The 903922-nt window shown below is 63.6% G+C and carries 826 protein-coding genes, 8 tRNA genes, 2 pseudogenes and 1 riboswitch (2 of these 837 running past the window's edge); of the genes and pseudogenes, 395 read left to right on the forward strand and 441 right to left on the reverse strand.

Translation table 11 applies throughout. From position 1 onward, the window contains the following. The 3 genes in view from AC3RCG_RS14920 to AC3RCG_RS14930 are tightly spaced (at most 2 nt apart) and all read right to left on the reverse strand, a layout consistent with a single transcriptional unit that may run on beyond the window. Positions 1 to 1449: the 5' portion of a SpoVR family protein gene (locus tag AC3RCG_RS14920; RefSeq protein ID WP_492401448.1), read on the reverse strand. 63 nt of this gene lie to the left of the window's left edge; only the first 1449 of its 1512 coding nucleotides appear in the window; it begins with the start codon at positions 1447 to 1449; its stop codon lies beyond the left edge, outside the window. Next, positions 1446 to 2663, reverse strand: a complete 1218-nt coding sequence (locus AC3RCG_RS14925) for a DUF444 family protein (protein ID WP_492401447.1) — start codon at positions 2661 to 2663, stop codon at positions 1446 to 1448. Before AC3RCG_RS14925 ends, AC3RCG_RS14920 begins: the two co-directional genes overlap by 4 nt. A 2-nt stretch (positions 2664 to 2665) precedes the next feature. After that, positions 2666 to 4648 carry a serine protein kinase gene (locus AC3RCG_RS14930; protein WP_492401446.1) on the reverse strand — a complete coding sequence of 661 codons (1983 nt, stop codon included), beginning with the start codon at positions 4646 to 4648 and terminating at the stop codon, positions 2666 to 2668. A 241-nt stretch (positions 4649 to 4889) separates the two neighbouring features. On the opposite strand from AC3RCG_RS14930, the gene AC3RCG_RS14935 reads away from it, so the two are divergent. Further along, a complete protein-coding gene (locus AC3RCG_RS14935) occupies positions 4890 to 6068 on the forward strand; it encodes a S1 family peptidase (RefSeq protein WP_230503316.1) in 1179 nt (392 codons plus the stop codon). A 149-nt stretch (positions 6069 to 6217) separates the two neighbouring features. Further along, positions 6218 to 6550: a hypothetical protein gene (locus tag AC3RCG_RS14940; protein WP_141749910.1), complete on the forward strand. Its 333-nt coding sequence runs from the start codon at positions 6218 to 6220 to the stop codon at positions 6548 to 6550. 78 nt (positions 6551 to 6628) lie between these two features. Here AC3RCG_RS14940 and AC3RCG_RS14945 read toward each other — a convergent pair whose 3' ends face one another. From AC3RCG_RS14945 to AC3RCG_RS14960, 4 genes are all read right to left on the reverse strand, one after another. Further along, positions 6629 to 8065 carry a catalase gene (locus tag AC3RCG_RS14945; RefSeq protein ID WP_070310789.1) on the reverse strand — a complete coding sequence of 479 codons (1437 nt, stop codon included), beginning with the start codon at positions 8063 to 8065 and terminating at the stop codon, positions 6629 to 6631. Positions 8066 to 8347: 282 nt separating this feature from the next. Beyond that, positions 8348 to 9040 carry a tetratricopeptide repeat protein gene (locus AC3RCG_RS14950; protein ID WP_083293487.1) on the reverse strand — a complete coding sequence of 231 codons (693 nt, stop codon included), beginning with the start codon at positions 9038 to 9040 and terminating at the stop codon, positions 8348 to 8350. A gap of 56 nt (positions 9041 to 9096) precedes the next feature. Next, positions 9097 to 11193, reverse strand: coding sequence for a bifunctional 2',3'-cyclic-nucleotide 2'-phosphodiesterase/3'-nucleotidase (locus tag AC3RCG_RS14955; RefSeq protein WP_492401443.1), 2097 nt, complete (start codon positions 11191 to 11193; stop codon positions 9097 to 9099). A 114-nt stretch (positions 11194 to 11307) separates the two neighbouring features. Continuing rightward, entirely contained in the window at positions 11308 to 12360 is a 1053-nt protein-coding gene (locus AC3RCG_RS14960; protein ID WP_492401442.1) for a hypothetical protein, read from the reverse strand. A gap of 241 nt (positions 12361 to 12601) precedes the next feature. On the opposite strand from AC3RCG_RS14960, the gene zigA reads away from it, so the two are divergent. The 4 genes from zigA to AC3RCG_RS14980 are packed head-to-tail and all read left to right on the forward strand — an operon-like array spanning position 12602 to position 16199. Continuing rightward, on the forward strand, positions 12602 to 13828 hold the full coding sequence (gene zigA, locus AC3RCG_RS14965; protein WP_492401441.1) for a zinc metallochaperone GTPase ZigA: 1227 nt from the start codon (positions 12602 to 12604) through the stop codon (positions 13826 to 13828). Between the two features lie 18 nt (positions 13829 to 13846). After that, positions 13847 to 14851 carry a CobW family GTP-binding protein gene (locus AC3RCG_RS14970; protein WP_492401440.1) on the forward strand — a complete coding sequence of 335 codons (1005 nt, stop codon included), beginning with the start codon at positions 13847 to 13849 and terminating at the stop codon, positions 14849 to 14851. After that, the gene (locus tag AC3RCG_RS14975; protein ID WP_492401439.1) at positions 14848 to 15636 is read left to right on the forward strand and encodes a HoxN/HupN/NixA family nickel/cobalt transporter; all 789 of its coding nucleotides are present in this window, start codon (positions 14848 to 14850) and stop codon (positions 15634 to 15636) included. Before AC3RCG_RS14970 ends, AC3RCG_RS14975 begins: the two co-directional genes overlap by 4 nt. A gap of 44 nt (positions 15637 to 15680) precedes the next feature. Continuing rightward, positions 15681 to 16199: a GNAT family N-acetyltransferase gene (locus tag AC3RCG_RS14980; RefSeq protein ID WP_492401438.1), complete on the forward strand. Its 519-nt coding sequence runs from the start codon at positions 15681 to 15683 to the stop codon at positions 16197 to 16199. A gap of 13 nt (positions 16200 to 16212) precedes the next feature. On the opposite strand, the gene AC3RCG_RS14985 is transcribed toward AC3RCG_RS14980, so the two are convergent. The 9 genes from AC3RCG_RS14985 to AC3RCG_RS15025 all read right to left on the reverse strand — a co-directional run bounded on the left by AC3RCG_RS14985 (position 16213) and on the right by AC3RCG_RS15025 (position 26932). Next, complete coding sequence (locus AC3RCG_RS14985; RefSeq protein ID WP_070218730.1) at positions 16213 to 16638, reverse strand: Fur family transcriptional regulator; 426 nt, start codon at positions 16636 to 16638, stop codon at positions 16213 to 16215. 103 nt (positions 16639 to 16741) lie between these two features. Beyond that, positions 16742 to 18091 (reverse strand): alpha/beta hydrolase, encoded by a 1350-nt coding sequence (locus AC3RCG_RS14990; protein WP_492401437.1) that lies wholly within the window; start codon positions 18089 to 18091, stop codon positions 16742 to 16744. Positions 18092 to 18199: 108 nt separating this feature from the next. Beyond that, positions 18200 to 19078, reverse strand: coding sequence for a proteasome-type protease (locus AC3RCG_RS14995; protein WP_492401436.1), 879 nt, complete (start codon positions 19076 to 19078; stop codon positions 18200 to 18202). Between the two features lie 91 nt (positions 19079 to 19169). Beyond that, positions 19170 to 19979, reverse strand: coding sequence for a transglutaminase family protein (locus AC3RCG_RS15000; protein WP_492401435.1), 810 nt, complete (start codon positions 19977 to 19979; stop codon positions 19170 to 19172). Then, positions 19979 to 20923, reverse strand: coding sequence for an alpha-E domain-containing protein (locus tag AC3RCG_RS15005; protein WP_492401434.1), 945 nt, complete (start codon positions 20921 to 20923; stop codon positions 19979 to 19981). Before AC3RCG_RS15005 ends, AC3RCG_RS15000 begins: the two co-directional genes overlap by 1 nt. Further along, positions 20917 to 22371: a circularly permuted type 2 ATP-grasp protein gene (locus AC3RCG_RS15010; protein ID WP_492401432.1), complete on the reverse strand. Its 1455-nt coding sequence runs from the start codon at positions 22369 to 22371 to the stop codon at positions 20917 to 20919. Before AC3RCG_RS15010 ends, AC3RCG_RS15005 begins: the two co-directional genes overlap by 7 nt. Positions 22372 to 22546: 175 nt before the next feature. Continuing rightward, a complete protein-coding gene (locus AC3RCG_RS15015) occupies positions 22547 to 23674 on the reverse strand; it encodes a sensor histidine kinase (protein WP_492401431.1) in 1128 nt (375 codons plus the stop codon). Positions 23675 to 23757: 83 nt separating this feature from the next. Next, entirely contained in the window at positions 23758 to 24630 is an 873-nt protein-coding gene (locus tag AC3RCG_RS15020; RefSeq protein WP_492401430.1) for a hypothetical protein, read from the reverse strand. A gap of 85 nt (positions 24631 to 24715) precedes the next feature. Beyond that, on the reverse strand, positions 24716 to 26932 hold the full coding sequence (locus AC3RCG_RS15025; RefSeq protein WP_492401428.1) for a TonB-dependent receptor: 2217 nt from the start codon (positions 26930 to 26932) through the stop codon (positions 24716 to 24718). A 233-nt stretch (positions 26933 to 27165) separates the two neighbouring features. Between AC3RCG_RS15025 and AC3RCG_RS15030 the strand changes: the two genes are divergently transcribed. The 3 genes from AC3RCG_RS15030 to AC3RCG_RS15040 all read left to right on the forward strand — a co-directional run bounded on the left by AC3RCG_RS15030 (position 27166) and on the right by AC3RCG_RS15040 (position 30523). Then, entirely contained in the window at positions 27166 to 27837 is a 672-nt protein-coding gene (locus AC3RCG_RS15030; protein ID WP_492401426.1) for a hypothetical protein, read from the forward strand. Positions 27838 to 28333: 496 nt separating this feature from the next. Continuing rightward, positions 28334 to 29287, forward strand: a complete 954-nt coding sequence (locus AC3RCG_RS15035) for a 2-hydroxyacid dehydrogenase (protein WP_492401425.1) — start codon at positions 28334 to 28336, stop codon at positions 29285 to 29287. A 45-nt stretch (positions 29288 to 29332) separates the two neighbouring features. After that, positions 29333 to 30523, forward strand: coding sequence for a low temperature requirement protein A (locus tag AC3RCG_RS15040; RefSeq protein WP_070288342.1), 1191 nt, complete (start codon positions 29333 to 29335; stop codon positions 30521 to 30523). 13 nt (positions 30524 to 30536) lie between these two features. Here AC3RCG_RS15040 and AC3RCG_RS15045 read toward each other — a convergent pair whose 3' ends face one another. Continuing rightward, positions 30537 to 31067 carry a GNAT family N-acetyltransferase gene (locus tag AC3RCG_RS15045; RefSeq protein ID WP_070288344.1) on the reverse strand — a complete coding sequence of 177 codons (531 nt, stop codon included), beginning with the start codon at positions 31065 to 31067 and terminating at the stop codon, positions 30537 to 30539. A 91-nt stretch (positions 31068 to 31158) separates the two neighbouring features. On the opposite strand from AC3RCG_RS15045, the gene AC3RCG_RS15050 reads away from it, so the two are divergent. Beyond that, positions 31159 to 31725 carry a helix-turn-helix domain-containing protein gene (locus tag AC3RCG_RS15050; RefSeq protein ID WP_492401423.1) on the forward strand — a complete coding sequence of 189 codons (567 nt, stop codon included), beginning with the start codon at positions 31159 to 31161 and terminating at the stop codon, positions 31723 to 31725. Between the two features lie 2 nt (positions 31726 to 31727). On the opposite strand, the gene AC3RCG_RS15055 is transcribed toward AC3RCG_RS15050, so the two are convergent. Next, the gene (locus AC3RCG_RS15055) at positions 31728 to 32624 is read right to left on the reverse strand and encodes a LysR family transcriptional regulator (protein WP_492401421.1); all 897 of its coding nucleotides are present in this window, start codon (positions 32622 to 32624) and stop codon (positions 31728 to 31730) included. 63 nt (positions 32625 to 32687) lie between these two features. On the opposite strand from AC3RCG_RS15055, the gene AC3RCG_RS15060 reads away from it, so the two are divergent. The 3 genes from AC3RCG_RS15060 to AC3RCG_RS15070 all read left to right on the forward strand — a co-directional run bounded on the left by AC3RCG_RS15060 (position 32688) and on the right by AC3RCG_RS15070 (position 36180). Further along, positions 32688 to 34184, forward strand: a complete 1497-nt coding sequence (locus tag AC3RCG_RS15060; protein WP_492401420.1) for an MFS transporter — start codon at positions 32688 to 32690, stop codon at positions 34182 to 34184. Between the two features lie 92 nt (positions 34185 to 34276). Continuing rightward, a complete protein-coding gene (locus AC3RCG_RS15065) occupies positions 34277 to 35830 on the forward strand; it encodes an EAL domain-containing protein (protein ID WP_070288355.1) in 1554 nt (517 codons plus the stop codon). Next, positions 35827 to 36180, forward strand: a complete 354-nt coding sequence (locus tag AC3RCG_RS15070; protein ID WP_139142912.1) for a hypothetical protein — start codon at positions 35827 to 35829, stop codon at positions 36178 to 36180. The genes AC3RCG_RS15065 and AC3RCG_RS15070 overlap by 4 nt, the downstream gene beginning before the upstream one ends. A 3-nt stretch (positions 36181 to 36183) precedes the next feature. On the opposite strand, the gene AC3RCG_RS15075 is transcribed toward AC3RCG_RS15070, so the two are convergent. From AC3RCG_RS15075 to AC3RCG_RS15085, 3 genes are all read right to left on the reverse strand, one after another. Beyond that, positions 36184 to 37536, reverse strand: a complete 1353-nt coding sequence (locus tag AC3RCG_RS15075; protein ID WP_070288358.1) for a serine hydrolase domain-containing protein — start codon at positions 37534 to 37536, stop codon at positions 36184 to 36186. A gap of 124 nt (positions 37537 to 37660) precedes the next feature. Then, positions 37661 to 39034 (reverse strand): serine hydrolase, encoded by a 1374-nt coding sequence (locus tag AC3RCG_RS15080; RefSeq protein WP_492401419.1) that lies wholly within the window; start codon positions 39032 to 39034, stop codon positions 37661 to 37663. Between the two features lie 11 nt (positions 39035 to 39045). Continuing rightward, positions 39046 to 40032 (reverse strand): VirK/YbjX family protein, encoded by a 987-nt coding sequence (locus AC3RCG_RS15085; protein WP_492401418.1) that lies wholly within the window; start codon positions 40030 to 40032, stop codon positions 39046 to 39048. Between the two features lie 191 nt (positions 40033 to 40223). Between AC3RCG_RS15085 and AC3RCG_RS15090 the strand changes: the two genes are divergently transcribed. The 4 genes from AC3RCG_RS15090 to AC3RCG_RS15105 are packed head-to-tail and all read left to right on the forward strand — an operon-like array spanning position 40224 to position 42135. Further along, positions 40224 to 40832 carry a hypothetical protein gene (locus AC3RCG_RS15090; RefSeq protein WP_492401417.1) on the forward strand — a complete coding sequence of 203 codons (609 nt, stop codon included), beginning with the start codon at positions 40224 to 40226 and terminating at the stop codon, positions 40830 to 40832. Positions 40833 to 40861: 29 nt separating this feature from the next. Beyond that, a complete protein-coding gene (locus tag AC3RCG_RS15095; protein ID WP_070288362.1) occupies positions 40862 to 41296 on the forward strand; it encodes a DUF1801 domain-containing protein in 435 nt (144 codons plus the stop codon). Beyond that, positions 41293 to 41844 carry a hypothetical protein gene (locus AC3RCG_RS15100; RefSeq protein WP_070310769.1) on the forward strand — a complete coding sequence of 184 codons (552 nt, stop codon included), beginning with the start codon at positions 41293 to 41295 and terminating at the stop codon, positions 41842 to 41844. Before AC3RCG_RS15095 ends, AC3RCG_RS15100 begins: the two co-directional genes overlap by 4 nt. A gap of 3 nt (positions 41845 to 41847) precedes the next feature. Continuing rightward, on the forward strand, positions 41848 to 42135 hold the full coding sequence (locus AC3RCG_RS15105; protein WP_070310768.1) for a hypothetical protein: 288 nt from the start codon (positions 41848 to 41850) through the stop codon (positions 42133 to 42135). 384 nt (positions 42136 to 42519) lie between these two features. On the opposite strand, the gene AC3RCG_RS15110 is transcribed toward AC3RCG_RS15105, so the two are convergent. Continuing rightward, on the reverse strand, positions 42520 to 43542 hold the full coding sequence (locus AC3RCG_RS15110; RefSeq protein WP_492401416.1) for a DNA-binding protein: 1023 nt from the start codon (positions 43540 to 43542) through the stop codon (positions 42520 to 42522). A 221-nt stretch (positions 43543 to 43763) separates the two neighbouring features. On the opposite strand from AC3RCG_RS15110, the gene AC3RCG_RS15115 reads away from it, so the two are divergent. Next, on the forward strand, positions 43764 to 44780 hold the full coding sequence (locus AC3RCG_RS15115) for a site-specific integrase (RefSeq protein WP_083293485.1): 1017 nt from the start codon (positions 43764 to 43766) through the stop codon (positions 44778 to 44780). Positions 44781 to 44978: 198 nt separating this feature from the next. On the opposite strand, the gene AC3RCG_RS15120 is transcribed toward AC3RCG_RS15115, so the two are convergent. From AC3RCG_RS15120 to AC3RCG_RS15140, 5 genes are all read right to left on the reverse strand, one after another. After that, positions 44979 to 47351: a nuclease-related domain-containing DEAD/DEAH box helicase gene (locus AC3RCG_RS15120; protein WP_492401415.1), complete on the reverse strand. Its 2373-nt coding sequence runs from the start codon at positions 47349 to 47351 to the stop codon at positions 44979 to 44981. 350 nt (positions 47352 to 47701) lie between these two features. Then, complete coding sequence (locus AC3RCG_RS15125) at positions 47702 to 47833, reverse strand: hypothetical protein (RefSeq protein ID WP_275528093.1); 132 nt, start codon at positions 47831 to 47833, stop codon at positions 47702 to 47704. A 1-nt stretch (position 47834) separates the two neighbouring features. Beyond that, the gene (locus AC3RCG_RS15130) at positions 47835 to 48287 is read right to left on the reverse strand and encodes a PaaI family thioesterase (protein ID WP_070288367.1); all 453 of its coding nucleotides are present in this window, start codon (positions 48285 to 48287) and stop codon (positions 47835 to 47837) included. A gap of 33 nt (positions 48288 to 48320) precedes the next feature. After that, entirely contained in the window at positions 48321 to 48812 is a 492-nt protein-coding gene (locus AC3RCG_RS15135) for a MarR family winged helix-turn-helix transcriptional regulator (RefSeq protein WP_492401414.1), read from the reverse strand. A 45-nt stretch (positions 48813 to 48857) separates the two neighbouring features. Next, positions 48858 to 50039: a citrate synthase family protein gene (locus AC3RCG_RS15140; RefSeq protein ID WP_492401413.1), complete on the reverse strand. Its 1182-nt coding sequence runs from the start codon at positions 50037 to 50039 to the stop codon at positions 48858 to 48860. Positions 50040 to 50139: 100 nt separating this feature from the next. Between AC3RCG_RS15140 and AC3RCG_RS15145 the strand changes: the two genes are divergently transcribed. Further along, entirely contained in the window at positions 50140 to 50682 is a 543-nt protein-coding gene (locus tag AC3RCG_RS15145; protein WP_492401412.1) for a GNAT family N-acetyltransferase, read from the forward strand. Between the two features lie 310 nt (positions 50683 to 50992). Here the strand turns inward: AC3RCG_RS15145 and AC3RCG_RS15150 are convergent, their stop codons facing one another. The 6 genes from AC3RCG_RS15150 to vioA form a co-directional block, all read right to left on the reverse strand. After that, the gene (locus AC3RCG_RS15150; protein ID WP_492401411.1) at positions 50993 to 52156 is read right to left on the reverse strand and encodes an MFS transporter; all 1164 of its coding nucleotides are present in this window, start codon (positions 52154 to 52156) and stop codon (positions 50993 to 50995) included. Positions 52157 to 52246: 90 nt separating this feature from the next. Continuing rightward, the gene (vioE, locus tag AC3RCG_RS15155; RefSeq protein ID WP_099409466.1) at positions 52247 to 52828 is read right to left on the reverse strand and encodes a violacein biosynthesis enzyme VioE; all 582 of its coding nucleotides are present in this window, start codon (positions 52826 to 52828) and stop codon (positions 52247 to 52249) included. Between the two features lie 9 nt (positions 52829 to 52837). Further along, complete coding sequence (gene vioD / locus AC3RCG_RS15160; protein ID WP_492401410.1) at positions 52838 to 53956, reverse strand: flavin-dependent violacein biosynthesis monooxygenase VioD; 1119 nt, start codon at positions 53954 to 53956, stop codon at positions 52838 to 52840. Beyond that, the gene (vioC, locus tag AC3RCG_RS15165) at positions 53956 to 55245 is read right to left on the reverse strand and encodes an NADP-dependent violacein biosynthesis oxygenase VioC (protein WP_070218766.1); all 1290 of its coding nucleotides are present in this window, start codon (positions 55243 to 55245) and stop codon (positions 53956 to 53958) included. The genes vioD and vioC overlap by 1 nt, the downstream gene beginning before the upstream one ends. 1 nt (position 55246) lies before the next feature. After that, positions 55247 to 58261, reverse strand: coding sequence for an iminophenyl-pyruvate dimer synthase VioB (vioB, locus tag AC3RCG_RS15170; RefSeq protein WP_492401409.1), 3015 nt, complete (start codon positions 58259 to 58261; stop codon positions 55247 to 55249). Continuing rightward, positions 58258 to 59565, reverse strand: a complete 1308-nt coding sequence (gene vioA, locus AC3RCG_RS15175; protein WP_230503134.1) for a flavin-dependent violacein biosynthesis tryptophan-2 monooxygenase VioA — start codon at positions 59563 to 59565, stop codon at positions 58258 to 58260. Before vioA ends, vioB begins: the two co-directional genes overlap by 4 nt. Here vioA and AC3RCG_RS15180 point away from each other — a divergent pair. Both AC3RCG_RS15180 and AC3RCG_RS15185 read left to right on the forward strand, forming a co-directional pair. Beyond that, positions 59546 to 59812, forward strand: coding sequence for a hypothetical protein (locus AC3RCG_RS15180; protein WP_409026335.1), 267 nt, complete (start codon positions 59546 to 59548; stop codon positions 59810 to 59812). The two genes, vioA and AC3RCG_RS15180, sit on opposite strands and share 20 nt — an antisense overlap. Positions 59813 to 60110: 298 nt before the next feature. Next, a complete protein-coding gene (locus tag AC3RCG_RS15185) occupies positions 60111 to 61166 on the forward strand; it encodes an NAD(P)/FAD-dependent oxidoreductase (protein ID WP_492401407.1) in 1056 nt (351 codons plus the stop codon). A 3-nt stretch (positions 61167 to 61169) separates the two neighbouring features. Here the strand turns inward: AC3RCG_RS15185 and AC3RCG_RS15190 are convergent, their stop codons facing one another. The 3 genes from AC3RCG_RS15190 to AC3RCG_RS15200 form a co-directional block, all read right to left on the reverse strand. Continuing rightward, on the reverse strand, positions 61170 to 61640 hold the full coding sequence (locus AC3RCG_RS15190) for a hypothetical protein (RefSeq protein ID WP_492401406.1): 471 nt from the start codon (positions 61638 to 61640) through the stop codon (positions 61170 to 61172). Continuing rightward, positions 61633 to 62250: a hypothetical protein gene (locus AC3RCG_RS15195; protein ID WP_492401405.1), complete on the reverse strand. Its 618-nt coding sequence runs from the start codon at positions 62248 to 62250 to the stop codon at positions 61633 to 61635. The genes AC3RCG_RS15190 and AC3RCG_RS15195 overlap by 8 nt, the downstream gene beginning before the upstream one ends. 165 nt (positions 62251 to 62415) lie before the next feature. Beyond that, positions 62416 to 63297 carry a LysR family transcriptional regulator gene (locus AC3RCG_RS15200; protein WP_492401404.1) on the reverse strand — a complete coding sequence of 294 codons (882 nt, stop codon included), beginning with the start codon at positions 63295 to 63297 and terminating at the stop codon, positions 62416 to 62418. Positions 63298 to 63394: 97 nt separating this feature from the next. Between AC3RCG_RS15200 and AC3RCG_RS15205 the strand changes: the two genes are divergently transcribed. After that, positions 63395 to 63979 (forward strand): GNAT family N-acetyltransferase, encoded by a 585-nt coding sequence (locus AC3RCG_RS15205; RefSeq protein ID WP_492401403.1) that lies wholly within the window; start codon positions 63395 to 63397, stop codon positions 63977 to 63979. Between the two features lie 128 nt (positions 63980 to 64107). Beyond that, a complete protein-coding gene (locus tag AC3RCG_RS15210) occupies positions 64108 to 65586 on the forward strand; it encodes an MFS transporter (RefSeq protein ID WP_492401698.1) in 1479 nt (492 codons plus the stop codon). Between the two features lie 39 nt (positions 65587 to 65625). On the opposite strand, the gene AC3RCG_RS15215 is transcribed toward AC3RCG_RS15210, so the two are convergent. The 3 genes from AC3RCG_RS15215 to AC3RCG_RS15225 form a co-directional block, all read right to left on the reverse strand. Next, positions 65626 to 66447 carry an alpha/beta fold hydrolase gene (locus AC3RCG_RS15215; protein WP_070288380.1) on the reverse strand — a complete coding sequence of 274 codons (822 nt, stop codon included), beginning with the start codon at positions 66445 to 66447 and terminating at the stop codon, positions 65626 to 65628. Positions 66448 to 66556: 109 nt separating this feature from the next. Next, complete coding sequence (locus tag AC3RCG_RS15220) at positions 66557 to 67309, reverse strand: LytR/AlgR family response regulator transcription factor (protein WP_492401402.1); 753 nt, start codon at positions 67307 to 67309, stop codon at positions 66557 to 66559. Further along, the gene (locus tag AC3RCG_RS15225; protein WP_492401401.1) at positions 67306 to 68457 is read right to left on the reverse strand and encodes a sensor histidine kinase; all 1152 of its coding nucleotides are present in this window, start codon (positions 68455 to 68457) and stop codon (positions 67306 to 67308) included. The genes AC3RCG_RS15220 and AC3RCG_RS15225 overlap by 4 nt, the downstream gene beginning before the upstream one ends. 145 nt (positions 68458 to 68602) lie before the next feature. Here AC3RCG_RS15225 and AC3RCG_RS15230 point away from each other — a divergent pair, with 145 nt between their 5' ends. Beyond that, positions 68603 to 69586, forward strand: coding sequence for a formylglycine-generating enzyme family protein (locus AC3RCG_RS15230; protein WP_492401400.1), 984 nt, complete (start codon positions 68603 to 68605; stop codon positions 69584 to 69586). A 32-nt stretch (positions 69587 to 69618) separates the two neighbouring features. On the opposite strand, the gene AC3RCG_RS15235 is transcribed toward AC3RCG_RS15230, so the two are convergent. Both AC3RCG_RS15235 and AC3RCG_RS15240 read right to left on the reverse strand, forming a co-directional pair. Beyond that, on the reverse strand, positions 69619 to 71067 hold the full coding sequence (locus AC3RCG_RS15235) for an alpha/beta fold hydrolase (protein ID WP_492401398.1): 1449 nt from the start codon (positions 71065 to 71067) through the stop codon (positions 69619 to 69621). An 84-nt stretch (positions 71068 to 71151) separates the two neighbouring features. After that, entirely contained in the window at positions 71152 to 73431 is a 2280-nt protein-coding gene (locus AC3RCG_RS15240; RefSeq protein WP_492401396.1) for a heavy metal translocating P-type ATPase, read from the reverse strand. Between the two features lie 99 nt (positions 73432 to 73530). Here AC3RCG_RS15240 and cadR point away from each other — a divergent pair, with 99 nt between their 5' ends. Both cadR and AC3RCG_RS15250 read left to right on the forward strand, forming a co-directional pair. Then, a complete protein-coding gene (gene cadR / locus AC3RCG_RS15245; protein WP_070218780.1) occupies positions 73531 to 73971 on the forward strand; it encodes a Cd(II)/Pb(II)-responsive transcriptional regulator in 441 nt (146 codons plus the stop codon). A 3-nt stretch (positions 73972 to 73974) separates the two neighbouring features. Further along, positions 73975 to 75018 (forward strand): hypothetical protein, encoded by a 1044-nt coding sequence (locus tag AC3RCG_RS15250; RefSeq protein ID WP_492401395.1) that lies wholly within the window; start codon positions 73975 to 73977, stop codon positions 75016 to 75018. On the opposite strand, the gene AC3RCG_RS15255 is transcribed toward AC3RCG_RS15250, so the two are convergent. The 7 genes from AC3RCG_RS15255 to AC3RCG_RS15285 all read right to left on the reverse strand — a co-directional run bounded on the left by AC3RCG_RS15255 (position 75015) and on the right by AC3RCG_RS15285 (position 79997). Then, positions 75015 to 76547, reverse strand: a complete 1533-nt coding sequence (locus AC3RCG_RS15255; protein ID WP_070218782.1) for a methyl-accepting chemotaxis protein — start codon at positions 76545 to 76547, stop codon at positions 75015 to 75017. The genes AC3RCG_RS15250 and AC3RCG_RS15255 overlap by 4 nt on opposite strands. A 90-nt stretch (positions 76548 to 76637) precedes the next feature. Then, on the reverse strand, positions 76638 to 77105 hold the full coding sequence (locus tag AC3RCG_RS15260; protein WP_492401393.1) for a cache domain-containing protein: 468 nt from the start codon (positions 77103 to 77105) through the stop codon (positions 76638 to 76640). Between the two features lie 239 nt (positions 77106 to 77344). Further along, a complete protein-coding gene (locus AC3RCG_RS15265) occupies positions 77345 to 77761 on the reverse strand; it encodes a hypothetical protein (RefSeq protein WP_070218783.1) in 417 nt (138 codons plus the stop codon). A gap of 28 nt (positions 77762 to 77789) precedes the next feature. Next, on the reverse strand, positions 77790 to 78176 hold the full coding sequence (locus tag AC3RCG_RS15270; protein WP_070310750.1) for a hypothetical protein: 387 nt from the start codon (positions 78174 to 78176) through the stop codon (positions 77790 to 77792). 123 nt (positions 78177 to 78299) lie between these two features. Further along, positions 78300 to 78851, reverse strand: a complete 552-nt coding sequence (locus AC3RCG_RS15275) for a DUF4142 domain-containing protein (protein ID WP_492401392.1) — start codon at positions 78849 to 78851, stop codon at positions 78300 to 78302. A 100-nt stretch (positions 78852 to 78951) separates the two neighbouring features. After that, on the reverse strand, positions 78952 to 79602 hold the full coding sequence (locus AC3RCG_RS15280) for an SMI1/KNR4 family protein (RefSeq protein WP_492401391.1): 651 nt from the start codon (positions 79600 to 79602) through the stop codon (positions 78952 to 78954). Then, positions 79599 to 79997, reverse strand: coding sequence for a MerR family transcriptional regulator (locus tag AC3RCG_RS15285; protein ID WP_230503122.1), 399 nt, complete (start codon positions 79995 to 79997; stop codon positions 79599 to 79601). The genes AC3RCG_RS15280 and AC3RCG_RS15285 overlap by 4 nt, the downstream gene beginning before the upstream one ends. A 70-nt stretch (positions 79998 to 80067) precedes the next feature. Here AC3RCG_RS15285 and AC3RCG_RS15290 point away from each other — a divergent pair, with 70 nt between their 5' ends. Then, positions 80068 to 80862 carry an SDR family NAD(P)-dependent oxidoreductase gene (locus AC3RCG_RS15290; RefSeq protein ID WP_492401389.1) on the forward strand — a complete coding sequence of 265 codons (795 nt, stop codon included), beginning with the start codon at positions 80068 to 80070 and terminating at the stop codon, positions 80860 to 80862. 3 nt (positions 80863 to 80865) lie between these two features. Here the strand turns inward: AC3RCG_RS15290 and AC3RCG_RS15295 are convergent, their stop codons facing one another. The 3 genes from AC3RCG_RS15295 to AC3RCG_RS15305 all read right to left on the reverse strand — a co-directional run bounded on the left by AC3RCG_RS15295 (position 80866) and on the right by AC3RCG_RS15305 (position 85357). After that, on the reverse strand, positions 80866 to 82146 hold the full coding sequence (locus AC3RCG_RS15295) for an NRAMP family divalent metal transporter (RefSeq protein ID WP_492401388.1): 1281 nt from the start codon (positions 82144 to 82146) through the stop codon (positions 80866 to 80868). A gap of 82 nt (positions 82147 to 82228) precedes the next feature. After that, the gene (locus AC3RCG_RS15300) at positions 82229 to 84256 is read right to left on the reverse strand and encodes a c-type cytochrome (protein ID WP_492401697.1); all 2028 of its coding nucleotides are present in this window, start codon (positions 84254 to 84256) and stop codon (positions 82229 to 82231) included. Positions 84257 to 84433: 177 nt separating this feature from the next. Then, complete coding sequence (locus AC3RCG_RS15305) at positions 84434 to 85357, reverse strand: LysR family transcriptional regulator (protein WP_492401387.1); 924 nt, start codon at positions 85355 to 85357, stop codon at positions 84434 to 84436. 101 nt (positions 85358 to 85458) lie between these two features. On the opposite strand from AC3RCG_RS15305, the gene AC3RCG_RS15310 reads away from it, so the two are divergent. Next, positions 85459 to 86919, forward strand: a complete 1461-nt coding sequence (locus AC3RCG_RS15310; RefSeq protein ID WP_492401385.1) for an amidase — start codon at positions 85459 to 85461, stop codon at positions 86917 to 86919. A gap of 91 nt (positions 86920 to 87010) precedes the next feature. Here AC3RCG_RS15310 and AC3RCG_RS15315 read toward each other — a convergent pair whose 3' ends face one another. Beyond that, positions 87011 to 87439, reverse strand: coding sequence for a DUF2061 domain-containing protein (locus tag AC3RCG_RS15315; protein ID WP_071650152.1), 429 nt, complete (start codon positions 87437 to 87439; stop codon positions 87011 to 87013). Between the two features lie 164 nt (positions 87440 to 87603). Next, positions 87604 to 88005 carry a nuclear transport factor 2 family protein gene (locus AC3RCG_RS15320; protein ID WP_492401384.1) on the reverse strand — a complete coding sequence of 134 codons (402 nt, stop codon included), beginning with the start codon at positions 88003 to 88005 and terminating at the stop codon, positions 87604 to 87606. Between the two features lie 92 nt (positions 88006 to 88097). Here AC3RCG_RS15320 and AC3RCG_RS15325 point away from each other — a divergent pair, with 92 nt between their 5' ends. After that, on the forward strand, positions 88098 to 88682 hold the full coding sequence (locus tag AC3RCG_RS15325) for a TetR family transcriptional regulator (RefSeq protein WP_492401383.1): 585 nt from the start codon (positions 88098 to 88100) through the stop codon (positions 88680 to 88682). Between the two features lie 36 nt (positions 88683 to 88718). Here the strand turns inward: AC3RCG_RS15325 and AC3RCG_RS15330 are convergent, their stop codons facing one another. Continuing rightward, a complete protein-coding gene (locus AC3RCG_RS15330; RefSeq protein WP_492401381.1) occupies positions 88719 to 90068 on the reverse strand; it encodes a chitinase in 1350 nt (449 codons plus the stop codon). A gap of 584 nt (positions 90069 to 90652) precedes the next feature. Here AC3RCG_RS15330 and AC3RCG_RS15335 point away from each other — a divergent pair. Then, positions 90653 to 91309, forward strand: coding sequence for an SDR family oxidoreductase (locus AC3RCG_RS15335; RefSeq protein ID WP_492401380.1), 657 nt, complete (start codon positions 90653 to 90655; stop codon positions 91307 to 91309). A 216-nt stretch (positions 91310 to 91525) separates the two neighbouring features. Here the strand turns inward: AC3RCG_RS15335 and AC3RCG_RS15340 are convergent, their stop codons facing one another. Continuing rightward, the gene (locus tag AC3RCG_RS15340) at positions 91526 to 92833 is read right to left on the reverse strand and encodes a hypothetical protein (protein WP_492401379.1); all 1308 of its coding nucleotides are present in this window, start codon (positions 92831 to 92833) and stop codon (positions 91526 to 91528) included. 77 nt (positions 92834 to 92910) lie between these two features. Next, a complete protein-coding gene (locus tag AC3RCG_RS15345) occupies positions 92911 to 93504 on the reverse strand; it encodes a hypothetical protein (RefSeq protein ID WP_492401378.1) in 594 nt (197 codons plus the stop codon). 202 nt (positions 93505 to 93706) lie between these two features. Between AC3RCG_RS15345 and AC3RCG_RS15350 the strand changes: the two genes are divergently transcribed. Further along, positions 93707 to 95038 (forward strand): S41 family peptidase, encoded by a 1332-nt coding sequence (locus AC3RCG_RS15350; RefSeq protein WP_492401377.1) that lies wholly within the window; start codon positions 93707 to 93709, stop codon positions 95036 to 95038. Beyond that, entirely contained in the window at positions 95031 to 95525 is a 495-nt protein-coding gene (locus AC3RCG_RS15355; protein WP_492401376.1) for a MarR family winged helix-turn-helix transcriptional regulator, read from the forward strand. The genes AC3RCG_RS15350 and AC3RCG_RS15355 overlap by 8 nt, the downstream gene beginning before the upstream one ends. Positions 95526 to 95544: 19 nt before the next feature. Here AC3RCG_RS15355 and AC3RCG_RS15360 read toward each other — a convergent pair whose 3' ends face one another. Then, positions 95545 to 95958, reverse strand: coding sequence for a MerR family transcriptional regulator (locus tag AC3RCG_RS15360; protein WP_492401375.1), 414 nt, complete (start codon positions 95956 to 95958; stop codon positions 95545 to 95547). Between the two features lie 16 nt (positions 95959 to 95974). Next, entirely contained in the window at positions 95975 to 96730 is a 756-nt protein-coding gene (locus AC3RCG_RS15365; protein WP_492490364.1) for a type 1 glutamine amidotransferase domain-containing protein, read from the reverse strand. 268 nt (positions 96731 to 96998) lie between these two features. Between AC3RCG_RS15365 and AC3RCG_RS15370 the strand changes: the two genes are divergently transcribed. Further along, positions 96999 to 98228, forward strand: coding sequence for an NADH:flavin oxidoreductase/NADH oxidase family protein (locus AC3RCG_RS15370; protein ID WP_492401373.1), 1230 nt, complete (start codon positions 96999 to 97001; stop codon positions 98226 to 98228). Positions 98229 to 98271: 43 nt separating this feature from the next. Then, on the forward strand, positions 98272 to 99255 hold the full coding sequence (locus AC3RCG_RS15375) for an acetoacetate decarboxylase (ADC) (protein ID WP_492401372.1): 984 nt from the start codon (positions 98272 to 98274) through the stop codon (positions 99253 to 99255). A 4-nt stretch (positions 99256 to 99259) separates the two neighbouring features. Here the strand turns inward: AC3RCG_RS15375 and arsH are convergent, their stop codons facing one another. Next, positions 99260 to 99994: an arsenical resistance protein ArsH gene (gene arsH / locus AC3RCG_RS15380; RefSeq protein ID WP_492401696.1), complete on the reverse strand. Its 735-nt coding sequence runs from the start codon at positions 99992 to 99994 to the stop codon at positions 99260 to 99262. A 220-nt stretch (positions 99995 to 100214) separates the two neighbouring features. Between arsH and AC3RCG_RS15385 the strand changes: the two genes are divergently transcribed. The 3 genes from AC3RCG_RS15385 (at position 100215) to AC3RCG_RS15395 (ending at position 104167) form a co-directional block, all read left to right on the forward strand. Next, entirely contained in the window at positions 100215 to 101252 is a 1038-nt protein-coding gene (locus AC3RCG_RS15385; RefSeq protein WP_492401371.1) for a zinc-dependent alcohol dehydrogenase, read from the forward strand. Positions 101253 to 101352: 100 nt separating this feature from the next. Beyond that, positions 101353 to 102057 (forward strand): hypothetical protein, encoded by a 705-nt coding sequence (locus AC3RCG_RS15390; RefSeq protein WP_492401370.1) that lies wholly within the window; start codon positions 101353 to 101355, stop codon positions 102055 to 102057. A gap of 160 nt (positions 102058 to 102217) precedes the next feature. After that, complete coding sequence (locus AC3RCG_RS15395) at positions 102218 to 104167, forward strand: FTR1 family protein (RefSeq protein ID WP_492401368.1); 1950 nt, start codon at positions 102218 to 102220, stop codon at positions 104165 to 104167. Between the two features lie 79 nt (positions 104168 to 104246). On the opposite strand, the gene AC3RCG_RS15400 is transcribed toward AC3RCG_RS15395, so the two are convergent. Next, on the reverse strand, positions 104247 to 104615 hold the full coding sequence (locus AC3RCG_RS15400; protein WP_492401367.1) for a gamma-glutamylcyclotransferase family protein: 369 nt from the start codon (positions 104613 to 104615) through the stop codon (positions 104247 to 104249). Between the two features lie 83 nt (positions 104616 to 104698). On the opposite strand from AC3RCG_RS15400, the gene AC3RCG_RS15405 reads away from it, so the two are divergent. The 7 genes from AC3RCG_RS15405 to AC3RCG_RS15435 all read left to right on the forward strand — a co-directional run bounded on the left by AC3RCG_RS15405 (position 104699) and on the right by AC3RCG_RS15435 (position 115196). Further along, on the forward strand, positions 104699 to 105325 hold the full coding sequence (locus AC3RCG_RS15405; protein ID WP_492401366.1) for a TetR/AcrR family transcriptional regulator: 627 nt from the start codon (positions 104699 to 104701) through the stop codon (positions 105323 to 105325). Between the two features lie 90 nt (positions 105326 to 105415). Beyond that, complete coding sequence (locus AC3RCG_RS15410; RefSeq protein WP_492401365.1) at positions 105416 to 106225, forward strand: oxidoreductase; 810 nt, start codon at positions 105416 to 105418, stop codon at positions 106223 to 106225. 38 nt (positions 106226 to 106263) lie between these two features. After that, a complete protein-coding gene (locus AC3RCG_RS15415; RefSeq protein WP_492401364.1) occupies positions 106264 to 107271 on the forward strand; it encodes an NADP-dependent oxidoreductase in 1008 nt (335 codons plus the stop codon). Between the two features lie 124 nt (positions 107272 to 107395). Then, positions 107396 to 108553 carry an ABC transporter substrate-binding protein gene (locus AC3RCG_RS15420; RefSeq protein ID WP_070310716.1) on the forward strand — a complete coding sequence of 386 codons (1158 nt, stop codon included), beginning with the start codon at positions 107396 to 107398 and terminating at the stop codon, positions 108551 to 108553. A gap of 37 nt (positions 108554 to 108590) precedes the next feature. Beyond that, positions 108591 to 112259 (forward strand): response regulator, encoded by a 3669-nt coding sequence (locus AC3RCG_RS15425; protein ID WP_492401362.1) that lies wholly within the window; start codon positions 108591 to 108593, stop codon positions 112257 to 112259. Next, positions 112256 to 114796, forward strand: a complete 2541-nt coding sequence (locus AC3RCG_RS15430) for an EAL domain-containing protein (RefSeq protein WP_492401361.1) — start codon at positions 112256 to 112258, stop codon at positions 114794 to 114796. Before AC3RCG_RS15425 ends, AC3RCG_RS15430 begins: the two co-directional genes overlap by 4 nt. A 19-nt stretch (positions 114797 to 114815) precedes the next feature. Next, complete coding sequence (locus AC3RCG_RS15435) at positions 114816 to 115196, forward strand: hypothetical protein (protein ID WP_492401359.1); 381 nt, start codon at positions 114816 to 114818, stop codon at positions 115194 to 115196. Here AC3RCG_RS15435 and AC3RCG_RS15440 read toward each other — a convergent pair. After that, positions 115187 to 116692 carry an anion permease gene (locus AC3RCG_RS15440; RefSeq protein ID WP_070218812.1) on the reverse strand — a complete coding sequence of 502 codons (1506 nt, stop codon included), beginning with the start codon at positions 116690 to 116692 and terminating at the stop codon, positions 115187 to 115189. The two genes, AC3RCG_RS15435 and AC3RCG_RS15440, sit on opposite strands and share 10 nt — an antisense overlap. A gap of 288 nt (positions 116693 to 116980) precedes the next feature. Between AC3RCG_RS15440 and lodA the strand changes: the two genes are divergently transcribed. The 3 genes from lodA (at position 116981) to AC3RCG_RS15455 (ending at position 121310) form a co-directional block, all read left to right on the forward strand. Further along, positions 116981 to 119191, forward strand: a complete 2211-nt coding sequence (gene lodA / locus AC3RCG_RS15445; RefSeq protein ID WP_492401358.1) for a CTQ-dependent lysine 6-oxidase LodA — start codon at positions 116981 to 116983, stop codon at positions 119189 to 119191. A 2-nt stretch (positions 119192 to 119193) separates the two neighbouring features. Further along, positions 119194 to 120291 carry a tryptophan 7-halogenase gene (locus AC3RCG_RS15450; RefSeq protein ID WP_492401357.1) on the forward strand — a complete coding sequence of 366 codons (1098 nt, stop codon included), beginning with the start codon at positions 119194 to 119196 and terminating at the stop codon, positions 120289 to 120291. 245 nt (positions 120292 to 120536) lie between these two features. Continuing rightward, complete coding sequence (locus AC3RCG_RS15455) at positions 120537 to 121310, forward strand: ferredoxin--NADP reductase (RefSeq protein ID WP_070218815.1); 774 nt, start codon at positions 120537 to 120539, stop codon at positions 121308 to 121310. Positions 121311 to 121378: 68 nt separating this feature from the next. Here AC3RCG_RS15455 and AC3RCG_RS15460 read toward each other — a convergent pair whose 3' ends face one another. After that, positions 121379 to 123025 carry a phosphoethanolamine transferase gene (locus AC3RCG_RS15460; protein ID WP_492401356.1) on the reverse strand — a complete coding sequence of 549 codons (1647 nt, stop codon included), beginning with the start codon at positions 123023 to 123025 and terminating at the stop codon, positions 121379 to 121381. A gap of 216 nt (positions 123026 to 123241) precedes the next feature. On the opposite strand from AC3RCG_RS15460, the gene AC3RCG_RS15465 reads away from it, so the two are divergent. Then, a complete protein-coding gene (locus tag AC3RCG_RS15465; protein ID WP_492401355.1) occupies positions 123242 to 123823 on the forward strand; it encodes a type 1 glutamine amidotransferase family protein in 582 nt (193 codons plus the stop codon). Here AC3RCG_RS15465 and AC3RCG_RS15470 read toward each other — a convergent pair. The 3 genes from AC3RCG_RS15470 to AC3RCG_RS15480 form a co-directional block, all read right to left on the reverse strand. Beyond that, entirely contained in the window at positions 123820 to 125298 is a 1479-nt protein-coding gene (locus AC3RCG_RS15470; RefSeq protein ID WP_492401354.1) for a serine hydrolase domain-containing protein, read from the reverse strand. The two genes, AC3RCG_RS15465 and AC3RCG_RS15470, sit on opposite strands and share 4 nt — an antisense overlap. An 85-nt stretch (positions 125299 to 125383) precedes the next feature. Then, the gene (locus tag AC3RCG_RS15475; protein ID WP_099408510.1) at positions 125384 to 125713 is read right to left on the reverse strand and encodes an immunity protein Imm33 domain-containing protein; all 330 of its coding nucleotides are present in this window, start codon (positions 125711 to 125713) and stop codon (positions 125384 to 125386) included. A 7-nt stretch (positions 125714 to 125720) separates the two neighbouring features. After that, complete coding sequence (locus AC3RCG_RS15480) at positions 125721 to 126101, reverse strand: hypothetical protein (protein ID WP_492401353.1); 381 nt, start codon at positions 126099 to 126101, stop codon at positions 125721 to 125723. 302 nt (positions 126102 to 126403) lie between these two features. Between AC3RCG_RS15480 and AC3RCG_RS15485 the strand changes: the two genes are divergently transcribed. The 11 genes from AC3RCG_RS15485 to AC3RCG_RS15535 all read left to right on the forward strand — a co-directional run bounded on the left by AC3RCG_RS15485 (position 126404) and on the right by AC3RCG_RS15535 (position 133828). Next, positions 126404 to 126592: a hypothetical protein gene (locus tag AC3RCG_RS15485; protein WP_070288439.1), complete on the forward strand. Its 189-nt coding sequence runs from the start codon at positions 126404 to 126406 to the stop codon at positions 126590 to 126592. A gap of 181 nt (positions 126593 to 126773) precedes the next feature. Continuing rightward, positions 126774 to 126959 carry a hypothetical protein gene (locus AC3RCG_RS15490; protein ID WP_070288440.1) on the forward strand — a complete coding sequence of 62 codons (186 nt, stop codon included), beginning with the start codon at positions 126774 to 126776 and terminating at the stop codon, positions 126957 to 126959. Between the two features lie 78 nt (positions 126960 to 127037). Next, positions 127038 to 128051 (forward strand): ATP-grasp domain-containing protein, encoded by a 1014-nt coding sequence (locus tag AC3RCG_RS15495; RefSeq protein WP_492401352.1) that lies wholly within the window; start codon positions 127038 to 127040, stop codon positions 128049 to 128051. Next, positions 128033 to 128911 carry an SDH family Clp fold serine proteinase gene (locus tag AC3RCG_RS15500; RefSeq protein WP_492401351.1) on the forward strand — a complete coding sequence of 293 codons (879 nt, stop codon included), beginning with the start codon at positions 128033 to 128035 and terminating at the stop codon, positions 128909 to 128911. Before AC3RCG_RS15495 ends, AC3RCG_RS15500 begins: the two co-directional genes overlap by 19 nt. Next, positions 128905 to 129414, forward strand: coding sequence for a MauE/DoxX family redox-associated membrane protein (locus AC3RCG_RS15505; RefSeq protein ID WP_492401350.1), 510 nt, complete (start codon positions 128905 to 128907; stop codon positions 129412 to 129414). The genes AC3RCG_RS15500 and AC3RCG_RS15505 overlap by 7 nt, the downstream gene beginning before the upstream one ends. After that, positions 129411 to 129968 carry a hypothetical protein gene (locus AC3RCG_RS15510; protein WP_070310402.1) on the forward strand — a complete coding sequence of 186 codons (558 nt, stop codon included), beginning with the start codon at positions 129411 to 129413 and terminating at the stop codon, positions 129966 to 129968. Before AC3RCG_RS15505 ends, AC3RCG_RS15510 begins: the two co-directional genes overlap by 4 nt. Beyond that, a complete protein-coding gene (locus AC3RCG_RS15515) occupies positions 129965 to 131737 on the forward strand; it encodes an ABC transporter ATP-binding protein (RefSeq protein WP_070288444.1) in 1773 nt (590 codons plus the stop codon). Before AC3RCG_RS15510 ends, AC3RCG_RS15515 begins: the two co-directional genes overlap by 4 nt. A gap of 10 nt (positions 131738 to 131747) precedes the next feature. Further along, the gene (locus AC3RCG_RS15520; protein WP_070288445.1) at positions 131748 to 132149 is read left to right on the forward strand and encodes a GFA family protein; all 402 of its coding nucleotides are present in this window, start codon (positions 131748 to 131750) and stop codon (positions 132147 to 132149) included. A gap of 197 nt (positions 132150 to 132346) precedes the next feature. Beyond that, entirely contained in the window at positions 132347 to 132685 is a 339-nt protein-coding gene (locus AC3RCG_RS15525) for a hypothetical protein (RefSeq protein WP_230503083.1), read from the forward strand. Positions 132686 to 132718: 33 nt separating this feature from the next. After that, positions 132719 to 133525, forward strand: a complete 807-nt coding sequence (locus tag AC3RCG_RS15530) for an OBAP family protein (protein ID WP_492401349.1) — start codon at positions 132719 to 132721, stop codon at positions 133523 to 133525. A gap of 54 nt (positions 133526 to 133579) precedes the next feature. Continuing rightward, the gene (locus tag AC3RCG_RS15535) at positions 133580 to 133828 is read left to right on the forward strand and encodes a DUF3297 family protein (RefSeq protein ID WP_010398340.1); all 249 of its coding nucleotides are present in this window, start codon (positions 133580 to 133582) and stop codon (positions 133826 to 133828) included. 65 nt (positions 133829 to 133893) lie between these two features. On the opposite strand, the gene AC3RCG_RS15540 is transcribed toward AC3RCG_RS15535, so the two are convergent. The 7 genes from AC3RCG_RS15540 to AC3RCG_RS15570 form a co-directional block, all read right to left on the reverse strand. Next, the gene (locus tag AC3RCG_RS15540) at positions 133894 to 134766 is read right to left on the reverse strand and encodes an HvfC/BufC family peptide modification chaperone (RefSeq protein WP_492401348.1); all 873 of its coding nucleotides are present in this window, start codon (positions 134764 to 134766) and stop codon (positions 133894 to 133896) included. Continuing rightward, positions 134756 to 135694: an MNIO family bufferin maturase gene (bufB, locus tag AC3RCG_RS15545; RefSeq protein WP_492401347.1), complete on the reverse strand. Its 939-nt coding sequence runs from the start codon at positions 135692 to 135694 to the stop codon at positions 134756 to 134758. Before bufB ends, AC3RCG_RS15540 begins: the two co-directional genes overlap by 11 nt. After that, a complete protein-coding gene (locus AC3RCG_RS15550; RefSeq protein WP_492401346.1) occupies positions 135694 to 137718 on the reverse strand; it encodes a ferritin-like domain-containing protein in 2025 nt (674 codons plus the stop codon). Before AC3RCG_RS15550 ends, bufB begins: the two co-directional genes overlap by 1 nt. A gap of 281 nt (positions 137719 to 137999) precedes the next feature. Next, a complete protein-coding gene (locus AC3RCG_RS15555; protein WP_492401345.1) occupies positions 138000 to 138647 on the reverse strand; it encodes a hypothetical protein in 648 nt (215 codons plus the stop codon). Further along, complete coding sequence (locus AC3RCG_RS15560) at positions 138644 to 139498, reverse strand: hypothetical protein (protein ID WP_492401344.1); 855 nt, start codon at positions 139496 to 139498, stop codon at positions 138644 to 138646. Before AC3RCG_RS15560 ends, AC3RCG_RS15555 begins: the two co-directional genes overlap by 4 nt. A gap of 81 nt (positions 139499 to 139579) precedes the next feature. Then, a complete protein-coding gene (locus tag AC3RCG_RS15565; protein ID WP_230503076.1) occupies positions 139580 to 140398 on the reverse strand; it encodes a glutaminyl-peptide cyclotransferase in 819 nt (272 codons plus the stop codon). A 26-nt stretch (positions 140399 to 140424) separates the two neighbouring features. Continuing rightward, positions 140425 to 141333, reverse strand: coding sequence for a LysR family transcriptional regulator (locus AC3RCG_RS15570; RefSeq protein WP_492401343.1), 909 nt, complete (start codon positions 141331 to 141333; stop codon positions 140425 to 140427). Between the two features lie 103 nt (positions 141334 to 141436). On the opposite strand from AC3RCG_RS15570, the gene AC3RCG_RS15575 reads away from it, so the two are divergent. Beyond that, entirely contained in the window at positions 141437 to 141895 is a 459-nt protein-coding gene (locus AC3RCG_RS15575; protein WP_083287199.1) for a CidA/LrgA family protein, read from the forward strand. Further along, positions 141892 to 142581, forward strand: coding sequence for an LrgB family protein (locus AC3RCG_RS15580; RefSeq protein WP_070288450.1), 690 nt, complete (start codon positions 141892 to 141894; stop codon positions 142579 to 142581). Before AC3RCG_RS15575 ends, AC3RCG_RS15580 begins: the two co-directional genes overlap by 4 nt. Here the strand turns inward: AC3RCG_RS15580 and AC3RCG_RS15585 are convergent. Further along, positions 142578 to 143261: a TetR/AcrR family transcriptional regulator gene (locus AC3RCG_RS15585; protein WP_492401342.1), complete on the reverse strand. Its 684-nt coding sequence runs from the start codon at positions 143259 to 143261 to the stop codon at positions 142578 to 142580. The genes AC3RCG_RS15580 and AC3RCG_RS15585 overlap by 4 nt on opposite strands. A gap of 89 nt (positions 143262 to 143350) precedes the next feature. Here AC3RCG_RS15585 and AC3RCG_RS15590 point away from each other — a divergent pair, with 89 nt between their 5' ends. From AC3RCG_RS15590 to AC3RCG_RS15650, 13 genes are all read left to right on the forward strand, one after another. Further along, entirely contained in the window at positions 143351 to 144493 is a 1143-nt protein-coding gene (locus AC3RCG_RS15590; RefSeq protein WP_492401340.1) for an FAD-dependent oxidoreductase, read from the forward strand. 79 nt (positions 144494 to 144572) lie between these two features. Continuing rightward, entirely contained in the window at positions 144573 to 145652 is a 1080-nt protein-coding gene (mnmH, locus tag AC3RCG_RS15595; RefSeq protein WP_492401339.1) for a tRNA 2-selenouridine(34) synthase MnmH, read from the forward strand. A gap of 98 nt (positions 145653 to 145750) precedes the next feature. Continuing rightward, positions 145751 to 146815, forward strand: a complete 1065-nt coding sequence (selD, locus tag AC3RCG_RS15600) for a selenide, water dikinase SelD (protein ID WP_492401337.1) — start codon at positions 145751 to 145753, stop codon at positions 146813 to 146815. Between the two features lie 25 nt (positions 146816 to 146840). After that, on the forward strand, positions 146841 to 147710 hold the full coding sequence (locus AC3RCG_RS15605) for a putative selenate ABC transporter substrate-binding protein (RefSeq protein ID WP_070218836.1): 870 nt from the start codon (positions 146841 to 146843) through the stop codon (positions 147708 to 147710). A gap of 169 nt (positions 147711 to 147879) precedes the next feature. Then, positions 147880 to 148692 carry a phosphonate ABC transporter ATP-binding protein gene (locus AC3RCG_RS15610; protein ID WP_492401336.1) on the forward strand — a complete coding sequence of 271 codons (813 nt, stop codon included), beginning with the start codon at positions 147880 to 147882 and terminating at the stop codon, positions 148690 to 148692. Between the two features lie 17 nt (positions 148693 to 148709). Next, positions 148710 to 149522 (forward strand): PhnE/PtxC family ABC transporter permease, encoded by an 813-nt coding sequence (locus AC3RCG_RS15615; RefSeq protein WP_492401695.1) that lies wholly within the window; start codon positions 148710 to 148712, stop codon positions 149520 to 149522. After that, positions 149519 to 150316 (forward strand): phosphonate ABC transporter, permease protein PhnE, encoded by a 798-nt coding sequence (gene phnE, locus AC3RCG_RS15620; RefSeq protein ID WP_492401334.1) that lies wholly within the window; start codon positions 149519 to 149521, stop codon positions 150314 to 150316. The genes AC3RCG_RS15615 and phnE overlap by 4 nt, the downstream gene beginning before the upstream one ends. Positions 150317 to 150341: 25 nt before the next feature. Further along, complete coding sequence (locus tag AC3RCG_RS15625) at positions 150342 to 150707, forward strand: hypothetical protein (protein WP_492401333.1); 366 nt, start codon at positions 150342 to 150344, stop codon at positions 150705 to 150707. Between the two features lie 57 nt (positions 150708 to 150764). Further along, on the forward strand, positions 150765 to 151406 hold the full coding sequence (locus tag AC3RCG_RS15630; RefSeq protein ID WP_492401331.1) for a putative DNA-mimic protein: 642 nt from the start codon (positions 150765 to 150767) through the stop codon (positions 151404 to 151406). Between the two features lie 2 nt (positions 151407 to 151408). After that, positions 151409 to 151897: a GNAT family N-acetyltransferase gene (locus AC3RCG_RS15635; protein WP_492401330.1), complete on the forward strand. Its 489-nt coding sequence runs from the start codon at positions 151409 to 151411 to the stop codon at positions 151895 to 151897. Between the two features lie 219 nt (positions 151898 to 152116). Then, entirely contained in the window at positions 152117 to 152467 is a 351-nt protein-coding gene (locus tag AC3RCG_RS15640) for a hypothetical protein (protein ID WP_492401329.1), read from the forward strand. 114 nt (positions 152468 to 152581) lie between these two features. Continuing rightward, positions 152582 to 152809 (forward strand): hypothetical protein, encoded by a 228-nt coding sequence (locus tag AC3RCG_RS15645; RefSeq protein ID WP_217494516.1) that lies wholly within the window; start codon positions 152582 to 152584, stop codon positions 152807 to 152809. After that, complete coding sequence (locus AC3RCG_RS15650; protein WP_492401328.1) at positions 152810 to 153121, forward strand: hypothetical protein; 312 nt, start codon at positions 152810 to 152812, stop codon at positions 153119 to 153121. Between the two features lie 13 nt (positions 153122 to 153134). Here the strand turns inward: AC3RCG_RS15650 and AC3RCG_RS15655 are convergent, their stop codons facing one another. From AC3RCG_RS15655 to cyoA, 7 genes are all read right to left on the reverse strand, one after another. Further along, complete coding sequence (locus AC3RCG_RS15655) at positions 153135 to 153671, reverse strand: response regulator transcription factor (RefSeq protein WP_034788474.1); 537 nt, start codon at positions 153669 to 153671, stop codon at positions 153135 to 153137. Further along, positions 153661 to 155010 (reverse strand): ATP-binding protein, encoded by a 1350-nt coding sequence (locus AC3RCG_RS15660; RefSeq protein ID WP_492401326.1) that lies wholly within the window; start codon positions 155008 to 155010, stop codon positions 153661 to 153663. The genes AC3RCG_RS15655 and AC3RCG_RS15660 overlap by 11 nt, the downstream gene beginning before the upstream one ends. Then, on the reverse strand, positions 154994 to 155836 hold the full coding sequence (locus AC3RCG_RS15665) for an SURF1 family protein (RefSeq protein WP_492401324.1): 843 nt from the start codon (positions 155834 to 155836) through the stop codon (positions 154994 to 154996). The genes AC3RCG_RS15660 and AC3RCG_RS15665 overlap by 17 nt, the downstream gene beginning before the upstream one ends. After that, complete coding sequence (gene cyoD, locus AC3RCG_RS15670; RefSeq protein ID WP_034788483.1) at positions 155833 to 156219, reverse strand: cytochrome o ubiquinol oxidase subunit IV; 387 nt, start codon at positions 156217 to 156219, stop codon at positions 155833 to 155835. The genes AC3RCG_RS15665 and cyoD overlap by 4 nt, the downstream gene beginning before the upstream one ends. After that, a complete protein-coding gene (gene cyoC, locus AC3RCG_RS15675; RefSeq protein ID WP_034788486.1) occupies positions 156216 to 156854 on the reverse strand; it encodes a cytochrome o ubiquinol oxidase subunit III in 639 nt (212 codons plus the stop codon). Before cyoC ends, cyoD begins: the two co-directional genes overlap by 4 nt. Then, positions 156847 to 158850: a cytochrome o ubiquinol oxidase subunit I gene (cyoB, locus tag AC3RCG_RS15680; RefSeq protein WP_070288466.1), complete on the reverse strand. Its 2004-nt coding sequence runs from the start codon at positions 158848 to 158850 to the stop codon at positions 156847 to 156849. Before cyoB ends, cyoC begins: the two co-directional genes overlap by 8 nt. 90 nt (positions 158851 to 158940) lie before the next feature. Continuing rightward, a complete protein-coding gene (gene cyoA, locus AC3RCG_RS15685) occupies positions 158941 to 159924 on the reverse strand; it encodes a ubiquinol oxidase subunit II (protein ID WP_175444764.1) in 984 nt (327 codons plus the stop codon). Between the two features lie 217 nt (positions 159925 to 160141). Here cyoA and AC3RCG_RS15690 point away from each other — a divergent pair, with 217 nt between their 5' ends. Next, complete coding sequence (locus AC3RCG_RS15690) at positions 160142 to 161488, forward strand: MFS transporter (RefSeq protein ID WP_070288561.1); 1347 nt, start codon at positions 160142 to 160144, stop codon at positions 161486 to 161488. Positions 161489 to 161601: 113 nt separating this feature from the next. On the opposite strand, the gene AC3RCG_RS15695 is transcribed toward AC3RCG_RS15690, so the two are convergent. Next, positions 161602 to 162054, reverse strand: a complete 453-nt coding sequence (locus AC3RCG_RS15695) for an Hsp20/alpha crystallin family protein (RefSeq protein ID WP_492401320.1) — start codon at positions 162052 to 162054, stop codon at positions 161602 to 161604. A 281-nt stretch (positions 162055 to 162335) separates the two neighbouring features. On the opposite strand from AC3RCG_RS15695, the gene AC3RCG_RS15700 reads away from it, so the two are divergent. The 4 genes from AC3RCG_RS15700 to AC3RCG_RS15715 are packed head-to-tail and all read left to right on the forward strand — an operon-like array spanning position 162336 to position 170801. Continuing rightward, entirely contained in the window at positions 162336 to 165818 is a 3483-nt protein-coding gene (locus tag AC3RCG_RS15700) for a response regulator (protein WP_492401693.1), read from the forward strand. Positions 165819 to 165846: 28 nt separating this feature from the next. Continuing rightward, a complete protein-coding gene (locus AC3RCG_RS15705; protein WP_492401318.1) occupies positions 165847 to 166728 on the forward strand; it encodes a CheR family methyltransferase in 882 nt (293 codons plus the stop codon). Next, positions 166718 to 167908 (forward strand): hybrid sensor histidine kinase/response regulator, encoded by a 1191-nt coding sequence (locus tag AC3RCG_RS15710; RefSeq protein WP_492401316.1) that lies wholly within the window; start codon positions 166718 to 166720, stop codon positions 167906 to 167908. Before AC3RCG_RS15705 ends, AC3RCG_RS15710 begins: the two co-directional genes overlap by 11 nt. Positions 167909 to 167915: 7 nt before the next feature. After that, complete coding sequence (locus AC3RCG_RS15715) at positions 167916 to 170801, forward strand: hybrid sensor histidine kinase/response regulator (protein ID WP_492401314.1); 2886 nt, start codon at positions 167916 to 167918, stop codon at positions 170799 to 170801. Here AC3RCG_RS15715 and AC3RCG_RS15720 read toward each other — a convergent pair. Continuing rightward, the gene (locus AC3RCG_RS15720; RefSeq protein ID WP_492401313.1) at positions 170795 to 174067 is read right to left on the reverse strand and encodes a PAS domain-containing protein; all 3273 of its coding nucleotides are present in this window, start codon (positions 174065 to 174067) and stop codon (positions 170795 to 170797) included. The genes AC3RCG_RS15715 and AC3RCG_RS15720 overlap by 7 nt on opposite strands. Before the next feature lie 68 nt (positions 174068 to 174135). On the opposite strand from AC3RCG_RS15720, the gene AC3RCG_RS15725 reads away from it, so the two are divergent. From AC3RCG_RS15725 to AC3RCG_RS15750, 6 genes are all read left to right on the forward strand, one after another. Then, positions 174136 to 175041: an alpha/beta hydrolase gene (locus AC3RCG_RS15725; RefSeq protein ID WP_492401311.1), complete on the forward strand. Its 906-nt coding sequence runs from the start codon at positions 174136 to 174138 to the stop codon at positions 175039 to 175041. Next, on the forward strand, positions 175038 to 175475 hold the full coding sequence (locus tag AC3RCG_RS15730; RefSeq protein ID WP_492401309.1) for a hypothetical protein: 438 nt from the start codon (positions 175038 to 175040) through the stop codon (positions 175473 to 175475). Before AC3RCG_RS15725 ends, AC3RCG_RS15730 begins: the two co-directional genes overlap by 4 nt. Then, a complete protein-coding gene (locus AC3RCG_RS15735; RefSeq protein ID WP_492401307.1) occupies positions 175457 to 175798 on the forward strand; it encodes a hypothetical protein in 342 nt (113 codons plus the stop codon). The genes AC3RCG_RS15730 and AC3RCG_RS15735 overlap by 19 nt, the downstream gene beginning before the upstream one ends. A 44-nt stretch (positions 175799 to 175842) precedes the next feature. Then, positions 175843 to 176370 carry a hypothetical protein gene (locus AC3RCG_RS15740; RefSeq protein WP_492401305.1) on the forward strand — a complete coding sequence of 176 codons (528 nt, stop codon included), beginning with the start codon at positions 175843 to 175845 and terminating at the stop codon, positions 176368 to 176370. A 131-nt stretch (positions 176371 to 176501) separates the two neighbouring features. Next, positions 176502 to 176837 carry a hypothetical protein gene (locus AC3RCG_RS15745; protein WP_492401303.1) on the forward strand — a complete coding sequence of 112 codons (336 nt, stop codon included), beginning with the start codon at positions 176502 to 176504 and terminating at the stop codon, positions 176835 to 176837. A gap of 95 nt (positions 176838 to 176932) precedes the next feature. Then, positions 176933 to 177787, forward strand: coding sequence for a hypothetical protein (locus AC3RCG_RS15750; RefSeq protein ID WP_492401302.1), 855 nt, complete (start codon positions 176933 to 176935; stop codon positions 177785 to 177787). 391 nt (positions 177788 to 178178) lie between these two features. Here AC3RCG_RS15750 and AC3RCG_RS15755 read toward each other — a convergent pair whose 3' ends face one another. Then, positions 178179 to 178709: an SRPBCC family protein gene (locus AC3RCG_RS15755; RefSeq protein WP_492401300.1), complete on the reverse strand. Its 531-nt coding sequence runs from the start codon at positions 178707 to 178709 to the stop codon at positions 178179 to 178181. A 130-nt stretch (positions 178710 to 178839) separates the two neighbouring features. Between AC3RCG_RS15755 and AC3RCG_RS15760 the strand changes: the two genes are divergently transcribed. Genes AC3RCG_RS15760 through AC3RCG_RS15775 form a run of 4 tightly spaced genes read left to right on the forward strand, consistent with a single transcriptional unit; the run spans position 178840 to position 183481 of the window. Beyond that, on the forward strand, positions 178840 to 179274 hold the full coding sequence (locus tag AC3RCG_RS15760; protein ID WP_070218336.1) for a MarR family winged helix-turn-helix transcriptional regulator: 435 nt from the start codon (positions 178840 to 178842) through the stop codon (positions 179272 to 179274). Beyond that, entirely contained in the window at positions 179271 to 180845 is a 1575-nt protein-coding gene (locus tag AC3RCG_RS15765; protein WP_070311853.1) for a DHA2 family efflux MFS transporter permease subunit, read from the forward strand. Before AC3RCG_RS15760 ends, AC3RCG_RS15765 begins: the two co-directional genes overlap by 4 nt. 5 nt (positions 180846 to 180850) lie before the next feature. Next, positions 180851 to 182296 carry an efflux transporter outer membrane subunit gene (locus tag AC3RCG_RS15770; protein ID WP_492401298.1) on the forward strand — a complete coding sequence of 482 codons (1446 nt, stop codon included), beginning with the start codon at positions 180851 to 180853 and terminating at the stop codon, positions 182294 to 182296. A 21-nt stretch (positions 182297 to 182317) separates the two neighbouring features. Next, positions 182318 to 183481: an HlyD family secretion protein gene (locus AC3RCG_RS15775; RefSeq protein ID WP_492401296.1), complete on the forward strand. Its 1164-nt coding sequence runs from the start codon at positions 182318 to 182320 to the stop codon at positions 183479 to 183481. A gap of 100 nt (positions 183482 to 183581) precedes the next feature. Here the strand turns inward: AC3RCG_RS15775 and fusA are convergent, their stop codons facing one another. Beyond that, the gene (fusA, locus tag AC3RCG_RS15780) at positions 183582 to 185690 is read right to left on the reverse strand and encodes an elongation factor G (protein WP_492401294.1); all 2109 of its coding nucleotides are present in this window, start codon (positions 185688 to 185690) and stop codon (positions 183582 to 183584) included. Positions 185691 to 185976: 286 nt separating this feature from the next. Between fusA and AC3RCG_RS15785 the strand changes: the two genes are divergently transcribed. Continuing rightward, on the forward strand, positions 185977 to 187095 hold the full coding sequence (locus AC3RCG_RS15785) for a phospholipase A (protein ID WP_070311856.1): 1119 nt from the start codon (positions 185977 to 185979) through the stop codon (positions 187093 to 187095). 57 nt (positions 187096 to 187152) lie between these two features. On the opposite strand, the gene AC3RCG_RS15790 is transcribed toward AC3RCG_RS15785, so the two are convergent. The 10 genes from AC3RCG_RS15790 to mltG form a co-directional block, all read right to left on the reverse strand. Next, entirely contained in the window at positions 187153 to 187350 is a 198-nt protein-coding gene (locus AC3RCG_RS15790) for a hypothetical protein (protein ID WP_101481368.1), read from the reverse strand. Positions 187351 to 187501: 151 nt separating this feature from the next. Continuing rightward, on the reverse strand, positions 187502 to 187750 hold the full coding sequence (locus tag AC3RCG_RS15795; RefSeq protein ID WP_070218342.1) for a hypothetical protein: 249 nt from the start codon (positions 187748 to 187750) through the stop codon (positions 187502 to 187504). A 216-nt stretch (positions 187751 to 187966) separates the two neighbouring features. Further along, entirely contained in the window at positions 187967 to 188890 is a 924-nt protein-coding gene (locus AC3RCG_RS15800; RefSeq protein WP_070218343.1) for a class I SAM-dependent methyltransferase, read from the reverse strand. Between the two features lie 254 nt (positions 188891 to 189144). Further along, positions 189145 to 189795 carry an ankyrin repeat domain-containing protein gene (locus AC3RCG_RS15805; protein ID WP_492401291.1) on the reverse strand — a complete coding sequence of 217 codons (651 nt, stop codon included), beginning with the start codon at positions 189793 to 189795 and terminating at the stop codon, positions 189145 to 189147. A gap of 16 nt (positions 189796 to 189811) precedes the next feature. Further along, positions 189812 to 190591 carry a TatD family hydrolase gene (locus AC3RCG_RS15810; protein WP_070288475.1) on the reverse strand — a complete coding sequence of 260 codons (780 nt, stop codon included), beginning with the start codon at positions 190589 to 190591 and terminating at the stop codon, positions 189812 to 189814. Positions 190592 to 190683: 92 nt separating this feature from the next. Next, on the reverse strand, positions 190684 to 191316 hold the full coding sequence (locus AC3RCG_RS15815) for a carbonic anhydrase (RefSeq protein ID WP_492401288.1): 633 nt from the start codon (positions 191314 to 191316) through the stop codon (positions 190684 to 190686). Positions 191317 to 191384: 68 nt separating this feature from the next. After that, a complete protein-coding gene (locus AC3RCG_RS15820) occupies positions 191385 to 191771 on the reverse strand; it encodes a VOC family protein (RefSeq protein WP_070311860.1) in 387 nt (128 codons plus the stop codon). Between the two features lie 104 nt (positions 191772 to 191875). Beyond that, positions 191876 to 192904: a DNA polymerase III subunit delta' gene (locus AC3RCG_RS15825; protein WP_492401286.1), complete on the reverse strand. Its 1029-nt coding sequence runs from the start codon at positions 192902 to 192904 to the stop codon at positions 191876 to 191878. 16 nt (positions 192905 to 192920) lie between these two features. After that, complete coding sequence (tmk, locus tag AC3RCG_RS15830) at positions 192921 to 193562, reverse strand: dTMP kinase (protein ID WP_070311861.1); 642 nt, start codon at positions 193560 to 193562, stop codon at positions 192921 to 192923. A 24-nt stretch (positions 193563 to 193586) separates the two neighbouring features. Further along, a complete protein-coding gene (gene mltG / locus AC3RCG_RS15835; RefSeq protein ID WP_070288479.1) occupies positions 193587 to 194573 on the reverse strand; it encodes an endolytic transglycosylase MltG in 987 nt (328 codons plus the stop codon). Positions 194574 to 194749: 176 nt separating this feature from the next. Between mltG and ygfZ the strand changes: the two genes are divergently transcribed. The 9 genes from ygfZ (at position 194750) to AC3RCG_RS15880 (ending at position 204750) form a co-directional block, all read left to right on the forward strand. Beyond that, complete coding sequence (gene ygfZ / locus AC3RCG_RS15840) at positions 194750 to 195865, forward strand: CAF17-like 4Fe-4S cluster assembly/insertion protein YgfZ (protein WP_492401284.1); 1116 nt, start codon at positions 194750 to 194752, stop codon at positions 195863 to 195865. 7 nt (positions 195866 to 195872) lie between these two features. After that, positions 195873 to 196163, forward strand: a complete 291-nt coding sequence (locus AC3RCG_RS15845) for a DUF4936 family protein (RefSeq protein WP_492401282.1) — start codon at positions 195873 to 195875, stop codon at positions 196161 to 196163. Beyond that, positions 196154 to 196891 carry an NRDE family protein gene (locus AC3RCG_RS15850; protein ID WP_492401280.1) on the forward strand — a complete coding sequence of 246 codons (738 nt, stop codon included), beginning with the start codon at positions 196154 to 196156 and terminating at the stop codon, positions 196889 to 196891. Before AC3RCG_RS15845 ends, AC3RCG_RS15850 begins: the two co-directional genes overlap by 10 nt. A gap of 620 nt (positions 196892 to 197511) precedes the next feature. After that, positions 197512 to 198519 carry a LacI family DNA-binding transcriptional regulator gene (locus tag AC3RCG_RS15855; RefSeq protein ID WP_492401279.1) on the forward strand — a complete coding sequence of 336 codons (1008 nt, stop codon included), beginning with the start codon at positions 197512 to 197514 and terminating at the stop codon, positions 198517 to 198519. A gap of 31 nt (positions 198520 to 198550) precedes the next feature. Then, positions 198551 to 200035: a xylulokinase gene (xylB, locus tag AC3RCG_RS15860; protein WP_492401692.1), complete on the forward strand. Its 1485-nt coding sequence runs from the start codon at positions 198551 to 198553 to the stop codon at positions 200033 to 200035. 2 nt (positions 200036 to 200037) lie between these two features. Continuing rightward, positions 200038 to 200988 (forward strand): transaldolase, encoded by a 951-nt coding sequence (gene tal / locus AC3RCG_RS15865; protein WP_492401277.1) that lies wholly within the window; start codon positions 200038 to 200040, stop codon positions 200986 to 200988. 65 nt (positions 200989 to 201053) lie between these two features. Then, on the forward strand, positions 201054 to 201989 hold the full coding sequence (locus AC3RCG_RS15870; RefSeq protein ID WP_121669532.1) for an ABC transporter substrate-binding protein: 936 nt from the start codon (positions 201054 to 201056) through the stop codon (positions 201987 to 201989). A 77-nt stretch (positions 201990 to 202066) separates the two neighbouring features. Further along, a complete protein-coding gene (locus AC3RCG_RS15875) occupies positions 202067 to 203566 on the forward strand; it encodes a sugar ABC transporter ATP-binding protein (protein ID WP_492401275.1) in 1500 nt (499 codons plus the stop codon). Positions 203567 to 203739: 173 nt separating this feature from the next. Then, a complete protein-coding gene (locus AC3RCG_RS15880) occupies positions 203740 to 204750 on the forward strand; it encodes an ABC transporter permease subunit (protein ID WP_070218357.1) in 1011 nt (336 codons plus the stop codon). A 342-nt stretch (positions 204751 to 205092) separates the two neighbouring features. Here AC3RCG_RS15880 and AC3RCG_RS15885 read toward each other — a convergent pair whose 3' ends face one another. The 4 genes from AC3RCG_RS15885 to AC3RCG_RS15900 all read right to left on the reverse strand — a co-directional run bounded on the left by AC3RCG_RS15885 (position 205093) and on the right by AC3RCG_RS15900 (position 208348). Further along, positions 205093 to 205518: a GNAT family N-acetyltransferase gene (locus AC3RCG_RS15885; RefSeq protein ID WP_492401273.1), complete on the reverse strand. Its 426-nt coding sequence runs from the start codon at positions 205516 to 205518 to the stop codon at positions 205093 to 205095. Positions 205519 to 205578: 60 nt separating this feature from the next. After that, the gene (locus AC3RCG_RS15890; RefSeq protein ID WP_492401271.1) at positions 205579 to 206574 is read right to left on the reverse strand and encodes an NADP-dependent oxidoreductase; all 996 of its coding nucleotides are present in this window, start codon (positions 206572 to 206574) and stop codon (positions 205579 to 205581) included. A gap of 165 nt (positions 206575 to 206739) precedes the next feature. Next, entirely contained in the window at positions 206740 to 207042 is a 303-nt protein-coding gene (locus AC3RCG_RS15895; RefSeq protein WP_070218360.1) for a Dabb family protein, read from the reverse strand. Positions 207043 to 207169: 127 nt separating this feature from the next. After that, a complete protein-coding gene (locus AC3RCG_RS15900) occupies positions 207170 to 208348 on the reverse strand; it encodes an acetyl-CoA C-acyltransferase (RefSeq protein WP_492401269.1) in 1179 nt (392 codons plus the stop codon). Between the two features lie 228 nt (positions 208349 to 208576). On the opposite strand from AC3RCG_RS15900, the gene AC3RCG_RS15905 reads away from it, so the two are divergent. Next, positions 208577 to 210277, forward strand: a complete 1701-nt coding sequence (locus AC3RCG_RS15905) for an MFS transporter (RefSeq protein ID WP_070218362.1) — start codon at positions 208577 to 208579, stop codon at positions 210275 to 210277. 110 nt (positions 210278 to 210387) lie between these two features. On the opposite strand, the gene AC3RCG_RS15910 is transcribed toward AC3RCG_RS15905, so the two are convergent. Further along, on the reverse strand, positions 210388 to 210591 hold the full coding sequence (locus AC3RCG_RS15910; RefSeq protein ID WP_070218363.1) for a hypothetical protein: 204 nt from the start codon (positions 210589 to 210591) through the stop codon (positions 210388 to 210390). Between the two features lie 115 nt (positions 210592 to 210706). Next, complete coding sequence (locus tag AC3RCG_RS15915; protein WP_121669539.1) at positions 210707 to 211660, reverse strand: LysR family transcriptional regulator; 954 nt, start codon at positions 211658 to 211660, stop codon at positions 210707 to 210709. Between the two features lie 110 nt (positions 211661 to 211770). Here AC3RCG_RS15915 and AC3RCG_RS15920 point away from each other — a divergent pair, with 110 nt between their 5' ends. From AC3RCG_RS15920 to AC3RCG_RS15930, 3 genes are all read left to right on the forward strand, one after another. Next, positions 211771 to 212010, forward strand: a complete 240-nt coding sequence (locus AC3RCG_RS15920) for a DUF2798 domain-containing protein (RefSeq protein ID WP_070288493.1) — start codon at positions 211771 to 211773, stop codon at positions 212008 to 212010. 101 nt (positions 212011 to 212111) lie between these two features. Then, complete coding sequence (locus AC3RCG_RS15925) at positions 212112 to 212510, forward strand: VOC family protein (protein WP_070288494.1); 399 nt, start codon at positions 212112 to 212114, stop codon at positions 212508 to 212510. Positions 212511 to 212610: 100 nt separating this feature from the next. Next, on the forward strand, positions 212611 to 213459 hold the full coding sequence (locus tag AC3RCG_RS15930) for an alpha/beta fold hydrolase (protein WP_121669540.1): 849 nt from the start codon (positions 212611 to 212613) through the stop codon (positions 213457 to 213459). A gap of 146 nt (positions 213460 to 213605) precedes the next feature. Here the strand turns inward: AC3RCG_RS15930 and AC3RCG_RS15935 are convergent, their stop codons facing one another. Then, positions 213606 to 215693, reverse strand: coding sequence for a 3-hydroxyacyl-CoA dehydrogenase NAD-binding domain-containing protein (locus AC3RCG_RS15935; RefSeq protein WP_492401265.1), 2088 nt, complete (start codon positions 215691 to 215693; stop codon positions 213606 to 213608). Positions 215694 to 216310: 617 nt separating this feature from the next. Here AC3RCG_RS15935 and AC3RCG_RS15940 point away from each other — a divergent pair. From AC3RCG_RS15940 to AC3RCG_RS15955, 4 genes are read left to right on the forward strand one after another with little or no spacing between them, the layout of a single operon-like run. Beyond that, positions 216311 to 218311: a methyl-accepting chemotaxis protein gene (locus tag AC3RCG_RS15940; protein WP_492401263.1), complete on the forward strand. Its 2001-nt coding sequence runs from the start codon at positions 216311 to 216313 to the stop codon at positions 218309 to 218311. A gap of 3 nt (positions 218312 to 218314) precedes the next feature. After that, positions 218315 to 219139 carry a CheR family methyltransferase gene (locus AC3RCG_RS15945; RefSeq protein ID WP_492401261.1) on the forward strand — a complete coding sequence of 275 codons (825 nt, stop codon included), beginning with the start codon at positions 218315 to 218317 and terminating at the stop codon, positions 219137 to 219139. Then, the gene (locus AC3RCG_RS15950) at positions 219136 to 219666 is read left to right on the forward strand and encodes a chemotaxis protein CheD (RefSeq protein WP_492401259.1); all 531 of its coding nucleotides are present in this window, start codon (positions 219136 to 219138) and stop codon (positions 219664 to 219666) included. The genes AC3RCG_RS15945 and AC3RCG_RS15950 overlap by 4 nt, the downstream gene beginning before the upstream one ends. Further along, positions 219653 to 221185, forward strand: a complete 1533-nt coding sequence (locus tag AC3RCG_RS15955) for a chemotaxis protein CheW (protein ID WP_240453636.1) — start codon at positions 219653 to 219655, stop codon at positions 221183 to 221185. Before AC3RCG_RS15950 ends, AC3RCG_RS15955 begins: the two co-directional genes overlap by 14 nt. Before the next feature lie 6 nt (positions 221186 to 221191). Here AC3RCG_RS15955 and AC3RCG_RS15960 read toward each other — a convergent pair whose 3' ends face one another. Then, positions 221192 to 222844 (reverse strand): 3-(methylthio)propionyl-CoA ligase, encoded by a 1653-nt coding sequence (locus AC3RCG_RS15960; protein WP_492401257.1) that lies wholly within the window; start codon positions 222842 to 222844, stop codon positions 221192 to 221194. Positions 222845 to 222980: 136 nt separating this feature from the next. Between AC3RCG_RS15960 and AC3RCG_RS15965 the strand changes: the two genes are divergently transcribed. The 7 genes from AC3RCG_RS15965 to AC3RCG_RS15995 all read left to right on the forward strand — a co-directional run bounded on the left by AC3RCG_RS15965 (position 222981) and on the right by AC3RCG_RS15995 (position 228481). Next, a complete protein-coding gene (locus AC3RCG_RS15965; RefSeq protein WP_492401255.1) occupies positions 222981 to 224537 on the forward strand; it encodes a protein adenylyltransferase SelO in 1557 nt (518 codons plus the stop codon). A 9-nt stretch (positions 224538 to 224546) separates the two neighbouring features. After that, complete coding sequence (msrB, locus tag AC3RCG_RS15970; RefSeq protein ID WP_070311881.1) at positions 224547 to 224948, forward strand: peptide-methionine (R)-S-oxide reductase MsrB; 402 nt, start codon at positions 224547 to 224549, stop codon at positions 224946 to 224948. A 74-nt stretch (positions 224949 to 225022) separates the two neighbouring features. After that, complete coding sequence (locus tag AC3RCG_RS15975) at positions 225023 to 225652, forward strand: septation protein A (RefSeq protein ID WP_230503023.1); 630 nt, start codon at positions 225023 to 225025, stop codon at positions 225650 to 225652. Beyond that, positions 225649 to 225951, forward strand: coding sequence for a BolA family protein (locus AC3RCG_RS15980; RefSeq protein WP_225317325.1), 303 nt, complete (start codon positions 225649 to 225651; stop codon positions 225949 to 225951). Before AC3RCG_RS15975 ends, AC3RCG_RS15980 begins: the two co-directional genes overlap by 4 nt. A 113-nt stretch (positions 225952 to 226064) precedes the next feature. After that, positions 226065 to 226844 (forward strand): peptidylprolyl isomerase, encoded by a 780-nt coding sequence (locus AC3RCG_RS15985; RefSeq protein ID WP_070218374.1) that lies wholly within the window; start codon positions 226065 to 226067, stop codon positions 226842 to 226844. A gap of 111 nt (positions 226845 to 226955) precedes the next feature. After that, positions 226956 to 227732 carry a peptidylprolyl isomerase gene (locus tag AC3RCG_RS15990; protein WP_034756072.1) on the forward strand — a complete coding sequence of 259 codons (777 nt, stop codon included), beginning with the start codon at positions 226956 to 226958 and terminating at the stop codon, positions 227730 to 227732. A gap of 68 nt (positions 227733 to 227800) precedes the next feature. Further along, complete coding sequence (locus AC3RCG_RS15995; protein WP_492401252.1) at positions 227801 to 228481, forward strand: DNA alkylation repair protein; 681 nt, start codon at positions 227801 to 227803, stop codon at positions 228479 to 228481. On the opposite strand, the gene AC3RCG_RS16000 is transcribed toward AC3RCG_RS15995, so the two are convergent. Then, positions 228444 to 229139: a TetR/AcrR family transcriptional regulator gene (locus AC3RCG_RS16000; RefSeq protein ID WP_492401250.1), complete on the reverse strand. Its 696-nt coding sequence runs from the start codon at positions 229137 to 229139 to the stop codon at positions 228444 to 228446. The two genes, AC3RCG_RS15995 and AC3RCG_RS16000, sit on opposite strands and share 38 nt — an antisense overlap. Positions 229140 to 229246: 107 nt before the next feature. Here AC3RCG_RS16000 and AC3RCG_RS16005 point away from each other — a divergent pair, with 107 nt between their 5' ends. Beyond that, positions 229247 to 229945 (forward strand): DAPG hydrolase family protein, encoded by a 699-nt coding sequence (locus tag AC3RCG_RS16005; RefSeq protein ID WP_492401249.1) that lies wholly within the window; start codon positions 229247 to 229249, stop codon positions 229943 to 229945. A gap of 6 nt (positions 229946 to 229951) precedes the next feature. Here AC3RCG_RS16005 and AC3RCG_RS16010 read toward each other — a convergent pair whose 3' ends face one another. Further along, positions 229952 to 230845 (reverse strand): GNAT family N-acetyltransferase, encoded by an 894-nt coding sequence (locus AC3RCG_RS16010; protein WP_492401248.1) that lies wholly within the window; start codon positions 230843 to 230845, stop codon positions 229952 to 229954. Positions 230846 to 231012: 167 nt separating this feature from the next. Between AC3RCG_RS16010 and ypfJ the strand changes: the two genes are divergently transcribed. Beyond that, complete coding sequence (ypfJ, locus tag AC3RCG_RS16015; RefSeq protein WP_121669549.1) at positions 231013 to 231906, forward strand: KPN_02809 family neutral zinc metallopeptidase; 894 nt, start codon at positions 231013 to 231015, stop codon at positions 231904 to 231906. A 44-nt stretch (positions 231907 to 231950) separates the two neighbouring features. Here ypfJ and AC3RCG_RS16020 read toward each other — a convergent pair whose 3' ends face one another. The 5 genes from AC3RCG_RS16020 to AC3RCG_RS16040 form a co-directional block, all read right to left on the reverse strand. Further along, the gene (locus AC3RCG_RS16020; RefSeq protein WP_492401247.1) at positions 231951 to 233030 is read right to left on the reverse strand and encodes a TIGR03118 family protein; all 1080 of its coding nucleotides are present in this window, start codon (positions 233028 to 233030) and stop codon (positions 231951 to 231953) included. 107 nt (positions 233031 to 233137) lie between these two features. Beyond that, positions 233138 to 233902, reverse strand: a complete 765-nt coding sequence (locus AC3RCG_RS16025; protein WP_492401246.1) for a substrate-binding periplasmic protein — start codon at positions 233900 to 233902, stop codon at positions 233138 to 233140. Beyond that, positions 233902 to 234768 carry a carboxylating nicotinate-nucleotide diphosphorylase gene (gene nadC / locus AC3RCG_RS16030; RefSeq protein ID WP_070218382.1) on the reverse strand — a complete coding sequence of 289 codons (867 nt, stop codon included), beginning with the start codon at positions 234766 to 234768 and terminating at the stop codon, positions 233902 to 233904. The genes AC3RCG_RS16025 and nadC overlap by 1 nt, the downstream gene beginning before the upstream one ends. After that, on the reverse strand, positions 234765 to 235898 hold the full coding sequence (nadA, locus tag AC3RCG_RS16035) for a quinolinate synthase NadA (protein ID WP_070218383.1): 1134 nt from the start codon (positions 235896 to 235898) through the stop codon (positions 234765 to 234767). The genes nadC and nadA overlap by 4 nt, the downstream gene beginning before the upstream one ends. Before the next feature lie 221 nt (positions 235899 to 236119). Continuing rightward, the gene (locus AC3RCG_RS16040) at positions 236120 to 237718 is read right to left on the reverse strand and encodes an ABC-F family ATPase (RefSeq protein ID WP_034756044.1); all 1599 of its coding nucleotides are present in this window, start codon (positions 237716 to 237718) and stop codon (positions 236120 to 236122) included. Positions 237719 to 237928: 210 nt separating this feature from the next. On the opposite strand from AC3RCG_RS16040, the gene AC3RCG_RS16045 reads away from it, so the two are divergent. The 3 genes from AC3RCG_RS16045 to AC3RCG_RS16055 all read left to right on the forward strand — a co-directional run bounded on the left by AC3RCG_RS16045 (position 237929) and on the right by AC3RCG_RS16055 (position 239718). Then, positions 237929 to 238477: a DUF2939 domain-containing protein gene (locus AC3RCG_RS16045; protein ID WP_492401244.1), complete on the forward strand. Its 549-nt coding sequence runs from the start codon at positions 237929 to 237931 to the stop codon at positions 238475 to 238477. 74 nt (positions 238478 to 238551) lie between these two features. Beyond that, on the forward strand, positions 238552 to 239223 hold the full coding sequence (locus AC3RCG_RS16050) for a hypothetical protein (protein WP_492401243.1): 672 nt from the start codon (positions 238552 to 238554) through the stop codon (positions 239221 to 239223). A gap of 48 nt (positions 239224 to 239271) precedes the next feature. Further along, the gene (locus tag AC3RCG_RS16055; protein ID WP_492401242.1) at positions 239272 to 239718 is read left to right on the forward strand and encodes a GNAT family N-acetyltransferase; all 447 of its coding nucleotides are present in this window, start codon (positions 239272 to 239274) and stop codon (positions 239716 to 239718) included. A gap of 59 nt (positions 239719 to 239777) precedes the next feature. On the opposite strand, the gene AC3RCG_RS16060 is transcribed toward AC3RCG_RS16055, so the two are convergent. Next, the gene (locus AC3RCG_RS16060) at positions 239778 to 240470 is read right to left on the reverse strand and encodes a DUF3334 family protein (RefSeq protein ID WP_070218387.1); all 693 of its coding nucleotides are present in this window, start codon (positions 240468 to 240470) and stop codon (positions 239778 to 239780) included. A 306-nt stretch (positions 240471 to 240776) separates the two neighbouring features. Beyond that, the gene (locus AC3RCG_RS16065; RefSeq protein WP_070218388.1) at positions 240777 to 241034 is read right to left on the reverse strand and encodes a DUF1488 family protein; all 258 of its coding nucleotides are present in this window, start codon (positions 241032 to 241034) and stop codon (positions 240777 to 240779) included. A gap of 294 nt (positions 241035 to 241328) precedes the next feature. On the opposite strand from AC3RCG_RS16065, the gene AC3RCG_RS16070 reads away from it, so the two are divergent. The 11 genes from AC3RCG_RS16070 to AC3RCG_RS16120 all read left to right on the forward strand — a co-directional run bounded on the left by AC3RCG_RS16070 (position 241329) and on the right by AC3RCG_RS16120 (position 249036). After that, on the forward strand, positions 241329 to 241646 hold the full coding sequence (locus AC3RCG_RS16070) for a hypothetical protein (RefSeq protein WP_409028661.1): 318 nt from the start codon (positions 241329 to 241331) through the stop codon (positions 241644 to 241646). A gap of 122 nt (positions 241647 to 241768) precedes the next feature. Further along, positions 241769 to 243439, forward strand: a complete 1671-nt coding sequence (locus AC3RCG_RS16075; protein WP_492401241.1) for a DUF6138 family protein — start codon at positions 241769 to 241771, stop codon at positions 243437 to 243439. Between the two features lie 111 nt (positions 243440 to 243550). Then, the gene (locus AC3RCG_RS16080) at positions 243551 to 244240 is read left to right on the forward strand and encodes a hypothetical protein (protein ID WP_409028659.1); all 690 of its coding nucleotides are present in this window, start codon (positions 243551 to 243553) and stop codon (positions 244238 to 244240) included. 25 nt (positions 244241 to 244265) lie between these two features. Next, positions 244266 to 244592 (forward strand): hypothetical protein, encoded by a 327-nt coding sequence (locus AC3RCG_RS16085; protein WP_409028658.1) that lies wholly within the window; start codon positions 244266 to 244268, stop codon positions 244590 to 244592. 106 nt (positions 244593 to 244698) lie between these two features. Continuing rightward, positions 244699 to 245340, forward strand: coding sequence for a hypothetical protein (locus AC3RCG_RS16090; protein ID WP_409028657.1), 642 nt, complete (start codon positions 244699 to 244701; stop codon positions 245338 to 245340). A gap of 172 nt (positions 245341 to 245512) precedes the next feature. Beyond that, a complete protein-coding gene (locus AC3RCG_RS16095; RefSeq protein ID WP_492401240.1) occupies positions 245513 to 246298 on the forward strand; it encodes an alpha/beta hydrolase in 786 nt (261 codons plus the stop codon). Between the two features lie 95 nt (positions 246299 to 246393). Continuing rightward, positions 246394 to 247248, forward strand: coding sequence for an undecaprenyl-diphosphate phosphatase (locus AC3RCG_RS16100; protein ID WP_492401239.1), 855 nt, complete (start codon positions 246394 to 246396; stop codon positions 247246 to 247248). Between the two features lie 59 nt (positions 247249 to 247307). Then, on the forward strand, positions 247308 to 247877 hold the full coding sequence (mntP, locus tag AC3RCG_RS16105; RefSeq protein ID WP_492401238.1) for a manganese efflux pump MntP: 570 nt from the start codon (positions 247308 to 247310) through the stop codon (positions 247875 to 247877). 95 nt (positions 247878 to 247972) lie between these two features. Next, positions 247973 to 248179, forward strand: a complete 207-nt coding sequence (locus tag AC3RCG_RS16110; protein WP_070292290.1) for a hypothetical protein — start codon at positions 247973 to 247975, stop codon at positions 248177 to 248179. Between the two features lie 233 nt (positions 248180 to 248412). Beyond that, the gene (locus tag AC3RCG_RS16115; RefSeq protein ID WP_070218397.1) at positions 248413 to 248718 is read left to right on the forward strand and encodes a hypothetical protein; all 306 of its coding nucleotides are present in this window, start codon (positions 248413 to 248415) and stop codon (positions 248716 to 248718) included. A gap of 72 nt (positions 248719 to 248790) precedes the next feature. Next, on the forward strand, positions 248791 to 249036 hold the full coding sequence (locus AC3RCG_RS16120; RefSeq protein ID WP_070310580.1) for a hypothetical protein: 246 nt from the start codon (positions 248791 to 248793) through the stop codon (positions 249034 to 249036). A 7-nt stretch (positions 249037 to 249043) separates the two neighbouring features. On the opposite strand, the gene AC3RCG_RS16125 is transcribed toward AC3RCG_RS16120, so the two are convergent. Continuing rightward, positions 249044 to 249265 (reverse strand): hypothetical protein, encoded by a 222-nt coding sequence (locus tag AC3RCG_RS16125; RefSeq protein ID WP_070310581.1) that lies wholly within the window; start codon positions 249263 to 249265, stop codon positions 249044 to 249046. A gap of 146 nt (positions 249266 to 249411) precedes the next feature. Here AC3RCG_RS16125 and AC3RCG_RS16130 point away from each other — a divergent pair, with 146 nt between their 5' ends. Next, complete coding sequence (locus AC3RCG_RS16130) at positions 249412 to 250128, forward strand: SOS response-associated peptidase (protein ID WP_070310582.1); 717 nt, start codon at positions 249412 to 249414, stop codon at positions 250126 to 250128. A gap of 1 nt (position 250129) precedes the next feature. On the opposite strand, the gene AC3RCG_RS16135 is transcribed toward AC3RCG_RS16130, so the two are convergent. From AC3RCG_RS16135 to queE, 8 genes are all read right to left on the reverse strand, one after another. Beyond that, the gene (locus AC3RCG_RS16135) at positions 250130 to 251290 is read right to left on the reverse strand and encodes a DUF418 domain-containing protein (RefSeq protein WP_256267166.1); all 1161 of its coding nucleotides are present in this window, start codon (positions 251288 to 251290) and stop codon (positions 250130 to 250132) included. A gap of 35 nt (positions 251291 to 251325) precedes the next feature. Next, entirely contained in the window at positions 251326 to 252243 is a 918-nt protein-coding gene (ldcA, locus tag AC3RCG_RS16140) for a muramoyltetrapeptide carboxypeptidase (protein WP_070310584.1), read from the reverse strand. Positions 252244 to 252275: 32 nt separating this feature from the next. Further along, positions 252276 to 253193 (reverse strand): alpha/beta fold hydrolase, encoded by a 918-nt coding sequence (locus tag AC3RCG_RS16145; protein ID WP_070310585.1) that lies wholly within the window; start codon positions 253191 to 253193, stop codon positions 252276 to 252278. A 195-nt stretch (positions 253194 to 253388) separates the two neighbouring features. Continuing rightward, positions 253389 to 254543 carry a hemin-degrading factor gene (locus AC3RCG_RS16150; protein ID WP_070292284.1) on the reverse strand — a complete coding sequence of 385 codons (1155 nt, stop codon included), beginning with the start codon at positions 254541 to 254543 and terminating at the stop codon, positions 253389 to 253391. A gap of 62 nt (positions 254544 to 254605) precedes the next feature. Next, on the reverse strand, positions 254606 to 256969 hold the full coding sequence (locus AC3RCG_RS16155; RefSeq protein WP_070292283.1) for a TonB-dependent hemoglobin/transferrin/lactoferrin family receptor: 2364 nt from the start codon (positions 256967 to 256969) through the stop codon (positions 254606 to 254608). A gap of 241 nt (positions 256970 to 257210) precedes the next feature. Then, positions 257211 to 257720: a tRNA adenosine(34) deaminase TadA gene (gene tadA, locus AC3RCG_RS16160; protein ID WP_492401236.1), complete on the reverse strand. Its 510-nt coding sequence runs from the start codon at positions 257718 to 257720 to the stop codon at positions 257211 to 257213. Beyond that, positions 257713 to 258159, reverse strand: coding sequence for a 6-carboxytetrahydropterin synthase QueD (queD, locus tag AC3RCG_RS16165; RefSeq protein ID WP_035819191.1), 447 nt, complete (start codon positions 258157 to 258159; stop codon positions 257713 to 257715). Before queD ends, tadA begins: the two co-directional genes overlap by 8 nt. A 9-nt stretch (positions 258160 to 258168) precedes the next feature. Beyond that, on the reverse strand, positions 258169 to 258804 hold the full coding sequence (gene queE, locus AC3RCG_RS16170) for a 7-carboxy-7-deazaguanine synthase (RefSeq protein WP_492401235.1): 636 nt from the start codon (positions 258802 to 258804) through the stop codon (positions 258169 to 258171). 290 nt (positions 258805 to 259094) lie between these two features. On the opposite strand from queE, the gene AC3RCG_RS16175 reads away from it, so the two are divergent. The 5 genes from AC3RCG_RS16175 (at position 259095) to AC3RCG_RS16195 (ending at position 265621) form a co-directional block, all read left to right on the forward strand. After that, positions 259095 to 259994 (forward strand): sensor histidine kinase, encoded by a 900-nt coding sequence (locus AC3RCG_RS16175; protein ID WP_492401233.1) that lies wholly within the window; start codon positions 259095 to 259097, stop codon positions 259992 to 259994. Between the two features lie 90 nt (positions 259995 to 260084). Further along, positions 260085 to 261071: a sensor domain-containing diguanylate cyclase gene (locus AC3RCG_RS16180; RefSeq protein ID WP_070218408.1), complete on the forward strand. Its 987-nt coding sequence runs from the start codon at positions 260085 to 260087 to the stop codon at positions 261069 to 261071. A gap of 150 nt (positions 261072 to 261221) precedes the next feature. Next, positions 261222 to 264086, forward strand: coding sequence for a M16 family metallopeptidase (locus tag AC3RCG_RS16185; RefSeq protein ID WP_492490365.1), 2865 nt, complete (start codon positions 261222 to 261224; stop codon positions 264084 to 264086). Positions 264087 to 264251: 165 nt separating this feature from the next. Continuing rightward, complete coding sequence (locus tag AC3RCG_RS16190) at positions 264252 to 265025, forward strand: hypothetical protein (RefSeq protein WP_141749887.1); 774 nt, start codon at positions 264252 to 264254, stop codon at positions 265023 to 265025. A 71-nt stretch (positions 265026 to 265096) separates the two neighbouring features. Further along, the gene (locus AC3RCG_RS16195; protein WP_070310591.1) at positions 265097 to 265621 is read left to right on the forward strand and encodes a hypothetical protein; all 525 of its coding nucleotides are present in this window, start codon (positions 265097 to 265099) and stop codon (positions 265619 to 265621) included. A 30-nt stretch (positions 265622 to 265651) separates the two neighbouring features. Here AC3RCG_RS16195 and AC3RCG_RS16200 read toward each other — a convergent pair whose 3' ends face one another. Next, the gene (locus AC3RCG_RS16200; protein ID WP_121669572.1) at positions 265652 to 265906 is read right to left on the reverse strand and encodes a nucleotidyltransferase family protein; all 255 of its coding nucleotides are present in this window, start codon (positions 265904 to 265906) and stop codon (positions 265652 to 265654) included. Positions 265907 to 265926: 20 nt separating this feature from the next. Further along, complete coding sequence (locus AC3RCG_RS16205; RefSeq protein WP_121671080.1) at positions 265927 to 266712, reverse strand: DNA/RNA non-specific endonuclease; 786 nt, start codon at positions 266710 to 266712, stop codon at positions 265927 to 265929. A 237-nt stretch (positions 266713 to 266949) separates the two neighbouring features. Between AC3RCG_RS16205 and AC3RCG_RS16210 the strand changes: the two genes are divergently transcribed. After that, positions 266950 to 267477 carry an SRPBCC family protein gene (locus tag AC3RCG_RS16210; protein ID WP_034755971.1) on the forward strand — a complete coding sequence of 176 codons (528 nt, stop codon included), beginning with the start codon at positions 266950 to 266952 and terminating at the stop codon, positions 267475 to 267477. Positions 267478 to 267549: 72 nt separating this feature from the next. Here the strand turns inward: AC3RCG_RS16210 and AC3RCG_RS16215 are convergent, their stop codons facing one another. From AC3RCG_RS16215 to AC3RCG_RS16240, 6 genes are all read right to left on the reverse strand, one after another. Further along, the gene (locus AC3RCG_RS16215; protein ID WP_070218412.1) at positions 267550 to 268563 is read right to left on the reverse strand and encodes a response regulator; all 1014 of its coding nucleotides are present in this window, start codon (positions 268561 to 268563) and stop codon (positions 267550 to 267552) included. Then, positions 268556 to 269653 (reverse strand): hybrid sensor histidine kinase/response regulator, encoded by a 1098-nt coding sequence (locus AC3RCG_RS16220; protein ID WP_492401229.1) that lies wholly within the window; start codon positions 269651 to 269653, stop codon positions 268556 to 268558. The genes AC3RCG_RS16215 and AC3RCG_RS16220 overlap by 8 nt, the downstream gene beginning before the upstream one ends. Before the next feature lies 1 nt (position 269654). Next, positions 269655 to 270998, reverse strand: a complete 1344-nt coding sequence (locus AC3RCG_RS16225; protein ID WP_070310594.1) for a sensor histidine kinase — start codon at positions 270996 to 270998, stop codon at positions 269655 to 269657. 2 nt (positions 270999 to 271000) lie between these two features. After that, positions 271001 to 272395, reverse strand: a complete 1395-nt coding sequence (locus AC3RCG_RS16230) for a class I SAM-dependent methyltransferase (RefSeq protein WP_121669576.1) — start codon at positions 272393 to 272395, stop codon at positions 271001 to 271003. A 263-nt stretch (positions 272396 to 272658) separates the two neighbouring features. Then, positions 272659 to 273684 (reverse strand): AraC family transcriptional regulator, encoded by a 1026-nt coding sequence (locus AC3RCG_RS16235; protein WP_492401228.1) that lies wholly within the window; start codon positions 273682 to 273684, stop codon positions 272659 to 272661. Continuing rightward, on the reverse strand, positions 273684 to 274592 hold the full coding sequence (locus tag AC3RCG_RS16240; protein ID WP_492401226.1) for a GGDEF domain-containing protein: 909 nt from the start codon (positions 274590 to 274592) through the stop codon (positions 273684 to 273686). The genes AC3RCG_RS16235 and AC3RCG_RS16240 overlap by 1 nt, the downstream gene beginning before the upstream one ends. Before the next feature lie 308 nt (positions 274593 to 274900). Here AC3RCG_RS16240 and AC3RCG_RS16245 point away from each other — a divergent pair, with 308 nt between their 5' ends. Both AC3RCG_RS16245 and AC3RCG_RS16250 read left to right on the forward strand, forming a co-directional pair. Continuing rightward, positions 274901 to 277438: a TonB-dependent receptor gene (locus AC3RCG_RS16245; RefSeq protein WP_492401225.1), complete on the forward strand. Its 2538-nt coding sequence runs from the start codon at positions 274901 to 274903 to the stop codon at positions 277436 to 277438. Between the two features lie 14 nt (positions 277439 to 277452). Further along, positions 277453 to 279312 carry a phytase gene (locus AC3RCG_RS16250; protein WP_492401223.1) on the forward strand — a complete coding sequence of 620 codons (1860 nt, stop codon included), beginning with the start codon at positions 277453 to 277455 and terminating at the stop codon, positions 279310 to 279312. 219 nt (positions 279313 to 279531) lie between these two features. On the opposite strand, the gene AC3RCG_RS16255 is transcribed toward AC3RCG_RS16250, so the two are convergent. Then, the gene (locus AC3RCG_RS16255) at positions 279532 to 279942 is read right to left on the reverse strand and encodes a hypothetical protein (protein ID WP_492401221.1); all 411 of its coding nucleotides are present in this window, start codon (positions 279940 to 279942) and stop codon (positions 279532 to 279534) included. Positions 279943 to 280033: 91 nt separating this feature from the next. After that, a complete protein-coding gene (locus AC3RCG_RS16260) occupies positions 280034 to 280525 on the reverse strand; it encodes a hypothetical protein (RefSeq protein WP_492401220.1) in 492 nt (163 codons plus the stop codon). 214 nt (positions 280526 to 280739) lie between these two features. Between AC3RCG_RS16260 and AC3RCG_RS16265 the strand changes: the two genes are divergently transcribed. Then, the gene (locus tag AC3RCG_RS16265) at positions 280740 to 281618 is read left to right on the forward strand and encodes an EamA family transporter (RefSeq protein ID WP_492401219.1); all 879 of its coding nucleotides are present in this window, start codon (positions 280740 to 280742) and stop codon (positions 281616 to 281618) included. A 103-nt stretch (positions 281619 to 281721) separates the two neighbouring features. Continuing rightward, the gene (locus AC3RCG_RS16270; protein WP_492401218.1) at positions 281722 to 282156 is read left to right on the forward strand and encodes a c-type cytochrome; all 435 of its coding nucleotides are present in this window, start codon (positions 281722 to 281724) and stop codon (positions 282154 to 282156) included. Positions 282157 to 282202: 46 nt separating this feature from the next. On the opposite strand, the gene AC3RCG_RS16275 is transcribed toward AC3RCG_RS16270, so the two are convergent. The 5 genes from AC3RCG_RS16275 to AC3RCG_RS16295 form a co-directional block, all read right to left on the reverse strand. Beyond that, the gene (locus AC3RCG_RS16275; RefSeq protein WP_492401216.1) at positions 282203 to 282553 is read right to left on the reverse strand and encodes a hypothetical protein; all 351 of its coding nucleotides are present in this window, start codon (positions 282551 to 282553) and stop codon (positions 282203 to 282205) included. 12 nt (positions 282554 to 282565) lie between these two features. Continuing rightward, positions 282566 to 282829 carry a DUF378 domain-containing protein gene (locus AC3RCG_RS16280; protein ID WP_083287945.1) on the reverse strand — a complete coding sequence of 88 codons (264 nt, stop codon included), beginning with the start codon at positions 282827 to 282829 and terminating at the stop codon, positions 282566 to 282568. Between the two features lie 212 nt (positions 282830 to 283041). After that, on the reverse strand, positions 283042 to 283572 hold the full coding sequence (locus tag AC3RCG_RS16285) for a GNAT family N-acetyltransferase (protein WP_492401215.1): 531 nt from the start codon (positions 283570 to 283572) through the stop codon (positions 283042 to 283044). Positions 283573 to 283579: 7 nt separating this feature from the next. After that, positions 283580 to 284152 (reverse strand): helix-turn-helix domain-containing protein, encoded by a 573-nt coding sequence (locus tag AC3RCG_RS16290; RefSeq protein WP_070218423.1) that lies wholly within the window; start codon positions 284150 to 284152, stop codon positions 283580 to 283582. A 32-nt stretch (positions 284153 to 284184) separates the two neighbouring features. Next, a complete protein-coding gene (locus tag AC3RCG_RS16295) occupies positions 284185 to 285084 on the reverse strand; it encodes a LysR family transcriptional regulator (protein ID WP_070218424.1) in 900 nt (299 codons plus the stop codon). A gap of 107 nt (positions 285085 to 285191) precedes the next feature. On the opposite strand from AC3RCG_RS16295, the gene AC3RCG_RS16300 reads away from it, so the two are divergent. Both AC3RCG_RS16300 and AC3RCG_RS16305 read left to right on the forward strand, forming a co-directional pair. Next, complete coding sequence (locus tag AC3RCG_RS16300; protein WP_492401213.1) at positions 285192 to 286268, forward strand: YeiH family protein; 1077 nt, start codon at positions 285192 to 285194, stop codon at positions 286266 to 286268. A gap of 107 nt (positions 286269 to 286375) precedes the next feature. Then, positions 286376 to 287017: a LysE family translocator gene (locus AC3RCG_RS16305; RefSeq protein ID WP_070218425.1), complete on the forward strand. Its 642-nt coding sequence runs from the start codon at positions 286376 to 286378 to the stop codon at positions 287015 to 287017. 2 nt (positions 287018 to 287019) lie between these two features. Here AC3RCG_RS16305 and AC3RCG_RS16310 read toward each other — a convergent pair whose 3' ends face one another. Continuing rightward, on the reverse strand, positions 287020 to 287784 hold the full coding sequence (locus tag AC3RCG_RS16310; protein ID WP_492401212.1) for an alpha/beta fold hydrolase: 765 nt from the start codon (positions 287782 to 287784) through the stop codon (positions 287020 to 287022). 88 nt (positions 287785 to 287872) lie between these two features. On the opposite strand from AC3RCG_RS16310, the gene AC3RCG_RS16315 reads away from it, so the two are divergent. Continuing rightward, positions 287873 to 288631: an AraC family transcriptional regulator gene (locus AC3RCG_RS16315; protein WP_492401211.1), complete on the forward strand. Its 759-nt coding sequence runs from the start codon at positions 287873 to 287875 to the stop codon at positions 288629 to 288631. Here the strand turns inward: AC3RCG_RS16315 and AC3RCG_RS16320 are convergent. The 7 genes from AC3RCG_RS16320 to AC3RCG_RS16350 form a co-directional block, all read right to left on the reverse strand. Continuing rightward, positions 288628 to 289269, reverse strand: a complete 642-nt coding sequence (locus AC3RCG_RS16320; protein ID WP_070310660.1) for a CatA-like O-acetyltransferase — start codon at positions 289267 to 289269, stop codon at positions 288628 to 288630. The two genes, AC3RCG_RS16315 and AC3RCG_RS16320, sit on opposite strands and share 4 nt — an antisense overlap. 37 nt (positions 289270 to 289306) lie before the next feature. Continuing rightward, the gene (locus AC3RCG_RS16325; protein ID WP_492401209.1) at positions 289307 to 289696 is read right to left on the reverse strand and encodes a DUF5071 domain-containing protein; all 390 of its coding nucleotides are present in this window, start codon (positions 289694 to 289696) and stop codon (positions 289307 to 289309) included. A gap of 13 nt (positions 289697 to 289709) precedes the next feature. Continuing rightward, complete coding sequence (locus AC3RCG_RS16330; protein WP_492401207.1) at positions 289710 to 290930, reverse strand: MFS transporter; 1221 nt, start codon at positions 290928 to 290930, stop codon at positions 289710 to 289712. A 134-nt stretch (positions 290931 to 291064) separates the two neighbouring features. After that, the gene (locus tag AC3RCG_RS16335; RefSeq protein ID WP_492401206.1) at positions 291065 to 291376 is read right to left on the reverse strand and encodes a pentapeptide MXKDX repeat protein; all 312 of its coding nucleotides are present in this window, start codon (positions 291374 to 291376) and stop codon (positions 291065 to 291067) included. A gap of 190 nt (positions 291377 to 291566) precedes the next feature. Further along, complete coding sequence (locus AC3RCG_RS16340) at positions 291567 to 292343, reverse strand: molybdopterin-dependent oxidoreductase (protein ID WP_492401205.1); 777 nt, start codon at positions 292341 to 292343, stop codon at positions 291567 to 291569. A 4-nt stretch (positions 292344 to 292347) separates the two neighbouring features. After that, on the reverse strand, positions 292348 to 292944 hold the full coding sequence (locus tag AC3RCG_RS16345; protein WP_492401204.1) for a cytochrome b/b6 domain-containing protein: 597 nt from the start codon (positions 292942 to 292944) through the stop codon (positions 292348 to 292350). Continuing rightward, on the reverse strand, positions 292944 to 293750 hold the full coding sequence (locus AC3RCG_RS16350) for a DUF1223 domain-containing protein (protein ID WP_492401203.1): 807 nt from the start codon (positions 293748 to 293750) through the stop codon (positions 292944 to 292946). The genes AC3RCG_RS16345 and AC3RCG_RS16350 overlap by 1 nt, the downstream gene beginning before the upstream one ends. A gap of 131 nt (positions 293751 to 293881) precedes the next feature. Here AC3RCG_RS16350 and AC3RCG_RS16355 point away from each other — a divergent pair, with 131 nt between their 5' ends. The 10 genes from AC3RCG_RS16355 (at position 293882) to AC3RCG_RS16400 (ending at position 304839) form a co-directional block, all read left to right on the forward strand. Next, positions 293882 to 294472, forward strand: coding sequence for a sigma-70 family RNA polymerase sigma factor (locus AC3RCG_RS16355; protein ID WP_070292257.1), 591 nt, complete (start codon positions 293882 to 293884; stop codon positions 294470 to 294472). Continuing rightward, the gene (locus tag AC3RCG_RS16360; protein ID WP_070292256.1) at positions 294469 to 295116 is read left to right on the forward strand and encodes an NrsF family protein; all 648 of its coding nucleotides are present in this window, start codon (positions 294469 to 294471) and stop codon (positions 295114 to 295116) included. The genes AC3RCG_RS16355 and AC3RCG_RS16360 overlap by 4 nt, the downstream gene beginning before the upstream one ends. Positions 295117 to 295247: 131 nt before the next feature. Next, positions 295248 to 296756, forward strand: coding sequence for a DUF4331 domain-containing protein (locus AC3RCG_RS16365; protein WP_492401202.1), 1509 nt, complete (start codon positions 295248 to 295250; stop codon positions 296754 to 296756). A gap of 13 nt (positions 296757 to 296769) precedes the next feature. Continuing rightward, a complete protein-coding gene (locus AC3RCG_RS16370; protein ID WP_492401201.1) occupies positions 296770 to 297018 on the forward strand; it encodes a hypothetical protein in 249 nt (82 codons plus the stop codon). 64 nt (positions 297019 to 297082) lie between these two features. Beyond that, a complete protein-coding gene (locus AC3RCG_RS16375; protein WP_492401200.1) occupies positions 297083 to 298297 on the forward strand; it encodes a tetratricopeptide repeat protein in 1215 nt (404 codons plus the stop codon). Continuing rightward, a complete protein-coding gene (locus tag AC3RCG_RS16380) occupies positions 298294 to 299424 on the forward strand; it encodes a HupE/UreJ family protein (RefSeq protein WP_492401199.1) in 1131 nt (376 codons plus the stop codon). Before AC3RCG_RS16375 ends, AC3RCG_RS16380 begins: the two co-directional genes overlap by 4 nt. Before the next feature lie 129 nt (positions 299425 to 299553). Then, positions 299554 to 300063 (forward strand): sigma-70 family RNA polymerase sigma factor, encoded by a 510-nt coding sequence (locus tag AC3RCG_RS16385; RefSeq protein ID WP_492401198.1) that lies wholly within the window; start codon positions 299554 to 299556, stop codon positions 300061 to 300063. Further along, on the forward strand, positions 300060 to 301052 hold the full coding sequence (locus tag AC3RCG_RS16390) for a FecR domain-containing protein (protein ID WP_070292253.1): 993 nt from the start codon (positions 300060 to 300062) through the stop codon (positions 301050 to 301052). The genes AC3RCG_RS16385 and AC3RCG_RS16390 overlap by 4 nt, the downstream gene beginning before the upstream one ends. Before the next feature lie 104 nt (positions 301053 to 301156). Continuing rightward, positions 301157 to 303625, forward strand: coding sequence for a TonB-dependent siderophore receptor (locus AC3RCG_RS16395; protein WP_492401196.1), 2469 nt, complete (start codon positions 301157 to 301159; stop codon positions 303623 to 303625). A 35-nt stretch (positions 303626 to 303660) separates the two neighbouring features. Then, positions 303661 to 304839 (forward strand): PepSY-associated TM helix domain-containing protein, encoded by a 1179-nt coding sequence (locus AC3RCG_RS16400; protein ID WP_492401194.1) that lies wholly within the window; start codon positions 303661 to 303663, stop codon positions 304837 to 304839. Here the strand turns inward: AC3RCG_RS16400 and AC3RCG_RS16405 are convergent, their stop codons facing one another. Together AC3RCG_RS16405 and AC3RCG_RS16410 are read right to left on the reverse strand one after the other, a co-directional pair. Next, positions 304840 to 305385, reverse strand: coding sequence for an RNA 2'-phosphotransferase (locus AC3RCG_RS16405; RefSeq protein ID WP_409028622.1), 546 nt, complete (start codon positions 305383 to 305385; stop codon positions 304840 to 304842). Between the two features lie 17 nt (positions 305386 to 305402). Then, on the reverse strand, positions 305403 to 307472 hold the full coding sequence (locus AC3RCG_RS16410) for a TonB-dependent receptor (protein WP_070292250.1): 2070 nt from the start codon (positions 307470 to 307472) through the stop codon (positions 305403 to 305405). Positions 307473 to 307567: 95 nt separating this feature from the next. Between AC3RCG_RS16410 and AC3RCG_RS16415 the strand changes: the two genes are divergently transcribed. Next, positions 307568 to 308797 (forward strand): response regulator, encoded by a 1230-nt coding sequence (locus AC3RCG_RS16415; protein WP_492401193.1) that lies wholly within the window; start codon positions 307568 to 307570, stop codon positions 308795 to 308797. On the opposite strand, the gene AC3RCG_RS16420 is transcribed toward AC3RCG_RS16415, so the two are convergent. Both AC3RCG_RS16420 and AC3RCG_RS16425 read right to left on the reverse strand, forming a co-directional pair. Continuing rightward, positions 308776 to 309150 (reverse strand): immunity 22 family protein, encoded by a 375-nt coding sequence (locus AC3RCG_RS16420; RefSeq protein WP_492401192.1) that lies wholly within the window; start codon positions 309148 to 309150, stop codon positions 308776 to 308778. The genes AC3RCG_RS16415 and AC3RCG_RS16420 overlap by 22 nt on opposite strands. A 1-nt stretch (position 309151) precedes the next feature. After that, positions 309152 to 311845 carry a polysaccharide deacetylase family protein gene (locus AC3RCG_RS16425; RefSeq protein WP_492401191.1) on the reverse strand — a complete coding sequence of 898 codons (2694 nt, stop codon included), beginning with the start codon at positions 311843 to 311845 and terminating at the stop codon, positions 309152 to 309154. A gap of 161 nt (positions 311846 to 312006) precedes the next feature. Between AC3RCG_RS16425 and AC3RCG_RS16430 the strand changes: the two genes are divergently transcribed. Further along, positions 312007 to 312129: a hypothetical protein gene (locus tag AC3RCG_RS16430; RefSeq protein WP_256267169.1), complete on the forward strand. Its 123-nt coding sequence runs from the start codon at positions 312007 to 312009 to the stop codon at positions 312127 to 312129. A gap of 29 nt (positions 312130 to 312158) precedes the next feature. Here AC3RCG_RS16430 and hmgA read toward each other — a convergent pair whose 3' ends face one another. From hmgA to AC3RCG_RS16490, 12 genes are all read right to left on the reverse strand, one after another. After that, a complete protein-coding gene (hmgA, locus tag AC3RCG_RS16435) occupies positions 312159 to 313460 on the reverse strand; it encodes a homogentisate 1,2-dioxygenase (protein WP_492401188.1) in 1302 nt (433 codons plus the stop codon). Next, positions 313457 to 313642 (reverse strand): DUF2783 domain-containing protein, encoded by a 186-nt coding sequence (locus tag AC3RCG_RS16440; RefSeq protein ID WP_070218444.1) that lies wholly within the window; start codon positions 313640 to 313642, stop codon positions 313457 to 313459. The genes hmgA and AC3RCG_RS16440 overlap by 4 nt, the downstream gene beginning before the upstream one ends. A gap of 12 nt (positions 313643 to 313654) precedes the next feature. Further along, entirely contained in the window at positions 313655 to 315334 is a 1680-nt protein-coding gene (locus tag AC3RCG_RS16445; protein ID WP_492401186.1) for an FAD-dependent oxidoreductase, read from the reverse strand. 12 nt (positions 315335 to 315346) lie between these two features. After that, positions 315347 to 316699: an MFS transporter gene (locus AC3RCG_RS16450; RefSeq protein ID WP_492401185.1), complete on the reverse strand. Its 1353-nt coding sequence runs from the start codon at positions 316697 to 316699 to the stop codon at positions 315347 to 315349. A gap of 175 nt (positions 316700 to 316874) precedes the next feature. Next, positions 316875 to 317693, reverse strand: a complete 819-nt coding sequence (locus AC3RCG_RS16455; RefSeq protein WP_492401184.1) for a helix-turn-helix domain-containing protein — start codon at positions 317691 to 317693, stop codon at positions 316875 to 316877. A gap of 18 nt (positions 317694 to 317711) precedes the next feature. Next, a complete protein-coding gene (gene msrA / locus AC3RCG_RS16460; RefSeq protein WP_070218447.1) occupies positions 317712 to 318221 on the reverse strand; it encodes a peptide-methionine (S)-S-oxide reductase MsrA in 510 nt (169 codons plus the stop codon). 56 nt (positions 318222 to 318277) lie between these two features. Continuing rightward, complete coding sequence (locus AC3RCG_RS16465; protein ID WP_492401183.1) at positions 318278 to 319621, reverse strand: MBL fold metallo-hydrolase; 1344 nt, start codon at positions 319619 to 319621, stop codon at positions 318278 to 318280. 111 nt (positions 319622 to 319732) lie between these two features. After that, entirely contained in the window at positions 319733 to 320707 is a 975-nt protein-coding gene (gene hemB / locus AC3RCG_RS16470) for a porphobilinogen synthase (protein WP_070218449.1), read from the reverse strand. A gap of 112 nt (positions 320708 to 320819) precedes the next feature. Continuing rightward, positions 320820 to 321716, reverse strand: coding sequence for a VirK/YbjX family protein (locus AC3RCG_RS16475; protein WP_492401181.1), 897 nt, complete (start codon positions 321714 to 321716; stop codon positions 320820 to 320822). Positions 321717 to 321881: 165 nt separating this feature from the next. Then, the gene (locus AC3RCG_RS16480; protein ID WP_492401179.1) at positions 321882 to 323234 is read right to left on the reverse strand and encodes a sensor histidine kinase; all 1353 of its coding nucleotides are present in this window, start codon (positions 323232 to 323234) and stop codon (positions 321882 to 321884) included. Next, on the reverse strand, positions 323227 to 323913 hold the full coding sequence (locus AC3RCG_RS16485; protein ID WP_070291437.1) for a winged helix-turn-helix domain-containing protein: 687 nt from the start codon (positions 323911 to 323913) through the stop codon (positions 323227 to 323229). Before AC3RCG_RS16485 ends, AC3RCG_RS16480 begins: the two co-directional genes overlap by 8 nt. A 97-nt stretch (positions 323914 to 324010) precedes the next feature. Then, on the reverse strand, positions 324011 to 324394 hold the full coding sequence (locus tag AC3RCG_RS16490; protein WP_162995679.1) for a nucleoside/nucleotide kinase family protein: 384 nt from the start codon (positions 324392 to 324394) through the stop codon (positions 324011 to 324013). Positions 324395 to 324632: 238 nt separating this feature from the next. On the opposite strand from AC3RCG_RS16490, the gene AC3RCG_RS16495 reads away from it, so the two are divergent. The 4 genes from AC3RCG_RS16495 (at position 324633) to AC3RCG_RS16510 (ending at position 328722) form a co-directional block, all read left to right on the forward strand. Continuing rightward, complete coding sequence (locus tag AC3RCG_RS16495; RefSeq protein WP_070218454.1) at positions 324633 to 325409, forward strand: DUF481 domain-containing protein; 777 nt, start codon at positions 324633 to 324635, stop codon at positions 325407 to 325409. Position 325410: 1 nt separating this feature from the next. Further along, complete coding sequence (locus AC3RCG_RS16500) at positions 325411 to 327288, forward strand: esterase/lipase family protein (protein ID WP_492401177.1); 1878 nt, start codon at positions 325411 to 325413, stop codon at positions 327286 to 327288. 108 nt (positions 327289 to 327396) lie between these two features. Continuing rightward, on the forward strand, positions 327397 to 328041 hold the full coding sequence (locus AC3RCG_RS16505) for a hypothetical protein (RefSeq protein WP_492401175.1): 645 nt from the start codon (positions 327397 to 327399) through the stop codon (positions 328039 to 328041). Between the two features lie 39 nt (positions 328042 to 328080). After that, positions 328081 to 328722, forward strand: coding sequence for an RES family NAD+ phosphorylase (locus AC3RCG_RS16510; protein WP_492401173.1), 642 nt, complete (start codon positions 328081 to 328083; stop codon positions 328720 to 328722). An 11-nt stretch (positions 328723 to 328733) separates the two neighbouring features. Here AC3RCG_RS16510 and AC3RCG_RS16515 read toward each other — a convergent pair whose 3' ends face one another. The 11 genes from AC3RCG_RS16515 to ppc all read right to left on the reverse strand — a co-directional run bounded on the left by AC3RCG_RS16515 (position 328734) and on the right by ppc (position 345674). After that, positions 328734 to 329729, reverse strand: a complete 996-nt coding sequence (locus AC3RCG_RS16515; RefSeq protein WP_492401172.1) for an HD domain-containing phosphohydrolase — start codon at positions 329727 to 329729, stop codon at positions 328734 to 328736. Positions 329730 to 329742: 13 nt separating this feature from the next. Further along, on the reverse strand, positions 329743 to 333450 hold the full coding sequence (locus AC3RCG_RS16520; RefSeq protein ID WP_492401171.1) for a PAS domain S-box protein: 3708 nt from the start codon (positions 333448 to 333450) through the stop codon (positions 329743 to 329745). Positions 333451 to 333814: 364 nt separating this feature from the next. Then, positions 333815 to 334471: a hypothetical protein gene (locus tag AC3RCG_RS16525; protein ID WP_492401170.1), complete on the reverse strand. Its 657-nt coding sequence runs from the start codon at positions 334469 to 334471 to the stop codon at positions 333815 to 333817. Next, complete coding sequence (locus AC3RCG_RS16530; protein ID WP_070291444.1) at positions 334468 to 334836, reverse strand: hypothetical protein; 369 nt, start codon at positions 334834 to 334836, stop codon at positions 334468 to 334470. Before AC3RCG_RS16530 ends, AC3RCG_RS16525 begins: the two co-directional genes overlap by 4 nt. Positions 334837 to 334911: 75 nt before the next feature. Beyond that, positions 334912 to 337371, reverse strand: coding sequence for a TonB-dependent siderophore receptor (locus AC3RCG_RS16535; RefSeq protein WP_492401169.1), 2460 nt, complete (start codon positions 337369 to 337371; stop codon positions 334912 to 334914). A gap of 221 nt (positions 337372 to 337592) precedes the next feature. Then, entirely contained in the window at positions 337593 to 338570 is a 978-nt protein-coding gene (locus tag AC3RCG_RS16540) for a FecR domain-containing protein (RefSeq protein WP_492401168.1), read from the reverse strand. After that, positions 338567 to 339073, reverse strand: a complete 507-nt coding sequence (locus tag AC3RCG_RS16545) for a sigma-70 family RNA polymerase sigma factor (RefSeq protein WP_409028596.1) — start codon at positions 339071 to 339073, stop codon at positions 338567 to 338569. The genes AC3RCG_RS16540 and AC3RCG_RS16545 overlap by 4 nt, the downstream gene beginning before the upstream one ends. 308 nt (positions 339074 to 339381) lie before the next feature. Continuing rightward, on the reverse strand, positions 339382 to 339858 hold the full coding sequence (locus AC3RCG_RS16550; RefSeq protein WP_492401167.1) for a DUF3617 domain-containing protein: 477 nt from the start codon (positions 339856 to 339858) through the stop codon (positions 339382 to 339384). Positions 339859 to 340249: 391 nt separating this feature from the next. Then, positions 340250 to 341710, reverse strand: a complete 1461-nt coding sequence (gene pyk, locus AC3RCG_RS16555; protein ID WP_175444767.1) for a pyruvate kinase — start codon at positions 341708 to 341710, stop codon at positions 340250 to 340252. A 90-nt stretch (positions 341711 to 341800) separates the two neighbouring features. Further along, complete coding sequence (gene gap, locus AC3RCG_RS16560; RefSeq protein WP_492401166.1) at positions 341801 to 342811, reverse strand: type I glyceraldehyde-3-phosphate dehydrogenase; 1011 nt, start codon at positions 342809 to 342811, stop codon at positions 341801 to 341803. A gap of 109 nt (positions 342812 to 342920) precedes the next feature. Continuing rightward, positions 342921 to 345674: a phosphoenolpyruvate carboxylase gene (gene ppc, locus AC3RCG_RS16565; RefSeq protein WP_409028593.1), complete on the reverse strand. Its 2754-nt coding sequence runs from the start codon at positions 345672 to 345674 to the stop codon at positions 342921 to 342923. A 341-nt stretch (positions 345675 to 346015) separates the two neighbouring features. Between ppc and AC3RCG_RS16570 the strand changes: the two genes are divergently transcribed. Continuing rightward, positions 346016 to 346471 (forward strand): RrF2 family transcriptional regulator, encoded by a 456-nt coding sequence (locus AC3RCG_RS16570; RefSeq protein ID WP_492401164.1) that lies wholly within the window; start codon positions 346016 to 346018, stop codon positions 346469 to 346471. Positions 346472 to 346539: 68 nt separating this feature from the next. Here the strand turns inward: AC3RCG_RS16570 and AC3RCG_RS16575 are convergent, their stop codons facing one another. The 4 genes from AC3RCG_RS16575 to AC3RCG_RS16590 form a co-directional block, all read right to left on the reverse strand. After that, positions 346540 to 348222 (reverse strand): cation acetate symporter, encoded by a 1683-nt coding sequence (locus AC3RCG_RS16575; RefSeq protein ID WP_492401163.1) that lies wholly within the window; start codon positions 348220 to 348222, stop codon positions 346540 to 346542. Beyond that, positions 348219 to 348527, reverse strand: coding sequence for a DUF485 domain-containing protein (locus AC3RCG_RS16580; RefSeq protein WP_070291452.1), 309 nt, complete (start codon positions 348525 to 348527; stop codon positions 348219 to 348221). The genes AC3RCG_RS16575 and AC3RCG_RS16580 overlap by 4 nt, the downstream gene beginning before the upstream one ends. Positions 348528 to 348655: 128 nt before the next feature. Then, a complete protein-coding gene (hmpA, locus tag AC3RCG_RS16585) occupies positions 348656 to 349837 on the reverse strand; it encodes an NO-inducible flavohemoprotein (RefSeq protein WP_492401162.1) in 1182 nt (393 codons plus the stop codon). Between the two features lie 34 nt (positions 349838 to 349871). Continuing rightward, positions 349872 to 350285, reverse strand: coding sequence for a hemerythrin domain-containing protein (locus tag AC3RCG_RS16590; protein ID WP_070310643.1), 414 nt, complete (start codon positions 350283 to 350285; stop codon positions 349872 to 349874). A gap of 227 nt (positions 350286 to 350512) precedes the next feature. Here AC3RCG_RS16590 and AC3RCG_RS16595 point away from each other — a divergent pair, with 227 nt between their 5' ends. The 7 genes from AC3RCG_RS16595 to AC3RCG_RS16625 all read left to right on the forward strand — a co-directional run bounded on the left by AC3RCG_RS16595 (position 350513) and on the right by AC3RCG_RS16625 (position 357855). Then, complete coding sequence (locus tag AC3RCG_RS16595) at positions 350513 to 351391, forward strand: STAS domain-containing protein (protein WP_070291455.1); 879 nt, start codon at positions 350513 to 350515, stop codon at positions 351389 to 351391. 7 nt (positions 351392 to 351398) lie between these two features. After that, positions 351399 to 351761 carry an STAS domain-containing protein gene (locus tag AC3RCG_RS16600; protein WP_034785745.1) on the forward strand — a complete coding sequence of 121 codons (363 nt, stop codon included), beginning with the start codon at positions 351399 to 351401 and terminating at the stop codon, positions 351759 to 351761. Positions 351762 to 351771: 10 nt separating this feature from the next. Further along, a complete protein-coding gene (locus AC3RCG_RS16605) occupies positions 351772 to 352209 on the forward strand; it encodes an ATP-binding protein (RefSeq protein ID WP_070291456.1) in 438 nt (145 codons plus the stop codon). Next, positions 352206 to 353291 carry an ATP-binding SpoIIE family protein phosphatase gene (locus AC3RCG_RS16610; protein ID WP_240453641.1) on the forward strand — a complete coding sequence of 362 codons (1086 nt, stop codon included), beginning with the start codon at positions 352206 to 352208 and terminating at the stop codon, positions 353289 to 353291. Before AC3RCG_RS16605 ends, AC3RCG_RS16610 begins: the two co-directional genes overlap by 4 nt. Next, positions 353288 to 355111 carry an ATP-binding protein gene (locus AC3RCG_RS16615; protein WP_492401160.1) on the forward strand — a complete coding sequence of 608 codons (1824 nt, stop codon included), beginning with the start codon at positions 353288 to 353290 and terminating at the stop codon, positions 355109 to 355111. Before AC3RCG_RS16610 ends, AC3RCG_RS16615 begins: the two co-directional genes overlap by 4 nt. Continuing rightward, a complete protein-coding gene (locus tag AC3RCG_RS16620) occupies positions 355098 to 356615 on the forward strand; it encodes an ATP-binding response regulator (protein ID WP_492401159.1) in 1518 nt (505 codons plus the stop codon). The genes AC3RCG_RS16615 and AC3RCG_RS16620 overlap by 14 nt, the downstream gene beginning before the upstream one ends. Positions 356616 to 356733: 118 nt before the next feature. Next, the gene (locus AC3RCG_RS16625; protein WP_492401157.1) at positions 356734 to 357855 is read left to right on the forward strand and encodes a metallophosphoesterase; all 1122 of its coding nucleotides are present in this window, start codon (positions 356734 to 356736) and stop codon (positions 357853 to 357855) included. A gap of 3 nt (positions 357856 to 357858) precedes the next feature. Here the strand turns inward: AC3RCG_RS16625 and AC3RCG_RS16630 are convergent, their stop codons facing one another. Both AC3RCG_RS16630 and AC3RCG_RS16635 read right to left on the reverse strand, forming a co-directional pair. Continuing rightward, entirely contained in the window at positions 357859 to 358611 is a 753-nt protein-coding gene (locus tag AC3RCG_RS16630; RefSeq protein WP_492401156.1) for a DUF4303 domain-containing protein, read from the reverse strand. Positions 358612 to 358627: 16 nt separating this feature from the next. Further along, positions 358628 to 359551 (reverse strand): LysR family transcriptional regulator, encoded by a 924-nt coding sequence (locus tag AC3RCG_RS16635; RefSeq protein ID WP_492401155.1) that lies wholly within the window; start codon positions 359549 to 359551, stop codon positions 358628 to 358630. Between the two features lie 123 nt (positions 359552 to 359674). Between AC3RCG_RS16635 and AC3RCG_RS16640 the strand changes: the two genes are divergently transcribed. After that, on the forward strand, positions 359675 to 360436 hold the full coding sequence (locus AC3RCG_RS16640; RefSeq protein WP_070291461.1) for an SDR family oxidoreductase: 762 nt from the start codon (positions 359675 to 359677) through the stop codon (positions 360434 to 360436). On the opposite strand, the gene AC3RCG_RS16645 is transcribed toward AC3RCG_RS16640, so the two are convergent. From AC3RCG_RS16645 to AC3RCG_RS16690, 10 genes are all read right to left on the reverse strand, one after another. Then, positions 360364 to 361332, reverse strand: a complete 969-nt coding sequence (locus AC3RCG_RS16645) for an NAD(P)/FAD-dependent oxidoreductase (protein WP_492401154.1) — start codon at positions 361330 to 361332, stop codon at positions 360364 to 360366. The genes AC3RCG_RS16640 and AC3RCG_RS16645 overlap by 73 nt on opposite strands. Beyond that, positions 361319 to 361771, reverse strand: coding sequence for an Rrf2 family transcriptional regulator (locus AC3RCG_RS16650; protein WP_070310650.1), 453 nt, complete (start codon positions 361769 to 361771; stop codon positions 361319 to 361321). Before AC3RCG_RS16650 ends, AC3RCG_RS16645 begins: the two co-directional genes overlap by 14 nt. Positions 361772 to 361888: 117 nt before the next feature. After that, on the reverse strand, positions 361889 to 363298 hold the full coding sequence (locus AC3RCG_RS16655) for a c-type cytochrome (protein ID WP_492401153.1): 1410 nt from the start codon (positions 363296 to 363298) through the stop codon (positions 361889 to 361891). Beyond that, positions 363295 to 364905 (reverse strand): GMC family oxidoreductase, encoded by a 1611-nt coding sequence (locus AC3RCG_RS16660; RefSeq protein ID WP_492401152.1) that lies wholly within the window; start codon positions 364903 to 364905, stop codon positions 363295 to 363297. Before AC3RCG_RS16660 ends, AC3RCG_RS16655 begins: the two co-directional genes overlap by 4 nt. A gap of 9 nt (positions 364906 to 364914) precedes the next feature. Further along, positions 364915 to 365439 (reverse strand): sorbitol dehydrogenase family protein, encoded by a 525-nt coding sequence (locus AC3RCG_RS16665; RefSeq protein WP_230502843.1) that lies wholly within the window; start codon positions 365437 to 365439, stop codon positions 364915 to 364917. Positions 365440 to 365467: 28 nt separating this feature from the next. Beyond that, complete coding sequence (locus AC3RCG_RS16670) at positions 365468 to 366634, reverse strand: porin (RefSeq protein WP_492401151.1); 1167 nt, start codon at positions 366632 to 366634, stop codon at positions 365468 to 365470. Positions 366635 to 366959: 325 nt separating this feature from the next. Continuing rightward, positions 366960 to 367415 carry a homoprotocatechuate degradation operon regulator HpaR gene (hpaR, locus tag AC3RCG_RS16675; RefSeq protein ID WP_230492117.1) on the reverse strand — a complete coding sequence of 152 codons (456 nt, stop codon included), beginning with the start codon at positions 367413 to 367415 and terminating at the stop codon, positions 366960 to 366962. 86 nt (positions 367416 to 367501) lie between these two features. After that, positions 367502 to 368479, reverse strand: a complete 978-nt coding sequence (locus AC3RCG_RS16680; protein ID WP_492401150.1) for a DMT family transporter — start codon at positions 368477 to 368479, stop codon at positions 367502 to 367504. A 65-nt stretch (positions 368480 to 368544) separates the two neighbouring features. Next, on the reverse strand, positions 368545 to 370350 hold the full coding sequence (locus AC3RCG_RS16685; protein ID WP_492401149.1) for a DUF885 domain-containing protein: 1806 nt from the start codon (positions 370348 to 370350) through the stop codon (positions 368545 to 368547). Between the two features lie 65 nt (positions 370351 to 370415). After that, a complete protein-coding gene (locus tag AC3RCG_RS16690; protein WP_492401147.1) occupies positions 370416 to 371456 on the reverse strand; it encodes a LacI family DNA-binding transcriptional regulator in 1041 nt (346 codons plus the stop codon). A 104-nt stretch (positions 371457 to 371560) separates the two neighbouring features. On the opposite strand from AC3RCG_RS16690, the gene AC3RCG_RS16695 reads away from it, so the two are divergent. Together AC3RCG_RS16695 and AC3RCG_RS16700 are read left to right on the forward strand one after the other, a co-directional pair. Continuing rightward, entirely contained in the window at positions 371561 to 372754 is a 1194-nt protein-coding gene (locus AC3RCG_RS16695) for a phytanoyl-CoA dioxygenase family protein (RefSeq protein ID WP_492401146.1), read from the forward strand. Positions 372755 to 372788: 34 nt separating this feature from the next. Then, positions 372789 to 373907: a Gfo/Idh/MocA family protein gene (locus AC3RCG_RS16700; RefSeq protein ID WP_492401144.1), complete on the forward strand. Its 1119-nt coding sequence runs from the start codon at positions 372789 to 372791 to the stop codon at positions 373905 to 373907. 13 nt (positions 373908 to 373920) lie between these two features. Here AC3RCG_RS16700 and AC3RCG_RS16705 read toward each other — a convergent pair whose 3' ends face one another. Further along, on the reverse strand, positions 373921 to 375933 hold the full coding sequence (locus AC3RCG_RS16705) for a glycoside hydrolase family 3 protein (RefSeq protein ID WP_492401143.1): 2013 nt from the start codon (positions 375931 to 375933) through the stop codon (positions 373921 to 373923). A gap of 226 nt (positions 375934 to 376159) precedes the next feature. Between AC3RCG_RS16705 and AC3RCG_RS16710 the strand changes: the two genes are divergently transcribed. Continuing rightward, positions 376160 to 377197, forward strand: coding sequence for a helix-turn-helix transcriptional regulator (locus tag AC3RCG_RS16710; protein WP_492401142.1), 1038 nt, complete (start codon positions 376160 to 376162; stop codon positions 377195 to 377197). Positions 377198 to 377416: 219 nt separating this feature from the next. On the opposite strand, the gene AC3RCG_RS16715 is transcribed toward AC3RCG_RS16710, so the two are convergent. From AC3RCG_RS16715 to AC3RCG_RS16725, 3 genes are all read right to left on the reverse strand, one after another. Next, positions 377417 to 380479: an efflux RND transporter permease subunit gene (locus AC3RCG_RS16715; RefSeq protein WP_492401140.1), complete on the reverse strand. Its 3063-nt coding sequence runs from the start codon at positions 380477 to 380479 to the stop codon at positions 377417 to 377419. Further along, the gene (locus AC3RCG_RS16720) at positions 380476 to 381582 is read right to left on the reverse strand and encodes an efflux RND transporter periplasmic adaptor subunit (RefSeq protein WP_492401138.1); all 1107 of its coding nucleotides are present in this window, start codon (positions 381580 to 381582) and stop codon (positions 380476 to 380478) included. Before AC3RCG_RS16720 ends, AC3RCG_RS16715 begins: the two co-directional genes overlap by 4 nt. 82 nt (positions 381583 to 381664) lie before the next feature. Next, entirely contained in the window at positions 381665 to 382285 is a 621-nt protein-coding gene (locus AC3RCG_RS16725; RefSeq protein ID WP_492401137.1) for a TetR/AcrR family transcriptional regulator, read from the reverse strand. Between the two features lie 94 nt (positions 382286 to 382379). Here AC3RCG_RS16725 and AC3RCG_RS16730 point away from each other — a divergent pair, with 94 nt between their 5' ends. Next, positions 382380 to 383855: an efflux transporter outer membrane subunit gene (locus AC3RCG_RS16730; RefSeq protein WP_492401135.1), complete on the forward strand. Its 1476-nt coding sequence runs from the start codon at positions 382380 to 382382 to the stop codon at positions 383853 to 383855. Positions 383856 to 383947: 92 nt separating this feature from the next. Then, positions 383948 to 384079 carry a hypothetical protein gene (locus AC3RCG_RS16735; protein WP_409028570.1) on the forward strand — a complete coding sequence of 44 codons (132 nt, stop codon included), beginning with the start codon at positions 383948 to 383950 and terminating at the stop codon, positions 384077 to 384079. Here the strand turns inward: AC3RCG_RS16735 and AC3RCG_RS16740 are convergent. Beyond that, entirely contained in the window at positions 384076 to 384471 is a 396-nt protein-coding gene (locus tag AC3RCG_RS16740; RefSeq protein WP_070218572.1) for a winged helix-turn-helix transcriptional regulator, read from the reverse strand. The two genes, AC3RCG_RS16735 and AC3RCG_RS16740, sit on opposite strands and share 4 nt — an antisense overlap. A 162-nt stretch (positions 384472 to 384633) precedes the next feature. Between AC3RCG_RS16740 and AC3RCG_RS16745 the strand changes: the two genes are divergently transcribed. The 4 genes from AC3RCG_RS16745 to AC3RCG_RS16760 all read left to right on the forward strand — a co-directional run bounded on the left by AC3RCG_RS16745 (position 384634) and on the right by AC3RCG_RS16760 (position 386602). After that, complete coding sequence (locus tag AC3RCG_RS16745; protein ID WP_492401133.1) at positions 384634 to 385206, forward strand: FMN-dependent NADH-azoreductase; 573 nt, start codon at positions 384634 to 384636, stop codon at positions 385204 to 385206. Positions 385207 to 385327: 121 nt separating this feature from the next. Further along, positions 385328 to 385615: a putative quinol monooxygenase gene (locus AC3RCG_RS16750; protein ID WP_492401132.1), complete on the forward strand. Its 288-nt coding sequence runs from the start codon at positions 385328 to 385330 to the stop codon at positions 385613 to 385615. A gap of 124 nt (positions 385616 to 385739) precedes the next feature. After that, the gene (locus AC3RCG_RS16755; RefSeq protein ID WP_492401130.1) at positions 385740 to 386267 is read left to right on the forward strand and encodes a hypothetical protein; all 528 of its coding nucleotides are present in this window, start codon (positions 385740 to 385742) and stop codon (positions 386265 to 386267) included. Further along, a complete protein-coding gene (locus AC3RCG_RS16760) occupies positions 386267 to 386602 on the forward strand; it encodes a hypothetical protein (RefSeq protein WP_492401129.1) in 336 nt (111 codons plus the stop codon). Before AC3RCG_RS16755 ends, AC3RCG_RS16760 begins: the two co-directional genes overlap by 1 nt. On the opposite strand, the gene AC3RCG_RS16765 is transcribed toward AC3RCG_RS16760, so the two are convergent. Both AC3RCG_RS16765 and AC3RCG_RS16770 read right to left on the reverse strand, forming a co-directional pair. Further along, positions 386557 to 386853 carry a hypothetical protein gene (locus tag AC3RCG_RS16765; RefSeq protein ID WP_070218501.1) on the reverse strand — a complete coding sequence of 99 codons (297 nt, stop codon included), beginning with the start codon at positions 386851 to 386853 and terminating at the stop codon, positions 386557 to 386559. The genes AC3RCG_RS16760 and AC3RCG_RS16765 overlap by 46 nt on opposite strands. Positions 386854 to 386927: 74 nt before the next feature. After that, positions 386928 to 387275 carry a hypothetical protein gene (locus AC3RCG_RS16770; protein WP_492401127.1) on the reverse strand — a complete coding sequence of 116 codons (348 nt, stop codon included), beginning with the start codon at positions 387273 to 387275 and terminating at the stop codon, positions 386928 to 386930. 588 nt (positions 387276 to 387863) lie between these two features. On the opposite strand from AC3RCG_RS16770, the gene AC3RCG_RS16775 reads away from it, so the two are divergent. Next, positions 387864 to 388034: a hypothetical protein gene (locus AC3RCG_RS16775; RefSeq protein WP_492490366.1), complete on the forward strand. Its 171-nt coding sequence runs from the start codon at positions 387864 to 387866 to the stop codon at positions 388032 to 388034. Positions 388035 to 388169: 135 nt separating this feature from the next. On the opposite strand, the gene AC3RCG_RS16780 is transcribed toward AC3RCG_RS16775, so the two are convergent. The 6 genes from AC3RCG_RS16780 to folE2 all read right to left on the reverse strand — a co-directional run bounded on the left by AC3RCG_RS16780 (position 388170) and on the right by folE2 (position 394674). Next, positions 388170 to 389708, reverse strand: coding sequence for a cryptochrome/photolyase family protein (locus AC3RCG_RS16780; RefSeq protein ID WP_492401126.1), 1539 nt, complete (start codon positions 389706 to 389708; stop codon positions 388170 to 388172). Between the two features lie 31 nt (positions 389709 to 389739). Continuing rightward, positions 389740 to 392190 (reverse strand): penicillin-binding protein 1A, encoded by a 2451-nt coding sequence (locus tag AC3RCG_RS16785; protein ID WP_492401125.1) that lies wholly within the window; start codon positions 392188 to 392190, stop codon positions 389740 to 389742. A gap of 74 nt (positions 392191 to 392264) precedes the next feature. Next, complete coding sequence (locus tag AC3RCG_RS16790) at positions 392265 to 392660, reverse strand: hypothetical protein (protein ID WP_492401124.1); 396 nt, start codon at positions 392658 to 392660, stop codon at positions 392265 to 392267. Continuing rightward, a complete protein-coding gene (gene blaOXA, locus AC3RCG_RS16795) occupies positions 392657 to 393475 on the reverse strand; it encodes a class D beta-lactamase (RefSeq protein ID WP_070218506.1) in 819 nt (272 codons plus the stop codon). The genes AC3RCG_RS16790 and blaOXA overlap by 4 nt, the downstream gene beginning before the upstream one ends. Positions 393476 to 393561: 86 nt before the next feature. Next, positions 393562 to 393729 carry a hypothetical protein gene (locus AC3RCG_RS16800; protein WP_230502801.1) on the reverse strand — a complete coding sequence of 56 codons (168 nt, stop codon included), beginning with the start codon at positions 393727 to 393729 and terminating at the stop codon, positions 393562 to 393564. 33 nt (positions 393730 to 393762) lie between these two features. Next, positions 393763 to 394674 carry a GTP cyclohydrolase FolE2 gene (gene folE2 / locus AC3RCG_RS16805; RefSeq protein ID WP_492401123.1) on the reverse strand — a complete coding sequence of 304 codons (912 nt, stop codon included), beginning with the start codon at positions 394672 to 394674 and terminating at the stop codon, positions 393763 to 393765. Positions 394675 to 394801: 127 nt separating this feature from the next. On the opposite strand from folE2, the gene AC3RCG_RS16810 reads away from it, so the two are divergent. Genes AC3RCG_RS16810 through AC3RCG_RS16820 form a run of 3 tightly spaced genes read left to right on the forward strand, consistent with a single transcriptional unit; the run spans position 394802 to position 395882 of the window. After that, on the forward strand, positions 394802 to 395140 hold the full coding sequence (locus AC3RCG_RS16810) for an ArsR/SmtB family transcription factor (RefSeq protein ID WP_492401122.1): 339 nt from the start codon (positions 394802 to 394804) through the stop codon (positions 395138 to 395140). A 15-nt stretch (positions 395141 to 395155) separates the two neighbouring features. After that, complete coding sequence (locus AC3RCG_RS16815; RefSeq protein WP_492401121.1) at positions 395156 to 395413, forward strand: hypothetical protein; 258 nt, start codon at positions 395156 to 395158, stop codon at positions 395411 to 395413. 37 nt (positions 395414 to 395450) lie between these two features. Then, complete coding sequence (locus AC3RCG_RS16820; protein ID WP_492401120.1) at positions 395451 to 395882, forward strand: hypothetical protein; 432 nt, start codon at positions 395451 to 395453, stop codon at positions 395880 to 395882. Here AC3RCG_RS16820 and alkB read toward each other — a convergent pair. Beyond that, complete coding sequence (gene alkB / locus AC3RCG_RS16825; RefSeq protein WP_492401118.1) at positions 395854 to 396516, reverse strand: DNA oxidative demethylase AlkB; 663 nt, start codon at positions 396514 to 396516, stop codon at positions 395854 to 395856. The two genes, AC3RCG_RS16820 and alkB, sit on opposite strands and share 29 nt — an antisense overlap. Positions 396517 to 396599: 83 nt before the next feature. On the opposite strand from alkB, the gene AC3RCG_RS16830 reads away from it, so the two are divergent. Continuing rightward, positions 396600 to 397070: a heme-degrading domain-containing protein gene (locus AC3RCG_RS16830; RefSeq protein WP_070218512.1), complete on the forward strand. Its 471-nt coding sequence runs from the start codon at positions 396600 to 396602 to the stop codon at positions 397068 to 397070. A gap of 279 nt (positions 397071 to 397349) precedes the next feature. Here the strand turns inward: AC3RCG_RS16830 and AC3RCG_RS16835 are convergent, their stop codons facing one another. After that, positions 397350 to 398117, reverse strand: a complete 768-nt coding sequence (locus AC3RCG_RS16835) for an SDR family NAD(P)-dependent oxidoreductase (RefSeq protein WP_492401117.1) — start codon at positions 398115 to 398117, stop codon at positions 397350 to 397352. Next, entirely contained in the window at positions 398092 to 398820 is a 729-nt protein-coding gene (locus AC3RCG_RS16840; RefSeq protein ID WP_492401115.1) for a GntR family transcriptional regulator, read from the reverse strand. The genes AC3RCG_RS16835 and AC3RCG_RS16840 overlap by 26 nt, the downstream gene beginning before the upstream one ends. Positions 398821 to 398956: 136 nt before the next feature. On the opposite strand from AC3RCG_RS16840, the gene AC3RCG_RS16845 reads away from it, so the two are divergent. Together AC3RCG_RS16845 and AC3RCG_RS16850 are read left to right on the forward strand one after the other, a co-directional pair. After that, a complete protein-coding gene (locus tag AC3RCG_RS16845) occupies positions 398957 to 399397 on the forward strand; it encodes an acyl-CoA thioesterase (protein ID WP_121669666.1) in 441 nt (146 codons plus the stop codon). Between the two features lie 151 nt (positions 399398 to 399548). After that, the gene (locus AC3RCG_RS16850) at positions 399549 to 400913 is read left to right on the forward strand and encodes an amino acid permease (protein WP_070218516.1); all 1365 of its coding nucleotides are present in this window, start codon (positions 399549 to 399551) and stop codon (positions 400911 to 400913) included. An 88-nt stretch (positions 400914 to 401001) separates the two neighbouring features. Here AC3RCG_RS16850 and AC3RCG_RS16855 read toward each other — a convergent pair whose 3' ends face one another. After that, a complete protein-coding gene (locus AC3RCG_RS16855) occupies positions 401002 to 402609 on the reverse strand; it encodes a hypothetical protein (RefSeq protein WP_492401114.1) in 1608 nt (535 codons plus the stop codon). A gap of 423 nt (positions 402610 to 403032) precedes the next feature. Here AC3RCG_RS16855 and AC3RCG_RS16860 point away from each other — a divergent pair, with 423 nt between their 5' ends. From AC3RCG_RS16860 to AC3RCG_RS16885, 6 genes are all read left to right on the forward strand, one after another. Further along, positions 403033 to 404742, forward strand: a complete 1710-nt coding sequence (locus AC3RCG_RS16860; RefSeq protein ID WP_175444826.1) for a methyl-accepting chemotaxis protein — start codon at positions 403033 to 403035, stop codon at positions 404740 to 404742. Positions 404743 to 404766: 24 nt separating this feature from the next. Continuing rightward, the gene (gene cysC, locus AC3RCG_RS16865) at positions 404767 to 405396 is read left to right on the forward strand and encodes an adenylyl-sulfate kinase (RefSeq protein ID WP_070218576.1); all 630 of its coding nucleotides are present in this window, start codon (positions 404767 to 404769) and stop codon (positions 405394 to 405396) included. A gap of 33 nt (positions 405397 to 405429) precedes the next feature. Further along, positions 405430 to 406548 (forward strand): sulfotransferase family protein, encoded by a 1119-nt coding sequence (locus AC3RCG_RS16870; RefSeq protein ID WP_070218520.1) that lies wholly within the window; start codon positions 405430 to 405432, stop codon positions 406546 to 406548. Between the two features lie 123 nt (positions 406549 to 406671). Continuing rightward, positions 406672 to 408012 (forward strand): sensor domain-containing protein, encoded by a 1341-nt coding sequence (locus AC3RCG_RS16875; protein WP_492401113.1) that lies wholly within the window; start codon positions 406672 to 406674, stop codon positions 408010 to 408012. Between the two features lie 40 nt (positions 408013 to 408052). After that, complete coding sequence (locus AC3RCG_RS16880; protein ID WP_230502781.1) at positions 408053 to 408439, forward strand: hypothetical protein; 387 nt, start codon at positions 408053 to 408055, stop codon at positions 408437 to 408439. 68 nt (positions 408440 to 408507) lie between these two features. Next, entirely contained in the window at positions 408508 to 408951 is a 444-nt protein-coding gene (locus tag AC3RCG_RS16885) for a DUF411 domain-containing protein (protein WP_070218523.1), read from the forward strand. Between the two features lie 107 nt (positions 408952 to 409058). On the opposite strand, the gene AC3RCG_RS16890 is transcribed toward AC3RCG_RS16885, so the two are convergent. Together AC3RCG_RS16890 and AC3RCG_RS16895 are read right to left on the reverse strand one after the other, a co-directional pair. Further along, positions 409059 to 411290 (reverse strand): NADP-dependent isocitrate dehydrogenase, encoded by a 2232-nt coding sequence (locus tag AC3RCG_RS16890; RefSeq protein WP_070218577.1) that lies wholly within the window; start codon positions 411288 to 411290, stop codon positions 409059 to 409061. Between the two features lie 308 nt (positions 411291 to 411598). Then, on the reverse strand, positions 411599 to 411835 hold the full coding sequence (locus tag AC3RCG_RS16895; RefSeq protein ID WP_070218524.1) for a hypothetical protein: 237 nt from the start codon (positions 411833 to 411835) through the stop codon (positions 411599 to 411601). Positions 411836 to 412091: 256 nt separating this feature from the next. Between AC3RCG_RS16895 and AC3RCG_RS16900 the strand changes: the two genes are divergently transcribed. The 19 genes from AC3RCG_RS16900 (at position 412092) to AC3RCG_RS16990 (ending at position 433070) form a co-directional block, all read left to right on the forward strand. After that, complete coding sequence (locus AC3RCG_RS16900) at positions 412092 to 412337, forward strand: Flp family type IVb pilin (RefSeq protein ID WP_070218525.1); 246 nt, start codon at positions 412092 to 412094, stop codon at positions 412335 to 412337. A 52-nt stretch (positions 412338 to 412389) separates the two neighbouring features. Beyond that, complete coding sequence (locus tag AC3RCG_RS16905) at positions 412390 to 413805, forward strand: pilus assembly protein TadG-related protein (protein ID WP_492401112.1); 1416 nt, start codon at positions 412390 to 412392, stop codon at positions 413803 to 413805. Next, positions 413802 to 414704: a hypothetical protein gene (locus AC3RCG_RS16910; RefSeq protein WP_070291497.1), complete on the forward strand. Its 903-nt coding sequence runs from the start codon at positions 413802 to 413804 to the stop codon at positions 414702 to 414704. Before AC3RCG_RS16905 ends, AC3RCG_RS16910 begins: the two co-directional genes overlap by 4 nt. Continuing rightward, complete coding sequence (locus tag AC3RCG_RS16915; RefSeq protein WP_070218528.1) at positions 414701 to 415522, forward strand: hypothetical protein; 822 nt, start codon at positions 414701 to 414703, stop codon at positions 415520 to 415522. The genes AC3RCG_RS16910 and AC3RCG_RS16915 overlap by 4 nt, the downstream gene beginning before the upstream one ends. A 116-nt stretch (positions 415523 to 415638) precedes the next feature. Beyond that, positions 415639 to 416286 carry a hypothetical protein gene (locus tag AC3RCG_RS16920; RefSeq protein ID WP_492401111.1) on the forward strand — a complete coding sequence of 216 codons (648 nt, stop codon included), beginning with the start codon at positions 415639 to 415641 and terminating at the stop codon, positions 416284 to 416286. Then, positions 416283 to 416471 (forward strand): Flp family type IVb pilin, encoded by a 189-nt coding sequence (locus AC3RCG_RS16925; RefSeq protein WP_070291499.1) that lies wholly within the window; start codon positions 416283 to 416285, stop codon positions 416469 to 416471. The genes AC3RCG_RS16920 and AC3RCG_RS16925 overlap by 4 nt, the downstream gene beginning before the upstream one ends. 5 nt (positions 416472 to 416476) lie before the next feature. Further along, on the forward strand, positions 416477 to 417412 hold the full coding sequence (gene cpaB, locus AC3RCG_RS16930; RefSeq protein ID WP_492401110.1) for a Flp pilus assembly protein CpaB: 936 nt from the start codon (positions 416477 to 416479) through the stop codon (positions 417410 to 417412). 71 nt (positions 417413 to 417483) lie between these two features. Then, complete coding sequence (locus tag AC3RCG_RS16935) at positions 417484 to 419013, forward strand: type II and III secretion system protein family protein (protein WP_492401109.1); 1530 nt, start codon at positions 417484 to 417486, stop codon at positions 419011 to 419013. An 8-nt stretch (positions 419014 to 419021) separates the two neighbouring features. Further along, entirely contained in the window at positions 419022 to 420818 is a 1797-nt protein-coding gene (locus AC3RCG_RS16940) for a TadA family conjugal transfer-associated ATPase (protein ID WP_492401691.1), read from the forward strand. Next, positions 420815 to 421687: a type II secretion system F family protein gene (locus tag AC3RCG_RS16945; protein WP_070312487.1), complete on the forward strand. Its 873-nt coding sequence runs from the start codon at positions 420815 to 420817 to the stop codon at positions 421685 to 421687. Before AC3RCG_RS16940 ends, AC3RCG_RS16945 begins: the two co-directional genes overlap by 4 nt. 8 nt (positions 421688 to 421695) lie before the next feature. Continuing rightward, positions 421696 to 422613 (forward strand): type II secretion system F family protein, encoded by a 918-nt coding sequence (locus AC3RCG_RS16950; protein WP_070218534.1) that lies wholly within the window; start codon positions 421696 to 421698, stop codon positions 422611 to 422613. A 9-nt stretch (positions 422614 to 422622) separates the two neighbouring features. Then, on the forward strand, positions 422623 to 423888 hold the full coding sequence (locus AC3RCG_RS16955; RefSeq protein ID WP_070312488.1) for a DUF192 domain-containing protein: 1266 nt from the start codon (positions 422623 to 422625) through the stop codon (positions 423886 to 423888). Positions 423889 to 423971: 83 nt separating this feature from the next. Next, positions 423972 to 429086 (forward strand): phospholipase effector Tle1 domain-containing protein, encoded by a 5115-nt coding sequence (locus AC3RCG_RS16960; RefSeq protein WP_492401107.1) that lies wholly within the window; start codon positions 423972 to 423974, stop codon positions 429084 to 429086. Further along, positions 429083 to 429676 (forward strand): hypothetical protein, encoded by a 594-nt coding sequence (locus tag AC3RCG_RS16965; RefSeq protein WP_070218537.1) that lies wholly within the window; start codon positions 429083 to 429085, stop codon positions 429674 to 429676. The genes AC3RCG_RS16960 and AC3RCG_RS16965 overlap by 4 nt, the downstream gene beginning before the upstream one ends. 85 nt (positions 429677 to 429761) lie before the next feature. Continuing rightward, positions 429762 to 430355, forward strand: coding sequence for a hypothetical protein (locus AC3RCG_RS16970; protein ID WP_070218538.1), 594 nt, complete (start codon positions 429762 to 429764; stop codon positions 430353 to 430355). A gap of 84 nt (positions 430356 to 430439) precedes the next feature. Next, a complete protein-coding gene (locus tag AC3RCG_RS16975) occupies positions 430440 to 431033 on the forward strand; it encodes a hypothetical protein (protein ID WP_492402972.1) in 594 nt (197 codons plus the stop codon). Between the two features lie 84 nt (positions 431034 to 431117). Further along, positions 431118 to 431711 (forward strand): hypothetical protein, encoded by a 594-nt coding sequence (locus AC3RCG_RS16980; protein WP_139143841.1) that lies wholly within the window; start codon positions 431118 to 431120, stop codon positions 431709 to 431711. Between the two features lie 84 nt (positions 431712 to 431795). Beyond that, the gene (locus tag AC3RCG_RS16985) at positions 431796 to 432392 is read left to right on the forward strand and encodes a hypothetical protein (protein ID WP_492402970.1); all 597 of its coding nucleotides are present in this window, start codon (positions 431796 to 431798) and stop codon (positions 432390 to 432392) included. An 84-nt stretch (positions 432393 to 432476) separates the two neighbouring features. After that, positions 432477 to 433070: a hypothetical protein gene (locus AC3RCG_RS16990; protein ID WP_492402968.1), complete on the forward strand. Its 594-nt coding sequence runs from the start codon at positions 432477 to 432479 to the stop codon at positions 433068 to 433070. A gap of 613 nt (positions 433071 to 433683) precedes the next feature. Here the strand turns inward: AC3RCG_RS16990 and AC3RCG_RS16995 are convergent. Beyond that, positions 433684 to 434250, reverse strand: a complete 567-nt coding sequence (locus AC3RCG_RS16995; protein ID WP_492490450.1) for an MFS transporter — start codon at positions 434248 to 434250, stop codon at positions 433684 to 433686. A gap of 138 nt (positions 434251 to 434388) precedes the next feature. On the opposite strand from AC3RCG_RS16995, the gene AC3RCG_RS17000 reads away from it, so the two are divergent. Both AC3RCG_RS17000 and AC3RCG_RS17005 read left to right on the forward strand, forming a co-directional pair. Then, positions 434389 to 435303 (forward strand): hypothetical protein, encoded by a 915-nt coding sequence (locus AC3RCG_RS17000; RefSeq protein ID WP_139143842.1) that lies wholly within the window; start codon positions 434389 to 434391, stop codon positions 435301 to 435303. A gap of 314 nt (positions 435304 to 435617) precedes the next feature. Further along, a complete protein-coding gene (locus tag AC3RCG_RS17005; RefSeq protein ID WP_162995692.1) occupies positions 435618 to 436109 on the forward strand; it encodes a hypothetical protein in 492 nt (163 codons plus the stop codon). Positions 436110 to 436342: 233 nt separating this feature from the next. Here the strand turns inward: AC3RCG_RS17005 and AC3RCG_RS17010 are convergent, their stop codons facing one another. After that, positions 436343 to 436996 carry a TetR/AcrR family transcriptional regulator gene (locus AC3RCG_RS17010; RefSeq protein ID WP_121669684.1) on the reverse strand — a complete coding sequence of 218 codons (654 nt, stop codon included), beginning with the start codon at positions 436994 to 436996 and terminating at the stop codon, positions 436343 to 436345. Between the two features lie 135 nt (positions 436997 to 437131). On the opposite strand from AC3RCG_RS17010, the gene AC3RCG_RS17015 reads away from it, so the two are divergent. After that, positions 437132 to 438025 carry an NAD(P)/FAD-dependent oxidoreductase gene (locus tag AC3RCG_RS17015; RefSeq protein ID WP_121669685.1) on the forward strand — a complete coding sequence of 298 codons (894 nt, stop codon included), beginning with the start codon at positions 437132 to 437134 and terminating at the stop codon, positions 438023 to 438025. Positions 438026 to 438388: 363 nt separating this feature from the next. Next, positions 438389 to 439252, forward strand: a complete 864-nt coding sequence (locus AC3RCG_RS17020; RefSeq protein WP_492402966.1) for a class I SAM-dependent methyltransferase — start codon at positions 438389 to 438391, stop codon at positions 439250 to 439252. Between the two features lie 418 nt (positions 439253 to 439670). On the opposite strand, the gene AC3RCG_RS17025 is transcribed toward AC3RCG_RS17020, so the two are convergent. The 4 genes from AC3RCG_RS17025 to AC3RCG_RS17040 all read right to left on the reverse strand — a co-directional run bounded on the left by AC3RCG_RS17025 (position 439671) and on the right by AC3RCG_RS17040 (position 441955). After that, a tRNA-Val gene (locus AC3RCG_RS17025) sits at positions 439671 to 439745 on the reverse strand. 81 nt (positions 439746 to 439826) lie between these two features. Continuing rightward, positions 439827 to 440543, reverse strand: a complete 717-nt coding sequence (gene dnaQ / locus AC3RCG_RS17030) for a DNA polymerase III subunit epsilon (protein ID WP_070288822.1) — start codon at positions 440541 to 440543, stop codon at positions 439827 to 439829. A gap of 205 nt (positions 440544 to 440748) precedes the next feature. Further along, positions 440749 to 441186: a ribonuclease HI gene (gene rnhA / locus AC3RCG_RS17035; RefSeq protein ID WP_034784447.1), complete on the reverse strand. Its 438-nt coding sequence runs from the start codon at positions 441184 to 441186 to the stop codon at positions 440749 to 440751. Then, positions 441179 to 441955 (reverse strand): class I SAM-dependent methyltransferase, encoded by a 777-nt coding sequence (locus AC3RCG_RS17040; RefSeq protein WP_121669758.1) that lies wholly within the window; start codon positions 441953 to 441955, stop codon positions 441179 to 441181. Before AC3RCG_RS17040 ends, rnhA begins: the two co-directional genes overlap by 8 nt. A 19-nt stretch (positions 441956 to 441974) precedes the next feature. Between AC3RCG_RS17040 and gloB the strand changes: the two genes are divergently transcribed. Next, complete coding sequence (gloB, locus tag AC3RCG_RS17045; RefSeq protein WP_121669759.1) at positions 441975 to 442784, forward strand: hydroxyacylglutathione hydrolase; 810 nt, start codon at positions 441975 to 441977, stop codon at positions 442782 to 442784. Positions 442785 to 442864: 80 nt separating this feature from the next. Here the strand turns inward: gloB and aceB are convergent, their stop codons facing one another. Then, a complete protein-coding gene (gene aceB, locus AC3RCG_RS17050) occupies positions 442865 to 444463 on the reverse strand; it encodes a malate synthase A (RefSeq protein WP_070223472.1) in 1599 nt (532 codons plus the stop codon). Between the two features lie 216 nt (positions 444464 to 444679). Between aceB and AC3RCG_RS17055 the strand changes: the two genes are divergently transcribed. Next, complete coding sequence (locus tag AC3RCG_RS17055) at positions 444680 to 445591, forward strand: LysR family transcriptional regulator (RefSeq protein WP_070288820.1); 912 nt, start codon at positions 444680 to 444682, stop codon at positions 445589 to 445591. 541 nt (positions 445592 to 446132) lie between these two features. On the opposite strand, the gene AC3RCG_RS17060 is transcribed toward AC3RCG_RS17055, so the two are convergent. From AC3RCG_RS17060 to AC3RCG_RS17075, 4 genes are all read right to left on the reverse strand, one after another. Next, positions 446133 to 446336, reverse strand: coding sequence for a cold-shock protein (locus AC3RCG_RS17060; RefSeq protein ID WP_010398811.1), 204 nt, complete (start codon positions 446334 to 446336; stop codon positions 446133 to 446135). 298 nt (positions 446337 to 446634) lie between these two features. After that, complete coding sequence (locus AC3RCG_RS17065; protein WP_492402961.1) at positions 446635 to 446997, reverse strand: Hpt domain-containing protein; 363 nt, start codon at positions 446995 to 446997, stop codon at positions 446635 to 446637. A gap of 21 nt (positions 446998 to 447018) precedes the next feature. Next, entirely contained in the window at positions 447019 to 447669 is a 651-nt protein-coding gene (gene upp, locus AC3RCG_RS17070) for a uracil phosphoribosyltransferase (RefSeq protein WP_046682928.1), read from the reverse strand. Between the two features lie 137 nt (positions 447670 to 447806). Continuing rightward, entirely contained in the window at positions 447807 to 449489 is a 1683-nt protein-coding gene (locus tag AC3RCG_RS17075) for an isovaleryl-CoA dehydrogenase (protein WP_492402958.1), read from the reverse strand. Positions 449490 to 449886: 397 nt separating this feature from the next. On the opposite strand from AC3RCG_RS17075, the gene AC3RCG_RS17080 reads away from it, so the two are divergent. Together AC3RCG_RS17080 and AC3RCG_RS17085 are read left to right on the forward strand one after the other, a co-directional pair. Next, the gene (locus AC3RCG_RS17080) at positions 449887 to 451626 is read left to right on the forward strand and encodes a putative bifunctional diguanylate cyclase/phosphodiesterase (RefSeq protein WP_070224478.1); all 1740 of its coding nucleotides are present in this window, start codon (positions 449887 to 449889) and stop codon (positions 451624 to 451626) included. After that, entirely contained in the window at positions 451623 to 453119 is a 1497-nt protein-coding gene (locus tag AC3RCG_RS17085) for an HDOD domain-containing protein (protein WP_070224427.1), read from the forward strand. Before AC3RCG_RS17080 ends, AC3RCG_RS17085 begins: the two co-directional genes overlap by 4 nt. Before the next feature lie 207 nt (positions 453120 to 453326). Here the strand turns inward: AC3RCG_RS17085 and aroC are convergent, their stop codons facing one another. Beyond that, positions 453327 to 454421 (reverse strand): chorismate synthase, encoded by a 1095-nt coding sequence (gene aroC, locus AC3RCG_RS17090; protein WP_070224428.1) that lies wholly within the window; start codon positions 454419 to 454421, stop codon positions 453327 to 453329. A gap of 559 nt (positions 454422 to 454980) precedes the next feature. Between aroC and AC3RCG_RS17095 the strand changes: the two genes are divergently transcribed. After that, positions 454981 to 457242, forward strand: coding sequence for a putative bifunctional diguanylate cyclase/phosphodiesterase (locus AC3RCG_RS17095; protein ID WP_099410229.1), 2262 nt, complete (start codon positions 454981 to 454983; stop codon positions 457240 to 457242). Positions 457243 to 457310: 68 nt separating this feature from the next. On the opposite strand, the gene AC3RCG_RS17100 is transcribed toward AC3RCG_RS17095, so the two are convergent. Both AC3RCG_RS17100 and AC3RCG_RS17105 read right to left on the reverse strand, forming a co-directional pair. Further along, on the reverse strand, positions 457311 to 457757 hold the full coding sequence (locus tag AC3RCG_RS17100) for a CBS domain-containing protein (RefSeq protein WP_010398828.1): 447 nt from the start codon (positions 457755 to 457757) through the stop codon (positions 457311 to 457313). A 129-nt stretch (positions 457758 to 457886) separates the two neighbouring features. Then, on the reverse strand, positions 457887 to 458510 hold the full coding sequence (locus AC3RCG_RS17105; protein WP_070291630.1) for a 2OG-Fe(II) oxygenase: 624 nt from the start codon (positions 458508 to 458510) through the stop codon (positions 457887 to 457889). A gap of 294 nt (positions 458511 to 458804) precedes the next feature. Here AC3RCG_RS17105 and AC3RCG_RS17110 point away from each other — a divergent pair, with 294 nt between their 5' ends. Genes AC3RCG_RS17110 through AC3RCG_RS17125 form a run of 4 tightly spaced genes read left to right on the forward strand, consistent with a single transcriptional unit; the run spans position 458805 to position 464384 of the window. Next, on the forward strand, positions 458805 to 460115 hold the full coding sequence (locus tag AC3RCG_RS17110; RefSeq protein ID WP_492402954.1) for an O-acetylhomoserine aminocarboxypropyltransferase: 1311 nt from the start codon (positions 458805 to 458807) through the stop codon (positions 460113 to 460115). A 1-nt stretch (position 460116) separates the two neighbouring features. Continuing rightward, positions 460117 to 460935, forward strand: a complete 819-nt coding sequence (locus AC3RCG_RS17115) for an alpha/beta fold hydrolase (RefSeq protein ID WP_492402952.1) — start codon at positions 460117 to 460119, stop codon at positions 460933 to 460935. 24 nt (positions 460936 to 460959) lie between these two features. After that, on the forward strand, positions 460960 to 462363 hold the full coding sequence (locus AC3RCG_RS17120; RefSeq protein WP_492402950.1) for a PoNe immunity protein domain-containing protein: 1404 nt from the start codon (positions 460960 to 460962) through the stop codon (positions 462361 to 462363). Positions 462364 to 462392: 29 nt separating this feature from the next. Next, complete coding sequence (locus AC3RCG_RS17125; protein ID WP_121669767.1) at positions 462393 to 464384, forward strand: DUF6630 family protein; 1992 nt, start codon at positions 462393 to 462395, stop codon at positions 464382 to 464384. Between the two features lie 73 nt (positions 464385 to 464457). Here the strand turns inward: AC3RCG_RS17125 and AC3RCG_RS17130 are convergent, their stop codons facing one another. Further along, on the reverse strand, positions 464458 to 465807 hold the full coding sequence (locus AC3RCG_RS17130) for an esterase-like activity of phytase family protein (protein WP_492403001.1): 1350 nt from the start codon (positions 465805 to 465807) through the stop codon (positions 464458 to 464460). Between the two features lie 167 nt (positions 465808 to 465974). Beyond that, positions 465975 to 467351: a YihY family inner membrane protein gene (locus tag AC3RCG_RS17135; protein WP_227741983.1), complete on the reverse strand. Its 1377-nt coding sequence runs from the start codon at positions 467349 to 467351 to the stop codon at positions 465975 to 465977. Positions 467352 to 467418: 67 nt separating this feature from the next. On the opposite strand from AC3RCG_RS17135, the gene wrbA reads away from it, so the two are divergent. The 9 genes from wrbA to AC3RCG_RS17180 all read left to right on the forward strand — a co-directional run bounded on the left by wrbA (position 467419) and on the right by AC3RCG_RS17180 (position 477688). Further along, a complete protein-coding gene (wrbA, locus tag AC3RCG_RS17140) occupies positions 467419 to 468027 on the forward strand; it encodes an NAD(P)H:quinone oxidoreductase (protein ID WP_492402999.1) in 609 nt (202 codons plus the stop codon). After that, positions 468027 to 468437: a DUF2069 domain-containing protein gene (locus AC3RCG_RS17145; protein ID WP_070224481.1), complete on the forward strand. Its 411-nt coding sequence runs from the start codon at positions 468027 to 468029 to the stop codon at positions 468435 to 468437. The genes wrbA and AC3RCG_RS17145 overlap by 1 nt, the downstream gene beginning before the upstream one ends. Further along, the gene (locus AC3RCG_RS17150) at positions 468434 to 469861 is read left to right on the forward strand and encodes an FAD-binding oxidoreductase (RefSeq protein ID WP_492402948.1); all 1428 of its coding nucleotides are present in this window, start codon (positions 468434 to 468436) and stop codon (positions 469859 to 469861) included. Before AC3RCG_RS17145 ends, AC3RCG_RS17150 begins: the two co-directional genes overlap by 4 nt. Next, positions 469858 to 470286: a DUF4124 domain-containing protein gene (locus AC3RCG_RS17155; protein ID WP_083293704.1), complete on the forward strand. Its 429-nt coding sequence runs from the start codon at positions 469858 to 469860 to the stop codon at positions 470284 to 470286. Before AC3RCG_RS17150 ends, AC3RCG_RS17155 begins: the two co-directional genes overlap by 4 nt. Next, a complete protein-coding gene (locus AC3RCG_RS17160) occupies positions 470274 to 472865 on the forward strand; it encodes an FtsX-like permease family protein (protein WP_070313247.1) in 2592 nt (863 codons plus the stop codon). The genes AC3RCG_RS17155 and AC3RCG_RS17160 overlap by 13 nt, the downstream gene beginning before the upstream one ends. Then, positions 472865 to 473941 carry a lipocalin-like domain-containing protein gene (locus AC3RCG_RS17165; protein WP_121669770.1) on the forward strand — a complete coding sequence of 359 codons (1077 nt, stop codon included), beginning with the start codon at positions 472865 to 472867 and terminating at the stop codon, positions 473939 to 473941. Before AC3RCG_RS17160 ends, AC3RCG_RS17165 begins: the two co-directional genes overlap by 1 nt. 78 nt (positions 473942 to 474019) lie before the next feature. Further along, positions 474020 to 475891: an ABC transporter transmembrane domain-containing protein gene (locus AC3RCG_RS17170; RefSeq protein ID WP_492402946.1), complete on the forward strand. Its 1872-nt coding sequence runs from the start codon at positions 474020 to 474022 to the stop codon at positions 475889 to 475891. Between the two features lie 2 nt (positions 475892 to 475893). Further along, positions 475894 to 476568, forward strand: a complete 675-nt coding sequence (gene leuE / locus AC3RCG_RS17175) for a leucine efflux protein LeuE (protein ID WP_070224441.1) — start codon at positions 475894 to 475896, stop codon at positions 476566 to 476568. Positions 476569 to 476578: 10 nt separating this feature from the next. Next, positions 476579 to 477688: a threonine aldolase family protein gene (locus AC3RCG_RS17180; protein ID WP_492402944.1), complete on the forward strand. Its 1110-nt coding sequence runs from the start codon at positions 476579 to 476581 to the stop codon at positions 477686 to 477688. Positions 477689 to 477909: 221 nt separating this feature from the next. On the opposite strand, the gene AC3RCG_RS17185 is transcribed toward AC3RCG_RS17180, so the two are convergent. Further along, positions 477910 to 479352 (reverse strand): OmpP1/FadL family transporter, encoded by a 1443-nt coding sequence (locus AC3RCG_RS17185; RefSeq protein ID WP_492402942.1) that lies wholly within the window; start codon positions 479350 to 479352, stop codon positions 477910 to 477912. 198 nt (positions 479353 to 479550) lie between these two features. Then, positions 479551 to 482259, reverse strand: coding sequence for a bifunctional diguanylate cyclase/phosphodiesterase (locus AC3RCG_RS17190; protein WP_070224482.1), 2709 nt, complete (start codon positions 482257 to 482259; stop codon positions 479551 to 479553). A 205-nt stretch (positions 482260 to 482464) separates the two neighbouring features. Here AC3RCG_RS17190 and AC3RCG_RS17195 point away from each other — a divergent pair, with 205 nt between their 5' ends. Both AC3RCG_RS17195 and AC3RCG_RS17200 read left to right on the forward strand, forming a co-directional pair. Continuing rightward, positions 482465 to 483439 (forward strand): thymidylate synthase, encoded by a 975-nt coding sequence (locus AC3RCG_RS17195; protein WP_070224444.1) that lies wholly within the window; start codon positions 482465 to 482467, stop codon positions 483437 to 483439. Further along, positions 483439 to 484479, forward strand: coding sequence for an SMI1/KNR4 family protein (locus AC3RCG_RS17200; protein WP_070224445.1), 1041 nt, complete (start codon positions 483439 to 483441; stop codon positions 484477 to 484479). Before AC3RCG_RS17195 ends, AC3RCG_RS17200 begins: the two co-directional genes overlap by 1 nt. On the opposite strand, the gene AC3RCG_RS17205 is transcribed toward AC3RCG_RS17200, so the two are convergent. The 4 genes from AC3RCG_RS17205 to AC3RCG_RS17220 all read right to left on the reverse strand — a co-directional run bounded on the left by AC3RCG_RS17205 (position 484476) and on the right by AC3RCG_RS17220 (position 490370). Then, the gene (locus AC3RCG_RS17205) at positions 484476 to 486746 is read right to left on the reverse strand and encodes an outer membrane beta-barrel family protein (protein ID WP_070224446.1); all 2271 of its coding nucleotides are present in this window, start codon (positions 486744 to 486746) and stop codon (positions 484476 to 484478) included. The genes AC3RCG_RS17200 and AC3RCG_RS17205 overlap by 4 nt on opposite strands. 197 nt (positions 486747 to 486943) lie before the next feature. Further along, the gene (locus tag AC3RCG_RS17210; protein WP_070313239.1) at positions 486944 to 488287 is read right to left on the reverse strand and encodes a VWA domain-containing protein; all 1344 of its coding nucleotides are present in this window, start codon (positions 488285 to 488287) and stop codon (positions 486944 to 486946) included. A 9-nt stretch (positions 488288 to 488296) separates the two neighbouring features. After that, the gene (locus AC3RCG_RS17215; RefSeq protein ID WP_492402938.1) at positions 488297 to 489550 is read right to left on the reverse strand and encodes a TerD family protein; all 1254 of its coding nucleotides are present in this window, start codon (positions 489548 to 489550) and stop codon (positions 488297 to 488299) included. A gap of 244 nt (positions 489551 to 489794) precedes the next feature. Further along, complete coding sequence (locus AC3RCG_RS17220) at positions 489795 to 490370, reverse strand: TerD family protein (protein ID WP_070291613.1); 576 nt, start codon at positions 490368 to 490370, stop codon at positions 489795 to 489797. A gap of 204 nt (positions 490371 to 490574) precedes the next feature. Between AC3RCG_RS17220 and AC3RCG_RS17225 the strand changes: the two genes are divergently transcribed. The 4 genes from AC3RCG_RS17225 to AC3RCG_RS17240 all read left to right on the forward strand — a co-directional run bounded on the left by AC3RCG_RS17225 (position 490575) and on the right by AC3RCG_RS17240 (position 496031). Further along, on the forward strand, positions 490575 to 491360 hold the full coding sequence (locus AC3RCG_RS17225) for an alpha/beta fold hydrolase (protein ID WP_070224450.1): 786 nt from the start codon (positions 490575 to 490577) through the stop codon (positions 491358 to 491360). Between the two features lie 8 nt (positions 491361 to 491368). Beyond that, on the forward strand, positions 491369 to 491854 hold the full coding sequence (locus AC3RCG_RS17230) for a dihydrofolate reductase (RefSeq protein ID WP_070224451.1): 486 nt from the start codon (positions 491369 to 491371) through the stop codon (positions 491852 to 491854). A 238-nt stretch (positions 491855 to 492092) separates the two neighbouring features. After that, complete coding sequence (locus AC3RCG_RS17235) at positions 492093 to 494345, forward strand: arginine/lysine/ornithine decarboxylase (RefSeq protein WP_070224452.1); 2253 nt, start codon at positions 492093 to 492095, stop codon at positions 494343 to 494345. A 297-nt stretch (positions 494346 to 494642) separates the two neighbouring features. After that, complete coding sequence (locus AC3RCG_RS17240; protein ID WP_070224453.1) at positions 494643 to 496031, forward strand: sigma-54-dependent transcriptional regulator; 1389 nt, start codon at positions 494643 to 494645, stop codon at positions 496029 to 496031. Between the two features lie 6 nt (positions 496032 to 496037). Here the strand turns inward: AC3RCG_RS17240 and AC3RCG_RS17245 are convergent, their stop codons facing one another. The 8 genes from AC3RCG_RS17245 to AC3RCG_RS17280 all read right to left on the reverse strand — a co-directional run bounded on the left by AC3RCG_RS17245 (position 496038) and on the right by AC3RCG_RS17280 (position 504249). After that, positions 496038 to 496772 carry an amidohydrolase family protein gene (locus tag AC3RCG_RS17245; protein ID WP_240453383.1) on the reverse strand — a complete coding sequence of 245 codons (735 nt, stop codon included), beginning with the start codon at positions 496770 to 496772 and terminating at the stop codon, positions 496038 to 496040. 16 nt (positions 496773 to 496788) lie between these two features. Further along, positions 496789 to 497439: a hypothetical protein gene (locus AC3RCG_RS17250; protein ID WP_139143845.1), complete on the reverse strand. Its 651-nt coding sequence runs from the start codon at positions 497437 to 497439 to the stop codon at positions 496789 to 496791. A gap of 46 nt (positions 497440 to 497485) precedes the next feature. Then, positions 497486 to 498316 (reverse strand): GIY-YIG nuclease family protein, encoded by an 831-nt coding sequence (locus AC3RCG_RS17255; protein WP_070224455.1) that lies wholly within the window; start codon positions 498314 to 498316, stop codon positions 497486 to 497488. Next, on the reverse strand, positions 498300 to 499346 hold the full coding sequence (locus tag AC3RCG_RS17260; protein ID WP_492402934.1) for an aminotransferase class I/II-fold pyridoxal phosphate-dependent enzyme: 1047 nt from the start codon (positions 499344 to 499346) through the stop codon (positions 498300 to 498302). Before AC3RCG_RS17260 ends, AC3RCG_RS17255 begins: the two co-directional genes overlap by 17 nt. Before the next feature lie 20 nt (positions 499347 to 499366). Then, the gene (locus AC3RCG_RS17265; RefSeq protein WP_070224457.1) at positions 499367 to 501517 is read right to left on the reverse strand and encodes a hypothetical protein; all 2151 of its coding nucleotides are present in this window, start codon (positions 501515 to 501517) and stop codon (positions 499367 to 499369) included. 10 nt (positions 501518 to 501527) lie between these two features. Next, on the reverse strand, positions 501528 to 502832 hold the full coding sequence (locus AC3RCG_RS17270) for a hypothetical protein (protein WP_492490451.1): 1305 nt from the start codon (positions 502830 to 502832) through the stop codon (positions 501528 to 501530). A gap of 55 nt (positions 502833 to 502887) precedes the next feature. Beyond that, positions 502888 to 503619 (reverse strand): hypothetical protein, encoded by a 732-nt coding sequence (locus tag AC3RCG_RS17275; RefSeq protein WP_071650285.1) that lies wholly within the window; start codon positions 503617 to 503619, stop codon positions 502888 to 502890. A gap of 63 nt (positions 503620 to 503682) precedes the next feature. Then, on the reverse strand, positions 503683 to 504249 hold the full coding sequence (locus tag AC3RCG_RS17280; protein WP_070224459.1) for a hypothetical protein: 567 nt from the start codon (positions 504247 to 504249) through the stop codon (positions 503683 to 503685). Positions 504250 to 504275: 26 nt separating this feature from the next. Between AC3RCG_RS17280 and AC3RCG_RS17285 the strand changes: the two genes are divergently transcribed. The 3 genes from AC3RCG_RS17285 (at position 504276) to AC3RCG_RS17295 (ending at position 507897) form a co-directional block, all read left to right on the forward strand. Next, complete coding sequence (locus AC3RCG_RS17285; RefSeq protein WP_139143846.1) at positions 504276 to 504596, forward strand: hypothetical protein; 321 nt, start codon at positions 504276 to 504278, stop codon at positions 504594 to 504596. A 67-nt stretch (positions 504597 to 504663) separates the two neighbouring features. Then, a complete protein-coding gene (locus AC3RCG_RS17290) occupies positions 504664 to 506439 on the forward strand; it encodes a DUF1800 domain-containing protein (protein ID WP_070224460.1) in 1776 nt (591 codons plus the stop codon). 9 nt (positions 506440 to 506448) lie between these two features. Then, complete coding sequence (locus AC3RCG_RS17295) at positions 506449 to 507897, forward strand: DUF1501 domain-containing protein (RefSeq protein ID WP_492402930.1); 1449 nt, start codon at positions 506449 to 506451, stop codon at positions 507895 to 507897. On the opposite strand, the gene AC3RCG_RS17300 is transcribed toward AC3RCG_RS17295, so the two are convergent. The 3 genes from AC3RCG_RS17300 to AC3RCG_RS17310 are packed head-to-tail and all read right to left on the reverse strand — an operon-like array spanning position 507894 to position 509347. Next, positions 507894 to 508736: a dioxygenase family protein gene (locus AC3RCG_RS17300; protein ID WP_492402928.1), complete on the reverse strand. Its 843-nt coding sequence runs from the start codon at positions 508734 to 508736 to the stop codon at positions 507894 to 507896. The two genes, AC3RCG_RS17295 and AC3RCG_RS17300, sit on opposite strands and share 4 nt — an antisense overlap. Continuing rightward, positions 508694 to 508864, reverse strand: coding sequence for a hypothetical protein (locus AC3RCG_RS17305; RefSeq protein WP_162995707.1), 171 nt, complete (start codon positions 508862 to 508864; stop codon positions 508694 to 508696). The genes AC3RCG_RS17300 and AC3RCG_RS17305 overlap by 43 nt, the downstream gene beginning before the upstream one ends. 30 nt (positions 508865 to 508894) lie before the next feature. Then, positions 508895 to 509347, reverse strand: coding sequence for a Spy/CpxP family protein refolding chaperone (locus tag AC3RCG_RS17310; protein ID WP_492402926.1), 453 nt, complete (start codon positions 509345 to 509347; stop codon positions 508895 to 508897). A 193-nt stretch (positions 509348 to 509540) separates the two neighbouring features. Between AC3RCG_RS17310 and AC3RCG_RS17315 the strand changes: the two genes are divergently transcribed. After that, entirely contained in the window at positions 509541 to 510230 is a 690-nt protein-coding gene (locus AC3RCG_RS17315; RefSeq protein ID WP_070291600.1) for a response regulator transcription factor, read from the forward strand. Between the two features lie 2 nt (positions 510231 to 510232). Next, positions 510233 to 511720: a sensor histidine kinase gene (locus AC3RCG_RS17320; protein WP_121669788.1), complete on the forward strand. Its 1488-nt coding sequence runs from the start codon at positions 510233 to 510235 to the stop codon at positions 511718 to 511720. Between the two features lie 32 nt (positions 511721 to 511752). Here AC3RCG_RS17320 and AC3RCG_RS17325 read toward each other — a convergent pair whose 3' ends face one another. Then, positions 511753 to 512094, reverse strand: a complete 342-nt coding sequence (locus tag AC3RCG_RS17325; protein WP_492402924.1) for a FlxA-like family protein — start codon at positions 512092 to 512094, stop codon at positions 511753 to 511755. 168 nt (positions 512095 to 512262) lie between these two features. Between AC3RCG_RS17325 and AC3RCG_RS17330 the strand changes: the two genes are divergently transcribed. After that, positions 512263 to 513501 carry a PrpF domain-containing protein gene (locus AC3RCG_RS17330; protein WP_492402922.1) on the forward strand — a complete coding sequence of 413 codons (1239 nt, stop codon included), beginning with the start codon at positions 512263 to 512265 and terminating at the stop codon, positions 513499 to 513501. A gap of 35 nt (positions 513502 to 513536) precedes the next feature. Here AC3RCG_RS17330 and dcd read toward each other — a convergent pair whose 3' ends face one another. The 4 genes from dcd to AC3RCG_RS17350 form a co-directional block, all read right to left on the reverse strand. Next, complete coding sequence (gene dcd, locus AC3RCG_RS17335; protein ID WP_034755486.1) at positions 513537 to 514106, reverse strand: dCTP deaminase; 570 nt, start codon at positions 514104 to 514106, stop codon at positions 513537 to 513539. A 132-nt stretch (positions 514107 to 514238) separates the two neighbouring features. Then, entirely contained in the window at positions 514239 to 515039 is an 801-nt protein-coding gene (locus AC3RCG_RS17340) for an alpha/beta fold hydrolase (RefSeq protein WP_070224467.1), read from the reverse strand. A gap of 58 nt (positions 515040 to 515097) precedes the next feature. After that, positions 515098 to 515805, reverse strand: a complete 708-nt coding sequence (locus AC3RCG_RS17345) for an HAD family hydrolase (RefSeq protein ID WP_492402919.1) — start codon at positions 515803 to 515805, stop codon at positions 515098 to 515100. Positions 515806 to 515826: 21 nt separating this feature from the next. Next, positions 515827 to 516588, reverse strand: a complete 762-nt coding sequence (locus AC3RCG_RS17350) for a sulfite exporter TauE/SafE family protein (protein WP_034756294.1) — start codon at positions 516586 to 516588, stop codon at positions 515827 to 515829. 151 nt (positions 516589 to 516739) lie between these two features. On the opposite strand from AC3RCG_RS17350, the gene AC3RCG_RS17355 reads away from it, so the two are divergent. Beyond that, positions 516740 to 517663 (forward strand): LysR family transcriptional regulator, encoded by a 924-nt coding sequence (locus AC3RCG_RS17355; protein WP_492402916.1) that lies wholly within the window; start codon positions 516740 to 516742, stop codon positions 517661 to 517663. A 3-nt stretch (positions 517664 to 517666) separates the two neighbouring features. Here the strand turns inward: AC3RCG_RS17355 and AC3RCG_RS17360 are convergent, their stop codons facing one another. The 3 genes from AC3RCG_RS17360 to AC3RCG_RS17370 are packed head-to-tail and all read right to left on the reverse strand — an operon-like array spanning position 517667 to position 521487. Beyond that, entirely contained in the window at positions 517667 to 518188 is a 522-nt protein-coding gene (locus AC3RCG_RS17360; protein WP_099410195.1) for a GNAT family N-acetyltransferase, read from the reverse strand. Between the two features lie 59 nt (positions 518189 to 518247). Then, positions 518248 to 519012 (reverse strand): hypothetical protein, encoded by a 765-nt coding sequence (locus AC3RCG_RS17365; protein ID WP_492402914.1) that lies wholly within the window; start codon positions 519010 to 519012, stop codon positions 518248 to 518250. Positions 519013 to 519051: 39 nt separating this feature from the next. Continuing rightward, the gene (locus tag AC3RCG_RS17370) at positions 519052 to 521487 is read right to left on the reverse strand and encodes a DNA internalization-related competence protein ComEC/Rec2 (RefSeq protein WP_492402912.1); all 2436 of its coding nucleotides are present in this window, start codon (positions 521485 to 521487) and stop codon (positions 519052 to 519054) included. Between the two features lie 140 nt (positions 521488 to 521627). Here AC3RCG_RS17370 and AC3RCG_RS17375 point away from each other — a divergent pair, with 140 nt between their 5' ends. Further along, a complete protein-coding gene (locus AC3RCG_RS17375; RefSeq protein ID WP_492402910.1) occupies positions 521628 to 521804 on the forward strand; it encodes a hypothetical protein in 177 nt (58 codons plus the stop codon). Between the two features lie 82 nt (positions 521805 to 521886). On the opposite strand, the gene AC3RCG_RS17380 is transcribed toward AC3RCG_RS17375, so the two are convergent. Then, positions 521887 to 522069: a hypothetical protein gene (locus AC3RCG_RS17380; protein ID WP_141749921.1), complete on the reverse strand. Its 183-nt coding sequence runs from the start codon at positions 522067 to 522069 to the stop codon at positions 521887 to 521889. A gap of 106 nt (positions 522070 to 522175) precedes the next feature. Next, the gene (locus tag AC3RCG_RS17385; RefSeq protein ID WP_492402908.1) at positions 522176 to 522388 is read right to left on the reverse strand and encodes a hypothetical protein; all 213 of its coding nucleotides are present in this window, start codon (positions 522386 to 522388) and stop codon (positions 522176 to 522178) included. A 447-nt stretch (positions 522389 to 522835) separates the two neighbouring features. Between AC3RCG_RS17385 and AC3RCG_RS17390 the strand changes: the two genes are divergently transcribed. Further along, positions 522836 to 524821, forward strand: a complete 1986-nt coding sequence (locus AC3RCG_RS17390) for a helicase-related protein (protein WP_492402906.1) — start codon at positions 522836 to 522838, stop codon at positions 524819 to 524821. Between the two features lie 3 nt (positions 524822 to 524824). On the opposite strand, the gene AC3RCG_RS17395 is transcribed toward AC3RCG_RS17390, so the two are convergent. From AC3RCG_RS17395 to AC3RCG_RS17445, 11 genes are all read right to left on the reverse strand, one after another. After that, entirely contained in the window at positions 524825 to 525298 is a 474-nt protein-coding gene (locus tag AC3RCG_RS17395; protein ID WP_070220009.1) for a T6SS effector amidase Tae4 family protein, read from the reverse strand. Between the two features lie 241 nt (positions 525299 to 525539). After that, positions 525540 to 526778: a PQQ-dependent sugar dehydrogenase gene (locus AC3RCG_RS17400; protein ID WP_492402903.1), complete on the reverse strand. Its 1239-nt coding sequence runs from the start codon at positions 526776 to 526778 to the stop codon at positions 525540 to 525542. Positions 526779 to 526782: 4 nt separating this feature from the next. Further along, entirely contained in the window at positions 526783 to 527577 is a 795-nt protein-coding gene (locus tag AC3RCG_RS17405; RefSeq protein WP_492402995.1) for a TatD family hydrolase, read from the reverse strand. 12 nt (positions 527578 to 527589) lie between these two features. Beyond that, the gene (gene lolD / locus AC3RCG_RS17410; RefSeq protein WP_070220003.1) at positions 527590 to 528315 is read right to left on the reverse strand and encodes a lipoprotein-releasing ABC transporter ATP-binding protein LolD; all 726 of its coding nucleotides are present in this window, start codon (positions 528313 to 528315) and stop codon (positions 527590 to 527592) included. Between the two features lie 16 nt (positions 528316 to 528331). Continuing rightward, the gene (locus tag AC3RCG_RS17415; RefSeq protein ID WP_492402901.1) at positions 528332 to 529597 is read right to left on the reverse strand and encodes a lipoprotein-releasing ABC transporter permease subunit; all 1266 of its coding nucleotides are present in this window, start codon (positions 529595 to 529597) and stop codon (positions 528332 to 528334) included. A gap of 102 nt (positions 529598 to 529699) precedes the next feature. Next, the gene (locus AC3RCG_RS17420; protein ID WP_121669795.1) at positions 529700 to 530977 is read right to left on the reverse strand and encodes a lipoprotein-releasing ABC transporter permease subunit; all 1278 of its coding nucleotides are present in this window, start codon (positions 530975 to 530977) and stop codon (positions 529700 to 529702) included. A 105-nt stretch (positions 530978 to 531082) separates the two neighbouring features. Then, positions 531083 to 532375, reverse strand: coding sequence for a TolC family protein (locus tag AC3RCG_RS17425; RefSeq protein WP_492402899.1), 1293 nt, complete (start codon positions 532373 to 532375; stop codon positions 531083 to 531085). Further along, positions 532375 to 533697, reverse strand: a complete 1323-nt coding sequence (locus tag AC3RCG_RS17430) for an HlyD family type I secretion periplasmic adaptor subunit (protein ID WP_492402897.1) — start codon at positions 533695 to 533697, stop codon at positions 532375 to 532377. Before AC3RCG_RS17430 ends, AC3RCG_RS17425 begins: the two co-directional genes overlap by 1 nt. Next, positions 533694 to 535847 (reverse strand): type I secretion system permease/ATPase, encoded by a 2154-nt coding sequence (locus tag AC3RCG_RS17435; protein WP_492402895.1) that lies wholly within the window; start codon positions 535845 to 535847, stop codon positions 533694 to 533696. The genes AC3RCG_RS17430 and AC3RCG_RS17435 overlap by 4 nt, the downstream gene beginning before the upstream one ends. Positions 535848 to 535943: 96 nt before the next feature. Continuing rightward, positions 535944 to 536615, reverse strand: a complete 672-nt coding sequence (locus AC3RCG_RS17440) for a PEP-CTERM sorting domain-containing protein (RefSeq protein ID WP_492402893.1) — start codon at positions 536613 to 536615, stop codon at positions 535944 to 535946. 115 nt (positions 536616 to 536730) lie between these two features. Continuing rightward, positions 536731 to 540243, reverse strand: coding sequence for an SdrD B-like domain-containing protein (locus AC3RCG_RS17445; RefSeq protein WP_492402891.1), 3513 nt, complete (start codon positions 540241 to 540243; stop codon positions 536731 to 536733). A 423-nt stretch (positions 540244 to 540666) separates the two neighbouring features. Between AC3RCG_RS17445 and AC3RCG_RS17450 the strand changes: the two genes are divergently transcribed. After that, positions 540667 to 541719: a hypothetical protein gene (locus AC3RCG_RS17450; protein ID WP_492402890.1), complete on the forward strand. Its 1053-nt coding sequence runs from the start codon at positions 540667 to 540669 to the stop codon at positions 541717 to 541719. Beyond that, complete coding sequence (gene recJ / locus AC3RCG_RS17455; RefSeq protein WP_492402888.1) at positions 541716 to 543416, forward strand: single-stranded-DNA-specific exonuclease RecJ; 1701 nt, start codon at positions 541716 to 541718, stop codon at positions 543414 to 543416. Before AC3RCG_RS17450 ends, recJ begins: the two co-directional genes overlap by 4 nt. Positions 543417 to 543647: 231 nt before the next feature. On the opposite strand, the gene AC3RCG_RS17460 is transcribed toward recJ, so the two are convergent. Continuing rightward, positions 543648 to 544526, reverse strand: coding sequence for a phage exclusion protein Lit family protein (locus AC3RCG_RS17460; RefSeq protein WP_070313576.1), 879 nt, complete (start codon positions 544524 to 544526; stop codon positions 543648 to 543650). Between the two features lie 32 nt (positions 544527 to 544558). After that, positions 544559 to 545188 carry a hypothetical protein gene (locus AC3RCG_RS17465; RefSeq protein ID WP_141750090.1) on the reverse strand — a complete coding sequence of 210 codons (630 nt, stop codon included), beginning with the start codon at positions 545186 to 545188 and terminating at the stop codon, positions 544559 to 544561. Between the two features lie 494 nt (positions 545189 to 545682). After that, positions 545683 to 545769, forward strand: a riboswitch (cyclic di-GMP riboswitch). A gap of 83 nt (positions 545770 to 545852) precedes the next feature. Here AC3RCG_RS17465 and AC3RCG_RS17470 point away from each other — a divergent pair. From AC3RCG_RS17470 to AC3RCG_RS17495, 6 genes are all read left to right on the forward strand, one after another. Beyond that, positions 545853 to 548471: a S53 family peptidase gene (locus AC3RCG_RS17470; RefSeq protein WP_492402885.1), complete on the forward strand. Its 2619-nt coding sequence runs from the start codon at positions 545853 to 545855 to the stop codon at positions 548469 to 548471. Positions 548472 to 548607: 136 nt separating this feature from the next. Next, complete coding sequence (locus AC3RCG_RS17475; RefSeq protein WP_070219985.1) at positions 548608 to 549045, forward strand: MbcA/ParS/Xre antitoxin family protein; 438 nt, start codon at positions 548608 to 548610, stop codon at positions 549043 to 549045. After that, complete coding sequence (locus AC3RCG_RS17480; protein WP_492402883.1) at positions 549042 to 549755, forward strand: RES family NAD+ phosphorylase; 714 nt, start codon at positions 549042 to 549044, stop codon at positions 549753 to 549755. The genes AC3RCG_RS17475 and AC3RCG_RS17480 overlap by 4 nt, the downstream gene beginning before the upstream one ends. A 44-nt stretch (positions 549756 to 549799) precedes the next feature. Continuing rightward, a complete protein-coding gene (locus AC3RCG_RS17485) occupies positions 549800 to 550120 on the forward strand; it encodes a DUF2288 domain-containing protein (protein ID WP_070219983.1) in 321 nt (106 codons plus the stop codon). A gap of 106 nt (positions 550121 to 550226) precedes the next feature. Beyond that, positions 550227 to 550499, forward strand: a complete 273-nt coding sequence (locus AC3RCG_RS17490; protein ID WP_070313584.1) for a type II toxin-antitoxin system Phd/YefM family antitoxin — start codon at positions 550227 to 550229, stop codon at positions 550497 to 550499. Positions 550500 to 550507: 8 nt separating this feature from the next. Continuing rightward, on the forward strand, positions 550508 to 550831 hold the full coding sequence (locus tag AC3RCG_RS17495; protein WP_070313574.1) for a type II toxin-antitoxin system RelE/ParE family toxin: 324 nt from the start codon (positions 550508 to 550510) through the stop codon (positions 550829 to 550831). A gap of 46 nt (positions 550832 to 550877) precedes the next feature. Here AC3RCG_RS17495 and AC3RCG_RS17500 read toward each other — a convergent pair whose 3' ends face one another. From AC3RCG_RS17500 to AC3RCG_RS17515, 4 genes are all read right to left on the reverse strand, one after another. Next, positions 550878 to 551600, reverse strand: coding sequence for an ABC transporter ATP-binding protein (locus AC3RCG_RS17500; protein ID WP_353656792.1), 723 nt, complete (start codon positions 551598 to 551600; stop codon positions 550878 to 550880). Between the two features lie 10 nt (positions 551601 to 551610). Next, on the reverse strand, positions 551611 to 553554 hold the full coding sequence (locus AC3RCG_RS17505) for a branched-chain amino acid ABC transporter ATP-binding protein/permease (RefSeq protein ID WP_492402880.1): 1944 nt from the start codon (positions 553552 to 553554) through the stop codon (positions 551611 to 551613). A gap of 7 nt (positions 553555 to 553561) precedes the next feature. Beyond that, complete coding sequence (locus tag AC3RCG_RS17510; RefSeq protein ID WP_010398938.1) at positions 553562 to 554452, reverse strand: branched-chain amino acid ABC transporter permease; 891 nt, start codon at positions 554450 to 554452, stop codon at positions 553562 to 553564. Positions 554453 to 554537: 85 nt separating this feature from the next. Then, positions 554538 to 555695, reverse strand: a complete 1158-nt coding sequence (locus AC3RCG_RS17515; protein WP_070219975.1) for an ABC transporter substrate-binding protein — start codon at positions 555693 to 555695, stop codon at positions 554538 to 554540. Positions 555696 to 556061: 366 nt separating this feature from the next. Between AC3RCG_RS17515 and AC3RCG_RS17520 the strand changes: the two genes are divergently transcribed. Both AC3RCG_RS17520 and AC3RCG_RS17525 read left to right on the forward strand, forming a co-directional pair. Then, positions 556062 to 556970 (forward strand): hypothetical protein, encoded by a 909-nt coding sequence (locus tag AC3RCG_RS17520; protein ID WP_409028456.1) that lies wholly within the window; start codon positions 556062 to 556064, stop codon positions 556968 to 556970. A gap of 24 nt (positions 556971 to 556994) precedes the next feature. Then, complete coding sequence (locus tag AC3RCG_RS17525; protein ID WP_121669799.1) at positions 556995 to 557417, forward strand: hypothetical protein; 423 nt, start codon at positions 556995 to 556997, stop codon at positions 557415 to 557417. A 21-nt stretch (positions 557418 to 557438) separates the two neighbouring features. Here AC3RCG_RS17525 and AC3RCG_RS17530 read toward each other — a convergent pair whose 3' ends face one another. The 3 genes from AC3RCG_RS17530 to AC3RCG_RS17540 all read right to left on the reverse strand — a co-directional run bounded on the left by AC3RCG_RS17530 (position 557439) and on the right by AC3RCG_RS17540 (position 563331). Beyond that, positions 557439 to 560489: a heparinase II/III domain-containing protein gene (locus tag AC3RCG_RS17530; protein ID WP_492402877.1), complete on the reverse strand. Its 3051-nt coding sequence runs from the start codon at positions 560487 to 560489 to the stop codon at positions 557439 to 557441. Between the two features lie 311 nt (positions 560490 to 560800). Continuing rightward, a complete protein-coding gene (locus tag AC3RCG_RS17535; RefSeq protein ID WP_492402875.1) occupies positions 560801 to 561289 on the reverse strand; it encodes a tetratricopeptide repeat protein in 489 nt (162 codons plus the stop codon). Further along, a complete protein-coding gene (locus AC3RCG_RS17540) occupies positions 561286 to 563331 on the reverse strand; it encodes a bifunctional 2',3'-cyclic-nucleotide 2'-phosphodiesterase/3'-nucleotidase (RefSeq protein ID WP_492402873.1) in 2046 nt (681 codons plus the stop codon). The genes AC3RCG_RS17535 and AC3RCG_RS17540 overlap by 4 nt, the downstream gene beginning before the upstream one ends. Before the next feature lie 202 nt (positions 563332 to 563533). On the opposite strand from AC3RCG_RS17540, the gene prfB reads away from it, so the two are divergent. The 3 genes and pseudogenes from prfB to lysS all read left to right on the forward strand — a co-directional run bounded on the left by prfB (position 563534) and on the right by lysS (position 566890). Continuing rightward, positions 563534 to 564638, forward strand: a protein-coding gene (gene prfB / locus AC3RCG_RS17545) for a peptide chain release factor 2 (RefSeq protein ID WP_121669803.1) whose coding sequence is annotated in 2 segments (ribosomal slippage) — positions 563534 to 563614 and positions 563616 to 564638 — 1104 coding nt in all. Because the reading frame shifts where the segments join, the coding sequence is not laid out codon by codon here. A gap of 2 nt (positions 564639 to 564640) precedes the next feature. After that, positions 564641 to 565195, forward strand: a pseudogene (locus tag AC3RCG_RS17550) (HAD family hydrolase); the annotation flags it as partial. 165 nt (positions 565196 to 565360) lie between these two features. Next, positions 565361 to 566890 (forward strand): lysine--tRNA ligase, encoded by a 1530-nt coding sequence (gene lysS / locus AC3RCG_RS17555; protein ID WP_070219960.1) that lies wholly within the window; start codon positions 565361 to 565363, stop codon positions 566888 to 566890. A 205-nt stretch (positions 566891 to 567095) separates the two neighbouring features. Here the strand turns inward: lysS and AC3RCG_RS17560 are convergent, their stop codons facing one another. The 11 genes from AC3RCG_RS17560 to ppnN form a co-directional block, all read right to left on the reverse strand. Further along, positions 567096 to 568097: a Gfo/Idh/MocA family protein gene (locus tag AC3RCG_RS17560; RefSeq protein WP_492402871.1), complete on the reverse strand. Its 1002-nt coding sequence runs from the start codon at positions 568095 to 568097 to the stop codon at positions 567096 to 567098. A 12-nt stretch (positions 568098 to 568109) separates the two neighbouring features. Further along, positions 568110 to 569132: a porin gene (locus AC3RCG_RS17565; protein ID WP_492402869.1), complete on the reverse strand. Its 1023-nt coding sequence runs from the start codon at positions 569130 to 569132 to the stop codon at positions 568110 to 568112. Between the two features lie 35 nt (positions 569133 to 569167). Beyond that, a complete protein-coding gene (locus AC3RCG_RS17570) occupies positions 569168 to 570127 on the reverse strand; it encodes a 2-hydroxyacid dehydrogenase (protein WP_070291569.1) in 960 nt (319 codons plus the stop codon). A gap of 19 nt (positions 570128 to 570146) precedes the next feature. Then, a complete protein-coding gene (locus tag AC3RCG_RS17575; protein WP_492402993.1) occupies positions 570147 to 571106 on the reverse strand; it encodes a sugar kinase in 960 nt (319 codons plus the stop codon). An 11-nt stretch (positions 571107 to 571117) separates the two neighbouring features. Then, positions 571118 to 571864, reverse strand: a complete 747-nt coding sequence (locus tag AC3RCG_RS17580; protein WP_492402867.1) for a sugar phosphate isomerase/epimerase family protein — start codon at positions 571862 to 571864, stop codon at positions 571118 to 571120. Next, positions 571861 to 572595 (reverse strand): amino acid ABC transporter ATP-binding protein, encoded by a 735-nt coding sequence (locus tag AC3RCG_RS17585; RefSeq protein ID WP_492402866.1) that lies wholly within the window; start codon positions 572593 to 572595, stop codon positions 571861 to 571863. Before AC3RCG_RS17585 ends, AC3RCG_RS17580 begins: the two co-directional genes overlap by 4 nt. Next, complete coding sequence (locus AC3RCG_RS17590; protein ID WP_492402864.1) at positions 572582 to 573232, reverse strand: amino acid ABC transporter permease; 651 nt, start codon at positions 573230 to 573232, stop codon at positions 572582 to 572584. Before AC3RCG_RS17590 ends, AC3RCG_RS17585 begins: the two co-directional genes overlap by 14 nt. A 1-nt stretch (position 573233) precedes the next feature. Then, on the reverse strand, positions 573234 to 573926 hold the full coding sequence (locus AC3RCG_RS17595) for an amino acid ABC transporter permease (protein ID WP_070291565.1): 693 nt from the start codon (positions 573924 to 573926) through the stop codon (positions 573234 to 573236). A 90-nt stretch (positions 573927 to 574016) separates the two neighbouring features. Continuing rightward, complete coding sequence (locus tag AC3RCG_RS17600; RefSeq protein ID WP_070219948.1) at positions 574017 to 574823, reverse strand: transporter substrate-binding domain-containing protein; 807 nt, start codon at positions 574821 to 574823, stop codon at positions 574017 to 574019. A gap of 215 nt (positions 574824 to 575038) precedes the next feature. Beyond that, positions 575039 to 576109: a LacI family DNA-binding transcriptional regulator gene (locus tag AC3RCG_RS17605; RefSeq protein WP_492402861.1), complete on the reverse strand. Its 1071-nt coding sequence runs from the start codon at positions 576107 to 576109 to the stop codon at positions 575039 to 575041. A gap of 206 nt (positions 576110 to 576315) precedes the next feature. Beyond that, the gene (gene ppnN / locus AC3RCG_RS17610; protein WP_070219944.1) at positions 576316 to 577686 is read right to left on the reverse strand and encodes a nucleotide 5'-monophosphate nucleosidase PpnN; all 1371 of its coding nucleotides are present in this window, start codon (positions 577684 to 577686) and stop codon (positions 576316 to 576318) included. Between the two features lie 367 nt (positions 577687 to 578053). On the opposite strand from ppnN, the gene AC3RCG_RS17615 reads away from it, so the two are divergent. The 4 genes from AC3RCG_RS17615 (at position 578054) to AC3RCG_RS17630 (ending at position 582424) form a co-directional block, all read left to right on the forward strand. After that, positions 578054 to 579502, forward strand: coding sequence for a peptide MFS transporter (locus AC3RCG_RS17615; RefSeq protein ID WP_492490453.1), 1449 nt, complete (start codon positions 578054 to 578056; stop codon positions 579500 to 579502). Positions 579503 to 579633: 131 nt separating this feature from the next. After that, the gene (locus tag AC3RCG_RS17620; RefSeq protein WP_492402858.1) at positions 579634 to 580320 is read left to right on the forward strand and encodes a UPF0149 family protein; all 687 of its coding nucleotides are present in this window, start codon (positions 579634 to 579636) and stop codon (positions 580318 to 580320) included. Between the two features lie 12 nt (positions 580321 to 580332). Next, positions 580333 to 582027, forward strand: a complete 1695-nt coding sequence (locus AC3RCG_RS17625; protein ID WP_492402856.1) for a hypothetical protein — start codon at positions 580333 to 580335, stop codon at positions 582025 to 582027. A gap of 13 nt (positions 582028 to 582040) precedes the next feature. Beyond that, positions 582041 to 582424, forward strand: a complete 384-nt coding sequence (locus AC3RCG_RS17630; protein ID WP_492402854.1) for a hypothetical protein — start codon at positions 582041 to 582043, stop codon at positions 582422 to 582424. A 9-nt stretch (positions 582425 to 582433) separates the two neighbouring features. Here AC3RCG_RS17630 and AC3RCG_RS17635 read toward each other — a convergent pair whose 3' ends face one another. Further along, positions 582434 to 582661: a hypothetical protein gene (locus AC3RCG_RS17635; protein ID WP_070291560.1), complete on the reverse strand. Its 228-nt coding sequence runs from the start codon at positions 582659 to 582661 to the stop codon at positions 582434 to 582436. Between the two features lie 144 nt (positions 582662 to 582805). On the opposite strand from AC3RCG_RS17635, the gene AC3RCG_RS17640 reads away from it, so the two are divergent. Together AC3RCG_RS17640 and AC3RCG_RS17645 are read left to right on the forward strand one after the other, a co-directional pair. Next, on the forward strand, positions 582806 to 583999 hold the full coding sequence (locus AC3RCG_RS17640; RefSeq protein ID WP_083287877.1) for a prenyltransferase/squalene oxidase repeat-containing protein: 1194 nt from the start codon (positions 582806 to 582808) through the stop codon (positions 583997 to 583999). Beyond that, complete coding sequence (locus AC3RCG_RS17645) at positions 583992 to 584912, forward strand: AAC(3) family N-acetyltransferase (RefSeq protein ID WP_492402852.1); 921 nt, start codon at positions 583992 to 583994, stop codon at positions 584910 to 584912. The genes AC3RCG_RS17640 and AC3RCG_RS17645 overlap by 8 nt, the downstream gene beginning before the upstream one ends. A gap of 9 nt (positions 584913 to 584921) precedes the next feature. On the opposite strand, the gene hepB is transcribed toward AC3RCG_RS17645, so the two are convergent. Continuing rightward, positions 584922 to 587798, reverse strand: coding sequence for a heparin/heparin-sulfate lyase HepB (hepB, locus tag AC3RCG_RS17650; RefSeq protein WP_492402850.1), 2877 nt, complete (start codon positions 587796 to 587798; stop codon positions 584922 to 584924). Between the two features lie 170 nt (positions 587799 to 587968). Next, positions 587969 to 590230, reverse strand: coding sequence for an OPT family oligopeptide transporter (locus tag AC3RCG_RS17655; RefSeq protein WP_492402848.1), 2262 nt, complete (start codon positions 590228 to 590230; stop codon positions 587969 to 587971). A 199-nt stretch (positions 590231 to 590429) separates the two neighbouring features. Here AC3RCG_RS17655 and AC3RCG_RS17660 point away from each other — a divergent pair, with 199 nt between their 5' ends. Beyond that, positions 590430 to 592757, forward strand: coding sequence for a penicillin-binding protein 1A (locus tag AC3RCG_RS17660; RefSeq protein WP_492402846.1), 2328 nt, complete (start codon positions 590430 to 590432; stop codon positions 592755 to 592757). 115 nt (positions 592758 to 592872) lie between these two features. Here AC3RCG_RS17660 and AC3RCG_RS17665 read toward each other — a convergent pair whose 3' ends face one another. Continuing rightward, on the reverse strand, positions 592873 to 593526 hold the full coding sequence (locus AC3RCG_RS17665) for a TetR/AcrR family transcriptional regulator (protein ID WP_070220014.1): 654 nt from the start codon (positions 593524 to 593526) through the stop codon (positions 592873 to 592875). 357 nt (positions 593527 to 593883) lie between these two features. On the opposite strand from AC3RCG_RS17665, the gene AC3RCG_RS17670 reads away from it, so the two are divergent. Together AC3RCG_RS17670 and AC3RCG_RS17675 are read left to right on the forward strand one after the other, a co-directional pair. Further along, positions 593884 to 594798 carry a lipase family alpha/beta hydrolase gene (locus AC3RCG_RS17670; protein ID WP_492402844.1) on the forward strand — a complete coding sequence of 305 codons (915 nt, stop codon included), beginning with the start codon at positions 593884 to 593886 and terminating at the stop codon, positions 594796 to 594798. A 10-nt stretch (positions 594799 to 594808) separates the two neighbouring features. Continuing rightward, a complete protein-coding gene (locus tag AC3RCG_RS17675; RefSeq protein ID WP_492402842.1) occupies positions 594809 to 595756 on the forward strand; it encodes a lipase secretion chaperone in 948 nt (315 codons plus the stop codon). Positions 595757 to 595812: 56 nt separating this feature from the next. Here the strand turns inward: AC3RCG_RS17675 and AC3RCG_RS17680 are convergent, their stop codons facing one another. After that, entirely contained in the window at positions 595813 to 597579 is a 1767-nt protein-coding gene (locus tag AC3RCG_RS17680; RefSeq protein WP_070312040.1) for a methyl-accepting chemotaxis protein, read from the reverse strand. A gap of 340 nt (positions 597580 to 597919) precedes the next feature. Between AC3RCG_RS17680 and AC3RCG_RS17685 the strand changes: the two genes are divergently transcribed. The 7 genes from AC3RCG_RS17685 to AC3RCG_RS17715 all read left to right on the forward strand — a co-directional run bounded on the left by AC3RCG_RS17685 (position 597920) and on the right by AC3RCG_RS17715 (position 606270). Continuing rightward, positions 597920 to 598855, forward strand: a complete 936-nt coding sequence (locus tag AC3RCG_RS17685; RefSeq protein WP_121669819.1) for a 5'-nucleotidase — start codon at positions 597920 to 597922, stop codon at positions 598853 to 598855. A gap of 218 nt (positions 598856 to 599073) precedes the next feature. Continuing rightward, positions 599074 to 602517 (forward strand): transcription-repair coupling factor, encoded by a 3444-nt coding sequence (mfd, locus tag AC3RCG_RS17690; RefSeq protein WP_492402839.1) that lies wholly within the window; start codon positions 599074 to 599076, stop codon positions 602515 to 602517. Positions 602518 to 602572: 55 nt separating this feature from the next. Further along, positions 602573 to 603415: a phosphoserine phosphatase SerB gene (gene serB / locus AC3RCG_RS17695; protein ID WP_492402991.1), complete on the forward strand. Its 843-nt coding sequence runs from the start codon at positions 602573 to 602575 to the stop codon at positions 603413 to 603415. 105 nt (positions 603416 to 603520) lie between these two features. Next, on the forward strand, positions 603521 to 604249 hold the full coding sequence (locus AC3RCG_RS17700; protein ID WP_139143150.1) for a nucleotidyltransferase domain-containing protein: 729 nt from the start codon (positions 603521 to 603523) through the stop codon (positions 604247 to 604249). Next, positions 604246 to 605172 (forward strand): TIGR04222 domain-containing membrane protein, encoded by a 927-nt coding sequence (locus AC3RCG_RS17705; RefSeq protein WP_492402837.1) that lies wholly within the window; start codon positions 604246 to 604248, stop codon positions 605170 to 605172. The genes AC3RCG_RS17700 and AC3RCG_RS17705 overlap by 4 nt, the downstream gene beginning before the upstream one ends. After that, positions 605162 to 606016 (forward strand): MbnB/TglH/ChrH family RiPP precursor modification enzyme, encoded by an 855-nt coding sequence (locus AC3RCG_RS17710; protein ID WP_492402835.1) that lies wholly within the window; start codon positions 605162 to 605164, stop codon positions 606014 to 606016. Before AC3RCG_RS17705 ends, AC3RCG_RS17710 begins: the two co-directional genes overlap by 11 nt. Next, positions 606013 to 606270: a hypothetical protein gene (locus AC3RCG_RS17715; protein WP_492402833.1), complete on the forward strand. Its 258-nt coding sequence runs from the start codon at positions 606013 to 606015 to the stop codon at positions 606268 to 606270. The genes AC3RCG_RS17710 and AC3RCG_RS17715 overlap by 4 nt, the downstream gene beginning before the upstream one ends. A gap of 4 nt (positions 606271 to 606274) precedes the next feature. Here the strand turns inward: AC3RCG_RS17715 and AC3RCG_RS17720 are convergent, their stop codons facing one another. After that, positions 606275 to 608140 carry a serine hydrolase domain-containing protein gene (locus tag AC3RCG_RS17720; protein ID WP_492402831.1) on the reverse strand — a complete coding sequence of 622 codons (1866 nt, stop codon included), beginning with the start codon at positions 608138 to 608140 and terminating at the stop codon, positions 606275 to 606277. A gap of 86 nt (positions 608141 to 608226) precedes the next feature. Here AC3RCG_RS17720 and AC3RCG_RS17725 point away from each other — a divergent pair, with 86 nt between their 5' ends. After that, positions 608227 to 608589, forward strand: coding sequence for a DUF4870 family protein (locus AC3RCG_RS17725; protein WP_492402829.1), 363 nt, complete (start codon positions 608227 to 608229; stop codon positions 608587 to 608589). Between the two features lie 92 nt (positions 608590 to 608681). On the opposite strand, the gene AC3RCG_RS17730 is transcribed toward AC3RCG_RS17725, so the two are convergent. From AC3RCG_RS17730 to rimO, 4 genes are all read right to left on the reverse strand, one after another. Continuing rightward, the gene (locus AC3RCG_RS17730; protein WP_492402827.1) at positions 608682 to 609278 is read right to left on the reverse strand and encodes a Swt1 family HEPN domain-containing protein; all 597 of its coding nucleotides are present in this window, start codon (positions 609276 to 609278) and stop codon (positions 608682 to 608684) included. Position 609279: 1 nt separating this feature from the next. After that, positions 609280 to 609927: a DUF5343 domain-containing protein gene (locus tag AC3RCG_RS17735; protein ID WP_492402825.1), complete on the reverse strand. Its 648-nt coding sequence runs from the start codon at positions 609925 to 609927 to the stop codon at positions 609280 to 609282. Between the two features lie 305 nt (positions 609928 to 610232). Then, positions 610233 to 611399, reverse strand: coding sequence for a cystathionine beta-lyase (locus AC3RCG_RS17740; RefSeq protein ID WP_492402823.1), 1167 nt, complete (start codon positions 611397 to 611399; stop codon positions 610233 to 610235). Between the two features lie 188 nt (positions 611400 to 611587). Continuing rightward, on the reverse strand, positions 611588 to 612943 hold the full coding sequence (gene rimO / locus AC3RCG_RS17745; RefSeq protein WP_170846336.1) for a 30S ribosomal protein S12 methylthiotransferase RimO: 1356 nt from the start codon (positions 612941 to 612943) through the stop codon (positions 611588 to 611590). A gap of 307 nt (positions 612944 to 613250) precedes the next feature. On the opposite strand from rimO, the gene AC3RCG_RS17750 reads away from it, so the two are divergent. Next, a complete protein-coding gene (locus tag AC3RCG_RS17750) occupies positions 613251 to 614846 on the forward strand; it encodes a hypothetical protein (protein ID WP_492402821.1) in 1596 nt (531 codons plus the stop codon). Positions 614847 to 614937: 91 nt separating this feature from the next. On the opposite strand, the gene phaR is transcribed toward AC3RCG_RS17750, so the two are convergent. Both phaR and phaC read right to left on the reverse strand, forming a co-directional pair. Continuing rightward, positions 614938 to 615501 (reverse strand): polyhydroxyalkanoate synthesis repressor PhaR, encoded by a 564-nt coding sequence (phaR, locus tag AC3RCG_RS17755; protein ID WP_010399000.1) that lies wholly within the window; start codon positions 615499 to 615501, stop codon positions 614938 to 614940. A gap of 224 nt (positions 615502 to 615725) precedes the next feature. After that, a complete protein-coding gene (gene phaC, locus AC3RCG_RS17760) occupies positions 615726 to 617471 on the reverse strand; it encodes a class I poly(R)-hydroxyalkanoic acid synthase (protein ID WP_492402819.1) in 1746 nt (581 codons plus the stop codon). A 217-nt stretch (positions 617472 to 617688) separates the two neighbouring features. Between phaC and AC3RCG_RS17765 the strand changes: the two genes are divergently transcribed. Next, positions 617689 to 617922, forward strand: a complete 234-nt coding sequence (locus AC3RCG_RS17765) for a hypothetical protein (RefSeq protein ID WP_227741988.1) — start codon at positions 617689 to 617691, stop codon at positions 617920 to 617922. 16 nt (positions 617923 to 617938) lie between these two features. Here AC3RCG_RS17765 and pgeF read toward each other — a convergent pair whose 3' ends face one another. Both pgeF and AC3RCG_RS17775 read right to left on the reverse strand, forming a co-directional pair. Next, a complete protein-coding gene (gene pgeF / locus AC3RCG_RS17770; protein ID WP_492402817.1) occupies positions 617939 to 618721 on the reverse strand; it encodes a peptidoglycan editing factor PgeF in 783 nt (260 codons plus the stop codon). Then, on the reverse strand, positions 618721 to 619746 hold the full coding sequence (locus AC3RCG_RS17775) for an RluA family pseudouridine synthase (RefSeq protein WP_492402815.1): 1026 nt from the start codon (positions 619744 to 619746) through the stop codon (positions 618721 to 618723). Before AC3RCG_RS17775 ends, pgeF begins: the two co-directional genes overlap by 1 nt. 89 nt (positions 619747 to 619835) lie before the next feature. Here AC3RCG_RS17775 and AC3RCG_RS17780 point away from each other — a divergent pair, with 89 nt between their 5' ends. Further along, positions 619836 to 620639, forward strand: a complete 804-nt coding sequence (locus AC3RCG_RS17780) for an outer membrane protein assembly factor BamD (RefSeq protein WP_070220227.1) — start codon at positions 619836 to 619838, stop codon at positions 620637 to 620639. Between the two features lie 35 nt (positions 620640 to 620674). On the opposite strand, the gene yaaA is transcribed toward AC3RCG_RS17780, so the two are convergent. Continuing rightward, a complete protein-coding gene (gene yaaA / locus AC3RCG_RS17785) occupies positions 620675 to 621445 on the reverse strand; it encodes a peroxide stress protein YaaA (RefSeq protein WP_070220229.1) in 771 nt (256 codons plus the stop codon). Between the two features lie 30 nt (positions 621446 to 621475). Here yaaA and AC3RCG_RS17790 point away from each other — a divergent pair, with 30 nt between their 5' ends. The 3 genes from AC3RCG_RS17790 (at position 621476) to AC3RCG_RS17800 (ending at position 624317) form a co-directional block, all read left to right on the forward strand. Further along, positions 621476 to 621910 carry a putative toxin-antitoxin system toxin component, PIN family gene (locus AC3RCG_RS17790; RefSeq protein ID WP_492402812.1) on the forward strand — a complete coding sequence of 145 codons (435 nt, stop codon included), beginning with the start codon at positions 621476 to 621478 and terminating at the stop codon, positions 621908 to 621910. An 83-nt stretch (positions 621911 to 621993) separates the two neighbouring features. Then, a complete protein-coding gene (locus AC3RCG_RS17795; protein WP_492402810.1) occupies positions 621994 to 623172 on the forward strand; it encodes a pyridoxal phosphate-dependent aminotransferase in 1179 nt (392 codons plus the stop codon). Between the two features lie 41 nt (positions 623173 to 623213). Then, the gene (locus AC3RCG_RS17800) at positions 623214 to 624317 is read left to right on the forward strand and encodes an HD-GYP domain-containing protein (protein ID WP_070220233.1); all 1104 of its coding nucleotides are present in this window, start codon (positions 623214 to 623216) and stop codon (positions 624315 to 624317) included. 38 nt (positions 624318 to 624355) lie between these two features. On the opposite strand, the gene AC3RCG_RS17805 is transcribed toward AC3RCG_RS17800, so the two are convergent. The 18 genes from AC3RCG_RS17805 to AC3RCG_RS17890 form a co-directional block, all read right to left on the reverse strand. Next, positions 624356 to 624820, reverse strand: a complete 465-nt coding sequence (locus AC3RCG_RS17805) for a nuclear transport factor 2 family protein (RefSeq protein ID WP_492402808.1) — start codon at positions 624818 to 624820, stop codon at positions 624356 to 624358. Positions 624821 to 625056: 236 nt separating this feature from the next. Further along, positions 625057 to 625716: a DUF2625 family protein gene (locus tag AC3RCG_RS17810; protein ID WP_492402806.1), complete on the reverse strand. Its 660-nt coding sequence runs from the start codon at positions 625714 to 625716 to the stop codon at positions 625057 to 625059. A gap of 88 nt (positions 625717 to 625804) precedes the next feature. Next, a complete protein-coding gene (locus AC3RCG_RS17815) occupies positions 625805 to 626707 on the reverse strand; it encodes an alpha/beta hydrolase (protein ID WP_492402804.1) in 903 nt (300 codons plus the stop codon). 30 nt (positions 626708 to 626737) lie between these two features. After that, on the reverse strand, positions 626738 to 627808 hold the full coding sequence (locus tag AC3RCG_RS17820; RefSeq protein ID WP_492402802.1) for a tetratricopeptide repeat protein: 1071 nt from the start codon (positions 627806 to 627808) through the stop codon (positions 626738 to 626740). Between the two features lie 17 nt (positions 627809 to 627825). Beyond that, positions 627826 to 628728 carry an ExeA family protein gene (locus tag AC3RCG_RS17825; protein ID WP_492402800.1) on the reverse strand — a complete coding sequence of 301 codons (903 nt, stop codon included), beginning with the start codon at positions 628726 to 628728 and terminating at the stop codon, positions 627826 to 627828. Then, positions 628729 to 630507 (reverse strand): pilus (MSHA type) biogenesis protein MshL, encoded by a 1779-nt coding sequence (gene mshL / locus AC3RCG_RS17830; protein ID WP_099410233.1) that lies wholly within the window; start codon positions 630505 to 630507, stop codon positions 628729 to 628731. 38 nt (positions 630508 to 630545) lie between these two features. Beyond that, positions 630546 to 630941, reverse strand: a complete 396-nt coding sequence (locus tag AC3RCG_RS17835; RefSeq protein ID WP_492402798.1) for an MSHA biogenesis protein MshK — start codon at positions 630939 to 630941, stop codon at positions 630546 to 630548. Beyond that, positions 630926 to 631609, reverse strand: a complete 684-nt coding sequence (locus tag AC3RCG_RS17840) for a hypothetical protein (protein ID WP_492402796.1) — start codon at positions 631607 to 631609, stop codon at positions 630926 to 630928. The genes AC3RCG_RS17835 and AC3RCG_RS17840 overlap by 16 nt, the downstream gene beginning before the upstream one ends. After that, on the reverse strand, positions 631609 to 632268 hold the full coding sequence (locus AC3RCG_RS17845; RefSeq protein WP_492402795.1) for a PilN domain-containing protein: 660 nt from the start codon (positions 632266 to 632268) through the stop codon (positions 631609 to 631611). Before AC3RCG_RS17845 ends, AC3RCG_RS17840 begins: the two co-directional genes overlap by 1 nt. After that, complete coding sequence (locus AC3RCG_RS17850) at positions 632265 to 633224, reverse strand: type IV pilus biogenesis protein PilM (protein ID WP_070312058.1); 960 nt, start codon at positions 633222 to 633224, stop codon at positions 632265 to 632267. The genes AC3RCG_RS17845 and AC3RCG_RS17850 overlap by 4 nt, the downstream gene beginning before the upstream one ends. 130 nt (positions 633225 to 633354) lie before the next feature. Beyond that, positions 633355 to 633789, reverse strand: coding sequence for an agglutinin biogenesis protein MshP (locus tag AC3RCG_RS17855; RefSeq protein WP_227741989.1), 435 nt, complete (start codon positions 633787 to 633789; stop codon positions 633355 to 633357). A 5-nt stretch (positions 633790 to 633794) separates the two neighbouring features. Further along, entirely contained in the window at positions 633795 to 634715 is a 921-nt protein-coding gene (locus tag AC3RCG_RS17860; protein WP_121669837.1) for a prepilin-type N-terminal cleavage/methylation domain-containing protein, read from the reverse strand. Continuing rightward, positions 634712 to 635278 carry a type IV pilus modification PilV family protein gene (locus AC3RCG_RS17865; RefSeq protein WP_121669838.1) on the reverse strand — a complete coding sequence of 189 codons (567 nt, stop codon included), beginning with the start codon at positions 635276 to 635278 and terminating at the stop codon, positions 634712 to 634714. The genes AC3RCG_RS17860 and AC3RCG_RS17865 overlap by 4 nt, the downstream gene beginning before the upstream one ends. Next, positions 635265 to 635801 (reverse strand): pilus assembly FimT family protein, encoded by a 537-nt coding sequence (locus AC3RCG_RS17870; RefSeq protein WP_492402792.1) that lies wholly within the window; start codon positions 635799 to 635801, stop codon positions 635265 to 635267. The genes AC3RCG_RS17865 and AC3RCG_RS17870 overlap by 14 nt, the downstream gene beginning before the upstream one ends. Positions 635802 to 635939: 138 nt before the next feature. After that, on the reverse strand, positions 635940 to 636443 hold the full coding sequence (locus AC3RCG_RS17875) for a type II secretion system protein (RefSeq protein WP_492402790.1): 504 nt from the start codon (positions 636441 to 636443) through the stop codon (positions 635940 to 635942). Positions 636444 to 636528: 85 nt separating this feature from the next. Next, positions 636529 to 637014: a type II secretion system protein gene (locus tag AC3RCG_RS17880; RefSeq protein ID WP_070291526.1), complete on the reverse strand. Its 486-nt coding sequence runs from the start codon at positions 637012 to 637014 to the stop codon at positions 636529 to 636531. Further along, positions 637014 to 638249 (reverse strand): type II secretion system F family protein, encoded by a 1236-nt coding sequence (locus AC3RCG_RS17885; protein ID WP_492402789.1) that lies wholly within the window; start codon positions 638247 to 638249, stop codon positions 637014 to 637016. Before AC3RCG_RS17885 ends, AC3RCG_RS17880 begins: the two co-directional genes overlap by 1 nt. Position 638250: 1 nt before the next feature. Next, positions 638251 to 639954: a GspE/PulE family protein gene (locus AC3RCG_RS17890; RefSeq protein ID WP_070291524.1), complete on the reverse strand. Its 1704-nt coding sequence runs from the start codon at positions 639952 to 639954 to the stop codon at positions 638251 to 638253. A gap of 213 nt (positions 639955 to 640167) precedes the next feature. Here AC3RCG_RS17890 and AC3RCG_RS17895 point away from each other — a divergent pair, with 213 nt between their 5' ends. The 18 genes from AC3RCG_RS17895 (at position 640168) to AC3RCG_RS17980 (ending at position 661022) form a co-directional block, all read left to right on the forward strand. Continuing rightward, a complete protein-coding gene (locus AC3RCG_RS17895; protein WP_070312061.1) occupies positions 640168 to 640896 on the forward strand; it encodes an ABC transporter ATP-binding protein in 729 nt (242 codons plus the stop codon). Further along, positions 640893 to 642278: an ExeA family protein gene (locus tag AC3RCG_RS17900; RefSeq protein WP_492402786.1), complete on the forward strand. Its 1386-nt coding sequence runs from the start codon at positions 640893 to 640895 to the stop codon at positions 642276 to 642278. Before AC3RCG_RS17895 ends, AC3RCG_RS17900 begins: the two co-directional genes overlap by 4 nt. 107 nt (positions 642279 to 642385) lie before the next feature. Beyond that, the gene (locus AC3RCG_RS17905) at positions 642386 to 644338 is read left to right on the forward strand and encodes a pilus (MSHA type) biogenesis protein MshL (protein WP_070220286.1); all 1953 of its coding nucleotides are present in this window, start codon (positions 642386 to 642388) and stop codon (positions 644336 to 644338) included. Beyond that, positions 644335 to 645096, forward strand: coding sequence for a hypothetical protein (locus tag AC3RCG_RS17910; protein ID WP_492490367.1), 762 nt, complete (start codon positions 644335 to 644337; stop codon positions 645094 to 645096). Before AC3RCG_RS17905 ends, AC3RCG_RS17910 begins: the two co-directional genes overlap by 4 nt. Further along, a complete protein-coding gene (locus tag AC3RCG_RS17915) occupies positions 644996 to 645751 on the forward strand; it encodes a tetratricopeptide repeat protein (RefSeq protein WP_492490455.1) in 756 nt (251 codons plus the stop codon). The genes AC3RCG_RS17910 and AC3RCG_RS17915 overlap by 101 nt, the downstream gene beginning before the upstream one ends. 7 nt (positions 645752 to 645758) lie before the next feature. Then, positions 645759 to 647462, forward strand: coding sequence for a GspE/PulE family protein (locus AC3RCG_RS17920; RefSeq protein WP_070224563.1), 1704 nt, complete (start codon positions 645759 to 645761; stop codon positions 647460 to 647462). After that, a complete protein-coding gene (locus tag AC3RCG_RS17925; protein ID WP_070224564.1) occupies positions 647462 to 648667 on the forward strand; it encodes a type II secretion system F family protein in 1206 nt (401 codons plus the stop codon). The genes AC3RCG_RS17920 and AC3RCG_RS17925 overlap by 1 nt, the downstream gene beginning before the upstream one ends. A gap of 21 nt (positions 648668 to 648688) precedes the next feature. Then, positions 648689 to 650257: a hypothetical protein gene (locus AC3RCG_RS17930; RefSeq protein ID WP_492402781.1), complete on the forward strand. Its 1569-nt coding sequence runs from the start codon at positions 648689 to 648691 to the stop codon at positions 650255 to 650257. Beyond that, on the forward strand, positions 650254 to 650937 hold the full coding sequence (locus AC3RCG_RS17935; RefSeq protein WP_409028422.1) for a hypothetical protein: 684 nt from the start codon (positions 650254 to 650256) through the stop codon (positions 650935 to 650937). Before AC3RCG_RS17930 ends, AC3RCG_RS17935 begins: the two co-directional genes overlap by 4 nt. Next, on the forward strand, positions 650934 to 651395 hold the full coding sequence (locus AC3RCG_RS17940) for a hypothetical protein (RefSeq protein WP_492402779.1): 462 nt from the start codon (positions 650934 to 650936) through the stop codon (positions 651393 to 651395). Before AC3RCG_RS17935 ends, AC3RCG_RS17940 begins: the two co-directional genes overlap by 4 nt. Beyond that, complete coding sequence (locus tag AC3RCG_RS17945; protein ID WP_492402777.1) at positions 651392 to 652126, forward strand: hypothetical protein; 735 nt, start codon at positions 651392 to 651394, stop codon at positions 652124 to 652126. Before AC3RCG_RS17940 ends, AC3RCG_RS17945 begins: the two co-directional genes overlap by 4 nt. Next, positions 652123 to 652833: a prepilin-type N-terminal cleavage/methylation domain-containing protein gene (locus tag AC3RCG_RS17950; RefSeq protein WP_492402775.1), complete on the forward strand. Its 711-nt coding sequence runs from the start codon at positions 652123 to 652125 to the stop codon at positions 652831 to 652833. The genes AC3RCG_RS17945 and AC3RCG_RS17950 overlap by 4 nt, the downstream gene beginning before the upstream one ends. After that, the gene (locus AC3RCG_RS17955; protein WP_492402773.1) at positions 652833 to 653612 is read left to right on the forward strand and encodes an ABC transporter permease subunit; all 780 of its coding nucleotides are present in this window, start codon (positions 652833 to 652835) and stop codon (positions 653610 to 653612) included. Before AC3RCG_RS17950 ends, AC3RCG_RS17955 begins: the two co-directional genes overlap by 1 nt. Beyond that, complete coding sequence (locus AC3RCG_RS17960) at positions 653612 to 654331, forward strand: hypothetical protein (RefSeq protein WP_492402771.1); 720 nt, start codon at positions 653612 to 653614, stop codon at positions 654329 to 654331. The genes AC3RCG_RS17955 and AC3RCG_RS17960 overlap by 1 nt, the downstream gene beginning before the upstream one ends. An 87-nt stretch (positions 654332 to 654418) precedes the next feature. After that, positions 654419 to 654991 (forward strand): prepilin-type N-terminal cleavage/methylation domain-containing protein, encoded by a 573-nt coding sequence (locus tag AC3RCG_RS17965; RefSeq protein WP_070291219.1) that lies wholly within the window; start codon positions 654419 to 654421, stop codon positions 654989 to 654991. Between the two features lie 27 nt (positions 654992 to 655018). Beyond that, positions 655019 to 655384 carry a YgiW/YdeI family stress tolerance OB fold protein gene (locus AC3RCG_RS17970; RefSeq protein WP_492402769.1) on the forward strand — a complete coding sequence of 122 codons (366 nt, stop codon included), beginning with the start codon at positions 655019 to 655021 and terminating at the stop codon, positions 655382 to 655384. A gap of 233 nt (positions 655385 to 655617) precedes the next feature. Continuing rightward, a complete protein-coding gene (locus tag AC3RCG_RS17975; protein ID WP_492402767.1) occupies positions 655618 to 660102 on the forward strand; it encodes a PAS domain-containing protein in 4485 nt (1494 codons plus the stop codon). Then, complete coding sequence (locus AC3RCG_RS17980; RefSeq protein ID WP_492402765.1) at positions 660099 to 661022, forward strand: diguanylate cyclase domain-containing protein; 924 nt, start codon at positions 660099 to 660101, stop codon at positions 661020 to 661022. The genes AC3RCG_RS17975 and AC3RCG_RS17980 overlap by 4 nt, the downstream gene beginning before the upstream one ends. Positions 661023 to 661382: 360 nt before the next feature. On the opposite strand, the gene AC3RCG_RS17985 is transcribed toward AC3RCG_RS17980, so the two are convergent. The 6 genes from AC3RCG_RS17985 to AC3RCG_RS18010 form a co-directional block, all read right to left on the reverse strand. After that, entirely contained in the window at positions 661383 to 661838 is a 456-nt protein-coding gene (locus AC3RCG_RS17985) for a MaoC family dehydratase (RefSeq protein ID WP_121669851.1), read from the reverse strand. Next, the gene (locus AC3RCG_RS17990) at positions 661831 to 662319 is read right to left on the reverse strand and encodes a MaoC family dehydratase (protein ID WP_230504839.1); all 489 of its coding nucleotides are present in this window, start codon (positions 662317 to 662319) and stop codon (positions 661831 to 661833) included. The genes AC3RCG_RS17985 and AC3RCG_RS17990 overlap by 8 nt, the downstream gene beginning before the upstream one ends. Continuing rightward, entirely contained in the window at positions 662316 to 663461 is a 1146-nt protein-coding gene (locus tag AC3RCG_RS17995) for an acyl-CoA dehydrogenase family protein (protein ID WP_492402762.1), read from the reverse strand. The genes AC3RCG_RS17990 and AC3RCG_RS17995 overlap by 4 nt, the downstream gene beginning before the upstream one ends. A 16-nt stretch (positions 663462 to 663477) precedes the next feature. Then, positions 663478 to 664668, reverse strand: coding sequence for an acyl-CoA dehydrogenase family protein (locus AC3RCG_RS18000; protein ID WP_121669853.1), 1191 nt, complete (start codon positions 664666 to 664668; stop codon positions 663478 to 663480). 183 nt (positions 664669 to 664851) lie between these two features. Next, a complete protein-coding gene (locus AC3RCG_RS18005) occupies positions 664852 to 665202 on the reverse strand; it encodes a VOC family protein (RefSeq protein WP_492402760.1) in 351 nt (116 codons plus the stop codon). A 424-nt stretch (positions 665203 to 665626) separates the two neighbouring features. Beyond that, positions 665627 to 666220: a TetR/AcrR family transcriptional regulator gene (locus AC3RCG_RS18010; protein WP_492402758.1), complete on the reverse strand. Its 594-nt coding sequence runs from the start codon at positions 666218 to 666220 to the stop codon at positions 665627 to 665629. A 231-nt stretch (positions 666221 to 666451) separates the two neighbouring features. Here AC3RCG_RS18010 and AC3RCG_RS18015 point away from each other — a divergent pair, with 231 nt between their 5' ends. Beyond that, on the forward strand, positions 666452 to 667660 hold the full coding sequence (locus AC3RCG_RS18015) for an MFS transporter (RefSeq protein ID WP_492402756.1): 1209 nt from the start codon (positions 666452 to 666454) through the stop codon (positions 667658 to 667660). Between the two features lie 12 nt (positions 667661 to 667672). Here AC3RCG_RS18015 and AC3RCG_RS18020 read toward each other — a convergent pair whose 3' ends face one another. The 4 genes from AC3RCG_RS18020 to alaC form a co-directional block, all read right to left on the reverse strand. Further along, positions 667673 to 669262 carry an aspartate:alanine exchanger family transporter gene (locus AC3RCG_RS18020; protein WP_070313515.1) on the reverse strand — a complete coding sequence of 530 codons (1590 nt, stop codon included), beginning with the start codon at positions 669260 to 669262 and terminating at the stop codon, positions 667673 to 667675. 245 nt (positions 669263 to 669507) lie between these two features. Continuing rightward, positions 669508 to 670005, reverse strand: coding sequence for a hypothetical protein (locus tag AC3RCG_RS18025; RefSeq protein ID WP_070222921.1), 498 nt, complete (start codon positions 670003 to 670005; stop codon positions 669508 to 669510). Positions 670006 to 670243: 238 nt separating this feature from the next. After that, positions 670244 to 672532, reverse strand: coding sequence for a 5-methyltetrahydropteroyltriglutamate--homocysteine S-methyltransferase (metE, locus tag AC3RCG_RS18030; protein WP_492402753.1), 2289 nt, complete (start codon positions 672530 to 672532; stop codon positions 670244 to 670246). 362 nt (positions 672533 to 672894) lie between these two features. Beyond that, positions 672895 to 674112 (reverse strand): alanine transaminase, encoded by a 1218-nt coding sequence (gene alaC, locus AC3RCG_RS18035; RefSeq protein ID WP_083293730.1) that lies wholly within the window; start codon positions 674110 to 674112, stop codon positions 672895 to 672897. Between the two features lie 309 nt (positions 674113 to 674421). Between alaC and AC3RCG_RS18040 the strand changes: the two genes are divergently transcribed. Both AC3RCG_RS18040 and AC3RCG_RS18045 read left to right on the forward strand, forming a co-directional pair. Further along, positions 674422 to 675105, forward strand: coding sequence for a pentapeptide repeat-containing protein (locus AC3RCG_RS18040; protein WP_070313511.1), 684 nt, complete (start codon positions 674422 to 674424; stop codon positions 675103 to 675105). A 3-nt stretch (positions 675106 to 675108) separates the two neighbouring features. Beyond that, positions 675109 to 676395, forward strand: a complete 1287-nt coding sequence (locus AC3RCG_RS18045; protein ID WP_409028411.1) for a hypothetical protein — start codon at positions 675109 to 675111, stop codon at positions 676393 to 676395. Positions 676396 to 676553: 158 nt separating this feature from the next. Here AC3RCG_RS18045 and AC3RCG_RS18050 read toward each other — a convergent pair whose 3' ends face one another. Next, a complete protein-coding gene (locus tag AC3RCG_RS18050; RefSeq protein WP_409028410.1) occupies positions 676554 to 677768 on the reverse strand; it encodes an MFS transporter in 1215 nt (404 codons plus the stop codon). 120 nt (positions 677769 to 677888) lie between these two features. Between AC3RCG_RS18050 and AC3RCG_RS18055 the strand changes: the two genes are divergently transcribed. Continuing rightward, the gene (locus AC3RCG_RS18055; RefSeq protein WP_492402750.1) at positions 677889 to 678815 is read left to right on the forward strand and encodes a LysR family transcriptional regulator; all 927 of its coding nucleotides are present in this window, start codon (positions 677889 to 677891) and stop codon (positions 678813 to 678815) included. 198 nt (positions 678816 to 679013) lie between these two features. Here the strand turns inward: AC3RCG_RS18055 and AC3RCG_RS18060 are convergent, their stop codons facing one another. After that, a complete protein-coding gene (locus AC3RCG_RS18060; protein ID WP_409028408.1) occupies positions 679014 to 681281 on the reverse strand; it encodes a carboxy terminal-processing peptidase in 2268 nt (755 codons plus the stop codon). A 519-nt stretch (positions 681282 to 681800) separates the two neighbouring features. Between AC3RCG_RS18060 and AC3RCG_RS18065 the strand changes: the two genes are divergently transcribed. After that, positions 681801 to 683771 (forward strand): methyl-accepting chemotaxis protein, encoded by a 1971-nt coding sequence (locus AC3RCG_RS18065; protein WP_492402748.1) that lies wholly within the window; start codon positions 681801 to 681803, stop codon positions 683769 to 683771. Between the two features lie 51 nt (positions 683772 to 683822). Beyond that, on the forward strand, positions 683823 to 684095 hold the full coding sequence (locus AC3RCG_RS18070) for a putative signal transducing protein (protein ID WP_070222941.1): 273 nt from the start codon (positions 683823 to 683825) through the stop codon (positions 684093 to 684095). Positions 684096 to 684104: 9 nt separating this feature from the next. Here the strand turns inward: AC3RCG_RS18070 and AC3RCG_RS18075 are convergent, their stop codons facing one another. Then, on the reverse strand, positions 684105 to 684653 hold the full coding sequence (locus tag AC3RCG_RS18075; RefSeq protein ID WP_070313504.1) for a thymidine kinase: 549 nt from the start codon (positions 684651 to 684653) through the stop codon (positions 684105 to 684107). Positions 684654 to 684944: 291 nt separating this feature from the next. Here AC3RCG_RS18075 and AC3RCG_RS18080 point away from each other — a divergent pair, with 291 nt between their 5' ends. Both AC3RCG_RS18080 and AC3RCG_RS18085 read left to right on the forward strand, forming a co-directional pair. Then, positions 684945 to 686336, forward strand: coding sequence for a pyridoxal-phosphate dependent enzyme (locus AC3RCG_RS18080; RefSeq protein ID WP_492402745.1), 1392 nt, complete (start codon positions 684945 to 684947; stop codon positions 686334 to 686336). Further along, positions 686333 to 687514 (forward strand): trans-sulfuration enzyme family protein, encoded by a 1182-nt coding sequence (locus tag AC3RCG_RS18085; RefSeq protein WP_492402743.1) that lies wholly within the window; start codon positions 686333 to 686335, stop codon positions 687512 to 687514. The genes AC3RCG_RS18080 and AC3RCG_RS18085 overlap by 4 nt, the downstream gene beginning before the upstream one ends. Positions 687515 to 687621: 107 nt before the next feature. Here the strand turns inward: AC3RCG_RS18085 and AC3RCG_RS18090 are convergent, their stop codons facing one another. Both AC3RCG_RS18090 and AC3RCG_RS18095 read right to left on the reverse strand, forming a co-directional pair. Beyond that, positions 687622 to 689841, reverse strand: coding sequence for an acylase (locus tag AC3RCG_RS18090; protein WP_492402741.1), 2220 nt, complete (start codon positions 689839 to 689841; stop codon positions 687622 to 687624). A gap of 14 nt (positions 689842 to 689855) precedes the next feature. Further along, positions 689856 to 690695, reverse strand: a complete 840-nt coding sequence (locus AC3RCG_RS18095) for a hypothetical protein (RefSeq protein ID WP_070291240.1) — start codon at positions 690693 to 690695, stop codon at positions 689856 to 689858. Positions 690696 to 690921: 226 nt separating this feature from the next. On the opposite strand from AC3RCG_RS18095, the gene AC3RCG_RS18100 reads away from it, so the two are divergent. The 12 genes from AC3RCG_RS18100 (at position 690922) to AC3RCG_RS18155 (ending at position 705827) form a co-directional block, all read left to right on the forward strand. Further along, a complete protein-coding gene (locus AC3RCG_RS18100; protein ID WP_070291241.1) occupies positions 690922 to 691614 on the forward strand; it encodes a hypothetical protein in 693 nt (230 codons plus the stop codon). 36 nt (positions 691615 to 691650) lie between these two features. Further along, positions 691651 to 692097 carry a DUF2939 domain-containing protein gene (locus AC3RCG_RS18105; RefSeq protein WP_070222953.1) on the forward strand — a complete coding sequence of 149 codons (447 nt, stop codon included), beginning with the start codon at positions 691651 to 691653 and terminating at the stop codon, positions 692095 to 692097. A gap of 125 nt (positions 692098 to 692222) precedes the next feature. Continuing rightward, positions 692223 to 692726 (forward strand): DUF2939 domain-containing protein, encoded by a 504-nt coding sequence (locus AC3RCG_RS18110; protein WP_070222954.1) that lies wholly within the window; start codon positions 692223 to 692225, stop codon positions 692724 to 692726. A gap of 86 nt (positions 692727 to 692812) precedes the next feature. Beyond that, the gene (locus AC3RCG_RS18115) at positions 692813 to 693025 is read left to right on the forward strand and encodes a hypothetical protein (protein ID WP_070222955.1); all 213 of its coding nucleotides are present in this window, start codon (positions 692813 to 692815) and stop codon (positions 693023 to 693025) included. Between the two features lie 11 nt (positions 693026 to 693036). Further along, positions 693037 to 693426: a nuclear transport factor 2 family protein gene (locus AC3RCG_RS18120; RefSeq protein ID WP_070313500.1), complete on the forward strand. Its 390-nt coding sequence runs from the start codon at positions 693037 to 693039 to the stop codon at positions 693424 to 693426. A gap of 312 nt (positions 693427 to 693738) precedes the next feature. Continuing rightward, positions 693739 to 695469 (forward strand): methyl-accepting chemotaxis protein, encoded by a 1731-nt coding sequence (locus AC3RCG_RS18125; protein WP_492402737.1) that lies wholly within the window; start codon positions 693739 to 693741, stop codon positions 695467 to 695469. A 435-nt stretch (positions 695470 to 695904) separates the two neighbouring features. Next, positions 695905 to 698190: a TonB-dependent receptor gene (locus AC3RCG_RS18130; RefSeq protein WP_492402988.1), complete on the forward strand. Its 2286-nt coding sequence runs from the start codon at positions 695905 to 695907 to the stop codon at positions 698188 to 698190. A gap of 95 nt (positions 698191 to 698285) precedes the next feature. Further along, positions 698286 to 698372, forward strand: a tRNA-Leu gene (locus tag AC3RCG_RS18135). Between the two features lie 218 nt (positions 698373 to 698590). After that, positions 698591 to 698752, forward strand: a complete 162-nt coding sequence (locus AC3RCG_RS18140) for a phage tail protein (RefSeq protein ID WP_275528109.1) — start codon at positions 698591 to 698593, stop codon at positions 698750 to 698752. A gap of 467 nt (positions 698753 to 699219) precedes the next feature. Then, positions 699220 to 699549 (forward strand): hypothetical protein, encoded by a 330-nt coding sequence (locus tag AC3RCG_RS18145; RefSeq protein ID WP_492402735.1) that lies wholly within the window; start codon positions 699220 to 699222, stop codon positions 699547 to 699549. Positions 699550 to 699582: 33 nt separating this feature from the next. Continuing rightward, complete coding sequence (locus AC3RCG_RS18150; protein WP_205602260.1) at positions 699583 to 700446, forward strand: SGNH/GDSL hydrolase family protein; 864 nt, start codon at positions 699583 to 699585, stop codon at positions 700444 to 700446. A 338-nt stretch (positions 700447 to 700784) separates the two neighbouring features. Further along, positions 700785 to 705827, forward strand: coding sequence for a diguanylate cyclase domain-containing protein (locus AC3RCG_RS18155; protein ID WP_492402733.1), 5043 nt, complete (start codon positions 700785 to 700787; stop codon positions 705825 to 705827). 41 nt (positions 705828 to 705868) lie between these two features. Here the strand turns inward: AC3RCG_RS18155 and AC3RCG_RS18160 are convergent, their stop codons facing one another. The 16 genes from AC3RCG_RS18160 to AC3RCG_RS18235 all read right to left on the reverse strand — a co-directional run bounded on the left by AC3RCG_RS18160 (position 705869) and on the right by AC3RCG_RS18235 (position 722171). Continuing rightward, positions 705869 to 707368 (reverse strand): nucleobase:cation symporter-2 family protein, encoded by a 1500-nt coding sequence (locus AC3RCG_RS18160; RefSeq protein ID WP_227741997.1) that lies wholly within the window; start codon positions 707366 to 707368, stop codon positions 705869 to 705871. Positions 707369 to 707847: 479 nt separating this feature from the next. Then, a complete protein-coding gene (locus tag AC3RCG_RS18165) occupies positions 707848 to 708012 on the reverse strand; it encodes a hypothetical protein (protein ID WP_162995725.1) in 165 nt (54 codons plus the stop codon). Positions 708013 to 708140: 128 nt separating this feature from the next. Continuing rightward, positions 708141 to 708467, reverse strand: coding sequence for a hypothetical protein (locus AC3RCG_RS18170; RefSeq protein ID WP_070220917.1), 327 nt, complete (start codon positions 708465 to 708467; stop codon positions 708141 to 708143). After that, positions 708464 to 708961, reverse strand: coding sequence for a glycoside hydrolase family 19 protein (locus tag AC3RCG_RS18175; protein ID WP_409028405.1), 498 nt, complete (start codon positions 708959 to 708961; stop codon positions 708464 to 708466). Before AC3RCG_RS18175 ends, AC3RCG_RS18170 begins: the two co-directional genes overlap by 4 nt. A gap of 14 nt (positions 708962 to 708975) precedes the next feature. Further along, complete coding sequence (locus AC3RCG_RS18180) at positions 708976 to 709404, reverse strand: hypothetical protein (protein ID WP_070313495.1); 429 nt, start codon at positions 709402 to 709404, stop codon at positions 708976 to 708978. Between the two features lie 71 nt (positions 709405 to 709475). Beyond that, complete coding sequence (locus tag AC3RCG_RS18185; RefSeq protein ID WP_070220924.1) at positions 709476 to 711212, reverse strand: tail fiber domain-containing protein; 1737 nt, start codon at positions 711210 to 711212, stop codon at positions 709476 to 709478. Beyond that, positions 711212 to 712042, reverse strand: a complete 831-nt coding sequence (locus AC3RCG_RS18190; protein WP_070313494.1) for a hypothetical protein — start codon at positions 712040 to 712042, stop codon at positions 711212 to 711214. The genes AC3RCG_RS18185 and AC3RCG_RS18190 overlap by 1 nt, the downstream gene beginning before the upstream one ends. Further along, positions 712039 to 712527 carry a DUF4376 domain-containing protein gene (locus AC3RCG_RS18195; protein WP_070220928.1) on the reverse strand — a complete coding sequence of 163 codons (489 nt, stop codon included), beginning with the start codon at positions 712525 to 712527 and terminating at the stop codon, positions 712039 to 712041. Before AC3RCG_RS18195 ends, AC3RCG_RS18190 begins: the two co-directional genes overlap by 4 nt. Continuing rightward, a complete protein-coding gene (locus AC3RCG_RS18200) occupies positions 712527 to 714008 on the reverse strand; it encodes a hypothetical protein (protein WP_492402729.1) in 1482 nt (493 codons plus the stop codon). The genes AC3RCG_RS18195 and AC3RCG_RS18200 overlap by 1 nt, the downstream gene beginning before the upstream one ends. Beyond that, complete coding sequence (locus tag AC3RCG_RS18205) at positions 714005 to 715474, reverse strand: hypothetical protein (protein WP_492402727.1); 1470 nt, start codon at positions 715472 to 715474, stop codon at positions 714005 to 714007. The genes AC3RCG_RS18200 and AC3RCG_RS18205 overlap by 4 nt, the downstream gene beginning before the upstream one ends. Next, the gene (locus AC3RCG_RS18210) at positions 715471 to 718737 is read right to left on the reverse strand and encodes a hypothetical protein (protein WP_492402725.1); all 3267 of its coding nucleotides are present in this window, start codon (positions 718735 to 718737) and stop codon (positions 715471 to 715473) included. The genes AC3RCG_RS18205 and AC3RCG_RS18210 overlap by 4 nt, the downstream gene beginning before the upstream one ends. A gap of 51 nt (positions 718738 to 718788) precedes the next feature. Beyond that, a complete protein-coding gene (locus AC3RCG_RS18215; RefSeq protein WP_070313491.1) occupies positions 718789 to 719028 on the reverse strand; it encodes a phage tail assembly chaperone in 240 nt (79 codons plus the stop codon). Positions 719029 to 719132: 104 nt separating this feature from the next. Continuing rightward, positions 719133 to 719576, reverse strand: a complete 444-nt coding sequence (locus AC3RCG_RS18220) for a hypothetical protein (RefSeq protein WP_070220938.1) — start codon at positions 719574 to 719576, stop codon at positions 719133 to 719135. Positions 719577 to 719649: 73 nt separating this feature from the next. Continuing rightward, complete coding sequence (locus AC3RCG_RS18225; RefSeq protein ID WP_070220940.1) at positions 719650 to 720855, reverse strand: phage tail tube protein; 1206 nt, start codon at positions 720853 to 720855, stop codon at positions 719650 to 719652. Between the two features lie 334 nt (positions 720856 to 721189). After that, positions 721190 to 721732, reverse strand: coding sequence for a hypothetical protein (locus AC3RCG_RS18230; protein WP_492402722.1), 543 nt, complete (start codon positions 721730 to 721732; stop codon positions 721190 to 721192). A 25-nt stretch (positions 721733 to 721757) separates the two neighbouring features. Further along, positions 721758 to 722171 carry a FeoC-like transcriptional regulator gene (locus AC3RCG_RS18235; protein WP_070289663.1) on the reverse strand — a complete coding sequence of 138 codons (414 nt, stop codon included), beginning with the start codon at positions 722169 to 722171 and terminating at the stop codon, positions 721758 to 721760. Between the two features lie 149 nt (positions 722172 to 722320). On the opposite strand from AC3RCG_RS18235, the gene AC3RCG_RS18240 reads away from it, so the two are divergent. Further along, on the forward strand, positions 722321 to 723034 hold the full coding sequence (locus AC3RCG_RS18240; RefSeq protein ID WP_070220944.1) for a S24 family peptidase: 714 nt from the start codon (positions 722321 to 722323) through the stop codon (positions 723032 to 723034). A gap of 44 nt (positions 723035 to 723078) precedes the next feature. On the opposite strand, the gene AC3RCG_RS18245 is transcribed toward AC3RCG_RS18240, so the two are convergent. From AC3RCG_RS18245 to AC3RCG_RS18285, 9 genes are all read right to left on the reverse strand, one after another. Beyond that, entirely contained in the window at positions 723079 to 724965 is a 1887-nt protein-coding gene (locus AC3RCG_RS18245; protein WP_492402719.1) for a propionate--CoA ligase, read from the reverse strand. A gap of 60 nt (positions 724966 to 725025) precedes the next feature. Next, the gene (locus AC3RCG_RS18250; protein ID WP_099411388.1) at positions 725026 to 726252 is read right to left on the reverse strand and encodes a hypothetical protein; all 1227 of its coding nucleotides are present in this window, start codon (positions 726250 to 726252) and stop codon (positions 725026 to 725028) included. Between the two features lie 12 nt (positions 726253 to 726264). Beyond that, positions 726265 to 727800, reverse strand: coding sequence for an MBOAT family O-acyltransferase (locus tag AC3RCG_RS18255; protein ID WP_099411387.1), 1536 nt, complete (start codon positions 727798 to 727800; stop codon positions 726265 to 726267). 144 nt (positions 727801 to 727944) lie between these two features. Continuing rightward, a complete protein-coding gene (gene prpF / locus AC3RCG_RS18260; protein WP_492402716.1) occupies positions 727945 to 729144 on the reverse strand; it encodes a 2-methylaconitate cis-trans isomerase PrpF in 1200 nt (399 codons plus the stop codon). Positions 729145 to 729264: 120 nt separating this feature from the next. Beyond that, complete coding sequence (gene acnD, locus AC3RCG_RS18265; protein ID WP_492402985.1) at positions 729265 to 731859, reverse strand: Fe/S-dependent 2-methylisocitrate dehydratase AcnD; 2595 nt, start codon at positions 731857 to 731859, stop codon at positions 729265 to 729267. 23 nt (positions 731860 to 731882) lie between these two features. Then, positions 731883 to 733037 (reverse strand): bifunctional 2-methylcitrate synthase/citrate synthase, encoded by a 1155-nt coding sequence (gene prpC / locus AC3RCG_RS18270; RefSeq protein ID WP_121669879.1) that lies wholly within the window; start codon positions 733035 to 733037, stop codon positions 731883 to 731885. A gap of 79 nt (positions 733038 to 733116) precedes the next feature. Then, complete coding sequence (prpB, locus tag AC3RCG_RS18275; RefSeq protein ID WP_086136626.1) at positions 733117 to 734004, reverse strand: methylisocitrate lyase; 888 nt, start codon at positions 734002 to 734004, stop codon at positions 733117 to 733119. A 329-nt stretch (positions 734005 to 734333) separates the two neighbouring features. Continuing rightward, positions 734334 to 734582 (reverse strand): hypothetical protein, encoded by a 249-nt coding sequence (locus AC3RCG_RS18280; protein ID WP_034751890.1) that lies wholly within the window; start codon positions 734580 to 734582, stop codon positions 734334 to 734336. A 122-nt stretch (positions 734583 to 734704) separates the two neighbouring features. Continuing rightward, entirely contained in the window at positions 734705 to 734941 is a 237-nt protein-coding gene (locus AC3RCG_RS18285) for a hypothetical protein (RefSeq protein WP_070220955.1), read from the reverse strand. A gap of 178 nt (positions 734942 to 735119) precedes the next feature. Between AC3RCG_RS18285 and AC3RCG_RS18290 the strand changes: the two genes are divergently transcribed. From AC3RCG_RS18290 to AC3RCG_RS18325, 8 genes are all read left to right on the forward strand, one after another. Further along, positions 735120 to 735977 (forward strand): MBL fold metallo-hydrolase, encoded by an 858-nt coding sequence (locus tag AC3RCG_RS18290; RefSeq protein ID WP_070313485.1) that lies wholly within the window; start codon positions 735120 to 735122, stop codon positions 735975 to 735977. Between the two features lie 141 nt (positions 735978 to 736118). Next, positions 736119 to 738248: a T6SS effector phospholipase Tle3 domain-containing protein gene (locus tag AC3RCG_RS18295; protein WP_492402713.1), complete on the forward strand. Its 2130-nt coding sequence runs from the start codon at positions 736119 to 736121 to the stop codon at positions 738246 to 738248. Positions 738249 to 738378: 130 nt separating this feature from the next. Next, complete coding sequence (locus AC3RCG_RS18300; RefSeq protein ID WP_121669881.1) at positions 738379 to 739707, forward strand: hypothetical protein; 1329 nt, start codon at positions 738379 to 738381, stop codon at positions 739705 to 739707. 121 nt (positions 739708 to 739828) lie between these two features. Next, complete coding sequence (locus AC3RCG_RS18305; protein WP_492402711.1) at positions 739829 to 741286, forward strand: MFS transporter; 1458 nt, start codon at positions 739829 to 739831, stop codon at positions 741284 to 741286. Then, positions 741283 to 742419 (forward strand): efflux RND transporter periplasmic adaptor subunit, encoded by a 1137-nt coding sequence (locus tag AC3RCG_RS18310; RefSeq protein ID WP_492402709.1) that lies wholly within the window; start codon positions 741283 to 741285, stop codon positions 742417 to 742419. Before AC3RCG_RS18305 ends, AC3RCG_RS18310 begins: the two co-directional genes overlap by 4 nt. A 9-nt stretch (positions 742420 to 742428) precedes the next feature. Then, the gene (locus AC3RCG_RS18315) at positions 742429 to 745569 is read left to right on the forward strand and encodes an efflux RND transporter permease subunit (protein WP_492402707.1); all 3141 of its coding nucleotides are present in this window, start codon (positions 742429 to 742431) and stop codon (positions 745567 to 745569) included. Next, complete coding sequence (locus tag AC3RCG_RS18320) at positions 745566 to 746420, forward strand: TolC family protein (RefSeq protein WP_492402705.1); 855 nt, start codon at positions 745566 to 745568, stop codon at positions 746418 to 746420. The genes AC3RCG_RS18315 and AC3RCG_RS18320 overlap by 4 nt, the downstream gene beginning before the upstream one ends. Further along, the gene (locus AC3RCG_RS18325) at positions 746383 to 747024 is read left to right on the forward strand and encodes a TolC family protein (RefSeq protein WP_492402983.1); all 642 of its coding nucleotides are present in this window, start codon (positions 746383 to 746385) and stop codon (positions 747022 to 747024) included. The genes AC3RCG_RS18320 and AC3RCG_RS18325 overlap by 38 nt, the downstream gene beginning before the upstream one ends. Here AC3RCG_RS18325 and AC3RCG_RS18330 read toward each other — a convergent pair. Next, positions 747011 to 747916, reverse strand: coding sequence for a LysR family transcriptional regulator (locus AC3RCG_RS18330; RefSeq protein ID WP_492402703.1), 906 nt, complete (start codon positions 747914 to 747916; stop codon positions 747011 to 747013). The genes AC3RCG_RS18325 and AC3RCG_RS18330 overlap by 14 nt on opposite strands. Positions 747917 to 747922: 6 nt before the next feature. Next, a complete protein-coding gene (locus AC3RCG_RS18335) occupies positions 747923 to 749371 on the reverse strand; it encodes a M20/M25/M40 family metallo-hydrolase (protein WP_492402702.1) in 1449 nt (482 codons plus the stop codon). A gap of 175 nt (positions 749372 to 749546) precedes the next feature. Between AC3RCG_RS18335 and AC3RCG_RS18340 the strand changes: the two genes are divergently transcribed. From AC3RCG_RS18340 to AC3RCG_RS18350, 3 genes are all read left to right on the forward strand, one after another. Then, positions 749547 to 750077 (forward strand): GNAT family N-acetyltransferase, encoded by a 531-nt coding sequence (locus AC3RCG_RS18340; protein ID WP_070224661.1) that lies wholly within the window; start codon positions 749547 to 749549, stop codon positions 750075 to 750077. A 120-nt stretch (positions 750078 to 750197) separates the two neighbouring features. Beyond that, positions 750198 to 750644: a glycine zipper 2TM domain-containing protein gene (locus tag AC3RCG_RS18345; protein ID WP_070289651.1), complete on the forward strand. Its 447-nt coding sequence runs from the start codon at positions 750198 to 750200 to the stop codon at positions 750642 to 750644. Between the two features lie 143 nt (positions 750645 to 750787). Continuing rightward, entirely contained in the window at positions 750788 to 751738 is a 951-nt protein-coding gene (locus AC3RCG_RS18350) for a PP2C family protein-serine/threonine phosphatase (protein ID WP_492402699.1), read from the forward strand. Here the strand turns inward: AC3RCG_RS18350 and AC3RCG_RS18355 are convergent. Then, entirely contained in the window at positions 751719 to 752138 is a 420-nt protein-coding gene (locus AC3RCG_RS18355; protein WP_492402697.1) for a DUF2177 family protein, read from the reverse strand. The two genes, AC3RCG_RS18350 and AC3RCG_RS18355, sit on opposite strands and share 20 nt — an antisense overlap. Positions 752139 to 752290: 152 nt before the next feature. Here AC3RCG_RS18355 and AC3RCG_RS18360 point away from each other — a divergent pair, with 152 nt between their 5' ends. The 6 genes from AC3RCG_RS18360 (at position 752291) to AC3RCG_RS18385 (ending at position 760175) form a co-directional block, all read left to right on the forward strand. Beyond that, positions 752291 to 753142: a class I SAM-dependent methyltransferase gene (locus tag AC3RCG_RS18360; protein WP_492402695.1), complete on the forward strand. Its 852-nt coding sequence runs from the start codon at positions 752291 to 752293 to the stop codon at positions 753140 to 753142. Between the two features lie 227 nt (positions 753143 to 753369). Continuing rightward, a complete protein-coding gene (locus tag AC3RCG_RS18365) occupies positions 753370 to 754983 on the forward strand; it encodes an FHA domain-containing protein (protein ID WP_492402693.1) in 1614 nt (537 codons plus the stop codon). Positions 754984 to 755381: 398 nt separating this feature from the next. Continuing rightward, complete coding sequence (locus AC3RCG_RS18370; RefSeq protein ID WP_086144795.1) at positions 755382 to 755981, forward strand: metal-dependent hydrolase; 600 nt, start codon at positions 755382 to 755384, stop codon at positions 755979 to 755981. Between the two features lie 109 nt (positions 755982 to 756090). Continuing rightward, a complete protein-coding gene (locus tag AC3RCG_RS18375) occupies positions 756091 to 756609 on the forward strand; it encodes a sigma-70 family RNA polymerase sigma factor (protein ID WP_492402690.1) in 519 nt (172 codons plus the stop codon). Continuing rightward, the gene (locus AC3RCG_RS18380) at positions 756609 to 757577 is read left to right on the forward strand and encodes a FecR domain-containing protein (protein WP_492402688.1); all 969 of its coding nucleotides are present in this window, start codon (positions 756609 to 756611) and stop codon (positions 757575 to 757577) included. Before AC3RCG_RS18375 ends, AC3RCG_RS18380 begins: the two co-directional genes overlap by 1 nt. Positions 757578 to 757691: 114 nt before the next feature. Then, positions 757692 to 760175, forward strand: coding sequence for a TonB-dependent siderophore receptor (locus AC3RCG_RS18385; RefSeq protein ID WP_492402686.1), 2484 nt, complete (start codon positions 757692 to 757694; stop codon positions 760173 to 760175). A 6-nt stretch (positions 760176 to 760181) separates the two neighbouring features. Here the strand turns inward: AC3RCG_RS18385 and AC3RCG_RS18390 are convergent, their stop codons facing one another. The 4 genes from AC3RCG_RS18390 to AC3RCG_RS18405 all read right to left on the reverse strand — a co-directional run bounded on the left by AC3RCG_RS18390 (position 760182) and on the right by AC3RCG_RS18405 (position 766295). Continuing rightward, the gene (locus AC3RCG_RS18390) at positions 760182 to 761069 is read right to left on the reverse strand and encodes a pirin family protein (protein ID WP_492402684.1); all 888 of its coding nucleotides are present in this window, start codon (positions 761067 to 761069) and stop codon (positions 760182 to 760184) included. Continuing rightward, complete coding sequence (locus tag AC3RCG_RS18395) at positions 761066 to 761464, reverse strand: OsmC family protein (RefSeq protein ID WP_099411573.1); 399 nt, start codon at positions 761462 to 761464, stop codon at positions 761066 to 761068. Before AC3RCG_RS18395 ends, AC3RCG_RS18390 begins: the two co-directional genes overlap by 4 nt. A 159-nt stretch (positions 761465 to 761623) precedes the next feature. After that, positions 761624 to 763936, reverse strand: coding sequence for an SUMF1/EgtB/PvdO family nonheme iron enzyme (locus AC3RCG_RS18400; protein ID WP_492402682.1), 2313 nt, complete (start codon positions 763934 to 763936; stop codon positions 761624 to 761626). Between the two features lie 19 nt (positions 763937 to 763955). Then, entirely contained in the window at positions 763956 to 766295 is a 2340-nt protein-coding gene (locus AC3RCG_RS18405) for a coiled-coil domain-containing protein (RefSeq protein ID WP_492402680.1), read from the reverse strand. A 310-nt stretch (positions 766296 to 766605) separates the two neighbouring features. Here AC3RCG_RS18405 and AC3RCG_RS18410 point away from each other — a divergent pair, with 310 nt between their 5' ends. The 3 genes from AC3RCG_RS18410 (at position 766606) to AC3RCG_RS18420 (ending at position 768930) form a co-directional block, all read left to right on the forward strand. Then, a complete protein-coding gene (locus AC3RCG_RS18410) occupies positions 766606 to 766842 on the forward strand; it encodes a hypothetical protein (RefSeq protein WP_070313469.1) in 237 nt (78 codons plus the stop codon). A 188-nt stretch (positions 766843 to 767030) separates the two neighbouring features. Next, positions 767031 to 767786, forward strand: a complete 756-nt coding sequence (locus AC3RCG_RS18415) for a YXWGXW repeat-containing protein (protein WP_343216318.1) — start codon at positions 767031 to 767033, stop codon at positions 767784 to 767786. A gap of 115 nt (positions 767787 to 767901) precedes the next feature. Further along, complete coding sequence (locus tag AC3RCG_RS18420; protein ID WP_492402677.1) at positions 767902 to 768930, forward strand: transporter; 1029 nt, start codon at positions 767902 to 767904, stop codon at positions 768928 to 768930. Positions 768931 to 768986: 56 nt separating this feature from the next. Here the strand turns inward: AC3RCG_RS18420 and rnk are convergent, their stop codons facing one another. Then, positions 768987 to 769394 (reverse strand): nucleoside diphosphate kinase regulator, encoded by a 408-nt coding sequence (gene rnk, locus AC3RCG_RS18425; protein WP_162835757.1) that lies wholly within the window; start codon positions 769392 to 769394, stop codon positions 768987 to 768989. A gap of 184 nt (positions 769395 to 769578) precedes the next feature. On the opposite strand from rnk, the gene AC3RCG_RS18430 reads away from it, so the two are divergent. Beyond that, positions 769579 to 769707 (forward strand): hypothetical protein, encoded by a 129-nt coding sequence (locus AC3RCG_RS18430; RefSeq protein WP_256267358.1) that lies wholly within the window; start codon positions 769579 to 769581, stop codon positions 769705 to 769707. A 273-nt stretch (positions 769708 to 769980) separates the two neighbouring features. Further along, a complete protein-coding gene (locus AC3RCG_RS18435; RefSeq protein ID WP_492402675.1) occupies positions 769981 to 771873 on the forward strand; it encodes a putative bifunctional diguanylate cyclase/phosphodiesterase in 1893 nt (630 codons plus the stop codon). A gap of 120 nt (positions 771874 to 771993) precedes the next feature. Here the strand turns inward: AC3RCG_RS18435 and AC3RCG_RS18440 are convergent, their stop codons facing one another. Then, complete coding sequence (locus AC3RCG_RS18440) at positions 771994 to 773682, reverse strand: peptide chain release factor 3 (RefSeq protein ID WP_373633058.1); 1689 nt, start codon at positions 773680 to 773682, stop codon at positions 771994 to 771996. Between the two features lie 162 nt (positions 773683 to 773844). Between AC3RCG_RS18440 and AC3RCG_RS18445 the strand changes: the two genes are divergently transcribed. Beyond that, entirely contained in the window at positions 773845 to 775902 is a 2058-nt protein-coding gene (locus tag AC3RCG_RS18445; RefSeq protein WP_492402672.1) for a methyl-accepting chemotaxis protein, read from the forward strand. Between the two features lie 226 nt (positions 775903 to 776128). Next, the gene (locus AC3RCG_RS18450; RefSeq protein ID WP_099411578.1) at positions 776129 to 776938 is read left to right on the forward strand and encodes a Crp/Fnr family transcriptional regulator; all 810 of its coding nucleotides are present in this window, start codon (positions 776129 to 776131) and stop codon (positions 776936 to 776938) included. Between the two features lie 65 nt (positions 776939 to 777003). Here the strand turns inward: AC3RCG_RS18450 and AC3RCG_RS18455 are convergent, their stop codons facing one another. The 12 genes from AC3RCG_RS18455 to AC3RCG_RS18510 form a co-directional block, all read right to left on the reverse strand. Continuing rightward, positions 777004 to 778419 (reverse strand): sensor histidine kinase, encoded by a 1416-nt coding sequence (locus tag AC3RCG_RS18455; RefSeq protein ID WP_070289321.1) that lies wholly within the window; start codon positions 778417 to 778419, stop codon positions 777004 to 777006. 151 nt (positions 778420 to 778570) lie between these two features. Further along, positions 778571 to 779203, reverse strand: a complete 633-nt coding sequence (locus tag AC3RCG_RS18460) for a response regulator (protein ID WP_034783185.1) — start codon at positions 779201 to 779203, stop codon at positions 778571 to 778573. A 210-nt stretch (positions 779204 to 779413) separates the two neighbouring features. Further along, positions 779414 to 779821, reverse strand: a complete 408-nt coding sequence (locus tag AC3RCG_RS18465; protein WP_492402669.1) for a MerR family transcriptional regulator — start codon at positions 779819 to 779821, stop codon at positions 779414 to 779416. A gap of 10 nt (positions 779822 to 779831) precedes the next feature. Beyond that, positions 779832 to 780179: an integration host factor subunit alpha gene (locus AC3RCG_RS18470; RefSeq protein WP_010399205.1), complete on the reverse strand. Its 348-nt coding sequence runs from the start codon at positions 780177 to 780179 to the stop codon at positions 779832 to 779834. A gap of 172 nt (positions 780180 to 780351) precedes the next feature. After that, a complete protein-coding gene (gene pheT / locus AC3RCG_RS18475) occupies positions 780352 to 782778 on the reverse strand; it encodes a phenylalanine--tRNA ligase subunit beta (protein ID WP_492402667.1) in 2427 nt (808 codons plus the stop codon). Between the two features lie 78 nt (positions 782779 to 782856). Then, a complete protein-coding gene (gene pheS / locus AC3RCG_RS18480) occupies positions 782857 to 783873 on the reverse strand; it encodes a phenylalanine--tRNA ligase subunit alpha (RefSeq protein WP_492402665.1) in 1017 nt (338 codons plus the stop codon). Between the two features lie 145 nt (positions 783874 to 784018). Continuing rightward, positions 784019 to 784378, reverse strand: coding sequence for a 50S ribosomal protein L20 (rplT, locus tag AC3RCG_RS18485; RefSeq protein ID WP_010399214.1), 360 nt, complete (start codon positions 784376 to 784378; stop codon positions 784019 to 784021). Between the two features lie 26 nt (positions 784379 to 784404). Beyond that, positions 784405 to 784602, reverse strand: a complete 198-nt coding sequence (gene rpmI / locus AC3RCG_RS18490) for a 50S ribosomal protein L35 (protein WP_038493025.1) — start codon at positions 784600 to 784602, stop codon at positions 784405 to 784407. A gap of 227 nt (positions 784603 to 784829) precedes the next feature. After that, the gene (gene infC, locus AC3RCG_RS18495; RefSeq protein WP_205711303.1) at positions 784830 to 785390 is read right to left on the reverse strand and encodes a translation initiation factor IF-3; all 561 of its coding nucleotides are present in this window, start codon (positions 785388 to 785390) and stop codon (positions 784830 to 784832) included. A gap of 12 nt (positions 785391 to 785402) precedes the next feature. Next, complete coding sequence (thrS, locus tag AC3RCG_RS18500; RefSeq protein WP_070218007.1) at positions 785403 to 787310, reverse strand: threonine--tRNA ligase; 1908 nt, start codon at positions 787308 to 787310, stop codon at positions 785403 to 785405. Positions 787311 to 787525: 215 nt separating this feature from the next. Next, positions 787526 to 787602, reverse strand: a tRNA-Val gene (locus AC3RCG_RS18505). A gap of 89 nt (positions 787603 to 787691) precedes the next feature. After that, a tRNA-Val gene (locus tag AC3RCG_RS18510) sits at positions 787692 to 787768 on the reverse strand. 148 nt (positions 787769 to 787916) lie between these two features. Between AC3RCG_RS18510 and AC3RCG_RS18515 the strand changes: the two genes are divergently transcribed. Beyond that, on the forward strand, positions 787917 to 788381 hold the full coding sequence (locus AC3RCG_RS18515; protein WP_070217970.1) for a hypothetical protein: 465 nt from the start codon (positions 787917 to 787919) through the stop codon (positions 788379 to 788381). Between the two features lie 3 nt (positions 788382 to 788384). Here AC3RCG_RS18515 and AC3RCG_RS18520 read toward each other — a convergent pair whose 3' ends face one another. Next, on the reverse strand, positions 788385 to 789497 hold the full coding sequence (locus AC3RCG_RS18520; protein ID WP_492402660.1) for an acyltransferase family protein: 1113 nt from the start codon (positions 789495 to 789497) through the stop codon (positions 788385 to 788387). 138 nt (positions 789498 to 789635) lie between these two features. Here AC3RCG_RS18520 and AC3RCG_RS18525 point away from each other — a divergent pair, with 138 nt between their 5' ends. Continuing rightward, positions 789636 to 790598: a M14 family metallopeptidase gene (locus tag AC3RCG_RS18525; RefSeq protein WP_492402658.1), complete on the forward strand. Its 963-nt coding sequence runs from the start codon at positions 789636 to 789638 to the stop codon at positions 790596 to 790598. Here the strand turns inward: AC3RCG_RS18525 and AC3RCG_RS18530 are convergent, their stop codons facing one another. Together AC3RCG_RS18530 and sugE are read right to left on the reverse strand one after the other, a co-directional pair. Next, complete coding sequence (locus tag AC3RCG_RS18530; RefSeq protein WP_070217979.1) at positions 790599 to 790928, reverse strand: SMR family transporter; 330 nt, start codon at positions 790926 to 790928, stop codon at positions 790599 to 790601. 23 nt (positions 790929 to 790951) lie between these two features. Continuing rightward, positions 790952 to 791272: a quaternary ammonium compound efflux SMR transporter SugE gene (gene sugE, locus AC3RCG_RS18535; RefSeq protein ID WP_070217981.1), complete on the reverse strand. Its 321-nt coding sequence runs from the start codon at positions 791270 to 791272 to the stop codon at positions 790952 to 790954. A 209-nt stretch (positions 791273 to 791481) separates the two neighbouring features. Between sugE and AC3RCG_RS18540 the strand changes: the two genes are divergently transcribed. The 5 genes from AC3RCG_RS18540 (at position 791482) to AC3RCG_RS18560 (ending at position 794585) form a co-directional block, all read left to right on the forward strand. After that, positions 791482 to 791844 carry a DUF1304 domain-containing protein gene (locus AC3RCG_RS18540; protein ID WP_070217982.1) on the forward strand — a complete coding sequence of 121 codons (363 nt, stop codon included), beginning with the start codon at positions 791482 to 791484 and terminating at the stop codon, positions 791842 to 791844. Positions 791845 to 791967: 123 nt separating this feature from the next. Beyond that, positions 791968 to 792264, forward strand: coding sequence for an ArsR/SmtB family transcription factor (locus AC3RCG_RS18545; protein ID WP_070217983.1), 297 nt, complete (start codon positions 791968 to 791970; stop codon positions 792262 to 792264). A gap of 57 nt (positions 792265 to 792321) precedes the next feature. Then, positions 792322 to 793386 (forward strand): alkene reductase, encoded by a 1065-nt coding sequence (locus tag AC3RCG_RS18550; RefSeq protein WP_409028371.1) that lies wholly within the window; start codon positions 792322 to 792324, stop codon positions 793384 to 793386. An 83-nt stretch (positions 793387 to 793469) separates the two neighbouring features. Then, positions 793470 to 793769 (forward strand): hypothetical protein, encoded by a 300-nt coding sequence (locus tag AC3RCG_RS18555; RefSeq protein ID WP_230504712.1) that lies wholly within the window; start codon positions 793470 to 793472, stop codon positions 793767 to 793769. Positions 793770 to 793973: 204 nt separating this feature from the next. After that, the gene (locus AC3RCG_RS18560; RefSeq protein WP_070289317.1) at positions 793974 to 794585 is read left to right on the forward strand and encodes a 1-acyl-sn-glycerol-3-phosphate acyltransferase; all 612 of its coding nucleotides are present in this window, start codon (positions 793974 to 793976) and stop codon (positions 794583 to 794585) included. 5 nt (positions 794586 to 794590) lie between these two features. Here AC3RCG_RS18560 and AC3RCG_RS18565 read toward each other — a convergent pair whose 3' ends face one another. The 12 genes from AC3RCG_RS18565 to tssK form a co-directional block, all read right to left on the reverse strand. Continuing rightward, positions 794591 to 795151 carry a HupE/UreJ family protein gene (locus AC3RCG_RS18565; RefSeq protein WP_492402654.1) on the reverse strand — a complete coding sequence of 187 codons (561 nt, stop codon included), beginning with the start codon at positions 795149 to 795151 and terminating at the stop codon, positions 794591 to 794593. Beyond that, positions 795148 to 795786, reverse strand: coding sequence for an urease accessory protein UreG (ureG, locus tag AC3RCG_RS18570; RefSeq protein WP_100873508.1), 639 nt, complete (start codon positions 795784 to 795786; stop codon positions 795148 to 795150). The genes AC3RCG_RS18565 and ureG overlap by 4 nt, the downstream gene beginning before the upstream one ends. Positions 795787 to 795808: 22 nt before the next feature. After that, entirely contained in the window at positions 795809 to 796489 is a 681-nt protein-coding gene (locus tag AC3RCG_RS18575) for an urease accessory protein UreF (RefSeq protein ID WP_492402651.1), read from the reverse strand. After that, positions 796489 to 797013, reverse strand: a complete 525-nt coding sequence (gene ureE / locus AC3RCG_RS18580; RefSeq protein ID WP_492402649.1) for an urease accessory protein UreE — start codon at positions 797011 to 797013, stop codon at positions 796489 to 796491. The genes AC3RCG_RS18575 and ureE overlap by 1 nt, the downstream gene beginning before the upstream one ends. Before the next feature lie 12 nt (positions 797014 to 797025). Then, entirely contained in the window at positions 797026 to 798726 is a 1701-nt protein-coding gene (gene ureC, locus AC3RCG_RS18585) for an urease subunit alpha (RefSeq protein WP_492402647.1), read from the reverse strand. A 1-nt stretch (position 798727) separates the two neighbouring features. After that, positions 798728 to 799057, reverse strand: coding sequence for an urease subunit beta (locus AC3RCG_RS18590; protein WP_034751935.1), 330 nt, complete (start codon positions 799055 to 799057; stop codon positions 798728 to 798730). A 30-nt stretch (positions 799058 to 799087) separates the two neighbouring features. Beyond that, positions 799088 to 799390, reverse strand: a complete 303-nt coding sequence (locus tag AC3RCG_RS18595) for an urease subunit gamma (protein WP_070313463.1) — start codon at positions 799388 to 799390, stop codon at positions 799088 to 799090. A 41-nt stretch (positions 799391 to 799431) separates the two neighbouring features. After that, on the reverse strand, positions 799432 to 800274 hold the full coding sequence (locus AC3RCG_RS18600) for an urease accessory protein UreD (RefSeq protein WP_492402644.1): 843 nt from the start codon (positions 800272 to 800274) through the stop codon (positions 799432 to 799434). Positions 800275 to 800428: 154 nt separating this feature from the next. After that, positions 800429 to 802639 (reverse strand): EAL domain-containing response regulator, encoded by a 2211-nt coding sequence (locus AC3RCG_RS18605; RefSeq protein ID WP_492402642.1) that lies wholly within the window; start codon positions 802637 to 802639, stop codon positions 800429 to 800431. Between the two features lie 175 nt (positions 802640 to 802814). Further along, positions 802815 to 804980 (reverse strand): sensor histidine kinase, encoded by a 2166-nt coding sequence (locus AC3RCG_RS18610; protein ID WP_492402640.1) that lies wholly within the window; start codon positions 804978 to 804980, stop codon positions 802815 to 802817. After that, positions 804977 to 808042, reverse strand: coding sequence for a sensor histidine kinase (locus tag AC3RCG_RS18615; RefSeq protein ID WP_492402638.1), 3066 nt, complete (start codon positions 808040 to 808042; stop codon positions 804977 to 804979). Before AC3RCG_RS18615 ends, AC3RCG_RS18610 begins: the two co-directional genes overlap by 4 nt. A gap of 162 nt (positions 808043 to 808204) precedes the next feature. Continuing rightward, the gene (gene tssK / locus AC3RCG_RS18620; RefSeq protein ID WP_492402636.1) at positions 808205 to 809551 is read right to left on the reverse strand and encodes a type VI secretion system baseplate subunit TssK; all 1347 of its coding nucleotides are present in this window, start codon (positions 809549 to 809551) and stop codon (positions 808205 to 808207) included. 175 nt (positions 809552 to 809726) lie between these two features. On the opposite strand from tssK, the gene tssF reads away from it, so the two are divergent. The 7 genes from tssF to AC3RCG_RS18655 all read left to right on the forward strand — a co-directional run bounded on the left by tssF (position 809727) and on the right by AC3RCG_RS18655 (position 818944). Next, positions 809727 to 811532, forward strand: a complete 1806-nt coding sequence (gene tssF / locus AC3RCG_RS18625; protein ID WP_492402634.1) for a type VI secretion system baseplate subunit TssF — start codon at positions 809727 to 809729, stop codon at positions 811530 to 811532. Next, positions 811532 to 812521, forward strand: a complete 990-nt coding sequence (gene tssG / locus AC3RCG_RS18630) for a type VI secretion system baseplate subunit TssG (RefSeq protein WP_492402632.1) — start codon at positions 811532 to 811534, stop codon at positions 812519 to 812521. The genes tssF and tssG overlap by 1 nt, the downstream gene beginning before the upstream one ends. 29 nt (positions 812522 to 812550) lie before the next feature. Continuing rightward, complete coding sequence (locus AC3RCG_RS18635; protein WP_492402980.1) at positions 812551 to 812805, forward strand: PAAR domain-containing protein; 255 nt, start codon at positions 812551 to 812553, stop codon at positions 812803 to 812805. A gap of 12 nt (positions 812806 to 812817) precedes the next feature. Continuing rightward, positions 812818 to 815412 (forward strand): type VI secretion system Vgr family protein, encoded by a 2595-nt coding sequence (locus AC3RCG_RS18640; RefSeq protein ID WP_492402630.1) that lies wholly within the window; start codon positions 812818 to 812820, stop codon positions 815410 to 815412. Then, positions 815409 to 817262, forward strand: coding sequence for an esterase/lipase family protein (locus AC3RCG_RS18645; RefSeq protein ID WP_492402628.1), 1854 nt, complete (start codon positions 815409 to 815411; stop codon positions 817260 to 817262). The genes AC3RCG_RS18640 and AC3RCG_RS18645 overlap by 4 nt, the downstream gene beginning before the upstream one ends. A gap of 3 nt (positions 817263 to 817265) precedes the next feature. After that, a complete protein-coding gene (locus tag AC3RCG_RS18650; protein WP_492402626.1) occupies positions 817266 to 818393 on the forward strand; it encodes a T6SS immunity protein Tli4 family protein in 1128 nt (375 codons plus the stop codon). A 71-nt stretch (positions 818394 to 818464) separates the two neighbouring features. Beyond that, positions 818465 to 818944, forward strand: coding sequence for a GNAT family N-acetyltransferase (locus AC3RCG_RS18655; RefSeq protein WP_492402624.1), 480 nt, complete (start codon positions 818465 to 818467; stop codon positions 818942 to 818944). 4 nt (positions 818945 to 818948) lie between these two features. Here the strand turns inward: AC3RCG_RS18655 and AC3RCG_RS18660 are convergent, their stop codons facing one another. The 6 genes from AC3RCG_RS18660 to AC3RCG_RS18685 all read right to left on the reverse strand — a co-directional run bounded on the left by AC3RCG_RS18660 (position 818949) and on the right by AC3RCG_RS18685 (position 822446). Continuing rightward, a complete protein-coding gene (locus AC3RCG_RS18660; protein ID WP_492402623.1) occupies positions 818949 to 819125 on the reverse strand; it encodes a hypothetical protein in 177 nt (58 codons plus the stop codon). Then, positions 819118 to 819495 carry a DUF2750 domain-containing protein gene (locus AC3RCG_RS18665; RefSeq protein WP_492402621.1) on the reverse strand — a complete coding sequence of 126 codons (378 nt, stop codon included), beginning with the start codon at positions 819493 to 819495 and terminating at the stop codon, positions 819118 to 819120. The genes AC3RCG_RS18660 and AC3RCG_RS18665 overlap by 8 nt, the downstream gene beginning before the upstream one ends. Continuing rightward, complete coding sequence (locus AC3RCG_RS18670) at positions 819485 to 819769, reverse strand: hypothetical protein (RefSeq protein WP_492402619.1); 285 nt, start codon at positions 819767 to 819769, stop codon at positions 819485 to 819487. The genes AC3RCG_RS18665 and AC3RCG_RS18670 overlap by 11 nt, the downstream gene beginning before the upstream one ends. Before the next feature lies 1 nt (position 819770). Continuing rightward, positions 819771 to 820160, reverse strand: coding sequence for an Imm1 family immunity protein (locus tag AC3RCG_RS18675; protein ID WP_492402617.1), 390 nt, complete (start codon positions 820158 to 820160; stop codon positions 819771 to 819773). Then, positions 820157 to 821797 (reverse strand): SulP family inorganic anion transporter, encoded by a 1641-nt coding sequence (locus AC3RCG_RS18680; protein WP_492402615.1) that lies wholly within the window; start codon positions 821795 to 821797, stop codon positions 820157 to 820159. Before AC3RCG_RS18680 ends, AC3RCG_RS18675 begins: the two co-directional genes overlap by 4 nt. A 67-nt stretch (positions 821798 to 821864) precedes the next feature. Continuing rightward, a complete protein-coding gene (locus AC3RCG_RS18685; RefSeq protein ID WP_492402613.1) occupies positions 821865 to 822446 on the reverse strand; it encodes a TetR/AcrR family transcriptional regulator in 582 nt (193 codons plus the stop codon). Between the two features lie 127 nt (positions 822447 to 822573). Between AC3RCG_RS18685 and AC3RCG_RS18690 the strand changes: the two genes are divergently transcribed. The 3 genes from AC3RCG_RS18690 (at position 822574) to AC3RCG_RS18700 (ending at position 826864) form a co-directional block, all read left to right on the forward strand. Further along, positions 822574 to 823551: an SDR family oxidoreductase gene (locus AC3RCG_RS18690; RefSeq protein ID WP_409028350.1), complete on the forward strand. Its 978-nt coding sequence runs from the start codon at positions 822574 to 822576 to the stop codon at positions 823549 to 823551. 3 nt (positions 823552 to 823554) lie between these two features. Then, positions 823555 to 824430 carry a non-homologous end joining protein Ku gene (gene ku, locus AC3RCG_RS18695; protein ID WP_409028349.1) on the forward strand — a complete coding sequence of 292 codons (876 nt, stop codon included), beginning with the start codon at positions 823555 to 823557 and terminating at the stop codon, positions 824428 to 824430. A gap of 121 nt (positions 824431 to 824551) precedes the next feature. Then, complete coding sequence (locus tag AC3RCG_RS18700; protein WP_492402611.1) at positions 824552 to 826864, forward strand: PAS domain S-box protein; 2313 nt, start codon at positions 824552 to 824554, stop codon at positions 826862 to 826864. Here the strand turns inward: AC3RCG_RS18700 and ligD are convergent. After that, positions 826848 to 829334, reverse strand: a complete 2487-nt coding sequence (gene ligD / locus AC3RCG_RS18705; RefSeq protein ID WP_492402609.1) for a DNA ligase D — start codon at positions 829332 to 829334, stop codon at positions 826848 to 826850. The genes AC3RCG_RS18700 and ligD overlap by 17 nt on opposite strands. Before the next feature lie 212 nt (positions 829335 to 829546). Here ligD and AC3RCG_RS18710 point away from each other — a divergent pair, with 212 nt between their 5' ends. From AC3RCG_RS18710 to AC3RCG_RS18745, 8 genes are all read left to right on the forward strand, one after another. Beyond that, positions 829547 to 829876: a hypothetical protein gene (locus AC3RCG_RS18710; RefSeq protein WP_070289293.1), complete on the forward strand. Its 330-nt coding sequence runs from the start codon at positions 829547 to 829549 to the stop codon at positions 829874 to 829876. A gap of 222 nt (positions 829877 to 830098) precedes the next feature. Continuing rightward, positions 830099 to 830440 (forward strand): hypothetical protein, encoded by a 342-nt coding sequence (locus AC3RCG_RS18715; protein ID WP_070219505.1) that lies wholly within the window; start codon positions 830099 to 830101, stop codon positions 830438 to 830440. A gap of 39 nt (positions 830441 to 830479) precedes the next feature. Further along, entirely contained in the window at positions 830480 to 830818 is a 339-nt protein-coding gene (locus tag AC3RCG_RS18720) for a hypothetical protein (RefSeq protein ID WP_492402606.1), read from the forward strand. Between the two features lie 279 nt (positions 830819 to 831097). Further along, positions 831098 to 833266 carry a TonB-dependent siderophore receptor gene (locus tag AC3RCG_RS18725; protein ID WP_492402604.1) on the forward strand — a complete coding sequence of 723 codons (2169 nt, stop codon included), beginning with the start codon at positions 831098 to 831100 and terminating at the stop codon, positions 833264 to 833266. A 15-nt stretch (positions 833267 to 833281) separates the two neighbouring features. Further along, positions 833282 to 834514: a PepSY-associated TM helix domain-containing protein gene (locus AC3RCG_RS18730; protein ID WP_492402978.1), complete on the forward strand. Its 1233-nt coding sequence runs from the start codon at positions 833282 to 833284 to the stop codon at positions 834512 to 834514. 63 nt (positions 834515 to 834577) lie between these two features. After that, entirely contained in the window at positions 834578 to 835600 is a 1023-nt protein-coding gene (locus AC3RCG_RS18735) for a serine hydrolase domain-containing protein (protein WP_492402602.1), read from the forward strand. Between the two features lie 114 nt (positions 835601 to 835714). Then, positions 835715 to 836059, forward strand: a complete 345-nt coding sequence (locus AC3RCG_RS18740) for a hypothetical protein (protein ID WP_070219501.1) — start codon at positions 835715 to 835717, stop codon at positions 836057 to 836059. A 45-nt stretch (positions 836060 to 836104) separates the two neighbouring features. Then, entirely contained in the window at positions 836105 to 836377 is a 273-nt protein-coding gene (locus AC3RCG_RS18745; protein ID WP_071650178.1) for a hypothetical protein, read from the forward strand. 55 nt (positions 836378 to 836432) lie between these two features. On the opposite strand, the pseudogene AC3RCG_RS18750 reads toward AC3RCG_RS18745, so the two are convergent. The 6 genes and pseudogenes from AC3RCG_RS18750 to AC3RCG_RS18775 form a co-directional block, all read right to left on the reverse strand. Further along, positions 836433 to 836836: pseudogene (locus AC3RCG_RS18750) on the reverse strand (fasciclin domain-containing protein). Positions 836837 to 837008: 172 nt separating this feature from the next. Continuing rightward, entirely contained in the window at positions 837009 to 838454 is a 1446-nt protein-coding gene (locus AC3RCG_RS18755; protein ID WP_492402976.1) for an efflux transporter outer membrane subunit, read from the reverse strand. 44 nt (positions 838455 to 838498) lie between these two features. Continuing rightward, positions 838499 to 841699 (reverse strand): efflux RND transporter permease subunit, encoded by a 3201-nt coding sequence (locus tag AC3RCG_RS18760; protein WP_070219500.1) that lies wholly within the window; start codon positions 841697 to 841699, stop codon positions 838499 to 838501. 2 nt (positions 841700 to 841701) lie between these two features. Beyond that, complete coding sequence (locus AC3RCG_RS18765) at positions 841702 to 842955, reverse strand: efflux RND transporter periplasmic adaptor subunit (RefSeq protein ID WP_121669927.1); 1254 nt, start codon at positions 842953 to 842955, stop codon at positions 841702 to 841704. Positions 842956 to 843226: 271 nt separating this feature from the next. Beyond that, positions 843227 to 844087, reverse strand: a complete 861-nt coding sequence (locus AC3RCG_RS18770; RefSeq protein WP_230504654.1) for an alpha/beta hydrolase — start codon at positions 844085 to 844087, stop codon at positions 843227 to 843229. Next, positions 844084 to 844296, reverse strand: coding sequence for a hypothetical protein (locus AC3RCG_RS18775; protein ID WP_162995731.1), 213 nt, complete (start codon positions 844294 to 844296; stop codon positions 844084 to 844086). Before AC3RCG_RS18775 ends, AC3RCG_RS18770 begins: the two co-directional genes overlap by 4 nt. A 148-nt stretch (positions 844297 to 844444) precedes the next feature. On the opposite strand from AC3RCG_RS18775, the gene AC3RCG_RS18780 reads away from it, so the two are divergent. Genes AC3RCG_RS18780 through AC3RCG_RS18790 form a run of 3 tightly spaced genes read left to right on the forward strand, consistent with a single transcriptional unit; the run spans position 844445 to position 846842 of the window. Beyond that, the gene (locus AC3RCG_RS18780; RefSeq protein ID WP_492402598.1) at positions 844445 to 845404 is read left to right on the forward strand and encodes a LysR family transcriptional regulator; all 960 of its coding nucleotides are present in this window, start codon (positions 844445 to 844447) and stop codon (positions 845402 to 845404) included. Continuing rightward, complete coding sequence (locus AC3RCG_RS18785) at positions 845401 to 846390, forward strand: D-2-hydroxyacid dehydrogenase (protein WP_492402596.1); 990 nt, start codon at positions 845401 to 845403, stop codon at positions 846388 to 846390. The genes AC3RCG_RS18780 and AC3RCG_RS18785 overlap by 4 nt, the downstream gene beginning before the upstream one ends. Then, positions 846387 to 846842 (forward strand): hypothetical protein, encoded by a 456-nt coding sequence (locus AC3RCG_RS18790; protein ID WP_492402594.1) that lies wholly within the window; start codon positions 846387 to 846389, stop codon positions 846840 to 846842. Before AC3RCG_RS18785 ends, AC3RCG_RS18790 begins: the two co-directional genes overlap by 4 nt. Positions 846843 to 846845: 3 nt before the next feature. Here AC3RCG_RS18790 and AC3RCG_RS18795 read toward each other — a convergent pair whose 3' ends face one another. The 7 genes from AC3RCG_RS18795 to AC3RCG_RS18825 form a co-directional block, all read right to left on the reverse strand. After that, a complete protein-coding gene (locus AC3RCG_RS18795; RefSeq protein ID WP_492402592.1) occupies positions 846846 to 847349 on the reverse strand; it encodes a DUF1993 family protein in 504 nt (167 codons plus the stop codon). Between the two features lie 60 nt (positions 847350 to 847409). After that, positions 847410 to 848291, reverse strand: coding sequence for a CE1 family esterase (locus AC3RCG_RS18800; RefSeq protein ID WP_492402590.1), 882 nt, complete (start codon positions 848289 to 848291; stop codon positions 847410 to 847412). A gap of 75 nt (positions 848292 to 848366) precedes the next feature. After that, positions 848367 to 849590 (reverse strand): sensor histidine kinase, encoded by a 1224-nt coding sequence (locus AC3RCG_RS18805; RefSeq protein WP_492402588.1) that lies wholly within the window; start codon positions 849588 to 849590, stop codon positions 848367 to 848369. Beyond that, positions 849583 to 850287 carry a response regulator transcription factor gene (locus tag AC3RCG_RS18810; protein WP_492402586.1) on the reverse strand — a complete coding sequence of 235 codons (705 nt, stop codon included), beginning with the start codon at positions 850285 to 850287 and terminating at the stop codon, positions 849583 to 849585. Before AC3RCG_RS18810 ends, AC3RCG_RS18805 begins: the two co-directional genes overlap by 8 nt. After that, a complete protein-coding gene (locus AC3RCG_RS18815) occupies positions 850284 to 850823 on the reverse strand; it encodes a GNAT family N-acetyltransferase (RefSeq protein ID WP_492402584.1) in 540 nt (179 codons plus the stop codon). Before AC3RCG_RS18815 ends, AC3RCG_RS18810 begins: the two co-directional genes overlap by 4 nt. Before the next feature lie 18 nt (positions 850824 to 850841). Further along, positions 850842 to 851189: an SMI1/KNR4 family protein gene (locus AC3RCG_RS18820; protein WP_175444700.1), complete on the reverse strand. Its 348-nt coding sequence runs from the start codon at positions 851187 to 851189 to the stop codon at positions 850842 to 850844. Continuing rightward, positions 851186 to 851749 (reverse strand): GNAT family N-acetyltransferase, encoded by a 564-nt coding sequence (locus AC3RCG_RS18825; protein WP_070219489.1) that lies wholly within the window; start codon positions 851747 to 851749, stop codon positions 851186 to 851188. The genes AC3RCG_RS18820 and AC3RCG_RS18825 overlap by 4 nt, the downstream gene beginning before the upstream one ends. A 179-nt stretch (positions 851750 to 851928) precedes the next feature. On the opposite strand from AC3RCG_RS18825, the gene AC3RCG_RS18830 reads away from it, so the two are divergent. The 4 genes from AC3RCG_RS18830 to AC3RCG_RS18845 all read left to right on the forward strand — a co-directional run bounded on the left by AC3RCG_RS18830 (position 851929) and on the right by AC3RCG_RS18845 (position 854888). Then, positions 851929 to 852696: a CPBP family intramembrane glutamic endopeptidase gene (locus AC3RCG_RS18830; RefSeq protein ID WP_492402582.1), complete on the forward strand. Its 768-nt coding sequence runs from the start codon at positions 851929 to 851931 to the stop codon at positions 852694 to 852696. Between the two features lie 8 nt (positions 852697 to 852704). Further along, a complete protein-coding gene (locus tag AC3RCG_RS18835; RefSeq protein ID WP_492402580.1) occupies positions 852705 to 853370 on the forward strand; it encodes a hypothetical protein in 666 nt (221 codons plus the stop codon). A gap of 10 nt (positions 853371 to 853380) precedes the next feature. Continuing rightward, a complete protein-coding gene (locus AC3RCG_RS18840; protein WP_492402578.1) occupies positions 853381 to 854187 on the forward strand; it encodes a DUF6624 domain-containing protein in 807 nt (268 codons plus the stop codon). A gap of 194 nt (positions 854188 to 854381) precedes the next feature. Next, positions 854382 to 854888: a P-loop nucleotide/nucleoside kinase family protein gene (locus tag AC3RCG_RS18845; RefSeq protein ID WP_492402576.1), complete on the forward strand. Its 507-nt coding sequence runs from the start codon at positions 854382 to 854384 to the stop codon at positions 854886 to 854888. Here the strand turns inward: AC3RCG_RS18845 and AC3RCG_RS18850 are convergent. Together AC3RCG_RS18850 and AC3RCG_RS18855 are read right to left on the reverse strand one after the other, a co-directional pair. Further along, positions 854885 to 856030 carry an alpha-hydroxy acid oxidase gene (locus AC3RCG_RS18850; RefSeq protein ID WP_492402574.1) on the reverse strand — a complete coding sequence of 382 codons (1146 nt, stop codon included), beginning with the start codon at positions 856028 to 856030 and terminating at the stop codon, positions 854885 to 854887. The two genes, AC3RCG_RS18845 and AC3RCG_RS18850, sit on opposite strands and share 4 nt — an antisense overlap. 92 nt (positions 856031 to 856122) lie before the next feature. Then, a complete protein-coding gene (locus AC3RCG_RS18855) occupies positions 856123 to 857079 on the reverse strand; it encodes a phytanoyl-CoA dioxygenase family protein (protein WP_492402572.1) in 957 nt (318 codons plus the stop codon). A 115-nt stretch (positions 857080 to 857194) separates the two neighbouring features. Here AC3RCG_RS18855 and AC3RCG_RS18860 point away from each other — a divergent pair, with 115 nt between their 5' ends. Beyond that, entirely contained in the window at positions 857195 to 858067 is an 873-nt protein-coding gene (locus AC3RCG_RS18860; protein WP_070313427.1) for a helix-turn-helix domain-containing protein, read from the forward strand. A gap of 55 nt (positions 858068 to 858122) precedes the next feature. On the opposite strand, the gene AC3RCG_RS18865 is transcribed toward AC3RCG_RS18860, so the two are convergent. After that, a tRNA-Arg gene (locus tag AC3RCG_RS18865) sits at positions 858123 to 858199 on the reverse strand. 277 nt (positions 858200 to 858476) lie between these two features. Here AC3RCG_RS18865 and AC3RCG_RS18870 point away from each other — a divergent pair. Beyond that, a complete protein-coding gene (locus AC3RCG_RS18870; RefSeq protein ID WP_492402570.1) occupies positions 858477 to 860606 on the forward strand; it encodes a hypothetical protein in 2130 nt (709 codons plus the stop codon). 119 nt (positions 860607 to 860725) lie between these two features. Here the strand turns inward: AC3RCG_RS18870 and AC3RCG_RS18875 are convergent. The 3 genes from AC3RCG_RS18875 to AC3RCG_RS18885 all read right to left on the reverse strand — a co-directional run bounded on the left by AC3RCG_RS18875 (position 860726) and on the right by AC3RCG_RS18885 (position 861129). Beyond that, positions 860726 to 860802: transfer RNA gene (locus tag AC3RCG_RS18875), tRNA-Arg, on the reverse strand. A 91-nt stretch (positions 860803 to 860893) separates the two neighbouring features. Continuing rightward, positions 860894 to 860970 (reverse strand) — tRNA-Arg (locus AC3RCG_RS18880). 82 nt (positions 860971 to 861052) lie between these two features. After that, positions 861053 to 861129, reverse strand: a tRNA-Arg gene (locus tag AC3RCG_RS18885). A gap of 428 nt (positions 861130 to 861557) precedes the next feature. Here AC3RCG_RS18885 and AC3RCG_RS18890 point away from each other — a divergent pair. Next, positions 861558 to 864059: a hybrid sensor histidine kinase/response regulator gene (locus tag AC3RCG_RS18890; RefSeq protein ID WP_492405443.1), complete on the forward strand. Its 2502-nt coding sequence runs from the start codon at positions 861558 to 861560 to the stop codon at positions 864057 to 864059. A 306-nt stretch (positions 864060 to 864365) separates the two neighbouring features. Further along, positions 864366 to 865349 (forward strand): GGDEF domain-containing response regulator, encoded by a 984-nt coding sequence (locus tag AC3RCG_RS18895; RefSeq protein ID WP_070219228.1) that lies wholly within the window; start codon positions 864366 to 864368, stop codon positions 865347 to 865349. 79 nt (positions 865350 to 865428) lie between these two features. Here AC3RCG_RS18895 and AC3RCG_RS18900 read toward each other — a convergent pair whose 3' ends face one another. Continuing rightward, complete coding sequence (locus tag AC3RCG_RS18900; protein ID WP_070219229.1) at positions 865429 to 865824, reverse strand: hypothetical protein; 396 nt, start codon at positions 865822 to 865824, stop codon at positions 865429 to 865431. A 311-nt stretch (positions 865825 to 866135) separates the two neighbouring features. Between AC3RCG_RS18900 and AC3RCG_RS18905 the strand changes: the two genes are divergently transcribed. Together AC3RCG_RS18905 and AC3RCG_RS18910 are read left to right on the forward strand one after the other, a co-directional pair. Continuing rightward, positions 866136 to 866849, forward strand: a complete 714-nt coding sequence (locus AC3RCG_RS18905; protein ID WP_070219230.1) for a sensor histidine kinase — start codon at positions 866136 to 866138, stop codon at positions 866847 to 866849. A gap of 74 nt (positions 866850 to 866923) precedes the next feature. Further along, positions 866924 to 867439 (forward strand): DUF6265 family protein, encoded by a 516-nt coding sequence (locus tag AC3RCG_RS18910; protein WP_409028327.1) that lies wholly within the window; start codon positions 866924 to 866926, stop codon positions 867437 to 867439. Positions 867440 to 867482: 43 nt separating this feature from the next. On the opposite strand, the gene AC3RCG_RS18915 is transcribed toward AC3RCG_RS18910, so the two are convergent. From AC3RCG_RS18915 to AC3RCG_RS18975, 13 genes are all read right to left on the reverse strand, one after another. Then, positions 867483 to 868781 carry an NAD(P)/FAD-dependent oxidoreductase gene (locus AC3RCG_RS18915; protein WP_070290682.1) on the reverse strand — a complete coding sequence of 433 codons (1299 nt, stop codon included), beginning with the start codon at positions 868779 to 868781 and terminating at the stop codon, positions 867483 to 867485. A 15-nt stretch (positions 868782 to 868796) separates the two neighbouring features. Beyond that, positions 868797 to 869282: a hypothetical protein gene (locus tag AC3RCG_RS18920; RefSeq protein ID WP_070219233.1), complete on the reverse strand. Its 486-nt coding sequence runs from the start codon at positions 869280 to 869282 to the stop codon at positions 868797 to 868799. Between the two features lie 93 nt (positions 869283 to 869375). Next, the gene (locus AC3RCG_RS18925; protein ID WP_492405439.1) at positions 869376 to 870149 is read right to left on the reverse strand and encodes a transporter; all 774 of its coding nucleotides are present in this window, start codon (positions 870147 to 870149) and stop codon (positions 869376 to 869378) included. Positions 870150 to 870227: 78 nt separating this feature from the next. Next, positions 870228 to 871883, reverse strand: a complete 1656-nt coding sequence (locus AC3RCG_RS18930) for a methyl-accepting chemotaxis protein (protein ID WP_492405437.1) — start codon at positions 871881 to 871883, stop codon at positions 870228 to 870230. A 319-nt stretch (positions 871884 to 872202) separates the two neighbouring features. After that, positions 872203 to 873585, reverse strand: coding sequence for a multicopper oxidase family protein (locus AC3RCG_RS18935; RefSeq protein WP_492405435.1), 1383 nt, complete (start codon positions 873583 to 873585; stop codon positions 872203 to 872205). Between the two features lie 2 nt (positions 873586 to 873587). Continuing rightward, positions 873588 to 874946, reverse strand: a complete 1359-nt coding sequence (locus AC3RCG_RS18940) for a TolC family protein (RefSeq protein ID WP_492405433.1) — start codon at positions 874944 to 874946, stop codon at positions 873588 to 873590. Between the two features lies 1 nt (position 874947). Beyond that, positions 874948 to 875325 (reverse strand): hypothetical protein, encoded by a 378-nt coding sequence (locus AC3RCG_RS18945; RefSeq protein WP_492405431.1) that lies wholly within the window; start codon positions 875323 to 875325, stop codon positions 874948 to 874950. Positions 875326 to 875438: 113 nt separating this feature from the next. Beyond that, positions 875439 to 875867 (reverse strand): hypothetical protein, encoded by a 429-nt coding sequence (locus AC3RCG_RS18950; RefSeq protein WP_409028322.1) that lies wholly within the window; start codon positions 875865 to 875867, stop codon positions 875439 to 875441. Positions 875868 to 875900: 33 nt separating this feature from the next. Further along, entirely contained in the window at positions 875901 to 876446 is a 546-nt protein-coding gene (locus AC3RCG_RS18955) for a hypothetical protein (RefSeq protein ID WP_121669947.1), read from the reverse strand. A gap of 134 nt (positions 876447 to 876580) precedes the next feature. Next, positions 876581 to 878155 (reverse strand): sensor domain-containing diguanylate cyclase, encoded by a 1575-nt coding sequence (locus AC3RCG_RS18960; RefSeq protein ID WP_070313368.1) that lies wholly within the window; start codon positions 878153 to 878155, stop codon positions 876581 to 876583. 155 nt (positions 878156 to 878310) lie between these two features. Then, complete coding sequence (locus tag AC3RCG_RS18965) at positions 878311 to 878868, reverse strand: NADPH-dependent FMN reductase (RefSeq protein WP_099411491.1); 558 nt, start codon at positions 878866 to 878868, stop codon at positions 878311 to 878313. A gap of 203 nt (positions 878869 to 879071) precedes the next feature. Continuing rightward, positions 879072 to 880181: an alanine racemase gene (alr, locus tag AC3RCG_RS18970; RefSeq protein ID WP_492405428.1), complete on the reverse strand. Its 1110-nt coding sequence runs from the start codon at positions 880179 to 880181 to the stop codon at positions 879072 to 879074. Between the two features lie 13 nt (positions 880182 to 880194). Beyond that, positions 880195 to 881484 (reverse strand): D-amino acid dehydrogenase, encoded by a 1290-nt coding sequence (locus tag AC3RCG_RS18975; protein ID WP_070222191.1) that lies wholly within the window; start codon positions 881482 to 881484, stop codon positions 880195 to 880197. A 106-nt stretch (positions 881485 to 881590) separates the two neighbouring features. Between AC3RCG_RS18975 and AC3RCG_RS18980 the strand changes: the two genes are divergently transcribed. The 4 genes from AC3RCG_RS18980 to AC3RCG_RS18995 all read left to right on the forward strand — a co-directional run bounded on the left by AC3RCG_RS18980 (position 881591) and on the right by AC3RCG_RS18995 (position 884200). Continuing rightward, positions 881591 to 882091, forward strand: a complete 501-nt coding sequence (locus tag AC3RCG_RS18980) for an Lrp/AsnC ligand binding domain-containing protein (protein ID WP_070222192.1) — start codon at positions 881591 to 881593, stop codon at positions 882089 to 882091. A gap of 148 nt (positions 882092 to 882239) precedes the next feature. Beyond that, positions 882240 to 882587 (forward strand): hypothetical protein, encoded by a 348-nt coding sequence (locus AC3RCG_RS18985; protein WP_070222194.1) that lies wholly within the window; start codon positions 882240 to 882242, stop codon positions 882585 to 882587. Between the two features lie 95 nt (positions 882588 to 882682). Further along, a complete protein-coding gene (locus tag AC3RCG_RS18990) occupies positions 882683 to 883249 on the forward strand; it encodes a carboxymuconolactone decarboxylase family protein (RefSeq protein WP_409028320.1) in 567 nt (188 codons plus the stop codon). A 90-nt stretch (positions 883250 to 883339) separates the two neighbouring features. After that, complete coding sequence (locus AC3RCG_RS18995) at positions 883340 to 884200, forward strand: tetratricopeptide repeat protein (RefSeq protein ID WP_492405425.1); 861 nt, start codon at positions 883340 to 883342, stop codon at positions 884198 to 884200. Here the strand turns inward: AC3RCG_RS18995 and AC3RCG_RS19000 are convergent. After that, complete coding sequence (locus AC3RCG_RS19000; protein WP_492405445.1) at positions 884177 to 885145, reverse strand: GlxA family transcriptional regulator; 969 nt, start codon at positions 885143 to 885145, stop codon at positions 884177 to 884179. The genes AC3RCG_RS18995 and AC3RCG_RS19000 overlap by 24 nt on opposite strands. Positions 885146 to 885284: 139 nt before the next feature. Here AC3RCG_RS19000 and AC3RCG_RS19005 point away from each other — a divergent pair, with 139 nt between their 5' ends. Genes AC3RCG_RS19005 through AC3RCG_RS19015 form a run of 3 tightly spaced genes read left to right on the forward strand, consistent with a single transcriptional unit; the run spans position 885285 to position 886921 of the window. Beyond that, positions 885285 to 885923, forward strand: coding sequence for a cysteine hydrolase family protein (locus AC3RCG_RS19005; protein WP_492405423.1), 639 nt, complete (start codon positions 885285 to 885287; stop codon positions 885921 to 885923). A 54-nt stretch (positions 885924 to 885977) separates the two neighbouring features. Then, positions 885978 to 886538 (forward strand): YdcF family protein, encoded by a 561-nt coding sequence (locus AC3RCG_RS19010; protein WP_492405421.1) that lies wholly within the window; start codon positions 885978 to 885980, stop codon positions 886536 to 886538. A 2-nt stretch (positions 886539 to 886540) separates the two neighbouring features. Continuing rightward, positions 886541 to 886921 (forward strand): hypothetical protein, encoded by a 381-nt coding sequence (locus AC3RCG_RS19015; protein WP_492405419.1) that lies wholly within the window; start codon positions 886541 to 886543, stop codon positions 886919 to 886921. Between the two features lie 4 nt (positions 886922 to 886925). Here AC3RCG_RS19015 and glpK read toward each other — a convergent pair whose 3' ends face one another. The 8 genes from glpK to glpD all read right to left on the reverse strand — a co-directional run bounded on the left by glpK (position 886926) and on the right by glpD (position 896102). After that, entirely contained in the window at positions 886926 to 888419 is a 1494-nt protein-coding gene (glpK, locus tag AC3RCG_RS19020) for a glycerol kinase GlpK (RefSeq protein ID WP_492405417.1), read from the reverse strand. A gap of 83 nt (positions 888420 to 888502) precedes the next feature. Then, entirely contained in the window at positions 888503 to 890230 is a 1728-nt protein-coding gene (locus AC3RCG_RS19025; protein WP_034779106.1) for an ABC transporter substrate-binding protein, read from the reverse strand. 71 nt (positions 890231 to 890301) lie between these two features. Then, positions 890302 to 890577, reverse strand: a complete 276-nt coding sequence (locus tag AC3RCG_RS19030; protein WP_070222334.1) for a DUF2160 domain-containing protein — start codon at positions 890575 to 890577, stop codon at positions 890302 to 890304. Between the two features lie 28 nt (positions 890578 to 890605). Continuing rightward, entirely contained in the window at positions 890606 to 891412 is an 807-nt protein-coding gene (locus AC3RCG_RS19035; RefSeq protein WP_070313375.1) for a carbohydrate ABC transporter permease, read from the reverse strand. Next, entirely contained in the window at positions 891409 to 892293 is an 885-nt protein-coding gene (locus AC3RCG_RS19040; RefSeq protein ID WP_034754965.1) for a carbohydrate ABC transporter permease, read from the reverse strand. The genes AC3RCG_RS19035 and AC3RCG_RS19040 overlap by 4 nt, the downstream gene beginning before the upstream one ends. Continuing rightward, complete coding sequence (locus AC3RCG_RS19045; protein ID WP_492405414.1) at positions 892293 to 893393, reverse strand: ABC transporter ATP-binding protein; 1101 nt, start codon at positions 893391 to 893393, stop codon at positions 892293 to 892295. Before AC3RCG_RS19045 ends, AC3RCG_RS19040 begins: the two co-directional genes overlap by 1 nt. Position 893394: 1 nt before the next feature. Further along, on the reverse strand, positions 893395 to 894489 hold the full coding sequence (locus AC3RCG_RS19050; RefSeq protein ID WP_492405412.1) for an ABC transporter ATP-binding protein: 1095 nt from the start codon (positions 894487 to 894489) through the stop codon (positions 893395 to 893397). A gap of 74 nt (positions 894490 to 894563) precedes the next feature. Then, on the reverse strand, positions 894564 to 896102 hold the full coding sequence (gene glpD, locus AC3RCG_RS19055; protein ID WP_492405410.1) for a glycerol-3-phosphate dehydrogenase: 1539 nt from the start codon (positions 896100 to 896102) through the stop codon (positions 894564 to 894566). A 226-nt stretch (positions 896103 to 896328) separates the two neighbouring features. On the opposite strand from glpD, the gene AC3RCG_RS19060 reads away from it, so the two are divergent. Beyond that, entirely contained in the window at positions 896329 to 897090 is a 762-nt protein-coding gene (locus AC3RCG_RS19060) for a DeoR/GlpR family DNA-binding transcription regulator (RefSeq protein ID WP_175445210.1), read from the forward strand. Positions 897091 to 897112: 22 nt separating this feature from the next. Here AC3RCG_RS19060 and AC3RCG_RS19065 read toward each other — a convergent pair whose 3' ends face one another. Continuing rightward, a complete protein-coding gene (locus tag AC3RCG_RS19065; protein WP_070290699.1) occupies positions 897113 to 898117 on the reverse strand; it encodes a zinc-dependent alcohol dehydrogenase family protein in 1005 nt (334 codons plus the stop codon). Between the two features lie 122 nt (positions 898118 to 898239). Here AC3RCG_RS19065 and AC3RCG_RS19070 point away from each other — a divergent pair, with 122 nt between their 5' ends. The 3 genes from AC3RCG_RS19070 (at position 898240) to AC3RCG_RS19080 (ending at position 901093) form a co-directional block, all read left to right on the forward strand. Continuing rightward, positions 898240 to 899118: a LysR family transcriptional regulator gene (locus AC3RCG_RS19070; protein WP_070290700.1), complete on the forward strand. Its 879-nt coding sequence runs from the start codon at positions 898240 to 898242 to the stop codon at positions 899116 to 899118. A 471-nt stretch (positions 899119 to 899589) separates the two neighbouring features. Further along, positions 899590 to 900090 (forward strand): MarR family winged helix-turn-helix transcriptional regulator, encoded by a 501-nt coding sequence (locus AC3RCG_RS19075; RefSeq protein WP_070290701.1) that lies wholly within the window; start codon positions 899590 to 899592, stop codon positions 900088 to 900090. Positions 900091 to 900175: 85 nt separating this feature from the next. Next, positions 900176 to 901093, forward strand: a complete 918-nt coding sequence (locus AC3RCG_RS19080; RefSeq protein ID WP_492405407.1) for a pyridoxal-phosphate dependent enzyme — start codon at positions 900176 to 900178, stop codon at positions 901091 to 901093. Positions 901094 to 901096: 3 nt separating this feature from the next. Here AC3RCG_RS19080 and AC3RCG_RS19085 read toward each other — a convergent pair whose 3' ends face one another. The 3 genes in view from AC3RCG_RS19085 to AC3RCG_RS19095 are tightly spaced (at most 24 nt apart) and all read right to left on the reverse strand, a layout consistent with a single transcriptional unit that may run on beyond the window. Continuing rightward, positions 901097 to 903100, reverse strand: coding sequence for a diguanylate cyclase domain-containing protein (locus tag AC3RCG_RS19085; protein ID WP_162995735.1), 2004 nt, complete (start codon positions 903098 to 903100; stop codon positions 901097 to 901099). Next, on the reverse strand, positions 903097 to 903666 hold the full coding sequence (gene cysC / locus AC3RCG_RS19090) for an adenylyl-sulfate kinase (RefSeq protein WP_492405405.1): 570 nt from the start codon (positions 903664 to 903666) through the stop codon (positions 903097 to 903099). The genes AC3RCG_RS19085 and cysC (AC3RCG_RS19090) overlap by 4 nt, the downstream gene beginning before the upstream one ends. A 24-nt stretch (positions 903667 to 903690) precedes the next feature. Continuing rightward, positions 903691 to 903922, reverse strand: the end of a protein-coding gene (locus tag AC3RCG_RS19095; protein WP_492405403.1) for a molybdopterin-dependent oxidoreductase. 2438 nt of this gene lie beyond the right edge of the window; only the last 232 of its 2670 coding nucleotides appear in the window; its start codon lies beyond the right edge, outside the window; its stop codon occupies positions 903691 to 903693.

Below are 903922 nucleotides of genomic sequence, written 5' to 3' on the forward strand. Positions count from 1 at the left end.
CACGCCATCGGCCTTGCTGCGCAAAACCCGGGGCGTGCCGCGGAAATCGGCCGTATGCAGGGTCACGGGGCGGCGCCAGATGCGGGCGATGTACGCCAGCACCTGTTCCGCCCGCTCTAGGTCGAGGCCGCGCCCGTCGCGCTGGTGATCGTGGCGCAGCACCAGGCTGCCGTCGTCGTTGAGCAGCGTGACGGCGATGCACGGCGCGCCATAGTTGTATTTGGGCGCCAGGATGGCTTCGCGGATGGCCGCCAAGTCGCGGCTGGCCAGACGCGTTTCGCCATCGCGGTGGCTTTCATGCACGAACAGGCCCAGGCGGTCAGCCAGTTCGCCGTCCAGATAATTGCGTATGAAACTGCAGTCGTCGTCGTCACGGCAAATCTGGCGCGCCCGTGCCAGTCCTTCACGCTCGATGATGTGTTCCCACATGCAAAATCCCAAATGATAGGGATTGACGGCCAGCGCCTGCTGGTGCTCGCCCGCGTAAGGACGCACGACGTCCGAATGGGACTTGATGGCGGACAGGTACAAGGCCGGCGGCAGGAAGTCGGCTTCGCGCAGCAGCCGCGCATGCCAGTACGAGGCCCAGCCTTCGTTCATGATCTGGCAGGCGTACACGGGATAAAAGTAAAACGACTCTTCGCGCACGGCCAGGAAAATGTCGCGTTCCCAGTCCGCCAGTTCCGGCCCATGTTGTGCGATAAACCAGAGTAAATCGTATTCGGGCTGCGGCGGCAGGAGCGGGCGCTGCGCCAGCCTTGCCCGGGCCGCCTCGTGCGCCGCCAGCGCCGCCGCTTCGCCGGGCAAGCGCCGGTAGCGTTGTGCAAAAGGATCTTCCGCGCCGGCCCTGTCTTGCGTGCCGGCCACGCCGGCTGGCGCCGCTGCCGCCGCATACGGCGGCCGGTGCAGTTCGGCGTGCACGTCCACGTGCTGCTCGAGCGCCAGTGCCGCGTCGAGCACGGCTTCCACCTGCTCTTGCCCATGGCGTTGCAGCGCCAGTTCGAGACGCTGCGCCCGCGCCGCGCTTTGTTCCAGGATGTGCTGGCCCGCCATGGCGCCGAAACGCAGGAACAGGGCATTGCGGCTGGCAAAGTCGGCGTGGCCCAGCACGTGCGCCGTGACGAGGGTGTTTTCCGCCACGGAATTGTGTTCGGCCATGTAGGCATGGCAAGGGTCGCCGGGAAACATGACTTCGAACATATGCGAGTTGCCCATCTTTTGATGCACGAGCTGGTGGATGTAGCGCACGCCGAACGACCAGTGGCGCATGCGTACGGGCAAGCCATAGATGGCGATCTCGGCCATGAAGCTGTCCGGCACCAGCTCGAACTCGACGGGGGCAAATTCCAGCCCCAGTTTCCGCGCCAGCGCTTCGATGCGCGGCGCGTAGGCGTCCAGGCCGGCTATGTTTGCCGTGCCACCATGGTGCTGAGCGTCATGCCGCGTCATGCCGCGTCCTCCGTCTCGGCCGCTTCGTGCTGGAAAAAGGTGCGGATGGCCGCCCAGACATCGTCATTCCTGCTCAGGATGCTGCTGTGCAAGGGCAATCCCCGGCGTTCCTGTTCGGCGCACAGGCTGTGCATTTCCGTTTCCAGGCTGCGCGGTACGCCGGGCACGGTTTCCACATAGCCCATGTAGTTGAGCAGGCCGGCCAGTTCACCGAGGGCCAGGCTGGCCGCCGCCCGGTCTTCGCTGAAATTCTCGCCATCGGAGGCATAGAACAGGTAGGCGTTGTAGCGGCCCGGCGCATAGTGTTGCTGCAGCAGTTCGCGGCTCAGGCGAAAGGCGGTGGACGCCATGGTGCCGCCCATGCCGTTGACCTGGAAGAACTCGGCTTCGGAAAACTCCCAGGCCCGCGTCGTATGGGCAATAAAACGTGTTTCCACGCGCGCATACCTGCGGCGCAAGCCCTGCAAGGCAAAGAAAAAGAAGGATTTGGCCAGTTTGCGTTCGGCCTGCGCCATACTGGCCGACACGTCCAGCACGAAAAACACGACGGCGTTCGTGCTGGGCCGGGGCTGTGGCAGGACCTGGCGGTAACGCAAGTCCTCATTGGTGAAGGGCACGGGCTGCGTTTGCAGCGCGCGCCGCTTGATCGCTTCCTTGACGGTGCGCCGGCGGTCCAGGCGCGACCGGGCGCCATGACGGTCCAGCCCGCTACGCACGAGCTGTACCTCGTCCATCGGCCCTACGTGGCGGGGCTTCAGGTGCGGCAGCTCGAAGGCGTCCCACAGCCAGTCGAGAATGTCGTCGATGGGAAACTCCAGCAGCAGGCGCACGGCTCCCTCGCCATTGCCGCCATCGCCTTGCGTTCCAGCCCCGCCCGTGGCGGCAGGGTCGGCCGCGCGCAGGATATCGCCGGGCTGGCCGTCGCCCTGGCCCGCGCCCATGCTGTTGCGCGCGGGCGCCAGACGGAAACGCGCATGTTCGAGCAGACGCATGGGTACTTGTACCGTGCGCTGCTGCGGCCCGCCGATCAGGTCAGGCGTGGCGATCAGCTCGGGCAAGTGTGCCTGCACGGCGTCGCGCACTTTCTGGTTGTGGCGCAGCCAGTCGCGCGCGCCGCGCGAGAACAGCCCGTACCAGGGCTGGGCCAGGTCGGGCGCGGCGACTGCCGCAGGACCATCCTGCTTGCCTTTGCCTGGCGAGGTCGTGGCGGACATGGCTATTCCTGCGCCAGCAAGGTGGTCACATAGTTGAGCGCTTCGCGCGCGCTGTGGGCGTCGTAGCCGTATTCGTCGACCAGGCGCTGTTCGACGGCGGAAATCCTGGCCCGCACGTCGTCATCGGGGCGCTTGGCTGAACCCACCAGACGCAGCACGTCGCGCCGCTGCTCGAACAGATATTGCTGGATGGCGTCGTGCAATTGCGCATGGCTGCCCAGGCCGAACGCCTCGCCCCGCTTGAAGGCGCTCATGGCCTTGCGCACCACTTCTTGGCGGAACGACTGCTTGCCCGAGTCGCTGATGTGGATTTTTTCTTCCACGGCGCGCAGGAAGCGTTCGTCGGGACGGCGTTCTTCGCTGGTGATGGGGTCGCGGATCTGGCGGTTGTCGAGCATGGCTTCGACTTCATCGAGATATTTGTTCAGCAAGTCTTGCGCCTCTTGCTCGAACGACACGAACAGGGCCTTGTGCACGTCGGCCTTGACCCAGCGGTTATAAAAATCCTTGCGCGTGAGCACCAGGTAATCGACCCACTTGCGCTTGCGCCGCGGTTCGATGCGCGCATCGCTTTCGATGCCGTCTTTCAGGGCCAGCAGCACGTCCATGGTGGACAGGCTGTTGCGCTGGGCGGAAATGATGGCGTGCGACAGGGCATTGATGACGAAACGGGGCGACACGCCCGCCAAGCCTTCGTCGGGCGCCTTGTCGCGTTCGCGCAGGCGGCGGATATCGGCATGCTGCAAGTCGTCGACGTCTTCGTCGGCGTACACGCGCAGTTTCTTGACCAGTTCCGCTTCCTTGTCGTCGCCTTCGGGCAAGCGGCTCAGGATGGCGAACACGGCCGCCGCATGCAGCACGTGCGGATCGAGGTGCACGTCGCGGAAGGCGGGCGCTGCCGCCTGGATCAACTTGCGGTAAATGCGCGCTTCTTCGCGGTAATTGAGCGTGTACGGCACTTGCACGATGACCATGCGGTCGAGCAGCGCCTCGTTTTCGCTTTCTTGCATGAACTTGCGAAATTCCGCCAGATTCGTGTGCGCGACGATGGTTTCATCGAGGTAGATCAGGGGGAAGCGCGACACCTTGACATTCTTTTCCTGCGTCAGGGTCAGCAGCAGGTAGAGAAATTCGCGCTTGACCTTGAGGATTTCGATCATTTCCAGCATGCCGCGGCTGGCCGCATACACGGCGCCCGACCAGGACCAGGCGCGCGGATCGCCTTCATCGCCGTACTGCGCCACTTTCGACAGGTCGACGGAGCCCACGAGGTCGGCCAGGTCGGCCGTGGTGGGATCGTGCGGCGCATATGTGCCGATGCCGCAGCGGCCCGCCTCGGACAGGTGGATGCGTTCGACGGGCATGCGCAGGAAGTCGCCGCCGTACTGTTCTTCCAGGCGGGCGCGGCAATGGGGACACAGTTCGCCGTGCAGTTCGGCATCATAGCTGGCGCGAAAGTCGGCGCACATGCTATGCGGCACCAGATGCAGCGGCGATTCGTGCACGGGACAGCCGGCGATGCCATATAGCGCGCCTTCACTGCTGTGGCTGTATTCTTCCAGCCCCCGCTTGAGCAAGATCACCATGGTGGACTTGCCGCCCGATGGCGGGCCCAGCAGCAACAGCATGCGCCGGCCCACTTCGGAGCCGGCGGCGGCGGCCTTGAAGTAGGCGGCGACCCGGTCGATCGCCTCGTCGATGCCGAACAGCTCGTCGTCGAACAGGCGGCAGCGGAAGCGCCCGCTGTCGTCGGTCTGGCCGTTCCAGCGCATCATGTCCCACAGATACTGGTGCGCGCTGCGCGTCAGCAGGCCCGCGCGGCCGGGCAGGATTTGCTCGATGAAGTCGGCAAAACTGCCACGCCACGGACTGATGCGGTGTTTTTCCGCCCAGGCCGCCATGCCGTGCACAAAACCCGCATGCTGGCCTTGCTCGCCCGCAGGCGCGTCGTCATCGGATTGGTGTGGCCTACCAGGAATCGTCATTATTTCCCCATCCATACCGTTGCTGCCGTGTGCAGGCCCAGTTCCAGCCTGCCAGTCAAGTATACGACGCTGCCTCTGCCCGCACGACTGATCTCGCTCAACCTTGACGAGGGAACTATTTTTATCCTCGCTGCGCCCATTGAGACAAGGCAGCCATGCGTCAGCGCGGTTCAATCCAGATCAATACTGGCCTGCGCGGCACGTCCACACTGGTCTTGCGACGACCCACGAGGAGAACATAATGATAGGTAACGAGAATGGTTTCAGCGCCCCGCCTGGCGGCAGCGGCAGGGGACAAAGCGCGGACGATGAAGAGGCCGTCGGCCAGTTTGCCGCCCCCGGCGAAGACGACCATACGATCGAGAGCGCGTCCGTCTCGGAGGTACCCGACGCCCTGAGCGGCGTCAGCATGGAATTGCTGGAAATCAAGCGCAGCATCGAAGACGGCATGCGCCAAAGCATTTCGCAGGCGGGCGGCGTGCGCGCGGCCGATGCCTTCAGCGACGGCGGCAATATCCAGGGCGTGTCCATCGGCCTGGGCGAGGGCGCCAGCGACAGCTCGTCCGGCGAGCCGGGCTTGCCGGCCCTGACCCTGTACGTGGCCGAACCCACCTCCGTCGACCGCGCCAAGGCCGCCATCGTGGGGGCCATGGGCGTGCGCGCCGTGGCCAGCGACAAGGTGCCCGTCAACATCGTCGTCACGGGCGTGATCGATGCGCAACCGCACCGTTTCCGCTTGCGTCCGGCGCCGGGCGGCGTGTCGGTCGGGCATTTCCGCATCACGGCCGGCACCATCGGCTGCCTGGCCGTGGGCCGCAGCGCGCCGCGCAGCGGCCGCTTGATGATCCTGAGCAATAATCACGTGCTGGCCAATTCCAACGGCGGCGTGTTCAACGATTGCATCGTGCAGCCTGGTCCCATCGACGGGGGACGTTGTCCGCAAGACCAGGTGGCCGTGCTCGAGCGTTTCGTGCCCATCAATTTCAGCGGCGGCGTCAATTACGTCGATTGCGCCACCGGCTGGGCCTGGCCTGACCGCGTGCGGCCCGAACTGGTCTATCTGAGCGGCGGCGTGCCCGCCTACTTCCGTATCAGCAATGCGCTGGTGGCCCCCGCGTTGGGCATGATGGTCGGCAAGTCCGGCCGCACGACGCAATTGACGCAGGGGCGCATCACGGGCCTGGGCGCCACCATCAACGTCAATTACGGCGGCGGCAGGATCGCGCTGTTCCAGGACCAGATCGCCATCACTGGCGTGAGCGGGGCGTTCAGCGCGGGCGGCGATTCGGGTTCGTCCATCTGGACCTGGAACCAGCAGCGCAATCCCGTCGGCCTGCTGTTTGCGGGCGGCAACAACATCACGTTTGCCAACCAGATGCGGCGCGTGGTGGCGGCGCTCGACATCAATTTGTACACCTGAGCACGCTGCCAAGTGCCGCCTTGCATAACGCTGCTTTTTGCACGATGATGATTGTATGAGAGGCCGCAGCCATGCATGGTTGTGCCCGGCGAACGGCGCTGCAGCGCCGGATGGCCGGGTGTATCATGGAATGCCTCAGGAGGGTTGTCATGTCAAACAGTAAATTCGTACCATCGCCATATGCCGTCTTCGAAGACGCTGCCATGCCGTACTTACCGGATGAAATTCCTGGACAGGGCATGGGGCAGTACACCCCGGCCGCGCCCCACGGCCGCCTGGAAGCGGCAAAGCGGCGCAACGAGCGGGCGCTGATGGCCATCGACGGCGTGGAAGGCGTCAGCGTGGGACACACGGCCGTGGGCAAGGACGCGCTCGTCGTGTATTTGCGCGACTCGTCCGTCAAGCGGCGCGTGCCGTCGCAGGTCGAGGGCTATCCGGTGGAAACGAGCGTCACTGGCCAGATCGATATCCAGCGCTGGTAGGCAGGCCTGGCCGCCTGGCCGCGGATCGTTGCGGCGGAAGGCCTGTTGCCAGGCCTTCCGGGTTCCTTTCAGCCGGCCTTACTTGCTCAGGCGGCTGATCGCTTCGGCCACGCCCGCGCCATAGGCGGGGTCGCACAGCGTGCAATTACCGATGTGGCGTTGCTTGACTTGCTCCGAAGCGCCCGAGATGGCGCGCGCCGTGTTGTCGAACAGCGCCTGCTGTTGTGCCGGCGTCATCAGCTGGAACAGGGCGCGCGGCTGCGAATAGTAATCCTCGTCGACCCTGTGGTTCCAGTGGTCGGCCGCCCCTTCGATGCTCAATGGCGGTTCGCGGAAATCGGGCTGCTCGGCCCATTCCTGCTCGCTGTTCGGTTCATAGCCCAACGTTCCTCCCTGGTTGCCGTCGACGCGCATCTGGCCGTCGCGGTGGTAGCTGTGGAACGGGCATTTCGGCGCGTTGACAGGGATATGGCTGTGGTTGACGCCGAGGCGGTAGCGCTGCGCGTCGCCATACGAAAACAGCCGGCCTTGCAGCATCTTGTCCGGCGAAAAGCTGATACCGGGCACCACGTTGGCCGGGTTGAAGGCCGCCTGTTCCACTTCCGCGAAATGGTTGTCCGCATTGCGGTTCAGTTCCAGCACACCCACCTCGATCAGCGGATAGTCGCCGTGCGGCCACACTTTCGACAGGTCGAACGGGTTCAGGTGATACGTGCCCGCCTCTTTCTCCGGCATGATCTGCACGTACAGGGTCCAGCGGGGGAAATCCTTGTTTTCGATGCTTTCATACAGGTCGCGGTGCGAGCTTTCGCGGTCCTTGCCGACCAGTTCCTCGGCTTGCGCGTCGGTCAGGTTTTGTATCCCTTGCTGGGTTTTGAACGTGAACTTGACCCAGAATCGCTCGTTTTGCGCATTCAGGAAGCTGAAGGTATGGCTGCCGAAGCCATGCATGTGGCGGAAACTGCGCGGCAAGCCCCGGTCGCTCATCACCACCGTGACCTGGTGCAGCGCTTCGGGCAGCGAAGTCCAGAAATCCCAGTTGCTGTTGGGGCTGCGCAAGCCCGTGCGCGGGTCGCGTTTGATGGCGTGGTTCAGATCGGGAAATTTCAATGGGTCGCGCATGAAAAACACGGGCGTGTTGTTGCCGACCAGGTCCCAGTTACCTTCTTCCGTATAAAACTTCAGGGCGAAGCCGCGGATATCGCGTTCCGCATCGGCCGCACCCCGTTCGCCGGCCACCGTGGAAAAGCGCGCAAACATCGGCGTTTGCTTGCCCACTGCGCCAAAAATCTTGGCCCGCGTGTAGCGCGTGATGTCGTGCGTGACGGTAAACGTGCCGTGCGCGCCCGATCCCTTGGCATGCATGCGGCGCTCGGGAATCACTTCACGGTCGAAGTGGGCCAGCTTTTCCAGGAACCAGACATCTTGCAACAGGGCGGGGCCGCGTGGGCCGGCCGTCTGGATGTTCTGGTTGTCGACGACAGGCGCGCCAAAGGCGGTGGTCAGCTTTTTCATTGGACTCTTTCTTTCATGGCTAGGCAGAGCAATGGACGCACCGGCGCTACTCAAACACTGGCTGGGCTGAATGCACACTCACCGGGGCTGGTCCAGAGTAAAATTTCTAAAATGCAAACCAGTGTAAACTTTTTGGTACGGGATGGCTTGCCACGCCGTCCGAGCAAGCTCAGCCGGCGTACTTGCATCATAAGCGCTCCATCGCTGCCGCTCCCGCACGCTTGCAAGTTGCCAGTATATAAAGGCAGGCGACGATCACGCCACTGGCCTTTTGCCCAGTTCTTAAAACTTGTTCCAGTTGTTATGCCGGTGCTCCGTCGCTTCCTTCATCAGGTGGCCCGCGCGCAGGGCGTCGTCCGCCTGCAGCGTCATGGCCAGTTCCTGGAGGGCGGGCGGGTATTCGTGGTGGGCGGCTTCTTCCAGCAATTCACGGCCCTTGGCCAGGTCGCGCGGCACGCCGCGGCCTTCGCGGTAGGCGTTGTACAGCAGGAACATGGCGTGTGGATTGCCCAATTCGCTGGACTTGGCCAGCCAGTGCGCCGCTATGACGGGATCTTGCGGCACGCCTTCGCCATTCGCCGCCAGCAGGCCCAGCATCAGAGCCGCCTTCGCATGGCCTTGCTGCGCCGCTTGCCGGTACCACAGCCAGGCTTGGGCCGGCGTGGCCGCGCGCAACATCTGGCCCAGCTCGAACGCCGCTTCCGTGTCGCCGGCGCGGGCCGCCTGTTCGAACAGACTCAGCGCCTCGGCGCGGCGCTCGGGGCGTGGCTGGTAAATCAGCGCCAGTTCGCGCTCGGCGACGGGCATGTCCTTGCCGGCCCAGCTGCGTACCTTGCGTTCGGCCTGGTGGTCGCCCGCCTGGCGCGCGAGCATGGCCACGGCTTCGATTTCCGCCGCCGTGGGTGGTGGCGACGACTGGCAGGCGGCCAGGACGGTAGCCAGCACGACGGCGGGAAGGGAGAGGGCGTGTTTCATCTGGATGAACTTTCATCAAAACAGGCCGGAACTGACGCAGTCCCGGCCCATGGACCTTATTTGCTCAGGTCGATGCGGTACTTGGCGAAACCGCTGGCATCGAGCCCGCCTTCGGCCGCCACGCTGGCGATGCCGCTGCCTTGCGCCAGCGCCAGGTGGCCCGGCGCCGAGCGCAGGATCACGGGGCCGGCCGTGGCCGTCTTGACGAAGCTCCAGCTGCGCGCGCTGCCATTGGCCGCCAGGGTCACCTTGCCGCCCTTGGTACTGAGCGACGCCAGGTAGTTGCTGACCACGGCCTGGTTCGCATCGGGCGACTTGATGATGGTCTTGCTGCCGTCGATGCCCGGCACGGCGCCGCCGCCACCGGCGCGGTAATCGTTGGTGGCGACGATGAAATCATCGCCATCGGCGACCGGCGCGCCCTTGTACGTGAGGTTGACGATACGGCTGCCGACCTTTTTCGTCACGTCGATCTGGTACGTGAGGGCATTGTTTTCCGCGTAGAACACGTCATAGTTGTAAATCGTGCCATACGACGGCACCAGGTCCTGCTCCGTCGTGGCGCTCGGATCGATCTGCGCGAATTGCTTGGCCGACGTTTCCAGCCACGCCTTCAAGTCCGCGCCCTTGATCTTCACGGCTTGCAAGTTGTTATTGCTATATAAATACAGGTCGCCCGGATTGCGCACCTGCAAACCGATTGGCGCGGCCGGCGTCGCGCCCGCGGCCACGTCCGTGAAGTCCGACGGCCCGTTGCGGCCCGCCTTGAATGGCGCGCTGCACGAGATGACGGGGATGTTCTTGTAGCTGGACAAGGTCGCATCCGTGCTGGTGGCGATGAAGTTCTTCACGTAATCGAGCTGTGCCTGGTTCACCAGCTGGATGGCGCTGACGTCGCCCACCAGCGCGAAATAGGCGGACATCTCGAAATCCGTGCTGATTCCCAGCGGCTGCTTGGCGTAGGCGATTGTGGCCGCATGCTCCGTGGCTACCAGCGGCGCGATGGCCGGGTCGGCTTTCACGAGGGTCGTGCCGTCCGTGTACTTGAAGCCGCGCGATTCCACCGTCGTCCTGGCCGGCTGCACCACCCACTTGCCGCCCTGGTACACCATCGTCAGCTTGATGATGCCCAAACGGCGGCCCCAGCTTTGCGCCATGACGGTGGGCACGCCGTTCACAAAACCGTTGACGGCGTCGATCTTCGCGCTGGCGGGGAAGGCGGCAAACGAGGCGTCCAGCGCGGCCGCGCCTACTTCCTTGCCTTTCGGGAAGATCAAATGCGAGTGGCCGATCATCAGGGCGTCGATGCCCGTGCTGGTCAGGTGATAACTGCCGTTTTCCATCTTCGGGCTGTAGGCGCTGGTGTCCAGGCCGCCATGGGACAGGGCCACGACGAGGTCGGCGCCCTTGTTGCGCAATTCCGGCACATACTGTTTCGCCGCTTCCTGCACGCCCGTCACGCTGACTTTGCCGGCGAGCACTTTCTGGTCCCATTCGAGGATTTGCGGCGGCACAAAGCTCAGCACGCCCACATTGATTTTCACGGTCAGCTTGCTGCCGTCGGGCGCCGTGGCGGCGAAATCGCGGGGCAGCAGGGCGTAGGGCTGGAAGATGGGCTTGCCGCTGCTCACGCCGACGACATTGCTTAGCACGGAAGGGAAGGCCGGCGCGCCGCAGGTGCCCGTGGGCTTGGCCACGCCCGGTATGCCGAAATCCGTGTTGGTGATCTGGCTCAGGTAGGGCAAGCCATAGTTGAATTCATGGTTGCCCATGCCGCCCGCGTCGTATTTCAGCGCGTTCATGGCCTTGTGCACGGCTAGCGTGCCGCTGCAAGGAACGGGTGCGGCCACGGCTTGCAGGTCGGCCAGCAAGGTGCCCTGGATGACGTCGCCATCGTCGAGCAGCACATTGTTCGGGTTTTCCGCGCGCGCCGCCTGGATCAGGGTCGACGTGCGCTCCAGGCCCAGGCTCGTGTCTTCGGCCAGCGCATAATAGTTGTAGCTCAAGACGTTCGAGTGGATATCGGTCGTTTCCAGCAATGCCACGGTGACCGTCGTGCCCTCGGGAATGGCTGGCGCCGTATTCGAACTGCCGTTGCAACCGACGAGACCCGCACTTGCCAGCGCCGCCAGCATGACCCAATTTGTTTTCATTACCGCCCTCGGAAAGATTCAAAGGACGCGACTGTAACGCCGCCATATGACGCGGCGATGACAGCCGTGCAAGGCGCATGGAGACAGGGTCGCGCGCGATGGCGCGGCCGCCTGTCAATGTGCCGGCAGTTTTTTCAGCACTTCATTGCTAAAGTAAGGCTCGTCTTCCACCCAGAAAATATAGTCGAGGCCCAGGTAGTTGCGGGCAAAGTCGAGCAAGTCTTCGACTGAATTCTTTTTCCCGGTACGGGGATTGATTTGGCGCAGGTTGCCGTCCTGTACGGCCATGCCCTTGACCAGGTTCGCCGGATAGTCCTTGATAAAACCGTAACTCTGGCCCATATGGCTTTTCCGATACGGCATCAGGTCAGGACCGCCGACGCCCATCCGCAGCGCTTGCGCTTGCGCTTGCGCAAACAGGCCGCGCATATAGCCCTTGTCGGTCCACGGCAGCCATTCACCGGGCAGGAAATTCAGATACACCATGGTGGTGGTGTGGGGAAAAGCCGCGGCCAGTACCTGCATATTGTCCTTGATGGCATCGACATAGTGTTGCGGCTTGAAATCATCGGGGAACGTCGTATTTCCCTTGCCGTCTTCCACGCCAATGTCGATCGAGCTTTCGCTGAAATTGATGCCCTCGATTTTCCCGTCAAATTCCTTGCCCAGCGCCTGGATCAAGCGTTGATAACGCTCGCGTACCGGCGCTTCCCACATTTTTGGCGACCAGCCATATTCATCATCGGTGACCGCTTTATGCGGGTCGCGTTCCGGTGCGGAAAGCATGCTCTGCTTGATGATGCCGCCCCGGTAGCGAAGATCGCTGAGCAAATACGCCGGCACATTATGGCGCGGCGTGAAGGATTTTTCCTGCAATTGTATCCAAAGCTTTTTCCCGATCGAGTCGAGATAGGCGATGTCGTGGCGGATCGCCGCAAAATCGTAACGGTCCTGTTCCGGCTCCAGGCTGCGCCAGGTGTACACGATTTGAGCACCGCTGAAGCGCGGATCGTTTAAGGCCTTATCCGCGCGGATGTTTTCCCCGTTCGGCTCACGGTGATTGAAGTAAATATAGTGCTTGATCGGGTGTTTTATTTCCGCGGCAATCGCACTGCCCATCATCAAAATAACTAATGCAAAAAACGTTGTATGGCTGCGTAAGATCATCGATTCCTTGGACACTGTGAGAATTTAGCCGTTCAGTCGCCAGGCGCTTGCTTCGATAGCAGAGCCGGTGCGATTCCACTATAGCACCTTGAGGAGCGTGGCCTGGACTGCGCGGCGTGTTCAGGATGGCAGGTGATGACGATTATCATCTCAACGCAAGTGACTTGCATTATAATTCGCAAATGCAATTGAGCTGCATTTGCTTCCGCGATCACGCACCCACCAATTCGAAGGATTCCCCATGCCCCAGCGCAAACTCCCCGTCACCGTCCTGTCCGGCTTTCTCGGCGCCGGCAAGACCACCTTGCTCAACCACATACTGCGCAATCGCGAAGGCAAGCGCGTGGCCGTCATCGTCAACGACATGAGCGAAGTCAATATCGACGCGTCGCTCGTCAAGGACAGTGCCGAGGCGGCCGGCGCGGCACTGTCGCGCACGGAAGAAAAACTCGTGGAAATGTCGAATGGCTGCATCTGCTGCACCCTGCGTGACGATCTGTTGCTGGAAGTGCGGCGCCTGGCTGCCGAAGACCGCTTCGATTACCTGTTGATCGAATCGACGGGCGTGGGCGAACCGATGCCCGTGGCCGCCACCTTCGACTTCGAGGACGAGCACGGCGACAGCCTGAACGACGTGGCGCGCATCGACTGCATGGTCACCGTCGTCGACTGCGCCAACCTGCTGGCGGATTTTCATAGCGAAGACAGCCTGGAGCAGCGCGGCGAGATCGCGGGCGAGGGCGACGACCGCCAGCTGGCCAACCTGCTCACGGAACAGATCGAGTTTGCCAATGTCATCGTCCTCAACAAGGTCGACATGGTGGCAGCCGATGAGCGCCTGCGCGTGCTGGCCATTTTAAAAGCCCTCAATCCCGGCGCGCGCGTCATCGAAACCAACCAGTCCATCGTGCCGCTCGACGCCATCCTGGGCACGCACTTGTTCGACCTGGAGCAGGCGGCCGCCATGCCGGGCTGGGCGCAGGAGTTGGCGGGCAGCCACACGCCGGAGACGGAAACCTACGGCATCGGCAGCTTCGTCTACCGGGCGAAGGAACCGTTCCACGCACAGCGCTTGCACGATTTCATCTCGCAGCCGATACCGGGCGTGGTGCGCAGCAAGGGATATTTCTGGCTGGCCAGCCGCCCCGAATGGGTGGCCAGCCTGTCCGGCGCGGGCAAGCTGATGAATATCGAGCCCGTGGGCCTGTGGTGGGCGTCCGTACCGAAGGAGCGCTGGCCCACGGATGCTGCATCGCTGGCGGAAGTCAAGGCGGGCTGGAGCGAAACGTACGGCGACCGCTACCAGGAGCTCGTCTTCATCGGCCAGGACATGGACCAGGCCGCCATCGAGGCGAACTTGAGGGAATGTCAACTCAACACCACGGAAACGCGCCAGGGCATGGCCGCCTGGCGCCAGCTGCCCGACCCGTTTCCCCAATGGCAACGGATGGAAGAACTCGAAGACTAACTTGAACAGGAACACACTATGACAGAACTGATCCCCGTCACCATCATCACGGGTTTTCTCGGCAGCGGGAAAACCACCTTGCTCAAGCGCATATTGCAGGGCGATCACGGCGTGCGCATCGCCGTGATCGAAAATGAATTCGCCGCCGAAAGCATCGACCACGGCTTGCTGGTGCAGGACAGCGACGAGCAGATCGTGGAAATGAACAATGGCTGCATCTGCTGCAGCGTGCGGGGCGACCTGATCCGCATCCTGGGCGAGCTGCACGCCAGGCGCGTGGCCGGGACGATCGATTTCGACCACGTCATCATCGAAACGACGGGCCTGGCCGCGCCGGGTCCCGTGGCGCAAACCTTCTTTGCAGAGCCAACCGTCAGCGAGTGCTATATGCTGGACGCCATTTTGACGGTGGTCGATGCGCGCCATGCGCAGCAGCAATTGACGGCGCACAAGGAAGCGCAGGAGCAAGTGGGCTTTGCCGACCGCATCCTGCTGTCGAAGACGGACCTGGTCGGCAAGGATGAACTGGCCGGGCTGCGCCAGCGCCTGGCCGCCATCAATGGCCGCGCCAGCATACAGAAAGTGCGCTTTGGCAATGTGCCCTTGCGCGACATCCTGAATATCCGCGGTTTCAATCTGAACGCCATCGTCGAACTGGAGCCGGATTTCCTCGGCGAACTGGGCCACCGCCATGGGGACGGCGTGCAATCGTTCGTCTACCACCAGTCCCAGCCCCTCGATCTGCTCCAGGTGGAAAACTTTCTCGATGCGGTGGTGCAGCTGTTCGGCGCCCAGCTGATGCGCTACAAGGGCATTTTGTATGTTGCCGACTTGCCATGCCGCGCCGTGTTCCAGGGCGTGCACATGCTGATGGGCTCGGAATTGGGCGCACCGTGGCGCGACGATGAGCCGCGCGCCAGCAAGATCATTTTTATCGGCCGCGACTTGCCGCAGGAGATGCTGATCCGGGGCCTGGACCGCTGCGTGGTCAAGGCGGGTAGTCCCGTCGGGGTGGCCGCATGAGCGTGGAAGCGGGCTTGCCCGCCCTGGCGCTGATCTTTCTGCTTGGCATGCGGCATGGCCTGGAACCGGACCACCTGGCCGCCGTCGATGGCCTCACCTTGCGTAGCCAGGCGGCCCACCCGCGCTGGACGCCGTGGATGGGGGCGCTGTTTGCCCTCGGGCATGGCGTCTGCGTGCTGGCCATCGTGGCCGTTGCCGCCCTGGCATCCAGGCAATTCACTCCTTCGGAAAGCGTGTTCGGCTGGCTGGAATGGCTGCCCATCGTCTTGCTGCTGGTGATAGCCGCGCTGAATGCGCGCAGCTTGCTGGCTGGCGCGCAACTGGCCGAGGTGCGCGGCCGGCTGCTGCCAGGCTGGCTGCGGCGCGCGTCCGGGCCGCTGGGCGCCATCCTCGTCGGCATGCTGTTCGCGCTCGTGTTCGATACGGCCTTGCAGGCGGCGGCCTGGGGCTACGCGGCCGTGGCGCTGGGCGGCATGGGGCCGGCCTTGCTGACGGGGACGGTGTTTGCCGTCGGCATGGGCGTGACGGATACCTTCGATGGCTGGGTCACGGCAAAGGTCATGCGCACCGGCAAGCTTGATGTCGTGCGGGCGTTCCGGCGCCGCCTGGGCTGGCCCATCGTCGCCATCTGCGTGGCGATGGCAGCTTACATGGCCGCCGGCAAGCTTGATCCGGCCTGGTCGCTGCCGGAAAGCTGGACGGCGGCGCTGGGCGCGGCCATGGTCTTGCTGACGGCGGCCCTGTACGGCTGGACCTTGCTGGGCTTGCGCCGCGTGCGTGCGTAAGGGAAGGGCGTGGGTATAATGGGAAAAAACTGCCGAGTCCTCCCATGCCCGCACCCGATATCGTCATCCGCCTGCTGACGCCAGCCGACACCACCGCCTTTTGCGCGCTGCGCCTGCGCGCCATCCTCGATTCGCCCAGCTCGTTTTCGGCGTCACGCGAGGATGAACTGGCGCGCACGCCGGAGGAACACGTGCAGCGCATCGCCGGCGGCACCCTGCAGCGCGGCTTTGGCGCCTTCGATGGCGATCGTCTCGTGGGTTTTGCCGGCTTGCGGCGCGAATCGCTGCGCCAGTTGTCGCACAAGGCCGTGCTATGGGGCGTGTTTGTCGATGTGACGCAGCGCGGCAAGGGCGTGGCGCGGCGTCTGGTGAACGCCTGCATCGAACAGGCCGAGACGGACCCTGCCATCATGCAAGTGCACTTGAGCGTGAATGCGGAAAACAATGCCGCCCTGCGCCTGTATGAATCCCTGGGATTTATCGCGTATGGCACGGAGCCGCGCTCGATGCGCGTGGGCGACCTGTTTTATGACGAGCATCACCTGGCCTTGCTGCTCAAGTGATGTCAGAAGAGTCTTACTTGCAGCGCGGGCACAGGCCCTTGATCAGGTAATCGACTTCGCCGCCGCTGAAGCCTTCCGGCAAGAGCACGGGCGGCGGCAGCTTGACTTCGTTGAAGCAGGTGACGTTCGCGCATTTGGTGCACTGAAAGTGCGCGTGCTCGTGCGCCTGGTGGCCGGCACCGGCGCTGAAGCGCCACACCTGGTCGGCGCCCGCGATGCGGTGCACCAGTTCATTTTCCGTCAGCCATTCCAGCACCCTGTACAGGGTGACGGAATCGATATCGCTGTCCTGCGACAGCGCTTGCTGGATTTCATGGTGGGTCAGCGAACGGCTTTGCGCCATTAAAAAGTCGAGTACCTTCACGCGCGTCTTGGTGACGCGGGCGTTGGTGTTGCGGATCAGCGATTCGGCGTGCGGTGTAGAAGATGATGTCAACATGATAAGCCTGCTTGCGGGGGATCGGCTGACGGCGTCATCGCCGTGCCCGTTGCCACCCTATGGGCCGTATCTTAGCATGCGTGCCGCACCGGATGGAACGGCGTCATGGTTTGAACGTCCAATAGCGGCCGGCGGCCGTATCGACGGGCTCGAGAAAGCGCTGGTCGGCGCGCGCATGGTTGCGTATCAGATAAAACATGTCGGACAGGGCCGAGCGCTTTTCCGCAAAGTAGGAGTGCTTCATGAAGCTCGTGTCGACCCCGGTGGCGTCGATGGTTTCCACGCCCGCCACGATCAGCATGCCGGCGCCGCTGTCGCCTGCGCGCGCGTAGCCGTGCACGGCTTTCGAGGCGGCCAGCGCCAGGTCTTGCGAAGAGGCATATAAAGTGACGGGGTTGCGCGCGCCGGCCAGTTTGGGCGCGATATCCTGTTTGAAGATGGCGGCGTCGATGTCGGGCGCGGACAGGATGATTTCCGTGATCTTTTGCGCCAGCTGCGGTTGCGCGGCCAGCAAGTCGGCCACGGCGCGCGCCAGGCCCCGGTTGCCCATGCTGTGGCCCACCAGATAGACTTGCGCCGCCTCCGTGCTGGCGAGAAAGTCGGCCAGGAAGGCCGTGATGTGGGGCGTGCTCCATTCGATATTGTTTTCATCGATGGTGTAGCTGGCCACTTCACCGCGCGACGGCCAGCTGTAGAACACGGGCGCGCCGTCGAAACCGAGGTCGTAGGCCATTTGTCCCGTGCGCCGCGCCGCATCCTCGAAACTCACGTTGTAGCCGTGCACGAAGATAAAGGCGCTCTTGCCGGCCGACGCGCGGATCTGGGTTTTCAGTGCGGCAAAGAAGTTGTCGTGGTCCTGCACGTCGGCCGACAGCACCACCACGTGCTTGGCCGGGTCGTCGCGAAATTCCAGGCGCCACAGCGACGGCGATTCCAGCTGGCCCATGCGGTGGTCGCGCGGGATGCTGATGTCGCAGCTGCCATAGCTGAGCGGGCCATTGCCTCCCATGACGTTGCGTTCGCCGCTGAAGCGCTGGGCCGGCGGCTTGCCCACGTCGCGCTGGCGGTCCGTGGCGAAATACACTTTGACCACCGCGTAGTTCGACACGACGGCGCTTTTGTCGGCGGGGGCGGGCGCCGTTTGCGCCGCAGGCGCTGCCGGCGGCAGGGCTACGGGCGGACGCAGCGCATCGAGCAAGCCTTGCGCGGCGAACAGGGTTTCCATGTCATCGGGTACTTTCGCCGCGGAGAGGGCGGCAGACAGGGCCAGTTGCAGCTGGGTATTGGCGGCTTCGGCCTCCAGCGCGGCGATGGCGGCCAGGATGGCGGCGGCGCTGTCGAACTTGGCGATGGCCAGCTTCAGGCGCTGATAGTGGCTGGCGACGGCTTCCGGCGCGTGGCCGGGCGCGCCATGTTCGATGGCCGCCACGACGGCGGAAGTAATCAAGTCCATGCGCTACCTGCCTCTCTGATCAATATGAATTAAATATCAACTCATATTGCCATAAAAGCACGCGGAAAGCGACTTGTCCAGCACCGCGCGCACACGGTGCGCGGCAGGTCAATGCTGCTTGTCGTCGCTGAACTGCTGCGCCAAGGATTGCAGAGGGGCCACCGTCAGGCCGCCGCGGCTCACATGCTCGGGGATGGCCACGCGCACGGGCTTGCTGTGCATGTTGGCGGACGACAGCACGTTCGTCGTAGTCTCGGGCGCCGCGTTCCACACGGGATCGACAATGCCTTCGAACACATGTTTCAATTGCTCGCCCCAGGTGTCGCGGATCATGCGGAAATACTGGTTCTTTTCATCGATGGTGACGAAGCGCGTGACGGCCAGGCTGCCCGTCTCGTAGACGAGCAGATCGAGCGGCAAGCCGACGGAAATGTTCGAGCGCAGGGTGGAATCCATGGAGATCAGCGCGCACTTGGCCGCTTCGTCCAGGCGCGTGAACGGGTTGATGACCCGGTCGATGATGGGCTTGCCGTATTTGGCTTCGCCGATCTGGAAATACGTGTTTTCATCGTGCGATTCGATGAAATTGCCGGCCGAATACACCTGGAACAATCGGCAGCGCTCGGCGCCTATCTGGCCGCCCACAATGATGCTGACGTTGAAATCGATGCCGCAGTCGGCCAGGGCCTTCGCTTCGCGCAGGTGCACGGTGCGCACGGCTTCGCCCACGATGCGCGCCGCGTCGTACATGCTGGCCACGTTCCAGATGCTGCGTCCGTCCGCATCGACGTGTTCGGAGACGATCTGGCGGATCGCCTGCGAGATCGACAAATTACCCGCCGTCATCAGGACCAGCATGCGGTCGCCCGGGTTCTCGAACACGCTCATCTTGCGGAAGGTGCCCACCTGGTCCACGCCGGCGTTGGTGCGGGAGTCGGACAGGAAGACCAGGCCTTCGTTCAGGCGCATGCCTATGCAATAAGTCATCGTCGTAAATCAAATCTAAAGGGGGAGCATTCTACACCAGCCGGGGCTTGAGTCTCCGCCGCAAGCCCCGGCCAGCCTCATTACTGCCTATTTACACGGGCACGATCTGTACATCCACGTGCAGCGTTTCCGTGCCGCCGCCCTGGCGCACGCCGCGCACGGGCGCCGCCGAATCGTAGTCGCGCCCGATGGCCAGGCGGCAATACGCATCCGTCATCAGCCGCGCGTGGGTCACGTCGATGCTGACCCAGCCTGCGAAATCCGTGTCTTCCGTCCAGGCGTCGACCCAGGCGTGGCTGGCCGCGTGGCCCGTCGTGCCCGGGTCGATGTAGCCGGACACATAGCGGGCCGGGATGCCCCAGGCGTGGCAGCAGGCGAGGAACAGGTGCGCGTGGTCCTGGCACACGCCGCGCCCCAGTGCCAGGGCGTCGCCGGCCGTGGTGGTGACCATGGTGGCGCCGCTTTCATAGGCCACCTTGCCGACGATGTGCTCGGCCAGGCGCAGCAAATGGCCCGTGCCGGCCGTCACGCGGCGGTCCGGCAGGCTGGCGGCCGTCAGTTCCACGATGGCGGGGTTGGCCTGCGTCAGCGGCGTCGGCATGGTAAACAACAGCGGCGACAGGGTATCGACCAGGTTCAGCCGCCCCTTGTGCGGGTAGATGGTTTCCACCACGCCCTGGGCGACCAGGCTCAGCGATTGATGGCTGCCGTTAATGGTCAGCATGTGCGACAGATTGCCGTAGGCATCCGTATAGGCGTGGCACTGGCCCGGCGTCGTGATTTGCCAGGACAGGGCCCGCTGCTGCGGCTCGATACGCGGCGTCAGGTGCAGCTGCTGGATGGTATAGGCCAGCGGTGCACTGTAGGCGTAGCGGGTTTCGTGGCGGATGGTGAGCTGCATCAGGCCGCCAGGGGAACGAGGAAGTCGCGGCTGACCCGGTTGCCCAGCTCATAGATGTTTTCCAGAAACTCAGTCAGGGTATGGTGCAAGCCCGCCTTCATGATGTCGTCGATATGGCCGAATTTCAGTTCCGCATGCAGCTTGCCGGCGAACCGCTCCGTATCGGCCGACACGTCGTTGCGGATATGTTTCAGATTTTCCACCACGTCATCCATGCAGGCAAGGAGCGACCTGGGCATGTCGCCGCGCAGCATCAGCAATTCCGCCACGCGCGCCGGCGTGATCACGTCGCGGTAGACCTTGCGGTAGATCTCGAAGCCGGACACGGAGCGCAGCAGGGCGGCCCAGTAGTAAAAGTCGCGCTGGGTGATGTCTTTCGAGGTGTCGCGCGCGCCATGGAACTTCACGTCGAGGATGCGCGCCGTGTTGTCGGCCCGCTCGAGGAAGGTGCCCAGGCGAATGAAGTGGATGGCTTCGTCCTTGAGCATGGTGCCCAGGGTCACGCCGCGCGACAGGTGCGAGCGGTATTTGACCCATTCGAAGAAGGCGCTGGGGTCCGTTTCCAGCAGATTGCTTTTCAGGCGCTTCTGCATGTCGAGCCAGGTGGCGTTCTGGATTTCCCACACTTCCGTCGTCAACGTCCCCCGCACGGCGCGGGCGTTTTCGCGCGCGCCCGTCAGGCAGGCCAGGATGGACGAGGGGTTGTTCGGGTCGCGCACCATGAAGTCGAGCACGTCGCGCGTGTGGAAGCGGCCATATTGTTGGTCGTACGCGCTTTGCAGCTCGGAAATGCCCAGGGTGGCGCGCCAGCCTTGCTCCGCGTCCTGCTCGGACTGGGGCAGCATGGACGTCTGCATGTTGACGTCGAGCATGCGCGCCGTGTTTTCCGCCCGCTCCGTGTAGCGGGCCATCCAGAACAAATGATCGGCAGTGCGGCTCAGCATGTTTTCTCTCCTGCAAAGGCGGATGTGGCTTCCAGTACCCAGGTATCCTTGGTGCCGCCTCCCTGCGAGGAATTGACCACCAGCGAGCCTTCGCCCAGCGCCACGCGGGTCAGGCCGCCCGGTACCATGGAAATCGTCTTGCCGGACAGCACGAACGGGCGCAGGTCGATGTGGCGCGGCGCGATGCCAGCGTCCACGTACGTGGGGCAGGCGGACAGGGCCAGGGTCGGCTGGGCGATGTAGCCGTCCGGATTGGCCAGCAGGCGCTGGCGGAAATCCTCGATCTGCGCCAGGCTCGACGCCGGCCCCACCAGCATGCCGTAGCCGCCCGCGCCATGCACTTCCTTGACGACGAGTTTCGCCAGATTCGCCAGCACGTAGGACAGGTCGGCCGCCTTGCGGCACTGGTAGGTGGGCACGTTGTTGAGTATCGGTTCCTGCGACAGGTAAAACTTGATCATGTCCGGCACGAAGGGGTAGATCGACTTGTCGTCGGCCACGCCCGTGCCGATGGCGTTGGCCAAGGTGACTCTTCCCGCGCGGTACACGGACAGCAGGCCCGGCACGCCCAGCGAGGAATCGGAGCGGAAGGCCAGCGGGTCGAGGAAATCGTCGTCGACCCTGCGGTAGATGACGTCGACGCGCTTGGGCCCGCGCGTGGTGCGCATGTAGACGGAATTGTCGTTGACAAACAAATCCTTGCCTTCGACCAGTTCCACGCCCATCTGCTGGGCCAGGAAAGCGTGCTCGAAGTAGGCGGAGTTGTACATGCCGGGCGTCATGACGACGACCGTCGGGTCATCGACGCCCATGGGCGCGACGGAGCGCAGGTTGTCGAGCAGCATGTCCGGGTAATGGTCGACGGGCGCGATGCGGTTGCGCGCGAACAGTTCCGGGAACAGCCGCATCATCATCTTGCGGTCTTCCAGCATGTAGGATACGCCGGACGGCACCCGCAGATTGTCTTCCAGTACATAGAATTCGCCCTGGCCCGCGCGCACGATGTCGACGCCGGCGATGTGCGCATAGATGTCGGAAGCGACGGCAATGCCCTGCATTTCCGGGCGGTACTGGGCATTCTTGTAGATTTGCTCGGCGGGAATGATGCCCGCCTTGATGATGTTTTGCTCATGATAGATATCATGGATGAACATGTTCAAGGCTTGCACGCGCTGCACCAGGCCCGTCTGCATCTGCGCCCATTCGGCGGCGGGGATGATGCGGGGGATGGTATCGAACGGAATCAGGCGTTCCGTGCCGGCATCGTCGCCGTAGACGGCAAACGTGATGCCGACGCGGCGGAACGTCAGGTCGGCTTCGGCCCGCTTGCGGGCGATGGTCTCGGGCGATTGCTGTTCCAGCCAGTTGCTGAATTCACGATAGTGTTCACGTACCTTGCTGTCCGTACCCACGTCATCTGCAGTCATTTCATTGAAAAAATTTGCCATGTTGTGATTTCCCTTGAGCCGTGTCTGACTATAGCTCAGCAGGAAGCGTGCCAATGGCGCACACCCGAAAGTATGTAAAAAATGACCACTTTTGTGGCGTAAAACCGTCATCCGCACCGCTTTGGTGCGCTACGGCAGCGATTTTGCCGGCAGATGGGGCGCAGGGCAGGTGAGGTCAGGCGCCTGGCGTGACGAAGGGCCGGCAATCGATCGGCAGGTCGATGGTAAACGTGGTGCCCGTTTCCGGCGCACTGTCGACCAGCGCGCTGCCGCCGTGGCTTTCCGCCACGTTTTGCACGAAGGGCAGGCCGATGCCCCAGCCGGGCGCGTTGCCTTCGTGCTCGCGGCGCAGGTATTCGAAGATGCGCTGCGTCTGGTCTTGCGCGATATTGCTGCCCGTGTTGTGCACGCTCAAGATCATGCGTTCGCGCAAACTGTCGATATGAATATGGATGGGACCGCCGTCGCCATACTTGACGGCATTGACGACGAGGTTTTCCAGAGCACGGCGCAGCGAATTTTCGCACCACCAGCCCGTCACGGAGGTGCCGCTGACCACGCATTTGCCCGGATGGCCGATATTGACGCTGTCGGCAACCTGCCGTGCCAGCGGCAGTACGTCGAGGCGCCGCAGGACGAGGGGCAGCTTTTGTCCCCGGTGGTAGCTGAGCGTATCGAGCAATTCCTGGATCATGTCGTCGAGGCGCTTGCCGTGCTCGATAATTTTCAGCGCCAGCGCCGCCACGTCAGGCTGTTGCGCGCGCCGCTGCAGCAGCTGTGCACTGTTGAGCATGACGGACAGGGGATTGCGCATGTCGTGCGACAGCCCGGCGGCGATGCGGCGCTGAAAACTTTCGTGCATGGCGGTAAATTCCAGGATGGCTTCGCGGATGCCCGTATCGATCGATGCATTGATCACCTTCCAGTCCTTTCGCCGCAGCGGCACGCCCGCCTCCAGCGCGGCGGCGGCGAAGCAGTCGCGGAAAATCTGGTATTCCTGAATTACCTGTTCCGGGCCATAGCTGGTCATGCGCGCCCGTTCGTTGCCATGCACGGCAGGCGCGTTGGTGTTGCTGGTGGCGTCGTCGCGCGGGTAGCCTGGCGTGAGCGCTTCGGCCAGGTTGTCGAAGAAGGCGGGCAAGGTGTTGATGAGGATGGGCGTGAGCAAGGCATCGGCGCCGCGTACCTTGGCGCGCACCTCGTGCTCCCACTGCGTCAGCACGGCATCGCGCATGCTGAAGATGCGCCGCGTGCGGGCGGGCATGTCCAGCGCAAGCATTTTCTGGTCAGAGGCATAGGTCATCGCGGCTCCCCATCGACATCCCGGCATCCGCGCGATGCAAGGCGGGAGCTAAAGTATCCTCCAAATCGGCGCGCAGGTGGCGTTCAATTTGACGCGTGGGCGCCCGTCATGACGGCGCTCAAATGGCTGAGGGCCGCATCCCATTGCTCCAGCGAAAAGTTTTGCGGGTCGTCATGACCGTTCGCAAAGCCCGTATCGAGCACGGCGTGGAAGGCGGGAATCAGCCACGTGCCCTTGCGCACGCTGGCGGCGATATACAGCAGGGCCAGGCGGTCGTATTGGGCCGGCGTAAAGCCGGGATCGGGCGCCAGGCCGTCGTTGCCCTTGCCGCCGCCGGGCACGGAGTTGCGCGGCTGCACCAGTTCCACGTGCAGGAACAGACCCGTCAGCGACGGCTTGTCCTTTTCCAGCTTGCTGGCATAGCCGGCCGTGCCAAAGTCGCGCACGGCCAGGGAATCGCCGAGGCGGTTCACGTAGACATGGCCCTTCGGACCGCCGCCGAGCGCCGGATTGCGCAAGTTGAAATCGTTGAAATCCCAGCTGGCGTCGTTGATGTGATCGGGAATGGTTTCGTTGAGAAAATTCGGGTAGCTGGTGTCGTGGATGACGAAATAGCGGGCCATGGGCGCGGCCAGCCGGCCCACGGCGCGCGACAGCGGTGCATCGACGGCGCCGCCCGCGTCCGCTTCGCTGATCGATTGCTGCGCCAGCCAGGCGCGCAGGGCGACGGGGGCGATGCCCGTGCGCTGGCCGACGTGGGCGGCAAGAAAGGCCGGCACCGGCGCGCTGTCGCCCAGGCGCGCATACAGTTTCACGGGGCGCAGCAGACACGTGGCTTGCGCCCGCGCATCGCCCTTGAAACCGCTTTTCCAGGCGGCGTAAGGGCAGGCGGCCTGCTTTTGGGCAGCGGCGGGCAGGGACAGGCAGAGCAATAACAGGAGGGCAGGGAGTTTCATGCGGGCATTGTCGCCCAAATCCGGCCGTTGGCACAGGCGCGCACGCGAAGCGGCCCGGGGAAGGGGCAGCTTCGCGTCGGTCCGGTTAAAACGCCACGCTGCCCGATACGACGAAGGTGCGCGGCGCGGCCAGCACGAGGCTGCCCGCATCGAACGAGGAGACGGCCGAGGCCCAGTAGCTGCGGTCGGCCACGTTGTCGATGCGCGCGCGCAAGGTCACGTCATGGCCCGCCACCTGCGTCAGGTAGCGCGCGCCGATGTCGACGCGGGTCCAGGACGGCAACTGTTTGCTGTTGGCCAGATCCGCATACTGCGTCGAGGTGTAGACGGTGCGGGCATTCAGGCTCAAGCCTGGCGCGCCGGGCACGTCCCATTCGCCGCCCACGCTGAGCTGTGTTTTTGGCGCGCCGATGGCGTTCTTGCCATTGTTGGCCGGCTTGTCCGTCTTGCGCTGTTCCGTATCGAGCCAGGTCAGGCCGCCCAGCAGGCGCACGCCCGCCATCGGCGTGCCGAAGACGGACAGTTCCAGGCCCTGGTTGCGCTGTTCGCCCGACAAGGTGGCGCGCGAGCCGACCACGGCCGGCAAGGGCTTGGCGGTCGAGAACAGCGCGGCGCTCATGCCCAGCCTGCCGCCGTCGTACTTGATGCCGATTTCCTTCTGCTTCGACTTGTAGGGCGCGAAGACTTCGCCATGGTTGCTGACCAGCTGGTTCTCCTTGCCATCGAAGTAGGTGCCGCTGGCAACGGGACCCTTGACCAGCGCTTCGATGTAGTTGGCGTAGACCGACACGTTCTTGCCGGCCTTGTAGACGATGCCGGCCACGGGCGTCGTGGCGCTCTTGTCATAGCTGGAATATTGCACGGCCGTGCCGTAGGCATATGCCGCATCGCGGATCTGCTGGCGGCGCAGGCCCACGGTCAGCAGCAGCCGGTCGTCGAGGAAGGCCATGGTATCGGCCACGGCGTAGCTGTTGAGGATAGTTTTTTGTGTCAGCCGTGGGTCGCTCATCACGCCGCCCGAGTTCGCGGGCAGGGTGGGCGGCATGGCCACGTCCAGCGGATGGTAGATATTCGTCGGCAAGCCCGCATAATCGCTGATCGCATACGCATTTTTCGCCTCGTTCCAGTGACCGGACCAGCTGGCCACCAGGGTGTGGCGGACGGCGCCGGTATGGAGCTTGCCGCGCACGCCCAGTTCGCCCGTGCGGATTTCCTGCTTGCGGGCATTGTCGAAGCGGTACACGCTGGCATCGCCATTGAGCGCGCTCAACGTCGGCTGGGCCAGGCTGTTCGCTTCCTTCGTCGAGCGGCTGCCGAACGCGGCCCAGGCTACGACATCCTTGGCGAGGTCGACTTCGGCGCGCGCCGTGCCGAACACGTCATGCTCCTTCGAATAGCTCCACGGCTGGGCAAAGTTCTTCGACGCATCGGGTGCGCCTGGCAAGGCCGTCAGGCTGCCCGTGTTGATGGAAGGGCGCGGCGCCGTCAAATCGAAATTCTGGTAGCCAGCGTCGGCCGACAGCCGGTAGCCGCGGCCCCGGTAGTCGAGGCCCACCGAGAACATGCCCACGTCGTGGTCTTCGCGCTGGATGCCGGTTTCGCCCTGGCGCTTGGCGGCATTCACGCGCACGCCGAATTCCTGCTGCTCGCCGAAGCGGCGCGCCACGTCGATGGTCGCGTAGGCATGGCCGCCCGATTCCACGCCCACGGTCAATTCCGTCAGCGGCGTGTTGCCGGCGCGCTTGGGCATCAGGTTGATGGCGCCGCCGATGCCGCTGCCGCCCGGCGCCGCGCCGTTGAGGAAGGCGCTGGCGCCGCGGAACACTTCCACGCGCTCGAGTAATTCCGGCGAGACATATTGGCGGGGCAGAACGCCGTACAGACCGTTGTAAGCCACGTCGTCCGAATCGAGGGCGAAGCCGCGGATCACATACACTTCCTGGAAGTTGCCGTAACCGCGAGACATGCGCACCGCGCCATCGCTTTGCAGCAAGTCGCCCACGCTGCGCGCTTGCTGGTCGGCAATGAATTGCTGTGTATAACTGGTGCTGCCGAATGGCGAGTCCATCATGTCCACGGCACCGAGGATGCCCATGCGCCCGCCGCGCGCCACCTGGCCACCCGCATACGCTTTCGACAGTCCTTGCGCCGACGCGTCGGCCGAGGCATTCACGACCACGGTCGGCATGGTTGGCGCGTCGCCGGCCGCTGCTGCGGTGCTGGTTTGCGCGTGGGCGGCGGCGCTGGCCAGCAGGAAGGCGGCCAGGGCGAACGGGGTAGGGACGAGGTGGAAGGTGCGCATGGAGTTATCTGGATATTAATGAGAATGATTATCATTATATTCCAGCATGGCGTGGCGCGTGGGAAAGTGTGAGCAAGCGATGAAAAAGTCGTTATTTGTGCAACATCCGATACCCCAGGGTGCCGGAATCTGGCGAGAAAAGGCGCGCCAGGCGATACCTTGTGGATTTATTAATGCCTATGGTCAAGTTTCGCTAAAATAAGCCATCGCGCCCGGCGCCCACAGGAAACCGCATGCCATTGCACCGCCATCTACAGTCCGCTTCCATGCGCCTACGGGGCGGCTTGAGCTTCAAAGGCGCGGCCGTCGCGCTGATCCTGGCCATGCATGCGCTGGGCCTGTATTTCCTCCTGCTGCCGGCGCGGCAGCTCAAGCAATATACGGAAGTGGCCTTCATGACCTTGCTGCCGCCCCGGCCCACGCCGCCGGCGCCGCCGATGGCCATGCCGCCACCCATGCCGATTCCCGTGCCGCGCGCGCGGGCTCAGGTTCCGTCCGTCGTGCCTGACATGCCGCCCGTGACAGCAGAAGCCATCACCATGCCCGCCGAGGAATTGTCCGCCGCGCCCCCGAACGCGCCAGCTGGCCCCGATTTGCGCACGCGCGCCCGGCTGGCTGCGGGCGCGGCCGACAAGGCCTTGCGCGGCGAACTCAAACAACAACAGCCTTGGCTGGCCGCGGCCGACCTCAAAGGCGACAGCGCGTTCCAGAAACAGGTCGCCTCCGCCTGGCGCGGCGGCCCCGTCATCCGCGTAGAGGAATACCTGACGGCCGATGGGCGTCCCGCCACGCGCGTCGTCAACCCCGGTGGCGCCACGTGCTTTGGCATGGATGCGAACCCGGGCGCGGGCGCCGATCCGTTCAAGACGGGCGGCAAGATCAAACGCGTGCCTTGCCCTGGTTGAGCCGGATTGAATGCTATGTAGGTCAGATTAGCGCAGCGTAATCTGACAGTCTGCGTGGCGGCGCTTGTCGGCTTACGCCCTGCGGGCTAAGCCGACCTACGGCGGAATCGGGCAGCCCGACGCAGGAAAAGACCGCGCGGCATGCAGTTGTAGGTCAGATTAGCGTAGCGTAATCTGACAGGCTGCGTGGCGGCGCTTGTCGGCTTACGCCCTGCGGGCTAAGCCGACCTACGGCGGAATCGGACAGCCCGACGCAGGCAAAGACCAGTTGTAGGTCAGATTAGCGCAGCGTAATCTGACAGGTTGCGTGGCAGCGCTTGTCGGCTTGCGCCCTGCGGGCTAAGCCGACCTACGGCGGAATCGGGCAGCCTGACGCAGGCAAAGACCGCGCGGCGTGCAGGGTTTTAGGGGGCGTATTAGGGTATGCCATCCCCGGCTGGGTCTCAAATATGCTAAGTTGCGTCTGCAAATCTTGTCGACACGACCCAGGACGCCCATGCCACCCGAACTCCTCATCCTCGCCCCCAGTCCCTCGGCTGCCGTCAACGCGCAGCTGGAACAGCAATATACCTGCCACCATGCCTGGCAAGTGCCGGCGGATGAACGCCACGCCTGGCTGGCCGAGCGGGCGCCGGCCATCCGCGCCGTCGTCACGACGGGCGCGCTGGGCTTGAACGCCGCCGACATGGGCCTGCTGCCCGCATTGGAAATCGTCGCCGTCAATGGCGTGGGCCTCGATGGCGTGGCGCTCGACGTGGCGCGCGAGCGCGGCATTGCCGTTACCACCACGCCGAACGTGCTGACGGACGACGTGGCCGACATGGCGCTGGCCTTGCTGCTGGCCAGCGCGCGGCATGTCGTGGCACTCGACCGTTTCGTGCGCGATGGGGGCTGGGAACGCCGTGAGGCCATCGCCCCCGCATCTACCTTGCGCGGCAAGACGGCCGGCATCTTCGGTTTCGGCCAGATCGGGCAAGCCATCGCGCTGCGCCTGGCCGCCTTCGGCATCCATGTGCGCTACTTCCAGCCGCGCGCCATTGCCGGCACCAGCGTGCCGCGCGCGGAGTCCTTGCTGGCCCTGGCGCAGGAAAGCGATTATTTGATCGTCTGCGCGCCTGGCACGCCGGCCACGCGCAAGATCGTCGACCGCACCGTGCTGGACGCGCTGGGGCCGCAAGGCACCCTGATCAATATCGCCCGTGGCGCCCTGATCGACGAAGACGCCCTGATCGCCGCCTTGCAGGATGACCACCTGGGCGCGGCCGGCCTCGACGTGTTTGCGGACGAACCGCGCGTGCCAGACGTCTTGTGCGCCTTGCCCAACGTCGTGCTCACGCCGCACGTGGGCAGCCTGACCGTGGAAACACGCCATGCGATGGGTCAACTGGTCGTCGATAACCTGGCCGCCCACTTCGCCGGTTTGCCCTTGTTGACACCAGTAAGCGCATAAGCCCGGAATGCACCGTTTTAATCAAGCATGAATGAAAGAGTCGCTATGGAATTAAGTAAATCGCTGTTGCGCACGCGCGGCGGGCTGGACAGCGGCAAGGTGGGCATGATCGAGCTGTTCTTCGATCTCGTGTTCGTGTTTGCCGTGACGCAACTGTCGCACGGCTTGCTGGCGCACCTGAGCGCCATGGGCTGGCTGCAGACGGGCTTGCTGCTGATGGCCGTCTGGTGGGTGTGGATCTTCACCTCGTGGATCACCAACTGGCTCGATCCCGAGCGCATTCCCGTGCGCATCAGCCTGTTTGCGCTGATGCTGGGCGGACTCATCATGTCAGCCTCGATTCCCGAAGCGTTCGGCACGCGGGGCCTGGGCTTTGCGGGCGCCTACGTCGCCATGCAGGTGGGCCGGCCCCTGTTCGCCTGGTGGGCCGTGCGCCATGAAGCGCTGGCGCGCCGCCGCAATTTCCAGCGCATCGCCCTGTGGGCCGTGCTCTCCGGCATCTTCTGGATCGCCGGCGGCATCGCCTCGCCCGAGCAGCGCATCTTCTGGTGGGCCGCGGCCCTGCTGATCGACCTGGCCGGACCATGGATGCTGTTCGGCATGCCGGGCCTGGGCCGCTCGACGACGGCCGACTGGGACGTCGATGGCAGCCACATGGCCGAACGCTGCGGCCTGTTCGTCATCATCGCCCTGGGCGAATCCTTGCTGGTGACGGGCGCCACGTTCGCGGGCCTGGAATGGACGGCCGGCAACTGGCTGAGCTTCTTGTCTGCTCTGGTCGGCAGCATCGCCATGTGGTGGATTTATTTCGACACGGGCGCCGAAGCGGGCCACCACCGCATCGCCCACTCGAAGGACCCGGGCCGCATCGCCCGCAAGGCTTACACGTATATCCACGTGCTGATCGTGGGCGGCGTGATCGTCAGTGCCGTGGCCGATGAACTGGCCCTCGTGCATCCGGATGAAGCAAGCTTCGCCGGCATCAGCGCCTTGCTGGGCGGCCCGATCCTGTATCTGCTGGGCAATGCGCTGTTCAAATGGGTCAGCAGCGACCGCACCGCGCCGCCGCTGTCGCATCTGCTGGGCATTTTGATCATCCTGGCGCTGATCCCGATGGCCTACGGCCGCCTGTATTCGCCCTTGATCCTGGCCTGCATCACGAGCTGCGTGCTGGTACTGGTGGCCGTGTGGGAACATATGGCGCTGCGCCGCCCGCCGCCGGAAATCGATCCCTGACGTTTTCTTGACCTCAACCGGCCGGCGCGATGTCGTCCGGATCGCTGCGCGCATCGAGTTGCAGCTGCAAGAACGCCAGGTCCAGCCAGGCGCCGAACTTGGTGCCCACCTGGCGCATCAAACCCACTTCCTCGAAGCCCAGCTGCTTGTGCAGGGCGATCGAGCCGGCATTGCCCGCCTCGATGCCCGCCACCATCACATGCTTGCCCAGGCCGCGCGCCCGCATAATCAGTTCCCCCATCAAGGCCTTGCCGACCCCGGCGCCGCGGCGATCGGCGCGCACATACACGGAATGCTCGACCGTATGGCGGAAACCCTCGAACGGGCGCCAGTCGCCGAACGAGGCGTAGCCAGCCACCTTTTCCTCTGCATCGATGGCGACGAGCACGGGATAGCCGGCCCGCTCGCGATCGGCCAGCCAGGCGGCGCGGTTGGCCGCATCGACTGTCCGTTCATTCCAGATGGCCAGGGTATGGCTGACGGCATCGTTGTAGATGGCCGTGATGGCCTCGATATCGCCCGCGTGGGCATCGCGTATGTGCATGTTGCTCTCCTTGCTGGTAGTCTACTATAATGGACAAATAATAGTGTGCCGCCCACGCCTTGTCCAATAAAATCCGAATGGAACCCGATATATGTCCACTAAACCAGACGAATTGAACCAGCGCATCGGGGCCCGGGTGCGCCTCGAGCGGGAAAGCCTGGGCTGGTCGCTGACGGACCTGGCGGCCCGCTCGGGCGTGTCGCGCGCGATGGTGCACAAGGTGGAGCGCGGCGATTGCAGCCCCACGGCCACCTTGCTGGCGCGCCTGTCGGGCGCCTTCGGCCTCAGCATGTCCGAACTAATCGCCCGCGCCGAGATGCGCGAGGGACGCTTGCTGCGCAAGCTTGAGCAGCCCGTGTGGGTCGACCCGCAGAGCGGCTATGTGCGGCGCCACGTGTCGCCCGCGTCCGACATGCCGCTCGACCTCGTGCACATTACCTTGCCGCCGGGCGCCGTGGTGGCCATGCCGGCCGCCGCCTACGTGGCGCGGCGCCAGCTGATCTGGTCACTCAGCGGCAGGCTCGTCTTCATCGAGGGCGAGACCCGCCACGTGCTGGACGAGGGCGACTGCCTGGAACTGGGGCCGCCGGCCGACTGCGTATTCCGCAATGAAACGGCCAGCGCTTGCACCTACGCCGTGGCCGTCCTGAAGGCCTGAGGCTAAGCCAGCGCGGCCGAGCGCAGCTGGGCGATGAAGGCGCGCGCGGCGGGCGCCTGTTCGTGACGGCGAAACGCCACGGCGATTTCCGAGCTGATCTGCGGCGCTGCCAGTTCGCGGAACACCACGCCGGGCAATTGCACGCTGGCCATCACGGAGTGGGGCACGATGGCGCAGCCCACGCCCAGCGACACTTCCGTCAGCACGGCCACCAGGCTGCCCGGGCGCGACACCACCTGCGCCGCAAAGCCGCCGCGCCGGCTTACCTCCAATGTTCCCAATTCCTGTTCTGGCACGATGAACGCCTGCTGCGCCAGCGCGGCGGGTGAAGCCGCGTTGACCCCGGCGAGCGGGCTGTCGGCCTGCACGGCCAGCACGAAGCGGTCGCGCAGCAAGACCACGCTGTCGATTCCTTCCGGCAAGTGCAGGGGCGGGCGCACAAAGGCCAGGTCGACTCTGCCCTGGTCCAGCAAGCCGGGCAGGGCATCCATCGCGTATTCGCGCGCGCCGATGTGGATGCCGGGGTGGCTGGCGCGAAACTGCGCAAACTGTCCCTGCAGCACGCCGGCATAGGCGGCCGAAGCCACGTAGCCGATTTCCAGCCGTCCCAGTTCGCCCCGTCCCGCCCGCCGCGCCACGTCCTGCGCCTGCGCCACCTGCTCCAGCGCGCGCGCCGCTTCCAGCACGAACAGTTCGCCGGCCGCCGTCAGGGACACGGCGCGCTTGCTGCGCTGGAACAGGCGCGTGCCCAGCAGCTGCTCCGTTTCCTGCACCTGCTTGGTCAGCGCGGGCGGCGAAATGCCGAGTTCCGCCGCCGCCCGCGCGAAGTGCAGGCTGTGCGCCACGGCCAGCACGCAGCGGAAATGCCGCAATTCCATGTCTTTGTCTGTATTCACCATAGGTAAATTATAAGGCGCTTGTCTTATAACAGGAAATAACAGCAGCCTGCTTAAAATACAGGCATGAAGAATACCAACTGGACCCTCTATACCTGCTCGGGCGTGTGCGCGCTGATCATGCTCGACACCAACGTCGTCGCCGTTTCGCTGCCGTCGATCGCCCGCTCGCTCAACGCCAGCTTCGTCGACGTGGAATGGGTGGTCAGCGCCTACATGCTGGCGTTTGCCTCGTTCCTGTTGCCGGCCGGCAGCATCGCCGACCGCCTGGGACGGCGCAAGGTCATGCTGTATGGCCTGGCCGTGTTCGCGCTGGCGTCCTTGCTGTGCGGCCTGGCGTGGACGCCGTTCGTGCTCAACGTGGCGCGCGCCGTCAAGGGACTCGGTGCCGCGCTGCTGCTCACGTCCGCGCTGGCCGTCATCGGCCACACGTTTCATGCGGAAAAGGAGAGGGCGCGCGCCTGGTCCGTGTGGGGCGCGGCCATGGGCGTGGCAATGACGGTGGCGCCGCTCTTGGGCGGCCTCGTCACGAGCGTCATCAACTGGCGCTGGATTTTCTACCTGAACCTGCCCGTCGTCGCCATCCTGATGTGGCTGGTAGGCAGGCACGTGGACGAGTCGAAGGACGCTTCCAACGCCAGTTTTGATCCATTGGGCGCGCTGCTGTTTTCCGCCGGCCTGTTCTGCATCATCTGGGGCTTGATCGACGCCAGCGTGGCGGGCTGGTCCAGCCATGCCACCATGCTGCGCTTTGCGGCCGGCGCCGCGCTGCTGCTGGTGTTCGTGCTGGTGGAACGGCGCCAGCGCGCGCCCATGGTCGATTTGAGCCTGTTTGGCCGGCGCGTGTTCGTCGGCGCCGTGCTGGGCATGTTCGGCTACGCCATCGCCGCGCAAGTGATGATGACCTTCTTGCCGCTGTACCTGCAGAACGGCTTCGGCTTTTCCGCCGTGCTGGCCGGCTGCGCCATGCTGCCGTTCGCCGTCGCCATGGTGGTGTTGTCAAGGCTGGCGCCGCGCGCCATGCGGGTGCTGGACGACCGCGGCATATTGGTGACGGGCTTGCTGATCGTCGCCGTGGGCAACGTCGCCACGGCGCTGGCCGCCGCCAGCCTGCAGTACGGCTGGGTGGCAGCCGGCATGGTCGTCACGGGCGCGGGGGCGGGCTTGCTCAACGGCACGACCCAGAAGGCCATCCTCGCCTGCATCCCCCGCGAACGCACGGGCATGGGCTCGGGCATCAGCACCACCACGCGCTTCGTCGGCATCGTGCTGGCCGTGGGCGCGCTGGGCGCCGTGCTGGCCATGCGCACGGCCGCCTCGTTCGAGAAACTGGCGTGGCTGCACGGCTTGAAAGCCTCGCCCGAGATGATCGGGCGCATCGTCGCCGGCAACGCGGCCGACGCCTTCGGCCAGCTGCCGCCCGCGCTGCAAGCCGTGGCGCAGGAAGCGGCGCGCCACGCCTTCATCGACGGCTTTGCCAGCGTGCTGTATCTGGCTGGCGGGCTGGCGGCCGTGGTGGCGGCGCTGGTGTTCGTGCTGGCCAGGCCGCTGGAAAAAGTGTAACTCTTCAGCAAGATGCGCGTGCGCCGCCCGCACTTGTAATATGATGCCATCGAGAAATACATGGCAATCATATAACTATCGCAGGGAGTAGCATGCGCAGAAAACGCATTATCGTGACCAGCGTGCTGGTCGCCGTCATCGGCGTGGCCGCCCCCCTGAGCCTGGCCTTCTATTTGTCGTCCGTGCGCGCCGAGCAGGGCGAGCAGGAACGCCTGCGCCTGCTGGCCGGCTACGCGCTCGAGCGCGCCCACCGCTCCATCGCGTCGGCCGGGCTCGCCTTGCGCAGCGCCGATGCGCTGGACCTGGCGCCGTGCTCGGAGGCGCATATCCTGCAGTTGCGCCGCATCACCATCACCACGCGCAGCATCGACGATATCGGCTACGTGGAAAATGGCTTGCTCAAATGCACGTCCACGGGCATCGAAGAAGCACGCATCGCCGTCACGCCTGCCGGTTTCACCCTGGCCAACGGCATGGGCATCGATTTCAACCTGCGGCCCGTCGTCAGCGGCGGCAAGCGCATGGTGGGGCTGTCCCACCGCGCCTACAAGGTGCTGATCGATCCCGTACGCTTTTCCGACGTCATCGTCGACAGCGATATCCAGATGGCCGTGGCCATCGGCAAGCAGGGCGTGCTCGACACCCTCCATCATCCCGACCCGGCCGTGGTGCAGGCCCTGCTCGCCGGCCAGCCAGCGGCGGACGGCCACATCCACGCGACGCTGTACCGCGACGGCTTGACGGCCGTCATGATCGAGCCCCGCAGCAAGCTGAACGACAGGCTGCGCCGCGAACAGCTGCTGCTCCTGCCGCTGGGCCTGCTGATGGCGGCCTTCATCGTCGGCATTGTCATCTGGCTGTCGCGCCGCCGGCTGTCCTTGCGCGGCGAACTGGAAACGGCGGTCGAGCGGCGCGAATTCTTTGTTCATTATCAACCGATCATCGCGCTCGACACGGGCGTGTGCGTGGGCGCCGAGGCGCTGATACGCTGGCGCCGTCCCGACGGCAGCATGATACGGCCCGACCTGTTCATCCCCGTGGCCGAGGAAAGCGACCTGATTCTGCCCATCACGGACCAGGTGATCGCCTGCGTCATCGCCGACATGCGCGCCGCGCTGCTGGCCGACCGCGAACTGCACATCGCCATCAACCTGTGCGCCAGCGATATCGAGACGGGCAGGGTGCTCGACGTGCTCGAACGGGCGCTGGCCGGCACGGGCATCGAGGCGCAGCAGATCTGGCTGGAAGCGACGGAACGGGGCTTCATCAACGTGGAAGCGGCCCGCGCCACCATCGAAAAGGCCCGCGCACGCGGTCATGCCGTGGCCATCGACGACTTCGGCACCGGTTATTCCAGCCTGTCGAGCCTGCAAAACCTGCCGCTCGACGCCTTGAAAATCGACAAGTCCTTTGTCGACACCATCGGCACGGATGCGGCCACCAGCAGCGTCACGCCGCACATCATCGACATGGCGCGCACTTTGAACATGCTGATCGTGGCCGAAGGCATCGAAACGCAGCAGCAAGCCGATTATTTGCTGGAACGCAAGGTCGAATTCGGCCAGGGCTGGCTGTTTGCCAAAGCGCTGCCGGCCTTGGACTTCCTCGCCTTTTACGCAAGCCGCCGCCTGCCATCGCCCACATGAAACAGCCACGCTTTCCCTATCCATTGCAGCCGCTGCGCGTGCCGGGCGGCTGGCACATCACCGTCAACACCCTGTTCGAGGTGGAGCCTGGCCCGGATACCATGCAATGGTTCAGCAGCGCATTGCTGCTGTGGGGCAGTTGCCGCGACAGCGGTTACTGCTTCAACTCGCACTTCGAACCGGAAGACGATCCCGCCGGCGAATTCGTGCTGGAGATGGGCAAGGTGGCATACGACCGCCACGGCAAGATCGTCCAGGGCAGCGACGCCTTCCTCGGCGAATTTCGCACGCGCAGCAAGGCGCAATTCGTCGCCCGGGTCGAGCAATTCATGCAGGACCCGGCAGCCTGAGCGCTACGGCTTGCGCGGCAACACCACCTCCTGCCCGCCTTGCGTGAGCACGGCGCCGGCGATCTTGCCCGCGGCATCGCGCGTAAAGGCCAGGTCCGCCTCGATGGCGCGGAAGAAAAATTGATCTTTCGCGCTGGCAAACAAGGGGGCTGAGCCGACGCCCGTGCCTGCCGCTTCCAGGCCATGCTTGCCCAAGGTCACCGTCAACGTGAAATCTTTGTCCAATGGATACTCGCCCACGTATTCGGCCAGCGCGGCGCGCGGCAATTCGATGGCGGCCGGCGGCTTTTTCAGCGGCGGCAAGGGCGTGCCGGGCAGCAGGGCGGACAAGCCCAGCGCGTCGATATCGCGCGCCGCGTTCGTCAACACCACCACGCCCCGCTTGCCATCCGTCGTGAACGCCGCATAGCTGGTGTAGCCGCCCGTCTGGCCGCTGTGCCAGGCGTAGCTTTGACCCTGCCGCTGCTCCAGCAGCCATGCCAGGCCGATTTTCGTCTCGCTGTCCGGTGCCAGCTGCCGCTGCGGCTTGAGCGCCAGCGCATACGGGCGCAGCGGCTTGAACATGTACGCTTGCAGGTAGGCAACCATGTCGCGCGCGCTCGAATATACGCCGCCGGCCGGCGCCACCACGTTCAAATCCCAGGCGGGTGTCGGCTCGCCCGACAGCAAACGGCCGGGCGCCAGGCGCGCCAGCATGCCATGCGTGGGCGTGTTCGACGTCGAGCGCATGCCCAGCGGTACCGCGATGCGCTTTTGCAGCAGCGCTTCATAGCTGGTACCGGCCTGTGCGGCCAGGGCCGTGCCCAGCACGGCATAGCCGATGTTCGAGTAGTCAAATTTGGTGCCCGGCGCGCGGGGCAGATGGTAGGCGGCGAGAAATTGCCGCTGCTTCGCTTCCGTGTAGTCCGCATACGGATTGGCGGGGTCCTTGGGCGCGAAATTGTCGGGCAGGCGCGGCAGCGAGGAATAATGCGTGGCCAGGTCCAGCAGGCTGATCTGCTTGCCGTCGAAGGCCGGCATGGTGTACTCAGGCAATACTGCCGCCACCGGTTCGTCGAGTTTGACCTTGCCTTCGACGACGGCGTCGGCCAGCAGCAAGGCCGTCATGGTCTTGGTGACGGAACCGATCTGGTAGACGGTGTCGGCGCCCGGCTTGGTATTCTTGCCTGCATGCACGCTGCCAAAGCCGTAGACGGCGCTGGTCTTGCCGTCGATCACGGCGATGACGATGCTGGGGAGCATGCCCGTGCGCGTGAGTTCCTCGGCGCGCTGGCGCACGGCGTCGTCCAGGACGGGCGCGGCCAGGGCGGCGCTGCCGAGCAGGCAAAGGGGGAGAAGGGCGAAAGTGGGTGTCATGGGAACCTTGTCCAGGGTGGGCTGTATGCACGCCGGCAACTGGATAAGATGGCTGGCATGCCCTGGGAAGCATACGGCGCCAACATGAAGGGCGCCTGAGTTTTATGCTACTTTTACCGCTTTGCTAAGGTTTGCGCTTGCCCGGCATGGCCTGGCCGTTCTGGTGCAGAACGACGCCCGTGATGGCGCCCTGGGCGTCGCGCTGGAATACCAGTTGCGCTTCGACCACCTTGTAAAAGAAGGTGTCCTTCGCGCTCGCGTACACGGGCGCTTCGGGCTGGCCCGTGGCGCCCACCAGCAAGCCGTCGGGACCCTGGCGCACGCTGAGGACAAACGTGGGCGCCAGCGCATACTGGCCCGCATATTGGGCCAGCTCGGCCGGGGCGATGGCGATTTCCTTCGGCGCCGGGGCATTCGGCGGCGGCAGGCTGCCGGGCAGCAGCACGCCCACGCCCAGGGCGTCGACGTCGCGCGCCGTGCTGCTCAGCACCACCACGCCCCGCTTGCCGTCCAGCGTGTAACCGGCAAAGCTGGCATAGCCGCCCGTCTGCCCGTTATGCCAGGCAAAGGGCTGGCCCTTGACCTGGTCGAGCATCCACGCCAGGCCGATCTTTTTCACGCCGTCGCCATCGCCTTCGCCCGCCAATACCCGGCGCGGCTGCACGGCCAGTTGCTGCGCGGGACTGCTCGCCCGCATGTACGATTGCATGTAGGCAATCATGTCGCGCGCACTGGAACGCACGGCACCGGCCCCCGCGATGGCCTGGAAATCCCAGTTCGCGGCCGGCTTGCCATCGGCCAGGTGGCCCGGCGCCAGGCGCGCGCGCAGGGCCGGCGTCGTCACTGCCGAGCTGCTGGCCATGCCCAGCGGACGGAAAATGCGTGCTTGCAGCAGTTCTTCGTAAGACATATTGGCTTGCGTGGCCAGAGCCGTGCCCAGCAAGCCATACGCGAGGTTCGAGTATTCATACGCGGCGCCCGGCGCGCGCGCCAGCGCATGGCCGGCCAAAAAGGTGCGCAGCTGCGCCTCGCCATAGCCGGCGTAGGGATTGCGCATGTCCGCCGGCGCCAGGTTGGCGGGCAGGCGGGGCAAGCCGGAAAAGTGCGTGGCCAGTTGGCCCACGGTAATTTTCTGGCCCGCCAGCGCGGGGATGGCGTAGGCGGGCAGCAGTTCGGCCACCGGCTGATCCAGTTGCGCCTTGCCTGCCACGATGGCGTCGGCCAGCAGCAGACCCGTCATGGTTTTCGTCACGGAGCCGATTTCATACACGGTGTCGGCATCGGGCACGCCCTGGTCGCCGGGCCGCGCGCGGCCGAAGCCGTACACGGCGCTGTCCTTGCCGTCGATCACGGCGATGACCAGGCTCGCATGCTTGCCGTCACGCACCAATGTTTCCGCCCGTTCCCGCATGGCCGCGTCGAGGGTGGGCGCGGCCAAGGCGGCACCGCCGGACAGGGACAGGAGGGGCAGCAGCAGGGTGCGTAAGCGTGGAGGCATCGTCGATTCCGTCAGGAAAGTGATTGGTGGGAATACAGCATAACAGCATCACTGGCAAGATAGCCGTTTTGGCAAGATGGTGCGGCGATCATGGCCGCCAGCTGCGCGCGCATGCCGGCGGCCATACCGAGCAGCAATTCGCCGCGCCGGCGTGCATCGGCGCGTTTCTTCGATGGCACCCCGGCCAGATCCGGCACGCGGTAAGCCGCGCAGGGCAAGTGATAATTGCCGTCGCGCATGCGCAAGGCATGCAATTCCTGCCACGCCTGGTCGTAATCGGCGGCGATATGGCGCCGCCGGCGTGCATTCAGGGCGATGCGGTTGTCGTTGCTGATCAAGAACAGGTTGGTGCAGGCAAAAAAATCGCCAAAGTCGCGCAAGGCCGTCACCATCAGGTTTTTCGGACGACAACCGTGCAGCGCCCGCGTGGCGTCCTTGACGGCCAGCTTGCCCGCTTCCGAGCGCAAGCCTTGCAGCGCGCCCAGCTGCAGCGAGACCCCATCGGCGCGCGGCACGAACAAAAAGCTGGCCAGGTACAGGGGCAGGCCGTCGCGCGTCAGGCGCAGGCACAGTTCGCCCTCGCGGTAGCTGTCGTGGATGGCCGTCAGCTGCAAACGGTATTGCGCCCCATCCTTGCCGTCGAACGCGGCCAGCACCACGGGTTCGCGCGCGGCCCGTTCGACCAGCGCACGCGCACCCGCCTGCCACAGGAAGCGGTAATGTCCTTCCAGCAAGGCCAGGCGATCCGCGCAACCGAGCCGGCGCGAGGCGTATGGGCGGTAAATCTTGAAGCGCAGGCAGGGATGCAGCTGCGCCAGCGAGTTCAAGCCCGGCATGCTGCCCAGGAAGGCGTGCCAACGCGTGCGCTGGCGGGGAAAGAAGAGGGCGCCCAGCGCCGCTTTCAGGCGGTGGCCGCTGGCGGAATATAGTGGCACTGCGGGTGGCGTGGCGGGCGGCACGGCGGCGCCGTGGTGCAAGGTCAAAGCGATGTCATTCATGGTTCTGCCGGAAAATGGCAGGCGCTGCACAATGAGAGCCTTGCCAATTTGAATGCTACGCGGGCCAGGTGAATTTCATATTAAGAAGCTATTCCCACGGGTATTTAGAGGATGGAAACTAAACATTTGCCTTTTGGCAACGTGGCCGGTTATGCTCGCGGCACTGTGACCCGATGAAATGATTGCACCCCATGAAACTCCGCCATTTGCTTGCCATCCCCGTGCTGCTCGCCGCGCAGGCCGCCCACGCCCAGGACCGCACGGCCGATACTCTGGCGCCGCTGGCACAATGCATCAACCGCAGCCAGTTCCAGTTCAAAACGCAGGACCGCTTGCCGGCCAGCGCGACCACGCGCGTCGTCAAGATGGCAGCGGGGGAGCGCCGGGTCTCGACGGCCGATGGCTACCGGCTGATGCTGTTCCGCAAGAGCAGCTTGCCCCTCGCGAATCTGAAGATCGAACGCAGCGCCGCAGGCCAGTTTGCCGCCGACCGCGAGACCATCGTGGCGCAAATGCAGGAGATGTCGGCCAGCAGCAAGCCGCCGCATCAGGTGCCGCTGAAAACGGACGCGCGCCAGGGCGTGGAAGTGCTAGGATTGAATAACGCCAGCATCGCGGAGACACCGGGCATTATCAGTTTCTATACGCTGCTGCATGCCGCCAGCGGCACGGTCGCCAGCGCCTACGTGTTGAACCAGCCGGCCGACCCGCGCGACTTTGCCACGGACGCCCAATACCAGGCCTTGCGCGACCAATTCATTGCTTCGCTTGCCAACTGCATGGCCGATCCTGCGCAGTAAGACAAGCGCACAGGAAGGAGACGTGAACCATGAAAAAAGCCGCAACAAGTACGCCGCCCGCCGGGGAAGCGGCAGGCACCGAACCGGCAGCCAGCCAGATCGACGCGAAAATCGCCTCGCTGGCGGACTGGCGCGGCAAGACCCTGGCCGCCGTGCGCGCGCTGATCCACCAGGCGGACCCGGAGGTGGTCGAGGAAGTCAAATGGCGCGGCGTGCCCGTCTGGTCGCATGCGGGCATGATTTGCACAGGCGAAACGTATAAACTGGCCGTGAAACTCACCTTCGCCAAGGGCGCCGCCTTGCCCGATCCGGCCGGCCTGTTCAATTCCAGCCTGGACGGCAACACGCGCCGGGCCATCGACATCCACGAAGGCGAGCATCTCGATGCCGCGGCGTTCAAGGCGTTGATACGCGCCGCCGTGGCCGCAAATACGGCGCCAAAACCAAAGCGAACGAACACTTGAGACATTATCTGTATATCTGGCACGACCCGGCCGCGCGCATGCTGGTCGCCTCCGGCATCGAATTCAACGATGTCATCCCCGCGCTCCTGGACGCGGACGGCATCGTGCTGCGCAAGGGCAGCGCCGGGACGCCCAGGAAACCTGCCGGCTACCAGACCCTGGCGCGGCAGCAATTCCCAGCGCTGGCGCATGAAGATATCCATGCCTGGGGTAGCCACGCCTGGGCCGATTGGCAGGGCGCGCCGCCGGCCCCCGGCGATGCGGACGTGGCCGCGATGCTTGACCATCGTGGCGCGCTCACGCCGCCTGCCGCCTTGCGCAGCCGCTTTCTCGCCTTTGCGCACGACGACGGCTGGTACCTGAAACTGTTGTATGCGGCATGGGACGACGCGGCGGCCTTGCTTGCCGGCGCCATCGCGCCAACCTTGGGCGCGCTCGACATGGACGCGCTGCAACAGGGAAGCGAAGGCTACTGGCTGCAGGATGGCGCGGTCCAGGCCGAGCTGAAAACCCACGATATCGACAGCGTGCTGAACCGCCGTTTGTAGCCCATGAAAACGCCACAAGAAAAGAAACACCTCAGTTACGCCAAAGACCGCCGCAATACTTATGGCGAAAACAGTAAATCCTCGCGCAAGGCGATTCACGCCGCCAAGGCACGGGCGAATCGCATGGAGAGACATACGCAAGAGCAACTATTGGCGTCCACTCTGAAAGCGGAAGACGCCGAGCAGTTGGCAGCGGTCGAGAATCGCGTGCGTGCCACGCCGCCCAGGCGATGGCGCAAGTTTCCCGATACGGCGCTCGGCCTGGTGCTGGCGCGCCGCCGGCCTGTTTGATACTCTCGGCACGGCTTGGTCTCGGCGGCATCCAGGAAAAGATGTGAAAAGTGGCGCGCAGCGCGGCTTTGCCGCAGCAGCGGCACCAGGGCAGCCTGGATGGCGTCCTCGAGCGCATCCTGGCGGACGTCGACGCCACGGTGTCCGCGATGGCTGTCCAGTGCGACGGTGCCCGTTTGAAATTGCAGCTCCCAGCGGCGGAAGATGTCTCATTGCTCAGTTGCCAGCGCCAGCAGCGTCGCATTGATCGGTGTCAAGGTGAAATGCTGTGCGTACTCGTCCCCGCCGGCCGTCATCTGGCAGGCGAAATACTGGGGCAAGCCTCAAACGCTGGCCAGGCCCGTTCCGCGACCGTCATAGAGATCCCATACCATGTAGGCAAGCTCAAACAGCGCGTTTCTCCTGGCTATCCATGAGCAGGGCCAGCCTTGCCGCCATGCCGGCATTGTCGCGCAGCAAGGTATCGCGTTCCAGCGTCAGCGCTTCGGCGCGCTGCTGCGCTGCCTGGGTATTTTCCGCCAGCATGTCGAGCTGTCTGTCCTGTGCAGCCAGCGCCACCTTGGCGTCGTTCAGCGCCAGCAAGGCCGTGTCCAGCTTGGCCAGCAGGGCGTCGGCCGAGGCGGCCGCCTGCAAATATTGAAATTCAAACTGGTCGCGCTCGGGACGCACGGTGGCCAGCGCCTCGCGGTCGGCGGCCGCTTCATCAGCCAGGCGCGTGTGTTCGGCCTGCAGCTGCGCCAACCGCATGTCCTGCTGCACCAGGGTCGCCTGCTGGCCTTGCAGGCGCTGCTGCAGCTGCGCGTTATCCTGCTCCAGACGGCTGATCCGTTGCTGCGCCTGCGCCCGTTCCTCGCTGCGCTGGGTCGCGGCCGCTTCCTGGTAATGGTCGAACTGCGAGCGCACCTGCGCCAGCTGGCGGTTCAGGGCCGCGATTTCCTCGCCCCGGTCGGCCAGGCGCTGCGTCAGGCCCGCATTGTCGCTGTGCAAGGTCGCCAGCGTGACGGCGCGGAAATGGTGTTCTTCCTTCAGTTGCGCCAGCGCATGCTGGGTGGCGCGCAATTCCTGGGTGAGGGCGGCGCGCGCCTCCGTCAGTTTTAATCGTTCGCTTTCCGTCTTCTTGAGTTTTTCCAGCGCCGCGTCCAGTTCGGCGCGGTTCTGCTGCATGCCCTTTTCCAGTTGCTGCGCCACGTCGCGCTGCTGCTTTTCATAGACGCCGCGCATCGCTTCCATCAGTTCGGCCGGCAAGCCTGACTCCGTTTTCACGGCGCCCGCGCCCTGAAACTCTTCCTTCCAGCGCTTGAGCAAGGGTGCGATGGTGCTCTTGCTACCCGTGCTACCCAGCGCTTCGCGCACATTGTCGACCGTGGGATTGCGCCCATCGGCAGTGACGATTTGGGCTGCTTTCATAACATCAGAGTACAGAATGCCGGTGCGGGCCATGAAATCACCTATGAGCGAAATTTAGTAACGTATTACATGATACGTAATATCGCATAATATTACGATATAAATTTTCATCGTTTTTGAAAAATATAAAGCACGATAAGATCGCTTATCGCGTGTTATAGGGGTGCTTTGCATGCTATTCTGTGTGTCTACCAGTACAAAACCCCGATTTCGCCGCCGCCATGCCCGATTTGCCTGTCCCGAAACGCCGTATCGCCGTGCCCAAAAACGCCGCCTTGGCTCCCGTGCCGTTACACGGCGCCCTCGTCGATGCCGAGCTGGCCGCGCGCCACCAGGCGTTTCTCGCTGCCGCCACGTCCGACAACACGCGCCGCACCTACCGTTCCGCCATCCGTCACTTCCAGGCCTGGGGCGGGGCGCTGCCTGCCGACGAGTCCACCGTCATTCGCTACCTGATGGCCTATGCGGACAGCCTGAACGCGCGCACCCTGGCCCTGCGCCTGACGGCGCTGTCGCAATGGCATATGTACCAGGGCTTTGCCGATCCCGCGTCCACGCCCACCGTGCGCAAGACCCTGGCCGGCATCGCGCGCCTGCATGGCAAGCCGAAAAAGAAGGCGAGGGCGCTGCCCCTGGAAGATCTGGAACTGATCGTCGCCAGGCTGGCCGCCCTGGGCACCAACAAGGCCTTGCGCGACAGCGCCTTGCTGCAGCTGGGCTTTTTTGGCGCTTTCCGCCGCAGCGAACTGGTGAGTTTGAAGCTGGAAGACATCCGCTGGGAGCCGCAAGGCCTGGTGATCACCTTGCCCCGTTCGAAAACGGATCAACTGGGGGAAGGCATCGTCAAGGCGATCCCGTTCGGCGACGGCATCTGCTGCCCGGCCACGGCCCTGCGCGCCTGGCTGGGCGTGGCGGGCATCGCCGCCGGGCCGCTCTTGCGCACCGTCAACCAGTGGGGCCATGTGGGAGGAAAAGGATTGCACGCGAGCAGCATCAACACGATATTGGAAGGCTGCGCCCGGCTGGCCGGGCTCGATTACGTGCCGGAACTATCGAGCCACAGCCTGCGCCGCGGCATGGCCACCAGCGCCCACCGCGCCGGCGCCGATTTCCAGGCTATCAAGCGCCAGGGCGGCTGGCGCCACGACGGCACCGTGCATGGCTATATAGAAGAGGCGGGCCGCTTCGAGGAAAATGCGGCGGGGAGTTTGTTGAAGGGGAAGAAGGCGGCGGGATGAGGCGAGCGACAACACCTCGCGGCAGGCCTTCAGCGGATGGCATGAATACGTATAGAGGCTCCCTTTGAAGTAGTCGGTTGCCCGCTTCACATACTGTTAATCACACTCAAAGAACTATATCCAGTCAACGACATTGCTGGCCTTCAATCGCAGCCAGAGACTTGAGCACCCAGCAGCTGTAGCTGGCCGGCGCAAGACTCAACTGGTGAGCGCATACGTCTTGTCCGCGATCTTCTTGAATATCTTCCGCGCGCACAAGCTGGTGATGACGCGCCCAACAATATCGTCGATAGACGTACCGAAATCCTGAGGCACGATGCATTCCTCGATCCAGCCAGCAATACTCTGCCGTGTGATCTCGCTGCCCTCACGTCGACCATTGAATATCACGAGGATCGAACCTAGGAGTAGTTCAAGCTCACGCCCATTGTTTTCAACGCTCGCGCGAGGGTCGAACAACTGGTTCGTGCCAGCAATCTTTGCTGCGACATTCCGAATTGAGGTCAAAGGGGCGGAAAGGGTAACCTCCTTGCCCTCGAGTAGGTCGTAAGCCTGACGGATGGCATCCGCGTTCAACGCTACCGAGGAACAGGGAATACAGGATTGAAGGAACGGATGTGGTGTCATACGCGCGCATGCGTTGCAGTACTTGGGCCTGACTGCATATGCCAAGCGATTCTGCGCCTGCTCAATACTATAGAAACGCGTGTTCGTCAGAATTTTGAGCAAAATGCCCCAAAGTTGTGCTTCTGAGTTTGGCCAGCTCTGCGTATCCGTCAACCATCCTCGCCAAGCTTCTGAAAACGAAAAAGTACATCCCGCAACATCATAGGACTGACTCTTGTCGGCATATTTCTTAATGATGTTCGCGATATAGACGGGCTCGCGCTCGTTGAAATCTTTTTCGATGAGTTTGGGCCGGCAATGCTCAAGCTCGTCCTTCAAATAATCGAGCCGGATATGCGCAGGATCGGTAAAACACTGGGCTTGGTGCCACAGGACAATAGCACGTGTCGTGCATCGACCAAGTGCACAGGCGAGGGTGTTTCCATCCATGTCGACATCGCCGAGGATAATCACGATGGGAGCCTCCATGCCACGGAAGGCTGCAATTGTCGTGACTTCGACGCCGGGGATTATGAAGTCGACACTGAATTGTGATAAGACGACGATATCTTGCGCCTTCGCCCCCGCGCTTTTCAGGTTCTTAATTTGGTTTTTGAGGCTTACTTCGACGTTTTTGACGAAATACTGGTTGAGCGCCATATTCCTGTCGGTGCGCTGATTGATGATTTCATGATTCACCGGCAATATTTCCAGGATTTTTTCGGTTACCGACCAGGGATTCCGGTACACGGCATGCAAATAATAAGCCTCGACGCCATACGTCGCTTCCAAGTAGCTGTAGTCTACGCCTTTTTCCATAGGCGAAAATACTTGGTAGCGATCCGCAAAGATATATTTCTTTGCATGTTGAAAGTGACGCACGAGCGCAGCGTGGTCGGTTTCGCTCAACCCTTGAGCCTCATCAACGATCAAACAGTCATAAATTGTATCGACGCTCGACATCAAGTATTTGTGATAGTCGTCAAATGCGTGCCGTTCCGTCAGGTCATCCCGGGAATACTTATCGCAATAAGCATGAAATGTCGATACCATGATTCTGTCACCATTCGGCGCGGTGTTAACTTGTTCTGCAATATGGGAAGCGATTTTCTTATTCTTGAACAGGAAAGCAACACGCTTTCCAGCAGCCGCATATGCCGTCGCGACGGCATATGCGATGACGGTCTTACCTGTCCCTGCAAAGCCGGCGGTTATCCAGGAATTGTTCTTTAGGCATCTCTTTGCGATATGATGCTGATTCTGATCGAGTTTTAGCCAGACTTCGTTGTCGAAGGAAATCTTGCGGGCTAATTCGTTATCGATGATTTCCTTCGGCCAAACGGTAGCGATGAATCGCTCTATCACATCTGCAAAATCCTGTTTGGCAGGAGACAATGCCGTGCGCCAAAATTCAAATAATTCGAGAATACGTTCCTGGATGCGTTGCTCGTGCTTGGGCAGAAGAATGATGCCTTCCTGTAGTTGGGTCTCACCGATAGGGAAATATGCTGAAGCGAAATCCGGAGTGTCGAGCTGACTGTTGCAGATATAAACTGCATAACCGACCGGGCAGGAAATCTGCTTTTGTTCAAGTAAATCAATGGTTGTGAACGCATTGTTCTTGACCTGATCCAGCGGATCAATGATGTGACGATCCTTCGCATGTACGAAACGGGCTCCGAGTGGGTGGTAATCGCCGGTCTTGACCTCGATGCAGAGTATCCCGTACTTGGGATGCGTAATAACGAAATCTGTTTCCCCTGTTAAGTTTTTTTTATTGTTCCGGAAAAGGTTTATATAGCGGTGCTTTGTTTGTGAGAAAATGCGATTTACACTCGGCCTCAGCCAGGGGCAGGAATGGACGACAGTAAATTCGTCGTCTAGCGCAGCCAGCGTATTGAACAGCTTGTATTCACCTTCGCTCTTGAAACATGCATCTTTCAGTTCAGGTAAGAAAACTGCCATATTCATTCGACTTTACAAAGGTAGATGGACGTATGCGGTGCTAGCGATATATGTCTCAGTGTATGGTGTTGTTACTCCCATGACAAGGAAGAACCAAACCAGTGGCTGCGTGAGCCGTTCGAAGGCAAGGGCTTGATGAAGTGTATGCGCTCCCGGGTCGGGTCTCCAAAGTGCTCCACTGCGCGTATCCGATACCCTTTGCGGACCAGCAAGCGCAGCATGGCCGGGTAGCGGTTCATCGATTTCACGGTGACGGCCGCAAAGCCTTGTGCACCGGCCCCGGCTTCCTGGCGTTCCAGCGGGCGCTGCGTCAGGCCTGTCTTGCGGTGCGCGGGCAGCACACCGCCCAGTCAGCTATACAAGGAGCCATCGTCGGTGCCATAGCCCAGCTTGCGGCCCATGGGCTGGCCGCCCGCTTCCGCGATCAGCGCCAGCGCGCTGGCGGACAGCCGGCCCTGCAACTGCGCCAGGTACCGGGCCATATCACGCGGCCGCTTGCTCCCGCGGCCGGATGATCATGCAGGTGGCCGTCGCGTGCGCGTAGACTTTGCCGGCTTCGTCGCGGATCGTGCCTTCGGAAATGACCAGGTTGCGGCCTGCATTGATGACCTTTCCTTCCGCAAAGACCGTCACGTTGAAGGGCAGGGGGCGGCACATCTTGATGTTCAGGTCCGTCGTGCCGTAGCTTTCGCCGGCCGGCAAGACCGTGTGCGTGGCGCAGCCCGTGACCGTGTCGAGCACGGTGGCGGCGAAACCGCCGTGCACGCCGCCCATGGGATTCGTATGGTTTTCATTCGCCGTGGCCGTGAAGATCACGCGACCGTGCTCGATCGTGTGCGCATCCATGGGCATGGTCTTGGAAATGCCGGGCCGGGGGAACAGGCCTTGCGCGAATGCTTGCATCAGTTGCAAGCCGGTCATGTCGTTGGGGTGCATGGGTAACTCCTGTGGTGGTGATGGGGGAATGAATCAGACGTCCTGCGTAAAACGCAGGCGCGAGGCGTGCAGCAGGAAGCGGGCGACGATGGCCAGCTCTTCCTCGCTGAAACCGGCTTTCAGTTGTTCGTCCAGGCTGTCGAGCAGGGGCAGGGCATGGGCCAGCACCTCGCCGCCCTTGGCCGACATGTGCAGGGTGCCGGCGCGCGCGTCGAGCGCCGACTGGCCCCGCACGATCAGGCCGTTTTCTTCCATGCGCGCCACCAGGCCCGTTACGGCCGAGTTTTTCAGCTGCAATGCCCGCCCCAGATCCTTCAATTGGCAGCCTTCTTCGCCCTTCAGGGCAAACAGGGCGACCACTTGCGTGCCGGAAAAGCCCAGTTCGCTGGTGAAAACGGCATCAGCCGAGCGGAACAGGTTCTGGCGCGCCAGGTTGAGCAGATTGAACAGGCGCGGCGAACGCTCGCCCAGCGGGCAGGCGGCGGCATCGGGAAGGTCTGGCTGGGGGGAGGTATTGGTACGCATGCGAAGTATACTACTACGTATGCGTAATAAATCAAGCGACTATTTTCAGTCGCGCTGGTGGCGCCCCACGTAGCGGGCGCGGGGCCGTATCAGTGCCGCGCTGGCGGCTTGCTCGGCGGCATGCGCGATCCAGCCGGCCGAGCGGGCCAGCGCAAATACGCTCATGCCCGCGCCTTCGGGCCAGCCGAACGCCAGTTCCATGGCGGCCAGCGCCAGGTCGGCATTCGGGCGGGCATCGAGCAGCTGGCCCGCTGACGTGCAAACGGCCAGGATGGCGGCCAGATGGGGGTACCCGGGCGACAGCGCCGACAAGCTTCCCAGCAGATACGCGGCACGCGGGTCGCCGTCTGGATACAGCGGATGGCCAAAGCCGGCGAATTCCGGTGCGACGGTCTGGTAATACTGGCCGATGGCGGCCCTGGCGTCCGGTGCGGCCAGCGCCTGCGTCAACATGCACCGGGCCGCCGCGCTGCCGCCGCCGTGCTTGTCTCCGGACAAGGCACCCAACCCGGCCATCAGCGCGGCGGGCAGGCTGGCGCCCGTCGAAGCGACGCAGCGCACGGCAAAGGTCGACGCATTCAATTCGTGGTCGGCCAGCAGCACGAGGGCCGCGCGCAGCAGTTCCGTTTGCGCCGCATCGGCTTGCCACGCCCGGGCCAGCTGCCGGTGCAGCGGCAAGGCGGACGGCGCCGTCTGCAGCAGGGCGGCTGCCAGCAGGCGCATCAGGGCGGGGCCGGATGACAGTATGCTTGCAGGCAGATGCGCGGACGTGGACGCCAGCATGGCCAGGGCGAGCATGGCGCGCGCCAGCGGCGGCGCGTCCGGCGCGCTGGCCAGTCCTGGCGGCAGGGCCGGGGCGTCCTGCTGAAAATAGTCGCTCGCGTTATCGTCCCACAGCAGGCCGGCAGTCGCTTCCAGTGTCGCGGACTCGGCCAATGCCGTCGCATCGCAGCCCCGGTACAGCAATCGTCCATCGAGAATGTGGGAAATGCGCGTCTCCAGCACGGGCAAGCCCCAGTGCATGGCGGCCACGGCCGTCTGGCCGCCGCGCTTGGCGTCGTTCTTGCGGGCCGCCAGGCGCAGCACGTCTTCCTGCGGATAGCGCTTGCGGCGCGATGCACCGTTGCTGACGGAGGCCAGCAAGCCCCGGCTCACATAGGAATACAGGGTGGGCAGGCTGACGTTCAAGAGGCGCGCGGCCTCGGCAGCGGACAGATCGTTGTTCATGGCGGCCATTGTAGCGGCTGTCACTTTATATTGATTGGTGGAATCAAGATTGACGGGCCGGGCGGCGCGTCACTAGACTCATGCCTTTCCAGGAGTCTCCATGAGCACACACACCATTCGCACCCTGCGCCCCGATGACGCCGCGCCCTTGCTGGCCTTCGAGCAAGCCAACCGGGCCTGGTTCGAGCGCCATATCGACCGGCGCCCCGATGATTTTTACAGCCTCGACGGCATTCATGCCCACGTCGCGCAATTCCTGGACGAGCACGCACAGCGCCGCATGCACCCCTGCATCATCGTCGATGAACACGGACAATTGATCGGCCGCGCCAACCTCAAGGACATTGACCAACAGCAATGCGTAGCCGAAGTCGGCTACCGCATCGGGGAATTACATGCTGGCAAGGGCCTGGCCACGGCCGCGCTGCGCCATCTGATTGATCTGGCGCAAAACGAATGGCAGCTGGCCAGCCTGTGCGCCTACGCCATCGACGGTAATGCGGCATCGATCCGCGTGCTGGAACGCTGCGGTTTCATACAGGGAATGGCCGTGCCCGATATCGCCATCGTGGAAGGCAATGTTGTCGATGGCCATGCCTATGCACTGGATTTGCGGGCGGCTGGGGTAGACTCTGTCCTGTGATAAATAAGCAAAGTTGGCAGAGATGAATCGCGAAAGGCCTCAACATATTATCGTCATCGGTGCCGGCATCGTCGGCGCGTCGCTCGCCTACCACCGGGCCAGCAAGGGCCACAAGTCACCGTGGTCGAGGCAGGCGGCATCGCGTCCGGCGTGACGGGGACCTGATTTGCCTGCCTAGAACCGCAGTTGAGGCAAACGCCGGAACAGGCTGTCCACGAGCCGGAGCAGGGCGCCATCAACGCCGTTGCCGCAACCCACGCCTTGCTGGCAGCGGCCGGGGCGCTCGGCGCCACGGTCCGCACGCATACCGTTAATGCGACAGCACCGAATCGCGCGACCTGTGCCCGAGGTAAGGCAGCAAGCTGATTAGTCCAAGCACTGCCAGCGCGACGCCGACCCACAGTGGGGAGCGCAAGCCGTAGCCGGCGGCAATGCCGAGGCCTCCGAGCCATGAGCCGGCGCCCAGGCCGATGTTGATGACGGAGGTATGGACGGTGTTGACCAGGGGCCCGGGATGGGCGGTTTTCATCACGCGGGCGATGATGGCGGGATTCATCGACATGCCCACGAGGCCTGTGATGACCAGCAAGGCGACGCTGATGGCCTTGTCGTGCGCAAAGACCGCGAACAGTGCCAGGCTGATGCTCAGGATGGCCATGCCCCAGACCATGATGGGCGTGGTGTAGCGGTCCGCATAACGGCCGACCACGCCATTGCCCACCACGTTCGCGATGCCGTAGACGCCCAGCAGCCAGGGGATCGAAGACGCTGGAAAGCCGGTAATTTCCGTCAGGATGGCCGCGAAGTAGCTGAACGCCGCGAAAATTGCGCCGATGATGAGGCCGCTGCTGGCATACGCTGCCCACAGATGGCGGTTGCGAAACTCCCCCAGTTCCTTGCCGAGGCTGACGATTTCGGACGGCTTGGCGCGCGGCACCAGCACGGTGATCAGCGCCAGGCACAAGAGCGCCAGCAGTACCACCAGCCAGAAGCTGGCGCGCCATCCCAGGTGCTGGTCGATGAGCGTGGCGACCGGCACGCCGACCACCGAAGCGAGCATGAGGCCGCCGATCACGACGGCGGCGGCGCGTCCGCGCGCGTTGGGGTTGACGATGTCGGCACAAATGGCCAGGGACAAGCCAAAGCAGGTGGAGGCCGCCACGCCCGTGACCACGCGTGCGATGGCCAGGATGTCATAGCTGGTGGCCGACGCGGCGACGGATTGGGCAAGGATATAAAAGCCCAGCAGCCACAGCAGTCCCTTCTTGTTCGGCACGCGCAGTTTGAGCAAGGCAATGGTGCTCAGCGGCCCGCCGATGACCATGCCCATGGCATAGAGCGAGATCAGGTAGCCGATCCGTGTCACCGGTTCGTCCATGGCCAGGGCCAGCGACGGCATCATGCCCGCCACCATGAATTCGGATGTCGTTAACGAAAAGATCGTCAACCCCAGAATGTAAACAACCAGCGGCATAGCAATATCCTTCGAGATTAATAACTAAAACACTCGCCAGGCGGGCGCGCGCCCGGGCCGCATGGGGCTCGGGCGCGCGCCACATCCTGGTCAGGTGTTGCAAGACGTAAAGACGCTATCCGGAATGTCGCCGACTAGCAGGTTGGGGAAGTCGCGTACCGAAAGGTGCTGCGGATCATTGCCGGTGACCATGCGCAGCAGGCGGTTGCCGCCGGCCTCCAGGTAAAAGACCGATGGCGGCTTGCCCGCACGCTCGACTACCCAGGCGTCCGCCTCCTGGCCCAGCACGGTGTGGCGGCCGTCGTGACGCGCGCCGCCGTCCAGCAGCACGGCTTGCGGCAGGAACAAGTCATGGAATGGCGTGACCTCGTCGGCCAGCGCCGTGCCCTGCAGCTGCTCGCCAGTTGCCTCCGCCTGCCTTGCGTAGGCCACTTTCTGCTTGCGGCTTTGTTCGCGCCTGGCATCGCCGATTTCCGACATCCACAGCAGGTGCCCATGTTCCTTTTCCGACCAGGGATTGAACAGGCCATCGATACGGCAGATGTTGCGCGCATAGTCGAACCAGCAATAGCCGGACGTGACCTGATCGTCCTCCTGCATCGGTGTCCAGTAGGAGATATAGGCGCTGCTCCATTGCAGCGGCAGCAGCGGCGGGGCGAGGTGTGTCGGCATGGCAGCTCCCTAGCGACCCAGCGCGTAGCCGAGGCTGGCCATCAGCGCTTCCTGCAGCGATGGCAAGTCCTTGCGGCGCGCGTCGAAGCTGGCGGTCAGCTCTTCATTGCTCAGTCCGATACGCTCGCCCACGCTTTCAAACCACAGGCGGCTGCTGTTGGCGTGGTCCTTGAACAATTGCATCAGGGGCACGGCGCGCGCGTTGAAGCTGTCCAGGGCGGCCGCCGTGCCGGCTTCGGTATGGAGGATCTTGACCAGCAGCAGGGCTGCCACCACCGCCATGGTGGTGCCATGGCCGATGGAAAAATGCCCCGATTGCAGCGCATCGCCGAGCAGCACGAACTTGCCGTCGCAGGCCCGGTCGCGGCTGAGAGTCATGAAGTTGCGCCAGCCCTGGCCCGGTTGGCTCTGCAACCCGTGCTCACCGAGTTCGGCCTTGAAGGTTTGGGCGATATACGCGGCGGCGTCGCGTTCGGACAGCGCCTCCAGCCCCGCCTTGGCGTACGTTTCTTCGCTGCATTCGACGATAAAGGTGCTCATCGTGTCCGAGTATTTATAGGCATGGCCGATGAAAATCCCTTGGTCATTGCTGCGGAACACCAGGTTCATCTGGTCGAACAGCTGGGTGGTGCCATACCATATGTATTTGTTGCGGCCGAAATCGATGTGCGGCGCCAGCGCGGGCGGCAAGTCCAGCGATTTGTAGTTGACGCCATTCGACACCACCACCAGGTCGTACTCGGCTTCCAGCTGCGCCTTGTCCGCCGGCGGCGTTTCATAGCGGATGGCGATGCCGGCCGCCACGCACTTGGCGCGCAAGGCCTGCACCAGGGCCTGGCGTCCCACGCCGCACAGGGTCACGCCGGTGCTCATCAGGTTGGGCTGGTCGTGATGCACGAGCTTGAATTCTTCCAGGAACTGCGGATTGAGCCGTTCCGGCTGCTCCAGGTAGGAGAGCGGATTGGCAGGATGGCGCGGCGGCCGTCCCGGCAGCACCACGCCCCAGCCCAGCACTTCTTCCGGGGTATTTTTTTCCGTAATGCTGATATTCCAGCCGGGTTGGGCTTGTTTCATCTGACTGGCAAAGATCAGTCCTGCGGGTCCTGCGCCGATAACGAGAATGTTCATTAATTTACCCTTCCAAGTTTGTACCAAACGTTTTGTTTCTTCTGGATTTGCTGCAGTTCATCGTAGGGAACCGATGTGAAGTACAGTTTCTCCGCCATGTCTGGCGGATAAACACGGGGGAATTTCTTGTGCATGTAGCGCGTGTAGCGCGTCTGCAGGAAGAAAATCAGATTCGGATTGCTCAGCGCTTCATAGTTGGCGATCGCCATGTCCTGCATGGCGTCGGCCTGCACCTTGCGCTGCTGCGTGAATTCGGACAGGGCGGGGCCCAGGGCATTGCCGTGCTTTTCCAGCAGGGAAACGAAGACGTGGACGTCTTCCAGCGCCATGTTCATGCCCTGCCCGAGGAAGGGGGCGGTGGCATGCGCCGCATCACCGATCAGCAGGATATTGGCCTTGTAGTGGAAGGTGCTGGAGCGGACATTGATGAGGTCGTTACTGGGCAGCGTCATGAACTGCTCCAGCATCTCCTTGCGATGCTCCGGCGGCAGGCTGCCGAAGTAGCGGCTGAAGAAGTCGGCCATGGCTTCGCGGTTCAGCGTGCCCAGGCTCGGTGTGCCGGTGTAGGGCAGGCACAGGGCGAAGCTGATGCTGCCGTCCGGAATGGTGGCCGCGCGACCGGCAAACAGCCCCTTGGAATCCATGCCGAAGAAGTACAGCAAATCCTTCCTGAAACCCAAGTCCGCCGCGTTCGGCAACACCAAGGTTTTGTAGCCATGGCGGAAGTAACTCTGCCTGAATTCGAAGCGGCGCACGCCGCTTTGCATGGCGCGCCGTACCGCGGAGTGGGCGCCGTCTGCGCCAATGATCAGGTCGCCATCCAGCTGCCGTACGGCGCCGTCCGGGGCCTGAATCAGTACGCTCTTTCTTTCCAGGTCGACATCCAGGCATTTATGCTCAAAGTAATACTTCACCTCATGCTTGACGGCATGCCGGTTCAGCAGGCGCTGGAAGGCCGTGCGGTCCAGCGACAGGGGAAACAGGCCTTCGAGCGGGGTCAGCTCGCGTATGCGGTGCCGGCCGCCCACGCTGAACGCCATGCCGACGATGGGCTCGCCGCACTGGTCGAGCTCCTGTTTATTGATGCCGGCTCCCAGGACGGCCTTGATGCCGCGTACCGTCATGCTCACGCCGATGGCGCGCGAGTTCACCGGGTCGGCGTTTGCGGCATTCTCCAGCAGCGGATCGCCGCGTTTTTCGACAACGTGGACATCGTGTCCCCGTTGCGCCAGATAAATGGCGCTGAGGCTACCTGCCAGGCCTCCGCCGACGATAATGATTTTATGCATTTCAGGCCTCTCTTGACATCTTTCCCCGAGATAAATCGGTAAGTTGCTGATTGAAAAACTCCAACATTTCTATCGGTGCCATGCCGATGACATCGCTCTCAAGGCTGCGCGCGTACTGCGCCAGCGCCAGGCATTTCTGCGCCAGCATGTCGCAGCCCAGGCTGTAGTCGCTGCTGACCCGGCTGCCGACCGGCTCGGGTACGGGCGGTCCCGCATGGCGGCCGGGCAAGCCGGACGGCATGTTCATCAGGGCCGCCGACAGGGGACGCAACAGGCCGGTCATGATGTCGATCGAGGCGTTCATCAGGCGCGAGCGGCGCAGGCTGCCCAGCGGCTGCTGCGCGAAATGGTGCGTCATCAGCAGGAAGGTCAGTTCGTAGCAACCCTGATACAGCCGCATCAGCGCGCGCGCCTTCGGGTCGGTCACCACGCTGCAGTCCGCGCGCGCTTCCAGCACGGGATTCTTCAGCGCCGGCAGGGCCGGCTCGAACGGCTTGTCGCAGGCGGAAAACCTGCCGGCGACGGCACGCAGGCGGTGGAAATGGGACGAGGCGAAATGCGGCGAATCGACAGCCACACCTTCTCCCTGCTCGGTGACGAAGTCGATGGCGAACAGCGCGCTGTCGCGGTCGGACACCTCCAGCTGGTAGCCGGGATAGGCGCGGTTGGTCAGTTCTTTCAGGAACAGGTGGTGTTCGCCGCCGCGCTTGCCGCCGCCGCTCTCGAACAGGCCGGGCAGCTCGGCCACGGCCTGGCGGATCGCCGTATAGAAGGTCGCGATGGATTTGCCCGGCGTGGGAATATAGTCGGGCCATTCGAAACGCACGAAGCGGGCCAGCACGTGTTCGGAAAATGGCTCGAAAGCAAATTCCGTGTCCAGGCCGAAACGCTGGCGCGCCTGCTGGCCCAGCACCGGGGTGCCGCTATAAAACGCTTCGCCCAGCGCCATCAACACATTGTTGACTAATAAGTAGTGAATCATTTCTTCATGGGCGATTTCCAGCAGCGCGCCGCGCGTACCGCTGTTGCGGCGCCGGTCTTCGCCGCCGCAGGCCAGTTCCAGCTCGGCCGGCAGCCAGCGGCCGGCCCGCACCAGCGCCGCCCCCTGCGCGTAATTGGGAATCGAATACGCGGCATACAGGTATTGCAGCATCAGCGACAATTCCAGGTCGATGGCCTTCTTCAGCTCGTCGATCAGCTCCGCCTTGCCGCCGATGACATGCTGTGCCGCCGGTTGCGGCAGCGCCGCCTTGGCCTTTGCCTCGACCTGCGTCAGGTATTTGAGGAACAGGCGCGACTTCGGCAGCGACAGTTCGCGGGTGCTGGGCATGTAATAGCTCTTGTCGCGGTTCTGCGGATCGCACATCTGCCACATCAGGCGCGAATACGTTTCGCACTTGCACTGGTCCGCCAGGCTGAAGACCTTGTCCGACATGAAGGGGTACACGAGCTCGTAGTAGCTCATCACATGCCGGTAGAGGAAGGCGTAGTCGACCTGTTCGGCCGGTACATCGTCGAGGTCCCAGTCGTCGGGCAGCACGCGCACGCCGAGGTACTGTTTGTCGTTGCCGGTCCCCAGCACGATCCTGGTCGCGCCCGGCTGGCGGCCCGTCAGGGTCAGCGCCGTGTAGCCATGCCCGAGCGGCGACGGCTGCTGCTGCACGGCCAGCAGCGCACCGTCCTCGGCCTGCGCCGAGAGGTCTGCGGGTGCCGCCAGCGCGCCGCGGAAGCGGCTTTGTACGGTGATCGTCTGCGGAAATTGCTCGTGCTTTTTCCGGTTCGGCGCTTCCAGGTACAGCTGGTTGCTGTCCGATTGCAGCACCCAGTCGGCTTCTTCCCACTGCGCCTGCGCGCTGCCCAGGCTGAGCGAACCCGAGGCGGCGGCATGTTGCAGCGGCACATCGAAGACGCCGTGATGGCGCCAATAGTCGCGGTACAGCTGCTCGGGAATCCGGGCCAGCAAGGTGCCGGCGCCGTCATGCAGCAACAGCTCGCCCAGCGCCTGCTTGCCGCCCAGGGCATGCGTCGGATGCTGTTCCGAGACGGCGCCCGTGCCGCGCGTGGTGAACGGAATGGCGGTCGGCATGTTGAACGAGACGCGGTCCGCATGTACTTTTACCAGCACCGGCCCCAGGCTGCCCTGGCGCGGCTGCAGCAGGCGGCCGGCCGGATAGGTGGCCAGCTCGTCGCGCCGCCACAGGCCGATGCTGCCAGCCAGATCGTAGAACACGGGCGAGTCGGGTTTTTGCGGCGTGGACATATTGAACAGGCAATACTGCACCGTCAGTCCCAGCACCTCGTCGTCGGCCAGGGCTTGCTGCAAGGCATGCATGCTGGCCGGCAGCGGCAGGTCCGCATTGAACAGGAAATGCGGGTCCCCCTTTGCCACGGAAAACTGGAACAGCCTGGAGCGGCTGAATTCATCATCCAGGAAATGCCCGCTGCGTTCCGTGATATGGCCGCTGCCGAGCCAGCGCACCGAATGCGCCTGCGCGATGTCGGCGGTGAACAAGGTGGGCGTGTTTGGCGTGGCCAGTTTGTCGCTCAAGGTGAACTGGCCGGCGTAGATCAGCGTGGTGTCCGGCTGGGCCGGGTTGTTGTCGATCCACCTGGCGCGGTTGAACGTCGTACGCAGATACTCGTTGTAGTGGCCCCACAGCGCCAGCTTGGCGCCCACCAGCGCGTCTTGCGTATCGACCTCGCCATCGCGCAGCTGGACGCCCGTGATCCGCGCGTTCTCCCACGAGAAATGATTGTTGCCGCAAAAGTTATAGCCCGCCGCCTGGCTGAAGATACCGTCCGGATCGGGCTTGCCCTCCGCATTGAAACGGGGGGCAAGCTGTTTCAGGTGCGCATGGAATTCGGCCGGCGGCCGGCTCAGGTCGACAGCTTCGCCCGCCATCGATACCGCATTCGTGGCGATATCGATGTTGCCATGCGTATTGCGATTCCCGGTCGGCACATTGGCGCGGGCAAAACCCCGAAAATGCAGGCGGGGGAAGTCAAGTAGGCTCATGCGCGCTCGGTCGAGGTAGTGATGAAGGTATCGTTGGCGGCGGCGACGTCTTCCAGCTGATCTAGCCGTTGCAGCAACAGGCCGCTGGCTTGCTGGGCACTGATCAGGCTGCCTTCCATCCAGCCGCAATGCGCGGTATACGCATCCGAACAGGAAATGATGCCGTCCCGGTGCAGCAGGACGGCCGGGTGCTCGGCTTCCGGCTCCACGCAAAACTCGACGCCATGGGGCCAGAACTTGTGAAAGTGCGCCTTGATCTGCGGCAGCGGCTGACCGTCGAGCGGCAGCACTTCTTCCAGGTGGCTGCGGACACGCTCCAGGTACACGTCTTCACCGAGCTCGAGGCTGTCCCGCCAGTAGGCGGCGCTTTTGCTGTCGGTATAGAACAGCACATATTTGTCGCTCTTGAAGTAGATCTTGCGCAGGGGATTTGCCGCCATCAGCACCTTGTCGGTCAGCCCGAGCGCGTCCCACCAGGCCGTGTCGAACGTCAGGAAGCCCTTGAACAGGGGCAGCGAGTCGTACTGGAATGGACTCCAGGCGTGCGGGAAATCCAGGTTCAGGCGCGGCATGGCGGACGGCGGGATGGCCATCACCAGATGGCGTGTGCGGTGCATCTGCGTGTCGCCGTGGTGGCTGAAGGCGAGCACATGCTCGGCGCCGGATTTTTCAACGGACAGCAGGCGGTGTTCGAGCCGGAATTCCACCCCGGCGGCCTGGGCCTGGTGCTGCAACTGGCACAGCAACGCGTGGTAGCCGTCGGTCGCATAGTGCCACTGGTTGGCGGCGTTTTCCGTAAAATGCTGCGTTTCCGGGTGCTTCTTGATGATGTCGTAGGCCATGGCCGCCGACACCATCGGCAGCAGCAATGCGTCATAGCCGGTCGCCTTGATGATGTGGGTGGCCTTGGCGGCGCCCAGGTAATGGCTGACGAACGCGAGGAAGGAGTCATTCGGATGCTCTTTCAGCATCGGGCTCAGGTCATCCAGTGTTGCCTTCAGCTCTTCCAGCACGCTATCGTGGGAGATGACTTCGGTGAACGGGTAGACCGCATGCGGCAATCCGCTACCCTGCATGAGTTGCTGGAAATGCGGATGCAGCTGCGGCGAGTAGCGGGCGGCGCCGAGTTCGGCGATTTCCTCGCCATCTATTTTCCGCGACTGGATGCGGCCGCCGACGGTGGCGTTCAGGTCGAAGACCCGGATGCGCAGCTTCCTGCCGGCGGCGCCGTCGATCAGCCGATTGGCGCAAGTCAGGCCGCCTATGCCGGCGCCGATGATGCAAATGTCAGAATACGTGCTCATACGAAATTCCTTTTTAACGTTCATTAAAAAAGCTGCAAAATCGTTAGCAAAAGTTTCCCCCGCCCGTGCAGGCAAGAGAGGGGGAACGCTGGGTGTTACCGCACTTGGCGAGCGTTATCGGCTGGGAAATGAAGAGCCTGGCGAGAACTGGCGTTGCGTCTGGTATGGTCGATTCTTGGCAGCAGAGTTTCTGTTTCAAATCAAAGATGGCACCGACAATAGCCCGGGTATCGGGCTGTCAGTTTGATAAATATCAATGTAGTTGTCGTCTGCAAGGCGCGCGCTGATCAAGCGCGAATGTTGCTACGCTCATCGAAAACAGGAGGCGCCATGTCCGAATTCATCGACTTATTGCAATGCTCCGCCCTGGCCGCTTCGCTGCTGGTGGCGTGGCTGGTGGGTTCGCGCACGGCTGCGCGGCGCCTTGCCGGGTTCTAGATATCGCCATCGTGGAAGGCAAGGTTGTCGATGGCCATGCCTATGCACTGGAGTTGCGGCGCCCGTGGTAGACTCGGTCTTGTGATAAATAAGCAAAGTTGTCAACTATGAATCAAAGTGCTCCAGAACGCGTCGTCGTCATCGGCGCCGGCATCGTCGGCGCGTCGCTCGCCTACCACCTGGCCAGCAAGGGCGCACAAGTCACCGTGGTCGAGGCGGGCGCCATCGCGTCCGGCGTGACGGGCACCTCGTTTGCGTGGATTAACACCTCCTGCGCGGGGATTGATCCCATCGCGGCCCTGCGCGGCGGCGCCATCGCAGCCTACCGGAAGCTGGAATCGCAGGTGCCGGGCTTGACGATGCGCTGGCACGGCGCCTTGTCGTATGGCACGCAGGATGGGCGTGTGTCGCCCGAATCCATCTTGATTGATCGCTCGCGCATCGCCCAGCTTGAACCTCAGCTGCGGCAGCCGCCGGAACAGGCCGTCCACGAGCCGGAGGAGGGCGCGCTCGACGCCGTTGCCGCCACGCACGCCTTGCTGGCGGCGGCCGAGGCGCTCGGTGCGACCGTCCGCACGCATACGCCCGTGCTGGGTTTTACCGTTCAGGACGCGCAGGTGACGGGCGTGGAAACGGCCGCGGGCCTCATCGGGGCTGATATGGTCGTGCTGGCGGCGGGCACAAGCACTGCTTCGCTGGCGGAAAAGCTGGGCGCCAGCCTGCCGATCCACGCCTCGCCCGCCATCTTCCTGCGCTACCAGGCGCCGCCGGGCCTCGTGCGTGGCATCATTTCCAGCCATGCAATGGAAGTGCGGCAAGCCGAGGACGGGACCCTGCTGGCAGCGGAAGATTATCTGGACGACGCGCCGGAAAACCAGCCGGCCGCCATCGCGCTACGCACGGCCAGCGCGATCCGGGAAGAACTGGAGGGAGCGGAGGCCATCGTGCCGGCATTCGCCTGCGTCGGCCTGCGCCCCATGCCCGCAGACGGCGTACCCGTCATCGGCTACTTGCCGCAAGTGAGCGGCGTGTACGTGTGCGCCATGCATCCGGGCGTGGTGCTGGCCGCCATCGTGGGCCAGCTGGCCAGCGGGGAGATTGTCACTGGCGAGCCAGCGCCGGCCCTGGAGGCTTGCCGGCCCGCGCGTTTTCAGGCGCGCTGATTCCTAGGGCACGGGCGCCACGAACACAGGCAGCACGAACGGCGCCGGCTCCTGCGCATCGCCTTCCTCCGACGGGGCCTGCATGAAATCCTCATTGCGCCAGTCGCCGTTGACCACGCGCTCGGCGATCAGCGCCATATCCTGCGTTTCGCGCAGTTCGCGGCGAAACGGCAGCCGCCCATGCGAGCGCGACACCAGGCTGAAGCGCAACTGGCGGCATTGCGCGTCGTGCCAGCAATAGAACAGCATATCCTCGCCAGCGAGGGCACTGCGCCGCGCCGCGATCACCTCGCCGATGAAGGCGACGATATCGGCCGCATGGATCTGCGGCGTTTCCTCGTCCGTGGGCGAAAAGCTCCACATATTGGTCCTGGCTTCGTGGTTGATGTCGTCGGGATCGACAAGCACCTCATCGTCTTGCGCCATTTCCAGCCATGCATTGACGGTCTTGCCATTCATCATGTCATTATGCATCCCATGTTTCAAAAGCTGTCCATACCGACCGCCATGCGCCATGCGGAAGTTTGGCCTGCATGGAAATGGAAAGCCCGCCCGTGCCCAAACAATCACCTGGCTGCCATAGCGCATTTTCCAGACTCAGTGCCCGTGCTCTTCCCACGTCGACATTTGTCATTGCATTTATGTCATAGCCGACTTCCAATATGGGATGCAGCACTTTTCCATTGGCGGTCAAATATAAAGTATTGACATGCACCTTGGGTTTGTCGAAACGTTCGTAAAACCTTGTTGCTGCGGATTTGAAGCCCTGGTCAATGGCGATGCTGATGGTCGCAGGACCATTGCACCCCAGAAGCGAAGCAAGCGCCCAATAGTCATGATCGGCAGTGACAAGCCTGGCCAAACAGCGCTCTATCCATGCCGCTTCATCAGTTCTGAATTCCTTCCAGTATGGAGACAATGAATTCTGAAGGTAGCCGACTTCATGCAATGCCCCGACCAGGTTAATTTGCTTGTCCACGCAATCGATATCTTGCAACAAATGGGTGGTGGCGGCGGCGACTGCATATTCGCCCTTGTCCGTGGCTTTATCTGCGAGTTTTTTCAGTTTGGTGCTAATACTCATTATTTTCCTGGCGCGGGCGATGCCGCGCGCGTTGTGCATTTAAGTTCAGATTGTGCCATAGCTCAGCCTGTAAACTCCCGCTCCTGGCGTGCCGGACCAGCTCTCAGGAACGGGCGACTATCGAGTATTCACAACCTCAACAATTCCGCATCGCTATGCATGCACTCACCCCCTAGGCCCATCCGCCAACAACTCCGCCAGCCTGTTCGTCAGCCACAAACTCGTCTCGCTCAGCTTCTTCCCATGTATCGACAGCCGCCGCACCGGCAGCCTGGATAAAGCCAGCGCAGGGCAGGGCACTTCCTGCAAATAGCCCTTGTAATTGTCGTAATTGGCGATGTTCAGGGGCAAAATCGCCCAGCCCAGCTCGTCCGCGACCATTTCCGCTATGCTGTAAAAACTGTCGGAAAACCAGACGGCGGGGCTGAAGGCCTGTTCTCGGTTGAGCTCGGAATCCATGATCAGCTGGCGGTAGCGGGTCAGCTCGTTGCGGCTCACTTCGTGGCCGTGCGCCATCGGGTGGCCCTTGGCCACGAACACGCCTTGCGCCACGCTGCCGATGTGCTGCTGTTCCAGCACGGGAGAAATCGGGCCGCGGTCGAAGTGGAAGGCCACGTCGGCTTGCTGCTGCTCCACGTATTGCGCCACTTCCGACGCCGTGGCGTTGAGCATCACCAGTTCCAGCGCCGGGTAGCGCGCCGCCAGTTCCTTGACCAGGGTGCCGATGGCCAGATAGGGCAGGGCTTCGTCCAGGGCCAGGGTCAGCTGCGCTTCCGGCGCCTCGCTCAGCAGCTGGGCGCGCAGCTGCAAGCGCTCGGCCTGGCGCAGCAGTTCGCACGCTTCCAGGTGCATCACCTTGCCCGCCTCCGTCAGCACGGCGCTGCGGCGCGAACGGTCGAACAGTTCCACGCCGAATTCCGCTTCCAGCAAGCCGATCGAGGTGCTGACCACTGATTGCGCGCGGCCCAGCCGACGCGCCGCGCCCGAGAAAGAACCGGCCGCGACGGCCGCTTCGAAGTAACGCATTTGTTCCAAAGTCCATTGCATGGCATCCACCTATCTGTTTTACAGATGGATTTTAACTTGAATGCCATTCAGGGGCGACATAAAATGCTTTTACTAATTCAATAACACGAGATCCGCCATGAAAAACGCCCAAGCCCATACCCCCGCCATCAGCTTCAGCTGGTGTCACGACGCCACCGCCGAAGACGCGCTGTGCAAGCTCTATCTTGACAACGTCAGCGCCGACTATATCTCCCATTCGGAGCTGCAGGGCGAACGGGCCGATGCGCCCGGCAACTGGCGCGCGGACTTGCCTGAAGTCATACGCGGCGAAATCCGCGCCGCCCTGTCGCACGATTGGGCGCATGGCGATTCGACCCTGCTGGCCGTCGCCACCTTGAGTGACGCCATCGTCGGCATGGCCTTGGTGTCCATCGACACGCGCCAGCGCGCCTCGAAATCGTTCGCGGCGCTGGATGACCTGGTCTTGCTGCCTGCCGTGCGCGGCAGCGGCATCGGCAGCTTGCTGGTGGAGTGGGTGGCCGACGAGCTGCGCAGCCACGGCATCGCCCGTTTGTTCCTCGAATGCGGCGCGCACAACCTGACGGCACAGCAATTCTTCCAGGGCCGCGGTTTCAAGCAAGTATCCGTCGTCATGCTGCGCGAACTCCACGCAACTACAGCGAGTGCCGCCGTGGATGACAAGGATGGCGACCGTGGCTGACGCCCGCCGCCCCCGACAAGGCCAGGCCCGTGGCAGCCTGGAACGTAAATATTTGCGCAGCACCAGATTCATCCAAAGCGACAGTTGTTAAAAGTTACACTAAAATCCATGAGTTGTTTATGCATCCAATGAAAAAATGGCTGACGCTGGCCATCGTCTCCAGCGCCCTGTTCCTGATCGTAGTCGACATGACCGTGCTCTACACCGCCTTGCCCGCGCTGACGCGCGACTTGCAAGCCACTTCCTCGCAAAAACTGTGGATCATCAACGTCTACGCGCTGGTCGTCTCCGGTCTGTTGCCCGGCCTCGGCACCCTCGGTGACCGCTTGAGCCACAAACCCGTTTTCCTCGCCGGCCTGGCCGTGTTCGGCATCGCCTCGCTGTGCGCCGCGTTTTCGCCTGCGCCGGAATGGCTGATCTTTGCCCGCGTATTGCTGGCTATCGGCGCCGCCTTGATGATGCCGGCGACCTTGTCCATCATCCGCCTGACCTTTACGGACCACCGCGAGCGCTCGTTCGCCATCGGCGTGTGGGCGGCGATTGCCTCGGGTGGCGCCGCGTTCGGCCCGGTGCTCGGTGGTTTCTTGATGGAACATTACTGGTGGGGTTCCGTCTTCCTGATCAACGTGCCCATCGTGCTGCTGACCTTGGTATTGGCCACTGTCATCCTGCCGAAACGGGCCGGTAACCGCGACAAGCCATGGGACTTGAAAGGTTCCCTGCAAGTCATGATGGGTCTGCTTGGTGGCGTGTATGCGATCAAGGAATTGGGCAAGTCGCAGCCCTCGTATGCGCTGGCCGCCGCCTCGTTCGCCGTGGGTGCCTTCTTCATGCTGAAATTCGTCCGTCGCCAGAAGCGGCAAGCCAAGCCGCTGATCGACTTCGCCCTGTTCCGCGAACTGCCGTTTTCCAGCGCCGTGGCCGCCGCCATGGTGGCGTCCGCCGCGCTGATCGGCATGGAACTGGCGCTGAGCCAGCACATGCAGTTGGTGCGGGAATTGTCGCCGCTGGAAGCGGGTCTGCTGCTGTTGCCGCTGCCGCTGGCATCCGTGTTTGCCGGTCCGTTGACGGGTTTCATGCTGCCGCGTGCCGACAAGGCCAAGGTCTTGTGGGGTTCGCTGTTGCTGTCCGGTATAGGTATGGCATCGTATCTGGTGCTGCATGACGCCGCCGTCTCGGCGCAAGTGGCAAGCCTGGTGATCCTGGGCCTGGGCCTGGGCGCCGTCATGACGGCCGCATCGAGCGCCGTGATGCTCAACGTGGCTCCCCAGCAAGCCGGCATGGCCGCCTCGATCGAGGAAGTGTCGTACGAGCTGGGCGCCGTGATCGGCGTGACGGTTCTGGGCACCATCATGTCGGCCGTCTACAGCGCCACCCTGGTGATCCCGGAAAGCGCGGGCCTGCTGCCGAACGCCCATGACACCTTGGACGCGGCGCTGCTGGCCGCCGAGCAATTGCCGGCCGAACTGGGCTTGCAAGTGTCGGAACTGGCCCGTTCGGCCTTCGACAAGGCATTTATTGTCGTGCTGGCAACGGCTTCCGCCATCCTGATGGCGGCCGCCGCCACCATCCGCCACCTGCATCTGCGGGCACGCCGCGCGGCCTGATCGCAAGCAACTGACCGCAAAGACCGGCACCAGCCGGCCTCATTGCCCGGCGACCGTCTTCCCGCCGGGGCCGGGCAACACCTGCCGGATCGCTGCCTCGACGATGTCGGGCGTCGTCAATGCCATCTGGTGGCTGGAATCGGCCACCATCCTGACCGCCTGCGGGTACAGCGCGTTGACGCCGTCGCGGGTGGTTTTATCCATCCTGAACGCGCCAAAGTCGACGGCGATCGCCGTGCTGGAGACGGGCCGGTTTTCCAGGCGTACCACGGGCTTGTCGATGTCAGGCAGGCTCAACACCATCTTGCCCGTCGCATCGATCTGTTCGATTTCGCGCCAGACGGCGCGTGAAAAGGCCAACTGGCCCACGATGCGCGTCAGCAATGGGAAATCCTGTACCGGCGTCACCATGCGCGGATACAGCGCATCGACCAGCACCAGGGCCTTGACTTCCTCAGGGTAAGTGCGGGCAAACAGCTGCAGGTACAGGCCGCCCAGCGAATGGCCGACCAGCACATAGGGCGGATGCAAGCCCTTGAAGCGCAGCACGGCGCGCAGCTCCTCGACGATGGTGCGGCCGTCGCGCGGCGCGGCGGCCGCTTCGCTGTTGCCATAGCCGGGCCGGTGATACGCGAACACGGAGGTGTCCAATGCCAGCCGCTCGGGCACCACGCCCCATTTGTCCAGCGTTGCGCGCGAACCATTCTCGAACACCACCACGTCCCGCGAGGTGGGATGGCGCAGGATCAGCGATTCCACCAGGCGCCCGTCGACCTTGTCGATGACGGGGGCGGGCAGGGTGGCAAGGGCGGGCTGGGCGGTGGCGGCACACAGTAAACATATCGGCAATAGCTTGAACATGGGCGTCTCCGGCAATAAAAATGCCAGCATGGCCAACGGCGACGCCCGCCGCACGGGCCTTGTGACGAATCGACAGCCAGGGCGACGGAAGGCAAGCGGGCAGGACGCGCTACATGGCCCGGAACAGGTGGACGAAGGCGCGGCTCACGGGCAGCTCGCCCGCGTGGCCGCGCATGCGCACGAATAAACGGCTGGCGTCGTCGCGGCGCGTGCCGTCCAGCCAGGCCAGATTGATCAGGGTAGAGCGGTGCACTTGCCAGAACTGTTCCGGATCAAGCTGGGCGGCCAGCTCCATGATGGGCGTGCGGATCAGGAATTCGCCATCCACGCTGGCGACGACCGTGTACTTGTCGTCGGCATGGAAAAAGCGCACCTTGGCCACGTCGAGGTGGTGCGTGCGCTCGCCCCTGGACGCGAGGATGTAGCGCAGCCGGGGGCGGGCAGGTCCGGGCGCGGCCGTCAGTTGCTGCAGCGCCAGTGCCATGGCCGCACTGGCGGGCGGCAAGGGCGCCACCGACCGCAAGCGCGCCACGGTACGGGCCAGCCTTTCGGTGGTAACGGGTTTCAATACGTAATCGAGCGCCGCCTGCTCGAAGGCTTGCAGGGCAAACTCGTCGAAGGCGGTGACGAACACCACGCGGGTAGGGCCTTCGATGCCTTGCGCCACCTCAAGGCCGGACAGCCCCGGCATCTGGATATCGAGAAAGGCGATATCGGGTTCCAGCTCGGCGATCCAGGCGGCGGCCTCGACGCCATTGCGCGCCATATGAATGATCTGCAAGTCCGGCCACAGGGCCAGCAGCTGGTCGCGCAGGTAGAGCGCCAGGTGCGGTTCATCGTCCGCGATCAGGGCGCGCGTCATGCGGCCTCCACTGGGCATGCGCTGGCGGCGCGCTGGTACGGCAGCTCCAGCACGGCTTCGGTGCCATGCTCGCGCCCGCGCAGGAGCAGGCTGGCCTGCGCGCCGAACTGGGCCTGCAGGCGCGAGCGCAGATTGGCCAGCGCCATGCCGCTGCCCGGACGCGGTGGCTTGCCTGGGGCCGTCAAGCCCATGCCGTCGTCAAGCACGCGGATTTCAAGACGGCCCGCGCGCACCTCGGCATGCACGACGACGCTGCCGCCGTCCAACATGGGCGCCAGTCCGTGCACGATGGCATTTTCCACCAGCGGCTGCAGCATCAGCGTGGGCATGCTGGCCAGGCGCGCTTGCGCGCTGGCGTCGATGCGGAAACGCAGGCGCTCGTCCATGCGGATCTGCAGCAGGCACAAATACTGGCTGGCCATGTCGAGTTCCGCTTCCAGCGTGCTGTCGCCCTGGCGCAGCTGCGACAGGCTGGCGCGCAGGTAGCCGGAAAACGTTTCCAGCATGCGTTTCGCGCGCGGCGGATCGTAGTCCATCAGGCTCTGGATGTTGGCCAGGGTGTTGAACAGCAGGTGCGGCTCGATCTGCCCCTGCAGCAGGCGCAGGCGCGCCTCCGTCACCTCGCTTTGCAGCTGCTGCTGGCGCAGGCGCGAGCGCCACCAGGCCCAGTTGGCGCCCATGACAAACAGGATGAAGACGGCAAACTTGGTCAGCGCGGCAGGCAGGGAGACGAACATGCCCCACAGCTTGAAACCCACCAGTATCGGGACGATGGTGAAGCCGATGCTCATGCCGAGGATGATGGCGGCCAGGGACAGCGCGCCCAGGCCCATGCCGGCGCGGATGTCGCGCACATGCGACATGCGCTCGACGAGCGGCGTCGGCAGCCAGCGCCCGGCCAGGCGCAGCACGCCGAACAGGGTATGCACGATGCACAGGCAGATGCCGATATTCGGCAGCAGCGAGGCCCACCACCAGTGCGGCCGGTCGACCCGGCCGAAGATGGCGACGACGGCCATCAGGCCCAATGCCAGGGCGATGCCGATCAGGGAGATGAGCAGCAGGCGGGTGAGGGTGGGCACTTCGTGCCGGGGGCGCAGTTCCCATAGGGAGCGCCAGCCCTGCAGCAGGGTCGTTTGTCTGGTCATGGGCGTAGTGTAGCGGCCGCTTGTCTTGTTGACCAGAACATGGCTTGCCGTTCGTCGGCCCCATTGTCGATTCGTCGCATGCGCCCGGCCATCCGCTGGCCCGGCTGTCAATCTGTGTTCTCACCCACCGATTACCAGGAGCCACATGAAGCACAGCATTATTTCCCTTGCCTGCGCCATCTTTTGCAGCGCCCAGGCAGCCGCCGCGGCCATCCTCCCTCCCATGGCCGGCATTCCCGCCGGTGTGTTTACCATGGGCAGCACGGAGCCGCGTATCGGCGATGGCAGCCATAATCCGGCCGAGGGGCCGCCCCACGAAGTGCGCGTGGCCGCATTCCGACTGGCAAAATACGAGACGACGGTGGCGCAGTTCCGGCAATTTGTTGCCGCCACCGGCTATCGGGCGGCTGGCGAATGCTGGGATTTCGACCGCACTGACGGCATCGCGCTCAAGGAGTCGGGCTGGGACGCCACCGCGCATGCGCCAACGGACTACCACCCCGTCATGTGCGTGAGCTGGAACGATGCGACGGCCTATGTGCAATGGCTGGCGCGGGAAACGGGCCGCCCATTCCGCCTGCCCAGCGAGGCGGAATGGGAATACGCGGCGCGCGCCGGCACCAGCACGAAATACGCGTCCGGCGATGTTCCTGAACAATTGTGTAGCTACGCCAACATGAAAGACCGGCGTTTCAAGGCCGCGGCCTGGCGCGATCACGGCCTCGACATGCTCGTCACTGATTGCGACGATGGCGCCGAGTACACGGCTGTCGTGGGCAGCTATGCGCCCAACGGCTACGGCTTGCACGACATGATGGGCAACGTGGCGGAATGGGTGGCCGATTGCCAGCATCCCGACTACCGGGGTGCGCCCGCCGATGGATCGGCCTGGCGCAGCGGCTGCGAGGTGGAAGGCGACTATTTTATGACACGCGGCGGCAGCTATTCGTCCTCGCGCCAGGTGCTGCGCAGCGCCGCGCGCGGACATGGCGGACGCGGCAATGCCAGCAGCCTGGGCGAAGGCTTCCGCATCGCCGAAGACCTGGGTAGCTGCACGGCCAGCCAGTGCGTCGATGGCGACGCCACTTTTGTCGCGGCGCTGGCAGCGGCGCGGCAAGCACGAGACTGATGGCTTGCTCAGCGCAGCAACGGCCGTGGGAACTACAGCGTGCAATCCTGTGCCTGCTTGCCGGCAATAAAGCGGGTAGTGGCTTGCTCGAAACAGGCGGGCGCCGTCCACAGGATGAAATGCGGGGCGTTGTGCACGGTGGCCAGGGCCACCTTGCCCGCCTTGCGCTGCGTCAAGGCCTGCACTTGCGCCTGCGCGCCCGCGTACGGCGTCTTCGGGTCCAGCGTTCCCTGCAGTACCAGTGTAGTCGGCACCTTGGCCGGCAAGGCGCCGAAATAGGCGTCGCGCGGGTAGGCGGGCAAGCCGCCGCCCAGCAGGATGCGGGGCAGGGGACTGGTCAACAGCAAGTCCGCCTCTTCGCGCTCGAGGTCGGCGGCTGTCCAGTCGGGGCGCAAGGAAGGCTGCAGATTGTTTTCCGAATTGCTGATGATGCTGACCAGCGGAATCGACAGCGGCGACTGGGGATAGCTGCCCAGGCTGGCCGCCGCGTCCGCCAATGTGGCACGCACGGCAGCCAGTTCCGTCTCGCCGCCCCGGTCCAGGTCGTGCAGCAGGTAGGGGATGCGGGCGCGGGCGGCCGGCACGTCGAGCATGCCGCCCAGGAAGTTTTTCAGGTTCTTGCCGGGAATCTTCGCCAGCAGGGCGAGATCGGCTTGCGCCTTGTCCAGCACGCGGCGGTACAAGGCTGCGGCCGGCTCGCCCAATGCCGCATGGCAAGCCGCATCCGCATCGCAACGGGCCAGCACCTGCATGCCGACCTGGTTGACCACCTGCGAACGCTGGCTCAAGTCCCAACGCGCATCCGTTTGCGGCGGCACCAAGGAGTCGAAAATCACGCCTTTGACTGGCAGCGGCCCCAGCTGCAAGGTGCGCAAGACCAGCTGCGTGCCGTACGACACACTGTACACATACACGGGCGGCTGCTTGCGCTTGCTCTTGCCCCGTTCGCCCTCGATCAGCGCCTTCAAGTCGCGTGCGGCCGTGGTGATGGAAAACTGGCCCGCGTATTCCGGCATCAAGTTGATGCCCTTGAAGCAGCTGGCCCATTCCGCGCCGGTCAGGGCGCGGCCGCCGGGACTTTGTTCGGACTCTTCCACCTTGCACAGGCGCGACGAATGGCCCGTGCCACGATGGTCGGGGATCAGGAATTCAAAGCCGGGAAAGCTGCGGCGCAGGGTGGGCAACAGGCTGTAGAACGCGGCGCCCGATTCGCCGGGGCCGCCCGCCACCAGCCACAGCGTACCCTTGACAGGCTTGCCGACAGGCACATCGGCGGCAAACTTGCGCACGAAGACGTGCATGGCATCCGCGTCGCCGACGGCGCGGCCCTGGGCATCGTAGCTGCCGGGCACGTTCAAGCCCGAGCACAGGCTGCCGGGGGCGGCCGTATCTGAGCAGGGCGTGAAGAACATCGGTTCGGCATGCAGGGAGGTGCCAGCCAGCAGAGCGGCCAGCAGGGACAGGCGGGGCAGCAAGGTCATCGGCTACTTTGGCGAAGGTGGAATCAGCCGCCAAAGTAGCGTTTTTTACAGCAATTGTCCAGATGGAAATATTTCTGTCCGGGACTATGTTTGCTTGTTATTGCGCAACAGGCGCAAGCCATTGGCCACCACCAGCAGGCTGGCGCCCACGTCGGCAAACACGGCCATCCACAGGGTCGCCATGCCGACCAGGGCCAGGCCGAAGAACACGGCCTTGATGCCGATGGCGAAGCTGATGTTTTGCACGAGGATGCTGCGCGTGCGCTGGCTCAGGCTGATGAATTCAGGCAACTTGCCCAGTTCATCATCCATCAGGGCCACGTCCGCCGTTTCGATGGCCGTGTCGCTGCCGGCCGCGCCCATGGCAAAGCCGATGTCCGCCTGCGCCAGGGCCGGGGCGTCGTTGACGCCGTCGCCCAGCATGGCCACCACGCCAAACTCTTGCTGCAAGGCCTTGATTTCATCGAGCTTGTTTTCCGGCAGCAATTCCGCCTTGACCAGGCTCACGCCGACGTCAAACGCGATGCGCTGCGCCGTCAGCAGATTGTCTCCCGTCAGCATGACGGTCGTCACGCCCAGCGCATTTAGGCGGGCAATGGCGGACGCCGCCGTCGGACGCAGCACGTCGGCCACGGCGATCACGCCCAGCGCAACGGCCGGGGTAGCCAGCACCATGGCCGTGTAGGCTTGCTGTTCCAGCCGTGCCAGGATGGCTTGCAGTGCCGGCGTCAAGACTTTCAATTCCGTCATCAGGCGTGCGTTGCCCAGATAATAGGTCTGGCCATCGATATTGCCTTGCACGCCGCGTCCATGCAGGGCGGCAAACTGGGTAACGGGCAAGTGGCTGCCGGCGGGCGGACCCGCCTTGACGATGGCGGCGGCCAGCGGGTGGGCCGAGTTGGCGTCCAGGCTGGCGGCCAGCAGCAGGATGGCGTCGCGGTCGCTGCCCTCCAGGGCCACCACGTCCGTGACGGCCGGTTTGCCCATGGTCAAGGTGCCCGTCTTGTCGACGGCGATGGCCTTGATCCGATAACCCGTTTCCAGGAATTGCCCGCCTTTCACTAAAATGCCGCGCCGCGCGGCCGCCGTCAGGCCGCTGACCACCGTGACCGGCGTGGAAATGACGAGCGCGCAAGGGCAGGCGATCACCAGCATCACCAAGGCCTTGTAGACCCAGGCCATGAAGGGCTGGCCCAGCAGCAAAGGCGGCAGCACGGCCACGAGGATGGCGAACACGACCACGGCAGGCGTGTAGTAGCGGGCAAAATTGTCGATAAAGCGCTGCGTGGGCGCCTGTTTTCCCTGGGTTTCCTCGATCACCTTGACGATCTTGGCCAGGGTGCTGTTGCCGCTGTTGGCCGTCACCGTGACGTCGAGCAAGCCCCGTTCATTGATGGTGCCCGCATACACGACGTCGCCCACGGTCTTGTCCACCGGCATGCTTTCACCGGTGATCGGTGCCTGGTTGACGGACGACTCGCCACTGGCCACGACGCCATCGAGCGCGATGCGCTCGCCCGGTTTCACGCGCATGGTCGCGCCGATGGCCACGGTGGCGACGGATACTTGCTGCCAGGCGCCGCTGGCGTCGGCGACGGTCGCCGTGTCCGGCGCCAGCTGCATCAGGCTGTGCACGGCGTTGCGCGCGCGGTTCAGGGACAGGCCCTCGATCAGCTCGGCGATGGCGAACAGGAAGATGACCATGGCCGCTTCCGGCCACTGGCCGATGGCGATGGCGCCAAACACTGCCAGGCTCATCAGGAAATTGATGTTCAGGGTGAACGTCTTCAGGGCAATCCAGCCCTTCTTCAGGGTCGGCCAGCCGCCCGTGGCGATCGACAGCAGGGCCAGGGCGATGACGAGGGGCGAACTGTCTGCGTGCGTGGTCCACGCCAGCGCTTCGGCGCCGGCAGCAGCCAGGCCGGAAACCACCAGCAAGCCTTTTTGCAGGCTGGACAGATTGCCTTCGTCCGGGTCGCGCGCGACGGCAGCGTCCGCCTCCATGGGAATCGCCTGCATGCCGATGCCGTGCAGGGCCGCTTCCACCGTGGCCAGCGAGGGCAGGGTGTGGTGCACGTCGAGCACGCGGTTCATCAGGTTGAAATCGAGGCCCACGACGCCCGCCATATTCGCCAGCTTGTTGCGGATCAAGCGTTCTTCCGTGGGGCAATCCATGTTGGCGATGCGGTATTTGGCCGTGCTCGCGCCCGCGATAGCCGCGCTGGGCAGCGCGGGACCAGACGGAGCGGCAGGCGTGGACGAGCACGCATGCTGGCTGGCACAGCAACTGGCCGCCTTGGATGCATGCTGATGCTCATGGTCGTGCTTGTGCTCGTGGGTATGATCGTGGCTATCGTGCGGCATCGCATTCGTCCTTCCGGTTTCGTGTATGCTTCCATTAGAAACCCTGTAGCGGCTACAGGGTCAAGCGGAATTTGCACGAAAGAATGAAAAGGGGATGCCATGCGTATCGGAGAACTGGCCAAACGGACAGATTGTGACGTGGAAACCGTGCGTTACTATGAAAAAGCGGGCTTGCTGCAGGAACCGGGGCGCAACAGCGCCGGCTACCGCGAATACCGCGAAGAACACCAGGAACGGCTGCAATTCATCCGCCATTGCCGCTCCTTGCAGATCGGCCTGACCGATATCCGCGCTTTGCTGGAATTTAAGAACAATCCGGCCGAAGGCTGCCAGAGCGTCAACGAATTGCTCGACCACCATATCCTGCGCATCGCCGAGCAGATGGCAAATTTGCAAACCCTGCAGCAGCAACTGGTGACCTTGCGCCACCAGTGCGACCAGCCGCAGCCGTCGCAAGACTGCGCGATTCTGCAAAACCTGTCCGAGGCCGCCAGCGGCCACGACTGCGCCTGCCATACCGAACTCCCACAATCCCATTGATTCATGTTGAAACTGTTACCTGCAAGAACTTTATTCACCTTGTCCCTGCTGTCGCCGCTGAGCCATGCGGCAGATGTTCCTGCCGCCGCCGGCCACTACCTGACCCTGTACGCCGCCCCCGGCGTGCCGCAAGACGATGATCCGTACACCTGGAGCACGGTGGGCGGCAAGCAACTGACAAAGGGCGTGACCAAGGCGGACGGCCGAGCCTATCTCAAGGCAGAAGAGGGCGAAGAGACGTATGTCCTGGAAACGGTCAGCATGCGCTGGACGTTCACGGTGCCGGCTCGCTGCTGGCAAGAAGCGCCTGCGGCCTTCCAGTCATGCCTGAAACTCAAGCAAAGCGCCAGCCAATACGATATCAGACAGGATGCGGAAAAACTGGCCAGAGAGAAAGATCAACAGGCCAAGGCGGTAGCCTACGAGCTGGCGGTGCGGGCCAACGACGATGCGCTGGCCTGGCTGGGCAAATTGCCGCCGCAGTGGTCCGTACAGGAACACGCCAGGCGCCTGCAGGCCATCGGCGACAAGATCGAGCGGCATATCGCCAGCGGCTTGCGGCTAGGCGGCCCCGATGCGCGCCAGTTTGTCTGCAAGGCGCCCACGGCCTACGGCGCGTTGCCGCAGCAGCAAGCCGTGCTGGCCTATCAGCTGCAGCCGCGGCCCGTGCCGCACGCCGGTGCCGCCTGGGACCAGCTGCTTGCGGCTGCCGCGCAGGGCAACTGGATGGCGCGCCTGGAAGTGTATGAGGCGCTGGCGGAGCGGAAGGTGAGCGAACTGAGCTATGTGGAGCAGGCGCGCCTGGTGCAATTGATGGAATGGCTGCAGCAACGCGAAATCGCCGGCCTGTACAGCTTTTTCAGCGCCCGTACCCTTGGCGATGGTGCCACGCAAGACCGCGTGGCACGCCTGGCCGCCATGCAGGGCAGCGTTGCCGACCAGAGCGTCGTCGGGACGCTGCTGCAGGACGAGGACGATCCGGCACTGGCGGCGGCAGGCAAGCGCATGCTCGCCTGCGCGGCAGCGGCCATGCGGTCGCCGCGCTAACGCGGCAGCAGCGGCGGGCCACCGTCGCCCAGGCGGAAGGCGTCGACCACGCGCAATAAATCATGCGCCTGGTCCTGCATGCTTTGCGCGGCGGCGGCCGATTGCTCGACCAGGGCGGCATTGCGCTGGGTCAATTCGTCCATTTCCGTGATGGCATTGTTGACTTCCTCGATGCCCTTGCTCTGGCGCTGGCTGGCCGCCGTGATGTCGTTCATGATCTCCGTCACCTGCTGAACGGAGGCGACGATATCGCCCATGGTGCGGCCGGCGCTGTCGGCCAGCTCGCTGCCCGTTTCTATTCTGGCAACGGAATCCTCGATCAGCTGTTTGATTTCGCGCGCCGCCGTGGCCGAGCGCTGCGCCAGGCCCCGCACTTCCGTGGCGACGACGGCAAAACCGCGCCCCTGTTCGCCCGCGCGCGCCGCTTCCACGGCCGCGTTCAAGGCGAGGATATTGGTCTGGAAGGCAATGCCGTCGATGACGGCGATGATATCGACGATGCGCCCGGAACTGGCTTTGATCGAGCCCATCGTCTCAACCACCTGGCCCACGACGCGGCCGCCTTCCAGCGCCACGTTCGAGGTCGACAGCACCATCTGGTTGGCCTGGTGCGCATGGCTGGCGTTTTCCTTCACGGTATCGGTCAGCGCATGCATGGACGAGGCTGTTTCCTGCAAAGAATGCGCTTGCGACTCCGTACGGGCCGACAAGTCCGCATTGCCGAGGGCGATTTCGCTCGCTTCCACCGTGATGGTGGAGCCTGCCTGGCGTATCTCGCCCAATAAAGTGTTCCAGTTTTTCAAGACGGTAGCCAGCGCCCGCGACAGCTTGCCCACCTCATCGTCGCTCCGGGCGTCGATGTGCGTGGTCAGGTCGCCGGCCGCCAGGCTTTCAGCGGCGCGGCACGCCTCGTCGATGGGGCGCACGACGGAGCGCGCCACCCAGGTGGCAATCAGGGCCAGCAGGGCAAAGCCAACAGCCATGGTGCCCAGCGACAGCCAGCCGGCGCGCTGGCCCGCATTTTTTGTCTCTTGCAGCGCGTCGACCGTGCGGTGGTCGAGGTTGAGCAGCACCTGGCGCAGTTGCCCGCTCACTTGCTGGTAGTGCCCGGCGGCATTTTGCATCGCCGCCACGCCCGTATTCGGGTCCATCGAGGCCAGGTCCAGCGCCTGCGCCACGCTGGCACGGTAGCGCTCGACACCGGGCAGCGCCTGGCCCGCTTCCGTGGCGGCGCCCGAGAATTGCTTGAGTTCCTTCAAGCCTTGCGCGATGGCATTGAGCTGGCGATCCGTTTGCGCGCCGAACTGCTTGAACTGTTCGTCCGACAGGCTGGCGGCGATGGCGATCTTCGCATACACGTCGGCGTGTACCTGACCCAGGGCAATGGCTTGCTGGTTGGCAAGCCGCTCGGCCGTCAAGGTCACGTCTTTCAAGTCGCGCATGCGGCTTTCGTTTTGCTGCATGGCGAAATAGGACAAGGCCCCCATGGCCAGCAGGCAAGCCAGCGCGACCACCGGGACGATCAACATCTTCTGTGCGATTTTCACATGAGGCCCATATCGTTGAGAAATTCGTTGAGAGATCGGTGTGCCATCCCGGCGCTGGCGGCGCGGCGGCGGCTACAGGTAGATGCCGCCGCAGACGACGGTCTCGGCGAGTTTCTCGCAATACATTACCTTCGGCTCGATCTTCTTGGTTTCCGGATTCGTGAATTTGTATTCCTGCCAGAACGTGCCCTTGCTCTTGGCCAGGTCGACTCGTTCCTTCACAAAAGCCTTGCCATCAATATCCTTCAGCTCGATCAAGTTCTTGCCGACCATTTTCGGATTGGCGCCATGCGCAACCACCGTCCCGTCGAGTTTATAGACGACCAGGTACAGGTCGTGCAGGATGAATTGCGGCGACTTGGCCGTGATGTCGCCATACGCCTTGGCGTCGCCGGCGCTCTTGATGTAGGACACGCCTTTCTTGACCATGGCTTCCGCGTCGGCGCGCGTGGCGCCGCCTTCGGCAGCGCTGGCGATACAGGGCAGCATGCCGGCGGCAAGCATGACCGACAGGCAAATGTCAGGGGCGAACTTGGGCATGAGAATCTCCTTCACATTGCGGCAGGGGAAAGCCGGCGGGGAACCGGTGCGGTGAGGCGGCGCCTATCGAAGTGCCGACGTTTCATAGTAGCGCGATGCCAGCAGACATGCGCTGGTGCAACAGATTTTTTTTGAATGGGGCGTTTTTGCAACGATGCGTGCAGACGGCCGTAATCGCGTCCACAGAGGGAAAGTGAGAGCGCAGACTAGCGTATCGATAGTGTGGTGCGGGCGCCGCGTTACCAGCTGGCCGGGTCTTCCGCCGCCGCGCGCGCCAGGTCGTCGTGCCAATCTTGCTGCACCAGGCGGTAGATATCGGCAAAGAAGGCGCGCGGATCGGCCATCTCATCCCACAAGGCAGGCAGGGCATTCGTGCTTTCCGGGTCATGTTCGAGGATGGCCTGGAAATCATAGCCGGGGTCTTGCAGCGCCTGCGCCAGCACGGCCACCAGCGCATGGCGGTGGCGATAGCTGAGTTCCTTGTATTGCGACGTGATGTCGCGCCGTATCAGGGCAGCGCGCTGCGCCGGGTCGTTCATGTCCCAGCGGTCCAGTTCCACGCCCAAGGTTTCTTCACGATCATACACGTCGAAGGGGCCGAGAAAATGGTGGAGCGTAGGTATGTAGGGAGCATCGCTCCAGGGGCCGCGCAGCATGGGACTCTTTCGTTTGATTGCTAAATGATCACGCGCATTCGGGCAAGGTCCAGCTTTCGTCGCCCATGTCCGTAGGGTAGATGGCGCGGGTCTGGTTCTGGCCCCAGCGCGCATGGTCGAGGATACCGTCTTCATGCATGTCCAGTACCCATTCCGTGCTTTCCAGCAAGGTGCCATCCTTATGGTAGACTCGGAAAAAGGTGGACGTGCTCAGCGCGCGCACGATGTTCTGCGGCACGCCGTTGCCGTAGTGGGGTACATAGGTATTGATCACACACGTGCGCTGATCATTCCATTCCTGGGCATACACGCTGGCATTGCGCGCCGCGCTCACTTTGATGAAGAGCCAGCCTGCCAGCACGAGGATGAGCAGGAAGGCGGCGGCGATCAGGCCGGTTTTCTTGAGTAGCTGCATGAGGTCATGGCATGGCCAAAAACGAAGTTGCCGCATTGTATGTCAAGAGCAGATATGCTTGCCGTACGGCACGTACAGCAAGCATATCCCCGCTAATTGCCGGTAACTTGGCTATTGACTTGGCTATTTCCCCACCGCCGTGTGCAGGGTATTGGCCATGTCCAGATGATGTTGCAACGCTGGCAAGGTCTTCGCGGCAAAGGCCTTGATGTCGGGATCGGTCGCCTTCTGGCTGGCATCCGTAAACAGTTTCACCGCCTCCTTGTGCGCCGCTACGCCGATGGTGGCCGCATATTCCTTGTCAAACTGCGCGCCTTCCAGGCGGCTCAGCTTGTCGATCTGCGCCTGATGCTTCTTGCCGGGCTGGTCGCTGACCTCGATCTGCTTGCTGCTGGCCAGCTGTTTCAGCTCGTCCGCCACTTTCGTGTGATCGGTGACCATGGCATCGGCGAATTTCTTCACTTCCGCATTGCTGCTCTTGCTTTGCGCGACTTTGCTGGCGGCAATTTCCGTGCTGCCAGCGTCGGCGGCCTTGCTGAGGAATTGCTTGTCGTACGCGCCCGGCGCCGCGGCGGCGATGCTGTTGATGGCGATGCCGCTCAATAAGGCAACGGCGGCGCCGATGGCCACGCTTTTGAAGGACGGGGCACGGGAGCTGGTGGTCGGGATAGGCATGGGAAATCCTTTCGAGTGTGGTTTTTTCTGCAAGCTGATGACAATGTTAAGCCAGCAGCCTGCGCACACCCATAGGACAGTCGCGATCATGCCCGTAGGATTAGTCCTGTTCGCTAGCGCACAGTTCGACTTGCTTCAGGGCAAATAAGGCGGCAATGCCGGCATCGCGGCGCCACGCAGGCATGCCGATATCGAGCCATTCCGCCATCGCGTCCAGGTGCGACGGTTCCGAGACGCTGTGTTCGAGTTCGTCAAGCACCGTGTCGCGGTCGATATACAGGCTATCCAGCCACGCGTCGAATGAAGGCGCCAGTTCCATCAGGCCATGGGCGCGCTTGCCCGTCCAGTCCGGTAACTCCTGCACATACGCCAGCACGCGGCCGCCGCCTTCCTCCGTCAGATCCAGATAAACCATGGAATTGCCGCCATCGCGGGCGAACGGCAGGATTTTCACGGGCATGCCCGCATGCTGGCGCGCGGCGCGGATTTCGCCGACCAAGGTTTCATCGCAGAAATCGCCTTCGTCGGCGCTGAAAAAGGTATTGAAGCCCATTTTTTCCACGCCGCCATTGCCGTCCGGCACATCAGTGGTGTAGTCGAACCAGGCGCCGTTGGCCACTTGCAAGAAAGCCAGGAAGGCGGGCGGCAACGGCGCTTCCAGCAGGGCTTCGATGGCGGCGATCTGCTGTGCCGTGGGGGCGGGCTTGGCGCCCTCGAGCGCCAGGTGGCGGTATTGCGTGTAATAAGTCATTGATTATCCTTGTAGTTTCCTGCGGCCGCCACGCCATCCTTGCAGCCCGTCTCCACCTTGGCCAGCGCATCGACGAGTCCGGCCCGCAGCACGGCCATCGAGCGGGCCTTGTCGTCGATCTGCGCGATTTTCGTTTCCAGCATGGCCCGCTTGGTTTGCGCATCGAGCGCATTTTCCTGCCATACGGCAATGACCTCGGCGATTTCCTTCAAGGTAAAGCCCAGCGCCTTGGCGTGGCCGATCAGCTCGATGCGGCGCAAGGCTTGCGCCGAATATTCCTTGTAGTTATTCGTCAGGCCCGGCTGCGGCGCTTCGTCCAGCAGCCCCTGGCGCTCGTAAAAGCGCACCGTATCCTTGCTGACGCCCGTCAGGCGGGTGATTTCTCCGATACGCATCGATTCCCCTTGACCGTGGACTAAAGTCTACAGTTTACAGTAGAAACACTTTCAACTACACACCGCTGCCATGACCGCCTTCAACTACACCAACCAGACCGTGCTGATCACGGGCGCCTCGTCCGGCATCGGCCGCGTCTTTGCGGAAACCCTGGCCGCGCGCGGCGCGCATTTGCTGCTGCTGGCCCGCTCCGGCGCCGTGCTCGAAACGCTGGCCGCCGACCTTGCCAAGCGCCACGGCATCCGCGCGCACGCGCTGGTGGCGGACCTGAGCCTGCCTGGCGCCGCCGCACAAGCCCATGCGCAGGTCTGCGCGCTGGGCATGCCGCCCGACGTGCTGATCAATAACGCGGGTTTCGCCACGCATGGCCGCTTCGAAAGCATCGATCTTGCACGGCAAGTCGGCGAAGTGACCGTCAATTGCACGTCCCTGATGGAAATGACGCACTGCGCCTTGCCGCACATGCTGGCGCAAGGACGGGGCGCCATCATCAACGTGGCGTCCACGGCGGCCCTGCAGCCCGATCCCTACATGGCGGTCTACGGCGCCAGCAAGGCTTTCGTGCTGTCGTTCTCGGAAGCGCTGTGGGCGGAAAACCGCAGCCGCGGCGTGCGCGTGCTGGGCTTGTGCCCGGGCGCCACGGAAACGGCTTTCTTTGACGTCGTGGCCGCGCCCGAAGCGGCCGTGGGCAAGCGCATGGATCCTCAAACGGTCGTCGACGAAGCGCTGCGCGCGCTGGACCGGGGCCGCAGCAGCCACGTGGCGGGCCGCCCGAACCGGCTGCTGGCCTGGCTGCCGCGCTTGCTGCCGCGCCAGACCGTGCTGGGCATCGTGGAAGGCATGCTCAAGCCGAAGGCGGCCTAGGCATCAGAACGCCATGGTGGCGAACATGGCCAGCACGGCCGTCGCCATGACGATGGTCGACAGCCAGCCCAGCGCCCGCAGGCGGCGCGAAATGGTCAAGGTGCCCATGATGGCGGGGCGCGAGGCCATCACCATCATCAGGGCCATGATGGGCACGGAAATGACACCGTTGATGACGGCGCTCCAGTACAGGGCCTTGATGGGGTCGAGTGGCGAAAAGCACAGGGCGGCGCCGATCACGGTGGCCATGACGATGATGCCGTAAAACTTCTTGGCGGCCCGGGGCGCCAGTTCCAGGCTGTTTTTCCAGTGAAAGGCGCCGGCCATGGCGTAGGCGGCCGAGCCGGCCAGCACGGGAATGGCCAGCAAGCCCGTGCCGATGATGCCCAGGCTGAACAGGGCGAAGGCGAAGTCGCCCGCGATGGGGCGCAGGGCAGAAGCGGCCTGGGCGGACGTATCGATGTGCGTGATGCCTTGCGCGCCCAGGGTCACGGCCGTCGTCAGCATGATGAAGAAGGCCACCAGGTTGGAAAAGCCCATGCCGATGGCCGTGTCCATCTTGATGCGCTGGAATTGCCGTGGCGCCTGTTCCGGCGCGCGGCGCAAGGCTTGCGCGCTGGCATCGGCCTGCAAGTCTTCCACTTCCTGCGAGGCTTGCCAAAAGAATAAATAGGGGCTGATCGTCGTGCCGAACACGGCCACGATCATGGTCACCGAGGCGGCCGACCAGGCGAACTGTGGCCAGACCGTGCGCAGCGCCACTTCGCCCCACGGAATATGCACGGTCAGCACGGTGGCCACATAGGCCAGCAAACCCAGGGTCAGCCATTTCAGGATGCGCACGTACTGTTGATATGGAATAAAGACTTGCAGCAGCAGCGACAGCAGGCCGAAGCCCACGGCGTACAAATGGGTGGGGCCGCCGATGATCAGGGTCAGGGCATCGCCCATGGCGGCCACGTCGGCGGCGATATTGATGACATTGGCCAGCAGCAGCAAGCTGACGATGGCGTACAGCAAGGATTTCGGATAGTGGCGGCGGATGTTCGTTGCCAGCCCATGCCCGCTGACCCGCCCGATCTTGGCGCTGATGACCTGGATACCGAGCATCAGGGGGAACGTCAGGCAGACGGTCCACAGCATGCCGAAACCGAACTGCGCGCCCGCCTGCGAATACGTGGCGATGCCGCTGGGGTCGTCATCGGCCGCGCCCGTGATCAGGCCGGGGCCCAGCTTGCCCAGCCAGGTGTCGGATGGGTCGGCCCGGCCGCTGTCGGTCTGCATGCGTCGCTCCTGCGTGATGGAGCGAGCAGCGTATCACAGGCGGGCGGCGTGCAGAAGGGGCGCCGCCCGGGAAACTCGCGTCTCAGTAGCGCGCATCCTTGGGCTTGCCGCCCTTGGGCCAATCCTTGACCTTGTCGGGGAAGTCCGGACGGGGCATGTGCGTAAAGTATTCGGCCACGTCGACGGCGTCCTGGTCGGACAGGTTGCCTTGTCCCAGCGGGAATTTCTGGCCATGGCCCATCACCATATTGGCCTTGACGAAGCCGGCCGCCGTGTAGGTGCGGGCCATGCCGGCGCCAATGTTGAAGGAACGCTCGCCCCACAGCGGCGGGAAGGCGACGACGCCATTGGCGCCACGGATGCCTTCGCCATTCGCGCCATGGCAGACGGCGCATTGCTCGGCATACACTTTTTTGCCATGCACGGGATCGGGCAGCAGAGCCCGGTCAATCTTCGCCACGCCGCGTCCCGCCACCTTGTCGCCCGCTTGCGTGGCGCCCTTCATCCAGTCGATGTAGGCGACCATCGCCTGCAGGTCGGGGCCGTCCACGGGCAGCGGCTTGCCGTGCATGGAGCGGCGGAAGCAGCCGTTGATGCGCTCTCCCAGGCTGATGACCTTGCCGGCACGCGGCGCTTCCGACGGGAAGAAGGCGGAAATGCCGAGGAAGGGCGAACCGTTGGCCACGGTGCCGCCATTCAGGTGGCAGCTGCTGCAATTGAGGTCGTTGCCCACGTTTTGCGGCAGGCGGGCCCGCGTTTCCGTCATCAGCTGCATGCCGTGGATCAATTGATTGGCGTTCGGGTCGGCCGTCAGGGCGGCGAAGCGGGGCGTGACGAAGCCGCCCGCGTCCGGCGCCTTGAGCTTGAGATCCTTGCGCACTGTGGCGATCTGTGCGGGCGTCACCGGTGCGCCCTGGTTGCCCCACTTGCCGCGCACGAAGGTGAGGATTTCCGCCAGTTCCGTGTCCGACAGGCGGTCATACGCGGGCATGCCGAACGAGCGGGGCGAGTGCTGCGTGACGGCCGACTGCCAGCCCGTCAGCGCGATATGGATGACGGTGGTGGCGTCCTTCGACTGCACCGAGTCGTTCTGCGCCAGCGGCGGGAAGATGTTGTCCACGCCACGGCCGTCGCGGCGGTGGCAGGTGGCGCAAAACTGCAGGTAGCCCAGGCCGCCCCGCGTGTTGTACAGCGCATCGTTGCTGGCCGCCACGACGGGCGCCGTTTTCTTCGGCGGCGCGGCCGCCCCGTCCTTGGCCGGCAAGCCGTGCAGGTAGTGCGCCAGCGCGTCGAGGTCGGCATCCGTGAAGTATTGCGTGCTGTGCGTGATGACTTCCGTCATGCTGCCGGCCGCCGTGCCGAAGCTGTTGCGGCCCGTTTTCAGCAATTGCACGATGTCGCCCGGCGTCCACAGATTGCGCAGGTTCACCGCATGCCAGCCGTCGAAGGTAAAACCGGACAGGTAATGCTTGCCGCTGCCGCCATCCTGGCCCATGGTTTTTTCCTGGAAAGCCACGCCGCGCGGCGTGTGGCAGGAGCCGCAATGGCCCAACCCTTGGGCCAGGTAGCTGCCCCGGTTCCACTGGGCCGACTTGGCGCTGTCGGGCTTGAACGGTGCGTCGTCGAGGAAGACGGCGTTCCACAGCGACAAGCCCCAGCGCATGCTGAACGGCCATTTCATGTCCGTTTCGCGGTTTTGCTGCGCCACGGGCGCCACGCCCCGCTGCAGATAGGCGTACAGCGCCTGCATGTCGTCGGGCGTGATCTTCGCGTAGGAAGGGTAGGGCATGGCCGGGTACAGATTGTGGCCGTCCGCCGCCACGCCCTTGCGCATGGCGCGGTCGAACTGGGCAAACGTGTACGTGCCCAGGCCCGTCTTCGCGTCGGGCGTGATATTCGTGCTGTAGATGGTGCCGAACGGCGTTTTGAGCTCCAGGCCGCCGGCCATGGCGGCGCCGTTCGGGCTCGTGTGGCAGGCCACGCAGTCGCCCAGGCGGGCGACATATTCGCCGCGCTTGATCAGCTCGGCCGAGGCCGCGGGCATCCGGGCGGGCGCGGCGGCGGGTGCCGCCCAGGCGTTGGCGCAGAAGCCCAGCATGCCCAGGAGCATTGCCGCCAGCCAGGCAGCGATCGAAAAGGAAAATACGGGAGGGCGGCGCGAACCGCGGTGCAGGATGGAAATGGCGTTCATGGTGACCCTTTATTATTACGCGCAAGCTTACGCAGTCGTCACCACGGCGAACATTGGGAATTTCTTTCGAGCAACTAGGTAATCTTCCCTAGTGTTTTATAGCGGGAAATCGTGTAGCGGCGTCTGCAAGCTGGCCAGGATGCGTTCGCGCAGCCAGCGGTGCGCCGGGTCCAGGTGCATGCGTTCGTGCCAGACCATGGCCATCTCGTAATCGGGCAGGGTCACGGGCGGTTCCCATGTGCGCAGCGCGCCCAGCGCATTCTTCAGCAGGCGCGACGGCAGCAGGGCCACCATGTCGGACGCTGTCAGCAAGGGCGGCACGATCAGGAAATGCGGCACGGACAGCACCACCTTGCGCGTGCGCCCCAGCTTTTCCAGGGCCATATCGACGTTGCTGCGGAAACCGCCGCCGTTGGGCGAGACGACGATGAATTCCAGCGCGCAGAACTGGTCGAGGTTGGGCGGCGATTGCAGCAGCGGGTGGTCGTGGCGGCCCGCCAGCACGTAGTGCTCGGTAAACAAGGTGCGGTGGCGCAAGCCGGGCGGCGCTTCTTCCTGCGCCAGGAAACCCAGGTCGACCTGGCCCGTTTCCAGGTCCTGCGCCATGCGCGCCGGCACGGCTTCGAACACGGCCATGCGCGACAACGGCGCCTGCGCGCGCAGGGCGGGCAGCATGGGCAGCAGGATCGCATATTCAGCGGCGTCGGCCGCCGCCAGGTTCCAGCGCACCTGGGCCGTGGCCGGATCGAAGGCCGCTTCGGGCTGCAAGACTTGCTCCAGCTGGGCCAGCACGGCTTGCAAGGGAGCCAGCAGGGACAGCGCCCGCGCCGTGGGCAGCATGCCGCGCGGACCGGGCAAGAGCAGCGGATCGTCGAAGGCCGCGCGCAACTTGCCCAGCTGCACGCTGACGGACGGCTGGCTCAGGTGCAGCCGCGCCGCCGCCCGCGTCACGTTGCGCTCGATCAATAGGGCGTTGAGGGTCAGCAGCAGATTCAGGTCCAGCTTGCGTAAATTGTCCATGACTATACCTTGTATATCAACTATTCATTTCCGCTATGATAGCGCAAGCCCTACAGTTGTTCCTGTGACTTCTATTCTTCACCTTTTACAGGAACTAACTGATGCAACTCCATGAATATACAAGCTTTGATGGGTTGGGATTGGCCCAGCTGCTGCGCGAGGGCAGCGCATCGGCCGCCGAATTGCAGGACGCAGCCCAGCGCGCCTGCGCCGCCGTCAATCCGCAGATCAATGCCGTGGTCGAGCTGTGGCCGGCCGATGTATCGCAGGTGGACGGCACCGCGCCATTCGCCGGCGTGCCATTCCTGATCAAGGATGTGGCCGTCACCATGGCGGGCCAGCGCAGCGAAGCGGGCAGCCGCCTGGGCGCCGGCCATGTCGCGTCCGCCGATTCCCATCTGATGACGCAGTTCCGCGCCGTGGGCCTGGCGACGTTCGGCCGCACCAGCACGCCGGAAATGGCGTTTGCCACCACCACGGAACCCGTTCTATATGGCGCCACGCGCAACCCGTGGAACGTCCACCTGAGCGCGGGCGGCTCCAGCGGCGGCGCGGCGGCGGCCGTGGCGGCAGGCATCGTGCCGCTGGCGCATGCGACGGACGCGGCCGGGTCCATCCGCGTGCCGGCCGCCTCGACGGGCCTGTTCGGCTTCAAGCCCAGCCGGGGACGGGTGTCGAATGGCCCCGCCATGGACGAAATCTTCTGCGGCCTGGGCGTGCAGCTGGGCGTGAGCCGCAGCGTGCGCGACAGCGCCGCCTTGCTCGACTGCGTGCAGGGCGTGCTGCCGGGCGAGCCGTATGTGACGAATCCTCCCGGCCACAGCTGGCTGTCGCAGGTGAGCGTGGCGCCGGGCAAGCTGCGCATCGCCGTGCAGCGGACCGCCAGCAATGGCGCCCGGCCCGTGCCTGCCATCGATGCCGCGCTGCAAGACACCGTGCGCCTGCTGGAAAGCCTGGGCCACCACGTGGAAGAAGTGTCGCCCGCGCTGGGCGTGTCGTGGCAAGCCTTCGTGCAAGCCAATGCCGGCATCTGGTGCGCCAACCTGGTGCCGTGGATAGCCGGCCTGGCGCACGAGAGCGGGCGGACCGTGTCGCTCGATACGCTGGAACCGGCGACCCTGGCCTGCTACCGCTACGGGCAGACGGTGTCGGCCGTCGATTTCGTGGCCGCCCTCGACGTGCGCAACACCGTCACGCGTCAGGCCGGCGCCTTGTTTGAGCAGTACGACGTGCTGCTCACGCCTACCATGCCGGATATGCCGTGGCAACTGGGGCGCTATGGAGAAAAGGAGGAACAGCTCGATGGGCTGGGCTGGACGGCGCGTCTGTTCGAGCATTCGCCGTACACGCCGCTGGCCAACGTGGCGGGCTTGCCGGCCATGTCCGTGCCGCTGGGCATGTCCAATGATGGCTTGCCAATCGGCATGCAGTTCATGGCCGGGTATGGAAACGATGGAACCTTGCTGCGCCTGGCGGGCCAGCTGGAGCGGGCGGCGCCATGGCTTCCAAGGCGGCCGCCTGTGTGGGCGGGCAAGGTGCAGGCACGCCTTGCGGACGGCTGAAACCGGCCACCATAGCGGCTTGGCCAGCGACAAGAAGCCGGGGTCGGACCCGCCGGGTCCCACCCCGGTCCTTGTTCTTGGGTGAAAGGTATCAGGTGGGCATCGTAGTCAGCTGCGCCGCGCCCCGGCCTTCCATACGGAAACGAAATCGTTCCCACAGCCGGTCGTGGAAGGGCAGCACGATCACGTTGCAGATGGGCTCGACCACGGCCAGCAAGCCGCCGAAGGCCATGGAACCCGTGGCCCAGTACATGACGCTGAAAGCGACGCCCATGTGCATGGCCGTCTGGCTCAGCTTTTCACCGGCCAGGGCGGCAAAGCCCAGGCGGCTGGCCGCATAGCGGCGGCGGATCGCGTGCCAGGCTTTTTCATGCCACGGCAGCAGGCCCACATTGATGATCGGTTCGATGATTGCGGCCAGGCCACCGAGTGCCAGCGAGCCCGTCAGCAAATAGGCAAGGCCGAAGGCGATCGACATGTGCGTGCACACCTGGCTGAATGTTTTGATGGCTGTGAACAAGGGACGCTCCTTTCTGTTGAATTCGCTTATCCTTGATTTGGATAGTAACGATTCTCATTTACAAAAGGAAGTGAAATATTTCAACCGGATCGATAGATTTCATCTATTGATTTGGAAATATCAATTACCCATGCTGCGGGAGTATCCCGCTGCAGGCATCGCCGTCAGCGTATAGCCGTCGCCTGCGACCAGACGGCTTGCCAGCGCCCATCGCGCCACTCATAGCTATCCATATGCCAGTAGCGGGCGCGCGGTACGGCGTGGCCGCCAAAGACGATTTCCAGTTGCGCCGAGTAACGCAGGATGGCAGCCGTGCCGTACAGGCGCACGCTGATCGCTTCCGGTTCCCAGCTCAGATAGCGCATGTGGCCGGAGGCGATGGCGCCCAGGTAGTGTTCCCGTGACAGCATGCTGCCGATGGGCGTGATCAGCTGGAAGTCATCGGCATGCAGGGCGCGCGCCGCCTGCGTATCGGCGGCCACGAGGGCGCGCAAGCGGCTGCGTTCCGTATGGCGCAGCAGGTCCATCTGCTGTTCTTCAGTCGGTGCGGCATTGAAATCGTGCATGGCAGTCCTGTTCGGGTAGGTAATTGACATTTTGACGGTTTTTGTCCAAAAGTCATGTTGACACTATATGCTCAAAGTGTCAACATGACTGGATGACGATCTATACCCTGAAAAGCCAGCTCATCCTCGATGCGGCCCTGGCCGTGTTTTGCCGCTACGGCTACCGCAAGACGTCCATGCTCGACATCGCGCAGGCGGCCGGCATATCACGCGCGGCGCTGTATTTGCACTTCAAGAACAAGGAAGACGTGTTCCGCGCCGGCTCCGAACGGGCCCATGCCACCGTCATGGCGCAGGTAACAGCGGCACTGGCCATAGCCGGCCCCGTCTTTGTGCGCATCGAAACGGCCTTGCTGGCATTCCAGCAAGGCTTGATGGCGGAAATTTCCGCCAGCGCCCACGGACAGGAATTGTTCGACGCCAACATGACCCTGGCCGCCGACATCACCTTGACGGCGCGGGCAACCTTGGTGGCGGCGCTGGCCGGCGCGCTGGAACAGGCCGAAGCGGCGGGCGACATCGCGCTGCGCCGGGTGGACGCGACTGCCGCGCAAGTGGCCGCCTTGCTGGTGGCCACCATGGATGGCATCAAGCACACGCAGGGGGGAGGGGAGGCGTTTCGCCACGGCATTGCGCTGCAGATGCGCGTGCTGGGCGCGGCGCTGCTGCGCATGTGAGCGGCAAAGCCCGCATGCGCAGTCGGGCAATGCCGCTTACGGCAAGGTTTTCAGGACATTCTTCGTCGGCACGGAGAAGTTATAGCCGTCGTGGCGGTCCCAGTTGATTGACCACGTCATCACGCCGCGGAAGTCCGGATACGCCTGCAGAGGCTTGATGGTGCCGCAGTTGAGCAGGCGCGTCAGGCAATTCAGGGCGTTGCTGACGTCGGCATTCGTCGTGAAACCGGAACCGGCCGAGCTGCGGCCCGATGGCACGCCGAAGCCCACCTGGTCCGGGCGCAAGCCGGCGAAGGTATTGCCGCCATAGTTAAAACCCTCGATCAGCATGCGCGCCGTAGCCACCAGCTGGTCGGCCGAGCCCGCCTTGATGGCACCCGTGGCGTACGGCGTGTAGATGTCGCCGTTGTTGTAGTACTGCGGGTGCAGCACCGTCAGCTCGCTGCGCAAGGCATTGATGATGGGAATGTAGGCGCCCCAGATGCTGCCGTAGCTCGTGTAGCCCCCTTCCACGTACACCCATTCCGGCGCCATCGACAAATAAAAGCTGCTGCCGACCTTGGCTTTCAGATTTTTCACGGCGATCGGCAGATAGGTCTGGATGGCCGCGCCCTGCGCCACGCCGTTTTCCAGGTCCAGGTCGATGCCATCGAAACCATATTTGGTGATGATGGCGTACAGGCTGTTGGTGAAATTCGTCGCTTCGGCCGTGTTGCCGACGGAAACGGAACCGTTTTGCCCGCCCAGCGACAGGATGACTTTCTTGCCTTTCGCCCGCTTGGCGGCCACGTCGGCGATGAACTGCGCTTCCGTGCCCGCGCCCGGATCGATGGTCAGGCTGACATTGCCGCCGCCCGCGTTGTCGCCGAACGAGACGACGATCACGTCCCAGTCGTCGCTGACCTGGCTGATCGGATACGTGGCGCCGCTGGGGTTGGTGAAGTTGTGCCAGTAGCCAATCAGCGCGTGCTTCGCCAGGCCGGTAGGCGTAGGTGTAGGTGTAGGTGTCGGCGTTGGAGTCGGGGTGGGTGTTGGTGTAGGCGTAGGCGTCGGTGTCGGGGTGGGTGTAGGCGTAGGCGTCGGGGTAGGAGTCGGTGTCGGCGTACCGCAGTCTCCCACCACCGTCCAGGGCTGGCCGCTGCCGGCGCCGCCGCTGCTGGTCGACGGGTTATTGCCTTGCGTCCACCAGTTGGCCGTGTAGTTGACGTTGTTATAACTGGCCTTGCCGCCGCCGTTGTAGGCGGTGCCGCTGTTCCATGGCGTGTAGCAGGCGACCGCTTCGGTGGCGCCGGCCAGCAGCTGGCTCGCGCCTGCGCTGGAGCCGTCGCTGCCGCCGCCGCAAGCGGCCAACGTCCCGCCGAAGAGGGTGAGGATGAGGGTATTCATGACTGTCCGGTTCATTGCGTCTCCTTGTGTATTTTTTTCATGGCCGATCCGGTTTATCACCGTCCGATTTTTGAGAGTGCAAGCATTGCAGGTGGTAGTCAACTGGTTTTATTCTTTGCGCAAGATCACAATACCAGTTGCGGACTTTCCCCTTCGGATGGGCGATGCGGGCCATACCAGTGCCGGTTTTCCGGTGCGCTGGTATGGTGTACGCAAGAGCGCCGGGAGCAGGGCGGGGAAGGGAGGATGACTCTCTCAGCGGCTGCGGTATTGTTTCTTGGCGCAAATCGGCATGCGGCACGCGGCACATCCAGCAGCGACAGAAAGCGGCAGCAATGCACTAAAAGAAGCACCGGGCGTGGATGCGAGCGGGTCATGCGGGTTTCCTGATTGCTTATCCAATGTTGAGACTTCTCATTCAACATAGTCGGCAAGCACCTGATTTCATTGAAATTACAAGGCCAGCAATCTACCGCTGGACAAGGCGATGGGCAGGCACTCATGGAGCGTTTTTGTCTTTTTTTCAAGCGCGCCGTGTTCCTTTCGTCGAAGAAAGCCTGTAACTTCCTGCATGGCAGCGTGCCATGACGAAAGCGATAACGATGAAAAAGATATTGATGCTGGGTGCAGGCGGACAGGTAGCCCAGTGGGTCATCCGCGCCTTCGCGGGCCGTAAAGACTTCGCCTTGACGCTGTTGCTGCGCAATCCCGGCAAGCTGCCAACGCCAGTCCCGGCCAACGGCAGCGTGCTGGCCGGTGACGTGCTGGACCAGGCTTTGCTGCGGCAAACGATGCCCGGTCACGACGTGGTCTACGCCAATCTGGTGGGCGACGACATGGAACAGCAGGCCAACAGCATCATTGCCGCCATGCGGGCCTCGGGCGTCGAACGCCTGATTTTCGTCCTGTCGATGGGCATCTACGATGAAGTTCCCGGCAAATTCGGCGAGTGGAACAACGCCATGCTGGCCGAAGACCTGAAACCATTCCGCCGCGCCGCCGACGCCATCGAAGCATCGGGCCTGGCATACACCATCGTGCGCCCAGCCTGGATGACGAACGAAGACGAAGTCGACTACGAACTGACGACACGCCACGCGCCATTCAAAGGCACCGTGGTCTCGCGCCGGAGCGTGGCAGACCTGATCGCCAGCATCATCGAAACGCCAGACTTGCACCGGTACGCCAACCTCGGCGTGAACAAACCGAACACGGACGGGGACAAGCCGTATTTCATGTAGCTGGTGCGCCGCCGGCGACAGCGGCGCGCAAAGGGCCAAAATCGCATTTGCGATTGTATAAGTTGCAAAATGTGGGATTTGACAAATTCATCCATAACTTCGCATAATTTATATTATGTAAAATATAAAGTGGAGGTGGACGATACTTTTTAGTATCAAAATACATCGTTCACATAACGCTGCTTGATGCCCAAGGTTGTTGGGCTGCCCACAGAACTAGTCCTCTATCTCATTGTGCTCGGTAATATCAAAAATTGACCAGTCGGGGATCGATCTACGCAAAATTATGATCCTGATCACTTGCACACAAAGAACGATCACTTCTTTCATTAATGCAGTGGTGGTTATCCTTTTGCCGCAAACAGATATCATTTCGGAGGGGTTGGCCTGCCCCGTATGAACAAGTTTGCTGCGGACCTCGTAGGACCTCTTTATCAAAGCGGCATTTCTTTTTCGAACATCAACTGTTCCACCGATCAACCGAACTGACCTCACGGTAATTTTATGCATCATTTCATTGTTAGCTTTGTCACCGAGCAGTGCCTCAAACGCCGTCGCAACCTCAACCGCGCAGTCACCAACGCTATGACGGCGTTGAGCTTGATTGAGCCGTTGGAGCGCTACCCGGACAGGAGCGCGCATAGGCTCAGAAAGCGACAGATATGCTTGAACTATTTTTTGCGCATCGTGCTCATTTAAAATACTGAAATCTCCTAAAGAACTAGGCAAAATCTCATGCATGTGTCCACCCCGTCCACCACCTAAACTAGCCCGTTCTAAATCTGGATCATCAAAGGTAAACCAATATGCCGAGGACATTGATATCCTTGGCCCAACAATCGTTAGTACAGTGATTATCTCATTGAACAATTCGTGATTTTTAAAATAATCATCATTTTCTGAAGCATCTGATTGTTTAGGATCACAAATATAGGGATCAATTAATTTTTCAAGAACCAGTGCAGATTGCGGCGGGATAAAATCTAGCATACTTGTAACTGTACTGGTATTGAAATTTCTCATTATAAATTGTTTTTGCCGACTATCTGGAATGTCCTCAATCGGTACAATTTTCACTTCCGCTGTAAGTTGAATTTGTCTATCAACAGGCACTCCCCAAATGGCACATATGAATTTTCCAGTTGCAGCTTTAGTTCCAAGTACCTTCAATGCCCATTCTATGGCTGCCTCAGCTGAGTTATATTCTAGCGCTAGCTTTAGAAGCGACGTTCCAATGCTATATGGATAAAAACCAGTAGCTCCATTTCCTGTACGAACCATTCTAGTTTCCTCACCTGGGAAACGATGATCTCGAGTGATAATTTCATTTAGTTTTTTTCCCAGCTCATCCATCTTTAAAATAGCAGAATATCTAACATTGTCATCTCGGCATTCTAGAGAGGAAGGCAAATTAAATTCTCGCCCAGAGAAACTTAAACCTTGACTATCTTTGCATAAGTCCGTCAATTCCTGCAGTAAAGTATTTATTTTTTTATTCAATATCAGTGTCATTGATTCAGACATTTTTTAAGCCCTAATGAATTTTCGCATTTGACAAAACAAAAATAATTTCCCGCGCTGACTGCACCCGGATAACAGAATTATGTATCAAAATCACCGCGTCTGGCACGTCCGCAAATCCCGTGACAACGAATTTCATCTTTGAAGCACCGCTTGCAGACCTTTAAACGCAGGCAATATCGTGCTTGCTGAACTGCCCATTTTGGAACCCCAAGCATATACATGAAGTCACCGAGCATTCTAGTGCGGTTGACTGCCCGCCAGTTTGTTCGCCTGGAGTTACGAATAATCCAGTACTGATTGCGAAACTCATCCTCAATTTGCTCAAGTATCCGCAGTGAATCAGCCTCAAAATTTGCCATATCACTTCCCTCCTCCCCGTCTATCAAGGTGGAGTAACTTTCAGAACGGACAATCGCCCAGCGCTTGGGCAATCCGGGTGCAGTCGCCAGGTACACGACGCCGAGATTGTTGTTGCACCAGGTCTGCAGGCCGTCCATGCAATGACCTGATAGCGCCTGGAATGCGACTTGCGCAGCGCGCAGCATGTTTGTACAAGACGGCACCCGCCATACATCCACTTCAGGCACCACGATGCCCCTGGAGCGGAAGTAGCGTTTCTGGTCGAGCGCCCTGCACTGCGTTTCCTTGTCGCAATACTTTGTCGCGCTCATTGAAGAACAGGCTCTTGGCGCTTTGCATTTTCATGTGGCCGTCAAGTTCGCAGCGCAGCATGTTTTCTCTGTAGGTGACTGTGGAGTGTGGCCATGCGATCAGTACCGGCTGGAAACCGCCCGCCCGATGTTGCTCAATTTTTTATACAACATATTGCGCAATATATTGTATTCTTGAGTCTCATCGGGGAGAAACATCAGAATGCGCTATCACTCATGTCTGCTTCAAGCGCTGTCGGCGCTGTCCGTCATTTGCGCATCGGGCGCTTTTGCCGAGGTGCCGGGCATCTCGCGAGACGAAAAAGGCGCGATCATCGCCTCCCTCGACAGCACCTTGAATACGAACTATGCGTTTCCGGACATCGCGCGAAAAATTGCGCCCGTGCTTCAGGAGCGTCTGAAAAAGGGAGATTATGACTCGGCGGCGACGAAGGCAGAGTTTGCGGGCAAGCTGACCGACGATCTCATCAAAGTCAGCGGCGACCTGCATTTCCTCGTGGGTGCCGACTCCCAATGGATCGCGGAATTCAAGGCGAAGGCCAACCCGGCGCTCAAGCCCAAGATACGAAAAGAAGAATTGAGCAGGTTGGAAGAGACCAATTTCGGTTTCGACGAGGTCGCTCGCCTGAAGGGCAATATCGGTTATATACGGTTCAGCTATTTTGCCGATCCCGAGCTTGCCTATGATACGGCCGCGTCCGTTATGCGCTTCGTCGGCAATACGGATGCCGTCATCATCGATTTGCGATATAACAATGGCGGACATCTGGAAATGGCGCAATTCCTGGCCAGCTATTTCTTCTCCAGCGAGAAAGACCAGCTGCTCTTCGACTATTATTACAATGAGGATGGCAAGCGTATCCAGCGAGGGCAATGGGTGCTGCCGGGCCTGCCGGGCAAGCGCATGGTGGACAAGCCCGTCTATATCCTGACCGGCTCCACGTCGTTTTCCTCCGCAGAATGGTTTTCCTATGCGATGAAAAAGCTCGGGCGGGCGACGCTGATCGGGGAGCGGACCGCCGGCGGTGCGCATCCGGTTGCGCGCAAGCCGCTCAACGACGATTTTTTCGTGCAAGTGCCAATCGGCCAGATCCAGGACCCCGTGGACCATGGCGATTTCGAAGGTGTTGGCGTGCAACCCGATATCCCTAGCCCCTCTATTCGCGCCCTTCCTCTGGCGCACAAGCTGGCGCTTGAACATCTGTCCAAGACCGATGACGCCAGGCGAACCGAACTTGCCTGGCTGCTCCCGAGCCTGACGGCAGCGATCGAGCGCCCGCACGTCGATGCCGCGGTGTTGGCGAAAGCCGCCGGAAAATACGAAGGCCGCCAGATCATCCTGGACAATGGCACGCTTTACTATCTCTGGCGCGAACGGTTCCGGGTCGCGCTTGAGCCGATCGGTCCCAACCTGTTTGCGGTGGAAGGCGTGTCGGATTTTCGATACCGCCTGACTACCTTGCGCGGAAAAGTGACGGAGCTGGAACGCGTGAACAAGGATGGCAGCATCCAGAGGTACAAGCGCCTTGACTAAAAAAACCCATCAACCGGCCCCGATCGATGACGCCGTGTTTCTCGGCCGCGCTGTCGAACGGCTGAGCGTCCTGATCGCCGAGCAATCCAAGACTGTCTTCGATACGATGGGGATCGTCATCCCGGTTCGTTCGTGTTCGCTGATGACTGTCCTGGCAACGCTCGGCACGGCCTCCGTCGCGGATCTGGCGCGTGAACTCGGACATTCGCACCAGCTGGTCATGCAAAAGATACCAAAGCTGCTCCGCCTGGGCCTCGTACGGTATCGGAACGATGACAATGATGCCCGCCGACGGCTATTGGTGCCCACGGAGGAAGGCATGTCGCAGCTCGCGAAATTCGAGCAGTGCACGGTGCTGATCCGGGCAGCCTATGCCGGCCTGTTTGCCGAGGTGGGAGACGTCAGGCAATTCGTGGACCGGGCCGCCGATGCGCTCAACGAGAGGCCGCTGGACAAGCGCATCCATTCCCCGGCGCGTTTGACCTGACGCACAAGCAGTTTTGTCTTCAGTTTTTGCTGACTATCCCCATGCTTTCCATGATCCTGGCCGTATTATCCTTGCAGTCGATATCCTCGGGTTTGGCCTCGATCAGCTGAATCAGCGACAAAAGGTGGGCCTTGTTCTGCGCCAGCCGCACCTCCAGCGACTCGATATCGGCGATCTTCTTCTTGAGCGCCACCATCAGCTCATCATGTTTCCATGATGAAATATCCTCCGGCAAGACTTGCCTGATTTCGTCCAGGGAAAAGCCCGCCTGCTGGGCGTCGGTGATGATGGACAGTACCGCCACCGCTTCCAGCGGATAGTCGCGGTAGCCGTTCGATTGCCGGTCCACGGTTTTCAGCAAGCCCTTGGCTTCATAGAAGCGTATCGTGGACGCCGCCAGGCCGCTGCGCTTGGCCAGTTCACCGATTTTCATCGTTTTTCCTGCTCCCTTATTGTGGTGTGTTATTCCGCAGGGCCGTGAGCAGCGCTTGCGCCACTTCCTTGCTCGATCCGGGGTTCTGGCCCGTGACGAGCCGGCCATCGGTCATGACGAAGCTGCCGAACGGGATGAAGCCTTTATCATATAGCGCTCCCCTGCCCTCGAGCTCGCTTTGCAGCAGATAGGGTACCTGATCCTTGATGCCGGCCAGCGATTCCTCCGTATTCGAAAAGCCCGTCACACGGCGCCCTTGTATCAGCGGCTTGCCGTTTTCGTCCTGCAGGTCGAGCAGGCCGGCGGCGCCGTGGCAGACGGAAGAAACGATACCGCCGTTGCGGTAGATCGCCTCGGCAATGCGCTTAAGGTCCTGGTTGCCCTTGAAATCCCACATCGTGCCATGGCCGCCCGTGTAGAAAATAGCCCGGTAGCCAGCAGGGTCGATGTCGGCCGCCGCTCGTGTCGACGCCAGCGCCGCCATGAAAGCGCGATCTTTCAAGTGGTTTTTTGCGGCGGCATCCATATACAGCCATCCCAGGCTGCGCTCATCGAGCGGCACGGCGCCACCGTTCGGGCTGACGAAGTCGACGCCAAAGCCGGCTTCCTTCAGCGCGTCATACACATGCGTCAGCTCCGTGAGCCAGAGCCCGGTATGGTCGTTTCTGCTCGGATACTGGGAATGATTGGTCATGACCACGAGTACCGTACCTGGTTCCCGTTTTGGCGCCGCCGGTTCCGCAGCAACGATCTGCATGAACAGCATGGGCATGAACGCGAGGAAAAGCTGCTTGAAAACTGACATGGGGTCGTCCTCCTGATGGTTGAGTGGCCTGCGCCATGTGATCCACTATAAGCTTAAAGCCAACTTGAATGTCAAGCGGTAGATGGGCGGTGACAGGAGTTTGTTGTCTCAGGCTGCTGCGTTTCTTCCAGCCCGTGTTGCGAACGGGACACAGGCAAAAAAAGTGCGTTTTAGAGCTTGACCTTCAAGTTAGCTTAAAGCTTATCGTGAGGTCATCGCAACCCTGGAGATAAGCATGAAGCCTTTTACCCCACTGACGCTGCCCAATGGAAGCGTCATTCCGAACCGCCTCGCCAAAGCCGCCATGGAAGAGAACATGGCTGACGGCGATCACGCGCCCTCACAGGAGCTGATCCGCCTGTACCAGTCGTGGGCCGACGGCGGCGTTGGCCTGATGATCACAGGAAACGTGATGATCGACCGCCGCGCCATGACGGGACCGGGCGGCGTGGTACTCGATTCTGCGCAATTTGGCGTGCGCTTCGAGCAATGGTCGCGCACTGCCCGTTCACGCGGGGCGCAGATCTGGATGCAGATTAACCATCCCGGACGCCAGATGCCGGCCGCCATGGGACAGGAAACCATCGCGCCATCGGCCGTGGCCATGGATATGGGCAACTTCTCCAAGCAGTTTTCCGCGCCGCGTGCAATGACGGAAGCCGACATTGCCGACGTGAAGCAGCGCTTTGTCAACAGCGCCAAGCTGGCGGAACAGTTCGGCTTTACGGGCGTGCAAATCCATGCGGCGCACGGCTACCTGCTCAGCCAGTTCCTCTCCCCTATTACAAATAAACGCACGGACCGCTGGGGCGGCTCGCTCGAGAACCGGGCGCGGCTGCTGGTGGACGTCGTCAACGGGGTGCGGCAAGCCGTCGGCAAAGGCTTTGCCGTCGCCGTCAAACTCAACTCGGCGGATTTCCAGAAAGGCGGCTTCAGCTCGGAGGACGCCAGGCAGGTGGTTTCCATGCTCAACAGCCTGGGCGTGGATCTGATCGAATTGTCCGGCGGCAGTTACGAAGCCCCTGCCATGCATGGCCAGACCCGCGACGGCCGCACCTTGGCCCGCGAAGCGTATTTCCTGGAGTTTGCCAAGGACATCGCCACCGTGGCCACGATGCCCATCATGGTGACGGGCGGCATACGCCGCTACCCGGTGGTCGAGCAGGTGCTGGGCAGCGGCATTGCCATGGCCGGCATGGGAACGGCGCTGGCCATCAACCCGCACTTGCCGAAAGCATGGCGTGCCGATCAATCGGCCAGCCCCTTGCTCAGGGCCATTACCTGGAAAAACAAGGTGCTGTCGTCGATCGGCTACATGGCGATGGTCAAGTATCAGCTGCGGCGCCTGAGCCAGGGCAAGCCAACGCGGCCCAATGTGACGCCGGCCCTGGCGCTGGCGATGCAGCAATGGGAAACCGCCATCAGGAACCGGCAGTATCGCCGCCGCATGAATAGCGGCGTGTGAATTGAATTTTTTAAATCCAACATAAAAGGTGCAAGCAATGAACATGAAAATTGCCGCGGCGGTATCCGCATTGGTATTGAGTATTGCCGCAGCCCCGTCGCGGGCTGACAGTCCTGTTGACAACAAGCAGGTCATCATCAATATCGCCGGCCATGACGTGCCGGTGGCGGCCGGCGGCCTGTACGACCGCTATCGCTCGAATCCGCCCTTGTCGGTGATCGCGGCGGAAGCGCCAGACGTGGACTTGAGCTGGTTCAAGGGAATCAAAAAAGAAAAGGTCGCCATCGGCTTTGACTCGTATTCACCGAATTTCTATTATAAAAACAATAAAATCACGGCCGTCTTTACGGCCGACCTGGCAAGGCTGAAGGAACTGATGCCGGAAGACATACTGAAGCAGGTGCAGCCATTGCAAGTGTGGCCGGGCCGGGGCGCGGTGGCGTTGACGGCCTACGCCTATGAATACTGCGACAACGACAGCTACAATGAAATTTCCCTGGCGATCGTGACGAACAAGCCCGGCACGTCCAGTTTCGGCCCTTTCACCTTGCTGGAGCAATCGCTGTCTAAGGATTTCTGGGGCTATGTGCTCAAGCTGCCCGTGAACACGGAACTGGCCAGGGTGCGCGGTGTCGTAGGCTACAACCTGCCCAAGTGGCTGACCGGCATCGAGCGCAAGGAAACGGACGCCGCCGTCTCCTTTGAAGTCATGGATAGCGCAACGGGCAAGCTCGATTTTGTCTTCGCGGGGAAAAAGCTGGACGGCCTGTCGCACCAGGCCGAGCTGGTGACGAACAGCTTCACCAACCAGGATGGCCCCGGCCAGCTCACTTATGGCTATGCCGTTTCGCGCCAGCTCAGCCATGCAACGAGCACGAGCGCCGATGCGGTCGGCCTGACACTGGGCGACGGCAGCTTCTCCAGCTATCTCAAGTCATTGAAGCTGGGGAAGATGATGAAATATGAATATGTGCCGGAATTTCAAAATGCGCTGTATGCGCCGAAACCCTTATTAATAGACAATTAATAAGCTACTTGCCCGGCGTCTCGTGTTCCATGGCCGCCGCGGCAAGGGCGCGCGCATCGAGCGGCATGGATTCCTTGCGCTCGCTGTAGCGGCTGGTCAGGTAATCGGAGCGGTCGCGCACGACCAGGGTGAATTTATACAATTCTTCCATGACGTCGACCAGGCGGTCGTAGTACGGCGACGGTTTCATGCGGTCGTTGTCGTCGAACTCCTGGTAGGCCTTGGCGACGGACGACTGGTTCGGGATCGTCACCATGCGCATCCAGCGGCCCAGCACGCGCAAGCCGTTGACGGCATTGAACGATTGCGAGCCGCCCGACACCTGCATCACCGCCAGGGTGCGCCCCTGCGTGGGACGCACGCTGCCCATTTCCAGCGGCAGCCAGTCGATCTGCGACTTGAACACGCCCGTCACGGCGCCATGGCGTTCCGGGCTGCACCAGACCTGGCCCTCCGACCACATCGACAAGGCGCGCAATTCCTGCACCTTCGGATGGTCGGGGCCGACGCTGTCGACCATGGGCAAGCCATGCGGGTCGAAGACGCGTGTCTCGGCGCCGAAATGCTGGAGCAGCCGCTCCGCCTCCAGGGTCAGCAAGCGGCTGAATGAACGTTCACGCAGCGAACCGTACAGCAGCAGGATGCGGGGCGGATGTGTGGCCACCGCCGGCGGCGCCAGTTTATCAAGGGTCGGCGTGTCGAGGTGGGCTGCGCTGATGTTGGGCAAGTCATGCATGATGGTTTCCTTATTCAATAATTCCATGATAGTCGAATTATGGAATTAATGTAAACCTGTTTTGTTCCTGAAGCACCTGCCCTCCCTCCCGGCATATGTTGATGTAGATCAATCAATTTTTGAATCGTGTGCAGCAGAATATGATCATGCGCAAGCCGCTATTCAAGCGACGATGGTTCGGCCTGCACCCTGCACTACACGTACCCACTTCATAAGGAATACCATGATCCCCACTACCATGAAAGCCGCCGTTGTCGAGCAACTGGGCCAGCCGCTGGTGCTGCGCGACGTACCCGTGCCTGTGCCCGGTCCCGGCCAGATCCTCGTCAGGACGGAAGCATGCGGCGTCTGCCACACGGACTTGCATGCGGCGCGCGGCGACTGGCCCGTCAAGCCGACGCCGCCATTCATTCCCGGCCACGAAGGCATCGGTGTGGTGGTGGAGTTGGGCACGGGCGTGACCGAGGTGCGGCTGGGCGACCGGGTCGGCGTGCCCTGGCTCTATTCCGCTTGCGGCCATTGCGAACATTGCCTGGCAGCCTGGGAAACCGTGTGCGCCGAGGCGCAGTTCGGCGGTTACACGAAGAACGGCGGCTTTGCCGAATACATCCTGGCCGACCCGCGCTACGTCGCGCATATTCCGGCCGGTCTTTCTGCCGTGCAGGCCGCGCCCATCATCTGCGCGGGCGTAACGAGCTACAAGGGCATCAAGGAAACGGGCGCGCGGCCGGGCCAGTGGCTGGCCGTGTCCGGCATCGGCGGACTGGGCCACCTGGCCATCGAATATGCGGTGGCGATGGGCTTGCGCGTGGCGGCCGTCGACATCGATGAAGGCAAGCTCGAGCACGCCCGCGCCCTCGGCGCCGAAGTGACGATCAATGCGCGCCAAGGCGACCCCGTGGCAGCCTTGCGCGAAGCGACGGGCGGCGGCGCCCACGGCGTACTCATCACGGCGCCGTCGATCGATGCCTTCCAGCAAGGCGTGGCGATGACGCGCAAGCGCGGCACCTGCGTGCTGGTCGGCTTGCCGCCGGGCGACTTCCCTACGCCGCTGTTCGACGTCGTCGCCAATTGCGTGACGATACGCGGCTCTTTCGTGGGCACGCGCCAGGACATGGCCGAGGCGCTGGCGTTTGCCGCCACAGGCAAGGTCACGGCCGGCATCGAATTGCAGCCGCTGTCGGCCATCAATGACATCTTCAGCCGGCTGGAACATGGCAAGGTCGCCTCGCGCGTGGTGCTCGATTTCAGCGGCAGCTGAGCGCGACGCCGCCGCGCGGCCGCTGTGTCCTATGGTGCGACGGCAAGCAATTGCCGTTGTTATGATGGCATTTCATAAAAGACACAACAAGGACACCGCGATGAAAAAAACCCTCTCCGGCCTGCTGGCCTGCGCCGCCCTCGGCTGGCCGCTTGCCGCCGGCGCGGCCGAGCAGGCTCCATCCGCGCTGCCCGGGCACTATTACCTGCAGGGCGTGATGGAAACGGGTTCCGCGCTGCTGCTGAAAAAGGACGGCACCTTCGAATGGGTGCTCAGCTACGGCAATACCGACCAGCAAGCCAGCGGCGAATGGCGCGTTGCCGGCGACACGGTGACCCTGGTGACGGGAAACGGCGGCAAGGAGCCGCAGTTCCGCGTGTTCGAGGAAGCGGAAATGCGCATCCAGAAGCCTGCCGAAGCGGGCCTGTGGGTGGCCATCGTCGGCTTCCCCAAAGTGGGGCCGATGGCCGGCGTGGAGGTAAAATTCGAGGCGCAAAGCGGCAAGACGGCCACGGCGGTGAGCGTGGCGAACGGCGACGCCATCGTCCGCATGCCGGCGTCGGAACGCTGGGTGCGCGCCGGCTTGCGCCGCCAGGGTTCAACAGCCGACTATCAATGGCTGGCCGTGCCGGCGGCGCGCGCGCAGGAACGCATCGCCGCGTTCGCCGTCACCGACGCCCAGTGGCTGCGGGGCCAGGCATTCCAGAAGCTGGCCTTGCGCGTCGTCGACGGCGGCCTGAAAGTCGACGATGCGGACAATGGCCTGTCCAGGGGCTTGTACGCCAAACCGGCATCGAAGCAGTAGCCCTCAATCTACCTCATTCCATTGCGAAAACGCCTTGCACCTGGCCAGCAATATCGGCCAGGGCAGCGCTGTTTTGCGCCCACGCACGCCCGTGCGCCGTTGACACCCTGCGCCGTCTGTCCTATAGTCGCCGGGTTAACGACAAATGAGAATGAGAATCATGTTCACTTCTATCAAGAGATGGCTGGTCTGCTATCCGCTCGTGGCTGCCAGCCTCAGCCTGTTACTTGCCGGAGGCGCGCAGGCGCAGGCGGCCGATCCTGGCGCCGGCGCCAAGCAATTGTGGCAATTGATTGACTACGTTGCCGTCGATTACAGCGGCGCCGTCGAGCACGGCAAGGTGGTCAGCGAGGCGGAATACGCGGAAATGCTCGACTTTACCGATAATGCGACGACGCAGATCGCCGCCCTGCCCGCCCACGCATCGCAGGCGGCCATCGCTGCCGCTATCGCCGACCTGCGCAAAGCCGTCGTGGCCAAGGCCGATGGCGTGGAAGTCAAGCGCCTGGCGCACCACGCGAACGGCTTGCTGATTGCCGCCTACCCGATCCCCGTGGCGCCGAAAGTGCTGCCGAACCTGGCGCGCGGCGCGGCCCTGTATGCGGCCCAGTGCGCTTCTTGCCACGGCGTGGCCGGCGGCGGCGATGGTCCGCTGGCGGCCAGCCTGGAACCGAAACCGATCGCCTTCACGGATGGCGAGCGGGCGCAGTCGCGCAGCCTGATGGCCCTGTACCAGGTCATTTCGCAAGGCGTGGCGGGCACCTCGATGGCCAGTTTCGGCCAGCTGTCCGAAAACGAGCGCTGGGACCTGGCTTTCTATATCGGCGGCATGTCGCACGATGCGGCGGCAAGCGCGCGCGGCGAAAAACTGTGGCAGGACGATCCGCGCAGCAAAAAACTGTACGCGGACCTGGCCGCCGTGACGACCGTGACGCAGGAAGCGGCGGCCGCCAAGCTGGGCGCGGACGAAGCGCAAGCCTTGACGGCATACTTGCGCAGCCATCCGGACAAGGCCGAGGCGCACAAGCCTGCCGGCCTGGCCCTGTCGCGTATGCGCCTGGCCGAAAGCCTTGCCGCCATGCACGCGGGCGACCGCGCAGGCGCCACGCGCCTGGGCCTGTCCGCCTACCTGGACGGTTTCGAGCCAATCGAGCCGATGGTCGGCGCGCGCAACAAATCCCTGCTGCTGGCCGTGGAAAACGCCATGCTGGCCTACCGCTCCGCCGTTGCCAAGGGCACGGTGGCCGACGCCGAGGCGGCCGGTGAAAAGCTGCAGCAACTGTTTACCCACGTGGAAGCGGAACTGGGCGACGCCAAGGCCGACCCGATGACAACCTTTATCGGCGCCCTGACGATCCTGCTGCGCGAAGGCGTGGAAGCGCTGCTGATCGTCATCGGCATCATCGCCTTCCTGCGCAAGGCCAAGCGCAACGACGTGCTGCCCTACGTGCATGCGGGCTGGGCCAGCGCGCTGGTGGCGGGCGGCCTGACGTGGGTGGCGGCGACGTATCTGGTGACCATCAGCGGCGCCAGCCGTGAAGTGAGCGAGGGTCTCGGTTCCGTCTTCGCGGCCCTGGTCCTGCTCAGCGTGGGCCTGTGGATGCACCAGAAGAGCAGCGCCGGGCGCTGGCAGGAATATTTGCACGAGAAACTCACGGCGGCGATGACGCGGCGCTCGGCCTGGGGCCTGTTCGCCTTGGCCTTCATCGCCGTCTACCGCGAAGTGTTTGAAACCGTGCTGTTCTATTCCGCCCTGGCGGCGGACGGCAACGGCGGCGCCCTGCTGGGCGGCTTCCTGGTGGCCATCGTGCTGCTGGTCGTCATCGCCTGGGCCTTGCTGCGCACCAGCGCCCGCATGCCGATTGGCAAGTTCTTCTCGTGGACGTCCGCCTTCGTGGCCGTGCTGGCCGTGATTTTGATGGGCAAAGGCGTGGCCGCGCTGCAGGAAGCGGGCTGGGTCGGCGTCACCCCCGTCGACTTCATGCGCATCGACCTGCTGGGCATCCTGCCGACGGCGGAAACCCTGCTGGCGCAGGCGGCCATCGTGGCCATCATCATCGCCGGCTACGGCTGGAACCGCGTCTCCGCAGGCAAGCGCAAGCTGGCTTGACCATGCAATAGCCGGCATGGGCAAGCCGCCCGTGCCGGCACTTCCGCACTTTTCCCCCATTCACCTGTTGCCATGCCGCTCAAGGAGCGGCATCGCGCGCATCCACGTAGGCCCAGGCTTGCAGGCCCGACGCCAGGGTCACGCGTTCGCGCCGGTAGTCGGCCACCTCGTAGCCGTCCGCCTGCCGCAATTCCCCGGGCGAGACGGCCAGCACGGCGCCCGGCACGCTATCGGTCGCAGCGCCACGCGAGGCGATCGGATGATGCGTCTTGCCGCTGGTCGCCACCACTTGCGCATCGTCAATGGCCAGCAACGCCAGGCGATAGCCGGGCAAGCGGTCGGGCCGGCTGTCGAGCAGGCGCCCGAAGGTGGCCAGTTGCACCTCGGGCTGCTGCAAGGTGCCGTAGGAAAACAGCTGTTCTGTCGTTGCCGCTGGAATAGTTGCCATCTGTTTCTCCTGGTCGCATGTCGATAGCGTGCATCGTAACGCCTTTGCCGGCACAGGTCCTGCACGGTTTTGAAAACTGCGATATGATGATCATCATGCAGAATTCATCCAACAAATCATCTGACAAGCAACCTTCGGCGCAAAGCCGCAAGGAAGCCACCCATGAACGCATCGTCGAGGTGGCCACGCGCGCCATCCGCCGCAGCGGCTATGCGGGCACGGGCGTGGCCGACATCATGAAGGAAGCGGGCCTGACGCACGGCGGCTTTTATGCGCACTTCGCCTCGCGCGACGCGCTGCTGGCCGAAGCGGGCGACCGCGCGGGCGCCGAAGCGGTGGCGCTGGCGGCCAGGGTGGCGGCCGCCGCCCCGCCCGGCCAGGCGCTGCAGGCGATGCTGGCCGCCTACTTGTCGCCCGAACACATCGCCGCCATCGAGGTGGGCTGCCCCGTGTCGGCGCTGGGTTCGGAAATGCCGCGCCAGGCGCCCGAGGTGCGGCGCGCCGCCACCATCCACATCAAGGAAATGATCGACCTGTTCGCGCGCCAGCTGCCGAACTGGGGCCAGCCCGAAGCGCACGCGCAAGCGATGGCGACGGTGTGCGCCATGATCGGCACCACCATCCTGGCGCGCGCCGTCGACGAACCGGCCCTGTCGGACGCCTTGTGCGCGGCCACCCTGGCGCAGTTTCAAGAGACAAACCAGCCGTAACGCCCATGGCCCGGGTCCGTCCCGGGCTTTTTTCAAACAACAATATGACGATCATCATATTCAGCACTATCCACCACTGAAGGAACTGCCATGAACGATAACAAGATTGCCCTGGTCACCGGCGCCTCGTCCGGCATCGGCGCGGCCACGGCCCAACGCCTGGCGCAGGCGGGCTACACGGTGTACGGCACCAGCCGCCGCGGCGCGCAAGCCGATGCGGTCGGCTACACGATGCTGGCGCTCGACGTCACCAGCGACGCATCCGTCGCTGCCGCCGTGGCCGAGCTGATGCGGCGCGAAGGCCGCATCGACCTGCTGGTCAATAACGCCGGTTTCGGCGTGGCCCCGGCGGGCGCAGAGGAAAGCAGCGTGGCGCAGGCGCAAGCCATCTTCGACACGAATTTTTACGGCGTCGTGCGCATGACCCTGGCCGTGCTGCCGCACATGCGGGCCCAGGGCGGCGGGCGCATCCTCAACATCGGTTCCGTCCTGGGCTTTTTGCCCATGCCCTACGGCGCGCTGTATTCGGCCACCAAGCACGCGATCGAGGGCTACACGGAATCGCTCGACCATGAAGTGCGCGGCTGGGGCATCCGCGCCAGCGTCATCGAACCGGCCTATACGAAAACCACGTTCGAAGCCAATCTGCTGGCGCCCGATACGCCGCTGTCCGCCTACCGGCAAGTCAGCGCGGCCGTCACAAGCCGGCTGCAAGCGCTGATGGCCGGCGCCGATGACCCTGGCGTCGTGGCCGACACCGTCCTGGCGGCGGCCCAGGCAAGCCAGCCGACATTGCGCTACACGGCCGGGCCGCTGGCGGCGCGCTTGCGCCTGATGCGCCGTTTCCTGCCCGCCGCGCTGATGGACGCCGGCTTGCGCAAGGACTTGCGCCTGGCCTGAACGCCACGCTTTTTCAGCACTCACTCAGAGAGAACATCATGCAAGCATTGCAACTTAAAAAATACGGCGGCCTCGATCACGTGGCGTTTGCCGAACTGCCCCGCCCCACGCCCGGCCCCGGCGAACTGCTGGTGCGGGTGCACGCCGTCGGCCTGAACCCCATCGATAACCTGATTCCCAGGGGCGACTTCAAGCCGATATTAAAACTGCGCTTGCCGGCCACCCTGGGCAGCGACCTGGCCGGCGTGGTGATGGAAGTCGGCAGCGGGGTCACGCGCTTCAAGGTCGGCGACGCCGTGTATGCGAGCATTTTCGACACGCCGCACGGCAGCCTGGCCGAATTTGCCGTCGTGCCAGAACAGGCGGCCGCGCTGAAACCGGCCAGCCTCGATTTCGTGCAGGCGGCGTCGATACCGATGGTGGGCTTGACGGCGTGGCAAGCGATGCACGAGCGCATGCAGCTGCGGCCGGGTCAGAAAGTGTTCATCCCGGCCGGTTCCGGCGGCATCGGCACGTTCGCCATCCAGCTGGCCAGGCACCTGGGCGCCCGCGTGGGCACGACCACCAGCACGGCGAACGTGGAACTGGTGCGCAGCCTGGGGGCCGATGAGGTGGTCGACTATAAACAACAGCCGTTCGAGGACGTGCTGCGCGATTACGACGCCGTGCTGGGCACGGTGCGCGGCGACGGGCTGGAAAAAACCTTGCGCATCGTCAAGCCCGGCAGCCGCGTCGTCTCGCTGGTCGGCCCGCCGGACGCCGCTTTCGCCCGCGCGCGCGGCATGCACGCGGTGCTGAAACTGGTGTTCGGTTTACTCAGCCGCAAGATCATCAGCCTGGCACGGCGGCGCGGCGCCAGCTATGCCTTTCACTTCGTGCGTCCCGACGGCGGCCAGCTGGCGCAGATCGCCGCCCTGCTCGAAGCGGGCACCATCCGCCCCGTCATCGACCAGGTGTTTCCTTTTCTGGAGGCAAAACAGGCACTGGCCTACCTGGCGCAGGGCCGCGCGCGCGGCAAGGTGGTGGTGCAGCTGACCATGCCTTGAACGAGCTGCGCCGCAACGGCTTCGGGCGCCGTGACTATGTGTGAGTTTTTTGTTGGCAATTTCCTCCATACTCGTTGTCAACCCCATGCCTATTGATACCGGTCAACCTCCATAAAGGTAGCTCATGCGCTTTTCCCCGGAATGCTGCTGGCTCGCTATCGCTCTCGTGGCCGGCATAGTCCATGCCGCCGAACCGGGCGTCACCGATACGCACATCCGGCTGGGCATGGTCAATGCGCAAACGGGGGCGGCCTCGGGGCTGGGGCGGGCCATGCTCGATGGCGCGACGGCCGTGTTCCAGGAAGCGAACCGCAGCGGCGGCATCCACGGCCGCAGCATCGAGCTGGTGGTGGCCGACGATGGCTACGATCCGGACCGCGCCATCAGCGAAACGCTCAGGCTGGTCGAGGAAAAACAGGTATTCGCCCTGTTCGGCAACGTGGGCACGCCCACCACCAACGCCGTCATACCGATTGTGCAGGAAATGAAGGTGCCGCTGGTGGGCGCGTTTACGGGCGCGATGACCTTGCGCCGCCCCGTGGTGCATGAAATCATCAACTTTCGCGCCAGTTACGACGATGAGTCCGATGCCCTGGTGCAGTACTTCGCCAGCCGGGGCATCAAGCGCTTTGGCGTGCTGTACCAGGACGACGGTTTCGGCAATGCCGTGCTCGACGGCACCGTGCGCGCGCTGCAGCGGCGCGGCATGGAACTCGTTGCCAAGGGATCGTTCCAGCGCGGCACGACGGCCGTCAAGGCGGGGCTGGCGGCCCTGATCGGCCACGACCTGCAAGCGGTGATCATGGCCGGCCCCTACACGCCGGTGGCCGCATTCGTGCGCGAGGCGGGCCAGGCCGGGCTGAAGGCGGCCTTGGCCACGGTATCGTTTGTCGGTACCGACAGCCTGCTGCAGCTGCTGGGCACGGAAGGCAACAACATTGTGATTTCGCAAGTGGTGCCCCTGCCGGAAGACCGCCAGTTGCCGATCGCCGCCGACTGCGCCGCCCTGCTGGCCCGGCACGTGCCGTCGGCCAGGCTGTCTTTCGTCAGTTTCGAAGGCTGCATCTCGGCCACCCTGATGGTGGCGGCGCTGCGCCGCACAGGCGCCGACCTCACGCGCGAGCGCCTGATCCGCAGTTTCGAAACGTTCGACCGGCTCGATCTGGGCGGCATGCTGGTAACGCTGCGGCCGGACAATCACCAGGCGTCGACGGCCGTTTTCCTGACCCGCATCGCCGACGGCAGGATCGTTCCGGCGGATATGGCGCCTGGCGCGAAGTGATGCGCGCCCATTTTTGCGGCCCGCCCTGGAGCCTGGCATGAAAATCAGGACCAAGCTGATCATCAGTACCACCGTCCTGCTGGCCGGCGTGGCGGCCATGGCGGCGGCCGGCCTGCTGCTGGTGAAAGGCATCGAAACCCATGTCCACGGCTTGACCGACGAGACGGTGCCGCTGTACACGGACGTGTTGCGCCTGCGTTATACCGTGCAGGACATGGCGTCGGACTTTTTCGAGCTGGGCAAGGCGGAAGACCTGGCGCAGCTGGAGCAGGTATCGAACAAGATCGGCGCCAATATCGAGGCCGCCGAGAGCATCAGCGACGATTTGCGGCGCCATGGCGAATCGCAGGCGCCCCGCTACCACGCGGCCTTCGAACGGGAATTCCAGCGCATGCGCGTCGCCGTGCGCAAGCGCCTGGAAAACGAGGCCTATTACAAGGCTCAGGCAACGGAGATGCGGCAAGTGCTGGCGCAGATCAAGGCCGCCGCCAAGGGCGCGCGCAGCAAGATCCGCGTCGTCGACAGCCAGGCCCAGGCCACGGCCGCCGAAGTGCAGCTGCAAAGCCAGCGCCTGAACCAGAATGCCCGCTACCTGACCGACCTGCGCAAGAGCATCCACGACATGCAGATTGCGCTGGCCGAAACGGAAGCCGTGAAGAACCGTTTCCGCATCGCTCCTCTGCGCGAGCGGCTGACGGCGGCCGTCGCGCACCTGGCGGGAACCAGCGAGCGCGACATCAGCCCCGCCCAGCAGACGCTACGGGCGACCCTGCTGGCCACGGCGCGCCAGATGCTCGATCCCGCCGCCGGCTTGCTGGCCCTGCGCGCCGGCCTGCTGGCCGAGGGCGGCGCCAGCGCGGCGCAGCAGGCGCAATATGCGGCGCTCAAGGAACAGACCAGCACCGCCCTGGCCGCTGCCCACCTGCGCCTGGCCGAGGAGCTCGATCCCATCGAACTGCAGCTGGCCATCGGACGCGCCCGGATGGCCGAGGCCGGCCGCTACATGCGCACCTCGGCCCGCATCGAGGATGCCAGCGGTGAAATCAACCTTGCCGTCGACGCCATCAGCATCGACGTGGGCGAAGTCATGCTCGCCACGGCCGCCGCCGACGTCACCCGGCTGGGCCAGGATATCGCCCGGCGCATCAGCGCCCTGCACCGCGACATGGCCACCATGCAGGCCCTACAGCAAAGCATAGGCCAGCTGGGCTTGCTGGCCGAAACGAGGGTCGTCAACACCTACCTGGACGCCGTGGAGCGCTCGGGACAGCGGCTGGTGCAGGCCAAGGGCAGCGTGCTGGACAGCCAGACGGCGCTCGACGAGGTCATCGACCATGTGCGCGCCTTCGAGCGCGAACAGGCCGCCTATTCCGCGCAGCAAGTGGCGCGCATCACGGGGCAGCAGCAGGATGCGGTGGCCAAGGTGCGCGACGGCGTGCGGCATGCCTTCGTGCTGATCCTCGGCATCGCGCTGGTCCTGCTGCTGGCCTGCGTGGCCATCACGGGCCTGATCAGCGCATCGATCGCCAGGCCGCTGGCGCGTTTGTCCTACGCCATCGCGCATATCCGCGACGGCAAGGCCCTGTCGGTGCGCGTCGCGCAGCACGGCAGCGACGAACTGGGGCAGCTGATCACGGGCTTCAACGGCATGCTCGAGCACGTCGAACAGCGCGACCTGGCGCTGACGCAGGCCAAGGCCGAGGCCGATGCCGCCAACCGCGCCAAATCGGAATTCCTGGCCAAGATGAGCCACGAGATCCGCACGCCGATGAATGGCGTGCTGGGCATGACGGAATTGCTGCAACGCACGGAACTGAGTCCCAAGCAGCAGCGTTTCGTGCACACGGTGCACCGTTCGGGTGAAAGCCTGCTCAGCATCATCGACGACATCCTCGATTTTTCCAAGATCGAGGCGGGCAAGCTGGTACTCGAACACATCCCTTTCGACCTGCGCCAGGTGATCGACGACGTGGTGGCGCTGTTTGCCAACGGCATCCAGCGCAAGGCCATCGAATTTACCTGCCGCATCGCCTCCGACGTGCCGCAGCACGTGCGCGGCGACCCCGTGCGCCTGCGCCAGATCCTCACCAACCTGCTCAATAACGCCACCAAGTTCACGGAACGGGGCGAAATTTCCGTCGATGTCAGCTGCCCCGCTGCCGGCCGGATCCGCCTGGAAGTGCGCGACACGGGCATCGGCATGGCGCCGGAAGCGGCCGCAGCCGTCTTCCAGCCGTTCCGCCAGGCCGACAGCACCACCTCGCGCAAGTACGGCGGCACGGGACTGGGCCTGGCCATCATCAAGCAGCTGGCGGAAATGATGGGCGGCAACATTGTGCTCCAGTCCGTGGCGGGACAGGGTTCCAGCTTTGCCGTGACCGTCGTCGTCGGCGAGGTGGCGCCCGAGGACGCGCCGGCGGCGCCGCCACCGCGCGTGTCGCTCAATGCCTTGAACGTGCTGATCGTGGACGACAACGCCACCAACCGCAGTATCCTGCTGCAGCACGCGATCGAGTGGCAGATGGCCGCCGCCAGCGCCGCCGACGGCGCCGAGGCGCTGGACCGGCTGCAAGGCGCGCTGCGCAGCGGGCGCCCGTTCGACCTGGCGATCATCGACATGCGCATGCCAGTCATGGATGGCGCCGAGCTGGTGCGGGCAATCAAAGGCGACGCGCGCATGGCGGCGCTGAAAATCATCATGCTCAGTTCGCTCGACGCCTCGGCCGATCTACGCCAGGTGACGGCGCTGGGCGTGGAATACTGCCTGACCAAGCCCGTGCGGGCGCTGGAATTGCGCCACTGCATCGAGGCCGTCGGCGGCTTCGGCACCCTGGCGCCAGCGACGGCTGCGATACCTGCCACGTCGGCCCCGCCCGCCGCGCCGGATACGGCTGGCGCAGCCCCGGGCCAGGCCCCGCTGCGCATGCTGCTGGTGGAAGACAACGCGATCAACCAGGAAATCGCCCTGGCCATGCTGGAAGACACGGGCTACGAGGCCACGCCGGCCGACAACGGGCGGCGCGCGCTGGCCCTGTGGGAGCGCTACCCGTTCGATGTGATCCTGATGGATTGCCAGATGCCGGAAATGGACGGCTTCGAAGCGACGCGGCGCCTGCGCCGCATGGAAGCCCAGCAAGGCCGCAGCCGCACGCCCATCATTGCCCTGACGGCCAACGCCATCCTGGGCGACCGCGAACTGTGCCTGGAGGCGGGCATGGACGACTACCTCGCCAAGCCGTATACGCGCGCCGCCCTGCTGGCCATGCTGGCCCGCTGGTGCCCGTCGGCGGCAGCGGAGGCGGTGGCGGAAGCCGCTCCGGCGCAGCCCGCCCCGGCGGCGCCGGCTGAAACAAGCTCCATCCTCGACGCGGCCGCCCTGCAAAACCTGCGCGCCATGCGGCGTCCCGGCCGTCCCGACGTGCTCGGCCGCATCATCGATTTGTTTTACAGCGATGCCCCGCGCCTGCTGGGCCAGCTGGAAGTGGCGGCCGGGGCCAGCGACGCCGCGGCGCTGCAGCTGGCGGCGCACACGCTCAAGTCCAGCTGCGCCAACGTGGGCGCGCTGGGCTTGTCGGCCACCTGCCGTGAAATCGAACAATATGCGCGCGGCAATGACGTCGGCAGCGCGCTGCAGCATATCCGCGGCATCCAGCAAGAACTCGACCGTGTCCTCGCCGCCCTGGCCATTGAGAAGGAAACCCCATGAATACAGCACAGCCCCCGCAAGCACTGGTCCTGGTGGTCGATGACGACACCATGACGCGCATCCTCGTGACGGAAGCGCTGGAGCCGGAAGGCTTCCGCATCGAGGAAGCGGCCAGCGGCCTGGAAGCGCTGGCCGCCTTCCAGCGCGGCGTGCCCGACCTGATCCTGCTCGACGTCGCCATGCCCGGCATGAGCGGCTTCGAATGCTGCGCCCAGCTGCGCCGGCTGCCCGGCGGCGCGCATGTGCCCATCGTCGTGCTGACAGGCAATGACGACGATGACTCCATCAAGCAGGCGCTGGAAGCGGGCGCCAGCGATTTCATTTCCAAGCCGATGCAATGGCGGCTGCTGGCGCACCGCCTGCGCTACCTGCTGCGGGCCAGCAGCGCATTAACCGAGCTGAGCCGTATCCAGGATAGCCTCAGCCACGCGCAGGCGCTGGCCCGCCTCGGCAACTGGGAATACCGGGGCACCGGCGGCGATGGCTACTGGTCGCCGGAACTGTTGCGCATCCTGGGCCTGGACGCCGATTCCGGCCCCACCAGCTTTGACCGTCTGCTGCAATGCCTGCCCGAAGACCAGCGGCCCCTGCTGCTCGAAGCCTTCATGGAACTGCATGCCAACGGCACCAGCTACAGCCTGGAGCACAAGGTGCTGCAACCCGATGGCGGCGAGTGCATCGTCTTTCACCAGGCCGAGGCCGTGCGCGAAGGTCATCAGGTGCTGCTGATGCGCGGTACCGTGCAGGACATCACGGAACGCAAGCTGCAGCAAAGGCGCATCGAATACCTGGCCAACCACGATGCGCTGACGGACTTGCCCAACCGCCAGTTGCTGAACGACCGCATCGGCCAGGCCATCGCCCACGCGCGCCGCACCCGTTTGCACCTGGCGACCCTGATGCTGGACCTCGACCGTTTCAAGTTCGTCAACGACAGCTATGGCCACCCCGTGGGCGATGCGCTGCTGCAGGAAGTGGCCCGCCGGCTCAAGCTGGCCGTGCGCGAAGGCGACACCGTGGCCCGCCAGGGCGGCGACGAATTCGTCGTCCTGCTGACGGACCTGCCCGACATCGGGACGGCCGAAGAGATCGTGAAAAAAGTGCTCGAGCTGTTCGCCGATCCGGTCGTGCTGGGCGAACATACCTTGCACGTCAGCACCAGTATCGGCGCCAGCGTCTTTCCCTCCGACGGCGACAGCGCCGACATGCTGCTCAAGACGGCCGACGCGGCCCTGTACAGCGCCAAGGACAAGGGCCGCAATGGCTGCCAGTTCTACAACCACAAGATGGGCGTGCTGGTGGAAGAGCGGGCCGAAATCGAACACGCGCTGCACCAGGCGCTGGCGCTGGGCGAGCTGGAATTGCATTACCAGCCCAAGGTCGACCTCACCAGCGGCAAGATTTATGGCATGGAAGCCCTGCTGCGCTGGCGCCGCGACGGCATCGGGCTGGTGCCGCCGGACCGCTTCATTCCCCTCGCCGAGGAAACGGGCATGATCGTGCCCATCGGCGAATGGGTGCTGCGCACGGCCTGCGCGCAGCTGGGCGTCTGGCATGCCTACGGCTTTACGCACCTGACGATGGCCGTCAACGTGTCGGCACGCCAGTTCCGCCAGGTCGACATGCCGGAACTGGTGCGCGCAGTGCTGGATGACAGCGGCCTGCCGGCGCATTGCCTGGAACTGGAGCTGACGGAGAGCGTGCTGATGCAGAACCGCGACCTGGTGGTGCGGGCGCTGGAGCAGCTGAAGGAAATCGGCGTCACCCTGTCGCTGGACGACTTCGGCACCGGCTATTCCAGCCTGTCCTATCTGAAGCAATTCCCCATCGACGTGGTCAAGATCGACCAATCGTTCATCCGCGACGTGACCGACAGCGTGGATGGCGCTTCGTTGACCCGCTCCATCATCGCCATGGCCAAGTCCCTGCACCTGACCACGGTGGCCGAAGGCGTGGAAACGGAGGGTCAATTGGGTTTTCTCAATACTAACCGCTGCGACGCGATGCAAGGCTATTACTTCAGCCGCCCCCTGCCCGGCGCCGAGATGGATCTGATGCTGCATGCAGGCACCCATTTGCCGCCCGAGAGCTGCCATGCCGTGGCGCCCCAGCGCGTGCTGCTGCTGGTCGATGATGAGGAGCATATCCTGTCCGCCCTGCGCCGCTCGCTGCGCAAGGAAGGCTACCAGATACTCAGCACCACCAATCCGCAGGAAGCGCTGGAACTGGTCGCCTCGCACGCGGTGGGCGTGATCCTCACGGATGCGCGCATGCCGGGCATGTCGGGCAACGAACTATTGCGCCGCATCAAGGGCGTCTATCCCGAGATCGTGCGCGTGATGCTGTCCGGCTACCCTGAGCTGCATTCGGTCACGGCGGCCATCAACGAAGGCTCGGTGTACAAATTCATCACCAAGCCGTGGGACGAAACCCTGCTGAAAGACCACTTGCTGGAAGCCTTCCAGCGTTTCGAATCGGGCGTGCAGCGGCCGCCGCGGGGGCCCCATGGCATCGAGATCAGCAACCGCGCCGCCTAGCGCGCCGCCAGGAGCCATCATGCAGGAGCAGCTGTTCTTCGAAGGCTTGCGCGCCCTGGCCGAAGCGGCCTTTCCCAAGCATTGCGCCTGCTGCGGGCGCGTCTTCGCCACGGCGCACGAGTTCATCGGGCAGACACGGGCGATGCGCCAGAATGTCTCGGGGCTCAAGCAAAGTTTCGATGACAACAACGTGGCAATCGTCGAGGTCTACCGCAATTGCCTGTGCGGCTCGACCCTGATGGATTTCTTTTCGGACCGGCGCGACAGGTCCGAACCATCGCTGCGGCGGCGCCAGCTGTTTGAGCGCCTGCTACCGCTGCTGCAGGAAAAAGGCATGGAACGGGCCGCGGCGCGCGACTATCTGCTGCAAGTCGTGCGCGGCCAGTTGCCTTACCAGTAGCCGAGCACCTTCCACCACGTCGTGCCGACGACGGCAAAGATCAGCAGTTCCACCACGCACATGATGAAGCCGACCCGCCACCAGTTGCCCATCGTCACGAAGCCGCTGCCGAAGATGATGGGCGAGGTACCCGTCGCGTAGTGGGTCAGGGTCATCATGATGGCCGAGCCGGCCGTCATCATCAGCATGAACGGCACGTGGTATTCGGCGGGAATCAGGTGCAGGCCCACCGTCAGGAAGGCCAGCAGCATGGCGCTGATGTGGGCCGTCGTGCTGGCAAAGAAGTAATGCGAAAAGACAAACACCAGCACGAGGACGCCGGCGATCGGCAGCCAGTCCATGCCGCTGGCGACGATGGCCGCCTTCATGCCGGCCGAGAACCAGGCGATCACGCCCGTCTTGTTCAGCTGCTCGGCCATCATGACCAGGGCGCCAAACCACACCAGAGTGTCCCAGGCGCTCTTTTCCGACAGCACGTCGTCCCAGTCGATGGTGCCGGTAATGATCAGCACGAACAAGCCGACAAAGGCAACGACCGTCGCATCGAGCGAAAAGGCGGGGCCGAACAGCATGGCGGGCACGTTGGCCCACAGCAGTAGCAACAGGGCGAAGGTGCCCAGCATGACTTTTTCCGGCGGCGACAGCGGGCCCATGCCTTTCAATTGCGCCTTGGCGTAGGTGACGGCGTCGGGCGTGGCTTTCAGTTCCGGCGGCGACAGCCAATAGATGATCAAAGGCATCACCAGCAGGCAGACCAGGCCCGGCAGCAGCATGCACAGGGCCCAGGTGGTCCACGTCAGGTGGAAACTCTGGCCGCTGGCCTTGGCCACGAAATCGACCACCAGCGGGTTCGGCGCCGTGGCCGTCAGGAACATGGCCGAGGTGATCGGGTTGGCATGGTAGTTGACGAGGGCCAGATACGTGCCCACCTTCTTTTCCGTGCCCTTGGCCGGGTCCGAATCGAAGGCGTTGGCGATCGATTTCATGACGGGGTGGACGATGCCGCCGCCGCGTGCCGTGTTACTGGGCGTAAATGGCGCCAGCACCAGTTCGCAAATCGCCAGGCCATAGCCGATGCCCATGGTGCGTTTGCCCAGCAGCGAGATGAACAGCAGGCCGATGCGGCTGCCCAGCCCCGTCTTTTTCAGGCCGCGCGATATCAGAATCGCCACGACGATCAGCCAGATCAATGGATTCGAGAAACTGCTGAGCGCATCCGTGATGGCGCCCTTGGACGAGGTCGAAGTCACCTGCGACAAGGATACGATGACGATGGCCATCATCGCCATCACGCCGATCGGCATGACTTTTAATATGATCGCCAGTATCGTGGTGAGGAAGATCGCCACCAGGCCCCAGGCCTTGGGCGTCAAGCCTTCGGGCGCCGGCAGCAATAGCATGCCGACAAGCAAGGCGGTGCAGATCAGGGCGGGGACGAGGCGGAATGGGACGGCTTCCTTGAAATGCAGGAACAGGTCGCGCACTGTTTTATACATCATGATTTCCTTTACTGGACAGGCATCCGGACAGGCAGTGGCGCCCGCTCGGCTTGTGATAATTCTTTTTAGCAACATCATACAAGCTCATACGCAACCGCCCCGCTCCATTACGCGTGCGCGTGCCAGGAAATTCCCGAATCGTTGACTTGAGCGCTATCACAGGAGCGGAATATATTGACGGCCAGTGACAATGGGTGACTTTTTTGGCAATTTTTCTCTGTATCTTTCCCCGTAGCTGCCGCCAGATATGCCACCAGGATTGCCAACCTTTCAGGGGAAAACTTGATGAATAGCACGGAACAGTACTCGATCCACCCATCCATCGGCATTGCCCGCGTGGGCAACAGCCATGATTCGTTCTATCTGGCGCCGGAAACCATCGGCGGGTTGCCGATCGAAGCGGACGGCAATAACGATCCGTTGCTGTCCGGCGGCAAGCCGGTCCACGTTGCCCAGTTCAAGGATGCGGCCGGCCGCGTGCGGCGCCAGGCGGCCAGTTTCCGCATCTACAAGTCCGTGGCGGGACGTCCCGGGGAAAAAGTCCTGGTCGACCTGCAAGACCCGAGCATTGCCAAAATCGAGTGGACAGTGCACGTGGCTAACAAGAAGGCGGCCTGGTGGAACTTCATTCCCCTGCTGGGCGACCTGATGTTTGGCCCGTACAACAGCTATGAAACCTGGGAAAATACGCCGCCCGCCTGGAACCTCACGCCCACGTCCTGGACCAATTTGCGCAACAGCGACGTCACGGGAGAGGCGGCACGGCAAAAACTGATCGTCGATCCGGGACCGCGCACCCTCGACGCGCCGCTGGGCAAGGCCCAGTTCGACAAGGACGGCGCCGGCGCGTACAAGCACGTGTCCTTCCCCGATCCGCAAGCCATCACGCAAGGCTATCCGGTGCGCACCCTGGGCGAAATGCGCACGGATTCGCGCGGCAACTTGCTGGTGATCGGCGCCTATGGCCGCGCCGGCGGCTCGGAAAGCATCACGGGCTTCGGCGGCGGCGATACGTGGAATGACGACGTGGCCGACGGCCCCGTCAGCGCAACCATCCATTTCAAGGATGGCAGCCCCTCCGTGGAACTGAAAGCCTGGGTGGTCATCGGTTCGCCGAAGTTCGCGCCAGAACTGGTGAATATTTCCACTTGGGATGACGTGGTGGCCGACATGGCCATCAAATACAAGAACGCGCTGCCCGAGGCCTACGATGCGGCCCGCTGGAGCGGCAGCGATGGCTGGAACCCCGACTATGTCGTCAATTACGCGCAGGACATTCAGCCATTCCTCGCCAGGATAGGCGATTACCAGTGGGTGGCGACGGTGCCGTCGATGACGGCCTTCATCCGCCCCAACTTCGATGTGGCCGATGCCTCGGAAGCGAACCGGCCGCAGCGGGAGAAATTCCTCAGTTATTTCCGCAAGCCATCGGCCATCCGGCCCGGGACCAAGGAACAGGTGCCGGGTTTTACCGGCGGCCAGGGCGGGCAATTGTTCAGCGCCGCCACCACGGACAATCGCGGCGCGGGCATCCCCCTCGTGCCGTTGAATTCAGGCAGCAATTCCGTGCGCAACAACGTCATCAGCAAGTTTTCGGTACTGACGGATACGCAATACTTTGCCTTGCAGCAATGGGCGGCCGGCAAATTCGCCCCCGACGCGCCGGGCCTGGCCTTGCCGGGCATCGACCCGCTCGACCACGCGACCATCGGCAATTGCGTCGGCGAACCCATGTGTCCCGGCATCGAAGTGACGTGGAGCGTGCGCAATCCCGTCATCTACGAGAAACCGTACGCCATCCTGCACCGCGTGGATGCCGACTACGCCAAAAACGGCCTGTCGCCGGGCCGCGACGAGTGCGAACCGCTGGACTGGAACGATCCGACCGTCGGCACCGGCTGCGAACCGGGCGACCTGACCAAACGCATGGCGATTCCATGGCAAGCCGATTTCTATGACTGCTCCGTGCAGATGATCAACTTCGACAATCCGGATATCGTCAAGAATCCCGATTCGCTCATTCCCGTGCCGCCCACCTACTACGCCTACTGGTGGCCGCCGCAAAGCCCGTGGAACGTCATCAATGGCGCCACCACCAAGGAAGAACAGGCGCTCGCCGGCGTGCCGGCCGGCATGCAGGTGATGTACAGCCGCGGCATGAACAGTTTTTCGCAGATGATCAGCTCCTGGCACTACCTGGGTTTCATCGTGAACCAGAACGAGGATGCAGAATCGGGCCGCCAGTATCCGTACTTTGTCGAAAAGGAGCGCAATCACGCGAAATTCGTGGCTGCCAGCGTGGGGGTCGGCAATGCCAGCAGTTTCATCACGGGCGACGATGCCAACTACCTGCCCGCGTGGTTCCTCAAGGACGAGGATCCGCAGACGGCGCCCGAGAAGGCCTCGCAGCTGTTTGCCAGCGGCGGCGCGCAAGTGGCCCTGCATGACACGCCGAAGAAAATCATGCCGGCCAACCGGCGCCGGTTTTCCCATTGAGCATGTCTTCATCGCCCGACTACGATGTCGTCATTGTCGGCGGCGGTGCCGCCGGCACGGCCGCCGCCCTGACCCTGGCCCGCTACACGGGCTTGCGCATCGCCTTGCTGGAAAAGCAGCTGTTCGACGATTACCGGGCCGGCGAAACGGTCTCGTCGTCCATTTTCTCGATGCTGGACTTTCTGGGCGTGGGCCGCGACCTGCTGGACGGCGCCCAGCTGCCCGCGTTTTCCCACGCGGCCGCCTGGGGCAGCGCGGAACTGATGTCGCGCGACGCCGTCTTCAGCAGCCATGGCCACGGCCTGCACCTGGACCGCCGGCATTACGACGCCATCCTGCTGGAGCAGGCGCGCCAGGCCGGCGTGGAGCTGTGGCGTCCCGCACAACTGGTGCAGCTGGAACACGGCGACCCATGGCGCTTGCGCGTGGCGGCCGGCGGGCAGGAAGTGGACCTGACGGCCCGTTACCTGATCGATTGCAGCGGCAAGCAGGCGGCCATCGTGCGCCAGCGCAAGCGCCCCATCCACACGCAAGACGCGCTGGTGGCGCTGTACGCCTATTATCAGTTGCAAGAACCGCAATTCCTGCCGCACCGCACCCTGGTGGAAACGACGCAGCACGGCTGGTATTATGCGGCGCCCCTGCCCGGCGACCGCGTGGCGCTGGCCTTCATCACGGATGCCGACATCCTCAAGCGCCTGCGGCTGAAGGAGGAAGCGCCCTGGCGCGAGGCCGCCATGGGCACGCGGCATGTGCGCGATATCATGCCGCGCCTGCCCGCGCCGAACGCCCTGCGCCACTATGCGATTCACAGCCGCGTGGCCTCGCTGCCGGCGGACGACAACTGGACGGCGGCGGGCGACGCGGCCGCCTGCTTCGACCCCATCTCCTCACTGGGCATCGGCCAGGCCATGGCGTCGGGCATCCATGCGGCGCGGGTGGCGGAAGCCTGCCTGGCGGGCGACCGGGGCATGGCGGCGGGCTACCGGCGCAGCGTCTTCGCCTCGTTTGAAACCTATCTGCAGATGCGGCGCGGCTTCTACGGCGCCGAACAGCGCTGGCCGGAGGCGCCATTCTGGCAACGCCGGGCCGCATCCTGATGCCGCCGGCGAAAAACTGAGCCAGGTCAAGAGACCGCATGCCCACCGCCCGTTTCCGGGCGAATTTCAGCCCCGCCTTGCCATTCGCACTATAATGTCGGCACCGCGTGCGGCAGCATTGGCGGCGATAGACGGTAACAATTTCGTGTGGAGGCCAGTACAATAGCGTCTGGGCCTACACAGGGTTTCACTTTTGCCAGCAGTTGCCAGCAACTAACCATTTTTTTGACCAGCCAACAAATACTATGAGTTCGATGAATGAAGAGCGCGTTTTAAGCGTGCACCACTGGACGGATACCCTGTTCTCCTTTACCACCACGCGCGACCCGTCGCTGCGTTTCTCGAATGGCCACTTCACCATGATCGGCCTGCGCGTTGACGGCAAGCCATTGCTGCGCGCCTACAGTATCGCCAGCGCCAATTACGAAGACCACCTGGAATTTTTCAGCATCAAGGTGCCGGGCGGCCCATTGACGTCGCGTCTGCAGCACTTGCAAGTGGGCGACACCGTCATCGTCGGCCGCAAGCCGACGGGCACCCTGGTGTCCGACTACCTGCTGCCGGGCAAGCGCCTGTACATGCTGTCGACGGGCACGGGCCTGGCGCCTTTCCTCAGCATCGTGCGCGATCCGGACATCTACGAACGCTTCGACGAATTGATCCTCGTGCACGGCGTGCGCCAGGTCGACGAACTGGCTTACCACGACTTGCTGGAAGAACATCTGCCGAAGCATGAGTTCCTGGGCGAAATGGTCAGCGACAAGCTGCGCTACTACCCGACCGTGACGCGCGAAGACTTCCGCAACATGGGCCGCATCACGGAACTGATCGAGAACGGCAAGCTGGCCAAAGACCTGGGCGTGCCGGAACTCAATCCTGCCGAAGACCGCGTGATGATTTGCGGCAGCTCCGAGATGCTGCGCGACCTGAAAGACATGCTGGAAGCGCGTGGCTTCAAGGAAGGCAATACCTCGACGCCTGGCGACTTCGTTGTCGAGCGCGCATTCGCCGAGAAGTAATCGAGAGCAAATCCGCAGCAAACTCAGGGGCCCGGCCCCGCCGCTTCCCGCGGCGGCGCCGGGCCTTTTCATTGCCGGCTCAGCGGCGCAGCCCCGCGCTGGTACTGCAAGCCATTCATGAAGCGCTGCACGGGCGTAAAGGCACTGCTGAGGATATCGTCATGCGCGGCGTAATAGCGCGTCTCGATCTTCAGCAGGCCCAGCACGGTCGCATCAAGCTTGTCCGTCTGATACGGCCGGCTTTCCAGCGCGGCGCGCACGGCCGTCGACTGCGGCGCTTGCTGGTTATCCCAGATCAACATGGGGATTTCATAGCCGCTCTTGTCCGACGCGGAATGGCCCGCGTGATTGCGGCTGTAGCCCACTTCCTGCCCATGGTCGGAGACGAACAGCAAGGAGGCGGCCCGGCCGGTCTTGGCCGTTTCCGCCATGCCGATCAGGGTGCCCAGCACGTAATCGCCATAGCGGATGGCGTTATCGTATTCGTCGCGCTGGTTGCGTATCCAGCTGGACCTGCCCTGGCTGGCCATCTGCGCGCTGACGGCGTCCTGTGCCCGGTCGAAATGGGCGAAGCGGCTGGGATAGCGCATGTCATAGCTGGGATGCGCGCCCAGCAAGTGCACGACGATGAGCTTTTTCGGCGCCGCGTCGCGCAGCGCGTGGGCGAATGGCTGGAACAGGTTGCCGTCAAAATTGTTTTCTCCACGACCGGTGCCGTAGTTGATGAAGTCGCTTTCATCGGCCTCGCCCGCCAGCAGCCCGATCCAGCCATCGTTACGCGTCTGGTTCGAAACCCAGAACGTCTTGTAGCCGGCCGCCTCGGCCAGCATCAGCAGATTCGGCTTGGCCATCCACGCATCGGGGTTGCCGATATCGGCCGGCGTGAGCATGGTCATCATCGATTCCACCGTGCTGGACGCGGGCGAAATCACATCGTTAAAAACCAGCAGCTTCGCACGCATGGCGTCGAGCTGGGGCGTGGTCGCGCGCGGATAGCCGTACAGCGACATCGAGGCGCGGTTGGTGCTCTCGCCGATCACCAGGATGACGGTGCGCGCCTCCTCGCCCGCATAGCGCACATTCCAGTCGCGCGGCGCGGCCATGGCCGCCGTCAGCGCATGCTGCATCGATTTCATCGCGTCCAGCTGCGCGCTGTACTGCTGGTAGCGCAGCGGCCAGAACAGGGCCGGATTTTCGCGCCGCATGGTGGTATTGACGTGCAGCAGCACGAGAAACACGGACATACCGGCGGCAAAGGCTTTGTGCGGCCAGCCCGGCGCGGTACCGGCGCGCGACGCCTGCCAGCGCTGCAGCTGGTGGTCGGCCAGCAGCACGGCCGCCGTCACGAGCACAAACCAGCCAGCCGCTTGCGCCAGGGCGACGCTGTTGTGCAGGAAAAATTCTCCCGTTTCCGCTTGATCTGTCGCAAACATGGCCTGCAAAACCGCATTCGGGTTCGGGCGCATGCCAAAATAGCCACGCAAGAAGCCTTTTACGGCGGCGTCCAGGTAAAACACGGGCACGACGACGCGCACCAGCACGGTGATCGCGCCGCAACTGCCACGCCATGCGTGCAGCACGCCGCCCACACCCAGCAGGAAGGCCGCCAGCAAGACGCTCAATTTCAGGCATTCGTTCGCGCTTAACTGATCGAAGAGGAAGAACAGCAACAGGCCAGCAATGCTGAACAGGACACGGCAAAACAGAATCAGCATGGAGGCGATGGAGAGTAAGCATTGAACAAGGACAAGCCCGCGCGGACGGGCCAGCGATTGTAGCGCAGTCTGTTGCAACTTGTACCATCGTTTCCTGCGCCCTGCTGATTCACGCATGCTACTGACAGAAATTGTCAGTGCTTTTTATTATGATTTCGGCACCAGCTGGCCAGCTAGCCAGTACTATTGATATCTCCACCTGCGACAGGACTTTTCATGACACGTGCCATTACCATACTGACCGAAAACTTTGCCGATTGGGAAACCGCCCTGCTCAATTCCACGGCGCGCCTGTACTACGGTTTTTACACGCAGTTCGCCACGCCGGGCGGCTTGCCCGTCACCTCGTCCGGCGGCATGCTGGTCACGCCGCAGCTGGCGCTGGAAGATATCGTGCTCGAGGAACTCGATTTGCTGATGGTGTGCGGCGGCAGCCATTGGCAAAGCGGCAAGGCGCCCGACCTGGGCCCGTTGCTGCGCGCCGCGCGCGACAAGGGCGTCGTGCTGGCCGGCATTTGCGACGGCACGCGCGTGCTGGCGCAGGCGGGCGTGCTTGACACCGTGCACCATACGTCCAACAGCGCGGGCAACTTGCTGGAAACGGGCTATGCGGGCGCCGCCCTGTACCAGGATGTGCCGTGGGCCGTGGCCGACCAGCGCATCATCACGGCGCCCGGCACGGCGCCCGTCACCTTCACCAAGGAAGTCTTGCGTGCCCTGGGCATCGCCGACGACAACCTGACGGCCTACCTGGCCATGCACGGGTCCGAGCACGGCCAGGCCGCGGCGGCGCGCTAGTCCGGGGAAAGCACGCGCAAACGCGCCACGGCGTGCGTGTTGCCCGGGTCCAGCTCCAGCGAACGGCGGTAATGCGTGACGGCCAGCGCCGTGGCGCCATCGGCCTCGTACGCTTCGGCCAGGCTGTCGTGGCCATTCGCCCCTTGCGGGTACAGTTGCACGCCCAGCTGGAAAACGGCGGCCGCCTGTTTCGGCTGCTGCCGGCCCAGCAGGCGGTAGCCCCAGGCATTCAGGTCGTCGTCAGCGGGTGCGGGCAGCCCATGCTGGCGCCGGATGGCGGCCAGTTTCTGCTCCAGCCCTTCAAAGCCCGTGCCGGCCGCCTTGTTGCGCAATAGATGCGCGGCATACGCGCCGCCCCGCTGCTGGCGCAGGGCGGGAAGGTAAAAGCCGGCAATGGTATCGATCAGCTGTTCCGGCTGGCCGCCGGCCAGGTTGCTCAGGATAATGACGGCCAGGCCGTCGTCCGGATACACATAGAAGGCCGAGCGGCCGCCGCCGATGCCGGCCACGGCGCGGTGGCCATCACGGCCGATGGTGGGCCAGCCCAGCGCCCAAGGCGCCGGCTTGCCGTCATTCAAGCTAGTCGGCTGCCACAGCCGTTCCACACTGGCGGGCGCCAGCAAGCGCCCCGACTGCAGGGCGATGAGCCAGTTGGCCAGTTCGCCCGCATTGCTGTTGATGCCGGCCCCGGCGCGCATGAACACGGGAAAGTCCTCGATCACGTTGCGGTAGCCGTTGCCGCCCCGGTCCAGCACGTAGGAACTGGCCTTGCCCACGACCACGTCCTTCGCATCGCCAAAGCCGCTGTGCCGCATGCCCGCCACGTCGAACTGCCGGTGCCGGATGAAGTCGGTAAAGGGCTGGCCGCTCTGGCGCTCGATCAATTGCGCCAGCAACACGTAATTGGTCTGGTTGTAGCGGTAGCGCTGGCCTGGCGGGGCTTCCACGGGCAGCGCCTGCACGGCGCTCCACGCCGCAGCGGCGTCGTCCGGTTGCGGCCCCACCAGCTTGCCGCTGCGCTGGTCGAGCACGTCGGGCAAGCCAGAGGTATGGTTGAGCAATTGCGTCACCGTCACGGCTTGCCAGGCTGCAGGCAGCCCCGTCAGGTATTGGCCGATGGGCGCGGCCAGGTCGATCTTGCCCTCGTGCACCAGCTGCATCACGGCCACGCCCGCAAACGCCTTGGTGGCCGAGTTGATGGAAAACAGGCTGGCGTCCGTCACGGGCACCTGATATTGCAGGCTGGCCAGGCCGAAATTGCGCTTCAGCAGGACCTTGCCATGCTGGATCACGGCCAGTTGCAGCCCGGGAATCTGGCGCTCCCGCATTTCGCTGCGCACAAAGGAGGCAATTTCCTGTTCCGCGCGCGATGCCTGCGATGAGTTGGCGGGGGCGGCAGTGGCGATCGAGGTGACGGGAGCTGCCACGGCGGCAAGCGCCATGACGAGCAGGACGGATGGGAGGCGTGGCTTCAAGATACGGCTTTCGACAGTTGAAAACGGAACCGCAGCATCCCATACCTATTTGTCAACGTCAACGACAATCTTGCCGATTAGAAAGTTACTCTTCCAGCCACACATCTTCATACCCTTGCCGGTCGAGAATGAACTTGGCGCCGCTGGGCAAGGCCAGGTAATCGACCACCTGCGGCAGCATCTCGTGCAGGTGCTCCGCATGCAGGGCCTGGTAAAAGCCGCTGGCGTCGTCGTGTTCGCCGCAGTGGATGAACCAGCTGATGGTGCCGTTTTCCGGCAGCGCGATGCGGGTGCCATAGATGGGCGACTGCGCCAGGCTGCCGATGGCCAGGGCCACCATGGGTTCGGGCGCCTGCGCCGGCAAGCCGAATTTGTCGCAGATGCGTTGCTGTGTTTCGCTGATCAGTTCAGTCATGGTGCTCTCAGGATCCGATGTAGCGGTAATGGAGGCGCAGCGCGCCATCGTGGCCGGACATTTCCAGGTGCAAAATCGCTTCACCGGGCTTGCCGTCGGCCAGCAACAGGCATTCCAGGCCCAACGGGCCGTCGCCGGTGGCGTACACATCGACGCCGGGCCGGCCGCCCTTGCCCGGCACAAAGGCGTGCGCCAGCGGCGTCAGGGACAGCGCCTCGTTGGCCGCAAAGTAGCTGTCGAGCATGTCGACGATCTCCGTGGCCACGGCCGGCGACAGGCCCCAGTCGCGTTGCAGCGCAACAGGATCGCGCCCGTTCAGCGTCTGCACGAACGCTGCGGCCTGCGCGTACGCCAGCTCTCGCAGGCTGTCAGTAACTGTCATTTCCATATAGCGACTCCTGCCTTCTCCATTCAACAGGCGCCATTATAGTGCGTGGCCGGGCGCATAGGCGATCCGTTTGCCATCCATAATCAAACGGCTTGCAGCTCATTTAAAACACCGCCCTTATTATTTATCGCACTGCAATAACATAAATGGCCGGCGTGATATTTGGTGAGTATCTCGGACATAGAATCGCGAATACGATTGATTTTCAATTGACGCTTATTTATTCCGGCGCTAATATCGAATGGCCATATACCATGGCACACAGCGCAAGCCGTACTTAACCATCACAAGAGGATAGTACAATGCAAAACCAATCCAAATTGTTCGCATTCAAACTGGCTGAAAAACAAGTTCAAAAACAGGCGGCGCCCGCCACCGTCTGGAAAGTGCGCGACGGCGTCGCCGTGGCCGGCTGCACCGCCGTCGGCACCAATGATCAATATCGCGACTCTTCGCGTCTCAAGCCGAACGACAGCGGCCAGTATTGCTGATTTCCGGCACGCCATAACCCCGCCCGGCGCGGGGTTGCATATATTCCCCATATTCAAACCGGCGCCGTGCGGCGCGGATTTTCCGCGCGCAATGAATATATGAACCCCTCTCAATTGGAGATTCCATTCTTTAAAGAAGTTATCGGTAAAAATCGAAACATAACCATTAACAGAGGATCTCATGCACGATAAAACCAAGCTGTTCGCATTCAAACTGGCGGAAAAAAAGGAAGAGGAAAAACCGGCGCGTCCTGCGCCCTGGAAAGTGCGCGACGGTGTCGCCGTGGCCGGCTGCACGGCGGTCGACAGCGAGGAACAATACCGCTATTCGCGCGTCGGCTCGAGTGACGGCGGAGAATTCTGCTGATCGTTGCGCCAACTGAAAGCCTTGCCGCGGCAAGGCTTTTTCATCTTCCCGATTTTCCGCTACTGCAGGCTCCCCGACATGCATAAAAAGGTTTTGATTATCAGCCATAGCGGCGACCTGCACGCCGACCTGGTGGCATCGATTCTCGCCGACCGCGGTCATGCCCCCTTCCGTATCGATCTCGACGCCTTTCCCCGCGATTACCAGCTGTGCCAGCGCATGCTGGGCGGCCAGGCCAGTGCGCGCCTGCGCCGCCTGCCCGACGGCGACTGGCTGGACCTGCGCCAGGTGGGCGCCGTCTGGCTGCGCAAGGCGGCCGACTACGCCTATGCCAGCGCCGACCTGACGCCGCAGGAACGCGCCTATGCCCGGCTGGAAACGGAACAAGCCATCTTCAGCGTGCTGTACAGCCTCGATTGCTACTGGCTCAGCCACCCGCTGGCCCTGCGCGGCGCCCAATGGAAGGGCGAGCAGCTGGCACGGGCCGCGCGCATGGGCTTTCGCGTGCCCGCCACCGTGATCAGCAACGTGCCCGACGACGTGCGCGCTTTCCGCGCCGCCGTCGGCGGACCCATCATTTTCAAGAGCATGTCCACGCCCACCCTGGCGGCCGAAACGGTCGAGGATGCAGACAGGGTCAGCGGCGGCATAGGCACCACCGTCGTCGACGATGCCATGCTCGACAGCCTGGACGCCGTCAGCGAACTGAGCTGCCAGTTCCAGGAATATATCGCCAAGCAATATGAACTACGGATCACCGTGATCGGCAAGCAGCTGTTTGCCGCCCGCCTGTATTCGCAGGACGATGCGCGCACGGCCATCGATTCGCGCGACATGTCGGCCCCCATCCGCTACGAAGCGGCGACCTTGCCGGACGACATACACGAGCGCTGCCTCGCTTTCGTGCACAGCTATGGTCTCGAGTACGGCGCGCTGGACCTGATCGTCACGCCCGAGGGCGAGTATGTTTTCCTGGAAAACAATCCTGTTGGTCAATTTTTATATGTGCAACAACTGGTGCCCGCCTTGCCCCTGCTGGAAAGCGTCGCCGATATCCTGATCGAAGGAGCGTTATGCCACAGCCAGACCTGACCCTGCTGCCTTCGCAGCTGCGCGCACTGGAGCAGGCGCGCGACAGCCGCGCCATCGTCCTGGCCGCCTCACACCTGGACATGGAACTGCTGCCCGCCCTCTACGAACTGTGCCAGGGCATCGGCCCCGCAGCGCGCCTCGACGTGGTGCTGCACGGACGGGGCGGCATCGTCAACGCGGCGCGCCGCATCGCCCTGCTGCTGCGCCAGCATGCGCGCCACCTGAGCTTTATCGTGCCCTTCCACTGCCAGTCGGCCGCTACCCTGCTGGCCCTGGGCGCCGATGAAATCATCGCCGGCGACCTGGCCCTGTTCTCGCCCATCGACCCGCAGCTCGACGGCGTGGACGGCGGCGCCATTTCCAGCCTCGACATCAAGGTCTTCGGCGACATGGCGCAGCAGTGGTTCGGCGTCGATGCCGGCGAAGCGCGCCAGCAATCCTTGTCCCTGCTGTGCGGCAGCATCTTTCCCCCGTCCCTGACGGCCTTTTACCGCACCACGCTGGAACTGGCGCAAATCGGCGAGGAATTGCTGGCCTGGCAATTGCCCGATGCCACGCAAGAGGCGCGGCGTGCCATCGTCGCGCAATTGGTGACTGGATACCACTCGCATAACTATGCCTTGACGCGCGAAGAGCTGGCCCGGCTGGGCTTGAACATGGCGCGCGATGCCCAGGCTGAACGGCTGGGCTGGGCCATCTCGACCCAGTTGCAGGCGCACATAGGCGGCGCCCTGCGCAGCGCCCCCGACGAACCGTGGAACGATGCGCTGCTGGCCTCGCGCGACGGCGTGCAGCTGCGGCGCCAGCGTCCGGGCGGCTTCGCACCGCTGTGGACCACGCAAACGGGGGCAGCATGCTGACGGCATTGCTGTCTGATATCGCGCGCTGCTGCATCGCCTTGCTGCTGCTGGCGGCCAGCGTGGGCAAGCTGCGCAGCTACGGGGAATTTCGCGGCAACCTGACCACCTCGTTCGGCCTGCCGCCCGCCGCAGCCACAGGCGCCGCGCCGGCCCTGGTGGCGGCAGAACTGCTGCTGGCCGGCTGGCTGCTGGCCGGCGGCACCCGGCTGCCGATGCTGCTGTCGTTATTGCTATTGAGCACCCTCACTGCCGTGCTGGCCTGGCGCTACTTCACGCACAGCGTGGTGCGCTGCAGCTGCTTCGGCGAAGCGGCGCGGCCCGTCTCGCAGTACGACTTGCTGCGCAACGCGCTGGCGGTGGGCATCAACGGCAGCTACTTTGCGCTGGCGCAAGATGCGGCCTTGCCCGTCGCCACCACTGTATTGGCGGCCGGCTTGGCGGCCATCGCCTGCGTGGCCATCATTTCCCTGCACGACATCGCCACCCTGGCAAAGGCCGGATGATGGATGCCGCGACCTTGCAACTGGTGCTGGCGGCACTGGCGTTCGCCATCGCCGGCAATCTCTGGCTGACCCTGGCCGTGCTGCGCGCCAGCCGCCGCGAAAGGCTGGCGCCCACGGCGCTGGCGCCGGGCGAGCCCCTGCCCGCCGTGCCAGCCCGCCCGCTGACTGGCGGCGCGCGTTTCCAGCCGGGCGCCCCCGGCCAGGCGGCCGTGCTGCTGTTCCTCGCCAGCCGCTGCCCGAAATGCGCGGATAAGCTGGCCGGCATCGAACGGCTGCTGCCGTTGGCGCGCAATGCGGGCCTGGCCGTGTGGCTGCTCAGCGAAGAACCGGCCCGCCGGCTGCGCGCCTTCCTGCCCGGCGACGCCTTGCGTGCGGCGGCGGCGCGCGTCAGCCTGCGCGACTACCGGCGCGTCAATCCCCAAATGAGCTCGCCGTCCTATGTCTTTGTCAATCACCAGGGACGCGTGGAAGCGGCCGGCCTGATCGGCGACGCAGACTGGCTGGCCCTCGTCGGACAATTGAACGCCGAACCGTCACAGGAGCGCGCCGCATGAGCAATATCAACTTCGGCCCGCATTTTGAACGCCTGCGCCTGCTGTACCCCGTGCGCTGGCGCATTGCCGCCGGCCTGCTGTGCATGGCCCTTACCGTGGGCGCGCAGCTGGCCTTTCCGCAAGCCATCGCGTATTTCATCGACAACGTGACCGCCCTCACCCGGCACGGCGTCACGCCGGGCATGGTCGCCGCCATGCTGGCCTTCAGCGTGCTGTATGCGCTGGCCTCGGCCGCGCGCTTCTACCTGCTGCAATCGAGCGGCCACATGGTTGTCATGGGCGTGCGCCGGCGCCTGTTCGACGTGGTGATCAACCAGCCCATCGCCTTCTTCGACAAGCACCATGGCGGCGAGCTGAACAGCCGGCTCACGTCCGACGTGTCGGCCCTGCATGAAAGCCTGACCATCGGCGCGGCCAACGCCCTGCGTTCGCTGTGCGTGTTTTTGGGCGGCATCGCCATGCTGCTGCAGCTGTCGCCCATGCTGAGCCTGCCGCTGGCCTTGTTCATTCCCATCAGCCTGTATCTCGGCAAGTTATCCGGCAGCAATTACCGGCAGCGCGCGCGGGCCATTTCGGCCACCCTGGCCGCCAGCGGCAAGGTGGCGCAGGAATATTTTGCCCATGCGCGCCTGGTGCAGGCGTTCAACCAGCAAGGCGGCGCCATGGCCCGTTACGCGCAAGCCATGCGGGAGCTGCTGGGAGTGTCCCTGGCCGGTACGCGGCTGCTGGCCGTGTTTCAGGGCGCGCAGGGGCTGCTCGCGTTTGTTGCCCTGCTGACCACCCTGTGCTTCGGCGCCCACCTGATCGGCCAGGGCCGCCTGAGCGTGGGCGAGCTGACGGCCTTTGTCATCTATGCCAGCATGGTGACGGACACGGCCGGCTCCATCAGCGAGTTCTGGAACACCTGGATGCGCACCATGGGCTCGACCGACCGCATCTTCGAGATCCTGCGCAGCCACCGTGCCGTGCCCGAAGCGCCGCCGCAGCCGCCGCTGGCCGGCCACATCGCGCTGCGCGACGTGCGTTTTGCGTATCCCGAGCGCGTACAGGTCGCGGCCCTCGACGGTGTCAGCCTGTCCATCCGCGCAGGCGAAAAGATCGCCCTCGTCGGCGCCTCGGGCGCGGGCAAGTCCACCATCGCCAGCCTGGTACTGGGCCACTACAAGATGGACGCGGGCAGCCTGCAATTCGACGGCATCGACGCGCAGGTGCTGGGCGTGACGCAATTGCGGCGCCAGATGGCCGTGGTGGAGCAGGAGCCGGCCCTGTTTTCCGGCAGCATCGCCGACAATATCGCCTTTGCCGTGCCGGACCGGGTCGTGGCGCGCGAAGCGATGGTGGCGGCGGCGCGCCTGGCCCATGCCCACGATTTTATCGCGGCCTTTCCGGACGGCTACGACACCCTCGTGGGCGAACGGGGCGTGCAATTATCGGGCGGACAGAAGCAGCGCATCGCGATTGCCCGCGCCATCCTGCGCGCGCCGAAAATCCTGATTCTGGACGAGGCCACCAGCGCGCTCGACGCGGCCAGCGAACAGCTGGTGCAGCGCGCCCTCGACGCGCTGATGCAAGGGCGCACCACCATCATCATCGCCCACCGCTTTTCCACCATCGTCAAGGCCGATCGCATCATCGTCATGGACAAGGGCCGGATTTGCCAGCAAGGCACGCACGCCGAGCTGCTGCGCGCGGGCGGCCAGTATGCGCGGCTGATGCAGCAGCAGCTGTCGCAATTCCAGCAGTTGCATGACAGTACGGCCACCCTGTAGAGTGGGCCAGATGAAAAAAACCTACCATGGCAGCTGCCACTGCGGCGCCGTGCGCTTCGCGGCCGAGATCGACCTGGCGGCCCCCAGCCTGCGCTGCAACTGTTCCTATTGCCTGAAGATCCGCTGCTGGGCCAGCCAGGTGCCGCCCGCCGACTTCCAGTTGCTGGCCGGCGAAGGCGACTTGAGCGCATACCGCTTCGGCGCCGGGCGCGAGCGCCACTATTTTTGCCGCCACTGCGGCGTACACCCGTTTGGCTACGGCGATTCGCCCCGCAGCGGCCCATTTGTCGGCATTGGCGTGAACTGCCTCGACGATGCGGCGGCGGCCGAGCTGGCCCGGGTGCCCGTCACCTTTGTCGATGGCTGGCATGACGACTGGGACAGGCCGCCGCAGGAAACAGGGCACTTGTAAACAATGCAAATGTAGAAATGGTTGTCAGCTACGCCGGAGTTTTCCTACGTGGCGACAAGGAGTGTCCCTATGGTTAAGCCCGACGCTTGCAACGAGAATGGTCTCAACGGTGCTGCACGGCGCCGGAGCTCAGGCAGGAACATCCAACCCAATATTGGAGCGGATGACGACGCAGACTAACCTTAGGGGACATGATCATGACTTCGAACAGCAACGACAAATCCGGCAGCCAATCGGACAAACAGCAATCGGGCAGCCAACAGTCGGACAAACAGTCCGGCAGCCGCCAATCGTCGGGCGGTACCCAGGGCGGCACGCACGAGCAGCACGTCGAGGCGGGCCGCCAAAGCCACAAGAATGACGCCGACAAGCAATCAGGCTCACAAGGTTCGCAGCAGTCGGGCCAGCAATCGGGCCAGGGCAAGAGCGGCGGCGGCAGCCAGCAATCGGGTTCCGGCTCCGGCACGCGCGGCGGCACGCATGAGCAGCACGTGGAAGCGGGACGTCAAAGCCACAAGAATGACGACAAATCCTGATTTCGCAGGCACGGCCCGATGCTGCTGGTCGACATGAAAGCGCTGAGGGCCATGCTGTGCGCCGGGCTGGGCATGGGCCTGGCCGCCTGCGGCGCCAGGAATACGGCATCGAACGTGGAGGCCCCGGGCGCGCCAGCCGGGGTCTCCACGCGCGTGCTCGATGCTGGCGCCGACGCCCTGCAAGCCCGGCCGCCCATTGCGGCCCTCAATGCCTATCTCGACGGTTTTCATTTCTACAACGGCAATCTGCGCGGTCAGATGGAGGCGCACCACTATTGCGCCATCGTCAATGAAGAGTTGATTCAATGCGTGATTTACGACGGCAACGTCAAGGATGCCAAGCTGATGGGCGTCGAATACATCGTCAGCGCCAGGCTGTACCAAGGTTTGCCCGCGGCGGAAAAAGCGCTGTGGCACAGCCATGTGCATGAAGTGAAGTCGGGCCAGCTGATCGCGCCCGGCATACCGGCCGTGGCGGAAAAGGCGCTGATGCAAAAGCTGGTCGGCACCTACGGCAAGACCTGGCATACCTGGCACACGGATCTGCACAAGACCTTGCCGCTGGGCGTGCCGCAACTGATGATGGGCTTTACAGCCGACGGTCAGGCCGACGCCGCCATGGTCGCCGCGCGCGACCACCGCTTCGGCATCGATTCGGCCGAAAAACGCCGCCAGCGGACCGACATCGCCGCGCCCGCCATCGTTGCCGGTGCCGACGCCTGGCAGCACGGCACGGTCATCCAGCTGGCCGACCCGACGGGAATGCCGCACAGTTCATCATCACCGCCGCCGCCATCCACGCACACGGCCGCGCCCGCCATTTCGCGTCCAGCCAGATAGACGGCGTGCGAAAGGCCGTTGTCTGGATCGGCATTCTGGGAGATAATTACGCCCATGAACGATACCACTACCTTACCCCCATTGCCCGATCGCCTGTCGATCGACCCGAGCAGCCCTTACCACGTTGCAGCCGTGTTCGAGAACGACGTCGGCATCCGCTTCAACGACAAGGAACGTCTTGACGTGGAAGAATATTGCATCAGCGAACGCTGGATCAAGGTCGCTTCCACCAAGTCCCTCGACCGCCGCGGCCGTCCGCTGCAGATCAAGCTGAAGGGCAAAGTCGAAGCGTTTTACCGCTAAGCAACACCTGCAGTTGTCATCGAGGCCGATTTTCATCGGCCTTTTTTGCGTCCGCCGCCTTCCGCTCAGGCAGCGCTGGTGACCAGCCCGGCCGCGGCCGCCATGGGCAGCCACAGCATGGCGTCGGCCAGCACCTCGTCCGGCGCCCTGCCGCTGGACCGTGCCGCCTGCTGCGCGCACTGCGCCAGCGGCGCGCCCCCGGCCAGCGCCTGCAGGCAGTCAAATTGCCACGGCTGCAGCTCCTGCATAACGATCCGGTAATGCATGCGCGAAATGGCCACAAAGGCGGGACTGGCCTGCGGTTGGGCCGGATTGGCGTCGTCCGGCGCGGCCTGTGCCTGTTGCCAGAATGCACACAAGGGAAATGACAGGGCCAGCAGCCGCGTGCACGGCGTCAGGCGCCAGGCCGGCGCATTTCCCAAAAGCAAGTCCAGACCGGAAGGCAGGACGGGCTGCGCCAGTTTTTCCAGCCCCGGCGCCCTGCCCGCCTCGCTGCGCGCCCGCTCCAGCCGCGCCAGTTCGACGGGAAAGCGCAAGACGTCCCCCTGCGCGCCGGCGGCACCCTGGCTGGCGGCGAGAAAATCGGCAAAGCCGCCGCCCAGGTCGTACAAGGTCGGGGAAGCGGACGGGTGGCGCCAGACATAGGCGCGGGCAAAGAAGGCGAACAGCTCGTCGCCCATGACCTTGCGCAAGACAGGATAGTCGGCCTGCAGGCATTCGAGCAGACGCTGCACGTAGCCGTCCGCATGGATGTGCAGCGGCGCCGGCCCGCCCCGCGCCCGCTTCAACACTTGCTCCTGCGTCAAACCGTGGCGCTCGCTGGCCAGCTGCGCGCCGCGCGCCGCACCGCCCGGCGCCGTCATGGCCGTCAGGAACCACGCCTGCAATTGCGCCAGCGGTGCGTCCGCGCGCGCGTCGCCGTCGGCGCTACGGGGCATGGGCCGCCTCCAGGTGAAAGCCCAGCGGCGCCGAGACGCCGGCCAGGCTCGCCGTGGCCGTGGCTGGTACGGCATCGGAAAACTCTCCCCGCCCGGCCGCGCGCGCCTTGTCGAGTTCGGCCAGCAGCTGCGGGTAAGCCGGAATGTCCGCATCCCATTCCAGCAGGGCCGACACGCCCCCCGTCAGCTGCTGCGCCAGCGCGTACAGGCGCCAGACGGCCGCCGGCACGGGGGCGTCGTGCGTGTCGATCAGCATGGCGCCGCAGACGGTGGGCCCGGCCAGGTGGATTTGCACGATGTGCTCATGCGGCAACTGGCGGATGTAGGCTGCCGCGTCATAGCCATGGTTATGCGCGCTGACGTGGACATTATTAACGTCGAGCAAGAGTCCGCAGCCCGTGTCCTCGGCCAGGCGGCCCAGGAATTCCCATTCCGGCATGCTGGACTGGGCAAACTCCACGTAGGTGCTGGGGTTTTCCAGGACCAGGGGCCGGCCCAGGAATTCCTGTACCTGGCGCACGCGCGCGCCCACATGGCGCAGGCTGGCCTCGTCCAGCGGCAAGGGCAGCAAGTCATGGCTGTTGAGCGAGGCGGCGCCCGTCCAGCACAGGTGGTCGGAAATCCACGCGGGGCGGATCTCGGCGGCCAGCTGGCGCAGCTTGCGCAGGTAAGCCAGGCTCAGGGGATCGCTGCTGCCGATCGACAGCGACACGCCATGCATGACGATGGGCACCTGCGCCGCCACCTGCTCGAGCACATGGCGCGCATAGCCGTGGTTGTCGATGAAATTCTCGCTGATGATCTCGAACCAGTCCACCTGCGGCCCGTGTTCCAGAATGTGCGCGTAATGGGGCGGGCGCAGCCCCACGCCCAGGCCCAGGTTCGGCAGGCCCAGGCGCGGCCGCGCCTCGTGCAGGATGCCCCGCATCAGGTCGACGGCGGCAAGGCCAGGCGCAGGTCGGTGGGCGCCGGCGGCGCGCCCACCGGCGTGCCGCGCGCGGCCATCACCTTGCCGTAGGCTTCCCATGCCTTGTCGTAGACATTGTCGCCGAGCGCAAAACTCATGCTCTGGCCCAGCGGAATGCTGCGGTGCTCGGGCGCGGGACCGAAATCGTACAGGGTCATGGTGGCGGGTTCGGGCGGGTCCTTCTTCGTGGTGTTCGGATACAGCTGCGAGGCCGAAATCGGCACGGCGCAGCCGCCGAAGCCGCCGCATTTGTTGTCGCTGGGCGCGCTGTAGACTTTATCGTCCTGCGGCGGCGGTGGCGGCACGTAGCACTCGCTGCCAGGCGCCGCGGCAGCCTTGACCGAATGGCCGCAGGACGAGCCGCCCGTGTCGGCCTGGGCAAAGCCGCAGCCGCCCTGGGCATGGCAGCCGTTGGAGCCGCGGCACGTATGGTAGACGGCCAGCGCGGCGCAGGTGGACGACGCTTCGCCCTCCAGATGCATGCCCTGGCAGGCGTGGTACAGCACGCCTTTCTCGGCCAGCGGCACGCCCGTCGCCAGGTTCGGCGCCTGGCCTAGCACGGCCCAGCAGATGGCCATGCGGTCGCCCGCGCCCACCATCGACGGATACGGAAACTCCAGTTGCTGGTTCAGCCAGTACTTGTCCAGCACGGAAGTGATGCCATAGATGGCGCCCGTGGCCACCGTGCTCAGCATCCCCAATGTGCCGCTGGTATCCTTCAGGCGGTTCAGGGCGCCCGCCACGGCAGCGGGCGCGGGGATGTTCTTCGGCGCGGTGGCCGGATTGTAGCGCTCGTTGGTCAGCATGGCTTCGCTCCAGCGCCCGCCTTCCTTGTGCCAGCCGGCCCAGGTCTGCACGGGCAGCATGGCCTTGACCTGACCGAAGCGCTCATAGTGATCGAACGGGGCGCTGTCGTGGCGTGCCTGTGCGTCGCGCGATTCGGCGTCCTTGCCATTGTTCGCGTAGGACGGGTAATCGCACTTCAACGCGGCCAGGTCTTCGCGGTAGTCGGGCTGCACGGCCATCAGGCGCTGCCCTGCGTCACGGCGGTAGCGCTGGATGGCCGTGTCGCTGCCCTCGCCCTGGTCCGTGATGGCCGCCATCATGTCGATGGCCTTGTTGAACGAGCCCGTCTGGCCGCCATCCTGGTCCTGCGGGCCGAAGCAGGTGTCGAACTTGGGAAACTCCGCCTTGGCGTGGCCCGGCACCTGGCTGTTGAACATGTCCTGCTGCACCGAGCCGTTGACGAACAGCTTGTGCCACAAGGTCTGGCCATCCGTGTATTCGATGCTGATATAGCGCGCGTAGCACTCATACATGTAGCCGATGGTACCGAACAGGGGCAGGTCATGCACGTGCTTGCCCGGCGTCCAGCCCACGAACGGCACCTCGGGGAAATATTTGGTGTGGTTGTGCTCGTCAAACTTCGCCAGCTGGGCGCGCGCCTGCTGTTCCGGCTGCTCGATGGCGAGGAACAGGTCACACTGGTTATCGTTCAGCTCTTCCAGGTTGACGCGCACGTGGCGGTAGCCAGCCGTGTCCTGCAAGTCGACGATGTGCGGGATCACCGTGCAATCCTTGCCGTAGCAGGTCCAGCCGTGGTCCTGCGACTGCAGCTCCGAGCCCGTGAAGCATGGCGCCGTGCCGATGGCCGTGGCCAGGTTGGCCGCCATCTGCAGGTGCAGCATTTCCTGGATGAAGACGCTGAAGATGATATTGAAGGCCTTCTGCTCATTCAGTTCGGGGCGCGCCGTGGTACCCATGCCCGGCCACTGGCGGCCTTCGTAGTAGGTGATGCCTTTCGAGTTGATCTGGTGCGTGCCCTGGATCGAATACATGGTGGCCATGTACAGGGGAATCGTGAACAGTTCCACGCTGACGGCCGCCTGGGCGATGGCGCGCACTGCCGCCGTATCGGTGGCCAGCATATCGAGCGGACGGTTGCTGATGGCGGCCTGGGTGCTTCCTAAAACGGGCATTTTCATTCTGTCTCTCCACAGGAACGATGCGTTTCGGATATCGGGCCGGGCCGCACCATCTGCGTGCGCTGCTCACGGCACGGAAATCATACGCCTGAGAAAGATATTTTTGCGGCAAGATTTATGTGCTGGCCGCGGTATTGATCTGCGTCAATTCAGCCGGGTTTTCAGCGCATAAATAAGCGTTTTACGCCGCCATTCGATGACAATTGAATAGAATCGGCGAAACGCGCGCGTGTATAAGCGCCGCACCGTCCAAGGCCGACGCGTCGCTTGCATGATGATAGTCAGGCACTTGGCGGCGGCTGGAAGGCGCAAAAGCCGGGCCACTGGTCGCGGCTGTCGCACACTTTCAGGCAGCCTTGATTGCCCTTGAACGTGGCGACGACCTTGATGGGAAAGCCATACAGTGGCGTGGTGGCCAGGAAGGCGGACGGGCAGCTTTGCTCATTGCTGAAGCGGAAAGTGATTTCTTCGCGGCGGCCCTTGCGCGCAAAGCTCAGCATGAAGGTTTCATTGCTGTTCCACTGCGCCTTGCCCGGCACGCGGAAACGATAGCGCGGACTGCCCGGCTGCTGCCCGTCAAGTTTCTGGCCGAAGACGCGGCTGCTGGCCGTGGCCGTTTCCACCTTGGCGATCGGATACGGCACGGCAAACATATAGGTGCCGGCAAAACCCTGGTCGAAGCCGAGACCCTTCTGGTAAAACGGCACGACGATGTGCGGCGCGCCCGCGTATTCCACGCTATTGCGGGCCGTCACGCGCGACGTCAGCTTGTCATCGGGCGCTTGCCCGAAGACCACGTCCACTTCCACCAGCGCCTGGCTCTTGTCGATGTCTTGCGCCAGATAATCCCTGGGGGCGATTTCGCCATGCACGCAGCCGGCCAGCAGGGCTGCGGCGAGGCAGCCGGCGATCAGTTGAGGATTGCTCATGGCTGTTTTCCTTCCGGCGGCGCGGAAGCGAGGCCCAGGCCCGTCACTTGCCAGCCGCCCTTGCCTTGTTTCCATTGAAATTGCTGGCCGAACCAGGCCAGTTCCAGCTCGCGCCGGATGCGGTTCGAATCCGTGCGGCCCTGGCGCGCCTTGATGGCGGCGCGCGCCTGCGCGGAAGCCGTTTCCGAGATCGGTTTCAGCCAGCGCTGATACGTGTCTGGCGGCAAGGCCAGCACGCCGGCCACGCCGTCGTCGCGCGTGGCGACGATGATCCCCACCTTCGTCAGCGCATTCGTCAGATAGGCGCCGCGCCTCCCGTCGGGCGAGACGGAGACCAGCATGGCGGGCGCGTAATCGCCCGTGACGCCGCCCGGCACGTCAAACCACAGCAGCTCGCCCGTGCCCGTGTCGAGCGCGCGGCCGTCGCGGGCAAACAGCAGCATCTCGGGACGGCCCGGCTGCGGCACGCCCCATTCGGGGTCGCGCTCCGTGCGCACCATGCTGTCGCGCTGCAGGGGACTGATGGGGCGCATCAGCGGTTCACCATTCTGCACGCCGATCAGTATCGTGCCCTGGCCCGTATAGCCCTTGGTGAATGCCAGCAGCATGGGCTGGCCCTCGCGCGTCGCTTTCAGCGGACGCACCTCCACCACTTCGCGCGCGCCGCCGGGCCAGTAGCCGTGCTTGCGGAAAGTCAAGGTAACGAGCGGGGCGTGGCGGTCGCGCGTGACGACAAAGTCGCCGTATTGCTGCATCACCGGCACGTATGATGTTTGCGCCTGCGCGGCGGGTACGATGGCGGCGGCCAGGATGGCTGCGGCCGCCAGGCGGTGTAAAGAAAAGAACAGCATGGCATCCTGTAAAGGTCGCACTGGGCGAAGGGTCGCCATCATAAACGATTCATCGCCAGCAACACTGTCCGATAGCCAACATCAACGGCGCTGGATTTCGATCAGCTCGATTTCGAACAGCTTGGGCCACAGTTTGCCCGTGACAAACAAACGCTTGCCGCGCCCATCCCAGGCGATGCCGTTGAGCACGGCATCGGGATTGGCCGTGCCCCGCTGCTCGGGCGGCAGCAAGCCCGTCAGGTCGATCCAGCCCACGACCTTGCCGCTGGCGGGATCGATGCGGGCGATCACGTCCGCGCCCCACACATTGGCGAACAGTTGCCCGTCGACCATTTCCAGCTCGTTCAGCCGGTCGATGGGCCGCCCTTCGGCTTTCACTTCGAAGCGGCGCACTTCCTTCAGGGTTTTCGGATTGAGCACGCGGATGGCGGACGTGCCGTCGCTCATGTAGACGAATTGATTGTCGCTGGCCAGGCCCCAGCCTTCGCCCGGGTAGCTGAATTTGCGTTTCAATTTGAAGGTCTTCACGTCGAAGACATAGCCGGTCTGCGAAATCCACGTCAGGCCCAGGAGCTCATCGCCCACGTCCGTGATGCCTTCGCCAAACACATTCTTGTCGAGCATGCTTTTTTGCAGCACCTTGCCCGTCGTCAATTCCACCTTGCGCAAGGAGGACTGGCCGTTCTGGCCCGTGCTTTCATACAGATGGCCATCCTTGAACAGCAAGCCTTGCGTGAACGCCTGGGGGTCGTGCGGATAGGTGTTCTTGACGAAATAGCCATACACGGGCAAGGCGGCCTGGGCGTAGCCCATTTCACTCATCAGGCCTACGGTGCATAACAATCCCAGCAGCAATGAGCCGGCCGTGCGTTTGAGTCTGGTATTGACGTTGATGTTCATCGGGTCGGGCGGAAGTTGGCGAACGCCTATTGTAAACGTGCCGCGTCCGCCATGCGCGCCCTGACGAGCTCCAGCCAGGCGCGCGCCGCGAACGACAGCCGCCCGCCCCGGCGCCAGGCCAGCATCAAATTCCACTCCACGGGCGGACCGGCCAGGGGGATGACGTCAAATTGCGCGGCATCAAGCGTGTCGCAATACATCTTCGGCAGCAGGCAGATGCCCACGCCCAGCCGCACCAGCGAGGCAATGAAATCCCACTGGCCGCTGCGGCCCGTGATGCGCGGCGCGAAACCGGCCCGCTGGCAGGCGTCCAGCACGATGTCGTTCAGGGCGAACGCGGCGCCGTAGAAAATGAAGGGGCTGTCAGCCAGCTCGGCCAGCGCGACCGAGGCGCGGCCCTGCCACGGCGAGCCGGGCGCGGCCAGCAGGCACAGCGGCGAGCGCACGAGGGGCAAGGCTTCGAAATCCTGCCAGGTGGCCGCATTGCCCGGATAGTCGAGCATGGTGCCCAGTTCCACTGTGCCGGTGCGCAAGTCGCGCTCGATCGCCTGCGTGCCGCTTTCATACATCTTCAGTTCGATGCCCGGATAGCGCTGGTGGTATTCGGCCAGCCATGGCGCCAGGGTCGAGTGCGTCTGCGGCGACACGCCGACCCGCAGTTCTCCCCGCTCAAGGTGTTGCAGGTCACGCAATTCCACCTTCAGTTCCGCGTGCAGGGCCAGCAGCTCATGCGCGCGCGACAGCACCACCTTGCCCGCGTCCGTCAAGGTAAAACGCTTGCCCGCGCGGTCCAGCAGGGCCAGGTCCAGCGACTGTTCCAGCTGTTGCACCATCTTGCTGACGGTGGGCTGCGTCACGTGCAGCCTGGCGGCCGCGCGCGTAAAACTGGCTTGCTCGACCACTTCGACGAAGTAGCGCAGGGAGCGGATATCCATGATGCATTCCAATATCGAATGATAATCATGAGTTTAAGTCATTTTATCTTTTGATGTGGGCTCACTACAATGAAAACCTCCCCCATCCGTTTGAAAGCCCGCCGTGAAAGCCGCCCCTTGTTCCACCACTGCCCCACTCTCCATCCCCGTCTGGCGCCAGCCTGCACAGACTGCGTGGCAAGTGGGCATTTTGATTGCCGCCTGGTGGCTGGCCGACGCGGCCGCCTCCGCCCTGCACTTGCCGTTCTCCGGCGGAGTCGTGGGCCTGTTCGTGCTGGTGGCCCTGCTGCTGGCGGGCTGGGTGCGCCCCGCCGCCATCGAACTGGGCGCGAACTGGCTGCTGGCCAATATGCTGCTGTTCTTCATACCGCTGGTCGTATCCGTGGTGCAATTTACGCAACTATTGAAGTCGCAAGGTCTGATGCTGTTCGTAAATATTGGCCTGGGCTTTGCCTGCGTGATGCTGGCCACGGCGCTGACGGTGGAAGGGGTGTGCCGCTATGAACGCAAGTTGCGTCTGAATAAGCTGCTGCGCCAGCGCGCCGCGAGGGCGCCAGCATGAGCACCCTGCTGCTGTCGCTGCTGTTCCTGCTGCTGACCCTGGTGCTGTTCTACGCCAACCAGGCCGTGCACCGCCGCCACCCGCACTTCTTGCTGACGCCCGCCATCTGCACCTCGGCGATATTGATCGTCATCGTGCAGGCGACGTCGACCCCTTTCGCCACGTATTTCGGCGAGACGCGCTGGCTGCCGTGGTTGCTGGGCCCGGCCACCATCGCGTTTGCGCTGCCCATATTTCAGGAGCGCAAGCTGATCCGCAAGCATTGGCTGGCCTTGTCGCTGGGCAGCTGCGCTGGCATCGTGGCATCGGTCGCCGCCACCTTGCTGCTGGACCGGGTATTTGGCGTGCACGGCGACATGGCGCGCAGCCTGCTGGCGCGTTCCGTGTCGACGCCGTTCGCGCTGGAAGCGTCGCGCCACATGGGCGGCTCGGCCCAGCTGACGGGCATCTTCGTGGTGATGACGGGCTTGTTCGGCTTGATGCTGGGCAAGCCGCTGCTCAAACTGCTGCCCTTGCGCATGCGCATCGCCCGTGGCGCCCCGTATGGCGCGGCCGCGCACGGCTTCGGCTTGTCCGTGGCGCGCAGGGTCGGCACGGAAGAAGGCGCCGTGGCCAGCCTGACGATGATCTTTTCCGGTGTCGTGACGGTGCTGCTGGCGCCGCTGCTGGGGCATTTGCTGGGCTAGCGGCCCGCTTGCAGCGCCTGCATGCCATGCACGATCAGATCGATGCCCGCCAAAAAATCCTCGCGGTCGTCGTGCGCGCGCAACTGACCCGCCACCTTGCTGGCAAACGGAAACGCCTGCGCATCGAGGCGTGACCAGGCGCCCGCCAGGGTGTCGAGGAAATGCGCGCGTTCCAGGCCCTGTTCCCGGGCGATGACGGCATTGGCCGCATTCTGCCCGCTCACGCCCAGCAGATAATTGAGCAAGGCGCATGCCGCCATCCACTGCCGGTCCTGCGGCACGCCCAGCGCATCGACCTGCCGTCCCAGGCGTTCCAGGATGCGCACGGTGGGCAGCTGGCCCGGCGCGCGCGACAGGGCCGAGCCCAGCCACGGATGCGCATCCATCGCCTCGAACATGGCCAGCGCCACGGCGCGGATGCCCGCCTGCGGCGTATCGCCAGGCGGGGCGGCCTGCATGGCGCGGGCGACGATGGCGTCGCTGGCGGCCGTGAACAGGTCGTCCTTGTCGGCCACGTGCCAGTAGATGGCGCCCGCCCCTGTGGCCAGGCGCGCGGCCAGGGCGCGGAAGGTCAGGCCGCCCTCGCCCGCTGTGTCGAGCAGGGCGATGGCGGCGTCGATGATGGTGTCGCGCGTCAGCGAGTCGGCGCGTCGTGGTGGGTTCGCTACGGTATGGGGCATCGCTTATCTTGACACAGATGATGGCTTGCCGCAAAATTCTTCTGGAACGTCGTTCCATTGTTATTTTGAACACCACCTGAAGGGTCACCATGCATATCGCCATCATCGGCGCAGGGCTGGGCGGGCTGATGCTCGCCCGCGTGCTGCACGTCCACGGCATCGCCGCCACCGTGTATGAAGCGGACGCGTCGCCCCAAGCGCGCCGCCAGGGCGGCATGCTCGATATCCACGAGGAAAGCGGCCAGCAAGCGCTGCGGGCGGCCGGCTTGCACGACGCCTTCCGCGCCCTCATCCATGCGGGCGGCGAAGCGAGCCGCGTGCTCGACCAGCATGGCACGGTCCTGCACGACGAGGGCGACGATGGCACGGGCGGGCGTCCCGAAGTGCCGCGCGGCGAACTGCGCCGCATCTTGCTCGATGCCTTGCCTGACGGCTGCGTGCGCTGGGGCCACAAATTGACCAGCGTCGCGACGCTGGACGGCGGCAGGCACATGCTGAACTTTGCGCATGGCGCCTCGGCGGCCAGCGATCTGCTGGTGGGCGCGGACGGCGCCTGGTCCCGGGTGCGGCCGCTGCTCTCCAGCGCGCAGCCCGCCTACAGCGGCATTGCCTTCATTGAAACGTATCTGTTCGACAGCGACCGCCGCCACGGGGCCACTGCGCAAGCCGTGGGCGCCGGCGCCCTGTTCGCGCTGGCGCCGGGCAAGGGCATCCAGGCTCACCGCGAAGCCGATGGCGTGCTGCATGCGTATGTGGCCCTGAGTAAACCCGAAGAGTGGCTGGCAGGCATCGATTTTGCCGATCCCGCCGCCGCGCGGGCAGCCATCGCCGCCCAGTTTGCCGGCTGGGCGCCGGCGCTCACGGCCCTGATCACGGACGCGGACACGCCGCCCGTGCCCCGTCCCGTGCACCTGCTGCCCGCCGGCCACCGCTGGCAACGCGTGGCAGGCGTGACCTTACTGGGCGACGCGGCCCATTTGATGGCGCCGGCCGGCGAAGGCGCCAACCTGGCCATGCTGGACGGCGCCGAGCTGGCGCAGGCGCTTGCCGCGCACCCAAGCGACGTGGAAGCGGCCTTGCTGGCATATGAAACGGCGCTGTTTGCGCGCAGCAGCGCGGCCGCGGTGGAGTCGGAACGCATCCTGCGCCTGTGCTTTGACGACGACGCGCCGCATAGCCTGGTGCGGTTCTTCACAGGCATGCGGGACGCCGGCCCGGCACGCACAGTGTGAACGGCGGCGCCAAAGCCCCACGCCAGCGGCCTTTATCGGGGATAATACGTCTTTCCCCATTCCAAGCAGCCGCGCCACGATGAAATACCCCGCAGTCCTTCCCTTCAGCGACATCCTGCCACGCCTGCATGAATTCGACGCCATCATCGACGTGCGCAGCCCGTCCGAGTTCGCGGAAGACCACTTGCCGGGCGCCATCAACCTGCCCGTGCTCGACGACGAGCAGCGCGTTCGCGTCGGCACGCTATATAAGCAGACCAGCGCCTTCGAAGCGAAGAAGCTGGGCGCGGCGCTGGTGGCGAAGAATATCGCGCGGCATATCGAAGACGGTTTCCTCGGTCACCCGCACGAATGGAAGCCGCTCGTCTACTGCTGGCGCGGCGGCAACCGCAGCGGCGCCATGGCGCACATCCTGGCGCGCATCGGCTGGCCCGTCACGCAACTCGATGGCGGCTACAAGGATTACCGGCGCCACGTGAATGCCGAACTGGCCACCCTGCCCGAGCGCTTCGACTTCATCAATGTGCTGTGCGGCCCCACGGGCAGCGGCAAGAGCCGCTTGCTGCAAGTGCTGGACCGCCAAGGCGCGCAGGTGATCGACCTGGAGCGATTGGCAGCGCACCGCGGCTCCGTGCTGGGCGGCTTGCCCGAGGAAGACCAGCCCTCGCAAAAGGCGTTCGAGAGCGCGCTGTGGCAGCAGTTGCGCCAGTTCGACCCGGCATTGCCCGTCTTCATCGAATCGGAAAGCAAGAAAGTGGGCCGCGTGCGCGTGCCCGACGCGCTGATGGCAAAGATGCGCGCGGCCGCCTGCACGGACGTGCGGCTGGCCACGGAGCAGCGCGTGCAATTGCTGATGCAGGACTATGAACATTTCGTCGGCGACCCGGAGCGCCTGAACGTGCAGCTGGCCCTGTTGACGCAACTGCATGGCAAGGAGAGAATTGCACACTGGCAGCAGCTGGCCACGGCGGGCCAGATGGCCGAGCTGGTGGAGGAACTGCTGGTCCAGCACTACGACCCCGTCTACCGGCAATCGATCGCCCGCAACTTCAGCCGCTACGCCCAGGCGACGCCGCTGGTCTTGCCCGATATTTCAGAACATGCCTTTGAGCAAGCCGCGCGCGCGTTGTGTGGTATTGTCGGCACTAATTCCCCCTAAAGACGCAGTGCCGGGGTCGGACCCTGAGGGTCCGACCCCAGACCTTGCGTTTGGGGTAAAAATGATCATCGTTGTACACAACATCAGCAGGAATTTCCATGTCAGATAGCGCAGCAACATCCAATACCCCCATCCGATTGACCGAATTTGCCCATGGCGGCGGCTGCGGCTGCAAGATCGCGCCCGGCGTGCTGGCCGACATCTTAAAGGGCAGCGGCGGCTTTCCCCTGCCGAAAGAATTGCTGGTCGGCATAGAAACCTCCGATGACGCGGCCGTCTACCAGCTCAACGACGAGCAGGCGCTGATCGCCACGACGGATTTCTTCATGCCCATCGTCGACGACCCGTTCGACTTCGGCCGCATCGCCGCCACCAACGCCATTTCCGACGTGTACGCCATGGGCGGCACGCCCATCATGGCGCTGGCCCTGGTCGGCATGCCGATCAACAAGCTGCCCGTGGAAACCATCGGCCTCATCTTGAAAGGCGGCGAAACCATCTGCGCCCAGGCCGGCATCCCCATCGCGGGCGGCCACACCATCGATTCCGTCGAGCCGATCTACGGCCTCGTCGTGCTGGGTCTCGTGCGCCCGTCGCAAGTGAAGCGCAACGCGGGCGCGCGCGCCGGCGATAAACTGGTATTGGGCAAGCCCATCGGCGTGGGCATCCTGTCGGCCGCCCTGAAGAAAAACGCGCTCGACGCGGACGGCTACGCTTCGTTGATCGACAACACCACCAAATTGAATACCCCGGGCAAGAAACTGGCCCTGCTCGACGGCGTGCATGCGCTGACGGACGTGACGGGCTTCGGCTTGCTGGGCCACACGCTGGAACTGGCGCGCGGTGCCAAGTTGCAGGCGCGCATCGCCATGGCTGACGTGCCGCTGCTGCCGCAAGTGCAGCAACTGGCGCAGAATGGCAACATCACGGGCGCCTCGGGCCGCAACTGGCAGGGCTACGGCGCGCAAGTGGCGCTGGATGACAGTCTAACTGCCATCGACAAGGCGATCCTGACGGACCCGCAAACGGCCGGCCCCCTGCTGGTGGCGTGCGCGCCGGAAGCCGTCGAGCACGTGCTGGCGATTTTCCGCGCCGAAGGCTTTGGCGACGCCGTCGTCATCGGCGAGATGCAGGATGGCACGACCGGTGTTTCCGTATATTAATGAACAATCTTTCAAAGGCAGTCCCATGACCACATTCTCCAACAAGTTCCCCGCCATCCTGGCCACCGTCGCCGCCACCCTGGCCATCCACAGCGGCCTGGCGCAGGCGCAGCAAGTATTGCGCGTGTCCGCCATCCCCGACGAAGCGCCGACGGAATTGCAGCGCAAGTTCAAGCCGCTGGGCAGCTATCTGGAGAAAAAGCTGGGCATGAAGGTGGAATTTACGCCCGTCACCGATTACGCGGCCTCCGTGGAAGGCTTGATCAATCACAAGCTCGACATGGTCTGGTTCGGCGGTTTCACGTTTGTACAAGCCAACGTGCGCAGCGGCGGCAAGATCGTGCCGCTGGTGCAGCGCGAGGAAGACACGAAGTTCCGCTCCGTGTTCGTGACCACCAGCAAGGACATCAACCAATTGTCTGACCTGAAAGGCAAGAACTTCACGTTCGGCTCGGAATCGTCGACCTCGGGCCACTTGATGCCCCGTTACTACTTGCTGGCCGCCAAGATCAATCCGGATACGGACATGAAGCGCATCGCATTCTCGGGCGCGCATGACGCCACCGTGGCGGCCGTGGCCGGCGGCAAGGTCGATGCGGGCACCTTAAACATTTCCGTATGGGAAAAGCTGGTCGAAGCGAAAAAGGTCGATCCAAGCAAGGTGCGCGTGTTCTACACGACACCGGGCTACTACGATTACAACTGGAGCGTGCGCGCCGACATGAACCCCGTCGTGCGCAAGAAGCTGACGGACGCCTTCCTGGCGCTGGACCCATCGACGGCCGAAGGCAAGGAAATCCTCGAGCTGCAGCGCGCGACCAAATTCATCCCGACCAAGGCCGAGAACTACAAGGATATCGAAGCGGCCGCGCGCGATGCGAAGCTGTTGAAGTAAACTACGTCGTCGCGTTTTATCGTAGGTCGGATTAGCGGCAAAGCCGCATAATCCGACACAAGCGATAATGTCAACAATGTTGTCGGATTACGGCCTCCGGCCTAATCCGACCTACGCTGCCGTCGCATGGCGTAATCCGACACACCAACGCCCCCATACCGAACATCGCATGACATTCCAACTTCACAAGGTCAGCGTCCACCACGCGGGTGCCGTCGGCAATGCGCTGGCCCTGCGCGACGTGGACCTGGACGTGGCCCAGGGTGAACAGATCGCCCTGATCGGCCCTTCCGGCGCCGGCAAGACCAGCCTGCTGCACACCTTGGCCTGCGCGCTGCGCCCGGCATCGGGCACCTTGCACATCCTGGGCACGTCGCCCTGGCAAGTCGGCAGCGGCGAACGCCACGCCTTGCGCGCTCGATTATTCCTGGCGCCGCAAACGCCGCCCTTGCCGCCGCGCCAGCGCGTCGTCAACGCCGTGCTGGCAGGACGCTTGCCGCAATGGAGCTTGTGGACGGCCATCCGTTCGCTGGTCGCGCCCGTCGATCCGCGCGCCGCGTGGGAAGCGCTGGGCAAATTCAACCTGCAGGATAAACTGTACGCCAGGGTCGACCGCCTGTCCGGCGGCGAACGCCAGCGCTGCGGCATGGCGCGCGCGCTCGTGTCGGATGCCCAAGTCTTCCTCGTCGACGAACCGCTGTCCGCGCTCGACCCCACCCTGGCTTTGCAGACGATCCATGTGCTGCAGGCGGAAGCGACGGCGCGCAACGCCACCCTGATCTGCAGCCTGCACCAGGTGGAGATCGCGCGCGCCTGCTTTACGCGCATCGTCGCCCTGCGCGACGGCCAGATCGTCTTCGACTTGCCTGCCAGCGAGGTGAGCGACGCCATGATCGCCGAGCTGTACCGCAACAAGGTCGACGCCGCGCCCCAGTTCGAATCGGTGGAAGCGAATCTGGACGCCGCGAGGCCCCTTTGCTGAAGAGCGCCGACGCCGCCATGCCGCGCGACCCCGCCTGGCGCGGCCGCCTGACCGGGGCTGCCATCGTGCTGCTCGTGCTGTGGCCGATGCTGGTGCAGGCCGAATTCAAGCCGTGGATACTCTGGGATACGCAAAGCCTGGCAGCCACCTGGCAATTCATCGCCAGCTTCGTGCCGCCCGCCCACTCGCCGGAATTTTTGCAGCTGGTGGCCATTTCCAGCTGGGAAACCATCGCCATGGCCACGGCCGGCATGGCCTTGGCCATGCTGGGCGCCATTCCCCTGACCTTGCTGGTGACGGAGCGCTTGTCGATCTCGCGCATCGGTTCCGGCCAGGTGTCGCCGCTGGCCGCCGCCGTGCGCCACGCCGTCCGTGCGCTGCTGGTGCTGCTGCGCAGCGTGCCGGAACTGGTCTGGGCCTTGCTATTGGTACGCATCGTGGGACTGGGGCCGACGGCGGGCGTGATCGCCATCGCCCTCACGTATTGCGGCATGCTGGGCAAGGTGTATGCGGAAATCCTCGAATCGTCGGACGCCGCCGCCTGCAACGCGCTATTGAACAACGGCAGCGGCAGATTAAAAGCCTTGCTGTACGGCGCCCTGCCCGAATCGGCCGCCGAACTGGTGTCGTACACGATCTACCGGTGGGAATGCGCGATCCGCGGCTCCGTCGTCATGGGATTTGTCGGCGCGGGCGGCCTGGGCCAGCGCATGGATGAATCGATGAAGATGATGGCAGGCAATGAACTGGCCACCATGCTGATGGTGTTCGTGCTGCTGGTGGCGGGCGCCGACGCCGTCTCCGCCATGCTGCGCCGGAGGCTGGCATGAAGACTGAACCGATGTTGCCCGCCCCTGCCCCCGTGCGCTGGTCGACCTGGGCCTTGCTGGCCGGTCTGCTGCTGCTGGTCATCGCCAGCTTCGCCACCCTGCCCCTGAAATGGGGAGAGTTCTTCAGTGCCGACGCCGTGCGCACGACGGCCGATTTCCTGCACGGCTTCGCCCCGCCCGAGCTGGCCAGCCCTTTCCTGATGAAAGTGGGCATTGCCACGTTCGAGACCCTGGCCATGTCGGCCATCGGCACGGTGATCGCCGCTCTTCTGGGGGCGCTGCTGGCCCTGCCCGCCAGCGGCCGTTTCGGCAGCCTGGCGCGCAACGCGACGCGCGGCGTGTTGAATGTGCTGCGCTCGATCCCGGAACTGGTGTGGGCCTCGATCCTGCTGATCGCCGCCGGCCTGGGCCCGTTCGCGGGCACCCTGGCGCTGGCCCTGCACACGGTGGGCGTGCTGGGCCGCTTGTTTGCCGACGCCTTCGAAAATTGCCCGCCCTTGCCGGCCGCCACCCTGCGCATCAATGGCGCCCGGCCTGCGGTGGCCTTTTTGTACGCGACCTTGCCGCAGTGCGGGCCGCAGATGATGTCCTACACCCTGTACCGCTGGGAGAACAATATCCGCGCCGCCGCCATCCTCGGCGTCGTCGGTGCGGGCGGCCTGGGGCAGATGCTGAAATACCATCTGTCGCTGTTCCAGATGCAGAACGCCGCCACCGTCATCGTCGCCATGCTGCTGATGGTGGCCGCCGTCGATGGCCTCAGCTACCTGCTGCGCCGCGCCATGACCCGCTAATTTTCACTTTTCACAAGGAATGCCCATGTCAGGCTGGTGGACGATTATCTCGACAGAAACGCCGGAACAAATGGCCGATATGACGAAGGTCAACAAGGAAGCGTTTCTCGCCACGTGGGAAGCGGGCCTGTTCGGCGCCGACTGGATCGCGCAATTGTGTGAGCAAGGCAAGGCGACCCAGCTGGCCTTCAATGGTTTCCCCAACCGCTACACGGCCTCGGCGGACGTCATCGCGCCCCTGCTGCTGGCGGGCATCGCCGAAGCGCAGGATGGCGAGTTTCCGCAGGACCAGCTCACAGGCTGGCCCGGCAGCATTACCGTGTATCCAGAGCGCATCACCGCCTGCAGACCTGGACAGTTGCTGACGATCGAAGTGTGGGACCAATCGTAAATGATGACCAGAGGCAAATGATTTACACTGGCAGCTGAACAATAAAGGAGTCCATGCATGGGATTGGCAATAACAGTCGGCGCTCTGGCCGACCTGCACGAAGAAGACCCGGAAGGCGCGCAATGGTTGGCCGATTCCCTGGCGCAAGCGAACGCCCTGCTGCAAAAAGCGGGCTTGCCGCAGCATGGCGAACCGCTGGTCTTGCCGCAACTGCAGTCGCGCGCAGCGCTTGATTCCTTTCCATACAGCTACCTGCATTATTTGCGCCGCGCCTATGCGCATGCGGTCCAGGATGGGCAATGGCGGGCCACGCCGCTGGCCGAAGGCGAGGATCCAAGCGAAGATCCGGTGCTGGAAGCGGCGCAGGATGACCTGGACAGCCACCTGCTCTGCCATTCCGATTGCGAGGGCTTTTATTTCCCCCTCGTCTTCGACGACGTCATTTTTGCCGATGATGAACATCCGCTGCTGGGCGGCATGCTCGGTTCCTCGTACAGCCTGCGCGCAGAACTCGTCACGGTGGCGCCCGCGCTGGGCCTTTTCCTGCTCGGCGACGAGCTGAGCGATGAAGAAGCGGCGCGCATCAATGCGCGTATCGACGCCGAAGACGGCCTCGAGCGCGAACTGATCGCCTGGCTGGCCGCGTATGAGGCATGCAGGCTCAGCATCGAACACAAGACGGCGATCGTCTTCAATTGAGCATGCTGATACGGCCCACCACCGCCAGCGACTGGCCGGCGCTGAAAGCCACGCGCCTGGCCGCGCTGCTCGACGCCCCAACGGCCTTTGGCGCCAGCCACGCCAGCGCGGCCGCTTTTTCCGATGCCGACTGGCAGCAGCGCGTCACCAGCACGCCGCAGCGCACGTTTTTCCTCGCCTTTGACGGAGAACAAGCCATCGGCCTGGCCGCGCAAGTGGTGGCCAGCAATGGCGAGTGCCACCTGATCGCCATGTGGGTGCAACAGCAATACCGCGGCCAGGCTGTGGCGCAAGGCCTGGTTGACGCCGTGAAACAATGCGCGGTGGACAATGGCCATTCCCGGCTGGTACTCGACGTGGCGCCCGAGAATGTGCGCGCGGCCACCTTCTATCAGAAACAGGGTTTTGTCTTTTTGCCGGAGTGGGAAGCGCTGGAAAGCCATCCGCATATCCGCGTGCAGAAGATGGAGTGGCTGGCGCCGGCTAGCTGATAGTGGCCCAGGCCCTGGCGCCGCTGGAACTGTCGGGGCGCGCACACAACACGATGTGAGCAAAATTGTGGGGACGGCAGCAAACGACGCAATGATCCTGTTAATATTGCCAAATACTTAAATGACTGGCGCCATCCGACGGACAAGCGCCACGCCATTCAAGCATGACGGATGTATTTTCCTGCCCCGCAGGCCACTCTTGCATAGACTGTCAACACCATGAAAAAACTGCTCCTGGGCGCCGTCGCCGCCTGCTGCGCGCTGCATGCCGGCGCCGCCCCTGTCGAAGACTTCATCGGCACTTGGAAACTGGAACGCACCACCGTCCCGAACTATGTCGTCATCAAACAGGAAGGCGAGCGGCTCGTAGCGCTGCGCTACTCGCGCAATGTGCTGACCAACAAGATCACCGAGCGGCGCTTTCCCGCCAGCTATGCGAACGGCGACGTCACCATCGCTGCGGGCGAGACCATCATCGAAGCGCGCAGCGTGAACGACGTGGCGACCGTCACGACGCTGGCGGAAGCGTACAAAAAGATTTCGTCCTCCACGGCCGCACCGACTAGTTAAGGAATGGCGCAGATTTGAGTCACATCATCATCCGCCAGCGCTATCCGGGTGCAGAAGATGGAGTCGATAGCGCCGGCATGAGCGCAATCAGTTGGTACACCCCGAGGATGAAGCGTGTTTGACTGGATTTTCGACGCCATCGTCTGGGTCGTTCGCCTGCTGGTCTATAACGTAGTAGGAACGGTCATCGAAAAACTGTTCTATTGGCCGGGCTGGGCAATGCTACGGCTGCTCACCCTGGGCCATTACCCTCCGGCAAGAGGGCTTCCTCACCATCATTTTGCCGTCGCCCTGTTTGCTGCAATAGTCATTGCTTCCGGCTTGCTGATGGCATGGGCGTAATTGCGGACGCGCCGCCTGGGCGACCTGCGGCTGGCGTGCGAAGTCCACTGGGCCATCGACAAGGAGACCTTGCCTTTCGCCATGCGCACCATGATGAGCGCAATGGGCGGGCCCTGCAATTTCGTGTCGCAAAAAGGTACCTACAGCTTTGCCGAAGGGCGGCGCATCACGGCTGCGACGATCAGTTTCAACGGCAAAAGCGCGTCCGTGCCCTTCAGCGGCCATGCTTTCACGCCGCCGTTGCGGGAGCAGGACTGGAGCGATGACAGTATGATCGAACTGGCATTCGACAACGATCAGGCTGCGCAGTGACCAGCGCAGTACCCTACTTCACCCGCTGCTTTTCCAGCTTGCGCGCCAAGGTGCGCCGGTGCATGCCCAGCCTTCTCGCCGTTTCCGAGATATTGAAATCCGTCTCGGCCAGCATTTCGTGGATGCGCTCCCATTCCAGGGTCTTGATGTTGGTGGCGCGGTTCGTCAGTTCGATGTCGGCGTTGCCGGCCACGTGGCCGAAGGCCGCTTCGATGTCGTCCGTGTTCGACGGTTTCGCCAAATACTGGCAGGCGCCCAGCTTGATCGCTTCGACTGCCGTGCCGATGCTGGCGTAGCCCGTCAGCACGACGATCAGCATTTCCGGGTCGTGCTGGTGCAGCATCTGCACGCAGGCCAGGCCGGACGTATTGCCATTGAGTTTCAAATCGACGACGGCGTAGTCGGGGCAATGCTGTTCCAGCAAGGCGCTCGCCTCATCGAAATTGGTGGCCAGGATGACCTGATAGCCGCGCCGTTCGAACGAGCGGCCCAGGGTGCGGGCAAACGCGGCATCGTCTTCCACGATCAGTAACAGACGGTCATCCTGCATGGTGGTCGCTTTCTCTTTCCAGTTTGATGGCCGCCAGCGGCAAGGCCAGGTGCACCACCGCCCCGCCCTGCACCCGGTTGCGCGCCGTCACCGTACCACCTAAAGTACGCGCAACATTCACCACCAGGAACAGGCCCAGGCCGCCGCCGGGCTTGCCCTTGCTGCTTTGATATGGTTTGCCCAGGTGCGTCAGCATCGACGGCTCGAAGCCGGGGCCCGCATCGGTAACGACCAGGTGCAAGGCGTCCGCTTCGCGCGTCGCTTCAAAACGCAGCCATTCGGGCGACGCTTCCAGCGCATTGTCGAGCACATTGCAGATGGTTTGTTTCAAGGTCGAATCGAAGACGACGGGCACATCGTGCTCGATGCGGTTATCGTACTCGAAATCCTGGATCGGGCGGCTCGTGCGCCACTCGTCGACCAGCTCGTTGAGGAAGGTATTGATCGTCGTCTTGACGGAAGATTCCCCGCGCGCCTCGCCCGCCGACAATAAAATGCCGCTGACGATGCTCTTGCAGCGCTGCAATTGCGCCTGCATTTCCGTGATTTCTTCCAGCAATTCGCTGTTCTTGCTCAATTCCGGCATGCGGCGCCAGTCGCCGAGGATGACGGACAAGGTTGCCAGCGGCGTGCCCAGCTCGTGCGCGGCGCCCGAGGCCAGCAAGCCCATGCGGATGATGTGCTCCTCTTCCGCCGCGCGCTGGCGCAAGTCGGCCACCTTGGCGTCGCCGGCCCGCTGGTTGCGGTTGATGCGCGTGATGAACACCACCAGCAAGGCGGCGTTCAAAATAAAACAGATCAGCAGGCCTTGCACGTACAGGCTGGAAAAACCGCGCTCGGGGTCGATCGGCAGGATCAAGGGGCCGGGCAGCAAGGCCAGGCCCGCCAGGCACAGGCTGGTAATGGCCACCATGATCCACGTCGACCACACTTCCAGCAGCACGGCGCTGAGGATGACTTGCAATAAATACAGGAAGGCAAACGGGTTGCTGATGCCGCCGCTCAGGTAGAGCTGGGCCGTCAGCACGGTGACGTCGACCAGCAGGGCCAGAAACAGGGCCGTGTTGGAAACGGGCTGGCGCTCGTGCCAGCGCAGCAGGCTGGCCAGGTTGAAGGCGATCAGGCAGGACAGCACTTCCAGCATGTAGGGCACGGGCAAGGCGATGCCCAGTCCCACGCCCACGCCGAAGATCGTGCTGATCTGGCCGATCACGGCCAGCCAGCGCAGCTGGATCAGCAGCTTCATGTTCTGGTGGCCGGCCGGATGTTCCATCTCGGCCGCCACGGCGCCGCGTTCTAGTACCTCGCGGTTGGGCAGGATTTCAATCCTGCCCGGCATGGTCGCTTTCCTGGCGATCGGCATTGCCCGCCTTGCGCGCGCGGCGGCGCTTGTCTTCGCGCACGATCCACCATGTGATGCCGGCCGCCATCAGGGCCAGCGCGAACCACGTCAAGGCGTACACGAGGTGGTTGTTGTGGAACGAGATCACGGTCAGGCCGCCGACGGGGGCGTCACTGGCCGTTTCCGATTTCTCTTTCGCATCGACGAAATATGGCGCCACGTTGCTCAGCATGTGCGAGGCGGCGATGGCGGCCACGTCGCGCGAATACCAGTGCTGCGTGGCAGGACTGTTTTCACGCAAGAAACCGCCGCCCGTCTCGCTGATGCGCAGCAAGCCGTCGACCTCGACGATGCCGGCCGGCGTGCTGGCGGCGATGCCGGCGCGTTTCGGCACGAAGCCGCGGTTGATGAGCACGGTGCTGCCGTCGGCCAGGCGCAAGGGCGTCACCAGCCAGTAACCGCTGCCCAGTGCCGTCGTTGCTTGCACCAGGGTATTGAAAATGGGGAGATAAGTACCGGAGAGTCGCACATGGCGGTATTCATCCGTTTGCTGCGTGATGCCGGCCCAGGCTGCGGGTCCAGGCGCGTCCGTTGCGGGCGCATGTACGCGTTGTTCGACGCGCTCGATCAGGTCAAGCTTCCAGAACAGGCGCTTGACTTGCCAGGTTCCCAGGATACAGAAACCGGCAAACAAGATCCCCGCCAGCAAGGCCAGTGCAATTTTTGAATAATGCACAGCCATGCCGCGTGGGCCTGGCGCGGCATCTTGCGATGCGGCGCCAGGGGCGCGCCCGGTGTTGCTTGGGCGCGGTTGACTCATCATGGAGCCGTTTTCGTATGCATGTACTCAGGCATCAGATCCGGCATCATGTTGTGGTTCATGTGGTACATGACCCACAGGGAACCGGCCATGGCAATGCCCACGATCATGATCGTGAAGATCAGCGCCATCATGTTCCAGCCGCCTTCGGACTTGGTGTTCATGTGCAGGAAGTACACCATGTGTACCACCACTTGAACGGCCGCGAACGCCAGCAGGACCAGACCCATGGTGCCCGAGTTGGTGATGGCTTTCGTCATCACCAGCCAGAACGGAATGGCCGTCAGGATCACCGACAGGATGAAACCGATGGCGTAGCTTTTCAGGCTGCCATGATCGTGGTTGTCATGGTGGTGGCTATCGCCGTGTGTGTGGTGGTCGCTCATGGCAGCACTCCCATCAGGTAGACAAAGGTGAAGACGCCGATCCAGATGACGTCCAGGAAGTGCCAGAACAGCGACAGGCACATCATGCGGCGGCCGTTTTCCGGGGTCAGGCCATGCTTGTTCAACTGGAACATCAAGGTCACGAGCCAGATCACGCCGAACGTCACGTGCAAGCCGTGGGTACCGACCAGGGCAAAGAACGACGACAGGAACGCGCTGCGCTGCGGACCGGCGCCTTCGTGGATCAGATGAATGAATTCATACATTTCCAGCGACAGGAAGGCCAGGCCGAACAGGCCCGTGATGCCCAGCCAGACCAGGGTGCTGCGCAATTGCTTGCGCTGCATGGCCAGCATGGCGAAGCCGTAGGTGATCGACGACAGCAGCAGCATGGCCGTGTTGACGGCCACCAGCGGCAGGTCGAACAGCGCGGCGCCCGTCGGGCCGTCCGCATAGCTGCGGCCGACCACGGCGTACGTGGCGAACAGACAGGCGAAGATCAGGCAATCGCTCATCAGGTAGAGCCAGAAACCGAGCAAGCTGCCGTTTTCCGGATGATGCTCGCGCACAAAGTAGCTGCGCGTGCTTGGTGCGGCGCCAGCGGCGCCGGTGTTATGGGCGATGGTATCAGACATGGCTGCTCAGCAATTTAGTATAAGCGTCTTCGGTACGGACCACTTCTTCCGCAGGAATGTAGTAATCGCGCTTGTAGTTAAAGGTATGGACGATGATCGTAATCATCATGACCACGAAGCCAACGCTGGCGACGAGCCACATTTGCCAGATCAGGCCAAAACCGACCAGTGCGGACAGTGCGGCGATCACGAAACCAGCCCAGGTGTTCTTCGGCATGTGGATCTTCGTGAAACCGGACGTCGGACGCTGGTAACCGTGTTTCTTCATGTCAGTCCATGCATCGAGTTCGTGCACTTGTGGCGTGAAGGCGAAATTATAGTCTGGCGGTGGCGACGACGTCGACCATTCCAGCGTACGGCCGCCCCATGGGTCGCCGGTGACGTCGCGCAGGGCGTGACGGTTGCGGAAACTCACATAGAACTGCATCAGCAGGGAACCGATGCCCAGCGCGATCGAGACGGCGCCAAACCAGGCGATGATGGTCCAGATTTGCAAGGATGGATCTTCAAAGTGGTTGACACGACGGGTCACGCCCATCAGGCCCAGCACGTACAGCGGCATGAAGGCCAGGTAGAAGCCGACGAACCAGAACCAGAACGAGCACTTGCCCCAGAACGCGTCGAGCTTGTAGCCGAAGGCTTTCGGGTACCAGTAGTTGATCGCAGCAAATACACCGAACACCACGCCGCCGATAATCACATTATGGAAGTGGGCGATCAGGAACAGGCTGTTATGCAGCACGAAGTCCGCTGGAGGTACGGCCAGCAGCACGCCGGTCATGCCGCCGATGGTGAAGGTGACCATGAAGCCGATCGTCCACAGCATAGGCAGTTCGAAGCGGATACGGCCGCGGTACATGGTAAACAGCCAGTTGAAGATCTTCGCGCCCGTCGGGATCGAAATGATCATCGTCGTGATGCCGAAGAAGGAGTTGACGCTGGCGCCCGAACCCATGGTGAAGAAGTGATGCAGCCATACCAGGTACGACAGGATCATGATGACGCAGGTGGCGTACACCATCGAGGCGTAGCCGAACAGACGCTTGCTGCTGAACGTGGCGACCACTTCCGAGAACACGCCGAACAGCGGCAGGATCAGAATGTAGACTTCCGGGTGACCCCAGATCCAGATCAGGTTGACGTACATCATGGCGTTGCCGCCCAGTTCCGTCGTGAAGAAGTTAAAGCCGGCAACGCGGTCCAGCGACAACATGGCCAGAACAGCCGTCAGCACCGGGAAGGCGGCGACGATCAGGATGTTGGTGCACAGTGCGGTCCAGGTGAAGACGGGCATTTTCATCCAGGTCATGCCAGGCGCGCGCATCTTGACGATGGTGGCGATCAGGTTGACACCGGACAATAGCGTCCCGACCCCGGCAATCTGCAAGGACCAGATGTAATAGTCTACCCCCACGTCCGGACTGCCGACGATGCCCGACAGCGGTGGATACGCCAGCCAGCCCGTGCGGGCGAATTCGCCGACGAACAGCGAAGCCATGACCAGGGCGGCGCCCATGGTGGTCATCCAGAAGCTGAAGTTGTTGAGGAATGGGAAAGCCACGTCGCGCGCGCCGATCTGCAGCGGCACCACGTAGTTCATCAGACCCGTCACGAAAGGCATCGCGACGAAGAAGATCATGATCACGCCGTGGGCGGTGAAGATCTGGTCGTAGTGATGCGGCGGCAGGAAGCCGGCATTGTCGCCAAAGGCGATCGCCTGCTGGGTACGCATCATCAGCGCGTCGGCAAAGCCGCGCAGCAGCATGACCAGGCCCAGGATCATGTACATGATACCGATTTTTTTATGGTCGATACTGGTGATCCAGTCGCGCCACAGGGTACCCCAGACGCGGAAATACGTCAGTGCCGCAACGAGTGCGATACCGCCCAGGGCGACCATTGCAAAGGTCGCCAGCAGGATAGGTTCGTGAAATGGAATTGCATCCCAAGTCAGACGGCCGAATATAAGCTTCGTCAGATCAATATGGTCTAGCATTGTTACTCTCAGAGAAAAAAGGGAGGCGCCAGGCAAGCGGCGCCAGTATCTGCAGCGCCACTACGATGCGCTGCGGGATTCATGCAGTGGTTACTTGGCTTGAACGCCCTTTTCCACGACTGCATCGCTAGCGACTACTGCCGTTACGGCCGCTACCGGGCTTTTTGCCATCGTCAATTTGTATGGCTCGACCGGCGTCACGCACAGGGCGTCGGAAACGATGGTGCGGTTCAGAATTGCCTTGTACAGATCGTTAGGCACGGCGCTGTAGCGGCGTACCGGGTCGCGTTCGCTAGGCTGGGCCAGCGACAGGTAGTCGTCGCGGTTCAGCGCGCCGCCACCGGCACGTGCCGATTCCACCCATTTGTCGAAGTCCGCATCATTGACACCGTGGAACTTGAAGCGCATGCCCGAGAAACCGGCACCGCTGTAGTTCGCGGAGAAGCCTTTATAGACACCCGGCTTGTTGATGACGGCATTCAACTGCGTTTCCATGCCCGGCATGGCGTAGATCTGACCTGCCAGCGCGGGGATGAAGAACGAGTTCATGACGGACGACGCGGTGATCTTGAAGCGGATCGGACGATCGACGGGCGCGTACAGTTCATTCACGGAAGCGATGCCTTGCTCCGGGTAGATGAACAGCCATTTCCAGTCCATGGCCACGACTTCGACGATCATCGGCTTGTGGCTGGCGGGAATGGGGCGGTTGGCGTCGATACGGCTCAATGGGCGGTATGGATCGAGGGTGTGGGTGCTGATCCAGGTCAGCAGGCCCAGCACGATGATGATCAACAGGGGCGCGCCCCAGATAATCAGCTCGAGGCGAGTCGAGTGGTCCCAGTCCGGCTCGTATTTGGCCGCGGTGTTGTTTTTTCTATAGCGCCATGCGAACAGCAGGGTCAGGGCGATTACCGGAACGATAATCAACAGCATCAGCAATGTCGAGATGACAATCAGATTGCCTTGCTGAACTGCGATGTCGCCAGACGGATTCAATACCACCGTATTGCAACCAGCCAACAATGCGAGAGGTAAAAGAAGCAGTCCGCGACGAACTTTTAATGAAAACATACAGGAAAGTCCAGTACAGGGGATGAAGATATGGTACTGTATTCTCACTGGAGCGCACTGGCAATTGGACGTTTTGTCCTACCCCTTGCTCGGACTTTCACTTGGTAGACGAGGACTTCTCCTACAACTATCTAATGAATAGTCCTGCTCCGGGCGTGAGACACCCGGGGTAAGTTACGCGTTGGCCGAACTCGAAACGATATTGGAGACGATCATCATGTCCAGCACGCGCACACACAGCGGCGATGTACCCGCCGACTTTTCCCCCCACTCCCTGCGCGACGCACGCGGGGCCGGCACGGTCGAATCGCATATCGACCCCGGTGAGATCGCCGTCGGCGTGATCATCGGCCGCGCTTCCGAATACTTTGACTTCTTTGTTTACGCCATCGCCTCGGTGCTGGTGTTTCCGCGCGTCTTCTTCCCGTTCGAAGAACGCCTGGAAGGGACGTTATATGCGTTCCTGATTTTCTCGTTCGCCTTCATCGCCCGTCCGTTCGGCACCGTGATCTTCATGGAAATCCAGCGCCGCATGGGACGCAGCGCCAAGCTGACGTTCGCCCTCTTCCTCCTGGGCGTGTCGACGGCCGGCATCGCCTTCCTGCCGACCTACTCCCACCTGGGCTTTGCCGCCATCATCTGGCTGTCCGTGCTGCGCATCGGCCAGGGAGTCGCCCTGGGCGGCTCCTGGGATGGCTTGCCATCGCTGCTGGCCCTGAACGCGCCGGAAAACAAGCGCGGCTGGTACGCCATGCTGGGCCAGCTGGGCGCGCCCGCCGGTTTCCTGATCGCCGCCGGCCTGTTCTGGTTCATGCTGACCAGCCTGACGGATGAAGACTTCCTCGACTGGGGCTGGCGCTATCCGTTCTATGTGGCCTTCGCCATCAACGTCGTGGCCCTGTTTGCCCGTTTGCGCCTGGTGTCGACGAATGAATATGCGCGCCTGCTCGACGAACGCGAACTGCAGCCCGTGAGCGTGTTTGAAATGAGCCGCGGCCAGGGCCGCAACGTGCTGATCGGCGCCCTCGCCGCGCTGGCCAGCTACGCCCTGTTCCACCTGGTCACCGTGTTCCCGCTGTCGTGGATTTCCGTCTATCAGACGCGTTCGGCGCCGGACTTCCTGCAAATCCAGATGCTCGGCGCCGTGCTGGCCGCCATCGGCGTGGTGATTTCCGGCTTGCTGGCCGATAAAGTGGGCCGCCGCACCACCCTGGGCGTGCTGGCCGTGCTGATCGCCATCTTCAGCGCCTTCGTGCCGACCCTGATGGGCGGCGGCAATACCGGCCAGAATGTGTTCATCCTCGTGGGCTTCAGCCTGCTGGGACTGTCCTACGGCCAGGCTGCCGGCGCCGTGACGGCCAACTTCCCTGCCCGCTTCCGCTATACGGGCGCGGCCCTGACGTCCGACCTGGCCTGGCTGGTCGGCGCCGGCTTCGCCCCGCTGGTGGCGCTGGGCCTGTCGGCCAACTTCGGCCTCGCCTATGTCAGCTTCTACCTGCTGTCGGGCGCCGTCGCCTCGCTGGCCGCGCTGAGCCTGAACCGGGCGCTGGAAATCCGCGACTGACATATATATAGAGGAAAATCATATAGAGGCAAATCGGGTGGCAGCGCGCTGCCACCCGACAATACCCAAGAAACGCCGGCACCGTCCGGCGTTTTTTTATGCCACGGACCGGCTTACTGTATCGCCAGCTGCCGCCCGCCCGTGCCCTCTTTCTTCGGCAAGTCCAGCAGCAGCACGCCATTTTCATAGCGCGCCTGGGCGCCGGCCTCGTCCACCTCGTGCGGCAGCACGAAGCTGCGGTATTGCTGGCCATACTCGCGTTCGCTGCGCACGGTCTTGCCGCCGTCGTCGCGCGTCACTCTTTCATCTTTGAGTTCGGCACTGATGGAGACGCGGCTCCCGTCGATGGAGACCTTGATATCGTCCTTGTTGACGCCCGGAATGTCTGCCTGCACCTGATAGGCTTGCTCGGTTTCGGAAATGTCGACGCGCATGCGTGACGAACCCGCATCGCGCAAGCGCAAGGCGGGCGCGAAAAAGTCATGCATGAAATCTTCCATGTCGCTGAACGGGTCGAAACGTGCCAGCGGGTTTTGCGGATCGCGACGCATCAATTGATTAGCCATGATGTCCTCCTGCATGGGATGGTTTGCACACGGCGGTCGTCGCAGGGACGCCGCCACCTCCTGCATCTTAGGATGCGAACCGCTTGTCTCTTTGATCTGCCTCAATCGCGGCCAGCTTGATTTTTCCCCGACGATCATCTGTGCGCTGGCGCGCTTTGCACCGCCTTACGCGTCGGCAATTTAGCGCAAGACTGTTATGCTAGCGCACGCTATGCTTGACCACCAGAAACCTTGCATTTCAATTAAAATTGACTTTTTCGCGACAGCCTTACACGGACATGATGAATACCAAGACCCCGATCGACTCCTTCAGCTTTCGCCGCATCCTCGCCCGCAACGTTACCTTGCCGCTGCTTATCGGGATCGTCACGGCCCTCGTCTTTGTCGGCTTGATCGCCTACCTGCTCTCGGCCCTGCGCTCGGTCGAGCATTCCGAACGGGTGATCGGCAACGCCAACGAGGTCATGAAGCTGTCCGTCGACCTGGAAACAGGCATGCGCGGCTATCTGCTGACGGGCGATGAAACGTTTTTGGCGCCGTATAAATCGGGCAAGGCAAAGATCGCCGTGGAAATGAACACGCTGCTTGAGCTGGTGTCGGACAACTCCATCCAGGTGGACCGGCTGCGCCGCATCCGCGCGCTGCAAGGGCAGTGGATGGAGTACGCGGAAGCCGTGATCGCCCAGCGCCGCAACAACCAGGAATTCCTCGCGCGCGTGCGCCAGGGCGAAGGCAAGCTGGAATTCGACGAAATCCGCCGCGAATTCCTCACCTTCCTGTCCATGGAACAGCGCTTGCGCCAGGAGCGGGCCGACTCGGCCGAGGGTCGCACCATGCTGGCCGTGGTGGTGTTCCTGATCCTCAGCCTGGGCATGTCCGGCTTGCTCGCCTACCTGGGACGGCGCGAACTGCTGCGCCTGTCCGATATCTATAACGATGCGCTGGAGCAGCGCGGCAAGGACAACGACGTGCTGCAGGAGCAAGCATGGCTGCGCACGGGACAGACGGAACTGGCCGCCCACACGAGCGGTCAGCTGGGCCTGCCGCAGCTGGGACGGCACGTGCTGGACTTCCTGGCGCACCGCCTCGACGTGGCCGTCGCCACCCTGTACGTGGTCGACGAGGATGGCAGCCTGCGCCGTACGGCCGTGTACGGTTTCAACGAACAGGGCGTGAAGGAAAAACAGGTGTTCAAGCTGGGCGAAGGCCTGGTGGGCGAGACGGCGCGCGAAAAGCGCCTCAAGCACGTGCAGCAAGTGCCCGAGAATTATCTGACCGTGACGTCGAGCCTGGGCAGCGGCGCGCCGCTGGAACTGGTGTTGGTGCCCGTCAACAATGAAGGCCTCGTCAACGGCGTCATCGAGCTGGGCTTTACACATCCCGTCAGCGCCCGCGCCAAGGAATGGCTGAACCTGATTGGCACCAATATCGGCACGTCGCTGGAAGCGGCCCTGTACCGCCAGCGCCTGCAAAATGTACTGGAAGAAACGCAGCAATTGAATGAAGAACTGGAAGTGCAGCAGGAAGAACTGCGCACGGCCAATGAAGAGCTGGGCGAGCAATCGCGCGTGCTGGAACAGTCGCAAGCCCACCTGGAAGAGCAAAAAGCGGCGCTGGAGCAGTCGAACGAGCAGCTGGCCGTGCAGGCGCTGTCGCTGGACCAGAAAAACATGGCCATCGTCCAGGCGCACGCCCAGCTGGAAGCGCGCGCCGAAGAGCTGCAGCGGGCCAGCCGCTACAAGTCCGAGTTCCTGGCGAACATGTCGCATGAGCTGCGCACGCCGCTGAACAGCTCGCTGATCCTGTCGAAGCTGTTGTCCGACAACAGCAGCGGCAACCTGACGCCGGAACAAGTGACGTTTGCGCAAACCATTTATTCGGCCGGCAATGACCTGCTGACCCTCATCAACGACATCCTCGACATTTCCAAAGTCGAGGCGGGCAAGCTGGAGTTGACGCCGGACGCCGTGCCTTTCGACGAGCTGCTCAGCAGCATGAAGATGCTGTTCGGCGCCCAGGCGCAGCAAAAGAAACTGGTATTTGACGTCAAGGTGGCGCCGGACACGCCGCCGTCCTTCGTCAGCGACCGCCAGCGCCTGGAGCAGATCCTGAAAAACCTGCTGTCGAACGCCATCAAGTTTACCGATGCGGGCACGGTGTCCCTGCACGTGAGCGCCGATGCGGCGGGCCAGGTGCGCTTCCAGGTGCAGGATTCGGGCATCGGCATCGCCGACGACCAGCAGCACAAGATTTTCGACGCCTTCCACCAGGCCGACGGCACCACCAGCCGCCGCTATGGCGGCACGGGCCTGGGCCTGTCGATTTCGCGCGACCTGGCTGCCTTGCTGGGCGGAGGCATCGAGCTGGCCAGCACGCCGGGCCAGGGCAGCACGTTTACCTTGGTGCTGCCGGCCGTCATGCCGGAACGGGCGGTGGAGGCGGCGGCAGCGCCCCACGCCGCGCCGCAAGCGCCCGCAAAAACCGCGGCCGCCGCACCAAAGGCGGCCCCCGCCGCCAAGCCCGTGCCGCTGCCCACGTTCCAGGATGACCGCGATAGCGTGCCCCCCGCCAAGACGGGCCAGCGTTCCGTGCTGGTGATCGAGGATGAGCCGTCGTTTGCCGGCATCCTGTTCGACCTCGCGCATGAAATGCAATACCGCTGCCTGGTGGCGCACGGCGCCGACGAAGGCTTGCGCCTGGCGGAAGAATTCCTGCCCGACGCCATCCTGCTCGACATGGGCTTGCCGGACCGCCCGGGCTTGCTGGTCTTGCAGCAATTGAAGGAAAACCCGCTGACGCGCCACATTCCCGTGCACATCGTCTCCGGCAACGACCAGATCCAGGAAGCCATGCAGCTGGGCGCCATCGGCTACGCCACCAAGCCGCGCACGCGCGAACAATTGAAGGAAGTGTTCCACAAGCTCGAATCAAAATTCACGCAGCAGATGAAGCGCATCCTGCTGGTCGAGGATGACGAACGCCAGCGCGAAAGCGTGGTGCACCTGATCAGCGACAACGACGTGGAAATCACTGCCGTGGCGCTGGGTGAACAGGCGCTGGAACTGCTGAAGACGCAAATTTTCGACTGCATGATCATCGACTTGAAGCTGCCCGACATCCAGGGCAACGAATTGCTCGAACGTATGGAACATGAAGAATTGTGCTCGTTCCCGCCCGTCATCGTCTACACGGGCCGCAACCTGAGCCGCGAGGAAGAAGCGGATTTAATGAAATATTCGCGCTCGATCATCATCAAGGGCGCCCGTTCGCCCGAGCGCCTGCTCGACGAAGTGACCCTCTTCCTGCACAAGGTGGAGTCGGAACTGTCGAGCGAGCGCCAGGGCATGCTGCAACAGGTGCGCAGCCGCGAGCGCGTGTTTGAAGGACGCAAGATTTTGCTGGTGGACGACGACGTGCGCAACATCTTTGCCCTGACGAATGCGCTGGAACAGAAAGGCGTGGTGGTGGAAATCGGCCGCAACGGCTTCGAAGCCATCAGCAAGCTCAACAGCGTGGACGATATCGACCTGGTGTTGATGGACGTCATGATGCCGGGCATGGATGGACTGGAAGCGACGCGTCTCATTCGCGCCGATGGCCGCTACAACAAGCTGCCCATCATCGCCATTACGGCCAAGGCCATGAAGAATGACCAGGAAGAATGCCTGCAGGCCGGCGCTTCCGATTACCTGGCCAAGCCGATCGACCTGGACCGTCTGTATTCCTTGCTGCGCGTGTGGATGCCGAAGATGGAACGCATCTGATGCCACGCCACGCGATGGAAAGCCGCTGATGTCCCCGCGCTACACGGACGAGCAACTGCACGCGTTGATGGAAGCCATCTATCAGCGCTACAGCTACGACTTTCGCGACTATTCCCTGCCCTCGCAGCGCCGCCGCCTGAACCAGGCGCTCGAGCGCTTCCATTGCGCCGATTTGCCTGCCTTGCAGCAACTGGTGCTGGATGACGCAGCCAGCTTTGGCAAGCTGCTGCAGATTTTGACCGTGCCCGTCACGCAAATGTTCCGCGATCCGGCCTTTTTCCTCGCCTTGCGCGAACACGTGGTGCCCGTGCTGAAAACCTACCCGTCGCCGACCATCTGGGTGGCCGGCTGCTGCACGGGCGAAGAAGCACTGTCGCTGGCCATCGTGCTGCACGAGGAAGGCTTGCTCGAACGCAGCACGATCTACGCCACCGACATCAATCCGCAGGCGCTGGCCACGGCCGCGCGCGGCGTGTATCCGCTGCACCGGCTCGAGGAGTATGGCGCCAACTACCTGGCAGCGGGCGGCCTGGGCCGGCTGGCCGACTACTACACGGTCGAGCATGCCACGGCGCGTTTCCAGCAGCGTCTGCTCGACAGTATCAACTTTGCCGACCACAGCTTGTCGACGGACAGCGTTTTTATCGAAACGCAATTGATTTTGTGCCGTAACGTGCTGATTTACTTCAACAAAACCTTGCAGGAGCGGGCCCTGGGCCTGTTCCACGACTCGCTGTGCCACCGGGGTTTCCTGGGCCTGGGCAGCAAGGAAAGCACGCATTTCACGCGCTTTGCCGCCGACTTCGAGCCATTGCCGGGTCCCGAAAAGCTCTACCGCAAGCGTGCGCCGTCGCACGCCGCTTCCCATTACGCTGGGCGGCACATGCCAGGATTGAAACATGATGAATGAAACAAGCACCAAACTGCTGATCGTCGATGACTTGCCGGAAAACCTGCGCGCGCTCAATGCGCTGATCCGCGAGAGCGACCGCAGCGTCTACCAGGCCTCGTCGGGCGAAGAAGCGCTGGCCCTGCTGCTCGAACACGATTTCGCGCTGGCCATCCTCGACGTGCAAATGCCGGAAATGGATGGCTTTGAGCTGGCGCAACTGATGCGCGGCACGGAAAAGACGCGCCACATCCCCATCGTCTTCGTCACGGCGGCCGGCAAGGAAATGAATTTCGCCTTCCAGGGCTATGAAAGCGGCGCCGTCGACTTCCTGCACAAGCCGCTCGACATCAATGCCGTGCAAAGCAAGGTCAACGTTTTTGTTGCCCTGCACCAGCAGCGCAGCGAGACGCGGCGCCAGGTGCAGGCGCTCGAGCACAGCCGCCAGCAGCAGGAAGCGTTATTGAAGGAATTGCGCGCCACCCAGGCCGAGCTGCAGCGCTCGCTGCGCCTGCGCGACGAATTCATGTCCATGGTGGCGCACGAGCTGCGCACGCCCCTGAACACGCTGTTCCTCGAGACGCAGATGCGCACCGTGAACCTGGAGCGGGGCAATCTGGCCGCCTTCGAGCCTGAAAAGCTGGGCAAGATGGTGGCGCGCGACGGGCGGCAAATCCGCAGCATGGTGCGCCTGATCGACGACATGCTCGACGTGTCGCGCATTACCAGCGGCAAGCTGTCGATCCGCCGCGAATCGGTCGATCTGACCAGCCTGGTGCGCCGGGTGGCCGACGACCTGTCGCCGCATGCCGCCGCGGCCGGCAGCATGCTGGAAGTGCTGGCCTTCGAACCCATCCACGGTTACTGGGATGCCTTCCGCGTCGAGCAAATCGTTGTCAACCTGATCAGCAATGCCGTGCGCTACGGCCAGGGCCAGCCCGTGGAAATCAGCCTGGCGCACACGCAGAACAGCGCCGTCATCGAAGTGCGCGACCATGGCATCGGCATCAACGCGCGCGACCAGGAGCGCATCTTCGACGCCTTCGAGCGCGTCATGCACCAGGACCGCACCGGCGGCCTGGGCCTGGGCCTGTTCATCACCAAGCAGCTGGTCGACGCGCATGGCGGCGCCATCACCCTGCAAAGCCAGCCCGGCAATGGCGCCCTGTTCAGCGTCACCCTGCCGCTGGCCGGCAGCTGAGGCCGGCATGAGCATCACACCCGCCCCCCGCGGCCAGGCCGGCGCCAGCGGCGTCGCCTTCTTGCTGCAGCTGGAACGCCGGCTGCGGCTGCTGCAAGACACGGGCGAGATCCTGTCCCTGTCGGCGCAGCTGCTGGGACAGCGCCTGGGCGCCCAGCAGGTGGCCTGTTTCGATATCGATCAGAGCCTGCAATGCCCTACCCTGCAGCATGCGTGGAGCGACGGCCTGGCGCCCGGCGCCGCCGGCGAGTATTTCCTCGGCGATTATGCCGCACGCCTGGCCGATGCGCTGGCCGCCGGCCAGGCGCTGGCCGTCAGCGATGTAGCGAGCGACCCGCGCACGGCCATGCCGGCCGCGCTGGCCACGTTTGCGCGCCTGGGCATCCGTGCCTTCCTGAACATTCCCATTGCCAAGGAGGGCCGGCTGGCGGCCCTGTTCGTCGTGCACAGCAGCGCGGCACGCCTGTGGCATGCGGACGAAATCGAACTGGCCGTGCAAGTGTCGGAACGGGTCTGGTCGACCATTTTGCGGGCCCGGGCGGAATCGCGCCTGCGCGCCCTCAGCGCCACCATGGAAACACAGGTGGCCGAGCGCACGCGCGAGTTCGGCCGCACCTGGAACGTCAGCCCCGACTTGCTGGGCGTGCTCAACCTCGACGGCTATTTCGAACACTCGAACCCGGCCTGGCAAGCCACCCTGGGCTGGTCGGTCGAGGAAATCCGCACGACGAAATTTTTTGAACTGATCCATCCCGAAGACTTGCCGCGCACCCATGCGGCCTGGGAGGCGGCCAACCAGGGCCAGCCGGCGCTACGCTTCGAAAACCGCTACCGCCACAAGCTCGGCGGCTGGCACTGGCTGTCGTGGGTGGCCGTGCCCGAGGGCGAGAAAGTGTATTGCAGCGCGCGCGACATCACCGTGGAAAAGAAGCTGGAAGCGGACCTGGCCGCGCGCAACAGCGAGCGCGAGCGGCTGTGGCGCAGCGCGCAAGACCTGATGGTGGCCATCGATGCCGACGGCTGCTTTACCGCAGTCAACCCGGCCGCCAGCGCCATCCTGGGCTGGCTGCCCGAGGAAATGCTGGGCCGCAGCCTGTTCGACTTCGTGCTGCCCGAGGATGCGGCCGCCACGCGCCAGGCGCTGGCGCAAGTGTCGCGGGAAGCCATGCCCAGCTTTGAAAACCGCTACCGGCACCGCGATGGCGGCCACCGCTGGCTGTCGTGGGTGGCAGCGACCGAAGGCGACCTGGTGTTTGCCACCGGGCGCCACGTCACCCTGGAAAAGGAAGCGCAAAGCACCTTGCTCAGCATGCAGGAATCGTTGCGCCACAGCGAAATGGCGCTGCTGCAATCGCAAAAACTCGAAGCGCTGGGCAAGCTGACGGGCGGCGTGGCCCATGATTTCAATAACGTCCTGCAAATTATTTCGGGCAATCTGCAGCTGCTGCAGATGACCCTGGACGGCGACCCGCTGGCCGCCAAGCGCATTGCCAGCGCCTCGGCCGCCGTGGAACGGGGCGCCAAGCTGTCGGCCCAGCTGCTGGCCTTTGCGCGGCGTCAACCGTTGAAACCGCTTGTGACGGACCTGGCGCAACTGCTGCGTTCGACGGAAGAGCTGCTGCGGCGCGCCACGGGCGAAACCATCGAAACGCGTTTGCTGCTGGCCGACGACTGCTGGCGCGCGCTGGTCGACCCGCACCAGCTGGAAAACGTCATCCTCAACCTGGCCATCAACGCGCGCGACGCCATGAATGGCCAGGGCCAGCTGACCATCGAACTGAGCAACAGCGTGCTGGACAGCGGCTACGCGGCGCGCCATGCGGACGTGGCGCCCGGCGACTACGTGCAGCTGGCCGTCTCGGATACGGGCACGGGCATTCCCGCCGAGCTGCTGGACAAGATTTTCGAACCGTTCTTCACGACGAAAAGCGAGGGCGAAGGCACGGGACTGGGCCTGTCCATGGCCTATGGCTTCCTGCGCCAGAGCGGCGGCCACCTGACGGTGGACAGTTTGCCAGGCCACGGCAGCACCTTCCGCATCTACCTGCCGCGCTCGCTCGAAGCGGAAACGGAACTGCCGCTGCAACTGGGCGGTCCCGTGCTGGGCGGCAAGGAAACCATCCTCGTCGTGGAAGACGACGTGCAGGTGCAGACGACGGTGGTGGACATGCTGCGCGGCCTCGGCTACGTCGTGCTGCGCGCCAGCGACGGCGAAAGCGCGCTGGCCATCGTCGGCAGCGGCGTGCCCATCGACCTGCTGTTTACGGACGTGGTAATGCCGGGCAAGGTAGCCAGCACGGAACTGGCGCGCCAGGCCCGCTTGCTGCTGCCGCAGCTGGCCGTGTTGTTTACCTCGGGCTACACGCAGGACGCCATCATGCAGGGCGGCCGGCTGGAGCCGGGCGTCGAGCTGTTGAGCAAGCCCTACCGGCGCGAAGACCTGGCGCGGCGCATCCGCCACCTGCTGGCCAACGGCCGCCATGTGACGGCCCTGCACCAGTACCGTGCGCAGCTGGCGCCGCAGCCTGCGCCGGCGCTGCCGGAGGGAAGGCATATCCTGCTGGTGGAAGACAATGCCGACGCGCGCGCGATGACGAGCGAACTGCTGGCCATGCTCGGTCACACGGTGCTGGCCGTGGGCACGGCCGAGGAAGCCCTGCCGCTGCTGGGCACGCCGGGACTGGATCTGCTGCTGACCGATATCAGCCTGCCGCAGATGTCGGGCGTCCAGCTGGCCGAGCTGGCGGCGCGCGACTATCCACAGCTGGAAGTGGTGTTTTCCACCGGCCACGCGCCGGCCAATTCCGGCGTGCTCGACCCGCAGGCGCGCTTTCTGGTGAAACCATTTACGGTCAAGCAATTACAGCGGGCCTTGCTGCCGCCAGGTCAGTAGACGTCGAGCCGGCGAGCCTTCAGTGCGCTGGCCAGCTCTTCCAGGCCAAACGGCTTGCGCAGGAAGCGCGCGCTGGCGTCCTGCATCAGGCTGGCGCCCCAGTCGTGCCCGGAAGCAAACACCACGTCCAGCTGCGGCCAGTGCGCGCGCGCATGGCGCGCCAGTTCCAGACCCGACATGGTGGGCAGGCTGATGTCCGTCACCAACACGTCCAGGCCCGGCATGGCCAACAGCGGCATGGCCGCTTCCGCGCTCGCCACGCCGTGCACGGTGTGCCCCAGCATATTGAGCATCTCGGTGGTCATTTCACGCGCATCGTCATTGTCTTCCACCAGCAGGATGCGCCGCCCGGACGGATCGGGCGCGCCCACCAGGCGGCGGTCGGCCAGCAAATGGCGGATGCGCCGTGCCAGGTCTTCGCGCCGGTAGGGTTTGCTCAACAGCTCGACGCCAGCGTCCAGCCGCCCGCCGCGCATGATGGCGTTATGCGTATAGCCCGAGGTAAACAGCACGGCCAGGTCCGGCAGCAGCAATCTCGCCTGCTGCGCCAGCTCCTTGCTGCTGACGGGACCGGGCATGACGACGTCCGTAAACAGCAGGTCGATGGCCACGCCCGTGCCCAGCAGGGCCAGCGCCGAGGCGCCGTCGTCCGCATGCAGCACGTCGTAGCCGAGGCCGCGCAGCATGTCGACCACCGTGTGCTGCACGGGCGCGTCGTCTTCCACCACGAGGATGGTCTCGCCGCCGCCCAGCACGGGGCCCGTCAGGCCAGGCGGCGGTTCGGCCAGCTTTTCCAGTGAGCGCGGCAAATATATCTTGAACGTCGTGCCGGCGCCCGGCGCGCTGTGCACCTTGATGTGGCCCGCGCTTTGGCGGATGAAGCCGTACGCCATGGACAGGCCCAGGCCCGTGCCCTCGCCTTCCTTTTTCGTCGTGAAGAACGGTTCGAATATCTGCTCGATCACGTCGCGCTCCATGCCGTGGCCCGTATCCGTGATGGTCAGCAGCACGTATTGCCCCTCCAGCACATCGGCATGCAGGCTGGCATAGGCGGCGTCGAGCGTGACGTTACTCAAGGTAAACGTGAGGCGCCCGCCCTTGTCCATCGCGTCGCGCGCATTGATGGCCATATTCAGCAGCACGTTTTCCATCTGGTTCGGGTCGACCAGGGTATGCCACAAGCCTTCGCTGATGAAGGTTTCCTCGGTAATCGCCTCACCCAGGGCGCGGCGGATCAGCTCGTGCATGCGGCGCAGCAGCCGGCCCAGGTCCGTCACCAGCGGTTTTAATGGCTGGCGCCGTGCAAAGGCCAGCAGTTGCGACGACAGCTTGGCGCCCCGCTCGACGGCCGAGGCGGCTGAATCGAGGCGCCTGGCCGCCTGCGGATTATCGGCCACGGTCAGCTTCAGCAACTGCAAATTACCGGAGATGATTTGCAGCACGTTATTGAAATCATGGGCCACGCCGCCAGTCAGCTTGCCGATCGATTCCAGCTTTTGCGCCTGCAACAAGGCTTGCTCGCTGCGCACGAGCGCCAGACGCGCCTCTTTTTCATCGGTGACGTCGCGGCCGATGGCGTGAATCAGCTTTTGCGCCGGCACGGCCGTCCAGGAAATCCAGCGGTAGCCGCCATCGCGGCGGCGGTAGCGGTTTTCCATGCGCAAGGTGGGCGCGCCGTGGGCCAGGCGCGACAAATCCTGCAGGGCCGCCATGCGGTCGTCGGGATGCACGAGGCTGATGAAGTCCATGCCCAGCGATTCGATTTCCGGGCGCTCGAGGATCTTGCTCCATGCGGGGTTGACGGCAATGATCATGCCGGACAGGTCCGCCACCAGCATAATGTCGGTGGACAGCCGCCACATGCGGTCGCGGTCTGCCGTGCGGTTGGCCATTTCCACTTCCAGCGAGGAATTCAGGTAGGCCATCTTTTCCAGCACGTTCTTCTGTTCCTGCACGTCCGTATTCGTGCCCACCCAGCGCAGTACCTTGCCCGCCTCGTCGAACAGGGGCAAGGCGCGCGCCAGGAACCAGCGGTAGGCGCCGTCGCTGGCGCGGCGCATGCGGAACTCCTGCTCATAGGCGCTGGCGGTGGCGACGGCCCGGTCCCAGCTTTTCTGCGTGATCTGCACGTCGTCCGGATGCACGCAGTGGCGAAAGCCGCTCGATACAAGCGACTTCATCGATTGCCCTGTGTATTCGCACACCTGTTCGTTGACCCAGTAGGTGGCGCCGCTGCCATGCGCCAGCCAGGCCTGGTTGGGCATGGTCGAGGCAAGCGAACGGAACTGCGCCTCGCTGTCGAGCAAGGCGTTGCGCGCCTGCCAGTGTTCGTCGATATCTTCGCAGGAGCCATACCATTTCACGGCTTGGCCGCGTTCGTCTCGCCGGCAATACGCGCGCGAATGCACCCAGCGGTATTGGCCATCCTGCCGGCGCACGCGCATTTCCTGGTCCAGGGGCTGGCCGCTGCCCACCGCTTCGCTCCACGCCGCCAGTGTGCGGGGCACGTCCTCGGGATGGATGGCGTCCAGCCAGCTGGTACCGAGGCCGCTGCCGCCCGTCCAGTCGCGCCAGCGCTGCGCTACATAGTCGAGCTTGCCGTCGAGGTCGGCCGTCCACAGCACTTGTGTGTTGAGCTCGATGGCGTAATGAAAGTGTTCGCGGCTGTCGTGCAGCGCCTGTTCCAGCTGGCCCCGCTCGATGACATGCGCGGCCACGCGCGCAGCCAGCGCCAGCAGTTCGATTTCCGGTTGCGTGGGATGGCATGTCGTCTGGAAAAACAGGCCCAGCACGCCCAGGATATGCCCCTTCGCGCCAAAGACGGGGGCGACCCAGCAGGCACGGTAGCCGTGCAGCATGGCTTCCTTGCGTCCGGCGCTCCAGTGCACGTCGCGCGTCATATCGCCGCAATATACGGGCGCGCCGGAAAAGGCCGCCGTGCCGAATGGAGAAGGCTGTTCGCCGCCGTGGCGCAGGGCCAGGCACAGGTCTTGCGGCAGGCTGGGCGCGGACAAGCCGCAAAAGCGGTCGGCCTCGTCGATAAGCACGAGGCAGGCATGCGCGCCGCCCTCGGCCAGGTCTTGCAGCGCCAGCAACAAATGCTCCAATGCATGGGCCAGGTCGGCGCCTGCCGCGATGCTGCCCAGCGCACTATGCTCGGCGTCCAGCAAGGAAAGAATGTTGTTTGCGTGCACCGTGTCGATAAGGGGAAAACTGATGCCCGAAATATACCATGGGGCAACGCTCTTGCAGGAGGAAAACAGCATGCCCCTTGATCTCTCCCCCCACGCGACCCTATGCTAAAGTGTTGCTCTCTTCTCAAGCGAATCCCAGCATGCCTACCACCTTGCCGTCCTCCCTGATCGCCACCGCCCTGCTCGCCTCCGTCCAAGGCGCCGTCGCCGCCCCCATGAGCCTCGACGATTACCTGGCCCTGAGCGGCCCCGCCCCCACGGCGCAGATCGCGTATGGCCCCGCGCCGTCGCAATACGCGCAGCTGTTCCGGCCCGAAGGCAGCGGCCCGTTCCCCGTCGTCGTGCTCGTCCATGGCGGCTGCTGGACGGTGGCCTTCGGCGGCATCAAACAGATGCGCAACGTGGCCGGCGCCCTCGTCGCGCAAGGCATCGCCGTGTGGAACGTCGAGTACCGCCGGGTCGACGAGCCGGGTGGCGGCTATCCGGGCACCTACGAAGACATGCACGCGGCGCTCGACAGCCTGCAGCAGCACGCGCCCCAGTACCAGATCGACACGAGCCGCATCGTCGCCATGGGCCACTCGGCCGGCGGCCAGCTGGTGCAGTGGATCGCCGGCCGCGAAAAGCTGCCCAGGACCAGCCCCCTGTACCGCGACACCTACCTGCCGGTAAAAAACATCGTCAGCCTGGGCGGCCTGGCCGACCTGCGCCATGAAAAGGAGTTGATCAAGACCAGCTGCGAGCGCGACATCGCGCAACTGGCAGGCAGCGCCAGCACTGAGCGTCCCGACATCTACAGCGACACCAACGCCGCCGACCTGATCCCCAACGGCAGCCGCACTGTGCTTGCCACGGGCGAGCTAGACACCATCTCCCCGCCCAGAGTCGCGCACGACTACGCGGCCAGGGCACTCAAGGCCGGCGACCATGCGGAAGTGCTAATCTTGCCCGGCGCCAGCCATTACGATGAGATTGCGGCGACGTCGAATGCTTGGGGGATGATTTTGCCGGTGATTCGGCAGATGCTGGGGATGGCGACGAAATGATGAAAGTAGTGCCTGAAGCGGGCGATATGGCAAAAGTGGCGTTCAAGGCGCGCGCATATCTGCCATCAAACGGGGTGCAGCCCAACTCCGATATTGCATCCGTCAACTATGCCGACGGCACACTCATCGTGCTGATCGCCTGTTCGCGTAAGCAAAATGACGTCAGCGGCCTGAAAATCACCTTCCCCGACGTGGACGGATTTCGCTTGCTTGAGGAATTCGACCTGGTGCGATACTGGAATTCCAGTGACTTCCCATGCGGCAGCCACCTCCTGGAAGTGCTGGCAGGCGGCTGGAGTGCGGAAGAGAACATGCTCCAGGGTGTTGAAGGCACGCGACGCGAATGGCTGGTCGTCACCGGAAACGCCTGCCTCAGCGCATTTTGCCTTGCAGAGCCTGTGTTAGAGGAGGCAACATGGAAGTTTCAAGTCTAAACAGAGATACAAGAAAAATGTCCGTACAGATCGAACGCTACGTTGACGACACCTTTCCAGGCGTGGTCGCGTGCGTGCTGAGCGATGCCGATGGCGGCAGGCATGAATTCATTGAGAAAGTGCCAGTGATCAGTAGCAACGATCTGCGTGCGGACAGCAGCTATCCGCAGCCGGGATACATTGCTTGCGTTGTCGAACACGAATGGATGGACACAGCTGGGCGCAAGCTGGTGCGCATCAATACACAAGCCCCTTGGAACATTGCGTCTGTTTCAGGGATAACGGTGTTTCACGTACTGGAAGTGCAACTCATCGGCAAGTGATGACGGACAGTTAGCACCTGCGACGTTAGCTAAACGACGTGACAATGCGTGACTTTTTTCGTTGGGTAATTCGTTATGCTGATGGGCCGCTATCGGCCAGAAGCGGACAGTCGGCAATTGACCAATTAAGCTTTACTCAGAAAGTCAGCATGTCTCACCGTGATCCTTTTGATGTTATTTCATCCACCGTTGATCTGGATGATCCGGTAGCGCACGGTGATGCTCAACGCTTTATGGTTAACGCCCTGGCTCGGGTGATCGAATGTCTACCCGTTACCGCGCAGTCTTCTGTTTTGGCTGCTAAACGATATCTTGAGGGCTCGGCAACGGATAGCGAGGCCTTAGCTGTCCGGGTGAGGCTTTGGGAGACCATCCGAGGACGCGATATGTTGGATGACCCTGAGGTGTTGCGTATCAGAACCACGATTTGTGCGCTGCACGGCATGGACGCTGAAGCACCTTACGACAAGTTGGAATACTTTCTGTTTTTTTGGGAGCGCAGCGGCTTAAGCATGGTCGAGCTAGCTGGAGCTATGTTCGACACATACGGCGTTGTTTATCACGACGCTTAATCGGCTGCGGTGGCATATGTCGAATGCGTCAGATCTATGTCTGCTTCGGGGCGGAACCTGCAGATGACTGCAATCGGCCAGTAGCAGACATTCGGCAGAACTAAGCTTCAGCCACTATAAGATAAAGCAGAATGCGATTAGCAGCACATTACTATGTAGAGTTCGAGACCTTAGGGAAAAAGCCAACTCAATTGGAGTTCAGGTCCCTTAGCGAGGATGATGTTCTGACGTTCTCGATTGTCAATCTGAAGCCTGAATCGGACCTTTTTGTCGCGTGCCTCGGCGACGGCATCGACTATGGCAATTTTACAATTAACGTAGATGCACAAGGTCGAGCCACGGTACAAGCACACGAGCATCGAGGGTTTTTTGTGGATGGATTGACCGTCGAGACTGCAATAAATGCACTGAAGTACTGGTTGCCGCTGCAGGTGAGAACACCTGAAATCCAGTGGATGGGCCAATGATTCATCACTAAATTTAGGCGGCATTCGGCCATAAGCGGACATAGCCTAAGCCCGTATAAAAGTCCAAGCTTGTTAAATTTAGGATTCAGCAAAACATGTCTATACTTCACTTCACATCCGGCCCCGCGACCGTGGTCGACCCATCTCAGATTGACTATCTAAACCAACCACCTGGCATGATGAATGGGGTAACGGCCATTCGTACAAGCGAAGATCATCGTTTGTTATTGCAGGGAGAGTTTGGTAGCTTTCGAATCTACACTTTGGTTACGCATTCAAGAGCCGAGGTTATCCCAGAGTCCGTGCGCCGGATTTCTGCGACACACTTTGGTTCGGTTGTAAAACTCGAACTTAAACCGGGCTCAATTACTGAACACGAGATCGTGTTTCGTGCGCCGATTCCCTATACTGATGTGCAGGCAACTCGCTATGGACTATTTCCTGATAGCTTCCAGTTTCGCGGTGATGGTCCGGGTACAGAAAGCTTCCCATGCAACCTATCATTTCTCCTCCATTACGCAGAAAACTGTCCACTAATTCCCCTGCGCGTTAACTATATCGGTATAGCGAAGGCTGAAAAACGTGAAGCCCAGGATCGCCTCGGCGAAGGGCATGAGAAGCTACAGAAGTTACTTGCCGAGCAAAACCGACGGCCAAGCATGCAAAGTACTTCTATTGTCCTTTACCGGCCGACAGAGTTGGATCCGCCGGTTTTGCAATTCGCCGATGTCATCGAGACTATAGAAGCCACAATGATCCAGTTCTTCAAACCTAAACCGCTCAACGTTGAGCGCCTCAATTTCCCGCATGATTCCCCAGCGCTAGTTGCCAAAATCAAAGGAATTGGCGTAAGCGCAATTTTTACAGAAGTTACTGCACCCAAGGGAGCCAAGCTGTTCTCGGACTCAGTACCCGGTGCAAACCAACACAATATTCAGATTTTTCTTTAGTGGTGCCAATCTGCGATCTAACCATCGGAAGCAGAACGTCACATCACCGACATTACAAAAGCCAGGGCAGCTCGATGCGGTAGCCAGAAGACTCAACGAGCGTCCCAGGAAGACGCTACGCTACCAAACACCGGCTCAACGATTTGAACAGTGTGTTGCGTTGACCGATTGAATCCGCAGGCGTCAGCAGACGTCCCTCAACCGCCAACCGGCAACGATAGCAAGAACCCGCCCGCCCCCTCAACCCAGGCGCCCCGGGCCCAGCGGGCCTGAAAAATGGCCAGGGCAAGGCGCGCGGGCGAAGACAGTACGATGAGTACGGCGAGCCCAAGCAACGCAGCCATGGCCGTTTTCTCAGGCCCGCGGCTCTGGCCCGCCATTCAATACAAACTTACTGAACACGCGCCAGGTATTGTGCCAGCTGTGCAAACGTCGCCTTGAACCCCTCCTTCATCGACTCAAACCCCTGCTTGAACGTCTCATGCTGCTCATCCGTGGCCTTGTGCGGCGTCGACCGCAAGGTCATCGTCGTCTTGCCGTTTTCCTCGGTAAGCGTCATGACATTGAACGATTCCAAAGGCCAGGTGGCGCTGACCGGATGCTGCACGGCATTGCCCTGCTTGTCGGCGAAGGACAAAATCGAGACGATCTTTTCCGGCGCTTCGATGGCCTGGTAGGTGAACTTGCCCCACATCTCGTAGCCATTGTCGGCGCGCATGCCGTAGTGGAAGACGCCGCCCGGCCGCAAGTCCAGCGCCAGCACGCTCAATTCGAAGCCGACGGGGCCCCACCACTGGGCCAGGCGTTCCGGCTCCACCCACGACTGGAACACCAGTTCGCGCGGCGCGTCGAAGGTTTGCGTGATGACAAAGTCGCTGCTGTCGCGGTGCTGTCCGTCCTGCTTCTGTTTTTCCGTCGTCATGCTGTCTCCTGATGGTGGTGGGCTGACTGTTAATGTACCAGCGGCGCCGGCAAACGGAAAGGCCTGTACGCCTGTCAAACCAGCATGCTAAAATATTAGTTAGACACCTAACCATTAGACGACTCACCTTATGATTTCTATCGAAGAGCGCTTTTCCGCCGCGCTCCACAAGACGGCGCGCGGCTGGCGCCATGCGATCGACCGGCGCCTGAAAGACCTGGACCTGGGGCAAGCGAGCTGGATGTGCATCGCCATGATCGCCAAATCGCCGCAGCCGCCCTCGCAAAGCGAACTGGCCCATCAGCTAGGCGTGGAAAACCCCACCATGGTGTCGATGCTGGACCGGCTCGTGAAATCGGGCTTCGTGCAGCGCCAGCCGTCGGAAACGGACCGCCGCGTGAAACTCGTCGTGCTGACGGAAGCTGGCCTGCAGGTGTATGACACGGTGCGCAAGGAAGCGGACGGTTTCCGCAAGGAACTGCTGCAGGGCATTGATCCCGGTCAGCTGCAGGCCGCCACCGAACTGCTGGAAGCGCTACAGGCGGCCACGGAGAAATCCGCATGAGTTCGGCCACAGCCAGTGCCACGCCGGCGCTGCCCGCTTCACAGGACCCTACCTTGAACCGGCGCATGATCACGATTTCGATCATGCTCGCCACCATCATCCAGGCGCTCGACGGCACCATCGCCAACGTCGCCCTGCCCCACATGCAGGGCAGCCTTTCCGCATCGCAAGACCAGATCACCTGGGTGCTGACCTCGTTCATCGTCGCCGCCGCCATCGCCACGCCCCTGACGGGCTGGCTGTGCGACCGTTTCGGCCAGAAAAACACCTTTCTCGTGTCGGTCGCCGGTTTCACGCTCGCCTCCGTGCTGTGCGGCCTGTCCGGCACCCTGTCCGAGATCGTCGCCGCCCGCTTGCTGCAGGGCGTGTTCGGCGCGGCCCTCGTGCCGCTGTCGCAGGCGGTCTTGCTTGACATCAATCCGCGCGAAAAGCACGGCTCGGCCATGGCCATCTGGGGCATGGGCGTGATGATCGGTCCCATCCTGGGACCGACCTTGGGCGGCTGGCTGACGGACAGCTACAGCTGGCGCTGGGTCTTCTTCATCAACATCCCCATCGGCGCCATGGCCTTCTATGGCATCTGGCGCTACATCCGCAAGGACCCGCCCAACCGCCGCATGAACTTTGACATGTTCGGCTTTGCGACGCTCAGCCTGTCCATCGGCGCGCTGCAGATGCTGCTGGACCGGGGCGAGCAGAACGACTGGTTTTCCTCAACGGAAACGTGGATCGAAGCCATCGTGCTGGCCATGAGCCTCTGTTACTTCATCGCCCACACGGCGCTGCGCCCGGCCGGCAAGTCCTTCCTCGATTACCGCCTGCTGAAGAATTCGAACTATGTGAGCGGCTTGCTGTTCATCTTCATCGTCGGCATGGTGCTGTTCGCCACCCGCGCGCTGACGCCGTCCATGCTGCAGGGCTTGATGAATTACCCGGCGGCCATTGCCGGCCTGGTGACGGCGCCCAGCGGCCTTGGCACGATGCTGGCCATGCTGATCGTCGGCAGGCTGACGGGCAAGATCGATACGCGCATCCTGCTGGGCGTAGGCTTTTCGATTACCGCGTTTTCGCTGTGGCAGATGGCCAATTTCACCCTGGACCTCGTGCCGAAGACGGTCGTGTGGAACGGCATCATCCAGGGCATCGGCCTGGGCCTCGTCTTCGTGCCCCTGAGCGCGGCCACGTTTGCCACCCTGTCGCCGCAGATGCGGGCGGAAGGCACGGCCATCTACAGTCTGGTGCGCAATATCGGCAGCAGCATCGGCATCGCCCTCGTGCAGACCTTGTTGGTGCGCAATACGCAGATCGCCCATGCGTCCCTGACGGAACACATCACGATCGCCAATCCGGCCCTGCATGACCCCGGCATCGCCCAGGTGTTCGACCTGGGCACGAGCACGGGCATGGCGGCGCTGAATGGCGAAATCACGCGGCAGGCGTCGATGATCGCCTACCTCGACGACTTCTGGCTGATGATGTGGCTGACCATCCTCGTGCTGCCGCTCTTGCTCCTGATCAAACCACCGAAGAAAAATGCGCCTGTCGTGGTCGACCACGCGGCCATGGAATAACCCTCATGCACACACCGATGAAACTCTCCCTGAGCGTCCTGGCGCTAAGCTTATCCCTGGCCGGCTGCGCCAGCATTGCGCCCGACACGCAACAGCTGCCGCAGCAAGACTTGGCCACCGTGCAATTGGCGGCCGACATCCACCTGGCCAGCGAGGGCTGGCCCGCCGCCCAGTGGTGGCGCCAGTTCCAGGACGATCAGCTGGACCAGCTGATTGAACAGGCGCTGGCCGCCAGCCCGAACCTGGCGGTGGCAAATGCCCGCATCGGCTCGGCCCTGTCCGCGTTTGACGCGCAACACGCGCAGCGCGGCCCCAGGCTGGACCTGGGCGCGAACGCCAGCCGCCAGCGCTATTCGGGCAACGGCCTGATGCCCGCCCCCATCGGCGGCAATTACTACAACGAGGTCACGGTGGGCGTGCAAGCCCATTACGACCTGGACTGGTGGGGCAGGCACAAGGCGCAGATCGCGGCCAGCCTCGGTGAAGTCAATGCCCGCCGCGCCGAATACGCGATGGCGGAACAGATGCTGGCCGCCGAGATCGCACGCCACTACTTCAGCATGCAAAACAACTGGGCCCGCATGGACAACCTGCATGCGCTGGTGGCACTGCAGCAGCAACTGGTGCTGGACAAGGAAAAACGCATCGCCAACGGCCTCGGCGTCAGCGACGACCATCTGTCCGCGCAAACACGCTTGAGCTTGCTGCAGCAGCAGATCGCCCTGCTGGAAACGCAGGTCGTCACGGAACGGGAAGCCTTGCGCGCCCTGCTCGGCGGCGACAGCTCGGCGCTGGCCAGCCTGCAGCCAAAAGTTGCCCAGGCCCTGCCACACGCCCTGCCCGGCAAGCTGGGCATGGAATTGCTGGCGCGCCGGCCCGACTTGCAGGCGGCCCGCTGGCGGGTACAGGCTTCGATGAGCAAGATCGAAGCGGCGCAGGCATCGTTCTACCCCGATATCGACCTGGGGGCCTCGTTCGGCCTCGATGCGATCAAACTGGGCAAGCTGCTGCAATCGGGCAGCCGCACCCTGTTCATCGGCCCGGCCCTGTCCTTGCCCCTGTTCGACAGCGGCCGCCTGCAGGCCCAGCTTGCCGGCGCGCGCAGCGAACGCAACGAACTGATCGCCGACTACAACCAGAACGTCTTCAATGTCGTGCGCGACGTGGCGCAGGCCGGTGCCAGGGTACAAGGCGTGGAAAACCAGCTGCGGCTGCAGCAGGAAAACCTGCGCGCCAGCGAAGCGCAGCTGCGCAACGCGAATGCGCGGCTCAAGCAAGGCCTGGCCGACCGCGCCACGCAACTGAATGCGGAAATGACCGTGCGCGGCCAGGTGGACCTGGGCATGCAGCTGCAAAACCAGCGCCAGAACGCGGAAATCAGCCTGACCGTGGCCCTGGGCGGCGGCTACCGGGGCAGCAGCGACTTTGCCGCCACGACGACTAAACAATAACGATCGATTACGGAACACATCATGAGCAGCGAAACCACAACCACCTCCACCGAACAGCCGGGCAAGCGCAAGGCCGTCCTGATCGCCATCACGGCCGCCTTTCTCGTGGCCGGCGCCGCCTGGACCGCCTACTATCAACTGGTGCTGTCCAGGGAAGAAGTGACGGACAATGCCTACGTGGGCGGTAACCTCGTCACCCTGTCCGCGCAAGTGACGGGCAATGTCGACGCCATCCGCGCCGACGAAACGCAAATGGTCAAGGCGGGCGCCCCGCTGATCACGCTGAACGCCATCGATGCGGACCTGGCCCTGAGCCAGGCCGAGGCGCGCCTGGGCAACGTCGTGCGCCAGGAGCGCGAACGCTATGCCAGCGTGGCGCAGTACGACGCCATCATCGAGCAGCGCCGCCTGGCCTTGGCCACGGCGCAGGGCAACCTGGCCCGCCGCGCGCCGCTGGCGGCGGACCACACGATCTCGGGCGAAGATCTTGTTCATGCGAAACAGGCCGTCGATGACGCCAAAGCAGCCTTGATCGTGGCGCAGCGCCAGGCCGAGTCCGCCAAAGCGGGCGTGACCGGCGTCAACCTGGCCAGCCATCCGGCCGTGCTGTCGGCCAAGGGCGACGTGCTGCAGGCGTGGCTGGCCGTGCGCCGCAACGCCGTGGTCGCGCCCGTTTCAGGCTATGTCGCCAAGCGCAGCGTGCAACTGGGCACGCACGTGACGCCGGGCACGCCCCTGATGTCCATCGTGCCGCTCGACCAGTTATGGGTCGACGCGAACTTCAAGGAGTCCGAATTGCGCAATATCCGCGTGGGACAGGCGGCGACCATCGAAACGGATTTGTATGGCAGCAAAGTCGTCTACCACGGCAAGGTGCTGGGCATGTCGGCCGGCACGGGCAGCGCGTTTTCGCTGTTGCCGGCGCAAAACGCCACGGGCAACTGGATCAAGGTGGTGCAGCGCGTGCCCGTGCGCATCACGCTGGACCCGAAAGAGCTGGCCGCCCACCCGCTGCGCATCGGCCTGTCGACCACGGTGACGGTCGACACCAGCCATGGCGAAGGGGCGACGCTGGACCAGCCGATGGCGGCATCCACCGTCTACACGACCCAGGCGCTGAGCCAGCCCGTGGACGAGGCGGAGAAGATGGCCGATGCCATCATTGCGCAGAATCTTCTGAATTGATGCGTAGGTCGGCTTAGCGCAAGGCGCGTAAGCCGACAACATTGTTGGCATGGCCGGTGGTGGTGTCGGATTACGCGGGGCGTTGCCCCGCTAATCCGACCTACCTGGCCTTGCCAGCCGATGCCACCTGGTCCAGGATATGCTTGGGCACGGCCGCATAATGCTTGAATTCCATCGTGTACGTGGCGCGGCCCTGGGTCAGCGAGCGCAGGGTGGTGGAATAGCCGAACATTTCCGCCAGCGGCACCAGGGCCTTGACGATGCGCCCCGCGCCGCCGGGAATGTCTTCGACGCCCTGCACCATGCCGCGCCGGGCCGTCAAGTCGCCCATGACGTTGCCCATGAATTCTTCCGGCGTTTCCGCCTCCACCTGCATCATCGGTTCCAGCAGCACGGGCGATGCCTTGCGCATGCCATCCTTGAAGGCGATGGAGCCGGCCATGCGAAACGCGTTTTCATTCGAATCGACGTCGTGGTAGGAGCCGAACGTCAACGTGGCCTTGACGTCCACGACCGGATAGCCGGCCAGCACGCCCGATTTGAGGGTTTCGATGATGCCCTTGTCGACGGCGGGAATGAATTCGCGCGGCACGACGCCGCCCTTGATGGCGTCGACGAACTGGTATCCCGTGCCCGGCTCCAGCGGTTCGAGTTTCAGCACCACGTGGCCGTACTGGCCCCGTCCGCCAGATTGCTTGACGAACTTGCCCTCGATATCTTCCACCGCGCGCGTGATGGTTTCGCGGTACGCCACCTGCGGCTTGCCCACGTTCGCTTCCACGCCGAATTCGCGCCGCATGCGGTCGACCAGAATTTCCAGGTGCAGTTCGCCCATGCCCGACATGATGGTCTGGCCCGATTCCTCATCCGTATGCACCCTGAACGACGGGTCTTCCTGCGCCAGACGGTTCAGGGCGATGCCCATCTTTTCCTGGTCCGGCTTGGTCTTCGGTTCGACGGCCTGGGAAATCACGGGTTCCGGGAAGATCATCTTTTCCAACACGATGGTGTGGTCGATGGCGCACAGGGTGTCGCCCGTGGTGACGGCTTTCAGGCCCACGGCGGCGGCGATGTCGCCCGCATACACTTCCTTGATTTCCTTGCGCTCGTTCGCATGCATCTGCAGGATGCGCCCCAGCCGTTCCCGCGCGCTCTTGGTGGGGTTGTAGACCATGTCGCCCGAGTTCACCACGCCCGAATACACGCGGAAGAAGGTCAGCTGCCCCACGAACGGGTCCGTCATGATCTTGAAGGCCAGCGCCGAGAAATGCTCGTCGTCGGCCGGATGGCGCTCCACCTCGTTGTCGTGCTCGTCGTGGCCCATGATGGGCGGCACTTCCATGGGTGACGGCAGGTATTCGATGACGGCGTCGAGCATGGCCTGCACACCCTTGTTTTTAAAAGCGCTGCCGCACAGCATGGGCACGATCTCGTTGCGGATGGTGCGCGCGCGCAAGGCCTGCTTGAGCTCCGCTTCGGTGAACGTGTCGCCATTCAGGTAGCGTTCCGTCATCTCGGTGGTGGCCTCGGCAGCGTGCTCGACCAGGTGCTCGTGCCACTCCCGCGCCTGCGCCAGCAGCTCGGCGGGAATTTCGCCATAGCTGAACTGCACTCCCTGGCTGGCGTCGTCCCAGGTGATGGCGCGCATTTTCAGCAAGTCGATGACGCCCGTGAAATGCTCTTCGGCGCCGATGGGCAGCTGGATGGGCACGGCCACGCCCTTCAGGCGCTCGCCGATCTGCTTGCGCACGCGCAGGAAATCCGCGCCCACCCGGTCCATCTTGTTGATGAAGGCGATGCGCGGCACGTGGTATTTATTGGCTTGCCGCCAGACGGTTTCCGATTGCGGCTGCACGCCGCCGACGGCGTCGTAGACCATCACGGCGCCGTCGAGCACGCGCATCGAGCGCTCCACCTCGATCGTGAAATCAACGTGGCCGGGCGTATCGATGATGTTGATGCGGTGTTCGGGGAAGTTGCCGGCCATGCCTTTCCAGAACGCGGTGGTGGCGGCCGAGGTGATGGTGATGCCCCGTTCCTGCTCCTGCTCCATCCAGTCCATGGTGGCGGCACCGTTGTGCACTTCACCGATCTTGTGATTGACCCCCGTATAAAACAGGATGCGCTCGGTGGTGGTGGTCTTGCCGGCATCGATATGGGCGCTGATGCCGATGTTGCGGTAGCGCTCGATAGGTGTTTTGCGGGTCATCACAATCTCCATGGCTAGCCCCGGCACGACTGTGTTTGCGCCGGTTTTCCAGTGTAGCAGACATCGATTTTGGCGGTAGCGGGTAACCGGTTTTTACCATGCGCGCAACACTGACATTAACGCGCACGCGCGTTGCACAGGACAAATAAGAGTTTCGGCTATACTTTCAACTTTATTAATCCAGCAAAGATTAATCAAAATCAATACGCACGGTGAATTACCGTGCAAGGCGACGCCGCCGGCATGCAGCCCAGGTGCGCACCGAATGACATGCCCCACTCAGCCTATGACCATCCAACTAAGAAAAATAATCCTCTCCTCCCTGCTGGCGTCGCCGGCGCTGGCCATGGCCGGCGAACTGGAACAGCAAATGCAGCGTTGCGCCGTGCTTGGCGACGCCAGCGCCCGCCTGGGCTGCTTCGACACCCTGGCCAAGGCGGCGGAAAAAGCCACCATCGCCGCCGGCGGCGATCCTGCCACCGCTGCCGTGGCCCTGGCAGCGGCTGCCGAGGTTGCTCCCATCACGCCCGTCAGCCCGCCGGGCGTGGCCACGCCGGACGCCGTCAACGCCGCCATCCCCGCCATCGCGCAGGCTGGCGCGGCGCCGCCGGAAGCACCGATTTCGCGCACCCAGCAATCGTGGGAACTGAACGACGCCTCGAAGCGGGGCCTGTTCAACTTCCGCCCGCACCGCGACACCTATCTGTTGCTGGCCAATTACAGCGACGCCTCGAACGACGAACCGTTCCAGGATTTCACGCCAGCCGGCATCAAGAGCCAGCACGTGGAATTGACCTTCCAGCTGAGTTTCAAGATGAAACTGCTGGAGGACATCGCCGGCACGCCCATCGACATGTGGTTCGGCTACACGCAGCAAAGTTTCTGGCAGGCGTATAACCGCAAGGCTTCGAGCCCCTTCCGCGAGACCAATTACCAGCCGGAGCTGATGCTGATCTTGCCGATCAACAAGAATTTCGCGGGCCTGGAATTCAATTACCTGAACCTGGGCCTCGTGCACCAGTCGAATGGCCAGACCTCGACCCTGTCGCGCAGCTGGAACCGCGTGTATGCCGAGCTGGGCGTGGAAAAAGACAACCTGGCCGTCACGGGCCGCATCTGGCACCGCCTCGACAACAGCGCGACGGACAACGACAATATCGACATCACCGATTACATGGGACATGGCGACTTGCGCGTGAGCTACCGCAACAAGGGCCATGAATACGCCGTGACGGCGCGCCGCAATTTCAGCAAGAAGCATGGCTCGATGCAGGCCAGCTGGGCTTTCCCATTGAAGGCCAACCTGAAAGGCTATCTGCAGCTGTTCTCCGGCTATGGCCAGAGCCTGATCGACTATAACTATTCGCAGAAATCGATCGGCGCCGGTTTCATGGTCGACCTGTAAACAGCACACGCATAAAAAATGGCGCCGACGGCGCCATTTTTTTATGGAGAATTCAGTTTAGTGCCGCCCGCCACCGAGCACGCGTGCCGGCAGCATGACGATGGCGCGCAGCAATTCGAACACGCCTTCCACGCCGATGCCGATCAGGCGCAATGGCAGCAACAGCAGCCAGGCCAGCGGATACAGCACGAGAGCCAGCAAGGCCAGGGGCCAGCACACCAGCAAGAGCAGCAGCCACAGCACGAATCCCAGCATCGCGTTCCCCTCGAATGAAATGTGCGGAGCAAGCCGTGCTTGCCCCGCTACCGTGACGGCACTATAGTCAAGCACCGCCGCAGCGGCAACGGCCGTGCGACGAACTGCGTGCTACGGGGATGAACGGTGCAAAAACGGGAATAAACGGGGCTTACTGGCCGACGCAAATCACTTTCGTGATGTACTCGTGCGCGTTCGGCTTCTTGCTGGCGGCCCATTTGATGGCCTGGTTGGCCTCTTCGATGGTCAGGATGGAGGCCTTGTCCTTCGACTTGATGAAGGACACGCCTTCAAACACGCCTTCCTTGCTGCGCATTACCTTGGCAAACACGGGCGGTTTGGTCTCGCCGTCGCTGATTTTGTTCTGTTGCACGAGGTAACGCTGATCGATCTGTTCCATGATAATAAAGCTGTCCAGTGGTAAAGGACGGAATATACCCTGAATGGACAAACGCCGCAGGATGAAATCGCTGCGGCGTTGCCCAAATTTGATTTCGAACGGCTGACAAAACCGTAGCGAGCGGCAGTGAGTTGTGGCTAAGAAGCGCAACCGTACTTTAGTACGGTGAGCATCGCAGGCCGCAAATCGCGACGCGCAGCAGGTTTGGTCAGCTGATCAGGCGTAGACAGGATTCTGCGTGACTGGCTGCAGATTCACGTCATAGATCACCTGCGCGCGGATCGACGTTTCCAGCGAGGGGATCGAGCCGCCCGCGCGGTACTGGAAGCTCACCTGCAGCACGTCGCCCGCCTTCACGGCCACCGGCGCGGCCAGCGGCAGGCACATGTAGTGGTTCAGCCAGTCGATGGTGGTCGAGCGCTCGGGCACGACGGCCAGGATGTTCTTGGTGACGAAACGCAAGGCGTTCAAGGTGCCGCTGCGCTCGACGACGAACTTGCCGTCGAAGCCGAACACGCTGTCCGTCGGCTGGCTGAAGTCGATGATGCTGTAGACGGACGGCGGCGCCAGTTCCAGCACGCCCGGGTGGATGGCCGTGGTTTCCTGGAATTGCACGATGGGCGCATAAAACCCCTCGAAATCGTATTCCTGCTGCATCGGCTGCACGGCCATGATGACGGCCTCGGGCAGGAAGATGGGCAGCGGGCCGCCGAAGCGGGCCAGGTAGCGGCGCTTGAACGATTCGATCACTTCCACCTGCTTTTCGCGCAGCATGCCTACATGGATCATTTCGCAGATGACCACGTCAACGGGCTCGGGCGGCAGGTATTCGAAGGCGTCCGCATGGACGACTTCGACTTTTTCACCGTTCGGGTTGAGCGCCAGCATCTTGCGCGCTTCCTTGACCATGTCCGGATTGAACTCCACGCACCAGACCTTGTCGGCGCGCGCTGCCGCAAACCACGACAGCACGCCCGTGCCGCCGCCCAGCTCCAGCACCTTCATGCCGGGTTTCACCGCGTAATCGATCGCCGACTTGAACCCGTGCATGCGGTTCTGGTCCATCAACATATTGTGATGGTAATGGACGGGGATAAATTGCCCCAGGTAACAACTCTCGATTTCTCGTTCATTCAGCATGTCTGTCCTCTTGGAGTCTGGCTCCGATGGCCGATCGGTTTTGTCATTCCAGAAAGCAGTGATATCGCACGGGCTGCGCGAGGGGCGGCGACAATACAGCCGGCGCCTGACGGTGGTGTGATGGCCCATGCGAACAATCTCCTGATTAATGCGACACGATCATTATCGTTAATCGCCAGGGAGAACAAAGGGCTGAGGTGAGAGGCAATTCCATGCCAGTTTCAGCGCTGGCATGGAAAATATTATCAGAACGACTATTTACGGGCAGCGCGCGCCTTCTGGGCCGCTTCGATGATGGCGACCACGCCCGGCTTGTCGCCGGCCTGGGCGAACTGCACGGCCGTCCAGCCATGGTCGCTTTTCAGGCTGGCGTCCGCGCCCCAGGACAACAGCAGCTTGACGGCGCCCTCCTGTCCTTCGCGGGCGGCAAACATCAGCGGCGTGATATTGGCAGGCGCGCGCGCATCAACGACGGCGTCGCGGTCGAGCAATATCTTCATGATGGGCAAGTCGCCCGCCGAGGCCGCATAGTGGAGCGCCGTCCAGCCGCTCTGGTTGACCTTGGCACCCTTGGCCAGCAAGGCGTTCACCGCGTCCAGCTTGTGCTTGTAGGCGGCCATCATCAGCGCCGTGTTGCCGTTGGCCGAACGGGCCTCGATGTCGATGCCGGGTGCGTCGAGCAGCAGCTTGAACACCTTGTCCGCATCGTCGCGCAGGGCCAGCACGAGCGGTATGTCGCCGCGCTGCGCGTCAGGCTGGTTCGGATTCATGCCGTCAGCCAGCATGCCGCGCACGCCGCTGTCGTTGTTGACGGAGACGGCGCGGAAGAAGGCATCCGGTTCCGGCGCCGCCTGGCCGGCCGCCGTCCAGCACAGCAGCATCGCCGCAGCGAGTTTTTTCATCATGTCGGACCTTAAGAAGTTACGGCAACTGATTGAATAGCTTGAAGAAATTGTCCGTCGTCTGTTTCGCCACCTGGTCCAGGGGAATGCCTTTCAGGGTCGACAGGTACTCGGCCACGTGGGCCACGTAGCCCGGTTCGTTCATGCGGCCGCGGAACGGCACGGGCGCCAGGTACGGCGAATCGGTCTCGATCAGGATACGCTCGAGCGGCACTTCCAGCGCCACGGCCTGCAAATCCTTGGCGCTCTTGAACGTGACGATGCCGGAAAACGAGATATAGAAACCCATATCGATGGCGGCGCGCGCCACTTCCAGCGATTCCGTAAAGCAATGCATGACGCCGGCCACGCCGCCGTCGGCCACGCCCGCACCCTCTTCGCGCATGATGCGTATCGTGTCTTCGCTGGCCGCTCTTGTGTGGATAATCAAGGGCTTGCGCGTGATTCTTGAAGCTTTGATGTGAGTGCGGAAACGCTCGCGCTGCCACTCGAGGTCGCCCGTCAGGCGGAAATAATCGAGGCCCGTCTCGCCGATGGCGATGATCTTCGGGTGGTCGGCCAGGCGCACTAGGTCTTCCACCGACGGTTCAGGCGTGTCCTCGTAATCGGGATGCACGCCAACGGAGGCAAAGATATGCGGATACTGCTCGGCCAGGGCCAGCACCTGCGGGAAGTCCGGCAAGTCGACGGACACGCACAGCGCGTGCGTCACCTTGTTCTCGGCCATCTTGGCGAGGATCTCGGGCATGCGAGCGGCCAGCTCGGGGAAATTGATATGGCAATGGGAATCGATATACATAAGGCGGGATTGTACCGGAGGGAGCAAAAACTGGCAGGGGAACGGCGGCGGCGCGCATCCCCTGCCGGGGCGGTTCGGATGCTGGCAGCCGATTACATCTGCGAGGCTGGGTGTTCGGCCAGTGGAACGAAGTTGCCGGTCGATTCGTCGAGCGCGTCGAGCGAACCGTTCTCGATGTCGTACACCCAGCCATGCAGGGTCAGGCGATGCTGCGCCATGGCCAGCGCCACCGAGGGATGCGTGCGCAGGTTATTCAGTTGCGCGACCACGTTGGCGCGCACCATGCCGTCGATGCGCGACTGTTCCGTCGGATGGTCGACCGATTCGTTGATCATGCGCGCCGCATCGGCGTGGTGCAGCCAGCTGCGCACGGCCGGCATGTGATCGAGGCAGGCGCAGGTGGCGATCGCCTTCATCGCGCCGCAATCGGAATGGCCGCAAATGACGATGTCGCTCACGTTCAGGGCGGACACGGCAAATTCCACCGTGGCGCTGACGCCGCCCGGCTCCGGGCCGTACGAAGGCACGATGTTGCCCGCGTTGCGGATCACGAAGAGGTCGCCCGGCTCGCGCTGCGTCACCAGTTCCGGCACCATGCGGCTGTCCGAGCAGGAAATGAACAGGGCCTTCGGGGTTTGTCCCGTGGCCAGGGTCTTGAACAACTCGCGGCGCTCAGGAAAAACCTCTTTTTGGAAACGTAGGAATCCAGCAATAATGTCGCGCATAATCAATAGGGATCGTTATCTGAGCCGGTATTATCGCTGAATGGCGCAGGTTTCGCCTATTGCCCCGCCTACTGCCCTTCTGGCGGCTGCCACAGCTCCACCTTGTTGCCCTCGGGATCGATGACCCAGCCGAACTGGCCGTATTCCGAGTCGGGCGCCTTGTCCAGCACATTACAGCCTTCGTCGCGCAGCGCTTGCAGCAGCGCATCGAGGTCGTCGACCCGGTAATTGACCATGAAGGACGCCTTGCCGGGCGCGAACTGCTCGCTGTCCTTGGCCGCCACGGACCAGATGGTGGTACCGGCCGTGGGCTGGCCGGCGCTATCCGTCCAGGTGAAGGCGGCGCCGCCCCAGGGCTGCACGTCCAGGCCCAGGTGACGCTGGTACCAGGCGCGCAGCGCGGCCGGGTCTTGCGCCTGGAAAAAGATACCGCCAATGCCAGTGACTCGTTGCATGCACGCCTCCGTTGCTGTTCAGTGCCTTGACTGTAACACCGGGGGTCAAGCGTTGCAAACGGCAGAGATAATTTACATTAACTCAGTAACGCAAGCCCTTGATTTCATTGGCAACTTGACGCGTAGTCTAGCAGCATGTCTTCGAGGAACAGCTTGGGCGACAAGGGGTGTTCGGCAATTGCCCGGCGCTCGTTGGCGGCCTTGATGGCGGCCATCAGGCGGCTGACGTTGATGCGCCCGGCCAGCGCTTCCAGTTCGCGCCGGTGGCGCGGGTAGTAGCGGATGGTGCCGGACAATTTAACGGAAAACACGTCGTACAGCCAGCGCTGGAGCGATGCCACGAGCGGCGCCAGCGGCGCCTTCTGCAATTTGTCGGCCGCCTTCAGGGCCGCTTCCACGCCGGGATTGGCCAGCACCTGCAGCAACTGTTCCGTTTCCTCGCGACCGCCCGATTCGGACTGGGCCAGCGCGGCCAGCGGCGCGCCGCCCTGCTCGCGCAGCCAGCTGTCCGCATCGTTCAAGCCTTGAGCCTTGAGCCACGTCAACGCCTGCTCGTGGCTGGGCATGGGCAAGGCAAATTTGCGGCAGCGCGACAAGATCGTCGGCAGCAGGCGGTCCAGGCTGTTCGAGGCCAGCAGGAACAAGGTGCCCGGCGGCGGCTCTTCCAGGGTCTTCAGCAAGGCGTTCGAGGCGGGCGTGTTGAGCGCCTCGGCCGGATACAGCACCACCACGCGCAAGCCTTGCCGGTGCGTGGAAATGTTCATGAAGTCGGCCAGGTTGCGGATCTGTTCGATCTTGATGTCTTTCGACAGCGTCTTGGTCTTGGCGCTTTTCTTCGCGCCTTCACCCTCTTCGCCGTCGTCCGCCACCTCGTCTTCCAGCGCTTCCGGACGCACGCGGCGGTAATCGGGATGGTTGCCCTGGCTAAACCAGCCGCACGAGGCGCAGGCGCCGCAGGCATGGCCGTCGGCGCGCACGTCTTCGCACAGCAGCGCTTGCGCAAAATGCTCGATGAAGTCGGCCTTGCCGATGCCTTGCGCGCCATGGAACAGGATGGCGTGCGGCATGCGCGGGCGCAAGGCTTGCAGCTGCTGCCACGCGTCCTGTTGCCACGGATACAGAGAACTTGTCATATCTTCTTCTTTTAAATCAGCGCGTTACAGTGCTTTGTGCAAGTAATACATCAAGCAATTGCGCGAGCTGCACCTGGATGTCGGCAATGCTTTGCGTGGAATCGATGATGCGGAAACGCTGCGGGAACTGGGCCGCGCGGCGCAAATACTCATTGCGCGTGGCGGCAAAGAAATCCGATCGCTCCTGCTCGAATTTATCCAGTGCGCGCGTGGCATCCAGGCGGGCTCGTGCCACGGCCAGCGGCACATCGAACAGGAATGTGATGTCCGGCTGCAGATGCGGGTGCACCCACGCTTCCAGCTGCTCCATCTTGCGCAAGTCCATGCCCCGGCCGCCGCCCTGGTAGGCGAAGCTGGCATCGGTAAAGCGGTCGGAAATGACCCACTCGCCCCGTTCCAGGGCGGGCGCGATGACTTGCGCGATGTGTTCGCGGCGGCTGGCGAACATCAGCAAGGCTTCCGTTTCCAGGTGCATCTTTTCATGCAGCAGCAGTTCGCGCAGCTTTTCGCCCAGGCTGGTGCCGCCTGGTTCGCGCGACGAAACGAGGCGCACGCCCCGCTGCCGCAGGTAATCGGTAACAAAGCCGATATGCGTCGACTTGCCCGCGCCGTCGATGCCTTCGAAGGTGATGAAGCGCGGTTGATAGTGTTGTGTCATGAAGCTCTTGATTTGATAAGGATATTAGCGCTGGTACTGGTTCACCGCGCGGTTATGGTCGGGCAAGTTGGCCGAGAACTGGCTGGTGCCGTCGCCGCGCGCGACGAAGTACAGCGCCTGCGTGCGGGCCGGCGCCAGCGCCGCCGTCAGCGATTGCGCGCCAGCCAGGGCGATCGGCGTGGGCGGCAAGCCGCCGCGCGTGTAAGTATTGTACGGGGTGTCCGCTTCCAGGTCGCGTTTGCGGATCTTGCCCTGGTAGTTGTCGCCCATGCCATAGATCACGGTGGGATCCGTCTGCAGCAGCATGCCCGTCTTCAGACGGTTGACGAACACGCCGGCGATCATGGCCCGCTCGGACTTTTGTCCCGTTTCCTTTTCCACGATGGACGCCATGATCAGCGCCTCGTACGGGTTTTTATACGGCAAGGCCGGATCGCGCTTGTCCCACGCTTCGGACAGGCGGCCTATCATGGCCGCGTGCGCCTGCTTGAAAATCTGCATTTCGCTGGCGCCCTTGGCGAACAGATACGTGTCCGGGAAGAACAAGCCTTCCGGCAGCACATATTCGGGGCTGATCTTCGCCATCAGTTCCTTGTCGGACAGGCCCACGGTATCGTGCTTGAGGCCGGGATGGCTGGCCATGGCCATGCGCATCTGCCTGAAGGTCCAGCCTTCGATGATGGTCAAGGATTCCTGCGCGAACTCGCCGCGCGCCAGTTGCGTGATCAGACGCTGCGGCGTCGTGCCCGGCTTCAGCTCGTAGGAACCGGCCTTGATCTTCGAGGTCTTGCCTTCGATGCGCGCCAGCATGTTGAACAAGATGGGCACGATGGGCACGCCCGCGTCCGCGATCTGCTGGCCGGCCGCATGCGCGCCGCTGCCGGGCGCAATCGTAAACGGAATCGCTTCGCCGTCCGTGGTGATGGGCTGCTGCGCCCAGTACACAAAAGTACCGCCCACGCCGATGGCGGCGATGACTGAACTGACTACAAGTTTTTTAAAGAAAGCCATTGTTCCGATTCTTGTGATGCGCTCGCTGGCGGGCAGCGCGCGCTTGTTATGATCGTTCATTTGTGAAGCAAGTACGCGCAAAGCGGCGCCAACACTGGCAATCTTGCCGCTGCCGACGCAATCTGCGCGACATCACTATAATGAACCCGTAATGATAATGCTTAATCGCTGATCTAATGGAAATTATGAATAACTGGAATCAATTTTTAACTGCCCAAGGCGCCCGCCCCGCTGCCATCGATGGCGCGCCTGACGGCACCGCCCCCATCGCCGCCGCCCCTATCGCCGATTTTGGCCAGTCCCTGACAGTGTCCCAGCTGCAAGAAGGTTTTGTCGCGGCCATCACGGACCAGGGCTTGATCGGCTTGAACGGCGACGAGGCAGCCAGTTTCCTGCACGGCCAGCTGACCAACGACGTGGAGCACCTGAACCAGGAGCAAGTGCGCCTGGCCGGCTACTGCACGCCGAAAGGCCGCCTGCTGGCCAGTTTCCTGATGTGGCGCAACGCCACCACCATTTATCTGCAATTGCCGCGCGCCATACAGCCCGCCATCCAGAAGCGCCTGCAGATGTTCGTGCTGCGCGCCAAGGCCAAGCTGCACGATGCATCCGTTGATGAAGCGAACCAGGTCAGGCTGGGCTTGGGCGGCAAGCAAGCCGGCGCGGCCCTGTCCGCACTGTTTTCCACCCTGCCCGCCGCGCCGTTCAGCAAGGTCGAGCACGCGCTGGGCACCGTGCTGCGCGTGGCCGACGCCTTCGGCAGCGCCCGCTATGAATGGCTGACGTCCGCCGCCACGGCGCGCGAGGTGTGGCCGCAGCTGGCTGAAAAACTGGCCAAGGGCGGCAATGACGCCTGGCAATTGTCGGACATCCATGCGGGCATCCCGCAAATCACGGCCGCCACGCAAGAGCAATTCGTGCCGCAGATGGTCAATTTCGAGCTGCTGGGCGGCGTCAATTTCAAGAAAGGCTGCTATCCGGGCCAGGAAATCGTCGCGCGCAGCCAGTACCTGGGCAAGCTCAAGCGCCGCACCACCCTCGTCAGCATTGCCGATCCCTCGGTAGTGGCCGGCGGCGAACTGTTTGCCGTCAGCGACCCCGAGCAACCTTGCGGCATGGTCGTCAACGCGGCGCCCAACGGCAGCGGCGGCATCGACGCCCTCGTTGAAATGAAGCTGGGGGCGATCGAAGAAGGTTCAAGCGCCGCCGGCGCCGTGCGCTACGACTCGGCCCAGGGTGCGGCCGTGCATTTCCTGCCCATGCCTTACGTGCTTGACGCACTCGACTTGTGAGAATGCCATGAAAGATTTGTACATTTATTATCAGGTCAAGGAAGAGCACGCCCAGGCGCTGGAAGCCAGGGTCCGCGCCTTGCAGACGAAATTGGCGGCCGCGTCCGGCGTGGCGCCGCAACTGAAGCGCCGTCCTGACAGCAAGGATGGCTTGCAGACGTGGATGGAAATCTATCCCGTCGTCGGCGAAGGCTTTGCGGACTTGCTGGCCGCTGCCGCCGACGAGGCGGGCTTGCTGGCCCTGACGGCAGGCGCGCGCCATATGGAAGTGTTCATGGATTTGCCCCCATGTGCCTGATCGTTTTTGCCTGGAAAGTCAATCCGCACATTCCGCTGATTGCCGCCGCCAACCGCGACGAATTCTATGAACGCGCCAGCGCCCCCGCCGGAGCCTGGCCCGAGCACCCGCAAGTGTATGCGGGCCGCGACCTGCAGGCGGGCGGCAGCTGGATGGGCATCACGCAGTCCGGCAGCGGCAGCTCGCGCTTTGCCGCCATCACGAACATCCGCAGCCCGCAAGACCGCAACCCGGACGCCCCCTCGCGCGGCGCCCTGGTGGCCGACTATCTGGCCGGCGACATGTCGCCGCAAGACTATATCGCGCAAATCCGCACCGGCTGCAAAGCCTACAACGGTTTTAACCTGGTGCTGGGCGATGCGGATACGCTGATCTGGTTTTCCAATCGCGGCGATGGCGACGCGCGCAATGGCCAGCCATTGGAACCGGGCATCTACGGCCTGTCGAACGCCCTGCTCGACGCACCGTGGCCGAAGGTCCTGAAGACCAAGGCCCAGTTCGCCAGCCTGCTGTGCCAGGGCGCCCCCGACGAGGCCTACTTCGACATGCTGGCCGACACCACGCGCGCGCCGGACTTCCGCTTGCCCGACACGGGCGTGCCGCTCGACCTCGAGCGCGTGCTGTCCGCCGTCTGCATCGAAACACCGGGCTACGGCACGCGCACGTCCACCGTGGTGAAACTGTTCCCGGACTCGCCCGGCGAATTGCATGAGCTGGTGATCCAGTAGGTCGGGTTAGCGCGCAAGCGCGTAACCCGACAATACCAGCGTCCTCAACCGGCATCACCACCGTCCCCGATGTCGGATTACGCGCGCCTCTGGCGCGCTAATCCGACCTACGCAAGCTTTCCCTATCCTCATCGAAAACCCATCCATCATCGCCGCGCAGAAAAAAGAAAACGCTTGCATTAGCGCGCAAGCGCGTAACCCGACAACACCAGCGCCCTCAACCGGCATCACCACCGTCCCCGATGTCGGATTACGCGCTCCTCCGGCGCGCTAGTCCGACCTACGCAAGCTTTCCCTATCCTCATCGAAAACCCATCCATCATCGCCGCGCAGAAAAAAGAAAACGCTTGCATTAGCGCGCAAGCGCGTAACCCGACAACACCAGCGCCCTCAACCGGCATCACCACCGTCCCCGATGTCGGATTACGCGCGCCTCTGGCGCGCTGATCCGACCTACGCAAGCTTTCCCTATCCTCATCGAAAACCCACCATCCACCCATCCGCACAAAAAAGAAAGCGCTTGCGCAAGCGCTTTCTTTTGTTTACGATAGATTCCAACGCGGCGACACAGCCGCACACTATCGCAGCACACAATAAGAATAAAACCATCAGGAGACACCATGGCCACCATGGAAGATGTAGCGCGGGCGGCGGACGTATCGTTGTCGACCGTTTCGCACGTACTCAACGGCACCCGCAAGGTCAGCCCGAAAACCGTCGCCGCCGTCAATGCGGCCATGCAGCAGATCGGCTATGTGCCGAACATGCTGGCGCGCGCGCTGGCCGGCTCCTCGTCGGGCACCATCGGCGTGGCCATTTCCGCTTTCACCAATCATTACTTCAGTGAAACCGTGCGCGCCATCGAGGCGGCCTGCACGCGCCACGGTTTGATGATGCTGTTTTCCGATACGCATGACGATCCCGAACAGGAACTCAAGGTGGTGCAGAACTTGCACCAGCGCCGGGTCGACGGCATCGTGCTGGCGCCTTCGGGCGACTCGCACCATCGCACGCTCGACTATTTGACCAGCAACAAGATCGCTTCCGTGCTGGTCGACCGCATGTCGCCCCAGCCGTTCGACCAGGTCGGCGTGGAAAACATCGAGGCGACGGCGCAGCTGGTCAGTCACCTGATCGCGGCCCACGGCCACCGCCGCATCGGCTTCATCGCGGGCGCACCGGGCCTGTCCACGACGCACGAGCGTATCGAAGGCTACCGCCTGGCCCTGCAGCGCGCCGATATCGTTTTTGACCCCGCACTGCTGCGCTCGGGCGACTCCAACCTGGAGCGCAGCGGCGCGGCCACGCGCGAGTTGCTGGCCCTGCCAGCCGGACAGCGTCCGACGGCCATCGTGGCCGGCAATAACCTGATGACCATCGGCACCATGCACGCCTTGCGAGACGCACAGATTGCGGTACCGCAAGACGTGGCGCTGGCTGGCTTCGATGATTTCGACTGGGCCGATTACTTCAGCCCCCGCCTGACCGTGATGGCGCAGCCGCTCGAAGAGCTGGGCGCCATGGCCGTCGACCTGTTGATCGACCGTATCGCCAACCCGGGCCGCGCCCAGCACGTGCAGCGTTTGTCGCCGACCTTGCGCGTACGCAACTCCTGCGGCTGCCCCTGACCTTTCACTGTAAATCAACATGCATCCAGCGATTTCCCTCGGTATCGATCTCGGTACCTCCGAACTGAAAACCGTGCTGATGGACGGCACCGGCGCCGTGCGCGGCCAGGCGTCCGTGCGCATCGATACCAGCCGCCCGCAGCCGGGCTGGTCCGAACAAGCGCCGCAGGATTGGTGGGCCGCCTGCGTCAACGCCCTGGCGCAGCTGCGCGCCGGCTGGCCGCAGGACTACGCACGCATCGCCTGCATCGGCCTGTCGGGCCAGATGCATGGCGCCGTGCTGCTCGACAGCAACGATGGCGTGATCCGTCCCGCCATCCTGTGGAACGACGCGCGCGCCGAAGCCGAAGCGGCCAGTCTGACGCGCGACTATCCCGCCTACGCGGACGTGACGGGCAGCCTGCCCATGGCGGGCCTGACGGCACCAAAACTGCTGTGGCTGCAAAAGCATGAGCCGGCCGCGTTTGCCGCCATCGCCTGCCTGCTGTCGCCGAAAGACTATCTGCGCCTGCGCTTGACGGGGATCAAACTGACGGACATGTCCGACGCGGCCGGCACCCTGTGGCTGGACGAGGCCGCACGTGCCTGGTTCGCGCCCATGCTGGCCGCCTGCGGCCTGGTGCCCGAACAGATGCCGGCGCTGGCCGAAGGCGACGCGGCCACGGGCACCGTGCAGGCCGCCATCGCAGACCAGCTGGGCTTGCCGATTGACGTGGTGGTGGCCGGTGGCGGGGGCGACAACCCCGTCTCGGCCGTAGGCATCGGCGCCGTCAACGGCGGCGACAGTTTCATTTCGCTCGGTACCAGCGCCGCCATCGTCTCCGTCACCGAGCAGCCGCTGGGCAACCCGGCCGGCGGCGTGCACAGCTTTTGCCACGCCCTGCCCGGCCGCTGGTATGCGATGGGTGCGATCCTGTCCGGCGCCAGCTGTTTGCGCTGGGCCACTGGCGTGCTGGGCCAGCCCGACGAGGCCGCGCTGCTGGCCCTCGTGGAAGCGGCCTTGCCGATTGACACTGTCATCGCGCCATCCGCCCCCCTGTTCCTGCCCTATCTGTCGGGCGAGCGCACGCCCCATAACGACCCGCAAGTGCGCGGCGCCTTTTTGCAGCTGGGCCACGACAGCACGCCGGCGCAGCTCGGCTACGCCGTGCTCGAAGGCGTGGCGTTTGCCTTGCGCGACGCCATGGCGGCCGTCATATCGACCGGTGCCGTGGTGCCCCACTGCATGCTCGTGGGCGGCGGCGCGCGCAGCCAGTACTGGGCGCAGCTGCTGGCCAATGTGCTGGGACGCGAAATGCGCACCTTGCACAACAGCGAACTGTCGGCCAGCCTCGGTGCGGCCAAGCTGGGCTTTGCGGCCATCGGCGACGCCAGCCTGCTGACGCAGGGCTTGCCCATCAAAAACACTTTCCTGCCCGATGCCGCGCACAGCGCAGCCTTGAGCATCCGCTACGGCCGCTACCGTAGCCTGTTTCCCGCCGTGCAAGCTCTGCACCAACTCAGTGATAAGGAATAGCAATGAATCAGCTGCAACAACTGAAGCAAACCAGCACCGTCGTCGCCGACACGGGCGACTTTTTGCAACTGGCCCGCTTCGCGCCGCAAGACGCCACCACCAATCCGTCGCTGATTTTAAAAGCCGTGCTGCAGCCCGATTACGCGCCCTTGCTGGAAAGCACGGTCGCAGCCCACAAGCATGCCTCGCTCGACGATATCGTCGACCAGGTGCTCGTGCGTTTCGGCCTGGAAATCCTGAAAGTGGTGCCGGGCCGCGTATCGACGGAAGTCGATGCCCGTTTGAGCTTTGACCGCGACGCCACCGTGGCCCGCGGACGCCGCCTGATCGCCCTGTACGAGCAAGCCGGCATTGGCCGCGAGCGCGTGCTGATCAAGGTCGCCGCCACCTGGGAAGGCATCCAGGCAGCGCGCGAGCTGGAAAAGGACGGCATCTTTTGCAACCTGACCCTGCTGTTCGCGTTCTGCCAGGCCGTCGCCTGCGCCGACGCGAAAGTGCGCCTGATTTCGCCGTTCGTGGGCCGCATCTACGACTGGCATAAAAAATCGCTGGGCGCGGCATGGGACGAAGCGGCGCGCAGCCTGTCCAACGATCCAGGCGTGCAATCGGTCACGCGCATCTTTAATTACTACAAGCAACATGGCATCGCCACGCAAGTGATGGGCGCCAGCTTCCGCAACGTGGGACAGATCACGGCCCTGTCCGGCTGCGACTTGCTGACCATCAGCCCCGACCTGCTGGCGAAACTCGAAGCGTCCAACGAACCGTTCGAGCGCGCGCTGGGCGCCGACCTGGGCGCGGCGCAGCCGGCCGTCACCTACGACGAGGCCGCTTTCCGCTACGCCTTGAACGACGATGCGATGGCGACCGAAAAGCTGGCCGAAGGCATCCGCGGCTTTGCCGTCGATGCGGGCAAGCTCGATGCCATGATCGAGAAATTACGCAGCCAATAAGTTTGCACCCGGTTTTTCACCCGTAGCACCGTTTGTTTTTACAATAAAAACCCTTGGAGATCCTCATGAAAAAAGTCATTACCGCCACCCTGCTGCTGTCCGCCGCCTGCGGCGCTTTCGCTGCCGACAAACCGCTGAAATCGATCGGCGTGAGCGTGGGCGACCTGGCCAACCCGTTTTTCGTGGCGATTGGCCGCGGCGCGGAAGAAAGCGCGAAAAAGCTGGGCGGCCCCGGCGTGAAAGTCACCACGGTTTCCAGCAAGTATGACCTGAACACCCAGGTGGACCAGATCGAGAACTTCATCGCCAACAAGACCGACATCATCATCCTGAACGCCGTCGATTCCAAAGGCATCGCGCCGGCCATCAAGAAAGCGCGCAATGCGGGCGTGGTCGTGATCGCCGTCGACGTGGGCGCCGTCGGCGCTTCGGCCACCGTGATGTCCGACAACACCATGGCCGGCGACGTCTCGTGCGCCTACCTGGCCAAGCAGATCGGCGGCAAGGGCAATGTGGTGATCCTCAACGGCCCGCCCGTCACGTCCGTGATCGACCGCGTCAATGGCTGCAAGAAAACCCTGGCCGCGTTCAAGGATATCAAGATCCTGTCCGACAACCAGAACGCCGGCGGCAGCCGCGACGGCGGCATGACCGTGATGTCGAACCTGCTGACGGCCCATCCGAAGATCGACGGCGTGTTCGCCATCAACGATCCGACGGGCATCGGCGCCGAACTGGCAATCAAGCAATCGAAACGTACGGACGTAAAACTGATCACGGCCGTCGATGGCGCGCCCGATGGCCAGAACGCCCTGAAAAACAAGGCCGGCCTGTTTGCCGCCACCTCGGCGCAAAATCCGTACCGCATGGCGACCGATGCCGTGCAGATGGGCTACGACATCATGAACGGCCGCACGCCGAAACAGACCATGGTGCTGTTGCCGACCCCGGCCATCACCAAGGAAAACGTCGCCACCTACACGGGCTGGGTAAAGAACTGATCTGCCTGACCTGAACCACGTGGCGCCGCCGGCCAGTTCGCGGGCGGCGCCAGTTTCACCAGCAAGGAAGGACAGTCATGAGCGACAATATTATTTTTGAAATGCGCGGCATCGAGAAGCGCTTCGGCGCCACGCGCGCGTTGCGCGGCGTGCACCTGACGGTGCGCAGCGGCGAAATCCATGCCGTGATGGGAGAGAATGGCGCCGGCAAGAGCACCCTGATGAAGATCCTCTCGGGCGTGTACACGCCCGATGCGGGTGAAATCCTTCTCGACGGCAAGCCGATCAGGATCCGCAACCCGGGCGAGGCCCGCGCCCTGGGCATCAACCTGATTTACCAGGAACTGAGCGTGGCCAAGAACATGACGGTGGCGCAGAACGTCTTCATGGGCAGCGAACCGCAAGGCCCGTTCTGGACCGTCAAGGGCGGCGAAATGCGCGCGCGCACGAACGCCATCCTGGCCGACCTCGGTTCCCGCTTCGACGCGGACACCATGGTAGCTACCCTGTCGATCGCCGAGCAGCAGCAGGTGGAAATCGCCCGCGCCCTCGTGCACGAAAGCCGCATCCTGATCATGGACGAGCCCACTGCCGCCCTGTCCGACCGGGAAACAGAACAATTGTTCCGCATCATCGAAGAACAGCGCGACAAGGGCCTGGCCGTGCTCTACATCAGCCACCGCATGGCCGAGGTGGAACGCCTGGCGCGCCGCATCACGGTGCTGCGCGACGGCGCCTATGTGGGCGAACTGGGCAAGGATGAGCTGGATCAAAAGAAAGTCGTGCAAATGATGGTGGGCCGCCCCGCCGACGACTTCTATGCGCACCAGCGCCGCACGACGCGGGGCGCCGAGCGCTTGCGCGTGGAAAACGTGGGCGGCGGCAAGGTCAAGCCCGCCTCGTTCGCCCTGCATGCGGGTGAAGTGACGGGACTTGCCGGCCTGGTCGGTGCGGGCCGCACGGAACTGGCGCGGCTGATCTTTGGCGCGGACAAGAAACAATCGGGGCAAGTGTGGCTCGACGGCCAGGAAGTGCACATCCACCGGCCGCTGGCGGCGATTCGCCACGGCATCGGCTACCTGCCGGAAGACCGCAAGAGCCTGGGCTTGTTCATGCAGTTGTCGGCCATGGAAAACATGTCGATGAATATCCTGTCCAAGCATGCGACGGCGGGCGTGGTCAACCGTGGCGCCCTGACCCAGCTCACGCGCGAGGCGATTGCCAACCTGAACGTCAAGGTCTCGGGCCCGGACGGCATCGTTGGAGGCTTGTCTGGCGGCAACCAGCAGAAAGTCTTGCTGGCGCGCTGGCTGGCCATCGCCCCCAAGGTGCTGATCCTCGACGAACCGACGCGGGGCGTGGACGTGGGCGCGAAGAGCGAAATCTACAAGATCATCCACCAGCTGGCGGACGCGGGCACGGCCGTCCTGTGCATTTCCAGCGAACTGGCCGAGCTGGTCGGCATCTGCGACCGCGTGATGGTGATGTGCGAAGGACGGCTGACGGGCGAAGTGACGGGCGACGATATCACGCAGGAAAACATCCTCGCTTACGCTACCCAACTGGAAGCGGCATAAAAACACCTATCAAAACCTACTGCGCGTCGCGGGTCGCGGTTTCCGATGCTCACTGACTCGGCGTCCCCGTGCTTCGCACAGTTCCGCGTCTCAACCACAACCCACTTCCGCTCGCTACGGTTTTGTTAGGCGTTTTAAGAATACGCCTTAAATAATCATTCAGGAGATAGACCATGACAACGAGTACCACCCGCGGCGCGGCACGCGCCGGCGAACCCTTCAATGCCTCGAACCTGATGCGCCGCCTGGGCATGCTGCCCGTGCTGGTCGTGCTGTACCTGGCCATGTATGGCCTGACCGTGTATTTCTCGGCCGACGGCACGTCCACGTTCATGACCAGCAACAACACCATGAACATCTTCCGCCAGGTATCGATCAACATCGTGCTGGCCTCGGGCATGACTTTCGTCATCCTGACCAGCGGCATCGATTTATCGGTCGGCTCCGTGCTGGCCGTCTCGGCCGTGGCAGGCATGCTGATGTCCTTGTCTGCCCAGTTCGCCGGCTTTTCGATTCCCGCGTTTCTGATCGTCGGCTTGCTGCTGGGCGCGCTGAACGGCGTGCTGGTCGCCCTCGTCGGCCTGAACCCGTTTGTCGTGACCCTGGGTACCATGACGGCCCTGCGCGGCGCGGCCTATTTGCTGGCCGACGGCACCAGCGTGCTGAACACGGAAATCCCCAGCTTCGAATGGATGGGCAACGGCAGCTTCCTGGCCGTGCCCTGGCTGATCTGGCTGGCCGCGGCCGTCGTGCTGCTGACCTGGTTTATTTTGCGCAAGACCACATTGGGCCTGCATATCTACGCCGTGGGCGGCAATATCCAGGCGGCACGCTTGACGGGCATCAAGGTTGGCCTCGTGCTGATGTTTGTCTACACCATCAGCGGCCTGTTCGCGGGCCTGGGCGGCGCCATGTCGGCCAGCCGTCTGTATGCGGCCAACGGCAACTGGGGCACGGGCTATGAGCTGGACGCCATCGCGGCCGTCGTGCTCGGCGGCACGAGCCTGATGGGCGGCGTCGGTTCCGTCTGGGGCACCGTGATCGGCGCCCTGATCATCGGCGTGATGAACAACGGCTTGACGATCCTGGGGCTGTCGTCGTTCTGGCAGTATGTGGCCAAGGGTGTCGTGATCGTGCTGGCCGTGATCCTGGACAAATGGCGTCAGAGCCACGCGCAGAACTGATGGTGCTGGTGGTGTCGGGTTACGCGCTTCGCGCTAACCCGACCTACCATAGCCGCCATAGGCCGGCGTAGGTCGGATTAGGCCGCAGGCCGTAATCCGACAACACCTGATGATGCTGGTGGTGTCGCGTTACGCGCTTCGCGCTAACCCGACCTGCCATGGCCGCCACAAGCCGGCGTAGGTCGGATTAGGACCGAAGGGCCGTAATCAGACAACACCTGATGGTGCTGGTGGTGTCGCGTTACACGCTTCGCGCTAACCCGACCTGCCATGGCCGCCACAGGCCGGCGTAGGTCGGATTAGGACCGAAGGGCCGTAATCCGACAACACCGGAAGCACCGTTTAAAACACCAGCCGCATCTCCACATGCGCAATCCCCGCCTCTTCAAATTGTTCCCCCTGCTGCACGAAACCGTGGCGCGCATAGAATGGCGCGGCCACGGTTTGCGCGTTCAGCACCACCGCCGCATCGCCGCGTTCGCGCGCCTTGTCCATCAGCATGGTCAAAATGGCGCCGCCCACGCCCGTGCCGCGGCCCGGCTGGCGCACGGCCATGCGGCCGATGTGGCCATCGGGCAATAGCCGGCCCGTGCCGACGGCGTTGCCCGCGTCGTCATAGGCCACGGCATGCAGGCAGACGGCGTCCATGTCGTCGAGTTCGATCTCGGCCGGCACTTTCTGTTCATCGACGAAGACTTCAAAACGGATGGCGGTGGCATCAAGGCCCAGGGTGGCCCAGTCGCCGAGGCGGATGGTGTGCTTGGTCATGGTGTAAGGTAGAAAGAGACAGGCCGTTATTGTCGCACGGCCTGCCTTTCGAGAGGGAGATCAGCTGAGCTTGACCAGCTGCTTGCCGAAGTTACGGCCTTTCAACAGGCCGATGAAGGCTTCGGGCGCGCTGGCCAGGCCCTCGGCCACGGATTCGCGGAATTTCAGCTTGCCCGTCGCCACCAGGGTACCCAGTTCCGCCAAGCCTTGCGGCCAGAATTCCGGCTGCTCGGAAACGATGAAACCGCGCATGGTGAGGCGGTTGGTGAGGATGAAGCGCGCATTGTTGAGCGGCGTCGGTTCGCCGTTGTAGCCAGCGATCCAGCCGCACAGGGCCACGCGGCCAAACGCGTTGGTGCGCGCCAGGGCCGCGTCGAATACGGCGCCGCCCACGTTTTCAAAGATGGCGTCGATGCCGTCCGGCGTGGCTGCGGCCAGGTCGGCTTCCAAGTTGCCCGCCTTGTAATCGACGCAGGCATCAAAACCCAGCTCGTCGACGACATACGCGCACTTCTCCGCCCCGCCCGCGATGCCGACGACCCTGCAACCTTTCAGTTTCGCCAGCTGGCCCACGACGCTGCCCACGGCGCCGCTGGCGGCCGATACCACCACCGTTTCGCCCGCTTTCGGCGCCATGATCTGGTTCAAGCCATACCATGCCGTCATGCCCGGCATGCCGACGGCGCCCAGGTAGGCCGACGCGGGGATGTGCGTCGTATCGACCTTGCGCAGCATCGTGCCGTCCGACACGGCCACTTCCGTCCAGCCCAGGGTCCCCACCACCGTGTCGCCGACGGCGAACTTTGGATGCTTCGACTCGAGCACCACGCCCACCGTGCCGCCGATCATGGTTTCATCGAGCGCCTGCGGCGCCGCATAGCTTTTATTCGTGCTCATGCGCCCCCGCATGTAGGGGTCCAAGGACAGATACTGGTTACGCACCAGCAATTCACCATCCTTAATGGCTGGAATTTCTTTGTTTTCCAGACGGAAGTTATCCGGCTGCACTTCTCCCGTGGGACGCGAGGCGAGGACGATGCGTTGGTAGGTGGTCATGAAGGCTCCTGTCAATAAAGTTGATGGCTAACATTGATATTCACGACACCGAACAAAACCGTAGCGAGCGGAAGGGAGAGGTGGCCGAGAAGCGCAACCGTACTGAAGTACGGTGAGCATCGCAGGCCACCTATACCGACGCGCAGTAGGTTTGGTTCGGTGTCACTACACTTCGTAATCCATGCATTGCCGCGCTTCGCGCACGGCGCCAAAAAACGGCTTGATCTTCACGTGCTCGGGATGGTTCTGGTACGCATCGAGCGCTGCGCGGCTGGCGAATTCGCTGTACAGGACGATGTCGTAGGTCGCTTCCAGGCCCGGCTGGGCCACGGCTGCCTCGAATTTCAGGATGCCGGGGACCAGATCCGAACAGGAATCGAGCAGGGCTTTCAGTTTCAGGGCATTCGTGGCGCGGTCGGCGCCTTCGGCGTGGTCTTTGAGTTTCCAGAAAACGATGTGCTTGAGCATGGTGGCAGGCTGCTTGTTTATTAATGAAGCATTACTGTACCCGCTATCGGCGCGCCTTGCAGAAAGTGAGCGGCAAAAGAAAACGGGCGGCACTCAGGCCGCCCGCAGACTGGCTGTCAAGCAAGCATCACAGCACTTCGAACAGCCCGGCCGCGCCCTGCCCACCGCCGATGCACATGGTCACCACCACGTATTTGACGCCGCGGCGCTTGCCTTCGATCAAAGCGTGGCCCGTCAGGCGCGCGCCCGACACGCCGTATGGGTGGCCGACGGCAATCGCGCCGCCGTTCACGTTCAGGCGGTCCATGGGGATGCCCAGGGTGTCGGCGCAATACAGCACTTGCACGGCAAACGCTTCGTTGAGTTCCCACAGACCGATGTCGGCCACCGTCAAGCCCGCCTTTTTCAGCAGTTTCGGAATCGCGTAGACGGGGCCGATACCCATTTCATCAGGTTCGCAGCCGGCCACGGCAAAGCCGCGGAAGACGCCCAGCGGCTGCAGGCCTTTCGCTTCGGCCACTTTCGCGTTCATCACGATGGCCATGGACGCGCCGTCGGAGAACTGGCTGGCATTGCCGGCGCTGATGACGCCGCCGGGCATGGCGGGGCGGATCTTCGCCACGCCGTCATACGTTGTGTCGGCACGGATGCCTTCGTCGGCGGCAATCGTCACTTCGCGCGACACCAGCATGCCGCTGGCCTTGTCGGCCACGCCCATGATGGTGGTCATCGGCACGATTTCCGCGTCGAACAGGCCAGCAGCCAGGGCGCTTGCTGCGCGCTGCTGGCTTTGCGCACCGTAGGCATCCTGGCGCTCGCGCGAAATCTGGTAGCGCTTGGCCACGGTTTCGGCCGTCTGCAGCATGGGCCAGTAGACTTCCGGCTTGTGCTGCTGCAGCCAGACTTCCCTGTACATATGCGTATTCATTTCATTTTGCACGCAGGAAATCGATTCCACGCCGCCGGCCGCATAGATATCGCCTTCGCCCGCGATGATGCGCTGCGCCGCCAGGGCGATGGCCTGCAAGCCCGAGGAACAGAAACGGTTGACGGTCATGCCGGCCGTGGTGACGGGGCACCCGCCGCGCAAGGCCACCTGGCGCGCGATATTGCCGCCCGTCGCGCCTTCGGGGAAGGCGCAGCCGACCAGCACGTCTTCCACTTCTTCCGCCTCGATGCGCGCGCGCTCGACGGCGGCCGCCAGCACATGGCCGCCCAGGGTGGCGCCATGCGTCATGTTGAACGCGCCCTTCCAGGACTTGGCCAGGCCCGTGCGGGCGGTCGATACGATGACGGCTTCATTCATGCTGTGTCTCCTTGTGGGGATATTATTGGGTGGGGTGTCTGCGGAATGAGAATAGCACATTTAAGTACGGTCGTTCGCAAAGTTGGAATGATCAGCAATTTGTAAGCTTGGTGTAAGTTTCAAGCAAGCATGACGTAAGGTTCGGAGAACACACTCGCCCCAAGCTGTTGCAAGAATGGTCAAAAAGACCTCGGCACCAGTTCACTATAAAACATAGGGAGACAAACCATGGCATCACCATCCGGCTCGGCCGACGTACGGAAAATGTCCACCAAGGGAACGCCGATTACGCCCGAGGAACGCAAGGTCATCTTTGCATCCTCGCTCGGCACCGTTTTTGAATGGTACGATTTTTACCTGTACGGTTCGCTCGCATCGATCATCGCCAAGCAATTCTTTATCGGCGACCCCACCACCACCTTCATTTTCGCGCTGCTGGCCTTTGCCGCCGGCTTCATCGTGCGTCCGTTCGGCGCGCTGGTCTTCGGCCGCCTGGGCGACATGATCGGCCGCAAGTACACTTTCCTGATCACGATTCTGATCATGGGCGGCTCCACCTTCATCGTCGGCTTGCTGCCGGGCCACGCGTCCATCGGCATCGCCGCACCGATCATCCTCGTCATCCTGCGCATCCTGCAAGGCCTGGCGCTGGGCGGCGAATACGGCGGCGCAGCCACCTATGTGGCCGAGCACGCGCCTGAAGGCAAGCGCGGCGCGTTCACGGCGTGGATACAGACGACGGCAACGCTGGGCTTCTTCCTGTCGCTGATGGTCATCCTGGGCACCCGCCTGGCGACCGGCGAGAAGGATTTCGAGGCCTGGGGCTGGCGCATTCCCTTCCTCGTTTCTGTCATCCTGCTCGGTATTTCCGTGTGGATCCGCTTGGCCATGAATGAATCGCCGGCATTTGCCAAGATGAAGGCCGAGGGCAAGACCTCGAAGGCGCCGCTGACGGAAGCGTTCGGAAAGTGGAAAAACCTGAAGATCGTCATCCTGGCCCTGATCGGCCTGACCGCCGGCCAGGCCGTCGTCTGGTACACGGGCCAGTTCTACGCCCTGTTCTTCATGATCCAGACCCTGAAAGTGGACCTGGCCACGGCCAACGTGCTCGTCGCCATCGCCCTGCTGCTGGCCACGCCGTTCTTCCTGTTCTTCGGCAGCCTGTCGGACCGCATCGGCCGCAAGTACATCATCCTCGGCGGCTGCCTGATCGCCGCCCTGACCTACTTCCCGATCTTCAACGGCCTGACCCACTTCGCCAATCCGCAGCTGGAAGCTGCACTGAAGAACTCGCCAGTGGTGGTGGTGGCCGATCCCGCTTCCTGCCACTTCCAGTTCAACATGACCGGTACCAAGAAGTTCCCGTCGTCGTGCGACATCGCCACGGGCTTCCTGTCGAACAGCTCGGTGAACTACACGAAGGAAGACGCGCCAGCGGGCAGCATCGCCAAGGTACGCATCGGTGCGAAGGAATTTACCTCGTTTAACGCCGTCATGACGCCGGACGGCCTGAACTTCGATGCCGAGAGCAAGGCCCATGAAGCAGCGCTGAAGAAAGAAATCGGCGCCGGCATCAAGGAAGCGGGCTACCCTGCGAAAGCCGATCCGGACCAGATCAACAAGCCGATGGTCGTCTTGCTGCTGTTCATCCTGGTGCTGTACGTGACCATGGTGTACGGCCCGATCGCCGCCATGCTGGTGGAAATGTTCCCGACGCGTATACGTTACACGTCGATGTCGCTGCCCTACCATATCGGTAACGGCTGGTTCGGCGGCTTGCTGCCGACCACGGCCTTCGCGCTGGTGGCCTTCAAGGGCGATATCTATTACGGCCTGTGGTATCCGATCGTCGTCGCCCTGGCGACTGTCGTGATCGGCACCCTGTTCGTCAAGGAAACCAAGGACAACAATATCTACGCCGACGACTGATCCGATGCAAGCCCCGGCCGCCAGGCCGGGGCCCGCAAAGCAAAACGCCGCTGACTGGTCAGCGGCGTTTGTTTTTTTAAGCAGCGTATGCGGCGCAGGCGGCGGCAAGCCTATTTTTCGCTCTTGCCCTTTTTCAGCTGGTCGCGCTGCTGCACGTATTCCTGGTAGCTGGTCTGGTTGCGCTTGCGGCAGGCGTTGCGGTCGTCGAAATTATTAAGGCTGTTGCAATACTCGCCGATTTTGTCCCGGTTCGCGTCATACAGTACTTCGCAGCCAGTGATGGCCAGCAAGAAGGGAACGATCAGATATTTCATTGCTACTCTCATGGATAGGGACGGATTGCGCGAAAAAACACCAGATTGCCCGCTGGATAAGCGTGCAGCTTTATCTTAACGCGATCCTGGCGAAAAGTACAAGCGCTCGGTATTACTAAATAGAAAGGATTCCCGGCGTGCCGCGCGCCAGGGCAGCCACCTCATCGGCACCGGCATCCTCATTCAACAGCGGGTTGGCCGCCGCAAACGCCGCCAGGTGCTCGAGCAGCACGCGCACGCGGGCCGGCAGGTAGCGCCGCTGCGTCCACACGGCATACACATGGCGCGGCTGCGGCATCCAGTCGGGCAGCACGCGCACGAGCGAACCACGCGCCACCTCGTCGCGGCACTGCAAAAGCGGGCACAGCAAGATGCCGATGCCTGCATCGGCCATCTCCACGGCCAGGCGCATTTCGTTGACGCGCAGGCGCGCCTGCGGCTCGATCAGCATTTCGGCGCCGTCGCCGGGCCGCCGCAAGCGCCAGCTGCGCAGCGGTTCGGCCACGATCAGCTCGTGCCGCTCGAGGTCCTGCAAGTCGCGCGGTACGCCGGCGCGCGCCAGGTAGCCGGGCGCGGCCACCATCACCAGCGCGGCGCTGCCGAGGCGGCGCTGCATCAGCGAGGAGTCATCCAGCGCGCCCACGCGGATGGCCAGGTCGGCGCCGCTGCCCACGAGGTCTTGCAGCAGGTTCGACAGTTCCAGCTCCAGGCGGATATCCGGATACTGCTGCATGAAACTGACCCAGGCCGGCGTCAGCAAGCCGCTGGCAAAGTTCACGGGCGCCAGCACGCGGATGCTGCCCGAAACGGCCGACAGACTGGCGTCGAGCTGCTGCGTCGCCTGCCGCAGCGCGTGCACGAGGGGTCTGCACTGCTCGTAGTATTGCCAGCCTTCCGCCGTCGGCTGCAGGCGGCGCGCGCTGCGGTTCAGCAAACGGTAGCCGAGCTGGCTTTCCAGCTTCTGCAGCCGGCGCGTGACGGTGGCGGCGGGCAAGTCTTCCTTGACGGCCGCCGCATGCAGGCTGCCCGCCTCGACGATGGCGACAAACAGGGCTAGGTCATCGAGCATGATTCGTCAAGCATGATTGCATTTTCGGAATTTGAAATTAAAAATATGGCTCTAGTATAGATTGCTGCAAGTTGTTACGCTGCATATCTTCACCATTTTGAAAGTGTCCCATGTCCGACGCCCTGCGCCTGCGCTGCGTATTTGCCTTCCTGATGTCGCTGCTCATGACCCTGCTGATGAGCGCCTGGGTCACCTGGCTCAATATCGGCTTGCAGGCGGACTTCCTGCCCCGCTGGCGCCATGCCTTCTTTGCCGCCTGGCCCGTGGCCTTCTGCGCCGTGATGCTGTTCGCGCCCCGCGTGCAGCTGATGAGCCGCAACATCGTGGCGCGGCTCGCCCGCCACCCTTAACCGGCAGTCAACCAGCAACGGTATCACTCGGTCACTGCCGCCCACGGCCGCCCTGATCCGGGCTATGCTATGGCCGTCCTGTTTTTTACAGCGGAGTGCCCATGCTCGATCACGTATCCCTCACCGTCAGCGACCTGGAACGCGCCGAGCGCTTCTATGACGCCGTCTTTGCCGCGCTCGACGTGCCCAAGGTAGGCAGCGACCATGCCAACGCCTGGATAGGCTACGGCGAGCGCAGCGATGCACAGCACCCCGAGCGCAGCTACTTTTCCGTGCGCCTGGGCCCGCAGCCCGACGACGCGCCGCGCCGCCACTGCTGCTTCAAGGCCCCCTCGCGCGCGGCCGTGGAAGCGTTTTGGCAGGCCGGACTGGCGCATGGCGGCATCGACCTGGGCGCGCCCGGCCTGCGCCACTATCACGCCAGCTATTACGCGGCCTTTCTGTTCGATCCGGACGGCAACCGGATCGAAGCCGTCTGCCACCGCGCCGAGGCCGGCTGACAGGTGGGGAAATCCGGCTCTGTTCGGCATTTCCACTTCGAGACGATTTGCCTATAATGGCTGGCACGCCATACCGGTCCGTGAACAAAGAAGGAGATTCATGCATCATCTATTCGTCGGCCGCCCCGCGCGCACCATGCTCCTCTCCAGCGCCGGCTTGCTGCTGGCAGGCTGTTTTTCCGGCTGCTCTCTGTTTCCATCCGCCCCGGCCACGCCAGGTGTGCCGGCCACTGCGGCCCTGCCCGACGCCAGCATCGCGTATACCCTGAGCGGCCAGGACGGCTTGCCCGTCGTGTTCCAGTCGGCCATGGGCGACGGCAAGGATGTATGGGCCAAGGTCGTGCCGGAAGTCGCCCGGCAGCACCGCGTGCTCGTCTACGACCGTCCCGGCTATGGCGACAGCCAGAAGACCACCACGCCGCGCGATCCCTGCACCATTGCCGCCCAGCAGCGCGCCCTGCTGGCGCAAGCGGGCCTGAAGCCGCCGTATATACTGGTCGGCCATGGCCTGGGCGGGCTGTACCAGTATGTGTATGCCAGGCTGTACCCGCAGGACGTGGCCGGCCTGGTCCTCCTCGACCCCACGCACCCGCAGCAGTGGAACCGCCTGCAGACGGACGCGTCCACCTACGCCATGCTCGTGAAGACGCGGCGCAAACTCATGTTCAACAGTACGGAATCGGCCGAATTCGATGCCCAGACGCAATGTCTGCAACACGTCGACATGAACAGCCCGCTGCGCGTGCCCGCCATGCTGCTGGTGCGCGACAAGTTCGGCATCGAGGAAATGGGCTCGTTTGAAAACGTGGTGCGGGCGCAGGAAAAGGATTGGCAGCGCCTGTCCGGCGCGCCAGCCATCGAGCGCATCACGGGCGCCGGCTATTACATCCAGAAAGACAACCCCGTCATCGTCAACGAGGCGGTCAAGATGGTGGCGAAGAAGAAATAAACATGCTTGCTGGCGTCCGTGGTGGTGTCGGATTACGCGGCCTGCGCCGCTAATCCGACCTACGCCTCTACGAGGGCTCAAGAGCCGGGTAGGTCGGATTAGCGCGGCAAAGCCGCGCGTAATCCGACAATATTGTTGGCGTCGGCTTAGCTATTGAAACCCTTGCCCTCGCCCGCCAGCTTCACCAGCAGGGGCGCCGGCGTCCACGCTTCGCCGTGGCGGCCTTTGGCGTAGCCGGCGATCGTATCGAGCACGTTCGGCAAGCCCACCGTGTCCGCGTAGAACATCGGGCCGCCGCGGAACAGCGGGAAGCCGTAGCCCGTCAGATACACCATGTCGATATCCGAGGCGCGCAAGGCGATGCCCTCTTCCAGGATGCGCGCGCCTTCATTGACGAGCGCATACACGAGGCGTTCGACGATTTCCTGGTCGCCGATCTTGCGCCGCGTCACGCCGATGTCGGCGGAGTGCTGAACGATCATGGCGTTGACCTGTTCCGACGGATACGCCTTGCGGTCGCCCGCCTTGTAGTCATACCAGCCGGCGCCCGTCTTCTGGCCATAGCGTTTCATTTCGCACAGCAGGTCGGCCGTCTTCGAATACGTGACGTCCGGCTTTTCCACGTAGCGGCGCTTGCGGATGGCCCAGCCGATGTCGTTGCCGGCCAGGTCGCCCATGCGGAACGGGCCCATGGCGAAGCCGAACTTCTCGACGGCCTTGTCGACCTGCTCCGGCAAGCAGCCTTCTTCCAGCAGGAAGCCGGCCTGGCGGCTGTATTGCTCGATCATGCGGTTGCCGATAAAGCCGTCGCATACGCCCGAGACGACGCCCGTCTTCTTCAGCTTTTTCGACAGCGCCAGCGCCGTCGCCAGCACGTCCTTGCCCGTTTCCTTGCCGCGGACGATTTCCAGCAGCTTCATGACGTTCGCGGGGCTGAAGAAATGCGTGCCGATCACGTCTTGCGGACGCTGGGTGAACGCGGCGATCTTGTCCAGGTCCAGGGTGGACGTGTTCGAGGCAAGGATGGCGCCCGGCTTCATGACGGCGTCAAGCTGCTTGAACACGGTTTCCTTCACGCCCAGTTCTTCGAACACGGCTTCGATGACGATGTCGGCTTGCGCGATGTCGGCATACGCCAAGGTGCCGGAAACGAGCGCGATGCGCTGCTCGGCCTTCTCTTGCGTCAACTTGCCCTTCTTGACCGTGTTTTCATAATTCTTGCGGATCGTGGCCAGGCCCTTGTCCAGCGCTTCCTGCTTCGTTTCCAGCAGCATCACGGGGATGCCCGCGTTGGCGAAGTTCATGGCGATGCCGCCGCCCATGGTGCCGGCGCCCACGATGGCCGCGCTGGCGATCGCGCGCACGGGCGTGTCGGCAGGCACGTCGGGCACCTTGCTGGCGACCCGTTCGGCAAAGAAGGCGTGGCGCAAGGCTTTCGATTCCGGCGACTGCACCAGTTGCATGAACAGTTCGCGCTCGTATTTCAAGCCGTCGTCGAATTTCATCGTCACGGCGGCCGACACGGCATCGACGCATTTCAGCGGCGCCGGGAACGGGCCGGACATGGCTTTGACTGTATTGCGCGAAAACTGCAGGAACGCTTCATGGTTCGGGTAATCGACCTTGCGCTCGCGCACTTTCGGCAGCGGGCGCACGTCGGCTATCTTCGTGGCGAAGGCCACGGCGGCGGCCAGCAAGTCGGCGCCGGGGGAGATGACTTCGTCGAACAGGGCCGTGCCGGCCAGTTTTTCGGACGCCACGGGCGTGCCCGAGACGATCATATTGAGGGCCATTTCCAGGCCCAGCACACGCGGCAGGCGCTGCGTGCCGCCCGCGCCCGGCAAGATGCCGAGTTTGACTTCCGGCAAGGCCATCTGCGCGCCAGGCGCAGCCACGCGGTAGTTGCAACCGAGCGCCAGCTCCAGGCCGCCACCCATGCAGACGCTGTGGATGGCCGCCACGACGGGCTTGGTCGACTGTTCGACGACGTTGATCAGAGTGTGCAGGGTCGGTTCCGTGAGCGCCTTGGGCGAATTGAATTCCTTGATATCGGCGCCGCCCGAAAAGGCCTTGCCGGCGCCCGTGATGACGATGGCTTTGACGGTCTCGTCCGCCAGCGCCTGGCGGATGCCGGTCACGGCGGCCGTGCGCGTCGCTAGGCCCAGACCATTGACGGGCGGATTGGCCAGGGTAATGACGGCAACGGCGCCGTTCACTTGATATTCAGCACTCATGTCTCTTCCTTATTGGTTTTGCTCAACGTATGAGGTGGTTGCAAGGGATGAAGCTTTACTATACCGCATAAAAGAACGCTCGTATTATTTTTGTACAGTGCGCACGGCAGCCAGCATGCTACGCCATGGTACAACATCGTTTGCGGATCGATTCTGCTGCCGACAGCAAACTCCGGCAGAAGCTATCAATTGGATATTCATTCAAATAACAAAACCGCAATAATAATAACGTCGTTTTATTCTGCGAAGGAATGCGTTTGTGATATGCCGGCATGGGGTAATTACGACAATTCTTACATTATTTATTCCCTCCCCTTGTTTTTCGACAGACGCTGGGGAATAATAAAATTATTGATTCAAATCAATACTCTACAATTTATCTCCTATAGGCCAAGCGCAGAAAAAACATGGGCGGCAGTTCATTGCGCACATTCTCACCGATTGTCACCAAATCACGGCCGATGCAATGACATTTTTTCCTTATACGGATAGCAGAAAAATAATAACAACAGCCTTATCGCCCCCATTCCTCTTCTCATATCGAAGGACATACTATGGACGCAGCCAGCCATGTCAGCCCCACGCAGGATCTGGACTTAGAAGCGATAAATACTGCATTGAACCGTGTCCAGGCCGTCATCGAATTCGAACTCGACGGCACCATCCTGCATGCGAATGACAATTTCCTGCGTGTCGTCGGATACAGCCTGGCCGAGGTGCAAGGCAAGCACCATGCCATCTTCTGCGATCCCGAGTATGTAAAAACGGCCGAATACGCCAACTTCTGGGCCAAGCTGGCACGCGGCGAATTCGACCAGGGCGAATACAAGCGCCGCGCCAGGGATGGCCGCGAAGTGTGGATCAACGCTTCCTACAACCCCATCCTCGACGCGGACGGCAAACCGTATAGAGTCATCAAGTTCGCCACCGACATCACGGCCAGCAAGCACCGCAACGCCGATTATGAAGGCAAGATCGACGCCATCAGCAAGGCCCAGGCCGTGATCGAGTTCCGGCTCGACGGCACCATCATCCGCGCCAACGACAATTTCCTCAAGTCCGTCGGCTACACGCTCGACGAGATCGAAGGCAAGCACCACCGCATGTTTTGCGAGCCCGAGTACGCCAAGAGCGCGGAGTACGCGCAGTTCTGGCAAAAACTGGGCAAGGGCGAGTTCGACGCAGGCGAATACAAGCGCGTGACCAAGGACGGCCGCGAAATCTGGCTCAATGCCTCGTACAACCCCATCTTTGACGCGGAGGGCCGCCCCTTCAAGGTGGTCAAGTTCGCCAGCGATGTGACGGCCCTGAAAAAGCGCAATGCCGAATACGAAGGCAAGGTCAGCGCCATCGGCAAGGCGCAGGCCGTGATCGAATTCGATATGCAGGGCAAAGTGCTCGATGCCAACGGCAATTTCCTCGCCGTCATGGACTACGACTTGAGCGATATCCAGGGCGAACACCACCGCATGTTCTGCGAGTCCGAGTATGCGGGCAGCGCCGAGTACAAGAAGTTCTGGCAAAAGCTCAACCGGGGCGAATTCGACGCGGGCCGCTACAAGCGCCTGGGCAACCATGGCAAGGTGGTGTGGATACAAGCGACCTACAACCCCATCCTGGACCTGAACGGCAAGCCGTATAAAGTGGTCAAGTTCGCCATCGACATCACGGACCAGGTGAACCTGGAAAACAGCATCCAGGCCAAGGCCGCCAACGACAGCCGCAAGGTCAATGCCCTGCTCGACTCGGTGGCGCGCGCGGCGCAAGGCGACCTGACCTGCCATATCGTGCCCGAAGGCGGCGAACCGATCGATTTGCTGGCCGGCGGCATCAGCAAGATGATCGTCGACTTGCGCGGCGTCATCGGCAACGTGGTGTCGGCGGCCAACGGCTTTGCCGAGGCTTCGCACACGATCGCCGAACGGGCCACGGGCGTAGCCGTGGGCACGCAGGCGCTGGGGGCCACGGTGGAAGAAATGAACGCCTCCATCGACGGCTTGACGTTTTCCATCAATTCCATCGCGGAAAACACCTCGAACGCCGATTCGCTGGCGAAAGCCACGCAGCAGGAAGCGGAATCGGGCGCGCGCGCCGTCGCCAAATCGATCGAGGCGATGGACCTGATCAACCGCTCGTCGGAAGACATCGGCGAAATCGTCAAGGTCATCAGCGAAATCGCCAACCAGACCAACATGCTGGCCTTCAATGCGGCCATCGAGGCGGCGCGCGCGGGCGAGCACGGCCTGGGGTTTTCCGTCGTCGCCGACGAGGTGCGCAAGCTGGCCGAGCGTTCCTCGCAGGCGACCAAGGAAATCTCCAAGCTGATCAACGAATCCGTCAAGCGGGTGTCCACCGGCAGCGAGATTTCGCGCCAGGCCAGCGACGCCTTCGACAAGATCGTCTCGGGCGTGGCCAAGACCACGCTGGCCATCTCCGATATCTCGAAGGCGGCCAACGAGCAGCTGCTGACGGCGCGCGAAGTGTCCACGGCGATCCAGTACATCGCCGAGGAAACGGAAAAGTCGGCCGCCAACTGCGACAGCATCGCCCGCTCCACGGATGGGCTGAACGAGCGCGCGGGCAGCCTGAACCAGACTGTCTCCGGCTTCGTGGTGTAGGCCATGAGCCACGCGGCCACCTTGACGCCCGAGGTGCTGACGACGCTGATCGCGCTGGTGCGCCAGCATACGGGCATCGCCATGACCGCGCGCAAGAGCGTCTTGCTGGAACGGCGTTTGCAGCCACGGTTGCATGCGCTGTCCCTGACCAACTACCAGGCGTACCTGGACCGGGTGGCCAGCGACCGCGACGAGGTCGCCCATTTCATCGACCTGGTGACCACCAACGACACCCTGTTCTTCCGCACGCCGCAGGTCTGGGACTACTTCCGCGACCGCTACCTGCCCGCCTGGGCGCGCGCCCATCCCGACGGCTGCCTCGCCATCTGGTCGGCGGCCGCCGCCAGCGGCGAGGAGCTGTATTCGATCGCCATGCTGTGCGAGCAATTCAAGCTGCAAGTGCCCGCCTTCCGCTACCAGATCCTGGCCAGCGACATTTCGCAGCAGATCCTCGCGGCGGCGAAGGCCGGCCAGTACAGCGGGCGCTCCGTCGAGCGCATCCGGCTGTCGCACCCGGACTTGCTGCGCAAATATTTCTCGCCCGCGCCATATGGCGTCAAGGTCAACGACGAGCTGCGGCAGCATGTCAGCTTTGCCCAGCATAACCTGCTCGAAGCGCTGCGCCCGGCGCGCCAATTCGACCTGGTGTTCCTGCGCAATGTACTGATTTATTTCGACGCGGAGCACCAGGAAACCGTGCTGCGCCAGACGCGCCTGAGTCTCAAGGATGAAGGCCGGCTGATCCTGGGCGAGTCGGAAACGATCGCCCGCCTCGGCACCGGCTATCAGTTCGAATTTCCCATGATTTACAAGGCGGGCAGCGCATGAGCATCATCATCGAACATGGCCTGGCGCCGCACCATGTTGGCATGGGGCAACTTAGCGTCGGTACGCATGGCGAGCAGCTGCAAGCCTTGCTCGGCTCCTGCATCGGCATCGGCTTCATCTGGAAGAACGGCCCCTGCTGCGGCCTGGCCCACTGCTTGCTGCCGGAAGCGCCCGGGGCCGGGCATGCCCTTGGCGCCCGCTATGTGAGCCAGGCCGTGCCCTCGCTGCTGCGCCTGATGGGCGTGCGCCAGGCCGATTATGCCGATATCGAGGTGGTGCTGGCAGGCGGCGCCAGCATGTTCGGCCCCGCCCACGTCCATGGCCGCCTGCAGGTGGGCCGGCAAAACGCGGAGGCGGCGCAAAAATACCTGGCCCAGTGCGGCTTGCACGTCAGTTTTTGCGCGCTGGGAGGCCGCCACGGCCGCCAGCTGCTGATCGATTGCGCCCGGCACAGCTACGCCGTCACCGAGGTGGTGGCGCCACCCGAATGGATTCCACGCAAGGAAGGCGCATATGGATATGCATGAAGCGACGGGCTTGCAGGCCCATGGCGCAAGCGACACGGCCGCCGAACTGTTCGGCTCCTTCCACCTGGGCGGCGATGAATTCGCCCTGCCCGCCAGCTGCATCCGCGAAGTGGTGAACTACCCCGCGAAAGTCACGGCCCTGCCCCTGTCGCCCGCGTATCTGGAAGGCATGTTCACCTTGCGCGGCAGCGTCATTCCGGTGGTCAACCTGGGGCGCTTGTTCCGCGCCGATGCGCCGCGCGCCGTGGCCACGGACAAGATCGCCATCCTCGATTTCCAGCAAGTACTGATCGGCATCGTCTTCCAGGATACGGGCGAAATCCTGCGCGTGCCCGCCAGTGCGCGCAGCGCCCTGCAATATGCGGCCGGCGACAGACAGGCCGTCATCGCCGGCACGATTTTGCTCGACGGCGGCGCGCGCCTGCTGCAGATACTCGACCCGCACGCCCTGCTGCGCATCGAAAACGTGCCCCACGTACTGGCCCTGCAGGCGACGGGCGCCAAGCTGAGCACGGCCCGCTACCATGCGCAAAGCGAACGCCGCCAGTGCGTCAGCTTCCATGCGGCCGGCGCCACGTTCGCCTTCGAAATGCTGGCCATCCAGGAAATCATCAAGGTGCCGGAGCTGCACAGTTCCCTGCTGAACAACGAACTGTGCCTGGGGCGCATGCATTTCCGCGGCAACCAGGTGGCCGTCGTCGACTTCGGCGCCCTGCTGCAGGCGCCTGCGTGCGGCAAGGCGGCCAGGGAAGCCACGCCGGACCAGCGTGTCATCGTCGTGCGCCTCGACGGCACGACCGTGGGCTTCCTCGTCGACTCCGTCGACAGCATCGTGCATTTCTTTGGCGACGAGGTGCTGCCGATTCCCCTGCTGAGCAAGGCGCGCGCCGCCATGTTCGCCGGCTGCATCACGAAAGAAGGCTTGGGCGACATCATTTTCCTGAACCACAAGGACATCCTGTCGCAGGCGGAGATCGTCGAGATGCGCGACGGCCACGCGCGCCTGTACCCGGCCGACACGGAAACGGGCGCCGCCAAGCACAAGGCGCGGCGCCGCGTCTACATCACCTTTACGGTGGAAACCCGCTTCGCCGTGGAAATCGGGCAAGTGCGCGAAATCATCGATTTCAGCCACGCCATCACCACGCCGCCGGGGATGCCAGCCTGCATGCTCGGCATGCTCAACTTGCGTCAGCAAATGATCAGCATCATCGATCTGCGCCAGCTGTATGCGATGCCGGCCCTGCCGGACGCCAGCAGCGGCAAGATCTTGATCGTGGAACGGGGCGCCGAACGCTACGGCTTCCTCGTCGACCACGTCGACAACATCATGACCATTTCCGACAGCCAGCGCTTTGCGGCGCCGCAAATCATCCGCACGGGAGAACACGACGACTTGCGCAGCGAAATGGATGAAATGATCGACATCGGCACGGAGGCGCAGCGCCAGACCCTGTCCGTCTTCCAGTGCGATCATCTGCTGGAAAAGCTGGAGACGGCGCTGCCGCGAGCGGCCTAGGATTCCTTACATCCCCGGCAACTGGTGTCCCTTGAACTGCTCGCGCAGCTTGTTCTTCTGGATCTTGCCCGTGGCGCCCATGGGCAAGGCGTCGATGAACAGCACGTCGTCGGGCGTCCACCACTTGGCGATCTTGCCTTCAAAGAACTGCAGCAAGGCGTCGCGCGTGACCGTCATGCCGGGGCGCAGCACCACGACGAGCACGGGACGCTCGTCCCATTTCGGGTGGAACACGCCGATGCAGGCCGCCTGCAGCACGGCCGGGTGGGCCATGGCCAGGTTTTCCAGGTCGATGGTGCCGATCCACTCGCCGCCCGACTTGATCACGTCCTTGCTGCGGTCCGTGATCTGCATGTAGCCGTCCGCATCGATGGTGGCCACGTCGCCCGTGGGGAACCAGCCATCCTGCAGCACTTCGCCGCCCTCGTTCTTGTAGTACGAGGAAATGATCCACGGCCCCTTCACCAGCAGATGGCCATACGCCACGCCATCCCACGGCAATTCCTTGCCGTCGTCGTCGACGATCTTCATGTCCACGCCGTAGATCGCGTGGCCCTGCTTTTGCAGTATCTTGCGCTGCTCGTCCTTCGGCAAGTCCAGGTGCTTGGTCTGCAAGCCGCCCGCCGTGCCCAGCGGCGACATTTCCGTCATGCCCCAGGCGTGGATGACCTCGATGTCGAACTTGTCGATCAGGGTGTCCATCATGGCCGGCGGGCACGCCGCGCCGCCGATCACCGTGCGGCGGAAGGTGGAAAACGTCAAGTTATTCTGCAAGGCGTGATTCAGCAAGCCCAGCCAGACGGTGGGCACGCCGGCCGAGAACGTCACTTTTTCCGCCTCGAACAATTCATACAGCGACTTGCCGTCCAGCGCCGCGCCGGGAAACACCATGCGCGCGCCGGACAGGGGCACGGAATACGGCAAGCCCCAGGCATTCACGTGGAACATGGGCACGACGGGCAGCACCGTGTCGGAGGCGCGCACGTTCAGGGCGCTGGGCATGGCCGACGCATACGCGTGCAGCACGGTCGAGCGGTGCGAATACAGGGCGCCCTTGGGATTGCCCGTCGTGCCAGACGTATAGCACAGGGTGGCGGCCGAGTTCTCGTCGAACAAGGGCCATGCGTAGTCGTCGGAATGCGTGGCGATCAAGTCTTCATAGCACAGCAGGTCGGGGATGGTGCTGCTGGCGGGCATCCGCTCGCGGTCGCACATCAGGACGAAATGGCGCACGAAGGTGCAGTCGGCGGCGATTTTCTCCACCACGGGGAGGAAGGTCAGGTCGAACAGCAAGACCTGGTCTTGCGCATGGTTCGAGATGTAGGCGATCTGGTCGGGGAACAGGCGCGGATTGATCGTGTGCAAGACGGCGCCCGAGCCGGACACGGCATAATAGGCTTCCAGGTGGCGGTAGCCATTCCAGGCCAGGGTGGCGACCCGGTCGCCCATGCCGACGCCGAGGCCATGCAAGGCATTGGCCAGCCGGCGCGCGCGCTGGTGGCAATCGCGGTAGGTGTAGCGGTGCATATCGCCTTCCACCCGGCGCGAAATGATTTCGCTGCCGCCATAATGACGCGCTGCAAACTCGATAATGCTGGAAATCAGCAGGGGCTGATTCATCATCTGGCCCATCACTGGACTCAAGGGGAATGCCGACATCGTGTCTCCTGGGGTAGCTACTCGGTTATTGTTGGAATTGACAGATTTTTCCTAGTTTCGTACGGTCGTGCGGAAATCGTCAACGCATTTCGATATTGCGCTGCAGCATGGAATTTTTGATTCCGTTTCCAGCCGCATGGGCAAGCGCCACGCGCCTTGGCGCGGTGCGGTAAAATCGCATTCCAGGCTGGCGCACCTTGCCGGTCCATCTTATTTGACTGGAATTGCCATCACCGCTCATACCTTACCACTGGATAACGCCTTTGCGGCCCTGCCGCCCGCGTTCTATACGCGCTTGATGCCCACGCCCCTGCCCGCCCCATATTTCGTGGCCGCCAGCGCCGCCGCCGCCGCCCTGATCGGCCTCGATGCGGCGCGTCTGGCCGAGCCTGATTACGTGGCGCTGCTGGCCGGCAATGCGGTTGCCGAGCGCTCGCAGCCCCTGTCGGCCGTGTATTCGGGCCACCAGTTCGGCGTCTGGGCCGGCCAGCTGGGCGACGGCCGCGCCATCCTGCTGGGCGATATAGCCACAGCGAGCGGCCCCATGGAACTGCAGCTGAAAGGCGCTGGCGCCACGCCGTATTCGCGCATGGGCGACGGGCGCGCCGTGCTGCGCTCGTCCATCCGCGAATTCCTGTGCTCGGAAGCCATGGCGGCGCTCGGCATTCCCACCTCGCGCGCGCTGGCCATCATGGGTTCGCAGCAAGGCATCATGCGCGAAACGGTGGAAACGGCGGCCGTCGTCACGCGCATGGCGCCCACGTTTGTGCGCTTCGGCTCGTTCGAACACTGGTTTTACCGCAAGCAGCCGGACGAACTGAAAATCCTCGCCGATTACGTGATCGACGGTTTTTATCCCCATTTGCGCGCCGCAGCAAATCCATACCAGGCCTTGCTGGCCGAGGTCTGCGTGCGCACGGCGCACATGATTGCGCAGTGGCAAGCCGTCGGCTTCATGCATGGCGTGATGAATACGGACAATATGTCGATCCTGGGCCTGACGCTCGATTATGGCCCGTTCGGCTTCATGGAAGCGTTTGACGCGGAACACATCTGCAACCATACGGACCAGCAAGGCCGCTATTCCTATGCCAACCAGCCGCAGGTGGGCCACTGGAACTGCTATGCGCTGGGCCAGGCTTTGCTGCCCTTGATCGGCGAAGTGGAACTGGCGCAGGCGGCGCTGGACAGCTACCAGCCGGCGTTCGCGGAAAAAATGAATAGCTTGCTGCGCGCCAAGCTGGGCTTGCAAACGAGCCAGGACGGCGATACGGCCCTGTTCGACAGCATGTTTGCGCTGATGCAAGCCAATCATGTGGATTTCACGAATTTCTTCCGCGCCTTGTCTACACTGCAGGTAGCGGCGCCCGAACATGACACCATGCTGCGCGACATGTTCATCGACCGCCCCGCCTTCGATACGTGGGCGGCGACGTACCGCGCGCGCCTCTTGCTGGAAAACAGCGTCGATGCCGAACGGCAAGCGGCAATGAACGGCGTCAACCCGAAATACGTGCTGCGCAACTATCTGGCGCAAGTGGCCATCGAGAAAGCCCAGCAGCAGGACTACACGGAAGTGGCGACATTGCTGGAAGTTTTGCAAAAGCCATTTGACGAACAGCCCGAACACCAGCACTATGCGGCCCTGCCGCCCGACTGGGCCAGCCACCTTGAAGTCAGCTGCTCATCCTAAGGAGTCATTATGACCACGAATAAAGTCAAGAAAACCGACGCCGAATGGCGCGCCATGCTCGACTCGATGCAATACGAAGTCACGCGCCACGCGGCCACGGAACGGGCCTTCACGGGCAAGTTCTGGGACCACCATGAACACGGCATCTACACCTGCGTCTGCTGCAACACGCCCCTGTTCGCGTCGGACACCAAATTCGATTCCGGCTGCGGCTGGCCCAGCTACTTCCAGGCGCTGGACCCGGCCAACGTGACGGAAATCACCGATCGGAGCCACGGCATGGTGCGCACGGAAATCGTCTGCGCCGTCTGCGACGCCCACCTGGGCCACGTCTTCCCGGACGGCCCGCCGCCGACCGGCTTGCGCTATTGCATCAATTCGGCCTCCTTGCGCTTCGATCCGCAGCCTTGATCTGGCGATGGCTTGGGCGTTGCTCCTAAGCCATTCCTAAGATGATTCTAATAAGACCAGTGTAAAGTCTCGCCATGAAATTTCTATTCGACCTCTTCCCCCTGATTGCCTTCTTCACCGCCTTCAAATTGGGCGGCATGTATGAAGCGGCCACGCACGATTTCGTGCAGCAATATTTGTCCGGCTTCGTGTCTGGCGGCCTGATCAAGGCCGACCAGGCGCCGTGGATACTTGCCACCCTCGTCGGCATCGTCGCCACGGCTTGCCAGGTCAGCTATCTGCTGCTGCGCGGGCGCAAGGTGGACGGCATGCTGTGGCTGTCGCTGTTCATCTTTGTCGTGTTCGGCGGCGCCAGCATCTATCTGCATGACGATTTCTTCCTGAAATGGAAGCCGACCCTGATCTACTGGCTGTCCGGCCTGGCCCTCTTGATCGCCTACGTGGGTTTCAAGAAAAACCTGATCCGCAAGACCATGGAAGCGCAAGTGCAGTTGCCCGATGCCGTCTGGAACCAGCTGCTGGCCGCATGGATCATCTTCTTTGGCGCCATCGGCGCACTGAACCTGTTCGTCGCCTTCGTGCTGTACAAGGGCGACATGGCCGCCTGGGTCAGTTTTAAAGCGTTTGGCGCGACGGGCATCTTCTTTGCCTTCATCGTGGCGCAAACCCTGTTCCTGGCCAAACATATCAAGGAAGACGCATGATGAGCTCCACCACTGAAAACACGGCGCCGGAAACGCGCATGCAGCGCATTCGTACCCGCCTGGAAACGGCACTTTCCCCTCTGGAATGCGTGCTGGAAGACGACTCGGCGCGCCATCGCGGCCATGCGGGCGCCGCCTCGGGCGGAGGCCATTACAATCTGCGCATAATTTCTAGTCAATTTGAGGGGCTCAGACTCGTCATGCGTCATCGACTGGTGTATGATTCCGTGCACGATATGATGCATAATGAGATACATGCATTGGCGATTGTGGCCCTGGCGCCGTCCGAAGTAGTGTAAGGACGGCGTTTTTGGCGTACCGGGGCGACTTGGTATGCCATTTGCCGCAAGCGCCATGCACGCGTTTTCTTCCCATGCGTTTTTTACGAAACTTTCCCTAACAGGATTTAATAATGACTTTTAAGCCAGCCCGCTTGCTGATCGCACTACTCGCCGTTGTCGCGGTACCTGTTTTTGCGCAAAATGTTGCCGTTGTTAATGGCAAGCCTATCCCATCGTCGCGCGTTGATGCAGTCGTCAAGCAAGTCGTCGCCCAAGGCCAGCAACCGGATTCGCCGCAACTGCGCGAAATGATCAAGAAAGACTTGATCGGCCGTGAAGTGCTGATGCAAGAAGCGGAAAACAAAGGTTTCGGTAAAGATGCAGCCGTCAAGCAGCAAATCGAGAACGCACGCCAGGCCATCGTCATCAACGCCCTGGTCGGCGACTACCTGAAAAAGAACCCGGTCAACGACGCTGAAATCAAGGCCGAATACGACCGCTTCGTGGCGCAGACGGGCGACAAGGAATACCACGTACGCCACATCCTCGTGGGCACCGAAGCAGAGGCGAAAGACATCATCGCCAAGCTGAAAGGCGGCGCCAAGTTCGAAGATCTGGCCAAGCAATCGAAAGATACCGGCTCGGCCGACAATGGCGGCGACCTGGACTGGGCAGCCCCTTCGTCGTTCCCGAAAGTGTTCTCGGACGCCTTCGTGAAACTGCAAAAAGGCCAGGTTACCGACACCCCGGTGCAAACGCCTAACGGTTTCCACGTGATCAAGCTGGACGACACCCGCGCGGCAAAACTGCCGACCCTGGAAGAAGTCAAGCCACAGATCGCCGAAGCGCTGCAGCAAAAGAAACTGCAAGCGTATCAGGAAGAAATGATCAAAAAAGCGAAAGTTCAGTAAGAACTGACCTCCCCGGCGCCCTTTTCGGCGCCGGTCGTGTATTCTGCGCCTGAATGCGCACTGCGCGACAGTCGCGTATATCGATTTTTAGTATATTTATTAGGAATGAACATGATTTTGAAGCCAGCCCGCCTGATCTTAGCCCTGGTCGCCGTCGTCGCGATCCCTGCGTTCGCGCAAAACGTCGCCACCGTGAATGGCAAGGCCATCCCATCGTCGCGCGTCGACCAGGTCGTCAAGCAAGTCGTCGCCCAAGGCAAGCAAGCTGATTCGCCGCAATTGCGCGAAGCCATCAAGAAAGACCTGATCGGCCGCGAAGTGCTGATCCAGGAAGCCGACAAGCAAGGCTACGGCACGCGTCCGGAAGTCAAGTCGCAGATCGACAATGCCCGTCAAAGCATCATCATCAATGCTCTGCTGGCCGACTACGTCAAGAAAAACCCTGTCAAGGACGCTGAAATCAAGGCCGAATACGACAAGTTCAAGGCCCAGGCCGGCGACAAGGAATACCATGCACGCCACATCCTGGTGGCCACCGAAGCGGAAGCGAAAGACATCATCGCCAAGCTGAAAGGCGGCGCCAAGTTCGAAGAACTGGCGAAAGTGTCGAAAGACGGTTCCGCAGCCAATGGCGGCGACCTGGACTGGGCTAGCCCGGCTTCGTACGTCAAGCCATTCTCCGACGCCATGGTCGCCCTGAAACCAGGCCAGGTCACGCAAACGCCCGTGCAATCGCAATTCGGCTTCCACGTGATCAAGCTGGAAGAAACCCGTCCGACGAAGCTGCCGGCACTGGAAGAAGTCAAGGGCCAGGTGGCTGAGTCGCTCCAACAGAAAAAACTCGCCGCCTACCGCGATGAACTCATGAAAAAAGCCAAGATTCAGTAATATTGGATCGGCATGAAAAAGCGCTCCCGGTGAGCGCTTTTTTTACGCCTGAAAGAAAGCGAGATGCCATGAATCTACATGCAGAATTGAAAGCCGCGCTGGAAGCGGCCGCCGAACCGGGCCGCGCAGCGCCCATGCAGGCCTACATGCGCGGCCAGTTCGTGTTCCTGGGCGTGGCGGCACCACAGCGGCGGCTGGCCGCCAGGGGCTTGCTGGCGGGCTTGAAAGGCGTGGGGGCCGAGGTGCTGCTGGAACATGCGCAACTGCTGTGGCAGCAGCCAGAGCGTGAATACCAGCATGTGGCGCTCGACATGCTGGCCCTGCACCGGCGGCAACTGGGCGTCGAACACCTCCCCGCCCTGCTCGGCCTGGCGCGTCAGCGCGCGTGGTGGGACAGCGTCGACGGCATGGCGGGCATCGTGGGCGAGGTGCTGCAGGCGGAGCGCCAGCGCGGCGGCGATGGCCATGCGCACATGGATGGCGCCTTGCGCCACGAGGACCTCTGGCTGCGCCGCATCGCCATGCTGCACCAGCTGGGCTGGCGCGCCGACACGGATGCCGGCTGGCTGTTCGGCGCGGCGCTGGCGCTGGCCCACGAAGACGAGTTTTTCATCCGCAAGGCCATCGGCTGGGCCTTGCGCGATTACGCGCGCCACGCCCCGACAGAGGTGCTAGCGTTTGCCACAGAGCACCGCCAACGGCTCTCTCCCCTCAGCTACCGCGAAGCGCTGAAGCACCAGCGACCTTGAACGACTGGCCGCCCAGCAATCGCAGCGCCGCGTCGATGCGCGGTGCCGCATCCCAGGCCGGCACGGGCGCCAGCAAGCCCAGCGCCATCTGCCGCAGCGGCTCGGCGATCACCATGGCCAGCAGCAAGCCGGCCAGTTCGTGCCCATCGTGCCCATCCTGCAGCACCAGATGGCCGCGCGCGGCCTGGCGCTGCAACCACTGGGCCAGCAAGGCCGTACCCCGCTCGATGCCGTTGCGCTGATACACGGCCAGCAAATCGGCGCGCGCGGGAAACTCCGTGCACAGCAGGCGGAACAGGCCCACGGCATCCGCCGTCAACACGCGCGCCGCCATCGCCTGCAATATCTCTTTTAGTAATGGCAGCACTTCACCGGGCGCGGCCGCATCGTGCGCCATGGCCGGTAAAAAGGCGTCCGTCCAGCCGCGCACCACCAGCGCCACGAGTTCCTCGCGGTTGGCCGCATACTGATACAGCGACTTTTTTGCCATGCCCGCGTGGCGCGCCACCGCTTCCATGGTCGTGGCGGCATAACCTTCATTCAGCAGTAGCCAGGTGGCCGCCTGCACGGCCGCCTCGCGCGCTTCTTCGGGCGGACGCGCCGGACGGCCCCGTCCACGCACAGCCTTGCTCTCTGCCTTGCTCTCTTCTTCCTGCATGCCGGCTCCAAGCTTGATCGATGGGCAATTTTACACTGAAACATATTTAGGAAACACTATTCGTTTCTTTAATATATAATTGCTTCACCCAAACAAAGGAGAACGACATGACGAAGCATATTGAATTCCCATGGAGCATCACCGGTACGGGCGACTTGCTCGACCCGTTCCCGCTGCACCTGGAAACGGGCATCACGCGCCTGGAAAATGGCTGCCTGCTGGTAGCGGTGCGCACGGAGCTGTACGGCTGCAGCGGGCGCATGCTGGACTGGTGGTTTACGTTTTTCGAGACGACGCAGCACATCAAGTGGTGGCATCCGCACGACCACGTGGCCCATCACGGCTGGAACAGCGCGTGGAAAAAGGGAGAGAGTTACTACGGCGCCTCGATCGAGGCAGTGGAGTCCTTGGGCGATATTCCACCCGTGAAAGCCAAGCTGAAGTTCCATGATCCAAAGGAAGTCTTCGACCCGGCGCAGCTGCAGCAGGCAAGGGACAGCGGTGCCCTGTCGGCCGCCATCTGCGCCCGCATCGGCTTTGGCGATTACGTCGTGCTCGACCCGTACGGCGATCCGCTCGATGGCGAAATGCTGCACCTGACGCGCGACACGCCGACGGGCTGCGTACTGCGCAGCCGCTTCTTGCTGGGCCGCAACAGCCTCAATCCCGTGCGCGACGTGCCCGACGTGCTGGGCCTGAATTTGCTGCGCCATTGCTACAGCGAATTTACCTATCTGTCGCGCTTTTTGCCGTCGCTGTACTACGGCGAGCACGCCAATGGCGAAAAGGCGCCGCTGCCCTGGTAGGCGGCCTTACAGCCGCTTGTGCATGCGCGCCAGCGGCAGTTGTATTTCGCCCGGCAAGTCCAGGTGAAAATCTTCCGTCACGACAAAGCCGCTGGCCAGGTACAGCGGCACACCGGGCAAGGTGGCGGCCAATTCCAGTGCCGTAAAACCGGCGGCCCGCGCCTGCCGTTCGCAATGGCGCATCAGCATGCTGCCCAGGCCCTGGCGCGCGGCCGCTGGCTCCACAAACAAGGCGCGGATGCGGCCAGGCTGGCTGGCCGGGTCAAGCAGCGGGTCCGGCCCGCTCTTGGCGCGGTCGGCGCCATACAGGGTGGCGCGCCGGCTCCAGCCGCCGCAGGCCAGCATGGCGCCAGCGCGTTCGATCACGAAATACGTGCGGTCGGCAACGAGCTGCGTATCGACGCCGAACACATGGCGCGTCACGGACTCGGCCTGTTCCCGCGTATAAAACCCCGCGCTCAGCGCCACGCCGGAGCGGGCGATCAGCGCGTTCATGGCGGGCACGTCAGCCGGCAGCGCCACGCGCAGGCTGGTCAACGCGCCAAAGCTGAACCAGGCACGGCGGATGCGGCCCCGCTCCACCTCATACGTGGCCACCAGTTCCTGGGCCGACACGCCATCGTCCGTGTCGCCATGGACGATTTCATGGTCGATCACCAGCTTGCCGCAGGCGATGCGGTTAAGCAACTGCGCATGGGGCTTGTTGGCGGCGAAGCGCGCCGTGAAGCGGGGGCCGATTTGCGCACTGCCTTGGGCCAGCAAGGTATCGGGATGCTGGAATTGCTGTGCGTCATCGGCGTAGATGGCCAGCAAGGCGGCCACGTCGTGGGCATTGTAGGCGTCCAGTTGCGCCTGGACCACCGCCGTGGGAGAAATGCGTGTATCGTTGGCAAGCGCCATGCGTGTACCTGTTGTGGAGTCGATGGAAAGTTGCAAAGGGTAACATTGTCGCCCCTGTCGCGGCGTCGTTTACTGCGATAATAACAAGATTCGTCGCAAGTGGCATATTGAGGCGTCATCCATCAACCGTAGAGCGCAATCGCACAAGCACAGCAGGAGTAAATATCATGAAATGGGAAGGCAATCGCGAAAGCGACAATGTGGAAGACCGCCGTGGCGAAGATGGCGGCGGGGGCGGCGGTGGGGGCGGCTTTGGTTTTGGCGGGCGCTCGATCGGCATCGGCACCATCGTCATCGCCCTCGTCGGCTCGTATGTGCTGGGCGTCAATCCCCTGACCCTGCTCAACCTGCTCAGCGGCGGTGGCGGCCAGGTCAGCACCCAGCAAAGCCAGGCCCCGGCGCGCCAGCCGCCCGAATCGGACGAGATGGCCCGCTTCGTGAAAACCGTGCTGGCCGATACGGAAGACACCTGGGGCGCCCTGTTCAAGGCCGAAGGCGGCAGCTATGTGAAGCCCAAGCTGGTGCTGTTTTCCGGGAGCATCCCGACGGCCTGCGGCACGGGCCAGAGCGCCAGCGGGCCTTTCTATTGCCCCGGCGACCAGAAAGTCTATCTGGACCTCGACTTCTTCAATCTGATGCAACAGCGCTTCAAGGTCTCGGGCGAGTTTGCCGAGGCCTACGTGATCGCGCATGAGGTGGGCCACCACGTGCAGAACCTGATGGGCTTGTCCGAGAAGGTCGACAATGCGCGCCGCACGGCCTCCGAACGCCAGGCCAACGCCATGTCCGTGCGCCTGGAATTGCAGGCCGATTGCTTTGCCGGCGTGTGGGCATTTCACGCGAACCAAGACCGGAAGATCCTGGAACAGGGCGACGTGGAAGCGGCCCTGAAAGCGGCCACGGCCATCGGCGATGATGCGCTGCAGCGCCAGTCGCAAGGCCATGTCGTGCCGGACTCATTTACGCACGGCACCTCTGAGCAGCGCGTGCGCTGGTTCAGCAAGGGCATCGAGAGCGGCCAGATTGCCCAGTGCAATACGTTCGAGGCACGCCAGCTGTAAAGATCGCCCCCGTGCCGCCCAGCGCGCGCACGGGGACGTTGCGTCTACTTCAAATCGATGCGCCCGTATTGCCCATGCGTCTCGTCATCCGGCCCGGCCGCATAGAACAGCGTATTGACGGGCTGGCTGTTGAGGCCATTGCCGAAGGCGATGCCCCACAAGCCATCGATCGCCAGCGGCGTGCCATCGGTCTTGCGCAGCACGCCAGCGGCGGTACCCGTGTCGGGGTCATAGGCATTGATCTTGCCATCGCCAAAATTCCCTATCAACAACATATTGCTGGCCGTGCCGAAATCGGCGGGCGCCAGTGCCATGCCCCATGGCGCATTCAGGGCGCCGCCGCTCACCAGCCGCTTGATCAGTGTGCCGCCCGTGTCATACACGTTCACGATACCGAGGCCGGCGCCGGCCTCTTCATCGTCGCCGCTGGCTTCCCGCTTCGCGTAGGCGACATAGATGCGCTCGCCAATGGCCTGAATGCCGAACGGCGCATAGCCAGCCGGCAAGCCGGGGTCGCCGAATGCGCCAGGCAGGGCGACCCTGGCGAAGCCGGCATCGAAGACGTCGACGCGCCCGTTGTGGAAATCGGCCGCATACAGGTAATTGGCGCCCGCATAGCGCGAAATGGCCAGGCCCTTGTAGACGCTGCCGCCCGCGCTGCCGTCGAACACGACCAGGGCCGTCGTCGGGCTGACCGTGGGCGACCAGGCGGAAATAGTCCCGCTTTCGCTGGCGAAGATGAAGGGGCTGGGCGCCGTCACGCCGTTCTGGCTCAGCTTGAAGTCCTGCGTGCCGTTGAAGACGATGCCCGTGGGCCCTGCCGGCGTGCCGACCACCAGCGATTGCGGCACGCCGTTGCCATCGTACAAAGTGGACTTCGCCGTGCCATTCGCGGCCACCCAGACGAAACCGCGCGGGTTGAAGGCCACGCCCCAGGCATTGACGAGGTTGGGGTCCGTGTGCGCGGCCGGCACGGCGGGCGTGTCCGACACCAGGCTGGTGGCCGCATAGGCGCTCGCGGCCGGTGGATGGTGATGATGGCCGCCGCCGCAGGCAAACAGGGCCGCGGCCAGCGCGATGACGAAACCGGTGCAGATCAGTTGCTTGATGCGGTGCGTATCCATGGCATTCCCCTCGGCGTGATGGGCAGTATCGTGCTGCCTGCTTTCAGGGTAGAACCGGGCCATGGAGCATGCTTGAGGCGTGTCAAGCGCGGCAAAGATAGCCAGTGTCAGGGTATGCTGACGTCGTAGCGCTTGCCCAGTCGTTTCAATTCGCCCGTCTCGATCAGGTTATTCAGTTCCTGGTCGAACTGCAGCCGCAGCCTGTCGAAAGCGGGTGAGCGTGGATAGGCAAAATAGCCGTTTTGCAGTTCGATGATTCTGGGCAGCGGTTTCACCTGGCGGCCATAGCCGAGACGGGCGATGACGGGGTCGGTATTGCGGCGGTTGCTGATGAACACGTCGACGTGGCTGTGCACCAGCATCTTCAAGCCATTTTCCACATTGTTGGCCACGCTGACCTGCAGGCCGGGCCGCACGCGCTCCCAGTCCGCGCCATAGGCCCAGCCATTGAGCAGCACCACTCGGCGGTTCTTCAGCGCCGCGTAATCGCCATCCCAGCCGAAACTGGCGTCCTGGCGCGTATAAAAGACCATCTGGTCCTGGTAGAACGCCTTGTCGGAAAACGCCATGCTGGCAATGCGCTCGGGCGTCTTGTAGGGACCGATGAGGATATCGGCCTGGCCCTGCACCAGCATGGCTTGCGCGCGCGCCCACGGCACCATGCGAAAACGCACGGTGTTACCCGTGCGCGCCGCCATCACGCGCAGCATTTCCGCGCCCAGGCCGCCGTATTCGCCGCTGTCCTGATATTCGAACACGCGCTCGAACTGCGCACCCACGGCCAGCAGCTCGCGCGCCGGCGCCGGCAAAGGCACGGCAAACGCCGGCCACAGCAGCGCCAAGGCCAGCAGGCGCCGCCCCGCTCTTCTCATCAGCCGACGATGCGCAAAGAGTAATCGGTGGCCCGCACGTCCTTCGTCAGGCTGCCGATCGAGATGCGGTCCACGCCCGTTTCGGCGATGGCGCGCACGGTGTCGAAGTTAATGCCGCCCGACGCTTCGAGCAAGGCGCGGCCGTTGGTGAGGGCCACGGCCTCGCGCATCATGTCGTTGCTGAAGTTATCGAGCAAGACGGAGACGGCGCCCGCATCGAGCGCTTCCTGCAATTGCGCCAGGGTTTCCACCTCGATCTGCACAGGCACGCCCGCGTCGAGATTGCGCGCGTTTTCCAAGGCCTGGCTGACGCCGCCGGCCGCCGCGATATGGTTTTCCTTGATCAGGATGCCGTCATACAGGGCCAGGCGCTGGTTCTTGCCGCCGCCCACGCGCACCGCATACTTTTGCGCCAGGCGCAGGCCCGGCAAGGTCTTGCGCGTGTCCAGGATGGAAGCTTTCGTGCCGGCGATCACATCGACATACCGGCGCGTGGCCGTGGCGACGGCCGACAGCAGCTGCAGGAAATTGAGGGCGCTGCGCTCGGCCGTGAGCAGGGCGCGCGCCGGCGCTTCAATCGTGCAGACAACGCTGTCGGCCGTCATCATGTCGCCTTCGGCATAATGCCAAACGATGTCGATGCTGCGGTCCAGGCTTTTCATGATGCCTTCGAACCATGGCGCGCCGCACAGCACGGCCGCTTCGCGCACGATGACACGGGCCGTGACGATGTGGTCGGGCGGCACCAGCTCGCCCGTCAGGTCGCACTGGCCCACGTCTTCCAGCAGGGCGGCCAGCAGATTGCCCTCGAACGCGCGCGCCAGGGCCGGATCGAAGGGAGCGAAAGAATTAACGAGGGTACTCATGCTGGACCGATTCCTTGGAACAATGTGGTTTCTTTTGCCAGGTCCGCGCCCGGCTTCAGGCCCGCCTTCTTGGCGGCGGCGAAGTCGAGCATGCGATTGATCGAGCGCACGGCCAGCTGGCCGACGGCGGGATCGACGTGGATTTCGTTGTGCATGTTTTCCAGCGTTTGCGCCAGGTTCAGCAAGCCGTTCATGGCCATCCACGGGCAATGCGCGCAGCTTTTACAGGTGGCGCTGTTGCCGGCCGTGGGCGCTTCGATGAAGCGTTTACCTGGCGCGGCCGCCCGCATCTTGTGCAAGATGCCGTTGTCGGTGGCGACAATAAAAGTGTCCGTGTCCATGGTTTGCGCTGCCGCGATCATTTGCGACGTCGAGCCCACCATGTCGGCCAGGGCCACCACGTTGGCGGGCGACTCCGGATGCACGAGCACCTTGGCTTGCGGATACTCTTCCTTGAGCAAATCGAGTTCGATACCCTTGAATTCGTCGTGCACGAGGCAGGAGCCTTGCCACAGCAGCATGTCGGCGCCTGTTTCTTTCTGAATGTACGAACCCAGGTGCTTGTCCGGCGCCCACAGGATTTTCTTGCCCTGCGCATGCAGGTGGGCCACGATGTCGAGGCCGATCGACGACGTCACCATCCAGTCCGCGCGCGCCTTGACGGCCGCGCTGGTGTTGGCGTAAACGACGACCGTGCGGTCCGGATGGGCATCGCAGAAGGCCGTGAATTCATCGACCGGGCAGCCGAGGTCGAGCGAGCAAGTGGCGTCGAGGTCGGGCATCAGGACGGTTTTCTCTGGACTGAGGATTTTCGCCGTTTCACCCATGAAGCGCACGCCGGCCACGACCAGGGTCTTGGCCGGATGGTCGCGCCCGAAGCGGGCCATTTCCAGCGAGTCGGAGACGCAGCCGCCCGTGGCTTCGGCCAGGTCTTGCAGGTCGGCATCTACGTAATAGTGGGCAACGAGCACGGCTTCGCGCTCGATCAGCAAGCGCTTGATGCGCGTGATCAGTTCGGCTTTTTCAGCCGGGGACGGCGTCGCTGGCGTGCGTGCCCAGGCGTGGGCAGTGCAGCTGGCTCCGTCTTGTGGATGTTCGTACTCGACGGATTTGATGGCTAAAGTTTGCATGGCTGTGTCAAACAAAAACGGGATAGACCGGCACGATTGCAATGAAGCAGGTGCGCCGGAACGAATGAACCGCGGCGCGTCGGTGTGGTGCTCGGTGGTTTGCCTTGTAATGTCGGATTACGCTACGCTAATCCGACCTACGCGACCAACCCGGGGAACTCACCCTGACGTAGGTCGGATTAGCGCACAGCGCGTAATCCGACCCAACGTGAGCGTACCAATTAATCGATACCCTGGCTCTTCAGGTAATCCTCGTAATTGCCGCGGTAATCGACCACTTCATCTTCCTTGATTTCGATGATGCGGTTGGCCAGAGAGGACACGAATTCGCGGTCATGCGACACGAAGATCAGGGTGCCCGCGTATTTTTCCAGCGCGATGTTCAAGGATTCGATCGATTCCATGTCCATGTGGTTGGTCGGTTCATCGAGCATCAGCACGTTGTGGCGGCCCAGCATCAGCTTGCCGTACATCATGCGGCCCTTTTCACCGCCGGACAGTACCTTGACGGCCTTCTTGACATCGTCGCCGCCGAACAGCAAGCGGCCCAGGATGGAACGCACGGCCTGGTCGTCGTCGCCCTCTTTCGTCCACTGGCCGATCCAGTCGGTCAGGTTCGTGTCTTTGGCGAAATCTTCCGTCGGATCTTGCGGCATGTAGCCGACGTTGGCGTTTTCCGCCCACTTCACGCGGCCCTGGTCCGGCTGCAGGCCGGCGATGTCGCCCGCGATGCAGCGCAGCATGGTGGTCTTGCCGGCGCCATTGGCGCCGATGATGGCGATGCGCTCGCCCGCTTCGACCATGATGCTGAAGTTCTTGAACAGCTGGCGATCAAAACCTTTCGAGATGTTCTCGACTTCCACGGCCAGACGGTGCAATTTCTTTTCGCCGTCGAAGCGCACGAACGGGTAGGCGCGCGACGATGGCTTGATGTCGTCGACCTTGATCTTTTCGATCTGCTTGGCGCGCGACGTCGCCTGGCGGGCCTTCGATTTATTCGCGGCGAAGCGGCGCACGAATTCCTGCAGCTCGGCAACCTTGTCTTTCGCTTTCGCGTTGTTGGCCAGCTGCTGGTTGCGCGCCTGGGTCGAGGCGAACATGTATTCGTCGTAGTTGCCCGGATAAATCTTCAGGGTGCCGTAATCCATGTCGGCCACGTGGGTGCACACCTGGTTCAGGAAGTGGCGATCATGGGAAATGATGATCATGGTGGAGTTGCGCTCGTTGAGCACGTCTTCCAGCCAGCGAATCGTGTTGATATCCAGATTATTCGTCGGCTCGTCGAGCAGCAGGATGTCCGGATTCGAGAACAGCGCCTGCGCCAGCAGCACGCGCAGCTTCCAGCCTGGCGAGACATTGCTCATCGGGCCTTGATGCAGGTCAATGGCGACACCGGCGCCCAGCAGCAGTTCGCCGGCGCGCGACTCGGCCGTGTAGCCGTCGTATTCGGAGACTTTGCCTTCCAGCTCAGCCGCCTGCATGTAGTCGTCGTCCGTCGCTTCCGGGTTCGCGTAGATGGCGTCGCGTTGCTGGATGGCGGCCCACATTTCCGTGTGGCCCATCATGACGACGTCGAGCACGCGCATGTCTTCAAACGCGAACTGGTCCTGGCGCAGCTTGCCCAGGCGCTCGTTGGTGTCGAGCATGACGTTGCCGCCCGACGGGTCCAGGTCGCCGCCCAGGATTTTCATGAACGTCGACTTGCCGCAGCCGTTGGCGCCGATCAAGCCATAGCGGTTGCCGTCGCCGAACTTGACGGAGATATTCTCAAACAATGGCTTGGCGCCAAACTGCATCGTAATATTTGCTGTAGAGAGCATGTGATATTGGGTCTTTATTCAGTTAAAACAGCTAGTTAAATACTTTTCTTCCATTATACAGCACCCACCCTCATCACTCTATAGCGGTCCGCCTAGGGCGACCGGAGCACATGTGGAGAAATAATGGCAAGAAAATATGATTGCCGTATTTTAATTTAACGGATACGCTGCGGGGCATCCGTTTCCACCCCTCCATCTCACAGGCTTCACTTGAAAAAAATCACCATCGCCGCGGCCGTGGCCGCCATTGCCATCGCCGCCACCGCCTACGCTGCGCCGTATTACACCTTGCACCAGATCAAGACCGCCCTGGCCGAGCGCAATGCCGAGGCCCTGGCCGGACACGTGGACTTCCCCTCCCTGCGCGCCAGCGTCAAGACGCAGCTGGAGGCGAGCATGGCGCGCAGCATCGCGGCGACCGCCGGCAGCGATAACCCGCTGGCCGCGCTGGGCCAGTCGATCGCCGGAGCCATGCTGGGCAAGATGGTCGATGCCATGGTCTCGCCGGCAGGTGTCGTCGCGCTGGTCAACAAGAGCGCCGTCAGCCCGCAAGCGGGAGCCGCAGGCGACGCGGACGCACCCGCCGATGGCGCCCGGAAAAAAGCCGCGTATTCCGCAGGCTATGCCGGCCTGAACACCTTCGTCGTGCGCGCACAAGACGGCAATGCGCAGGACGGCGCACTGGTCCTGCAGCGCCATGGCGTGTGGGGCTGGAAACTGAGTTCGATCGAGATTGCGTCGGCGATGGCCGCACGTTAAAGGAAAGGAACGCGCATGCGCAGGCGATCTGAGACACAATGCGTGTCATTTTGCCTCGGATTGCAGGAAATTTCATGCTGAAACATACGGTTTTATCGCTGGCAATGGCCCTGGCCTGCGCCACGCCATTGGCCCACGGCCTCGATGGCACAGCCGGGAGCAGCCACTCCGTTGTCTCGCGCATGCAGGCGGAAACGTCCAGCGCGGCCGACCCCGACGCCCCCGCGCCACTGCCCGTGCCCAGCGATATCTCGCTGGCCGAACTGGAGCGCCGCCTGGCGCTGGGCCAGGCGCAAACCGCCGAAAAACACTATACCAGCGCGCTCGATCCGGCCGTGCTGAGTACCTTGGCGCAGCAGATGGGGTGCCACGATATCGCCGGCGTGCATCCGTTCGGCTTGCCGCTCGATCAAGCGCAGCCCACCGTGCTGAGCGGCGCCCACCTGCTGGCCCGCTGCCCGGACCGCGCTTACGTGACGATCACGGCGATGTCGATGGCGGGCAAGGCGGGCAAGCGCGCCTCCCTCAACCCGCAGGCGTTCAGGCACACGGTCGATGGCCGGCCCGCGCGGCGCCTGTATTACAAGGCGCCCAACGGCCGCCAGAAGGAATCGCTGACCATCATCGATGGCAGCTATGCGTATGCGCTCGAATACTGGTCGCTCGATGACAGCCAGCACAGCGGCATGGTGGGCATGCGCCGCATGGAAACATTGACGTTGCCGCAACAAGCCGGGCAAAACTAGCCAAAATACTGTATATTCATACAGTTATCAGCTATTTTCCTGCCCGCCATGCCCGCCAACCAGCGCCACGCCTTGCCCTACACCATTTCCGTCAGCGCCACGATCGACGCGGAGGTCGAGCAAACCATCCTCGACGGCTTGAACGCCTACAACGATGCGATCACGGGATACCAGGACAGGCAGGTGTTGAGCGTGGTCGTGCGCGACCGCGACAGCCAGCGCGTGCTGGGCGGCGCCATGGGCCGGACCTCGCTGGGCCTGCTGTTTCTCGATTTGTTTTATCTGCCCGCCGCCTTGCGGGGGCTGGGACTGGGCAGCCAGGTACTGGCGCAGTTCGAGGAAGAAGGACGCCGGCGCGGCTGCGCCTCGGCGGTGCTGTACACCATCAGTTTCCAGGCGCCCGAATTTTACGAGCGCCGCGGCTGGCGCCGCTTCGGCGAGATTGCCTGCAGCCCCGAAGGCACGAGCCGGGTCTTCATGAGCAAGACCCTGTAGGCTGCATATGGCAGCGGCCGGCGGCAAACCGGCCGCCAGCCGCTCTCCGATACCGCTGCTTACATGCCCAGCGATTTGAGCAGGTCGGCGTTGTCGTCGTCTTCCGGTTCCGCCGCAGGCGCCGGGGCGGCGTCGCGTTCGCGGTTCGCATACTCGCTATCCATCAGCGAATCGGCGTCGATTTCGCGCGAATCGAAATCGTGCAGCTTGATGAACTCGGTACGGTCGATCGCCAGTTCCAGATAGAAAATATTATTCTTTTCCGTATAGAAAGTGACGCGGCGCATTTCCGGGCGGTCCAGCGGCGTATCGACGCTGAGCATCACCTGCTTGTTCAGCACCAGCATCTTCGGCTGGCTCTGGGTGATGTTCGTTTGCAGCTCGCGCCGCACCTTGCCCGTGAAGTCGCCGACGATCTGGTTCATCAGTTCGCCCATGATGTTCGACACTTCGTCCGACGTGTAGAAGCTGGCCAGCTCCGACTTCGGCATACCCATGTGCAACATGTAGCGCTCGTAGATTTCCATCGCCGTATCGGCGGCGAAATTGAGCACCACCAGGCCCGTGAAACCGCCATCGAACATCACGAAGCAGCCGATGTCGGGCTTGAGGCCCGTTTTGGTGATGCGCTGCACCATGCCCGAATAATTGACCTTGCTTTGTGTTGCCACGTTGAGCACCCGAACCACCGAGTTGCACAAACTCATCAACAAATCTTCTGTACCGTACACAACATCCTTTTCTGCATCCATGAGCAACCTCTCCTACTATTTTAAAGATGACAGCACTGTTCCCTGCCCGCCGCGAGCCAAAACATGACCGTTTCGCTCAGCAAGCGGACGACTTCACCTTTGCATGCCTGACCTTGCGTGGCAGTGCGCGCCGCGATGCCGCCGGCCCGAACCGCCCTCTTACCTTTTTCTGTATAGAAATAAGTATCAGATGCGCAGAATACCGAGATGTAACATTTCCGTCCAGCCATACCTGCATTTACTTGACGATCTGTGCGGAAATACCATAGCTGGTCAGGACACGGGTGCAGACAGAAGAAATAGTAACTAAAAATCAAGTGCGCGCAAGACCACGCTGCTGACCAGCAGATCGCGGCTCAGGTAAGCGAAGGCGCGCTGGCCGATGCGCAGGCGGTGGCTGTCGAAGATGTCCAGCAAGTTGCCGCCCTGCTCCTGGTCCAGGCTGTGCAAGGCCGTCACGGTGATGCGGCAGGTCTTTTCCGCCCCGAAGACGGACAAATGGAAGCGAATGGCATCGCCCGCCGGCTCGAGCGCGATGCTGTCGCGCAGAATTTCATAGGGCATGGGCTGGCATCCCGCTGTGCGTATGGTCCGCCGCCCCCCGGCACCACCTGACTGACGGAATCGCCGAACAACGACACTCAAGCTCGGCGCGGTTTTCTGCTAGGAATAAATGCATCATGACGTGTACGGCAATCTCAATGATCAATAACAAGCAAGCGTAGCGCGACGGCTCGTCAACTACCGTCTGTTACCGTACATATTCAACCGCGCGCCTGCCTTGGGGCCGTGCGGCGCACGTCCCGGCCCGCCCCCTGTGCTATTGTCGTCAGGTACATCACCAGGCAGGAGCCATGCATGAGCAACATCGTTACCAGCGTCTCGTTCCGCTACATCGATCCGCGCCACAAGGAACCGGGGCCCAGCCGGGAATTCATCAACCAGAACATTCTGCTGCCGCCGGGCGCTCATCTGCCGCGCATGGGCGAAGCGATCGAACTCATGCACTGGGACTTGAACCGCGACATGAAATCGGGCGTGTATTCCGTGCTGTTCGTCCACACGCGCATCGCCTTGTTTGATGGCAACGACAAGCCATCGGGCTGGCACACCACGATCACCGTGGGACCGCAGTCCGACGAGATCGACGCGCGCTTCCTCACCGCCCCCTCGTGACAACCGTGCGGCCCTTGTTGCGCCCAGACCCGACCACCTAAAATAGTGCTTTATATTAAACATGATCGTGACGGCAGCCGGTGGCACCGTCACGTGCAATGCAGGGAAAGACGACGATACAGATGAGCAATCTTGTAGAGCAGGCAACACAAGAAATGACGGCGGCAATCGAAGCGTGGTTTGCCGAGCGCCTCAAGCGTACCGACCTGGAAGCCGCCGTGAAGCGGACCACCTTGCAAATGGGCGTTTTTAACGATTTCCTGCTCGACTACAAGCCGGGACGCACCACGGCCGACGATTTCCATCTGGCCGAGGCCGATGATGTCGCACCGAGGACGCCTTCGCGCCTCGACGAAGCCGTCGCGCGCGACACCATCGCGCCCCGGCTGGCAGCGCTCGTGCGGGCGAAGCTGGAAACTCTGGCCGACACGCCCCTGATCGACTACCGCTTCAGCTTTCGCGGCAAATTCCAGACGGCGCAGGGTATGCTGCACCTGAACCTGCTCGAGTATGTCAACGCAGGCAAGCGCACAAGCTTGCTGGAAAACATACGCGCGTATGTCACGCAAAAGCTCGAGCATGGCAACCGCCCGACGAAAAAGCTGGAAACCTTCTTCCTGGCGCGCCACCTGCTCGATCCCCACCTGTTTCCCCAAGCCGATATCGCCTGGACGATCGCCCAATTCGAGCGCATCGAGCAGCTGAACAAGTCGCGCCCGCAAGCGCTGGCCGAACACCGCAGCGATATCATCCAGGCCGTGTCGGCGTGGGCGGAAAAACAGTTCCTGCCGCAGTTCTATGACGTGCAGCAATCGAGCTACCGCAGCACCGAATACACCTTGAAGGCGGGCGCGGCGCTTGACAAGCAGGCGCTGGCGTCCATCGACCTGCTGCTGTATGGCGCCGTGATGATCTTGCGCCACGAACCGAGCTACGCCAAGTCGACGGGCGTCAAATTCCTCGACATCGCGCGCGAACTGGGCAGCGAACGGGCCGTGCGCATGCTCAAGGAAGGCAGCGGCACCTTCGCGCCCGACGCCGTCCACCTGAAAAATGCGCAGCTGGAATGCCGCGCCAACGACGTGTTTGCCACGATCAGCATCACGATAGCCCGGGAAGAGGAAGAGGCATATGCGCAGGCGCTGGCCTTCATCACGCATTTGCTCAACAACGGTTTCCCGAAAAGCTACCAGATCAAGCTCAAGTCCAAGGTCAAGCAGTACCTGCCGATCAAGGGACTGGCGAAATCCGATACGCATCGCTTCTTTGCCAACGCCCTCGCCTATCCCGCCCTGCAGCCGCAGCTGGAAGCGTATGCGCGCGCCGCCATCGAGCAATTCGAATTCTATGCGGACACGGAAGGCGAAAAGAATTGCATGCCCGGCAGCTACGCCACGTTCGGCCTGGGCCTGCTCGATGCGCGTTATTTTCCGCTGGTGCAGCACTACATGGCCTACGTCGACGAGGAACACCAGTCCGTGCAGGACCAGTTCACGGCGGCCTTTGCCGAGCAATATGGCGTCACGCGCGACTCCGCCCCCGTGCTGGCCGCGTGCCTGCGCGCCTGCACGGACAACGCAAAGGTCAAGATCCAGGCGGAACTGGAAGAGGTGGAGAAACTGGAACTGTTCTGCCAGCAACTGCAAGGGCTGGAAGGCTATCTGGTCGAGCACATGCTGTATCCCATCTGGGGCAAGCTGGAAAAACTGGCTACCCTGGCGCGCAAGGCGCAAGGCCGGCGCAAGGAGCTGCTGCTGGCCTTGCTGGAAGCGGCCAGCAAGGCGGACGCCTGAGGTGCGCAAGCTTCTGTGCGCAACGTTATGACTTTTACCATCTATAATGCGCGCGCCATAGTTGCTATAAAGCATTTTTTGGCGCCTGACATTGAATCGTGGAGAAAATACATGCACCAAAGAGTAGCAACATCGCGCACTGCCCTGCTGGCGGCAGCCTTGGCCGCCGCCATGGCGTTGGCCCAGCCCGCCATCGCTGCGGAAACCGCCGTGGAACTGGCGCCCGTCGACGTGGCCAACCTGTACATCAAGACCATCATCAACCATGATGAAGCGAGCGTCGCCCAGCTCAATGCCTACCTGCGCCCCACGCGCCTGGCGGGCCAGCAATCCGCCGAATATGCGTCGTACAGCGGCTTGAAGGAAACGGATGCAATATTCCCTGCAAAGACGGGCAAGCTGATCGCCGACCTGTTCCCTGCCGCCATGCGCGCGGCCGTCACGCCGGCCGCCGAACAGCTGGCCGCCAATGTCATCGCCGCCATGAATGGCGCCGCGTGCCAAGCCACCAAGGCGGCCCCCGTGACGGTGGAAAACGGCATGCAGACGGCTGCCGTCAGCTTCGAATGCCAGGTCGTCAAGGTGCCCGTGGCATGGGCGCCCGCCGCCCAGCAACTGGCGAAGAGCGGCTGCAAGGTCGAGCAATGCAAGGCCGGCCTGCAAAAGATCGCCGCCACCTACACGAGTTCGCCGAAGCAGACGTGGCGCGCCGTGTTCGCCGTCAGCCGCGAAAAGAACTCGGAAGCCTGGCGCAACGATTTCGCCCGCGAAACCTTCGATGAAATCTGGGAATACCTGTAATCCCGACCTCGTTTAGAATGGCTGGATGGAAAAATTGACACCGGTACCACAGCCTGAGGGCCTGGCCTTGCTGCGCTTGATCGACCCCGACCATGTGGAAGGCGCGGTGGTCGCGCAAGCGCTGGCGCAAGACTTGCCTGCCCTGCACGCCAGGCAATTGCTGGCGCTGCTGCGCCGGCTGCGTGCCGCGCAATCGAATCAGCAGGATTATGCGGGCGCCAGCCAGGCGCAGGCCGAACAGCAGTTCGGCGCCGCCATCGCCGCCGTCAAGGCGGAGCTGGCCACGCGGCCGCACATTCCCAACAAGCAGGAAGCCAAGGCCCTGCGCCAGGCGGCGGCAAAGAAGCGCTGAACGAGGCGCAAGCCGCCCGCCAGCAAGGCCGTTTCGTGTGGGCAAGGACGCCAACCCCCTCCTATAATCGGAGACTCTCCTGTTTCCGCTCTTGAAAGGCATCCCCATGTCCACACGATTTTCCCGCCACGTAGCCGGCTGCGCCATCCTTGCCGTCGGCGGCCTGGCCGCCATGCAGGCGGCCCATGCCCTGGAGACGGGCCCCATCGACGCGCGCGCCGTGTGGCAGGAGCGCTCGCTGTCGGCTTGCCGCAGCGAACAATCGTCGACCGCACCCGACGTCTGCCTGCTGCGCACCATGCAGCGCTCGGGCGCCCGTCCGCAAGCCATCGCCGCCGCCAACATGCTGGTCAAGGCAAACAAGGCGGGCTTCATCTCGGCCTGGCGACCGCTGGGCAAGGCGGCCCTGGCCACCGTCACCTATCCGTTCCGCGCCAACACGAATGAAGGCACCCTGCTGATCGGCAGCGATGGCGCCGCCATCGACGTCGACGAGGACTCCGTGCGCGAGGAAGACCGCGCCACACCGGCCTGGCGCGCGTTTGCCGCCGCCCACCCAGACTCTGTCCCGTTCGCCCCCGCCGACTTTATTGGCAGCACGGCGACCGCCGATGGCGGCCAGAGCGTGCTGTTTTCCACGCCCCTGATCACCTGCCACGCCTGCGCCGAGGATGGCGCGCTGCTGGTTGCCTACACGATCGACAAGGCGGGAATCGTGCGCGAGCGCAAGCTATTGACGATCAAGTAAGCCTGCCTCAAAGATAAGATAGAATTGCTTAATGGCATGTCTATACGAGTACATGCCATCTATCCACTACTTATTATGGGAAAACATGCGCCGCTCTTGCCTTGCACTGCACCTCACCGCCGCCCTGCTGCTGTCCAGCTCTGTCCACCTCGCCACTGCCGCGCCCGCCGCTATGGCTAACGCTGCCGCCAGCGCGGCCACGCCGCTCGTCATCGGCGAAAGTTTCACGATCGACTCGCAGGCGCTGAAGGAACAGCGCCACATCAATGTGTATGTGGCGCGCGCCTGGGATACGCCGCCCGACGCGCCCCTGCCCGTGCTGTACATGCCCGACGGCGGCGTGGCCGAAGACTTTCTGCACGTGGCCGGCTTGCTGCAGGTGTCGGTAGCCAACGGCACGATGCGCCCGTTCATGCTGGTCGGCATGCAAAACACGCAGCGCCGGCGCGACCTGACGGGGCCCACCGATAATGCGCAAGACCGCAAGATCGCCCCCGTCGTGGGCGGTTCGCAAGCCTACCGGGCCTTCATCCGCGATGAACTGATGCCGGAAGTCAAACGCCGCTACCGCACGACGGGCGAGACGGCCATTGTCGGCGAATCGCTGGCGGGCCTGTTCGTGGTGGAAACATACCTGCTGGAACCGCAGCTGTTCGACCACTACCTGGCCTTCGACCCCAGCCTGTGGTGGAACCAGGGCGCGCTGCCGCGTCAGGCGGCGGCGCTGCTGGCCAAGGGCAAGCCGGGCAAGCACAGCCTGTACCTGGCGTCCAGCAGCGAAGCGGGCATCGCCATCGAAGTGCAGCGCCTGTCCGACGTGCTGCAAAAGCAGGCGCCGCCCGGCTTGCAATGGCACGTCGAAAAGATGCCGGAAGAGACCCATGGCACGGTCTACCATCCCGCAGCCTTGAAGGCTTTCCGCAGCGTCTTCAAGCCGCAAGAACCGGCCAGGCAGTAAGACATGGACAAACTGTAATCTGGTGAGGGGCTCATCCGCAGGGTCGGGCGGGTAAAATCGGCGGCCCTGCTTTTCCCGCCTGAGTCCCGTCCGCCATGAACTTTTTGCAATTATTTATCCTTTCCATCGTCCAGGGCTTCGCCGAGCTGCTGCCCGTGTCCAGCTCCGCCCACGTCATCATGGCGGAAAAATGGATGGGGCTGGACCCCACGTCGCCCGAACTGACCATGCTGCTCGTGATGCTGCACACCGGCACCATGTTCGCCGTCATCGTGTATTTCTGGGCATCCTGGCGCGCCACCTACTTCAGTTCGACCGCCGCCTTCCGCAGCAATGTGCTGCTGCTCGCGGCCGCCACGGCCCTGACGGGCATCGTCGGCTTCGGCTTGCTCAAGGGCATCACCCACTTCATGCGCAAGGATGCACCCGGCTTTGAAATCGAACATCTGTTCGGCAATGCGAAACTGATGGCCGCCGCGCTGGCCGCCGCCGGCGTGCTGATCATCGTCTCCTCGCGCCTGCAGGCGCGTCAGCATGGCACCTTGACCATCGGCAAGGCGATGGTGATCGGCGCCGTGCAAGGCCTGTGCCTGCCCTTCCGCGGCTTTTCCCGCTCGGGCGCCACCATTTCGGCCGGCATCGCCATGGGCGTGCCGCAGCGCCGCGCCGAGGAATTCAGCTTTGCCCTCGCCGTCGTGCTGACGCCGGCCGTGCTGGTCAAGGAAGGCTGGCGCTTCTACCAGGCCGTGGCAAATGGCAGCCTGGGCCATCTGGAACACGGCAACAGCCTGCTGCACCTGCTCGGCCCCAGCCTGCTGGGCATGCTGCTGTCGTTCCTGGCCGGCTTGCTGGCCTTGCGCTGGCTGTCGCGCTGGCTGGAACAGGGCCGCTGGCATTTCTTTGGCGCGTATTGCCTGCTGGCCTCTGCCGTGGTGCTGTACGTAGGGTAAAATCGCCGGGTTTATAGTTTGTCACTACCATCCCAGCCAGGTTTTACAGAAAGCCAACGATGAATTTCGCCGCCACCGCCGCCCTCTCCCTAGCCATGTCCACCGATGCCTTCGCGGCCGCCGTGGGCAAGGGCGCCGCCCTGCACAAGCCGCAATGGCGCGAGGCGCTGCGCACGGGGCTGATCTTTGGCGTCATCGAGGCGATCACGCCCATCATCGGCTGGGCCCTGGGCAGCGTGGCCGCGCCCTACGTGGAAGCGTGGGATCACTGGATCGCCTTCAGCCTGCTGGGCGTCATCGGCTTGCTGATGATACGCAATGCCCTGTCCGACGCCGACGAGGAAGAAGCGCCGGCCCAGTCGCACTCGTTCTGGGTGCTGGCCGTCACGGGCCTGGCCACCAGCATCGACGCCATGGTCGTGGGCGCGGGGCTGGCCTTGTTGGGCGCCAACATCGTCGTCACGGCCGCCGCCATCGGCTTTTCCACCTTCGTCATGGTGACCCTGGGCGTGATGCTGGGCCGCGTGCTGGGCACCATCGCCGGGCGCCGCGCCGAGCTCGTGGGCGGCCTCGTGCTGATCGTCATCGGCTGCGTCATCTTGTACGAGCATATCGGCCACCCGGCCTGAAGCCCGGGCGCGCACGGCACAAGCGCCGGCGTGGACGGCAGCGCGCTTTGTGCTACATTCAATGCTCTGCATTCCTGTCTCGCAAGGTGACCATCATGGAAACTATTGAGCTGCTTTTTGCCGCGCTGCTGCGCGAAACGGCCGAATCGATACGCGACCACCACGTCCCTTTTGCCATCAAACACGATGAGCGCGCGTATTTCGAGTGGATGGATGGGCACCCGATCCATGGCTATATTCAGGAAGCGTATCGCGAGATCGAGGAAACAGCCCAACAGATCCGCGCCATTCGCGCTGGGTGAGGACGCTTGCCGCAAGCTACTGCGCGGGGGGCTTTGCGGCTGGCGATGCTCACCGTACTTATGTACGGTTGCGCTTCTCAGCCACACATCCCCTCCGCTCGCTACGCTTGCAACAAGCGTCGATACGCTAGTTGAATGCGTTCAAGGGACGTATTGATACAAATCAAACACTCTGCTGTTCGATACGCGTGGCATGGTCTGGCCCATGACAATCAGGTCTGGAGGCGGCAAACATGGATCAGCAACAAAAACACCAGATCCGGGGCTATGAATTTCATGTGGCGGGGGCGCTGGAGAAGGATGGGCGCTACCGGGGCATGATTTTGATCAGCAAGCGCGGCGATACCCTGCAGGTGTACGCCAAGCCCGTGCTGATAGAAACGCCGAGCAGTTTCAAGTCCGTGCATGCGGCCTTGATCGAGGCGTCGGCGTATGCCCAGGAACTCATCTATAACGGCGCCATCAAGGCGCTGCTGCCGGCCGATGGGCCGCTGGCCGGAAAACAGGCGCCGCAGCCGCCGGATTTCGTCGGCAACTGACGCCGGCAAGCGCATCCGCCATCCAGGGTGACGCGTATAATGACGCGCTTTCCCGGATGAAAAATCAACACCATGGAATTTGTGAATTTACCGCTCGTCTTCCTGGTCGGCTGCGCGCTGATCGCCTTGCTGGCCAAGAAGAATGGCTACTCGTGGTACCTGTTTTTCTTCGCGATCGCCGTGCCCGCGCCCCTGTTGCTGCTGGCTTTGCCCCATGTGCTGGGCGTGGAGGCCGCGTCGCTGACCTCCGTACGGCTGGGCGCCGCGCTGCTGCTGCCGCTCGCAGGCTTGCTGCTGGCCCTGCGAGGCAAGCGCTAAGGCCGTTTCAGCGTGCAGGCACTCCATCGGCCAGGCGCCAGCCTACCGACAAGGCCACTTGCTGCGCCTCTTTTTCATTGCTGCAATCGTCGTAATCGCAGGTGTCCGCATATGCGCCGCACGCCTGGTTCTGGCTGATGTACGAACCGACCCAGCGGCCATCGCGGCGCTGGCTGGCCGTGGCGCTGATGATAAAGCCTTTGTGGATGGTGGGGTTTTCAAAAGACATAATTCCTCCGATGCAAAAAAAGCGTCAGGGATCTGACTGGATTCCACTGTGCGCCACATGCTGCCAGCAGTCTGTACGTTTGATCACACTCACGAAAAGGATGCACGCCGCGCTCGCGCCTACAGGCGATCGGGTATGATTTCGGCATGTGTGGACGATTCGATCAAAATGACACGGCGCGCGTGCTGGCGTCATCCTTCGGCTGGACCGACGCGGTGTTCGACAGCGAGGCCGAGCCGCACCTGAACGTGTCGCCCGGCACATACCGGCCCGTGCTGCATATCCAGGATGGTGTGCACCGGGTCGACGATGTCTTCTGGGGCTACCGCCCTGCCTGGGCCGCCCAAGCCGTGCCCGCCCCCGGCAAGAAAAAAATTCCCATCGCCATCAATGCCCGGCTGGAAAAATTGGCAAGCGCCTACTGGAAACCCTTGCTGCGCGCGGGGCGCGGCATCGTCTGCGTCGATGGCTGGTATGAATGGACGGGAGAGAAAGGCCGCAAGCAGCCGTGGCACATCCACCGCAAGGACCGCGCGCGCCTGTTCCTGCTGGCGCTGGCCCAGTTCGGGCCGTACAAATTCAACCGCGAGGAAGCGGGCTTCGTGCTGGTGACGGCCGACAGCCTGGGCGGCATGGTCGATATCCACGACCGCCGCCCCGTCGCCGTCAGCCTGGAAGACGCGCACCGCTGGCTAGCCCCCGCGCTCACGCCCGAGCAGGCGCTGCACCTGGCGCGCACCTGCATGCTCGACGTGGAGCTGTTCGAGTGGCATGCCGTCGATAATCCCCTCGTGCCGTCCGCCAAGGCCAAGGCACCACCGCCGGCGTCGCCGCAAGGCGCGTTCGACTGGGGCAGCGACTAACTCAGCCGGGCAAGCGCGCCAGCCGGCGCCACAGCGCCTCCATCGGCCCCTGGCGGAAGTGCCGCAACCAATAGTGGCTGAGCAGCACCTCCCCCGCCATGATCACTATGGCCAGGCCCAGCATCTCGATGGGACGCAGCGTGGCGCCCCAGCCCAGGCCCGGCCCCTGCAGCAGCCAGGTGCCTAGCAAGGATTGCAAGAGATAATTACTCAGCGCCATGCGGCCCACGGGCGCCAGCCATGCACCGAGCCAGCGCAGCAGGAAGGGACCGGCCAGCATCAGCGCCGCCACATAACCGGCCGCCAGCACGGGACCGCCGGCGAACAGGCCCACTTCGAACAGGGCCGTATCGAACACGGTTTGATACGGATCGGCCACCTGCCACGCGACGGCCCCCGCCACCAGCAGGTTGAACGGCAAGCCCACGCCCAGCCCCACGGCGCGCACGCGGCGCCACAGGCGCTCGTGGCGCTGCGGCTGCGTCAGCCAGCCGCAGCGCACGGACAAAATGCCCAGCAGGAAAAGCACGATGATGTGCGGCAGCATGACGGCGGCGTACAGCAAGGAGACGAGGAAATCGTTGGCGCGCAGCCTGGCCACGGCCCACACACTGCCTTGCGTATAGGTGGTGTAGCGGGCGGCGAAGTTTTGCAAATCGTGCGCCGTATCCGGGGCGCCGCCCTGCTGCCCCACGGGAATGAGCAAACACATGAACAGCAGAAAACCGGCCGCGACCAGCCAGGCGCGGTTGCATATGCGGCTCAGTTTGGCCGCTGCCAGCGGCAGGACCAGCATGCCGGCGACCGCATACGAGGTCAGCACGTCGCCGCTCCAGATGCAAAAGCCGTGCAGCAGGCCGAACACGAACAGCCAGCGCAAACGGCGCCGGTACGCCGCTTGCGCCGCTTCCCAGCTGCCCAGCTGGCGTTTCAGTGAACGTGTTTGCAGGGCAAATCCGGCACCGAACAAGAAGGCGAAGACGGGATAGAACTTGAATTGCGCCAGCGCCGCCACGCCGAAAATAACGAGCTGGTCCAGCACGGGCGGCTGCGCCGGCAAGGTGCCGTAGCGCAAGGACAGCGTGCCCCAGGCAAAGCCCCAGATATTCACCAGCAAGATGCCAAACACGGCGATGCCGCGCAGCACGTCGAGCTGCAGCAACCTGCCGGGTTTGGCGTGAATAGCGTTCAGGGAGTTCAGGGGCGCGCCAGGGTCGGGTAATCGCTCACGTGCAGACTGAAACCCGAGGCATCCGATTGCAGCCGCGCCTGGCCGCCGAACGGCAAGGTGACCCGCCGGCGGATGTGGCCGAATTCGAGCCCCGTCAGCACGGGCACGGGCAGGCGCTCGCGCACGTAGGCCAGCATGACGTCGAAATCGTAGCCCCTGTCCATCGGACTCAGCTTATAGGCGGAAAAGTCACCGAGCACGACCGCCTGCTGGCGCTGAAGCACGCCCGCGTGCAGCAATTGCAGCAGCATGCGCTCGACCCGGTACGGGTGCTCGTTGACGTCTTCCAGGAACAAAATGCCGCCGTCGATCTCGGGGAAATACGGCGTGCCGAGCAGGTGGACCAGCATGGCCAGATTGCCGCCCCACAATTTCCCCGCCACATCAACCTGCGGATTGCCAGCTGCCGTGCCCGTGACCGTGTGCGTGGGTCCGGCCAGGCATGACCACAGCTGATCGAGCGTAAATTGCTCGGGCTCGTCGCGCGTAAAATCGTCGCAGATCATGGGGCCGGCAAAGCTGGCGCGGCCCGTTTTCGCCATCAAGCCCATGTGGAAGGCAGTAAAATCGCTGTAGCCGACGAACAGCTTGCGGCTGGCGGCCATGCGGTCGAAATCGATGTCGGGCAGGATGCGGCTGATGCCGTAGCTGCCGCGCAAGGCGATCACCACCTGCACGTCGGGGTCGGCGGCTGCCGCGTTGAGCTGCGTCAGGCGGCCCGCATCCGTGCCGCCGAAGCGCTGGAAGCTGTGTGCGGGGTCGTAGTAGTTGTGGACGGTGGCGCCTTGCGCCTGCAGGCGGGCGATGCCGCGCGCCACGGCCGCGTCATCGGGCGCGCAACCGCCGGGCGCCACGATGGCGATGCCAATTTCAGGTGTCTTCAAAATGCCCGTGCCTTCAAAAGTGGTGGGCGCGCCTAGGCTGGCTGGGAGCGCATCTGGGGCGCCATCTTACCTTGCAGATGCACATCGATCAAGGCGAGCAGGCGCTCGATCAGCTGGGGCGGCATGTCGTGCCCCATGCCTTCGATCACTTCGAGCGTGGCGCCCGGAATCAGCGCCGCCGTATCGATGCCGCAGGCGACGGGGATCAGGGGATCGGCCGCGCCGTGGATCACCAGCGCCGGGCAGCTGATGTTGGGCAACAGCTCCGTGCGTTCGCCCGAGGCGGCAATGGCCACCATCTGCCGCGCCACGCCTTCCGGGCAACTGCCGCGCTGCAACGCCGCTTCGATGCGCTGGTACAGCAGCTTTTCCGACACGGGATAGGCGGGACTGCCGATCACGCGCACGGTGGCCGCCATGTGCGCCATCAGTTCGGCGCGGCTGGCATTGCGTTTCGGGCGTTGCAATAACGCATTGCGTGCCGCCCGCGTGGGGCCGGGCAAGCCGCGCCGGCCGCTGCTCGACATGATGGAGGTCAGGCTGAGCACTTGCAGCGGCGCGCGCGCCGCCATCACTTGCGCGATCATGCCGCCCATCGACACGCCGATCACGTGCGCCTGCGCAATGCGCAGAGCCGCCAGCAAGCCCAGCGCGTCGTCCGCCATGTCATTCAAGGTGTACGACGTTTTCAGGGGCCAGCCCAGCAGGTTTTTCACATAGGCCAGCGGCAGATACGGTTTGCCCGCCTGCGCCATCTTGCTCGACAGGCCGCTGTCGCGGTTATCGAAACGCACGACGCGAAAACCTTGTTCGACGATGCCTTCGACAAAGTCCGCCGGCCAGGCGATCAGTTGCATGCCCAGGCCCATGACCAGCAGCACGCACGGATCATCCGGGTTGCCGTGGCTTTCATAAGCTATGTTGAGGCCGTTCGCCATGATGGTTGCCATGATTGCCTCTCTTCAGGAACCAGCACGCAGACACGATCGCTGCGGCCTTGCAATCAGCATACCACTATTGTGCTTCAGACATGAGACCGGCACGCGGCACCCACACTGAAGTGTTGCTCTGGTCGCACATGACATCAGCTACGGCGTATCGCTGCGGTTCTGTCACGTGCTGATACTCATCAACTTGCAAAAACCTTATTTTGCCTTTGGCAGACTATCGGCCAGATCCACCCAGCTTTGCGGCTGCGGTTTGCCCCGCTCGCGCACGCCGAAGAAGGAGACCACTTGCGTGCCGTCGTTGTCGAAGAACTCGACGGACGTGACGCCGCCGCGCTTGACGACCCAGCCGCTGCGCAGGGCCGTGTCGCGGATGTGCAGGTTGAAGTCCGGGTCCAGCACATTGAAGAAGCCGCCGGCCGCCATGGTTTTTTCGATCTTGCCGCTGTAGATCTGCGTCAAGCCTTCATTGCCCAGAAAGACCATGATGGCGACCTTGTCCTTGGCTGCGTTTTCCAGCAGGGTGCGCAGCGCTTGCGGCGTCACGCGCTCGACCACGCCGGCCGGCGCCAGGCGCAGCGCCTGTTCGCGCGTCAGGTGGAATTCGCGCATGATTTGCGCAAACTGGTGCACGTCCGTCATGTCTTTCCAGGCCAGCTGGAATTCCTTGACGTCGATTTCGCTGTCCGGCTTTTCCGCCGCTTTCGGCGCCACGGCCAGCACGTTCAGTTCCGCGCTTTGCTGCGGCGCGCGGAAGGTGGCCACCAATTTATCGTAGACGGCCACGCCAGGCTCGTTGCGCAGGTAGATTTTGTGCACGGCCGTGCCGTTGGCGTCAAAAAATTGCAGGCTGCGCGTCGGCTTGCCATCGCGGCCAGGCTGTTCCACGGCAAATGCGTATTTCCAGTTTTCAAAGTGGAAACGCAGGTCGATCTGGCCGCCCAGGTAGCCGCCCGCGATATTGCGCTGGCGCGCTTCCGTTTCCGGGTCCTTGGCGTCGGCCTGCTCGGACTTGTCGCCCGCCTGCTTGAACTTGCTGGCCACGCCCGTCGTTTCGATGACGCCGTTTTCATTGCGCGTGATCGCTTGCACGAGGCCCAGGTCCAGCGCGGCGCGCATGATTTCGCGCGGCTGGTTGCCGTCCGCCTGCAGGCGCGTGACGCCCTTGCCGATGTTGGTTGCCAGCAATTGCGCTTCGGACACGCCCAGCGCGCGCGCCGCGTCGCGGATCTGCAGCTTCGGCTGTTCCGTGCGCAAGGTGGACCAGCGTTCCGCCAGGGTGGCTGGGGCCGCATATGCGTTTGCAATCAGCAGGCTGCCTAGCAGGGATAGAACGAGTTTGGATAACTTCATAGAGAGACCATTCAATCAAACATGGAAAAAAAGAGGGGCAGGCGCCCCTCCCCGGTAAAAATTTAGAAATTGACGCTGAGGCTGGCGGCGACGTTGCGGCCCGGTTTGGCGTAGCGCTCGATCTCGGCGCGGCTGGCGGCCGTGGTGCCGGCGGCCAGGCTGCGCGAGGCGGCGTAGTCCCAGTACTTGCGATCCGTCAAGTTGTACACGCCGACGACGATCTTCGCGTTCTTGTGCACGTTCCAGTACGTCGACAGGTCGAAGATGGTGTATGACGGCACGGTAAACAGCGGGCCGGCATCGCCGATCAGCAGGTTTTCCGGCGCCTGCTTGGCGCCCGCATGCACGGCCGTCAGCGCCAGGCCGAACAGCTGGTTCGCATGGTCGTAGCCGAAGGTCAAGGCCGACTTGGCGGGCGCCACCGAGTTCAGGCCGCCGCTCTCGCCCGTCTGGGTATTGAAGGAGCGGCCCTTGGCCACGCCGGTGGCCAGGTCCACGTGGTAGCCCTGCATGGCCGGCGCCCAGGCGCCCAGCTCGGCGCGCAGGGTCAGCTCGGCGCCCCAGGTGCGGGCATTGCCGATGTTTTCCGGGCGGAACAGGCCGCGCGTGATGGTGGGGTAGTTCACCGGATCATCTTTTTGCATCACATAGTCGATCATGTCCGTGTATTCCGTCTGGTAGACGGACGCGTGCATGCTCAAGCCCCTGGTGACGTCGCCCTTCAGGCCCAGTTCATACGCCTTGCTCGTTTCCTTGCGCAAGTTGGCATTGCCCAGCACGGCATAGCCCTGCCCCGTGCCCGTATAGCTGAACGAGTCGTAGGTGCCCGTGCGCTCGGCCGCCGTCGGCAGGCGCGTGCCTCGCGTGAAAGTGGCGTAGGCGTTCATCTGCGGCAAGACTTCCACGGACAGGCTCAGGCTGGGCGTGAAATAGGTGTCGCTCTCTTCGCGCACTTCCTTGGCCGCGTTCGGCACGGCGATCGCATAGGTTTGCAGGTTTTTCGGTTCGTTCTTGCGGTAGTCGGCACGCAAGCCCGGCGTCAGCACGGCTTTCTTGCCCGCCAGATTGAAACTGAGATCGTCGCGCACATACAGGGCCAGCTTGCTCGTGTCCATGTCGGCCATGCGGTTCTTGTTGGTGACCTGATGCTGGCCCGTGGCGACGATGACGCGGTCTTCGCGCCACGGACGGCGCGTTTTCAGCTGTTCCAGCTGCACGCCGTACAGCAGCGCGTTGTCCGCATTGAGCTGCTTGAACGCTTCCGACGTCAGGCCGATGCTGTCATTCTTGAAATTGGTATCGATGGCGCGCCGGGCCGGACTGCCGAACGTGTAGAGGCCTTGCGTCTTGTCCTCGGTTTTCGCGTTCTGCAGATAGACCTTCGACGTCAGGCGGTCGAACAGGGCGAAATCCTTGAGCACCACGTCGTGGCCCAGGCTCACGCGCGTGCGCTTGGTGGTGGAATCCTGCTGCACGCCCGTCGGATAATACGTGCTGACCTTGCTGCGCAGGTCGCGCTTGTTCTTGCGCTCGAACATGTCGACCGTCAAGTCCAGCTTCTGTTCGCCAGGCAAGGTCCACACGAGCTTGGACAGCAAGGCGTTCGAATGCCAGTCGTCCGGGTTGACGGGCGTGGTACCGCGACTGTCCATCTGCTCGCCATCGCGGTGCACGTAGACGGCCAGGCCCTGCAGATTGGCGCCGATTTTGGCGGCGCCCGTCAGGGTGTGCGCATTGCTGCGGTCGGCCGTGGCGCGGCCGTATTTATAGGCCACGTAATGGTCCGTGCCTTCGCCCAGGTAATCCTCGGGCGACTTGGTGATGAAGGCCACGCCGCCGCCCAGGCCGGGATTGGCGCCGCTGGCGGCCGTCGTGCCCGAATCGATGCGCACTTCGCGGAAGGTTTCCGGATCAAAATAATCACGGCCCGTGGCGAAAGCGTTGAGGGTGTTGCCGTCCGGCTTGGGCGCCGCGTCGGGCAGCGAGATGCCGTCGAGTTCCAGGCTGACCCGGTTGCCTTCCAGGCCGCGGATGTTGTAACCGGTATTGCCCGAACCGTCCCACACGCTGCCGCTGCCCGAGGCCGCCGCCGGCGCACTGATCAAGGGCAAATAGCGCACGATGCCGCCCATCTCGGTGACATTGCGGCGCTCCAGGTCGTCCGCCGTGACGACCGTCTTGGTGCCGGCGCGGCGTTCATAGTCCTGCTTGGCGTTGACGACGATTTCCGGGAAGACAGGCAACTTGGCCGGCTCCTGAGCGGCCGTGCCCGCATTGATGGCGGCCGTCTGCGCGAGAGCAGGCAGCATCGGCGCCGCGAACAGGCCCAGCAAGGCGGCGCGCAGCACCAGGTTATGGCGGCGGGCAGGCAGATGAGCTGAGAATACGACGGGTGCAGCGGTGCGCTGCGGAAGCACAGTAGTCATGATGGTCCGGTTTAAGAGTGGAGGCTGGCTCTTGAACCCGGATCGATAACGAAAGTGTTAACGATGCATAAGGAAAGTTTGCTGGCGAAAACAATACTGTAACACGAATCATTCTCATTTGAGAATGGCAATTGGTCTAGACAGATGTTATTTCGCAACAATTATAAAAATGCCAGCCGGATGGCTGGCAAGGGGTGGCTGGCATTCTGGCAAAGCCATGGCGGCCCTGCCCTGCCCGGCGTCAGGTAGCCGGACTGGCCAGCTTGCGCGCTTCCGCCTGCGCACGGCGGCGCTCGGCAAAGAAACGCTTGAGAAAAGCGCCGCACTCGTCGGCCAGCACCCCGCCAACGATCGCCGTCTGGTGGTTCAGCGCGGGCTGCTCGAACAGATTCAGCACGGAGCCGCAGGCGCCCGTCTTCGGGTCGCCCGCACCGTACACCACGCGCGCCAGCCGTGCATGCAGCATGGCGCCCGAACACATCACGCACGGCTCCAGGGTCACGTACAGCTCGCAGCCGGGCAGCCGGTAGTTGCCCAGCTTTTCGGCGGCGGCGCGCAAGGCCATCACTTCCGCGTGCGCCGTGGGGTCGTGGCGGCCGATGGGCTGGTTGTAGCCGACGGCGATGACTTCCCCGTCCTTGACGACGACGGCGCCGACGGGCACTTCACCCAGGTCCCACGCGTGCTGGGCCTGCTCCAGGGCCAGCTGCATGTAGCGCGCGTCCTGCGCGCCAGCGTGCGTTTCAGTCATCGGTCACTTCTGCCCAGCAATTTGGCGTTTCATGCAGCACCAGTTTATGCAGGTGCAAGCCCGTGCCGAAATGGTCGGTAAAGGCCGCTTTCAGGATCTCGAAGGCGATGCGCGCCAGGTTTTCCACGGTGGGGATGCGGTCGATGACGACGGTTTTATGGTCGGGCAGGCTGGCCAGGAAGTCGCGCACGGCCGTGTCTTTCTCGTAGACGAGGAAGGCATGGTCCCAGACGTCGACCAGGTGCTGCTTGGCCAGGGTTTTCACATCGGAAAAATCCATGATCATGCCATTGTCGGAATTGCCTTCCGCTTCGATGACCTTGCCGACCAGCGTGATTTCCACCGTGTAGCGGTGCCCGTGCAGGTTGCGGCACTGGCTTTTGTGGTCGGGAATGCGGTGGCCCGCGTCGAATTCGAGCTTGCGTGTGATAGTCAGCATATTGTTTTATTAAGGTATTTGCAGAAGTTTATGGGTTTGCAGGCTCAGCTTCCACTTCGGGTTGCTTTTGCACGTCTCGATGGCCAGCTTCATGTTGTGCGCGGCCAGGGGGCCATCCATCGCCTGCACGAAGAAGTTCTCAAAGTCGAGCCCTTCGTAGGCGGCCAGGTCTTGCTGGAACTGGGGGATGACGACCTTGATCTCGTTGCCCTTGTGGACGACCAGTGTCGAACCCATCTTCGGGCTGACGCAGATCCAGTCCACGCCGGCCGGCACGGGCAAGGTGCCGTTGGTTTCGATGGCGATGGCAAAGCCCACCGCGTGCATGGCGTCGATCAGGGCCGTGTCCAGCTGCAGCAGCGGTTCGCCGCCCGTAAACACCACGTATTTGCTCGGCGCGTAGCTGGCCGGCCACAGGCTGTCGATCAGCGCGGCCAGCTCCTCGGGCGTCTTGAACTTGCCGCCCAGTTCGCCATCGGTGCCGACGAAATCCGTGTCGCAGAACTGGCACACGGCCGTGGCGCGGTCGCTTTCGCGGCCCGTCCACAGGTTGCAGCCGGAAAAGCGGCAAAACACGGCCGGACGGCCCGCGTGCGCACCTTCGCCCTGCAGGGTGTAAAAAATCTCTTTGATGCTATAAGTCACTGTATTTCCTAAGAGCTGGCCGGCACATCGCGCATGGATGCGGGCGCGCCCGGCGCAAAACACCTGGCCGGGGGCGTGAAGCCGATTGACAACCCTCTATTATATGCCGCCGCGACACTTCCCGTGCAAATGCCGTGCCTGCCGTCTGGCGCCGCGGCATCCGGCAGCAAGAAAGCCACAGCGGCCGGTAAAACTGCGCAGCTTTTGCGTTTAGACAATATAAATAACCCAAGGTTAATATATTTTCTGTAAGAACATTGCCTGCTGGAAAACATTTAGGGAGCGAGAAAATGATGCAACGCTGGCTACGCCCGCCGTGTCGCCTGAGCATTCTGGCTTGCCTGGCGGCCGGCGCACTCGCTTCTCTGCACGCCGGTTACGCCGCCGGCCCGATACTGCAGACCGGCACGCCCTTGCGCCTGATGCTGGCCTGCGCCATCCTGTGCGGTGCGCTGGCGCTGATGCTGTGGCGCCAGCACCGCCTGGCGCTGCGCCAGCGGGCGCTGGAACAGCTGCGTGCGGACGCCGAGCAGGAGCGCCTGGCCAGCGGGCAGCAGCGGGCGCGCGAACAGGAGCGCCAGCGCATCGGGCGCGACATCCACGACGACCTGGGCCAGCATCTGCTGACCTTGAAGATCGACCTGTCCATGCTGCAGACCAGCACGCATGGCGCGGCGCCCCAGCTGGCGCAGCAATTGGCCGTGATCGTGCGCAATGTCGACCTCAGCATCGCTGCACTGCGCTGCGTCATCCATGACTTGCGCCCGCCCGCCCTCGACGCCGGGCTGCAAGCAGCATGCGAAGAGCTGTTGGCCGACTTCCGGCGCACCACGGGCATTGATTGCCGTTTCGATTACCGGCTCGACGCCGCCGCCGGCCGCGCGCATGGCGTCTTGCTGTACCACGTGGTGCAGGAAGCGCTGGCCAATATCGCCCGCCACGCGCGCGCCACGCATGTCCAGCTGTGCCTGCAGCAAGCGGGCGCCACCGTGACGTGCCGCATCCGCGACGACGGCATCGGGCTGTCGGGTTCGCCGCCGCGCCTCGGTTGCGGCCTGTCCGGCATGCATGAGCGCGTGGCGGCCGCCGGCGGCAGCCTGCACATCGCCAGCCGCAGCGGCGCCGGCACCACCTTGCGCTTGTCGCTGCCGCTGCCGGTCCGCCATGACGAGGCGATGGCCCATCGCTGAAAATATTGCTCAATATCAACACCTTCGGCCCGCCACGCTGCATCATGGCCAACGAACCAGCCCCCACTCACGCCCAAGAAGGATGCTTTCATGCCGGATAGCCACGCACATGCCAGCGTATCGCCGTATGGTGAAGCCCAGGGTTTCGCCGTCAAGATGATGGAATTACTGGTCGTGCCCACCTTCGTACTCGATGTGCATGGCAGGGTGATGATCTGGAACCGCGCCTGCGAGCAGCTGACGGGCGTGCCAGCGTCCGAAGTGCTGGGCGCGCGCGAGCCGGGCCGCTGCTTTTACAACGACGAGCGCCCCACCCTGGCCGACCTGCTGCTGTCCGGGCGCGGCGGCGACATGCGCGCCCTGCATGCCCAGCAGCAATATCGCAGCGGCACGGGCAGCAACCTGTGCGCGGAAAACTGGTGCGACATGCCGCGCACGGGGCGGCGGCGCTACCTGGCCGTCGATGCCAGTCCCATCCATGGCAATCACGGTGAACTGATCGCCGTGGTCGAAACCCTGCGCGACATGACCGATGAAAAACGCGCGCAGGTGGAACTGGAACGCCTGGCCACGCGCGATGGCTTGACGGGGCTGGCCAACCGGCGTTGCTTTGACGACACCATCCTGGCCGAGTGGCAGCGCGCGCAGCGGCAGGAGCAGCCCCTGTCGCTGCTGATGGTCGACGTCGACAATTTCAAGGAATATAACGACAGCCACGGCCACCAGGGCGGCGACCTGTGCCTGCGCAAGGTGGCCGGCGCCGTGGCCAGCGAAATGCGCACGAACGACCTGGTGGCCCGCTACGGCGGCGAAGAATTTGCCGTCATCCTGCCGAACCAGTCGCTCAAGGGTGCGGCCATCGTGGCCGAACGCATCCGCCAGCGCGTGGAACGACTGCAGCTGCCGCGCAAGCGTCCCGACGGCGCCTGCGTCACCGTCAGCATCGGCGCCGCCACGGCCCTGCCCGGCCCCGGCACGGAACTGGGGCAGCTGATCCACACGGCCGACTGCGCCCTGTACCGCGCCAAGCACCTGGGCCGCAACCGCATCAGCCTGCCGGAAACGACGCTGACCTGAGCACCGGTCCCTGCGGCACGCCTTGCCTGCCCTGACGCCCCCCTTCATGCCAAAACGCCTTGCCCCTATGCACGGCGGCATGAATATTCTATGCTGCGGCGTTGCACTTTCATAACATCCAAAAAAGAAGGAGCCCCCGTGTCAAGAATCATGCCCGCTTTATTACCCGCTTTCGCCCTGGCCCTGTCGGCCATGGCCGCGTCGAACCTGGGCGCCGCGCCCGTCAAGCCGGCCGCCGCCCACAGCGCTGCCGCCGCCAAGGCCGATCTGCTGCCATTCAAGGCCACGGAAAAAACCCTGGCCAACGGTTTGAAAATCATCATCGTGCCGACGGGCTTCCCGAACCTGGTCTCGCTGCAGATTCCCGTACAGACGGGTTCGCGCAATGAAGTCGAACCGGGCAAGTCCGGCTTCGCGCATTTCTTCGAGCACATGATGTTCCGCGGCACCAAGGCCTATCCGCCCGAGAAATACCAGGAAGTCATTACCCGCGCCGGCGCGCGCCAGAACGCCTACACGAGCGACGACCTGACCAATTACCACACGACGTTTGCCAAGCAAGACCTGGAAACCGTGCTGAAGGTGGAGGCGGACCGCTTCCAGCACCTCGACTATGCGGAAGACGCGTTCAAGACGGAATCGCGGGCCGTGCTGGGCGAATACAACAAGAACAGCGCCAATCCCGTCTCGAAACTGTTCGAAGTGATGCGCGACAGCGCCTACACGACGCATACCTACAAGCATACGACGATGGGTTTTATCCAGGACATCGAAGACATGCCGAACCAGTATGCGTATTCGAAACTGTTCTTCGACCGCTGGTACCGTCCCGAGCGCACCACCATCATCATCGCCGGCGACGTGGAGCCGCAGCAGGCCTTCGCGCTGGTGGAAAAGTACTGGAGCGGCTGGCAGCGCGGCAAGCAGCAGGCGGCCGTGCCCGTCGAACCCGCACCGCGCGGCCCCGTCTACAAGCACGTGGCCTGGCCCACGCCGACCCTGCCGTGGGTAGCCGTGGGCTTCCACGCGCCCGCGTTTTCCGTCAAGGACAAGGACCAGGCCGCGCTGGCGACCTTGCTGTCGCTGTCGTTCGGCCGCACCTCGCCGCTGTATAAACGCCTGGTGCAGAACGAACAGAAGGTCGACCAGTTGTTCGAGATGACGCCGGACCGCGTCGATCCGACCCTGGCCGTGCTGGGCGCGCGCGTGAAAAACATCGATGACGCCGTCTACGTGCGCGACGCGATATTGGCCACCGTGGCGCAGCTGCGCGACACGCCGGTGAGCGAAAAAGACCTGGCGGACGCCAAGTCGGCCGAAAAATACGGCTTGATCCGCTCGCTCGACAACACGGAGCAGATCGCCGGCACCCTGGCCTCGTTCGTGCATTTCGACCGCTCGTATGCCACCATCAACCAGTACTACCGCCTGATCGACACGCTCACGCCGGCCGACCTGCAGGCGGCCGCGCGCAAATACCTGACGGATGACGGCCTGGTGGTGACCACCCTGTCGCACCAGCCGATGGCGGCCGCCATCGCCACCACGCCAAAGCTGGCCAGCCTGCTGCCGGCCGCGTCAAATGCCAAATTCGACGTGCTGGTGCAAAAGTCCGCGCTGCCGCAGATCCGCTACAAGCTGCTGTTTACGGCCGGTTCCGCGCAAGACCCGCAGGGCAAGGAAGGCCTGGCCGCGCTGACGGCCGCCATGGTGGCGTCGGGCGGCTCGTCCGAGCGCAAGATCGACGAAGTCAACCAGGCACTGTTCCCGCTCGCCGGCAGTTTCAGCCAGCAGACGGACAAGGAAATGACGACGTTTACGGGTTCCATCCACAAGGATAACTGGACCCAGTTCAACGCCATCGCCCTGCCCCTGCTGCTCTCGCCCGGTTTCCGCGAAGACGACTTCCGCCGCCTGAAGGATGCGCAAAAGAATGCGCTGCTGCTGGACCTGAAGGACAACAACGAAGAGGAATTCGCCAAGGAACGCCTGCAAACCAATGTGTATGCGGGCACGCCGTATGGCCACCCCGTGCTGGGCACGGTCGCCGGCATTGACGCCATCACCCTGGACGACGTGAAACAGTTCTGGAAAAGCGCGTACGCGCAAGGCGCCGTCAAGGTGGGCCTTTCCGGCGACGTGTCCGACGCCATGACGGCCTCGCTGACGCAGGCGCTGGGCAAGCTGCCGGCCGGCCCCGGCTTGCCGGCCACCGTCAAACCCGCAGGCCGCAAGGTAAACGGCCTGGAAGTGGAAATCATCGAGAAAAACACGCGCGCCACGGCCATCTCGTTCGGCCTGCCTTTGGAGGTGACGCGCACGCACCCGGACTTCCCCGCCCTGTGGCTGGCGAAGACGTGGCTGGGCGAGCACCGCGCCTCGAATTCCTATCTGTACCAGCGCATCCGTGAGCTCCGCGGCATGAACTACGGCGATTACGCGTACATCGAAGCTTTCCCGCGCGGCATGTATCAGTTCTTCCCGAATCCGAACCTGGGCCGCAAGGCGCAGCTGTTCGAAATCTGGATCCGCCCCGTGGCGCCGGACAACGCGCACTTCGCCCTGCGCGTGGCGCTGACGGAATTGGGCAAGCTCATCGACAACGGCCTGACGCAGGACGATTTCGCCACCACGCGCGATTACCTGATGAAGAACGTCTTCGTCATGACGTCGACGCAAGACCAGCAGCTCGGTTACGCGCTCGATTCGCAATGGTATGGCACGCCCGAGTTCACCAAGCTGATGCGTGACGGCTTGTCGAAACTGACGGTACAAGACGTCAACCGCGCCATCAAACAGCATCTGTCGGCGAAGAACCTGTCCGTGGTGATCGTTGCCAAGGATGCGGCCGGCCTGAAGGAAAAGCTCGTCAGCGACGCGTTTTCTCCCATCAAGTATGACGGCAACAAGCCGCAGGTCCTGCTCGATGAAGACAAGGTCATCGGCGCGATGCAGCTGAACATCAAGCCGGAGGCCGTCACCGTGACGCCGGCGGCGCAGGCGTTTGCGAAGTAAGCCGGCGCAGCATCAACCCCATCCGATGCAGACCGTCGGATGGGATGTCGTTCCGCACGGGCGCCTGCCGCTCACTTTGCCGTAGCAAATTCATAGCACATATATATATTCCTCATGACATCCGAAGTAGTAGATTCCCCACGAGCAGAAACGCTCCCGCCGACCATGCCCGACAGCAGCCAGGCGAGACGCCCGCGTCCTGCAGCCGTCACGGTGACTGCCTATCTGTTACTCATGAACGCGGGCGGCGCGGTCATTTATTTCCTGCTGTTCGGCCGCCACACGGCGTCCGGTGCGCTGCAGTTACTTGAAGCATCTGGCTATGCCGACTTTTTCATTGCGATTGGCCTGCTCCGCGCGCAGCGGTGGGCGCGCATGGCCTACGTCATTGCGGGCATGATCGGCATAGGGGTGATGATCGCCATCGAATCGCCGGCACAGGGCAGCCTCGCCATGCGACTGCTGTTCGCCGTACCGGCATTCGCGACCTTCCTCTACCTGCTGTACCGTGAGGATGCCCGGCTCTACTTTGCATCAGCGAAACTGCCCCGCCCCAGCCCTGGCGGCCGGCGGCGCATCGGCGCCTACCTCTACATCATCGCTGCCGTCTATGCTTACTGGTGCCTCAATGCGATTGTACTGGGCATTACAGAGATCTATCCGGCAAGCCTGCATCGCGACAAGCTGATCTTTATTGCCTTGCCGGTCATTTTGATCGCGGAGTGGGTGGGCAACACACCGGGACGCCTGGCCAGGGCCAGCATCCTGTCCATCGCATTCGCCCTGTACCTGGCGCAGATGTTTTTCTATAAATATATCTCACCGTACGCCGTTCAAATTGGGCCATCGCTGTGGCAACTGCGGAACTGGGCCATCGGCATGAGCTGCATCGCAATTGCCCTGCATTATCTGCAGTGGTCACGGGGTGCGCGGAAATGATGATCAGCGCTGACGCTGCACAAGCGATGATATTGCAGTTCTGCGAAGGCGACACGCAGTCGCCGCACTAGATGAAGCACGCGATCCAGTGTTGCGTCCTGTCCGAACGCGGCGACTACTGGATCATCCGTGCCAATTCAGAGGCATATGTGGTACATGGCCGCAGCGAGTATTGCTACGTCGGCGTCAATGCATTCTTGCTTGACGTCCTGTCAGGCAAGATCGTGACCGTTGTGAGCGGAAACCGTGTCAGTCACTACCTGCAGGATAAATATGACGTCCGCGACGCGGCCGGCCAAGCTTACGTGCTCGAACCTGCCTTTGAGCGATCAGACAAAGCAGCAGTCGTCCGCCTGCGGCAAACCCTAGCTTGTCGCTTGCCCCACGCCCTGGCGCTGCTGTCGCCTGAACATCGCAGCTGGCTGACGGGCCAGCGTCGCGTGATGCAGTGGGCGCAACGCGAGCTCATGGCAAATGGCGTGGCAACCGAAGTTATGCTGCGCCCGGGGTCGGGCGGCGCATTGCATATTCCAGAGCAAATCTGGCATTGGGATTTGCTGCTGGCCGAACTCAAGCGGCTTCCGGGCCTGGTCTGACGATACTAAAGCGGCCCGGCCATGGCCAACTCACTCGAAGGGATTGGCCACCGACGTCACCTCGGGCGGCGGCAGCTGGTCCGGCAGTTCCCGCTTTTCCAGCTGCGCCACCACGTCGGCCAGCAGCTTTTGCAGCTGCTTCGCCAGCGCCAGGCCCGGCTTGTCCAGGGTCAGGTCGATGTCGCCGCTGATGCTGATGCGGTCGACGCGGTTTTCGATGGTCAGACTGCCGATTTCCAGCACATCGCTTTCATTGGCATACGGGACGAATTTCTTTGCGCACATGGCATTTCCTCTCAAGGCGATTATTTTTTGGACTTGCTATTGATCTTCGGCAAACTCAGCATGCGCAGTTTCTGCTGGCGCGTCAGCGACGGTAACAGATCGATGCCTATCCTGTCTTCCAGTTGCGCAATGCTCAGCACTTCATACGTCTTCGTGTCGACGTTTTCAATGAAGTAGGCGGCGCCGGCGCGCTGGCGCGGGCTGTACACGGCCTTGTACAGATGACTGGGCACAATGACTCTTCCCACCTTGCGCAGGTTGCCGCCGATAAAAGCCGGCCCCGTGATCACGTACAGGTCGCCCTCTTTCTTCGCCATCTTGCGCACGGCGCCCTCGATGCCGGCCCACACATAGCGGTTGTTGCGCGCGTCTTGCGGCACCATGTTAGCCAAGGTAAAGCTGTCGCGCTGGCTCTGGCGGTCCGGCATGTCGCCGTTGGGCGCCATGTGACCACGGTCGAAGCCGCTGCGCGCGTAGTCGGCCAATTCGGCGCGCTGGGCGGCGGGCAGCTTGCGTTCAGCGTGAAAGGAGTTTTCGCGCGATAAATCCTGCGCCGCTTCCAGATTGTTGGCCGTCAAGTGCTCGGCCGACCACAGCGGCGTGCGCGTGATACCCGAGTGCATGACGCCAAACACGTTGTAGCACAGCTCTTTGGTTGCCACGTCCAGCTTGGGGTTGGTGATTTCCGGCTTGCGGCCGTCGACGTAGTGGGCGGGACAGGCATCGGCATGCGCCAGGTTCGCGGCAAAGGCGGAAGCCAGCACGCCGCACGCCAGGGTCAGCCTGGCGATCGTTCCTTGAATCATATTTCCCTTTGAAATCTTTGCAGGCCAGCATTCTAGCGGACGGCGGCCCTCGCCACAAACCGGCACCAGCCTGGCGTGCGCGCCTGTGCGGGGCGGCAAATTGGCGTGCAGGCGGGCGGGCAAGCGGCCCTGCGCAAAGCCGGCGCAAATAAAGGCCAACAGGCCGCGCACGGCCATTCATATCTGCTAAGATTGCCTTGATTCGTTCGCATCGACCATTCAAGATTTGGAGAGCATATGATCAAAAAAACCCTGCTGCTGATCGTTGTCGTCGTCGCCGCCATCCTCGGCTATGCCACCACCAAGCCCGACACCTTCAGTGTCCAGCGCGAAATCACCATCAAGGCCCCGCCCGAGAAAATCGCCGCCCTGATCACGGACTTCCATTACTGGGCCGCCTGGTCGCCGTGGGAAAAGCTCGATCCGGCCATGCGCCGCACGTTTACGGGCCCGGCCAATGGCCTGGGCGCGCAGTATGCATGGCAAGGCAATGACAAGGTGGGCGCCGGCCGCATGGAAATCACGGAGGCGGCCCAGCCCGAACGCACCGTCATCAAGCTGGACTTCCTCAAGCCGTTTGAAAGCCACAACACCACCACCTTTACCATGACTCCCGAGGGCGACGGCACCAAGGTGAACTGGACCATGACCGGCCCCAGCCCTTACGTCAGCAAGGTCATGACCGTCTTCGTCAGCATGGACAGGATGATCGGCAAGGATTTTGAAAAAGGCTTGAACAACCTGAAGGCGGCTGCGGAACGCTAAGTCTGCTCGCAGCACATGGCAACAGGGCCCGCGCGGCCCTGTTTTATTTGGCGCTCCCCCTTGCGGGCCCCGTCAGAATTGCTCGATCCAGGCCGCCAGGTGATCCGGCGTGAGCGCCGGTTCAGCCTGCACTACCTTGCCCTGCAAGCCCAGCTCCGTCTTGCTGAGCTGCAATGACCAGCCGCGCCGTGCCAGCCACAACAAGCTGGCCAGCCAGAACGAGTGGATGGCCGAGACGGGCGCCGTGGTCGGCGTTTCCAGGAATTCCGTCAGCAGCCGGCCATCGAGGAACAGCGCCGTGCCGCCCTGGTTTTGCAGCGCCGCGCCAAACACGGGCAGCAGCATGTCGATCGCCTGCTCCACGCCGCGCCCCGGATGCTCGCGCTCGAGCGTGTCGAGCTGCTGGCGCACGGCGGCAGCAAAGGCCGTGCCGCGGAAGGCTTCCGAACTGACCAGGTCGGCATAATCCATCAGCAACCAGTCCGGCTCGGGCGGCGTGACGCCGGCCGTCAGGGCCGCCGACAGATACGCTTCCACAGGCAGCTGCTGTTCCGGACCGGCCAGGCTGGCGCACAAGGCGTACAGGGTGCCGATGCGGTTTGCGACGGCTTGCCGCTGGCGCACCATCAGCTTTTCGCGCAGCAACTGGGCGTGTTCATTGCGCAAGCGCGCCAGTTCCAGCGCCTGCTTGAGTTCCATGCGCAACGCCGCGATATCCCACGGCTTCTGGATGTAGCGGTGGATCTGCCCCTGGTTGACGGCTTCCACCGTGTGCTCGAGCTCGGAATACGCGGTGGTGAGTATGCGCACGATGTGCGGATGGCGATCCCAGCAATACGACAGCAGCTCGTTGCCGTAGGCGCCAGGCATGCGCTGGTCGGACACCAGCACGGCGATGCGGTCGGCCTGCTCGTCGAGTATGCGCTTGCCTTCCTCGACCGAAGTGGCCGTCAGCACGTCGGCCAGCGGCGCGATGGCGCGCTGGAAGTATTTGAGGGCGTTGGCCTCATCATCGACATAGAGTATCGTCGGCAAGCCTTGCGCCGGCTCACGCTGAGCCGGTAAACGCAGATTGGCGTCAATCATGCTCGTTCCTTATATGTACTGGAAAATTCAGGGTTACCGTGGTGGAAGTGTCAAATTCGGTGGCGATATCGAGGTTGCCGCCAAATGACTGCATCATGCGGTGGCAAAACACCATGCCCCAGCCCTTGCCTTCGCCGCCACCGGCACTGACGGGGTCGCTCAACAGCTGTGTGACGATCTCGGGGGCGATGCCGGCGCCATTGTCGCGCACCGTGATGCGGCCCGCATCGATGCGGATGCCGATCGCAGGATGGGCTTGCTCGCCGGCCGAACGCAAGGCATTCGCCAGCACCGACGATAAAATCAGCGCGACGCAATTGGGCGACTCGGCAATGGAGAAATCGTCGCCCACTTCCACCGTAATGGCGGCGCGCTGGTCCGTGCTCAAGGGATAGCTGTCGAGCAAGGCATCCAGCAGCTGGCGCGCGCTGCCGGCGCGGCGTCCGCCCTGCATGCCGGGCCCGGCGCTGGCCAGGCGCACCGTGTCGACAAAGCTGGCCAGCACCGACAAACAATAGCGCGCATTGTCGTGCATCAAGGCGGCCGCTTCGCCGATCTCGGCCTGCGGTGCGGCGTCCGCCTGCGCGCGGCGCGCAATGCCGCGCGCAAAATTGGCGATGGCCGCCAGCGGCGTGTTCAATTCATGCGCGAGAAAGGCCAGCGATTCCTCCATCGCCACCAGGCCCTGGCGGCGGGCGGCCCGCTCGCGGCCCGTCTGCACGGCCAGCTGCAGCGCCGCTTGCATGGCGGCCAGGTCGAGCGGTTTTTCCAGCAAACGGAACAAGGTGCCGCCGTTGATCAGCTCGAGCAGCACATCCTTGTCCGCATACGCGGTGACGAGCATGCAGACGATGTGCGGATAGCGCTGCGCCACTTCCTGCAGCAATTCGCTGCCCAGGCGGTCCGGCATGCGGTAATCGGTGACGAGCACGTCGATCTGGCCGGCCTCGTCTTCCAGCAAGGCCAGCGCAGCATCGACGCTCTGCGCCGTCAGCACGCGGTAGCGCTGGCCGACGGCGCGCTCGAAATACTTGCAGGCGAGCGCTTCGTCGTCCACGTACAGCACGCTGGCGCGGCTATCGTTATCCATGCTAGCGGCCCTCCCAATCGGAGCGCTGCAAGTCGAAATTCATGCTGGCCCATTCGCCGAGCACGCTTTCGGCGGAGAGGGTGCCGCCGTGGCGCTCGATCACGCCATAGCTGATGCTCAGGCCCAGGCCCAGGCCCTGCCCCACTTCGCGCGTGGTGAAGAACGGTTCGAACACGCGCGCCAGGTTTTCCGGGGCGATGCCGGGGCCGTTGTCGCGCACGCTGATGCGCAGGCGGTTGTCATCCCAGTGGGCCGTGATGCGGATCTCGAACGGCGGCGCATTGCCCTTGCGCATGGACAGTACGGCATTGCCCAGCAAATTGATCAGCACGCCCACGATGGCCGCCTCGTCGCCGCGCACCAGGGTGTCGACCGGCAAGTCGTGGCTGATGCTGACATTCTTCGTTTCGTGACCCACGAGGCGGATGGCGGCCTCGAGCGCGCTGCGGAACTGGAAGTGGCCCGTTTCCAGCTGGTTGCCGCTCTTGCGGTAGGCAAAGGTTTTCAAATCGGACACGATGTGCTGCACGCGCAGCATGCCCTGCTTCGCGTCGGCCAGGCATTCGCTGACCAGCGCGCTTTGCTTGGCGGCCGGGTCTTCGATGGCCACCTCGATGGCCATCATGCAGAAATTCACGGGGTTGTTTACCTCGTGCAGCATGCCGGCGGCCAGCGTGCCGATGGCGGCCATCTTCTCTTGCTGCAGCATCTGTCCCTTGATATCGGCCAGGCTTTTATTCGTTTCTTCCAGCTGCGTGTTCTTTTGCGCCACCTCCGCCTTCAGCTGGAACAGCATGAAGCGGGCGCGTTCGTTAAAATAGGTAAATACGGCGCTGATGCTGGCCGACATGATGAGGAATAAACAGTTGACGACAAACGTGCTCGGCAAGTCGAAACCGCCGGCATGCCAGGCGCACGCAGCCACGTACAGCAGGCAGGAAATCGCGCCAAAGACCATATTTTGCCACAGGCCGAAGGCCAGCACGATGCCCGATGAATAGATGGCCAGGGTCATGCCCACGTAATAGATCGAGGTGGCGCCTTCCGTGACGGCGATCATCCAGGCGATCATGATTTGCGGCAGGATCAGCCAGACAAAGGTCAGTCCCTGGATGCGGTCTTGCGCCCAGCGCGTGCGCATGGCCAGCACGACGCAAAAGATCAGCACGGACACGACGATGCGCGCGCTGGTGAAAGCCGACTGCTTGTCCGGATACAGGGCTGAATCGAGGCCCATGCCCAGCAGGATCAGCACGATGCCCGTGTAGGCCCCGCCGCGGCTGAATTCCAGGCGGAAGTCGCGCAAAACGGCCGTGTAGCCGGCGTGCAGGCCTGGGGTATCCATGATCAAGGAATGCTCACTTCCGCAAACACATTCACGCCCGTGGCGTCGACATAGATTTTCGGGTCCCTTGCATGCTCGGGCAGCAAGGCCGACAGGCCCGCTTCATTGCGATAGATCAAATGCCATTCCAGCAAATGCTCCATGCCGAACTTGCCCGGATTATCCGCGTGCACATTCGTCACCAGCAAACGCCCGCCGGGACCCACGCGCGAGGCGAAGTGCATCAGCAGGCGCGCGCAGACCTTGTCGGACAGATAGTCGAACAGGCCGGCGCAATACACGGCGTCAAAACTGCCGGGCAAACCAGTGGCGCCCGAACCGTGGCGGCGCTTGAGCAGGTTGTGCACGGAATCGTGCACATAATCGATCTCGACCACGCGCCCCGTGCGCTGCATGATGGTGGTCAGGCGCGCGCGCGTCCAGTCCAGCGTCTCGCTGCTGAAGTCGACCAGTTCGAAGGCCAGCCATTGCGCATCGGGGCACGTTTCCAGAAAACGCTGCACCTCGATGGCCGGGCCGCAGCCCACGTTGAGCACTTTATACACACGCCCGGCGGCGCGCGCCGCGGCCGCCTTTTGCGACAAAAATTCCGTCAGGATATCGATGCGGTTGCGGTGCGCCGTCGCCACGGCCGCCTGCAGAAAGGCCGCATTGACAATCTGAAAGTACGTGCTCGGACCCTGGCGCGGATCGTCGAGCAGCTGGTTGACCATCTGGTAGTCGCCCGCATAGCCGAGCGGCTTGGTAAACGTGCGGAAGACGAACGGGGCGCGCAGGATCAGCGGGTGCAGCGCCGCCTGGGCGAAGGCGCGGTGGGCCGGCGCCCGCTCTTCCTCGACCAGCGAGGCTTCCACCTCGAGCTGGCGCAGGTAAAGCTGGGTCTGTTCCATCAGCGGCAAGGCCAGCTCGTCGAAGATATCGGGGCGCAGGCGGCCGTTTTCCTTGGGCAGCGAGTCGGACAAGTCGACCTGCTCGACCCAGCGCGCCACTTCCGACAGGAAGGCGCGCATTTCGTTGACGACGATCTGGTAGTCGCGGCGGATGCGGAAGCGCTCGCCCCAGCCGGCGACAAAGGCGCTCGACTCTTTCAACACGGCGCCCTTGACGACGACCACATCGCTCAGCTCGCGCCACTCGTCGATCAGGGTCACGGAAACGATGGCGGTCAGGCCCGTGTTGACGCTGCTGATGACGACGGCCTTGCCGACGTAGGCGTTTTTCGCCCCCATGCGCACGGTCACGTCATTGAGCACCTCGCTGACCTGCACAATCGAGTATGGATTATAGATTTCCATGACCAGCGAATTGCGCTGCAAGTTGAAAATCGTGCCGCGCACCGCCTCACCCTGGGTGTTGCGGAAACTGACGACTGGATCGATCTGCGATTGTGAATACACGATTGAGCATTATCAAGTTGCCCGGTTTCCGGCGCACCACACTGGTGACGCCAGTTTCCAGGCTGGGTTAAGGCACGGCACGCCGGTTGTCTGCCGCCGGCCCGCCATCGTGATGGCGGTATTGTGGCGTCGCGTGACGCCGTACCGGAGCGCCTCAAAGCGCGTCTGTCCGCTCTCTGATCGAGTGTACTATGGATGTAGCAGAACGGGCAATTGTTCCCTCAGGAACGACCTTGCGTGGCGCCGGCGCGCAACGCCGGCGATCATCCAGCCACGAACAGGGCCAGCGCGTGACGCAATAATTGCGGCGTTTGCCCCGTCCAGCGTTTGAACGAGCGGCGGAAGTTGGTGGCATCATGAAAGCCGAGGTAGGCGGCCACGGCATCGTTGTCGTAGCCATGCGCCTGGAACAGATAAATCGCCTTGTGCGCGCGCACCTGATCGAGCTCGGCCTGGAAATGCGTGCCATGGCGCGCCAGATGGCGTTTCAGGGTGGCGGGACTGACGCCGAATTCCTGCGCCGTGCGCTCCAGGGTCGGTGCGCAACGGATATTGAGCAGCAGGTAGTCGTACAGCGCACCGAGCAGGCTCACTGCCGGCACGGGCGCCAGTGCCGCCGCGCGCAAGGCCAGCGCCGCCGCCGTGGCATTGCCGCGCGGCCAGGGCTTGTCGAGCCAGCTCGAATCGATAAGCATGGCGTCCACCTGGCAATCGAAACGCAGCGCCTGGCCCAGGTGCACTTCGTGCTGCTCCACGTGGCGGGGCCGCGCGCGGTTGAAACAGAAGCGCCATGGCAAGGACTCGCCCGCCAGCCAGCGGCACATGGCCGCCAGCGCCGTCATGTGCATTTCCACCAAAAAAGGCAGCTGGCTGGGCGCGCCGAATGCATCGACCCAGTACAGCACGTGCATGTCGCCGGCCTCCCGCAAGCGCGGCTGCAGCAGCGGACACAGCAAGGTATGAAAATCGCACAGGATGGTCAAGGCCTGGCGCAGATTCTGCGCCTGCAGCAAGGCATGGCTGGCGGCGCCGTAATGACCCGGCAACATTTGCTGGCCCAGCATGAAGCTGGTGTCGGCACTGTCGAGGCCACGCGCCACGTTGGCCAGCAATTGCAGGTATTGCGCGGCGCTCACCTGGCTTTCCGCGGACGGCAGCGCGCCGCCGTCCAGGCCCGTGCCCTTAAGCAGCGGCGCCGTGGCCAGGTCGCGGCTGCGCGCATAATCGAGCACCAGCGCCGGCTGGTGATGGGCCGCGATGCTGGGGTCGCCCTGCTGGTTCAGCGGCATCAGGCGGGCGCGGCGCTGCCGGCCCTGGGACTGGCGCTGCGGCCCGGTGTTTCTACGGCCCGGCTCAGCTCGGCCAGCACCACTTCCGGCACGCCATCGGTGAGCGAGCACGCATGCCGCAGGCTCAGGCGGATTTCGCGGTTGTCGTTGGTGTGGTGGCGCATCTGCCCCACCATGACGCACAGGTGGCGTGCGCGCACGGCCGCATCCTCGCGCGACACGCCCGGCATCAGCACGGCGAAGCGGTCGCCCGCATAGCGGCACAGCAGATCGTCATTGCGCAAGTTCAACAGCAGCATGTGGCCCACGGCTTGCAGCACGCGGTCGCCTTCGCGGTGGCCGTATTCGCGGTTAATCAGGTGAAAGCTGTCGATGTCGAGCAAGACCAGCGCGCAATCGAGGCCAGGCCGGCGTTCCTGCTCCAGGCGCATCTGCGTGCGCAGGTAGCTGGCGTCGGCCAGCTGCGTGATGCGGTCGAAGGCGCGGTGGTCGCGGAACAGGCGTTCGCGCTTTTGCAGATGTTCGTTCAGGCGGAACTGTTCCTGGCGCCAGTAATACATGCCGATCGTCAGCACCAGCATGCCGAACGGGATCAAGGCTTCCAGCCAGTTATCCCATACTTCCTGCTTGTCGATGGCGAAGAATTCATCGAGGCAATCGGCCCAGGACCCCAGCATGATGGAGCACAGGCCGCCGGCGATCAGGCTCGTCACCCGTCCACGCGGCCGGCTGCTGAGGGTAAACAAAAACCAGATGCCCGCCATGACGGCCGTGCCGCCTTCGCAGACGATATCCATCCACTTCCAGACGGCAAACGGTTTAACGTGGCCCAATGTGGCGTACAGGAACAAGAACAGGGGCAAGGCCAGTGCGGCGGCAATCAGGCTGTTACGGTGCAATGGCAGCATGTGGGAAAACCTTTAAAAGTGGTGCTGCCGCCACGATAGCGCCTGCCCATGACGGCACGATGACATGCCGCGCTCCCGTGCGGCAGGTGCAAACGGCTCATCATTACCATGGACTCCCATGCAAATACGGCGAGCCTTTGCCCATGCGCCCTGCGCCGGCAGGTCATTTCAGCTCACCCCGGTTCATTTCCGGCCGGAAAGCGTTCACCCGCCGTTGTTTTCAGGGTGGCAATCGATTGCCTGTCACGCAACCGTCATATTTGCTGCCTAGAATCCGCCCGGTTCCTTCCTCCCTAACCGAGCTCTTCATGAAAACCACGCACACATCGTTCCCCTCCCCGCTGCGCCTGACGGCCCTGTCCCTGGCCATCATGGCCGTCTTCAGCGGTCAAAGCCATGCGCAAGCACAAGATGCGGCTGGCCAGCCGGCCGCCACCGTGGTCGTCAGCGGCCAGCGCGCCAGCCTGCGCAACGCCATCGCCGCACAAGAGAAAGCCGACAACATCATCAGCGTCATCAGCAGCGACGATATCGGCGGTTTGCCCGATAAAAACGCGGCCGAGGCGCTGGCCCGCTTGCCGGGCGTGTCCGTCCAGCGCGACCAGGGCGAAGGCCGCTACATCACGGTGCGCGGCCTGGGGCCTGACCTGAATGCCGTCACCATCAACGGCGCGCTGGTGCCGTCGCCGGAAGCGGGCCGCCGCGCCGTGGCGCTCGATATCCTGCCTGCCGGCCTGATCCGCACGCTGGAAGTCTCGAAGACCTTGCTGCCGGAAATGGACGCCAACTCGCTGGGCGCCACCATCGAAGTGAAATCTCTGTCCGCCTTCGACTTGCCGGGCAAGCTGCTGTCGGCCAACGTGGCCGCCAGCCATGATGAAAAGACGGGCAAGACCAGCCCCAGCGGCGGCGCCCTGTGGGCCCAGCGCTTCCTCGACGGCAAGCTGGGCGTGGCCGCCGGCCTGAGCGCGGAAAAGCGCTCGTTCGGCTCCGATGACGTGGAAACGGGCGGCGCCTGGAGCAAGGGCAAATTGTCGGGCCTGGAATTGCGCGACTACCTGCCCGTGCGCAAGCGCGGCGCCCTGGCCGTCAACCTCGATTACCGTCCGGAAGCGGGCAACAGCTGGTTTTTGCGCTCTTTTGTGAGCGAATTTTCCGACGATGAAGTGCGCGACCGCCTGACCATCAGCAATATCGCCGGCGGCAGCCTGGCCGAAGGCCAGACGGCCAGCGCGCGCGCCGAACGCCGCATCCGCCAGCGCAAGTACACGCAGCAAGTGCGCTCGCTGGTGCTGGGCACGCAGCAGAAATCGGGCGACTGGACCCTGGACGTGAAAGGCGGCCTGAGCCGCGCCACGGAAGACACGCCGGAATCCTTGAACGACGGCCGTTTCCGCGGCCTCAGCAATTTCGCCGGCATCAGTTTCAATGGCACCGAGCAACCATTGTTGAGCGGCCCCGCCTCGCTGTACGATCCGGCCAGCTACGCGCTCAACGCCATCACCCTGCAAAAGCGCTATTCGAAGGACAATGAACACCATGCACGCATCGACCTGGCGCGCAAGTTCGACATCGCCACCCTGAAATTCGGCGCCAAAGTCAGCCGCCGCGAAAAAACCAATGACACGGATCAATGGGCGTATAACAGCAGCAAGGCTTCCAGCGGCAATTACTGGGGCGCCGGTTCCACCTCGATGAGCGCCTTCGTGCAGGGCCACAATCTCGATTACGATCTGGGCAACATCGGCGTGGCGCTGGACCCGGCGCTGATACGCGCCAGGGTCGCCGGCCTGGACCGCGACAAGGCGCGCCTGGCCACGGAATCGATCATCAACGATTACCGCATGCATGAAGACATCAACGCCATGTATGTGCAGAACAGCTATGATTTCGACGCCTGGCACATCCTGGGCGGCGTGCGCGCCGAGCGCACCAGCTTTGAAGCGGCCGGTTCGCAGGTGGACAGCGCCGGCGTCGCCACCGCCTTGACGCGCGAACGTTCGTACACCAATTGGCTGCCGAACCTGCAAGCCCGTTATGACGTCGATCAAAAGACCAGCGTGCGGGCCGCCTGGACGCAAGCCGTGGTGCGCGCCAACTTCAGCCAGCTGGCACCCGGCATCAGCCTGGCCAGCAACACGGAAGCCGTGATCGGCAACCCGGACTTGAAACCCTTGAAAGCCAACAACCTCGACCTCGGTATCGAGAGAGTCCTGGGCAACGACGGCGTGATGTCGGCCTACGGCTTCTACAAGGACATCAAGAATTTCACGTACACGACGAACCTGGCCGGCACGGGAGCTTGGACGGGCTACACGACGGCCACCTCGTATGCGAACGGCGACGCGGCGAAAGTCAAGGGCATCGAACTGGCTTACATGCAGCCGCTGCGCATGCTGCCGGCGCCATTCAACAAGTTTCTCGTCGGCGTCAACGGCACCTTGAGCACGTCTAGCGCGCAAATCGGCCGCTACGACAAGGCGAGCAAGCAGCAGATGAACCGCGACATCCGCCTGCCGGGCCAGTCGAACCAGGTGATGAACTTGATGCTGGGCTATGAAACGGGCCCGGTCAGCGCCCGCCTGGCCCTCAACTACAAGTCGCCCTACCTGCTGGAAATGGGCGGCGATATCCTCGATCAAAGCCAGGACCGTATCGTGGACAGCCAGAAACAGCTCGACTTCTCGCTGTCCTACCAGATCAACAAGCAGTTCCAGGTGACGTTCGAGGCGGCCAACCTGAACAACGAGAAATACTATGTCTACCAGGGCACGAAGCAATACAACGTGCAAAACGAACAATACGGCCGCACCTTCAAGGTGAGCCTGAAAGCCAGCGCCTTCTGATGATTGTCAATAACATGAAAAAAACCGTGCTCTGCAGCGCTTTGCTGGCTGCCTTTTGCCTCGCCGGAATCGCGCAAGCCGCCCCCGCCAACGCCCTGCCGTCCTTTACGCAGGAAGCGGAAGAACTGGCACGCCTGCCCGGCGGCGGCTGGCTGACTTTGGACAAGCACGGCTTGCGTCTGTTCAATGCGGCCGGCCAGGAGCAGGACCGCATCGCCGTGCGCGCCAAGCAGCTCGACACGCGCATCGATGGCAGCAAGGTGCTGGCCGTCTTCCTGGAAGCGGACACGCAGCGCCCGCTACCCGTCTCCGTCGACGTGCAGGCGGGCAAGCTGGTGAAACTGGCGCCGTTTCCGGTGCCGACGTTTTCCGTGGAAGCATCGTGTTTGTACCGCGACGCCCAGCAGCTAGCTCATCTGTTCTTGATCGGCAAGGATGGCCAGGCGGAACAGTGGGTGATGCAGGGCGAGCAGCGCAGCCTGGTACGCAAACTGGCCCTGCCGCCGCACGCCAAACATTGCCGCGTCGACGATGGCGCCCAACGCCTGCTGGTGAGCGAGTCCAACATGGGCGTGTGGGCGTATGAGGCCGATTCGGAAGGCATGGGCAAACGCGAAGTGGTGGCCCTGCGCAAGCCGTACGGCCAACTGGAAGGCGGCGCCGGCGCCCTGGCCGTGCTGCCGGGCGGCATGGCCGTGCTCGACGGCAAGGCGGACAAGCTGCACCTGGTCACGCATCAGGGAAATACATGGATGGCCCTGCCGGCCCAGACCGTCGCCTTGAACGTGCGCAAGGGCGACAGCCAGCTGGCGCTGGACAAGGACGCCTTGCTACTGCGCGGCAAGAACGGTTGGCAGGCGCGGCCCTTGAAATGGGCAGGCAAAGCGGAAACGCAGCCTGCGGTGGCCATCATCGCCCCGCAAGCGCAGACGGAACCGATGGCGCGCCAGGGCGACGCGGCCGACGACCCGGCCATCTGGCTGTCCAGGAATCCAGCCGATGCGCGCATTCTCGGTACCAACAAGAAACAGGGGCTATTGGTCTACGACCTGCAAGGCAAGCAGACGCAGCTGCTGGAAGTGGGACGCCTGAACAACGTCGACGTGCGGCAAAACATCCAGTTGGGCGGCAGCAAGGTCGACCTGGCCGTGGCCACCCAGCGCGACGACAACAGCATGATGTTGTTCACCATCAATGCCAGCGGCGAGGTGGCGGAAGCGGGCCGCTTCCCGACCGGTCTGAAAAGCATCTACGGCATGTGTTTATATCAACCGGCCGGCGGCGGCGTGCAAGCGTTCATCAACGACAAGGACGGCACCTTCCAGCAATACCGCATCGGCCTGGAAGGGGGCAAATTCAGCGCGACTCTGTTGCGCAGCTTCAAGGTTGACACCCAACCGGAAGGCTGCGTGGCCGACGATGCCAACGCCAGACTGTTCCTGGGCGAGGAAACGCGCGGCATCTGGACCACCTCGGCCGACGCCGCCAAACCGGACGCGCTGACCATGGTCTTGCCCGTGGGAGCGCACCTGACGGCGGATGTGGAAGGCATGGCCATCTACCGCCAGCCAGGCGCCAAGCCCGACACCGGCTATCTGATCGTCTCCAGCCAGGGCGACAGCAGCTATGTCGTGCTCGACACGCAAGCGCCGTACAAGGTGCGCGGCCGCTTCAAGGTGGGCTTCAACTTGCCCGCCGGCATAGACGGCACCTCGGAAACGGATGGCCTCGACGTCACGTCCGCCAACCTGGGCGGCGCGTATGCGCAAGGCATGCTGGTGATCCAGGACGGCTACAAGCGCTTGCCCGATGGACCCCAAAACTTCAAGTATGTGGCATGGGGGGATGTGGCGAAGGCCTTGAAACTGGACTGATGCAATCGGGGCGGCCAGCACAGGCTGCCCCAGTTCACGAAGTAGGTCGCAATAAATTATTGTGATTTCTGACTTCCATAACCGGCGCTCTGCGGCGTTATCCGCTGCTAGCAGTGCCTGCACTGCGTCGCAACGGGCGCCTTGCAGCGCATCCCGTTCTGTTCGTCATAACTTCACAATAATTTCCCACGACCTACTTAGCTGCGCTGAAGATTGCCGCTAGCTTATGCGCGGCATATCGATGGCGAAAGGCAGGTTTTTGCCAAAAAATTCCACCTTGCCCGTGATGGCCAGGCGCTGCGCCGACAATTCCACCAAGCGTAGATCGGCCACTTCGCGGTATTCCATCATGTAGAGCGCGGATTCGCAGTCCGTATTGCCGGCGTCAACGGCAAGCATCTGCACGGGTCCGTCATCCGTTCCCGCGACGAGCAAGCCTTGCAAAAGGAAGGACGGCGGATACAGCGCCCACGACCAGGGCGCATCGTCGTCTTCCGTCAGCCGCATGAACACCTCGTCGTCGGCCTCGATCCTGATATTGATTTCCCGCATGCCATCGACACGTGGCGCCAGACTGATGTGTGATTTCGCGACATCCACTTCAAAATTGGTGTCGCCGATACGGAACACAGTCATTGCCCTGCTACTCCTGTAGACGCGTTAATTATACGGCTCGATAGAACGCCTCCCCATCGGCCAGCAGACAGCTGCGTGGAATGCATCAATCGCCCTGTTGTTGCCAGACCGCCTTGCCGCCCTTGATATAAATCAAGGCACTGGCAGAACCCTCTTTCGCCACCACGATCCCGTCCGTTTTCAGCCGGAGCGATTTTTCATGGTAGCTGCGCTGGAGCGAGCCCTTGTCTTCCACCTGCCACACTTCCAGCCAGGCGAAATCGTCGCCGCCGTTGGACAATGCGTGACCCGCCCCCACGATGAGCGGCGCCGTCTTTTGCCGGAACAGGAAGACGATGCCCTCTTTCTTGCTGTCCTTGTTCTTGATCAAGACAGCCAGGTCGCCCTTGCCGTCGCCGTCGAAATCGCCGCGCAGGACGAAGGGGTTTACCCGCGCGCTGACCTCGATCGCTTCGCGCTTGGCCACGCTATCGAGCTGTTGCGTCGCCCAGACCGGCAATTGCGCCTGCGGTGGCAAGGCCTCAGCCCCAGCCCCAGCCATGCCAGCGGCAAACACCAAAGCGACTGTCACTGCCATGCTTCTGCAATTCATAGAGCGGCTCCATAGAGACAAAGAATCGTTGGCGGCACCCCACTGATCAGTGGGGTACTGGCAGAATAACATTATCAGAAAATACTTGCACTATTGCAACAGTGTCCGCTCCGTATTGTCGCCAGTACGGGCGGATAAATGCCGTCCGTTGCTGATCTGCCAGCGACTGGCGGCCTGTTGCGTATTAAAATGGCGCCCCATGACCTCCCCCGCCTCGACCTCCCCCCTGCCCGACAGCGTGCTGCTCCCTTCCCTGGCCGTCCTGGGAGGGCAGATTTCCGTCAATCTGGGGGCGGCGATAGCGAAAAACCTGTTTCCCGTCATCGGCGTGGAAGGGATTACGGCGTACCGCGTGGGGTTTTCGGCGCTGATCCTGCTGGCCATCTTCCGGCCGTGGCGCTACCGGCTGACGCGCAAGGATGTGCTGAATCTGCTCGTCTACGGCTCCGTGCTGGGGTTGATGAACTTGCTGATTTACCGGGCGTTTGCGCTGATACCGATCGGCATTGCGGTGGCCATCGAGGTGACGGGGCCGCTGGCCGTGGCCATGCTGTCGTCGCGCCGGCCCCGCGATTTGTTCGCCGTGGCGTGCGCCGTGTTCGGTTTATATTTGCTGCTGCCGCTGCAGGGCAGTCCGGGCAGCCTGGACCCCGTCGGCGTGGCGTATGCGCTGGGCGCGGCCCTGTGCTGGGCGATGTACATCATCTTCGGCAAGCGCGCCTCGACCTTGCAGGGCGGCCAGGCGGTGGCCTGGGGCATGACGGTGGCGGCCATGGTGACGGTGCCCATCGGTGTCGCGTATTCGGGCACGGCCCTGCTGGCGCCATCGATTGCGCTGATGGGCCTGGCCATTGCCATGCTGTCCAGCGCCCTGCCGTATTCGCTGGAAATCTTTGCCCTGCGCCGCTTGCCGCAAGGCGTGTTCGGCATGTTCAGCAGTGCGGCGCCGGCCGTCAGCGCGCTGGCCGCCATGGCCGTGCTGGGAGAATTGCTGAGCCTGACCCAGTGGCTGGCCATCGCCTGCATCGTGTTTGCGTCGGCCATGGCGGCGCTGGGCGCACAGGGCGGCAAGCGCTAGCGGTATTGCATCCATCGTGCGCCGCTTCCTCGTATCCATGTCGTGCTGGCGGGCAGGTTTTGATGTGCGCCTGTAAAATGCGTCATCGCTTGCCACGCATTGCATGCCCGCCTCACCGATGACATCCACCTTTCTTTGTCGCCTGCTCTCCCCTCTGGCCGCTGCAGCCCTGCTGCTGGCGCCAGCAGCCGTCGCGCAGGCTGCCGCTCCCGCCCCCCTCACCGGCAATGCCGAAGCGGGCAAGGCAGCATTTCGCAAATGCGCTTCCTGCCATCAGGTGGGACCATCGGCGCGCGGCGGCTTCGGTCCCAAGCTGACGGGCGTGATCGGCCGCAAGGCCGGCGCCACCACCGACTACAAATACTCGGCGGCCATGAAAAACGCGAATATCATCTGGACCGAGCAAAACCTGGCCGCCTTCCTCAAGGCGCCCAGCGATTTCATTCCCGGAAACAACATGCGCTTCTGGGGCATCGGCAATGCGCAACAAGTGGCCGACTTGCTGGCCTACCTGCGCACGCAGCAAGCCGTCCCATAACGCATGCATGGACAGCCGGACACCGCATACAGCTCATGACGCCAGCTCAAGCCTCCAGCGCTTGCAGCACACCCTTGCGCTTCTTGTGTGCCGCCTCATAAGCGCGCAGCCGCTTGCGCTGGGCAGCGGACAGGCTGCCCAGCTTGTCGCGGATCTGCGCCACCGTCAGTTGCTGGTAGCCAGCGATGGGCAAGTCAGGTGGTGACGCCTCCGGGGCAGCGCCGCCGGCTTTTTTCCGCTCCTGCGCTTGCCTGGTTTCACCCGACTGCGCCCTTTGCTTGTTCACGATGCGCGCCGCAACCTCTTCCTCGCGGCCCGGGTAACGTCCTTCCTGCTTGAAATCGCGTTCCAGCTTCTTGAATTCGCGTTCACGCTTGGGGCTTGCACCAACAGGCATGTATCCTCCCGTCTAGGATTTGGCCGGGAACTTGCGCAGGCACAGGTAAATGGAATACAGCGCCGCCAGCCCCACCAGCACGTACACGCCGCGCGAAGCCGCCGTCATGGCACCGAGGATGCGGGCCACGATGTCGATATCGAACAGGCCCACCAGCGCCCAGTTCAAGCCGCCCACGATCAAGAGGATCATGGAGATCCAGTCGACCACGTTCAAGCGCTTTGCCGACATTTCCTGTTTTGCCGCACCGTCCGATCCTGCCTGGATATTTGCCATATCAGCCTCCTGTAAGAAGAAAGGACCCGCCGCCGGGTCTATCAAAGAACAGTGTAGGCGCGGCACCGGCACACGCCAGTCGGACGATGCCGGGTATCGAGGTAGGACGGTTCTGTAATCAGACGGGTGATTTTATCTGGCAACAAGCCAGCCGACATTGGCTGGCAGCGGCAACATGCGGTCCTTGCAGTGCCCGAGTTCTTCTTGCCAGGTCATTGCTGCAGCTGCTTGTACAGGATGGTGGTGGCGTCCAGCCGGTCGCCGGCCGGCGCCAGCGCGTAGGCGGGGATGCTGCCCGCCACCACGTAGCCGAGCGACAAATACAGCGCTTGCGCATGGTCGCCGCTGCGCGTGTCCAGGGTCAGCAGGCTGCACGGCAGCTGCCGCGCCTGTTCTTCCAGCGCCCGCATCAACTGGCGGGCGATGCCATGCCGGCGGAAAGCGGGCGCGACCAGCAGCTTGCGCACTTCGGCCCGGTGCGCCTGGTTGGGATTGGTGTCCCAGTCCAGCTGCACGGCACCCGCCACCTTGCCTTCCACTTCGGCCACCAGCAGCAGGCGCACGCCGCGCGTGACGGCCGGCAAGACGTTATCCGTCCAGAAAGCCTGGCTGGCCGCCGTATCGAACGGCAGGATAAAACCGATGCTGGCGCCGTCGTGCACGCAGTCTTGCAGCAAGGCGCCCAGTTCCGGCAGGCGTACAAGAATATCGGCGGACGAAAAATGGCGTAGCGATGGGGACATATCAACCTCAGACGATGAACAAAAAATAGCGGGCGCCGCTGTCCGGCGGGGTCGTAAACGCGCTGGCGCCGTGCAACTGGTAGCGCAGGCAATCGCCGGGCAGCAAAGCGTGGGAGCGGCCGTCGACCGTCACGTTGAGCTTGCCCTCCTGCAGCAGCAGATGATGTTCCATGCCGGGCCGGGGCGAGGCGGCGTAGGCGATCGTCACGCCCGCACCCAACTCGCATGCGAGCGCTTCGCCGGCCAGCGCGCGCGACGGGGGCGAGACGGAGCGGCGGACAAAGCCGGTGTCCGGGTCCGTCCACACGGTTTGTTCCGCCCGCAGCAGCAGGGGCGGAAAATCGTCCTCGACCATGCGCAGCAAGCGCGACATGGCCAGGCCATACGCGGCGCACAGCTTGCCCAGCACGGCTGTCGTCGGGCTGACTTCGCCATTTTCCAGGCGAGACAGGGTAGCGCGGCTGACCTGGCTCAAGTGAGCCAGCTGGTCCAGCGACCAGCTCCGCTCCACGCGCAACTGTTTTAATCGCGCGGCCAGGCGCTGTTCCGTCTCGCTCTCTGTGAGTATCGAATTTTCCATATAAGGGAATTTATTCCATATATGGAAAAACGTCAAGCCATGCGCGAGGCGTGGCGGCACAGTTCCAGAAAACCTGTCAAACGGGGCGAGAGGATCTTTTTGGCTTGGCGGATCAGATAGAAATTGCGTTCCAGGGGCGGCAGCATGGTTTCCAGCTCCACCAGTTGGCCGCTGGCCAGCAAATCGGCCACCACCACCCGCGACAGGCAGGCGATGCCGAGACCGGCCGCCGCGCCATACTTGATCGCTTCCGAATTGCTGAACTCGCCTGCGGCGCGCAGATAGTGCAGGTACGGCACCAGCGCCTGCTCCACGGCTTCGCGCGTGCCCGAGCCCGCCTCGCGCAGCAGCCAGCCCGCCTGGTTCAGCTCCGCAAAGCTGAGCAAATGGCGCAGCTGCGCCAGCGGGTGCGTGGGCGCGGCCACGATCAGCATCTGGTCCGTCAGCCACGGCTCGACCAGCAAGCCCGCTTCGTGACACGGCCCTTCGATCAGGCCGATATCGACACGGAACTCCGCCACGGCGGCCGCGATGTCGGCCGTGTTGGCAATCGTCACCTGCGGGATGCTGCGCCCGTACTGCTGCGACGCCTGGGCCAGGATCTGCGGCAGCAGATAGATGCCGATGGTCGTGCTGGCGCCGATCTGCAGGCTGACGGGCACGGACGGGTCGGCGCCCGCAAACTGGCGCTCGATGCTGGCGGCCGCGTCGCGCATCTGCCGCGCCTGCGGCAACAGCAGGCGGCCATTGTCGTTGAGCAGCAATCGCTTGCCGACCCGGTCGAACAGTTGCGCCCCGAGCAGGGCTTCCAGCTCGTTCAGGGCCGCGCTGGTGGCCGATTGCGACAGCGCAATCTGCTCGCCGGCCGCGCTGGTGCTGCCCGTGTCCGCCACGGCCAGGAATATCTGCAGTTGCCGCAAAGTCAAAGCCATCTTATTTACCTATTTTTTAGGTCAAACATACAAAAACAATCCGTTTTACCATTTAATCGACAAACTGTACAGTCATGCCATACGAACCATGAACCATGGAGTACGGCATGTCTTCTCTATCAACAACTAATACCACCAGTTTCAGCGACCGCTATGGCCGCCTCCTGCCCGGCCTGCTGCTGAGCGGCCTGATCGCCTGGGGCGCCATCGCGCTGGGCAAGCTGGAATGGATGCAAAGCCACGGCATGAGCGCCCTGACCCTGGCCATCATGCTGGGCATTGTGCTGGGCAACAGCCTGTATGGCAGCCTGGCGCCCACCTGCGGCGCGGGCGTGGCTTTTTCCAAGCAGACATTATTGCGTCTTGGCATCATCCTCTACGGATTCCGCTTGACGTTCCAGGATATCGGCCAGGTGGGCTTGGCCGGCATCGCCATCGACGCGCTGGTGCTGGCGTCCACGTTTGGCCTGGCCATGTTCCTCGGCACCAGGGTGTTCAAGCTGGAACGCAACAGCGCCATTCTGATCGGCGCGGGCAGTTCGATCTGCGGCGCGGCAGCCGTGATGGCGACGGAGCCCGTCGTCAAGGGGCGCAGCGAGGACGTCACCGTCGCCGTCTCCACCGTCGTGGTGTTCGGCACCATCGCCATCTTTTTGTATCCCGTGCTGTACCAGCTGAACCTGGGCTGGCAAGTGCTGGGCGCCACGCCCACGGCCTTCGGCGTGTACATCGGTTCGACCGTGCATGAAGTGGCGCAAGTGGTGGCGGCCGGCAAGTCGATCGGGCAAGAGGCGGCGAATGCGGCTGTGATCGCCAAGATGGTGCGCGTGATGATGCTGGCGCCGTTCCTCGTCATCCTGTCGGCCCTGCTGACGCGCGGCAAGGCCAAAGATGGCGGCCACGACAAGGCGGCCAAGCTGGCCATCCCCTGGTTTGCCTTCATTTTTATTGCCGTGGTGGCCTTCAATTCGCTGGGCTGGCTGTCGGCCCCGGTGGTAGCCGCCATCACCGACATCGATACGGCTCTGCTGGCCATGGCCATGGCGGCCCTGGGCTTGACGACGCATATGTCGGCCATCCGCCGCGCCGGCATCAAGCCCCTGCTGCTGGCCGGCCTGCTGTTCTGCTGGCTCATCGCCGGCGGCGCGGCCATCAACCATGTGGTCGCCAGCCTGTTTGCCTGACCTTGAGCCGGATTCAGGCCGGGGCCGCTGACACGGGAGCCGAAAACTTCGTACAATAGACGTGTTTTGACTTCCCAATCCGGCTTCGGCCCCACCCAGGAACATCCATGCACCTCTCGAACTGGCTGCTTTTCTGCAGCGTCGCCCTGCTCGTCACGTTTTCTCCCGGCCCGGCCGTCTTGCTGGCCATCTCGAATGCCATCGCCGTCGGCCCCCGCCGCGCGATGATCAGCAGCATGGGCAATGGTTTTGGCTTGTTCATCATTTCCGGCGTGGCCATGGCCGGCATGGGCGTCGTGCTGGCCACCTCGGCCACGGCCTTCATGCTGCTGAAACTGGCCGGCGCCCTGTATCTGGTGTTCCTGGGCATCAAGCAATGGCGCAGCAAGACCAGCGTCGTGGCCGATGCGCCCGTGGTGCAAGGCGCGGCGAATCCAAATTCATTCTGGAAACTCTTCCGCCAGGGCTTGACGGTCGCGCTGACCAATCCGAAAGCCATTTTGTTCTTCTCGGCCCTGTTTCCGCAATTCATCACGCCGGGCGAGCCGGTGGCCATCCAGTTCACCGTGCTGACGACCTCGTTCGTCGCCTGCGCCATGCTGGCCCATCTGTTCTATGCCAACCTGGCGCGCCTGCTGAAAACCCAGCTGGCAACGCCGGGCCGCGCCAAGCTGTTCAACCGCATCACGGGCGGCGCCTTCGTGCTGCTAGGCCTGAGCCTGCTGCGCCTGCGCAGCAAGGCAGCATAAGATCACTGCGCCGATAGAAACGCCTCGATGCTGGCCGCCAGGGCCAGCGGCGTTTCATTCATCGGATAGTGTCCCGCATTACCCAGCACCTCCAGCCGGGCTTGCGGGTACCACGCCAGATACGTGCGGCGCATCAAGTCCGCATCAAAGCGGGGGTCGTGTTCCCCCACCAGCGCCAGCAAGGGCAGTTTCGACGCCGTTGCCTGCACTTCGCCGCTGAAATCCGTCCCGCTCCACGCGAGGAAATAGGCGGCAAACGCGGCCTGATCCGCACTTTCCCACGAGTACTGCGCCTTCCAGTCCAGCCAGCTTGCAGGCAAGCGCCCGCCCGTGCTGCGATCGATGATGGCGCGCCGCGCATCGATGTTCGCGCTGGCATCGAGAAACAGTTGCCGGGCCGGCCCCTGCAGCGCCACGCCGCAGCTGGGCACGGGCGCCACGGCCACCAGCTTGCGCAAACGCAAGGGCGCCAGCAAGGCCAGCCGTTCCAGCGCCATGCCGCCCATGGAGTGACCGACCACGCTGAATGTGGCAAAGCCCAGCGCATCGGCCAAGGCCAGTGCGTCACGGGCGACCTCTTCCATCGAATACTCGCCCGCCACGCCGCGCATGCCGCCATAGCCGCGATTGTCCATGAAGACATAGCTGAAGGCGTCGCCATCGAGGGCCGTTTCCATCGGCGCAAACGCGTGCGCGTCGCCAAACCAGCCGTGCAGGACGATGACGGCGTGGGGGCCATGGCCCACGCGATGATAGGTATTGTGCATATGCATCCTTGAAGGAAAAGTCTGCATGGTAGTGGTACAGGCAACGGCCCGCTTTCGATGGCAGGTCAAATACTGTAGAGTACGGGCCATGGATGATTTTTATACGGAAGTGCCGCGAACACTGATCGCCACGGCGCGCGACTATGCCCCCGGCGAGATATTTCCCAGCCACAGCCATGCGCGCGGGCAATTCGCCTATGCGGCGCGCGGCGTCATCAGCGTGCACACGCCGCAGGGCAACTGGCTGGTGCCGCCGCAACGCGCCTGCTGGGTACCGGCCGGACTGGTGCACGGCATGCGCATGCAGGGCGCCGTGACCATGCACAATGTGTTTATCGCCCCGGACGCCATCGCCAGCATGGATTTGCCATCCGATTGCCAGGTGCTCGATGCCACGCCGCTGCTGCGCCAGCTGCTGGCCGAAGCCGTGACCGTGGAAGCCTTGTATGTGCAGGCGTCGCGCGCCGGGCGGTTGATGGCCTTGCTGCTCGACGAGATCGCCGCTGCCAATCCCCTGCCCCTGAGCGCGCCCCTGCCGCAGGACGCCAGGCTGGCGCGGCTGTGCATGGCAGTGCTCGAACAGCCGAGCCTGGACAGCGGCCTGGACGCGATGGCGGCGCAGGCGGGCATGAGCCGCCGCACGTTTACGCGGCAATTCCGCGCCCAGACGGGGCTGGCCTTTGCCCAGTGGCGCCAGCAAGCGTGCCTGCTGGCCGCCATCACGCGGCTGGCCGAAGGACAAGCCGTCACCCGCGTGGCGCTCGATCTCGGTTATGCCAGCCCCAGCGCTTTTACGGCCGCCTTCCGCCGCGTGCTGGGCCGGGCGCCCAGCGACTATTTAGCCTAGGCAATGATGGCGGCGATGCGCTGCGCCAGCGCCTGCGCCAGTTTCTGCACATGGTAGCCATCGACAAAGCCGTGATGGGCCTGCGCCGAAAACGGTATCCGCATGCGGCCATCGTCCTGCGGCGGGCCGAATTTGCCCAAGGTAAAGGTCGGGATGTCCGCGTCGCGGTGGCGGCAGACCGGGTGCTCGATGGCCGCCAGCTCCAGCCATGGCAAACAGGTGATGAAGATATTGTTGCGCTGCTCCCGCTCGCTTTGTCCCTCGCCCGTGTTGATCAGCGCGGTGCTCGCTTCCGCGATGCGCTTGGCTTCCAGGCTGCGTTCGATGAATACGTCGAGCTGGTCGGTCATGGCAAAACGCGTGTAATTGAGGTTCTCGTCGCTGTTGATGACGGTGTAGGACGCGGGAAAATCGTCGATACGGATCACTTCGCCCTGGCAGATGCGGTACATGAAATTGTCGATGTCCTTGACCGTATTGAGCAGGCAAAACAGGAAAAAGTGAAACACGGGAATGTTCCGTTCCTTGCACCAGGGGCGGAAATCGGGCACGTCGAGCTGGAAATTGATGTTGACGAGGGGATTGTCAAACGCGCGGAACAAATCGTAGCGGTCGCGCCGCTTTTCAAAATTTTTCATGCGGCGAGTGTAGACGATGGAAGTGCTGGCGGGCAAGTCACGCCGCACCAGCGCCGCTGCCCGCCAAAATCTCCCGGGCCACCTCGGCCACGCCTTCTTCCAGCTCGGCAGCCGTTGGCGACAGGGCGAAGCGCTGCAATTGCCCGTCCAGGGCGGCAGCGAGCCCGGGGGAATGGCGCACGATGCCCAGCAGAACAACATATTTCCATTGTTCATCGTCACTGGCCAGCACCGTCTTGAGATACGGAGCCAGGCGCGGACCGATGCCGGCCAGGTAAGGCAGGAGGACGGCGGCCACGGGCCAGTTGGCGTCCTGCACCCACGCGAGGATCTGCGGCATGGCGGGACGCAGTTCTTCCCAGCGCAAGGCGGTCAGGGCTTGCGCATTGTCCGTATCGTGTTTGTCGCGCGGCAATGGCAGACTCATGCGAGGCATCCTGTCATGCGGCGCCGCCATGCGCCAGGCCCCGCTGCACCTTCCACGCCAGCGGCAAGGTCAGCAGCAATACGGCCGCCAGCGCCAGCAAGGCCGTGGGCACGCTCGTATGGTCGCCCAGCGCGCCGAACAGCACGGGCGACAGCGCGCCGCCGCCGATACTGCCCGTGTAGAACAGGGCAAACGCGTGCTCGCGCTTGCCTGGCTCGGCCAGTTCCGGCACCACGCCGTACAGCACGGACGAGGTGCCGTTCAGCGCCAGCCCCAGCAGGGGCAGCATGGCCATGATGCCGGCCAGCGGCAGCCACAGGGCCGCGACGATCAGCAGCGAGGTCATCGATTCCGTCAACCACACGGTCTTCATCATGCCGATGCGCGCGCCCAGGTAGCCGCACAGCAACTTGCCGAAGGCGCCGCCCACGAACAGCAGCGACAAGGCCACGCCGATGCCGGCCGTGCCCGCTCCCTTGCTTTTCAACAAGAACGGCAAGAAGGTGAGAAAACCCATGCGCACGGCGCTGTCCAGGGTGCCCGTCGCCAGCAGCGCGCGAAAGCTTGCTTTGGAGCCGCTGCCAGTGACGGGTTTGACCGCTTTCTTCTGACTGGCCTGGATCTCTTCCGGCTTCGGCAACAGCCACCACAGCAAGCCGGCCGCCGCCAGGCCCAGCAAGCCCAGCAGGGAAACGCTCGCTTGCCAGCTGCACACCAGCAACAGCAAGCCCACCAGCGCGGGAATCAGGGTCTTGCCGATATCGCCCGCAAAGTTATAGTGCGACAGCGCTTCCTTCACGCCGCCGCCCGCCTCGTGCGTGTCGGTGACGATGGAAGACGCCAGCGGATGCTGGGTGCTGGCGCCCAGGCCGCCCAGCAGCAAGGCGATCAGCAGCACGGCCAGGCCGCCCGCCTGCCCCGCAATCAGGTAGGCGATGCCGGCCAGCGCCGTGCCGCCCACCAGCATGCGCTCGCGTCCCCAGCGCTTCGCCAGGCGGCTGGCCAGCAGCTGGAAACCGGCCATCATGCCCGAGTACGACCCGCGCAACAGGCCCACCATGGCGTAGCTGATGGCAAACTGCGCTTGCCAGATGGGCAGCAGCACATAGATCACGTCCGTCAAGCCGTCATGCACGGCATGCGCGCTGCAGGCGGCGAACAGCGAGCGGCGACGGATCGATTTATCGGAGGAAGGTGCTTCGGGGGACAACGCGGCAACGGACGGTTCGGTCATGACTGTGCATGCGGGAAATCAGGAGGCGTCCAGCTTACACCAATTAGCAACTTCGCATCCTGAGCCAGCATGGGTGAACGCTGGAAGACGCGCGCGGCCTGGCGCCATCGCGTTGACGGCGCCAGGCCCCTGCACTACTTGGCCATCGCATCCTTGGCCATGCCATCCTTTTTCATTTCATCCTTTTTCATTTCATCCTTTTTCATGCCGTCTTTCCCCATGGCATCTTTTGCCATGCCATCCTTGGCCATGTGATCCTTTTTCATGTGTTTCTTGGCCATCGGCTTGTGCATGCCGTCCTTGCCCATCGCATCCTTGTGCATGGCGTCGGCCGAGGCGTCCTTGGGCATGGCGTCTTTCTGCATGGCGTCCTGGGCAAACGCGGCGCCCGACAGGAGGATGGCGGAAGCGATGATGGCGGCGAAGGTGGTGATGGTGGTTTTCATGATATGTCCTTGTCTCAGTGTTGGATGGGCGAGATTGCCCGGTGGTAAAACTATTGCTGTGCCACAGGGTGCTGCTTGCTGCTGAACATTAGGAAGGCCGGGAGGTGCTCAGGGCCAGGCGCATTGCCGCAGGCAGTAGACTAGTACGACAAGGCAATGCAACGCCGCCCTGGCCGGCTCCCCGGCCTTTCTAGGAACCGCCGAACCAGTTGTAGCCCTGATTCTCCCAATACCCTCCCGGGTAGGTATTCGTGACAAAAATGGCCTGGATGTGCTTGGGGTTCTTGTAGCCCAGCTTGGTCGGCATGCGCAATTTCATCGGGTAGCCGTATTTCGGCGGCAATTCCTGGCCGTCGTACGTGAGGGCCATGATGGTTTGCGGATGCAGGGCCGTGGCCATGTCGATGCTCGTGAAATAATCGTCGGCGCACTGGAAGCCGATGTATCTGGCCGTCGTGTCGGCGCCCACCCGCTTGAGGAAGTGGGAAAACGGCACGCCGCCCCACTTGCCGATGGCGCTCCAGCCTTCCACGCAGATGTGGCGCGTCACCTGCGTTTCCTGCGGCAAGGCGCGCAGCTGCGGCAGGGTCCACGGCTTCTTGTCGGCGATCAAGCCGCTCAACTCCAGGCGCCAGGCGTCGCCATCGACCTGTTCCACCTCATCCTCGCCGTAATAGGCGTTGAAGGGAAACGGCCGCGTGATCATGGAGTCCGGGTAAGTCGGCGCCAGTTTGTTCGGGTCGAACAGCCAGCCCTGCACCCGGTCGTTCATGCGCGACACGGCCGTCAAGGCCGTCTCGATGCTGGACGGGTCGCTGGCGTTGCAACCCGTCAGCAAAGACAGGCCCCCCAGAGTCAGGCTGCGCTGCAAAAACAGGCGGCGCGACGGCTGTTTGATCTGGCGCAAGGCGTCGGCCAGCATGGCCTGGCCCTGCTCTTGCACGAGGATGGATTTTTTCATGCTCATCTCCTTAGCGGCCGCGCAGCATGGCGACCAGTGTGCGCGGCACCAGTGCCACCATCAGCAGGTGCACGCCGACAAAGCCCGTCAGCATCGCCATGGCGATGAAGTGGACCCTGCGCGCGCTCTCGTAGCCGCCCAGCAGTTCGCGCAAGATGGGAAACTGCACGGATTTCCACAGCACCAGGCCGGACAGCACCAGCACGATGCAATCGAGCATGACGAACAGATAGGCGGCGCGCTGCACCATGTTGTAGCGGCGCAGGTCCGCATGGGCCAGCTTGCCCTTCAGCGCGGCGATGAAATCGGCCAGCAGCGCTCGCGGCGCGAGGGGAAAGAACTGGCGCCGCAGCCTTCCCGAGACGATATTGATGACCAGATACAGCAAACCATTGCCCACCAGCAGCCACATGGCGGCGAAATGCCATTGCAGGGCGCCGCCCAGCCAGCCGCCCAGGGTCAGCGCGCGTGGCAACTCGAACGGGAAGAATGGCGCCGCGTTGTAGATGCGCCAGCCGCTGGTGGCCAGCACTACCACGGCCACGGCATTGAGCCAGTGCGTCAGGCGCAGCCAGGCAGGGTGGATCACGCTCGCTTGTCCGTTCATCACATCACCCCTTTCGCGCAGGATGCCGTACTGACGGCTTGCAGGATGGCGCTGCTGTCGGCCCGCTGCACGAAGGCGAGGATTTGCAGGTTTTCCGGGCGCCAGCTGGCGGGCAGGCTGACTTCGCGGCGCAGCCGGGCGCGGCCTTGCGCCAGCGCAACCGGCCCCAGCCACAGGCGCACGGCCGCATCGTGATGCAGGGTGGCGCCGCGGTTTTCGCCGCGCAGCACGGTCGAGACGATGCCGTTTTCGCTGATGGCGACGTATAGCTGGCCGTCCGTCCGCGCATCCGGCGCGCTGGCATCGGCTTCCAGCAGCAGCTTCCCACCCGGCGCCGGCGTGGCGGACAGGCGGATAGCGACGGGCGCGGCGGTCGCGTTGATGCGGCGGATGGCGGCCGGCAACTGCGTATCCCAGCCGCGCAATTCCGTGCCGCCCACGAAAAACTGGGGCGTATAGGCCACATGGCGCGGCTGGTGGCGCAACAGCTCGGCCTGGCGCGCATCGAATTGCGCCTGCGCCAGCGGGTCCGTCCAGCCGATCTGGTCCCAGTACGTGACGTGCAGGGCCAGCGGCACGACCAGGCTGGCCGTCCCCGCTTCCTTGCGCAAGGCGTTCAGGCGCTGGTCGGCGGGCGGGCAGCTGGAGCAGCCTTCGCTGCTGTACAGCTCCACCAGCGCCGCCGTCTGCGCACCGCTTTTGACTTCGCAGCGCTGGCTGGAAGCCATCTGCGCCATGGCCGGCGCTACCACAGCCATGCTCAGCAAGGGTAAAAGTAATGTTGCAAGGCGCTGCTTGATGTCCATGGTCTTTCACCGGTATATTAAAAATAGGAAGCGTGCTTGCCTGTCAATTCGCCGCACCGTGCGGATTGGTTACAGCCACCCTCAAATAATTTAAGATTTATTTTTTTCAACGCCTGTCACCAAAGGCTTGCATGCAACGAATACCAATAAGCGAGCAGTTGCACGGCACGGAATTGCGGCTGCACGGCTTGATGCTGCGCGGCCTCGATGGCGATGCGGCGGCGTATCGCAGTTTCTTGCAGGCAAGCAGCGCCCATTTGCGCGCGTTTTTCCGGCGCCGCCTGCAGCGCTGGCCGGACGAGGCGGAAGACCTGGTGCAGGAATGTTTATTAGCCATCCACAACCAGCGCTTGACGTATGACACGGGCGTGCCGCTGACGTCGTGGATCCATGCGATCGCCCGCTACAAGATGATCGACTGGCTGCGCCGGCACGGGCGGCGCGAGGCGCAGCACTTGCCGTATGACGAAGAAGATAGCGCGCAGGAACTGTTTTCCAGCGCCGATGCCGAGGCGGCCGAGGCCAGCCGCGACCTGGGCAAGCTGCTGGCCACCTTGCCGGCGCAGCAGCGCGACGCCATCGTGCATACCAAGCTCGACGGCTGGTCCGTGCGCGACACAGCGGCGGCCATGGACATTTCGGAAGCCAGCGTCAAGGTGGCAGTGCACCGCGGCTTGAAGGCACTGGCGGCCCATTTAAGGATAGAAGGAAGCGCACCATGAAAACCGATGACTTGATCGCCATGCTGGCCAGCGGCCCCGACGTGGCCGCCGCAGCGCCGCCCGGCACGCACTGGCGCGCCGCAGGCACTTTGGGCGCCGGCCTGCTGGCCAGCGTAGCCCTGATGGCCATGCTGCTGGGCGTGCGGCCCAACCTGGAACAGCTGGCCCAGCTGCCCGACTTCTGGATCAAGGTGGGCTTCGTCGTGTGCCTGTGCCTGGCGGCCTGGTACGTCAGCCGCCGCCTGTGCCTGCCGGGCGCCGCTACCCGCGCCCTGCCCCTGCTGCTCGCCATGCCCGTGCTGCTGATGTGGGCGCTGGGCGCCATCATCCTGAACGAAGCCCCGCCCGAACAGCGGGCCGAGCTGTTCTGGGGCGCCACCTGGCGCAGCTGCCCCCTGCTGATCGCCATGCTGTCGCTGCCCATCCTGGCCGCCGTGCTGCGCCTGATGCGCCAGCTGGCGCCCACGCGCCTGCGTCTGGCGGGCGCCGCCGCCGGATTTGCCGCCGGTGCCATGGCCGCGCTCGTGTATTGCCTGCATTGCCCGGAGCTGGCGGCCAGCTTCGTCGGCTTCTGGTACGTGCTGGGCATGCTGGTGCCGACCGCCATCGGCGCCGCCATCGGCCCCAAAGTGCTGGCCTGGTAAGGGCCCGGCAAGGTCAGTTGCAGACTTTGACAAAGAGTTGAATCCGTTTTTTGTAGCCGTTCGTATAAGTCAGGCAGCCTGCAGTTTCTTGGACTTGTCTGTCAACGCCAACAAAAATCGGGAGAATCGAAATGTCATTGTCACACTCGAAAACCGCACTGGGCGCCGCACTCCTGGGCAACCTTCTCGCCGTTTCCTTCACTTTGGCCATCGCGCCAGCCGCCTACGCTTCCAGCCACCGCGAAGCGCCGTTCATCACGCAAAACCCCAAAGTCGACGCCACCGACTTCTATATGTTCCGCAGCTATGAAGCGGGCCGCGGCGCCTACACCACCCTGGTGGCCGACTATATTCCCCTGCAGGACGCCTACGGCGGCCCGAATTACTTCGCCATGGACCCGAACGCCCTGTACGAAATCCATATCGACAACAATGGCGACGGCAAGGAAGACCTCACCTTCCAGTTCCGCTTCAACAACACCATCAAGGACGGCCAGTTCACCGTGGGCGGCAAGAAAGTGTCGATTCCGCTCGTCATCAACGGCGGCGCCATCGATTCCGTCAACCCGGCTGGCCTGAACGTGCGCGAAACCTACAGCGTGACGGTGGTGCGGGGCGACCGCCGCTCGGGCACGCGCAGCGCCGTGACCAACGCCACGGGCGGCGGCACGACGTTCGACAAGCCCGTCGACTACATTGGCACCAAGTCCATCCCCAACTATGCCGCGTATGCCGCGCAGCACGTCTACACGGTCAACATCCCCGGCTGCGCCACGCCGGCGCGCATGTTCGTCGGCCAGCGCAAAGACCCGTTCGTGGTGAACCTGGGCGAAACGTTCGACTTGATCAACATCAAGGCGCCCGCCACGGAGTTTGCCGCGAATGCGGAGTCGGCCGCCAAGGATGACCTGGCACGCAAGAACGTCACGGCCATCGAGATGGAAGTGCCGACCGCCTGCCTGACGGCGGGCAGCGACCCCGTCATCGGCGGCTGGACCACGGCCAGCCTGCGCCAGGGACGTCTGCTGAACCCGGCGCCGGGCAGCACCGCGGCCTCGAAGGAAGGCGGCGCGTGGGTGCAAGTGTCGCGCCTGGGCATGCCGCTGGTGAATGAACTGGTCATCGGCCTGAAGGACAAAGACCGCTTCAACGCCAGCAAACCGTCCGGCGACGCGCAGTTTGCCGACTATGTCACCAACCCGACAGCGCCGGCGCTGGTGGAAGTACTGTTCGGCTCGGCAGGCGCCAAGGCGCCCACCAACTTCCCCCGCAACGACCTGGTGGCCACCTTTTTGACGGGCATCAAGGGCGTGAACCAGCCCGTCACCGTGACGGCATCGGAAATGCTGCGCCTGAATACGTCGATCGCGCCCACCAACGTCGGTGCGCAAAACCGCCTGGGCGTCATCGGCGGCGATAACGCGGGCTTCCCGAACGGCCGCCGCCCTGGCGACGACGTGGTCGACGTGGTGCTGCGCGTGGCCATGGGCAAGCTGTGCACCTTGAACATCGGCTGCGCCCCGGCCGACGCACCGGCCGGCGCCCTGCACTTCACGGACGGCGCTTTCCTGGATGAAACCTTCTTCACGGCGGGTTTCCCTTACCTGAAAACGCCCGTGGCCGGTTCGCCACAGCAGTAACAAGGAGAACGCGATGAAAAAGCTCTATCTGATCGGCGCCCTGGCGCTCGCGGCCCTGCTGGCCGGCTGCGGTGGCGGCGGCAGCAGCCATGGCGGCGATAACGGCAACGGCGGCACCACGCCGCCGCCCGTGGTCTTGCTCGATGCGTTTTATGTGGCCGTCAGCAACGTCATTCTGACCACCAGCGATGACAAGGATAGCGTCACCATCGACGCCATCATGGCGACGTCGCCGGAAGACACGGAACCGGTGCCGCTGTAAGGCCCTTGCGGGCGCCGGGGAGTCCGCTCTCCGGTGCCCGTATCAATGACTGTTGATGGCATCCATGATGAAAACACCGATTTCCCTGCTGTGCGCCTGCCTGCCCCTGCTGGCCCTGGCCGCGCCCTACACGCCGAAAGACGGCGGCGCCGTCATCGAACAGCTGCCGCGCCGCGCCGACGCCACGCAGAGCGAGCTGCGCGGCCTGCGCCAGCAATTGAATGCCACGCCGCAAGACATGACCCTGGCGGCAAGCCTGGCGCAGCGCTACATCGCCCTGGCGCGCAGCGAAACGGACCCGCGCTACCTCGGTTACGCGCAAGCGGCCCTGGCGCCCTGGTGGCGGCAAGCGGCACCGCCCCTGCCCGTGCGCCTGCTGCGCGCCACCATATTGCAAAGCACCCACAAGTTCGGTCTCGCCCTGCAAGACCTCGACGCCGTCATCTCCCAGGAACCGGCGAATGGCCAGGCCTGGCTGACGCGCGCCACCGTCCTGACCGTGCAGGGCGACTACAAGCAAGCCACGGCGGCCTGCGCGCGCCTGTCGGCCCTGACGACGCAGCTGGTCACCGTCACCTGCCTTGCCAATATCGCCAGCGTCACGGGCCGGGCCGCCTCCAGCGAGCGCCTGCTGGACCTGACCCTGCAAAGGAGCGCCGGCGCGGCACCCGAGCTGGAAAGCTGGGCCGCCACCCTGCTGGCGGAAATGGCCACGCGGCGCGGAGATTCAACGCTGGCCGAGGCGCGCTACACCAAGGCACTGGCGCGGCAGCCGCGCGACAGCTACCTGCTGGGCGCCTACGCGGATTTCCTGCTCGACCGGCAGCGTCCGCAGGAAGTCGTCAAGTTGCTGCAAGACCGGCAGCGCATCGACGCCCTGCTGCTGCGTTACGCACTGGCCCTGCAATCGCTGCCCGGCCAGCAAGCGGCATTCCAGGCGGCCAAGGCCGAGCTGGCGGCCCGCTTCACCGCCGCCATGCAGCGGGGCGACACCGTGCACCAGCGCGAGCAAGCCCGTTTCGCCCTGTTTTTGCAAAAAGATGTGCCGGCCGCCCTGCAGCTGGCGCAGCAGAACTGGGCCATCCAGAAGGAAGTGCCCGACATGCGCATCCTGCTCGAAGCGGCCCTGGCCGCGCACAATGACGGCGCCGCGCAACCGGTGCTGGCCTGGATCGGGGCCAACGGCGTGGAAGACGTGGCTCTGCAGCGCCTCGTCAGGCAGCTGGGCCCGCAGGATGGGCAAAAAGTCAGTATTATCAGGAAAGCAGGTGTGCTGTGAGGTGTGCTGTAAAGCGCTGCCTGTTCATCCTGCTCCTGTGCGCCTGGCTGGCACCCGCGCAAGCCCACAAGCCCAGCGACAGCTATCTGAGCCTGGTCGTGCACGGCCAGCGGGTCGAGGGGCAATGGGATATCGCCCTGCGCGACCTCGATTTCGCCATCGGCCTCGATGGCAATGGCGACGGCGCGCTGACCTGGGATGAAATCCGCGCGCGCCATGCGGCGATTGCCGCCTACGCGCTGCAGCGCCTGCAGCTGGCCAGCGACCGGGGCGTCTGCCCCTTGCAAGCCGTCGAACAGCTGGTCGACAACCACACGGACGGCGCCTACAACGTGCTGCGCTTCCAGGCCACTTGCCCCGGCGGCGCGCCATCCAATCTGACCATTGGCTATACGCTGTTCGCCGACCTCGACCCGCAGCACAAGGGGCTGCTCAAGATCGATAGCGGCGGCGCCACGCAAACGGCCATCTTCGACCCGGACAGCCCGCGCCAGACCATTTCGCTGGCCGCGCCCGACCGCCTGGCGCAGTTCGGCGCCTACGTCAAACATGGCATCTGGCATATCTGGATCGGCTACGACCATATTTTGTTTTTGCTGTCGCTGCTGCTGCCGGCCGTGCTGCTGCCGGGCTTGCGCGAACAGCAGCAGGGTCTGAAGGCGGCCTTCTATGACGTGCTGAAAGTCGTCACGGCATTCACGCTCGCCCATTCCATCACATTGACCCTGGCCAGCCTGTCGCTCGTATCCTTGCCCTCGCGCTGGGTGGAGTCGGCCATCGCCGCTTCCGTGATTTTGGCCGCGCTGAACAACCTGCTGCCCCTGTTCCGCGGCAAGCGCCCCGTGGCCGCCTTTGCCTTCGGCCTGATCCACGGTTTCGGCTTTGCCAGCGTGCTGCGCGACCTGGGCTTGCCGCAAGGTTCCCTGCTGGCCAGCCTGCTGGGATTCAACGTGGGCGTGGAAATCGGCCAGCTGGCCATCGTCGCCGCCTTCTTGCCCCTCGCGTGGCTGCTGCGCAAGACCTGGCTGTACCGGCAAGTGCTGACCGTGGGGTCGCTGGCGATTGCCCTGGTGGCGTGCGTGTGGCTGGTCGAACGGGTGGCCGATATCAAGCTGATCACGGCCTGATGCGAGCCCGACAGCGTTGCTGGCCCGCCACTGCCGGGCCACAAGTCGCGGCAATCGGGCTACAATACGAACAATTCTCAATCGCATCAAGGCCACGCTGTCCCGCGGACCATGGCATGGAAAGGTTGCATGCTACGCCCCGAACTGGAACTGCACCAGCAAATCGAAGTCCTGTACAGCGACCACCACGGCTGGCTGCAGGGCTGGCTGCGCCGCAAGCTGGGCAACGCCTTCGATGCGGCCGACCTGGCGCACGACACGTATCTGCGCATCCTCGCGCGGGGCCGCGCGCCCCAGCCGGAAGAATCGCGCCAGCATCTGGCGCAGATCGCCAACGGCCTGGTGGTGGACCTGTTCCGCCGCAGGCATATCGAAGCCGCCTATGCGGACGCCATCGCCGCGCAGCCGGAAGCGACCGTCCCCACGCCGGAAATGCGCGCGCTGATCGTCGAGACACTGCTGGAAATCGACGCCATCCTCGCCAGCCTGCCGGCCAAGGTGCGCGACGCCTTTTTGCTGTGCAAGCTCGAAGGCATGGCGTATGCCGACATCGCCGCGCGCCTGGGCGTATCCGTCTCGTCCGTGGAAAAATACATCGCCCGCGCCCTGCTGGCCTGCTGCGCGGTGCAATGCGCATGAGTTCCCAAGCGGACGGCGCCCCCATCTCCCCCGCCGCGCTGCAACGCGCCGCCGAGTGGATGGCGCGGCTGTGGGCGGAAGACGCCAGCGTGGCCGACGCGGATGCCTGCGCCGCCTGGCGCGCCGCCCACCCCGAGCACGAGCGGGCCTGGGCCCGGCTGCAGCGCTTCGCCCGGCAATTCGACGCTTTGCCGCGCGAGGTCGCGCGCGGCGCGCTGGCGCCGGTCCAGCGCCGTGCCACCGGGCGCCGGCGCGCCTTGCAGCTGCTGGGCCTGATCGCGGCGGGCGGCGGCACGGCCCTGCTGGCGCACGAATCCGGCCTGTGGCAACGAACGGGCATGGGCAGCGACTACCGCACTGCCGTGGGCGAGACGCGCGCCATCGTGCTGGCCGACGGCACGCAGGTGGTGCTCGACACGGCCAGCGCCATCGACGTGCGCTACAACGCCGGCGAACGGCGCATCGTGCTGCGCGCGGGCGCCGTCCTCGTCACCAGCGCGCATGAAAACGCGGCAGTCTACCGCCCTCTGCTGGTGGCAACGCCGCAGGGCACGGCCACGGCACTGGGTACGCGCTTCTCCGTGCGCCTCGACGATGGCGTCAGCCAGGTCGCCGTCTTCCAGGGCGCCGTGGCCCTGCAGCCGGCCCGCGCCGGGGCGGAATCCCTGCATCTGCAGGCGGGCCAGCGCGCCGGCTACACGCGGCAGGACGTGCAGGACGTGGCGAGCGTGGAAGACAGCGCCGCCGCCTGGGCGCAGGGCAGCCTGGTGGCCGAGCGCATGCGCCTCGATGACTTGCTGGCCGAGCTGGGCCGCTACCGCCATGGCGTGCTGCGCTGCGACGAGTCCATCGCCGCTCTGCGCGTGACGGGCGTGTATACGCTGCGCGACACGGACCGCTCGCTGGCCAACCTGGCCCTGAGCCTGCCCGTGCAATTGCGCTACCGCACGCGCTACTGGGTCAGCGTGGGGCCGCGCCAGGCGTCCTGAAAAATACCTGCAAAATAATTGAAAAAACGTTGAGGGTTTTGGCTTTTCGTTCGGAATACGGGAAGAACGATTTTTTTTCCCGCCACTTTCCAAGGATTTGCACCATGCCTGCTCGCCTGACCGCTCCCGCACCCAAGCTGCGCCCGTTTCCCCTCGCCGCCGCCATCCAGGCCCTGTTCCTCGCTGGTGCCGCCGTGGGCGCCCTGGCCGTCACGGCACCAGCCGCCCACGCCCAGGCGGCAGGCAACACGCGGGCGCAGCGCCAGTATTCCATTCCCGCCGGACCGCTGGAACGTGCGCTGACCAGTTTCGCCAGCACGGCCGGGGTGGAACTGTCGGCCGATGCCGCGCTCCTGCAGGGCAAGCGCAGCGGCGGGCTGGCGGGCAGCTACACGGTGCGCCAGGGCTTCGAGGAACTGCTGCGCGGCCAGGGCCTGCGCCTGGTGGCGGGCGCGCATGGCGCGTATGCGCTGCGCGCGGACGCCTCCGCGGCACAGACGCCAGCGCCGGCCCAGGCCAGCGCCACCCTGCCCGCGATCACCATCAATGCGAGCAGCGAACGCGAAACGGCCACGGGCCCCGTGCGCGGCTATGTGGCGCGGCGCGCCGCCTCGTCCACCAAGACCGACACGGCCCTGAACGAGAACCCGCAATCCGTCTCGGTAGTCACGGCCGATGAAATCAGCGACCGCAATGCCGAGTCGCTCGATGAGACCCTGCGCTACACGGCCGGCGTGACGCCGAACCAGCGCCCGCTGGGCAGCGACGATTCCTCGCTGCTGCGCGGCTTCACCATCGAGACGAACGGCATCCTGCAGGATGGCTTGCGCAATTCGGGCCGCACCTTTGGCGCCTCGATCGAGCCGTATGGCCTGGAACGCCTGGAAGTGCTGCGCGGCCCCGCTTCCGTGCTGTACGGGCAGATTCCGCCCGGCGGCATGGTCAACGCCGTCAGCAAGCGCCCCAGCGCGGATGCCGTGCGCGAAGTGGGGATTGAGTACGGCAGCTACCAGCGCCGCCAGCTGAAAGCCGACGTGGGCGGCGCGCTCGACGCGCCAGGCGCCTGGACGTACCGGGTCGTCATGCTGGGCCGCGAAGCCCATACGCGGCTGGAGCGCGACCGCGACAACCGCCTGTACTTCGCCCCCTCGCTCACGTGGCAGGCGGGACCGGCCACGCGCCTGACTTTGCTGGCCCGCTACGAGCAGGACAACCAGCAGTACGCTTTTCCCAACCAGCTGCTGCTGCCTGGCCCGCGCGGCCAGGTCGATCCGAAAGTCAACCTGATGGGCGACGATAACCGCTTCAAGCGCCGCAATACCATGCTGGGCTACGAGTTCGAGCACAGCTTCAACGACACCTGGTCGCTGCGCCAGAACCTGCGCTACACGCGCCTGAACAACGACCGCACGGACATGTTCCCCCTGGGCCTGAACGACGATGGCACGGTGGAGCGCTATTTCATGCCCGTCGATACGGCGTCGAAAAGTCTGTTCGCCGACACCCAGCTGCAGGCGCGCTTTGCCGCCGGCGGCCTGGCGCACCAGGTGCTGCTGGGCGTCGATTACGCGAACATCCGCAACACGGACGACTACCGCCATCAAAAAGGCTTTATCGCGCCGATCGACCTGTACCAGCCCGTGTACGGCAAGCAGCCGCTGCTTCCCGCCAAGGCGCCCACGCGCGCTGAAGCGCCGTCGCGCCAGCTGGGCCTGTATGCGCAGGATCAATTGAAATGGGACCGCTGGGTCGTGACGGCCGGCCTGCGCCGCGACAAGGCCACGCAGTCGCGCGACGTCACCGACCTCCATAGCGGCGCCGTCAAACCCGACTTCCACCAGTCGCCATCGGCCACCACGGGCCGCGTGGGCGCCGTCTACCTGTTCGATGGCGGCTGGGCGCCGTATGTCAGCTACGCCACCTCGTTCTCGCCCGAACTGGGAATCACGGCCAACGGCAGCGCCCTGAAGCCATCGCGCGGCAAGCAGTTCGAGGCGGGCGTGCGCTACGAACCCGTGGGCCAGCGCGCCAGCTACACGGCGGCCGTCTTCGACCTGGTGCGCGACAACGTCACCACCTCCGACATCGGCAATCCGGGCCGCCTGCAGCAAACGGGCCAGGTGGGCTCGCGCGGCCTGGAACTGGAAGCGCGCACGGAGTTTGCCAGCCGCCTGAGCCTGATCGCGCAATACACCTACCTCGATACGGAAGTCAGGAAGAGCAATAACGGCGACCTGGGTCTGCAGCAAGCGGGCGCGCCGCGCCACAGCGCCTCGGCCTGGGCCCGCCAAGCGTTCAACCTGGGCACGGCGCTGCCCGCGTATGCGGCGCTGGGCATGCGCTTTCTCGGCGCCATGCGCTCGAATTCCGACGGCGAGAACCTGAATATCCGTAATAGCGGTATCACGCAGTGGGATGCGGCGCTGGGCGTGTCGCGCGGACCGTGGCAGTTTGCCCTCAACGTCAACAATGTGCTCAACAAGCAGACCCTGTACGACTGCGGCTACCTGCCCAATCTGTGCTACCGCAATGCCGAACGCACGGCCAACGTCAGCGCCATGTACCGCTTTTGATGTCATCGCTGCAAATGCGCCCAGCATTGGCGGCCATGCACCGCTATGCCGGCCTGCTGATGGCCGGCTTCCTCATCGTGGCCGGCGTCACGGGCAGCGCGCTCGCGTGGAAGGATGAACTGGAGGCGGCCCTGCTGCCTGCCGTCTTCCGCGCGGCGCCGCCAACGCCGGGCGCCGCGCCGCTCGACGCCCTGCTGCTGCGCGAGTCCGTCGCCGCGCGCTTCCCGCAAGCGCAGCTCAGCTACGCGCCGCTGTCCGCGCCAACAGGCCGCAGCATGCAGTTCTACCTGCGCCCGGGCGACGAATCACCGCTGGCCAGCGATGAAGTGTTTGTCGATCCGTACACGGGCGCGGTGCTGGGCCAGCGAAAATGGGGCGAGATCGGCCAGGGTGCCATCAACCTGCTGCCCTTCATCGAGCGCCTGCACTATGCGCTGGCGCTGGGCGACACGGGCTTGCTGATTTTCGGCCTGATCGCCATCGTCTGGACCATCGACTGCTTCGTCGGCGCCGCCCTGACCTTCCCCGCACGCCTGAAAAAACGCTCGCCGGGCAGCAAGCCGTGGCTGCTGCGCTGGCGCCCGTCGTGGCTGCTGCGCCGCCATGGCGGCACTTATAAACTGGTGTTCGACCTGCACCGCGCGGGCGGCCTGTGGCTGTGGGCCATGCTGCTGGTGTTTGCCTGGAGCGGCGTCGCCTTCAACCTGTACGGCGCGTATGCGGCCGTGATGCATCCGCTATTTCCCCATCAGCCAGCCGAGGAAGTGGTGGCGCGGCACACGCCGTCGCCGGGGCCACGGCTGGACTGGTCAGCGGCCCGTGCGCAGGGTCGCAGCCTGATGGCGCAGCTGGCGCGCAGCGGGCACTTTGCCATCCTCGAGGAAAACGCGCTGGCCTACGAGCGCGCGCTGGGCGTCTACAGCTACAGCGTGCGCAGCAGCCGCGACGTGCGCGCCCACAAGGGGCTGACCACCGTCTTTTTCGATGCGGCCAGCGGCCGGCAGCTGGCCGCCTGGCTGCCCACGGGCGCGGCCAGCGGCGACACCATCCGCAGCTGGATCAGCGCCCTGCACATGGCCTCGATGTGGGGCTGGCCCTTCAAACTGTTCATCTGCGCCATGGGCGTGCTGGTGGCGGGCCTGAGCGTGACGGGCGTGCTTATCTGGCGGCGCAAGCGCCAGGGGCAAGCCAGGGCCAGGGCGCTAAGCCATTAATCAGGGAAAACCGATGAACGCCGGCGGCACGGCCTGCGTCAGCCACACGCCGTTGTCTGACACATAAAACACGTGGCCCTGCGCCTGCATCGCGGCCGCATCGACCGTCAGCACGACGGGCTTGCCGTGGCGCGCACCCACGGCCACGGCCGTTTCGCGGCTGGACGACAGGTGCACGTGATTGCGCGCTCCCGGCAGCAGGCCGCCGGCACGGATCGCCGCTACAAAGCGACTGGCCGTGCCGTGGTACAGCATGGCGGGCGGCGTGGCGGGCGGCAGTGCGATATCGACGGCGGCCAAGGAATGCCCCTGGTTGGCGCGGATGCGCAAGCCGTCATCGCTGATCGCGTAGCGCGTCTTGCTGTCGCGCGCCACCACCTCATCCAATTGTTCGCGGGAAATATGTCGCCCATGCTGGGCAGCGTGCGCCAGCAGCTGGCCGATATCGGCCCAGCCCTGGGCATCAAGGGCGAGGCCGATTTTTTCAGGCGCGTGGCGCAGGATAAGGGAAAGGAATTTACTGATTTGTACTAGGTGATCGGTCATGCCCCAGTCTACCGTTATCAGAACGCATACGACAAGGTCAAGCGCGCGGACCGGGGTTCGACGGGATGAAAGTGCCGGTCATTCACGCCGTCCGCCCCCTCGCCGGACAGGCGCGACGCATAGTAATAATCGATGTCGCTGGCGCGCTTGTTGAACAGATTGAAGACGTCGAGCGACAGCCGCGTCTTGCGGTTGAGCTGGTAAGCGAGGCGCGCATACGCCAGGGTGGTCGAGGCCGAGCGCACGCTGTTGTCTTCGATCAAGGGACGGGGGCCGAAATAGCGCAGCTGCAAGGCGCCCGACCACGGCCCCCGGTCCGTCACGGTCACGCCGAACGACGCCACCTTGCCGATCGCGCCCGGAATATGGTTGCCGGCCGCATCGTTTTGCGTGTAGCGCGAGCGCGAAGCTGCCAGGTCCAGGTCGAACAGCAGCCACGGCGCGGCAACATAATGGTTGTTCCACTCGATGCCATGTCGGCGGCTGGCGCGGCTGGGCTGCGTCTCGCCCGCGTCGCCCACGAACAGCAGTTCCGACGCCAGATCGAGGCGCCACAGGGCCAGCGAGCTTTGCAGGCCCGGCAGCCATTCCGTGCGCGCGCCCAGTTCCAGGCCCCTGGTCGGCACGAGGGGCGTCACGGGAGCCGAAGGCGTGCCATCGGGCAAGCGCGTCTGCGTCGTGCCCCGCGCATCGTTGCTATGGAAACCCTTGCCGTAGTTCACGAAGAATTCCGTCTGGCTCCACGGCCCGAGGATCACGGACAGTTTCGGCGACACCACGTGGTCCTGCGCCGTACCGCTGTTGCCGGCTATGCTGCTGGCCACATTGAAACGGTAGGTGTCGTAGCGCACGCCCGCCACGGAACGCAGCCACGGCAGCCATTGGGTCGTGTTTTCGCCGTACAGGCCGACGCTGGCCTCGCGCACGCGGTCTTCTCGCACCGTGGCTTGCCGGATGCGTTCTACCGTGCTGTACAGGCCCACGGGCGACAGCCGGTCATGGCGCGCCTGCACACCGAGCTTGTTGCGCAGGGAAAGACCGAACAGCTCCGTGGTCCAGCTTTCGCCGGCGTTGACACCGGCCACCGTGCGCCGCTCGCTTTGCTGGAACTGGTCGCCGGCGGCCGGGTCGGCCAGGAAATAGGTGAAGTCACTGTTGAGTTCCAGCTGCGAGCGGATCAGGTACGCGTCAAACTCGAACACCCGGTTTTCCGTGCGCCGGCGCATCGCGTACGACAGGCTGGCGCGCGAGGTGTCGCCGCCGTCGCTGGGCGCGAGCGAGCCAAAACGGCCGATCTGGCCGGACTCCACGGCGCGCAGCGGCACCTGGTCCGTGGCGTTCCAGCTGTTCTTGTAGGCCATGGCCGTCACGCTGAAGCCGTCGTCCGGCGTGCCCTGGCTGTAGCGCAGCACGCCGCTGACCTTGCGCACGCGCTCCGGCACGTCCCAGGGGCCATTGTTGCGGTTCACCTCCAGGCCATACAGCAAGGTGCCTGGTCCTGCATCGAGGGAATCGGCCACGACGGCGCGCACATAGCCATGCTGGCCCACGGACACGCTGGCCTGGCCTTGCGGCAATTTGTCGGCCAGGCGGATGCGCGCCGCGCCCGCCGAGGCGAAATCGCCTTCGCCGGCGAAATACGGCCCCTTCTTGTAATCGATGCGCTGCACCAGCTCGGGAATGAGGAAATTGAGATCGGAATAGCCCTGGCCATGCGCATGCGTGCGCATGTTGACGGGCATGCCGTCCACATAGGTGGCGAAATCCGTGCCATGGTCGAGGTTAAAGCCGCGCAAGAAATACTGGTTGGCCTTGCCGTCGCCGCTGTGCTGGGTGACGATCAGGCCCGGCACGAATTCCAGCAATTCGCCCGTGCGCAAGGCGGGCCGGTTGACGATCAGCTCATTGGTGATGACGCCTTGGCTGGCCGCGTCCGAGGTGCCGACGGCGTTGTCGTAGTGGCCCGTCACGCGCACGGTGCGCGACGCATCCGTGGGCGATGCGGCCTCCGGCGCAGCCGCCTTGCCGGCACCGGCCACCAGCAACAAGGCACAAGCTGCCAGCTGTTTGCGTTTTATCAACCGCATCGCGTCTCCCCTTTTTATGATGTCAGTACAGGCTCCTACGAGATATATACGCGGCAGACCGGCTGCCTGGATTCAGCATTTTTCAAGGAGCGACCGTGGACCTGAGCGACAGCAGCGGCAAGGCGAGCAAAAGCGTCACGGCGGCCGTGCGCAAGCGCGACGTGCTGCCGTACATCCTGCTGTTCATCTTGCTGGCGGGCTTGCTGGCCGTGCTGGCGGGCGCCCTGCTGCCGCCCTACTACCACGCCGTGCCGGCCCTGCTGTGGAGCCTGGGCTTTTGCGTCAGCGGCATGCTGCTAGGGTTTTTATTCGGCATACCGCGCAGTCTGCCCTCGGGTACCGTCAACGCCGCCCCGCCCGACGAGCAGGCTAATGGCAAGGGCCGTTCCACGGACGAGCCTCCCCCGGCAAGCGCGGACGCGGCAACCGGCAACCCCAGCAATACCCTGTTCCTGGGCACGCCCACGCCCATGGAAATCAATTCGAATCTGGTGGAAGTGTCGGACTGGCTGACGAAAATCATCGTCGGCGTGGGTTTGATCGAGCTCAAAAGCCTGCCTGGCAGCGCGCGCAGCATGGCCGCCTTCATCGCGCCCAGCCTGGCCACGGACAGGCCCACGGCCATGGCGGTAGTGGGCGGCATCATGCTGTTCTTTTCCGTGCATGGTTTTTTGATCGGCTATTTGCTCACGCGCATTTACCTGTCCATCATGATCAAGCGCGCCGACAGCCTCGTCAAAAACGAATCCGTGCGCCTGGAAAGCGGCAAGGAAATCGAAGTGACGGAACTGAGCCGTTTGCAGCAAAAGTCGCTCGACGACATGCAGGAAGCCGTCACGCAGCTGCTGCTGGCCCATCCCCCCGATGGCGCCGCCGCCGTCACGGCCCTGGCCGCCGCGCCGACGGCGCAACGGCCGGTCAGCCTCGTGCTGTGGCTGGACGACCACCCGCGCAACAATACCTTGCTGATGGAGCAGCTGGAGCGGGAAAACATCAAGGTGGACCAGGCCGTGTCGACGCGGCAGGCGCTGGCCATGCTGCAACAGAAGCACTACGCGCTGTTCATCACGGACATGGCCAGGGTGGAAAACGGCCGCCGGGTCAAGGATGCGGGCGTGCGCACGGTGCGCGAAGTGCGGCAGGCGCAGCCCGCATTACCGATCATCGTCTATTGCAACAAGGATACGTTGGCAAGCTATGGCACGGAAGCGCAGGCGGCGGGTGCCCGTTTCATCACCACCTCGGGCACCAGCCTGCTGGCCAGCGTCAACAAGCTCATACATGAACAACGCGGAAATGAGGCTCAGCCGCCGTCGCAGGCGTAGCTGCCCACGTGGTGCAGCGAGCTGCGGTGCGGATGCGCCAGTCGATTCGGCGCAAACACGCACACGGCCGTATCGGCCAGCAAGCCCTGCGCGTCCGCGCACGCCTGCGCCAGCCAGTTGTCCGCATACGACACGCCGTCGAGCAACTCTGCCAGCGGCGCGGGCGCGGCCAGCAGCGCGCTCTCGAAGCAGGCCGGCTCATAGTCCGTCAGGCCCGTTTCCAGGAAGAATGGCGACGGCACGGCATCGCCATCTTCCGTGTACGCGGGCGCCAGGTAGGCCTGCAGCGCTTCCCAGCTGGGAAAGCGGCCGCTGCAGGCAAAGACGTGGACCGTGGACAAGATGGACGTCAACTTACAGCTTTTCCATCTTTTGCCGCACGGCCGGCGCCGTCGAGGCCGTCGGCGCCAGTTCCAGATAGGTTTTATAGGCCGCTTTCGCCTTGGCCGCATCGCCGGCCTTGGCATACGCGTCGCCCAGGTTCAAATAGGCGATGGCGCGCGACGGGTCCATCTTGACCGTGTTTTCAAACCAGCGGGCCGCTTCGCGGTATTTTTCCTGCTTGTAGAAGACAAAGCCCAGGTTGTTGGCCGCCAGCGCGAAATCGGGACGCAATTTCAGCGCTTCCGTAAATTGCGCTTCCGCCTGCGCGTACTGTTTCTCCTTGTACAGCTGCAAGCCGCGGTCGTTGGCCCGCTGCGCCAGCTGGCGTGTGGAGGTCGGTACGGCGCCCGGCGTGACGATCTTCTGTTCGCCGCCCTGCAAGTCCTTCACCGTCACGCTGGCCGCAGCCGGCTTCGCGTCGAGCTTGCTGTTCAGGGCGATGGCTTCCGTCGACAGCTGCGTCGTGTTCGGGCTGAGGAATTCCGTCTCGCCTGGCAATTCGAAGACGAAATCGCCTCCTTCCGATCCGGGCAGGCTGCCGAACGCGGGCGTCTGGTTCGACACGCTGGACACGGCGGGCGCTACATACGCCGCCAGTTCCGTGGCCGTGATGAGGCCGTCACCGTTCAGGTCGCCCTTGCCCGCCAGGCCTTGCAGCAGGGTCCATGTAAACACGGAGTGACCGTTCGGTCCGCCATCGGCCACCAGCTGGTCGCCGCCGCCGGCCGTCAGCATTTGCCGGCCGATGCGTTTGGCATTGTCGCGCAAGAAAGAGCTGGAACCGGCGCCGCGCGTCAGGCCCAGGCCGCTGTAGCAGGCATCCATGACGAAGAACGCATGCTTGGCCGTCAGGGACTCCGCGATATTCTGGATTTCCGTCATCGGAATCGCATCCGTGGCGAACTGCGCCGGGTCGGAATCGACGGGCACAATGTAGCCGAGGTCGCGCCCCGAGCTCAGCTTGCGCGTGGCGCCGTGGCCGGCGAAGAAGACGAAGATACGGTCATTCTTTTGCACGCCGCCATGGGCCAGCTTGTCGTGGAAGGCAGCCAGGATGTTGTTGCGCGTCGCTTCGCCATTTTTCAGGGTCACGACGCGCTCGGGCGCGAACGCGAATTTTTCAATCAGCGTTTCGCGGATGCCCTGCGCGTCGCGCACCGCATATTGCAATTTCGGCCATTTCGCGTAATCGTCGATGCCGATCACGACGGCCCAGGAATTGGCGTAGCCGGTGGTCACAGGCACTTTTTCCGGCGCGGGCGCCGTGCTTTTCGCCACCTGGAAGCTCGTGCCATCCCAGCCCGCGAATTGATAGCCTTCCGCGATCAGCTTGTCTAGCACGGCCGGCAAGGCTTTCACCGTGCGTTCGTGGATATCGTGGAACAGGACGATGCCGCGCCCCGCCTTGTCGACGGACGCCAGCACGCGGTTCGTGATCGAGCTGGGCACGGGGTCGGCCCAGTCCAGCGAATCGATATTCCACATCACGGATTTCAAATGGGCATCGGCCAGCGCGGCCATGCCTTCGCTGTTGCGCGCGCCATACGGAAAGCGGAACAGCGCGGCCCGCTCGGGGCTGATGGCCTTTAATAAAGTGTCGGTGCCGAGGATTTCGCCTTTCAGCTTGTCGCCCGTCTGCTTCGACAACTGTGCGTGACTGAAACTGTGGTTGCCCACGGCATAGCCTTCCTTCATCAACTTGCGGCTCACTTCCGCGCCCGCGCCCAGCTTGGCATGGCCTTCCGCGTCCAGCGACCCCAGGTTGCGTCCCACATTGAAGAACACGGCCGGCACGCCATACTGTTTCAAAATGGCGCTGATTTCTTCCGTGTAACGGCGGTGCGGGCCGTCGTCGAAGGTCAGCACGATGGTTTTCTTCGGCAAGCCCAGACCGAAGATTTCCGCCTCATCTTTTTTTGGCGCCGGCTTGGCTTCGGGCATGGAGCCGGCGGGAGGAACAGCATACGGCACGACGATGCCGTTTTCCTTCAGAATCTGTTCGCGGCTGTACAGTTTTTTCAGCTGCGTCACATAATCATCCCACCGTTCACGCTTGAGTTCGATGGAACGCTGGCCCAGGTTGCCGAAGATTTGCCGGATTTCCTTCTCGTAATTGCGCTCGATCTCGCCCAGCGCATCGAGGTCTTCGGAAATGCGCTTGTGCAGCTTGATGGCAGGCAAGGACGAGTCCTTGGCCACGTCGGCCAGCATGCTTTGAAGCAGTTCGCGGAAAGCCAGGCGGTCCGCGTCATACAGGCCGGGATCGGATTCGATATAGGTGAGCAGGCTGTCGAGCGCTTCGAAGCGGCCCGAATTCGTGGGTGCCGTCAATTGATCCAGCGCTGCATCGAGCTTGGCGATGCGCTCCTGGTTTTCATGGAACAGCGCCTGCCCCACTTTACGGGCTTCGTCGCGCGCGCCTTCGGGCAAGCTTTGCTCGTCGGCCAGCAGCACGATGATCTTGCGGAAATTGCCCAGCAAGTCGCGGAATTGGCTGGCCACGGCGGCCGTGTCGACGGCGGAGTGCGGCGCGGCGGCAGGGCTGCCCGAAGCCGGGGCACCGGGCGTGGCGGTGGCGGCCGGACGGGTGTAGCTATAAATGCCGGCCCCAGCGGCGAGAGCCACGACAACGGTGGCGGCGATCTTGATCGGCTTGGAAGTCACAGGCTTGTCATTCCCTTCACATACTATGCATACAATTCAGATGGCGCGGATGCGCAAGATGCATAATTGTAAAGCACGCTTGGCACTTGCTCAGCCCGCACGATGAATTTCGGCAATAATATCGCTGCACACCTTCATAGATAGTGAAAACGGGAACGACGATGCACAAGAAACTCTGCGCTGCGGCGCTGATGCTGGGCGTGGCCCTGATGCTGCTGCAACTGCGCGCGCATGCGGGCGACGACGTGGTCAATGTGGCGGGGCGCGTGTGCCTGCCGCACTGACCACCTGAGTAAGCCGGACCGTGTGCCTGTCACTGGTCCGGGTCAAAATGCTTGCGCAAGCCTTGCCAGCACTCGAAATAATCGTGTTGCAGCAGGCCGCCGTCCAGCGCGAACGGCGTGGGCTTGAGGATGGTGCGCGTCTCGAACATGAAGGCCATGGTGTCGGCCACCTTCGCGGGCGCGGACGTGTCGCTGTGCGAGGCTTTTTCGAACGTCTGCGCATCGGGACCGTGGCCGGACATGCAGTTGTGCAGGCTGGCGCCGCCCGGCACGAAACCGGCTGCCTTGGCGTCGTACACGCCGTGGATCAAGCCCATGAATTCGCTGGCCACGTTGCGGTGGAACCAGGGCGGGCGGAACGTGTGCTCGGCGGCCAGCCAGCGGGGCGGGAAGATGGCGAAGTCGATGGCGCCGAACAGCGGATTTTCGCTCGGCGCCTGCAGCACGAGGAAGATCGACGGATCCGGATGGTCGTAGCTGATCGAGCCGATGACATTGAAGCGGCGCAAATCGTATTTGTACGGTGCGTAATTGCCATGCCAGGCGACGACGTCCAACGGTGAATGGTCGAGCGTCGTGCGCCACAGGTGGCCGCCGAACTTGGCCACCAATTCGCACTTGCCGTCGATATCCTCGTAGGCCGCGTGCGGCGTGAGGAAGTCGCGGCTGTTGGCCAGGCCGTTCGAGCCGATGGGGCCCATGTCGGGCAGGCGGAAGGCGGTGCCGAAGTTTTCGCACACATAACCGCGCGCCAGGCCGTCCGGCAGGGTCACGCGGAAGCGCACGCCGCGCGGGATCACGGCGATTTCCTGCGGTTCCAGTTCGATCAAGCCCAGTTCCGTGGCAATCGCCAGCCGCCCTTCCTGCGGCACGACCAGCAATTCGCCGTCGGCCGAATAAAAGAAACGCTGCATGGAGCGGTTGGCCGCATACACGTGGATGGCGCACCCGCTCATCGCTTCGGCGCTGCCGTTTCCCGCCATCGTTTGCCAGCCATCGATGAAATCGACCGGCGTGGCGTCGTCGGGCAGCGGCAGCGGGTCCCAGCGCAGCTGGTTCGGCGGCGTCGGCGGCATGGCGTGGAAATCGCTGACGATGCGCGTGTTTTCAGCCAATGTAAACGGCGGATGCTGGCTGGCGGGACGGATGCGGTACAGCCAGGAACGCCGGTTCTGCGCGCGCGGCGCCGTAAACGCCGTGCCCGACAACTGCTCCGCATACAGGCCCAGCGGCGCTTGCTGCGGCGAATTTTGCCCCTGCGGCAAGGCACCGGGGATGGCCTCCGTGGCAAACTCGTTGCCGAAGCCGCTTTGGTAGCCGGCGCCTATCATGCGCGCTCCGCCAGGCCGTCGGCCGCGTCGCGCAGCAAGCCTTGCACCACGTCGGCCTGGCCGATGGCGCCCATGGCCAGCAAGGCGAAGCGGGCCAGGAACAAGGGCGAGCGCTGTTCGCCCAGGCCGCCCATGGTGTGGCACAGCTCGGTGTAAAGATTGTCCAGTTCGATGTCGGTCATATGATCTCCTTGTTACTTTGATTGGGCGATGCCGGCCGCTGCCAGCGCTGCCACCACCTGCCCCACCCTCACCTGGCGCCAGCGCCCCAGCACATGCCCATCCGGGCGCACGAGATAAAACGTGCCGGGCTGCGCGTCAAACAGCGAGCATACCTGCGCCGTGTGGTCCCAGGCGCACCCTTGCGCGCCGCTGCGGGCGATCGCCACGGTCGTCAACGGCAAGCTGTCGCCCAGCGCCAGCAGTTCCGCATGCACTGCGCCATCGTCGCTGAAATACAAGCCCGTGAAATGGCCATCCGCGCGTTTGAGCAAATCGGTAATATACCGCGCTTTTTGACCGCCGTTGTGCGGCAGCGCGAGCGGGCACTCGGGCAAGACCGTGCCCGGCGCGGGACCGGCTGCGAACACGTCCAGCTCAGGCGCATTCAAGGCCGATTGCGCATACGCGATGGCGCTGGTCTGGCGCGGGTTGATCAGCGAGCGCACGTGCGCATGCTTGCCCGCCAGGCCCAGCACGGCCGTGCGCATCAGCTCGAAGGCAAACGTGGGCGGCGCCATGAATTCCGTGCTTTTCGTGCCGTGACGCAGGTTTTCATGGGCGGCGAACACGCGTTCGTTCGAATAGCTGTCGAGCAAGCTATCCGGCGCCCGGCCCTTGACGACGTAGGCGAGCTTCCAGGCCAGATTGTCCGCATCGTCGATGCCGGAATTGGCCCCACGCACGCCGAAGATGGGCACCAGGTGGGCCGCATCGCCCGCGAACAACACGGCGCCGTGCCGGTATTTTTCCAGTGTCAGCGCGTTGGCCTTGTAGATGGTGATCCACACGGGATGCCATGGCTGTGTCTCCCCCATCATGGCCAGCAGGCTGTCCACGCGGGGTGCCACGTTTTCCAGCAGCACGGCCGCCTGCGCATCCTCGTCGTCGCGCAGCTGGTAGTCGATGCGCCAGATATCGTCGGGCTGCTTGTGCACCAGCACGGTCGAGCCGGGGTTCGACGGCGGGTCGAAATACGCGAGGCGCTCCGTGGGGCGCTCGCTTTTCAGATGGATATCGACGATCACATAGCGGCCTTCATAGCTGGTGCCCTGCAATTTCAAGCCCAACGCCTCGCGCACGACGCTGCGCCCGCCATCGGCCGCCACCAGCCAGTCCGTGTCGATGGTGTAGGTGTCATCGGGCGTGGCCAGCGTGACCGTGGCGCCATCGGCGCGCTGCTGCACGCCAGTGACGCGCGTTTGCCAGCGGATATCGATCAGCTCGCTCTGGCGTTCGGCCGCGTCGAGCAGGAATTGCTCGATATGGTATTGCGCCAGGTTGACCATCGGCGGCAATTTCTGGTTCGCGTCTTGCGGCATCGTAAAGTGCAGCACTTCCTCGTCGCGGTAAAAGCTGCGGCCGCCCGCCCATGGCAAGCCTTTGCTGATAAAACCGTCGAGCGCACCGAGGCGATCGATGATTTCCAGGCTGCGCCGCGAGATGCAGATGGCGCGGCTGCCCGTGCAAACGCCATCGTCCGCCTCGATCAGCACCGAGCGCACGCCGTGGCGCGCCAGGCCCAGGGCCGTGGCCAGGCCCACGGGGCCGCCGCCGACGATCAGGACCGGCACGTGCTGCGTGCCGGCACCCGCAGGCTTGCCGGGCGGATACACTTTCGGCACATGGGGATAAGGGTGAAACGTGTCGCGCATGATGGTGTCCTCTCAAGAATGTGTTTTGCCGCCGCGCGCGATGGGCAGGGTCAGCACGATGGCCGAGCCCGCCACCAGCAGCACGCTGGCATACAGCAAGCCCGTGGCAAAGCTGTGCGTGAAATCCTTCAGCCAGCCCACGACGACGGGATTGAGGGCCGAGCCGATATTGCCCGTGGCATTGATGACGGCGATGCCGATGGCGCGTGCGCCCAGGCTCAGGGCCCGGTCCGGCGTGGTCCAGAAGACGGACATGGCCGTGTAGGCGCCCGTCGAGGCCATGCACACGCCCAGCAACTGCAGCACGGGTTTGCCAGAATAGGCGGTCAAGAGCCAACCGCCGGCCGACAGCAGCATGGGCCAGACGATATGCCAGCGGCGCTCCTGCAAGCGGTCCGAGCGGCGGCCCCAGACGATCATGCCGATCACGGTGCACACTTGCGGTATCGCCGCCAGCAGCCCGATCTGGGTGTTGCTGGCGCCGCTATTGAAACTTTTCACGATCAGCGGCGTCCACACGGCCACCATGGCCAGGGTATTCACCAGGCAAAAGTAGGCGATGCCGAATTTCAGCACGGTGGGCGACAGCATTTCCGCCAGCACGGAGACTTTTTGCCGGGGCGCATCAGGCTTGTGCTCGGCGGCCAGCATGCGCGCCAGCACCTGCTGTTCCAGCTTGCACAGCCAGTTTGCCTTGTTGGGCGAGTCGTCAAGGTAGCCGTAGACGGCCAGGCCCAGCAGCACGGAAGGCATGCCTTCGAGCAAGAACAGCCATTGCCAGCCTTTCAAGCCCCAGTGACCGTCCAGCCCCAGGATCAGGCCTGACAGGGCCGAACCGATGGCGGCCGTGACGGGCATGGCGATCATGAACAGGGCATTGGCCCGTGCCCGGTAGGCGCTGGGAAACCAGTACGTGAGGTAGAGCAGCATGCCGGGCAGGAAGCCCGCCTCCGTCACACCCACCAAAAAGCGCAGCGCATACAGGCTGGCCGGGCCGCTGGCGAACAGGGTCGCCGTCGAGGCCAGGCCCCAGGCGATCAACATGCTGCCGATCCATTTACGCGCGCCGATGCGGGCCAGCACGATGTTGCTGGGAATGCTGCAGGCGATGTAGGCGATGTAGAACAGCGTGGTGGCAAAGCCGAACTGGGTGCCGGACAGGCCCAGGTCTTGCATCATGGTCAGGCCGGCAAAGCCGATGTTGATGCGGTCAAGAAAGGAAAACACGAACAACAGGAATAAAAATCCCAGCAGATGGCGCGATACCTTGCGCATCACCTGCTGTTCCAGTTGCACGCTGGCCGCGTCGAGGACGGGCGCCGGGGTGGCGGCGATGGCGGGGGTGGCCCCTTGGGCGATGGTCATGCTTGTCTCCATAAGGTGTCGCCCTCCCCTTGTTGATTTTATTGGGTGAGGGCGGCCGGGTGATCCCGGCTTGAAACACAGTATGCAGACGCGCGCCGCGAACCCTGTCCCCATTTTGGGGACATTTCGCGGCGAACACAGTCAAAAAGGCGGAGCCGTCCCTACGTCCAAGGGACTAGACAGGTGCTGGCGCCATGCACAGGGCAAACAACTGGCGCTGGCTGGAAATGCCCAGGCGTTTATACGCGCGCTTCTGGTAGGTGATGACGCTTGATGGCTGCAGGCCCATGGTCTCGGCGATTTCCACGGCCGTGAAGCCTTCGAGCACGCAGCGCAGCACGTCCAGTTCGCGCTTGCTCAAGGCGGGACAATGCTGGCGCAGCCTGGCCAGCATCATGGGCGCGACACCCTGCGCGGGCTGGCCGTTCAGGCTGTAGTGGTGCTTGGCCGCATGGGCGAACAGCGGTGACAGGGTTTCGATGGCGGCGATTTCGCCAGGCCGGAACTGGCCCTGGCTGCTGTCGCGGTAAAAATTGACGGACAACCAGATATCGCCGGCCGGCTGCACCAGCAGGGACAGCCGGTCCGAGACATTCGGTTTTTGATAGCAGGTGGCGCGGTAGCCGGGATGGTCGATCTCGTCGCTCGCTTGCTGGTGCAGCACGATGGCGGGATCGATTTTCCGCCCGGGCGCGGGCGCGATCACGCGCTGGTTGCCGTCGAGCGCATAGTAATGGCGCGCGTAGCTGTCGGCGATATCTTGCAGGAAACGCCCGCCGCGCCGGTCGGCCACGGCCACCGTGCGGGGCCGGTTGCCGAATTCATAGGCAAAGATCGTGCACTGGGAAATGGGCGCGGCCGTGCTGACCGTCTTCAGGATGGCCCCGGCGACGGCATTCACGTCGGCATGGCCGATGGCGGCCACCAGATCGAGGGCGCGCCCCAGATCCAGCTGCCCCTCGGCCTGCCGCCGCTCCACCTGCCAATAGCGCATGGCCGTCTCCCGTGACGCTTATTGTTGACGCTGCGGCAAGACCCAGTCCGGCCGGATGTAATGGCAGGTGTAGCCGTGCGGCAAGCGCTGCAGATAATCCTGGTGCTCCGGTTCCGCTTCCCAGAACGGGCCGGCCGGCGCCACTTCCGTCACCACCTTGCCGGGCCACAGGCCGGAGGCGTCGACGTCGCGGATGGTGTCTTCGGCCACGCGCTTTTGCTCATCGTTCGTGTAAAAGATGGCCGAACGGTAGCTGGTGCCGCGGTCGTTGCCCTGGCGGTCCGGCGTGCTGGGATCGTGGATCTGGAAGAAGAATTCCAGGATCTTGCGGTAGCTGATGGTGCTCGGGTCGAAGATGATCTCGATCGCTTCCGCATGCGTGCCGTGGTTGCGGTAGGTGGCGTTGGCGACGTCGCCGCCGCTGTAGCCCACGCGCGTGGCGATCACGCCCGGATAGCGGCGCAGCAAATCTTGCACGCCCCAGAAGCAGCCGCCGGCCAGGATCGCGGTTTCGTTGTCTTGTGCCATGGTGTCTTTCCCGTTCTAGTCAGAAGCAGCTATCTTACTCTGTCGCGCGACTTTCTTCAGCGGGCCAGCAAGCGCTTGAGCTGCGCCGCCTGGTAGGCACCGATGGCGTCATTGAACAGGCAGCGGATCAGCGGGTCGTCGACGATGTCGGCCTCCGCCAGTGCGGCCCACGCCCCGGCATCGAACGGGCCATCGTTGATGCGCATGTACATCGACGTCAGCGATTCGCCCAGCACCAGCGCCGCATGGCATTTCACCAGCGGCACCTCGGTGGTCCAGCCGGGCGCCTCGCCGGTGTCGGGCACGAGGTCGATCAAGTCGCCGTGCGTGCGGTAATGCAGGACCGTGGCCGCGCCGTCATGGCCGTACAGGGCCAAGCGCCACAGGCGCGGTTGCTGGAAGTAGCTGTCCTCGGGCAGTTCCATGTCGCGATAGCGCTCGAGCAAGCCACCCTGGCAGAAATCGAGCACCAGCGCTGCGTCGGCATCGCTCAAGGGCGCGAAACGGCGGGCGATATCCGCCGTGGCGGGCGGCGTTGCGTCGGGACGGTAGTCGAAATCCACGTCTTGCGGACCCACTGGAATCACCCAGGGCAAGGGTTCGGCGCTGCTCACTCCGTGCGCATCGAGCAGCACGGACGTCGACGGGTCGAGGCGGAAGATGTGCGCCTCGGGCAGCGCGGCGCCGATTTCATCGGCAAAGCGGCGGTAGGTAACGGGGAACATCGCGTGGTTGTACCAGGACCAGTCTTCCTGCACGAACTGGCAGGAGCTGGGCACGATATAACGGGGCGCCAGCGCGCGCAGCTGTGGCACCCAGTCGTCGGGAAGCTCGACCGGGCCTCGCGCTGCCAGCGACGGCGCGATGACGGCGATCTCGCGCATGGTCTGGAACGGCCACAAGACCATGTCCCAGGGCGCGAACGCGGCCAGCTGCGCCAGCGTCTCGGGGCCGATCCAGGAATCGACGACGTTGAGCACGTTCATGCCGGCTGCGCGCACCTGGAACAGCGAGTCGACATCGTCGTCGAGCGCCCGGCGCGGGATCACCTCGATGGCGCCCACGCGCACGGGCACGTCCACGTGCAGCCGCTGCACCTGCGTAAAACCGAGCGCGCGCAGCATCGCGAACAGTTCGTCGAAGACGCAGTACAGATAGATGGGCGTGGCGCGGTCGAGCACGTCGAGGCTGTCGAGCGAGCAGTGGTCGTCGTGGAAGTGCGAAATGAAGACGGCATCCCAGCGCAGCCGGCGCACGGCGTCGAGGTCGAAGCGCACGGACGGAAACGCGTGGCAGTTGCGGCTGAACGGATTTTCAACGATGGGATCGAAGGCGATGGCCGTGCCTTCGCATTCGAAGACATAGCCGGCGTGCAGGATGCGGGAGATTTTCAGGGGCATGGGAAGCTGTATAAACCCAACCGCAAATTCCGGGGTCAGACCCGCCGGGTCTGACCCCAGCACTTGCTTTTGGGGTGAAAAAGGACGCTAGCTGTGCGCCAGAGACAAGGCTCAATACGGATTATTCAGCACATCCATCGCAAAATACGTAAAGATCATGTCCGCGCCCGCGCGCTTGATGGCGCCCAGGGTTTCCTGCACCACGCGGCGCTCGTCGATGGCGCCCGCCTGGGCGGCGAACTTGATCATCGCGTATTCGCCGCTGACCTGGTAGGCGCCAATCGGCAGGCGCGTCACTTCGCGCAGGTCGCGGATGATGTCGAGGTAGGCGCCCGCAGGTTTCACCATCAGCGCGTCCGCGCCTTCGGCTTCGTCGATCAGGGACTCGCGCACCGCTTCGCGGCGGTTCATCGGGTCCATCTGGTAGGTCTTGCGGTCGCCCTTCAGGGTGCTGCCGGCCGCGTCGCGGAACGGGCCGTACAGGCCCGAGGCGAACTTGGTCGAATACGCCATCACGGGCGTGTCGTGGAAGCCGGCCGCATCTAACGCGCTGCGGATGGCCGCCACCTGTCCATCCATGGCGGCCGAAGGGGCGATGATGTCGGCGCCCGCCTGGGCCGCGATGACGGCCTGCTTGCCCAGGTTCAGCACCGTGCTGTCATTGTCGACCGTGTCGCCATGCAGGATGCCGCAATGGCCGTGGTCCGTGTATTCGCAGAAGCAGGTGTCGGACATGACGACCATTTCCGGCACGGCGTCCTTGATGATGCGCGACATGCGCGCCACCAGGCCGTCCGGGTTCAGGGTGTCCGTGCCGTGGCTGTCCTTGTGGTGCGAAATGCCGAAGGTCATGACGGAGCGCAGGCCGGCGCGCGCGTAGCGCTCGATTTCCTGCGCCAGCTTCGCTTCGGGAATGCGGCGCACGCCGGGCATGGACTTGATGTCGATGAAATCGCTGCTGCCTTCGTCGACGAAGATCGGCAGGACCAGGTCGCGCGGATTGATCTCGGTTTCGCGGAACAGCTCGCGCAGTTGCGGGGTCGCGCGCAGGCGGCGCATGCGCGAAGTGGGGAATTGTGCTGGCATGGGGTGACTGGCTTCAGGTTAACAACGCCAACAAGTATACGCCGATCGCGCCGCTTGCGCCGGGCTGCCCGGCAAAAAAGCCGCGCAGGTCAAAAAATGCCGCCTTGCGCCTTCATTGCGGCTGCAACAGGGCCGCCACTTGCCAGCGCATGTCCGCCGCCAGCTGCACCAGCATGGCGCCGCGGCGGCGCGCATCGGCGCGCTTTTTCGACGGCACCAGTTCCAGGTCCGGCATCCGGCAAGGGCCGCATGGCAGCCTGTAATTGCCGTCGCCGGCAGGCAGCGCATGCAGCTCGCGCCACGCCAGGTCGTAGTCGCACGAGATGTGGCGGCGCCGGCGCCAGTTCAGCGCGATGCGGTTGGCGTTGCTGACCAGGTCCAGGTGGCCGCAGCCGAAAAAATCGCCCAGGTCGCGCAAGGCGGCCACCATCAGGTTCTTCGGCCGGCAGCCGTGTAGCGCCCGCGTCGCGTCCTTCACCGCCTGCGCGCCCGCCTGCGAGCGCAGTCCCTGCAAGGCGCCCAGCTGGATGACGGCGCCTCCGGGCTGGGGACGGAACAGGAAACTGGCCAGGTACAGCGACACGCCGTCGCGCGTCAGGCGCAGGCACAGGTCGCCCTCGCGGTGGCTGTCATGGATGGCCGTCAGCTGCAGGCGGTAGATGGCGCCATCCTTGCCCTCGATGGCGGCCAGCACCAGCGCGCGGCGCGCCGCGTATTCCACCAGCGGCCGCGCGCCCGCCTGCCACAGGAAACGGTAATGCCCGCGCAGCAGCTCCACCCGCGCCGCGCAACCGAGCTGGCGGCTGGCGTAGGGACGGTAAATCTTGTACAGCAGGCTGGGATGGGCGTGCGCCAGCGCCGCCAGGCCAGGCGTGCCTGCGACAAAGGCTTGCCAGCGCGCGCGCTGCAGGGGAAAGACAACGGCGCCCAGCGCGGCCTTGAGGCGGTGGCCATGCTGGCGCAGTGCGGGCAGCGCGGCGCGCTCCTCGATGATGGCAAAAGTATGCATGCGTATGCTTCTACAACAGGTCTCGGCAAACAGAACGCGGCGGGGCCGCGGCAGCCCGAAACAGGCGGCAGCACGCATGCAGCCGCTCTACGCCGGGTAGAGCGGATGATAGGTGGGAGCTAAAACAATGGGGGTTACAAGTTGGTAATGTGCTGCCTGCCTACGCTAGCGCAGCAGGTGCAGGCGCAGCCGCAAGCCCGGCGCCGCATCCTCGATTTCCAGACTGCCCCCATGCAGGGCCGCGATGGCGGCCACGATGGACAGGCCCAGGCCATTGCCGGGCAAATGGCGGCTCTTGTCGAGGCGGTAGAAGCGCTGCGTCAGCTTCGGCAGTTCTTCCGTTGGCACGCCGGGGCCGTTGTCGCGCACGGCCAGCCAGCTGCCCTGCGCATCGCTGCCGGCCGACACTTCCACCGTGGCGCCCTGCCCCGCATATTTGATGGCGTTGTCGACCAGGCTGGCCAGCGCGCTGCCCAGCAGGTTGCGGTCGCCGCGCGCCGGCACGGCCTCGCCATACATCTGCACCAGCAGCACGCCCTGCTCGTCGGCCGTCGCTTCATACATTTCCACGATGTCGGCGCCGATCTGGTGCAGGTCGATGTCGTCGAAATTCTCGGGACGCATGCCCGATTCGGCCGCCGCGATCTGCAGCAGCTTGTCGAACACGCGCGTCAGGTCGTCGATGTCGTCGATGGCCGCCTGCGCGGCGCTCTCGTAGCCGGCCACGCCCTGCTGCTGGCGCAAGGCGCCATCGAGCTTGTTGCGGATGCGTCCCAGCGGCGTGCGCAGGTCGTGCGCGATGGCGTTCGACACGTGGCGCACGCCTTCCATCAGGTGTTCGATGCGGTCGAGCATGCGATTGATGTCGCGGCTCAGCAAGCCGAATTCATCCTCGCTGGAGACGGGAATGCGCCGGCTCAGGTCGCCCGCCTCGATCTCGCCCGCCGTGCGGCGTATCTGCCCGATGCGCGCCTCGAGCTGGCGGCGGAACAGCCAGGCGCCCGCCACCACCAGCACGATGGCCACCCCGCCGCCATAGGCCAGCGAGCGCAGCACCAGCGTGCGGATCGACTTGCCCTCCTCCATGTCGCGTCCGACGAACAGGCGCGCGCCGCCCGTCAGGTCGCGGATCAGCATGCGCGCGGGCACCCGGCGCCCTTCGCGCGTGACGTCGCGGTGCAGCAGGCGGCCCACGGGGCTGCCCAGGTCGGGCCAGGACGACAGATTGCCCGCCACGCGGCGGCCATCGGCATCGACCAGCAAGAAGATTTCCGTGTCGCTGTCGGTGCGGTCGGTGAGCAGATGGGCGATTTCCGCCGTCGTGCGGCTGCTGCCGCCCTGCTCGTACAGCGCGGCGAGGCGCTCCGAGAGCAGGGTCAGCTTGCGGTCCACGCTGCGATCGAGCACGCCGATGGTGCCGAAATAGAACACGGCGCAGACGATGCTGATCGACACGACCACCAGCACGCCATAGCCGAGCGCCAGCCTGGCCGCGATCGAGCGGTGCAAGTTACGCACTGTCGAGCACACCCAGGGTGTAGCCGACGCCGCGCACCGTGTGGATCAGCGGCGGAGAAAACTCCTTGTCCACCTTGGTGCGCAAACGGCTCACCTGCACGTCGATGACGTTGGTCTGCGGGTCGAAATGGTAGTCCCACACGGCTTCGAGCAGCATGGCGCGCGTGACGGACTGCCCCTGGTGGCGCATCAGGTATTCCAGCAGGCGAAATTCGCGCGGCTGCAGGGCGATTTGCCGGCTGGCGCGCGTCACGCGCATGGTACGCATGTCGAGCACCAGGTCGGCCACCTGCAGCTGCGTCGATTCGGGCACGGGCGCGGCGCGCCGCAGCAGCGCCTCGATGCGCGCCAGCAGTTCGGCGATGGCGAACGGTTTCGACAGGTAGTCGTCGCCGCCGCTGCGCAAGCCGCGCACGCGCTCGTCGACGCTCGACAGGGCCGACAGCACCAGCACGGGCGTGTTGCGGCCCATGCCGCGCAGGCGCGCGACGATGGCCAGGCCGTCGATCTCGCCGGGCAGCAGGCGGTCGAGCACCAGCGCATCCCAGTCCTCGCCGCAGGCCAGGCGCATGCCGTCGATGCCATTGTCGCAAGAGGTGACGTCGTGGCCCGCCTCGCGCAGGCCGGCACAAATGTAACGGGAAGTTTCGGCTTCGTCTTCGATGACCAGGCAGCGCACGGGGGATTCCTTGTAAGATCAGGCAGCAAATACGCGCAGCATACGCCAGGCGCGCGCCACTTGCCAGCCCCGGCGTGCGCCGCCAGGCGGCGGCCGGCTAGTTACATTTGCCGCGCAGCTTGGCGATCGCCACGAAGGGCAAGGCATACACGCCACCGATGCCGATCGGGCCGATGCTGGTGGGCTGGCGCTTCAAGCCGTCGGCGTGCAGGCAGTCGGGCACCTTCGCCTCGGCGAAGGCGGCGGAGAACTGCTCGTATTTCCGGTCGGCGCGTATCGTCACCTGCTGCATGGCCGGCTGCGGAAGTGCGTCGCGCGCCTGCGCCTCTTCCGCCAGTACGGCGCGCACGGCGTCGCGTATCATCGATTGCGTCAGTGGCGGTGCCGCTCCCGCTCCCGGCGTCGTCTCCAGCGCCTGGGCCCCGGCCTGCACCGCCGCGCACAGCCAGACCGCGGTGACAAGCTTGCAAGCTATTTTCATCGTCATCATCCACACATGCCAGGTTTGCAATATTTCCATCAATATAGCAGCATTCGTGCGCGCCGGGGCGTGCGGCGAACGTTGACGGGGTCGGGTACAATACAGCCTCGACAATGTTTGGCCGCGCCCGCGCGCGCATGTTTTATCGGCGCTTCCCGGCTTGCCGCGGCCAGCATCGCCACCACTGCCACTAACGAACATCAGGCGCGCCTGGCGCGCGCCACAGACCACTACAGCCATGAAATCGACCCACTCTCTCGCACTGGCGCTGGCCATGGCCATCACTTGCGGCAACGCCGCCGCCGCCGACACCAAGCAAAGCATGCTGTTTGATGAAATCCCCATCGGCAGCTGGAGCACTTCCGCCGAACTGGGCGCCATCACCACCTCGGGCAACACGGTCGGTACCTCGGTGACGGGCAAGATCGACGCGCGCCAGGAACTCGACGACTGGAGCAACCAGTACATCTTCAGCGGCTACTTCAAGGAAGACGAAACGACGAACGACGAAGGACAAAAGATCCGCGAACGCTCGGCCGAACGCTTTTCCGCCTCCGCCAAGGCCGCCTACAAGCTGATGGCCGACCATGAAAAACTGTTCGTGCTGGCCTCGCACGTGAACGACAAGTTCGGCGCCTACACCAAGTACTCGACCCTGGCCGTCGGTCACGGCTCGCGCTGGTATCAGTCGAGCGACAAGAGCGTCGATGTGGAATTCGGTCCTGGCTATTTCAGCGGCACCAATGACGCGGGCGAATCGGAACACGGCCTGACGGTGCGCGGCGCGGCCGCCATGAAGTGGAAGATCAGCCAGTCGGCCATGTTTACGCAGACGGTCAGCGTGGAACGGGGCACCTCGAACACCCACTCGATCGCCGAAACGGCCCTCAGCACGAAAATCAACGGCACCATGCAGATGAAGGCCGCCTTCAGCGCCCGCAACGATACCCGCGTACCGGACGACAAGAAGAACACGGATACGCAAACCTCGCTGACCCTGGTCTACTCGTTCTGAGATGCCGGCCACGCTGATGCGGCGCTTGCGCCTGGGCGCCCTGCTCTGTGCCGCGGCGCTGCTGAGCGGCTGCGCCGCCGTCACCGTCAGCGCCATTTCGCCGGCCGACTACCTGCAGCAGCGGCGCGGCGACATCCTCACCACGGGCAAACTCAGCGCATCGGCCAGCGAAGTGCTGCGCATCATCGGCAGCGACATCGCCGCCTGCGAAGCCAATACGGGCAGCTGTCGCGCCGACCTGGCCCGCTCCGAGCTGCTCAGCGACGAACAGCGCCTGGCAACCCTCTCCGAATTATGGCTGGAAAGCGCCCTGGCCGAAGAAAAACAGGGCGGCCACCCCAGCGCCGAGCTGCTGGCCGCGTGGCTGGAATCGGCCCGCTACGCCTACGCCTACCTGTTCTACACGACGCGCACGCCGGGCCAGCGCGCCTTCGAGGAACGCCAGACGCAGATCCGCGACTACTATAACTATGCCGTGCAAAAGGCCGTCGGCAACCTGTTCCGCCACCGCGGCGAATACCGCCCGGACGGCCATGTGATCCGCGTCGCCGGCTGGCAGATCGACAGCGAACTGTCTGCCCTGCGGCTGCCCGCAGACGGCACCCTGCCGGAAGAACTGCTGCCGGCCACCTCGCTGACGTTTTCCGGCCTGCGCAATGTATACCGGCGCGACGGCTTCGGCGCCGACCTGGTGGCCGTCATGCCCAAGCCCGCGCAAGCGGGCAACGCACCGTTTCAGGAAACCCGCTTCCCCGTCGTCACGGCGCTGATCCGCTTCGACGGCAACAGCCTGCAGGAAGTCCTGGCCACGCAGCAGCTGCTGGTGATGCTGGTCGACCCGACGCGCAGCGAATCGACGCGCATGGCAGGCCAGGAACTGCCCGTGGCAGCCAACTTCACGGCCGGCTATGGCCTGTGGCTGGCCCGCTCCGGCTTCGGCGTGCAGGCGCTGCGCACCCTGTTCGGCCGCGCCGACGGCATTTCGCGCCCGCAGGTGCACCTGATGCAGCCCTACGACCCGAACAAGCGCACCATCGTCATGCTGCACGGCCTGGCCAGCAGCCCGGAAGCGTGGATCAACGTGGCGAATGAACTGATGGGCGACGAACAGCTGCGCCGCCGCTACCAGATCTGGCAAGTGTACTATCCGAGCAATGCGCCGCTGGCGGCCAATAACGCCGCCATCCGCAAGGCGCTGACCGCGACGCTGGCCCAGTTCGACCCGGCTGGCAAGGCGGATGCCGCGAACGAGATGGTCTTGATCGGCCACAGCATGGGCGGCGTGCTGGCGCGCCTGATGGTGTCCGACGCCAGCAACACCCTGCTCGACGCCATCACGGAAGAATACAATTTGAAGGGCAAGAAGGCGGAAAAAATGCGCGCCGGACTGGCGCCCTACCTCAATTTCACGGCCATGCCGCAGGTCAACCGCGCCATCTTCATCGCCGCGCCGCACCGCGGCACCTCGTTCGCCAACCACAAGGTGGCGCGCTGGATCGCCAATCTCGTCACCTTGCCCATCACCATGCTCGACCAGCTGTCCGACGCGGCCGGCAGCCTGGCGCAGCTCGACACGGGCAGCAGCGAGCCGCTGCGCATCCCCAACAGCATCGATAACCTCAGCGACAAGGACCCGTTCGTGCGCCTGGTGGCGGACCTGCCCATCAGCCCGAAAGTGCGCTACTACTCCATCATGGGCAACGACACGCCGGACCTGCCGCTGGCCGAATCGAGCGATGGCGTGGTGCCCTACGCCAGCGCCCACCTCGACGGCGCGCTGTCGGAAAAAGTCATCCCCTCGTGGCACAGCGTGCAGGAAAGCCCGCAGGCGATTCTGGAGATACGGCGGATCTTGCGGCTGCAGGACAGCTTGCCCTGATATACAGCGCTGCGTGATGCAGAAAAGATGCGCTTTTCGCTTGATAAAGTTGCGAAACATGATAATCTTGTGTGTAAGACGCCTGGCGCATATACCCGAGGAGCGAACATGACAGCGCATCTGCATCACGACACTCTGGCGCCCGCGCGCCGGGAATGGACCGACAACGACCTGCGGGTAGTGGAACAATTCTCGCAATTGGTGAGCGCACAGCTCGACCTATTGGCGCAAGGTCCCGAGCGCGAGCGCCTGATCGACCTGGCCGCGCGCGCGCTCGATGCGGCGCGCGCCTCTCTGCGCGCCACCCCGCCATCGATACCGCTGCAACTTCCCGTGTCAAAACTCAAGGTATCCGATGTCATTGGGCAAGGATGGGTGGAACTGTCGCAGGCGTCGCTGTATCGCGCCGTGGAAAGCCAGCGGTTTTATTGCGTGACACCCAAGGGGCGCAGTATCGGCAAGGAGTTTCCGGCGTGGCAATTTGTCCAGCCCGTGCCGGAATTGATCGCGCCCGTGCTCGCCATTCTCGCCGGCCAGCCCGGCAGTGACATTCATGCCTTCTGGGTCAGCAGCGCAGACGAACTCAACGAACTGTCGCCGGCAGAGCTGCTTGCAGGCAAATCGTTCGAAACGCGGGCCGAAGTGCATCCCAGTCAGCAGGCGCTGCTGGATCTGCCCGCCAGCGAGAGATTGCGCAAGGTGCTGGCGGCGGCGAAGTGGCAGCATAGGGGCATGGCCGATATCGTAGGCTAGCCCCGCATGACGTGTGAACTAACGCCCATCCCGCCAGAAATGACCGCGCGCCTGCCGGCGCTGGCATTGCTGCGCGCTGAATTATTGAGTCATATCATCACCCATCCAGCAAGCCAGGCCCTGGTGCGCGCGGCGTGGAACATGGCATCGATCTGGCCATTGAAAGTCCAGCGCACCTACCGCTTCGGCCCGCCCGCCGAACTGGCAGATGCGGCCGGCTTCCCCTATCACTGGGCGTATCTTGCGGACGATGCCTATACGGCTGCCTGGGAAGCCCAGCTTTGCCAGAACGACGTGACGCGTCCGGGCACCTTTTACATAGATCACAACGCGCAACAAGCGCTGATTGCAACCCTGTCGTTCAGCGCCCCGCTGCAATTGCTCGACCTGACCGGGCTGGCCGCCAGCCGCCTGGGTATCTACGATCAATTGCGCAGTCCCGACCACGGCTGGTGCCAATGGCTGGGCTGGCAGCTGGATCAGATCATTGCGCAGGAGGCAGGCGCGATTCACGGTTTCGTGTATCCATCGCGGCGACAACCCGGCAAACTTGCCTATGCGATATCCTCTCGCCACATGGCAACCTTGGGCACAAGCATGGCATGCGCCCATGTGCAATTCGGCAGCACTGAAGCATATGCGCGCTTGCTGGCCGACCGCCTGCGCGTGGATCCGCCCTGAGCAGATGCTCCCTACGCCGGCTCGCGCCACTTGTCCTTGATCTCGAGCATGGCCGGCAGCTGTTCGATGAACAGCGCCAGCAGCGCGGGATCGAAATGCGTGCCGCTGTCGCGCTGCATGGTGGCGATGGCCTCTTCGATCGCCCAGGCGCGCTTGTACGGGCGCTCGCTGGTGAGCGCGTCGAAGACGTCGGCGATGGCGACGATGCGGCCTTCATGCGGGATTTCTTCGCCTTTGAGGCCTTGCGGATAGCCGCTGCCATCCCATTTCTCGTGGTGCGTCAGGGCGATGGTGCGCGCCATTTTCAGCAGTCCGCCCGCGTGCTCGCCGATGATGGCCGCGCCGATTTCCGCGTGGCGGCGCATGACTTTCCATTCTTCCGCATCGAGCTTGCCCGGCTTTTGCAGGATGGCGTCGGGGATGCCGATCTTGCCCACGTCGTGCATCGGTGCCGCATTCAATAAATCTTCCGCCCTGGCCGCGCTGTAGCCGGCCGCCAGTGCCAGCTGGCGCGCGTAATAGCTCATGCGGATGACGTGCATGCCCGTCTCGTTATCCTTGTATTCGGCCGCCTGGCCCAGGGTCTGGATCACCTGCAGGCGCGAGCGGCGCAATTCCTCGGCGTCCACCAGCGACAAGTGCGTGCGCACGCGGGCGCGCACGATGGGCGGGCTGACGGGCTTGGTGATGTAGTCGACGGCGCCCGCGTCGAAGCCGTCCGCCTCGTCCTTCACGTCGCACAGGGCGGTGACGAAAATGACGGGAATCGCGGCAGTGACCGGCATGGCTTTCAGCTGGCGGCACACTTCATAGCCCGTCATGGCCGGCATCATGATGTCGAGCAGGATCAGTTCGACGGGGTTGTTCTGCGCCAGTTCCAGCGCCTTCTCGCCATCCTTGGCGTACAGCAGGCGGTAATCGTCCTGCAGGATCTGGCGCAGCACCTGCAGATTCGTCGCTTCGTCGTCGACGAGCAGCAGGATCGGTTTGTCTTCTTGTAAGGTCATCGTCAGTCCAATATCAGGAAAGGTCGGCAGGCGCAGGAGCCTCGAGCCACGCCAGCAGCTGGCGCAGCACGCCCACGGCGCGCGCAAATTCAAAGTCGTCGATGGCGCTGGCCAGCGCCTGCAGGCGCTGCTGCTGGCCATGCGGCGCCAGGATGGCGGCGATCTGCGCCATCAGGGCGTCGTCGAGCTGCCCGCCCTCCAGGCTGGCGATGGCTTGCCGCAGCAAGACGCCTGCAGCTGGCGCATCGAGGGGCGCGCCGGCGGGCGTCGCGCCCATGGCCACGGCCGGCATATTTACCTCTTCCAGTTCGCCGGCCAGCGCCATGAAGGCGGCGGCCAGCTGCACCAGCAATTCGGTGGCCGGCAGCTGGCGCGCGATCGCTTGTTCGATGCGTCCCAGCAGGCTTTCGACCTGCACCAGGCACAAATTGCCCGCCGCGCCCTTGATACGGTGCAGCAGGTGGCCGGCCACGCTGCCGCCGCCGCGTTCCAGTTCCGCCGCCAGCATGGCGGCGCAGTCGCCATTGGCCTGCACGAAGCGGCCGATCGCCCGCTGCAAGGCTTCGCGGCCGCCCCACAGGGCGATGCCGCGCTGCCAGTCGACCTGGCCGGCGGCCACGCGCGCCGCCGCGCCGGCGGCCGGCGGCGGCATGGCCACGGCGATATCGAGCAGGCGCGCGATTTCCGCCGTCAGCTTGTGCATTTCCAGCGGCTTCGAGGCAAAGCCGTTCATGCCCGCCGTCTGCGCGGCGCGGCGGTCCTGTTCCAGCACGCTGGCCGTCAGGGCGATGATGGGCGTCGCCTTCAGGCCCTGCTCGCGCTCGTACACGCGGATCAGGCGCGTCGCTTCCAGGCCATCCATGCGCGGCATCTGCACGTCCATCAGGACGATGTCGAAGCTGCCCTTGCTGAACTCGCGCACGGCGCTCTCGCCATCGCTGGCGGCGATCACCTGGTGGCCCGCCGCGCCCAGGCTGATCAAGAGCAGCTCCACGTTCTGCGGCACGTCGTCTGCCGCCAGGATGCGCAGCGGCGGCAAGGCCGCCACGGGCTGCTCGCTGCGGCGCGCCACGGCCTTGCCCGGCGCCAGCGGCAGCAGCACGTGGAACACGCTGCCCACGCCCAGGGTGCTTTCCACCGTGATGGTGCCACCCATCAGCTCGACCAGCTGCAGCGAAATCGTCGTGCCCAGGCCCGTGCCGCCAAAGCGGCGGCTCATCGAGGAATCGGCTTGCGTGAATGGGGCGAATATCTTGTCCAGGCGGTCGGCCGGAATGCCGATGCCCGTGTCGTGCACGGCGATATGCACTTGCTCGCCCTGCATGCCGACGGCCACGCGCACATGGCCTACTTCCGTGAACTTGACGGCGTTGCCGATCAGATTCGTCAGCACCTGCTGCACCCGGCGCGCGTCGCCGAGGAAGAACTGGCCCATGCCGGGATCGACGTCGACATGCAGCACCAGGTCGCGCGCGTGCGCCGTGACGCGCAGGGAGGCGGCCACGTGGTCGACCAGGTCGGGCAGCGAGAAGTCCACCAGTTCCAGCTCGGTGGCGCCCTTTTCCAGCTTGGCCGTGTCGAGGATGTCGTTGAGCAGTTCGAGCAGCGAACGGGCCGACTGGCGCACGGTGCCCAGGTGGCGGCGCTGCAGGCTGTCCAGGGCCGTCCCCAGCAGCACTTCCGTAAAGCCGATGATGGCGTTCATCGGCGTGCGGATTTCATGGCTCATGTTGGCCAGGAAGCTGGTCTTCGATTCGGCGGCCAGCTCTGCGCGGTCTTTCGCCGCGCGCAGGTTTTCCTGCATGGCGCGCCGCTCGCTCACGTCGGTGGCCAGCTTGACCACCTTGAACGGCTTGCCGTCCGTGTTGAAGATCGGATTGTACGAAGCCTGTATCCACACTTCGCGGCCATCCTTGCCGATGCGCTTGTACTCGCCCGTATTGAATTCGCCGCCCGCCAGGTGCTGCCAGAACGCGATGTAGTCGGGCGAGGTCACGTGGGCGGGTTCGCAGAAGATGCTGTGGTGCAGGCCCAGCACGTCGTCGAGCTGGTAGCCGACCAGGTCGAGGAAGTTCTGATTGGCCGCCAGGATGCGCCCCTGCAGGTCGAATTCCGCCACGGCCGTCGCGCGCGAGATGGCTGTCACCTTGCCTTCGTATTCGGCGTTGCGCAATTCGCTTTCCGTGATGTCGAGGATGACGCCGTCGATCCAGCGCACCACGCCGTCGTTGTCGAGCACGGGGCCGCTGCTTTCGCGCACCCAGCGCTCGCGCCCGTCGCGGTGGATCAGGCGGTAGACGTTCTCGAAGTCGCGCTGTTCGCCGGCCGCCTGCACACAGGTGTCGTTGACGCGCTGGCGGTCGTCCGGATGCACGAGGTCGAACAGCCTGACCCGCCCTTCGATGAAGTCCTGCGGCGTCCAGCCCGTCAGGTTGAAGACGGCGTCGCTGATGAAAATCATCTTCCATTCGGGCGCGAAGCTGCAGTGGAAGGACACGCCGGGAATATTGCGGATCAGGGTACGGTACTGGCGCTCGCTGTCCTTGAGCGCCTGCTCCATGCTGCGCGACGAGCGCATGTCCGTGACAAACGCCACGAACAGGGGCTGGCCCGGCGTATCGATCTTGCCGATCGCCACGCGCATGGGCAGCACGGTGCCGTCCTTGTGGCAGCCATCGAGTTCGCGTCCGCTGTCGAGGATGCGCGAAGCGCCCGTTTCCAGATAGTCGCGCAGATAGCCCTCGTATTCGGCCGCGTCGGCCGGTTGCAGCAGCACGCTGGCGTCGCGCCCGACGATCTCCGCTTCGCGCCAGCCGAACAGGCTTTCCGCGGCGGGATTGAAGGAGCGCACCTTGCCCTGGCCATCGATGGTAATGAGGCCATCGGCCGCCGTGTCGACGATGGCGCGCAGGCGCGATTCGCTGGCGCTGGCGTGGCGCAGCAGCTGGCGGTAGCGCAGCAAGCCATTCGCGGCGGCCACAAAAACGGTCAGCGTGACGGTAATCAGGGCCACGGCCAGGGCGACGAACGAGGCTTGCACCGTAATCGTGTTCTCGCCTGCCGTGGGCGTGCCCGAAAAGCGCGCCGCCAGCATGCCCGTGTAGTGCATGCCAGAAATGGCCAGGCCCATCACCACGCTGCTGACCAGCAAGGATGTCAGCGGACTGAGGCGCTGGCGCATGGCGTTCAGGCCGAAGCGCACCCACAGCGCCAGCATGGCCATGGTGACGGCCACCAGCAGCGAGAGCACAAACAGCCAGGGTTCGTAGCGCAGGGCCAGCGACGTCTGCATGGCGGCCATGCCGCTGTAATGCATGGAGCCGATCCCAACTCCGACGAGCACGCCGCCGACCACCAATTGCCGCCAGTTGATGCTCGGACGGGCCAGCAGGTGCAGCGCCACCCACGAAGCGCCCATGCCTGGCAGCATCGACAGCAGGGTCAGGCCGGGCGCGAAGGACACGCGCGTGCAGATATCAAAGGCCAGCATGCCGATGAAGTGCATCGACCAGATGCCGCCGCCGAGCGCGATGGCGCCCGTGATGATGGCCGTCTGGCGCTGGAAGCCGCGCTCGCTGCTGCGCGCCATGCCGGCGATCTGCAAGGCCATGAACGAGGCAAAAATGGCGATGCCGATAGAAAACAACACCAGCCAGGCATTGTGCGCGCCATAGATGTACGGCAAGGTATCGTTCGATACGGCAAAGATGGAACTCAGCATACTGTCGTGAACCGAATAGAGTGAAACGTGACGTCGCAAAACATGACGGCGCACCGCGCACCGCGCGCCGGCGCCCGGCTTTTTAGTAAAGCGGCAACACAGCGAAAATGACAACGGCAGCAGTCGACCAGGGCAAGGCTCGGTCATCACGCCCGCGCCTGCCGCGCGGGGGAAAGGTGCTTTTTACAGAGGGAAAAAGCGGAATGCGTACGAACTCTGGCGCGGATATCTGGCCGCCAGCGTGACGATGATTTTTTAAAGAATCATGAGTATAGTTGCTTTGCGAACATATTCATAGGACTTCAGCAATATAGTTACCAAAAGAAAAATATTCCGCAGCCCTGATGCGACAATTTCCGGCCGCTCAGCATGGCGGCCACTGCGCGCGTATCGCGGCAGATTCCTGATAGGTGGGACCGGCCCGCACGGCGACAGGAATACCGGCCAGTTTGCAACGGCGGCTCAACTCGTCCTTGATCTGCCGCAAGGACCAGCGCTGCGGCACGGGCAGATCCATGCCAATCACGCGAATCAGCGGGCAGTCGTCGAGGGTCGTGTGCAGCAGCAACTCCAGGCGCGCCATCGGTGGCCCGACCCGGTAGACGGTTACCGCGCCCGCGTAGGCGACCACCTCGAGCGCGCGTATCTGCCGCAGTTCCAGCTGCAGCGTCTTCTCATGGCCAGGCAGGCGCCGCGCCACCCGGCGCAGCAACAGGCCGGCGTCGTTGATTTCGACATGAAAGGACAGATTGCGATCCGGCAGCAGGACCAGGCCGACGGTCCAGGCGGCCAGCGCCGGCAGGAGCAGCAGCACCGCATCGCCCGCGTATGGCACGTCGCGCCAGACGGCTTGCAGGACAAAGGCGAGGATCAGGGCGCAGCCGCCCAGCAGCACGCTGCGCCACAGCACGGGACGCAGATTGGCCATCATCGCTGCCTGGGAACTTGCATCGTCGGCCGGCGCAAAGCGTATCCATTCGGCGCGTGCCCCTTTGAGCTTGCGCGACGGCGCTGCGCTCAAGCGGTCGGCGCCAGCATGCCGCGGAACCACGCCAGCTGTTCGCGCGTCAGGTAGTTGGCACCATCGCCGTGCAGGATGACGATCTCGATCTCGGGAGGAATCGACGCGATCAGCTGCGCGCCCGTGACGGGAATCTTGGGAAAATTGATGCCGGCCAGGAAGGCCGGGTCTTCCGCCACCGTCACGCACTGGCGCTCGGGATTCGGCGACGGCACGAGGAACAGGTCGATCTGCTCGCTTTGCCCGCCGATCACGACGTGCAATTGCGCGGCCAGCAGTTCGGGCAGGATCAGCTCGATGTTATTCTCGGCGCGCGATTGCTGGAAAGCGCTTTTCAGGGGCGTGAGGACAGGCGTGGCGGACATGGGAACCGTGTAAAAGTGAAGACGGCGGCAGTGTAGCAGAGGCGCCCGGCCAGGCGCGCTCCGCTGGCGTCACCCCTACAGCTTGTAGTTCAGGGACAGCAGCACGCTGCGCGGCGCGCCGTAGCGTTCCAGCCCGCCCGACCACGCATAGCCGAGGCCCTGGTAGTAGCGGCGGTCCAGCACGTTGTCGACGCTGACGCGCAGCTGCACCTGCTCGCTCAGGCGGTAGCCGGCCGTCAAGCCGACGATGGCGTAGCCGCCCTGTTGCGTCAGGTAGCCCGTGTCGCGGCGGTAGATCTTGTCCTGCGCGTACACGGAGCCGCCCAGATTCCAGCGCGCCAGGCTGCCGCGCAGCTGCACAGTCGTGTACAGCTTGAACAATTGCTTCGGCTCATCCGTGGCGATGCGCTGGCCGATGTTCGCCGCCACGCTGTCTTTCGTGTATTTGGCCAGCACATAGGTGTAGCCGCCGGCGATCTGCCAGCCCGGCAATGGCGAGCCCGACAATTGCAGATCGACGCCTTCGCTCTGCACCTGCCCGGCCGCGCGGGCGCAGTAGATGGCGCCGCCCGTGGGGCAATTGACTTCATCGGCCATCGCGCGGTTATTCTGCTTGATGCGGAACAGGGCGCCGCTGGCGTTGAGCCTGCCGCCGAAGTACTCGCCCTTGACGCCCACTTCCAGGTTGGTGCCGCTCAGCGGCGGCAAGGTATTGCCGCCCACATCGAGCACGCTTTGCGGCTGGAATATCTGCGTGCCGCTCGCGTACAGGGAGTGATGCTGGTCCAGGTCGTAGACGAGGCCCGCATACGGCGTAAACTTCGCGTTTTCCGTCAGGCCGCGCCGCCACGTGGGGTTGCTGGCATACCAGCCCGTCACGTCCTGCGCATACCAGCCGAAGCGCCCGCCCAGCACCAGGCGCAGCGGATCGACCAGGCTGAAGTTGCCGGCCGCATAAATTCCCTTCTCATCCGTCTTGCGGCCCCAGTTGTACGGCTCGAACGGCGCGCCGTTCATGCGATAGGCATGGGGATTCCAGTGGCGGATGTCGATCACGCGCGTCCCGGCGCCCTCCCAGCTCTGACCCGCATCCGAATCGTCGTGGCGGTAGCTGGCGCCGACGATGACGTCGTGCTGGCGGCCGAACCAGGTGACGGGGCCGCTCAGGCGCCAGTCAGCCACCACCTGATCCGTGTTGTACTTCCAGCCCGTTTCCGACTGGCCGAAGCGATATATCTCGCCATCGATGCGGCTATTGGTGGTATTGCGCGTGCTGGACGAGGCATCGATGCGCGTGATGGCAAAGCGGCTGCGCCAGCCCTTCTCCAGCCTGGTTTCCAGGTCGGCGAAGGCGACGTTGTTGTCGCGTTTCTGGAACGAGTCGGCATTGTTCAGGAAGGTCGAGCGCGGCAAGTCCATGTGGCGGCCGTCGGCAAACGTCGGCAAGCCGACAAACACGCCATCGGTGCGGCTGTGCTGGCGCGAAAAGCCGATGCCGGCCGTGGTGGACGGCGTCAGGTCCGCTTCGACGATCGCATACACGGTGCCATTGCTGTTGTTGACCACGTCGACGAAACTGTCGCTGTCGCGCCAGCTGGCCGCCACCCTCCCGCGCACGCTGCCCGAGGCGTTCAAGGCATTGCCGGCGTCCACCGTCAATTGCCGGTCCTTCCAGCTGCCCAGGTGAGCGGACGCGTTCAGCAGGGGCGTGGCCGTGGGGCGTTTGCGTATCATGTTGATGCTGCCCGACGGCGCGCCCGCCCCTTCCATCAAACCCGTGGCGCCGCGCACCACTTCCACCCGGTCGTACATCAGCATGTCGGCCGAGACGTTGCGTTCATTGAAACCCGTGACATCGAGCGGCAAGCCATCGACATTGACGTGGCTCAAGGCAAAACCGCGCGCAAAATACGTGGTTTCCTGGTCGGACACGCCCTGGGTCTTGCCATAGATGCCAGGCGTGGCGCGCGCGACGTCCTGCAAGGTGGTCAAATCGAAATCTTCCATCTGCTGGCGCGCAATCACGCTGACCGTTTGCGGCGTGTGCCGTTGCGACAGGTTCAGGCCCGTGGCCGTCGACATCGCGCGCGCCGTATATAAACCCGTGCCTTCCGTGGCGCGGTCCGCCTCGGCGCTGACGACCACGGTCGGCATGCTGGCCAGGCCGCCATCGGCCGTGCTGGCATTCATTTTGCGCAACATATAATTGCCGCTGCCGCTGGCTGTCACCTCCAGGCCGCTGCCTTGCAGCAACGTTTGCAAGCCGGCCGCGACGCCATAACGGCCCTGCAAGCCCGGCGTCACCAGGCCGTCGAGCGCCACGCCCTGCGTGGACAGGTTCACGCCGGCGGCGATGGCAAACGAGGCCAGCGCATCGCGCAGGCTGCCGGCGGGAATGCGGTAGTCGCGCAGACTGGCGGCCTGGCTGGCCTCGGCCGCCAGCGCCCAGTGCGGCAAAGTGGCGCCGGCGCCGCCCACGGCGAGAAACAAGACCAGCGCGGCGCGCACGGCGCCGGTGGTGGGATGGAGCGTCATGCGTGCTGCTGTCAACGTGCGGTGCTGCAAAGCCATGTAAACCCTTTCGATGGTTCGGATTGTTCGTTCTCTACCTTGTATGACGAAGCAATCTGCAAAAAGGGACAGGCAAGAAGTAAATTGGAGCACGTCGGCTTACGCCCTGCGGGCTAAGCCGACCTACCATACCCGACAGGCGTAGGTCGGCTTAGCGTGGCAAGGCCACGCGTAAGCCGACAAGCTCAAGCCGCCTCGACACTGATCCAGTAGCGCGTGCGGCGCGCCAGCCGGATCGGCAAGGCGCGCTGCAGCAAGAGCAGGATGTTCTCCGGGTCGTGCAACTGGAAGATGCCGTCCACGGGCATGGCGGCGAGCGCCGGATCGCAGCGCAGCACGCCATAGCGGTAGCGGGCTACCTGTTCGAGCACCTCGCCCAGCGGCATGCGCTCGGCGATCAGCACGCCCCGCAGCCAGGCGTCCGCATGCGGCGCCAGCGGCGTCAAGGCGGAAACGGCCGCGTCGTCAAAACTGCCCTGCCGGCCCGCATCGACCCTGCGCAAGGCGTCGGAAGCTTCCCTTGGCCGGATCTCGACGGCGCCCTCGCTGACGCTCACCTGCGTACGCGGCGCCAGCACGCTGCCGCCCTGGCGCACGCTGAAGTGCGTACCGAGTGCACGCACGACGCCATTGCTGCTGCGCACGAGGAACGGGCGCACCGGCACGGCCCCGTCGTGCGCCGTGGCGACGTGTATTTCCCCGGCATGCAAGACCACCAGCCGCGCCGCGCCGTCAAAGCGCACGTCAATGGCCGTGTCCGTATTGAGTACCAGTTGCGTGCCATCGGGTAATGTCATGTGGCGGATTTCGCCCCTGGCCGTGCGGATGGCCGCGCGCCACGCCTGCCACGGCGCCGACTGGCTGGCCAGCCACAGCGCCGGTCCGCCAGCGATCAGCCCGGCAAGGCCATAGAGCACGGCACGCCGCTGCGGCGACTGCGGCGACCCGTCCGCCGCCTGGCGCAGCACCGGCGGCACGCTGGCCAGGGTGCCGCACACGAGCTCGGCCCGTTTCCAGGCCGCTTCGTGCGCGGGATCGCTGGTGCGCCAGGCCTGGAAGGCTTGCTGTTCGTCAACGTTCAAAGGCCCCCCGTGCAAGCGCACCAGCCATTGCGCCGCCGCGCGGGCGGCGCGCGGGTCGATGGCAGCCGTGCTGGCGTTCACAGGATCAAGAGGATGCAGCGCTCGAACGCCTGCACCATATAGCGCTTGATGCTGCGCTCGCTCACGCCCAGGCGCCGGGCGATTTCTCCATACGCGAGGCCATCGACATGCGCCAGCAGGAAGGCGTTGCGCACCAGCGGCGGCAAACCGTCGAGCATGGCATCGATGCGCTGCAAGGCTTCCAATACCAGCAAACGCTCTTCCGGCGACTGCATCAGCAATTCAGGCTGCTGCGCCAGGGTTTCCAGCCACGCCTGCTCCAGCGACAGGCGCCGGTAATGGTCGATCAGCAGGCGCTGCGCCACGGTGGTGAGATAGGCGCGCGGTTCGCGCAGGCTGTGCCTTCCCTCGGGCGGCGCCGTCAGCAGGCGGACGAAGGTATCGTGCGCCAGGTCGGCCGCATGGTCGGCGCACTGCAGCTTGGCGCGCAGCCAGCGCATCAGCCAGCCGTGGTGGCTGCTGTAGATGCCTGCTATCGACTCGCTGGACTGCGCAATGTTCACTCGGGACTCCAATGCGCGCAAGGCAAGGCGCGACTAATTGATAATAATTCTCATTATCACAAATCCTGGCCTCCGGCGTCAATGCCGGCGCCTGCCTATCGCTGGAAACCGTTGTTTCAGCGCGGTTGCCGGCTGCTAAGTAACCCCCAATAAATTATTGTGATTTCTGACTTCCATAACCGGCGCTCTGCAAGGTGGCCGACGAGGCTTGCTCACTGCTAGCAGTGCTCGCACTGCGTCGCAGCGAGCGCCTTGCATAGCATCCGGTTCTGTTTGTCATAAATTCACACTAATTTTCCGAGGATTACTTAGCGGTTGATATACACGCTCTTCATGACCATGCCGCCGCGCATTTTCTTCGCACCCGGCGCCAGCCCGGCGGGACAGGCACCGAGGAATACGCCCGCCAGTTCCGTGCGTTGCACCTCGGTCTTGCCGTTCAGTTCGATAGTGGTATCCGCGGTCAGGGTATACGCCTTGGCCAGGTCGCCCTTGAAACTGCCCGCCAGCTTGGCGCCAGGACAGCTGGACTGGAAAGTATAGCTGTCGCCCTGGCGGCTTTGCGACGCGATCTGGCATTCCTGCTCGAAATCGCTCCACAAGTCGTCGTCGATCAGGCGGTCGCGTTGCTGATCAATGCAAATTTCCCAGGAAAACGGCGAGGTGGCGGGCGTCACCTTCCACAGCCCCGTGGCACGCTGCAAGCGCTGCGCCGGTTCCGCCGCCGAGGCGGACGCGGCTGCGCAAAAAATAGTCATCAGGAACAAGATCGCGCTGCGTTTCATGGGCATTCCATTCGCTAAAAGTTTAAATATAGCAAAGAGGAACGCGCGCAGGCCGCACGCTTAGCCGTGCATCCCGGGCCTGGCGGCCAATACGAAGGGAATGGCAAGCGGCCCCAGGAGCACCACCAGGATGGCCCTGGCAGACGTAGTTTTCAAGGAGCGGCGCTTGGCAATGAAGAGGCAAACGAAAGCCGACAGCGACCAGATCAAGGCAGGCAAGTATGCAGTCATCATGCACTCCGGATGCGCCTTGCAAGGCAGGAGAACCATGCTGACATGAAAATGCGGGCATCGCAATGGCAGATTGGGCGTCTGCCATTGCGCCTGGCGGCCAGCGGCCTCTTTTTCAGCCGTTCTTAAGGCTGCAGGCAACTGGCGGCGGGCGAGACGGTCAGTGCTGACCGATCTTCATGATCTTCAACGCGTTCGTGCCGCCCACCTTGCCCATCGGCTCGCCCCAGGTCAGCACGACGGTGTCGCCCTTGGTCACGACTTTGTGTTCCACCAGCAAATCTTCCGCCTGCTGCAAGACCTTGTCGCGGTCCGTGCCGGACGTCAGTTCCAGGGTGCTGACGTTGCGGTACAGGGCCAGCTTGCGGCGCGTGCCCACGCTCGGCGTCAGCGCGACGATGGGGATATCGATGTTGCAACGGCTCATCCACAGCGCCGTGGAGCCCGATTCCGTCAGGGTGGCGATCGCTTTCACGCGCAGGTGGTGGGCTGTAAACAGCGCGCCGTAGGCGATCGACTGGTCGATGCGCGAGAACGTGGCGTTGAGGAAATCGGCATCGAGCTTGCAGGTATCCCACTTTTCCGCATCCAGGCAGATGGCGGCCATCGCTTCCACCGTTTCGATCGGGTAGCGGCCCGAGGCCGTTTCCGCCGACGTCATGACGGCATCCGTGCCATCGAGCACGGCATTGGCCACGTCGGACACTTCCGCGCGGGTCGGCACGGCGTTGACGATCATCGACTCCATCATCTGCGTGGCCGTGATGGCCAGCTTGTTCGACGCGCGCGCCATCTTGATCATGCGTTTTTGCAGGGCCGGCACGGCCGCGTTGCCCACTTCCACGGCCAGGTCGCCGCGCGCCACCATGATGCCGTCGGAGGCGTCGAGGATTTCTTGCAGCGCGGGAATGGCTTCCGCCCGTTCGATCTTGGCGATCATCATCGGCTTGTGGTCCCACGCTTCGCCGGCGATATTGGCCAGCTGGCGCGCCATGACCATGTCCGTGGCGTTTTTCGGGAAGGAGACGGCCACGTAATCGGCCTGGAAGCTCATCGCCGTTTTCACGTCTTCCATGTCTTTCGCCGTCAGGGCTGGCGCGGACAAGCCGCCGCCCTGGCGGTTGATGCCCTTGTTGTTCGACAATTCGCCGCCGATTTTCACGGTCGTGTGAATTTCGCTGCCGACGACCTTGTCCACCGTCAGGACGATGAGGCCATCGTTGAGCAACAATACGTCGGCAGCGCGCAAGTCGCGCGGCAATTCCTTGTAGTCGAGGCCGCAGCGCTCGATGTTGCCCAGTTCGCCGTTTTCGCCCCATTTCGCGTCGAGGATGAACTTGGCGCCGTTTTCCAGGAAAATCTTGCCTTCTTCAAACTTGCCGACGCGGATTTTCGGGCCTTGCAAGTCGGCCATGATGGCCACTTCGCGGCCGCACAGCGCTGCCGCTTCGCGCACCATGCGGGCGCGGTCGATATGGTCTTGCGCCTTGCCATGCGAGAAGTTCAGGCGCACGACGTCGACGCCGGCCTTGAACATGCGGACCAGGGTATCGATATCGTTCGAAGCGGGGCCGATGGTGGAAACGATCTTGGTGGCGCGTTGCTGTACTTGCATGGTCATGGTGTGCTGCTTTCTATAAAGTTCGTGCTGCTGCAAGGGCCGGCCTTGTGGGCCGGCCGTCCTGGTGCGCTGGATCAGCGCTGGTTCTTCTTACTTGGCCGCCATCAGGGCGACCGTGGTGTCGAGCATGCGGTTCGAGAAACCCCACTCGTTGTCGTACCACGACGACACTTTCACGAGGCGGCCCGAGACCTTGGTCAAGGTTGAATCGAAGTTCGACGAGGCCGGGTTGTGGTTGAAGTCGATGGAAACGAGCGGTTCCGTCTGGTAGGTGAGGATGCCTTTCAGGGCGCCTTCCGACGCCGTTTTCAGCAAGGCGTTGACTTCTTCGACCGTGGTGTCGCGCTTGGAAATAAAGGATAGGTCGACCAGCGAGACGTTGATCGTCGGCACGCGGATGGCGAAACCATCGAGCTTGCCATTGAGTTCCGGCAAGACGAGGCCCACGGCGGCCGCCGCGCCCGTCTTGGTGGGAATCATCGAATGCGTGGCCGAGCGGGCGCGGCGCAAGTCTTCATGCATCACGTCGGACAGCACCTGGTCGTTCGTGTAGGCGTGCACGGTGGTCATCAGGCCCGATTCGATGCCGATGGCGTCGTTGAGGGGTTTGACCAATGGCGCGAGGCAATTCGTCGTGCACGAAGCATTCGAGATGACCGTGTCCGTGGCTTTCAGCACGTGCTGGTTGACGCCGAACACGATGGTGGCGTCCACGTCCTTGCCGCCCGGCGCGGAAATGATGACTTTCTTTGCGCCGCCCTTCAAATGCGCCGAGGCTTTTTCCTTGGTCGTGAAGAAACCCGTACATTCGAGCACCACGTCCACGCCCAGTTCCCCCCACGGTATCAGGGCCGGGTCGCGCTGGGCGAAGACGCGGATGCGGTCGCCGTTGACGAGCATGTTCTCGCCGTCGATGGTGACGACGCCGGGAAACTTGCCGTGCACCGTGTCGTAGCGCGTCAGATGCGCATTCGACTTGGCGTCGCCCAGGTCGTTGATGGCGACGATTTCGATATCCTGCTGCTTGCCGCCTTCATAAAACGCGCGCAAGACGTTGCGGCCGATGCGGCCATAGCCATTGATGGCAACTTTGATGGTCATGCTGTCTCCTTGTTGTTTTCTACTGAGTTCGTAAAGCCAACCCAAGTGCAAAGCTGGGGTCAGACCCGGCGGGTCTGACCCCGGAATTTCGGCAACTTTGCCCTAAAAGTTAACCGCTGTTGCGCAACCCCGCCGCAATGCCATTGATCGACAAATGAATCCCCGTGCGGGCCGCCGCATCCTGTTTACCCTCGCGGAAGCGTTTCAGCAGCTCCACCTGCACGTGGTTGAGCGGGTCGATGTAGGGGAAACGGTTGCGTATCGAACGCTGCATCAGCGGGTTGGCTTGCTGCAACTCTTCCTGGCCCGTGATCAGCTTCAAGGCGTCCAGTGTGGCCGCGTATTCGGCGCGGATGCGCGTAAAGATGGCGTCGCGCAGGGCCTTGTCCTTGACGAGTTCCGCATACTTGCCGGCGATGGCGATGTCGCTCTTGGCCAGCACCATATCCATGTTCGACAGCAGGGAAGTGAAGAAGGGCCAGTCCGTGTACATGCCGCGCAGCACGTCCGCCCCGTCGGCGGGATGGGCGGCCAGGTAGGCTTGCACGGCGGAACCGAAACCGAACCAGCCCGGCAGCATCAAGCGGCATTGGGCCCAGCTCAAGACCCAGGGAATGGCGCGCAAATCCTCGATCGAGGTCGATTTCTTGCGCGAGGCGGGACGGCTGCCGATGTTCAGCGCGGCAATTTCCGCGATCACCGTCGATTCCCAGAAGTACTGCTCGAAGCCCTCGGTGCCGTAGACGAGGTCGCGGTAGGCGTTCAGGGCCGTGCCGGACAGTTCTTCCATGGCGGCCAAATGGCCCGCGCCGGCCGACGCCTTCGGCTGCAGCTGCGCCTGCGGCAGCAGGGTCGACTGGATGGTGGCGGCCACCAGCACTTCCAGGTTGCGGCGCCCTACCTCCGGGTTCGCATACTTGGCCGTGATGACTTCGCCCTGCTCCGTCAGGCGGATCTGCCCCTGCACGGCGCCGGCCGGCTGGGCCAGGATGGCTTCGTAGCTGGGTCCGCCGCCGCGGCCCACGGAACCGCCGCGGCCGTGGAACAAACGCAGCTTGATCTGGTATTGCTTGAACACGGTCACCAGCTCGATCTCGGCCTTGTAGAGTTCCCAGCCGGAGGTCAAGAAGCCGCCGTCCTTGTTGCTGTCGGAATAACCGAGCATGACTTCCTGCTGGTCCGCGCGCGAGGCCAGCAAGCCCCGGTAGAACGGCAAGCCGAAGGCGCGCGCCATGATGGCGGGGCCGGCGCGCAAGTCGTCGATGGTTTCGAACAGGGGAATGATGTTGACGTCCACTTCGCGGCTGTCCTGGCGCAGCAAGCCCACTTCTTTCAGCAGCAAGGCCACTTCCAGCAAGTCCGACACGCTGGCCGCCTTCGAGATGATGCAGTTCGGCACCGATTCCTTGCCATATTTGACGTGGGCTGCGCGCACGGCGCGGAAGATATCGAGTTCGGACGTCGTTTCTTCCGAGTACTGCGCATACGGCGACGTCAGCAGGCGTGGCGATTCCAGCTCGGCCAGCAGCAAGCTGATGCGCTGCTCTTCATCGAGGTCCAGGTAGACGAGGCCCGGCTGGGCGCCGGCGAACAGTTCGCCCACGACGCGCTCGTGCACGTCGGAATTCTGGCGCAAATCGAGCGGCGCCAGCGAGAAGCCGAAGACCTTGACGGCGCGCCGCAGCTGGCGCAGCCGGCCCCGCGCCAGCGCGCGCAAGCCATTGCTGACGAGCGAATGCTGGACCACGTCCAGGTCGGCCAGCAGTTCGGCGGCCGCCGCGTAAGGCTGCACGCCGTCCGCTTGCTTGCCCTTGCCAGAGAGCACCACGCGCGTCGCATCGAGGCGCGCATGGATGCCATGCAGGGCGCGGCGGTACGGTTCGTCGACCCGGTGCGGCGACGCATCGGCCGAGCGCTCGGCCAGCGCGCGCAGCGGCTCGCTGCAGGCGTTCAGGATTTGCGCCAGCGACAGTTGCGAAGCGAGCTTGCGCAATTCGCCCAAGTAAAAGTCGAGCACCTTGTCGGCTTGCGTCTGCAGGGTGCTGCGCAGGATGTCGGCCGTGACGAAGGGATTGCCGTCGCGGTCGCCGCCTATCCAGCTGCCGACTTTCATGAAATTAGGCAGTTCCGCATCTTCCCAGCGGGCATCGCGCTGGGCCAGCATGGTTTCCAGCGAGGAATATAATTTCGGCAATTCGCGCAAAATCGTGTGGTCGTAGAACGACAGGCCGTTGGCTACTTCATCCATGACGGACAGCTTGCTCGTGCGCAACAGGCGCGTTTGCCACAGGGTCACGATGCCGCGGCCCAGCGCTTCTTCGTTCTGCTCCGCCTCTTCCGGTGTCATTTGCACGCGGTCGCGCTCGCTCAACAGGCGCGCGATGGCCATCTGGCAATTCTGGATGCTCTTGCGCTGCACTTCCGTCGGATGCGCCGTGAACACGGGGCTGACGAAGGCATCTTCAAAGAACGTTTCCAGCGCATCGGCCTTGCCCGCGTCAAACACATTGCCGACGGCATGGCTGAGACTGCCCTGGCGCGGCGGCGAACCGGCAATCAAATGGGCGCGCGTGCGGCGGATGTGATGCTGATCTTCCGCAATGTTGGCCAGCAGCGAGAAATAGCTGAAGGCGCGCGTCAATTGCGTGGTTTCTTCCTGCGACAGCGCTTGCAGCGCGTCCGACAGCTGCGCGCGCGCCGCTTCATCATTGTCACGGCGGAAACGAATGGCCAGCTGGCGCACATGTTCGATGCGCTCGAAGGCAGGGTCGCCCAGGTGGTTGCGGATGGCGTCGCCCAACAGACGGCCCAGCTGGCGGATATCGCTGCTCAGCAGCTCGTCTTTCACTTCATTCATTTGCATGGTATGTATTTCCTGGGGCGGCCACGGTGGCACCGCACAGATTGCGTAGTACGCGCTTCCCGGCCGGGAAACGCCCATCATCCGATTTTTGTAGTAAATTTACCTTATTGCTTCACCATCCTCTTGATTTTCATCAATAAAATCTATGCTCAAAGGGCCAACAAGGGCCTGCAAGCTATTTAGCAGGGCAACAATATGAAAATTTACTACGCATTTAAGCGAAAGGCAATCAACTTTTGTCTTTCGAGGATCAAAAGCGACGGCGCAACACACAGGGCCGGCGCTCTCCTGTATGCTGCGGATGAAACAAGGATGTAATCCACATCTTATGAACGATGCCCATGCGACTGACTGCCTACACTGACTACACCCTGCGCACCCTGATGTACCTGGGCGTGCACCGCGACCGCCTTGTCACCATCCAGGACATCGCCGACCTGCATGCTATTTCCAAGAATCACCTGATGAAGGTGGTGCACCAGCTGGGCCTGTCGGGCATCGTGGAAACCGTGCGTGGGAGGAATGGCGGCCTGCGCCTGGCGCGCGACCCGGCCGAGATCAATATCGGCACCGTCGTACGCGAAACGGAAAATGACTTTTTTATGGCGGAATGTTTTAACAAGGAAAACAATACCTGCCCGCTGACGCCCGATTGCCTGCTGAAAGCCAAGCTGGGCCAGGCCACGGCCGCCTTCCTGGCCGTGCTCGACACGGTGACCCTGGCCTCGATACTCGAAGCGACGCCGGGCGCGCTCGCGCTGGCGGCGGGCGTGATTCCCCTGCACGTGGCCAAATAAGCGCGTGCCACAAACAACAATGCCCGGCGAACCGGGCATTGTTTCCTGCAGTAGCTACCTAAAAAACATCAATGCGCGCTGGCGCCTGCCGCGCCGATGCCCGTTTCCGAACGCATTTGCTGCGCTTCGTAGCCGGCGCGGTCGATGCGCGCGCGCGGGCTCTTGTCGAGCACCGAGAACAGCCAGATGCCGACGAAGCCGGCCGTCATCGAGAACAGCGCCGGCGAAGCGTACGGGAACAACGCTTCGCCATGACCGAGCACGTCGACCCACACGGACTTCGACACCACCGTCAGCGCCACGGCCGTGATCAAGCCCAGGAAGCCGCCGATGGTGGCGCCCCGCGTGGTGCAGTCTTTCCACAGCACCGACATGAACAGCACGGGGAAGTTGGCCGAAGCGGCAATGGCAAAGGCCAGCGAGACCATGAAGGCGATGTTCTGCTTTTCAAAGGCGATGCCCAGCACCACGGCGATGATGCCCAGCACGATCGTCGTCACGCGCGACACTTTCAATTCGTTGGCGCCCGTGGCCTTGCCCTTCTTGATGACGGTGGCATACAGATCGTGCGACACGGCCGACGCGCCCGACAGGGTCAAGCCCGCGACCACGGCCAGGATGGTGGCGAACGCGACCGCCGACATGAAGCCCAGGAAGACGTTGCCGCCCACGGCCTTGGCCAGGTGCACGGCCGCCATGTTGTTACCGCCCAACAATTTACCCGCAGCATCCTTGAACTCGGGATTGGTGCTGACCAGCACGATGGCGCCAAAGCCGATGATGAAGGTCAGAATGTAGAAATAGGCGATCCAGGTGGTGGCCCAGAACACGGATTTGCGCGCTTCCTTGGCGCTTGGCACCGTGAAGAAACGCATCAGGATGTGCGGCAGGCCGGCCGTGCCGAACATCAGCGCCATGCCGAACGAGATGGCCGAGATCGGGTCCTTGATGAAGGAACCGGGACCCATGATGGCTTCCTTGGTGGCATGCACGTCCACCGACTTGGCGAACAGCGCTTCCGGGCTGAAGTTGAATTGCGCCAGCACGGCCACGGCCATGAAGGTGGCGCCGCCCAGCAGCATCACGGCCTTGATGATCTGTACCCAGGTGGTGGCTGTCATGCCGCCGAACAGCACGTAGATCATCATCAAGGTACCGACCAGGACGACGGCGATCCAGTATTCGAGGCCGAACAGCAGCTTGATCAGCTGGCCCGCGCCCACCATCTGCGCGATCAGGTAAAACGCCACGACGACGAGGGTGCCGGAGGCCGAGAAAATGCGGATAGGCGCCTGCTTGAAGCGGTAGGCGGCCACATCGGCAAAGGTGTAGCGGCCCAGGTTGCGCAGGCGCTCGGCCATCAGAAAGGTGATGACGGGCCAGCCGACGAGAAAGCCGATGGCGTAGATCAGGCCATCGTAGCCGTTCAAAAAAACGGCGGCGGAAATGCCGAGGAACGATGCAGCCGACATATAGTCGCCCGCGATGGCCAGGCCGTTCTGGAAGCCCGTGATGCCGCCGCCGGCCGTGTAGAAATCGGAAGCCGACTTGGTCTTCTTGGCCGCCCACTTGGTGACGAACAGGGTAAAGATGACGAAGACGGCGAACATGATGATGGCCGTCCAGTTGGTGGGCTGCTTGACTGCCTGGCCGAGGTCGGCGCCGGCTGCGAACACGGCATTGCTGGCACCCAGCAAGGCCAGCGCGCTCAGGCCGGCCACGCCGCGCAGCGCATGCTTGGCGGCGCTCATGCCTGCACCCGTGCCTGGATGGCGCTGGTCAGGTCGTCGAATTGCTTGTTGGCGCGGCGCACGTAGATGCCCGTGATCACCACGGTAAACACGATGACGAACAGGCCGATCGGCATGCCCCAGGTCATCACGCCCGCGCCCGTTTTGGCGGCAAGAAATTCCTTGTCGAACGCGATGAGCAGGATGTAGCCGTAATACACCAGCATCATCAGGCCCGTCAGGGCCCAGCCGAAGCGCGAGCGCACCTTGACCAGCTGATGATAATTGGGGTCGCGCTTGATTTGTTGCACAAGATCGTCATGCATGGTGTTGCCTCCGTTATGTAAAAAACTGCTCTTTTCTTGTCGAGCTTGCATTCACGATACGGCGCGAGGCTTACCCGCCCCTTACGGCGGCGGTTTTTTCTCGCAGGGGCAACACACGGCAGTAGAAATCAGTTCAAGGCGGCTGCCGGTCCGAAGAATTCATGGTGCGTCTGCCGTTCCGGCACGCCCAGTTCGCGCAGGTATTGCTTGACGGCCCGCATGAATGGCTGCGGCCCCAGGAAATAGGCGTCGACGTCGCGCGAGGCCGGCAGCCAGCGATTCAACTGCTCTTTATTCAACATGCCGACGGCATCGGGCGCATCTTGCTCGCCGACATGTTCCGCGTAGCAGTAATAGCGCTGCAGCTGCGGGTGCTGCGCGGCCAGTTCGTCGATCTGCGCGCGGAACGCATGCACGCCGTGGTGGCGCGCCGCGTGGATGAAGTGCACGGGACGCTTGCCGCGCAGGGCCGCGGTCAGCATGGCCAGGGTCGGCGTGATGCCCACGCCGCCGCTGATCAGCACCAGCGGCTTGTCGCTCTCGGTCAGGACGAAGTCGCCCGAGGGCGGCGTCAGCTGCACCGTGTCGCCCGCCTGCACGTGGTCATGGAAGAAATTCGACACCTTGCCGCCCTCTTCCCGCTTGATGCTGATGCGGTAGGTCTGGCCATTGCTGGCGGCGGACAACGAGTACTGGCGGCGCATGGGCACGCCATCGACGTCGACCAGCACGCCGATGTATTGACCTGGCGCAAAGTCGAGCACGGGCTGGCCATTGGCGGGCGCCAGCAGGAAGGATGTAATCTCGCCGCTTTCCACCGTCTTGCTGCGCACGGTAAAGTCGCGCGCGCCGCTCCAGCCGCCCGGCGCGGCCGCTTGCGCCTTGTAGATGCGCCCTTCCTCGCCGGCCAGGATGTCGGCCAGCTGGCCGTAGGCCGCACCCCAGGCGTCGATGACGGCGTCGCTGGCCACCTCTTCGCCCAACACTTCACGGATCGCCTGCAACAGGCTGGCGCCCACCAGCGGATAGTGCTCGGCGCGGATCTGCAGGGCCACGTGCTTGTTGACGATGGTGGCCACCAGGTCGCCCAGCGCGGCAAGCTGATCGATATGTTTGGCATACATCAGCACGCCATTGGCCAGCGCGCGCTGCTGGTCGCCGCTGTGCTGGTGCGCCTGGTTAAAGTACGGCAGCACTTCGGGATGGTCGCGGAACAGGTTCTTGTAGAAATGACGGGTCAGCGCTTCGCCGCCCTGCTCGAGGATGGGGACGGTGGCCGTGATGATGGCGCGTTGTTCTTGGGTCAGCATGTGGAATTCCTTTAGATAGATGAGCAGGCGGTTTTCAGGCCAGTGATTCAATGGCGGGATAAAGATCGTGGTCTTCGCGGCGCATGCGCTGGAACAGCGCGTGCAACACGGTATTGGCTTCGCTGCGGAAGGCGTCCGGTTCGGCTGCCAGGCGCACGGGCGTATTCCAGCGGCCGGCGAAATCGAGGTAGGCGCCGGCGATGCCGTGCATCTCGTGTTCGTACTGGCGCCCCAGCTGGGCCACCGTGGCCACGCCGGACGCCTGCGCGGCCGGATACAGGTAGCGCTGCTCGACGGCCAGGTGCAGCTTGATCAAGCCGCTCATGGCGACGATCTGTTCGGCGATGGCCTGCGCCTGCGCGGCGACACCGCCGCGCGCCAGCCGGCGCAAGTCATCGATGGCGGCCAGGATGGCCAGGTGCTGCTGTTTGAATTTGTCGATATTCATGGCGTGATTCTCTTGTTGAGTGCTGCCAGTGTAGCGGAATTCGCCTAAACATGCAAATTACATGCATCTTTAAAAGTCGCAAATGTTTCCCATAGGAATGTACATCGACATGCGCCACTATGTGCGGCACAGAACACAAGCCATGGCCATGTCTGCCTATAATTTATTCATCACAGCGCGTGCCCGTTTGCGGCCGTGCCGCACCCTCCACTCAGCGAAGGATCAGCATGAACATCAAGACGGGAATGGGCCAGGCGCAACAACTGGCCGGCATCATCAACGAACACCACACGGAACTGCTGGACGGCTGGATGGCCGGCCTGATCGCCCGCCTGGTGCGGCGCGACAAGATCGCCGAAAACGAGCTGCGCCAGCAGGCATCGCAATTCCTGCCGCTGCTGGCGGGCGCGCTGGATAGCGGCGACTCGTTCGACATCGAGGGCGGCGCCTGGGACGACACGCGCCAGCTGCTCGCCGAAATATCGCAGTCGCGCGTACGCCAGGGCTATTCGCCGATCGACACGGCCAGCTTCATGTTCGCCCTCAAGGAACCGCTGTTCGCCTACCTGCGCAAGGCAATCACGGCGCAGCCGGAGCAGCTGGGCGACGCCATCGTCAGCACCAGCAAATTGTTCGACGAGCTGGGCCTGCTGACCATCGCCGTCTACCAGAAGGCGCGCGAACAGGTGATATTGCGCCAGCAGCAGGAATTGCTGGAGTTGTCCACGCCCGTGGTGCAGCTGTGGCAAAACGTCCTGGCCCTGCCCCTGATCGGCACCCTCGACAGCGCCCGCACGCAGGTGGTAATGGAAAGCCTGCTGCAAAAGATCGTCGATACGGGCGCCCTGATCGCCATCATCGACATCACGGGCGTGCCCACCGTCGACACCCTGGTGGCGCAGCACCTGCTGAAGACCATCGCCGCCGCGCGCCTGATGGGCGCCGACTGCATCATCAGCGGCATCCGCCCGCAGATCGCGCAAACCATCGTGCACCTGGGCGTCAACCTGGAAGACGTGATGACCAAGGCCACCCTGGCCGACGCCTTCGTCGTGGCCCTGAAACGCACGGGTTCCAGCATCACCTACCAGCAGCAACAACACTGAGGCGCCTATGGAAAGAATCCCCATTTTACGCATGGGCCGGCTGTTGCTGGTGACGATACAGGTGGACATGCACGACCGCCTGGCGATGACCCTGCAGGACGACCTGACCACCCGCATCGTGACGGACCGCGCCACGGGCGTGCTGATCGACATTTCCGCGCTCGACATCGTCGACTCCTTCATCGGCCGCATGATCAGCAACACGGCGGCGATGGCGAAAATCCTCGACGCGCGCACCGTCGTCGTCGGCATGCAGCCGGCCGTCGCCATCACCCTGGTGGAACTGGGGCTGACCCTGGAAGGCGTGAGCACCGCGCTCAACGTGGAGCTGGGCATCAAGCTGCTGGAACGGGGCGGCGCATGCGCATGACGGGGACGCCATGCTAGGCGCGCAGGCACAGGAGCGGGCGCAGCCGGGGGCGCAACAGATCCTGCCCCTGCATAACGACGAAGACGTCGTGCGCTTGCGCAAGCAGGTGCGCGACAGCATGGTCGCCATGGGTTTTGGCCTGATCGAACAGACCAAGATCATCACGGCGGCCAGCGAACTGGCGCGCAACACCCTGCGCTACGGCGGCGGCGGCGAGGCGCGCATCGCGCGCGTCAGCGATGGCGCGCGCCAGGGCCTGGAACTGCGCTTCGTCGACGCGGGACCGGGCATTGACGATATTCCCCTGGCGCTGACCGATGGCTATACCAGCGGCGGCGGGCTGGGACTGGGGCTGGGCGGCGCCAAGCGCCTGGCCGACGCATTTCACATCGACACGGCGCCCGGCGCGGGCACCACCGTCACCATCGCGAAATGGAAGCTGTTTTGAACCACCAGGAACCACAGCCTGACATTCTCAGGCAAAGAAGTTTTCCCATCGGCGAACCGAGCGAGATCGCCGCGGCCCGCCGCGCCGGCAACGAGCTGGCGCGCCGCATCGGCTTCGACGACGTGCGCACGGGCCAGCTGGCCATCATCATCAGCGAAGCGGCCACCAACATCGTCAAGCACGCGCAGCGCGGCGAGATCCTGCTGCGCAAGGTGCTGCGCGGCGGCACCAGCGGCATCGAAGTGCTGGCCATCGACAACGGCCCCGGCATGGCCAATGTGCGCCAGCACATGCAGGATGGCCATTCCACCACGGGCACCTACGGCGTGGGGCTGGGCGCGATACGCCGCCTGAGCCAGGAATTCGACCTGTACACGGGGCCCGGCAAGGGCACGGTGCTGATGATGGTGGTATGGGGACCCAACGCCAGCAGCGCCATTCCCGCCCATCCGAACTGGCGCATCGGCGCCGTGTGCCTGCCGCTGGCCTCGGAACAAGTGTGCGGCGACGCGTGGAACGTCGTGTGCGAAGGCCATGAACTGAGCCTGATGGTGGCCGATGGCCTGGGCCACGGCCCGCTGGCGGCGCGCGCGTCGGAACGCGCCAGCGCCCTGCTGGAACACGACACGCCCGGCCTGCCGCCCCTGCCCGCCCCCTTCATCGAACTGGCCCACGGCGCGCTGCGCACCACGCGCGGCGCGGCCATGGCGGTGGCGCATATCGACAGCGCGCGCCGCGAATTGCGCTATGCCGGCGTGGGCAACATCGCCGCCTGCGCCTTCGACGCGCAGCAGCGCCGGCATCTGCTGTCGCATAACGGCATCGTCGGCAGCAATCTGCGCAAGGTGCAGGAATTCTGCTATCCGTGGCAGCTGGGCACGACCCTGATCATGCACTCGGACGGCTTGCACACGCGCTGGGACCTGGAACAGTATCCGGGCCTGGCGCAATGCCACCCCAGCCTGATCGCCGCCGTGCTGTACCGCGATTTTTCGCGCGGGCGCGACGACGTCACGGTGGTGGTGCTGCGCGAACATGAGGAACATCAGGCTGTAACGGCAGAAAGGACAGGTGGGGCATGACGCAACGCATATTGACGGTCCATATCGGCAGCGAACTCGATGTGGTGGGGGCGCGCCAGCGCGCGCGGCAGATCGCCGCCCTGTGCGGCTTCGGCGTGCAGGATCAGGTGCGCATCGCCACGGCCGTGTCGGAACTGGCGCGCAACGTCTACAACTACGCGGGCAGCGGCAAGGTGCATTTCGCCATCGATGGCCAGACGGCACCGCAGGTGCTCAGCATCCGCATCGAGGACCAGGGTCCCGGCATCGCGCAGCTCGACCGGATACTGGCCGGCACCTACCGCTCGCCCACGGGCATGGGCCTGGGCATCCTGGGCGCGCAGCGCCTGATGGACCGCTGCCATATCCACAGCGCGCCCGGCGACGGCACGCAAATCACGCTGCACAAGCTGTTCCCGCGCGACGCGCCCCTGCTCGACGGGCAAAGCATCGGCACCCTGTCCGGCAGCCTGCAGGCGCTGCCCTCGGATATCACGCTGTCCGAGGTGCAGCAGCAGAACCGCGAACTGCTGAGCACCCTGGCCGAACTGAAGACGCGCCAGGACGATTTGCTGCAGCTGACGCGCGAACTGGAAGACACCAACCGGGGCGTGGTGGCGCTGTTCGCGGAACTCGATGAAAAAGCCGACCACCTGCGCCGCGCCGACCAGATGAAGTCGCGCTTCCTGTCGAACATGAGCCATGAATTCCGCACGCCGCTCAGCTCCATCCGCGCCCTGTCCAAGCTGCTGCTCGACCGCATCGACGGCGAACTGTCGGAGGAACAGGAAAAGCAGGTGCTGTTCATCCTGCAAAGCGCCGTCAGCCTGAGCGACCTGGTGAACGACCTGCTGGACCTGGCCAAGATCGAGGCGGGCAAGGTCGACGTGCACGCCAACAGCTTCCAGGTGGCCGACCTGTTCAGCGCCCTGCGCGGCATGCTGCGCCCGCTGCTGGTGTCCGATACGCTCACGCTCACCTTCATCGACCCCGACCCGGCGCTGCAGATCCATACGGATGAAGGCAAGCTGTCGCAAATCCTGCGCAACTTCATCTCCAACGCGCTCAAGTTCACGGAGGCGGGTGCCATCGTCGTCAGCGCCACGCCCTTGCCGGAGCAGGACGCCATCCGCTTTTCCGTCTCCGACACGGGCCTGGGCATCGATGCCGAAGACGTGCAGCTGATCTTCGAGGAATTCAGCCAGGTGGAAAACCACATGCAGCGCAAGGTCAAGGGCACGGGCCTGGGCCTGCCCCTGTGCCGCAACCTGGCCACCCTGCTCAATGGCACGGTGTCGGTAGACAGCACGCCGGGCCACGGTTCGCTGTTTTCCGTGGTCCTGCCCACCAGCTACCATGCGCCCGAAGGCAGCCTGCCGCCGAGCGCGCCGGCCAACGACAACGGCAACGACCAGCGCATCGGCGTGCTGGTGGTGGAAGACAATCCGCCCGTGCGCCTGCTGTATGAAAAATTCTTGGCCGGCAGCGAATTTCGCGTCGTCCCCGCGCGCAGCGTGCGCGAGGCGCAGGAACGCTGGGAACAGCAGCGCCCCGCCGCCGTCATCCTCGACATCCTGCTGCACGGCGAAACGGCCTGGCACTGGCTGGCCGAGCTGAAAAACGACCCGCTGCGGCGCCAGGTGCCCGTCATCGTCGCCACCGAGATCGACGACGTGCGCAAGGGCCTGGCCCTGGGCGCCGACGCCTATTACGTCAAGCCGCTGTCGCGCCAGCAATTGCTGGCGACCCTGCGCGCGCTGATCGGCAACCAACACCACCGGCAAGAGCCGGTTCCGCCGCAAGGCACAACCACCTGGGACAATGCGCATGCTACCGGATAACAACAGCGATGCTCTGATCCTGAACGTCGATGACAGCGATGGCGCACGCTACGCCAAATCGCGCATCCTCAAACGCGCCGGCTTCAAGGTCATCGAAGCCTCGAACGGCGGCGACGCGCTGCTGCGCGCGCGCCAGGACCGCCCTAACCTGATCCTGCTCGACGTCAAGCTGCCCGACATCAACGGCCTGGAAGTGTGCCGCCAACTGAAGGGCGGCGCCGAGACGAACACCATCCTGGTGCTGCAGACGTCGGCCTCGTGCATCGGCACGGCCGACAAGATCCGCGCCCTCGATGGCGGCGCCGACAATTACCTGGTCGAACCGATCGAGGCCGATGAACTGATCGCCAACGTCAAGGCGCTGCTGCGCCTGGGCCGGGTCGAGCGCGCGCTGCGCGACGTGGACCGCCGCAAGGATGAATTCCTGGCCACCCTGGCCCACGAATTGCGCAATCCGCTGGGCCCCATCCGCACGGCGCTGGCCCTGTTGTGCAAGCTCGACCCCGTCGTGCCGGCCGTGCAGGACAATGCGCGCCGCACCATCGGCCGCCATACGGACCACCTGGTGCGCCTGGTGGACGACCTGCTCGACGTGTCGCGCATTTCGCAGGGCAAGATCTCGCTGCAATGGGAAAGCGTGAGCCTGCCCAGCGTCATCCGCAGCGCGCTGGAAACGAGTTCGCACAGCATCGAGGCGCGCGGCCATGCGCTCGACGTGCATCTGCCCAAGGAAGAACTGTGGGTCTGCGGCGACGCCGTGCGCCTGTCGCAGATCGTTGCCAACCTGCTGCTGAACGCGGCCAAGTTCACGGCGCCGGGCGGACGCATCGCGATTTCCGCCGCGAGCGAAGGCGACAACGTGCGCATCCGCCTGAGCGACAACGGCATCGGCATCGCCGCCGCCAGCATCGACAGCATCTTCGGCCTGTTCGAGCAGAGCGGCCATTCGCCCGACCGGGTGCAGGACGGCCTGGGCATCGGCCTGTCGCTGGTGCGCAACCTGGTGACCTTGCACGGCGGCCAGGTCAGCGTGCACAGCCCCGGCGTGGGACTGGGCAGCACCTTCGAAGTGATGCTGCCCCTCGACGCCAACGTGCCCGTGCCGGCCGCCGCGCCGGCGCCCGAAGCGGCCAGCGGCGGCAGCCAGCGCATCCTCGTGGTCGACGACAACAGCGATGCGGCCGACACCCTGGCCGAACTGCTGGAGATGTACGGCCACACGGTGCGCACGGCCTACACGGGCGCGCAAGCGACCGAGCGCACCCTGGAATTCAAGCCCGACATCGTCTTTCTCGACATCGGCCTGCCCGACATGAGCGGCTACGACGTGGCCGGCAAATTGCGCCAGCTGCCGATACCGCAGCAATTCCAGCTCGTGGCGCTGACCGGCTATGGCCAGGAACACGACCGCCAGGCGGCACTGCAGGCCGGGTTCAACGAGCACTTCGCCAAGCCTGTCGATTTCGGCAAGCTGGCCATGCTGGGGCTGCATATCACGCCATGAGCGCAGCATGAGCGGGGTGGCCGGCTGCCGGTTGCCAAGGCGTCGGCTATAATCGGCGGCCGGCGATGGCGCCGCATCGCATCCGCCGCGCCGGGTACCCCACCATTGGAACGATCACATGAAAACCCGCACGCCGCTGCTGCGCATCACCATGATACTGGGCGCCCTGCATGCCCTGCTGGGCTGGCTGCTGCTGCCAGCGCTGCCCGTCGGCCTGGCCGGCTGGCTGCTGGGCGGCGCCGTCCTGCTGGCGTCGACCATGCTGATGCCGATGACCATCTTCGCCCGCGCCGTCACCAACGATGCGCGCCTGGCCGACCGTTTGAGCTGGGCCGGCTCGCTGTGCATGGGCTTTTTTTCCTCGCTGTTCGTGCTCACCATGCTGCGCGAACTGCTGATGCTCGTTCCCGCCACCCGCCCCCACGCCCAGGCCTCCGCCGTGGCGGCGCTCGCCCTGGCGCTGCTGGCCACCGTCCTTGGTTTCATCAACGCCCGCCGTGTGGCGCGCGTGCGCGAAGTGACGGTGCCGATTACCGGCCTGCCGGCCGCCCTGCAAGGTTTTAACATCGTGCAGCTGAGCGACATCCACGTGGGCGCCACCATCAAGCGCGCCTACGTGGACGCCATCGTCGCGCGCGCCAACGGCCTGCAAGCGGACGTCATCGCCATCACGGGCGACGTGGTCGACGGCACGGTGGCGCAACTGGCCAGCCATACGGCGCCGCTGGGCGAGCTTCGGGCGCGCCACGGCGTCTTTCTCGTCACGGGCAACCACGAATACTATTCGGGCGCCGCGCCATGGGTGGCGGAATTTCGCCGCCTGGGCTTGCGCGTGCTGATGAACGAACATGCGGTGCTCGAGCACGACGGCGCGCGCCTGGCGCTGGCCGGCGTCACCGATTTCAATGCCGGCGCCTTCGATCCGGATCAACGCAGCGACCCGCAGGGCGCCATCGCCGGCGCACCGGCCGATATCCTCCGCATCCTGCTGGCGCACCAGCCGCGCAGCGCGCCCGAGGCGGAAGCGGCCGGCTACGACCTGCAATTGTCGGGCCACACCCACGGGGGCCAGTTCTGGCCATGGAATCTGTTCGTGCCGCTGCAGCAGCCTTACGTGGCGGGCCTGCACCGGCAAGGTCGCCTGTGGATTTATGTCAGCCGCGGCACGGGTTATTGGGGGCCGCCGAAGCGCATCGGTGCGCCGGCGGAGATCACGCTGTTGCGGCTGGTGGCGGCGTAGAACCTAGTCGGCCCAGCTGGCCATCCACGCCTCGAAACGCGCCGCCACGGCTGGCGGATTCAAGCGCGCCAGCGCGCCTTCCACCGGCTCGCTGTCGCTGACCTCGAACAGCAGCACGGTTTGATCGCGCTGCGCGCCCGTGCCAAAACAGCCTTCGGCATCGAGCTGCGCCAGCGCCGCGATGCAGGCGTCGAACACGCCGGTGCGGAAGGTGGCGAATGCGACGTCGAACGGCAAGCCACGGTGCGCCTGCAGCAGCAAACGGTAGGCGCTGTCGAAGTAGGCGCCGCCCTCGTCAAACGCCCATTCGGCCGGGTTCCACAGCATCTCTTCGCCATATTCCGAGGCGGCCAGCGCTTCGCGGCTGTTCGCCATGGGACCGATGGTCATGGCGCTGTCGTCGCTGACCAGCGCGAAAGCGTCGATGTGCTGCTCCGGATGCGCACGGCGCACGCAGTCGAAAGCCAGGCGCGCGGCCTGCGCCACCAGGGTTTGCAGCAGCGCGAAATCGAAGACGGCCGGGTCGATGACCATGGCGCGCGCCAAGATATAGCCATCGGCCAGCGCCGCCTGGCAACGGGCTACGTAGGCGGCGTGCGCCTCGGCATCGCTGGCGTAGTGCGTGCGCGTCTCCGCGCCCCAGGTCATGGCCGCGCCGCTGGCCGTCCAGACGGTCGTACCGAATACGCGCGCTTCCTGGAAGCGGGCCGGCTGATCGCCGTCAAAGGTGTAAAACAGACTGTAGTTATCAGGCATGAGAATTTTTCTTTGTTTAATCGGGCCGCATCTGCGCGGCGAAATCGCGCTGGCGGAACTGCTCCAGCAAAAAATCGACGAAGACGCGCGTCTTCGCGGGCAGCAGCTTCTTGCTGGGATAGTACACGGACAGGGGGCCGGAATCGGCATGCCAGCCGGGCAGCAGGCGGATCAACGCGCCGCTGCGCAAATGGGCCAGCGCGTGCGGCATGGGCAGCAGCGCCACGCCGACACCCATGAGGGCTGCCTGCGCCATCGCTTCCGGATCGTCGAAGATGGCGCGTGGCCGGCATTCGGCCACGCCTTCGCCGCCAGAACCATCGCGCAATATCCAGCTGCGCAGTCTGCCGCTGCCGGCCGAGCGGCGCGCCACGCCGTCGAATTGCGCCAGGTCCGAAGGATGCGCGGGCATGCGTTTCCCCTGCATGAAGGCGGGCGACGCCGTGGCGACGATGTGGGCGTGACCCAGTTCGCGCGCCACCACGCCGGGCGTGAGCTCGATGCCGCCGCCGATGGCCACGTCAAAGCCCTCACCGATCAAGTCGACTTGCCGGTTGTCGAAATGGCAGTCGGGAATGACGCCCGGGTAGCGCGCGATGAACTCGCCCAGCAAGGGCACGACATAGCTGCGCCCGAACGACGGCGCCATGCTGATTTTCAGGATGCCGGCCGGCTGGCCGCCCTCTTCGGCCACGCCGGCGATCGCCTCGCGCAGGGTAGACAGGGCGCCGCCGATCTGCTGCAGGAAACGCTCACCCCCTTCCGTCAGGGTCAGGCGGCGCGTACTGCGCTGGAACAGGCGCAGGCCCAGGCTCGTTTCCAGCCGCGCCACGTTCTTGCTGACGGCCGCCGGCGTCAGCCCCAGGCGGCGCGCGGCCGCCGAAAAGCTGCCCAGCTCGGCGGACAGCACAAACGATTGCAAGTGATTGAGGGCATCCATGCGCCTATTCTACCCGCTCATTTGATCGTTTTAGTTGAAAGTAATTGTAGCGATTCATGGCTAGCGCGGCAGGAATGAAACCTAGATACTGAATTCCTCGACTCCTCACACAGAAAGCCCATCATGCAAACCCAAACCAACCATACCCAGTCACTGCTGAACAAGATCGCCTTTGTGACGGGCGGCTCGCGCGGCATCGGCGCGGCCATCGTGCGCCGCCTGGCCAGCCAGGGCGCCCATGTCGTCTTCACGTATCAAAGCTCGGCCGCCGAAGCGCAGGCGCTGGCGGCCACGGTGGAAGCGGCCGGCGGCAAGGCGCTGGGCGTGCAGGCCGATGCGGCCGACGCCGCAGCCCTGACGGCGGCCATAGACAAGGTGGCGGCGCAGTTTGGCCGTGTCGACATCCTCGTCAACAACGCGGGCGTGTTCCTGCCCGGCGCCATCGATGATTTTTCGCTGGCGGACTTCGACAAGACGATTGCCGTCAACGTGCGCGCCGTGTTCGTGGCCATCAAGGCGGCCGTGGCGCACATGCAGACGGGCGGGCGCATCATCAATATCGGCAGCACGAATGCGCACCGCATGCCGTTCGGCGGCGCGGCCGCCTACGCCATGAGCAAATCGGCGCTGAGCGGCCTGACGCAAGGCCTGTCGCGCGACCTGGGACCGCGCGGCATCACCATCAACAACGTGGAACCAGGCCCCGTCGCCACCGACATGAACCCGCCCACGGGCGACTTCGCCGACCTGATGCACGGCCTGATGGCCCTGCCCCGCCACGGCACGGCCGATGAAATCGCCGGCATGGTGGCTTACCTGGCCAGCGACGAAGCGGCGTTCGTCACGGGCGCGGGGCTGAAGATCGACGGGGGTTTTGCCGCCTGATCCAGCCCGAACATCAGCGAACGGTGCGCCGCCACGCCCGCCATGGCGCCGTCGGCCACCGCGAACGCCACGCTGCCGGCCATGCGGCCCGCGTCACCGCAGCAAAAGACGCCGGGCACGCTGCTGGCCTTTTGCTCGTCGGTGCGCACGAACGGACCCATGGCGCCCTCTTCCAGCGCGCAGCCCAGCGTCACAGCCAGGGCACTGGCCAGGCGGGTGCGGGTGGCCACGAACAGGCCGGCCATCGCATGGCGGCTGCCGTCGGCCATGACCACGTCGGCCACGCCGTCGATCCGCGCCACGGGCGTGCGCACCACCGTCACGCCGCGCGCGGCCAGTTGCGCCAGCTGCGCCGCATCGGGCTCGAACGCGCCATTCAGGAAAAAAGTGACCGTGCCCCAGTCGGGCAGCATCAGCGCATGGTGCATCGACAGGGGCCCCGTGGCCAGCACGCCGATGGCGCCCTGCTCCAGTTCATAGCCGTGGCAATAGGGGCAGTGAAAGACGCTGCCGCCCCAGCGCTCGGACAAGCCATCGACGGGCGGCAGCTCGTCGATCACGCCGGTGGCCAGCACCAGGCGGCGGCCGTGAACGACATTGCCGTCCGCCAGGATCACGTCGAAGCCATCGCCATCGCGGCTGGCTGCCGCCTGCACGGCCGTGCCGTCCAGCCAGGACACGGTGGCATACGCCAGCAGCTGCGCCTTGCCCTCGGCGGCGATGGCGGCCGTCCCGCTGCCGTCCTGGGTCAGGAAACCGTGGGAATGGCTGGCGTAGCGGTTGCGGCGCTGGCCGCCGTCGATCACCAGCACGCGGCGGCGGGCGCGCGCCAGTTGCGTGGCGGCGGACAGGCCGGCGTAGCTGCCGCCGACGATGATGGCGTCAAAGATGTGCATGGGGTGCTCCTCGGTGGATGGCATATTGTTGGCTGAAACGGTCGGCCAGGTCGGCCAGGGTGACGGCGCCGAAGCGCCGGATCAGCAGCGCCTCGGCTTCGTCGAAGGCGCCGGCCAGCGACTGGTTGACCACCTGCTCCACCAGGCAGCCCGGCTGGTCGACACGGTTTCCCATGGCGAAGATGGTGGGCGAACCGACGGCCACGTAGATGTCTTGCAGGGTCACCCTGTGCAGGTCGCAGACGATGCGCCAGCCGCCGCCATGCCCCTTGCCCGAGGCCACGTAGCCGCGCTCGCGCAAGCCGGCCATCACGCGCCGCACCAGCACGGGGTTGGTGTCCAGGCAGCCGGCGAGTTCCTCGGACGTCATCGGGCGTCCCGCGTGGGCCATGTGCAGCAGCACATGGAGGATCGATGATAGTTTGCTGTCGCGTCTCATGTAACTCATGATAGTACATAAGTTCCGCATATGCAAACGAGTTGCAAAAAATCTGCGCAAGAAAAAGGGGTCAGACCCTGTCGGGTCTGACCCCAGCCTTTGCTTCAGGGTGATTTTTTAAGCTGCGGATGTTTCCTTGCGACGCCGTCCCCGCCACCACAGCAGCAAGGCCAGCAGCACCAGCACGGCGACGATGATGGCGGCGCGGGCGAGGCCGATCAGGTTCGACGGCGCGCCGCCGTTGCGCAGGGTCGTCACCTGTTCCGCCGTCACCTTCACGTCAGGATTGCCGTACATCTTCTGCACGTAATTGCCGAGGGTGACGATCTGCTCGTCCGACAGGGTCTGGCGGAAGGCTGGCATCAGGTGTCCCGCAGTATGATTACCCTTGCCATCCTGCCGCTCCACCCCATCGAGGATTGCCATCACCAGATTGTTGCTGTTGCTGCGGCCCGTCGCCGAGTTGTGGAACAAGGGCGGCAAGCTGCCGTCGAAACTGCCCTCGCCCTTCGCCTGGTGGCAGCTGGCGCACTGCGCATCGTACAGCTGCGCACCCGACATCCTGTTCAGGTTTTGCGGCAGCGGCACGCCGCGGATCGCATTGAGCTCATCGCCCGCCTGGCCCCATTGCGTCACCGGTTTCGTATCCGCCTTGTCGCGGATGGCGGGTACGCTCTTGATGTAGTGCGCGATGGCGCTCAGGTCCGCGTCGCTCAGGTGCTTCAGGCTATGGTCGATGGCTTCGGCCATCGGTCCGGCTGCCTGCCCCCGGTGCGCGGCGCGGCCCGTGCGCAGGTAGTCGACCAGGTCTTGCTGGCTCCAGCTGCCGATGCCGCTGTTGGCGTCCGAGCTGATGTTCGGCGCAAACCAGGTGCCCAGATCAAAGCCCCCCAGCTCCTTCGACAGCTGCTCGGCCATCAGCGCGTTGCGCGGCGTGTGGCAGGTGCTGCAGTGGGCCAGCCCTTGCGCCAGGTAGGCGCCGCGGTTCCACTCCATGCTCTTGGCTGGATCGGCCACGAACGGCTTCTTGTCGAGGAAGATCCAATTCCAGCCCGCCATCGACAGGCGGATGTTGAACGGGAACGGCAAGTCCGTCTGTGTTGCCGGCGCCGTGTCCACCGCCGCCACACCATGCATGAAGTAGGCGTACAGGGCGGCCGTGTCGTCATCCGTCACCCTGGCGTAGGCCGTGTAGGGCATGGCCGGGTACAGGTGCGCGCCGTCGGCCCGCACGCCATGGCGCACGGCGTCGGAAAACTGCTTGAGCGTGTAGTTGCCGATGCCGTGCGTTGTCGACGGCGTGATGTTGGTGGCGACGATGGCCCCCAGCGGCGTGGCCAGGGACAGTCCGCCCGCCATCGGCTTGCCGCCCGGGACGCTGTGGCAGGCGATGCAGTCGCCCGCCGTCGCCAGGTAGCGGCCACGTTCGATGGCCTGCACGTCGGCGCCAGGGGCGTTCGCCGCCAGCACAGGCAAGGCCAGTGCCAGCAAGGCGGCGCCGGCCGCCATTCTGAAGGTCGCCATCATGCTGTTCCTCCCTGTTGTTCGTCGAGGATATGCTTGACGGTGCGCAGTGCCACGGCCAGGCCGTTTTCCGTCGAATTGCAGGTGCCGGACGTGGGCAGCACGCCGGTGCTGCACAGGAACAGGTTGGCATGGTCGAAGGTGCGGCCCCACTGGTCGCACACGGCCTTGGCCGGATCGGAACCCATCGACAGGGTGCCGCAGATGTGCTGGTTGTTGGCGAACACGCCTTCCTTGCTGTGGCGCAGATTGGTGCCGCCCATCAGTCTGGCGATCTGCTCGAAATCCTGCTTCGAGCGCTCGTGGCCCCGTTTCGTGTACTCGTCGATCGCATAATGCGCCTGCGGCTTGGGGATGCCCATGGCATCCTTCTCGCTGCTGAGGGCGATGCGGTTTTCCGGGTTCGGCAGCACTTCCAGCACGTTTTTCAGGCTCATTTCACGGGCCGAGCGGAAACGCAGCTGCTGTTCGAATTCCGCGCCAAACACGCCCTTGCCGATCAACTCCCTGGTCGCGCCATCCACGCGCGAAATGTTCGTGAAATCGAGGCGGTATGGCGAATGTTCGCTGCGGAAGTCGCCATCGCGCATGGTATTGATGGAATTGGGGCTTTGCGGGCCCCGGCCCAGCCACAGGTCTTCATCGGCGTCGAAGGTGATCGAGGTGCTCGGGTGGTCCATCAGGTTGCGGCCCACCATGTCGCTGCTGTTCGCCAGGCCGTTCGGGTACTTGTCCGTGGCGGAAACGAGCAGCAAGCGGGGGCTTTCGATGCCGTTGGCGGCCAGAATGAAGGTCTTGGCCGTGACCCGGTGACTTTTTTTATCCACGTCGTAGTACAAGGCCGCCGTGATGCGGCCCTGCGCGTCGTGTTCCAGCTTGTAGACGTTGGCGTTGCAGACGATCTTCACGCCCGCGTCTTCCGCCTGCTGCGCGGCGATGCCGCCGTGGTATTGCGCGTCGATGGGGCAGATCGGCTGGCAGCTGTTGTTGCCGCAGCAGGCCGGGCGGCCATCGTAGCTGACGCTGTTGCGCGCCACCGTGTTGCCGACCACCTTGAACGACGGGTCGAGGCGTTCGCGGATCCGGCGCATGGCGTACGGCTCCGTCACGGGATCCATCGGGAATGGCTGCTTGCGCGGCGAACCCGTATTCTCGGCACCCGAGACGCCCATGATCTCTTCCGCTTCCTGGTAGAACGGCTCCAGGTCTTCGTAGCTGATGGGCCAGTCGACGCCCACGCCATACAAGGTATGGATGCGGAAATCGTTCGGCACATTGCGCCAGGCCTGCGCGGCCCAGTGCCACGAGGTGCCGCCGAACTGGCGGATGTATTCGGCCGGATACGGGTACGGGCCCGCCTGCACCAGGTAGCCGTTATCCTTCGGCTGGTAGATCGGGTGCGGCGCCGTGGCGACGGACGGATACGGCGACATCCAGTCGCTGCGGCGCGTCGTGTTGCGGAAACGGGCGACGATTTCGCCGCGCGACACGCGCGGGCCCGCTTCCAGGATCAGCACCGAGGCGCCCGCCAGCGCCAGTTTGCGCGCGGCGAGCGAACCGATGATGCCGGAGCCGATCACGAGGTAATCGGCGGAGAGTGCTTCAGCCATGATGGCTCCTTAAATGGGTTTTCTGGCCCAGCTGCCGTAGGCGCCGTAGGAATACGTGGGAGGCTTGAGGACGTCGGCCACGACGGCCGCGTTCAGCGCCTGCTCGTAGGCGACGCAGACGGCCGCTTCGCCCGTGCCGACGATGCCCAGGTACCAGGCGCTGGCGATCTGGCGCGGCAGGGCCGCCAGCGGCGACAGTGCCGGGTCGAGCGCATCGAGCGCTTCCTGCAGGCCGGCCGCCTGCAAGCCCTGCGCATTGATCAGGGCCAGCAGCGCGCGCACATTCGCGGGGAAGGCAGCGTCCTGCGCCACCAGCGCCTCATACAGGCGTTTGGCCAGCACGGGATCGAGCACCTGGCGCCCCACCAGCATGGCCGACACGCCGAGGAAGGCGCCCTGCTCCGCACTGGCGACCGGTTCGGCCAGCGCCCAGGGAATCAGCGCCGCGGCCGAAGCCGACAGCAAGCCGGCCAGCACCATGCGGCGGCCGGGATTCAGGGGGCCGCGGCCCTCCTTGTTGTGTGTAGCGTCCAATTGAAGCTCCCGTGAGTTCAGCAACCGTTCAGAAAGAATGCTTGAGACCGACCATCACCACCGTCTGGCCGCCGTTCGACGACGGCGTGCCGTTTTGCGAATCGCCGACCGAGGCGACGGCGTCGACGATGGCGCCGTTCTGGCCCAGGGTCTGGCCGCGCGCCAGCTGGCGCGCTTCGATCAGGTAGATCGCCGTGCGCTTGGACAGCGCGTAATTCTGTTCGAACGACAGCTGGCGGTAGCGCGCGCGGTCCGACACGCCGTTGGCGCGGCTGGCGTAGGTGTCGCTGTAGCCGGCGCTCAGGAACCACTGCGGCGTCCACTGGTAGCTGGCGATCAGGCCGGCCGTGTTGAAGATGGCCGTGTCGCGGAACGTGGAATGGCTGCCCGCCTGGTATTGCACGTTGCTGGCGTTGGCGCCCACCATCCACTTGCCCATGGTGTATCGGGCGCTGGCGGCGATGAATTCGATGCTGTCGGCCGAGGCGTAGCCCTGGTTGATGGCGGAGATGCCAAAGCTGGCCGAGGCCTTGTCGCTCCAGCCGGTGCCGTTCTCGCCATTCTTCAGTTTCAGGTAGCCGAGCGCAAATTCCGCCGGCGCCGTGCTGTACTTGACGGCGGCGCTGAAGCTGCTGCCCACGGCATTGCCCTCGGCCGCTTCGCCGAAGCCGTATTGCGCGCTGGCCTGCAAGCCGCGCCACGCTGGCATGCTGTAGGTGACGGAATTGCTGATGCGCACGGTCGTATCGAGGCCGTCGATATCGCCCGGGTGTGCGCCGGTGGCGCCCGTCAAGACGTTGCTCGACGCCAGGGAACCCACGAGCAGGTAGTACGGCGTGTACTGGCGCCCGGCCGTCAGGCTGCCGTAGGCGTGCGATTGCAGGCCCACGTAAGCCTGGCGGTTGAACAGGGCGCTGGCCGAACTTTGCGCACCCGTATCGCTTTCAAAGCCGTTCTCCAGCAGGAACAGCGCCTTCAGGTCGCCGCCCAGGTCTTCCACGCCCTGGAAACCGATCTTGCTGGCGGACAAGTTACCGCTGCGCATGTAGGTGTTCGACTTGCCGCCCTGGTTGCTCGCGTACGCGGTGGCCGCGTCGACCACGCCATAGATGGTGACATTGCTTTGGGCGCAAACGTTTGCGCCGATGAGCGTGGAAACGGCCAGCGCCGCAGCGCGCATGCATGTATGGTTCATTTTTTTCCTGACTTTCCTGTTTTATCTGGCGAAATACGGGCGTGGCGCCCCGTTGCCGCCCCATCAACAATGGGGCATCCGCTGTTCTTCTTGATCTGGATCAAGTGCGGCAAATTATACGCTTATTTACTCACATATAAGTGATTGACTGTAGAGCATAGTCTTATAGCAAAACATTGATTAGTCTTATAGCAAAACCAGAAGGCGCGCAGGCGCACGCCCGGCAAGGTGCGGCAATGCGTGGAACGGGCATGACAAAAGCAGCGGCGGCGCGTGTCGAAAAACACGCGCCCGATGGATGCTCAGGCAAGGAAAAGTTTGGGGTTCAGCGCAGGATGGCGGGCGCCACCGGCAGGGTTTCGAGGGCAATGAAGGCTTCCAGCGCGCGGCGCATGTCTTCGAACACCTGCTTGCCGTAGGCCGCTTCCAAGTGGGCATATTGCAGGTCGATCAGCTTACCCATCTGCAGCAGCAGGCTGGCGCCCGCTTCCGACAGGTGCACCTTGCGGCGGCGCTGGTCGCCTTCGAACTTGCTGCGCCCGATCAGGCCGATCTCTTCCATGCGCGCCAGGATGCCGCTCATGCTGGGGCTGGAAATCTGGCAGATCTCGCACAGTTCGCGCGGCTCCAGGGTGGGGCTTTCGTTCAGCGCGCGCATGATGCGCCACTGCTGCTCCGTCACGCCGAAGTGATTGAGGATGGGGCGGAAATGCTGAAGCAGGCTGTCGCGCGCCTTCAGCAGCAGTTGCGGCATGTTCGGATAACGGATCGGTAGCTGCAAGCGGAACTCCCTGGGTGACCGGCAAATGAGCGTCATTATACGGCCGGCCCAGGGCAAACGGCGGACTGACAACGATGTATTTTTCGCTACGTCCGCCCTGCCCCACGCCCTTCTCCCCGCCCCTCTGCCTCCTCGTGCGCATGCCGCTGCACGGACCACAGCACGCCCGCCGTCAGCAGGAGCACGGCCGCCCACTCCAGCGGGCGCGGCATGCGCTGCGCGTAGACGAAGCCGTACAGCAGCGCGAACAGGGTCTCCGACAGGATCAGCTGGCCCGACAGGGTGACGGGCACCCGGCGCGACGCCAAATTCCACAGGTAGTTGCCGATCACGGAAGCGCCCAGCGCCAGCAGCAGGCACACAAACCAGAAGCGGGGCCAGTCGCGCGCCGGAGCGCCATCGGCGCCGCCCGCCGGCTGCAGCGCCAGCATCACGGCGCCCACGACCAGCGCGATGACGCCGCTGGCCAGGCCATACAGCATGGACCACTCGGCGGCGCTGACATGCGCATGGCGCTTGAGGAAACGGGCATTGTCGAGCGCATACCAGGTCCAGCACGCGAGCGCGCCGATGGCGCACAGCACGCCCGCCAGCTTGTGCGCCAGGCTGGCGCCGTCCGCACCCGCGCCGCCTGCCTGGCTGAAGATATCGACATTGATGCAGGCAATGCCTGCGGCCACCAGCAGCAGCGGCAAGGCCAGGCGGCGCAAGGGCGGCGCGCCGTGGTCCTTGTGGCCGAACAGCGTCACGCTCAGGGGCAGCAAACCGATGATCAGCGACGTGGGCGCCACGCCGGCCAGCTTGACGCCATACGCCAGCAGCAGGTAATACACGACGTTGCCCGCCAGCGCCTGGCGCAGCATGGCCAGCCAGTCGCCGCGCCGCAGCCGGCGCAGCAGGGGCAGGAGGCGCGGCAGCATCAAGCCGGCCGCCAGCGCGCCATAGCAGATGTAGCGTCCCACCATCAGCTCGGCCGGAGAAAAATCCGGCAGCAAGACGGGCACAATGAAAACGGCGCCCCAGAAGGCGCCGGCCAGCAAACCAGATACGATCCCACGCCACATGCAGCCACGCTCACGTCATTATTCAAGGACGCCAGTATAGGGTATGCGGCGCGAGTCGCCCGCCGTCAGCCCTTCGCTTTTCTCTGCCCGGGGATGAAGTGTTCGCGCACGGCCTTGGCCAGCAAGTCCGGCGGCAGCAAGCCCTGTCCCAGCAGGAAGTTGTTGAAGGCCAGGCGGTCGAATCGGTCTCCCAGCGCCAGCTCCGTTTCCGCGCGCAGCTGCAGGATGCGCGTATAGCCGTAGAAATAGCTGCCCGCCTGGCCCGGCATGTTGAAGGTGTAGCGGTCCAGCTCCTGGCGCGCCATCGGTTTCGACAGCATCACTTCATCCGTCAGGATGCGGCCCGCCTCTTCGCGCGTGACTTGTCCCAGGTTCAGCATCGGGTCGAGCATGGCGCGCGCCGCGCGCAGCATGCGGAACTGCAGCGCGATGAACTGGCCCTCGGCCGGCTCGTACGGGATCATCTCCGCTTCCGCGTACAGCGCCCAGCCTTCCACGTTGACGCTGTTGAACGCATACAGGCTGCGCGCCTGCGACACGCCCCGTTCCACCATGGCGCTGAATTGCAGCTCGTGGCCAGGGCGGCCCTCGTGCGCGCTCAGGGTCCAGGCCGCGCCCGCGAAGTTGAAATCGTCATACGCTTCGCCCTTGCCGCTGGCAGCCGGATTGCTGACGGGCAGGACGAACTGGCCGTGCTCTCCCGTATTGCCGATCAGCGGAGGCGGACGCATATGCGGCGCCGGCTGGGCCGCCGATTCGGCGGCGGACGCCAGGCGCATGGTCATGGCGCGCGCAGGGATATCGACCACGCGCTGCCGGGCGATGCGTTCCTCGAGCTGCGTATTGACGCCCTTGTAGTGCGCTTCGAGCTGCGCGTTGGGGATGGAATCGCTCTTCAGCGCGCGCAGCACCTGGCGGTAGTCGCTACCGTCGACGCCCTTCAAGGCCAGCCTGGCCGCCACCACGGGCGCCAGCGCCTGCATGGCGGCGCGCGTTTCCAGGTAGGATACCTGCGCCCGTTCCACCAGCGCGCGCGGCTCGATGTCGATGCCCACCTGCTTCAGGCGAAACGCGTACAGCTCGGGCGCCATGCGGAAATCCGTGCGCGCCAATGGCAGCACCACCTGCTTTTCCCATGCCGCATAGTCGTTCAGCTGCTGCTCCATGGCGGCCAGCGCGGGTTCGGCGCCCGCGATCTTCATGTCGGCGAACAGCTTGCGGATGCCGGCGATATACGTGGGCACGTTTTCCAGCGACTGCGCCACCTGCAGGCGCACGGGACCGGCCAGGTCAGGCGTGCCGATTTTCTCCGTGAAGCGCGCCTTCGCCTGCTGCGTGATCGGCGTGCTGCCCGGGAACTGGCCCACATAGCGCCGCAGGCGCTCAAGCGCCTTGGCGCGGCGCGCGGCCGGGCGCTGCTCCTGCAGCAGGCTTTGCATGCTGCCAAAGACCATTTGCGGCACATCGACCCACGGCAAGGTGTATCTGGCTTCCAGCTCGGTGCCGGCGATTTCCTGGTCGACGGCGCCGATCAGAATTTCCAGGTCCTGGCGTATGCGTTCGTCGCGTTCCAGTTCCAGCTTCTGCTGCAACTGCGCGCGCGCCTTCCGCATGGCCGCGACCTGGCGCCCGGTGATGTCCGGCCCCAGGTCGGCGGCCAGGCCGTCGTACTGGGCCAGGCCCCTGTCGGACGCGTCTTCGGGCGAGAACTGCGCCTGCGCCGCCAGCACGATGGCCGCGTTGCGGTTGCTGGCCTCGACCCAGGCGGACGACGCGGAAGCAGCTGCGGAAACGACGGGGTCGGCCGCCATGGCGGGCATGGCCAGCGCGGCGGCGAGCACGGTCTTGCACAATTGCGGAGTGACGGACATCGGGGGATTCCTTCAAAGGTGAGCGATGAGCGAAGCGGCGAGTATCGGCCAGCCTCGCAGGCCTGTCAATTCACCCCGTTCAGGACGGGCAGGTTCCACGGCGTGACGATCTGGATGGCGGACAGTGACGGCGATTGCGCCAGGGCCGGCAGCGCGCCCTGTGCCCGCAGGATTTCCTGGCATGCACGGCGCATGTCCTGGCCCAGGTCGTGGTGCAGCACGGCCTGGATGGCGCCCGACTTGAGCAGCGCCACGTTGTCCGCGTCGAGATCATGACCGATGAAGACCTGGCAGGGTCGGCCCGCTCGCGCAAAGGCCTGCACGATGGCGGCATTGCCGCCGCCGATCGAATACACGGCGGCGATGCCCGGATGATCTGCCAGGGCTAGACGCACCAGCGCCCCCGTGGCCCCGTCGATGCCGTGGCCCTCGCTCACTTCGACGATGGATAAATGGCGGTGACGTTCGCGCAGCGCCCGGCGAAAGCCGATCTCGCGCTCTTCCTCGCCATGAAAGCGGTTGCTGCTCAGGGTCACCAGCACCTGCTGTTTTTTCCTGCTGCCCAGCCACTGGCCGACCAGGCAGGCGGCCGTCTCGCCCGCCGCGCGGTTATCCATGCCCACGTAGCTGCGGCGCGCGGAGCCTGGCAAGTCAGTCACCAGGGTCACCACGGGAATGCCGGCCGCCGCCAGCCGGTTCACCGCTTCCGCCACCGCTGGCAAGTCCGGTGCTTTCAGCAGCACGCCGTGGCTACCGTTCTTGCGGATGCGCTCCAGCAGGTCGACGATGCCGTCCACGTCCAGCGTTTCATGCAGGTGAAAGCGCGAACGCAGCACGGCCGGATGCAGCGACGGCAATTCGGCCTCCAGCGCGGCCCGCACGGCGTCCGTGAAGCGGCGCGGCGCCACCATCAGCACATCGAGCATGAATTTTCTGCCGGCCAGGCCCACCTGCGTGCTTTGCCGCGCCAGTTCATCGAGCGCCTGCATCACGCGGCGCACAGTATTGGCGTGCACGCCGCCGCGCTGCTTGATCACGCGGTCGACGGTGGCCACGCTGACGCCGGCCTGCAGCGCCACGACCTTGACGGGGAACGGATGCGTCATGCCATATCCAATTCAGATTGATGGTTTTTTGATGGATTTTTTGATGAAAAATGCGGATTTTCATCCCTATACTGATTCTACAACTTAAACAACGGAGACACCGCATGCCCACCACAGACGCCGCCGCAGCGCCGCCCAGCCCCTTCTGGCTGGCATCAGAAAACTGCGATCTGCAAGACTTCATCGCCACCGTCAGCCTATGCACGGCGCTGGCCGACTATCCCCACGCCGCAGCGGTGAAAGAAAACATTCTCGTCTACGACTGCGACCGGGTGCGCGCGCTGGCCGCCAGTGCGGTGTCGCTGCGCGCGCTGCAGGCCGAATGGGGCCGGGCGCTGATGGATGGTCCGGGCGTCATCGTGCTGCAACGCGCCGTCGCCGACATGGACACGCTGGAACAGGTCAGCGGCGTGTTTCGCGCGCTGATCGCCGAACAGCATGCGAGCGGCCAGGCGGGCGGCGACCATTTTGCCAAGGCTGGCGCGAATGACCGCATCTGGAACGCCCAGCAAAAACTGTGTCTGCGGGCACCCGAGGCATTCGCGCGCTATTACGCCAACCCCGTCTTCGCCTGGATCGCCGAGGCCTGGCTCGGGCCCGCCTACCAGATGACGGCGCAAGTGAATGTCGTCAACCCGGGCGGAGCGGCCCAGGCGCCGCACCGCGACTATCACCTGGGCTTCCAGAGCGCCGCCAGCTGCGCCGCCTACCCCGCGCCCGTGCACCAGATGACGGCCCTCTTGACCTTGCAGGGCGCCGTCGCCCACTGCGACATGCCGCTGGCATCGGGCCCCACCCTGTACCTGCCCGGGTCGCAGCGCTACCGCGCCGGTTTTCTCGCCTGGCAGCAGCGGCCATTCCGCGACTACTTTGCGCAGCATTGCGTGCAGCTGCCCCTGTCCAAAGGCGACGCCGTGTTCTTCAACCCCGCCCTGTTCCACGCGGCCGGGCATAACCGCTCGTCCGACATCCGCCGCATGGCCAACCTGCTGCAAGTGTCGTCGCCGTTCGGGCGCGCCATGGAAGCGCTGGACCGCCGCGCCATGAGCGCCGCACTGTATCCGGCCCTGCAGGCGCTGCGCGCGCAGGGAGTCCTGGATGACATTGGCATCAGCCACGCGATTGCCGCCTGCGCCGAAGGCTATGCCTTCCCCAGCAACCTCGACCGCGACCAGCCCATCGCCGGCATGGCGCCGCCCACGCAGCAGCAGCTGATGCACGAAGCGCTGGCGCAGGACTGGCCCGCTGCGCGCTTTATCGACGCGCTGGACAGCCACGCCTGGCGCCGGCAAGCCTGAATCCCTCACCGCGACACGAACGGAGTACCCGCATATGCAAGACATCCACATCGGCCTGATCGGCGCCGGCTACATGGGCAAGGCCCACACCATCGCCTACAAGGCCGTGCGCAGCATTTTTCACACGGCGCTGAATCCCGTGTGCGCCTGCATCGCCACCAGCAGCAGCGAAGGCGCCGCCCACAGCGCGCAGGAACTGGGCTGGAACCGCTCCACGGGCGACTGGCGCGCGCTGGTCAATGATCCCGCCATCGACGCCGTCATCGTCGCCACGCCACCGGCCACACACAAGGACATCGTGCTGGCGGCGCTGGCCCTGGGCAAACCCGTTTTCTGCGAAAAGCCGCTGGGCATGACGGCCGCCGAATCCCTGATGCTGGCGCAGGCGGCGGAAAGCGCGGGCGTGGCCAATATGGTCGGCTATAACTACATCCGCACGCCCGCCAGCCAGCTGGCGCGGCAGATCATCGAATCGGGAGAGATCGGCGAGATCATCCACGTCGCCGCCGAACACGTGGAAGACTACCTGCACGACCCGCGCGCGCCCGCTTCGTGGCGCACGCGCGAAGCGACGGCAACGCGCGCCGGCGCGCTGGCCGACGTGGGCTCGCACCTGCTCAACCTGGCCCTGCGCCTGGGCGGTTCCGTCGACGCGCTGGTGGCCGACATGAATACCGTGCACGCGCAGCGGCAAGGCCCGCACGGCATGGAAGCGGTGGAAAACGACGACCAGGGCAATATGATGCTGCGCTTTGCCAGCGGCGCGCTCGGCGCCCTCACCTTCAGCCGCGTGGCGGCCGGCCGCAAGATGGGCTACACCTACCGCATCACGGGGACCAAAGGCGCGATCGCCTTCGATCAGGAAGACCAGAATGCACTGTGGCTGTACGACGCCGGTCGTCCCGCGCAGCGCCAGGGTTTCCAGCGCCTGCTGATGGGGCCCGCCCACCCCGACTACCTGGCGTTCAGCCAGGGCGCGGGGCACGGCACCGGGTACAACGAGCAGATCGTCATCGAAGCGCGCGATTTTCTGCAGGCCATCGCCGGCGGTGCGCCAGTCTGGCCCACCTTCCGCGACGGCTACGAGGTGGACCGGCTGATAGCCGCCGCGCTGCGCTCCGTGCAGGAGCGCAGCTGGATTACCGTTCGTTGACAACAGAGACGGTTTAGTAAGCCAGCCCGTAGCCGAACTTGTACAGCGGATGGGCCGTGTCATACGGCACGTCCGATTTCTGCACCTGCACTTCGGCCATCGACGACGGCAGCTCGAACGGCAGCTTGCCCTGCGGCTTGGCCTTGCCCGTCAGGACATCGAACAGCGCGCCGTCGCTCACGCCGAAGTTGGCGACGATGGCGCTGGCCTTGTCCTGCACATTGCCGAGGATGGCCGGGCGGTCCAGGTACACGGTGACGACCGTCTTCGGCGCATACTTGGCCGCGTTCTTGATCGCCTCGTAGTCGGCGTTGCCGTCGACGTAATCGAGGCGGCCCTCGTGCTGCATGCTGCCGAAGATGTAGTTCGGGTGCAGGGTTTCATACGGCGCGGCGACGCGCAGCAGGGCCACGTCCGCTTCCTGCGGCGTGGCGACCACCGTGTAGCCATACTGCTGCGCCACGGCCGCATCGATGCCGTACAGGTAGACCTTCTTGACCGTGGCGGCCAGCGGCAAGACCTTGTCCTTGTTTTCCAGCAAGACCAGCGAACGGCGCTGGGCATCCAGGCCCGCTTCGATGAAGTCCGCCTTGCCCACGGTGGCGGCCGCTTTGGCCGCATCGACGAACGGATGCTCGAACAGGCCCTGCTTGAATTTCTGGATCAGGATGCGCCGCGCCGACGCGTCGATGCGCGCTTCCGTCAGCTGGCCCCGTTGCACCGCTTGCGTCAGATAAGGCGCTTCCGTCACGCCGCCAAACTGGTCCATCCCCGCCGTCACGGCCTTCACGTAGCGCTCGGCCTTGGTGGCGTCTTCCATGCCCCACGGCGTGCCGAAGCCGATGAAGGAAGGCGCGACGCCAGGCGCCGTGCCGTTGCGGCAGTTGGCGTCGCAGTCGGACGTGATGCCCCAATCGGACAGGATCACGCCCTCGAAACCGTATTTGCCGCGCAGCAGATCCGTCAGCATGGTCTTGCTGAAGCCGGCCGCCACTTGTTCCAGGGTGATGCCGTCGATGGTGATATTGCCGTCCGGCAGGGCGTAGGTCGGCATGACGGAGGCCGCCTTGGCCGTGAACGCCCCTTCGAACGGCTTGACGTGATAGGCGAAGTTATTGCCCGGGTAGGTCATGTAGCGGCCATAGTAATTGTGGCCGTCGAAGCCCTCTTTCGTGGCGCCATAGCCGACCCAGTGCTTGACGACGGCCACCACGCTGCCGTCATGCAAGCCAGTATTGCCATCCTGGAAACCCTCGATATAGTGCTGCACCATGCGCTTGGCCAGGTCCGCGTCTTCGCCGAAGGTGCCGTTGATGCGCGACCAGCGCGGCTCGGTGGCCAGGTCCGCCTGCGGCGACAGCGCTTGCGTGATGCCGACGGCCAGGTATTCCTGGCGCGCGATGTCGCCGAAGCGGCGCACCAGCGCATCGTCGCCGATGGCGGCCAGGCCCAGGGTTTCCGGCCACTGCGAGAAACCCTTGGTACCGGCGCTGGCGCCCACCGTGTACTGGAAATGGTGGCGCGGGTCCGTGCTGATGGAGACGGGAATGCCGTGGCGCGAGGTTTCGCTCAGCGCCTGCACCTTGTTGTACTGGGCCGCCATATTGGCCGTGTCGCCCGCCATGCGGGTGATGAAGGTGTTGACGTATTGCTTGACGATCAGGTCTTGCAGCGCCGTCAAATCGTAGGCGCCGCCCTGGCCGATGCCGGTGGGGTCGGCCACGGTGGGCGCCGTGCCGTGCATCATCAGGCCCGCTTTTTCGTCGAGGCTCATGCGCGACAGCAGGTCGTCCGCGCGCGCCTCGGCCGGCAGGCGCCAGTCTTCGTACGGGTCGATCTTGCCGTTGCGGTTCATGTCCTTGAAGGTATAGCCGTCGACTTTCAACTGGGTGTAGGTGGTGGCGCCGAACACGGGCTGCGTGTATCCCTCGCTGCCGGTGTGGTTGTTGCCGCAAGCGGCCAGGGCAAGTGTGGCGACGCAGCCGGCGACCACGCGGGCCATCGGTTTCAAAGTGCAATTCATCATTATCTCCAAGACTGTTTTTGTAGGTATCAAGGCGCGGCAGCAAGGCCGGCCGAAAACAATATAGCGTGAGAATGCGTGAGTTTCTTGACTGCGCAGCACGCGTTTTATACCCGCGAGAACAATTTTTGGTTAGATGGCACAACAACCAACAATCTCCTACAAAGTGCTAATATTTGTGAAAAATTACTACAACAAGCGGAATACGCTGAATAAGCAGGAGACAGCCTTGCACAAACCCGACACGCGCACGGTCTCGAACCGCATCGCGCAGCAATGCGCGCGCGCCATGCAGGCCGATGGCCACGATCCCGCCGACTTTTTTCGCCAGACGGGCATCACGCCGGCGCAGCTGGACGAGCCGGGCGGCCGCATCAACGCCGAGCGGCACCGCCGCATGACGGCCTACGCCCAGCAGCTGCCGCAGCACCGCGGCCTGCTCGACCTCGACGTGACGCACTGGTTCGCGCATTACTCGGGCATCGCCCACGTCTGCTTCAATCGCCCCACCCTGCGCAGCGCGCTGCACGAGCTGCTGCACTTGCGGGGCCTGATCGGCGAATTCGACTTCATGCTGATGAGCGAGAACGGCACGCGCATCGAGATCGAATACCTGTCCGAATTCTGCCAGCTGGGGGGCGCCATGCAGGCGCTGGCCAATTTCCGCATGCTGTCGCTGGTGGCGCGCGCCTACGACGACGGCACACCCACCGCCTTCCATGCCGGCTTCCAGGGCAAGGCGCCGTGGTTCGCGCCGGCCATTGCCGAATGCTTCGGCGCCGCCGTCACCTTCGGCCAGGCGCGCAACACCCTGACGTTCGACGCGCCTGCGCTGGACCGTCCCTTCGCCCAGTTCAACGCCATGCTGGCGCCGCACGCGCTGCGGCACGCGCAGGGACAGTTGCAGCAATTGCAGGGAGCGCAGCTGTTTTCGGCCCGCGTGGAGCAGGCGATCATCGATTTGCTGGGACGGCAAGGCGCCGGGGACGCCGACGGCACCGCGCTGCTGCCGGCCCTGTGCGACGGCCTGGCGATGAACCGCTGGACCCTGCAGCGCCAGCTGCAGCAGGAGCAGACCTCGTTCCGCGCGCTGGAATTGCGCGCGAAAAGCCGCGAATCGCGCCGTTTGCTGCGCGAAACGAGCCTGAGCGTGGTGGAAATCGGAGAGCGCCTGGGTTTTTCCTCGCAAAGCGCGTTTACCCGCTTCTTCAAGAACCAGTTCGAACTGCCGCCGGCGCGCTACCGGCAGGATGCCGCAGGAACCTAGAGAAAGAGACAAGCAACAAGAAACAAGAAACAAGCAAACAAGCAAACCGGCAAGCCACGAAACGGCCCAAGTCAGAAAGACAGGCGCCCCGGGCCAAGCGGACCTGAAAAATGTCGAGGGCCAGGCGCGGCGACGCAGACAGTACGCCAGTACGGCAAGGAAGCCGCAACGCCGCCATCGGCATTTTCTCAGGCCCGCGTCTCCGGCCCGCTATTCAAGCTATACAGCCTGCGGCCGTATCCTGAACCAGATCGCGTACATGGCCGGCAGGAAAACCAAGGTCAGCACCGTGCCGGCAAACGTGCCGCCGATCAGGGTATAGGCCAAGGTGCCCCAGAATACCGAATGGGTCAGCGGAATAAAGGCCAGGATGGCCGCCAGCGCCGTGAGGATCACGGGACGCGCGCGCTGCACGGTCGCCTCGACCACGGCGTCGAACGGCGCCAGGCCGGCCGCCTCGTTCTGGTGGATCTGGCCGATCAGGATCAGGGTATTGCGCATCAGGATGCCCGACAGCGCGATCAGGCCGACCAGCGCATTGATGCCGAACGGCTGCTGGAACAGCAGCAAGGTGGGCACGACGCCGATCAAGCCCAACGGGCTGGTCAGGAACACCATGACCATCGCCGAGATCGAGCGCACCTGCAGGATGATCATCAGCAGGGTCAGCGCCAGCATGATGGGGAACAGCGGCAGCATCGCTTGCGTCGCCTTCGCCGATTCCTCGATCGAGCCGGCCTGCTCGATGCGGTAGCCGACCGGCAGCTTGTCGATGACGGCTTGCAGCTGCGCCGTGATGGCGCCCGAGACGTCGGGCGGCTGCATGCCGTCGGCGATGTCGCCGCGCACGGTAATCGTCGGCTGGCGGTCGCGCCGGCGCATCACGGGTTCTTCCGAGCGCACCTCGACGCCGCCCACCTGCGACAGCGCGATGCGCTCGCCATTCGCGCCGGCCAGGGTCAGGTCGGCGATGCGCGCCGGGTCCAGCCGCACGTCGCCTGCCGCGCGCGCCACCACCTGCACCGTGCGGATATCTTCGCGCACGGCGGTGACGGGCACGCCGCTGAGCAGGAACTGCAGCTGCTGCGCCACGGCGGCCGACGTCAGGCCCATCGCCTGCAAGCGGTCCTGCTGCAAACTGAAATGCAGGGTGGGCGTGCGCGTGCCCCAGTCGGTATTGACGGTACGCATCATTGGGCTGGCCTGCATCACGCGCCGCACCTCGTCGGCGATGCCGCGCAACACCTCGGGATCGGGGCCGCTGACCCGGTAGGCGACGGGAAACGGCGAGTACGGGCCGAACACCAGTTGCGTGACGCGCACGCGCGCCTCCGGCGCCAGGCCGGCGGCAACGGCCTCGCGCAAGCGCTGCTTGAGGCTGTCGCGCGCCTGCTGGCTGTCGGTGCGCACGACGATCTTGGCAAACGAAGGATCGGGCAATTCCGGCCCCATCGCCAGGTAAAAGCGCGGTGCGCCCTGGCCCACATAGGCCGTGACGATCTTCGCTTCGGGCTGGCGCGCCAGCCAGGCTTCCACTTTCGCCGCCGCGCCGCTGGTCTGTCCGATCGCGCTGCCGTAGGGCAGCTGCACTTCGATCAGGACTTCAGGGCGGTCCGAGATCGGGAAGAACTGTTTCTTGACGACGGCCATGCCCAGCACGGCCAGCACGAACAGGCCGATCACGGTGCAGAACACCAGCCATTTGCGGGCGATCACGCGCCCCAGCAGCCGGCGAAAGCGGTGGTAGCGCGGCGTGTCGTACAGCGCATCATGGCCGCCGGCGACCTTTTTCAGCTCGGGCAGCAGCTTCACGCCCAGGTAGGGCGTAAACACCACCGCCACCACCCATGACGCGATCAGCGCGATGCCGACGATCCAGAACATATTGCTCGTGTATTCGCCGGCGCTGGAGCGGGCAAAGCCGTTGGGCATGAAGCCGACGGCCGTTACCAGGGTACCCGCCAGCATGGGCGCGGCCGTATGGCTCCAGGCGTAGGCGGAGGCGGCGATGCGGCTGTAGCCCTCTTCCATTTTCACGACCATCATTTCGATGGCGATGATGGCGTCGTCCACCAGCAGGCCGAGGCCCAGGATCAGGGAGCCGAGGGTGATGCGGTCGAAATTCTTGCCTGTCGCGGCCATCACGATGAACACCACGGCCAGGGTCAGCGGCACGGCGGCGGCCACCACGATGCCGACGCGCCAGCCCATGCTGATAAAGCACACCAGCATCACCACCAGCAGCGCGGCGAGGAACTTGAGCATGAATTCGTCGACGGCCGCGCTGATATTGACAGCCTGGTCGGTAACCTTGGCCAGGCTCATGCCCAGCGGCATGGCGGCACCGATGGCCGTCACTTCCCCGTCCAGCGCCTTGCCCAGGTCCAGCCCGTTCCAGCCGTCGCGCATGACCACGCCCAGCAGCAGCGCCGGCTCGCCGCCATTGCGCACCAGGAAACTGGCCGGGTCTTCCTGGCCACGGCGCACGGTGGCGATATCGGACAGGGCCAAGGTGCGCCCCTGCGCCACCACGGGCGTATCGCGGATCTTTTGCAGCGCGTCGAGCGCGCCGTCGAGGCGGATGGACACCTGCGGCCCGCGCGTTTCGACCGAGCCGGCCGGCGTGAGGGCATTCTGGCCGTGCAGTACCGCGAACACGTCCTGCGCCCGCACGCCCAGGGTGGCCAGGCGTTCCTGCGAAAACTCCACGTAGATGCGTTCGGCCTGCTCGCCGATGATATTGACCTTTTTGACGCCCGCCACGTGCAACAGCCGCTGGCGCAAGGTTTCCGCCTCGCGCACCAGCAGGCGCTGCGGCTCGCCTTTGGCTTTCAGCGCATACAGGGCAAAGGTGACGTCCGCGTATTCGTCATTGATCATGGGGCCGATCACGCCGGCCGGCAAATTGGCCGCCTCGTCGCCGGCCTTCTTGCGCGCCTGGTAGAACTCGGCCTGCACCTGCCCGGGCGGCGTGCTGTCGAGCAGTGTCAGGGTCGTGAAAGCCAGGCCGGGCCTGGTGTAGGTCTCGGCCCGTTCATACCAGCGCAGCTCCTGCAGGCGCTTTTCGATCTTGTCGGCCACCTGGTCCTGCATTTCGCGCGCGCTGGCGCCAGGCCAGGCGGTGACGATGGTCATCACCTTGACCGTGAAGGCCGGGTCTTCCGCGCGCCCCAGCTTGAAGAACGACAGCAGGCCGGCCAGCGAAATGAGACAGATCAGGAACAGGGTGACGGAACGCTCGCGCACGGCCAGCGCCGACAGGTTGAAGCCCGCCGCGCTCATGGATGCGCTCCCGCGCCGGCGGCCACTGGCGCCGGTTCGAGCCTGACCCGCTCTCCCTGGTGCAGCAGATGGGCGCCCAGCGCGACGATGCGTTCGCCCTCCTTCAGGCCGCTGACGTCGGCGCCGTCATCGTGCAGCCCCTGCACCTTCACCGGCCGCCAGGTCACTTGCGCCGGCGTACCGGCGATCACCCACACGCCCTGCCCCTTGCCCGCATCGTGCAGGGCCGCCAGCGGCACTTGCACAGTGCCGCTGGCGGCATGCGCGCCGGGCAGGCGCAGGGTGACGGTGGCGCCCAGCGGCGCGCTTGAGAGCGCCGCGTCTAGCACATAGCGCGCCTCGAAAGTGCGCGTTTGCCGGTCCGCCGTCTGCGCCAGCTGGCGCAAGGTGGCCGGCACGCTGGCGCCCGGCCTGCCGAACAGGGTGGCCTGGGCCTTGGAGCCGAGCGCGGGGCGTACGGTTTCCGGCAGCTGGATCGCCGCTTCGCGCCGGCCGTCATGGGCCAGGCGCACCACCACCTGCCCGGCCGCGACTACCTGGCCCGGTTCGGCCAGGGTGTCCATCACGACACCGTCGGCGTCGGCCAGCAGCACCGCGTACTGCAACGCATTGCGCGCCACCCCGGCCAGGGCTTCGGACGCTTTCAATTGGGCGCCGGCCGCGTCAGCCGCCGCCTTCACCTGGTCGTAATTGGATGCCGAGATGGCGCCGGTGCCGCGCAAGTCGCGGTAGCGCGCTTCCTCGTCCGCCGCCTGGCGCGCGCGGGCGCGGTCGGCCGTGACGGACTCCTGCCGCGCCTGCGCCAGCAGTTGCAGGTCGTCGGCGTCGAGGCGCAACAATGGCTGGCCACGGCGCACGGCCTGGCCGGCGTCGACCAGCCGTTCGCGCACCTTGCCGGCCACGCGGAAACCGAGGTCGCTTTGCACGCGCGGCGCGACCACGCCCGTAAAGCTGCGCGTGCCCGCTTCGGCGCCCTGCACCGGGACGGCGCGCACCAGCGGCGTGGCGGTGCGCGGATCGGCCTGCGCCTTGTCGGCGCAGGCGCTCAAGGCCAGGGGCAAGGTGGAGATGACTACAGATGAAGCGAGGCGGCGCCAGCGCATAAGAATCCCATGAATGAGTGATCAGGGTTCTCATTCTGGTACTAGTGACCAAATAAGTCAATGGTCACAAATTAGTGCAAAACTATGGCGACAGGCTGCGCAGCACCAGGCTGGACAGTTGCAGCACCGCCGTTTCGCTGCTGTCGACGCTGTGCTGCAGCAGCAAGGGATTGACGTAGGGGCGCATCACCAGATAGATCGCGCTGGCCGTTTCGTCGAGCGGCGTCTTGCGTTCAAAGTCGCCCGTCTTGCGTCCCTGCTGCAAGATATCCTGCAGCAAGGCGCCCATCGCCAGCTCGTAGGCTTGCACGGCAGGCCAGCGCCCGGTGGCGGCCGAGGCGGCGATGTCGTACAGCTTGCGGTCCTGGGAAAACAGCCGCAAGCTGGCCTCGACGCTGGTCCGGAACATGCGCCGCAGCTGCTCCGGCGGCTGGCCGGCCGCCGCCACCGCGTTTCTCACCTCGGTTTCGATCTGGCGCAGGCAGCTGGCGCAGATATGCTCGCCGATGGCTTGCTTGGACTCGAAGAATTTATAGATATAGGCCTTGGAAAAGCCGATCGCCCTGGCCAGGTCGGAGACCGTCGTCTTTTCATAGCCGTAGCGGCTGAAGTAATCGGTGGCGGCGGCAACGATCTGGTCGCGCACGTCGTGGCCGGCCGGGCCGCGCGCAGGGCTTGGTGTGTCGGGTGTGGTGGAATTCATGGCGACAGCTTAACGCGCCGCGACGGAATGCACAATAAGTGACCAATATGTATTATAGTCACACATTATTTCTTTTTTGAACTGGAAGACCACCATGCCACTGCCACGCCTGCGCCTCCCCTTTCTGCTGATCGCCGCCGGCCTGGCCGCCACCGGCTGCACTGCTGGCCTGGACTACCGCCGGCCCGAAGCGCCGCTAGCGGCGCAGTATCTGCACCAGGCGGCGCTCGGCGCGCGCCAGGACGCGGACGCCGCCGAACTGCGGCAGTGGTGGACAGCGTTCGGCGATCCGCGCCTGACCCGTCTGGTAACGGTGGCGCTGGCGCAAAACCTCGACCTGGAGCAGGCGCAGGCCAGGATCAGGCAGGCGCGCGCCGCCACCGGGGCGGCAGACGCCGCGCTGCTGCCGTCGGCCAGCATTGGCGGTCAGGCGGCGCGCGCCTACCAGTCGGTGCAAACGCCGCTGGGCAAGGTCTTGAGCGCCACGCCAGGCCATGACCGCGCCGGCAGCGCGCGGGAATTGAACCTGCAGGCGTCGTGGGAACTCGACCTGTTCGGCGGCCTGCGCCGCGAACGTGAAGCGGCGCGCGCCGATTACGAGGCCAGCGAGGCTGGCTGGGCCGCAACGCGCCTGGCCGTGGCGGCGCAAACGGCGGACCTTTACCTGTCCATCCAGGGCCTGCAGGCGCGGCTCGACCTCGCGCGCCGGCAGGTCGACACCGACGCGGCGCTGCTGGAACTCGCCACACTGCTATACGACAAGGGATTGGCGAACGAGCCGGCCCTGCGGCAGGCCGAAGCATCGCTGGCGCAGGCGCGCGCCGCCGTGCCCGGCCTGGACACGGCGCGCGAGGTGGCGCTGCATGCGCTCGACGTGATGCTGGGCGCGGCACCCGGCACCTACGGCGATGAAATGGCCGCCGCCGGCGTGATGGCGCGCGCGCCGCGTATCACGGCCGGCGGCTCGCCAGGCGAACTGCTGCGGCGCCGGCCCGACCTGATCGCCGCCGAGCGGCGCCTGGCCGCCGCCAGCGCGCGCACCGGCGCGGCCGTTGCCGAGTACTACCCGAAATTCAATTTTGGCGCCTTGTTTGGCAGCGCCACGGCCGGCGGCGCCCTGTTCGGCAGCGGCTCAGGCCAGGCCGCCGGCATGCTGGGCCTGCGCTGGCGCCTGTTCGATTTCGGCCGCATCGATGCGCAGATCGAGGCTTCGCATGGCCAGGAAGCCGAGCTGCTGGCGGCCTACCGGCTGGCTGTGCTGCATGCTGCCGAAGACGTGGAAAACGCCTGCTCGGCTCTGCTGCGCCATGAAGAACAGGCCACTCTACAGGCGCATGGCGTAGAGGCGCTTGAGCGCGCCCGCGCCGCTTCGCTGGCAGCCTACGAGAAAGGCGTCACCAGCCGGCTTGATCTACTGCAGGCCGATACGAGGCTGCTGCGTGCAAGGGACGCGCGCGCGCAGGCGCAAACGGCGTCGGCGCGCGCGGCAGTCGCCGCCTACCGGGCGCTGGGCGGCGGCTGGCAGGCGCCGCAGGCCGGGGCCGAGGCGGTCGCTGCCAGGTCAATGTGATGGCGGCCCGAGCCACAGCCGCCGTGCCCTCGGTGTTCCACCGCCGTTTGATGCGGGTGGTGGAACAGTAGGAAATCCGCGCCCGCCCGGATGTGCGCAGCATCGAAATCTGCTACAAGCCCGGTAATACCAACGCGAAACAGTTCTATGCCAGCATGGGTTTCGTGGAAAAAGGCATGGATGCGGATGGCAATGACATGCTGGCAGTGATCGAACTAAGCTAGCTGCCTGACGTCGCGCCCGCATCGGCCCTGGCATCGAACGCCAGCCGTGCCGCATCGATGGCGTCGCGGTGGCCGTAGGCCCAGGCGCCCAGCGCGCTGATGGGAATCAATAGCGAACGCCCCAGGTCCGTCAGCGCATAGTCGACGCGCGGCGGCACGGTGGGAAACACGGTGCGCGTGACGAGACCGTCGCGCTCCAGGCCGCGCAGGGTCAAAGTCAGCATGCGCTGCGAAATGCCGCCGATCAGGCGGCGCATCTCGTTGAAGCGCTTGGTGCCATTGCCCAGCAACATCACCACCATCACGCTCCATTTGTCGCCCACGCGGGTCAGGATATCCGTGATCGGGCGGCACGAGTCCGCCACGCCCGCATGGCCGCCATGGTCACGCATGCGCTTTTCCAGTTCGGCCCCGCGCGCGGCCACCTCGCCCATGGTCACATCCGTGTGCCCCAGTGTGGAAAAAGTGCCTTCTTGTGCGTTCATTTGATAGTCACTATATTTAACCCGGTTACAAAAACATACCACCCGATCATACCATCCAAGAAGGCAACCATGAACATCCTGCATATCGATTCCAGCGTCCTTGGCGAGCATTCCGTCAGCCGCCAACTGAGCGCCGCCATCGTGGCCCGCCTGCAAGCGGCCGCGCCCGGCGCCACCGTCCACTACCGCGACCTGGCCGCCCAGCCCCTGCCGCAATTTACGGCCGCACCCGGTGCCGCCGAGGGGGCAATCCTTGCCGCCGCGCTGGAGCAAGTACTGGCCGCCGACGTCATCGTCATCGGCGCCCCCATGTACAACTTCGCCATCCCCAGCCAGCTCAAATCGTGGCTCGACGCGCTGGCCGTGCCCGGCAAGACCTTCCAGTACGGCGCCAATGGCCCGGAAGGCTTGCTGGGAGCCAAGCGCGTGATCATCGCCTCGACGCGCGGCGGCTACTACGGCGCCGACACGCCGATGGCCGCCCTGGAACATCAGGAAAGCCATCTGCGCGCCTTCCTCGGCTTTCTCGGCATCCAGCAGATCGAGATCGTGCGCGCCGAAGGCGTCAAGGTCAGCGACGCGGCCAGGATGCAGGCCATGACGGCGGCCTTCGAGCAGATCGGCGCGCTGCAGGCGGCGTAGGTTCAGCTTGATTATCTGGCTGCGGCGGAAACTGTTTCGGCGCCGCCAGACTGGGCATGGCGGACAAGAAAGGGCAAGATGCGCTAAGCTGCATCCGCCCCACCACTTTACAAGGACCACCATGACCCTGACCGTCGTCGCCACTATCGATGCCCAAGCCCAACATATCGACGCCGTGCGCGCCGCCCTGGAAGCCGTCGTGCCGCCGAGCCGCGCGGAAAGCGGCTGCCTGCGCTACGAACTGCACCTCGACAACAAGATTCCCACGCGCTTCATCATGCTGGAAGAATGGACGAACAACGCGGCCCTGACGGCGCACTACGCGACGCCCCACTTCCATGCACTCGTGGCCGCCACCGAAGGCAGGGTCGTCAAGATCGACGTGGCGGAATTGAGCAAGCTGAAGTAACAAGCGGCGCGCTGCGCAAGCGCGCGGCCATCTTGGCAAGTTGCCATCTATAATATGGCAACTTTTCTTTATGGCCATCATGATTCCATTTTCCTGCCTACGCGGCGCCTCTGCGGCAGCCGCCTTGACTCTCTGCATCAGCGCCTTCGCCCAAGCGCCCCTTCCCCTGACCAAGCTGGTTGGCGAATACAATCTGCTCTCGTCGAAGACCGTGCCGCCCAGTAACTGGGGCTATTCCAAGGGACGCATCTCGGTCAAGCAACTCGATGAGCATCACCTGCTGATCGTCCTGTCCTGCGAGTGGAAACGCGAGCCGAAGGCCGTCTGCGGCGATTATTTCTACGCCCAGCAGCGCGACGATGGCCTGTACCTGCAGGACATGAACACGTTTGCCATGCGCCTGTACTTCGATCCCGCCACGCGCAAGCTCACCATCATTTCGCGCGGCGCCGACGCCAAGCAAAGCGTGCGCCACGAAGTGTTCGGCACGACGACCGAACCGCTGGTCGATACCGCCCTCGTGCGGCGCATGAAGCGCGAGCAATCGAATGCCGACAGCAAGGAAAACCGGCGCGTGTTCGGCCCCTACACCAAGTGGACCTACCAGGAAAACCGCATCGAATTCCAGCGCCAGGACTTGACGGCGCCGTGATGCAACGGCTGAGCCAGCCCCTGCGGCGCCAACTGCTGCGCGTCGCCGGCGTCCTGCTGTGCTCGCCCGTGCTTGCGCGCGCGGCAGACAACGACCTGCCCCGCGCCGTGCGCCAGCGCATCCTGTCCACACTAGACTCTCTGCTGCCCAAGGTGCTCAATGTGCACCATCTGGCGCTGATGCGGCGTTTCAATATCGGCTGGTCGCCCGTGGAAAGCGGCGGCCGCACGCCATGCAAGCAGGAATCTGTTCCAGCGATGACCCGGCACAGCAGCTTATTCCCGTGCTGTCAATCCGATTCGGCGCCTGTCTCGCTCAACCTCGACGGGGGATGATGGGCAGGCCCTTTTTCGAGTCCGATCATTTTGGGCGGCGATGGATCTTTTCTGCGCTCGCAGACCAATACGCGCAATGCGACAGATAGCGGCACGCCATTTGTATGCAGGTATTTTGCTGCCACGGCAGTGCCAAGCATTTCCTGAAAAATAATCGCCACATCAATTTTTTGTGCTGTCAATGCATCGATCCGCCTGGGATGATCCGGCTCCACCTGCACGGGGCCGCCGATGTAATTTTTAGTCACCATGTCAATTCATGTCAAGTAGGGGGACAAGCACCGCATGCTCCCGCTTCGGGCTACCGCAATTCGGCAGGCCGCCTTTATTGATACTCTTCCGGTCTCTTGCGTATCTCCGCCCTTACTCTGTGCATACGGCTTCGCACTGTTCCCATTCGGTATGCCATCTTTATCGCAATTTCGCCATCGCCCATACCTTCATCCTCACGCAACAATAATGCCTTTCCCAGAGAAGGCAGGAAATAGGCGATAAAAAGAACGATGTTCATTCCATTTTCCATTGCGCCGAAAATCTCTTCTTCATGAAAAATATTCAAGGCATCAATTGCACAATCTACGCCACCAATTAAACCATCAGAACCTGATTTAATTCTGCCGGCATTGCAATAATGGGTTTTATACCATTCACGGCCATTAACAATCTGAACCATACCATCAATATATTTCTCACGATGAATATATTGGCGCGGAAAATATCGTATGCGGATACGCCATCTGCTTTACGGCACCTCAAATATCTCTTCGGCACCCGCACAAAAAATTTTCCAAAAATAACTTTCATTTCCCATGAGCATGCATCACTCACCGAAGCCAGAGTTGAGCCATATCCTAACAGCAAGAATACCTCCTCAAATTAATACGCAGAAAACATTGATTTATATCAATATAAGAAATATAACATAATAAATATTGCAAAACATATAAACACATATCCATCGAGAAACAATTAACCTGAAACTGTTCCTGCGATGTGCAAAAATAACGCCACTCCATAGTTGAACTTTAATTTATTAAAAATAATAAATATTTCTTTATGGAAAATTTTTATAATGCCGTCTTCTTTGTTGCATTCGCCTTCGTGCGCGATGGAAATTTTTTATGTAGTAATATTTAAAAAAATTTCAAAGCATTTTGGGTGAGCATTTCCAATGACAAAAAAGACAAGCACTTCATACGTCATCGAGTTTACGCAACGAACGACGCGAGTGTTGAGGTCGCTCAATGTGAAGTCTGGAAGAGTGAAGATTGATATCAAAGATACGGCGATGCCGTTCGACACGCGAATAGTCGATGCCTGGGTCAGCATCGAAGACGGAGTCCTGTGGCTGGAGCATGAAACGGGAGAAGACTATACGGTGAGAATCAGGCTTGCCACAGTGCTGCGCTGGTCACGTCAACCAAAATGGTAGGCAGCCTGCCGCCACCGCTCGGCAGTTTTTCGGGCCTTGCCCGCTACCGTTTCCCATAACATGAGGAAATCCTGAGTCCCGGCTCCATCGTCCGGTTGGACATCCACCGTGGGAAACAGACCACATTGCCCTGCGTTACAAGGAATCGAGCCTGGCCAGCATCGTGGCCGCCTGCTGCCGGAAAGCGGCGACTGTTTCCTCGTCCATTTTTTCCAGCTGGCGATACGCCATGCCGATGCGGGGATTGTGCTCCAGCGTGGCCGCGTTGCGGTGGAAAAAATCCCAGTACAGGGCATTGAAGGGGCAGGCGCGCTCGCCGATGCGCGCCTTCTTGTCGTAATGGCATCCCTTGCAATAATCGCCCATGCGGTCGATATACGCGGCGCTGGAGACATACGGCTTGGTGGCCAGCAGGCCGCCGTCGGCGAACTGGCTCATGCCGACGGTATTGGGCAGTTCCACCCATTCGAAGGCGTCGATGTAAATGCCCAGGTACCAGCCGTGGACCCTCGCCGGATCGAGGCCGGCCAGCAGCGCGAAGTTGCCGATCACCATCAGGCGCTGGATGTGGTGCGCGTGCGCCTGTTCCAGCGACTGCGTGATCGCCTGCGACAAACAATGCATCTTCGTCTTGCCGTCCCAGAACCAGGAGGGCAGCGCACGCGCATGGCCAAAGAAATTCTTTTCCGCATAACCGGGCATCTGCGCCCAGTAGACGCCGCGCACATATTCGCGCCAGCCCAGGATCTGGCGGATGAAGCCCTCGACCGCGGCCAGGGGAGCGTGGCCGGCGTAATAGGCGGCCTGCGCCCTGTCGACGACTTCGCGCGGGTTCAGCATTTTCACGTTCAGCGCGAACGACAGCAGGGAGTGGAACAGGCGCCAGGCCTTGCTGCTCATGGCATCCTGGAAATCGCCAAAATGCGGCAAGGCCCGCTCGATGAAGGCATCGAGCTGCTGCAGCGCCTCATCCCGGTTCAGCGCCCAGGCCAGCCGGTCCGCACAGGGCGCGCCGAAGCTCTTCACGCCGGCGGCGACGATGCCTTCCCATAGACGCGAATGGTCATGCACGGTGCGCGGGTCTTGCGGCTCGGCGGGCGTGCCGCGCCAGGGCTTGCGGTTATCGTGATCGAAATTCCACTGGCCGCCGACGGGTTTTTTCGCGTCTTCCATCAACACCTGATGCGTGCCGCGCATCTGGCGGTAGAAAAACTCCATCAGCCATTGCTTGCGCCCGGCGAAAATATCGGCCGCCTCGTGGCGGGCCGTATAGAAATGCTCGCTGTCGACCATCAGCCACGGGATGGCCGAGCGCCGTCCGGCCTGGTAGAGCTGCTGGTCGAGGCGCCACTCGTCGGGCGCCTGGTATTCGACGGCGCCGGCGTCATAGTGGCGAATCAGCGCTTCGATATTCTCCGGTATCGAGCGCGTGCTGGCCACGTCGCCGATGGCGATGTAATGCACGGCGTGGCCATCCTCGCGCAGCTGGCGCGCAAAGTCGCGCATGGCAGCGAAGATGGCCAGGATTTTCTGCGCGTGATGCAGCACATAATCGGTTTCTTGCCGCACTTCCATCAAGACGTAGATGGTGGCGTCGTCGACGTCGGTAAACCAGCGGTGCTGCGTATTGAGCTGGTCACCGAGGATCAGGCGCAAGGTGGGCTTCGGTGTCATTATTGTCCTGTATCAAATAACATCGTGGCCGCTAGCCTTGCGGCATTGGCTGCGGCGCCGGGACGGGCGCGGGAGCCGGTTCCGGCACCGCCTTGCCATGCGCTTCCTGCCCGCCCTCTTCCGCCGGCACGGCCAGCGGCGCGGGCGGCGCGCCTTCCTGCAGCAGATCGCCCGGCTCTTCCACCGGTTCATCCTGCGGCTCCTCGACCGGTTCCACGTGGCGCAGCGGCGGCGGTGGCTTGCCGCCAGGGAAGATGGCGTCGCGCGCGATTTTGCCCGTGTCGAGCGCCGTCTTGAAGAAGTCGCCCACCACCAGCACGGCGTTGTGGCCACCCTGGCCCCAGTAATTGCTGCGCATGGTGACGCGCGCGTCGTTGAAACCGACCCAGGCGCCGCCGACGAGTTGCGGGTGCATCAGGATGAACCAGCCGTCCGCATTGTTTTGCGTGGTGCCGCTCTTGCCGGCCACGTCGGAACGGATGCCGAAGCGGCTGCGGATGGCCGTGCCCGTGCCCCGGTCGATGACGCCGCGCATCATGTCCGTCAGGGTGGCGGCCGATTCGGCCTGCATGGCGCGCTTGGGCTTGTCTTCGCCGAAGCGGGCGATGACCTTGCCTTCGCGGTCCGTGATGTGCGTGACGACGAACGGCAGACGGGCTTCGCCCTGGGCCGCGATGCTGGCGTAGGCGTTGACCATTTCCAATAAGGTGACAGGACTGGTGCCCAGCGCCAGCGACGGCACTTTTTCCAGCTTGCTGTCGCGGATACCCAGCGCGCGCGCCAGCTTGATGATGGGCGGCAAGCCCACGTCCTGCATCACTTGCGCCGTGATGGTGTTTTTCGAGTAGACGAGGCCGTCGCGCATGGTCATGTCGCGGCCCGTCGTGCCGCTCATGTCCGTCGGGCGCCATTTGGTGCCGTCGGCCGCCTTGATGTCCATCACGGCATCGCGGTAGACGTGCTCAGGGCTCAGTCCCTTTTCCAGCGCCGCGCCATACACGATGGGTTTGAAGGTGGAACCGGGCTGGCGCGCCGCCTGCGACACGTGGTCGAACTGTTCGCGCGCAAAGTCGCGGCTGCCCACCCAGGCGCGCACGGCGCCCGTGGCCGGGTCCATGGCCGCAAAGCCCGCTTCCAGCCGCGTCTTCGACTTGCGCAGGGCCGCCATGAAGGCGCGGTCGCCCTTCAGCTGCGCCAGCGCCGCTTCGGGCGTGCCGCCGGCCGCCGTCAGCTTGCGGTAGTCGCCCGACTCGCGCACGAAGGCGTCCAGCAGCGCCGGATGCGATTTCCAGAAATAATCGAAGGGCACGCTGCCACCCTGCATGCCCGCGTACATGCCCGTCGACGTGGACGACGGCACGCCGGCGCGGCTCCATTCCACGTCGGCGATCGCCTGCAAGGCATTCGCCTGGCGCTCGACGGCGCGCTCGGCCGCCTGCTGCAAATCGTGGTCGAGCGTGGTGTGCACCACCAGCGCATCGAGTTCCAGGTTGTAGTCGTTCTCGTCGGCCCAGTCGATCAGCCATTTGCGCACATAGGCCGTGAAATGGCTGTCCGACTGCGCCCGCTCGCTCTGGCGCTCGAAATGCAGGCGCAGCGGACGCTTGATCAGCTGCTTGTAGCGCGCCTCGTCGATGACGTCATGCTTGCGCATCTGGCCCAGCACCACGTTGCGCCGCTGCAGGGAGCGTTCGGGATTGCCGACGGGATTGTAGTAATTCGTGCCCTTGAGCATGCCGACGAGGGTGGCGCTTTCCAGGATGTCGAGACGCGCGGCGGGTTTGTCGAAATAGGTGCGGGCCGCCATTTCGATGCCGTAGGTGTTGTACAGGAAGGGAACCGTGTTCAGGTAGGCTTCCAGGATTTCCGTCTTGCTGTAGGTGGCCTCGATTTTCAGGGCCGTGATCAATTCCTTGAGCTTGCGGTTCAGGTTGCGCGAGCGGCCGATTTCCTCGGGAAACATATTGCGCGCCAGCTGCTGCGTGATGGTGGAACCGCCTTGCGGGTTGCCCCCTGCCGTATGCAGAATGGCGCCGGCCGTGCGCGTGAAGTCGATGCCGTGGTGTTCGTAGAAACGGTGGTCTTCCGTCGAGATCAGCGCACTGATCACGTTCGGCGAAATCTGCTTTAACGTGACCCGCTCCTGCAAGCCCTGGTCGAAGCGGGCAAGTTCCTTGCCATCGGCGCTGACCATGGTGGTCGGCGCGGCCGCGCGCGCCTGGCGCAAGTCGTGGATGCTCGGCGTCAGGGGGATCAGCAACAGCATGTACAGGATCACCAGCGCCAGCAGGGCCAGAAACGACCATAAGGCCAGCACCAGCGCGCGCCGCACGGGCGGCAAGGTCATCAAGTGCGCGTGGCCGCGCCGGTACAGCGCCACCGCTTTTGTCCACACCACTCCCGCCACGCGCACTGCCTGCGCGCGCGCGCGTATGAACGCCTGCCGTGCTTTTTCCTGAAACTGCTCCATGCCTGATGCCATGCTTATAACCTTGTCTGATGCCGGGGAATCCGTTTCAGCAAGTATATAGGGCGGGCAACAAAGCGGGCCGGAATTTACGCCAGGCAAGCATCGAGGCGCGCCAAGGTGACGCCGACATACGCGCCCACGCAGCGCCCGTCATGCGTCGTAAACGGGTTTTCCAGCTGTAGCAGGCCGCAATCGCAGACGACGGGATCGACCTGGGTCACGACGCCGAGCGCCAGGTAGCGCCAGCCATCGAGGCGCACCAGGCGCTTTTCCCGGCCAGGATTGGCGCGGAAGATGGCGTCCCAGTCGTCGATTTCGCTGGCCATGGGCCACAGTTCGAGCTGGACTTGCGTGCCGGCGGCCAGTTGCCCGCCGCCGAACTCGTCCATCACGTGCAGGCGCTGGCCGCCCACCTCGATGACGGCTTCCAGGTACTCGCCCTCGGTAGCGATGAAGGTGGCGGCGACGATGCTGGCCGTCACTTCTGCGCCTGCTCCAGCAGGGCCGGCAATTCCTTCAGCATCGCTTCGCGCGTGCGCAAGCCTGCGGACTGCTGGCCCTTCTGCTCATCTTGCACCAGGCGCGCGAACACGATGCTGCGCCCGCCCTTGCTGGCCCAGCCCACGAACCAGCCGTAGCCATGCGCTTCGTCGAAGCTGCCGTCAGGCTTGCGCGGGAAGGCGGCGCCCGTCTTGCCATGCACTTGCCAGCCGCCCACGTCCGCCAGGCGCGTCAGGCGTCGGGTCTGCTCCATGGCCTGCTTGGTGACGGGCAATTGATCGTTGACCAGTTTGCGCAAGAAGCCCAGCTGTTCCAGCGGCGAGATTTTCAGCGAAGAGCTGATCCACGAGCGCTCCAGGCTGTTGTCCTTGCCCGGGTCGCCCGACACATCCGCATTGCCGTAGCGCAAAGCCTTGGCGTATTTCTGGAAACGCTCGGCGCCCAGCGCCTGCGTGATCTGCTGCGAATACCAGACGACGGAATACTGCATCCAGCGCGACGGGTCCGTATCCTGGCGCCACGCTTCGCCACCCCAGTCCACATAGCCCTGGCGGAATGGCAGGCTGGGCTTGTGCTCGTCCTTGAGGAAGCCGGCGTCATAGCCCATCAGGCTGAGCGCGATCTTGAACGTGGACGCGGGAGTAACACGGTCGATGCAATTGCCCTCCTGCAGCAGGACGGCGCCTGTCTTGGCATCGGCCATGGCGGTGCAGATGGTGGCGGAATGGGCTTGCGAGCCGGCCAGGACGGCGCCTGTCAGGCCGAGGATAAACTGGAACAATGCGCGATATTTCATGGGCCTCCGGGGCTGAGGGAGAATGACAAAGCGAAATTGTACCGGGCGGCGCGGCGCGATGCCAGCGCTGATGCAGTGCATGCGCGCTAGCGCCCCGCCGGCACGCCCGGCTGACGTTCCCGCTTCAAATGCTCCTCTTCCAGCTCGTCCATGCCCAGCTTTTCCTCGTCGATCAGCGCATGCTCGCGCCGCTCGCGCTCCAGTTCCTCTTCCAGGCTGTCTTCGCCAGGGTCCTGCGTGATGTTCTCCGGCATGCGGTCTTCCTCCACGGTGGTTGAGTGAAAAGTTCAGGCAAGCTGGCCCGCCTGTGCCACGGCATCGTGCGGATGCAGGCTTTCCATATGCCGTACGGTAACACGCGCCTGCGCATGATGCGGCGCCAGCGCCGCCTGCACGCGGCGGGCCGCGTCTTCCACGTACATCAGGTTAGCACCATTCAAGCGCGCAAACGCCTGTTCGTCCGCCCGCTTCACGGCCGTCTGCAAGGGCGTCGCCAGCGCCGCTTCCACCCGGTCGATCAGGGGAAACAAGTCCAGCTCCGCCTGCTCCGTCAATGGCACGGTCACCGTCGCCGTGCTGCGCTGGCTGTGCGGCGTGGCCAGGCTTGCATGTTCCTGCAGCCAGGCGTGCGCGGCCGCGCCATCGATTGCCCCTTCCCGGAACCGCGCCGCAAACGCGTCGGCCAGCAATTGCCGCGCCAGCGCCGCCGAACAGGGACAGGTCGACGAGTAGCCGATCTCCACCGTCAGGGACAGGGCAAAACCTTGCGCAGCAACACTGGCTTGCAGGCGCACGGGATACGATTTCCATCCCGCCAGCCCCGCCGTCAGCAGCGCCGGCTGGCGCCGCAGCACGGGAAACGCCAGCGCGATGCGCGCCTGCGTGCTGCCGCAGTCGGCGTGACTGTCCACCATGCGCCGCAACACGGCGGCCAGGGCGCCCGCATCGAGCGGCTGCGCGGCGGCAAACGCGTCGAGCAGCAGATACAGGCGCGACATGTGGATACCCTTCACGTGCGGATCGGGCAGATCGACTTGCACGTCGGCCCAGGCATGCACTTGCTGCGCCTGCCCGCCCTCTTCCAGCCACAGCGGCAAGGCGATGCCCTGCATGCCCACCCATTCGAGCGGCAAGGGACTGCCCAGATGGGGGCCGGCCGCCACGTCGGGCAGGGGCGAAGAAAGGGAATCGCGCGTCATGTCATGGCTCCATATGCAAACAAGTTGCATATCATGGAGAAAAAGTGCCGCATTTGCAAGTATCTTGCATTAAAGTGGCCGAATAATTTATCTTGACTCGCTAACATATGTCAGATAATGTTGACACATGACAGATACAAATACACCCCGTCCCACCGGCGACCGCTTGCTGGCCATGCTGGCGGCGCTCGACAATCCGCACCGGCTGCGCATCATCGCGGCGCTGGCCAGCGGCGGGCGCAACTACATCAGCCAGCTGGCGCGCGACCTGGGCATCAGCCGGCCCCTGCTGCATTTGCACCTGCAAAAGCTGGAACACGCGGGACTCGTCACCAGCCAGCTGGAACTGTCGCATGACGGCAAGGCCCTCAATTACTTCGAGGCCAGCCCATTTGAATTGCTGCTGACGCCGGCCAGCATCGCCGCCGCGGCGTCCACGCTCACCCCCAACCCGGATCAATCCTGAACTGTAGAGGTCATCATGTCTGAAAATATCTTTTTCGCCGCCTTCTTCTTCCCCTGCACTGCCGCCGTCATCATCTTCGCCCTCAAATATACGTCCGGCATCGTGCAGGCGCGCGCCCGGCTGGCGCAGGACGGCGCCTACCAGGAGCTGGCCAGGTCCATGGCCGCCGCGCAGGCGGAAACGGCAGCGTCGCTGGCCGCGCTGAACGCTTCCGTGGCGCAGATCCAGGCGCGCCTGGGCAGCCTGGAAACGATACTCAAAGAAGTCGAGTAAACCCTTTCATAGCCACCCCACGACCAGGAGAGCCACCATGAATACCGTATCGACCGCCCGTCTGTATGCGCTGCGCGCCATGTATCTGCTGGTTGTCCTGGGACTGGGCAGCGTGCTGTGGCCCGGCATCGTCAGGCCGCACGCGCCGTGGGAACTGGCGCGGGGCACCGTCAACTGCATGCTGGCCGCGTTTTCGCTGCTATGTTTGCTGGGCTTGCGCTATCCGCTGCAGATGCTGCCCCTGCTGCTGTGGGAGGCGCTGTGGAAGACCATCTGGCTGCTGCTCGTGCCGCTGCCGCAATGGCTGAACGGCCAGATCGATCCCGCCACCGCGGCAACCGCGTTTGAATGCGCGTTCGTGGTGCTGGTCTACCTGGCCATTCCGTGGCGCCATGTGCATGCGCACTACATCGTCAAGCCGGCCACGCCGTGGCGCCATCTCAGGCAGCCTTGCGAAACGTCAAATTGATGCGCTGCGCGCCCAGCAGCGCGTGTTCGCCCTCCTTCAGCGGCGCCACGCCGTGGAAGCGCAGGCGGTCGGCGCCGCCCCACACCACCACGTCGCCGTGCAGCAGCGCGATGCGGGCCGCCTTGTCGCTGCGCTCGGCGCCGCCGAACAAAAAGGTGGCGGGCAAACCGAGCGAGACGGAAACGATGGGCGCGTTGAAATCGCATTCGTCGCGGTCCTGGTGCAGGGCCATGCGCGCGCCGGGCGCATAGCGGTTGACCAGGCAGGCGTCGGGCGTGAAGCCCGGATAGCCGGCCGCCAGCGCCGCTTGCTGCGCCAGGCGCAGGAACACGGGCGGCATGGGCGGCCAGGGTACACCGCTGGCGGGATCGAGCCGCGCATAGCGGTAGCCGCGCCCATCCGTGACCCAGCCCAGGGGGCCGCAATTGCTCATGGCCACGGACATGCGCAAACCGCCCGGCGTGGCCATGTGGCGCAGGGGCGCGGCCAGCACGATGGCGTCCAGCGCCGGCAGCAGCTCGGGCAGATACGGCAGCGCAAAACGGCGCAGCAGGACAGACGCGGACGAGCCGTGCACCAGCGGCACCGGTCCGGCCGGGACGTCGTCTTCATCGGCAAACAGGGACAGGTTCATGCCGCCTATTTTAGCCGCATTACACAAAAAGCCCCCACGGTGCGCTACAGTAGCGCTTCCAGCCACTACCACCCGCCTCCACGATGGATCATTACGCCGATTTGCTGCACACCCTGGCGCAGCAGGAAGAATCCCTGCAATTCGAACGCTTCGACAACGATGCGGCGCTGGCCGTGGGCCTGTGGATCGTCGAGGAAGTGCGCAAGCGAGGCAAGGCCGTCACCGTCAACATCACGCGCAACGGCCAGGTCCTGTTCCACCACGCCATGACGGGCGCCACGGCGGACCAGGCGGACTGGATACGCCGCAAAAACAACACGGTGCAGCGCTTTTGCCGCAGCTCCTACTACATGGGCATCTCGTATAAAAGCCGGGGCAGCACCTTCGAAGACGTGAAGTACCTCGATGACATCGAGTACGCGGGCCACGGCGGCGCCTTCCCCCTGCTGATACGCGGCGTGGGACTGGTCGGCACGGTCACCGTGTCCGGCCTGGCGCAGGCGGACGATCACGCGCTGGTGGTGGCCGCCCTGCAGGCGCAGCTGGACAAATAGTCAGGTTGCCACCGCATGGCGCAGGGCGGCGCGCGCCAGCAAGCGCGTGGAATCGAGCGCCGATGCCAGCATCAGCTCTGCCACGCCGGCCAGGTCGCCCCCCGTTCAGGCAAGCCACATAGCGCGCCAGCGGCGGCGTATGCAGCGTCACTTCCGGATGTTCATACGCCTCCAGCGCATGCGCGCCCTCTTCGCAAATCGTGCGGTAGCACAGGGCCGCGCCTTCGGCCGAGCAGCCGACGATGCCGATATGTCGTGTCATGCGATCTTCCTTGTCAGTTAAATGCGCTGGCCGCCGTCGATGGGAATTTCCGCGCCCGTGATGTACGAGGCGCGCTCGCTGCATAAAAATTCCACCAGATCCGCCACTTCGGCCGTCGTGCCCAGCCGGCGCAGGGGGATTTGCGTGTCGACGATGTGCGAGGTGCCTGGCGACAGGATCGCCGTGTCGATCTCGCCCGGCGCGATAGCATTCACGCGCACGTTCAGCGGCGCCATGTCGTTGGCCATTTCGCGCGTCAGCGAGGCCAGCGCCGCCTTCGAGCTGGCGTAGGCGGAGCCGGCGAACGGGTGCACGCGGTAGCCGGCGATCGAGCACAGGTTCACCACGGAGCCGTGCGCATTCGACAGTTCCTGCGCAAAGCCGCGCGTCAGGGCCAGCGGCGCAAAGAAATTCGTGTTGTACATCTCCTGCCAGGTCTGCATGTCGGTGGTCAGCGAATTGACGCGCGAACCGCCCGGCCCCTTCGGCGACACGCCCGCGTTGTTCACCAGCGCGTGCAATTTCGAGTCGCCCAGCATGGGACGCAGGGTGTCGACCATCTGCCCGATCTGGCTCAGGTCCGACAGATCCATGCACACATGCGTGTTGTGCTCCTGGCTGCGCGGGCAGCCGCCCGGAATCGGGCTGCGCGAGACGGTGATGACCCGCCAGCCCAGGCTGCGGAAGCGCTCGGCCACGGCGTGGCCGATGCCGCGGCTGGCGCCCGTGACGATGGCCGTTTTCTGTTCAATTTTCTGTTCAGTCTTGCGTGTGTTCTGCGTCATGTGCTTCCTTGTCTTGTTCTGGTGCGCCGGCGTGGATGCGCTCCTGGCGCATTACATAGGCCAGCATCTGCGTGCCGCCGTCGAGGATGTCCTGTTCGATGGCGCGCCGCGCGGCCGCCCCGTCGCGCTGGCGCAGCGCGGCGATGATGGCGTGGTGGTGGCCGACGCGCATGTCGGGCGAAAAGCTGGCGTAGCCGGCGGCGATCAGGGGTGCCGTCTGCATCCACAAATGGTCGACGAAGCGTTTTAACGTCGGCATGCCGGCCGCCTGCGACAGGCCCAGGTGAAACGCCTGGTTGCATTGCAGGGCCGCCGGCAGGTCGTGCCGCGCAATCGCCTCTTCGTTCGCCTGAAGCAGGCGTTCGAGGTCGGCCAGGGTGGCGTCGTCGATGCGCTGCGCCGCCTCGAATGCACCCAGCCCTTCCAGTTCCAGCCGCAGCGCGCGGATTTCCAGGTAGCGCGCCACGCTGAGCACGGGCACGCGGAAGTCGCGCGGCGAGCGCAGCACCAGCGCCTCTTCCTGCACCAGCTGCAGCATGGCGTCGCGCACGGGCGTGACGCTGGTACCGAGCTGCAGCGCCAGTTCGCGGATGCGCAGCCGGTCGTTCGGCTGGTAGCGCCCGGCTGCCAGCGCCTCGCGCAGCATCGCGTACACGGACTTGCCCAGATTGACGTGCACCAGGCTGTTCAGGGGATGGTTCATCGGTGTTCTTCAACTGTGTCAAATTATGATGCATCATACATCAAGGTGAAAAACAGTGTTTTTCCAGGCGCGCGCCGCAGACAGAAAGCGCCGTCAGCACGTACAATCAGCCGCCACCGCATCGAAAGGAGCGCACTTGAACTGGGATTATCCGCACGCCCACACCCTGCCCGTCACGCCCGAACCGGGCGACATCGACGGCTTGCAGCATACGAACAACGCCGTCTACGTGCGCTGGTGCGAGCATATCGCCTGGCACCACTCGGCTACCCTGGGGCTGGACCTCGACGATTACCGGCGCCTGGACCGGGCCATGGCGATACGCCGCGGCGAATACGATTACCTGCTGCCGACGCGGGCCGGTGAAGCGCTGACCCTGGCCACCTGGCTGTGCGCCAGCGACGGGCGTTCCAGCATGGAGCGGCGCTTCCAGCTGGTGCGCGACAGCGACGGCGCCACCGTCGTGCGCGGACGCTGGGACTTGATCTGCATCGAATTGAGCAGCGGCCGCGCGCGCCGCCTGCCGCCAGAGTTCCTGGCCGTGTACGAACCGGCCATCGTCGCGGCTGCCGCGTAAAGCGTCGCCCGGGCCGCCGTTTTGCGTGCCGTTCGGCGAAGATGCGGGGCTTTTCTTGCGCCTCCGCAGTGCAACATGCATTTCGCTCCTGCTTTGCCCGTGCATGCTTTAGAATCAGCGACCTCAGCCCCGTAAAAACAGGATAAAACATATGACGGCAGTCGGGAATACCGAACCACAAGAGCTCAAGCGCGGCCTGAAAAGCCGCCACATCCAGCTCATCGCCCTGGGCGGCGCCATCGGCACCGGCCTGTTTCTGGGCATCGCGCAAACCATCAAGATGGCCGGCCCTTCCGTGCTGCTCGGCTATGGCATCGCCGGCGTCATCGCCTTTTTGATCATGCGCCAGCTGGGCGAGATGGTGGTCGACGAACCCGTCGCCGGCTCTTTCAGCTATTTCGCCGACAAATACTGCGGCCACCTGCCCGGCTTCCTGTCGGGCTGGAACTACTGGGTGCTGTATGTGCTCGTCAGCATGGCCGAACTGACGGCCGTCGGCATCTACGTGCAGTACTGGTGGCCGGGCGTGCCGACCTGGGTCTCGGCACTGATCTTCTTCTGCGCGATCAACGCCATCAGTTTGCTCAATGTCAAAGCCTTTGGCGAGATGGAATTCTGGTTCGCCATCATCAAGGTGGTCGCCATCATCGGCATGATCGTCTTCGGCGCGTATCTGCTCGCTTCCGGCGACGCGGGGCCGCAGGCGTCCGTGGCCAACCTGTGGCAGCACGGCGGCTTTTTCCCGAATGGCTGGCAGGGGCTGGTGATGGCCATGGCCGTCATCATGTTCTCGTTCGGCGGCCTGGAGCTGGTAGGCATCACGGCGGCCGAGGCGGATGATCCGAGCACGACGATTCCGCGCGCCACCAACCAGGCCATCTACCGTATCCTGATCTTTTACATCGGCGCGCTCGGCATCCTGCTGTCGCTGTACCCGTGGCAAAACGTCGTCACCGGCGGCAGCCCTTTTGTCCTGATCTTCCATGCGCTCGACAGCAACCTGGTGGCCACGGCCCTGAACGTGGTGGTGCTGACGGCGGCACTCTCCGTCTACAACAGCGGCGTGTACTGCAACACGCGCATGCTGTTCGGCCTGGCCAAGCAAGGCAATGCGCCGCGCGCGCTGCTGCACCTGAACCGCCGCGGCGTGCCGCTGGTGGCGCTGGGCGTGTCCGCGCTGGCGACGGGCGCCTGCGTGGTGGTCAATTACTTCATGCCGGGCGAAGCGTTCGAAGTGCTGATGGGCCTTGTCGTGTCGGCGCTGATCATCAACTGGGCCATGATCAGCTGGATCCATTTGCGTTTCCGCGCGCAAAAGAAGGCCGAGGGCAAGACGACCCTGTTCCAGAGCCTGGGCTACCCGTTCACCAACTACGTGTGCCTGGTGTTCCTGGCCGGCATCCTGGTGATCATGTACCTGACGCCGGGCCTGCGCATCTCCGTCTACCTGATTCCCGTGTGGCTGGCCGCGCTGGGCGTCGGCTACTGGATCAAGCAAAACAAGGCCAAGGCATAGGCTGTTTTGCGCCGCATCCAGCCAAGCAACAAGCAAGCAAAAAGCCCGTCTTCGCAGACGGGCTTTTTGCATGGACGCGCGGTCATGTCTACGCGACGGCGGCTCCGCCCTCTTCCGGCTGTGCATCGGTTCGCCACATGCTGACGGTCTGACCCGCATACGATTGCAGCAGCACATCGTCGCTCAAGGTCAGCATCGCCTGCTGGCGCTGCTCCGCCTTCTTCTCGGGCGTCATGCCCAGCTCGTCCGTCCGGTACGGTCCCAGCACGGGCAGCAAATCGCGCAGCACGGAATAATTGCCTGGTATGGTCTTGTCCGATTCCAGCTTGCCCAAGAAATATTTCATGACATGCTCGGACTGATTGCCCTCCTGCCGCAAGCTCGCCTTCACCATCTTGCCATCCTTGTAGGCCACCTGCGCGTCGCTGCTGGCCGTATCCTCGATCTGGTGGTAGGTATAGTTCTGCGATTCCGTGCTGGTCGTCAGGCGCAGCGGCACGCCGGGGACGAGGGTCTCATGGAAGCTGGCGCTGAGCTTCGATTGCTGCTGCTGCCTGACCGAACGTGCATCCTGGCTGGCGCCGGCCTGCAGCGTCTTTTGCGACGCTTCATAATTGAAGCCATCCTTTTCCGAACTGCGCATGGGATTGCTGAATTTCACGGCTTGCGATACGGAGGCGCTGAAATCGGCCAGCCCCGTCAGGATGGACTTGTCCTCGGCCGCCAGGCGCCACTTGCCCGTCGCGGGCGTGTCCGTGGCTGCTTGCGGCGCGGCGGTATTGCTGTGCAGGGCTGTGAAGCTATCCTTGAGCATGGCCATCAGGCCCGCGTCGCCATGGCCGCGCGACGCCGCCTGGTCGAACTGCTTCATGTAACTGCCCAGCGCCTTGGCTTGCCGCTCCTTGCTGCCCAGGGTATTGAGTTGGCTGGCGTCGACCTTCAGGTCCAGGGAGCCGGCCACGCCGCTGAAGCTGACCTGGCGCTGCGCGCCATCGGCCTGGAAATCCAGGGTTTGCACGCCCTCTATCTCGCCGCGCACCTTGACTTCCGCATGCAGTTTCACCGACGCCAGCAACTGCTGGTCGAACTGCATCAAGCCTTCCAGCTTGATTTTCGGCGTATCCCGTCCCATGCCATCGATGGCGTCCTGAAAACCCTTCGCCAGGTCGCCCAGGGCGCTGGCTTCAGCGTCGCTGAGGTCGCCACTGGTTGTCATGCTCACGGCCAGGCCGTCGCCCTGGCTGTCGAGCGACAGCTTGACTTCCACGCCGCTTTTGGTCGTGATGCTGAGGGTAACCTTGTCTTCGCCATTGCCATGCAGGCTGCCCGGCGCGATGCCGGACGCCGCATAGACATTCGGCGTGGTGCTCGGCGGCGGCTGCCGCATCGCCTGCGAGAAATTGTAGTTGCCCAGCTTGGCCTGCCCCAGCATGGCCGCGCCCAGGCCGCTGAAGCGGCCGCCAAACGCATGCGAAGAGAAGCTCTTTGTCATCGCGTCGCTCACCTTGTTGCGGGTCGCGCTTTCCCATATCGTCGGCGAAGGCAGCAGCTGCGCGACGGCTTGCGTCGCCCCGATGTCAACAATGGAGGACGGGCTCGGCGCCGGAGACGGCGCGGCATCCGCCTTGGTGGCAGCGGCATTGAGCGCGCGTGAGGGACTTGGATTCCAGCTCGGGATCGAGGAGACGGAGGTCATGGGTCTTATGCCTTGCTAAACGAAGATGGGTGGTTAGGTAAAGTATGCATAACTTTCATTTTTTGATAACTGGTAGCCGTCGAGTACTGCCATGTTTTCTCAGAGCAAGGGATGGGTCGCATCTCAAGCGCTAAGCAGACACTGCTATAACGACGTGAAATGTGAAATCATGAGCGCAAGGGAGCATGAAAATTTTTCATTCTTGATACAAATCATGCTCCGCCGCCATACCAGCGTTCGCAGGTGTTCGCCATCTAACTCAATTTGAACAGTTGCCACAAGTAAATTTCTACTGTTGCTCAAATGCTGAAAGTGACGAAGTGTGATATTTCGCCCGCCCGCAATCAATATGATCGCTGAGTGCTTCGTGATAAAGCTGCATATGCTTATTCGGAACCGCAAGCACGGCCTTAAGGAGGCAATATGAAATTTATGCACTTAACCATCGCCAAGCGGCTCGGCATGGGCTTTGGCCTGGTCGCCCTGTTCCTGTTGCTGGTCATCGCGCTGGGGCTGACCAGCATGCGACAAATCCAGGACCGCATGGATGAAGCGACCAAGGTCAACAACGTCGAAACCAGGCTGGCCCAGACTATGGACTTGACAGTGACCGAGCGGGCGCTGGCGCTGCGCAATCTGATTTTGCTGAAGGAGGAGAAGGAGATCCAGATCGAGGTCGCGCGCATCGCCGAACAGGAAAAAAAATACGCCGCTGCCCAGCAAAAGCTGGGGGAAATGTTCGCCAAGCTGGAAGGCACCTCGAGCGAAGAAAAAAGCCTGCTCGAACAGATCCGCACACAAAGCGACCTGGCGGCGCCCTTCATTCAGCGGGCCGCCGCGCTGGCGCTGGAGCACAAGCAGGACGATGCCTACAAACTGCTGCGCTATGAATTCCGCCCCGTGCAAAAGCGCTGGTGGGAATTGCTGCGCACCTTGATCGCCGTCGAGGAAAAGCAGAATAACGAGGCCTCCAGCATGGCCGAGGCGGCCTACAGCCAGGCGCGCCTGGTGATGCTGAGCATCGGCTCGCTGGCCCTCATCACCAGCCTGCTGGCCGCCGTGCTGATCACGCGCAGCGTGACGCGCCAACTCGGTTGCGAGCCCGACGAAGCGGCGGCGATCGCCGGGCAGATTGCCAGCGGCAACCTGGCCGTGCCCATTCATACCCGCCCCGGCGACACGCACAGCCTGCTGCACGCCATGCAATCGATGCGCGACAGCCTGGCGCAGATCGTCCAGCAAGTTCACGCCAGCACCGAGACCATCGCCACGGCGGCAGGCCAGATCGCCATGGGCAACCTGGACTTGTCTTCGCGCACGGAACAGCAGGCCAGTACGCTGGAGCAAACCGCTTCATCCATGGAAGAACTAACCAGCACCGTGCGCATCAACACCGACCATGCACGCCAGGCCAACGGGCTGGTCGAATCGGCCTCCAATGTCGCCACCAAGGGCGGCGCCGTGGTGGCGCAGGTGGTCGACACCATGGCGGCCATCGATGTCTCGGCGCGCAAGATCGTCGACATCATCGCCGTCATCGACGGCATCGCCTTCCAGACGAATATCCTGGCGCTGAACGCGGCGGTCGAGGCGGCCCGTGCCGGGGAACAGGGGCGCGGCTTTGCCGTGGTGGCCACCGAGGTGCGCAATCTGGCGCAGCGCTCGGCCGCCGCAGCCAAGGAAATCAAGGACCTGATCGGCGACTCGGTCGACAAGGTCCAGGCCGGCAACCGGCTGGTCGAACAGGCAGGATCGACCATGCACGAGGTGGTCGCCAGCGTCAAGCGCGTCACCGGCATCATGTCTGAAATGATGTCCGCCAGCCAGGAACAATCCGCTGGCATCGAGCAAATCAATATGGCCGTGACGCAAATGGACAATGTGACGCAGCAAAATGCGGCACTGGTCGAAGAAGCCGCCGCCGCAGCGCAAGCGATGCAGGAACAGGTCAACAGCCTGAACGATGTCGTCAGCGTCTTCCGCGTGGGCAACATCGCTGGCGGCCGCGATGCGGGACTGCGCCTGGTCAGCCGTCAGCCACCGCCGCCGGCAGTACGGCGCGCGCCCGCCACGGCAAAGCCGGCTCGTCCGGCCGTCGCCAAGCCCAGCGAAATCGAGTGGGAACAGTTTTGAGCCGGCAACGGGGGAGTGGCACACGTGGGGAAACTGGAACAGATCGCCGCTGCGGGCGAAGTGGTAGCGACGCACATCTTCCCGCATGCAAGCCATATCGGCAAGGAACAACGGGGCCTGCTGGCCGGTCAGCAAGGCGCGACGCTGTGGCTGACCGGCCTGAGCGGCGCAGGCAAGTCGACGCTGGCGTACGCGCTGGAAAGGCGGCTGCTGGCAGAGGGTCACCTGAGCTGCGTGCTCGACGGCGACAATATGCGGCACCACCTGAATGGAGACCTGGGTTTCTCTCCCCGCGATCGCCAGGAAAACATCCGCCGCAGCGCCGTCGTGGCCAGGCTGATGAACGATGCCGGCATGATGGTCATCTGCGCCTTCATCTCGCCGCTGCGCAGCGACCGCGAGATGGCGCGCCAGATCATCGGCAGCGACAATTTTATCGAAGCCTATATCAGCACGCCGAGCGCGCTATGCGAGGAACGCGACCCCAAGGGACTGTACAAAAAAGCGCGAGCCGGACTGATCCCTGCATTTACGGGCGTCTCCGCGCCCTACGAGGCACCGCTGGCGCCGGCGCTTATGCTGGACACGGGCGTGCTGTCGCTGGAACAGGCCTGCGAGCGGCTGTTCCAGCAACTGTGCCCGCACTTCATCTGATGCCGCGCGGCCACCTTTTCGAGGAATGATGAGATGATCAGCAGCCACCATCCCGGCGACGGCGCGCGCCCGCGCCCCGTCATGATGATCCCCTTGCGCCGCTGCGGTAGCCATGCCCTGCGCCTGCGCCTGAACCTGTCGCCGCAGTTTTATTCGCCGTATCCACTGCACCTGGTTGACATGATGCCGCTGCTGCCCCTGTACGGCGACTTGCGCGATGACCGCGCCTACTTTCGCCTGGTGGTCGATGTGGTGGGCCTGGCGGCGGCCAGCATGGTCAAGTGGCCCGGGGTCGTCTTCGATCCGGTGGAAGTGTTCGAGACGCTGCGCGGCCAGTCGCGCAGCATCCACCGCGTGGCATGGGAGCTGCTGCTGCGCGCGGGCGAACGCCGCCAGGCGCAGGTGGTGATGGACAAGTCGCTCGACAGCGTGCACTACGCCGACGACATCGTACGGCTATATCCCGACATGCTGTTCCTGAACGTGGTGCGCGATCCGCGCGCGCAAGTGGCGTCGATGAACCGCGCCATCATCCACGATTTCGACACGCTGCTCAATGCCAGGACCTGGCTGGCCGCCCATGCGGCAGCCGACCATGTCGTGCAACGCTATCCGCAGCGCGTGCTGACGATACGCTATGAAGATTTCCTGTCGCGGCAACAAGAGACGCTGGAAACGGTATGTGATTTTCTCGGCATCGCCTTCCTGCCGCAAATGCTGGACGTGGCCGCGTCGGCGGAGGCGCGGCAAATCGCGCAGTTGTCATCGCTCTGGTCGGCCAACTGCCATGCACCGATCGCGACCAACATCGACAAATTCAGGCAGCAACTATCGGACGATGACATCAACCTCATCGAAACGCTCACCGGCCCGTATATGGACCGCTACGGCTACGCGCGCCTGAGCCGCGGCGACGCCAACATCACGCCGGCGCTGATCGAGCTGGCCGGCAAGCGCTCGGCGCAAGGACGCGAACGCGCCTGGCACGCCTTGGAACAGGATAACTTCCGCGATTACGTGCTGCGCCGCTGCCGCGCCGACTATCTGACCCAGCTGCATGCACGGCTCAGCCAGGCCAGCGGCGCGCAGGGCAGCAGCAGCATCGTCACGCTGGATCAACTCGACCAGGGCTCGTTTGTCGTCAGTGATTAAAGTCTGGCCATCGCCAGTTCCACGCTGCCCTCCTGCGCCGGGCAAGTCGCGCTGCCCAGTCACTTATCCCTAAAAACAACAATTTCAATATCGATCGGCAATGTCCACTAGAATGGTGGGCATATGAAACATATGATTAGCGCGCCGGTCGCCAGTTTCACCGATTTGCTGCTTGACGCCGTGTGCATGGTTGACGTGGACGGGCGCTTCGTGTTCGTCAGCGCCGCTTGCGAACGCATCTTCGGCTACACGCAGCAGGAAATGATCGGCAAGCTCATGCTCGACATGGTCGCCCCCACCGACCGCGCCCGCACCCTGGCCGCCGCGCGCGCCATCATGGATGGCCATGCGCAGACGCACTTTGAAAACCGCTACCTGCGCAAGGATGGCAGCCTGGCCCACATCATGTGGTCGGCCCGCTGGTCCGCCGCCGACCAGCTACGCGTGGCCGTGGCGCGCGACATCACCTTGCTGAAACAGGCGCAGGCGAAGCAGGCTGCGCTGTACGCCATTTCCGAAGCCATGCAGGCGACGCAGGACTTGCCCGCCTTGCTGTACCGCATACAGCACATCATCGGCGAGCACTTGCCTGCGCGCAGCCTGACCTTGCTGCTGCAGGACGAACATGGCGCACAGCCTTTGATGACCTGCCATGCCGGCGACAGCGCGCCGCAGCCGACGCCGTCCCTGGCCAGCCTGCTGTGCGACGAAGTCCTGCGCAGCGGCCGCCCCTTGCTGCTGCGGGCGGGACAACTGGCCGGCCTGCCGCCGGCGCTGCAAACGGCGGCTGGCGCCCTGTCCTCGTGCTGGCTTGCCGTGCCCCTGTATTCCTCGATGGGCAGCATCGGCGCGCTGGCCTTGCAAGGCGGCCAGGATGCCGTCATCGGGACGGCACAAGACCAGGATTTGCTGCAATTTGTCGCAAAGCAACTAGCGACCGCCATCGAGCGCCGGCAGTTGCAGACGCAAATGCAGTTCATGGCCATGCATGATGAACTGACCCGTTTGCCGAACCGCCGCCTGTTCCACGACCGCCTGCACACGGCGTTCGCCCGCGCGCACCGCCAGGAAGGCCGGCTGTCGCTGCTGTTCCTGGACTTGAACAACTTCAAGCGCGTCAACGATGACCACGGCCATGCCTGTGGCGACCTGCTGCTGCAAACGGTGGCGAACCGCCTGCGCGATTGCATGCGCGAAACCGACACCTTGGCCAGGATGGGCGGCGATGAATTCGTCGTGCTTCTGGAAAGCAATGTCACACCGGCCGATGTCAGCCTGATCGAGCAAAAGATCCACGCAGCCCTGGCCCCGCCGCTGCACCTGGGCAACGGACAGCAATTGCGGATCACCGTCAGCATCGGCGTGGCCCACTATCCGGAAGACGGCGATACCATGCAACTGCTGTTGCGCCATGCGGACCGGGCCATGTATGCATCGAAGATGCTTGCCGCCGCCTCGCGCTAGCATGCCTGGCGACAGTACCTGCATGCTATACTTTCCGGCAATGCTAAGACTCTTCAAAACATGGCTGATCCTGCTGCTGATCGCGGCGGTGCCGCTGCAGGCGGCCGCCGCGGGCGCCATGCGGGCGTGCGCGCCGCTTGCGGCATCGCCTGCCACCGCGATGGCAGCGGCTTGCCAGCATCACGCCGTGCAGTCATCCGCCATCACGGACAACGCCGGCATGCCGGAAGAAAACAAGACCCCTGCCAAGCATGCCGCGTGCGGCGCCTGTGCCAGCTTTTGCCTGGGCGCCTTGATGCCGCCCGGCCTCTCCCTGCCTGCCGCCGCCGGCACGGGTGCGCAACGCGTCGCCGCTGCAACGGATACCTTGCTGCCGGGATTCATTCCCGACGGCCCGCGCCGGCCGCCGCGGCCGCTTTCCGCATAAATTTCAAGCTCGTCCGAAGCAGGCCACCGCGGTGGCCACGATAGACTTTATTCGTCTGAAAGCAGCACATGATCAAACATTACATACTGCGCGGCGCCTTCGCCGCCATGCTGGGCTTGCCCACGTTCGCCATGGCGGCCCTGCCCGTCATTGAAGTCTACAAGAGCGCCTCGTGCGGCTGCTGTTCCGAATGGATCAAGCACCTGGAAGCGAACGGTTTCACGGTGCGCGCGAAAAACGTCGAGATGCCGGCGCAATACCGCAAGCTGGCCGGCATTCCCGACGCGCTCGGCTCCTGCCACACGGGCCTCGTCAACGGCTACGCCATCGAAGGCCATGTGCCGGCCAGCGACATCAAGCAGCTGCTGCGCGAAAAACCCAAGGCGAAAGGCCTGGCCGTGCCGGCAATGCCGATGGGCTCGCCAGGCATGGAAGGGCCGCGCAAGGATGCATACGACGTCTTACTGGTCAAGAGCAATGGCAGCACCAGTGTTTACAAGCACTACCAGTAAGATGCAGGGCCAGTAAGATGCAGGGAAAATGAAAAACGCCGCCGGAATCGCTTCCGGCGGCGTTTTTTTGTCAGGCAGTAAAGAACTTACTGCCTGTCAGGACTGCATCAGATAGTGTCGAGCACGGCATTCAGGCTGGCGCTAGGACGCATGACCGCTTCCGTCTTCGCGGGATCCGGCAGGTAGTAGCCGCCGATATCCGTTTCCTTGCCTTGCACTGCTTTCAACTCGGCAACGATCTTTTCTTCGTTGTCTGCCAGGGCTTTTGCCACTGGCGCAAAATGCGCTGCCAGTTCCGCATCGTCCTTCTGCGCTGCCAGGGCTTGCGCCCAGTACATGGCCAGGTAGAAATGGCTGCCGCGGTTGTCCAGCTCGCCGGTGCGTGGCGATGGCGACTTGTTGTTGTCCAACAGTTTGCCGGTGGCTTCGTCGAGGGTTTTCGCGAGGATCTTGGCCTTCGCATTGCCCGTCTTGATGCCCATGTCTTCCAGCGACACGGCCAGGGCCAGGAACTCGCCCAGCGAATCCCAGCGCAGATGGTTTTCTTCCACCAGCTGCTTGACGTGTTTCGGTGCCGAACCGCCGGCGCCCGTTTCGTACATGCCGCCACCGGCCATCAGCGGCACGATCGACAGCATCTTGGCGGAGGTGCCCAGTTCCAGGATCGGGAACAGATCGGTCAGGTAGTCGCGCAGGATGTTGCCGGTCACGGAAATGGTGTCCAGGCCGCGGAAGGCGCGTTCCAGCGTGTAGCGCATGGCGCGCGTCTGCGACATGATCTGGATGTCCAGGCCCTTGGTGTCGTGCTCCTTCAGGTAAACCTGGACCTTCTTGATGACTTCGTTCTCGTGCGGACGGTAGGAATCGAGCCAGAACACGGCAGGCATGCCCGAATTGCGCGCGCGCGTGACGGCCAGCTTGACCCAGTCGCGGATCGGCGCGTCCTTGACCTGGCACATGCGCCAGATATCGCCCTCTTCCACCGTTTGCGTCAGCAGCACTTCGCCCGTTTCCAGGTCGGTGATGTTGGCGGTGCCGCCTTCAGGCACTTCAAACGTCTTGTCGTGCGAACCGTATTCTTCCGCTTGCTGCGCCATCAGGCCCACGTTCGGCACGGTGCCCATGGTCTTCGGATCGAAGTTGCCATGCCATTTGCAGAAGCCGATCATTTCCTGGTAGATGCGTGCGAAAGTCGATTCCGGCATGACTGCCTTGACGTCTTTCGGACGGCCGTCGGCGCCCCACATCTTGCCGCCTATACGGATCATGGCCGGCATCGACGCGTCGACGATGATGTCGTTCGGCGAATGGAAGTTGGTGATGCCCTTGGCCGAATCGACCATGGCCAGTTCCGGACGATGCGCGTGGCAGGCGTGCAGATCCTTGAGGATTTCATCCTTTTGCGACGCTGGCAACGTGTCGATCTTGTCGTACAGGTTGCTCATGCCATTGTTGACATTCACGCCCAGCTTGTCGAACAGTTCCGCGTGCTTGGCGAACGCGTCCTTGTAGAAGATGCGCACGCAGTGGCCGAAGACGATCGGGTGCGAGACCTTCATCATGGTGGCCTTGACGTGCAGCGAGAACATCACGCCCGTCTTGAAGGCGTCGTCGATTTCCTTCTCGTAGAACTCCAGCAGTGCTTTCTTGCTCATGAACATGCTGTCGATGATTTCGCCCGCTTGCAGGGAAACCTTCGGTTTCAGCACGATGGTCTTGCCCGAGGCCGTGACCAGTTCCATCTTGACATCGCGCGCTTTTTCCAGGGTCAGCGATTTTTCGCCGTGGTAGAAGTCGCCATGGTGCATGTGCGAAACGTGGGTTTGCGACGACTGGCTCCACTCGCCCATCGAGTGCGGGTGCTTGCGCGCATACTCTTTGACGGCTTTCGGTGCGCGGCGATCGGAATTTCCTTCACGCAGGACCGGGTTGACCGAGCTGCCGATGCATTTGCCGTAGCGGGCCTTCAAGGCTTTTTCTTCTTCGGTCTTCGCATCTTCCGGATAGTCGGGCAGCTTGTAGCCACGGCCTTGCAGTTCGCGCACGCAAGCGATCAACTGACCTTGCGAGGCGCTGATGTTCGGCAGCTTGATGATGTTGGTGTCCGGATTCTGGGTCAATTTGCCCAGTTCAGCCAGGGTATTCGGGACTTTTTGCGCGTCCGTCAGGAATTCGGGAAATTCAGCCAGTACACGTGCCGCCACCGAAATATCGCTGGACACCACGTCCACGCCGGCCGGCGCGGTGAATTTTTTGATAATCGGCAGCAGGGAATACGTCGCGAGCAGCGGCGCCTCGTCAGTCAGCGTGTAGATGATTTTGGATTTTTGTGTTGCCATGTTCATTCCCTTGTATGCGGTGATGCCTGGTGGTTAACTTTCTTCATTCCAAACACAGGACGGTTAGCCTTGCTTTGGACGGCTAGTGTGCCGGCGGTGACGCCGTGCTTGCCCACCGCGTATTTTAGACTGTCCTGCCGCTGTTTGTGTATCCGATGGCGACGAATCTTATATAAGACAGCAAATATCCGGAACTACCGGGCCAGAATGGCCATTTTCCGCCTTGAAATGGATGCGGGGCAGCGGCACGGCATGTATGCCGCCCCGAAAAAAAATTCCATATTGACAATACCCAAGTGGAAGCGACGTCACGGCCCCTCGTTCTTGACGATGCCACGCACATTCGTCAGCGCCAGGCAAACGTTCAGCACGATCAAGGCCCAGGCTTCGTCTTGCCAGCCCCAGCACACCCACAGCACGTTGCTGAACAGGAAAACCCAGAACCCGGCAAGGCGCCGCGCGGCCATGCGCGAGCCCACCAGCCAGGCCGCCAGCAGCGAAGCGGCCATGGCGGGCCATTGCAACAGTTCGATAATGTCCGACATGGCGCCTCCCGTGCATCGTTCAGTTGGCAATATTGTCTGTTGTTTTATCAGCGCACGCCTGCCAATCCCGCCCCACTTCCCCGTAAATCCTCAGTCGGCTTGATGTCGATTAAGCCAGCTTATTAAAACAGCCATACGATGAGCGTGCTTGCTTCTTTTATTCATCCATTGTTTGTCTTTTCTCAACTGAAAGGTATTTCAAATGAAACCTGCTATGCGGAAAATCAAGTCAATACGGCAACAATTGGGACAGGGCATGACGGAATACATCGTCATCGTGGCCCTGATCGCCGTCGCCGCCATCGGCGTATATCAATTGTTCGGCGCCACCATACGCAACCAGACGGCCGGTATCGCCATGGAGGTGTCGGGCAAGAACGGCACAGCCGCCATCGCCAAGGCCGGCGGGGCCGCCACCAAGGCCGAGACCGCCGCCAAGGACACGGCGAAGAACAGCCTGTCCACGTACGGCGACCAGGCCACCACCGGCAAGCAGGACTAGGCTGCCGCCGCCAGCGAGCCCCCGAGCCAATGAGCGCCTCATCCACATCATCATGACACCGCTACAGGCAGTCCGCCTGCCCCCCTTCGCGCAACGCCGCCAGCAAGGCCAGGCGCTCATCTATGGCATCGTCGTTCTCATGGGCGGCCTGGCCGCCCTGCTCTTCGTTTTCAATACGGGCCAGCTCACGGCGGAAAAAACCAAGCTCGTCAATACGGCCGACGCCGTCGCCTACAGCGCCGCTGTCATGCAGGCGCGCGCCCTCAATTTCGACGCCTACACCAACCGCGCGCTGATGGCCAACGAGGTCATGATCGCGCAAGCCGTCAGCATCGCCGCGTGGTCCGCCCATGTCGTCAAACATACGGAAAACGTTACGCCCCTCAACTGCCGCAGCTATTACTCCGTGCCGGCGGCGCTGCTGCTGATCGATTACATCCCCGTCTGCTACCTGCTCAGCTTGCCTACCGCCAGGAATACCGCGCAAGCCGTCGACCAGGTGGCGCAGCAAGCAGCGCAGGCCAGCGTGCTGGCGTCCGAAGCGGCCAAGGCCGTCCTGCAGGGGGCGCAGGCGAACATGGCGGCCACCATCCTGCCTGCCCGTAAAACGCTGATGCAGCAGGTGGCCGACGCCAACTATGCGGGCGACGGCAGCGTACATGTCGACAGCATGCCCATCACCGATACGTTCACGGAGTTCGAAGGAAGCAGCTTCATCCGCGCGTATGCGGGCGCCGAACGGGGCCGCTTCAAGCAGGCGGCGCTCGCTGCCGCCCAGCGCGATGCCTTCGTCCGGCAGCGCTCCTGGACCTCGGCCAATCACCTGCCTTGCCTGTTGAGCAACAAGGCGGAGTTCCGCCGGCGCGGCGGTACGGAGCTCGTCGACTTCGACGAGTGGAAAGCCATGGACACGGCGTCGCTGCACCACTGGTCCTGGCATACGCACGGCCTGTTTCGCCTGCCCACCTGCGACGACGATGAAATGCCGCTCGGCTACGGCACGCAGGCGGCGGCCCACGGCACGCCCGACGACAGCGGCGCCGCTTACGGCCAGTCGCGCCCTGGCAATCCCCGCGCCAGCGCCCTGGCCAGCAGCAGCGACTGGCATTACAGCGGTTTGCCCACCTTTTACGACATCGCCGTGCCGGCCCTGGCCTACGCGTCGACGGACCCGCAGCCGCGCCTGACCTTCGCCATCCGCCTGACGCGGGCGAAAGGCCAGCTCAGGACATCCGATGGCAGCTCCGGCATCAAGCCGGGCGGCCGCCTGGCCCTCATCGACGGCAAGCCCGCCCACGCCGTGCTGGCGGCAGTGTCCTCCGCACAAGTGTATTTCGAACGGCCAAGCGGGCGCGACGATGGCATGACGGAGTTGGCCAGCCTGTTCAACCCGTATTGGCAAGTGCGCCTCGTGCCGACCTCGGCGGCCGATCTGGCGGCCGCCACAGCAATGGGAGGCGCGCGATGAAGCCGTTTGGCCTGTCCCTGTTGCTCCTGCTTTGCATCCTGCTGCCGGCCAGGGCCAGCACGCAGGCCGAAGATGCCGTGCGTCAAATGCCCATGGTCCACGAAGCGCTGGCGGCGCGCGACGCCACCGTCAAGGTGCACCTGGTCAGCGCGCGCGGCTACCTGAACGGCAAGCCCGGCGACGCGGCCGGCCTGGCCCGCCTGCACGCGGAAGTACAGGCTTGCGTCCAGCGCAACAGCGAACGGGGCATCGCCTCGAAGCCGCCACACGCCTGGCCCGAACATGTCATCAGCATGCGTCTGGACACCTATGCTGCCGTCAACCGCAGCATCGTGTACGCCGCCGGCCTGTCTTATGCCATCGATCCCCGCGATTGCAGTCTGATGGAAGCGCGCACCAGCAAGGCCAGCCTGTCATCGAGCCTGGGGACCTGCGAAGTCGATTTGCTGGCAAAGACGGCGCACGGTCATTGCGATGCCACGGGGCAGGCGCGCGCCGCGCCGCCGCGCCGCCAGCCGCCGATGACGGCGGCGCAAAAGGCCGACATCGTGCGCCTGGCGGCCGGCAGCCCGGCCATGGCCGCATTCGCTGCCGCCATGCAAGCGCACCCGCAGGCGGGCATGGGCGAACGCAAGGTCATCCTCGGCCTGGAATGCGAGGTCCGGCCCAATCCGCTCGACCCGGAGGGCAAGAACTGCGTGTCGCGCGGCGGCTCCTTTTCCTCGCTGGACGCCATCGGCGAAGCAGGCATGTCCGGCATGACCTTGGAAATGAGCTCGCCCAACGGCATCGAGCTGCGCGCCACGCAGGCCAGGCTCGACACCCTGGTGCCGAACGCCGTTTTCGCGCCCTACCTCGAGGGCGGCTTTCGCATCACGCGCCCGGAGAACCGGCCATGAAACGGCACAGCTTTCGCCCCAGGCACGACCGCGGCCAGGCGCTGACGGAGTTTCTCGTGCTCGCCGCCGCCCTGTTGCCGCTGTACCTGCTGCTGCCCCTGATCGCCAAATACCAGGACATCGCCACGCAGGCCGGCATGGCCAGCCGCTACGTCACCTTCGAGGCGATCACGCACAACGATGCGCAGAGTGCCTGGAAGCCGCCGGCAGCCTTGGCCGGCGAAGTGCGCCGGCGCTTTTTCAGCAATGCGGACGCCCCCATCAAGACGGGCGATACGGCCGGTAATTTTCTCGCGCACCAGAACCTGTTCTGGCGCGGGCCTGCCGGCATCGCCCTGATCGCGGACTTCGACAGCGACGTGGCCGTCAGTTTTGGCCCCGGCAACGCGGCCAGCCATGCCGGCGCTTTCACGCCCGCCAGCGACGGCGCACCTTTCAACGGCTTGCCGGGCGCCTCCGCAGGCCTGCACACCGCCGACGAACTGGGCTTGCCAAGCCGCGGCATTTACCGGGGCAACGTCAGCGTGCGCCTGGCTAAGTTGCCGGCAGGCATCGTCGCCTATCAGCCGTTTGACAGCCTCGACCTGGCCATCCACCGCCATACGAGCGTCGCCATCGATGGCTGGGCAGCCGGGGGACCAGCCCAGGTGCAGTCCCGTCTCGACAGCAAGCTGCTGGTTCCCGCCACGGCGCTGCGCGATGCGGCGGGCGTGGTCAATGCCAGCGTGACCCTGGTGGAAATGGGGCACATCCAAGGTCCGAAGCTGGGGCAGCTCGACTTCTGGCGCGATGTCGTGCCGCCCGACCGACTCAGGTAGGCATTGCGCCATCCACCTTATCCGCATCAGGGGAGATTGCAGAAATGACAGCAAAACAATATCTTCGGCGTCTATCAGGCGCGGCACTGGCGCTGTTGCTGCCCTGCAGTGCCGCTGTGTCGGCGCCGACAGCCTGGCCCGTGATCGCTGTTCCCGCCGGCATTGAAACATTTGCCACGGGTGGCGAGATGCGCGTCAATGGCCTGCCGCTGCACGTGCGCGGCGTGCTGTCCGCCAGGACGCCGGTCCAGGTGGCGGCGCTGTTCCGCGCCAGCCTGGGACAACCGCTGACGGAACACACGCGGGACGGCACGCTGGTGCTGGGACGGGCGCTGGGCGAATTTTACGCCACGGTGCAGCTGCAGCCAGCGGGAAGCGGTACGCGCGGCCTGCTTGCCGTCAGCCACCTGGGCGCCGCGCCGGGGCCGCACGATAGCGCCACGGACAGGCTGCTGTCGCGCTTTCCTGCCGGCTCGCGCTTGCTGACGCAAACGCGTTCGGTGGATGGCCCGCGCCGCGCCGAGTTGCTCACTGTCAGCAACGACATGGGGGTCGAGAGCAATGTCCGTCACTTGCGGCGCGCCCTCGAAGCGCAAGGCTACACGCTCGAGCGTGCGGACTCGGCTGCCAGTGCGCCCGGCGGCGCCACCTCGCTGTTTTTCAAGACCTCCGCCAGTGAAGCGCTCGCGGTGATTTACCGCGACAGCCAGGGCCACACGGCCATCGCCCTGAACACCATCACGCGCCTGGAGTCCGCCAGATGAGGCCCCGCTTCCGCCGCCGGCCGCAAGAGGGCCAATCCAGCGTCGAGTACGCCATCGTCTGCGCCGCGCTGGCCATCGCCCTGGGCGTGGGCATGAGCGGCGAGACCAGCGTGCTCAGGCAACTGCTGGCCGCCTTCAAGTCCGTGTACCAGGACTTCAGCTACGCCATTTCCCTGCCCGGCTGAGCATCATGAAAATTCCCTTTCCCCCGTTTTCGAAGATCAACAAGACCTGGGTGGTACTGGGCGCCGCACTCGCCATCGGCCTGCTCGCCGCCGTCGCCACGCGCAGCTTCCTCAGCTCCCGGGTGGCCGAAATCGAGGCGCGCAATGTGCATCAGACGCTCAGCGTCGTCGTCGCCAAGACGGATCTGGCGCAAAACACGATCTTGTCGAACGACAACGCGGCCGTGCGCAAGATTCCCGTCGAATATGCCCACTCGGGCGCCGTGCAGCCGGGCGATTTCGAGCGCATCGCCGGCAACGCCATCGCGTTTCCCGTCAAGGCGGGCGAAATGATCATGTGGAGCCAGATGGCGGGCAAGCGCGTGCCCACCTTTTCCGCACGCCTGGCGGCGGGGCGGCGCGCCATCACGGTGGTGGTCGATGAAATCAATTCGATCTCCGGCATGCTGGAACCAGGCGACCTGATCGACCTGATGCTGACCATCGACCAGAACGGCAGGAAGGTCGTGCTGCCGCTGTTGCAAAGCATGCAAGTCATGGCCACGGGCCAGCGCTCGGTGGATGACGCGAAAAACGGCGAGGCCGCGCAATTTGCCACCGTCACCCTCGACACCACGCCCGCGCAAGCGCGTAACCTCATCATCGCGCGCGAAAGCGGCAAGCTGACGGCCTTGCTGCGCAATCCGGCGGACAAGGCCGCGCCCGGCCAGCAAGACTATGACCTGTCGTTGCTGTTCGGCGCCCGGCCGGATAGCCTTCCCCTGCCGCAGCGGCGCGGCATCCCCGTGCTGTATGGCGGCAGCGGCATGCCGGCGCCGCCCGACGCCCTGCGCCTGCAGGGGCATCGCAGCGGTACCGATCCGCCAGTGGCGATGCCGCCGGCGCCAGTGGCCGCCCCACCGCCCATTCCGCTCATCAACGCTGCCGCCGCGCCGCCCTGAGGCGTACCGGCGACAGCCTGCCTTGCGCCAGCGCGCAAGCCACCGCACGCCCTTTGTATGGACACAGTCCCATGAAACGCTACTTCCTCACCCTGCTGTCAGCCCTTTGCGTAACGCTCGTGCTGGGCGCAAGCCTGGCGGCACCGGCCTGCGCCCGCGCCCAAACGGCGTCCCAGGGCGTGATCGAAGGCAAGGCGCCGCTCGCAGCCAGGGCCGGCAGCATGCCAAAGACCGCCAATCCCAGCAGCGCGGCAGCGCGCTACCAGCCCATCGCCAATCAGGACGATGCCGAATCGGAGCCCGAACTGGAGCTGTACCTGGGCGAATCACGCGTCTTCCCCACGCCGGGCGTGGCGCGCATTGCCGTGGGCAATGGCCAGGTCATCACCGCCAACGCGCTCGACGACAGGGATGTCATCATTTTCGCCAACGGCGCCGGCAACTCCTCGTTGTTCGTCTGGCACCAGGATGGCCGCTACCAGCGCGTGAAAGTGACGGTGCTGCCGCTCGACATGCGCCGCTATGCGCGCGATATCGCCAGCTTTTTGTCGGCCATCCCGAAAGCGAAGGCCAGCGTGGTGGGCGACAAGGTCGTCGTCGAAGGCGATGAATTGTCCGACGCGGACCGCGACAAGGTGGCGGAACTGGCCAGGCGCTATCCGCAAATCGTCAATTTCACCAGCCCCATCGGCTGGGAACAGATGGTCATGATGGACGTCAAGGTGGTCGAGTTCCCCCGCACGGAACTGCGCGAGCTGGGCCTGAAATGGAGCGCCACGGGCGGCGCGGCCATCGGCGGCATCTGGGCGCCGTCCAGCCGCGGCGATGCGGGCCGCTATGCGATCAACGTGCGCACGGGCGAGGCCAATGCGCCGCCGATCACCGTGCCGAATGGCGGCAACGGCGGTTTCGTGCCCCTGCCCTCGAACCTCACCATCCTCAGCGCCATCAACCTGGGGCTGAACGCGCAGTTACTTGCACTACAACAAAATGGCACTGCCAGCATCCTTGCCGAGCCCCAATTGTCGACGCGCAGCGGCTACAAGGCCAGCTTCCTGGCCGGCGGCGAGATTCCGTATTCCGTCGCCTCCGTCAACGGCGTGACGGTACAGTTCAAGCCCTACGGCATCAAGCTCGACATCGAACCCAAGGTGGGCAGCAATGGCGTCATCCGCGCCGTCATCGAGTCGGAAGTCAGTTCCATCGACGCCTCGCTGTCCACCAGCAGCGGCCCGGCCTTGCTGACGCGGCGCACGCGTACGGAATTCAATGTGCGGCAGGGCGAAACCATCGTCCTTGCCGGACTGCTGCAACGCAATAGCAGCAGCGACGTCGACAAAGTGCCCCTGCTGGGCGACATCCCCATCCTGGGCAGTCTGTTCCGCTCGAAGCGCTACCAGAACAAGGAAACGGAGCTGGTGGTATTCGTCACGCCCAGCATCGTCGACAGCCGCAGCGCCGGCCTGGCGGACCGGGTGCGCAGCGCCACGCAACGGCTGGAGCAGCAGCTGGGCCAGCCGCCCCACCTCAGCGACGCCTTGCAGCCCGGCGCGGATGCGGCCCGCTTCAACCAGGCGCCGCCGTCCGTGCCGGCGCAATGAAGGCCATCATGTTCCAGGTCGACATCCTCCACCCCGACGGCAGCGCCAGGCAAATGAGCGTGCCCGACGATTGCATGGTCGGCAGCAAGACCAGCAACGACATCTGGCTCGACAGCTGGCGCATCGGCAAGGAACACGCGCGCCTGCTCAGGACGCCTTCCGGCGTGTTGCTGGAAGACATGGGCTCTTATGTGGGCACCAGCGTCAACGGCGTGCGCATCCGCAGCCAGCATGGCCCGCTGGCGCCGGGCGACGTGATCGCCATCGGCCCCTACAAGCTGCAGGTGCAGGAACTGGCCGGCACGGCACGGCCCGTGCAGGCGGCCGCTTTCCACTCGCGCTCGAGCAGCGCCGCCACGCGCAACCAGCGCGCCACGGCGGAAATCCACGCCTCGCGCCTGGCGGCGGAAAAAATGCAGCAGCACATGCAGCGGCAAGCGGGCGACGGCGCCGCGCCGGAAGAGGACTTTGCCATCATCCTGGCGCCGCAGGCACGCCAGCAGCTGGAATTCGAATGGCGTCAGCGCCTGCACGCGATCTTGCTCGAAACCATGGATTTGCGCCGCCACGACGTATCGAAAATGAGCGATGAGCAATTGCGCGCGGAAGCGCGGCGCTACATCCACGACATCATGCGGGCGCAGCGGGCCGATATCCCCGAGGAACTCGACTATGAACTGCTGGCCAGGCAAGTGCTCGACGAAGCCGTGGGCCTGGGGCCGCTGGAGGAATTGCTCGACGATGCAGGCGTCACGGAAATCATGGTCAACCAGTTCGACCGGATTTATATCGAGCGCGACGGCAAGCTGGAAAGGCATCCGCTGACGTTTACCAGCGAACGGGCCGTGCTGGGCGTCATCGAGCGCATCGTCGCACCGCTGGGCAGGCGCATCGATGAATCCTCGCCCATGGTCGACGCGCGCCTGAAGGATGGCTCGCGCGTCAACGCCATCATCGCGCCGCTGGCCCTGAAAGGCCCGGCATTGACGATCCGCAAGTTCGCCAGATACAAGATGACGGCGGACAATCTCGTGCAACTGGGCGCCCTCAGCGCCGACATGGCCGCTTTCCTGCAAGTGTGCGTGGCGGCGCGCAAGAATATCGTCGTCTCGGGCGGCACCGGTTCCGGCAAGACGACCCTGCTCAACATCCTGTCCAACTTCATTCCCGCGGGCGAGCGCATCATCACGGTGGAAGACGCGGCCGAGCTGCAACTGCACCATGAACACTGGGTCAGCCTGGAGGCGCGCCCCGCCAATGTCGAGGGCAAGGGCGCCGTTTCCATCCGCGAACTGGTGCGCAACACCCTGCGCATGCGCCCCGACCGCATCGTCGTCGGCGAATGCCGGGGCGGCGAGGCGCTCGACATGCTGCAGGCGATGAACACGGGCCACGACGGTTCGCTGACCACCCTGCACGCCAACAGCCCGCGCGACGCCCTGGCGCGCCTGGAAACCATGGTCTTGATGGCCGGTATGGAATTGCCCCTGTCCGCCATCCGCGACCAGGTCGCCTCCGCCATCCACCTGATCGTGCAGCAGACGCGCTTTGCCTGCGGAACGCGCCTGGTCAGCAGCATCACGGAAATCACGGGCATGGAAAGCGGCAAGTTCCAGATGCAGGAACTGTTCCGTTTCGTCCACCTCGGCTACGGCGGCGCTGGCGAAAGCCAAGGCGAAGGCGAAGGCGCTACCGTACGCGGCTATTTCAGCGGCTGCGACCTGCTGCCGGGCTTTTACGAAGCCTTGCGCAGCCAGGGCCAGCCGCTCGACACGACGATCTTCCGCCAGCGGGAGGCGACATGAACAGCGCCATGAACGCCGCCCACATGCTGCTGTTCATCACCGCCATCGCCGCCCTGGCGGCGGCCATCCTCGCCTGGCTGGTGATCGACATCGGTATCGCCACCATGCTGCGCTACCGCGCCCACTTCACGGAACGCACGCGTTTCCAGGTGCGCGAATTCTTCCTGTTCGTCGATCCCGCGCGCATCTTCCTGGCCCACGCGGCCACCATGACCCTGGGCGCCATCATCGCCGGGCTGGCCAGCGGCAGCATGCTGGTGGCCGCCCTGGCCTTCATCGGCCTGGCCCTGCTGCCGCGCGCCGTGTATGCCTGGCTGCGCCGGCGGCGCCTGCGCAAGTTCGAAGAGCAGTTGCCGGACGCGCTGATGATGCTGGCCGGTGCCCTGCGCGCGGGCCTGAGCCTGAACCTGGCCATGTCGCAGCTGGTCATCGAGGCGCAGGCGCCGCTGGGCCAGGAATTTACCCTGCTGCTGCGCGAGCAGCGCCTGGGCGTGACCCTGGAGCAAAGCTTGAACGGCCTGGTGCGGCGCATTCCTACCCAGACCACGATCCTCGTGGTGTCGGCCATGCGCATCGCCACGGAAACGGGCGGCGGGCTGGCGGAAATGCTCGAACGCACGGCCAGCACGGTGCGCAACCGATTGCACATCGAAGGCAAGATCCGCGCGCTGACGTCGCAGGGCAAGTTGCAGGCGTGGATAGTCGGCCTCTTGCCCGTCACCCTGATGCTCGTGCTCGACCACATGGAGCCGCAGGCGATGGACCAGCTGTGGCACACGCGCATGGGCTGGGGGGCGCTGGCCGTCATCGCCACCCTTGAAGTGCTGGGCATCCACGTCATCCGGCGCATCGTCGCCATCGATGTCTAGGCGCCGCCATGTCTCCCACCCGCATCGAACTCACCATCACTGCCCTGGCCATGCTGTCCGGCCTGGCCATGGCGCTGCTGGCGACTTTGCTGGCCAGGACGGTGGCCGCCATCCCGGCCGAGGACCGCAGCTACAAGGATGCGCCGCCCCTCGCCTTCCGCCTGCTGTGGTGGCCCATCCACTGGGGCGGCCATGCGCTGCGCCCTTTCATTGCCAGGGCGCCCACGGCCTCGCTGCCCGTGCGCTTGCGCAAGGCGGGCCTGGACTACAGTCTCAGCCCCTCGCAATTCGTTGCGGCGCGGCTGCTGTGCGCGCTGATCGTCGCCGCCTTTTCGTGCTGGGTGCTCGATTCGCTGGGCCAGGGCAGCCGCAGCGGCGTCGGCGCCGCCCGCTACTGGCAGGCAGGGCTTGCCGGCGCCGGATCCGGCTGGTGCTACCCGGGTATCTGGCTGCGCGACCGCATGGCGCTGCGCAGGAGCGCGCTGAACAAGTCCCTGCCCTTCTACCTCGACCTCATCACCCTGTGCGTGGAGGCGGGACTCAATCTGCAGGGCGCGCTGCAACAGGCGGCGCTGAAAGGGCCGAAAGGCGCGCTGTGCGACGAAATCAAGCGCGTGCTGCGCGATGTGCGTAGCGGCAAGGCGCGTGCCGACGCGCTGCGCGCCATGAGCGAACGGGTGCAGGAACCGGCCGTGACCAATTTCGTCACGGCGCTGATCCAGGCTGAACGCATGGGCATGAACCTGGGACCCGTGCTGCGGGCACAAGCGGATCAGCGGCGCTCCGAGCGCTTTCTGCGCGCCGAAAAACTGGCCATGGAAGCGCCCGTCAAGCTGCTGTTTCCCCTCATCGCCTTCATCTTTCCCTGCACCTTCATCGTCCTGTTCTTTCCCATCGTCGTGCAATTCATGCAGTCGGGCCTATAAGGAGCCGCCATGCCCACGCGCCATTCCAGCATCCTGCACACGGCCAGCGGTGCGCACGCGCTGGAACTGCGCCTGGCGGACAGCTTTCTCACGCGCCTGCGCGGCCTGATGCTGGCCGCGCCGCTGCATGGCGCGCAAGGTTTGCTGATCACGCGCTGCGCCAGCGTGCATGCAGCCTGCATGCGCTACCCCATCGACGTGGTCTACCTGGACCGCCACGGCGTCGTCACCGGCTGCGCCGCCGGCCTGCGCCCGTGGCGCGCCAGCTTCGGCGGCCTCGGCTGGCGTGCGCCGCGCACGGCGCACACGCTGGAACTGGCCGCCGGCGCCATCGCGGCCCTGCACATCCGCCCCGGCGACCGCCTGCAGCATCCACGGCTGGAAGCTGCGCCCGCAACGGTGGCCGGCACGCGGGACAAGACCCAGCGCGGCTCGGCGATGATCGAATTCACCGTGGTCGGCCCCATCATCACCCTGCTCGGGCTGTCGATCCTGCAATACGGCATGTTGTTTTTTGCCAGGACACAAATCAACTACGCGGCCTTCATGGCCGCGCGCGAAGGGGCCGTCGCCCATGCCAGCGTCAGCAGCGCCTACGCGGCGTACACGCGCGCGCTGATCCCCCTGTACGGCGGGGGCCAGACGCCAGCCCAGCTCGCTGCTTCGCTGGCCAAAGCGAACGCAGACCTCGGCGCCAACGGCACCGGTAACGCCAGCATCGAGCTGCTCAACCCGACCCGGCAAAGTTTTGATGACTGGAACGACGTGCACAGGCAAATCGCGCTGCATACGGGCAACCGCCGCGTCATCCCTTACGGCGGCCAGAGCCTGAAGGAGCAGAAAGTGGGCGCCACTTCCGGCCAAACCATCCAGGACGCCAACCTCATCAAGCTGCGCATCACGCATGGCTACCTGCCAAAAGTTCCCCTGGTCAAGAACCTGTATGCCACCTACCTGAAATGGCTGGACCCGCACACGGACGCCTTTCATACCAAACTGCTGGCCAGCGGCCGCATACCCGTGGTCACGCACGTCACCGTACACATGCAGTCCGACGCCATCGAGGGCAACAGCCCCGTTTCCACGCCGGGGCCGGGCAACGGCGGAGCGCCCGTCAACCCCGGCAACCCGCCCGTCACAGACCTGCCGCCGCCCGCGTGCGACAACCTCAGTTGCACCGATCCGCCCGTGACGCCGCCCCCTTGCAACCCGTTCACGGACCCGCGGCATTGCGTGCCGGAACCGTGCTCCATCGTCTGCTGCGAACCGAGCTGAGGTAAACCATGTTGCCATCTCTATATATTCATCGTCTGCGTCCCCGCAGTATCAGCCTGCCGGCCTGGTTCTTGTTATCCTGCATGCTATCTTTTACCTTGCCCGCGCGCGCCTGCGGCCCCGAACCGGGCGGCCCCCCATCCCCCTGCAGCGGCGCCGTCGCCGGCGTGGGCGGCAGCGGCGGTCCCGATGCGGGCGCGGGCAATCCCATCAACGTCATCACCGGCAATAAATACCAGCGCGAGGAAGACTTGCCCGCCCTGCCCGGCGTGCTGGGAGTGGAAATCGTACGTCACTACAACAGCGCCTACAGCAAGCCAGGCAGCCCCAACGGTCCCATGGGACGCGAATGGAAACTGTCGTATGAAACCGAACTGATCGACAAGGATGGCCGCATCCAGATCCTGCAGGCCGACGGCGCCCGCGTCATCTTCGACCGCGATCGACGGCATCCGGACCTGTGCAGCACGGCGCTGCCGGCCCACGGCCGCCTGACGCTGGCGCCCCAGGCCAACGGCGCCAGCGACTACACCTGGACCCTGCCCGACGGGCGCCGCCTGCATTTCAATACCTTCGGCAAGCTCGACAGCATCACGGCCGCCACGGGCGAAATGCTCAGGCTGCTGTATGACGACAACCATCTGCTGGTGCAAGTGACCGACCCGCAAGGCCGCAGCCTGCACCTGCGCTACCTGGCGCCCACCTCGGCAGGCGCCAGGGCCGGCACGCAATTTCGCGGCGTGCAACACATCGACAGCCCCGTGGGACGCTTTTCCTACGACTACGGCGGCGCGCCGCCACCGGGAGCACTGTCCTTCGAGCGGCGCATCCTGCTGGCCAACCTGCTGCGCGTGCACTTGCCGGCGGGCGACAAGGCGCAGCCCGCCGTCAGCCGCCGCTACCACCACGAAGACCCGCGCCTGCCCTGGCTGCTGACGGGCATCAGCATCGAAACCGGCAGCGCCGGCGGCCCGCCCGTGGCCACGCGCTACGCCACCTTCGGCTACGACAGCAACGGCCGCGCCAACCTCAGCACGCATGCCGGCAATGTCGGCAAGGTCACGCTCGATACCAGCGAGGGGGGAAAAACCGTGCTCACCAACAGCCTGGGCCAGCGCACCGTCTACCGCCACGCCATCGTCGGGGGCCAGCAGCGCCTGCTGGAAGTACGCGGCGCCGGCTGCGCCAGCTGCGGCGAAAGCAATGTGCGCTACGCCTACGACAAGCTGGGGCAACTGCTGGAAACGACCCGCCTGGACGACAAGGGCGAGCCCGTCAGTGCCAATTGGCGCGAACTGGATCCGCTGGGCCGCACCGTCCGCGCCGGCAGCGTGACATACCAGCACGGCAAGCGGGGCGCCGCGCAATGGCGGCTACGCCTGGAATACGCGGGCGACGATCCCGCGCCCACGCTGATCGCCCGCCCCAGCGTCGTGCCGGGCAAGGAGCGGCAAACGCGCATCGATTACAACGCCATGGGCCAGGTCCTGCGCGTGACGCAGACGGGCTGGGTGCCAGGCCACGACGGCCAGCAGGCAACGGCCGCCATCGCGCGCACCACCAGTTACCAGTACGCCATCATCGCCGGCCACAGCCTGCTGACCCGTACCGACGGCCCCCTGCCCAACGGCAAGACGGGCACGCCGCTGGACTCCGATGTCACCGTGTTTGAATATGGCCAGCCGGCGGACAAGAGCAACGCGGGCATGCTGGCGCGGTATGACGAGCATGGAACAAACGACGTCCCCCTGACCGCCATCATCGCGCCTGGCAATCTCAAGCGCGCGTTCACCTATGACGGCGCCGGCCGCATCGCCACCATCTCCGATGCGCTCGGTCAGATCACGCAGTACGCCTACACGCCGCGCGGCCAGTTAATGCGCCAGACGCGCGACGGCGCGACGTATGCGGCGCGCTACGACGGTCTGGGTAATCCGCTCGAAATCGCATACAGCGACCAGGCAGGCCAGCAGTCGCTTGCCCGCCTGGGTTACGACGCCGCCGGCCGCCGCATCTGGAACGCCTCACACCTGGGCATCGTGACGCGCCATCGCTACGACACGGAAAACCGCCTGCTCGACACCACCACGCAATCGAGTACCATCAAGCAAACCCTTGGCTACCGCTACGACCCGTTGGGCCATCTGCTGGCCATGACCGATGCGAATGGTGCGCGCTCGACGATCAGGTGGAACGCACGCGGCCTGCCTGATACGGTGGCCGATGCGCTGGGGCGCGTCACGCGTTTGCGGCATGACGCCATGGGCAATATCGTCGGCGTGACGCAGTGGGCGAACACGCCGGAGGCATTGGGACAAAACACGGAAACCCGCTTCGAACGCGATATCGACGGTCAGCCCATTGCCGTGACAGCGCCAAACGGCGCCACCACCCGCTATCTGCGCGATGATTTCGGCCAGGTCATCGCCACCATCAGCCCCGACAGCGGCATGACACGCCGGCAATTCGACGCCGCCGGCAGGCTGATAGCGGGCACCGACGCCATGGGGAACCAGGCCAGCTACGCCTACGATGGCGCCGGGCGCATCGTGCGCCAGGTCATCACCGATGTCGGCACTCCGGCCGGCCAGCGCCAGACCGTCAGCACCTGGCGCTACGCGGGCGCACACCTGGTCGCCATCGATCACCCGCTACAAGCCGAACGCTACAGCCATGACGCGCATGGGCGCCTGTCCGTCAAGACCGTCATCATCACGCTCCACGGCGGCAAACAGGCCAGCTATCACACCCGTTACCGCTATGACAGCCTGGGGCAGCTGAGCGGCATCAGCTTGCCGGACGGCAGCCTGCTCGAATACCGGCGCAATGGCCAGCAGCAAGTAGTCGCGCTTGAGCGCCAACGCGTCCACATTCCCTGGCTGCGCTGGCTGCTGCCAGGGACAAGCATCGTCAAGGACCTGGAGCGCGACGTGATGGGCCTCAAGCGCTACACCTATGGCAACGGCATCGAAGCCCTTTACCAGCGCAGCAAGGAAGGGGCGCTGGCGCGCATCGTCTACCGCAACGCGCGGGAGGACCAATCCGGGCAGCAAGCCGTCTTGGCGTTGCAAGCCGTGCTGGGCATCGGCCAGGCCGTGGCCGCGCCGAAATCCGCGCTGCCAGCCGAAAATGCGCAGCACGCCGCTCAGGCTGGCGCGTTGGGCCTGCCACCCGATCCGGCCGCCCTGCTCGATCACCGCTACCTGTGGGACGTGCAGGGCAACTTGCTGTATACGAGGGACAGGGACGCTGCCAGCAGCTACGCCTACGATGCCCACGACCGCCTGATTGCGGCGGCAACGACCTCCCTGGCCCCGTCAACGGCGGCAAGCTTCGACCGCTACCACTACGACAGCGGCGGCAACCGCCTTATCAGCCAGGAAGAGATCGCCAGCCAGGATGAACTGCGGCGCAACACCGTCCGCGCCAGCGATACGAAAGACGCCCGCTACGACGCGGCCGGCCAGCCGCAGCGCATCGGCCAGCGCCGCTATGCATGGGATGCGCTGGGCCGGCTGCTGGCAGTGCATCAGGGCCTGGACCTGCTGGCGCGCTACCGCTACAACCATCGCGGGCTGCGCATGGCCAAGGAAGTGCGCGGGATGCGTACTTATTATCTGTACGACGACGACAGAAAGCTGCTGGCGGAAGTCGATGCCGACGGCAAGGTCAGCCGGCAATACATCTATCTTGCCGGCCAGCCGCTGGCGCTGATCGACACGGCGGCCGACGCCGCCGCCGAATTACGGGAACAGCGTGGGCCGCTGGCGCAAGCCATGGCCGACATCTCGGCCATCTGGCAAGCCTGGTTCAGTCACGGCGAGAGCATCGCCTTCCTGCACAACAACCATCTGGGGGCGCCCGAGCTGGCTACCGACGCCCATGGCAAGCCCGTGTGGCAAGCCGCATATGCGCCATTTGGCAAGTTAAGAAAAACAAACACCCAGTACGCCTTCCAGCTCAAGCTGCGCCTGCCGGGCCAGTATGCCGACCAGGAAACGGGCTTGTACTACAACGACCAGCGCTATTACGACCCGGCCCAGGGCCGTTACCTGACGCCCGACCCGCTGGGCCTGCGCGCCGGCGCCAACAGCTATGCCTATGTCGCGGGCAATCCGCTCAAGTATGTCGATCCGAACGGGCTGATCCTGTTTGCGTTTGATGGCACGGGCAATAGCGAACATCCGAAGCCGGACAGTTCGATTTCCAATGTGCTGAAGTTCTACGAGGTCTATGACCAGATCAAAAATGGAAAGGCTTTTTATATCACCGGCATCGGCACCACCAACCCGGATATGCCCTACGCCGGCAGCGCCATTACGGGCGAAGGCTTCGACCAGCGCGTGAGCCTGGGGCTTACCTTTCTCAACGACTACATCAAAGAAAGCGCGAACACTGGTCTCCTGGATATTGACGTGGTGGGTTTTAGCCGAGGTGCAGCAGAGGCACGCTTTTTTCTCAATGTCGTTGCCGACAACCTCAAGAAAAATGACGGCGCCTATGTGACTGATGGGAAAAGCCGCTGCCTGAACCTGCGCTTTGAAGGTCTGTGGGATACCGTGCCGCATCTCGGCATACTGCATGAAGGTGAAAAGCAATACTTCTTTTCAGTACCGGCCGCCGTCAAATACGCGGTGCATGCAGTCGCGCTGAACGAGCACCGCGGTGGGCCGCCTGACTTCGATCTGCGCTCCATCATGGACAGACCCGGCCAGACCAGTTCGGCGAACCGCCTCGAAAAGGCGTTCATTGGTAGCCATTCCGACATCGGCGGCGGCTTCGGCACCGGCGACCTGTCCGATGTGGCGCTGATGTGGATGGTTGAACAGGCGAAGGGACAGGGAATCGCCATAAGCGAAAAAAAACTAGAAAAAAATGGATGGGACATTATCACTAATCCCATCTTGCATGACCGGAGCGGCAACAGGTTCAACAGCGACGACATTACCGTCACCAGATACGTCGGCTATGAAAACGGCAAGGAAGTATCGCAGACGGACGCGGTCTTCGATGGCAAGCGAACCTCGGACACCAACGATTTCATCAATTTTTTTCCCGATGCTTACAAGTGCGGCACGATGGCCAATCCCGATATCGGGCTGGTGGACATGAACAAATACAAGCTCTGGCTGGCCAGTTATGGCTTAAGCATCACCACCGGCCCCATCGTCAACGCTTCCTGCAAGGCACCATCATGAAAACATATCTGCTCCAGGCAGTTTGCTTCCTGGCGGCCATCGCCCTCTGCACTGCCTGTGCCGCGCCACACTCGCAGCAAGGCCCCGGCATGATCGTGACCTTCAGCAACGGCATCAAAGGAAAAGAGGTCGACGTGCTGCGTGCGCGAACGGCGAACGGCGTATTTTTTCCGACCCCTGGCTCCCTGGGACCCGACAAGAATCCCATGACTGGCGGCAAGACCATGGGTGCCGCGCCGGATGGCCGCGAACTGCCGCATTGGGTGGAGTTCGAATGGCAGGTATGGCCCTATCCCTACCCGGACAGGCCTTCTGATCCTGTAGCGCGGCAAGTCTGGAGTGACGGCGTGCATGCCATGTCCCGCTCGCTGCCCATCCAGACGGCCCGCGTCGCCGTCCAGTCACGCGTGCCGCAAGACGTCATCGACGAAGTACTGGCGTCGAACAGGCAAAGAGCGCCGCGGGCGCTGCCGGACAAGATGCTGTGGGTGTATTTCATCTGGTACGAGACGGGCATCAAACTCCGCTGGAAACTGAAAAGCAGCTGCTGTGGCTTGTTGCGCGAAGGCGGCGACGAGCTTGCGCCATGACCAAAACCCCAGGCAACCAGCACCGGCCGGCGCGCCCGCCGTGGCCGTCCCCCCCCACCTTCAACGCTTCCTGCAAGGCGCCATCATGCAAAAATATCTGCTCCAGGCAATTTGCTTCCTGGCGACCATCGCCCTCTGCACAGCCTGTGCCGCACCACACTCGCAGCAAGGCCCCGGCATGATCGTGACCTTCAGCAACGGCATCAAAGGAAAAGAGGTCGACGTGCTGCGTGCGCGAACGGCGAACGGCGTATTTTTTCCGACCCCTGGCTCCCTGGGACCCGACAAGAATCCCATGACTGGCGGCAAGACCATGGGTGCCGCGCCGGATGGCCGCGAACTGCTGCAATGGGTGGAGTTCGAATGGCAGGTATGGCCATATCCCTACCCGGATCGGCCCGCTGATCCTGTAGCGCGGCAAGTCTGGAGCGAAGGGGTACATGCCCTGTCCCGCTCGCTGCCCATCCAGACGGCCCGCGTCGCCGTCCGATCGCGCGTGCCGCAAGACGTCATCGACGAAGTGCTGGCGTCAAACAGGCAAAGAGCGCCCAACGCGCTGCCGGACAAAGATCTCTGGGTGTATTTCATCTGGTACGAGACGGGAATCAAGTTTCGCTGGAGGCTGCTGCAAGGCTGTTGCAAGATGCTGCGCGAAGGCGACGACGAGCTTGCGCCATGACCAAAACCCCAGGCAACCAGCACCGGCCGGCGCGCCCGCCGTGGCCGCCGGCCCTACCTTCAACGCATCCTGCAAGGCACCATCATGAAAAAACATCTGCTCCAGGCAGTTTGCTTCCTGGCGGCCATCGCCCTCTGTGCAGCCTGCTCTGTAACACGGTCGCAGGACGGCCCCGGCATGATCGTGACCTTCAGCAACGGCATCAAAGGAAAAGAGGTCGACGTGCTGCGTGCGCGAACGGCGAACGGCGTATTTTTTCCGACCCCTGGTTCACTAGGTCCTGACAAGAATCCCATGACCGGCGGAGCCACCATGGGCGCCGCGCCCGATGGCCGCGAACTGCCGCAATGGGTGGAATTCGAGTGGCAGGTATGGCCCTATCCCTACCCTGTCAGGCCTGCGGATCTTGTAGCGCGGCAAGTCTGGAGCGAAGGGGTACATGCCCTGTCCCGCTCGCTGCCCATCCAGACGGCCCGCGTCGCCGTCCGATCGCGCGTGCCGCAAGACGTCATCGACGAAGTGCTGGCGTCAAACAGGCAAAGAGCGCCCAACGCGCTGCCGGACAAATATCTCTGGGTGTATTTCATCTGGTACGACACGGGCATCAAGTTTCGCTGGAGGCTGCTGCAGGGCTGTTGCAAGATGCTGCGCGAAGGTGGCGACGAGCTTGCGCCATGACCAAAGCCCCAGACAACCAGCACCGGCCGGCGCGCCCGCCGTGGCCGTCACCCCCACCTTCAACACTTCCTGCAAGGCACCATCATGAAAAAACATCTGCTCCAGGCAGTTTGCCTCCTGGCGGCCATCGCCCTCTGCACTGCCTGCTCTGTAACACGCTCGCAGCAAGGACCCGGCATGATCGTGACCTTCAGCAACGGCATCAAAGGCAAGAAGGTCTACGTCATACGTGCGAGAACGGCGAACGGTGTATTTTTTCCGACCCCCGGCTCCCTTGGTCCCGACAAAAATCCCATGACCGGCGGAGCCACCATGGGCGCCGCGCCGGATGGCCGCGCACTGCCGCAATGGGTGGAGTTCGACTGGACCGAATGGCCCTATCCAGCACCGCCTCCACCAACAGAGCCAAGCGCCCTACAGGCATGGAACGACCGTGTGGACTTGCTGACCCGGACTTTGCCGCACAAACGTGCCCGCGTCGCCGTCCAGTCACGCGTGCCGCAAGACGTCATCGACGAAGTACTGGCGTCGAACAGGCAAAGAGCGCCGCGGGCGCTGCCGGACAAGATGCTGTGGGTGTATTTCATCTGGTACGAGACGGGCATCAAACTCCGCTGGAAGCTGAAAAGCAGCTGCTGTGGCTTGCTGCGCGAAGGCGGCGACGAGCTTGCGCCATGACCAAAACCCCAGGCAACCAGCACCGGCCGGCGCGCCCGCCGTGGCCGTCCCCCCCACCTTCAACACTTCCTGCAAGGCGCCATCATGCAAAAATATCTGCTTCAGACGATCTGCTTCCTGGCGGCCATCGCCCTCTGTGCAGCCTGCTCTGTAACACGGTCGCAGGACGGCCCCGGCATGATCGTGACCTTCAGCAACGGCATCAAAGGCAAGAAGGTCGACGTGCTGCGCGCGCGAACGGCGAACGGCGTATTTTTTCCGACCCCTGGTTCACTAGGTCCCGCCAAGAACCCCATGAAAGATGGCGGCGCCACCATGGGCGCCGCGCCGGACGGCCGCGAGCTGCCGCAATGGGTGGAGTTCGAATGGAAGGTATGGCCCTATCCCTACCCGGACATGCCTGCCGAGCCGGTAGCACTGCAGGCATGGAGTGACGGCGTGCACGCCATGTCCCGCTCACTGCCCATCCAGACGGCCCGTGTCGCCGTCCGGTCGCGCGTGCCGCAAGACGTCATCGACGAAGTGCTGGTATCAAACAGGCAAAGAGCGCCCAACGCGCTGTCGGACAAGGATCTCTGGGTGTATTTCATCTGGTACGACACGGGCATCAAGTTTCGCTGGAGGCTGCTGCAGGGCTGCTGCAAGATGCTGCGCGAAGGCGGCGACGAGCTTGCGCCATGATCAAAACCCCAGGCAACCAGCACCGGCCGGCGCGCCCGCCGTGGCCGTCCCCCCCACCTTCAACACTTCCTGCAAGGCGCCATCATGCAAAAATATCTGCTTCAGACGATCTGCTTCCTGGCGGCCATCGCCCTCTGCACTGCCTGTGCCGCACCACACTCGCAGCAAGGCCCCGGCATGATCGTAACCTTCAGCAACGGCATCCAAGGCAAAAAAGTCTACGTTATACGTGCGAGAACGGCGAACAGCACGTTTTTTCCGACCCCCGGCTCCCTTGGTCCCGACAAGAATCCGATGACAGGCGGCAAAACCATGGGCGCCGCTCCCGATGGCCGCGCACTGCCGCAATGGGTGGAGTTCGAATGGACCGAATGGCCCTATCCAGCACCGCCTCCACCAACAGAGCCAAGCGCCCTACAGGCATGGAACGACCGTGTGGACTTGCTGACCCGGACTTTGCCGCACAAACGTGCCCGCGTCGCCGTCCAGTCACGCGTGCCGCAAGACGTCATCGACGAAGTACTGGCATCGAACAGGCAAAGAGCGCCGCGGGCGCTGCCGGACAAGATGCTGTGGGTGTATTTCATCTGGTACGAGACGGGCATCAAACTCCGCTGGAAGCTGAAAAGCAGCTGCTGTGGCTTGCTGCGCGAAGGCGGCGACGTGCTTGCGCCATGACCAAAGCCCCAGGCAACCAGCACCGGCCGGCGCGCCCGCCGTGGCCGCCGTGGCCACCGCCCCTACCATCAACACTTCCTGCAAGGCACCATCATGAAAAAACATCTGTTCCAGGCAGTTTGCTTCCTGGCGGCCATCGCCCTCTGCACAGCCTGTGCCGCACCACACTCGCAGCAAGGACCCGGCATGATCGTGACCTTCAGCAACGGCATCAAAGGCAAAAAAGTCTACGTCATACGTGCGAGAACGGCGAACGGTGTATTTTTTCCGACCCCCGGGTCCCTTGGTCCCGACAAGAATCCGATGACAGGCGGCAAGACCATGGGCGCCGCTCCCGATGGCCGTGCACTGCCGCAATGGGTGGAGTTCGAATGGACCGAATGGCCCTATCCAGCACCGCCTCCACCAACAGAGCCAAGCGCCCTACAGGCATGGAACGACCGTGTGGACTTGCTGACCCGGACTTTGCCGCACAAACGTGCCCGCGTCGCCGTCCAGTCACGCGTGCCGCAAGACGTCATTGACGAAGTGCTGGTATCAAACAGGCAAAGAGCGCCCAACGCGCTGCCGGACAAGGATCTCTGGGTGTATTTCATCTGGTACGAGACGGGAATCAAGTTTCGCTGGAGGCTGCTGCAAGATGCTGCGCGAAGGCGGCGACGAGCTTGCGCCATGACCAAAGCGCCAGGCCCCACAGAGCGACCAAAAACATCAGGCCTGTTCCTTGGACTGGCAGCAGGATCTTGCCGAGTGCCGCCAAGCCCGCCAGCGCAGGCATGAGCACTAAAGTGGCACGCAGGCTACGCTCCATTAGCCAGCCGGCCAGCAGCGTGCCAACGAAGTTGGCGACACCAAAACCCAGGAGCATCAGAGACAAACCGTTTACATCTATATGGACAACGCTTTCAAGAGCGGGGCGAATATAGGTGAACAATGCATATTGCCCGGTATGGGCCAGTACGCAGCCCAACATCCCGATCCCGATCCCCGGGCGACGGAGCAATCGCAGTACCGATGTGGTGCGCGTCATCGTGCGCGGCGCCATACGGGGCAGCGTGAACAATTGAAACAAAAGTGTTAGCCCTCCGACAGCCGCGGCTGCTATAAATGCACTGCGCCAGCCATATATGCCCCCTAAGTAACTGCCCAGCGGTACGGAAACGACCGTCCCGATGACGATGCCGCTGAATAATCAGAACGGCTAAAATGAGCAAGCAAAATCAAATTTTTCCATTGTCTAATCTCGTCAGTGAACTATTGACAAGTACTGAAGCATCAGCGGGCAAGACTGAACTTTCATTAAAAATATTAAAAAGATATGTCCATTTTCGATCTCGTCCTCAATATCTCTCCCTCCTTCCATCGCCAATGTTCAATTCGGATTGAAGGTGAGGCCACGGGACTGGCCACATTTGAAGCCCTTCAGACAGGCCTTCTTCCGCGCATTACACATAGTTTGCCAGTCGAAAGTGAACAAATGGCGACACTCCATAGACGTTCTTCCGCCATGTTAATGGAGTGGGATGAACAGTGGAATCAGCTTGGCTTGGATGGAATTAGCATTAACGGAGTTTTCGGTTCCTCGAGTTCGAAGCCTCAGTTGTTTTCGTTGTGGAGTCCGAAAGAAGGGTGCGCTGCACACACGATGCTGGCTGCTGTGTTTGAATGTTTGCCCTTTGACCGTTGCAGCGGGCCTGCTGGCGAACTGCTCGAGATTGTGCGGAGCTATTTAGACCTGCAGCCGCCCGTCAGCATCATCAACTATAAGCCGACGCATCTTCGGCTTGCACCGTGGGTGCATGCAAATGACGCGTGCGAGGTCGAAAGCCATTTGCGGATGCTTGCCGATGACGGTGACTTGATAGTTGATGCGTCCGGTATGGAGCGATTTTGCGGAGCGCTAACGCAGCTACTGCCTGTTGAGCATCTGCTGAAAAGACGTGGGGAAGTACGTTGGATAGTCCGCAGCGAGTTTTCAAATGCTCTCATACAGGCTGGTGTTGCACAGTCTATGATTGAAATTGTTCCAGCCCTTCCGATTTCGCGCAAGGGTGAACCGATAGTGCTCGGCGGTATTTTTGTGGGTTCTTCAGAATTGATTTCTTTTGCCAAAGCCGGAGAAAGGATGCAATTGGTTCGCAGTTTTAGAAAAGAATACTCACTGACGATCGAGCAAGCCTCTAAGGCTGCAGCGGAGCTAATGGAAATTGTCGCATGCCATCCAATGCATTGAAGGAAACAAAAGCACGTTTTTCTTCGCTCAATTTCCAGTGATGAATCGGCGCCAGTAGCTTAGACGCTCCTGAGACATAGTTCTTGAAAGATGAAAAACCGATGGATCGTGTTTGGCATGGGCGTCCTGCCAGGCACCTGGTGTGCGATCTCGTAGCTGCCCGCTCCAACGACGAGATCGGGTCTGGCCTATCTATTCAGCTCTGCAATGATGCATTTAAGTTAAAGTGTTGCGTTGATCGATTGAACCCGCAGCCAAAAGCAGCCTTTGTCAGTGATGGATTTGCTCAGTTCCCTTCTGCCTGAATCGCGACCATGAAGAATCAATACCGTGTAACAAAATATGACCCCTCGCTGAGAGATGCGACAGGCGGATACACAGGCTGCGATTGGACTTCGCGATCTGATATCGGACGGGTATTTGACGGTGGGATGCTGTCTGAGGCGGTGTATCTGAATGTTGAAAATAGCTACCTGTCCGCTATGAAAAGTTTCCTGGATGAGGCAGGTATCGAGTCATTGGCGTTGACGGCATTGGAATGTCGCGACGCCCCCGCAGATGGTTTTCTGCACCGGGGGAACCTATCTATTGCTCAAAGCCTCGATTTCGCGCGTTTCGTCCTTCGCGAAGAGGCCTGGGGAAAACTCGTCGTGCCAGGCAAGGCGTATGTCCACTTTGGCTACGACTACTACATGTACATCGGAGTACCCTCGAAATGCGAGCGGTCGATTGCGATCGCACGCGATCTAGGTCTATTTGTCGAACGAATTCGCTCGCCTCATCTTCGTCAACAGCCATTCAGATAAGTTACCCGACTTCGGATGAGGCAAACGAGTCAGTGCAGTGGTTTAATGTACCCGTCAGTCAAAAAGTAATCGAGTGGGATGGTCCCGCGTCAGGCATAAGCCGACACCAAAGAGCACTAAAGCACCTCTCAGCCCGCCTAAATGCGGGCTGTTTTCGTTTTCAGCCTGGCACTGTCTGGCAAGTTTTCGCACCACCAAGCCCCCCTCCCGCTACTATGAACTGCCCGGAGCAATCAGCTGCATCCGCCCGCATGGTCGTTGCCACCGTGCCCGGCGATGAACATGGCGACTGCGGACCGGCAATAGGATTCGATTTCGTTGTCGTCCTCCGCTATCGCTTCATTGAAGCGTGCGATGATCAGCAGATCGGAACCTTTTAACAGCGCGGCAAACAAGCGGGCGGACCGGCGAGGATCGGGCACATGCAGAACCTCCTTCGCGTGCAACTGACGCAACAGGGCCTCGATTTGGGCGATGACATGGGCGGGGCCTGCTTCGTATTGGAGCTTGCTTAGCGACTGTTGATTCGTCTTGTCGGCCATGATCATGGCTTCGATACGACGGACGTCCGGGTTCAAGAACGTGCGAAGCAGGGATGATCCAACCGCCATGAGCTGATCCTCGGCCGAACCGTCTACGCCTTCAAACAGGGCCTGCGGTGCAAACTGATGGCAGCGGGCCGCGATGGCAGCGCTAAACAGCGCCTCCTTGTTCTCGAAGTGCCGATAGATGCTTAGCTTGGATATCTTCGCCCGCTGGGCGACCTTGTCCATTGTCGTCGCTTGAAAACCCAATTCCACAAAAAGCTCGCACGCCGCGTCGGCGATCGTTTGGCCAAGCGCCTCGTTGGTTGGCCGGCCGCGCCGGCCCTGATTTTTTTCAGTCATAAAAATTCCAGTACTTGACAGTATCCAATTCTTTAATTAGGATACCACATAGTATCCAAAAGGTGCAAACCCAATGGACAGGTTATTGCGCGCCAAGCCCTACCCAGCCCTCACCCACACACGGAGTCCATCACCATGAATGACGTCATCATTATCGGCGGCAGCTTTGCTGGCCTCGCCGCCGCCCTGCAGCTCGGCCGTGCCCGCCGCAAGGTCACGGTCCTCGACAGTTGCCGGCCGCGCAACCGCTTTGCCGGCCATTCGCATGGTCTGCTCGGCCACGATCACAAGCCGCCGCTGGACATCCTGGTCGAGGCGCGGCAGCAGCTGGCGCGCTATCCAACGATCAGGCTGGTCACTGCCCGTGCCGAATGCATCTCCGGTACGATCGACGATTTCTGCGTCGTCACTGACGATAACGAAAGCCTAAGGGCACGTCGCCTGATCCTGAGCTATGGCGTCGTCGATCAAATGCCTGATATCCCGGGCTTCGCCGAAGGCTGGGGCACGTCCATTGTGCCTTGCCCCTATTGTGACGGTTTTGAAGTCGCCGGCCAGCATTGGGGCCTCGTCTGGTCCGGTCCGCAGTCGCACAATTATGTCAGGCTGTACGGCGATTGGACCGAGACGCTGACGGTCTTCGCCGATGGTCACGACATTCCACCCGATATCCGGGCCGATCTGGCGCGCCGCAACATACCTGTCGTCGATGGCCGAATCATGGAAATCACCCGACACGGAGGCGAAAATGCCACTGTCAAGCTCGATACCGCCACCAATGTCGCGGTCGACATCCTGTTCGCGCATCCGCGCAACAAGCCGTCCGCAAGCCTGCATGAATCACTGGGCCTCGCTACAGTCAATACGCCACTGGGCATCGCCCTCAAGGTCGACGAGCGCCGCGAAACCAGCATACCCGGCATCTACGCCGCCGGCGATCTTGCAAACCCAGCCATGGCCTCGGTCACCACGGCAATATCGCAGGGCGCAACGGCGGGTATCTCCGCTCAGCAGTCGATGCTGGTTTGAGGGCACAGATTTGTGATGAGCATGGCCATCGAACCCGACAGCGCCGGTGTACGCATCCCTCCGCCCGTCATCTATCCGGGAGCGCTGCTGTCGGGGTTGGCGGCGGAGCAGATCGAACGCACGGCCGCGCTCGCAATTCCTCACCCACTCACGTTCATGAGATCCTCTCCGCGCAGGTCGAGGACCGCCATCGGTTCGCCGCACGGCACGCAATGGATCGTCCCCCGACGTCGACCACTTCCTACACATCGAGGCCCCCGAGGCGATCGCGGAATGGATCGCGGCGTGGGGCCGACTCGTGTCATTCCCCCCTGCCTCGACAAAAGGGGTTTAGTCAAGAACAAATCAGAACAAGGAGATAGCATGACAGAGCAAAATGCCTATCAGGTCGCCGACTGGAATGATCAAAGCGGAGAGCGCTGGGTCGCAAACCAGGCCCGGCTTGATGCCATGGTGGCGGTGTTCGGCCAAGCCGCGATCGAAGCCGCCGCGCCCGCGACGGGCGAGCGCGTGCTGGACGTCGGCTGCGGCGCAGGCGCGTCGAGTCTGGCTCTGGCCGCCCGCGTCGGCGCGCAGGGGCAAGTGCTGGGCGTGGACATATCCGAATCGCTGATCGGCCGCGCACGCACGCTTACGCCACAACATACGCCGGCCCAGTTCCTGGTAGCCGACGCCAGCAGTGCCGAGTTGCCGGAAGGCGCGTTCGACATCCTGTTCTCGCGCTTCGGGGTGATGTTCTTCGGCGATCCAACAGGGGCGTTCGCCCATATGCGACGCGCGCTGCGGCCGGGCGGGCGGGTCGCTTTCGTCTGCTGGCGCGGCGCGGCCGAGAACGAATGGATGCGCCTGCCGATGGGCGCGATACAGGGCATCGTCGCGCTGACCGCGCCGCCCGATCCCGAAGCGCCCGGCCCGTTTTCGTTCGGCGAGCGGGATCGGGTGACGCGCATCCTGACGGCAGCCGGTTTCACCGATATCGCTATCGCGCCCTTCGATGCTTCCGTCCCGTTCGGCGAGGGCGGAACGCGGGACGCTGCGATCGACGACGCGGTGAAGATGGCGCTCGAGGTCGGCCCGCTGTCGCGCGTACTCGCCGCTCAGCCCGATGACATCCGTGCCCGCGCGGCAGTCGCCGTCCGTACCGCCTTCGCGGGCCGCCCCGGCGAGCGCTCGGTGATGATCGACGGCGCGGCATGGATCGTCACGGCGCGCAATCCGGCAAGTTGACACGGATTAACACGGGGGACGCCCGCCGCTTGGTGGAACGGGGCGCCTTGGGCCGGGCAGATTGATATCCCGTCTGGCGTGGCTCTGACGGTACTGGCGCTGCAATGAAAAATGTGCCGTCTAGGATGTCCGACTTTATTGTTCGTCCAGATAAAAATATGAGCTTGCAGGGACTGCTGAAGGTCGCGACCGACCGTTTCCGCCCGGCCGATAGCAGACGACATGCGTGGCTTAGGCTTTGAGAGCAAGGAAGAGATATGATAGGCGTAAGCCTGCTTGATATGAAAACGGCCGCAGGAAGCGGCCGTATCGTTTGGGACTGGACAATGGACGAAAATCCCATTGCCCCAAGTTTGCCCCAAGTTCGTATTCAGACAAAAGATGAAATCCTGAGTCATTGAATACAAACGAAAAAATTTGGTGGGAAGTGCAAGTTTCGAACTTGCGACCCCTGCAGTGTGAATGCAGTGCTCTACCCCTGAGCTAACCTCCCGAAGCGAGGCGAATTATCGCATAGGTGTTGCGGCATCTGCAAGGGCTGGCAAGAGGAAATTTACCATGTGCCGCTTTTTTCTCAGGCGGCCGCTGGCGGCGACGTGACGGCGGTCCAGATGCACTGGCCTTTGGCGGCCTTGTCGAGGCCGGCGATGGTGGCTGCGTGGGCGGCGAGTTCGTCGGCCGTGGCGCTCTGGAAGATGACTTCGGCCAGGGGCACGATTTCCAGCACGGCGCCGTCGGCGGCCACTTCCACCTCTTCTTCCATGCTCAGGCTGTTTTGCCCGCGCGTCATGGCCAGGTAGACGTCGGCCAGCAATTCGGAGTCGAGCAGCGCGCCGTGCAGCTTGCGGTGGGCGTTCGAGACGCCGTAGCGGTCGCACAGGGCGTCGAGCGAGTTGCGCTTGCCCGGATGCATTTCCTTCGCCTGCACCAGGGTATCGATCACGCCAACCACTTGTTCATGCACGGGCGGCAGGTTCAGGCGCTTGAATTCCGCGTTCAGGAAGCCGATATCGAACGGGGCGTTGTGGATGATCAGTTCGGCGCCGGCGATGTAGGCGCGGAATTCGTCGGCGATTTCCGCGAATTTCGGTTTGTCGCTGAGAAATTCCGTCGTCAATCCGTGGACGGCCAGCGCGCCCTCTTCCGAATCGCGCTCGGGATTGATGTAATGGTGAAAATTATTCCCCGTCAACATGCGGTTGTTCAGCTCGACCGCCCCGATCTCCAGGATGCGGTCGCCCGTGCGCGGGTTCAGGCCGGTGGTTTCAGTATCGAGAACAATTTGACGCATGGCGGATTCATTCGTAAAAGCAAAAAGCGAAGGGCACAGTATAGCAAACCTGTGTACTGCTGCAATCGCACCCAGACATGTTCGAACGCCCAACAAAACAGTAGCGAGCGGCAGTGATTTGTGGCCGAGAAGCGCAACCGCACTCTAGTACGGCGAGCATCACAGGCCGCAAAGCGCGCCGCGCAGTAGGTTGGGTTGGGCGTTCTTACGCGCGCACGGTTTCCACGCCCAGGTTGGCCAGCTGATCGGCCCGCTCATTGCCAGGATGGCCATTGTGGCCGCGCACCCAGCGCCATTCCACTTCATGCACGGCCTGGGCCGTATCGAGCGCCTGCCACAGGTCGACGTTTTTCACGGGCGCCTTGGCCGCCGTTTTCCAGCCGCGCGCCTTCCAGCCGTGGATCCATTCGCTGATGCCCTTCTGGACATACTGGCTATCGGTATACAGCACCACCTGACACGGACGTTTGAGCGCCGTCAAGGCTTCGATCACGGCCTTCAATTCCATGCGGTTATTCGTCGTATTGAGTTCCCCGCCGTAAATTTCTTTCTTGGCGCCATCGGCTACCATCAGCGCGCCCCAACCGCCCGTGCCGGGATTGCCCTTGCATGCGCCATCGGCGTAAATCTCTACCTTATCCATCTTGCTGTTCCCGCCTTTTATTCGTGACCGGTGCGCCTGCGGGCGCCGTCGCCGGTTTCTTGGTCCACGCCGGACCGATCAAACGCATCCCTTTGACGCGCTTGATCGCCTGCACTATATACACTGCACCCAGATATGGCCACCAGCGCGCGCCCGCCTTGTCCATGAAAGCGTTGCGGCGCAGCCATTTTTCTGTCCTGCAGGCAGGTGCGTAGCAGCCGAAGTAGCTTTGGCTGACGCCCATGTTCAGCAATTTTAACCAGTCTTTCATGCGCGGCATAGAGATCAGCTCGCCCGCCTGCGGCAGGTAATGGCGTCCCGTGACCCGCCCCAGCCCCTGGCGCACGCCCCACAGGCTGGCCGGATTGAAGCCGCAGACGATCACGCGCCCCTCGGGGATCAGCACGCGCTCGACTTCGCGCAAGACCTGGTGCGGCTCGGCGGCAAATTCAAGCACGTGCGGCAAGACCACGAGGTCCAGGCTTTGCGAGTCGAACGGCAACTCGTCAAAGGCCGACACGAGGGTCAAACGACTCTCTTGCGGCGGACGCGATGGCAGGCGCGAATCGAGCAGCCATTTATTCGGCATGCGGTTGGCGGCCAGTGCGTCGAGCTGGGGCAAACCTATCTGCACGGCATTAAAACCGAAGATGTCAACGGTCAGACTGTCGAGACATTGCTGCTCCCAGGCGCGCACGTACACACCGGCCGGCGTCTGCAGCCAGCCGTCAAGCGCTATAATGGATTTTTCGGATGCCACACTGTCCATTCAGTTTTCTCTTTTGCTCATGACACACTCCCCTGAACACGCTTTATCGGTACTTGCCGTGCCCGCTTTTGCCGACAATTACCTGTGGCTGATCCATGACGGCCGCCACGCCGCCGTGGTCGACCCCGGCGATGCAATGGCCATCCTCGATGCGCTCAAAGCCGATCAGTTGACCTTGTCCGCCATTTTACTCACGCATCACCACGCCGACCACACGGGTGGCGTGCCTGAATTGTTGCAGCATTTCGCCGTCCCCGTCTTCGGACCTCGCAATGAGGCTATCACAGCCATCACGGAACCGCTTGCCGAAGGCGATGTCGCTTACGTGCCCGAACTGGGCTTGCAAATGACCGTCATCGACGTGCCCGGCCATACGAAGGGGCATATCGCCTACGTGCGCCAGCGCGACGAGCGCAGCGGCGCACCGTGGCTGTTTTCCGGCGACACCCTGTTTGCGGGCGGATGCGGCCGCCTGTTCGAAGGCACGCCGGGCCAGATGGCCGACTCGCTGGGCAAGCTGGCCGCCCTGCCCGACGATACCGAGGTATTTTGCGCGCATGAGTACACCTTGTCCAATTTGCGCTTCGCTAACGCCGTCGAGCCGGGTAATGTGGCCTTGCAGGAACGCATCGCCATCGACACGGAAAAGCGCCAGCAGGGTTTATCGACCGTGCCGTCAACCATTGCCCTTGAGAAGGCCACGAACCCCTTCCTGCGCTACCGCGAACCGGCCATCCTGAGCAGCCTGAAGGTGGAAGGCAAGCTGACCACCGATGCTTCGCCCGTCGAAGCGTTTGCAGCTTTGCGGATGTGGAAAAATAATTTTTAAACGTACCCTTTCGCCATAAAAAATCCCGGCAGATGCTGATGGCATCGCCGGGATTTTTTTATGCTGTTATTTGATCAGGATCAGATTTCCTCGTACAGCGGCAAGGTCAGGAATTCGGCGAACGATTCCGACGTCGACATTTCCTCGAAAATCTGGCCGGCGCGCACATAGGTCGGACCATTGCCGCCCGGCGCATCGCGCTGCACCTTGGCCAGCTCTTCCGGAATCATGGCGCGCACCATGTCTGCCGTCACCTTGCGGCCGTCTTCCAGCACGCCCTTGCTGGAACGAATCCACTGCCACACTTGCGAGCGGCTGATCTCGGCCGTGGCCGCGTCTTCCATCAGGTTGTGGATGGGCACACAACCGTTGCCGGCCAGCCAGCTGCCCAGGTAGTGGATGCCCACGTTGATGTTGTAACGCAAACCGGCTTCCGTAATCGGCGCTTCCGGCTGGAAGTTCAGCAAGTCCGATGCCTTGACGTCGATGTCGGGACGCTGCTTCTCGATCTGGTTCGGCTTATCGCCCAATACTTTGGTGAACTCGCCCATGGCCAGTTCCACCAGACCCGGATGGGCAACCCAGCCGCCGTCATAGCCGTCGGTGGCATCACGCGCCTTGTCGTTGCGCACGCCGCCCATGGCGATGTCGTTCTTTTCCGGATCATTCTTGATCGGGATCAAGGCCGCCATGCCGCCGATGGCCGGTGCACCGCGTTTGTGGCAGGTTTTCAGCAGCAGCAAGGCGTAGGCGCGCATGAACGGCGCCGTCATCGTGACTTTCGCGCGGTCGGCCAGGCAGAAATCCTTGTCCAGCTTGAATTTCTTGATGCACGAGAAGATGTAATCCCAGCGGCCCGCGTTCAGGCCCGAGCTGTGCTCCTTCAGTTCGTACAGGATTTCATCCATTTCGAACGCGGCCAGGATGGTTTCGATCAGCACCGTCGCCTTGATCGTGCCTTGTGGCAAGCCCAGTTCGTTTTGCGTCATGACGAAGATGTCGTTCCACAGGCGCGCTTCCAGGTGCGATTCCATCTTCGGCAGGTAGAAATACGGGCCGGCGCCGCGCGCCAGCTGCTCCTTGGCGTTATGGAACATGAACAGGGCGAAATCAAAAATGCCGCCGGAAATGCGCTTGCCGTCGACCAGCACGTGCTTTTCATCGAGGTGCCAGCCGCGCGGACGCACGACCAAGGTCGCGATCTTGTCGTTCAGCTTGTACGACTTGCCATTTTGCTCGAGCGAAATGGTCTTGCGCACGGCGTCATACATATTGATCTGGCCCGTGATCTGGTTATCCCAGTTCGGCGTGTTCGAATCCTCGAAGTCCGTCATGTAACTGTCCGCGCCGGAATTGAAGGCGTTGATGACCATCTTGCGCTCGACGGGACCGGTGATTTCCACGCGGCGGCATTCCAGCGCCTTCGGAATCGGCGCGATCTTCCAGTCGCCGTCGCGGATGTGCGCGGTTTCTGGCAGAAAATCAGGACGCTCGCCCGCGTCGAGGCGCTTGGCCCGTTCCACGCGCACGGCCAGCAACTCCTGGCGGCGCGGCTCGAATGCACGCGTCAGCTTGGCCACCAGCGCCAGCGCGGCCGGCGTCAAAATCTGTTCGTAGCCGGGGGCGATGTCACCCGTGATTTGCATGCCATCGGGAAGTGCGATCGTGTTCTGCGTCATGAAGTTCTCCGGTTTTTAGTCAATATAAGCAAAGGAAATCTGGTGATCCAAGTATAAGCGCAACAACTGCGCAGGCAAGCTGGACAGAGGCGCAAAAACACTCTGCCAGGCGGCGCGTTTGTTCTATAGTATTGCACTATAAGGCATGGAAACGAGATTAATAATCACTTCATCTATGCGTTTTTATCACAAGTGATGACATAGCGGGAGCAACACATGGGCCAGTTCAGACAAATATCGACCTTCGTGGAAGTGGTGGCCAAGGGCAGCCTGTCGGCCGCCGCGCGCGCGGAAGGCATCGCGCCGGCCATGATAGGCCGCCGTCTCGATGCACTGGAGCAGCGCCTGGGCGTCAAATTGCTGCAGCGTACGACGCGCAAGCTGGCGCTCACGAATGAAGGCGCCGCTTTCCTGGAAGATTGCCAGCGCATTCTGGGGGAACTGGAAGAGGCGGAAGCGGCCGTGGCCGAGCGCAGCGTCAAAGCCAGCGGCCATCTGCTCATTTCCGCGCCGGCCGGCTTCGGACGCCAGCACGTGGCGCCCTTGATCCCCTCTTTCGTGGCCGAGCACCGCGACGTGACGGTGTCGCTGAACCTGAACGACCGCCTCGTCGACCTGATCGGCGAAGGCATCGACGTGGCCATCCGTATCGCCAGCCTGTCCGATTCCTCGCTGGTGAGCACCAAGCTGGCGGACAACCAGCGCGTGCTCGTCGGCTCGCCCGCCTATTTGAAACGGGCGGGCACGCCGCGCATCCCGGCCGACCTGGCCAAGCACAATTGCCTGGCGATCAGCAGCGAAGGCAGTCAGCGGGGCTGGACCTTCCGCGAAAACGGCAAGAATGTGATTTTAAAGGTGGCGGGTAATATGGTGTGCAACGATGGCGAAGTGCTGCACGACTGGGCCCTGGCAGGCAAGGGCCTGGCGTGGCGCTCGATGTGGGAAGTGGGCGCGGAGATCGAATCGGGCCAGCTGGTGACGGTGCTGGACCAGTTCGCCGCGCCGGGCAATGACATTTATGCCGTCTTCGCCCAGCGCCGCCACTTGCCGCTGCGCATACGGGCATTTGTGGATTTTTTGCGGCATGCATATTCCCAACCCGACTACTGGCGCGAGCGCGCCATCTGAGGATGCCGGACCCAAGCTGCTGCGCGACGGTTTTGCCCCCCGTCGTGACGCATGAGGGAACAACTTCAGCCCCCTGATCGTGCGTAGGTCGGCCAAGGGCGGCGTAGGGCGGCTTAGCGCAGCGTAAGCCGACACCGCCAGCCCATGCACCGCCATTGTCGGCTTACGCGCAAGCGCTAAGCCGACCTACCAGCTACCCGACCTACCAGCTACCCGCCTGCCCGGCGAGGCATGCCGGCCAAAAATCACTGGGGTTCGCAATGGCTTGATTGCGCACCGCGACGTACCAGACGCAGGCCGGCATGGGTCAGCGTAGGTCGACGTAGGTCGGCTTAGCGCAGCGTAAGCCGACACCGCCAGCCCATGCACCTCCCCAGCACCGCCATTGTCGGCTTACGCGCAAGCGCTAAGCCGACCTACACGGCGACGCAAGCACGCCAAAAGAGCGCGCAGCCCGCGCAAAACCCATACCTCACGGAAATTCAGGCGAAAAAAAATCCTCGGAGACCGAGGATTTCTTTATTTCGTTTGATCCAGCGTATTAGATTGGCTGAATGTTCGAAGCTTGCTTGCCTTTAGGGCCAGCGGTCACTTCAAAAGAAACGCGTTGGTTCTCTTGCAGGGACTTGAAGCCGTTCGACTGGATAGCCGAGAAGTGAGCGAACAGATCTTCGCCGCCTTCGTCAGGGGTAATAAAGCCGAAACCCTTCGAATCATTGAACCATTTTACGATGCCAGTTGCCATTACAATTTCCTATTTCAGTTAAGTTGGGCTTGCGCCCGTTATATCGTTTGAAGCAAGAAAGAAATGACAGACAAACTGCACTACTACCTCGAATCCAACGATGCCCAATTATACCAACAAAACTGAGAAAAACCATTCTTTCGCAAAATAAACTTGCGAACACTACTTTAATAGCCAAATCCCCGTCTTGCGGCGCCCTTTACCAGCGGCATGGAGACACTATATCCTAATCTTCGACGCGGGTGCTTTGCGTTGCATCAAATGAATCATTGCAACCACATCTCTGTAGTGCTGTCTCTCACGCGGTGAAATGGGTGGTGGCCGCATCACGTCCGGCCCAGTCCAGTAGCGCCGTCACTTGCGCCCGCAAGGCGGGCCATTCCGCCACCGCTTGCGCTGGGGTATTGAGCATGGCGCGCACCAGCTGTTCGATGCGCCGGCATTCCTGGCCCAGCGCGGCAAAGCCGAAGGTGGCGGCCGAGCCGGCCACCGCGTGCAGCGCGCGGTGCAGCTCCGTCAACGGTTCCAGACGGGCGCCTTCGCTGTCGCAGCGGCCGCTTGCCTGCGCAATCGCCTGCATCAGGGCCGGCACGCTGGCCGCATACTTTTCGTTCAACGCACGCAAACGCGTGCGGAAATCCGGATCGATCAAGGTTGCCATCGCAATACTCGCCTGAATGACTTACTTGGTGCCGAAGATACGGTCGCCGGCGTCGCCCAGGCCCGGCACGATGTAGGCGTGGTCATCCAGGTGCGAGTCGAGCGCGGCGCAGAACATCTTGACGTTCGGGTGCGCGTTCTGGAACACGGTCACGCCTTCCGGTGCGGCCACCAGGGCCAGGAAGATGATCTGCTCGTCCGTCACGCCCCGTTTTTTCAGCACATCAACGGCATACACGGCCGAATTGCCGGTCGCCACCATCGGGTCGCACAGGATGAAAGTACGCTCGTTCAGGTCCGGCAGGCGCACCAGGTATTCCACGGGCATGTGCGTGGCCGGGTCGCGGTACACGCCGATATGGCCCACGCGCGCCGACGGCACCAGGTTCAGCAAGCCATCGCTCATGCCGATGCCTGCGCGCAGGATGGGCACGATGGCCAGTTTCTTGCCGGCGATGACGGGCGCATCGATGGTCACCAGCGGGGTCTTGATTTCGCGCGTGGTCAGCGGCAGATCGCGCGTGATTTCATAGCCCATCAGCAAAGTGATTTCCTTGAGCAATTCGCGAAAGGTGCGCGTCGACGTGTCGTGCTCGCGCATGTGGCTCAGTTTGTGCTGGATCAACGGGTGATCGGTAATGAACAAATTCGGGAAGCGTGGGTCTTGTTTCATATTGTTTTTCTTTCTCTACTCTCTGGCGCGGCGGCAAGCATGCACCGCAAGCGCGCTGTGTGTCGATAAAATCATGGATTGCAGCATTATCCCAGTCCGCAGCCCGCCTGTGGCCGGAATTTTCGGATTTATTGAAATCAATACTCGCGCAGCGCGCGCGCCAGGATGGCCGCGCAATCGGTGCCCGCCGGCAAGCGGCCATACGCCCCGCCCGGCGCCTGCACCAGCCTCGACTGCAGGAAAGCTTGCGCGACGAACGGTGGCGCATGGCGCAGCAGCAAGGCCGCCTGCACGGCCAGCACGATGCGCTCGGACAATTGCCGCGCGCCAAATTCATCCGTTTGCGCTCCATCCAGGTCGGCCAGCAGGCGCGCGCGGCAGGCCACAAAGGAAGCGTCATCATCGCCGGCCAGCGCCAGCTCGGCCGCCAGGGCGTCGCGCGCGGCCGGCGACTTGCCGAAGGCGCGCAAGACGTCGAGGCACATGACGTTGCCCGAGCCTTCCCAGATCGAGTTGACGGGCAATTCGCGGTACAGGCGCGCCAGCGGCGCCTCTTCCACGTAGCCCGTGCCGCCCAGCACTTCCATGGCTTCCGCGCCGAAGCCGGGCCCCCGTTTGCAGATCCAGTACTTGCCGGCCGGCGTGAGCACGCGCGCCAGCATCGCCTGCCCTGCATCGTCCTTTTCATCGAAACAGCGGGCCAGGCGCAACGCAAACGCCGTGGCCGCTTCCGACTCGAGCGCGAGGTCGGCCAGCACGTTTTGCATCAGCGGCTGCTCGGCCAGCGGCTTGCCGAACACGGCCCGTTGGCGCGCATGGTGCAGCGCCTGCGTCAAGGCGGCGCGCATGATGCCGGTGCTGCCCAGCACGCAATCGAGGCGCGTATGGCTGGCCATCTCCAGGATGGTGGGAATGCCGCGCCCCGGCTGCCCCACGAGCCAGCCGTAGGCATTGGTGAACTCCACCTCCGACGAGGCGTTCGAGCGGTTGCCCAGTTTATCTTTCAGGCGCTGCACGCGGATGGCGTTGCGGCTGCCGTCGGGCAGGTAGCGGGGCAAAAAGAAACACGACAGTCCGCCCTCGTCCGCCTGCGCCAGGATCAGATGCGCGTCGCACTGGGGCGCCGAAAAAAACCATTTGTGGCCGACGATGCGCCAGGCGCCGCCTGCCTCTGCACCGAACAGCGCTTGCGCCTCGTCCGGCGGCACGGGCACGGCGCGCGTGGTATTGCTGCGCACGTCCGAGCCGCCCTGTTTTTCCGTCATGCCCATGCCGACCAGGGCGCCCCGTTTTTGTTCCACGGGCAAGGAGCGGGGATCGTATTCGCGCGACAGGATTTTCGGCAGCCAGCGCTGCGCGATCTGCGGCAGATCCAGCGCCTGGCGCAGGGCCGGCACCGAGGCATACGTCATCGTCACGGGACACTGCGTGCCGTTTTCCACCTGCCCTACTAATAGATAGGCGGCCGCGCGCGCCACCTGGGCGCCGGGGCCGGGCGAGGCCCAGGGCGACGCGTGCGCGCCGGCGCCCACGAGGATGGCCATCAGTTCATGCCAGGCCGGATGGAACAGCACTTCGTCGATGCGCCGGCCGGCCCGGTCGAACTGCTGCAGTTCGGGCGTGTGGATATTGGCCAGACGCGCCAGCGCGTACGTCTCGGCCAGGCCCAGCTTGTCACCCAGCGCGTCGAGCTCCTGCAGCGCCGCGCCGCCGCCTTCACGCAGCAGCGCTTCGATCAGCGCCGGGTCGCAGACGAACAGGTTGACGTTTTCAAACGGCGTGGCCTGGTTGAAAACTTCATGCGTATCAAAAGCATTCATGGGGGTCTCCCGCGATTTGTTATCATGGCGCCCTTGCCTGCCGCGGGCGCGCCGTCAACACCGTCTGCCAGCCAGACTAGCGCAAAGCGCAAGGCGGGGCAAGCGCGCCAGGGGAAGCAAGCGCAGATAAATGTTTCCACGTGGAATGAAAATACCCATGTGTGTCGCGCGGCATGATTTTTTTCATGGAAGGCAGGAATATTTACAAAACCTGAAGCAATGTTGCTTTATTTCATGTAATCGAATGCTTTTCAATGATACATTTCGTGTGGATCGCGTTCCGATAGCCGCCCTTCCGGCCCCTATGGCGCGCGTCACGCACGATGCACTGTTTCCGTTGGCGCCCTGCCCTGCAGCGAGCGCCGGCACTGATAATAAAAAGGTAAAAGCCAGCACGATGTTTTCCAGTACCCCATCCGCCGCCCACCGCGAGGCCCGCCACGAGTTGGACAACCTCATGGAAGAGGCAGGCGACGTCGTGTTCCGGCTCGATACGGACGGCCTGATCCTGTTCGCCAGCAAGCGCGCGGCCACCCTGTTCGGCGCGCCCTCGGGCCTGTCCGGCCATTTGCTGCTGCCGCTGGCCACCGAAGCGTCGCGCGCGGCGCTGCAGGCGGCGCTGGAAGACGCGCTGGAAGAGCCGGGCCGCCTGGAAGTGCGCCTGCAAGCGCCGGACCAGGAAATCTGGTTCGAGCTGCGCCTGTCGTCTTATATGAACGCGGCCGGCGTGGCCGAATTGCTGGTGGTCGGGCGCGACACGTCGGCCCAGCACAACACGGAAGAACGGCTGCGCCACATGGCCACGCACGATGCGCTCACGGGTCTGCCGAACCGCCTGCTGCTGTCGGACCGCATCCGCATGGTGATCGCCCAGGCCGCCCGTTCGGGCCAGGGCTTTTCCGTCGCCACCATCGGCCTCGATGGTTTTAAAAAGGTCAACGATGGCCTGGGCCACCCCGTCGGCGACGCCGTACTGCGCCTGGCCGCCGCGCGCCTGCGCAAGACCCTGCGCGACAGCGACACCCTGGCGCGCGTGGGCGGGGACGAATTCGTCGCCGTGCTGCCTGGCAGCGCCACCGACGCCCAGATCAAGCTCGTGACGGGCCGCCTGCTGGCCACCCTGCAGGCGCCGTTCGAAGTCGATGGCCACACGATCTACGTGGGCGCCTCCGTCGGCGTATCGATCTATCCGCTGCACGCGGAGGATGAAGTGCGCCTGGTGGCGCTGGCCGATGCGGCCATGTCGCGCGCCAAGGAAACGGGCAAGGCCCGCTGCCTGGTCTACAGCCCGCGCCTGAACGGCCCGTCGGAACACGATATTTCGCTGGAAGCGGCCATGTTCCACGCCGTGCGCGAAGGCGAATTCCTGCTGTTTTACCAGCCCATCGTCGACGCGCACACGCGGCAGATCCAGGGCTTCGAAACCCTGATGCGCTGGAAGCATCCGACACTGGGCCTGGTGCCGCCCGTGCGCTTCATCCCGATTGCGGAAGCCAATGGCCTGATCAACCTGCTCGGCGCCTGGGCGTTGAAGGCGGCCTGCGTGCAGCTCAAGCAGTTCCAGGAAGTGGCCAAACGGCCGTTGTACATCTCCGTCAACATCAGCCCGCGCCAGTTCCGCAACGATAAATTCCTCGACGTGCTCGATGAAGCCATCGCGTTTTCGGGACTCTCCGGCGAACACCTGGTGCTGGAAATCACGGAAGGCACGCTGATGATCGACCCCGTGCATGCGGAAACCATCCTCGTCAAGATGACGGAGCGCCGCGCGCGCATCGCCATCGACGATTTCGGCACCGGCTACTCCTCGCTCGCGTATCTGAAGCGCTTCCCCATTTCCGTGCTGAAGATCGACCGCACCTTCATCAAGGACTTGCCCGAATCGAGCAAGGATGCGGCCATCTGCAACACCATTCTCGACCTGGCCAAGCATTTGAATTTGTCCGTCGTGGCCGAGGGCGTGGAAACCGAGGAGCAGATGCACTTCATCGAGTCGCGCGGCTGCCAGTACGTGCAAGGCTACCTGACGGGCAAGCCGATGCCGGCCCATGCCGCGCTATCGGCCTTGAGCGACAAAACCTATGCGGCGCTGGTGCCTGCGCCGTCTGCCAATGAACCGCGCGGAGGGGTGCAATGAATCCAGGTCATTTCACGGTACCGACACAGCTCGGCAAAAACACCCTGGACCTGCTGTGGGCGCGCACGCGACAGCAAGGCGACATGCCCGGCTTCGCGAAAGCCATCAGCGCCATCCTGGGCGCCATGCGCGGCGAGGATGACCACGAATTCGACATCACGCAAACGGTGCTGTCCGACCCTGTCCTCACGCACAAGGTGCTCAGGCTGGCCAACAGCGGCATGTATTCGGCCTTCGGCCAGCGCGTCAACACGGTCTCGAAGGCCGTGCTGGTGCTCGGCATCGACGCCATCGGCCACCTGGCGCTGGGCCTGAAGCTGATCGAGGAGCTGTCGCAGGCGTCGCCCGATTCCGTCAGCGCCCACGTGGAAATGGAAAAAGCCGTGCTGGCCGGGATGGTGGCGCAGCAGGTGGCCACCAGCGCCGGCAGCCTGCAGGCGGAGCAAGCCGTCGTCTGCTCCATGCTGCACACCCTGGGCCGCATGATGGTGACGTTCTACATGACGGATTTCTGGGCGCGCATGCAGGCGCATGCGGGTCCCGGCAACGAAGCTGCCGCCGCGCGCGAAATCCTCGGCCTGTCGCTGCCCGAAGTGGGCTATGCCACGGCCGCCCACTGGGGCTTGCCGCAGCACCTGATCAACGGCATGCGTCCGATGGACCCGTCGCCGGACAACTCCCCCGTCAGCGGCGCCGACTGGATGGCGGGCCTGTCGACGATGGCGGCGCGCTGCGCCGACTCGCTGTGGCATGACGATGCGGCCGGCGCGGCGCAGGTGCATGCGCTGATCGACGATTATGCGGGCACCCTGGGCATCACCGCGACCGACCTGGTGGTGGCGGTGGACAAGGCCAAGGCGATGGCGGCGGCCGACCTGTCGATCGCACCGCTGTCGAAACCGGCCGAACGGCGCGCGCGCCAGCTGGCCTCGACGCGCATGCGCGCCGAAGGCAATCGCGTGTTGATCGGCGGCCTGGCCGACCTGCGCGGCGCCATCGGCAGCGCCAGCCCGGGACAGATGGTCTCGATGGCACTCGAAACGCTGCACCAGGGCTTCGATTTTTCGCGCTCGGTGGCGTTCGTGCGCAACCACAGGGACCATTTGTATTCGGCGCGCATCAGCTTGGGCGAAGGCATGGCGGACCTGCAGGATTTGATGGTGTTTGGCGACGCGTATGAGCCGAACGTCTTCCATGCGGCCCTCAATAGCGACCGCGTGATCTTCATCGACAACGCGCGCGACCCGAAATTCGCCGCCAAGCTGCCGCAATGGTGGAAGACGACCCTGTCGGAAGCGCGCAGCTTCGTCGTGCTGCCGCTGTCGGCCAACGGCCACCCCACGGGATTTTTATATGGCGACTGGGACGACAGCTTCCCGCCGATCCAATTGAATCAGACGGAATTCAACCTGATCAACGATATCCGGGCGTTGCTGGTGCAGTCGGTGGAGATGCGCCATCAATTGGAATTGGTGGCGAACAAGGTGGCATGAGAACACCTGACCAAACCTACTGCGCGTCGGTATAGGCGGCCTGCGATGCTCACCGTACCAGAGTACGGTTGCGCTTCTCAGCCACCTCTCCCTTCCGCTCGCTACGGTTTTGTCAGGTGTCGCAAGCGTCGTTGTTAAACGAGAAAACGACCATCCAGATCGTAGGTCGGATCAGGGCCGCAGGCCCGTCATCCGACAACATCCAATTTACTTCAGCTTCGGCGTATTCACGCTGACATCGCCGCATTGCGCGCGGTGCATCAGGGCGTGGTCGATCAGCACCAGCGCCAGCATGGCTTCGGCGATCGGCGTGGCGCGGATGCCCACGCAGGGGTCGTGGCGGCCGAACGTTTCCACCATCACGGGATTGCCCTCTTTATCGATCGAGCGGCGCGGCGTGCGGATCGACGACGTCGGCTTGATGGCGATCGACACGCTGATGTCCTGCCCCGTCGAAATGCCGCCCAGCACGCCGCCCGCGTTATTGCCGATAAAGCCTTCCGGCGTCAGTTCGTCGCCGTGCTCGGAACCCTTTTGCGCCACCGAATCGAAGCCGGCGCCGATTTCCACGCCCTTGACGGCATTGATGCCCATCATGGCATAGGCGATGTCGGCGTCGAGCTTGTCGTAGATGGGCTGGCCCAGACCGACCGGCACGTTTTGCGCGATCACGTCGATGCGAGCACCGATGGAATCGCCGTCGCGGCGCAGCTGGTCCATCGCCGCTTCCATACGCGCGATCAGATCCGCGTCGCCGCTGGCGGCAAAGAACGGGTTCGCATGCACATGCTCCCACGACTGGAACGGCACGGGAATATCGCCCAGCTGGCTCATGCAGCCCTTGAACGTGGTGCCGTACTGCTGCAGCAGCCATTTCTTGGCGATGGCCGCCGCGCCCACGACGGGCGCCGTCAGGCGCGCCGACGAGCGCCCGCCGCCGCGCGGATCGCGCACGCCGTATTTATGCCAGTAGGTGTAGTCGGCGTGGCCGGGGCGGAAGCTTTCCGCGATATTGCCGTAATCCTTGCTGCGCTGGTCTTCATTGCGGATCAGCAGCGCGATGGGCGTACCCGTCGTCACGCCCTGGTACACGCCGGAGAGGATTTCCACGGTATCCGATTCCTGGCGCTGCGTCACGTGGCGCGAAGTGCCCGGCTTGCGGCGGTCCAGCTCGGGCTGGATATCGGCTTCCGACAGGATCAGGCCCGGCGGACAGCCATCGATCACGCAGCCGATGGCCGGACCGTGCGATTCGCCGAAAGTGGTAACAGTAAACAGCTTGCCAAAAGAATTGCCGGACATAATAGGAAGTGTGAGGACTGAAAAACTCAATTCTACCAGCCTGCGGGGCACGCCATGCCGCTAATGCCAGGCCACTGCCCGATATTTACCCGCCACCAGCCCTACCGCCGCGCCTTTCGCCCCGCCCCTAACCGCCATTTTAAAATCCCGCGTTATTTTTTCGCATAAAAAATACCAAATAAGCGTCGCAATCATGCAATGCAAGAAATATTGCCCTACAGAATAGACTTAAAAAAACATTTTGCTTATTAAATAGCTATATACTTGGATCAGAGCGCGGCACACAATACTGAACGCCAACCCAGATTTAGGCTGCGCCGAGAGCACGTCACAAAATGCCCAGGGCCAGGCGTCGTTGCCGAAGACAGTACGCAAGTACGGCGAGGCAACGCAACGATAGTTGAGTGCTGTTTTTCGTTGTTCCAGAGTGCATCAGAAATGCCCAGGGCTAGGCGTACTGCCGAAGACAGTACGCGAGTACGGCGAGGCAGTACAACAACGCCATGGACATTTCTGATGTGCTCACGTTCCGTATTGAGTCATCCTGGAGAAGCTATACATGCCCGCACCGATCATCCCCCTTGACGCCAACAAGGACGATCACGACGACCTGGTATTCCTCGATGAGCAACCAGCGGCGCCGCTGGCCGTCGTACAGCGCAGCGTCTGGCGGGTGATGATCATCGACGACGATGAAGACGTCCACTCCACCACCACATTCGCCCTGGGCAATCTGGAAATGCAGCACCGCCCGCTGGAATTCGTGCATGCGTATTCGGCCGGCCAGGCGCGCGAACTGCTCAAGCATGAAGACGACATCGCCGTCATCCTGCTCGACGTGGTCATGGAACAGGATGATGCGGGCCTGCACCTGGTGCGCTACATCCGCGAAACGCTGAAAATGACGGACGTGCGCATCATCCTGCGCACGGGCCAGCCCGGCTATGCGCCGGAAATCGACGCCATCCGCGATTTCGACATCAACGACTACAAGACCAAGTCCGAACTGACGCGCATCAAGCTGTTTACCACGGTAACGGCGGCCATCCGCTCGTACGAGCAGATCCGTTCAATCAACAGCAGCCGGCGCGGCCTGGACCGTATCGTCCACGCCAGCACGCAGCTGATGGCGCTGCATGGCGTACAGAATTTCTCGGCCGGCGTGCTGGCGCAGATCGCCGACCTGCTGGGCACCCGGGCCGACGGCGTGCTGTGCGTGCAGGACTTGCAGGACAATGGCAGCAAGGAGCTGCTCGTTTCGGCCTGCACGGGCAGCTTTTCCAGCCTGCCGCACAGCGCCCTGTGCGGCCTGCAAAACCCGCGCGTGATGGCCGCCATCGAGCACACGCTGGCGCAGCGGCGCAATGTCTACGCGCACGACTACGCCACGCTGTACTTCGCGGGCAAGGCCGGCCGCGACGCGGCCGCCTACCTCGTGCTGCCGCGCCCCCTTTCCGCCATCGATGAAAGCCTGCTGGAAGTATTCTGCAGCAACGTCGCCGTGGGCCTGGACAACGTCGAGCTGGTATCGCACTTGCACAACGCCGCCTTCTACGACCAGTTGTCGAAGCTGCCGAACCGCACCCGCCTGGTGGAAATTCTCGACGCCACCCTGGCCGGTCCCGCGCGCGACGACGCCACGTTGTCGCTGGTCGACCTCGACCACTTTGCCGAAACCAACGACGCGCTGGGACACCAGTTCGGCGATACGCTGCTGATCGCCGTGGCGGGCCGCTTGCAAACCCAGCTGGGGCCGCAGCTGACGGTGGCGCGCCTGGGCGGCGATATCTTTTGCGTGCTGGGCGACTCGTCCCAAGTCAACCCAGGCAATATCCTGGCCCTGTTCCAGCCGCCGTTCTGCATCGATGGCCAGGACGTGCAGCTGTCAGCCACCCTGGGCCTGGTGCGCCTGGGCGAACATGCGGGCACAGGCGCCGATGCACTGAAGGATGCCGACATCGCGCTGAAACGGGCCAAAAGCCAGCAGCGCGCCGGGCATTTCTATTTTTCGCGCAGCATGGGCATCGAAATCCGAGAGAGAGTCCGCATGATGCACGCGCTGCGCACGGCTTTCAGCCAGGACCAGCTGTTTGTCGTGTACCAGCCGCAAATCGACCTGACCACGCGCCGGCCCGTAGGCGCCGAAGCGCTGCTGCGCTGGCAGACGCCGGACGGCAAGTTCATCTCACCCGACCGCTTCATCCCGATCGCCGAGTATTCGGGCATCATCATCGACCTCGGCGAATGGGTGCTGCGCACGGCCTGCCGCGAACTGGTGCTGCTGCGCGAGCAGGGCCACCGCAACTTCGTCATGTCCGTCAACGTGTCGCAAGTGCAGTTCCGCCACCCGCTGTTCCTGGAAATGCTGCGCGCGGCGCTGGAAGAAACGCAGGCGCCGCCCGAATTCATCGAGCTGGAAATCACGGAATCGATGGCCATGGAAGAGCCGGACTTATTGATCAAGATGCTGTGGCAGATCAAGCAGACGGGCGTGAGCATCGCCATCGACGACTTCGGCACGGGCTTTTCCTCGCTGTCCTATTTGCAGCGCCTGCAGGTGGACCGCCTGAAGATCGACCGCGCCTTCGTCACCGAGATCACGGGATCGGCGCGCGGCAGCAGCATCGCGGAAATGGTCATCCAGCTGGGCCGCAACTTGGGCCTGGCCGTGATCGCCGAAGGCGTGGAAGACGAGCGGCAAGCACAGATTTTGCAGGCGCTGGGCTGCCCGATGGCGCAAGGCTTTCTGTTCGCCCGCCCCATGACGGCCACGGCGCTGGGCACCTGGCTGAACAACGAGGCGCTGCAGGGGGCCGCATAGGCTGCACCTTGGTCGCGAATGCAAAACGCCGGCAATCGCCGGCGTTGTTTTTACTGCATGAGTGAAGCTTAGTCGGTGGTTTCGGCCGGCCAGTCGCGAATGTACGCTTTCAGCATCTGGTTTTCAAAGCTTTGCGCTTCGAGCACGGCGCGCGCCACGTCGTAGAAGGAAATGACGCCCAGCAAGGTCTTGGCATTCATGACGGGCAGGTAGCGCGCGTGCTTTTCCAGCATGATGCGGCGCACTTCATTGACTTCCGTATCCGGGGTCACGGTGATCGGGTGGTCATCCATGTGCTTGCGCACGGTGCCGCCGCCGATCTGGCCCGCGTTTTCATGCAAGGCGTTCAACACTTCACGGAAGGTCAGCATGCCGACCAGGTCGCCAAATTCCATGACCACCAGCGAACCGATGTCTTTTTCAGCCATGGTATTGGCCGCGTCAAGCAGGGGCTGGTCAGGCGTGACCGTGTAGAGGATATTGCCCTTGACTTGGAGAATTTCAGATACTTTCATATTGGCCGTCCTGTCCGCGTGATTGGTATTTTAGTTATTCTAAGCCCTTACTGCGACTGTAGCCTATGCCTGCGGAAAAATCCAGCCTTGCGCGCAATCAAATCGAGGGGGATTGCGCGCAACTTTTCATCAGCCCCGGCGGCGGAACCACCCGGCAATCGAGAGGCGCTCGCGCGCCGTCGGCAACACTTCGTGCAGCATCTCGCCCGACATGAACATGGCCATGCGGCCCGCCTGCGGCAAGATATCCACCTGAGCGCCATCCTGCGGGTGCAGGCGCAGCGCGCCGCCATGCTCGGGCAGCCAGTCGTCGTTCAGGTACAGCACGACGGACACGGTGCGCTTGTCGTCGTCGCGGAATCGGTCCAGATGGGCCCGGTAAAAGGCGCCCGGCGCGTACAGGGCGAAATGGCTTTCATACTCTTCCAGCCCCAGGAACAGCTCACGGTTGAGCACGAGGCGCAGCGCTTCCATGTGTGCCAGGTAGCGGTCGCACGCGCTTGACCTGCCCGTTTCCAGCCATTCGATATGGTCGCCCCGGATGTCCGGCTGCAGCAGCGGCGCATGGCCGCTGCCCACGCCGGCGCCCTTCATCTTGCCGCTGAGCATGGATTGCACGCATTCGGCGGCCAGCTGGCGGCTCAGTTCAGGGGAGATGAAATGCTCTTGCATGAGCCAGCCTGCCTGGCACAGGCCGTCGACGATAGAGGGTCCGGGTACGGCAAGGGAGCCGTCGAACGATATTGCGGGCATAAAATCTTTCCTGGTGGACATGCATGAGAGTGCGCCTGAAGCCCAGGATTTCGTTCGCTTGCAACTGTTTCCCTGCGGCGCGGCGCACGCGCACAGCTAAGACAGCCCGAATATCGCTGATACGATATCGTACCACCGCCGCACCACGCCGGTCACTTTTTTTACACTGCCGGTTACACGCGAGCTGAGCCTGACCGTCCGCCAGCACGGCGCCATGCGCCCTGCACAGCAGCCCTTTTGCTCAGCTGCAAATCAGGTTACGATCTTGCCACTATAAAACTTGGCGGAGACACCATGAGCGGCCCGAAATACCCCGGTTTCGATACCTTATCCCTGCATGCGGGCGCCGCGCCCGACCCGGCCACGGGCGCGCGCGCCACGCCCATCCATTTCACGTCCTCGTTTGCCTTCAAGAGTTCGGACCATGCGGCCTCGCTGTTCAATATGGAGCGGGCCGGCCACGTCTACTCGCGCATTTCGAATCCCACCAACGCCGTGCTGGAAGAGCGCATCGCCGCCCTCGAAGGGGGCGTGGCAGGCATCGCCACGGCCAGCGGCCAGGCTGCCATGCACCTGGGTTTATGTACCATCGCCGGCGCCGGCTCGCACATCGTGGCCTCGCGCGCCCTGTACGGCGGCTCGCACAACCTGCTGACGTATACATTAAAACGCTTCGGCATCGAGACGACCTTCGTCGACCCGCGCGACGTGGACGCCTGGCGCGCTGCCATCCGCCCGAATACCAAAGTACTGTTTGCCGAAACCCTGGGCAATCCCGGCCTCGACGTGCTCGATATCCCCCAGATTGCCGCCCTGGCGCACGAGCAGCACTTGCCGCTGATGCTCGATTCGACGTTCACCACGCCGTATTTGCTGCGCCCCTTCGAGCATGGCGCCGACCTGGTGTTCCACTCGGCCACCAAGTTTTTATGCGGGCACGGTACGGCCATCGGCGGCTTGCTGGTCGACGGCGGCACTTTTGATTGGCAGGCGGCCTACGACCAGACGGGCCGTTTCGCCGAACTATGCGAACCGTATGAGGGCTTTCACGGCATGGTCTTCGCCGAGGAATCGACGGTGGCACCGTTCGCCCTGCGCGCGCGGCGCGAAGGCTTGCGCGACTTCGGCGCCGTCATGAGCCCGCACAACGCCTTCGCCATCCTGCAGGGCATCGAAACCCTCGGCTTGCGCATGGACCGCCACGTGGCCAATACGCGCAAGGTCATCGATTTCCTGCTGGCCAATCCGGCCGTGGAATCCGTGTCCTACCCGGAACTGCCGTCGCATCCCGATTACGAGCTGGCGAAAACCCTGCTGCCGAAGGGCGCGGGCGGCGTCTTCACCTTCCGCCTGCGCGGCGACCGCGCGGCGGGCCAGCGCTTTGTCGACAGCCTCAAGATCTTTTCGCACCTGGCCAACGTGGGGGACGCCAAGTCGCTCGTCATCCACCCCGCCTCCACCACGCACTTCCGCGTGCCCGACGATCAACTGGCGCAGGCAGGCATCACGCAGGGCACCATGCGCCTGTCGGTAGGTCTGGAAGACGCAGACGATCTGATCGAAGACCTGGCCCGTGGCCTGAAACTGTCGCAGAAAGGCGCCTGACATGCTGCTCACCATCGACAACACCACGGCCTACTGCTACACGGGCGGCAAACCATTCAACCCGCACCAGCCCACGGCCGTCTTCATCCACGGCGCGCAAAACGACCATTCCGTGTGGGCCCTGCAGACGCGTTATTTTGCGCACCACGGCTGGAACGTGCTGGCCGTCGACTTGCCGGGCCACGGCCGCAGCGGCGGCGCGGCGAAAACCAAGGTCGAGGAACTGGCGCGCTGGATCCTCACCGTGCTGGACGGGGCCGGCGCACCCAGGGCCATGCTGATCGGCCACAGCATGGGATCATTGATCGCGCTGGAAGCGGCATTCCTGGCACCGGATCGCGTCAGCCACCTGGCCATGCTCGGCTCCACCTACCCGATGAAAGTCTCGCCGGCGCTGCTGGAAACGTCGCTCAACGATGAACAGGCGGCCATCGACATGGTCAATATCTGGTCGCACTCGTCGATCGCGCAAAAGCCGTCGTTTCCCGGCCCCGGCTTCTATGCCATGGGCGGCGCGCGGCGCCTGAAGCAGCGCATCGCCGCCCTCAACCCCGATCACGTGTTTCACACGGATTTTTCTGCCTGCAATGCCTACGCGAACGGCGAAATCGCCGCCGCTTCGGTACACTGCCCCACTTTATTCATTTTCGGCGCGCGCGACATGATGACGCCGCCCAAGTCGACCCGGCTGCTGACAGCGGCCATAGCGCATGGCACCGTGGTGCAGGTCGACAGCGGGCACGAATTGATGGCCGAGCAGCCGGACGCCGTGCTCGACGCGCTGTTTGCGTTTGCGCAAACGGCAGCGGCAGCGGCATGAACGCTTTTTTTAGGATAGATGCACATGTTGTTGAATACCCTGTTTGAAGAATTGACCGGCCGCGGCAGCGGCACGGAGGCGGAGCGGCACGAACGCTACAACTGGCTGCAACAGCTGCGTTTCAATAACCCGCAAGCGGAAGAAGGCGGCCCGATGGCCGGCATTCCGTACTACCAATGGTGCCGGCTGCCGCAGGCGCTGATCGTCGCGGGCCAGCACACGGACCTGCTGGTCGGCACCACGAGCGCACTGTATCTGGTCTTCGAGGGCCGCCACGCGGCCGCGTTTGCGGCCGAACTGGGCCTGCAATACGACGCCAACAACCGCATCGACCGCCCCGGCGGCCTCGACGAGCTGCTCGATGCCTATGAAGAGCAGGACGACGGCAGCTGGGCCACCCTGCCGAACGAAGCGCCAGCGCCGCCGCTTGCCGGCTGGGACGACGTGTACTTCCGCGTGCGCGACCTGAGCGACGGCAGGACCATCCAGAGCGTGACCACCATCGCCTACGAAAGCAGCCGTTTCCCTGGCTACACCCTGCTGGGCACGACCATGGTGGGCGCGGGCGCCATCGCCCACGACGACGAGACGGCGGAATATTTGCAGCAGATCTTCGCCGACTGGGCCATTCAGCGCGAATGCGCCGATGCCTGTCCGCCAGCGCAGGAACCGTGGCCCCACGCGCCGCGCCAGACGCCGCCCGCGCCTTTCGGTACCCCCTTCGATTTTGCCCGCAACCTGGCCTACCTCGACTCCCTGCTGGCCGCCTACGAACGCGCCCAGGCGCAGGCGGAAATCGACGATGGCGACGCCGCCTACTGGGCGTGCGCCGCCGCCAGCGTGGCTTACCAGGTCTTCTCGCTGCGCTACACGGCCGGCCTGCCCTTGCCTGACGTGGAGACGGCGCTGGAAGCGGCCATCGCCGCCTGCGAAGCGGCACGCGCGGCCCTGGCCGCCGCCTACGATGACGATGCCCTGCCCGCCTTTGATTTCGAACAGTTGACGGACTATGCGCGCACCCTGCAGCTGCTGGGCGCGGCCCTGCTGTTCGGCCGCCACGACCTGGCCATGCGCCTGGCCGCCCTGCAGACGGCCTTCGATGGCGAAGACGGCGTGTACGAAGCGCTGCTGTCGACCATCGATGCGCAGCGTCCCGCCGTCGACGAATGGTATTTCGCCGAACCCTATTCCGCCCTGTTCGAGTGCCTGGACGCGGACGACCCGGCGCAGCAGCTCGAGCACCTGCAACACTACCTGGCCAGCTGGCATGGCGCGCTGGTGCACGAAGACTGGTTCAACGGCCATTTGCGCGCGCACGGCCTGGGCGGCTACTACGGCCTGTGGGCCTTCGAGGCGGCCGCCGTGGCCAAACACCTTGGCCTGGAGCGCAGCGCGCTGGCCCACTGGGTGATGCCGCCCACGCCCTGAATGCCCCGTTTACTTTTAGATAAATATCAATGATCAATACCGCAGCCCTGTTCGGCACCGCATTTTTACCCGGCCAGGCCGGCTTCGACATCGAGACGATCACGGGCCTGGCTGAATGGCGGCTGGACGTACCCGTGCTGTTCAAGCTGCTCATCGGCGCCGGCACGCAAGCAGTCGCCTGGCCCATCTACGGCGATGGCGAAGACTGCCCCTGCGTGCTGGCCGCGCCGATGGCGCAGGCGCAGGCGAGCTGGCAAGCGTTGTCCGCGCTGATGGACCGGCCGCGCGACGCGGCCGCCATCGTCGCGCGCAGCGCCATCAGCAGCCTGCTGGCCAGCGGCCAGGCGTGGCTGATCCTCGATTGCGTGCAGCTGATCGCGCACGATATCGGCACGCCGGAGTACGCGGCCGCGCTCGAGGCCCTGCGCGCCGAGGCGCATGCCCTGCACTCTGCCCTGCAGCGCGGCGACCGGGACGCGTTGGCGCCGCTGCTGGCCGCTGGTTCCGCATCGCCTGCGACCGGCTACTGGTCGGCGTCCGCCAGCGCGCAACTGGCCGATGTCGAGGAACTCGATGCGGAAGATGTACCGTTCCTGCAAGGCCTGGAAGTGGCGGGATGGGAGGAAGACGCGCTGTGCTATGCAGTCAGCGCCGCCGCTGAACCGGACGTCACCGGCCTCGTCACGCCCTATGGCCGCTGGATCGTGCCGCTGTCGCAGCGCTATGTCGACCTGGGCGTTTACTACGCGGACGATGGCTGGATCACCTTTGCCACGGCGGACGCCCCCGATGCACACGGCGTGCTGGACCTGAACGGCACGGTGGTGCTGCCGCCGTCCCCCGGAGCCCTGTACGTCATCAGCCCCCATCTGGTACAGAGAATCGCGCCGGACGGCGCCAGCCGCCTGCTGCGCCTGCCCGACGGCGCGCTGCTGATGGACGGGGTGGACAACATCTGCCAGCGCGACGATGGTTTGATCGACATCGAACGCCAGACGGGCGATGACGACGAGCGCAATGTGCACGGCGTGGTCGACACCACGGGCAAGGTGGTGGTGCCGGCCTCCTACAGCTCCGTGCAGGATTTCGGCACGAAGAAGAAAATCGCCATCGTCAGCCAGCGCATCGCCGGGCGCTTCCTGTTTGGCCTGGTCAATAGCCAGGGCGAGCTGCTGGCGCCCTGCCAGTACGAAGCCATCGATAGCGCCACCACGTCGTCGCCGCCCAAGCTGCGCAAGAATCTGATCTTCGCCATCGATGCGCAAGGCCTGGCCTGCATGCTGACGCCCGATGGCAAGCAGGCGTTTACGCCGCTATATCCGCCCGCCCACTATCTGCGCGGCGTGGCCGTGCAAAGCGACTTTTTATATGTGGTCAACGATGGCATGGCCTGGAGCATGGATTTCACGGGCCAGCTGCTGGAGCAGTTCGACACCGTGGAGAACTTCAAGGCGGCCATCACGGCGCAATTGAGCGAGTCCATCGGCCTGGGCAAGAAAAAACCCGCCAAGCGCCGCAGTTTCACGCCGGCGCAGATCCTGGCCAAGGCCGACCGCGAGCAGTTGCGCGCGCTGGCCGCGCTGCTCTTGCTGGGCGATGCGGCACTGGCCGCACGCTGCGTGGACATCACCCTGGAAGAACTGGCGGATGACGACCCGGAAGAGGAATACGAAGGCGAGACGCCCGAAGCGGCGTGTTTCTTCCTGCTCTGGTCCACGGCCGCCGATGCGCTGGGCCACGGCACCACCCTGGACTGGAAATCGGTCGATGAAGTGCCGCGCATCGCCCGGCACATCGACCTGCCCGCGCTGCGCGATTTTTCGTGGGCGCAGCGCGAGGATGGCGACGCGATGGCCGAAGGCCTGGCCGCCATCGCCACCCACCTGGCGCCGCATCAGCTGCGCCTGGTGAACCTGCACGGCGGCGAGGACACGTATTATCTGGGCGTGGTACGCACGCAGGATGCGGCCGCGTTCAGCAAGGCGGCGCTGCAGGCGGTCCTGCGGCCCGTGCTGCTGTGACGGCTTGCCGGCCCGTCTGCTGATATCGCACCCGGCCGGCAACATGGAGCGCCGTTGCTGGCCGGGTGCATCTTTACTTGACGGAACGATCGAACAGCGCCTTGTCAAAACGCAGGGTAATGACTTCGGTATCGTCCGGCTTGCCTGGCTTGCGTCCGTCTTCACCGGGGTAGTTCGTGTCAATTGCCACGACTAGCGTGTGGGCATCGAGGACTTCAACGCTCTCCACCGAGTCGAAAGGCATGCTGAACTTACCCACGGGCATATTGCTCGCCTGCCCGCCGATGCCTTTGGGGTCGGAGATATTCAGCAAGTCCACCAGCAGCGTTTTCTTGAGGGCGCCATCAGCATCTTTCTCCTTCAGGTCGACCAGGTACAGGCGCTTGATCACGGCCTTGGCGCCCCAGAAGCCGTCGCGCTCGATGAGCACGAACTTGCTGCCGCCGACATTGGTCATGTCGCCGATCACGACGCCATTATCCTTGGCCGCGCCATCCTTGCGGTACACGAGGTTCTTGCCGGTATAGCGCATGGCGGCGGGGTCGAACTCGAAGATGTTCAGGTAGCGCTCATCCGCGGTAACGGGCCGCAGGGACGGGTCGCTTGGCGCCGCTTCCGGCACCGCGTAGAGCAGGCTGCGGTCGGCGTTATAGGCCAGGCTTTCGAAACCGCGGCTGCCTGACAGGGTGATGCTGGCGCCCTTGCCCAGCACTTCCGGATTGGCCGGGCTGCGCAGGAAGGGATGGGGAACGGGATCGCCCATGAGCGTGCCGTTTTTGTCGAAGTGCAGGATATACGGGCCGAACTCCTCGCCCACGAACCAGGTGCCATCGGCGGCGCGCGCGAGCGATTCAATGTCGAAGTCAAAACCGGTCAGCAGGCGGCCCGCGCGAATGCGCGCATCGACGGCGATACCGCTGTCGGAAAAGACCAGCCCGCCGGAGGTGTTGCTTGGGTAGTTGACATAGTCGGCCGTGATTTTCAGGTCGATGCCCTTGCCGTCGTTTAAGAAACCCCTGGCGTCGTTGAAGGCGAGAAAACTGTTGATCTTGATGCTGCCCGGCGTCTTGCTGGCGTCTGCGTCCGTGCGGAAGTTGATGCTGGCGTTATACAGGCCGAGCACGAAATCGGCCGAATTGCCCTTGGCGCCGTAGCCATTGTCGGCCATGGCAGTCCAGCTGCCGTCGTCATTCCTCAGCAGAGCGGAGAAGCCCGGAATCGGCACGCCATTGGCAAACGGCGGGCTGACGCCAAGCGCCGCGGCCGTGAACTGTCCGGAAACCGGCCCCGGCCAGCGCGCCGTGTCAGGCAACGCTGCCCAGCCGACAAGCTGGTGCGGCAGTCCCTCCCCCTCCTTGGGCACCGCGTCGGGAGCCGCAGAGGAACTGCCGCCGCAGGCAGCCAGCATGCCGCTCACCATCACGATGGCCAAGCCGCGGCTCCAATTCAAACCGCTCAAATGACAACGCATATTTGCTTCCTCTACAAGATGAATGGAGAGGAAAGCTTACCGGCCTTCGGTGACCAGTCTATGACATGCGTCGCTATCGCGCGGGGCAGATGCAGGCAGCGCGCGCACCGCCGGGCCCGTCAATTGCAGCGCACTTCCCCGAAATGCTGCGCCAGGCTCAGGCCCAGTCCCTGCTCCACGGCGTTTTCCACCTGCGCGGCCAGCGCGGCCGCCTCTTCCGCCGCCTTGATGTCGCGCTCGTTGGTGGAGCCGGCCGGATAGCCGGAGTTCACGCGCATGCCGCCGAAGACGAACAGGCGGTAGACGTCGGCCAGGCTGATGCGGTTGACGTTGCCCAGCAAGACCCAGTGGTCGGAACTGTCGGCCACGCGCTTGCCCCACTGTACCCGCACGGCGCCGTCCACGTTGACCCGTCCCACCCAGCCCTGCTGCACCATCTTGTCGAGCAGGGTTTCCATCTCTTCGAAGCCCAGGCGCGTGCTGCGGCGGATCTCGGCCGCGCCCACGAGGGCCGAATCGGCGCAGTGGCACGCCTGGTGCAGCACTTTCAGGATGGCGACGGCGTCGACGAATTCGCTGCCCGGTGCCGCTTCGTACCACCAGCGCTCGTATTTCACGACGGGCAAGGCGGCCACCAGCAAGGCGCCCACCAGGGTGATCATCCAGCTCAGGTATATCCACACGAGGAACAGCGGCAAGGCGGCCAGCGCGCCATAAATGCGCGAATAGGTGGGGAATTCCTGGATGAATTCGCCGAAGCCGCGCTTGGCCACCTCGAACGCCAGCGCCGCCAGCAAGCCGCCCCAGGCCGCGTCGCGCCAGTCCACGTCGCGGTTCGGCACGGCGATGTAGAGCAAGGTAAACGCCAGCATGGTCAGGCCGATCGACACCAGCGTGTAAAACACGGCGCCGATGAACGGCACGGCGCCCACCACGCCGCTGGTGGCCATGAAGAGGCGCGAGGTCACCGTCAGCGACACGCCCACCAGCAGCGGCCCCAGGGTGACGATGGCCCAGTAGACGAGCAAACGCTTGGTCCAGCGGCGCTCCTGGCGCACGCGCCAGATGCGGTTGAAGACGCGCTCGATCAAGCCCATCATGCCCACCGAGGTGACGATCAGGGCGCCCGCACCGATGGCCGACAATCGCGTCGCCTTCGAGGCAAACGTCGTCAGGTAGTCGAGGATGGTGTTCGAGATGCCCTTGGGCATCACGCTTTGCACGAAATAGTCTTCCAGCGCGTGGCGGAAGGTATTAAACAGGGGGAAGGTGGTGAAGATGGCCAGGGCCAGCGTGAGCAGCGGCACCAGCGCGAACACGGTGGCGAACGTCAGGCTGCCGGCCACTTGCGGCAGGCTTTCCTCGCGCACGCGGCGGCGCGCGAACTGCAGCAGGTCGCGCGTTTCGGACCACGTCAGGCCGCGCACGACGTCCAGCCCCATGCTCAGGGTGCGCCACAGGTATTGGAAGAACGGGAATATATATTTTGAAAACATGTGCAAAATCAGAACGGCGCCATGACAGCAGTCGTATCAGGCTGTAAAGCGCCCTATAATACCAATGATGAAGCCAACCAATCTGATTATTCTCGTATTGTTTTATTCACGCCATGGCGCCACGCGCCAGTTGGCCGAGCTGATAGCCCAGGGAGTGGAAAGCGTGCCTGGCTGCGATGCGCGCCTGCGCACCGTGCCCGCCGTCTCCACCGTAACGGAAGCGACGGCGCCCGAGGTGCCGCCTGATGGCGCGCCTTATGTGGAACTGGACGACCTGCAGGAATGCGCGGGCCTGGCCCTGGGCTCGCCCACGCGCTTCGGCAACATGGCCGCCGCCATGAAGTACTTCTGGGATGGCACGGCCAGCGACTGGCTGGCCGGCAGCCTGTCCGGCAAGCCCGCCTGCGTGTTCACGTCCACGGGCAGCCTGCACGGCGGCCAGGAATCGACCCTGCTGTCGATGATGATCCCCCTCTTCCACCACGGCATGCTGGTCATGGGCTTGCCCTACACGCACCCGGAACTGATGACCACCTCCACGGGCGGCTCGCCGTATGGCGCCACGCACTGGTCGGGCATAGACGGCGACAAGGCCTTGAGCGACGATGAAAAACGCCTGGCCATCGCCCTGGGCCGGCGCCTGGCGGAAAACGCCGCGAAACTGGCAGGCGCATGATGCACGGCACACTGCACAAGTATTTTCACTGGGGCGCCATCGCCAGCCTCGTCACCCTGATCGTCTGGTGCCTGCTGTGGGAAACCGTCGTCGCGCCGCTGCAGCCGGGCGGTTCCTGGGTCGTATTGAAAGCGGCGCCCCTGCTCATTCCCCTGTACGGCGTCATCAAGCGCGACGTCTACACCCTGCAATGGTCGTCGATGGTGATCCTGCTGTACTTTACGGAAGGCGTGGTACGCGGCTACAGCGACACGAACCCCACCTCGGCCCTGATGGCCTGGGGCGAGGCGGCCATCGTCTGCGTCTATTTTGTCTGCGCCGTGCTGTATCTGCGCCCGTATAAAAAGGCGGCCAAGCGCATGGCCAAAGAGCTTCTGGAAAAAGTGAATAAAGTGAGCATCAAGAAATGACTGGTCAAACCGATTTCCTCGCCGCCTGCCGCGACCTGCTGGGCGACGCCTATGTACTCACCCTGGACGCCGACATGGCGCCCTTCCTCACCGACTGGCGCGACCGTTTTACGGGCAAGGCCCTGGCCGTGCTGCGCCCCGCCACCGTGGAGCAGGTGGCCGCAATCCTGCGCGCCTGCGCGCAATGGCAGGTGCCCGTCGTGCCGCAGGGCGGCAATACGGGCCTGGTGCTGGGCAGCATCCCCGATGCCGCCGGCACGGCCGTCGTGCTGTCGCTGGCGCGCCTGAACAGCATCCGCGCGCTCGACCCCGTCAACCGCACGATCACGGTCGATGCCGGCTGCATCCTGCAAACCATCCAGGAAGCGGCCAGTGCCGCCGGCTGTCTGTTCCCCCTGTCGCTGGCGGCCGAAGGCAGCTGCACCATCGGGGGGAATTTGGCCACGAACGCGGGCGGCACGGCCGTGCTGCGCTACGGGAACACGCGCGAGCTGTGCCTGGGCCTGGAAGTGGTCACGCCGCAGGGCGAGATCTGGAGCGGCTTGCGCGGCCTGCGCAAGGATAATACGGGCTACGATTTGCGCGACCTGTACATCGGCGCCGAAGGCACCCTGGGCGTGATCACGGGCGCGGTCATGAAACTGTACCCGCAGCCGAAGGCCTGCATCACGGCGCTGGCCGCCATGCCCTCGCCCGCCCACGCCCTGCGCTTGTTAAGCCTGATGCAGGACCATTGCGGCGCCAGCCTGACGGGTTTTGAGCTGATGTCGCAATACTGTTTGCAACTGGTGGCGCAGCAGTTCCCCCAGCTGCCGCGGCCTTTCGCTGACGCGCATGGGCAGTCGCATGGGCAATATGTGTTGCTGGAACTGTCCAGCAGCCAGTCCGAGGCGCATGCCGTGGAATTGCTGGAAGCGAGCATCGGCGCGGCCCTGGAAGACGAGTTGATCGAAGACGCCGTCGTCGCCAGTTCCGTGGCGCAGTCCGAAGGCCTGTGGCAGCTGCGCGAACATATTCCGCTGGCGCAGGCGCAGGCGGGCAAGAACATCAAACACGATATCTCGCTGCCGATTTCCCGCATCGCCGACTTCATCGCCGTCACGAATGCGGCCCTTGCGTCAGCCTTCCCCGGCTGCCAGCTCGTATGCTTCGGCCACCTGGGCGACGGCAACCTGCATTACAACGTGGCGCCGCCAGCCGGCATGACGGACCGGGATTTCCTGGCCAACCAGGATGTCATCAACCGCATCGTGCACGACCAGGTCCACGGCTTTGGCGGCTCGATATCGGCCGAGCACGGCATCGGCGCACTGAAAAAGGCGGATCTGGCGCACTACAAGTCGCCGCTGGAACTGCAGCTGATGCGCGCCGTGAAGCAGGCGCTGGACCCGCAAAACATCATGAATCCGGGGAAGATATTGTGAAGCCATCGTCCCTCCTGCTCTGCGCCATGACCTTGCTGGCCGGTTCCGCCAGCGCGCAGGACGTCTACAAATGCGTGCAGGATGGCCAGACCAGCTATAGCGCCACGCCCTGCACGGGCGGCCAGCTGCAGATCCTGGAAGTTCCCTCGCCTCCGCCCGCCGTCGACAAGGGCGCGGCCACGCGTCAGGAACGGGTGGCCAGCCAGATGGAAGCGGCGCGCAAGAAGCGCGAAAACCTGGAAGACCAGGCGCGCGAACGGGCCGCCAAACAGAAGGAAATGCACGAGAAGCATTGCGCCCAGCTACGGCTGGAACAAAAATGGGCGGCGCAGGACGCCGTCGGCGCGGGCGATAAAACCCGCAATGCGGCGCAACTGAAAGCGCGGCGCGCCGGCGAGCGCCTGGCCGTTGAATGTCTGAATTGAGTGCGCCGGCAGCCAATCCCGCAGGTATGCGCCTGTTGTCGCGCTGGCTGCTGCTGGGCGAATGGCGCGCGCATCCCGTGCGTGCCTTCGTCGCCATCCTCGCCATCGCCATCGGCGTGTCGCTGGGCTTTGCCATCCATTTGATCAACGCGGCCGCCTTCAATGAATTTTCCACGGCCGTCAAAAGCCTGTCCGGCCAGGCCGACGTGCAGGTGGCCGGACGCGAAGCGCTGTTCGACGAAGCCGTCTACCCGTGGCTGGCGCAGCGCGACGGCGTGGCCGTTGCCTCGCCCGTGCTGGAACTGCAAGCCGGCGTGAGCGACAAGAAGGACGGCGGCCCGCTGCACATCCTGGCGCTCGACGTCTTCCGCGCCGGCTTCATCTCGCCCGACCTGATCGGCGCGCCGGCCGAAGGCCAGCCTTTCGACACCCTGGCCGACGACGCCATCTTTTTATCGCCTGCCGCCTTGCGCTGGCTCGACGTCGCCGAAGGCGGCCAAGTCGCGCTGCAATCGGGCACGGGCACGGTGTCCCTGCGCGTGGCCGGTTCGCTGCAGCGCGCGCGCGCCGGCCAGCGCATCGCCGTGATGGATATCGGTGCGGCGCAATGGCGCTTCAACAAGCTGGGCAAGCTGTCGCGCATCGACTTGAAACTGCGCCAGGGCGTCAACCGCGACGCCTTCCAGGCCGCGCTGAGCAGCGCGCTGGAAACGCAGTACCCGGGGCGTTTCCAGGTAGGCCAGCCGAATGATGAAAACCAGAATAGCCGCAACAATAACCTGAGCCGTGCCTACCGCGTCAACCTGACGGTGCTGGCCCTGGTCGCCCTGTTTACGGGCGCGTTCCTCGTGTTTTCCACGCAGGCCCTGTCCGTCATCCGCCGCCGCGGCCAGTTCGCGCTGCTGCGCGTGCTGGGCATGGAGCGCAGGCCATTGCTGCGCCAGGTGCTGCTGGAAGGCGCCAGCCTGGGCGTGGTCGGCGCCGCGCTGGGCATCGCCGGCGGTTATGCCATGGCGGCCGTCGCCCTGCGCTTTTTCGGCGGCGACCTGGGCGCCGGCTATTTCGCGGGCGTGCAGCCGCAGGTGCAATTCACGCCCGTCGCCGCTTTCGTGTATTTCGCGCTGGGCCTCGGCGTGGCCTTGCTGGGTTGCGCCGCGCCCGCGCTGGAAGCGGCGCGCGCGGCCCCCGCCATCGCCCTGAAATCGGGCAGCGAAGAAGTTGTGACGACGCGCCTGGCCAAGACCTGGCCAGCGCTGGCGTGTCTGCTGCTGGCCGGCGCCTTGACGTTCCTGCCGCCCGTCTTCGAGCTGCCCCTGTTCGGCTATCTGTCCATCGCCCTGCTGCTGATCGGCGCCATCGCCCTGATGCCGCAGCTGGCGGCCGTCGTCTTCCGCGCCCTGCAAGCCGCCTGGCTGCGCACGGAAACGAGCAAGCATGCGCCCGTGCGCAGCCTGACCGTGGCCCGCCTGGCGAACGCCTCGGGCCAGGCCGGCATCGCGCTCGGTGGCGTGCTGTCGAGCTTTAGCCTGATGGTGGCGATGGCGATCATGGTGTCGAGTTTCCGCGTTTCCGTCGACGACTGGCTGCTGCAGATCCTGCCGGCCGACGTGTACACGCGCCCGGCGGCCAGCGGCGGCACGGCGGGCCTGAACCCGCGCGAACAGGCGAGCATCACCGCCCTGCCCGGCGTGGCCAGGGTGGATTTCCAACGCCTGCGCTCGCTGTCGCTGGCGCCGGACCGCCCGAACGTCATGCTGCTGGCGCGCCCCATCAACTTGCGGGACCCTGGCAAGAGCATGGTACTGGTGGGCGACACCCTGCCCGTGCCGGCAGGCAGCCGGCCCGTGTGGCTGTCCGAAGCGGCGGCCGACCTGTACAACGTCAAGCCTGGCCAGCAGATCGCGCTGCCGCTGGCGGGCGGCCGGCACAAGTTCTTCGTCGCCGGCATCTGGCGCGACTATGCGCGCTCGTCCGGCGCCATCCAGATGCCGCTGGACGACTACCGCGCCCTGACGGGCGATATGGACGTCAGCGATGCGGCCCTGTGGCTGGCCAAAAATACCACGGGCGAGCAGTTGCAGCAGCGCCTGAAAGCCCTGCCCTTCGGCGCCAGCCTGGAAGTATCGAACCCGTCGGCCATCCGCGCCCTGAGTCTGCAGATCTTCGACCGCAGCTTCGCCGTCACGTATTTACTGGAAGCCATCGCCATCGTCATCGGCCTGTTCGGCGTGGCCGCCACGTTCTCGGCCCAGACCCTGGCGCGCGCGCGCGAATTCGGCATGCTGCGCCACGTGGGCGTGACGCGCGGCCAGATCCTGTCCATCCTGGCGCTGGAAGGCGGCGCGCTGACGGCGCTGGGCATCGCCACCGGTTTTGTGTTGGGCCTGTTGATCAGCTTTGTGCTGGTCTTCATCGTCAATCCGCAATCGTTCCACTGGACCATGCAGCTGCACCTGCCGTGGTCCTTGATCGCCACTGTGGCCGGCGCCCTGCTGACGGCCGCCGCCCTCACTGCCCTCATCGCGGGGCGCCAGGCGCTGTCCGCTGGCCCCATCCGCGCCGTCAGAGAGGACTGGTAATGCGCCGTTTGACTTGTTTATTATTGTTTTGCAGCGCCGCCGCCATCGCCGCGCCGCCCGCGTTCGCCCCCGTCACGCCGCTGCCGGCCGGCCAGACCCTGCGCATGCCGCACGATTTCGGCGCCCATCCCGCCTATAAAACGGAATGGTGGTACGCCACGGGATGGGTAAAAACCGCCGGCGGCGAGCAGCTGGGCTACCAGGTGACATTCTTTCGCAGCGCCACGTCCGCCGACGCGGACAACCCCAGCGCCTTCGCGCCGAAACAGCTGATCATCGGCCATGCGGCCCTGTCCGATCCGAAAGTGGGCAAGCTGCTGCACGACGAGAAAAGCGCGCGCGAAGGCTTCGGCCTGGCCTACGCCAAGGTGGGCGACACGGACGTGAAACTCGACGACTGGCGCATGCAGCGCCAGACCGACGGCAGCTACAAGGTCAGCCTGGCCGCGCGCGACTTCAGCTTGCAGCTGACCCTGGCGCCCACGCAGCCCGTGCTGCTGCAGGGCGTTGGCGGCTATTCGCGCAAGGGCGCGCGGCCCGCGCAATCGAGTTACTACTACAGCGAGCCGCAGCTGCGTACCACGGGCACCATCGCCCGCGCGGGCGGCAAGCCGGAAGCGGTGACGGGCGCCACCTGGCTCGATCACGAGTGGTCGAGCCAGGTGCTCGATGCGGACGCCAGCGGCTGGAACTGGATAGGCGCCAACCTCGCTGACGGCGGCGCCCTGATGGCCTTCCAGATCCGCAGCAAGACAGGTGCTAAACTATGGGCGCACGCGACATGGCGCGATGCGTCCGGTAAGATGACGCAGTACGCGCCCGGCGACGTCGATTTCACGCCCACGCAGCTGTGGCGCTCGCCCCGCACACAGGCCGAATACCCGGTCGCCACCGAGATCCGCACGGGTGCCACGCGCTGGCAGATCAAGCCCCTGCAGGCGGACCAGGAGCTCGATTCACGCCGCTCGACGGGGGCCGTGTACTGGGAAGGCGCCGTGACGGTGGAGCGCGACGGCCAGCCGGTCGGGCGCGCCTACCTGGAAATGACGGGCTATGTCCAGCCGATGAAGTTGTAAGCAATGCATAAAATGCCGGGGTCAGACCCATCGGGTCTGACCCCGGACAAGCAAAAAAGTAAATCAAAGCGAAAAACAATGACAACCAGCACAGAAACAGGCAGCACCAGCAAAGCAACCGCCGCAAGTACCGCACCGACTCCCGACACCGGCAGCAGCCGCGAACTGAAAAAAGGCAGCCTGGCCGCCTTCAAGGGCTTGATGCCCTTCCTGACGCCGTACCGCAAGCAGTTCTTCCTGGCCGGTATCGCGCTGGTGGTGGCCGCCGCCTCGACCCTGGCCATTCCAGCCGCCTTCAAGCAGATGATCGACCTCGGTTTCGGCGGCGCGGCCGGCTCGAAAAGCATCCAGCACGTCGACCTGGTGTTCCTCGCCCTGTTCGGCGTGGCGTCCATCCTGGCCTTGGCCACGGCGGCGCGCTTTTATACGGTGTCGTGGCTGGGCGAGCGCGTCACGGCCGACATCCGCAGCGCCGTGTACCGCCACGTCGTCACGCAAAGCCCGGAATTCTTTGAAACGACGCAGACGGGCGAAGTCCTGTCGCGCATCACCACCGACACGACATTGATACAAGCCGTGGTCGGCACCAGCATCTCGATGGCGCTGCGCAATGTGCTGCTGTTCCTGGGCGGTCTGGTGATGCTGTTCGTCACCAGCGCCAAGCTGGCGGGCATCATCATCGGCCTCTTGATCCTGGTCGTCGTGCCCATCATCGTGTTTGGCCGCCGTGTGCGCAAGCTGTCGCGCGATTCGCAGGACCGCATCGCCGACGCGTCGGCCATGGCCGGCGAAATCCTCAACGCCATGCCCACTGTGCAGGCGTTTACGCACGAGAAAATCGAATCGAAACGCTTTGGCGACTCCGTCGAAGGCGCCTTCATGACGGCCATGCGCCGCATCCGCGCCCGCGCCCTCTTGACCATGATCGCGATTTTGCTGGTCTTCGGCACCATCGTGTTCGTCCTGTGGCTGGGCGCGCGCGCCGTGCTGGAAGGCGCGATGACGGGCGGCGACCTGGGCCAGTTCATCCTGTACGCTTCCATCGTGGCCGGCGCCATCGGCGCCCTGTCCGAAGTTATGGGCGAAGCGCAGCGCGCCGCCGGCGCCACCGAGCGCCTGCTGGAACTGATGGCCGTCAAATCGGAAATCGAATCGCCTGCCACGCCGCTGCCGCTGCCCGCGCGCGCCGCGAACGGCGCTTCGCTGTCGCTGGACGACGTCATGTTCTCGTATCCGTCGCGCCCCGATACGCACGCGCTGGACCACGTCAGCCTCGACATCCGCGCCGGCGAAACGGTAGCCGTCGTCGGCCCGTCGGGCGCCGGCAAGACCACGCTGTTCCAGCTGTTCCTGCGCTTCTATGACCCGCAAAGCGGCAGCATCCGCCTCGATGGCGTCGACATCAAGCAGCTCGACCTGCACACCCTGCGCGACGCCATCGGCATCGTGCCGCAGGATACCGTGATTTTCTCGGCCGACGCCATGGAAAACATCCGCTATGGCCGCGCCGGCGCCAGCGACGAGGATGTCATCGCCGCCGCGAAGATGGCGGCCGCCCACGAATTCATCGAGCGCCTGCCGAACGGCTACAAATCCTTCCTCGGCGAACGGGGCGTGCGCCTGTCCGGCGGCCAGCGCCAGCGCATCGCCATCGCCCGCGCCCTGCTGAAAAACCCGCCGCTGCTGCTGCTCGACGAAGCGACCAGCGCGCTCGACGCGGAATCGGAACGCCTGGTGCAAAAGGCGCTGGAAGCGGCCATGGTGGGCCGCACCACCGTCATCATCGCGCACCGCCTGGCCACCGTGCAGCGGGCCGACCGCATCATCGTCATGGAAGACGGCAGGATCGTCGAGACGGGCACGCATGCGTCGCTGGTGGCGCTTGGCGGCATCTACGCGAATCTTGCCGCACTGCAATTTCATCACGTACAGCTCAATCCAGCGGAATAATCATGAACGCACTTTTCCACGCCAACCTGGGCATCACCGATTTCTGGACCTTTTTACTGGGGACCATCTTCATCGTCATCCTGCCCGGTCCCAACTCCATGTACGTGCTGTCCGTGGCCGCCCAGCGCGGCGTGCGGCCCGCCTACCAGGGCGCCTTCGGCATCTTCGCCGGCGACCTGATTCTGATGGTGCTGTCGGCCTGCGGCGTCGCTTCGCTGCTGAAAGCCAGCCCGGCCCTGTTCTACGTCGTGAAATACATCGGCGCGGCTTACCTGGGCTGGATCGGCCTGCAGATGCTGATAGGCTGCTGGCGCAAGCTGCGCGCGCCCGCTCCCGCTGAAGGCGAAGCGGCAGCCGTGCCGCCCCCCGTCAAGGAAAGCGACCCGTTCCGCAAGGCGCTGATCATCAGCCTGATGAACCCGAAAGCGATTTTGTTCTTCATCTCGTTTTTCATCCAGTTCGTCGACCCGGCCTTTGCAAAGCCCGTGCTGTCCTTCATCGGCCTGGGCCTGATCTGCCAGGTGATCAGCTTTACCTACCTGACGGCCATCATCTTTGTCGGCGCGCGGCTGGCCGAGACCTTCCGCCGCCGTCGCCGCCTGTCGGCCGGCATGGGCGGCGGCGTGGGCGCCATGTTCATCGGCTTTGGCGCAAAACTGGCCACGGCCACCCTGTAAGGAAAACACCGTGAACGAGCTTGAACTGCGCCAGCGCTGCCACACCATCCTGCCGGGCCACCGCCAGCCCACGCCAGCGGCCACCTTCGCCGCCATGGCCGCCTGGTGCGATGCCAACGATGTTGCGCACGATACCTATGGCGAGGGCGCGCTGATCGAACAGTTCGAGAACAAGATCGCCGGCCTGCTCGGTTTCGAGGCGGCCGTGTTCTGCATCACGGGCACCATGACGCAAGTCACGGCCCTGCGCCTGGCCTGCCAGGACCGGGGCTCGCGCCTCGTCGCGCTGCACCCGACCTCGCACATCCTGCGCCACGAGCGGGGCAACCATGAATTGCTCGATCACTTCAAGGGCTTGATGCTGGGCGACCCGCACCGCCCGTGGACGGTGGACGACCTGCGCGCCGTGCCCGATGCGCTGGGCGCCGCGCAGGTCGAACTGCCGATGCGCGAAATCGGCGGCCAGTGTCCGTCGTGGGATGCCTTGAAAGACATCAAGCGGCACTGCCGCGAACGCAATATCCACCTGCACATGGATGGCGCGCGCCTGTGGGAAGCGCAAGCCGGTTTTGGCCAGTCCCTGCCCGCCATCTGCGACGGTTTTGATTCCGTCTACGTGTCGCTGTACAAGGGCATCGGCGGCCTCGGCGGCGCCATGCTGGCCGGCAGCCGCCCGTTTGTCGAGCGTGCGCGCGCGTGGTTCCACCGCCAGGGCGGCAACATCGTGCACCGCACGCCCTACGTGGTGGCCGCCGCCATGCAGTTCGACGCGCGCCTCGCCGCCATGCCCCGCTATTTTGCGCGCACGCAGTGGCTGTACGCGCTGCTGCGCGATTTTCCATCGATCACCGTCAACCCCGCCCAGCCGCAAGCGAACATGCTGCATCTGCACCTGCCCGTGTCGCGCGAGCGGGCCATCGCCATCCGCAACCAGGTGGCCGAAGACCACGGCATCTGGCTGTTCGGCCGCGCCAGCCACGCGGCCCTGCCCGGGCACAGCGTGGTGGAGTGGTATGTGGGCGACAACTTGCTGGAACTGCCCGACGACACCGTACGGCTGGCCTTGACCCTGCTGGATCAGGCCATGCGTAACAAGGCACCATCGGCACCATCGGCGTAGGTCGGGGTAGGTCGGGTTAGCGCATAGCGCGTAACCCGACAACACCACAGCAACAGCCATCGCCAACAATACCGTCGGATTACGCGCGGCTTCGCCACGCTAATCCGACCTACACCCTACCGCGCCCAACAGCGCACCACCGCTGGGGTCTGCCCAAAAAAAAAAGCGCCCGAAGGCGCTTTTTTCCTTTCATGGCGGCCGGGTTGGCCGCCACTACCTGCTTAGAACTTGTAGTTATAAGCGAGACCGATCAACTGCATGCGGGTCTTGAACAGGCCCTTGGTGGTTTCACCGTTGCCGGTGCAGCCCGTCTTGACCGGCGAGCAGTCGTTTGTGTAGTTGACGTCAGCATCCTTGAAGTCGATATAGCTGTAAGCCAGGTCGATCGAGGAATTGGCGTTCAGCTTCCAGTTCGCGCCGATCGAATACTGCATGCGGTCGCTGTCCGGCAAGGCCGGGTGGCGCAATTCGGCGCTGCGGACCGGCGCCTGGTCGTGGGCGATACCGGCGCGCAGCATCAGGCTTTCGCTGTACTTGTAGTTGGTGCCCAGCGACACGCGGTAGGTGTCTTTCCAGTTCTGGCGAATGCGCTCGGCGCCTTCGGCCGTCGGCGGGAACTGGATGTCCAGGTTCTGCAGGCGCGAAGTGCGGGTCCAGGTGACGTCGCCCATCAAGGCCCACTTATCATCCATCTGATGGAAGGCGTTGACCGACAGGGTTTCCGGCGTGCGCAATTCCACCAGCGCTTCCGAATTGACCTTGTTCGATGCCTTGGCGATGAAGGCGTTCACGGCCGGATTGCTCGTCACTTGCGAGAAGTCCCAGATGGTGCTGCCCTTGAGCTTGTGCGAAATCGACGAGCGGTAGGCGATACCGAAACGCGTGCCTTCGTTCAGCTGGTACAGGTAGCCCAGGTTGAAGCCGAAGCCCCAGTCATGGCCATCCATCGAGGCATGGCCATCCTTGATCGGACCCTGCAGCGCGGCGCCCGCAGCTTGCGCCGCAGCCAGACCCTGCGTCTTGGCGATATTGGCCAGGAAGGCCTGCGATGCGCTAGGGGCAAACTTGCCCAGGAAAGCAACCGAACCCGGCACGTCCACGCTCTGGCCCAGTTCCGCCTTCATGTATTCGGCCGTCACGCCGAAACCGAACGAGTGGTGCTGGTCCAGCTTGAACGACACGGAAGGATTCAGGGCGATGGCTTCGAGCTTGATATTGGTGATCGCGTAGCGGCCATACCAGTCGTTGCCGTAGTCAAGCTTGGCGCCATACGGCACGAACAGGCCAGCGCCGACGGTCCACTGCTCATTGATTTTCTTGCTGGCATACAGCGCTGGCGCGAACACGGCATCCGGCGCATAGTCCTTGGTTGCCGCGTAAGGCGTGCGGTTGCCCGGGAAGAAAGGCTTGGAGCCCGAATCCGTGTAGGTCGAATGCGGTACCACCAGGGTGCCGCCGCCCACGAATTGCGTGCCTTCCAGGCGCGCCATGCCGGCCGGGTTATAGAAAATGGTCGACGCGTCGGCCGCTTCGGCGCCGCTGGCATCGGCCGTGCCCTGGGCGGAAACGCTTTGCGAGCCGAAACGGTAGCCCGATGCCTGGGCGGTGGAAGCGAAGCCGGCGCATGCGACGGCGATGAGGAGGGGCAGATATTTATGTTTCAAGTTAGTCTCTCTTTATTATATGAAGTGTCTTCGTCACATTGTCCCGGGTAGCTCAACCTCACCCGTCCTGCACTGTTCTTGCCGCCGTGAACTCCAATTCACTGACGGCATGAGCGAAGCATATAATATTTTTTAGAAAAAAGCGAACGTTCGCTCTTTTTATGAAACAGCGTTGTTTTCCATGCCAATCACGACGCACTACAGCGCCGGCGCCGGTGCTGGAAGCGGTATCAGGAAGCGCTGATGCATCAGCGCCAGCATCTGTTCGGCCGGCACGGGACGCGAGATGAAATAGCCCTGCACTTCATTGCATTGCAGCGCGCGCAGGATGTCGAGCTGCTCGCGCGTCTCCACGCCTTCGGCCACCACGCTCATGCCCAGCGCATGCGCCATCGACAGGATGGCGCGCACGAAGACCTCACCCTGCTCCGAGCGGCCCAGCTCCATGGTGAAGGCGCGGTCGATCTTCAAGCCATCCATGGCGAACTTCTGCAGCTGCGACAGCGAGGAATAGCCGGTACCGAAATCGTCGACCAGCAGGCGCACGCCCAGCGCGCGGATGGCCGACAGCTGCTCCACGGCGCGGTTCTGCTCATCCATCATGGCCGATTCCGTGATCTCCACCTCGATCAGGCGCGCGTCGATGCGGTGGCGCGTCAGCGCCGACGCCAGCACCTGGTGCACGTCGCCGCGGCCGAACTGGCGCGCCGACACGTTGATCGATACGGGCACCAGTTCCAGTCCGCTGGCTTGCCAGCGCGCCATCTGCAGGCACACCTTTTCGATGACGACTTCGCCCAGCTGCGAAATCAGGCCGCTGCTCTCGGCCACGGGGATGAATTCCAGCGGCGGCACCATGCCATGCTGCGGATGGTGCCAGCGCACCAGCGCCTCCATGCTGCACAGCTGCCCGCTCATGGCGTCGACGCGCGGCTGGTAGACGACGAGGAACTGGTCCTGCTCCAGCGCCGCCACCAGGCTTTGCTCCAGTTCGCGGCGGCTGCGGATGGTTTCGAACAATTCCGGCTGGAAAAAGCGGTGATGGCCCTTGCCCGCCACTTTCACGGCGTACATGGCGATGTCGGCGTTCTTCAGCAGCACTTCCGTCTCGGCGCCATCGCGCGGATACAGGCTGATGCCGATCGAGGCCCCCATCTTGTGGCGTTCGCTGCCCAGGTAAAACGGTTCGTCAAAGGCGATGGCGATGCGCTGCGCCACCTGCTCGGCGCGGCTGTCGTCCTCCACGGGGTCGAGCACGACAACGAATTCGTCGCCGCCCAGGCGCACGACGTGGTCGCCCGGCCGCAGCACGGCCTTCAGGCGCAGGGAGGCGGCGCGCAGCACTTTATCTCCCTCGGCGTGGCCCTGCGTATCGTTGATATCCTTGAAGCCGTCCAGGTCGATGAACAGCAGCGCCAGCATGCGCCGCGCGATGGCGGCGCGGCCCAGGGCGCCGGGCAGGAATTGCTGCAGCCAGTATCGGTTGGGCAAGCCCGTCAAGCCGTCCTCGTTGGCCAGGCGGCGCAAGTCGCGCTCGTGCTCCTTGGCCGTGCTGATGTCTTGCAGAGTGACGGCCAGGCGGTCGCCGCTGCGCACCAGGCGCCGGCGTATCCAGCGCAGCTTGAAGGGATTGCCTTCCGGCAGTTCGATCTCTTCCTCGGAGAAGCCGGACTCCATGGCGGCCCGGTAATTGTGGATCAGGTCGCGGAAATACGGCTCATGGGCGCGCGACTGCAGGCGCATGCCCAGCAATTGTTCGCGCCGCACGCCGAAGTAGCCGGCGCCCGGCTCGTTGCAGTCGACCATCTCGAAATCGAGGATGCTGCCATCGGCGCCGCGCAGGGCGGCGATGATATAAAAGCCGTCGCTCGTGCCTTCGGTGGCCATGCGGTAGGCATTGCGCACGCCTTCGGACTGGTGGTGGCGCCACGCCAGGCGCAGCGACAGCACCGTGGCGACGGCGGCAAAGGCCAGCAGCAGCACGGTGACGGCCAGCGCGATGCCGATATAGATGGTGCGCGTTTCCTCGTAGGGGTGCAGCATTTCGCCGTCCGACAGGCCGACCACGGCCGCAAACGGATAGGCTTTCAACGCCTGCCAGCCCACATAACGGCTTTGCTTGTCGGAAAAAGCGATCCGGCCGCCCGAATGCAGGGCGCCGCTCTCCGTTTCCAGGAAACTGGTGTCGAGGAATGGCGTACCCTGTGCGCTCTGGGCCGGCAACACGCGCGCACCGAGACGCGTGCTGAACAGCTCGCCCTCTTCCCCCACCATGGCGGACATGCCGAACTTGCCGAAATTGACACTGTTGTAGAATTCGGAAAAATAGCTGGAGTGGATGGAGATCAGCAGCACGCCGTCGAAATTGCCATCCACGTCTTCCAGCCGGCGCGTGAAATGCACGAGGCTTTCGTCGGCGCCCGGGGGTGCCGCCGCTTCGCTGGCGGCATTGGCCTTTCCCAGCGCGATGCGCAGCGCGCTGGAATTGCTGCGCCAGTGGCGCAGCAGGAAATCGCTGCGCTCGTTGACGCGCAGGCGCTGCAGCGGCGCCGTGGCCGTCACGGGATGACCCTTGCGGTCGAGAATGGCGACGATGGCAAATTGCGGCAAGGCATACATGCCCTGCGTCTTCAATTGGTCGAGACGCAACTGGCCGCGCGAATTTTCCCATTCATACTTGAGCTGCAAGGTCAGCTGGTCCATCTGCTCCAGGGTGCGCAGCAGATACTGGCTGTAGGCTTTCGACAACGAGGAAACGCTGTCGAGCGCCTGCTGCTGCGCCACCTTTTTTTCCGCCTCCAGCTGCAGCAAGGTGGCCGTCCACAGCACCGCGCACAGGACCAGCCCCAGCAAGGGCCAAGCCAGGATCAGGCGCAGATTGGCCTTGAAAAAATCGGCCCTGCTCATCTCCACTACGGCGCCGTTATTATTATTTACAAATTGTCGCAAGAACATGGTGCAGCGTCTGCCGTTTCTGTGTATTTCTTCAAGGACACACAAATTACCACAGAGTCATGTTTACAGGTAAGCCGGCCGCGTAATTATGTATGCGGCCCGCAGACCGCCTGTCGCGCCTGCGTTACAATCACCATCCTTACCGTTGGAGAAATACATGCAGCAATATCAAGATTTGATCAAGACCGTGCTCGAAACGGGCAGCTGGCAAGACAACCGCACGGGCATCCGCACCCTGAGCGTGCCGGGCGCCATGATGCGTTTCGACTTGGCCAACGGCAACTTCCCTGCCGTCACGACCAAGAAACTGGCTTTCAAATCCGTGATCGGCGAATTGTGCGCCTTCCTGCGCGCCTCGCGCAACGCGGCCGAGTTCCGCGCGCTGGGCTGCAAGGTGTGGGACCAGAACGCCAATGAAAATGCGCAATGGCTGGCCAACCCCTACCGCGAAGGCGAGGATGACCTCGGTCCCGTGTATGGCGTGCAATGGCGTCAATGGCCTGCGTACAAGCTGCTCGACGCCGACCAGCCCGCGCAAATCGCCGACGCGCAAGCGAACGGTTTTACCCTGGTTGCCCCCATCGTCGAGGACGGCGTGCAAAAAGTGCTGCTGTACAAGGCCGTCGACCAGTTGCGCGAATGCCTGGACACCATCATGCACAATCCCGGCAGCCGCCGCATCCTGTTCCACGGCTGGAACCCGGCCGTGCTTGATGCCGTCGCCCTGCCCGCCTGCCACTTGCTGTACCAGTTCATCCCGAACGCCAGCACGCGCGAAATTTCGCTGTGTTTATATGTGCGCAGCAACGATATCGGCCTGGGCACGCCGTTCAACATCGCCGAAGGCGCGGCCCTGCTGCACCTGGTGGCGCGCCTGACGGGCTACACGCCGCGCTGGTTCACCTACTTCATCGGCGACGCGCACATCTATGAAAACCACCTCGACATGGTGGAAGAACAATTGAAGCGCACGCCGTTCCCGGCGCCCAAGTTTGTCATTTCCGACCGCGTGCCCGATTACGCGAAGACGGGCAAATACGAACCGGAATGGCTGGAAAAGATCGAACCGTCGGATTTCTCGCTGGAAGGTTATGAACACCATGCGCCGATCAAGGCGGCGATGGCCGTCTGATGGCGGTCGCACCGCTGGCAGCCCTGCACCGCAAGCTGTTTGACGAAACGGACGGCGTTAAGTTTTCCAAGCTGAAAGACCGGTTGCTGAAAAAGCATGCGGCCGACGAGCGGCAAGCCGTGCTCGCTATCCTGACCGCCTACGCCAGGGAAGGCCAGTTGCTGCACTGGCGCGCCTTCCTGATGACGGATATCGTCGCCCTGGCCGAACCGGGAGAATACGGCGATTTTTTCAGCTGGAGCCTTGATATGGACGGCCTCGCCTACTGGGGCGTGGATGGCATGCTCAAAAGCATGGGCAAGGAGGCGTATGCTCCGCTCGTGGCCTTGGCCACTGCGGAAAATGCCAAGCTGAGCGTGCGCGCCAAGGCCGTGAAAAGCTTGGCCGTCTTCAGCCGCCAGCCTTTCGATGCCGGTTTGCCGTACGATCCCGGCCATTGGAAGGAAGAGCAGCTGCGACTGGAGGCTGTACAGGCCTGGCAGCGCGATGGCTACCCGGATGGCGCAGGCCATGCGGCGCCCGCCACTCACGCGGCGCTCGAGGATCCGCGCACGCCGCTGGAAAAGGCTGCCGCCAGGCTGGAGAAAAAACTGGCGGCCCGGCGCAAAAAGGAGCAGGACCTTGCGCAGCCATCGAACTGGCTGACCATCGCCAGCGCCGCCGACATGGCCGGCATCGCGCAGCGCTGGGCCTTGCCGGAGCAGTACCGGCGCTTCCTCGCTTGCCATTCGCCGCTGCGGGTGTTGATCGACAGCCAACAATATTTCCAGGGCTTGAGCCTGTACGGCGCGGCCGAGCTGGTCAAGGCCCAGTCCGGTTACGCCTGGGATGCCGTCAGCGGCGCCGCCATCGCCGGCTGGCCGGAACAATACCTGGTGATCGCCGACGCGGGCGCCGATCCGTATTGCCTGGACTTGGGCGCCATTGCCGGCGGCGATGCGCCCGTGTACACGGCAGAACACGGCATGGGCGCATGGCGCTTCGAGCGCCATGCGGACAGTTTCATCGACTTCCTGAACGAGATCGCGGCGGCGGCCTAGCCTGCTTCGCCTCCCGGTCCGCCCGGGCCGGGACCGCCTGGGCCGCCCGGCCCCCGTCCGCCCGGCGGACCGAAGCGCGGTTCCCGTTCGCCCTCTTTCGCCGCCGACGTGGCGCCGCCCAGGCGGTACGACAGCCCCACGTAAATCATGCGTCCATCGAAGCGCCGCGTGCTCGTCTCGCGCAAGGAAGCGCTGTTGATGACGGTTTCCATCTTGTTGCTGCTGAACACATCGGTCACATTCATGACCAGGCTCAGCTGCGGCGTCACCGTGTGGCGCCAGCTCACGTTCAAGGTGTTGTTCGGCGAACGGTAGCCCTGTCCCGACAGCATCTTGCCCTGCATTTGCAGGGCCAGCTGCAGCTGGTTGGCCGGGTTGATCTGGTAATTGAGGCGCGCGCGGCCGCTCAGGGCATTCGCCGTGCGCGTGCTGCGGTTGCCCAGGTCGTCGGAACTCGTCTGCTGGCTGCGCGCCAGGTTGCCGCTCGTGTTCAGGGTCAACGATGGCGTGAGCTTGCCGCTGACGCTGAACTCCAGGCCGCTCGAATGGCTGCCCTCGCCGTTTTCCCGCGTTGTCAGCAGCACATTGTCACTGATGAAATAGCGGTAATCGACGATGGCATCCGTGTCGCGCCGGTGGTAGGCACGCAAGCTGCTTTCCAGGCCAAACAATTTGGTTTCATAGCCGATCTCGAACGAATCCGTCTGCGTGGGTTTCAGCTTCGGGTTGCCGGCCGACACATTGAACTCATCGCGGTAGATCACGTACGGGTTCAGGTCGCCCGCGCTCGGGCGGCGCAGGCGGTGCGCATAGCTGAAGCGCAGGTTGCTCTCGTCGCTGACCTTATACGTGGCGAACAGGCTGGGAATGTAGTTGATGTAATTGTTGCCGGCCTCGACGCCGCTGGTGATCTGGCGCACGTTCAAGTCCGTGTATTCGGCGCGCAAGCCGGCCAGCGCACCCCAGCGCTCGCTCAGGCGCATCTGGTAGGAGCCGTACAGCGCAATGGTGCGTTCGTCGAGCTCGAAACGGTTGCTGCGCATGGGGTTGACGGTGGCAAGCAGACTGGCCGGGTTGATGTCCGTGTACAGGGTGTCGAAGCTGCTCTTGTTGTCGGCCACCTTGTAGCCGAGCTTGGCCGTGCCGCCCGCCAGCGGACGCTCGTAGTCGCCGCTGAAGTCGACGATGCGGTTGCCCGTCTCGCTGTGCTGGCGCGCGCGGCTGTCGAAGGCATTCACGGGCGCCACCGCATAGGTATTGGCGTAATCGCTGTCGCTCTCGTTGGTCGACGACGACACGCGCAAATCGATCTTGAGAGTTTCCCCCGGCAACTCGCCCTTGTGGTCGTAGCGCGCGCCCCAGCTGTAGTTGCGGCTGTCGCCGTTGCGCACGGTACTGCGCACATAGTCGCCGATGGTGCTGCCCGTGCTGTCGCCATTGAGGTAGCGGTCGAGCGAGCGCTGGTCGTTGCTGCGCCCGTTATACGACACGCTGGCGGCAAGGGTGTCGTTGGCGTTCAGGTTGTAATTGACGGTGCCATGCAAGCCCAGCGAGTCGTTCAAGCCATTGCTGGTGGACTGCTGACTGCTGGGGGCGAACGCGCCCGTGCCACGCTCCAGGCGCTCGCGGCTGACCTCGGCCACGGAATTGCGGCCGTCATGACGCACATTGATGCCGCCCTGGTAGCCCCACGGCCCCTCGTTATAGGTGCCGGAGACGGAGCTGTTGTAGCGTCCGGCAATGCCCGCATTCGCGTTGACGGTGGCAAAACCGCCCGGCTTGCGGTTGCGCCGCATCACCAGGTTCAGGATCGGGCCGCCACCGGCCTCGTTGCCGAACTGGGCGCCGGGATTGTTGATCACTTCCACGGATTCGATATCGTCGGCGGCCATGGCGTTCAGGGTGGCGCCGCGCGAATCGCCCTGCAGCATGGCCGACGGCTTGCCATCGATCAAGATCTGCACATTGCTGCTGCCGCGCAGGGAGACGGCCCCATCGGGATCGACGGCCACCGACGGCACATTGTTCAAGGCATCGGCCGCCGTGCCATTGGTGCTGCCGACGTCGGACTTGACGTCGTAGACTTGCCGGTCGATGCGGCCCGTGGGACGTTCGGCCGTCACGCTGACGGACGGCGGCGCATCCACGGCGGGCGTCTTGGCAGGCGGCTTGACGATGGTATCACCGGTGACGGTTTGCGCCTGAACAGCGGCGCCGGAGACGAGCAGGCTGCCGCCCGCCAGGCAATGGAAAAGAAGTTTATGCATTTGGCTAAAAGATAATCGAGACGCTACGGATGAGGCACTACGCCGCAGCGTGAGAGCACATGTGTGGGCACAGTTCAAGCATGCCACGATTACAAGGAGCAAAGCAAATGCGAACCATTGTTATTTACTTCAATTTACAAATCTCTTGCACTTGTGGCTGTACAGCCTCATCCGATGACCTTTGCGCTATCTTTACGTTACCTCAGCAAGCCATTGCCGCGCGCCAGTTTCAGCCAGCCCGGATATTCCGTCATCAATAAATCATACAGTTCTGCGTCGCTGTGCTCGTCGGGCGAGCTGACGGAAAAGTAATTGGCGTTGTCGACCAGGCGGCCCTGCAGTTCGTCGAGCTTTTCCAGAAACGGGAAGTCGGAATCGGCAAAGGCGGCGAGAAACTTGCTTTTCGACTTGCGCCCCTTGCCGATGCCCATGAATTGCCAGAAGATGGGCTCGTTACTGGCCCAGCGCAATTGCTTTTCCGTCGTCGCCTGGTCGCTGGTGCCGCCATCGGTCACGAACATGACGTACACGGGCAGCTCGGCCGCGACGGGCCGCGTGCGCTCGCCGCCACGGGCATCAGGAAAATAAAACGCGCGGATCGCCTGCATGGCGGCGCCGTAGCGCGTGTCGCCCTCGAGCGGATGGCGCTGTATGGCCTGGCCCACATAGGTATTGCAGTTGCTCAAGGCCATCGGTGCCGGATGGTGGACGTTCTTGCCGAACAGGAAAACGTCGATCTCGCCATCGTCGTCGAACTTGCAGCCCAGCGCCAGGATGCGCTCGGCAAAGCGCTGCACCAGCCCCTCTTTGTACAGCCGTCCCATGGAGCCGGAAATATCGAGGCACAGACACACCTTGGCCCGGTGCTCCGACAGGCCCACTTTTTGCAGGGACACGCCCGCCTGCTTGACCAGGCTCACCAGTTGCGGTGCCTCGCGTTCGACGCGCTTTTCCAGATTGATCTTTGCCTGCATGACGGCCGAAGCCTGCGCAGGCGCGGCAGGGGTGGCAGGAGTGGCCTGGTCGACTTCGCCGCCGAAGTGGCGCACCAGCGCATCGAGGCCCCCATTGAAGCCCTGGCCCACGGCCATGCAGCGCCAGCCGCCATCCTTGCGGTAAATTTCTGCCAGCATGACGGCTTTTTCTTGCGCAAAATCACTGCCCGCGAACGCGAAGCGGGCCAGCTCGCGCCCGCCCGCCTGCAAACGCACGTGGCCCGATTGCAGTTGCGACATCACGCCGCCGCCATCAATGGAAGCCGTCACGACGAGGCGGTTGATTCCGGCCGGCAAGCGCGCCAGCTGCAAGGCAAACTCGGCCATGTCGCCGCCGCTGCCCGCGCGCGCTTCCACGCCGCCGCACGGCGTGCGCGGCTGGTTGAAAAAAGTCATGTAGCGCTCGTCGGACAGCTTGCCGGCCGCATCGAGGCCGAAACAGGCCACGTCCAGCGCCAGGCCCTGGGCGGCAACGCCGACCTGCAAGACGCCATCGGGAACGAGATTGGCCAGCGGCAAGCGCTGACCCTTGGACAAGGTTTCCATCAGTGTCTCCTAGGCAATGTAGCGGCGTGGATTGTCCGCATTGCAATCATCTTCATCTTCCTTGTCCTCGCCCTTGAAGACGACGGGACCGTTGAAGGCCAGTTGCAGGTTCTCGCCCTGCCAGCTCAGCCACGGCGTCGCTTCGCTGCCGGGCTCCGACGTCTTGCCGGACGGCTCGAGGATGATGCTGTCGGGCGTGACGCGCGCCATGCCGATCACATAGGTGTAGACGGAATCGTCGTCGGCCGCCTTGGACAGGCGGAAATCAAAGTCGCACTCGACGATCTGCTGGCCATACTGCATGACCATCTTCGGCCGCATGGAGGCGACCGACACGGCGCCGTTGGCCACCGCCGAGTACACGCTGAAGACGAGGCCCACCGTGCCGCCGTAATGCTGCGCCAGCGCAGGATTGACTTCCACCGTTTCCGTGGCCGGTTCCTTGCCCGCCGCACCGGCCACGTCGCCCAGGTGGCGCACGAAAGGCATGCTGTCGAAGTTCCCGGCCGCGTCCGGCGCCTGGATGAAGCGCATCTGGCCGTTCGGCAAGAGGATACCGACGCGCAAGTCGAGATCGTCGTTATCGTCATCGCCATCGCCGTTATCGACCCAGGTGGCCTTGACGGTCAGTTTGCTCGGCGCGCCCGCGCCCTTTTCCAGCGACACCTTGTGCGTCTGCCCCGCCTTGGTCAGCGAAATTTTCGACAAGGAAATCTTGGGTGCCGGCGCCGGTTCCGCCGCCGCCTGGGCCACTTCGCCGCCGAAATGCGCGACCAGTGCGTCCAGGCCGCCATTGAAACCCTGGCCCACGGCCATGAAGCGCCAGCCCCCGTCCTTGCGGTAGAACTCGCCCAGCATGACGGCTTTTTCTTGCGAAAAATCAGACCCGGCAAAGGCGAAGCGGGCCAGTTCGCGCCCGCCGTCGAGCAGGCGCAGGTAGCCGCTGCCGAGCTGCGCCATGGTGGCCGCGCCATCAATGGCGGCCGTGACGACGAGGCGGTCGATGGAAGCAGGCAAACGGTCCAGCTGATAGCTGAAGCCTGCCGCATCGCCGGACGGCGCCGATGTTTCCACGCCGCCGCACGGCGTGCGCGGCTGGTTAAAGAAAGTCATGTAGCGGTCGTCGGACAATTTGCCGGCGGCATCGAGGCCGAAACAGGCGAAATCCAGCGGCACGCCGGCGCTGGCGAGCCCCAGTTGCACGACATTGCCCGTGACGAGGCCGGACAGCGCCAGGCGCTGCCCCTTGATCAGGTTTTCCATGGGATTATGTATTCAGATGTGAGAGTTTCGGACAACGGCCCAGGGCGAGGCGCGTCGTCCGATGACAGTACGAATAGTACAGAACCTGCATGGCGACGCAACGCCGCCATGGATCGCTTTTCTGGATTCTATACAAAGCTACAAGAGCTTCGGACAACGGTTCAGGGCAAGGCGCATCACCGAAGACAGTACGAATAGTACGGCGAGGTGACGCAACGCCGCCATGGGCCGTTTTCCGGAGCTCTTAGGCGTTGATGCCGAACGAGCGTGCCAAGGGGCCCAGGCCGCCTTTGAAACCCTGGCCGATGGCCTTGAATTTCCATTCGCTGCCGGCGCGGTAGATTTCGCCGAAGATCATGGCCGCTTCCGTCGAGCCGTCTTCCGACAAGTCGTAGCGGGCGATTTCCGTGCCGTTGTCGCCGTTCAGGCAACGGATGTAGGCCTTGCCGACCATGCCGAAGTTCTGCTTGCGGTTTTCCGCATCGTGGATGGTGACGGCCACGGCGATCTTGTCGATGTCGGCCGGCACGTTGGCCAGGTCGACGGCGATTTTCTCGTCGTCGCCGTCACCGCCGCCCGTGGTGTTGTCGCCCGCGTGGACGATGGAGCCGTCAGCCGACTTCAGATTGTTATAAAAAATGAAATCAGCGTCGGAACGGGCCTTGCCATCCGTTTTCAGCAGGAAGGCGCTGCCGTCCAGGTCGAAAGCGGCGCCATCGGTGGCGCGCGGGTCCCAGCCCAGGCCAATCACGATTTTCTTCAAGCCAGGAGCTTCCTTGCTCAAGTTGACATTGCCGCCTTTTTGCAAACTGATCGCCATGGTGTTTCCTCTTTAATGTGTGGGTTGCATTCGGTGTTTCAGGTCACGTCGCCGGTACCCCGGCTTGATGAGCCATGAGCCTACCATAAAGTTCCTGCTTGTCAGCGGCGCACTATTGAAAATAATGCCATGCGGAAAATGCCGTACGGCTGCCCCAATACGCAAAATGACGGATAATGCCGCTCGACGAAAATTTTCACCCTCATGAGCGACTTGAACCCGGGCTTGTCTTTGCACAATAAGAAGATACAACTCGACTGTATCCCCGGCACCCTGTGCGATGAACGCCTGTGGTCACGCCTGGCGCCTGCCCTGGGCGACGCCTTCGATCTACGGCACGTGCCCCTGCACCAGGCACGCACGCGCCCACAAATGCAGGAGCTGATCGCCAGCCACAGTGCGCCGCAAGCCCACCTGGTGGGCTTTTCGCTGGGCGCCTACCTGGCGCTCGAACACGCACTGGCCCACCCGCAACGCGTGCAATCCTTGACTTTGATCGCCAATTCCGCCAAAGGTTTGCTGCCGGCGGAAATCGAAGCGCGCCAGCGCATCGTCGCCATGCTCGAGCGCAATGCCTATGCGGGCATCACGCGCCAGCGCCTGCGTGAACTGCTGCACCCGTCGCACCTGGACGATGCCGCCATCACGGGCCTGATCCGGCAAATGGGCCTGGACCTGGGCAAGGACGTGCTGCTGGCGCAATTTCTCACCACCATCGACCGTCCTGACCTGATGGCGCGCCTGCCTGAACTCGATTTCCCCGTGCTGATCGTGGGCGCCGAAGACGACAAGCTCGTCCATCCCGACGATTTGCGCGCCATGGCGGCCCGCCTGCCGCAAGCCACCTTGCACTTACTAAAAGACAACACCGGCCACATGATTCCGCTGGAAGCACCAAGCGAGCTGGCGCAAGCCATGCGTGCGCATCTGGAGGCTGCCGGCAATTTCAACGATAATGACGGGCATCGGGCCATGCCCCCACCACTTTGACAGAAGCAATGAGCCATTTGACCATCATCGTCGCCACCGACCAGCAAGGCGGCATCGGCATCAACAACACCTTGCCGTGGAAACTGCCGGAAGACCTGGCGCATTTCAAGCGCCTGACGACGGGCCACCCCATCCTCATGGGCCGCAAGACCTTCGATTCCATCGGCCGGCCGCTGCCGAACCGCCGCAACATCGTCATCACGCGCAATGCCGACTGGGGCCATGAGGGCGTGGAAGCGGTCTCGTCGGTGGAAGCGGCCATCGCCCTGCTCGACGGCGCGGAAGGCTATGTCATCGGCGGCGCCGAGATTTACCGGCAGTCACTGGCCCTGGCCCAGCGCTTGATCATCACGGAAATCGGCCAGACCTTTGATTGCGACGCGTTTTTCCCCGCAGTGGACCATGCCGTATGGCAAGAAACAGCGCGCGAGGCCCATGTTTCGGAGAAATCCGGCCTGCCTTACGCCTTTGTCACGCTGGAACGCAAAGCCTGATAAGGTGATGTCGATCGCCAGCATGCTGCTGTAATACCCCTGTCACACCCATGCGTCACGCTAGCGTACGCTTGTGACGCTTTGATGCGATATTTTTTTCCCGCAGACGCCGCATTTCTGCGAGAATCCCGTTCTTATTTTTTTTCTGCGGCTGCCGGGTTGTACGACCGCCTGACCGTCGCGCCCTAGTCCGCCCCTTCACATCTGTCAGGGGCGGCTTGCTTTTTTGGAGACATGCATGAAATTTCGTTTCCCCATCGTCATCATTGACGAGGATTTCCGTTCTGAAAATACGTCCGGCCTGGGTATTCGCGCCCTTGCCGCCGCAATGGAAAAAGAAGGCATGGAAGTGCTGGGCGTGACCAGCTACGGCGATTTGTCGCAATTTGCCCAGCAACAATCGCGCGCGTCAGCCTTCGTGCTGTCGATCGACGATGAAGAATTCGGCGGCGGTTCCATCGAGGAAACCGACCATGCCTTGAAATCGCTGCGCGCCTTCGTCGAGGAAATCCGCTACAAGAACGCCGACATCCCGATCTATCTGTACGGCGAGACGCGCACTTCGCGCCATATCCCCAACGATATCCTGCGCGAACTGCATGGTTTCATCCACATGTTCGAAGATACGCCGGAATTCGTCGCGCGCCACATCATCCGCGAAGCGAAATCCTACCTGGACGGCCTGTCGCCGCCGTTCTTCCGCGCGCTGGTGCACTACGCCAACGACGGCTCCTACTCGTGGCACTGCCCCGGCCACTCGGGCGGCGTAGCCTTCCTGAAGTCGCCGATCGGCCAGATGTTCCACCAGTTCTTCGGTGAAAACATGCTGCGCGCCGACGTCTGCAACGCCGTCGAGGAACTGGGCCAGCTGCTCGACCATACGGGTCCTGTCGCCGCGTCCGAGCGCAATGCGGCGCGCATCTTCAATGCCGATCATTGCTATTTTGTCACCAACGGCACGTCAACCTCGAACAAGATGGTGTGGCACTCGACCGTGGCACCGGGCGACATCGTCGTCGTCGACCGCAACTGCCACAAATCAATCTTGCATTCGATCATCATGTGCGGTGCCATTCCCGTGTTCCTGATGCCGACGCGCAATCATCTGGGCATCATCGGTCCCATCCCGCTGCATGAATTCACGCCGGAAAGCATTGCCCGCAAGATCGAGGCGAACCCGTTCGCGCGCGAAGCGAAGAACAAGAAGCCGCGCATTCTCACCATCACGCAATCGACCTACGATGGCGTGATCTACAATGTGGAAACCCTGCGCGAAATGCTGGACGGCAAGATCGACACCCTGCACTTCGATGAAGCATGGCTGCCGCACGCCACCTTCCACGATTTCTACAAGAATATGCACGCCATCGGCAAGGACCGTCCGCGCGCCAAGGAATCGATGATCTTCTCGACCCAGTCCACGCACAAATTGCTGGCCGGCCTGTCGCAGGCCTCGCAAATCCTCGTGCGCGAATCGGACACGGTCAAGCTGGACCAGGATGCCTTCAACGAGGCTTACCTGATGCACACCTCCACCTCGCCGCAGTATTCCATCATCGCCTCGTGCGACGTGGCCGCGGCCATGATGGAAGCGCCGGGCGGTACGGCCCTGGTGGAAGAGTCGATCATGGAAGCGCTCGATTTCCGCCGCGCCATGAAGAAGATCGACCAGGAATGGGGCCAGGACTGGTGGTTCCAGGTGTGGGGTCCGTCCACCTTCAACGACGAAGGCATGGGCCAGCAGGAAGACTGGATGATACGCGCCGAGGATGACTGGCACGGCTTCGGCGACCTCGCTCCCGGCTTCAACATGCTCGACCCGATCAAGGCGACCATCGTCAACCCGGGCCTGTCGCTGGACGGCCAGTTCGGCGACACGGGCATCCCCGCGTCCATCGTCACCAAATACCTGGCCGAGCACGGCGTCATCATTGAAAAATGCGGCCTGTACTCGTTCTTCATCATGTTTACCATCGGCATCACCAAGGGCCGCTGGAATACCCTGCTGACTGCGTTGCAGCAATTCAAGGACGACTACGACAAGAACCAGCCGATGTGGCGCATCCTGCCGGAATTCGCGGCGGCCAACCCGCGCTACGAAAAAATGGGCTTGCGCGACCTGTGCCAGCAAATCCACGATTTCTACAAGGCGTACGACGTGGCGCGCTTGACGACGGAAATGTATCTGTCGGACATGATCCCCGCCATGAAGCCGTCGGACGCGTTCGCCAAGATGGCGCACCGCGAAATCGAGCGCGTGGCCATCGACGAACTGGAAGGCCGCATCACGTCCATCCTGCTGACGCCGTATCCACCAGGCATCCCGCTCTTGATCCCGGGCGAGCGCTTCAACAAGACCATCGTCGACTACCTGCGCTTCGCGCGCGACTTCAACGAGCGCTTCCCGGGCTTCGAGACGGATGTGCATGGTCTGGTGAAACGCGAGGTCGATGGCAAGCGTGGTTACTTCGTCGACTGCGTCCGTCAGTAACAGTTCATCCAATCTGCTGCGCGTCGCGACTTGCGGCCTGCGATGCTCACCGTACTTCAGTACGGTTGCGCTTCTCGGCCACAATTCGCTTCCGCTCGCTACGATTGGATGAACCGTCGTGACGTTCGTTAAAAACGGTTAATTCTGACGTTTGTTGTACGTCATTCAATAGAGCCGCCTGATGTGAGTCAGGCGGCGTTTTTCATTGTGCGCCTTCCGCGCACGCTTGTGCCAGATCAAACGGCTGGGGTATCGGGCTTCTAAGATGGGCGACTCGTGCCCTGTGATGGCTGGCATATGATGCTCAAGGTGTGGCTGGAAATCGTGCAGCAGGCGGCGGCTGGCAGTGGCGCCTTGCTGATGACGGCCTTGAAGCAGGCTCAGGTAACTATAGCCCGGCGGCACGAAGGTGAGGAAGATGCAGCGGGCATCGTGTTGTTTGCCGAAGCCGATGCCAAGCTGCTGCAAGCACTGCCGGCACTGTGCTGCCATGCCCGCGTGCTGGCCATTGCCGCCTGCGGCCAGCCACCCAGCTGCGCGCAACAGCGCGCGCTGATGGCCGCCGGCGTGCTCGACGTGCTGCTGTGGCCGGCGGGCAGCGTCGATGCGGGCCCGGTGCTGGCGCGCCTGCAACGCTGGCAAGCCGTGGCGCAGCTGCTGGCCTCCAGCGCCGTGCGCCGGCAGCTGGTGGGCGACAGCGCCGCCTGGAGCGCCCTGCTGCACCAGGTGGTGGAAATGGCCGCCTTCAGCCAGGCGTCGATGCTGATCATGGGTGAAACGGGCACGGGCAAGGATTTACTGGCGCAACTGGTCCACCGCCTCGGCAACTGCAGCGGCGGCTTCATCGTCCTCGACTGCACCACCCTGTCGCCGGAACTGGCGGGCAGCGAACTGTTCGGCCATGAACGGGGCGCCTTTACGGGCGCGGCGGCCGCGCGCGACGGCGCTTTTGCCCTGGCGGACGGCGGCGTGCTCTTCCTCGATGAAGTAGGCGAACTGCCGCTGCCGCTGCAGGCCCAGCTGCTGCGCGCCATCCAGGAACGCAAATACAAGCGCGTGGGCGGCAATACCTGGCAGCCAACCCAGTTTCGCCTCGTCTGCGCCACCAACCGCGAACTGGAAGACGAAGTGGCGCGCGGCGCCTTTCGCGCCGACCTGTATTACCGCATCGCCGGCTGGCGTTGCCAGACGCCGCCCCTGCGCGAGCGCCAGGACGACATCCTGCCGCTGGCCCGGCATTTTCTCGCTGAACTGGCCCAACAAGAGCCGCCCCCGCTGGACGCCGCCGTGCGCGAATATCTGCTGCTGCGCGATTATCCGGGCAATGTGCGCGAACTGCGCCAGACCGTCACGCGCATCTGGCACCGCCATTGCGGCCCCGGCCCCATCACCATCGGCGCCCTGCCGCCCGAGGAACGGCTGCTGGCGCCGGCCTGGCCCGACCAGCATTTCGAGGCGGCCGTGCGGCGGGCCCTGGCCCAAGGCTGCAAGCTGTCGCACATCACACGCTGCGCCGCCGACGTGGCCATCCGCCTGGTGCTGGCCGAGGAACACGGCAACAACCAGCGCTCCGCCGCCCGCCTGGGTGTGACGGACCGCGCCCTGCAGATACGCCGCAAGGCGGCCGCCTGCACGGCGCAAGCCGCTACTGCCGCGACACCGCTGGCCACGCCAGCCGCCCTGTGATCTGTCTCACGCCAGCCCCGCCAGCCGCAAAAAATTGCCGCCCGTGATCAGCGCCGCATCCAGCGGCGGCAAGCCCAGCAAGTGAATCTTGTGCAATTCCAGCCCCGGATGCAACCAGGGGCCATCCGAGCCGAACAAGACCTTGTGCGGCCCGGCACGGCGCACGGCCTGTTCCAGTAAATCAAAGCGGCGCACGCCCGAGCTGTCCGTATGGATGTTGCGGTGGCGTACCAGATGGTCGATCAGCGCCAGCTGGGCCGCCCAGTCGTCGCCGAAACTGCCCAGGTGGGGCAGGATGAAGTTGACGTCGGGATACTGCTGCGCCAGCAGTTCGGCCACGGCCACCTCGCCGGCCGGGTCGTACAGCACGGGCAGACCGAAGAAACGGGCCGCGTCGCACACTTCGCCGCTGATACGCGCGTCAAAGCGGTGCGCCTTGATGCCGACAAAACCATAGCGTTCGACGGCCGTGCGCACCAGGTCCATGATGCGGCCCCGGTCGCGCCGCGCATGCACGAAGGCAAAGCCATAAAAACGCTGCGGATCGGAAGCGGCCAGGCGCGCCACGCCGTGGTTGGCAATCGCATAATCGGAGTGGAAGGCGGCGAACAGCACGCTGCGGGCGATGCCGGCCGCCTGGGCCCGGCGCAGGTAGGCGTGCAGCGGCGCATCGCTGTCCCACGGCCCGCTCAAGCCGTCGCCTGGCCCCGCATGGCAGTGACTATCGATGACCAGCGCCATGCCCGCCTCCCTGCGCTCAGTTCCAGTCGCCCATGACGACGATGCGGTTGCCGCGTCGGCGCCAGCGCCCGCTTTCCTCTTCCTGCTGCGGCGCAGGCGAGCGGAAATGCGGCAATTGCTGATGCAAGGCCCGCGTCAGCGCACTCTCGACGGCGCGCGCACTGCCATCGCCGTCGGCCGCCAGACGGGCCGCCTGCCCCGCGATGCGCACGAAGCGGCGCGCCATCTCCAGTTCGCGCTCGGCCGGCGCCTCGGCTTCCATTTCCAGCTCCAGCGCATCGCTGGCCGCGCGCCCCAGGGCGGAACCGAGCGCCGTGCCCACGCCCGGTATCGGTATCATCGAACCGAGAGCGCCGCCGACGAAGGGCAAAGCCGTCTTGGCCACGGCCTTCAAGGCGCCGCCCAGGGGCTTGGCCACCTTGGCGATAGTGGAACCCACTTTCTTGACGCCCTTCCATACGCTCTTGAAGACCTTGCCCAGAAACTGCTCCAGTTCCTCCTCGCTGGCCACTTCCAGCAATTCCATGGCCAGCTGCAATTCCTCCTCTTCGCTCAAGACGGCCGGCGCCGCCCCCTTGCCGGGCCAGTCCGGGCCGAATTCCAGCACTTCAAACGCGGCGCCGGCCCGCTGCCGGCATTGCGCGCATGCGCATTCGAGTTGGTGCATGATGCTCTCCTTCGCAATGATCAAGGCGTGGCTTCCGGGTCCACATTCAGCTCCACATTTCACCGAGCACGGCCAGTTCCAGTTCGCGCCGCTGGTTGGTCAGCACGCCGCGCTGGTTGGCGAACATGTCGTCGTGGATGCGCTGCTCGATGCGGCGCCGCTGCGCCGCCGAGGACAGGGGCGCCACATACACCTGGTGCCCGCTCAGGTCCACGCCCATCATCTGGCCGCACAGCCGGTGCTGCAGCAGGCGCCGGTGCAGGTCGTCCGTCTGGCCGCTGTAGGCGCGGCGGCGCCCGCCCGCATCGAATTCGATCACATACAGGCCCGGCCCCCGGCCATTCGGATCGCGCAAGGCATTGGCCAGCGTCCCCAGCGCCAGGTAATTGAGGGCGGCCGCTTCCGGCACCCGGCCCATGGTGCCGGCCAGGGTCGGCGGGATTTCGCCCTGCTGCTGGCCGTCGTCCTGCCCCTGGTCCTGCCCTTGGTCCTGGTCAGGTTCCGGCTCCTGCTGGTCTCCAAACGCGGGTTCCGCCACGGGATAGGGCGCCGGATAAAGCGTGGGATAGATGGCCGGATAGCCGCCCCAGCCCCGGTAGCGCGGCGGCAGGTAGGGCAAGGGCGGCGGCGCGGGGCGTGGGGGCCGACGCGCCGGATTCGCCTGGTAGCGCGGCGGCATGGGGCGGCGCGGGCCGCGCAGCGGTGGCCGCGCGCGCACGCCGCCGCCATAGCGCCCGCTGCCGGGCCGCCAGCGCTCGCCCTCCCACTCGGACTCGGATTCCCCCTCCTGCGCCCACTCCTGCTCCTGCTCCCACTCGTACTCACCTGCCGCTCCCGCTTGCCCCGCAAAGGGCAGCATTTCAAACGCGTCGTTCATATCGCCTCCTCGTGTGATGTTCAAGCAAATTCATCGCCTGCTCCAGTTGCCCGGGCGTCTGGTCCGCCCGCAGCAGAAAAGTCAGCGCCCCGGAACCTTCCCCCGCTTGCGCCAGCGCCAGCACGCCCGCCGCGCGCAAGGCCGGCTGCAAGTGGGCGCGTCCTGGCAGGCGCTGCACGGGAAAGCTGCCGCCCCGGCAGGCAATGCCGGCCGCCGCCATTCCCGTCCGCCATTGCGCCACCCTGTCCGCCAGCCGGGCGCGCAGCGCGTTGCCGTGGCGCGCATTGAGCGCCATGGCACGCCGCGCGGCCGCCAGCACGGCGGCCGACGGCGGACTGGCATGCACGCGCGTCTGGCTGTGCGCCGCAAAGCGCTGCAACAGGCCGCCGCTGCCCGCCAGCACGGCCAGCGGCACGCCAAAGCCCTTGGCCAGCGAGGCGCCGACGATCAAATGGCCGCCCGCTTCGTCGCAAGCCCCCCGCAAGCCGTGCAGCCGCGCCGAGCCGCCGCCTTGCGCGCCCGCCACGCCCAGCACCTGCGTGTCGTCCAGCAGCAGATAGCCGCCGCCCTGGCGCGCCAGGGCCGCATAAGCGGCCAGCGGCAAGACCTGGTCGCTGCCCGGCACATAGCCGTCGGCCAGGATCAGTGGACGCCGCCCCTGCCTGCCCCAGGCCGCCGCCAGGCGCCGCAGCGCCGCCATATCGCCGCTGGGAAACAAGCGCAGCGGCAAGCCCAGCGCCTGCGCCCGCTCGGCGCCCCAGCGCGCGATGGCATAGCTGCCGCCATCGATGAGGATCACCAGCCGCTCGGCAGCCAGCATGCCGAACAGGTCCCAGAACAGGTGCAAGGTCGACGGCAGCACGCAGGCCGCCTCGCAGCCTTGCAGCGCAGCCAGGGCCGCGGCCAGCGCTTGCGCGCCCGGCGGCTCCCGCAGCGCGGCCGGCTGGCCCAGGGTCAGGCTGCTCCACGGCGCCAGCGAGGCCGCCGGATGGCGCATGCCCAAGTACAGGGCACTGGTAAAGTCGAGCATGCACGCGCCCCGCTCCCGCCCTAGACGCTGCGCAGCTGCTGGCTCAGGCGCTGGCGCAGCAACACCGAAGGCATCGTCGATTCGACCACCGGGTCGCTGCTGTCGACGGACAGATCGACCCCGGTGGCGGCGCGGTAGCCGTGGATATAGCCTTGCACTTGCGGCCGCCAGAAGCGCGCCCAGTTGAAGGCCTGGGTCGGTTCATAGATATCGCTCCAGTTGCCGTAGCGCACGGAGAGCAGCAATTGCTCGCCAAAAATGGCCAGGTTACGGAAATGCATGACGCTCGTGTCCGTCCAGCCCTGCAGTTTCTTCATGGCGTCGACCCTGTCCATCCACGGTTCCGGATACGCGACCATCACGCGCGTGGGCAAAAATTCGCGGAATTCGGGCCGCGCCAGCATCCATTGCTGCATCAGCATCTCGATGCGCGCCGTCGACGGCAAGTCGCCGAACTGGTTGTGCGCGCCCTGCGACAGGATCAGGTGGATCTCCTTGAGTGCATTCAGCACCGGGAAGGCATCCGCCTTCACGGTGGTGTCGTCATCCTGCTTGTAGAACGAGGTCAGCAGGCGCAGCAAGTGGTGGAAGGCCTCCAGGAATTTGGAGCGGCTGTCGGCTGGCCGGAAGTGCTGCACTGCCTTGCCGTCCAGGCGCACACCGTAGTGATGGTCATACTCGTAGTTCCGGCGCATCACGGTCAGCCGATGCTGTTCATCCTGCGTGTATCCCCACAGTAAATTATTCAGCGGACGCAGCATGTCGATTTCCGTGTTCGACAAAGGATCGAGATGGTTGCCCGGCGCGCGCAAGTTCTGGAAGCGCTGCGCGATGGCGTTCATGGTCTGCACCAGCATGCCTTCTTCATGCCAGTACGACCAGATCAGTTCCAGCAGGCAGGGATTGGCCAGCTTTTCCTGGATGATGCCAAAGCACAGGTCGACCTCGCCTTCCTGGCCGCGCGGGATGCTGATGGGGATGTCGGGCAGCTTGCGGCGGATCACGGCCAGGTAGGGCAAGGTCTGGAAGCCGTCCACGTTTTCCAGGTAATCGTTGCGCAGCACGGTTTCCAGGTCGCGCCCTTGCGGTATGTCGCGCCGGTCCAGATAGGCGTTGTCCTCGGCCGGATTGAAGGCCAGCGGTTGATTCAGCACGCCGCAATTGACCATCACGAACGCTTCCGTCGCCACTTTCAGCACGCGGTAGGAATCGGCATCGGAAAACGGCAGCGCGCGGCGCTGCTTGAGCTGCTGGAACATGTCGGCCTTTTTCACGAAGCGTTCCTGCTCGAAACCCCGTACGCTGGCCAGGTCGCCGCAAAACAGGCTGTCCATAAAATGCAGGTAGTTGGTAAACGACATCGCCTCGGTACTGTTGCGTATCAGGGTCCACAGCGGCAAGTCTTCCGTCGGCTCCGTTTCCGTGCGCGTCAGCGACACGCCCACGTTGCCCGTGATGGGCTGCGGCTGGCGCTCTTCCGTCTCGTATTCCGCGTCGAGCGCCAGCATGGCGTGCGGGCTCAGCCCTTCCGGCACGGGCAAGGCGTTGCGCAGTTCGGGACGCTGCGACAGCATCATCTGTCCCATGAAGCGGTGCATGCCCGCGCGCCGCACCGGCGTGGAAAACGCGTTCGGCGTACCGCGCATGGGCACCCACGGCGCGGCGGCCAGCAGTTGCACCTGGTCGCGCCCGTCGGCGCTCTGATCGCCGTCAAACGAGACGGTGGCGATGGCGCGGTCGCCCACCCTGCCGAACTGACAGTCGCTGGGATGGCAGTCGGCCGTTTCAAACGCCAGCGTCACCTGCGGGTTGAGTTGGGGCGTGAAGCACAATACGGCGCTGCAGCCGGCCTGCACCGTCACGCACTGGGGCGCCGTGGCGGGGAAATTGCCATACACCCCCACGTAACTGCCCGTCATCAGGTCGGTAAACACGGTGCCGCCACGCCCATCCGTCCAGCGCACGCCCACCAGCATGGCGGGATCAGGCACCCAGGTGGCGGCATTGAAGTTGTGGCAATCCGCCTCGGCTCCCCGGTACAGGCTGATGGCGGCATTGACGACCATGGCCCCGCTGTCCTGCTCGTGTACGGTGACCGCGATGCTGCCGCCGTGGTGTTTCGGACCCGCCTGGCCCGCCCCTCTGCTTTTGCTGCTCATCTTGCTGCTCATGTCGTTCTCCTCAATGGATAATCAAACGGGATGCCAGGGGCGGCAGCAACCTGCCGGACTGGCGGCCATGCCGCACGACGTCGGCGCACAGCTCCGACGTGTCCAGGGTGCTGCGCAAGGCCCAGTGGGTCAGCAAACGCCCCAGCAGCTCGCTTTCGTCTTCCGGACTCAAGGTACCGCTGGCGCGCGCCTGGCCCAGCACGGCGAACACCAGGGTCGGCGCGGCCTGGTACATCTGCGCCGGCGCCAGGGTCCAGCTGCGAAACAGCTGCGCCAGCATGGCGGGCTGGCGCGTGTGCACGGCCATGGCTTCGACCAGCGAGCCGCCGCGCAAGGCCGGTGGCCGGTGCTGCACCAGCAAGCCCACGAGGGCCGCCATGCTGGCCTGCAGCTGCTCCAGCAGCCGCTGCCGGGCCGGTGGCAGGCCGGTCAGCGGGTAGTACGACAGCCACAGCTGCTCCAGCCGGTCCCATTGCGGATGCGGATACAAGGCCCGTCCCATGGCACAGCTCAGGCGCACCCGCAGCCACGGCACCGGGTGGGGGTCGTCGATATTGAGGCGGAAGACAAATACACGCGGCAGGCTGACCACGCCGATCAGGCCCAGGGTGGCGGCCACGCCGACCCGCGCCAGCGACCAGAAATCGGCCACGATCTCGGAAATCCACCGTTCCCATAACTGCCACACGTGAACGTGACCGCTGCCGCCGTGCTGCATGGCTTGCAGCACGGGGCGCAAGGACGCCACCAGGTCCAGCAGGGCCGCGCCCTGGTGGCCCACCTCGTGCACCAGCGACGAGGCGATGCTGCTGCCGATCATGCGTTCGCGCGGCAGGCGGATGATGGCGACGGGATTGTCGCCGCCGCCCGGCAGGCGCGTGCGCGCGCGGCGGATGGCCGCGCCCGGGCCCCGGTCCAGGTAGCAGATGACGGGCGGCGCCTGGTACACATTGCCGGGCAGCGCCAGCGCGTCGGCGGCGACGATGTCGAGGCCCGCCAGCCACACGCCCGTCTTGTGCTCGCTGCGCTGCGTGATGACTTCGTTGAACAGGTCGAACTGGGTCAGCGCGGCATTGAACTTCAGGCGCAGGAAGGTGAAGCGGCGCTGCGCCTCGGCGGCGGTGGCCATGCTGGCGCCATCGGCGTGCTCGCGCCGCAGCCAGTGCTGGAACTGGGCCACCATACGCCGCAGTTCGCGCCGGCCCTGCACCAGCTGGCTCTCGATGGCCGACTGGGCGCTGGGCATCAGGGCGGCCGCCAGCACCGTCGGCTCGATCAGCGCGAACGGTTCCAGCCGCGCCAGCCGCGTCAGCAGCGAGCGCGCCTCCTGCGCCAGCATCCAGGCAGCATAAGCGCCGATGGCCATGATGTCAGACGCCGTACAGGACGATCTTGTGGCCCTGGCGCGCCCAGCGCCCGCTGGAGGGGCGCATGCCCGCCGAGCCCCTTGCCGCGCCGCCCTGGGCCATGGTCCCGCCCGCAGCGGCGCCGCTGCCGTTCTGTGTGGCGACCTGGCTGCCGGGGCGGCCCAGCAGGCCGGGCGCGAACTGGCGCGCCGCCGCGCTGGCGGCCGCCTGGGCGATGGCGCGCGGGTCGCCCGAACCGCGTGCCTGCGCGGCGCGGTTGACCGTGTCGGCGGCCAGGCGCACGAACTGCTTGGCACCCTCGAATTCGCGGTCTTCGTTCGACGAGGCCTCCGCTTCCAGCCCCAGCGCATTGCCGGCGGCCGAGGCCAGGCCGCTGCCGATCTTGGCGCCCAGCGGGCCGCCGAAATAGCCGCCGATGGCGCCACCGGCCAGCGGTATCGCCTTTTTCGCTACGCCCTTGAGCACGCCGCCGATGGCTTGGCCCACGGGCGACTTGATGATGCCGCCCGCCACCGAGGCGGCCTTGCGCAGGAAATTGCCGAGGAACTGTTCCAGTTCGGCTTCATTGCTGACCGACAGCAGTTCATTGGCCAGTTCCATTTCCTCGGCTTCGGAAAACATGGCGCTCGCGCCACCCTCGCCGCTCCATTCGCCCTGGCCAAACTCGAACTGTTCCGCTTCAAAGCCGGACATCTCCTGCCCGTATTCCAGGGTCGTACGATCTAAGTCATGCATGATGAGCTCCTAAAAGTTAGCACCTCGGTTGACACTACAGCGCCGGACAGACTGGCCGTCCGGCTAACAATCGAGCACGACGATGTGCCCGCCCTCGCGGCGCCAGCGGCCACCGTCCGGTCCCGGCGCTTGCGCCGCCTGCCTGAGCAAGCCTGGCGCCACGCTGCGTGCCACTTGCAACAGGGCCGTTTCCACCCGCGCCCTGGGCGCGCGCGCACCCGTGCCGCCGTCCTGCGTCAGCGCCGTATTGACGGCATCGATCAGATGCACGACCTGGCGCGCCAGTTCGAATTCCTTGTCTTCCGGGCTCAAGCCCTCCAGTTCCATGCCGAAGATGCCCGCAGCGCGCCGCTTGAGCGCCTGTGGCGAACCGCCATGCAGGGGCAGCAGGGGCGCCACCACCTTGCCCAGCAGCTGGCGCAGCGGCCCTTCCAGCGGCGTGCCGCGCACTTGCTGGCCCGCCGCGGTGGCGCCCAACTGGCGCGCCAGGAAAGCATCGAACTGGGACGGCGCCTGCAATTCCAGCAACTGCGCCGCCAGTGCCAGCTCATCTTCGTGCTGCAGGGACAGCACGCCCGGCGCTTCCGGCAATTCCATTTCGGGACGATAGGCGAGCAGGCGGCTGGTCATGACAGGCTCCGGTGAAAGGCGGGCGGGTGGTCCATGCCTCCCTGACGCAAGGGCCATGCCAGCCAGGTGCAGAGGGAAAAACGGGACGCGACGGCGAACGCCTTTTCGCCGATGCGATAAAAACCATGGTTTCCGGCGAAGCTGTTTTCGCCCTGTCCATGAGCTTTCAAACAAGCTTAATTAGAGGGAATTTATTACGTCGCCTATCGACCACAAGCAGGCGTTCGCGTAAAAATATTTTTCCATTTGTAAAAAATAAAGTTCATCAAAATACTATAAAAAATCATTTAACATCGGTCAAAAATGCATTAAATCGAAAAATAGACAAGACGCAAATGTTCTTTTGAGCACGCACTTTCAGTAGGCAGGCAATACAATAACGAGGTCAGATTTTGATTGCCACAAAGAAACTAAATGATCCATCCTACTTTGCGCCGCTTGCTGGCTGCTGTAACACTTCTGAGTTTGCTGAACGCCTGTGGTGGCGGTGGCGGCGACAGCCCGACCGCCACGGTGGCGCCGCCTGCGGACATGAAGCCGGGCGAGCCGGCAGTTCCCGCAGAAACCGTCCCGCCGCCCCCACTGACCACGCCACCGGCCGCGAAGGTGACGACATTTACGCGCCAGCAGGCGTCACGCTTCCTGGGCCGGGCCACGTTCGGGCCGAATATCGCGGCCATCGATGCACTGGCCGCCAGCGACAGCAACGCCTGGTTCCAGTACCAGTTTTCCAGACCGCAAAGCTTACATCGCAAATATCTCGATGCGAAATTTCCACCAGCGGACACGACGGCCAGCAAGGCCTTGCCTCAGAATTTTTATGAATCATTCTGGCAGCAGGCCGTAGGCGGCGACGACCAGTTGCGACAACGCACGGCGTTTGCCCTGTCGGAAATTTTCGTCATTTCCACGCAAAACGAAGCCGTGTGGCCGCACGTGCGCGGTGTTGCCAGCTATTACGACATGCTGGGGCAACATGCTTTCGGCAACTTCCGCACCTTGCTGCAAGGCGTCGCCACGCATCCGATGATGGGTCTGTATCTGTCGCACCTGCGCAATCAGAAGGAATCGGCAACGCGTACCCCGGATGAGAATTTTGCCCGCGAAATCATGCAGTTATTTACGATCGGCCTGTATCAGCTGAACGCTGACGGCAGCTTGAAATTGTCCGGCGGCAAGCCCATCGATACCTACTCGCGCGACGATGTGAGCGGCCTGGCGAAAGTATTGACAGGCTGGAGCTGGGCCGGACCAGACCAGGCCGCTAACCGTTTCTTTGGCAGCGTGGCCGATCCGGACCGCGACTGGAAACCGATGCAGAATTACACGGCCTTCCATTCCACCGGAGAAAAACGTTTCTTGGGAGTCAGTATTTCGGGCGCCACTACCGGCGAAGCCGACCTGGCGCAAGCCCTCGACACTCTGTTCAACCACCCGAATACAGGCCCCTTCTTCGGCCGCCAGCTGATCCAGCGGCTCGTCACCAGCAATCCCAGCCCCGCCTATGTGGGCCGGGTAGCGGCCGCGTTTGCCAATAATGGCGCTGGCGTGCGCGGCGACATGCAGGCGGTGCTGCGTGCCGTGCTGCTCGATCCGGAGGCGCTGGCCCCGGCCGGCACAACCTTGCGTACGGGGAAATTGCGCGAACCGCTGGTGCGCCTGGGCAACTGGATGCGCGCCTTTAACGCCAAGGATGCAGCTTCGCAATACCGCATCTATTACCTGAGCGATCCGCTCACGGGCCTGGGCCAGAATCCCATGAATGCACCCTCCGTCTTCAATTATTTCCGTCCCAGCTATGTCCCGCCCAATTCGCCGCTGGCCGCCGCCAGTCTGGTGGCGCCGGAAATGCAGATCACGGCAGAGCCGTCCGTCACCGGCTATCTGAACTTCATCCAGGACGCCATCAGCGGCGGCGTGGGAGAAAATGCCTCGGTGAAGGCGGACTATGCGGCCGAGCTGGCCCTGGCCGACCAGCCGGCAGCCTTGCTCGACCGCGTCGACCTGCTGCTCTTGGCCGGCAACATGTCGACCAAGCTGCGCGGCACCATCCTGTCCACCGTCAATAGCGTGCCGATTCCGGCCGCCACCGGCAGCAATGCCGCACAGGTCAACCTCGCAAGAACCTACCGCGTACGCCTGGCCATCTTCCTGTCGATGGCCTCGCCTGAATACCTGGTCCAGAAATAAGGAAGCCGCATGTCCCATCTCCCCCCTTTTTCCCGCCGCCGCTTCCTCGGCTCCATGCTGAGCCTGGCCGGCAGCACGGCCGCGCCGTTCGCCCTCAACCTGGCAGCCATGGGCCAGGCTGCCGCCCAGTCGGCCGATGACTACAAAGCGCTCGTGTGCCTGTTCATGGCTGGTGGCAACGACGCCTTCAACACGGTGCTGGCAACCGACACATCGTCCTGGAATGAATACACGCGCCTGCGCAACACGGGCAGCAATGATTCGATCCACCTGCCCGCCGTCGGTGCAGCCGGGGGCGTGTTGCCCATCGTGCCGGCCACCGTGCAAGCGGGACGCAGCTTTGCCCTGCATCCCTCCCTCGTTCCGCTGAAAAGCCTGTTCGATGACGGCCGCGCCGCCGTCGTCGCCAATGTGGGCACCCTGATCCAGCCAGTTACCCTAGCGCAATATAAGACGGGCGGCGTGGCCCTGCCGTCCAAGCTTTTTTCGCATAACGACCAGCAATCGACCTGGCAGTCGGGCCTGCCGGAAGGCGCCAGCGTGGGCTGGGGCGGACGTCTGGGCGACTTGCTTGGCGCGGGCAACAGCAACGCCATGTTCACGGCCGTATCCGCGGCATCGAACGCGCTGTTCCTGAGCGGACGCCAGGTGCGCCAGTTCCAGGTGGGCCAGGCCGGTGCGGTGCCGATTCGCAATATCGATCTCAGCGGCAGCCTGTTCGGCACGGCGCAGGGGCCGGCGGCATTGCGTGAAATCATCACGACGGCCGGCAGCGACCTGATGGAACAGGAACATGTGGCCACGATCGGGCGCGCCATCTCCAGCCAGAGCGTCCTCAGCGGCGCCATGCTGGCGGCCGGCGCGGGGGGCGTGCCGAATCCCCCGCCCTACGTCAATCCGAACACAGGCGCGTCCGGCGTCAATCCGCTGGCCGTGCAATTGCAGACGGTGGCGCGCATCATCGGCGGACGCGGCGCCCTGGGGGTGAAACGGCAAGTATTTTATGTGACCCTGGGCGGCTTCGACACGCATGACCGGCAAAAGGCGCTGCATGCCGACCTGATGGCCCGGCTGGCCCATGCGCTCGCCTACTTCGACACGACCCTGGCGGCCCTGCAGGGCGCGGATCTGCGGCGCCAGGTGACGACCTTTACGGCGTCGGACTTCGGCCGCACCTTCAGCAGCAACGGCGATGGCACGGATCACGGCTGGGGCGCGCACCACTTTGTCGTGGGCGGCGCCGTCAAGGGCCGCGACATCTACGGCACCTTCCCCGTCACGGGCCTGGGCCATGAGCTGGACGTCGGTTCCGGCGCCCTGCTGCCGACCACCTCCGTCGACCAGTACGGCGCCACGCTGGCCAAGTGGTTCGGCGTGGCCGACAGCCAGCTGGCCGAGGTGTTCCCGAACATCGGCAACTTCAGCCGGCGCGACCTGGGGTTCATGACGACAACTTAGCCATTGACGGCGATCGTCAGCGTGACGACGTAGCCATCCGTGGCATTGCCCGTCACCGTGGCCATCTGCAGGCTGGTGCCGTCGCTGAAGACATTGTCGCTGGCATAGCTGATCTGCGCCAGGTTGCGCACGCTGGCCGTGTAGCCGCTGGCCGTGTAGGCCTCATTCAACGTTGCCATTGGAAAAGTGAACTGCGAGGTCTTGATGCGGTTCGAGGCAGAGGCTGCCTTGGCCAGGCTGGGATAGACCTCGACATGCACGTGCGGCATGCGCCCCGCATAGCAGCCGGGAAAGATCGTCGTGAAGCTGAGGTTGCCGGCGCTGTCCGTTTCCTGCACGCCGCGCAGGTAATTTTGCGCCGTCACGCCGCTCGAATACAGCGAATACAGGCCGTCGCGGTCGCAATGCCATACATACACGGCGTAACCGGCCAGGCTGGCGCAGCCGCCGCTGGCGTTAAGCAACTGCAGCTTGATGGTGAGCGGCACACCCGCCGCCACACCCGTGGCGCCGTTAAAACTGGCGCGGATATCGCTGCGCACGACACCCGACTGGTTCAGCACGTTAATGATGCTGCCGCCATAGGTGTTCGTGCCATCGGCAGGATACGGCCCGCCCGTTTCCTCGGGAATCACTGTGCATGCGCCCGTGCTGGGTGTCGTGACCCCAGCGGCGGCGCTGCCTGCCGCCGCGCCGCTGGCGTCCGACCCGCCGCCGCAGCTCATCAGGGGCAAGGTGGCGGCGCCGGCCAGCAGCCAGCGCAGCACCTGTCGCCGCTCGGCCGCCTGTTGCCGCATCATTTCGAGGTCGGATGCCAGACCGTGATCATGTAGTTCCATAGATATTCCATCAAGTGGGGCAAGCCCGCCAAGGCGGGATTCAGGCTGGCGCACAGGTACAGCGCCTGCGTCGCATGGCGCGAGAGCGCTTGCAAGCTGCTGCCCGGACGCAAGGCATGGATGCGCATGCTGGCTCTCCCTGCGCTCGCGCCTGCCGCTTACTCGGAGCGCCGGAGGTCGCGCGGACCCTGGCGGCTGTCGTGCCGCTGCAGCGCCTGCTGGCGCTGTGTCGCCGTCAGCACGGCCAGCAATTGCTGCTCCAGCCGCGCATGCTGCAAGCTGATCTTCGCCATGGCTTGCGCCGCCGTGTTCGCCAGCGCGCTGGCTTGCGCATCATCGTAGGCGCTGGAGGCGGCCAGCGCGCGCAGCTGCTCGTGGGCCTTGAAAGCGATCTTTTCCTGTTCCCGCAGCAAGGGCGCCTGGGCATAGGTGGCGGCGAAGACCTTGTCCTGCTGCGCTTCGCTCAATGCGATGCCGCGCAGGAACGGCGACCCTGGCATGGCTTGCGGCGGCGGGCCATCCGGTGCTAATTCTTGCTGCGCCAGAGCGACCAGCGGCATGCTGCAGGCGGACAGCAACAACAGGGACAGGACAATACTCAGGTGTTTCATCGGGCTTTCCTTTCGTGACGATCAGCCCTGATTGTCGGCGTCTGGCGTGTAAAGCAACGTTAGGGCCGCGTAAAAGCGTGTAAAGGAAGGTGCGGGAGTGTAAGCAGACGTATGTAAAAGCGGGTAAAAGGGCCCTGAGCCGCGCCTGTTGACTGCTATCATCGGGCGATATTCACCCGAAAAAAGCACAGGCATGAGCAAGGTTTTGTTAATCGATGACGACGTGGAACTGGTCGGCATGTTCCAGGAATACCTGACGCAGGAAGGTTTCGATGCCCGCGCCGTGCATGACGGCGAAAGCGGCGCGGCCGAGGCGCTGACGGGCCTGTACGCCATCGCCGTCCTCGACGTCATGATGCCGCGCATGAATGGACTGGAAACCCTGCGCCGCATCCGCGCCGGCAGCAACCTGCCCATCCTGATGCTGACGGCGCGCGGCGACGATACGGACCGTATCGTGGGTCTGGAGCTGGGCGCCGACGATTACGTGACGAAACCGTGCACGCCGCGCGAGCTGACGGCGCGCATCCGCGCCATCCTGCGCCGCGCGCAGGCGGCGCCGCACGACAGCTCGGGTCTGGCGCCGCTCACCGTAGGGCAACTGACGATGTGGCCGGAACAGCGCCGCGTTTCCTGGGCCGGCGCGCACCTGGAGCTGACGAGCACGGAATTCAACTTGCTGGAAGTGCTGGTGCGCCATGCGGGCAAGCCCGTCAGCAAGAATCAATTATCGGAACTGGGTCTGGGCCGTCCCATGGCCCGCTTCGACCGCAATATCGACGTGCACTTGAGCAGCCTGCGCCGCAAACTGGGCAGCCTGGCCGATGGCCGCTCCTGCCTGCAGACCGTGTACCGTCTCGGCTACCAGCTGATCAAGGAGTAAGCGTGGGCCGTCTGTTCTGGAAGTTTTTTCTGTGCATCATGCTGGCGCAAGTGACGGCCACCATCGGCATCGGCGGCACCTTCTGGCTGAAAAACCGGGCGGCCCAGCAGGAGCGGGCCCTCGACATCGACACCAGTCCGCCCGCGCAAATGATCATCGAGGCCGCCAGCGCCACCCTGGAAGCGGGCGGCAGCCAGGCCTTGCGGCAATTCCTGAGCAAGCTCGAGCGCATGCGCGTGTTTGCCGTCGATGCGCGCGGACACGAACTGATGGGCCGCGCGGTGCATCCCGCCATGCTGGCCAAGGCGCGCGCCATGCTGGAGCAAAGCCAGGCCCATCCCGTCGTGCGCACGGTCACCGGCAGCGACGGCCAGCGCTATCTGCTGTTCCTGCCCTCGTCCGAACGCTTCCGCAATGCCGAAGCGGGCGCCGCGCGCGACACCCTCAATGCCGTCACCCTGAGCGGCCCGCGCGCCATGGGAGCCGGTCCACGGCCCCACGAAGCGGGCACTGCGCCGCCACGCGGCGAATTCGGCCGCGGCCCGCCCCCGCGCATGGACACGCCCTACCGCACCTTCATTCCCCTGGGGGCGGCCATTGCCGCCAGCCTGCTGTTTTCTTTCCTGCTGGCCTGGTATTTTGCGCGCCCCATCCGCGACCTGCGGCAAGCGTTCGAGGCCGCCTCGCACGGCAATCTGGCGCCGCGTTTTCACGCCAGCGGCAAGCGCGGCGATGAATTGACGGACCTGGGCCGCGATTTCGACCGCATGACGGGCCGCTTGCGCAGCCTCATGGATAGCCAGACACGTCTGCTGCATGACGTCTCGCACGAGTTGCGCTCGCCGCTGGCACGCCTGCAGGCCGCCATCGGCCTGGCGCACCAGCAGCCGGAAAAGATGGCCGCCTCGATGCAGCGCATCGAACGCGAAAGCGAACGCATGGATAAACTGATCGGTGAACTGCTGACGCTGTCACGGCTGGAAGCCGGCGCCGGGCAAACGGGAGCCGGGCACATGCACAGCGAAGACGTCAGCATCGCCGACCTCGTGCACGACATCGTGGACGACGCCCGCTATGAGGCCCGGGCACGCCAGTTGAACGTCGAACTGGCGGGCGATGCGGCCATGCCCGACGCCAGCGTCACGGGCCAGCCAGAATTGCTGGCGCGCGCCGTGGAAAACGTGGTGCGCAACGCCGTCAAGCACAGCCCCGATGGCGGCACGGTGGAAGTGGAACTGTCTCGCATGTCCGACTGGCTGCGCATCGCCGTGCTGGACCGGGGCCCCGGCGTGGCTGGCGCGGACCTGGCGCGCATTTTTGAACCGTTCTTCCGCGCCAGTAATACCCAGCACAGCACGGATGGACACGGCCTGGGCCTGGCTATCGCCCGGCACGTCATCAATGCCCATGGCGGCCGCATCGGGGCCAGCTTGCGCAGCGGTGGCGGCTTGTGCGTGGAAATGTTGTTGCCTGTCAAAACGCCAGGCTGACCTGTCGGCGAGCCTGGCGCGTGGATGTGTTGTTACGCCTGCGTATCGATGATGCTGCCCAGGGTCGACGCGCTTGACCTGGCGGGACTCGCCACGGTCTCGGCACTGCTGGCCGTTTGGGAATCGCCTTGCGCCGCCTTCTGCGCGGCCGCCGCCTGTAGCTGGGCGATTTGCGCCTGCAAGGCCTGAATTTGCTGCGCCAGCTGCTGCTGCAGCTTTTGCGACGCGTCCGTCTGCTCGCCCTTCTGCGACTCCGTCAACTGTTTTTGCGCCGCCGTGATCTGCTTTTGCAGCGCCGCGATCTGCGCACTGCTGCCCGAACTGGCGCTACTGGCCGCGCTGACTGCGCTGCCGGAACCGATTGCCGCTACCATATTGCCTCCCTGATTATTCAACACCTTATTATCGGCGCGCAAGGTACTCAATACAGGGCGGCAAGTGTAAAGGCGGGTAAAGCCATGTAAAGACGCCGCGCGCACCATCCGATTGCACGCCAGCAAGAAAAACTGGCACACTGGCGCTTCCTGCCTTGACCACGATCCATGATGATGACGCCCCTGCTGCCCGCCCTGCCCGACCTCGTGCCCCGCCAACGCTGCGGCGTGATCGAGTTTCCCGTCCACCACATGCGTGGCGGCACGTCGACGGGCCTGGTCTTGCACGGGACCTGCGTGCCGGCCGAGCAAACGCTGCGCGAGGAATTGCTGCGCCACCTGATGGGCGTGCCCCAGTCCGGCCGGCAGCCGGGCAACCGGCAAATCACGGGCCTGGGTCGGGGCACGCCCACCAGCAATAAAGTCTTCCTCGCCGAGGTGGAACAGCATGCGGGCCAGCCGCGCCTGGTCAGCACCCTGGCCCAGCTGGCTGGCGAACACGGCGATATCGACTGGAGCGTGAACTGCGGCAATATGTCGTCCGCCCTGCAACTGTGGGGACTGGACAGCGGCGTGATCGAGGCACTGGCCATCGGCGCGCACGATATCGATATCCGCAACACCAACACGGGCGTCATCACCACCTCGCGCATGGCGCGCGAACGCGACGGCAGCTTTACGGCCGCCAGCATTCCTGGCGTGACCGGCAACTTCCCCCGCGTGGACCTGTTCCTGCGGCAGCCGGCAGGCGCCAAGACGGGAAAATTATTACCAACAGGCAATGCGCAGGATGTGGTGCACGGTTATGTGGTCTCGTGCGTGGATGTGGCCGTGCCCATGGTCATCGCGCCAGCGAGCCAGTTCGGCAAGACGGCGCACGAGTCCATCGCGGAACTGGAAGCGGATACGGCTTTCATGCAGGCGATCCGCCAGGTGTGGAGCGCGGCGGGACTGCTGATGGGCTTGCGCAAGCGCGATGGCGGGTTGATGACGTTGGCGGAACTGGAACGCAGCGAAACCATCCCCAAGTTCTGCATCGTGGGGCCGGCGGCGGAAGAGGGAAATATTGCGGTGCGTTACTTTACGCCGCAATCGGGCCACGCCTCGCTGGCGGTCTCGGGAGGCTGCTGCCTGGCGGCCGCGTGCCTGATACCGGGCACGGTGGCGCATGCGCTGGCGCGCGGCGTGCCGCCAGTCAAGCAAGCGGAAACAGAGATGGAACTGGGCCTAGCCAACCCGGCCGGCATCCTGGACACCACCATCGTGGCGCGCCAGGACGGGGTGACGGGCAACATCGCCATCGACGGTGCGGCCTACCGGCGCAGCGCGCAAATCTTGCTGCGCGGCCATGTTCCCCTGTACCAGCCGTCAACCGCGCTGAAGGCGTGGCTGCTGAAACAGATTTAAAGCAGGACTGGCGCCCCGCCCGTTCAAGCAATCAATCAGGTCTTCGGCAATGTCACGCCGACCTGGCCCTGGTATTTGCCGCCGCGGTCCTTGTACGAGGTTTCGCACACTTCGTCGGATTCGAAAAACAGCACTTGCGCCACGCCTTCGTTGGCGTAGATTTTCGCCGGCAACGGTGTCGTATTCGAAAACTCCAGGGTCACATAGCCTTCCCATTCCGGTTCGAACGGGGTGACGTTGACGATGATGCCGCAGCGCGCATACGTGCTCTTGCCCAGGCAAATCGTCAAGACGTTGCGGGGAATGCGGAAATATTCCACGGTACGGGCCAGCGCGAAGGAATTGGGCGGGATGATGCAATAGCCCTTGCCCGACACATCGACGAAGTTATTCGCGTCAAAATCCTTGGGATCGACGATGGTGGTGTTGATGTTGGTAAACAACTTGAACTCGTCGGCGCAACGGATGTCATAGCCATAGCTGGAGGTGCCGTAGGAAACGATGCGGTTGCCGTCGCGTTCCTTGACCTGGCCCGGTTCGAACGGCTCGATCATGCCCGTTGTTTCCGCCATGCGGCGTATCCATTTATCGCTTTTAATCGTCATCGCAGGGGTATCTTTCTAGAATATCGAATGGCTGGGGCGGCGCGCCAGGTGCAGGCGCGGCCCGAATGGCAGGATTTTACGCGAAAATCCGCCGCTGTTGGCCCCCATCCCCTGAAAATCCTTGGCGGAAGGCTATTGTTTCGCCAGCAATGCCGTGATCATCTCGCGCACCACTTGCGCCGTCAGTTCCGGGTTTTCCATGGGAAACAGATGGCCGCCCGGCACCTGGCGGAAAAACTTGCCGACCAGCTTGCGCGTGGCCGTCAAGCCCGCCTGGCGGCATTCCACCGATTCCGTGCCGCCGATAAAGCCGATGGGCACGGGAAACCCATCCTTGACGAGGCCGCCGATATGGTGCGGCAAGCTGCGGTAGACCTGCGTTTCCACTTCGCGCGTAAAACGCAGCTGCACCCCGTCCGGATGGGGAGCCAGGCCGCTGTCGATGTAATCGCGCAAGACTTGCGGCGCCCAGATGGCGAACATGTCCTTGGCCGCGAAGTGTTCATACGCGGCTTGCGCATCGGGCCACAGCTTGCGCCGCCGGGCGGAAAAACGCGAGGGGGAAAACCGCTCGCCCAGCGCCGTGTTGCGCGCCAGGCGCACCAGCAAGGCGCGCCAGCCCGCCACCACGGGCGAATCGAGCAAGACCACGCAACGCACCAGGTCGGGCCGCTGCTTGGCCACCATCACGCTGAGCATGCCGCCCAGCGAATGGCCGACGAGGATCACGGGCGCGCTGTAGCGGCGCTCCAGGTCGTCGATGTACTCGCGCACCAGCTCGGGCCAGCCCGTGCTGACGGGGTAATCCGGATCGTGCGCATGCATGTCGAGCGCCTGCACGGTGTAGTGCTGGCCCAGCAAGCCGAACAGCTTGCGGTAGGTGCCGGCAGGGTAACTGTTGGCGTGGGCAAAGTGCAGTTGCGGGAGGGTCATCGTGGGGCGGTGCCGGTGAATGCGATAGGCAATTGTAATGGCATGCCGGCAAGACGGATCAGAGGAAGACCTCTAATTTGCGGGCTGGCAGCGGGCGCGCTGGCGCCATGCCGGGCACGAACGAGGCCAGTACGTCGCCCAGCTCGGCGTTGGAATCGACCACGCAAAAAGCATCGTCAAACGCATGGTGACGGTTCATGGGATTGCGCACGACGATGCATTCCAGCCCGGCCGCCCTGGCGGCGCGCAAGCCGCGCGGCGAGTCTTCCACGGCCACGCAGTCGGCGGCGGCCAGGCCCAGGCGCTGCAAGCCCAGCTGGTAGCCGTCGGGCGCCGGCTTGCTCTCGCCATACATTTCGCGCGTCAGCACGAAGTCGAAGTGGCTGAGCAAGCCCGTGGCCGCATGGCTGATGCGGAAATGTTGCTCATAGGCGCTGGTGACCACGCCCATGGCCACATGCGGGCGCAGCGCCGCCAGCACTTGCCCGATGCCGGGGATGGCCAGCTGCCCCGCCTGGCGCAGGCGTTGCGCAAACAGCTCGGTGCGCTCGGCCCGCAGGCGCTCGACCAGCTCAATGCTGTGCCCCTGCCCCAGCAGCAGATGCCAGGCGCCGTAGTTATTGTCCAGGAACCAGTCAAAAAATTGCTTCGGCGTCAAGTCTATGCCGTAGGGCAAGAGCAAGTCGCGGTTGCTTTCGTAAAACAGCTGTTCGGTATCGACCAGCACGCCATCGTTGTCCCACAGCACGCCCTGGATGGTTTTCATGGCTTGTTGTCGTTCAAAAACTTACTTGAAGAAGATGTCGTAGGACAACTTCACGATCAGCAGCACCAGCAGCACGAGGAAGAGGATGCGCACGAAGGCGGCGCCGCGGCGCACGGCGATCCAGGTGCCCGTCAGGGCACCCAGGATATTGCACACGGCCATGGGCGCTGCCACCGCGTAGACCACGTGGCCGGCGGGAATGAAGAAGGCCAGCGCGGCCACGTTGGTGGCGATATTCACCAGTTTCGAGCAGGCCGAGGCGAGGATGAAATCGAAGCCGAAGACGCGGATGAACAGGAAAATCAAAAAACTGCCCGTGCCCGGCCCGAACAGGCCGTCATAAAAGCCGATGGCGCCGCCGATGACGATGGCGAGGATGCGCTCGCGCGGGCCGATGGGGCGCGCTTCGCGCGTCGTGCCGAAATCCTTCTTGATGAAGGTGTAGATGGCCATGATGATGATCAACACCAGCACCATGGGGCGCACCACCTGCTGCGGCACGTAGGACACGGCGGCCGCGCCGATGAAGGACATGACGAAGGCGCTGGCCACGGCGGGCAGCACCAGCAGCCACGGGATGTGCACCTTGCCGACAAACGAGCGGGCGGCAAACGTGGTGCCGCAGGCGGACGCCAGCTTATTCGTGCCCAGCAAGGAGGTCGACGCCATGTTCGGCATCAGGTTGAACAGGGCCGGCAGCTGTATCAGCCCGCCCCCGCCCACGGCGGCATCGATCAGGCCGGCAAAGAAGGCAAATAAACACAGCAGCGAGATGGTCAGCATGATAGGCAATATGGAATGGGCGACAGCGGCAGTATAGGCGTCAGACACTTTTTCCGATGCAACTTCAAATTGCGGAAAACGCAATCAGGCGTAACGCTTGACGGAATGCGCCCCATGCGGTCTACTGGCCTCTTTTGCCGGGAGTGACGCGATGTCGATGAAACTGATGTGGGAGATCCGCGCCTTTTGCACCGTGGTGGAAAAGCGCAGCTTCATCCACGCGGCGCGCATGCTGGGACGCTCGCCGTCGGCCGTCACGCGCGCCATCCAGTTCCTCGAAGACGCCATCGGCGCCGAGCTGATCCTGCGCACGCAAAAGCAGTTCACCCTGACGACGGCCGGCGAAACCTATTACGCGTCGGCCAAGCACTTGCTGGAAACGCAGGCCGAGGCGGAAGACCAGCTGGCAGAGCTGAGCAACTCGCCGCAAGGCTGGGTGCGCCTCTCCGCGCCGGAAATTTTGTCGCTGGGCTTCCTGCCGAAAGTGGTGGCGCAATTTTCGCGCGACTATCCGAACGTGTCCGTGGACATCCATTTCTCGGACAAATCGATCGACCCCATCCAGGAAAAGCTCGACTTTGCCATCCGCGGCGCCTTCCCCCAGTCGAGCGAGCTGATCGGTTATCCCCTGTGGAACTACCGCCGCTACATGTACGCCTCGCCCGACTATATCGCCCGCATGGGCGCGCCCGACGAACCGGAAGAGCTGGCCGGCCACGACATCATCATGCACTCGGCTCCCCGCATCCTGCGCGACTGGCATTTCGTTTCCACCGAGCGCAACGTGCGCTACCAGGTGCAGCCCCGCTTCCGCTTCACTTCCGGCATCGCCACCTTTCAGGCGGCCCTGGAAGGCGCCGGCATCGTGCGCCTGGCCAGCTGGCTGGCGGAACCGGCCGTGGCGGCAGGCACCCTGCGCCGGGTCTGCACGGCATACCGGCTGACCTCGTCGAAGGAGCTGGACCCGAGCATCCATGCCGTGTATGGCACGTCGAGGATGGCCAAGGGGGCCCGGCTGTTTCTGGAATATGTGCGGCAGCGAGGGCTGGAAATACCCGATGAACGGGCAAGTTAGCATCTATTTCGCGGCGATGACGTCGCTATACACGGCGAACTGCGCGCCATCGAAAACAAAGGCGGCCACCTCGCGCATGCCCAGTCGTTCATGCGCACGCAGCGAGCCGATATTGTCGCGCCGGATGAACAGCACCGCCTCCGCACCCCCATGCCGCGCCCGCATGGCAGAGTACAGCAGCGCCAGCAAGCCCTGCCCCCGCTCCGAGTCCGCGATGCAGACGGGGCCATACACGTAGGCCTTGTCACTTCCCCGATACGCGGCCAGCATGGCCAGCACCACGGGCGCCTGCGCGGTGGCAGCTGCATCGCTGAACAACACGCCAACGACAGGCCCGTCCGCTGCGCGCCGCGCCACAATGACGGGCGATTCGCCATCCGCCATGCTGGCCACCTTGTCGCGCGAAAACTCGCCCGTCAGGCTGCCGCCCTGCGATGGGGAATTAGCTTGCAACAAGGTCGTGATGGCGTCGATGTCGGCGGCCTGGGCCAGGCTGATCAGATAATGGCTGCTTAAATGTAACAATCAACGCTCCTCGATTGGGTTCTTCCGTTGAGATGCTGCTGAAGCGAATATGAAAACAGCTAGTGTGCAACTGCACAGTCCGCCACCTTGCTGGCCTTGGCGGCATCGGCCACCTGTACGGCGCTGCGCTTGACATCTCCCCACAGGTAAAAGATGAGAAAAATTCCCACCAGTGGAAAAATAAAGTGCAGGACCTCGTACTTTTTTTGCGGTGCAGGACACTCTTCGCCAGCGCAGCTCTTCTTTCGCCATAGCCCCACCACGCCGTAGCGACATAAATAAATAACTGCGTTCATCGTCACTGCGAGTATCCACACTATCGAAATAATAAGGAGGCTGAATAACCATTGTCCGATATTCGGCAGAAAACTCTTCGTCAGCACGTCCGAAAAGACGAGCGACAATAACATCCCGGTGCTAATTGACACTGTATGCGAGATGCCATGTATGACAGGCACCAGCACTTTCTGCCTGAAAAAATGCCCCCACTCGGCAGTCAACAACATGGTGCATGCCACCAGAAAAAGGACAAGATTGAACAAGGGCGCTGGAATATCCTGGTAGTGCACAATGAATTTGCGCTGTAGCGATTTGGCCATGTCATTGACAGGCTGATCAATCGTAAATTGCAATCCAAACAAGATCAAGCCAGTAAACAAGCCGCTCGCGATACCAATACCCGTATGCTGTGTCGCCTGCGCCAACGCTGGCGAAATCCTCTCCACATAACGTAACCCCTGATCCCACCGAATCAAACGCAAGCGCCGGTAAGCAGCGTCGGCCTTCGCCAACCAGCGCTCGAAGGGATTGCATTCATCGCACATAATGGGTCTCCTGTCCGGTATCCGATGCGGCGCACTGCCTTATCGCCCATGCCAGTACCGTGGCCGGCTGGCCCGGTACAACGTCACATCGATATCGTCGCCAAATTCCAGCACCACCGCCCCCGTCACATCCGTGCGCAGCCGCGCAATGCCCATGTCGCCATAGCGCGCATACACTTGCGGCTTCGGATGTTTATAGCGGTTCCGGTGCCCGACCTGGAAAATCGCCAGGGCCGGATGGACGGCATTCAGGAAGGCCGGTGTCGACGAGGTGCCGCTGCCGTGGTGCGGCGCCAGCAGCACGTCGGCGGCCAGGTCGCCATCGGCCGAGCGCGCCAGCAACTGTGCTTCCTGCGCCGCCTCGATGTCGCCGGCCAGCAAGATGGCATGCTTGCCTGCCGTGATCTTCACGGTGCAGCTGCGGGCGTTCGGCGTCAAGCTGATGTCCGTGTGGCTGGCGGGCAATGGGTGCAGCATGGCAAAGTGCACGCCTTCCCAGGTCCAGCTCTGGCCGGCCACGCAGTGCAGATACGGACGCCCGGCTTGCCGCCGCGCCTCGACGGCCGGATGGCCATCGAACAGCGACGAGGCAAGCCAACCCACTTGCACGTTCTCCAGCAGAGAGATAGCGCCGCCCGCGTGATCGAGGTCGCTGTGGGAAATGATCACGCCGTCCAGCGTAGCGATGCCGCGCGCCCGCAGATACGGCACGATGACACGGCTGGCGCCGTCGGAATCGAGGCTGTAGGCGGGCCCCGTGTCGTACAACAAGCGGTGTCCATGCGTTTCCACCAGCACGGCCATGCCTTGTCCCACATCAAAGGCCGTGATCCACATCTGGCCCGGTGGCGGGCTGGACGGCAAGGCCGTCAGCAGCGGCAGCCAGCCCAGCATGCCCGCCCAGCGATGCGGCCATCCGCGTGGCGCCAGCAGCCAGGCCGTGCCAAACAATGCCCAGCAAAAACTCCACCATGGCGGCGCGGGCGCCGTCCAGACGGCGAAGCGGCGCGCGCCCAGCCAGTCCAGCACCTGCGCCAGCATCTGCACGATGGCATGCGCCAGCAGCAACAACCCATCGGACAGGGGCGCCGGCAGCAAGCTGCCCGCCAGGGACAAGGGCGTGACGACCAGGCTGATGACGGGAATGGCCAGCGCATTCGCCACAGGGCTGACCAGCGACACTTGCGAGAACAGCAGCATCGTCAACGGCACCAGCCCTACCGTCACCACATACTGCGTATGCGCACCGAGCGCCACGGCCGCGCGCAGGCGGCGCCAGCGGCTGGCGTTCTCCGGCAAAGGCGCCGCCGTGCGGCCTGCCGTCGCGTACAGCATGGTGGCAACGGCGCCGAACGACAGCCAGAAACCGGGCCACAGCACGGCCCACGGGTCGAGCAGCACGACCACGCCCAGCGCCAGGCACAGGATATGGACGATGCTGGTGATGCGTCCCAGCCACAGGGCCAGCGCCACCACCAGCAACATATATAAAGTGCGCTGCGCGGGCACGCCGAAGCCGGCCAGCAGCACGTACAGGAATGCCGCCAGCGCGCCGGCCAGCGCCGCCACTTTTTGCGCCGGCAGCAGCAAGGGCAGCTGCCGCTCCGTGAAAAACGAGCGCCGCCACAGCGCGCCCGCACCGAGGGCGAACAGTCCCGCGATCATCGTGATGTGCAGGCCGGAAATCGAGATCAAATGACTGACGCCCGTGCGGTTGAACACCTGCCAGTCCGACTGGGGAATGGCGCGCTGATCGCCCACCACCAGCGCCACGATCACGCCCGCGTATTGCTTGCCATCTAAACTGTGCGCGATGCGCGCGCGCAAGGCCGCGCGGCTGGCCTCTACCACGTTGCCGAAACCGGGCACGAAGGCCGCCAGGCGGACGTTCGGCGTGTCCGCGCGCGGCTGCGGCCGCACGTAGCCGGTGGCGCGCACGCCCTGCTCCAGCAGCCACGCCTCGTAATCGAAACCCATGGGATTCGCGTTGCCGTGCGGGCGCTGCAGGCGCACCGTCAGCCGCCAGCGCTCGCCCGGCTGCACGTCGCCCACCTCGTTCGTCACCTCATCGCGAAAGCCCGCGTACCAGGACAGGGCGATCAGGGGAGGCACCTTCGCATTGAGTGCCTTCTCCACGGCAAAATTGAAGCGCACGCCCTGCTCGAAGCGGTACGGCAAGCTGGCCACCGTGCCCGTCACGACGATGTCCTGTCCCTCGTCGGCCAGCGCCAGCTGCGGCGCCATGGCGGCCTGGGCCAGCCAGGCGGCCCAATAAAAGCCCAGCCCCACGCCGGCCGAGAGCGCAATAGCGGAACGCCAACCGGAACGCCAGCGCGCGTGTCGGCACAACAGCCACGCCATCAGCAGCGCCGCGCCAGCGATCACCGACAGCAGCGCGCCCGCGTGCGGCGGCAAGCTTGCCTGCGTCTGCAACCAGGCGGCGCCAGCGGCAAAGCCGAGTATCAGGGTGCGCATGGGAAGGCAGGATCAAGGCAAAATCGGCTCGCTGCGAAAGGGACTCAACTAATGTGATCGTTTTCCACGCCTTGCCGTCTGATCTGGCGCAAAGGTGCACTGGATAAGAACGCTCATGCACTGCATCCACCAGCTACGCCTTGTCCTATGCCGTACTGACCGACCTCGTGTCGGTCAGCAATAACCCCTTGGCGGTGATCGACCTGGCCTGCGGCGAAGGTCATGCGTTCATGGACGCCGCAGCGCCGCTGCAAGCCGGCGACGGATTGATCGCCACCGGCTGGGGGCTACGCGCCGTGCGCGCACGGGCAGCCTGAACTGCCATCGGCGCCATGGCTTGCTGGCGTCAGCGGCAACAGGCTACGATAGTGGCTGCCGCAGCGCGCAGTATTCCTCCCGTCAATTGCAGGATTGCAGGCAGGCGGACCGCTCGGCGCCGCACTCGGCTTGAGCGGTACCGGCGGCGATGCAAGCCCGCCATTCGGCAGCGCAGGCGCTATAGCAGCTGGCAAAGGCTGGCGTCGCCGTTACCGCCAAACCGAGACCTGACGCAAAAAGAAATGCAGCGAGCTTTTTATTCATGGAGTTCTCCCAAAGTCGGATGGCTGATGAATCCCCGCGCGCGCCATCCTCTGGCGCAGGGCCACATACACAGGTATGTCGCGTGTCATCGCGCGCTGGTCGTACGTCAGCGCGAAATGGAAAATCCTGCGGCCTCCAACGTATCCTGGAGCACCGTCAAATCAAAGCCGTGCATATCAACGGCACGCCCCAGCCGATAGCCAGAGCGGCATCCAGAATAATGCCGTACGTCGCCGTCAATTTCAGATATTTTGAAAAGATACCAAAATATCCCTGCAAAATCTGAACCCATGATCAGCTCGCCATTATTAATTGTCAAGACAATTCAATTCATTTCACGCCATCGGCCAATTCTTCACACAATGAAAAATACAGGCGCGATACGAATATCATCACCCTGGCTATCGATAAAAACATACTCTTTGTTACCATCGGCGCCACGTCAATTGAAATTTTAATGTTAAATTAAAAAATATAACAAAATTAATAAAAAGACATTCATGTAAATTCCAGCCGAATAAAAATGTCGCAGGAAAAAACCGCTAAGCGCAAAGCACCGGATATCGGATTCCCATTTCGCGTTCAAGCAAGATGATTGGCAAGCAGGCGGCAGCGCCGCCCTCCATGGTTGCGAGGCTTATCCGCCTCAGGGAATCATCGTTTTACAGATCAGCGCTCGTGCGGCAGCGGCACCGTGCGCCGGGGGAAAATCTTTACCCTGCGCACGGTATAATCGGCCTCGCTTACTTCAACACCCAGGCACGACATGACTTCCTCCGCACTTCCTCCCGATACTTCCACCGACCTTTCCGACAGCAGCGAAGACAATAACGACGCCACCCTGGTCGCGGAACTGGGGGAACTGGCCGAGCATATCCGCCTGGTCAAGATGGAAGGCCGCGTCTTCGTGCGCTTTTCCGGCGTCGTCAAGGCAGGCCACCTGGTGGTGCCGTATGCACTCGTGCCTGCACAGGGCGTGCTGGCGCGGCCGGCCAAATGGCGCAAGATGGACCGCGAGACCAAGCTGGCGCTGGTGCGCGAGCGGGCCAGCGCGGCCGTCTTCGAGGAACTGCGCCAACACGTGGTCGATTTCGTCGCCGATATCGCGGGCCTGAGCGAGGACGTGGATACGGACCCGATGGTCTTCCTGCACACGCTGGCCGACATGCAGACGTCCGAGCCGGCCGGCATGGTCTTCGACCGCATCCGCCAGCGCTTCAACCACGCCATCGAGCGCCAGCAGGAAGAGCAGCACGCGGCACGCACGCGCCAGAGCATCAACCTGGCCGAGTATCCGGCCTCGTTCGAGATGGCGCGACGCCTGCCGCGCCGCTTCATCGCCCTGCTCGGACCGACCAATTCCGGCAAGACGCACCGCGCCATGGAAGCGCTGCTCAAGGCAAAGAGCGGCATCTACCTGGCGCCATTGCGCCTGCTGGCCCTGGAAAATTACGAGCGCCTGCAGGAAGCCGCGCCGCACGGCAAACCGCTGGCCGTGAGCCTGATCACGGGCGAGGAGCGCAGGGTCGTCGACGGCGCCACGCACGTGGCCAGCACGGTGGAAATGCTGGACACGAAAACCGTCGTCGAAGTGGCCGTCATCGATGAGATCCAGATGCTGGCCGACCCGGACCGGGGCGCCGCGTGGACGGCGGCCGTCTGCGGCGCACCGGCCCACACCGTCTACCTGGTGGGGGCGCCGGAAGCGCGGCGCGCCATCGAGGCGCTGGCCGAACGCCTGGACTGCCCGCTGGAAGTGCACGTCCTGAAACGCATGGCGCCCCTGTCGATGGAGCCGACGGCCGTGCGCAAGGTACGCAACCTGCGCCGCGGCGACGCCGTCATCGCCTTTTCGCGCCGCGAAGTGCTGATGTGGCGCGACATGATCACGGAAACGGGATTATCGGTGGCCACCGTCTACGGCAACCTGTCGCCCGAAGTGCGGCGCGCGCAGGCGCAGCGCTTCCGCGACGGCACGGCCGATATCGTCGTCGGCACGGATGCGCTGGCGATGGGCCTGAACATGCCGATCGCGCGCATCGTCATGACCACCTGCGTCAAATACAATGGCCGCGAAGAGGAAGAGATTTCGGCCGCGCTGGCGCGCCAGATCGCCGGACGCGCGGGCCGCTATGGCGTGCATGAAGAAGGCCTCGTGGCCGGCTACGACAACGAGACGCATGAAGTGATGCGCGCGCTGCTGAAGGAAAAGCTGCACCCGCTGAACACCAGCGGCTTTGCCGTGGCGCCCTCGCTCGAACACCTGCACCGGATTTCGTCGGTGACGGGAGAGCTGTCGCTCAGTAAACTGCTGCGCCGCTTCATCCACAATATCGACGTGCCGGACGGCTTCTTCTTCCCGCGCATCACGGAAGACCAGAAGGAGCGCGCCGTCTGGCTCGACACCCTGCCCCTGTCCGTGGCCGACAAATTTACTTTGTCGCTGGTGCCGATATCGAGCAAGGTGCCGTCCCTGCAGACGGCGTGGGAGCACTGGGCGAAGAATCTGTCGCAGGGAAAAACGAGCACCTTGCGCCAGCACGCGTACGGCGGCGGCACGCAGAATCTGCAGCAGGTGGAAGACACTTGCCGCTACTATTCCGCGTATGCCTGGCTCAGCTACCGCCTGCCCGAATTCTTCCCCGATATCGCGGTGGCGCAACACCTGTCGCGCGATGCGTCCGAGCGCGTCGATTCCATCCTGCGCGCGCACAATGCGGCCTCGCGCGGACGGTCGAAGAAGTTCAAATAAGCGTCACCTGACGGGCCAGAACCAGACCTCGCCGCAATCCCAGTAGCATTCGCTGCCGCAGACCTTCACGCCGATGGAGGGCAGCAGGATGTCGATATGCCCGCCCGCGCCGCCCAGGTAGCCGGGAATGCGGAAGAAGGCGACGACGCCCTGGCGCTGGCCGATGCCTTCCATGGCGTCATCCCCGGTAAATTTTTCGGGCGCGCCAAACATCGAGGGGCTGGCCAGCATGTGCGACAGCTTGGCCTGCCCCGGTTCGATCAGCGCGCCCTTGAATGCCCCCTTGCGTATCGCCATGCGACCCTTGACCTGGACCCCGGCCTTGATCAGGGCCAGGCTGACGCGGATGGCGCAGGTGTTGGCAAAGCTGTCCTTGCCGATCAAGTCTTCCCAGCCAATTTCGCGGAACAGGGCCGCCTGGTCGACGGCCGCCACGCTCGAGTAATTTTCACGCAGCTTGATGAATGCAGGTTTCACGTCAGCCTCCCGTCATCCCTGGTCGACAGGGAACATCAGGCCGATTGTAGGAGGATGCGGCGGCTCCGCACTGAGCGAGATCAAGCGTAAACCGACGACACCTGTAACGCCAACAATGACGTCGGATTACGCGCGGCATTGCCACGCCAATCCGACCTACTGAGGATGTAGGTCGGCTTAGGCCAAAGGCCATAAGCCGACACCCGCCGCAACGCCAGCGAGGACGTCGGATGAAGGCCGCTTACGGTTTGCCCGCCTCGTAGTGCAGCTTGAGCACCAGCCCGTTATGGTCGTCGGCCATGTAGATATCGCCGTCCTGGCCCTGTTTCACGTCGACGGGCGCGCCCCTGCCCTGCTTGCCCTTGTGCTCCCAGTTGCCGATCAACTCGACGGACTTGCCCAGCGGCGCGCCGGCCTTGTCGGGCAGCAGCGCCACCAGGCGGTGGCCGTTGCTGCGGTAGCCGTGGTAGCCGATGATCAGGCTATTCTTGTACAGCGCCGGGAAGCGGCTGGCCGTATAGAAGGTCATGCCCAGCGGTGCGGCATGGCCGGGCAGCAGGCGCTCGGGCGCCGCAAATTGGGCGTCGCAAGCCGTCTTCGGATATTCGGGACTGGCGACATTGTCGTCGTAGCAGTACGGCCAGCCGTAGTGCCGGTCGGCCTTGATCAGATTCAGTTCCTCATGCGGCAGATTCTCGTCGCTTTTGAGTTGCGGCATGGCGGCCTGGATGGCGTCGCGCGCGTTTTCCGCCTGCCACAGTTCGCCCGTCGCAGGATGAAAGGCCAGCGCCATCGAATTGCGCAAGCCGCGCGCATGCGTGCGCCAGCTCGTCACCGTGCCCGCCGGCCAGGCCATCGTGTATTCGCGGATGGCGCCCAGCGCTTCCGGGCCTTCCGCCGAAGGACAGGCCTTGGCCGGATCGGGCGCCTTGCCATCGTTCTCGCAATGGTCGGTGCTCGAACCCACGTTCACATACAGGTCGCCCTTGGGGCTGAAACGCATATTCGTCAGCAGGTGCAAACCGAGGCCCGGCAGGCGCGGCGTCTTGGCCGTGCCGCCGATGATGTCGGTGATGGCGCGGGCGGGATCGCGCAGGTCGAAGCGGAAGATGCGTCCCACCTCGCCCACGTAGACCAGGCCGTCCGGCCCCTGCACGATGCCGTTCGGGCGATCGAGCTTGTCGAGCAGCAGCTTGCGCTCGTAGCCCGGGCCGGCCGCCTTGCGCTGCAACAGCCACAATTTGCCCTGCTTCGGCGTCCATCCCGCCATGTCCGTGACGAGAATGTCGCCATTCGTCAGCGGCAGCACGCCGCGGGGGAACTTCAGGCCGTCGGCCAGCACGGCCACGCAAAAGCCGGCCGGCGTGGTCACGTCGAGGCGCGGCATGCCGTCGCACTGGGCGCCGGCCGCCGCCATGGCGGGCGCCAACGCGCTGGAAAGGCAGGCCGCCAAGGCGCCCGCAAGCATTTTCTTGTTCATGGTTTCACTCCATCAGGGGTAATCGAGGCAGTACGGCACGCGCGTTGGCGCTGGTTTGCGCCGCCACGTCGGCAAGTTCCAGGCCGCGCAATTCGGCCAGCACGGCGCCAATGCGGGGCAATTCTTCGGGGCTGTTGCGGCCCGGGTGGATCCAGCTGGGCGAAATATCGGGCGCGTCCGTCTCCAGCACGATGGCGTCCAAAGGCAGGTCGCTCGCCATGCGGCGGATCTGCAAGGCGCGCGTAAACGTCATCGCGCCGCCGAAACCGAGCTTGAAACCAAGATCGATATAACCCTGCGCCTGCTGGAAGCTGCCGTTGAACGCATGGGCGATGCCGCCGTTCGGGCGGATCTGGCGCGCGTGCTTGAGGACGATGTCCTGCGAGCGGCGCACGTGGGCCAGCACGGGCAAATCGAAGTCGCGGGCGATTTTCAGCTGCTCGCGCAGGAAGTGCTCCTGCTTGGCGCGCATGGCCGGTTCGCACAGCATGGGAATGAAGAAATCGAGGCCGATCTCGCCGATGGCGACAAAACGCGGATCATGCATGGCCAGCGCCACGGTTTCGCGCAGTGCGATCAGATCGTCTTCCGTGGCCTGCGGCACGTAGATCGGGTGGATACCGAGCGCATAGCAGGCGTTGGGCGCCGCCGCCAGGTCGCGCACGATGGCGAAATTGGCCCGTTCGACGGCGGGAACGACGATCATGCCCACGCCCTGCTGCTGCGCGCGCGCCGCCACCTGCAGCGATTCGCTGCCGAATTCATGCGCGTCGAGGTGGCAGTGCGTGTCGATCCACAGCATGGCGGTTCCTTAGTATTGGTACGGCTGCAGCCCTTCGTCCGTCAGACGCAGCACGCGGTCGCAGCGCCTGGCCAGTTCGATATCGTGGGTGACGATGACGAAGGCCGTGCCCAGGGTGCGCGACAGTTCCAGCATCAGGTCGAAAATCTGTTCGGCCGTGGCGTGATCGAGGTTGCCCGTCGGTTCATCGGCCAGCACGCAGGCCGGCTGCGTGACGAGGGCGCGGGCCAGGGCCACGCGCTGGCGCTCGCCGCCCGACAATTCGCCCGGCGTGTGCGTGACGCGCTTGGCCAGGTTGACGCGCGTGAGAATCTGCTGCGCCAGCTCGGTGGCCGGAGCGCGCTTCATGCGCCGTATCATCAGCGGCATGGCGACGTTGTCGAGCGCCGAGAACTCGGGCAGCAGGTGGTGGAACTGGTAGACGAAGCCCAGCGAGGCGTTGCGCAAGTCGCCGCGCGCCTTTTCGCTGAGAGTGGCGAAATCCTTGCCCAGCAGGGTCACCTTGCCGCTGGTGGGTGTATCGAGCCCGCCCAGCAGGTGCAGCAGGGTCGATTTGCCCGAGCCGGAGGCACCGACGATGGCGACGCGCTCGCCGCGGTGCACGTCGATATCGATGCCGGCCAACACCTGCACCTTGTAGCTGCCCTGCGTAAAAGTCTTGCCCAGGCCACGGCAGCTAAGGACGGCGGAATCGGCGGAAGTGCCGTTGGAGGCAGGTTTGTTCAGATCGGTCATGGTCGTATTCAGTGGTTTATTCATAGCGCAGGGCTTCCGCAGGTTTGACGCGGGCAGCCCACCAGCTTGGGTACAGGGTCGCCAAAAAGGCGAGGATCACGGCCAGCACGCCGATCTTGGTGACGTCGGGCCAGCGCAGGTCGGACGGCACGGTGCTGATGAAGTAAATGTCCTTGGAGAGGAACTGCACGCCCAGCAGGTGCTCGATGAACGGCACGATGACGTCGATGTTCATCGCCACCAGCACGCCGCCGCCGACGCCCAGGATCGTGCCCAGGATGCCCACCAGCGCGCCCTGGATCATGAAAATCTTCATGATGGAACGGGGCGAGGCGCCCAGGGTGCGCAAAATCGCGATATCGGCCTGCTTGTCCGTCACCGTCATCACCAGCGTCGAGACGAGGTTGAAGGCGGCCACGGCGATGATCAGGGTCAGGATGATGAACATCATGCGTTTTTCCGTCTGCACGGCGGCAAACCAGTTGGCGTTCAGCTTGGACCAGTCGCGCAGCCACAGGTCGCCCGGCATGGATTTTTTCAATTCGGCCGCCACTTGCGGCGCCTGGTTCATGTCGGCCAGGCGCAAACGCAGGCCGGACGGGCCGTCGAGGCGCAGCAGGCGCTGGCCGTCTTCGATATTGATGAAGGCCAGGCCGGCGTCGAATTCATTGTGGCCCGCCTGGAAGATGCCGCTGACGGTAAAGCTGCGCATGCGCGGCAGCACGCCGGCCGGCGTGACCTGGCCCTGGGCCAGCATCAAGGTGACTTTTTCGCCGAGGTTGACGCGCAGGGCGCGCGCCAGCTCGATGCCCAGCACGATATTGAAGGTGCCCGGCTGCAGGGCCTTGAAGCTGCCCATGCGCGTCTGGCCCGCCACGTCGGACACGTTCGGCTCCTCCTCGGGCAGCACGCCGCGCACGATGGCGGGACGCAGCGCATCGTCGCGCAGCAGCATGCCCTGCGTTTCCACGAATGGCGCGGCGCCCTTCACGGCCGGATTCTTGAAGGCTTGCGCCGCTTCCGCGCGCCAGTCGGGCATGCTGCCGCTGTTGTCGAACACTTCCACGTGGGCCAGCACGGACAGCATGCGGTCCGTCACTTCCTTCTGGAAGCCGTTCATCACGGACAGCACGACGATCAGCGCCGCCACGCCCAGGCCGATGCCGGCCATGGAAATGAGCGAGATGAAGGAGACAAAACTGTTGCGGCCACTGCGCTTGCCGGCCCGCGTGTAGCGCAGGCCGACCAGCCATTCGAAGGGAAGATTTTTTAACATGCTCATTAATTCGTTAATTCTTATGTATGCAACATATCATCGCGTTAGCCCGTGCAAGGAAGGGCTGGGGTCAGACCCGGCGGGTCTGACCCCGGTTTTACAAGCCGCTTATTCGTAGCGCAGCGCCTCGGCCGGCTTGACACGCGCGGCGCGCCAGCTCGGGTAGATGGTGGCCACCAGCGCCAGGCCAAAGGCGATCAGGCCGATCTGCGCCACGTCCAGCCAATGCACGTCCGACGGCACGGCGCTGATCTGGTAGATTTCCTTGGAGATGAAGTGCAGGCCGAAGATGCCTTCGATGAAGGGCACGATGACGCCCACGTTCAGCGCCAGCACGACGCCGCCGATCACGCCCAAAGCACTCCCCAGCAAGCCCACCAGCGCGCCCTGGATCATGAATATCTTCATGATGGAGAACGGCGAGGCGCCCAGCGTGCGCAGGATGGCGATATCGGCCTGCTTGTCGGTGACCGACATCACCAGGGTCGAGACGAGGTTGAACGCGGCCACGGCGATGATCATGCTGAGGATGATGAACATCATGTTCTTCTGGCTTTGCACCAGCGCATACCAGCTGGCACTGGCGCGCGACCAGTCGCGCATCCACAGCTGGCCCGGCATCGATGCCTTCAGTTCGCGCGCCACCTGGGGCGCCTTGTTCATGTCGTGCAACCGCAGACGCAGGCCGGACGGGCCGTCGAGCTGCAGCAGCTGCTCCGCATCCTGCATGTTCACAAACGCCAGGCTGCCGTCAAGTTCATTGTGACCCGCCTCGAAGATGCCGGCCACCTTGAGCGCGCGCATGCGCGGCATGACGATGCCGTTGGCCGGATCGCCCGCCCTGGGCTCGCGCTCGAGCATCAGGGTGACGTTCTGCCCCACTTTCACGCCGAGCGCCTTGGCCAGGTCGATGCCCAGCACGATGTTGTACGAGCCCGGCGTCAATTCCTTGAAACTGCCCTGCTTCATCTGGGCGGCCACGCTGGAGACGGTGGCTTCCTGCTGCGGCAGCACGCCGCGCACGACGGACGGGCGCATGGTTTCGTCATTGAGCAGCATGCCCTGGGTTTCCACGAACGGCGACACGGCTTTCACTTGCGGGTTGGCGTAGGCGGCGCGCTCCTGCGCCTGCCAGTTGGGCATGGAACCGCTCGTGTCGAAGACCTCGACGTGGGCCAGCACCGACATCAGGCGGTCGGTGACTTCCTTCTGGAAGCCGTTCATGACGGAGAGGACGACGATCAGGGCGGCCACGCCCAGGCCGATGCCGGCCACGGAAATGAGAGAGATGAAGGAAATGAAGCTGTTGCGGCCACTGCGTTTCCCGGCGCGCGTATAGCGCACGCCGACCTGCCACTCAAAAGGAAATTGTTTGATGATGCTCATGCGCTCCCGCGACAACGATGATATGCGAGCGCGCAGTGTGCCACACAATGGGCATTTCATGCATGATCTCTGCGTCATCTCTGTGTGAAACCGCGCACGCCGGCGCTATTTTACCTCCTGCGCCAGGCCGAAAACCCGCAGCAGCTGCCCCGCCAGCGCATATTGCCGCATCTGCGCCAGGGTCAGACGGTGCAGCTGGTCGATGCGCCGCTGCTGTATCGTGAAATAGCTGTCGCGCGTCTGGATGACCTGCTGCAGGTTGCGCCGGCCCGCCTCGTACTGGATGGTCCCGCCGCGCACGACGAAGGCCATCTTCTTTTCCTGCTCGTCAAGCAGGGCCAGCGTGCGCTGCGCATTGGCGATGCGCGGCAGCATGCTGGCCAGGTCGGCGCGCGTGCCCTGCTCGGCGCGCGCCACGTCCGCCTCGGCCGCCTGGGCGCGGCTGATGCTTTCGTCGCGCTGCGCCAGGCTGCCCCCGCCGAGCGGGATTTCCCAGGAGACCCCCACCGACCAGCCCCGCTGCTGGATGGTCGACGGCGGCGGCGTGGTCTTGTTATTGAGCAGATGGCTGACATTCAGATCGATTTTGGGGGCCAGGGTGGCCGCCACGCCGCGCACGCGCAACTGGGCCGCGGCGGCCCGCTCGCGCGCGGCGCGCAACTGCGCCTGCTGCGTATCGGCATTCTCCAGCGCCTGCGCCGGCAGCGGCGCAAAGGCGAAATCGGCAAACTGCGCCACCGGCTCGAAGGCCAGCGCCTCGAGCTTGATGCGCGCCGCCTGCTGGTCCGTCAGCAAGCCGTCGTGCACCAGTTCCGCGTCCAGCTGCGAACTTTGCGCCAGTTCGCGGTCCACTTCCGACGATTTGCCCAGTTCCGCCTGGCGCGTCACCTGCCGCACCAGCTGCGTCACGTCGCGCAGGCGTTCCTGCGACTGCTGCAGGCTGCGTTCCAGGCGCTGCATGTCGAAATACGCTTCGGCCAGCTTTTCCGCGCTTTCCGCGCGCGCGCGCTCCACGTCGAAAGCGGCGCCCGCCATCTCGCGCTCGGCCGCATCGAGTTCGGCGCGGTCGGCGCCGCCGTTGTACACGTTCCAGCGCACGCTCGCTTCCACCTGGTGCGTGCGGCGCTCGACCTCCAGCGTCCCATCGAGGTCCTTGCTGCGCCCCCGCGTCGCCTGCAGCGCCGCAGTGGGAAACAGGCGCGAACGGGCCTGCTTGTAGCGCGCTTCGGTGGCGGCCAGCGCCGCCTGCGCCGCAATCACCTGCGGATCGCGCGGCACGGCGCGCGCCAGCAAGGCAGGCAAGCCGCGCGCGGACTGCGCCTGGAAAGTGGCCGGCGGCGCGGACTGGGCCGCCGCGTTTGCGCAGGCCAATGCCATGCAAATCAAGAAGGCACGCATCACCGCTCCTGCAGGGAAGACTGCAAGCCGCGCAGCACGGGCTTGAACACATATTGCAGCACCGAGCGGCGCCCCGTCAGGATGCCCACGTCGACGGGCATGCCTGGCGTCACCGGCAATACCTTGCCGTGCGCCGTCAGCTGGCTGCGGTCGGTGCTCAGCTGCACCTCGAAATACGGTTCGTTGCGCTCGTCGGGAATCGCGTCCGCCCCCACGCGCACCACTTGCGCCTGCATGCGGCCATAGGTGGTGGCGTCGTACGCCAGCACATTGGCCGACGCGCTCTGTCCCACATGGATAAAACCGATGTCCGACGGTTTCACGCGCACGGAGATCAGCATTTCCGAATCGGCCGGCACGATTTCCAGGATAGGTTTACCCGGCTGCGCCACGCCGCCGACGGTTGCCACCAGCACGCGGTTGACGACGCCGTCAACAGGCGCCGTCACGTCGCGCCGGCTCACCTGGTCCTGCTGGCCTTTCACGGTGCTGGCCAGGGCGCCGGCCTTGGTCTCATACTCGCTGCGCTGCGCGCCCCACTGGCCGCGCATGCGCGCTTCCACTTCGCCCGCCTGCGCCTGCGCCTCGGCCAGCGCGGCCGTCAGGCGCGGCACGGAGGTGCGCAGGCTGTCGAGTTCCGTGCGCTGCTGCTGCACACGCTGCTGCGCATTCAGGTAGTCGCCGCGCGAACCGGCACCCTCTTTGAAGAGCCTCTCCTCGATGGACAGGCTTTCCAGGGCGATCTTCAAGCCCGTGTCGAGCTGGGCGATGCGGCTGTGCGCCTCGGCCAGCTCGCCACGGCGGCGCGTCACGCCTTCGCGCGCGGCCGCCGTGGCCGACGCGAATTCGCGCTGGCCGTCGCGCCACAACTGCGTTTCCTTGGCGATCAGCTCGGGCGCCTCTTTCTGCCATTCCGGCGCAAACTGGGGCGTGCCGCCGGACAGCAGCGCGTCGAGGCGCGCCCTGCCCGCCAGCGCGGCCAGGCGGTTTTGCACGCTGGCGCCCAGGTTGGCCTCGTACTGGGCCGTGTCCAGGCGCAGCAGCAAGTCGCCGCGGCGCACGCGCTGGCCCGGTTTCACCAGCATTTCACGCACGATGCCCCCTTCCAGGCTTTGCACTTCCTGCAGGTGCGATGGCGGCGTGATGGCGCCCCGGCCATTCACGGACACGTCGAGCTGGGCGAACATGGCCCAGGCCAGCACCAGCACCAGCAGCACGGACGTCAAGGCCAGCATGCGGATGACGATGCGCTGCGGTTCGCGTTCCGGGTCCGGGTGGGCCGCCGGCAGCGGGCGGGCGTTCGGGGCATTGAGGGCACTCATGCCGCCACTCCCTGCTCCACCGCAGGCTTGGCCGCCTGGCTGTTCAAGACGCGCATGACGTCGTCGCGCGGGCCGTCGGCCACGATGCGCCCCTTGTCGAAGACGATCAGGCGGTCCACCAGCGCCAGCATCGCCATGCGGTGCGTCACCAGTACGATGGTCGTCTCCTTTAAGGTACGCAGCCGGCCGATCAGCCGCTGCTCGGTGGCCGGGTCGAACATGCTGCTCGGCTCATCGAGCAGCAGCATCGGCGGTTTCGCCAGCAAGGCGCGGGCCATGGCCACGGCTTGCCGCTGGCCGCCGGACAGGCGTTCGCCCCGCTCGCCCACTTCCGTCGCCACGCCGTTGGGCAGCTGGGTGATGATGTCGTCGAGGCAGGCCAGGCGGATGGCGTCGAGCAGGCTCTCGTCGCCGGGCTGGCTGCGTCCCAGTTCGATGTTTTCGCGCAGGGTGCCGTGGAACAGGGTCACGTCCTGCGGCACGTAGCCGATCTGGCGGCGCAGGCTCAAAGGGTCCAGCTGGGTGCTGGCCAGGTCGTCGAACAGCACGCTGCCGCTTTGCGGGCCGTACTGGTTCAGCAGCAAGCGCAGCAAGGTGCTCTTGCCGGAACCGAGCTTGCCGATCACGCCGACCCGTTCGCCGGGGCGGATGTGCAGGTTGAGCTTATCGAGCAGCGGCGGCGAATTCGGGTAGGCAAAGCCCACGTCGCGAAATTCGATGCGCCCGGACAGGGGCGGCGCCTGCAGGCTGGCCGCGTCATCGTCGGTGGGCGCATCCATGATTTTATTGAGTGCGTGATACGACAGCTTGGTCTGTTCCCAGCGTATGATCAGGCCCGCGATCTGGCTCACGGGCGCCAGGGCGCGGCCCGTCAGCATGCTCACGGCGATGATCTGGCCCAGGGTCAGAAGATGCTCGCCCATCAGCAAGGCGCCCGTGGCCACCACGGCCACGCCGGACAGGGCCAGCACGGCCGTGTTGATGTAGTTGACCCGGCTGACGATTTCGCGCGTTTCGACGCTGTTGGCGGCGATGGCCACCGTCAGGCTTTCCCATTTGCGCCGGCTCCACGCTTCGGCGCCCAGCGCCTTGATGGTGTCGAGGCCATTCATGGTTTCAAACAGGTGCGCCGTGCGCTGCGCGCTTTCCTGCATCGAGGCGGCCACGTGGCGCGCCAGGGCCGCGCGCGAGGCGAAGGCGACCAGCAGCAAAATCGGGATGACGGCCAGGGGCACGAGCACGAGCCAGCCGCCGACCAGGGCGATCACCAGCAGGAACAGCAGCAGGAACGGCAAGTCGCCCAGGGTGGTCAGGGTGGTGGAGGCGAAGAATTCGCGCACGGATTCGAAATCGCGCACGGTATTGGCCAGGGTGCCGCCGGAAGCGGGCCGGCTGGCCGCGCGCAGGCGCAGGCACTGGGCGAAGATGTTCGACGACAGCGCCACGTCCATGCGGCGCGACGCCGTTTCCACCAGTTCGCCGCGCAGCAGGCGCAAGGCCAGCTCGAAGCCCGTCAGCACCACGACGGCGATCGTCAGCACCCACAGGCTGGACGTGGCATTGTTCGGGATCACGCGGTCATATACGGCCATCGCATAGAACGGCACCAGCGCGCCGATGACATTGAGCACCAGGGTGCCCAGCAGGGCCCAGCGGAAGACCCAGCGGTTACGGTTGAAGACATCCCAGAACCAGCGCCCCGCCACCGGCATGCTGTAAAGCAAGCTGCGCTGGTCGAAGAACATGACGGGCCGCACGGCTACCCAGCGCCCATCGGGCACTTCCCGCGCCAGCGCGGCGGCGTCAAACCAGGCGCTGCCTTCGATGCCGGGCACGTGGCATTCATATTTGCCATCGGCAATGGCCAGTATCACCAGCGCCTGCCCTTCCCCGTTGAGCAGCAAGGCCGGCATTTCCGTGGGACGGCGTGGCTTATCTACCGGCAACACGGTGCCGGCCAGGCTGGCCTGCGCCAGCGCCTGTTCGAGAAAGTCAGCCGTGGCCGGTGCAGCCTGGGCCGCCACGCTGGCGCGCAGGCGCTCGGCCTGCACGGCAACGCCGAAAAAGCGCGCCAGGAAGACGATGGCGTCGGCGATGGCATCGGTGGAGATGCCGGCGGAAGCGGTGGAAGTGTCGGGAGGTGGGGTCATGATGGATTCACAATAAAACGCTGCGGCGCGCCGGTCGGGCGCGCCGCAGCGGGAACGCTATCGCTTGCGCGATGAGTGATGACTAATGAGTAATAATTAAGTCAGCGCGGAAGCGCCCTTGCGGCGGCGCGCCATGAAGCCCAGCAAGCCCAGGCCCGCGACCAGCATGGCCCACGTCTGCGCTTCCGGCACTGGCGACACGGCCAGCAGGGTTTGCGAAGCTGGGTTGACGCTCGTCAAGCTCGTGTAGTTGTACAGGTTCTGGATGGCGCCATTGCCCGTGGCCACGCCCAACATGGTGTTGGCCTGGCTGACGACGGCGTTGCTCAGGTTTTTGAAGCGCAGGTCGCCCGTCAGCAGGTTCGTATTGTCGTTATTCAATTCCCACAGGGCCAGCTGGAAGGCGGCGGCGCTGTTGGCGCTGGTCGACACAGCCGCGATGGACGAAGCGTAATACCCTTCATACAGGCGCTTGACGGCATCGCTGGCGGCGAAGGCGCCGCTGCTGTAGCTGTTCGAACTGTTGCTTACGGCCACATGGGGATCGAGGCAAAACGCCAGGAAAGTGTTGCTGTCGTACTTGACTTCCCACAAGGTCGGCGAGATGGCGCTGCCCGAGCCGAAGGCGCCACCGGCAGCCGTAAACAGGCTGACGCTGTGCGAATCGACGACTTGCAGGTTGGAAGCGGCCAGGGCGCTGCCGCTGGCGAGGGCGAAAGCGGCTGCGGCGATGGCGCCGCGAACGATCAGGTGCATGGATTGTTTCATTGTGGTTTCCCTATTTCGATTATCAAGTGTGAAAAAAGCGTGGAAAGCGCCGGCGCCCCGTGACGGGCGCGCCGGTGCGGCATTGCCGGGCAGGCTCATGGCCCGGCAAGGGACATCAGGCAGCCATTTCCTGGGGCTGGGTATTTACGTGAGCCATGGCGCGGCGCAAGAGGTCGGCCATTTCGCACTGGGCCTGGGCTTCTGCGGCAGGGGTTGCTGCGGCGGCCGGCGCGGCGGCGACGGTGGTCACCGTGCCATCCTGGCCCAGCACCACGTCGAGCGTGCTGTCGTCGCGCAGCAGGTCCGCCATGCTGGGCAGATGCACGCCGGCGGCGGCCGCATCCTTGGCGTCGACGTTGAAATACACGTCCGTCATGTCGACCGTCTTGCCGTCGGCCAGGGTGGCGCTGCTGCGCTCGAGGTGCAGATTGCTGTTGGCGTCGAGGAAAGGCAGTTCCGTGTAGCTGACCGCCAGGCTGGCCACGCCGGCGTCGTGCAGGGACATCAGCTCGCCATCGTCCGTGACGCCATTGCTGTTGGCGTCGCGCCAGATGCGCAGTTCGGCGAACTTGTCGTCATGCGCATCGACCACGCCGTCGTGGTTCGAGTCATAGCTGGACAGCTTGGCGAAGCCCGTGCCCTTCTCGTTACCACCGAACAACTCGGAGATGTTGTCGATCTTGCCATTGCCATTGCTGTCGATGGCCAGCAAGCCGTCATGGGCCGAGACCCAGCCCGTCTGGATGGCGCTGCCCGTGCCCAGCAGGTCGAAGCTGCCGTGGAAGTCGGCGCGGGCGATCGTGTGCACGCCGTCACCGTTGAGGTCGATGACGATGGGCGTGATGGCCGCATCCCAGCTCATGTCGTTCTGACCCGACGCCAGCTTCAATATGTCCGTGTAGACCACGTTGGACGTCGTGCCGTTGCTGTTGACATCCGAATCGATATTGTCGTTCGTGCCCACGTTCTTCGCGCCCCATTTCCACGTATCCATGGCGTAGCCCGCGTGGTACACGCCCGACTTGTCGAATTTCAGGGAATAGCTGCCCGGATCGAGGTTGCTGAACAGATAGTTGCCGTTGGCATTCGTGTAGGTGGTGGCCAGCAGCACGCCGCTGCCCGAGTACAACTGCACCTTGATGTTGGCGATGCCCGCCTCGTTGTAGTCTTGCACGCCGTCATGGTCGGCATCGCGCCACACCTTGTCGCCCAGGCTGGCCTTGCGGTAGATGCCCGCATCCCAGCTCATGTCGTTCTGGCCGGCGGCCAGGTTGATCAGGGACGAGCGCCCCGTGCTGACATCGACGTCGGAATCGGCCGTATCGCTGCCCAGATTGGCCTTGGTGTAATAAAAGCCTGATGGACGGATGACTTCAACCTTGTAGCTGCCGGCCGCCAGTTCGCTGAACAGGTAGTTGCCGCTGGCATTCGTCGTCGTCGAGGCGATGACCACGTTGCTGGCATTGAGCAGGTTGACTTTTACGCCCGCCACGCCCAGTTCGCCTGCATCCTGCACGCCGTTGTAGTTATTGTCTTCCCACACGCGGTCGCCGATGGAGGCCGTGTTGAGTTTGACCAGGCCGGCATCCCAGTCCAGCTGCACATCGCCCGACTTCAAGCTAGCCCATGTGGTGGTAAAGCCGCTGGCCGGATTGACGTCCGAATCCGTGGCGTAACCGCCGATATCGGCCTTGGTGAAGCCATAGCCGGCCGGCGGCACGAAGCCCAGGTAATATTCGCCGGGGACCAGGTTGCTGAACAGATAATTGCCGTTCGCATCCGTGGAGGCGCTGGCCACGACGACGCCTTGCGCGTTGTACAGATTGACTTTCACGCCACAGACGCCCGCCTCGCCCGCATCCTGCGTGCCGTTGCCGTTCGCATCGAACCAGACGCGGTCGCCGATGGACGCCGTCTTGTACAGGCCGGCATCGAGATCCTTGTAGTTCTGGCCCGCAGCGACCGTCACCTGGCCGCTGTTGCCCAGCGTGTTGATGTCGCTGTCGAGCGCATCGCTGCTGCCCGCATCCTTGACGGTGGTCAAATAGCCAGCGGGGGCGACGACGGCGATGGAATACGTGCCCGGATCGACATTGAAGTTGTAATAGCCGGTGGCGTCCGTCACGGTCGAGCCGATCACGCTGCCGGCCGCATTTTTCAGCTGCACGGTGACGCCGCCGATGCCGGACTCGCCCGCATCCTGGATGCCGTTGGCGTTGCTGTCATGCCACACGCGGTCGCCCAGGGTGGCCGGCAAGGCCACGATGCCGGCATCCACGCTGTGGTTGCTGTCGCCCGAGGCCAGCAGCACTTGCGCTGTCCTGCCATCGGCATTCGCGTCGGAATCGCGCTGCTCATCGCCGCCCTGGTCCTGGCCCGTGAAGGTATAGCCGGCTGGCAAGGTGGTCTTATCGAATTGCACGCTGTAGGCGCCCGGTTTCAAATTCGTGAACAGGTAGTTGCCGTTCGCATCCGTCACCACAGGGCTGCCGACGGCGTTGCCCGACGCGTCGAGCAAGGTCACTTTCACGCCAGCAGCACCCGCTTCGCCCGCGTCCTGCACGCCGTTCTTGTTCGTATCGAACCAGACCCGGTCGCCCAGCTCGGCCGTGCGGTACAGGCCCGCGTCCAGGGTCAGGTTGGTTTCGCCCGGCGCCAGGGTGACGGGCGCCATCTTGCCGGCCGCATCGATATTGCTGTCCTTGCCCGCGTCGCCGCCCTGGTTCGCCGCCGTCGACACATAGCCGGCGGGCGCCACCACGGTCACGGAATACGTGCCCGGGTTGACGTCGAAGTGGTAGCCGCCGCTGGCGTCCGTCGTGGTGGAGGCGACCACATTGCCGGCCGTATCCTTCAATTGCACGACCACATTGGCGATGCCCGCCTCGCCCGCGTCCTGCACGCCGTTGGCATTCTTGTCTTCCCAGACGAAGTCGCCCAGGTGGGCCATCGGCACCTTGAAGGTCAGGTAATGGGGCGCCAGGCTCAGGTCTTGCGCATTGCAGCCGGCCGTGCCGCCGTCATCGCGCACCTTGAAACCGAGGTCGAAGTCGCCGGCCACGGTCTGGCTCGGCACGAAGACCAGGTGGCCCGCGCGGATGTCGTCGATGGACACTTCCGTGCCCACCGTCACGGCCACTCCATTCAACAGGACCTGGCCCGCCGTGGTGGTATTCGTGATGACGATGGACTTGAAGCCGTCGTGCTCGACGTCGTCGTGGAAGCCGAAATCGCCTTCGCTGAGCACCACGTTGTTTCCATTGAGCAATGTAAACGTCTTATCGGCCGCGTCGGGCGCGTCGTTGACGGGGTCGATGATGACTTGCAGGCTCAGCTGGACGATATCGCCATTGCCCTTGTCAATCGTCACTTCGATGGTCGAGAAGCTGCCGTTGTAGTTGGCGGCCCAGTCGCCGGGACGCACATACACGGTGTCCGCATCGAGCATGCCGAACAGCGGTGTGTTCTCGGTCGATTCCGTATCGTCAGGCAACAGCACGGTGAAATTCTTGATGTTCAGTTCGCCTTGCACCGAGTAGCCGGCCTGGATCAGCAGATCGCGGATATCGAAATTCTTGTTGATGTCTTCGCAGACGTGGACCGTAGTCGACAGGTTGTAGGTAGTCATGCGGCCTCCTGACGGCATGCCACGGCGGCAGCAGGAGCGGAAGTACGAGGGGCCAGGGCGCGATCAGCCTGGCCGCGCAAAGCGGCGAATGTATACATAAGTGGGCTTCCAAGAAGGGACTTGTTTAAAAATGAAGCCGGCAGATCTTGTATACAATTTCGAGGGACACAGGAGCCAGACGACGCAACCACGCAGCAGGGGGTGATTGTCTTTCTGATATTAAGTTAGCGCAATTATATCCACTATCTTTTCAAAAGAGAATCATTTTCCGATGACAAAGATAAAATTTAAATAATGAAGATGCTTTATTGATATTTTTAATATGCAAGGCGGCTGGCTTGCCCGCGCCAATCTGTGGCAACGATCGAGGCGAAAACACATGCGCCCTACTCGCACGCCGCCGCTATCGCCTACAATCTCGGGATGAATCAACTTACCCTCGTCTTGCCCTTCGCCTTGCCCAACGCCGAACTGGCTGCCGACCTGCTCAAGGTCTTGCAGGCGCCCGCGCTGGCAGCGCTGCTGTCGCGCACCTCCACATGCAATTTAGAAACTTTTGACAACGCCAACCGCTTGCTGCCGCATGAAGCGTGGCTGGCGCACGCCCTGGACCTGTCGCCCGCACCCAACGGCGCGGCGGCGCAGGCGGCCTTTGCCGCTCGGGCCATGCGCGGCTACGGCCTCGTGCCGGAACCGGGCGTACGCTACTTCCTGCTGCATCCGGCCCACCTGGCCATTGCCCGCAGCCATATCAGCCTGGAAGACTTGCGCCAGCTCAAGCTGAACGAGACCGATGGGCGCGCCCTGTTCGACATCGCTGCCCCGTATTTCGACGAGATCGGCCAGCCGCTCGCGTATGGCGACGCGGGCACCTGGTTCATGCGCGCCGATGGCTGGAGCGACTTGCAGTGCGCCACGCCGGACGCCGCCACCACGCAAGACCTGTCCGTCTGGATGCCGGAAGGCGAGCACGCGCGCGCCGCGCGCCGCCTGCAGAACGAAGTGCAGATGCTGTGGCATGAACACCCCGTCAATGCGGCGCGCGAAGAACGGGGCCTGAAAGCCATCAATGCGTTCTGGATCTGGGGCGGGAGCGTGGCAACAGTGGAGGCTGCGCGCTGCGCGGCCAGCCTGCATACGCAGAACACGCCGGGCTGGCTGGCCGCGCTGGCGGAACCGGCGCGCCGCGATGCCAGTCCAAACAGTGTGCTGGCGGACCAATCCGACACGATCGTCGTGCTGGGCGGCTTGACCGAAGCGGCGCAGGCCCAGGAATGGGGCATGTGGCTGCAGCAATTGCAAGCGCTGGAAACAGACTGGTTCGCGCCCCTGCTGGCGGCCTTGAAAGATGGCCGCCTGGGCCAGCTGCGCCTGGTGCTGAGCCACCGCGACGCCTGGCTGGACGTCACTACCAGCAAGCATGCGCAGCGTAAATTCTGGCGCGCGATTACCCTGAACAAGTTGAAAGCATCATGACCCGTACCCGCATCGCCACCCGTCCCTGCCCTTACCGCGAATCCGAATTGCTGCGCCAGGGCGGCATCCACCCCGTGCTGGCCCGCCTGTACGCCTCGCGCGGCCTGTCCGACGCGGCAGAACTGTCGAGCGAACTGGCGGCCCTGATGCCGCCGTCCGGCTTGCTGCACATCGGCGCGGCCGGCGTCTTCCTGGCCGATGCGATTGCCGCCAAGAAACGCATGGTCATCGTGGCCGACTACGATTGCGACGGCGCCACGGCCTGCGCCGTGGCCATCCGCGGCTTGCGCGCCATGGGCGCCGACGTCGATTTCATCGTGCCCAACCGTTTTGAATACGGCTACGGCCTGACGCCGGAAATCGTCGAACTGACGGCGCGCGAAAAATCGCCCGACATCATCATCACCGTCGACAACGGCATCGCCAGCATCGACGGCGTGGCCGAGGCGAACCGGCGCGGCATGCAGGTCGTCGTCACCGACCACCATTTGCCGGCCGACACCCTGCCCGACGCGGCCGTCATCGTCAACCCGAACCAGCCTGCCTGCGGTTTTCCCAGTAAACATCTGGCCGGCGTCGGCGTCGTGTTCTACGTCTTGCTGGCCCTGCGCGCGGAGCTGCGCCGGCGCGGCATCTTTGATGCGCAGACGCAACCCAAGCTCGACAACCTGCTCGACCTGGTGGCGCTGGGCACGGTGGCCGACGTGGTGCGCCTCGATACGAACAACCGCATCCTCGTCGCGCAAGGCTTGAAACGCATGCGCAAGGGCAATATGCACGCGGGCGTGGCGGCGCTCTTTCGCGTGGCGGGCCGCGAAGCGCGCAGCGCCACGCCGTTCGACCTGGGCTTTGCCCTGGGACCGCGCCTGAATGCGGCCGGCCGCCTGCAAGACATGTCGCTGGGCATCGAATGCCTGATCACGGACGACGAAGGCCGCGCCTGGGCGCTGGCGCAGCAATTGAACGACATCAACCTGAAACGCCGCGAAATCGAGGCGGAAATGCAGGATACGGCCCTGCTGCACCTCGACGATTTCGAGCCGGCCAACAGCAGCACCATCAGCGTGTTTGACGAATCCTGGCACCAGGGCGTGATCGGCATCGTCGCTTCGCGCCTGAAGGAAAAATTCTACCGCCCGACGATTACCTTTGCACCCGGCGCCGACGGCTGGATCAAGGGTTCCGGACGCTCGATTCCCGGTTTCCACTTGCGCGACGCGCTCGACCTCGTGTCGAAACGGGCACCGAGCCTGATCGACAAGTTCGGCGGCCACGCCATGGCGGCGGGCTTGACCATCCGCGCCGACGCCTTCGACGCCTTTTCCCAGGCCTTCGAAGCCGTGGGCCAGGCTTGGCTCAGCGCCCAACAGCTGGAACGGGTGGTGGAAACGGATGGCCCGCTGGAAGACGCGTATTACACGACGGCCTTCATCGAGCTGATGGATGGCCAGGTGTGGGGCCAGGGCTTCGCCCCGCCCGTCTTCTGCGACGAATTCCGCGTCGTCAGCCAGCGCATCCTCAAGGAACGGCATTTGAAACTGTTGCTGGAAAAGAACGGCGTGCGCTTCGACGCCATCTGGTTCGGCCATACCGATGCCCTGGGCGAACGGACAAGGGTCGCCTTCCGGCTTGATGCGAATGAATACAATGGCACGACCAAGGTGCAATTGATGGTGGAGCACGCCGAGCCTGCCTGATGGCACCGGCCCAAACCTCGCGCGAAGCGCTTTGCCGCAACTTATGAAAATTTTGGTTGCGTGTACTAAATTTCAACACGCGGTATGACGGTTCCCCGCCATGCTCAACGATAGGAATATCTTTACACACATCGCCAGCCAGAGCTGGGCACCCCATCTACATGCAGTAAAGAGTAAAGCAGATATCCATCACTGTACTCAGCCGCGTGCTGCCAGCATAAGAGACAGATGTTAAGTCTGCTCCGCACATTCTGCTTCGGAGGTGTTCAACATCTTGCGTAGCGCCTTTGCGGACATGCCAAGATTTAGTTCAATCTCTGCCTGTCCAGCGGGATCCTTTAGCGTCTTCTGCAGTTCTTTAGATCTCAACAAAAGGGCACGGAGCCGGCAGGCAGCGGGTGGATGGGAGTCCTCTCTATATTGTTTGCTGAGTTCTTCATCACTGATGAAGGCCAGCAAGGTAGGAATGGCACCGATGAAGGAATATCCGGTCTTCTCTACCAAATCCAGTGCAAATTTATCTGCCGCATATTCATTCGCACGCGAAATCTTATTGTTTTGTGCATTATGCCTCAATGCAATATGCCCAATCTCATGAGCCACGACAAATGCAAGGGCCTCGTTCATGAGCATGTTAACAATGCCGCTAACCCGCACCTGTTCCTGTGGCGACCAAGATGCCATATCGACATGAGCCCATAATGGAAAAGTAAGAATTTCTAGCTCGACAAACACCATGCCGCGGCGCGCGGGCGGTTCCACAATAGCCCTAAGATACTGTATATATTTTAGCAAATTTCGACGCTGTGTTGGCCATTGCTCACATACGGCGAAGGCAATAGAAAGCAGCCATATCTGCGAACATAAACCTTGGTTAATGACGATCTGCATGCTATCGACTTGAGCCCGCGCGTTCATTTCAAGCCAAGGGACGATAGTAATGATATCTTCTTTATCTCTGATGTCTGGATATGCGGCCAATTTCGGGCGAAAAACTGCCAATGCACGGGACATGGATATCTTGCAAGCTGTATCGACTTGAGATGCTATTTGCGTCTGCATGGCTGTGGCGGCTTGCGCCCCCGAAGCAGCTAACAATGCCGCCAGCATGTAGCAGTACCGTAAACTTGTACAGGCTCTACTCATGGTTTTCCTTGGATGTTGATCAAACCTCGCTGCTGATCGAATTTCAAAGGTAGGCTCAAGTTGGTCGGCCGCACACGCTCGTCAGTGCGACGAACAAAATCTTCGAATTGCGATGCAGTTCCCTTCAGGAAAAATTCTTGCAGCGCCCCATCATATTGCTCTTTCGCTTGCTTCCATGCCGGTACGGTTTCTGCATTCCCCATGCCATTAAAACTGGGATCCCCCCAAACCTTGACGGCATCGCGATACACGATTGCTAAAGCTTCACATGGCGGCTTTCCGCGGTTAATGCTACGCATGGCTATATAAAAATTGTTATCACAAAGGTGTTTGCGGTTGATAGCATCAACAGTGGACTTTACCAGCCGTATATCCTGCGTGCATCGAGGAGAATGGTACAAGTCCCCGCCTTCTTTACAACGCATATAAGCACATTCGCCGTCTATCCGTCCCTCGCAATGACTGTAGCAAGTATCGTGATCGTTGCAACAGGAGGCGAACGAGCATACTAGCAATGGAATTGAATTCGGTACTACCCACACGTTCCAACCACTACCGCAACCGTTCGGTGCTGCGATTGCCCAGTTCCATTGAAATAATATTATTAAAAAAAGGAAGTAACGCATGGCAACTCCTTGATATAGGCTAGGACAGGGCGTCACGCAAGGCGCACCAGCAGCCCTTTAAGCATAGTCTTGACCAAGTACTTAACTTTGATAGTTATCAAGGCTAGATAGGCTGAATCTATGCAAACAGTATCCATATCAGCAATTGAGCGAGCTCTTGTTTGGACACTGCCAGTGGTGGCGTAAACAATTTTCAATCACAATAAGCGGATAAAAATGGCCGAATGCCATCACATAAATTCATTTAATTCGTTATATTCATCAATTCAACATAAAACCCTGCATCATTGCGACAAAATAACCTCTGATCTTCCCATGCTCTCTTGATAATCTTGCTTTTAAGACTTAACAAAGCTAACAACATTCCATCCGCAATGGGCAAAATCACCACATTTTATTGTAAAAATAAAAATCTTGATTGGAAATAGTTAACACTTATTTGGCAAATTCACTAGAATTGATAGCACATCAGGTAATTTCCAATGATGCATGATCAGTTCTGAGGGCAAACCCGTCGAAAGGCGGGGACGCAAAGCCACCGGCCTACCGCGCGCAAGCGCCATGGCAGCGGGGCTGCCAATGCAGGGCCGGGACCGCCAACGCGCGCCACCAGCCTCGATGCATTGTCGAGATGTGGCCCTCGCCCAACTCGGAGAGTTTCGCCATGAAAAAATTCATTCCCCCGCATGCCCGCCACGGGCGCCTGCTGCTGGGCGCCACGGCCGCCATCCTGCTGGGCGCGTGCGGCTCCGGCCAGGAGACGACGGCGCCGCCCGCCGCCATCGCCACGGCCGCGACACAGTTCAGCGTCGAGGTGCCCGTCATCCCCGCCGGCGTCGGCACGCTGGTGGCGCAGCCGATGTTCCATGCGGCTCCTGCCCTCCTGGATGCGCCGGACGGGCGCGACAACGCCAACAGCAGCGGCTCTGCCCACTGGCGCCCGCACATGCAGCGCGTGCCCCGCGCCATGGCGGACATGGCCACGCGGCGCCTGACGGCGCAAAAGATCGCTGCAGCGGAACAGGCGGCGCAGAGTATCGCGCCGTTGCTGTCCGGCGGCACGAGCGACACCGTCGCGCCGATGGCCGGCAGCAGCGTGGTGGCGACCTACTCTCCCGCGCAAATCCGCGCCGCCTACGACTTGCCCGCCCTGCCTGCGGCGGGCACGGCGCTGACGCCAGCCCAGGCGGCCCAGCTGGGTGCCGGGCAGACGATCTACATCGTCGATGCCATGCACAACCCGAACGCGGCGGCCGAACTGGCCATCTTCAACCAGAAATTCGGCTTGCCCGGCTGCACCACCAAAGCCATCGCCACGAATGCCGCCCTGCCATTGCCGCCAGCACCACTGAGCGGCTGCGAATTGTCCATCGTCTACAACACGCCGTCGAGCACGATGACGGCCACCGCGCCCGCCTATAACTCGGGCTGGGCCATGGAAATCGCGCTCGACGTGCAGTGGGCGCACGCCACGGCACCGCTGGCGCGCATCGTGCTGATCGAGGCGCCCGACGCGTCCGTCAACAGCCTGCTGGGCGCCGTGCGTCTGGCCAACCTGATGGGCCCTGGCGTCGTCTCGATGAGCTTTGGCGCCGCCGAAGGCAGCTGGACGGCCTCCGTCGACAGCGCCTTCACGGGCAAGAACATGAGCTACCTGGCCGCCACGGGCGACTCGGGCAGCGGCGTGTCCTGGCCTTCCGTGTCGCCGAACGTGCTGGCCGTGGGCGGCACCACGCTCAGCTACAGCGGCAGCGGCGTGCGCAGCGAAGCGGCCTGGTCCGGCACGGGCGGCGGCATCAGCGCCTATACGGCCCTGCCCAGCTACCAGACGGTGAACGTGCCCGGCCTGACCAATCTGCTGCGGCGCAACGTGGCCGATGTAGCCTTCAATGCCGACCCCGCCACGGGCCAGTACACGGCCGTAATGGCACAGGGCAGCAGCACCGCAAGCTGGCTCAGCATCGGCGGCACCAGCCTGTCCACGCCGCAATGGGCCGGCCTCGTCGCCATCGCCAACGCCAGCCGCGCGCTGCAGGCGAAGACGGCGCTCGGCTTGCCGCACAGCATGCTGTACGGCCAGATCGCCACCGTGCCCGGCACCTTTGCCAGCAGCTTTGCCGACATCACGCGCGGCAGCAACGGCACCTGCAGCGTGTGCACGGCCAGGGTCGGCTATGACCCGCTGGGCGGCCTGGGCACGCCGAACGTGAAAAACCTGCTGGCCAGCCTGTCGGGCACGCAGATCGCCCCCGCGGCACCCGTGGTGGCGCCGGCCGGCATCAGCGGCGCGGCCGGCAAGCCGCTGTCGTTCACCGTCTCGGCCACCGCTTCCAATCCACTCAGCTACACCATGCTGGGCGCACCGGCCGGCATGAGCATCGCCGCCACGGGCGTGGTCAGCTGGGCCGCGCCCATTGCCGGCACGTATGCCGTGACCATGGTGGCCAAGGATAGCGTCACCGGCCTGACCGGCCAGGGCGTGTACAGCATCGTCATCGCCCCAGTCGCGCCGCCCGTCGTCACGGCCGGCGCCATCACGGGCAAGGTGGGGACGGCGCTGACGTTCAATGTCAGCGTCACGGCCGCCAATCCCGTCACTTATGCGCTCGCCGGCGCACCGGCCGGCATGACCATCAGCAGCGCCGGCCTCGTGAGCTGGGCCGCGCCCGTGGCCGGCACCTATGCCGTCACCGTGACGGCCACGGACAGCAAGACTGGCCTGAGCGGCAAAGGCGTCTATACGGTGGCCATCGCCGCCCCGCTGCCGCCCGCGGTGACAGTGTCCAGCGTCAGCGGCAAACCGGGCGTGGCACTGTCGTTCACGGCCACGGTGGTGGCGCCCAACCCCGTCACGTACAGCCTGTCGGGCGCGCCGTCCGGCATGGCCGTCAATGCCGCCGGCGTCATCAGCTGGGCCAGCCCCGTGCTGGGCAGCTACAACGTGACCGTCATCGCCAAGGATACGAAAACGGGCTTGACGGGCCAGGCCGTGGCCACGGTGAAAATCGCCGCCGCCGGCCCCACGATCAGCGCCGCCGCCATGACGGGCGTGGCCGGCAAGGCCATGAGCGGCAGCATCGTGCTGACGGCGCCAGGTGCGACCTCGCTGCGGATCTCGATCGACGGCGCGCCGCTGGGCATGCAGTTCTCCATGAGCGGCCTGACCATCACGGCCTACTGGCCGCAACCGGTGGCCGGCAGCTATGCGCTGAAGGTCGTGGCGCTGGACAATAACGGCTTGACGGCGCAACTGACGGTGCCGATCACCGTCACGGCAAGATAAACCAGCGTCGCCCGCCAACGGGGCGCAGCGGGACACACGTCCGCTGCGCCCCGTTTTGCATGCGCGCGGCCGTTGCAACGAATCCGAAAAAGGAGTATAAATAGTCCTTAAACAGAGTTTTATTGAAGGACATATCATGCATCTCGCCTATGCCTATCCCAAGAGCCGCTTCGAGCCGGCCGTGCTCGTCGACCTGAACGCCAAAGCCGAGCGCGAACGATTGTCGCAAGCGGCACTGAAGGGGTTTTTCAAGCTGGCCGCCGCGTGGAAACTGCGCGACGACGATGCGCGCGAATTGCTGGGCGGCCTGTCCAGCAGCGCCTGGTACGAGTGGAAGAAACACCCGGACCGCGTGCTGGAAGTGGACCGCATCACGCGCATTTCCTATTTGCTGGGCATCTACAAGGCCTTGCACATCCTGTACGGCGACAAGCTGGCCGACGAATGGGTCAGCTTGCCCAACAAGAATCCCATCTTCGGCGGCCGCACGCCCCTGTCGCAGATGCTGGCCGGCGGCTTGCTGGCCATGCAGACCGTGCGCAAGCTGCTCGACGCGCGCCGCGGAGGGCTGTGATCGTGCCGGCCGCCGCGAATTCCCCGCTGCCGCCGCTGGCCGCCTTGCGCCAGATCGACACCTGCCGCCTGATCCCGTCGCGCTTCGCCGACATGGAGGATTCCGTGCTGGCACCGCTGGCCGAAGACGACGACCACCTGCGCGAGCTGTTCGAGCTCGATAACGCCACCAACGCGCGCCTGGTGGCCGAGTACGGCGGCGCGCCAGGAATTGGCGTGGACGAGCTGGTTTTTGGCGTGCCGCACTTTCGCATCATCAACGCCGCCTACACGTATGCCCGCCCGGAAGGGGCGCGTTTCAACGATGGCGAACGGGGCGCCTGGTATTGCGCCTTCGACATGAAAACGGCGCTGGCCGAGATCATTTTCCACAAGACCGTGGAATACCAGGAAATCGACTATTTCGACGACAGCGTCAGCTACCAGTCGCTGCTGGCCGATTTTTCCGCCAGCTTCCACGACCTGCGCGGCCAGGAGCGCTACCAGGCTTGCCTGGACCCGGCCAGCTACATCGCCTCGCAAGACCTGGCAGCCATCCTGCTCGAGGCCGGTTCCATGGGCGTCATCTTCCCCAGCGTCCGGCACGCCAGCGGCACCAACCTGGCCTGCTTCCGCCCTGCCCTGGTGGGCAATGTTCGCAAAGGCGTCGCCTATCGGTTAACATGGCAGGGTACGCCGACGCCGCACGTGGAAGCCTTGCCAGGCAAATAAACCGCGCGCATCGGCACCCGACTCACCGAACATTGATATTTCGCATGCAAACCAATCCTGAAAAAGACACCGAACTGCGCCTCAAAGTGAACAGCGAAACGGCCCGCCTGGCCTGGAGCGAACTGGAAAAGCACTTCGCCCAAGGCAATGTCGTCTGGATCGCCAACGAGCTGGACCTGGTCGAAGTGGCCGTGCGCATCTCGCACGACGACAAGGCCACCATCACGCAATGGATGGTCGACGGCAAGGTCGCCAAGGTCTCGGACCAGCAGGCGCTGGACTGGCAGGCGGCCGATGCGTCCCTGTGGGCCGTCGTCGTCAGCCCGTTCATCCTGGTGCAGCAGGAAAAGCCCACCAAACACTGATGCCTGCAGGCTGCGCTCGACGTAGGGAAAATGCGCAGTCAACTAAATTTGGCACTTAATTTAGTTATCCAATGCTACCATTGGTCTGCAACTTGTGGAGGACGGCATGAACTTTCTAAATATTCAACCAATTAGCTACTTGAAGACGAACACCAGCGACGTGGTCAAACAGGTGCTGGAGACGCATGACCCGGTAGCCATCACGGTGAACGGCAGAGTTCAGGCAATTGTTCAAGACCCTGTCAGCTATCAAAAGACTCAAGATCAGCTTGCCATGCTCCGCATCCTTGCTCTCGGCCGCAAGCAGATTGAGGAAGGTAAAATCATTGATCATGATGACGTTGTGGCCCTTCTGGAAGCTGAAGACGACGACAATTGATTACACAAATGAAAATCATTTGGACGCAGTACGCCTTGAACGATTTGCAAGACATTCGCTCCTACCTGAAGCAGAACGAATCCCTGGCTTTTGCCAGGAAGGTGACGCAAGCGATTCTGGCTGAAGTCAATTCTCTCAAAGATTGGAACATAAAAGGCAGCTTTGTTCCTGAACTTGAAGATCTTCATTTGACGACTCACCGCCAACTGTTGGCCGGCCAGCATCGCATCCTTATCGAGTATGGACATAACGACATCATTTATGTCCATATGATTGCCCATACCAGCCGTGACCTGGAAGCATTGATACGCCGTCGCCTACTCACTGCGTAATGCGGAGCATGTGACAATGCGCAGCAAGCGCATTGTCAAGCCAGCTTCAGTGCCCGCCGCCCAGGTAGGCAGCAATCACCTTCGGGTCGGTTTTCAGGCTCTCGGCCGGCCCGTGCACGGAAATGCTGCCGTTTTCCAGCACGTAGCCGTAATCGGCCACGTTCAGGGCGGCGGCGGCGAATTGCTCGACCAGCAGCATGGTCACGCCTTCGGCCTTCAAGCGCGTGATGATGCGGAAGACTTCCTCCACCAGGATCGGCGCCAGGCCCATCGACGGCTCGTCCAGCAGGATCACTTCGGGGTTCAGCATCACGGCGCGGGCCATGGCCAGCATTTGCTGCTCGCCGCCCGACAAGGTGCCGGCCAGCTGGTCGCGCCGCTCCTTCAGGCGGGGAAACAGTTCCAGGGCCTTGTCCAAATCTCCCTTGATGTCGCCTTTCGGGCGCGCGCGCGTAAAGCGGGGGAAGGCGCCCAGCAGCAGGTTGTCCGTCACCGACATCGAGGCGAACACGCGCCGCCCTTCCGGCGAATGGGCCAGGCCGGCGCGCGCGATGCGGTGCGAGTCGAGCCCCGTGACATCCTTGCCGCCCAGGGTGACGGTACCGGATTTGGGTTTGAGCATGCCGGAGATGGCGCGCATGGTGGTGGTCTTGCCGGCGCCGTTCGAGCCGATCAGGGTCACCAGCTTGCCCTTCGGGACGTCGAGCGAAATCCCGTGCAGGACTTCGACTTTGCCGTAGGCGGCGTGCAGATTGTTAATGGTCAGCATGGTCTTCCTCTCAGTGCGCCGCAGGGCTCAGGGTGTCGGCGCTGCCGCCCAGGTAGGCTTCGATCACTTTCGGATCGCTTTGGACAAGCGCGGGTGCGCCTTCGGCGATCTTCTGGCCGAAATCGAGCACCGTCACCACGTCCGACAGGGCCATCACCACGTCCATGTGGTGCTCGATCAGGATGATGGTGATGCCATGCTCGCGGATCTTGCGGATGATGGCCATCAGTTCCTTGATGTCGGGCGCCGTCAGGCCCGCCGCCGGCTCGTCGAGCAGCAGCAGACGCGGGTTGAGGCCCAGCGCGCGGCCGATTTCCAGCAAGCGCTGCTTGCCATAAGGCAGATTGCGCGCCTCTTCGTTGGCCAGGTCGGCCAGGCCCACGAACTCGAGGATGCTGGCGGCCCGCTCGCGCGCCGCCGTCTCTTCGCGCTTGTAGCGCGGCGTATGCAGCATCACGTCCAGCACATTCGACTTGAACGTATTGTGCAGCCCCACCAGCACGTTCTCGGTGGCCGTCATCTCGCCGAACAGCTGCACGTTCTGGAAGGTGCGCGCCACGCCGCCCAGCGCGATTTCGGACGGCGTACGCCCGGAAATGACGGCGCCCGCAAATTCCACCTTGCCCGCCGTCGGCTTGTAGATCCCCGTGAGCACATTCATCATCGTGCTCTTGCCCGAGCCGTTCGGCCCGATCAAGCCGTGCACGGAGCCTTGCGTGACGTTCAGGTCAACCTGGTTCAGCGCTTTCAGGCCGCCGAACTGCATCAGCGCCTGGTCCACGCGCAGCAGGGTCGCGCCCTGCTGCCCGCCCTGGGCGTGGTCGAACGGCGCCACGCCGTGCGAAGCGACGGCCTGCACATGGCGCCGGCCCTTGCCGATAAAGCTCATCAAAAAGCCCACGATGCCGTCCTGCAGGTAGTACACGACAAACAAGGTCATCAGGCCGAAGATGGTCAAACGCCAGTCGACCATGTTTTCCAGCTTGTAGGAAAACGCGGCCAGGCCGATGGTGGCCGCCAGGGGCACGAGCACGCCGCGCACGGTGGAGCGCTTTTTCGCCAGCATGAAGGCGGAACCGATCACTCCCAGCACGGCGGCGCCGACGGCGATCTTGCGGAACAATTCGATGTCCGACAAGAGACTGGGCAGCATGACGACGATCAGGGCGCCGATCAGCGCGCCCGAACGGGTCTTGCGTCCGCCCATGATGACGGCCAGCAGGAACAGGATCGTCAGCTCGAAGTTATAGGTATTGGGCGAAATATACTCTTCCGAATACGCATACAGGCTGCCGGCCAGGCCCGCGAAACCGGCGCTGATGACGAAGGCGTACACCTTGTAGCGGTAGACGGACACGCCCATGCAGTCCGAGGCGATGGGGCTGTCGCGCAAGGCTTCAAACGCGCGGCCCAGGTTCGACTTCAGGATGCGGTGCACCACCACCAGCGAGATCACCAGCAGCGCGGCGACCATGTAGTAGTACTCCACTTCCGTCAGCTTGTGGCCGAACAGGACGGGTTTGTGGATCTTGATGCCCATCGGCCCTTCCGTCAGGAAGCTCATCTCGTTGATCAGGATTTGCACGATGGTGCCGAAGGCCAGGGTCACCATGGCCAGGTAGGGCCCCGTCACGCGCAGGGCAGGCAAGGCCAGGATGGCGCCGAACAGGGCCGCGCCCGCGATACTGGCGGGGATGGCCAGCCAGAACGGCGCGCCCAGCTTGAACACCAGCACGCCCGTGGCGTACGAACCGATGCCGAACAGGCCCGCGTGACCGAGCGACACCTGTCCCGTGTAGCCGACGACGATATCGAGGCCGAACAGCAGAATGGCGTAGATCAGGATGGTCTCGGCCAGGTGGATGTAGTACGGGTTCGGGATGACGATGGGGAACAGCGCGAGCGCGGCCAGGCCCGCCGCGCTCAGCGCCAGCATGGTGATTTTCTTGTGCATGTGGTCCTCAGACTTTCTTGATCGCGGCTTTGCCGAACAGGCCGGACGGCTTGACGGCCAGTACCAGCAGCAGGAGCAGCAGGCCGGGCACTTCCTTGTAGCCGGTGGAAATGTAGTAGCCGGTGGTCGTTTCCGCGATGCCCAGGATCAGGCCGCCGACGATGGCACCCACGCCCGACGTCAGGCCGCCGATGATGGCCACGGCAAACGCTTTCAAGCCCAGCGAGGCGCCCATGGTGGCCCCCGTCAGGGTCAGCGGCGCCACCAGCACGCCCGCAAAAGCGGCCGTGGCCGACGACAGCGCATAGGAAAAGGTGATGACCATGCCCGTGTTGATGCCCATCAAACCGGCCGCGTCGCGGTCGTTGGCCGTCGCCACGACGGCCTTGCCGTAGATCGATTTGCGGTTGAATACTTCGACGGCCAGCATGATGGCCAGCGCGCCGACGATGACGGCCACCTGCATCTGCTGCACGTTCGCGCCAAACACCTGGAACGGCGCGGCCGACAGGGGCGACGGGAACATCAGGTCATCCTTGCCCCAGATGTTTTCCGCCACGTTCTTGAAAATGATGGCCAGCGCGATGGTGGACATGATCCAGCCGAATTCGGACTTGATCTTGATGGCGGGCCGCACGCCTATCCATTCGACGAACACGCCCTGCAAGGCGCCGAAGACGATGACGATGGGGATCATCAGCAGGTAGCTCATGTAGGGGCCGCCATGGATGGTGCCCACCAGCGACAGGCCCACGAGCGCGCCCAGCATCAGCGATTCGCCCTGGCCGAAGTTGAGGGTGCCGGACGTGGCAAAGGTCAGCTGGTAGCCGAAGGCGATGACGGCATAGATCATGCCCAGCGCGATGCCGCTGAAGACGAGCTGCAGGAAGATTTCCATGGTGTTCTCCGAAGGATGGGAGATAAAAAAATGGCCAGTCCTGATTCCTCAAGGCTGGCCACTGCGCGGCGAATGTCTGCCAGGCTTATTTCGCGAGGACGACTTTGCCGTCCTTGACTTCGCCGAAGACCGTCAGGTCGGCCGTGATGGCTTCATGGTTGGTCTTGCTGAACGGCTTGTTGTAGGTGGTGACGGCGCCTTCCACCTTCTCATTCAGGTTTTCCAGCGCGGCGCGCACTTTCGGACCATCCGTGCCGCCCGCCTGCTTGAAGGCGGCGGCCAGCAGGTAGATGGAATCGTAGCCTTGCGCGGCCGAGACGGCCGACGGCATGCGTCCGCCCGATGGCTTGTAGGCGGCCACATAGGCGTCGATGAAGGCCTTGCGCTTCGGCGTGCTGGCGTCCTGGATGAAGGTTTGCGGCATGCGCGTGCCATTGCCGTTCTTGCCCGCGTTGTCGATGAAGTTACCCATGGCCAGGGTCCAGCTGCCGATCAGCGGCACTTTCCAGCCCAGTTTTTCCATGCCGTTGGCGATCTGCGCCAGTTCCGGGCCGATGCCGTAGGTCAGCACGACTTCCGCCCCCGCCTGCTTGGCTTTCAGCAGCTGGGCCGTCATATCGACGTCCTTGATGTTGTATTTTTCAACGACAACGGGCTTGATGCCTTTCTTGTCGAGCGCCTTTTCCAGGTCTTCACGGCCCAGCTGGCCATAGTTGGTGGAATCGGCCAGGATCGCCACTTTCTTGAACTTGCGGTTCTCGATCGCTTCATGCACGATCATGCCGGACTGGATCGTGTCATTGGCCGCATTGCGGAAGATGTAGTTTTCCGGCTGGTCGGCGAATTGCTTGGTGACGATGGAGCCCGTCGCCACATTGTTCATGACGGGAATTTTCGCTTCCTGGTAGAAGCGCTGCGAAGCGAGGGCCACGCCCGTGTTGATGTAGCCGACCGTGGCGGCGACCTTTTCCTTGTTGATCAGTTCCTGGGCGATCTGCACGCCGCGTTCGTTCTTCGCTTCGTCATCGCGCTCGATCAGCAGCAAGGAACGGCCCAGTACGCCACCCTTGGCATTGATTTCCGCGACGGCCAGCTTGACGCCGTCGCGCATCGACACGCCCATCGGCGCGGAACCGCCCGTAAACGGTCCGGACACGCCGATCTTGATGGGGTCGGCTGCGACTGCCGCCTGCGAGAAACCCAAAACCAAACTTGCCACGAGCAATTTCTGTTTCAAATTCATTGTCATCTCCTCTGCTACAACGTTTTAAATGCCACTTATTTTTATTGTCGTACGCTGGATAACCGCCCCATCGATAAATCATTGTAGGTGAGTAAACATGCACCAGCAACAACTACATATGACGCGTCGCAACATGCAGAAAAGAGCCAATTGCTGGCCCGATGTCAGTCTTTTGTAAGGAAAATATGAGGCAAATTGGAACACACTGCACCATTTGGCAACGGTGCTGCCACCGATGCGGGGCCGCCAGGCGACTTCACAGCGAGCTGATCTGACGCAATACCGCCATTGCTCAGCATGCTAACGTCGGCTATGCCAGCGCGTGTGCGCCGGCCCCGTCAGCCACTGCTACCGCATGGAGGCCATATGCAGCGCCCGTCGAACTCGTCCATTTCCACCCTGCTTCTTTGCGCCAGCGCCAGCCTGCTGCTGGGCGGCTGCGCCGCCAACCTGGCGCCCGTGCGCAGCTTCGCCGAACAGACGCAAAAGGTGTCGCTGCACTTCGAACCCATGCTGGCAGGCGGCGTCCGCAGCTGCATGGACAAGGCCATGCGCAAGCGTCTGATCCTGGCCGAGCGTTTCGATGCGCAAGCGAGCGAACAGGCGGCGCGCGCCGATTGCGCCGCGATCGCGCAAGCCAGCGCGTCGATCGCCAGCCTGAACGACGTCCTGCTGCGCTATGCCCAGACCATGGCGGCGCTGGCCGATGACAAGCTGCCCGTCTACAAGGAAGAGTTTTCCGGCCTGGGCGATGCGCTGGGCGGTCTCGCGCAGCCGGGCGCCGGCGCGCCCCTGCTCGATGCGGACAAGCTGGCCAAGGTCGTCAAACTGAGCGAGCATCTGAGCCGGCTGGCCACGCAGCGCCGGCAGAAATCGGCCTTGCGCGAATTGCTCGACGAGCAGGAAGCCGTCGATATCGTCAGCAATGCGCTCAAGGAGTATGCGCAACGCAGTTACCGGGCCGGCTTGCAGGATGAATTGCGCGACCTGGATCTGCTGCGCGGCGCCGTCGATAACGCCGCGCCGCGCGAACCGCTGGCCGCCAACTACATCCGCACGCGCTTGCACCTGGAAGGCCGGCAGTTGCAGGAAAGGGAAAAGATCGTCGCCGCGTATGTCGCCGCCGTCGACGCGCTGCAAGCAAGCGTGGCCGCGCTGCGGGCCAATTTCGACCGCCTGCAGGCGCCGGAACTGGAGCGGCAGCTGGCGCAATTTTCACGCGACGTGGACACGCTGCAGCGGCAAGCGGCGTTCTATGCCCCCGCCCGCTGGTAAGCGGCGCGCACACAGGAGTATCCCATGGCCCCACTGACCGAACTGAGCGAACTGACGAAAGACCAAAGCTACGCCATCGCCGACAACCTGGCGCAGGCGTCGAGCCTGGTGCTGGAATTGCGCATCCGCGAACGCGAGGCGCTGGCGCCGGACGAGCGCGCGCTGCTGGAACAATATGAAAATCACCTGGACCAGATGGTCGCGCTGTTCCGTGCGTATGGCATTTACCTGACGGCCGAAGGCGCCGAGCAGGCGCGCGTCGACATCGAGGGCGCCATCGCCAAGGGCAAGTCGCAGCTCAAGCGCATCGCCGACATCAAGGCGGCCATCGGCACGGCGGCACGGCTGGTCGACCTGGGCGCCGCCATTTTGTCGCGCGACCCGTTCGCCATCGGCGAGGCGGCGGCCAGCTTGCGGGCCAAGCCTAAAAAAGACGCTCAGGCTTGACCCGGCCGCCAGGCAAGCGGCTTACTCGATGCTGAGCACGCCCTGGTCCGAGCTCAGATACGTTCCTGCGCCATCGGCCGCTTCGGCCAGGCTCCAGGCGTAGCCGCCGGCCGCCGGTGCCGACGTCAACGCGTATTGCGCGCCCGGTTTCAGTCCTGTCGCCAGGATGGCGCCGCCGGCTTGGGTAGAGACCCAGTCCATGCGGGCGGCGGGCGCCACGTCGCGGTTGAACAGCACATGCAGCTGACTGCCCAGCAACAGCGCCTCGGTGTTGGCCGCGGCAGCCAGGCGTATGGCGCTCGGCGCAGCGGCCGGTCCCGTGCCGCCGTCATTGTCGGCAACGGCCAGCACATGCAGGAAGTACTCGGGCGCGTTCAGGGCGGGCGCCGCGGGCGCCGCCACTTCCAGGCGCCAGGCGCCGACATCGCTGGTCGACGATTGCTGCTTGCTGACCAGCGGCGTCTGATTGCGCCACAGGTAACTGCCATCGGCCTGGCGCCGGCGCACGGTGAAGCGGCAATCGGCGCCGTTGCCGGCAACAGCACCAGTTTCGAGATCGGTCTGCGCGCAGCCATTGCCCCCCTCCTGCGCACCGCCCACCTTGCGCACGCTGGCATTGAGCGGCAGGATCGTCTGCGCCGTCAGCATACCGCCGCCATTGCGAATGGTGGCGATGCGCTCCTGGCCGGCCTTGTAGCCCAGCTGGTACTGGCCATTGCCCAGCGCCGTCACGCCCGACGCGCCCGATACGGGATCATTTGCCGTGTGCAGCAGGAACGTGGCCGGCAAGGCCTGCTTGCTGCGCACGCTATCGAAGACGACAGTGACCGGCTTGCCCCAGAACGATGGCGAGCGCAGGAACAGCACGTTGCGCACAAAACCGTTGGCCATATCGAGCTTGCTGGACGCATAGGCCTTGCTTGCATTGCCGCTGGTGTAGGTGTACTGCGGCGTATTTTCGTAACGGATGATGCCGTCGAGCGCGTTCGGGCCAGCAGGGCTGATTTCCTCGATCGTCGGGTAGCCCTGTCTCGGCGCATAGAACCATTGGCCGCCGTCATTGCTGAATTCCCTGTCTCCGCGCGTGAACCGCTCGTTCTTGTCAAATATCAGCAGCGTATTGTGGGCAATGCTGCGCGTGTAGTAATTCCACCAGTGGCTGCTGCCATATTCTTCATACAAGCCCGTGTCGAGCAGCAGCGGAGCCTTGTAATTGAGCGAAAAACTGTTCTGGTCGAAGTGCTGGTGATTTTCCGCGATAAAGGACGTCGATTTGAATTCCAGTAACGTGGCATTCGCATAGTCCCAGCTATCACGCATCAGCACCTGGCCCGACGTCCTGAAATGGCGCGACAGTTCCAGCGATTCCAGCGGCGCCGCCGGCAGTTGAACGGGCCACAACAGCCGTTCCAGTATCAAGGCATCGTGCGCGCTGCGCGACGCCACGACATGCTCGCGATAAAACTTCCCGGCCACGCCATCGGCCGTATCCGTCACCGCGCCCAGCGCCAGCTGCCCGATCAATGTGCTGCCGAGCGGCGTCGTGAAATTGTCGCCGCTGGCGGGAAAGCTGCCGTCATGGCGCAAGCCGTAGATATACGGATAGATCAGCCTGGCTTGCCAGTCGGCCTGCAACAGGGGCGCCGTCCCCGTACTTTCCAGCGCGCTGCGCCACAGGAGCAGGCGCTCGGGAATGCTCGATACGCCATAGGCAAAGCCCATATGATGGCCGCCGTCGACCGAAATCAGGGCGCGTGCCGCAAGAAAACCCTTTTCGTAGTGCGCATACGACGTTTCAATCATCGGCAACACTTCCGGATGCTCGTCGACGATGGCCAGCAAGCCGACGGTGACATTATTGACGGCGCTGAACGGGTGGCCGCTGATATAGAAACCGGCGATGGACGGCTTCGATTCGCTGCGGTCCCACTGTTCATACACGGGCTTTTTTTTGCAATCAAAACTGGTGCTGGTGATATATAACTGCTGATAGCCGCACATCGAGACAAACAGATTCTCGTGCCCCTGGCCCGTATCGGCGGCGATCGTTTCCTTGATTCGCTGCGCCGTCAGGTCGCGGTAGGTGCCGAAGCCCACGGCGTCGGGCACGGCGCGCGCGCCCGTTTCGGCAAACAGCCAGTCGTACAGGATGCCCATGGCGCCGACGCGCCCGCCCGACGACCACTCGCCGCCGGCCACGGGGGGCGTCACCAGCAGCTTGTCGAGGTAATTCAGGGCGCCATTCAGATATTTCGCATTGCCCGTCAGGCGGTAGGCCATGGCCAGCATCTGCGCAGTTTCATAAATCGTGCCGCGGCTGCCGGTGGCCACGTTGCACAGCTCCGGCACGCCGCTGGCAGGGGGAATCAGCGGGCAGGCTTGAAGCGTGCTCACCCGTCCGTCGACACGCTCCATGAAGCCGTACCAGGCCTTGTTGAGCAAAGCATCCATCGCCGGTGCTTGCCACAATTCATGGCCAGCGCCATCGAGCAAACGGAAATTGCGCATGGTTTCGTTGCGCCGCATGCCTATCCTGCTGATCTGCCCATCCGCCTTCCATTCCATCGGTGGCGTGGCGCTGGTGCCGTCGACCGTTCTCCAGCCCATGGGCACGGCAACGCCATTGACTCTCAAGTCAACTTTATGGGTCTGGCTGTTCCATGACAACTGGATGTTCGACCAGACATCGGGTTTCAAATCGATCCTGGCGACAGACAGATACTGGTCCAGTCCATTGACCTGGAAACCGACCTGGAAACCGAGGCTTTCCCCCGCCGCGCCGGCCGGGCTATCGTAGGAATCGACGTGGCGGATAAAAAAGCCGTTGCGGCTCGGACTGAATTCGCCAAAAATCGGCTGGTTGACGCTATCGAGCGGATCCTTGCGCCCGGCGAACAGCTCCAGGCTGATGCTGCCGCCTGCGGCTGGGAATGCGGCCGGCAGATTTGGCAATTGCGGTTTCAGCGCATCGAAACTGGCTTGATTCAGGAATAGCCGCGGATGGCCTTGCTTGATCGGCGCTGGCAATTGCGCCATCGCGGTAGAGGCAAGCAGGCAAAACATGCCGAGCATGGCATGCGCCATTTTCCTCGGCAAGAACGGTATACCGCTTCGGCGATGGTGAAACATTGTTTTTTGTTGGCGAATCATTTGACTTTGCACACGGGCTCCCGGAATCATCCAGTTAATAAAAAAACCATATGCCGAATACTGCCATACAATTTTTTAAAAAAGCCAATAATGACTATCAAATAACAAATTATTGAAAGAAAATATAAGCAGTCAGAATGATCACGAAGAATTAATCTTTCCGATCAAAAACAAACAATTCCTTCAACACATTCCAATTGCAACAGGCCTGCCCCAGGCAGCCGGCCATGCCCTCAAGGCTCAGGCGGACGGTGCCCCATCGCATGCGTGGCCATCTTCAGATACAGGAACGATTGCTCCTCGCTGTGCGCGTAGCCCATCTGTCCTTCGGCCAGGGCCACGGATTTCTGCTGCAGCGCTTCCGGGTAGTCCAGGTCGCAGGCAGCGTCGAGCCAGAAACGCGCCCGGGCTTCGTCGGTATCGAGCAGCATGTTCGCCACGATGAACATGGCGGGCGCCACGCCCCTCTGCGCGGCCAGTTCCAGCCAGCGCAGCGCGGCGGCACTGTCCTGCGGCCCGCCCATGCCGTTCTTGAGCATCAAGCCCAGGTAATACGCGGCGGGGCCGCTGCCCTGCCCCGCCTCGCGTTCAAACAGGATGCGTGCCTGCGGCTGGGTCGCGACTCCCGCGCGCATCAGGGTCTTGGCCTGGGCCGTCAGGTCCGGCCCTGCCGATGCCAGCGGCGATACGGCCAGGGCGACGGCACACAACCATGCCTTCATTTCGACAGGTCGAGCTGGTACAGCGCGAAGCCCTTGCCCGCGCCATCGTCAGCTTTCAGCTGCGTCACGTTGTCGATGTCGGCCGCTTTCGCCAGCTCGATCACGCCCGGCGCCGAATGGAACACCACCGGGCCTTTGGTGGCCACCTTGGCGAAGCGCCAGCTGCGCGCCGCGCCATTTTTCGCCCGCGTCAGGTTTTTCTGCTGCGTCACATACGCGATCAAGAGTTCGCGGTTGTTGTCGGGCGAGGCCACCACCGTCTTGCTGCCGTCGAGGCCAGGGAAGTTGCCACCGCCGCTGGCGCGGTAGTTATTCGTCGCGATGAGGAATTCCTGGCTGGAATCCACGGGCTTGCCTTTGTAGCTCAGACCCTGGATGCGCCGGCCCGGCGGCTGCGTGACGTCGATCTGGTAGCGCACGTCGGCGCTGGTGATGGCGTCAAAGTTGTAGCTCGGGTGGGCGGTGTTGACCAGCTCCTGTGCTTCCAGCTTATTCGGGTCGATGGTATTGAAGCGCTGCGCCGACTGTTCCAGCCAGGCCTTCAGCTCCGCGCCATTCATCTTCACGCCGTACAGCGCGTTCGGATACAAATACAGGTCGGCCGCATTGTTCAGCGCCACATTGCCCGCCTTCACGTCCGTGTAGTCGGATACGCCCGCCGAGCCGCTCTTGAACGGCGACGACATCGACAGCACGGGCAAGTGCGCGTACTGCGGCAGGTTCGCCTTCACATACGCGGCCAGATAGCTCGATTGCGCCTGGTTCACGACTTCGATGGCGCTGACGTCGCCCACGTCGGCGAAATACGTCGACATACGGAAGTCCGTGGCGCCGACCGGTGTCTGTACGTAGGCGATCGTCGCCGCATGCTCCTTGGCCACCAGTGTGGCGATGGCCGCATCGGGAGTGACATAACTCTTGTCCGCGTTCTGGATGCCGCGCGCTTCCACCGTCGTGGCGCTCTTGTCGACCACCCACTGCTTGCCGTCGTGGCGCAGGCGCAAGCCGATCACGCCCAGGTGCTTGCCCCACAAATTGGCCATCACGGTGGGCACGCCGTTGACCAATCCTTTGACCTTGTCGACGCCGGGCAAATTAAACTGCGGCACCGTGCTGGCGGCGTTCGGGAACAGCTGGTGCGAATGGCCGATCAGCATGGCGTCCACGCCCGGCACTTGCGACAGGTAGTAATTGCCGTTTTCCATGGTCGGCGAGTACGGGCTGTCATCGAGGCCGCCGTGCGAGATCGCCACCACCAGTTCGGCGCCATTCGCGCGCATCTCGGGAATGAATTTTTCCGCCGTCTCGCGCACGCCCTGCGTATAGACGCGCCCTTCCAGCCAGCGCTTGTCCCAGGCCATGATGGTGGGCGGCGCAAAGCCGATGATGCCCACCTTCACGGTGGCGGTGATGGCCTTGCCATCGGGGCCGGTGGCCGTGATCTGCTTGTCGATGATGTGGTACGGCGCAAACAGGGGCTTGCCCGTCTTGACGCTGTAGACGTTGGCCAGCACTTGCGGGAACGCGGGGCCGGCGCAGCGCGGCTTGCCGGCATCGACGCTGTCGACGTCGAAGCGGTTGCCCGTCACCTGGCTCAAAAACGCCAGGCCGTAGTTGAATTCATGGTTGCCGATGCCGCCGCCGTCCACTTTCAGCAGATTCATCGCCTTGTAGATGGCCAGGGTCTGGTCGCAAGCCAGCGGTTTTACCAGTGCCTGGTAGTCGGCCAGCGCCGTGCCCTGGATGGTGTCGCCGTTGTCGAGCAGCAGATTGTTCGGGAATTGCGCACGCGCCTGGGCGATCAGGGCCGCCGTGCGTTCCAGGCCGATCGACGGTTCCGCCTGCAGCTTGTAGTAGTCATAACTGAGCACATTCGCGTGCAAGTCCGTCGTCTCCAACAGGGCCAGGGTGGCGCTGCTGCCGGCCGGCGCGGCCGAAGGCGCCCGCGCGGGTCCCGTGGCGGCGGGCGGCAAGGCGCCGCAGCCGGCCAGCAGCAGCGGTAACAGGGCGAGACGGGGCAGTTGACGCAGGGGGTGGCGCATGAGATGTTCCTGTGGAAAGACAATATCGCCAGCATCATACGCAGCACGATAGCCATCATCAAGGCAAAAATATTGTCGCAAATATAGCAAAATACGCATTTTATTGCCCCGCGCGGCCGCAATTGCGCCGCGGCGGCAGCGGAAACGCGCCACGCTCGCGTATAATTCAGGGTTTGATTTCACCATAGAAGACCAGAACATTATGGAAGCCGAACGCATCAATATCATCTCCGCCCTGCTCAACGACCTGACGGTCCGCGAAGCCGAACTTCGGAGGTATCTTTGACTTCACTGTCAAGTCGGAGAAACTAGAGCAAGTCAACGAAGAGCTGGAAGATCCAACCGTCTGGAACGATCCCAAGCGCGCCCAGGACCTCGGTAAAGAGAAGAAGGCGCTGGAAGCGATCGTCTTCACGCTGACCAAGGCCGATGCCGACCTGCGCGACACCCGCGACCTGTTCGACATGGCCCGTGAAGAAGGCGACGACGAGACCCTGGAAGCGATCGAGCAGGACGTGCAGGAAATCCGCAAGGTCATCGAAAGCATGGAATTCCGCCGGATGTTCAACAATCCGATGGACCCGAACAACTGCTTCATCGACATCCAGGCCGGCGCCGGCGGCACGGAAGCCCAGGACTGGGCTTCGATGCTGCTGCGCCAGTACCTGCGCTATTGCGAACGCAAGGGCTTCAAGGTCGAAATCCTCGAGCAGTCCGACGGCGAAGTCGCTGGCATCAAGACGGCCACCCTGAAGGTCGAGGGCGATCATGCCTACGGTTTCCTGCGCACGGAAACGGGTGTGCACCGCCTGGTGCGCAAGTCGCCGTTCGACTCGGCCAACGGTCGCCACACGTCGTTCACGTCGCTGTTCGTGTATCCGGAAGTCGACGATTCGATCGAGATCGACGTCAACCCGGCCGATATCCGCGTCGATACCTACCGCGCGTCGGGCGCCGGCGGTCAGCACATCAACAAGACCGACTCCGCCGTCCGCATGACCCACGCACCGACCGGCATCGTGGTGCAGTGCCAGAACGACCGTTCGCAGCACCGCAACCGCGCCGAAGCGATGGAAATGCTGAAAGCGAAACTGTACGAGCATGAACTGCGCAAGCGCATGAGCGAACAGCAAAAGCTGGAAGACTCGAAGACGGATGTGGGCTGGGGTCACCAGATCCGCTCCTACGTGCTGGACCAGTCCCGCATCAAGGACTTGCGCACCGGTTTCGAGACGGGCAATACCAAGGGCGTGCTCGATGGCGACATCGACGACTTCATCTCCGCCTCGCTCAAGCAAGGCGTATAAGGATGAACGCATCCGCTCCGGCACTGGCGCAGCGCGCCTTCCTGTTCGACATGGATGGCACGATCGTCGACAACATGGCCTTCCACACGACATCGTGGCTGGCGTTCTTTGAACGCCACGGCCATGCGCTGGATGCGGACGCCTTTTTCCGCGACACGGCGGGACGGCAGGGACACGAAATCATCGCCAAGTATCTGGGCGAGGATGCCGACCACGTCACCCTGCTGGCTGAAAAGGAAGTCGTCTACCGCGAACTGTATGGCCCGCACCTGGCCACGGTGCTTGGCTTCGACCGGCTGATCGCCAGCGCGCGCCAACACGGCATCGGGCTGGTGGTCGGCACGGCCGCGCCAGACGAGAATATCGCGTTCACGCTCGACGGCCTGGACCTGCGCCACCGCTTCGACGCCATCGTCGGCGCCGCCGACGTGGAACGGGGCAAGCCGCACCCGGACGTGTTCCTGAAAGGCGCGCAGCTGGCCGGCGCGCTGCCGCAAGACTGCATCGTCTTCGAAGATGCGCCCCTGGGCGTGGAAGCGGCGCGCCGTGCCGGCATGCGCGTCGTGGTACTCACCACCACCCTGCCGGCCGAGGCGTTTGCCGCATTCGACAACATCATTGCCATCGTGCCGGATTTCTCCGCACTCGACGTCGACGCACTGTTTGCCAGCGTGGCGCCAGCGCTGGCACCACATCATCAATCATCACCAACGAAGAACACCATGACTACGGATATCCAAGAACAAGCCGCCGCCCCCGATGAAAACAAGATCATCGCCGAGCGCCGCGTCAAGCTGGCCGCACTGCGCGAACAAGGCGTCGCCTTCCCGAACGATTTCCGCCCCGAACACAAGGCGGCCGATCTGCACGCGCAATACGGCGGCAAGACGCGCGAAGAACTGGAAGCCGAACCTGTCACCGTGGTGCTGGCCGGCCGCATGATGCTCAAGCGCGAAGCGGGCAAGAAAGCCGCCTTCGCCACCCTGCAGGACGCCTCCGGCCCGAAGGCCGACGGCCGCATCCAGATCTACGCCACGCTTGATCTCACCGGCGAAGCGGCCATGGCCGCCCTGCACCACTATGACCTGGGCGATATCCTGGGCGTGACGGGCACCCTGTTCAAGACCAAGACGGACGAACTGACCATCAAGGTCACCGAACTGCGCCTGATCACCAAGTCGCTGCGCCCGCTGCCGGACAAATTCCACGGCCTGGCCGACCAGGAAACGAAGTACCGCCAGCGCTACGTCGACCTGATCATGAACGAAGAGACGCGCCGCACCTTCAAGGCCCGTACCGCCGCCATCTCGTCGATCCGCCGCTTCATGGAAAAGAACGAGTTCATGGAAGTGGAAACGCCGATGCTGCACACGATCCCCGGCGGCGCGGCGGCCAAGCCGTTCATCACGCACCACAATGCGCTCGACATGCAAATGTTCCTGCGCATCGCGCCCGAGCTGTACCTGAAGCGCCTGGTCGTGGGCGGCTTCGACCGCGTGTTCGAGATCAACCGTAACTTCCGCAACGAAGGCGTGTCGATCCGTCACAACCCGGAATTCACGATGATGGAATTCTACGCGGCCTACACCGACTACAAATGGCTGATGGATTTCACGGAAGCCGTCATCCGCCAGGCCGCCATTGATGCGCACGGCACCGCCACCCTGACCTACGGCGGCCGCGAACTCGATTTGGCAAAACCGTTCCACCGCCTGACCATCGTCGAAGCGATCAACAAGTACGCGCCGGGCTACACGCCGGAGCAGTTGAACGATGCGGAATTCATCAAGGAAGAGCTGAAGAAATTCGGCGTCAAGCCGTTCGCCACGGCCGGCCTGGGCGCGCTGCAACTGGCGCTGTTCGAAGAGACGGCTGAAGCGCAGCTGTGGGAACCGACCTACATCATCGACTACCCTGTTGAAGTGTCGCCACTGGCGCGCGCTTCCGACACGGTGGCCGGCATTACCGAACGCTTCGAGCTGTTCATGGTGGGCCGCGAGATCGCCAACGGCTTCTCCGAGTTGAACGACGCGGAAGACCAGTCGGCCCGCTTCCTGGCGCAAGTGGCCGCCAAGGACGCCGGCGATGAAGAGGCGATGTTCTACGACGCCGACTACATCCGCGCGCTGGAATACGGCATGCCGCCAGCCGGCGGCTGCGGCATCGGCATCGACCGCCTGATGATGATCATCACGGATTCTCCGAACATCCGCGACGTCCTGCTGTTCCCTCACTTGCGCCGCGAAGAGTGATGAACACCTGAAAAATCTACTGCGCGTCGCGATTTGCGGCCTGCGATGCTCACTGCCTCGGCGGCCCCGTGTCCAGCACAGTTGCGCTTCTTAGCCGCAACTCCCATCCGCTCGCTACGATTTTTTCAGGCGTTCGATGCTTCAAGGCAAAAAAAGCCGCCTGATTTTTTTAATCAGGCGGCTTTTTTACTTATGCGGCCTGCCGTCAGCCGGCCAGAGTCACGCGCTGGTGGCTGCGGCTGGCCTGCTGCGCCGCCAGCGCCGTCGCCAGCGCGCGCATGCCGTCGTCGCCCGTGGCGGCCGGCTGCCCTTCGCCGCGCATGGCGCGCTGGAATGCACGCACCGAGCGCACGTACAGGTTCTCGTGCTCGACGGGGATGTCGACGCTGCCGCCGTCGCGCGTCAGGCTGATGCTGCCGACGGGGCGCTGCGTCATCACGCCGGTGGCGAAGATGGTGCCCTTGCTGCCGATGATTTCCACGCCGGACAGCGAATACGGCGCGTTGAACGCGTCGTGCACCTGTACCAAAGTCCCGTTGTCGAACTCGATGACGGCCATCAGGCCCTCTTCCAGCCCCGCCACCGTCATGCCGCCGCTGGTGGCGCAGGCGGTGACGTGGCGCGGTTCCGAATCCAGCAGGAAGCGCAGGGTGTCGACATCGTGCACGAACATGTCGAGCGTGACGCCGCCCGATTCCGGCGCATCCAGGCGCCAGCCGCGCAAGTGCTGCGGCAGGTTGTTCGCGTGCAGTACGCGGCCATACAGGGGCTGGCCGATCTCACCCGCGCGTATCAGCTCGCGCACCTTGCCGTGGCTGGCCGCGTTGCGCAGGTGGTGGTTAATCCCCAGCACCACGCCCGCCTCGGCGCAGCCGTCGACCATGCGGCGGGCGTCGTCCAGGTTCAGTGCCAGCGGTTTTTCGCACAGCACGTGCTTGCCCGCGCGCGCCGCCTGCAAGGTCTGCGCCATGTGCCATTCGTTGGTGGTGCTGATGTACACGGCATCCGCGCCCGGATGGGCCAGCGCCGCATCGAGGTCGGTATAACTGGCGGCGATGCCGAATTGCGCCGCAAAGGCGGCGCCGCGCACAGCATCGCGGCTGACCACGGCCAGCACCTCGGCGTCGCCCTGCTGACGGATCGCGTCGACCATCCATTCGCGCGCCACGGTGCTGGCGCCGACCAAAATCCATCCGGTTTTCTTCATTCGATTCTCCCGTTAAAAAGTGTGGCGCAGGCCCAGGTTCCAGGCCTGGTTGCCGGTGCCGTTGTCGGTGGCGTTGCCCACCACATAGGCGGCGCCGTTGCGGTTGTCGATGTGCGCGTAGGCCGCGTACAAGGTGCTGCGTTTCGACAGCGCGTACGTATAGCCGATGCCGAGCTGGGTAGCGTCGCCGTTGGCGGCGCGCCGGTCGTCGCGCCGCACGTACGAAAACAGGATGCGGTGCGAGCCCACGGGCACGGTGGCGCCCAGCATCAGGTCCGCGCTGTCGACCGTGGTGGCGGCACCGGCCGTACTCTTGCTGACGGCGACGGCGCCATGCGCCTTGAGCACGCCGAAGTCCCAGGTGGCGCCCAGCACCGTGTTGCGCGCCCTGCCCGTCAACAGCGCGCTTGACAGGGTGTTGGCGTCCTGGTGCGCCATGCGCACGTACAGCGGCCCGCTGGCATAGGTGGCCGCCGCGCCCATGTAGCGCCTGGCCGAGGCATCGCCCGGCACTTCGCCGAAGCCGTACGCCAGTTCGCCGGACAGTCCCCCGCGCACGGGCGAGCTGTAGGTGATGCTGTTGTCGACCCGGCTGATGTAGCCGGCCGTGAAGACATTGCTCATCCTGCCCGCAAAACCCAGGTAAAACGGGTCCAGCACGCCCAGGCTGCTATCGATGAACGTGTACTGGCGGCCCAGCCGCAAGGTGCCCGCCGCGCCGGCGAGGCCGACGAAGGCCTGGCGCCCGAACAGCAGGCCGCCCTGGGCCGAAGCGCCCGTGTCGGCCAGGATGCCCGCATCCATCGTAAAGATCGCCGTCATGCCGCCGCCCAGGTCTTCGCTGCCCTTGAAACCGAGGCGCGAGCCGTTGGCGATGCCGCTCGTCAGCTTGAGCACCCTGCCTCCGGGGCCGCCGCTCTCGGACACCACGCCCAGGTCCGCGATGCCGTACATGGCCACGTTCGACTGCGCCGCGCACAGGCCGCCGCAGGCGCCCGCGCCGATGATCATTGCCCTTGCTACCTTGTTCTTCATTTCTTTCCCTGTCTGTCTTTTTATGGATACTGTTCTTAGCTGACCAGGTGGCGCGGACGCTCGCCGCGCAGGCCGGCCAGCAGGTTGTCCACGGCTTGCTGCGCCATGGCGTAGCGCGTTTCATGCGTGGCCGAGCCGATATGCGGCAGCGCCACCACGTTGGCCATGCCCGGCAGCGGATTGTCCGGCGCCAGCGGTTCGCGCTCGAACACGTCCAGGCCGGCACCGTGGATGGTGCCCTGCTGCAGGGCCTCGATCAGCGCCGCCTCATCGACGATGCGCCCGCGCGAACCATTGATGAAGATGGCGCCGGGGCGCATCAGCGCGAATTCGCGCCGCCCCATCATGCGTTCCGTCTGCGCCGTCAGCGGCAGGACCACGCAGACGAAATCGGAGCCGGCCAGCAGCTCGTCGAGCGCCACCTGCCGCGCGCCCAGCGCCGCTTCCACCTCGGGCACCGCTTCGCCGTTCACGTACAGCACCTGCATGCCGAAACCCAGCGCGGCGCGGCGGGCGACGGCGCGGCCGATGCGGCCCATGCCCAGCATGCCGATGGTCTTGCCGTGCACGTTGACGCCGTACTGGCTTTCGCCCACGCTGCGCGTCCAGCGTCCCGCCTTGACGAATTCGGCCAGTTCAACGACCCTCCGCGCGCTGGCGAGGATCAGCGCGAAGATCGTGTCGGCCGTCGTTTCCGTCAACACGTCCGGCGTATTGGCCAGCAAAATACCCCGTTCGCGCAGGTAGTCGACGTCGAACTGGTCGACGCCCACCGAAATGGTGGAAATGATGCGCAGGTCGACGGCCGGGTCCAGCAGTTCGCGGTCCAGGCGCACGCTGGCGCCCAGCAAGCCATGCGCGCCGCGGATGGCGGCGGCGAATGCGGCGCGGTTGCCCCCATCGATCGCCTCGAAATACGTCACCTCGCATTCGGCGCGCAGGCGCGCCAGCAGCGGCTCGGCCAGCTTTTTATACACAAGCACATGTTTTTTCACGAGTTTTCCCCTGTTCGGTTCAAGATTGGCCCAGCGCATCGAGCTGGGCGCGGGTCGGCAAGCCTTCCATGTCGCCGGCCACCTGGATGGCGAAGGCGCCGACTCGGTTGCCGCGCCGTACCGCCTGCGCCAGCGGCAAGCCTTCCAGCAAGGCGCTGACCAGGCCGGCCGCGAAGCCGTCGCCGGCGCCCACCGTGTCGACCACCTTGTCCACGCGCTCGCCCGGCACCATGCCGCTGTCGCCGTCGGCCGTGCGGTAATAGGCGCCCTCTGCGCCTAGCTTGATGACCACCAGGCGCGCGCCCTGCCGCAGATAAAAGCCGGCGACGTCGCGCGGCAAGTCGTGGCCGGTGAGGATTTTCCCCTCCCCCAGGCCGGGCAGCACCCAGTCGGCCCTGGCGGCAAGGCGGTTGATCTGTTCCACCATGACGGCTTGCGACGGCCACAGCGAGGGCCGCAGGTTCGGGTCGAACGACACGGTCCGGCCATGCTCGCGCATGAAGTCGATGGCCTGGCCCGCGAACGCCAGGCTGGTGGCGGACAGCGCCGCGGCCACGCCCGTGGCGTGCAGGTGGCGCGCGGACAGGAAATAGGCGGGGTCGAAGTGCTCGGGCGCCAGCCGGCTGGCGGCGGAACCCTTGCGGAAGTATTCGACCAAGGGATCGGCGCCGTTCTCGGCCTTCTCCTTGAGCAGGAAGCCGCTGGACTGGCCGGCGACGGCGGCGACCCGGCTGCAATCGACGCCTTCGGCCTGCACGCTGGCGCGGATGAAGCGGCCGAACGAGTCATCGCCCACGCGGCTCAGCCAGCCGACTTTCAAACCGAGGCGCGCCAGGCCGATGGCGACATTCGTCTCGGCGCCGGCCAGGCGGCGCGTAAAGTGCGCCACGGCCGCCAGGTCGCCCGTTTCCTCGGCAACGAACATCGCCATCGCCTCGCCGTAGGTGACGACGTCGAGCGCATGCGCTCCCTGCATCATTTCGTGTTCCGTCATGCGGCCTCCAGCATCCGGATGTAGCGGCCCGTTTCGGCCACCAGGTCGGTAGCCTCGAGCGGGAATTCGATGGCCCGCTGCACGCCCGGCGCAAAGTGCGCGAAGACGGCGCGCCAGGCCGGATCGGCGTCGGAGACGGCGCAGGCGGACAGCCGCCCCCCATCCTCCAGCACGGCCTTGCAGTGCACATAGCGCACGTACGGCGCCAGCAGGCGCGCCGCCTGCTGCGCATCCTCGCCCACCCAGCGCCAGTTGCCGATGTCGAAGGTCAGGCCCACGGGCAGCCCGATGTCGCGCGCCGCTTCCAGGAAGCGCGCCATCGTCGCCAGCGCGCCGCCATGGGCCGTCTGGTCGTTTTCCACCAGCAGCGCCACGGGCGCCGCCGCCAGCTGGGCTTTCAATGCTTGCAGGTCCGGCGCGGCCGGGTAATGGCCCAGCGACACCTTCAGGTAGCGCGCCCCCAGGCGCGCCGCCTCGTCCAGCATCTGCTGCAGCAGCGCGTGCCGCAGCAGCCCGTCCGCATCCCACAATTCGATGGGCGTGGAATACACGCAGTACAGGCCGCGCGCGGCCACCGCCGCACCCATGCGCGCCAGGTCCGGCAAGTCGGAGGTGAACAGTTCGCGGCGGATCTCGATGCCGGCACCGCCCGCATCGGCCACCACGTCGATGAAATGGCTTTGCCCCAGCTGCCTTACCCTGCTTGCGCCATAGGCCGACGCCGCCACCAGGACGGGGCTCATTTGATCGCTCCCGCGCCGACGAACTGGCACGCTTCAGGCGTTTGCGGATTGCTGAAAAACGCTTCCGACGGCCCGCTTTCCCACACCAATCCCTGGTGCATGAAGACGGTGACGTCGGCCATGCGCCGCGCGAACTCCATCTCGTGCGTCACCAGCAGCATCGTCATGCCCGCCTGCGCCAGCTCTTCCATCACCTTCAGCACTTCCTGCGTCAGTTCCGGGTCGAGCGCCGACGTCACTTCGTCGAACAGCATCACTTGCGGCTCCATCGCCAGCGAACGGGCGATCGCCACGCGCTGCTGCTGGCCGCCCGACAGCTGCCCGGGATAGGCTTCGCGCTTGTGGTCCAGGCCCACCTGCTTGAGCACGCGCAGCGCCGTGGCGCGGCCCTGGGCCTCGGGCACCTTCTTGACGATGCGCGGCGCCAGCATGACGTTTTCTTCCACGGTCAGGTGGGGGAACAGGTTGTAGCTCTGGAAGACCATGCCGACATCCTTGCGCAATTCGAGCAGGTGCTCCTGGCGCGCCGTCAGCGTATGGCCGGCCACGGCTATGCTGCCGCTGTCGATGGTTTCCAGGCCGTTGATACAGCGCAGCATGGTGCTCTTGCCGGAGCCGCTGCGGCCGATCACGGCGATCACCTGGCCCCGCTCGACGGCGAACGAGACGCCCTTGAGCACATGATTGGCGCCGAAGCTCTTGCTGATATTGTCGATTTCAACGATGGGCATGGAATTTCCTTTCCAGTGAATGGCTGTAGCGCGACAGCGGATAGCACAGCGCGAAGTAGATCAGGGCGACGACGGGGAAGACGATGAAAGGCAGGAAGGTCGCATTGCTGACCAGTTGCCCTGCCCGCGTCAATTCCACCACGCCGATGATCGAGGTGATCGAAGTGTTCTTGATGATCTGCACCATGAAGCCCACCGTCGGCGGCAGCGAATGACGCAGCGCCTGCGGCAGGATGACGTAGCGCAGCTGCTGGTAGCGGTTCAGCGCCAGCGCGGCCGACGCTTCCCACTGCTGCCGCTGCACGCCTTCGATGCAGCCGCGCCAGATCTCGCCCAGGTAGGCGCTGGCAAAGATCGTCATCGCCGCGCCGGCCGCGATAATCGGCGACAGCTTGTAGCCGAACAGGGCCAGGCCGTAATACGTCAGGAACAGCACGATCAGCACGGGCGTGCCCTGGACCAGCTGGATGTACAGGGCGCTGATGCAGCGCAGGAGCGGGCTGCGCGCCGTGCGCAGCAGCGCCACGGCGAAGCCGGCGATGCCGCCCGTGATGAAGACGATCAGCGACAGGCCGATGGTCCAGCGCGTGGCCTCGAGCAGGAATTGCAGGTTATCCCAGGAAAAGTCACTGATCATGTCAAGCTCCCATGCGCGCCGCGCCCAGACGGCGGCGGCGTTTGAAGACGATCTGGCCCAGCACCCAGAAGCCGAAGCGGAACAGCAGGGCCAGCAGGATGTACAGCACCATCACGACGATGTAGATCTCGAAGCTGCGGAAAGTTTCCGCGTCGAGCAGGTGGGCGGCGGCGGTCAGCTCTTCGGCGGAAATGGCCGACACGACGCTTGAAGCGAGCATCATCAAGGTGAACTGGCTGGCCAGCGCCGGATACACTTTTTCCAGCGCCGGCAGCAGCACCACGTGGCGCATCACCTGCCAGCGCGTCATGCCCAGCGCCTGCGCCGCCTCGAGCTGCGACGGATGCACGGCGCCGATGCCGGCACGCACGATCTCCGCCGCATAGGCGCCCAGGTTGACCGTCATGGCGACGAGCGCCGCGCCGTTCGCGTCGAGCTGCAGGCCCAGCGACGGCAAGCCGAAGTAAATGATGAACAGCTGCACCAGGAACGGCGTGCTGCGGATGATCTCGACATACGCGCGCACCACGGCGCGGGCATAGGCGGGACCGTTCTTCAGGATGACGGCGGCACAGACGCCCACCGCCAGTCCCAGCACCATCGCCATGGCGCTCAGGCGTATCGTCAGCGCCGCGCCCCACAACAGGCGGTCCAGCGATTGCATGACGAGTTCGAAATGAAATTCATACGGCATACTCAACTCCTTGTCTGGGTGCGCGTCCCCGGCCGCGCCACCATGGCGGCGCGCCGTGCGGACGGGCACTTTCCTATGCGGCTTGCGGTATCAGAAAGTCGGCAGCGCTGGCAGCGGCGCGCCGCTCCACTTGCGCGCGATGGCGTCGAGTTCGCCGTTCAGCTTGACGTAGTAGATGAAGTTGTTGAGCCACTGGTGCAGCTCGAAGTCGCCGCGGCGCACCGCCATCGAGTTCGGCTGCAGCGAGTAGGTGAAGCGGACCTCGATCTTGCCCGCGCCGCGCGTCTTGATGATGTCGAGCGCCATCGTGCTGGGAATCGAGACGGCGTCGACCTGCTTGCTGAGCAAGGCCTGGGTGACGGTGGCATCATCCTCGAAACGCACGATATTGGTGCCGGCCGGCGCCAGGCGGCTCAAGGCCGTATCGTTGGTGGTGCCGCGCGTCACGCCCACTTTCTTGCCCTTCAACTCGGCCAGGGCCTTGAATTTGCCGCCCACCGGCGCGACGATGGCCAGTTCGAACGCGCTGTAAGGCATGGTGAACATCAAGGTCTTGGCCCGTTCCGGCGTGGGCGCCAGGGTCGCCACGAGGAAATCGACCTTGCCCGACTCCAGCGACGGCACGCGCGACGGCGCCGTCAACGGGACTATTTCCACGGGCAGGTTCATGTATTTGCCGATCAGGTTGGCGACGTCGACGTCATAGCCGACGGGCGCGCCCTTGGCGTCGATGCTGCCGAACGGCGGCGTGCCGCTGACCACGCCGATGGTCAGCTTGCCTTTCTTGATCAAGTCGCCAAGCGTCTGGGCGCCGGCATCGGCCGCCGCACCCAGGGCAAACGTTGCTGCGAGCGCGCAGGCCACGATCTTCGAATACAACAGTGTAGTCATCTTCATGCTTCAGTCTCCTGTGATCCCGGTACCGGCCTCGTCGAGGCACTGCCGGGAATATTGTCAAATGGACGATTCGGATCGCCTCTTGCCGTGTCATTTCAACTTCATGCCAACCATTGCCTTGCCTGACTATCCACGCCCCTTTCCAGCGTAAAAACAGTTTATGAAACCGGTTCCATAACTATCTCAAAAAAAAGGGCAACGCCCTCTTCCCTTCCTCAAGCGTCGCCGCCCTTGCGTACTTCGCTACCTTGGGTGGAATTACGCACAATCAACTTGCCGGGCAACAGCACCTCGCGCGGCGGGCATTGATCGCCCTGCAGGCGCGACAGCATGCACGTCATCGCCGAAAAGCCGATGTCATAGGTCTGCTGCTCGATCGTGCTCAGGCCCGCCAGCGGCGACCATGGCAATTCATCAAAGCCCAGCAAGCCCACGTCCTGCGGCATGCGCAAGGCAAGGCGCTGCAGCATCAGCGCCAGCTCCAGCGCCACCATGCCGTTCGAGGCCAGCAGCGCCACGCGGCGGCCGCGCCACCGCGCCAGGCATAGACGCACCTGCGCGTCGATGGAAGGCCGGTCGTCCAGGTCCACGGCCAGCACTTCGCCCACGCAGCCGGGATGTTCGGCCATCACGGCCTGGAAACCGTCGGCGCGCATCAGCCGCGAGCTGACGCCCGTCAATGGCGGCGCGACGAAGGCGATGGCGTCGAAACCCTGTTCGATCAGATGCGCGGTGGCCAGCCGGCCCGCCTGCACATTGTCCAGGCCCACGAGGTCGAAATCGGCGCCCTCGATGCGGCGGTCGACCAGCACGATGGGCATGTCCGCCTGCTGCAAGTCGGACGACTGAATGTTGCGCCCCTGCGTGTTGACGATCAGCCCTTCCACGCTGTACGAGCGCAGCGCGGCCAGCGACTGGCGTTCGCGCTGTTCGTCATTGCCGGTATTACACAGAATCAAGGTATAGCCATGCTGCTGGCAAGCCGCTTCCACGCCTTGCAGCACGGCCACCGTGTAGGGATTGAGCATGTCGGCCACGACCATGCCGATCAGGCGCGTGCGTCCCCGCTTGAGACCGCGCGCCATCTGGTTCGGCTGGTAGCCGAGACGCGCGATGGTGCTGGCGATCTGCTGGCGGATATTTTCGGACAGGGCATCGAGTTCGCCGCCGAGAAAGCGCGACACGCTCGTTTTCGACACGCCCGCCTCGCGCGCCACCTGGGCGATGGTCACGGGCCGGACCGGTTCGCCGGAAACTGTTTTTTTGCTGCCGCGTACTGAATCCAAGGGTGCTCTCCACTACCTGTTGATCTGCATATTTTTATTTTGGAACCGGTTCCAAAGATAGCACCCACGCATCGATGACGCAAGCGATTTGATTGCTTGTGGCGGCGAAGGAACACGATGGGTGCATGGATGGGAACGCGGATGAAAAAACGCCGCCCGCCCCTTGCAAACGCAGGAGGCGGGCGGCGTAATGGTGTCAAGACTGTTTACTGGACCACGGTGTAGCAAGGTACATACGCCGTGCCCGCCAGCTTCATGCGGTGCTGCGCGACGAACGAGGCGAGCAGCGCATCCATGGGGCCGGCGATGGATTTGTCGCCATGGATTTCGAAGTTGCCGTGCTTTTCGATCGAGCGGATGCCGTCATCCTTGACGTTGCCCGCCACCACGCCCGAAAACGCACGGCGCAGCTGGGCCGCCAGCAAGTGCGTGGGCTGGTTCTTGTGCAGGCTCAGGTTGCGCATGTTTTCATGCGTGGGCTGGAACGGCTTCTGGAACTCGTGGTCGATCTTCAACAGCCAATTGAAGTAATACGCGTCGCTGTGCGCCTTACGGAATTCGCGCACCTGGCGTATGCCTTCGAGCATTTCGCGCGCCACCAGTTCCGGGTCGTCGATGATGATCTTGTAGCGCTGCTGCGCTTCCGGTCCCAGGGTGTCGTGGATGAACTGGTTGATCTGCACGAAGTACTCGCGCGACGTTTCCGGGCCCGTGAAGATCAGCGGGAACGGAATCTCCGCGTTGTCCGGGTGCAGCAGGATGCCGAGGATATACAGAATCTCTTCGGCCGTGCCCGCGCCGCCGGGGAAGACGACGATGCCGTGACCGGCGCGCACGAACGCTTCCAGGCGCTTTTCGATGTCCGGCATGATGACGAGGTCATTGACGATGGGGTTCGGCGACTCGGCCGCGATGATGCCCGGCTCGGTGATGCCGAGATAGCGGCCATTGTGCAAACGCTGCTTGGCATGGCCGATGGTGGCGCCCTTCATGGGGCCCTTCATGGCGCCCGGGCCGCAGCCCGTGCAGATGTCGAGGCCGCGCAAGCCCAGCTGATAGCCCACTTCCTTCGAATAATTGTATTCGGCGCGGTTGATCGAGTGGCCGCCCCAGCAGACGACCAGGTTCGGGTTGAGCTGGGTTTGCAGCACGTTGGCGTTGCGCAGGATGTGGAAGACGGCGTCCGTCACGCCTTCCGTGCTCTGCAAGTCGAATTTCGGGTTGCCCGTCACTTCGTCGCTGACGAAGATGATGTCGCGCAGCACGGCGAACAGGTGCTCGTGGATGCCCTTGATCATCTTGCCGTCGACGAAGGCGATGGCTGGCGCGCCCTTGATGTCGAGCTTGATGCCGCGCTCGCGCTGGATGATGGAGATTTCAAACGACTGGTAGCGCTCCAGCAGGGCGCGGCCATCGTCGATGGTGCTGCCGCAATTCAAGACCGCCAGCGCGCAGCGGCGGAAAGTGTTGTACAGGCCGCCCTGGCTGGTGTCGAGCAGTTTGTTGACTTCAGTCTTGGAGAGCACGTCCAGGCGGCCTTCCGGTGAAACCAGAGTATCGATAACGTCGTGTTCCATAATGCGAAAAATCCTTTAAAAATCGATGCTCGAAGGTCTTGCAGCCTTAATATACGACAAGTCAGGCAAGTTGTGCTGTGCCGCCGCAAAATCGCCCGGGCCATCCTTGCCTGCAAACCGGTTTGACTAATATGAAACAGTCATTCTTGCTAATGCGAATCGAAACCTTCGCTCCGCGCAATTTGTAGATTAGAATGCCAGCCTATTGGAATTCCCGTGCGTACGGTTCTTCATGAGAGTCCCCGCCGCCCGCAGGCTTCCATAAGTTCGTTGTATCGATTGACTATAATAATTTTTCAGGAGGAACCGCATGAGCGGTGCGACTACGCCCAACAAGGAAGCCGTTATTCCCGAGTTCAAGCAGATTATGGGCCATCCAAGCCCATTGTGGATGTTGTTCATGACTGAATTCTGGGAACGCTTCGCGTTCTACGGAGTTCGCTGGGCGCTGGTACTGTACATCGTGGCCCAGTTCCACGGCGGCGACGGTTCGGGACAGGCAGCGGCCAACCTGACCTACGGTTCCTTCCTCGCGCTGGTGTACGCCGGCGCCCTGTTCGGCGGCTACATCGCCGACCGCGTCATCGGTTACCAGCGCTCCATCCTGCTGGGCGCCATCTTCATGGCTGCCGGCCTGTTCTGCATCTCCGTGCCGAACCAGGACATCTTCAACCTGGGCCTGGCCACGATGATCGTCGGTAACGGCATGTTCAAGCCGAACATCTCGACCATGGTCGGCAAGCTGTACACGACCGCCGATCCGCGCCGCGACAGTGGTTTCACGATCTTCTACATGGGCATCAACATGGGCGCCATGGTCGCGCCTGTCTTCACGCAATGGCTGGCCGAGTCGATCTTCGGCACCAGCGCCATGCCGTCGTACAAGATGGTCTTCATGGCCTCCGGTTTCGGCATGCTGATCAGCCTGGTATGGTTCTTCATCGGCCGCCGTGCCCTGAAGGGCATCGGCGCTCCGGAAGCTGGTTCCGGCAACCCGATGCGCGTCGTCTGGGTGGCCGTCGGCTCCCTGTGCGTGATCCCGCTGATGTATTTCCTGCTGACCGTCGGCGCTGAAAAGCTGCAAATCGTCCTGACCGTGCTGTTCGTCGGTCTGGCCGTCATGCTGATGATCGAAGGCATCCGCAACGGCAAAGTGGCGCGCGACCGCGTCATCGCCATGCTGCTGATCTTCGTCTTCAACATCCTGTTCTGGATGTTCTTCGAACAGGCTGGCAGCTCGTTTACTTTCCTGGCTGACAAGATCGTCAACCGCGACCTGGGCTTCTGGATCTTCCCGACCGCCTACTTCCAGACCGTCAATTCGGTCGCCATCATCGTCTTCGCGCCGATCATCGCCGCCGTCTGGGTCTTCCTGGCGCGCCACAACGTCAACCCTTCGATCCCGCGCAAATTCGGCCTGGGCTTGCTGGGCAATGCGCTGGCCTTCGGCCTGCTGATCTTCGCTCTGTCGAGCCTGGTTGGCGCCGATAACAAGATCCCGTTCTGGACCCTGACCACCGTCTACGTGCTGCAATCGATCGGCGAGCTGTGCCTGTCGCCTATCGGCCTGTCGATGGTGACCAAGCTGGCGCCAGTGCGCCTGGTGGGCCTGGGCATGGGCGGCTGGTTCCTGTCGACCGGTATCGGCAACAACCTGTCGGGCATCTTCGCCAGCCACGTCAGCGGCACGAGCGGCATGTCGGTGCAGTCGGCCCTGTCCGGCTACACCTTCGGCTTCTGGTCCCTGCTGGGTGCCGGCGTCGTGCTGTTCCTGATCGCACCGCTGATCAACAAACTGATGCACGGCGTGAAGTAAGCGTTCTGCCTTAGCTGAAAACGGCGGCCTGCGGGCCGCCGTTTTTCATTCCGGCGCCGGTTCTTGCCTTGGCGGGCGGTACAATACCGCCAGGGCCACCGGCCACTCCCCCCACATCACCAAAGAATATTATGTCCAGCATCTCCACCACCTCGCCCCTCTCCGACGACGAATACGCCGAACTCGACACCCTGCTGGCCGCGCCCGCGCTGGAAGGCCGCGCCATGGACGTGTCGATGCTCGAAGGATTTCTCACAGCCGTCGCCCTGAACCCGAAGCAGATCGCGCCGGAACAGTGGTTGCCATGGGTATGGGACAAGGCGGCCGGCAGCGCCGCGCCCGCAGCGGATGCTGCCAGCGAACGGGCGGCCAGCCTGGCCCGCCGCCACCACGCCTACATGGTCGAATGGCTGGCGAAGGATCCGGACAGTTTCGAACCCATCTACGTCTGCGGCCCCGAATGGAGCGTGCCCGCCTGGTGCGCCGGTTTTATGCTGGGCACCAGGCTGGACAAACCCCAGTGGGCGGCCCTGGCCGTCAGCCACCCGGAATACCTGGCGCCCTTCCAGCACCTGGCCACGGCCAGCGAACTCGATGACGATGCGGCCGAAACGGCCATGGATGGCGTGATTCCCGCCGTGATCGCCATCAACGCCGCCTGGGCGCGCCAGCGCCACCTGAAAAGCCAGGTGCAAAGCCAGCCCGGCGCCACCGTGCTGCGCGAACTGCCGAAAACGGGCCGCAACGACCCGTGCCACTGCGGCAGCGGTAAAAAATACAAGAAATGCTGTGCCGACGCCGATAGCGCGGCCGGCTAAGGCGATTACTCCTTGCGCCAGCTGCTGACGGCCATCCTGCGCTTCCTGCTGCGCCACGCGCTGCAGTTCGCGCTGTTCATCGTCATCCTGCTGGCCGGCCGCACGCTGCTGGCCGAATGGCGCAGCTACAGCGCCGGCAGCGAGGCTGTCGCCGCCCTGCGCCAGGCTTCCGGCAGCGCCGGCAGCCATGGCGCCAGCCTGGCCGAGGCGGCCACGCTGCGCGTCAACGCCCTGCAAAAGACCTCACAAACGGCCATCGCCGCCCGCCAGAAGCAAGTGCAGGCGCAATTGGCAGCCTTGCGCGCGCAGCGGCAGCCGTCGCTGTTCACCCTTCCCCTGCCCGACCCGAGCACCCTGGCCTTGCATGCGCAGGACGAAGCCATGCGCCGCGTGGAAATCGAAGTGCTGGCGCAGGAATCCCGTTACTTGAACGCCCTGCAGGCGGCGATCGGCGGCGAAGATGCACGCCAGACGCTGGTGCGCATGCATGCGGAACATGTGCGCGCGTATGCCGCACTGCAAAATAATCTGCGCCAGCGCCGGGAACTGGAAGCGCTGCACCCGCTGGCGGCGCGCCTGCCCGGCAGCGACGCCTACGCGCAGCTGTCGCTGCTCGAAGCGGAGGGCCAGCGCTTGCGCGAGGTCAACCTGCAAGCGTATCAGGCCTGGCTGGCGCAGCGCGCGCGCACCAGCGATGCTGCCCGCCCCGCCCCATTCGCCATCGACGAGCAAGCCTTGAGCGGCGCGCTGGCGCCCGTGCGGGCGGCGATTGCGGCCGGAGAGACCCAATTGGCGCGCAACTGGATCGCCCGCTGGCGCGCTCCCGTGCTGGACGTGGCGCCCACGGCCGCCCTGCTGGTGCTGTCGGCCATGCTGCTGCCCGCCGCCATCAAGGCCTTCTTTTACTTCGTGCTGGCACCCGTCGCTTCGCGCCTGAAGCCCTTGTCCATCGCGCACGCGCTGGGCGTGACGGCCACTGCGCTCCCCCTGCCGCCCGATGGCCAGTCGCGCATTTCCGCCGTGTCGCAGGGCTTGCTGCTGCAGCCCGGCCAGCGCATGCTGATCCATCCCGAATACCTGCAATCGTCGCCCGTCGGCACGCATAAACGCACGCAGTGGCTGCTGGACTGGCGCTTCCCGTTCACCAGCCTGGCCGCCGGCATGGCGGCATTGACGCGGCTGGAAAGCGACGTGACCGCATCCGTGACGATTTCCGCCAGCGACGACCCGCTGCTGGAAGTGGCCGTCGTCCACCTGCCGGCCGGCAGCGCCCTCGTATTCCAGCCACGGGGCCTCGTGGGCCTGGTCTGCGACGCTGGCCAGCCGCTGGCGATATCGAGCCACTGGCGCCTGGGCAGCCTGCACGCCTGGCTCACCCTGCAGCTGCGCTTCATCGTCTTTCGCGGCCCCGTCACCCTGATCGTGCGCGGCTGCCGCGGCGTGCGCCTGGAGCGGGCCGGCCAGGGCCGCTCCATCAGCCAGTCCGCCACCCTGGGCTTTACCACCGACGTGCTGTACTCGACGATGCGCAGCGAAACCTTCCTGCCCTACCTGCGCGGCCAGCAGGCGCTGCTCAACGACCGCTTCGACGGCGGCAACGGCGTCTACCTGTACGAAGAAACCCCGCGCCACGGCAAGCAGCCGGGCAAGGCGGGCAGCTGGTTCGAGGGTTTTACTGACGCGATCTTGAAAGTGTTCGGCATCTAGCCGATGAGACCATATGAACGACTTCCTGTTTGCCGATTTTCTCGAAGATCAGGCCGCGTACGCGGCGGCTGAGGCCTACTGGCAGGCACGCCTGGCCTTCCTCGACGGCCAATGCGCGCCGTATCTGCGCACCGCATTTGCCAACGGCCAGCCATTTTATGACGGCAATCCCATCGTCAACCTGGCGGACCGCAACGCCGGCAAGGCGGCGCGCATCGTGCAGCAATGCCCGCAGGAGTGCGGTCCCTGCTATACGAGCTTCGGGCAAGCCATCGAGCTGGCCGGCAGCGATGGGCAGCATCGCCCGGCGCAGGAAATGGTCATCGTGCTCACGTTGACCGAAGACTCGGCGCAGAAGGCCGTCGATGAACTGCGCGCCTGGTTTGCGCCAACGTAAGGCAGCCGGCTACGCCGCAATCGAATGCGACACCGTCAACCACTCGCCCGGCTGCAAATTCGCCGCCGCCTCGCGCGTGGCCAGCACGCTGTCCGGGTCCAGGTCGGAGCGGTTCAGCTTGTAGGAATAGGCGAAATCGTCGGCATCGAATGCCTGCCCCGCCTTGACGTAATACTTGAAGCCGACAAACGAGTCGGGATTGGTGACGACCGAATACTCAAGCGTGACGGTGTTCATGGCGGGCCTCGTCGGCGATGGTGATACAGCCATTATGCGTCAATTCCCGCGGCGGCGACGCGGCGGCCAATCCTTGCGGTAAGTCAATAGCCCTGCCGATGGCCGGCGCTACAGTAGGCTGAGCCAACCACCGGATGGAATGCCATGCGCGCCTTGCTCGCGAAAATCAGGAACACTCTGGCGCCGCAGGCGGGCCTGCCGGCGGCGGCGCGCATGGAGCGGACGTCGGACCGGCGCGGCCTGCCCGCCTTTGATCCCGGGCCGCAAGCCGTCATCAAGGCCTGCACGGCCTGGCTATGCGCGGCGCAAGACCATTCCAGCTCCAACGACGGCGGCGTCGCGCGCGACTACAGCCTGCTGACGGGCTGGGCTAGCTCCTATCCCGAAACCACCGGCTACATCATCCCCACCCTGATCGCCCTGGCGCAGCGCACGGGCGACGAGGGTGGGGATGATGCGCTGCACGAGCGCGCGCGCCGCATGCTCGACTGGTGCGTGGCCATCCAGTTCCCGGAAGGCGGTTTCCAGGGCGGGAAGATCGATTCGACGCCGCGCGTGCCCGTCACCTTCAACACGGGCCAGATCCTGCTTGGCCTGGCGGCCGGCGTGGCAGCGTACGGCGGGGCCTACGAGGACGCCATGCACCGCGCGGCACGCTGGCTGCGCGACAGCCAGGATGCCGACGGCTGCTGGCGCCGCCATCCGACGCCGTTCGCCAGCGCCGGCGACAAGGCGTATGAAACCCACGTGGCGTGGGGCTTGTTCGAAGCGGACCGCGTCGCGCCGGGCCACGGCTATGGCGCGGCGGGCCTGCGCCAGGTCGACTGGGCGTTGACGAAGCAGCGTCCCAACGGCTGGTTCGCCTCGAACTGCCTGGACAACCCGCTGCTGCCCCTGACCCACACCATCGGCTACGCCTTGCGCGGCGTGCTCGAAGCGCACCGCTTCTCGGCGCGCGCCGACCTGCTGGAGGCCGCCGCGCGCACCGGCACGAGCGTCGCCAGGGCCGTGGCGGCAGACGGCTACCTGCCTGGCCGCCTCGGACCCGACTTCCAGCCGGGGGCCGGCTACGCCTGCCTCACGGGTTCGGCGCAAAACGCGCATTGTCTGTTCCTGCTGTACCAGCTCACGGGCGAGCGGCGCTACCTCGACGCGGCGCGCCGCCTGAATCGTTACGTGCGGCGCGCGGTCAGCATCGACGGCCCCGCGCACGCGCGCGGCGGCGTCAAGGGCTCGTTTCCCGTCGATGGCGACTACGGCACCTGGGCCTACCTGAACTGGGCCGCCAAGTTCTGCATCGATGCCAACCTGCTGGAATTGGAGTCAGGCCATGCTTGACGGGGCCAGGCGCACCGCCAGGGCCGCGCTGGAAGCGTGGCGCCGCGCCGCCAGCGCCCGCAACATGCGCCACGGCGCGCGCCACGTGACGCGCGCCGGATTGGCCGCCGATCTGGCGCGGCTGGGCATCGCGCACGGAGACACGCTATTCGTGCACTCTTCGCTGAAAAGCCTCGGCTACGTGGAAGGCGGCGCGGCGGCCGTGATTGCCGCCCTGCAGGACGCCGTCGGCCCGCAAGGCACCTTGCTGCTGCCCACCTACTATCTGCCGGGCGGGACCGTGCGCGCCACCTGCGACATGAAAGACTATGTGTTCGACCCGCGCCGCCATGGCACGCACATGGGGCGCCTGCCCGAAGCGTTCCTCGCCAGCGCCGGTGTGCGGCGCAGCATCCACCCGACCCACTCCGTGTCCGCGTGGGGCCGCCATGCCGACGCTCTCACCGAGGCGCATCACCGCGCGCCGTCGATCTTCGGCGTGGATTCGCCCTGGCAGCGCTTCATCGGCTGCGAGCAGGCCAAGGTGCTGGGCCTGGGCATTTCCATGGGGCCGGTGACGTTCTATCACGCGCTGGAAGACGCCATGGGCGACGCCTTTCCCGTGCCCGTGTGGGCAGGCGAGACAAAGCTGCTGGCCTGCCTGGACCACGCCGGCCGGCGCTGGGACGTGCCCGTGCGGCCTTTCGATCCCGCCATCGCGCAGCGCCGCATCGACCATCCCGGGCGCGGCGACCTGCGCGACTACTTTCACCGGGAGTTCGACGCCGCCGGCCTGCGCGTCAACGGGCACGTGGGCGATGCGGCGTCATGGTGCATACCGGCGCAGGCATTTTATGACCACCTGCGCCGGTTGGCGTCCGAACACGTGACGATCTACGCAAGCGCTGCGCAACTGGCGGCGCGGCCTGTCTAGCCTGGCCTTTCACGGCACGGCCGGTGACGCTGGCAACGCCGCCGCGCGCCCGGCGCCGCTTGCGCTGCGCTGCAGGTCGTACGCACCGCCGCCATTGGCGGCAAAATACAAGGCACCGCCGTCGTCACTCACCTCATCCTCGATGGGGCCGCCCGACCCGCGCTTGCGGACAGTCCAGCTTCCCGCCTGCAAATCCGTCACCAGCACCTGCATGGACGCGCTTTGTGCCGGCAGCTCGAAGGTGACGGTACCGCCCAGCGGCAAACCGCTCCTGGAAAACAGCACCACGCGGTCCTTGATCTGCACGCCGGCCAGCAGCGGCGAAGCGATGGCCGTCGTGGGCAGCGCAGGCAGCGTGCTGCCGGCATCCATCACCTGCATGACATTCAGGAACAAGTCCGTTTCGCTGGCGGCCGGCGGCGACACTTCCAGCCGCCAGGCGCCCGCTTCCTCGGTCGAATAGTCCGCTTCAGGCTGGATGGGATAGTTGATGCCGCCGACGCTGAATTCATTGCCGCTGCCGCCCACCTTGGCCAGCACGGCATTCGTTGGCAACACGGTGCGGTTGATCAGCTTGCCGTTGTACTGCAAGGTGCTGTTGTAGTCCCAATCCGTACGCTGGACGACCACCGTGTCGCCGCTGATTTCCGGCTCGGACTGGCTGTGCAACAGCCAGGTCTTCCTGAACCCCGCATCGCTGGCGCTGACCTTGTCGAACACGATCAGCGCGGCCGGGTGGTGCGCATCCTTGAGGTTCAAGAACACGAACGAGCGCTGAAACTGGCGCACCTTGCTGCTGTAGGCCGCCGTCAGGTCGCCCTTGATGTAGCTGAAGTCCGGCGCCTGCGCCTGGGGGCCGGACTGGTGCCGCAGGACCGTGGCCACCTTGTAGCCGTTGGCCAGTTCCGCCAGGGTTTGCGGCTCCTCGCCAGGAAAGCGCTGTCCGCCGTCATTGGCATAACCGTCAAAATTCTCGCCCGGGTCATACACCAGCATCGTGTTATGCGCGATGCTGCGCTTGTGATAGTTCATGTCGTGCGCGCTGCCGTATTCCAGGACAATGGCGGGATCGGCGACATCCCTGCCGCTGTAAATGCCCGAATCGATGGCCAGGCCGCCCTTGTAGTAAATCTGGAAATGCCCGGCGTCGTAATGCTCGTGGTTGCCGAACCAGTCGCCGCCCAGCTTCATCGTCGCCACGACATTGCCCGACTCGACATGTATGCCATCGGTCCAGCCCGTGCGGGCGATCATCAAGCCGGCGGGATCGGGGAAATACTTGGTCAAGGGCAAGGTGGCCGGACTGGGTGTGCTGTCCATGCCTGTATTGCCAAGCAAAATAGGCCAGATGCTGTCCTTGGCATGGATAAAACTGGTCGACTGCTGCAGCGACTGCTTCAAATACTCCTGCTTCAAGGTGGAATTGTTATAGTAGGTCGCGGGCAACATGAAGGCCAGCGGTTCGCTCCAGGTCTGCCTGCTGTTGGTATAGGAGGAATGATAGACGTCGCCATCACGCATCCATTGCCCGTCGGGGCGGCGCGTGTAGAGCCAATGATACGGCGTCATCTGCTGCACGGGATCGAGCACGGGGGCAGCGCCCATGCGCCGGAACAGCCAGGCGGCGTACATGTCCGCCAGGAAACGCACCGTGCCATAGGACGCGCCCTGATGATAGGCTTGCGCGGCGTAGGCGTAGTTACGCGGCGCGATATAGTCGGCAAAGAAGCGCCCGGCAACGATGTTGTAGACCAGCGGCGCCTCGTCATAAAAGGCGATGGCGGCCGCTAGCTGGTCACGCAGCAGCTGGTTGTCGCTGCCATGGCCCACGACGGCGCCTTGACGCGATGGCGGAAAGCCGATTTCCATCGTGGCGGCAATCTGCGTAAAGCGCGTGACCACATAGGCGCGCTGCTGCGCGCTCATCAGATGGAAGCACCAGTCATACACCATGGCGCTGGCCAGGATGATGTCGCCTTTTTCGTTCGGGTGGCTATACCCGGGCGAAAAGCGCACGGCCGCCAGGTAGTCGAGCAGCATCTGCACGGCTTCACCGCCCCGCTGCGCCGACGCCGGCGCGCCACCGCCTTCATACAGCAGCGAGAACAGCGCCTTCGCCTTGATCGTGCTTACCACGTCGACCTGGTGGTTGCTCCCGGCGGGGCCGCCTGGCACGAACACGGGTAGCGCCACGACCGCCGGTGATGCGATAAACCCATTCAGGACAGCGCGATGCGTAGCCATCTCCTGTGCATCAGATTCGAACCGGCTGCGTATGGCCGCCAGGTCGCCCACCCGGGCAAACAGGCGCGGATGCTCGCCTGTCGGCGGCAGCACGGTGGGCAGCGGGTACGCGCCATAGCCCTGCGGCACAAAATCGGCGAGCGCCGTCACCAGCAGGCAATCGATGCCCACGCCGCCCTCGCGGTACTGGAGCTTCAGTTCGCGTTCGCCCGCGGCCAGCCAGCGGGTGACGGGCACCCAGGTCCACTGCGCGGCCTGGCCGGCAATGAACGGCACAGAGACGCTGGCATAGGCGCCATTGTCGAGCGCTAGGTACAGCGATGCGGCGTCCGCCGCCGGCGCCAGCACGCGCAGCCAGACCGTGTAGTTGCCGTCGCGGGGCACGGCCACCGTGTACGACAACTCGGCCGCCGCACCCGGCGTATCGGCGCGCGCCAGGTTCGGCGGCGTGGACAGGTAGCTGCCGCCGGAAATCACATTACTGCCAAGATACTCTTGCGTCCAGGGACCGCCCGGCGCCCCGGCTTCCGCCTCGAACATGGCCTCGACGGGAAATGCCGCCGCATGCAGGGGGGGACTGGCCGCCAGCAAGGCGACATGGATCCAATATTGCAACTTGTGACGGCATCGCAGCTTGAACATGGATGGAACTCCAGTTTGTTGTATTTTAAATATTGCTAACAATATACCGCCCTGAGCCAATCTGATTGCATTTTTACAACAAATACTGGCTGCAGCAGCCTGCACGGCGCAAAAAAAACCGCCCGGTATCACCCGGGCGGTTTTGGCTGGCAATGCGGATCGGTCGCGTGCTAGGCCTGCGATGCCTTCTTCTCGCGCGCCACGAAGTACAGCAGCACGATGATGGCCGCATACGGCAGCAGGGACAGCGCATCCGAGTTCAAGCCCGCGTAGAACGGGTTGCCGTGCTCGGCCCAGTCGGCCATCATCTGGTCGAAGTGCGTGAGCACGCCGGCCGTGATTGCAATGATGATGCCGGCCAGCGCGCCGCCGGCGATGTAGCCGGACGCCAGCAGCACGCCCGAACTGCGGTCGCCCGCCAGCTGGCGTTCTTCTTCATTGAGCTTGGCGTTGTGTTCCAGCTTGTTGTTGCGGCGGTCCGCCAGCCAGCGCACCAGGCCGCCGACGAAGATCGGCAAGGTCGACGACAGCGGCAGGTACACGCCCACCGAAAACGCCAGCGACGGGATGCCGGCCATTTCCAGCACCACGGCGATCATCACGCCGAACAGCACCAGGGTCCACGGCAGCTGCTGGTCGAGGATGCCCTTGATGATGTAGGACATCAGCACGGCCTTCGGCGCATCGTATTTCTTTACTTCCGAGCCGTCCGGACGCTTGCTGTAGTGGCCATTGATGCCCGGATCGACCAGATAAGCGAGTTGCCCATCTTCCTTGACAAAATATTTGCCGGCCGGGCCGCCCACGGTATCGGTCTTTTGCCAGACTTTGTACGTGTTGTGGTCGCTCTCGGCTTGCGGGCCATGCAGCTCGCCCGTCACCGTCAGCTTCGATGCATCGACCGTCAGGCCGGGCGCCACTTGCGCGGCCGGCACGTAGACGGTGCTCGCCTCGTTCAGTTTCAGCAGGATCGGACCGAGGATCAGGGCCGACGACAAGGCGCCCGCCAGGATCGCGTACTGCTGCAGGCGCGGCGTGGCGCCCACCAGGTAGCCCGTCTTCAAGTCTTGCGAGGTGGTGCCCGCATTGCTGGCGGCGATGCAGACGATGGCGCCCACCGACAGGGCCGTCACATAGTAACGCCCGCCCGTCCAGCCCATGATCAGGAAGATCAGGCAAGTGAACAGCAAGGTGGCCACGGCCATGCCGGAGATCGGGTTCGACGAGGAGCCGATTTCGCCCGTCAGGCGCGACGACACGGTGGCGAACAGGAAGCCGAAGACGAGGATCAGCAGCGCGCCGAGGAAATTCATGTGCAGCGGCGTGGCGAACGTGATCACGGCGATGATGGACAGGCAGCCGATGACGACCCACTTCAGAGGGATATCCTGGTCCGTGCGCAAGGTGGAATCGGTCTTGATGCCCTTGCCGATGCCCTTCAGGCCGGCCGACAGGCTGCGCCAGATCATGGGCATGGCGCGCACCAGCGAAATCAGGCCGCCGGCCGCCACGGCGCCCGCGCCGATGTACAGCACGTAGGCGCTGCGCACGTCGTCGGCGCCCATTTCGCTGATCAATTTGGTGCCCGGCGAGAGCACGGTGGTCAGGCTGTCGCCGAAGAACTTGATCATCGGAATCAAGAGCAGATACGACAGCACGCCGCCGGCGGCCATGGTGGCGGCGATGCGCGGGCCGATGATGTAGCCCACGCCCAGCAATTCAGGGGAAATCTCGGCGCCGATGGAGCCGCCCTTGAGCGGCGCGGCAAATTCCACGCCCGGCGTGTCCTTCCAGCCCTTGAACGAGATATTGAAGACTTTATACAGCAAGCCGACGGCGAAACCGCCGAAGATGATCTTGGCGCGGCGCTTGGCGTCCAGCGCGGCGGCCGAATCCTTCTCGATGCTTTCGCCGGCGGCGATGCGCGATTCTTCCGTGGCGGCTGCCTTGAGCACTTCGGCGCAGGCCGTGCCTTCGGGGAATTTGAGTTCCTTGTGCTGGTCGACGATCATGGTGCGGCGCATGGGGATCATCATCAGGATGCCCAGCAGGCCGCCGAGGATACCGACCAGCATGACCCGCGAGATTTCCAGGTCGAAGCCGAGGATCAAAATGGCGGGCATGGTCACGCCCAGGCCGAATGCCAGCGACTCGCCAGCCGAACCGGCGGTCTGCGTGATGCTGTTTTCCAGGATCGACGAATCCTTGCCTCCCACCTTCTTGGCCAGGCCGAACAGGGTGATGGCGATCACGGCGACGGGAATCGAGGCGCTGACGGTCAGGCCCACCTTCAGCACCAGGTACAGCGAGGAGGCGCCAAAGACCATCCCCAGGATGACGCCCATGAACAGCGCGCGGAAGGTCATCTCGGGCAGCTTCGCATCGGCCGGGATGTACGGCTTCACGGCGCTCGGCATTGCATCTTTTGCCATAAATAAATCCTTAATTGTATAAATTAAACAGCCCGGATTGACGCCCGGGCTATTTGCTTGAAGCCGAGACTATCGCACAGCCGCGTTTCGATGAAAAGGTTTTTTGCTCCCGGTCCCGGCGCCCGGCCCGCACGGGAAGCGCCGCAGCATTGGTCTATAATCGCTGCCACCGTGCCCTGCACGCTCATGTGAGACTGCCTTGACTGCCAAACGATCCGGATTCCCCTGGCCCTCCCGCCGCGCCACCGTGCGCGGCTTCATCATCGCCGGCGGCGCCGCGCTGGCCGCCGCCGTGCTGCTGGCCGCTTACCTGTTCCTGTACGTGCGCCCCCGCCTGCCCGAGCTGGGCGTCATCACCGATTACCAGCCGAAGATCCCGCTGCGCGTGTACACAGCCGACAATGTGCTGATCGGCGAATTCGGCGAAGAACACCGCGACTTCGTGCCGATTGCGCAAGTGCCGGAAATGATGAAGAAAGCCCTGCTGGCCATCGAGGACAGCCGCTTCTACGAACACCACGGCATCGACTTCGTGCGCGCCGGCGGCGCCGTACTGTCGAACCTGCGCCACGGCTTCGGCCATGGCGGCGGCTCCACCATCACCATGCAGGTGGCGCGCAACTTCTTCCTGACGCGCGAAAAAGTCGCCTCGCGCAAGCTCAATGAAATCATGCTGGCCCTCAAAATCGAAGCGGCCCTGTCGAAAGAGCAGATTCTCGAGCTGTACATGAACCAGATGTACCTGGGCCAGCGCTCGTTCGGCTTCGGCAGCGCGGCGCAGACGTATTTCGGCAAACCCTTGTCGGAACTGTCGATCGCGGAAATGGCCATGCTGGCCGGCTTGCCGCAAAACCCGTCGCGCCACAACCCGATCAGCAACCCGAAAAAGGCGCACGCGCGCCAGCAGCTGGTCTTGAAACGCATGCGTGAACTCGATTACATCAGCGAAGGCCAGTACCGGCAGGCGCTGGCGCAGCCGCTGCATATCAATACGCGCGGCAAACAGGGTTTCGACACGCACGCCGAATACGTGGCCGAACTGGCGCGCCAGGCCGTGTTTGCGCAATTCAAGGAAGACAGCTACACCAAGGGCATCAGCGTCTACACGACGATCCTGAAGGCGGATCAGGACGCGGCCTACGCCTCGACGCGCCGCAACGTCATCGCCTACGACCAGCGCCACGGCTACCGCGGCCCGGAAACCTTCATCGACATGCCGGCCGATCCCGAGCAGCGCGACGACGCCATCGATGCTGCGCTGCAAAAACGTCCGGACAGCGACGGCCTGATCGCCGCCGTCGTCACGGAAGTGGCCAGCGGCAAGGTGGTGGCCGACACGGGCGACGGCGACGCCAAGGCCATCACGGGCGACGGCTTGCGCTTTGCCGCCCCGGCCCTGTCCGCCAAGGCGAGCGCCGGCATCAAGTTGCGCCCGGGCGCCGTGATCCGCATCAGCCAGGACGCCAAGGGTAACTGGGCCATCACGCAAGTGCCGCTGGTGGCCGCCGCCTTCGTTTCGCTGGATGCGGACACGGGCGCCTACCACGCCATGGTGGGCGGCTTCGACTACAACCTGCAAAAGTTCAACCACGTCACGCAGGCGTGGCGCCAGCCCGGTTCGGCCATGAAGCCCTTCGTGTATTCGGCGGCGCTGGAAAAAGGCTTTTCGCCGGCCACCCTGATCAACGACGTGCCCCTGGAAATGCAGGCGGGCGGCAAGGTGTGGGCGCCGCAGAATGACGACTTCAAGTTCGACGGCCCCATCACCATGCGCTACGCGCTGGCGCAGTCGAAGAACGTGGCCTCGGTGCGCATCCTGCGCGCGCTGGGCGTGTCGTACACGCACGACTTCCTGGAAAAATTCGGCTTCGATCCGGCCCGCCAGCCCAGCAATCTGACCATGGCGCTGGGCACGGGTTCCGTCACGCCCGTGCAGATGGCGGGCGCCTACGCCCTGTTCGCCAATGGCGGCCACCAGGTGGAACCATACCTGATCGACCGCATCGTCGACGCCAGGGGCACCATCCTGATGCAGACCAAACCGCCCGCACCGAACGACGACAAGACCCTGGCGCTGGACCCGCGCAACGCCTTCGTGATGGACAGCATGCTGCGCGAAGTGGCCCGCACGGGCACGGGCGCGGCGGCGACGAAAAAACTGGGACGCAGCGACATCGCCGGCAAGACGGGTACCACCAGCGACGCCGTCGACGGCTGGTTCGCCGGCTACAGCGGCGGCATCGTGGCGGTGGCGTGGATGGGCTACGACGAACCCAAATCGCTGGGCGGACGCGAATTCGGTTCGACCCTGGCCATGCCGATCTGGATCGACTACATGCGCACGGCGCTTTCCACGCGCCCGCAAGTCACGCGCGACGTGCCGGCAGGCCTGAGCCAGGTCGACGGCGAATGGTTGTACGATGAATTCATCGACATGAATGGCGTGAAGACGCTGGATATGGAGGCGGAGACGCCGACGGACCCGGCAGCACTGCCGGAGACGCTGCCGGTGGAAACCACGAACTGACGCAGCTATCTTGTCGGATGACGCTTCGCTAATCCGACCTGCCTCTTACTGCATCAATCACCAGTCGTAGGTCGGGTTAGCCGGGACGGCGTAACCCTACAGGTGCCGCAGAGGCTTACGCAGCGGCCATGCTCAAATATCCGCGCACCGTGCCGACTACGCTGTCGGCAAAATCGTCGACATTGACCTTCGCCGCGCGGTACTTCCAGCGTTTCACGTACCAGTCCTGGAACAGGGCCAGGCAGTGCGCCGCCAGCAGGGTGGGATCGCCCTGCGGCTTCGGTTCGATTTCGGCGATGGTGGCGGCGATCAGGGTCTGCACATACAGCTCGGAATTTTTCGCCATGCTGCGCTGCTCCACCTGCAGCACGCGCGAATCCATGAAGACGAAATAAAACCACGGCTGCAGCACTTCGGACAGGTAGATCGACGAGCGTATCATCGCCTCCAGGCGGTCCAGCGGCGACTTCACGTCAACGAACAGCAGCGGCAAGGCTTGCGTGGCGTGGCGCACCACGTCCTCGATCATTTCCGCCAATTGATCCTTGCTGGTGATGTAGCCATACAGGCCGCCCATCGACAGCCCCGTTTCGCGGCACAGGTCGCGCAAGCTCATGGCGCGGAAACCCACGTCATTGGCCAGGCGAAAGGTGGCGACAAAGATGCGTTCGAGATTTTCCAGCGCCGGCTTGCGGCGCTTGACGCCGATGCGCTCCGCGTGGCGGTCAAGAATATATTCCCAGATATTTTCGCCATTTAAAGGCGTCATCTGCTGAAACTGTTCAAAATTAAAATGGGTCGACAAGTGCATTCCCAAGTAACGGTGTATGAGCAATGTAAGACAGCACCTGAGCGGCGCTGCAAGACGGCGGGACGGCGGATGCGGTGCCGATTATAGCTCAGGAAAACAACTATTTGACCTTTCAACTATGCAATGGGCTCATAGGCAACGCCAAATGCGCACAGTTATTGCGCTGCATCATGCAATTCACAGCAATTTAAATCCAGCAATGCTACATTCAATAAACCGAGCGCTCGCTATTTTTAATGCATCGAGAATGTAAGGAGTGCACGGTTCATCGCTACAGCATCGACATTTCCACTATTCAATAATAACGGAGACAAAATGAAGACTCGCTTTTGGCAACTGCTATCCACCCTGCTGCTTTCCCTCGCCATCCTGCCCGGCAGCGCCGGCGCCGCCGGCTACACGCAAACGAAGTACCCGATCGTGCTCGTGCACGGCCTGTTCGGCTTCGACAAGCTGGGACCCGTCGACTATTTCTATGGCGTGTCCGACGCCCTGCGCAGCGGCGGCGCGCAAGTGTATGTGACCACCGTCTCGGCCGCCAACAGCACGGAAGTGCGCGGCGAGCAGCTGCTGTCGCAGGTGCGGCAAATCCTCGCCGCCACCGGCGCGGCCAAGGTCAATTTGATCGGCCACAGCCACGGCGGCCCCACGGCCCGCTATGTCGCCTCCGTGCGGCCCGACCTGGTGGCGTCCGTCACCAGCGTTGCCGGCGTCAACAAGGGTTCCAAGGTGGCCGATATCCTCAGCGGCGCCATTCCCAACACCAGCGGCGCGCTGGGCAATGCGCTCGCTTCCCTGATCGGCATTTTGTCGGGCAACAAGGGCTTGCCGCAAAACGCGGGCGCCTCGCTCGCCTCGCTGTCCACGGCCGGTTCGCTGGCCTTCAATAGCCGCCATCCGCAAGGCGTGCCCACCTCCGCCTGCGGCGAAGGCGCCTACCAGGTGCAGGGCGTGCACTACTTTTCGTGGAGCGGCGCGCAACCGTACACGAATGTACTCGACGTGGGCGACCCGGCGCTGGCGGCCATCAGCCTGGCCTTCGGCGGCGTGAAGAACGATGGTCTGGTCAGCAGCTGCTCCAGCCACCTGGGCAAGGTGATCCGCGACGACTACGCCATGAACCACCTCGATGAAGTCAACCAGTTCGTCGGCATCGTCAACCTGTTCGAGACGAACCCCGTCACCGTCTTCCGCCAGCAGGCCAACCGCCTGCAAGGCCTGGGACTGTAAGGAGGCTGCGATGCGCACGAACGCGAGATGGCTCATCGGCGGCAGCCTGGCGGCCCTGGTCCTGTACCTGGCATTGCGGCCGGGGGAGCCGCCCGCTCCGCCGCCGGAGAAGGCGGAACCGGACCTGTTCGCGTTCGTGCGCTCGATGGAAGGCACGCGGCCCGACGGCAACGTGACGGTGGCCGCCGGCGACAAGCTGGTGGTCGACGCGGAACTGGGGCACCTGTTCGACTACTACCTGGCGGGCCTCGGCGAAAAGCCGCTGGCCGCCATCCGCAGCCAGATCGAGGCAGAACTGGACCGGCGCCTCGCGCCCGTCCCCGCCCGCGAAGCCAAGCGCCTGCTGGGCGCTTACCTGGCCTACAAGCAGGCGCTGGCCGGCGCGGAACAGGCCTTGCCGGCGCAGGCCGATCCCGCCGTGGCGGCGCGCGCGCGCCTGCAAGCGATGCGCGCCCTGCGCGGCAATTATTTTACGCCCGAGGAAAGCGCAGGCCTGTTCGGCGCCAGCGACGCATATGACGACGATGCCGTGGCGCGCATGGCGATCCTCGGCGACACCTCGCTCGATGAAACCCAGCGCCAGGCGCAACTGGCCGTGCTGGACCAGAAAATGTCGCCCGCCCAGCGCGATGCGCGCGACGCACCCGCCAGGGTGGCGCAGCTGGACGCCTCGGTGAAGGCGTTGCGGGCCCAGGGCGGCGGCGAGAATGAAGTCTACCGCCTGCGTGCCAGCACCTTCACGCCGGCGGCAGCGGCGCGCCTGGCGGAACTGGACCGCGAGGAATCGCAGTGGCAGCAGCGCATCATCGCGTATCAGGCGCAGAAGGCGCAGCAGGCCATCCTGCCCGGCGGCGCGCAGGATGCGGCAGCCCTGCAGCAGCTGCGCGACGCCAGTTTCACGCCGGAGGAACAGCGCCGGCTGGGTGCCTACGAACAGCCACCGCCGGCCACGCCTTAAAAAAAACGGCCGCGCAAGGCGGCCGTCCGGTAGCGCATGCAGGCGCCATCAAGCCGTCAGAACACTTCCCACTCGTCCTCGCGCGGCGCGCTCTTCTGCCCCGAAGGCACGGAGCGCAGGGCCGGGCGGCCCGTATTCGAAGCCGCACGCGGTGCAGGATGCTTCGGCGCGCTGGCCACCGCGGCGCGCGGCACGGCCGGCTTTGCGCTCGCGCTTGCGCGTGCGGCTGGCGCCTGTGCGCCATCGAGCTTGAAGACGCTGACCACCTGGGCCAGCTGGCCCGATTGCTCCTGCAGCGATTCGGCCGCGGCGGCCGCCTCTTCCACCAGGGCCGCGTTTTGCTGCGTCACCTGGTCCATCTGGCCGATGGCCTGGTTGATCTGGTCGATGCCCGAGCTTTGCTCCTGCGTCGCCAGGCTGATCTCCGCCATGATGTCCGTCACGCGCTGCACGCTGGAGACGATTTCGGCCATCGTGCTGCCCGCCTCGGCCACCAGCTTGCTGCCCGTGTCGACGGCCACGACGGAGTCGCCGATCAGGGTCTTGATTTCCTTGGCGGCCGCCGCCGAGCGTTGCGCCAGATTGCGCACCTCGGTGGCCACGACCGCAAAGCCGCGTCCCTGCTCGCCCGCGCGCGCCGCTTCCACGGCCGCATTCAGGGCCAGGATATTCGTCTGGAAGGCGATGCCGTCGATGACGGAAATGATGTCGACGATCTTGCGCGACGAGTCGTTGATGGCGTCCATGGTTTCGACCACCTTGCCCACCACGGCGCCGCCCTTCACTGCCACGCCCGAGGCGGAGAGCGCCAGCTGATTCGCTTGCTGGGCGTTGTCGGCGTTCTGCCGCACGGTCGACGTCAGCTCTTCCATCGACGATGCCGTCTCTTCCAGCGAACTGGCCTGTTCTTCCGTGCGCGAGGACAGGTCCAGGTTGCCGCTGGCAATTTCCGACGACGCCGTGGCAATCGTCTCCGTGCCGCTGCGCACCTGCCCGACGATGTTCACGAGGCTGGTGTTCATGTCTTTGAGCGCCTGCAGCAGCTGGCCCGTTTCTTCCGTCGTGTGCACTTCGATGTGGCTGGTCAGGTCGCCCGAGGCCACCGTTTGCGCCACTTTCACGGCCGAATTGATCGGCTGCGTGATGGCCCGCGTGATGTAGGCGGCGCAGCCGATGCCCAGCGCGGAAGCCAGCAAGCCGAGGATGACCATCAGGCTTTCCGAGCGGATCACGGCGGCGCTGCCTTCCTTGACGCTGGCATCGGCCACGCCGTTATTGAGCTTGATGATCTCGTTGAGCGTGGCTTCGGCCTTGCTGAACAGGCTGCGCGAATCCTGGTACTGCTTGTAAAACGCCACGAACAGCTCTTTCTGCCGCGGCTCGTCGCGGTTGTCGGCCAGCTGGCGCAGGATGGCGCGTACCTTGTCGTCATCGCCCTTCCAAGCCGCCCATTCGTCCAGGAAGCGCTTCCACAGCACGGCTTCCTCGGGGGTTTGCGGCAGCGGCTCGTACAGCTTGCGGCCTGCCTCGATATTGCTCCAGGCCTTGGTGCGCAGCTGCAGCGCTTCCGCGAACTTGTCCTGTGCCTGGTAATTGTTTTCATAGATGGCGGCCGTCAGGGTGGCGGCGGCGACGGCCGTCTGGCCCTCGTTCATCATCATCAGGCCCTGGATCGACGGCAGGCGCACCACGCCGATCTCATTGACGGCGGTCCCCACGGTGGCGATGCCCGTGTAGCCGCTGATGCCCACCACCAGCAAGGCCACCATCATCACGGCAACGAGCGTCGCCAGCTTCCATTTGATCAGTAAATTCTTAAACATGGCTAGGTCCTTTATAAAGTCACGACGACTGCTGGCGAAGTTGGGGCTGGCATGTTCGAGTAAAACAGCTGACACTTGTATAAAGGTGGCGGGGATAGGGCGTACGCTTCGTTACAATTGGCGAGATTTCATAAGTGAAAGCATAGTGGAAAATACGCTCGCTGGCTGCTACATACTTGATACAAAACAAGATTTCTTTCTTTACTGTGGCGCATATTGCACAGGGGACAGAAAAAACGGCCTGGCGCCCCGCTTTGGTGCAAAAAATCCCGATACGCCACTATTGGCTACGCAGTTGATAGTCGTATAAGATGAGCAACAAGCAAACAACAGGCAGACCATGGCTTATCCTATCGAACACAAACTGGTGATCGGGGTCGCTTCCAGCGCCCTGTTCGACCTGGCAGAATCGCACCAGGTCTACCTCGACAGCGGCCCCGAGGAATACCGCAAATACCAGGAAGCGCATATCGACACGGTCCTGCCGCGCGGCGTGGCCTTCCCCTTCATTCGCCGCTTCCTGAACATCAACAAGCACTACCCGCGCCAGTCGCCCGTGGAAGTGGTGCTGTTTTCGCGCAATTCGCCGGAAACGGGCTTGCGCGTCATGCATTCGATCGCCCACTACGGCCTCGATATCTCGCGCGCCGCCTTCATGACGGGCAAGTCGCCCTATCCTTACCTGCCCGCCTTCAACGCCTCGCTCTTCCTCAGCGCGAACGAGGACGACGTGCGCAGCGCGCTGGCGTGCGACTATCCGGCCGGCCTGGTGCTGCCATCGCGCACGGAAGACGACGAAAACGACGAGGAACTGCGCGTGGCCTTCGATTTCGACGGCGTGATCGCCGACGACGAGGCGGAAACCGTGTTCAAGCGCAACAATGACGTCGATGAATTCCACGCCCATGAAACCCTGAACGTGGGCACGCCGCACCGCCCCGGCCCGCTGGCCGACCTGTTCCAGAAGCTGGCCACCATGCAGCGCCTGGAAGAAAAGGCGCAGCGGCGCGACCCCGGCTACAAAAAGATCCTGCGCATCGCCATCATCACGGCGCGCAACGCGCCCTCGCACGAGCGCGTCGTGACGACCCTGAAAAGCTGGGGCGTGGCGGCCGACGAGACGTTTTTCCTCGGCGGCATGGACAAATCGCGCGTGCTGTCCGTGTTCAAGCCGCATATCTTCTTCGACGACCAGTTGAGCCACCTGAAATCGGCGGGCGGCACGATACCCATGGTGCATGTCCCATTCGGCATCGCCAATGTCCGCGCAGGATAAAACCTGCTGCGCGTCGCGCCTTGCGGCCTGCGATGCTCACCGTACTAGCGTACGGCTGCGCTTCTTGACCACAAATCGCTGCCGCTCGCGACGGTTTTCTCAAGCGCGGAGGTGCGGGCGATGGTCTATAATCTCGCCTGTCAGCGCCGTCACTGGCGGCGCGGCGCGCATCACAGCTGTTCCACTCAACTGCCTCTGCCACTAGTGTCATCGCCTGCATGTCCTTAGACTTAACGAAAGCCCTCCCCAAGCCCGGCAACCGCTATGCGCTGCCCGCCCTGTATGGTTCATCCGACGCCTATGCCCTGGCGCTGGCCGCACTGGAATTGAAAGCGCGGGGCCAGATGCTGGCCGTTGTGGTGGCGCAGGCCAGCGACGGCCAGCGCCTGCTCGATGAAATCCCGTGGTTTGGCGGCAAGGAACTGCGCTGCCATCTGCTGCCGGACTGGGAAACCCTGCCCTACGACGCCTTTTCGCCGCACCAGGATCTGGTCTCCGAGCGCCTGGCCACGCTGCACGAAATCCAGACGCGCCAGTGCGACGTGCTGATCGTGCCGGCCACCACGGCGCTGGTGCGCCTGGCGCCGCCGTCCTTCCTGGCCGCCTACACCTTCTTCTTCAAGAAGGGTGAAACCCTGGACGAGGCGCGCCTGAAGTCGCAGCTGACCCTGGCCGGCTACAGCCATGTGTCGCAAGTGATGTCGCCGGGCGAATACTCGGTGCGCGGCGGCCTGCTCGACCTGTTCCCCATGGGTTCGGCCCTGCCCTACCGGCTGGACCTGTTCGGCGACACCATCGAAACCATCCGCACCTTCGACGCCGACACCCAGCGCTCGCTGTACCCCGTGCACGAAGTGCGGCTGCTGCCGGGCCGCGAATTCCCCATGGACGAAGCGGCACGCACCACCTTCCGCAACCGCTGGCGCGAACAGTTCGAGGGCGACCCGTCGCGCTCGGTGGTCTACAAGGACATCAGCAGCGGCATCGCCTCGGCCGGTATCGAATATTATTTACCGCTGTTCTTCGAACAGACGGCCACCCTGTTCGACTACCTGCCGCCCGACGCCTCGCTGGCCCTGGTGGGCGAGATCGACGCCGCCATCGGCCGCTTCTGGACCGACACGCAGTCACGCTACCGCTTCCTGAAGGCGGACCGCGAGCGGCCGATCCTGCCGCCCGAATCGCTGTTCCTGTCCGACGAGCAGTTCTTCGGCCTGGCCAAGCCCTATCCGCGCCTGGCGATCGCCAAATCGAACGATGCGCTGGCGTCCGAACTGTCGGCGCCGATTCCGAACATCGCCGTCAACCGCCGCGCCGACGACCCGCTGGCCAACCTGCGCAGCTATCTGCTGCAAGCGGGCCGCCGCGTGATGATCTGCGCCGAATCGAACGGCCGCCGCGAAACCCTGCAGCAGTACTTCAGCGAATACGACCTGCAGCTGACACCGGTGGAAGGCAGCGACGGCTTTCTGCAGTCCGACGCCAAGCTGATGCTGGGCGTGGCGCCGCTGCACGCGGGCTTCGAGCTGTTTACGCCGGAAGGAAATTTATCCTTCATCACCGAGACGGAGCTGTATGCCGGTTCCGGCCGCAGGGTCGGCACCAAGAAACAGGAAGGCGTGACGCAGGTCGAGTCGATGGTGCGCGACCTGTCCGAGCTGAAAATCGGCGACCCCGTCGTGCACATCAACCACGGCATCGGGCGCTACATGGGCCTGACCAGCATGGACCTGGGCGAAGGCGAGACGGAATTTTTGCACCTCGAGTATGCGAAGGACACGAAACTGTATGTGCCCGTGTCGCAGCTGCATGTGATCTCGCGCTATTCGGGCGCCTCGCCGGAAGACGCGCCGCTGCATTCGCTCGGCTCGGGCCAGTGGGAAAAAGCGAAAAAGCGCGCCGCCGAACAGGTGCGCGACACGGCGGCCGAACTGCTCAACCTGTACGCGCGCCGCGCGCTGCGCCAGGGCCACTCGTTCGAATTCTCGTCGCACGACTACCAGCGCTTCGCCGACAGCTTCGGCTTCGACGAGACGCCGGACCAGGCCGAGGCGATCCACAACGTCATCAAGGACATGACGTCCGGTAAACCGATGGACCGCCTCGTGTGCGGCGACGTCGGCTTCGGCAAGACGGAAGTGGCGCTGCGCGCCGCCTTCATCGCCGTCATGGGCGGCAAGCAGGTAGCGATACTGGCGCCCACCACCCTGCTGGCCGAACAACACGCGCAAACCTTCGCCGACCGCTTCGCCGACTGGCCCGTGCGCATCGCCGAGCTGTCGCGCTTCCGCACCGGCAAGGAGATCACGCAGGCGTTCAAGGGCATGGCCGACGGCACCATCGACATCGTCATCGGCACACATAAACTGCTGTCGGACGACGTAAAATTCACTCGCCTGGGCCTCGTCATCATCGACGAGGAACACCGGTTCGGCGTGCGCCAGAAGGAGGCATTAAAGGCCTTGCGCGCGGAAGTGGACGTGCTGACCCTGACGGCCACGCCGATCCCGCGCACCCTGGGCATGGCGCTGGAAGGCTTGCGCGACTTTTCCATCATCGCCACGGCGCCGCAAAAGCGCCTGGCCATCAAGACGTTTGTCCGCAGCGAGGGCGAAGCCATCATCCGCGAAGCATGCTTGCGCGAACTCAAACGCGGCGGCCAGATCTACTTCCTGCACAACGAGGTGGAAACCATCCAGAACCGCCTGGCCATGCTGACGGAACTGCTGCCCGAGGCGCGCATCGCCGTGGCGCACGGCCAGATGCACGAGCGCGACCTGGAAAAGGTCATGCGCGACTTCGTCGCCCAGCGCTTCAATATTTTGCTGTGCACGACGATCATCGAGACGGGTATCGACGTGCCGACGGCGAACACCATCATCATGCACCGCGCCGACAAGTTCGGCCTGGCGCAGCTGCACCAGTTGCGCGGCCGCGTTGGCCGCTCGCATCACCAGGCCTACGCCTACTTGCTGGTGCACGACGTGCAGGGCCTGACGAAACTGGCGCAGCGCCGCCTGGACGCCATTCAGCAGATGGAAGAGCTGGGCAGCGGCTTTTACCTGGCCATGCACGACCTGGAAATCCGCGGCGCCGGCGAGGTGCTGGGCGAGAGCCAGTCGGGCGAGATGACGGAAATCGGCTTCCAGCTGTATTCGGACATGCTCAACGAAGCCGTGCGCTCGCTGAAGGCCGGGAAGGAGCCGGACCTGGCCGCGCCGCTGGCCTCGACCACCGAGATCAACCTGCACGTGCCGGCCCTGCTGCCGGCGGACTTCTGCGGCGACGTGCACGAGCGCCTGTCGATCTACAAGCGCCTGGCCAACTGCGCCACGCAAGAGAAAATCGACGATATCCAGGAAGAGCTGATCGACCGCTTCGGCAAGCTGCCCGACGCCGTCAAGGCCCTGGTCGAGACGCACCGATTGCGCATCGCGGCGAAAACCGTGGGCATCGTCAAGATCGACGTGCATGGCGAGGCGGCCACCCTGCAATTCATGGCCAAGCCGCCCATCGACCCGATGCGCATCATCGGCCTGATCCAGAAGAACCGCCATATCAAGCTGCATGGCCAGGACAAGCTGAAAATCACGGCCGCCATGCCGGACCTGGCCGCGCGCGTGACGCAGATCAAGACCACCATCAAGCAATTGACGGTGTAGACCATTTCGACCATTTATGCAGGCCTGACCCATGACCAATACCAAGACCATCACCATGAACCTGATCCTGCAGGGTCTCGACGGCGATAGCGCGCGCCTCGAGCGCATCGCCGCGCTGGCCGCGCCCACGTCCGTCACGCGCCTCGGTCCGAATGCCGTGCGCTGCGAGCAGATCGCCTATTCGCCAGCCCTGCGCCCCACCATCGAAGTGGCGGCCCAGGCGGCGCAGCTGGACGCGACCTACATGATGGGCCAGCGCGAACTCAGTGAGTTCAAGCTGGTGGCGATGGACATGGATTCGACGCTGATCACCATCGAGTGCATCGATGAAATCGCCGACATGCAGGGCCTCAAACCGCAAGTGGCGGCCATCACGGAAGCGGCCATGCGCGGCGAACTCGATTTCGCGGCCAGCCTGAAACAGCGCGTGGCCCTGCTCGAAGGCCTCGATGCATCGGCCCTGCAGCGCGTCTACGACGAGCGCCTGAAGCTGTCGCTGGGTGCCGAGAAGATGCTGGCGGCCGTGCAGGCGGCCGGCCTGAAGACCCTGCTGGTGTCGGGCGGCTTTACCTTCTTCACCGAGCGCCTGAAAGAGCGCCTCGGCCTCGACTACACGCACGCGAACGAACTGGAAATCGTCGACGGCAAGCTGACGGGCAAAGTCTTAGGGGGCATCGTCGACGCCGAGGAAAAACAGCGTACGGTGGAACGCGTATGCGCGGAGATGGGGATTGTGCCATCGCAGGCCATCGTCATGGGCGACGGCGCCAACGACTTGAAAATGATGGGCATCGCCGGCCTGTCCGTGGCCTTCCGCGCCAAGCCCGTGGTGCGCTCGCAGGCCGATGTGGCGCTGAACTTCGTGGGACTCGATGGCTTGCTCAACGTCTTGAGCTGAGCCGGGGCCAAGTTCGCGGCGCCGGACGGTGCGCGCACGGTTGCATAAGTTTGCTATATTGCAAACTTATGTTCACCCCGCCCGCCCACCGTGAAAGAACACCGCATGCCGCCACCGCTGCCAGAAGAAATACAACGCCACCTGGATGTGTTCGTCGCCGCCGCGCAAACGGCCTTCGGCGCCGACCTGGCCGCCGCCGTGCTGTTTGGCTCGGCCGCCGACGGCCAGTTGCGCGCCACGTCCGACGTCAACCTGCTGTTGCTGCTCAAGCGCTTTACGCCGCAGGCGGCCGATGCGCTGCGCGCTCCCTTGCGCCTGGCGCACGCCGCCATCGACTTGCAGGTGATGTTCCTGCTCGAAAGCGAATTGACGCAGGCTGCCGACGCCTTCGCCGTCAAGTTCGCCGACATCATCGCGCGCCACCGCGTCTTGCTGGGCAATGATCCTTTCGCCAGCCTGCACACGAGCCGCGACGCCGTGCTGCGCCGGCTGCGGCAAGTGCTGCTGAACCAGCAGGTGCGCATGCGCGAACGCTATATGCTATTGAGCCTGAATGAAGAACAGCTGGCCGGCGCCATCGCCGACGCCGCCGGTCCCTTGCGCTCGGCCGCCGCCTCGCTGGCGCAGCTGGAGGGCAAGTCTGCGCTGTCCGGCAAGCAGGCGCTCGAAGCGTTTGTCGACCAGCTGGGCGAACCGTCGCTGCACGCAGCCTTGCAAGCGATGTCGGCGGCGCGCGAAACGGCGCGCCTGGCGCCGGGGCAAGCCCTGCCCGCCTTCACAAGCCTGATGACGATGACCGAACGCCTGCGCGAGCACGCGGAGCAGATGCGGTGAACGGTCTCAATCCCTTTGACTGGAGCGGACCGTGGTTCCTGCTGGCCTATCTGATCTTCGGCCTGCTCGTGTACTACGGCGTGCGCGAGCTGCTGATCCGCCAGGAAGTGCGCAATCCGCACGCCCAGCTGACACTCGCCGACGATCCCTACCGCATCGCCTTCTTGCGCGGCGGCGCCCTCGAAGCCGTGAAGATCGCCGCCATCGTGCTGGTCGACCGCGGCTTGCTGCGCGCCGATGGCCCGCTGCTCGAAACGGCCAGCGCCGACAGCCTGCGCTTCGCCAGCCACGACATCGAACGCGACGTGCTGCGGCTGTACCTGGGCCGCCAAGGCCATAGCAAGGAACTGGCCGTGCAGGCCGGGATGCTGCCATCGTGCCGCGCCTACCAGGAGACCTTGACGCAGCAGGAATTGCTGGTCGGCCCGCCGCTGCTGCGCCGGCGCGAACGCATCACCTGGGCCGCGCACTGGCTGCTGGTGACGGTGGCCGGCGTCAAGGCCGTCATCGCCATCAGCCGCCAGCACTACAACCTGCTGTTCCTGGCAGTCCTGCTGGCGATTTTTCTCCTCATGCTGCGCGGCCTGCGCACCCAGGCGACCAGCTGGAGCGCGCAGCGGCTGCTGACCGACTTGCGCATGCTTTTTGGCCGCCTGAACATGCGCTCGGCGCGCCTGCAGGCAGGCAGCAGCAGCGCGGACATGGCACTGCTGGCCGCCATCTTCGGCATCGGCGCCCTGCCCTTGTCCGTGTACGGATATGTCGCCGAGCTGTACCCGTCGCCCCGGCACAGTTCGGGCGGCGACTCGTCGTCCGGCGGCACGGGCGACTCGGGCGGCTCTTCATCGGGCGGCGACGGCGGCGGTGATGGCGGCGGCAGCGGCTGCGGCGGGTGCGGCGGTGGCGGCGGCTGTGGCAGTTAGCCAGGCAAGCGCACGCGACCGCGTCGGCCTGGGCTGGCGCGGCGAACTGGCCGCCGGCATCCTGTCCCACCTGGCGCGGATCGACGTGCTGGAAGTGATCGCCGACGATTACTACCATGCCTCGCGCGCCGGCGTCGCCGCCCTGCACCGCCTGGCGCGCCAGGTGCCCGTCAGCCTGCACGGTGTGGGCATGGGGCTGGCCTCGACGATACCCGCCGACCCGCGCCGGCTGCAGGCGATGGCGCGCCTGATGAAGGAGGTGCAGGCGGAATCGTGGTCCGAACACCTGAGCTTTGTGCGCGCCGGCGGCATCGAAATCGGCCACCTGGCGGCGCCGCCGCGCACGCCGCTCAGCGCCGCCGGCGCCATCGCCAATATCGCGCTGGCCACGCGCATCGTCGGCAGCGCGCCGCTGATGGAAAACATCGCCACCCTCGTCGCCCCGCCGGCCAGCACCATGGACGAAGCCGAGTGGCTGACGCAGATTATCCACGGCGCGCAAGTGCCGCTGCTGCTCGACCTGCACAACCTGTTTGCGAACGCCGTCAATATTGGCGAGCGGCCGGAACAACTGCTGCTGCGCCTGCCGCTGGACAGGGTCGGCGCCGTGCACCTGAGCGGCGGCCACTGGATCGCTGCGCCGGGCGGCGGCCAGCGGCTGCTGGACGACCACCTGCACGACGTGCCGCCCGAAGTGTTCGCTTTATTGACCCTGCTGGCGCGCCATGCACCGCAACCGTTGACGGTGATCGTCGAACGCGACGGCAATTACCCGTCGTTCGGGCATGTGCTGGGCCAGCTGGAGCTGGCGCGCGCGGCCTTGCGCGCGGGGCGCAGCGCATGAGTTCTCCCGCGCTGGAAACCTATCTGGCCAGGCTGTACACGGACGACGCCGTGCTTCACGCCTTCCTGCTCGCGCCGCGCGCGCAAGCCTTGCTGCACGGCTTGTCGCCGCAGGAAGCGGACGCGATGGCGGCGATGGACCGCGTCGGCCTGCAGATGGCGGCGGCCAGCTATCGCGCCAAGCGGGCCGCGCACGGCAGCAGGGTCACGCCGGCGCAACCCTGGTGGCGCCGGCTGCTGGCCGCCTGGACCTGACCGCCTACAGCTGCCACAGACGCAGCGGCAGCAAGCCCCACCAGGCCAGCACCAGCAGCAGTTGCAAGGCCGCCAGCAAGGCCACCCAATCCCATTTCGCCCATGAGCCCGCCTCGGCCGCCGTACCGCGGCTGCGCCAGCAGAGGGCCAGGCCGAACGCCGTGGCCAGCGGCAGCGCGCCCGTCGCCAATGTCAGCAGCACGCTGGCCACGGTGACGTCGCCCAGGCGCAGATAGGACTGGAAATAGAAAAACGGCAGCGGCAAGAGCAGCGCCAGCAGCGACAACAGGGGCGCGAACAGATGGTCGCCCCGTCCCAGGCTGCGCAGCGCGGCGCGCCAGACGCCCACCACCAGCACGTACAGCAAGCCGGCAGCCCCCAGGGCCAGGCTGCCCCACAGCACCAGCATGCGCAACATCGACGCGCGCTCATAGCTGCGCAAACCGTCGCTGAGCACATGCTTGCCATCTTCCTGCATCAGCACATGCGATGGCGTGCTGCGGTCGCTGGCGCGGAACAGCAAGCCGCCCACCGGTTCCAGCTCCTTCGGCTCCCCCTGGAACGGGATCAGGAACAGCGATTCGCCATCCCATTTGAGGCGCGTAAAGCCGAAGACGGCATCGACCCAGGCCATGCTGGCCATGGCGCTGGGCGACGGCACGTAGACGCCCTGCCAGTTTTCCACCGTGGGTGCGGGCGTGCCCTGCGGGGCCGGCGCACGCAGGGGCAGTTCCAGGTCGCGCAGCAGCAGGCGGTTGAAGCGTTCATAGTCGGCCCGCTCCGCATCCGTGTTGAAGGCCACGAAGAAGGCGCTGTCCTGCTCCGGATAGATGCACAGCATGGCGCGGAAACCCACGGCCGTGCCAGGGTGGCAGGCGCCCACGACATTGTGGCGGTCGCGCACGGCCAGCGCCAGACCGTGGCCCGTCGCCAGGCCCGCCTGCGCCGCATCCGTGCCGGCCGGTTCGGACAAGGCGCCCATCAGGGCCAGGTCGATGAACTGCGTACCCTGCAGCTTGCCGTCGCCCATCAGGAACTGCGCCAGCTTGCCCATGTCGGCCGCCGTGGTGGTAAATTGCGCGGCAGGACGCAGGTACTGGGGCACGGCCGGCTGCGCCACGCCATGCTCGAAATAACCCATGGCCAGGCGCGGGTCTGCATGCGGGCCTGCCTGGCTGACAAAAGCAAACGTGCTGTCCGCCAGGCCCAGCGGCTGCAGCAGTTGCGCATCGAGGTAGCGTTCATACGGCTGGCCCGTGACTCGCTCGATCACCATGCCCAGCAAGCCATAGCCCATATTCGAGTAGGCGTAGCGGCTGCCGGGCCGCGTGCGCACGCGCAGCAGATTGCCGCCGCCGTCAAAAGCGGCGGCCAACGGCGTGTCCGGCGCCGGTTGCAGGCTGAAGGCCTGCCAGAAGCGCACATTATCGAGACCGGACGTATGCGCCAGCAGGTGGCGGATGCGCACAGGATCGCTGGCCAGCCACGGATTTCTCAGCGCCAGTTCGGGCAGCACTTGCTGCAGGGGCGTGTCGAGCGTGAGCTTGTCTTCGCTGATCAGGCGCAAGACGCCCAGCGCCAGCGCCACCTTGCCCACTGAGCCCACCTGCATGCGCGTATCGGCCTGCATCGGTACTTGCCTGGCGGCGTCGCGCAGGCCGGACGCGCCGACTTTGACTGTGCCGTCGGGCAAAACTTCGCTCCAGACGGCGCCCGCCAGTCCCTCTTCCTTCAAGCCGGCGGCAAATTCCGCCTCGAGGGCAGGAGCGGCGGCATGGGCGACAGTGGCCCACAGCAGCAAGGCCGGCACGGCGCGCCGCAGCCAGGACCCGGCGCGCGCGGCCAGGGTGGAATATTGATTTCGCTTCAACAATGTACTCTGCCTTTTTCCATGGACTGCGCTGCCTCGCCGCTTTGCTTGTTACAATTAAAAATTGCGCAACGACGGGAGCTTTCATGTCACAAGATATTATTTTGGATACCCAACTCCAGCAGACCAAGAATCTGGCCTGGTGGTTGTACCTGATACATGGCGCCAGCTTCGTGTTTTCGCTGGGCGCGTTTTCCTTCATTCCGCTCATCATCAATTATGTGAAGCGGGACGAGGCGGCCGGGACCTTCGTGTTCAGCCATCACAGCTGGATGATCCGTTCCTTCTGGTGGTATGCGGCCTGGATCGTCGTCGGCGCCATCCTGTGGATCACGCTGATCGGCATTCCGCTGGCCATCATCGTGTGGGGCGTGGCCTGGCTGTGGAAAGCCTACCGCCTGCTGCGCGGCTTCCTCGACCTGAACAACAACAAGCCCGTGCCCATGTAATTGACTATTGCTATGACCAAGTAAAATTTCAATGATGAAATTAGGCCCTTTCATTGAAAGTGAAAGGCGCCTAATTTTCATTTAAACAGTCACTACTCTACCAATCTAAACCAATCACGCAGACTAAGTTCGAGTCTAAGTTTCTCGTCCTCAGCAAGAAGACTACAATGTGCAATAGGATTTCTTAAAGTGTTTAAGTTAAAAATAACCTTCTCAACAGCCTTAATATTATTAAAAATACTCGCAAAAATTGACCAATTTGATTTTATTATTTCTCCGAGCTCACCAAAATTAGTATAATCAAGCTCATCCTGTGAACGAGGCGTAATTCCCGACTCGCGTTCTCGTTGAATTCGCTTCTTCACCTCAATATGTATTTGCTGAGGAATAACATGCGAATCATTCCACCAATCTTCTCCCTTAGTGCCCTCTAAAAGATCAGCAATTTGTTTGCGTATAGTTTTTTCCAAACAATAGAATAATTCATAACTTCTAGCCATTGAGGCTGCCTCCGCTCTAAGCTCCTCTTCAAATTGAGGAAAATATGCTTTGGCTATTGCATTTCCCTCAACCATTTCAGAATCCAAGGTACGAAGATTTATATCAAACATTTTCTCCAGCATATCAATATCAGACTCAATGAGCATATTAGTCATGCCAAATGCTTTTACCCTCTCTTCAAAAGACATATCAACCTCCTAGAAGATGATTTTTCAAGCTCTTGAAAATAGCATTAAATACCTCAACATCTTTAGTGGCTGGAAGATTCAGATTTATTGTGTACGATAAATTTATTCCTTTTGTTGCATTTGAATGCGAATGAGATAATGGCTGAGAAGGCAATGGTATTTCAACGATTGTTTTATGATGAGGCTCTGATACGCTTGACTCGACCTCTGCATTTTCCAAAGAATCAAAATCGGATAACTTTCTCAACATATTAAAAGTCGCTAAAGTATATTTGGTGGCAGCGGCATCTTTTTCGCCTCCAGTACACTCAACAATCAAGCCCAACGCTTCATTATCAGAAACATCATGAACGTATTCATTCATTTCATATAGGCGTTCATAAAGCTTTTTGAATGCGCGCCCAACTGCAATTCTAGATTTTGCAGGATTTCGAAATTCACGATAGGACTCTGTTGGCGTTCCATCACTGGCAACAAAACCCATCTTCTTTAAAAAAGGAATGCAAGAAGCAGCACTCCCGCCCTTCATCGCAAGCTTCGTCTTCACAAAATCTTGCGTGAATCGCTCTGGAACAGATGCCGTTCTTATTTTTTCCAGTATGTTTTCAAGAGTACCAACAGACGTGCTATAAGGGAGATTCTCTGCCATAGGTCACCATTGTTAAATTATTGAAAGGAAGTCATTAACAAAAATCCGCAAGGAAACACATCTTGACGGCAAGCCAAGTATATTTCAAAAAATCCGAAAAAAATCAACCCCTCCTCTATTTTTTATTATCAATATGGGATTGAATTATTTTCCACATGCAAGCCATCAAAAAGGACTTCTATGCATTGAATTGCCACTGAATCCTGAGTAATTTAAAACCGTAAGACAAAAAATTAGGGCATGACAGTGCTATGTTCATCCCAACAAAAAAAATGTCTTTTTAGGATTTTTTTTGGCGCCCCCTCCTACATCATCGCGAACGCCCGTTCGATATCGGCGATCAGATCCTGCGGATCTTCCAGCCCCACATTCAGGCGCACCAGCTGGCCCGGCAACTGCCAGCCCTTGCGCATGGCGGCGATGCGGTACGGCATCACAAGGCTGTTCGCGCCACCCCAGCTGTAGCCAATCTTGAACAACTGCAAGGCATCGACGAAACGGTCCGTCTGCGCCTCCGTGTAGCGCGCGTCGAACAGCACGGAAAACAGGCCGCCCGCGCCCTTGAAATCGCGCTGCCAGATGGCGTGACCCGGGCAATCGGCGAAAGCCGGATGCAGCACCGTGGCAATCTCCGGCCGGCTCTTGAGCCAGGCGGCCACCGTGCGCGCGCCCGCATCGTGGGCGTCGAAGCGCAGCTTCATGGTCGGCAAGCCGCGCAGCACCAGGTAGGCGTCGTCCGCCCCCACGCCCATGCCCAGACGCATGTGCGCCTGCGCCAGGCGGTCGTGCAGCGCCCGCTCGCGCGTGATCAGGGCGCCCATCAGCACATCCGAGCCGCCCGACTGATATTTCGTCAGCGCCTGCATGATGATGTCCACGCCCAGGTCGAAGCCGCGCAGGGCCAGGCCCGCCGACCAGGTGTTGTCCAAAGCGACGAGCACGCCGCGCGCGTGGGCGGCCGCGCAGATGGCGGGCAAGTCCGGCACTTCCATCGTCACGGAGCCCGGTGCTTCCGTCCAGATGAGCTTGGTATTTTCCTGGATCAAGGCGGCGATCCCGGCGCCGATGAGCGGATCGTAATAGCGGGCCGTGATGCCGAAATCCTGCGCCAGCCAGCGTCCCAGTTCGCGGTTCGGGTTGTAGATATTTTCCGGCAATAGCACGTCGTCGCCCGTCTTCAGCAAGGCAAAGTCCGCCATGGCGATGGCCGCCAGGCCCGACGGCGCCAGCAGGCAGTGCGTGCCGCCTTCGATCTCGGCCAGCCGCGCTTCCAGGGTGAACGTGGTGGGCGTGCCGTGCAAGCCGTAGGTATAGGCGTTCTTTTCTTTCCAGTCGCCCGAGCGCATGGCCGCCACGTCCTTGAACAGCACGGTCGATGCGTGATGGATGGCGTTGGGAAACGCGGCAAAGCCTTGCGGCGCCTGGTAATCGCTGTGGATCAGCGCGGTTTGCGGAGATTTGGGTGTGGTCATGGCGTCAGGAATAAAAAAAGGCGGATCAGCCTGTGCTGGTCCGCCTTGATTGTAAGGGCTTATGCCCTTGCCTGCCGTACGTATGACAGAGTGTTACACCTGCATAAAAAACCTTCAGGCCAAGGCGCGCTGCCGATGACAGTACTTTACTGTACGGCAAGGCAGCGCAACGCAGGCATGGACGTTTTTTACTCGGCGGCGCCCCACAGGTCGTGCGCATCGGCCGAGGTAATTGTCACGTCGACGAACTGGCCCACGGCCAGCTTGCGATGCGGCTCGAACGGCGGCTTCACATACACGACGCCGTCGATTTCCGGCGCGTCGGCGGACGACCGGCCCACGCCGCCGGAGCGGGTGACTTCATCGATGAGCACGCGCACGGTCTTGCCGACCTTGGCTTGCAGGCGTTTCTTGGAAATTTCTTCCTGCAGCAGCATCACGCGGCCGCGGCGCTCTTCGCGCAGCTCTTCCGGCACGGGGTTGGCGATGGCATTGGCCGTCGCGCCTTCGACGGGCGAATAGGCGAAGCAGCCGAGGCGGTCGATCTGCGCTTCCTTGAGGAAGTCGAGCAGATACTCGAATTCCGCTTCCGTTTCGCCAGGGAAACCGGCGATGAAGGTCGAACGGATGGTCAGGTCCGGGTTGATGGCGCGCCAGGCCTGGATGCGGTCGAGGTTTTTCTCGCCGCTGGCCGGGCGCTTCATGCGTTTCAATACGTCAGGGTGCGCATGCTGCATCGGAATATCGAGGTATGGCAGGATGTGGCCGCCGCTCATCATCGGGATGATCTGGTCCACGTGCGGGTACGGATACACATAGTGCAGGCGCACCCAGGCGCCGTAGGACTTGGCCAGTTCGCCCAGCGCTTCCGTCAGCTGCGTCATGTGCGTCTTGACGGGACGGCCATTCCAGAAGCCGGAACGGAATTTCACGTCCACGCCGTAGGCCGAGGTGTCTTGCGAAATGACCAGCAATTCCTTGACGCCGGCCTTGAACAAGTTTTCCGCTTCGATCATCAGTTCGCCGATCGGGCGCGAGACGAGGTCGCCGCGCATCGACGGGATGATGCAGAAGCTGCAACGGTGGTTGCAGCCTTCGGAAATTTTCAAATACGCATAGTGCTTCGGCGTCAGCTTGACGCCTTGCGGCGGCACCAGGTCGAGGAACGGCGCATGCGGTTTCGGCAAGTGAAAATGGACGGAATCCATCACTTCGGCCAGCGCGTGCGGACCCGTGACGGACAGCACTTTCGGGTGCACCTTCATGATGATGTCGTCGCCGGCAGCGTCTTTCTTGGCCCCCAGGCAGCCGGTGACGATGACCTTGCCGTTTTCAGCCAGCGCTTCGCCGATGGCGTCGAGCGACTCTTGCACGGCAGCATCGATAAAACCGCAGGTATTGACGATCACCAGATCGGCGCCAGCGTAGGATTTCGCCGTTTCGTAGCCTTCGGCGCGCAGTTGGGTCAGGATTTGTTCGGAGTCGACCAGCGCTTTCGGGCAGCCGAGCGAGACAAAGCCCACTTTCGGCGCCGCACCTGGCATGGCCAGCATGGCCTCGGGCTGGGCGGAAGGAACGGGAATACGGTGAATTTCAGACATAGTTGGCAGCTAGAAAATGGTGAGGCGAATCGGCTATTGTACCCCGAGCCGCCCCTTGCTGTCAGCGCGGGTTCCTTTTGCTGGCGCATCTGCAACGCTACAACCGCAACTTTGTTCCGGCCACTACCGTCATGGCAGTGCGCGAATCAGATCCCGCCCCGCATCACCGGTATCAAGAAATTAAAAAATAATGCCACAAAGAAACTAATGACTGACATATAATTGTTTTTTAAAAAACTAAATCAATCCCATGTCTTTTTCCTTTTCCAATCTGAAAGCGCGACGCTCGGCTGTCGCGGCTTGCGGTCTGAGCGTATTGCTGCTGAGCGGCTGCGCCGTCAACACCTCGGTGGTCGATCCACTGAAAATGAGCGCGCAATCGGGAGATAGCCCGGTGGTGCTCAGCATCACGTCGAACACCAAGGACATTTACGGTTTCAACACGATCAAGCTGCGCCGCGTGGTGGCGGGTGAGCAGCGCAGTGATTTCAAGCTGGTGTCCGAAAACCTGGTGATGAAAAAAGTCGAGAGCGCGATGGCAGGCGATACTTCCCTGTTCATTGGCGCACTACCGCCTGGCGAGTATGAATTCATCGAGTTGATCGACACCCGGGCCAACAAGCTCTTGCGTGTGTATTCGACCATCGTGGGAAGCTTCAAGATCGAAGCGGGCAAATCGGCGGATCTGGGCCGACTGATTGTGACACGCGGCAATTTCGGCGTGCAGTACGGCCGCAGTGCACAGGTAGCATCCAATGCGGAATTGATCCGGCGCTTTGCCCCCGACTACAGCGCCATGTTTGGCGCCGCTGCCAGCCTTGGCTGGAGCACCCCACGCCACGCGCGGGACGATGTCGAGCAATTTGCTCGCGCCCACCCGGCCGGGGCCGAGTGCGTCACCGAAATGCCCGATGGCCGGGTGGCCGCCGCCAGCCGCATGGGCGCTGTCCTGATGCGCTCGACGCAAGGTCAATGGAAGATCATCAATGCGCAAACGGTGGAGTCGCTGTCTTGCGTCTTTCCTGTGGACCTGCCCAATGCCGAGTTGATCGCGGTAGGCGAATCCGGCTCCCTGCTACGCAAGGCGCGTGACAGTGGCAAGCTGTTCCCTGTCGATGCAGGCAACCTGCCGCCCGGCAATCTGCTGCGCATCGGTGGCAACTCCAACGATGGCTGGTACGTGATGCATCGCAAGGGAGATGAGTTAAACATTTTTCATGCGAATCAACTGGACGCTGGCGACTGGCGATCTGTGTACCATACCACCGTGCCCGGATCGTGGCTGCACGGCCCAGGCTTGTTCTGGACATGGCAAGACGCGGGTCGGATCGGCTATGCGCTGGAAAGCGGCTTGATCGGCGAGTTCGATTACCGCACGGGCAAGTTGACCGAACGCTTTAGTCCGCACAAGAAAAACCTGACGGAATTTACCCATCAAGCCAATGGCACAGAAAGCGTCCTGGTAGCGGCCGGCCTGGCAGGAAGATTTCCCGACGCCTATGTTTCACGGGATCGGGGCCAGAACTGGACGACTATCGTTTCGCCATTCAAAGTCCTGATGTCGCCCGTGGCGCCTCTCAATGACGGCAGATTGCTGATGGAGGCCGGCATGTATAACGAGGGCGCACTGCTGGTCAGCAGCGACGAAGGCAAAACCTGGGGGCCGTATGCGCCATACACACTGCGCCACGCACCATTGATTTTCCCCTCCGGCCTCGCTCTCAGCATCCAGGAAGATTTCAAGGGTAACGTCAGCATTTACAGCTCCATGGACAATGCCAGGACATGGAAACTCGAGCATTCAAACCAGGATCTACTTTCCACCTTGCAACAACTGAAGCAATAGCATTCAGCATCGGCAGCCGGCGGCAAGACACCCGCAAAGCACAACGGCACAGGAATTCCTGTGCCGTTGTGTGATACGCATCGGTTGCGGCCTACTTTTTGTCCGTTGGAGGCACCGGCGGAACAAACGGGAACGTGCCGAACAGATTCTTGCTCTGGCTCTGCATCTGTTCCTGCATCTGCACGAACAGGCTCTTGCTCTGGTCAATGTAGTTGTTCATCATGCCTTGCATCATCGGACCCTGGACATTCATGAACTGGGTCCACATTTCCGGGCTGAATGGCTTGCCTTCAAAACTGCCGGCCGACGTGCCCGTGAATTTGTGCTGGATATCGGTGAACGCTTGCACGTTCTTTTCCAGGTAGGATCCCATCATGCCCTGCATGGCGTGGCCATAGTAGCGGATGATCTGCGACAACACGCTGCTCGAGAACATGGGCGCGCCATTCGCTTCCTCTTCCAAAATGATTTGCAGCAAGATGCTGCGCGTCAGATCTTCATTGGATTTGGCATCGACGACGGTAAACACTTCATTGTCCAACACCAGCTGCTTGACGTCCGTCAAGGTGATGTAGGAACTGGTTTGCGTGTCGTACAGACGGCGGTTGGGATATTTTTTAATCAGGCGGTCTATACTTTTTTTTGCACTACTCATCACAAGTTCCACTTATTGCGCCGCAGCGCATACTGAGTTAATCCGAAAAAAAAGCGAACGTGGGTCCGCTTTCGCACCTGCCTACGTTTTCCATTATAGAGTGGAAAACGGCTCCATTGCACATCAGGGTAGTAGATTCCCGCATTTATTGCAACGCAACTAAAAGTAGATTATTGACAAGACCGGAGATTACGCCGGCCTTGCCTGGCAAATCGCTTTGTGAATTAATCCGCCCTGACTTTAACATACCGCCCCGGCGCCGGCTCGATTGCCGCGTGGCGCTTGTTGCCCGGCTTGGCTGGCGCCTTCACCTGGGCGCCGCCGTGTTCGGCCAGGAAGGCCGCCCATTCGGGCCACCAGCTGCCCACGTGCTCGGTCGCGCCTTCCATCCATTGCTCGGCACTCAAGGGTTTGGCTTTCGCTGTGCGGGCGCCTTTGCCTGCGTCGTTGCTCCAGTAGCTGCGCTTTTTCTTCGACGCCGGGTTGATCACGCCGGCGATATGGCCCGAAGCCCCGAGGATAAAACGGTTGGCTTTCGGCTTTTTCGGGTTCAGCAAGGCCGTGCTGGCGTAGGCCGCGCCCCAGGGCACGATATGGTCTTCGCGCGAACCGTAGATGAAAGCGGGCGCATCGATGCTGCTCAGGTCGACTTTTTCCCCGGCCACCGTCAGCTTGCCCGGGATTTTCAGGCTGTTTTCCAGGTAGGTGTTGCGCAGATACCAGCAGAACATGGGGCCCGGCAAACCCGTGCCGTCGCCATTCCAGTACAGCAAGTCAAACGCGGGCGGCTCCTTGCCCTTCAGGTAATTCGACTGCACGTAGTTCCACACGAGGTCGTTCGGCCGCAGGCTCGAGAAAGTGCTGCCCAGGTCGCGGCCCGACATCAGGCCGCCCTTGGCCAGGGCTTGCTCGCGCAGCGCCACTTGCGGCTCGTCGATGAAGACGTCGAGCGCGCCCGCGTCGCAAAAGTCGAGGAAGGTGGTCAGCAGGGTCAGGCTGGCGGCCGGATTCTCGTCGCGCGCCTTGAGCACGGCCAGCGCCGTCGAAACGATGGTGCCGCCCACGCAAAAGCCGAACATATTGAGCTTGTCCTGGCCGGAAATGTCCTGCGTCACCCGGATGGCTTCGATCACGCCCTGCTCCACGTAATCGTCCCACGTCAGGTGCTGCATGCTCATGTCCGGATTGCGCCAGGACATCAGGAACACGGTATTGCCCTGCTCCACCGCATAGCGCACGAGCGAGTTTTCCGGCTGCAAGTCAAGGATATAGAATTTATTGATGCACGGCGGCACCATCAGCAGGGGCCGCTGGTGTACCGTGGGGGTGCTTGGCGTGTACTGGATCAGCTGGAACAAGGCGTTTTCAAACACCACCGTGCCCGGCGTGGTGGCCACGTTGCGGCCCACTTCGAAGGCCGATTCGTCCGATTGCGAGATGCGGCCCTTCTGCATGTCGGCCAGCATATTGCTCAAGCCCTTGGCCAGGCTTTCGCCCTTGGTCTCGATCAGGGTTTGCTGGGCATCGGGATTGGTGGCCAGAAAGTTGGCGGGCGACATGGCGTCGACGATTTGCTGCACGGCAAAGGCAATCTTTTGCTTCTGGTGCGGCGTCGCTTCCACGGCATCGGCCATGGCGCTGAGAAATTCGGCATTGAGCAGATAGGCGGCCGCATTGAAGGCCGACAGGGGGCTGGCGTGCCAGGCGGGCGCGGCAAAGCGGCGGTCTTTCAGCTCCGGCGCCTTGCCAGCCATAAAGTCAGCCCACAAGCCCGTCAGCTTGGCCACGTAGGCATTTTTCAGTTGCTCGATCGCTTCCGGCTTGATGCTGGCGCCCGCATCCTGCAAAATGCCGGCAATCGGATTGCCCTGGGGCTGCGGTACCATGTTGAACCACGTCTTCCACTGCTCAGGATTGCTGATCTGCGCCATCCATTCCTTGGTCATCATTTGAGGATCGGGCATGTTCATAGCTATATAAGTCCATTCAAGAATTGGGGACGCCGAACAAAACCTACTGCGCGTCGGTATAGGCGGCCTGCGATGCTCACCGTACCTTCGTACGGTTGCGCTTCTTAGCCACCTCTCCCTTCCGCTCGCTACGGTTTTGCGCGGCGTCGAAACGTAGTCGAAAAATAGAAAACTTTAATATCAACTGCATGCAAACTCTTACTAATTGCCAATACCAATGATGCTCATGACCGCTGTTGCCTGGATCTATGTCGTCGGCCTCATGGCGCTGACGGAACCGTCCATCGTCGCCGGGGTGATGACCTTCGTGCTGTACTGCGTCATCCCGCTGTCCATCCTATTCTATCTGACGGGCTCGCGGCGACGCAAACGCAAGGCGGCGCGTATCGCTGAACTGAACGCCCGCGCGCTCGCCTCAGCAGACGATAAAACAAAAACGGCAGACACATAAGTGTCTGCCGTGCAGATTATTTGCGCCAGATCAAACTGGCCTGTCTTCCCGTGACGCCGTCGCGCCGGTACGAGTAAAACTGCGCCGCATCGCTGACGGTGCAATATTCCCCGCCCGCCACTTGCGCCACGCCATCGCGCAGCAGCATGGTACGCGCCAGCGCATAAATATTCGCCAGATACTTGCCCGGCTTGCCGGCGATGGCGGCGAACGCATCCGACAACACTTGCCGCTCGACGTCATCGCGCGCGCCGTCGCGGAACGCCTGCAGCACGTCCTGCCCCACTTCGAATTGCTGCGGACCAATGGCCGGCCCCAGCCAGGCGAGGATCTCCGTCGCGCCCTGCGCGCGCATGCTGTCCACCGTGCGCTGCAAGACGCCATTGGCCAGGCCACGCCAGCCCGCATGCGCCGCGCCGACGACCAGGCCATCGCTTGAGCTGAACAGCACGGGCAGGCAATCGGCCGTCATTACCACGCACACGGCGCCCGCCTGCGTGGCGATGCTAGCGTCGGCGTCGGGCACATGGCCGTCCAGCTTGCCAGCATCGGCCACGGCCACGCCATGCACCTGCGACAGCCAGGCCGGCTCGCCAGGCAGGATAGCTGCAAGACGCGCGCGGTTGGCGGCCACATGATCAGGATCGTCGCCCACGTGCGTGCCCAGGTTCAAGCCGCCGCCCTGCCCGTCACCATATGGCCCCTGGCTGACGCCGCCTGCGCGCACGGTCGCCAGCGCGCCCACGTTCGCGGGCAAACCGGGCCAATGGGGAATAATGCAGGGCAACGGCGACGTCATCAGACCTGTTCCGGCTCGGGAATGCCGGCCGTGGCGATCAATTGCGCGAAATCATCGGCCAGCGGCACGATCCATTCGCACGCTTCCAGGGTGCCCGGATGCACGAGGCCCAGGCGGCGCGCCTGCAGCGCCTGGCGCGAGAAGACAGATACCAGGTGCGGCTTGCCGTACACGTAATCACCGACCAGCGCAAAGCCCAGATGCTGCATGTGCACGCGGATCTGGTGGGTGCGTCCTGTTTCCAGGCGACATTGCATCAGACTCACGGGACGGCGGTCGAGTTCGCCGCTGCCGATCAATTCATAGTGCGTGATGGCGGGCTTGGCGGTGAAATTCTCCGACACGGCCATCTTGACCCGGTCGCGCGGGTGGCGCGCGATGGACGCATCGATGGTGCCCGCCATTTTCGGCGTGCCCCACACGAGCGCGAAATATTCGCGCTTGACGGTGCGTGCCTGCAACTGGCGCACGAGGTCCGTTTGCGAAGCCAGGGTCTTGCCGACCACCATCAGGCCGCTCGTATCCTTGTCCAGGCGGTGCACGATGCCGGCGCGCGGCACGCCGGCCAGTTGCGGGCAGTGGTGCAGCAAGCCGTTGAGCAGGGTGCCCGACCAGTTGCCGGGGCCCGGATGCACGACCAGTCCGGCCGGTTTGTTGATGACGATGATATGCTCATCTTCGTGCACGATGTTCAATTCCATCGCTTCCGGCTTAAAAGCCTCGTCTTCCGGCGCGCTTTGCGGCAGAATGACGATCTTCTCGTCGCCATAGGCGGTCATGTTGCGTTTGGCAACTTTTCCATCGACGGTCACGAAACCGGCTTCCAGCCACAATTGCAAGCGGCTGCGCGAGTATTGCGGCACCAGCTGGGCGATGACTTTATCGAGGCGGTGGCCGCAGGCGTCCGGCGTCAGTTCCAATGTAATCGGGGCCATTTCCTCGAAGACGTCGTCGGCGGCAAAATCGCCGTCAAACGCCTCTTCGGCGGCATGGTCAGAAAGGGAGTCAAACGCGGGGTCAGCCAAATTAGGCTTCGGAGTTAATATCACAGCATTCCCATCGGCTATAATCAGCCTATTGTAAAATCTTGGTTAAAACCTTCTTGCAAAACGTCATGCAAAAAAAATTATCGTTGGTAGTCGCTTCAGTCGTTCTGCTCGGCATGTCCGCTTGCAGCTTGTTGCCTGAAAAAGTGGATGAGACCAAAAACTGGTCCGTTACGAAATTATACTCGGAGGCGCGTGAAGAAATGGCCGGGCAGCACTATGAAGCTGCAATCGGCCTGTTCCAGAAGCTGGAGGCTAACTATCCTTTCGGCAACTATGCTCTGCAAGCGCAGATGGAGATCGCTTACGCGTATTATAAGTCGGGAGACCAGGCGCAGGCATTGGCTGCCGTCGAACGCTTCATCAAGTTGCATCCGAACCACGCCAATGTAGACTATATGTACTACTTGCGCGGCCTGATCAGCTTTAACGACCAGATCAGCTTCCTGAACTTCCTGTACGAGCAAGATCCGACCGAGCGCGATCCGAAAGCCACGCGCGAAGCGTTTGCGGCCTTCAAGCAACTGGTCGACAAGTTCCCAAATAGCAAATACGCGCCCGATTCGCTGGCCCGCATGAACTATTTGATCGATGCCATGGCGAAATACGAAGTGCACGTGGCGCGCTATTACTACCGCCGCGGCGCCTACCTGGCCGCCGCCAACCGCGCGCAAACGACGGTCAAGGACTTTGCCGCCTCGCCCGCCATCGAAGAAGCGCTGTTCATCATGTACCGCTCGTACGACAAGCTGGGCTTGACCGACCTGCGCGACGACACCTTGCGCGTGCTGACCAAGAACTACCCGAACACGGCATTCCTCAGCCCGGAAGGGGTGAACAAGGAACGCAAGTGGTGGAAATTCTGGCAGTAAAATAAGAAAAAACCGGGCTAGCCCGGTTTTTTTACTTATTCGCCGACCTTGCGCCGGAACACCCAGCTGGTGTCGTTCGACGCTTCCGGCACGAAACCGTAGCCGTCCACGTCGAACTGCTTGAGCTGCTGCGGATCGCGGATATTGTGGACGGCCGCATAGCGGGCCAGCATGCCGCGCGCGCGCTTGGCGTAGAACGAGATGATTTTATATTTGCCGTTCTTCCAGTCCTCGAACACGGGCGCGATGACGGGCACGTCCAGCTGGCGCGGCTTGACGGATTTGAAATATTCTTCGGAAGCAAGATTGACCAGCACTTGCGCGCCCTGCTCCTTCGCTGTGCGGTTCAGGCCGTTGGTGATGGTGTCGCCCCAGAACGCATACAAATCCTTGCCGCGCGTGGTGGACAGCCGCGTGCCCATTTCCAGGCGGTGCGGGTGGATCAGGTCCAGCGGGCGCAGCAAGCCGTACAGGCCAGATAAAATGCGCACGCGCGACTGGGCATAGTCGAGCTGGGCCGGCTGCAGGCTGCGCGCCTCGAAACCGGCATACACGTCGCCATTGAAAGCCATGATGGCCTGGCGCGCGTCCTCCAGTTGCGGCGTCCAGGACGCGTAGCGGGCCACGTTGAGGGCCGACAAGGCGTCGGAAATGCCCATCAGGCTGCCCACTTCGGCGGGCGAGAACTGGCGCATGCGGGCTATGAGCTGGGCAGAATGGTCGAGAAAATCGGGGGTGCTGTGCAACGAGGTTGTTGGCGGCGTCTCCAGGTCGAGACTCTTGGCGGGCGAAAGCACGATCAACATAAATTATCACTACAGAATAGAATTGCCGACATGATACCTGCTCCACAAAAACTCGTCCTCGACACCAACGTTTGCCTCGACCTGTTCGTCTTCAACGACCCGCGCTGGGCGGGCCTGCTGGCGGCCATGGAAAGCGGCGCCGTGCACGCCATCACGCGCGAAGATTGCCGCGCGGAATATCTGGTCGTGCTGCATTACAAGCATTTGCCGCTCGATGAAGCCAGCCGCGCCGTCGCCGCCGCCCGCTTCGACGCCCACATCAGCGTCGTGGCGCCGCCCGTGTCCGGCGTGCGCCTGCCCGTCTGCACGGACAAGGATGACCAGAAATTCCTCGAACTGGCGCGCGACGCCAACGCCGACATCCTCCTCACCAAGGACAAGGCGCTGCTGAAACTGGCCCGCAAGACGGCCAAGGCCGGCATGTTCAAGATCATGGTGCCGGAAGGCTGGGCATTGCCGGGCTGAGCCGCCAAAGCCCCGCACGCGACGGGGCGCGCTGCGCTAGAATGGGAAACGATTCCACTTTCCGCACCGCGACCCTACCGTTCATGAACAGCCCGTCCCTGCCCCACCTGACTCCCACCCTGACCACCCGCTTGCCTCTGGTGGGCACCACCGTGTTTACCCGCATGTCCAGCCTGGCGGCACAGCATGGCGCCGTCAACCTGGGCCAGGGCTTTCCGGACTTCGATTGCGACCCGGCACTGGTCGAACGGGTCAGCGACGCCATGCGCGCCGGCCACAACCAGTATCCGATGATGACGGGCGCCGCGCCCCTGCGCGAGGCGATTGCCGCGAAGATCGCCAGCCTGTACGGCCACGCCTACGATGCGGGCACGGAAATCACCGTCACGGCCGGCGCCACGCAGGCACTGACCACGGCGATTTTATGCTGCGTGCATCCGGGCGACGAAGTCATCGTCATCGAACCGGCCTACGACAGCTACCTGCCCGCCATCGCGCTGGCCGGCGGCGTGCCCGTGCTGGTGTCCATGCAAGTGGGTGAACAGGGTTACAGCGTGCCGTGGGACAAGCTCGCTGCCGCCGTCAGCCCCAAGACGCGCTTGATCATCATCAATACGCCGCATAACCCGACGGGCACGATTTTGCGCCCGGCCGACGTGGCCGCGCTGGCCGACATCGTGCGCGGCACGCAAATCCTGATTTTATCGGACGAAGTCTACGAGCACATGGTGTACGACGGCGTGCCGCACGCCTCGCTCTCGCGCCACCCTGAACTGGCGGCGCGCAGCTTCATCGTATCCAGCTTCGGCAAGACGTATCACGTGACGGGCTGGAAAGTCGGCTACGTGGCGGCGCCCGCGGCGCTGACGGTGGAATTTCGCAAGGTGCACCAGTACAACGTGTTTACCGTCAACACGCCCATGCAGCACGGCATTGCCGGCTACATGGCCGACCCGCAGCCCTACCTGGACTTGCCCGCGTTTTACCAGCGCAAGCGCGATTTGTTCCGCGACGGCCTGGCGGGCAGCCGCTTTACCCTGCTGCCGGCCGACGGCACGTATTTCCAGTGCGTGCGCTACGATGCCATTTCGCAAGAGACTGAAGCGCAGTTCGCCGAATGGCTGACGGCGGAAATCAAGGTGGCCGCCATTCCCGTCTCCGCGTTTTACGCGCAGGGCAAGGAGTCGGGCATCGTGCGCTTCTGCTTTGCCAAGCAGGACGAGACCTTGCGCCTGGCGATGGAGCGCCTGCGCAGCATTTAACGACAGTATTTCTCCGCCACGGCGGAGCAAAGGATGACAGCATGGTACAGCGTCGCATCGGCCCGGCCGACCTGGTTCCCGGCGAACCCCTGCCCTGGGATCTGTTTCTGGCTGACCACAGCGCCGGCCCGCAACTGCGCAAGGGGCAGATCATCACGGACGGTGCGCAGCTGGGACGGCTCATGCAATTGGGCCTGTACGTGGGCACGCCGGAGCAGCCGTCCGTGTTGCGCTTGCTCAATGAAGCGGCGCAGCGCCTGGAGCGCCTGCTGCTGGCCTTGCGCAGCGAAAGCAATGCCGAGCGCGACGTGCGCGACATCGCCCGCGAACTGCTGCGCGCACTCGAACACGATGCCGACATCGCCCTGGCCAGCATCCTGCTCAACCAGATCGCCGGCAGCTACGCCGTGCGCCACTGCATCGAAACGGCCTTGCTGGCCATGCTGGTGGGCCGCAGCATGCACAAGTCCCACGATGAACTCTTATTGATCGGCGCGGCCGCGCTGACGATGAACGTGGGCATGCTGCGCCACCACGACAGTTTCCAGGACCGGCGCGGCCCCCTGAACGACGAAGAAATGCGTATCGTGCGCCAGCATCCGCAGGAAAGCACGGAACTGTTGCGCTGCGCCGGCGTCGACGACGAGGAATGGCTCAGTTGCGTGCTGCTGCACCATGAAAACGACGACGGCAGCGGTTACCCGCAGGGGCGCACGGCCGACGAAATCCTGCAAAACGCCAAGCTGATCGGCCTGGCCGACCGCTATTGCGCGCGCGTCTCGGCGCGCAACTACCGCCGCTCCATCGTGCCCGACCAGGCGCTGCAGCACATCTTCCTCGACCAGGGCGTACCCATCGATCCGCTGCTGGGGGAACGGTTCGTCAATCTGCTGGGCAAGTATCCGCCCGGTACTCTGGTGCGCCTGCGCAGCGGCGAACTGGGCGTCGTCACGCAGCGGGGCGCCGCCCTCGTGCATCCGCTCAGCGACCCGCTGGGCGCGCCGCTGGCCGCCGCCCAGCTGGCGCAGATGACGCCGCGCGACACGGGCGACAGCCAGTTCGCCATCGTCTCGTCGCTGCATGAAGACGATGCGGGCGTGCACTTCAGCATGCGCCATGTGTGGGGCGATGAAGCGCGGCTGTAGTCTGGCCGGGCAACGCCGGCGGCCAGCGCCACCAAATGTTATTTCGCGGTTTTCGGCGGACGGATGCCCGTGTACTGTGCGCTGACGAGCAGCCATTGCTTGTCGACTAGCCGGGCGACGTACCCTGCGCGCATGGCGAAGTTGCGGGCAACCCCTTCCTGATTGACGCGGTAGGACAACCGGGCCGAGATGAGCGCCGTATCGCCAAAGAGGCGCACCGCCGGTTCATCGACCTGGACTTCCGGACTCGGCCGCTTCTGCTCGGGCGCATAGAAGGACAGCATTTTTTCACGCCCGTCCACCTCGCCGACCGGCGATATTTCCACATAATTCTCGGCCGTGACGGCTTTCAACGCGGCTTGATCGAAGCTGCTCTGGGCCTGCGCATGGCGCTGCACCAGGGCCAGCAGTTCCGCATCGGCGGGAGCCGCCTGCGCACCACCCATCGCGCCCAAGGCGCCCAGCAGGCAGGTGGAAAGAAGATATGAAAGGGGTAATTTCATGCGTATGTCATCCTGATCGAGGTCATTGGGAAGCATCCGTTGATGACGGCGCTACCGTCAGCATCGAACACTCGCTTGCGGGCAGCCCATCATGAGGAAACCCACCACATGCTATCGCCTTGCCATTTTCTCGCCCATGCCATTGCGACAAACTGCTGAATCGGGGGATTGAAACGCCATTCCACCGCCTCGGGATGCACATGGCGATGCTTTCAGATATGCCCGCAAGCCCTGCCTCAGCGCGCGTCGGGCAACTTCTGTTGCAGATCAAGGTTGAGCGCCCACTGCTCTTCCACGGCAATGACGCGCCGCGAACTGGTCTTGAGGGAACCCTCTTGCGTCCACAGAAATGGATAAAAATTCAGGCATAGCTCGCCGGGCAAGGGCAATTCGGACAATTCGTCAAAGCCCTCCGCGTCGCCAGGCTGGCGGCCGTAAAACTGCCGCAACTGGCTGGTAAAAGCCCATTGGACAAACGTCGTGAAGCCGATCTCCAGCGCTTCCCACTCCAGCGTCTCGGGAGCCAGGTAATATATATTGCCCTGGTCGTCCCCGAGTGCGCCGCCATTGATGGCAAAAAATCCGCCCAGCACGTCGTCGGCGACCAGCAGAAAACCGTCGGCCTTTCCTTTGTTCCAGGCAGCGATATCCCTGCCCAGCCTGGCATGTCCCGACCCCAGTATGCGCAGCCAGCCGTCATCCACCAGGATGCCCCCCGTTTCATAGGCTATCGCCCCCAGGGGAGAACGCGTGGTGACCTGCAGGCTCAGCAGCACATCCTCCCTACCGGCCGCGGGCGGCAGCAATTCCACCGGCAAGTCGGCCTCGTCGGCCCATTGCCTGATCAGGGGAAACGCCGGGTCTTCACTATCGAGTAATTCATTCAATGTACGCATGTCAGCTGACCTTATCGATGACCGCTTGCGGCGGTCGGAATGTGCACGGCGACGCAGGCACTGTCTGGCGGGCGGCACCCGGCACCGTTCATTTTGCGGACGTCAGATACGCCCGCAATCCATGCGTGAGCACAAAAGGAAACACGCTCGCATGGTCTTCGTCCTCGAACACGCGCAAACGCGTTTTCAGATTCGGAAACTTGCGCGATTTCAGCTTGCCGTCGAATTCGCGCACGTCGGCCACCATGTCGGCGTCTTCCTCGGAGCGCGAACGTTTCTTGCCTGCCGCTAGCTTTTCCAGGCCGCCGATGCCGAAGAACACGGAAGCTGGCAAGTCCTTGTGGCTGGCGGCATACGCCTGCTCGCGGTCGAACATCACGCCGGCGTCGTACCACAGCGACGGACTGCCAAGGATGTAGTGCTCGAAGGTGCGCGGTTCCGTCAGCAAAAATTGCAGGCCCAGCAGACTGCCGTAGGAATGGCCGATAAACACCTTGCGCTGCATATTCACGCGATAGTTACTGGCGATAAAGGGAAACACCTCGCCCGCGATGAACTGGCCATACGCCTTCGCTTCGCCGAACGCCGGCTGCCGCCCCGGCATGTCCGAGCGGTAATCGTGCTTGCGCGGCGTGGTGGGCGTGTAGTCGCGGCGGCGACTGTACACCCCACCGTCGCCGTTGGCGTACGACAGGCCGATCACCACCACTTCTTCCATCCCGGCATGCTTGTTCAGGCGCTGCGCGATATTGCGCACGATGGCAAATGAATAATTGGCATCGACGACGAACAGCACCGGATAGCGTTTATTTCCCTGCCGATAGGAGTCGGGCAAGGCCACATACACCTGGTAGTCGCGCTTCAAGGTTTGCGCATGGATGTCGCGCACTTCCGTATTCTCCAAAACGTAACTGCCGGGGGCGGTGGCGGGGGCGGCATGGGCGCTGTTGGCAAGAAAGCACAGGACGATGAGGAGGCTGACAGGTTTCAAGCTGGCTTCTTTCATAAATGTAATCGCTACTTACTTGGCCGCCGTCAGCTGCACCAGCTTGTGCTCGACAAAGGCCTGCAGCTGTGGCGACAGGGTTTGCAAGCCCTTGGCGCGCTCGAACGCCTGGCGCGCCTGGGTCGGGTGGTTGTCCGCTTGCAAGGCGATGCCGAGACCCATCCACCAGACGCCGTTGTCGGGCGCCGCCTGCAGAGCCAGCTGGTAGTGCTCGGACGCTTCGCGGTAGCGCTGCTCGCGCTGCAGCACGCCGGCCAGGAAGGCGTGGTATTCGCCGCTGTCGGCGGCGTACGGCAAGCTGCGCATCAGGGTGTCGAGGGCCGCCGCGCCGCCGTTGGCCTTGTCCAGCTGCAGACGGGCCAGCATCATCGCTTGCGCCGGCTGTTTCGGGTCCAGTGCCAGACTCAGCTGCAACTGGCGGGCAGCCTCGTCCGGACGCTGCGCTTCGAGCAGCAGGCGCACCAGGGTTTCGCGCGCGCCCTGGTGGCGCGGATCCAGCTGCAGGGTCTGCTGCAAACCGGGCAACGCTTCGGAGACGCGGCCATCCTGCAACTGGGCCAGCGCGCGCCGGTATGCATTCTCCACGCGCTGCTGCGGCGTGACTTGTTTTCCGTCAATGATGCGCTCGCTGGCGGCGGGCGCTGCCGTCCTTACAACGGGCGCAGCGGCAGGCTTGGGGGCTTTTTCCGTGATGCGCCTTATTTCGGCTGGCCGGGCCCTGGCGGGCGCCGGGGAAGCTTCCTCGGCCTGGGACACGGGTTCGGGCTCAACCGCCGGGGCGGACACCACCGGCGCAGGCGCTACGGCGACAGGCACAGGAACGGGCACTGGAACGGGTACCGGAACAGGCGCCGGAAGCGGGTTGCTGGCCACATTCACCAGCACGGGCGGCACGGGCGGGCGCTTCAGGTAGACCCAGCCCAGGGCGATGGCCGCCGCCGTCAGGCCGGCAGCACCGCCGAAGATCAGCGCGCGCGGCAAGCCCCGCTCGCGTTCGGGCACGGAGCGGATGCCGGCCGCGTCGCCGCGTCCATCGGGAGTGCCGCGCGCATCGAGGTCTTGCAACATCTTGTTAATCAGGCTCATCTACAGGCTCATCTTCGTCATCGGTTCAATAAAGTCCAGCTCACGGCGCAGGCGGCGGCCAGCACGCCGGCGCCAGCCAGCCATGGCCAAGGCTTCCGCCACAAGCGCGGCTTGCTGGCCAGGGTATCGCTGGCGGCCAGCGCCACGTGGCGCCCGCCGACCTGCTGCCGCCCTTCGCCATACGCCACCATCAGCGCCTTGTGCGCCATGATGTTGATCAGGCGCGGGATGCCGCCGGAAGCCTGGTACAGCTTGCGCACGCCGCCCCGGCTGAACAGACGCGCACCATCGAAACCGGCCACGCGCAGACGGTGCGCCACATAGAAGTCCACGTCGTCGCGCGACAACGGCCCCAGGTGGTAGTGAAAGGTGATGCGCTGCGCCAACTGGCGGATTTCCGGCAGGGCCAGCTTGACGTCGAGTTCGGGCTGGCCGAACAGCACGATTTGCAGCAGCTTGCGTTTTTCCGTTTCCAGGTTCGTCAGCAGGCGCAGCGCTTCGAGGCTGTCGACGGGAATCGCCTGCGCTTCATCCAGGCACAGCAGCACGCGCTTGCCTTGCGCCGCCAGGTTAAGCAGGCGCAAGTTGAGGGATTTGAGTAGCTGGTGCTGATCCGCATCTTTCTCCAGCAATACATCGAGGTCGTCCGCCAGCGCCAGGATCAGCGATCGGGGCGGCAGGTTAGGATTCGGGATATAGGCCGTGACGAAATCCGGCCCCAGCGATTGCATGAACTTGCGGCACAAAAAGGTTTTACCAGTGCCCACTTCGCCAGTGATCTTGATGAAGCCCTCGCCATTGCGCGCCGCCACCAGCAAGGTGTTGAGCGCCTTTTGCGACTGCGGGCCGTTGAAAAAGAAACTGGTATCGGGCGTGAGGCCGAACGGCGCCTCGCGCAAGCCGAAATGGGCCTGGTACATTTAGCGCCGCTCCGACGGCCGGCGCGGGTCGAGCGCCTCGATGCGTTTGCCCGAATCGAGCAAGTCCTCGTTCCAGCTGTTGGCGCCTTCGACGATGGTGGGCTTGATCAGCACCACCAGTTCGCGCTTCTGGATCACCTGTCCCGTGTTGCGGAACAGCGCGCCCAGCACGGGAATATCGCCCGCACCCGGCACCTGCGAGCGGTCCGAGGTCGTGGCCTGGCGCATCAGGCCGCCGATGGCGACGATCCGCCCATCCTGGCTGCGCACCATGCTGTCCATCTCGGAGGTGCTGGAAGCGGCCAGCGGCAGTTTCAGCGAACCGGCGCTGCCCAGGTCGATTTCCTTGCTGATGGTCGACACCTGGCTGACGGACGGGTGCACGTGCAGGATGATGTTGCCATCCGCATCGATCTGCGGCGTCACGTCCAGCACGACGCCGGAAAAGAACGGCTGCAAGGTCACGTTGGGGCTGGTCGTGGCGCCGCTGGCCGTCGTATTCGTGGTGGTGGACACGCCCGTCACGTAAAACTCGTCCGTGCCTATCTTCAGCACGGCCTTCTGGTTGTTCATGGTGGCGATGCGCGGACTCGACAGCACGTGCACGGAGCCTTGCGATTCCAGGAAGGAAATCATGGCGGCAAAGTTGGCCGTCTGGAACGCCAGGCCGAACATGGAGCCGGCCGCCGTCGCCGCCGAGCTGAGGCCGAAGCCGCTGCTGGCCGTCAGGCCGCTGCCATTCGTCATGTTGGGCGGCTGGCCGCCGTTGAACGGCAGCGGCGCCAGGCTGCCGCCCGGCTGGATGAAGCCCGTCGAGATGCGGTTCGTGTGGCCGCTCTTGATCGAGGCGAACGAAGCCCAGTTGATGCCCGTCTGCGTGTTGTCGTTGAGCTCGACTTCGAGGATTTTCGCTTCGAGGATCACCTGGCGGTCGACGGACAGCTGCGTGGCCTTCAGGTACATGTCGACGTTGCGCAGCTCTTCCGGCATGGCGCGGATGACGATCACGCCCGACTGCGGACTCAGCACCACTTGCCGGCCGCCCTCGGTGCTGCCGACGATGGCTTCCAGCGCCGCCTTCAATTCCGGCCAGAAGTCTGCCGTGGACGAGGTGGTGAGGTTGCTGCTGTCCAGGGTGCGGCCGCCCTGGCCGCCATTCGTCTGCTGGTTCTGCTCGCTATTCTGGTTGTTGCCCTGGTTGCCATTGCTGCCCGAACCGCCCGAATTGGTCGAACCGACCGAGCCCACCGAGGTCGACGACACGCGCAGGTTGGAACTGCCCCTGCGCGCGCCCGTCAGGTAATTGACATGGAACAAGCGCGTCTGCATGGTCAGGGGCTTGATGTAGATCTGCGTGCCTTCGACCTTATAGTCGTAGCCGTACAGCTCGCGCACGGCGTCGAGCGCCTGGAACAGGGTCACGTCCTTCAGGTTGGCCGAAATCGTGCCGCCGATATCGGGATGGACCAGCATGTTGTAGCGCGTGCCGGCCACGATGGAGGTGAAGAACTGGCGCGCCGGCACATTGTTGAAGGCCACGTTGAAGCGCTCGTCGAGCGCGGCGCGGGCCTTCGGCAATTGCTGGGCCAGGGCCGCCACGGGCGGCAGCAGCGCCGCTTCCACGGCATCGGGCTGGGCTGCCGGCGTGGTGGTGGCCGCCGCGCCCTTGACGGCGTCCGTAATTGCATTATAGGTGTCGCGCTTGACGGGCGCGACATTGCAGCCGCCCAGGCCCAGGCTGACGCTGACAAGCGCCGCCATCGTGCTGATCTTGAACATGCTCGCCTTGTGTTGATTGAATTGCTTGGCCACTTCTTCTACTCCTGCTTGCGGTCGGTCTTGCTGTCGGTCTGAGGCGGTATCTTGCTGCCCGGGTACAGCTTGAAGGTTTCCAGTGTTTTGCCACGCCGCAATAATACGGCCGTGTCGCGGATCTCCGTCACCACGGCGTCGCCCACCTTGCTGCCGACCTTGACTGTCTGGCCATCGATGACGGCGAGGCGGCGGCCGCCCGGCTGGGTGGAGATGAGCACCGATTGCAGGCGCGGCTGCGCGGGCGCGACGGGAACGGCGCTGGCGGGCGCCCACAGGGCTGCGGGCGGGCGCGTGGGGTCGTCCAGCGCCTGCGCCTGCACGCCGCTGCAGGCCAGGCACAGCGCCAGGAGCGGCGCCCAGCGGCGCGGCGCGCGGCCGGCGGTCACAGTGCGATCCATGTGTCATCCATGCTGAGGGTATATAAAGTCAGGGTCAGCGTCGCTTGCGGGTAGGTTTCGGCCTCCAGGCGGGCCTGGCCCCAGAAGACCCGCGTCGGCATCGCCTGCAGCGCCTGCATGTACTGCAGCATGTCGGCATAACTGCCCTGCAGCACCACTTCCACGCCATGCCGGTGCAGCAGGGGCGCCGGGGCGCTTGCCTTGGCGGCGCCGTCGCCGGACGCTGCGGCTGCCGGGGAAGCGCCCACGCCACCTCCAGACAAGGTTTTCAGCGCGACCACACGCAGGCCGGCATGCCGGCGCAGCAACTGTTCCAGCAGCGCGACCATGCGTTCGGGCGCCACCAGGCCGTGCTGCTTCTGGCGCAGCTGCTCTTTCATTCTCGTCCCTTCCGCCAGCAGGGCCGCCAGACGCGCGCGCGCATTCTGGTCCGGGTCCACTGCGTGCGCCAGCATGGTCAGTTCGATTTCCTTGGCGATCGCTGCCTTCTGGTTTTGCTTTTGCGCAATGCTCGCATGCAGCGCCGCCCGTTTCGCGAACAGCGGATTAAAGAACAAAAAATAGAAGACGAACAGGAGCGCGGCCACGCCCGCGCCGAACAGCATCAGCCGCTCGCGCCGGCTGAGGGCGTCGAAGGCAGCGGCCCATTTTTTCAGCAAGGGCTGCATCAGTGTTTTCCTCCCGCTGCCGCGGCGGACGCCGCAAGCTGACTTGATGATTGCAAGCTGAAAGTCACATACGGCGCCGCCGGTGCCTTGCCTTCGGTGACCGCCGGCACCGGCGGCTGGCCGATGTCGAGGCTGGCGAAGCTCTTGCCTGCCAGCATATCCTGCTGACCCAGACGCGTGATATACGCGGGCAGCAGCGACGCGCGCAAGGCGCGGCCCTGCAAGCCGAGTTCACTGCCGGCACCGGCGATATTGATGTTCGTCAACCATACGCCTTCCACCCTGGCCTGCGCCAGCGCGCGGAAATAGCCGGCAAAGCCCTGGGTATTGCCCAGTTCGCCACTGGCCAGCACGGCCGACGCATCCAGCAGCAACTGGCGCTGCGCCTCGGCTGCCGCGACTTTCTGCGCCAGCGCCGGATCTTTCTTGCGTGGCGGAAAATCACGCAAGGCCTGGTCGCGCCTCGCCTCTTCTTTTGCCAGCGCCGCCTGGACATCCGCGTCCTGGCGCTGCAGTTCCGTCAGCGAGCGCTGGCCCAGCACGCACAGCAGCAGCAAGCCCAGCGCCAGCGCACCGAGGCAGGCGCCGGCGGTGCGCGCCGACATCTGGTGGGTCGTCTGTTCGAACTGGGGGTTGAACAGATTGATCTGCTGGCTCATGCGCCCTTCCCTTCGCTCTTGCCCGGGAGCATGCCCCCCTCGCGCAAGGCCGCGCCCAGCGCCAGGAAGTAGCGCGCCTGCATGTCCGGCTCGCGCAAGGCGGCAACCCGGGAAAAGTCAAACACCTGATTCAGGTCCAGCCGTTCGACCGGCATGTACAGATTATCGGCCAGATAGCCGTGCAAGCCATCGCTGGCGCCCGTCATCAGCATCAGGCGCGAGAGCGAAATGAAGTGGAACTGGCGGTCGAAGTGGTCGAACGAGCGCTGCAGCTCCAGGGTGACACGATCGTAATACTGGCTGGCGTCGGGAGAGTGCAATTGCGGCAAGGTCACATCGATGCGGCGCGCCTGGTACAGCTCGCCATTGAAACTCATGGTCAGCAAGCCGCCGTCGCCATCGAAGGACAGCACGGCGATGCCGCGCCCCGGCGTTTCCAGCAGGGTGGCGATATTGCGCTGCGCCATTTCCGGGATATCGATCACGGACAGGCCGATCTTGCATACGCCATACAGCCCCTGGCGCCGCGACACGGCGCTGTTGCGCGCGGCGACAGCAAACACGCTGCTGCCGCGCTGGGTGCCGTTCGGGTCGCCGGGGATGTCGAACACGTCGATGGTGGCCTCGGCCAGGGGAAAGTCCAGCATGTCCTTCAGGCGCCAGCCCACGGCCGTCTTCAATTCCTCGCGCGGCACAGCCGGCGCCTCCAGCGACAGCAGCTGGTACTCGCCGCCGGCCAGCACGGTACTGCAGTGGCGCGCCGCGGCCTGCAGTTCCTTGCCCAGCTTTTCCAGCACCTCGGCCGACGCGGGCCGTTCCGCCGCCTGGTAACTGGCGCACAGCACACGCGGCAGGCCGTCGGCGGGACGCTCGACAACGACGGCGCTGACACCTTCGCGGCCAAACGCCGTCGCCAGCCAGCCATCGTATTTTCTTGCTCTTGCGAATAAACCCATGCGAACTATCCAGTGTAAGTGCCTGCCCGACTTGTCGCGCAGATAATGCATCAAGCCAATTCTAATTCATGAAACCAATTTTGTTGTGTAAAAACAATAAATTAGCGATCTTTTTTTCAAGCAGTTGACCTTACTGCGACAGCACGGCCTGCAGGCGGCGCTGGACGTAATCGGGGTTGTTGCCCGCGTGCGGACATAACGGCTCGGCCGCGGCCGGCTGGTTGCAGGACGTGGCCGTGATGGTCCAGCTGCTCAGTGTGCCCGGACCCGTGGCCTTGACGCACTGTACGCTGACAGAAAAGGAGGACAGCGATGTGCCTGCCGGCAAGGCAAACGACACGGAAGGAGCGCAGTTTCCATCGATCAGCTGGCTGTACACGCCCCACTCGATGCCGGCGCGCGCGGCCTGCTCGGCGCGCACGCCCTGCACGTCCATCGCCGATTCAACTTGCTGCAGGGTAAACACGTTCACCATCACGGCGCCCAGCCCCGCCAGCACCACCAGCAGGAAGATGGCCGTCACCAGGCTGAAGCCGCGCATGCGGCGGGAGGGAAATATTCTCATGGCGCTCATGGTGTGTTACTGACCTGTACCTGCTGCACCAGGCGCAGCGTGCCGGTATTGCTGTTTTCCGCGCCGAGGCTCAGGACGATGCTGAGCAGGCCGCGCGGCCCGTTCTTCAACACCTCATAGGTAAAACAGCCTTCGGGGGGAGCCTCTGTTTGACCAGACCGCGTCACCGTGTTTTTCAGGATTTTTTGCGCCAGCAGTGCGCGGACGGGGGCCGTTAACAAAGGCGCCGCCGCCGCATCGAGCGGCTGCGTCGCCTGGATGACATAGCCGGAATAACGCATCAGGGTACCGGCCTGCGGATCGCAAACATAGCTGACAGGCGTCGTCACCACCTGAAAACGGTGCGATGGCGAGGGGAACTTCAGCGGCGCCTGCGCGAGGAAGGGATTGCTCTTCAGGGTCACCAGCGTGCCGCTGACGGCATCGACCTGCGCCAGATTGCAGATGCCGGCGTTGACGGCACAGCCGTAGGCATCCGGCAGGTTGTCGCCCATATTGTAGACGGCGATAAAGTCGCCGGGCGCGATCTCCGGCGCGCTCCCGACGACGGTAAATTGATTGGCGTTCGCGCCGGCGGCGACGGGATTGAAGGCCAGCACGGCTCCGAGACCCGGTGCATCGTCCTCGGACAGGTAGCGGCCGCCCGATTTCGTCAACAGCAACTCCAGGTATTTCCCGTCCGCGCTGACGCGCACGCTGTTCGGCAGGGCAAGGCGCACGTCGCGCGCGATGCGCCGCGTGGCGGTATCGGCCAGGTCAGCCAGGTCGGCGCGGGCATTGGCATCGATATAACCTTGCACGGGCAGGCGGATGAACATGGCCACCATGCCGCCGATGATGCCCGTGATGACGATCACGATGATCATCTCCACCAGGGTAAAGCCGCGCGCGCGGCGCCGGAAAGAAGAGGTATTCATGGGATGCTGTTCGGCGCGTAGCGCGTGCGATAGCCGTCGAGCACGACCTGCTGCTTGTCGCCATAGGCGACGCTGACCTGGATATGCAGCACCTTGGGCGCCGCGATGCCGTTCAGCGCAACGGTATTGATGCTCACCGTCGCCGCATACTGGCCGGCAAGCGCTGAGAACGGGTTGCCGGCCACATCCGTGGTGTATGTCGAGGTTCCGCCGTCGCTGGCCACGTAATCATTGACGTTGTCGTAAGGCCGCTGCGTGGTGGCGCCCTGTATGCCAAACGCTTCCTTCGTGGCGCAACCGGCCTCGCCGGTCGCCGTCTCGGCTGCCGGGTCATCCACTGCGCAATAAGTGAAGCGCGCGCCCTCGATTTCGTCGAGCATGCCTTGCGCAATGGCCAGCGCCTGCTTGCGCAGCTGCGGGTCGACGCTATTGCGCGTCGTCAAGCTCATCACGCCAAGGATGGCCGTCACCGCCACGCCCACGATGACGATGAAGAGCACCAGTTCGATCAGGGTCACGCCGGCCTGGCCGCGCCTGGCGGCACGGCGCCTAGCGGTACACATAGCCGGTCTCCGGTGCGACGTTGACCTGGTATTGCTGCCCGCCCGCAACCACGGTCAGCACCAGGATAGTGGAAAAATCGCCGTACGCCGCGTAATACGGGCGCCCCAGCGGGTCAAAGTAAAACCCCGCGCCGCCCGTCAGCGTAACGGCCGCAGGCCATCCTTCGCACAGCCAGTTGCTCCTGTCGCTGCAAGCGAGCAGTGTTTCCTTGCTGCCGCTGTTCGTGCCGGCGGGCGGCACCACCTTCTGCGCAGCGCTGCAAGCGGCGTCGAAGCACAGCGCCACGCTTTTGCCGTCGATGCGCACAAACACGGGACGGTTTTGCGCCACCGCAAGCTTTTGTCCATAGCGCACGATACTCGCCACCTGATCGCTGGTACTGCGCGCATCAAAGGCATCGCGCTGGAAAAACCGCGAAACGGCAAACGTGGCCAGCAGGCCGGCGATCACCAGCACCGCGACCAGTTCGATCAGCGTGAAGCCGCGCGCGCGGCGCCGCAGCCTGGGCCGCGAGAGCGTCATACGTTGCGGCAAGGTGGTCGATGGCAGGGACAATGGCAATACCCGTAAAAAAGCCCAACCGGCATGGCCTGGCGTTGGGCGGGCGGAAAACATGGCGTGGCCATGCCGGCTTGCCGGCATGGCAGCTGCACGCCCGGATTAGCTGCAGTTGGCCGAGGTCAGGGCCGTCGCGTCAACCACCGCCGGCAGGACTGGCGTGGTGCCTGACGCAGCCACGGCAGTCGTATAGGTCACCTTGCAACTTGTATGCTTGTTATCAGGCAACACCGTCAGCACGGTTCCCGTCGCCGCAACGGTGGTCGTATCGTAGTCAACCAGACCGCCTGCCGCCGAGGCGATGCCAGGCGATGCGATGCCGGGGTAGCCGCTGATGCCCTTGATGTCCGTGCCTTCCATGTTGACGGCAACGGCGTCGGCAGGCGAACCCTTGACCAGCCATTGTGCGTGGAACAGGGCCGAACCGGATTTCAAGGCGCCCGCTGCCGCCTGCATCTTGGCGATGCGCGCATCGGTCGACATGTCGACGAATTTAGGAATGGCCGTCGCTGCCAGGATACCCAGGATCACGATGACGACGACCAGTTCAATCAGGGTAAAACCCGCCTGGGCGCCGCTTTTCATACTACGTAAGGATTTCTTCATACCAGCTTCTCCAAAATCAAATAAAAACATCAAAACCAACGCCATGAAACGTGCGCTGCACGGCACGCCGTTGCAGCGCGTCAGGCTATTTCCACACCACAATATCGGGTTCCTGGACGAGCTTGTCAATATCGGCGTCTGCACCTGGCAAGATTACCTTAAATTTCACTGCATCAAGCTCTGAACCGGGAAAAATATTGCCATTACTAAACAAATAGATGATTTTTTGTTCTTTTCTGTCGTACAACCAATTCCCGCCGGGTAATTCATCGAGCACGGGGGCATCGAATTCGCCCAGGTAGTTGGCTGGCTTGTCGGCCAGCCAGTCGAACGGGTTTTGCCGCGCCAGCGCCGGTATGCGCGCACGCCCGTCCGCCAGGTACAGCTGCAGCACCTGCACCCGCAAGCCGGTGCGCAAGGCCCCCAGCGTCTGCGCCATAGCCAGCTGCTGCGCCTGCTGCTGGTAGTAGCCGGCCCGGTTCAGGAACACGCCCACGAGGATGGCGAACACGCTTGCCACGACGGCCAGTTCGAACAGCGTGAAACCGCGCTGGCGGGCAGGCAGCGCCATCAGTGCAGGGCCGCGCGGCCCAGGTCCCAGATCGGCAGGAAGATGCCCAGCGCCAGCACCAGCACCATGGCGCCGAGGAAGACGATCAGGATCGGCTCGATCTGCGCCGACAGGGTTTTCAGCTCGTAATCGACTTCGCGCTCGTACATGTCCGCGATCTCGTCCATCAGGTCGTCGAGCGAACCGGACTCCTCGCCCACAGCGATCATCTGCAGCACCACGGGCGTAAACACGCCGGCCGCCACCGAGGTGCGCAGGATGCTTTCGCCCCGCTCCACGCCGTCGCGCATCTGCTCCACGCGCGCGCTCAGGTAGGTGTTGTCCACCGTTTGCGCCACCACCGTCAGCGCCTGTACGATGGGCACGCCGCTGGTGCTCGACAGGGCGAAGCTGCGGGCGAAGCGGGCCATCGTGCCCTTCAGGATGATCTTGCCGGCAATCGGCAGGCGCAGCTTGGCGCGGTCCCATTTATACAGGCCCTCTTTCGTGCGCAGCCAGGCGCGCCAGCCGAAAAAGCCGCCCACGCCCAGCATCAGCAGGATGGGCCAGTAGGTCACCGTGAAACGCGAGGTGCCGATCAGGAAGCGCGTCATCAGGGGCAGTTCCGCGTGGAAGCTGGCGAACACTTTTTCGAACTGGGGAATGACGAAGATATTCACCACGATCATCGCGGCGACCATGGCGAAGACGACGAAGCTCGGGTAGCGCGTGGCCGACTTGACGCGCGCGCGCATGTCGCGGTCGAATTCCAGGTGATCGAACAGGCGCAGGAACACTTCGTCGAGGCGCCCCGTCATTTCGCCCACGCGCACCATCGACAGATAAAACGGCGTGAAGATGGCGGGATGGCGCGCCATGGCGGCCGACAACTCGCGCCCCGCATCGAGCGATTCGCGCACGTCCTTGATGATGCGCCCGAACGCGGGGCTGATGGCGGATTCCTGCAGGCCGGCCAGTCCCCGCATGATGGGCACGCCCGCCTTGAGCAGGGTGTACAGCTGGCGGCTGAACAGCTGCACGTCCATGGGCGTGACTTTTTTCTCGGTCAGCTTGTCCCACCAGCCCAATTTGCTGGTGCCGGCGCCCGCCACCGTCTGTTTGGTGACGCTGATGTCGACGGGCGTACTGCCGCCCGCCATCAACTGATCGGCCACGGCGCCGCTGTCGGCCCCTTCCATCACGCCCGTCAGCAGTTCGCCGTTGGCATTGCGCGCCTTGTAAGCAAAAAACGCCACGTCAATCCTCGCTCTGGTTGCTGATGCGCATCGCTTCCATCACCGTCGTGCGGCCTTGCACCACCAGCTGCACGGCGTGGCGGCGCAAGGTGTCGCCGGCCATCTGCGCCGTCGCCACCTTCATGAAGTGCGATGGATCGGCATGGTTGGCGGCATCGGCCACGGCGCGCGTAATTTCCAGCAATTCGTACACGCCCGTGCGGCCCCGGTAACCCATGCCATTGCAATGCGAACAGCCCTTGCCGTGGAAATACTGGTTGCGCTCGACCAGCTCGCCCAATTCCAGGCGCAGCCATTCGTATTCGTTCGGCGTGGGCTGGTACGGCGTGCTGCAGCTTTCGCAGATCACGCGCACCAGACGCTGCGCCAGCACGGCTTGCAGCGAGCTGCCCACCATGTAGCGGGGCACGCCCATGTCCATCAGGCGCAGCGGCGTGCTGATGGCGTCGTTCGTATGCAGGGTCGACAGCACCAGGTGACCCGTCATGGCGGCGCGCAAGCCGATTTGCGCCGTTTCCTGGTCGCGCATCTCGCCGACGAGCACGATGTCGGGATCTTGCCGCAAGGCCGAACGCAGCACTCTGGCAAAGTTCAGTTCGATCTTGTCGTTCACTTGCACCTGGTTAATGCCGGGCAAGCGGTATTCGACGGGGTCTTCCACCGTGATGAGCTTTTTTTCCACGGAATTGAGTTCGGACAAGGCGCAGTACAGGGTCGTCGTCTTGCCGCTGCCGGTCGGCCCCGTCACCAGCACGAGGCCGTTCGGGCGGCTGACGATGGCGCGGAACTGCTGCACCAGCTTGGGCGGCATGCCGATCGCGTCCAGGCGCAAGGTCGTGCCGCCCTGGTTCAGCAGACGCATCACCACCGATTCGCCGTACTGCGTCGGCATGGTGGAAATACGCACATCGATGCGCTGGTTTTTCACGCGGATGGCGAAACGGCCGTCCTGCGGCAAGCGCTTCTCGGAAATATCGAGGTCCGACATCAGTTTCAGGCGCAGCGCCAGCGAACTGGCGATCTTGCTGTCCGCTTCCGTCTGCAGGTGCAGCACGCCGTCGATGCGGAAGCGGATCTGCAGCCGGCCTTCCTGCGGCTCGATGTGGATGTCGGAGGCGCGCACCTGCGTGGCATCCTCGAACACCGATTGCAGCAGCTTGACGATGGGCGCCTCTTCCAGGCCCGGGTTGGCGGCCAGCGCGCCGAAGTCGACGGACACGTCGCCCAGGTCCTGCTCCAGCTCGCGCGTCAGGGTCGAGATGTCTTCCGTGCGGCGGTAGATGCGGTCGATGGCGGCCAGCACTTCCGTTTCATTGACCACGGCCAGTTCGATCTGGCGCTTGACCAGGCGCGAAATTTCATCGTACGCGAACAGGTCGGTGGGATCGGACATGCCGACCAGCAAGCCCTCGCGGCGGTCTTCCAGCACCAGCGCGCGGAAGCGGCGCGCCTGGGTTTCCGGCAGCAGCCGCACCAGTTCGGGATTGATGTTGAAAAACTTCAGATTGATGTAGGGAATGTCGAGCTGGCGCGCCAGCGCGCCCGAAATCTGCTCTTCCGTGACGAAGCCGTGCTCGACAAAAACGCGGCCCAGCTTGCGTCCCGAACGCTTCTGTTCCGTCAAGGCCTGGCCCAACTGTTCTTCCGTCAGCAACTTCTGCTGCACCAAAATTTCACCGAGCCGGACTTTCTCTGGCCTTGCCATTGCTTACTCCTCGACAAACAAATTTCACAGAAGATACACGCCTGCGGCGCGCACAGGCATTTTATTCCAGAACCTGTTGTTTCTTAAAGAAAATACATTCCATCATTTGATTTTTGCGCATTTCAACACGATGCAAGGAAACACTTGCCGCCCGCCTGCGCCCATGGCAATAATGGCGGTCGTTCACCGTCTTCCCTGCCGACCATTGCCCCTATGAACGCCTGCGCCATCGAGTTCCACAACGTACATCTGCAGCTGGCGGGCAGCGCCGTGCTGCGCGGCGTCGACCTGCAGGTGCGCGCGGGTGAACTGTTCGGCCTGGTCGGCGTGAATGGCGCGGGCAAGACGAGCCTGCTCAAATGCCTGCTCGACTTTTGCACGCCGGAGCGGGGCGAGATCGCCATTTTCGGCCGGCCGCACCGGCATGGCGCGGCGCGCCAGCCGCTATCGTTTCTGCCGGAACGTTTCCAGGCGCCTTATTACCTGACGGGCGGCGACTTCCTGCGCTACCTGTCGCGCCTGCACGATGTGCGGCCCGATGCGCACGCCGTGCAGCAAGCCCTGGACGCGCTGGACCTGGCGCCGGATGCCTTGCTGCGCCCCGCGCGCGCCTATTCGAAAGGCATGATGCAGAAACTGGGGCTGGTCGCCTGCCTGCTGTCGGGCAAGCGGCAACTGGTGCTCGATGAACCGATGAGCGGACTCGACCCGAAGGCGCGCGCGCAATTCAAGCAGGTGCTGCGGCAAGCGCATGCGCAGGGCCGCGGCGCCCTGCTCACCTCGCATGCGCTGGCCGATGTGGAAGAATTGTGCGACCGCATGGCCATCCTGCATGCGGGCCGCATCGTATTTACGGGCACGCCCGCCGAATGCCGCGCCCGCCATGGCGGTACGGAAGACGCCAGCCTGGAGCAGGCTTTTCTCAATTGCATCGCGGCATGAACACCGACACGCAGGTTTCCAGCCACTACGCGCCCTCGCCGCACGGCATGTATCTGCGCCATTTCGGCTTGCGCACGGCGCCGTTCGGCATCACGCCGGACCCGGCCTTTTTCTATCCCGGCAATACGCGGGGCGAACTGCTCGATGCGCTGCTGTATGCCGTCACGCAAGGCGAAGGCATCATCAAGCTGACGGGAGAAGTGGGCAGCGGCAAGACCATGCTGTGCCGCATGCTGGCCGAACGCCTGCCGCCCCAGGTCGACGTGCTGTACCTGCTCAATCCCTGCCTGGAACCGGACGAAGTGCTGCACGCCATCGCTGCCGAACTGGGACTGGAACTGGACGGATGCCGCGCCGATGCCGCGCTGCTCGCCCTGCACGGCGAGCTGATCGCCAGGCATGCGGCCGGGCGCCAGGTGGTGCTGCTGGCCGAAGAGGCGCAAGCCATGCCGGGCGCCACCCTGGAAGCGCTGCGCCTGCTGACGAACCTGGAAACGGCCAGCCACAAGCTGCTGCAAATCGTGCTGTTTGGCCAGCCGGAATTGCAGCACACCCTGGACTTGCCCCAGTTCCGCCAATTGAAGGAACGCATCACCCACAGTTTCACCGTGCCGCGCCTGCCGCAAGCCTTGCTGAACGATTATCTGGCGTGCCGCCTGGCCGCCGCCGGCCGCATGGCGCCGCTCGTTTTTACGCCTGCCGCCCTGCGCCGGCTGGCGCGCGCGGCGCAGGGCATCGTACGCAGGGTCAATATCCTGGCCGACAAGGCCTTGCTGGCCGCGTTTGCGGACGATGCGCAGGAAATCAGCGCGCGCCACGTGCGCCTGGCCATTGCCGACAGCCCCTTCCACCGCCCGCCCTGGCATGCGGGCAAGCTGCTGGCGGGCGTCTTGAGCGCGCTGATGCTGCTGCTGGCCGCGGCCCTGTTGTGGCAATGGCTGTTGCCGGGCCAAACGGCGGCTATCTCGGCCCCGGCTGCCGTCCCACGCGCACCGCTGCCGGCGCCGTCGACGCTGCTCGACAGCAAGCTGGCCGAATCGCGCGACTGGCTGACACGGCAAAGGCCGCAGCAACTGGTGCTGCAAATCGCCAGCCTGCCCGCCACCGAAACGGCCGCGGCGGAAACTTTCCTGCAGCAGGCGCAGCAAGCGATCGGCCTGCGCGATCTTCACGTGTTTCGCCTGCCTGGCGCAGCGCCCGCAAACGCCATCGCGCGCCTGGACATCGTCTACGGCAGCTTCGCCGACCGGGCCAGCGCCGAAGCCGTTTGGGCGAGGCTGGCCCCCTCGTCGCCACAGAAAATATTGCTGAACGACATAGATAGTATCCGTACGGAAATGAAAGCCGCGACACCGGCACCAGCGACGCGTGGTAGCCCCTGACTTTATTTCGGTATATTGCCTCCGGAGCCCGCACAGCCGATTGATTTTAGGCGATCATGCTGGGTAAAATTGCAAAGGCACAACACGACTCCAAGGGCGAACTTTTCATGAATCAACACCCTATTCCTGTGCTGGCCTCCTGGGTCGCCCTCGCCTGCGGCACCGTGCTGTCCGGCTGCGCCACGCATCAAATGCCGCTGTCGCCTGCCCACCTCAATACCGCGCCCGTCGCCGGCGGCGCCATTCCCGAACCGGTGCAGCAAAGCAGCGCGCTGGCCGCGCCCTTGCCCGCGCCCAAAGTGGAAACCTACAGCGTCACCGTGCACAAGGTGCCCGTGCAATCGCTGCTGTTTGCGCTGGCGCGCGACGCGGGCATGAATATCGACATCCACCCGCAGATCGAAGGCAGCGTCACCCTGAATGCGCTGAACCAGACCCTGCCGCAATTGCTGGCACGTATCGGCAAGCAAGTCGATATGCGCTACGAAATCGATGGCAAGAACCTGACGGTGCTGCCCGACGCACCCGTATGGCGCAATTACAAGATCGATTACGTCAACATCGCGCGCAGCACCAACAGCAGCGTGAATATCGCTACGCAAATTTCCACGGCGGGCGGCGGGTCGAACAACGCCAGCAATCCCGTTGGCAGCACGCAAGGCAGCGGCGGCAACGGCAATAACAATTCGACCACCCTGGTCGTGAATCGTTCGGAAAATAACTTCTGGTACAGCCTGGAAAAAAATATCCGCGACCTGCTGCGCGACACCACGCTCAACGACGTGCAGGTCGACCCGCTGGCGCAGCTGAACCAGCAATTGACGGCCGCACAGGGCAATACGCCAGGCCAGCAGGGACAAGCGGGTCAGCCAGGCCAGCCGGGCCAGCAGCAGAATCAGGGCGGCAACCAATACGGCAGCCAGGCGCCGATGCAGACTGGCGGCCAGTATGCGCCAGGCCAGCAGGCACCCAACCAGAATGCGAATCCTGGCCAGCAGCTCGACGCGAACGGCCTGCCGCTATTAAAACTGGCCAACAAGGGCAGCCCCTCGTCCGTCGTCGTCAACGTGGAAGGCGGCTTGATCGCCGTGCGCGCCACGGGTCGCCAGCACGAAAAGATCGCCGAATTCCTCGACGCCGTGTTGCATAGCGCCAAGCGGCAAGTGCTGATCGAGGCGACCATCATCGAGGTGCGCCTGAGCAATGAATATCAGCAAGGCATCAACTGGTCGCGCCTGACGGGCAGCCTGAGCCTGAACCAGGGCCGTGTCGGCACCCTGCCCCTGCCCAGCGGCGTGCTGCCGGGTACGTCGCCCGGCATCTTCGTGCTCAACTACATGAAGGATAGTTTCAGGACCACCATCCAGCTGCTCGAATCGTTCGGCAAGGTGAAAGTGCTGTCCAGCCCGAAGATCAGCGTGCTCAACAATCAAACGGCCATGCTGAAGGTGGTCGACAACAATGTCTTCTTTACCATCAAGGTGACGCCCGCCGTGATCAGTTCGACGGGCACCATCACCACGCCCGCCACCTATGAGTCGAAACTGGAAACGGTGCCCGTCGGCTTCGTCATGAGCGTCACGCCGCAGATTTCCGACAGCGACGAAGTGACGCTCAATGTGCGCCCCACCATTACGCGCATCGTGGGTTATGTGCAAGACCCGAATCCGGCCCTGGCCACGGCCAGCGTGATCAGCCGCGTGCCCGTGATCCAGGCGCGCGAGCTGGAATCGATCATGAAAGTGGGCAATGGCCAGATCGCCGTGATGGGTGGCCTGATGCAGGATTCCATCGACAATGCCAAGGATGGCGTGCCCGGCCTGTCCAGCCTGCCCGTCGTGGGCAATTTGTTTACCTATCGTAATGAGGCAAGCAGCAAGACGGAGCTGGTGATCTTCATGCGCCCCGTCGTGGTCAAGGATGCCAGCATCGAAGGCGATTACCGCGACTACCGTTACCTGCTGCCCGGCCAGGCGCCGCTCAACAGCCAGCCGTACACGGATGGCCCGCCGGCGCCAGCCGTCCAGCCGCAGGCACGCCTGCAGGGAGACGTCCCATGAGCTTGTTGATGCAGGCGCTCAAGAAAGCCGAGCGCGCCAAGCAGAACAGCCTTTCCGACGAAGAACTGGAAAAGCCGTCCGAAGCCTACGACCAGGTGCTGGAACTGGCGCCGGCCGACGCCCTGCCGCCCCGCCCCGCGCCTGCCGCGCCACCGCCCGCGCAGCCGGCAAGCAGCTTGCGCCTGGAACCGCTGCAGGACGCTCCCGCGCCGCAGCCCGAGTCCAGCGGCGCGCAGCCCGGTTCACAGCAAGGCACGCAACCTGGCCCGCCCCCCGAGCCGCCGCGCGCCCGTCCGGAACCGCCGCCCGCCAAGCCACGCGCCAGCCGCAGCAATCCGCCGCCGAAAGGCCCCACCGGCCCCATCAGCGTCGACCCGGCCACCGTGCGCCTGGCCGTGCTGCTGGCGATCCTGCTGCTGGTGGCGGGATCGATGGCGTACTGGTACTGGCGCGCCAGCAGCAGCCCCGGCGCGGGCGCCAACCTGCCCGGCGTACCCATGCCGCTGACGGACGCCCCGGGCACGGCCGGCGTTGCCGGCCCCATCGTGGTGCTGCCTGGGGCCGGGATCGATGGCGTACTGGTACTGGCGCGCCCCGCTGCCGCAGGACGCGCCGCGCGAACAGCGCCCGCCAGCCGGCGCGGCGGAACAGCAGGCGATGATCCAGGCCGCCGCGCAAGCGGCCGTGGCCGCCCAGCTGGCGCAACTGCCGCCGCCTGCGCAGCCCAGCCTGCCACCGGTGGCCGCGCCCGACAATAGCCAGATCCAGGTGCTGCGCAACGATACGGCGCCGCAAATCAACCCAGGCGTGCAGCAAGCCTACCAGGCCTTCAACGGGGGCCAGCTGGGCCTTGCTCGCCAGCAATATGAAAGCGTGCTGCGGCAGGATGCCAACAACCGCGACGCGCTGCTGGGCCTGGCGGCCGTGGCCCTGCGCGAGAACCAGGGCGCGCAGGCGGCATCGCTGTACGTGCGCTTGCTCGAGATAAACCCGGACGATGGCGTCGCGCTGGCCGGGCTGATCGGCCTGCGCCAGGGCGACGTCGTGCAGAGCGAAGCCAGGCTGAAAGCCATCCTGGCCCGCACCCCCGACAGCGGCCCCGTGCTGTTTGCCCTGGGCAATGTGTATGCCAAGCAGCGCCGCTGGAACGAAGCGCAGCAGCAGTTTTTCCGCGCCTACGGCGCCGCGCCCGGCAATCCCGACTATGCCTTCAACCTGGCCGTCGGCCTGGACCGGTTGAACCAGCCCAAGCTGGCCGCCACGTATTACCAGCGCGCCTTGACCCTGGCGCAAACCACGCCCGCCGCCTTCGACCAGGCCGTCGTGCAAACGCGTTTGCGCGAACTGGCGGCCCCCGCGCCGGCAGCGCCGCCCCCGGCCGAGCCGGCCACCATCCCACCCCGTCAGGAATAAGTACTACATGGCAGAACAGGCAAAACTTCCGCTGGGCAAATTGCTGATCCAGAAAGGGGTGATCAGCGAAGACCAGTTGCGCATCGCCCTGATCGAGCAGCGGCGCAGCAGCGAACCGCTGGGCAAGCTGCTGATCACCCTGGGCTTCGTCACGGAAGCCACCGTGCGCGAGGCCCTCAGCGAAAACCTGAAACAGGTCAGTGCGGACCTGTCGAGCCTGGTTGTCGACGCCATCGCCCTGAAGCTGATTCCGAAGGACGTGGCCAAGCGCTACCGCGTCTTTCCCATCGTCTACGAGCGGCAGGCGGACAACCTGATCCTGGCCATGGCCGACACCAGCAACATCGTCGCGCTCGACCAGATCAGCGCCATGCTGGTCAAGGGCATCACGATTTCCACCGTGCTCGTCAACGAATCGGACATTTCGCGCGCCATCGACCAGTACTATGGTTTTGAATTGTCGATCGACGGCATCCTGCACGAAATCGAGACGGGTGAAGTCAGCTATCAAAGCATGGCGTCGCCATCGGACGAGTACAGCCAGCCCATGGTGCGGCTGATCGACGCGCTGCTGGCCGACGCCGTGCAGAACGGCGCCTCGGACATCCATTTCGAGCCGGAACAGTCGTTCCTGCGCATCCGCTACCGCATCGACGGCATCCTGCGGCAAATCCGCAGCCTGCACAAATCGTACTGGCCGGCCATGGCCGTGCGCCTGAAGGTGATGTCGAACATGAATATCGCCGAAGCGCGCGCGCCGCAGGATGGACGCATCAGCATCAAGTTTTCTGGTCGGCAAATCGACTTCCGCGCGTCCGCGCAACCCACCACGCATGGCGAAAACGTCGTGCTGCGCGTGCTGGACCGGCAGAAGGGCATCGTCCCGCTGGACGGGCTGGGCCTGGCCGAAGCGGAACTAAACTTGCTCAAACTGATGATCGCCCGCCCCGACGGCGTGATCCTCGTGACGGGCCCGACGGGCAGCGGCAAGACCACCACCCTGTATTCGATACTCAACCATATCAATACGGAAAGCGTCAACATCATGACCCTGGAGGACCCGGTCGAGTATCCGATGAACATGATACGCCAGACCTCCGTCAACGAATCCGTCAAGCTGGGCTTTGCCGACGGCATCCGCTCGATGATGCGGCAAGACCCGGACATCATCCTCGTGGGCGAGATCCGCGACCGCGAAACGGCGGAAATGGCCTTTGCCGCCGCCATGACGGGCCACCAGGTGTATTCCACTTTGCATACGAGCTCGGCCATCGGTTCCGTGGCGCGCCTGCTCGACATCGGCATCCTGCCCGACATCATGGCCGGCAACATCATCGGCATCGTGGCGCAGCGGCTGGTGCGCCGCTTGTGTCCGCATTGCAAGGAAACGGTGATCGCCGACGACGTCGAACGCCGCCTGCTGGGCCTGGCAACAAGCGATGCGCCCGCCTCCATCTGCCGCGCCGTCGGCTGCGAGCGCTGCGCGCACCAGGGCTACAAGGGCCGCCTGGCGATCATGGAAATCCTCAAGATGACGGCTGAACTCGATGAATTGACGGCGCGCCGCGCCAGTTCGCGCGAATTGAAGAACGCGGCGCGCGCGGCCGGCTTCAAGGGCATCGTCGACGACGGCGTGCGCCGCGTGCTCGAAGGCGTGACCACGCTGGAAGAAGTGGGCCGCGTGGTCGACTTGACGGAAAGGCTGGCCTGATGGCGCAATATGTCTACCGCGCCATGGATGCCGCCGGCGCATTGATTCCCGGCAGCATGGAGGCGGCCAACGTGCCGGACCTGGAAGCGCGCCTGCACCGCATGCAGCTGGACTTGATCGACTGCAAGATCACGGGCCAGTATCTGGTGCTGCTGGGCAAGCGGGTCATCCACCGCCGCGACCTGATCAACTTCTGCTTCCACATGGAACAATTGACGGGTGCGGGCGTGCCCATCCTGGAAGGCTTGAACGACTTGCGCGAAAGCACGGACCACCCGCGCCTGCGCGAAGTCGTCACGGATCTGATCGAAAGCATCGAAGGCGGCTTGCCGCTGTCGGGCGCGCTGGCCCAGCATGGCGACATCTTCGACGCCACGTTTACCAGCCTGATCCTGGCGGGCGAACAGAGCGGCAAGATCGCCGAAGTGTTCAAGAACCTGTCGGAAAGCCTGAAGTGGCAGGACGAGCTGGCCTCGCAAACGCGCAAGATCGTCATGTACCCGGTCATCGTCGCGCTGGTGGTGGCGGGCGTGACGTTTTTCCTGATGATTTATCTGGTACCCCAGCTGACGGCCTTCATCCGCAACATGGGCGGCGAGCTGCCGCTGCACACGCGCGTGTTGATCTTTGTATCGAATGTGTTCATCGATTACTGGTATGTGCTGCTGGCCTTGCCCGTGCTGCTGTTTTTCGGCCTGCGCGCCCTGATCCGCCGCAGCGAGGCGGCCCGCTACGCGTGGGATGGCTTGAAGCTGCGGCTGTGGCTGGTCGGCCCCGTGCTGCACAAGATCATCCTGGCCCGCTTCGCCACGTTTTTTGCCCTGATGTATGCTTCCGGCATCACGATACTCGAATGCATCCGCCTGTCCGAAGGCATCGCCGGCAACCAGGTGGTGGCGGCCGGCCTGCGCCGCGCCGCCCAGCTGATCAGCGAAGGCCATGGCGTGACCGCCGCCTTCCAGCACACGGGCATCTTCCCGCCGCTGGTGATCCGCATGCTCAAGGTGGGCGAGGCCACGGGCTCGCTGGACACGGCCTTGCGCAATGTCAGTTACTTTTACAACCGCGAAGTGAAGGAATTGATTGAAAAAGTGCAGGCCATGATCGAGCCGGCCATGACGGTCATCCTGGGCCTGCTGCTGGGCTGGATCATGCTGTCAGTGCTGGGGCCGATCTACGACACCATCAGCACGATGAAAACTTGAGACCCGAGACCTGAGACCGCCGTGTTCCGCAAACAATTACTCTACATCACCAGCGACGCGCTGTGCGCCTACGACTGGGACCACGGCGTGCTGGGCCAGGGCCAGGCCTTCCCCGCCAGCGCGGCCGGGCTGGACGGTTTCGCCGCGTGGCTGGAAGATCCGCAGGGGCAAAGGCTGGACGTGCCCGCCTACCTGCTGACGGACTTGATCGAGGAAGATTTCCAGCGCCAGCTGCTGCCCCACGTGCGCGGCAAGGCGGGCCGGGCCCTGCTGGAGCGGCGCAAGCAGCAATTACACCGCGACACGCCCTATCGGGGCAGCACCCTGCTGGGCCGCGAAAGCACGGGCCGCCACGACGACCAGGTACTGTTCTTTGCGCTGACCAACCCATCCTTGCTGCAGCCATGGACGGAGGCGCTCGAGCACTTGCGCGTGCCCGTGGCCGGCATTTATTCGACCAGCCTGCTCAGTATCGCGCTGGTCAAAAAGCTGTCGGTCGCGCACGAACACTTGCTGCTGGTGACGCAGCAGTCGGGCGGCTTGCGGCAAAGCTACTATGAAAAGGGCCAGCTGCGCTTTTCGCGCCAGACGGCCACCATCGCGCTCGATGGCGTGGCCGTGAATATTGCGCTGGAAACGGAAAAAACGCGGCAATTTCTCACCAGCACGCGCATGCTGGCGCGCGGCGACGTCTTGAATACCGTCATCCTGGCGCCGGCCGCGCAAATCGCCAAGCTCGAACTGCTGTGCGACAACGGCGTCGAAGTGGCTTACCACTTCATCGACCTGCAGCTGGCGGGCGAACGGGTGGGCTTGCGCCGCACGCCGGCGCTGGCCGACGAATTGCTGCTGACTTTGCTGGGCAAGCATCCGCCGTCCAGCCACTATCCGCCCGGCGCGCTGGCGCGCTATTACCACTTCCAGCGCGCGCGCAAGACGCTGTATGGCGCCAGCACGCTGATCGGCGCATCGGCGGCCCTGTGGTGCGCGATTAACTTGCTCGGCGGCATAGCCGACGGGGCCGCCATCGAACGCCTGGCGCAGGAAACGGCGTCCTATCAGGAGCGCTACCGCAGCGTCATGTCGACCCAGCCGCCGGCGCCGGCCAAGACGCAGAACATGAAAGTGGCCGTGACCCTGGGCCACATGATCGCCAGCCAGGCGCCGGAGCCGGGCCGGCTGCTGGGCATGCTGAGCGCCGCACTGGACCAGGCGCCGCAAGTCGCGCTCGGCCAGCTGCACTGGCATGCGGGCCAGGCGCCCGCGCGCGTGGCGAGCAATCAGACGCCGCCACAGCAGCAGCAAAGTACGGGCGCACCGGCCGGCAGCGCCCTGGCCGGCATTCCCGTCGCGCCGCCGCAGGCCTTGCGCCTGGAAGCGGACGTGGCCATGCCGAACAACGATTACCGCGCGGCCCTGGCGGCCATCACGGCCTTCGCGCAAACCCTGGCGCGCCAGCCGGGCATGCAGGTGACGATCGAGGAAACGCCGCTCGACCTGCGCCCCAGCGCGGCCCTGTCCGGCAAGAGCGCCGTGCCGGCGCCGGCCAGCCAGGCCCGCTTCACCCTCTTGCTCGCGTGGCAGCCATGAGCGGCCCCGTCAAACAGCCGCCCCTGCCCGGCATGCAACGGAGCGGCACGCCCGCGCGCGCGCTGCCGGCCTGGCTGGGCGAACTGCATCTGATACGCCGCGCCCTGCTGTGCTTTGCGCTGACCTTGCTGGCCAGCGTGGTGCTGCTGAGCCTGAGTGCCGCCTACCGGGCGCGTCAAGCACAGCAGCTGGACCTGGCCCAGCGCACGCGTTCGGCGGCCGCCCTCCTGTTCAACCATGCGGAGGCGGAAAAGCAGGAAATCCGCGCCTACGAACCGCAATTCCTGGCCCTGCGCCAGCGCGGCCTGATCGGTGAGGAAAACCGCCTGGCCTGGATCGACGCCATCCGCCGCAGCCAGGAACAGCGCAAACTGCTGCCGATCAGCTATGACATCAGCCCGCAGCAAGCGCTGCAAGTACCGTTGCCCATGGTGATGGGACAATATCAGCTGCGCGGCAGCCGCATGCGCCTGCAGATGGATTTGCTGCACGAGATGGATTTGCTGAACCTGCTGGACGATTTGCGCCAGGCCGGCTATTTCGCCGTGCAGGATTGCACGCTCAAGCGCCACGCTGCGGCCGGCGCCGGTCCAGGCAGCGGAGCTGCGCCCACCGTGGGCGCCGAATGCGAGCTGCTGTGGCTGACCCTGGGCAGCGCGCCCGTGCCGGGGCGGCCATGAGGACCACCCTCGTCCTTCGCCTCCCCCTCCTGCGCGCCCCCCTCCTGCGCCCCCTCGTCCTGGGCGCGCTGCTGGCCGGTGCCGCGCTCACGGCCCAGGCACAGTCGCCGCAACTGGGCCGTTTGTTCCTGTCGCCCGACCAGCGCGCCCAGCTCGACGCGCAGCGCTACGGCCCGCCGGCGCCCGATCCTGCCCTGGCGGCGCCCCCGGCCCCGCCGGCGCCACCGCCGCCTGCCCCGCCCGTGGAATTGAATGGCGTGGTGCAGCGCAGCAGCGGCCGCTCTACCGTCTGGCTGAACCAGGAAACGCAAAACGAACCGCACAACCGCCTTGCGCGCGACAAGTCCGGCACGCCCGGCGCCCTGACCTTGCGCCTGTCGAACGGCCAGGTGGTGCTCCTGAAGCCCGGCCAGCGCTACGACCCGGCCAGCGGCACGGTCACCGAGGCGCCGCCATGACGCCGCGCCAGGCGCATCGCCAACCCCGTTGCCAGCGCGGCGCCGCCCTGTTGCTGCTGGTGGCCGTGCTGGGCCTGGGCACGGCCAGCCTGCTGATCGGCGCCTTCGGGCGCAACACGGGCGAAGCCGAACGCCAGCAGCGTACCCTGGCCACCCTGGCGCAGGCGCGCGACGCCTTGCTGGGCTTTGCGGCGGCCAATGGCCGCCTGCCCCGCCCTGCCGCGTCCGCCCTCGACGGGCGCGAGCGCCCGGCCGACTGCGCCGGCGACGCCGAGTGCAGCGGCTTTTTGCCGTGGGTGGCGCTGGGCGTGGACGGCGTCGACGCTTGGGGCAAGCTGCTGCGCTACAGCGTCACGCCGGAAATGGCGCGCGCCCCCATCGTCTCGTTTTCCGCTGTCGCCAACAGAGTCGTGCTCACGCGCGACGGGCGCGGCGCATTCGCCTTCGTGGCGGGACAGGACCAGTGCGACGTCAGCGCGCAATGCCTGCCCGCCGTGCTGTTCTCGCAAGGCAAGAATCACTACGGCACGGCCGCCAGCGGCGTACCGCAGATCAATACGGCACGCGGCAATATCGACGAAGCCGCCAACGACGGCGCCAGCCGCCGCTTCATTAACCGCCCCGCCACCGAACTTGCCACGCTGCCCGGTGGCGCCTTTGACGACATGCTGACCTGGATTACCTTGCCCACCCTGTATCAACGCATGCGCGCCGCGCGCAACCTGCCATGAGCGCCCTCCATGCGCGCCGCCAGGGCGGCTTTTCCCTGATCGAGATCGCCATCGTGCTCGTCATCGTGGGCCTGATGATCGGCGGTCTGGTCACGCCGTTGACGGTGCAGCTGGAACAACGCAAGGTGGCCGAGACGCAACAGGCGCTCAATGAAGCGAAGGAAGCGCTGACGGGCTACGCGCTGCGCTACGGCTACCTGCCGTGTCCTGCCATCTCCGCCGGCAATGGCCTGGAAGACCGGCGCGGCGCCCGCTGCACGGGCGAAAAACGTGAGGGCTTCCTGCCCTGGGCCACCCTGGGGCTGCGCCAGGGCGACAGCTGGAACAATCTGTTCCGCTACAGCGTGACGCCCGCCTTCAGCGACAGCGAGCAGCAGTTCAACCTGGGCACGCCGCGCGACATCAGCATCGTCACGCGCAATGGCGGCGCGCTGCTGCAGGCGACGGCGTTAAGGGACATCCCCGCCATGATCATGTCCCACGGCAAGAACGGCTTTGGCGCCACGGGCGTGCAGGGCCAGCGCCAGGCTGTTCCTTTCGGCAACAATGTCGACGAGCGCAACAATGCATCGAACGCCACCACTGTCATCAGCCGCGCCGCCAGCGGGCCGCAGCAGCCGGGCGGCGAGTTCGACGATATCGTCGTCTGGCTGTCGCCGAACATCCTGTTCAACCGCATGGTGGCGGCGCAAAGGCTGCCCCGCTGATGCACGCATCCATGCTCCGGCCCGCCCTCACCATCGCCCGCTACACGCTGCTCGAAGCGCTGCGCAGCCGCCTGCCGTGGCTGTTCGTGCTGGCCGCCTGCGCCGCCGCCGGCCTGGCCGGCTTCCTGCAGCAACTGGCGCTGACGGAAAGCGGCGCCGTGCAGGCGACGCTGCTGGCGGCCGCCTTGCGCCTGGCCAGCGTCTTCCTGCTGGCCACGTTCATCATCACCAGCATGGCGCGCGAAGCGGCCGACCGGGGCCTGGAATTGCTGCTGGCCTTGCCCATGCCGCGCGCAGCCTACCTGCTGGGCAAATTGCTGGGCTACGGGGCGCTGGCGGCCGTGCCCGCCGTGCTGTTCGGCCTGCTGATGGCGCTGTTCGCCGCGCCCGCGCAAAGCGCGCTGTGGGCGCTGTCCTTGCTGGGAGAATTGTGGATCGTCGCCGCCTTCAGCCTGCTGTGCGCGGCCAGCCTGCAGCAGGCCTTGCCCGCGCTGGCCGCCACTAGCGGCTTTTATGTGCTGGCGCGCATGCTGGGCAGCCTGCAGCTACTCGCGCACGGCCCGCAGGCGGGCGACTCCCTGGTGCAACGGGCCACGGCAGGCGCCATCGACGTGCTGGCCCTGCTCTTGCCCCGCCTCGACGCCTTTGCGCGCACGGAGTGGCTGCTGTACGCGACCGGCGACTGGCAAGCCCTGGCCCGCGTGGCGGCGCAAACGGCCATCTATGTCGGCTTGCTGGCCAGCTGCGCGCTATGCGACTTTTACCGCAGGAACATCTGATGGCCGCCGCCCAGCGTCCCTGGTCGAGCGTGCCGCGCCCCCTGTGCTGGCTGCTGGCGGCCTGCCTGCTGCTGCAGCTGGGCTGGCGCCTGGCGCAGCAGCACGCACCGCCACAGGCGCGGCCCCTGCCCGCCGCGCCGCCGGCAGCCGTGGCGCGCCTGGCCAGCCTGGGCGAGCCGCTGGCCATGGCCAAGGCCATGCTGCTGTACCTGCAATCGTTCGAAGACCAGCCCGGCGTCAGCCTGCCGTGGCGCAAGCTCGACTATGACCGCCTGGCCGGCTGGCTGGAGACGGCGCAAACGCTCGACCCACGCAGCCGCTACGCGCTGGTGGCCGCCAGCGAAGTGTACGCGGGCGTGGCCGATCCGCAGCGCGCGCGGCGCATGCTGGCCTTCGTCGCCGCCAGTTTCGCCGCCGACCCGCAGCACCGCTGGCCCGCCATGGCGCAGGCGGCGCTGGTGGCCAAACACCAGTTGCACGACCTGCCGCTGGCGCTCGCCTATGCACGCCAGTTGCGCCGGCTGGCGACGGGGCCGCAAGTGCCAGCCTGGGTGCGCGAGATGGAAGCGTTCATCCTGGAAGACATGGACCAGCTCGACAGCGCACGCCTGGTGATCGGCGGCCTGATCGCCAGCGGCCAGATCAGCGACCCGCACGAACTCGCTTTCCTCGCGCGCAAGCTCGATGCACTGGCCGACAAGAAAAAGGCGGCGCCATGAGCCACCGTCCGACATGCCATGCGCGCACGGTGCCAATTGCAGTAAACTGCCATATAGTCCCCAGCACTTTTTTCCAAGGAAATCCCCATGCTCCCACGCCGCCAGCACGGCTTTACGCTCGTAGAAATCGCCATCGTCCTGGTCATCATCGGCTTGCTGCTCGGCGGCGTGCTCAAGGGACAAGGCTTGATCGACAGCGCCAAGGTGAAGAACATCATCCAGCAGTCGAATGCGCTGACGGCCGCCGTCAACGCCTACCAGGACAAATTCCGCGCCCTGCCCGGCGACGATATCCAGGGCACCGTGCACGTGCCCAATTCGGCCGGCAACGGCAATGGCGACGGCCAGATCGGCGACGGCCAGCCGCGCGAATTCACGCTGGCGCCGCAGCACCTGGCGCTGGGCGGCTTCATTACCGGCTCGTTCAACGGCACCTCGCAATTCATGACCAGCGCCCAGGGCGGCGCCGTCTACCTGTACAACGATGAAGTGGGCGGACGGGCCGGCAACGGCATCCGTTTCGACAACCTGCCCGAAGGCTACGCCGAGCAGATCGACAGCAAACTCGACGATGGCGTGGCCAGCACGGGCAGCGTCCGGGCGAACATGCCCTATGGCAATACCGGTGCTATCATCCCCCGCACCGCCGTCTTTTTCTGAGCCGCCACTCACTATCGAAGGAATACCATGCCACTGCACCGCAAACTCATCGTCTCCCTGGCCGCCGCCTGCGCCTTGCTGGCCGGCGGCGCGCACGCCCAATACGTGGGCCCGACGGCCGGCCCTGCCGCGCCCGGCAATGTGGCCGCCATCCTGAAAAATCCCGTCGACGACCAGGCCGTCGTGCTGCGCGGCAACCTGCTGCGCAAAGTGGGGAACGAGAAATACACGTTTTCCGACGGCACGGCGGAAATCCGCGTGGACATCGACGACAAGGTCTTCATGAACCGCCAGATCGACGCCAGGACCCGCGTGGAAATTCGCGGCGAAGTAGAAAAAGATTTCATGGAAAGCCCGGAAATCGATGTCGATGTGCTGACCGTGGTCCCCTAAGTTTTCCTGCCCTCCCGCCGCCACGGCGGGAGGGGCGTCACCTCCCTTCTGTATGCCTTGCGCAACCTTTTTTCCACCCAAGAAACTAGGCTTGTCAGAACAATCAATTTCGTCTAGCATCTTTTCATTCAAGGTCAGCCAGCGCCAGCGTGAGCCTGCCTGTCGACTCATCCATTCTGGGAGCTTTCCGGGTGCAAGATTTGCCTTCGATACGCTCAAGAATTTCATGGCTGGTGTTCGCCTGGGTCATTCCGACGGCCCTCGTGTTTCTCCTGCTCGTGGCGCAAAGCTACACGCGCGAACGCGACCATGTCGTCAGCGAAACGGCGCAGGCGGCGCGCGCCGTCTCCGCCGCCATCGAACGCGACTTGAGCGGCGCCCAGATGGCCGCGCGCCTGCTGGCCGCCTCGCCCGCCCTGCAAGACGACGATATCGGCGCCCTGCGCGCCCTGGCCGGCAGCCTGCTGCAGCCGGGCCTGGCCGTCAGCGCCTTCATCGTCTCCGACGCCAAGGGACGCCAGCTCATCAATACATCGCTGCCCGCCGGCCAGACACCGCCCCCCTTGCCGCAAAAATGGGCCGCCAGTATGGACCGCGCGCGCGACTACGGCAAGCCACGGCTGACCAGTTTGCTGACGCCGCCGGACGAGGTGCCGCGGCTGGCCCTGAACCAACGCTTGCCGCGTAACAAGGGGCCCGCCTATGTGCTGACGGCGCTGTACCCGCCCGACTACCTGCCCTTGCTGCTGCGCGAGCTGCACCTGCCGGCCTACCTGGGCGCGGCCATCGTCAACGCCGACGGCATCAACGTGGCGCGCACCCTGGCGCCCCAGCGCTATGTGGGCCAGCGCAGCCCGGCGCCCTTGCTGGAGCAGATACGCCAGCAGCGCGAAGGCGTGCTGCGCCACGCCACCCTGGAAGGCATCGACGTGTATACGGGCTTTCGCCGCGCGCCGGACGACGCCTGGACGGTGGCCGTCACTATCCGCACCAGCACGGTGGCCGAAGCCCTGCTGCGCTCCGTCGTCACCGGCTCCCTCATCCTGGCCCTGCTGCTGGGCGCCGGCTTTGCCCTGGCCTGGCGCGTGGGCGGCCGCCTGGCCCGCACCCTGCAGGAACTGACCGTGCAGATCCATGCGCTGGCGCAAGGCAAACCCCTGCTTTCGAACAAGCACACGGACCGCGAATCGGCCGACATGGCAGCCGCGCTGGGCGCGCTGGAACGCGACTTGCGGCGCCACCGCACACAGCTCGAAAGCCTGGTGAGCGAGCGCACCCTGGCCCTGGAAAAATCCACGCGCCTGCTGGAAACCGTCTACGCGACGGCGCCCATCGGCATGCTGTTCGTGGGACTGGACTTGCGCGTCGTCATGATCAACCAGTACCTGGCCGCCATCCACGGGGCCAGCGTGGCGCAGCATCTGGGCCGTCCCGTGGGCGCCATGCTGTTCGACGCCGCCGTGCGCATGGAGGTGGAACGCTGCGTGCGCCAGGTGCTCGAAACGGGATCGCCCATCGTCGACCTCGAATTGCAGGGTCATGGCGGGCGGCAGCGCGAGCAGCTCAGTCACTGGATCGTCTCGTATCACCCGATTTTCGGCCCCGAGCAGCAGTTGCTGGGCGTGTCGGGCCTGTGGCTCGATATTAGCGAGCGCAAGCGCAGCGAAGCGGAATTTCGCCGCTCGAAACACCTGTTCGGCACCATCATTGAAAACATCCCGGCCATGGTCTTCGTCAAGCGTGCCGACAAGCTGAGCTTTGAAATGGTCAACCGCCATGCGGAACTGACCCTGGGACGCTCGCGCGAGCAATTGCTGGGCAAGACGGACCACGACTTCTTCCCGCCGCAGCAGGCGGCCGCCTTCGTCAGCGCCGACCGCAAGCTGCTGGCCACGGGGCAGATGGTGGAAATCGAGCAGGAGCCGATCAACACGGCCGACGGCACCACGCGCCACTTCACCACGCGCAAGGTGGTGCTGCGCGACGACGCGGGGCGCGCCAGCCACGTGCTGGGGGTGTCGATCGACATCACGGAACGCAAGCGCGCCACCGAGGTGCTGCACGCCACCACCTTGCGCCTGGAACAGAGCGAGCGCTTCATCCGCACCGTCACCGACAACCTGCCCGGCATGGTGTCGTACTGGGGCGCCGATCTGCGTTGCCGCTTCGCAAATAATTTCTATAACGAATGGTTTGGCCGCAGCAGCGCCGAGCTGGCCGGCATCCACATGAGCGAATTGCTGGGGCAGGAACTGTTTGACGTGTATGCGCCCCACGTCGAGGGCGTGCTGGCGGGCCGGCCGCAAAGCTTCGAGCGCGACCTGCTCGACCCCACGGGCCAGGTATGCCATACGTGGACCAATTACATCCCCGACGTCGACGACAGCGGCGGCGTGCGCGGCTTCTTCGTGCTGGCCTCGGACGTCTCCGAGCTCAAGCGCACGGAATTGCGCCTGCACGAACTCAACGAGCAAATGGTGCGCGCGCGCGACAAGGCCGAGGCGGCCAGCACGGCGAAGAGCGAATTCGTCGCGAACATGAGCCATGAAATCCGCACGCCGATGAACGCCATCATCGGCCTGGCGCGCCTGCTGGAAGAGTCGCCGCTGGAACGGCGCGAGCGCAGCTACGTCGGCAAGATCCAGATGGCCACGCAGTCGCTGCTCCATATCGTCAACGACGTGCTCGATTTTTCCAAGATCGAGGCGGGACAGATGGTGCTGGAACAGCGCCGCTTCCAGCTCGAACGCATGCTCGGCAGCGTCGGCGTGCTGCTGGCCAGCAGTGCCTGGGCGCGCGGCGTGGAGCCCGTGTTCGTGCTGGCCCCCGGCGTGCCGGACGAGCTGATCGGCGACGCCCTGCGCGTGGAACAGATCCTGATCAACCTGGTGGGCAACGCCGTCAAATTCACTTCGCATGGCGAAGTGGTGCTGTCCATCGGCATGGCGGCCGAGGATGCGGCCAGCGTGACCCTGGAGTTTTCCGTGCGCGACACGGGCATCGGCATCGGCGCGGCCGAGCAGGAACGCATCTTCGACGCGTTTTCCCAGGGCGACAGCGGCACCAGCCGCAAATACGGCGGCACGGGATTGGGGCTGGCCATTTGCCGGCGCATGGTGGAATTGATGGGCGGCCAGCTCAGCGTGAAAAGCGCGCTGGGCCAGGGTTCCGACTTCCGCTTCCGCTGCCGCTTCGGCAAGGCGGCGGCGCCGCACGAGCCGCGCGGCAAGGGCGCGCCCAGGGCCCTGTCGCTGCTGATCATCGACGACAACGCCAGCGTGCGCGCCATGCTGGAAGACTGGTGCGCGGCGCAGGGCTGGCACAGCCGCAGCGCCGACAGCGGCGCGGCCGGCCTGGCCTTGCTGCGCCAGGCCGGTGGCCCGGACGGCTTGCCGCCGGCAGACCTGGTGCTGCTCGACGCGGCCATGCCAGGCATGGATGGCATTTCCATGCTCACCGAGGCGCGCGCCGATGCGCTCTTGGCGCTGCCGCCCGTGATCATGCTGGTGGCCGACCAGGACAGCGAAAACCTCGAACGCCTGGCCGACAGCCTGATGCTGGCCGGCATCGTCTCGAAACCGGCCACCCCGGCACGCCTGCTGGCGGCCGTGACGGCCGTGCGCGAAGGCCGCAGCGCGCCGTCCGCGCTGCCCGTGTCCACGCCCTTGTCGGGCTTGCTGGAAGGCATGCGCGTCCTGCTGGTGGAAGACAATGAAATCAACCAGGAAGTGGCGCAGTACATCCTGCTGCACTCGGGCGCGCGCGTGGCCGTGGCCGCCAACGGCCGGCTGGCCGTCGACTTGCTTGCCAGCACGCCGGACGCCTGGGACGTGGTGCTGATGGATTTGCAGATGCCCGTCATGAACGGCTACGACGCCACCCTGGCCATCCGCGCGCTGGGCTTGCCGGACCTGCCCATCGTCGCCATGACGGCCAATGCCATGGACGAGGACCGTCTGCGCGCCATCGCCAGCGGCATGAATGCGCATGTGGCCAAACCGATCGATGTCGACGACATGATCGAGACCCTGACCCGGCTGGTGCCGGCGCCGCCGGGTGCGGGCACTGGCGGCAGCGCCATGCCGGCCGCGAACGCCGTCGCGTGGATGGCCGATGTGCCGGCCACGGTGCCCGGCATCGACCTGGCAGCGGCCCTGCACCGCTTCGGCGGCGACTACGGCGCCTTCCTGGCCCTGCTCAAGCGCTTTGAAAATTCGCAAGGCGACGCCGTCGAGGACACGCGGCGCCTGCTGGCCGCCGGCCAGACGCGGCAGGCGGCGCAGCTGCTGCACCGCGTGTGCGGCGTGGCGGCCAACCTGGGCGCCGCCCACGTCGCCAGCCTGGCAGGCGAGGCGGAAAAAACGCTCAAAACGGCGCAATCGCACGCGACACCCGCCTTGCTGGGGCAGCTGGAACTGGCGATGGCCGAAGTCATCGAGGCGGCGCGCACCCTGCCCTCGCCCCTGCGGCGCGGGCAGGGTGCACCCGCCGCACCCGGCAGCGCGCCGCCCGACCTGCGCGCCGGCCTGGCCGACTTGCTTGTCCTGATCCGCAACAATAACCTGAAGGCGCTGGCCCAATTCCACGCGCTGCACCCCGCCCTGCAACAATCAGACCGGGAAGCGGCCCTGGCGCTGGCCAACGCGATCGAAACCCTGAATTTTTCCGAAGCGGAAAAACTCGTGCTCGATCAGCTGAAACGAGAGGAAAACAAGTGAGCTGGACCAACCTTGCCATGAACGGGCGCATCCTCATCGTCGATGACGCCATGGAAAACATCCAGATCCTGCACCAGTTGCTGCGCGAGGAACACGACGTGCTGTTCGCCCTGAGCGGAGAGAAGGCGCTGGAGATTGCGCATAATCAACTGCCGGACCTGATCCTGCTCGACGCCGTCATGCCCGGCATGGATGGCTACGCCGTCTGCAATGCGCTGCGCGAATCGGCCATCCTGAGCGCCATTCCCGTCATTTTCGTCACGGCCCTGAACCAGCCCGAGGACGAGACGCGGGCGCTGGAAGCGGGCGCCGTCGATTTCATCACGAAACCGTTCAACGCAGCCGTCGTGCGGGCCCGCGTGCGCAGCCAGCTGACCATCAAGCGGCAGGCCGACGCCATGCGCGAGCTGTCGCTGACGGATACGCTGACGGGCGTGGCCAACCGGCGCAGCTTCAATGACACGATGGACAGCGAATGGCGGCGCTGCGCGCGCGACGGCGTGCCGATGGCCCTCATCATGGCCGATATCGACCACTTCAAGGATTACAACGACACGTATGGCCACCAGGCGGGCGACCTGTGCCTGCAGCAGGTGAGCGCCGCCCTGCGCCGCTGCGCCGTGCGCCCGCCCGACCTGCTGGCGCGCTACGGCGGCGAGGAATTCATCATCCTGCTGCCGCAGGAAACGCGCGACGGCGCCGAAGTGGTGGCCCAGCGCATCCTCGACGAAGTGCGCGCGCTGCAAATTGCCCACGCCAGATCGAGCGCCGGCCCGCACGTCACCGTCAGCCTGGGCATGGCCAGCGTCATGCCCACGGAAGGCATGGACCCCAGCGCCCTGATCCGCGCCGCCGACGCCCTGCTGTACCGCGCCAAGCAGACGGGGCGGGACAGGTATTGCGCGTCGGAGGGGGAGTAATCATGCAGGCGATCGCCTCTTTGCGGGCGGGGCGTTGGACCGCTTGCCGCCGGATGGCCGTCCCGTCGTGCTGGGCCAGCCAGCCGCATTGCCAGGACCGCGACCTCTGCCCGTAGCGCTGCTACCCTTGGCGGCGCCCTTGCCAGCGCCGCTGTTTCCGCTGCTTGCATTGTTAGACATCATCCACTCCTTCGCCGGAAAGCGCCGGCGCGCCACCAGCGTACATCCGGCGCACGCGCAGGAGCGCACGGCTGCCTGTCGGACTGCCGCACGATGCCGCCACATGTCGGCTTACGCCCTGCGGGCTAAGCCGACCTACGCCGACCTACGCCGACCTGCGATGCGGGCTCAGTTTGCCGCTCAGGGATAGCAGCGCATCAAAAATTCCGCCACGCACACGGGTTTCGTGTCGCCTTCCCTCTCCATTGTCACGGCCCAGTTCACCTGCGCCCCTTCCGGCACGTCCTCGACGGAGAGGATGTCGAGCCGCGCGCGCAGGCGGCTGCCGACGGGCACGGGCGCGGGGAAGCGCACTTTGTTCAGGCCATAGTTGATGGCCATGCGGATGCCGGCCATGTGCAAGGCGCCCGCAAGCATGGCGGGCAGCAAGGACAGTGTGAGAAATCCGTGCGCCACGGTGCAGCCGTACGGCGACTCGCGCGCGCAGCGCTCGGCGTCCACATGGATCCACTGATGGTCGTCCGTGGCGTCGGCAAAGGTGTCAATGCGCTGCTGCGTGATGGTGAGCCAGTCGGAGACGGCCACGTGCTGTCCCGACAAGGCCTGGAAACCGGCGATGCCGGCGATATCACGCATGGTGCTCTCCGGCCGGGCGGCGGCCGAACATGCCCATGCCTTCGACGGTGGTCACCACCTCGCCATGCTGGTTGCGCACGCTCCACACGGAAATGACGATGCCGCGGTCCGGCTTCGACGTGGACGGGCGCACTTCCTTGACCTGGTAGGTCAGCTGCAGGGTGTCGCCTGCGCGCACGGGCTTGAGCCAGCGGATGCTGTCCAGGCCGGGCGAACCCATGCTGGACGAATGCTTGAGCAGGTTATCGACCACCAGGCGCATCATCATGCCGCAGGTATGCCAGCCGCTGGCGATGACGCCCTTGAAGATGGTTTTTTCCGCCGCAGCATGGTCAACGTGAAACGGCTGCGGGTCGAAATCCGTGGCGAAAGCGATGATTTCCTTTTCTGTCACGTGGCGCTGGCCCAGGTCGATTTCCAGGCCTTGCGTAAAGTCTTCGAAATACCAGTGTTTCGGGGCGATAGCGGTCGATGCGGTCATGCGGTCTCCGTCGGCAAGAAGCCCGGCTGGGCGATAAAGCGCTCGATGTGATGGTCCACGTCGCCCAGGGTCAGGGCGATCATGGAGAGGCGCTTGAAATGATGGGCGGCGGGCAATTCGTCCGTCACGCCCATACCGCCATGCAATTGCACGGCTTGCTGGCCGACAAAGGTGGCGGCCAGTCCCACCCGCGCCTTGGCGGCGGACACGGTACGGCGGCGCTCAGACGCGTCGTCGCTATCGGCCTTGGCGGCGGCCAGCATGGCCATCGAACGGGCTTGCTCCAGGTGGATGAACATGTCGGCCATGCGGTGCTGCAGGGCCTGGAACTTGCCGATCGGCGCGCCGAACTGCTGGCGCGTCTTCAAGTAGTCGAGCGTGGCGGCAAAGATGGCGTCCATGGCGCCCACGGCTTCCGCGCACAGCAGGGCGGCGCCATAGTCGAGTGCGGCATCGAGCACAGGCCAGCCCTGCCCCTTTTGTCCGACCAGTGCCTCATGCCCCAGCACCACTTGCACGAGGGTCACGGTGGCGGCGCGCTGGCCGTCGATGGTGCGGTAGTCGCGCACGGAAACACCGGGCGCGTCGACGGGCACGAGGAATAGCGAAATGCCCTCCGTGTCCATCTGCCCTCCGCCGCTGCGCGCCGAGACGATCAGAGAATCCGCCTGGGCGCCATGAATGACGACGGTTTTCTCGCCGTCGAGCACGAAACCGTCGCCGCTGGCCGTGGCCGTCGTGGCGATGTCGTGCAGGTCGTGGCGCGACTGCCGCTCGCCGAGCGCGCAAGCCAGTTTCAGGCTGCCGCTGGCCACCTGTTCCAGCACCGCATCATGGCCGCCCGCCAGGGTCAAGAAGCGCGCGCCGAGCACGGTGGCGAAATACGGTTCGACCACGAGGCCGCGCCCCAGTTCCTGCATCACCAGCAGCATGTCGACGGCCGTGCCGTCGAAACCTCCCGCGGCGGCCGGCAGCGGCAAGGCCGTCATGCCCAGCTCGGCCAGGGTGGCCCAGGCGGCATCGGACGTACCGGTGGCGGAATGGATGATGGTTTGCCGCGTCTCAAACGGGTAATCCTTGTCGACCCAGCGCCGGAGCGCGTCGGCGAATTGCTGCTGTTCCTGATTGAATTGGAAGTCCATGTCGTCTCCTTCTGGCTTACAGGCCCAGGATCATCTGCGTGATGATGTTTTTCTGGATTTCATTCGAGCCGCCATAGATCGATGTCTTGCGGTAATTGAAGTAGTACGCGGCCAGCGGCGCGGCCAGGTCGTCGCCAGCGCTGCTGTGCGGCGCGCTGCCGTCAAGAAATGCCGGGTCGAATGGCAAGGCTTGCGGGCCGATGGCTTCCACCATCAATTCCGTCAGTTGCTGCTGCAGTTCCGAGCCGCGCACCTTCAGCATGGACGCCTGCGGTCCCGGCCCCTTGCCCTCGTCGCTGATGACGCGCAAGACCGTCATTTCCAGCGCCATCAATTCGATTTCCAGGGTAGCGACCTTGGCGGCAAACGCGGGGTCGTGCAGCAGCGGCGCGCCGCGCTTGGTCTGCTGCATGGCCAGCTGTTTGAGGAAAGTCAATTCGCGCTTCGAGCGGCCCACGGCGGCGATGCCCGTGCGCTCGTGGCCCAGCAGATACTTGGCGTAGGTCCAGCCCTTGTTTTCCTGGCCGACCAGATTGCTGACGGGCACGCGCACATTGTCAAAAAAGACTTCGTTCACTTCGTGTTCTTCGTCGAGCATGATGATGGGGCGCACGGTGATGCCCGGCGTTTTCATGTCGATCAGCAAGAAACTGATGCCTTCCTGCTTGCGCACCGTGCTGTCCGTGCGCACCAGGCAAAAGATCATGTCCGCGTGCTGGCCCAGGGTGGTCCAGGTTTTCTGGCCATTGACGATGTAATGGTCACCATCGCGCTCGGCCGTCGTTTTCAGCGAGGCCAGGTCGGAACCTGCGCCCGGCTCAGAATAGCCCTGGCACCACCAGTCGTCGCAGTTGAGGATACGCGGTAAGTAATATGCCTTTTGTTCGGCGTTGGCGAAGGCCATGATGACGGGCGCCACCATATTGACGCCGAAGGGCAAAATCGGCGGCGTGGCGGCGCGCGCGCACTCGTCTTCCCAGATATGGCGCTGCACGGACGTCCAGCCCGTGCCGCCGTATTCGACGGGCCAGGCCGGCGCGGCCCAGCCTTGTTGCGCGACAATCTTGTGCCAGCGCACATAGTCGTCCTTGGCCAGACGCAGATGCTGGCGCACCTTGCGCTGCAAGTCCGCCGGCAGATGGGTGTCGAGGAAGGCGCGCACCGTGTCGCGGAACGCCGTCTCCCCGGCCGTGTAATGCAGGTCCATGTCTGTCTCCTTGTTCTTATGAGTTGCCGTGATGCCTGCACGCAAGGAAGCTCAGCGCACAAAAAAGCACGACCGTTCTCAAGGATTGTACAACAGATTGGGAGCGGCGCCAGGGCTTTTACACAGGCCGGCGCCGGGTGGCATTGGCCGGCTGGCGGCCCGCAGCCGCCGTTGGCATCGCGTCTATGTGTGCGACAGAATATTGATGAGCTTGCCAAAAGGGTCGCGCACGAAAAAGCGCCTGACGCCCCAGGGCTCATCGCTCAGCCCGTATTCGATGACAAACCCTGCGGCAACCATGCGTGCAAATGCGGTATCGACGTCATCGACTTCAATCGACAGGTCTGGCACAGCCGTGTTCGAGCCGCCTTGCGTGGCGAAGCTCACTTGAACACTCATCTCGGTTTGCGCACCATACGTCATGATCCAGCCGTGGTCCATCAGCAGGCTCAGGCCCAGCACCTCCTCGTAAAACCTCCGCGCCAGGCCCGGATCCGACACGGGGACATTGGCAACGATACGCTTGACTTGCATATTTTTCCTCCGTGTTAATGATTGAACCATTCAAAGCTCACCCCTGCCATTCCACATCCACAACCGCACCCAGAAGTGGTGGCGAATCGAATTGAAATTCATTCCATGGCAGATAGCCAATTCCACCACCTGCCGGTAGCAGGCAGCCAACTCGCCCTCTCGTCCGTCAAGTTCGGAAGTAAGTACCATGGATGGTTCAGACCGTGGAAATGAAGGCAGCTGAAGGCACTGTGTACATGTTGACGTGTCCACGCCTGCATGTCTGTCCGGACCGAAATAGAACTCTTTCTTCAAGAGAAAGCAAAGCTCTACATTCAGCAACGAAACTGGTTTGGCTTCAGTCATCCAAGGTTTCATATGGTTGCAATAAAATTAATCTCAAGGGTTCTACGAAAAGGTCCGCTTCTGACGAGATTGCCACTTTTCACGATTGCCTTTTTAGTAACATCCCACGTAGAAGCAATTCCAATGCCGCAACTCCTTTTATCAAGCGCGCATTGCCTTCGTCACCGTCGGCGATCCAGAACGCCGCTTCTGCCAGACTGCCGTAGATCATCGAAGCCAGTGCCTCTGGGCAAGTGTCGGCCACGATGCCTTGATGAATCAGCTCGCGGATAAGCCCTTGCATCGACTCGAGGCAATGACGCTGCGAGTCCGGTGAAGCGCCTCCCAGCACCGCCCTGGCATCGCGTAAAACGATGCGCTGAATTTCCGGCTCCAAGGCCATCTCCAGATAGGCACGGCAGCGATGGCGAAAGCCTTCCCACAGATCGCCAGCGCTGTCGGAGATGCTTTGCAGGCGACCATCCATTTCCGCGTCGATCTGCTCTACCACCGCCAGCAGCAAGCCCTTCTTATCGCCGAAGTGATGATACAGCGCACCACGCGTCAGTCCTGCCTGCGCGGTGAGGTCGTCCATTGACGTATCGGCATAACCGCGCTCGCTGAACACTGTGCGGGCGGTAGCCAGCAACGATGCTCGGGTTTCTTCCATCTCCACACGCGTGCGGCGAACCATTGCTTTCCCCTTACATACATACGTATGATTGTTTACATACAGTACGTATGAATATATACTATTCATACGCGATGTATGTATTATCACTGGGACGCGTCTCCGCTGCAAGCATCGCATGCAGGGACCGATATCGATCCCCTTTGGCATCCGCTGCCACTGCATATCAGCGGTCCGACGCCGCCTTTACCGGCACAAGCCGTTTATCGAATGATCAAATGAAGGATATGCACCATGAGTACGTCCCCCTACGCTGCCGCAGAAACGGCTGTCCGCCACCCGTGGCTGGCGGTCAGCGCTGTCGGCATGGCCACCTTTTCGGTCGTGACGACGGAAATGCTGCCGGTCGGCCTGTTGACGCCGATCGCTGACACCCTGGGCACCTCCACCGGAACCGCCGGGCTGATGATCTCGCTGCCAGCATTGCTGGCGGCCTTGTTCGCGCCGCTGGTCGTGATCGTCTCGGGAAACCTGGACCGGCGCACAATTCTCTGTGGCTTGCTCACTCTATTGTTGCTCGCAAACATAGCCTCGGCTCTGGCGCAGAACATGGCGTGGATGCTGGCGGCACGTGTTCTCGTCGGTTTTTGCATGGGCGGAATCTGGGCCATCGCCGGCGGTCTGGCGTCCCGGCTTGTTCCTGCCCGCTCGATCGGCTTGGCAACGTCGATTATCTTCGGTGGCGTGGCGGCCGCTTCCGTGCTGGGTGTGCCGCTAGGCGCACAAATCGGCGACGTTGCAGGATGGCGCTGGGCCTTCGGCGCCATGGCGCTGTTCAGCGGCCTGGTACTGGTGCTGCATCTGGCTGTCATTCCCGCCCTGCCCGCTGCCGGTTCGACGACCTTGCGCCAATTCGGCAAACAGCTGCACAACCGGCAGTTGCAGGCGGGGCTGCTCCTGACCCTGTTGCTTGTAACCAGCCATTTCACGGCCTTTACCTTCGTGCGCCCGCTGCTGCTGTCGATGTCGGGGTTTGATGCGCAATGGCTGGGCACACTGCTGTTTTCCTATGGCTTCGCGGGCATCATTGGCAACTTCCTGGCCGGCGGCGTTGCGGCGCGGTGCGCAGCGCCAACCATCCTAGCCATCGCGGGCGGCCTGCTGCTCACGCCACTGCTGTTTCTGGCTGTCGGCGACTCCAGCATCGCTGGCGGCGTGGTGTTGCTGGCTTGGGGACTGGCCTACGGCGGCGTATCGGTCGGCCTGATGACCTTGATGCTGAAGGCGGCGCCCGGGGCCGTGGAGATCGTCGCCGCGCTGTATGTGGGAGTCTTCAATATCGGCATTGCGCTCGGGGCGTGGGCCGGCGGTCAAGCCGTGGACAGGCTGGGCCTCTCGGCCAACCTCTGGCTTGCCGCAGGTTTCGCCGCTGCTGCTTTGCTGCTGGCTTTTGGCATCAACTTTGTTAATGCCAACAAACAACTTGGCCCTGCACGAGATTGACTCTTGCCGCCATCAGCCATACAAATGCAGCAGCACCTGCACGGCGACGATCTTGACGATGGTCATGCTGGGGAAAATCATCGCATAGCCCAGGTTCGGGCGGTCCGACTTGGCCAGGCGGTTGGCGAACACCAGCACGGCCGGATTGCCCGTGGCGCCGGCCGCGATACCGAGCAACTCGGGAAACGGCAGGCGCAGGAAGATTTTGCCCAAAATCACCACGAGGGCCACCACCACCAGCACCGTCACTGCCCCGAGCGCCAGCATGGGCAAGCCGTCGGCGCCCACCTGCTGCACGAAAGGCAAGCCGGAGGCCATGCCGACGGAGGCGAGGAAAATCGTCAAGCCATAGTTGCGCATGACCAGGTTGGCCGACAGCGGCAGGCGCCAGCTGATCTTGCCGACACGGCCCAGCCGTCCCAGGATCAGCGCCATCACCAGCGGACCGCCGGCCAGGCCCAGGCTGAACGAGCCTATCCACGGCAAGGGGATGGGCACCAGGCCCAGCAGCACACCCAGCACCATGCCCATGCCCAGCGACACATAGCTGAACTCGGCCGTGGCCGTGATGGAATTGCCGAACAGCTTGCGCACGTCGGCCGCATGTTTGGCCGGCGCAATGGCCATCACGCGGTCGCCAAATTCCAGCGTCAGGAAGGGATGGGGCAAAATCATGGCGTCGCCACGCCGGATGAAGGCGATCTGCAGGGGGAAATCTTTTGCCAGGTTCAGCTCGCCCAAGGGCACGCCGACGATTTCCGCGTCCGACACGAACACTTCCGTGCCGTCGAACGCGCTGCGGTCCTTCATCAGCCGTCCCGGGTCCAGGTGGCCCAGCGCCGTGCGCGCCGCTTCCACGCCCGCCACCGTGCCCGACACCATCAGCGCGTCGCCCACGCCCAGCACCAGGCCAGGATCGGGCAAGCGGTTCTGGTGGCCCTGGCGCACGCCGATCACTTGCACGCCCGCCAGCGGGCCGTCGGCCAGTTCGGACAGGGCCGCACCCGCCAGTTTCGCTTCGTCGATGGTAATTTCGGACACGACGATGGGGGCCGGCGGCGGCGTCAGCACGGGTTTTAATATGCGCCCGGCCAGGTACAGGCCCAGCATGGGGCCGACGACGCCGAACGGATACGCGACCGCATAGCCGACGGCCGCGTCGCCATTGCCGTGCGACGCTTCCAGCGCCGCCTGCAAGGCGGCCGTGCTGGTCATGGCGCCGGCAAACACGCCGCTGGCCATGCGCAGCGAGATATCGATCCACTGCCCGCCCCAGACGGACACGGCCAGGCCGCCCATGACGGCGGCAAAGGCGATCAGATTGTGTTTTTGCCCCGCCCCGCGCAAGCCGGCGAAAAACTGCACGCCGTACTGCACGCCTATGCCATACAGAAACAGCAGCAGGCCGATCGAGCCGACCATGGGCGGCGGCACGGAACCGGGAGCAAATGCGCCCAGCGCCAGCCCCGCGAACAGCACGCCGCCCACGCCCAGCGAAAAGCCGAACACGCTGATGCGCCCCAGCGCATAACCGGCGCCGATGACGAGAAACAGGGCGAGGATGGGGGTGGACTCCAGCGTGTGGCGAAATAATTGAAGCATCGGGCAACCTTGGTCTGGGGAAGGCCCAGTTTAGCATGCACAAAAGCAACACCATGCCTCGATGACAAGCAAGCGTGCGCCGTATGGCGCAGTAAAAAGCGGGCAAAAAAAAAGCCCGCTACGGGAGCGGGCTGAATCTAATTCCTGTGAGGAAGTAGAGGAGACAGGTGCAATGATGCCGCGTCGCAACATATAAATCCAATTGCATGTTGTGATGATAGAAATATGCTTTATCAATATCTCGTTCAGGCCGTGCCAAAAATGACGAGTTTTCGATGCGATCGTTGTTCACGCGTCACCAGCACGCGGGCTTGCCCCACGCTTACGCAAACCTGCGGCGCAAACCCCGCTGGCAAGGTCTGCGCATCGCGCGCGATGCGTTGCTGCTCATTGATCAGGTCATAATCTGCACGCTTGAAAAACAGTTGCTCGATACCGGCACCGGCGTTTTCCGCTGGCTGCGGCTTGACGACGATGAGCGACCAGTTCTCGTCACCGAGAAACTGCTTTTGCTTCAGGAAGGCGTTGACCCTGTCCGCAGGCGGCGCCGAACCGGGCAACTCGTTCTGATACAGCGCCAGCGGACACAGCAGCGTGCCGGCCGGCCACCCCATATCAGGCAACGCTGCGACCGTATCCGGCCGCAATAGGGCGAGATGGCGCTCAAGCGGATGCCGCTCGTCCGAGCAGGCGCCCAGCGCCATCAGCGCGAGCATGCCCGCAGCGCGAAACAAAGGCTGCATCAACTTGCCTCCTTGTATGTTTATGGTTAAACAAGCTTATATTAAGGGATGCGGTCGCGGAAGCAGGCAAAAAAAAGCCCGCTGCGGGAGCGGGCTGAATCTAATTCCTGTGAGGAAGTAGAGGAGACAGGTGCAATGATGCCGCATCGCAGCATCATTATCCAATTGCATGTTGTGATGACAGAAATACGATTGTTCTATATCTCAGCCATAGCGGCCTCCCCTGCCCCTGCGATTCCTATGCCACGTTGTCGGCACGCAAGGTTTTCGCGGCCGCCACCATGTTGGCCAGCGCGGGAATCACCTCTTTCCAGCCGCGCGTTTTGAGGCCGCAATCGGGGTTGACCCACAGGCGCTGCGCGGGAATGCGCTCGGCCGCCTTGCGCATCAGATTCACCATCTGTTCCTGACTCGGAATATTGGGCGAGTGGATGTCGTAGACGCCGGGGCCGATATCATTCGGATAATTGAACTCGTCGAAGGCGTCGAGCAATTCCATGTCGGAGCGCGAAGTTTCGATCGTGATGACGTCTGCATCCATGCCGGCGATCTGCGCGATGATGTCGTTGAATTCCGAATAGCACATATGCGTGTGGATCTGCGTTTCATCGGCCACGCCGTTGGCCGCGATGCGGAACGATTCCACGGCCCAGCGCAGGTAGTCGGCCCAGTGCGACTTGCGCAGTGGCAAACCTTCGCGCAGTGCCGCCTCGTCGATCTGGATCACGCGGATGCCGGCCCGCTCCAGGTCCAGCACTTCGGCGCGCATGGCCAGCGCCAGCTGGTGGCACGAGACGGAACGGGGCTGGTCGTCGCGCACGAAGGACCAGTTCAGGATGGTGACGGGACCCGTCAGCATGCCTTTCATCGGCTTGTCCGTCAGCGACTGGGCGTAAGTGCTCCACTCGACCGTCATGGCGCGGGGGCGGCTGATGTCGCCAAACAAAATGGGCGGCTTGACGCAGCGCGAACCGTACGATTGCACCCAGCCGAACTGGCTGAAGGCATAGCCGTCGAGCTGTTCGCCAAAGTATTCCACCATGTCATTGCGTTCCGCTTCGCCGTGCACGAACACGTCCAGGCCCAGGGTTTCCTGTTCCCTGACGCAACGGGCGATTTCCCCCTGCATCAGCTTTTTGTAGCTGGCTTCGTCCAGCTGGCCGTTGCGGAACTGGCTGCGCGCCTGGCGGATTTCCGCCGTCTGCGGGAAGGAGCCGATGGTCGTCGTCGGATACAGCGGCAGTTGCAGCAGCGCAGCTTGCTTGACGGCACGCTCGGCATAGCCGCTCAGGCGCTGGCCCAACGTCGCATCGATGCGCGCCAGGGCCGCTTTCACGTGCGGATTGTGCACGCGGGTCGACTGGCGGCGCGCTTGCACGGCCGCAAGATTAGCATCGAGTGCCGCCTGCACGGAGGCGCGGCCCTGGTTCAGGGCGCCGGCGATGGTGTGCACTTCATCAAGCTTCTGGCGGGCAAAGGCCAGCCAGGACCGGATATCGTCATCGAGCTTATGCTCGCTGTCCAGGTCGACAGGCACGTGCAGCAGCGAGCACGACGGGGCGATCCACAAACGGTCTTGCAGGCTGGCGTGCACGGGTTCCAGCCACGCCAGCACTTGCGTCAAATCCGTCTTCCAGATATTGCGGCCATTCACCACGCCCAGCGACAGCACACTGCTGGCGGGCAATTGGGCGACGACTTGTTCCACCTCATCGCGGGCGTTGACGGCATCGAGGTGCAAGCCTTGCACGGGCAGCTTGCACGCCAGCGGCAAATTGTCTTGCAGCTTGCCGAAATACGTGGCCAGCAACAGTTTGACGTGCTTGACCTTGCTCAAGGCATCATAGGCCGTGACGAGGGCCTGCTGCCACGCGCCGTCGAGTTCCGTGACGAGGACCGGTTCATCGATCTGCACCCACTCCACGCCCTGGCTCGCGAGTTCCTGCAGTAGTTGCACGTAGACGGGCAGCAAGCCTTGCAGCAGCGCCAGCTTGTCGGAATCATCCTTGGCCTTGCCCAGCAACAAATAGGTGACGGGGCCGATCAGCACGGGTTTGGCTTTCACGCCGAGCTGGCGCGCTTGCGCCAGTTGCCGCAACAGGCGGCTGCTGTCGAGCTTGAATTGCGTCTCGGCCGAAAATTCCGGCACGATGTAGTGATAGTTGGTGTCGAACCATTTCGTCATTTCACCGGCGTGGACGCAGCTGCAATCGCTGTCGCTGGCCGAGCGGCCTCGGGCCACGCGGAAATAGTTGTCGAGCGCGGCGCCTTCCAGGCCGCGCACGCGCTGCGGCAGGTTGCCCAGCGTAAAACTCAGGTCCAGCACCTGGTCATAGAAGGAAAAGTCGCCCACGGGCACGAAGTCCAGCGCGCGCTGGTCTTGCCAGTGACGCTGGCGCAACTCAGCGCCCTGACCTTCCAGCGCGTCCAGGCTGCTGTGGCCCTTCCAGTAGTCTTCCAGGGCGAATTTCAGTTCGCGTTTGGCGCCGATGCGCGGGTAGCCCAAATTGTGTGTCGTGACGGTCATGGCGGTTGCCTCCCAGTGAAGTGTGGGGTCATCATAGAGGCTTTCATCCATGAAAAATAATGGTAAAACTTCATACATCCATTATTAATATTCATGCATTAGCATGCTGAACGTATTCACGAGGCCGCGCCGCGCGGGGGCGGGCGCCTCGTTCGCCGCGCGTGCCGGCCGGTGCCCAGGACCAAAACGACAGGCAAAAAAAAGCCCGCTGCGGGAGCGGGCTGAATCTATTTCCTTGGAGGAAGATAGAGGAGACAGATGAATGATGCCGCGTTGCAGCATATAAAACCACTTTATATTCGTGATGTCAGAAATACGCAGCAGTGATATTAGGGGCAACAGACAATTCCATACGGCAACTTTTATGCTGCCGCTTCCGTCTTTCCGTCGCTGGAACGCAACATATTCTTGATGCCGCGCAAGGCTTGCCGCACGCGGGCCTCGTTTTCGATCAGGGCAAAGCGCACGTATTCATCGCCGTACTCGCCGAAACCGATGCCGGGCGACACGCTCACCTTGGCCTTTTGCAACAGCAGCTTGGCAAATTCCAGCGAGCCCAGGTGACGGTAGGCTTCCGGGATATGCGCCCAGATATACATCGACGCCTTCGGCTTTTCCACCATCCAGCCTGCTTCATGCAAGCCTTTCACCAGCACGTCGCGGCGGCGCTGGTACTGCGCGCAGATTTCCGTCACGCAGCTTTGATCGCCTTCCAGCGCGGCAATGGCCGCCACTTGCACGGGCGTAAAACTGCCGTAATCGTGGTAGCTCTTGATGCGCGCCAGGGCCGCCACCAGTTCCGCATTGCCCACCATGAAGCCGATGCGCCAGCCCGCCATGTTGTAGCTTTTCGACATGGTGAAGAACTCGACGGCCACGTCGCGCGCACCGGGCACCTGCATGATGGACGGCGCCTTCCAGCCATCGAAGGTGATGTCGGCGTACGCCAGGTCGTGCACCACCAGGATATTGTGCTGCTTCGCCAGCGCGACGACGCGCTCGAAGAATTCCAGTTCCACGCATTGCGCCGTGGGGTTCGACGGGAAACCCAGCACCATCATCTTAGGCTTCGGGTAGCTTTCGCGGATCGCGCGTTCCAGTTCGGCAAAGAAATCCACGCCCGGCCCCATGCGCACGGAGCGGATATCGGCGCCCGCGATGACGGCGCCCCATATGTGGATCGGGTAGCTGGGGTTCGGCACCAGCACCGTGTCGCCCCGGTCCAGCGTCGCCAGCATCAAATGGGCCAGGCCCTCTTTCGAGCCGATGGTGACGATGGCTTCGCTGTCCGGGTCGATGTCGACCTCGTAGCGCTTCTTGTACCAGTGTGCAATCGCGCGGCGCAGCCGCGGAATGCCCTTGGACGCGGAATAGCCATGCGTGTCGGGGCGTTTCACCGTTTCGACCAGCTTGTCCACGATGTGGGCCGGCGTGGCGCCATCGGGATTGCCCATCGACATGTCGATGATGTCCTCGCCACGGCGGCGCGCGGCCATCTTGAGTTCGGCGGTGATGTTGAAAACGTAGGGGGGAAGACGATTGATGCGCGAAAAGCTGCGCGGAGCTTGGCTGTCGGTCATGGTTATCTCTATACGTAAGCGCCCGGATCCGTCCGAGCGACGTTGGCGCAGTGGCTGCGCCTGCAACGATACTAACCCGGCTTCGCAAGAACTGGCAAGGCCGATTCGGACAAGCTACAATACGCGCTGATCGAAAATGAGCGCACCGGTTGGTAACCCGGTAAGTGCCCGGCACAGTCCGGCATGCTCCCGCCCACGCGGACCCACGGCGCTGACCCTTGGCTGTTACACCAGCCGGGGAGGTGTTCTGGTTCGTGCATTTTCCCGCCGCGCCATCCCTCCCCTGCTTTGATTAGGAATATAAAACGGATGGCAACACACGACACCGCAGTAACTGGCATGACCCTGGACCGCGCCGGCATCGAGCAGCAACTGGCCCTGCCGGTGCGCCACTTCATCGATTGCGCCTTCGATGGCGAAGACCTGTCACGCCTCGACTTGCAGGGCTGTACGTTTGAACGCTGCACCTTTGCCGACACCAGCTTGTTCGCCAGCAAACTCGCGCGCAGCACCTGGCGCCGCTGCCGCGCCGGCAGCGCCGATTTCGAATCCGTCGACGCCGTTGACGCGAATTTCGAAGGCTGCGACCTGAACAACACGAAATGGCGGCGCGCCAAGCTGGCATCGGTCACCTACCGGGGCTGCAAGCTGACGGGCGCCTCGTTCGAGGAAGCGGCCCACCTGGGCTTGACCTTCGAAGACAGCCTGCTGGTGGGCGCCGACCTGCGCGGCTTTTCGTTCCGCAAGGCAATACTCAAACAGCTCGATTTTTCCGACGCCTACCTGGCCGGCTGCGACTTCCGCGACGCCGTCTTCGAAGGGGGCAGCTTGCGCAACGCCACCATCAAACTGGCGAAGTTCCAGGGCGCGGACTTGCGCGGCGCCGATATCGACGGTTTCAAACTGAGCGAAGCTGCGCTGCTGAAAGGCGCTGTCATCACGCATGCGCAGGCGGCCAACTTCATGCGGGCGCTCGATCTGGTGGTGATGTAAGCCTTGCCCACAACCGTTATTGACAGCAAGCTTGCGGTAAAAGCAGGTTGCCGCAACCAAGGGTTCAGGGCTGGTGGCATTTTCCATGTCCATCGCCCACGCTGCGTCGCTCGCCAGTGGTTTTTCAGGCCCACACAATTTCTCACGCCACGCGATTCACCGCAGTCCATGCCAAATAATGCGTGCTATATTCCGCACGCAGGTTTCCATTTAAACATCCGCCGACGATACTGCCCAATAACAATGATGAAGATAATAAAAATAATCTTATTCATACTGCTGTGCATCCTGACATCCATCACCATTCCGCCAGCGGGAGTAATCTTCAGTTATATGGCGCTGCGTGAAAACAAGGAGAGCATCAGAAGATTTATCGTCAAGATATCTCCCGACACCGAAAAAATCATCCCTGCGCTGATCGAAAGATATAACGATCCCAAGACCATTATTTCACTTGTTATTTTTTCCATTGCCACGATAGGCGGCCTGATCCTCCTGGTTTCGCACCTGCATATCCAGGAAACAGATGATTATGTAAATTACATCCTCGAACAGGTGGCGCTGACAGGCATTCTCGTCGTTGGGGTGTCAGGCATTGCATGGGTACTTTTTTCGCTGAATTCCGTTTTTGCAAGCCTGCTGGCAAAAGTGGGGGTTTCCCTGGCGGTGTCTGCCTGCGTGATTTTTTCGCGCCTGAGCGCTGTCGATTTTTTTGCGGCCAATTTTCCTTTTCCGCCGTCCTACCTGCCCTTTTCGTTTGGCCTCGCCACCCTGATATTTGCCTTCTCGTTCAGCGCCTTTGCCTATGCTGTGCTGGCAATTATTTTTGAGGTCATTTTCCTGTTGTTCTTGTTTATTTTCGATTTCAAGACCAATAAAAAAACCACTTACTTCCTCTTTGCAATCTCCATTGCTGGCTTTATCGGAAGTTATTCGGCGGCCCAGGCCATGATCCAGGGCATATCAAACAAGGGGCCACTGTTCATGATCAAGGCCGCTGAACGTTATGACTTCACTACCAATCATATGTGCCAGGTGCAGGAGGGCGAAACTGTCCTCTTCATTGACAATGTAGCGGATCGCGCGATTGCAGCGACTTTCCCGCCGCCCCCGCAAGGCGAAAAAATTTCCCCTCGAAATATCTCTGATGCCACATTAAAAAGCTATCTGCCGACACATTTCCGCACCGTGCATTGCAACCAGCTAGCCGAAGCACAAAAGGAAGCTGGCTGGTGCGGCAGTCCCCAACGTTATGGCTATTGTGATGCCGATGGCAAACAGCGCAAATAAAGAGGCAAAAAAAAGCCCGCTATGGAAGCGGGCTGAATCTATTTCCTTGGAGGAGATAGAGGAGACAAGTGCATCTTGCGGCATCGCGGCATATCATGCCACTTTATATTCATGATGATAGAAATATCCATCAGTGATAATGAGATGCCATCAGGGTTTCAAGCCGTGCGGCGCGTGCCCAAGGGTAAAAATTCTGCCAGCCACACCAGCAGGGCCAGGCCCGGAAACGCCATGCCGGTCAGCAAGGTTGCCTGCCAGCCGTAGCTGGCATACACCCAGGCGCCGACGGCCGAGCCGGCCGCGCCGCCGGCGAAGAACAGGGCGAAATACAGGCCGTTCAAACGGCCCCGCACTTCCGCGCCCAGGCTGAAGATGGCGCGCTGGCCCAGTACCAGGTTGGCCGCCACGCCCATGTCGAGCACGATGGATGCCACCACCAGCAAGCCCAGCGCCACGTGCTTCGATTCCGGGGCGAACATGGGCAAGGCAAACGCGACGATACCCAGCGCCAGCGCGGCAGCCGTGGCGGGCAAGGTGTGGCCCGCATCGGCCAGGCGGCCCGCGATGGGCGAGGCGACGGCGCCCGCCATGCCCACCAGGGCGAAGATGGCGATGCCCGTTTGCGACAGACCGAACGCGGGGCTGGCCAGCACCAGCGGCGTGACGGTCCAGAACAGGCTGAAGGCGCCAAACAGGCCCGCGTGATAGGCGGCGCGGCGGCGCAGCACGGACGTGCCCAGCAGCAAGTGCCACAGCGAGGCCATCAGGGCTGGATATTTCATGCTCGACACGGGCTGACGCACGGGCAAGGCACGGCGCAGCACCAGCGCCAGCACTACCATCAGCACGGCGGCGCCGCCAAACACCACGTGCCAGCTGGCGTGCGCGGCCACCAGCGACGCCACGGGACGGGCCAGCATGATGCCCAGCAACAAGCCGCTGACCACCTTGCCCACGGTTTGCCCCCGCGTCGCTTCCTGCGACAGGTGGGCGGCAAACGGCACGATCACTTGCGCCGCCACGGAACCGAGGCCGATGGCCAGGGCGGCGGCCAGGAAGACGATGGCGCCCGTGGAGAGGGCCGCCACCACGAGGGCCGTGGCCGTCACCAGCAAGGCCGTGACGATCAGGCGGCGGTTTTCCAGCAAGTCGCCCAGCGGCACGACAAACAGCAGGCCCAGGGTATAGCCCACTTGCGTCAGTGTGACGATCAGCCCGGCTGCCTTGGCCGACAGGCCCGTCGAGGCGCTGATGGGGCCGACGAGGGTTTGCGCGTAATACAGATTGGCGACGATGAGGCCGGAAGCGATGGCCAGCAACAGCACCATGGCCGGTGCAATGTCGTGGGGAGCGGAAGATGAGGCCTTGTTCATGTTGTTTCCTCGGTTCGATAGGGATGTCGCCATTCTAGGGAAAACTATGGCAAAGATAATCAGGGCATAATCCACTTATACTTTTCACATAAAATGAACAATGAGAATGGAAGCTATCCTATGGACAAAATCAAGGCCATGCAGACCTTCGTGCGCATCGTCGAAGCCAACAGCTTTTCCAAGGCGGCCGAAACCCTGAATTTGCCCCGTGCCGCGCTGACGGCCACCCTGCAAAAGCTGGAAGCCTACCTGGGCACGCAATTGCTGCAGCGAACCACGCGCCGCTTGTCGCTGACGCCGGAAGGGGCCGAATACTTTCGCCATTGCATTGATATTTTGAGAGCCGTCGACACGGCGGAACTGGCATTTCGCGGTCCCGACGCGAAAAAGCCGCGCGGCTTGCTGCGCATCAACCTGCCCAATACGGTGGGCCGCAGGTTGGTCGTGCCGCATATCGCGCACTTCCACGCCGCCTGGCCGGACGTGCAATTGCAGCTGAGCCTGACGGATCGCCTGGTCGACCTGACGCAGGAAGGCATCGATTGCGCCTTGCGCGTGGGCACCTTGCAAGATTCCGCCTTCATCGGCAAACAGGTCGGCCTGATGCGCTTCGTCACGTGCGCCTCGCCCGCGTATCTGGCGCGGCACGGCACGCCGCACACCCTGGCGGACCTGGCCACGCACCAGGGCATCATGCATTACTCGGGCCGCACGGGCCGCGCCTTCGACTGGGATTTCCAGCAAGGCAAGGAAGTGCTGCGCGTACAGATGGCCGGCCCCATCGCCGTCAACGACGCGGACGCCAGCGTCGATTGCGCGCTGCAGGGGCTGGGACTGGCGCAGGCGGCCGTGTACCAGGTGCGCGCGCACCTCGACAGCGGCGCCCTGGTGGCCGTGCTGGCCGATCATCCGCCCACGCCCATGCCGATGTCGCTGCTGACGCCGCAAGGCCGCCTGGCCACGCCCAAGCTGCAGGCATTTGCTGGCTGGATCACGGCCTTGCTGGCGGCACAGCCCGACGTGCAAGCGCCCACGCACAGAATCTGAGGCAAAAAAAAGCCCGCTGCGAGAGCGGGCTGAATCTATTTTCTTGGAGGAGAATAGAGGAGACAAGTGCATTATGCTGCATCGCGGCATATCGATCCAATTGATTGTTGGAATGATAGAAATACGCCAAACGGATAACTGATCGGGGCGAAAAAAAACCGGCTCCACAAGGAACCGGTTTTCTAGTGCATGAAAGCCTTACTTCGCTGCCGCCACCGGCGTCGCCTTGCCATCGGCGCCATACGGCAAGACCTTCGCCGCCATGCGGGTATCGGCCTTGATCAGCGCCACTTCGTCGGCCAGGATGCGCGCCGCTTCGTTCAGCAGCACGTCCTTGGCGCTCTTGGCGGCCGTTTCGGCATCGAGTTCGGCGCTCAGCGCGCGTTCGTCGCCCTGCAAGCCGTCGTCGGTGCGCAAGGCGCCCTTCACGGCGGCGATCTGCTTGGCCGTCTTGCTGGCCGCTTTCGCGCCCTTCAGCACGTCTTTCGGATCGGGAATCACCACCAGGTCGTCGGCCGGATTCGAAATCTGCGCGATCAGGCGTTTTTCACGGGCCTTCGCGCGCGCTTCCTGGGCATCGCGCTCCTTGCGGCGCACGGTTTCATTGAGCGAAATCTGGTTTTCCTTGCGCTGCTTGACGACGAGAGCGATGTCATCGAGCAAGTACTGGAAATCCTTGTCCTTGGCCACGCGCGCTTCATGCTTCTTGTCCAGCAGCGGCACGATATCCTTCAGGTCGCCCGTCGGCATGTACGGCGCCGGCTTGATGGCCACCCATGGCAAGGCATTGTCATAGCTCGATTCGCCGAAGTTCTCCGTGTCCGACATGGCCGGCAGCTTGATGTCGGGCGTGACGCCGCGCAACTGCGTGGTGCCGCCGTTGATGCGGAAGAACTGGGCGATGGTCATCTTCAGCTCGCCGAAACGGGCTTTCTCGCTGCCGCCGAAACGGTCGAGGTTGAACAGGGTTTGTACGGTGCCCTTGCCGAAGCTGCCTTCGCCGATGATGACGCCTCGGCCGTAATCCTGCACGGCGGCGGCGAAAATTTCGGAAGCGGAAGCGGAACCGCGGTTGATCAGCACGCCCATCGGGCCATCCCAGGCCAGGCCCGCGTTGGTGTCGCTTTCCACGTCGACCTTGCCTTCGGCATTGCGCTGCATCACGACCGGTCCCTTGTCGATGAACAGACCCGTCAGTTCGACGGCTTCGTTCAGCGAACCGCCGCCGTTGTTGCGCAAGTCGATCAGGACGTTGTCGACCTTGTCCTTCTTCAACTCGGCCAGCAAACGGCTGACGTCGCGCGTAGCGCTTTTAAAGTCCTTGTCGCCACGGCGGCGCGCTTCGAAGTCCTGGTAGAACGTCGGCAGGGCAATGACGCCGATGCGGCGCTTGACGCCGTTCTCGCGCACTTCGATGATCGATTTCTTCGCCGCCTGCTCTTCCATGCTGATTTTCTTGCGCACCAGCGGCAAGACGACGTGCTTGGCATCGGGGCCGGCATCGGCCGGCAGGATGTCGAGGCGCACGACGGAATCCTTGGCGCCGCGGATCAGCTGCACCACATCGTCGATGCGCATGCCCAGCACTTCGGTGATGGGGCCGCTTTCGCCCTGCCCCACGCCGACGATGCGGTCGCCCACTTTCAGCTTGCCCGACAGGCCGGCCGGGCTGCCCGGCACCACTTCGCGCACCACCGTGTATTCGTCGCGCGTCTGCAGCACGGCGCCGATGCCTTCGAGCGACAGGCGCATGGCGATGTCGAAGTTGTCCGAGGCGCGCGGGCCCAGGTAATTGGTGTGCGGTTCGATCGACATGGCATACGAGTTCATGAAGATCTGGAACACGTCTTCGCTGTTGAGCTTGCGCGAACGGGTCGTGTAGCTTTCATAGCGCTTGTCCAGCGTCTCGCGGATGGCCTTGTCTTCCTTGCCCGCCAGTTTCAGGCGCAGCCAGTCGTTCTTGACGCGCTTGCGCCACAGGTCGCGCACTTCCTCGTCGTTCTTCGGCCAGGCGGCCTTTTCGCGGTCGAGCTGGTAGCTCTCGTCGGCGGTAAAGTCGAACTTGGTTTTCAGCAATTCACGCGCATACGCCATGCGCTCGTCGAAACGCTGCTGGTACAGGTTGTAGATGGCAAACGGCGCCGTCAGGTCTTCATTGATGATGGCGTCGTCGAGCTTGGTGCGCAAGGGAGCGAAGCGGTCGATGTCGGCCTGCACGAAGAACAGTTTTTCTGCGTCCAGGGATTTGAAATAGCGGTCGAAGATTTTCTCCGACATGGCGTCGTCGAGCGGCATGGCCTTGTAATGGACGCGCGTCAATACGCGCGATGCCCACAAGGCGGCCTGCGTTTGCTGGGCCAGCGGCTTCATGGTGAGCGGAGGAGCGGCGCTCTTGTCCGTCTGGGCTGCGCCAGCGTGGGCTGACAGGGCGAGCACCAGGGTGACCAGCATCATTTGCTTCTTCATCGGCTTCTCCGAAAATTAGTTAAATCAATTCCAGGCGGCGCAGAGATGCATGCGCCAGCCAGCAAGACAGTAAGGGGATACACGACTGGTCTGCATATTATTCTACAGGATACGGCCTGGCAGTCTCCCAAGGAAGATCAGTTTCTTCCTGGAAGCTTAAACGCGGATTAAAGGCGGCGTCTCATTCATTACAAAGTGAAACATTCGTGAGAAAAATCGCATCATTCAGCAGCGATGAATATCAACATGCGCCACTGGAATGAAAAAAGTCAATAGATTGAAGCGGCAATCCTTGATCTCAATGATGTTTTTATGTGAAAAAGTGATTCCTGCGGGAAACACTTAGTAACAAATGGCAAGCAACATGCTATCATCGCGCCCTGAAATACAGCTTGCCTGCGCGCCGCTCCCACAGCCGGCGCGCTTTCGTTTCAACAGTGTTCCCACCAGATCCCCTCCCCGCGTGTCATGTCATGACCTGGAATGGCCGAGCTGATTACCCTTTGCCAGACTCACACTATGCCTACAATTTCCTTCTCCCCCCGCCACTGGAGTGTCGGCGGCAAGATTACCGTCTTCACGTTTGCCCTCGTCAGCCTGATCCTGGCCAGCCTGACTGCCTTGATGAGTATCAATACCTCGCGCGTGCTGGAACAGCGTGCCGAAGCGGCCGTCACCAGCGAACTCAATAGCGTCATGACGACCACGCAAGTCTTCCATACTGCCATGGTCAACGAAGCGGCCAGCTTCGCGCGCCTGTTCGCGGCCGAATTTCCCGGCCCGTTCACGGTCGACGCAGGCGCCATGGTGGCCGTGGCCGGCAAGGCCACGCCGGCCCTGGCCAACGGCGGCAAGGTGCTCAACCTCGATACGGCCCTGGTCGACCGCTACACGGCGCAGACGGGCGTGATCGCCACCATCTTTGCCGCCAACGGCGATGAATTCGTGCGCATCAGCACATCGCTGAAAAAGCAGGATGGCGAACGCGCCATCGGCACCCAGCTCGACCACAACCACCCCAGCTACGCGCCGCTGCGTGCGGGCCAGCGTTTCGTTGGCATGGCAACTTTGTTTGGCAAGCAATACATCACGCAATACGACCCCGTGCGCGACGCGGCAGGCAAAGTGGTGGGCGTGCTGTTCATCGGCCTCGATATCAGCAAGAATCTGGCCATGCTGAAAGAGAAGATTCGCCAGGTCAAGATCGGCCAGACGGGCTACATCTATATCGTCGACACGGCTCCCGGCGCCAATTACGGCCACCTGGTGCTGCACCCGAACAGCGAAGGCAAGAGCGCGCTCGACTTCAAGGCCAGCGACGGCCGGATGTTCATCCAGGAAATGCTGGCGCAGAAAGACGGTGCCATGCGCTATACGTGGGCGGCGCCTGGCGAAACGGCTGCCAGCGCGCGCGAAAAGCAGCTGTATTACCGTCAATTCAAGGATTGGCAATGGATCATCGCGGGCGGCACGTTTACGGACGAAATCACCTTGGAAGCGCGCCAGCTGCGCAACCAGCTGGCCATTTCCGGCTTCGTCGCCCTGCTCGTCTTCGCTCTGCTGCTGTACTGGCTGGTGCGCACCCTCGTCTCGCGCCCGCTGGCCGCCGCCGAAACGGCTGCCGCGCAAATCGCCGCCGGCGACTTGACGGTGCACCTCGATACGACCAGCCTGGACGAGATCGGCCGCCTGCTGCGCGCCATGAACCGCATCAGCGACAACCTGTCGCAAGTGGTCGGCAACGTGCGCGGCAGCGCCGGGCAAATCGCCACGGCGTCCGGTGAAATCGCCAGCGGCAACCTGGATTTGTCGAGCCGCACGGAACAGCAAGCCAGTTCGCTGGAAGAAACAGCCGCCTCGATGGAGGAACTGAGCTCCACCGTGCGCCAGAACGTCGATCACGCGCAGCAAGCGAGCAAACTGGCGCATGAATCGTCCAGCCTGGCAGCCGAAGGCGGCGCCGCCGTGGCGCAGGTGGCCAGCACCATGGACGCCATCCGCAGCTCATCTGGCAAGATCGCCGACATCATCGGCGTCATCGACGGCATCGCCTTCCAGACGAATATCCTGGCCTTGAACGCGGCCGTGGAAGCGGCCCGCGCCGGCGAACAGGGACGGGGCTTTGCCGTCGTCGCCACCGAGGTGCGCACCCTGGCGCAGCGCTCGACGGCCGCCGCGAAAGACATCAAGGACCTGATCCAGGCATCGGCCGGCACGGTGGACCTGGGCCACGCCCAGGTGAGCCAGGCCAGCGCCACCATGGACACCGTCGTGGCCAGCGTCCAGCAAGTGAGCACCATCATGGCCGAGATCGCGCAGGCGAGCGAAGAGCAGCGCAGCGGCATCGAGCAAGTCAACCAGGCCATCGCCCAGATGGACCAGGTGACCCAGCAGAATGCGGCCCTGGTGGAAGAAGCGGCCGCGGCCGCCGACGCCCTGCAGGAGCAGGCGCATGAGCTGAACCAGGTGGTGGGCGTGTTCAAGCTGTAAGGTCATGCCTGGTGCTAAGATGGGGTCGAATCCACCTTACCAGGAGACACGATGCACGACGACTATGTTTTAATTGCCCGGCTGATGATCCCCACAGATGCGCACGTCATCCGCGGCTGCCTGGCAGCGGCCGGCATCGACGTGCTGCTGACGGATGACCAGCACATGCAGGCCGACATGCTGCTGGCGGCCGCCATCGGCGGCGCCCGCGTCATGGTGCGCGAACACGACGTGGCGCGCGCCAATGACATCCTCGCCGCGTTCGAGCGGGGCGATCTGGCGCTGTCCGACGATGCGGACGTGGGCGTGCCCGTCGCCGAATAAGGAATTAGCTTAGGAGTAGAAACAGCGCCCGCAAGCCTGGCGGTAACTCTCGTTGCCGCCTATGCTGATCTGCTCGCCTTCCTTGATGCGGCGGCCCTGCTCGTCCACGCGGATGTTCATCGTGGCCTTCTTGCCGCAAGTACAAATATTCTTCAATTCCTCGATATCATCGGCCAGCGCCAGCAGGTAGGCCGAGCCGGGAAACGGTTCGCCCTTGAAATCCGTGCGCAAGCCGTAGCAGATGACGGGCACGCCCTTCACTTGCGCCAGCTGGTGCAGCTGTTGCACCTGGGCCGTGCTGAGAAATTGCGCCTCATCCACCAGCAAACAGGCGACCTGGGGAATAGCGTCGAGGAAATTCGTGTCGGCATGGAAGATATCGACCTGGCGCTGCGGCCCCAGACGCGAGGTGACCCGGCCCACGCCGTAGCGGCTGTCGATGGCGGCCGTGTACAGGCGCACCTGCTGGCCCTGCTCTTCATAGTTGTGCGCGACCTGCAACAAGGCCGTCGACTTGCCCGCGTTCATCGCGGAATACCGGAAATAAAGTTTTGCCACCGCCGCCTGCCCTGTCTGGTTGATTTTCAATACTATTTAGTATCTTTTCGAGGCGTGATTATAAATCGCAATGGCGGGCTTGCGGCAGCTTAATAGTCGCGTCGTTGGTGCGGCAAGCGGGCCAAAAACGGCGCATACTCGAATCGCGCGCGTTGCAGCCGATATGCGCAGCGCGCATATGCAAGCATGGAAACATTCGTTCGCCGCACTCGTCCACCCGCCTACACTGCGCGGCACGGAAGGCGGCTCGGGACACGATCCTGAGCGGCTGTTTCTCTGACAGGAGCCACCATGAATGATCGAATGCCATCCCCCTCCCAGCCGCCAGCGCTATACAAGCTGATCGGCAACACCCCGCTGGTCGAAGTCACCAGGCTCGATACGGGCCTGTGCCAGCTGTTCCTGAAACTGGAATCGCAAAATCCCGGCGGTTCCATCAAGGACCGCATCGGCCTGTCCATCATCGAAGCGGCCGAAGCGGACGGCCGCCTGCAGCCGGGCGGTACCATCGTCGAGGCCACTGCCGGCAACACGGGCATCGGCCTGGCCCTCGTCGGCCGCATCAAGGGCTACCGCGTGATTCTCGTCGTGCCCGACAAGATGTCGACGGAAAAAGTACTGCATTTGAAGGCGCTGGGCGCCGAAGTGCACACCACGCGCTCGGACGTGGGCAAGGGCCATCCCGAGTACTACCAGGATTATGCGGCGCGGCTGGCGCGCGAACTGCCGGGCGCCTTCTTCGCCGACCAGTTCAACAATCCCGCCAATCCGCTGGCCCACGAAACGACGACGGCTCCCGAAATCTGGGAGCAAACTGGCCATGACGTGGACGCCATCGTCGTCGGCGTCGGTTCGTCCGGCACCCTGACGGGCCTGACGCGCTACTTCCGCAAGACGCAGCCCAAACTGGAATTCGTGCTGGCCGACCCGCAAGGCTCCATCCTCACGGAATACATCGACACGGGCAAAGTCAGCGACACGAGCGGCTCGTGGGCCGTCGAAGGCATCGGCGAGGATTTTATCCCGTCCATCGCCGACATGGACGGCGTGAAAAGAGCCTACACCATCAGCGACCAGGAGAGTTTTGATTCGGCGCGCGCCCTGCTGCGCGCCGAAGGTATTTTAGGCGGCTCATCCACCGGCACGCTGCTGGCAGCGGCCCTCAAATACTGCCGCGAACAGACTAGCCCGAAGCGCGTCGTCACGTTTGTCTGCGACACGGGGACGCGCTACTTATCTAAAGTCTACAACGATGGCTGGATGCGCGACCAGGGCCTGTTGCAGCGCGCTCTCTCGGGCGACTTGCGCGACCTGATCGGACGCCGTTACGACGAGGGCGACGTCGTCAGCGTGGCGCCCGGCGACACCCTGCTCACGGCCTTCAACCGCATGCGCGCCAGCGACCTGGCGCAGCTGCCCGTCATCGACGGCGGCCAGCTGGTCGGCATTATCGACGAATCGGACTTGCTGCTGCATGTGTCGAGCGACGCCGCCCATTTCGCATCGCTGGTGGGCGCCACCATGACGACGCAGATCGAAACCCTGGCGCCATCGAGCGGCTTGCCCGCCCTGCGCGCCACGCTGGACCGGGGCTTGACGGCCGTCGTCGCCGACGATACCGGCTTCTATGGCCTGATCACCCGCTTCGACCTTCTCAACCACTTACGCAGGACACTATCTTGAGTAAAGAAACCACCCGCAAGCGCCATCTGGCCACCCGCGTCATCCACGCCGGCCAGTCGCCCGACCCGTCGACGGGCGCCATCATGCCGCCCATTTACGCCACCTCCACCTTTGTGCAGGACAGCCCCGGCGTGCACAAGGGCCTCGATTACGGCCGCTCGCACAATCCCACGCGCTGGGCGCTCGAGCGCTGCGTAGCCGACCTGGAAGGCGGCAGCGCGGCGTTCGCCTTCGCCTCGGGCCTGGCCGCCATTTCGTCCGTGCTGGAATTGCTGGACGCGGGCAGCCACATCATCGCCGGCGACGACATGTACGGCGGCACGTATCGACTGTTTGAACGCGTGCGCCGGCGTTCGGCCGGCCACGCATTCACGTATGTCGACCTGACGAATCCGGAAAACCTGCTGGCCGCGCTGCGCCCGGAAACGAAGATGGTGTGGGTCGAGACGCCGACCAACCCGATGCTGAAACTGGCCGACTTGCGGGCGATCGCCGACATCTGCCGCGAACGGGGCATCATCGCCGTGGCCGACAACACGTTTGCCAGTCCGCTGGTACAGCGCCCCCTGGAACACGGTTTCGACATCGTCGTGCATTCGACCACCAAGTACTTGAACGGCCACTCGGACATCATCGGCGGCATCGCCATCGTCGGCGCGGAAGCGCGCCAGTCGGAATGGCGCGAGCAGCTGGGCTTCCTGCAAAACTCGGTGGGGGCGATTGCCGGGCCTTTCGACAGCTTTTTAGCCTTGCGCGGCGTGAAAACCCTGGCCATCCGCATGCAGCGCCATTGCGAAAGTGCCCTGGTGCTGGCGCAGTGGCTGGAACAGCAAAAGGAAGTCAAACAGGTGTTTTATCCGGGCCTGGCGTCGCACCCGCAGCACGCGCTGGCGCAGCGCCAGATGGATGGTTTCGGCGGCATCATCTCGATCGACCTCGACACCGACCTGGCTGGCGCGCGGCGCTTCCTCGAGCGCTGCGAAGTATTTGCCCTGGCCGAAAGCCTGGGCGGCGTGGAAAGCCTGATCGAGCACCCGGCCCTGATGACGCATGCCAGCATTCCCGCCGAACAGCGGGCCAAGCTGGGCATAGGCGACGGCTTGATCCGCCTGTCGGTGGGGATCGAGGATATCGAGGATTTGCGCCATGATCTGCGCACGGCGCTGGACGCGATTTGAGGGGAGAGGTGTCGGATTACGCTGCGCTAATCCGACCTACGCTATGCCGAGGCCGGTAGGTCGGATTAGCTCGGCAACGCCGGGCGTAATCCGACACACCACAAACCTCACTCCCCCGGCCGATACCTGCGCTCCAGGTGCTTCGCCACGTCCTCCGGATAAAACAACACCTCCTTGAATTCGCCGCGGGCATACATGGCCGCCTGGTCCTGGAAGTGCGGCGACTTCGGGTCGCCGCTCTGGCCGCCCGCGAGGATGCTTTTCGCCTTGATGCGGGGGCCGAATTCCACGGCCGCGACAAAGCTGTTGCCGCGTTCGCCGTAAATACGCTTCGTGGTACTCCTGCTGCTCTGGCCATACGCGGCCAGCGCGCCCCAGTTACCCGATGCATACGGCACAGGCAAGCTGGCTTGCGCATCGTCAAACGGCTGCACGATGTCGCCCGTCAGGCGCTGGAAGCGGTTGATCTCGCCCCACGGCGTTTGCCAGTGGCCGAAATCGCGCTGCAGTTTGTCCGCCGCCGTCGCCAGGGCAGCCAGCCGCTGCGCCGCCGTAACCTTGTCCGTCGCCAGAAAATCGACCACGGGCACGCCTTGTTCCCTCGCCTGCTTGCCCGTCAGCTCGGCCAGCTCCTGGCCCCAGAACACGGCCAGCGAGGTAGCGGTGGAAGTGAGCGAATAGCGCCAGTCCCAGGCCCGCAGCAAGGCGATCTTGCCGGCCAGCGCCAGCTGTTGCGCGCCGCCGGCCGGCAGCGCATCGTAGGCCGCGAACAGCGGCGGCAGCAGCGCTTCAAAGGCCGTCAGTTCGCTGTCGTAGGACGCGGCGATCAGGCTGTCGAGCGTAAAACCCGTCTTGTTCTGAAAAACCTTGACGGCATGCAGGCCGCGCGCGTTTTCGCCGTAGACCGACATGTAGGCGGGATAGTCCTGCTGGCGCGGGCTGTTGGCGCCGGCCGCCGAATACGGCCAGTTGTTCGTGTTCTGAATCCAGCCATTCTTCGGATTGAACAAGGTGATGGTTTGCGCCACCGTGTGCAGCCCTTTCCATTCCGTGGCCGGGTCGCTGCCGTCGACGGGCTGCTTCCAGTTGAAGCGCGGGTCGCGCACGGGGATGAAATTGCCGTGAAAGTAGGCGATATTGCCATCCCCGTCCGCGTACACCGTGTTGTTCGACGAATTCGTGCGCAGTTCCATCGTTTGATAAAACGCCGCGTAATCGCGCGCCTTGGTGCGCGTGTACGACTGCGTCAACGCCTTCAACGGTTCATTCATCAGGCGCACTGCCACCCATTTACCGTCCTGCGCGCGCACGATGGGGCCGTGGTGGCTGTAGTAGACGGTGATGGTTGTCGATCCCATGCCGCCATCGGCCAGTTTATAGGGCAAGGTCATCGGCACGGCTTTCAAAGGGCGCAGCCCGCCGTCATAGCGGTAGAACCATGCACCATCCTTGTCGACGATGCTTTCCAGGTATTCGTCGATGACGTCGCCGCCGCCCGAGGTATGCATCCAGCCCAGGCGCTCATTGAAACCCTGGTAGACAAAGAACTGGCCCCAGGTGACGGCGCCATACGCGTTCAAGCCTTCGCCGCTGGTCACCTGCACTTCGGGGCGGAAGTAGAACGACGTATGCGGGTTGATCATCAAGAGCGCATGGCCGTTTTTGGTAATCGCGGGCGCGATGGCGAAGCCGTTCGAGCCGCTCGGTTCGGGGTCCAGACCTGACGCCAACCTGGTCTCCACGCTGGCCAGCGCTACGGCGGCGGGCCTGGCCTGCTGGCCGTAGAACGCTTCGAGCTGCGTCAGGTTGACCGATTCGATATCGCCGCCGATGCTGCCCTCGCTGAAACTGAGGGCCATCCACGGCTCGAAATGCGTAATCAAGCGAGGTTTGACGTGCGGATGCGTGGCCAGGTAAAAATTCAGGCCGTCGGCAAAGGCATCCATGAGTTTCTGCAGCCACGGCGGGCTGGCGCGGTACTGCGCCTGCAGCTCCTGCGGATCGATGAAGAGCTTCATGCGCAGGTCGCGGTACAGCTCCCGCTCGCCCTCCACTTCCGCCAGCCGCCCCATGGCATTGATATAGTTCAATTCCACGCGGGGGAAATCGTCTTCGGCCTGCGCATACATCAGGCCGAAGACGGCATCGGCATCCGTCTTGCCCGTCACGTGGGGAATGCCCCAGGTGTCGCGCGCGATGCTGACGTTGGCGGCCTGCGCCTGCCAGCGGGCCATGTCCGTGACGGAAGTGGCGGGCGCCGCCAGCGCGGGAGGAGCGGCAACGATGCCGCAGGCGATGGCGGCGAACAGGGCACGGCGAACTGGCATGCACTACTCCAATATCAGGATGCGTCGATCAGGGTGGCGATACGCTGGTTCAACTCCACATTTTCCGCCTGCAGCTGCGCCACTTTCTGCTTCAAGCTGGCGATCTCGCCGCGCAGGCGCTCCGTTTCGGACGGCGCCTGCGCCGCGTTTTCCGCCCACGGTTCGTTGCCCGTCTCCGGCGTATCCTGCGACACGTGCGGCGCCTTCGGCTCGCGCGGCGTGCGCGTGGCGGCGCGCTGTTCGCGGATTTCCTTGGCCGCCTGGCGCAGCAGCTTCTTGCCGCCGGCGACGGCCGCCACCTGCTCTTCCGGCGGCAGCGATGCCACGGTGGCCGCCGCATTGATCGAGATCGTGCCCGAACGGACGGCTTCCACCAGTTCCGGCGAGGCCGCCTTCTGGATCTTCTCGATCTGGCTGATCTGGTTGCTGCTCAATCTGGCCGCCTTGGCCACCTCTTCGCGCGTGCTCATGGGAGGCTTGGGCGCGTTTTCGCCATCGGGCGCGTCCTGGGCGCTGACGGGCGCCGGGCTGCGCGCGGCGACGATTTCCTTCTTGCGCAAGGCCAGCACGCCGCGCTGGAAGTCCGACACGCTGCGGCGCGCCAGGTGATTGTCGATCATCCACAGCATGACGTCGTCAAGCGAGGTAAAGCTGGTGTTCTGGATGGTCTTGAATTCGATGCCGTGCTGGCGGCAGATGGCGTAGCGGTTATGCCCGTCGATCAGCACGTCGTTCCACAGCACCAGCGCATCGCGGCAGCCTTCGGCCAGCAGGCTGCGCTCGAGCGCCGCGTACTCGCTGGCGGTGAGCGGGTCGATATACGACTGCAGCACCTGATTGATAGTGATATTCATGGTTGTCCTCAATATTGCGGCGCGATGGTCCGCGCCGGCACGAATGCTACACCATCCGCCCTCCATAAGGCTGACCGAGGTCCCCCATCGCTCGTCACGGCAGAAAAAAGCGCATTTTTCCTTTCCTTCAGAAGCAACTGAACTTATCATTTGGCAATATTTAACGACCTTCCCCTTACTCGCGCCTGCTTGCGTATGAGCGCTTCGAAGACAAACAAGGAAATCAATGAAAAAGTTATGCCGCGTCGCCATCGCTGCCCTGGTACTCAGCGGGTGCGCCACCATGGAAGTGCGCGAGACCACCCGCACGATGGAACGCATCGGCCATGATCCGCAACTGAATGTCGTTTCAAAGGTCACTGCCGGTGAAGCACTGTTGTCCACATTTCAATACACAAGCAAAACGGGCTATCAGATTTACGATGGACGCGCCGTGTCGATTGGCGGCGGACGTGTAGCTGTCATCGAGGGCGACTTCCTGTACCGCGCCGATGTCGAGGGAAAACCTGCTTACTGCACTGAACGGCAGGTATTCAATATGCTGCTGCCCGGAATGACCAAGAATGCCTGTTTTGCCGACCGAAACAATGATGGCCTGCTGGACCAGGTGATGATCGCAGGCGATCTGGCGTGGTGGCACGAAGACGTCAGCCCCGGCATCAAATTCGGCCCGGGAGTGGAAACTGCACCTATCGACAGGTCCATCAATTCACAATTGCTATATCAGGGCTACAGCAATAAGACTTTGCGCATTGCCTACCGGGAGTATGCGGGCAGCCTGGCAAGGCCGTCGTTTTCGCAAGATTTATCATTCGAGATCACAAATTTTCCTGCGGAAATCACCTTCAGGAAAATCAAGATACAAGTACGTAGCGCAGGAAATCAGGGCCTGGAATACCAAATCATTGGCGGCTACTGACACTCGCGGGCAAGCTGCGATCCAGGCAGATATAGCATGAAAAGAAAGTACGCCACCGCGATCATTTTTACCGTCGCCGCCATCGGCTTCACCTGGGTCAGCCCCTACATCGCCATGTACCGCATCAGCATCGCGGCGAAATCCGTGCGCCTGGAAAACCTGGCGCAGCAGGCCGACCTGCCTGCGATCCGCGCCAGCGTGGCGCGCCAGCTGCGCGCGGGCGGCGAAACGGCCAATGACGATGATTTCAAGGAAATGCTCGACACCATCGTCTCGCCGCCCGGCATCACGGTATTGATCTTGCACGGCAAGCAGGGGGCTGATGGCAAGCGCCACGACTTCGGCATGGCGTACCGCTCGTGGAATGAAGTGGTGCTGCGGCGCAGCGGTGCCGGACCCGCCGCCAGCCAGTTTCTGCTGCGCCGCCATGGCATCTGGGACTGGAAACTGATGGACATTACCCTGCCGCCGGAATTACTCTAAAGAAACTTGATCTAAAACAACACTTACCTAAACCGTCATATTGATTTTGGGAAATATTATGTAGAATGCCAACACCTCAGGCGCACCGGGTCGCCAGGCATCCGAGAGATTGCACGATGAAAAGAATGATGCTTCTCGCTGTAGCGGTACTGGTCGCGCTGGCCGGCGTCTTCTATGGCAGCCCGTACTTCACCATGAACAAGATCCGCGCGGCCACCATGGACGAGGATACGCAGGCGCTGGCCGCGCAGATCGACCTGGCCCAGTTGCGCGGCAGCCTGGGGCAGCAATTGCACACCCTGTTCTCGGCGCCGGAAGTCGCCGACGATATCAATCCCGAGGTCATCGATCCCTTGCTCGACACCATGCTGATGCCCGAAGGCATCGTCGCATTGATGAAGCTCAATGACCGCTACGAAAACCCGATCGCCAAGGTCAGCGACATCAGCGGCCGCAAGCGCAACACCAAGCCCGACTACAGGCTGCGCTACACCTCGTGGAACAGCGTGGTGGTGCAGCGCGCCCACAGCAAAAGCCATATCGGCGAACTGACCCTGACGCGCGACGGCCTGTGGCACTGGAAGCTGGTATCGGTGGCCCTGCCAAAGAACTTGCTGGCCGACGCGTAAAGCGCCCACCCCTCTTGTCGTCAATCCAGCGGCTATCCGACACCGGACACTGCTATCATCGGATTTTGATTTCCAACGGAGGCAGCATGTCAGACCTGGTACAACACGCCCTGGCCCACGCGGGCAAACCGGCCACCACGCCCTGGGTGGTGACCCTGGTCGGCGGTGAAAAACTTACCGGCCCCATTTCCCCGCTCAGCGACGGCTGCTACGCCATCGGCCTGGGACAAATCAAGTACTTTTCCAGCGACAAGGTCGCCTGCCTGAATGTATCGGGCGCGGGCGCATTTCCTATCTGAAGATCTTGCCAATGGACGACGCGCGGGATACTCAGCAGGACAGCTTGGCGGCGCAGCTGCAGGCGCTGGAAGCGGCGCTGCAAAGCCAGGCGGTGCGCGCCGACAGGGCCAGGCTGGCGGCCCTGCTGGCTGACGACTTCGTCGAGTTCGGCAGCTCGGGCAATCTCTGGACGCGCGCGGCAACCCTGGCGGACTTGCCGGTGGAAGACTTTTGCCAGCGCAGCATCCGCGATTTTCAGGCCCGCTTGCTGGCCGACGATGTTGCCTTGGTTACCTACCGCTCGCAACGCCACGCCAACGGCGCCCTGCCCGCCAGCGCCAGCTTGCGCAGTTCCTTGTGGAAATGGCGCGATGGCCGCTGGCAAATGATTTTTCACCAGGGCACGCCCATTCCCGGCTGATCCACCTCCCCGAAGATACTGTCCTGCGCCCGATCAAACGGCGCAGGAACCAGCATCCATGCCGAAAAGTTGTTTTTTGACACGCAAAATCTCATTGATTTAATGAATTTTTTGTGCAACAATGAATTTAATAAATAAAACAAATAAATTATTGAAATCGGTTTTTTAAATTAATTCCATCCTTGCACCACGAATCCGTGTTCTGGATAGAAAAGCACTGCGTAGGACTCGACCCGTCGCCAGGCAAGCGCCTGCCACCGGTCTCACGCAAGCCCCCTTTCTAATCATCACCACGTATTTTGGAGAGACATCATGGACAAATTCACCGTACGCACCCAGCTCACTCTGGCTTTCGGCCTGCTGGTCTTTTTCCTCATCGGCATATCGATCCTGTCCGTGCGGAGCTTTTCCAACTTCAACGCCAGTTTTGACCAGTATGTCAACGGCATCACCGCCCGCGCCAATACGGCGCACCGCGTACGTGACGCAATCGACATGCGTGCCGTGGCGGCCAGGAATCTGGTGCTCGTCACCAAGCCGGAAGACCTGGAGATCGAACGCAAACAGGTCTTGCAGGCGCAGGCCGAGGTCGTCAAGAACATGCAGCATCTGCTGCAGCTGACACAGCAGCCTGAGGTATCGGATGAAGTGCGCGCCATAGTCAACAAGATAGACGGCATCGAAAAACGCTATTCTCCCGTCGCGATGGCTATCGTGGACCTGGCGCTGCAAAAGAAAACCGACCAGGCCATCGTCAAGATGAATGAGGAATGCCGCCCGCTGCTGGCCGCCCTCGTCGCCGCCAGCGATGAATATTTCGCCCTGACGGACCAGCGCTCTACCGCCATCTTGCAGGAAGACAACGAGCGTTACACGCTCAACAGGAATATTCTCATCGGCGCCAGCCTGCTGTCCATCGTGCTGGCAGCCCTGGCGGGCTGGCTCATCACACGCAGCCTGCTCAAGGCGCTGGGCGCAGAACCGAAGCAGCTGTGCGACGCCGTCAGCCTGCTGGCCGGCGGCGACCTGACAGGCAAACTCAACGTTGCACCGCACGATACCGCCAGCGTGCTGTCGGCGCTGCAGCGCATGCAGGAGTCGCTGACCACGGTAGTGTCGTCGGTGCGCCAGGATTCCGACACCGTTTCCCTTGCCGCCGCGGAAATTTCCAGCGGCAATAGCGATCTGTCGCTGCGCACGGAACAGCAAGCCAGTTCGCTGGAAGAAACCGCTTCGTCAATGGAAGAGCTCACCAGCACCGTGCGCAAGAATGCGGAAAATGCCCGCGAAGCCAATGTGCTGGCCACGACGGCATCGGACGTCGCCAGCAAGGGCGGCGCCGTGGTGGGGCAAGTGATGGGCACCATGGACCTGATCAGCGAATCGTCGCGCAAGATTGTCGACATCATCAGCGTCATCGACGGCATCGCCTTCCAGACCAATATCCTGGCCCTGAATGCCGCCGTGGAAGCGGCACGTGCCGGCGAACAGGGCCGCGGCTTCGCCGTCGTGGCGACCGAAGTGCGCGGCCTGGCCCAGCGCAGCGCCAGCGCAGCCAAGGAAATCAAGGCGCTGATCGACGATTCCGTCAGCCGCGTCGATGCGGGCTCCAGGCTGGCGGCGCAAGCGGGCACGACGATGTCCGAGGTGGTCGCCAGCGTCGCCCGCGTCAGCAACATCATCGCTGAAATCACGGTGGCCAGCCAGGAACAGTCCGCAGGAATCGAGCAGATCAATCAGGCGGTGACCCAGATGGATAGCGTCACGCAGCAAAATGCCTCGCTGGTGGAAGAAGCGGCGGCGGCGGCCGAATCGCTGCGCGAGCAGGCCAGCCACCTGGTGGAAACCGTGAGCATCTTCAAGACGCATGACAGCCATCTGGCGGCACCCGCACCGGCGCCAGCACCGGCACGCGCCAGTCACAAGCCGCTGCGCCTGGTACCGGCAACGGCCAGCAGCCCCGCCAAGCGCCAGGCCGCGCCGGCAAAACCCCGTGCGGCGCAAGCGGAAGCCGTGACGGCCGGCGACTGGGAAGAGTTTTAAGCACATAGAGGCATGCAGCCACGCATGCCCCGCTTCACACGCACAGGGGAGAGCCGCAGCCGGCCTCCCCTGTCGCGTTGCAACAACACGCCCCTCACATAAAAAATCCGCGGCAACTGTTGTATTTGTGCCGCCCCGGATCCCGCTACTACGCCGAAATGGCGCATGCTTTTTTGCGCCGCCGCAGGAAACCGCGTCGTCTTGTCCAGCCTATTTTGTTCCCGCACAAGCCTGCCGGCACTCCACTATGCACCCGCCAGATAGTGACGACAAATACGATTTTATTCGCGTATTGAGTCGAAACGGATATGAATAACCATCGTAGGAAAATGGCATGAATACCAAAATTTCCCGTGCTAGCATGATTTTTCGTTCAGCTGGCCAGCGCCAGCTTGCATGCCCCCAACAACCTTGACCGACAGGAGCCGTTTCATGATGACACCGCATGCCAGCACAGTACGCCACACCCTGATTGCCCTGGCAATCAGCGCCGCCTTTCCGCTGCAGGCGATGGCACAGGATAGCGTCCCGGCGCCAGCCGCCGACGCGCCTGCCGTCCCGGCGGCACAGACCGGTCCTGGCCAGCTGGAAACGGTGATCGTGACGGCGCAGCGGCGCGCGGAAAACATCAAGGACGTGCCCATGTCCATCGCCACCTTGAAAGGCGACAAGCTCGACACGCTGACGGCCGGCGGCGCCGACATCCGCTTCCTCAACAGCCGCTCGCCCAGCGTCTCCGTCGAATCGGATTACGGCCGCACCTTCCCCCGCTTCTACATTCGCGGCCTGGGCAATACCGACTTCGACCTGAACGCCTCGCAGCCCGTGGGCCTGGTGATGGATGACGTAGTGCAGGAAAACGCCATGCTCAAGGGCTTTCCCGTGTTTGACGTGGATCAGGTCGAAGTACTGCGCGGCCCGCAAGGCACCTTGTTCGGCCGTAACTCGCCAGCCGGCGTGATCAAGTTCGATTCCGCCAAGCCCGTCTTCAAGACGGAAGGCTACCTGAGCGGCGGCTTCGGCAAGGATGGCATGAAGAACCTGGAAGGCGCGTTCAACGTGCCCGTCAGCGACACGGTCGCCCTGCGCTTTTCCGGCCAGACGCAGCGCCGCGACGACCGCGTGCACAACCCGCGCCCCACCGGCACGCGCGATTTCGAAGGCTATGAAGACAGCGCCGCCCGCCTGCAGGTATTGGTCAAGCCCACGCGCGACTTCACGGCCCTGTTCAACGTGCACGCGCGCAATCTCGACGGCACGGCCACCCTGTTCCGCGCGAATATCCTGAAACAGGGCACGAACGACCTCGTCGAGGGCTTTGATTACGACAACTACCCGACCGACGGCATCAACCGCCAGCACCTGAAAACCAAGGGCGCCAGCATGCGCCTGAAATGGGACTTGCCCGGCGTCACCTTGCATTCGATCACCGGCTACGAAAAGCTCGATTTCTACAGCCGCGCCGACGTCGACGGCGGCTATGGCGCCGTGTCCGCGCCGCCGATGGGCCCCGGCTTCATCCCGTTCGTCGTGGAAACGGCCGACGTGATCCCCAACCACAAGCAGATTTCGCAGGAATTCCGCGCCGAGTCGTCTGCCCGCGGCCCGCTGCAATGGATAGCCGGCCTGTTCTACTTCAAGGAAGATATCCAGATCGACAGCATCGGCTTCAACAGCCTGGCGCCCGGCAACCCGCAAAGCCCGAACTACGCCACGCAAAACCAGAGCTCGAAGTCGTATGCGGCCTTCGGCTCGCTCAACTACACGGTCTCGGACACCCTGAAACTGCGCGCCGGCCTGCGCTACACGACCGACAAGAAGGATTTCTCCGCCAAGCGGGTGGAGGCGACCACGGCCGGCCCCTTCGACTTGCACGACACCTCGCACAACGTCAGCTGGGATTTGAGCGGCACCTATGTACTCACGCCGGAAACGAATGCCTACGCGCGCATCGCCACCGGCTACCGCGCGCCGTCGATGCAGGGCCGCCTGAACGGCCTGGCCGACCGGCCTTCGTTTGCGGGCGCCGAGAAAGCGCTGTCCGTCGAGGCGGGCATCAAGCAAGACCTGTTCGACAAGCGAGCGCGCCTGAGCCTGGCCATATTCCAGTACCGCGTGAAGGACAAGCAACTGACGGCCGGCAGCGGCGCCGTCAACATGAACCAGCTGATCAACGCAGACAAGGCCACGGGCCGCGGCGTGGAACTCGATTTCCAGGCGAACCTCAGCGATTCGCTCAGCATGACCCTGGGCGGCAGCTACAACCACACGGAAATCCAGGACAAGAAGCTGTTCGTGCAAAGCTGCGGCAATGCGCAAAACAACCCGGCCAGCGGCTGCACCGTGACCGACCCGCTGGGCCCGTTCAAGGGCACGGCCTACATCGACGGCAACCCGCTGCCGCGCGCGCCGGAATGGCAAACCAACTTCACATTAAAGTACAGCATTCCCCTCGCCAATGGCGAGTTCTACGCCTACACGGACTGGGCCTACCGCACCAGCTACAACTTCTTCCTGTATGAAGCGAAGGAATACAAGGCCAAGGAACTGCTCGAAGGCGGTTTGCGCGTCGGCTACAAATGGGACAAATACGAACTCTCCGCGTACGGCCGCAACATCACCAACCAGATCCAGTCGCTGGGCGCGATCGATTTCGACAACCTGACAGGCATCGTCAACGAACCGCGCACATATGGGGTGCAGTTCAAGGCGACGTTTTGATGGCGGGAAGCTGATAACAGGCCATTGATGCTGGCCCATCGCTCAGGCACAAGATGGCGTAATACACATCACCTGTGCTAGAATCTCGCCGCGCTGCCCGGATGGTGAAACTGGTAGACACTGGAGACTTAAAATCTCCCGCCTGTAAGGGCGTGCCGGTTCGATTCCGGCTCCGGGCACCAGCGCACAGAATTCAGAAACATCAAAAAAGCCATTTAACCCCAATAAATCAGCGGGTTAGTGGCTTTTTTTACGTCCGGGCATTTCTCTTAATCTCAATTAAACCCGACAAAAACCTCTAGCGGTTACGCCAGATTTACGCCGTGATTACGCGAGCGACGCCGGCGCCGGCGCCATCATGGTGGCCCTGCTCGCCTGGCTGTAAGTTCACCAGCTCGACCTGATGACCAATGAGAAAACGCGCAAGCACGGCATCGCCTTCAAGTTCGAATTCAACAACCGTGAAACAGTCGATATCTCGATCAAGCTGAACCTGACCGAGCGCATCGCGGTCAAACCGGCGAGGCCGGTTGCCTGGACATCCAGCATCCGGCCGAGATAAAGCACATGCCGCCCTACCGGGACAAGTTCTGACAGCAGTACGACGTCCCCCCTGCTGAAATGGGCCGCGCGGCACGCTGACAGCACGCCCGCCTAGTCGGTGCGGACCATGGGCGAACAGTTGATCGTCTTTTCCCGAGAGACCACCTAACGCGCGGCGTGATTACGCGGCGATGTATCCGCAAGCGTCTGAGGCACGCGAGTCCGACGACACTATCCACACGAAGCATTACCCCGACGGCGACGTGGTGGAGTACGACCATGAGGACGACGCCCTGCCCCCTGCCCCGGCGTGATCGCCGCCATCACCGCCCACAGAGTGACGTCAAACGCTCTCTAGAAAAGCGGCTGACCATGGCCGTGCGGCGGCGATAAAAGCCAGCGAGGACGAGCTGGCGAGCACCATCAGCTTGTTCAAGCAGCCTCACGGCGGCGTCAAGGCCGGCGGTGCCATTCGAATCCAAAAAAATGAACCTAATTAGCTCTCTGCTGACTAATAGAGAGCCAATCTTAACAATCTATCAAAAAGAAAATTATATACAGTCACAGTTTCAAAAAACTGATGACGGAATGAAATTTAATTTAGCATCAAATTGTCAGATTGAGAAATTCACTCAGCCAATTAAGGAAGACGCACCGAAGCAACCAATAGAATCAGGCACCATTTCTTATACCGATGAAATACAAAAATACAAAAATACAAAAATACAAATTATCACACAATTTCATAAGCGCGTTTCGCACACTCTCACCTGCTCGACCTCATCGCCAGAGGAAAAAAATATTCGTAATGCTTAGGGATCTGTCCGCTTTCCAGCAAGAATCCTAAGCATGAATTCAAAGATGGTTCATACTGGAGAAATTATCATGCACAACAAAAATGTTTATTGGGACGAGACCATGATGCAGAACGATTTTCATCAGCCGTCAATATTGGCAATCGGCGACAGCTGGTTCTGGTATCCTCTTCCTGGTGGCTCATTATTAAGCAAATTAGGAAATTTGGTTGAAAAAAAGGAACATTACATTCTAGCTCACGGAAATAACGGTGCCGAAGCCTACGATTATGTTTACGGAACCTATAAAAGAAGAATCCAGACCGCATTACAACTACATGGGGATTCTTTGTCGGCTGTTTTCATAAGCGGTGGAGGGAACGACTTCGCCGGCCTATCCGATATGCGCCCGCTACTGCTAAAAGACTGCTCCGCCTGCACTTCGGCTGAAGCTTGCTACCGATCCGGTGATGACGAGCAAAGCCTGAACCGATTTTTAAATAAAGTTACGGGAAGCTTCATCGCTCTTATCGACAAGATAATTGGTGCAACTTGGAATACGACGCAAAATGCAACCGGACCAACGAAGATCTATTTACATAACTACGACTATGCTCGGCCAACAGGTATCGGCATCTTTGGTGCCGAAAGCAAATGGCTGCGAGCATCGCTAGTAGTCGCAAACGTGCCTACCCACCTGCAGGATTCCTGCATCCGTTTTTTGATCGACGAGTTCACTTTGCGGTTGAAGGGGTTGGTCGCTCGTTATCCCGGCCGCGTTCGTCTTGTCGATAGTCGCGGCACCTTAGGTGACGACGACTGGGCTAACGAGCTTCATCCAACGTCGACGGGTTTCGAAAAAATTGCGCACAATGTGTGGCTACCCATATTGCAAGGCGATGGACTTGCACCTAAGTGATAACTAGTTCAAGAAAGGTATGGAGGCTTCCTCAATTCCAGAAAATCCTCTTGTATCTTGCCCAATAGCATGTGCTGGCCGAGGTGCGGCATCTACGCGTAACTCTTCCTTGTCTGTAAATTCCGACACCTCCATCACCTCTACTTCTTCACCTTGCCGCGACTGTCATCACGATCAATTCCCACACCCGGGCTAACCTGCTCCCACTGACGTTTTTACAACACCCCGCCCCCCCTCTCCCTCCTCCAAAGCCCCCTACTGATATAATACTTACAATCAAGTAATATTCCGAAATGTGCGCCTCCAGGCTCCCGCAACCGTCTGTGTACTGCTAGCCCATGCGCTCTCTTTTCGACCACGAGATCATCAAACAGCTGCACAGCGGTGTCCGCTCACGGGTTTACCGTGCCAGGGCTGCCGATGGCACCGCGTTGATCGTCAAGCAACCCAATCAGCAGTTCCCCTCCTTTCAGCAACTGGCGCAATTCAAGCGCGAGTATGCGATCGCGCGCCGTTGCCGCCATCCTGGCGTGGCGCATCCGCTGGCGCTGCAGCTGCACGGCGGGTGCTGGACGATGATCGTGGAAGATTGCGGCGGCCAGGCGCTCGACCAGGTGTTGCGTGCGCAGGTGGCGGCGCGCAGGATGCCGTCGCAACCCGCCTTGGCGCTGGACGATTTTTTCGACATCGCGCTGCAACTGTGCGCGGCGCTGGACGAGGTTCATCGTCAGGGCGTGATCCACAAAGACATCAATCCCGCCAATCTGGTGTGGAATGGCGGCCGGCGCCTGCTGCAGCTGATCGACTTCGGCATCGCCTGCGAACTGCCGTACGAAAGCCATGGCATCGCCAATCTCCAGACGCTGGAAGGCACGCTGCGCTACATGGCGCCGGAACAGACCGGACGCATGAACCGGCGCGTCGATTGGCGCGCCGATTTCTATGCGCTGGGCGCCACCTTCTACGAGCTGCTGGCCGGCCAGGCGCCGTTCGAGACGGGCGACGAGATGGAACTCGTGCATTGCCACATTGCGCGCAGTCCCGACTGGTCGCACCCGGCGCTGGCAAGCTTGCCTGGCCAGCTGCTGCCGATCATCCAGCGGCTGCTGGAAAAAAATGCCGATCAGCGCTACCAGAGCCTGCAGGGCTTGCGCAGCGATCTCGAAGCATGCCGCGCGCAAAAGCCGGCGCAGACGCTCAAGCTGTCCGACCACAACGGCCATTTCCTCGTGCCGCAAACGCTGCACGGGCGCGAGGATGCCATCGCCGTGCTGCTGGCGGCATTTGAACGCAGCGCCGCGGGCAGGTGCGAGATGCTGCTGGTGGCCGGCCATTCGGGCATCGGCAAGTCGGCGGTCGTCAACGAAGTGCAAAAGCCCATCATCGCGCGGCGCGGCTGCTTCCTGTCCGGTAAATTTGACCAGCTCCAGCGCGACGTGCCGTATGCCTCGCTGATCCAGGCCTTCCAGGAGCTGGTGCGCCAGCTGCTCGGCCAACCCGAGGAAACGCTGCGGCAGTGGTCCGCCAAACTGCACGAGGCGCTGGGCAGCGGCATCGGCATGCTGATCGAACTGATTCCCCAACTGGCGCTGATCGTCGGCCCCACGGACGCAGTGCCCGCGTCGGACCCGGCACAGGCCCAGCTGCGCCTGGACCGCCTCTTTCCCCGCTTCGTCGAAGTGTTCGCCTGCGCCGGGCATCCGCTGGTGCTGTTCCTCGACGACCTGCAATGGGCCGATGCGGCCACGTTGCGAATGATCGAACTGCTGATGGTCTCCTGCGACAAGAGCTGCATGCTGTTCATCGGCGCGTATCGCGACAACGAGGTGAGCGCCGACCATCCGCTGATCGCGCTGCGCGACAAGCTGCTCGCCCGCGAGGTACGCCTGTCGACGCTGTTACTGAGCGCATTGACCGAGCCGCAGGTGGCGCAAATGGTCTCGGCCACCGTGCGCGTGGCAACCCACGATTGTGCGCCGTTGACCAGCATTTGCTACCGCAAGACGGCCGGCAATCCCTTTTTCCTCAACCAGTTCCTCGCTTCGCTCAATGAGACGGGCCATCTGCGCTACCGGGCCGCCGACGATTGCTGGGACTGGGACCTGCCCGCGATAGAACAGGCCAAATATACCGACAATGTGGTCGAGGTGCTGCTGGAAAAAATCCGCCGCCTGCCCACGGTGACGCAGCATCTGCTGCAACTGGCCGCCTCCTGCGGCAACCGCTTCACGCTCGATACGCTCGCGCTGGCAATGGACCGCGCTCACCGCAAAACGCAGCAAGACCTGTGGCCGGCGCTCAGGGCGGGCTTGATCCAGCCGCTCGACGAACGCTATAAGTACGTCAGTGGCGACAGCGATGCGGCCAACAGCGGCGTCGCTTACCGCTTCCTGCACGACCGGGTGCAGCAGGCCGCCTACCTGGTCGCCGACGACGCTACGCGCGTGGCCAACCATCTGCTCATCGGCCGCTTGCTCCTGCGGCATACGGCGCCGCAGCACCAGGACGCAACACTGTTTGAAATCGTCGAGCAGCTCAACGCCGGTCGCGCGCTGATCAAGGATGCGGACGAGCGCGTGCAGCTGGCGACGCTCAATCTCCAGGCCGGCGTCAAGGCACGGCGTTCCGCCGCGTTCCAGTCCACCCTGGAACACATGCGCATAGGTCTCGAGCTGCTGCCGGAGCACGCATGGAGCGTCCACGCCAGCCTTTGGCTCGACCTGCAGCTGGGCGCGGCCGAAGCGGCTTACCTGTGCGGCCAGTTCGATACGGCCGAGGCGATCTATCCACTGGTGCGCGCCCGCTCCCTGAGCCCCTTGCAGCAGGTGCGCTGCATTGCCATCCAGGCGCACCAGTATCAATTGCAGGGCCGCCTGCTCGACGCCATTGCCGTGCAGCGCGACGGCCTGGCGCTGCTGCACATCGACATCCCGCACGATGTGGCGCAGATGAAGGCGCGCTTCAGCGATATTCTCGCCGACATCGGACAGCAGCCTGGCGCGCACGCGCCCGACACCCTGCTGGCGGCCGATGACATGTGCGAGCCGGACGCCGTGGCCGCGATGCAGATGATGCAGGGCCTGTGGATGGCCAGCTACTACGCCGGCCAGCAGGATCTGAGCGCGCTGATGGTGGTGTCGATGACGCGGCTGTCGATGCAGCGGGGGAACAGCGATTTCAGCGCTGTCGCCTATGTCGGCTACGCGATGATGCTTGCGCTGTACAGCGGCGACATCGCGCGCGGCTACGCCTTCGGCGCGATGGCGATGGCGCTGGCCAGGCGCCGTGCCAACCTGCAGACGCGCACGCTCACGGGCCTGATGTTCGGCGCGCTCAGCAACCACTGGACGCAGCCGCTGCGCAGCTCCGACGCCCTGTACGAAGAAGCGTTTGGCTGGGCGCTGGAAATCGCCGACTTCGTGCAGGTCGGCGTGGTGGCGGCCGTGCGCGCCACCGACCGTATCATCCTCGGCGACTACCTGCCGCACCTGATGCACGACATCGAGCACGACCTGGCGCTGATGCGCGCCAACGGCCAGCAGGCGATGGCCGATTGCTGCGTCGCCGCCGCGGTCCAGCCGATCAAATGCCTGATGGGTCTCCTGCCACGTCACGACAGCTACGATGATGGGGCCTTCAGCGAGGCGCGCTTCCTCGATCAGTATGGCGGCTCGCAGCTGTACCGCGCCTACTTCTTGCAGGGGAAAATACGCAACGCCTACCTGTTCGACAGCGCCGACGCCGAGCCGCTGGCCGGCCAGCTTGGCAGCGTCACCCAGATCATGCGCGGCCAGGCCAAGGTTGCCGAGTGCAGCTTCTACGCCGCGCTGATCCTGATCCGCGCCTTGCGGCGCGATCCTGCGCGTGACGATGCGGGCGATATGCTGGCCGTGGTCGGCACGCTGCAAACGAGCCTCGCCGAGTGGGCCAGGCAAGGCTCGGACAATAGCGACGCCAAGCATCTGCTGGTGATGGCCGAGATGGCACGCTACCGGGAAGACCTGCAGCTGGCCACGCGCTGCTACCAGCAGGCGATCGACGCGGCCGGCCTGGCGGGCTACGTCAACATACAAGCGCTGGGCAATGAACTGTGCGGCGAATGCTGGTTCGATCAGGGACAGGCGCGCGTGGCCGGCATCTTCATCCAGGACGCCATCGCGCACTACGGCCAGTGGGGCGCGCAGGGCAAGGTGGTGCAGCTGCAGGCGCGCCATGGCGCACTACTGTCAAGGATGGATGGCCGCGGCGCACAACGTCATTCCGTCTCCCACACGCACGGCAGTTCAGCGCTCGACCTGGCGTCGCTGCTGAAAGCGTCGCAGATCCTGTCGAACGAAGTGGGCCTGCGCAGCGTGCTGACGCGCCTCATTACCATCGTGTGCGAAAACGCCGGCGCGCAGGTGGCGCGCCTGCTGCTGCTGTCCGAAGGCAGCTACCAGCTGGAGGCCAATATCGATGGCGATGTCGTCACTGTCCTGCAATCGCGCCAGTTCGACCTGAACGCCGCCAGCGACCCGCAGTTCCCGCTGTCGCTGCTGCGCTACGTCATTCGCACCGGCGCCGAGGTGATCGAAGACTGCATCACGGGCGCCTCGCGCTTTGCCGCCGATCCGTACGTGCAGTTGCACCTGCCGCGCGCCGTCATGTGCCTGCCGATACGGCACGGCGGCCAGATCGGCGGCATCCTGTATTTCGAGAACCGGCTTGCAGAAGCCTCGTTCACGGAGGAACGCGTGGCGTTCCTGCGCATGCTCGGCGCCCAGGCGATGATCTCGATCTCCAGCGCCAGGCTGCATGACAGCCTTGAACGGCGCGTTGCCGAACGCACGGAACAGCTGGAAGACGCCAACCGCAAACTGGCGACCTTGTCCATCACCGACGGTCTGACCGGCCTGGCGAACCGGCGTCATTTCGACGACGTATTGCGTGCCGAATGTGCGCGTGCCACGCGCGTCGGCCGGCCGCTTGCCGTCATCATGCTCGATGTCGACTACTTCAAGCGCTTCAACGACAGTCACGGCCACCAGGCCGGCGACGCATGCCTGGTGCGGGTCGCGCATGCGCTGGCGGCCGGCATGCGGCGCGCGGGCGACCTGACGGCGCGCTATGGCGGCGAAGAGTTTTCGATCGTGCTGCCCAACACCGGCGCGGACGAAGCGCGCCAGATCGGCGAAGCACTGCGGCGGGCGATCGAAGATCTGGGTATCTCCCACGCGAACGCGGAGGCGCGGCAGGTGACGATCAGCGTCGGCATCGCGGTCCAGCCGGCACCGGGAGCCGCCGATCCGGACGCCCTGCTGCGCCTGGCCGATGCCGCGCTGTACCACGCCAAGGATGAGGGACGCAATTGCGTGGTGCTCAGGGTGCTGCCGCCTGGCTGACCGGCAGCGCCGCGCACCGCATTCACGGCGCCGGCGATGCCTCAATCGCTGCCGTGACTGTTCTCGCGCGCCTGCTGCCGCGCTTTTTCGCTTGACGCCAGCCCGTTGAAGAACAGATTGAGCAGCACGGCAACGATGGCGGCCAGCAGGATGCCGCTGTGCAGCAACGGCGACAGGACTTTCGGCATGTGCTGCGCATATTGCTCGGCCACCAGCGGCAGCATGCCGAAGCCGATAGCCAGGGCCACGATGAACAGGTTGTTGCGGTTGCTCTTGTAGTCGACGCCGGCCAGAATGCGGATGCCCGTCGCGGCGACCATGCCGAACATCACCAGCCCCGCCCCGCCCAGCACGAACGCCGGCACGGCTTCGGCCGTCTGCGCGATCTTCGGGATCACACCCATGATGAGCAGGAGGATGCCGGCCGCCACGCAGACCCAGCGGCTGCGCACGCCCGTCACGCCCACCAGGCCCACGTTTTGCGAAAACGACGTGTACGGGAAGGTATTGAAGATACCGCCGATCAAGGTTCCCAGACCATCGACGCGCAAGCCGCGGCTGATGTCGGCCTGTTCGATACGCTTGCCCGTCATCTCGCCCAAGGCCAGGAACATACCGAGCGACTCGATCATGACGACGATCATCACCAGGCTCATGGTCACGATGGCAACCAGGTCGAAAGTCGGCATGCCGAACTGGAACGGCGTAACGATGGCGAAAGCCTTGGCGCTGGCCACCTTGGCGAAGTCGGCCTTGCCCAGCGCAAACGACAGGGCCGTGCCGGAGATGATGCCGATCAACACGGCGATATTCGACAGGAAACCACGGCCATACTTGGCCACCAGCAAGATGACGGCCAGCACGAAGAAGGCGATGCCCATGTTGTCCAGCGCGCCGTAGCCGGGGTTGGCGATCAGGGGCACGGGGCCAGGCGGCGCGGGCAAGCCGGCCGCCGTGGCGGCAGCGGCCATCTTGAGAAAAGCGGGATCGGCGATCTGCGCCATGGCGGGCGGCCCGCCCATGGCCCAGTTTACGCCCACGCGCATCAGCGACACGCCGATCACGGCGATGATGCTGCCCGTGACCACGGGCGGGAACAGGGCCAGCAGGCGGCTGATGAAGGGCGCGATCAGCATGGAAACGACGCCGGCGCCGATCACGGCACCAAAGATGCCGGTGATGCCCAGGGCCGGATTGTTCGCCATGGCCAGCATGGGACTGACGGCGGCAAAGGTCACGCCCATCATGACGGGCAGACGGATGCCGAAATGCTTGCCGATTCCCAAGGACTGAATCAGGGTCACGAGGCCGCAGCAGAACAGGTCGGCACTGATCAGCGCCGCCACCTGCTCGGGCGGCAGCTTGAGCGCGCGGCCGACGATCAGCGGCACGGCGATGGCGCCCGCATACATGACGAGTACGTGCTGCAAGCCCAGGGTGAACAGTTTCCCGGCCGGCAGCACTTCATCGACGGGGGACGGAGCGGCAGGCGTGGTACCGGACACGCCGCGGTGGATGGATTTCAGACGGGGAGAGGCCATTTACGCTCCATTTCCTGGGTTACTGCGGCACGGATGGGTGCAGGTGAAAAGGAAAAGCAAGACAGAAACGGGACGACAGAAACACACTAGCGGCCGATGATGCATGCGAAGCTCCTTGGATGGAATGACCGAGGTAGCCATGCACGCTTCGTGCCAGGTGATTGTATACAGAGATTGTGCCGAAAGTCAGCAGAAATCAGCTAATCAGGCGGTGAATGCACCGTTTTCTCGCATGCCGCCCCGCATCTGCACCAGAAGGCGGCGGCGCTGGCAGGCCACGGGTGAATGGGGACTGCTGCCTGGAACGCCTGTCAAAAACCAATGCGCATCGTCATTTGCGGCCGGCGATGCTCACTGCCTCGGCGGCACGCTGCTTCGGGCAGTGGCGTTTCTCGGGCCAGCGGGACGCCGGGCCTTCCTTGCGCCCGTCACGGTTTTGGTGGGCGCTATCAGGCGCAGTCAGGCGCCATCAGGCGTTGTTAGCCGCCCGCACAGGCATCGAGCAGCGCTTCCAGCTGACGCACATGGGCGGCACGCAATTGCTCGCGCGCCAGCAAGGCTTGCACTTGCTCGAAGATGCCGTGGGCTGGCACCGCCGGCAAGGCGGGCGAGGCGGGGCGCGTGGCGATGCATGGCGCGCTCACCGGCCACGCTTGCACCTGCGATGCTGGCCCCCATGCCGCACAGCCGGTCAACAAGCTTACCAGCAATAAACTGGCTAAACGATTGGCGAGGCTGCCTGCATGCCTTCCGGCACGTTCGCCTGGCGGCCTCATGGCATTTCTCTGGCGATCAAGGCCTCGGCGGCACGGCAGGCGTCGCCTTCGGGCGGCAGCGCCAGGATGCGCGCTGCCGCCGCTTGCGCGTCTGCCTGCCCGGTCTGCGCTGTGGCCAGCGCCTGGCGTACCCGCGCCGACCGGCGTGCGCCCTCTTCCCGCATCGTGTCGAGCGCCTGGCTCTGGCGCCGCAACACGGCTTGCACTTCGAGTACTTGCGCCGCGCACGCGGCACGGCCCGTTTCGCGGCCCCAGCGCTGGGCGCAAAACACGGCCGTGCCCAGCAACAACAGCATGGCCACAATGCTCCAGGACGGCTTCATGCCAGCACCTTGCGCGCAGCCTGGTACAAGGCCAGGCGTTCGGCCAGGCCGTTCACACCGCCGTTGATGCGGCGCGTCACCCGTTCCTGGTCACCCGCGTCGGCCAGGCGGTTCAAGCCGCGCGATTGCCAGAACCAGCCCGCCGAGCGACATGCGAAAGTCGTCTGCTCCAGCAACTGCGGCGCCGCCAGCAAGTCGATATCCAGCGCCACGCCGCACGCCGCGTAGTTGGCGCGCCCCGTCACCTGCAGCAAGCCGCGCCCCTTGAAGCGCACGCCATCGCCAGCGACCACATTACCCAGGTCCGCGCGTCCTTCATAGGCCGTGCCGCTGGCCAACTCGCGCACATAACGCAACTGTCCCGATTCGTGCCCCACCTGCGCCAGAAACGCCGCCTGGCGCAGCGGCGTATCGATGCTGAACTCGCTCATCGCCGCATTCAGCGGAGCCAGGAACAGCGTAGCGCGGCGGCCGGCCAACGGCATGATCTGCATCAATTGCGCGCCTGTCACAGCATGCCCCGCACATCCTTGACGGCAGCGGCCGCATCGGCCGCCAGTTCGCCGATATCCTTGCCGCGCCGCTTGTCGAACCAGCGCACGCAGGCGCCCAGTACCCACCAGGCAGGCAAGCCGGCCGCCACCATCAGCGGCGCGGCGATAAATAAAAATCCCGTGGCCGGGTCGCCGCCATACAGGCCCGCCACGGTTTTCGCACTGTCGAACAGGCTGGGCCACCACGACAGCACGGCGGCCACCAGCACGGGGCCAAGAAAGGTGGAAATGATGATGCTGGAACAAAAACGAATAAATGCCTCCTTGGTAGTTTGGGGCCACATGAACATGAAGCCCAGCGACGTGGCGGCGGCGCCGGCCAGCACGGGCACGCCAAACAATTTGATCAATGCGCCGCCGGCGGCGGTGGTTTCGAGGGCCATGGTTGCCTTTCAGGTGATGGAAATGAAAAAACCCGCCGAAGCGGGTTTGTGGTGACGATGAATGATATGGACTAGGACGCCTCGAGCGCAGCAAGGCGCGCCTCTGTTCTGGAGATACGAGCCACGAGGCCACGGGCGATAAACAGATTGAGCTGATCGTTGCGCAGGGAATACAGACTACCTGCCTCCCTGATGACCACTTGCGTTGCCTCCACGGCCTCAGCTGCAGGAACAACGACATTCCCATCGGCATCGGTAAAAGCAGGCTGAGGGGGCACGGCCGGCCGATAACCCAGCTCCTCCTCCCACTGGTCGAAACAGATGAATCCGTATTCGAACGGATCGAGTCCATGCTGCTCCATGATGGCAATGATGCCCTGGACCGTGCCGCCGACGTGCCGGCGAGCATCCGCCCCTTTGGCCTGGATCGACTCCAACCACTTGTAAGTGCCGACACTTTCAGCGATGGTCTCCGCCGCACTGATCTCAGCGTCTGTCATTGGGCGGATAGGTGTCTTCATCCTGGCGTCCGAGGTATTGATGGCGCCTGTAACGGCATATACGGTGGTGTATCTGGATGCGGGCGCGCCAAGGGACAACACGCTATCTGACGTTGGGTACAACTGTTGCGGATTAATGGCGACGATATCGCTTAACACGCCACCTTTTCGCAACTGAAATGCGAACGTAGAATCCACGGCACTGTTATTGCATAACATCCGCCCACACAGGCCATTGGCGTTATACGAATCCCATATTGAGGGATTCAGGCCCGAGGCCTTCGCAGAGAAAACGCCGTATCCGTTTTGTCCCTGGGAGATAATTTCAGTTGACCCCCCGGATGTTACCGTCAACGTAGGAGAATTCATCGCTACTGAAACTAAATTGCTGAACGTCATCACCCCGGTATCCGCTACACGGAATCGCTCAACCGAATTTGTAATCATTGACAGTGTGCCTGCTACAGGCGAGTACAGGCCATACCCGCTGGCACCGATCAGGTACCCGACAGTCGACCGCACTGGTCCTGTGAATGAAGGGTTGGACTTCGGAGCCAGTAAATTCATTGCCTCCTGCTGGAGAATACTCACGGGTTTGTTAGCATCAGATGTATTGCTCACTTTATCCAGGGACGCTGCATTTGCCTTGAGGTCCAGCGCTTCCTGCTGCAAAAGGCTGATCGGTTTATTCGCGTCGGCTGTATTGTCCACTTTACTCAGGCCCACATCGTTTTTGCTGCCTGACGTGGCCACCGCCGCAAACTGTGGTTTACCAGTAATGCTGCCCCAGGTCGGCACATATGAGCTCGGCAGGGCGTCAGTAATGCCATAGCCAGCCAGCGTTGTCGCGCGCACCGCTTTTTTGGTATCCAATTCGGCCAGAGCCGCCTGCACGTTTGTCGCAACGATGCCACCCGCCGGCGTGCTTGCAACTTGCGACGCCACGTTCGTCGGAATCGTCACCCAGGCGCCAGCCTGGAATACGCGCAGGCAGCCGCCGTTCAGCACCGTGTCCCAGTAGGTCGCGCCGGCCAGCAGCGCACCGCCATTATTGTCAACGTCCGGCGGAAGCGCCTTGGCGCCAAGATAGCGCACTTCAAGCGATTTGAGCGCTGCCTCCGCCTTTGAGGCAGCGATGGCAGCAGTACCATCCGACTCTGCCGCCGCAGCGGCTGCAGCCGCCGAAGCAGCAGCGCTCGCGGCCGCCGCCGCGGAATTCTGCGGGATATCGACAATATCCTTCGCCTTGGCCAACTGGTTCAGCTGATAGATCAGATCCTGCTGGCCGTATTTAAAAGCATCAGTCATTACAGCTCCTCGACTTCAATGGTGGTGGTATATGCCTGGAAAGATGGCGTGGTGATGGCGGCCAAGTTGGCCAGGCGCCCATACACCTGGTGAGTCTGCTCGAGCTCGACGTCGTCGCTGTCCGGAAACAGGCTGACAAATAGCGGATGCGACAGACCATTCCCGCGCACGATGCGCCACAGCTCGGCTCGATCCATTGGCGTCATGTGGTCGAGAGAAATCGACAGTTTTCGGTACAACGCACCGCGCTCGACTTTCTGCTCGCCGGCGCCATTGCGGTACTGGCTGCTGGTATCGCATGGCGTGACGCCGGCGCCGTAAGATGCGTTCTGCTCGGGGCTCCACCAGGCGCCGGCCACCAGGCGCGCAGCCTCAATGTAGCCGGCAGGGTTGTCGGGATCGACCAGGTCGATCACCAGTTTTTTGACGCTGCGCATCTGGAACCAGCTGCGGCCATACGTGCCACCTCCGTAGCTGAATGCATTCACACCGAGGGGCAGCGCCCCCCAATTCCACATGCCCAGTCGCGCGTACTCGCATGCCGGCACGGTGCCGATATCGAAATCGGGTACGGCATCCCCTGGCTCGACGTAGCCGCGCACGCGAATCGTCGCCGTCGGCGTCAGGTTGCAAAATGGCAGAACCACGCCGCCGATGATCTCGGGCGTGGGCCAGGTGGCCGTAATGGTCAAGGCCTGGCCGAGCGAACGCAGCACGTCATACTTGCCCTCGTGCTGCAGGTTGGCCGGCCCCAGCGCGCCAGCCTGGCTGGACGCGGTCAGCACCGCCCGGTCGCCGGCGTTGTCATGGATGATGCGCAAGTTGTTCATACGTCACTCCGCGCTGGCCAAACAATGGCCTCAAGTTCTTCAAAGGAATTCGCTGCCGCGATCTGCTGGCGCAAGTGAAGGCCAATGGCGAATGCCTCGGCAACTTGCGCCCCCAGAGCTGCGCCAACGGCGATCATGCCGGCAGCATCGAGCGTCAGGTGGGTGTTATTTGATAAGGTCCAGTCAATGCTGTATGGCCGGCCGGCAGCCTGCGCCATCAGGGCCAGCTGCGTCGCACCAACTATGCGATCCTTGTCTGCCTGGTACACGACGCCATCGCACGCGAAATCCGCAGCTTCAGCCATACAGCGTGCCGCCTTGATGCGATCCCAAGTGCGCGCTTTGACGCCATCCAGCGTTCTTGCATCTATCCACATGTCTGCCGCCACATCATATTCGTGATATTCGCTGGGCTGGGGCGGTATCGTTTTTCCTGTGCGCTCGTTTGTTTGAGTGCCGTCACTGTTAATAATTATTGTTCCCATTAAAAATTCCTTGCGATCACAATCGCCTGACATTGTTTAACATAAAGCTTGCCCATATTCGCAGCGGTAAGGTATGCATTGGTGCCGGAAACACCGAACTGCACGGTGTCACCCACGTTGATATCCAAGGTAAGTCCGTAGACCGTTGCGGCAGGAGCATCGCCATCCTGCCGCTCCTGGACTCCGCTCAACCAGAGCCAGTTCCCGCCATTGATGCGATACCAGATGCTCAGTTGATCGTCGACCACCGCCGTGCAAACGATTGAAAAAAAGACTCTGCCAGAGCGGATACGGAGCGCGGCAGGCCACCCTGGAGCGTTGTGCTTGAACAGCACTTCCAGATTCGTAAATACGGCAGCAGAATTGAGCGACGAAGCTTCAACAAATACTCCGGATGCGGACGATTGCAGGGAAATCGATGGATAACCGGGTTCGAAAAATGCCGTTGCAGCGGAGGCAGTGCCAACAGACACACGTGCAGATGAAAGATCGCCAGAGAATGTACCTTTCACAGCGTCCAGCTCACCGGAAAATTTTCCTTTGGCTGCATCCAACACACCGGCAAAGCTGCCCTTCGCCGCTTTTAACTCACCGGTGAAGCTCCCATCGACACTGTCCAGATTGCCGCTGAAAACGGCGCGGCCATTAATGATGGAAAAGCCAGGCGCATAGATATTGCCTGCCGCATCGATCTGCACATACTTTCCCAGGCCCGGATTGCCAAACAGCAATCCGTTCTCGCTCAGGTGGAAACCGCTACCGCCATTGCTTGGCCATGCATAGGCATTGTTGGGATAACCACTGCCGCCGTGCAGCGTCGCGCTGTAAATATCGCCGGCAGTAACTTTGCCGAGATCGGCGGAAATCGCACTCAACTGCCCCACCTTCAGCGCATTCAGATACGGCGCCGCCCACTTGGTCGTGCCGCTGGCCGGATTGAAAATACCATCGGACCGGTACAACGATTCACCTGCGCCAAACAGCGGCGGCGAACCCTCCCACACCGTGCCGGCGCCCCAGGTGTTAATTGGCGGGAAAGATGCATCGCCCTGCGTGCTGAGCGTCACCGGGGCGCTGGCCAGCGACAGCAGCGTAGTCTTGCTGTAGGCAACGCGAGCAGAATTGCCCGTCACGCCATCGAAAATCTTGCTCACCGTCTGGCTGGCCGTGTAGGTCAAACCGTCAGCCACAATGGTCGCCGTGATCGTCACGCTGTCGCCCACCATGCCGGCATACGCCAGGCTGGCCACGTTGCCGACGCGCGTCAGCACGCTGGCATTGCTGGCGGTGAACGCCACCTGGCCCTGCATATTCACCAGGCCAGCCGTGAAATCGATGCTGGCAGGAGCGGCAATAGTCGTGGCGGCCACCTTGAACGCCTGTGCAGTCGCCGCCAGCAGCAGCACGCGGTCGTTGGCCGGTGCGAAGCGCGGCACGGTACTCATGATCAACCTGTCGCGCTCCCCCACAATCGCGCTCATACGAGCACCCCCACCGTCACCCGGCCCGTCAGCCAGAAGCGCGACAGCAGCACCACCACGCCCGGCACGCCATCCTGCAAGCCAAAGCGCTCGGCGCGCAGTTGTACGGGCTGCCCCAGTTCCAGCATCATCATTTCGGGTTCTCCATCGAATTCGTAAATGGTCCGCGGCACCTTGTTCAAGGCCAGGCGCCGCTGCGCTTCCGCGCGGGCGTCGGCCCGCGTCTTGAGGCAGGTATCGATCTGCGCCGGGTCGTCGGAAAGGCGGTAACGTGTGCGCACGGCTTCATCGACCACCGTTTCGGTCAGCCATTCCGTGGCATACAAATCCGCATGCGCGGGCGGAATGCTGGTCATCAGGCCGGCCTGCAGCGTGTAGTTGCGGTCAAAGCCGATCTTCACGGCCGCCGTCACGGGCAAACGCTGAGCGGGACGCAGCGAGCGTTCGCGCATCTGCTCCAGACCGATCGCCACCGGCACGCCGGCGGCCGGCAATGCGATCTGCACCAGGCGCAGCTGGCCGGTGCGCGACATCAGCGCTTGCGCGCCCACGCTCGCCGCCAGCTGCTGGATGGCCTGCGCCTGGTTCGTGCGGTCCGCAACATACAGCCCCACCGGCTGCGGGTGGGCCGCATCGAAGGCAGCCAGGTTGTCCATATCCAGGTCCGCCACGGTAAAACGGTCGGCCGCCTTGCCGTAGGCCGTGGCGATGCGCTGCACCAGCGGGGCGATGCGCGGCGCATAACCGCCGCCCTTGTCCCCCTGCACGCTAGCCGTGATCGTGGTGGAAAACGGATCAGTCGTCAGCTTGAAGCGCCCCGTCTGGTCATTCAAGCCCACGGCAATCGGCTTGCCGTTCGTGCGCACCTCGAACGTCGACTCGACCGCGCCGAGAAAACCATATTCCAGGGTGGCGGGATTGATCAGCAAGGGCGCCACGTTGTGACACTCGCCAAACGGTATCGGCAGGATGGCGTCCTTGTTGGGCGTCGTGCCGCCCAGCTTGGTTTCGGAGATCGGCGTATTCAGGCGCTGCAGCTTGTCGCGCAGCACCAGGTTGACCGACTCGCGCCCCGCACTGGCCACGTCGGCGATGATGCCGTCGAAGACCAGCTGGAAGTCGGCCCGTGGCCAGGAAGGATCGCCGGCCCAGGCCTTGACCGGCCGGTTCATCCAGACGTCATCCAGCCAACCATCGAGAGCCCCGTCGGCGTTATCGAGTTCGATATCGCCGCCCGACAGTCCCGCCTCGCCGGACAGGCTGACCTGTTCCGTGAAGGCCAGGCCGCCCTTGGCCAGCGGCAGGTAGGCGGTATTTTCCGGCACCTCCTGCGGGCCGGTCACGTAGGGCCGCGAAGCGATATACCGCGTCACCTCGCTGCCGGCTACATTCACTTGCGCCTCGATCAGCACCATGCGGATGGCCGACGGGCTTTGCAGCCATTTCTGAAATTGCGCATCAGTCATGCGTATTCTCCTTTCACCGCATTGGCCCAGGCGGATGCCCGGGACGATTTATCCACGCCATCGACCACCGTCCTGGCGGCATTCGCGTTCGATTCAAAGGTGGCCTGGATGGTGGCGCCCGTTTGCGCCCGCTGGTCGGCGCGCAAGCCTTCCAGCTCCACGCGCATGGCCTGGTTGTCTTCGCGCAGGCCGCGGATTTCGGCGACCAGGACGTCGGAGCCGACGTTCGCCGCCAACGAGTAGCGCACGGGGTCGAAGACGGCCGCTGCAACAGGGGAAGTCATCGCTGCCAGCGCGGCGATGACGGGAGGATTACCGAGTTGCACACCCAGATCCGCCGCACCGCCCATCGCCGCCCGCAGGCCGGCAATGGCCTGCGCCACCGTCAGCACGCTGTCGTTAATGGTGATCAAGCCCGATACCTGGGCATTGAGCGCATCGAGGCTGGCCTGCTGCACGTCGACCTGCGCGGCTGCCCATTTCAATGCTTCCTTGTTCGCTTCCACCACACGGGCATAGTCCGCCGCATAGCGGGCGTCGGACGCATTGACCACTTGCGATGCCGTCAAAAACGCCTGTTCGGCGGCAGACAAGCCCGATTGCGCCGTCGTGTCGCCCGCATTCGCGGCCGCCAGTGTCTTCTCGAACTGCGCCCGCGCCTCGGCGTATTTCTGCTCCGGCGTCAGCGTCGACTGGGCGCCCAGCGCCATGCTGGAATTGAGCCCGTTCAAAGTCGTCACCCACGATTTCGACTTCTCCAGCGCCGACTTGGCCGCCGCCGATTCCGTCTCGTAGGCTTTGGCCAGCGCATCCTTCGCGCTGGTTACCGCCTTGACGGCCTGTATCTGGTCGAACAGCCCCCGATTGACTTCGGCAACGCTGCTGCGTTGAACAGCCAGCAACTGCGCTTCCGTCTTCGTCAATTCGTTCAACTGCTGCTGCATATCTTTGCGCTCGCTGGCGATATCGCTGGCTGTCTTGCTCACTTCGGCGAGCTCGCCGGTGGCGGCGGAAAGGTCTGCCGCATAGTCGGCCGCCTTTTTGAACGGCTCGGCGATGGCAAGCAGCTGCACATACATGTTCTGGCCGGCGGCCGTGTTCAAGTCCTGTGCCAGCACCAGCGCCTTGAATTGCTCGCTCGTCGTCACGCCGGACTGTCCCATCGCCGCCATCGCGCTGCGCACCGATTTGGTGATGGGATCCATCTGCTCGGCTTCGCTCAGGAAGTTCTGCACGAAGAAGCTGGTGCCGCTGGTCAGGGTATCGAGATCGCCAGCCGCGTTAATCAGGCTTTCGCTCAGGGCCACGGCGGCAAGACCGGAGCTGTTGAACGACTTGCCCAACACGGCCAGCACGTCCGTCACCTGCATGTAGTCATTCGCAACGCGCGCCAAGGTTTCCAGATAACCCTCGCCGACCTTCTGGTACTGCTCCAGGCCACCAACGCCAAACTTGGCCATATCATCGCCCAGCTTGGAGAATGCGGCTTCCAGCGCTTTCTGAATCTCATCGCCCTTCAGGTCTTTCAGCGATATCTTTCCCATATCGACCACGAAGGACTTCAACCGCGCATTGAATGCATCACCGTCCATCCCAAGCACGCCGGCCGCAGCCTTGACGGTGTCGGACAGGCCGAGAATAACTTTACTGAACTGGTCGTTCGCTTCGCGATCAAGGCCACTCAAGGCCGTACGTTTCTTGTCACGGGAAAACCAGCCTCCCGACGTTTTGGTATCTGTGTACTGACTGGCTGATACGCCACCCGCCTGAATGCTGTCAAGCGAAGCTTTGTTCAACATTAGTCCTGTGTCAATCGTCGTCGTTTTACCACCGAAGATGGAACCAAGGATGCCGCCAGTGATTTTTCCTACCAGCCCACCCGTCAGCTTATCGAGTGTAAGTCCAATGACGCCGCCAGTGATTGCAACGGCAAGCGCGGAAGAACCAAATGCCGCCGCGCTGCCCTTGTTATCAGCGGCCATAACGCCAGTTACGCCGGAATTGCGCACCAACAGCCCGCCCAAGCCACCAATGCCTGTCGCCACCTGGCGCAGCGAATAGGCCATCGAGGCGGAATACGCCAGCCCCAGGCCGGAGTTTTTCTCCATGATTTCCAGTGAATTCGCAATCGAATTACTTTTCGCGGTGGAGTCCCCCAATACCGTACCAGTACCGGTGGCCGCCTGCCGGTCCCTGGCCGTAGTATCGGCACCGCCACCACCGGAAACAGCGACCCCAATTGCCAGCAGCATGCCAGCCACCATCGCAAATGCACCGATATTGGCGGGAAATGGCGCAGCCAACGACGCGGCGAGAGCCGACGTGCCATAAGCGCTGGACTTGGCAGCTTCTGCGGCAGCTACTGGACCAACAGAGGCCGCAGTACTGGTAATCTCGGCCGTCGTCGCCGCAGTTTTCGCCGTTGTCACCAGGGTGATATTCGTCAGCTTTTCAAACAGCGACTTGGCATTCATGGCAAATTCATAGGCGCGAAAACCCTTTTCCACCTTTTCCATGACTTCATAGCCAGTCGAATGTTCCTTGAAAAAGCCTTTTGCCGCCGTGGCCATTTCGCGGTACTGCCTGACCGTCGACATGTGTTTTTTATCTTGTGCCTTGTCCTTGTCTTTGTCGGTCTTTGCTTCGCCCATCTCCTTGACAAAGGTAAAATCGATATCGTCCTGTGCCTTACGGAAGCCCAGCAAGGCCGTCGTCATCTTGCCGATGGTGCCGCCGACCTTGCCAAACGCCGTCTCCAGTTTTTCAGCAAACGTCTTGGCAAACTCCCCCGCCTCCTTCCACTCCGCCTCGCTATACTTACGCGTGGGCGCCGCCGGTGCCGCTTTTGCCTTCGCATCGGCCGCCACTTTACCGGCGGTGTCCAGCTTGTCCTGGCGCTGTTCTTCCAATGCAAACGCACCATATTTGGCACCCGCGCCGGCTGTGGCAGGGCTACCTTTGGCGCGGAAAGCAGCCAGCCGCGAATAGGCATTGCCCAGGCCACTTACCATATTGAAGGCATCGACCAGCGATTTTTCCTCGCTGGCATTCACTGCACCCAGGGCCTTCGAGGCGGCGGTGGCGGCGCGTGCCTGCTCCGCCAGGGCGCGCAGCAACAGCGCCGACGATTCCGCCTCTGTATTGGCCGCCTTCATGCCCTCGGCCGCAGCCAGGCTGGCCTCGCTAATTGCTTTCAGTACCTGAGCGGTGTCGGTCGCCTTCGTCAAGTCAATGACAAGTTTTAATTCTGTTATCTCTGGCATGTTTGGCCCATAAAAAAAGCCGCGCATGGCGGCCGGGTTGAAAAATGCGGGTCAGCCCACCGCATGCTGGTGCGACAGGAACAGCGCGTCGAGCTGGTCCAGCAGCTGGTGCTCGAACGGCTCGATGGCGATGCCGTGGCGCGCCTGCCAGGCGAGGATTTCCGTGCTGGCGATGGGATTGACGGCCATGCCGTTCTGCCGCTTGCGGTTCAATTGCGCGAACCATTCCCACACGTGGGCCAGCTCGAACGGCACGGGCGACGCAGCTTCCTCGGGCGGCGCGCGGAACAATGGATGGCGCCGGGCCGCATCGATATGCTCCCCCTTGGCATGGCCATCGGCCGCCCGCGCGCCGCGCTCGAACTGGTGCCCGGCGTAGCGCAGCAGGCTGGCCGTCAGAGTTTCAAAAAATTCGACTCGTTTTCCAGCGCCGTGGTGACCTTTTCCTGCCAGGTCGGGTATTTTTCAAAGGCCGCTTCCAGCAGCGCCGGATCGAGGGGTACCGGTGCGCCGTTGCTGGTAAAACCGTACCAGCCCGTGACCACGGCCAGCGCCAGGCGTTTCTGGTTGCCGTCGATGGCTTGCACCAGCAGTTCCGCGCCTTCGTCGGTGGAGGCGTCGATGGCCGTCTTGCGGCGCGCCGATTTCTTGTAGCCTTCGGCGCGCACGGCGTTGTTGGCCAGGCGGTATTGCTCGCTGTTCTTGCCGACGATGGTCAGGCCGGCCACCGCTTCGCCGTCCGCGTCGAAGATGACGGGCACGTCGAACGTGACGGGCGTGGCAGCCGCATGGATATTGCCGATGTCGAAACCTGCCTGGATTTTTTGTGCGTTGTTCATGTGTGCTGCTTTCTGTATGAAGTAAAAAGTAAAAGGCCGCCATCACGGCGGCCCCGGGTCAAGCGTCAGCCGCTTACAGCGCGCTGTCCTGGATGCTCAAGGTGGTCGCTTCATGCTGCGCATCGGCGCCCTTGTAGCGCAGGACGTCGAAGGCGCAGGTGACGATTTTGTTTTTCTCGCCGTCGTCGATCTTGGCCGACGTGATCTTGATGCGGCCCATGGCCAATGCCAGCACGTCGGCGGTTGGCGCCGTGCCCGACGCCATGGCGTAGGCCAGCGGGATTTCCGTCTCGGACTTGAAGTAGTCGAGGTAGGTGGCGTCCTGCAGCAGCACCGTGAACTGGCCCGAGCCCATCACCTTGCCGCGCGAGGCGGCCGTGGCGTACTTCGAGCCGATCACCGGGTCGACCTTGACCTGGCCGTCGAGCGAGACAGACATGCCGGTGCAGATCTGCGACGGGATGCCGTTCACCGACAGCATCGCCGTGGCGCCCGAGAACTTGCCGGTGCCAGGCGCGGCCAGCGGCGTGGGGAAGTACGGCACGGCCGTGGTCGGGCCTTCCGCCTTGCCCATCAGGGTGAAGTCCAGGCTGGTGATGCCGTTCGGCTGCACGGCGATATCCATCTTGCTGACCAGCTGGTCGACGAAGCTGCGGTGTACGCCGATCTTCGGGTCCTGCACTTCGGCCGTGAACCAGTCGGTGGTGTGGCCGCTCAAGGGGGTGAAGCTGCGCTTGCCCACCGCCGCCACGCCGACCGAGTCGCCGGCCGCCTTGACGATCATGGCCGAACCGTCCATGAACTGGCCATTCAGGTTGGTCGCCGTCACCGACGTGACGAAGAAATTCTTCGCGTTGTTGGCGGCGGCCGGCGCCGTCATGCCGGTGATGCGCACCACGCTGCCGGCGCGGAAACCTTCCGCCAGCCAGGAACCGGCGCTGCGCGTCAGGCCGGAGGCGGCAGCGGCGATAGTGGTTTGCGCGGCAGCGACGCCGCCGGCCGTGAAGTCGCGGCGCAGCAGCGCTGCCATCAGCGGTGCGTAGGTGCCGCACGCCGCTTCGGCCTTGATGGCGCCCGTGGTGCGGAAATTGCCCAGGCGGGTATCGCCCTGCTGCTGGCTGGCGTCGATTTCGGCGCTCGCATATTTGTCCGCTTCCGTGTCGAAGGTGGCCGTGACGCGGGGATAAATCTGGCCGCCGCCGGCGGCGGCCTTGCTGCCTTCGGCACTTTGTTTGCTGATAACGATCAAGCTGTCGATGCCGTTTGCTGTCGATGCCATAAGTAATACCTTTCGTGGGATGAAAAAAAAGACCACAGCTGTGGTCTTGAGGGGGGAACTGCCAAGTATCGGGAAAATAAAAAGCCCGCACGCGGTGAGGCGGCGGGCTGGCGTCCGGATGGCATGGGGCCATGCCGGATGGATGTTGGGCGAAGGGGCCATGAAGGCCGTTCGCTGCGCTGATTTCCCCTATCGGTGTCGCGCCAGAGGCGCGTCTATTACGAGTGGAGAAGCATGTGGTCCTGCGGTGTTGCCGGTGTTTCTGTTGCTGCGTGATCGAGACTCTATTGTAGGGGCGTTTTTTTCAGCGCCAGGCATATTGCAAAAAAACTTTTCAGTGCCCCAGGCGGCGCATGGCGCGGGCGCCGTGCGACTGGAAGATGCCTTCCAGCTCGCTGACCATGTCCTTGATGCGTTCGAGCTCGAAACCGCCGGAGCAGCTGATGGCCGCTTCGCCGGCGCCGTGGCAGGCCTTGCAGACGACGGGCGCGCCGGCCTGCATGGCGGCGACGATGCCCGTGCCGTGGCAAACCTTGCATTTGCTGTCGAGCCAATGCGCGAGCGATGCTTCGGCCACGCGGCGGTACAAGGTATTGGCGGCCTGCGCATCCCAGGCCGTCTGCGCCTTGACCCAGCGCCGCGCGCGGCCCTTCTGCGTCACGGCCGCCGTCCAGGCGCGCAGCAGCTGCGCCAGGTTGCCGGCATTGCCCTCGAACAGGCGGCTGACGGTGCCGTCCGCGTATTTGACGCGGCACAGCAAGGCGCCCATGTCGCCGGCCAGCGCGGCGGCCGCGATCACGTCCAGGTCGTGGTGGACGGCATCGTCGCGCAGGTTCTGCGACGACAGCGATGCGATGAATTTTTCTGCAAATCCCATGATTTTCTCCTCGTTGATTCTTGTCTTAATTTTCCCGCGCCGGTCCGAACAGGGCCGCCACCAGCGGATCGCGGCGCGCCGCACCGCGTGGCCAGCTGGCCGTGCGGCGCACCTGCGGCGGCAGTTCGGCCCAGCCGTCGACCTCGTCGTCCTGCTCGCCCAGCGCGTACAGGGCGGGCCGCTGGCGTCCCGGCTCCGTGCAATGGCGCTGCGCCAGGTGGATCTGTCCCATGCCGCACATGTGGCGCAAATAGCGGCTCATGGTGCCCGCGTCGAGTCCCAGCAAGGCGGACAACTGCGCCGCGCTGGCCTGGCCCTGCTCGCGGATGTACTGCGCGATGCGGGCGATATGCAGCTGCGACTTCTTGCTGCGTCCCTGTAACTGGCGCCCCTGCCGCGGCGCCGCCCTGCTTTCAACCGACTGACTGCTGTTCAACATCTGCCTGACCTCCCGTGGTGTCGCCAACCGGTAAACGCTGTAGTGCGTTTGCGACAGGCAACGAGTGGACTTTATCAATCGCTAATGTTAAAGTCAAGCATTTGGTAATTTATCAAACGGTAAATTTCAGGTTTAATGTGGAGATGAATATGTATCAATACAGACGCGACCGCCTGCTGGCCCTGATCCGCGAGCACTACGACAACACGCGCAAGAAAATTTCCGACGTCAGCGGCTGGAGCGAGGCGCGCATCTCGCAAATCCTCTCGCCAACCTACCGCGAGGGACGCGCATTCAGCGAAAAGATCGCGCGCAAGCTCGAAGCGGACCTGCAGCTGGACAGCATGTACTTCGACCAGGGCGCGGCGCCCGACCAGGCGGCCATGGCCGCGCGCGCGCTGGCCGGCGTGCAGCCTGTGGTCGTGGAAGATGGCGAGGATGAACGCTTCTACCCGATCCGCAAGGTGAAGCTGCGCCTGTCGGCCGGCATCACGGGCTTTGCCATCGAGCCGGAAACGCACGACGGCAGCACCATCAGCGTGCCGCGCAGCTGGGTCGAGCGCAATGGCTACCACCCTGAAAAACTGGTGGCGATCAAGGTCAAGGGCGAGAGCATGGAGCCGGCCCTGTACGAGGACGATGTGGTGATCATCAATACGGCCGACAACCGGCCGGCCGACGGCATCGTGTTTGCCATCAATTACGAAGGCGAACCGGTGGTCAAGCGCATGGCGCGCGACATCGGCGAATGGTGGCTGACGTCGGACAACCCCGACCAGCGCAAATACCACCGCAAGCTGTGCCGCGGCAATGAATGCCTGATCGTCGGCAGGGTCGTGCGCAAGGAAAGCGACCGGATCTGAGAACGAAGTTTATCGATTGATAAACTTCGTTCTCGTCATGGCGCTTAAGCCAGCGCTGCCTGGATCTGCTGCAGTGATGCCGGGTCATCCATCGACGTCAGGTCGCCCGGGCTGCGCCCTTCGCAGATGGCCTGGATCGAACGGCGCAGCAGCTTGCCCGAGCGCGTCTTCGGCAACTGCGCCACGAACAGCACGCGCGCTGGCCGCGCCACGGCGCCCAGCTGGCGGTCGACGACGGCCATCACTTCGCGTTCCAGCGCCGTTTTCGCCTCGACGCTGTCGAAACCCCGCGGGTCCTTGAGGATCACGAAAGCCATCGCCACCTGGCCTTTGAGCTTGTCTTCCACGCCCACCACCGCCACTTCCGACACGTTCGGATGGCTGGTGATGCTTTCCTCGATTTCGCGCGTGCCCAGGCGGTGGCCAGCCACGTTGATCACGTCGTCCGTACGGCCCAGAATAAAATAATAGCCGTCCGCGTCGCGCACGCCCCAGTCGAAGGTGGAATACACTTGCCGTCCGCTGAAGGTGGACCAGTAGGTGTCGACGAAACGTTCGTCGTCGCCGTACACCGTCTGCATGCAGCCGGGCGGCAGCGGACCTTCCAGCACCAGCACGCCCTTCTCGTTCGCGCCGCACTCCTCGCCCGTCGCCTCGTTGAGCAGCTTGACGCGGTAGCCGTACATGGCCTGGCCGGGGCTGCCCAGGCGCGTCGGCGTGTCGGCCACGCCTTTCGCCACCGAGAGAATGGGCCAGCCCGTCTCCGTCTGCCAGTAGTTGTCGATGATGTCCACTTTCAGTTCGTCGGCGATCCACTGCGACGTGGTTTCATCGAGCGGCTCGCCCGCCAGATACAGCGCCTTCAAGGACGACAAGTCGTATTTGCGCATCAGTTCCACCGGGTGCTTGCGCAGCACGCGGATGGCCGTCGGCGCCGAGAACATGCGCGTGACCTTGTATTTCTCGACGATGCTCCACCAGATGCCCGCATCGGGACAGATGGGCAAGCCCTCGTACAGGATGGTGGCCATGCCGGCGATCAGCGGGCCGTAGACGATGTAGGAGTGTCCCACCACCCAGCCGATATCCGAGGTGGCAAAGAAGGTTTCGCCGGGCTTGCCGCAAAAGTTGTACTGCATCGACGACGCCAGCGCCACCGCATAGCCGCCCACGTCGCGCTGCACGCCCTTCGGTTTGCCCGTCGTGCCCGAGGTGTACAGCACGTACGACGGCTCGTTCGATTCGAGCCAGGCGACGGGCACCCGCGCGTCCAGGTGCCGTTCGCGCAGGGCCGCGTAATCGACGTCGCGGCCCGGCGTCCGTTCCATCGGCACCAGATGGCGGTCGACCAGCAGCACATGCTGCGGCTTGTGCGCGGCGATGCGGATGGCTTCGTCGAGCAGAGGCTTGTAGGCAATCGCCTTGCCGTTGCGCGAACCGGCATCGGCGGAAAATACCAGCTTGGGCTGCGCATCGTCGATGCGGCTGGCCAGGCTGTTGGCGGCAAAGCCGCCGAACACCACGGAATGCACGGCGCCGATGCGGGCGCACGCGAGCATGGCAAACGCCGCCTCGGCGATCATCGGCATGTAGATCAATACGCGGTCGCCCTTGACCACGCCCAGCGACTGCAACATGGCGGCGCAGCGCTCCACTTCGCGCTGCAGCTCGCGAAAGCTGTAGCTGCGCTCCGTGTTCGTTTCGGTGGAAATGGCGATCAGCGCGGCGGCATCGCCCTGGCTGTCCACCCAGCGGTCGACGGCGTTGTGGCACAAATTCGTGGTGCCGCCGACGAACCATTTGGCGAACGGCGGGCGCGAATAATCGAGGACCTGCGAAAACGGGGTATGCCAGTCGATCTTGTCGGCTTCCTCGCGCCAGAAAACGTCAGGCGTGTCGATCGAGCGTTGATAAAATGCTGCGAAATTCATGTCTCCTCCGGTAGGCGTGCAATCTGTGTTTTTTTGTTCGTGCATGTTCTGCTTATCTGTTCATCTGCTTCCTCCAGTGTGGCTATGCTGTGTGGCGAGCAGCTGCCTTGAAAACAATGCCGGCTGCGCCGCCGCGCAACTGTTGCGTTCCTGCGCGATCCGCGCGCGGTTTTCCTCGAGGCTGGCATCATCGAGCGGCATGCCAAACTGCCCATCGCCAGACGCAACATCCTGCGGCGACATCACGCGCTGCAATACGATATCGCCCAGCGCCTTCTTGAAATGTCCGGCCTCCCAATACCAGCGCGTGGCAGTGCCGCGCTCATTGGCGGCGGGTATCGGCTCGCAGTTGTATGCGCCATAGCCGCTGAAATCCGTGAGGGAAATATGCGCATCCGGGTAGCGCGCCTTGACCGCGCCAATTTCCCGCACCAGCTGTGCTTTCCATACGTCGAACAGGGGCCACAACCCCGCAGCCTCGAACATGGCCAGCATTTGCGCGTGATACGGATAGATCACCAGCTTGATATCGGCCTCGGTGGCCGCCATCGCCAGCAAAAAGGTGCGCAGCAATTGAAAGTCTTCGGTGGCAAGGCTCCGCGTCGATTTGCGGCGCAAGTTGGCGGCACTTTCCTGCGCCCGCTGCGTGAACATCTTGTGGTAGCCATCCCGGCGCGCATGGGCGCCGTACTCCAGCAAGGGATTGAAGCCATCGGCCGACAAGGTGGCCGCCTCATCGTCGTGCTGAATGCGCAGCGTGTGCACGGCATCCTTGACGGAGGCCAGCGAAAAGAGCGCATCGAAGCGCCAGAACGCGCGGCCATGCGCCGGCGCGGGGGCCGCTGGCGCCTGACGTGCGGACGGTGCGACGGCGGGATTGAGAAAATCGATGAATTCCATGCCCACGATGACCGTGCGTGGCCGGACGCCGGCCTGGCGCAGTTGCGCAAACTGGCTGGCGGATGTCGCCAGGCCCGTGCCCGGAATCGCCAGATTGTAGCCGGCGCCCAGCGCCGACAAGGCGCTGGCGCGCGGATCGAAGCCGATCTCCGCGCGCGAATTGCCAAGGATGATGAAGCGCGGCTGCCTGCGCAGCGCATGTTCCTGCTTGATCTGGTTCTGGTAGCGGCTCAGGCCCGGCTTGACGGCATTGAAATTATCGCGCCGGACGACGCCATACAGGCCATAAGGGTCGACAACGAAAACGAAGGCGCCCGCCAGCACGGCGCCCCCCGCCAGCACCAGCGCCAGTACGGCCAGATAGGATTTAAAAGGGGATGCCGTCATGATGCGCCCTCTCTAGAATTGAAAATACAGGAATTCAGCGGGCCGGTTCAGGGCCAGCATGCTCGCCAGCGCGAGCACGGCGATGGCGGCCGCCCACGCAGGCGAGGCGCGCCAGGTGAGCCAGGCACGCAGGTGTCGCCCACCGGCAGGAAAATCCAGCGCCGGATCAAAGTGACGCATGATCTGCTGCGTATTCGGCATGGAAAAAGTAATCAGCGCTGCCACCGCTATCCACGTCCAGCTTTCAATGAACACCGTGCCGCCGCCCAGGTAATAGCCCATGCCCATGGCGGCCAGCACAGGCTGAAGCGGCAGCAAATGGGGCACCAGCGCATCGGGCAAATCCAGGCCAAAGCCGCCCGCCATACCTTGGATGATTGTCAGGGCGGTTGCCATGTCGGGTGCGCGAAAGAAGACCCAGGCGACGCAGACGGCAATGAAAGTGAGGGCCGTCGCCAGGATGTTGCCAACGCGCGTATCGGACGGCAGGTGCAGCTTGCGCGTCACCGTGCTCCAGGCCTTGTGGATCGCCAGGTAAGCGCCATGCAGCGCGCCCCAGACGATGAAATTCCAGCCGGCGCCATGCCACAGGCCGCCCAGCACCATGGTGATCATCAGGTTCAGGTAGCGCCGCACGGGCCCGCAGCGGTTGCCGCCCAGCGGGATATACAGGTAGTCGCGCAGGAAGCGCGACAGGGTCATGTGCCAGCGGCGCCAGAATTGCGCGATATTGCGCGCCTTGTAGGGCGAAGCAAAATTCAGCGGCAGCCGTACGCCAAATAATCTCGACAAGCCGATGGCCATGTCGGAATAGCCGGAGAAATCGAAGTACAGCTGGAAGGCATACGCGAGCACGCCAGCCCAGGCGATCAGCAAGGATCGCGCGGCGGGATCACTGAACAAGGGCGCCGAATAGGCGCCGATATTGTCGGCAATCAGCACCTTCTTGGCCAGGCCGATGAAAAAAATCGTGCTGCCGATGGCGATATTGCTGGCCGACAGGCGGAAGGTACGCCGGTCGGCGAATTGCGGCATCATTTCCTTGTGATGCAAGACAGGACCGGCAATCAGATGCGGGAAATACGTGACGAACAGCAGATAGTGGACGAAGCGGCTTTCCTGCGCCTTGCCCTTGCAGGTGTCGACCAGGAAGGCGATCTGCGTAAACGTGAAAAACGAGATGCCGATCGGCAGAATCACGTGCAAAGCGGGAATTGGCTGCGCCAGCAATTGCGCCAGGCTGGCAACGAAAAATCCCGCGTATTTATAGTAGGCAAGCAAGCCGAGGTTGGCGGCAATGGCGGCAGCCAGTATCCATTTCTTGCGCGGCCGGGGGCTGGCCGCCAGCCAGGCCGCGGAGCCATAGTTAAAGACGACGGAGCCCAGCAACAGCGGCAGGTAGCGGTAATCCCAGTACGCGTAGAAGAACAGCGACGACGACGCCAGCCAGGCGGCAGCCCATAATTCGCTGCGCCGTCCCAGGATGAAAAAACCGGCCACCGTGATGGGCAGATACGCGAACAGGAAGACGTAAGAGTTAAATAGCATCAGTTCACCCGTCGGGAAGTATGGGAGGTCGCCAGCGTCTGCGCTGCACGCATCGCGGCCGGCGCTCCCCCATTTTCCTTGCCGTTCAGTTTCTTTGCTAGCAGAAATATCAACTGATCTGCCTGCGCATCGGCCTACCTGGCCTTAAAACGCGTCGCCAGGGATGCGCACACGCCCTTCCATCAGCACGCGCGCGCTGCGGCTCATGATGGCCTTGGTGACGCGCCATTGGCCATCGACCTGCTGCGCTTGCGCGCCCACCGTCAGGGTGCCGGACGGGTGGCCAAAGCGCACCGAGTTGCGGGGTCCGCCGCCGGCCGCCAGGTTGACCAGGGTGCCGGGAATAGCCGCCGCCGTGCCGATGGCAACTGCCGCCGTGCCCATCATGGCGTGGTGCAGCTTGCCCATGGACAGAGCGCGCACGAGCAGGTCGATGTCGCCCGCCTCCACCTTTTTCCCGCTCGACGACACATAGCCGGCCGGTTTGGCGACAAAGGCCACCTTCGGCGTGTGCTGGCGCTTCGCCGCTTCATCGAGATGAGAAATCAAGCCCATGCGCAGCGCGCCATGCGCGCGGATGGTCTCGAAGCGGGCCAGCGCGGCCGGATCGCCATTGACGGCGTCCTGCAGTTCCGTGCCCGTGTAGCCGATGGCGTCCGCATCGACGAAAATCGTCGGGATGCCGGCGTTGATCATCGTGACTTTCAACACGCCGATGCCGGGCACGTCGAGGTCATCGACGAGGTTGCCAGTAGGAAACATGGCTGAGCTGCCACCATCGCCGCCCTCCTCGTCCGCGGCCGGATCGAGAAATTCCAGCTTCACTTCGGCGGCCGGGAAGGTCACGCCATCGAGTTCGAAGTCGCCCGTTTCCTGCACTTCGCCCTGCGTCATGGGGACGTGGGCGATGATGGACTTGCCGATATTGGCTTGCCAGATGCGCACAGTGGCGATGCCATCGGCAGGCACGCGGGCCGCGTCCACCAGGCCGCTGGCAATGGCGAACGAGCCGACGGCGGCCGACAGGTTGCCGCAGTTGCCGCTCCAGTCGACAAAAGGCTTGTCGATCGAGACCTGGCCGAACAGGTAGTCGACGTCGTGCTCCGGCTTCGTGCTTTTCGCCAGAATCACCGTCTTGCTGGTGCTCGACGTGGCGCCGCCCATGCCGTCGATCTGCTTGCCGTAGGGGTCGGGGCTGCCGATCACGCGCAGCAGCAGCGCATCGCGCGCCGCGCCCGGCACTTGCGCGCTGGCGGGCAAATCCTGCAGACGGAAGAACACGCCCTTGCTGGTGCCGCCGCGCATGTAGGTGGCGGGGATCTTGATTTGGGGTACGTGGGTCATGAGTTTTCCTGGAAGAGGTAGGTCGGATCAGCGTGGCTTCGCCACGCGTAATCCGACACATTGTTGGCGCGTTTTGGCAGATAAGGTCGGATTATGCGCAAGCGCTAATCCGACCTACCGTTACGCGGCTTTCGAAGATTCGAGGAAATCCTGGGCAAATCGCTGCAGCACGCCGCCCGCCTCGTAAATCGACACCTCTTCCGCCGTATCGAGGCGGCAGGTGACGGGCACGTCGACCGTCTCGCCGTTCTTGCGGTGGATGACGAGGGTCAAGGTGGAGCGCGGCGTGCGCTCGCCCACGACGTCGTAGGTTTCGCTGCCGTCCAGGCCCAGGGTCTTGCGGTTCACGCCAGGCAAAAACTCCAGCGGCAAGACGCCCATGCCCACCAGGTTGGTGCGGTGGATGCGTTCAAAACCTTCGGCCACGATGGCTTCCACGCCGGCCAGGCGCACGCCCTTGGCGGCCCAGTCGCGCGACGAACCCTGGCCATAGTCGGCGCCGGCGATGATGATCAGGGGCTGCTTGCGCTCCATGTACACCTCGATGGCTTCCCACATGCGCGAGATTTTGCCTTCCGGCTCGATGCGCGTGAGCGAACCGGCCTTCACCTTGCCGTCCTCGATGACCATCTCGTTTTTCAGGGTCGGGTTGGCGAACGTGGCGCGCTGCGCCGTCAGATGGTCGCCCCGGTGCGTGGCGTAGGAATTGAAGTCTTCCTCGGGTAAACCCATCTTCGCCAGGTATTCGCCGGCCGCGCTATCGAGCATGATGGCGTTCGATGGCGACAGGTGGTCGGTGGTGATGTTGTCGCCCAGGACGGCCAGCGGACGCATGCCTTTCAAGGGGCGTGCGCCGGCCAGCGCGCCTTCCCAGTATGGCGGCCGGCGGATGTACGTCGTCTGCGGACGCCAGTCGTACAGCGGGCTGACCTTGATGCCGTCATCCGCCTGCGCGGCGAACATCGGGATATACACCTTGCGGAACTGCTCCGGCTTGACGCTGGACGCGACGATGGCGTCGATTTCCTCGTCCGACGGCCAGATATCTTTCAACAGAATCGGTTTGCCGTCCGCGTCATGGCCCAGCACATCCTTTTCGATGTCGAAGCGGATGGTGCCGGCAATCGCGTAGGCCACCACCAGCGGCGGCGAGGCGAGGAAAGCCTGTTTCGCGTACGGGTGGATGCGGCCGTCGAAGTTGCGGTTGCCCGACAAGACGGCCGTGGCGTACAGGTCGCGCGACACCACTTCGTCCTGGATGACGGGGTCGAGCGCGCCCGACATGCCGTTGCACGAGGTGCAGGCGAAAGCCACCACGCCGAAGCCCAATGCTTCGAGTTCCGGCATCAGGCCCGCTTCCTGCAAATACAGCTCCACGGTTTTCGAGCCGGGCGCCAGCGACGATTTGACCCACGGCTTACGCGTCAGGCCCAGGCGGTTCGCGTTGCGCGCGATCAGACCGGCCGCGATCATGTTGCGCGGGTTGTTCGTATTGGTGCAGCTGGTGATGGCGGCGATGATGACGGCGCCGTCCGGCATCTTGCCCGGTTCGTTTTCCACCACGCCGGAAATCCCGCGCGCGGCCAGTTCCGACGTCGGCACGCGGTTGTGCGGATTCGACGGTCCGGCGATATTGCGCACGACGGACGACAGGTCGAAGGTCAAGACGCGCTCGTACTGGGCGTCCACCAGGCTGTCGGCCCACAGGCCCGTCTCCTTGGCGTACAGCTCCACCAGTTTCACCAGTTCGTCGTCGCGGCCCGTCAGCTTCAGGTACTTGATGGTTTGCGCGTCGATGTAGAACATGGCGGCCGTGGCGCCGAATTCCGGCGCCATGTTGGAAATCGTGGCGCGGTCGCCCAGGGTCAGGTGCGATGCGCCTTCGCCGAAGAATTCCAGATAGGACGAAACGACCTTCTGCTTGCGCAAAAATTCCGTCAGCGCCAGCACGGTGTCGGTCGCCGTGATGCCCGGCTGTGGTTTACCCGTCAGCTTGACGCCGATGATATCGGGCAAACGCATCCACGAGGCGCGGCCCAACATCACGCTTTCCGCTTCCAGGCCGCCCACGCCGATGGCGATCACGCCCAGCGCATCGACCATCGGCGTATGCGAATCCGTACCCACCAGCGTATCCGGGTAGGCCACGCCATTTTGCACCTGGATCACGGGCGACATGCGCTCGAGGTTAATCTGGTGCAGGATACCGTTACCGGGCGGGATCACGTCGACGTTTTTAAACGCTCTCTTGGTCCAGTCGATGAAGTCGAAACGGTCTTCGTTGCGGCGGTCTTCGATGGCGCGGTTCTTGGCGAAGGCATCGGGGTCGAAACCGCCGCATTCGACGGCCAGCGAATGGTCCACTACCAGCTGCGTGGGTACCACCGGATTGACCAGGGCCGGGTCGCCGCCCTGGGCCGCGATGGCGTCGCGCAGGCCGGCCAGGTCGACCAGGGCCGTCTGGCCCAGGATGTCATGGCAGACGACGCGGGCGGGAAACCACGGGAAATCGAGGTCGCGGCGGCGTTCGATGAACTGGCTCAGCGAGGCGTTCAGGGTGGCCGGGTCGCAGCGGCGCACGAGGTTTTCGGCCAGCACGCGCGAGGTGTAGGGCAAGGTGGCGTAGGCGCCTGGGGCGATCGCATCGACGGCGGCGCGCGTGTCGAAGTAGTCCAGCCCTGTTCCCGGCAAGGGTTTGCGGTACAGGGTATTCATGGGGGTACTCATTGCGGTGCTCATTATTTGCGGTCCTTGATCGGCACGAATTCCAGGTCTTCCGGGCCGACGTAATTGGCACTCGGGCGGATGATCTTGTTGTCGATGCGCTGTTCGATGATGTGGGCAGCCCAGCCCGAGGTGCGCGAGATGACGAACAGCGGCGTGAACATCGCCGTCGGCACGCCCATCATGTGGTAGGACACGGCCGAGAACCAGTCCAGGTTCGGGAACATGTTCTTGATTTCCCACATGACCGATTCCAGGCGCTCGGCGATGTCGAACATCTTGGTCGACCCCGCTTCCTGCGACAGCGAACGGGCCACTTCCTTGATGACTTTATTGCGCGGGTCCGAAATCGTGTAGACGGGGTGGCCGAAGCCGATCACCACTTCCTTGTTGGCGACGCGCTCGCGGATGTCCGCTTCCGCTTCGTCGGCGTTGTCGTAACGCTTCTGGATGTCCAGCGCCACTTCGTTGGCGCCGCCGTGTTTCGGGCCGCGCAGTGCGCCGATGGCGCCCGTGATGGCCGAGTGGATGTCGGAACCCGTGCCGGCGATGACGCGGCTGGTGAAGGTCGAGGCATTGAATTCGTGTTCCGCGTACAGGATCAGCGACGTGTGCATGGCTTTTTCCCACGACGCCGAGGGTTTTTCGCCGTGCAGCAGGTGCAGGAAGTGGCCGCCGATCGAGTCGTCGTCCGTTTCCACTTCGATGCGCTTGCCGTTATGGCTGTAGTGGTACCAGTACAGCAGCATGGAGCCGAACGACGCCATCAGGCGGTCGGCGATGTCGCGCGCGCCCGGCGCGTTATGGTCATCCTTTTCCGGCAAGGCGCAGCCGAGCACGGACACGCCCGTGCGCATCACGTCCATCGGGTGGGCGGCGGCCGGCAGCGCTTCCAGCGCCGCTTTCACTGCCGACGGCAAGCCGCGCAAGGACTTCAGCTTGGCCTTGTAGCCTTTCAGTTCCGCCAAGGTTGGCAGCTTGCCGTGCACCAGCAGGTAGGCGATTTCCTCGAACTCGCAGCTGTCGGCAACGTCCAGGATGTCGTAGCCGCGGTAATGCAAATCGTTGCCGGTCTTGCCGACCGAGCACAGCGCCGTGTTGCCGGCGGTGACGCCGGACAGGGCGACGGATTTTTTAGGCTTGAAAGTGGCGGCTTGCGGTGCGGTCATTGTGTTCTCCAGATTGAATAGTCTCGGGTGCGTCACTGCGGGACCGGCATGCGGTCCCGGCTTCTTTAGCAATTTTTACTTATTTCTTTTGCGCGGCGAACAGCGCGTCGAGTTTTTGCTCGAAATCATGATAGTTGATCGATTCATACAGTTCCATGCGCGTCTGCATGGTGTCGACGACGTTCTTTTGCGTACCGTCGCGGCGCAGCGCCTGGTAGACGTTTTCCGCCGCCTTGTTCATGGCGCGGAAGGCGGACAGCGGGTACAGGGCCAGGCCCACGTGGGCGCTGCGCAGTTCGTCCAGCGTGAACAGCGGCGTGGCACCGAATTCCGTGATGTTGGCCAGGATCGGCACGTTGACGGCCTTGGCAAACGTGGCGTACATGTCCAGGTCCGTGATGGCTTCCGGGAAGATCATGTCGGCGCCCGCTTCGACGCAGGCGACGGCGCGCTCCAGTGCCGCTTCCAGGCCATCGACGGCCAGCGCATCGGTGCGCGCCATGATGACGAAATTCGGGTCCGTGCGCGCATCGACGGCCGCCTTGATGCGGTCGACCATCTCTTCCTTGCTGACGATTTCCTTGCCCGGACGGTGGCCGCAGCGCTTGGCGCCCACCTGGTCTTCGATGTGCAGGCCGGCCGCGCCGAACTTGATCATCGATTTCACCGTGCGCGCCACGTTGAAGGCGGAGGAACCGAAGCCCGTGTCCGCGTCGACCAGCAGCGGCAGGTCGCATACGTCGGTGATGCGGCGGATGTCGGTCAGCACGTCGTCCAGGCTGGAAATGCCCAGATCGGGCAAGCCCAGCGAGCCGGCCGCGACGCCGCCGCCGGACAGGTAGATGGCCTTATAGCCGGCGCGCTTGGCCAGCAAGGCGTGGTTGGCGTTGATGGCGCCGACGACTTGCAACGGGGATTCTTCCTGGACGGCCTTGCGGAATGCGGCACCTGCGGAGTATTGAGTCATGTGTTCACCTTATGGGTTTCGGACGGTCCCGAATGTTTCACGGAGTGGCTATGAACATTGATATTGCAAATGCCGTGCCAGCACCATGCGCTCGCGCGGAAAATGCACCACGGCACAGTGAAAACCAGGGAAATGGCCACGCATCGGCGCTGCACGCGTTGTCACGCCAGGGAACAGCGATGTCACGATTCAGGCCAATGATGTTTCAAATATGTTTCAATCATTCCATTTGAAACATTGAAACATGAAACATATGAGACTGCCACCGGCGACGCGCATAAAAAAACAGCCGGCGGGCGCCGGCTGCAGGTTTGCTGGAAATTCAAGGACTAGGCCAGCCGCACCAGCGGATTGGCGATGATGTTGTCGATCTGGCGCACGGCTTCTTCGCAGGCGGCGGCAATGGCGCCCTCCTCGTCGTCGCGCACGAATTGCATGGTCGAGCCTTCGAACACCTCCAGGCCTTCCGCCGTGGCGCGTTCGATGTCGCAACTGGCCGACCATTTGCCATCGGTGGTGGGCACGGCCAGGGGAACGATTTCCCAGCCTTTATAGTGAATTTTAGAACTGCTATTCATGGGGTGCCTCCTTTGACTGACTCAATACTGGAAATCGTAGCATGAAGCGTGACCGCTAGCGACGTGTTTCACGCGCCGGCGCGCGGTCAGGCCGACTTTCAGGCTAAACGATTTACGCTGGCTCAAGGACGCAGCAGATTATCCACTTCCGTCCTGGCCACTTCCAGGCCCGCCGTGCAAGCGGTTTCGGGCGCTGCGTAGCCGCCCAGGGTGCGGCTGCGCGTGATCGCCTGCGCTTCCGGCTCACCGTCGCGCTGCAGGCGGTAGGTAAAATCCCATAAATCGTCGTTGTCCTTTTGCGGGGTCACGGAAATCGTAAAACCGCGGTACTGTTCGCTGCGTGCAGTGATATCGTTCATGAATTCCTCCTTGGAAGAATGAGGTTACCATGCTGCAAGCGCGAGCGTGCGCACGACTGCGACGGAGGCATGCATGCCCGCTTATCTGTTTTTCGCATGTCAAATGTCAATTTGCAGCATTTTTTTAGCGAACTCTGGCGATATAATGCCATTCCCTTGCCCGTCCCTTGCCGCCGTGATGACTCCACAAATCCAAGCCTTCTTCGACCCGACCACCGCCACCGTCACCTACGTTGTCTACGAAGCCGATGGCCGGGACTGCGCCATCATCGATTCCGTGCTCGATTACGACCCGAAGGCGGGCCGCACCTCCACCGCCTCGGCCGACAAGGTGATCGCCTTCGTGCGCGAACACGGCTTGCAGTGCCGTTGGCTGCTGGAAACCCACGCGCACGCCGATCATCTTTCCGCCGCGCCCTACCTGCAGCAGCAGCTGGGCGGCGACGTGGCCATCGGCGCCGCCATCCAGACGGTGCAGCAGGCCTTCGCCGCCGTCTACCACCAGGACGGCGCCAGGGCCGACGGCTCGCAGTTCGACCAGCTGTTCGCGCCAGACCAGGTGTTTCATATCGGCAAACTGGAAGTACGCGCGCTGCACGTGCCCGGCCACACGCCGGCCGACCTGGCGTACCAGATCGGCGACGCCGTTTTCGTGGGCGACACCCTGTTCATGCCGGACGTAGGCTCGGCCCGCTGCGACTTCCCCGGCGGTTCCGCGACCCTGCTGTACCGCTCCGTGCAGCGCTTGCTGGCACTGCCGCCGCAGACGCGGCTGTTCATGTGCCACGACTACCCGCCCAACGGCCGCGCGCCGCGCTGGGAAGTGACGGTGGCCGAACAGCGCGCCAGCAATATCCACTTGCGCGACGGCATCACGGAAGAGCAATTCGTGGCCATGCGCACGGGCCGCGACGCCACCCTGGACATGCCGACCCTGATCCTGCCTGCCATCCAGGTCAACATCAACGCGGGCAAGCTGCCCGAGCCGGAAGACAATGGCGTGCGCTATCTCAAGATACCGCTGAACGCGATCTGATCCCTGCGGGCACTGCCCGCCCGCCTCCCCTCCTTTCTTGACACCACGCAAGTTCCACCTCAGGCAATCCGCATACAGTGCAGATTGCCTGAGTTCACTTTGGCGCCGCTTTTTCCTGCTTAACGCTGACGGAGCGCCCGCATGTCGCCCGACCCTACGCTCGATACGAATTGCCTGCTGCTGGCCGAAGCCGAAGGCACGACATTGTTCAGCCACGCGTTGCTCGCGGCCGTCACGCGCCTGCCCCGTCCCGGCATCGTCATCTTTGTGCACGGCGTCAATTCCGACGGTGAATGGTATGAGCAGGCCGAGCAAGGCCTGTGCGCCGGGCTGAATGCCCGTCTGAAGCGCCGCGACGAAGACCTGGAGATCCCGGGCCCGGCCGCCGGAAAGATGCAGGCCGCCACTTACGCACGCGAACTGACGGATGACGGCTTCCTCAATCCCAAGCGCAATGCCACCACCTTCCTGCAGGCGGACGACGCCAATTCGCCCGTGATCCGCTTTCGCTGGGGCTACAAGGCCAACGGCGAGGAATTGCAGGCATTCGGCGACGGCATCTATCTCAACGAAAAGAATTACTGGGGCGGCGGGCCGTTCGCCAACGGCTGCAGCGCCCTGCCTGAGCTGTGGGGCCAGGGCTTGTCCGAGGAACTGTTCCTGTGGATGCATATCCAGCACATGAACCCGACGAATGACCGGCAAGTGTATGCCTGTCCGCCGCGCCCGTATTTCGTGTTCGCCGCGTGGCGCCTGGCGCGTCTCGTACAATCGATCAGGGCATGCCAGCACGATGCGCCCGTCACCATCGTCTGCCATAGCCAGGGCAATATGGTGGCCATGGCGGCCGCCTTTCTCGGCGAAACGCTGGGCGCTTCTGCCGTGGCCGACTCCTATGTGCTATGCAACCCGCCCTACAGTCTGCTCGACAGCAATTTCACGGAAAACTGGGTCAGCGGCCATCTGAAGGATGAGCATGGCAATACGGGCCGGCAAAAGTACGCGGCGCGCACGCAAACCTTGAAAGCGTTTTTCAACATCCTGCGCACCCGCACGGCAATGCAGCAGGATGCCGCCTTTGTCGACGAGTGCAGCGCGAATCGCAAGCCTGCACGCAAGGACAGCTATACGGCCGCGTTCGACCACGCAGACTACGGCTTGCATGGCTCCACCTATGGCCGGGTTACCTTGTATTTTAATCCGCACGACCAGGTGATTTCCGCCACGCCCGTGCAGGGCATAGGCTGGCGCGGCATGTCGGCACAGGAAATTGCCGATACGGGCGGCGAAGGGATCTTCACCCAGCGCGTGTTTGCGCAAAATCACCTTGTCGGCCAGGAAGATGAGAAGGACTACGATATCTGGCAGCGCAATGGCCAGCCCTTGACGCCGGACAGCCTCGATTTCTGGCACCCGCGCTCGCTGGTCGCCGAGTACTCGATCGAAAAGGGCATGCGGGCCAGCAAAGGCATCGGCCGCAAGATACTGACCTTTCTGTTTGCGCCCATCGTCATCATTCTCGCCAAGACTGCCGGCACGCGCATCAACGCCCTGCCGCCCAAGACCTGGCGGCTGCCGATGAAGGCGCCCAGGCTGCCCGAGCCCTTCCTGCCGCATTCGAAACGCTTTGCCGATACGAGCGAACAATTTGACGAAGACTGCGATGCCCCCGCCGACTCCCTGCACAAGGAACGCGCCGCCGACGCCGATGACGCGTTTGCGCCCTACCGTTCCCAGGGCAAGGGCGATGCGCAGACCGAGGCGGCGCTGCGCTACGAACAGAATGGCATGCTGCGCATGCAGGCCAGGCGCGACGGCTGGGTCGAAAAAGGCAAGACTGTGACGGCGGTGGACGAGCCGGAGGAGGCTAGCAAGGAATTCAATGCCTGGCGCAAGAACGAAATCCAGAGCTACCTGGCCGCCAATATCGACACCCACGCCACCGATCACTCGACCATCATGACCAATCCCGAGCATGCGGAAAAGGCGCTGGCGTATGACGTGGCGGTGGGGGTGTGCACGATCAGGCGGGAGGAACTGCAGGAATTAAGGGTTGCGGCGGATTGGAGCCTGTTGAAAGGCGCATCTTTCGAGTCTGGAGAGTTCTTTGAATACTACGACAATGGCACATTTAAAAATGTATCTTTATTTACATGGGCAAATGACAAAGACAGCCCTGCCAGAAAACCAAAAAACATCGTTGACGAGCGCCAGAATGCCAGGCCTGCCGACCCTTCCACCAACTTTGCACTGAGGACTGACGGTGCGTAAGTTCATTGCCACGCCGCGCCAGCGACTGGTCTGGGCGCTCACCACATTTCTCTTCGTCATTTTCCTGGCACTTTGGTCCATCTGGCCGGAATATGCCGGTCACCAGTACGCCCATTCACCTGGAGACCTCATGAAACAGTTCCTCGCGCTGCCCATGCTCGCCGCTTTCTCCATGTTTGCGCTATTGACGGCCTGCGCCGTGAAACCTGCACAGAAAGAAGACGATCTCCCACCAATCACGGCCCACGTTCCTTTCCGGGCACAAGTGGTGGGACTGCAGTGGCTCAATCCGCTGCAGCGGCTCGACTATCCGACCGAGTGGCAGTTGCTCTGGACGCTCGGCCTGGCCAAACCCAACAAGAATGACGATATGGTCAGGACGGATCCCAGGGGTTTCAGCACCCTGCAGGCCGTCGCCCCCATTGCCCACGATATCAATGGCAGGGAAACGTTCAAGGGCTATCACCATAAGTATCTGCGCGAGCTGATGACCAATTTTCACGACATTTACTATTCCAGCCCCACCTACTTCTACCACGTCTATCCCAAGGATCAAAAACAGAACTGGCGTGAACTGGCAGGCATCCGCGTGGAATATGCCCTGCCTGAAGGGAAATTCGATCTGGCAGAAGTACACCAATTCACGCAGCAAACCATCACCGACACCTTCAGCATCGGCAACACCCACTTCCCCACCCTCTGGACCCGCGCCACCCCGCCCGACGTGCGCATCACCCTGGGCGGCAACAATGCGGGCTTCGTCTCCCTGCAAGCCGCGCTGGCCTACCTGGAAGCGCATCCGCAGCAAACCGTATGGGTCATGAACTGGGACGCGCCGAGCCGGCCAAAAACCATGCAGATCAATGAAAACCTCGTGCTGCTGGTGCTGGCCGGCCCTGATTACAAAACGGAGCGGGCGGCGCTGGCGTGGATAGGCTATCCGGCCGCGCGCAAGGTGGCCGATTTTGAAACGGGCAAGGACAAGCCGCCACGCGCCGTGCAGGCGTGGCAGGCCGTGTTTGCCGAAGCGGCGCGCCAGGGCGGCAAGACGGAAGAAGAGATCGGCTACGTCATCCACGACGCCAACAAGACCTTGCCCACCTCCTCCGACCGGCTGCGCCAGCTGGCGCATGCCTTGAGCCTGGAAGTGCAGGGCTTCGACTTCCTGCCGCAGACTTTCAATACCCCGGCCCTGCTGGGCGAAATGGGCGCCGGCACGGCGCTGACCAATGTCGCTCTGGGCATCGCCCATGCCAACCACGTCGGCCAGCCCGTGCTGGTGGCGGGCACCAGCGATCCTGCCAGCGTCACTGGCGTGCTGGTGTCGCCGCCGGCCATCGTGCGCCCCATCAAGCACGACCAGCCGTGGTTCCGCGCGCGCGGCGAAAACCATGCCTACCTGCCGTGGTGGGGTATCCGCCACGACGCGGCGGACACTATGCGGGGTTATTCCGATTGAGTCCGAAGGCGACGCACATGACATGGCGTCAAACGCAACAACAAAATGCAAGTGATGCGCCTTCCGCCATACCATATCCCTCGGTACCATGTGGTGACCCTATTCGAGGATCCGCCACGCCATGCCTTCACAATCCAAAACCACTCCATCCAACCAGCAGGCCACCGAGGCCGCTGGCGCCAAGCCGCCCGTGCGCGGCGCCCTTGCCAGCCTGTCCCTGTCGATGCTGCTGCCCGCGCTGGGCACCAGCATCGCCAACGTGGCCCTGCCCGACATGGCCAGGGCCCTGCATGCGCCGTTCCAGGACGTGCAATGGATCGTGCTGGCCTACCTGCTGGCCATCACCGCGCTGATCGTCAGCGTGGGCCGCCTCGGCGACATGATCGGCCGGCGCCGCCTGCTGCTGGCCGGCATCGCCCTGTTCGCCGCCGCCTCCATCCTGTGCGCCCTGGCGCCCACCCTGTGGCTGCTGGTCGCCGCGCGCGCCCTGCAGGGCCTGGGCGCTGCCGTCATGATGGCGCTGACCATGGCCTTCGTCGGCAGCACCGTGCCCAAGGCGCAGACGGGCAGCGCCATGGGCCTGCTCGGTACCATGTCGGCAGTCGGCACCACGCTCGGGCCCGCGCTGGGGGGCCTGCTGATCGCGCGCTTCGGCTGGCAATCCATCTTCCTCGTCAACGTGCCGCTTGCCGGCGTGGCGCTGCTGCTGGCCTGGCGTTACCTGCCGGCTGACCAGCACGGCGCCAACGCCAGGCGGCCCGTCTTCGACCACCGCGGCACCTTGCTGCTGGCGCTGACCCTGGCCGCGTACGCGCTGGCCATGACCCTGGGGCGCGGCCATTTCGGCATGCGCAACGTGGCGCTGCTGCTGGCCGCCTGCGTGGGCGGCGCCCTGTTCGTCCGCGTCGAACTGAAGGCGCCGGCGCCGCTGATACGCCTGGCCATGCTGCGCGCGCCCGTGCTCAGCGCCGGCCTGGCGACCAGCATGCTCGTATCGACGGTCATGATGTCGACCCTGGTAGTCGGTCCCTTCTACCTGGCGCGCGGCCTGGGCCTGGGCACGGCCGTCACCGGCATGGTGCTGGCGGCCGGGCCGCTGGTGGCGGCGTTCTGCGGCGTGCCGTCCGGCTGGCTGGTGGACCGCTACGGCGCGCAGCGCATGGGCGGCGCGGGCCTGTGCGGCGCGGCCGCCGCCTGCCTGGCGCTGTCCCTGCTGCCGGCCAGCCTGGGCATCCCCGGCTACGTCGCGCCGATCATGCTGCTCACGGCCAGCTATGCGCTGTTCCAGGCGGCCAACAATACCGCCGTGATGGGCGACATCGTGCCCGAGCAGCGCGGCCTCATCTCCGGCATGCTCAATCTGTCGCGCAATCTGGGCCTCGTCACGGGCGCCTCCGTGATGGGCGCCGTCTTCGCCGCCGGCGCTGGCGATCTCGCCGGCGCCCAGCCAGCCGCCATGATCCGTGGCATGCACGCCACCTTTGCCGTCGCCAGCGCGCTGATACTCGCCGCGCTGGCCATTTTCGCGCTCGGCCGCGTCCTGGCCAAGCCCCCTACGTCTTCTGGAGACCCCGCATGATGCGCCCCCGTCCGATCCCGTCCCTGCCCTTCCCACTGCTGCTGGCCCTGGCCTGCAGCGCCACTTTATCCGGCTGCGGCCGTTCCCAGGCCGCGCCCGGGAACCCGCCGCCCAAGCCGACCGTTTCCGTGGCGCTGCCGGAAACGTCGATGGTGCAGGCAAGCCTCGACTACACGGGCCGCATCGAACCATCGCAGCGCGTGGAAGTGCGCTCGCGCGTGTCGGGCTACTTGCAGCAAATCGCCTTTCGCGATGGCCAGCAGGTCAAGGCCGGCGATGCGCTGTTCGTCATCGACCCGCGTCCCTTCGCGGCGGCGCGCGACCGCGCCCGGGCCAGCCTGGCCCAGGCCCATGCGCGCAGCAAGCTGGCCACGGCCCAGTTCGAGCGCAGCAGCCGGCTGCAGCAGACGGGCGCGGCCAGCACCGAGGAGCTGGAAAGGGCGCGCGGCGAGCTCGAAGGCGCGCAGGCGGCCGTCATGCTGAGCCAGGCGGAATTGCGCAGCGCCGAACTGGAACTGTCCTTCACCACCATGCGCGCGCCCATCGCCGGCACCGTGTCGGACCGCCGCGTCGACGTCGGCAACTACGTGGCCGGCGGCGCCGCGCAAAGCGGCGTGCTGACCACCATCGTCGCGCACAGCCCCGTGCGCGCCACGGTCGACCTGTCGGAAGCGGATTTCCAGCGCCTGCGCCAGCACAGCAGGCTGCCGTCCAAGGTGCAGCTGGCGCTCGACGGCGGCGGCCCCGCCCAGGAAGCCAGCGTCGATTTTGTCGACAACGAGATCAGCGTCCGCTCGGGCACGGTGCGCCTGCGCGCCAGCCTGGCCAACGCCGACCACGCCGTCATGCCGGGCAGCTTTGCGCGCGTGCGCATTCCCGTCGGCGCGGCGCAAGAGCGCCTGCTGGTGCCCGACGCCGCCATCCTCAGCGACCAGAACAAAAAGATGGTGTTCATCGTGGACGCGGCGGGCAAGGTGGCGCCGCGCAAGCTGGAACTGGGCGGCCTGCAGGGCGACAAGCAGATCGTGCTGTCCGGCCTCGGACCGCAGGAGCGGGTCATCGTCTCCGGCGTGGCCAAGGTGCGCCCGGGCGACCAGGTCCTGGTGGCTGCTCCCCGCGCCAGCGGCGCATAAGGAGCTGCCATGCGTTTTTCCCAATTTTTCATCCGCCGTCCCGTGTTTGCCATCGTGCTGTCGATCCTCATCACCCTGGTGGGCGCGGTGTCGGCCATGCGCCTGCCGATCTCGGAGTTTCCCGAGATCGTGCCGCCCACGGTGACGGTGAAGGCCAGCTATCCTGGCGCCTCGGCGCAGGAAATCGCCGATACGGTCGCCGCGCCCATCGAACAGGAAATCAACGGCGTCGACGGCATGCTCTACATGTCCTCGCAATCGGTGGGCGACGGCAAGCTGACCATCAGCGTGGTGTTCAAGCCGGGCACCGACATCGAACAGGCGCAGTCGCTGGTGCAGAACCGCGTGGCGGTGGCCGAAGCGCGCCTGCCCGATGCCGTGCGCCGGCTGGGTCTGGCCGTCAAGAAGGCCTCGCCCGACCAGCTGATGGTAGTGCTGTTCGATTCGCCGAAAGGCACGCGCGACCAGCAGTACATCTCCAACTTTATCGGCACCGCCGTCAAGGACCAGCTGGCCCGCATCGAAGGCGTCGGCGACATCTACACGCGCGGCGCACGCGACTTCTCGATGCGCATCTGGCTCGATCCGGCGCGCGTGGCCTCGCTGGGCCTGAGCGCGCCGGAAGTGATCGCGGCGGTACGGCAAGCCAACTCGCAGGTCGCCGCCGGGGTATTGAACCAGCCGCCCGGCGGCAGCGATGGCGCCTACCAGATGCAGGTGCAGGCGCAAAGCCGCTTGCGCGACGTGGCCGAATTCGAGGCCATCATCGTCGCCGCCCATGCCGACGGCGGCGTGGTGCGCCTGCGCGACGTGGCGCGCGTCGAGATGGGCGCGCAGGATTACGCGGAAAGCGGCTTCGTCGACAACCGCACGGCCATCGCGCTGAGCATCAGCCTGCTGCCCGGCTCGAACGCGCTGGCCACCGGCGACCGCGTGCTGGCGCTGCTGGCCAAAATGGAAGCCGATTTCCCGCAGGACGTCGCCTACCATGCCTACTACAATCCGACCGAATTCATCCGTTCCTCGATCGACAAGGTGCGCGACACCATCTTCGAGGCGGCACTGCTGGTGTGCCTGGCCATGCTGCTGTTCCTCGGCTCGTGGCGCGCCGCCGTCATTCCCATCCTGGCCATTCCCGTGTCCCTGGTCGGCACCTTCACGGTGCTGGCCGCGATGGGCTATTCCCTCAATACGCTGTCGCTGTTCGGCCTGGTGCTGGCGATCGGCATCGTCGTCGATGACGCCATCGTGGTGGTGGAAAACGTCGAGCGCCACATGGAGGGCGGCATGAGCCCCGTCGCCGCGGCGCAGCGCAGCATGAACGAGGTGGGCTTCGCGCTGGTCGCCATCGCGCTGGTGCTGGTGGCCGTGTTCGTGCCAACGGCCTTCATCGATGGCATCTCCGGCATGTTCTACCGCCAGTTCGCCGTCACCATCGCCGCCTCCACCGTGATCTCGGCGCTGGTCTCGCTGACGCTGTCGCCGGCCCTGGCCGCGCTGCTGCTCAAGCCGCAGCACGATGCCAACAGCCTGGGCGCGCGCTGGATGGCCATCTTCAACCGCGGCTTTTCCCGCCTGACGGGCGGCTACGTGCAACTGACCGGGCGCATCCTCTCGCGGCGCTGGCTGATGCTGCCCGTGTACCTCGTGCTGGCGGGCCTGACCCTGTGGCGCCTGGACGCGACGCCGCGCGGCTTCGTGCCGCAGCTGGACCGCGGCTATGCCATCGTCTCGATCCAGCTGCCGGCTGGCTCGACCCTGGCGCGCACCAGCGCAGTGGTGCAGGACGCCACGGCACGCCTGATGAGCCACCCCGGCGTGGCCCACACGGCCGCCTTCGTCGGCACCGACGGCGCCACGTTTACGTCGGCGCCCAACACGGCCGTCATCTTCACCATGTTCAAGGACTTCGGCGCGCGCGCCAGCAGTGGCCTGGACGGGCCGGCCATGCTGGGCGCCCTGCGCGGCAAGCTGGCGCCCATCAGCGCGGCGCGCGTGATGGTCATACCGCCGCCTTCCGTGCGCGGCATCGGCACCGGCGGCGGCTTCAAGCTGATGCTGCGCGACACGGGCGGCCTGGGACCGCAAGCCTTGCAGGCGGCCGCGCGCGGCATCGCCGAGGAAGCGGGGAAACTGTCCTCGGTGACGGGCGCCTTCACGCCGTTCAACGCCATGAGCCCGCAGATCAAGGTTGAACTGGACAGCACAAGGGCCGAATACCTGGGCGTGCCGCCGCTGCGCATCAACGAGACCCTGCAAAGCTACCTGGCACCCGTGTTTGTCAACGACATGAACCTGATGGGCCGGGTCTGGCGCGTCACCGCACAGGCGGACGCGCCCTACCGGCGCAGCGTGGCCGACCTGGCCGCACTCAAGACGCGCACCGCCAGCGGCGACATGGTCCCGCTGGGCAGCGTGGCCACCTTCAGCGAAGGCACGGCACCGTTCCGCGTGCCGCGCTACAACCTGTATCCCGCCGCCGAAATCCAGGGCAGCACCAGGCCCGGCTACTCGACGGGGCAGACCATCGCCGCGATGGAAGAACTGCTCAAGGCGCGCCTGCCGGCCGGCTTCGACTACGAGTGGACGGAACTGGCGCTGCAGGAAAAACACGCGGGCGCCAGCACCGGCATGGTGCTGGGACTGGCCGTTCTGCTGGTGTATCTGCTGCTGGCGGCCCTGTTTGAAAGCTGGCTGCTGCCCCTGTCCGTCGTGCTGATCGTGCCCAGCTGCGTGCTGGCCACGCTGATCGGCGTGTCGTGGCGCGGCCTGGACAACAACGTGCTGACGCAGATCAGCATCGTGGTGCTGATCGGCCTGGCCGCCAAGAACGCCATCCTGATTGTCGAATTCGCGCGCCAGGCGATGGCGGCCGGCGCCGATGCGCGCGCAGCGGCCATCGCCGCCGCCCGCACGCGCTTGCGTCCCATCCTGATGACGTCGCTGGCTTTCCTGCTGGGTGCGATACCGCTGATGCTGTCTTCCGGTGCGGGCGCGGAAATGCGCCAGTCGATGGGCACGGCCGTCTTCGCCGGCATGCTGGGCGTGACCTTGTCGGGCCTGTTGTTTACACCCTTGTTTTTCACCTTGCTGAGCAGGCGCCGCGCGGCGCCGGCCACGCACACGGTCGCGCTGGGAGAAGCCGCATGAGCCGCATGACACACCTGAACACGCGCCGCGCCGCGCCGCTGCTGGCGGCGGCCATGCTGGCCCTGGCCGGCTGCAGCGCCGGCACGCCCACGGCGACGCGGGCGCTCGATCCGGCGCAACTGTCTGCCCTGCCCTCGGCGGGCGGCCCGGAACTGCAGGCCGGCGCGCCGCCGGCGCTGTGGTGGCAGGCACTGGGCGATGCCAGCCTGGAGCAGCTGGTCAAGCGCGCCTGGCAAGACAACTACGACGTGCGCATCGCCGCCGCGCGCCTGGCCAGCGCCCGCGAGTTCGCGCAGGCCGCGCGCGGCGCCCGCCTGCCGGCGGTGGATCTCGACGCCCAGGCCGGACGCGCGCGCCTGGCGGCGATCGAGAGCCGCGGCGGCCAGCCGCACATCGCCTCGCCGCTGCAGTGGAACGCCGTCTTCAGCTGGGAGCTCGACCTGTTCGGCCGCGTGCGCCACAGCATCACCGCTGCCGAGGCATCGTCGGACGAGCGCGCCGCCGTGCGCGACGATGTGCGGCGCCTGATCCTGGCGCAGGTGGTCGACGCCTACCTGGTGCTGCGCGGCGCGCAGCAGATGCGCGTCAGCCTGCAGGAGCAGCTGTCGAACCAGTCCGGCACCCTGCAACTGGTGCGCGAGCGCGAGAACGCGGGCCGCGCCGGCCGAGCGCATGCGCGCCGAGGCGCAGATGCGCCTGGCCAGCGCCCGCCTGCCCAGCCTGAACGCCGAAGAACGCCTGGCGCGCAACCGGCTGGCGACGCTCACCGGGCAGCGTCTCGATGCGCCGGAACTGGCGGCGCTCGACCAGCCGATGCCGCTGGCGCTGCCGCAAACCTTGTTGACGGATGAGCCGGCCCACCTGCTGCTGCGCCGGCCCGACGTGCGCGCGGCCGAACGGGCGCTGGCGGCGGCCAGCGCGCGCGAAGGCGCCGCCATCGCCGAACGCTTCCCGCGCATCAGCCTGGGCGCGCTGTTTGGCGCCTCCGGCGTGGCCGGCGACTGGAATGGCGGCGATGCGGCGCGCTGGCATGCGGGCGCCGCGTTTTCCCTGCCGCTGTTCGATGCCGGCACGCGCCGCGCCCGCGCCCGCGCGGCCGGGGCCGAGGTGCAGGCCGCACAGGCCGGCTTCGACAAGGCGCTGGCGCTGGCGCTGGAAGAAACCGACAGCGCCATCGCGCAATGGGTGCAATTGCGCAACCGCCAAGCGGAACTGCGCGAGGCGCACCGGCTGGCGCAGGAAAGCGCGCGCCTGGCGCGCGTGCGCTACCAGGAAGGCGCGGAAAGCCTGCTCGGCGTGCTCGAAGCGGAACGCATTGCGCTGGCCGCGCAGGAGCAGCTGGTGACGGCGCACCGCGACGTGGCCATCGCCACGGCGCGCGGCTACACGGCCATGGCCGGCGGCTTCGACGGGCCCGTGCAGCAGGCCGCTGCCGGCGCCATCAGCCGGCGCTGATCCGGGCCGCGCAGGCGTCGACCACGCAGCCGCGCAGCCAGCGGTGGGCGGGGTCGGCATCCATGCGCGGATGCCACATCAGCGACACGGTCAGGTCCGGCATGCCCAGCGGCAGCGCAAAGCTGAACATGCCGGCACGCAGATTGCCCGTATGCCGTTCCGGCACGGTGGCGATCAGGTCGGAGCCGGCGGCCAGCGCCAGCGCCGCCGTGAAGCCGCCGACGATGCTGGCGATCGTGCGCTGCAATCCCAGCGCGGCCAGCGCGTCGTCCATCGGTCCCGTATCCTGGTCGCGCCGCGCCACCAGCACGTGCTGGCCGGCCGCATAGCGCTCGGCGCTGATCGCTCCTTGCGCCAGCGCATGGCCGCTGCGCACCACGCCCACGAAACGGTCGCCGAACAGCCTGCGCGTGCGCACTTCCGGGCTGGTGAGACTGCCGATCACGCCCGTTTCCAGGTCGATGCTGCCCTCGCGCAGCTGCAGGCTTTCGCGGTCGAGCTTTTGCACGAAGCGCAGGCGCACGCCAGGCGCCTGCGCGCCGATATGCGCGAGCAGGGCCGGGCCGAAATTTTCCACGAAGCCGTCGCTCGCACGCAGCGTGAACGTCTGCGCCAGCTGGCGCGGATCGAGCGCTTGCACCGGTCCCAGCACGGTCAGCGCCTCGCCCAGCAGGCGGCCCACCCGTTCGCGCAGCTCCAGCGCGCGCGGCGTGGGCACCAGTTCACGCCCGGCGCGTACCAGCAGCGGATCGCCGGTCGTCTCGCGCAGGCGCGCCAGGGCGCGGCTCATGGCCGATGGACTCAGACGCAAGCGCCGCGCCGCGCGCGTGACGCTGCCTTCGGCCAGCAGGACATCGAGGGTGATCAACAGGTTCAGATCGGGTAGCGACATTGGCGCTTACTCGCCCTGCTCCGGCGCGCGGCCGATCTCGCCGTCGATATTGGCCAGGAACCACGCCAGCGACGCCATCAGCGCCACATTGCGCTTGAGGTTATCCGGGTCGACCTTGTCCAGGGTATCGGCCGGCGTGTGGTGGTAGTGGAAGTAGCTGTGGCTGTCGACGAGCGGCTCGAAGCTGGGCACGCCGCCCGTTTCCAGGCGGTGCAGGTCGCCCGTGCCCAGCGCGTCGCGGCGCGTGAACGCGTGCGCGCCCATCGACAGCAAGGCAGCGCGCAGCGGTGCGAACAGTTTTTCCGACTTCGGCCCCACGCTGGCGAGGATGCCGAACGGGCGGCCGGCGCCGCTGTCCATCTCGATGGCCGCGTATTGTTTGCCGAGCGCCTGCTTGTGGGCCTCGAAGTAGGCCTGACCGCCACGGCCGCCGTTTTCCTCGTTCATCCAGGCGATCACGCGGATGGTGCGGCGCGGGCGGTAGTCGAGCTTTTTCAAGGTTTCCACCACGCCCATGGCCGCCACGACGCCGGCGCCGTCGTCGTGCGCGCCCGTCGCCAGATCCCAGGAATCGAGGTGGCCCGAGACCACCACCACTTCGCCGGCCTTGTCCGTGCCGGGCCAGTCGGCGATCACGTTGTAGCTGTCCGCCTCCGGCAGGTTTTGCGGCGTCAGGGTCAGGTGCATTTTCAAGGGGCCGCGCGCGGCCAGGCGGCCGATCAGCAAGGCGTCTTCCACGGTGACGGCGGCGGCGGGAATGCGCTTGTTGTCATCGAGGCCTGTGGCGCCCGCATGCGGGATGCGGAAGTTCGCGCCGCCGACCGAGCGCACCAGCGCGGCCGCCGCGCCCAGGTCGGCCGCCGCCTTCGGCCCGAGGAAGCGCGCGCGCGAACCCTGGCCGTAGGTAACGCCGGCCAGGCCCCGTTCGGCCATCTCCTGGTCGAACGGCATGTCGATCAGCACGATGGCGCCCTTCACTTCCGGCGCGCGTGCCTTGAGTTCGTCCAGGCTCTTGACGATGATCACGGGTGCCGTCAGGCCGGCGGCCGCAGTGGCGCCGGAGCCGCCCAGGGCCGTGAGCACCACGCGCTGCGAGACACCCTGCGGACGGCCCGCATAGTCGACGATTTCCGCCGTTTCCACGCCGCGCACCCAGTGCGGCACTTTCACGGGCTGCAGGGTGACGGTGGCGCCCAGCTGGCGCATGGCGTCGGCCACCTGCCGCACGGCGGCGGCAGCGCCTTCGGAGCCGGACAGGCGCGGGCCGATCAAATCCGTCATGTCGGCCAGGCGGGCGTAGGCCCAGTCGCTTTGCAGCGCCGTGTCGCGCACCTGCGCCAGCGCTTGCGGCGTATTGCCCGGTGCGGCGGCAAAGGCGCCGGCGCTGACGATGCAGCCAAGGGCGATGGATAAAACGGAACGGCGCAATGGCGCGCCAGTCAGGATGATTTGCATGTGATGTCAGTTCCAGTCAACGAGGTCGAAGCGGGTACGCCGTGGCCATGGGCAAGGCGCGGCTGTCTACGATAGCGTATTTGTTCTGTCATTGCAGCAACTTTTACGGGACCGATTGCCTCTTGCCCCCAGAGTCGATTACCATGAAGATTCGTGATCGCTACCGGAAACCGACATGCTCAAGGGAACCCTCTGCACCATCCGGCATTTGCAGGCTGCCGACCTGAATACCTATATTTCCCTCGTCAACGACCTGCCCTCGCGCGGCGAGTTTTTCTCCATGCAATTCAAGTCGCCCGAGGCCATGCGGCGCGACTTCCTGCAATCGGGCTTTGTCACCGAAGACAGCGAATTGTTCCTCATCGAAGATCACTCACAGCACATCATCGGCACGATCACGCACTTCAAGAGCCGCACGCCAGCCTCGCGCGAAATCGGTTACCGCCTGTTCGACCGGCAGCGGGACGGGCGCGGCTACATCAGCGAAGCGACGCGCCTGGTGGTCGATTACCTGTTCAGCGCCTATCCGTATCACCGGCTCGAGCTGCTGATGGACCCGCTGAACATCGGCTCCGAGCGCATCGCGCAAAAGAACGGCTTTACCCAGGAAGGCTTGATACGCCAGGCTTTCTTTATCAACGGCGTGATGCGCGACGCCAAAATGTACAGCCTGCTTCGTCCAGAATGGCAGGCGCGCCGGCGCTGACTTGTTACCGCCCCGCCCCGATTGTAATAAGTTGTATTAGACGTGGAACAAGCTTGCGGCAGCAGATATAGTCCAGTTCATGCAGATCATTGTGATCTCGCCGGAATGGAAGGAAATGCCATGTTGAACAAGAAACTCCTGGGTGCGGTAATGGTAGCGGCAGTGGCTGTGTCTTCGGCCGCAGTCGCCGGTGACCGCGACTTCAATACCGTTGCAGGCGCCGTTGTCGGGGCGGCCATTGGCAACAGCACCGGCGGACGCAATGGTGCGATCGTCGGTGGCGTGCTGGGCGCCGCCGTCGGCAACAGCATCAGCACGAATGACCGCTACTACGACCGTGGCGGCTATCGCGGCGGCTACCGCGAAACCTATTACGCGCCTGCGCCGCAACCGGTGTACTACGCCCCGGCGCCGCAGCCCGTGTACTACGCGCCGCCACCGCGCTACTACGGCCCGCCGGCTGTCGTCTACGTGCAGCCGGGCCGCGGCTACTACCGCGACCATGGCCGCTACGACTACTATGACCGTGGCCACGGTCACGGCCACGGCTGGGGCCATCGCCGTTAAGCGACACCCGCTACCATATAAAACCTGCGCCAGCCTGCTGCCGCAGGTTTTTTTGCGAAACAGGCAAGGTATCGCCCCCGCACGATTTCGGCTAAGCTGTGTCCTACGATCAACATTGCTGGCCGCCTGGACCGCACCAACCGATGCATTTAATTAAAGACGCGCTCGACTTTGGCCCCTGGCTCGATGCCGCCGCCGGCACCAGCGTGGGCGCCGGCCCGATGCCCCGGCGCGAAAACCAGGACAACTTCCTGCTGATCGATGCCAGCGGCCACGCCGTCTGCCTGTCGCGGCAGGCGCCGTTCCACTGCCAGGTGCCGGGCTGGCCGCGCGGCCACGTGCGTGCCGCCGTGCTCGACGGCATGGGCGGCCACGGCCATGGGCGCGAAGCGGCGGAAGCGGCCGTGCAAGGCTTGCTTGCCGTACCCGCCTGCCTCGACACGGCCAGCCTGGCAGCCAAACTCGACCAGTTGCACACGCGCTTGCAGGATACCTTCGCCAGGACGGCGCCCGCCCAGGCGCGCCCGCCGGGCACCACCCTGACCTTGCTGGAAGTGCCGCCCGGCGAAGCCCCGCTGCTGTATCACGTGGGCGATTCGCGCCTGTATGAAATTGCCGACGGGGTTGCCAGCATCCTCACCGTCGACCACGTGCCGGCCACCGTGTACGCCATGCGCGGCGCGCTCGACGAGACGCGCTGGCGCGCCGCCGTGCACGGCGAGCACCATCCGCAAATCTCGCAGGCCTTCATTTTAGGCAACGCCATCAGCGACAGCTTGCAGCTCGACAAGCCCTTGCGCGGCCTCGATGCGGCCACCTTGCCGCCCTTCCTCGCGCACCTGGGCGACCGCCGCGTGCTGCGCGTGCGTCCCGGCGCCCACTATCTGTTGGCCAGCGACGGTTTCTGGGCCTGCGAGGATCCGCTCGCCCTCACGGCCCGCTGGCCCGCCTTGTGTGCCGGCAAGACTGCGGCTCAGGCCGTCAGCGACCTGTTCGACGACTTCCTCTTGCATCCGCCAAAAGGCTTGTATAGCGATAACATTACCGTGGTGGCGCTGCGCTTCGATGCGGCATTCACCGTCCCAGGCGGCTAGCGGCCAGGTAGCCGGCCGTGGCCGACACGGCCGACAGCATGGTGCCCCAGGCCATGTCGATCGCCGTCAAGGCCAGCGGCCAGCCGCGCAAGGTCGCATAGTTGCTCAAATCATAGGTGCCGTAGGCAAGCAGCCCCAACAGCGCGCCCAGCGCCGCCGCCGTGCGTCCGCGGCGCGCCCGCAAGCCGGGCAGGATGGCAAAGACCAGCAGTCCGGCCACGTACAGCAGATAAAACAGCACGGCCGGCGCCCAGCGGGGCGTGTCCGCCAGCAAAGGGCCCAGCGCCGCGGCGTACACGGGTTTCATCAGCACCGCCAGCCACAGGGCGTCGATGGCCAGAAATACGCACAAGGCGGCGCCATAGGCAATGGCAAGCTGGAACGGGCGTTGGGCAGGCATGGTCATCTTTCGGCGTCAGGCGGCGTTGAGGGCAACAGTTGCGCCAGCATAATGCAAAATGCCGCCACGCTCACGACAGCCTGTATAAATTGAACCATGCCCATGGCGCGCGGTCTGACGAAAGGATCTCTCCAACGTCACAGGAGCATGCCATGAGCAACACCATGCCTACACCGCAGGCCGGCGGCGCCGGCGCGCCCGACTACGCCGCCATCAAGCAGCGCCAGCAAGCAGGCTGGGCCAGCGGCGACTTCGCCGTCATCGGCGTGACCCTGCAGCCGGTCGGCGAGTCGCTGGCCGAGGCTGCCGATATCCGCGCCCACGAAGACGTCATCGACATCGCCGCCGGCAACGGCAACGCCACCCTGGCGGCGGCGCGCCGCTTTGCCCGCGTCGTCTCCACCGATTATGTGCCGGCGCTGCTGGACAAGGGGCGCGCGCGCGCCGAGGCGGAAGGGCTGGCCGTGACCTTCCGCGTGGCCGACGCGGAAGCCCTGCCCTTCGCCGATGCCAGTTTCGACGCGGCCCTGTCGACCTTCGGCGTCATGTTCACGCCCGACCACCGGCGCGCGGCCAGCGAAATGCTGCGCGTGCTGCGTCCCGGCGGACGCATCGGCATGGCCAACTGGACCCCGGACGGCTTTATCGGCCAGCTCTTCAAGACCATCGGCAAATATGTGCCGCCCCCGGCGGGCGTGGTGTCGCCGGCCCGCTGGGGCGAGGAAGCGTATGTGCGCGACCTGTTCGGCCAGGCGGCAGAGCAGGTGCACAGCCAGCGCAAGGTCTTCAATTTCCGCTACGCCTCCGCCCTCCACTGGGTGCAGGTCTTCCGCGATTATTACGGCCCCGTCCACAAGGCCTTTGCCGCGCTGGACGCACCTGGCGCCGAGGCGCTGGAGCAGGAGCTGTTCGCCCTGCTCGAACGCCTGAATACAGCGGGCACTCACTCGCTGGTGGTGCCGGGCGAGTATCTGGAAGTCATCGTCAGCAAACAGCGCAGCTGAACGCAGCGGGACTGGCGATATCAAAATAACATATCCGGAAAGACATAAAATGTGTTTTTGAGCAATAGTTTCCATGACATGTATGGCAAGGTGTGACCAAGGGGATGAATTTGGGCAAAAAGAGCGCATTCAAGCGCCGCGAAAGTTGCCAAGCAGGCGCAAAAGCGCGTAAGCTCTCATGTAGAACAGAGGGCGCAATGTCCCCGCTCGATTCGAGTCAGAATGTCATGAAAAAATGCAGCAACCCGGAGCACCCGCACTGTACGTTCTGGGTCTTGCCTGGGGAAACAGTCTGCGCGGGCAACCACCCGCAAGCGACGAATGCCCCCAGCAGCTACGACCTGTTGACCGCACTGCGCAGCGCCCGTTCCGAACCATCGGCAACGGCGCTTCCGCACGCCCGTGCGCATGATGCCGGGCTGCGCGATGCGGTGATACGCGATGCTGCTCAAGCGGTGACCAGCCTGACCAGCCCCATGCCAGCCTCGCCCCCCGCCAGCCTGCCGGCATTTACCCCAGTGCCCGCCGCACAGCCGGCCACTGCGCCCGCTTACCAGCCGATACATGCCCACCTGCACATCAGCGGCTTCGATCCCCGTGCGGCAGGCGGACGGCAAACCCTGAAAATGGAATTGCGCGGCATGAGCGCCGCCTGCGCGCCGCAGCTGACCTTGCGCCTGCGCTCGGACCTGATCCCGCGCGGCGCCGTCCAGCATGATTTCGTGCGCACCACGCGCGGCGACTGGCGCCCCGTATTTGTCGAGTTTTCCTCGCGTAACAAGGAGCACGGGCAATACCAGATCGAGGTGGAAGTACACAGCCACGTCGACGGCGCCGTGGCGCAGAAATGGGTATGCACGTTTGTCATCCTCGTACCGCGCCGCGACGCCACCCTGACGGAAATCCACCAGATCTTCCTCAGCACGCACAAGAACGTGCGCGTGATGGCCGACGACGCCTCGATTGCCCGCGTGACGGGCGGCGACGGCTGCAACCTCGACGTCACCGCGCGCAATGCCGGCATCGCCCACGTGGATTTGTCGGCGCCGCAAGGCAAGATCGACATGGGTTTTACCACCATCGCCTGGGACGAGGAATTGATCGAAGTCGACCTGCCCGCCGCCAGCCACTGCCATCCGCACCCGAGCCAGGCTGCCTGCCTCGTCAATGCGGCGCCGGAAGCGGGCGAGCAGCGCCAGATCCGCCTGTTCGCGCTGGAAGAATGCATGCTGGGACGTTTCGAGCTGGTGGATCCGGAAGCCGATGTGCTGCTCAGCCATTTCAGCCCCGACGGCCAGGACAACAACGGCTTGACGCGCCGCCTGTCGGGCCGCCACGCCATCATCCGGCGCAGCCAGCAAGGCTTTGAAATCGAGGACGTGTCGCGCTACGGCGTGCTGCTCGACGGCGTCTGGCCGGGCAAGCACAAGCCCGTGCCGCTGCGCCTGGGCATGCGCATTGAATTGTCCGCCAGCATCAAGGGCATCGTCGTGCTCAGCGTCACGGCCATCCTCGCGCACGGCGTGATCCTGCACCGCATCGACCATGGCGCCCGCGCCGAGTGTTTTTACCTGCTGCTGCCCGACACCCAGCCCACGCCGGCAAGCCATCTGGCCACGCCGCAGGCCGGCTGCCTTCCCCTGCTGTTCCACCGCAACGGCGGTTTCTGGCATCTGGACACGGCCAGCGGCAAGGAAACCGCGCTGGCCCCGGCCACGCCGCTCGACAAGCTCAGCGGCTTCGCGCGGCACAACCGCTTCGCCAGCGAACCATATCCGGAATGCTGGATCATCCGTACCGAAGGCGCGGCGCTGTGCGATAGCACCATGCAAACTGCATAAGAACACTGTTGTAAATCTGCAGTTATCCGCAAGGCACTAGCGTGGTATCAGTACGAGAAAAATCATCGACAAGCCCAGAATAAACACCGCTTCCAGCGTAAACACGATGGCGGGAATCTGCAATTCGCGCGGGATTTTCATGGCGACACCTCTTAAAACGTAAGACTGCTTTCAGCATAGCGCGCCCTGCGCCAAATGCATTATCAGCCAAACAACACACTTAGCCGGCCGGCATCAGGCGCCGAGTCCGCCATCACGTCCATTCCGACACACAATTTAACACTTTAATAGCAGATATTGCGCAAATAGCCCCCATTGGCGCCCCTGCGTACTGTATATTCATCCAGTTAATATTTCCCGTACTTCACAAAGCGCCCGCGCGGCGTTTTACATTTCCTATGGCTTCCAACAAAGCGCATCATGCGACTGGCTGGGCCGCCGGCGTGATCGCCGCGGCCCTCGTCGCGCACGCTGGCGCCGGCGGCCCTTACCAAGTGCTGAGCATGCTCGCCTTTGTCATGGGCGCGCTGGGCGGCACGGCGCCGGACTGGCTGGAAGTGGCCTGGTGGGCGCGCACGCACCGGCTGTGGATCACGCACCGCACATGGACCCACTGGGGCCTGGCCTGGATCGCCCTGCTCGTCTACACGTATCTGCAATTGCCGCATCACTTCTGGGCGCCGCCTTTGTTCGGCTTTGCCGCCGGCGGCATCATGCATCTGCTGGCCGACTGGCCCAATCCGCTGGGCGTGCCGTGGATTTTCCGCCGCCACTCGCTGCGCTGGTGGAAAAGCGGCCGCCACGACATCATCGTCATCATCGCCGCCTGGCTGGCCGCCACCGTCGTGGCCGACCACGTGTTTTTCGACGGCATCCACCTGCGGCGCACCGTGCTGGCGTTTGACGGCCTGCTGCACTGGTGCGCCGCCGCCCTGGGCCAAGCCTGGGCGGATCTGCAACAGTGGCAGGAGCGCTGGCGCCTGGGAGACGGACAGTAATTGACGCCGCCCGCACGGCAATGTGATAATGAGTATCATTCTCAAACAGCCCAGCCAGCCGGCGCCCCGCGTTCCGTCAGCCCAGCTCTTCCCTTGCCCGGAGTACGCAGTGAGCACCGTCAGTCCCGTCCAAGCCATCCCCCTGACTACCCTGTACCGCGAGCACCACGGCTGGCTGTATGGCTGGCTGCGCGGCAAGCTGGGCAACCGCGCCGAGGCGGCCGACCTGGCGCACGATACGTTCTTGCGCCTGCTGGGCAAGCGCGAGGTGACACCGCTGGCGTCCCTGCGCGAGCCGCGCGGCTACCTGGCCACCATCGCGCGCGGCTTGCTGATCGACCGCTACCGGCGCCAGGCGCTGGAGCACGCCTACCTGGAGGCGCTGGCCCAGCAAGCCGAGCCGACAGCGGCCTGCGCCGAAACGCACGCCATCATCATCGAAACCCTGCTGGCCGTCGACCGCCTGCTCGACCGCCTGGGTGCGCGTACGCGGACCATCTTCCTGCTGGCGCAGATCGAAGAGCTCAGCTATGTGGACATCAGCCGGCGCCTCGGCGTATCCCTGCCCACCGTGAAAAAGCACCTGGTGCGCGCCTACACGGAATGCCTGATGCTGGTGGCCGGCTGATGTTTTCCCCTTCCACCCCGCAGTCAGCGCCCATCCCCCGCAAGGTGCTGGCCGCCGCCGCCCATTGGCATGTGGAACTCCAGTGCGGCAGCGCCGACCCGACCGCCCTGCAGGCATGGCGCGACGCCAGCGCCGAGCATGACCGGGCCTGGGCGCTGCTGCAACGCATGGACGGCCAGCTGGCCATCATACCGCCGGCGCTGGCAATTCCTGCCCTGCAGGCGGCGCAGCAGCGACGGCGCAGCGCCGCGAAAGTGCTGGCCATGCTGGTGGCGGCCGGCGGCGGCATCATGCTGGGCCAGGCGGGCTTGCAGTCCGCCCCCTGGCAAGCGTGGACGGGGTCCTTGCGCACGGTGCCGGGCCAGCGCCGCCACGTGGCGCTGGCCGATGGCGGGCAGATGGAGATGAATACGGACAGCGCCGTCGACGTCGATTACAGCGCCGCGCGCCGCCGCATCCGCCTGCATCACGGCGAAGTCATGGTCACGACGGCGCCCGATGCGCGCCCCTTCCTCGTCGACACACCGCACGGCGTGATCCGCGCGCTGGGCACGCGCTTCGGCGTGCGCTGCGATGACGGTGGCAGCGTCGTCAGCGTCTTCGAACACGCCGTGGAAGTACGCGGCGCGGCGCGCCCGGACGCCGTGCGTCGCCTGGAAGCGGGGCAGCAGCTGCGCTTTGGCGGCACCGGTCTGGAAGCCGTGCTGGCCATGCCCGCGCACCAGGACAGCTGGCTGCGCGGCATGCTGGTGGCGGCAGACTGGCCGCTGCAACGGCTGGTGCAGGAACTGTCGCGCTACCGGCGCGGACGCCTGGCCTGTGACGCAAGCGTGGCGAAACGCCCCGTCACGGGCACTTACCGGATCGACGATATCGACGCCGTGCTGGAAAGCCTGTGCGCCTCGCACGGACTGCAAGTGACCTACTTCACGCGCTACTGGGCCACGGTGGCGGCCCGTTCAAGCTAATTATTTTCAGTTTTTTTTGCGCCAGGGGTTGGTGTTTCGCTGCGCTGCTTCGGCTTGACAGGTAAGAAGCCGATTCATCCACCATAGCCCTTACCCTGAGCAGAAAGACCGAGCATGCAGCTGACCACCCCCTTCCTACATCCCGCCGCGCGCGCCATCCGCCTGGCCGTCCTCGCCATGGCGTGCGCCGCCCCCGCCGTCTTTGCCGCCGCGCCCGCGCTGGCGCAAGGCCAGGCCGCCGCTTCAAGCGCTGCGCCGCAAGCCTACGCCATTGCGGCCGGCCCGCTGGCCACCGCTTTGAACGATTTTGCCGTCGCCGCCGGCGTCAGCCTGTCGACCGACCCCGCGCAGACGCGCGGCCTGCGCTCGCCCGGCGTGCACGGCAGCCACAATGTGGCGCAGGGCTTTGCCCAGGTATTGGCCGGCAGCGGCCTGGAAGCGGTGCAGCTGCCGAACGGCGCCTGGGTGCTGCGCCAGGCGGCACCCTCCTCCGCGCCGGCGGCCGGCGTGGAAAAGACCATGGCGCCCGTGGTCGTGAACGCCAGCATGGAGCGCGACCCCGTCAGTGAACACAGCAACTCGTACGCGGCGCGCGCCGTCACCGTCGGCAAAGGCGTGCAGACCCTGCGCGAGATTCCCCAGTCCGTCAGCGTCGTCACGCGGCAGAAGATGGATGACCAGAACCTCAACACCATCGACGCGGTGCTGGCCAATACCACGGGCATCACCATGTACGACAGCCCCATGGGCGGGCGCTATGTGTATTCGCGCGGCTTCATGGTCGACACTTACCAGTTCGACGGCGTCAACCGCGCCATGTACTACCCGCAGGCGAACAGCTTCACCAGCAATACGGCCATGCTCGATCGCGTGGAGATCGTGCGCGGCGCCACGGGCCTGCTGCAGGGCACCGGCTCGCCGGGCGCCGCCATCAACATGGTGCGCAAGCGTCCGCTGGCGGAAAAGCAGGTGCAGCTGGCGCTCAGCGCGGGCCGCTGGAACGACGTGCGCGGCGAAGTCGATGTCACCGGCCCCTTGAACGAATCGGGCAGCATCCGCGGCCGCGCCGTGGCCGCGCATGACCAGCGCGATTATTTTTATGACGTGGCCGACAGCCGCACGGACGTGCTGTACGGCGTGCTGGAATTCGACCTGGCGCCGGGCAGCAAGCTGACGACGGGCGCCAGCTACGAAAAACTGCACGCGACGCCCTTCTTTTCCGGCATGCCGCGCTACCGCGACGGCAGCGATCCGAAACTGCCCCGCGAGACTTTCCTCGGTGCCGACTGGAACCGCTGGGCTAGCCGCCAGACGGCCGTCTTCGCCGAATTCGAGCACCGCTTCGACGCCGACTGGTCGCTCAAGGCCAGCGCCAACTACACGCGCGAGCGGCATGACGTGAAATACATGTTCAGCCAGGGCGCGATCGACCCCGCCACCCTGGCCGGCATGATGATGTATGGCGGCGTGTTCGACTACGGCAGCACTAACAAGGGCCTCGACCTGTCGCTCGACGGCAAATTCAACGCCTTTGGCCGCCGCCACGGCTTCAGCGCCGGCATCAGCACGAACCGCCTGGAAAGCGACAGCGATTTCAGTCTGGCTCTGCTGCAGCAAGCGAACAATCCGCTGCAGCCGAATCACGGCGTGGCCGAACCGAGCGACGCCTGGTTCCGCGAACACAGCTACCGGGGCGACCCCAGCGTAACAAAAATGACGCAGACGGGCGCCTACGGCGTGGCCCGTTTCAGCATCAGCGATCCGCTCACCGTGGTGGCGGGCGCGCGCGTATCGAACTACAAATGGAGCAGCGTGTACCGCGACACGGGCGAGGTGTACATCGACCCGTACCGCGAAAACGGCGTCGTCACGCCGTATGGCGGCGTGATCTATGCATTCGACAAGCGCTGGTCCGGCTACGCCAGCGTCTCCGACATCTTCCAGCCGCAAAACCAGCGCACGGCCGATGGCGCCCTGCTCGACCCGCTCAAGGGCCGCAACCTGGAAGTGGGCGTCAAGGGTGAACTGTTCGACGGCAAGGTGAACACCTCGCTGGCGCTGTTCCGCATCGAGCAGCGCAACCGCGCGGAACTCGACCTGGCCAATACCTGCTCCAGCGGCACGGAGTGCTATTTCTCGACGGGCAAGGTGCGCAGCGAAGGCCTCGATGCGGAAATCAGCGGCGAAGTGGCGCCGGGCTGGCAGCTGTTCGCCGGCTACACGCTGAACAATTTCAAGTACCTGGAGCAGACGTCGAACGCGGGCGTGATGTTCGCCAGCACCTACTCGCCGCGCCACATGCTGCGCGCGTGGAGCGACTACCGCCTGCCCGGCGCCTTGCAGCAGTGGAGCGTGGGCGGCGGCGTGAACTTCCAGACGGAGAGCTCGCGCGTCACGCGCGACGTGACCGTGGCGCAAGGCGCGTATGCCTTGTGGAGCGCGCGCGCCGCGTACCAGATCGACCGCAACTGGACGGCATCGCTGTCCGTGACGAACTTGCTCGACAAGCCCTACTACCAGACGGTGGGCGCGCCGGCCTGGGGCAATTTCTATGGCGAGCCGCGCAAGGCGCAACTGACCTTGCGCGCGCGCTTCTAAGCCAGCTTATGCCGGAGGACGCAATGGCGCCTTCGGCAACGGGATGAATTCCGTCTCGCCCGGCACTTGTCCCATGCGCTGGGCGCTCCAGTCGTCGGCCGCCTGCGACAAGCGCTCCTTGTTCGACGAGACGAAATTCCAGAACAGGTAGCGGTGGCCGTCCAGCGGTTCGCCGCCGATCACGACGAACTGCACCGGCCCGCCGCCTGTCGTCACGACAGGCGCCTTACCCTCTTCCAGCAAGGCCATGGTGTTTGGCAGCAGCGCCACGCCGTCGACCAGCACCTCCCCGCTGATCGGATAGATCGCCGCTTCCGCCGGCAAGCCATCCAGCCGCAACTCGCGCCCCGCCTGCAGCGCTACATCGAGGTACAGCGTCGGCATGTAGGTGCGCACGGGCGAAGTCTGGCCAAACGCCGTGCCAATGAGGACTTTCACCACGGCGCCATCGAGCGTCACGACGGGAATGTCGGCCTGCGGCGTGTGCGTGAAACTCGGCGCATCTTCCTCGTGCGCCTTTGGCAGCGCGGCCCACAGCTGCAAGCCGTGCGTGCGGTGCGGCTGCCCGGCCAGGTCGTGCGGCGTGCGCTCCGAATGCACGATGCCGCGCCCGGCCGTCATCCAGTTGATGGCGCCCGGTTCGATGCGCTGGCAGGAGCCGATGCTGTCGCGGTGGTCGATCGCGCCCTCGAACAGATAAGTGACGGTGGCCAGGCCGATATGCGGATGCGGGCGCACGTCGTGGTTGGCGTCGGGCGCCACGTCGATGGGGCCGAAATGGTCGAAGAAGATGAAGGGGCCGACGGCCTGTTTTACTGCGGAAGGCAGCAGGCGCCGCACGACGAAGCCGCCGCCCAGATCTTTTTCGTGGCTTTTCAGGATGGCCGCGCTCATGCCAGCACCGTCGTGATTTCCGTGGTGACAGCCGTCATCAGCTTGTGGATCGGGCATTTGCCGGCCACGGCCAGCAATTCCTGGCGCTGCGCATCCGTCAGCTCGCCCGTCAGGTGCAGGGTGGCGGCCAGGCGGTACACGCCCTTGCGCTCGTCGCTGGCATCGCGCTCGGTCGACACTTCCACGTGTTCCAGCGGGATGCCCTTGTGTCTGGCGTACCAGACGACGGTGAGCGCCTTGCAGGCCGACAGGGCCGCATCGTACAGGTCGTGCGGCGAAGGGCCGGCGTCGCCGCCGCCCTCCTCCACCGAGGCGTCGGCGGAAATGATGTGATCGCGCACGTGCACGATGTGGCGCATGGGTTGCGACTGGTCGCGGATGGCTTTGATGGTCATGGCGTTCCTTGGTGCGTTTGGAAAGCCACAATTTACACCGTTTGCCCGCTTGGCGCAGCCCGCTCCCCTGCTACCTGATCATATGATACGGAAGACGGCGTCGGCCTTCAGCGCCATTTCTTCCGGGTCCGGCGTGACGACGCCAGGCGCCGTACTTGCCTAATCGAGCGTGCGCGCCACGCGGAAGCCCACGATGTCGTTCGACAGCACGGTGGAAAAACCGTTGCGCAGGGCCGAGCGCAGGTAGCGCGGGTGGTACAGCCACGAGCCGCCGCGCAGGATGCGCCGGCTGCTGTCGCTGCCCTCTTCCCATGCGCTGCCATCGACGGGCGCGCCTTCGTAATTGTCGTGCACCACGTCCTGCACCCATTCCCACACATTGCCATGCATGTCGAACAGGCCCCAGGAATTCGGCGCGAAGGTGCCCAGCGGGCTGGTGCCGCCCCGGTACACGCCGCGCGGGCCGCCATTGTAGACATACAAACCGTCGTAGTTGGCTTGCTCGGTGCTGATCGTGTCGCCCACGTTGAAGGCCGTGCGCGTGCCGGCGCGGCATGCGTATTCCCATTCCGCTTCGCTGGGCAGGCGGTACTTGCGCCCGGTACGCTCGCTCAGCCACCCCAGATACAGCTGCGCGTCATTCCAGCTCACGCCCACCACCGGGTGCTGGTCGTTCTGCACGAAGCCGGGATTGTCCCAGTCCGTCTCGGAACCGCCCGCCCAGCCGGTCGCCTTGACGAAGGCGCGCCATTCGCCCACGCTGACGGGGTGACGCGCCAGCGCGAACGGGCGCTCGATGCCGACCCAGTGCTGCGGCATCTCGCGCTCGAGCCAGGCCTGTTGCGAGCCGGCCTGGATGGCGGCCTTGTGTTCCGTCTCGTGCGCGCCCATCTGGAAACGGCCGCTGGGAATGAGCACCAGTTCCGGCCCCTGTCCCGAGCCATCGAGAAAATCGTCGCGCAAGACGCCTTCCGCATTGGGCACCGGTTCCACGTGGTCCGCTTCCGGCACAGGCGCGGAGGCCGGCGCCGGGACAGCGGCCGCGGCGGCGCGGCTGGCCTCTTCGCGGCGCGCGCGTTCCTGCTCGGCGCGGTAGGCTGCCTCCGCCTTGGCGACGATGGCCTTGCGCTGCAATTCCTGGTGTTCCTGCAAGGCGGTGGCGGCATCGGCTTCGCGGCGCGCGCGCAGCTGGCCGCGCAGCGCTTCCTTGCGCAGCTTGCGCGCCTCTTCCGCTTCGAAATGGCGCTGCGCCTCCTGCTCGCGGCGCAGTTTGTCCAATCGCTGCTTTTCCAGCGCCGCCGCCTGGATTTCCGCCTTGCGGCGCTGGTCCAGTTCTTCCTGGCGCGCACGTGCCTCTTTGAGCGCCGCCTCGCGGGCCTGTTCGGCGGCCAGCGCCGCCGCCTTTTGCTGCTGCGCCGCGCGCGCCTGCTGCTGGCGCGCCTGCTCCGCCAGTTCTTCGGGCGACGGCCCGGCCGCGCGCTCCAGGTTTTCCAGCAAGGCTTGCACCGATTGCGGACGCAATTCCGGCGTCAGCGAAAACCCGTTCTGCAGCACCTGCCACTGCTGCGCGTTGAGCGCTTGCGGCGCCGACGGCAGATGGCTGGCGCTGCGCGCGTCGTCGAACGGCATGCGCCCTTCGAGCATCTGATAGATCATCACGGCCACCGCATACACGTCCAGGCGCGGGCTGGGCTGGCGCTGGTTGGCGCCGGCCTCGGGCGCCCGGTAGCCGTGCGTGCCCGCATTCGGCATGTCCAGTGCCAGGCTGCTGTCCGCATTGCGCACGCGCGAAGCGATGCCGTAGTCAAGCAGCTTGACGTCGCCTTTCGCCGTCAGGAAGACGTTGCCCGGCTTGATGTCGCGGTGCACCAGCTTGTGCTTTTCCCACGCATACGACAGGGCGTCGGCCACCGGCTGCAGCAGTTGCTGCACCGTGGACAGAGGCAGCGCGCCCTCGCGCGCCAGATAATGCTCGAGGTCTTCGCCATCGAGGCATTCCATGATGATGAAATAGCTGGCCGTGGCCGGGTCCTGCGCCCACTCGTAGACGCGCACGATGTTTTCATGCGCGAGCTTCCTCGCCTGGGTCGCTTCCTCGATCAGCAGCTTGGCATGCGTGGCGCTTTGCGTCAGCTGCGGCGGCAAGATCTTCAGCGCCACCATTTCGCTGCTGCCCAGCTCCGCGTGCGTGGCCAGGTCGGTCGCTTGCCATACCTGCCCCATGCCGCCCGTGCCGATCAGCCGTTCGAGCCGGTAGCGGCGGTTCTGCGGGCCGATTTCCTGGCCCGTCATGAAGCCCAGCTCCGTGCCCTGGCGCACGGGCAACGGCGCGGCCACGGGAGCGGCGCCGGGCGGCGCGTACTCGGCGTCGAGGATGGCGTTCTTGCGGCGTTCAAATTCCTGCTCGCTGAGCAGCCCGTCGTCGTGGAGGGCGCGCAGTTCCCGCAGTTTGTCTCGTGCTTTTTGCATCATCTGGGGTGAAACGCTTCCATCAAGGCTGCAGGGCGACACCGCAGGCGGCGCAGAATTTATCTTCCGGGTGACCCGCGCGCTGCGCATGGCCGTTCTTGCAGCGGGCCGGCGCCGATGCCGGTGCGGCGGAGGCAGAAGCCGCACCCGGCTGCAGCGCCTGCGCCACGGCCACGCCCAGCTGCGCCTGCGCCGACAGGCCGTGCGCGTGCGCCGCGTTCTGCAGGTTGATCAGGTCGAGCTGCTGGCGCCGTTCGCGCTCCGCCTGGCCTTCCAGGTAGCTGCGCTCCTGCGCCACGCTGTCCTGCGCCATGCGCAGCGCGTCCAGCGGCGCGACGCTGTTCTCGGCCGCCGCCAGCGCCGCCAGCGCGTGGATCTGCTCGGCGCTCATGCCCGCCTGCAGCTGCACTTTCAGTACTTGCGCCAACGCGGCCGCGTTCTGCCCGGCGGCCATGGCCACCTTGCCCGTGTCGCTCAGCGAACCGATTTTCTCGATGCGGTCGATATCGATGCGCGCCAGTTCGGCCGCATGCGCCTGCTGCGCCAGCAGGGCTTCATATTCTCCCTTCCAGCGCGCGTAATCGCTTTCGCGCTGCTGCGCCATGGCCAGCAAGTCGCGCTGCCATTGCGCTTCCTGTTCCAGCTGGCGCAGCTGCTGGCGCTGTTCCTCGATGGCCAGCGCGTCGAGCTGCGCCAGCTGCGATTGCTGCTGCAGCTGGCGCGCGTGCACGCCGTCGGCCTCGATGGTGCGCAGCAGCTTTTCCTGCTGCGCGACGGCCTCCTCGCGCGCGCCGCCGCGCCGCAGCGCCGCCACCTTTTCCGCGATCTCCGCCGCCTGCACCTGGGCCGCTTCATCCTTGTGCGCCTCGGCGCGCAGCAGTTCGCGCTGGCGCGCCAGCTGCATCTGGTCTTCCCACTCCTGTACCCGCTCGGCCTCGCGCTTGCGCGCCGCGTTCGCTAGCATCAGGCCCTGCCAGGCCGCCTGGTGCTGCTCCGCCTCCAGCTGCGCCTCGCGCTGGGCGGCATCCGCTTCCGCCTGGCGCAGGCGCGCCAGCTGGGTGCGGCGGCCCGTCTCGTCGTCGATCAGCAGCGCGCTTTCCACTTGCTGCGCGATCGACTGCAAGTGGACCTGGTGGGTAAAGCGCTGCTGCGCCATCTGGATCTGTTCGCGTCCATGCAGCTGCGACAATTCCAGCTCGCTGCGCATCTTGATGGCGGCCAGCGCGCGCACGTGTTCCCAGTTGGCCGCTGCATCGGCGCGCTGCGCGCCCTTTTGCGCCAGTTCCTGTTCCAGCTCGCCCAGCGCCAGCGCGGCGCCATGGTCGAGCGCCTGGCGCCGCGACTTCGCTTCCAGGATGCGGCCATACAGGTCGATCTGGCGTCCGCGCAGCGCTTGCAGGCGCTCCGCTTCCTGATGGCCCAGCTCGGCCTTTTCCAGCGTCGCGTCCTGCCGCAGTTCGGCGCGCCGGTGCGCGTGGCGCGCCGCCAGTTCCTCGCGGCGGATGCGCTGCCATTCTTCCTCGTCATACAGCTGGTCGAGCTGCTTCATGCGCTCCAGGCTGTGCTGTTCCAGTTCCTGCGCCGGCAAGCCGCCCAGCCACAGGGTGCCGATGCTGGCGGCGGCATCGCCCTCGCCCGCGCGCTTGTCGTGCCGCAGGCTGAGCGTTTCCACGCGCGCCACGGCCAGGCCGGACGGCGCCAGGCGCTGCGTCAGGGCCGATTGCAGGCGTTCGTTCAATTCGGGCCGCAGGTCGGCATTCGCGTCCATCTCGCGCAGCGCGCGGCTGCCGATGAATTCCAGCGCGATCTGGCGCACGGACGGCAGCAGCAAGGCGTGCAGGTGAGCGCGCGTGACGGCGCCCGGCGCGCGCATGAACTGGCGCGCGAACGCATCGGGCTGGCCCAGCGCGATATCCACGCGCAGCGCGGCGGCGACGTCCAGCAGCTCCGTGCTGGCCAGGCCGGGCAGATCGAATTCCAGGCCCACGGCGTCGGCGCGCGCGATCAGCACTTCGGCCGGGCGCGCCGGCAGCAGCGCCGGCAGGCGCGCGAAGAAGGCGGCGCTGTCGTAGTCGCCGGCCGGTATCAAGGTGAAAGCGTCCGATTGCACGATCCAGGCACGCGACTCGGCGGGCACCTGCAGGCGGCGTGCGGCACTGCCAAACAGCGAGGACAGTTCGCGCACGCCGAAGAACAGGGCCAGTTGCCCATCAGCAAGATGCCATTGATTGGCATGCAGCACCGCGTCGCTGTCGGGAGCGCCCAGCGACAAGCCGCATCGCGCGCAATAGCCGGCGGCAGCGCCGTTCTTGTGCTCGCAGCGCGGGCAGCGGGCGCCGCCAAAACCAAACAATTGGAACATGTGTGACTCCTGATGAGAATGATTGCGTGCGCGCTGGCTACCGTAGCGATTCTAGCAGGAGCGCCGGCGGCGCACGCTACACCGCGCAGTATCAAATAATGCCACGCGGCAAGTACATTCATATGCACGGATACAGGGCTAATTAGGCCTCAATTCAAGCGGTCGCCCGCCGGCCCCGTGCGCAGGCATTTCAGCGCCGTTTTTTTGCAGGCCATCCCGCCAAAACCACGGCTGGTCGCATGCGCATGGCGGGCGGGCGCGCGCTTGGCTACAGTGCATGCATACCCACCCGCCACCGAAAGGAACGATCATGAAAGCCTTGAAAAACATGGAAGCCATCTTCACCGTCGCCGTCGCCATCGCCTGCGGTGCCAGCTATGCCAGCTTCACCAGGCCACAGGCGGCAGAAACCGGCAATACGGCGCAGGCCCGCGCCATCCCCGTCGTCGTCGTCAGCGCCAAGCGCCTGACGGAACAGGAAAAGAAAATTTCGCTGATCGAGGAACGCCAGGCCTTGCTGGGCAACACCACCGCCAGCGCCCTGTGAGTCACCGATGCTGCCCCCACGCCGCCTGGCGCCAGTTTGAACACGACCGCGCCAGGCCGCCATTTGTATCGGCCACGGATACACGGACACACAGCATTGTGTCAATTGTAATAAGTTGAATCAAAGGCGAAAAACCGCCGGCAAGCGCCTATAGTCCATTTCACGCAATCACCGAAATGGAGCACATCATGAAACCCATCACACTCTACGCAGCAGCCATGCTTGCCATCAGCGCCGCAGCCTTCCTGCCCGCGCAGGCCATGGCACAGAATCAGCTCGGCGTCAGCATTGTCGTCGGCAACGCCCCGCCTCCGCCACGGTTTGAAAGCGTGCCGGCACCGCGCGCCGGCTATGTCTGGGCGCCAGGCTACTGGAACTGGGATGGCCAGCGCCATGTGTGGAACGACGGAGAATGGCTGCGCGAACGCGGCGGCAACCAGTACCGCCGCGCCGCCTGGATACAAGAGAACAACCGCTGGCGCCTGGACCGTGGCGGCTGGGTCGCCGCACAGGTGCAGCCGGTGCGCTATGACGACATCCGCATCGCTCCGCCGCCGCCGCGCCGCGAAGCCATCCCGCGCGCCCGCCACGGCTACGCCTGGGTGCCCGGCCACTGGGAATGGCGCAGCCAGCGCTACGCCTGGACGCCTGGCGTATGGATCGCCGAACGCCCCGGCTACGTGTATGCGCCGCCCGCATGGAACCAGCGCGACGGCCGCTGGCAGATGGAGCAAGGCCGCTGGTCGCCACGCGGCCCGAACGGCGACCGCGACCACGACGGCATCCCCAACCGTTATGACCGCGACAATGGCAACCGCCACGACCGTGACGGCGACGGCATCCCCAACCGCTATGACCGCGACAACGGCAACCGCCACGACCGCGACGGCGACGGCGTTCCGAACCGCGACGACCGCCGTCCCGATAATCCCCATCGCAATTAATATGCAGCCGTAGTCCGGACAAGGCCACCCATTGCGGTGGCCTTGTCATTTTCCGGACACATCCGTGTATTAACATCGCGCGACGATCAATCACACTGCGCGAGAAAGATTCACGATGGCGATGGAAACTGCCGGTTTCACCTACGGCTCGGACACCTCGGGCCTGGTCTGGGGCTTCCTGTTTGGCCGCGCGGCGCAGCCGCTGGCGCTCGACTCGACGGCCGCGCTGGCCTGGCTGGCCGATGGCGCGGCGCGGCCGGCGCAGGAATTCGTCTGGCTGCATTTTAATTTATCGCATGCGGCCAGCGAAAAATGGCTGATGACGCACACGCAGCTGGCCGACGAATTCTATGAAACCCTGCACCAGGGTTCCCGGTCCACGCGCATCGAGCAGGCGGAAAACACCCTCATCGCCGTGGTCAACGATGTGGTGCACAATTTCTCGTTCGAAGCGTCCGACATTTCCACCATGTGGGCCAGCGTGGCGCAAAACCTCGTCATCACGGCGCGCCGCGCGCCGCTGCAGTCGATCGAACGGCTGCGCCAGGCCGTCATCAAGAACCACGAACCGATCCGCTCGTCGGTGGAACTGCTGATCCACCTGCTGCGCGACCAGGCCGACGTGCTGGTCAACATCGTGCGCGATGCCGTGGCGCGGGTCGACGATATCGAGGATCACTTGCTGGCCGGGCGCCTGGTGCCGAAACGCGAAGACCTGGGCGCCATGCGGCGCGTGCTGGTGCGGCTGCAGCGCCTGCTGGCGCCGGAACCGGCCGCCCTGTTCCGCCTGCTGCAGCGTCCGCCCGCATGGGTGTCGGAACTGGACAGCCTGGAACTGCGCCAATCGACGGAGGAATTTTCGGTGGTGCTCAGCGATATGTCCTCGCTACAGGAACGCATCAAGCTGCTGCAGGAAGAGATCGCCGCCAGCGTCAACGAGGAAAACAGCCGCAGCCTGTTCGTGCTGACCATCGTCACCGTACTGGCCTTGCCGATCAATATCATCGCCGGCATGCTGGGCATGAATGTGGGGGGTATTCCGCTGGCCCAGCATCCGCAGGGCTTCTGGATCATCGTCGCCATCATCGTCACATTTACGGTCGTGGCGGGATGGCTGGTGGTGCGCGTGCAGCGAAACAGTTAATTTCCGTCCCGGCACGGCCTGGCAGGCGAACGGCAGGCGCCGTCCGCCGTCATTGCTTATCGGTGGTACTCGCCGGCCCGTTCAGGCTGATAGACGATTTCCTCGATCTTGACCTTCACCACGCCGCCCGGCATGGGCCAGGCGATGCTGTCGCCCACGGACAGGCCCAGCAGCGCGCTGCCGACGGGCGCCAGCACGGAAATGCGGTCGGCCTGGCCTTCCACATCCTTCGGATAGACGAGCGTGAGGCAGAATTCCTCCTTGTTTTCCACCGTGAAGCGCACGGTGGAATTCATCGTCACGACGGTCGGGGGAATCTCTTGCGGTTCGAGCACCTCGGCGCGGCCCAGCTCATCGAGCAAGGCGGCCTTGTCCGGCGATAAGTTATTACCCAAGGCATACAACAACGCTTCCAGTCGTTCCAGGTCTTGTGACGACAAAATAATTTTTGGTTTTTTTTCCAAGATATCCTCACTATTGATCATTAGGGCGGCGTCCGGTTTTGCTGGCGGCGACTTGCTTGGCCGCGGCAGACAAAACAAACAGCATCAGAACGTCCATCATCAGCGGATTATGGACGAACTCGCGAAGCAAGGCCATAGCGTTCGCGCATTCTTCATTAAAATTTATTAAAATCAATGACTTGCAATGGCCGATACAGTCAAAAAGTTAATCCGTGCCGGAATGGCCGGGCACATTGAAGTTATTCTTGGCGGTATTTTGTTTACCTTCAGCATGTTTTTAGAGAAAAAAACCGGCAGGCAAAAAAAGGATTAAACTTCAGTATGTATTATTAGAAAGACACGCCCGCCTTTTCCGCCTGTCTTGTCGCCTTGTCTGCCGCCAGCGGTGCCCGGCATGGATACTAAATTGCCGCACGCCCTGTACTTTCACGCTGCAAAATGACAATATGTCGGCCTTAGCAACACTTAGCAACACGTTGAGAGTTCCGGCTCACTTCGGTTTTCTTCAGACTGGAACGTAAAGTATGGCAGGGCGAGGCGCGATCACACGGGGCGGCGGCAAGCGGGGCCGGCAGGAGGAAGCGTCATGATGACGCCATTGATACTGCCGTCCGTGCAATTACGCGGCGACCGGATAGCCCGGCTGAACTTGCTGGCCGCGGCGGCCATGCTGGCCATGGCCAGCCTGCTGCTGATCCTCTTCCAGTTGTTTTCCCTCCAGGCATCCCTCCAGCGCAGCCTGCAGATCCAGGCCGACATGCTGGCGCCCGCCACCACCGAGGCCATGCGCCAGGACAATCGCCTGGCGGCGCAACAACTGCTCGCTCCCCTCGCCGCCGCCCCGCATATCCGGCAAGCCCTGCTCTACAGTCCCTATGGCGCGCCGTTTGCCCGCTATGCGCGCAGCAGCGTCGATACCGTGCCCGCGGCGCCGCGCAACGGCGTGCACCTCGATTACCTGGACGGCAGCGCCGCCATCCTCAAGACCTTGCCCGGCGGCGGCGCCCTGTACCTGCGCGCCAGCCTGGCGCCGCTGTACGCCAGCCTGGCACAATTTGCCGCCTTCACCCTGCTCGTCTGCCTGTGCGCATTCGGCCTGACGTTCCTGATGGTGCGCCGCACGCGCACCGCCGCTCAGCATGCGGAAAGCCATTTGCACTACCTGGCCCACGTCGACTCCGTTACGCAGCTGCCGAACCGCCATGAATTCAACGACGCGCTGGCCTACGCGCTGGCGCGCGCCGACCGCCAGGACAGCAGCGTGGGCCTGCTGCTGCTGGATCTGGACAACTTCAAGATCGTCAACGATACGCTGGGCCACCACTGCGGCGACCAGTTGCTCAAGCTCGTCGCCGAGCGCCTCGTGGCCATCCTGCGCGGCACCGACATCATCTGCCGCATCGGCGGCGACGAATTCGTCGTCATCGTCGAACCGGCCGACGACGCCTCGGAAATGGCCAGCGTGGCGAGCAAGATCCTCGCCGTGCTGGCCGAACCGTTCGACCTCGAAGGCCACCAGTTGTATGTCAGCGCCAGCATCGGCGTGAGCCTGTACCCGTTCGACGCGCAGGACGTGGCCACCCTGACGCGCAATGCCGATACGGCCATGTACCACGCCAAGCACCAGGGCAAGAACCGCTACGCCGTGTTCAAGGCCGAAATGGAAATGCGCGCCCAGCGCCGCCTGCGCATGGAAGCGAACCTGCGCCGCGCGCTGCAAAACGAGGAACTGTATCTGCACTACCAGCCGCAGATCGACTTGCGCAGCGGGCGCATCGTCGGCGTGGAAGCGCTGGTACGCTGGAACTGCCGCGAGATGGGCCAGCTGAGCCCTGCCGAATTCATCCCCGTGGCCGAGGAAAGCGGCATCATCGTCGATCTGGGACGCTGGGTGCTGCAAAGCGCCTGCCGCCAGGCCGCCGTCTGGTGCAAGGCGGGGCTGCTCGACTCGCTCGAGCACGTGGCCGTCAACCTGTCGGCCTGCCAGGCGCGCGACCCGGGCCTGATGGACGACATCCGCGCCATCCTGCACGAAACGCAGCTGCCGCATGGCTTGCTGGAGCTGGAAATCACGGAAGGGGTCTTGATGGACAACGTCCACGCCAACGTGGAACTGATGCGGCGCCTGCAGGAGACGGGCATCCACCTGTCGATCGACGATTTCGGCACCGGCTATTCGTCGATGTCCTACCTGAAGCGCCTGCCGATCGACCAGCTGAAGATCGACCGCAGCTTCGTGCACGACCTGCCCGGCGAGGGCGAAGCCATCGTCACGGCCATCATCGCCATGGCGCACAGCCTGCACCTGAAAGTGGTGGCCGAAGGGGTGGAGACCTTGCAGCAGGTGGAATTTTTAAGAACAGCGGGCTGCGACAACGTGCAGGGCTACTTCTTTGCGCGACCGATGACGGCGGCGCAGCTGACGGCATTGCTGCTGGAGCGGCGCGACTGGAGCACGCGCACGAGCTTGCCGGCTTGAGTTGCTGCCAACGATGGTGTCGGATTACGGCCGTTGGCCTAATCCGACCTACGCCATGCACAGGCAGGTCGGCGTAGGTCGGATTAGCGCAAAGCGCTTAATCCGACATCACCAGCTACATCAAGCCAATTTCGCCGAATGCTCGCGCGTCGCGTGGAATGTCAATTTCGGCCAGCGCTCTTCCGTCAGGCGCAGGTTCACGCCCGATGTGGCCAAATAGGCCATGTTGCCGGCCGCATCATAGGCCACGTTGTGGCCCAGCGCGTTCTCGAAATCCTGCAGAACGCGCTTGTCGTCGCAGCTGACCCAGCGCGCGCTGCTGATGCTGGTGCCTTCGAAGACGGCATCGACGCCATATTCGTTGAGCAAACGGCTGGCCACCACTTCGAACTGCAGCACGCCGACGGCGCCCAGTACCAGTTCGCCGCCCTGCACCGGCTTGAAGACCTGTACCGCGCCCTCTTCGCCTAGCTGCTGCAGGCCCTTGTGCAACTGCTTGATTTTCAAGGGATTACGGATGCGCACGGAACGGAAGAAGTCCGGCGCGAAGTACGGGATGCCGGTAAAGGTCAGCATCTCGCCTTCGGAAAAACTGTCGCCGATCTGCATGTTGCCGTGGTTCGGCAAGCCGATGATGTCGCCCGCGTACGCCTCTTCCACCTGTTCGCGCGAGGAGGCCATGAAGGTCACCACGTTCGACACCTTGATCTCGCGCCCCAGGCGCAAGTGCTTGACCTTCATGCCGCGCTCGAAACGTCCCGAACACACGCGCAGGAAGGCGATGCGGTCGCGGTGCGCCGGGTCCATGTTCGCCTGGATCTTGAAGACGAAACCGGTGAATGGCTGCTCGGTCGGATCGACGGAACGCACGGTCGCGTCGCGCGGGCGCGGCGCCGGTGCCCAGTCGACCAGCGCGGAAAGAATCTCGCGCACGCCGAAGTTGTTGATGGCCGAACCGAAGAACACGGGCGTCTGCACGCCGGAGAGGAATTCCTCCAGGTTGAACGGGTTCGACGCGCCGTGCACCAATTCGACTTCCATGCGCAACTGGTCCATCTCCAGCGGGAACATCTCCTGCAGGCGCGGGTTGTCGATGCCCTTGATGATTTCGAAGGCGCCGTCGGCCTTCTCTTCACCGGCCTTGAACAGCATGATCTCGTCGTTCAGCAGGTGGTACACGCCGCGGAAGTTCTTGCCCATGCCGATAGGCCAGGTGACGGGCGCGCACTGGATCTTCAGCACCGATTCGAGTTCGTCGAGCAGGTCCAGCGGATCGCGCGTCTCGCGGTCCATCTTGTTCATGAAGGTGACGATGGGCGTATTGCGCATGCGGCAGACGGCCAGCAGCTTGATCGTCTGCGCTTCCACGCCCTTGGCCGCATCGATCACCATCAGCGCCGAGTCAACTGCCGTCAGCACGCGGTAGGTATCTTCCGAGAAGTCCTGGTGGCCCGGGGTGTCGAGCAGGTTGACGACGTGGTCGCGGAATTCGAACTGCATCACCGAGGAGGCGACGGAAATGCCGCGCTGCTTCTCGATCTCCATCCAGTCCGACGTCGCGTGGCGGCCCGACTTGCGGGCCTTGACGGTACCGGCCATCTGGATCGCGCCCGAGAACAGCAGCAGTTTTTCCGTCAAGGTGGTTTTACCCGCATCCGGGTGGGAAATGATGCCGAAGGTGCGGCGGCGCTGCACTTCGCGCGCGATCACGGCCGGCGCCTTGCTGCTCGCCGGCGCTGCGGCGTTGTCCGCATTGTCGCTGGAATCGGGGGTAGTGATGTCGTTCTCGTTGGCCATATTGGTGACCATAATATGGCCCTCGCAAAAAACCCTCGATTTTACAGAAGGATCGGCCTTCCGTGTGAACTGCTTCACTGTGGAGAAAAGCAAAATCGCCCGCTTCATCAAGGGGTCACAATCCGCAGGCAACATTGCACTGCAGAAATGTTGTCACCCTACCCTGGAAACCCGATGAAAATGCTCCTCACCCCCGCCATCCGACTCATGCAGCGCTTGCGTCTGCTGCCCAAATTCATGCTTGTCTGCCTGGTCTTCCTGCTGCCGCTGGCGCTGGCAACCACCCTGCTGATCTCGGAGCTGGGCAAGTCGCTGGCCCAGGCGCAGGATGCGCAGCGGGGCGTGACCTATGTGCGCCAGTTGCAGGAAGGCACGCGCCTGCTGCAGCAGCGGCGCGGCCTCGAGCACTTGCGCCTGAGCGGCAAGGCGGGCATGGACAACGCGGCCCTTAACGCGCGCATCACGGCGTCTCTGTCGGCCCTGGCGCGTTTGCCGGCCGGCGCGGGCCTGCCCCAGGCGGCCGAACTGACGAAACAGTGGCAAGCCCTGCTGGGCCGCCAGGCCGGCCTGGCGGCGCGCGACAGCTACGCGGCGCACACGGCGCTGCTGCGCCAGGCGGCCAAACTGGGCCAGCTGGTGGCCGACCGTTCGCACCTGAGCCTGGACCCGGACGCGGGCGCCAACCACCTGAGCGCCGTCTTCACCGCCACCCTGCCCGACTTGGCCGAAAGCCTGTCGGACATCGGCGGGCGCGGCGCCGCCTACATCGACACGGGCCTGTTCGAGGCGAACGAAGATCAGCTCGTCAACGCCAACGCCCTGATCGCGCGCCACGAACTGGAACGCCTGCCCTCCCGTTTCGACGAGATCCTTGCCGCCAGGCCGGAACTGCGCGCCAGCCTGCAGCCGGCCCTGAAAGCCGTGCCGGCCACGCTGGCCTTCCTCGAACGCACGAAAAATGAAGTGACGAATTCCTACGACCAGACGTCGGGCGCGCAATTCCACGCGGCCGGCATGCAGGCGATCGACGCCCTGCACGCGCTCTCCGGCGCCTCCGCCACCGCGCTGGACGACTTGCTGGCGCAGCGCATCGCCCGCGACGAGGCGCGCCGCGCCCTGATCCTGGCGGCCATGCTGCTGGTGCTGCTGGCCGCCGCCTACCTGTGCGCAGGCTTTTATACCGCGTTCGCGCGCGACGTGACGCAATTGCGCGTGGCCGTCGGCGCGGCGGCGGCGGGCGACCTGTCGCAGCGCATCACTTCGCAGGCGCACGACGAGATCGGCGACCTGGTGCGCGACTTCGGCGCCATGACGCACGGCCTGGCCGCCCTGGTGCAGGAAATCCGCGGCGGCGCGGCCGTCATCGCGGCGGCCGGCGCCGATATCGCCCAGGGCAACGCCGCCCTGTCTGGCCATACGGCCACGCAAGCGGACGCGCTGGGCGCCACCGTGGACTCGATGCGCGAACTGACGGCCACCGTGGGCCGCAACGAAGCCCACGTAGGACAGGGACGCACGCTGGTGGCGACGGCGGCCGACGTGGCCCTGCGCGGCGGACAGACCGTCGGCGCCGTGGTCGAGACCATGGCCTCGATCAAGGCCAGTTCGCACAAGATCGTCGACATCATCAGCGTCATCAACGGCATCGCCTTCCAGACGAATATCCTGGCCCTGAACGCGGCCGTGGAAGCGGCACGCGCGGGCGAACAAGGGCGCGGCTTTGCCGTCGTGGCATCCGAGGTGCGCAGCCTGGCGCAGCGCTCGAACGAGGCGGCGCTGGAAATCAAGCGCCTGATCGGCGATTCCGTCGCCACCGTGGATGCGGGCGGCGACCTGGTCAATGCAGCCGGCAGCACCATGCGCCAGGTCGTCGATGCGGTGCAGCAGGTGGCCGTGGTGATCGGACGCATCAGCAGCGCGGGCGCCGAACAGAATGGCGAGATCGCCCGCATCAACCAGGCGCTGGCGCAAATCGACGACATGACGCGCCAGAACGCGGGTCTGGTCGACGAGGCGCGCGCCGGTTCGCAGCGCCTGCACCAGGAAGGCGAAGCACTGACGCAGGCCGTCAGCCGCTTCCGCCTGGGAGAACACGAGGCGCCAAACGCACGCCAGGCGCCCGCCGCGACCGTGCGCGACGGCTTGCCCAGCGTGCGTCCGGCCGGCCTGTGGAGCGCCAATAAACCGCGCGTCATATCACAAAATCGCGCAGAACGGCGCAAGGCTAGCTAGTCAAAAGTGCGCACGTAGGACAAGGACTACAATTTCGCCTCAAAAGAGACTACAAAGTGGCGACTGCTAATCTTATGTTCGCCACTTACATAAGCTCTTAAAGTAGCTACATCGCGATCTGCACCGCGCGGTCGAACAAAACGCCGTTATCACATGAGTACGGCAGCTTTTTTTGACCAGCAACGCGGCAGTCGCACTCCGATGTAAAAAGCCTGTGAGGAATACTATGAGCCATACTCAACTTAGCACCCCGGTCCAGAAGAACCAGCTGCTGCCGCGCGCCATGCCGGCGGCCGGACGGGAAATCAAGCTTGCGTCGCGGGTTAGCCTCAGCAGTGCCCAACAGAATGAATTGCTGGCCGCCCTGCCGCGCGCCGCGCTCGAATCGCTGTTCGAAGACCTGGAACTGGTTGAACTGCCGTTCGGCAAGGAATTGTATGCCTATGGTAACAACCTGGAATATAGCTACTTCCCCACCACCGCCATCATTTCACTGCTGTATGTCATGGAAGACGGCGCCACGACGGAAATCGCCGTGGTCGGCCATGAAGGCGTGGCCGGTGCCTCGCTGCTGGCAGGCGAGCGCGCCATGTGCACGGCCGTCGTGCAAAGCGCCGGTTACGGCTACCGCCTGAAAACGCAAAGCCTGCGCGACGCCTTCAATCAAGGCGGCGCCCTGCCCCAGCTGCTGATGCGCTACACCAACGCCCTGTTTGCGCAGATGGCGCAGAACGCCGTCGGCGGCCGCCACAGCTCGATCGAGCAAAAGCTGTGCCGCTGGCTGCTGGACCGCCTGGACCGTTCGCCATCGAATGAATTGAAAGTGACGCAAGAGCTGATCTCGATCATGCTGGGCGTGCGCCGCGAAAGCATCACGGCCGCCGCCGGCAAGCTGCAGGAAGAAGGCTTGATCCACTATCGCCGCGGCAATATCACGGTGCTGGACCGCGCCGGCCTGGAATGCTATGCGGGCGAGTGCTACAAGGTCGCCAAGACGGAATACGACCGCTTGCTGCGCGACGTTTCACGCTGCTGATCGGGCAAGATAGTTAGCAAAATGGCCGGGCTGCATGCCCGGCCATTTTTTTATTTCAAGGAAAATTACGCTTCGGCATCCGCATCGATATCTTCCAGCTCCGGCGTCAGCGGCATGGGAATCACGGCCTCCACACACGTCCCCTTGCCTTCCGGCCCCTGGCGCACGGTAAGCGTGCCACCCAGCAGCAGGGCCCGCTCGCGCATGCCCAGCAAGCCGTGCGACATCGGTTTTTGCAGCGCATCTTCCGTGATGCCGATGCCGTCGTCGATCACGCGCAGCACCAGGCCGTGCTCGTTGCGTTTCAAGGTCACGCTGACCATGCCGGCCCGTGCATATTTGAGGATATTCGTCAGCGATTCCTGCACGATGCGGAACAGAGCGATCGTCAAGGTCGCTTCGCGGTTATCGATATTGATGGCCACATCCGTTTCGCAGCGCACCGAGCTCATGCGCGCAAAATCCTCGCAATAGCTTTCGATGGCGGCGCACAGGCCCAGGTTGTCCAGCAGGCTGGGGCGCAGGTCTTCCACGATGCGGCGCTTCAGTTCCACCGTTTCCAGCAAGGTCGCCTTGGCATGGCGCAGCTGCGCGGCCAGTTCCGGCTGCGTATGCGCCAGTTGCTGCGTGACGGCGCCCAGGTCCATGCTGATCGAGGTCAAGTTGGCACCCAGTTCATCGTGCAGCTCGCGCGCCAGGCGCGCTTTTTCCACTTCGTTGACACTGATCAAATGACGCGACAGCACGGATAACTGCTCGGTACGCTTACTGACCGTCGATTCCAGGGTGTCATTGGCATTTTGCAATGCATACTCGACGGCTGCCCGGTTCTGGAAGCTGCGCCGCACCAGCTGGTAAAACATGATCAGCACGAGGATGGCCAGGGCATTGATGCCGATGCCGAGCAGCACGGCTTTCTGGTACTCATGATAAAAAGCGGCGCTGCCGGTCGACAGCGCTTCATTCTGCTCGCGCGTCATGATCACCACCTGCAGACGAATCTCGTCCATGGTGGCGCGGTCATCTGTCACGCGGGAAATGTTGACGATCTCGGCCAACCCGCCCTGCTTGTAGACGTCGATAGACTGTTGCAACATCGACATTTTTCGGCGGATCAGGCTTTTCAGCTGGCCCAGGTTTTTCAGCTGGGTGGGACTGCCCGCGAGCAAGGTTTGCAGCTCATTGAATTCGTTGTCGATTTCGGTGGCAGCGGTCTTCGACGGCCCCAGATAGGTTTCGGAGCCGGAAATGAAATAGCCGCGCAAGCTGCTTTCCGCATCGAGCACGAGCACGTTCAGATACTGCAGGCGGTCGGCCACGCGGGCGCTCTGGCTGAGCAAGGCATTCGTGCCCTTCAGCGACTCCAGGTTATGGTAAAGACTGAAACCATTCAATACAAGCAACAAGGCGCACGTCACGCACAGGATCGTCTTGTACAGGGGCAGGCGGTGATTCGGGGCCGGTTGAGCGGTGAAATACATCCTGGTGTGCATCCTTAGCAAGGTTCGGCGCGGGAGAGAGCGCCGGCGCCGGCCAATTATAGTCCTCGCCACAAACTGCTGCACTGCACAACATCAAGTCGTGCCCGGTTAGCTGGCTGAGCGATCATGTTTCCATGATCGCACCGCAGCGCTAGTCAAGCAAATTGTTTTTCATTGCGTAATAGGTCAAGTCGCTGTTCGATTGCAAGCCCATTTTTTCCATGATGCGCGTACGGTAGGTACTGACCGTCTTGATGCTCAGCGACAAGGCCACGCCGATATCGGACACCGTCGCGCCGCGCGCCAGGCGCAGGAAGACCTGGAACTCGCGGTCCGACAATTCCGTATGCAGCGCGGCATTCGTGTCGCGGTCGAACGACTGCGCCAGCAACTCGCCCACGGTGGAGCTGACATAGCGGCGCCCCTGGAATACGGTGCGCACGGCCGTCATCAGCTCGTCGGCTTCGCATTCCTTGTTCAGATAGCCATTCGCGCCCATCTTGAACAGATTCAGCGCATATTGCTGCGCGGGATAGCCGCTGAGGATCAGCACGGGCAATTCCGGCTGGCCCTGGCGGATCGTGCGCAAGGTATCGATGCCGCTCTGATCGGGCATGGCGATATCGAGCAGCAATACATCGCAAATTTCGCGGCGGGCGATATCGAGCGCTTCGCGCCCGGTACCGGCTTCCGCCACCACACTGAAGTCGCTTGACGACGAAAAAATCTGTTTGAACCCAGCTCGTACTATTTGGTGATCATCACAAATGGCAACGCGTATCATTGTTTCCCCTTAAATTTTCCTGGCCTGGGAAAGACTACCGGAACCTGAACGCTGCTCCGGCTTAGCGTCACTAACAAAAACGCAACATTAACATTATATTCAAAATATGGCGCGCCGTACGGTAGCGTCAGCACCAAGGCGGAGCGCCCATGCAGTATAGTCAACTTAGTCAACCGCTACCGGACAACCCGACCTATATTGGTACAAATCTTATTTTAGCAAGTTTAAAATCGCAATTAATTCATTGCGTATCCACACGCGGTCCAGCGGCGCTTCCTGCGGCACGGCAGGCATGACCGGCAGCACTGGCAGCTCGTCGGCGATGGCATGCGATGCGCCACGGCTGTCGAGCTTGTTGCGCGCGCCGCTGATGGTAAAGCCCTGCTCGTACAGCAATTCGCGGATGCGGCGTATCAGCAGCACCTCATGGTGCTGATAATAACGGCGGTTGCCGCGTCGTTTGACCGGCTTGAGCTGGGAAAACTCCTGCTCCCAGTAGCGCAGTACATGCGGTTTGACGCCGCACAACTCGCTCACCTCGCCGATCGTGAAATAGCGTTTCGCCGGAATGGGCGGCAAGGGGGCGATCAACTCGGTTTTACTGATGCGCTCGTTCATCGCCACTCACTCAGGCAGCACGTGCCAGCGGACTGGTCTCTTCGACCATGCTTTTCAGCTTCTGGCTCGCATGAAAGGTCACGACACGGCGCGCCGTGATGGGAATCTCTTCACCCGTCTTCGGATTGCGGCCCGGCCGCTGCGGTTTGTCGCGCAACTGGAAATTGCCGAAACCGGACAGCTTGACGGCTTCGCCACGCTCGAGCGCATTGCGGATCTCGTCGAAAAAGGTCTCGACCATATCCTTCGCTTCGCGCTTGTTCAGGCCCACTTGCTCGAACAACAGTTCGGCCAGTTCCGCCTTGGTCAAGGTGGGTAAATCTTTTTCCGCTTCCTGGCGCACTTTGGCAACCAGCATGGCCCGATGCAAATCGGCGGCCAGTGCGGATTGCAGTACGGCGGAATCAACGTCGCTGTTATTAATTTTCCTGCCCTGCCTTTTCTGTGCGCCCGAGCCCGCCACATGGCAAGCTCGTCTACGATTGACGACGGAAAGGCCGTCACGCAAAAAGCGACGGCCAGTCCGGTAATTACGAACGCAGTTTCGCGTCGTGGCCCTGCTTGGCGGCATCGATCAGGACAGCCATCAGGCCATCGACGACATCGTCTTGCAGGGTGTTTTGAGTATCTTGCAAGCTAATCCGGAAAGCAAGGCTTTTTTCATCCGCTTCCAGACCTTTTCCACGATATTCATCAAATAAAACAATGGCTTGCACGATACGCGCCGCCGGGCTTGCCTTGGCGGCGGCATGGAAGCTGTCGAGCAGATCCTGCACGGCCACCGATTGCTTGACGACCACGGCCAGGTCGCGGCTGGCGCCAGGGAATTTCGAGATTTCCTGGTACACGGGCACGACTCTTTGCGTCAGGGCAGCGGCATCGACTTCGAACAGCACGGGCGCCAGCGGCAAGTCGTACTTTTGCATCCAGCGCGGGTGCAATTCGCCGATGAAACCGATGACCTTGCCATCGAGCTCCACGTTGGCCGAACGGCCCGGATGCAGGGCCGGGTGTTCCGCCTTGGTGAAACGCAAGACCAGCGGCGCGAACAGCGCTTCCAGGTCCGCCTTCACGTCGAAGAAGTCGACCGTGCGGGACGGCTGGCCCCACTGCTCGTCCGCCACCGCGCCGTAGGCCATGGCGGCAACGCGCTTGGGCTGGGCATAGCCGGCCACCGACAGCGGGCCGTTTTGCACGCTGTCGTCGCGCTGGTAAATGGCACCCACTTCGAAGATGCGCACGCGGTTCGTCTTGCGGTTCAGGTTGTAGCGCACGTTGGCGATCAGGCTGCCGATCAGCGAGGAACGCATCACGCTCATCTGGCTGGCGATCGGGTTCTGCAATTTGATCGGATTCGTGTTGCCCGAGAAATCGCGCTCCCATGCCGTATCGACAAAGCTCATGTTAACCACTTCCTGGAAGCCCAGGTCGGCCAGCTCATGACGTACCGCAAACAAGGAGCGGGTATTTTCCGGTGCAATCTGCATCACGTTCGCTGCCACGGGCGGCAAGGTCGGGATGTTTTCGAAGCCGTACACGCGCGCCACTTCCTCGATCAAGTCTTCCTCGATCTCGATGTCGAAACGGTAGCTGGGCGAGGTCACGGAAAACACGCCGTCGGCCAGGGTGAACGGCAGGGCCAGGCGCGTGAAGATATCGGCGATCAGCGCATCCGTGAGCGGCACGCCGATGACTTTTTGCGCGCGCGCCGTGCGCATGGTCACGGGCTGGCGTTGCGGCAGGTTCACTACATGGTCGTCGACGGGACCGACGGTGGTGGCCGGCGTGCCGCAGATTTCCACGATCAGGGCCGTGATGCGCTCGATGTGCTCGACGGTGGTGGCGAAATCGACGCCGCGCTCGAAGCGGTGCGCCGCATCGGTCGAGAAATTCAAACGGCGGGCGCGGCCCTGGATGGCGTTCGGCCACCAGAATGCCGCTTCCAGGTAGATGCTGTCCGTATCGTCCGACACCGAGCTGGCGTCGCCGCCCATGATGCCGGCCAGCGATTCGATTTCCTGGTCGTCCGCAATGACGCCGATCCACTCGTCGACGGCAACGGTGTTGCCATTGAGCAGCTTGACGGATTCGCCCGCCTTGCCCCAACGCACGTCGAGGCTGCCGTGGATCTTTGCCAGGTCAAACACGTGGCTGGGACGGCCCAGCTCCAGCATGACATAGTTGGAAATGTCGACCAGGGCCGACAGCGGACGCTGGCCGCTGCGCTCGAGGCGCTGCTTCATCCAGTCCGGCGTGGCTGCCTTGGCGTTCAAGCCGCGGATGACACGGCCCGTGAAACGGCCGCACAGGTCCGGCGCGCTGACTTTCACGGGCAGGATTTCATCGCTGGAAACCGGCACGGTGCGGAACTGCGGCGCATGCAGGGGCACGCCCGTCAATGCCGACACTTCGCGCGCCACGCCCAGCACGGACAGGCAGTCCGCCTTGTTCGGCGTCAACTTGATGGTGAATTTCAAGTCGTTCAAAGCAAAGTAATCGCGGAAATTCTGGCCGATCGGCGCGTCGTCCGGCAATTCCATCAAGCCGGCGTTTTCTTCCGACAATTTCAATTCGCGCGCGGAGCACAGCATGCCTTGCGACTCGACGCCGCGCAGCTGGCCCACCTTGATTTCAAACGGCTTGCCGTCGGCGCCAGGGGGCAACACGGCGCCCGCCATCGCGCAGACGACTTTCAAGCCCGGACGCACGTTCGGCGCGCCGCAGACGATGTTGAGCATGGTGCCCGTGCCGACGTCGACCTGGCACACATTCAGGCGGTCCGCGTTCGGATGTTTTTCCATCTCCAGGACCAGGCCCACCACCACGTTCGAGAACGGGGGCGCGACAGGATCGACGTCCTCGACTTCGAGACCGGACATGGTCAGCAGATGGGCCAGTTCGTCCGAAGTCATCTTCGGATCGACCATGGTACGGAGCCAGTTTTCGGAAAATTGCATAATCAAGCCTTCAAATGGTCAAAGCTCACAGCGCGAGCGCACGGGCGCTCAAGCGCCATGAATCAAACGGAACAACGCTTAGTTGAATTGCTTCAGGAACCTTAAATCGCCTTCATAGAACAGGCGCAGGTCGTTGATGCCATAGCGCAGCATCGTCAAGCGTTCCAGGCCGGAGCCGAAAGCAAAACCGATGAATTTCTCGGGATCGAGGCCGAAGTTCTTCACCACGGTCGGATGCACCTGGCCGGCGCCCGACACTTCCAGCCAGCGGCCTTTCAAAGGACCGGAGCCGAAGGCGATGTCGATCTCGGCCGACGGTTCCGTGAACGGGAAGTACGACGGACGGAAGCGCACTTGCAGGTCGTCCGTTTCAAAGAAGACCTTGACGAAGTTCAGGTACACGCCCTTCAGGTCGGCAAAGCTGATGTCTTCGGCGATCCACAGGCCTTCGACCTGGTGGAACATCGGCGAATGAGTGGCGTCGCTGTCGACGCGGTAGGTGCGGCCCGGCGCGATGACCTTGATCGGCGGCGTGTGCGTGCGCGCATAGCGCACCTGCATCGGGCTCGTGTGCGTGCGCAGCAGCAAGGGCTTGCCATCGGTGTCGTTGCCATCGATGTAGAACGTGTCTTGCATGGAACGGGCTGGGTGGTTTTCCGGGCTGTTGAGCGCCGTGAAATTGGTCCAGTCGTTCTCGATTTCGGGGCCGTCGGCCACGTCGAAGCCGATCGAGCGGAAGATTTCCTCGACACGCTCCCACGTGCGCATCACGGGATGGATGCCGCCGGGCATGCGGCCACGGCCCGGCAGGGTCACGTCGATCGCTTCGGCGTTCAGACGGCCTTGCATCTGGGCATCGGCCAGCGCATCACGGCGCGCCGTCAGCGCGTCTTCGATCTGCACTTTGACGGCGTTGATCAGGGCGCCCTGCGCCTTGCGCGCGTCCGGGTCCAGCTTGCCCAGGCCCTTCATCATTTCGGTAATCTGGCCAGTCTTGCCCAGGTAGCGGGCTTTGGCGTTTTCAAGTGCGGCAGCGTCTGCGGCGGCGATAAAGTCAGCCTGGGCCGAGACGACGAGTTCTTCTAGGGAGTTCATGCGGCTTTTCCTGTTTTGGAAATCAATCCTGGATTTAGTAATCTAGAACCCAACAATCAAAAACGGAAACGGGGCATAAGGTTCACACCCCTGCCCCGCTCTTTATAACGTCACCCTGTGGATGACGTTGTGCAATGACCGATGCTTACGCAGCGATTTTTGCTTTCACTGCGTTGACAATCGCAGCGAATGCTGGCTTGTCCATCACAGCCATATCGGCCAGGACTTTACGGTCCAGTTCGATATTTGCTTTTTTCAAGCCGTTCATGAATACGCTGTACGTTACGCCATGCTCACGGGAAGCGGCGTTGATACGGGCGATCCACAGGCGGCGGAAAACGCGCTTCTTGTTGCGGCGATCGCGGTAAGCGTATTGGCCAGCGCGCATAACTGCTTGCTTGGCAACACGGTATACACGGCTGCGGCGACCACGGTAGCCTTTAGCTTGAACAAGAATCTTTTTATGACGGGCACGAGCTGTAACCCCACGTTTTACTCTAGGCATAGTAACTCCTTAAATTGAGTGTGAGATTAAGCAGTCGGCATCATGCGCATGACGGATGTGACATCCGATGCGTTGATGTTACGGGTACCGCGCAACTGACGTTTGTTCTTGGTGGTCTTCTTGGTCAGGATGTGGCGCTTGAACGCGTGACCCGACTTGACAGTTCCACCTGGACGCACGCGAAAACGTTTTTTCGCGGAGCTTTTGGTCTTCATTTTAGGCATAGCAATCTGTCCTCTTACGGACAGCTCCATTTATAACAGGATTGCAGGTGGCAACACGACGCTGCGCTTAGATGCCTGCTTTCACATGTTGTGCAGCGGATGCGAGTCCGCTACAGTTCACGCGGCCCGCACATTGCTGAGCGGGCCGCGCAAATTCTGCCTGGGGTTTGACGCCGCGCCAATGCTGGCACGCGCTGTGTCCACCCACAGTAAAACGCTATTGTAACTTACTTCTTCTTCTTAGGCGAAAGAACCATGATCATTTGGCGGCCTTCCATCTTCGGGAACTGCTCGACCTGGCCGTACGGCTCCAGATCGGCTTTCAGACGTTCCAGCATGCGGAAGCCAATATCCTGGTGCGCCATCTCACGACCGCGGAAACGCAAGGTGATCTTGGTTTTATCGCCGTCTTCAAGGAACTTGATGAGATTACGCAACTTGATATTGTAGTCACCATCATCAGTCCCCGGACGGAATTTGACTTCCTTCACGAGGATGATCTTTTGCTTCAATTTGGCTTCGTGAGCTTTCTTTTGCTCCGAATACTTAAATTTGCCGTAGTCCATCAAACGGCACACCGGTGGCTGCGCGGTAGGCGCAATTTCCACCAGGTCGACGTTTGCCTCTTCCGCCAGGCGGAAGGCTTCAGCCAAACTTACGATACCGAGTGGCTCGTTATCGACCCCGCTTAAACGCATTTCAGGGGCAGTGATTTCGCCATTGATGCGATGTGACTTGTCAGTAGCTATTGTAATTTCCTTTAAAAATCTTGTAAGACGGTCGTGCAGCGAGTTTCCTCGTCAGGCCTTGGTGTCGACTTCATGTTTGAGTCGCTCAATCAGGGCATCGACGGACATGACGCCCAGATCGACATTGCCCCGCGCCCGCACGGCCACTGTATTCGCATCCCGCTCTTTGTCGCCAATTACTAAGATGTAAGGCAATTTTTGTACGGAATGTTCACGTATTTTATAGGTAATCTTCTCGTTACGCAAATCAGCCTGTACGCGCAGCCCCGCTTTGCGCAGTTTTGTTGTTACTTCTTGTACATAATCAGCTTGGGCGTCGGAAATATTCAACACTGACACCTGCACCGGCGACAGCCACAACGGCATGGCACCCGCATAGTGTTCGATCAGGATGCCGATGAAACGTTCCAGCGAACCCACGATCGCGCGGTGCAGCATGATCGGAACCTGACGCGTGTTGTCCACGGCCACGTATTCGGCACCCAGGCGGCCCGGCATCGACGGGTCGATCTGCACGGTGCCCACTTGCCATGCGCGGCCCAGACTATCCTTCAGGTGGTATTCGATCTTCGGACCATAGAACGCACCCTCGCCCGGCAATTCCGTCCATTCCACGCCGCAGGCGCGCAAGGCCGAACGCAGGGATTCCTCGGCGAAATCCCACGACTCTTCCGTGCCGATGCGGTTATCGGGACGCAAGGCCAGTTTCACGTCGATATTCGTGAAGCCGAATGCCGTGTACACATCCATCGCCTGCTGGTGGAACGCCGTCACTTCGCCGGCGATCTGCTCTTCCAGGCAGAAGATGTGGCCGTCATCCTGCGTAAAACCGCGCACGCGCATCATGCCGTGCAAGGCGCCCGACGGTTCGTTGCGGTGGCATTGACCGAATTCGCCGTAACGCAATGGCAAGTCGCGGTAGCTGCGCATGCCATTGTTGAAAATCTGGATATGGCCAGGGCAATTCATCGGTTTCAGCGCATAGGCGCGGTTTTCCGATTCCGTGATGAACATGTTTTCACGGTAATTATCCCAGTGACCGGTCTTTTCCCACAGGCCACGGTCGAGGATTTGCGGCGCCTTGACTTCCTGGTAGCCGTTGACCTGGTAGACATTGCGCATGTATTGCTCGACTTGCTGCCAGATCGACCAGCCTTTCGGGTGCCAGAAGATCAGGCCCGGCGCCTCTTCCTGGAAATGGAAGAAATCGAGCTGTTTGCCCAGCTTGCGGTGATCTCGCTTTTCCGCCTCTTCCAGGTTGTGCAGATACAGTTCCTGGTCTTCCTTCTTGGCCCAGGCCGTGCCATAGATACGCTGCAGCATCTCGTTTTTCGAGTCGCCGCGCCAGTAGGCGCCGGCCAGCTTCATCAGCTTGAACACTTTCAGCTTGCCTGTCGACGGCACGTGGGGGCCGCGGCACAAGTCCGTGAACTTGCCTTCGGAATACAGCGACACTTCCTGGTCGGCCGGGATCGAGCCGATCAGTTCAGCCTTGTACGCTTCGCCGATACTGTTGAAGTAGTCGATGGCTTCGTCGCGCGCGACAACCTTGCGCGTGACTTGCTCATCCTTCTTGGCCAGTTCCGCCATTTTCTTTTCGATCGCGACCAGATCTTCCGGCGTGAACGGACGCTTGTAGGCGAAGTCATAGTAAAAGCCGTTGTCGATCACGGGACCGATGGTCACTTGCGCGTCCGGGAACAATTCCTTGACGGCATACGCCAGCAAGTGGGCCGTCGAGTGGCGGATCACTTCCAGGCCATCGGCGTCCTTGTCCGTGACAATCGCCAATTCCGCGTCTTGCTCGATCAGATAGGAGGTATCGACCAGCTTGCCGTCGACCTTGCCCGCCAGGGCAGCCTTGGCCAGGCCGGTACCAATATTGGCCGCAACCTGGGCCACGGTGACCGGACCGTCAAATTGACGGGCGGAACCATCGGGAAGTCGGATTGTAAGCATATTGATCTCCATATCGGCGCTGGCGCCAGGTAAAACTGCAATGAATGGTGTGGACTGAAAAACTGAAAGGAAAACGCAGACGCAAAAAAACGCGGACTAGCCGCGTTTTTCACTTTTTTGAGACAAAGGAAACCCGTTCGACTAGCGTCACTCCCAAAGCTTGGTAGTAGTTCGCGGTGTCATAACCGGTTTTACCTTTCTCTCTAACTGCATTCTGGTGGGCGGTGAGGAATTCGAATCCCCGACCCCTTGGATGTCGACCAAGTATTCTAACCAGCTGAACTAACCGCCCGTAAAACTTTTGTTGATCATTGTATTTCAAATGACCGCTTGCGGCTTGCGCCAGCTTAAAACTCTTTAAAACCACTTACTGCTAAATTCTGGTGGGCGGTGAGGAATTCGAATCCCCGACCCCTTGGATGTCGACCAAGTATTCTAACCAGCTGAACTAACCGCCCCGAAGACCAGCATTATAGAGAGGCTTTCCCAGAATGACAAGGGCTGTTTTACAGGAAACTTTAATCTGTTTTTCATCCGCTTCCCGGGCGTCAGCCTCCTTTATAGAGAGTCGGCCCGGCACACGCGGAATGCCGCTAGAATCGCGGCATGAACTCCACTCTATTCGCCTGGCTGAAAACCCTGAGCCGCATCTGCGGTTTTGAAACGGCCGACTGCTTCCCGCCCAATCATCCCTATGCGCGCACGCGCTGGGAAGCCGCGTATTTCGATATCGCCTCCGACGTGAAGCCCGACGAGATCGAACGGCGCATCTGCGCGGCCATCGCCAACACGCCGAGCGTCTTCGCCTACATCAGCAATCCCACGCCGCGCATGCAGCGCGCGCTGCTGAACGTGATCCACGACCGGCTGCGGCGCCAGCCCGGCGCGGGCGCCACGGACCTGGTCTTGTTATTGATCAATGCCTACGCCAGCCCCCACATCACGGAAGCCGTGCCCGGCCTGCGCACCTTGATCTACAACACGGAACACGAAGACACGAATCTGCGCGTGCATGCGATCCTGGAATTGCTGGTCGGCACGCCACGGGGGCTGGACGTGATCGACATGTAATCGTCATGCATGATTGGCGGGAACGTAGCGCGCCCGCAAGCGCATGAACGGCGTTTCCACCAATGCATATAAAAGCCAGCCCGTGGCGATGCTGACGGCGGCACTGAGCAGTATCGCCGGCGCGCCGTCCGGCCCATACCCCATATCCTGCAACACCGGCCGCAGCAGGATGCACAGCTGCTTGTGCAGCAGGTAAATCGCATACGACCACAGGGCCAGGCTGGCCGCGCCCGGCACGCGCAGTTTATATAGCGTACTGCCGGGACTGAGCGCGGCGACCAGCAATAAAGTAAAACTGGCGGCCAGGGCCGGATAGCCGAACACGGTCACCGTATAGCCATAGTGATCGGTGAGAAACACGTAAAACATCAGCGCCGTGCCCGCGATTCCCGCCAGCAAGGTACGGTTGCCGTATGAGGTGAGGCGCGCCCAGGCGGTCGGGTGGTAATTCTTCAGCAGCGCAAGCGCCACGCCCGCCACCAGTTCGTCAAAACGGCACCACGAGGCATAGTAAATGTACTTGTAATAGCCGAGGCCGCCGCGCGGCAGGTGCACGTATTCATCCCACAGGTAGGCGCGCGCCAGCATGCCGACGATCAAACTGGCGGCCACGGCCAGCCACGCCCACAGCAGCGACTTGCGGCAGGCGGCGATCGCCAGCGCCACGGCCGGCAGCAGCACGTAGAACTGCTCTTCCACGCACAGCGACCACGCATGGGAAAACGCCGTGCCCGGCGTCAGATTGATGTTTTGCGTAAAGGTCAGGAATTTCCACAGCGGCAGCAGCGCGCTGTCGCCGCGAAACGCGGGCCACAAGTAATACAGGGCCTGCACGACATAGAAATTGGGCAAGGTACGCAGGAAACGCCGCGCATAGAAGCGGGACAGGGAAAAGCCGTGTTCGCTGCGCAAGGCCGTGAAGATCTGGTTGCCGATCAGATAGCCGCTGAGAGCAAAGAACAGGTCCACACCGGTCCAGCCAATTTCTCCCCAGAAACCAAACGCCCCACCCTCGCTGACGAACAGCAAATAGTGGTTCATGAAGACGAGCACGATGGCCAGCGCGCGCAAGGTATCGAGGCCATACAGGCGGGAAGGATGGGACGTACTGGACATGGAATCGGCAAGGGAAAACAACGGTGGCGCCGATCATGCCATGCCACACCTTGCCATGGCCAACTTTTTGCAGGCGTGCACGGCGAATCCCGCTAAAATATGCCGACCCCGCTTTCCCTTCCCGCAACAGCATAGGATATGTCCAGCATGAGCAGCGCACTCCACTTCAAATCCATCAACTACACGGGCCAGGGCAGCGGCCCGCGCCTGATCGTCACGGGCGCCGTGCACGGCAATGAAACCTGCGGCACCAAGGGCATCCACCGCGTGATGGCTGAACTCGACAGCGGCGCCCTCTCGATTCTGGCCGGCAGCGTCACCTTCGTGCCCATCACCAACCCACTGGCCTACGCCAAGGGCGTGCGCAGCGGCGACCGCAACCTGAACCGCAATCTGTTTCCGAACGACAATCCACAAGATTTTGAAGACCGCATCGCCAACTGGCTGTGCCCTTTGCTGGGCCAGCACGACGTGCTGCTCGACTTGCACTCGTTCAATGCCGACAGCCAGCCCTTCGTCATGGTGGGGCCGCGCAACAACGATGGCCCGCTGCAACCGTTTCAACATGAAGACAAGGAACGCGCGCTGGCGCGCCGCCTGGGCGTGCGCCGCTTCGTCGACGGCTGGCTGCATGCGTATGGCCAGGGCGTGCAGCGCCGCCTGGGCAATAGCGATCAGGTGGGCCTGGTCTTGCGCTATGGCGTGGGCACGACGGAATACATGCGCTCGACGGGCGGCTATGCGCTGACCCTGGAATGCGGCCAGCACGCGGACCCGGCCGCGCCGGACGTGGCTTACCGCGCCATCATGAACACCCTGGCCTTCCTCGGCTTCATCGATACGCCGCAGCCTGAACCGATCGCCGACGCGGACATGGAAGCGTTGAACATGGTCGTCGTGCACGACAAGCTGCATGCAAGCGACCGCTTCATCAAGACCTGGTCCAGCTTTGACAAGGTCAAACAGGGCGAGCAGATCGGCGTGCGCGCGGACGGCACGCCCGTGACGGCCGAATTCGACGCCTACATCCTCTTCCCGGACGTCAACGCGCAAGCCAATGCCGAGTGGTATTACCTGGCGCGGGTGGCCAGCAGCTTCTGATCAATGCCCCACTGATTTGGAGAAAAGATTAATCACCAGCACGCCGGCAATGATCAGCCCCAGGCCGATCAGGGCCGGCGTATCGAGGCTTTGCTTGAACCAGAACCAGCCCACGGCGGAAATGAGCACGATGCCCACGCCCGACCAGATCGCATACACGATGCCGGTAGGAATAACCTTCAAGGTCAGGGACAAACACCAGAAGGCGATGCTGTAGCCGACAACGGTGATGACACTGGGCCACAAACGGCTGAAGCCCTCGGATGCCTTCAAGGCGCTGGTGGCGATGACTTCGGCGATGATGGCGATGGCCAGGTAGAAATACGTCATGGTGAGACTCATGCTGGCATCCTTTATTGCGGGCTGAGCAATTTCAAGCCCAGGATGCCGGAGACGATCAGGGCGATGCAGGCGATGCGCGCGGCGCTGGCCGGTTCGCCCAGCACCATGATGCCGAAGATGGCCGTGCCCACGGTGCCGATGCCCGTCCAGATGGCGTAGGCCGTGCCCAGAGGCAAGGTGCGCAAGGCCAGGCCCAGCATCACCACGCTGCCCAGCATGGACACCGCCGTCAAGACGGAGGGCACGAGACGGGTAAAACCGGCGCTATATTTGAGGCCGATGGCCCAGCCGATTTCCAGCAAGCCCGCCAATACCAGAATGATCCACGCCATCTATTTCTCCCGAGGCGGCAGGGTCGTCCCCGCCATGCAGCCCCCACATCGAGCGGGGTCGTCCCCACAGGAGCAAAAGGAAAAGTATACCATCGGGTGAAAACTCTTGCCGCAAGCACATTTTTTCTAGTGCGGCCGCTCCAATCAAATATTGCCAAAAAACATGCTTGTGGCAGCATAATTGCTACATCCACTCACTCTCGGGAACAATGATGCTGCTACTGGCCCAAATCCTTACCGCCCTCATCCTGCTGCTGCACGTCTATATCGTGCTGCTGGAAACCGTGCTGTTCGATGCGCGCGGGCGCAAGGTGTTTGGCTTGTCCAAGGAAAAAGCGGAGATCGTGCGCCCCGCCATGTCGAACCAGGGCTGCTACAACGGTTTTCTTGTCGCCGCGCTGGCGCTGGGCTTTTTTCACCCGGACGCGGCCGTCGCCCATGCATTCACCGTCTTCGGCCTGGCCTGCATCGCCGTGGCCGGCGTGTGGGGCGCGGCGACCGTCATGACGCGCATCCTCTATCTGCAAACGGTGCCTGCCGTCATCGCCCTGCTGCTGTTCCACTTCGCCTGATACCTGCCTGAAAAATCCGCCCGCCAGCACGTTTTTTATTTATATCGTAAAATTCCGATATTGAAATTCACAAAAGACGATACATATATCGCTTGAAGACGAACATCGACCAGGAGAAACAGCATGGACATCGACGCCATCCACAAGGCGCTGGCCAATCCGGTACGGCGGCAGATTTTGCAGTGGCTGAAGGAGCCGGAGCAGTATTTTTGCGAACAGGACCATCCGCTCGACTTTGGAGTCTGCGCCGGCCTGATCGACCGGCGGCTGGGGTTGTCGCAATCGACGGTCTCGGCGCACTTGGCCACCCTGCAAAAGGCCGGTTTAATTTCCGCCAGAAAAGTTGGCCAATGGAGCTTTTTCAAGCGCAATGAAGCCACCATCCAGGCCTTTCTGGACCACATGCAGCAAGGTTTGTAACAGCACCCCCCATCCATATCGCCGTTCGCGGCATTCTCGACAGGAAAGATAGCAACCATGGCAACTTTATTCGACCCCATCACCATAGGCAGCCTGCAACTGAAAAATCGCATCATCATGGCGCCGCTGACGCGTTCGCGCGCCGGTAATCCTGGCCGCGTGCCCAACGCCCTGATGGCCGAGTACTACACGCAGCGCGCCTCGGCCGGCATGATCATCTCGGAAGCGACGGCCGTCACGCCGCAGGGCGTGGGCTATGCCGACACGCCCGGCATCTGGTCCGACGAGCAGGTGGAAGGCTGGAAACACATCACCAAGGCCGTGCATGACGCGGGCGGCCTGATCGTGCTGCAACTGTGGCACGTGGGCCGCATTTCCGCACCCGTCTTCCTCGATGGCGACCTGCCCGTGGCGCCCAGCGCCGTCAAGCCGGCCGGCCATGTCAGCCTGGTCCGCCCGAAACAGGAATTCGTCACGCCGCGCGCACTGGACACGGAAGAAATCCCCGGCATCGTGGCAGCCTACCGCCTGGGCGCAGAGAATGCGAAAAAAGCGGGCTTCGACGGCGTGGAAATCCATGGCGCCAATGGTTATCTGCTCGACCAGTTCTTGCAAGACAGCACCAACTTGCGCACCGACAACTATGGCGGCTCGATTGAAAACCGCGCCCGTTTGATGCTGGAAGTGACGGACGCGTGCATCGAAGTATGGGGCGCCGACAGGGTCGGCATGCACCTGGCGCCGCGCCGCGACGCGCACGACATGGGCGATTCGAACCCGCGCGCCACCTTCGGCTATGTGGCGCGCGAGCTGGGCAAACGGGGCATCGCCTTCATCTGCGCGCGCGAAGCGCTCGGTGAAGACCGCCTGGGCCCGTACCTGAAGCAGGAATTTGGCGGCGTGTACATTGCCAACGAGAAAATGGACAAGGCGGCGGCCGAAGCCTTGCTGGCCAAGGGCGAAGCCGATGCCGTGGCCTTTGGCTTGTGGTTCATCGCCAACCCCGACCTGCCCATCCGCCTGCGCAGCGACGCGCCCCTGAATCCGCTGAATCCGGACACCCTGTACGCGCCGGACGCGACCGGCTACACGGACTACCCGGCACTGGCGGCACACGCCTGAACAGCGCCCTGAGCACGAGCGGCTCTGCGCCGCTCATCCCCCCATGCGGCGGGCGCAACGACACCAACGCAGTTCACTGCGCAATGATCGTGGCGGCCGCCGTTTTTGCCTGTCTTTCAGCGCCATCGGCGCCGTGCCGGCCGGGCCGGGCGGCGCGCCTGCACGCTACTGAAGACGCGGCGTATCACTTCGGCCGGTACCGCATGCTCGCGCAAATAGGCCGTCGCCACCGTCCGGCCCAGGGCGTGATGAAACGCCACGCCACGCTCGACGAGCTCGGCCATCACTTTGTCCGTTCGGACATTGTTTCCATGTACATCATCGACACTGTTTTTCATGCCATGGCTCCCTATCGGGTGAATCAACCCTGCATCAAGTTTTGACCACATACCGTGCATTTAGTGCCCGGCACAGGAAGCAAGCATGGTTAAAATGGCAGTACAAACGGCGCCGACACCGCATGGATAGCGGCCTCGGCTGCTTGTCGCCACCGCCAGCCCCGTATAGAATGCCTGCGCAGAATTTTTGCTTCAAGGAAAATGGCCACCAGCGCCATCCCATTAAAACAGTGTCACTGAAGGGTATCAATGGACGATTTATTTGTACAAGCGGGCGACTTGCCGACCTGGCACCAGCGCTGTGCGCTGCGCGTGCTGCACCTGTTCGGCTGGCGCCTGCGCTTCCGCCCCTTGCCGGGGCCGCGCGGCATCGCCGTCGTCTACCCGCACACGTCCAACTGGGATTTCATGGTGGGCCTGTTCGGCAAATGGGCGCTGTCCTTGCCGTTCCGCTGGCTGGCCAAGGATTCGCTGTTCCGCGGCCCCATGGGCAAGGTGCTGCGCTATCTCGGCGGCGAACCCGTCGACCGCAGCACCACCAGCGGCACGATCCAGCGCCAGGCCGAACGCATGCTGGCCGCAGACTGGTACTGGCTGGCCATCACGCCGGAAGCGACGCGCAGCTACCGCCCGAACTGGAAAAGCGGCTTTTATCACCTGGCCCTGGCCGCCAAGGTGCCGCTGCTGCTGGTCTACATCGACTACCCGAACAAGGTGCTGGGCGTCGTCGACCATTTATACTTGACGGGCGACAAGGAGGCCGACATGGCGGCGATTGCCGCCGTGTATGCGGGCCACCAGGGCTTGCACCCTGAAATGGCGGCGCCCATCGTGCTGTCCGACAAGCGCCCCGGCGCTTAAGCCGCTCAAGCAACCCCCATCAGCACCACGCCGGCGGCCGTCAAGGCCACGCCGGCCACACGCAGCACGCGCTCGGCCAGCACCTGGCCGACGACACGTCCCGCACACAGCAGCATGGCCGAGGCCAGCAGGAAGCCGCACGCGGCCGAGGCGGCCGGCAATTCCTGGCCATGCGCATTGCCATGCGCGAGCGCAAATACGCCCACCAGCCCCATGCCGAGCCAGTTCGGCAAGGCCAGCGCCAGCGCGATGGCCAGTCCCACCAGCGCCACCGTGGCGGCGATGCCCGTTTCCAGACCAGGCACCGTCAAGCCCGCCATGCCGGCCAGCGCGCCGAGCAGCATCATGCCGAGGAAAGTGACGGGCTGGCCCCAGCCGCGGCGCTGCTGGCCGCCCCAGAGACCCACGCCCAGCATGGCCAGCAAATGGTCGATGCCCGTGAACGGATGGGCGAAGCCGGCCAGGAAGCCCACGCTGTCGCCATGGCCTGGGTGGGCCATCGCGGGCAAGGCCAGCAGGCACAGTGCCCCCACGGCGGCTGTTTTCTTCGTCAGTGTTGCGCTCATTGCAGCTCCTTGCCGGGTTGATCGAGCAAACCTTGCTCGCGGATAAAATCGATGACGACCTGCACGCCGTCGCCGCTGCGCAGGTTGGTAAACACGAAGGGGCGCTCGCCGCGCATGCGCCTGGCGTCCTGCGCCATCACGTCGAGGTTGGCGCCCACATACGGCGCCAGGTCCGTCTTGTTGATGATCAGCAAATCAGAGCGCGTGATGCCGGGCCCGCCCTTGCGCGGGATTTTTTCGCCGCCGGCCACGTCGATCACGTAAATCGTCAAGTCCGACAGTTCCGGGCTGAAGGTGGCGGCCAGGTTGTCGCCGCCCGATTCGACCAGGATCAAATCAAGATGCGGAAAATCTGCCTGCATGCGCGCGATCGCTTCCAGGTTGATCGACGCGTCCTCGCGGATCGCCGTGTGCGGACAGCCGCCCGTCTCCACGCCCATCAGGCGTTCGGCCGGCAAGGCGTCGGCGCGCAGCAGGATTTCCATGTCTTCCTTGGTGTAGATATCGTTCGTGATGACGGCCATGTCGTAGCGCTCGCGCATGCCCTTGCACAGCATTTCGCACAGGGCCGTCTTGCCCGAGCCGACGGGCCCGCCGATGCCCACGCGCAAGGGATTGGAGGTAATCGAAGTCATGTTTGCTCTCTCATTGAATAGTTCAGGAACGGTACAAGCGGCTGTACTGCACTTCGTGCCGCATCGACAGCAGCGACAGGCCTGGCGCCCAGTTGCCCATCTCGTCGTCTGGTAACGTTTGCGCCGCGAGGGCCGCCGCTTCCAGGTCCGGCCGCAGCGACAGCAGCAAACGCTGGCCCGCCACCTGCCCCAGCGGCACGGATTTCACGCAGACGAGCACCTGGTTTTCCGCCCAGGCGAACAGCATGGCCAGCAGCGCTTCCTCGCGCGGAATGGTCAGCGCCGCCACGGCGCAGGCATACGCGGTGGGTAAAGCCACTTCCGGTTCGCCCTGCAGCATGTCGATCAAGACGCCATCGGCCACGCCCAGCTCGGCCAGCAGCTTGGTCAAGGAATAGCCCATCTGGATGGTTTCGGCGCGAAATTCCGCCGTGTCGCGCGAAGCGATGAAGCGCTCGCTCCAGCGCTGCACGGCGCGCAGATCCTGCGCTGCAAACGCCTGCATCAAGCGCCAGCACAGGGGCGCTTCCCAGCGCGCCACCACCTGCGCCAAGTGTTGCGCGATCCATGCGCGCGCCGTGGCCGCGTCGTGCACCAGGCTTGACTCGAGCGCCGCTTCCAGCCCCTGCGAATAGCTGTAGGCGCCGATCGGCAAGGCCGGGCTGGCGAACTGCAGCAGATGCAGCAGGGCCGACGCCTGCATCAGGCGGCGCCCGGCGTATCGCCGGGGCGGTGGATTTTCTGCCGCAGCGGCACGGGCGCCAGCAAGTGCTGGCCGTGGCCGTCGTGGTGGCCATGGCCGCCGCCATACGCGCCCGCTTCCGGTTCGAACGGCGCGCTTTCTTCCGTCACGGTCGCCCGCAAGCCTTCGAGCATCTCCTTGAGCACCACATCCTTGCGGATGCGCAAAAAGCCGTCGCCCACCTGCGCCTGCGTGTGGCGGTTCCCCAGGTGGAAAGCGCAGCGCAGCAAGGTGTGCGCATCCGCGCAGCGCACCAGATAGGTCGGTTCGCGCGCGGCGACGATCCGCACCACCTGCCCGCCCGGCCCCGTCATGCGCTCGCCGTCGCGCAGCACCGTGCCGCGCACGGTGAACACGGCCACATCCTCGCCATTCGACAGCATGGCGCGCAGCCGGCATTTTTCGCGCTGGTCATAGGGCAGCACGAGTTGGGCAACGGCGGCGCGAGGATCGTCAGCCGCCAGTTTGGTATGCAAAGTCAGCATGATGTCTCCCGCTTAAAATAGAAAATAGCGCTGCGCCATGGGCAGCACGGCGGCCGCCTCGCACACGAGCAGCTGGCCGTCGGCGCGCACGGCGTAGGTTTCCGGGTCCACTTCCATGTGCGGCGTGGCGCCGTTGTGGATCATGTCGTGCTTGCGCAAGCCGCGCATGTTTTTCACGGCGATGACGGATTTATTCAGTTTGAGCTGGTGCCCGATATCGAGGTCGTAGGCCGCCTGCGAGACAAAGGTGAACGACTTTTTCAGGCCGCCGCCGAAGGCGCCGAACATCATGCGGTAATGCACGGGCTGCGGCGTGGGGATCGAGGCGTTCGGGTCGCCCATCTGCGCGGCGGCGATCATGCCGCCTTTTAAAATCATCGACGGCTTGACGCCGAAAAACGCGGGCTTCCACAGGACGATGTCGGCGATCTTGCCCGCCTCGATCGATCCCACCACGTGCGAAATCCCGTGCGTGATGGCCGGGTTGATCGTGTACTTGGCGATGTAGCGCTTGGCGCGGAAATTGTCGCTGCGTCCCGTGTCGGGTGCCAGGGCGCCCCGCTGCACCTTCATCTTGTGCGCCGTCTGCCAGGTGCGCATGATCACTTCGCCGACTCGCCCCATCGCCTGCGAATCGGACGACATCATCGAGATGGCGCCGATGTCGTGCAGAATGTCTTCGGCGGCGATGGTTTCGCGGCGGATGCGCGACTCGGCAAAGGCCACGTCTTCGGCAATCGCCGGGTCCAGGTGGTGGCAAACCATCAGCATGTCCAGGTGCTCGTCGAGCGTGTTGACGGTGAAGGGGCGCGTGGGATTCGTCGAAGAGGGCAGCACGTTGGCCTGGCCCACGGCGGCGATGATGTCGGGCGCATGGCCGCCGCCCGCCCCTTCCGTGTGAAACGTGTGGATGGTGCGGTCCTTGAAGGCGGCCAGCGTATGTTCGAGGAAGCCGCCCTCGTTGAGGGTGTCGCTGTGCAGCGCCACCTGGATATCCATGCGGTCCGCGACGGACAGGCAATTGTCGATGGCGGCCGGCGTGCTGCCCCAGTCTTCATGCAGTTTCAGGCCGATGGCGCCCGCGCGCACCTGTTCTTCCAGGGGCAGCGGCAAGCTGACGTTACCTTTTCCCATGAAGCCCAGGTTCATCGGGAAGGCGTCGGCGGCCGCCAGCATGGCGTGCAAGTGCCACGGTCCCGGCGTGCAGGTGGTGGCGGCCGTGCCCACGGCCGGCCCCGTGCCGCCGCCCAGCATGGTGGTCACGCCGCTCATCAGCGCTTCCTCGATCTGCTGCGGGCAGATGAAGTGGATATGCGTGTCGACGCCGCCGGCCGTGACGATCATGCCTTCGCCGGCGATGATTTCCGTGGCGCCGCCGATGGCGAGCGTGACGCCGGGCTGGATGTCGGGATTGCCCGCCTTGCCGATGCCGAAGATCAGACCGTTTTTCAGGCCGATGTCGGCCTTCACGATGCCCCAGTGGTCGAGGATGACGGCATTCGTGATGACGGTATCCATCACCTCGGCCGCGCAGCGCTGCGACTGGCCCATACCGTCGCGGATCACCTTGCCGCCGCCGAATTTCACCTCTTCGCCGTAGATCGCGTAGTCATGCTCGATCTCGATGAACAGTTCCGTGTCGGCCAGGCGGATGCGGTCGCCCTTGGTGGGGCCGAACATCTCGGCATACGCGCTGCGGGGAATGCTGGCCATCTCAATCCTTTCCCGGTGGTGTGTCTTGCAGTTCGCCCATCACTTCTCCGTTGAAGCCGTAAACCTTGCGTTCGCCCGCCAGCGCCACCAGTTCCACCGTGCGCTGCTGGCCCGGTTCGAAGCGCACGGCCGTGCCGGCCGTGATATTGAGGCGCATGCCGTAGGCACGCCAGCGCTCGAAGGCCAGCGCCGGATTGACTTCAAAAAAGTGAAAGTGCGAGCCGACCTGGATGGGCCGGTCGCCCCGGTTGGCCACCACCACGGTGGCCGTGGCGCGCCCCGCGTTCAAGCTGATTTCGCCTTCTTCCAATTGGTATTCGCCTGGGGTCATGAGGGGCTCCTGTCAATGTCGCTTGTAGGGTTACGGTATCGGGTGGTGCACGGTCACCAGCTTGCTACCGTCGGGGAAGGTCGCTTCCACCTGGATGTCGGGGATCATCTCGGCGATGCCGTCCATGACGTCGGCGCGCGAGAGTATCCTGGTGCCGTCCGACATCAGCTGCGCCACCGACTTGCCGTCGCGCGCGCCCTCCATGATGGCGGCGCTGATCAGGGCCACCGCTTCCGGGTAATTGAGCTTCAAGCCACGCGCCAGGCGCCGTTCGGCCAGCAGCGCGGCCGTAAAAATGAGCAGCTTGTCTTTTTCGCGGGGAGTCAGGTCCATGGTTTTCCTTGCGCTTCTTTCCTGATTAAGTGTTCCAGATGCTAAGTGTTCCAGATGCGGGGCACGACGGCGTCGCGTCCCAGCATGGCGGGGCGCAGCAGCTGCCAGGCGGCCAGCATGACGCGGCGCGCCGCCTCGCTGTCGCCGCACAGCAGGCGCACCACCACCAGCGATTTCATGTGCGTGGCGCCAAACGCGGCGCCGGCCGGCACGGCGATCTCGCGCACGGCCGCCAGTACGGCGGAAGAAACAGGCCGGCCGACGGCGATCAGGGTGGCGCATACCGTGTGCCCGCCCAATCCCAGCGGGCTGGCCATCAGGGCGCCGCCGGCGGCCAGCACGCCCTGCTCCCACCACAGCAGCTTGCCGCCGCGGCGGATCTGCACCTGCTGGCTGATGCTGCCCGTATTAAAAATTTCGCCTGCGGCGCTACGGCCCAGGCAAACGATGTCGCAGCCGATGTAGCCGGCGTCCGCCGCCAGGTCCACCTCATGTCGCAGACGCACGCAGGCCTGGTCGAAGAAGATGCTTTCCTGCGGCAGCCACTCGATCGCCGCGCCGCTGCCCGCGCGCAGCACGATGTGCTGGCCCGAGACATGGCCGTTGGCGCGGTACCATTTGGCGGCGCCCGGCGACGTGAGCAAGGCGTGCGCGCCCTCGCCCGCCGTGGCGTCGACGGCCAGCTGGTCGCCGCCCACCACGCCGCCGGGCGGATGGATGATGATGGCGTGGCAGACGGCATCGCCTTCCGGATACAGGGGCTTTTGCACGCGCAGGGGGCCGCTGTGCGTGCGCTCGACAAGGCGGCTGACGCCATCGTGCAGCACGAAGCCCAGGCGCAGGTGCGCCTGCCAGGCGCCGTGTGCGCTGGCTGGTGGAGGCATGACTGGATGGCTGCTGTCTGGCATGCGGGGCAATCGCGTAAATAAGCGATTACCTAAGCAGGATATGTGCCAGCATCAGGTGAAGGAAACGTGAGAATCGTGCACCGCGTTGCAGCGAATGCACCGGCATGGTGCAGCGACCGCACCGCGGCGCTTATGCCTGGGCCATGGCCAGGGTGCGCCGTTCGCGCAGCAAGGCCGTAAACAGTGCGGCGCCCAGGGGGCGGCTGAAATAATAGCCCTGCATTTCATCGCAGCCGTGTTCCGTCAGGAAGGCGACCTGCTCGCGCGTTTCCACGCCTTCGGCGATGACGCGCATGTCGAGGTTGTGCGCCAGCGAGATGACGGAACGGGCGATGGCCGCGTCGCTGCTGCTGGTGGTGACGTCGTCGACAAAGGATTTGTCGATCTTCAGCACGTCGATGGGAAAGCGCTTCAGGTAACCGAGGCTGGAATAGCCGGTGCCGAAGTCGTCGAGCGAAATGCCTACGCCGATGTCCTTCAGGCGCGTGAGGGCCGCCACGGCCTTGTCCGGGTCGCCCATCACCGTGCTTTCCGTGATCTCGATGCCCAGGCAGGCGGGCGCGATGCCGTACTTGCGCAGGGCCGCCTCGACGAAGGGCACCGTGCGGTCCTGCGCGAACTGCTTGCCGGACAGGTTGACGGCCACCTTGATGCTGCCCAGGCCCGCATCGTGCCACACGCGGATCTGCGCACACACGCTTTCAAGCACCCATTCTCCGATAGCCGTGATCAAGCCATATTCCTCGGCCAGCGCGATGAACAGGCCGGGCGGCACCTTGCCCAGCACAGGATTATTCCAGCGCAATAACGCTTCCGCGCCCAGCATGGCGCCCGTGCGCAAGCACATCTGCGGCTGGTAATGCACTTCGAATTCATCGCGGCCGATGGCGCCGCGCAGCTGCTGCTGCATGGCCAGGCGGGCGCGGATATCGCTGCCCATGCGCTCCGTGAAGAAGGCGTAGTGGTCGCGCCCCATTTCCTTGGCGCGCACGAGGGCCGTGTCGGCGTGGCGCAGCACGTCGTCGAGGCTGTCGCCGTCTGCCGGGCACATGGCGATGCCGATGCTGGTGGTCAGCGCCAGGCGCTCGCCGTCAACACTCAATTCTTCGCGCAAGCCGGCCAGGATGGTTTGCGCCAGCCCCAGGGTACGTCCCAGCAGGGCATCGTCCTGCAGCAGGATCTGGAATTCGTCGCCGCCCTGGCGCACCACGGTGTCACCCTCGCGTACGCAGCCGGACAGGAAGCGCGCCACCACCTGCAGCGCCTTGTCGCCGACGGCCTGGCCGTGCGAATCGTTGATGTTCTTGAAGCGGTCCAGGTCCAGGCACATCAGCACCACCTGCTGGCTGTCGCGCACGGCGTTCGCGCGCGCCTGTTCGAAGCGCTCGCGCAGCAGCACGCGGTTCGGCAAACCCGTCAGCGCGTCGTGGTAGGAGAGGAAATCGATCAGATGCTGCTCGGCCTTGCGCTCGCTGATGTCGAGGAAGACGCCCACATAGTTGACGACGGCGCCGTCCGGGCCGTGCACGGTGGAGACGCTGAGCAAACAGGGATAGGTGTCGCCGCTCTTGCGCCGCGTCTGCACCTCGCCTGACCAGCAGCCGCTGCTGCGCAAGCCCTGGCGCAAGGCCAGCAGCACCGCTTCGCCCGTGTACTCGGCATGCAGGCGCATGATGTCCGTGCCCACCACTTCCTGCGCCGCGTAGCCGGTGATGCGGGTAAAGGCGGGATTGGCCGTGACGATGATGCCGGCCGGATCCGTGATCAGGATGGCGTCCTGGGTCGCTTCGAAGACCTGACCCGACAGGCGCAGCAATTCTTCATTGGCGCGGCGGATCTGCACTTCGCGCGCCAGCGTGCTGGCCACCTGTTCCAGTTCGGCCGTGCGTTCGGCCACCCGGCGTTCCAGGTTGGCGCGCTCCTGCGCCAGCTGCAGCTGCGCCCGCGCCAGACGCACATGGGCATCGGTGCGGGCGAGGATTTCCTCGGCCTGGAAGGGCTTGGCGATGAAGTCGACGGCGCCCAGCGCAAAGCCGCGCACCTTGTCGTCCGTATCGTACTGGGCCGACAGGAAGATCACCGGCACCTGCTGCAGGAACGGTATCTCCTTCAGGCGGCGGCACACTTCAAAGCCGTCGAGGCCGGGCATGCGCACGTCGAGCAGGATCAGCTCCGGCGGGCGCGCCTGGGCCGTCCACAGGGCCAGTTCGCCGTTCGGCGCCTGGCGCACCGCGTAGCCGGCGCCGCCCAGCAAATCGCTCAACAGCTTCAGCGAAGCCGGCGTATCTTCAACGATCAGTACTTCGCCCTTCGAATTCACTTCCGAAAAATCGCGGTGCATGTAGCAGTTCTCTCAGCTTTGGATGAGGCGCGGCGGTCCGTTGCCACGCTGGACAAGACATTTTCTTTGCGATGAACTACGTACTATCATCATAATCTTTATTGCAATTTAGCACCATCCATCGGCCCTACTTAGTCCGTCTTTTCAGCGAAACCGATGTTGTCAGCCCACACTTTTACGTGTGCGCCAGCGCCCCCTCATTCTCCAGCAAGCCGCACAGCTGGCGGTACTGATGCTGGTCGAGCATGGCCTGCAGCGGCGCCAGCAACGGCGCCGCCACCGCTGGCAAGGCCGCCAGCAGCAGGGCCACCCTGGCCAGGTTCAATTCGCGCAGCGCCACCAGCAAGGCGGCGCGTTCTTCCCCCGTCAGCAGCAGCAAGTCTTGTGCCCGCAGTGCCGGCAACGCCTCGGGCGCCTGCGCCACGGGCAGCGGCACAGGCGCCGGCACGGGCGCTTCGGCCGCCTGCGCGGGGATGCTGAAGCGGAAGGTGGCGCCCTGCCCCGGCGTCGACTCCACCGTCAGTTCGCCGTTCATCAGCTGCACGAATTCGCGCGAGATGGCCAGGCCCAGCCCCGTGCCATCCTTCGGTCCCGCGCTGTCGGCCTGCACGAAGGGCTCGAAGATGCGCTGCTGGTCCTCCGGGGCGATGCCGATGCCCGTGTCGCTGACGGCGAACGACAGCCCCCATTGGTCGCCAGCGCGCCGCTCGCCGCGCACGCGCAGGGTGACTTCGCCGCCGCCGGCGAACTTGACGGCGTTTGACATCAGGTTCAGCAGCACCTGGCGCAAGCGTGTCGCATCGAGCACCACGGCCGCCGGCAGGTTCGCGCAGTCGAGGCGCAGGGCCAGCCCCTGCTGCTCGGCGCGCATGCCCAGCATGTCCATCACTTCCTGCAGCAGCGGCGCCAGCGCCACCACGGCCGTCTGTGCCTGCAGGCGCCCCGCCTCGCCCTTCGACAGTTCGAGAATTTCATTGATCAGGGTGAGCAAATGGTTGCCCGAGCGGTGGATAATGGCCAGATTGCGCTTCTCATCGTCCTGCATGTTCGGCGAGGCGGCCATCAGGCGCGAAAAGCCGATCACGGAATTCAAGGGCGTGCGCAGTTCATGGCTCATGTTGGCCAGGAAGGTGCTCTTGGCGCGGTTCGCCGCCTGCGCCTGGCTGACGGCCACCGACAGGGCGCTCGTGCGCTCGGCCACCAGTTCTTCCAGGTGATGGCGGTGGCGCAGCAGTTCCAGTTCCGCCTCGCGGTGCGCCGTGATGTCGTAGTTCGAGCCCACCAGGCGCATGGGGCGGCCCTGGCCGTCACGGAAGATCACGGCATCGGCCTTGATGTAGCGGATGGCGCCGTCGGGCCACAGGATGCGGTACTCATGCGTGAACGCCTGGCCGGCACTCAGCGCGGCGCGCAGGGCCTCCTTGGCGGCGGGCACGTCGTCCGGCACCAGCGCCCTGCGCCAGATCGCCGCCGGCGCCATGCCGCTTTCCGCGTCGGCCTTGAACTGCGCATACATCTGCTCATCCCACTGCAAGGCATCGCTGCTGACGTTCCAGTCCCAGATGCCGATGCTGGCCGCGCCGGTGGCCATCTGCACGCGCTCCTCGCTGCGCTGCAGGGCGCGGTAGCGGCTGTCGAGCAGCGCCACCATGTCGCGGATGGAACGGTACAAGGTGCGCAGCTCGCCCAGGAACCACGCTTTCGGCGGCGTGCCGGACGCTTCGCCCTGCCCCGCCTGGATGCCGGCCGCATACTGGCCGATCGCCTTCAGGGGCTTGAGCATCAGACACCACATCAGCAGCCAGATGCTGGCCACGAGGATCACGTCGAGCGCCACGATCATGGCGCCGATGCCCAGCGCGCGCTGGCGCAGCTGCGCGTGCAGCAGGGCCGGCGTCGCATACACGGCCACGCTGCCGATGACCTGTCCGCCCATCGTCACGGGGCGCCGCTGCACCAGCCAGCCCGGTTCCGCGGACAGCGAGGAAAAGCTGCCGATGGCGCCGGACGCAGTGCGGCGCAGGACCAGCGCTTCCTTGCCGATGCCCGGCGTGAGGGAACTGGCCACCAGGTCGCGCTTGCCCAGCATGCTGCGCATGATGGCCTGCATCTGCTTTTCATCGAGATTCCACAATGGCAGTTCGATGGCCACGGCCAGCTGGTCCGCGCTCACGGACAGGCTGCCCTGCAGCTGCTGCCAGCGCTGCTCGCGTTCGGACTGGTAAAACAGCACGGCAAACACCAGCAGCAGCGCGGTGACGACAAAGGTCAGCGCCACGCTGACGGCCAGCACGATGGAGACGCCGCCCAGGCGCGCATCTTTGGGGGCGTATGGCGTCATGCGCCTTCGCCCTGCGGCTCGCTGCTTGGCTGCGCCAGCAGGGCGCACAGCGGCTGGTACTGGTGCTGCTCCAGCATGGCGGCGATGTGCGCGGTCAGCTGCGGCAGGCTGGTCGCCACGCCGGCCAGCACGATGGCGCTGCGCCGCAAATCGAGGGCTTGCACGGATTCGAGCAGCGCCTGCCGCTGGGCGGCGCTCAGCTGGCCCAGCGCCTGCTGCAGGTCGAAGGCGGCGGCCGGCACGCGCGGCGCTTGGGCGGCAGTGCGCTGGAAGCGCAGGCCCAGTTGCTGCTCCAGCATGGCGAACAGGTGTTCCTGCTCGATCGGTTTGCGCAGGAAGCCGTCGGCGCCGGCCGCCAGCGCCTCCTGCTTTTCTTCCTCGAAGGCTGAGGCGGTCATGATCACCAGGCGCGGCTGCACCAGCGCCGGCTGCGCGCGCAGCCAGCGCGTCAGCGCCAAACCGTCCAGGTCCGGCATGCGCCAGTCGCTGAGCACGATGTCGTAGCGCTGCGCCGCCAGCATCGCTTGCGCCTGCACGCCGCCCGCCGCTTCCTGGAGCTGAAAGCCCAGCGGCGCCAGCAAGCCGGCCAGCAGCTTGCGGCAGTTGTCGTCATCGTCGACCAGCAGCACCATGCGCCCGCGCTGGGATGCCGGCAGGCGCGCCACGCGGCCCGGCGCCTGCGCCGCGAGGGCCGGCTGCCGCAGCGCGGGCGCGTGCAGCTCGAAACTGAAGCTGGAACCGGCGCCCAAGGTCGATTCGACGCGCAACTCGCCGCCCATCAGGCGCACGAATTCGCGCGAAATGGTCAGCCCCAGTCCCGTGCCCGCCTGCGCCACGGCGCTGTCGGCCTGCACGAACGGTTCAAAGATGCGTTCCAGGTCCTCTTCCGCGATGCCGCTGCCCGTATCGCGCACGGCAAACGCCAGCGCCATCTGCCCGTCGCCGTCCGCCTGGCAGCTCAGCGACAGGGTCACGCTGCCCTGCTCGATGAACTTGAGCGCGTTCGACAGCAAATTGAGCAGCACCTGGCGCAGCTTGGCGCCGTCGAGGCGCACCAGCGGGGGCACGCCGTCGCGCTCGAGCCGCAGCGCGATGCCCTGGTCGCCCGAGCGCATGCGCACCATCTCGAGCACCTCGTCGAGCAAGCCATTCAAGTCCACGGGCCCCGCCTGCAGCTGCATGCGGCCCGCCTCGATTTTCGACAATTCCAGGATATCGTTGATCAAGGTCAGCAAATGGTGGCCGGCGCGGTTGATGATGGCCAGGTTGTGTTTTTCTTCCTCAAACATGCTGCTCGAATCGGCCATCATCTGCGAAAAACCGATCACGGAATTCAAGGGCGTGCGCAATTCGTGGCTCATGTTGGCGAGAAAAACGCTTTTCGCGCGGTTCGCCGATTCGGCCTCGGTGACGGCCACCGACAGGGCGGCCGTGCGCTGCTGCACCAGTTCTTCCAGGTGGTCGCGGTAGCCGAGCAGCTCCTGCTCGCTTTGCTTGCGCTCGGAAATGTCGACGATGCCGCTGCGCACCAGGCGCCGCCCTTCCATCGGCAAGCGCACCAGCCGCACTTCGCAGGGAAAGACGCTGCCGTCGGCGCGCCGCACATGGCGCTCGACCAGGATGGGTTCACCCAGCATGGCGCGGCGCAGATGCTCTTCCATCATCAGACCCAAAGGCATGCCGTCGGGCTGCTCCGTGCTATACAGGTCGAACGGCCCGCGCGCCAGCAGCGCTTCGCGCGACATGCCCAGCATGCGCTGCGCGCTGCTGTTGGCGTCGATGAAGCGGTCCTGGTCCAGGTCATACACGACGATCGCTTCAGGCGCATGCTCGACGAGGATGCGGAAGCGCTGTTCGCTTTCGCGCGCCTCGCTCTCTGCGCGGCGCAAACGCCGCCGCTGCAGCAGCAGGGCGCTCAGCAAGCCGGCCATCACGATGAAGACGCCGGCCGCCAGCAGCACGGCGGCGCGGTGTTCGTGCCACAGCTGCGGCGGACGGTTGAAGAACAGCGTGTCCGGCGGCAGCTGGCTGATGTCGGCATCCCAGCGCTGCAGCTGCTCCCAGTCGTACATGGGCACGGGGCGAACCGGCGGCAGCAAGGCGCCCGGCGCGGCTGGCGCCTTGCCGGCCAACACGGCCAGCGACATCTGCGCCACCTGCTGCGCAGCCCCTTCGATGTGCAGGAGGGAGCCGCCCAGGATGCCCTTGCCCACGTTCGTGTTGTACATGCCGAAGGCGGGCACGTTCGCCAGCCGCGCCAGTTCGCCGGCAAACTGCACGGGTGTGGCGATGGCGCCGGCCACGTCGCGGTTGACATTGCCGGCCACCAGCAACGTATCGGCGGGCAGGTGCGCCACCTTCACGCGCATCTGCGCCAGGGTCAGGCCGTCGAGATACTCGATGTAAACCCTGCCCTGCCACGCCTGCGCCGCCTGCTGCATGCTGCGCTTCAAGGCCTGGTCGGCCTCGCTGACGCCAACGGCCATGACGATGGTTTTGGTCTCCGGGAACAGCGCCATCGCTTGCGCCAGGGTGCCGGGCAAATCGACGTTCGCCTTTTGCTGCCAGATGGCCAGCGGACTGCCGGCCGGCAAGGCCTTGCCCGAGGTGTTAATCGCCAGCACGGGCACGCCGCGCGCCAGCGGCGCCAGGTCGGACAACAAAAAATCGAGCGCCGGCTGCTGCATGGCGATGATCAGGTCGGCCTTGCGCCCCATCATCTGGGTGTATCTTAAAAGCAACAAATCACGCATCTCGTTGCGCAGCGCCGGGTCGCCCTGAGTATTGAGGTTCAGGTGCTCGACCATGATGTCTTCGCTGGCCAGGCCCGCGGCGGCCATGGCGGCCACGTAGGTGCGCGTGTACGATTCCACGCCGGCGCGGCCGTAATCGTAGGCGTTGAGGACCAGCACGCGCTGGCCCTGGTGCGGCGGCGCAGCGGCTGGCGCCGCTGCCGGCACGGCGGCCGGGGCCGCGGCGACACAGAATGCCAGCAGCAATGCGCGGCCGCAGCGGTACACCGCTGCCCTGCTCGTCCCGCCGCCAGGCACATCACGCATCATTCGCCATGCCCATGCTCACCCTCGCCTGTCACCATGTTTCAACTATGCGCCGGCCATTCAGCCACCGACACTTACAAAAACATGATAACGTCAACTGCCGGGGCAAGTCTATTCCTTAGGGCAATCTTTTGACAATACCCCGGCGCGTCAGGCCAAGCATCGTTACGCGGCGGTGCTACTGATACCGAACAATTCCAGCTTCAGCCCTTTTATGCCAGACGGCACATAAATCGCAATCGCCTGGGCCTTGATCATGCTGTCATAGATACTGCCCTTGTTATCGATCGAAAAGTAATACGTATTGGGCCGTACTGGCACCTCGGCGGGAACCTGGGCCATATGGCGCAACTCGGCACCCGGCAGTGCCCTGCCCAGTAGCAGTTCGATATTGTCCGGAGATGAAATCTTGAACTGCAACGGCACCGTGGCGACCAGTTCCAGCGCCGGCATATCGGCGTTTACCGCAAGACAGAGTTCGGTCTGACGGTCAATCCGCTTGGCATCGAGCAAGCCGTAATAGTGGGTGTTCTGTTGCGCGTCGTTCGATAGCGCGATCGGGAAATAGCGCGACAGGAGCACAGTATCGATCAGGTCACGAATGATGCCATCGAGCTTGCCGAAGCCGGCAGCCGCGTCATCGTGACAATAAGCGGGCAAGTCGCTCAGTGTGTATTTCTTCGAAAACGTCATCAAGCCACCGGCCAACGCCATCAATTTCTCAAACAAATACACGGGATGGTGACGCCGGTAACTGGCGCAATGACTGAGCGTGGCGCTGGCCATGCTCAAGGTATGGAGCATCCAGAACGAGGCAACATCCCCGCCATGAAATTCCACCGTATTGTTACCAGGCTGACGGTGGCGGCTGTACAGCGCCTCAATTTTCGCCCCCATGCGATCGATCAGCGAATCGAGCATTTTCTGCAGCGAGGACTCTGCACTGATGGTCAGGCCAGGTGGGATGAAGGAGGCATCGATGTCAAAGCCGCCATTGCCAGCGCGGTACAAACGGATCACCGGGATGGCAAGGTAATCATTCAGAGGGTCCAGTTGGGACAGCAGATACACGCGTTTCTTCAGGTAGGCGACGTCTATGCTGACCGCCTCGCTGTACAGATCCGGTGTTTCGATATCCGCCTGGACATAGCGCGCACCGGCAGAGCTCACATTGCCGCCATGTGCCTGCAGCGCGGGCAGCGCGGCATAAAAGGTAAAGCTATGTTCGCTGGAAGGGAGTTTGGACAGGTCAACCGCACTGGGCAATACATCGCCCAGCGGCGCTTCAAACAGTTCTCCGTCCTGAAAGACGAGCGACATGGCATCTGCCCGCAGGCTATTGTGGGCCAGCGCATCCGCATTCCAGCTGACGCCATGCACGCCCCATAAATGTGGGTTAATGAGCGAGGCCAGACGTTGCAGGCGCGCTTCATGGTAGCGGTCCAGCTGCTGGAATTGCTGGGGACCGATGGCCAGGCCTTCGGACCAAAGTAATTTGGATGGCAATGTCATTGCGTTCTCCGTGTTGACCGTTGGAATCTTTCTGCTTTGCCAGTCTGATGTTGCCAGCGTGGAAGTCCTTGATGTTGCGCAGTAACCCTGTTCAATTATTTGCGCAAACGCAATTTTCCTTGGAGCAAACGCTCGGATACTGGCCATTCCGCCGCGAAGACACAGGAAAAGAAAGATGGAAGACTTGCTGCCGTATTTCGAACGCGAACTGGTGATGCTGCGGCGACATTGCCGTGAATTCTCCGAGCGCTATCCGAGAATCGCCGGCAAATTGCATATGTCCGGCGAGTCTTGCGAAGATCCGCATGTGGAACATTTGATCGAATCGGTGGCCATGCTGGCGGCACGCATCTCAAAACGGCTCGATGACGACTATCCGCAATTTACCGAAGCCTTGTTCGAAGCCCTGTTCCCGCATTACCTGCGTCCTTTTCCATCCTGCAGCATCGTGCGCCAGTGCGCCCCGGCGGCGGGAGCGGGTGCTTTGCAGCTGCCTGCCGGCAGTGAAATGGATACAGCGCCCGTGCGCGGCGTACGCTGCCGCTTCAAGACGGCCTACGATATGACGACCGGCGCATCGTTACTGGACAGCGCCGTTTTCGATGCGATGATCAAGGCGCCACCGGGAGTACGCCTGCCAGCATCGGCCAGCGCCTCGCTGAACATCGGCATCCGGCATCCCGGTGCGGCGCCCGCGTCGCTGCGCGTTTTCATCGATGGCGAGGCTTCTTTTTCCGCCGCATTGCGCGATGCCCTGTTCATGCATACCGTCTGTGCTTTTGTGTCGGCCGACGCGGCGCAATGGACGGCCTTGCCCGCCGTCCCTTTGACCCCCGTCGGCTTCGCCGACGCGGATGCCTTGATACCGTTCGGTGCCCGTTCGCAGCCGGCATACCGCATCCTGAGCGAGTATTTTGCGTATCCGGAAAAATTCAATTTCTTTGATATCGATATCGCGGCGCTGAGTGCGGCCCTGCCGCCTGGCAGCCAGCGCTTTACCCTGCATCTGTGCATGGCCGGTTTGCGGCCCGATTCCGCGACGGCGCGCATGTTGTCCAGCATTTCCAGCGAAAACTTAAGGCTGGGCTGCAGTCCGGCGGTCAATCTCTTCCGCCAGGAAGGCGTACCGATCTCCGTCACCCGGCAGAAAACCGACTATCCCGTGCTGGCCCATGCCACCCATGCGCATGGTTACGAAGTCGTCTCCATCGACTCCGTGCGTTTGCTGCGCCAACGCGGCGGCGAAAGTACGCTGAGCGAATTCCGCCCGCTGTACAGCCTGCGGCATGGCGAGGGTACGTCTCAACAGGGCCATTACTGGATCATGCGCCACGATACGGCGTTGGCCATCAAAAGCCCTGGTCATGAAAAGAAAATCACGCTGATTGACAGCGACTTCAATCCCCTGATCCATGAAAAGGCCAGCTTGTCGCTGTCGCTGACATGCAGTAACCGCGATCTTCCCCTTGCACTCAAATACGGCCAGCCGCAAGGAGACTTGCAACCGTGCGCTGGCGGACCCGCGCTGCACATGCTGCGACGCCCCAGCCAGCCGCGACGCTTTTCGCCAGGCGCAGGTCTGCACTGGCGCCTGATTTCGCATCTGGCGCTGAATCATCACGCACTGGTCCAGGAGGGACTGCCGGCGCTGCGCGAAATGCTGACGCTGTACGACCTGTCCCAATCGGCAAGTTCGCAACGCCAGATAGGCGGCATCGTCGCGCTGGCGCACTCGCCAACCACGACATGGCTGCGGCACAGGCGCGGCACCTCGCTGGCGCATGGCGTGGAAGTGCGCATCACGCTGGACGAGGAAGCCTTTATCGGCAGCGGCATGCACCTGTTTGTACAGGTGATCGACCACTTTCTTGGACTGTATGTGCAAATCAACAGTTTCATCGAACTGGTGGTGCTGTCACTGCAAAGCGGAGAGGAGCTGATCCGATGCAAACCAAGAAGCGGATTGCAGAATCTGGTGTAATGCAGCACTTGCTCGCCGAGCCTTACCGCTACCAGTTCGTGCAGGCGGTGCGTATTCTGCTGTGCTGGCTACGTCAGCAGAACGTGTCCCATGCACAAGCCTTCAGCCAGGTGCTGCGCTTCAAGAATAGCCTGTCCTTGAACTTTCCAGCCAGCGAAATCGAGCAGCTCTCGCTCGACGAGCATGAACAACTGATCCTGACACCGACTTTCATGCGTTTTCTGGGCGCCAGCGGCACCTTACCCTTGCATCACTCGGAACGCATCGCCGCCTGCCGTTTGTCGAGCAAGGACGCCGGCGCCTCGGCCTTCCTCGATATCTTTTCGCACCGCATGGTCTCGCTGTATTGCCAGGCATGGGAAAAATATCGCCTGGAGTCCGCACGCGAGACCCATGCAAAAGATGCGCAACTGCCCTTGCTGACGGCACTGGCCGGCGTACCGCGCGATGCGCTGCCATCGAACGGCGAAGCTGGCGCCGTGACGCAGGACGTCGCAGCCTGGTACGCTGGCCTGCTGCGCTGCCGCCCCGTTTCAGCTCAGGCGATAGGTCCCGTGCTGGCCGAATACTGCGGCGTACCCGTCACCCTGCAACAATTTGTCGGGGGCTGGGACTATCTGGAAAAAAACCGGCGCAGCCTGCTGGGCAGTGTCAACTTCGTTCTGGCGCGCGGCGCAACGCTTGGCCTGCGGCTGTGGCGCCAGGACATGCGCGTCTGCCTGCATATCGGCCCGCTGGATACTGCCAGCCTGCAACGCTTCCTGCCGCACAGCGCAGGTGCGGCGGCACTGGCAAAGATGCTGGCGCTGTTTGGCGTACCGGATGTGCAATATGAAGTGCGGCTGATACTGAGTCCGCCGTGCATCAGGCCCCTGCTCCTGAGTTCCAACCCTTCAGAAAGACGGCGCCTCGGCTGGACGACGTTCCTGCAGACGGCGCAAGGCAAGGTACGCGGCGCGCAGGTGCGTTATTTGCTGCAACTGGCTTGAGCAGTTTATCCCTGGAAAGCGAGGCAAGCATGAAACATACGGGACGCGGCGTCATCCGGCTCGGAGACGCAACCGATCACGGCGGCAAGGTCACCAGCGCATCGTCGGGCACCACCGTGATGGGGAAGACGGCGGCACTGGCCGACGACACGACCTTCTGCCCCAAGTGCAAGGGCAGCTTTCCCATCACGCCGGACGGCGCCGGCGCCAAGCACATGGGCAAGCCGTACGCCTATGACGGCGATGCCACCGCCTGCGGCGCCCGCCTGATCACATCGCTATAACGGAGGCTGTCCATGCATGCAAGCATACAGGCGGCGTTATCGGCCTTCGACCTCGCCGCGCAAGAGCGGCGCCTGCTGAAGATCGATTTCCCCCATGACGATGGACCGGATGGCGCCATCCTGCTGGTCAATTCGCTGACCGCCAGGGAAGAAGTATCGCGCGACTTCCGTTTCGAAGCCGAACTGCTGTCGGACGACGCGCACATCGCGCTCAAGGCCATGATGGGCCGCATGGTCACCATTTCCATGGTGCGCGACGATGGCACGCTGCGCCACTTTAACGGCTATGTGGGCGAATTCTGCCTGCTGCGCGCAGACGGCGGCTTCGCCTGGTACCGGATGGTGCTGCAACCGTGGCTGGCCTTTGCCCGGCTGCGCCAGGACAACGTCTCCTTTCATGGCCAAAGCGTCATGCAGCTGACCGAAACAACGTTTGCGCACTACGAGCAGCGCGACTGGAAAACCAGCATCCATGGCGACGATCCACAGATCACTTGCGCCAACCAGCATAATGAAACCGATTACAACCACCTGCACCAGCGCTGGGAAGCCCTCGGCTGGCATTACTGGTACGAGCACCGCGCCGATGGCCACACCTTGTGGCTCGCAGACAACAGCACGCTGGCGGACATGATCGCCACGGTAGCCGGCGACGGCGCCATGCGCTTTCACGCCGAGTCGGGTTCCCTGGAAGACGATGGCCTGCAACAATGGCAAGCCGTGCGCCGGATCGGCTCCGGGCAGCTGACCTTGGCCAGTTTCGACTATAAAAATCCGCAGCCACGCCTTGCCAGCGGCTACTCGCTGAATCGCCAGGGCGACGTATTTGCCCACGAGTTGTATGAAGATACGGGCGCCTATGGCTACAGCAATGTCGATGATGGAGAGTCCCTGGCACAGCGCCGCATGGAAGAAAGCGACCATCTGCGCCAGTATTTCGAGGCGGCAGGCAATCACCGTGGCGCGCAGCCCGGCCTTTGTTTCCGTCTCGATGGACATTTCAGCGCCGAGGAAAAGCGCTATCAGCCTGGCCAGGAACGCCCGGACAGTATTGCCGATCGCGAGTACCTGATCCTGTCAGCCGAGCATATCGCCAGCAACAATTATCAGGTTGGCCCCAGCGCGCCATCGGATTATGCGAACACGCTGGTGTGCGTGCGGCGGGACATCCGCTGGCGCCCGGGCCGCGGCTACAACAGCACGCCGTGCGTGGTTGCCGGCGTGCAGACGGCACTGGTGGTCGGGCCGGCCGGGGAAGAAATCCATACCGATGCCCTGGGACGCATCCGCCTGCAATTTCACTGGGACCGCCTGGGCAAATTCGATGAGCGCAGCTCGCCATGGATACGGGTCATGATGCCGATGGCGGGAGCGCAAATGGGACAGATCGCCTTGCCCCGCGTGGGCCAGGAAGTGGTCGTGCAATTCCAAGACGGCAATATCGACCACCCCATCGTCATCGGCGTCGTCTACAACAGCGCCAATCCGCCGCCATGGCAATTGCCCCAGCAGCGTGCCCTGTCCGGCGTGCGCAGCCGCGAACTGGGCACCCGCAGCGCCAACCACCTCGTGCTCGACGACACCAAGGGCGCCATCCAGGCACAGCTGCGCAGCGAGCACCAGGACAGCCGGCTGTCATTGGGCAACATCACCCGCATCGACGACAACGCGGGCCGCAAGGAAGCGCGCGGCGCGGGCTTTGAATTGGCCAGCAACGCCTGGGGTGCCCTGCGCGCCGCCAAAGGCATGCTGATCACCACAGAAACATCAGCAGGAACTGGATCGGTCAAACAGCTCGACGAAACGCAGTCCCGCCTGGCGCAGGCACGCCAACTGCACGAGGGACTGGCCGGCATGGCCGTGGACGCGGGCGCGCAGGACAGTACCGCACAACAGGGCGCCGTGGCCGACGCCATCCAGCGGCAAAACGCCGCCATCAAGGGAGGCGGCGGCGATTTCCCGGAACTGTCCGAACCACATCTGGTGCTGGCCAGCCCGGCCGGCATCGAACTGAGCACGGCCCAGTCCATCCACGTGGCCGCCAGCGAGCATGTGGCACTCACCAGCGGCAAGCATATTTCACTCGCCAGCGGCGACAGCATGTTTGCCAGCATCGCCAAAACCTTCAGCCTGTTCGTGCACAAGGCCGGCATGAAGCTGATCGCCGCCAGCGGCAAGGTGTCCATCGAGGCCCAGAGCGACGAGGTGGAAATCCTCGCCCGGAAAGTGCTGTCGCTGATCAGCGAAGCGGACTGGGTCAACATCAAGGGCAAGAAAGGCGTGCGCCTGCACGGCGCCAACCACATGCTGGAAATCAGCGACAAGGTGCAGTTCTTCACCTCCTCGCCCGTGCTCTTCAACGGCAACCTGGAAACCCTGGCGCCGAAGAGCGTGTCGCAGGAATTTAATGAGAGGCCAGTAGCGCGTTTTGATCAGGAAGTGTTGCTGGTGAATGTCGACGATACACCGGCCGTTGGCCTTGCTTTTGAAATCCTGCGCGATGACGGCAACATGGCCGGCAAAAGCGCGGAAGACGGTTCCACGCAACTACAAAAATCCACGGGCATGGACAGCTACATCATTCGCTATAAGGGAGAACTGCCATGAGCAAATGTGACGACTTGAATAACCGTGGCAATCATCCTGCAAAATTTAGTCAGGGCGTGGGAGGCTGGGCGGAACTCGCCGTTTCGATGACGGAAACAAAAGATACTGCCCGACACGACGTCACTGTGCCGCCAGGCAAAGTCATTCCTGTCATCTTTCTGCCAGGCGTGATGGGGAGCAATCTAAGGATGAGCAAGGTTCGCCAGGAGGAATTGCGCCGTCCAGACAATCGGGCTTGGCGCCCAGACGATATGATGGGTGCGGGAGGCAAGGCAGCTGTCCTCACAAGCAATGGCCTGGGTGGCTGGTTCAAAGATGCGTCGCCACGGCAGCGTCAATTGGTGTTTGATCCCACTGAAACCGAAGTCGAGTATTACCACTATACCGAGAGCAATAGCCGCTTCGATCCAGATGGTGCGGAAACCAAAGCCGCGGATGCGCGGCATCAAAATGTGCCTGACAGCTTTACGCCCATTCCTCCTCTGATGGGAACGAACAGGATAGCGACAACATCACGCCCGAATCAAGGTAAAGCCTGCTCATATCAAAGCCCAGCACAAATAGCCCGTTGGCGAGGATGGAGTGAAGTGTTATTTGCTGGTGCGTACGGAACAATGTTGCGGGCTGCCGAATTGCATCTCAATAACATGATTTCCGACGGTAAGCCACATCCTGTCTGGCGTCAAACAAGTGGCCTTGGCGCACTGCTTTTGCAAGATCCAGAAAATTTTGGCGCGTCATCTGGGAAAGCCATTACCGTCAGCGATTTAAAGAAAATTTCTCCTTGCTGGTATCCAGTGCATGCGATGGGTTATAACTTTATCAAGAGCAATGGGGTATCCGCCGTCACTATTGCAGAGCGACTACGCGGCCTGGTCAAAGGCTACCAGGAACGCGGATTCAAATGTAACGAAGTCATCATCGTTACCCATAGCATGGGGGGCTTGCTGGCCCGTGCATTAATACACCCCAGCTATGGAAATATGTTAGACGATAAAGATGTAAAAATTCTGGGCATTTATCACAACGTGATGCCGACCATTGGCGCCGCAGGAGCGTATAAACGCATGCGTTTTGGATTTCAGGAAAGAGAAGGTTCGATAGCAAAAATAGAGGCCAGCATTCTAGGGATCGACGGTGAATACGCCACCGCCATTCTGGCAAATGCACCAGCGCCACTGGAAATGTTGCCAGGTGCGGCATATGGCCAGAATTGGCTGAAAATTGTAGATGCACAGGATAAAGTTTTATGGAGCTGGCCTCGCGATAAGGCCACTGCACTGGAAAGCATTTACCTTCAACCCGCCAATGCGTGGTGGAGGCTAATCAATCCAAAATGGGTAAACCCCGCAGACCTTCCTTATGAAAAAGGTGGGGGTATAGAAAGAACAATGGAGAGAATAACATCCGCCTCAAAATTTCTATCGTCCATAGAAAAAAAATTCCATCCAAAGACTTATGCAAGCTATTGCGCTTCCCGAAATTTTTTAAGTTACGGCGACGTCGTATTTAAATTAATTGAAGGTCTTCATAGTGGCTCAAATGATCCGTGGAATAAATTCGAGCCGTTACCTGAAAAATGGAAGTTACTTGAAGATGATGCAAAGGGACAACTCCTGGTCCAGGCCGGAGGTAAATTCTTAAAGTTAAGGCTACAAGCAGCTAATGCACGCGGTGATGGAACGGTGCCGTCAGACCGTTCTGCCCAGCATATCACAGGCACACTTTTCGTACATGGCACGGCGGAAGCGAACGGTTATGAACACCAGAACAGCTACGCCGATACAAATGTAATGGCATCCATGCTGTATTCCATCGTACAAATTGCCAAGACGGCAAAATGGGAGTAAGCCATGAACAATAAGATAGAGAAAACAATTTTCCTCACGATTACGGTTATTGCGATGGTATTCCTATCCGCCTACGCGAAAAAAAATTCAGCCAAGGAGATCATAATGCTTGAAAATTTCAAAATCAGCAAACGCCTGGAAACACTATTTTTAAAAACAAAAATAGTATGCTTCGGGCGCTATGCCCTAGAGATTCCGCAAGAAGCACAACTCATATCAGGAGGGACAACAATTCTTTCGGAAATCAAGACCATACCAGGCGGAATACCAGAAAAAAACGAACGCATAGCAGAAGAAATTGAAAAAATAAAAAAAAATGACCCAACCTCTGAAATTACATACAATGGAAAAGGTCCAATAGAAAATAGCTGGCAACTTCAATACTATGATGGAGAATTCTCCAAAAAAGGTGGGCGTTTAATCTTCAAAACCTACATCACAAAAGGAAACCATATATTCATTCTTGACGGATCAACACGAAAAGGTGAAACAATAGCAGATTCCATAGAAAATCAAATGGTTCGCGCTAATAACTTACGTCTGCGCGATGAAAATGAAGTTCCCAAGGAACCTGGCTATTGCGTCAAAAATGGTTTCATGACCGACAATAAATATGATAGTCAGGAAATGGCAGATGCAGGCCTGTATTTCCCCAGCTTTCCAGACGTGACTTTTTCCATCACATCAAATAAAAATGCCTACGGTGACTATCCTCCTGCCGAATATGATGCAAAAGTACGTGGGAAATTATCATTACTTGCTCGCATCCAGGAAGCGAAAGACCAGCAAGGCAAGAATTATCCCGCTCGCACACTGCTACGCGAAGGCAAGCGTGACGTGCAGCACTGGCACGGCGAGGAATCGTTGATACGGCGTACCGATGGCGTGCATGATTTTGAATGGACGCTGGTCGGTACGCCGCGCGATATCGCCTATCCAGCGGTATTGGAAGCATCCATGTACACCAAAGTCGCCCACAACATGGTCGGCGCCGCCGAAGCCGCGTCGCTGACGGACGAAGAGGCCATCGCCTTGTGGGACAAGCTGCTCTCCGGCCTGAAGTTCCGCGTGAAAGTGCCGGGTGCGCCGCCGGGCTCGTATTATATCGATCCGGACAAGCCGGCGCAGTGACAATTGACAAACTCATGCTGGCGCCGTGCAAGCCATTGCGCTAGCATGCTCCTTTTGCCCGGAAAAACCCCATGCCCATCACCCTGCGCCCCGCCCTGCCCTCCGACATCGACGCCCTGTGGGCCCTGCGCACGGTGGCCGTGCGCGTCAGTTGCGCCACGCACTATGCGCCGGAACAAATTGATGTTTGGACCGCCTCGCCCGTGCCGGCATCGTATGGCGCCATGCTGGCTGCCAGTGGCGGCATCGTGGCCATGCAGGACGAGGCCATCGCCGGCTACGCCATGCTCGATGCTGACAAGCAGGAAGTCGATGCCGTCTTCGTCGACCCGGCGCGCGCGGGACTCGGTATCGGCAAGCGCCTGCTGGCGGCGCTGGAGCAGCTGGCGCGCCAGCGCGGCATCGTGCGCCTGCACCTGTCCGCCTCGCTCAATGCGGAACCGTTTTACCGGGCCGCCGGTTTTGTTGCCTTGCGCGCCGAAGCGTATGCGCACCCGAGCGGCATCAGCCTGGCCAGCGTGGCGATGGAAAAGGCGCTGGCGGCGGCCTGAACCTTCAATCAGGCACCGCGCCTGCCTCGGACTCGGCCAGGCATTGCTGCAGCTTGGCGATCAGGGCGCGCACTTCGTCGTCGCCCAGGTCCAGCGGATCGCCGTGCGCACCGACGGCGATCAGGCAGATGGCCGAGCCGTCGTACCAAGCGTCCAGGCGTTCATCCTTGCCCTCACTCATATTGTTCTGCCTCACGTTGCAAATCCATCAATAGATCAACCGGCGCCGCGATGGCGCCCGGTCCTTGCGGCACGGGGAACACGGAAGCCAGCTGGCCGTTGCCTGCCATGCCCGGCAGCCACTTGCTCAAAAAATCGTGGAGCGCGATGGCGCGCGGCTGGAAATGGTCCCACTCGCCGCTGGCGCACGCTTGCGCGTATGCCGCTTCCGGCCAGAACGGTATCGCCACCCTGCCGTCGGCGTGCGCCGTGGCCCAGCCGTCGTGGTACAAGCCCCACACTTCTTGCGTATCAGCTACCTTGCGCACAAAATAGCCATGGCGTTCGGCGGACGGCTGGCCCATCACCTGCTCGAACTTTTCAGGATGCACGGTTTTCCCCTACCTCGTCCCATACCCGCAGCTGCGGCGCGCACCAGCCCGTCACCAGGTCGAGGGCATCCAGTATCACGTCTTCCCGCGCTTCATCCTGCGCGGCGTCCTGCGCAGACGCGCGCAATTCCTGCAGCAAGCCGGCCACTTGCGCCGCCGTCACACCGCTGGCCTTGTAGCGCAGCAGGATGGCGCGCAGCGTCAATAAACCTGCCCCGGACTCCAGCGCGGCGAGCAGGTCTCTGTCGATCTCGGCGATGATGGTGTGCGGCATGTCAATCCGCCTCCCACGCGATGGCGGCCGACCGCGCGCCGCCCGTCCTGAAAAAATCGACGAAGGCGCGCTGGCAGTGTTCCACGTCCACGCACCAGGCTTCCGGATACTCATCCACCTGGCCATTGGCCAGCAGATAGCTGCAACCGCCGTCTGCCTCCTCGTCGCCCAGCGAGTGAAAACTCAAGTCATCCTGGCCCGACAGATACATCAGCCAGGCGTTGCCGCCATTGCGCAGCATGCACAGGGCCGGGCCCTGCTCCGCATCGCTCGCCATGGTCAGCCACAGCTCGCACTGGGCCAGGGCGCGCGCTTCCATCAGCGCCTGTTCCAGCGCAGCGATGGTGTCGACGGCGCGCGCCTCCCCATGCAGATTCAATTCCATCGTCATGTTGTGCTCCCGCTCAAATCGTTCGTCGCCAGGGCCGTACTCAGATACAGCTTGCCGCTGAGGTCTTGCAGCAGGCTGCTCTGGCGCAGGCGGTCCATCACGGGGCCCTTTACTTCGGCCAGGTTCAGGCTGATGCCGCGCTTGGCCAGCGTGCTGTTGAGCTCGATCAAGCCCAGCAAGGCGGTGCTGTCGATCTGGTTGACGGCCGACAGCACCAGCACCAGATGGCGCGCCGTCGGGTGGCCGCGCAGCTCGTCTTCCACGCGCTCCGTGACGGCTTCCACGTTGCCAAAGAACAGGCCCGCATCGATGCGCAGCAGCAAGACGTCGGGCAAGGTCTGCGCCTCGTAGCGCTCCACGTTGCGGAAGTGCTCGCTATTCGGAATACGCCCCAGCACCGCGATATGCGGGCGGCTGGCGCGCCAGATCAGGGTGCCCATCGACAGCAGCACGCCGATCACCACGCCCGCTTCCACGCCCAGCACCAGCACGCCGGCCGTCGTCGCCAGCAGGGCCAGCGCATCGCTGCGGTCGTAGCGCCACGACAATTTCAAGGTATCCCAGTCCAGCAAGCTGCTGACGGCAAAGATGATGGTGGCGGCCAGCACGGGCAGCGGCAGCAGGGCCAGCCAGCCCGTGGGCGCCACCAGCGCCAGCGCCAGCAGGCTCGCCGTGATGATGCTGGCCAGGGGCGTGTTGGCGCCCGCCTGGAAATTGACGGCCGAACGCGAAATCGAGCCCGTGACGGGAAAGCCGCCCGACAGTGCGCTGGCCACGTTGGCCGCGCCCAGGCCCAGCAGTTCGCGGTTCGTATGCAGCTTTTCACCGCGCTTTTGCGCCAGGGTCTGGGCGGCGGACATGCTCATCAGAAAGATGATGAAGGCGATCAGCAACGCCGGCGACAGCAAGGTGCGCCAATGGGCGCCCGAGGTGGCCAGATTCAGCCCCGGCAAGCCGCTGGGCACGTGGCCCGTCGTCTGCACGCCCATCGCTTCCAGGCCGCCATAGGCGACGAGCGCGATGCCGGCCAGCACCAGCGCCATCGGCGCCAGGCGCGCGCCCACGTCGGCGGCCACCTTGTTCAGCCCGCAGCGCTGCAGCAGGCGCGATGCGTAGCGCTTGGCCAGCCACAGGAACAGCAGGCCGGACAGCCCCAGCACGAGGCTGGGCGCGTGCCAGTGGGGAAGCGTTGCGCCCAGCAGGGGCGTGATCTGGCCCCAGATGATCAGGATGGCGGCGCCATTGCTGAAACCGCTGATCACGGGACGCGACAAAAAGCTGGCCATGAAGCCCAGCCGCAGCACGCCGCACAGCAACAGGACGAGGCCGCTGATGAAGGCCAGCTGGGCGGCCAGCACGATGTACAGCGAGGAGCCGGGGTCGGCCAGCGGCGCCAGGGCCGCGGCCGTCATTAGCGAGACGATGGCCATGGGGCCCACCGATTGCGTCATGCTGCTGCCGAACAAGGCATACAGCACGGGCGGCAGGATGCTGGCGTAGATGCCGACCACGGGCGGCAAACCGGCCACCAAGGCGTAAGCCATGCCTTGCGGCACCATCATCATGGCGACAACGATACCGGCGGTGATGTCTCCGGCCAACAGAGGACGCCGGTATTGCCTGAGCCAGAGCAGCATGGATGATCCCAAAATCTGAAAACCGAAGCCTATCATGCGACGAGGCCGGCTGACAGGGGGAACGCGATCAGTCTGGCAGCAATTGCGCCTTCACGGCATCGAGGATTTCCGCCGACAGCGCTTCGTCATCGACGGAACGGGCCAGCACCATGGCGCCCACCATGGCGGCAAACGTGGTGATCGCCTGCTGGCGCCGCCGCTCGGGCGCACCATCGGGCGCGCCGCCGGGTAGCAAGCCTTCCAGCAGCGCGAACTGCTGCCGCGTGGCTTGCGTAAACGCGGGGCGCGCGCCGGGCGACATGCGCGCCACGTCCGCGCCCATGGCCGCCGCCGGGCAGCCGCCGCCCGGCTGGTCGCGGTGCCGGGTGGTCAGGTAGCTGTCGATGATGGCCGGCAGCGCGCGCTGCGGGTCGCTGGCAACCTTCGCCCGCCAGCCTTCCAGCGACTTATTCAAGGCATGCTGGCACGCCTCGATCATCAAGTCTTCCTTGGACGCGAAATGGCCATAGAAGCCGCCATGCGTGAGGCCCGCGTTCTTCATCAGGTCGGCCACGCCGATGCCGTCATAGCCCTTTTCGCGGAACAATCTTGCCGCCACGTCAACGATGCGCTCGCGGTTCAGCGCCGCCTGCTCCCTGCTCACTTTCATGCTGCCCTCCTGCATTTATGTCAATCATCATATAACTTTACGCCCGTTTGCGCCACTCTGTTAGCAAGCGCACCGTTTGATGCCGGCGCCGCGCCGATACTGGGTCTTCGTTTCCAGGGAGGCCAGCATGAACGAAAACAAAGACCAGTCCGCCGGCAACTTGCAGCGCGCCATCCAGCAGGAGCAGGATGGCCGTGATGCCGTAGCAAAAGGCAAACAGGACAGCAAGCAGCCCGTACAGACGGGCAGCCGCAGCCAGCCAGGCACACCCCTGCCCGCCCAGCACCTGGACAAACCGGGCATCGAGGGGCAAATGCAGTTGAAACCGCGCTTCCTGGCGCCCGATTACTGTGGCAGCGGCAAGCTGGCCGGCATGGTGGCCGTCATCACGGGCGGCGATTCGGGCATCGGGCGCGCCGTGGCCGTGCTGTACGCGCGCGAAGGGGCCGATGTCGCCATCATTTACCTGAACGAACACGCGGACGCCAACGAAACGAAGCGCTACGTGGAAGCGGAAGGCCAAAGCTGTCTTTTGATCCCCGGCGACGTGCGCGACCAGGGCTTTTGCCAGCAAGCCGTCAGCCAGGTGCTGGAGAGGTTCACGCACATCGATGTGCTGGTGAACAACGCCGCCTTCCAGGAGCACGCCGAATCTTTGCTGGACCTGAGCGAAGAACGCTTCGACCTGACCATGAAGACCAATGTCTACGGCTACTTTCACATGGCCAAGGCCGTGCTGCCCCATTTGCAGCGGGGCGCGTCCATCATCAACACGGGTTCCGTGACGGGTTTGCAGGGTTCCAAGCACCTGCTCGACTATTCCACCACCAAAGGCGCCATCCATGCGTTCACTATGGCGCTGGCCGGCAACCTGCTCGACAAGGGCATCCGCGTGAACGCCATCGCACCCGGCCCCGTCTGGACGCCGCTCAATCCGGCCGACAAGTCGCCCGAGGAGATCGAGAAATTCGGCCAGGACACGGACATGCGCCGCCCGGCCCAGCCGGAAGAACTGTCGCCCGCCTATGTCTTCCTGGCCTCGCCCGCCTGTTCCAGCTACATCAGCGGCATCGTCCTGCCCGTCACCGGCAGCGTGGGAGACTAGCCGATGGCGCGCGCACTCTGGAAAGGCGCCATCAGCTTCGGGCTCGTGCACATTCCCGTCGAGCTGATTTCTGCCAGCCTCGACCACGAACTGGACTTGTCCATGCTGGACCGGCGCGACTTCGCGCCCATCGGCTACAAGCGCTACAACAAGCAGACGGGCAAGGAAGTCGAGTGGGACGACATCGTCAAGGGCTATGAATACAAGACGGACGAGTACGTGGTGCTGTCCGACGAGGATTTAAGGCAGGCGAACGTGAAGGCCACGCAAACCATCGACATCCTCACCTTCGTCGATGCGGCGGAAGTGCCGCTGACCTTTTACGAGCACCCGTATTACCTGCTGCCCGCCAAGGGCGGCGAGAAAGTCTATGCGCTGCTGCGCGAAACCTTGCGCAAAGCTAACAAAGTGGGTATCGCCAGCGTAGTCATGCGCACCAAGCAGCATTTGTGCGCGCTCGTCTGCGTGGGCGACGCCATCGTGCTCAACACCCTGCGCTACGCTGATGAAATCCGCCCCACGGATGACCTGGACTTGCCCGCCAGCACCCTGAAGGCGGCCGGCATATCCGACAAGGAACTCAAGATGGCCCTGTCGCTCGTGGAAGGCATGAGCGAAGCGTGGGAACCGGAGCAATACCACGACAGCTACCGCGAAGACGTGCTGGCGCTGGTCAAGAAGAAAATCAAGGCGAAACAGACCAAGACCATCACGCCGCCCGCCCCCGAACCGGAAGAGGAACACGCCAGCAATGTGATCGACCTGGTCGCCCTGCTGCAGCAAAGCCTGGGCAAGAAGACGTCCGCGGCACCGGTCCGCAAGCGGACGGCCGCGTCCCCCGCGCGCAAAACGGCGTCCGCCAGGCGCAAGGCGGCCTGAGGCACGCCCCACGCCACCGAGAATAGTCAATACTATAAATGCATTGACTTTGATCAAGCTTCTCGCTACGTTATGCACAGGCCTGCCAGCCGGCAAGCCCCTGTCTCGCGTGCGGAAAAAAATGGATGCCGAGTTAGATCAGCTTATCCTCAGCGGCGCCCCTGGCGGCGTCGTCATCACGAACGAAGAGCACGCCGTCGTGCGCTGGACGGTGGGTGCCCAGCGCATCTTCGGCTATGCCAACGACGAAGCGCTGGGCCGCACGCTGTGGGAGCTGATCTCCTTGCCCGGACAAGCCGAGGCGGCGGCGCTGATCGACGAACAGCTGACCCTGCATGGCAGCTACGACCGCGAATCGCTGCGGCGGCGCAAGGATGGCGAACTCATCCACGTCGATGTCGCATGCCAGGTCGCACAGGCCGGGGCGGATGCCCCCCGCTACCTGATTTCCACCATGAAGGACACGACCTTGCTGAAGGCGGCGCGCGACGCCCAGTTCGTCGAGGTGCGCTACCGCGTGCTGTTCGAATCGACGCCGGACAGCGTCATCATGGTCAATGCCACGGGCGCCATCGTGCTGGCCAACCAGCAGGCGCAGCGCCTGTTCGGCTACGCGGAAGGCGAATTGAACGGCAGGCAAATCGATAGTCTGCTGCCGCAACGGCTGCGCCATTCGCACGTGGCGCACCGCGCGCGCTATTTCGACCAGCCCCGCACGCGCACCATGGGCGCCGACCTGGAATTGCTGGGCCTGCGCAAGGACAACGTCGAGTTTCCCGTCGAAATCAGCCTGTCGCCCATCCAGACGGAGATCGGCACCTTCGTCATCAGCGCCATCCGCGACGTCAGCGACCGCCGCCGCGCCGAGCAGAAGTTCCGCGGCCTGCTCGAATCGGCGCCGGACGCCATCGTCATCGTCAACGGCGATGGCGAGATCGTGCTCGTCAACTCGCAGACGGAACGCCTGTTCGGCTACTCGCGCGCGGAGTTGCTCGGGCGCAATGTGGAAGTGCTGATCCCGGCCCGCTACGCGATGGACCATCCGCGCCACCGCCATGCGTTTTCCACGGCGCCGCGCGCCCGCTCCATGGGCGCAGGGCTGGAACTGTACGGCTTGCGCCGCGACGGTACCGAATTTCCCGTCGAAATCAGCCTGTCGCCGCTGGAAACAGACGAAGGCGTGCTCGTGTCGTCGGCCATCCGCGACATCTCCGAGCGCAAGCGCATCGAACGCACGCTCAACGAGCAGAAAGTCGAACTCGAACGGGCCAGCCAGGCGAAGGACCGTTTTCTCACCAGCATGTCGCACGAGCTGCGCACGCCGCTGAATGCCATCCTCGGCTTTGCCCAGCTGCTGGCCAACGAAGCCTTGCCCGCCACCGTGCTGCAAAAACGCACCTTCGTGCAAAACATCGTCACCTCGGGGCGCCACCTGCTCACCCTGATCAATGAAATCCTCGACCTGGCGAAGATCGAATCAGGCAGCCTGAGCCTGTCGATGGAAGCGGTGACGCTGCCCGCGCTGATCGAGGAAGTGCGCGTGATGGTGGAAGAACAGGCGCAGCAGCGCCAGATCCACCTGATCTTTCCCGCCTGCGAAGCGCTGACGCTCAGGGCCGACCATACGCGCCTCAAGCAAGTGCTGCTGAACCTGCTGTCGAACGCCATCAAGTACAACCGCCCGGCCGGCAAGGTGGAGCTGGAAATTTCGCAGCCCGATGCGCTGTGCGTGCGCATCGCCATCCGCGACACGGGCAAGGGGCTGGACGACGCGCAGATGGCCGAACTGTTCCAGCCGTTTAACCGCCTGGGGCAGGAGGCCGGCAGCGAAGAAGGCACGGGCATCGGCCTGGTCGTCACCAAGCGCCTGGTCGAACTGATGGGCGGACGCATGGGCGTGCACAGCTGCCTTGGCGAGGGCAGCGTGTTCTGGATCGAACTCGACACCATGGCCGCGCCGCCCGACAGCATGCCGCTGGATACGGAGGGGTTATCCGAGCCTGCCGGCGACGCCGGGGACGACGCCAGCGGCCAGGCGCTGCTGCTGTACGTGGAAGACAATCCGGCCAGCCTGCGCCTGGTGGAAGACATCGTCAGCTTCCTGCCGCATCTGCGCATGATCTCGGCCACCGATGCGCGCCAGGGCATCGCGCTGGCGCTGGAACGCCAGCCCGATGTCATCCTGATGGATATCAACCTGCCCGGCATGAACGGCAACCAGGCGCAACGCATTCTGCGCAACGATCCGCGCACGGCGCACATTCCCGTCATCGCCCTGACGGCCAACGCCATGAAGGGCGACATCCGGCATGGCCTGGCCGCGGGCTTTTTCCGCTACCTGACCAAACCCGTCGAGATTCCCCAGCTCAACGCCGCCATCGACGAAGCCCTGCAGCTGGCGCGCGCCACCGTGACATTCAAGCCGGAGGCGTAAAGGCCAGCTTTTTCATCGCCGCACCGAGCCCTTTCGCGCTGCGCGCATAGCCAGCCCACGGCGCGTTGCCCACGTCGAGACGGCTGTGGACATTGCCCACGTTCCATTGGTCGCCCGCCTTCAGCTGGTCGAGCTCCTCCCAGGCCAGCGGCACGGAAATGCCCAGCCCCGAACGCGTGCGGGCCGACCACGCGCACACGGTGGTGGCGCCCCGGCCATTGCGCAAATAATCGATGAAGATCTTGCCGACCCGGTTGGACGGTCCGCTTTTCAGGACAAAACGCTGGGGAATGAGCTGCGCCATGTGCGCCACGATGGCTTGCGAAAACGCCTTGACCGTATCCCAGTCGTGTTTCGGGCGGATCGGCACGACCACGTGCAAGCCCTTGCCGCCGCTGGTTTTCAGCCAGGCGGGCAAGCCCAGTTCCGTCAAAAAGGCGCGCAGCAGCACGGCCGCTTCGCGGATGGCGGGCCAGGCCACGCCCTTGCCCGGGTCCAGGTCGAACACCAGGCGGTTCGGCGTGTCGTAGGCGCTGGCCAGTGCATTTTGCGTGTGAAATTCCACCACATTCCACTGCGCCGCCGACAACAGGCCCTGTACGCTGGCCACTTCCAGCATGCTGGCATGCTCGGGATCGAGGCCGGGATCGAGCTGTTTGACGCCGGGCATGGCGGACGTGTCCGCATGCTTCTGGAAAAACAGCTCGCCGCCCACGCCGGACGGCGCGCGCACCAGCGACACGGGCCGGCCCCGCAAATGCACGAGCATCAGCTTGCCCACGAGCGCGTAGTAGCGCACCAGGTCGATCTTCCTGGCGCCGCTGTCCTTGTCGATCACCCTGTCCGCATGGCTGACCTTGAAACTGGCCGGCAAGACGCTGTCCGGCCTGGATTGGTTTGGCATCGTCTTCTCCCTGTCGATTCGCTGTGGCCGCTCGCGCACGATGGCGGCCGGCTGTTTATCCGCACGCAAGCCGTGAAACACGGCGTGGCGCACGGCGCCGCCGCTGGTCCATTGCGCAAAGCCGACCTCGGCCACCAGCGCCGGCTTGACCCAGATGGGCTGGCGCACGCCGCCCGCCTTGCCCGCAAACGGACTCGTCTCGATGGTCAGGGTGTCGAGGCGGCGCCGCAAGTCGCGCAAGGCCGCATCGTCAAAGCCGCTGCCCACATTGCCCGCATAGCGCAGCTTGCCCTGGTCATCGTGCACGCCCAGCAGCAGCGAACCGATGCCTTCGCGCGCGCCTTGCGGCGCCGTATAGCCGCCGATGACGAATTCCTGGCGCAGCCCGCATTTGAGCTTGATCCAGTCGCCGGAACGCCGCGTGACGTAGGGCGAGCCGCGCCGCTTGCCAATCACCCCTTCCAGCCCCAGGCGGCAGGCGTGGGCCAGCAATTGCCGGGGTTTGGCGTCGAGCGCTTCGCTGAAGCGCAGCAGCGGCGAAGCCGGCAAGCGCTGCAGCAGCTGTTCCAGCAAGGCCCGGCGCGCCTCGACCGGCTGGCCGCGCAGATCGTGGCCGTCGAAAAACGGCACGTCGAACAGGTAATACACGATCTCGCTGGTCGTGTCTGCCTCGAAGGCGCGCTGCAAGGCGCCAAAATCCGGATGGCCGCTGGCGTCGTTGACGACGATTTCGCCGTCATACCAGCCAGGCGGCAAGCCCAGCTTTTCCAGCGCCTGGCGCAGCTTCGGCAGTTTCGCCGTCCAGTCGTTGCCATTGCGCGTGATCAAACTGACCCGTTCGCCATCGCAACGCGCGAGGATGCGGTAACCGTCGAATTTCACCTCGAACATCCAGTCTTGCGCGTCTGGCGGCGGCGCATCGACGAGCGTGGCCAGCTGCGGCGACAGGGCGGCTGGCAGCTTCGCGGCTGGCGCAGCCGCCTGCTCCGCGCTGTGTTTGCGCCTGGGCATGGCCTTGTGCTTGACGCTGTCGGGGAATTCGTCGACGACAGAAAATTCCAGCGCCGGCCGGGCATATTCATCTTTTTCCTTGATCAGCAGCCAGGCGGGCTGCTTTTCGCCCTTGCCCTTCATGCGCACGAGCACCCACTTGCCGTGCATCTTGTGGCCATGTACGGTGAATTTCAGCTCGCCGGCCGCCAGCGCCTTGCGCGCATCGGGCGTGGCCGGCTGGGGCTGCCACGTGCCCTTGTCCCAGATGATGACCTTGCCCGCGCCATACTGTTTTTCGGGGATCGTGCCTTCAAAGCTGGCGTAGGCAATCGGGTGGTCTTCCACTTGCACGGCCATGCGCTTGTCGCGCGGGTCGTAGCTGGGGCCTTTCGGCACGGCCCAGCTTTTCATCGTGCCGTCCAGTTCCAGGCGAAAGTCATAGTGCAGGCGGCTGGCCCAATGCTTCTGGATGACGAAGGTAAGCCCGCCGCCCGCCGCCTCGCCGCCCGCCGCAGGCTCGGGCGTGACGGCGAAGTTGCGCTTGGCTTGATAGGTTTTCAAGGCGGCTTTCATGGCGGACCCATGCGGTGACGATGGCATCGAGTCTAGGCCGCCAGGGGCCAAGGCGCGGTACGCCAGCTAACAGAGCGCCTGCCCCGGCAAATGTAAGTGTTTGTAATTGAGAGAAAACGTGTCAACGCAATTGCCGCACGGCGCGTTTTTGGCTCAGTGACAGGGGAAATGCATCTCCTGAACTACAACCCCACTTCTCGAGGAACTGCATCATGAAAAAACGCACTGTCAACATTGTCGCTACTCTGATCGCCGGCTTGTTCGCTACCGCAGCCTTTGCTCAAACCCCAGCACCAGCAGCGCCGGCCAAGGCCGAAGCCAAGCACACCAAGGAAGTGGCTAAAGCAGAAGCCAAAGAAACCAAGGCCGTCGTGAAAGCCGATGCGAAAGAAGCCGCTGTTGCCGCCGATGCGAAAGCCGACGTCGCCAGCGCCAAGGCCGATGCCGCCGTCACCAAAGCCAAAGCCCACAAAAAAGCGAAAAAAGCCAAGGCCAAGGCTGACGAAGCCAAAACTGAAGCGACCGCAGCAGCAGCCAAGTAATCCCCACAGCGCATTTTTTGCGTCACACAAAAAGACAGCTTCGGCTGTCTTTTTTCATTTTCATGCCAGCATCATGCAGCAACATCCTATAAAACACCTGATTGTAAGAAAGTGTAAACAAGGTCAACGGTAAGCTTCCGGGGCGCGTTTTATGCTCAGTGACACGGGAATCATCCCACCACCAACAGATACACCAGACAAACCACCACTGAGGACTGCACCATGAAAAAAGTAATCGCTACCCTGATCGCCGGCCTGTTCGCAACCGCTGCCTTTGCCCAGACGCCCGCAGCCCCAGCAGCTCCGGCAGTGCCCGCCAAAGTCGAAGCGGCCCATACCAAGGCCGTCGTAAAAGCCGATGCCAAGGAAGCGCAAACGGTCGTGAAAGCGGACGCCAAAGAAGCGAAAGCCGTCGTCGCCGCGAAAACGGAAGTCGCCAGCGCCAAAGCGGAAGCGGCCACCACGAAAGCCAAGGCCCACCACAAAGCCAAGAAAACCAAGGCCAAGGCTGACGAAAAGCTGGCATCGGCCACCGCTGAAGCAGCACCGGCAGCAGCCAAGTAATCACCCAGACAATCGCTTACCACTCTCCAGGACAATACAATGAAAAAAGTTATCGCCACCCTCGTCGCCAGCCTGTTCGCTACCGCCGCCTTCGCCCAAGCCCCTGCCGCCCCGGCAGCACCGGTTCCCGCCAAGGCGGAAGCGGCCCACACGAAAGCCGTAGCAAAAGCGGAAGCCAAGGAAACCAAGGCCGTCGTGAAAGCCGATGCGAAAGAAGCGGCCGTCGTCGCCGATGCGAAAGCCGACGTGGCCAGCGCCAAGGCCGACGCCAAGGTCAGCAAGGCCAAGGCCCATCACAAGGCCAGCAAAGCGAAAGTGAAAGCGGACGCAACGAAAGCGGCAGAAACCGTACCGGCAGCACCTGCGCCAGCGAAGTAATCGCGGCAATCGCCACGGCAGCGCGTCCGCCGGGTCTGCGCTTCCGTGGCGGCTTCGCCCGCAGTATCAAAGACAGCTTCGGCTGTCTTTTTTTTTCGCGGCTGGCATCGGCTGCGCATGACCGATACTTACGCTCGGGAGCAGGAGCTTTCCACGTAAAACCGTGTAAAGATGTAAAAAAACAACGCTTTTCAGTCACAAAAAGTCCCTATTCCGGCCCCTCATCAAATAGAATTGAGAATTATTCTCATTCTCATCCTTGATTCAGGAGCCGTTTCAATGCCAGGTCGCATCACCCCTTCCGCCGCACCGTCCACCCCATCCTCCCCCGCCGCGCTGTCGTTGCGCCCGCTGGCCCTGGCCATTTCACTGGCGCTCGGCGCCGGCATGGCGCATGGCGCCGACGGCGCCCCCGCCGATGACGCTGGCGAAGATACGCCCGTGATGCAAACCATTACCGTCACGGGCAGCAGCGACGCGAACGCCTACACGGCGCGCAAAAGCGCATCGGCCAGCAAGTTCGACCTGTCGCTGCGCGAGACGCCGCAGGCCGTTTCCGTGGTCACGCGCGCGCAGATGGACGATTTCAGGCTCGACAACGCCAGCAAGGTGCTGGCGCAAACGACGGGCGTGACGGTGGAAGCGGTGGAAACGGACCGCAGCTATTACACGGCGCGCGGCTACGACATCACCAACTTCCAGTTCGACGGCGTCGGCATTCCTTTCGTCTTCGGCAATGTGATGGGCGACCTCGATACGGCGCTGTTCGAGCGCGTCGACATCGTGCGCGGCGCGAATGGCCTGATTTCCTCGACCGGCAATCCGTCGGCCACCGTCAACTTCGTGCGCAAGCGCCCGACCCAGGGCCTGGCCGCTGCTGCCGGCGTCACGCTGGGCTCCTGGAACACGCGCCGCGTCGATGCCGACGTCTCGACGCCGCTCGGCAGCGACGGCAAGGTGGCGGCCCGCTTCGTCGCCGCCCACGAGGAAGGCGATTCCCACCTGGACCGCTACTCGCCGCGCAAGGATGTCGCCTACGCCATCGTCGAAGCGAAACTGACGCCGGACACCCGCCTGGCCGTGGGCCACAGCTACCAGAACAACCTGGCCAGGGGCGGCATGTGGGGCGCCCTGCCCGTCGCCTACACGGACGGCACGCCGACCGACTACCCGATTTCCGCCTCGACGTCGGCCGACTGGTCGCGCTGGAGCATCCTCAACAACAGCACCTTCGCCGAACTGGCGCACCAGTTCAATGCCGACTGGCGCGTGACGGCCACGGCCACCTACAACCGCTCCACCTCCGATTCCAAACTGTTCTACGTCTACGGCACGCCGGACAAGGCCACGGGCGACGGCTTGTTCAGCTACCCTTCGCGCTATGCCTCAGCCAACAAGCAGCGCCTGCTCGATGTCGCCGCCACGGGCACATTCACGCTGGCCGGGCGCCGGCATGACCTCAGCATGGGCCTGGCCTGGTCGAAATCCACGCTCGACGACGTGTCGTATTATGGCCGCGGCATCGGCACGGCCCTGCCGAACGGCACGGCCTTCGACGGCTCCTACCCGGAACCGCTCTTCGACGCCTCCACCGATGGCAGCGCCTACAAGGACGAACGCAAGAATGCCTACCTGGCCGCCCGCTTCAACCTGGCCGACAACGCCAAGCTGCTGGCGGGCGTGAACACCGTCAAGGCCGACAGCACGGGCAGCGCGTACGGCGTCAGCCAGGCCAAGTCGCAGAGCGACACCACGCCCTATCTCGGCCTGGTGTACGACATCGGCCGCCATGTGTCGGCCTACGGCAGCTACACGGAAATCTTCAACCCGCAAAGCAGCATCGACCGCACGGGCCAGACCCTGGCGGCGGCCACCGGCAAGAGCCTGGAAGCGGGCTTGAAAAGCGACTGGTTCGATGGCCGCCTGAACCTGTCCGGCGCCCTGTTCAAGACGCGCCAGAAGAACGTGGCCGAGGCGGCCGGCACCACGCCCGACCTCAAGACCTTCTACAAGGGCGTCGATTCGGAATCGCAGGGTTTCGAGCTCGATGCATCGGGCGAACTGGCGAAAGGCTGGCAGGCGAACGCCGGCTATGCGCAGCTGCGCATCGAGGGCGACGACGGCAAGGATGCGCGCACCTTCATCCCGCGCAAGCGCTTCCACCTGGCCACCACCTATCACGTGCCAGCCGTGCCGGCGCTGAAGGTGGGCGCCAGCCTGACCTGGCAGGACGCCATCTACAACAAGGTCGACGACAGCACCACCCTGCACCAGGGCGCCTACGCGCAACTGGGCCTGATGGCCAGCTACGCCATCAGCCGCAACGTCAGCCTGTCGCTGAACCTGAACAATGTGACGGACAAGAAGCACCTGACCAGCCTGTACTGGACCCAGTCGCTGTACGCGGCAGGCCGCAATGGCAGCGCCACCCTGAGCTGGAAATACTAGGGAGCCACCATGCGACTGCGTCCTCCCATGGTTGTTCTGCACCGCTGGTTCGGCCTGGCGGCTGCGCTCTTCCTGTTCATTTCCGGCCTGACGGGCGCCGTGATCTCGTGGGATCACGAGCTCGATGCCTGGCTCAATCCGCAGCTGTTCCACGCCGCCAGCGCCGCCGATGTCGGCCCCGCAAAATCGGGGCTGGAACTGGCGCGCCAGCTCGAGGCGCAGGACCGGCGCCTGCGCGTGAACTACGCGCTCACGGCGATCGAGCCTGGCCACACGGCGCTGATCTCGGTGGAAGGCCGGCCCGACCCGGCCACCGGCAAGCCGTTCGAGCCGGGCTTCAACCAGGTGGCCGTCGACCCGGCCACGGGCGCCATCCAGGGCACGCGCCTGTGGGGCGCGGTCTCGCTGACGCGCGAAAACCTGCTGCCCTTCCTGTATAAACTGCACTACACCATGCACATTCCCGATGGCTGGGGCATCGAACTGGGCGTGTGGTTCATGGGCATCATCGGCATCGTGTGGGTCCTTGACTGCGGCATCGCCCTATACCTGTCGTTTCCAAACTGGCGCAGCTGGCGCAAGTCGCTGGCCTTCCGCTGGCGCGAAGGGGGCCACAGGCTGAACTTTGACTTGCACCGCTCGGGCGGCGTGTGGGTCTGGTTGCTGCTGCTGGTGCTGGCCGTCACGTCCGTGTCGATGAATCTGCAAACCCAGGTGATGCGTCCCCTGGTCGCGAAGTTGTCCACGCTCAGCCCGAACGCCTTCGACAGCCGCACGCCGCAGCCCCCCGGGAACCCCATCGAGCCGCTGCTGACGCGCGAAGAGGCCGTGGCGCTGGCGAAGACGGAAGCGGCAAGACGGGGCTGGACGCTGCCGGCCGGCGGCGTGTTCTATTCTTCCGCCTACGGCCTGTATGGCGTCGGTTTCTTCGCGGCGGACAACGACCATGGCGACGGTGGCCTTGGCAATGCGTGGCTGTACTTCGACGGGCGCGACGGCAAGCCGGCCGGCGGCGTGGTGCCCGGCACGGGCAGCGCGGGCGACATCTTCCTGCAGGCGCAATTCCCCCTGCATTCGGGCCGCATCCTGGGCCTGCCCGGACGCATCCTGATTTCCGCCATGGGCCTGGTGGTGGCCATGCTGAGCGCGACGGGCCTGATCATCTGGCTGAGAAAGCGCCGTGCCCGCGCGGCGCAGACCGGCAAGGCGGCGGCGCCGCATGCCAACTTCAGCAAGCAGGCGCAGTAAAACGCCACAAAACGGCGCAACTGGGCGACACTGGCGATCCGACCATCGCCACGAAAGCTGTCCATGCGCCGCCTGTCCTTGTCCTTGCTGACTACCCTCCTCCTGTCCTGCGCCGCCCTGGCGCAGGACAGCGCCCCCGCCGCCATCGAGCAAGTCCTGCAAGCCCAGGACCGCGACAGCCATGGCGACCTGCGCGCCGTCGTCGTGCTGCGCGACGGCGCCATCGTCGCCGAACGCTATTACAACGGCGAGACGGCCGATACCCTGCACGACATCCGCTCGGCCGGCAAGAGCATCACCGCCCTGCTGGCCGGTGCGGCCGTGGCGCGCGGCCAGCTGGCGACGACAAAAACCGTGGGCGACTACTGGCCCGAAGTGGCCGGCAGCCCGGCGGGCAAGATCGTCCTCGACGACGTGCTGACCATGCGTTCGGGCCTGGCCGCCTTCGATGAAGACGAACAGTCGCCCGGCAATGAAGACAAGCTCGATGCGGCGCCCGACCCCGCCGCCTTCGTGCGCGGCGTGCCGGCCGCAACAAAGCCGGGCAGCGCCTACCGCTACAACTCGCTGGGGGCGTACATCGCCGGCAGGGTGGTGGAAAACGCCAGCGGCGCCGACCTGGAAGACTACGCCGCCAAGGTCTTGTTCGCGCCGCTGGGCATCACGCGCTGGAGCTGGGGCCGCGACGTGGCCAACCATCCGAAGGGACAGGGCAATCTGTCGCTGCGCGCGCGCGACACGGCGAAGATCGGCCAGATGGTGCTCGACGATGGCGTAGTTGGCGGCAAGAGGGTCATCGACGCCGCCTGGCTGCACGCGGTGCTGGCGCCACGCGTGGCCATCGGCGCCGTCGACCGCTACGCCGACAGCTACGGCTATTTCTGGTACGCGAAGACGCAGGAGATCGGAGGACAAAAAATCGCCGTGTATTTCGCCTCGGGCAATGGCGGCAACAAGATCTATGTGATTCCCACGCGTCGCATGGTGGTGAGCGTGGCATCCAGCGCCTACGGCAAGGCGCATGGGCAGCGCCGTTCGGAAGACATCCTGAAAGCCATCCTGAAAGCCGATGCCACGCAGATGTAAGCGTTTGTAATGACCGTCAACGCAAGCGTCCGGGGCCGCGTTTTATGCTCAGTGACACGGGAATCATCCCGGCACCAACAGATACACCAGACAACCACCACTGAGGACTGCACCATGAAAAAAGTAATTGCTACCCTGATCGCCGGCCTGTTCGCAACCGCTGCCTTTGCCCAGACGCCTGCAGCTCCTGCAGCCACCCCGGCAGCCTCGGTTCCCGCCAAAGTGGAAGCGGCCCACACCAAGGCCGTCGTAAAAGCCGATGCCAAGGAAGCGCAAACGGTCGTCAAAGCGGACGCGAAAGAAGCGAAAGCCGTCGTCGCCGCCAAGACGGACGTCGCCAGCGCCAAAGCGGAAGCGGCCACCACCAAGGCCAAAGCCCACCACAAAGCCAAGAAAACCAAGGCCAAGGCTGACGAAAAGCTGGCATCGGCCACCGCTGAAGCGGCTCCAGCGAAGTAATTTCTTCCCACTGCATTCACCCGAAAAAACACCAAGGATCTCATCATGAAAAAAGTTATCGCCACCCTGATCGCCAGCCTGTTCGCCACCGCCGCTTTCGCCCAGACGCCAGCCGTCGCGCCAGTCGCTCCAGTGGCACCGATTCCTGTCGTCGCCCCTGTCGTCAAGGCCGAAGCCCCGGCAGCAGCCGTCAAGCCAGCGACGCACAAGAAAGCCAAGCATCACAAGGCGAAGAAAGCGGCACCAGCAACGCCGGCAACGCCAGCAACTCCGGCCGCACCAGCAGCTTCCGCACCAGCAGCAGCGCCAGCCAAGTAATCACGGCCGCAGCAAGCAAAAAGACAGGGTTTTCCCTGTCTTTTTTTTCGTCCGCTTATTGTGGCATCAGCACCGTGTCGATGACATTGATCACGCCATTCGACTGGTACACGTCATAGGTGCTGATGTTGGCGCTGTTGCCGCCTTCATCCATCACCACGATGTTGTGCATGCCGTTCATGGCGAACATCAGCTTGCCCCCGCTGGCCGTGGGCAAGGTGGCTTTACCGTCATGCATCTTGATTTCCCTGGCCAGCGCCTTGAAGTCGTATTTGCCGGGCACCACGTGGTAGGTGAGGATTTTCGTCAGGGTCGCCTTGTTTCCGGCTTGACCAGGGTGTCGACCAGGCCAGCCGCCTTCACGGCGGCGACCAGGCTCGTGTGGTCGGCCGAATTGACGGCGTTGTCGACGATGTCCCTGGACGGATACATGCTCTGGCCACCGACCATGGTCGCCATGCGGCGGCAAAGGGGGCGCTGGCGGCCAGCATGGACGTGATGAACAGGGTATTGTCGGCTTACGCGCTGCGCGCTAAGCCGACCTACAGCGCTGAGCCGACCTGCGCCAACCATAAAAAAACGGCGCCGTGCAATGCACGACGCCGTTCTTGGCTGGCTTATAGCCGGGATACTAGTTGGCCGCGACTTGCGGCTCCGTCTCGCCCCAGCCGCCGCCCAGGGCGCGGATCAGCGCCACCGTGGTGACGGCGCGGTTGCCGCGCAGCTGCACGGCATTGCGCTCGATGGCCGCCAGGTTGCGCTGCGCATCGAGCAGATCGAGGTAGCTGGAACGGCCCGCGTCGTACAGCTTTTGCGCCAGGTCGGCCGAGCGGCGCGCCGAGACGACGGCTTCGTCGATCTGCTGCGTCTGGCCCGACAGGATGCGCAGGCCAGCCAGGTTGTCTTCCACCTCGGCGAAGGCCACCAGCACGCTCTGGCGATACGTCGCCACCGATTCTTCCAGCTGCGCTTCGCTGCGGCTCACGGCCGCCTTGTTGCGGCCACCGTCGATGATCGGCATCGACATCAGGGCGCCCAGCAGCCAGGAGCGGCTGCTCCACTTGAAGATGTCCGAGAAGGTATCGGACGCGCCGCCGCCGGAAGCGTTCAGGCTCAAGGCGGGGAACATGGCCGACTTGGCCACGCCGATGCGCGCATTCGACGCTTCCATGGTGCGCTGCGCCGACGCGATGTCGGGACGGCGTTCCAGCAAGGACGACGGCATGCCGGCCGGGATCACGGGCAGGAAGCCGCTGTCCTGCAGCGGGTTGACGCCCGCCGTGAAGCTGGCGGCAGGTTTGCCCAGCAGGACGGCCAGCGCATGCTCGCTGGTGGCGCGCTGGCGCTGCAGGCCGATGGCTTCGGCGCGCACGGTCGACAGCTCCGTGCGGGCACGGGACAGGTCGAATTCGCCGATGTCACCCAGGTCGTAGCGGCGCTGGTTCACATGCACGCTTTCCTCGCGCAGGCGCACCGTCTGTTCCAGGGTCGCCAGTTCGGCGTCCGTGGCGCGCAGCTGGAAGTAGGTTTGCGCCACGTCGGCCTGCAAGGACAGCAGCACCGAGCGGTAAGTCGCTTCCACGGCAAGCGCATCGCTGCGCGAGGCGCTGACGTTCGATGCCACCCTGCCGAACAGATCGACTTCGTAGCTGGCCGTCAGGTTGGCCTGGTAGACGTTGGCGGCCGCCACCGGCGCGCCGTTCGGCAAGCCGAGCGACATGGCGGAAGCGCGGTTGCGCTGGCCGCCCACGTTCACGCCCACTTGCGGAATGCGGTCCGCTTCGGCGATGCCGGCAATCGCCCTCGCCTGCTTGACGCGGGCGGCGGCCACGGCCAGGTTGGCGTTCGCCTGCGTGGCCTCGTTGATCAGGCCAGTCAAAGCCGGATCATTGAACGCCAGCCACCACTCGCCGCGCGCCTGGCGCTCGGCCGGCACGCCCTGCTTCCAGCGCGTGCCGTCGGCTGCCGTCTGCACGGCAGGCAAGGTTTGTGCTTCCTTGAACGCCACCGGCGTCTCGATCTGCGGCTGCTTGAACTCGGGCGCCGCGCAGGCGGCCAGCAGAACTGCGGCGGCCATGGCGCTCAAGACGGGCGCCGCGCGCCGGATGATTGCATTGGTTTTCAATATATATCTCCTTCCAGGTCCAGCGCTGGCGCGGCGACAGGCTTGGCGGCAGCGGCGGCTGGTTTTTTCTCAAAACGCTGCGCCAGGGTGCGCAGCAGTACGTAGAACACGGGCGTCAGGAACAGGCCGAAGAAGGTCACGCCCAGCATGCCGGCGAAGACCGCCACGCCCATCGCATGGCGCATTTCCGAACCGGCGCCGTGCGAGAACACCAGTGGCACTACGCCCATGATGAAGGCGATCGACGTCATCAGGATCGGACGCAGACGCAGACGGCACGCTTCCAGCGCCGCTTGCACGACGGTGCGGCCATGCTCTTCCAGTTCGCGGGCAAATTCCACGATCAGGATCGCATTCTTCGACGCCAGCCCCACCAGCACGAACAGCGCGATCTGAGTGAACACGTTGTTGTCGCCGCCGGTCAATTTGACGCCCAACAGCGCGCACAGGATCGACATCGGCACGATCAGGATCACGGCCAGCGGCAGGGTCCAGCTTTCATACTGGGCAGCGAGCACCAGGAACACCAGCAGCACGCACAGCGGGAACACGTAGATCATCGTATTGCCGGACAAGATATCCTGGTAGGTCAGCTCCGTCCACTCATACGAAATCCCCTGCGGCAGCACTTCCTTGGCGATGCGTTCCAGCGCGACTTGCGCCTGGCCGCTCGATACGCCAGGTGCGGCGCCGCCGTTGAAATCGGCTGCGGCATAGGCGTTGTAGCGCTGCACGCGGTCAGGACCGTAACTATCCTTGACGCGCATCAACGACGACAGCGGGATCATTTCGCCCTTGTCATTGCGTACCTTCAGCTGCGCGATATCCTGCGCATGCGAACGGAATGCCGCATCGGCCTGCACGCGCACCTGGTAGGTGCGGCCAAACTGGTTGAAGTCATTCACGTACAGCGAACCGAGGTTGATCTGCAAGGTCTGGTAAATCGTTTGCAGCTGCACGCCCATCTGCTTGGCTTTCACGCGGTCGACGTCGGCGAACAGCTGCGGCACGTTGATCTGGTAACCCGAGAACACGCCCGCCAGTTCCGGCGTCTGGTACGCTTTCGCGGCCAGTGCCTGGGTGGCGTTGTACAGCGCGTCATAACCGAGGTTGCCGCGGTCTTCGATCATCATCTTGAAGCCGCCGATGGTACCGAGGCCGTTGACGGGCGGTGGCGGGAAGACCATGATGAAGGCGTCCTGGATACCGCCCAGGCGCTTGTTGATCTCGGCCGCGATGGCGCCGCCGGACAGCTCCTTGGTAGTACGCTCGTCGAACGGCTTCAGGGTGGCGAAGACGATGCCGGCGTTTGGCGCGTTGGTAAAGTCGTTGATCGACAGGCCGGGGAAGGCGATGGTCGATTCGACGCCGGGCACCGACTTGATGACGTCGGACATCCGGCGCACGACATCTTCCGTGCGGTCCAGCGAGGCGGCGTCGGGCAATTGCGCAAAGCCCACCAGGTATTGCTTGTCCTGCGCTGGCACGAAGCCGGCCGGCACGGACTTGAAGGTGAAGATGGCGGCAACGACCAGCAGCGCATACACGCCCAGCGAGGCGCTCTTGCGGCCCAATACACCCTTCACGCCCGCTTCATAGCGGTGCGAGGCGCGGCCGAAGAAGCGGTTGAACCAGGCGAAGAAGCGGCCGAAGACCATGTCCATGCCGCGCGTCAGCGCGTCTTTCGGCGCATCGTGCGGTTTCAGCAGCGCGGCCGACAGGGCTGGTGCCAGGGTCAGCGAGCTGAAAGCGGAGATCACGGTCGAAATGGCGATCGTCAGCGCGAACTGGCGGTAAAACTCGCCCGACAGGCCGGGCACGAAGGCGATCGGCACGAACACGGCGCACAGCACCAGGGCGATGGCGACGATGGGACCGCTCACCTCTTTCATGGCCTGGATGGTGGCGTCGCGCGGCGACAAGCCTTCCTCGATGTTGCGCTCGACGTTTTCCACCACGACGATGGCGTCATCGACGACGATACCGATGGCCAGCACGAGGCCGAACAGCGACAGGGTGTTGATCGAGAAGCCAAAGCCCAGCATCACGGCAAAGGTACCGACGATCGACACGGGAACGGCCAAGAGCGGAATGATCGATGCGCGCCAGGTTTGCAGGAAGATGATCACCACCAGCACCACCAGGGCGATGGCTTCCAGCAGTGTGTGGATTACGGCTTCGATGGACGAACGCACGAACTGCGTGGGGTCGTACTCGATCCGGTATTCCACGCCTTGCGGGAAGTCTTTTTTCAGTTCGTCCATCTTGGCGCGCACGTCGGAAGACAATTGCAGCGCGTTGGCGTTCGGCGCTTCGAAAATACCCATGCCGACGGCAGGATTGTTGTTCAGCAGCGAACGCAGCGAGTAGCTGTTTGCGCCCATTTCCACGCGCGCCACGTCCTTCAGGTGCGTCACGGCGCCGTCGGCATTGGTGCGCACGATGATGGCGCCGAATTCCTCGGGCGTCTGCAGGCGGCCCTGGGTATTGACGGTCAGCTGGAAGTCCGAGTTCTTCGCTGGCGAGGCGCCGATCACGCCGGCAGCCACCTGCACGTTCTGCTCGCGGATCGCGTCGACGACGTCATTGGCCGTCATGCCGCGCGCCGCTACCTTTTGCGGGTCGAGCCAGATGCGCATCGCATAGTCGCCGGCGCCGAAGATCTGGATGTCGCCCATGCCGGGCAAACGGGCCAGTTGATCCTTGACGTTCAGCACCGCGTAGTTACGCAGGTACATATCGTCATAGCGCTTGTTGGGCGACACCAGATGCACCACCATGGTCAGGTTGGGCGAGGACTTGACGGTCGTCACGCCGATCTGGCGCACTTCCTCGGGCAGGCGCGGCAAGGCGCGCTGCACGCGGTTCTGCACCTGCGTCTCGGCCTGCTCGACGTTGGTGCCGATCTTGAAGGTCACGGTCAGCATCATCGCGCCGTCGGACGTGTTTTGCGAGGACATGTAGAGCATGTTCTCGACGCCGTTGATCTGCTCTTCGAGCGGCGCGGCCACGGTTTCGGCGATCACTTTCGGATTGGCGCCCGGGTATTGCGCGCGCACCACCACCGATGGCGGCACGACGTCGGGATATTCGGAGATGGGCAGGCCGAATATCGACAGCAGCCCGGCCACGAATATGACGATCGACAGCACCGCCGCGAAAATCGGCTTGTCGATGAAAAAGCGGGAAAAATTCATGTTTATTCCTTGGAAGTCGATGCTGCTTTCGCGGCGATCTTGGCGTCTTTTGCTTCAGGTTTTGCGGGAGCGACGGGCGCGGTCGGGTCGAAATCCATCGCCACCATCTGCGGCGTCACGGGCGCGCCGGGGCGCACGCGCTGCAAGCCGTTGACGACGATTTTTTCGCCCGCCTTCAAGCCTTCGCGCACCACGCGCAAGCCGTCCGAGGTCGGGCCCAGCTTGACGGCGCGGTATTCGGCCTTGTTGTCGGCGCCCACCACGTAGACGTATTTGCGGCTTTGATCCGTGCCAACGGCGCGGTCGGAGATCAGCAGTGCCGTGCTTTGCGCGTGCGGGCCGTTGCCGCCATCGAGCTGGATGCGTGCGAACAGGCCCGGTACCAGCTGGCGCTCGGCGTTGGCGAAGGTGGCGCGCATGCGCACGCTGCCCGTGGCCGGGTCGAGCTGGTTGTCGACGAATTCCAGCTTGCCTTCGTGCGGGAAGCCCGTTTCATTGGCCAGGCCCACCTTGACGGTGACGGGCGTGCCCTTTTGCGCCGTGCCGGCCACGCGCAGGTAGGTATCTTCATCGCCGTCGAAGCTGGCGTAGATGCGGTCCGTCGACACCACCGACGTCAAAATGGCGGAAGCGTCGATCAGGTTGCCGACGGTGATTTCCGCCTTGCTGACGCGGCCGCTGATCGGTGCCTGCACCTGCGTGTACGACAGGTTCAGCCTGGCCGCTTCATACGCGGCTTGCGCCGAACGGACATTCGCGTCCAGCTCTTTCAGACCCGACGCCTTTTCATCGAATTCGCGCTGAGCGATGGCCTTTTCGGCCAGCAGCTTTTCAGCGCGCGACAGTTCCAGCTTGGCCAGTTCCGCCTTGGCGCGGGCCGAGGCGGCCGTGCCTTCGGCGCGCGACACTTCGGCCTGAAATGGACGCGGATCGATGACGAACAACACATCGCCCTTCTTCACTTCGCTGCCCGGCTTGAAGTTGACGGCCGTGATGAAGCCCCCGACTCTCGAGCGGATTTCCACGCGCTCGATCGCTTCCAGGCGGCCCGAGAATTCCTGCGTTTCCGTGATCTGTTTTTCAACGACGGCGGCGGCCGAGATGGGCGGGCCGCCGGCCGCTGGCGCGTCGGGCACCTTGCTATTGGCCGAATCGCAGCCGGCCAGGCTCACGGCCACCAGTCCTGCCAGCGCGAGCGAGGCCGCCAGGGGCTTGATGAGTGTACCTAAGGTGGAAAATTGTTGAACGTTTTTCATTTTATTTCCCTGTTTTATGAAAATTTCTAATGACATGGGCGGCAGGAAGCAACCCAGCTGAAAAAGTGAATGGTGGTGCCATGGCGCCCGACGGCGCTCGATCAAAGGTAAACAGGCCGCCAGCTGCTTGAAAGCGGACGGGGACGACGAAGCTGGCTGTGCGAACGCACAACGCAGACAGGAAGGGAACTACACTGCGTAGTGTAGCAACCGAAACTCAAAAAGTAAACTGATTAGTGTAAGTTTTTTTGCAGTGCCGCAGATGGCGGCTTTATGACTCGGGCTCCTGCCCCAGTCCGGCGACGAAACTGCTAATTTCGCTCAATACCTGCACCTTGCAGGCGCATTCATTACGGGCGGTCGCGTCCTGCAGCGGCGCGGCGGCCATGCGCCGCACGGTGGTCTTGATGCCGCAGGCGATCAATTTACTGCCGTATTGTTCAGCCTCGTCGCGCAATGGGTCATCTTCGCTGGACAAGATCAAGGCTGGCGGCAGGTTCTTCAGGCGGCTCGACTGCAATGGCGACGCGTACGGATGGGTACGGTCAGCGGCATTCGGCAGGTAGCCGCGGTAGGCGGCGGCGCACTGGTCGGCCACTTCGGCCAGGTCCGGACAGGTCGGCAAGGAGCGCATCGAGCAGGTCGACAGGCCGGGGTCGAGCATGGGCATGATCAGCACCTGGCCCGCGAGGGGCGGCCCGCCCCGGTCGCGCGACATCATGGCGCACACGGCGGCCAGGTTGGCGCCCGCTTCGATGCCCGACACCACCATCTGCTTGCCCGTCCAGCCCAGCTTGGACTTGTTCTTTTTCGCCCACAGCAGCACGGCATGCGCGTCTTCCACGGCGGCGGGGAATGGCCGCACCTTCGCCAGCGTGTAGTTCGCGGCCAGCACCACGTGGTCGGGATTGCTCAGCACGAGGCAGCGCAGGAAGTCGTCCGCGTCGTCCAGGTCGCCGGCCACAAAGCCGCCGCCATGGAAGAAGACCATCAGGTTCGGCTGCTTGGCACCCGGCACGCCGGCCGTGTAGACGCGCGCGCCGAGCGCATCCTGCGCGCCCTGCACCTGGATGTCGCGTATCTTCAACGCCTGGCCAGGTGCCAGTTCGGCCGTGGTGTCGGCAATGCTCATTGCGCCACCACCGGCTGCACCGCCACATCGCGTACCGCGTCGTTCAGGCACAACAGGGCGACGCCGCCCACTTCATGGGTCAGGGCGCTATAAGCGCTGGCTTCGCTTTGCGCCGCCAGCGAGTAGGCATCCGTCGATACCATCGCGGCCAGAGCAAGCAGGCTCGCCGCCAAGGCGAATACTGCAAAGTTTCCATTCCGATGACCCATGATGTTTCTCCTGTTGTACTTCCTGCGGCATCACATTTATGCTGCAGTACAACAACTATAGACTTGATCTACAATCTGATAAAGAGTGCAATGCCGAATTGATTGTTCAGGATTCTGAATAATCACGCAGAAAGTGATAGGAAATCAAGTGAACAAGCTGCAAGCCATGGAAGTTTTCATCCAAGTCGTCGATGCGGGCGGTTTTACGCGCGCGGCGGAAAACATGCAGTTGCCCAAAGCCACCGTGTCGACCCTGATCCAGTCGCTGGAAGCGAGCCTGTCGGTCAAGTTGCTCAACCGCACCACGCGCCACGTCAGCATCACCTCCGACGGCGCCGCGTATTACGAACGCTGCGTGCGCATCCTGTCGGACGTGCGCGAAGCCGAGGAATCGCTGTCGCGCACGCGCTTGAGCCCCAGCGGACGGCTGCGCGTGGATGCGCCCACGGCCCTGGCCAGCGAACTGATCATCCCCGCCCTGCCCGACTTCTTTGCCCGCTACCCCGATATCTCGCTGGAACTCGGCTGCAGCGACCGCCCCGTCGACCTGATCGAGGAAGGCGTCGACTGCGCCGTGCGCGGCGGCGAACTGGGCGATTTGAACCTGATCGCGCGCCGGGTCGGCGTGCTGCATTTCATTACCTGCGCCGCGCCCGGCTACCTGGCGCGCCACGGCACACCGCAGCACCCGAACGACCTGGCGCAGCACCGGGGCGTGAATTTCTTCTCCGCCAAGACGGGCAAGACCTTCGAGTGGGATTTCACGCGCGCCGGCGAACGCATCCAGATGTCCATGCCTAGCCATATCGCCCTGAACGACTCGAACGCCTACGCGGCCGCCGGCCTGGCGGGCCTGGGCATCGTGCAAATGACGCATTTCATGCTTGCGCCCCTGATGGAACAGGGCAAAATGGTGGAATTGCTGGGCGATTGGGAATCCGACCCGCTGCCCATCCACGTGATCTATCCGCCCAACCGTCACCTGTCCGCCAAGGTGCGCGTATTCGTCGAATGGGTCGCCGACATGTTTACCAACCACCCGGCCACGCAGCTGAAGGGCAAGAGCACCCTTCCCGCGCGTGCCGCCCTGACCGAGGCCCAGCCATGACCGCAGCAAGCACATCACCGCACCTGCACCCGCACCAGCACCGCATCGTCTTTCTCGACCGCGACAGCCTGATCGCCACCGTGCGCCCGCCCGCCTTTGCCCACAGCTGGGAAGAATATCCGCATACCAAGGGCAGCGAGCAGACGGTAGCCCGCCTGCAAGGCGCCAGCATCGCCATCACCAATAAAGTGCCGCTGCGCGCGGCAGAACTGGCGCAGCTGCCCGACCTGAAAATGATCGCCGTGGCCGCCACGGGCACGGATATCCTCGACCTGGCCGCCTGCCGCGCGCGGGGCATTATCGTCGCGAATATCCGCGACTATGCGCGCGCCACCGTGCCCGAACACACGCTGGCCCTGATGCTGGCTCTGCGCCGCCAGCTGGTCGCCTACCGCGCGGACGTGGAAGCGGGCCTGTGGCAGAAGTCCGACCGCTTCTGCCTGTTCGGCCACCCGATCCGCGACCTGGCCGGCAGCCGCCTGGGTTTGCTCGGCTACGGCGCGCTGGGCAAGTCCGTGGCCCAGCTGGGACACGCCTTCGGCATGCAGGTGATCGTCCACAACCGTTCCCCGATCGAGGAAGACGGCGTGCAGGAAGTGAGTTTTGATGAACTGCTGGCCACCTCCGACGTGCTGAGCCTGCACCTGCCGCTGACGGACAAGACGCGCAACATCATCGGAGAGCAAGAGCTGGCGCGCATGCAGCCGACGTCCCTGCTGATCAACACGGCGCGGGGCGGCCTCGTCGATGAAGCGGCGCTGGCCGACGCATTGACCCGTGGCGTGATCGCCGGCGCCGGCTTCGACGTGCTGTCGAAGGAACCGCCGCCGCCAGACAATCCGCTGTTGAACTTGCGCCTGCCCAACTTCATCCTCACCCCGCACACGGCCTGGGCCAGCGGCGAAGCCATGCAAAAGCTGGCCGACATCCTGATCGGCAATATCGAAGCGTTCGAGCGCGGCGCTCCCGTGAACGTGGTGGCATGAGCGCCTTGCACGAACTCGATGAACTGCTGGGGCTGGACGGCGACGAATACGACCGCCTCGACCTGTTCCAGGAGGCGGACGAACTGATCGGGCAGCTGCGGACGGCCGACGTGCCCGCGCTGCTGGCGCTGTGGCAAGCGCGCAACCTGTGCTGGCAGCAGCGTTTCACGCAAGCGAGTACCAACATCGACGGCGCCGTGCTGCGCGCGCTGCTGGCCGGTTTGCTGCAGATCAGGGAGACGACGCACGGCGTGTTCGAACTGATGTCGCGCTTGCCGCCCGTGGCCGACCATTCCCCGCTCAGCGAGGCCCTGCTTGCTTACGCCGAGCGAGCCTGGCATGCGGACCAGGGGCGGCACCGGCAAATCCAGATCAGTTGCTGGAGCTGCGGGCTGTCGGGCCGGCTGCTGAAGCGGCTGGGGCTGTCTGCCTGGAAGGAAGCGGGGCTGTAGGCCTTACGGCGCGGCGGGACGCTCAAAACTGAAACCCGGCGCATACGCATGATAGCCATCGAAATCGCCCTTGCCGATGGCCGCGCCGCCGCTGCGGGCAATCGCATACGCCATGCTGAAGTGAAAGTAGAAATTCGGCAAGATGTACAAATTCAAATACTCGCCGGCCGGCAGCGCGATGTCGGCAAAGCCGGCGCGGTCGCGGCAGATGCGCTCAAGCGGTCCGTCGAAGCGCTCCGCGGGAATGTCCTGGAGATAACGCATGGTCTGCGCGATCTGTTCCTGCAGGCTGGCGGCGGCGCTGAAATCGGCCACCTCCAGCCCCGCCAGCGGGCAGCAGCCGCGCAGCGAAAAGCTCACGGCCGCGCGCACCTGCTGGGCAAACGGCAGCATGTCCGGATGCAGCCGCGCGGCCAGGATCTGCGGCTGGGCCTCGAGCTTGTCCAGCATGGCCGACAACTGGCCCAGCGAGCGGCAAAAGATGGCGACGGGGTGGCTGTTCATCATTTCCTTGTGCAAGATTCACGATGACACGAGTGTGCCACAGGCACCCGCGTCGCCGCAGCGTTATCGCCGGTGCTTGCTGAAAAATTCCCACATCACCTCGTTCGCATCGACGGCGCGCGTGGTCTTGCCGATGGGCAGGCCAACATTGAAAGCGTCGGCGCCCGGCCACGTGTGGCCGCCATCCTTGACGGTGAGCAAGGCCACCTTGGCGCCGCCCTCACCACTGCCCTGCTCCAGCCAGTTCACTTGCGTGGCGTCGCCCGCAGGACCAGGCATCAGGCGCGGCTGCGGCGTGGCGCCGTCGATGCCGTTGTGCCTGCGCCAGTAATCATACGTGCCTTCGGCCGACAGGTAGCTGGCGGCCTTGCCCTCAAACAGCACGACCTTGTCGGCCATGCCCTGTATCAGCAGCATGCCGACCTTGTCCTTCTGCTTGTGATGCTGGAGCACGGGTTCCGGCATGGGCGCGCCCACCGAGGCAACGGCGGCGAACTGTTGCGGCAGTTCCGCCGCCAGGCGCAGGGCAAAGAAACCGCCGCGCGACAGGCCCGTCGCATACACGCGCTTGTCATCGATGCGATAATCCTGTTTGAGTTTGCTCAATATCGCTTGCGTAAAGCCGACGTCATCGGTACCCGTCAGGTAATCCATGCCGAAGCCCACGTTCCAGTCCTGCCTGATGCCTTGCGGGTAGACGACGATGAACCGGTGCCGCTCGGCCGCCTTGTTCATCTGCGTGTACAGCATCTGTTCCGCCATGCTCATGCCGCCGCCATGGAAATTGAAGACGACGGGAAAGTTCTGCTGGGGCTGGCTTTGATAAGCCTCCGGCGTATAGACGATGTAGCGGCGCTTTTCCTCCTTGTGGACGAGGCTGCTCACTTGCGCCAGAACCGGGATGCTGGTGCACGCCAGCACCAGCAGGCTGATAAGAAACTTCATGCGGTTTTCTCCATTCATCAAGAGCTTGCAGCTTACGCAGGCGCCGGTGAAATCGCGGTGAAATCTCCCTGCTTTTTATCGTATCTGGAGGGGAATGATGTCGACGCGATAGTGCGCCTCGCCCGGATGGAAACGGATATCCCAGCGCATGGCCTGCGCCACGCGCCCCAGCAAGCTTTGTCCATGCGCAAATCCCTGGACGCGCCGCGGCTGCCCCGCCTGCACTGTATTGCTGATGCTCAGGCAACCTTGCGCAAACGCAATGTTGATGCGGCAAGCGGGGCCGCCATGGAACAGGGCATTCGCCAGGCAGTTATTGATGAGCAACATCGTCAACGGCGGGTTGCCGACAACCTCGAGGCGCTCGGGCAAGTCCAGGGTCAGCAGGCTGGCGTCCCACGGATGTTCGTCGAGCAGGCGCAGCAGGCATTGCTCGATGCAGGCGCGCAACTCGACCACCTGGCCAGGCAGCTGCTCGGCCCGCGCCAGCGCGAACAGCACCTCGATGGTGGCGCGCATGTCGTCGACACCCTGGCGCAGCTGGACCTGCCCATCTGCCGCCAGGGGCTGCGCGCCGGCCAGCGCCAGGCTGTTGTGCATCAAGGTCAGCGGCGTGCGCAGTTCGTGGCTGACGTCGCGCGCGAATGCCTGTTCGCGCCGCAACACCGTTTGCAGTTCGGCAAACGTGGTTTCCAGGCGGCGCGCCAGGAAACCGATCTCGTCGGGACGATCGCGCTCGCTGAAATGCACGGCGCCGCCGGGCGCCAGCTGGCGCGCTTCCTGCGCCAATCTCTGCAAGGGCAGCACGAGGCGCCGCGCCAGCCAGTATGCCAGCAGCAAGGCCAGGGCGATCAGCGCCAGCGCCACGCCAGCGACGACACCGCCCACCTCCCGCACCAGGCGCTGCACTACCAGCACGGGCGCCACGTCGGCCAGCAGATACGCGCGCTGCGGCTGGCCGGCGGCAACGAGGTCCAGCGCCAGCACGTGATAATGCTGGCCCGTCGTCGTGAACACTTCCCCGTGCGGGGCAGACGGCGGCACGTGTGCGCGCACCGCTTGAGGCAAGTCAAGGTAGCGGCCATAAACCGTGATGAGGTCGCTGCCAGACGGCGTAAGCTCACCGTGCTGGCGCAAGCGCTGGCTGACCACCGCCGCTTCGCGCTCGAGCAGGCGCTGCACCAGCATGTCTTCCGTCACGTAGGCGATCACCAGCGCCAGGCCCGTGTAGCACAGGCACAGCAGGACGGTGAAGCCGGCCAGGGCCGCAAACAGGCGCTGCCGGATCGACCTAACCATCGCCGGCCGCCGCATCGAAGGCCAGGCGGTAGCCCAGTTGCGGGATGGTCACGAGTACACCCGCCGCGCCAAGCAACTCCAGTTGCTTGCGCAACGCGTAGATATGCGATTTGAGCGCGTCGCTGTCGGGCGGCTGGCTGCCCCACAGGGCTTGCAGCAAGGCCGAGCGCGATACGGCATGCGGATGTTCTCGGCACAGCAGCAGCAAAATTTTAAAAACCGTCTGCGTCAGCGGCAGCGGTACGTCGCCGACCAAGGCGCGCCCTGCGCGCGTCTGCAAGGTGAAGGGCCCCACGCGCATTTCCTGGTGCACGTGCAGCTGCTGCCGTCGCGCCAGCGCTTCGCAGCGCAAGGCCACTTCGCGCAAGTCGAAGGGCTTGGTCAGATAGTCGTCGGCGCCGTCGCGAAAGCCGCGTGCCTTGTCTTCATAAGAGTCGCGCGCCGTCAGCATCAGAATCGGCACATTGCTGGGCGCGGCCGCCTTGATGGCGCGGCACACCTGCAAGCCATCGATATCGGGCAGGTTCAGGTCCAGCAGCACCACGTCATAAGTGTTGCGCGTGGCCAGCGCGACACCGAGCGCGCCCGTGCCCGCATGGTCGGTCTGCCAGCCCAGGCCGTCGAGGAAGTCAAGCACCTGGCGCGCGATGGCCAGGTGGTCTTCCACCAGCAGGATGTTCAAGGGCGCTTTGCTCATGGAATACCGGCAAGGCGCGCATACAGCCAAAAGTTGCCCGATCTTCCACGGATTTGCCGGTAGCTGCGCAGATAGCCTTCCCGTTCGAAAGCGCAACGCTCGAGCACGCGCAGCGAACGCTCGTTGCTTTCCAGCACGGTCGCCTGGATACGCAGCAAGCCCAGGCGTTGAAAACCCCAGTCCAGCATGGACTGGACGATGGACGTGGCCACGCCCTGCCCCCACATGGCGGGCGCCAGGTCGTAGGCGATTTCGGCCGTGCGGTGCTGCGGAGAAATCGCATTGAAGCCGATGGTGCCCACCAGCTGGCCGCCGTCGCGCAGCACGACGGCCAGGCGCATGGGCGAAGCCGGCTGGGCCGACGCGTAATCATCGAAATTGGCCTGCAGGTCATCGATGCCGCGCAAGGCCCAGCTCGTGTGCTCGACGACGGCAGGGTCGGCCAGGTAGGCATACCAGGCGGGCGCGTCGCTGCGTTCCAGTGGGCGCAAGGTCACGAGGGGATGGGTGGAACAGGGCAAGTCAGCCGGTTTCATCGTTTGCTCATGGAATAATCAATCGACGGGGCAATCGGCGGCCAGCCAGGCGGCGAAATCATCGGCGGCCCGCTCGAAATCGTCGCGCTGCATCGAGCCATGGTCCACCAGGTACACGGCGCGGTCAACGCCATCGAGCGCCAGCATGACGGCGCGCCCGCCGCTGTCGTCGCCGATGGTCATGTAGCCGGGGCAAAATTGCTGCGTCTCATACGTTTCATTGCGTTCCCGTAAGCTGTCCACGCCGTACAGCAATACCTGTTCGCCGCGCATGCTCTCTTGCCCATCCTGCAAAAAACGCAGGTAATGCGCCGGCAAGGGGGCACCCAGCCAGCGTTCAAGCGCGTCGATCGCTTGCCCGCTCACGCGGCATCCTTGCGCCGCGCTTCCCATTCGCGCCGCAGCAAGCCGTACAGTGCCGAATCGCTGACGTGGCCGCCAACGATCCAGCGTTCGGGCAAAAAGCCTTCCCTGTTGAAACCCTGGCGCTCGAGGGCGCTGGCCGAGCCGGCGTTGAGCGGGTCGATATCGGCTTCCAGGCGGTTCAGGTCGCGCTCGACGAAGGCGTACTCGATCAGCGCCGACAGCGCTTCATGCATATAGCCACGGCCCCAGTGCGGACGCGCCAGCGCATAGCCGATCTCGGCGCGGCGGTTCTGTCGGTGCACGGAAAACAGCGTGCAGCTGCCCACATACTCGCCCGTCTGCTGCAGTTCGATGGCGAAGCGGAAGAACTCTTCGTTCTCGAAGGCGGCGCTGTCCTCGGCGATCTGGCGCGCGGCGCGGCCGGCATCGTCCCAGGGCGGCTCGCTGAAATAGCGCATCACTTCGGGATCGGCATGCATGGCGAACAGGGCCGCCTCATCGGATGGCTGCGGCTTGCGCAGGATCAGGCGGTCGGTGGTGATGGTCTTGCTGTAGGTCATGGCGCTCCAGTCTGGCGGCAAACGGACGAATGCTTATTATTCCATGCAACTATAACGAAGTGGCAATTTTGTGACGGTGCTTTTAATGTAATATGGCAATATTTCGACCATATCATTGATGCAACTTCATGATCCGCTCATGCACGCAGTAAAACACGCAGCCAACACCGAAGCCGACCATGTCCATCCCTAAAATCCACCTCACCATGCCGCTTGCCCTGGGGGCACTGGCCGTCTGGCTGGGCTTGAGCATGGGCGGCCGCTGGCTGGAATCGGCCGGCTACGCCTTGCCGGGCGCCGCCGTCACCGGCCGTATCGGCCTGTCGTGGGCGCTGGCCGCCCTGTTCGCGCTGGCGCTGCTGCTGGCATCCAGCCGGCCCCGCGAAGCGGGCCTGAGCGCGCCGCAGCCATGGAAAACGGTGTGGCTCGCCTCGCCGCCCCTGCTGTATGCGCTGCTGATGCTGTTGCTGGCCTGGGCCGGCGGCTGGCCGCAGCCGCGCGTGCTGCTGATCGTCGCGTGCAATGCGGCGCTGGTGGCCGTCTCGGAAGAACTGATGTTCCGCGCCATCTTGCTGCAAGGCATGCTGGACCGCTACGCCGTCTGGCCCGCCGTCCTGATGTCCTCGGCGCTGTTCGGCCTGGCCCATACGGCCAACGGCCTGGCCACGGGCGACGTCAGCGGCGCCCTGTGGCAAGCCGTGGCCGCCACCTTGCAGGGCGTCGGCTATGCGGCCATCCGCCTGCGCACCCGCTCCATCTGGCCCATGGTGCTCGTGCATGGACTGTGGGACTACGCACTCGTGACGGCCACCTTGCCGCACCCGGCCGAGGATGGCGCATCGATCCTGCCGTATATCGCCCTGCTGGCCGTGCTGCCCCTGTGCCTCTACGGCGTCTACCTGCTGCGCCCCAGCCAGCGGGCGGTCATATCTCAACTGCAACTATAGGAATGCGCATGGCGTTTTTTTCACGTGATTACGAGGTATTCCTGCTGCTGGCCGCGCCCGGCGCGGCGCCGCTGTGGGATTCGGCGCAATGGACGCCGTTTGCCGCCAGCGTCGACGGCCTGATGGCGCAGGCTGGCGCGAGGGGCAAGGCCGGCGTGCGCAGCCATCAATACAATCCCAAGGGCAAGCCGATTCCCTTTGGCCGCCTGGGCTGGGACGCCAAATCGCACGCGAAGTGGTCGCACACGCCGGCCACGACGCAGGCGCGCTTCATGAGCCTGGAAGCATGGGCGCCCACCTGGACCGTCTGCGAAAAGGACGACCAGGCGCCCGATGTGTTCCTGGCCCTGGCCAATGAATCGCTGCTGGGGCTGGCAGGCAAGCCCTTGCAGTTCAGCCAGCGCCTGGTGTGCGCCATCGCCACGGACATGGGCCCGGAAGCGGCCGCCACCTTGCGGCAAGCGCTGGCGCAACTGGCCGCGCAGCAAGGTGCCGTCGTCTTCGCCCATACGCACCGTCAGTGGGGATGCGCCTCGTCGTATGGCGGTTTCACGGGTGCCATCCAGGACATGCTGATCGGCGGCCTGTTCCAGGCAGACGACCCGCATGCGCGGCCGCTCGATGACACCGCGTTCCAAGATGTATGGAGCAAACTCGACATCCACCATGCATGAACGGACTCCCATGCCACGCCTGAGCTTTGCCATCCTGCTGTGCTGGAGCGTCCATGCGGGCGCCTTCGAACTGAGCGGCACCATCCGCAGCAACGGCCCGCCGCTGCCGCAAGCCATCAGCATCGTTGCCGAGCGCATGCACGGCGAGCCGCAGATACATGGCACGGTCGAAAATGGCCGCTACCGCATTGATGTACCTGAAGGCGGCACACTGGCACTGCTTTTGCAATCGCCCGGCTGGGAAGCGGAACCCAAGCTCATCTTCAGCGTGGCCACGGCGGGCGCGCTGGACTTCCTGCTGTATCCGGCCGCGGTGCCCGAGGCGGCGCTGGCAGCCGAATTGCGGACCATGGAACAGGAAGACCAGTCCCTGCGCGCGGGATTCCCGCCAACGGGGCCGGACCTGGCCACGCGCCAGCGCATGCTGGCCACGGATGAAGCACGCGAGCAACGCTTGCGGCAAATCATCGCCAGCAAGGGCTGGCCCACGCAAACGATGGTCGGCTACAAGGCGGCGGGCAGCGCCTGGCTGATCGCCCAGCATGGCTCCAGTGCCTTCCTCAAAAGCAGCCTGGTGCTGATGCGCGCAGCAGCGGCAAGGGGAGAGATCACGCCCTCGAAGCTGGCACTGGCGATCGACCGCGACTTGAGCAATGACAAGCTGCCGCAGCTGTACGGCAGCCAGTTCCGCACGGATAGCACCGGCAAGAGGGTGCCCTTCCCCATCGACGATCCGCAGCGCCTGGAGCAGCGCCGCGCCAGCATGGGCATGGAACCGTATGCGCAGTACCGGCAGTTATTCGAAAAGGACAATTGACAACGCCAACCGTCGCATGGCATCGTTGCGCCATGCCATCGCCATTCCCGCCCCTGCCATCGATTATTGCCGCCATTTCACAAATGGTGGCTGGACAGGAATGACATTGACCAAGCCGCCTGCAAGGCGGCTTTGATCGGCGACAAACAATCAAAACGTCTCGCAGGCTTTGTTTTCACTTTCAGCGAGCGACCATGCACACCACTTCCAGCACCCCCGTTATCCCCACCTTGCACCTCGTGTGCGGCAAGATTGCCTCGGGCAAATCCACCTTGACCAGCCAGCTTGCGCAAGCGCCGCATACCGTGCGCATCAGCGAAGACACCCTGCTGGCGCAGCTGTATCCGGGCCAGATCGCCAGCCTGGCCGACTATGTCGCCTGCGCGGCGCGGCTGCGCGCGGCCATCGCGCCTCTGGCCATGCAGATGCTGCGGGCGGGCGTGTCCGTCGTGCTCGATTTCCCCGCGAATACGCCCGCCAGCCGCGCCTGGATGCGCGAGCTGTTCCAGCAGGCGGGCGTGCCGCACGTGCTGCACTACCTCGACGTGAAGGATGAAGAATGCAAGGCGCGCTTGCGCCGGCGCAATGACAGCGGACTGCACCCGTTCTCCACCAGCGACGCGCAATTTGATGAAATCACGCGCCACTTCGTGCCGCCGCAGGCGTCGGAAGGCTTTGATATCGTGCGGATTGCCGCTTAAAACGTCCCCGGCAGCAGTATCTTTTTATCCACCTGCTGCAGATCACGCAAGCCGCAAAAGGCCATCGTCAGGTCGAGTTCGTTGCGGATGATGTCCAGGCATTTGGTCACGCCCGGGCCGCCCATGGCGCCCAGGCCGTATAAAAACGGGCGGCCGATGTACACGCCTTTCGCGCCCAGCGCCACGGCCTTGATCACGTCCTGGCCCGAGCGGATGCCGCCGTCCATGTGCACTTCGATCTGGCTGCCGACGGCGTCGACGATGGCGGGCAAGGCTTCGATCGACGATTGCGCGCCATCGAGCTGGCGTCCGCCGTGGTTCGAGACGATCAGCGCGTCGGCGCCGCTGTTGACGGCCAGGCGCGCGTCTTCGGGGTCCATGATGCCCTTGATGATCAGCTTGCCGCCCCAGCGCTGCTTGATCCATTCCACGTCCGCCCACGACAGGCTCAGGTCGAACTGCTGCTGCGTCCAGGCCGACAGCGACGACATGTCGGACACGGACGTGGCGTGGCCGACGATGTTGCCGAAGCCGCGGCGTTTCGTGCCCAGCATGCCCGCCACCCAGCGCGGCTTGGTGGCCATGTTGAGGATATTCGGTATGGTCAGTTTCGGCGGCGCGGACAGGCCGTTGCGCAAGTCCTTGTGGCGCTGGCCCAGCACCTGCAAGTCGAGCGTCAGCACGAGCGCGCCGCACTTGGCCGCCTTGGCGCGGTCAATCAGGCGGTTGATGAATTCGCGGTCTTTCATCACATACAGCTGGAACCAGAACGGTTTTGTCGTGTTCGCCGCCACGTCCTCGATCGAGCAGATGCTCATGGTTGACAGGGTGAACGGCACGCCGAAGCGCTCGGCCGCCTGGGCCGCGAGGATTTCGCCATCCGCATGCTGCATGCCCGTCAAGCCCGTGGGAGACAGGGCCACCGGCATGGAGACGGCCTGCCCCACCATGGTCGAGGCCAGGCTGCGGTTTTCCAGGTTGACGGCCACGCGCTGGCGGAACTTGATCTTGGCGAAATCGCTGTTGTTGGCGCGGTACGTCGATTCCGTCCAGGAGCCGGAATCGGCGTAGTCGTAAAACATGCGCGGCACCCGTTTCTGGGCCAGCACGCGCAAGTCTTCGATGCAGGTGATGATACTCATGCGTTTCCTCGGTCGATGGCTAGTCGGACCATGATCGTGCATTTACCGGTAATTGTCTATCCGGCAGGCAAGAGTGCCGGATGGCGCTTCGCTTACCAGTCGCGCGCGCCGAGTATCTGCTCGCCCAGCGCAGTCAGGCGCGCCTGCGGGTAGCGCAGCTTTTCCTTTTCCTCGGGGTCGCCGGGAAACGCGTAGCCCTGCGGCGCGCTGCGCTCGCGCCAGCTTTGCACCCGCCAGTCGCGCAAGGTCTGGTTGTCTTGCTGGGCTGGCGTAAAGGAAATGTATTGCGCCAGCCGCACCTGGTCCGTGGACGTGTTCGGGCGGATGCCGTGCGCCAGCAGGCTGTTGAAGATCAGCAGTTCTCCCTTCTGCATGGCGATGAATTCCATCGGGTACGGTACCGTCGCCAGGTCCGGCTGCCACGGGTTGCGATCCGCCGGCACGGTCTTGCGCCAGCTCAATAAGTTATTGAACAATTCCGGATAGCACTGGAAACCGCCGCTCTCGGGCGAGGTGTCGGACAGGGCCAGCACGCCCTGCACGTTGACGGGCAGCGGGTCGAGCGTGGTATCCGCATCCCAGTGGATGAAGCCGCCAAACTTGCGCTTGCCGTTGTTCGGCGTGTTCAGGTTGGCGCGGTCGATCGTCACCCACAGATCCTGACGGTCCCAGATATCGACGAAGGCGTCGTAGACGCGCTGGGTCTGGCGGTTATCCCACAGCGTCTGGTTGTGATAGGCCTCGACCATGCCGGAGCCGTTGAGCTCTTTCATCGCATGGTCGCGCAGCTGGTCCCGGTTCCAGGTGGAGGGATCATTCTGGTCGAGTCCCTGGAATTCCCACAGGAAATCTGTCGTGCGCCGCACTTGCTCGGGCGACACCGCATCCTTGACGATGACGTAGCCATAGGTTTGCCAGTGCAGGAAATCGCTGTCGGACAGCACGCGCAGGGGCAGCTGTTTGCGGATATCGCGCAACTGGGTCTGTTCCGTGTAGGCCACGGACGGGTTGCCGGGACGGTCTTCGCCGTATTGGTATGGGTTCTGCATCGCTGTCTCCTGTGTGGGTGTGAGACAGATTGTGCGCTGGCGCGGCCAGTTGAAATGCGCGCCAAGCGGCCAATACTGATACTATCCTGACCATTCATATCCATAAAACGTCACAATGACGCCTTTATTCGAACAAGTCACGATCCCGGCGGGCCACTCCTGGGGCTTGCTGTGGCGCGAACTCGATGCCATTCCCTTCATCTGGCACTACCATCCGCAGTTCGAACTGACCCTGACGGTGAATGCACGGGGGCAGCGCTACATCGGCGACCACCTGGGCGATTTCGAACCGGGCGACCTGGTGCTGCTGGGGCCGAATTTGCCGCACACGTGGTCGGCCAGCGAGCGCATCGACAGCGCACAGCCGATGCTGGCCGTCGTCGTGTGGTTTTCGCTCGAGTGGCTGGAGCAGCTGGCGGCCTGTTTTCCGGAATTGCACAGCTTGCGGCAACTGGCGGCCCGCGCCGGGCCTGCCCTGCATTTTTCGCCGCGGACGAGCGCGCGCTGCGCCGGTCAGCTGCTGCGGCTGAACGCCCTGCCCGTGCCGCAGCGCCTGCCGCTGCTGCTCGACGTGCTGCTGGAACTGGCGGGCGATACTGGCGCGCAGCCGCTGGCCTCGACGGCGCAGGCGCCGCTGCCCGATGGGCAGCAAAAACGCATGGCCGGCGTGTTCGATTTCATGCACGCGCATTTCCGGGAAGAAATCGCGCTGGAAACCCTGGCGCAGCGGGCGGCCCTGTCGCTGGGCGCCTTTCACCGCTGTTTCAAGCGCCACGCGCATTGCACGCCGGGCGAATACCTGGCGCGGCTGCGCATCGGCCGCGCCTGCCAACAGCTGATCGAGAGCAATCTCGCCATCGCCGTCATCGCGCAAGAGGCGGGCTACCGCAACCTCGCGCATTTCAACCGCCAGTTCCGCGCCGCCAAGCACGTCACGCCGCGCGCGTTTCGCCTGCAATACCGGCGCGGCGCCAACAACGCGGCGTAAATCCATTCGGACACGAAAAAGGGGATCAGATTTTACAATCTGATCCCCGATATTCTGGTGCGGCTGGCAGGAATTGAACCCACGACCCCTTGGTTCGTAGCCAAGTACTCTATCCAGCTGAGCTACAGCCGCCTAAGACAAGATTATAGCAGGGCTTTGCAGAATGGCAAAGGGCGTGGCGGCGATATTTCACAATTGACGCCCTCCCCGGTTTTTCACCGGCCGCCCCGCAACTTGCATTTTTAATCACATTTATTTTCTGATTGCGGCGCAAAACCGACACGCTGATGACTGATTGGCCATTATTAATGCATTCAAGAAAAATAAATTGCAATTCATGGAAAACTTTGAGAATGTTTACTAGCAGTAATTCCAAAAAAAATACCAAGGGGATGTCATGAAAATAAACTTGCATAAATTGCCTCTGGCCGCCGCCTGCGCGGCCACCCTCCTTCTTGCCGCCTGTGGCGGCGGCAGTAGCAGCAGCCCCGCCGACCCGGTTCCGCCCGTCGTGCCGCCGCCGGCAACGACGCTCAGCGGCACTGCCGCCGTCGGCGCGCCCATCTCGGGCAGCGTGGTGGCCATCGACAGCAAGGGCAAAGTGTCCACGGCGGTCAATACCGGCCCCGGCGGGGCATTTACGGTCGACGTGGCCGGCATGACGGCGCCGTTTTTCCTCAGCATCACCGGCTCGTCCGGCGGCAAGCAGGTGACGCTCAATTCCATCGCCACCGCGGCTGGACAAACCGTCAACATCACGCCGCTGACCGACCTGATCGTCTCCACGGCGTCGGGCCAGCCCGGCGGCACGGCCCTGGCCGCCGTCTGCGCCCCCGTCGCCAATACGGTATCGGCCGCCTGCACCGCGGCCCTGGCCAATGCCGCGACGCAGCAACGGCTCGATGCGGCCGTGGCCGCCGTCGTCGCCATGATCAAACCGATTAATACCGGCAATACCAATCCGCTGACGGGTGCCTTTGTTGCCAACGGCACGGGCATGGACGCCGTGCTGGACCAGATCCTCGTCGCGCCCGCGGAAGCGCAGGGCGCCATGGCCACCGTCACCCTGATCGCCACCAACAGCGCGCTGGGCAGCGTGACCCTGCCGGCCGCCGCCGGCGGCGCGCCGACGATACCGGCAGCGACGCCGCCATCGGACGCCGACCTGGCCAAGGCGACGGCCGCGGCCACTGTCTTGCCGGAAATCCGCGCCTGCATGGCCTCACTCAGCGCCCTGTATCCGAAGACGGGCTTCGTCGTGCCGTCGGCGGCGGCCGTGTCGCCGTTCATCGACAGCAGCTTCAACATGGGCGCGGCGGTGGGCAAGGCCGACATTGTGTCCGCCCTGAGCATCGCGGACCAGGCTGCCCATGCGGGCCTGACGATCGAGGCGCTGGGCCTGGCCAGCGTCAGCATGCAGCCCTTGAGCGCCGATGAAATCGCCACGCTGACGTCCGCGAGCAGCACTTCGACGACGCGCGTCGCCGACTTCATCGGCAATCGCCTCGGTGCCGGGGCGACGGCCATCGCCTTTACTTCAGGCAAGCCCAGCAGCGCATGGGTACAGTTACGCATAGGAACAGATGCGGGCATGCTCAACTGGAAGCTGGTCAAGACGGGCGACACCAGCGGCTGCGCCGGCGGCTGGAAACTGGCCGGCAGCGGCCACCTGGACATGCACATGAATGCACGCATCCAGCGCAACTTCGATGCTGCAGGCACGGCCAGCTTTGCGCGCGAATGGGCAGCCCACGTCGAGCTCGACACCGTGCTGCAGGATAATCCGGCCGTCAACAAGATCGACGTGCGGGGACCGGGCCTGACGACGTTCGGCGACTTCCAGATACCGGGCTCGACCGGCAGCAAACTGCAGCTGATCCTGCCGGCCACCGGCTACACCCACATGCGGGTAGCCGACAGCAATGGCGCCGCCAGCACTTTCTACAATAACGCGGAAGCCATCCAGAGCTGCCAGGACCTGGCCAGCCTGCCCGCCAATACGCCGGGCCTGGGCGCGGGTACGGCTTGCATCGACGAAACGAAAGTGGCACCTGGAAAAATCTACGTGTGGACCCTGAAAACGCCGAATGGCGCCGTCAGCGCCTTCCCGTTCCAGATCAATGCCGTGCCCCTGTCGAAAGCGTTTGCCAAGGCCAACCAGGCCAGCCTGTTCGCCACTCTCACCAGCATCACGCCGGCGAAACTGTCGTCCATCCCGGCCGCCGCCCTGCTCGATGGCGCGGTGACCTTCAATTACACGCAGTCGGCCACCTACGGCTCGAAAATGGATAATTGCGGCCTGTATCTGTTCAATAACACCACGCCGGTGCTGAACGCGGAGCAAAATGCAGTTGGACAGGAAACCTCGTGCACGTTCACGACCTCGGGGCTGAATGCGCTGGCGTCGAACGTGGCGGACCCGGCGCAATCCGGCGCCTCGCTGTTCAAGTTCACCGGTCCCGTGACGAGCGGCGGACTGTGGGTGACCACCATCGTCCTGGGCAACCAGGCGTCGTCGGGCCAGCCTTACCCGAATTGACGGGGCCCGGCCACTGCAGCGCGCCGCGATGGGGGCGGCGCGCTGCAGGCCTGCCTTTCGCTGGACGAAAAAAAACCCGGAAAGCGAACTTTCCGGGTTTTCTTCACTACTGCTGATACTGGTGCGGCTGGCAGGAATTGAACCCACGACCCCTTGGTTCGTAGCCAAGTACTCTATCCAGCTGAGCTACAGCCGCAAACTCTGACACACTTCGCCGAACGGCGCGAAGCTTGAAACTTTCATCAGAACGAAGCGAACTTCATTCCGGCAACGATACTAATCAATACTGGTGCGGCTGGCAGGAATTGAACCCACGACCCCTTGGTTCGTAGCCAAGTACTCTATCCAGCTGAGCTACAGCCGCAAAACTTCTACAACATTCCATCAACAACATGGAGGTGAAACTTGTCACAACAAAACCAGGCAAAGCCTGATCTTCAGTATTCTGGTGCGGCTGGCAGGAATTGAACCCACGACCCCTTGGTTCGTAGCCAAGTACTCTATCCAGCTGAGCTACAGCCGCGCAGGCAAACATTATAGCGTATTCATTTCGCTTTGAAAAGTTCGATTTTTCAATCGCTTAGCTGATTTTGCAGAATACCGCCCCGCATGATCGACTACCTTTTCACTGCCAAAAAGCTGACGCCTTTTTATCGCAGGGCACTTCTGCTTCCACAGTCGCGTCCAGCGAATCGAGGAGTTGCTGCCTCGAAAGAAGCGGGATTATAGGGACTGCTTTCCAGCCTGTCCAGTGCTATCTGCAGGCGGCGCGCAAGCGTGCGGTGGCGGTGCCCCGCTTGGGGCTACAATACCAGCCAGACAGGGGCGCTTTTGCCTCCCCTGATGCATGACGGCGGACATTGAGCATCATGACCTATTTAACTGAGCTTAGCGACGGCGGCCCGGCGGGACAAGCGCCCGTGCGGCAGATTCATTGTTGCAGGATTTCCGATGGCCAAGCATGACCGCGAGCAAGATCTGCTTCCCCCATCAGCGCCGCTGAGCCTATCCGACGAGCGCCTGTCCAACTTGCTGGAAGGTATTACTGACGGCTTTTGCCTGCTCGACCGCGACTGGACCATCCGCTACCTCAATACGCGCGGCGCCGCCATGCTCGCGCCGCAACACGCGCCTGGCCTGGCGGGCAAGAACCTGTGGCATGCCTGCCCCGCCCTGCATGGCACGGAACTGGAAACCCAGTACCGGCGCGCCATGGCGCAGCAGCTCAGCTGCAGTTTCGAACTGCTGTATCCGCCGCTGGGGCGCTGGCTGGAAGTGCGCATCTTCCCTTCCAGCGAAGGCTTGACCACGTATATCCAGGACATCAGCCAGCGCAAGGCGGCCGAGGAAAACTTGCGCCACAGCGAGGAAGACTTGCGCGCACTGGCCAATTCCATCCCGCAACTGGCCTGGATCGCCAGCTTCGACGGCACCATTGCCTGGTACAACCAGCGCTGGCACGACTACACGGGCACCACTGCCGAACAGATGGCGGGCGACGGCTGGAGCATCGCCTATGAGGCGCAGCACCTGCCTTCCATGCTGCAAGCCTGGAAGGCCGCCTTGCGCGAGGGCACGCCCTTCGAAATGGAGTTCCCCATCCGCGGTGCCGACGGCCAGTACCGCTGGTTCCTGACGCGCGCCAATCCCGTGCGCGACCGGGGCGGCCAGCTGCTGCGCTGGTTTGGCACGAGCACCGACGTCGACCAGGTCAAGCGTGCGCAGGAAGCCTTGCGCGATGAAACGCGCGTACTCGAGCTGCTCAACAATACGGGCGCGGCCCTGGCCAGCACCCTCGACTTGCCGGCTCTGCTGCAGGAAACCGTCGATGCGGCCACGCGCATCAGCGGCGCGCGCTTCGGCGCCTTTTACTATGATGATGCGGGCGATATCCACGACGACCCCGACGCCCTGCCCGCGGCACGCGCCGTCAACGGCATCAGCCTGCGCCAGGCAGATGCCATCGCCACGGAACTGCGCCAGGGAGCGGCCATGCGCCAGAACGACTTGCTGGCCGCGCCCGACGCCAGCGCCGGCGGCGCGCCGCCGCTGCGCAGCTGCCTGAGCCTGCCCGTCAGCTCGCGCTCGGGCCTGCTGCTGGGGCGCTTGCTGCTCGGCCATCCGCAAGCGGGCATGTTCAGCGCGCGCAGCGAACGCATCGTCTCGGCCATCGCGGCCCAGGCCGCCGTAGCGCTCGACAATACGCGCCTGTACGCGGCCGCCACGCGCGCCGCCGAAGAGCGCAAGGTGCTGCTCGACAGCGAACGCGAGGCACGCGCCGACGCCGAGCGCACGAACCAGCTGAAAGACGATTTTCTCGCCACGCTGTCGCACGAACTGCGCACGCCGCTGTCGGCCATCCTGGGCTGGGCGCAAGTGCTGCGGCGCGGCACGCGCGACCAGGCCGACCTGCATCGCGGCCTGCAAAGCATCGAACGCAATGCGCGCGCGCAGGCGCAACTGATCGAAGACTTGCTCGACATGAGCCGCATCACTTCCGGCAAGGTGCTGCTGGACCTGCAAACCATCGTGCCCGCCAGCATCATCGCCTCGGCCATCGAAACCCTGCGCCCGGCGGCCGACGCCAAGCACATCGCCATCCACAGCAACATCGCCAGCGATGCTGGCAGGATCACGGGCGACCCCAGCCGTATCCAGCAAGTGATCTGGAACCTGTTGTCGAATGCCCTGAAGTTCACGCCGCAAGGCGGCCGGGTCGAGATCGGCGTGCGCCGCGAGGCAAGCCGCCTGGCCATCACGGTGAGCGACAACGGCGTCGGCATCAAGAAAGACTTCCTGCCCCACGTGTTCGACCGCTTCCGCCAGGCCGACGCCTCCACCACGCGCCGGCATGGCGGCCTGGGGCTGGGACTGGCGATCGTCAAGCACCTGGTGGAGCAGCATGGCGGCACGGTCACGGTCAGCAGCGCCGGCGACATGCAGGGCGCCAGCTTTACCGTGCGCCTGCCCCTGGGGACGCGGACCGCGCCGGCGCGGCCAACGGGCGGCGACTTGCCCGCCAGCCATGACTTGCGCGGCGTCACCGTCCTGCTGGTCGATGACGAGGCCGATGCGCGCGAACTGACGGCGCGCATCCTGCGTGACAGCAACGCTGAAGTGCATGGCGCCGGCAACGTGGCGCAAGCGCTGCAACTGCTGGACCAGGTACACCCGCATGTGCTGGTCAGCGACATCGGCATGCCTGACGCCGACGGTTTCGACCTGCTGGCGCAAATCCGCGCGCACGCCTCCCCTGATGCGGCCCGGCTGCCCGCGCTGGCGCTGACGGCGTTCGCGCAACCGCAGGACCGCCAGCGGGCACTGGCCAGCGGCTTCCAGGCCTGGGTCTCGAAACCGCTCGACCCGGCCGAACTGCTGGCGGCCGTGGCGCAACTGGCCGCAACGCGCTCCCTCGCGCAGCGTCCTGAAGAGGGCAGCAATACGCCGCCCTAAAAAGATGATGCAAAGAAATACATGATGCAGTACAAAATGACTATTTTCATGGGCTAGCCTTCCTACTTTCAGACGCGGCTCTGTCCTACAAGCAACTAAGCTAAAGTTTGCTACACTGAAATGCAGAAACGCACCTGCACGGCAGGCTGGAGATGGCGGCCTGGGCCGGCGAGAACGTCAGAAGCGAGCTCAAGCGCTGTTGTGCGCCCTAACTTGTTGCAAGGCGCTACTATCTTCCCCACCGCCGTCAGCCCATCATATGCGGTGGAAGCCAGCGTTGCATAGACCGTATAACCGAGACCTTACATGCCCAGCCAAGATGAGATTTTGAAAGCCAAAATTTTGGTCGTCGACGATTCACCCGACAATGTTGACCTGATGCTGGAAATCCTGCGCGATGCCGGCTACACCAATGTGACGGCCACCATGCGTCCGGCCCAGGTTTGCCCCCTGCACCGGGAGCATTGCTACGACCTGATCTTGCTGGATCTGCAAATGCCGGAACTCAATGGTTTCCAGGTCATGAAAGGCTTGAAGGAAATCGAGCATGGCGGCTACCTGCCCGTGCTGGCCCTGACGGCACAGCCGAGTTTCAAGATCGCCGCCCTGGAAGCGGGCGCGCGCGACTTCATCAGCAAGCCCTTCGACCTGATGGAAGTGCACAAGCGCATCCACAACATGCTGGAAGTGCGCCTGCTGTACAAGGAACTGGCGCAATACAGCAAGCAGCAGCAGGAACTGGCGCTGCACGATCCGCTGACGGGCTTGCCGAACCGGCGCCTGCTGGAAGACCGCATCGAGCATACCTTGCAGCAATCGGCCCGCAGCCGCGGCAAGTCGGCCATCCTGTACCTGGACCTGGACGGCTTCAAGGCCATCAACGACAGTTACGGCCACGGCTATGGCGATGAAATCCTGAAAATGGTGGCGGCCCGCCTGGTGAGCGCATCGCGCAAGGAAGACACGGTGGCGCGCATCGGCGGCGACGAATTCGTCATCGTGCTGGGCAACCTGGCCGGCAAGGGCGACGCGCGCGAACCGGCCGCCAAGCTGATCGAAGTCATTTCCGAGCCGTATTTCATCAACGACCTGACCCTGCGCCTGTCGACCAGCATCGGCATCGCCATCTACCCGGACGACGCCAGCACCGTCGAATCCCTGCTGGGCGCGGCCGACACGGCCCTGTACGAAGCCAAGCGTGCCGGCAAGAACCGCTTTTGCTGCATCCCGCACGAGGTGATCGCCTCGCAGGTGAATATGCAAAAAAACAACATTCCGTCGATCGCCTGAGTTTTTACGCCGCACCGCACATGAAAAAAACCGGCAAGCCACGTTGATGGCTTGCCGGTTTTTTCATGAGCACGATGTTTTATTTCTTGCCAGCCGTCACTTCATGCTGGCCCGCATGCTGGTGGTCCGTTTGCGCATCGACGGTTTCCGGCGGTACTTCGATGCGCGTGATGCCGGCATCGACGGAGATCGGGTCGCTGGCGGGGAAGGTCATTTCCACGGCGTCGTCAAGCAACTCTTCCTTGGCCCGCTCTTCGCCGCTCATGCCTTCTTCATCGGCCAGGATGGCCAGCGCGCTGGCCCATTTCACGAAATTAAGGTTGGACAACTCGCGTACGGTGGTCACGCCAAACGCTTGCTGCAAGGCCTTCGCATCCTTCGCGCTGACACCGCGCAAGGCGCTGATGGGGGCATTAACGATGTCGCGGAAGCTTTTGTCGAGGTATTCCTTGTCGACGATGGTTTCGATATTCATGGCATGTCCTTTCGTTTCGGTAAACGGGCCTGTACTGCACCCTGCGCCGCGGGGCGGCTATGCTGCATGGAAAAATGCACAACCCCACTATGGCAGCGTGTGGCGCCCCGGTATGTGCGCAGCCGTACGTAAAGAGGGGAACAACTTTCCTGCTGGCGCAAACAGAAATATTGCCTATCATATAAAAATGATGGGAGGAGATTAAAATTGCCGAAAAGACAGAAATTTTCCATCCATGCGCCCCGCGATGAAATCCTCATGTATGATCCACAACTTGAATTTGGTCCACCTTTCACCATTCACGGGGCGCTATGTCCGCACAAACAGATCCGAACAAGGAAGCGGCCCAGGCCGATGCGGAACGCGCCGCCGATCTCAGCGAGTTGCTCGGTCATGTCAACACCAGTTGGGACAATGAACGGCGCGCCCTGTCGCGCCAGCTGCACGACAGCCTCGGCTCGTCGCTGACGGCGCTGACCATGCACCTGTCGCTGCTGACGCAAAAAATGCCGCAGGAAGCGGCCTTGCTCGACCGCGCCGCGACCATGAAGCAATTGCTGCTGAATGTCATCGAGACCAACCGGCAAATGCAGATGAAGCTGTGGAACGACAAGCTGGAGTTTCTCGGTGTGAATGTGGCGCTGGGCGAGCTGGCTGCGCAATTTGCGGAACAGCACAAGATCACCGTGCGCTGCAGCCTGCCCGAAGATGAACTGATCTGCCCGCGCAACGTGGGCGTGGCCCTGCTGCGCACCCTGGAAGAGGCGCTCAGCAATATCGCCGCGCACGCGCAGGCAAGCGAAGTGGATATCATCATTGACGACAATGACGAGGCGCTGATGATGACCGTCAAGGACAACGGCAGCGGCTTGCCGGCCAGCGTGCCCGTCGAAATGAGCAAGCATGGCCTGCGCGCCGTGCGCGAGCGCGTGCATTACCTTGGCGGCAGCCTGAGCCTGACGGCGAATCCGCAAGGCGGCATGGCCCTGACTGCCGTCTTGCCGCGCATTAGCCCGAAAGAATAATCCCTGCCAGACAGCATCGGGCCGGAGCATCGCCGGGCACCCTGCTCCGCTCAACGATACGACGAGGAAACCGCATGCAACGACTGATCCCCACCCTGCTGGCAGCGCTGCTGGCCATGGGAGCCGCCCAGGCCGCCGACAAGACCGTGCCGCCGCCGGAAACCGTGGACAAGCTGGCCTGGCTGGCCGGCTGCTGGAACGTCGACGGCGCCGAACCCGGTTCCGGGGAACAATGGAGTACGGCCGCCGGCGGCACCATCCTCGGCACCAGCCGCACCGTCAAGGGCGGCAAGACGACAGCCTTCGAATTCGTGCAGATCCGCCTCACCGAACCGGGCCAGCTGGCCTACATCGTGCAGCCGTCGGGCGAGCCGCCCGTGATCTTCAACCTGCTGCGCCAGGACAAGCCGAATGAATTCATCTTCGCCAACCTGGACAATGACTTCCCGAGCCGCATCACCTACCGCCACGACAGCGAGCGCATCTTGCACGCCAGCATCACCGGTACCTTGAAGGGCAAGCTCACCACCATCGCCTTCCCCATGACGCGGGCCCGCTGCGACGCGGCGCCCCTCGCGCGCGGCAAATAAAAAGGGGCCGCAAGGCCCCTTGTTTTGTTACGGCGCAAACTGCTTAATGCAGCTTGACCTGCGGCGAGCTGCGCTTGATCAGGAAACGGCCCATGGCCATGACGGCCGTGCGCACGGTGCCCAGCACGGCGTTGTGGTGCATCAGGTGCAGGCTCACATACATCATCCGCGCGACAAAGCCTTCGACGAACCAGCTCAGGCCCTTCAGCGACCCCATCAGGGTGCCGACCGAGGTGGTGCGGCCAAACGACACCAGCGAACCGTAGTCCAGATATTCGTACGGCCTGGTTTGCGGCGGCTTGCCCTTCGCCTGCAGAAGGAACGTTTTCAGCAGGTAATCGGCTTGCTGGTGGGCAGCCTGGGCGCGCGGCGGCACCAGCTTGCCGTCGGGACCCGTACAGGCGGCGCAATCGCCCAGCGCGAAGATATTCGCATGGCCCTGCACATTGAGCATGCCCGTCACTTCCAGCTGGCCAGCGCGGTTGGTAGGCAAGCCCAAAGTGGACAGGAATTCCGGCGCGCGGATGCCGGCGGCCCACACGCAGATGTCGGCCGCATAGCTGGTGCCGCTGGCCACCGTCACCTTGTCGGCTTCGATCGTGGTGACGCGCGTATCGGTCACCACCGTGATGCCATGCTGGTGCAGCAGTTTCGAGGCGGCGATGGAAACGCGCTCGGGCAGCGGCGCCAGGATGCGCGGCGCCCCTTCGAGCAGGGTGATGCGCACATCCTTGATGGCGTTGAGATTCTGGAAACCATACGCGGCATACACGCCGCTCGCTTCGCGCAATTCGGCCGCCAGTTCCACGCCCGTCGCGCCGCCGCCGATGATGACGATGTCGACGCCGGGATGGCCCGCGTCGCCCTGGCGCTGTTCAGCCATGGCCAGCAGTTTCAGCAGCGTCAGACGGAAACGTTCGGCGTCTTCCGTGGCATTGAGGGAAATCGTGTTTTCCTGGGCGCCGGGTACGCCAAAGTAATTCGAGGTGCTGCCCACGGCCAGCACCAGCTGGTCGTAGCTGACCTGGCGCTGCGGCAAGAGCTGCTCATCCTTGTCCGTGGCGATGGCGCCCACGGTGAGGCTGTTCGACGCTGCGTCGAGCCCGATCAGGGGACCATAGACATAGGTAAAACCATTGTCATGCGCCAGCATCTGGTACGACAGGCCCTCTTGATGAATGTCCAGGGTGCCGGCCGCCACTTCATGCAGTGACGGCTTCCAGATATGGTACAGGCGGCTGTCGACCAGGGTGACCTGGCCGGGGCCGAGCTTTCGGCTAAGTTTGCAAGCCAGCTCCAGGCCGCCTGCACCTCCTCCTACGATAACGATTTTACTATGCAAAGATCCTCCTGCTTGTTAATCCCTGTGCCCGTTGCCGTTGCCGTTGCCACGACCATTGCCATTGCCATGGCCTTTGCCCGGCTTGTCATCATGCTTGTCGCGCTTGTCATAGTGCTTGTCATGCTTGTCGTCATGACGGTCGCGGTCGCCGTAATCGGGACGGCCATGGTCGCCATGCTGCTGGCGGTAGCGGGGCACATATTGGTTGTTATACCAACCATCTTGGACGAAATATACCTCTTGGTTACAGGCATTATACTTGCGGCAGTGCTTGGACCAGTGTTTCGCATGGCCGGGCGGTACGCGCAGGTAGATCGGGGCGGCCGAATAGTATTGCGGGCGCTGCACGATGACGGGTTGGGCGTAGATCAATTGCGGCGCGGGATAGTCGCCTATGTCGATGCGGCCGTAAAAGCCTGGCTGGCCGACGGTGACGGAAACCTGGGCAACGGCGGCGGTACCTGCCGACAGCAGGACGGCGGCGAGAATGAGGGTTTTCATGAGGACACTCCTTTTATCAGTTATGCCGCAATTGTAGACCTTGTGTGACTAACTGTTTGTTCGCAAGGACACATAAGGAATCCCGTCGCAATCTCACCACAGTTTGCCCAAAGGCACTACCAAGCCGCTGAACAGCGACCAGTCCGGCGACGCCGCCGTCAAGCCACGCGCCATGCCGATATCGATGGCCAACCGCGGCGTGGGGCTGTAGGTGGCAGCCAGCAGCAGCTGCGCCGTGGCTGGCGCGCCGCGCAGGCGCGTGCCCGACACTTCCGCCGTGGCGCCCCAGCGGTCGCTGACGGGCGTGGAAAAGGAGGCCGCCCAGCCCGTTTGCACCTTGCCCGTGCCAGGGTCGGAAGCCCCCAGGCGCGTGGCGTTCAGGTTGGCGTCCATGTGCACGGCGCCCAGGTCGCGGCTGAAAATACCGTTCAACGAGACGTCGCTCTTGCCGCTGCCGATGCTGTCCTTGGCAGTGGGCAACTTCCAGCCCAGTTCCAGGCCCAGCGCTGTGGCGCTGTCGAGCAAAAAGGCGCGTTTGAGCACGACCGTCGTGTCGCCCACGCCCGTCTCGCGCCGCCCCGTGTCATCGCGCGCGCGCACGAAGCCCTCACCTTCGAGCAGCAAGCCCCATTCGGGCGTGAACGCCAGCTTGAACGTGTACGGCAAGCTGGCGCGGCGCGTGTCGTCCGTTTTCGACAGCAGGCCGCCCGCCTCGAATTCCAGCTGGCCCGGCACGGGCAGCTGGGCGGGACTGGCCACCGATGGACGATAAGGCAGGACGGGATCGCCCTCCTGCGCCTGCGCCAGGGGCGCCAACGACAGCAGCAACAGGGAAAAACTGAAGGAGGACAGGAAAGAAGATGGCATGGGGGGACCCGGAAGTGGCAAACGCGCAATAGCGACAGCCTACCACCGCCGCGCCGATCGCGCCCGGTCCAGCCGCCGTCAGGCCAGGCGCCGCACGCCCGGCCTGGCCGCCGGCGCGGGCCGGCGCAGCGGCGTGACGTTGCTGGCCGCCGGCACGGCGATGCCTTCGGCCTGGGCATGCAGGCGGAACACGCCCACGAGTTCCGTCAGGGTCTGCGCCTGGTCCTGCAGCGATTCGGCGGCCGCGGCCGCCTCTTCCACCAGGGCCGCATTCTGCTGCGTCACCTGGTCCATCTGCAGCACGGCCTGGTTGACTTGCTCGATGCCGGCGCTTTGCTCGGCGCTGGCGGCCGTGATTTCCTGCATGATGTCGGCCACCTGGCGCACGCTGGTCACCACCTCATCCATCGTCCTGCCCGCGTCATGCACGAGTCTGGAGCCGATTTCGACCTGTTCGACGGAGTCGCCGATCAGGGTCTTGATTTCCTTGGCGGCACTGGCAGAACGCTGGGCCAGGCTGCGCACTTCGGATGCCACGACGGCAAATCCCCGCCCTTCCTCGCCCGCCCGGGCCGCTTCCACGGCCGCGTTCAAGGCCAGGATATTCGTCTGGAAGGCGATGCCGTCGATGACGCTGATGATGTCGACGATCTTGCGCGACGACGCATTGATCGATTCCATGGTCTGCACCACCTGCCCCACCACGGCGCCGCCCTTGCCGGCCACATCGGACGCGGCGCCGGCCAGCGCATTGGCCTGGCGCGCGTTGTCCGCGTTCTGCCGCACGGCCGAGGTCAGCTGTTCCATCGAGGACGCCGTTTCTTCCAGCGAACTGGCCTGCTCTTCCGTGCGCGACGACAAGTCGAGGTTGCCCTGGGCGATTTCGCTCGAGGCCGTGTTGATGGTGTCCGTACCCGAGCGCACCTGGCTGACGATGCCCACCAGCTTGTCGCGCATGGCTTTCATGGCGAACAGCAGGCTGGCATTGTCATGGGTGGCCGTGCGGATATCGATGGTGAGATCGCCCTCGGCGATGGCGCCGGCGATCCTGACGGCGTACGCCGGTTCGCCGCCGAGCTGGCGCGTCAGTCCGCGCGTGATCAGCGCCCCCAGCGCCAGGCCGGCCGCCATGCTGCCCAGCACGAGCGCGATCATGAAACTGCGGCTGGCCTGGTACACGCCCGAGGCCTGCTCGGAAGCCGCCTTGGCGCGCTCTTCCTTCTGCAGCGAAAGTTTATCCAGCATACCGTCGAGTTCATCGGCATGCTGGCGCGTCTTGTTGAGCAGTTCGACCAGTTGCGCGCTGCGCTGCGCCAGCGGCTCGGCCGCCGCCAGCGCCAGGGCTTGCTGCATGGTGGCAATGTACTCCGCTTCGACAGCGGCGAAGCGGGCAAACAATTCCTTGGCGGCCGGCGTGACGAACAGCGGCTGGGCCTTGGCCAGATAGCTTTTATTTAACTCGAGGAATTTGCCGATGTCGGCCTGGCGCGTGGCGCGCTCCTCGGCGGTCGTGGCCAGCAAGAAATTGCTGCGCGCGCGCCCCACCTTGATCAGGGCAATATTGGCCTCTTTGATGTACGACAGCCCCAGCAATTCATGGTTGTACATCTGCCCCGCCATGGTATCGATCTTGCCCATGTTGAAGATGCCGATGCCGGCCACGATGGCCCCCATCAGCGCGACGCAAAAGAAGGCAGCGAGCAGGCGCGTCCCCACTTTCATTTTACTCAACATGTTTCCTCCCAGACAAGACGGTAGCCAATAATTTAAGCTATGACTTGAATATAAGGAAAAAACTGTCACTAAAATGCTCGGATTGTCACTAACCAACAATTCCTTGATACAAAGCAACATGCCCCGGGGCGTGCCATGCTAAGTAATCCTCGGGAAATTAGTGTGAATTTATGACGAACAGAACCGGATGCTATGCAAGGCGCTCGCTGCGACGCAGTGCGGGCACTGCTAGCAGTGAGCAACGCCGCAGAGCGCCGGTTATGGCAGTCAGAAATCACAATAATTTATTGGGGGTTACTTAGTAATCCCCGGGAGATCGTCAATGGCCGCTGTGCCCGCCTGGCTTGCGCACCGTCATTTCCACGCCGTTTTTTGCCGCCGGCTTGCCCGCGCCCTGGCCCCGCACCGGTTCCGGCAAGGCGCCCGTCCATTCATAGGCCACGCTGCCGGCCGGGTGCTTGTACCAGCCCGGGTCGCGGTAATCGCCCGGCTTCTGATCCTTGCGCACCTTGACCGTGGTAAACATGCCGCCCATGCCGATGGCACCGAAGGGGCCGTCGCCCGCCATCATCGGCAAGGTATTGTCGGGGATCGGCATCTGCATCTCGCCCATGTCGGCCATGCCCCGTTCGCCCATCACCATGTAGCCGGGCACCAATTGATTGATCTTCGCCGCCACGCCCTGGTGGTCGACGCCGATCATGGTGGGCACGTCATGCCCCATGGCATTCATCGTGTGGTGCGACTTGTGGCAGTGGAAAGCCCAGTCGCCCAGGTCCGTTGCCGTGAACTCGACGGCGCGCATCTGGCCCACGGCGATATCGGTCGTCACTTCGGGCCAGCGCGATTCGGGGCGCGTCCAGCCGCCATCGGTGCCCGTCACCTCGAATTCATGGCCGTGCATGTGGATCGGGTGGTTCGTCATGGTCAGGTTGCCCACGCGCACGCGCACCTTGTCGCCCTGGCGCACGACCATGGGGTCGATGCCGGGGAAGACGCGGCTGTTGAAGGTGAACAAATTAAAATCCGTCATGGTCATGATCTTCGGCGTGTAGCTGCCGGGATCGATGTCGTAGTTACTGAGCAAGAAGACGAAATCGCGGTCCACCTTCATGAAGTTCGGATCTTTCGGGTGCGTGACCCAGAAACCCATCATGCCCATGGCCATCTGCGTCATTTCATCGGCATGCGGGTGGTACATAAAGGTGCCGGGCCGCTTGGCGACGAATTCATAGACGAAGGTCTTGCCGGGAGGAATACCCGGCTGGGTCAGGCCCGTGACGCCATCCATGCCGTTCGGCAAGCGCTGGCCATGCCAGTGCACGCTCGTGTGTTCCGGCAACTTGTTGGTGACGAAGATGCGCACGCGGTCGCCCTCCACCACTTCGATGGTGGGACCGGGCGACTGGCCGTTGTAGCCCCACAGATTGGCTTGCATGCCGGGCGCCAGTTCGCGCACGACGGGCTCGGCCACCAGATGGAATTCCTTGACGTTGTTGTTCATGCGCCAGGGCAAGGACCAGCCATTGAGGGTGACGACGGGGTTGTACGGACGCCCGTTCGGCGGCGGTGGCGGCGCTTTCGTGTCTGCGCCAGCCATGCTGACGGCTTCCGGCAGGGACGCCGCACCGACTCTGCTCACCGCTGCCGCACTGAGGGCGACGGCGCCCGCATTCATGAAAAAATTTCTACGTGTAATCATCATTATTCCTTGTTGGCTGGGCTGCTGCCATTGATGGCGCCTTGCAGTTCGGTTTGCGCGATCCAGAAATCGCGCTGGGTTTCGATGGCGCTGTTCACGCTGGCGACTTGCTCGCGTGCATCGGCCAGCAGTTCGAACACGCTGGCCAGCATGCCGTTGTAGCGCAGCAATACTTCATGCGAGATCGTCTTGCGCAGCGGTACGACTTCATCGCGGTAATGGCGCGCCAGGTCGTAGGCCGTGCGGTAGCTCGAATACGCTTCGCGCACTTCCGAGCGGGCCTTCACCGCCGTGCCCGCCGTGCGCTGCAGCGACTGCTCGTACAAGGCTTGCGCCTTGGTGTTGCGCGCCGCGCCCCAGTCGAACAGCGGCAGTTCCAGCGATACCTCATAGCCGTTTTCGCGCGGCGCCCCGCTCGTGCTCTTGTTGGTATAAGCCACGTCGAGCACATTGATGAAACCCGTCACCTTGGACAGGCCCAGTGCACTGGCCGTGGCATGGGCGTCAAGTTTGCTCATCTGCACGTCGAGGCGCTGCTCCATCGCCTGCGCCTCGATATTGCCAGGCTCCGCCGCCTGGGCCGGCAAGTCGGGCAGGCGCGACGGCAAAGTAAAGCTGGTCTGCTTGCCCCACAGGCCCAGCAAGCGCGTCAGGTGTTCGCGCGTCACCAATGCCTGGTGGCGGGCGCGGGCCAGGTCGCCGACGGCGTCCGCATAAAACACTTGCTGGCGCGCCTGGTCGAGGCGGCTCCAGTTGCCCGCCTGCCGCAGGCGCGTGGCCAGTTCGGCGCCCGCCTCGGCCGACAGCAGCGCCCGCTGCATGAACGCTTCCGTCTGCACGGCGGCCACGGCATTGAAGTAGGCGCGGCGCGTCTCAAGCGCCAGCTGCACGGCGCTGCCGGCGGCCTGCAGCTTGGCTTGCTCGAAGCGGCCCCGCTCGATGTTCACGCGCATCGGCATGGTCAGCAAGCCCGCCAGGTCGAAGCTGACGCCGCGGTCGATTTCATTGCCGTGGCTGCCGTGCGAACGGCCGAACGACAGGCCCGGGTTGCGCAAGCGCCCCGCCTGCACCAGGTCCGATTCGGAGGCGCCCAGTTCGGCCAGCGCCACTTTCATGCCGTGGTTGTTCATCAGGGCAATGCGCACGGCGCTGTCGGCGTCCAGGGGCTGGGCCAGCAGGGAAGCCAGCTTTTCCTCGCCGCCCTTGTCCGTCAATGCCGCAGGGGCGCCCGTGCGGGCGTCTGCCAGCGCGGACACGGCCTGCATGCCGCCATCGGGGCTGAAGCTGGCGCAGCCGCTGAGCAGCAAGGCGGCCGCCAGGGCCAGCGGCGTGAGGCAAGTTGATTTTGTAAAACGTGCCATCTCAGTGTCCCTCATGCTGGTGTTGCGGGGCGGGCTGGGCGGCCGGCTTGGGGCCGGGCTTCTCCATCGGCATCTTGTGGCCTTCCATCTTGTGCCCCTCCATCTTGTGCCCCTCCATCTTGTGGCCATCCATCTTCATCATGCCCATGTGGCCGCCGGCCTTGCCGACTTTGTCGTTGACGGCGCGCCAGGTCTGATCGGGCGTGGCGTCGTCCTCGGCGGCGGGACGGTAGCCGGCGAAGGCGGAGCGGTAGGCGGCGGCCGGCACGGGCGCTTGCGCCTCTTGCGGGGCGGATGGGGGCCGCGATTGCGCGGCGGCCGGCGGCAGCGAGGCAAGCGCAATGCCGGCAGCCAGCGCGAGGCTGAATAATTGCTTCATGGTATTCCTTGAATGACGGGGTATGGCGCGGCGGGCGCGCGACGGGAACGCTGGTGCGGCCAAAGCAACGTGCAGGGACGTGCGACGGCGGCACCGCCAGGTTCAACGGGCGGTCAGGCGGAGCGCGTGCTTCTCGGGGGACGTTCGGGGCCAGGCGGGATATGCCCGGCGAACAGGGAATCGGGCGCCAGCGCCGGGGGCGGCGCGCGCAGGGTCAAGGCGTGCAAGGCAGGCATGCCCGGGGGGGCAGTGGCGCCCACCGTGCAGGCGCCGTGGTTGCTGCAATCGTGGCCAGGGTGGCCGGCGCCGCCATCGTCCATGGCCATTTTTAGCGGCTGGTCCTGCATGTGGGACATGCCGGCCATGTCGCCCATGTCGTGGCACTGGGGCGCCTCCATCGCTACGGCGGTGACGGTGACCGCTGCCGCCCGCTCGTCCACGCAGCAGCTGCGCATGGCCGACGCAAAGCCCTGCAAGGGCAAGGTGACGGCAAGCAGCCAGAGCAGCGAGCGGGCGAGAAAGCGGAAAAAGGCACGGTTCATGGCACGACTATAAACCTTCCCACATGAGGAAGGTCAAGTGCCTATTTGATCTCGCCGGCCCTGCGTCAGCCAGATGATGTAGGTGCCGTAGTAGCCCTGCCCTTCCAGGATGACCTTGCCATCGGCAAAATGGATTTTCTCCACTTTATTGACGGTAAAATACGCGCGGCCATCGGCCGCCTCCACGTCGCCCAAGCAACGGGCGCGGGGCCGGCGGTAGCCGCTGGCGCGCCCGATGGCCCACATCAGGTCGCCGATCATGAAGTCGTCAATCATTTCGGCCAGCAGCGGCCGGTGACCCGCCAGCATGGCCGTGATGTCGGGGTAACCGGCGTCCCTGAGCTCGGGCAAGTCGCTTTCCTCGTACTGCAGATCGTCTTCGCGGCAATCCTGCACGAAACTGTTGAACGGTTCGTCGAGCAGTCCCGCCAGCGCCGCTTCCGGCACGCTCAGGCGGAACGGGTGCAGCGGCAGCACGCTGTGCTGGCCGTAATTGAGTTCGCGGCAGTCGAGCAAGGCCAGCGGGTGGGGCTGATCACCCACCTCGCAGCGGATGCCAAGTTCTTGCTCAAACGTCATCAATATTCACCGTTGCCATGCACATTGTCCCCGTTGTACACCATCAGGCCATATGGTAAGCGCTGTCGGGCAAACGGGACAGGCTCAGATGCAACAGAAAACAACGGATCAGTTCATCCCGCGCGGCACGCCTGTCAGGCGGGTTCCGTGATGCCCACGCAATTGCGCCCGTTTTCCTTGGCCACGTACAGGGCCGCGTCGGCGGCGAGCAGCACGGCGTCCGTGCTGCGCTCGCCGTGCGACGATGCCACCACGCCCAGCGAGACCGTAATGGCGCCCGCGCCGGGAATCACGGCGGCGGCCACCTTGGCGCGCAGGCGCTCGGCCACCTGCATGGCCACGTCCAGGTCGGCATCGGGCAGCAGCATGATGAATTCGTCGCCGCCATTGCGGCACAGCACGTCGGCATCGCGCGAACAGGCGCGCATCAGCTGCGCCAGGCGCAGGATGACTTCATCGCCCACGGCATGGCCCCATTTATCGTTGACTTGCTTGAAATGGTCGATATCGATGGCGATGACGGAAAATGGCCGCGCCTGCGCCTGCCAGACGTCGAGCGCCGCCGCCATGCCGCGCCGGTTCGACAGGCCCGTCAGCGGGTCTGTCTCCACGTCGGTCTTCAACTTGCCGATCCTGTTCTGCAACAACGCCAGGCCCTTCAGCAAGGCTTTCTTGATCTGCGCCGCCTCCACATACCAGGCACGGATGGCGGCAATGTGCTCGCTCGTACCAGGCACATCCATGCGCCGCGCTCCCTCGGCCAGTTGCATCAGGGGCCGCGAAATCAGGCTGGCCAGCCACCAGATGAATGGCAAACTCAGCAAGGCGATCGGCAGGGAATGCCATACGGTATTGGCCATCAGCTGGTTCAGCGGGGCCAGGGTCATGGCCGTGGGACGCTGCGCCACGATGCCCCAGCCCGTCGACGGCATGACGGCGTAGCCGGCCAGCATGTCCACGCCCAGGCTGTTATGCATGCGCCGGTTGCCGCCGCCCCGCTGCGCGATGATGGTGTCGATGACGTCATTGCTGCCGGCCACGTGGCCCAGGCGCTCAGGATCCGGGTGGTACAGCAGGCGCCGGTTCTGGTCGACCACGTACAGGTAAGAGCCGTCGCGGTAGTAATGCTGGCCCAGCATGGTGTACAGGATGTTTTTCTGTTTCAGGTAGATGCTGCCGCCCACATAACCGAGGTAGCGGCCATCCTTGCCAAGGATGGGATGCGAGATGAACACCACCAGGTTGCCGGCCGAGGACACATACGGCTGCGTCACCAGCGGGCGCCGTTCGCGCAGCGCCTGGATGGCGCCGGCCGAGTCGAGCGTGCGGTTTTTCAGGGCCAGGGTTTCCGGCGACACGCCCAGCACCTTGCCCTGGGCATCGACGATGAGCACGGAATTGAAGCTGTTCGTTTGCAGGCGCAGGCGCTGCGCCTCGTCCGTCAGCCAGGCGTCGTCGCCCATGCGCGATGGCAGGCTGCCGGCGCTGTAGGCCAGCTGCTGGCGCGCCGACTGCAGGAAATCCTCAGCCGTGCTGGCCAGCTTGCTCGCGTAGGCGTGGTTCGCTTCCAGGGTGGTATCGATCAGCAGCTGGCGCTGCACGCTATAGCTGGCATAAAAGGTGTTGGCCAGGGACACCAGGGCGCTGGCAAAGGCCACGAGCACGATCAAACGGCGCAAGTTCATGCGCGGAACAGGTTTAGTCCACATGGAGTCGGCAGGAAATTGGAAAGTATTGCGCTACAGAAAGGGCGCATTATACCGAGACAGCCGTGCCAATATTGAAATCCTGGCATCGTTGGTCAAAGAATGTGAACAAGCGGCAACGCTGAGCGCTGCCGCCTTGACTTGCATCAAGCGTGGAATCAAGCGTGAATGGCGTGCTTGCGGACCCAGTCCACGTAGCGCTGCATCCAGCCCTGGAAGAAACCGAGGCTGGCCGGACCGATGCCGCCGTGCTCGTCAAACAGGCCGTCCTTGGCCTGGATAAACATTTCTGGCTGGCCCAGCAGCGGCACGTCCAGGTAAGCGAGCACATTGCGCAAATGCTGCTGCGCCAGCGCCGTGCCCGTGGCACCGACGGACACGCCGAGCACGGCACCGGGCTTGCCGCCCCACACGCTCTGGCCATACGGACGCGAGCCGTGGTCGAGGGCGTTTTTCAGCACGCCGGGGATAGAGCGGTTGTATTCGGGGGTGAGGAAGAGCAAGGCTTGCGATGCAGAAATATCGGATTTGAGGCGCAGCACCTGCTCCGCCTGCGCGCCATCGTCATCCTGGTTGTACAGCGGCAAGTCGCCGATTTCAATGTGCTTGAAGGAAAACTCGGGCGGCGCCAGCTTGATGATGGCGTCGGCCAGCTTGCGGTTGAAGGAATCCTTGCGCAGGCTGCCGACGATGATTGCGACTTGATATTGGCTCATATAAATCCCCGATGATGGTTAAAAAAAAGCCCTGAGGTGCGTGCACGTCAGGGCTATCTTGCCACACAATCATCGGTTTCGCGCTGCCTAGCGTGCGAAACCAGCGCACCTGAAAAAATGCTCAGGGCTAGGCGCCTTGCCGAAGACAGTACGAATGTACGGCAAGGCAAGGCAACAACGCCATGGGCGTTTTGGCAAGTGCGCTAACGTGCCAGGCCCCGGTACTCGCGGTAGTAGCGTCCGCCCAGGTTCGTCAATACCTCGTAGCCGATGGTATTGGCCATGGCCGCCACGGCATCGACCGGGTGTTCGGCGCAGATCAGGTCGACCAGGCTGCCCGGTGCGACGCGTTCCTCGGCGATGGCGCTCACGTCCAGGGTGATGGAATCCATCGAGATGGCGCCGATCTGCGGCACTTTCACGCCATCGACGATGGCCAGGCCCTGATTGCTCATGCTGCGCAGCCAGCCATCGGCGTAGCCGACGGAAACCGTGGCCACCTGGCGCGGCTCGCTGGCCGTGTAGCGGCGGCTGTAACCCACGTGGTCGCCGGCGGCAATCGTGCGTGTCTGCATGACCTTGCCCTGCAGGCGCACCACGGAGCGCAGCGGATTCGGTTCGCCGCCCTGCGGCCCGATGCCGTACAGGGCCGCGCCGGGGCGCACCAGGTCGAAGTGGTAATCGGGCGACAAGAAGATGCCCGAGGAATTGGCCAGGCTGGCGCGGTACTGCGGCAAACGGGCGCGAATGGCGATGAAACGGGCCAGCTGCTCGCCATTCATCGGGTTGGCGCGCTCGTCGGCGCAAGCCAGGTGGCTCATGACATAGCGCACATTGATGCCGTCGAGAAAGTGCGGGTCCAGCAGCCAGCCGTCGATTTCCTGCGGCGACAAGCCCATGCGCGACATGCCCGTGTCCACCTGCACGATGGCGTCCAGGGTGGTGCCGAGCGCTGCTGCGTGCCGGCGCCAGCCCGCCACCTGCGGCTCGCTGTTGAGCACGGGCGTCAGACCATGGGCCGTGAATTCGCCTTCCGTGTCGACGGGCGGGCCGTGCAGCACGAAGATGGCCGCGTCCAGCGCCACGTGCGGGCGCAGGCTGATGCCCTCTTCCAGGTGGGCCACGAAGAAATGGCGGCACCCTTCTTCATACAGGGCCGCGCTCACTTGCGCGGCGCCCAGGCCATACGCATCGGATTTCACGACGGCCGAGCAGGCGGCCGGGTGCGCCTTGTCGCGCAGCAAGCGGTAGTTGGCGCGCACGGCATCGAGGTCCACCGTCAGGATGGCGCCGCTACGTTCCTTTGGAGGCATGCTTCCCGCCATCTCAGGCTCCCGCGTATTGCAACTTGCCGCCGCGCTGCGCGCCGCTGTAGCGGCTGACGGACAGGTCGTCGGCCAGAATGGCCGGCTTTTTCGACGACATCAGGTCGGCCAGCAATTGCGCCGAACCGCAGGACATGGTCCAGCCCAGGGTGCCGTGGCCCGTGTTCAGGAACAGGTTGCGCAGCGGCGTGCGGCCGACGATGGGCGTGCCGTCCGGCGTCATCGGGCGCAAGCCCGTCCAGAACGTGGCCTCAGCTGTGTTGCCGCCGCCGGGGAACAGGTCATTGACGACCATTTCCAGGGTTTCGCGGCGGCGCGGGTTCAGGTTCAGGTTGTAGCCGGCGATTTCCGCCATGCCGCCCACGCGGATGCGGTCGTCGAAACGCGTCACGGCGATTTTATAGGTTTCATCGAGGATGGTCGACACGGGCGCCTTGGCCGCGTTGACGATGGGCACGGTGATCGAATAGCCCTTCAATGGATACACGGGAATGTCGAGCAGCGGCTTCATGAAGCCCGTCGAGTAGGAACCGAGCGCCACGACATAGGAATCGGCCTTGACGATTTCCGCGCCGCATTGCACGCCGGCGATTTCATCGCCCTGCGTCAGCAATGCATCGATGGAGACGCCATAGCGGAACTTCACGCCCAGCGCCTCGGCCATCTCGGACAGGCGCGTGGTAAACAGCTGGCAATCGCCCGTTTCATCGTTGGGCAGGCGCAAACCGCCAAACAGCTTATCCTTGACGGCTTCGAGGGCCGGCTCGGCGCGCGACAACTCATTACGCTGCAGCACTTCATACGGCACGCCCGCGTCTTTCAACACTTCGATATCCTTGGCGGCGTCGTTGTATTGCTTTTCCGTGCGGAACAATTGCATCGTGCCTTGCTGGCGGCCTTCATACGTGATACCGGCCTCGGCGCGCAGCACCTTGAAGCAGTCGCGGCTGTACTCGGCCAGGCGCACCATGCGTTCCTTGTTCACGGCATACGCTTCCGGCGTGCAATTACGCAACATCTGCCACATCCATTTGAGCTGGGCGGCGCTGCCGTCGAGCGAGATGGCCAGCGGCGCGTGGCGCTGCATCATCCATTTCACGGCTTTCAGGGGAATACCGGGCGCCGCCCATGGCGAAGCGTAGCCGGGCGAGATTTGCCCCGCATTCGCAAAGCTGGTTTCCAGTGCGGGGCCCGGCTGGCGGTCGATGACGGTCACTTCATGTCCTGCCTTGGCCAGATAGTAAGCACTGGTGACGCCGATGACGCCGCTACCCAGAATCACGATACGCATAGTTTCCTCATTATATTTTTTTAGGCTGACGCCAGATTAACCGCTATCATATTGGGAAAGAGCCAGTATTTGTTCACGTATAAATCGAGATATTCAGCAATAAATCATGAGAATCCTTAAAGAATCGGCACGTGGCCTCGACAAGCTGGACCGCCACATCCTGCGCATCCTGCAACAGGATGGCCGCATCTCGATGAAAGACCTCGGTGAACAGGTGGGGCTGTCCATCACGCCCTGCATCGAGCGGGTCAAGCGCATGGAGCGCGACGGCGTCATCACGGGCTACCACGCCAAGGTGAACCCGGCCGCGCTGGGCGCCAAGCTGCTCGTCTTTGTAGAGATTACTCTCAATCAAAAGTCGGCGTCCGCCTTCGAGCAATTCCGCCGCGAAGTGCTGCAGATTCCCGAAGTGCAGGAATGCCACCTGGTGTCGGGCGACTTCGATTACCTGATCAAGGCGCGCATCCATGAAATGGCCGAGTACCGCAAGCTGCTGGGCGACATGCTGCTGCAGCTGCCGGGCGCCGCGCAATCGAAAAGCTATGTGGTGATGGAAGAAATCAAGGAAACCCTGGCACTGTCGACCGACGTGCTGCAGAACCGGTAAAAGTACCGTCAGCCGGCACCGCCGGCATCATTTTTTGCGCCTTTGTATAATCTTGTAGCACATTCGCGGCGACGCAAGCACACTCCCGGCATGACATCACGCCCGTCCCCTCTGAGATTGGAAGCAGTGATGCACACCGGGAGTCCCTATGAACACATTGATCAAACTGGCAGCTTCCTGCCTCGCGGGCCTGGCCGTGGCCATGTGCACCGCCAGTGAATACAAGGTCAACCGCGCGCCCGACAACGGCGCCATCTATCAAAACATCAAGGTCGGCAAGACCACCCGCCTCGACCTCGACGCGGCTCTGGGCAACGCCACCGTCGTCAGCTTCGATCCCGGCTATGAAGTCTGGGTCTACAAGAACCAGCTGCAAGCGCCCAAGGTGACGCGGCTGATCCCCCTGCTGGGCGAAAAAGGCACGCGCGAAGTGGCCGTCATGTTCGACCAGGCGGGCGTCGTGAAGAAATTCCGCATTCACGAGCCGCGCAAGTAGGCGCACAGCGAACGGGCGCCGCCTGCCACGCTGGCTGGCTATACTGGCTGCTGGCTCCCGCCGCCCACCGCTCACCTACCCAGCAAGGAGTTCCCATGCGCCTGCCCCTGATCGCTCCGCAAGACCTGACGCCCGAACAGCAGCCGCTGTACGACGATATGCGCAAAGGCATCACCAGCAATTTCAACGATTTCATCGCCGTGCGCGAAGACGGCGCCCTGATGGGACCATGGAATCCGTGGCTGCACGAACCGGCCATCGGCAAGGCCATCTGGGACCTGACCCTGGCCATGACGGCCAACGCCACGCTGCCCGATAACGTGCGCCAGATTGCCATCCTGGTGGTCGGCGCGCGCTACAACGCCGCCTATGAAATCTATGCCCACATCGCCGTCGCGGAGCGCGAAGGCATGTCGGACGAGCGCCTGGCCACGCTGGTGGCCGACGTCAAGCCCGTCGACCTGGACCAGCATGAGAGCATCGCCTACGATCTGGCCTACGCGCTCAGCGGCGGCGGCACGCTGCCGGAGCCGCTGTACCGCCTGGCGCTGGCCACCTTTGGCCAGCACGGCACCAACGAGCTGATCTACCTGGTGGGCCTGTACGCGCTGGTCTCGACCACCTTGAACGGCTTCAACGTGCCGGTGCCGGAACGCGACTGAAGGGCCTGCCCCCTCACTTGCCCGCTGCGATGGGAAACGCCGGCGGATGCGCTCTTGCTCTACACTGGCGTTTTATCCTCTGCAACCTCCATGCAACTACCTGCAAACCTCGCCCACATCTCCGTCGAACAAAACTGGCAACACACGACAGCGTATCCACCGCTCGGCTTCACCACGTTCGCCGAAGGCGCGCTGGGCAATGGCGATACGTTCGGCCTGTACTGGCCCATCGGCCGCGAAGCGTACGAACCGATCGTCGTCGAAACGTGGCACGACGAGTGGCGATTGCAGCCGCACTTTTCCAGCGTGGCGGCGTTTCTGTCAGCCTACGCAACGGCAGAAGACGAGTACGTCGCCACACCATCGCTGGCCGACGACCCCGCCTCGCCGCGCGCAGCCTATCTGGAGGCCAAGGAACTGATTGCCCAGCGCAAGCCGGACGCCGCCATCGCGCTGCTGGAAGCGGCGCTCGCCATCGTTCCCGAATATACGGACGCGCTGGTGCTGCTGCATGGACAGTATGTGCGCGCGGGCAGGATCGATGACGCCGTCAAGCTGGCCATCCAGGCCATCATCTCTCCACCGTCGTTTGGCGGCCCGCCATTGAAGGCCTTGCAATGGCTGCGCACGCAGCCGGTGCCGGACGGGGAACCAGACCCCATCTGGCGCGCCTGCGGGCAATTGTCGTTCAACTTCGGCGGCAGCAAGGAAAATGCGGATTACCCCGTGCTGCTGGCCGCCATCGACACCTATGTGGAACAAGGCAAGCATCTTTCCGCCTCGACCCTGATGCAGACGTATGCCGAACTGATGAGCGCGGAAACCGTCTCGTTCCAGGAACGCTACGCCTTCGAACCGGCCTCCTTCATCGCGCGGCAAATCGCCGTCAGCGCGCAGCTGCCCAACGGCAGCCGGGACCCAGCGACGCTATGGCTGCCTGATCTGGCCTGATTGCTGCCGGAACAGCTTGCGATACGCCGACGGCGACGTCTGCAAGCTGGCCCGGAAATGCTGGCGCAGCGACAGGGCCGTGCCGAAGCCGGCTTCTTGCGCCACGATATCGATCGAGGCCGCGCTTTTTTCCAGCAGGCTTTGCGCATGCGCCAGACGCTGGTTCAGCAGCCATTGCTTGAACGAGGTGCCCGTCGCCTGGCGGAAGTGGCGCGTAAAATTGCGCCGGCTCATGGCGGCCCGCTCGGCCAGCGCATCGATGCTGTGCGCCTGGCCCAGGCTGGCCGTCACGCAGGCGAGCACGTCGGCAAAGCGCCCTTCGCTGCCGGACACGGGCAGCGGGCGTTCGATGAACTGGGCCTGCCCGCCCTGGCGGTGCGGCGCCACCAGCAGCCGGCGCGCCACGCGGTTGGCCACCTCGGCGCCCGCCAGCTGGCGCAGCAGATACAGGCAGCAATCGAGGCCGGCCGCCACGCCCGCCGACGTCAGCACGGCGCCATCGTCCACGTACAGCACTTCCCGGTCTACCCTGACCCTGGGATAGCGGGCCGCCAGCCGGTCCGCCATGCCCCAGTGCGTGGCCGCGCTCTTGCCATCCAACAAGCCCGCCTGCGCCAGGGGAAACGCGCCCAGGCACAGGCCCACCATGCGCGCGCCGCGCCCGCTGGCCGCCTGCAGTGCCGCGACCAGTGACGCCGCCGCGTCGCGGCAATCGTCGTGCCAGGCCGGCATGATGACGATATCGGCGCCCTCCAGGCCTTCCAGGCCGAACTCGGGCGTAATGGCGAAGCCGGCCGCCGTGCGCAAGGGCGCGGGGTCGGCGGCACAGACGCGCACGTGGAAAGGCGGCAGATCGGCCTCGTCCGTCTGGGCGCCAAACACGAGACAAGGCACGGACAAGTGGAAAGGCGTCATGCCGTCGAAGGCGATCACGGCCACGCTCAAAGGCGAAGAAGAAGAAATGGCAGGCATGGCCCGATTTTATCGCAGATAGGCCTTCGGGCCACTTTTTGTTTATGCCGTGCGGCTTGAAAATGGCTGTATCGGGGAAGTCCTTCCTCTTTCAAACATTCAGGAGTCAAGCATGTCCACCACTACCGCACCGCGCCGCGCCCTGCTCGTCATCGACGTGCAAAATGAATACTTCACGGGCGACATGCCGATCGAATATCCGTCCGTCGATATTTCCCTGCCCAACATCGTCACCGCCATGGCCGCCGCCCGCGCCGCCGGCGTGCCCGTCATCGTCGTCCAGCACGATGCGCCGGAAGCCTCCCCCAACTTTGCAAAAGGCAGCGACGGCTGGCAGCTGCACCCGCAAGTGGCCGCCTTTGCCGCCGACCACCGCATCAACAAGAGCATGGGCAGCGCGTTTGCGGGCACGGACTTGCGCGCCTGGCTGGAGAGCCACAGCATCGACACCCTGACGGTGATCGGCTACATGACGCACAACTGCGACGCCGCCACCATCTACCAGGCCGCGCACGACGGCTTGCAAGTCGAGTTCCTGCAGGACGCCACCGGCACCCTGCCCTACGCCAATGCGGGCGGCACGGCCAGCGCCGAGGAAATCCACCGCGTCTTCAGCACGGTGTTCCACTCGAATTTCGCCGCCGTCGTCAGCACGCAGGACTGGCTCGATGCCGTGCGCGCAGGCAAGCCGCTGGACAAGGACAATATTTATCTGTCGAACCAGCGCGCACGCAAGGCGCAGGCGAACTGACGCCGGCGGGAATGGACGGGTATCATGCGTCCATTCCCAACTTGATGATGAACGATGCGAAAAATAACTGTGCTGGGCTTAAGTACTGCCGGTGCTTTCCTGCTGGCCACGGCCGCCCTGGTGCTGGCGGGCCTGAACGACAAGCTGGCCCCGGCCGACGTGATCGTCGTGCCCGGCAACACGATCCTGCCCGACGGCACGCCCAGCCCCCGCCTGCAGGCGCGGCTCGACGCGGCGCTGACGCAATTCCAGGCTGGACTGGCGCCGCGCATCCTCGTCAGCGGGGCGACGGGCAAGGAAGGTTTTGACGAGGCCGCGGCTATGGCCCGCTACCTGCTCAAGCGCGGCGTGCCGGCCGGCGCCATCATTGAGGATAATCAAGGCTGGACCACGGACGCCACGGCCCGCAACGCGGCGCTTCTCATGCGCGCACACGGCTGGAAGACAGCCATGGTCGCCACGCAATACTTTCACGTGCCCCGCTTCCGGCTGGCTTTGGAGCGAGCCGGCATCGCCGTCAGCGGCAACGTGCATGCGCCGTATTTCGAGTTGCGCGACCTGTATTCCGTGCCCAGGGAAACCGTGGGCTATCTTGTGTATTACGTGAAATCCTGAACATGAAGATACTTGCCTTTGCCGCCAGTTTTGGCCTGGTGGCCGCATGCGCCGTGACGTCGATGGCCGCCGCCGATGCGGAGCCGATCGGCGCCGCTGCAAGCCTGTACCTGTTTGGCGCGCTGATGCTGGGGGTGTGCATCGCCGCCTATGGCGCGCTGGCGCGGCGTGTGGACGTGGCGCATGGCCACTGGCTGTCGGCCTGCGTGGGCGCGCTGTGCGGCGCGGTGCTGTATGGCAGTTTCGCGCTGGCATTTGCAACGCAATCGATCACGGCAAGCTTTGCCTATGCCGCCAGCGCCCTGTGCGCCGCAAGCGCGGCCCTGTTGCTGCCGAGCCTGCTAAAGCGCGTGGCAAGGCTTATGGCAAGGCCAGACCAGTGAGCAGTCACTCGCTCCAGTCGCGCGAGCGCTCCACCGCGCGCTGCCATTTATGCAAGCGCGTCAGCCGTTCGTCGGCCGCCATCTTCGGCTCGAATCGGCGTCCCACCTGCCATTGGGCGGCGATTTCTTCCTGCGATGCCCAGAAGCCCACGGCCAGACCCGCCAGGTAGGCGGCGCCCAAGGCCGTCGTTTCCGTCACCACGGGGCGCACCACGGGGACATTGAGTATGTCGGCCTGGAACTGCATCAGCATGTCGTTGCGGGCCGCGCCGCCATCCACGCGCAACTCGGATAGCGCAATGCCCGCGTCGTCCTGCATGGCGGACAACACATCAACGTTCTGGTAGGCCACGCCCTCCAATGCGGCGCGCGCGATGTGCGCCTTGCCCGTGCCGCGCGTGATGCCGATCAGGGTGCCCCGTGCATACGGGTCCCAGTACGGCGCGCCGAGACCGGCGAAGGCGGGCACGAAGACCAGGCCGCCCGAATCGGGCACGCTGGTGGCCAAGGCTTCCACTTCGGACGAGTCGCGGATGATGCCGATGCCGTCGCGCATCCATTGCACGGCCGCGCCCGCGATAAAGGCGCTGCCTTCGAGCAAGTAATCAGTCTTGTCGCTGCCGGCGCCCAGGCTCCAGCCCACCGTCGTCAGCAGCCGGTTTTTCGATGGCAAGGGGCACTTGCCCACGTTCATCAGCATGAAGCAGCCGGTGCCGTAGGTATTCTTCGCCATGCCCGGTTTCAAACAGGCCTGGCCGAACGTGGCCGCCTGCTGGTCGCCCGCGATGCCGGCGATGGGCACCGACACGCCCAAGAGCGCCGCGTGCGTATGCGCGGCCACGCCGCTCGAGGGCACGACGTCGGGCAGCAAGGAGGCGGGAATGTCCAGCAGCGCCAGCAAATCTGTGTCCCACTGCAAAGTATGAATGTTGAACAGCATGGTGCGCGCCGCGTTGCTCGTGTCCGTCAAATGGGCGCCGCTCATCTTGTAGATCAGCCAGCTGTCGACGGTGCCGAAAGCCAGCTCGCCCCGTTCGGCGCGCGCGCGGGCGCCCGGCACGTTGTCGAGCAGCCATTTGAGCTTGGTGGCGGAAAAATAGGCGTCCAGCACGAGGCCCGTTTTTTGCTGGATCACGTCCGCCTTGCCCTGCTCCACCAGCAGCTCGCAGAACGCGGCATTGCGGCGGTCTTGCCAGACGATGGCGTTGGCGACGGGTTCGCCCGTGGCGCGGTCCCACAGCACAGTCGTTTCGCGCTGGTTGGTCACGCCGATGGCGGCCACGTCGCTTGCCGCCACGCCGCTGTCGCGCAGCACCTGCTGCAGCACGCCCTCTTGCGAGGCCCAGATGTCGCCCGCGTCATGCTCGACCCAGCCTGGCTGGGGGAAAATCTGGCGAAACTCGCGCTGCGCGCTGGCATGCGGCCGGCCCGCATGGTCGAACAGGATGGCGCGCGAACTGGTGGTGCCCTGGTCTAAAGCAAGTATGTATTTGGTCATGGTCGCTACTACGGCTATACAGTGAAAAAAGGGCACGGACAAGCGCCCGTGCCCCGGGAAAGCGGCGGCAGAAGTTTACACGACTACCTTACCTTGCCCTCTTTCCAAGCTTGCAATAATTTATCGTAAGCAATCGTTTCACCCTTCGGCTTTTCATTCGCCAGCTTTTTCCATGGGGCGTGCTGGTCCGACAGATACTGGTTCGGATCGACCTTGGGATTGAGCTTGGGCGCGCACGCCTTCATGCCAGCCCGCTGCAGGCGCGCCATGACCTGGTCCATTTCCTCGGCCAGGTTATCCATGGCGGCTTGCGGCGTTTTTTCCGCCGTGATGGCCGTGGCCACGTTCTTCCACCACAGCTGCGCCAGCTTTGGATAGTCGGGCACGTTGTTGCCGGTCGGCGTCCACGCCACGCGGGCGGGGCTGCGGTAGAACTCGATCAAGCCGCCGTACTCGTTCGCGTGCTTCGTAAAATAATCGTGGCGGATGTCGGAATCGCGGATGAAGGTGAGGCCGACGATGGATTTCTTCAGCGACACGGTTTTCGACGTGACGAATTGCGCGTACAGCCAGGCGGCGGCCTTGCGGTCATCGGGCGTGGACTTGAACAGGAACCAGGAACCCACGTCTTGATAGCCGTTCTGCATGCCCTCTTTCCAGTACGGGCCGTGCGGCGACGGCGCCATGCGCCATTTCGGCGTGCCGTCCTTGTTGACGACCGGCAAGCCCGGTTTCGTCATGCCGGCCGTAAATGCCGTGTACCAGAAGATTTGCTGGGCGATCTCGCCCTGGGCCGGCACGGGGCCCGATTCCGAGAAATTCATGCCGTTTGCCTGCGGCGGCGCGTATTTCTTCATCCAGTCGATATATTTCGTCAGCGCAAACACGGCCGCCGGCGAATTGGTGGCGCCGCCGCGCGACATCGACGCGCCCACGGGCGTGCACTTGTCGGCCGCCACCTTGATGCCCCACTCGTCGACCGGCATGCCGTTCGGAATGCCCTTGTCGGCCGCCCCAGCCATCGACAGCCACGCATCGGTGAAGCGCCAGCCCAGGGACGGATCTTTCTTGCCGTAATCCATGTGGCCATAGACTTTCTTGCCGTCCAGTTCCTTCACGTCATTGGTGAAGAAATCGGCGATGTCTTCATAGGCGGACCAGTTCTGCGGCACGCCCAGTTCGTAGCCATACTTGGCCTTGAACTTGGCCTGCAAATCCTTGCGCGCGAACCAGTCGGCGCGGAACCAGTACAGGTTGGCGAATTGCTGGTCGGGCAGCTGGTACACCTTGCCGTCCGGCGCCGTGGTAAAGCTGATGCCGATGAAATCTTTCAGGTCCAGGCCCGGATTCGTGAATTCCTTGCCCTTGGCGGCCATGTAGTCGGACAGCGGTTCCACGGCGCCATAGCGGTAATGCGTGCCGATCAGGTCGGAATCGGAAATCCAGCCGTCATAGATGCTCTTGCCCGACTGCATCGACGTTTGCAGCTTTTCCACCACGTCGCCTTCCTGGATGATGTCGTGGCGCACCTTGATGCCCGTGATTTCCTCGAAGGCCTTGGCCAGGGTCTTCGATTCGTAGACGTGGGTGTCGATGGTTTCCGAGACCACGGAAATTTCCTTGATGCCCTTGGCTTTCAGCTTGGCCGCCGCATCGATGAACCATTTCATTTCAGCAAGCTGTTGCTGCTTGCTCAGGCTGGATGGCTGGAATTCCTTGTCGATCCAGGTTTGCGCCTGCTTGGCGTCGGCCAGGGCCGCGTTCGACACGAGCATGGCCGCAGCCGCGAAGACCGTGAACTTCAATTTCATCGTGAATCTCCTTTTATTTTATTGCCGGCCGCCTGCTGACGGTCCGGCCTCCATCAACACCGGCAAGCCGGTCATCCCCAACGCATTACCACTAATAAAATGACAAAACTGATGGCTGCGCCTATCGCCTGCTGCATTTCCGTGAACCCCGCCCAGGCCAGATTCACGTAGGCCGCCGTGAGCAAGCCGATGAACAGGCGGTCGCCGCGCGTCGTCGGCATGGGCAAAAAGCCCTTGCGTTCGATGCTGGGCGAACGGATTTGCCACACCGTCATGCCGGCCAGCATCAAGCCGATGCAGATAAAGAAGATGGCCACTTCCGGCGTCCACGCCATCCAGCCGAACAGGCTGGCTGTGCTATCGGTATTTTCCATGTCACACCCTCCCCATCGCAAAACCCTTGGCAATGTAATGCCGCACGAACCAGATCACCAGCGCGCCGGGCACGATGGTCAGCACACCGGCCGCCGCCAGCACGCCCCAGTCCATGCCGGCCGCCGACACGGTGCGCGTCATGGTGGCGGCGATCGGCTTGGCATTGACGGAGGTCAAGGTGCGCGCCAACAGCAGTTCCACCCAGCTGAACATGAAGCAGAAGAACGCCGTCACGCCCACGCCCGATTTAATCATCGGCAAGAAAATGCGGATGAAGAAGCGGGGAAAGCTGTAGCCGTCGATATACGCCGTCTCGTCGATTTCCTTCGGCACGCCGGACATGAAGCCTTCCAAAATCCACACGGCCAGCGGCACGTTGAACACCATGTGCGCCAGCGCCACGGCCAGGTGCGTATCCATCAGGCCCACCGTCGAATACAGCTGGAAGAACGGTACGAGGAAGACGGCGGGCGGCGTCATGCGGTTGGTCAAGAGCCAGAAGAATAAATGCTTGTCGCCGACAAAGTTATAGCGGGAAAAAGCGTAGGCTGCCGGCAAAGCGACGGTGACGGACATGACCATATTCAAGGCCACGTAAATCATGGAATTGATGTAGCCGCTGTACCAGGAACGGTCGGTAAAAATCGTGTGGTAGTTGGCAAACGTCCATTGCTGCGGCCACAGGCTCAGCACGCCCACGATTTCCTCGTTGGTCTTGAGCGACATATTGAGCATCCAGTAGATGGGCAACAGCGAGCCCAGCAAAAAGACGATCAGGATGGCGCTGCTCATTTTCTTGTGCATCATTTCTGGTCTCCCGTGCCGACTCTCTGCATCCAGGTGTACAACACAAAGCAGAACAGCAGGATGATGAGGAAATAGATCAGTGAGAAGGCCGAGGCCGGCCCCAGGTCGAACTGGCCCACGGCCTTTTGCGTCAGGTATTGCGACAGGAACGTGGTGGCATTGCCCGGTCCGCCGCCCGTCAGCACGAACGGTTCCGTGTAGATCATGAAACTGTCCATGAAGCGCAGCAAGACGGCGATCATCAGCACATTGCGCAGTTTCGGCAGCTGGATGTAGCGGAACACGGCCAGGCGCGAGGCGCCGTCGATGCGTGCCGCCTGGTAATACGCGTCAGGAATGGCGCGCAAGCCCGCATAGCACAGCAGCACAACGAGCGGCGTCCAGTGCCAGATATCCATCACCATTACCGTCAGCCAGGCGTCGAGCGAATTGCCGTTGTAATTGTAGTCAAATCCCAGCTGATTCAGGGTATAGCCCATCAGGCCGATGTCGCCGCGGCCGAAGATTTGCCAGATGGTACCCACCACGTTCCAGGGAATGAGCAAGGGCAGCGCGATCAGCACCAGCGCCAGCGACGCCTTCCAGCCATCGGCCGGCATGCACAGGGCGATCAGGATGCCGAGCGGAATCTGGATGGCCAGCACGGAGCCGGAAAACAGCAGCTGGCGCAGCAAGGCGCTGTGCAAGTCGCCGTCGAGCATGACCATGCGGAACCACTCGGTGCCCACGAAGACCTTTTGCGTGGGACTCAGAATATCCTGCACGGAATAATTGACCACCGTCATCAGGGGCAGGATGGCGGAAAAGGCCACGCACAGCAGCACGGGCAAGATCAGCAGCCAGGCGCGGCGGTTGTTATCGGTTTTACCGTTATGTATCATCAGGCCACCCGCTTATCGTTGACATAGAAAAGGGTGCGTTGCGGCGGAAAATGCAGCCGCACAGCATCACCGGCGACGGCATCGATGGCGCGCAGCTTGGCCGCCACCGTCACGCCGCCCAGCTGGAATTCCGCCAGGTAATGCGTACCCATATTGCGCACGGCAGTCACCGTGGCGTCCAGGCAATGATCGCTACCCGCACCGCTCTCGCCCGCCTTCAGGCATGCGACGAATTCCGGCCGCACGCCCAGCGTGATTTTCCCTTGCGCGCCAGCCAGGGCCGCGCGGGCGGAAGCGGACACGGCCAGCGCCTGCCCCGCCACGCGCACGCCGCCATCGTCCAGGGTGCAATCGAGCAAATTCATGCCCGGGTTGCCGATGAAATAGCCGACGAACGTATGCTCGGGTTCCTCGAACAGCGCCTGCGCGCTGCCCGTCTGCACCACTTCGCCCTGCGTCATGACGACCACCTGGTCGGCAAAGGTCAAGGCTTCCACCTGGTCGTGCGTGACGTAGATCAGGGACAATTTCAGTTCGTGGTGGATCTCCTTCAACTTTCTGCGCAACAGCCATTTCAAATGCGGATCGATCACCGTCAGCGGTTCGTCGAACAGCACGGCCGCCACGTCGGGACGCACAAGCCCCCGTCCCAGCGAAATCTTTTGCTTGGCGTCCACGGACAAGCCGCTGGCGCGCAGTTTCAGGTCGTCCGTCAGCTCCAGCATCTGCGCCACCTGCTGCACGCGCTTTTTCACCTCGCTCTCTTTCCAGCCGCGATTACGCAGCGGAAACGCCAGGTTGTCGTGCACGGTCATGGTGTCGTAGATGACGGGAAACTGGAACACTTGCGCGATATTGCGTGCTTCCGTGGGCAGCTGCGTGACGTCCTTGCCGTCGAACAGCACCTTGCCATGCGACGGTTTCACGAGACCGGAGATAATATTGAGCAAGGTCGTCTTGCCGCAGCCGGACGGCCCCAGCAAGGCATAGGCGCCGCCGTCATGCCACTCCATGCTCATGGGCCGCAGCGCATAGTCGGCGGGTGCCGTCGGGTTCGGTTTGTAGGCGTGAGCCAGGTCCACCAGTTCGATGCGCGCCATGTCACACCCCTCCTTGTACAGGAGCGAACAATAGCCCGCCATCGTCGGCGAAGATCAGCAAGGCGTGCGGCTGGCAATACACGGTGCAGGCGCTGCCGATCTCCAGGTTGTGCACGCCGCCGAGCTGGGCCACCAGGGCCAGGTCGCCGCGGCGCGCATGCACATAGGTTTCCGAGCCGCTGATTTCCGCCAAGTCCACCGTAGCTGCGATGGCCACATCGCCTTCGGACTGGGGAGACAGATGCAGGCTGTGCGCGCGCACGCCGAGGATCACGTCGCGCCGCTCGCCGAGGCGGGCGCGCTGTGCGCCGCTCAGGTGGATGGCCAGGCCGTCGGCCGCCTGCGCCACGCCATCGGCGCTCACGCGGGCGGAAATCAGGTTGATCGGCGGGTCGCTGAAGGTACGCGCCACATCGATGGAATTGGGGGCGTTGAAGACGTCCAGGGTCGGTCCCTGCTGCAGCAGCCGTCCCTCGTGCAGCACGGCCACGTGGCCGCCCAGTTGCAGCGCTTCCAGCGGTTCCGTGGTGGCATACACGACCGTCGTGCTGCCGCTGGAAAACAGTTCCGTCAATTCGCGGCGCAATTCCTCGCGCAGTTTGTAGTCGAGGTTGACCAGGGGCTCGTCGAGCAGCAGCAACGATGCGTCCTTGATCAGCGCGCGCCCCAGCGCCGTGCGTTGCTGCTGCCCGCCCGACAATTCTCCGGGCGTGCGCTGCAGGTAGGGCGTGATGTGCAGGCGCTCGGCCAGCGCCAGCACTTTCGCGCGGATCTGCTCTTCGGGCACCTTGCGCAAACGCAAGGGCGAAGCGATATTGTCGTAGACGGTGAAGGCCGGATAGTTGATGAATTGCTGGTACACCATGGCCAGGTTACGTTTGCTGACGGGCACGCCCGTCACGTCGACGCCGTCGGCCGTGACGGTGCCCCCGCTGGGCTTGTCCAGCCCCGCCATCACGCGCATCAGGGTCGTCTTGCCGGCACGCGTGGTGCCCAGCAAGACGTTGATGGCGCCCGGCACCAATGCCAGCGACATCGGATATAAAAAATCGTCAGCCCCCTGCTTCCTGCTGATCTTGTCCAGTACCAGTTGCACGCGCTTCTCCTCCAGTGATGGTTTCTTATTCTTCGCCGCGCCCTCTGCGGGGTGCGGTCGCCAACGTGTGCTGCCTACGACGACAACGGGTGCTGCAACAGCCAGGCGTCGAGCGTGTCCGCCGTTTCGCGCGGCAGGTGCAGGCCCAGCTTGGAGCGCCGCCACAGCATGTCGGCCGCGCTGACGGCCCATTCGTGGCGCCGCAAATAGTCCACTTCCGCCGCGTACAGGCCGGCGGCGACTTCCTCGCCCATGGCCGCCACATCCGTCCGCCCGGCGAGCAGCACGTGGATGCGCGTGCCGTAGGCGCGTGCATAGCGCGCCACCAGCGCCGCCGGAAGCCACGCATAGTCGCGCTGCAAGCCTTGCACGAACTGGCCGAACTCGCGCACGGACCGGTTCTGCGGCGTACTGCCGAACACATCGCCGCCGGGCAGGCAGGCGTTGGCCGTCCAGGCCGGCCGCGCACTGCCCGGCACCGGCGCCAACAACGGCGCGAGCACATCGAGCGCTTCCTCGGCCAGCTTGCGGAACGTGGTGATCTTGCCGCCGAAAATACTGAGCAGCGGCGCGCCTTCCCGGTCCAGCTCGAAGCGGTAATCGCGCGTGACGGCCTTGGCATCGGCCGCCGCGTCTTCCACCAGCGGGCGCACGCCGGCATACGTCCACACCACGTCGGCCGGCACAATGGGCTTGCTGAAATAGTAACTGGAAAGCTCGCACAAGTAACGAATTTCCTCGTCGTCGATTTCCACCTTGCCGCTGTCGCCGTGGTAGTCGAGATCGGTGGTGCCGATCAGGGTGAAATCGTGCTCATACGGAATGGCAAACACGATGCGCCCGTCCGGATGCTGGAAGATGTAGGCGTGATCGTGCTCGAACAGGCGCTTGACGACGATGTGGCTGCCCTTGATCAGGCGCAAATGCCGGCCCTGTCCGCCGGGCGCCGCCTGCTGCAGGAATTCGGCCGTCCACGGCCCGGCCGCATTGACGACGCTGCGCGCACGCACGGACAGCTGACGCCCGTCGCCTTGCAGCAGGGTCGCCAGCCAGCAAGCGTCCGCACCCGCGCCGTCGCGCCGCAAGGCCGTGCAGCGCGTCTGCGTGAGGATGGTCGCGCCCTTGTCCGCCGCGTCGATGGCGTTCAGGACCACCAGGCGCGCATCGTCGACCCAGCCGTCGGAATACACGAAGCCCCGCTTGAATTCGGGTTTTAACGGTTTGCCGGCCGCGTGGCGCGTCAGGTCGATGCCCTGCGAGCCAGGCAGGATTTCCCGCTTGGCCAGCATGTCGTACAGAAACAGGCCGGCGCGTATCAGCCAGGCGGGGCGCTGGCCCTGGGCGTGCGGCATGACGAAGCGCAAGGGCCACATGATGTGCGGCGCCGAGCGCAGCAGCACTTCGCGCTCGATCAGCGCCTTGCGCACGAGGCCGAATTCATAGTATTCGAGGTAGCGCAGGCCGCCGTGTATCAGCTTGGTGGAGGCCGACGAGGTGTGGGCAGCGAGGTCATCCTTTTCGCACAGCACCACGGACAAGCCCCGTCCGGCCGCGTCGCGCGCGATGCCGGCGCCATTGATGCCGCCGCCCACCACCAGCACGTCGCATGCCATCGTTGTCTCCACACCTTGCTGTGCTGCCGCCATCGGGACTCCGTGTCTGTCAGGGAAAGGCCGGCGAGGAAAGACTAGGCATCGCCGGCGACTGTCGTTAAGATCAATACAGCTGTAATTCGAATGCAATATGGATAAGATACGCCAGATTGCGAATCGATAGCAACATATTTTTATCACTATTTGTTCGTTTTTGTTCGTTTGTGTTTTTTAAAGAGACAAGCCCATGATTTTGAATCCCCGCCAGCGCCGCTTGCTCGAAGTGGTGCGCCAGAAGGTCACCATGTCCGTCGAGGAGCTGGCGCAGCAGCTGGACGTGACGCCGCAGACCGTGCGCCGCGACGTCAAGCAGATGGAAGAAGCGCGCCTGCTGGCCCGCTACCACGGCGGAGTCGGCTTGCCCTCGTCCGTGGAAAACATCGATTACAGCCAGCGGCAAGTGTTCAACAGCGACGCCAAGCGGCGCATCGCCGCCGCCGTCGCCGCGCAGGTGCCGCACGGCTGTTCGCTCTTGATCAATATCGGCACGACGACCGAGGAAGTGGCGCGCGCGCTGAGCCGCCATACGGGCTTGCACGTGGTGACGAACAACCTCAACGTGGCAGCCATCCTGGCCGACAACGCCGCCTGCGAAGTCATCGTGGCCGGCGGCGTGGTGCGCGGGCGCGACCGCGGCATCGTCGGCGAAGCCACCATCGACTTCATCCGCCAGTTCAAGGTCGACATCGGCATCATCGGCATTTCCAGCATCGACGAAGACGGCAGCCTGCGCGACTTCGACGCGCGCGAAGTGAAGGTGGCGCAAGCGATCATCGAGCAGTCGCGCGAAGTGTGGCTGGTGGCCGACCAGCATAAATTCGGCCGCAAGGCGCTGGTGCGGCTGGCCGACCTGGCGCAAGTCGACATCCTGTTTACGGACGCGCCGCCGCCGCCCCGCTTTGCCGAGGTGCTGCGCGACGCGAACGTGAAAGTGCACGTCGCCGCCTGACGGCGACAGTGTTGCGGCCGGCTCAGTGCGCGATGGCAAGCTTGCCGAAATGGCGGCCGCCGGCAGCCAGCTGCGCATACGCTTCGGCCGTGTCGCCGAGGCCGAACACGCGGTCGATGACGGGCACGATGCCATGCGCGGCGATGGCCTGGGCCGCCTGCGCCAGGTCCGCCACGGAACCGGTGTTGTTGCCGACGATGCGCAAGGCCTTGACGATGACGGGAAGCAAGTCGATGCTGGCGGCCGTGCCGCCGACAAAACCCACCGTGAAGACCGTGCCGCCCACCGCTGCCGCGTTGAGCGAGCGCACGATGGTGGCGCCGCCCACCGTCTCGACCACCAGGTCGGCACCCCGCCCGCCCGTCAGTTTCAGCACTTCCGCATCCCAGGCCGGCGTGGCCCGGTAGTTGATCAGGTAGTCGGCGCCCAGCTGGCGCGCCCGTTCCAGCTTGTCATCGCTGGACGACGCGAGGATCACCGTGGCGCCCGACGCCTTGGCGAACTGCAAGGCAAACAGGCTGACGCCGCCCGTTCCCAACAGTAACACCACCGATCCGGGGCGCACTTGCGCCGAACGCACGGCATTCCACGCCGTCGTGGCCGCAATCGGCAGGGCCGCACCCTGGATAAAATCGAGGTGGGCCGGCAAGGCGACCAGGCTGGCGGCGGGGACGGCCACGTATTCGGCCAGCGAACCCGGCAAGGTGACGCCGCGCATCGCGCCCACGTTGTGCGGCGCGATGGCACCGCCCTGCCAGCGCGGCATGAAGTGCGGGATGACGCGGTCGCCGACGGCCAGCCCGCTGACGCCCTCGCCCAGCGCCGCCACTTCGCCCGCGCCGTCGGCGACGGGAATCAGCGGAAAGGCCGCGCCGGCAAAGTTGCCGGTCGCAATGGCCACGTCGAGAAAGTTCAGCGTGGCGGCGCGCAGGCGCAGCAGCACCTCGCCCCGCCCGGCCTGCGGCTCGGGCAGCTCGGTCTGGTGAAACGCGGTGAGGGAAGGAGCGGTCAGTTGGATGGCTTGCATGGTCTGTTCTCGGGCAATGGGTCAGGGTGGCCGCGCGCTGGCGGGACAAACAGCAGTGTCATTTAAAATCATTAATAGATAAACTATGGTTTGATTCAATGATTTGACAGCAGGGATTGCCAATGGATTTGCTAGACAGCATGAAGGTGTATGTACTGGCCGTGGAAAAAGGCAGCTTGAGCGCCGCCGCGGCCGCCTGCGGGATCTCCGCGACGATGGCCGGCAACCACCTGCGGACGCTGGAAAAGCGCCTGGGCATGCAGTTGCTCCAGCGCACCACCCGGCGCCAGCACCTGACGGCCTTCGGCGAGGATTACTATGCGCGCTGCAAGGAAATCCTCAGGCTGGTGGCCGAAACCGATGTCCAGGCGCAAAACCTGCAACTGGCGCCCGCCGGCAAGCTGCGCATCACGGCGCCCCTCACCTTCGGCGCGGAAGCGCTGATGCCCGCCATGGCCGCATACCTGGAGCGCTATCCCGACGTGAGCATCGATGTGTCGCTGAGCGACCGCGTGGCCGACCTGGTAGAGGAAGGTTTCGAGGCCGCCATCCGCATCGGACAGTTGCCCGATTCCTTGCTGATCGCCAGACCGCTGGCGCCCTACCGGCTGATGATCTGCGCCGCTCCCGACTATCTGGCGCGCAGGGGAACGCCGCGCCACCCGGCCGAGCTGAGCCGGCACGAATGCCTGTCCTTCTCGCCCGCCGCCCTGGCGCATTGGCGCCTGACAGGCGAGGACGGCGTCTGCAGCGTGCCCGTCTCGGGCCGCCTGCAAGTCAACCACGGCCAGGCGCTACGCGTTGCCGCACTGCATGGCATGGGCATCGTGCTGCAACCGGCCTTCCTGCTGGAAACGGACGTGCGGGCGGGCCGCCTGGTCCAGCTGTTTCCCGCGCATGCGCTGCCCAGCCGCCCCTTGAACGTAGTCTACCTGCCGGACCGCTATCGCTCGCCCAAGCTGCGCAGCTTCGTCGATTTTCTCGTGGAACGGTTCAGCTAAGAGCCTATCCCAGTAGGGAGCGTCTTTTGCAAGCAGCACATCAGGAGCGCGGACAAGGCGCGAGGAGGACGCGTGGCGAACCACGCGACGACTCCCCGCTTCTGAGGGGCGCTTGCAAGAGATGTATTCATCTACTGGGATAGGCTCTAAGTAGCGCCGGCAACACACCTGTGCCATGCGACAGTGATCGCGCTTGAAATATTTATCAATTCGGCAAAATTCATGTTACCATTGATACAACATGAGTTATTTTTTTAATCTTTCTCTCTAGCAATACGATTATTTGCTTGATATTGCTTTTTATATATTTAGAGCAAGAGAAAAAGGAAAAACTTTTTGCCGCTGAATGATTTCCTGTGAAAACAGTGTTAGAAATACCTCAAGCACGACGATTGTTCCCAAACAAACCACTCGACAGCAAGCGTGAAGGCCTTAACCATGCCGGCAACGCCGCCCAGTGAAGGAAGAGAAATGAGCCATAATTTTGAATCGGCCGCCACGCAAGCCGCCCGTCCTAACAGCGTTCCCGTCAGCGAACTGGAAGCCCATCTCGGTTACTGGCTGCGTTTCGTTTCCAACCATGTGTCCCACAGCTTCCAGAAGAAAGCCGAAGCCAATGGCGTGACGGTGTCCGAATGGGTGGTGCTGCGCGAAATGTTCCGCCTGGGCTGCACCTCGCCCACGGTGCTGGCGCAGGTGTCCGGCATGAGCAAGGGCGCCGTGTCGAAACTGATCGACCGCCTGGAAAGCAAGGGCATGGTCAGCAAATCCATCCTGCTGGCCGACCGCCGCCAGCACTCGATCGAACTGACCACGGAAGGCGAGGCGCTGGTACCGGTGCTGGCCGAAATGGCCGACCAGAACGACGAGGAATTCTTCGGCAAGCTGCCGCGCCAGCTGCGCGACGATCTGCTCGAAGCGATGAAGGAAGTGGCGCGCACGCACCACCTCAAAAGCGTCCCGCTGAACTGACAGCCAGCGCACTGCCGGCAAGGATGACACGGTGGCGCGGGCGCTTCGGCTATGATGCTGGCCTGACTGTTTACCAGGAACACGCATGGCCCTGCACATCGAAACTCCCTTGCTCAACTCGCGCACCCTGAGCCTGCTCAGCGAACGCGCCATCTGGCTCAAGCTCGAAGCCTTGCAGCCGCCCGGCTCCTTCAAGATCCGCGGCATCGGCCTCGCCTGCGAAGAATACGCGCGGCGCGGCGCCAGCCGCTTCATTTCCTCTTCCGGCGGCAATGCCGGCATCGCCGTCGCCTATGCGGGACGCCAGCTCGGTATTCCCGTCATCGTCGTCGTGCCGGAAACGACGAGCGAACGGGCCAAGGCCCTGATCGCCCAGGAAGGCGCCGAAGTCATCGTGCACGGCGCCGCCTGGCAGGAAGCGAACGCGCTGGCCCAATCGATGCTCACGCCGCAAGACGCTTTTTTGCACCCGTTCGACGACCCGCTGCTGTGGCAGGGCCATGCCGGCATGATCGATGAAGTAGCGCGCGCGGGCCTGAAACCGGACGCGGTGGTGCTGTCGGTGGGCGGCGGCGGCCTGCTGGCCGGCGTGGCCGAAGGCTTGCAGCGCAACGGCTGGGATGACGTGGCCATCGTGGCCGTCGAAACGCAAGGCGCCGCTTCGCTGGCGGCGGCCGTGTCCGCGCGCGAACACGTGGCCCTGCCGGCCGTGAGCAGCATCGCCACGTCGCTGGCCGCGCGCCAGGTGTGCGCGCAGGCATACGCCATCAGCCAGACCCGTCTGCTGCACAGCGTGGTGGTGTCGGACCGCGCCGCCGTCGACGCCTGCCAGCGCTTTGTCGCCGACCAGCGCCTGGTGGTGGAACCGGCCTGCGGCGCGGCGCTGGCGGCCGTCTACGGCAAGGCGCCGGAACTGGCGCCCTACCGCAATGTGCTCGTCATCGTGTGCGGCGGCGTGACGGCCACCACGCAGCAGCTCGATCACTGGAGCGCCACCCTGTAGTGGCTACGGCGCCGCCTCGCGCAGCGCCACGCCGTCGCGGCCCTGCCCCTTGGCGGCGTACAGGGCCTGGTCGGCCAGATCCAGCAACTGCGCCGGCGTCAGCGCGCCTTCGCGGAAAATGGCCATGCCGACGCTGGTCGTCACCGGCAGCGGACCGCCGGCCAGCGCAAACGGCTGACGGATGGCCTCGACGATCTTGGCGCCGACCTGGCGCACTTCGGCCGCGCCGTTCACCCCTTCGAGAATGATCACGAATTCATCGCCGGCCAGGCGCGCCACCAGGTCGCTGGCGCGCACGCTGCGCACCAGGCGCGCGGCGAACTCCTTGAGCACCTCGTCGCCCGCCTTGTGTCCCAGGCTGTCGTTGATGGCCTTGAAACGGTCGATATCGAGATAGGCCAGCGCCATCGGCGCGCGCGCGGCCCGCGTGCGCTGCATGCTCAATTCCAGCTGTTCGTCGAAACGGCGCCGGTTGGCGATGCCCGTCAGGATATCCGTGGCGGCGGCGAACTGCAGCGCCGTATGCACGGCCCTGGTCTTGGTGATTTCGTGGATCAGGCCATACACGCCTTCCACCGCGCCGCTCTCGCCCACGTCGGGCACGTAGCTGGTCTGGAAGGCGCGCTGGCCGGCGTCTCCGTCGCCGCCGATGGTGAACTCATATTCAACCTCCTCGCCCGAGAAGGCGCGCCGCAGGTATTGTTCGCGCAACTGGTAGGCTTCCTCGCCCAGCACCTCGCGGATCGATTGCATCATGCTTTCCTGCTGCGATCTGCCGAACCATTTTTCAAACGTCGCGTTGATGAACTGGTAGCGGTGCTCGCGGTCGATGTAGACGATCACCACGGGTACGTGGTCCGTCAGCAGTTTCAAACGCCGCTCGCTGTCGCGCGTCTGCGCCACGGCGATTTCGCGCTCGGCCATCAGCGAGTAGAAATCGCGGCTCAAGTCGCCGATCTCGTCGCGCCGCTCGATTTGCAGCGCCTCGATGCCCAGGCGCTGGCGGCGGATTTCATGTACATGGTGGCGCAGCCGCGCCAAAGGCAGCAGCAGGCGCAGCACCACGCGCCAGCCGGCCAGCCCCGCCAGCGCCGCCAGCAGCACGGCGGCCAGCAATATCTTGCTGCGGATGGCGTGCAGCGGCGCGAACGCGTCGCGCATGGGATACACGGATGCCAGTATCCAGCCCGTCGACGCGATGCGGTGGTAGGCAAACAGGGCATCGACGCCTTGCGTGGTGGTGCCCGTCAGCCAGCCCTCGAAACCCTGCAAGGCGCGCCGCGCGGACATGCTGATGGGACCATGCGCCTCGATATGCTGCATGATGCGCGACTTGTCGGGATGCTCGACGATGATGCCTTCGCCGGTCATGATGTACAGGTAGCCGCCCGTGCCCGGCTTGAGGGCGCCCAGGCGGCCCAGGAAATCGGGCTGGCGCAGGTTGACGCTGGCCGCCAGCACATAACGCACGGCGCCCTGCGCGTCGAACACGGGTTGCGTGACCACGACGATGGGCATGCCGGAAATGCTGCCGTTGAGGGGTGCGGAAATCACCGAGCGCCGGGTCGCCAGCGTCTGTTCAAAGTAAGGACGGCCCTTCACATTCAGCCCCGCCTGCGGCTTGAAGGGACTCACGCTGGCCAGCACGGCCCCGTCGATACCGACCACACCCGCCGAATAAAATTCCTTGCGCAGCACCGTTTGCGCAGCCAGGTAACGCTGCAGGCTGGCGCCGTCGTGCGCGCCGCCGGCCGGCAGGCTGTCGGCAATGGCGCGCAGCACGTTGCGCTTCGCGTCGAGTTCCTCATCGATGAAGACGGCGGCGCTGGACAGCGATACGTACTGCTGGCGCCCCGTCACATCGCGCATGCCGCGCTCGGCCACGGACAGGGTGGCCAGCGCCAGCGAGGCCACGGCAGCGAGCACGAGCAGAAAGACGACCACGCTCATGCGCGCCTTCAGGCTGGCCGGCAGGCGCCGGCGCAATCGTTTGCGCCAGGTCGTCACGGCCGCTGCCGCAGGTAGCGGCAAATGCGCTCGACCGACTCGTCCAGCGCCAGGGTGCCCGTGTCCAGGGTCAGCGCGGCGGCCAGCGGCGCTTCATAGGGTGCGGAAACGCCCGTAAATTGCGCCAGCTGCCCTGCCCGCGCCTTTTCATACAGGCCCTTCGGGTCGCGCGCCTCGCACACGGCCAGCGGCGTGCTGACGTGGACTTCAATGAAATGCGCCGCGCCGATGATGTCGGCGGCCATGGCCCGGTCGGCGCGGTAGGGAGAAATGAAGGCGGCGATGACGGTCAAGCCCGCCCCGTTCATCAGGCGCGCCACTTCGGCCGTGCGGCGGATGTTTTCATGCCGGTCTTGGGGCGTAAAACCCAGGTCCCGGTTCAAGCCATGGCGCAGCTGGTCGCCATCGAGTACTGCCACGGCGCACCCCTGCGCCTTGAGCTGGCGCGCCAGCGCGTCGGCGATGCTGGACTTGCCGGCGCCGCTCAAGCCCGTCAGCCAGACCGTGTCGTATTGTCCTGCCGTCATCACATTGCCTCTCCCCTTGTAGAGCTGGCAATATAGCAAAGCCGCGCGGGAAAGGACAGATGATCAGGCCGCGCTGCGCGCTTCAAGCAGCAACTGTCGTATCTCCGGCACGCAGGAGCCGCAATTGCCGCCCGCCTTGACGCAGGCCGTCACCTGCGCCGTCGTCTCCAGTTTTTGCCCGGCGATGGCCGCGCAAATGGTGTTGCGCCCCACGCCAAAGCACGAGCACACGATGGGACCGGCATCCACGCCCTTGCCGATGGGCTGGCCCAGCAGCACGCCGGCGCGATCAAGC

It is taken from the genome of Janthinobacterium sp. GW823-FHT01H08, from assembly GCF_058797855.1.

What these genes read in the sequence shown, in the direction of transcription:
- AC3RCG_RS14925 (WP_492401447.1), bottom strand. Translation starts at nt 2,663, where the DNA reads ATGTCCGCCACGACCTCGCCAGGCAAAGGCAAGCAGGATGGTCCTGCG.
- AC3RCG_RS14930 (WP_492401446.1), bottom strand. Translation starts at nt 4,648, where the DNA reads ATGACGATTCCTGGTAGGCCACACCAATCCGATGACGACGCGCCTGCG.
- AC3RCG_RS14935 (WP_230503316.1), top strand. Translation starts at nt 4,890, where the DNA reads ATGATAGGTAACGAGAATGGTTTCAGCGCCCCGCCTGGCGGCAGCGGC.
- AC3RCG_RS14940 (WP_141749910.1), top strand. Translation starts at nt 6,218, where the DNA reads ATGTCAAACAGTAAATTCGTACCATCGCCATATGCCGTCTTCGAAGAC.
- AC3RCG_RS14945 (WP_070310789.1), bottom strand. Translation starts at nt 8,065, where the DNA reads ATGAAAAAGCTGACCACCGCCTTTGGCGCGCCTGTCGTCGACAACCAG.
- AC3RCG_RS14950 (WP_083293487.1), bottom strand. Translation starts at nt 9,040, where the DNA reads ATGAAACACGCCCTCTCCCTTCCCGCCGTCGTGCTGGCTACCGTCCTG.
- AC3RCG_RS14955 (WP_492401443.1), bottom strand. Translation starts at nt 11,193, where the DNA reads ATGAAAACAAATTGGGTCATGCTGGCGGCGCTGGCAAGTGCGGGTCTC.
- AC3RCG_RS14960 (WP_492401442.1), bottom strand. Translation starts at nt 12,360, where the DNA reads ATGATCTTACGCAGCCATACAACGTTTTTTGCATTAGTTATTTTGATG.
- zigA (WP_492401441.1), top strand. Translation starts at nt 12,602, where the DNA reads ATGCCCCAGCGCAAACTCCCCGTCACCGTCCTGTCCGGCTTTCTCGGC.
- AC3RCG_RS14970 (WP_492401440.1), top strand. Translation starts at nt 13,847, where the DNA reads ATGACAGAACTGATCCCCGTCACCATCATCACGGGTTTTCTCGGCAGC.
- AC3RCG_RS14975 (WP_492401439.1), top strand. Translation starts at nt 14,848, where the DNA reads ATGAGCGTGGAAGCGGGCTTGCCCGCCCTGGCGCTGATCTTTCTGCTT.
- AC3RCG_RS14980 (WP_492401438.1), top strand. Translation starts at nt 15,681, where the DNA reads ATGCCCGCACCCGATATCGTCATCCGCCTGCTGACGCCAGCCGACACC.
- AC3RCG_RS14985 (WP_070218730.1), bottom strand. Translation starts at nt 16,638, where the DNA reads ATGTTGACATCATCTTCTACACCGCACGCCGAATCGCTGATCCGCAAC.
- AC3RCG_RS14990 (WP_492401437.1), bottom strand. Translation starts at nt 18,091, where the DNA reads ATGGACTTGATTACTTCCGCCGTCGTGGCGGCCATCGAACATGGCGCG.
- AC3RCG_RS14995 (WP_492401436.1), bottom strand. Translation starts at nt 19,078, where the DNA reads ATGACTTATTGCATAGGCATGCGCCTGAACGAAGGCCTGGTCTTCCTG.
- AC3RCG_RS15000 (WP_492401435.1), bottom strand. Translation starts at nt 19,979, where the DNA reads ATGCAGCTCACCATCCGCCACGAAACCCGCTACGCCTACAGTGCACCG.
- AC3RCG_RS15005 (WP_492401434.1), bottom strand. Translation starts at nt 20,923, where the DNA reads ATGCTGAGCCGCACTGCCGATCATTTGTTCTGGATGGCCCGCTACACG.
- AC3RCG_RS15010 (WP_492401432.1), bottom strand. Translation starts at nt 22,371, where the DNA reads ATGGCAAATTTTTTCAATGAAATGACTGCAGATGACGTGGGTACGGAC.
- AC3RCG_RS15015 (WP_492401431.1), bottom strand. Translation starts at nt 23,674, where the DNA reads ATGACCTATGCCTCTGACCAGAAAATGCTTGCGCTGGACATGCCCGCC.
- AC3RCG_RS15020 (WP_492401430.1), bottom strand. Translation starts at nt 24,630, where the DNA reads ATGAAACTCCCTGCCCTCCTGTTATTGCTCTGCCTGTCCCTGCCCGCC.
- AC3RCG_RS15025 (WP_492401428.1), bottom strand. Translation starts at nt 26,932, where the DNA reads ATGCGCACCTTCCACCTCGTCCCTACCCCGTTCGCCCTGGCCGCCTTC.
- AC3RCG_RS15030 (WP_492401426.1), top strand. Translation starts at nt 27,166, where the DNA reads ATGCCATTGCACCGCCATCTACAGTCCGCTTCCATGCGCCTACGGGGC.
- AC3RCG_RS15035 (WP_492401425.1), top strand. Translation starts at nt 28,334, where the DNA reads ATGCCACCCGAACTCCTCATCCTCGCCCCCAGTCCCTCGGCTGCCGTC.
- AC3RCG_RS15040 (WP_070288342.1), top strand. Translation starts at nt 29,333, where the DNA reads ATGGAATTAAGTAAATCGCTGTTGCGCACGCGCGGCGGGCTGGACAGC.
- AC3RCG_RS15045 (WP_070288344.1), bottom strand. Translation starts at nt 31,067, where the DNA reads ATGCACATACGCGATGCCCACGCGGGCGATATCGAGGCCATCACGGCC.
- AC3RCG_RS15050 (WP_492401423.1), top strand. Translation starts at nt 31,159, where the DNA reads ATGTCCACTAAACCAGACGAATTGAACCAGCGCATCGGGGCCCGGGTG.
- AC3RCG_RS15055 (WP_492401421.1), bottom strand. Translation starts at nt 32,624, where the DNA reads ATGGTGAATACAGACAAAGACATGGAATTGCGGCATTTCCGCTGCGTG.
- AC3RCG_RS15060 (WP_492401420.1), top strand. Translation starts at nt 32,688, where the DNA reads ATGAAGAATACCAACTGGACCCTCTATACCTGCTCGGGCGTGTGCGCG.
- AC3RCG_RS15065 (WP_070288355.1), top strand. Translation starts at nt 34,277, where the DNA reads ATGCGCAGAAAACGCATTATCGTGACCAGCGTGCTGGTCGCCGTCATC.
- AC3RCG_RS15070 (WP_139142912.1), top strand. Translation starts at nt 35,827, where the DNA reads ATGAAACAGCCACGCTTTCCCTATCCATTGCAGCCGCTGCGCGTGCCG.
- AC3RCG_RS15075 (WP_070288358.1), bottom strand. Translation starts at nt 37,536, where the DNA reads ATGACACCCACTTTCGCCCTTCTCCCCCTTTGCCTGCTCGGCAGCGCC.
- AC3RCG_RS15080 (WP_492401419.1), bottom strand. Translation starts at nt 39,034, where the DNA reads ATGCCTCCACGCTTACGCACCCTGCTGCTGCCCCTCCTGTCCCTGTCC.
- AC3RCG_RS15085 (WP_492401418.1), bottom strand. Translation starts at nt 40,032, where the DNA reads ATGAATGACATCGCTTTGACCTTGCACCACGGCGCCGCCGTGCCGCCC.
- AC3RCG_RS15090 (WP_492401417.1), top strand. Translation starts at nt 40,224, where the DNA reads ATGAAACTCCGCCATTTGCTTGCCATCCCCGTGCTGCTCGCCGCGCAG.
- AC3RCG_RS15095 (WP_070288362.1), top strand. Translation starts at nt 40,862, where the DNA reads ATGAAAAAAGCCGCAACAAGTACGCCGCCCGCCGGGGAAGCGGCAGGC.
- AC3RCG_RS15105 (WP_070310768.1), top strand. Translation starts at nt 41,848, where the DNA reads ATGAAAACGCCACAAGAAAAGAAACACCTCAGTTACGCCAAAGACCGC.
- AC3RCG_RS15110 (WP_492401416.1), bottom strand. Translation starts at nt 43,542, where the DNA reads ATGAAAGCAGCCCAAATCGTCACTGCCGATGGGCGCAATCCCACGGTC.
- AC3RCG_RS15115 (WP_083293485.1), top strand. Translation starts at nt 43,764, where the DNA reads ATGCCCGATTTGCCTGTCCCGAAACGCCGTATCGCCGTGCCCAAAAAC.
- AC3RCG_RS15120 (WP_492401415.1), bottom strand. Translation starts at nt 47,351, where the DNA reads ATGGCAGTTTTCTTACCTGAACTGAAAGATGCATGTTTCAAGAGCGAA.
- AC3RCG_RS15125 (WP_275528093.1), bottom strand. Translation starts at nt 47,833, where the DNA reads ATGGCCCGGTACCTGGCGCAGTTGCAGGGCCGGCTGTCCGCCAGCGCG.
- AC3RCG_RS15130 (WP_070288367.1), bottom strand. Translation starts at nt 48,287, where the DNA reads ATGCACCCCAACGACATGACCGGCTTGCAACTGATGCAAGCATTCGCG.
- AC3RCG_RS15135 (WP_492401414.1), bottom strand. Translation starts at nt 48,812, where the DNA reads ATGCGTACCAATACCTCCCCCCAGCCAGACCTTCCCGATGCCGCCGCC.
- AC3RCG_RS15140 (WP_492401413.1), bottom strand. Translation starts at nt 50,039, where the DNA reads ATGAACAACGATCTGTCCGCTGCCGAGGCCGCGCGCCTCTTGAACGTC.
- AC3RCG_RS15145 (WP_492401412.1), top strand. Translation starts at nt 50,140, where the DNA reads ATGAGCACACACACCATTCGCACCCTGCGCCCCGATGACGCCGCGCCC.
- AC3RCG_RS15150 (WP_492401411.1), bottom strand. Translation starts at nt 52,156, where the DNA reads ATGCCGCTGGTTGTTTACATTCTGGGGTTGACGATCTTTTCGTTAACG.
- vioE (WP_099409466.1), bottom strand. Translation starts at nt 52,828, where the DNA reads ATGCCGACACACCTCGCCCCGCCGCTGCTGCCGCTGCAATGGAGCAGC.
- vioD (WP_492401410.1), bottom strand. Translation starts at nt 53,956, where the DNA reads ATGAACATTCTCGTTATCGGCGCAGGACCCGCAGGACTGATCTTTGCC.
- vioC (WP_070218766.1), bottom strand. Translation starts at nt 55,245, where the DNA reads ATGCATAAAATCATTATCGTCGGCGGAGGCCTGGCAGGTAGCCTCAGC.
- vioB (WP_492401409.1), bottom strand. Translation starts at nt 58,261, where the DNA reads ATGAGCCTACTTGACTTCCCCCGCCTGCATTTTCGGGGTTTTGCCCGC.
- AC3RCG_RS15180 (WP_409026335.1), top strand. Translation starts at nt 59,546, where the DNA reads ATGTCAGAATACGTGCTCATACGAAATTCCTTTTTAACGTTCATTAAA.
- vioA (WP_230503134.1), bottom strand. Translation starts at nt 59,565, where the DNA reads ATGAGCACGTATTCTGACATTTGCATCATCGGCGCCGGCATAGGCGGC.
- AC3RCG_RS15185 (WP_492401407.1), top strand. Translation starts at nt 60,111, where the DNA reads ATGAATCAAAGTGCTCCAGAACGCGTCGTCGTCATCGGCGCCGGCATC.
- AC3RCG_RS15190 (WP_492401406.1), bottom strand. Translation starts at nt 61,640, where the DNA reads ATGCATAATGACATGATGAATGGCAAGACCGTCAATGCATGGCTGGAA.
- AC3RCG_RS15195 (WP_492401405.1), bottom strand. Translation starts at nt 62,250, where the DNA reads ATGAGTATTAGCACCAAACTGAAAAAACTCGCAGATAAAGCCACGGAC.
- AC3RCG_RS15200 (WP_492401404.1), bottom strand. Translation starts at nt 63,297, where the DNA reads ATGCAATGGACTTTGGAACAAATGCGTTACTTCGAAGCGGCCGTCGCG.
- AC3RCG_RS15205 (WP_492401403.1), top strand. Translation starts at nt 63,395, where the DNA reads ATGAAAAACGCCCAAGCCCATACCCCCGCCATCAGCTTCAGCTGGTGT.
- AC3RCG_RS15210 (WP_492401698.1), top strand. Translation starts at nt 64,108, where the DNA reads ATGAAAAAATGGCTGACGCTGGCCATCGTCTCCAGCGCCCTGTTCCTG.
- AC3RCG_RS15215 (WP_070288380.1), bottom strand. Translation starts at nt 66,447, where the DNA reads ATGTTCAAGCTATTGCCGATATGTTTACTGTGTGCCGCCACCGCCCAG.
- AC3RCG_RS15220 (WP_492401402.1), bottom strand. Translation starts at nt 67,309, where the DNA reads ATGACGCGCGCCCTGATCGCGGACGATGAACCGCACCTGGCGCTCTAC.
- AC3RCG_RS15225 (WP_492401401.1), bottom strand. Translation starts at nt 68,457, where the DNA reads ATGACCAGACAAACGACCCTGCTGCAGGGCTGGCGCTCCCTATGGGAA.
- AC3RCG_RS15230 (WP_492401400.1), top strand. Translation starts at nt 68,603, where the DNA reads ATGAAGCACAGCATTATTTCCCTTGCCTGCGCCATCTTTTGCAGCGCC.
- AC3RCG_RS15235 (WP_492401398.1), bottom strand. Translation starts at nt 71,067, where the DNA reads ATGACCTTGCTGCCCCGCCTGTCCCTGCTGGCCGCTCTGCTGGCTGGC.
- AC3RCG_RS15240 (WP_492401396.1), bottom strand. Translation starts at nt 73,431, where the DNA reads ATGCCGCACGATAGCCACGATCATACCCACGAGCACAAGCACGACCAT.
- cadR (WP_070218780.1), top strand. Translation starts at nt 73,531, where the DNA reads ATGCGTATCGGAGAACTGGCCAAACGGACAGATTGTGACGTGGAAACC.
- AC3RCG_RS15250 (WP_492401395.1), top strand. Translation starts at nt 73,975, where the DNA reads ATGTTGAAACTGTTACCTGCAAGAACTTTATTCACCTTGTCCCTGCTG.
- AC3RCG_RS15255 (WP_070218782.1), bottom strand. Translation starts at nt 76,547, where the DNA reads ATGTTGATCGTCCCGGTGGTCGCGCTGGCTTGCCTGCTGGCCATGGGG.
- AC3RCG_RS15260 (WP_492401393.1), bottom strand. Translation starts at nt 77,105, where the DNA reads ATGCCCAAGTTCGCCCCTGACATTTGCCTGTCGGTCATGCTTGCCGCC.
- AC3RCG_RS15265 (WP_070218783.1), bottom strand. Translation starts at nt 77,761, where the DNA reads ATGCTGCGCGGCCCCTGGAGCGATGCTCCCTACATACCTACGCTCCAC.
- AC3RCG_RS15270 (WP_070310750.1), bottom strand. Translation starts at nt 78,176, where the DNA reads ATGCAGCTACTCAAGAAAACCGGCCTGATCGCCGCCGCCTTCCTGCTC.
- AC3RCG_RS15275 (WP_492401392.1), bottom strand. Translation starts at nt 78,851, where the DNA reads ATGCCTATCCCGACCACCAGCTCCCGTGCCCCGTCCTTCAAAAGCGTG.
- AC3RCG_RS15280 (WP_492401391.1), bottom strand. Translation starts at nt 79,602, where the DNA reads ATGACTTATTACACGCAATACCGCCACCTGGCGCTCGAGGGCGCCAAG.
- AC3RCG_RS15285 (WP_230503122.1), bottom strand. Translation starts at nt 79,997, where the DNA reads ATGCGTATCGGAGAAATCACCCGCCTGACGGGCGTCAGCAAGGATACG.
- AC3RCG_RS15290 (WP_492401389.1), top strand. Translation starts at nt 80,068, where the DNA reads ATGACCGCCTTCAACTACACCAACCAGACCGTGCTGATCACGGGCGCC.
- AC3RCG_RS15295 (WP_492401388.1), bottom strand. Translation starts at nt 82,146, where the DNA reads ATGCAGACCGACAGCGGCCGGGCCGACCCATCCGACACCTGGCTGGGC.
- AC3RCG_RS15300 (WP_492401697.1), bottom strand. Translation starts at nt 84,256, where the DNA reads ATGCTCCTGGGCATGCTGGGCTTCTGCGCCAACGCCTGGGCGGCACCC.
- AC3RCG_RS15305 (WP_492401387.1), bottom strand. Translation starts at nt 85,357, where the DNA reads ATGGACAATTTACGCAAGCTGGACCTGAATCTGCTGCTGACCCTCAAC.
- AC3RCG_RS15310 (WP_492401385.1), top strand. Translation starts at nt 85,459, where the DNA reads ATGCAACTCCATGAATATACAAGCTTTGATGGGTTGGGATTGGCCCAG.
- AC3RCG_RS15320 (WP_492401384.1), bottom strand. Translation starts at nt 88,005, where the DNA reads ATGCACGATTTCAATGCCGCACCGACTGAAGAACAGCAGATGGACCTG.
- AC3RCG_RS15325 (WP_492401383.1), top strand. Translation starts at nt 88,098, where the DNA reads ATGACGATCTATACCCTGAAAAGCCAGCTCATCCTCGATGCGGCCCTG.
- AC3RCG_RS15330 (WP_492401381.1), bottom strand. Translation starts at nt 90,068, where the DNA reads ATGAATACCCTCATCCTCACCCTCTTCGGCGGGACGTTGGCCGCTTGC.
- AC3RCG_RS15335 (WP_492401380.1), top strand. Translation starts at nt 90,653, where the DNA reads ATGACGAAAGCGATAACGATGAAAAAGATATTGATGCTGGGTGCAGGC.
- AC3RCG_RS15340 (WP_492401379.1), bottom strand. Translation starts at nt 92,833, where the DNA reads ATGTCTGAATCAATGACACTGATATTGAATAAAAAAATAAATACTTTA.
- AC3RCG_RS15345 (WP_492401378.1), bottom strand. Translation starts at nt 93,504, where the DNA reads ATGAGCGCGACAAAGTATTGCGACAAGGAAACGCAGTGCAGGGCGCTC.
- AC3RCG_RS15350 (WP_492401377.1), top strand. Translation starts at nt 93,707, where the DNA reads ATGCGCTATCACTCATGTCTGCTTCAAGCGCTGTCGGCGCTGTCCGTC.
- AC3RCG_RS15360 (WP_492401375.1), bottom strand. Translation starts at nt 95,958, where the DNA reads ATGAAAATCGGTGAACTGGCCAAGCGCAGCGGCCTGGCGGCGTCCACG.
- AC3RCG_RS15365 (WP_492490364.1), bottom strand. Translation starts at nt 96,730, where the DNA reads ATGCCCATGCTGTTCATGCAGATCGTTGCTGCGGAACCGGCGGCGCCA.
- AC3RCG_RS15370 (WP_492401373.1), top strand. Translation starts at nt 96,999, where the DNA reads ATGAAGCCTTTTACCCCACTGACGCTGCCCAATGGAAGCGTCATTCCG.
- AC3RCG_RS15375 (WP_492401372.1), top strand. Translation starts at nt 98,272, where the DNA reads ATGAAAATTGCCGCGGCGGTATCCGCATTGGTATTGAGTATTGCCGCA.
- AC3RCG_RS15385 (WP_492401371.1), top strand. Translation starts at nt 100,215, where the DNA reads ATGATCCCCACTACCATGAAAGCCGCCGTTGTCGAGCAACTGGGCCAG.
- AC3RCG_RS15390 (WP_492401370.1), top strand. Translation starts at nt 101,353, where the DNA reads ATGAAAAAAACCCTCTCCGGCCTGCTGGCCTGCGCCGCCCTCGGCTGG.
- AC3RCG_RS15395 (WP_492401368.1), top strand. Translation starts at nt 102,218, where the DNA reads ATGTTCACTTCTATCAAGAGATGGCTGGTCTGCTATCCGCTCGTGGCT.
- AC3RCG_RS15400 (WP_492401367.1), bottom strand. Translation starts at nt 104,615, where the DNA reads ATGGCAACTATTCCAGCGGCAACGACAGAACAGCTGTTTTCCTACGGC.
- AC3RCG_RS15405 (WP_492401366.1), top strand. Translation starts at nt 104,699, where the DNA reads ATGATGATCATCATGCAGAATTCATCCAACAAATCATCTGACAAGCAA.
- AC3RCG_RS15410 (WP_492401365.1), top strand. Translation starts at nt 105,416, where the DNA reads ATGAACGATAACAAGATTGCCCTGGTCACCGGCGCCTCGTCCGGCATC.
- AC3RCG_RS15415 (WP_492401364.1), top strand. Translation starts at nt 106,264, where the DNA reads ATGCAAGCATTGCAACTTAAAAAATACGGCGGCCTCGATCACGTGGCG.
- AC3RCG_RS15420 (WP_070310716.1), top strand. Translation starts at nt 107,396, where the DNA reads ATGCGCTTTTCCCCGGAATGCTGCTGGCTCGCTATCGCTCTCGTGGCC.
- AC3RCG_RS15425 (WP_492401362.1), top strand. Translation starts at nt 108,591, where the DNA reads ATGAAAATCAGGACCAAGCTGATCATCAGTACCACCGTCCTGCTGGCC.
- AC3RCG_RS15430 (WP_492401361.1), top strand. Translation starts at nt 112,256, where the DNA reads ATGAATACAGCACAGCCCCCGCAAGCACTGGTCCTGGTGGTCGATGAC.
- AC3RCG_RS15435 (WP_492401359.1), top strand. Translation starts at nt 114,816, where the DNA reads ATGCAGGAGCAGCTGTTCTTCGAAGGCTTGCGCGCCCTGGCCGAAGCG.
- AC3RCG_RS15440 (WP_070218812.1), bottom strand. Translation starts at nt 116,692, where the DNA reads ATGTATAAAACAGTGCGCGACCTGTTCCTGCATTTCAAGGAAGCCGTC.
- lodA (WP_492401358.1), top strand. Translation starts at nt 116,981, where the DNA reads ATGAATAGCACGGAACAGTACTCGATCCACCCATCCATCGGCATTGCC.
- AC3RCG_RS15450 (WP_492401357.1), top strand. Translation starts at nt 119,194, where the DNA reads ATGTCTTCATCGCCCGACTACGATGTCGTCATTGTCGGCGGCGGTGCC.
- AC3RCG_RS15455 (WP_070218815.1), top strand. Translation starts at nt 120,537, where the DNA reads ATGAGTTCGATGAATGAAGAGCGCGTTTTAAGCGTGCACCACTGGACG.
- AC3RCG_RS15460 (WP_492401356.1), bottom strand. Translation starts at nt 123,025, where the DNA reads ATGCTGATTCTGTTTTGCCGTGTCCTGTTCAGCATTGCTGGCCTGTTG.
- AC3RCG_RS15465 (WP_492401355.1), top strand. Translation starts at nt 123,242, where the DNA reads ATGACACGTGCCATTACCATACTGACCGAAAACTTTGCCGATTGGGAA.
- AC3RCG_RS15475 (WP_099408510.1), bottom strand. Translation starts at nt 125,713, where the DNA reads ATGACTGAACTGATCAGCGAAACACAGCAACGCATCTGCGACAAATTC.
- AC3RCG_RS15480 (WP_492401353.1), bottom strand. Translation starts at nt 126,101, where the DNA reads ATGGAAATGACAGTTACTGACAGCCTGCGAGAGCTGGCGTACGCGCAG.
- AC3RCG_RS15485 (WP_070288439.1), top strand. Translation starts at nt 126,404, where the DNA reads ATGCAAAACCAATCCAAATTGTTCGCATTCAAACTGGCTGAAAAACAA.
- AC3RCG_RS15490 (WP_070288440.1), top strand. Translation starts at nt 126,774, where the DNA reads ATGCACGATAAAACCAAGCTGTTCGCATTCAAACTGGCGGAAAAAAAG.
- AC3RCG_RS15495 (WP_492401352.1), top strand. Translation starts at nt 127,038, where the DNA reads ATGCATAAAAAGGTTTTGATTATCAGCCATAGCGGCGACCTGCACGCC.
- AC3RCG_RS15500 (WP_492401351.1), top strand. Translation starts at nt 128,033, where the DNA reads ATGCCACAGCCAGACCTGACCCTGCTGCCTTCGCAGCTGCGCGCACTG.
- AC3RCG_RS15505 (WP_492401350.1), top strand. Translation starts at nt 128,905, where the DNA reads ATGCTGACGGCATTGCTGTCTGATATCGCGCGCTGCTGCATCGCCTTG.
- AC3RCG_RS15510 (WP_070310402.1), top strand. Translation starts at nt 129,411, where the DNA reads ATGATGGATGCCGCGACCTTGCAACTGGTGCTGGCGGCACTGGCGTTC.
- AC3RCG_RS15515 (WP_070288444.1), top strand. Translation starts at nt 129,965, where the DNA reads ATGAGCAATATCAACTTCGGCCCGCATTTTGAACGCCTGCGCCTGCTG.
- AC3RCG_RS15520 (WP_070288445.1), top strand. Translation starts at nt 131,748, where the DNA reads ATGAAAAAAACCTACCATGGCAGCTGCCACTGCGGCGCCGTGCGCTTC.
- AC3RCG_RS15525 (WP_230503083.1), top strand. Translation starts at nt 132,347, where the DNA reads ATGACTTCGAACAGCAACGACAAATCCGGCAGCCAATCGGACAAACAG.
- AC3RCG_RS15530 (WP_492401349.1), top strand. Translation starts at nt 132,719, where the DNA reads ATGAAAGCGCTGAGGGCCATGCTGTGCGCCGGGCTGGGCATGGGCCTG.
- AC3RCG_RS15535 (WP_010398340.1), top strand. Translation starts at nt 133,580, where the DNA reads ATGAACGATACCACTACCTTACCCCCATTGCCCGATCGCCTGTCGATC.
- AC3RCG_RS15540 (WP_492401348.1), bottom strand. Translation starts at nt 134,766, where the DNA reads ATGCCCCGTAGCGCCGACGGCGACGCGCGCGCGGACGCACCGCTGGCG.
- bufB (WP_492401347.1), bottom strand. Translation starts at nt 135,694, where the DNA reads ATGCGGGGCATCCTGCACGAGGCGCGGCCGCGCCTGGGCCTGCCGAAC.
- AC3RCG_RS15550 (WP_492401346.1), bottom strand. Translation starts at nt 137,718, where the DNA reads ATGAAAATGCCCGTTTTAGGAAGCACCCAGGCCGCCATCAGCAACCGT.
- AC3RCG_RS15555 (WP_492401345.1), bottom strand. Translation starts at nt 138,647, where the DNA reads ATGAGCAATCCTCAACTGATCGCCGGCTGCCTCGCCGCAGCCCTGCTG.
- AC3RCG_RS15560 (WP_492401344.1), bottom strand. Translation starts at nt 139,498, where the DNA reads ATGCTGTTCTTTTCTTTACACCGCCTGGCGGCCGCAGCCATCCTGGCC.
- AC3RCG_RS15565 (WP_230503076.1), bottom strand. Translation starts at nt 140,398, where the DNA reads ATGAACATCAACGTCAATACCAGACTCAAACGCACGGCCGGCTCATTG.
- AC3RCG_RS15570 (WP_492401343.1), bottom strand. Translation starts at nt 141,333, where the DNA reads ATGGATATCCGCTCCCTGCGCTACTTCGTCGAAGTGGTCGAGCAAGCC.
- AC3RCG_RS15580 (WP_070288450.1), top strand. Translation starts at nt 141,892, where the DNA reads ATGAGCACCCTGCTGCTGTCGCTGCTGTTCCTGCTGCTGACCCTGGTG.
- AC3RCG_RS15585 (WP_492401342.1), bottom strand. Translation starts at nt 143,261, where the DNA reads ATGCCCCATACCGTAGCGAACCCACCACGACGCGCCGACTCGCTGACG.
- AC3RCG_RS15590 (WP_492401340.1), top strand. Translation starts at nt 143,351, where the DNA reads ATGCATATCGCCATCATCGGCGCAGGGCTGGGCGGGCTGATGCTCGCC.
- mnmH (WP_492401339.1), top strand. Translation starts at nt 144,573, where the DNA reads ATGAAATACCCCGCAGTCCTTCCCTTCAGCGACATCCTGCCACGCCTG.
- selD (WP_492401337.1), top strand. Translation starts at nt 145,751, where the DNA reads ATGTCAGATAGCGCAGCAACATCCAATACCCCCATCCGATTGACCGAA.
- AC3RCG_RS15605 (WP_070218836.1), top strand. Translation starts at nt 146,841, where the DNA reads ATGACCACATTCTCCAACAAGTTCCCCGCCATCCTGGCCACCGTCGCC.
- AC3RCG_RS15610 (WP_492401336.1), top strand. Translation starts at nt 147,880, where the DNA reads ATGACATTCCAACTTCACAAGGTCAGCGTCCACCACGCGGGTGCCGTC.
- AC3RCG_RS15615 (WP_492401695.1), top strand. Translation starts at nt 148,710, where the DNA reads ATGCCGCGCGACCCCGCCTGGCGCGGCCGCCTGACCGGGGCTGCCATC.
- phnE (WP_492401334.1), top strand. Translation starts at nt 149,519, where the DNA reads ATGAAGACTGAACCGATGTTGCCCGCCCCTGCCCCCGTGCGCTGGTCG.
- AC3RCG_RS15625 (WP_492401333.1), top strand. Translation starts at nt 150,342, where the DNA reads ATGTCAGGCTGGTGGACGATTATCTCGACAGAAACGCCGGAACAAATG.
- AC3RCG_RS15630 (WP_492401331.1), top strand. Translation starts at nt 150,765, where the DNA reads ATGGGATTGGCAATAACAGTCGGCGCTCTGGCCGACCTGCACGAAGAA.
- AC3RCG_RS15635 (WP_492401330.1), top strand. Translation starts at nt 151,409, where the DNA reads ATGCTGATACGGCCCACCACCGCCAGCGACTGGCCGGCGCTGAAAGCC.
- AC3RCG_RS15640 (WP_492401329.1), top strand. Translation starts at nt 152,117, where the DNA reads ATGAAAAAACTGCTCCTGGGCGCCGTCGCCGCCTGCTGCGCGCTGCAT.
- AC3RCG_RS15655 (WP_034788474.1), bottom strand. Translation starts at nt 153,671, where the DNA reads ATGCAGGATGACCGTCTGTTACTGATCGTGGAAGACGATGCCGCGTTT.
- AC3RCG_RS15660 (WP_492401326.1), bottom strand. Translation starts at nt 155,010, where the DNA reads ATGCCGGGCAGGATTGAAATCCTGCCCAACCGCGAGGTACTAGAACGC.
- AC3RCG_RS15665 (WP_492401324.1), bottom strand. Translation starts at nt 155,836, where the DNA reads ATGATGAGTCAACCGCGCCCAAGCAACACCGGGCGCGCCCCTGGCGCC.
- cyoD (WP_034788483.1), bottom strand. Translation starts at nt 156,219, where the DNA reads ATGAGCGACCACCACACACACGGCGATAGCCACCACCATGACAACCAC.
- cyoC (WP_034788486.1), bottom strand. Translation starts at nt 156,854, where the DNA reads ATGTCTGATACCATCGCCCATAACACCGGCGCCGCTGGCGCCGCACCA.
- cyoB (WP_070288466.1), bottom strand. Translation starts at nt 158,850, where the DNA reads ATGCTAGACCATATTGATCTGACGAAGCTTATATTCGGCCGTCTGACT.
- cyoA (WP_175444764.1), bottom strand. Translation starts at nt 159,924, where the DNA reads ATGTTTTCATTAAAAGTTCGTCGCGGACTGCTTCTTTTACCTCTCGCA.
- AC3RCG_RS15690 (WP_070288561.1), top strand. Translation starts at nt 160,142, where the DNA reads ATGTCCAGCACGCGCACACACAGCGGCGATGTACCCGCCGACTTTTCC.
- AC3RCG_RS15695 (WP_492401320.1), bottom strand. Translation starts at nt 162,054, where the DNA reads ATGGCTAATCAATTGATGCGTCGCGATCCGCAAAACCCGCTGGCACGT.
- AC3RCG_RS15700 (WP_492401693.1), top strand. Translation starts at nt 162,336, where the DNA reads ATGAATACCAAGACCCCGATCGACTCCTTCAGCTTTCGCCGCATCCTC.
- AC3RCG_RS15705 (WP_492401318.1), top strand. Translation starts at nt 165,847, where the DNA reads ATGTCCCCGCGCTACACGGACGAGCAACTGCACGCGTTGATGGAAGCC.
- AC3RCG_RS15710 (WP_492401316.1), top strand. Translation starts at nt 166,718, where the DNA reads ATGATGAATGAAACAAGCACCAAACTGCTGATCGTCGATGACTTGCCG.
- AC3RCG_RS15715 (WP_492401314.1), top strand. Translation starts at nt 167,916, where the DNA reads ATGAGCATCACACCCGCCCCCCGCGGCCAGGCCGGCGCCAGCGGCGTC.
- AC3RCG_RS15720 (WP_492401313.1), bottom strand. Translation starts at nt 174,067, where the DNA reads ATGCTGTTTTCCTCCTGCAAGAGCGTTGCCCCATGGTATATTTCGGGC.
- AC3RCG_RS15725 (WP_492401311.1), top strand. Translation starts at nt 174,136, where the DNA reads ATGCCTACCACCTTGCCGTCCTCCCTGATCGCCACCGCCCTGCTCGCC.
- AC3RCG_RS15730 (WP_492401309.1), top strand. Translation starts at nt 175,038, where the DNA reads ATGATGAAAGTAGTGCCTGAAGCGGGCGATATGGCAAAAGTGGCGTTC.
- AC3RCG_RS15735 (WP_492401307.1), top strand. Translation starts at nt 175,457, where the DNA reads ATGGAAGTTTCAAGTCTAAACAGAGATACAAGAAAAATGTCCGTACAG.
- AC3RCG_RS15740 (WP_492401305.1), top strand. Translation starts at nt 175,843, where the DNA reads ATGCGTGACTTTTTTCGTTGGGTAATTCGTTATGCTGATGGGCCGCTA.
- AC3RCG_RS15745 (WP_492401303.1), top strand. Translation starts at nt 176,502, where the DNA reads ATGCGATTAGCAGCACATTACTATGTAGAGTTCGAGACCTTAGGGAAA.
- AC3RCG_RS15750 (WP_492401302.1), top strand. Translation starts at nt 176,933, where the DNA reads ATGTCTATACTTCACTTCACATCCGGCCCCGCGACCGTGGTCGACCCA.
- AC3RCG_RS15755 (WP_492401300.1), bottom strand. Translation starts at nt 178,709, where the DNA reads ATGACGACGGAAAAACAGAAGCAGGACGGACAGCACCGCGACAGCAGC.
- AC3RCG_RS15760 (WP_070218336.1), top strand. Translation starts at nt 178,840, where the DNA reads ATGATTTCTATCGAAGAGCGCTTTTCCGCCGCGCTCCACAAGACGGCG.
- AC3RCG_RS15765 (WP_070311853.1), top strand. Translation starts at nt 179,271, where the DNA reads ATGAGTTCGGCCACAGCCAGTGCCACGCCGGCGCTGCCCGCTTCACAG.
- AC3RCG_RS15770 (WP_492401298.1), top strand. Translation starts at nt 180,851, where the DNA reads ATGCACACACCGATGAAACTCTCCCTGAGCGTCCTGGCGCTAAGCTTA.
- AC3RCG_RS15775 (WP_492401296.1), top strand. Translation starts at nt 182,318, where the DNA reads ATGAGCAGCGAAACCACAACCACCTCCACCGAACAGCCGGGCAAGCGC.
- fusA (WP_492401294.1), bottom strand. Translation starts at nt 185,690, where the DNA reads ATGACCCGCAAAACACCTATCGAGCGCTACCGCAACATCGGCATCAGC.
- AC3RCG_RS15785 (WP_070311856.1), top strand. Translation starts at nt 185,977, where the DNA reads ATGACCATCCAACTAAGAAAAATAATCCTCTCCTCCCTGCTGGCGTCG.
- AC3RCG_RS15790 (WP_101481368.1), bottom strand. Translation starts at nt 187,350, where the DNA reads ATGCTGGGATTCGTGCTGTGGCTGCTGCTCTTGCTGGTGTGCTGGCCC.
- AC3RCG_RS15795 (WP_070218342.1), bottom strand. Translation starts at nt 187,750, where the DNA reads ATGGAACAGATCGATCAGCGTTACCTCGTGCAACAGAACAAAATCAGC.
- AC3RCG_RS15800 (WP_070218343.1), bottom strand. Translation starts at nt 188,890, where the DNA reads ATGCTGAATGAACGAGAAATCGAGAGTTGTTACCTGGGGCAATTTATC.
- AC3RCG_RS15805 (WP_492401291.1), bottom strand. Translation starts at nt 189,795, where the DNA reads ATGATGAAAAAACTCGCTGCGGCGATGCTGCTGTGCTGGACGGCGGCC.
- AC3RCG_RS15810 (WP_070288475.1), bottom strand. Translation starts at nt 190,591, where the DNA reads ATGTATATCGATTCCCATTGCCATATCAATTTCCCCGAGCTGGCCGCT.
- AC3RCG_RS15815 (WP_492401288.1), bottom strand. Translation starts at nt 191,316, where the DNA reads ATGCGCGACATTATTGCTGGATTCCTACGTTTCCAAAAAGAGGTTTTT.
- AC3RCG_RS15820 (WP_070311860.1), bottom strand. Translation starts at nt 191,771, where the DNA reads ATGCAACGAGTCACTGGCATTGGCGGTATCTTTTTCCAGGCGCAAGAC.
- AC3RCG_RS15825 (WP_492401286.1), bottom strand. Translation starts at nt 192,904, where the DNA reads ATGACAAGTTCTCTGTATCCGTGGCAACAGGACGCGTGGCAGCAGCTG.
- tmk (WP_070311861.1), bottom strand. Translation starts at nt 193,562, where the DNA reads ATGACACAACACTATCAACCGCGCTTCATCACCTTCGAAGGCATCGAC.
- mltG (WP_070288479.1), bottom strand. Translation starts at nt 194,573, where the DNA reads ATGGCTTTCTTTAAAAAACTTGTAGTCAGTTCAGTCATCGCCGCCATC.
- ygfZ (WP_492401284.1), top strand. Translation starts at nt 194,750, where the DNA reads ATGGAAATTATGAATAACTGGAATCAATTTTTAACTGCCCAAGGCGCC.
- AC3RCG_RS15845 (WP_492401282.1), top strand. Translation starts at nt 195,873, where the DNA reads ATGAAAGATTTGTACATTTATTATCAGGTCAAGGAAGAGCACGCCCAG.
- AC3RCG_RS15850 (WP_492401280.1), top strand. Translation starts at nt 196,154, where the DNA reads ATGTGCCTGATCGTTTTTGCCTGGAAAGTCAATCCGCACATTCCGCTG.
- AC3RCG_RS15855 (WP_492401279.1), top strand. Translation starts at nt 197,512, where the DNA reads ATGGCCACCATGGAAGATGTAGCGCGGGCGGCGGACGTATCGTTGTCG.
- tal (WP_492401277.1), top strand. Translation starts at nt 200,038, where the DNA reads ATGAATCAGCTGCAACAACTGAAGCAAACCAGCACCGTCGTCGCCGAC.
- AC3RCG_RS15870 (WP_121669532.1), top strand. Translation starts at nt 201,054, where the DNA reads ATGAAAAAAGTCATTACCGCCACCCTGCTGCTGTCCGCCGCCTGCGGC.
- AC3RCG_RS15875 (WP_492401275.1), top strand. Translation starts at nt 202,067, where the DNA reads ATGAGCGACAATATTATTTTTGAAATGCGCGGCATCGAGAAGCGCTTC.
- AC3RCG_RS15880 (WP_070218357.1), top strand. Translation starts at nt 203,740, where the DNA reads ATGACAACGAGTACCACCCGCGGCGCGGCACGCGCCGGCGAACCCTTC.
- AC3RCG_RS15885 (WP_492401273.1), bottom strand. Translation starts at nt 205,518, where the DNA reads ATGACCAAGCACACCATCCGCCTCGGCGACTGGGCCACCCTGGGCCTT.
- AC3RCG_RS15890 (WP_492401271.1), bottom strand. Translation starts at nt 206,574, where the DNA reads ATGACCACCTACCAACGCATCGTCCTCGCCTCGCGTCCCACGGGAGAA.
- AC3RCG_RS15895 (WP_070218360.1), bottom strand. Translation starts at nt 207,042, where the DNA reads ATGCTCAAGCACATCGTTTTCTGGAAACTCAAAGACCACGCCGAAGGC.
- AC3RCG_RS15900 (WP_492401269.1), bottom strand. Translation starts at nt 208,348, where the DNA reads ATGAATGAAGCCGTCATCGTATCGACCGCCCGCACGGGCCTGGCCAAG.
- AC3RCG_RS15905 (WP_070218362.1), top strand. Translation starts at nt 208,577, where the DNA reads ATGGCATCACCATCCGGCTCGGCCGACGTACGGAAAATGTCCACCAAG.
- AC3RCG_RS15910 (WP_070218363.1), bottom strand. Translation starts at nt 210,591, where the DNA reads ATGAAATATCTGATCGTTCCCTTCTTGCTGGCCATCACTGGCTGCGAA.
- AC3RCG_RS15915 (WP_121669539.1), bottom strand. Translation starts at nt 211,660, where the DNA reads ATGCTCGATGACCTAGCCCTGTTTGTCGCCATCGTCGAGGCGGGCAGC.
- AC3RCG_RS15920 (WP_070288493.1), top strand. Translation starts at nt 211,771, where the DNA reads ATGTCCGACGCCCTGCGCCTGCGCTGCGTATTTGCCTTCCTGATGTCG.
- AC3RCG_RS15925 (WP_070288494.1), top strand. Translation starts at nt 212,112, where the DNA reads ATGCTCGATCACGTATCCCTCACCGTCAGCGACCTGGAACGCGCCGAG.
- AC3RCG_RS15930 (WP_121669540.1), top strand. Translation starts at nt 212,611, where the DNA reads ATGCATCATCTATTCGTCGGCCGCCCCGCGCGCACCATGCTCCTCTCC.
- AC3RCG_RS15935 (WP_492401265.1), bottom strand. Translation starts at nt 215,693, where the DNA reads ATGAGTGCTGAATATCAAGTGAACGGCGCCGTTGCCGTCATTACCCTG.
- AC3RCG_RS15945 (WP_492401261.1), top strand. Translation starts at nt 218,315, where the DNA reads ATGAGCCACGCGGCCACCTTGACGCCCGAGGTGCTGACGACGCTGATC.
- AC3RCG_RS15950 (WP_492401259.1), top strand. Translation starts at nt 219,136, where the DNA reads ATGAGCATCATCATCGAACATGGCCTGGCGCCGCACCATGTTGGCATG.
- AC3RCG_RS15955 (WP_240453636.1), top strand. Translation starts at nt 219,653, where the DNA reads ATGGATATGCATGAAGCGACGGGCTTGCAGGCCCATGGCGCAAGCGAC.
- AC3RCG_RS15960 (WP_492401257.1), bottom strand. Translation starts at nt 222,844, where the DNA reads ATGTCGGCATTCCCCTTGAGTCCAGTGATGGGCCAGATGATGAATCAG.
- AC3RCG_RS15965 (WP_492401255.1), top strand. Translation starts at nt 222,981, where the DNA reads ATGGGCAAGCGCCACGCGCCTTGGCGCGGTGCGGTAAAATCGCATTCC.
- msrB (WP_070311881.1), top strand. Translation starts at nt 224,547, where the DNA reads ATGACCACGAATAAAGTCAAGAAAACCGACGCCGAATGGCGCGCCATG.
- AC3RCG_RS15975 (WP_230503023.1), top strand. Translation starts at nt 225,023, where the DNA reads ATGAAATTTCTATTCGACCTCTTCCCCCTGATTGCCTTCTTCACCGCC.
- AC3RCG_RS15980 (WP_225317325.1), top strand. Translation starts at nt 225,649, where the DNA reads ATGATGAGCTCCACCACTGAAAACACGGCGCCGGAAACGCGCATGCAG.
- AC3RCG_RS15985 (WP_070218374.1), top strand. Translation starts at nt 226,065, where the DNA reads ATGACTTTTAAGCCAGCCCGCTTGCTGATCGCACTACTCGCCGTTGTC.
- AC3RCG_RS15990 (WP_034756072.1), top strand. Translation starts at nt 226,956, where the DNA reads ATGATTTTGAAGCCAGCCCGCCTGATCTTAGCCCTGGTCGCCGTCGTC.
- AC3RCG_RS15995 (WP_492401252.1), top strand. Translation starts at nt 227,801, where the DNA reads ATGAATCTACATGCAGAATTGAAAGCCGCGCTGGAAGCGGCCGCCGAA.
- AC3RCG_RS16000 (WP_492401250.1), bottom strand. Translation starts at nt 229,139, where the DNA reads ATGCAGGAAGAAGAGAGCAAGGCAGAGAGCAAGGCTGTGCGTGGACGG.
- AC3RCG_RS16005 (WP_492401249.1), top strand. Translation starts at nt 229,247, where the DNA reads ATGACGAAGCATATTGAATTCCCATGGAGCATCACCGGTACGGGCGAC.
- AC3RCG_RS16010 (WP_492401248.1), bottom strand. Translation starts at nt 230,845, where the DNA reads ATGGCGCTTGCCAACGATACACGCATTTCTCCCACGGCGGTGGTCCAG.
- ypfJ (WP_121669549.1), top strand. Translation starts at nt 231,013, where the DNA reads ATGAAATGGGAAGGCAATCGCGAAAGCGACAATGTGGAAGACCGCCGT.
- AC3RCG_RS16020 (WP_492401247.1), bottom strand. Translation starts at nt 233,030, where the DNA reads ATGGATACGCACCGCATCAAGCAACTGATCTGCACCGGTTTCGTCATC.
- AC3RCG_RS16025 (WP_492401246.1), bottom strand. Translation starts at nt 233,902, where the DNA reads ATGAGAAGAGCGGGGCGGCGCCTGCTGGCCTTGGCGCTGCTGTGGCCG.
- nadC (WP_070218382.1), bottom strand. Translation starts at nt 234,768, where the DNA reads ATGAGTACCCTCGTTAATTCTTTCGCTCCCTTCGATCCGGCCCTGGCG.
- nadA (WP_070218383.1), bottom strand. Translation starts at nt 235,898, where the DNA reads ATGCAAACTTTAGCCATCAAATCCGTCGAGTACGAACATCCACAAGAC.
- AC3RCG_RS16040 (WP_034756044.1), bottom strand. Translation starts at nt 237,718, where the DNA reads ATGCTCTCTACAGCAAATATTACGATGCAGTTTGGCGCCAAGCCATTG.
- AC3RCG_RS16050 (WP_492401243.1), top strand. Translation starts at nt 238,552, where the DNA reads ATGCTGAAACATACGGTTTTATCGCTGGCAATGGCCCTGGCCTGCGCC.
- AC3RCG_RS16055 (WP_492401242.1), top strand. Translation starts at nt 239,272, where the DNA reads ATGCCCGCCAACCAGCGCCACGCCTTGCCCTACACCATTTCCGTCAGC.
- AC3RCG_RS16060 (WP_070218387.1), bottom strand. Translation starts at nt 240,470, where the DNA reads ATGGATGCAGAAAAGGATGTTGTGTACGGTACAGAAGATTTGTTGATG.
- AC3RCG_RS16065 (WP_070218388.1), bottom strand. Translation starts at nt 241,034, where the DNA reads ATGCCCTATGAAATTCTGCGCGACAGCATCGCGCTCGAGCCGGCGGGC.
- AC3RCG_RS16070 (WP_409028661.1), top strand. Translation starts at nt 241,329, where the DNA reads ATGAGCAACATCGTTACCAGCGTCTCGTTCCGCTACATCGATCCGCGC.
- AC3RCG_RS16075 (WP_492401241.1), top strand. Translation starts at nt 241,769, where the DNA reads ATGAGCAATCTTGTAGAGCAGGCAACACAAGAAATGACGGCGGCAATC.
- AC3RCG_RS16080 (WP_409028659.1), top strand. Translation starts at nt 243,551, where the DNA reads ATGCACCAAAGAGTAGCAACATCGCGCACTGCCCTGCTGGCGGCAGCC.
- AC3RCG_RS16085 (WP_409028658.1), top strand. Translation starts at nt 244,266, where the DNA reads ATGGAAAAATTGACACCGGTACCACAGCCTGAGGGCCTGGCCTTGCTG.
- AC3RCG_RS16090 (WP_409028657.1), top strand. Translation starts at nt 244,699, where the DNA reads ATGTCCACACGATTTTCCCGCCACGTAGCCGGCTGCGCCATCCTTGCC.
- AC3RCG_RS16095 (WP_492401240.1), top strand. Translation starts at nt 245,513, where the DNA reads ATGGCTAACGCTGCCGCCAGCGCGGCCACGCCGCTCGTCATCGGCGAA.
- AC3RCG_RS16100 (WP_492401239.1), top strand. Translation starts at nt 246,394, where the DNA reads ATGAACTTTTTGCAATTATTTATCCTTTCCATCGTCCAGGGCTTCGCC.
- mntP (WP_492401238.1), top strand. Translation starts at nt 247,308, where the DNA reads ATGAATTTCGCCGCCACCGCCGCCCTCTCCCTAGCCATGTCCACCGAT.
- AC3RCG_RS16110 (WP_070292290.1), top strand. Translation starts at nt 247,973, where the DNA reads ATGGAAACTATTGAGCTGCTTTTTGCCGCGCTGCTGCGCGAAACGGCC.
- AC3RCG_RS16115 (WP_070218397.1), top strand. Translation starts at nt 248,413, where the DNA reads ATGGATCAGCAACAAAAACACCAGATCCGGGGCTATGAATTTCATGTG.
- AC3RCG_RS16120 (WP_070310580.1), top strand. Translation starts at nt 248,791, where the DNA reads ATGGAATTTGTGAATTTACCGCTCGTCTTCCTGGTCGGCTGCGCGCTG.
- AC3RCG_RS16125 (WP_070310581.1), bottom strand. Translation starts at nt 249,265, where the DNA reads ATGTCTTTTGAAAACCCCACCATCCACAAAGGCTTTATCATCAGCGCC.
- AC3RCG_RS16130 (WP_070310582.1), top strand. Translation starts at nt 249,412, where the DNA reads ATGTGTGGACGATTCGATCAAAATGACACGGCGCGCGTGCTGGCGTCA.
- AC3RCG_RS16145 (WP_070310585.1), bottom strand. Translation starts at nt 253,193, where the DNA reads ATGGCAACCATCATGGCGAACGGCCTCAACATAGCTTATGAAAGCCAC.
- AC3RCG_RS16150 (WP_070292284.1), bottom strand. Translation starts at nt 254,543, where the DNA reads ATGAAGTTATCCAAACTCGTTCTATCCCTGCTAGGCAGCCTGCTGATT.
- AC3RCG_RS16155 (WP_070292283.1), bottom strand. Translation starts at nt 256,969, where the DNA reads ATGACTACTGTGCTTCCGCAGCGCACCGCTGCACCCGTCGTATTCTCA.
- tadA (WP_492401236.1), bottom strand. Translation starts at nt 257,720, where the DNA reads ATGACTGAAACGCACGCTGGCGCGCAGGACGCGCGCTACATGCAGCTG.
- queD (WP_035819191.1), bottom strand. Translation starts at nt 258,159, where the DNA reads ATGCTGACTATCACACGCAAGCTCGAATTCGACGCGGGCCACCGCATT.
- AC3RCG_RS16175 (WP_492401233.1), top strand. Translation starts at nt 259,095, where the DNA reads ATGATGCAACGCTGGCTACGCCCGCCGTGTCGCCTGAGCATTCTGGCT.
- AC3RCG_RS16180 (WP_070218408.1), top strand. Translation starts at nt 260,085, where the DNA reads ATGCCGGATAGCCACGCACATGCCAGCGTATCGCCGTATGGTGAAGCC.
- AC3RCG_RS16185 (WP_492490365.1), top strand. Translation starts at nt 261,222, where the DNA reads ATGCCCGCTTTATTACCCGCTTTCGCCCTGGCCCTGTCGGCCATGGCC.
- AC3RCG_RS16190 (WP_141749887.1), top strand. Translation starts at nt 264,252, where the DNA reads ATGCCCGACAGCAGCCAGGCGAGACGCCCGCGTCCTGCAGCCGTCACG.
- AC3RCG_RS16195 (WP_070310591.1), top strand. Translation starts at nt 265,097, where the DNA reads ATGAAGCACGCGATCCAGTGTTGCGTCCTGTCCGAACGCGGCGACTAC.
- AC3RCG_RS16200 (WP_121669572.1), bottom strand. Translation starts at nt 265,906, where the DNA reads ATGTGCGCAAAGAAATTCGTCCCGTATGCCAATGAAAGCGATGTGCTG.
- AC3RCG_RS16205 (WP_121671080.1), bottom strand. Translation starts at nt 266,712, where the DNA reads ATGATTCAAGGAACGATCGCCAGGCTGACCCTGGCGTGCGGCGTGCTG.
- AC3RCG_RS16210 (WP_034755971.1), top strand. Translation starts at nt 266,950, where the DNA reads ATGATCAAAAAAACCCTGCTGCTGATCGTTGTCGTCGTCGCCGCCATC.
- AC3RCG_RS16215 (WP_070218412.1), bottom strand. Translation starts at nt 268,563, where the DNA reads ATGATTGACGCCAATCTGCGTTTACCGGCTCAGCGTGAGCCGGCGCAA.
- AC3RCG_RS16220 (WP_492401229.1), bottom strand. Translation starts at nt 269,653, where the DNA reads ATGGATAACGATAGCCGCGCCAGCGTGCTGTACGTGGACGACGAAGCG.
- AC3RCG_RS16225 (WP_070310594.1), bottom strand. Translation starts at nt 270,998, where the DNA reads ATGGATACCCCAGGCCTGCACGCCGGCTACACGGCCGTTTTGCGCGAC.
- AC3RCG_RS16235 (WP_492401228.1), bottom strand. Translation starts at nt 273,684, where the DNA reads ATGCCGCTGAACCAGCAGGGCGACCCCAGCATCGCGGCCCATCACCAG.
- AC3RCG_RS16240 (WP_492401226.1), bottom strand. Translation starts at nt 274,592, where the DNA reads ATGCTGCCATTGCACCGTAACAGCCTGATTGCCGCCGCACTGGCCTTG.
- AC3RCG_RS16245 (WP_492401225.1), top strand. Translation starts at nt 274,901, where the DNA reads ATGAAAACCACGCACACATCGTTCCCCTCCCCGCTGCGCCTGACGGCC.
- AC3RCG_RS16250 (WP_492401223.1), top strand. Translation starts at nt 277,453, where the DNA reads ATGAAAAAAACCGTGCTCTGCAGCGCTTTGCTGGCTGCCTTTTGCCTC.
- AC3RCG_RS16260 (WP_492401220.1), bottom strand. Translation starts at nt 280,525, where the DNA reads ATGGCAGTGACAGTCGCTTTGGTGTTTGCCGCTGGCATGGCTGGGGCT.
- AC3RCG_RS16265 (WP_492401219.1), top strand. Translation starts at nt 280,740, where the DNA reads ATGACCTCCCCCGCCTCGACCTCCCCCCTGCCCGACAGCGTGCTGCTC.
- AC3RCG_RS16270 (WP_492401218.1), top strand. Translation starts at nt 281,722, where the DNA reads ATGCCCGCCTCACCGATGACATCCACCTTTCTTTGTCGCCTGCTCTCC.
- AC3RCG_RS16275 (WP_492401216.1), bottom strand. Translation starts at nt 282,553, where the DNA reads ATGCCTGTTGGTGCAAGCCCCAAGCGTGAACGCGAATTCAAGAAGCTG.
- AC3RCG_RS16280 (WP_083287945.1), bottom strand. Translation starts at nt 282,829, where the DNA reads ATGGCAAATATCCAGGCAGGATCGGACGGTGCGGCAAAACAGGAAATG.
- AC3RCG_RS16285 (WP_492401215.1), bottom strand. Translation starts at nt 283,572, where the DNA reads ATGTCCCCATCGCTACGCCATTTTTCGTCCGCCGATATTCTTGTACGC.
- AC3RCG_RS16290 (WP_070218423.1), bottom strand. Translation starts at nt 284,152, where the DNA reads ATGGAAAATTCGATACTCACAGAGAGCGAGACGGAACAGCGCCTGGCC.
- AC3RCG_RS16295 (WP_070218424.1), bottom strand. Translation starts at nt 285,084, where the DNA reads ATGGCTTTGACTTTGCGGCAACTGCAGATATTCCTGGCCGTGGCGGAC.
- AC3RCG_RS16300 (WP_492401213.1), top strand. Translation starts at nt 285,192, where the DNA reads ATGTCTTCTCTATCAACAACTAATACCACCAGTTTCAGCGACCGCTAT.
- AC3RCG_RS16305 (WP_070218425.1), top strand. Translation starts at nt 286,376, where the DNA reads ATGCACCTCTCGAACTGGCTGCTTTTCTGCAGCGTCGCCCTGCTCGTC.
- AC3RCG_RS16310 (WP_492401212.1), bottom strand. Translation starts at nt 287,784, where the DNA reads ATGCACAATACCTATCATCGCGTGGGCCATGGCCCCCACGCCGTCATC.
- AC3RCG_RS16315 (WP_492401211.1), top strand. Translation starts at nt 287,873, where the DNA reads ATGGATGATTTTTATACGGAAGTGCCGCGAACACTGATCGCCACGGCG.
- AC3RCG_RS16320 (WP_070310660.1), bottom strand. Translation starts at nt 289,269, where the DNA reads ATGAAAAATTTTGAAAAGCGGCGCGACCGCTACGATTTGTTCCGCGCG.
- AC3RCG_RS16325 (WP_492401209.1), bottom strand. Translation starts at nt 289,696, where the DNA reads ATGAGTCTGCCATTGCCGCGCGACAAACACGATACGGACAATGCGCAA.
- AC3RCG_RS16330 (WP_492401207.1), bottom strand. Translation starts at nt 290,930, where the DNA reads ATGACCGAACCGTCCGTTGCCGCGTTGTCCCCCGAAGCACCTTCCTCC.
- AC3RCG_RS16335 (WP_492401206.1), bottom strand. Translation starts at nt 291,376, where the DNA reads ATGAAAACCACCATCACCACCTTCGCCGCCATCATCGCTTCCGCCATC.
- AC3RCG_RS16340 (WP_492401205.1), bottom strand. Translation starts at nt 292,343, where the DNA reads ATGAGCATGAAAAAATCCATCCTCGTGCAAGAGCAGGGCCAGGCCATG.
- AC3RCG_RS16345 (WP_492401204.1), bottom strand. Translation starts at nt 292,944, where the DNA reads ATGAACGGACAAGCGAGCGTGATCCACCCTGCCTGGCTGCGCCTGACG.
- AC3RCG_RS16350 (WP_492401203.1), bottom strand. Translation starts at nt 293,750, where the DNA reads ATGGACATCAAGCAGCGCCTTGCAACATTACTTTTACCCTTGCTGAGC.
- AC3RCG_RS16355 (WP_070292257.1), top strand. Translation starts at nt 293,882, where the DNA reads ATGCAACGAATACCAATAAGCGAGCAGTTGCACGGCACGGAATTGCGG.
- AC3RCG_RS16360 (WP_070292256.1), top strand. Translation starts at nt 294,469, where the DNA reads ATGAAAACCGATGACTTGATCGCCATGCTGGCCAGCGGCCCCGACGTG.
- AC3RCG_RS16365 (WP_492401202.1), top strand. Translation starts at nt 295,248, where the DNA reads ATGTCATTGTCACACTCGAAAACCGCACTGGGCGCCGCACTCCTGGGC.
- AC3RCG_RS16370 (WP_492401201.1), top strand. Translation starts at nt 296,770, where the DNA reads ATGAAAAAGCTCTATCTGATCGGCGCCCTGGCGCTCGCGGCCCTGCTG.
- AC3RCG_RS16375 (WP_492401200.1), top strand. Translation starts at nt 297,083, where the DNA reads ATGATGAAAACACCGATTTCCCTGCTGTGCGCCTGCCTGCCCCTGCTG.
- AC3RCG_RS16385 (WP_492401198.1), top strand. Translation starts at nt 299,554, where the DNA reads ATGCTACGCCCCGAACTGGAACTGCACCAGCAAATCGAAGTCCTGTAC.
- AC3RCG_RS16390 (WP_070292253.1), top strand. Translation starts at nt 300,060, where the DNA reads ATGAGTTCCCAAGCGGACGGCGCCCCCATCTCCCCCGCCGCGCTGCAA.
- AC3RCG_RS16395 (WP_492401196.1), top strand. Translation starts at nt 301,157, where the DNA reads ATGCCTGCTCGCCTGACCGCTCCCGCACCCAAGCTGCGCCCGTTTCCC.
- AC3RCG_RS16400 (WP_492401194.1), top strand. Translation starts at nt 303,661, where the DNA reads ATGCACCGCTATGCCGGCCTGCTGATGGCCGGCTTCCTCATCGTGGCC.
- AC3RCG_RS16405 (WP_409028622.1), bottom strand. Translation starts at nt 305,385, where the DNA reads ATGACCGATCACCTAGTACAAATCAGTAAATTCCTTTCCCTTATCCTG.
- AC3RCG_RS16410 (WP_070292250.1), bottom strand. Translation starts at nt 307,472, where the DNA reads ATGCGGTTGATAAAACGCAAACAGCTGGCAGCTTGTGCCTTGTTGCTG.
- AC3RCG_RS16430 (WP_256267169.1), top strand. Translation starts at nt 312,007, where the DNA reads ATGCACAAGAAACTCTGCGCTGCGGCGCTGATGCTGGGCGTGGCCCTG.
- hmgA (WP_492401188.1), bottom strand. Translation starts at nt 313,460, where the DNA reads ATGATAGGCGCCGGCTACCAAAGCGGCTTCGGCAACGAGTTTGCCACG.
- AC3RCG_RS16440 (WP_070218444.1), bottom strand. Translation starts at nt 313,642, where the DNA reads ATGACCGACATCGAACTGGACAATCTTTACACCGAGCTGTGCCACACC.
- AC3RCG_RS16445 (WP_492401186.1), bottom strand. Translation starts at nt 315,334, where the DNA reads ATGCGCGACACGTTTCACCCTTATCCCCATGTGCCGAAAGTGTATCCG.
- AC3RCG_RS16450 (WP_492401185.1), bottom strand. Translation starts at nt 316,699, where the DNA reads ATGACCATCGCCCAAGGGGCCACCCCCGCCATCGCCGCCACCCCGGCG.
- AC3RCG_RS16455 (WP_492401184.1), bottom strand. Translation starts at nt 317,693, where the DNA reads ATGCGCTATTGGCAGGTGGAGCGGCGGCAGGCCGAGGGGCAGCTGGAT.
- msrA (WP_070218447.1), bottom strand. Translation starts at nt 318,221, where the DNA reads ATGGCACAAGACAACGAAACCGCGATCCTGGCCGGCGGCTGCTTCTGG.
- AC3RCG_RS16465 (WP_492401183.1), bottom strand. Translation starts at nt 319,621, where the DNA reads ATGCCCCTGAAAATCTCCCGCATCCTGCACGCCGGCTATGTCTTCGAA.
- hemB (WP_070218449.1), bottom strand. Translation starts at nt 320,707, where the DNA reads ATGCCAGCACAATTCCCCACTTCGCGCATGCGCCGCCTGCGCGCGACC.
- AC3RCG_RS16475 (WP_492401181.1), bottom strand. Translation starts at nt 321,716, where the DNA reads ATGCATACTTTTGCCATCATCGAGGAGCGCGCCGCGCTGCCCGCACTG.
- AC3RCG_RS16490 (WP_162995679.1), bottom strand. Translation starts at nt 324,394, where the DNA reads ATGAAAATAGCTTGCAAGCTTGTCACCGCGGTCTGGCTGTGCGCGGCG.
- AC3RCG_RS16495 (WP_070218454.1), top strand. Translation starts at nt 324,633, where the DNA reads ATGAAATCGACCCACTCTCTCGCACTGGCGCTGGCCATGGCCATCACT.
- AC3RCG_RS16500 (WP_492401177.1), top strand. Translation starts at nt 325,411, where the DNA reads ATGCCGGCCACGCTGATGCGGCGCTTGCGCCTGGGCGCCCTGCTCTGT.
- AC3RCG_RS16505 (WP_492401175.1), top strand. Translation starts at nt 327,397, where the DNA reads ATGACAGCGCATCTGCATCACGACACTCTGGCGCCCGCGCGCCGGGAA.
- AC3RCG_RS16510 (WP_492401173.1), top strand. Translation starts at nt 328,081, where the DNA reads ATGACCGCGCGCCTGCCGGCGCTGGCATTGCTGCGCGCTGAATTATTG.
- AC3RCG_RS16515 (WP_492401172.1), bottom strand. Translation starts at nt 329,729, where the DNA reads ATGACCTTACAAGAAGACAAACCGATCCTGCTGCTCGTCGACGACGAA.
- AC3RCG_RS16520 (WP_492401171.1), bottom strand. Translation starts at nt 333,450, where the DNA reads ATGCTGAGTTCCATCTTTGCCGTATCGAACGATACCTTGCCGTACATC.
- AC3RCG_RS16530 (WP_070291444.1), bottom strand. Translation starts at nt 334,836, where the DNA reads ATGTCCGCCACGCCTGTCCTCACGCCCCTGAAAAGCGCTTTCCAGCAA.
- AC3RCG_RS16535 (WP_492401169.1), bottom strand. Translation starts at nt 337,371, where the DNA reads ATGACGCTCCATCCCACCACCGGCGCCGTGCGCGCCGCGCTGGTCTTG.
- AC3RCG_RS16550 (WP_492401167.1), bottom strand. Translation starts at nt 339,858, where the DNA reads ATGAAACGCAGCGCGATCTTGTTCCTGATGACTATTTTTTGCGCAGCC.
- pyk (WP_175444767.1), bottom strand. Translation starts at nt 341,710, where the DNA reads ATGACCATGCAAGTACAGCAACGCGCCACCAAGATCGTTTCCACCATC.
- gap (WP_492401166.1), bottom strand. Translation starts at nt 342,811, where the DNA reads ATGACCATCAAAGTTGCCATCAATGGCTATGGCCGCATCGGCCGCAAC.
- ppc (WP_409028593.1), bottom strand. Translation starts at nt 345,674, where the DNA reads ATGCAAATGAATGAAGTGAAAGACGAGCTGCTGAGCAGCGATATCCGC.
- AC3RCG_RS16570 (WP_492401164.1), top strand. Translation starts at nt 346,016, where the DNA reads ATGCGACTGACTGCCTACACTGACTACACCCTGCGCACCCTGATGTAC.
- AC3RCG_RS16575 (WP_492401163.1), bottom strand. Translation starts at nt 348,222, where the DNA reads ATGAGCGCCGCCAAGCATGCGCTGCGCGGCGTGGCCGGCCTGAGCGCG.
- AC3RCG_RS16580 (WP_070291452.1), bottom strand. Translation starts at nt 348,527, where the DNA reads ATGCATGACGATCTTGTGCAACAAATCAAGCGCGACCCCAATTATCAT.
- hmpA (WP_492401162.1), bottom strand. Translation starts at nt 349,837, where the DNA reads ATGCTGACCCAAGAACAACGCGCCATCATCACGGCCACCGTCCCCATC.
- AC3RCG_RS16590 (WP_070310643.1), bottom strand. Translation starts at nt 350,285, where the DNA reads ATGAATATCGACAAATTCAAACAGCAGCACCTGGCCATCCTGGCCGCC.
- AC3RCG_RS16595 (WP_070291455.1), top strand. Translation starts at nt 350,513, where the DNA reads ATGAACATCAAGACGGGAATGGGCCAGGCGCAACAACTGGCCGGCATC.
- AC3RCG_RS16600 (WP_034785745.1), top strand. Translation starts at nt 351,399, where the DNA reads ATGGAAAGAATCCCCATTTTACGCATGGGCCGGCTGTTGCTGGTGACG.
- AC3RCG_RS16605 (WP_070291456.1), top strand. Translation starts at nt 351,772, where the DNA reads ATGCTAGGCGCGCAGGCACAGGAGCGGGCGCAGCCGGGGGCGCAACAG.
- AC3RCG_RS16615 (WP_492401160.1), top strand. Translation starts at nt 353,288, where the DNA reads ATGACGCAACGCATATTGACGGTCCATATCGGCAGCGAACTCGATGTG.
- AC3RCG_RS16620 (WP_492401159.1), top strand. Translation starts at nt 355,098, where the DNA reads ATGCTACCGGATAACAACAGCGATGCTCTGATCCTGAACGTCGATGAC.
- AC3RCG_RS16625 (WP_492401157.1), top strand. Translation starts at nt 356,734, where the DNA reads ATGAAAACCCGCACGCCGCTGCTGCGCATCACCATGATACTGGGCGCC.
- AC3RCG_RS16630 (WP_492401156.1), bottom strand. Translation starts at nt 358,611, where the DNA reads ATGCCTGATAACTACAGTCTGTTTTACACCTTTGACGGCGATCAGCCG.
- AC3RCG_RS16635 (WP_492401155.1), bottom strand. Translation starts at nt 359,551, where the DNA reads ATGGATGCCCTCAATCACTTGCAATCGTTTGTGCTGTCCGCCGAGCTG.
- AC3RCG_RS16640 (WP_070291461.1), top strand. Translation starts at nt 359,675, where the DNA reads ATGCAAACCCAAACCAACCATACCCAGTCACTGCTGAACAAGATCGCC.
- AC3RCG_RS16645 (WP_492401154.1), bottom strand. Translation starts at nt 361,332, where the DNA reads ATGCACATCTTTGACGCCATCATCGTCGGCGGCAGCTACGCCGGCCTG.
- AC3RCG_RS16650 (WP_070310650.1), bottom strand. Translation starts at nt 361,771, where the DNA reads ATGAGACGCGACAGCAAACTATCATCGATCCTCCATGTGCTGCTGCAC.
- AC3RCG_RS16655 (WP_492401153.1), bottom strand. Translation starts at nt 363,298, where the DNA reads ATGATGGCGACCTTCAGAATGGCGGCCGGCGCCGCCTTGCTGGCACTG.
- AC3RCG_RS16660 (WP_492401152.1), bottom strand. Translation starts at nt 364,905, where the DNA reads ATGGCTGAAGCACTCTCCGCCGATTACCTCGTGATCGGCTCCGGCATC.
- AC3RCG_RS16670 (WP_492401151.1), bottom strand. Translation starts at nt 366,634, where the DNA reads ATGAACCATACATGCATGCGCGCTGCGGCGCTGGCCGTTTCCACGCTC.
- AC3RCG_RS16680 (WP_492401150.1), bottom strand. Translation starts at nt 368,479, where the DNA reads ATGTGGCGTGGGATCGTATCTGGTTTGCTGGCCGGCGCCTTCTGGGGC.
- AC3RCG_RS16685 (WP_492401149.1), bottom strand. Translation starts at nt 370,350, where the DNA reads ATGTCCGTCACTCCGCAATTGTGCAAGACCGTGCTCGCCGCCGCGCTG.
- AC3RCG_RS16690 (WP_492401147.1), bottom strand. Translation starts at nt 371,456, where the DNA reads ATGACGCATCCGTTCCCCGTCAAGGTCGTGGCGCTGCAGGCCGGCGTC.
- AC3RCG_RS16695 (WP_492401146.1), top strand. Translation starts at nt 371,561, where the DNA reads ATGCCCACCACAGACGCCGCCGCAGCGCCGCCCAGCCCCTTCTGGCTG.
- AC3RCG_RS16700 (WP_492401144.1), top strand. Translation starts at nt 372,789, where the DNA reads ATGCAAGACATCCACATCGGCCTGATCGGCGCCGGCTACATGGGCAAG.
- AC3RCG_RS16705 (WP_492401143.1), bottom strand. Translation starts at nt 375,933, where the DNA reads ATGATGAATTGCACTTTGAAACCGATGGCCCGCGTGGTCGCCGGCTGC.
- AC3RCG_RS16715 (WP_492401140.1), bottom strand. Translation starts at nt 380,479, where the DNA reads ATGAGCGCGGCGGGCTTCAACCTGTCGGCGCTGGCCGTGCGCGAGCGT.
- AC3RCG_RS16720 (WP_492401138.1), bottom strand. Translation starts at nt 381,582, where the DNA reads ATGCGCTGGCGCCGCCTCGCTTCATCTGTAGTCATCTCCACCTTGCCC.
- AC3RCG_RS16725 (WP_492401137.1), bottom strand. Translation starts at nt 382,285, where the DNA reads ATGAATTCCACCACACCCGACACACCAAGCCCTGCGCGCGGCCCGGCC.
- AC3RCG_RS16730 (WP_492401135.1), top strand. Translation starts at nt 382,380, where the DNA reads ATGCCACTGCCACGCCTGCGCCTCCCCTTTCTGCTGATCGCCGCCGGC.
- AC3RCG_RS16740 (WP_070218572.1), bottom strand. Translation starts at nt 384,471, where the DNA reads ATGCGTGACCATGGCGGCCATGCGGGCGTGGCGGACTCGTGCCGCCCG.
- AC3RCG_RS16745 (WP_492401133.1), top strand. Translation starts at nt 384,634, where the DNA reads ATGAACATCCTGCATATCGATTCCAGCGTCCTTGGCGAGCATTCCGTC.
- AC3RCG_RS16750 (WP_492401132.1), top strand. Translation starts at nt 385,328, where the DNA reads ATGACCCTGACCGTCGTCGCCACTATCGATGCCCAAGCCCAACATATC.
- AC3RCG_RS16760 (WP_492401129.1), top strand. Translation starts at nt 386,267, where the DNA reads ATGCAACGGCTGAGCCAGCCCCTGCGGCGCCAACTGCTGCGCGTCGCC.
- AC3RCG_RS16765 (WP_070218501.1), bottom strand. Translation starts at nt 386,853, where the DNA reads ATGGTGACTAAAAATTACATCGGCGGCCCCGTGCAGGTGGAGCCGGAT.
- AC3RCG_RS16770 (WP_492401127.1), bottom strand. Translation starts at nt 387,275, where the DNA reads ATGGTTCAGATTGTTAATGGCCGTGAATGGTATAAAACCCATTATTGC.
- AC3RCG_RS16780 (WP_492401126.1), bottom strand. Translation starts at nt 389,708, where the DNA reads ATGACACCGAAGCCCACCTTGCGCCTGATCCTCGGTGACCAGCTCAAT.
- AC3RCG_RS16785 (WP_492401125.1), bottom strand. Translation starts at nt 392,190, where the DNA reads ATGGCATCAGGCATGGAGCAGTTTCAGGAAAAAGCACGGCAGGCGTTC.
- blaOXA (WP_070218506.1), bottom strand. Translation starts at nt 393,475, where the DNA reads ATGAAATATCGCGCATTGTTCCAGTTTATCCTCGGCCTGACAGGCGCC.
- AC3RCG_RS16800 (WP_230502801.1), bottom strand. Translation starts at nt 393,729, where the DNA reads ATGCCGGAGAACATCACGCAGGACCCTGGCGAAGACAGCCTGGAAGAG.
- folE2 (WP_492401123.1), bottom strand. Translation starts at nt 394,674, where the DNA reads ATGACGCGCGATTCCCTTTCTTCGCCCCTGCCCGACGTGGCGGCCGGC.
- AC3RCG_RS16810 (WP_492401122.1), top strand. Translation starts at nt 394,802, where the DNA reads ATGACAGATACAAATACACCCCGTCCCACCGGCGACCGCTTGCTGGCC.
- AC3RCG_RS16815 (WP_492401121.1), top strand. Translation starts at nt 395,156, where the DNA reads ATGTCTGAAAATATCTTTTTCGCCGCCTTCTTCTTCCCCTGCACTGCC.
- AC3RCG_RS16820 (WP_492401120.1), top strand. Translation starts at nt 395,451, where the DNA reads ATGAATACCGTATCGACCGCCCGTCTGTATGCGCTGCGCGCCATGTAT.
- alkB (WP_492401118.1), bottom strand. Translation starts at nt 396,516, where the DNA reads ATGAACCTGTCCCTGTTTGCCGATGAAGACGACGTCCCGGCCGGACCG.
- AC3RCG_RS16830 (WP_070218512.1), top strand. Translation starts at nt 396,600, where the DNA reads ATGGATCATTACGCCGATTTGCTGCACACCCTGGCGCAGCAGGAAGAA.
- AC3RCG_RS16835 (WP_492401117.1), bottom strand. Translation starts at nt 398,117, where the DNA reads ATGACGCAGAACACACGCAAGACTGAACAGAAAATTGAACAGAAAACG.
- AC3RCG_RS16840 (WP_492401115.1), bottom strand. Translation starts at nt 398,820, where the DNA reads ATGAACCATCCCCTGAACAGCCTGGTGCACGTCAATCTGGGCAAGTCC.
- AC3RCG_RS16850 (WP_070218516.1), top strand. Translation starts at nt 399,549, where the DNA reads ATGACGGCAGTCGGGAATACCGAACCACAAGAGCTCAAGCGCGGCCTG.
- AC3RCG_RS16855 (WP_492401114.1), bottom strand. Translation starts at nt 402,609, where the DNA reads ATGACCTCCGTCTCCTCGATCCCGAGCTGGAATCCAAGTCCCTCACGC.
- AC3RCG_RS16860 (WP_175444826.1), top strand. Translation starts at nt 403,033, where the DNA reads ATGAAATTTATGCACTTAACCATCGCCAAGCGGCTCGGCATGGGCTTT.
- AC3RCG_RS16870 (WP_070218520.1), top strand. Translation starts at nt 405,430, where the DNA reads ATGATCAGCAGCCACCATCCCGGCGACGGCGCGCGCCCGCGCCCCGTC.
- AC3RCG_RS16875 (WP_492401113.1), top strand. Translation starts at nt 406,672, where the DNA reads ATGAAACATATGATTAGCGCGCCGGTCGCCAGTTTCACCGATTTGCTG.
- AC3RCG_RS16880 (WP_230502781.1), top strand. Translation starts at nt 408,053, where the DNA reads ATGCTAAGACTCTTCAAAACATGGCTGATCCTGCTGCTGATCGCGGCG.
- AC3RCG_RS16885 (WP_070218523.1), top strand. Translation starts at nt 408,508, where the DNA reads ATGATCAAACATTACATACTGCGCGGCGCCTTCGCCGCCATGCTGGGC.
- AC3RCG_RS16890 (WP_070218577.1), bottom strand. Translation starts at nt 411,290, where the DNA reads ATGGCAACACAAAAATCCAAAATCATCTACACGCTGACTGACGAGGCG.
- AC3RCG_RS16895 (WP_070218524.1), bottom strand. Translation starts at nt 411,835, where the DNA reads ATGTCGGACATTATCGAACTGTTGCAATGGCCCGCCATGGCCGCTTCG.
- AC3RCG_RS16900 (WP_070218525.1), top strand. Translation starts at nt 412,092, where the DNA reads ATGACGGAATACATCGTCATCGTGGCCCTGATCGCCGTCGCCGCCATC.
- AC3RCG_RS16905 (WP_492401112.1), top strand. Translation starts at nt 412,390, where the DNA reads ATGACACCGCTACAGGCAGTCCGCCTGCCCCCCTTCGCGCAACGCCGC.
- AC3RCG_RS16910 (WP_070291497.1), top strand. Translation starts at nt 413,802, where the DNA reads ATGAAGCCGTTTGGCCTGTCCCTGTTGCTCCTGCTTTGCATCCTGCTG.
- AC3RCG_RS16915 (WP_070218528.1), top strand. Translation starts at nt 414,701, where the DNA reads ATGAAACGGCACAGCTTTCGCCCCAGGCACGACCGCGGCCAGGCGCTG.
- AC3RCG_RS16925 (WP_070291499.1), top strand. Translation starts at nt 416,283, where the DNA reads ATGAGGCCCCGCTTCCGCCGCCGGCCGCAAGAGGGCCAATCCAGCGTC.
- cpaB (WP_492401110.1), top strand. Translation starts at nt 416,477, where the DNA reads ATGAAAATTCCCTTTCCCCCGTTTTCGAAGATCAACAAGACCTGGGTG.
- AC3RCG_RS16935 (WP_492401109.1), top strand. Translation starts at nt 417,484, where the DNA reads ATGAAACGCTACTTCCTCACCCTGCTGTCAGCCCTTTGCGTAACGCTC.
- AC3RCG_RS16940 (WP_492401691.1), top strand. Translation starts at nt 419,022, where the DNA reads ATGTTCCAGGTCGACATCCTCCACCCCGACGGCAGCGCCAGGCAAATG.
- AC3RCG_RS16945 (WP_070312487.1), top strand. Translation starts at nt 420,815, where the DNA reads ATGAACAGCGCCATGAACGCCGCCCACATGCTGCTGTTCATCACCGCC.
- AC3RCG_RS16950 (WP_070218534.1), top strand. Translation starts at nt 421,696, where the DNA reads ATGTCTCCCACCCGCATCGAACTCACCATCACTGCCCTGGCCATGCTG.
- AC3RCG_RS16955 (WP_070312488.1), top strand. Translation starts at nt 422,623, where the DNA reads ATGCCCACGCGCCATTCCAGCATCCTGCACACGGCCAGCGGTGCGCAC.
- AC3RCG_RS16960 (WP_492401107.1), top strand. Translation starts at nt 423,972, where the DNA reads ATGCTATCTTTTACCTTGCCCGCGCGCGCCTGCGGCCCCGAACCGGGC.
- AC3RCG_RS16965 (WP_070218537.1), top strand. Translation starts at nt 429,083, where the DNA reads ATGAAAACATATCTGCTCCAGGCAGTTTGCTTCCTGGCGGCCATCGCC.
- AC3RCG_RS16970 (WP_070218538.1), top strand. Translation starts at nt 429,762, where the DNA reads ATGCAAAAATATCTGCTCCAGGCAATTTGCTTCCTGGCGACCATCGCC.
- AC3RCG_RS16975 (WP_492402972.1), top strand. Translation starts at nt 430,440, where the DNA reads ATGAAAAAACATCTGCTCCAGGCAGTTTGCTTCCTGGCGGCCATCGCC.
- AC3RCG_RS16980 (WP_139143841.1), top strand. Translation starts at nt 431,118, where the DNA reads ATGAAAAAACATCTGCTCCAGGCAGTTTGCCTCCTGGCGGCCATCGCC.
- AC3RCG_RS16985 (WP_492402970.1), top strand. Translation starts at nt 431,796, where the DNA reads ATGCAAAAATATCTGCTTCAGACGATCTGCTTCCTGGCGGCCATCGCC.
- AC3RCG_RS16990 (WP_492402968.1), top strand. Translation starts at nt 432,477, where the DNA reads ATGCAAAAATATCTGCTTCAGACGATCTGCTTCCTGGCGGCCATCGCC.
- AC3RCG_RS17000 (WP_139143842.1), top strand. Translation starts at nt 434,389, where the DNA reads ATGTCCATTTTCGATCTCGTCCTCAATATCTCTCCCTCCTTCCATCGC.
- AC3RCG_RS17005 (WP_162995692.1), top strand. Translation starts at nt 435,618, where the DNA reads ATGAAGAATCAATACCGTGTAACAAAATATGACCCCTCGCTGAGAGAT.
- AC3RCG_RS17010 (WP_121669684.1), bottom strand. Translation starts at nt 436,996, where the DNA reads ATGACTGAAAAAAATCAGGGCCGGCGCGGCCGGCCAACCAACGAGGCG.
- AC3RCG_RS17015 (WP_121669685.1), top strand. Translation starts at nt 437,132, where the DNA reads ATGAATGACGTCATCATTATCGGCGGCAGCTTTGCTGGCCTCGCCGCC.
- AC3RCG_RS17020 (WP_492402966.1), top strand. Translation starts at nt 438,389, where the DNA reads ATGACAGAGCAAAATGCCTATCAGGTCGCCGACTGGAATGATCAAAGC.
- dnaQ (WP_070288822.1), bottom strand. Translation starts at nt 440,543, where the DNA reads ATGCGTCAAATTGTTCTCGATACTGAAACCACCGGCCTGAACCCGCGC.
- rnhA (WP_034784447.1), bottom strand. Translation starts at nt 441,186, where the DNA reads ATGGATAAGGTAGAGATTTACGCCGATGGCGCATGCAAGGGCAATCCC.
- AC3RCG_RS17040 (WP_121669758.1), bottom strand. Translation starts at nt 441,955, where the DNA reads ATGGACAGTGTGGCATCCGAAAAATCCATTATAGCGCTTGACGGCTGG.
- gloB (WP_121669759.1), top strand. Translation starts at nt 441,975, where the DNA reads ATGACACACTCCCCTGAACACGCTTTATCGGTACTTGCCGTGCCCGCT.
- aceB (WP_070223472.1), bottom strand. Translation starts at nt 444,463, where the DNA reads ATGACGCAGAACACGATCGCACTTCCCGATGGCATGCAAATCACGGGT.
- AC3RCG_RS17055 (WP_070288820.1), top strand. Translation starts at nt 444,680, where the DNA reads ATGGGCCAGTTCAGACAAATATCGACCTTCGTGGAAGTGGTGGCCAAG.
- AC3RCG_RS17060 (WP_010398811.1), bottom strand. Translation starts at nt 446,336, where the DNA reads ATGGCAACTGGCATCGTAAAATGGTTCAATGATTCGAAGGGTTTCGGC.
- AC3RCG_RS17065 (WP_492402961.1), bottom strand. Translation starts at nt 446,997, where the DNA reads ATGGCAACCTTGATCGATCCGGATTTCCGCACGCGTTTGCGTGCGTTG.
- upp (WP_046682928.1), bottom strand. Translation starts at nt 447,669, where the DNA reads ATGAAACAAGACCCACGCTTCCCGAATTTGTTCATTACCGATCACCCG.
- AC3RCG_RS17075 (WP_492402958.1), bottom strand. Translation starts at nt 449,489, where the DNA reads ATGAATGCTTTTGATACGCATGAAGTTTTCAACCAGGCCACGCCGTTT.
- AC3RCG_RS17080 (WP_070224478.1), top strand. Translation starts at nt 449,887, where the DNA reads ATGTTTTCCAGTACCCCATCCGCCGCCCACCGCGAGGCCCGCCACGAG.
- AC3RCG_RS17085 (WP_070224427.1), top strand. Translation starts at nt 451,623, where the DNA reads ATGAATCCAGGTCATTTCACGGTACCGACACAGCTCGGCAAAAACACC.
- aroC (WP_070224428.1), bottom strand. Translation starts at nt 454,421, where the DNA reads ATGTCCGGCAATTCTTTTGGCAAGCTGTTTACTGTTACCACTTTCGGC.
- AC3RCG_RS17095 (WP_099410229.1), top strand. Translation starts at nt 454,981, where the DNA reads ATGCCCGCACCGATCATCCCCCTTGACGCCAACAAGGACGATCACGAC.
- AC3RCG_RS17100 (WP_010398828.1), bottom strand. Translation starts at nt 457,757, where the DNA reads ATGAAAGTATCTGAAATTCTCCAAGTCAAGGGCAATATCCTCTACACG.
- AC3RCG_RS17105 (WP_070291630.1), bottom strand. Translation starts at nt 458,510, where the DNA reads ATGCCCGCAATATCGTTCGACGGCTCCCTTGCCGTACCCGGACCCTCT.
- AC3RCG_RS17110 (WP_492402954.1), top strand. Translation starts at nt 458,805, where the DNA reads ATGAGCGGCCCGAAATACCCCGGTTTCGATACCTTATCCCTGCATGCG.
- AC3RCG_RS17115 (WP_492402952.1), top strand. Translation starts at nt 460,117, where the DNA reads ATGCTGCTCACCATCGACAACACCACGGCCTACTGCTACACGGGCGGC.
- AC3RCG_RS17120 (WP_492402950.1), top strand. Translation starts at nt 460,960, where the DNA reads ATGTTGTTGAATACCCTGTTTGAAGAATTGACCGGCCGCGGCAGCGGC.
- AC3RCG_RS17125 (WP_121669767.1), top strand. Translation starts at nt 462,393, where the DNA reads ATGATCAATACCGCAGCCCTGTTCGGCACCGCATTTTTACCCGGCCAG.
- AC3RCG_RS17135 (WP_227741983.1), bottom strand. Translation starts at nt 467,351, where the DNA reads ATGTTTTCAAAATATATATTCCCGTTCTTCCAATACCTGTGGCGCACC.
- wrbA (WP_492402999.1), top strand. Translation starts at nt 467,419, where the DNA reads ATGAAGCCAACCAATCTGATTATTCTCGTATTGTTTTATTCACGCCAT.
- AC3RCG_RS17145 (WP_070224481.1), top strand. Translation starts at nt 468,027, where the DNA reads ATGCACGGCACACTGCACAAGTATTTTCACTGGGGCGCCATCGCCAGC.
- AC3RCG_RS17150 (WP_492402948.1), top strand. Translation starts at nt 468,434, where the DNA reads ATGACTGGTCAAACCGATTTCCTCGCCGCCTGCCGCGACCTGCTGGGC.
- AC3RCG_RS17160 (WP_070313247.1), top strand. Translation starts at nt 470,274, where the DNA reads ATGTCTGAATTGAGTGCGCCGGCAGCCAATCCCGCAGGTATGCGCCTG.
- AC3RCG_RS17165 (WP_121669770.1), top strand. Translation starts at nt 472,865, where the DNA reads ATGCGCCGTTTGACTTGTTTATTATTGTTTTGCAGCGCCGCCGCCATC.
- AC3RCG_RS17170 (WP_492402946.1), top strand. Translation starts at nt 474,020, where the DNA reads ATGACAACCAGCACAGAAACAGGCAGCACCAGCAAAGCAACCGCCGCA.
- leuE (WP_070224441.1), top strand. Translation starts at nt 475,894, where the DNA reads ATGAACGCACTTTTCCACGCCAACCTGGGCATCACCGATTTCTGGACC.
- AC3RCG_RS17190 (WP_070224482.1), bottom strand. Translation starts at nt 482,259, where the DNA reads ATGAGCAGGGCCGATTTTTTCAAGGCCAATCTGCGCCTGATCCTGGCT.
- AC3RCG_RS17195 (WP_070224444.1), top strand. Translation starts at nt 482,465, where the DNA reads ATGCAGCAATATCAAGATTTGATCAAGACCGTGCTCGAAACGGGCAGC.
- AC3RCG_RS17200 (WP_070224445.1), top strand. Translation starts at nt 483,439, where the DNA reads ATGGCGGTCGCACCGCTGGCAGCCCTGCACCGCAAGCTGTTTGACGAA.
- AC3RCG_RS17205 (WP_070224446.1), bottom strand. Translation starts at nt 486,746, where the DNA reads ATGCATAAACTTCTTTTCCATTGCCTGGCGGGCGGCAGCCTGCTCGTC.
- AC3RCG_RS17210 (WP_070313239.1), bottom strand. Translation starts at nt 488,287, where the DNA reads ATGGAAACCTTGTCCAAGGGTCAGCGCTTGCCGCTGGCCAATCTCGTT.
- AC3RCG_RS17215 (WP_492402938.1), bottom strand. Translation starts at nt 489,550, where the DNA reads ATGGAAAACCTGATCAAGGGGCAGCGCCTGGCGCTGTCCGGCCTCGTC.
- AC3RCG_RS17220 (WP_070291613.1), bottom strand. Translation starts at nt 490,370, where the DNA reads ATGGCGATCAGTTTGCAAAAAGGCGGCAATGTCAACTTGAGCAAGGAA.
- AC3RCG_RS17225 (WP_070224450.1), top strand. Translation starts at nt 490,575, where the DNA reads ATGAGCGACTTGAACCCGGGCTTGTCTTTGCACAATAAGAAGATACAA.
- AC3RCG_RS17230 (WP_070224451.1), top strand. Translation starts at nt 491,369, where the DNA reads ATGAGCCATTTGACCATCATCGTCGCCACCGACCAGCAAGGCGGCATC.
- AC3RCG_RS17235 (WP_070224452.1), top strand. Translation starts at nt 492,093, where the DNA reads ATGAAATTTCGTTTCCCCATCGTCATCATTGACGAGGATTTCCGTTCT.
- AC3RCG_RS17240 (WP_070224453.1), top strand. Translation starts at nt 494,643, where the DNA reads ATGATGCTCAAGGTGTGGCTGGAAATCGTGCAGCAGGCGGCGGCTGGC.
- AC3RCG_RS17245 (WP_240453383.1), bottom strand. Translation starts at nt 496,772, where the DNA reads ATGGCGCTGGTCATCGATAGTCACTGCCATGCGGGGCCAGGCGACGGC.
- AC3RCG_RS17250 (WP_139143845.1), bottom strand. Translation starts at nt 497,439, where the DNA reads ATGCACCAACTCGAATGCGCATGCGCGCAATGCCGGCAGCGGGCCGGC.
- AC3RCG_RS17255 (WP_070224455.1), bottom strand. Translation starts at nt 498,316, where the DNA reads ATGAACGACGCGTTTGAAATGCTGCCCTTTGCGGGGCAAGCGGGAGCG.
- AC3RCG_RS17260 (WP_492402934.1), bottom strand. Translation starts at nt 499,346, where the DNA reads ATGCTCGACTTTACCAGTGCCCTGTACTTGGGCATGCGCCATCCGGCG.
- AC3RCG_RS17265 (WP_070224457.1), bottom strand. Translation starts at nt 501,517, where the DNA reads ATGAGCAGCAAGATGAGCAGCAAAAGCAGAGGGGCGGGCCAGGCGGGT.
- AC3RCG_RS17275 (WP_071650285.1), bottom strand. Translation starts at nt 503,619, where the DNA reads ATGCATGACTTAGATCGTACGACCCTGGAATACGGGCAGGAGATGTCC.
- AC3RCG_RS17280 (WP_070224459.1), bottom strand. Translation starts at nt 504,249, where the DNA reads ATGACCAGCCGCCTGCTCGCCTATCGTCCCGAAATGGAATTGCCGGAA.
- AC3RCG_RS17290 (WP_070224460.1), top strand. Translation starts at nt 504,664, where the DNA reads ATGATCCATCCTACTTTGCGCCGCTTGCTGGCTGCTGTAACACTTCTG.
- AC3RCG_RS17295 (WP_492402930.1), top strand. Translation starts at nt 506,449, where the DNA reads ATGTCCCATCTCCCCCCTTTTTCCCGCCGCCGCTTCCTCGGCTCCATG.
- AC3RCG_RS17300 (WP_492402928.1), bottom strand. Translation starts at nt 508,736, where the DNA reads ATGGAACTACATGATCACGGTCTGGCATCCGACCTCGAAATGATGCGG.
- AC3RCG_RS17305 (WP_162995707.1), bottom strand. Translation starts at nt 508,864, where the DNA reads ATGCGCATCCATGCCTTGCGTCCGGGCAGCAGCTTGCAAGCGCTCTCG.
- AC3RCG_RS17310 (WP_492402926.1), bottom strand. Translation starts at nt 509,347, where the DNA reads ATGAAACACCTGAGTATTGTCCTGTCCCTGTTGTTGCTGTCCGCCTGC.
- AC3RCG_RS17315 (WP_070291600.1), top strand. Translation starts at nt 509,541, where the DNA reads ATGAGCAAGGTTTTGTTAATCGATGACGACGTGGAACTGGTCGGCATG.
- AC3RCG_RS17325 (WP_492402924.1), bottom strand. Translation starts at nt 512,094, where the DNA reads ATGGTAGCGGCAATCGGTTCCGGCAGCGCAGTCAGCGCGGCCAGTAGC.
- AC3RCG_RS17330 (WP_492402922.1), top strand. Translation starts at nt 512,263, where the DNA reads ATGATGATGACGCCCCTGCTGCCCGCCCTGCCCGACCTCGTGCCCCGC.
- dcd (WP_034755486.1), bottom strand. Translation starts at nt 514,106, where the DNA reads ATGACGATTAAAAGCGATAAATGGATACGCCGCATGGCGGAAACAACG.
- AC3RCG_RS17340 (WP_070224467.1), bottom strand. Translation starts at nt 515,039, where the DNA reads ATGACCCTCCCGCAACTGCACTTTGCCCACGCCAACAGTTACCCTGCC.
- AC3RCG_RS17345 (WP_492402919.1), bottom strand. Translation starts at nt 515,805, where the DNA reads ATGAAAACCATCCAGGGCGTGCTGTGGGACAACGATGGCGTGCTGGTC.
- AC3RCG_RS17350 (WP_034756294.1), bottom strand. Translation starts at nt 516,588, where the DNA reads ATGCTGACCATCTCGCTGCTGTGTTTATTTGCCTTCTTTGCCGGCCTG.
- AC3RCG_RS17355 (WP_492402916.1), top strand. Translation starts at nt 516,740, where the DNA reads ATGTCGATGAAACTGATGTGGGAGATCCGCGCCTTTTGCACCGTGGTG.
- AC3RCG_RS17365 (WP_492402914.1), bottom strand. Translation starts at nt 519,012, where the DNA reads ATGTGCGATGAATGCAATCCCTTCGAGCGCTGGTTGGCGAAGGCCGAC.
- AC3RCG_RS17370 (WP_492402912.1), bottom strand. Translation starts at nt 521,487, where the DNA reads ATGCGCACCCTGATACTCGGCTTTGCCGCTGGCGCCGCCTGGTTGCAG.
- AC3RCG_RS17380 (WP_141749921.1), bottom strand. Translation starts at nt 522,069, where the DNA reads ATGAATAAAAAGCTCGCTGCATTTCTTTTTGCGTCAGGTCTCGGTTTG.
- AC3RCG_RS17390 (WP_492402906.1), top strand. Translation starts at nt 522,836, where the DNA reads ATGACTTCCTCCGCACTTCCTCCCGATACTTCCACCGACCTTTCCGAC.
- AC3RCG_RS17400 (WP_492402903.1), bottom strand. Translation starts at nt 526,778, where the DNA reads ATGAACAAGAAAATGCTTGCGGGCGCCTTGGCGGCCTGCCTTTCCAGC.
- lolD (WP_070220003.1), bottom strand. Translation starts at nt 528,315, where the DNA reads ATGACCGATCTGAACAAACCTGCCTCCAACGGCACTTCCGCCGATTCC.
- AC3RCG_RS17415 (WP_492402901.1), bottom strand. Translation starts at nt 529,597, where the DNA reads ATGAGCATGTTAAAAAATCTTCCCTTCGAATGGCTGGTCGGCCTGCGC.
- AC3RCG_RS17420 (WP_121669795.1), bottom strand. Translation starts at nt 530,977, where the DNA reads ATGAGCATCATCAAACAATTTCCTTTTGAGTGGCAGGTCGGCGTGCGC.
- AC3RCG_RS17425 (WP_492402899.1), bottom strand. Translation starts at nt 532,375, where the DNA reads ATGCGTGCCTTCTTGATTTGCATGGCATTGGCCTGCGCAAACGCGGCG.
- AC3RCG_RS17430 (WP_492402897.1), bottom strand. Translation starts at nt 533,697, where the DNA reads ATGAGTGCCCTCAATGCCCCGAACGCCCGCCCGCTGCCGGCGGCCCAC.
- AC3RCG_RS17435 (WP_492402895.1), bottom strand. Translation starts at nt 535,847, where the DNA reads ATGACCCCACCTCCCGACACTTCCACCGCTTCCGCCGGCATCTCCACC.
- AC3RCG_RS17440 (WP_492402893.1), bottom strand. Translation starts at nt 536,615, where the DNA reads ATGAAACAATCCATGCACCTGATCGTTCGCGGCGCCATCGCCGCAGCC.
- AC3RCG_RS17445 (WP_492402891.1), bottom strand. Translation starts at nt 540,243, where the DNA reads ATGACTACCTACAACCTGTCGACTACGGTCCACGTCTGCGAAGACATC.
- AC3RCG_RS17450 (WP_492402890.1), top strand. Translation starts at nt 540,667, where the DNA reads ATGAATCAACTTACCCTCGTCTTGCCCTTCGCCTTGCCCAACGCCGAA.
- recJ (WP_492402888.1), top strand. Translation starts at nt 541,716, where the DNA reads ATGACCCGTACCCGCATCGCCACCCGTCCCTGCCCTTACCGCGAATCC.
- AC3RCG_RS17460 (WP_070313576.1), bottom strand. Translation starts at nt 544,526, where the DNA reads ATGCTGGCGGCATTGTTAGCTGCTTCGGGGGCGCAAGCCGCCACAGCC.
- AC3RCG_RS17465 (WP_141750090.1), bottom strand. Translation starts at nt 545,188, where the DNA reads ATGCGTTACTTCCTTTTTTTAATAATATTATTTCAATGGAACTGGGCA.
- AC3RCG_RS17470 (WP_492402885.1), top strand. Translation starts at nt 545,853, where the DNA reads ATGAAAAAATTCATTCCCCCGCATGCCCGCCACGGGCGCCTGCTGCTG.
- AC3RCG_RS17475 (WP_070219985.1), top strand. Translation starts at nt 548,608, where the DNA reads ATGCATCTCGCCTATGCCTATCCCAAGAGCCGCTTCGAGCCGGCCGTG.
- AC3RCG_RS17485 (WP_070219983.1), top strand. Translation starts at nt 549,800, where the DNA reads ATGCAAACCAATCCTGAAAAAGACACCGAACTGCGCCTCAAAGTGAAC.
- AC3RCG_RS17490 (WP_070313584.1), top strand. Translation starts at nt 550,227, where the DNA reads ATGAACTTTCTAAATATTCAACCAATTAGCTACTTGAAGACGAACACC.
- AC3RCG_RS17495 (WP_070313574.1), top strand. Translation starts at nt 550,508, where the DNA reads ATGAAAATCATTTGGACGCAGTACGCCTTGAACGATTTGCAAGACATT.
- AC3RCG_RS17500 (WP_353656792.1), bottom strand. Translation starts at nt 551,600, where the DNA reads ATGCTGACCATTAACAATCTGCACGCCGCCTACGGCAAAGTCGAAGTC.
- AC3RCG_RS17505 (WP_492402880.1), bottom strand. Translation starts at nt 553,554, where the DNA reads ATGCACAAGAAAATCACCATGCTGGCGCTGAGCGCGGCGGGCCTGGCC.
- AC3RCG_RS17510 (WP_010398938.1), bottom strand. Translation starts at nt 554,452, where the DNA reads ATGGAAATCTTCCTGCAGCTCGTCTTCAGCGGCATCGCGCTGGGCATG.
- AC3RCG_RS17515 (WP_070219975.1), bottom strand. Translation starts at nt 555,695, where the DNA reads ATGAATTTGAAACAGAAATTGCTCGTGGCAAGTTTGGTTTTGGGTTTC.
- AC3RCG_RS17520 (WP_409028456.1), top strand. Translation starts at nt 556,062, where the DNA reads ATGCAGCGCCCGTCGAACTCGTCCATTTCCACCCTGCTTCTTTGCGCC.
- AC3RCG_RS17525 (WP_121669799.1), top strand. Translation starts at nt 556,995, where the DNA reads ATGGCCCCACTGACCGAACTGAGCGAACTGACGAAAGACCAAAGCTAC.
- AC3RCG_RS17530 (WP_492402877.1), bottom strand. Translation starts at nt 560,489, where the DNA reads ATGCTCGGCATGTTTTGCCTGCTTGCCTCTACCGCGATGGCGCAATTG.
- AC3RCG_RS17535 (WP_492402875.1), bottom strand. Translation starts at nt 561,289, where the DNA reads ATGAAGGCATGGTTGTGTGCCGTCGCCCTGGCCGTATCGCCGCTGGCA.
- AC3RCG_RS17540 (WP_492402873.1), bottom strand. Translation starts at nt 563,331, where the DNA reads ATGCGCCACCCCCTGCGTCAACTGCCCCGTCTCGCCCTGTTACCGCTG.
- lysS (WP_070219960.1), top strand. Translation starts at nt 565,361, where the DNA reads ATGACTACGGATATCCAAGAACAAGCCGCCGCCCCCGATGAAAACAAG.
- AC3RCG_RS17560 (WP_492402871.1), bottom strand. Translation starts at nt 568,097, where the DNA reads ATGAAGAAAACCGGATGGATTTTGGTCGGCGCCAGCACCGTGGCGCGC.
- AC3RCG_RS17565 (WP_492402869.1), bottom strand. Translation starts at nt 569,132, where the DNA reads ATGAAGAACAAGGTAGCAAGGGCAATGATCATCGGCGCGGGCGCCTGC.
- AC3RCG_RS17575 (WP_492402993.1), bottom strand. Translation starts at nt 571,106, where the DNA reads ATGATGCAGGGAGCGCATGCGCTCGACGTCGTCACCTACGGCGAGGCG.
- AC3RCG_RS17580 (WP_492402867.1), bottom strand. Translation starts at nt 571,864, where the DNA reads ATGAGCCCCGTCCTGGTGGCGGCGTCGGCCTATGGCGCAAGCAGGGTA.
- AC3RCG_RS17585 (WP_492402866.1), bottom strand. Translation starts at nt 572,595, where the DNA reads ATGCCCATCGTTGAAATCGACAATATCAGCAAGAGCTTCGGCGCCAAT.
- AC3RCG_RS17590 (WP_492402864.1), bottom strand. Translation starts at nt 573,232, where the DNA reads ATGATCAGTGACTTTTCCTGGGATAACCTGCAATTCCTGCTCGAGGCC.
- AC3RCG_RS17595 (WP_070291565.1), bottom strand. Translation starts at nt 573,926, where the DNA reads ATGCCGTATGAATTTCATTTCGAACTCGTCATGCAATCGCTGGACCGC.
- AC3RCG_RS17600 (WP_070219948.1), bottom strand. Translation starts at nt 574,823, where the DNA reads ATGAAGATGACTACACTGTTGTATTCGAAGATCGTGGCCTGCGCGCTC.
- ppnN (WP_070219944.1), bottom strand. Translation starts at nt 577,686, where the DNA reads ATGGAACACGACGTTATCGATACTCTGGTTTCACCGGAAGGCCGCCTG.
- AC3RCG_RS17615 (WP_492490453.1), top strand. Translation starts at nt 578,054, where the DNA reads ATGGGCCATCCAAGCCCATTGTGGATGTTGTTCATGACTGAATTCTGG.
- AC3RCG_RS17620 (WP_492402858.1), top strand. Translation starts at nt 579,634, where the DNA reads ATGTCCAGCATCTCCACCACCTCGCCCCTCTCCGACGACGAATACGCC.
- AC3RCG_RS17630 (WP_492402854.1), top strand. Translation starts at nt 582,041, where the DNA reads ATGAACGACTTCCTGTTTGCCGATTTTCTCGAAGATCAGGCCGCGTAC.
- AC3RCG_RS17635 (WP_070291560.1), bottom strand. Translation starts at nt 582,661, where the DNA reads ATGAACACCGTCACGCTTGAGTATTCGGTCGTCACCAATCCCGACTCG.
- AC3RCG_RS17640 (WP_083287877.1), top strand. Translation starts at nt 582,806, where the DNA reads ATGCGCGCCTTGCTCGCGAAAATCAGGAACACTCTGGCGCCGCAGGCG.
- AC3RCG_RS17645 (WP_492402852.1), top strand. Translation starts at nt 583,992, where the DNA reads ATGCTTGACGGGGCCAGGCGCACCGCCAGGGCCGCGCTGGAAGCGTGG.
- hepB (WP_492402850.1), bottom strand. Translation starts at nt 587,798, where the DNA reads ATGTTCAAGCTGCGATGCCGTCACAAGTTGCAATATTGGATCCATGTC.
- AC3RCG_RS17655 (WP_492402848.1), bottom strand. Translation starts at nt 590,230, where the DNA reads ATGGCAAAAGATGCAATGCCGAGCGCCGTGAAGCCGTACATCCCGGCC.
- AC3RCG_RS17665 (WP_070220014.1), bottom strand. Translation starts at nt 593,526, where the DNA reads ATGACGCCTTTAAATGGCGAAAATATCTGGGAATATATTCTTGACCGC.
- AC3RCG_RS17670 (WP_492402844.1), top strand. Translation starts at nt 593,884, where the DNA reads ATGAAGACTCGCTTTTGGCAACTGCTATCCACCCTGCTGCTTTCCCTC.
- AC3RCG_RS17675 (WP_492402842.1), top strand. Translation starts at nt 594,809, where the DNA reads ATGCGCACGAACGCGAGATGGCTCATCGGCGGCAGCCTGGCGGCCCTG.
- AC3RCG_RS17680 (WP_070312040.1), bottom strand. Translation starts at nt 597,579, where the DNA reads ATGTTTAAGAATTTACTGATCAAATGGAAGCTGGCGACGCTCGTTGCC.
- AC3RCG_RS17685 (WP_121669819.1), top strand. Translation starts at nt 597,920, where the DNA reads ATGGCTTATCCTATCGAACACAAACTGGTGATCGGGGTCGCTTCCAGC.
- mfd (WP_492402839.1), top strand. Translation starts at nt 599,074, where the DNA reads ATGTCCTTAGACTTAACGAAAGCCCTCCCCAAGCCCGGCAACCGCTAT.
- serB (WP_492402991.1), top strand. Translation starts at nt 602,573, where the DNA reads ATGAACCTGATCCTGCAGGGTCTCGACGGCGATAGCGCGCGCCTCGAG.
- AC3RCG_RS17700 (WP_139143150.1), top strand. Translation starts at nt 603,521, where the DNA reads ATGCCGCCACCGCTGCCAGAAGAAATACAACGCCACCTGGATGTGTTC.
- AC3RCG_RS17715 (WP_492402833.1), top strand. Translation starts at nt 606,013, where the DNA reads ATGAGTTCTCCCGCGCTGGAAACCTATCTGGCCAGGCTGTACACGGAC.
- AC3RCG_RS17725 (WP_492402829.1), top strand. Translation starts at nt 608,227, where the DNA reads ATGTCACAAGATATTATTTTGGATACCCAACTCCAGCAGACCAAGAAT.
- AC3RCG_RS17730 (WP_492402827.1), bottom strand. Translation starts at nt 609,278, where the DNA reads ATGTCTTTTGAAGAGAGGGTAAAAGCATTTGGCATGACTAATATGCTC.
- AC3RCG_RS17735 (WP_492402825.1), bottom strand. Translation starts at nt 609,927, where the DNA reads ATGGCAGAGAATCTCCCTTATAGCACGTCTGTTGGTACTCTTGAAAAC.
- AC3RCG_RS17740 (WP_492402823.1), bottom strand. Translation starts at nt 611,399, where the DNA reads ATGACCACACCCAAATCTCCGCAAACCGCGCTGATCCACAGCGATTAC.
- rimO (WP_170846336.1), bottom strand. Translation starts at nt 612,943, where the DNA reads ATGCCAGGTGCGGCGCCGAAAGTGGGCTTTGTCTCGCTCGGCTGCCCG.
- AC3RCG_RS17750 (WP_492402821.1), top strand. Translation starts at nt 613,251, where the DNA reads ATGTCTTTTTCCTTTTCCAATCTGAAAGCGCGACGCTCGGCTGTCGCG.
- phaR (WP_010399000.1), bottom strand. Translation starts at nt 615,501, where the DNA reads ATGAGTAGTGCAAAAAAAAGTATAGACCGCCTGATTAAAAAATATCCC.
- phaC (WP_492402819.1), bottom strand. Translation starts at nt 617,471, where the DNA reads ATGAACATGCCCGATCCTCAAATGATGACCAAGGAATGGATGGCGCAG.
- AC3RCG_RS17765 (WP_227741988.1), top strand. Translation starts at nt 617,689, where the DNA reads ATGATGCTCATGACCGCTGTTGCCTGGATCTATGTCGTCGGCCTCATG.
- pgeF (WP_492402817.1), bottom strand. Translation starts at nt 618,721, where the DNA reads ATGACGTCGCCGTTGCCCTGCATTATTCCCCATTGGCCCGGTTTGCCC.
- AC3RCG_RS17780 (WP_070220227.1), top strand. Translation starts at nt 619,836, where the DNA reads ATGCAAAAAAAATTATCGTTGGTAGTCGCTTCAGTCGTTCTGCTCGGC.
- yaaA (WP_070220229.1), bottom strand. Translation starts at nt 621,445, where the DNA reads ATGTTGATCGTGCTTTCGCCCGCCAAGAGTCTCGACCTGGAGACGCCG.
- AC3RCG_RS17790 (WP_492402812.1), top strand. Translation starts at nt 621,476, where the DNA reads ATGATACCTGCTCCACAAAAACTCGTCCTCGACACCAACGTTTGCCTC.
- AC3RCG_RS17795 (WP_492402810.1), top strand. Translation starts at nt 621,994, where the DNA reads ATGAACAGCCCGTCCCTGCCCCACCTGACTCCCACCCTGACCACCCGC.
- AC3RCG_RS17800 (WP_070220233.1), top strand. Translation starts at nt 623,214, where the DNA reads ATGGTACAGCGTCGCATCGGCCCGGCCGACCTGGTTCCCGGCGAACCC.
- AC3RCG_RS17805 (WP_492402808.1), bottom strand. Translation starts at nt 624,820, where the DNA reads ATGAAATTACCCCTTTCATATCTTCTTTCCACCTGCCTGCTGGGCGCC.
- AC3RCG_RS17810 (WP_492402806.1), bottom strand. Translation starts at nt 625,716, where the DNA reads ATGCGTACATTGAATGAATTACTCGATAGTGAAGACCCGGCGTTTCCC.
- AC3RCG_RS17820 (WP_492402802.1), bottom strand. Translation starts at nt 627,808, where the DNA reads ATGAGCCTGATTAACAAGATGTTGCAAGACCTCGATGCGCGCGGCACT.
- AC3RCG_RS17825 (WP_492402800.1), bottom strand. Translation starts at nt 628,728, where the DNA reads ATGTACCAGGCCCATTTCGGCTTGCGCGAGGCGCCGTTCGGCCTCACG.
- mshL (WP_099410233.1), bottom strand. Translation starts at nt 630,507, where the DNA reads ATGTTCAAGATCAGCACGATGGCGGCGCTTGTCAGCGTCAGCCTGGGC.
- AC3RCG_RS17835 (WP_492402798.1), bottom strand. Translation starts at nt 630,941, where the DNA reads ATGGATCGCACTGTGACCGCCGGCCGCGCGCCGCGCCGCTGGGCGCCG.
- AC3RCG_RS17840 (WP_492402796.1), bottom strand. Translation starts at nt 631,609, where the DNA reads ATGCAGCCCTTGCTGAAAAAATGGGCCGCTGCCTTCGACGCCCTCAGC.
- AC3RCG_RS17845 (WP_492402795.1), bottom strand. Translation starts at nt 632,268, where the DNA reads ATGAGCCAGCAGATCAATCTGTTCAACCCCCAGTTCGAACAGACGACC.
- AC3RCG_RS17850 (WP_070312058.1), bottom strand. Translation starts at nt 633,224, where the DNA reads ATGGGTTTATTCGCAAGAGCAAGAAAATACGATGGCTGGCTGGCGACG.
- AC3RCG_RS17855 (WP_227741989.1), bottom strand. Translation starts at nt 633,789, where the DNA reads ATGAGAATATTTCCCTCCCGCCGCATGCGCGGCTTCAGCCTGGTGACG.
- AC3RCG_RS17860 (WP_121669837.1), bottom strand. Translation starts at nt 634,715, where the DNA reads ATGAATACCTCTTCTTTCCGGCGCCGCGCGCGCGGCTTTACCCTGGTG.
- AC3RCG_RS17865 (WP_121669838.1), bottom strand. Translation starts at nt 635,278, where the DNA reads ATGTGTACCGCTAGGCGCCGTGCCGCCAGGCGCGGCCAGGCCGGCGTG.
- AC3RCG_RS17870 (WP_492402792.1), bottom strand. Translation starts at nt 635,801, where the DNA reads ATGACGCTCTCGCGGCCCAGGCTGCGGCGCCGCGCGCGCGGCTTCACG.
- AC3RCG_RS17875 (WP_492402790.1), bottom strand. Translation starts at nt 636,443, where the DNA reads ATGAAGAAATCCTTACGTAGTATGAAAAGCGGCGCCCAGGCGGGTTTT.
- AC3RCG_RS17880 (WP_070291526.1), bottom strand. Translation starts at nt 637,014, where the DNA reads ATGGCGCTGCCTGCCCGCCAGCGCGGTTTCACGCTGTTCGAACTGGCC.
- AC3RCG_RS17890 (WP_070291524.1), bottom strand. Translation starts at nt 639,954, where the DNA reads ATGGCAAGGCCAGAGAAAGTCCGGCTCGGTGAAATTTTGGTGCAGCAG.
- AC3RCG_RS17895 (WP_070312061.1), top strand. Translation starts at nt 640,168, where the DNA reads ATGAACGCCTGCGCCATCGAGTTCCACAACGTACATCTGCAGCTGGCG.
- AC3RCG_RS17900 (WP_492402786.1), top strand. Translation starts at nt 640,893, where the DNA reads ATGAACACCGACACGCAGGTTTCCAGCCACTACGCGCCCTCGCCGCAC.
- AC3RCG_RS17905 (WP_070220286.1), top strand. Translation starts at nt 642,386, where the DNA reads ATGAATCAACACCCTATTCCTGTGCTGGCCTCCTGGGTCGCCCTCGCC.
- AC3RCG_RS17910 (WP_492490367.1), top strand. Translation starts at nt 644,335, where the DNA reads ATGAGCTTGTTGATGCAGGCGCTCAAGAAAGCCGAGCGCGCCAAGCAG.
- AC3RCG_RS17915 (WP_492490455.1), top strand. Translation starts at nt 644,996, where the DNA reads ATGATCCAGGCCGCCGCGCAAGCGGCCGTGGCCGCCCAGCTGGCGCAA.
- AC3RCG_RS17920 (WP_070224563.1), top strand. Translation starts at nt 645,759, where the DNA reads ATGGCAGAACAGGCAAAACTTCCGCTGGGCAAATTGCTGATCCAGAAA.
- AC3RCG_RS17925 (WP_070224564.1), top strand. Translation starts at nt 647,462, where the DNA reads ATGGCGCAATATGTCTACCGCGCCATGGATGCCGCCGGCGCATTGATT.
- AC3RCG_RS17935 (WP_409028422.1), top strand. Translation starts at nt 650,254, where the DNA reads ATGAGCGGCCCCGTCAAACAGCCGCCCCTGCCCGGCATGCAACGGAGC.
- AC3RCG_RS17940 (WP_492402779.1), top strand. Translation starts at nt 650,934, where the DNA reads ATGAGGACCACCCTCGTCCTTCGCCTCCCCCTCCTGCGCGCCCCCCTC.
- AC3RCG_RS17945 (WP_492402777.1), top strand. Translation starts at nt 651,392, where the DNA reads ATGACGCCGCGCCAGGCGCATCGCCAACCCCGTTGCCAGCGCGGCGCC.
- AC3RCG_RS17950 (WP_492402775.1), top strand. Translation starts at nt 652,123, where the DNA reads ATGAGCGCCCTCCATGCGCGCCGCCAGGGCGGCTTTTCCCTGATCGAG.
- AC3RCG_RS17955 (WP_492402773.1), top strand. Translation starts at nt 652,833, where the DNA reads ATGCACGCATCCATGCTCCGGCCCGCCCTCACCATCGCCCGCTACACG.
- AC3RCG_RS17960 (WP_492402771.1), top strand. Translation starts at nt 653,612, where the DNA reads ATGGCCGCCGCCCAGCGTCCCTGGTCGAGCGTGCCGCGCCCCCTGTGC.
- AC3RCG_RS17965 (WP_070291219.1), top strand. Translation starts at nt 654,419, where the DNA reads ATGCTCCCACGCCGCCAGCACGGCTTTACGCTCGTAGAAATCGCCATC.
- AC3RCG_RS17970 (WP_492402769.1), top strand. Translation starts at nt 655,019, where the DNA reads ATGCCACTGCACCGCAAACTCATCGTCTCCCTGGCCGCCGCCTGCGCC.
- AC3RCG_RS17985 (WP_121669851.1), bottom strand. Translation starts at nt 661,838, where the DNA reads ATGCGTGATATCGCCGGCATCGCCGGTTTCCAGGCCTTGTCGGGACAG.
- AC3RCG_RS17990 (WP_230504839.1), bottom strand. Translation starts at nt 662,319, where the DNA reads ATGACCGCATCGACCGCTATCGCCCCGAAACACTGGTATTTCGAAGAC.
- AC3RCG_RS17995 (WP_492402762.1), bottom strand. Translation starts at nt 663,461, where the DNA reads ATGGACTTCCAATTCAATCAGGAACAGCAGCAATTCGCCGACGCGCTC.
- AC3RCG_RS18000 (WP_121669853.1), bottom strand. Translation starts at nt 664,668, where the DNA reads ATGGACCTGCATTACACGGCCGGGGAGACGGCGTTCCGCGACACGGTG.
- AC3RCG_RS18005 (WP_492402760.1), bottom strand. Translation starts at nt 665,202, where the DNA reads ATGCAAGTCAAGCGTATCGTTGCCAATGTCCCCGTGTCGGATCCGGGC.
- AC3RCG_RS18010 (WP_492402758.1), bottom strand. Translation starts at nt 666,220, where the DNA reads ATGGTTCGCCGCACGCGTGTGGAGATGGAAGAAACCCGAGCATCGTTG.
- AC3RCG_RS18015 (WP_492402756.1), top strand. Translation starts at nt 666,452, where the DNA reads ATGAGTACGTCCCCCTACGCTGCCGCAGAAACGGCTGTCCGCCACCCG.
- AC3RCG_RS18020 (WP_070313515.1), bottom strand. Translation starts at nt 669,262, where the DNA reads ATGCTTCAATTATTTCGCCACACGCTGGAGTCCACCCCCATCCTCGCC.
- AC3RCG_RS18025 (WP_070222921.1), bottom strand. Translation starts at nt 670,005, where the DNA reads ATGCAGCCTTTGTTTCGCGCTGCGGGCATGCTCGCGCTGATGGCGCTG.
- metE (WP_492402753.1), bottom strand. Translation starts at nt 672,532, where the DNA reads ATGACCGTCACGACACACAATTTGGGCTACCCGCGCATCGGCGCCAAA.
- alaC (WP_083293730.1), bottom strand. Translation starts at nt 674,112, where the DNA reads ATGACCGACAGCCAAGCTCCGCGCAGCTTTTCGCGCATCAATCGTCTT.
- AC3RCG_RS18040 (WP_070313511.1), top strand. Translation starts at nt 674,422, where the DNA reads ATGGCAACACACGACACCGCAGTAACTGGCATGACCCTGGACCGCGCC.
- AC3RCG_RS18050 (WP_409028410.1), bottom strand. Translation starts at nt 677,768, where the DNA reads ATGAACAAGGCCTCATCTTCCGCTCCCCACGACATTGCACCGGCCATG.
- AC3RCG_RS18055 (WP_492402750.1), top strand. Translation starts at nt 677,889, where the DNA reads ATGGACAAAATCAAGGCCATGCAGACCTTCGTGCGCATCGTCGAAGCC.
- AC3RCG_RS18060 (WP_409028408.1), bottom strand. Translation starts at nt 681,281, where the DNA reads ATGAAGAAGCAAATGATGCTGGTCACCCTGGTGCTCGCCCTGTCAGCC.
- AC3RCG_RS18065 (WP_492402748.1), top strand. Translation starts at nt 681,801, where the DNA reads ATGCCTACAATTTCCTTCTCCCCCCGCCACTGGAGTGTCGGCGGCAAG.
- AC3RCG_RS18070 (WP_070222941.1), top strand. Translation starts at nt 683,823, where the DNA reads ATGCACGACGACTATGTTTTAATTGCCCGGCTGATGATCCCCACAGAT.
- AC3RCG_RS18080 (WP_492402745.1), top strand. Translation starts at nt 684,945, where the DNA reads ATGAATGATCGAATGCCATCCCCCTCCCAGCCGCCAGCGCTATACAAG.
- AC3RCG_RS18090 (WP_492402741.1), bottom strand. Translation starts at nt 689,841, where the DNA reads ATGCCAGTTCGCCGTGCCCTGTTCGCCGCCATCGCCTGCGGCATCGTT.
- AC3RCG_RS18095 (WP_070291240.1), bottom strand. Translation starts at nt 690,695, where the DNA reads ATGAATATCACTATCAATCAGGTGCTGCAGTCGTATATCGACCCGCTC.
- AC3RCG_RS18100 (WP_070291241.1), top strand. Translation starts at nt 690,922, where the DNA reads ATGAAAAAGTTATGCCGCGTCGCCATCGCTGCCCTGGTACTCAGCGGG.
- AC3RCG_RS18105 (WP_070222953.1), top strand. Translation starts at nt 691,651, where the DNA reads ATGAAAAGAAAGTACGCCACCGCGATCATTTTTACCGTCGCCGCCATC.
- AC3RCG_RS18110 (WP_070222954.1), top strand. Translation starts at nt 692,223, where the DNA reads ATGATGCTTCTCGCTGTAGCGGTACTGGTCGCGCTGGCCGGCGTCTTC.
- AC3RCG_RS18115 (WP_070222955.1), top strand. Translation starts at nt 692,813, where the DNA reads ATGTCAGACCTGGTACAACACGCCCTGGCCCACGCGGGCAAACCGGCC.
- AC3RCG_RS18120 (WP_070313500.1), top strand. Translation starts at nt 693,037, where the DNA reads ATGGACGACGCGCGGGATACTCAGCAGGACAGCTTGGCGGCGCAGCTG.
- AC3RCG_RS18125 (WP_492402737.1), top strand. Translation starts at nt 693,739, where the DNA reads ATGGACAAATTCACCGTACGCACCCAGCTCACTCTGGCTTTCGGCCTG.
- AC3RCG_RS18130 (WP_492402988.1), top strand. Translation starts at nt 695,905, where the DNA reads ATGACACCGCATGCCAGCACAGTACGCCACACCCTGATTGCCCTGGCA.
- AC3RCG_RS18145 (WP_492402735.1), top strand. Translation starts at nt 699,220, where the DNA reads ATGAACCTAATTAGCTCTCTGCTGACTAATAGAGAGCCAATCTTAACA.
- AC3RCG_RS18150 (WP_205602260.1), top strand. Translation starts at nt 699,583, where the DNA reads ATGAATTCAAAGATGGTTCATACTGGAGAAATTATCATGCACAACAAA.
- AC3RCG_RS18155 (WP_492402733.1), top strand. Translation starts at nt 700,785, where the DNA reads ATGCGCTCTCTTTTCGACCACGAGATCATCAAACAGCTGCACAGCGGT.
- AC3RCG_RS18160 (WP_227741997.1), bottom strand. Translation starts at nt 707,368, where the DNA reads ATGGCCTCTCCCCGTCTGAAATCCATCCACCGCGGCGTGTCCGGTACC.
- AC3RCG_RS18170 (WP_070220917.1), bottom strand. Translation starts at nt 708,467, where the DNA reads ATGAAGCCGTCCTGGAGCATTGTGGCCATGCTGTTGTTGCTGGGCACG.
- AC3RCG_RS18175 (WP_409028405.1), bottom strand. Translation starts at nt 708,961, where the DNA reads ATGCAGATCATGCCGTTGGCCGGCCGCCGCGCTACGCTGTTCCTGGCT.
- AC3RCG_RS18180 (WP_070313495.1), bottom strand. Translation starts at nt 709,404, where the DNA reads ATGGCCCTCGAAACCACCGCCGCCGGCGGCGCATTGATCAAATTGTTT.
- AC3RCG_RS18185 (WP_070220924.1), bottom strand. Translation starts at nt 711,212, where the DNA reads ATGACTGATGCTTTTAAATACGGCCAGCAGGATCTGATCTATCAGCTG.
- AC3RCG_RS18190 (WP_070313494.1), bottom strand. Translation starts at nt 712,042, where the DNA reads ATGAACAACTTGCGCATCATCCATGACAACGCCGGCGACCGGGCGGTG.
- AC3RCG_RS18195 (WP_070220928.1), bottom strand. Translation starts at nt 712,527, where the DNA reads ATGGGAACAATAATTATTAACAGTGACGGCACTCAAACAAACGAGCGC.
- AC3RCG_RS18200 (WP_492402729.1), bottom strand. Translation starts at nt 714,008, where the DNA reads ATGAGCGCGATTGTGGGGGAGCGCGACAGGTTGATCATGAGTACCGTG.
- AC3RCG_RS18205 (WP_492402727.1), bottom strand. Translation starts at nt 715,474, where the DNA reads ATGACTGATGCGCAATTTCAGAAATGGCTGCAAAGCCCGTCGGCCATC.
- AC3RCG_RS18210 (WP_492402725.1), bottom strand. Translation starts at nt 718,737, where the DNA reads ATGCCAGAGATAACAGAATTAAAACTTGTCATTGACTTGACGAAGGCG.
- AC3RCG_RS18220 (WP_070220938.1), bottom strand. Translation starts at nt 719,576, where the DNA reads ATGAACAACGCACAAAAAATCCAGGCAGGTTTCGACATCGGCAATATC.
- AC3RCG_RS18225 (WP_070220940.1), bottom strand. Translation starts at nt 720,855, where the DNA reads ATGGCATCGACAGCAAACGGCATCGACAGCTTGATCGTTATCAGCAAA.
- AC3RCG_RS18230 (WP_492402722.1), bottom strand. Translation starts at nt 721,732, where the DNA reads ATGGGATTTGCAGAAAAATTCATCGCATCGCTGTCGTCGCAGAACCTG.
- AC3RCG_RS18235 (WP_070289663.1), bottom strand. Translation starts at nt 722,171, where the DNA reads ATGTTGAACAGCAGTCAGTCGGTTGAAAGCAGGGCGGCGCCGCGGCAG.
- AC3RCG_RS18240 (WP_070220944.1), top strand. Translation starts at nt 722,321, where the DNA reads ATGTATCAATACAGACGCGACCGCCTGCTGGCCCTGATCCGCGAGCAC.
- AC3RCG_RS18245 (WP_492402719.1), bottom strand. Translation starts at nt 724,965, where the DNA reads ATGAATTTCGCAGCATTTTATCAACGCTCGATCGACACGCCTGACGTT.
- AC3RCG_RS18250 (WP_099411388.1), bottom strand. Translation starts at nt 726,252, where the DNA reads ATGACGGCATCCCCTTTTAAATCCTATCTGGCCGTACTGGCGCTGGTG.
- AC3RCG_RS18255 (WP_099411387.1), bottom strand. Translation starts at nt 727,800, where the DNA reads ATGCTATTTAACTCTTACGTCTTCCTGTTCGCGTATCTGCCCATCACG.
- prpF (WP_492402716.1), bottom strand. Translation starts at nt 729,144, where the DNA reads ATGACCCACGTACCCCAAATCAAGATCCCCGCCACCTACATGCGCGGC.
- acnD (WP_492402985.1), bottom strand. Translation starts at nt 731,859, where the DNA reads ATGAATACCCTGTACCGCAAACCCTTGCCGGGAACAGGGCTGGACTAC.
- prpC (WP_121669879.1), bottom strand. Translation starts at nt 733,037, where the DNA reads ATGACCGCACCGCAAGCCGCCACTTTCAAGCCTAAAAAATCCGTCGCC.
- prpB (WP_086136626.1), bottom strand. Translation starts at nt 734,004, where the DNA reads ATGACTCAATACTCCGCAGGTGCCGCATTCCGCAAGGCCGTCCAGGAA.
- AC3RCG_RS18280 (WP_034751890.1), bottom strand. Translation starts at nt 734,582, where the DNA reads ATGAATAGCAGTTCTAAAATTCACTATAAAGGCTGGGAAATCGTTCCC.
- AC3RCG_RS18285 (WP_070220955.1), bottom strand. Translation starts at nt 734,941, where the DNA reads ATGAACGATATCACTGCACGCAGCGAACAGTACCGCGGTTTTACGATT.
- AC3RCG_RS18290 (WP_070313485.1), top strand. Translation starts at nt 735,120, where the DNA reads ATGACTCCACAAATCCAAGCCTTCTTCGACCCGACCACCGCCACCGTC.
- AC3RCG_RS18295 (WP_492402713.1), top strand. Translation starts at nt 736,119, where the DNA reads ATGTCGCCCGACCCTACGCTCGATACGAATTGCCTGCTGCTGGCCGAA.
- AC3RCG_RS18300 (WP_121669881.1), top strand. Translation starts at nt 738,379, where the DNA reads ATGAAACAGTTCCTCGCGCTGCCCATGCTCGCCGCTTTCTCCATGTTT.
- AC3RCG_RS18305 (WP_492402711.1), top strand. Translation starts at nt 739,829, where the DNA reads ATGCCTTCACAATCCAAAACCACTCCATCCAACCAGCAGGCCACCGAG.
- AC3RCG_RS18310 (WP_492402709.1), top strand. Translation starts at nt 741,283, where the DNA reads ATGATGCGCCCCCGTCCGATCCCGTCCCTGCCCTTCCCACTGCTGCTG.
- AC3RCG_RS18315 (WP_492402707.1), top strand. Translation starts at nt 742,429, where the DNA reads ATGCGTTTTTCCCAATTTTTCATCCGCCGTCCCGTGTTTGCCATCGTG.
- AC3RCG_RS18320 (WP_492402705.1), top strand. Translation starts at nt 745,566, where the DNA reads ATGAGCCGCATGACACACCTGAACACGCGCCGCGCCGCGCCGCTGCTG.
- AC3RCG_RS18325 (WP_492402983.1), top strand. Translation starts at nt 746,383, where the DNA reads ATGCCGCTGGCGCTGCCGCAAACCTTGTTGACGGATGAGCCGGCCCAC.
- AC3RCG_RS18330 (WP_492402703.1), bottom strand. Translation starts at nt 747,916, where the DNA reads ATGTCGCTACCCGATCTGAACCTGTTGATCACCCTCGATGTCCTGCTG.
- AC3RCG_RS18335 (WP_492402702.1), bottom strand. Translation starts at nt 749,371, where the DNA reads ATGCAAATCATCCTGACTGGCGCGCCATTGCGCCGTTCCGTTTTATCC.
- AC3RCG_RS18340 (WP_070224661.1), top strand. Translation starts at nt 749,547, where the DNA reads ATGCTCAAGGGAACCCTCTGCACCATCCGGCATTTGCAGGCTGCCGAC.
- AC3RCG_RS18345 (WP_070289651.1), top strand. Translation starts at nt 750,198, where the DNA reads ATGTTGAACAAGAAACTCCTGGGTGCGGTAATGGTAGCGGCAGTGGCT.
- AC3RCG_RS18350 (WP_492402699.1), top strand. Translation starts at nt 750,788, where the DNA reads ATGCATTTAATTAAAGACGCGCTCGACTTTGGCCCCTGGCTCGATGCC.
- AC3RCG_RS18355 (WP_492402697.1), bottom strand. Translation starts at nt 752,138, where the DNA reads ATGCCTGCCCAACGCCCGTTCCAGCTTGCCATTGCCTATGGCGCCGCC.
- AC3RCG_RS18360 (WP_492402695.1), top strand. Translation starts at nt 752,291, where the DNA reads ATGAGCAACACCATGCCTACACCGCAGGCCGGCGGCGCCGGCGCGCCC.
- AC3RCG_RS18365 (WP_492402693.1), top strand. Translation starts at nt 753,370, where the DNA reads ATGAAAAAATGCAGCAACCCGGAGCACCCGCACTGTACGTTCTGGGTC.
- AC3RCG_RS18370 (WP_086144795.1), top strand. Translation starts at nt 755,382, where the DNA reads ATGGCTTCCAACAAAGCGCATCATGCGACTGGCTGGGCCGCCGGCGTG.
- AC3RCG_RS18380 (WP_492402688.1), top strand. Translation starts at nt 756,609, where the DNA reads ATGTTTTCCCCTTCCACCCCGCAGTCAGCGCCCATCCCCCGCAAGGTG.
- AC3RCG_RS18385 (WP_492402686.1), top strand. Translation starts at nt 757,692, where the DNA reads ATGCAGCTGACCACCCCCTTCCTACATCCCGCCGCGCGCGCCATCCGC.
- AC3RCG_RS18390 (WP_492402684.1), bottom strand. Translation starts at nt 761,069, where the DNA reads ATGAGCGCGGCCATCCTGAAAAGCCACGAAAAAGATCTGGGCGGCGGC.
- AC3RCG_RS18395 (WP_099411573.1), bottom strand. Translation starts at nt 761,464, where the DNA reads ATGACCATCAAAGCCATCCGCGACCAGTCGCAACCCATGCGCCACATC.
- AC3RCG_RS18400 (WP_492402682.1), bottom strand. Translation starts at nt 763,936, where the DNA reads ATGATGCAAAAAGCACGAGACAAACTGCGGGAACTGCGCGCCCTCCAC.
- AC3RCG_RS18405 (WP_492402680.1), bottom strand. Translation starts at nt 766,295, where the DNA reads ATGTTCCAATTGTTTGGTTTTGGCGGCGCCCGCTGCCCGCGCTGCGAG.
- AC3RCG_RS18410 (WP_070313469.1), top strand. Translation starts at nt 766,606, where the DNA reads ATGAAAGCCTTGAAAAACATGGAAGCCATCTTCACCGTCGCCGTCGCC.
- AC3RCG_RS18415 (WP_343216318.1), top strand. Translation starts at nt 767,031, where the DNA reads ATGAAACCCATCACACTCTACGCAGCAGCCATGCTTGCCATCAGCGCC.
- AC3RCG_RS18420 (WP_492402677.1), top strand. Translation starts at nt 767,902, where the DNA reads ATGGCGATGGAAACTGCCGGTTTCACCTACGGCTCGGACACCTCGGGC.
- AC3RCG_RS18430 (WP_256267358.1), top strand. Translation starts at nt 769,579, where the DNA reads ATGGCCGATACAGTCAAAAAGTTAATCCGTGCCGGAATGGCCGGGCAC.
- AC3RCG_RS18435 (WP_492402675.1), top strand. Translation starts at nt 769,981, where the DNA reads ATGATGACGCCATTGATACTGCCGTCCGTGCAATTACGCGGCGACCGG.
- AC3RCG_RS18440 (WP_373633058.1), bottom strand. Translation starts at nt 773,682, where the DNA reads ATGGTCACCAATATGGCCAACGAGAACGACATCACTACCCCCGATTCC.
- AC3RCG_RS18445 (WP_492402672.1), top strand. Translation starts at nt 773,845, where the DNA reads ATGAAAATGCTCCTCACCCCCGCCATCCGACTCATGCAGCGCTTGCGT.
- AC3RCG_RS18450 (WP_099411578.1), top strand. Translation starts at nt 776,129, where the DNA reads ATGAGCCATACTCAACTTAGCACCCCGGTCCAGAAGAACCAGCTGCTG.
- AC3RCG_RS18455 (WP_070289321.1), bottom strand. Translation starts at nt 778,419, where the DNA reads ATGTATTTCACCGCTCAACCGGCCCCGAATCACCGCCTGCCCCTGTAC.
- AC3RCG_RS18460 (WP_034783185.1), bottom strand. Translation starts at nt 779,203, where the DNA reads ATGATACGCGTTGCCATTTGTGATGATCACCAAATAGTACGAGCTGGG.
- AC3RCG_RS18465 (WP_492402669.1), bottom strand. Translation starts at nt 779,821, where the DNA reads ATGAACGAGCGCATCAGTAAAACCGAGTTGATCGCCCCCTTGCCGCCC.
- AC3RCG_RS18470 (WP_010399205.1), bottom strand. Translation starts at nt 780,179, where the DNA reads ATGCTGGTTGCCAAAGTGCGCCAGGAAGCGGAAAAAGATTTACCCACC.
- pheT (WP_492402667.1), bottom strand. Translation starts at nt 782,778, where the DNA reads ATGCAATTTTCCGAAAACTGGCTCCGTACCATGGTCGATCCGAAGATG.
- pheS (WP_492402665.1), bottom strand. Translation starts at nt 783,873, where the DNA reads ATGAACTCCCTAGAAGAACTCGTCGTCTCGGCCCAGGCTGACTTTATC.
- rplT (WP_010399214.1), bottom strand. Translation starts at nt 784,378, where the DNA reads ATGCCTAGAGTAAAACGTGGGGTTACAGCTCGTGCCCGTCATAAAAAG.
- rpmI (WP_038493025.1), bottom strand. Translation starts at nt 784,602, where the DNA reads ATGCCTAAAATGAAGACCAAAAGCTCCGCGAAAAAACGTTTTCGCGTG.
- thrS (WP_070218007.1), bottom strand. Translation starts at nt 787,310, where the DNA reads ATGCTTACAATCCGACTTCCCGATGGTTCCGCCCGTCAATTTGACGGT.
- AC3RCG_RS18515 (WP_070217970.1), top strand. Translation starts at nt 787,917, where the DNA reads ATGAACTCCACTCTATTCGCCTGGCTGAAAACCCTGAGCCGCATCTGC.
- AC3RCG_RS18520 (WP_492402660.1), bottom strand. Translation starts at nt 789,497, where the DNA reads ATGTCCAGTACGTCCCATCCTTCCCGCCTGTATGGCCTCGATACCTTG.
- AC3RCG_RS18525 (WP_492402658.1), top strand. Translation starts at nt 789,636, where the DNA reads ATGTCCAGCATGAGCAGCGCACTCCACTTCAAATCCATCAACTACACG.
- AC3RCG_RS18530 (WP_070217979.1), bottom strand. Translation starts at nt 790,928, where the DNA reads ATGACGTATTTCTACCTGGCCATCGCCATCATCGCCGAAGTCATCGCC.
- sugE (WP_070217981.1), bottom strand. Translation starts at nt 791,272, where the DNA reads ATGGCGTGGATCATTCTGGTATTGGCGGGCTTGCTGGAAATCGGCTGG.
- AC3RCG_RS18540 (WP_070217982.1), top strand. Translation starts at nt 791,482, where the DNA reads ATGATGCTGCTACTGGCCCAAATCCTTACCGCCCTCATCCTGCTGCTG.
- AC3RCG_RS18545 (WP_070217983.1), top strand. Translation starts at nt 791,968, where the DNA reads ATGGACATCGACGCCATCCACAAGGCGCTGGCCAATCCGGTACGGCGG.
- AC3RCG_RS18550 (WP_409028371.1), top strand. Translation starts at nt 792,322, where the DNA reads ATGGCAACTTTATTCGACCCCATCACCATAGGCAGCCTGCAACTGAAA.
- AC3RCG_RS18555 (WP_230504712.1), top strand. Translation starts at nt 793,470, where the DNA reads ATGATCGTGGCGGCCGCCGTTTTTGCCTGTCTTTCAGCGCCATCGGCG.
- AC3RCG_RS18560 (WP_070289317.1), top strand. Translation starts at nt 793,974, where the DNA reads ATGGACGATTTATTTGTACAAGCGGGCGACTTGCCGACCTGGCACCAG.
- AC3RCG_RS18565 (WP_492402654.1), bottom strand. Translation starts at nt 795,151, where the DNA reads ATGAGCGCAACACTGACGAAGAAAACAGCCGCCGTGGGGGCACTGTGC.
- ureG (WP_100873508.1), bottom strand. Translation starts at nt 795,786, where the DNA reads ATGACTTCGATTACCTCCAATCCCTTGCGCGTGGGCATCGGCGGGCCC.
- AC3RCG_RS18575 (WP_492402651.1), bottom strand. Translation starts at nt 796,489, where the DNA reads ATGCAGGCGTCGGCCCTGCTGCATCTGCTGCAGTTCGCCAGCCCGGCC.
- ureE (WP_492402649.1), bottom strand. Translation starts at nt 797,013, where the DNA reads ATGCTGACTTTGCATACCAAACTGGCGGCTGACGATCCTCGCGCCGCC.
- ureC (WP_492402647.1), bottom strand. Translation starts at nt 798,726, where the DNA reads ATGGCCAGCATTCCCCGCAGCGCGTATGCCGAGATGTTCGGCCCCACC.
- AC3RCG_RS18590 (WP_034751935.1), bottom strand. Translation starts at nt 799,057, where the DNA reads ATGACCCCAGGCGAATACCAATTGGAAGAAGGCGAAATCAGCTTGAAC.
- AC3RCG_RS18595 (WP_070313463.1), bottom strand. Translation starts at nt 799,390, where the DNA reads ATGGACCTGACTCCCCGCGAAAAAGACAAGCTGCTCATTTTTACGGCC.
- AC3RCG_RS18600 (WP_492402644.1), bottom strand. Translation starts at nt 800,274, where the DNA reads ATGCCTCCACCAGCCAGCGCACACGGCGCCTGGCAGGCGCACCTGCGC.
- AC3RCG_RS18605 (WP_492402642.1), bottom strand. Translation starts at nt 802,639, where the DNA reads ATGCACCGCGATTTTTCGGAAGTGAATTCGAAGGGCGAAGTACTGATC.
- AC3RCG_RS18610 (WP_492402640.1), bottom strand. Translation starts at nt 804,980, where the DNA reads ATGACGCCATACGCCCCCAAAGATGCGCGCCTGGGCGGCGTCTCCATC.
- AC3RCG_RS18615 (WP_492402638.1), bottom strand. Translation starts at nt 808,042, where the DNA reads ATGATGCGTGATGTGCCTGGCGGCGGGACGAGCAGGGCAGCGGTGTAC.
- tssK (WP_492402636.1), bottom strand. Translation starts at nt 809,551, where the DNA reads ATGACATTGCCATCCAAATTACTTTGGTCCGAAGGCCTGGCCATCGGT.
- tssF (WP_492402634.1), top strand. Translation starts at nt 809,727, where the DNA reads ATGGAAGACTTGCTGCCGTATTTCGAACGCGAACTGGTGATGCTGCGG.
- tssG (WP_492402632.1), top strand. Translation starts at nt 811,532, where the DNA reads ATGCAGCACTTGCTCGCCGAGCCTTACCGCTACCAGTTCGTGCAGGCG.
- AC3RCG_RS18635 (WP_492402980.1), top strand. Translation starts at nt 812,551, where the DNA reads ATGAAACATACGGGACGCGGCGTCATCCGGCTCGGAGACGCAACCGAT.
- AC3RCG_RS18640 (WP_492402630.1), top strand. Translation starts at nt 812,818, where the DNA reads ATGCATGCAAGCATACAGGCGGCGTTATCGGCCTTCGACCTCGCCGCG.
- AC3RCG_RS18645 (WP_492402628.1), top strand. Translation starts at nt 815,409, where the DNA reads ATGAGCAAATGTGACGACTTGAATAACCGTGGCAATCATCCTGCAAAA.
- AC3RCG_RS18650 (WP_492402626.1), top strand. Translation starts at nt 817,266, where the DNA reads ATGAACAATAAGATAGAGAAAACAATTTTCCTCACGATTACGGTTATT.
- AC3RCG_RS18655 (WP_492402624.1), top strand. Translation starts at nt 818,465, where the DNA reads ATGCCCATCACCCTGCGCCCCGCCCTGCCCTCCGACATCGACGCCCTG.
- AC3RCG_RS18660 (WP_492402623.1), bottom strand. Translation starts at nt 819,125, where the DNA reads ATGAGTGAGGGCAAGGATGAACGCCTGGACGCTTGGTACGACGGCTCG.
- AC3RCG_RS18670 (WP_492402619.1), bottom strand. Translation starts at nt 819,769, where the DNA reads ATGCCGCACACCATCATCGCCGAGATCGACAGAGACCTGCTCGCCGCG.
- AC3RCG_RS18675 (WP_492402617.1), bottom strand. Translation starts at nt 820,160, where the DNA reads ATGACGATGGAATTGAATCTGCATGGGGAGGCGCGCGCCGTCGACACC.
- AC3RCG_RS18680 (WP_492402615.1), bottom strand. Translation starts at nt 821,797, where the DNA reads ATGCTGCTCTGGCTCAGGCAATACCGGCGTCCTCTGTTGGCCGGAGAC.
- AC3RCG_RS18685 (WP_492402613.1), bottom strand. Translation starts at nt 822,446, where the DNA reads ATGAAAGTGAGCAGGGAGCAGGCGGCGCTGAACCGCGAGCGCATCGTT.
- AC3RCG_RS18690 (WP_409028350.1), top strand. Translation starts at nt 822,574, where the DNA reads ATGAACGAAAACAAAGACCAGTCCGCCGGCAACTTGCAGCGCGCCATC.
- ku (WP_409028349.1), top strand. Translation starts at nt 823,555, where the DNA reads ATGGCGCGCGCACTCTGGAAAGGCGCCATCAGCTTCGGGCTCGTGCAC.
- AC3RCG_RS18700 (WP_492402611.1), top strand. Translation starts at nt 824,552, where the DNA reads ATGGATGCCGAGTTAGATCAGCTTATCCTCAGCGGCGCCCCTGGCGGC.
- ligD (WP_492402609.1), bottom strand. Translation starts at nt 829,334, where the DNA reads ATGAAAGCCGCCTTGAAAACCTATCAAGCCAAGCGCAACTTCGCCGTC.
- AC3RCG_RS18710 (WP_070289293.1), top strand. Translation starts at nt 829,547, where the DNA reads ATGAAAAAACGCACTGTCAACATTGTCGCTACTCTGATCGCCGGCTTG.
- AC3RCG_RS18715 (WP_070219505.1), top strand. Translation starts at nt 830,099, where the DNA reads ATGAAAAAAGTAATCGCTACCCTGATCGCCGGCCTGTTCGCAACCGCT.
- AC3RCG_RS18720 (WP_492402606.1), top strand. Translation starts at nt 830,480, where the DNA reads ATGAAAAAAGTTATCGCCACCCTCGTCGCCAGCCTGTTCGCTACCGCC.
- AC3RCG_RS18725 (WP_492402604.1), top strand. Translation starts at nt 831,098, where the DNA reads ATGCCAGGTCGCATCACCCCTTCCGCCGCACCGTCCACCCCATCCTCC.
- AC3RCG_RS18735 (WP_492402602.1), top strand. Translation starts at nt 834,578, where the DNA reads ATGCGCCGCCTGTCCTTGTCCTTGCTGACTACCCTCCTCCTGTCCTGC.
- AC3RCG_RS18740 (WP_070219501.1), top strand. Translation starts at nt 835,715, where the DNA reads ATGAAAAAAGTAATTGCTACCCTGATCGCCGGCCTGTTCGCAACCGCT.
- AC3RCG_RS18745 (WP_071650178.1), top strand. Translation starts at nt 836,105, where the DNA reads ATGAAAAAAGTTATCGCCACCCTGATCGCCAGCCTGTTCGCCACCGCC.
- AC3RCG_RS18755 (WP_492402976.1), bottom strand. Translation starts at nt 838,454, where the DNA reads ATGGCCGCCGCAGTTCTGCTGGCCGCCTGCGCGGCGCCCGAGTTCAAG.
- AC3RCG_RS18760 (WP_070219500.1), bottom strand. Translation starts at nt 841,699, where the DNA reads ATGAATTTTTCCCGCTTTTTCATCGACAAGCCGATTTTCGCGGCGGTG.
- AC3RCG_RS18765 (WP_121669927.1), bottom strand. Translation starts at nt 842,955, where the DNA reads ATGAAAAACGTTCAACAATTTTCCACCTTAGGTACACTCATCAAGCCC.
- AC3RCG_RS18770 (WP_230504654.1), bottom strand. Translation starts at nt 844,087, where the DNA reads ATGAGCATTGCCGACACCACGGCCGAACTGGCACCTGGCCAGGCGTTG.
- AC3RCG_RS18775 (WP_162995731.1), bottom strand. Translation starts at nt 844,296, where the DNA reads ATGGGTCATCGGAATGGAAACTTTGCAGTATTCGCCTTGGCGGCGAGC.
- AC3RCG_RS18785 (WP_492402596.1), top strand. Translation starts at nt 845,401, where the DNA reads ATGACCGCAGCAAGCACATCACCGCACCTGCACCCGCACCAGCACCGC.
- AC3RCG_RS18790 (WP_492402594.1), top strand. Translation starts at nt 846,387, where the DNA reads ATGAGCGCCTTGCACGAACTCGATGAACTGCTGGGGCTGGACGGCGAC.
- AC3RCG_RS18795 (WP_492402592.1), bottom strand. Translation starts at nt 847,349, where the DNA reads ATGATGAACAGCCACCCCGTCGCCATCTTTTGCCGCTCGCTGGGCCAG.
- AC3RCG_RS18800 (WP_492402590.1), bottom strand. Translation starts at nt 848,291, where the DNA reads ATGAAGTTTCTTATCAGCCTGCTGGTGCTGGCGTGCACCAGCATCCCG.
- AC3RCG_RS18805 (WP_492402588.1), bottom strand. Translation starts at nt 849,590, where the DNA reads ATGGTTAGGTCGATCCGGCAGCGCCTGTTTGCGGCCCTGGCCGGCTTC.
- AC3RCG_RS18810 (WP_492402586.1), bottom strand. Translation starts at nt 850,287, where the DNA reads ATGAGCAAAGCGCCCTTGAACATCCTGCTGGTGGAAGACCACCTGGCC.
- AC3RCG_RS18815 (WP_492402584.1), bottom strand. Translation starts at nt 850,823, where the DNA reads ATGAAACCGGCTGACTTGCCCTGTTCCACCCATCCCCTCGTGACCTTG.
- AC3RCG_RS18825 (WP_070219489.1), bottom strand. Translation starts at nt 851,749, where the DNA reads ATGACCTACAGCAAGACCATCACCACCGACCGCCTGATCCTGCGCAAG.
- AC3RCG_RS18830 (WP_492402582.1), top strand. Translation starts at nt 851,929, where the DNA reads ATGTCCATCCCTAAAATCCACCTCACCATGCCGCTTGCCCTGGGGGCA.
- AC3RCG_RS18835 (WP_492402580.1), top strand. Translation starts at nt 852,705, where the DNA reads ATGGCGTTTTTTTCACGTGATTACGAGGTATTCCTGCTGCTGGCCGCG.
- AC3RCG_RS18840 (WP_492402578.1), top strand. Translation starts at nt 853,381, where the DNA reads ATGCCACGCCTGAGCTTTGCCATCCTGCTGTGCTGGAGCGTCCATGCG.
- AC3RCG_RS18845 (WP_492402576.1), top strand. Translation starts at nt 854,382, where the DNA reads ATGCACACCACTTCCAGCACCCCCGTTATCCCCACCTTGCACCTCGTG.
- AC3RCG_RS18850 (WP_492402574.1), bottom strand. Translation starts at nt 856,030, where the DNA reads ATGAGTATCATCACCTGCATCGAAGACTTGCGCGTGCTGGCCCAGAAA.
- AC3RCG_RS18855 (WP_492402572.1), bottom strand. Translation starts at nt 857,079, where the DNA reads ATGCAGAACCCATACCAATACGGCGAAGACCGTCCCGGCAACCCGTCC.
- AC3RCG_RS18860 (WP_070313427.1), top strand. Translation starts at nt 857,195, where the DNA reads ATGACGCCTTTATTCGAACAAGTCACGATCCCGGCGGGCCACTCCTGG.
- AC3RCG_RS18890 (WP_492405443.1), top strand. Translation starts at nt 861,558, where the DNA reads ATGGCCAAGCATGACCGCGAGCAAGATCTGCTTCCCCCATCAGCGCCG.
- AC3RCG_RS18895 (WP_070219228.1), top strand. Translation starts at nt 864,366, where the DNA reads ATGCCCAGCCAAGATGAGATTTTGAAAGCCAAAATTTTGGTCGTCGAC.
- AC3RCG_RS18900 (WP_070219229.1), bottom strand. Translation starts at nt 865,824, where the DNA reads ATGAATATCGAAACCATCGTCGACAAGGAATACCTCGACAAAAGCTTC.
- AC3RCG_RS18905 (WP_070219230.1), top strand. Translation starts at nt 866,136, where the DNA reads ATGTCCGCACAAACAGATCCGAACAAGGAAGCGGCCCAGGCCGATGCG.
- AC3RCG_RS18910 (WP_409028327.1), top strand. Translation starts at nt 866,924, where the DNA reads ATGCAACGACTGATCCCCACCCTGCTGGCAGCGCTGCTGGCCATGGGA.
- AC3RCG_RS18920 (WP_070219233.1), bottom strand. Translation starts at nt 869,282, where the DNA reads ATGAAAACCCTCATTCTCGCCGCCGTCCTGCTGTCGGCAGGTACCGCC.
- AC3RCG_RS18925 (WP_492405439.1), bottom strand. Translation starts at nt 870,149, where the DNA reads ATGCCATCTTCTTTCCTGTCCTCCTTCAGTTTTTCCCTGTTGCTGCTG.
- AC3RCG_RS18930 (WP_492405437.1), bottom strand. Translation starts at nt 871,883, where the DNA reads ATGTTGAGTAAAATGAAAGTGGGGACGCGCCTGCTCGCTGCCTTCTTT.
- AC3RCG_RS18935 (WP_492405435.1), bottom strand. Translation starts at nt 873,585, where the DNA reads ATGATTACACGTAGAAATTTTTTCATGAATGCGGGCGCCGTCGCCCTC.
- AC3RCG_RS18940 (WP_492405433.1), bottom strand. Translation starts at nt 874,946, where the DNA reads ATGGCACGTTTTACAAAATCAACTTGCCTCACGCCGCTGGCCCTGGCG.
- AC3RCG_RS18945 (WP_492405431.1), bottom strand. Translation starts at nt 875,325, where the DNA reads ATGAAGCAATTATTCAGCCTCGCGCTGGCTGCCGGCATTGCGCTTGCC.
- AC3RCG_RS18950 (WP_409028322.1), bottom strand. Translation starts at nt 875,867, where the DNA reads ATGAACCGTGCCTTTTTCCGCTTTCTCGCCCGCTCGCTGCTCTGGCTG.
- AC3RCG_RS18955 (WP_121669947.1), bottom strand. Translation starts at nt 876,446, where the DNA reads ATGACGTTTGAGCAAGAACTTGGCATCCGCTGCGAGGTGGGTGATCAG.
- AC3RCG_RS18960 (WP_070313368.1), bottom strand. Translation starts at nt 878,155, where the DNA reads ATGTGGACTAAACCTGTTCCGCGCATGAACTTGCGCCGTTTGATCGTG.
- AC3RCG_RS18965 (WP_099411491.1), bottom strand. Translation starts at nt 878,868, where the DNA reads ATGAGCCAATATCAAGTCGCAATCATCGTCGGCAGCCTGCGCAAGGAT.
- alr (WP_492405428.1), bottom strand. Translation starts at nt 880,181, where the DNA reads ATGCCTCCAAAGGAACGTAGCGGCGCCATCCTGACGGTGGACCTCGAT.
- AC3RCG_RS18975 (WP_070222191.1), bottom strand. Translation starts at nt 881,484, where the DNA reads ATGCGTATCGTGATTCTGGGTAGCGGCGTCATCGGCGTCACCAGTGCT.
- AC3RCG_RS18980 (WP_070222192.1), top strand. Translation starts at nt 881,591, where the DNA reads ATGAGAATCCTTAAAGAATCGGCACGTGGCCTCGACAAGCTGGACCGC.
- AC3RCG_RS18985 (WP_070222194.1), top strand. Translation starts at nt 882,240, where the DNA reads ATGAACACATTGATCAAACTGGCAGCTTCCTGCCTCGCGGGCCTGGCC.
- AC3RCG_RS18990 (WP_409028320.1), top strand. Translation starts at nt 882,683, where the DNA reads ATGCGCCTGCCCCTGATCGCTCCGCAAGACCTGACGCCCGAACAGCAG.
- AC3RCG_RS18995 (WP_492405425.1), top strand. Translation starts at nt 883,340, where the DNA reads ATGCAACTACCTGCAAACCTCGCCCACATCTCCGTCGAACAAAACTGG.
- AC3RCG_RS19005 (WP_492405423.1), top strand. Translation starts at nt 885,285, where the DNA reads ATGTCCACCACTACCGCACCGCGCCGCGCCCTGCTCGTCATCGACGTG.
- AC3RCG_RS19010 (WP_492405421.1), top strand. Translation starts at nt 885,978, where the DNA reads ATGCGAAAAATAACTGTGCTGGGCTTAAGTACTGCCGGTGCTTTCCTG.
- AC3RCG_RS19015 (WP_492405419.1), top strand. Translation starts at nt 886,541, where the DNA reads ATGAAGATACTTGCCTTTGCCGCCAGTTTTGGCCTGGTGGCCGCATGC.
- glpK (WP_492405417.1), bottom strand. Translation starts at nt 888,419, where the DNA reads ATGACCAAATACATACTTGCTTTAGACCAGGGCACCACCAGTTCGCGC.
- AC3RCG_RS19025 (WP_034779106.1), bottom strand. Translation starts at nt 890,230, where the DNA reads ATGAAATTGAAGTTCACGGTCTTCGCGGCTGCGGCCATGCTCGTGTCG.
- AC3RCG_RS19035 (WP_070313375.1), bottom strand. Translation starts at nt 891,412, where the DNA reads ATGATGCACAAGAAAATGAGCAGCGCCATCCTGATCGTCTTTTTGCTG.
- AC3RCG_RS19040 (WP_034754965.1), bottom strand. Translation starts at nt 892,293, where the DNA reads ATGATACATAACGGTAAAACCGATAACAACCGCCGCGCCTGGCTGCTG.
- AC3RCG_RS19045 (WP_492405414.1), bottom strand. Translation starts at nt 893,393, where the DNA reads ATGGCGCGCATCGAACTGGTGGACCTGGCTCACGCCTACAAACCGAAC.
- glpD (WP_492405410.1), bottom strand. Translation starts at nt 896,102, where the DNA reads ATGGCATGCGACGTGCTGGTGGTGGGCGGCGGCATCAATGGCGCCGGC.
- AC3RCG_RS19060 (WP_175445210.1), top strand. Translation starts at nt 896,329, where the DNA reads ATGATTTTGAATCCCCGCCAGCGCCGCTTGCTCGAAGTGGTGCGCCAG.
- AC3RCG_RS19065 (WP_070290699.1), bottom strand. Translation starts at nt 898,117, where the DNA reads ATGCAAGCCATCCAACTGACCGCTCCTTCCCTCACCGCGTTTCACCAG.
- AC3RCG_RS19070 (WP_070290700.1), top strand. Translation starts at nt 898,240, where the DNA reads ATGGATTTGCTAGACAGCATGAAGGTGTATGTACTGGCCGTGGAAAAA.
- AC3RCG_RS19075 (WP_070290701.1), top strand. Translation starts at nt 899,590, where the DNA reads ATGAGCCATAATTTTGAATCGGCCGCCACGCAAGCCGCCCGTCCTAAC.
- AC3RCG_RS19080 (WP_492405407.1), top strand. Translation starts at nt 900,176, where the DNA reads ATGGCCCTGCACATCGAAACTCCCTTGCTCAACTCGCGCACCCTGAGC.